Annotated in this window: 724 protein-coding genes, 5 tRNA genes and 14 pseudogenes (2 of these 743 cut by a window edge); 362 read left to right on the top strand and 381 right to left on the bottom strand. The window is 70.9% G+C overall.

From position 1 onward, the window contains the following. The 4 genes from WMF22_RS46355 to WMF22_RS46340 all read left to right on the top strand — a co-directional run. Positions 1–417, top strand: partial view of an N-6 DNA methylase gene (locus tag WMF22_RS46355; RefSeq protein WP_438033909.1) — the 3' portion only. It extends 1,008 nt beyond the left edge of the window; the window shows 417 of its 1,425 coding nt (coding positions 1,009–1,425); the start codon falls outside the window, past its left edge; its stop codon occupies positions 415–417. Further along, positions 414–2,045: a hypothetical protein gene (locus WMF22_RS46350; RefSeq protein ID WP_438033908.1), complete on the top strand. Its 1,632-nt coding sequence runs from the start codon at positions 414–416 to the stop codon at positions 2,043–2,045. Before WMF22_RS46355 ends, WMF22_RS46350 begins: the two co-directional genes overlap by 4 nt. 687 nt (positions 2,046–2,732) lie before the next feature. Further along, positions 2,733–3,791 carry a DUF1835 domain-containing protein gene (locus WMF22_RS46345; protein ID WP_438033907.1) on the top strand — a complete coding sequence of 353 codons (1,059 nt, stop codon included), beginning with the start codon at positions 2,733–2,735 and terminating at the stop codon, positions 3,789–3,791. Positions 3,792–3,843: 52 nt separating this feature from the next. Continuing rightward, entirely contained in the window at positions 3,844–4,248 is a 405-nt protein-coding gene (locus WMF22_RS46340; protein ID WP_437296228.1) for a hypothetical protein, read from the top strand. A gap of 227 nt (positions 4,249–4,475) precedes the next feature. Here WMF22_RS46340 and WMF22_RS46335 read toward each other — a convergent pair whose 3' ends face one another. Next, positions 4,476–5,957 carry a hypothetical protein gene (locus WMF22_RS46335; protein ID WP_438033906.1) on the bottom strand — a complete coding sequence of 494 codons (1,482 nt, stop codon included), beginning with the start codon at positions 5,955–5,957 and terminating at the stop codon, positions 4,476–4,478. Between the two features lie 98 nt (positions 5,958–6,055). Here WMF22_RS46335 and WMF22_RS46330 point away from each other — a divergent pair, with 98 nt between their 5' ends. The 5 genes from WMF22_RS46330 to WMF22_RS46310 all read left to right on the top strand — a co-directional run bounded on the left by WMF22_RS46330 (position 6,056) and on the right by WMF22_RS46310 (position 12,039). Beyond that, a complete protein-coding gene (locus WMF22_RS46330) occupies positions 6,056–6,937 on the top strand; it encodes a hypothetical protein (RefSeq protein WP_438033905.1) in 882 nt (293 codons plus the stop codon). A 544-nt stretch (positions 6,938–7,481) separates the two neighbouring features. Next, a complete protein-coding gene (locus WMF22_RS46325) occupies positions 7,482–8,369 on the top strand; it encodes a hypothetical protein (protein WP_438033904.1) in 888 nt (295 codons plus the stop codon). A gap of 486 nt (positions 8,370–8,855) precedes the next feature. Next, complete coding sequence (locus WMF22_RS46320) at positions 8,856–9,752, top strand: hypothetical protein (RefSeq protein WP_438033903.1); 897 nt, start codon at positions 8,856–8,858, stop codon at positions 9,750–9,752. Between the two features lie 550 nt (positions 9,753–10,302). Beyond that, the gene (locus tag WMF22_RS46315; protein ID WP_438033902.1) at positions 10,303–11,199 is read left to right on the top strand and encodes a hypothetical protein; all 897 of its coding nucleotides are present in this window, start codon (positions 10,303–10,305) and stop codon (positions 11,197–11,199) included. Between the two features lie 411 nt (positions 11,200–11,610). After that, positions 11,611–12,039: a hypothetical protein gene (locus WMF22_RS46310; protein ID WP_438033901.1), complete on the top strand. Its 429-nt coding sequence runs from the start codon at positions 11,611–11,613 to the stop codon at positions 12,037–12,039. Between the two features lie 186 nt (positions 12,040–12,225). Here the strand turns inward: WMF22_RS46310 and WMF22_RS46305 are convergent, their stop codons facing one another. The 8 genes from WMF22_RS46305 to WMF22_RS46270 form a co-directional block, all read right to left on the bottom strand. Further along, the gene (locus tag WMF22_RS46305) at positions 12,226–13,185 is read right to left on the bottom strand and encodes an ATPase (RefSeq protein ID WP_438033900.1); all 960 of its coding nucleotides are present in this window, start codon (positions 13,183–13,185) and stop codon (positions 12,226–12,228) included. Positions 13,186–14,026: 841 nt separating this feature from the next. Continuing rightward, positions 14,027–16,240 (bottom strand): hypothetical protein, encoded by a 2,214-nt coding sequence (locus WMF22_RS46300; protein ID WP_438033899.1) that lies wholly within the window; start codon positions 16,238–16,240, stop codon positions 14,027–14,029. 9 nt (positions 16,241–16,249) lie between these two features. Next, positions 16,250–18,298 carry a DCC1-like thiol-disulfide oxidoreductase family protein gene (locus WMF22_RS46295; RefSeq protein ID WP_438033898.1) on the bottom strand — a complete coding sequence of 683 codons (2,049 nt, stop codon included), beginning with the start codon at positions 18,296–18,298 and terminating at the stop codon, positions 16,250–16,252. Continuing rightward, on the bottom strand, positions 18,295–19,395 hold the full coding sequence (locus WMF22_RS46290) for a tryptophan 2,3-dioxygenase family protein (protein ID WP_438033897.1): 1,101 nt from the start codon (positions 19,393–19,395) through the stop codon (positions 18,295–18,297). The genes WMF22_RS46295 and WMF22_RS46290 overlap by 4 nt, the downstream gene beginning before the upstream one ends. Before the next feature lie 265 nt (positions 19,396–19,660). Beyond that, positions 19,661–20,347: a hypothetical protein gene (locus tag WMF22_RS46285; RefSeq protein ID WP_438033896.1), complete on the bottom strand. Its 687-nt coding sequence runs from the start codon at positions 20,345–20,347 to the stop codon at positions 19,661–19,663. 43 nt (positions 20,348–20,390) lie between these two features. After that, on the bottom strand, positions 20,391–20,798 hold the full coding sequence (locus tag WMF22_RS46280) for a hypothetical protein (protein WP_437296217.1): 408 nt from the start codon (positions 20,796–20,798) through the stop codon (positions 20,391–20,393). Positions 20,799–21,000: 202 nt separating this feature from the next. Continuing rightward, positions 21,001–21,351 carry a hypothetical protein gene (locus WMF22_RS46275; RefSeq protein WP_438033895.1) on the bottom strand — a complete coding sequence of 117 codons (351 nt, stop codon included), beginning with the start codon at positions 21,349–21,351 and terminating at the stop codon, positions 21,001–21,003. Positions 21,352–21,516: 165 nt separating this feature from the next. After that, entirely contained in the window at positions 21,517–22,992 is a 1,476-nt protein-coding gene (locus WMF22_RS46270; protein WP_438033894.1) for an MBOAT family O-acyltransferase, read from the bottom strand. Positions 22,993–23,370: 378 nt separating this feature from the next. On the opposite strand from WMF22_RS46270, the gene WMF22_RS46265 reads away from it, so the two are divergent. Together WMF22_RS46265 and WMF22_RS46260 are read left to right on the top strand one after the other, a co-directional pair. Then, entirely contained in the window at positions 23,371–23,931 is a 561-nt protein-coding gene (locus tag WMF22_RS46265; protein WP_438033893.1) for a hypothetical protein, read from the top strand. 3 nt (positions 23,932–23,934) lie between these two features. Further along, positions 23,935–24,744: a polysaccharide deacetylase family protein gene (locus WMF22_RS46260; protein ID WP_438033892.1), complete on the top strand. Its 810-nt coding sequence runs from the start codon at positions 23,935–23,937 to the stop codon at positions 24,742–24,744. A 248-nt stretch (positions 24,745–24,992) separates the two neighbouring features. Here the strand turns inward: WMF22_RS46260 and WMF22_RS46255 are convergent, their stop codons facing one another. Further along, positions 24,993–25,211: a hypothetical protein gene (locus WMF22_RS46255; RefSeq protein WP_437296209.1), complete on the bottom strand. Its 219-nt coding sequence runs from the start codon at positions 25,209–25,211 to the stop codon at positions 24,993–24,995. Then, a complete protein-coding gene (locus WMF22_RS46250) occupies positions 25,205–25,600 on the bottom strand; it encodes a hypothetical protein (protein ID WP_438033891.1) in 396 nt (131 codons plus the stop codon). Before WMF22_RS46250 ends, WMF22_RS46255 begins: the two co-directional genes overlap by 7 nt. Before the next feature lie 350 nt (positions 25,601–25,950). Between WMF22_RS46250 and WMF22_RS46245 the strand changes: the two genes are divergently transcribed. Together WMF22_RS46245 and WMF22_RS46240 are read left to right on the top strand one after the other, a co-directional pair. Next, positions 25,951–26,706 carry a SirB1 family protein gene (locus tag WMF22_RS46245; RefSeq protein WP_437296207.1) on the top strand — a complete coding sequence of 252 codons (756 nt, stop codon included), beginning with the start codon at positions 25,951–25,953 and terminating at the stop codon, positions 26,704–26,706. A 41-nt stretch (positions 26,707–26,747) separates the two neighbouring features. Then, entirely contained in the window at positions 26,748–27,146 is a 399-nt protein-coding gene (locus WMF22_RS46240) for a Uma2 family endonuclease (RefSeq protein WP_437296206.1), read from the top strand. 10 nt (positions 27,147–27,156) lie between these two features. On the opposite strand, the gene WMF22_RS46235 is transcribed toward WMF22_RS46240, so the two are convergent. Next, positions 27,157–28,689 carry an ATP-binding protein gene (locus tag WMF22_RS46235; RefSeq protein ID WP_438033890.1) on the bottom strand — a complete coding sequence of 511 codons (1,533 nt, stop codon included), beginning with the start codon at positions 28,687–28,689 and terminating at the stop codon, positions 27,157–27,159. Between the two features lie 238 nt (positions 28,690–28,927). On the opposite strand from WMF22_RS46235, the gene WMF22_RS46230 reads away from it, so the two are divergent. The 6 genes and pseudogenes from WMF22_RS46230 to WMF22_RS46205 all read left to right on the top strand — a co-directional run bounded on the left by WMF22_RS46230 (position 28,928) and on the right by WMF22_RS46205 (position 33,373). Further along, the gene (locus tag WMF22_RS46230) at positions 28,928–29,782 is read left to right on the top strand and encodes a CPBP family intramembrane glutamic endopeptidase (RefSeq protein WP_438033889.1); all 855 of its coding nucleotides are present in this window, start codon (positions 28,928–28,930) and stop codon (positions 29,780–29,782) included. Positions 29,783–30,104: 322 nt separating this feature from the next. Next, positions 30,105–31,151, top strand: a complete 1,047-nt coding sequence (locus tag WMF22_RS46225; RefSeq protein WP_437296203.1) for an FG-GAP repeat domain-containing protein — start codon at positions 30,105–30,107, stop codon at positions 31,149–31,151. Positions 31,152–31,550: 399 nt separating this feature from the next. Next, positions 31,551–32,009: a hypothetical protein gene (locus WMF22_RS46220; RefSeq protein WP_438033888.1), complete on the top strand. Its 459-nt coding sequence runs from the start codon at positions 31,551–31,553 to the stop codon at positions 32,007–32,009. 41 nt (positions 32,010–32,050) lie between these two features. Then, the gene (locus WMF22_RS46215) at positions 32,051–32,323 is read left to right on the top strand and encodes a hypothetical protein (protein ID WP_438033887.1); all 273 of its coding nucleotides are present in this window, start codon (positions 32,051–32,053) and stop codon (positions 32,321–32,323) included. Positions 32,324–32,355: 32 nt separating this feature from the next. Then, positions 32,356–32,562: pseudogene (locus tag WMF22_RS46210) on the top strand (DUF6922 domain-containing protein); the annotation flags it as partial. A gap of 178 nt (positions 32,563–32,740) precedes the next feature. Next, positions 32,741–33,373, top strand: coding sequence for a nucleotidyl transferase AbiEii/AbiGii toxin family protein (locus tag WMF22_RS46205; RefSeq protein ID WP_437296200.1), 633 nt, complete (start codon positions 32,741–32,743; stop codon positions 33,371–33,373). A gap of 104 nt (positions 33,374–33,477) precedes the next feature. Here WMF22_RS46205 and WMF22_RS46200 read toward each other — a convergent pair whose 3' ends face one another. From WMF22_RS46200 to WMF22_RS46180, 5 genes are all read right to left on the bottom strand, one after another. Further along, positions 33,478–35,982 (bottom strand): DUF5916 domain-containing protein, encoded by a 2,505-nt coding sequence (locus WMF22_RS46200; protein ID WP_437296199.1) that lies wholly within the window; start codon positions 35,980–35,982, stop codon positions 33,478–33,480. A gap of 171 nt (positions 35,983–36,153) precedes the next feature. After that, entirely contained in the window at positions 36,154–37,494 is a 1,341-nt protein-coding gene (locus WMF22_RS46195) for a hypothetical protein (RefSeq protein ID WP_438033886.1), read from the bottom strand. A 170-nt stretch (positions 37,495–37,664) separates the two neighbouring features. Beyond that, positions 37,665–38,579 (bottom strand): aKG-HExxH-type peptide beta-hydroxylase, encoded by a 915-nt coding sequence (locus WMF22_RS46190; RefSeq protein ID WP_437296197.1) that lies wholly within the window; start codon positions 38,577–38,579, stop codon positions 37,665–37,667. Positions 38,580–38,649: 70 nt separating this feature from the next. Then, the gene (locus WMF22_RS46185; protein ID WP_437296196.1) at positions 38,650–38,799 is read right to left on the bottom strand and encodes a hypothetical protein; all 150 of its coding nucleotides are present in this window, start codon (positions 38,797–38,799) and stop codon (positions 38,650–38,652) included. A gap of 736 nt (positions 38,800–39,535) precedes the next feature. After that, on the bottom strand, positions 39,536–41,140 hold the full coding sequence (locus WMF22_RS46180) for a sigma 54-interacting transcriptional regulator (RefSeq protein ID WP_437296195.1): 1,605 nt from the start codon (positions 41,138–41,140) through the stop codon (positions 39,536–39,538). A 555-nt stretch (positions 41,141–41,695) separates the two neighbouring features. On the opposite strand from WMF22_RS46180, the gene WMF22_RS46175 reads away from it, so the two are divergent. Both WMF22_RS46175 and WMF22_RS46170 read left to right on the top strand, forming a co-directional pair. After that, positions 41,696–44,290 carry a diguanylate cyclase gene (locus WMF22_RS46175; RefSeq protein WP_438033885.1) on the top strand — a complete coding sequence of 865 codons (2,595 nt, stop codon included), beginning with the start codon at positions 41,696–41,698 and terminating at the stop codon, positions 44,288–44,290. Between the two features lie 76 nt (positions 44,291–44,366). Continuing rightward, a complete protein-coding gene (locus tag WMF22_RS46170) occupies positions 44,367–44,741 on the top strand; it encodes a hypothetical protein (protein ID WP_438033884.1) in 375 nt (124 codons plus the stop codon). A 67-nt stretch (positions 44,742–44,808) separates the two neighbouring features. Here the strand turns inward: WMF22_RS46170 and WMF22_RS46165 are convergent, their stop codons facing one another. From WMF22_RS46165 to WMF22_RS46155, 3 genes are all read right to left on the bottom strand, one after another. Continuing rightward, positions 44,809–46,242: a hypothetical protein gene (locus WMF22_RS46165; protein WP_438033883.1), complete on the bottom strand. Its 1,434-nt coding sequence runs from the start codon at positions 46,240–46,242 to the stop codon at positions 44,809–44,811. Positions 46,243–46,762: 520 nt separating this feature from the next. Then, positions 46,763–47,890, bottom strand: coding sequence for a protein-glutamine glutaminase family protein (locus tag WMF22_RS46160; RefSeq protein ID WP_438033882.1), 1,128 nt, complete (start codon positions 47,888–47,890; stop codon positions 46,763–46,765). Between the two features lie 195 nt (positions 47,891–48,085). Next, positions 48,086–49,180: a LacI family DNA-binding transcriptional regulator gene (locus WMF22_RS46155; RefSeq protein WP_437296190.1), complete on the bottom strand. Its 1,095-nt coding sequence runs from the start codon at positions 49,178–49,180 to the stop codon at positions 48,086–48,088. Positions 49,181–49,518: 338 nt separating this feature from the next. Between WMF22_RS46155 and WMF22_RS46150 the strand changes: the two genes are divergently transcribed. Further along, positions 49,519–51,072, top strand: coding sequence for an L-fucose/L-arabinose isomerase family protein (locus tag WMF22_RS46150; RefSeq protein WP_437296189.1), 1,554 nt, complete (start codon positions 49,519–49,521; stop codon positions 51,070–51,072). Between the two features lie 27 nt (positions 51,073–51,099). Here the strand turns inward: WMF22_RS46150 and WMF22_RS46145 are convergent, their stop codons facing one another. From WMF22_RS46145 to WMF22_RS46115, 7 genes are all read right to left on the bottom strand, one after another. Next, a complete protein-coding gene (locus WMF22_RS46145; RefSeq protein WP_438033881.1) occupies positions 51,100–56,505 on the bottom strand; it encodes a pentapeptide repeat-containing protein in 5,406 nt (1,801 codons plus the stop codon). A gap of 14 nt (positions 56,506–56,519) precedes the next feature. After that, the gene (locus WMF22_RS46140; RefSeq protein WP_437296187.1) at positions 56,520–57,005 is read right to left on the bottom strand and encodes an SLATT domain-containing protein; all 486 of its coding nucleotides are present in this window, start codon (positions 57,003–57,005) and stop codon (positions 56,520–56,522) included. Between the two features lie 159 nt (positions 57,006–57,164). After that, complete coding sequence (locus WMF22_RS46135; RefSeq protein ID WP_438033880.1) at positions 57,165–58,499, bottom strand: outer membrane protein assembly factor BamB family protein; 1,335 nt, start codon at positions 58,497–58,499, stop codon at positions 57,165–57,167. Between the two features lie 82 nt (positions 58,500–58,581). Next, positions 58,582–59,334, bottom strand: a complete 753-nt coding sequence (locus WMF22_RS46130; protein ID WP_437296185.1) for an SDR family oxidoreductase — start codon at positions 59,332–59,334, stop codon at positions 58,582–58,584. Between the two features lie 103 nt (positions 59,335–59,437). Beyond that, a complete protein-coding gene (locus tag WMF22_RS46125; protein ID WP_438033879.1) occupies positions 59,438–60,022 on the bottom strand; it encodes a TetR/AcrR family transcriptional regulator in 585 nt (194 codons plus the stop codon). An 87-nt stretch (positions 60,023–60,109) separates the two neighbouring features. Further along, positions 60,110–60,991, bottom strand: a complete 882-nt coding sequence (gene sigJ / locus WMF22_RS46120) for an RNA polymerase sigma factor SigJ (RefSeq protein ID WP_437296183.1) — start codon at positions 60,989–60,991, stop codon at positions 60,110–60,112. A gap of 5 nt (positions 60,992–60,996) precedes the next feature. Next, the gene (locus tag WMF22_RS46115; RefSeq protein WP_437296182.1) at positions 60,997–62,019 is read right to left on the bottom strand and encodes an NAD(P)H-dependent oxidoreductase; all 1,023 of its coding nucleotides are present in this window, start codon (positions 62,017–62,019) and stop codon (positions 60,997–60,999) included. Between the two features lie 143 nt (positions 62,020–62,162). Between WMF22_RS46115 and WMF22_RS46110 the strand changes: the two are divergent. The 3 genes and pseudogenes from WMF22_RS46110 to WMF22_RS46100 all read left to right on the top strand — a co-directional run. Then, positions 62,163–62,330 (top strand): annotated as a pseudogene (locus tag WMF22_RS46110) (lipase family protein); the annotation flags it as partial. 60 nt (positions 62,331–62,390) lie between these two features. Beyond that, positions 62,391–62,672: a hypothetical protein gene (locus tag WMF22_RS46105; protein WP_438033878.1), complete on the top strand. Its 282-nt coding sequence runs from the start codon at positions 62,391–62,393 to the stop codon at positions 62,670–62,672. Between the two features lie 236 nt (positions 62,673–62,908). After that, positions 62,909–63,187: pseudogene (locus WMF22_RS46100) on the top strand (PAS domain-containing protein); the annotation flags it as partial. On the opposite strand, the gene WMF22_RS46095 reads toward WMF22_RS46100, so the two are convergent. Beyond that, entirely contained in the window at positions 63,159–63,590 is a 432-nt protein-coding gene (locus tag WMF22_RS46095; protein WP_437296180.1) for an OsmC family protein, read from the bottom strand. The pseudogene WMF22_RS46100 and the gene WMF22_RS46095 overlap by 29 nt on opposite strands. Positions 63,591–64,025: 435 nt before the next feature. Beyond that, entirely contained in the window at positions 64,026–64,478 is a 453-nt protein-coding gene (locus WMF22_RS46090; RefSeq protein WP_437296179.1) for an FG-GAP-like repeat-containing protein, read from the bottom strand. 610 nt (positions 64,479–65,088) lie between these two features. Between WMF22_RS46090 and WMF22_RS46085 the strand changes: the two genes are divergently transcribed. Next, on the top strand, positions 65,089–66,390 hold the full coding sequence (locus WMF22_RS46085) for an L-fuconate dehydratase (protein ID WP_438033877.1): 1,302 nt from the start codon (positions 65,089–65,091) through the stop codon (positions 66,388–66,390). A gap of 82 nt (positions 66,391–66,472) precedes the next feature. Here WMF22_RS46085 and WMF22_RS46080 read toward each other — a convergent pair whose 3' ends face one another. Next, positions 66,473–67,039 carry a YaeQ family protein gene (locus WMF22_RS46080; RefSeq protein ID WP_437296177.1) on the bottom strand — a complete coding sequence of 189 codons (567 nt, stop codon included), beginning with the start codon at positions 67,037–67,039 and terminating at the stop codon, positions 66,473–66,475. 2 nt (positions 67,040–67,041) lie between these two features. Here WMF22_RS46080 and WMF22_RS46075 point away from each other — a divergent pair, with 2 nt between their 5' ends. The 4 genes from WMF22_RS46075 (at position 67,042) to WMF22_RS46060 (ending at position 70,577) form a co-directional block, all read left to right on the top strand. After that, entirely contained in the window at positions 67,042–67,173 is a 132-nt protein-coding gene (locus WMF22_RS46075) for a hypothetical protein (protein ID WP_437296176.1), read from the top strand. Positions 67,174–67,340: 167 nt separating this feature from the next. Continuing rightward, positions 67,341–67,970, top strand: a complete 630-nt coding sequence (locus tag WMF22_RS46070) for a hypothetical protein (protein ID WP_438033876.1) — start codon at positions 67,341–67,343, stop codon at positions 67,968–67,970. Positions 67,971–68,191: 221 nt separating this feature from the next. After that, entirely contained in the window at positions 68,192–69,919 is a 1,728-nt protein-coding gene (locus WMF22_RS46065; protein WP_438033875.1) for a CotH kinase family protein, read from the top strand. Positions 69,920–70,013: 94 nt separating this feature from the next. Beyond that, a complete protein-coding gene (locus tag WMF22_RS46060) occupies positions 70,014–70,577 on the top strand; it encodes a deaminase (protein WP_438033874.1) in 564 nt (187 codons plus the stop codon). Positions 70,578–70,655: 78 nt separating this feature from the next. Here WMF22_RS46060 and WMF22_RS46055 read toward each other — a convergent pair whose 3' ends face one another. The 3 genes from WMF22_RS46055 to WMF22_RS46045 all read right to left on the bottom strand — a co-directional run bounded on the left by WMF22_RS46055 (position 70,656) and on the right by WMF22_RS46045 (position 76,671). Further along, positions 70,656–71,183 (bottom strand): RDD family protein, encoded by a 528-nt coding sequence (locus WMF22_RS46055; RefSeq protein ID WP_437296172.1) that lies wholly within the window; start codon positions 71,181–71,183, stop codon positions 70,656–70,658. A 143-nt stretch (positions 71,184–71,326) separates the two neighbouring features. After that, entirely contained in the window at positions 71,327–74,497 is a 3,171-nt protein-coding gene (locus tag WMF22_RS46050; RefSeq protein WP_438033873.1) for a hypothetical protein, read from the bottom strand. Positions 74,498–75,057: 560 nt separating this feature from the next. Next, a complete protein-coding gene (locus WMF22_RS46045; protein WP_438033872.1) occupies positions 75,058–76,671 on the bottom strand; it encodes an AIPR family protein in 1,614 nt (537 codons plus the stop codon). A 516-nt stretch (positions 76,672–77,187) separates the two neighbouring features. Between WMF22_RS46045 and WMF22_RS46040 the strand changes: the two genes are divergently transcribed. Next, the gene (locus WMF22_RS46040) at positions 77,188–77,514 is read left to right on the top strand and encodes a transposase (RefSeq protein WP_438037335.1); all 327 of its coding nucleotides are present in this window, start codon (positions 77,188–77,190) and stop codon (positions 77,512–77,514) included. Between the two features lie 127 nt (positions 77,515–77,641). Here WMF22_RS46040 and WMF22_RS46035 read toward each other — a convergent pair whose 3' ends face one another. Further along, the gene (locus tag WMF22_RS46035; RefSeq protein ID WP_438033871.1) at positions 77,642–78,649 is read right to left on the bottom strand and encodes a DUF2806 domain-containing protein; all 1,008 of its coding nucleotides are present in this window, start codon (positions 78,647–78,649) and stop codon (positions 77,642–77,644) included. Positions 78,650–79,627: 978 nt separating this feature from the next. Here WMF22_RS46035 and WMF22_RS46030 point away from each other — a divergent pair. Beyond that, a complete protein-coding gene (locus tag WMF22_RS46030; RefSeq protein WP_438033870.1) occupies positions 79,628–80,713 on the top strand; it encodes a hypothetical protein in 1,086 nt (361 codons plus the stop codon). A 157-nt stretch (positions 80,714–80,870) separates the two neighbouring features. Here the strand turns inward: WMF22_RS46030 and WMF22_RS46025 are convergent, their stop codons facing one another. Continuing rightward, entirely contained in the window at positions 80,871–81,908 is a 1,038-nt protein-coding gene (locus WMF22_RS46025; protein WP_438033869.1) for a hypothetical protein, read from the bottom strand. Positions 81,909–82,402: 494 nt separating this feature from the next. Further along, a complete protein-coding gene (locus WMF22_RS46020; protein WP_438033868.1) occupies positions 82,403–84,013 on the bottom strand; it encodes a hypothetical protein in 1,611 nt (536 codons plus the stop codon). Positions 84,014–84,525: 512 nt separating this feature from the next. Between WMF22_RS46020 and WMF22_RS46015 the strand changes: the two genes are divergently transcribed. Continuing rightward, on the top strand, positions 84,526–84,987 hold the full coding sequence (locus WMF22_RS46015) for a VOC family protein (protein ID WP_438033867.1): 462 nt from the start codon (positions 84,526–84,528) through the stop codon (positions 84,985–84,987). On the opposite strand, the gene WMF22_RS46010 is transcribed toward WMF22_RS46015, so the two are convergent. Next, on the bottom strand, positions 84,981–86,630 hold the full coding sequence (locus WMF22_RS46010) for a vWA domain-containing protein (RefSeq protein WP_438033866.1): 1,650 nt from the start codon (positions 86,628–86,630) through the stop codon (positions 84,981–84,983). The genes WMF22_RS46015 and WMF22_RS46010 overlap by 7 nt on opposite strands. Positions 86,631–87,162: 532 nt before the next feature. Between WMF22_RS46010 and WMF22_RS46005 the strand changes: the two genes are divergently transcribed. The 3 genes from WMF22_RS46005 (at position 87,163) to WMF22_RS45995 (ending at position 88,716) form a co-directional block, all read left to right on the top strand. Further along, complete coding sequence (locus tag WMF22_RS46005) at positions 87,163–87,657, top strand: hypothetical protein (RefSeq protein WP_438033865.1); 495 nt, start codon at positions 87,163–87,165, stop codon at positions 87,655–87,657. Positions 87,658–88,057: 400 nt separating this feature from the next. Beyond that, positions 88,058–88,453: a GFA family protein gene (locus tag WMF22_RS46000; protein ID WP_438037334.1), complete on the top strand. Its 396-nt coding sequence runs from the start codon at positions 88,058–88,060 to the stop codon at positions 88,451–88,453. Then, positions 88,450–88,716 (top strand): hypothetical protein, encoded by a 267-nt coding sequence (locus WMF22_RS45995; RefSeq protein WP_437296163.1) that lies wholly within the window; start codon positions 88,450–88,452, stop codon positions 88,714–88,716. The genes WMF22_RS46000 and WMF22_RS45995 overlap by 4 nt, the downstream gene beginning before the upstream one ends. A 21-nt stretch (positions 88,717–88,737) precedes the next feature. Here the strand turns inward: WMF22_RS45995 and WMF22_RS45990 are convergent, their stop codons facing one another. Continuing rightward, positions 88,738–90,051 carry a hypothetical protein gene (locus tag WMF22_RS45990; protein WP_438033864.1) on the bottom strand — a complete coding sequence of 438 codons (1,314 nt, stop codon included), beginning with the start codon at positions 90,049–90,051 and terminating at the stop codon, positions 88,738–88,740. 481 nt (positions 90,052–90,532) lie between these two features. Between WMF22_RS45990 and WMF22_RS45985 the strand changes: the two genes are divergently transcribed. The 4 genes from WMF22_RS45985 (at position 90,533) to WMF22_RS45970 (ending at position 94,827) form a co-directional block, all read left to right on the top strand. After that, positions 90,533–90,958: a hypothetical protein gene (locus tag WMF22_RS45985; RefSeq protein WP_438033863.1), complete on the top strand. Its 426-nt coding sequence runs from the start codon at positions 90,533–90,535 to the stop codon at positions 90,956–90,958. Between the two features lie 65 nt (positions 90,959–91,023). Next, positions 91,024–92,562 carry an MYXO-CTERM sorting domain-containing protein gene (locus WMF22_RS45980; protein WP_438033862.1) on the top strand — a complete coding sequence of 513 codons (1,539 nt, stop codon included), beginning with the start codon at positions 91,024–91,026 and terminating at the stop codon, positions 92,560–92,562. A gap of 294 nt (positions 92,563–92,856) precedes the next feature. Further along, positions 92,857–93,573 carry a helix-turn-helix domain-containing protein gene (locus WMF22_RS45975; RefSeq protein ID WP_438033861.1) on the top strand — a complete coding sequence of 239 codons (717 nt, stop codon included), beginning with the start codon at positions 92,857–92,859 and terminating at the stop codon, positions 93,571–93,573. A 93-nt stretch (positions 93,574–93,666) separates the two neighbouring features. Next, positions 93,667–94,827, top strand: coding sequence for an epoxide hydrolase family protein (locus WMF22_RS45970; RefSeq protein ID WP_438033860.1), 1,161 nt, complete (start codon positions 93,667–93,669; stop codon positions 94,825–94,827). A gap of 233 nt (positions 94,828–95,060) precedes the next feature. On the opposite strand, the gene WMF22_RS45965 is transcribed toward WMF22_RS45970, so the two are convergent. From WMF22_RS45965 to WMF22_RS45915, 11 genes are all read right to left on the bottom strand, one after another. Continuing rightward, entirely contained in the window at positions 95,061–95,567 is a 507-nt protein-coding gene (locus tag WMF22_RS45965; protein WP_437296158.1) for a hypothetical protein, read from the bottom strand. Beyond that, positions 95,557–97,920: a glycosyltransferase gene (locus WMF22_RS45960; protein WP_438033859.1), complete on the bottom strand. Its 2,364-nt coding sequence runs from the start codon at positions 97,918–97,920 to the stop codon at positions 95,557–95,559. The genes WMF22_RS45965 and WMF22_RS45960 overlap by 11 nt, the downstream gene beginning before the upstream one ends. After that, the gene (locus WMF22_RS45955; protein ID WP_437296156.1) at positions 97,917–98,333 is read right to left on the bottom strand and encodes a hypothetical protein; all 417 of its coding nucleotides are present in this window, start codon (positions 98,331–98,333) and stop codon (positions 97,917–97,919) included. The genes WMF22_RS45960 and WMF22_RS45955 overlap by 4 nt, the downstream gene beginning before the upstream one ends. 14 nt (positions 98,334–98,347) lie before the next feature. Beyond that, positions 98,348–98,857: a hypothetical protein gene (locus WMF22_RS45950; protein WP_012240970.1), complete on the bottom strand. Its 510-nt coding sequence runs from the start codon at positions 98,855–98,857 to the stop codon at positions 98,348–98,350. Between the two features lie 66 nt (positions 98,858–98,923). Beyond that, a complete protein-coding gene (locus WMF22_RS45945; RefSeq protein ID WP_437296155.1) occupies positions 98,924–100,333 on the bottom strand; it encodes a hypothetical protein in 1,410 nt (469 codons plus the stop codon). A gap of 80 nt (positions 100,334–100,413) precedes the next feature. Next, complete coding sequence (locus WMF22_RS45940; protein ID WP_437296154.1) at positions 100,414–100,899, bottom strand: DUF4150 domain-containing protein; 486 nt, start codon at positions 100,897–100,899, stop codon at positions 100,414–100,416. Positions 100,900–100,911: 12 nt separating this feature from the next. Next, on the bottom strand, positions 100,912–101,973 hold the full coding sequence (locus WMF22_RS45935; RefSeq protein ID WP_437296153.1) for a hypothetical protein: 1,062 nt from the start codon (positions 101,971–101,973) through the stop codon (positions 100,912–100,914). Then, complete coding sequence (locus WMF22_RS45930) at positions 101,970–102,989, bottom strand: DUF2169 family type VI secretion system accessory protein (protein WP_438033858.1); 1,020 nt, start codon at positions 102,987–102,989, stop codon at positions 101,970–101,972. Before WMF22_RS45930 ends, WMF22_RS45935 begins: the two co-directional genes overlap by 4 nt. 2 nt (positions 102,990–102,991) lie before the next feature. After that, on the bottom strand, positions 102,992–105,025 hold the full coding sequence (locus WMF22_RS45925) for a DUF2169 family type VI secretion system accessory protein (protein WP_438033857.1): 2,034 nt from the start codon (positions 105,023–105,025) through the stop codon (positions 102,992–102,994). Then, on the bottom strand, positions 105,022–106,251 hold the full coding sequence (locus WMF22_RS45920; RefSeq protein ID WP_438033856.1) for a TIGR02270 family protein: 1,230 nt from the start codon (positions 106,249–106,251) through the stop codon (positions 105,022–105,024). Before WMF22_RS45920 ends, WMF22_RS45925 begins: the two co-directional genes overlap by 4 nt. 43 nt (positions 106,252–106,294) lie before the next feature. Further along, positions 106,295–108,472: a type VI secretion system Vgr family protein gene (locus WMF22_RS45915; protein ID WP_438033855.1), complete on the bottom strand. Its 2,178-nt coding sequence runs from the start codon at positions 108,470–108,472 to the stop codon at positions 106,295–106,297. Between the two features lie 255 nt (positions 108,473–108,727). Between WMF22_RS45915 and WMF22_RS45910 the strand changes: the two genes are divergently transcribed. From WMF22_RS45910 to WMF22_RS45875, 8 genes are all read left to right on the top strand, one after another. Beyond that, positions 108,728–110,200 (top strand): hypothetical protein, encoded by a 1,473-nt coding sequence (locus WMF22_RS45910; protein WP_438033854.1) that lies wholly within the window; start codon positions 108,728–108,730, stop codon positions 110,198–110,200. Between the two features lie 302 nt (positions 110,201–110,502). Continuing rightward, complete coding sequence (locus WMF22_RS45905) at positions 110,503–111,465, top strand: hypothetical protein (protein WP_438033853.1); 963 nt, start codon at positions 110,503–110,505, stop codon at positions 111,463–111,465. A 29-nt stretch (positions 111,466–111,494) separates the two neighbouring features. After that, positions 111,495–112,442, top strand: coding sequence for a glycosyltransferase family protein (locus tag WMF22_RS45900; protein WP_438033852.1), 948 nt, complete (start codon positions 111,495–111,497; stop codon positions 112,440–112,442). Between the two features lie 15 nt (positions 112,443–112,457). Continuing rightward, positions 112,458–114,890: a glycosyltransferase gene (locus WMF22_RS45895; RefSeq protein ID WP_438033851.1), complete on the top strand. Its 2,433-nt coding sequence runs from the start codon at positions 112,458–112,460 to the stop codon at positions 114,888–114,890. Positions 114,891–114,945: 55 nt separating this feature from the next. Beyond that, positions 114,946–115,866 (top strand): LysR family transcriptional regulator, encoded by a 921-nt coding sequence (locus WMF22_RS45890; protein WP_438033850.1) that lies wholly within the window; start codon positions 114,946–114,948, stop codon positions 115,864–115,866. 98 nt (positions 115,867–115,964) lie between these two features. Then, the gene (locus tag WMF22_RS45885; RefSeq protein ID WP_438033849.1) at positions 115,965–116,891 is read left to right on the top strand and encodes a pirin family protein; all 927 of its coding nucleotides are present in this window, start codon (positions 115,965–115,967) and stop codon (positions 116,889–116,891) included. A 69-nt stretch (positions 116,892–116,960) separates the two neighbouring features. Beyond that, positions 116,961–117,584, top strand: a complete 624-nt coding sequence (ycaC, locus tag WMF22_RS45880) for an isochorismate family cysteine hydrolase YcaC (protein ID WP_438033848.1) — start codon at positions 116,961–116,963, stop codon at positions 117,582–117,584. Between the two features lie 329 nt (positions 117,585–117,913). After that, entirely contained in the window at positions 117,914–118,390 is a 477-nt protein-coding gene (locus tag WMF22_RS45875; protein ID WP_437301679.1) for a glutathione peroxidase, read from the top strand. A 40-nt stretch (positions 118,391–118,430) separates the two neighbouring features. Here WMF22_RS45875 and WMF22_RS45870 read toward each other — a convergent pair whose 3' ends face one another. Together WMF22_RS45870 and WMF22_RS45865 are read right to left on the bottom strand one after the other, a co-directional pair. After that, positions 118,431–119,510, bottom strand: coding sequence for a hypothetical protein (locus WMF22_RS45870; RefSeq protein ID WP_438033847.1), 1,080 nt, complete (start codon positions 119,508–119,510; stop codon positions 118,431–118,433). Between the two features lie 163 nt (positions 119,511–119,673). Beyond that, positions 119,674–119,958 (bottom strand): hypothetical protein, encoded by a 285-nt coding sequence (locus WMF22_RS45865; RefSeq protein WP_438033846.1) that lies wholly within the window; start codon positions 119,956–119,958, stop codon positions 119,674–119,676. An 80-nt stretch (positions 119,959–120,038) separates the two neighbouring features. Here WMF22_RS45865 and WMF22_RS45860 point away from each other — a divergent pair, with 80 nt between their 5' ends. Continuing rightward, complete coding sequence (locus WMF22_RS45860; protein ID WP_438033845.1) at positions 120,039–120,860, top strand: aldo/keto reductase; 822 nt, start codon at positions 120,039–120,041, stop codon at positions 120,858–120,860. Positions 120,861–120,944: 84 nt separating this feature from the next. Here the strand turns inward: WMF22_RS45860 and WMF22_RS45855 are convergent, their stop codons facing one another. Further along, positions 120,945–121,667 (bottom strand): MBL fold metallo-hydrolase, encoded by a 723-nt coding sequence (locus WMF22_RS45855; protein WP_437296138.1) that lies wholly within the window; start codon positions 121,665–121,667, stop codon positions 120,945–120,947. A gap of 98 nt (positions 121,668–121,765) precedes the next feature. Further along, entirely contained in the window at positions 121,766–122,584 is an 819-nt protein-coding gene (locus WMF22_RS45850) for a hypothetical protein (RefSeq protein ID WP_438033844.1), read from the bottom strand. Between the two features lie 233 nt (positions 122,585–122,817). Here WMF22_RS45850 and WMF22_RS45845 point away from each other — a divergent pair, with 233 nt between their 5' ends. Then, on the top strand, positions 122,818–124,434 hold the full coding sequence (locus WMF22_RS45845; RefSeq protein WP_438033843.1) for a formylglycine-generating enzyme family protein: 1,617 nt from the start codon (positions 122,818–122,820) through the stop codon (positions 124,432–124,434). Between the two features lie 38 nt (positions 124,435–124,472). On the opposite strand, the gene WMF22_RS45840 is transcribed toward WMF22_RS45845, so the two are convergent. Beyond that, complete coding sequence (locus WMF22_RS45840; RefSeq protein WP_438033842.1) at positions 124,473–127,226, bottom strand: Kelch repeat-containing protein; 2,754 nt, start codon at positions 127,224–127,226, stop codon at positions 124,473–124,475. Positions 127,227–127,486: 260 nt separating this feature from the next. Next, entirely contained in the window at positions 127,487–127,630 is a 144-nt protein-coding gene (locus tag WMF22_RS45835) for a hypothetical protein (RefSeq protein ID WP_438033841.1), read from the bottom strand. 230 nt (positions 127,631–127,860) lie between these two features. On the opposite strand from WMF22_RS45835, the gene WMF22_RS45830 reads away from it, so the two are divergent. The 14 genes from WMF22_RS45830 (at position 127,861) to WMF22_RS45765 (ending at position 143,701) form a co-directional block, all read left to right on the top strand. After that, positions 127,861–128,262, top strand: coding sequence for a hypothetical protein (locus tag WMF22_RS45830; protein ID WP_438033840.1), 402 nt, complete (start codon positions 127,861–127,863; stop codon positions 128,260–128,262). Between the two features lie 586 nt (positions 128,263–128,848). Next, positions 128,849–129,727, top strand: coding sequence for a GGDEF domain-containing protein (locus WMF22_RS45825; protein WP_438033839.1), 879 nt, complete (start codon positions 128,849–128,851; stop codon positions 129,725–129,727). A 340-nt stretch (positions 129,728–130,067) separates the two neighbouring features. Next, positions 130,068–130,565: a DUF2505 domain-containing protein gene (locus WMF22_RS45820; RefSeq protein WP_012240946.1), complete on the top strand. Its 498-nt coding sequence runs from the start codon at positions 130,068–130,070 to the stop codon at positions 130,563–130,565. Next, the gene (sppA, locus tag WMF22_RS45815) at positions 130,562–133,306 is read left to right on the top strand and encodes a signal peptide peptidase SppA (RefSeq protein WP_438033838.1); all 2,745 of its coding nucleotides are present in this window, start codon (positions 130,562–130,564) and stop codon (positions 133,304–133,306) included. Before WMF22_RS45820 ends, sppA begins: the two co-directional genes overlap by 4 nt. A 4-nt stretch (positions 133,307–133,310) precedes the next feature. Then, positions 133,311–134,309, top strand: coding sequence for an ABC transporter ATP-binding protein (locus WMF22_RS45810; RefSeq protein WP_438033837.1), 999 nt, complete (start codon positions 133,311–133,313; stop codon positions 134,307–134,309). Positions 134,310–134,339: 30 nt separating this feature from the next. Then, complete coding sequence (locus WMF22_RS45805) at positions 134,340–134,993, top strand: hypothetical protein (protein ID WP_437296130.1); 654 nt, start codon at positions 134,340–134,342, stop codon at positions 134,991–134,993. Continuing rightward, positions 134,986–136,125, top strand: coding sequence for a glutamate 5-kinase (gene proB / locus WMF22_RS45800; protein WP_437296129.1), 1,140 nt, complete (start codon positions 134,986–134,988; stop codon positions 136,123–136,125). The genes WMF22_RS45805 and proB overlap by 8 nt, the downstream gene beginning before the upstream one ends. 326 nt (positions 136,126–136,451) lie before the next feature. Then, on the top strand, positions 136,452–136,988 hold the full coding sequence (locus WMF22_RS45795; protein ID WP_438033836.1) for a hypothetical protein: 537 nt from the start codon (positions 136,452–136,454) through the stop codon (positions 136,986–136,988). A 339-nt stretch (positions 136,989–137,327) separates the two neighbouring features. Then, on the top strand, positions 137,328–138,155 hold the full coding sequence (locus tag WMF22_RS45790) for a trypsin-like serine peptidase (protein WP_437296127.1): 828 nt from the start codon (positions 137,328–137,330) through the stop codon (positions 138,153–138,155). A 72-nt stretch (positions 138,156–138,227) separates the two neighbouring features. Next, positions 138,228–138,866 (top strand): signal peptidase I, encoded by a 639-nt coding sequence (gene lepB, locus WMF22_RS45785; RefSeq protein WP_437296126.1) that lies wholly within the window; start codon positions 138,228–138,230, stop codon positions 138,864–138,866. A gap of 229 nt (positions 138,867–139,095) precedes the next feature. Then, a complete protein-coding gene (locus WMF22_RS45780) occupies positions 139,096–140,154 on the top strand; it encodes an FHA domain-containing protein (RefSeq protein WP_438033835.1) in 1,059 nt (352 codons plus the stop codon). Between the two features lie 30 nt (positions 140,155–140,184). Then, positions 140,185–141,990 carry a DUF2169 family type VI secretion system accessory protein gene (locus WMF22_RS45775; protein ID WP_438033834.1) on the top strand — a complete coding sequence of 602 codons (1,806 nt, stop codon included), beginning with the start codon at positions 140,185–140,187 and terminating at the stop codon, positions 141,988–141,990. 27 nt (positions 141,991–142,017) lie between these two features. Next, the gene (locus tag WMF22_RS45770) at positions 142,018–142,569 is read left to right on the top strand and encodes a DUF3540 domain-containing protein (protein ID WP_438033833.1); all 552 of its coding nucleotides are present in this window, start codon (positions 142,018–142,020) and stop codon (positions 142,567–142,569) included. 19 nt (positions 142,570–142,588) lie between these two features. Beyond that, entirely contained in the window at positions 142,589–143,701 is a 1,113-nt protein-coding gene (locus tag WMF22_RS45765) for a hypothetical protein (RefSeq protein WP_438033832.1), read from the top strand. Between the two features lie 18 nt (positions 143,702–143,719). Here WMF22_RS45765 and WMF22_RS45760 read toward each other — a convergent pair whose 3' ends face one another. The 5 genes from WMF22_RS45760 to WMF22_RS45740 are packed head-to-tail and all read right to left on the bottom strand — an operon-like array spanning position 143,720 to position 150,734. After that, positions 143,720–144,589 carry a hypothetical protein gene (locus tag WMF22_RS45760; protein WP_438033831.1) on the bottom strand — a complete coding sequence of 290 codons (870 nt, stop codon included), beginning with the start codon at positions 144,587–144,589 and terminating at the stop codon, positions 143,720–143,722. Further along, entirely contained in the window at positions 144,579–145,541 is a 963-nt protein-coding gene (locus tag WMF22_RS45755) for a S41 family peptidase (protein WP_438033830.1), read from the bottom strand. The genes WMF22_RS45760 and WMF22_RS45755 overlap by 11 nt, the downstream gene beginning before the upstream one ends. A 20-nt stretch (positions 145,542–145,561) precedes the next feature. Beyond that, positions 145,562–147,301 (bottom strand): pentapeptide repeat-containing protein, encoded by a 1,740-nt coding sequence (locus tag WMF22_RS45750; RefSeq protein WP_438033829.1) that lies wholly within the window; start codon positions 147,299–147,301, stop codon positions 145,562–145,564. Beyond that, complete coding sequence (locus WMF22_RS45745) at positions 147,298–149,535, bottom strand: pentapeptide repeat-containing protein (protein ID WP_438033828.1); 2,238 nt, start codon at positions 149,533–149,535, stop codon at positions 147,298–147,300. Before WMF22_RS45745 ends, WMF22_RS45750 begins: the two co-directional genes overlap by 4 nt. Beyond that, complete coding sequence (locus tag WMF22_RS45740; RefSeq protein WP_438033827.1) at positions 149,535–150,734, bottom strand: hypothetical protein; 1,200 nt, start codon at positions 150,732–150,734, stop codon at positions 149,535–149,537. The genes WMF22_RS45745 and WMF22_RS45740 overlap by 1 nt, the downstream gene beginning before the upstream one ends. Before the next feature lie 53 nt (positions 150,735–150,787). Between WMF22_RS45740 and tssI (WMF22_RS45735) the strand changes: the two genes are divergently transcribed. Beyond that, complete coding sequence (tssI, locus tag WMF22_RS45735; protein ID WP_438033826.1) at positions 150,788–152,800, top strand: type VI secretion system tip protein TssI/VgrG; 2,013 nt, start codon at positions 150,788–150,790, stop codon at positions 152,798–152,800. A gap of 12 nt (positions 152,801–152,812) precedes the next feature. Here the strand turns inward: tssI (WMF22_RS45735) and WMF22_RS45730 are convergent, their stop codons facing one another. Then, entirely contained in the window at positions 152,813–153,511 is a 699-nt protein-coding gene (locus WMF22_RS45730; RefSeq protein WP_012240929.1) for a GbsR/MarR family transcriptional regulator, read from the bottom strand. Positions 153,512–154,003: 492 nt separating this feature from the next. Here WMF22_RS45730 and WMF22_RS45725 point away from each other — a divergent pair, with 492 nt between their 5' ends. Continuing rightward, a complete protein-coding gene (locus tag WMF22_RS45725; RefSeq protein ID WP_438033825.1) occupies positions 154,004–154,408 on the top strand; it encodes a hypothetical protein in 405 nt (134 codons plus the stop codon). 148 nt (positions 154,409–154,556) lie between these two features. Here WMF22_RS45725 and WMF22_RS45720 read toward each other — a convergent pair whose 3' ends face one another. The 6 genes from WMF22_RS45720 to WMF22_RS45695 form a co-directional block, all read right to left on the bottom strand. Continuing rightward, positions 154,557–155,075: a hypothetical protein gene (locus tag WMF22_RS45720; protein WP_438033824.1), complete on the bottom strand. Its 519-nt coding sequence runs from the start codon at positions 155,073–155,075 to the stop codon at positions 154,557–154,559. 5 nt (positions 155,076–155,080) lie between these two features. Next, entirely contained in the window at positions 155,081–156,898 is a 1,818-nt protein-coding gene (locus WMF22_RS45715) for an AAA family ATPase (RefSeq protein WP_437296113.1), read from the bottom strand. Positions 156,899–156,944: 46 nt separating this feature from the next. Beyond that, positions 156,945–157,595, bottom strand: a complete 651-nt coding sequence (locus WMF22_RS45710; protein ID WP_438033823.1) for a TlpA family protein disulfide reductase — start codon at positions 157,593–157,595, stop codon at positions 156,945–156,947. 77 nt (positions 157,596–157,672) lie between these two features. Further along, a complete protein-coding gene (locus tag WMF22_RS45705) occupies positions 157,673–157,921 on the bottom strand; it encodes a glutaredoxin family protein (RefSeq protein WP_437301678.1) in 249 nt (82 codons plus the stop codon). 38 nt (positions 157,922–157,959) lie between these two features. Continuing rightward, entirely contained in the window at positions 157,960–159,450 is a 1,491-nt protein-coding gene (locus tag WMF22_RS45700) for a B12-binding domain-containing radical SAM protein (protein ID WP_438033822.1), read from the bottom strand. An 84-nt stretch (positions 159,451–159,534) separates the two neighbouring features. Continuing rightward, a complete protein-coding gene (locus tag WMF22_RS45695) occupies positions 159,535–162,078 on the bottom strand; it encodes a DNA internalization-related competence protein ComEC/Rec2 (RefSeq protein WP_438033821.1) in 2,544 nt (847 codons plus the stop codon). Between the two features lie 289 nt (positions 162,079–162,367). On the opposite strand from WMF22_RS45695, the gene WMF22_RS45690 reads away from it, so the two are divergent. The 6 genes from WMF22_RS45690 to WMF22_RS45665 all read left to right on the top strand — a co-directional run bounded on the left by WMF22_RS45690 (position 162,368) and on the right by WMF22_RS45665 (position 168,444). Then, positions 162,368–163,549 (top strand): trypsin-like serine peptidase, encoded by a 1,182-nt coding sequence (locus WMF22_RS45690; RefSeq protein ID WP_437296109.1) that lies wholly within the window; start codon positions 162,368–162,370, stop codon positions 163,547–163,549. Beyond that, positions 163,542–164,615: an ABC transporter substrate-binding protein gene (locus WMF22_RS45685; protein ID WP_438033820.1), complete on the top strand. Its 1,074-nt coding sequence runs from the start codon at positions 163,542–163,544 to the stop codon at positions 164,613–164,615. The genes WMF22_RS45690 and WMF22_RS45685 overlap by 8 nt, the downstream gene beginning before the upstream one ends. Beyond that, complete coding sequence (locus WMF22_RS45680; RefSeq protein ID WP_437296107.1) at positions 164,612–165,358, top strand: TlyA family RNA methyltransferase; 747 nt, start codon at positions 164,612–164,614, stop codon at positions 165,356–165,358. Before WMF22_RS45685 ends, WMF22_RS45680 begins: the two co-directional genes overlap by 4 nt. A gap of 257 nt (positions 165,359–165,615) precedes the next feature. Further along, positions 165,616–166,815 carry an ABC transporter substrate-binding protein gene (locus WMF22_RS45675; protein WP_438033819.1) on the top strand — a complete coding sequence of 400 codons (1,200 nt, stop codon included), beginning with the start codon at positions 165,616–165,618 and terminating at the stop codon, positions 166,813–166,815. A gap of 64 nt (positions 166,816–166,879) precedes the next feature. Beyond that, entirely contained in the window at positions 166,880–167,764 is an 885-nt protein-coding gene (locus tag WMF22_RS45670) for a branched-chain amino acid ABC transporter permease (RefSeq protein ID WP_437296105.1), read from the top strand. A 113-nt stretch (positions 167,765–167,877) separates the two neighbouring features. Further along, a complete protein-coding gene (locus WMF22_RS45665; protein ID WP_438033818.1) occupies positions 167,878–168,444 on the top strand; it encodes a hypothetical protein in 567 nt (188 codons plus the stop codon). 11 nt (positions 168,445–168,455) lie between these two features. Here the strand turns inward: WMF22_RS45665 and sdhB are convergent, their stop codons facing one another. The 3 genes from sdhB to WMF22_RS45650 are packed head-to-tail and all read right to left on the bottom strand — an operon-like array spanning position 168,456 to position 172,177. Further along, the gene (gene sdhB, locus WMF22_RS45660; protein ID WP_437296102.1) at positions 168,456–169,277 is read right to left on the bottom strand and encodes a succinate dehydrogenase iron-sulfur subunit; all 822 of its coding nucleotides are present in this window, start codon (positions 169,275–169,277) and stop codon (positions 168,456–168,458) included. Between the two features lies 1 nt (position 169,278). Then, a complete protein-coding gene (gene sdhA, locus WMF22_RS45655) occupies positions 169,279–171,294 on the bottom strand; it encodes a succinate dehydrogenase flavoprotein subunit (RefSeq protein ID WP_438033817.1) in 2,016 nt (671 codons plus the stop codon). A gap of 55 nt (positions 171,295–171,349) precedes the next feature. Beyond that, positions 171,350–172,177: a succinate dehydrogenase gene (locus WMF22_RS45650; RefSeq protein ID WP_438033816.1), complete on the bottom strand. Its 828-nt coding sequence runs from the start codon at positions 172,175–172,177 to the stop codon at positions 171,350–171,352. Between the two features lie 176 nt (positions 172,178–172,353). Here WMF22_RS45650 and WMF22_RS45645 point away from each other — a divergent pair, with 176 nt between their 5' ends. Genes WMF22_RS45645 through tsaE form a run of 3 tightly spaced genes read left to right on the top strand, consistent with a single transcriptional unit; the run spans position 172,354 to position 176,185 of the window. Further along, a complete protein-coding gene (locus WMF22_RS45645) occupies positions 172,354–174,279 on the top strand; it encodes a hypothetical protein (RefSeq protein ID WP_437296099.1) in 1,926 nt (641 codons plus the stop codon). Between the two features lie 28 nt (positions 174,280–174,307). Continuing rightward, complete coding sequence (locus tag WMF22_RS45640; RefSeq protein ID WP_438033815.1) at positions 174,308–175,669, top strand: hypothetical protein; 1,362 nt, start codon at positions 174,308–174,310, stop codon at positions 175,667–175,669. A gap of 3 nt (positions 175,670–175,672) precedes the next feature. Further along, positions 175,673–176,185, top strand: coding sequence for a tRNA (adenosine(37)-N6)-threonylcarbamoyltransferase complex ATPase subunit type 1 TsaE (gene tsaE, locus WMF22_RS45635; protein ID WP_438033814.1), 513 nt, complete (start codon positions 175,673–175,675; stop codon positions 176,183–176,185). A gap of 110 nt (positions 176,186–176,295) precedes the next feature. Here tsaE and WMF22_RS45630 read toward each other — a convergent pair whose 3' ends face one another. Together WMF22_RS45630 and WMF22_RS45625 are read right to left on the bottom strand one after the other, a co-directional pair. Further along, positions 176,296–176,994 (bottom strand): retron system putative HNH endonuclease, encoded by a 699-nt coding sequence (locus tag WMF22_RS45630; protein WP_438033813.1) that lies wholly within the window; start codon positions 176,992–176,994, stop codon positions 176,296–176,298. Next, entirely contained in the window at positions 176,981–178,312 is a 1,332-nt protein-coding gene (locus WMF22_RS45625; protein WP_438033812.1) for an AAA family ATPase, read from the bottom strand. The genes WMF22_RS45630 and WMF22_RS45625 overlap by 14 nt, the downstream gene beginning before the upstream one ends. 441 nt (positions 178,313–178,753) lie before the next feature. On the opposite strand from WMF22_RS45625, the gene WMF22_RS45620 reads away from it, so the two are divergent. After that, positions 178,754–179,554 (top strand): MlaE family ABC transporter permease, encoded by an 801-nt coding sequence (locus tag WMF22_RS45620; protein ID WP_437296096.1) that lies wholly within the window; start codon positions 178,754–178,756, stop codon positions 179,552–179,554. A 57-nt stretch (positions 179,555–179,611) separates the two neighbouring features. Further along, on the top strand, positions 179,612–180,637 hold the full coding sequence (locus WMF22_RS45615; protein ID WP_438033811.1) for an NADP-dependent oxidoreductase: 1,026 nt from the start codon (positions 179,612–179,614) through the stop codon (positions 180,635–180,637). Here WMF22_RS45615 and WMF22_RS45610 read toward each other — a convergent pair whose 3' ends face one another. The 3 genes from WMF22_RS45610 to WMF22_RS45600 all read right to left on the bottom strand — a co-directional run bounded on the left by WMF22_RS45610 (position 180,638) and on the right by WMF22_RS45600 (position 184,204). After that, entirely contained in the window at positions 180,638–181,738 is a 1,101-nt protein-coding gene (locus tag WMF22_RS45610) for an LLM class flavin-dependent oxidoreductase (RefSeq protein ID WP_437296094.1), read from the bottom strand. Positions 181,739–181,997: 259 nt separating this feature from the next. Next, on the bottom strand, positions 181,998–183,206 hold the full coding sequence (locus WMF22_RS45605) for a hypothetical protein (RefSeq protein WP_437296093.1): 1,209 nt from the start codon (positions 183,204–183,206) through the stop codon (positions 181,998–182,000). Between the two features lie 11 nt (positions 183,207–183,217). Beyond that, entirely contained in the window at positions 183,218–184,204 is a 987-nt protein-coding gene (locus WMF22_RS45600) for an ArsA family ATPase (RefSeq protein ID WP_437296092.1), read from the bottom strand. A gap of 78 nt (positions 184,205–184,282) precedes the next feature. On the opposite strand from WMF22_RS45600, the gene WMF22_RS45595 reads away from it, so the two are divergent. The 3 genes from WMF22_RS45595 (at position 184,283) to WMF22_RS45585 (ending at position 187,496) form a co-directional block, all read left to right on the top strand. After that, positions 184,283–185,050 carry a phosphoadenylyl-sulfate reductase gene (locus WMF22_RS45595; RefSeq protein WP_437296091.1) on the top strand — a complete coding sequence of 256 codons (768 nt, stop codon included), beginning with the start codon at positions 184,283–184,285 and terminating at the stop codon, positions 185,048–185,050. Positions 185,051–185,179: 129 nt separating this feature from the next. Further along, on the top strand, positions 185,180–185,842 hold the full coding sequence (locus WMF22_RS45590) for an HAD family hydrolase (RefSeq protein ID WP_012240903.1): 663 nt from the start codon (positions 185,180–185,182) through the stop codon (positions 185,840–185,842). A gap of 73 nt (positions 185,843–185,915) precedes the next feature. After that, entirely contained in the window at positions 185,916–187,496 is a 1,581-nt protein-coding gene (locus tag WMF22_RS45585; RefSeq protein WP_012240902.1) for a lactate racemase domain-containing protein, read from the top strand. Between the two features lie 292 nt (positions 187,497–187,788). Here WMF22_RS45585 and WMF22_RS45580 read toward each other — a convergent pair whose 3' ends face one another. After that, positions 187,789–189,585 (bottom strand): DUF885 domain-containing protein, encoded by a 1,797-nt coding sequence (locus WMF22_RS45580; RefSeq protein WP_438033810.1) that lies wholly within the window; start codon positions 189,583–189,585, stop codon positions 187,789–187,791. A gap of 47 nt (positions 189,586–189,632) precedes the next feature. Beyond that, entirely contained in the window at positions 189,633–190,931 is a 1,299-nt protein-coding gene (purB, locus tag WMF22_RS45575) for an adenylosuccinate lyase (protein WP_437296089.1), read from the bottom strand. Positions 190,932–191,113: 182 nt separating this feature from the next. On the opposite strand from purB, the gene WMF22_RS45570 reads away from it, so the two are divergent. Beyond that, on the top strand, positions 191,114–191,866 hold the full coding sequence (locus WMF22_RS45570) for a universal stress protein (RefSeq protein ID WP_438033809.1): 753 nt from the start codon (positions 191,114–191,116) through the stop codon (positions 191,864–191,866). Positions 191,867–191,960: 94 nt separating this feature from the next. Here WMF22_RS45570 and ggt read toward each other — a convergent pair whose 3' ends face one another. From ggt to WMF22_RS45550, 4 genes are all read right to left on the bottom strand, one after another. Continuing rightward, the gene (gene ggt / locus WMF22_RS45565; RefSeq protein ID WP_438033808.1) at positions 191,961–193,859 is read right to left on the bottom strand and encodes a gamma-glutamyltransferase; all 1,899 of its coding nucleotides are present in this window, start codon (positions 193,857–193,859) and stop codon (positions 191,961–191,963) included. Positions 193,860–194,013: 154 nt separating this feature from the next. Then, positions 194,014–194,772 (bottom strand): hypothetical protein, encoded by a 759-nt coding sequence (locus tag WMF22_RS45560; RefSeq protein WP_438033807.1) that lies wholly within the window; start codon positions 194,770–194,772, stop codon positions 194,014–194,016. 271 nt (positions 194,773–195,043) lie between these two features. Then, positions 195,044–196,093, bottom strand: coding sequence for a WD40/YVTN/BNR-like repeat-containing protein (locus WMF22_RS45555; protein ID WP_438033806.1), 1,050 nt, complete (start codon positions 196,091–196,093; stop codon positions 195,044–195,046). Between the two features lie 52 nt (positions 196,094–196,145). After that, the gene (locus WMF22_RS45550) at positions 196,146–197,252 is read right to left on the bottom strand and encodes a hypothetical protein (RefSeq protein ID WP_437296084.1); all 1,107 of its coding nucleotides are present in this window, start codon (positions 197,250–197,252) and stop codon (positions 196,146–196,148) included. Positions 197,253–197,409: 157 nt separating this feature from the next. On the opposite strand from WMF22_RS45550, the gene WMF22_RS45545 reads away from it, so the two are divergent. Then, entirely contained in the window at positions 197,410–197,631 is a 222-nt protein-coding gene (locus WMF22_RS45545) for a hypothetical protein (RefSeq protein ID WP_437296083.1), read from the top strand. Between the two features lie 92 nt (positions 197,632–197,723). Next, a complete protein-coding gene (locus WMF22_RS45540) occupies positions 197,724–198,929 on the top strand; it encodes a protein kinase domain-containing protein (RefSeq protein WP_438033805.1) in 1,206 nt (401 codons plus the stop codon). Positions 198,930–199,027: 98 nt separating this feature from the next. Here WMF22_RS45540 and WMF22_RS45535 read toward each other — a convergent pair whose 3' ends face one another. Continuing rightward, positions 199,028–200,329: a citrate synthase gene (locus WMF22_RS45535; protein WP_437296081.1), complete on the bottom strand. Its 1,302-nt coding sequence runs from the start codon at positions 200,327–200,329 to the stop codon at positions 199,028–199,030. A 76-nt stretch (positions 200,330–200,405) separates the two neighbouring features. On the opposite strand from WMF22_RS45535, the gene WMF22_RS45530 reads away from it, so the two are divergent. Beyond that, positions 200,406–201,077 (top strand): hypothetical protein, encoded by a 672-nt coding sequence (locus WMF22_RS45530; RefSeq protein ID WP_231864534.1) that lies wholly within the window; start codon positions 200,406–200,408, stop codon positions 201,075–201,077. A gap of 89 nt (positions 201,078–201,166) precedes the next feature. On the opposite strand, the gene WMF22_RS45525 is transcribed toward WMF22_RS45530, so the two are convergent. From WMF22_RS45525 to WMF22_RS45500, 6 genes are all read right to left on the bottom strand, one after another. Next, the gene (locus WMF22_RS45525; RefSeq protein ID WP_438033804.1) at positions 201,167–202,603 is read right to left on the bottom strand and encodes an ABC1 kinase family protein; all 1,437 of its coding nucleotides are present in this window, start codon (positions 202,601–202,603) and stop codon (positions 201,167–201,169) included. A gap of 155 nt (positions 202,604–202,758) precedes the next feature. Beyond that, on the bottom strand, positions 202,759–203,094 hold the full coding sequence (locus WMF22_RS45520; RefSeq protein WP_012240887.1) for an HU family DNA-binding protein: 336 nt from the start codon (positions 203,092–203,094) through the stop codon (positions 202,759–202,761). A gap of 310 nt (positions 203,095–203,404) precedes the next feature. Beyond that, on the bottom strand, positions 203,405–204,352 hold the full coding sequence (locus tag WMF22_RS45515; protein WP_437296079.1) for an NAD(+)/NADH kinase: 948 nt from the start codon (positions 204,350–204,352) through the stop codon (positions 203,405–203,407). After that, positions 204,352–205,014 (bottom strand): NUDIX hydrolase, encoded by a 663-nt coding sequence (locus tag WMF22_RS45510; protein ID WP_438033803.1) that lies wholly within the window; start codon positions 205,012–205,014, stop codon positions 204,352–204,354. Before WMF22_RS45510 ends, WMF22_RS45515 begins: the two co-directional genes overlap by 1 nt. 102 nt (positions 205,015–205,116) lie before the next feature. After that, a complete protein-coding gene (locus WMF22_RS45505) occupies positions 205,117–205,857 on the bottom strand; it encodes a CPBP family glutamic-type intramembrane protease (protein ID WP_437296077.1) in 741 nt (246 codons plus the stop codon). After that, complete coding sequence (locus WMF22_RS45500) at positions 205,857–206,831, bottom strand: decaprenyl-phosphate phosphoribosyltransferase (protein WP_437296076.1); 975 nt, start codon at positions 206,829–206,831, stop codon at positions 205,857–205,859. Before WMF22_RS45500 ends, WMF22_RS45505 begins: the two co-directional genes overlap by 1 nt. 488 nt (positions 206,832–207,319) lie before the next feature. On the opposite strand from WMF22_RS45500, the gene WMF22_RS45495 reads away from it, so the two are divergent. From WMF22_RS45495 to WMF22_RS45485, 3 genes are read left to right on the top strand one after another with little or no spacing between them, the layout of a single operon-like run. Further along, positions 207,320–208,285 carry an AAA family ATPase gene (locus tag WMF22_RS45495; protein WP_044967114.1) on the top strand — a complete coding sequence of 322 codons (966 nt, stop codon included), beginning with the start codon at positions 207,320–207,322 and terminating at the stop codon, positions 208,283–208,285. Positions 208,286–208,295: 10 nt separating this feature from the next. Continuing rightward, a complete protein-coding gene (locus WMF22_RS45490) occupies positions 208,296–209,516 on the top strand; it encodes a DUF58 domain-containing protein (protein ID WP_437296075.1) in 1,221 nt (406 codons plus the stop codon). Beyond that, the gene (locus WMF22_RS45485; protein WP_438033802.1) at positions 209,513–211,687 is read left to right on the top strand and encodes a transglutaminaseTgpA domain-containing protein; all 2,175 of its coding nucleotides are present in this window, start codon (positions 209,513–209,515) and stop codon (positions 211,685–211,687) included. The genes WMF22_RS45490 and WMF22_RS45485 overlap by 4 nt, the downstream gene beginning before the upstream one ends. A gap of 35 nt (positions 211,688–211,722) precedes the next feature. Here WMF22_RS45485 and WMF22_RS45480 read toward each other — a convergent pair whose 3' ends face one another. Further along, complete coding sequence (locus WMF22_RS45480; protein ID WP_437296073.1) at positions 211,723–213,711, bottom strand: hypothetical protein; 1,989 nt, start codon at positions 213,709–213,711, stop codon at positions 211,723–211,725. A 197-nt stretch (positions 213,712–213,908) separates the two neighbouring features. Here WMF22_RS45480 and aspS point away from each other — a divergent pair, with 197 nt between their 5' ends. Both aspS and WMF22_RS45470 read left to right on the top strand, forming a co-directional pair. Then, complete coding sequence (gene aspS, locus WMF22_RS45475) at positions 213,909–215,870, top strand: aspartate--tRNA ligase (RefSeq protein ID WP_438033801.1); 1,962 nt, start codon at positions 213,909–213,911, stop codon at positions 215,868–215,870. 198 nt (positions 215,871–216,068) lie between these two features. Then, a complete protein-coding gene (locus tag WMF22_RS45470) occupies positions 216,069–217,454 on the top strand; it encodes a DUF4388 domain-containing protein (protein ID WP_437296071.1) in 1,386 nt (461 codons plus the stop codon). A 238-nt stretch (positions 217,455–217,692) separates the two neighbouring features. Here the strand turns inward: WMF22_RS45470 and WMF22_RS45465 are convergent. The 4 genes and pseudogenes from WMF22_RS45465 to mxcH form a co-directional block, all read right to left on the bottom strand. Further along, positions 217,693–217,779, bottom strand: a tRNA-Ser gene (locus WMF22_RS45465). Positions 217,780–218,692: 913 nt separating this feature from the next. Continuing rightward, positions 218,693–219,643: pseudogene (locus WMF22_RS45460) on the bottom strand (PepSY-associated TM helix domain-containing protein); the annotation flags it as partial. 145 nt (positions 219,644–219,788) lie between these two features. After that, positions 219,789–221,069: a hypothetical protein gene (locus tag WMF22_RS45455; protein ID WP_438033800.1), complete on the bottom strand. Its 1,281-nt coding sequence runs from the start codon at positions 221,067–221,069 to the stop codon at positions 219,789–219,791. 54 nt (positions 221,070–221,123) lie between these two features. Then, positions 221,124–223,655, bottom strand: coding sequence for a TonB-dependent siderophore myxochelin receptor MxcH (gene mxcH, locus WMF22_RS45450; RefSeq protein WP_438033799.1), 2,532 nt, complete (start codon positions 223,653–223,655; stop codon positions 221,124–221,126). 151 nt (positions 223,656–223,806) lie between these two features. Between mxcH and WMF22_RS45445 the strand changes: the two genes are divergently transcribed. The 4 genes from WMF22_RS45445 to WMF22_RS45430 all read left to right on the top strand — a co-directional run bounded on the left by WMF22_RS45445 (position 223,807) and on the right by WMF22_RS45430 (position 228,148). Next, complete coding sequence (locus WMF22_RS45445) at positions 223,807–224,043, top strand: hypothetical protein (RefSeq protein ID WP_438033798.1); 237 nt, start codon at positions 223,807–223,809, stop codon at positions 224,041–224,043. 21 nt (positions 224,044–224,064) lie between these two features. Then, the gene (locus WMF22_RS45440) at positions 224,065–226,449 is read left to right on the top strand and encodes a penicillin acylase family protein (protein WP_438033797.1); all 2,385 of its coding nucleotides are present in this window, start codon (positions 224,065–224,067) and stop codon (positions 226,447–226,449) included. A 44-nt stretch (positions 226,450–226,493) separates the two neighbouring features. Continuing rightward, positions 226,494–226,631, top strand: a complete 138-nt coding sequence (locus WMF22_RS45435; RefSeq protein ID WP_438033796.1) for a hypothetical protein — start codon at positions 226,494–226,496, stop codon at positions 226,629–226,631. Positions 226,632–226,693: 62 nt separating this feature from the next. Further along, positions 226,694–228,148 (top strand): diaminobutyrate--2-oxoglutarate transaminase, encoded by a 1,455-nt coding sequence (locus WMF22_RS45430; RefSeq protein ID WP_438033795.1) that lies wholly within the window; start codon positions 226,694–226,696, stop codon positions 228,146–228,148. Between the two features lie 9 nt (positions 228,149–228,157). Here the strand turns inward: WMF22_RS45430 and WMF22_RS45425 are convergent, their stop codons facing one another. The 3 genes from WMF22_RS45425 to WMF22_RS45415 form a co-directional block, all read right to left on the bottom strand. Next, positions 228,158–229,570, bottom strand: a complete 1,413-nt coding sequence (locus WMF22_RS45425; RefSeq protein WP_438033794.1) for a hypothetical protein — start codon at positions 229,568–229,570, stop codon at positions 228,158–228,160. 197 nt (positions 229,571–229,767) lie between these two features. Next, entirely contained in the window at positions 229,768–230,241 is a 474-nt protein-coding gene (locus WMF22_RS45420) for a nucleoside 2-deoxyribosyltransferase domain-containing protein (RefSeq protein ID WP_438033793.1), read from the bottom strand. Between the two features lie 5 nt (positions 230,242–230,246). Continuing rightward, entirely contained in the window at positions 230,247–230,921 is a 675-nt protein-coding gene (locus WMF22_RS45415; protein ID WP_438033792.1) for an RNA polymerase sigma factor, read from the bottom strand. Between the two features lie 112 nt (positions 230,922–231,033). Here WMF22_RS45415 and WMF22_RS45410 point away from each other — a divergent pair, with 112 nt between their 5' ends. After that, positions 231,034–232,203, top strand: a complete 1,170-nt coding sequence (locus tag WMF22_RS45410) for a hypothetical protein (RefSeq protein WP_438033791.1) — start codon at positions 231,034–231,036, stop codon at positions 232,201–232,203. A gap of 171 nt (positions 232,204–232,374) precedes the next feature. On the opposite strand, the gene WMF22_RS45405 is transcribed toward WMF22_RS45410, so the two are convergent. Together WMF22_RS45405 and WMF22_RS45400 are read right to left on the bottom strand one after the other, a co-directional pair. Continuing rightward, positions 232,375–235,587: an efflux RND transporter permease subunit gene (locus tag WMF22_RS45405; protein WP_438033790.1), complete on the bottom strand. Its 3,213-nt coding sequence runs from the start codon at positions 235,585–235,587 to the stop codon at positions 232,375–232,377. Positions 235,588–235,594: 7 nt separating this feature from the next. Beyond that, positions 235,595–236,683, bottom strand: a complete 1,089-nt coding sequence (locus WMF22_RS45400) for an efflux RND transporter periplasmic adaptor subunit (protein ID WP_437296039.1) — start codon at positions 236,681–236,683, stop codon at positions 235,595–235,597. Between the two features lie 320 nt (positions 236,684–237,003). On the opposite strand from WMF22_RS45400, the gene WMF22_RS45395 reads away from it, so the two are divergent. The 8 genes from WMF22_RS45395 to WMF22_RS45360 all read left to right on the top strand — a co-directional run bounded on the left by WMF22_RS45395 (position 237,004) and on the right by WMF22_RS45360 (position 248,205). Further along, the gene (locus WMF22_RS45395) at positions 237,004–237,636 is read left to right on the top strand and encodes a TetR/AcrR family transcriptional regulator (RefSeq protein ID WP_437296038.1); all 633 of its coding nucleotides are present in this window, start codon (positions 237,004–237,006) and stop codon (positions 237,634–237,636) included. A gap of 1,277 nt (positions 237,637–238,913) precedes the next feature. Then, entirely contained in the window at positions 238,914–239,915 is a 1,002-nt protein-coding gene (locus WMF22_RS45390) for a serine/threonine-protein kinase (RefSeq protein ID WP_438033789.1), read from the top strand. Beyond that, a complete protein-coding gene (locus WMF22_RS45385; protein WP_438033788.1) occupies positions 239,912–241,327 on the top strand; it encodes a hypothetical protein in 1,416 nt (471 codons plus the stop codon). Before WMF22_RS45390 ends, WMF22_RS45385 begins: the two co-directional genes overlap by 4 nt. A 12-nt stretch (positions 241,328–241,339) precedes the next feature. After that, entirely contained in the window at positions 241,340–242,107 is a 768-nt protein-coding gene (locus WMF22_RS45380; RefSeq protein ID WP_438033787.1) for a hypothetical protein, read from the top strand. Positions 242,108–242,112: 5 nt separating this feature from the next. Further along, complete coding sequence (locus WMF22_RS45375) at positions 242,113–243,210, top strand: hypothetical protein (protein WP_438033786.1); 1,098 nt, start codon at positions 242,113–242,115, stop codon at positions 243,208–243,210. Between the two features lie 62 nt (positions 243,211–243,272). After that, complete coding sequence (locus WMF22_RS45370) at positions 243,273–244,817, top strand: PGRS family protein (protein ID WP_438033785.1); 1,545 nt, start codon at positions 243,273–243,275, stop codon at positions 244,815–244,817. 704 nt (positions 244,818–245,521) lie between these two features. Further along, positions 245,522–246,601, top strand: a complete 1,080-nt coding sequence (locus WMF22_RS45365; RefSeq protein ID WP_438033784.1) for a hypothetical protein — start codon at positions 245,522–245,524, stop codon at positions 246,599–246,601. A gap of 53 nt (positions 246,602–246,654) precedes the next feature. Further along, entirely contained in the window at positions 246,655–248,205 is a 1,551-nt protein-coding gene (locus tag WMF22_RS45360) for a PGRS family protein (protein ID WP_438033783.1), read from the top strand. A gap of 669 nt (positions 248,206–248,874) precedes the next feature. Here WMF22_RS45360 and WMF22_RS45355 read toward each other — a convergent pair. Continuing rightward, positions 248,875–249,180 carry a hypothetical protein gene (locus tag WMF22_RS45355; RefSeq protein WP_438033782.1) on the bottom strand — a complete coding sequence of 102 codons (306 nt, stop codon included), beginning with the start codon at positions 249,178–249,180 and terminating at the stop codon, positions 248,875–248,877. Positions 249,181–249,507: 327 nt separating this feature from the next. Here WMF22_RS45355 and WMF22_RS45350 point away from each other — a divergent pair, with 327 nt between their 5' ends. Next, the gene (locus WMF22_RS45350; RefSeq protein WP_438033781.1) at positions 249,508–250,758 is read left to right on the top strand and encodes a GTP-binding protein; all 1,251 of its coding nucleotides are present in this window, start codon (positions 249,508–249,510) and stop codon (positions 250,756–250,758) included. Positions 250,759–250,924: 166 nt separating this feature from the next. Here WMF22_RS45350 and WMF22_RS45345 read toward each other — a convergent pair whose 3' ends face one another. Further along, on the bottom strand, positions 250,925–251,599 hold the full coding sequence (locus WMF22_RS45345; RefSeq protein ID WP_438033780.1) for a dual specificity protein phosphatase family protein: 675 nt from the start codon (positions 251,597–251,599) through the stop codon (positions 250,925–250,927). 176 nt (positions 251,600–251,775) lie between these two features. Between WMF22_RS45345 and WMF22_RS45340 the strand changes: the two genes are divergently transcribed. The 7 genes from WMF22_RS45340 (at position 251,776) to WMF22_RS45310 (ending at position 261,383) form a co-directional block, all read left to right on the top strand. Next, positions 251,776–252,648, top strand: a complete 873-nt coding sequence (locus tag WMF22_RS45340; protein ID WP_438033779.1) for a fumarylacetoacetate hydrolase family protein — start codon at positions 251,776–251,778, stop codon at positions 252,646–252,648. A 10-nt stretch (positions 252,649–252,658) separates the two neighbouring features. Then, the gene (locus tag WMF22_RS45335; protein WP_438033778.1) at positions 252,659–254,164 is read left to right on the top strand and encodes an aldehyde dehydrogenase (NADP(+)); all 1,506 of its coding nucleotides are present in this window, start codon (positions 252,659–252,661) and stop codon (positions 254,162–254,164) included. After that, complete coding sequence (locus tag WMF22_RS45330) at positions 254,161–256,110, top strand: YjhG/YagF family D-xylonate dehydratase (RefSeq protein WP_438033777.1); 1,950 nt, start codon at positions 254,161–254,163, stop codon at positions 256,108–256,110. Before WMF22_RS45335 ends, WMF22_RS45330 begins: the two co-directional genes overlap by 4 nt. 442 nt (positions 256,111–256,552) lie before the next feature. Next, entirely contained in the window at positions 256,553–257,782 is a 1,230-nt protein-coding gene (locus WMF22_RS45325) for a sugar ABC transporter substrate-binding protein (protein WP_437296022.1), read from the top strand. 3 nt (positions 257,783–257,785) lie between these two features. Beyond that, positions 257,786–259,357, top strand: coding sequence for a sugar ABC transporter ATP-binding protein (locus WMF22_RS45320; protein WP_438033776.1), 1,572 nt, complete (start codon positions 257,786–257,788; stop codon positions 259,355–259,357). Beyond that, complete coding sequence (locus WMF22_RS45315) at positions 259,354–260,409, top strand: ABC transporter permease (RefSeq protein WP_438033775.1); 1,056 nt, start codon at positions 259,354–259,356, stop codon at positions 260,407–260,409. Before WMF22_RS45320 ends, WMF22_RS45315 begins: the two co-directional genes overlap by 4 nt. Positions 260,410–260,414: 5 nt before the next feature. Then, a complete protein-coding gene (locus WMF22_RS45310) occupies positions 260,415–261,383 on the top strand; it encodes an ABC transporter permease (protein ID WP_438033774.1) in 969 nt (322 codons plus the stop codon). Here WMF22_RS45310 and WMF22_RS45305 read toward each other — a convergent pair whose 3' ends face one another. From WMF22_RS45305 to WMF22_RS45290, 4 genes are all read right to left on the bottom strand, one after another. Next, positions 261,384–262,304, bottom strand: a complete 921-nt coding sequence (locus WMF22_RS45305) for an SMP-30/gluconolactonase/LRE family protein (protein ID WP_438033773.1) — start codon at positions 262,302–262,304, stop codon at positions 261,384–261,386. A 27-nt stretch (positions 262,305–262,331) separates the two neighbouring features. Further along, positions 262,332–264,836 carry a GH25 family lysozyme gene (locus WMF22_RS45300; RefSeq protein WP_438033772.1) on the bottom strand — a complete coding sequence of 835 codons (2,505 nt, stop codon included), beginning with the start codon at positions 264,834–264,836 and terminating at the stop codon, positions 262,332–262,334. A 297-nt stretch (positions 264,837–265,133) separates the two neighbouring features. After that, entirely contained in the window at positions 265,134–267,062 is a 1,929-nt protein-coding gene (locus WMF22_RS45295) for a methionine--tRNA ligase (protein WP_438033771.1), read from the bottom strand. Positions 267,063–267,495: 433 nt separating this feature from the next. Then, positions 267,496–267,987 carry an N-acetyltransferase family protein gene (locus WMF22_RS45290; protein ID WP_438033770.1) on the bottom strand — a complete coding sequence of 164 codons (492 nt, stop codon included), beginning with the start codon at positions 267,985–267,987 and terminating at the stop codon, positions 267,496–267,498. Positions 267,988–268,107: 120 nt separating this feature from the next. On the opposite strand from WMF22_RS45290, the gene WMF22_RS45285 reads away from it, so the two are divergent. Genes WMF22_RS45285 through WMF22_RS45250 form a run of 8 tightly spaced genes read left to right on the top strand, consistent with a single transcriptional unit; the run spans position 268,108 to position 272,698 of the window. Then, on the top strand, positions 268,108–268,260 hold the full coding sequence (locus tag WMF22_RS45285; RefSeq protein ID WP_437296014.1) for a hypothetical protein: 153 nt from the start codon (positions 268,108–268,110) through the stop codon (positions 268,258–268,260). A 15-nt stretch (positions 268,261–268,275) separates the two neighbouring features. Continuing rightward, positions 268,276–268,812, top strand: a complete 537-nt coding sequence (locus WMF22_RS45280; RefSeq protein WP_438033769.1) for a hypothetical protein — start codon at positions 268,276–268,278, stop codon at positions 268,810–268,812. A 20-nt stretch (positions 268,813–268,832) separates the two neighbouring features. After that, a complete protein-coding gene (locus WMF22_RS45275) occupies positions 268,833–269,174 on the top strand; it encodes a hypothetical protein (protein WP_438033768.1) in 342 nt (113 codons plus the stop codon). 15 nt (positions 269,175–269,189) lie between these two features. Continuing rightward, positions 269,190–269,798, top strand: a complete 609-nt coding sequence (locus WMF22_RS45270) for a hypothetical protein (RefSeq protein WP_437296011.1) — start codon at positions 269,190–269,192, stop codon at positions 269,796–269,798. Between the two features lie 14 nt (positions 269,799–269,812). Beyond that, positions 269,813–270,775: a hypothetical protein gene (locus WMF22_RS45265; RefSeq protein WP_438033767.1), complete on the top strand. Its 963-nt coding sequence runs from the start codon at positions 269,813–269,815 to the stop codon at positions 270,773–270,775. 41 nt (positions 270,776–270,816) lie between these two features. Next, positions 270,817–271,503 carry a contractile injection system protein, VgrG/Pvc8 family gene (locus tag WMF22_RS45260; protein WP_437296009.1) on the top strand — a complete coding sequence of 229 codons (687 nt, stop codon included), beginning with the start codon at positions 270,817–270,819 and terminating at the stop codon, positions 271,501–271,503. After that, the gene (locus WMF22_RS45255) at positions 271,494–271,613 is read left to right on the top strand and encodes a hypothetical protein (protein ID WP_438033766.1); all 120 of its coding nucleotides are present in this window, start codon (positions 271,494–271,496) and stop codon (positions 271,611–271,613) included. Before WMF22_RS45260 ends, WMF22_RS45255 begins: the two co-directional genes overlap by 10 nt. Before the next feature lie 17 nt (positions 271,614–271,630). Further along, the gene (locus WMF22_RS45250) at positions 271,631–272,698 is read left to right on the top strand and encodes a hypothetical protein (RefSeq protein ID WP_438033765.1); all 1,068 of its coding nucleotides are present in this window, start codon (positions 271,631–271,633) and stop codon (positions 272,696–272,698) included. A gap of 69 nt (positions 272,699–272,767) precedes the next feature. Here the strand turns inward: WMF22_RS45250 and WMF22_RS45245 are convergent, their stop codons facing one another. Further along, positions 272,768–277,024 carry a DEAD/DEAH box helicase family protein gene (locus WMF22_RS45245; protein WP_438033764.1) on the bottom strand — a complete coding sequence of 1,419 codons (4,257 nt, stop codon included), beginning with the start codon at positions 277,022–277,024 and terminating at the stop codon, positions 272,768–272,770. A 77-nt stretch (positions 277,025–277,101) separates the two neighbouring features. Between WMF22_RS45245 and WMF22_RS45240 the strand changes: the two genes are divergently transcribed. After that, the gene (locus WMF22_RS45240) at positions 277,102–277,362 is read left to right on the top strand and encodes a hypothetical protein (RefSeq protein ID WP_438033763.1); all 261 of its coding nucleotides are present in this window, start codon (positions 277,102–277,104) and stop codon (positions 277,360–277,362) included. 33 nt (positions 277,363–277,395) lie between these two features. Here the strand turns inward: WMF22_RS45240 and WMF22_RS45235 are convergent, their stop codons facing one another. Together WMF22_RS45235 and WMF22_RS45230 are read right to left on the bottom strand one after the other, a co-directional pair. After that, positions 277,396–277,692 carry an Ada metal-binding domain-containing protein gene (locus tag WMF22_RS45235; RefSeq protein ID WP_438033762.1) on the bottom strand — a complete coding sequence of 99 codons (297 nt, stop codon included), beginning with the start codon at positions 277,690–277,692 and terminating at the stop codon, positions 277,396–277,398. Between the two features lie 216 nt (positions 277,693–277,908). Then, a complete protein-coding gene (locus WMF22_RS45230) occupies positions 277,909–278,781 on the bottom strand; it encodes a hypothetical protein (protein WP_438033761.1) in 873 nt (290 codons plus the stop codon). On the opposite strand from WMF22_RS45230, the gene WMF22_RS45225 reads away from it, so the two are divergent. The 6 genes from WMF22_RS45225 (at position 278,771) to WMF22_RS45200 (ending at position 287,077) form a co-directional block, all read left to right on the top strand. Beyond that, positions 278,771–279,016: a hypothetical protein gene (locus tag WMF22_RS45225; protein ID WP_438033760.1), complete on the top strand. Its 246-nt coding sequence runs from the start codon at positions 278,771–278,773 to the stop codon at positions 279,014–279,016. The genes WMF22_RS45230 and WMF22_RS45225 overlap by 11 nt on opposite strands. 401 nt (positions 279,017–279,417) lie before the next feature. Further along, positions 279,418–282,075 (top strand): type VI secretion system tip protein TssI/VgrG, encoded by a 2,658-nt coding sequence (gene tssI, locus WMF22_RS45220; RefSeq protein WP_438033759.1) that lies wholly within the window; start codon positions 279,418–279,420, stop codon positions 282,073–282,075. A gap of 51 nt (positions 282,076–282,126) precedes the next feature. Beyond that, entirely contained in the window at positions 282,127–283,800 is a 1,674-nt protein-coding gene (locus WMF22_RS45215) for a hypothetical protein (protein WP_438033758.1), read from the top strand. A gap of 222 nt (positions 283,801–284,022) precedes the next feature. Continuing rightward, positions 284,023–284,820, top strand: a complete 798-nt coding sequence (locus tag WMF22_RS45210; protein WP_438033757.1) for a hypothetical protein — start codon at positions 284,023–284,025, stop codon at positions 284,818–284,820. A 34-nt stretch (positions 284,821–284,854) separates the two neighbouring features. Continuing rightward, positions 284,855–285,271, top strand: a complete 417-nt coding sequence (locus WMF22_RS45205) for a PAAR domain-containing protein (protein WP_438033756.1) — start codon at positions 284,855–284,857, stop codon at positions 285,269–285,271. Positions 285,272–285,280: 9 nt separating this feature from the next. Continuing rightward, positions 285,281–287,077: a hypothetical protein gene (locus WMF22_RS45200; RefSeq protein ID WP_438033755.1), complete on the top strand. Its 1,797-nt coding sequence runs from the start codon at positions 285,281–285,283 to the stop codon at positions 287,075–287,077. Between the two features lie 104 nt (positions 287,078–287,181). Here the strand turns inward: WMF22_RS45200 and WMF22_RS45195 are convergent. Beyond that, positions 287,182–287,595: pseudogene (locus WMF22_RS45195) on the bottom strand (HIT family protein); the annotation flags it as partial. Between the two features lie 192 nt (positions 287,596–287,787). After that, on the bottom strand, positions 287,788–288,558 hold the full coding sequence (locus tag WMF22_RS45190; RefSeq protein WP_438033754.1) for a hypothetical protein: 771 nt from the start codon (positions 288,556–288,558) through the stop codon (positions 287,788–287,790). Between the two features lie 272 nt (positions 288,559–288,830). Here WMF22_RS45190 and WMF22_RS45185 point away from each other — a divergent pair, with 272 nt between their 5' ends. Further along, positions 288,831–289,811 (top strand): AAA family ATPase, encoded by a 981-nt coding sequence (locus WMF22_RS45185; protein WP_438033753.1) that lies wholly within the window; start codon positions 288,831–288,833, stop codon positions 289,809–289,811. Between the two features lie 23 nt (positions 289,812–289,834). After that, a complete protein-coding gene (locus tag WMF22_RS45180) occupies positions 289,835–292,288 on the top strand; it encodes a S8 family peptidase (RefSeq protein WP_438033752.1) in 2,454 nt (817 codons plus the stop codon). Positions 292,289–292,732: 444 nt separating this feature from the next. On the opposite strand, the gene WMF22_RS45175 is transcribed toward WMF22_RS45180, so the two are convergent. Then, positions 292,733–293,602: a hypothetical protein gene (locus tag WMF22_RS45175; RefSeq protein ID WP_438033751.1), complete on the bottom strand. Its 870-nt coding sequence runs from the start codon at positions 293,600–293,602 to the stop codon at positions 292,733–292,735. A gap of 122 nt (positions 293,603–293,724) precedes the next feature. Here WMF22_RS45175 and WMF22_RS45170 point away from each other — a divergent pair, with 122 nt between their 5' ends. Together WMF22_RS45170 and WMF22_RS45165 are read left to right on the top strand one after the other, a co-directional pair. Continuing rightward, a complete protein-coding gene (locus WMF22_RS45170) occupies positions 293,725–293,949 on the top strand; it encodes a helix-turn-helix transcriptional regulator (protein ID WP_438033750.1) in 225 nt (74 codons plus the stop codon). Continuing rightward, positions 293,946–295,739: a ParB/RepB/Spo0J family partition protein gene (locus tag WMF22_RS45165; protein ID WP_438033749.1), complete on the top strand. Its 1,794-nt coding sequence runs from the start codon at positions 293,946–293,948 to the stop codon at positions 295,737–295,739. Before WMF22_RS45170 ends, WMF22_RS45165 begins: the two co-directional genes overlap by 4 nt. Before the next feature lie 28 nt (positions 295,740–295,767). On the opposite strand, the gene WMF22_RS45160 is transcribed toward WMF22_RS45165, so the two are convergent. The 3 genes from WMF22_RS45160 to WMF22_RS45150 are packed head-to-tail and all read right to left on the bottom strand — an operon-like array spanning position 295,768 to position 299,133. Beyond that, a complete protein-coding gene (locus WMF22_RS45160) occupies positions 295,768–297,063 on the bottom strand; it encodes a 5-methylcytosine restriction system specificity protein McrC (RefSeq protein WP_438033748.1) in 1,296 nt (431 codons plus the stop codon). After that, positions 297,056–298,849, bottom strand: coding sequence for an AAA family ATPase (locus WMF22_RS45155; protein WP_438033747.1), 1,794 nt, complete (start codon positions 298,847–298,849; stop codon positions 297,056–297,058). Before WMF22_RS45155 ends, WMF22_RS45160 begins: the two co-directional genes overlap by 8 nt. A gap of 2 nt (positions 298,850–298,851) precedes the next feature. Continuing rightward, positions 298,852–299,133: a hypothetical protein gene (locus WMF22_RS45150; protein ID WP_438033746.1), complete on the bottom strand. Its 282-nt coding sequence runs from the start codon at positions 299,131–299,133 to the stop codon at positions 298,852–298,854. 330 nt (positions 299,134–299,463) lie between these two features. On the opposite strand from WMF22_RS45150, the gene WMF22_RS45145 reads away from it, so the two are divergent. Continuing rightward, the gene (locus tag WMF22_RS45145) at positions 299,464–300,231 is read left to right on the top strand and encodes a hypothetical protein (RefSeq protein ID WP_438033745.1); all 768 of its coding nucleotides are present in this window, start codon (positions 299,464–299,466) and stop codon (positions 300,229–300,231) included. A 708-nt stretch (positions 300,232–300,939) separates the two neighbouring features. Here WMF22_RS45145 and WMF22_RS45140 read toward each other — a convergent pair. After that, the gene (locus tag WMF22_RS45140) at positions 300,940–301,194 is read right to left on the bottom strand and encodes a hypothetical protein (RefSeq protein WP_438033744.1); all 255 of its coding nucleotides are present in this window, start codon (positions 301,192–301,194) and stop codon (positions 300,940–300,942) included. 1,415 nt (positions 301,195–302,609) lie between these two features. Between WMF22_RS45140 and WMF22_RS45135 the strand changes: the two genes are divergently transcribed. From WMF22_RS45135 to WMF22_RS45100, 8 genes are all read left to right on the top strand, one after another. Then, positions 302,610–303,299 (top strand): hypothetical protein, encoded by a 690-nt coding sequence (locus WMF22_RS45135; protein ID WP_438037354.1) that lies wholly within the window; start codon positions 302,610–302,612, stop codon positions 303,297–303,299. A 91-nt stretch (positions 303,300–303,390) separates the two neighbouring features. Then, complete coding sequence (locus WMF22_RS45130) at positions 303,391–303,714, top strand: hypothetical protein (protein WP_438033743.1); 324 nt, start codon at positions 303,391–303,393, stop codon at positions 303,712–303,714. Continuing rightward, entirely contained in the window at positions 303,711–304,025 is a 315-nt protein-coding gene (locus WMF22_RS45125; protein ID WP_438033742.1) for a hypothetical protein, read from the top strand. The genes WMF22_RS45130 and WMF22_RS45125 overlap by 4 nt, the downstream gene beginning before the upstream one ends. A gap of 5 nt (positions 304,026–304,030) precedes the next feature. Then, on the top strand, positions 304,031–305,128 hold the full coding sequence (locus WMF22_RS45120; RefSeq protein ID WP_438033741.1) for a tyrosine-type recombinase/integrase: 1,098 nt from the start codon (positions 304,031–304,033) through the stop codon (positions 305,126–305,128). Positions 305,129–305,639: 511 nt separating this feature from the next. After that, positions 305,640–306,008, top strand: coding sequence for a hypothetical protein (locus WMF22_RS45115; RefSeq protein ID WP_438033740.1), 369 nt, complete (start codon positions 305,640–305,642; stop codon positions 306,006–306,008). A 749-nt stretch (positions 306,009–306,757) separates the two neighbouring features. Continuing rightward, positions 306,758–308,632, top strand: a complete 1,875-nt coding sequence (locus WMF22_RS45110; protein ID WP_438033739.1) for a hypothetical protein — start codon at positions 306,758–306,760, stop codon at positions 308,630–308,632. 13 nt (positions 308,633–308,645) lie between these two features. Further along, positions 308,646–310,151: a hypothetical protein gene (locus WMF22_RS45105; protein WP_438033738.1), complete on the top strand. Its 1,506-nt coding sequence runs from the start codon at positions 308,646–308,648 to the stop codon at positions 310,149–310,151. A 39-nt stretch (positions 310,152–310,190) separates the two neighbouring features. Then, on the top strand, positions 310,191–314,216 hold the full coding sequence (locus WMF22_RS45100) for a hypothetical protein (RefSeq protein ID WP_438033737.1): 4,026 nt from the start codon (positions 310,191–310,193) through the stop codon (positions 314,214–314,216). 254 nt (positions 314,217–314,470) lie between these two features. Here WMF22_RS45100 and WMF22_RS45095 read toward each other — a convergent pair whose 3' ends face one another. Then, positions 314,471–315,415 carry a phospholipase D family protein gene (locus WMF22_RS45095; protein WP_438033736.1) on the bottom strand — a complete coding sequence of 315 codons (945 nt, stop codon included), beginning with the start codon at positions 315,413–315,415 and terminating at the stop codon, positions 314,471–314,473. Between the two features lie 230 nt (positions 315,416–315,645). Between WMF22_RS45095 and WMF22_RS45090 the strand changes: the two genes are divergently transcribed. After that, the gene (locus WMF22_RS45090) at positions 315,646–316,839 is read left to right on the top strand and encodes a DUF4238 domain-containing protein (protein WP_438033735.1); all 1,194 of its coding nucleotides are present in this window, start codon (positions 315,646–315,648) and stop codon (positions 316,837–316,839) included. A gap of 314 nt (positions 316,840–317,153) precedes the next feature. On the opposite strand, the gene WMF22_RS45085 is transcribed toward WMF22_RS45090, so the two are convergent. The 5 genes and pseudogenes from WMF22_RS45085 to WMF22_RS45065 form a co-directional block, all read right to left on the bottom strand. Next, a complete protein-coding gene (locus tag WMF22_RS45085; protein WP_438033734.1) occupies positions 317,154–318,230 on the bottom strand; it encodes a tyrosine-type recombinase/integrase in 1,077 nt (358 codons plus the stop codon). Positions 318,231–318,277: 47 nt separating this feature from the next. Further along, a pseudogene (locus WMF22_RS45080) lies at positions 318,278–318,541 on the bottom strand (helix-turn-helix domain-containing protein); the annotation flags it as partial. A gap of 5 nt (positions 318,542–318,546) precedes the next feature. Beyond that, entirely contained in the window at positions 318,547–319,467 is a 921-nt protein-coding gene (locus tag WMF22_RS45075; protein WP_438033733.1) for a DUF7227 family protein, read from the bottom strand. After that, the gene (locus WMF22_RS45070) at positions 319,464–319,736 is read right to left on the bottom strand and encodes a hypothetical protein (protein ID WP_438033732.1); all 273 of its coding nucleotides are present in this window, start codon (positions 319,734–319,736) and stop codon (positions 319,464–319,466) included. Before WMF22_RS45070 ends, WMF22_RS45075 begins: the two co-directional genes overlap by 4 nt. Before the next feature lie 91 nt (positions 319,737–319,827). Then, positions 319,828–320,517, bottom strand: coding sequence for a hypothetical protein (locus WMF22_RS45065; RefSeq protein ID WP_438033731.1), 690 nt, complete (start codon positions 320,515–320,517; stop codon positions 319,828–319,830). A gap of 430 nt (positions 320,518–320,947) precedes the next feature. Between WMF22_RS45065 and WMF22_RS45060 the strand changes: the two genes are divergently transcribed. From WMF22_RS45060 to WMF22_RS45020, 9 genes are all read left to right on the top strand, one after another. After that, complete coding sequence (locus tag WMF22_RS45060; RefSeq protein WP_438033730.1) at positions 320,948–321,370, top strand: hypothetical protein; 423 nt, start codon at positions 320,948–320,950, stop codon at positions 321,368–321,370. A gap of 116 nt (positions 321,371–321,486) precedes the next feature. After that, positions 321,487–322,068, top strand: a complete 582-nt coding sequence (locus WMF22_RS45055) for a hypothetical protein (RefSeq protein ID WP_438033729.1) — start codon at positions 321,487–321,489, stop codon at positions 322,066–322,068. Then, complete coding sequence (locus tag WMF22_RS45050; protein ID WP_438033728.1) at positions 322,058–322,558, top strand: hypothetical protein; 501 nt, start codon at positions 322,058–322,060, stop codon at positions 322,556–322,558. Before WMF22_RS45055 ends, WMF22_RS45050 begins: the two co-directional genes overlap by 11 nt. A 2-nt stretch (positions 322,559–322,560) precedes the next feature. After that, a complete protein-coding gene (locus tag WMF22_RS45045) occupies positions 322,561–323,088 on the top strand; it encodes a hypothetical protein (protein WP_438033727.1) in 528 nt (175 codons plus the stop codon). Between the two features lie 712 nt (positions 323,089–323,800). Further along, positions 323,801–323,938: a hypothetical protein gene (locus WMF22_RS45040; protein WP_438033726.1), complete on the top strand. Its 138-nt coding sequence runs from the start codon at positions 323,801–323,803 to the stop codon at positions 323,936–323,938. 86 nt (positions 323,939–324,024) lie between these two features. Beyond that, positions 324,025–324,474: a hypothetical protein gene (locus WMF22_RS45035; protein ID WP_438033725.1), complete on the top strand. Its 450-nt coding sequence runs from the start codon at positions 324,025–324,027 to the stop codon at positions 324,472–324,474. Between the two features lie 193 nt (positions 324,475–324,667). After that, positions 324,668–324,958, top strand: a complete 291-nt coding sequence (locus WMF22_RS45030; protein WP_438033724.1) for a hypothetical protein — start codon at positions 324,668–324,670, stop codon at positions 324,956–324,958. Beyond that, positions 324,913–325,428, top strand: coding sequence for a phage antirepressor N-terminal domain-containing protein (locus WMF22_RS45025; RefSeq protein ID WP_438037333.1), 516 nt, complete (start codon positions 324,913–324,915; stop codon positions 325,426–325,428). The genes WMF22_RS45030 and WMF22_RS45025 overlap by 46 nt, the downstream gene beginning before the upstream one ends. 114 nt (positions 325,429–325,542) lie before the next feature. Further along, positions 325,543–326,241 carry a hypothetical protein gene (locus WMF22_RS45020; protein WP_438033723.1) on the top strand — a complete coding sequence of 233 codons (699 nt, stop codon included), beginning with the start codon at positions 325,543–325,545 and terminating at the stop codon, positions 326,239–326,241. Between the two features lie 738 nt (positions 326,242–326,979). Here the strand turns inward: WMF22_RS45020 and WMF22_RS45015 are convergent. From WMF22_RS45015 to WMF22_RS45005, 3 genes are all read right to left on the bottom strand, one after another. Then, positions 326,980–327,138: a hypothetical protein gene (locus tag WMF22_RS45015; protein ID WP_438033722.1), complete on the bottom strand. Its 159-nt coding sequence runs from the start codon at positions 327,136–327,138 to the stop codon at positions 326,980–326,982. A gap of 207 nt (positions 327,139–327,345) precedes the next feature. Continuing rightward, on the bottom strand, positions 327,346–327,543 hold the full coding sequence (locus WMF22_RS45010; RefSeq protein WP_438033721.1) for a hypothetical protein: 198 nt from the start codon (positions 327,541–327,543) through the stop codon (positions 327,346–327,348). 139 nt (positions 327,544–327,682) lie between these two features. Further along, positions 327,683–328,459 carry a DUF5131 family protein gene (locus WMF22_RS45005; RefSeq protein ID WP_438033720.1) on the bottom strand — a complete coding sequence of 259 codons (777 nt, stop codon included), beginning with the start codon at positions 328,457–328,459 and terminating at the stop codon, positions 327,683–327,685. Between the two features lie 81 nt (positions 328,460–328,540). On the opposite strand from WMF22_RS45005, the gene tcmP reads away from it, so the two are divergent. After that, positions 328,541–329,695: a three-Cys-motif partner protein TcmP gene (gene tcmP, locus WMF22_RS45000; RefSeq protein ID WP_438033719.1), complete on the top strand. Its 1,155-nt coding sequence runs from the start codon at positions 328,541–328,543 to the stop codon at positions 329,693–329,695. 839 nt (positions 329,696–330,534) lie between these two features. Here the strand turns inward: tcmP and WMF22_RS44995 are convergent. The 3 genes from WMF22_RS44995 to WMF22_RS44985 form a co-directional block, all read right to left on the bottom strand. Further along, entirely contained in the window at positions 330,535–331,125 is a 591-nt protein-coding gene (locus WMF22_RS44995; RefSeq protein ID WP_438033718.1) for a hypothetical protein, read from the bottom strand. A 64-nt stretch (positions 331,126–331,189) separates the two neighbouring features. Next, positions 331,190–332,986, bottom strand: coding sequence for a DNA polymerase (locus tag WMF22_RS44990; protein WP_438033717.1), 1,797 nt, complete (start codon positions 332,984–332,986; stop codon positions 331,190–331,192). A 206-nt stretch (positions 332,987–333,192) separates the two neighbouring features. Further along, positions 333,193–334,656 carry a hypothetical protein gene (locus WMF22_RS44985; protein ID WP_438033716.1) on the bottom strand — a complete coding sequence of 488 codons (1,464 nt, stop codon included), beginning with the start codon at positions 334,654–334,656 and terminating at the stop codon, positions 333,193–333,195. Between WMF22_RS44985 and WMF22_RS44980 the strand changes: the two genes are divergently transcribed. Then, positions 334,643–334,807 (top strand): hypothetical protein, encoded by a 165-nt coding sequence (locus WMF22_RS44980; protein ID WP_438033715.1) that lies wholly within the window; start codon positions 334,643–334,645, stop codon positions 334,805–334,807. The genes WMF22_RS44985 and WMF22_RS44980 overlap by 14 nt on opposite strands. Before the next feature lie 307 nt (positions 334,808–335,114). Here the strand turns inward: WMF22_RS44980 and tnpC (WMF22_RS44975) are convergent, their stop codons facing one another. The 14 genes and pseudogenes from tnpC (WMF22_RS44975) to WMF22_RS44910 all read right to left on the bottom strand — a co-directional run. Next, positions 335,115–337,022 carry an IS66 family transposase gene (gene tnpC, locus WMF22_RS44975; protein WP_438032769.1) on the bottom strand — a complete coding sequence of 636 codons (1,908 nt, stop codon included), beginning with the start codon at positions 337,020–337,022 and terminating at the stop codon, positions 335,115–335,117. 50 nt (positions 337,023–337,072) lie between these two features. Next, positions 337,073–337,429, bottom strand: a complete 357-nt coding sequence (gene tnpB, locus WMF22_RS44970) for an IS66 family insertion sequence element accessory protein TnpB (protein ID WP_437591334.1) — start codon at positions 337,427–337,429, stop codon at positions 337,073–337,075. Continuing rightward, positions 337,426–337,737 carry an IS66 family insertion sequence element accessory protein TnpA gene (gene tnpA / locus WMF22_RS44965; RefSeq protein WP_438032768.1) on the bottom strand — a complete coding sequence of 104 codons (312 nt, stop codon included), beginning with the start codon at positions 337,735–337,737 and terminating at the stop codon, positions 337,426–337,428. Before tnpA (WMF22_RS44965) ends, tnpB (WMF22_RS44970) begins: the two co-directional genes overlap by 4 nt. Before the next feature lie 8 nt (positions 337,738–337,745). Then, complete coding sequence (locus WMF22_RS44960; RefSeq protein WP_438033714.1) at positions 337,746–338,819, bottom strand: hypothetical protein; 1,074 nt, start codon at positions 338,817–338,819, stop codon at positions 337,746–337,748. Next, on the bottom strand, positions 338,816–339,061 hold the full coding sequence (locus tag WMF22_RS44955; protein WP_438033713.1) for a helix-turn-helix domain-containing protein: 246 nt from the start codon (positions 339,059–339,061) through the stop codon (positions 338,816–338,818). Before WMF22_RS44955 ends, WMF22_RS44960 begins: the two co-directional genes overlap by 4 nt. A 109-nt stretch (positions 339,062–339,170) precedes the next feature. Next, positions 339,171–339,977 carry a hypothetical protein gene (locus tag WMF22_RS44950; RefSeq protein ID WP_438033712.1) on the bottom strand — a complete coding sequence of 269 codons (807 nt, stop codon included), beginning with the start codon at positions 339,975–339,977 and terminating at the stop codon, positions 339,171–339,173. A 988-nt stretch (positions 339,978–340,965) separates the two neighbouring features. Continuing rightward, the gene (locus WMF22_RS44945) at positions 340,966–342,924 is read right to left on the bottom strand and encodes a J domain-containing protein (protein ID WP_438033711.1); all 1,959 of its coding nucleotides are present in this window, start codon (positions 342,922–342,924) and stop codon (positions 340,966–340,968) included. Between the two features lie 88 nt (positions 342,925–343,012). Beyond that, complete coding sequence (locus tag WMF22_RS44940) at positions 343,013–343,144, bottom strand: hypothetical protein (protein ID WP_438033710.1); 132 nt, start codon at positions 343,142–343,144, stop codon at positions 343,013–343,015. Between the two features lie 77 nt (positions 343,145–343,221). After that, a complete protein-coding gene (locus WMF22_RS44935; RefSeq protein ID WP_438033709.1) occupies positions 343,222–343,701 on the bottom strand; it encodes a DUF2934 domain-containing protein in 480 nt (159 codons plus the stop codon). A 27-nt stretch (positions 343,702–343,728) separates the two neighbouring features. Further along, positions 343,729–344,133, bottom strand: coding sequence for a hypothetical protein (locus WMF22_RS44930; protein ID WP_438033708.1), 405 nt, complete (start codon positions 344,131–344,133; stop codon positions 343,729–343,731). Between the two features lie 9 nt (positions 344,134–344,142). After that, a complete protein-coding gene (locus tag WMF22_RS44925; protein ID WP_438033707.1) occupies positions 344,143–344,448 on the bottom strand; it encodes a hypothetical protein in 306 nt (101 codons plus the stop codon). 26 nt (positions 344,449–344,474) lie between these two features. Beyond that, entirely contained in the window at positions 344,475–344,726 is a 252-nt protein-coding gene (locus WMF22_RS44920) for a hypothetical protein (RefSeq protein ID WP_438033706.1), read from the bottom strand. Positions 344,727–344,760: 34 nt separating this feature from the next. Then, positions 344,761–344,991 (bottom strand): hypothetical protein, encoded by a 231-nt coding sequence (locus tag WMF22_RS44915; protein ID WP_438037353.1) that lies wholly within the window; start codon positions 344,989–344,991, stop codon positions 344,761–344,763. A 68-nt stretch (positions 344,992–345,059) separates the two neighbouring features. Beyond that, a pseudogene (locus tag WMF22_RS44910) lies at positions 345,060–345,248 on the bottom strand (DUF6884 domain-containing protein); the annotation flags it as partial. Here WMF22_RS44910 and WMF22_RS44905 point away from each other — a divergent pair. Continuing rightward, positions 345,247–346,548, top strand: coding sequence for a hypothetical protein (locus WMF22_RS44905; protein WP_438033705.1), 1,302 nt, complete (start codon positions 345,247–345,249; stop codon positions 346,546–346,548). The pseudogene WMF22_RS44910 and the gene WMF22_RS44905 sit on opposite strands and share 2 nt — an antisense overlap. A gap of 716 nt (positions 346,549–347,264) precedes the next feature. On the opposite strand, the gene WMF22_RS44900 is transcribed toward WMF22_RS44905, so the two are convergent. From WMF22_RS44900 to WMF22_RS44760, 29 genes and pseudogenes are all read right to left on the bottom strand, one after another. After that, positions 347,265–347,480 carry a hypothetical protein gene (locus tag WMF22_RS44900; RefSeq protein ID WP_438033704.1) on the bottom strand — a complete coding sequence of 72 codons (216 nt, stop codon included), beginning with the start codon at positions 347,478–347,480 and terminating at the stop codon, positions 347,265–347,267. After that, positions 347,477–347,764: a hypothetical protein gene (locus tag WMF22_RS44895; protein ID WP_438033703.1), complete on the bottom strand. Its 288-nt coding sequence runs from the start codon at positions 347,762–347,764 to the stop codon at positions 347,477–347,479. Before WMF22_RS44895 ends, WMF22_RS44900 begins: the two co-directional genes overlap by 4 nt. After that, positions 347,761–348,159, bottom strand: coding sequence for a hypothetical protein (locus tag WMF22_RS44890; protein WP_438033702.1), 399 nt, complete (start codon positions 348,157–348,159; stop codon positions 347,761–347,763). Before WMF22_RS44890 ends, WMF22_RS44895 begins: the two co-directional genes overlap by 4 nt. 134 nt (positions 348,160–348,293) lie before the next feature. After that, a complete protein-coding gene (locus WMF22_RS44885) occupies positions 348,294–349,859 on the bottom strand; it encodes a YifB family Mg chelatase-like AAA ATPase (RefSeq protein ID WP_438033701.1) in 1,566 nt (521 codons plus the stop codon). A 153-nt stretch (positions 349,860–350,012) separates the two neighbouring features. Further along, entirely contained in the window at positions 350,013–350,171 is a 159-nt protein-coding gene (locus WMF22_RS44880) for a hypothetical protein (RefSeq protein WP_438033700.1), read from the bottom strand. Positions 350,172–351,119: 948 nt separating this feature from the next. Further along, complete coding sequence (locus WMF22_RS44875) at positions 351,120–351,380, bottom strand: hypothetical protein (protein WP_438033699.1); 261 nt, start codon at positions 351,378–351,380, stop codon at positions 351,120–351,122. 789 nt (positions 351,381–352,169) lie between these two features. Further along, positions 352,170–361,064 carry a neuraminidase-like domain-containing protein gene (locus tag WMF22_RS44870; protein ID WP_438033698.1) on the bottom strand — a complete coding sequence of 2,965 codons (8,895 nt, stop codon included), beginning with the start codon at positions 361,062–361,064 and terminating at the stop codon, positions 352,170–352,172. Between the two features lie 49 nt (positions 361,065–361,113). Then, positions 361,114–361,425, bottom strand: a complete 312-nt coding sequence (locus tag WMF22_RS44865; RefSeq protein ID WP_438033697.1) for a hypothetical protein — start codon at positions 361,423–361,425, stop codon at positions 361,114–361,116. A 153-nt stretch (positions 361,426–361,578) separates the two neighbouring features. Next, complete coding sequence (locus WMF22_RS44860; RefSeq protein ID WP_438033696.1) at positions 361,579–361,902, bottom strand: hypothetical protein; 324 nt, start codon at positions 361,900–361,902, stop codon at positions 361,579–361,581. A 393-nt stretch (positions 361,903–362,295) separates the two neighbouring features. Beyond that, positions 362,296–362,661 (bottom strand): hypothetical protein, encoded by a 366-nt coding sequence (locus WMF22_RS44855; RefSeq protein WP_438033695.1) that lies wholly within the window; start codon positions 362,659–362,661, stop codon positions 362,296–362,298. A gap of 229 nt (positions 362,662–362,890) precedes the next feature. After that, complete coding sequence (locus WMF22_RS44850) at positions 362,891–363,214, bottom strand: hypothetical protein (RefSeq protein WP_438033694.1); 324 nt, start codon at positions 363,212–363,214, stop codon at positions 362,891–362,893. Between the two features lie 77 nt (positions 363,215–363,291). Then, positions 363,292–363,876 (bottom strand): hypothetical protein, encoded by a 585-nt coding sequence (locus WMF22_RS44845; RefSeq protein ID WP_438033693.1) that lies wholly within the window; start codon positions 363,874–363,876, stop codon positions 363,292–363,294. A gap of 47 nt (positions 363,877–363,923) precedes the next feature. Further along, a complete protein-coding gene (locus WMF22_RS44840; protein ID WP_438033692.1) occupies positions 363,924–372,242 on the bottom strand; it encodes a SpvB/TcaC N-terminal domain-containing protein in 8,319 nt (2,772 codons plus the stop codon). 563 nt (positions 372,243–372,805) lie between these two features. Beyond that, positions 372,806–373,467 (bottom strand): annotated as a pseudogene (locus WMF22_RS44835) (serine/threonine-protein kinase PknK); the annotation flags it as partial. Between the two features lie 606 nt (positions 373,468–374,073). Continuing rightward, the gene (locus tag WMF22_RS44830) at positions 374,074–374,400 is read right to left on the bottom strand and encodes a hypothetical protein (protein ID WP_438033691.1); all 327 of its coding nucleotides are present in this window, start codon (positions 374,398–374,400) and stop codon (positions 374,074–374,076) included. A gap of 74 nt (positions 374,401–374,474) precedes the next feature. Next, the gene (locus tag WMF22_RS44825) at positions 374,475–375,596 is read right to left on the bottom strand and encodes an AAA family ATPase (RefSeq protein ID WP_438033690.1); all 1,122 of its coding nucleotides are present in this window, start codon (positions 375,594–375,596) and stop codon (positions 374,475–374,477) included. Between the two features lie 211 nt (positions 375,597–375,807). Then, positions 375,808–376,839: a recombinase RecA gene (gene recA / locus WMF22_RS44820; RefSeq protein ID WP_438033689.1), complete on the bottom strand. Its 1,032-nt coding sequence runs from the start codon at positions 376,837–376,839 to the stop codon at positions 375,808–375,810. 97 nt (positions 376,840–376,936) lie between these two features. Further along, a complete protein-coding gene (locus WMF22_RS44815; RefSeq protein WP_438033688.1) occupies positions 376,937–377,116 on the bottom strand; it encodes a hypothetical protein in 180 nt (59 codons plus the stop codon). Between the two features lie 98 nt (positions 377,117–377,214). Beyond that, positions 377,215–377,631: a hypothetical protein gene (locus WMF22_RS44810; RefSeq protein ID WP_438033687.1), complete on the bottom strand. Its 417-nt coding sequence runs from the start codon at positions 377,629–377,631 to the stop codon at positions 377,215–377,217. After that, positions 377,628–378,107 (bottom strand): RNA polymerase sigma factor, encoded by a 480-nt coding sequence (locus WMF22_RS44805; RefSeq protein ID WP_438033686.1) that lies wholly within the window; start codon positions 378,105–378,107, stop codon positions 377,628–377,630. The genes WMF22_RS44810 and WMF22_RS44805 overlap by 4 nt, the downstream gene beginning before the upstream one ends. 611 nt (positions 378,108–378,718) lie before the next feature. Continuing rightward, positions 378,719–379,014 (bottom strand): annotated as a pseudogene (locus WMF22_RS44800) (DUF6573 family protein). A 93-nt stretch (positions 379,015–379,107) separates the two neighbouring features. Continuing rightward, positions 379,108–380,277, bottom strand: a complete 1,170-nt coding sequence (locus tag WMF22_RS44795) for a vWA domain-containing protein (RefSeq protein WP_438033685.1) — start codon at positions 380,275–380,277, stop codon at positions 379,108–379,110. A 9-nt stretch (positions 380,278–380,286) separates the two neighbouring features. Next, entirely contained in the window at positions 380,287–381,375 is a 1,089-nt protein-coding gene (locus WMF22_RS44790) for an AAA family ATPase (protein ID WP_438033684.1), read from the bottom strand. 159 nt (positions 381,376–381,534) lie between these two features. Further along, the gene (locus WMF22_RS44785) at positions 381,535–382,473 is read right to left on the bottom strand and encodes a hypothetical protein (RefSeq protein WP_438033683.1); all 939 of its coding nucleotides are present in this window, start codon (positions 382,471–382,473) and stop codon (positions 381,535–381,537) included. A 118-nt stretch (positions 382,474–382,591) separates the two neighbouring features. Next, entirely contained in the window at positions 382,592–383,335 is a 744-nt protein-coding gene (locus WMF22_RS44780; protein WP_438033682.1) for a hypothetical protein, read from the bottom strand. Then, positions 383,319–383,606, bottom strand: coding sequence for a hypothetical protein (locus tag WMF22_RS44775; protein ID WP_438033681.1), 288 nt, complete (start codon positions 383,604–383,606; stop codon positions 383,319–383,321). Before WMF22_RS44775 ends, WMF22_RS44780 begins: the two co-directional genes overlap by 17 nt. A gap of 161 nt (positions 383,607–383,767) precedes the next feature. Then, entirely contained in the window at positions 383,768–384,316 is a 549-nt protein-coding gene (locus WMF22_RS44770) for a JAB domain-containing protein (RefSeq protein ID WP_438033680.1), read from the bottom strand. Between the two features lie 79 nt (positions 384,317–384,395). Further along, positions 384,396–384,746, bottom strand: a complete 351-nt coding sequence (locus tag WMF22_RS44765) for a hypothetical protein (protein WP_438033679.1) — start codon at positions 384,744–384,746, stop codon at positions 384,396–384,398. Further along, the gene (locus WMF22_RS44760; RefSeq protein ID WP_438033678.1) at positions 384,743–384,892 is read right to left on the bottom strand and encodes a hypothetical protein; all 150 of its coding nucleotides are present in this window, start codon (positions 384,890–384,892) and stop codon (positions 384,743–384,745) included. Before WMF22_RS44760 ends, WMF22_RS44765 begins: the two co-directional genes overlap by 4 nt. A 354-nt stretch (positions 384,893–385,246) precedes the next feature. On the opposite strand from WMF22_RS44760, the gene WMF22_RS44755 reads away from it, so the two are divergent. Next, positions 385,247–386,023 (top strand): hypothetical protein, encoded by a 777-nt coding sequence (locus tag WMF22_RS44755; protein ID WP_438033677.1) that lies wholly within the window; start codon positions 385,247–385,249, stop codon positions 386,021–386,023. 112 nt (positions 386,024–386,135) lie between these two features. Then, complete coding sequence (locus tag WMF22_RS44750; protein WP_438033676.1) at positions 386,136–386,402, top strand: hypothetical protein; 267 nt, start codon at positions 386,136–386,138, stop codon at positions 386,400–386,402. Positions 386,403–386,446: 44 nt separating this feature from the next. On the opposite strand, the gene WMF22_RS44745 is transcribed toward WMF22_RS44750, so the two are convergent. Together WMF22_RS44745 and istA are read right to left on the bottom strand one after the other, a co-directional pair. Further along, a complete protein-coding gene (locus WMF22_RS44745; protein ID WP_438032200.1) occupies positions 386,447–387,208 on the bottom strand; it encodes an ATP-binding protein in 762 nt (253 codons plus the stop codon). Further along, positions 387,205–388,692, bottom strand: coding sequence for an IS21 family transposase (gene istA, locus WMF22_RS44740; protein ID WP_438032199.1), 1,488 nt, complete (start codon positions 388,690–388,692; stop codon positions 387,205–387,207). Before istA ends, WMF22_RS44745 begins: the two co-directional genes overlap by 4 nt. 515 nt (positions 388,693–389,207) lie before the next feature. Between istA and WMF22_RS44735 the strand changes: the two genes are divergently transcribed. Together WMF22_RS44735 and WMF22_RS44730 are read left to right on the top strand one after the other, a co-directional pair. Further along, on the top strand, positions 389,208–389,354 hold the full coding sequence (locus WMF22_RS44735) for a hypothetical protein (RefSeq protein ID WP_438032198.1): 147 nt from the start codon (positions 389,208–389,210) through the stop codon (positions 389,352–389,354). Between the two features lie 73 nt (positions 389,355–389,427). Beyond that, positions 389,428–390,132, top strand: coding sequence for a DUF5131 family protein (locus WMF22_RS44730; RefSeq protein ID WP_438033675.1), 705 nt, complete (start codon positions 389,428–389,430; stop codon positions 390,130–390,132). Here WMF22_RS44730 and WMF22_RS44725 read toward each other — a convergent pair. From WMF22_RS44725 to rpe, 12 genes and pseudogenes are all read right to left on the bottom strand, one after another. Then, positions 390,129–393,374 carry a GTP-binding protein gene (locus WMF22_RS44725; RefSeq protein WP_438033674.1) on the bottom strand — a complete coding sequence of 1,082 codons (3,246 nt, stop codon included), beginning with the start codon at positions 393,372–393,374 and terminating at the stop codon, positions 390,129–390,131. The genes WMF22_RS44730 and WMF22_RS44725 overlap by 4 nt on opposite strands. A gap of 187 nt (positions 393,375–393,561) precedes the next feature. Beyond that, the gene (locus WMF22_RS44720) at positions 393,562–396,510 is read right to left on the bottom strand and encodes an FtsK/SpoIIIE domain-containing protein (RefSeq protein WP_438033673.1); all 2,949 of its coding nucleotides are present in this window, start codon (positions 396,508–396,510) and stop codon (positions 393,562–393,564) included. A gap of 8 nt (positions 396,511–396,518) precedes the next feature. Then, on the bottom strand, positions 396,519–397,394 hold the full coding sequence (locus WMF22_RS44715; protein WP_438033672.1) for a hypothetical protein: 876 nt from the start codon (positions 397,392–397,394) through the stop codon (positions 396,519–396,521). A gap of 456 nt (positions 397,395–397,850) precedes the next feature. After that, positions 397,851–403,748, bottom strand: a complete 5,898-nt coding sequence (locus WMF22_RS44710) for a DUF3320 domain-containing protein (RefSeq protein ID WP_438033671.1) — start codon at positions 403,746–403,748, stop codon at positions 397,851–397,853. 7 nt (positions 403,749–403,755) lie between these two features. Then, complete coding sequence (locus WMF22_RS44705) at positions 403,756–407,259, bottom strand: AAA family ATPase (protein WP_438033670.1); 3,504 nt, start codon at positions 407,257–407,259, stop codon at positions 403,756–403,758. Next, complete coding sequence (locus WMF22_RS44700) at positions 407,256–408,545, bottom strand: metallophosphoesterase family protein (protein ID WP_438037332.1); 1,290 nt, start codon at positions 408,543–408,545, stop codon at positions 407,256–407,258. Before WMF22_RS44700 ends, WMF22_RS44705 begins: the two co-directional genes overlap by 4 nt. A 110-nt stretch (positions 408,546–408,655) precedes the next feature. Beyond that, a pseudogene (locus WMF22_RS44695) lies at positions 408,656–408,982 on the bottom strand (hypothetical protein); the annotation flags it as partial. A 282-nt stretch (positions 408,983–409,264) separates the two neighbouring features. Further along, positions 409,265–410,257 (bottom strand): DUF2934 domain-containing protein, encoded by a 993-nt coding sequence (locus WMF22_RS44690; RefSeq protein WP_438033669.1) that lies wholly within the window; start codon positions 410,255–410,257, stop codon positions 409,265–409,267. A gap of 31 nt (positions 410,258–410,288) precedes the next feature. Further along, on the bottom strand, positions 410,289–412,697 hold the full coding sequence (locus WMF22_RS44685; RefSeq protein WP_438033668.1) for an AAA family ATPase: 2,409 nt from the start codon (positions 412,695–412,697) through the stop codon (positions 410,289–410,291). A gap of 994 nt (positions 412,698–413,691) precedes the next feature. Then, positions 413,692–413,778, bottom strand: a tRNA-Ser gene (locus WMF22_RS44680). Between the two features lie 173 nt (positions 413,779–413,951). Further along, a complete protein-coding gene (locus tag WMF22_RS44675) occupies positions 413,952–415,421 on the bottom strand; it encodes a hypothetical protein (protein WP_438033667.1) in 1,470 nt (489 codons plus the stop codon). After that, positions 415,418–416,131 carry a ribulose-phosphate 3-epimerase gene (gene rpe, locus WMF22_RS44670; protein ID WP_438033666.1) on the bottom strand — a complete coding sequence of 238 codons (714 nt, stop codon included), beginning with the start codon at positions 416,129–416,131 and terminating at the stop codon, positions 415,418–415,420. Before rpe ends, WMF22_RS44675 begins: the two co-directional genes overlap by 4 nt. Positions 416,132–416,306: 175 nt before the next feature. Between rpe and WMF22_RS44665 the strand changes: the two genes are divergently transcribed. Together WMF22_RS44665 and WMF22_RS44660 are read left to right on the top strand one after the other, a co-directional pair. After that, positions 416,307–416,741: a GNAT family N-acetyltransferase gene (locus tag WMF22_RS44665; RefSeq protein WP_012240797.1), complete on the top strand. Its 435-nt coding sequence runs from the start codon at positions 416,307–416,309 to the stop codon at positions 416,739–416,741. Positions 416,742–416,913: 172 nt separating this feature from the next. Continuing rightward, entirely contained in the window at positions 416,914–417,417 is a 504-nt protein-coding gene (locus WMF22_RS44660; RefSeq protein ID WP_437295998.1) for a cyclic nucleotide-binding domain-containing protein, read from the top strand. A gap of 65 nt (positions 417,418–417,482) precedes the next feature. On the opposite strand, the gene WMF22_RS44655 is transcribed toward WMF22_RS44660, so the two are convergent. Both WMF22_RS44655 and WMF22_RS44650 read right to left on the bottom strand, forming a co-directional pair. Further along, positions 417,483–417,965, bottom strand: a complete 483-nt coding sequence (locus WMF22_RS44655) for a hypothetical protein (RefSeq protein WP_438033665.1) — start codon at positions 417,963–417,965, stop codon at positions 417,483–417,485. Between the two features lie 155 nt (positions 417,966–418,120). Continuing rightward, a complete protein-coding gene (locus tag WMF22_RS44650; protein ID WP_437295996.1) occupies positions 418,121–418,564 on the bottom strand; it encodes a hypothetical protein in 444 nt (147 codons plus the stop codon). A gap of 213 nt (positions 418,565–418,777) precedes the next feature. Here WMF22_RS44650 and WMF22_RS44645 point away from each other — a divergent pair, with 213 nt between their 5' ends. Genes WMF22_RS44645 through WMF22_RS44635 form a run of 3 tightly spaced genes read left to right on the top strand, consistent with a single transcriptional unit; the run spans position 418,778 to position 421,445 of the window. Continuing rightward, complete coding sequence (locus WMF22_RS44645; RefSeq protein WP_437295995.1) at positions 418,778–419,476, top strand: YggS family pyridoxal phosphate-dependent enzyme; 699 nt, start codon at positions 418,778–418,780, stop codon at positions 419,474–419,476. Then, entirely contained in the window at positions 419,473–420,057 is a 585-nt protein-coding gene (locus WMF22_RS44640; protein ID WP_437295994.1) for a TlpA family protein disulfide reductase, read from the top strand. The genes WMF22_RS44645 and WMF22_RS44640 overlap by 4 nt, the downstream gene beginning before the upstream one ends. Beyond that, the gene (locus tag WMF22_RS44635; RefSeq protein WP_437295993.1) at positions 420,054–421,445 is read left to right on the top strand and encodes a replication-associated recombination protein A; all 1,392 of its coding nucleotides are present in this window, start codon (positions 420,054–420,056) and stop codon (positions 421,443–421,445) included. The genes WMF22_RS44640 and WMF22_RS44635 overlap by 4 nt, the downstream gene beginning before the upstream one ends. Positions 421,446–421,478: 33 nt before the next feature. Here WMF22_RS44635 and WMF22_RS44630 read toward each other — a convergent pair whose 3' ends face one another. Together WMF22_RS44630 and hpt are read right to left on the bottom strand one after the other, a co-directional pair. Beyond that, on the bottom strand, positions 421,479–421,811 hold the full coding sequence (locus WMF22_RS44630; RefSeq protein WP_438033664.1) for a tetratricopeptide repeat protein: 333 nt from the start codon (positions 421,809–421,811) through the stop codon (positions 421,479–421,481). After that, a complete protein-coding gene (hpt, locus tag WMF22_RS44625; protein ID WP_157907284.1) occupies positions 421,808–422,329 on the bottom strand; it encodes a hypoxanthine phosphoribosyltransferase in 522 nt (173 codons plus the stop codon). Before hpt ends, WMF22_RS44630 begins: the two co-directional genes overlap by 4 nt. A 151-nt stretch (positions 422,330–422,480) precedes the next feature. Here hpt and WMF22_RS44620 point away from each other — a divergent pair, with 151 nt between their 5' ends. Next, positions 422,481–422,927: an acyl-CoA thioesterase gene (locus WMF22_RS44620; RefSeq protein ID WP_437295991.1), complete on the top strand. Its 447-nt coding sequence runs from the start codon at positions 422,481–422,483 to the stop codon at positions 422,925–422,927. A 22-nt stretch (positions 422,928–422,949) separates the two neighbouring features. Here WMF22_RS44620 and WMF22_RS44615 read toward each other — a convergent pair whose 3' ends face one another. Both WMF22_RS44615 and WMF22_RS44610 read right to left on the bottom strand, forming a co-directional pair. Then, positions 422,950–424,248 carry a hypothetical protein gene (locus WMF22_RS44615; protein ID WP_437295990.1) on the bottom strand — a complete coding sequence of 433 codons (1,299 nt, stop codon included), beginning with the start codon at positions 424,246–424,248 and terminating at the stop codon, positions 422,950–422,952. Further along, positions 424,245–425,000, bottom strand: coding sequence for an HAD family hydrolase (locus WMF22_RS44610; protein WP_437295989.1), 756 nt, complete (start codon positions 424,998–425,000; stop codon positions 424,245–424,247). Before WMF22_RS44610 ends, WMF22_RS44615 begins: the two co-directional genes overlap by 4 nt. 216 nt (positions 425,001–425,216) lie before the next feature. Here WMF22_RS44610 and WMF22_RS44605 point away from each other — a divergent pair, with 216 nt between their 5' ends. After that, complete coding sequence (locus tag WMF22_RS44605) at positions 425,217–425,609, top strand: hypothetical protein (protein ID WP_437295988.1); 393 nt, start codon at positions 425,217–425,219, stop codon at positions 425,607–425,609. A gap of 39 nt (positions 425,610–425,648) precedes the next feature. Here WMF22_RS44605 and WMF22_RS44600 read toward each other — a convergent pair whose 3' ends face one another. Together WMF22_RS44600 and WMF22_RS44595 are read right to left on the bottom strand one after the other, a co-directional pair. After that, positions 425,649–428,648, bottom strand: coding sequence for a carboxypeptidase regulatory-like domain-containing protein (locus WMF22_RS44600; RefSeq protein WP_438033663.1), 3,000 nt, complete (start codon positions 428,646–428,648; stop codon positions 425,649–425,651). A gap of 100 nt (positions 428,649–428,748) precedes the next feature. Continuing rightward, a complete protein-coding gene (locus tag WMF22_RS44595; RefSeq protein WP_437295986.1) occupies positions 428,749–430,011 on the bottom strand; it encodes a LeuA family protein in 1,263 nt (420 codons plus the stop codon). A 158-nt stretch (positions 430,012–430,169) separates the two neighbouring features. On the opposite strand from WMF22_RS44595, the gene WMF22_RS44590 reads away from it, so the two are divergent. The 6 genes from WMF22_RS44590 (at position 430,170) to WMF22_RS44565 (ending at position 437,650) form a co-directional block, all read left to right on the top strand. Then, on the top strand, positions 430,170–432,464 hold the full coding sequence (locus WMF22_RS44590; RefSeq protein WP_438033662.1) for a heme lyase CcmF/NrfE family subunit: 2,295 nt from the start codon (positions 430,170–430,172) through the stop codon (positions 432,462–432,464). Then, positions 432,461–433,033, top strand: a complete 573-nt coding sequence (locus tag WMF22_RS44585) for a cytochrome c-type biogenesis protein (RefSeq protein ID WP_438033661.1) — start codon at positions 432,461–432,463, stop codon at positions 433,031–433,033. The genes WMF22_RS44590 and WMF22_RS44585 overlap by 4 nt, the downstream gene beginning before the upstream one ends. Further along, positions 433,030–433,779 (top strand): hypothetical protein, encoded by a 750-nt coding sequence (locus tag WMF22_RS44580; RefSeq protein ID WP_438033660.1) that lies wholly within the window; start codon positions 433,030–433,032, stop codon positions 433,777–433,779. Before WMF22_RS44585 ends, WMF22_RS44580 begins: the two co-directional genes overlap by 4 nt. Continuing rightward, positions 433,776–435,362 carry a carboxypeptidase-like regulatory domain-containing protein gene (locus WMF22_RS44575; RefSeq protein ID WP_438033659.1) on the top strand — a complete coding sequence of 529 codons (1,587 nt, stop codon included), beginning with the start codon at positions 433,776–433,778 and terminating at the stop codon, positions 435,360–435,362. The genes WMF22_RS44580 and WMF22_RS44575 overlap by 4 nt, the downstream gene beginning before the upstream one ends. A gap of 30 nt (positions 435,363–435,392) precedes the next feature. Then, the gene (locus WMF22_RS44570; protein WP_437295982.1) at positions 435,393–436,265 is read left to right on the top strand and encodes a formylglycine-generating enzyme family protein; all 873 of its coding nucleotides are present in this window, start codon (positions 435,393–435,395) and stop codon (positions 436,263–436,265) included. A 137-nt stretch (positions 436,266–436,402) separates the two neighbouring features. Further along, on the top strand, positions 436,403–437,650 hold the full coding sequence (locus tag WMF22_RS44565; protein WP_438033658.1) for a CinA family nicotinamide mononucleotide deamidase-related protein: 1,248 nt from the start codon (positions 436,403–436,405) through the stop codon (positions 437,648–437,650). Between the two features lie 63 nt (positions 437,651–437,713). On the opposite strand, the gene clpB is transcribed toward WMF22_RS44565, so the two are convergent. The 4 genes from clpB to dnaN form a co-directional block, all read right to left on the bottom strand. Further along, a complete protein-coding gene (gene clpB / locus WMF22_RS44560; RefSeq protein WP_437295980.1) occupies positions 437,714–440,323 on the bottom strand; it encodes an ATP-dependent chaperone ClpB in 2,610 nt (869 codons plus the stop codon). A gap of 175 nt (positions 440,324–440,498) precedes the next feature. Further along, positions 440,499–442,994, bottom strand: coding sequence for a DNA topoisomerase (ATP-hydrolyzing) subunit B (gene gyrB, locus WMF22_RS44555; protein ID WP_437295979.1), 2,496 nt, complete (start codon positions 442,992–442,994; stop codon positions 440,499–440,501). 444 nt (positions 442,995–443,438) lie between these two features. Then, the gene (gene recF / locus WMF22_RS44550) at positions 443,439–444,590 is read right to left on the bottom strand and encodes a DNA replication/repair protein RecF (protein ID WP_438033657.1); all 1,152 of its coding nucleotides are present in this window, start codon (positions 444,588–444,590) and stop codon (positions 443,439–443,441) included. Beyond that, a complete protein-coding gene (dnaN, locus tag WMF22_RS44545) occupies positions 444,587–445,717 on the bottom strand; it encodes a DNA polymerase III subunit beta (protein WP_012240773.1) in 1,131 nt (376 codons plus the stop codon). The genes recF and dnaN overlap by 4 nt, the downstream gene beginning before the upstream one ends. A 773-nt stretch (positions 445,718–446,490) precedes the next feature. Between dnaN and WMF22_RS44540 the strand changes: the two genes are divergently transcribed. Both WMF22_RS44540 and WMF22_RS44535 read left to right on the top strand, forming a co-directional pair. Next, on the top strand, positions 446,491–447,663 hold the full coding sequence (locus tag WMF22_RS44540; protein WP_438033656.1) for a serine/threonine-protein kinase: 1,173 nt from the start codon (positions 446,491–446,493) through the stop codon (positions 447,661–447,663). Positions 447,664–447,687: 24 nt separating this feature from the next. Then, on the top strand, positions 447,688–448,344 hold the full coding sequence (locus WMF22_RS44535) for an ATP-binding cassette domain-containing protein (RefSeq protein ID WP_437295976.1): 657 nt from the start codon (positions 447,688–447,690) through the stop codon (positions 448,342–448,344). 264 nt (positions 448,345–448,608) lie between these two features. Here WMF22_RS44535 and bioD read toward each other — a convergent pair whose 3' ends face one another. The 3 genes from bioD to zapA form a co-directional block, all read right to left on the bottom strand. Beyond that, positions 448,609–449,307, bottom strand: coding sequence for a dethiobiotin synthase (bioD, locus tag WMF22_RS44530; protein ID WP_438033655.1), 699 nt, complete (start codon positions 449,305–449,307; stop codon positions 448,609–448,611). Beyond that, complete coding sequence (locus tag WMF22_RS44525) at positions 449,304–450,458, bottom strand: aminotransferase class I/II-fold pyridoxal phosphate-dependent enzyme (RefSeq protein ID WP_438033654.1); 1,155 nt, start codon at positions 450,456–450,458, stop codon at positions 449,304–449,306. The genes bioD and WMF22_RS44525 overlap by 4 nt, the downstream gene beginning before the upstream one ends. A 73-nt stretch (positions 450,459–450,531) precedes the next feature. Further along, entirely contained in the window at positions 450,532–450,861 is a 330-nt protein-coding gene (zapA, locus tag WMF22_RS44520) for a cell division protein ZapA (protein WP_012240768.1), read from the bottom strand. 206 nt (positions 450,862–451,067) lie between these two features. Between zapA and WMF22_RS44515 the strand changes: the two genes are divergently transcribed. Next, the gene (locus WMF22_RS44515; RefSeq protein WP_437295973.1) at positions 451,068–451,682 is read left to right on the top strand and encodes a hypothetical protein; all 615 of its coding nucleotides are present in this window, start codon (positions 451,068–451,070) and stop codon (positions 451,680–451,682) included. 33 nt (positions 451,683–451,715) lie between these two features. On the opposite strand, the gene WMF22_RS44510 is transcribed toward WMF22_RS44515, so the two are convergent. Continuing rightward, positions 451,716–452,471, bottom strand: coding sequence for a hypothetical protein (locus WMF22_RS44510; protein WP_438033653.1), 756 nt, complete (start codon positions 452,469–452,471; stop codon positions 451,716–451,718). A gap of 259 nt (positions 452,472–452,730) precedes the next feature. On the opposite strand from WMF22_RS44510, the gene WMF22_RS44505 reads away from it, so the two are divergent. The 7 genes from WMF22_RS44505 (at position 452,731) to WMF22_RS44475 (ending at position 463,700) form a co-directional block, all read left to right on the top strand. Next, positions 452,731–453,069, top strand: coding sequence for a DUF167 domain-containing protein (locus WMF22_RS44505; protein ID WP_437295971.1), 339 nt, complete (start codon positions 452,731–452,733; stop codon positions 453,067–453,069). Beyond that, a complete protein-coding gene (gene dapF, locus WMF22_RS44500) occupies positions 453,066–453,863 on the top strand; it encodes a diaminopimelate epimerase (RefSeq protein ID WP_437295970.1) in 798 nt (265 codons plus the stop codon). The genes WMF22_RS44505 and dapF overlap by 4 nt, the downstream gene beginning before the upstream one ends. After that, on the top strand, positions 453,860–455,746 hold the full coding sequence (locus WMF22_RS44495; protein WP_438033652.1) for a diguanylate cyclase domain-containing protein: 1,887 nt from the start codon (positions 453,860–453,862) through the stop codon (positions 455,744–455,746). The genes dapF and WMF22_RS44495 overlap by 4 nt, the downstream gene beginning before the upstream one ends. Before the next feature lie 31 nt (positions 455,747–455,777). Further along, complete coding sequence (locus WMF22_RS44490) at positions 455,778–457,418, top strand: DUF4388 domain-containing protein (protein ID WP_437295968.1); 1,641 nt, start codon at positions 455,778–455,780, stop codon at positions 457,416–457,418. A 156-nt stretch (positions 457,419–457,574) separates the two neighbouring features. Next, positions 457,575–458,687 (top strand): alanine dehydrogenase, encoded by a 1,113-nt coding sequence (gene ald, locus WMF22_RS44485; RefSeq protein WP_437295967.1) that lies wholly within the window; start codon positions 457,575–457,577, stop codon positions 458,685–458,687. A 16-nt stretch (positions 458,688–458,703) separates the two neighbouring features. Beyond that, on the top strand, positions 458,704–459,795 hold the full coding sequence (locus WMF22_RS44480; protein ID WP_438033651.1) for an isocitrate/isopropylmalate dehydrogenase family protein: 1,092 nt from the start codon (positions 458,704–458,706) through the stop codon (positions 459,793–459,795). 122 nt (positions 459,796–459,917) lie between these two features. Then, on the top strand, positions 459,918–463,700 hold the full coding sequence (locus WMF22_RS44475) for a response regulator (protein ID WP_438033650.1): 3,783 nt from the start codon (positions 459,918–459,920) through the stop codon (positions 463,698–463,700). 58 nt (positions 463,701–463,758) lie between these two features. Here WMF22_RS44475 and WMF22_RS44470 read toward each other — a convergent pair whose 3' ends face one another. Continuing rightward, positions 463,759–464,445, bottom strand: a complete 687-nt coding sequence (locus tag WMF22_RS44470; RefSeq protein ID WP_437295964.1) for a hypothetical protein — start codon at positions 464,443–464,445, stop codon at positions 463,759–463,761. 513 nt (positions 464,446–464,958) lie between these two features. After that, on the bottom strand, positions 464,959–466,134 hold the full coding sequence (locus tag WMF22_RS44465) for a hypothetical protein (protein WP_438033649.1): 1,176 nt from the start codon (positions 466,132–466,134) through the stop codon (positions 464,959–464,961). A 17-nt stretch (positions 466,135–466,151) separates the two neighbouring features. Here WMF22_RS44465 and WMF22_RS44460 point away from each other — a divergent pair, with 17 nt between their 5' ends. Both WMF22_RS44460 and WMF22_RS44455 read left to right on the top strand, forming a co-directional pair. Continuing rightward, positions 466,152–468,449 (top strand): sulfatase-like hydrolase/transferase, encoded by a 2,298-nt coding sequence (locus WMF22_RS44460; protein WP_438033648.1) that lies wholly within the window; start codon positions 466,152–466,154, stop codon positions 468,447–468,449. Between the two features lie 354 nt (positions 468,450–468,803). Continuing rightward, positions 468,804–469,571 carry a hemerythrin domain-containing protein gene (locus WMF22_RS44455; protein WP_438033647.1) on the top strand — a complete coding sequence of 256 codons (768 nt, stop codon included), beginning with the start codon at positions 468,804–468,806 and terminating at the stop codon, positions 469,569–469,571. Positions 469,572–469,615: 44 nt separating this feature from the next. Here WMF22_RS44455 and WMF22_RS44450 read toward each other — a convergent pair whose 3' ends face one another. Beyond that, positions 469,616–470,461, bottom strand: a complete 846-nt coding sequence (locus tag WMF22_RS44450) for an SOS response-associated peptidase (RefSeq protein WP_437295955.1) — start codon at positions 470,459–470,461, stop codon at positions 469,616–469,618. 61 nt (positions 470,462–470,522) lie between these two features. On the opposite strand from WMF22_RS44450, the gene acnA reads away from it, so the two are divergent. The 5 genes from acnA (at position 470,523) to WMF22_RS44425 (ending at position 478,567) form a co-directional block, all read left to right on the top strand. Next, positions 470,523–473,276, top strand: coding sequence for an aconitate hydratase AcnA (gene acnA / locus WMF22_RS44445; protein ID WP_438033646.1), 2,754 nt, complete (start codon positions 470,523–470,525; stop codon positions 473,274–473,276). Positions 473,277–473,397: 121 nt separating this feature from the next. Next, entirely contained in the window at positions 473,398–474,699 is a 1,302-nt protein-coding gene (gene serS / locus WMF22_RS44440; protein ID WP_438033645.1) for a serine--tRNA ligase, read from the top strand. A 5-nt stretch (positions 474,700–474,704) separates the two neighbouring features. Continuing rightward, on the top strand, positions 474,705–476,906 hold the full coding sequence (locus tag WMF22_RS44435) for an ATP-binding protein (RefSeq protein WP_438033644.1): 2,202 nt from the start codon (positions 474,705–474,707) through the stop codon (positions 476,904–476,906). 21 nt (positions 476,907–476,927) lie between these two features. Beyond that, complete coding sequence (locus WMF22_RS44430; RefSeq protein WP_437295951.1) at positions 476,928–477,956, top strand: hypothetical protein; 1,029 nt, start codon at positions 476,928–476,930, stop codon at positions 477,954–477,956. 161 nt (positions 477,957–478,117) lie between these two features. Continuing rightward, a complete protein-coding gene (locus tag WMF22_RS44425; RefSeq protein WP_437295950.1) occupies positions 478,118–478,567 on the top strand; it encodes a universal stress protein in 450 nt (149 codons plus the stop codon). A 16-nt stretch (positions 478,568–478,583) separates the two neighbouring features. Here the strand turns inward: WMF22_RS44425 and WMF22_RS44420 are convergent, their stop codons facing one another. Then, positions 478,584–479,129 (bottom strand): chalcone isomerase family protein, encoded by a 546-nt coding sequence (locus WMF22_RS44420; protein ID WP_438033643.1) that lies wholly within the window; start codon positions 479,127–479,129, stop codon positions 478,584–478,586. A gap of 395 nt (positions 479,130–479,524) precedes the next feature. Here WMF22_RS44420 and WMF22_RS44415 point away from each other — a divergent pair, with 395 nt between their 5' ends. The 3 genes from WMF22_RS44415 (at position 479,525) to WMF22_RS44405 (ending at position 484,287) form a co-directional block, all read left to right on the top strand. Beyond that, complete coding sequence (locus tag WMF22_RS44415) at positions 479,525–481,048, top strand: vWA domain-containing protein (RefSeq protein ID WP_438033642.1); 1,524 nt, start codon at positions 479,525–479,527, stop codon at positions 481,046–481,048. 470 nt (positions 481,049–481,518) lie between these two features. Next, entirely contained in the window at positions 481,519–482,715 is a 1,197-nt protein-coding gene (locus tag WMF22_RS44410) for an aminotransferase class V-fold PLP-dependent enzyme (protein ID WP_438033641.1), read from the top strand. Between the two features lie 216 nt (positions 482,716–482,931). Further along, the gene (locus tag WMF22_RS44405; RefSeq protein ID WP_438033640.1) at positions 482,932–484,287 is read left to right on the top strand and encodes a hypothetical protein; all 1,356 of its coding nucleotides are present in this window, start codon (positions 482,932–482,934) and stop codon (positions 484,285–484,287) included. A gap of 140 nt (positions 484,288–484,427) precedes the next feature. Here WMF22_RS44405 and WMF22_RS44400 read toward each other — a convergent pair whose 3' ends face one another. Then, positions 484,428–484,748 carry a hypothetical protein gene (locus WMF22_RS44400; RefSeq protein ID WP_437295945.1) on the bottom strand — a complete coding sequence of 107 codons (321 nt, stop codon included), beginning with the start codon at positions 484,746–484,748 and terminating at the stop codon, positions 484,428–484,430. Positions 484,749–486,190: 1,442 nt separating this feature from the next. Between WMF22_RS44400 and WMF22_RS44395 the strand changes: the two genes are divergently transcribed. Both WMF22_RS44395 and WMF22_RS44390 read left to right on the top strand, forming a co-directional pair. Next, the gene (locus tag WMF22_RS44395; protein WP_438033639.1) at positions 486,191–487,831 is read left to right on the top strand and encodes a thiamine pyrophosphate-binding protein; all 1,641 of its coding nucleotides are present in this window, start codon (positions 486,191–486,193) and stop codon (positions 487,829–487,831) included. Positions 487,832–487,836: 5 nt separating this feature from the next. Further along, positions 487,837–488,358, top strand: coding sequence for a M17 family peptidase N-terminal domain-containing protein (locus WMF22_RS44390; protein ID WP_437295943.1), 522 nt, complete (start codon positions 487,837–487,839; stop codon positions 488,356–488,358). Positions 488,359–488,384: 26 nt separating this feature from the next. Here WMF22_RS44390 and WMF22_RS44385 read toward each other — a convergent pair whose 3' ends face one another. The 6 genes from WMF22_RS44385 to WMF22_RS44360 all read right to left on the bottom strand — a co-directional run bounded on the left by WMF22_RS44385 (position 488,385) and on the right by WMF22_RS44360 (position 498,888). Continuing rightward, positions 488,385–490,451 carry an ATP-binding protein gene (locus tag WMF22_RS44385; RefSeq protein WP_437295942.1) on the bottom strand — a complete coding sequence of 689 codons (2,067 nt, stop codon included), beginning with the start codon at positions 490,449–490,451 and terminating at the stop codon, positions 488,385–488,387. Positions 490,452–491,002: 551 nt separating this feature from the next. Continuing rightward, positions 491,003–491,818, bottom strand: a complete 816-nt coding sequence (locus WMF22_RS44380) for a hypothetical protein (protein WP_438033638.1) — start codon at positions 491,816–491,818, stop codon at positions 491,003–491,005. 55 nt (positions 491,819–491,873) lie between these two features. Continuing rightward, positions 491,874–494,237, bottom strand: coding sequence for an AAA family ATPase (locus WMF22_RS44375; protein ID WP_438033637.1), 2,364 nt, complete (start codon positions 494,235–494,237; stop codon positions 491,874–491,876). A 131-nt stretch (positions 494,238–494,368) separates the two neighbouring features. Then, positions 494,369–495,358 carry a universal stress protein gene (locus WMF22_RS44370; protein WP_438033636.1) on the bottom strand — a complete coding sequence of 330 codons (990 nt, stop codon included), beginning with the start codon at positions 495,356–495,358 and terminating at the stop codon, positions 494,369–494,371. Then, the gene (locus tag WMF22_RS44365; protein ID WP_438033635.1) at positions 495,352–498,387 is read right to left on the bottom strand and encodes a glycoside hydrolase family 65 protein; all 3,036 of its coding nucleotides are present in this window, start codon (positions 498,385–498,387) and stop codon (positions 495,352–495,354) included. Before WMF22_RS44365 ends, WMF22_RS44370 begins: the two co-directional genes overlap by 7 nt. An 87-nt stretch (positions 498,388–498,474) precedes the next feature. Then, positions 498,475–498,888 carry a response regulator gene (locus tag WMF22_RS44360; RefSeq protein ID WP_437295937.1) on the bottom strand — a complete coding sequence of 138 codons (414 nt, stop codon included), beginning with the start codon at positions 498,886–498,888 and terminating at the stop codon, positions 498,475–498,477. 345 nt (positions 498,889–499,233) lie between these two features. On the opposite strand from WMF22_RS44360, the gene WMF22_RS44355 reads away from it, so the two are divergent. Beyond that, complete coding sequence (locus WMF22_RS44355) at positions 499,234–499,896, top strand: response regulator (protein WP_044970202.1); 663 nt, start codon at positions 499,234–499,236, stop codon at positions 499,894–499,896. A 49-nt stretch (positions 499,897–499,945) separates the two neighbouring features. Here WMF22_RS44355 and WMF22_RS44350 read toward each other — a convergent pair whose 3' ends face one another. Then, positions 499,946–500,572 carry a pentapeptide repeat-containing protein gene (locus WMF22_RS44350; RefSeq protein WP_438033634.1) on the bottom strand — a complete coding sequence of 209 codons (627 nt, stop codon included), beginning with the start codon at positions 500,570–500,572 and terminating at the stop codon, positions 499,946–499,948. A gap of 53 nt (positions 500,573–500,625) precedes the next feature. Here WMF22_RS44350 and WMF22_RS44345 point away from each other — a divergent pair, with 53 nt between their 5' ends. Then, entirely contained in the window at positions 500,626–501,519 is an 894-nt protein-coding gene (locus WMF22_RS44345; RefSeq protein WP_438033633.1) for an alpha/beta fold hydrolase, read from the top strand. A gap of 79 nt (positions 501,520–501,598) precedes the next feature. Further along, complete coding sequence (gene xth / locus WMF22_RS44340) at positions 501,599–502,408, top strand: exodeoxyribonuclease III (RefSeq protein ID WP_438033632.1); 810 nt, start codon at positions 501,599–501,601, stop codon at positions 502,406–502,408. A 13-nt stretch (positions 502,409–502,421) separates the two neighbouring features. Here the strand turns inward: xth and WMF22_RS44335 are convergent, their stop codons facing one another. After that, the gene (locus WMF22_RS44335; RefSeq protein ID WP_438033631.1) at positions 502,422–503,549 is read right to left on the bottom strand and encodes a penicillin-insensitive murein endopeptidase; all 1,128 of its coding nucleotides are present in this window, start codon (positions 503,547–503,549) and stop codon (positions 502,422–502,424) included. Between the two features lie 369 nt (positions 503,550–503,918). On the opposite strand from WMF22_RS44335, the gene WMF22_RS44330 reads away from it, so the two are divergent. Both WMF22_RS44330 and WMF22_RS44325 read left to right on the top strand, forming a co-directional pair. After that, a tRNA-Arg gene (locus WMF22_RS44330) sits at positions 503,919–503,992 on the top strand. Between the two features lie 79 nt (positions 503,993–504,071). After that, positions 504,072–504,144, top strand: a tRNA-Lys gene (locus WMF22_RS44325). A gap of 129 nt (positions 504,145–504,273) precedes the next feature. On the opposite strand, the gene WMF22_RS44320 is transcribed toward WMF22_RS44325, so the two are convergent. After that, positions 504,274–504,582, bottom strand: a complete 309-nt coding sequence (locus WMF22_RS44320; protein WP_438033630.1) for a hypothetical protein — start codon at positions 504,580–504,582, stop codon at positions 504,274–504,276. Between the two features lie 203 nt (positions 504,583–504,785). Here WMF22_RS44320 and WMF22_RS44315 point away from each other — a divergent pair, with 203 nt between their 5' ends. The 4 genes and pseudogenes from WMF22_RS44315 to WMF22_RS44300 all read left to right on the top strand — a co-directional run bounded on the left by WMF22_RS44315 (position 504,786) and on the right by WMF22_RS44300 (position 514,230). Continuing rightward, positions 504,786–505,760 carry a diiron oxygenase gene (locus WMF22_RS44315; RefSeq protein WP_437295931.1) on the top strand — a complete coding sequence of 325 codons (975 nt, stop codon included), beginning with the start codon at positions 504,786–504,788 and terminating at the stop codon, positions 505,758–505,760. A 40-nt stretch (positions 505,761–505,800) separates the two neighbouring features. After that, a pseudogene (locus WMF22_RS44310) lies at positions 505,801–507,513 on the top strand (non-ribosomal peptide synthetase); the annotation flags it as partial. A 226-nt stretch (positions 507,514–507,739) separates the two neighbouring features. Further along, complete coding sequence (locus WMF22_RS44305; RefSeq protein WP_438037331.1) at positions 507,740–512,083, top strand: non-ribosomal peptide synthetase; 4,344 nt, start codon at positions 507,740–507,742, stop codon at positions 512,081–512,083. Further along, on the top strand, positions 512,080–514,230 hold the full coding sequence (locus tag WMF22_RS44300; protein ID WP_437295929.1) for a phosphotransferase: 2,151 nt from the start codon (positions 512,080–512,082) through the stop codon (positions 514,228–514,230). Before WMF22_RS44305 ends, WMF22_RS44300 begins: the two co-directional genes overlap by 4 nt. 41 nt (positions 514,231–514,271) lie before the next feature. Here WMF22_RS44300 and WMF22_RS44295 read toward each other — a convergent pair whose 3' ends face one another. The 7 genes from WMF22_RS44295 to WMF22_RS44265 form a co-directional block, all read right to left on the bottom strand. Continuing rightward, complete coding sequence (locus WMF22_RS44295; protein ID WP_438033629.1) at positions 514,272–515,804, bottom strand: carbamoyltransferase C-terminal domain-containing protein; 1,533 nt, start codon at positions 515,802–515,804, stop codon at positions 514,272–514,274. Further along, a complete protein-coding gene (locus WMF22_RS44290; RefSeq protein ID WP_438033628.1) occupies positions 515,801–517,213 on the bottom strand; it encodes an MBL fold metallo-hydrolase in 1,413 nt (470 codons plus the stop codon). The genes WMF22_RS44295 and WMF22_RS44290 overlap by 4 nt, the downstream gene beginning before the upstream one ends. Beyond that, complete coding sequence (locus WMF22_RS44285) at positions 517,210–519,477, bottom strand: ABC transporter ATP-binding protein (protein WP_438033627.1); 2,268 nt, start codon at positions 519,475–519,477, stop codon at positions 517,210–517,212. The genes WMF22_RS44290 and WMF22_RS44285 overlap by 4 nt, the downstream gene beginning before the upstream one ends. 280 nt (positions 519,478–519,757) lie before the next feature. Continuing rightward, positions 519,758–519,886 (bottom strand): hypothetical protein, encoded by a 129-nt coding sequence (locus tag WMF22_RS44280; RefSeq protein WP_437295925.1) that lies wholly within the window; start codon positions 519,884–519,886, stop codon positions 519,758–519,760. Positions 519,887–520,051: 165 nt separating this feature from the next. Beyond that, entirely contained in the window at positions 520,052–521,842 is a 1,791-nt protein-coding gene (locus WMF22_RS44275; protein ID WP_438033626.1) for an NAD(P)/FAD-dependent oxidoreductase, read from the bottom strand. Between the two features lie 48 nt (positions 521,843–521,890). Beyond that, positions 521,891–523,018: a pyridoxal phosphate-dependent aminotransferase gene (locus tag WMF22_RS44270; protein WP_437295923.1), complete on the bottom strand. Its 1,128-nt coding sequence runs from the start codon at positions 523,016–523,018 to the stop codon at positions 521,891–521,893. Between the two features lie 249 nt (positions 523,019–523,267). After that, a complete protein-coding gene (locus WMF22_RS44265; protein WP_438033625.1) occupies positions 523,268–524,074 on the bottom strand; it encodes an SDR family oxidoreductase in 807 nt (268 codons plus the stop codon). A 287-nt stretch (positions 524,075–524,361) separates the two neighbouring features. Between WMF22_RS44265 and WMF22_RS44260 the strand changes: the two genes are divergently transcribed. Next, entirely contained in the window at positions 524,362–524,811 is a 450-nt protein-coding gene (locus WMF22_RS44260) for a hypothetical protein (RefSeq protein ID WP_437295921.1), read from the top strand. Positions 524,812–524,997: 186 nt separating this feature from the next. Here the strand turns inward: WMF22_RS44260 and WMF22_RS44255 are convergent, their stop codons facing one another. Beyond that, positions 524,998–525,723 (bottom strand): hypothetical protein, encoded by a 726-nt coding sequence (locus WMF22_RS44255; protein WP_438033624.1) that lies wholly within the window; start codon positions 525,721–525,723, stop codon positions 524,998–525,000. Between the two features lie 358 nt (positions 525,724–526,081). Here WMF22_RS44255 and WMF22_RS44250 point away from each other — a divergent pair, with 358 nt between their 5' ends. Then, a complete protein-coding gene (locus tag WMF22_RS44250; RefSeq protein WP_437295919.1) occupies positions 526,082–526,288 on the top strand; it encodes a hypothetical protein in 207 nt (68 codons plus the stop codon). A gap of 67 nt (positions 526,289–526,355) precedes the next feature. Then, the gene (locus WMF22_RS44245) at positions 526,356–527,771 is read left to right on the top strand and encodes a sugar porter family MFS transporter (RefSeq protein ID WP_437295918.1); all 1,416 of its coding nucleotides are present in this window, start codon (positions 526,356–526,358) and stop codon (positions 527,769–527,771) included. 59 nt (positions 527,772–527,830) lie between these two features. Here the strand turns inward: WMF22_RS44245 and WMF22_RS44240 are convergent, their stop codons facing one another. The 4 genes from WMF22_RS44240 to WMF22_RS44225 all read right to left on the bottom strand — a co-directional run bounded on the left by WMF22_RS44240 (position 527,831) and on the right by WMF22_RS44225 (position 533,828). Then, positions 527,831–528,670, bottom strand: coding sequence for an SDR family NAD(P)-dependent oxidoreductase (locus tag WMF22_RS44240; RefSeq protein WP_437295917.1), 840 nt, complete (start codon positions 528,668–528,670; stop codon positions 527,831–527,833). Positions 528,671–528,884: 214 nt separating this feature from the next. Beyond that, entirely contained in the window at positions 528,885–531,425 is a 2,541-nt protein-coding gene (locus WMF22_RS44235; protein WP_438033623.1) for a PAS domain S-box protein, read from the bottom strand. 88 nt (positions 531,426–531,513) lie between these two features. After that, entirely contained in the window at positions 531,514–533,481 is a 1,968-nt protein-coding gene (gene feoB, locus WMF22_RS44230; RefSeq protein WP_438033622.1) for a ferrous iron transporter B, read from the bottom strand. Beyond that, positions 533,478–533,828 (bottom strand): FeoA family protein, encoded by a 351-nt coding sequence (locus WMF22_RS44225; protein ID WP_438033621.1) that lies wholly within the window; start codon positions 533,826–533,828, stop codon positions 533,478–533,480. Before WMF22_RS44225 ends, feoB begins: the two co-directional genes overlap by 4 nt. A 368-nt stretch (positions 533,829–534,196) precedes the next feature. Here WMF22_RS44225 and WMF22_RS44220 point away from each other — a divergent pair, with 368 nt between their 5' ends. Next, positions 534,197–534,418 carry a heavy-metal-associated domain-containing protein gene (locus WMF22_RS44220; protein ID WP_437295913.1) on the top strand — a complete coding sequence of 74 codons (222 nt, stop codon included), beginning with the start codon at positions 534,197–534,199 and terminating at the stop codon, positions 534,416–534,418. Positions 534,419–534,939: 521 nt separating this feature from the next. Further along, complete coding sequence (locus WMF22_RS44215; protein ID WP_438033620.1) at positions 534,940–536,220, top strand: cellulase family glycosylhydrolase; 1,281 nt, start codon at positions 534,940–534,942, stop codon at positions 536,218–536,220. A gap of 143 nt (positions 536,221–536,363) precedes the next feature. On the opposite strand, the pseudogene WMF22_RS44210 reads toward WMF22_RS44215, so the two are convergent. Both WMF22_RS44210 and WMF22_RS44205 read right to left on the bottom strand, forming a co-directional pair. Beyond that, positions 536,364–536,555 (bottom strand): annotated as a pseudogene (locus WMF22_RS44210) (non-canonical purine NTP pyrophosphatase); the annotation flags it as partial. A gap of 19 nt (positions 536,556–536,574) precedes the next feature. Beyond that, positions 536,575–537,735, bottom strand: a complete 1,161-nt coding sequence (locus WMF22_RS44205; RefSeq protein WP_438033619.1) for a Kelch repeat-containing protein — start codon at positions 537,733–537,735, stop codon at positions 536,575–536,577. A gap of 268 nt (positions 537,736–538,003) precedes the next feature. Between WMF22_RS44205 and WMF22_RS44200 the strand changes: the two genes are divergently transcribed. Then, positions 538,004–538,186: a hypothetical protein gene (locus WMF22_RS44200; protein WP_438033618.1), complete on the top strand. Its 183-nt coding sequence runs from the start codon at positions 538,004–538,006 to the stop codon at positions 538,184–538,186. 26 nt (positions 538,187–538,212) lie between these two features. Then, a pseudogene (locus WMF22_RS44195) lies at positions 538,213–538,311 on the top strand (hypothetical protein); the annotation flags it as partial. A gap of 18 nt (positions 538,312–538,329) precedes the next feature. Here the strand turns inward: WMF22_RS44195 and WMF22_RS44190 are convergent. Beyond that, positions 538,330–538,464: a hypothetical protein gene (locus WMF22_RS44190; RefSeq protein WP_437295910.1), complete on the bottom strand. Its 135-nt coding sequence runs from the start codon at positions 538,462–538,464 to the stop codon at positions 538,330–538,332. A gap of 98 nt (positions 538,465–538,562) precedes the next feature. Between WMF22_RS44190 and WMF22_RS44185 the strand changes: the two genes are divergently transcribed. The 4 genes from WMF22_RS44185 (at position 538,563) to WMF22_RS44170 (ending at position 542,676) form a co-directional block, all read left to right on the top strand. Beyond that, positions 538,563–539,006: a transposase gene (locus WMF22_RS44185; RefSeq protein ID WP_438033617.1), complete on the top strand. Its 444-nt coding sequence runs from the start codon at positions 538,563–538,565 to the stop codon at positions 539,004–539,006. Beyond that, complete coding sequence (locus WMF22_RS44180) at positions 539,003–539,158, top strand: hypothetical protein (RefSeq protein ID WP_438033616.1); 156 nt, start codon at positions 539,003–539,005, stop codon at positions 539,156–539,158. Before WMF22_RS44185 ends, WMF22_RS44180 begins: the two co-directional genes overlap by 4 nt. A 1,152-nt stretch (positions 539,159–540,310) precedes the next feature. Next, on the top strand, positions 540,311–541,081 hold the full coding sequence (locus tag WMF22_RS44175) for a transposase (RefSeq protein WP_438033615.1): 771 nt from the start codon (positions 540,311–540,313) through the stop codon (positions 541,079–541,081). 365 nt (positions 541,082–541,446) lie between these two features. Next, complete coding sequence (locus WMF22_RS44170; RefSeq protein WP_438033614.1) at positions 541,447–542,676, top strand: poly(ethylene terephthalate) hydrolase family protein; 1,230 nt, start codon at positions 541,447–541,449, stop codon at positions 542,674–542,676. 25 nt (positions 542,677–542,701) lie between these two features. On the opposite strand, the gene WMF22_RS44165 is transcribed toward WMF22_RS44170, so the two are convergent. Then, a complete protein-coding gene (locus WMF22_RS44165) occupies positions 542,702–542,878 on the bottom strand; it encodes a hypothetical protein (protein WP_438033613.1) in 177 nt (58 codons plus the stop codon). A gap of 406 nt (positions 542,879–543,284) precedes the next feature. Between WMF22_RS44165 and WMF22_RS44160 the strand changes: the two genes are divergently transcribed. The 3 genes from WMF22_RS44160 to WMF22_RS44150 all read left to right on the top strand — a co-directional run bounded on the left by WMF22_RS44160 (position 543,285) and on the right by WMF22_RS44150 (position 544,900). Then, positions 543,285–543,719, top strand: coding sequence for a hypothetical protein (locus WMF22_RS44160; protein WP_438033612.1), 435 nt, complete (start codon positions 543,285–543,287; stop codon positions 543,717–543,719). A 285-nt stretch (positions 543,720–544,004) separates the two neighbouring features. Beyond that, on the top strand, positions 544,005–544,448 hold the full coding sequence (locus tag WMF22_RS44155) for a hypothetical protein (RefSeq protein WP_437295905.1): 444 nt from the start codon (positions 544,005–544,007) through the stop codon (positions 544,446–544,448). 293 nt (positions 544,449–544,741) lie between these two features. Then, the gene (locus WMF22_RS44150; protein WP_438033611.1) at positions 544,742–544,900 is read left to right on the top strand and encodes a hypothetical protein; all 159 of its coding nucleotides are present in this window, start codon (positions 544,742–544,744) and stop codon (positions 544,898–544,900) included. Between the two features lie 416 nt (positions 544,901–545,316). Here WMF22_RS44150 and WMF22_RS44145 read toward each other — a convergent pair whose 3' ends face one another. Continuing rightward, positions 545,317–547,239 carry a methionine--tRNA ligase gene (locus tag WMF22_RS44145; protein WP_438033610.1) on the bottom strand — a complete coding sequence of 641 codons (1,923 nt, stop codon included), beginning with the start codon at positions 547,237–547,239 and terminating at the stop codon, positions 545,317–545,319. Positions 547,240–548,075: 836 nt separating this feature from the next. Here WMF22_RS44145 and WMF22_RS44140 point away from each other — a divergent pair. Both WMF22_RS44140 and WMF22_RS44135 read left to right on the top strand, forming a co-directional pair. Next, complete coding sequence (locus WMF22_RS44140; RefSeq protein ID WP_438033609.1) at positions 548,076–549,599, top strand: serine/threonine-protein kinase; 1,524 nt, start codon at positions 548,076–548,078, stop codon at positions 549,597–549,599. Between the two features lie 296 nt (positions 549,600–549,895). Continuing rightward, the gene (locus WMF22_RS44135) at positions 549,896–551,182 is read left to right on the top strand and encodes an Hsp70 family protein (protein WP_438033608.1); all 1,287 of its coding nucleotides are present in this window, start codon (positions 549,896–549,898) and stop codon (positions 551,180–551,182) included. 1,179 nt (positions 551,183–552,361) lie between these two features. Here WMF22_RS44135 and WMF22_RS44130 read toward each other — a convergent pair. Further along, positions 552,362–553,657, bottom strand: a complete 1,296-nt coding sequence (locus tag WMF22_RS44130; protein ID WP_438033607.1) for a metallophosphoesterase — start codon at positions 553,655–553,657, stop codon at positions 552,362–552,364. A gap of 799 nt (positions 553,658–554,456) precedes the next feature. Between WMF22_RS44130 and WMF22_RS44125 the strand changes: the two genes are divergently transcribed. Next, the gene (locus WMF22_RS44125; RefSeq protein ID WP_438033606.1) at positions 554,457–555,869 is read left to right on the top strand and encodes a glycoside hydrolase family 6 protein; all 1,413 of its coding nucleotides are present in this window, start codon (positions 554,457–554,459) and stop codon (positions 555,867–555,869) included. 298 nt (positions 555,870–556,167) lie between these two features. Next, complete coding sequence (locus WMF22_RS44120; RefSeq protein WP_437295899.1) at positions 556,168–557,097, top strand: LysR family transcriptional regulator; 930 nt, start codon at positions 556,168–556,170, stop codon at positions 557,095–557,097. A gap of 94 nt (positions 557,098–557,191) precedes the next feature. Here WMF22_RS44120 and WMF22_RS44115 read toward each other — a convergent pair whose 3' ends face one another. Continuing rightward, entirely contained in the window at positions 557,192–558,271 is a 1,080-nt protein-coding gene (locus WMF22_RS44115; RefSeq protein WP_437295898.1) for a hypothetical protein, read from the bottom strand. Between the two features lie 104 nt (positions 558,272–558,375). Continuing rightward, on the bottom strand, positions 558,376–559,059 hold the full coding sequence (locus tag WMF22_RS44110; protein ID WP_437295897.1) for a DsbA family protein: 684 nt from the start codon (positions 559,057–559,059) through the stop codon (positions 558,376–558,378). A 373-nt stretch (positions 559,060–559,432) separates the two neighbouring features. Here WMF22_RS44110 and WMF22_RS44105 point away from each other — a divergent pair, with 373 nt between their 5' ends. Beyond that, positions 559,433–562,306, top strand: coding sequence for an Eco57I restriction-modification methylase domain-containing protein (locus WMF22_RS44105; RefSeq protein ID WP_438033605.1), 2,874 nt, complete (start codon positions 559,433–559,435; stop codon positions 562,304–562,306). 54 nt (positions 562,307–562,360) lie between these two features. Here the strand turns inward: WMF22_RS44105 and WMF22_RS44100 are convergent, their stop codons facing one another. Both WMF22_RS44100 and WMF22_RS44095 read right to left on the bottom strand, forming a co-directional pair. Beyond that, entirely contained in the window at positions 562,361–562,831 is a 471-nt protein-coding gene (locus WMF22_RS44100) for a response regulator (RefSeq protein WP_437295895.1), read from the bottom strand. A 468-nt stretch (positions 562,832–563,299) separates the two neighbouring features. Further along, the gene (locus WMF22_RS44095; protein WP_438033604.1) at positions 563,300–565,621 is read right to left on the bottom strand and encodes an SdrD B-like domain-containing protein; all 2,322 of its coding nucleotides are present in this window, start codon (positions 565,619–565,621) and stop codon (positions 563,300–563,302) included. Between the two features lie 742 nt (positions 565,622–566,363). Here WMF22_RS44095 and WMF22_RS44090 point away from each other — a divergent pair. The 4 genes from WMF22_RS44090 (at position 566,364) to WMF22_RS44075 (ending at position 571,297) form a co-directional block, all read left to right on the top strand. Continuing rightward, positions 566,364–567,779 (top strand): hypothetical protein, encoded by a 1,416-nt coding sequence (locus WMF22_RS44090; protein WP_438033603.1) that lies wholly within the window; start codon positions 566,364–566,366, stop codon positions 567,777–567,779. Between the two features lie 212 nt (positions 567,780–567,991). Beyond that, positions 567,992–569,938, top strand: a complete 1,947-nt coding sequence (locus WMF22_RS44085) for a zinc-ribbon domain-containing protein (RefSeq protein WP_437295892.1) — start codon at positions 567,992–567,994, stop codon at positions 569,936–569,938. A gap of 742 nt (positions 569,939–570,680) precedes the next feature. Further along, entirely contained in the window at positions 570,681–570,977 is a 297-nt protein-coding gene (locus tag WMF22_RS44080; RefSeq protein WP_437295891.1) for an Rpn family recombination-promoting nuclease/putative transposase, read from the top strand. After that, complete coding sequence (locus WMF22_RS44075; protein ID WP_438033602.1) at positions 570,974–571,297, top strand: DUF4351 domain-containing protein; 324 nt, start codon at positions 570,974–570,976, stop codon at positions 571,295–571,297. Before WMF22_RS44080 ends, WMF22_RS44075 begins: the two co-directional genes overlap by 4 nt. A gap of 15 nt (positions 571,298–571,312) precedes the next feature. Here the strand turns inward: WMF22_RS44075 and WMF22_RS44070 are convergent, their stop codons facing one another. Together WMF22_RS44070 and WMF22_RS44065 are read right to left on the bottom strand one after the other, a co-directional pair. Continuing rightward, positions 571,313–573,043 (bottom strand): DUF3344 domain-containing protein, encoded by a 1,731-nt coding sequence (locus WMF22_RS44070; protein WP_438033601.1) that lies wholly within the window; start codon positions 573,041–573,043, stop codon positions 571,313–571,315. Next, positions 573,040–574,872: an OmpA family protein gene (locus WMF22_RS44065; RefSeq protein ID WP_438033600.1), complete on the bottom strand. Its 1,833-nt coding sequence runs from the start codon at positions 574,870–574,872 to the stop codon at positions 573,040–573,042. Before WMF22_RS44065 ends, WMF22_RS44070 begins: the two co-directional genes overlap by 4 nt. Before the next feature lie 772 nt (positions 574,873–575,644). Here WMF22_RS44065 and WMF22_RS44060 point away from each other — a divergent pair. Together WMF22_RS44060 and WMF22_RS44055 are read left to right on the top strand one after the other, a co-directional pair. Beyond that, positions 575,645–576,193 (top strand): HD domain-containing protein, encoded by a 549-nt coding sequence (locus tag WMF22_RS44060; RefSeq protein ID WP_438033599.1) that lies wholly within the window; start codon positions 575,645–575,647, stop codon positions 576,191–576,193. Positions 576,194–576,635: 442 nt separating this feature from the next. Next, a complete protein-coding gene (locus WMF22_RS44055; protein WP_438033598.1) occupies positions 576,636–577,022 on the top strand; it encodes an SPW repeat domain-containing protein in 387 nt (128 codons plus the stop codon). 16 nt (positions 577,023–577,038) lie between these two features. On the opposite strand, the gene WMF22_RS44050 is transcribed toward WMF22_RS44055, so the two are convergent. The 6 genes from WMF22_RS44050 to WMF22_RS44025 all read right to left on the bottom strand — a co-directional run bounded on the left by WMF22_RS44050 (position 577,039) and on the right by WMF22_RS44025 (position 582,275). Then, positions 577,039–578,241: an exo-beta-N-acetylmuramidase NamZ family protein gene (locus WMF22_RS44050; protein WP_438033597.1), complete on the bottom strand. Its 1,203-nt coding sequence runs from the start codon at positions 578,239–578,241 to the stop codon at positions 577,039–577,041. An 87-nt stretch (positions 578,242–578,328) separates the two neighbouring features. After that, positions 578,329–579,216 (bottom strand): tRNA pseudouridine(38-40) synthase TruA, encoded by an 888-nt coding sequence (truA, locus tag WMF22_RS44045; protein ID WP_438033596.1) that lies wholly within the window; start codon positions 579,214–579,216, stop codon positions 578,329–578,331. Between the two features lie 21 nt (positions 579,217–579,237). Then, the gene (locus WMF22_RS44040) at positions 579,238–579,684 is read right to left on the bottom strand and encodes a hypothetical protein (protein WP_438033595.1); all 447 of its coding nucleotides are present in this window, start codon (positions 579,682–579,684) and stop codon (positions 579,238–579,240) included. Between the two features lie 10 nt (positions 579,685–579,694). Next, positions 579,695–580,300 (bottom strand): AgmX/PglI C-terminal domain-containing protein, encoded by a 606-nt coding sequence (locus WMF22_RS44035; protein ID WP_438033594.1) that lies wholly within the window; start codon positions 580,298–580,300, stop codon positions 579,695–579,697. A 249-nt stretch (positions 580,301–580,549) separates the two neighbouring features. Next, positions 580,550–581,095: a 16S rRNA (guanine(966)-N(2))-methyltransferase RsmD gene (gene rsmD, locus WMF22_RS44030; RefSeq protein ID WP_437295881.1), complete on the bottom strand. Its 546-nt coding sequence runs from the start codon at positions 581,093–581,095 to the stop codon at positions 580,550–580,552. A gap of 37 nt (positions 581,096–581,132) precedes the next feature. Then, the gene (locus WMF22_RS44025; protein ID WP_438033593.1) at positions 581,133–582,275 is read right to left on the bottom strand and encodes a PEGA domain-containing protein; all 1,143 of its coding nucleotides are present in this window, start codon (positions 582,273–582,275) and stop codon (positions 581,133–581,135) included. Between the two features lie 312 nt (positions 582,276–582,587). Between WMF22_RS44025 and WMF22_RS44020 the strand changes: the two genes are divergently transcribed. From WMF22_RS44020 to WMF22_RS44005, 4 genes are all read left to right on the top strand, one after another. Beyond that, a complete protein-coding gene (locus tag WMF22_RS44020; protein WP_438033592.1) occupies positions 582,588–584,012 on the top strand; it encodes a phosphomannomutase/phosphoglucomutase in 1,425 nt (474 codons plus the stop codon). 2 nt (positions 584,013–584,014) lie between these two features. Beyond that, positions 584,015–584,893 carry a peptide chain release factor N(5)-glutamine methyltransferase gene (gene prmC, locus WMF22_RS44015; protein WP_438037330.1) on the top strand — a complete coding sequence of 293 codons (879 nt, stop codon included), beginning with the start codon at positions 584,015–584,017 and terminating at the stop codon, positions 584,891–584,893. A 234-nt stretch (positions 584,894–585,127) separates the two neighbouring features. Further along, the gene (locus tag WMF22_RS44010; protein WP_437295877.1) at positions 585,128–585,508 is read left to right on the top strand and encodes a phage holin family protein; all 381 of its coding nucleotides are present in this window, start codon (positions 585,128–585,130) and stop codon (positions 585,506–585,508) included. After that, positions 585,505–586,005: a hypothetical protein gene (locus WMF22_RS44005; protein WP_438033591.1), complete on the top strand. Its 501-nt coding sequence runs from the start codon at positions 585,505–585,507 to the stop codon at positions 586,003–586,005. Before WMF22_RS44010 ends, WMF22_RS44005 begins: the two co-directional genes overlap by 4 nt. Here the strand turns inward: WMF22_RS44005 and WMF22_RS44000 are convergent. Continuing rightward, complete coding sequence (locus WMF22_RS44000; protein WP_438033590.1) at positions 585,990–586,691, bottom strand: hypothetical protein; 702 nt, start codon at positions 586,689–586,691, stop codon at positions 585,990–585,992. The genes WMF22_RS44005 and WMF22_RS44000 overlap by 16 nt on opposite strands. A 203-nt stretch (positions 586,692–586,894) precedes the next feature. Between WMF22_RS44000 and WMF22_RS43995 the strand changes: the two genes are divergently transcribed. The 6 genes from WMF22_RS43995 to WMF22_RS43970 all read left to right on the top strand — a co-directional run bounded on the left by WMF22_RS43995 (position 586,895) and on the right by WMF22_RS43970 (position 593,633). After that, entirely contained in the window at positions 586,895–587,470 is a 576-nt protein-coding gene (locus WMF22_RS43995; protein ID WP_438033589.1) for a hypothetical protein, read from the top strand. A 110-nt stretch (positions 587,471–587,580) separates the two neighbouring features. After that, positions 587,581–588,285, top strand: coding sequence for a DUF6968 family protein (locus tag WMF22_RS43990; protein ID WP_438033588.1), 705 nt, complete (start codon positions 587,581–587,583; stop codon positions 588,283–588,285). 535 nt (positions 588,286–588,820) lie between these two features. Further along, the gene (locus WMF22_RS43985; protein WP_438033587.1) at positions 588,821–589,282 is read left to right on the top strand and encodes a hypothetical protein; all 462 of its coding nucleotides are present in this window, start codon (positions 588,821–588,823) and stop codon (positions 589,280–589,282) included. A 292-nt stretch (positions 589,283–589,574) separates the two neighbouring features. After that, positions 589,575–590,576 carry a hypothetical protein gene (locus WMF22_RS43980; RefSeq protein WP_438033586.1) on the top strand — a complete coding sequence of 334 codons (1,002 nt, stop codon included), beginning with the start codon at positions 589,575–589,577 and terminating at the stop codon, positions 590,574–590,576. A 131-nt stretch (positions 590,577–590,707) separates the two neighbouring features. Next, positions 590,708–592,096 carry a protein kinase domain-containing protein gene (locus WMF22_RS43975; protein ID WP_438033585.1) on the top strand — a complete coding sequence of 463 codons (1,389 nt, stop codon included), beginning with the start codon at positions 590,708–590,710 and terminating at the stop codon, positions 592,094–592,096. 1,003 nt (positions 592,097–593,099) lie between these two features. Beyond that, on the top strand, positions 593,100–593,633 hold the full coding sequence (locus WMF22_RS43970; RefSeq protein ID WP_438033584.1) for a hypothetical protein: 534 nt from the start codon (positions 593,100–593,102) through the stop codon (positions 593,631–593,633). A gap of 237 nt (positions 593,634–593,870) precedes the next feature. Here the strand turns inward: WMF22_RS43970 and WMF22_RS43965 are convergent, their stop codons facing one another. Beyond that, positions 593,871–594,620: a hypothetical protein gene (locus WMF22_RS43965; RefSeq protein ID WP_438033583.1), complete on the bottom strand. Its 750-nt coding sequence runs from the start codon at positions 594,618–594,620 to the stop codon at positions 593,871–593,873. Positions 594,621–595,692: 1,072 nt separating this feature from the next. Then, entirely contained in the window at positions 595,693–596,514 is an 822-nt protein-coding gene (locus WMF22_RS43960; RefSeq protein WP_438033582.1) for a thioredoxin family protein, read from the bottom strand. 270 nt (positions 596,515–596,784) lie between these two features. On the opposite strand from WMF22_RS43960, the gene WMF22_RS43955 reads away from it, so the two are divergent. The 5 genes from WMF22_RS43955 to WMF22_RS43935 are packed head-to-tail and all read left to right on the top strand — an operon-like array spanning position 596,785 to position 602,202. After that, positions 596,785–598,086: an ATP-binding protein gene (locus WMF22_RS43955; RefSeq protein ID WP_438033581.1), complete on the top strand. Its 1,302-nt coding sequence runs from the start codon at positions 596,785–596,787 to the stop codon at positions 598,084–598,086. Then, positions 598,083–598,631, top strand: a complete 549-nt coding sequence (locus tag WMF22_RS43950) for a response regulator transcription factor (protein WP_438033580.1) — start codon at positions 598,083–598,085, stop codon at positions 598,629–598,631. The genes WMF22_RS43955 and WMF22_RS43950 overlap by 4 nt, the downstream gene beginning before the upstream one ends. 46 nt (positions 598,632–598,677) lie before the next feature. Next, positions 598,678–599,793 (top strand): AAA family ATPase, encoded by a 1,116-nt coding sequence (locus WMF22_RS43945; protein ID WP_438033579.1) that lies wholly within the window; start codon positions 598,678–598,680, stop codon positions 599,791–599,793. Further along, on the top strand, positions 599,790–600,329 hold the full coding sequence (locus tag WMF22_RS43940; protein ID WP_438033578.1) for a hypothetical protein: 540 nt from the start codon (positions 599,790–599,792) through the stop codon (positions 600,327–600,329). Before WMF22_RS43945 ends, WMF22_RS43940 begins: the two co-directional genes overlap by 4 nt. 43 nt (positions 600,330–600,372) lie before the next feature. Continuing rightward, positions 600,373–602,202, top strand: a complete 1,830-nt coding sequence (locus WMF22_RS43935) for a glycoside hydrolase family 15 protein (protein WP_438033577.1) — start codon at positions 600,373–600,375, stop codon at positions 602,200–602,202. A 216-nt stretch (positions 602,203–602,418) separates the two neighbouring features. Here the strand turns inward: WMF22_RS43935 and WMF22_RS43930 are convergent, their stop codons facing one another. Next, the gene (locus tag WMF22_RS43930) at positions 602,419–603,114 is read right to left on the bottom strand and encodes a hypothetical protein (RefSeq protein WP_438033576.1); all 696 of its coding nucleotides are present in this window, start codon (positions 603,112–603,114) and stop codon (positions 602,419–602,421) included. 1,035 nt (positions 603,115–604,149) lie between these two features. Here WMF22_RS43930 and WMF22_RS43925 point away from each other — a divergent pair. Beyond that, a complete protein-coding gene (locus tag WMF22_RS43925) occupies positions 604,150–604,773 on the top strand; it encodes a hypothetical protein (RefSeq protein ID WP_438033575.1) in 624 nt (207 codons plus the stop codon). Here WMF22_RS43925 and WMF22_RS43920 read toward each other — a convergent pair. Next, positions 604,755–606,860: a carotenoid oxygenase family protein gene (locus WMF22_RS43920; protein WP_438033574.1), complete on the bottom strand. Its 2,106-nt coding sequence runs from the start codon at positions 606,858–606,860 to the stop codon at positions 604,755–604,757. The two genes, WMF22_RS43925 and WMF22_RS43920, sit on opposite strands and share 19 nt — an antisense overlap. A 243-nt stretch (positions 606,861–607,103) precedes the next feature. Between WMF22_RS43920 and WMF22_RS43915 the strand changes: the two genes are divergently transcribed. The 3 genes from WMF22_RS43915 (at position 607,104) to WMF22_RS43905 (ending at position 609,201) form a co-directional block, all read left to right on the top strand. Next, on the top strand, positions 607,104–608,225 hold the full coding sequence (locus WMF22_RS43915) for a site-2 protease family protein (RefSeq protein ID WP_438033573.1): 1,122 nt from the start codon (positions 607,104–607,106) through the stop codon (positions 608,223–608,225). A gap of 85 nt (positions 608,226–608,310) precedes the next feature. Next, the gene (locus WMF22_RS43910) at positions 608,311–608,727 is read left to right on the top strand and encodes a hypothetical protein (protein WP_437295862.1); all 417 of its coding nucleotides are present in this window, start codon (positions 608,311–608,313) and stop codon (positions 608,725–608,727) included. Positions 608,728–608,760: 33 nt separating this feature from the next. Further along, positions 608,761–609,201: a hypothetical protein gene (locus WMF22_RS43905; protein ID WP_437295861.1), complete on the top strand. Its 441-nt coding sequence runs from the start codon at positions 608,761–608,763 to the stop codon at positions 609,199–609,201. Positions 609,202–609,234: 33 nt separating this feature from the next. Here the strand turns inward: WMF22_RS43905 and WMF22_RS43900 are convergent, their stop codons facing one another. Then, the gene (locus tag WMF22_RS43900; protein ID WP_438033572.1) at positions 609,235–610,662 is read right to left on the bottom strand and encodes a sensor histidine kinase; all 1,428 of its coding nucleotides are present in this window, start codon (positions 610,660–610,662) and stop codon (positions 609,235–609,237) included. Between the two features lie 137 nt (positions 610,663–610,799). On the opposite strand from WMF22_RS43900, the gene WMF22_RS43895 reads away from it, so the two are divergent. The 4 genes from WMF22_RS43895 (at position 610,800) to WMF22_RS43880 (ending at position 615,774) form a co-directional block, all read left to right on the top strand. Then, complete coding sequence (locus tag WMF22_RS43895; protein ID WP_438033571.1) at positions 610,800–612,998, top strand: MopE-related protein; 2,199 nt, start codon at positions 610,800–610,802, stop codon at positions 612,996–612,998. A 47-nt stretch (positions 612,999–613,045) separates the two neighbouring features. Then, positions 613,046–613,978: an ABC transporter permease gene (locus tag WMF22_RS43890; RefSeq protein WP_438033570.1), complete on the top strand. Its 933-nt coding sequence runs from the start codon at positions 613,046–613,048 to the stop codon at positions 613,976–613,978. After that, a complete protein-coding gene (locus tag WMF22_RS43885; RefSeq protein ID WP_438033569.1) occupies positions 613,975–614,628 on the top strand; it encodes a hypothetical protein in 654 nt (217 codons plus the stop codon). The genes WMF22_RS43890 and WMF22_RS43885 overlap by 4 nt, the downstream gene beginning before the upstream one ends. 261 nt (positions 614,629–614,889) lie before the next feature. Continuing rightward, positions 614,890–615,774 carry a zinc metalloprotease HtpX gene (locus WMF22_RS43880; RefSeq protein ID WP_438033568.1) on the top strand — a complete coding sequence of 295 codons (885 nt, stop codon included), beginning with the start codon at positions 614,890–614,892 and terminating at the stop codon, positions 615,772–615,774. Positions 615,775–615,793: 19 nt separating this feature from the next. On the opposite strand, the gene WMF22_RS43875 is transcribed toward WMF22_RS43880, so the two are convergent. The 13 genes from WMF22_RS43875 to dapA all read right to left on the bottom strand — a co-directional run bounded on the left by WMF22_RS43875 (position 615,794) and on the right by dapA (position 635,327). Next, on the bottom strand, positions 615,794–618,886 hold the full coding sequence (locus tag WMF22_RS43875; RefSeq protein ID WP_438033567.1) for a hypothetical protein: 3,093 nt from the start codon (positions 618,884–618,886) through the stop codon (positions 615,794–615,796). Positions 618,887–618,960: 74 nt separating this feature from the next. Next, positions 618,961–619,818: a hypothetical protein gene (locus WMF22_RS43870; RefSeq protein WP_438033566.1), complete on the bottom strand. Its 858-nt coding sequence runs from the start codon at positions 619,816–619,818 to the stop codon at positions 618,961–618,963. A gap of 42 nt (positions 619,819–619,860) precedes the next feature. Then, complete coding sequence (locus WMF22_RS43865) at positions 619,861–622,020, bottom strand: type VI secretion system Vgr family protein (RefSeq protein ID WP_438033565.1); 2,160 nt, start codon at positions 622,018–622,020, stop codon at positions 619,861–619,863. 28 nt (positions 622,021–622,048) lie between these two features. Beyond that, entirely contained in the window at positions 622,049–622,666 is a 618-nt protein-coding gene (locus WMF22_RS43860) for a hypothetical protein (protein WP_437295852.1), read from the bottom strand. Between the two features lie 3 nt (positions 622,667–622,669). Continuing rightward, positions 622,670–623,833, bottom strand: coding sequence for a hypothetical protein (locus WMF22_RS43855; RefSeq protein ID WP_437295851.1), 1,164 nt, complete (start codon positions 623,831–623,833; stop codon positions 622,670–622,672). After that, positions 623,830–625,008: a hypothetical protein gene (locus WMF22_RS43850; protein ID WP_438033564.1), complete on the bottom strand. Its 1,179-nt coding sequence runs from the start codon at positions 625,006–625,008 to the stop codon at positions 623,830–623,832. Before WMF22_RS43850 ends, WMF22_RS43855 begins: the two co-directional genes overlap by 4 nt. Then, positions 625,005–626,225 (bottom strand): DUF2169 family type VI secretion system accessory protein, encoded by a 1,221-nt coding sequence (locus WMF22_RS43845; RefSeq protein WP_437295849.1) that lies wholly within the window; start codon positions 626,223–626,225, stop codon positions 625,005–625,007. Before WMF22_RS43845 ends, WMF22_RS43850 begins: the two co-directional genes overlap by 4 nt. Beyond that, the gene (locus WMF22_RS43840; RefSeq protein ID WP_437295848.1) at positions 626,222–627,505 is read right to left on the bottom strand and encodes a hypothetical protein; all 1,284 of its coding nucleotides are present in this window, start codon (positions 627,503–627,505) and stop codon (positions 626,222–626,224) included. The genes WMF22_RS43845 and WMF22_RS43840 overlap by 4 nt, the downstream gene beginning before the upstream one ends. A gap of 3 nt (positions 627,506–627,508) precedes the next feature. Next, on the bottom strand, positions 627,509–628,576 hold the full coding sequence (locus WMF22_RS43835; protein ID WP_438033563.1) for a DUF2169 family type VI secretion system accessory protein: 1,068 nt from the start codon (positions 628,574–628,576) through the stop codon (positions 627,509–627,511). Between the two features lie 161 nt (positions 628,577–628,737). Beyond that, on the bottom strand, positions 628,738–630,837 hold the full coding sequence (gene glyS, locus WMF22_RS43830) for a glycine--tRNA ligase subunit beta (protein ID WP_437295846.1): 2,100 nt from the start codon (positions 630,835–630,837) through the stop codon (positions 628,738–628,740). A gap of 174 nt (positions 630,838–631,011) precedes the next feature. Beyond that, a complete protein-coding gene (locus WMF22_RS43825) occupies positions 631,012–633,447 on the bottom strand; it encodes a hypothetical protein (RefSeq protein WP_438033562.1) in 2,436 nt (811 codons plus the stop codon). A gap of 105 nt (positions 633,448–633,552) precedes the next feature. Beyond that, positions 633,553–634,350, bottom strand: a complete 798-nt coding sequence (dapB, locus tag WMF22_RS43820; protein ID WP_437301677.1) for a 4-hydroxy-tetrahydrodipicolinate reductase — start codon at positions 634,348–634,350, stop codon at positions 633,553–633,555. A gap of 71 nt (positions 634,351–634,421) precedes the next feature. Continuing rightward, positions 634,422–635,327, bottom strand: a complete 906-nt coding sequence (dapA, locus tag WMF22_RS43815) for a 4-hydroxy-tetrahydrodipicolinate synthase (protein WP_012240636.1) — start codon at positions 635,325–635,327, stop codon at positions 634,422–634,424. 262 nt (positions 635,328–635,589) lie between these two features. Here dapA and WMF22_RS43810 point away from each other — a divergent pair, with 262 nt between their 5' ends. The 5 genes from WMF22_RS43810 to WMF22_RS43790 all read left to right on the top strand — a co-directional run bounded on the left by WMF22_RS43810 (position 635,590) and on the right by WMF22_RS43790 (position 639,066). Next, complete coding sequence (locus WMF22_RS43810; RefSeq protein WP_438033561.1) at positions 635,590–636,261, top strand: NuoI/complex I 23 kDa subunit family protein; 672 nt, start codon at positions 635,590–635,592, stop codon at positions 636,259–636,261. A 133-nt stretch (positions 636,262–636,394) separates the two neighbouring features. Beyond that, complete coding sequence (locus WMF22_RS43805; RefSeq protein ID WP_437295842.1) at positions 636,395–636,910, top strand: NADH-quinone oxidoreductase subunit J family protein; 516 nt, start codon at positions 636,395–636,397, stop codon at positions 636,908–636,910. A 3-nt stretch (positions 636,911–636,913) separates the two neighbouring features. Further along, complete coding sequence (gene nuoK / locus WMF22_RS43800) at positions 636,914–637,222, top strand: NADH-quinone oxidoreductase subunit NuoK (protein ID WP_012240633.1); 309 nt, start codon at positions 636,914–636,916, stop codon at positions 637,220–637,222. Positions 637,223–637,508: 286 nt separating this feature from the next. Next, the gene (locus tag WMF22_RS43795; protein ID WP_044967022.1) at positions 637,509–637,754 is read left to right on the top strand and encodes a hypothetical protein; all 246 of its coding nucleotides are present in this window, start codon (positions 637,509–637,511) and stop codon (positions 637,752–637,754) included. 268 nt (positions 637,755–638,022) lie between these two features. After that, positions 638,023–639,066, top strand: coding sequence for a glycosyltransferase family 2 protein (locus WMF22_RS43790; RefSeq protein WP_437295841.1), 1,044 nt, complete (start codon positions 638,023–638,025; stop codon positions 639,064–639,066). 62 nt (positions 639,067–639,128) lie between these two features. Here WMF22_RS43790 and WMF22_RS43785 read toward each other — a convergent pair whose 3' ends face one another. The 6 genes from WMF22_RS43785 to WMF22_RS43760 form a co-directional block, all read right to left on the bottom strand. Beyond that, positions 639,129–641,723 carry a hypothetical protein gene (locus WMF22_RS43785; RefSeq protein WP_437295840.1) on the bottom strand — a complete coding sequence of 865 codons (2,595 nt, stop codon included), beginning with the start codon at positions 641,721–641,723 and terminating at the stop codon, positions 639,129–639,131. Positions 641,724–641,738: 15 nt separating this feature from the next. Continuing rightward, entirely contained in the window at positions 641,739–642,788 is a 1,050-nt protein-coding gene (locus WMF22_RS43780) for a lysylphosphatidylglycerol synthase domain-containing protein (protein WP_438033560.1), read from the bottom strand. Next, positions 642,785–643,480, bottom strand: coding sequence for a class I SAM-dependent methyltransferase (locus WMF22_RS43775; RefSeq protein ID WP_437295838.1), 696 nt, complete (start codon positions 643,478–643,480; stop codon positions 642,785–642,787). Before WMF22_RS43775 ends, WMF22_RS43780 begins: the two co-directional genes overlap by 4 nt. A 51-nt stretch (positions 643,481–643,531) precedes the next feature. After that, positions 643,532–646,249 carry a serine/threonine-protein kinase gene (locus tag WMF22_RS43770; protein ID WP_437295837.1) on the bottom strand — a complete coding sequence of 906 codons (2,718 nt, stop codon included), beginning with the start codon at positions 646,247–646,249 and terminating at the stop codon, positions 643,532–643,534. Positions 646,250–646,304: 55 nt separating this feature from the next. Beyond that, positions 646,305–646,736: a hemerythrin domain-containing protein gene (locus tag WMF22_RS43765; RefSeq protein ID WP_437295836.1), complete on the bottom strand. Its 432-nt coding sequence runs from the start codon at positions 646,734–646,736 to the stop codon at positions 646,305–646,307. 86 nt (positions 646,737–646,822) lie between these two features. Beyond that, on the bottom strand, positions 646,823–647,266 hold the full coding sequence (locus WMF22_RS43760) for a hypothetical protein (protein WP_437295835.1): 444 nt from the start codon (positions 647,264–647,266) through the stop codon (positions 646,823–646,825). A gap of 150 nt (positions 647,267–647,416) precedes the next feature. On the opposite strand from WMF22_RS43760, the gene WMF22_RS43755 reads away from it, so the two are divergent. After that, positions 647,417–651,517, top strand: a complete 4,101-nt coding sequence (locus tag WMF22_RS43755) for a transglutaminase domain-containing protein (RefSeq protein ID WP_438033559.1) — start codon at positions 647,417–647,419, stop codon at positions 651,515–651,517. 188 nt (positions 651,518–651,705) lie between these two features. Then, the gene (locus WMF22_RS43750) at positions 651,706–652,626 is read left to right on the top strand and encodes a DUF2267 domain-containing protein (protein WP_437295833.1); all 921 of its coding nucleotides are present in this window, start codon (positions 651,706–651,708) and stop codon (positions 652,624–652,626) included. Positions 652,627–652,670: 44 nt separating this feature from the next. On the opposite strand, the gene WMF22_RS43745 is transcribed toward WMF22_RS43750, so the two are convergent. Further along, a complete protein-coding gene (locus WMF22_RS43745; RefSeq protein WP_437295832.1) occupies positions 652,671–653,672 on the bottom strand; it encodes an NAD-dependent epimerase/dehydratase family protein in 1,002 nt (333 codons plus the stop codon). Next, on the bottom strand, positions 653,669–658,252 hold the full coding sequence (locus tag WMF22_RS43740; RefSeq protein ID WP_438033558.1) for an AMP-binding protein: 4,584 nt from the start codon (positions 658,250–658,252) through the stop codon (positions 653,669–653,671). Before WMF22_RS43740 ends, WMF22_RS43745 begins: the two co-directional genes overlap by 4 nt. Before the next feature lie 283 nt (positions 658,253–658,535). Between WMF22_RS43740 and WMF22_RS43735 the strand changes: the two genes are divergently transcribed. After that, positions 658,536–659,504, top strand: a complete 969-nt coding sequence (locus tag WMF22_RS43735) for a deoxyribonuclease IV (protein ID WP_438033557.1) — start codon at positions 658,536–658,538, stop codon at positions 659,502–659,504. Here WMF22_RS43735 and hutU read toward each other — a convergent pair. Beyond that, complete coding sequence (hutU, locus tag WMF22_RS43730; RefSeq protein ID WP_437295829.1) at positions 659,419–661,092, bottom strand: urocanate hydratase; 1,674 nt, start codon at positions 661,090–661,092, stop codon at positions 659,419–659,421. The two genes, WMF22_RS43735 and hutU, sit on opposite strands and share 86 nt — an antisense overlap. 188 nt (positions 661,093–661,280) lie before the next feature. Between hutU and WMF22_RS43725 the strand changes: the two genes are divergently transcribed. After that, a complete protein-coding gene (locus WMF22_RS43725) occupies positions 661,281–661,628 on the top strand; it encodes a hypothetical protein (RefSeq protein WP_438033556.1) in 348 nt (115 codons plus the stop codon). Positions 661,629–661,739: 111 nt separating this feature from the next. On the opposite strand, the gene WMF22_RS43720 is transcribed toward WMF22_RS43725, so the two are convergent. The 4 genes from WMF22_RS43720 to WMF22_RS43705 all read right to left on the bottom strand — a co-directional run bounded on the left by WMF22_RS43720 (position 661,740) and on the right by WMF22_RS43705 (position 666,208). Further along, positions 661,740–663,806 carry a protein kinase domain-containing protein gene (locus WMF22_RS43720; RefSeq protein ID WP_437295827.1) on the bottom strand — a complete coding sequence of 689 codons (2,067 nt, stop codon included), beginning with the start codon at positions 663,804–663,806 and terminating at the stop codon, positions 661,740–661,742. Between the two features lie 16 nt (positions 663,807–663,822). Beyond that, complete coding sequence (locus tag WMF22_RS43715) at positions 663,823–664,803, bottom strand: hypothetical protein (protein ID WP_438033555.1); 981 nt, start codon at positions 664,801–664,803, stop codon at positions 663,823–663,825. 237 nt (positions 664,804–665,040) lie between these two features. Then, positions 665,041–665,829: a hypothetical protein gene (locus tag WMF22_RS43710; RefSeq protein WP_438033554.1), complete on the bottom strand. Its 789-nt coding sequence runs from the start codon at positions 665,827–665,829 to the stop codon at positions 665,041–665,043. A gap of 73 nt (positions 665,830–665,902) precedes the next feature. Continuing rightward, positions 665,903–666,208: a YfhL family 4Fe-4S dicluster ferredoxin gene (locus WMF22_RS43705; protein ID WP_012240614.1), complete on the bottom strand. Its 306-nt coding sequence runs from the start codon at positions 666,206–666,208 to the stop codon at positions 665,903–665,905. Between the two features lie 168 nt (positions 666,209–666,376). Between WMF22_RS43705 and WMF22_RS43700 the strand changes: the two genes are divergently transcribed. The 6 genes from WMF22_RS43700 to lpdA all read left to right on the top strand — a co-directional run bounded on the left by WMF22_RS43700 (position 666,377) and on the right by lpdA (position 671,999). Further along, entirely contained in the window at positions 666,377–667,117 is a 741-nt protein-coding gene (locus WMF22_RS43700; protein ID WP_438033553.1) for a hypothetical protein, read from the top strand. 125 nt (positions 667,118–667,242) lie between these two features. Further along, on the top strand, positions 667,243–668,199 hold the full coding sequence (locus tag WMF22_RS43695; RefSeq protein WP_438033552.1) for a HEAT repeat domain-containing protein: 957 nt from the start codon (positions 667,243–667,245) through the stop codon (positions 668,197–668,199). Then, positions 668,196–668,807: a DUF4149 domain-containing protein gene (locus tag WMF22_RS43690; RefSeq protein ID WP_437295822.1), complete on the top strand. Its 612-nt coding sequence runs from the start codon at positions 668,196–668,198 to the stop codon at positions 668,805–668,807. The genes WMF22_RS43695 and WMF22_RS43690 overlap by 4 nt, the downstream gene beginning before the upstream one ends. Before the next feature lie 39 nt (positions 668,808–668,846). After that, positions 668,847–669,122, top strand: a complete 276-nt coding sequence (locus tag WMF22_RS43685; RefSeq protein ID WP_437295821.1) for a hypothetical protein — start codon at positions 668,847–668,849, stop codon at positions 669,120–669,122. 115 nt (positions 669,123–669,237) lie between these two features. Beyond that, the gene (locus WMF22_RS43680; protein WP_437295820.1) at positions 669,238–670,431 is read left to right on the top strand and encodes a thiamine pyrophosphate-dependent dehydrogenase E1 component subunit alpha; all 1,194 of its coding nucleotides are present in this window, start codon (positions 669,238–669,240) and stop codon (positions 670,429–670,431) included. 161 nt (positions 670,432–670,592) lie between these two features. Next, on the top strand, positions 670,593–671,999 hold the full coding sequence (lpdA, locus tag WMF22_RS43675) for a dihydrolipoyl dehydrogenase (protein ID WP_437295819.1): 1,407 nt from the start codon (positions 670,593–670,595) through the stop codon (positions 671,997–671,999). 76 nt (positions 672,000–672,075) lie between these two features. On the opposite strand, the gene WMF22_RS43670 is transcribed toward lpdA, so the two are convergent. Both WMF22_RS43670 and WMF22_RS43665 read right to left on the bottom strand, forming a co-directional pair. Next, positions 672,076–673,230 carry a bifunctional methionine sulfoxide reductase B/A protein gene (locus WMF22_RS43670; protein ID WP_438037329.1) on the bottom strand — a complete coding sequence of 385 codons (1,155 nt, stop codon included), beginning with the start codon at positions 673,228–673,230 and terminating at the stop codon, positions 672,076–672,078. A 103-nt stretch (positions 673,231–673,333) separates the two neighbouring features. After that, positions 673,334–674,356: a hypothetical protein gene (locus WMF22_RS43665; protein WP_438033551.1), complete on the bottom strand. Its 1,023-nt coding sequence runs from the start codon at positions 674,354–674,356 to the stop codon at positions 673,334–673,336. A gap of 194 nt (positions 674,357–674,550) precedes the next feature. Here WMF22_RS43665 and gloB point away from each other — a divergent pair, with 194 nt between their 5' ends. From gloB to WMF22_RS43650, 3 genes are all read left to right on the top strand, one after another. After that, positions 674,551–675,306: a hydroxyacylglutathione hydrolase gene (gene gloB, locus WMF22_RS43660; protein ID WP_437295817.1), complete on the top strand. Its 756-nt coding sequence runs from the start codon at positions 674,551–674,553 to the stop codon at positions 675,304–675,306. Positions 675,307–675,372: 66 nt separating this feature from the next. Next, a complete protein-coding gene (locus WMF22_RS43655) occupies positions 675,373–677,190 on the top strand; it encodes a 1-acyl-sn-glycerol-3-phosphate acyltransferase (protein ID WP_438033550.1) in 1,818 nt (605 codons plus the stop codon). A gap of 32 nt (positions 677,191–677,222) precedes the next feature. Next, positions 677,223–678,131, top strand: a complete 909-nt coding sequence (locus WMF22_RS43650) for an NAD(P)-binding domain-containing protein (protein WP_438033549.1) — start codon at positions 677,223–677,225, stop codon at positions 678,129–678,131. A gap of 42 nt (positions 678,132–678,173) precedes the next feature. On the opposite strand, the gene WMF22_RS43645 is transcribed toward WMF22_RS43650, so the two are convergent. The 9 genes from WMF22_RS43645 to WMF22_RS43605 all read right to left on the bottom strand — a co-directional run bounded on the left by WMF22_RS43645 (position 678,174) and on the right by WMF22_RS43605 (position 687,003). Then, positions 678,174–679,193 carry a ParA family protein gene (locus WMF22_RS43645; RefSeq protein ID WP_437295814.1) on the bottom strand — a complete coding sequence of 340 codons (1,020 nt, stop codon included), beginning with the start codon at positions 679,191–679,193 and terminating at the stop codon, positions 678,174–678,176. Next, positions 679,190–680,374 carry an ATP-binding protein gene (locus WMF22_RS43640; protein WP_438033548.1) on the bottom strand — a complete coding sequence of 395 codons (1,185 nt, stop codon included), beginning with the start codon at positions 680,372–680,374 and terminating at the stop codon, positions 679,190–679,192. Before WMF22_RS43640 ends, WMF22_RS43645 begins: the two co-directional genes overlap by 4 nt. Positions 680,375–680,382: 8 nt before the next feature. Next, a complete protein-coding gene (locus WMF22_RS43635) occupies positions 680,383–680,559 on the bottom strand; it encodes a hypothetical protein (protein ID WP_437295812.1) in 177 nt (58 codons plus the stop codon). Next, entirely contained in the window at positions 680,556–680,954 is a 399-nt protein-coding gene (locus tag WMF22_RS43630) for a hypothetical protein (RefSeq protein WP_437295811.1), read from the bottom strand. The genes WMF22_RS43635 and WMF22_RS43630 overlap by 4 nt, the downstream gene beginning before the upstream one ends. 286 nt (positions 680,955–681,240) lie before the next feature. Then, on the bottom strand, positions 681,241–682,086 hold the full coding sequence (locus tag WMF22_RS43625; protein ID WP_437295810.1) for a hypothetical protein: 846 nt from the start codon (positions 682,084–682,086) through the stop codon (positions 681,241–681,243). 248 nt (positions 682,087–682,334) lie between these two features. After that, positions 682,335–682,640, bottom strand: coding sequence for a M28 family peptidase (locus WMF22_RS43620; RefSeq protein ID WP_437295809.1), 306 nt, complete (start codon positions 682,638–682,640; stop codon positions 682,335–682,337). Between the two features lie 186 nt (positions 682,641–682,826). Further along, the gene (locus WMF22_RS43615; protein ID WP_437295808.1) at positions 682,827–683,708 is read right to left on the bottom strand and encodes an SUMF1/EgtB/PvdO family nonheme iron enzyme; all 882 of its coding nucleotides are present in this window, start codon (positions 683,706–683,708) and stop codon (positions 682,827–682,829) included. Between the two features lie 836 nt (positions 683,709–684,544). Beyond that, on the bottom strand, positions 684,545–684,931 hold the full coding sequence (locus WMF22_RS43610) for a hypothetical protein (RefSeq protein WP_437295807.1): 387 nt from the start codon (positions 684,929–684,931) through the stop codon (positions 684,545–684,547). Between the two features lie 254 nt (positions 684,932–685,185). Next, entirely contained in the window at positions 685,186–687,003 is a 1,818-nt protein-coding gene (locus WMF22_RS43605; RefSeq protein ID WP_438033547.1) for a right-handed parallel beta-helix repeat-containing protein, read from the bottom strand. A 242-nt stretch (positions 687,004–687,245) separates the two neighbouring features. On the opposite strand from WMF22_RS43605, the gene WMF22_RS43600 reads away from it, so the two are divergent. The 4 genes from WMF22_RS43600 to WMF22_RS43585 all read left to right on the top strand — a co-directional run bounded on the left by WMF22_RS43600 (position 687,246) and on the right by WMF22_RS43585 (position 690,975). Next, a complete protein-coding gene (locus WMF22_RS43600; protein WP_157907259.1) occupies positions 687,246–687,812 on the top strand; it encodes a hypothetical protein in 567 nt (188 codons plus the stop codon). Between the two features lie 196 nt (positions 687,813–688,008). After that, positions 688,009–689,112, top strand: coding sequence for a M50 family metallopeptidase (locus WMF22_RS43595; RefSeq protein WP_437295805.1), 1,104 nt, complete (start codon positions 688,009–688,011; stop codon positions 689,110–689,112). Between the two features lie 10 nt (positions 689,113–689,122). Next, complete coding sequence (locus WMF22_RS43590; RefSeq protein ID WP_437295804.1) at positions 689,123–690,127, top strand: hypothetical protein; 1,005 nt, start codon at positions 689,123–689,125, stop codon at positions 690,125–690,127. Between the two features lie 119 nt (positions 690,128–690,246). Continuing rightward, positions 690,247–690,975 carry a hypothetical protein gene (locus WMF22_RS43585; RefSeq protein ID WP_437295803.1) on the top strand — a complete coding sequence of 243 codons (729 nt, stop codon included), beginning with the start codon at positions 690,247–690,249 and terminating at the stop codon, positions 690,973–690,975. Between the two features lie 83 nt (positions 690,976–691,058). Here the strand turns inward: WMF22_RS43585 and WMF22_RS43580 are convergent, their stop codons facing one another. Then, a complete protein-coding gene (locus tag WMF22_RS43580) occupies positions 691,059–693,317 on the bottom strand; it encodes a hypothetical protein (protein WP_438033546.1) in 2,259 nt (752 codons plus the stop codon). 892 nt (positions 693,318–694,209) lie between these two features. On the opposite strand from WMF22_RS43580, the gene WMF22_RS43575 reads away from it, so the two are divergent. Together WMF22_RS43575 and WMF22_RS43570 are read left to right on the top strand one after the other, a co-directional pair. Then, positions 694,210–694,578, top strand: a complete 369-nt coding sequence (locus WMF22_RS43575; protein WP_438033545.1) for a hypothetical protein — start codon at positions 694,210–694,212, stop codon at positions 694,576–694,578. A 249-nt stretch (positions 694,579–694,827) separates the two neighbouring features. Beyond that, entirely contained in the window at positions 694,828–695,187 is a 360-nt protein-coding gene (locus tag WMF22_RS43570) for a hypothetical protein (protein WP_437295800.1), read from the top strand. Positions 695,188–695,508: 321 nt separating this feature from the next. Here WMF22_RS43570 and WMF22_RS43565 read toward each other — a convergent pair whose 3' ends face one another. Continuing rightward, positions 695,509–695,736: a hypothetical protein gene (locus WMF22_RS43565; RefSeq protein WP_162144043.1), complete on the bottom strand. Its 228-nt coding sequence runs from the start codon at positions 695,734–695,736 to the stop codon at positions 695,509–695,511. 180 nt (positions 695,737–695,916) lie between these two features. Beyond that, the gene (locus tag WMF22_RS43560) at positions 695,917–699,363 is read right to left on the bottom strand and encodes a DNA translocase FtsK 4TM domain-containing protein (RefSeq protein WP_438033544.1); all 3,447 of its coding nucleotides are present in this window, start codon (positions 699,361–699,363) and stop codon (positions 695,917–695,919) included. 361 nt (positions 699,364–699,724) lie between these two features. Between WMF22_RS43560 and WMF22_RS43555 the strand changes: the two genes are divergently transcribed. From WMF22_RS43555 to WMF22_RS43545, 3 genes are all read left to right on the top strand, one after another. Beyond that, entirely contained in the window at positions 699,725–701,338 is a 1,614-nt protein-coding gene (locus WMF22_RS43555) for a hypothetical protein (protein WP_437295798.1), read from the top strand. A gap of 118 nt (positions 701,339–701,456) precedes the next feature. Then, a complete protein-coding gene (locus tag WMF22_RS43550; protein ID WP_438033543.1) occupies positions 701,457–702,605 on the top strand; it encodes an FHA domain-containing protein in 1,149 nt (382 codons plus the stop codon). A gap of 72 nt (positions 702,606–702,677) precedes the next feature. Then, entirely contained in the window at positions 702,678–704,036 is a 1,359-nt protein-coding gene (locus WMF22_RS43545; protein WP_438033542.1) for a L,D-transpeptidase, read from the top strand. A gap of 96 nt (positions 704,037–704,132) precedes the next feature. Here the strand turns inward: WMF22_RS43545 and WMF22_RS43540 are convergent, their stop codons facing one another. The 9 genes from WMF22_RS43540 to WMF22_RS43500 all read right to left on the bottom strand — a co-directional run bounded on the left by WMF22_RS43540 (position 704,133) and on the right by WMF22_RS43500 (position 710,912). Next, positions 704,133–704,471 carry an ATP synthase F0 subunit C gene (locus WMF22_RS43540; RefSeq protein ID WP_012240589.1) on the bottom strand — a complete coding sequence of 113 codons (339 nt, stop codon included), beginning with the start codon at positions 704,469–704,471 and terminating at the stop codon, positions 704,133–704,135. A 289-nt stretch (positions 704,472–704,760) separates the two neighbouring features. Beyond that, a complete protein-coding gene (gene atpB, locus WMF22_RS43535; RefSeq protein WP_437295795.1) occupies positions 704,761–705,528 on the bottom strand; it encodes a F0F1 ATP synthase subunit A in 768 nt (255 codons plus the stop codon). A gap of 200 nt (positions 705,529–705,728) precedes the next feature. Next, on the bottom strand, positions 705,729–706,193 hold the full coding sequence (locus WMF22_RS43530) for an ATP synthase subunit I (RefSeq protein WP_438033541.1): 465 nt from the start codon (positions 706,191–706,193) through the stop codon (positions 705,729–705,731). Continuing rightward, the gene (locus tag WMF22_RS43525; RefSeq protein ID WP_438033540.1) at positions 706,183–706,551 is read right to left on the bottom strand and encodes an AtpZ/AtpI family protein; all 369 of its coding nucleotides are present in this window, start codon (positions 706,549–706,551) and stop codon (positions 706,183–706,185) included. The genes WMF22_RS43530 and WMF22_RS43525 overlap by 11 nt, the downstream gene beginning before the upstream one ends. A 125-nt stretch (positions 706,552–706,676) precedes the next feature. After that, on the bottom strand, positions 706,677–707,300 hold the full coding sequence (gene rdgB, locus WMF22_RS43520) for an RdgB/HAM1 family non-canonical purine NTP pyrophosphatase (RefSeq protein ID WP_438033539.1): 624 nt from the start codon (positions 707,298–707,300) through the stop codon (positions 706,677–706,679). Continuing rightward, the gene (rph, locus tag WMF22_RS43515) at positions 707,297–708,070 is read right to left on the bottom strand and encodes a ribonuclease PH (RefSeq protein ID WP_437295791.1); all 774 of its coding nucleotides are present in this window, start codon (positions 708,068–708,070) and stop codon (positions 707,297–707,299) included. Before rph ends, rdgB begins: the two co-directional genes overlap by 4 nt. Positions 708,071–708,140: 70 nt before the next feature. Then, positions 708,141–709,157 (bottom strand): murein hydrolase activator EnvC family protein, encoded by a 1,017-nt coding sequence (locus WMF22_RS43510; RefSeq protein ID WP_438033538.1) that lies wholly within the window; start codon positions 709,155–709,157, stop codon positions 708,141–708,143. Continuing rightward, complete coding sequence (locus WMF22_RS43505) at positions 709,154–710,047, bottom strand: cell division protein FtsX (protein ID WP_012240582.1); 894 nt, start codon at positions 710,045–710,047, stop codon at positions 709,154–709,156. Before WMF22_RS43505 ends, WMF22_RS43510 begins: the two co-directional genes overlap by 4 nt. Positions 710,048–710,057: 10 nt before the next feature. Next, entirely contained in the window at positions 710,058–710,912 is an 855-nt protein-coding gene (locus WMF22_RS43500) for a cell division ATP-binding protein FtsE (protein WP_438033537.1), read from the bottom strand. A 104-nt stretch (positions 710,913–711,016) separates the two neighbouring features. On the opposite strand from WMF22_RS43500, the gene WMF22_RS43495 reads away from it, so the two are divergent. From WMF22_RS43495 to WMF22_RS43480, 4 genes are all read left to right on the top strand, one after another. Beyond that, positions 711,017–711,865, top strand: a complete 849-nt coding sequence (locus tag WMF22_RS43495) for a methionyl-tRNA formyltransferase (RefSeq protein WP_437295788.1) — start codon at positions 711,017–711,019, stop codon at positions 711,863–711,865. A gap of 204 nt (positions 711,866–712,069) precedes the next feature. After that, a complete protein-coding gene (locus tag WMF22_RS43490) occupies positions 712,070–713,134 on the top strand; it encodes a hypothetical protein (RefSeq protein WP_438033536.1) in 1,065 nt (354 codons plus the stop codon). Positions 713,135–713,158: 24 nt separating this feature from the next. Next, positions 713,159–716,209 (top strand): BamA/TamA family outer membrane protein, encoded by a 3,051-nt coding sequence (locus tag WMF22_RS43485; protein WP_438033535.1) that lies wholly within the window; start codon positions 713,159–713,161, stop codon positions 716,207–716,209. 59 nt (positions 716,210–716,268) lie between these two features. After that, the gene (locus tag WMF22_RS43480) at positions 716,269–716,790 is read left to right on the top strand and encodes a hypothetical protein (RefSeq protein ID WP_437295785.1); all 522 of its coding nucleotides are present in this window, start codon (positions 716,269–716,271) and stop codon (positions 716,788–716,790) included. A 160-nt stretch (positions 716,791–716,950) separates the two neighbouring features. On the opposite strand, the gene WMF22_RS43475 is transcribed toward WMF22_RS43480, so the two are convergent. The 4 genes from WMF22_RS43475 to WMF22_RS43460 all read right to left on the bottom strand — a co-directional run bounded on the left by WMF22_RS43475 (position 716,951) and on the right by WMF22_RS43460 (position 721,106). Next, positions 716,951–717,130, bottom strand: coding sequence for a hypothetical protein (locus tag WMF22_RS43475; protein WP_044967002.1), 180 nt, complete (start codon positions 717,128–717,130; stop codon positions 716,951–716,953). 334 nt (positions 717,131–717,464) lie between these two features. Next, positions 717,465–717,716, bottom strand: coding sequence for a hypothetical protein (locus WMF22_RS43470; RefSeq protein ID WP_129354294.1), 252 nt, complete (start codon positions 717,714–717,716; stop codon positions 717,465–717,467). A gap of 479 nt (positions 717,717–718,195) precedes the next feature. Beyond that, a complete protein-coding gene (locus tag WMF22_RS43465) occupies positions 718,196–719,479 on the bottom strand; it encodes a penicillin-binding transpeptidase domain-containing protein (RefSeq protein ID WP_437295784.1) in 1,284 nt (427 codons plus the stop codon). 181 nt (positions 719,480–719,660) lie between these two features. Next, complete coding sequence (locus WMF22_RS43460; protein WP_438033534.1) at positions 719,661–721,106, bottom strand: porin; 1,446 nt, start codon at positions 721,104–721,106, stop codon at positions 719,661–719,663. A 521-nt stretch (positions 721,107–721,627) separates the two neighbouring features. Between WMF22_RS43460 and WMF22_RS43455 the strand changes: the two genes are divergently transcribed. Next, entirely contained in the window at positions 721,628–722,743 is a 1,116-nt protein-coding gene (locus WMF22_RS43455) for a PhoH family protein (RefSeq protein ID WP_437295782.1), read from the top strand. 55 nt (positions 722,744–722,798) lie between these two features. Here the strand turns inward: WMF22_RS43455 and WMF22_RS43450 are convergent, their stop codons facing one another. Together WMF22_RS43450 and WMF22_RS43445 are read right to left on the bottom strand one after the other, a co-directional pair. Further along, the gene (locus tag WMF22_RS43450) at positions 722,799–723,422 is read right to left on the bottom strand and encodes a hypothetical protein (protein ID WP_437295781.1); all 624 of its coding nucleotides are present in this window, start codon (positions 723,420–723,422) and stop codon (positions 722,799–722,801) included. Between the two features lie 78 nt (positions 723,423–723,500). After that, positions 723,501–724,166 (bottom strand): class I SAM-dependent methyltransferase, encoded by a 666-nt coding sequence (locus tag WMF22_RS43445; protein ID WP_438033533.1) that lies wholly within the window; start codon positions 724,164–724,166, stop codon positions 723,501–723,503. Between the two features lie 1,251 nt (positions 724,167–725,417). Here WMF22_RS43445 and WMF22_RS43440 point away from each other — a divergent pair. Then, positions 725,418–725,993 (top strand): hypothetical protein, encoded by a 576-nt coding sequence (locus WMF22_RS43440; protein ID WP_012240571.1) that lies wholly within the window; start codon positions 725,418–725,420, stop codon positions 725,991–725,993. 92 nt (positions 725,994–726,085) lie between these two features. Here the strand turns inward: WMF22_RS43440 and WMF22_RS43435 are convergent, their stop codons facing one another. The 3 genes from WMF22_RS43435 to WMF22_RS43425 form a co-directional block, all read right to left on the bottom strand. Next, positions 726,086–727,519: a hypothetical protein gene (locus WMF22_RS43435; protein WP_438033532.1), complete on the bottom strand. Its 1,434-nt coding sequence runs from the start codon at positions 727,517–727,519 to the stop codon at positions 726,086–726,088. Positions 727,520–727,739: 220 nt separating this feature from the next. After that, entirely contained in the window at positions 727,740–728,636 is an 897-nt protein-coding gene (locus WMF22_RS43430; RefSeq protein WP_437295778.1) for an SUMF1/EgtB/PvdO family nonheme iron enzyme, read from the bottom strand. Between the two features lie 322 nt (positions 728,637–728,958). Further along, positions 728,959–729,705 carry a hypothetical protein gene (locus tag WMF22_RS43425; protein ID WP_438037328.1) on the bottom strand — a complete coding sequence of 249 codons (747 nt, stop codon included), beginning with the start codon at positions 729,703–729,705 and terminating at the stop codon, positions 728,959–728,961. A 630-nt stretch (positions 729,706–730,335) separates the two neighbouring features. On the opposite strand from WMF22_RS43425, the gene rplV reads away from it, so the two are divergent. The 24 genes and pseudogenes from rplV (at position 730,336) to rplQ (ending at position 742,563) form a co-directional block, all read left to right on the top strand. After that, entirely contained in the window at positions 730,336–730,674 is a 339-nt protein-coding gene (gene rplV / locus WMF22_RS43420; protein WP_012240567.1) for a 50S ribosomal protein L22, read from the top strand. A gap of 17 nt (positions 730,675–730,691) precedes the next feature. Continuing rightward, positions 730,692–731,384, top strand: coding sequence for a 30S ribosomal protein S3 (rpsC, locus tag WMF22_RS43415; protein WP_020740980.1), 693 nt, complete (start codon positions 730,692–730,694; stop codon positions 731,382–731,384). A gap of 12 nt (positions 731,385–731,396) precedes the next feature. Then, a complete protein-coding gene (rplP, locus tag WMF22_RS43410; RefSeq protein WP_012240565.1) occupies positions 731,397–731,810 on the top strand; it encodes a 50S ribosomal protein L16 in 414 nt (137 codons plus the stop codon). 8 nt (positions 731,811–731,818) lie between these two features. After that, on the top strand, positions 731,819–732,022 hold the full coding sequence (gene rpmC / locus WMF22_RS43405) for a 50S ribosomal protein L29 (protein WP_012240564.1): 204 nt from the start codon (positions 731,819–731,821) through the stop codon (positions 732,020–732,022). A gap of 53 nt (positions 732,023–732,075) precedes the next feature. Continuing rightward, entirely contained in the window at positions 732,076–732,375 is a 300-nt protein-coding gene (rpsQ, locus tag WMF22_RS43400; RefSeq protein ID WP_044970145.1) for a 30S ribosomal protein S17, read from the top strand. Positions 732,376–732,379: 4 nt separating this feature from the next. Then, entirely contained in the window at positions 732,380–732,748 is a 369-nt protein-coding gene (gene rplN / locus WMF22_RS43395) for a 50S ribosomal protein L14 (protein ID WP_012240562.1), read from the top strand. Further along, positions 732,748–733,065: a 50S ribosomal protein L24 gene (gene rplX, locus WMF22_RS43390; protein WP_272102121.1), complete on the top strand. Its 318-nt coding sequence runs from the start codon at positions 732,748–732,750 to the stop codon at positions 733,063–733,065. The genes rplN and rplX overlap by 1 nt, the downstream gene beginning before the upstream one ends. A gap of 2 nt (positions 733,066–733,067) precedes the next feature. Continuing rightward, positions 733,068–733,793 (top strand): 50S ribosomal protein L5, encoded by a 726-nt coding sequence (gene rplE, locus WMF22_RS43385; RefSeq protein WP_437295777.1) that lies wholly within the window; start codon positions 733,068–733,070, stop codon positions 733,791–733,793. A gap of 10 nt (positions 733,794–733,803) precedes the next feature. Next, a complete protein-coding gene (locus WMF22_RS43380) occupies positions 733,804–733,989 on the top strand; it encodes a type Z 30S ribosomal protein S14 (protein WP_012240559.1) in 186 nt (61 codons plus the stop codon). Between the two features lie 4 nt (positions 733,990–733,993). Then, entirely contained in the window at positions 733,994–734,389 is a 396-nt protein-coding gene (gene rpsH / locus WMF22_RS43375) for a 30S ribosomal protein S8 (protein ID WP_012240558.1), read from the top strand. Beyond that, positions 734,389–735,006: a 50S ribosomal protein L6 gene (rplF, locus tag WMF22_RS43370; protein WP_437295776.1), complete on the top strand. Its 618-nt coding sequence runs from the start codon at positions 734,389–734,391 to the stop codon at positions 735,004–735,006. The genes rpsH and rplF overlap by 1 nt, the downstream gene beginning before the upstream one ends. Before the next feature lie 47 nt (positions 735,007–735,053). Next, the gene (gene rplR / locus WMF22_RS43365) at positions 735,054–735,413 is read left to right on the top strand and encodes a 50S ribosomal protein L18 (protein ID WP_012240556.1); all 360 of its coding nucleotides are present in this window, start codon (positions 735,054–735,056) and stop codon (positions 735,411–735,413) included. A gap of 79 nt (positions 735,414–735,492) precedes the next feature. Continuing rightward, positions 735,493–735,972: pseudogene (gene rpsE, locus WMF22_RS43360) on the top strand (30S ribosomal protein S5); the annotation flags it as partial. 134 nt (positions 735,973–736,106) lie between these two features. After that, positions 736,107–736,310, top strand: coding sequence for a 50S ribosomal protein L30 (rpmD, locus tag WMF22_RS43355; protein WP_437295775.1), 204 nt, complete (start codon positions 736,107–736,109; stop codon positions 736,308–736,310). A 50-nt stretch (positions 736,311–736,360) separates the two neighbouring features. Beyond that, entirely contained in the window at positions 736,361–736,852 is a 492-nt protein-coding gene (rplO, locus tag WMF22_RS43350) for a 50S ribosomal protein L15 (RefSeq protein WP_012240553.1), read from the top strand. 44 nt (positions 736,853–736,896) lie between these two features. Continuing rightward, the gene (gene secY, locus WMF22_RS43345) at positions 736,897–738,225 is read left to right on the top strand and encodes a preprotein translocase subunit SecY (protein WP_437295774.1); all 1,329 of its coding nucleotides are present in this window, start codon (positions 736,897–736,899) and stop codon (positions 738,223–738,225) included. A gap of 10 nt (positions 738,226–738,235) precedes the next feature. Beyond that, positions 738,236–738,883, top strand: a complete 648-nt coding sequence (locus tag WMF22_RS43340) for an adenylate kinase (RefSeq protein WP_437295773.1) — start codon at positions 738,236–738,238, stop codon at positions 738,881–738,883. Continuing rightward, complete coding sequence (gene infA, locus WMF22_RS43335) at positions 738,880–739,131, top strand: translation initiation factor IF-1 (protein ID WP_012240550.1); 252 nt, start codon at positions 738,880–738,882, stop codon at positions 739,129–739,131. Before WMF22_RS43340 ends, infA begins: the two co-directional genes overlap by 4 nt. A 31-nt stretch (positions 739,132–739,162) precedes the next feature. Further along, positions 739,163–739,279 (top strand): 50S ribosomal protein L36, encoded by a 117-nt coding sequence (rpmJ, locus tag WMF22_RS43330; RefSeq protein WP_012240549.1) that lies wholly within the window; start codon positions 739,163–739,165, stop codon positions 739,277–739,279. Positions 739,280–739,322: 43 nt separating this feature from the next. After that, positions 739,323–739,703: a 30S ribosomal protein S13 gene (rpsM, locus tag WMF22_RS43325; RefSeq protein WP_012240548.1), complete on the top strand. Its 381-nt coding sequence runs from the start codon at positions 739,323–739,325 to the stop codon at positions 739,701–739,703. 20 nt (positions 739,704–739,723) lie between these two features. After that, positions 739,724–740,134 carry a 30S ribosomal protein S11 gene (rpsK, locus tag WMF22_RS43320; RefSeq protein ID WP_272102128.1) on the top strand — a complete coding sequence of 137 codons (411 nt, stop codon included), beginning with the start codon at positions 739,724–739,726 and terminating at the stop codon, positions 740,132–740,134. An 11-nt stretch (positions 740,135–740,145) separates the two neighbouring features. Further along, positions 740,146–740,775 (top strand): 30S ribosomal protein S4, encoded by a 630-nt coding sequence (gene rpsD, locus WMF22_RS43315; protein WP_012240546.1) that lies wholly within the window; start codon positions 740,146–740,148, stop codon positions 740,773–740,775. Positions 740,776–740,983: 208 nt separating this feature from the next. Further along, complete coding sequence (locus tag WMF22_RS43310; RefSeq protein ID WP_012240545.1) at positions 740,984–742,024, top strand: DNA-directed RNA polymerase subunit alpha; 1,041 nt, start codon at positions 740,984–740,986, stop codon at positions 742,022–742,024. Between the two features lie 20 nt (positions 742,025–742,044). Beyond that, positions 742,045–742,563 carry a 50S ribosomal protein L17 gene (gene rplQ, locus WMF22_RS43305; protein WP_438033531.1) on the top strand — a complete coding sequence of 173 codons (519 nt, stop codon included), beginning with the start codon at positions 742,045–742,047 and terminating at the stop codon, positions 742,561–742,563. Between the two features lie 155 nt (positions 742,564–742,718). Here rplQ and WMF22_RS43300 read toward each other — a convergent pair whose 3' ends face one another. Both WMF22_RS43300 and yccX read right to left on the bottom strand, forming a co-directional pair. Next, a complete protein-coding gene (locus tag WMF22_RS43300; protein ID WP_438033530.1) occupies positions 742,719–744,710 on the bottom strand; it encodes a hypothetical protein in 1,992 nt (663 codons plus the stop codon). A gap of 5 nt (positions 744,711–744,715) precedes the next feature. Next, entirely contained in the window at positions 744,716–744,994 is a 279-nt protein-coding gene (yccX, locus tag WMF22_RS43295) for an acylphosphatase (protein ID WP_012240542.1), read from the bottom strand. A 418-nt stretch (positions 744,995–745,412) separates the two neighbouring features. On the opposite strand from yccX, the gene rho reads away from it, so the two are divergent. The 4 genes from rho to WMF22_RS43275 all read left to right on the top strand — a co-directional run bounded on the left by rho (position 745,413) and on the right by WMF22_RS43275 (position 751,681). Beyond that, positions 745,413–746,660, top strand: a complete 1,248-nt coding sequence (rho, locus tag WMF22_RS43290) for a transcription termination factor Rho (RefSeq protein ID WP_012240541.1) — start codon at positions 745,413–745,415, stop codon at positions 746,658–746,660. Positions 746,661–746,776: 116 nt separating this feature from the next. After that, positions 746,777–748,864: a GAF domain-containing protein gene (locus tag WMF22_RS43285; RefSeq protein ID WP_437295770.1), complete on the top strand. Its 2,088-nt coding sequence runs from the start codon at positions 746,777–746,779 to the stop codon at positions 748,862–748,864. Positions 748,865–748,913: 49 nt separating this feature from the next. Further along, entirely contained in the window at positions 748,914–750,008 is a 1,095-nt protein-coding gene (locus WMF22_RS43280; RefSeq protein WP_438033529.1) for a (Fe-S)-binding protein, read from the top strand. Beyond that, positions 750,005–751,681, top strand: a complete 1,677-nt coding sequence (locus WMF22_RS43275) for an ATP-binding protein (protein WP_437295768.1) — start codon at positions 750,005–750,007, stop codon at positions 751,679–751,681. The genes WMF22_RS43280 and WMF22_RS43275 overlap by 4 nt, the downstream gene beginning before the upstream one ends. A 69-nt stretch (positions 751,682–751,750) precedes the next feature. Here the strand turns inward: WMF22_RS43275 and WMF22_RS43270 are convergent, their stop codons facing one another. The 5 genes from WMF22_RS43270 to grxC all read right to left on the bottom strand — a co-directional run bounded on the left by WMF22_RS43270 (position 751,751) and on the right by grxC (position 759,229). Continuing rightward, positions 751,751–753,316: a serine/threonine protein kinase gene (locus tag WMF22_RS43270; protein WP_438033528.1), complete on the bottom strand. Its 1,566-nt coding sequence runs from the start codon at positions 753,314–753,316 to the stop codon at positions 751,751–751,753. Positions 753,317–753,574: 258 nt separating this feature from the next. Further along, a complete protein-coding gene (gene acs / locus WMF22_RS43265) occupies positions 753,575–755,542 on the bottom strand; it encodes an acetate--CoA ligase (RefSeq protein WP_437295766.1) in 1,968 nt (655 codons plus the stop codon). 307 nt (positions 755,543–755,849) lie between these two features. Next, positions 755,850–757,082 (bottom strand): hypothetical protein, encoded by a 1,233-nt coding sequence (locus WMF22_RS43260; RefSeq protein ID WP_437295765.1) that lies wholly within the window; start codon positions 757,080–757,082, stop codon positions 755,850–755,852. A gap of 7 nt (positions 757,083–757,089) precedes the next feature. Then, positions 757,090–758,745: a serine/threonine-protein kinase gene (locus WMF22_RS43255; protein WP_438033527.1), complete on the bottom strand. Its 1,656-nt coding sequence runs from the start codon at positions 758,743–758,745 to the stop codon at positions 757,090–757,092. A gap of 190 nt (positions 758,746–758,935) precedes the next feature. Beyond that, entirely contained in the window at positions 758,936–759,229 is a 294-nt protein-coding gene (gene grxC / locus WMF22_RS43250) for a glutaredoxin 3 (RefSeq protein ID WP_044966993.1), read from the bottom strand. A gap of 80 nt (positions 759,230–759,309) precedes the next feature. On the opposite strand from grxC, the gene WMF22_RS43245 reads away from it, so the two are divergent. The 4 genes from WMF22_RS43245 to WMF22_RS43230 all read left to right on the top strand — a co-directional run bounded on the left by WMF22_RS43245 (position 759,310) and on the right by WMF22_RS43230 (position 763,720). Then, on the top strand, positions 759,310–761,925 hold the full coding sequence (locus WMF22_RS43245) for an ATP-dependent Clp protease ATP-binding subunit (RefSeq protein ID WP_012240532.1): 2,616 nt from the start codon (positions 759,310–759,312) through the stop codon (positions 761,923–761,925). Positions 761,926–762,211: 286 nt separating this feature from the next. Next, positions 762,212–762,520: a 50S ribosomal protein L21 gene (rplU, locus tag WMF22_RS43240; protein ID WP_012240531.1), complete on the top strand. Its 309-nt coding sequence runs from the start codon at positions 762,212–762,214 to the stop codon at positions 762,518–762,520. Between the two features lie 14 nt (positions 762,521–762,534). Beyond that, positions 762,535–762,792 carry a 50S ribosomal protein L27 gene (rpmA, locus tag WMF22_RS43235; RefSeq protein ID WP_012240530.1) on the top strand — a complete coding sequence of 86 codons (258 nt, stop codon included), beginning with the start codon at positions 762,535–762,537 and terminating at the stop codon, positions 762,790–762,792. Between the two features lie 85 nt (positions 762,793–762,877). Then, positions 762,878–763,720, top strand: a complete 843-nt coding sequence (locus WMF22_RS43230; RefSeq protein WP_438033526.1) for an HAD family hydrolase — start codon at positions 762,878–762,880, stop codon at positions 763,718–763,720. 71 nt (positions 763,721–763,791) lie between these two features. On the opposite strand, the gene WMF22_RS43225 is transcribed toward WMF22_RS43230, so the two are convergent. Together WMF22_RS43225 and recD2 are read right to left on the bottom strand one after the other, a co-directional pair. Next, on the bottom strand, positions 763,792–764,925 hold the full coding sequence (locus tag WMF22_RS43225; protein WP_044966990.1) for a tetratricopeptide repeat protein: 1,134 nt from the start codon (positions 764,923–764,925) through the stop codon (positions 763,792–763,794). A 434-nt stretch (positions 764,926–765,359) separates the two neighbouring features. Then, positions 765,360–767,798: an SF1B family DNA helicase RecD2 gene (gene recD2, locus WMF22_RS43220; RefSeq protein ID WP_438033525.1), complete on the bottom strand. Its 2,439-nt coding sequence runs from the start codon at positions 767,796–767,798 to the stop codon at positions 765,360–765,362. Positions 767,799–768,012: 214 nt separating this feature from the next. Between recD2 and WMF22_RS43215 the strand changes: the two genes are divergently transcribed. Continuing rightward, on the top strand, positions 768,013–769,236 hold the full coding sequence (locus WMF22_RS43215; RefSeq protein WP_438033524.1) for a LysM peptidoglycan-binding domain-containing protein: 1,224 nt from the start codon (positions 768,013–768,015) through the stop codon (positions 769,234–769,236). Positions 769,237–769,307: 71 nt separating this feature from the next. Here WMF22_RS43215 and WMF22_RS43210 read toward each other — a convergent pair whose 3' ends face one another. The 4 genes from WMF22_RS43210 to WMF22_RS43195 all read right to left on the bottom strand — a co-directional run bounded on the left by WMF22_RS43210 (position 769,308) and on the right by WMF22_RS43195 (position 773,896). Then, on the bottom strand, positions 769,308–769,943 hold the full coding sequence (locus tag WMF22_RS43210; protein ID WP_437295759.1) for an AMIN-like domain-containing (lipo)protein: 636 nt from the start codon (positions 769,941–769,943) through the stop codon (positions 769,308–769,310). Positions 769,944–770,050: 107 nt separating this feature from the next. Next, a complete protein-coding gene (locus tag WMF22_RS43205) occupies positions 770,051–771,754 on the bottom strand; it encodes a protein kinase domain-containing protein (RefSeq protein WP_438033523.1) in 1,704 nt (567 codons plus the stop codon). 269 nt (positions 771,755–772,023) lie between these two features. Beyond that, complete coding sequence (locus WMF22_RS43200) at positions 772,024–772,920, bottom strand: hypothetical protein (RefSeq protein WP_437295757.1); 897 nt, start codon at positions 772,918–772,920, stop codon at positions 772,024–772,026. 52 nt (positions 772,921–772,972) lie between these two features. Then, complete coding sequence (locus WMF22_RS43195) at positions 772,973–773,896, bottom strand: hypothetical protein (protein ID WP_438033522.1); 924 nt, start codon at positions 773,894–773,896, stop codon at positions 772,973–772,975. Between the two features lie 697 nt (positions 773,897–774,593). Between WMF22_RS43195 and WMF22_RS43190 the strand changes: the two genes are divergently transcribed. After that, positions 774,594–776,213 (top strand): AgmX/PglI C-terminal domain-containing protein, encoded by a 1,620-nt coding sequence (locus WMF22_RS43190; protein WP_438033521.1) that lies wholly within the window; start codon positions 774,594–774,596, stop codon positions 776,211–776,213. An 84-nt stretch (positions 776,214–776,297) separates the two neighbouring features. On the opposite strand, the gene WMF22_RS43185 is transcribed toward WMF22_RS43190, so the two are convergent. Beyond that, complete coding sequence (locus tag WMF22_RS43185; protein WP_437301674.1) at positions 776,298–777,800, bottom strand: amino acid permease; 1,503 nt, start codon at positions 777,798–777,800, stop codon at positions 776,298–776,300. Positions 777,801–778,089: 289 nt separating this feature from the next. On the opposite strand from WMF22_RS43185, the gene WMF22_RS43180 reads away from it, so the two are divergent. From WMF22_RS43180 to WMF22_RS43160, 5 genes are read left to right on the top strand one after another with little or no spacing between them, the layout of a single operon-like run. Further along, a complete protein-coding gene (locus WMF22_RS43180) occupies positions 778,090–779,085 on the top strand; it encodes an alpha/beta hydrolase (RefSeq protein ID WP_437295754.1) in 996 nt (331 codons plus the stop codon). Between the two features lie 21 nt (positions 779,086–779,106). Continuing rightward, positions 779,107–782,169 carry a PEP/pyruvate-binding domain-containing protein gene (locus WMF22_RS43175; protein ID WP_438033520.1) on the top strand — a complete coding sequence of 1,021 codons (3,063 nt, stop codon included), beginning with the start codon at positions 779,107–779,109 and terminating at the stop codon, positions 782,167–782,169. Beyond that, complete coding sequence (locus tag WMF22_RS43170) at positions 782,166–783,146, top strand: pseudouridine synthase (RefSeq protein ID WP_437295752.1); 981 nt, start codon at positions 782,166–782,168, stop codon at positions 783,144–783,146. The genes WMF22_RS43175 and WMF22_RS43170 overlap by 4 nt, the downstream gene beginning before the upstream one ends. Next, the gene (locus WMF22_RS43165; RefSeq protein WP_438033519.1) at positions 783,143–783,922 is read left to right on the top strand and encodes a hypothetical protein; all 780 of its coding nucleotides are present in this window, start codon (positions 783,143–783,145) and stop codon (positions 783,920–783,922) included. Before WMF22_RS43170 ends, WMF22_RS43165 begins: the two co-directional genes overlap by 4 nt. A gap of 34 nt (positions 783,923–783,956) precedes the next feature. After that, the gene (locus WMF22_RS43160; protein WP_438033518.1) at positions 783,957–784,634 is read left to right on the top strand and encodes a tetratricopeptide repeat protein; all 678 of its coding nucleotides are present in this window, start codon (positions 783,957–783,959) and stop codon (positions 784,632–784,634) included. Between the two features lie 97 nt (positions 784,635–784,731). Here WMF22_RS43160 and WMF22_RS43155 read toward each other — a convergent pair whose 3' ends face one another. The 6 genes from WMF22_RS43155 to WMF22_RS43130 all read right to left on the bottom strand — a co-directional run bounded on the left by WMF22_RS43155 (position 784,732) and on the right by WMF22_RS43130 (position 795,150). Further along, positions 784,732–785,289 carry a nuclear transport factor 2 family protein gene (locus WMF22_RS43155; protein WP_438033517.1) on the bottom strand — a complete coding sequence of 186 codons (558 nt, stop codon included), beginning with the start codon at positions 785,287–785,289 and terminating at the stop codon, positions 784,732–784,734. A 399-nt stretch (positions 785,290–785,688) separates the two neighbouring features. Further along, positions 785,689–786,573 carry a 3-hydroxyacyl-CoA dehydrogenase family protein gene (locus WMF22_RS43150; RefSeq protein ID WP_438037327.1) on the bottom strand — a complete coding sequence of 295 codons (885 nt, stop codon included), beginning with the start codon at positions 786,571–786,573 and terminating at the stop codon, positions 785,689–785,691. A 32-nt stretch (positions 786,574–786,605) separates the two neighbouring features. Next, entirely contained in the window at positions 786,606–787,121 is a 516-nt protein-coding gene (locus WMF22_RS43145; RefSeq protein ID WP_438033516.1) for a hypothetical protein, read from the bottom strand. 127 nt (positions 787,122–787,248) lie between these two features. After that, complete coding sequence (locus WMF22_RS43140; RefSeq protein ID WP_437295747.1) at positions 787,249–789,720, bottom strand: AAA family ATPase; 2,472 nt, start codon at positions 789,718–789,720, stop codon at positions 787,249–787,251. A 229-nt stretch (positions 789,721–789,949) separates the two neighbouring features. Next, on the bottom strand, positions 789,950–794,566 hold the full coding sequence (locus WMF22_RS43135) for a VIT domain-containing protein (protein WP_438033515.1): 4,617 nt from the start codon (positions 794,564–794,566) through the stop codon (positions 789,950–789,952). 5 nt (positions 794,567–794,571) lie between these two features. Then, positions 794,572–795,150 carry an RNA polymerase sigma factor gene (locus WMF22_RS43130; protein ID WP_437295745.1) on the bottom strand — a complete coding sequence of 193 codons (579 nt, stop codon included), beginning with the start codon at positions 795,148–795,150 and terminating at the stop codon, positions 794,572–794,574. 263 nt (positions 795,151–795,413) lie between these two features. Here WMF22_RS43130 and WMF22_RS43125 point away from each other — a divergent pair, with 263 nt between their 5' ends. Further along, on the top strand, positions 795,414–796,604 hold the full coding sequence (locus WMF22_RS43125; RefSeq protein ID WP_437295744.1) for a S1C family serine protease: 1,191 nt from the start codon (positions 795,414–795,416) through the stop codon (positions 796,602–796,604). 173 nt (positions 796,605–796,777) lie between these two features. Then, a complete protein-coding gene (locus WMF22_RS43120) occupies positions 796,778–797,551 on the top strand; it encodes a Stp1/IreP family PP2C-type Ser/Thr phosphatase (RefSeq protein WP_437295743.1) in 774 nt (257 codons plus the stop codon). A 20-nt stretch (positions 797,552–797,571) separates the two neighbouring features. Here WMF22_RS43120 and WMF22_RS43115 read toward each other — a convergent pair whose 3' ends face one another. The 8 genes from WMF22_RS43115 to WMF22_RS43080 form a co-directional block, all read right to left on the bottom strand. Beyond that, positions 797,572–798,015: a hypothetical protein gene (locus WMF22_RS43115; protein WP_437295742.1), complete on the bottom strand. Its 444-nt coding sequence runs from the start codon at positions 798,013–798,015 to the stop codon at positions 797,572–797,574. Continuing rightward, positions 798,012–798,734, bottom strand: coding sequence for a sigma-70 family RNA polymerase sigma factor (locus WMF22_RS43110; protein ID WP_437295741.1), 723 nt, complete (start codon positions 798,732–798,734; stop codon positions 798,012–798,014). The genes WMF22_RS43115 and WMF22_RS43110 overlap by 4 nt, the downstream gene beginning before the upstream one ends. 225 nt (positions 798,735–798,959) lie before the next feature. Continuing rightward, a tRNA-Gln gene (locus WMF22_RS43105) sits at positions 798,960–799,033 on the bottom strand. A 39-nt stretch (positions 799,034–799,072) separates the two neighbouring features. Continuing rightward, positions 799,073–800,365 (bottom strand): hypothetical protein, encoded by a 1,293-nt coding sequence (locus WMF22_RS43100; RefSeq protein ID WP_438033514.1) that lies wholly within the window; start codon positions 800,363–800,365, stop codon positions 799,073–799,075. Positions 800,366–800,497: 132 nt separating this feature from the next. Further along, complete coding sequence (locus WMF22_RS43095) at positions 800,498–801,847, bottom strand: hypothetical protein (RefSeq protein WP_438033513.1); 1,350 nt, start codon at positions 801,845–801,847, stop codon at positions 800,498–800,500. Then, complete coding sequence (locus WMF22_RS43090; RefSeq protein ID WP_437295738.1) at positions 801,844–802,149, bottom strand: hypothetical protein; 306 nt, start codon at positions 802,147–802,149, stop codon at positions 801,844–801,846. The genes WMF22_RS43095 and WMF22_RS43090 overlap by 4 nt, the downstream gene beginning before the upstream one ends. 48 nt (positions 802,150–802,197) lie before the next feature. Beyond that, positions 802,198–802,779: a PAS domain-containing protein gene (locus WMF22_RS43085; RefSeq protein WP_437295737.1), complete on the bottom strand. Its 582-nt coding sequence runs from the start codon at positions 802,777–802,779 to the stop codon at positions 802,198–802,200. A 239-nt stretch (positions 802,780–803,018) separates the two neighbouring features. Then, positions 803,019–805,862, bottom strand: coding sequence for a hypothetical protein (locus WMF22_RS43080; protein ID WP_438033512.1), 2,844 nt, complete (start codon positions 805,860–805,862; stop codon positions 803,019–803,021). A 202-nt stretch (positions 805,863–806,064) separates the two neighbouring features. Here WMF22_RS43080 and WMF22_RS43075 point away from each other — a divergent pair, with 202 nt between their 5' ends. Then, a complete protein-coding gene (locus tag WMF22_RS43075) occupies positions 806,065–807,024 on the top strand; it encodes a PEGA domain-containing protein (protein ID WP_437295735.1) in 960 nt (319 codons plus the stop codon). 28 nt (positions 807,025–807,052) lie between these two features. On the opposite strand, the gene WMF22_RS43070 is transcribed toward WMF22_RS43075, so the two are convergent. The 3 genes from WMF22_RS43070 to rseP all read right to left on the bottom strand — a co-directional run bounded on the left by WMF22_RS43070 (position 807,053) and on the right by rseP (position 812,059). Beyond that, positions 807,053–808,612, bottom strand: coding sequence for a serine/threonine-protein kinase (locus WMF22_RS43070; RefSeq protein ID WP_438033511.1), 1,560 nt, complete (start codon positions 808,610–808,612; stop codon positions 807,053–807,055). A gap of 296 nt (positions 808,613–808,908) precedes the next feature. Further along, entirely contained in the window at positions 808,909–810,396 is a 1,488-nt protein-coding gene (locus WMF22_RS43065) for an RsmB/NOP family class I SAM-dependent RNA methyltransferase (RefSeq protein WP_437295733.1), read from the bottom strand. Further along, entirely contained in the window at positions 810,389–812,059 is a 1,671-nt protein-coding gene (gene rseP, locus WMF22_RS43060; protein WP_437295732.1) for an RIP metalloprotease RseP, read from the bottom strand. The genes WMF22_RS43065 and rseP overlap by 8 nt, the downstream gene beginning before the upstream one ends. A gap of 399 nt (positions 812,060–812,458) precedes the next feature. On the opposite strand from rseP, the gene WMF22_RS43055 reads away from it, so the two are divergent. Beyond that, positions 812,459–812,791, top strand: a complete 333-nt coding sequence (locus tag WMF22_RS43055) for a polyhydroxyalkanoic acid system family protein (RefSeq protein ID WP_437295731.1) — start codon at positions 812,459–812,461, stop codon at positions 812,789–812,791. Positions 812,792–812,956: 165 nt separating this feature from the next. Here WMF22_RS43055 and WMF22_RS43050 read toward each other — a convergent pair whose 3' ends face one another. From WMF22_RS43050 to WMF22_RS43040, 3 genes are all read right to left on the bottom strand, one after another. Further along, entirely contained in the window at positions 812,957–813,937 is a 981-nt protein-coding gene (locus tag WMF22_RS43050) for a sigma-70 family RNA polymerase sigma factor (protein ID WP_437295730.1), read from the bottom strand. Positions 813,938–813,956: 19 nt separating this feature from the next. Beyond that, positions 813,957–815,246 (bottom strand): phytoene desaturase family protein, encoded by a 1,290-nt coding sequence (locus tag WMF22_RS43045; protein WP_438033510.1) that lies wholly within the window; start codon positions 815,244–815,246, stop codon positions 813,957–813,959. A gap of 128 nt (positions 815,247–815,374) precedes the next feature. After that, the gene (locus WMF22_RS43040) at positions 815,375–815,998 is read right to left on the bottom strand and encodes a Dps family protein (protein ID WP_438033509.1); all 624 of its coding nucleotides are present in this window, start codon (positions 815,996–815,998) and stop codon (positions 815,375–815,377) included. A 185-nt stretch (positions 815,999–816,183) separates the two neighbouring features. Between WMF22_RS43040 and metG the strand changes: the two genes are divergently transcribed. Continuing rightward, the gene (gene metG / locus WMF22_RS43035; protein WP_438033508.1) at positions 816,184–818,256 is read left to right on the top strand and encodes a methionine--tRNA ligase; all 2,073 of its coding nucleotides are present in this window, start codon (positions 816,184–816,186) and stop codon (positions 818,254–818,256) included. 245 nt (positions 818,257–818,501) lie between these two features. Here metG and WMF22_RS43030 read toward each other — a convergent pair whose 3' ends face one another. Together WMF22_RS43030 and WMF22_RS43025 are read right to left on the bottom strand one after the other, a co-directional pair. After that, a complete protein-coding gene (locus tag WMF22_RS43030) occupies positions 818,502–818,918 on the bottom strand; it encodes a thiol-disulfide oxidoreductase DCC family protein (protein WP_438033507.1) in 417 nt (138 codons plus the stop codon). Positions 818,919–819,009: 91 nt separating this feature from the next. Further along, complete coding sequence (locus WMF22_RS43025) at positions 819,010–819,486, bottom strand: hypothetical protein (RefSeq protein WP_438033506.1); 477 nt, start codon at positions 819,484–819,486, stop codon at positions 819,010–819,012. 192 nt (positions 819,487–819,678) lie between these two features. On the opposite strand from WMF22_RS43025, the gene WMF22_RS43020 reads away from it, so the two are divergent. Beyond that, positions 819,679–821,274, top strand: coding sequence for an ATP-binding protein (locus tag WMF22_RS43020; RefSeq protein WP_438033505.1), 1,596 nt, complete (start codon positions 819,679–819,681; stop codon positions 821,272–821,274). A 492-nt stretch (positions 821,275–821,766) separates the two neighbouring features. Next, positions 821,767–821,925, top strand: coding sequence for a hypothetical protein (locus WMF22_RS43015; protein ID WP_438037326.1), 159 nt, complete (start codon positions 821,767–821,769; stop codon positions 821,923–821,925). A 170-nt stretch (positions 821,926–822,095) separates the two neighbouring features. Here WMF22_RS43015 and WMF22_RS43010 read toward each other — a convergent pair whose 3' ends face one another. The 3 genes from WMF22_RS43010 to WMF22_RS43000 are packed head-to-tail and all read right to left on the bottom strand — an operon-like array spanning position 822,096 to position 822,957. After that, positions 822,096–822,581 (bottom strand): hypothetical protein, encoded by a 486-nt coding sequence (locus WMF22_RS43010; RefSeq protein ID WP_438033504.1) that lies wholly within the window; start codon positions 822,579–822,581, stop codon positions 822,096–822,098. A 9-nt stretch (positions 822,582–822,590) separates the two neighbouring features. Next, on the bottom strand, positions 822,591–822,773 hold the full coding sequence (locus tag WMF22_RS43005; RefSeq protein ID WP_438033503.1) for a hypothetical protein: 183 nt from the start codon (positions 822,771–822,773) through the stop codon (positions 822,591–822,593). Next, positions 822,763–822,957, bottom strand: coding sequence for a hypothetical protein (locus tag WMF22_RS43000; protein WP_438033502.1), 195 nt, complete (start codon positions 822,955–822,957; stop codon positions 822,763–822,765). Before WMF22_RS43000 ends, WMF22_RS43005 begins: the two co-directional genes overlap by 11 nt. 1,031 nt (positions 822,958–823,988) lie before the next feature. Between WMF22_RS43000 and WMF22_RS42995 the strand changes: the two genes are divergently transcribed. Continuing rightward, positions 823,989–825,473 carry an AAA family ATPase gene (locus WMF22_RS42995; protein WP_438033501.1) on the top strand — a complete coding sequence of 495 codons (1,485 nt, stop codon included), beginning with the start codon at positions 823,989–823,991 and terminating at the stop codon, positions 825,471–825,473. Position 825,474: 1 nt separating this feature from the next. Continuing rightward, a complete protein-coding gene (locus WMF22_RS42990; protein ID WP_438033500.1) occupies positions 825,475–826,512 on the top strand; it encodes a hypothetical protein in 1,038 nt (345 codons plus the stop codon). Positions 826,513–826,696: 184 nt separating this feature from the next. Here WMF22_RS42990 and WMF22_RS42985 read toward each other — a convergent pair whose 3' ends face one another. Next, positions 826,697–826,867: a hypothetical protein gene (locus tag WMF22_RS42985; protein ID WP_438033499.1), complete on the bottom strand. Its 171-nt coding sequence runs from the start codon at positions 826,865–826,867 to the stop codon at positions 826,697–826,699. 336 nt (positions 826,868–827,203) lie between these two features. On the opposite strand from WMF22_RS42985, the gene tnpA (WMF22_RS42980) reads away from it, so the two are divergent. The 10 genes from tnpA (WMF22_RS42980) (at position 827,204) to WMF22_RS42935 (ending at position 839,468) form a co-directional block, all read left to right on the top strand. Further along, entirely contained in the window at positions 827,204–827,545 is a 342-nt protein-coding gene (tnpA, locus tag WMF22_RS42980; RefSeq protein ID WP_437296051.1) for an IS66 family insertion sequence element accessory protein TnpA, read from the top strand. Next, positions 827,542–827,913, top strand: a complete 372-nt coding sequence (gene tnpB, locus WMF22_RS42975; protein ID WP_437296052.1) for an IS66 family insertion sequence element accessory protein TnpB — start codon at positions 827,542–827,544, stop codon at positions 827,911–827,913. Before tnpA (WMF22_RS42980) ends, tnpB (WMF22_RS42975) begins: the two co-directional genes overlap by 4 nt. Positions 827,914–827,955: 42 nt before the next feature. Next, positions 827,956–829,638 carry an IS66 family transposase gene (tnpC, locus tag WMF22_RS42970; RefSeq protein ID WP_438032201.1) on the top strand — a complete coding sequence of 561 codons (1,683 nt, stop codon included), beginning with the start codon at positions 827,956–827,958 and terminating at the stop codon, positions 829,636–829,638. A 638-nt stretch (positions 829,639–830,276) separates the two neighbouring features. Then, complete coding sequence (locus tag WMF22_RS42965) at positions 830,277–832,751, top strand: proprotein convertase P-domain-containing protein (protein ID WP_438033498.1); 2,475 nt, start codon at positions 830,277–830,279, stop codon at positions 832,749–832,751. A 15-nt stretch (positions 832,752–832,766) separates the two neighbouring features. Beyond that, on the top strand, positions 832,767–833,975 hold the full coding sequence (locus WMF22_RS42960) for a cytochrome P450 (RefSeq protein WP_438033497.1): 1,209 nt from the start codon (positions 832,767–832,769) through the stop codon (positions 833,973–833,975). A gap of 230 nt (positions 833,976–834,205) precedes the next feature. After that, positions 834,206–834,544 carry a carboxymuconolactone decarboxylase family protein gene (locus tag WMF22_RS42955; protein WP_438033496.1) on the top strand — a complete coding sequence of 113 codons (339 nt, stop codon included), beginning with the start codon at positions 834,206–834,208 and terminating at the stop codon, positions 834,542–834,544. Between the two features lie 36 nt (positions 834,545–834,580). After that, positions 834,581–835,336 carry a DUF488 domain-containing protein gene (locus tag WMF22_RS42950; RefSeq protein WP_438033495.1) on the top strand — a complete coding sequence of 252 codons (756 nt, stop codon included), beginning with the start codon at positions 834,581–834,583 and terminating at the stop codon, positions 835,334–835,336. Between the two features lie 184 nt (positions 835,337–835,520). Continuing rightward, entirely contained in the window at positions 835,521–836,906 is a 1,386-nt protein-coding gene (locus WMF22_RS42945; RefSeq protein WP_437295718.1) for a sigma-54-dependent transcriptional regulator, read from the top strand. A 370-nt stretch (positions 836,907–837,276) separates the two neighbouring features. Continuing rightward, entirely contained in the window at positions 837,277–838,071 is a 795-nt protein-coding gene (locus WMF22_RS42940) for a hypothetical protein (protein ID WP_438033494.1), read from the top strand. Positions 838,072–838,685: 614 nt separating this feature from the next. After that, positions 838,686–839,468, top strand: a complete 783-nt coding sequence (locus WMF22_RS42935; RefSeq protein ID WP_438033493.1) for an alpha/beta hydrolase family esterase — start codon at positions 838,686–838,688, stop codon at positions 839,466–839,468. Positions 839,469–839,520: 52 nt separating this feature from the next. On the opposite strand, the gene WMF22_RS42930 is transcribed toward WMF22_RS42935, so the two are convergent. Then, complete coding sequence (locus WMF22_RS42930; RefSeq protein ID WP_438033492.1) at positions 839,521–840,342, bottom strand: SIMPL domain-containing protein; 822 nt, start codon at positions 840,340–840,342, stop codon at positions 839,521–839,523. Positions 840,343–840,555: 213 nt separating this feature from the next. Then, on the bottom strand, positions 840,556–841,533 hold the full coding sequence (locus tag WMF22_RS42925) for a DUF4423 domain-containing protein (protein WP_437295714.1): 978 nt from the start codon (positions 841,531–841,533) through the stop codon (positions 840,556–840,558). A 108-nt stretch (positions 841,534–841,641) separates the two neighbouring features. On the opposite strand from WMF22_RS42925, the gene WMF22_RS42920 reads away from it, so the two are divergent. Continuing rightward, entirely contained in the window at positions 841,642–842,265 is a 624-nt protein-coding gene (locus tag WMF22_RS42920; protein ID WP_437295713.1) for a hypothetical protein, read from the top strand. Positions 842,266–842,276: 11 nt separating this feature from the next. Here the strand turns inward: WMF22_RS42920 and WMF22_RS42915 are convergent, their stop codons facing one another. The 5 genes from WMF22_RS42915 to WMF22_RS42895 all read right to left on the bottom strand — a co-directional run bounded on the left by WMF22_RS42915 (position 842,277) and on the right by WMF22_RS42895 (position 852,891). Then, positions 842,277–843,098: a hypothetical protein gene (locus WMF22_RS42915; protein WP_438033491.1), complete on the bottom strand. Its 822-nt coding sequence runs from the start codon at positions 843,096–843,098 to the stop codon at positions 842,277–842,279. 162 nt (positions 843,099–843,260) lie between these two features. Next, on the bottom strand, positions 843,261–847,049 hold the full coding sequence (locus tag WMF22_RS42910; RefSeq protein WP_438033490.1) for a serine/threonine-protein kinase: 3,789 nt from the start codon (positions 847,047–847,049) through the stop codon (positions 843,261–843,263). Positions 847,050–847,321: 272 nt separating this feature from the next. After that, the gene (locus WMF22_RS42905) at positions 847,322–848,647 is read right to left on the bottom strand and encodes a non-reducing end alpha-L-arabinofuranosidase family hydrolase (protein WP_438033489.1); all 1,326 of its coding nucleotides are present in this window, start codon (positions 848,645–848,647) and stop codon (positions 847,322–847,324) included. Between the two features lie 340 nt (positions 848,648–848,987). Next, entirely contained in the window at positions 848,988–850,370 is a 1,383-nt protein-coding gene (locus tag WMF22_RS42900) for an MFS transporter (protein ID WP_438033488.1), read from the bottom strand. Next, positions 850,363–852,891 carry a PEP/pyruvate-binding domain-containing protein gene (locus tag WMF22_RS42895; RefSeq protein WP_437295708.1) on the bottom strand — a complete coding sequence of 843 codons (2,529 nt, stop codon included), beginning with the start codon at positions 852,889–852,891 and terminating at the stop codon, positions 850,363–850,365. The genes WMF22_RS42900 and WMF22_RS42895 overlap by 8 nt, the downstream gene beginning before the upstream one ends. 169 nt (positions 852,892–853,060) lie before the next feature. On the opposite strand from WMF22_RS42895, the gene WMF22_RS42890 reads away from it, so the two are divergent. Beyond that, a complete protein-coding gene (locus tag WMF22_RS42890) occupies positions 853,061–853,663 on the top strand; it encodes a TetR/AcrR family transcriptional regulator (protein WP_437295707.1) in 603 nt (200 codons plus the stop codon). 12 nt (positions 853,664–853,675) lie between these two features. On the opposite strand, the gene WMF22_RS42885 is transcribed toward WMF22_RS42890, so the two are convergent. The 3 genes from WMF22_RS42885 to WMF22_RS42875 form a co-directional block, all read right to left on the bottom strand. Further along, positions 853,676–855,070, bottom strand: a complete 1,395-nt coding sequence (locus tag WMF22_RS42885; RefSeq protein ID WP_438033487.1) for a DUF362 domain-containing protein — start codon at positions 855,068–855,070, stop codon at positions 853,676–853,678. Between the two features lie 34 nt (positions 855,071–855,104). Beyond that, positions 855,105–857,351 carry a glycosyltransferase gene (locus tag WMF22_RS42880; RefSeq protein WP_438033486.1) on the bottom strand — a complete coding sequence of 749 codons (2,247 nt, stop codon included), beginning with the start codon at positions 857,349–857,351 and terminating at the stop codon, positions 855,105–855,107. 100 nt (positions 857,352–857,451) lie between these two features. Further along, positions 857,452–858,132 (bottom strand): methyltransferase domain-containing protein, encoded by a 681-nt coding sequence (locus tag WMF22_RS42875; protein ID WP_438033485.1) that lies wholly within the window; start codon positions 858,130–858,132, stop codon positions 857,452–857,454. A gap of 537 nt (positions 858,133–858,669) precedes the next feature. On the opposite strand from WMF22_RS42875, the gene WMF22_RS42870 reads away from it, so the two are divergent. The 3 genes from WMF22_RS42870 to WMF22_RS42860 all read left to right on the top strand — a co-directional run bounded on the left by WMF22_RS42870 (position 858,670) and on the right by WMF22_RS42860 (position 860,104). Beyond that, positions 858,670–858,951 (top strand): RNA recognition motif domain-containing protein, encoded by a 282-nt coding sequence (locus WMF22_RS42870; protein ID WP_438033484.1) that lies wholly within the window; start codon positions 858,670–858,672, stop codon positions 858,949–858,951. 453 nt (positions 858,952–859,404) lie between these two features. After that, positions 859,405–859,641, top strand: a complete 237-nt coding sequence (locus WMF22_RS42865) for a hypothetical protein (RefSeq protein WP_437295702.1) — start codon at positions 859,405–859,407, stop codon at positions 859,639–859,641. A 106-nt stretch (positions 859,642–859,747) separates the two neighbouring features. Continuing rightward, positions 859,748–860,104 (top strand): hypothetical protein, encoded by a 357-nt coding sequence (locus WMF22_RS42860; RefSeq protein ID WP_437295701.1) that lies wholly within the window; start codon positions 859,748–859,750, stop codon positions 860,102–860,104. Between the two features lie 77 nt (positions 860,105–860,181). Here WMF22_RS42860 and WMF22_RS42855 read toward each other — a convergent pair whose 3' ends face one another. From WMF22_RS42855 to WMF22_RS42825, 7 genes are all read right to left on the bottom strand, one after another. Beyond that, positions 860,182–861,411: a CotH kinase family protein gene (locus WMF22_RS42855; protein WP_438033483.1), complete on the bottom strand. Its 1,230-nt coding sequence runs from the start codon at positions 861,409–861,411 to the stop codon at positions 860,182–860,184. Positions 861,412–861,421: 10 nt separating this feature from the next. Continuing rightward, positions 861,422–862,846, bottom strand: a complete 1,425-nt coding sequence (locus WMF22_RS42850) for a TolC family protein (RefSeq protein ID WP_438033482.1) — start codon at positions 862,844–862,846, stop codon at positions 861,422–861,424. Further along, positions 862,843–864,960: a DUF3616 domain-containing protein gene (locus WMF22_RS42845; RefSeq protein WP_437295698.1), complete on the bottom strand. Its 2,118-nt coding sequence runs from the start codon at positions 864,958–864,960 to the stop codon at positions 862,843–862,845. The genes WMF22_RS42850 and WMF22_RS42845 overlap by 4 nt, the downstream gene beginning before the upstream one ends. A gap of 102 nt (positions 864,961–865,062) precedes the next feature. After that, positions 865,063–865,746 carry a DUF4956 domain-containing protein gene (locus WMF22_RS42840; protein WP_437295697.1) on the bottom strand — a complete coding sequence of 228 codons (684 nt, stop codon included), beginning with the start codon at positions 865,744–865,746 and terminating at the stop codon, positions 865,063–865,065. Next, complete coding sequence (locus WMF22_RS42835) at positions 865,743–865,904, bottom strand: hypothetical protein (protein ID WP_438033481.1); 162 nt, start codon at positions 865,902–865,904, stop codon at positions 865,743–865,745. The genes WMF22_RS42840 and WMF22_RS42835 overlap by 4 nt, the downstream gene beginning before the upstream one ends. Positions 865,905–865,924: 20 nt before the next feature. After that, positions 865,925–867,991: a PEP/pyruvate-binding domain-containing protein gene (locus WMF22_RS42830; RefSeq protein ID WP_437295696.1), complete on the bottom strand. Its 2,067-nt coding sequence runs from the start codon at positions 867,989–867,991 to the stop codon at positions 865,925–865,927. Between the two features lie 81 nt (positions 867,992–868,072). After that, complete coding sequence (locus tag WMF22_RS42825) at positions 868,073–868,849, bottom strand: hypothetical protein (protein WP_438033480.1); 777 nt, start codon at positions 868,847–868,849, stop codon at positions 868,073–868,075. A gap of 46 nt (positions 868,850–868,895) precedes the next feature. On the opposite strand from WMF22_RS42825, the gene WMF22_RS42820 reads away from it, so the two are divergent. Next, entirely contained in the window at positions 868,896–869,168 is a 273-nt protein-coding gene (locus WMF22_RS42820; RefSeq protein ID WP_438033479.1) for a hypothetical protein, read from the top strand. Between the two features lie 72 nt (positions 869,169–869,240). Here WMF22_RS42820 and WMF22_RS42815 read toward each other — a convergent pair whose 3' ends face one another. The 6 genes from WMF22_RS42815 to WMF22_RS42790 form a co-directional block, all read right to left on the bottom strand. Then, a complete protein-coding gene (locus WMF22_RS42815) occupies positions 869,241–870,233 on the bottom strand; it encodes a hypothetical protein (RefSeq protein WP_438033478.1) in 993 nt (330 codons plus the stop codon). 174 nt (positions 870,234–870,407) lie between these two features. Next, positions 870,408–871,646: a tetratricopeptide repeat protein gene (locus WMF22_RS42810; RefSeq protein ID WP_438033477.1), complete on the bottom strand. Its 1,239-nt coding sequence runs from the start codon at positions 871,644–871,646 to the stop codon at positions 870,408–870,410. Further along, positions 871,643–872,326 carry an RNA polymerase sigma factor gene (locus tag WMF22_RS42805; protein WP_438033476.1) on the bottom strand — a complete coding sequence of 228 codons (684 nt, stop codon included), beginning with the start codon at positions 872,324–872,326 and terminating at the stop codon, positions 871,643–871,645. Before WMF22_RS42805 ends, WMF22_RS42810 begins: the two co-directional genes overlap by 4 nt. Before the next feature lie 75 nt (positions 872,327–872,401). Next, the gene (locus WMF22_RS42800) at positions 872,402–873,754 is read right to left on the bottom strand and encodes a hypothetical protein (RefSeq protein WP_438033475.1); all 1,353 of its coding nucleotides are present in this window, start codon (positions 873,752–873,754) and stop codon (positions 872,402–872,404) included. A gap of 77 nt (positions 873,755–873,831) precedes the next feature. Further along, entirely contained in the window at positions 873,832–874,911 is a 1,080-nt protein-coding gene (gene pheA, locus WMF22_RS42795; RefSeq protein WP_437295690.1) for a prephenate dehydratase, read from the bottom strand. A gap of 408 nt (positions 874,912–875,319) precedes the next feature. After that, positions 875,320–876,201, bottom strand: coding sequence for a hypothetical protein (locus WMF22_RS42790; RefSeq protein ID WP_438033474.1), 882 nt, complete (start codon positions 876,199–876,201; stop codon positions 875,320–875,322). A 300-nt stretch (positions 876,202–876,501) separates the two neighbouring features. Between WMF22_RS42790 and WMF22_RS42785 the strand changes: the two genes are divergently transcribed. From WMF22_RS42785 to WMF22_RS42765, 5 genes are all read left to right on the top strand, one after another. Next, on the top strand, positions 876,502–885,534 hold the full coding sequence (locus tag WMF22_RS42785; protein ID WP_438033473.1) for a SpvB/TcaC N-terminal domain-containing protein: 9,033 nt from the start codon (positions 876,502–876,504) through the stop codon (positions 885,532–885,534). Between the two features lie 7 nt (positions 885,535–885,541). Continuing rightward, positions 885,542–885,982, top strand: a complete 441-nt coding sequence (locus tag WMF22_RS42780; RefSeq protein WP_438033472.1) for an SMI1/KNR4 family protein — start codon at positions 885,542–885,544, stop codon at positions 885,980–885,982. 22 nt (positions 885,983–886,004) lie between these two features. Continuing rightward, positions 886,005–888,020: an RHS repeat domain-containing protein gene (locus WMF22_RS42775; protein WP_438033471.1), complete on the top strand. Its 2,016-nt coding sequence runs from the start codon at positions 886,005–886,007 to the stop codon at positions 888,018–888,020. Between the two features lie 287 nt (positions 888,021–888,307). Further along, the gene (locus tag WMF22_RS42770) at positions 888,308–888,835 is read left to right on the top strand and encodes a hypothetical protein (RefSeq protein WP_157907235.1); all 528 of its coding nucleotides are present in this window, start codon (positions 888,308–888,310) and stop codon (positions 888,833–888,835) included. Positions 888,836–889,742: 907 nt separating this feature from the next. Next, on the top strand, positions 889,743–891,491 hold the full coding sequence (locus tag WMF22_RS42765; RefSeq protein WP_438033470.1) for an FG-GAP-like repeat-containing protein: 1,749 nt from the start codon (positions 889,743–889,745) through the stop codon (positions 891,489–891,491). Between the two features lie 39 nt (positions 891,492–891,530). Here WMF22_RS42765 and WMF22_RS42760 read toward each other — a convergent pair whose 3' ends face one another. The 3 genes from WMF22_RS42760 to WMF22_RS42750 all read right to left on the bottom strand — a co-directional run bounded on the left by WMF22_RS42760 (position 891,531) and on the right by WMF22_RS42750 (position 898,238). Continuing rightward, positions 891,531–892,718, bottom strand: coding sequence for a UDP-N-acetylmuramate dehydrogenase (locus WMF22_RS42760; protein ID WP_438033469.1), 1,188 nt, complete (start codon positions 892,716–892,718; stop codon positions 891,531–891,533). After that, positions 892,715–896,860, bottom strand: coding sequence for a hypothetical protein (locus WMF22_RS42755; protein ID WP_438033468.1), 4,146 nt, complete (start codon positions 896,858–896,860; stop codon positions 892,715–892,717). The genes WMF22_RS42760 and WMF22_RS42755 overlap by 4 nt, the downstream gene beginning before the upstream one ends. Positions 896,861–896,999: 139 nt before the next feature. After that, positions 897,000–898,238 carry a PAS domain S-box protein gene (locus tag WMF22_RS42750; protein WP_438037325.1) on the bottom strand — a complete coding sequence of 413 codons (1,239 nt, stop codon included), beginning with the start codon at positions 898,236–898,238 and terminating at the stop codon, positions 897,000–897,002. 277 nt (positions 898,239–898,515) lie between these two features. On the opposite strand from WMF22_RS42750, the gene WMF22_RS42745 reads away from it, so the two are divergent. From WMF22_RS42745 to WMF22_RS42725, 5 genes are read left to right on the top strand one after another with little or no spacing between them, the layout of a single operon-like run. Continuing rightward, entirely contained in the window at positions 898,516–898,695 is a 180-nt protein-coding gene (locus WMF22_RS42745; protein ID WP_438033467.1) for a hypothetical protein, read from the top strand. A gap of 55 nt (positions 898,696–898,750) precedes the next feature. Further along, the gene (locus WMF22_RS42740) at positions 898,751–899,215 is read left to right on the top strand and encodes a GNAT family N-acetyltransferase (protein ID WP_438033466.1); all 465 of its coding nucleotides are present in this window, start codon (positions 898,751–898,753) and stop codon (positions 899,213–899,215) included. A gap of 41 nt (positions 899,216–899,256) precedes the next feature. Continuing rightward, entirely contained in the window at positions 899,257–899,562 is a 306-nt protein-coding gene (locus WMF22_RS42735; RefSeq protein ID WP_438033465.1) for a MafI family immunity protein, read from the top strand. Further along, the gene (locus tag WMF22_RS42730) at positions 899,559–900,104 is read left to right on the top strand and encodes an N-acetyltransferase family protein (protein ID WP_438033464.1); all 546 of its coding nucleotides are present in this window, start codon (positions 899,559–899,561) and stop codon (positions 900,102–900,104) included. The genes WMF22_RS42735 and WMF22_RS42730 overlap by 4 nt, the downstream gene beginning before the upstream one ends. 22 nt (positions 900,105–900,126) lie before the next feature. Continuing rightward, entirely contained in the window at positions 900,127–900,684 is a 558-nt protein-coding gene (locus WMF22_RS42725) for a flavin reductase family protein (protein WP_438033463.1), read from the top strand. Between the two features lie 13 nt (positions 900,685–900,697). Here WMF22_RS42725 and WMF22_RS42720 read toward each other — a convergent pair whose 3' ends face one another. Further along, positions 900,698–901,834 carry a DUF4419 domain-containing protein gene (locus WMF22_RS42720; RefSeq protein ID WP_438033462.1) on the bottom strand — a complete coding sequence of 379 codons (1,137 nt, stop codon included), beginning with the start codon at positions 901,832–901,834 and terminating at the stop codon, positions 900,698–900,700. A 221-nt stretch (positions 901,835–902,055) separates the two neighbouring features. On the opposite strand from WMF22_RS42720, the gene parA reads away from it, so the two are divergent. The 3 genes from parA to WMF22_RS42705 all read left to right on the top strand — a co-directional run bounded on the left by parA (position 902,056) and on the right by WMF22_RS42705 (position 903,904). Next, positions 902,056–902,739: a ParA family partition ATPase gene (gene parA / locus WMF22_RS42715; protein WP_437295674.1), complete on the top strand. Its 684-nt coding sequence runs from the start codon at positions 902,056–902,058 to the stop codon at positions 902,737–902,739. Continuing rightward, positions 902,690–903,376, top strand: a complete 687-nt coding sequence (locus WMF22_RS42710; RefSeq protein WP_438033461.1) for a hypothetical protein — start codon at positions 902,690–902,692, stop codon at positions 903,374–903,376. Before parA ends, WMF22_RS42710 begins: the two co-directional genes overlap by 50 nt. A 105-nt stretch (positions 903,377–903,481) precedes the next feature. Beyond that, positions 903,482–903,904, top strand: coding sequence for a response regulator (locus WMF22_RS42705; RefSeq protein ID WP_012240421.1), 423 nt, complete (start codon positions 903,482–903,484; stop codon positions 903,902–903,904). A 114-nt stretch (positions 903,905–904,018) separates the two neighbouring features. Here WMF22_RS42705 and WMF22_RS42700 read toward each other — a convergent pair whose 3' ends face one another. Together WMF22_RS42700 and WMF22_RS42695 are read right to left on the bottom strand one after the other, a co-directional pair. Beyond that, positions 904,019–906,967, bottom strand: coding sequence for a HEAT repeat domain-containing protein (locus tag WMF22_RS42700; RefSeq protein ID WP_438033460.1), 2,949 nt, complete (start codon positions 906,965–906,967; stop codon positions 904,019–904,021). Positions 906,968–907,175: 208 nt separating this feature from the next. Next, positions 907,176–908,306: an alkene reductase gene (locus WMF22_RS42695; RefSeq protein ID WP_438033459.1), complete on the bottom strand. Its 1,131-nt coding sequence runs from the start codon at positions 908,304–908,306 to the stop codon at positions 907,176–907,178. A 142-nt stretch (positions 908,307–908,448) separates the two neighbouring features. Here WMF22_RS42695 and WMF22_RS42690 point away from each other — a divergent pair, with 142 nt between their 5' ends. From WMF22_RS42690 to WMF22_RS42670, 5 genes are all read left to right on the top strand, one after another. Next, on the top strand, positions 908,449–908,862 hold the full coding sequence (locus WMF22_RS42690; RefSeq protein ID WP_437295670.1) for a winged helix-turn-helix transcriptional regulator: 414 nt from the start codon (positions 908,449–908,451) through the stop codon (positions 908,860–908,862). A gap of 398 nt (positions 908,863–909,260) precedes the next feature. After that, positions 909,261–910,835, top strand: coding sequence for an ATP-binding protein (locus WMF22_RS42685; protein ID WP_438033458.1), 1,575 nt, complete (start codon positions 909,261–909,263; stop codon positions 910,833–910,835). Beyond that, entirely contained in the window at positions 910,832–911,272 is a 441-nt protein-coding gene (locus WMF22_RS42680) for a response regulator (RefSeq protein ID WP_437295668.1), read from the top strand. The genes WMF22_RS42685 and WMF22_RS42680 overlap by 4 nt, the downstream gene beginning before the upstream one ends. A 113-nt stretch (positions 911,273–911,385) precedes the next feature. Beyond that, positions 911,386–915,720, top strand: a complete 4,335-nt coding sequence (locus WMF22_RS42675; RefSeq protein WP_438033457.1) for a HAMP domain-containing protein — start codon at positions 911,386–911,388, stop codon at positions 915,718–915,720. Positions 915,721–915,736: 16 nt separating this feature from the next. After that, positions 915,737–917,926: an ATP-binding protein gene (locus tag WMF22_RS42670; protein ID WP_438033456.1), complete on the top strand. Its 2,190-nt coding sequence runs from the start codon at positions 915,737–915,739 to the stop codon at positions 917,924–917,926. Positions 917,927–918,783: 857 nt separating this feature from the next. Here WMF22_RS42670 and WMF22_RS42665 read toward each other — a convergent pair. From WMF22_RS42665 to WMF22_RS42645, 5 genes are all read right to left on the bottom strand, one after another. Next, positions 918,784–920,025, bottom strand: coding sequence for a VWA domain-containing protein (locus WMF22_RS42665; protein ID WP_438033455.1), 1,242 nt, complete (start codon positions 920,023–920,025; stop codon positions 918,784–918,786). A gap of 210 nt (positions 920,026–920,235) precedes the next feature. After that, positions 920,236–920,622 (bottom strand): AgmX/PglI C-terminal domain-containing protein, encoded by a 387-nt coding sequence (locus tag WMF22_RS42660; RefSeq protein WP_437295665.1) that lies wholly within the window; start codon positions 920,620–920,622, stop codon positions 920,236–920,238. Positions 920,623–920,672: 50 nt separating this feature from the next. After that, positions 920,673–921,305, bottom strand: coding sequence for an OmpA family protein (locus tag WMF22_RS42655; protein WP_437295664.1), 633 nt, complete (start codon positions 921,303–921,305; stop codon positions 920,673–920,675). A 23-nt stretch (positions 921,306–921,328) separates the two neighbouring features. Next, positions 921,329–921,997 (bottom strand): UPF0158 family protein, encoded by a 669-nt coding sequence (locus WMF22_RS42650; protein ID WP_437295663.1) that lies wholly within the window; start codon positions 921,995–921,997, stop codon positions 921,329–921,331. Positions 921,998–922,245: 248 nt separating this feature from the next. Continuing rightward, positions 922,246–922,746: the end of a sigma-54-dependent transcriptional regulator gene (locus WMF22_RS42645; RefSeq protein ID WP_437295662.1), read on the bottom strand. Its footprint extends 885 nt past the window's final position; the window shows 501 of its 1,386 coding nt (coding positions 886–1,386); its start codon lies off the right edge, out of view — the gene reads right to left on this strand; it ends in the stop codon at positions 922,246–922,248.

Raw genomic sequence — 922,746 nt, 5'->3', positions numbered from 1 at the left:
GCGCAAGGGGTGAAGACCAACGTGCTGTTCTTCACGCGCGGGGAGGAGAAGAAAGACAAGGGGAACACGAAGGCGGTGTGGGTCTATGACCTGCGGGCGAACATGCCCTCGTTCGGGAAGAGGACGCCGCTCGGGCAGGAGCACTTCACGGAGTTCGAGAAGGCGTTCGGGAGCGATCCGTACGGGAAGAGCCGGCGGAAGGATCAGGGGGAGGAGGGGCGCTTCCGGAGGTTTACCCGGGAGGAGATCAAGGGTCGGGGGGATAACCTCGACATAAGCTGGCTCAAGGACGAAAGCGTGCATGGGGCAGCCGACCTGCCGGAGCCGGAGGAGATCGCGGCGGAGATGCTTGAAAAGCTGCGGATCGCGACGGCTGAGATCCAGGCGCTCCAGGCGGCGCTAGGGGTGGATGCGTGAGTTACAGCGATGATCTCCCTCCGGGCTGGATCTCCGTGATCGCGAGCCATGTTTCCGAAGTCCGACTCGGCAGGCAGCGCTCACCGGACAAAGTGGCGGGCGATTACCTTAGACCCTATCTCCGCGCAGCCAATGTCACCTGGAATGGTCTCGAACTCTCCGATATTAAGAAGATGAACTTCGAACCGCGAGAATTCGAGACATATCGCCTACATCCAGGCGATGTGCTGCTGAGTGAGGCGTCGGGCAGTGCGAGCGAAGTAGGCAAGCCCGCTATCTGGCGCGGAGAAATCGATGGCACCTGCTTCCAGAATACTCTCATTCGCATTCGCTCGCAAATGCCCCTGCCGGAATATCTATATTATCACTTCTTGAACGATGCTCGGTCAGGCCGATTCGCCGATGCGGGCAAGGGCATCGGAATCAACCATCTGGGCGCCGACCGCATATCTAATTGGGTGCTGCGATTGGCTCCCCTCGCCGAGCAGCATCGCATTGTCAACAAGCTCGACGAGCTTACTTCCCGCAACCGCCGCGCCAAGGAAGCACTCGACGCCATCCCCGCGCTCCTCGAGCGCTTCCGCCAGTCCGTGCTCGCAGCCGCCTTCCGCGGCGATCTCACGGCAGACTGGCGGGAGAAGAACCCCGACGTGGAGCCGGCCGAGGAGCTGCTCAAGCGGATCCGCGCCGAGCGGCGGCGGCGGTGGGAGGAGGCGGAGCTCGTCAAGATGCGGGCGAAGGGGAAGGTGCCGGGGGACGACCGGTGGAAGGAGAAGTACGAGGAACCCGCGGCGGTGGATGCGAGCGAGCTACTGGAGCTGCCGGAGGGGTGGTGCTGGACGAGCATCGATGAGGTGAGCAGTTGCGAGCGGCCCATCTGCTACGGCGTTGTCCAACCAGGTGATGAGGATGAACGTGGCGTACCGCTGGTCAGAGTCTGTGATCTGGAAAGTGGGACAGTTCTGACGAGTCAGCTTCGGACTATCAACGCGACCGTCGATGCAGAATATAGCCGGTCACGTCTCCAGGGAGGAGAGGTCTTAGTTTCAGTAGTGGGCACGATTGGCCGCGTGGCCGTGGCGCCTCCTGATACTGCAGGTGCCAATATCGCACGTGCCGTTGCCCGTATCGTGGCCGATGCTGTTCCGGCCGCATGGCTTGCGTCGTGGCTCTCCTCCACAACAATGCAGCACCGGCTGAACCTCGACGCTAGAGAAGTCGCTCGAAAAACGCTGAATATCGATACGCTGAGGAAGTGCGCGGTTCCAGTCGGGCCGCGCGGCGAGATGGACGTGGTTGTAGAGCGTGTTCGCTCTCTGCAACGGTGGACGCAAAAGGTTGAAACGGCTGTACATCCGGCTCGCGCAGCACAAGATCTGCTCGACCGCGCCATCCTCGCCAAAGCCTTCCGCGGCGAGCTCGTCCCCCAGGATTCGAACGACGAGCCCGCCTCCGTCGTCCTCGAGCGCCTCCGCGCCGAGCGTGAGCAGAACGGCAAGACCACCAACGGCGCCGGCCGCCGCCGCACCGCTGCATCTCCGCCCCCAGCCCCATCCGACCCCACGGTTCCAGGAAGGAAACCCCATGCAAGCCGCCGAAGCCAAGCGCCGGCGCGTTCCCGCGGGTAGCAAGCAGTTCCCGGTGCCGCACTACCGGCGGCCGTACTCCTCCCCCTGGCAGCGGGCGCAGTGAGAGGCATCTGGTAGCCTCGCCTGGCGAATGGCCCCACCGTCACCGCCGCGACCGGGAGCGCTCAGCCTTCGCAATGGCCAGCAAGTTGCCCGCGCGCGACATGCGGCCGACCGCACCAGATTCGTACGCACTACCGCATCAACATAGTCGTGATGTAGACAATCTGTTGACGTCGCCTTCCAGTGGGAGAACGGTGCGCGCATCCGGAAAGGGGAGGAAAACATGGGAGACGGCTTGAAGAAGGCGAGCGCGCTCGTGTCGTGCGGCGGGCTCGCAGCGGTGCTCGTGTCGGCATGCGACTTGTCCTACACTTGCGACACAGTGGAGCCGGGAAGCGCGGGTGCTGGATACCCGACAGAATCCGCAGGGGCGGGAGATTTCCCAAGTAACGGCGAAGACGACGAAGGCGGAAGCGAAGACGTGGGCAGCGACTCGTCCGCGTTAATGGCAGGGTGCACGCCAGTTCACGAATGTACCGAGATGTACGAAAAATGCAGGGACATGGGGCGGCGGTGCACGCGTCCGATTGGTCACAGGAGTCTTTGTGATTACTGCCGCGAAGATTGCCAGGACAAACGGCCCTACAAATACAGTGAATGCTACGAGTGTGGGTTTAATTGAGCATGACGGACGCCCCTATGCTTCTTGATGCGACGCACGTCGCCTTTGATCCGCCAACAGCAGACCGCCTGGTTCAGCTCGGTGCTACCAACGTCGTGCGCGCGTCAGACTGTCTTGTCATCGGACCGAGCCGTCGGGATGCCGCAGAACATAACCGGCTCCGCGAGACGTGGTTGTCCCTCTCTGAAGCCCACTCCGATAGGGATGATTCTGGCGAAAAGTGGGATCGGCTCTACGCTCCGGATGTTCGCTGGGAGCCGCCCGTCGTCTTGTGGGTATCAGTGAGCCTCCACGAGCGAGTGAACCTATGGAGGGCCTGTAGCTGGTTGAGGCACATCGGGATCGCATGCAGTGACGTCATTGTCGCCGAGTTCGAGTTTGTGTACGGCACAAGAACAAGTCCTCCAGAGCCGCCGATCGTTCCGCGGTTCAACTGCTCCGCATCGGTAGCGGACCATTTGGACAAGGCTCTTCTGGATCGTCTCGACGAATCATGCCCTTGGCCAGCGGAGCGCTACGACCGTGCCGTTCGCCTCTGGGAAAGCTACACCGAGGAGGATCCCTTGGCCTTCGTCGAGAGCTGCATGGCTGGCGTCGAAGGGTTCCCAGAGCTTGCCCCCTTGTGGGAGCTTCTGTCATGCTTCTTTCCGAGAAGGACCACGGAAGGCGCCCTGCGCCTCAGCCGATTCGACGAGCTCATCCTGACCATCCTTTCGGGACAGGATTACAAGACTGACGTGTCCGTGTTCTGCGACAGGTCGCAACCTGGACTGGACTTGCGAGAAATTCTCTCCTGTACAGGCGACCTGTTCCTGGAAGGTCGTCTGTCCCGATGGGCGAGGCACGATTCGAGCGCATTCGTGGAGCGCGCGCCTGGCCCGAATCCTGACGAGGGGATGAAGTCGTTCGTCTACCGCCTCACCGAACGTGGCATCCGACTCCGCGACGAGGGGCTCGAACAGCTCACGGATGCGCCAAGCCTGCCCATCGCCGGGACCGAGGCGTATGCACCTTCCTCCCCCTGGATATTGCTCGAAGACGGACGGCTCGCTCGGCTGTGAGGGGTAGCAGCGGCTCCGGCCAGCGCGGCCCAGATCGGCGCAGGCGCCAGCGGTGAACGGTGAACACCAGCGAACACGTGGCCGCGATCTTCGCCGGCCCGACGCGGGACGCGATGATCACCGACACACGACGTGGGAGCAGGTCACCCAGCTGGACGATGAAGGGCTCGAGCGGGCGCTCTACGGCACGACCGTCGTCGAGCCGGGGGTCGCCCCAGCCGAGCCCGACTGCGCCTGGATTCACCGCGAGCGGCACCGGCCGCACGTGACGCTGGAGCTGCTGCACCTGGAGTACTTGCGGCAGCATCCCAGCGGTCTCCGGTACACCGCCTTCTGCAACCGGTACCGGGCGTGGCTCGCGCGGCGCGGCCTGGTGATGCGCCAGGTGCACGTCGCGGGCGAGAAGGACACGCTGGAGGCGTGTCTGCAGTCCGGCTCCGGCTCGAAGCGCCGTTGATCCGTGTGCGGGCGCGCGCGTCTCGGGAGCCGGGCGGCGCCCGCGCTCGGGCCGGCGCTTTCACACTGCACATCGACTGGCGCGGATTCTTCGTTCGCCGTCGACGGCGGGGGCGAGCGCTCGGCTGGCGTGATCGGCGACGTTGGCATGCGCACCCCCGCGTAGTGGCACGGTACGGGCTCTCCTTCTACGTCGAGTCCGATGGGTAGGCGCCCGACGACCGCTCGTCACTCATCATCCCACCCGGAGGCTTGCGCGGGTGACTGCCCGTCCAGGAGCCGCTCGATCAACCATGGCAACGAGAAGTAGTCCTCCATCACAGTGGCGAAGAACTCCATGTCGAACGGCAAGCGCGGCGGCGCCTGAGCTTCGGCCTTGCCGGCGACCCCGCTCTCGACGATTTGCCTTCGCGCTTCGTTGAGGGCGGCGGTGACCAGGTTGCGGCAAACAGGATCGGATATGGATTGCCGCACGCGCTCTGCGGCCTCTTCGTTCAGCGCCAGTGGCGCGCGCACGATGGGGGCCGGTGCAACGGCTTCTCCTTCCAGAATGCTACGAATGAATTGCGGTGTTGAGAAGAGCGCCCGCGTCACGCGGATGAAGAACGCCATGTCGAACGACTCCGCGGGCAGGCGGAGCGGAATCTCCTGGCCGTCCAGCGTAAAGCTCCTCGCGAACCGCCCCCACGCCTTTCCGAATGCAACGCTGACAAGGTTTCGAACCACTGGCTCGTGGATCGATTCCACGATCGCGCTTGCCGCGTCCGCGTCGATGGGTTGCACCTGTATCGATCGGCTGGTCATTTGGTTCCCCATTTCGTCAGCTTGTCGAAGTTCGCCGTGAAGGACCCGTTCGCCTTCAGGGGTGAATTGGTCTGGGGTCCTCAGATTTCCCCGAAACGCCGTGCCATCCTTGGTGAACACCAACGCTTCGCCTGCCGAGCCCACGAACATGGCTTCCGCGTTCGTCACCTTGCGCTCGAAAACATCATCTCTCCGGGCGCATCTGCCATGATCTGCGCCGCAGTTTGCCGGAACATGGCGATTCGCTCGTGGGGCGCCGCCGCCAGAATCCGTTTCTTGGCGTCGCTGAACATGAAGATCCCCGCACGTTTCTGCAACGGAGGAAAGCCTCCTTGCGCCGGCGCTGCCGCGGGCTCGACCTTCGGGGCAGCCGGCCTGGGCTGTTCCGCCGCCGGAGCCTGCGCCCTGGTGCCGGGTTTGGCAGGGGACTCCGGCTTCGGAGGTGACTTCGACGAACCACCATCGCCTTTGTTCGCAGCGCTCATGGCAGCTGCTGGAGCCTTGATTATCGAAGAATCGAATACGATGGTCCCTGCTGACGTGGCCATACTGCCGGCGTTGGCGGTCGCCAGGCGCGGTCCAGGGATGTCTATTCAAATTTCTCCAGCTCCAGGAAACAAAGATATTCCAACGCATGGGCTCACGCAACCCGTTCCAGATGACCTGAAAGTAGACCATCGCGTGCTCCTGGTCGAGCCGACCGAGGGCGACGAGCGCCGCCTGAACCACGGTGAGCCCGTTCGGCCCGTTGCCGTGCGCCACCGCCGACAGCACGGCGAGCTCCGCCTCCTTCTCGGCCTCGGCAGGGTCGGTGATCTCGGGGACGACGGCCGGACCGAGCACTGAGCGTCGGGGCACCCGTGGTTCACATGGCGTGACGACCTCACGGCTCTCCCCGGAATTCATGAGTGGGAGAACGCTGCTCGGCCCCTGCGGGTCCCACCGCATGAGCCTGGCGCGCCACGCAAATCCAGCATGATTGCAACCACTCGTGAGACCACTCCATGCCCTCTGTGACCCATGAAGCCCTGGTGGAGCTCTTCAAGAACCGGCCGACGCTCGCCGCCGAGATGCTGCATGACGCGCTCGGCCATCCGGTCCCGACCTTCACGGAGGCGCGCGTCGAGTCCTCCGATTTCACCGAGATCGTGCCCTCCGACCGCCGCGCGGACGTCGTCGTGCTGCTGGTCGGCGAACAGCAGCGGCCCGCGATGGCCATCGTGGTCGAGGTCCAGCTCCGCGTGGACCCGGACAAACCCTACGTCTGGCCGGTATACGTCACACAGACGCGGGCCCGGCACCGCTGCCCCACCGGGCTGCTGGTCGTGACCATCAACGCGGGGATGGCGAGCTGGTGCTCGCGGCCGATCGACACCGGCCACCCTGGCTGGACGCTGACGCCGCTGGTGCTCGGGCCCCAGGGCGTCCCGGTCGTCACCGACGCCGAGCAGGCGAAGGCGGCGCCCGAGGTCGCCGTGCTCTCCGCGATGGCGCACGGACAGAGCGAGGCGGCTGTAGCGATCGGTGAGGCGTTCTTCGCGGCGGCACCCGGGCTCGATGAGGAGCGCCGGGCCGTCTACGGGGATCTGGTGCTATCCTCGCTGAACGCAGCGGCGAGGCGGAGGTTGGAGGCGATGATGAAGAGCGGTTACCAGTTTCAGAGCGAATTCGCGCGCGGCTACGTAGCGAAGGGCCGTCAGGAGGGAATCCTCGAAGCCAAGGCACACGACGTGCTCGCCGTTCTCGAGGCCCGCGGGCTGGAGGTCCCCGCCGAGGTGCGAGAGCGTGTCCTTGCGAGCACCGACCTCGACGAGCTGGACCGCTGGATCCGCCGCGCTGCCGTGATCAGCGACGCCCAGGAGCTCCTCGCCACGACCGGCTCCTGAACCGACACCCGGGGCCCCAGGAGCAGCCGAGCGCGCCGCCCCTGTCGCCCGACGGCGATGCAGGGTGTCCTCCGCACCAGCCGACTTCTCCGCGCTCGCCTCCCTGCGCATCGGCGGCAACGCCGGCTCCCCGATCGCGGTCGATTCTCCGGCCTGGGTTGCGACAGGCTCGGGATCCCCTCGCCCCTTCGAAACGACAAGTCACGGAGCTCGCCGCGTCTCCTGAGGGAGACGCCAGGAATCGGCCCCTGAGCCGAATCAGAAGGCCAGCTTCGCAAGAGCCACAGCGGACGCCATGTCCGAGGCCTCGGTACGGAGTCGACGACCACGAGGGCCTGAGTCTGCTCGTATCCTTGAGAGCCCCACGCGCAGCCCCGCGCCCTGACTGTCGGGGGCCCCCTCGGGTCACATGGCGTGATGACCCCGGGAAGCTGCCCGGAATTCATGAGTGGGAGAACGCTGCTCGGCCCGTGCGGGTCCCACCGCACCAGCCTGGCGCGCCACGCAAATCCAGCATGATTGCAACCATTCGTGAGACCACTCCATGCCCTCTGTGACCCATGAAGCCCTGGTGGAGCTCTTCAAGAACCGGCCGACGCTCGCCGCCGAGATGCTGCATGACGCGCTCGGCCATCCGGTCCCGACCTTCACGGAGGCGCGCGTCGAGTCCTCCGATTTCACCGAGATCGTGCCCTCCGACCGCCGCGCGGACGTCGTCGTCGTGCTGCTGGTCGGCGAGCAGCAGCGGCCCGCGATGGCCATCGTGGTCGAGGTCCAGCTCGGCGTGGACCCGGACAAACCCTACGTCTGGCCGGTGTACGTCACCCAGACGCGGGCCCGGCACCGCTGCCCAACCGGGCTGCTGGTCGTGACCATCAACGCGGGGATGGCGCGCTGGAGCGCGCGGCCGATCGACACCGGCCACCCTGGCTGGACGCTGACGCCGCTGGTGCTCGGGCCCCAGGGCGTCCCGGTCGTCACCGACGCCGGGCAGGCGAAGGCGGCGCCCGAGGTCGCCGTGCTCTCCGCGATGGCGCACGGACAGAGCGAGGCGGCCGAAGCCATCGGTGTGGCCTTTTTTTCGGGAGCGGCGGAGGGGCTCGATGAGGAGCGCCGGGCCGTCTACGGGGATCTGGTGCTATCCTCGCTGAACGCAGCGGCGAGGCGGAAGTTGGAGGCGATGATGAAGAGCGGTTACCAGTTTCAGAGCGAATTCGCGCGCGGCTACGTAGCGAAAGGTCGGCAGGAGGGAAGCCTCGAAGCCAAGGCGCAGGCCGTGCTCGCCTTCCTCGAGGCCCGCGGGCTCGAGGTCCCCGCCGAGGTGCGGGAACGCGTCCTCGCAAGCACTGACCTCGACGAGCTGGACCGCTGGATCCGCCGTGCCGCGACCATCGGTGACGCCCGGGAGCTCCTCGCCACGACCGGCTCCTGAGAGCGCCCCAGGAGCGGACAAGCGCGCTGCTTCTGTCCTGGCAGGCGATGGCAGGCCGGCCGGGCACCATCCTACTTCTCCGCCCTCACCGCCTTCAGCGCCGGCGGCAGTGGCGGTAGCTTTTCAGAACGAAAACACACCGCTCTCTCCATGTCATCCGAGTGAAGGCGCCGGGTGTCCAAGCCGGAGCTGAATCGGAGGGCCAGCTACGCAAGAGCCACACCGGACACCATGTCCGAGGCCTCGGTACGGCGTTGGCGACCGTCGAGGGCTTGATTCCGCTCGTGCGCCCGAGCGCCCTCCCCTCTCGTTCAGCTGCGTGCCATGACCGCCGGCGCACATGCGGGTCACATGGCGTGACGACCTCACGGAGCTGCCCGGAATTCATGAGTGGGAGGGCGCCGCTCGGCCCCTGCGGGTCCCACCGCATGAGCCTGGCGCGCCACGCAAATCCAGCATGATCGCAACCACTCGTGAGACCACTCCATGCCCTCTGTGACCCATGAAGCCCTGGTGGAGCTGTTCAAGAACCGGCCGACGCTCGCCGCCGAGATGCTGCATGACGCGCTCGGCCATCCGGTCCCGACCTTCACGGAGGCGCGCGTCGAGTCCTCCGATTTCACCGAGATCGTGCCCTCCGACCGCCGCGCGGACGTCGTCGTCGTGCTGCTGGTCGGCGAGCAGCAGCGGCCCGCGATGGCCATCGTGGTCGAGGTCCAGCTCCGCGTGGACCCGGACAAGCCCTACGTCTGGCCGGTGTACGTCACCCAGACGCGGGCCCGGCACCGCTGCCCGACCCGGCTGCTGGTCGTGACGATCGGCGCGGCGATGGCGCGGTGGAGCGCGCGGCCGATCGACACCGGCCACCCTGGCTGGACGCTGACGCCGCTGGTGCTCGGGCCGCAGGGCGTCCCGGTCGTCACCGACGCCGAGCAGGCGAAGGCGGCGCCCGAGGTGGCCGTGCTCTCGGCGATGGCACACGGACAGAGCGAGGCGGCGGAGGCGATCGGCGAGGCATTCTTCGCGGCGGCACCCGGGCTCGATGAGGAGCGCCGGGCCGTCTATGGGGATCTGGTGCTATCCTCGCTGAACGCAGCGGCGAGGCGGAGGTTGGAGGCGATGATGAAGAGCGGTTACCAGTTTCAGAGCGAATTCGCGCGCGGCTACGTGGCGAAGGGGCGAGAAGAAGGGATGCGCGAGGGCACCCTGAAGACCAAGGCACACGACGTGCTCGCCTTCCTCGAGGCCCGCGGGCTGGAGGTCCCCGCCGAAGTGCGAGAGCGTGTCCTCGCGAGCGCCGACCTCGACGAGCTGGACCGCTGGATCCGCCGCGCCGCCGTGATCAGCGACGCCAGGGAGCTCCTCGCCACGACCGGCTCCTGAACCGACACCCGGGGCCCCAGGAGCAGACGAGCGCGCTGCTCCTATCGCCAGACGGCGATGCAGCGTGCCCCCTGCCCTCCCCACTTCTCCGCGCTCGCTTCCCTGAGCACCGGCGGCAACGCCATCAGCCCTGGGCGCGGCCGATACCGCGGCTTCCGGCACGTCACGATCGGGATCGTCTCGCTTTTCAGAACGAAAACACACCGCTCTCGCCATGTCGTCTGAGTGAAGGCGCCGGGTGTCCAAGCCGGAGCTGAATCGGAGGGCCAGCTACGCAACAGCCACACCGGACACCATGTCCGAGGCCTCGGTACGGCGTTGGCGACCGTCGAGGGCTTGATTCCGCTCGTGCGCCCGAGCGCCCTCCTCTCTCGTTCAGCTGCGTGCCATGACCGCCGGCGCACATGCGGGTCACATGGCGTGACGACCTCACGGAGCTGCCCGGAATTCATGAGTGGGAGGGCGCCGCTCGGCCCCTGCGGGTCCCACCGCATGAGCCTGGCGCGCCACGCAAATCCAGCATGATCGCAACCACTCGTGAGACCACTCCATGCCCTCTGTGACCCATGAAGCCCTGGTGGAGCTCTTCAAGAACCGGCCGACACTGGCCGTTGAGATGCTGCACGACGCGCTCGGCCATCCGGTCCCGACCTTCACGGAGGCGCGCGTCGAGTCCTCCGATTTCACCGAGATCGTGCCCTCCGACCGCCGCGCGGACGTCGTCGTCGTGCTGCTGGTCGGCGAGCAGCAGCGGCCCGCGATGGCCATCGTGGTCGAGGTCCAGCTCCGCGTGGACCCGGACAAGCCCTACGTCTGGCCGGTGTACGTCACCCAGACGCGCGCCCGGCACCGCTGCCCGACCCGGCTGCTGGTCGTGACGATCGGCGCGGCGATGGCGCGGTGGAGCGCGCGGCCGATCGACACCGGCCACCCTGGCTGGACGCTGACGCCCCTGGTGCTCGGGCCGCAGGGCGTCCCGGTCGTCACCGACGCCGAGCAGGCGAAGGCGGCGCCCGAGGTGGCCGTGCTCTCGGCCATGGCGCACGGACAGAGCGAGGCGGCGGAGGCGATCGGCGAGGCATTCTTCGCGGCGGCGGCCGGGCTCGATGAGGAGCGCCGGGCCGTCTACGGGGATCTGGTGCTATCCTCGCTGAACGCAGCGGCGAGGCGGAGGTTGGAGGCGATGATGAAGAGCGGTTACCAGTTTCAGAGCGAGTTCGCGCGCGGCTACGTGGCGAAGGGCCGGCAGGAAGGCCGGAAGGAGGGAATCCTCGAAGCCAAGGCGCAGGCCGTGCTCGCCTTCCTCGAGGCCCGCGGGCTCGAGGTCCCCGCCGAGGTCCGGGAACGCGTCCTCGCGAGCACCGACATCGACGAGCTGGATCGCTGGATCCGCCGCGCCGCCGTGATCAGCGACGCCCAGGCGCTCCTCGCCACGACCGGCTCCTGAACCAACCCTTCGGGCCCCAGGAGCAGCCGAGCGCGCCGCCCCTGTCGCCCGACGGCGATGCAGGGTGTCCTCCGCACCAGCCGACTTCTCCGCGCTCGCCTCTGCGCATCGACGGTAAAGCCGGCCCCCCGATCGCGGTCGATTGGCCGGCTCGGGTTGCGACAGGCTCGGGGTGCCCTCGCCCCTCGAAGCGACAAATCACGGAGCTCGCCGCGTCTTCTGAGCGACACGCCAGGAATCGGCCCATGAGCTGAATCTGAGGGCCAGCTGCGCAAGAGCCACAGCGGACGCCATGTCCGAGGCATCGGTACGGTGTCGACGACCACGAGGGCCTGAGTCCGCTCGTGTTCCCGAGAGCCCCACGCGCAGCCTCGCCCCCTGACTGTCGAACAGGCGAAGGCGGCGCCCCAGGTGGCCGTGCTCTCCGCGATGGCGCACGGACAGAGCGAGGCGGCGGAGGCGATCGGCGAGGCATTCTTCGCAGCGGCGGCCGGGCTCGATGAGGAGCGCCGGGCCGTCTATGGGGATCTGATGCTATCCTCGCTGAACGCAGCGGCGAGGCGGAGGTTGGAGGCGATGATGAAGAGCGGTTACGAATTTCAGAGCGAATTCGCGCGCGGCTACGTGGCGAAGGGCCGGCAGGAAGGCCGGAAGGAGGGAATCCTCGAAGCCAAGGCACACGACGTGCTCGCCTTCCTCGAGGCGCGCGGGCTGGAGGTCCCCGCCGAGGTGCGGGAGCGCGTCCTCGCGAGCGCCGACCTCGACGAGCTGGACCGCTGGCTCCGCCGCGCCGCCGTGATCAGCGACGCCCGGGAGCTCCTCGCCACGACCGGCTCCTGAGAGCGCCTCGCGCACCAGGAGTTTTCTTGGCGCCCTTGGCGGCTTGGCGGTTCGCCTCACCGGCCGACTTCCGGCAGTAGAGCCACGGCGCCCGAGGTGAGTCAGCTGGCGGGAGCTCTCCGGGACCGGCGCTCGCCGGTCGGGCGGGCTCGGGGTCGTCCCGTCAGGGATCCGCGAACCCCGCGCTCAGGGCGATTCCCTGTCATCGCTCGCCTCGCCGTCTCCCGGCTCGCTCTCCTCCGACTCGCCGTCTCCCGGCTCGGACTCCTCGGACTCGCCGCCCTCCTCCCCCTCCTCTTCTCCTCCGCCGTAGGCGCCGCGGGAGGCGGGGAACGGCGCATAGTCCTTCATCTTGTCGGTGCCCGCGTACCAGTACTCCGCGGCGGCGCGCAGCCTCCGCTCGGCGTTCACGACGAGGGTGTACGCGGCGTCGCGGAGCTTGCGCGAGCGCACCGCCTCGAGTGAGAGCTTCTTGTCGGCGAGTATGCGCGCGAGCAGCGGCGAGAGCTCGCGGAGGCGCTCCGCCGCGGCGCCCTCGCCGCGAGGCGCCTTCTGAACGGCCTCCGCGTGCTCGGCGCAGAGCAAGAGGAGATCGGAGGCGTCCTGGACCAGATCCGCGTCGCCGCTGCCCGCCCGGATCGCCATGAGCCGCTTTTGCCCTTCGGGGCTCTTCTTGAAGCGGAGATTGAAGAAGCGGAGCAGCGATTGCTTGATCTGGACGGCCTCGGCGGCCGGCCCCACGAAGGCCGCGGCGGCCCGCTCCTGGCGCTGCTGCGCCGCTTGCCAGCGCGATTGCACGACGCGCAGGAGCTCGATCTTCTCACGAAGCCCTCCGATCTCCTCGCGCGTGAGCGGGGGCTCCCCCTCGGCGAACGGCGTGCGCACGAGATCCGCCGCGTCGCGCTCGGCGGCGAGCTGAATGCGGCTCGACCAGATGACGCGCCGAGCGAGCTTGCCTGGAAAGAAGGAGGCGTCATCGCCGAGCGACTCGGCCTCTCGGAGCAGCTCGGCCTCTCGCTCGGCGCTCAGCGTGAACTCGGGCGCACCGCCCGATGATCGGCGCGCGCCTCCGGCGTCGCTCGAAGCGCGCAAGCTCTGGGCGTTCTTGGTCCTGGATGAAGCGGCGGTGGGTGCCTTCGGTGCCATGGCGTTGACATCTCTCCTTGTCGAGGTCAGCGCCCCTCCGAGCAGAGGCGCGGTCGCTCAATGAGGAAATCGGCGGCGCCGAGGATTCGGGTCACAGGAGAGCACGATACCGACGATCTCGTCACACGATCGCAAGGAGACAGCGGCGCCGCGCAAGCGGACACCGAGGCTGCGCAGCAGCGGTGCAGCAGCGGCAACGGCCATGCGCAGGCGTCGAGCCATGGCAACCCAGGGCAGCAACCGGGCGTGCAGAGGGGCGCTGAGGCTGCACAGGAACCGCGCGATCGTACGATAGGACACATCAGTGGGTGCGCAGGAGGGTCGCGAAGGCCGCGCAGGAGCCACGCGATCGTACGATAGGACACAGCAATGGGTGCGCGGGAGGGTCGCCCGGGCTGCGCAGCAGGGCGCCGAGGCCGCGCAGCAAGGTCGCCGGGCCTGCGCAGCAGGGCCGCCGGGGCTGCGCAGCAGGGCGCCGAGGCCGCGCAGCAAGGTCGCCGAGCCTGCGCAGCAGGGCCGCCGGGGCTGCGCAGCAGGGCGCCGAGGCCGCGCAGCAAGGTCGCCGAGCCTGCGCAGCAGGGCCGCCGGGGCTGCGCAGCAGGATTGCCGGTGCCGCGCAGGAGGGCGTCGAAGCCGCGCAGCAGGGCCGCCGGGACCGCGCAGCTCGTTCCGTCGCGCTCAGCGCACCAAGCCCGCCCCCCTCCACCCCCCAACGGTCACCAACGTGGCCGTGAACGTGAAAGTGGACGTGGACGTCCACGACGACGTTGGTGACTGCTGGGGGCTTGGTGCGCTGAGCGCGAGGGAACGAGCTTGGTTGACGCCGAGGGGGGCTTCCCCCCTATTTTTCCGCGCTCGCTTCCTTGAGCGGCGGCGGCAGCGCCGGCAGCCCCGGCCGCGGGCGATACCCCGGCTTCCGGTACGACAGGATCGGGATCGCCTCGTTCTTGTACGGCGCGCGCTCCCCCGGCTTCGGGCACTGATCTCGCACCCAGTACACGTCGTACGCCACGATCTCGTCCTCCGGCCGCCCGGTCCGCTCATGATACCTGAGCAGGTAGTCCTGGAGACCCGGCTTGCGAAACGCCTTGTTCCGATCGAGCCGGATCCGGTTGAAATAGTCCTGCCGGATCTGCCCGAGCCCCAGCCCCCGCGCGTCGGAGAGGTTCAGATCCGGCGGGAGCCCCGTGAACGGATCCACATGCCGGCCGTCGACCGTGATCGCGTCGACGCTGATCGACCCGTCCTCCGTGATCGGGTTCGGCGCGAACATCCCCCAGCCCTGGAGGATGCGCGGATACACGATCGTCGCCTGCACGAACTTCGGCTGAGTGTGCTTGAGGAACGCCGGAACGCTCTTGTTCTCGTTGATGGCCTGGCTCACCGCGCAGAGCCCGAGGTACGCGACGAGCGCCTCCCGCGCGATCGTCCTCCCGCGGGCGAAGCGCTCCGCGAGCGGCGACGGGCTCTCCCCCCCGCCAGCACCCCGCCCGCGCGGCGCCCGATCCAGCCCGAAATACCGCGCGATCCCGTCGCGCCGCCGCGAGACGACCCCGAGCAGCGCGCCCGGCGCGCCGAGGGCCAGCGCCCAGACGAACGGCCACGCAAAGCGACCTCCAGGGAGCGCCCGCACGATCTCGCGCAGCGCCGCCGCACCGCGGAACACCCGCCCATCCGCCGGGTCGCTCGCGTCGCGCACCTCGAAGAGCTCCGGCCGGAGCTCCCCTCCCCCGTCCACCTCCGCGCCGCCCGCCGGGACAGCGCGCGCCTCCTCGAACCGGAGCAGCTCCAGCGCGTCGAGCCGGACAAGCAACCGCATGAGCGCGAACGCGAGCGGCGAATCGCCGTCATAAACGACGACCCGGGGCTCCGCGCGGCGGCGATACCACCGCGCGAGCGCGTCCCAGTGCTGCGCCGTGGGCAGCAGGAACGACCAGGCGATCATGAACCACGAGAACGGGCCGAGGCGCATCATCACCCCGAACGTCCCGTGCAGGGCCCACATCCCCCCCATCGCGAGCGCCCGCGTGAAGCGGCGGCCATAGGGCGAGAGGATCCACGTGATGAGCAGCGCCTCGAGCACCAGCACGCCCCAGGTGAGCCCCTTCGTCGCCCAGAAAGGGATGAGCTCCCGCGCGAGGACGGCGATCCCGGTCACCATGCGATCGAGGTGCAAGACGTAATGCACCGTCTCGCCGCGACGCCAGATCTGGCCCGACTTGTTGACGACGTTGAAATAATAGATGGTCGCCAGGTTCAGGATCGCGAGGAGCACGACCCCCGAGACGTACGGCCGCTCGGCCCACTCGGGTCGCCTCCGATCCGCGAGATCGGCGGCCGTCCGCTCCCGCCGCTCGCGGAACGAGCGGATCAGCGCGTCGACGGAGAAGCGCCTGCCGGTCGGCATGAACATGGCCCAGCAGGTGATGATGTTCACGACGACATAGCCGCCGTTCTCGATCATCACGATCCGGTTGTCCCTGCTCGCCACGAGCACGAACGACAGGATCGAGAACAGCCGCGTGTTCCATCCGACGAAGAAGCAGAGGAAGCAGAAGAGCGAGAGCGCGAACGCGACGTGGACCTCTGCCGTCGACGAGAACGCGTGATACAGGCTGAAGTTGTATCCGCTGCTCGGGTGGAAGAGGTGATAGTGGTTGGTGAGCACCCCGTCGTTGCTGTAGATCCAGCTCGCCTCGGCCCAGTGGCGCACGCAGTCGGCCGACAGGAGGAAGCCGAGCACCAGCCTGAACAGGCCGAGCGTGCGGACGTCGATGGTGCAGTAACGCTCCTTGATCCATCGCCCCACCCGCCGGAGGCGCCCCTCGGCCGGACGCCTCGGCGCCCCGCCCCCGGGCGCCGGCGGCGCGCCCTCGCCGCGCGGCGCGCTCTCCGGCGCTTCGCCGTCGCCGGACGGGACATCCCCTGTCGGCGCGCCTTCACCGGGCGGCGCGCCTTCACCGGGCGGCGCGCCTTCACCGGGCGGCGCGCCAGCGCCACTTCCGAGCGCCGCGTCGGATTCCGCGGCGCCCGGGTCCTCGTCAGGCCGACCCATCCGAGCGCCTCACTTCGGCTTGCCGTGGTGCCGGAGGACGCTCGGCGCGATGGGTAGGCCCCGCTCGCCCAGCTTTCCCAGGCCGCCCCGCGAGTGCGAGAACAGCTTGTCCCGCTCGAAGCTGCTCGGCGCGGGCTCGCCCGGCGCGGGGATCGGCGCCGAGACCCAGTACGCATCGAAGCCCGACAGCGACGCCTCGCGCCCTTTCCCGGACGCCTGGGGCCCGCCCTTCGCGAGGTAGTCGCGGAAGGCCCGCTGGTAATCGGACCACTCCGGCCGCCGGATGCGATCGAGGTAATCGGACCAGAGCTGGCCGAGCCGCGCCCCGGAATGCCCCGCAGGCTGGAGCCGCGGCTCCTCCCCGGTCAGCGGATCGATCGGCTCCGACGCGCGCGTCTGGCCGTCGATCACCATCAGCGCGTTGTCCCGCGGCGGCTCGGGCGCCATCACGTTCCACCTCGCCAGCATGCGCGGCCACGACGCCACGCCCGCGAGCACCGCCCCCTGCGGGACGGCCGCCGCGCCGGGCAGCGGGTTCTCCTTCGCCGTCTGCGCCAGCACCGCGGCGAGCACCACGAGCACCGCCGCCTCCCGCACCGACCCCAGCGCGAGCCGCGCCGTCCGCACCGCCGGCGCAGGGACTTCCGGAGCCGGGCCCGCGTCGCCGCCGTCCGCCTCGCCCTCGTCGGGCAGCGGGACCCCGCACGCCTGCCGCCCCAGGAGCTCGCTGATGCGGTGCCTGCGGGCCGCGACGACGTCGTAGAGCGCGTTCAGGAGGTGCGAGACGCCCGGCAGCTTGAGCGGCCAGGCGAGCCAGCCGAGCGGCAACGCCAGGAGGCCCTCGGTCACCGCGGCGCCCCGCGTGTACACGCGCCCCTTCCGGTCGATCGCGAGCGCCGTCCGCTCCACGAGCTCCGGCGTGACCTCCTTCGGCATCGGCACGCGCTCCTCGGCCCCCGTCTGGTTGCGGACGTAGAGCTCGTCGAGCGTCACATTGCCCTGGAACGTCAGGTGCTCGCGCAGATCGAGCCGCTTGACCAGGCGCGCCAGGAGGAGGCAAACCCCGCAGTCGGCGTCGTACACGAGCGTGCGCGCGCGCCCCTCGCTCCAGGAGCGCTCGTACACGTCCCAGAGCTCACCGGGCAGCACGAGCGGCGCGGCGGCGGCGAGCGCCCAGCCGAACAGCCCGAGATCGAAGAAGACCCCGAGGATCAGCCCGTGCAGGACCATCAGCGCGGCCGCGACCCCGCGCGTCCAGCGGAACAGCGCCGGGACGAAGAGCAGCGCCGGGATCGCGAGCTGCATGGCCCACGTGCCGAACGTGAGCCCCCGCAGCGTGCCGAGCGGCAGGACGTCGCGGAGCCAGGTGCCCGCGTCGCTCGCCAGGCGCTCGGCGTGCAGCGCATAGTAGAACGCCGTCCCGTCGCGCCACGCCTCGCCGCGCTGCTGGAGCGCCGTACAGAGGTAGATGAGGGCGAGCTGGAGCAGCACGGCCAGCGCGGCGAGCGACGCCGGCGACCACCCCGGCAGGCGCGCGGCCGCGATCTCGGCCTCCGAGGCCCTCGACCTGTCGTTCAGCTCCGTGTCGCGCTTCTCGTCCCGCAGGGAGAGCGAGGCGCGGAGGCTGTCGAGCGACAGGCGGCTCCCGCACGGCAGGAACGCCGTGAGCGCGAGGATCGCGATCGCCGCGTAGTTGCCGGCGTTCTCCAGCAGGACGTTCCTCGACGTCAGGCTCACCAGCACGAGCACCGAGAGCACGTGGAAGACGCGCGTCCGGTGGCCGATGAGGAACAGGGCGTAGACGACGAGCGCCAGCGAGAAGGCGAAGTGGGCCTCTCCCTCCGTCGAGATGGCGTGGAACAGGCTGAAGACCTGCTGCTTGCCCCGGAGGTTGAAGAGGTGGTTGTGGTTCGGGAGGACGCCCTCGTTCGAGTAGAAGTCCCGCACCCATCGCCACCGCCCGAAGAGGTCGGCGAGAAGGACCAGCCCGAAGGTGATGCGAAACAACCCGAGCGAACGGGCATCAAGACGCAAGAAGTGATCGCGAAGTGATTTCACGGAGAGTCCTCGACACGGAATCCGTAATCCGATGCGTGCTCGAGCTCAGGGACGCTCGGCTTACGCAAGAGCAGGGAGCGCACCGTCCAGAGATCGCCGAAGACGCGGTAGCGCAGCGCGGTCTGGTCGAGGTAATCGACGCCCGCGGAGCCGCCCGTGCCGGTGCGCCGGCCGATCACCCGCTCGACCATCCGCGCGTGGCGCTGCCGCCAGATGAGCATGGCCTGCTCCATCTCCAGGATGCGGTCGAGCACCTCGCGCGGCCACGCGAGCCGGGGCAGCTCGCGGTAGCTCTCGATGAAGACGATCGCCGCGCGGACCGCCCGGCGCTTCTCGCGCGTGGCCGCGTCGGCCGCCGGATCGTCCTCGGCGAGCAGGAACGCCTCGGCGGCCGCGCTCTCCGCCTCGTAGCGCGCGCGGAGCCGCTCGACGTCCGGCGGGGTGAGCGCCTTGTCGATCGCCATCTGGACGCGGCGCTCGTTCTCCTTGCGCATCGAGCGCGTGTAGCTGCGCAGGAAGCTCATGACGCCTTCCGGCTCGCTCGATCCGTCGATCGGCGTCCGCGAGAGCCACTCGTCCAGGAAGTGCTTGAGGCTCGGCCCGCTCGCGAGCCTCGCCTCCACGCGGCGCGTCGCCGCCGAGGGCGCGCCGTCCGCGGTCTTGAGCGCCTCCTTGTAGCTGCCCTCCCGGCCGAGCGGGATCCGGAGCGCGTCGTCGAGGCCCAGCAGGAGCTCGATCTCGCGCAGCTGCGCCGACTGGAAGCCGCTCGCGGGGATGAGGCGATCGCGGAAATCGAGGTAGTCGCGGGTCGTGAGCGTCTCCATGACCCGGAAGTGCTCGATCGCCTGCTCGAAGATGGTGACGATCCGCCGGAACGAGCGCGCCGCGAAGGCGAGCTTCTGATCGGGCACCGGGTTCTGGCGGAAGAGCTCGCGCGCCGAGGTGAGCTCCCGGAGGATGAGCTTGAACCAGAGCTCGTAGATCTGGTGGACGACGATGAACAGGGCCTCGTCGTTGCCGACCTTCTGCTCGTCGTCGTCGAATCCACCCTGGAGGGCGAGCAGCTCCTCGACGTGGATGTAATCCCAGTAATTCATGTCCTTGGTGATTCGAGAGGCGCCGCCAGCGGCGTTCGCGCGGGCGTGTTCGCAGCAAGGGGTGCGCCCGCGCCACGAGCGGCGCCGGGAGTCTACTTCCCGCCCCCCAGGAAACGGAAGGGCCTGGCACGGGTCGCACGGATTGCGCGCCTGCGCAAAAAGCAACGGGATGCGCCGCCGGGCGAGCGCGCGCGGCGTGGCGGAGCGCGCTCGGCGTGGCGGGGCGCACGCGGGCGGCCTCCACCGCGGAGCGCGCGCTGCGCGCTCAGGGCGCGCTCGCGGCGCCGGGAGGCGGATCGGCCGGGGCGCGCCGCACGCCGTCGGGGCCCACATCGACGGGCGGCGCGTAGCTCTTGAGCTCGGCCCGCTCGTGGCTCGCGCCGCCCGCGGCCTCGATCACCACGACGCCGACGTCCGGGCAGAACGTCGACACGTAGCGCGCGGGCCTGTCGCCGAGGCGCTCCTCCACGGTCTGCACGCACCCGGTGAACCGCCCCGCGGGCACCTCGATCGTCACGTCGACCGCGGCGATCCGCGCGCGGCCGCCGTGCTCGCCGGTCCACGTGGTCCCGGGCGCGATCGGCTCCTTGAGCACGAAGACGCCCGTGTCGCCGCGGATCACGCCCTCGCTGGTGAACTCGAAGCGCTTCACGCCCGAGGGGAACCGGAGCTCGCCGCGGCGCGCGTCCGCGCGGTGCACGCGCGCGACGAGGAGGCCCTGCTCGCCGCCCTCGCTCAGGGTCGCGTAGTGGTAGATGTGCCCGTCGACGAGCGGGAAATAGCGCTCGGCCCGCGTGCCCGAGGCGGCGCCCCGCTGCCCGTCGGGCGCCGCGTTCCACGCCGCGGGCCGATCCGGGCCGGGGGCGCCGCCGCAGGCGATCAGCGCGAGCGCGAGCGCGGCGAGCCAGCGCGCGGGGGGGCGGCCTGAGGGACGTCCGGGCTCGGCGTTCACCGCGCTGCCTCCTCGGTCGTCACGGGCGTCACGGGCGGGGTCGTCACGGGGCCGCGTGGCCGTGGGACCAGTACCAGAGCGCGAGGAACGCGAGCAGCGCCATGGCCGCGACGAGCAGGACGACGGCCAGCGGGTCGGGGTCGATCCGGCGCAGCAGCGCCCGCGCCGCGCGGCGGATCTCGTCGCGCTCGGCCTCCTTCGCGAGCCGCCCCGCCTCGGCGCGGACCAGCGCGTAGTCACCGCGCTCGAACGCCTGCTCGAGGCGCTCGATCTCGGGATCGCGAGGGCGCGCCGGCGCGTCGTCGCCGGGGGGCGGCGCCGCCTTCTCGCCGCGCCGCTTCCCGCGCTTCTTCGGCGGGCGCCGCGGCTCGGCGTCGGCCTGCGCGTCCGGCGGCGAGCCGGGATCCGGCTCGGGCCGGGCGTCGGTGTCGGCCTGCTCCGTGTCGGTCACGTACAGCTCTCGGTGGTGATGTGGGCCATGGCCGAACCCGCGGCAGATCCCCGGGACGGCGCAGGCTACCTCAGGCCCGGCCGCGCGTGCCCGAAAAAGGCCAGAAAAGCCGCTGTCCGCCGGCGTTTGCCACCGGCGGGCTCTCCGGGCGCTCCGGTGGCGAGCGCCGGGCGCGCGGCGCGCTCATCCGATGCGCCCCGGCCTACTCGAACGGCAGCCGGTTCCGCTGCCGATCGACCTCGGCCGGATCCGGGCGGTCTCTCCACGGGACCATCGCCTCGCCCTCGCCGCTCACCACGCAGCGGAGCGCCTCGCAGGCGGCCCGGTAGTACGCCTTGCGACCGCAGCCGACGGCCTTGAAATGACCGCCGAGCTGCTCCTCGATGCGGACGTCCTTGTCGGCGCAGTCGAGGTCGGAGGTGGCGCGCGCACGGACCATCGGCATCGCGTTCGACGGCACGTTGGACACGCTGCACGCCAGCGAGAGCGCGCCGGCGAGGAGCACGGCGAGGGGGGCGAGGGCGGTGAGGGCGGCGAGACGGGGCGGGCGCACGGCGGGAGCGTAATGCACCGTTCGGCTCGAAATCCCGAGAAATGAACCGCGGCGAGCCGGCGGCGAGCCGGCGAGCCCACCGCGCTCGCCCTCGCTCCCGGCGCCCTCCGCCTCTCGCGCAGCCTGGCCCGCCCGCTCGGCCTCGGCGCCCGATCCGGGCTGCGATCAGAATTGAAAGTAGACGAACGGCACCGCGGCCGCGCTCGCCGCCTCGTGGAGCCCGATCGCCACCAGGAACAGCAGCGCGCCCTGCACCGGCGCAGGCGCCGCGATGAAGGCGCCGCGGGCGCGCTCGTAGAGGCGCTCCGGCACGTAATGGGACAGGAGCGCGACCCCGAGGAGCGCGACGAGCACGGGCGGGAGGTTCGGGTGGAAGGTCGTCAGCGTGCCGATCTGCCGCAGGATGAGCACGGCCTGCGAGAACGTCGGCACGCGGAAGAAGATCCACGCGAAGCAGACGTAGTGGAACGTCAGCAGCACACACAGCGCGCGGAGGGGGACGCGGGAGAGGGGCGAGCCCGCTGTCGCGCCCCCGCGCTCGCCCTCGCCGGCCGGTCGACGGCGCTGGACCGCGCGCTGGAAGGCGCGCGTCACGGCGAGGCCGAGGCCGTGGAGGAAGCCCCAGAAGACGAAGTTCCACGATGCGCCGTGCCAGAGGCCGCCGAGCAGCATCGTGATCATCAGGTTGCGGTACGTCGCCAGCTCGGAGCCGCGGTTGCCGCCGAGCGGGATGTACAGGTAGTCGCGGAGCCAGGTGGAGAGCGAGATGTGCCAGCGGCGCCAGAAATCGGCGAGGTTGTGCGCCTTGTACGGCGCGTCGAAGTTCTTCGGGAACCGCACGCCGAGCAGCAGCGCCGAGCCGATCGCGATGTCGGTGTAGCCCGAGAAATCGCAGTAGATCTGCGCGGCGTAGCCGTAGACGCCCGCGAGGACCTCCAGGGCCGAGTAGTTCTCCGGGCGCTCGAACACGCGGTCGACGAGGTTGAGCGCGAGCTGGTCGGAGAGGACGACCTTCTTCACGAGGCCGATCGCGACGAGGAACAGGCCCTCCCCGCCCTCCTCGAGGGTGAGGCTCGGGGCGCGCTCGAACTGCGGGAGCAGGTCCCGCGGGCGGACGATCGGCCCGGCGACGAGGTGCGGGAAGAAGGAGACGAAGAGCAGGTAGCGGAGGTAGCTCTTGTGCGGCGGGAGCTCGCCCCGGTACACGTCGACGACGTAGCTCATCGACTCGAACGTGAAGAACGAGATGCCGACCGGCGGCAGGAGCACCCGGAACGCGTGGCCCACGCTCGCCGGCTCGCCCGTGAGCAGGGCACGGAGCGCCGCGGCGTTCTCGAGCGCGAAGTTCCAGTACTTGAAGAACCCCAGGAACCCGAGGTTCAGCGCCACGGTGGCGATGAGCATCGCGCGCCGCGCCCGGGGCCGCTCCTCGCGGGCGATCGCGCGGGCGAGGAAGAAGTCGACCGTGGACGAGGCGAAGATGAGCGGCAGGTAGCGCCAGTCCCATGCCGCGTAGAACCCGTAGCTCACGAGCAGCAGGAACACGAGGCGCGGCCAGGCGCCGGCGTACCGCACGAGCGCCCACGATCCGACGAAGACGGCGGCGAAGAACTCGGCGTAACGGAGGGTATTGAAGAGCACGGCCGGTCGGAGCCCGGGTCAGGGTGCGGCGAGGGGCGCGGCGCGCGGCGGGGCCGAGCGCGTTGTCGAGGAGGAGCGGGCTACCCGGACGGTAGGGGGCCGTCTACCACAGGGAGCGCGGCGCGGTCGCGCTCCTGGCGCGGCCCGATGGCGCCGCGCGGTCGCGCTCACAGCGCGGCGCCCTGCGGAACGGCTCGAAACGGTACGGAACAGCGCAGAACAGCGCGGAACAGCGCGGAACAGCGCGGAACAGCGCGGAACAGCGCGGAACGGCTCGGAACGGCGCCGGGAACGCGACCGCGCGGGGCCGCGTTCCAACGGCGCCATGGCGCCGCGCCCTGTTGAACGGCGCCCCGCGTCGTGCCAAGGATGGAGTCGATGCTGGGTCGCCTGATCCTCGGGGTTGTGAAGGGGCTCATCGTGGGGGGCCTGCTGGGCTTCGCGCTGGCGAAGCTCGGCTTCGCCGCGCCCATGGCGATCGTCGCCTACCTGGCCGCGGCGCTCGCCGGGGTCCTCGTGGGGCTGATCGCGGGCAAGCCCATCTGGGCGAAGGACGCGAAGATCGAGGCGGGGATGAAGGCCTTCGTCGGGGCGCTGCTCGGCGCTGGCCTGATGTACGCCGCGCGCAGGTGGCTCACGGTGCCGGTGCCGGTGCCGCTCGGCGAGCTCGGGGGCGCGAACCTGTCGCTCGGCGAGGCCGCGGGGGGCACCGGGACGTTCGGCGGCCTGGCGATCACGTCGCTCGCCGCGATCGCCGCGCTGCTCGGCGGCTTCTACGAGGCCGACAACGACCCCTCGGACGAGGAGAAGCCGGGCGCGAAGCCGGCGGTGAAGGCGGCGGCCGGGGGCAACAACAAGCGCATCGCCGCCTCCGCCGCGGCGGACGAGCTCGACGACGACCTCGAGGTCGAGCCCGAGAAGAAGCGCGCGAAGAAGTAGCCGGTGCCGTTCGCGCGGGCCCTCCTCTACGCGGCGTCGCTCGGCGCGCTCGCGCTGGTCGCGCGCTCGCTGCTCGTCGCGCCGGTGCCCATGGCGGTCGCGGGCGCGGCCGTCGCCGGCTACCTCGCGCTCGTCCTGTGCGGGGTCTTCTTCCTCGGGCTCGGCATGTTCGTCGACGTGGTGAAGCGCGGCCCGCCCGGCGCGCGGGGCGTGGCGCTGACCTTCGACGACGGGCCGAGCCCGGAGCACACGCCGGCGGTCCTCGCGCTGCTCGACGAGGCGGGCGTGAAGGCGACGTTCTTCGTCATCGGCCGCAAGGCCGAGGCCCACCCGGAGCTCGTCCGCGAGATCGCGGCGCGGGGCCACGCCATCGCCCTGCACAGCCACGCGCACGACCGGCTCTTCTCGCTGCGCTCGGCGCGCCGGGTCGAGCGCGACCTCCGGCAGAACCTCGACGTCATCGAGCGGATCACCGGCGCCCGCCCCACCCTCTTCAGGCCGCCGGTCGGCCACACGAGCCCGCGCATCGCCCGCGTGGTGGACGCGCTCGACCTCGACGTCATCGGCTGGTCGGCGCGGGGGTTCGACGGGCTCGCCGGGGCGGACCCCGCGCGGGTGGCGGCGCGGATCATCCCGGGGCTCCGCGACGGGGCGATCGTGCTGCTCCACGACGCGGCCGAGCGCGACGACCACGCGCCCGCGGGGCCCCTGGCGCTCCCGCGCATCCTCTCGGCGATGGAGAGGCGCAACCTGGTCGGGGTCCGCGTCGACGCGTGGCTCGACGACGGCGCGCGGGACGACGGCGCGGCGTAGCCCACGCGGCGTTGCTCGACGCCTCGCTCTTCAGTACACCCGAGGCGCCGAAGGAGGAGGCCAGTCCGCTGCCGTCGGCCTTGAATTTCACGATGGCCAACGCCGGCGACTCGGGGGCGGTCGAGACGAGCCCGACATAGGCATTCCGCCGTGGATCGGTGACGATCGCGAAGGCCTCCTGTGTTGTTCCCAGCCCGAGCGCGTCCAGGTCGACGGAGGCGTAGCCGCTGTCCGCGCCGAAGCCGGTATCATGGGACCACGCCATCGCCCCCCTCGATGAAGCGGATGACGTTGGCGCTGCGGGAGCTGCCGATGCTCCCGACGACATAAACGAACCCGTCGCGCGCCGTGGCGGCGAACGTCTCGTAGACATAGAAGGGAATGCTGATGTTCTCGAACGTGGGCTCCGACCCGGGCTTGACGTCGCCGAAATAGAGCCCGTCGGCGTCTCGCGTGGAGGTCAGCACGCGATGCAGCTGGCGCTGCTCGGAAAGATGAACGAGCTCCAGACGTCGCTGCTCCCTCCGTTCCCGAAGGGGATCAGCGTCGAGCCGGAGGGCGCCACCTGCGCGACCCGGAGCCGCGTGATCGGGGTTGCTGTCTCTCTGTCGCCGTGCCTGGTGCGCACGATGATGTTCTTGTGGTCCTCGTCGATGTAGGCTCCGAGGATCCGAACGTAGCTGGTGCCGCGGTCGATCGGGAGGACACCCCGCCCGTTGTGGAACCCTTCCAGTCCATCGAATGCCGGGGCGAACGCGGGGTCGAGCGCTCCCTCGGGGGTGAGGATCGCGACGAAGGCATCCGAGTCGTCCGGCGGCCGAGCCTGTCGTGTTGAGCGTCGGCTCGTCGATGCCAAAGAGGGCGTTGCAGCCCAGGAAGCATGACGTGAGCGCGACGCCGATCCCTACGCAGGTTCCTGCTGAACGCGCGGAAATCATGGTGCTCTCCGATCTCAGAATACACGATGGGCGGGAATCCGAGGAATCGCGATGGGTCGGCGCCGCGGAACAGTCCCTGGCGGAATTTCTGAATTACGGAACCACGCGAAGCCGACGCCGGGGGTGCGGGGCGGAGCCCGAGGAAACCAAGTCAGGGCCGCCCGCGTGAGGCCGCCGAGGAGCGGCGCGGAAGTCCGGCCCGCCATGGCCGGGACTTCCGGCGGGCGGCCCTAGACCATCTCCGCCGGGTGGCGCTACGCTCGGTCCGATGGCCGCGCCGGTGAGTCTGACGCTGTTTGCGCATATCGCCGGGAGACCGGAGGATGAGCTCGACCTCGCCGAGGCGGCGCTCCTCATCGACGACGCCGCGTACCCGGGCCTCGACATCCCGCACTACCTCGGCGTGCTCGACCGGCTCGGCGGCGAGGCGCGGCGCGCGGTCGATCGCCCCCTGCGCGCCGCGGAGGCGACGCCGGGCAGCGGCCCCATCGAGCAGCTGCTCCGCTGGTTCTACGGCGACCTCGGGTTCCACGGCAACTCGGGGGACTACTACGACCCGAAGAACAGCTACCTGCACGAGGTCCTGGATCGCCGGACGGGCATCCCCATCACGCTGGCCGTCGTCCTCCTCGAGGTGTGCTGGCGCGCGGGCCTCGAGGCCCAGGGCGTCTCGTTCCCCGGCCATTTCCTCGTGAGGACGCCGGTCCGCGGCGGCGTGCTGCTCATCGACCCGTTCGAGGGCCGCCTGCTCGGCCGGGACGACCTGCGCGCGCTGCACACCCGCGCCACGGGCGCCACGCGCGATCCGGAGCCGCGGCTGCTCGTGCCCGCGCAGAAGCGGCAGATCCTGGTGCGCATGCTGAACAACCTGCGGTCGATCTACTCGAGCCGCTCGGACGCGTCGCGGCTGCGCAGCGTGCTCGAGCGGATGCAGGTGCTCGCGCCGACCGACGAGCTCCGGAAGGAGCTCGATCAGCTCGGCGGCGAGCGCCCCTGGCCGTCCGCGGGGCGCGAGGTGAACTGACGCGGCCCGATCGCCGCTCGCGCGTCGCCGGCAATCGGAACGTGGGCGGCGTCGGCTGGTGGATCGAGCCCGAGACGGAGATCCGTTTCCCCGGCGGCCGGCTCGCCGTGCCTGACCTGTGCGGCTTCCGGGTCGAGCGGGTCCCCGAGCTGCCGGACGAGAACCCGCTGGCGATCCTCCCCGACTGGTGCTGCGAGGTCCTGTCCCCGCGAACGGCGCGCGACGACGTGGCGGTGAAGCTGCCGCTCTACGCGCGCTCCGGCGTGGGCTGGAGCTGGATCGTGGACCCGATGCGCCGGCTGGTCGAGGTCTTCGAGACCGTCGGCGGGAGGCCGGCGCTCACGGCGACCGCGCAGGACGACGAGCGCGTCGTGCTACCGCCCTTCAACGGCGAGCTCGCCGTCGCCTCGTGGTGGCTCCCGGGTCCTGTCGAGGAGTAGCGCCCTCCCGTCAGCCTCGTCCCCCCACCCCCGGCAGCAGCACCACGAACCGCGCCCCGCCGTCCGCGCCTCGCTCGACCCCGATCGTCCCGCCGGCCGCCTCGACGAGCCCCCGGCACACGGCGAGCCCGAGCCCCGTCCCCTCGCCGACCTCCTTGGTCGTGATGAACGGCTCGAACAGCGTCTCGCGGACCGCCTCGGCGATGCCTGGCCCGTTGTCCTCGACCTCGATCCGCGCGCCCCCGCCCGCGCCCCGCGACGCGCGCACCGCCACGCGCCCCCCGACGCGCGGCACCGCGTCGGCCGCGTTCAGGAGCAGGTTCAGGAGCACCTGCACGAGCTGCCCGTGCGCGAGCGGCACGGCCGGCACGTCGGGCGCGACGTCCCGCTCGAGCGCGATCGCGCGGAACGCCTTCTGCGGCGTGACGAGCGAGACGACGTCGCCGATCGCCTCCGCGACCGACCCCGAGGGGAGGTGCCCTGCCTCTCCATCGCCGCCGGCCTCGGCCGCGCCCCGCGCCGCGGGCCGGGCGAAGTCGAGCAGGTCGCGCAGGATCTTGTGGATCCGCTCCGTCTCCCGCTTCATCCGCTCGACGAAGTCGCGCTCCTCGGCCGGCGTGAGGCCCCCGGCGAGCAGCAGATCCTGCAGGCCGAGGATCGCCGCGAGCGGGTTGCCGATCTCGTGCGCGAGCCCCGCCGCCAGGCGCCCCACGGACGCGAGCCGCTCCGAGCGGACCAGCCGCTCCTGCGCGCTCTTCAGGTCCGCCGCGTAGCGCTCGACCTCGGCGATCTTCGCCCGCAGCGACTCCTCGTCGGCGCGGAGGCGGCCCGTCATCAGCGCGAGGCTCGCGCCGAGCTCCGCGAGCTCCCGCGCGCCGGCCCGCGGCACGTCCAGGTCGCGCGCCCCGCCGGCCACGCGGCGCGCGGCCTCCGACACCGCGTCGATCGGCCGCACCACGAGGTGCGTCATGGAGATGTACGCGAACACGAGCAGCGCCAGCGCCACGATGCCCGTGTAGAGCGCCACGATCCGCACGAGCGGCGCGGCGGCCACCGTCGACGGGTCGGTCGGCACCAGCACGGCCACGGAGCCCGTCGACGCCGCGGGCGCCGGCTCGGCGAGAGACGCCGCCTCGCGCGCGGGCTCCGGGACGACCACGAGGAGCGCATCGCCGCGCGCCGTCCGCACCGTCTTCAGCACCTCCGTGCCGGCGTCCACCGACGCGGGCAGCGCCGCCACGACCTCCGGCTCCCCGGCGCGGCCCGAGAGCGCCCCGGCCGCGTCGTAGACGCCGATCGCCGACGCCCCGTCCGGGCCGAGCTGCGCCTCGAGCAGCAGCGAGAGCTCCGGGGCGGAGCGGGTCGTCCGCGCCGCGGCCACGTGCCCGGCGATGGCGCGGCCGATCGCGCGGGCGCTCGACGCGCGCGCGCCGCTCATCGTGGCCCGCGTGAGGCTCGCCACGGCGAAGAAGAGCGGCACGAACGCCAGGAGGAGCAGCGTGCCGAGCGCGAACAAGAGCTGAAGCCGGATCCCGAGCCGCACGGTGTGGTCTGCCCCTTGTCGTACCGTCCTCGCCCAGCTCGGCGCCCGCTCGTCCGTGGCAGCGCGCCGGGCTCGGAGGAACGACCTCTCTGATAGCGGCATGTGCGCCCATGGCAAAGCTCGCGAAGCGCGCAAAGCTCGCAAAGCGCGCAGAGCCCAACCGATGGCTGGGCCTTTCGCCCGCCGCGCCGGCCTGGTACCCGCCGCGCCGAGCTGGTACCCGCCGCGGGAGCCAGACGTGAACGACGCAAACGACGTGGACGACGCAAACGACGTGGACGACGTGGACGACGCAAGCGACGTGAACAGCGTGAACGACGCAAACGACGCAAACGACGCAAACGACGTGAAGCGCGCTGGGCTGGCTGCGGCGAGCGACGCCGATCACGACCTGCTCCGCCTCGAGATCGAGCTCCTCCGCCGCGGCGGCCGGGACGCCCTGGAGCTGCGCCGGGAGCTCGCGGCGTTCTTCTTCGTCGTCATCGCCCTCTTCGGCGTCGCGCAGCTCGTCCGGGATCTCATCCGCGCCGATCTGCCGCCGCTGCTCCAGATGGGCTATTCGTGGGGCCTCTTGCTGCTGCTCCTCGTGCCGATCGGGTGGTTCGTCCGGCGGCAGCCGCTGCCGCTCGCGCGGCTCGGCGTGACGCTCTCGGGCGCGCGGCATAGCCTCCGCGAAGCGCTCCTCATCGGCGCCGTGGCCTTCGCCGCGTGCCTCGCGCTCCGCGCGGGGCCGGCCCTGCGGGGCGAGCCGTGGCTCGACTGGGGCTCGGTCGCGGGGTATTCGCGCCTCGAGTTCGCGATCTTCCTCGCGAGTTATGGGCCGCACTGCCTGCTCCAGGAGTTCATCGCGCGCGGCGTGATCCAGACCTCGCTCGAGCGGCTCCTGCCCGACGCCGGGCGCCTCGCGCCCATCGTCGTCACCTCGGTGCTCTTCGGCGTGTTCCACCTGTATGTCTCGCTGGCCTTCGCGGTCATCACCTTCGCCGCGAGCGTCCTCTTCGGCCTCTTTTACGCGCGCCACCGCACCCTCGTCGGCGTCACCGCCGTCCACCTCACGGTCGGCCTCGCCAGCGTCGCCGCCGGCCTCAACTGACGCTCTCCGCGACAGGCAAACACGTGGGCAGGCTCCTCCCGGGTGTACGTCCCCGGTAGAGCCCTCCTCGCTGCGAGAAGCGGGGAGTGGCCTGGTGAGGCACCATGTGGTGACCACGCCGAGATCGGGCACACGACACGGCCTCGATGGCCTTGCGCTTGCTATATCGGCCCGCGCACGTGCTCGGCGTGCTCAGGGTCGCGGACCGGATCGGATCTCCCGTGCCGGCGTCGGCGCCCGCGCCCGAGCCGCAAGCGAGGCGAGTGTGAGGAGGTCTGCGGCTACAGGGGCTGCGCTGTGCGCGATCGCTGCCGTTCACCCCATGCCGGCCTGCACGCCCGGCGTCGAGCCGGACCACGCCGGCGTCGAGCCGGACAACGACCGCTGGTCCGCCGAGCCGGCGGCGTCGCCCCTGGGACGCGCGACGCAGCGGGCGAGCAGGTACGGGTGGAAGGCCGTTCGTATGAATGACTTCAGCCGCGACGAGATGGTGGATGTGCTCTGGGAGCATCCCGAGAAGAGCCTGGCGGCGATCTGGCTGATGGAGGGGACCCAGCTGATCGCGCCGGGGCCGGTGATCCCGGGGCCGATCGGCCAGGGCTGGGAGGCGGCCAACGCGGGTGACTTCAACTCCGACGGCATGGCGGATCTGCTCTGGCGCAACATCGACCAGAACCTGGTGGCCATATGGCTGATGGAAGGGAGCCAGCTGCTCTCGCCGGGGCCGATCCTCCCGGGGCCGATCGGCAAGGGCTGGAAGGTGGTCGGGGTGTCCGATCTGAACCGCGACGGCATGGGGGATGTGGTCTGGAACAACAAAGATCAGAACCTGTTGACGACATGGATGATGGATGGACCGCGGGTGCTCGCGCCGGGGCCGGTCATCCCGGGGCCGCTCGGCCAGGGCTGGGTGGCGCGCAGCGCGAGGGACTTCAACCGCGACGGCATGGCAGACGTGCTCTGGGAGAACACGGAGCAGAGCCTGATAGCCGTCTGGCTGATGGACGGCGTTCAGCTGCTCGCGCCGGGGCCGGTCATCCCCGGGCTCGGCCGCGGCTTTCACGTCGTCACCGCGCGGGACTACAACGCCGACGGCATGGCGGACGTGCTCTGGAACGACACGGAGCAGAACCTCATGGCCGTCTGGCTGATGGAGGGCAGCACGGTGGTGATCTCGGCAGGACCGGTGATCCCGGGGCCGCTCGGCCGCGGCTGGAAGGCATGCCCCGCCGCTGACAGCAATTTCGACGGCATGGCGGACGTGCTCTGGTACGCCACAGGAACGAACCAGGCGGCGGTCTGGTTGATGAACGGCACTCAGCTGCTCGCGCCAGGGCCGGTGTTTCTGGGGCCGTACGACGGCGGGTGACAGGGCGCCGTCCCACGTCCGCTGCGCTGCCTCCGCGTCGGTGGCGCCGGCGGGGCCGGCGTCGCGGACGACGCGGAGGCAGCGAGGAGACGGAGGAGCGCTGAACACAGCCGATGTTGTGCAACAACTTCGGGCACTTACGTCCGCGGCCGACCGTCCCCCTCGACGATCCCTCCGGAGCGCGCAGCAATGATGAATACAGCGTGGCTGTCCAGGAGGGCGCAGGGCGCGCAGGCGATTCTTGTCGCCTCGGCTCAGCGCCGTGATTTGTCATTGACAGCCGCGAATCGCTTTGCTCTTCCTTTTCATGCTGCCCTGCTGAACCGACCGGGACGTACATGACCGCCGCATGCTCCGCGACCGCCCTCTCGTACGAACCCATCCGCGTTTCGGGCCAGCGTGGCGTTCGTCGGGACGGAGGCGGCCTTGGCGCGCGGGATTGAGCTGGATCGTTCGCGCTATCCGCTGGTCGTGATGCGGGCCGGTGAGCACTACACCCAGGACGATTGGGACGTGCTGATGAGGGGCATGATCCAGCTCATCGTGTCGGGGCCGTTCGGCCTGATCAACGACACGCGCGGCAGCGGCATGCCGAACGCCGTGCAGCGGCGAGCCGTCGCGCAGATGTACGCCGACTACGAGCGACAGGCGCGCGCGCACCTGCTCGCGTCCGGCATCGTGGGCGACTCCAGCCTGGTGAACGGCATCCTGACCGCGCTCAACTGGTTGAGGCCGCCGCCGCATCCCGTCAGGGTCTTCTCGTCGATGACCGACGCGGAGCGCTGGGTGCTCCAGCATTTCAACGTCGAGCTCCGCCAGCAGGCCCTGGCGCCGAGCGTCGAGCACCGGGTCGGCTGACCCGCGCACGAGCGCACGCGAGTTGCCGGCGCGGTGCGAGCGTGGCGCCCTGGGCGGTGGCGATCGCCCGCAGCCTGCTCATCGAGCACCTGCGCTCCGCCCGGCGCGAGCGGCTCGGCGCGGCCGACACGCTGCACGGCGCCGGGCTCACGCGCGCTGCGGTCCCGCCCGACGAGGAGCTCGCCGCGCGCCGGATGGCGGACGAGCATCCGCCGCCACCTCGGCGAGGCGTGGGGGGTCGCGGGGTGAGCGAGGGGAGACGGGAGAACGATGAGGATCTAGCAGAGCGGGAGATCTGGCGACCGTTCGCGTGAACACGTCGCAACCATGGTAAGGTGCCAGTACCGTGCGCCCGACGTCCGAGCCCAGGCCCGCTCCCCGCGGAGAAGCACTGCCGACCAGAGGCCGCGCGCGCCGCTCGCCGAACGACAAGCTGCCCGAGCTGCTCCGGCCGTTCTTCTGGGAGTACGATTTCGACGAGCTGACGTGGCAAGCCGACCGCGCGATGATCATCGAACGGCTCCTCAGTCGCGGCTCCTGGTCGACGTGGCGGTGGCTCAGGGACGAGCTGGGAGACGGGTCGCTACGCGACTTTCTGACCCAAACCAGGGGGCGCGCGCTCGCTCCGCGTCAACTCCGGTTCTGGCAGCTCATCCTGGAGCTTCCGGAGAAGAGCGTTCGTTTGTGGATGGACGACAAGAAGAATTCCATTTGGTTTTCGAGGACCGGTCATGAAGCTACACCGAGGAATCCTCACCGCAGCACAACGGAAGGCCCTCGATCTGCTCGGTCCTCCGGCGACGTCTCGCGGCCTTTACCTCGGCGGCGGCACCGCCCTGGCGCTGCGCCTCGGCCATAGGTCTTCGATTGACTTCGACTGGTTCTCAGATGCGCAGCTCGGCGATCCGCTGTTGCTCGCGGAAAAATTGAGAATGTCTGGGGTACCGTTCGCGACGTCCATGATCGCCGAAGGGACGCTCTACGGAACCGTTGCAGGCGTGCAGACTAGCTTCCTCCAGTATCCGTACAAACGCCTCCGAGGTCTGGGAAAGGCCCGCGAGTTCAGCATCGCATCGCTCGACGATCTCGCCAGCATGAAGCTCAGCGCCATCGTCGATCGCGGTTCGAAGAAAGACTTCGTGGACATCTTCGCTCTGTGCACGAAGCACCGTCCGCTCCATGAGCTGATCGGACTCTATCAACAACGCTTCCAGACGGTCGATGTTGGCCATGTGCTCGTCGCTCTCAGCTACTTCGACGACGCCGAGCGGACACGGATGCCACGAATGAACTGGGATATCGACTGGAAGACGATCAGGCGAAGTGTCGAGGACTCGATCCGCGATGCTGCCAGAAGACTATGACGCCACCCCGCGCCCAGCATCGTCGACCCCGGCGAGAGCCGCAAGGGGCCGTGCCCATGGCGATGGCCGGGCGCTTACGCCGGTGCCGGGGGCGGCCCCGGCAATCAGCGCCACGAGTGCGATATCTTGAGCAGGAGCGCGTCCGAGGCCGCTCTCGGCGCGAGCAGCGGCAGGCGCAGCATAGCGGGCTCACCGGATGGCGGTGTTCTACCCCCGTTCTGGTCGTGCGTGTAAACGAGGAAGAACGTCGACCCCAGGCTGTATTCCCAGCGAAGCACCAGGTTGGCAATGAGCGTAGCGGACTCGTGATCCGGGTTCGCTTCGACCGACGCTGGAGCAGGGCCTAGATCGCGCAGGCGGATGCGGGGCGGCGGACCTGAGCGAACCGCGGGAAACGTGGTATAATTACTGTACGCCTCTGATACGATGAACGCTTGTGCATAGGCCTCGAAGCTTAGCCGCGGCGTGAGGGTGTAGGCTCCTCGCAGGGTGAGCCCCAGGCTCTGCGCCCGAAGTTCGCCGAACAGATGGGCGCCGCGCTCGGTCGCAAAGTAGCGCTGCTCCCCGGAGGTGTAGAACGCGGTAGGCGAGAACGAGAACTCGAGCTGCGGAAGAGGCAGGAATGTCACGGCCGCCTCTGCGTTCCAGCTCATGCCATCCTCGAGGACATCGACCCACGAGGACAGCTCGCCCCGAACGGGCTTCCGGGGGTCGGTCGAGACGGCCGCGGACACACTGCAGAAGCCGCCGCGCTGGAGGGCGGTCCCGTCACCGACCTCGCGGTCGTCGAACCGGGGCGCGCTGTATGTGACATTGAGGAAGAGCTCCCAAAAGTTCTTCAGCGTCCACGTTGACTCCACGAAAGCTCCCCGTTGGAGATTCAAGAAGTCGAGCGTCTCGTGATCGAAGAAGCTTACCTCCGTGTTCGTGTTCAGGGTCGTCCACCAAGGTGTCAGCGAGCGATATCGAAGCGTCGCGACGCCAATCTGATGGTTCTGGCGTTGCATGTAGCCGAGATCATTATAGTCGACCCTGCGGCCCCGGCTCTCGTACTTGACTTCCCAGAGCCAATTTCCCCCCTTTTTGGCGACAAGCACGCGACCCGCGGGAGAGACGTCTCCCGACGCAATGATCGTGCCGTCCGGCATGGTGCGCGGCGGGCCCTCGTGAATCACCGATGCACCGACCTGCCCGGATGCCACGTAGTCACCCGAGGGTGACCGCCAGGTCGCGTCGGCGCCGCCGACATACGCATCGTGGAAGCAGCGCTGTCCGGCCCGTACCTCCTCCCCGCCGGGGCAGCGCTGGAGCCCAGGCGAGCCCCCGTCTGAGGGCGCGCGCGGATAGCTGCCCGTCGACTCCGCCCGGTGGGTGGACATCGCGATCCCGCCGACCTGCCACCCAGCGCCAAGATCGCTCGCGAGCCGAAGCACCGTGAACCCGGTGAGCGGCTCCGCCACGCGGTGCGCGAGGCTGCCGTCAGCGCGTCGAACCGCGATTGTCTCCTGGTCCGTGATCGCGACGAGCTGTCCGAGCGAGAGGTGCCTGCCGATCTTGCCGACGAGCTTCGCAGCACCCAGGATGGTCGCGGGTGCCGGGGTCTGCGCGAGCTCTTCATGGTGGGGCGCCTCATCGATCAACGCTGGTTCGGCGGGAATGCCACCTATGCGCCGCGTATAAAACAGGTTGAGCGGTGTATTGAAGATATCGGCGCCCTCGACGAAGAAGAGGCGCTTCTCGGTGCGCAACGTCTCGAATGAGTCCAGGTTGAGCACGGCGGGGTCTGCCTCGATATGGCCGAAATCGGGATTCAGCGTAACATTCCACGTGAGCTGAGGGGTCACGCGCCACCGCAGGTCGAAGCCCGCGGAGACGTCCGGGACCACGCTGCCCGAGGTGGCATCCCGGCGCAGTCGCGCGATCGCGAACGGGAAGAAGTCGAGGCTTTCCCGATGATGCAACCTCGACATCCCCTCGAGCCGACCGTAATGCGATACCTCCCCGGCGCGGGTTGCCGGGGCAAATGCCCATTCGTCGAGCTCCCGGCGCGCCGACAGGTAGCGGCGGACCTGAAGACCCCAGCGCTGCACCCGGTCCGACTCGTACCGCAACGCCTGCAGCGGGATACGGAGCTCCGCCGACCACCCGCCAGGCGTGATTGCGGTGCGCGCGTCCCAGAGCCCATCCCAGTCTGATGAGAAATCAGTGTCGTTGGCGTACACTCCGTCCGAGAGGACACCCGCGGCGTTGACGGTGAACTCGAACGCAGTCTTGCCGTCCATCCGCGTATCGAGCCCGACCGTGACTGAATCGGACTCCACCTGCCGGTCACGCCGCGCGAGGCGCGCGACCACCGGCGCGCTCTCCTGCGCGCAGGCGATGCCGACGTACACCGCATCATCGTCGTACAGGACGCGCACCGTGGTGCGTTCGGTCGGTTTCTGGCCCTCGAAAGGGCGCTTCTGAGTGAAGCTATCGGTCGACGGCGCGTTCTGCCATTCGGTCTCAACGAGTCGACCATCGATGACCGGCGGAGTTGCGGCTCGCGCAGCGGTCAGGGTGGGTAGCCAGCCAGATTGGAGCGTAAGCAATGCGGGGAGCACAATCATGAGCGTTCACGCAGCAGTTAGGACGAGCGCCTGGATTGTGCTCGAGGATTCGTCCGGGCGTTCTGGATAGAGGAGCATCGGGCCCTTCGCGTTCTCGGGCAGCGGACCGGCCGCGAATGCGGACCGGCGGGCGAGCGTCGAAGCGCGAAGATACAGAGATACCCACTGCCCTCAGGCTCTCCCCCCGTGTCGGACCTCCACGACGAGCTTTGTCTTGGCGATGTGATCGACGAGATCGGACACGCGAGCGCGGTTGTCATCGTCCAGGTTCGCGTCCCATTCGTCCAGGAGCAGCATGCTCACGTCGGTTTCGGCAGCTTCCTCCACCTCCGCGAGCGTCTTCTGACCGGTGGAGAGGCCGCCCGACGCCGTCTGGTGGAACACCAGGGAATGACTCGCCGGAATCAAGAGACTCGACCGCGTCCCGCGCAGAAGGTAGAGAATCGAAGATTTCCCCGCACCGTTCTGGCCGCGTAGCGTCACCCGTGCGGCTGGGAGCTCGGCCACGTAAGACACCAGGCTGTCGGCGCTCGAGAAGCGCCTGACCGTCCCCTCATGATGAACGTCGATGGCTTCGGCCCGGACTCGCTTGGCGAAATCCTGTGCGGGCACCTCGAGTGACGCGAACAGCGTGAGAAGACGCTGCGTGACGTCCTGGTAGGCGGCAGCATGGGATACGATGACATGAAGATGTTGAATCGTCTGTACCTGGCGTGGCAGCGTCGCGACCAGGACGGCCATCGCGCCGACGTCGGAGCTGAGCCGCCAGGCATCGAACGCCAGGAATCCGAGGATCGGGGCCAGGCCGGCCACCATCGCCCCAGACGACACCGTCTGCTGGACCAGCGAGGCTTTTTCCGCTGCGCGCCGCGCGCCTCGGACGCGCTCGTGGTAGCGCCGCTCCCACAAAGACAAGTTATAAGCGTTGCCGATGATGATACTGTCCCAGCCGGCGAAGAGCTCTGACTGCAGCGCCATGCTCTGCTGTTGCGAGGCCTCTGACGACCGGAGGATGGCGCCGGACCGGAGCCGGACAACGAGGAGCACGAAAAGCGCGCTCACGACATAGGCGAACAAGAGATCCGTCGACGTCACGAGCGCAAGCGCTATCACGGAGAGGAATGTATTCAGCAGAACCGCGACAAGATCATACCCATAGTCGAGGGTGAGTCGGAGCACCGTAGAGCTCTCAGCCGCGAACACCTGTATTTGCGCATGCTCCTCGCCTGGCGCCCCGCGGCCTCTGGCGAAATGGGACTGGCGGAACCTCGTCGTGAAGCTGTCGAGCGCGTCGATCTTGGCGCCCTCGAGGAGCACCTGGCTGGCGGAGGCAGGGATGTAGACGAGGACGAGCGCCATCACGAACGCGAGAGCCGCAGCAACATCAATCCGTCCGTTCGCCACCGTCGCCGCGAGGTGCGCGATGAAGAACGTTGATGACGCGACAATGAGCTGCTGCACCACGAGCAACAGCAGCGAGAGCCGAAACCGCCCGCCGGAAAGAGCCTGCATGAATCTACGGAAGGGCCGCATCACTGCCACCTGTAGGTGTGAGCGCCGATGCCGATGCCTGCTTGGACACAGCGGGCCGGACACTGGCTGGGGCAGGGTAGCATACCAGCCCGCCGAAGGGAACCTTCGTGCCAGCCAGAGCCTGAGCTCGCGTCCACGACGGCTCGCCGCTAGGCTGCCGCCATGGGCTGCGGCGAGGTTTGCGGCGCAAGCACCTGGGTGGCCGCACCTCGATCGCGCGCGAGCTGAGCGAGGTTGTCGCGGCAGGCCTCCATGAGATAATGACCTCGCTTGGTCAGCAGTGCGGTCACGTTTGGCGAGGCGTAGATGGAGTCGAGAGCGGCCAGCGTACATTCCACCATCCTCTCCGTGGGAGGATGGACCTTTGGAGAGGACGGCTCTCCCAGGAAGTTGCGGCGCGCGTGGATCAGCTCGACTGCAACGATGATACTGTGAAAGACCTTGTCGAGTGGGCGCTGAGTCGCGAGGATGGCCGAGCGCGCGTAGTTCTGCGGTTGAGCGATGAGCTTGTAGTCTGCGAAGTGAAGATGGCGGAGCTCGTCGAGGAAGACGAGATTATGCGTCAGCTCGTGGATCAAGAGCTCTTCAAAGTCCTGACGCGACCAGTCGTCGCGGCAATTGACCCAGATGACACCGACAGCATTCGACGTCGATCCCCCGCCGGCGCCGGAGGATTTTCTGAGAAAGATGCTGTGAATCACAAGCTCGAAGAGCGCGGAGAGCTCCGGGTGATGACTCTTCATGGCGCCGATGGCGGCCTCGAGCGCGGTCTCGGCTCGCTGCCGTTCCTTTACCGAGTAGGGGCTCCCGAGCATGGAAGACTGATCCCGATCATCAAGGATCGCAGTCGTCTGGTAGCTCTTGACCAGCGCTTCCTCACGCGAGTTTTCGGACACGAGGATCTTGCTGAACGGGATGTGCGGGACGTCTGGCTGACAGTTGTCCAGGAAGCGGCCCAAGGCGACCTTCAGCTGCCACAGGTCCTTGAGATCGCCGCCGTGGTACGGGCGGGCAAGCGTCGCGATGGTCTTGATGATGTCGCGGAATCCGACAAGGTGAAGCATGTGTGGTACCTTTTGTGTTGTATTAATGGGCGGAAACAGCCCTCCGGAGAGGGCTGTTTCCGCCACGAGATCAGATGTCGTCAGACGAGGCCAGGTCGTCGTACGCGATCATGCGGAGCCTCGCGCTCCCGATCTCGTTGGCCATGGCGGAGACGCTGGCGCGCGCATCCTGGACGTCCTCGTCGGAAACCGCTGCGATGATCTCTTCGATGTTCGGCATGACATTCACCCTTCGTAATTGCTTCCGTAATTGGAAGGTGTTGTTACCATGTGCAGTATCGATCGTGTTGTCAACCGCATATTGTGCCGGAATCTCGCTGATTGATTCGGTCGAAGTCGTCGTAGATCTGCGCTCTGAGAGCAGGATTTGAGCTCGATTTGATTGCTGTTGGTGTCAAGGGCGCCGCAGGCTGTGGAGTGAAGGTGGCCCCTTCGATGCATGGATGAATTGCTGCACTAGCGTCGCTTTTTCCGGGAGCGGCAGGTGGCATAGAAGTATGTTCTCTCGTAACCGTTCACGGGTCGGATCGATAATCGCAACAATTTCGCGCACTTGCAAGACCGAGCGGGCTTATGAGAACAACGCTTGACGTGCTCGCAAGTGTCCGAGATTGCTCAGGAATGCGATCCGACCCGTAATCGGTTACCTGTCATCATTCATCACAAGAATTCTCCTCATCCAGGCTGATGCGCAGGAACATCATCGACGTGCCGCGGACCGCCGCTCTCGCTCGAGGCGGAGCTCGCGGCAGTGGCTCGCGCACACCGTACACGAGGGCCAGCGGACGCGAGCGTGCCCCACGCTCATCTCAAAGCAGCCGACGTGCCATGTCGATGTGGCCCGGGATTCCAGCGATCCAGCGCGGCTGAGCGCCGCCCGTGCTTCGCCTTCGGTGGCTCCAGACAGTCCGCGAACCGTCCGCGAACCGTCCGGCCCCGCGCTCAGGCTGGCGGAGTCACCTCTCGCGCCGCTGTCGTGTGACGACGAATTCCCGCAGGCGCAGCGTCAGCCCCCGCTTCGACACCTCGAGACGCGCCGACATGGCGTCGAGATCTCCGCCGCACGCGTCGTGGCAGCGCATCAGCTCGTCCTCCGGGATGTCCGCCGCCTTGCGGACGTGAGGGCTTCGCTCGATGAGACGGTAGAGGGCGGTGCGGGAGACGCCGAGCATCGCCGCCGCGGGTCCGATCGACCAGTGGGTCTGCCGAAGCGCCCTGAGCAAGGCGTCCTCGCCGACCTCCCGGTCCACGGGGTGGTCCGCTGGATTGGCCGTGGAGGCGTCCGCATCTCGCCTCTCGGCAAGGCGCGGTGCATCCGACGGGGGCCGCGGTGTCTGACGCGCCTGCTCCAGCATCCGCTCCAGGCTCTCATCGATGACGATGGCGTCGGCGCCGCGGCTGGAGATCACCAGCTGCCGCGCGACGTTCCGGAGCTGGCGCACATTGCCGGGCCAGCTGTGCTGGAGCAGCCGCACCATCAGGGATCGAGGAAACCACGGCAGTGCGGCGTCCGCGGTCGACTCCAGCCGGCCCAGATCTCCGACGCGCGCGAGCTCCTCGCGCAGAGAATGGAGCAGCAGGCGGGGAATGTCCTCGCGGCTGTGGCGGAGCGGAGGAATGGTGATGGTATAGCCCTGTAGCCGATGGAGCAGCGGCGCGCGAAACCTGCCTTGCGCGACGGCTTGCTCCAGGTCGACGTCGGTCGCCGCGATGACCCTGACATCCGCCGCGCGCTGCTCGGTGTCGCCGAGCGGCAGGATCGTGCCGGTCTCGAGCGCCCGGAGCAGCATCGCCTGGACATCCATCGACATGTCGCCGATCTCATCGAGGAAGAGCGTCCCGCCGTGCGCACGCTCGAACAGGCCGACGTGGCGCTGGTGAGCGCCCGTGAAGGCCCCTTTCGCGTAGCCGAACAGCTCCGCGGCCGCGGTGGTCGGGGCAAGCACGGCCATGTTCACCGCGAGCCAGGGGCGACCTGCTCGCGGGCTCGCCTGGTGGACGGCCTGCGCGACGCGCTCCTTGCCAGCGCCGGTCTCCCCCCGAAGAAGGACGGGGACTTGCAGATCGGCCACGCGCGCGATCGATCGGAGGACCACCTCGAGGGCGTCGCTCTCGCCGACGAGCCCGTATCTCGGCGCTGGGGGCGCGGCGGTCACCGTATGGACGAGAATCACGATCCTCCTGGCGAGCTGCAACAGCAGCCCCGCGCGCAGGGCCTCAGGAGAAAACCGGTGGGTCTCGTCGATGGGCTGCCCATCGACAGACAGCTGTCCCCGCCCCGCGGGCGTGATGGTCAGCGACTCGTCCGCGCCCCACGTCACAAGGTGAGGTTTCCGGCTCACATGAGGGTCGCAGAGCGGCGCGCACTCCTGGCTGCGCGGCTGCGCGAACTCGGGCTCGAGGCGGGAAAGGGGCACCGCGTACCCAGGGACAGCCACCGTGGTTGCCCGCGCGCCGATCCGGCGCAGGTCCGGGTGGTAGAGCAACGTGAAGCGCAGGCCATGGGCCACCCCGGAGCCACGGCGCGCCTTCGCCGTGTCGACGCCATTCAGCGTCTCCATCTGGTGCCATGAGTCTCGCAAGGAGCATTCGGCCGAGCTCGGCTGCTCGCCTCGTGCTCCCTCGGTCGTCCCTGTCGTATGAGCGGACGCCTGAGCGACAGCCCCGAACCTGTCACCGCCCCTGATCTCGGTGCTGAACTGACGCTGAGACACGATCCGTTACTCTATCGCTGACCTCCCGGTGTCCGTCCAGAAATCAGTTGGCCGCCACACAATTGTCACGCTCCTGCGCCGTGCCTCGCAAAGGCCGACCAACCCCGGTCGATCTCGCGCTCCGCTCGTATCAACCGTCCACGGTCCGTGGGGTAGCTCAGCTGCGCCCTCAAGGTCGTTCACGGTGCCCGCTGCCGCTCGTCGAGCCGCACACGTGGCGACAAGGATCATTGCCCCGCCTCCGCGCATCCGGGCCAGGCCCCTCAACTCTCCTCCCTCCATGATTCCAGGTCACACCCTCGCCCCCGCTCTCCCCCCTTTCCCCCCACTGTTCGGCCTCCTCTCTGCGCCGGCAGAGAACTGGGCCCGGGGGATCGACCTCTGGTACCGGCATCCGAGCCGATGGCCAACCTCGTGCTCGCCGTGCTCACCGCCCGCCGTATCGCGCGCAACGCGGCGCCGCTCGCCTGCGCGCTGGCCCTCGGGGCGCTCGTTGTCCTCGACGCGGCCGCGCCGCTCCCGCCGCTCGCGGCCGCGACCGCGCTGCTCGTGCTGCTCGTGGCGCTCGTCCAGCGGGCGCGGCGGCGCGCCGCCGCCATCGAGGCGAGCGCCCTGCTCGACCTCGAGGTCGGCGCCCTGCTCCTCGTCGCCACGTTCGCCGCCGTCCTCCGCCTCGACGGCTCGCTCGACGGCGACGCCCACGCCGCCCTCTACGTCGTCATCGCCCTCGTGAGCGCGTTCGCCCGCCCAGGGGCGTCGCTCCTCGTCGCGATCGCCGCCGCCGCCCTCGAGATCGCCGTCCGCTCGGCCGCGGCTCGGCGCGGCGCGCTGCCCTTGCTCGACGCCGCGCGCGCGGCCGCGCCGCACATCGGCTTCATGGCCGTCTTCTCGCTGCTGAACGCCACCATCCTCCGCGCGGAGCTCGGCCGCGTCAGGAAGGCCTCCCACACCCGCCTCCAGGCCGAGATCGAGCGGCTCCGCGACGACGCGCGCAGCTACCGCCTGCTCTCGGCCCCGGCCCAGGCGCGCGGCGCGGGCGCGCCCCAGAAGGGCGACGACGAGCGGCTCGCCCGCTCCGGCGTCGAGGAGATCCACCAGTCGGTGCTCTTCGCCCTGCGCCTCCTGCGCGAGTCGCTCGACCTCTACACCGCCGTGCTCCTCTGGCAGAACGACGCCGGCACGCACCTGCGCATCAGCGAGCTCGCGAGCGACGCCCCGAACCTCTCCGAGGGCCCGTTCCTCTCCGGCGACGGCGTCTTCGGCGCGGCGATCACCCAGCGCGCGCCGGTCGTCCTCGGGGGCCTCAAGCCCGGCTACAAGCTCCCCTACTACGTCGGCCCCTCCCCGGTGCGCGCCGTGTGCGCGCTGCCGGTGTTCGAGCACGGCCAGCTCCGCGGCGTGCTCGTCGTCGACCGCGTCGAGGACCGGCCGTTCTCGCCGCGCGAGCTCGAGCTCATCGACGAGGCGTGCCGCTACGCCGTGCGGGCCATCCAGAACGAGCGCGTCTTCGTCCAGCTCGAGCGCGCGAAGATCGAGCAGGGCAAGCTCTACCGCGCCGCCGAGGGGCTCGGCGCCGCCACGACCGAGGCCGGCGTCATCGAGGCCGGCGTCACGAGCGCCCGCGAGATCACGTCCGTCGATTTCGCGGCCGTCACGCTGTACGACGAGGCGCAGAAGGTCCACGAGATCCGCGCCGTCAGCGGCGACGGCGTCGCCGAGCTCACCGGGCAGCGCTTCCGCCACAACGCGGGGCTCGTCTCGATGGTGCTGCAGAACCGGCACCCGCTGCCGTACCGCGGCGAGTACGACGAGAAGCGGCAGGTCGTCTTCACCCGCCGCGTCACGCCGCCGTCGATGCCGTCGATCATCGTGCTCCCGCTCGTCGTGCACGACCGGCCGCTCGGCACGCTGGTGCTCGGCTCGCGGCGGCGCGCGGCCTTCACCGACTCGGTGCGCAGCACGCTCGAGGTGCTCGCCAGCCACATGGCCGTGTCGCTCTCGAACGCGCGCATGGTGCGGCGCCTCGAGGAGCTCGCGACGATGGACGGGCTCACCGGGCTGCTCAACAAGCGCGCGATGCTCGAGGTGGCGGACCAGAAGATCACCGCGGCGCGGCGGTTCTCGCGGCGGCTCTCGGTGCTCGTCACGGACATCGACCACTTCAAGAAGGTGAACGACACGTACGGCCACGACGTGGGCGACGTGATCATCAAGGGGCTCGGCGACGTCCTCCGGCGCGCGAAGCGGACGACCGACGCGGTCGCGCGCTTCGGCGGCGAGGAGTTCGTCGTGATCTGCGAGGAGACGGACGCGCGCGGCGCGATGCTGCTCGCGGAGCGCGTGCGCGAGGAGCTCGGCCGGACGACGTTCCACGCGGCCGGGAGCAGCGGGCCGGTGCAGTGCCAGGTGACCTGCTCGATCGGGATCGCCACCTACCCCGAGGCGGGCAGCACGTGGGAGGAGCTCTTCAAGGCCGCGGACGAGTCGCTCTACGTGTCGAAGCGGTCGGGCCGGAACCGCTCCACGGCGTGGTCGCCGGCGGTGCGCTCGAACAGCGCGCATCCGCCCGCGGCGGAGGCGGGCGCTCCGGCGAAGCAGGCGGCGGAGGTGGCCGCCACGGCGAAGCAGACGGCGGAGGCGGCGGCCACCGCGAGGCACGCGGCAGAGGCGCCCGCCGCGGCGAGGCACGCGGCGCCCGCGACGGCGCGGTCCGCGGCGCCCGCGACGGCGCGGCCCGCGGCGACGGCCGCGGCGGCCAGGGCTGCGGCGGCGAGGCCCGCGGCAGGGGCGCCCGCGCCGCAGCGCAGGCCGGCCGTGACGGGCGGCGCAGGCGGCGCGCCGGCGGCCCCGGGGCAGGACGGCGCGCCGTCCGCCGGGAAGCGCGCCGCGGCCGCCGCGCAGGCGCCGGGGAAGGCGCCCGGCGAGGCGGAGCCTCGGAGCAAGCCGAGGCGCCCGCCGGACGTCGATCCCACGAGCAAGCCGAAGACGGCCGCCTGAGGTCTGCGCGCCGCTTGCGGCGCAGGCGCGGCGGGAACATAAGCCTCCTCGGCGAGACCGAAGCCAAGGAGGCGCGATGAGCTCGGACCCCGATCGAGACGACCCCAGGGAGGATCTCAAGCAGGGGCTGAGCCTGCTCTGGCGCGCGGCGCGCAAGACGGCCGTGGACCTGCGCAAGGACCTCGACAGCACGAACGTCGGCAAGGCGATCGACGACGCCGGGCGCGAGCTCGTCCGGGCCGCGACGAACGTGGTCGGCCGGATCGGCGCCGAGCTGAGCAAGGGCCCGGCGCAGGCGCCCCCGCGGGACGAGCGCTCCGAGCACCGCGGGGAGGCCGAGGGCCGCGGGGAGGCCGAGGGGCCCGAGGCGCGGCCCGCCGGGCCCACGCCGGAAGACCCGGGGTTCCGCATCGCGGTCGACCCGGAGGACAAGGACACGAAGCCCCGCTAGCTGCGTGGCTGCGGCCAGTGAGGAGCCGATGGACGAGCGCCGCAGGCGAGCCTGCTACGATGTCTCGTCAGGGGGACATGTGGGCGAGGAACACGTCCAGCTCGCCGGTACCGTCGCTCTGGTATGACAACGGGCCTCCGCCAAAATCCACGGAGCTGACGTTCCCCCCGTGCTGCCCGAGGAGGATCGTGTTGTCCGAGCTGTCCACTGCGACGGCGACAGCGACCTGAGCTGAGCCACCGGTATAAAGCACGCTGTCGACATACGTTCCGGTCGTATCCCACTGCGCGACAAAGACGTCAGCCCACGATCCAGGGGTCAACGCCCCCCCGCCAAAATTGACGCTGCTCCAGACGTTTCCGGTGAGTATCACGTCGTCGGAGCTGTTCGTCGCAAGGCCGTGATTCCACGTGTGCGCGTCGATGAAGCCCTTGGTCCAGACGTCCGTTCCGCTGCTGTCGAACTGCGTGACGAAGGTAGAGACGGTCCCCCCGCTCGTCAGCGTGGGCGTGTTGCTGCCAAAGTCGATGGTTCCATCATACTGGCCGGCCACGATGGGGTTCCCCGACGAGTCGACGACGACGTGCAGACCGGATGAGTCGCCGTTGCCGAAGGATTGGCTCCAGAGCTCCGTGCCGCTGCTATCGAATTTCGCGACAAATGCGTCCCAGCCCGTGCCCCCGGTGTTGCTGGTCAGCGTGCCGCCGCCAAAGTCCGCCGTCGTGATGAACGAGCCCGTGACCGCGAAGCTGTCGTCGTTGAGATCGACGGCGACGCCCGAGCTGGAGATGTATGAGCTGGCGCCTGAGTGCTCGAAGAACCTGGCAAAGACAGGGGTCCCCGAGCTGTCGAACTTCGCCAGGACCGAGCCGCCCCATGACAGGGAATTGGAGTTGCTGCCGATCGTGAGGTTGCCGTCGTATTGACCGACGACGATGACATTGTCCGAGGAGTCGATCGCGATCTCATTGCCGACCGCGACAGGCCCGCTGCCGTAGCTGTAGCTCCAGATGTGGGTGCCAGACGAGCTGTATTTCGCGACGTACAGGCTGCTGCCCGGGGCAGCGCTGTTGGTCACCGTTCCGCCGCCGAAGTCGCCGTCGTCCCCCATCACTCCCGTGATGACCACGTTGCCCGAGCTGTCCGTGGCGACGCCGCGGACATCCGCAAAATCGAAGCTCTTGCTCCAGAGGTGGCTGCCCGCGCTGCTGAACGCTGCCACATAGCCAGCAGAGAAGCCCGCGCTGAAGAACGTGGTACCGCCGAAGTCCGCCGAGCCGCCGTACCACCCGACCATGATGGAGTTGCCCGATCCGTCGACCGCGACCCGCTGAGGAATGATCCAGCTGTAAGGCTCGCGGAACGAGAGGCTCCAGTCGTGGGTCAGGGCCTGATTGGACGACGCGACAGCCTCCGAGCCGTCGTCGCCCGCGCCGGAAGGCGCATGACAAGCGGTGATCACGACAAGCAAAGACAGACCGATAGCCCCGATGGGCAGCATGATCCCACGCATAAGGATGACCTCCTCCTGTTCCGGCGTGCTCGAACGCTGCCGCGGTCGTCCGTTCAAACCCGCGGGAGCTGGCCGCACGCCAATTTGTTAACTAGAACAGTACCGTAGATCACCTTTGTCCATGAAGTCAAGGCGGACGCATCGTTCCGGATGGAATTTTCGGTCACACCCCTGGCCAGCAGCGGCGTCCAGGTGGGCAGGCGGCACCGAAGCGGAGGGGCCAGCGCCCAGCGCCGGCGGTTTCACGCGCTGCCGTGGACGTTCCCGGCCCTGGAGCGGTGCGCGGATGAAGGGCGATGGCCTCCGCTTCGAGCGCTCGCTCTCCGCCGCGCCATGGTGGTGCTCGCCTTCTTCCCTGGGGTGATCGCCCTCGCCGCGGCGATGTACGCGATGTACGCGCCGATCTTCGAGCTCGCCGGGAACATCAAGCCAGAACAGGCTCGAGGGCCGCGCCGGTGCTCGGTCATGTGCGGAAGAGCTCTTCACTCTCGAGTGGAGCGACGCCGAGTCACTGAATATGAAGGACCATCGGCTGACTCGCGAGCTCTCCGTTCGACACCGTCACCTGATAGTCGCCGGGCGGATACTCCTGGGTGATCAGGATCCTGCGGATGTTGCAGGCGTCGATGGGCGCGAGCTCGTCGATGCCGTTTCCGGTGATGCGCACGGTCGTCCAGCCTTCGACGAAATTGTCCCCGATGATGTAGATGGGATACCAGACGGGGCTGTCGAACTGGTCCGACGCAAAGCGCCGGACGGTCGGCGGGAGGCCCGGATCGGGCGTGGGCTCCGGCTCGGCGCAGGGGCCCCACGGCGGACAGGCGCCGAGGACCCGGTACGGATCGCGCCCGAGGATCTCCTGAACTCGCCATTCGGTCAGGAGCCGCGTGTGCATGCTGCCATAGGGGTTCAGGTTGGGCGGCGGCGGCTCCACGGGCGCAGCGTCGAAGCACCCCTCCCCCAGGGCGTGGTCGCGGCACAACGCGACGTCGATGTCGTCGGCGACGCTGAATTGAGAGAGCCACTCCGCGATCGGGAGGGGCCGCGACGGATCGATGGCGGCGTCCAGGATCATGAGCTGCCCACCGACCCGGACCACGGGCGCGACGTGGCCGGACCACGTCACGCTTCCGGACGGCTCGTTGGCTGTCTGGAAGACCAGCCGCTTGCGCGGCTTTGCCTTGACCCTGGCGAAGTAGGGCGTCGGATAGTCCCATTGGTGGAAGAAGTGGACCGCCGCCTCGGCCCGCTCCTCGCAGCCGTTGTCGGCCGCGAGCCAGGGGATCCGCCGCAGAAACCCGGGTTGCTCCGGCACGGTGAGCAGCCGGCTGTCGCGGATCGCGGCGAACCCGGAGCTCAGCTGCTCCTCGGTCCACGTGGGAACGCAATCGGCCGCCAGGCTCCCCGGCGGGCCCTTGAGCTCATCGAACGAGCGCGGACCGTCGGGCAGCTGGCAGGCCGCGCTCGCGCCGCCTCCGGGGGCTCCTTCGTCACCGGGCGAGCCCGCGCCGGACGGCAGGGCGTCGGCGGCGTCCTCCAGCAGCGCTCCCGTGTCGGAGCGATCGATGTCAGGAGCCCGATCGGAAGAAGCGCCCTCGTCGCCTCCACAGGCCGAGACCGCCAGGGCCGCCGACACGACACACAACACTCTTGCAAGAGCAACATAGGACTGTCGCATGAATCTGATCTCCCTGCGCAGTTCGCCCCAGGTCGGGCACATGCCGTCCGAGGGACTGCAATCCGTGTCACGCCCTCCGCGAATCTCCGCGGATGCCTACGGTTCGCCCCCACGGAACCTTCCCGCCAGAAAACCGATCGATGTGGTGGGTGGTCACGAGCGGTCGGCTCTCCGTGTCCGCGCGCGAGCTCGCCGCTCGCCGCGCGGCACCTCCGATGTTCGCGCGGTGAGGCGAGGGGGGAGCAGGACCTCTCGCGTGACCTTGGCGCCGGCCAGCATTTCGAGGAGCAGCCGGACCGCTTCGCGCCCTATCGCGCCGACGTCCTGATCGACGGTCGCGACGGGATAGCGCAGGAGATCGGCCATCAGGATGTCGTCGAATCCGACGACCTCGATCTCGTCGGGCACGGAGAGGCCGGCGGCGCGGATGGCCCGCAGGGTCCCGACAGTGCTCCAGAAATTCGCCGCGTAGACGGCCAGAGGTCCACGCAGCCGCTGGAGAAGCTCGACCATGCGCGTCTCGGCCGCTTCCGGGGTGGCCTCCTTCAACTCCTCGATGGCCGCCGCCGTGACGCCGCTCCGCGTCAACTCCGCCTGGAACCCGTCGAGACGAACTCGGTAGGTCGGGATGTCGAGCGGGCCGCCGATGTAGACGAGCGACCGATCCTTGTGCCTCAGCAGGTGGCGGAGCGCCAGCACGGAGCCGGCGGCGTGATCGGTGCGCACGCACGCCACGTCGAGGTCCGGGACCGCCCGGTCGATCTGCACGAAGGGAAGTCCCTGCTTGTGCGCCTCGATGAGATCACAATCCCCTCCTGAAACCGGGGACACGATGAGCCCATCCACCCGGGACTCGTGCACGAGCTGCAGCGCGCGACGCTGGCGCCCCGCGTTGCCGGCCAGGTGGCTCACCACGAGCGTGTAGCCATGGAGCTCGGCCTCGCGCTCGGCGCCGACGGCTATCCCGGCCCAGAACGGGTTCGCCAGGTCCTCGACGGCGAGCGAGATCGCGTACGATTTTTGCTCCCGGAACGCCTGGGCCATGGCGTTGGTCCGGTACCCCAGCTTCTGGGCCAGCGCCCAGACCCGCTCCACCGTGGCGGCGCTGATGCGGAACTTCGCGTGCTTGCCCGTCAGGACGTGAGACACCGTCGTCTGGGACAACCCCAGCTGTTCGGCGATGTCCTTCATACGGACCGGACGCAGGCCGGGCACGTGCGGCGGGTCGGGGTCGGGGGGATCGTTCAAACGCGCGCTCTGTTTAGCTAATTCGGATTAGCTGTTGACGCTAGCACGGACATGCATAGTATTGAAGCCGAATAAGCGGTCGGTGGTCGCGGTCCCTCGCGCGCGAGGGGGCCATGGCAGCGATCTACGGATCCACCCGATCGAACAATCGTTCAGCGAGCGGCGTCAACGCGCTGGCGGGGGTCTCGTTCGAGCTCCGCCCGGGTGAGGTGTACGCCCTGGCAAGGAGGCGCTCACAGCGTACGTGGGCGCCGATGCGACGACGACCTTGACGTTCACCGACGGGCTGGAGCGGCAAGGCCATTCTGGCTCAAGCCCGCCTGCTCCAGGAGACAGCAATGGCACAGAGTGAACCGGTGATCTTGGGCTTCATGGGCAACCGGGGCTTCTTTCCGACGGAGTTCGCGGAGGAGGGAGCGAAAGCCACCCGATCGGCCGTGGGCCATGTGCTCGGACAGCGCGTGCGCTACGTCGATCTCGGCAACGTCGAGACCTACGCCGACGCGCGCGCGGCCGCGGGCGTCGCCCAGCAGTACCGCCGCGCTCCCGACGGCGGCGGGGCCATCGGCGTCATCTGCTCGATGTACAACTTCTCCGACGAGAACGGGATCCGGGACTTCCTGCGGCTGGCCGACCTCGACGTGCCGGTGCTGCTGCACACCGAGCCTGACGTGCGCGGCCTGGGACGCATGGGACAGAAGGGCCGGCGGGACGGGGCGTGCGGGCGCTTTTCGGCCGCCAACGCGCTCCGCCACATCGGGTACCCGTACACCCTCACGTCCAGGCATTGCGAAGCCGTGAGCTCGGCCGCCTTCGCGGACGATCTCCACGCCTTCTACGCGAGCTGCGTCCTGGCATCGAAGTTCCGTCGCCGGGGCCGCGGCGTGCGCCTCGGGCTGGTGGGCTCGGGGCCCGACGCGTTCCAGACGGTCACCAACGTCTCCACCGAGCTCCTGGGGCACATGGGCCTGAGCACGGTCGGCCTGGAGCTCATCGCGCTCGATCGACAGATGCGCAAGGTCTCGCCGCGCGAGCTGTCCGCTCAGCTGGAGGCCGTCTCCGGCTACATCGCGGCGGCTGACGTTCCGCGCGCCTCGCTGGAGGCGATCGCCCGGATGGGCGTCGTCTTCGATCGCTTCGTGAAAGAGAACGACCTCGATGGCATCGCGGTGCGCTGCTGGACGGAGATGCAGAAGTACCAGATCGGCGGAGAGGTGGGCGTGATGCCCTGCACCTGCATGAGCATGCTCTCGGACAAGCTCATCCCCGCCGCCTGCGAGACCGACATCGCGGGCTGGATGGGGATGTACATGCTGCAGTGTGCTTCCGGGCTCGTGCCGCTGCTGGGCGACTGGAACAACATGTACGATGACGAGCGCGAGGAGGTGGATCTCTTCCACTGCGGCGTCTGGGCCAAGAGCGTGATGCGCCCCGGCGCCCGCATCACCCGCCAGGAGATCCTGGCCACCCAGGCCGACATCGGCGCGGAGAACACCTGGGGCGCCGTCGACGGCGAGCTCAAGGCGGGCACCTGCGCCTTTCTGAGGCCCTGCACCAACGCGCGCGAAGGCAGCGTGTTCCTTTACGGCGGGGTGGGCCGGGTGAGCGAAGAAGGCGTCGACACGTTCGGCACGCGCGGCCGCATCCAGATCCCGCGCATCCAGGAGCTCTTCCGCTATTTGACGCAGCCCGAGCGAGCGGTGGAGCACCACACCGCCCTCGTGGTCGGGACGCAGAAGAACATCGAGCTGACGATGAAGGCGATCCGAGATGCGGTGCCCTACATCAACGCCCAGGCGGGCCTCGGCCGCGGCGGACAAGCGCTCGTCGATTTCTACGAGCACAGCCAGGTCGGCGAGCTCCGAGGCGACGGTCGGCTCGCTACGACGTAGCTTGACGTGGGCTCGGGCGCGGTCCGCCTATACGGTGCCGCTCCCGGGCGGCGTTCCGGCGGGCCGGAGCGCGATGAGGGGCGCGTCGTCGGGGAGGCGGAGGGGGTTCGGCAGGTAGGGATCGAGCTCGCCGGGCTCGAAGCGGCAGAGGCCGATCACGTGCCAGAAGGAACCTGCGATGTCGCCGCCGAACCTGTAACGACCGTCGGGGGTGAAGGCGGCCCATCCCTCGGCGCAGGGCAGGAGGATCGCGAGACATCGGCCGGTGGCGACCCGCCAGAGGCGGAGGGTGCCGTCGGTCGAGGCAGAAGCGAGGAGCGCGCCGTCAGGGCTGAAGGTGACGCTCGCCACGGCGGCAGTGTGGCCCCTGAGAGCGCCGAGGAATCGACCGCTTCCGGCCTCCCACAACCTCACGATCGTATCGTACGAACCCGAGGCCAGCGTTCGGCCGTCAGGGCTGAACGCCACGCTCGTCGCCCCCTTGCCGTGGTCCTCGAAGACACGGAGGGCTCGCCCGCTCTCGACCTCCCACAACCTCACGGTCGTGTCATTCGACCCCGAGGCCAGCGTCCGGCCATCGGGGCTGAACGCCACGCTCGTCACCACCTTGCCATGACCCCCGAAGGAGCGGAGGACTCGGCCGCTCTCGACCTCCCACAATTTCGTTGTCGTGTCATTCGACCCCGAGGCCAGCGTCCGGCCGTCAGGGCTGAACACCACGCTCGTCGCCGCCTTGCCATGGCCCTCGAAGACGCGGAGGGCTCGCCCGCTCTCGACCTCCCACAACCTCACGGTCGTGTCATGCGACCCCGAGGCCAGCATCCGGCCATCAGGGCTGAATACAACGCTCGTCACCGCCTTGCCATGACCGCCCAGGGTGCTCAGGGCTCGCCCGCCCTCGACCTCCCACAACCTCACGTTCGTGTCATGCGACCCCGAGGCCAGCGTCCGGCCGTCAGGGCTGAACGCCACGCTCACCACGTGATGGCTGTGGCTCTCGAAGACGCGGAGGACTCGACCGCTCTCGACCTCCCACAACCTCACGTTCGTGTCATGCGACCCCGAGGCCAGCGTCCGGCCGCCGGGGCTGAACGCGACGCTCGTCACCACCTTGTGATGTCCCCCCAGGGTGCGAAGGACTCGACCGCTGTCGACCTCCCACAACCTCACGGTCGTATCATTCGGCTCCAGGGCCAGCGTCCGGCCATCAGGGCTGAACGCCACGCTCATCACGTCATGGCTGTGGCTCTCGAAGACGCGGAGGACCTGCCCGCTGTCGACCTCCCACAACCTCACGGATGTATCATTCGACCCCGAGGCCAGCGTCCGGCCGTCAGGACTGAAGACAACGCTGTTCACCCGGGCGCCATGGCCCTCGAGGACGCGGAGGGCTCGCCCGCTCTCGACCTCCCACAACCTCACGGTCATGTCACGCGACCCCGAAGCAAGCGTCCGGCCATCAGGCCTGAACGCCACGCTCGTCACCATCAGGCCGTGGCCCTCGAAGACACGGAGGGATCGGCCGCTCTCGACCTCCCACAACCTCACGGTCATGTCATCCGACGCCGAAGCGAGCGTCCGGCCATCAGGGCTGAACACGACGCTGTTCACCCAGTTGCCATGACCCTCGAAGACGCGCAGGACGTGCCCGCTCTCGACCTTCCACAGGCGCATTGCACGCCCCGCCCCCGAGGCCAGCGTCCGGCCGTCAGCGCTGAACACGACGCTCCTCACCCCGACGCCATGGCCCTCGAAGACGCGGAGGGCTCGCCCGCTCTCGACCTTCCACAACATCACGCTCGAGTCATCCGACCCCGAGGCCAGCGTCCGGCCATCGGGGCTGAACGCCACGCTGTTCACCGGACCGAGGTGTCCGGCTATCCCCCGGATGGCTCGCCCGGAGACCACATCCCAGAGCCGGACCGAGCCGTCGCCATGGCCCGTCGCGAGGAGATCTCCCGAGGGATTCCAGGCCACCGCATTGCACGATGACACCGGTATCCACATCAGGTCAGCCCCGGAAGGCCGAGGTGGCGCCGCCCCTTCCGCCACGAGCGACGCGACGGCCACCCCCCGGGCGCCGACCAGCTTGGCGCCGCGCAGCGTCGCCCCGGCGAGATCGGCGCCGGTCAAATCCGCGTCCACGAGGCGAGCGAACGACAGGTCCGCGCCCCGGAGATCGGCGCCCATCAGCGAAGCGTTGCGCAGATCCGCCCGTCCAAGCCGCGCCGAGAGGAGCGAGGCGCCGGCCAGCCTGGCCTCGACCAGCGCCGCGTTCGCGAGGTTGGCCCTCGCCAGATTGGCGCTCCGGAGATCCGCGCGGTTGAGGTTCTGCCCGCTCAGGTCCTGGCCGGCCAGGTTCACGCCCTCGACCACCTCGATCTCGTCCTCCCCGACGACCGCCGCCCCCTGCTCGCTCTTCTCCAGCAAGCGCACGATCCGCAGCCCGTTGTCCTTCGCATGCCTCTTGGCCGCCCCGTGCAGCACCCGCGCCGCCCACGCCGCCGCCTGCTCGCGCCCCGCGAGCGACACGAAGAAGTCCACCATCAGCTCGCTCATCTCGTCGGCCGCGAGCGCCGCGCTGTCCCCTGTGTCCTGCACCTCCCGCGCCGCCGCCTCGGCCACGAGCCACTCCAGGACCGAGCGGTGGACGAACGAGAAGGCGCCCTCCGCGTCCCGCACGAGCAGCGATCCCGAGCCGATCAGGAACTCGACCATCGCCCGCTCCAGCGGCGGCCCGTCCTTCGGCTGTACGCCCTTCACGAGGCTCTCCGGCAGCTCGGCGATCCCGACCGCGCGCGCCCGCCGGTCCCACAGCAGCCGCGCGAGCTCGGTCATCGCGCCCCGGAGCGCCTCGCGCGAGATGCCGCGCGGCGCTCCCCGCGGGTTGGCGCGCCGGTGCTCGTGGTCGAGCCACTGCTCCACGAGCAGCTCGTACAGCTTGGCCGCGGTGATCTCGCCCGTCCCCTCCTTGGCTTCGAGGAGCTTTCTCTCCTCGATCTTCGCGATGAACCCGAGCATGCGCGGGTTCTCCGAGAGCCCGAGCAGATCGCTGACCTCGTGGAGCAGCCTGTACCGGGCCTCGGCCTCCGCGGGCTCGGGGATCAGGTTGCCGAGGAACCGCCGGATCTGCGGCTGCCCGAACCCCTCCAGCTGCACGAGCCGGTAGCCCTGCACCTGCTCCGCCCGCCGGGCGAGCTCCTGCTCGATCTGCCGGTCATCGAGGAAGTGCTGCGTCCGGCTGGTCACCACGACCTTCGCGATCCCCTCGGCCGCCTGCATCACGGTCTCGAAGTGCTCGAGCACCCGGTCGTACGTCAGCCGCAGGGCGAGCTCGTCGAAGCCGTCGAAGAGCAGCGCGATCCGCCCCTCGGCCAGCATGTAGCCGAAGGCGCGCGGGTCGATCGGCTCGTCCGCGAGCGCGAAGTGCTGCGCGACGAGCACGCTCAGCGAGCGCTGCTTCTCGAGCCGGCTCATCTCGATGAGCACCGGCACGAGCGGGTGCTTCTCTCTCGCCATCCGCCGCGCGAGCTCATGCAAGAGGAACGTCTTGCCCGCGCCGAAGTCGCCGAGCACCAGCACGAAGCGCCGGCGGGGCGCGTCGAGCAGCTCCCACAGCGATGCGAGCGCGCTCTCGGTCGCGCTCTTTTCTCGGTCGCCGAGGCTCACCACCGCCGGCTGCTCCACGTAGAGCCACGGCGGGTAGATCGGGTCCGCCTCGAGCCGGTCCGTCTGTCGTTCGAGGTACCGGCCGAAATCGATGAGCCCCTGGTATTCGGAGAAGCTCTTCAGCACGACGCCGCGACGCCACGCGCGCTGGACGAGCTCCGGCGGCGCCTTCGGGCCCGTGTGGATCAGCGTCGATCGCAGCAGCGGATCCTGCTCCCGGAACGGGCGCTCCACCTCGGTCACGTAGCGCGCGACGAGCTCCTCCGTGATCGACTGGTCGAGCGCGCCGATCACCCGCAGGTCGACGAGCGCTCCGTCCCGCGCCGCCACCTCGAGCACGCCCGCGAACGGCGGCGGCGTCCGGTGCCTCGTGACGGTCGCGCCGGGCGCGCGCAGGAGCGCCACGCGCTCGATCCGCTGGAGGAAGCCGTCGTGCCGCTCCTCGAACGCGCGCTCGCCGCGCTCGCCGTCTCCCCAGGTGCAATCCACCTCTCCAGCCGGCCCGTGCCGCCCCGGCAGCTCGCGCTCCGGCCGCGGCGCCGGCTCGAGGTGCTTCTGCAGGAACGCGACAAGCACCGCCGCCGAGGCGCGGCACGCGAACGCGCGGAAGCCGTCGTCCTTGGCGAGGTCGGCGTGATCGCTCACCGCCTTCACGAAGATCGACCGCTTCTGGCAGCGGCCCGCGAGGTCGCCGATCGCCGCGCCCTCCATCTCCAGGCCCAGCGTGCCCCGCACAACGCGCTGGAGGTCGCCCCAGACGCCCGGGTCCTGCGCCACCGCCGTGAGCGTGGCGACGGCGCCGACGTGCACGCAGAGCGGCGGATCGGCCGGCGGACCGTCCGGGTGGAGCAGCCGCTCCTCCAGCGCCTTCTCCCGCCCCGCCTCGGTGAGGCGCAGCGCGCCGCCCTTCATCGCGGCGAGCCCGTCCTTCACGGCCTCCTTGAGCCGCGCCGTCCACCCCGGACAGGCGCGCCTCCGGTCGGGGTGCGAGACCGGCGAGGGCCCGCCCTCCGCCTCGTGCGCGTGGAGCGCGTCGAGCAGCCACCGCTGCTGGGCTTCCCGGGAGGGCGGGCGCTCGCGGGAGAGCGCCGCGAGGTCGAGCTCGCGCGCGAGGAAGGCGGCGTCCATCTTCCACGTGGCCGCGAGATCGAACGTGCGCAGGTCGTGGAGGAGCTCCGCCTCCTTGCCCGGCGGCGCGACGCGCTTGCCCTCGTCGAAGCTGTAGAGCCGGTCGGCCACGATCACGTCGCCGAGCGCCACCTTGCGGGGGTCGCCCGCGCAGATGCCGCACATCGCGAGGCACGCAGGATCGAGCTCGGAGACGAGCTGATGCCCCCGGATCGCCGCCGTGCGCTGGCCCGCCTCGCCGATCCACGCCGCGGCCACCGCGAGCGACCCGCCGTGGGCGCTCGGAAAGGCGCGCCGGTAGTAGCGGAAGCCGCCGAGGTCCCGCAGCTCGCGCCACCCCGCGGCGCCGCCATCGCCCTGCGCGAGCACCCCCTCGAGCTCGTCCTGGAGCGCCACGACCACGAGCACGTCGATCGGCCCGACGTCGACCTCCGCGCTTGCGTCCGCGCCTCCCCGGCCCTCGTCCCGCGCCTCCGTGTCGTGCTGCGCCTTCGCCACGCAATGCATCGTGCAGCCGGAGCGAGAGGCACCGCAATAGACACGGCGCGCGGAGGAGAACCAGCGCAGGAGCTCCTCGGCGCAGGCCCCGGCTCCGGCTCGAAGCCGGAGCTCGTCGGGCTCGACGAGGTCGCGCAACCGCGACGATCTATCTACACGTTACCATCCTCGGAGTCCGGAGCTCTTCGAAGCCTCGACTCCGTGAGCGCACCGATGTTCTCCGGGCTTGGCACCAAGGGGACCCATTGCTCATGGGAGAACATCACGATCTCGGCGACCCGCTTGGCGAGCAGGCGATCGCGGTCGGCCGCCCTTTCGAAGCCTGCGAATCCGAACGAATGCGCCGCCTGCAGATCCTCGATACGCCGCTGACACGTGCGGTACAGCGCCCAGAGCTGCTGAGGCTTCCTCAGCTGGAGCCATGTCGTCATTCCCGCTGCCAGCAGCGAGAGCAGCGACGGCGTCAGTTTGCTCAGCCAGAACCCCTCTCCGAGCATGACAAATATCGGCGCCACCAGCGTGCATGCAACGACGGCGGTGAAGCAGATCAACGCCTCGGCCTTGTTGTGATCCGCCTTTTTCTCGAAGTGTAGACGCCATTTCCCTGCATAGCGTACCGCGTCAAGCTCGTCGGACATGGTGATTCGAATCTTTGCTGTCGCTGGTGGAGAGCGCTTCCAGCTCGCCGCGAAGTATTGCACCCGAGGGGTGCGGTCGAGGCTACGTGCTCCTCCGACGGTGGATCAAGTCGGCCGGGGTGTCCTCGGACCGAGAGCGTGCGATGACGGCTCTTGGCTTCATTCACCTGCTCCTGAACGCCTCGCGCCGGCCATCGCGGCGTCCACCGGCCTCGTGCCGGCCGCTGCGGCCTCCGCGGGCCTCGAGGGGGCCGCCGCGACGGTGAGCCCGTCGGCCTGCACCACACACGCCTGGATCGGCCGGCCGAGCGACGCGCGCCCCGCCACGGCCCCGCGCTGCGCTTCGAGGAACGTGATCCCGCCGCGCGCGTCGCACAGCGCGAAGCCGCCCGCGTAGGCGGCGCCGCCGAGGAAGTCGGCCTCGCCGGCGTGGGCCCAGGCGAGCGCGCCGGAGCGCGCGTCGAGGCCGACCGCGGCCCGGTAGTACGTCGCCACGTAGCGCTCCGCCTCGATGCCCGGCGGGCCGGCCGCGCGAGGGCGGGCGTAGAGCCGCGCCCTGTCCTCGGCCGAGGCGGCCAGCGCGAGCACCTCGGTCCCTGCGGTCATCCAGACCGGCGCCCCGGGCAGCTCGCGCGCCGGCAGCCGCGCGGTCGACGCGCGCCCGGCCGCGCCGAGCCCGATCGAGGCGTCGAACCGCGTCGCCGCCTCGCCGCCGAAGAAGACCACCCCGCCGAGCAGGAAGGCGTGGCTCACCTCGGTGCGGAGCAGCGCCCGCGCCACCTCGCCGCCGGTCTGCAGGTCGAACACCGTGACGTAACGCCCCTGCCAGGGCAGGAACGCGTAGCGCCCCACGACCGCGGGCACGCCGATGGCGGCGGAGTCCTCGATCTGGCGCAGCACGAGCCCCTCGCGGCTCACCGCGAGCACGACGCTCCTGGTGCCGGTGGTCGACACGAGGGACACCACGGTGGTCTCTCCGTCGTCGCCCGCGCCGCGGAGCCTGCCGCCGGCGCGCCGCTTCCAGAGCAGCTCCCCGGTGCGCGCGTCGAGGGCGAACAGCTCGCCCCGGCCGAGCCCGACGACGACGCTCCCCGCGACGGCAGGGCGCGCGTCGAGCGGGTGCACGAAGGTCCACGCCGGGCCGCCGTCGAGCGGCACCCCGACGAGCTCGGGCGCGGCCGCGCCGGCGACGACGCCGACCGCCACGTCGGCGCCGAGAGGGATGCGCCTGCCCGCGAACCGCCGCTGGAAGGCCGCGATGCCCGCGCCGCCGTCGTCCTTCCAGCGCGGGTCGAACGCCTCGCCCTGCGTCTGGCCGCCGCCGCAGGCCACGGACAGGGCCGCGAGCGCAGCGCACACAGCGACGAGCGGCGCGCGGGCGCGGGCGGCGGCGCAGCGCGGGCGCGGGGCTCGTCCGCGGGCCGTGGCCGGAATGGCCCAGTTCGAATCGATGATCTCGGGCACCTGCGCCCACGTTCCGGCGATCCCCCGCATGCGATGTGTTCCTGCGCCGGTCGTAGCGTGGCTTCGGCTCACCGAGCAAGCGAGGCAGGTCCCTGCGAGCAGCGCTGGCAGCTCACGCCGAGAAGGCGCCGTCGATCGTCAGGCTCACGCCGTTGATGTAGGTCGACTCGGGCCGGGCCAGGTAAGTCACGAACCGCGCGATCTCGTCGGGATCGGCGATGCGCTTCTCGGGGCTCAGGTTGCGCACCCAGTCGACGTGCGGGCCGTCGGCCGGCATCATGTCGGTCGTCGTCGGGCCAGGCTGGACGTTGATGACCGAGATGCCGCGCGGGGCGAAATCCAGCGCCAGCCCGCGCACCAGACGGGCGACCGCGGCCTTCGTCATCCCGTAGACGGCCGAGCCGGCGAGCATCGCGCGCTCGGCGATGTTGCTGCCGATGACGAGGATCTTCCCGCCGCGCGAGAGGTGATTCGCCGCGGCCTTGGCGGCGACGAACACGCCGCGCACGTTGACGGCGAGCATCCTGTCGAAGTCCTCGAGGCGGTATTCGTCCGCATTGCCGAAGATCAGGATGCCGGCGTTGTTCACGAGGACGTCGAGCCCGCCGAGCGCCCTCGCGCCCTCGGCGATCGCGCGCTCGAGCGCGCTCGCATCGGCGCTGTCGGCCTGAAGGGCGATGGCGCGCCCGCCCCCGGACTCGACAGCCGCGACGAGCTCCCGCGCCCGGTCCGGCCGGCTCACGTAGGTGAAGGCGACCGCCGCGCCCTCCCGCGCGAGGCGCTTCACGATGGCCGCGCCGATGCCGCGCGATCCGCCGATGACGATCGCCTTCTTCCCTGCGAGCGGCCCGATGTCGTTGTTCATGCTGAGCTCCTTTGCGTCGTTGGCTGCTGTGCTTCGTTTTACTTGAACGATCAGTCAAAAATAGCGCGCGGCGAGGGCGCGGTCCGGCGCGGCCGCCGCGCGATCAGCGCGGGCGCAGGCTCTGGACCGCGAAGGCCGCGACGTCGCGGAGGGCTTCGGTCGATGCGCCGGCCTTGGCTTGCACCCTCATCCCGCCGAGCGTGGTCGCGAGGAAGCGAGCGGCCGCGCGGCTGTCGACCGCGCAGCCGATGTCACCCTTCGCCTTGCCGTCGTCGATGACGTCCTTGAGCACGGTCTCCAGCAGCGCGACGCTCGTCGCGGTGAGCGCGCGCACCTCGTCGTCCTCGCGGGCGAGCTCGCAGACGGCGTTCACGCCCATGCAGCCGCGGGAGCGCGCCGCGCCGTGCTCCTCGGCGAGGTCGATGAGGACACGCTCGAGCGCCGCGAGCGCGGTCGGTCCGGCCCGGAGCGCCTTGATCACCGAGGCGATGCTGTCGGCGTTGTAGGCGCGGAGCGCCTCGAGGAACAGCCGTCGCTTGTCGCCGAACGTGTCGTAGAGGCTCTGTCGGCCGATCCCCATGGCACGGACGAGATCCTCGGTCGAGGTGCCGGCGAAGCCCTTCTCCCAGAAGACCGGGATGGCGCGCCGGAGCACCTCGTCGCGATCGAACTCCTTGGGCCGGGCCACGGGGAGAGCATGACCGTTCTGGACTGCCGGGTCCAGAAAAAAAGAGCAGGGCGCCGCGCCTGCTTTCCCTCGCCGGGCCCGCGCCGCTCAGCCCGCCTCAGCGAGGAAGGCTGCGAGCTTCTCCGGGTTGCGGTGGGCATAGACCCCTCGAATCACGCCCTCGTCGACGATCACGCTCACGGCGGCGATCAGCCGACCGTCGTCGTGGACAAGGAGCCCCGGGGAGCCGTTGAACCACCGCACCACGAAGCGGTAGCGGCCATCGGGATGCGCCGTGGCGCTCCAGACGCGGGCGAAGAAGGTGCTCACCGCGTCCGCGCCGCGGAGCACATGGGTCACCGTCTCGGCCTTGCCGCCCCCGTCGGCGTGGAGCTCCACGCCCTCCGCGAGCAGGCTGCGGAGCTCGTCGATCCGGCCGGCGCGCGCGGCGTTCAGGAACGCGGTCAGGAGGCGCTGGTGCTCGGTGGACGACGCCGCGAACTTCGGCCGCGCGTCGCGGACCCGCGCGCGGGCACGGGAGGCGAGCTTCCGGCACGCCGCGCTCTCTTTGCCGAGCAGGGTGGAGATCTCGTCGAAGCTGTAGCCGAACACGTCGTGCAGCAGGAACGCGGCGCGCTCGTTCGGCGTCAACCTCTCGAGGGCGTGCATCAGCGCCACCGAGACGGTCTCGTCGATCTGCGGCTCCTCGTCAGGGCTCCGCGACTCCTCCATCAACGGCTCCGGCAGCCAGGTGCCCACGTACGTCTCTCTCCGGGAACGCGCCGATTGCAGCGTGTTCAGCGCGATGCGGCTGCACACCGTGACGAGCCACGCACGCGGGTCGCGGATCGGGTCGATGTCTGTCTGGCTCCACTTCAAGAACGTCTCCTGCACGATGTCGAGCGCGTCGGCGCGCGTGCCGAGCATCCGGTAAGCGAGCCCCTCGAGGAGGGGGCGGTGGCTCTCGAAGAGACGCGTTCGGTGATCCATGACGGTTACTCGATGGCGTTGGACATCAGCACGGCGAAGCGCCAGCCCTGCGCCGTCCGCCGGAAGACATGCGTGTACTTCTGCCGCGCGGCGAAGACGCCCGCGGCCCCGCCGCGCCGCATGGCCACCTCTTGCCGGCCCACCTCGACGGCCAGGTCGCCGCTCCGCTCGATCCGCTCCGGCGTCTTCCTGAACGACGCGAAGCTCGCGCTCCGGAAGAGCTCCGCTTCGCACGCGAGGAACCGCTCGCGGCCGGAGACGACCTCGTGCCCCGGGATCAGGAGCTGGATGTCGTCGGCGCAAAGCGCCGCGTAGGCCTCCGCGTCGCCCCGCTGGATGGCAGCAGCCTGCGCGGCACGCAGCCCGCCGATCTCCCGGCGATCTTGCTCGGTGAACGGCCCGAGCCACACCGGCTCTCCAGGAGAGGCGAAGAGATCGTCGATCTCGGCCCGCGCGCGCGCGACGCGACGCGACCGAGAGGCCTCGTCTCCGCTCATCCCATCCAGCGAGATCACGTCGACCTTCGTGACGCCGATGAAGGCCAGCATCGCCCGCAGCGTGCGGGTCTGAAGCTCGTCCTCGGCGGCGGGCGAGGCGACGCCGCCGCGCGCCGTCACGACGGACGCCGACTTGCTGTTGAGGAGCCCCACGTAGCGCCCTTCTACCTGTGCAAACGTCCGGTCATTGCGGATGACGTGATCGAAGTAGGCCTTGAGGGTCGATGGCAGCGTGAGGTTGTACAGCGGGCTGCTGATCAGCAAGTGATCGGCCGAGCTCAGCTCATCGATCAAGGCGTCGGACAGCACGAGGCCCTCGGGCGGCGGCCCCCCGGAAGGCGGCGGGGGCGCGAGAAACGCAGCGATGGTCGCGGCGTCGAGGTGTGGCACCGGATACCGGGCGAGGTCGCGAACGATGACGCGGCCGCCCGGATTCGATTCTGTCCAGCGTACCTGGAAATAGTCCGCCACGCTCCGCGAGATCGACCCTTGCGTACGGGCGCTTGCATCGATTCTGAGCAGTCTCTTCATGTCCTCTCCCGGTGGGGTCCGCTACGAGGACAAGGCAGCCCCCCGGAATGTGACCGCCGGCGCAGCACGAACGCAGGCGCTCACGCCCGGCACGTCAGGTCCGCCCGCGCCGCCAGGCGCCCCTTGCGCCAGCGCAGCGGCGCATCGGCGGGCACAGCCTGGGCGGCGCACTCGCGGTCCTGGCCGCCGCGGAGATCCACCGGGATCCCCTCCTCGCTCCCCTCCAGAGGAAGGTCCGCGGTATCTACACCTTCGGCCAGCCCATGGTTGGCGATGCGGTGTTCGCGCAGACGTGCGACGATCGGTTCGGAGAGAAGCTTTTCCGGCACGTCTACCGGCGCGACGCTGTACCCCAGTTCCCGCCGATCACGATGGGGAAGTTCGCGCACTCCGGGCAGCTCTACACCGCGCCGCCGCTCGACACCGGCTGGGCTTTGCAGCGCACGCAGACGAGCGCGAACGGGCTGCTTATCGGCAGCGAGCAAGCCCTCGCAGGGACAGCGGCGCTAGCGCTGGGGGCCATCGCCTGGCTCAAGGACCAGCTCCCCCTCTTCTCGTGGCTGCCCCTGCCGTGCTCGCTGGGGGATCACTCCCCGCTCAACTACCTCCGCACATCCCTCCAGGTCGTCCCTGGCTCCGAGTTCCGCCCCTGAGCGGCGCGGTGCCAGCATGGCGTAGACAATGTTGCATAGTCGAGTGAGCTCGTTGGATCTGCTGGTTTTTATAGGCGGAACTTTGGACCGCGGAGCGTGGCCTATCCTCACGCCGTGAGGATATCCAAGCGATGACCAGAGCCGAGGTTGACACCGAGGTCGCCGAGCTGCAAGTCCGGGTGGCGGAGCTCGAGCACCAGCTCGCGCAAGTCCGGTAGGAGCGGGACGAGTACGAGCAGATCGTGCACCGCGCGCCTGCGCTCATCTCGCGGCTCACACCCGACGGGCGGGTGGTGTACACGAACACGACCTGCGAGCAGATCATCGGCTACAAGCTCGAAGAGGTCATCGGCCAGGAGCTGCTCCCGATACTGACCTTGCTGTCGGGCATCTCGCGGTCCCAGGCGAGCACGGCGATCCCGCCTGGGAGCGGCCTCCGGCCTCGCAAGGCCCGCTCCCTGGCAATCACACCCCCTCACCGACCTCTCACTCGATCAACGTCGCATCGAGGGTGATCTCGGCATTGAACAGCTTGGACACCGGACACCCGGCCTTGGCCATGCCGGTGAGCTTCTCGAACGTCGCCTGATCCGCGCCCGGGATCTTGGCCTTCAACGTCAGATGAACAGCGGTGATGGCGAAGCCCCCTTCCACCTGCTCCAGCGTGACCTGCGCCGAGGTGTTCATCTGTTCGGCGGTGAGCTTGGCTTCGCCCAGGATCAGGGACAGAGCCATCGTGAAGCAGCTGGCATGGGCGGCGCCGATCAGCTCTTCGGGGTTGCTGCCACGCTGCCCTTCGAAGCGGCTGGCGAACCCGTAGGGATAGTCCTTGAGCGCGCCGCTCTCGGTGGAGATGGATCCCTTGCCATCCTTGATTCCACCTTGCCAGGCCGCCGAACCGTTCCTCTTGATCTTCATCTCTAGCTCTCCTCGGTCGAAGCGCGAGCTCTGCGGTGCGCGCGCGGGTGAAACAGCGGACACCGAATAGCGCGGCCGAGCCACCGGCGCAAGTGACATGGGTGCAGCCCCCACGTTGCTACGGCGTTTCGCATGGCTTCATGACCGGCAACGCATGATTCAGGACGCCGTCTTCATTTGCCTCTTCGCATCGTGCGTGACCGCTGGCACCGGCTTCGGCACGAACCGGAGTGAAGCACGGCGCGCGAGGTATGACTCGAAATCTGCCCATAAGCGCCTGGAGGTGCGCGAGCACGGTGCCCCCCTCGCCAGACGACGGCGGAGCGACTCCGACGGGTCCGGTTGCGCGACCTCGATCGGCAGGTGCGGGAACCAGCAGGATCGACCTTGCGGACGCCGCGTTCCGATGATGCCTTCTCCCCGACAGCCTCTCGCTCAGGGCACCGTCGTGTTGAGCAGGAGCTGATTCGCCTGGCTATAATTCCCCAGCATGAGATCCAGGTCCCCGTCGCCATCCATGTCGCCGACGTCTCCGTCGGCCGTCAAGAGGAGGGTCTGGGTGAGCCAGGGGGCGTCGATCTGGTCGAAGTAGCCGCCGGCGTTCCTGTACAGCGAGTGCTTGCGCGACAACATCGAGGGGATGTTGCCCCGCAGCATGACGATGTCCACGTCGCCGTCCGTGTCGAAGTCGCCGAGCTCGACCTCGCGAGCGTCGGCGTCGTAGGCGTGCGCGCTGATCCGGCTCGCCGTCACGTCGGCGAAGTACCCGGTCCCGTTGTTCGAGAGCAGGACAGTCTGATCTCCGCCTGCGGGGGCGAACACCAGATCCAGGTCCTCATCGGCGTCGAGGTCCGCAGCCTCGACGTCGACCGATCCGAATCGTGCCATCGCAGCTGCATATCAATGCTGCGGCGGCGACCCATCGTCCACGTTTCATAAGATTCTCTCGCTGATGCCCGAAGATTGAACCAAGATGGAAGTCGGCAGATCCACGATGGAGGGCATTCAGGGGGCGTGCTGCATGACGTGCCTGTCGCCGTCCCGTTTGACGCCGGCCCGCGTGTCGGGCGTGCACCGGGTGCCAGGCAGGCATGGCAATGCTCATGCCCGCCGGCTCTGCAAGCGCGACCATGTCTCTCGGCCGGCTTCTGTCGCGAGGGCGGGCGTGAGGTGGCGCGATGTCACGGTGCGACGGCCCGCTGTCGCGTGACAGTGTCACGTGACAGTCACGGGACACGAGCCGGCCCGCCGCTCCGGCCCCCGGCTGGCCTCGACGAAGCACGTCTCCGGCTTCGGCCGCGGATTGTGGATGACGCGGCGCATCTCCGTCCCAGCCGCAGCCTCCGCCGATCGCCCGGATCCGCCGTACGCGGCGCGTGCGCCTGCCGCACGAGCCGGTCGATCAGGGGTGTGGGGTCGTGCTCGGCTGGGCTCCATCGGCATCTGACACACGAGGCTATGCCCGCTGTCCGGCGTAGCTCACACGAAGGGGGACCCCATGTCCGTGTGCATCACCGATGTCATCGCCCGCGACATCCGCTTTCCGACCTCGCGCTCTCTCGCCGGCTCGGACGCCATGAACCCGAGGCCGGACTACTCGGCGGCCTACGTCGTGCTCGAGACCGATGGCCCGGAGCGGATCGCGGGGCATGGCCTGACCTTCACGATCGGCCGTGGCAACGAGCTCTGCGTGGCGGCGATCGACGCGCTCCGCCCCCTGCTCGTGGGCAGGCGCGTCGACGCCATGACGGCCGACATGGGCGCTTTCTGGGACGAGATCACCGGCGACAGCCAGCTCCGCTGGGTCGGCCCGGAGAAGGGGATCATCCACCTGGCGACGGCCGCCGTCGTCAACGCCGCCTGGGATCTGTGGGCGAAGACCGCGGGCAAACCGCTCTGGAAGCTGCTCGTGGACATGACCCCGGAGGAGCTCGTCCGCTGCGTCAGCTTCCGCTACATCACGGACGTGCTGAGCCCCGAGGAGGCGCTCGAGATCCTCCGCCGGAACGCGCCTACCCGCGCGGCGCGGGAAGACGAGATGCGGCAGCACGGCTTTCCGGCCTACACGACCTCGGCAGGGTGGATCGGCTATTCCGACGACAGGCTGCGCCAGTTATGCCGCGAGGCGCTCGCGCGCGGCTTCTCCCATTTCAAGATCAAGGTCGGCGCGAGCATCGATGACGACGTCCGCCGGGCGCAGATCATCCGGGAGGAGATCGGGGCGCAGCGCCGGCTCATGATGGATGCCAACCAGGTGTGGGACGTCGGCCAGGCCATCGCCAGCATGCGGCGCCTCGCCGCGTTCGATCCGTGGTGGATCGAGGAGCCCACGAGCCCCGACGACATCCTCGGCCACGCCGCGATCGCCAGGGCGATCGCGCCGATCGGCGTGGCGACGGGGGAGCACACCCACAATCGCGTCATGTTCAAGCAGATGTTCCAGGCGGACGCGATCCGGTTCTGCCAGGCGGACGGCGCCCGGCTGGGCGGCGTCAACGAGGTGCTCGCCGTGCTGCTCATGGCGGCCAAGTTCGGCGTCCCGGTCTGCCCTCACACCGGCGGGGTCGGCCTCTCGGAGATCATGCAGCACATCTCGCTCTTCGACTACATCTGCGTGAGCGCGTCGCTCGAGGATCGCATCCTGGAGCATGTGGATCACCTCCACGAGCACTTCGTCGATCCGGTCGTCGTCCAGGCCGGCCGGTACATGCCGCCCACCGCGCCGGGGTACAGCACCACCATGCGACCCGCGTCGCTCGATCAGTTCGAGTTTCCGACCGGCGCGGCGTGGGTGAAATGAGGCTGGCTGATGAAGTGCCGTGCGCCTGCCAGAGCAGGCGAGCGCGCCTGAGGGCAAAACCTGGCCGCTTGCCTCGACGCCATCACGGCTCTTCGAGCCGCGAGCGGACGACCTCGCCGTCGAGCGTGCTGCCGTCGGCCTCGATATAGAGGTGATCGCCCACGATCGTGACCGCCCATTTGCGCCGCAACCCCGTGTTCTCCGCGAGCGCGGCGACGAGGCGGTGGTCGACGGTGGAGAGCGAGATCGCGCCGGTGACCTTGCTCGCGCGCGAGGCGGCCTCACGCGCGCCGGACACGAGCTCGTCGCGCCGGCGCGCGTCCGAAAAGAGCGCGTGAACGGCCACGCCCGGGTTGTGCTGCACGACTCTCTTGAGCTTCTCGAACGGCGCCGCGCCGCACTCGATCCACGTGAGGACGCGGCCCGCGGGATCGCGGGTCCAGAGGTCTGCCGCCTCGGCGTCGCAGAGCCCTGGGCCGAAGGCGAGGCCCTCCTCGTGAAAGAGGCAATACGCGAGCACCCGCAGCATGACGTGCTCGGCGCTCTCCGACGGGTGGCGGGCGACGATCACCCGCTCGCTCGCCTCGCGGCCGCGATCGACGTGCGAGAGGTCGATGCGGAAGTCCATTCGCGTCGAGGGGAGTGCCATCGATGCTCCCGCTAGCCTCGATGCGCCGCGCCGCCGTCGCCGGACGCGGCTTCGGGCAGCGCCGCTGCCTCTTCTCGTCGCTCTCGCCGCAGGCGGGCGCCGAGCACGACAACCCCTGTGTTCAACATCGATGACCTCCGGAGCGCGCCGCTGTTCGCATCGCGCAGGACCGTGCTCCAGCCGAGTACCACGCGAGCGAAGGAGAGCCTATCTGGAACGTGCCTCACGGTCACGCGCTTCGCGCGGATCTCCCTCGCACGGCGTCGCGATCGTCGGCCGGTGATGGTATAGGGCCTTGTCCATGATGTCCCGCCGCGCCGTGATCGCCGCAGCCGGCCTGTTCTCCGCCGGCGCGCTCGCCCCGGGCCTGGCCCGCGCGGCGGGGCGCGTGCCCGCGCCGCTCCCGGCGTTTCCCCTCTCGATCGCGGTGACGGAGGAGGAGGCGGGGAAGCCGGTGCGCGACGACGCCTGGATCGACGCGCAGGTCGCCGAGGCGGTCCGGCTGTTCGAGCCCGCCGGTGTGGCGCTGCGCAGGGTCGCCTCGCGCGCGCTCGCCCCGCGGTTTTCGCGGATCGAGACGCGCGAGGACCGGGACGCGCTCGCCTCGGCGATCGAGGCGCGCCGGATCAACGTGATGGTGGTCGCGTCGCTGCGGGACGTCGACGATCCGCGGCGCTTCCGGATGGGCGTGCACTGGCGGCACCGGGCGACGCCGGAGCGGCGCTTCGTCATCCTCGCGGCGAACGCGCGGCCCACCGTGCTCGCGCACGAGCTCGGGCACTTCTTCGGCCTCGGGCACAGCGGCGTCGACGACAACGTGATGAGCTACACGCGCACCGGAGCGCCCGTCTCCTTCGACGCGGCGCAGATCGCGAAGATCCGGTCCGCCGCCCGCGGGTACGCGTCGAGCAAGGCGTTCGAGCCCGCCTGAAACGGGACCTCCGCTCGAGCGCGCCGGGGCGCGGCCCCGCTGCTGCCGCGCTCGTTCGCCCCCCCGCCGCGCAGCCCCCGCCCCGCGCGGCATCGTACCTACTCATCACGAACCATCCGACATACGCAGGACTGCATGGATTTCGGCCCGATTCGAGGAGGACGCGAGGCCCATCACGCGCTCGTTCGAATTCACGAGCGACCCGAGTAAGCTGTGCGGGAATGTTCTACGTATCGAAGCTCGCGGCGCTGCGCGTCGCGGGGGTGTTCGTGCTGGCCTCGCTCGGGGGCTGCTCCAGCGAGGCGCGCGATGACGCGAAAGCGCCTGTGCCTGCGCCTGTGCCTGCCCCGAAGTCGCTGGCCGTCGTGTTCACGCCGAAGGGAGGCACCTTCCAGACGTCCGAGCCCGTGGAGCTCACGGTCGAGAACGAGCGCGCCGTTGTGCACTTCACGACCGACGGCTCGCTGCCCACCGCGAGCTCGCCGGTCTACGTCGAGCCGCTCGTGCTCACCGCGTCCACGCGGGTGCGCGCCCTCGCCGTCGTCCCTCACGCCGCGCCCTCCGGAGAGGGGGGCAACGGGGGGGCGGGCAGCGACGGGGGAGCGGGCGGCGACGGGGGAGAGGGCAGCGACGGGGCCGACCTCCTCGGGCCGATCGCGAGCGAGGCGTATTTCAAGGTCGCCGCCGACAGCGCGGAGTTCAGCTCGGAGCTGCCGATCATCGTGATCCACACCTTCGAGTCGAAGCAGCTCGACCCGCTCGAAACCGAGTTCGTCCCGGCCACGTTCATGCTGCTCGAGCCCCAGGATGGGCAAACCAGGCTCCTGGGCCGCGCGAGCTTCGATGGCCGCATCGGCATCCACGTCCGCGGCGCGACGTCTCGCGAGTTTCCGAAGAAGCAATACGCCGTCGAATTTCGTGACGACGCGCTGGACACGGATCTCGACCGGGAGTTCCTGGGGATGCCGGCGGACTCCGACTGGGTGCTCAGCGATCCGGTGAGCTTCGACCGCTCGCTGATCCGCAACGCGCTCGCCTTCGAGATGAGCAACCGCATCGGCCGGTACGCGCCGCGCACGAGCTTCGTCGAGGTGTTCCTCGTCGACTCGGGGGCCGACGTGGCGAAGAAGAGCTTCCTCGGGTTCTACACGGCGATCGAGAAGATCAAGCGCGGGAAGGCGCGTGTCCCGGTGGCCAAGCTCTCGGCCGACGATCTCACGGAGCCGGACGTGACCGGCGGCTTCCTCTTGCGCATCGACAAGGGCGAAGATCATTTCAAGGCCGCCGGCCAGGACCTCCAGTTCGTGTACCCCGACCCGGAGGACATGCTGGCCCCCGCGCGAAGGCCGCAGCTCGACTACATCCGCAGTTACATCGACGACTTCGGTCAGGCCGTCGACGCGGACGACTTCAAGCAGCCCAGCAGCGGCAAACACTATTCGAGCTTCATCGATCAAGACGCCTTCATCGACCACAACATCATCAGCGCCCTGACGAAGAACGTCGACGCCCTGCGGATCAGCACGTACTTCTTCAAAGATCGACAGGGCCTCCTCTCGGCCGGCCCCGTGTGGGACTTCGACCGGAGCCTCGGAACGCCCTACGATGGACGCGCGTTCGAGCCGGAGGAGTGGAAGCTCGAGGGCTCCGACGGGACCGACTACTTCACCGAGGGCTGGTGGGGGTCGCTGTTCCGCGATCCGGCGTTCAAGGCGCGGTACAAGGAACGATTCTTGGCGCTGCTCCAGGGCGAGCTCGCGCCCGACGAGCTCGACGCCATGGTGGACGGCCTGGTGCGCAAGGCGGGAGCTCCGGCCGTGGAGAGGAACTTCGCGCGCTGGCCGGATTCCCCGCCTCTCGATGGGTCCCACGACGCCGAGATCAGCCTGCTCAAGGACTTTCTCCGCAGGCGGGCCAGCTGGATTCACGACCAGCTCATGACGTGGTGAACGTGCGTTTCATGAGCACGGCCCACGCGACGTGGCGCGACGTCGCGAACGACTCCCCGTCGCGCAGCCGCCCGAGGGCAAGACCGAGATCAGGATGAGCAACGACCTTGAGAAATGGATGCGCCTGGCGATCGAGGAGGCCGAACGGGCGCGCGGAGGAACGGGCGACAACCCCTGGGTCGGCTGCGCGATCGTGAGCGCCGCCGGGGAGCTCCTCGGCAGCGGGCATACCCTGGGGCCGGGTGAAGATCACGCGGAGATCGCCGCGGCACGCGCGGCGCACGCGCGCGGGCTCAGCGTGGTCGGAGCGACGCTCTATTCGACCCTCGAGCCCTGCTCGTTCCACGGCCGCACGCCGGCGTGCTCGCGATCGATCGTCGAGCGCGGCGTGGCCCGCGTCGTGATCGGGATGAACGACCCGAACCCGCGCGTCGACGGCGAAGGCGTTCGCATCCTGCGCGAAGGGGGCGTCGAGGTCGTGGAGGGCGTATGCGAAGCGGAAATCCGCCGGCAGCTCGGGGGTTGGGTGATCGAGCACCATCCTCACGAGCCGCTGCGGCGCGCGCTGGCCTTTCCGGCGTCGGACCGCGTCCCGCGGCTCGCGGAGATCTACGGCGTCGATCCGTCCCGAATCGAGGCGCTGCTCGCGAAGCGGTAGAGATCGCACAGAGATCGCGTAGAGCAGGGCCGATCCGGCGCGCTGCACGCCCGCCGCTCGCTCGTGTGCCGCTCGGGCCTACTCGCTTCGGTCCAGCTTCACGACGCGTGTGCCCGCGATGTGATCATGCACGCAGCGCCGATCCTTGCGAAAGATGAACACCACGTTGACGAGGCTGAGGACGCCGCCCACGTACGGGATCAGAGCCACGACCGACATCGGCAGGAGCCGCCGCAAGACGATCGTGCCGAAGGCCGCGCGCTTGCCGTCGCTGGCGTTGACGATCTGTATGCCCAGCGCCTTCTTGCCGATGGTCTGCGCGCTGCGGGCGAGGAACGCGCCGTGCAGCGCCAGGGTGATCGCGAACCCCGCCAGCGCCCACAACAACGACTGCGGAAACGGCTGCTCGGCGACCTTCGGAAAGTCGCGATAGACGCCAGCAAAATACTGCAGCGGGACGATGATGATAAGGGCCAGAACCCCGTCGATCATCGCCGCCCAGAAGCGCGACATGCGCGACGCGCTGCGTTCGTCGGCTCGCTCCGAGTCAGCCATCGGCTCGAGCGCGGTCGGCGGTTGATACGGGTTGGGAGCGGATTGGGCCATGGCTCATGGAACGCCGACCGCAGCCGCGCGTCAATTGGCAACCGGGGTTGCGTCCGTCGCTGGTAACGAGACGCTAACGAGACGCTAACGAGACGCAACCCCCGTCCCGCAGACCACGCCGGCGCCGGCCGCGCGAATCGAAGCTAGGTGTCCGCCAGCAGCAAGCGCTCGGCGGCGTCAGCGTGCATCGCGCGGATGGCGTCGAGCCGAGCGCGCCATGCGGGGCTGTCTCGGAGCTGCTTCTCGACCTGCAGCGACAGCTCGGCGGCCGACAGCGCGGCCGCCAGCCCGCCATGCTGGATGAGCCAATCGATCAGGGAGGCCGCGAGCCCGGAGTCCTTCAGCTTGCCGGTGGAGGGGATCCGACGCGCGGGCTGTTCGTCCACAAGGGCCAGATACTCCGACCATAGCTCCGCGGCGAACCTGACCTCGACGAGATCGACGTCGAGGATCTCCTTCAGCGAAGCGGCGGCGATGAGGCGCAGGCCAGCAGCCTTCTGGGCCAGGCCGAGCGCGATCCGGAACGCCCGTGGCCTGGGCGCGAGCCGCGCCAGCCGGGCCGCGGCCCAGGTCTGGCCGCCGCTCGCCGCGGCGACGAGCCGGGCCAGCGCCGCCTGCCAGTGGGGTAATCCGGCGTCGTCGGGAAGGCGGCTCAAGGAGTCGACCGTCTGGACCAGGACGCGGCCGGAGGTGCGCGCCTCGGCGAGGAGCCTGGTGGCCAGACCGAGCCCTTCCGAGCACAGGTCATGCTGGGCAATGCAGACGCCCGCTGCCGTGGAAGCGATGCGCTCGTCGCCGCATTCGACCAGCGCCTCGGCCAGGGCCACGAAGCCGCGAGCGACCGCGGGTCGCGCCTGCGACTCGTTTGGAAACAGGAGCCTCGACCCGGGGTTGAGCAGCGGCCACGGTTCCGGCACCGTCGTGATGCCGTCGATCAGCACCTGTCGGACGTCGGCCTGGTCGACGAAGCGCAGTAGCCCCGCCAGGATGTCCGGCCGGATGCTGGGGTGCAGGTCCTCGGACCGCCACGCCTCCATCAGGAGGTCGCGCGCCTCCACGGTCGCAGCGGCTGAGACCCTGCCGGCGGCGTTCTTGCGGTTGACCACCGCGCAGCCCTTCGACAGCAGCAGCTCACGGTACGGCGCCAGATCGAACGGGCCGGGCATGCGCTCGGAAAGCACGTTGAGGGCGCTCATCGCCGCGCGCCCCACCACGCCGGATCTTCGCGCGCGCTCCAGGAACAGCCGACGGAGCTCGGCGGTCGGCGGGGCGATGCGGGCGCACCGCGCCAGGATCGCGGCGGCGACCGGCCCGGCCGATCCCGACAGCAGCTCGAGCAGCAGCGGCGCGTCCTCGACCCGGCCGATGGCCTTGACGCGCCTCGAGAGATCGAGGCTGGCGTCCCGCGCCACCCGCAGGAGATGCTGCGTGAAGCGCCTGCGCTGGGAGGGCGTCCACCGCCCGGGGGCCGATCGTGAGATCGCCGCCACCAGATCGGTCTTGTGGGGATCGGTCGTGTCGTCCCGATCCAGCAGATCGTCGACAAGGGCAGTCTCCTTCAAGCTGATCTCCGGGACGTACCCCATCACCTCGTCCAGCGGCCCGCCGCACGTGGCGGGCTTGCGCGGAGGCCGCGGCGCCTTCGGTGCTCTTCCGAGGAGCAGGTCCACGATGAGCCGCTCCGCCTCGGGCTCGTAGCGACCGACCGCCACCGGTCCCAGCATGGGTGTGGTGCCGTCGAGGCGCACGCCCTCGTAGGCCGCATGGAGCTGGGCGGCGACACCTTCGGTGATGCGCAGCGGGCTCGGCAGAACCTCCATGGACGGCGGCTGGTGACCAGGCGCCGGCGCCTTGTCGGCGCGCCAGCGCACCCGGGGGTCCAGGCGAATCTGAACCAGGAGCCCGAGCAGCTGCGCCGCGCGTGTGATGCTGTCCCGGAGGATCGCTTCGCCGATGGCCTTGTGCACGGCCCGCTCGGCGTGGGCCAGGGTGGTTGCGTTCGAATCGCGCGACTGCACGGTGGTGAGCAGAGCGTCCCTGTACGTCTGCACGGGGATCTCCGAGACCTGGCGATCGGACAGCTGGGCCAGCTCGGCCATGACCAGATGGCGCCTGGCGCCATGCCATGCCGGCTCCACCTCGGCGAGGACGGACGCGCAGGTCGCCGGGTCGGCGCCGCGGCGGAGCGAGCGCACCAGCGCAACCATCCGCGCCGCGCGCTCGCCCCGGTCGCTGGCCACGCCCAGCGCCTCGTGCTCGGATCGCAGCTGGGCGAGGTCGAGGTGCTTCTCGAGGGCCCGAAGCCGCTTGCGCCGGGTGTCCGAATCGACGGGAGGACTCAGGGCCGCCGCCGTGAGCCGCGTGACGCTCGCCGGTGGCATCGTGGCCAGCCGCGCCTCCATGCCAGGACGGGGCGACCATGCGGCCGTGGCGGCCTGTTCCAGCTCGGCGCCAAGGAGACGTTCGCGCTCGGTGAGGGGCAGGAAGCGGAAGAGCGGATCGGCGGAGGCGTCGAGGGGCTTGCACCGGCTCCGGAGCTCCAGCACCTCCTCGGCCGGCAGCGTCGAGATCGGCGGCGATCTGGAGGGAAGCGGACCGCTCGCGAGCGAGACAGTCCAGTCGTTCCGGCGCAGGACCTCGAGCAGCCCGGCCGGGCAAGCCATCAGAAGGGCGTGGATCGCCCTCGCATCCAAGGCATCCCGCCGCACCAGCAGCGCCAGGGCCTCCCTGGGATATCGTGTGCAGAACAGCGTGGCCTCGTCCGCCGTGATCTTGCGCCTCGTCGCCAGCGCCACGCGAAGGCCCCGCTCCGGCGCGCGCGTCAAGAGCTCGCGCCACGCGGCCTCGTGCTCGGTCGCGTGATGTTCCAGCGTGTCGAGATCGCATGTCGCGAAGAGGCGTGTCGCGAGCTCCACACCATGCCTGGAGATGACCAGGGGAATGACCGCCGTCGCCTGGGCGACGAGGCGGTGCCTTTGCATGATCAGGACCACCCCGCGGACCTCGCGGCGATTCCCCTCGCGCAGCACCTCGAGCAGCGCTTCGCCCGACACCGGCACCCGGCGCGCCGAGGAAAGCGCGGCCCGGCGCATCATGGGGTCGCGTAGCGCCTCCTCGATGCGCGCCACGTCCCGGCGATAGGTCGCCAGGTCCAGCGCCAGCCGCCGCTCGTCGGCGTCGCCCCCATCCAGCGCAGCCATGACTGAATCGGCCGTGGCCTGATCCCAGCCGCGGGCGAGCAGGGCCAGCGCCCGCCCCCGCTTCGCGAAGCTCAGGCTTCCGAGCCGACGGACCTCCGAGAGCGGTTCCACCATGCGCCGAGTCTAGACGAAGGCGACGACCACGTGGGGGGCGTCGCGGCTCCGGCTGGTGCTGGTAGGGGCGGACGGGGTAGCCCACGGCAGTGGCGTCGTGGCGATAGGCCTCAAGGACCGCGTCGTCAACCTCAGCGTTGTGCGGATAGGAAACCGTAGAACTTTCGCCCGTGTCAAGCCGCGCGGGGACGGCGCGCGGTGAGCCATTTTTGGCCCATCAGACACCCGCTTGCCCCGTCGCAGGGCTGGGGCGGCGTGCTTCGGACGCTGCCGTTCCTCGACGACGGCGGCGCGCTCGCCCTGACGGGGGTGGGTCGTGTTCTCAGCTACGCGGCGTCGAACCCGAACGCCATCGGTTCCCACGTTGGGTCGCGTGAGGGTGCTGCCGTTCGCGGGGCTGAGGGGAGATTGAGATGAACGAGGATGCGGCGCACCGCCCTTGGATCCGTGATCGTGGAAAGCGCGCGCATTTTGCGTTCGCATCTCGGGATCGCAAAGCATCGAGGCACCTATCATAGGACGCTAGTCGGAAAGGTTACTCCCCAAGCTAGTGCTCTTCTTCAGCCTGCACGCCCTGCGGCCGAACGCGCCGCAAGGCCGAGATTCGGCAACCCGTGCCTCTGTCGACGCATCGCGGCGACCTTGTTCGCGAGTTTCTGATCGAAGCGCTGGAGGAAGCGGAGCGATCGAAGGGCCGATCTTACGCTTTTGTACTCGTCAATATCAAACGTATTTATCGCAATATCAATATAAATATCAATCGCCTGAGCGCAGTACTTCTTGACTGCACCTCGGAACTGATCGGCATTCATCTGCTTTAACGACACGTTCAAAGGAGCTCGATTAAGATCAGCGACAAGCTTATTCGCACAGTGCACAATCCAGTACGCTCCACCAACCCCAAGAAACGAAGTCATCGTACTGTCCGCGTCTCCCTGCTGCTTCAGATCTGTAAGTCGCTCCTGCCGAAGAGCGTCCGACTGAATCCCTAGTAACCAGGAAAGGTAGACATCCTCCGGCGTAACGTTGTGAGGAAACAGCTCCTGGTAGTGTCTATCGAAGAGCTCCGACTTCTCTTTCACCGCGGAGATTAACGTCTCTGCGGATCGCGCTCCGAGGAACTGCGCGAGCCGATCAAGGCTGATAACCTCGCTCGACTTCAGCTGCCTGCTTCCTTCAGGCTTCGGTGCGTAGGTGATGCCCTCACGCTCAAATGCGTCTCGAAGCCGGAGTTGAACAGCGTCAACCGCTCGAACAGCCCAGATCTTCACCGCGTTCTGGGTGTTATTATATCGAACAATGTCGCCGACCACTCCGCGATTCGCAGCAATGAGACGCACAAGAACCTTCGCGTCGACTGAGGCGTCTGCCCGCGAAACACAGACGGTCGTTTGGCAGCCGTTCACTATACTAAAACGCGTCAGCTTGAACCGGTTCTCCTTAAAACGTCCCTCAGCAAGCGGAACAACTGTATCAGCAACGATCGATATACCATTATTGAGCGCCCAGAACAGCCGGGGTTGCTCTCTTGCCGTCTTAACGATCTGCTCGTTAATCCCCCCGACACGAGTTCCCAAAAAATACCTAACATTGCCTGCAAAGAGACGCTTCTGATGCTCTCTGTAGAGTCGCTTCAACTCTGCTGCCGACGTGGTACCAACGTACGCCGTGCCGTACGCACCTTGCTCCTCAAAATACCCACCCGAAAGGGCAATCGTATCTTCCGGCACGGCGCGGTCTCCAGACTTAACCGCCGAGTACCCATCCAAGACCCCAGCCTTCGAATCGTAAAAGAAAGAATAATTCTTCAAGCTTGTAGACTTACGAGCCGTAGCAAGCGCTCGTGCGATTTGGTCGGAGTGTTCGCCCAAGCTCACAAGACCTAGCACAGCGTCGAAGGTCCCGATGTGAGGTCGGGCCTCCTCAACGGCAGACGCGAGTTCTGTCCTTCCAGCGTCTCGCAGCGTTGACGGACTTTCGAGCACTGGAATCGCTGACAGCAAGGCGTCCCATTTCGATTTTTTCGTAGCCTTGTCACTATTGAGAGGATAGTGGGCCTGAAGAACAACTATCCGCTCGTTGACGTCGTCGCACAGAAAAAAATCGATTGACTGATCTTCCGCGCCATCAAAACTAGCTGCTTCCAACGCACCTTGCTCGTCGACGTCAAGCAAGTTGATCGCGTACCAAGCCGCGAACGCTCGTTCCTCGGAGATACCTGCGCGATCCGCGAGGTGCTTAACAGAGGCACGAACCTCTCTAAGGAGGTCTTCGGCCCCTTGAACGGGCGTAACCGCAGGGCGGCTTTCGTCAGGATTGGGACCAGGTCGCTGCCGTCGAGCCATCGGGGACGAACTTACAGAAGTGCGAGAACCCCGTCAATTGCGCGGTGCAGGGACGAGTTGCGTTAGCTCGTGATGCGGGGCTTCTGTACGTACGTCGTGTCGGGGGCGCCACGTTCCGTGACCTCGACCCGGGGACGCCACGCTCCGTGACCTCAACCCGCGGGGGCGCCGCGCTCCGTGACCTCGACCTGGGGACGCTGCGCTCCGTGACCTCGACCCGGGGGCGCCGCGCTCCGTGACCTCGACCCGGGGGCGCCGCGCTCCGTGACCTCGACCCGGGGGCGCCGCGCTCCGTGACCTCGACCCCGGGGGCGCCGCGCTCCGTGACCTCGACCGGCCGAGCGCATCGCGCGCGCCTACCCGCGAGCGGGTCGGATTCGCCTGGTGCTGGACAACCTCAACACTCATACCCCTGCATCGCTCACCACGGCCTTCGGGCCCAAGCGGGACCACGCGCTTGCCTCACGTTTCGAGTTCCTCCACACGCCGAAGTCTGCGAGTTGGCTGAACGCCGCGGAGATCGAAGCCAGCCTCGTGTCCAGGGAATGCCTCGGCCACAACCGCATCCGAACACTCACAGGGCTCCGGGGTCGCGTCCGGCAATGGAACCCAGCTGCAGACGGAGTTCGTCGCGAGATCAACTGGAAGTTCACCGCCCGCGACGCCGAATGAATCTTTGGGTCCGACTGGTTCAACAGAATCACATCTGAGCACCAGTATCGCACCGCTGACCAATCACTCCATCCTATAGCTCGAAACTGCTTCGAAGCGGCTGAACTTCGAGCATGTCGATGGCTCATCAAAATCCTGTCGCCACGCTAGGACTCGTCGCCACCTTATCGACGACCGTCATGGTAAGACCGCTGTCCCTGGCCAACAGTTCTAACGCTTTGAGGAACTCAGCATCGGGCTGTAGCGAAAGCAAGCGTCGAAGCTCTTGGGCTGCGCGCGAGAGACGACACGCACCGACCCCACGAGAACCCGCGACGCGTCTCCGGAAGAGAATTTGCTTGTCACAGTACCCGACCGCCTCTTCATCCTCAAAGCACCAGGCAAGCCCCGACTGAAGAAGGCCACAGTCTACCAGCACCATTGTCTCTTCTACACTTAGCCCAGAAACCGATTCATCAGAAAGAATCACACCCTCATCAAAAGCTCGAGAACAGGCTTTTTCAAAGAGCCTTGCCTCCACCGGCGAGAGGTTACGGAGAACATCAAGCGTTCTTACAGAGTAGCAGCCCGGCGCCGCAACCTCCCCAGCAAGCAGCTTTCCCCACAGCTTCCGCATCTCCTCATTGGAGACATCCTTAGCCCCCTCAAAGAAACGCGCAACCCAGTCATCATCAACCGGCTGAGAAGACACTTCAGACGGAATCTCGTTGTAGGCAACAGCAACGATCCGTTCGACATTGAACTGCCGTTTTGCCTCTTGGTATCTAAACCTCGCCTCCGCTCTCGCGGTCAGCGGCGGCAAACTGGACACGTCGGACTCAATCAGCTCACCCTCATACACTGGAACTTCTTGAACGTTCGAATCTTCACCCAAAGACGGGAGCGACTTAGATACCATCGCAGCACGCAATTCTGCCAGCTGCCGCTCACCTTCGACCTCCATCAACTTCAACCGAATCTGACCGCTGGCTCTAATCGCTTGCGCCTCCACCTCGGCAGCAGCCATCTGCTTCAACCGCCACGGCGCCGTAATGGCTCCGATCCCAGAAGCTACGACGTCGATAAGCTTGTCTACTGCTTTCACTCCCACATAGACCCCCGCGACCCCGAGTGCGAGCCCTTCGACTTCGACCATTGAAACTCACCTCCAGAGCAGAGTTAAGTAGTGGGAGCCGCGGCGAGGAACCAAACGCACCGCTGCGAATTTGTCGGCAAGAAGCGGAACTGCTCCGCACGCGATGAGAGCTGATAGGGGCGGCCTGAGGGGAGTTCACAGCCGGGAAGCAAATCCCTGAGTACGTATTTGAAGTCTTTGTCCGCCATGGCCACTCGATCCTAAACCGCCTGCTTCGCCGGGTCCAACATCCACGACAAACAATCGAAATTACTCATCATTTCGCAGACACGTCCATGGGTCCGAGCACGGTCGCGGCAGTGGATCGGTGCACTGGTTCCTGGGCTCAATGAGCTCGGCCTTGGGCGCTAAGCGCCGTGACGCCGGCCTCAGGCAACGGGCTTCACGAACTCGACCTGGGTCACCGCGGATAGGAAACCTTGGAACTTTCGCCCGTGTCAAGCCCCGCGGGGACGGTGCCTGGCGAGCTGTTTTGTCTTGGCCCGTCAGACACCCGCTTGCCCCGTCGCAGGGCCGGGGCGGCATGCTCCGGGCGCAACCGTGCCTCGACGACGGCGGCATGCGCTCCCCATGACGGGGGCGGGTCGTGTGCTCAGCAACGCGGCGTCGAACCCGAGCGCCATCGGTCCCCACGTTGGGTCGCACGAACCTCTCGCGGCCCTGATCGTCGTCCGCTGCGATGCGCTCTTCGTAACGCGATCGAACGGGGGTGGTCTTCCCCCGGGTTTGTCTGGTAGCGCCCTGGGGTCCCCTGGTAACGTGACCGCAATTGCGGCGGCGTGACGTCAACAGCGCCGCAGATCATGAGGAGCGGCGATGGCGGCGCGGGCGCGACGTTGGCAGCGTGGGATGATGGCGGTTTGCTGCGCGAGCACGCTCGGGCTAGGGCTCGGGGTCACGTCCGGCGGATGCGGATCGTCGACCGGATACATATGCCCGTGGGATGAGGACCAAGGACCCAAGGGAACGCCTTGTGAGGTGCTCGAGCCCCCCGACGCCGGCGGAGCTGGCGGGTGCGGGGATGGCGGTGATGGCGGCGAGGACTGCGCGGCCGAGGACGACACGGACGTCGCCATCGCGCCCGATTTCGGCGACCTGATCCCGCCGGCAGAGGTCTGCGCAGGGCAGTGCGTACCGAAGGAGCCGCTCGGGTGGTCCGAGCCCGCGCTGCTCTGGATCGGCTCCCCCGACGCCGTGCCGAGCTGCCCTGCGACCGCGCCGATCGTCGGCTATGAGGGCTACGCGGATTTCGCGGCTCCGGCCCCGCACCAGTGCCCCGCCTGCGCGTGCGACCCGCCGGAGGCGACGTGCGAGGTGCCGACGGAATGGCGGGCCTACGCCAGCTTCCCGTGCGGCGGCCCAGAGGCTCTCGCGACCTCGTTCGCTGCCCCGGATGGGTGGGACGGGGCCTGCACCTCGGCGAATGCCGTCGAGGCCGAACGGACCTGCGATGGCGCCCCGTGCGTGCAGTCGCTCGCAATCCAGGCGCCTCGCGTCGTCTCCGCAGGTTGCGCACCGAGGGTCGCGGAGGCGCCGGAGAGCCCCGACGAGCCCGCGACGGCGGGGAGCTTCGCGATCGTCGCCCGGGCGTGTACAGGAAACGCGTCCCCCCCGTGCGCGGATCCGGGCATGACCTGCACGCCGGCGCCGCCGATCGGCGATGCAGCGCCGCCGGAGGGATTTCTCACGTGCATCCACCACGAGGGAGAGCAGGACTGCCCCGCCACGTACCCGGACCGGTACATCTTCTACTCCGGCGTTGAGGACACCCGCGGCTGCGCGCCCTGCGACTGCACCGAGCCGACCGGAGCGACGTGCAGCGTCCTGGCCTCCGCGTTCAGCGATGAAGGGTGCTCGCAGTTCGTGGCGGGCCAGGTGATCACCTCCGAGGCCTCTGGCTGCGGGACCGTCGCTTCCGGGACGGCGCTCGGAAGCAAATCGGTGAGCGTCGTCGGCCTCGATCCCGGACGATGCGAACCGTTCGGCGGCGAGCCGGTTGGCAGCATCGCGCCGACCGCGGCGGCAACGTTCTGCTGTCACCGCCCCAGCGCCGTACCGGCCTGAGTCGGCAGCTCGTTCCGGGCGCAACAGCCGCCTCTCCAGAGGGCGGCAGGCCGTGAGGGGCGCGCCCGAAACCCCCGCGCACCTCACGCACTCGCGACCGCCTCGTGAGAATCGCTCCCGCAGGCGCGTCCGACGCTTCGCGAAACCACACGGAGGTTCAGAAGAAAGCGACCAGGCGGAGCGCCACCGCCTCCGAGATGGGCGCCACGGACCACCCTTCACCATGGAGCGGTCGAATGTGCGTCCGATGTATGTTGATCGAGAGGTCGCCGCTGAGCTGCCCGGCGAGGCGGGCCGAAAGCGGCACCTCCAGCCCCGCACGAAACCCAAGCCCTGCGTAGGGCAGTGCGAGCTCCCTGCCGGTGCTGTCCCTGATGTTCCACAGCCCGCCTGCCGTGGCGAGGGCGCAGCCGAAGAACCAGTCCGCGTGACCGCAGGGAACGAGCGAGCCGCTCAGCCCCGACACGCCGATGGTCCAGCTGCGGTAGGGCTCGGCGTCGATCGGAAGATCACCGCGGGCCTCCAGCGACAGCGAGAACCTCTCCCAGCGGGCGCCGGCGACCCCCGAGAACCCGACCGCCACCGACGGCGCCACGCCGGCGCCGAGCAGCACCCCGGCGCCCAGCTGGAGGCGCGGGCGATCCGACGGCGGCCTCGGGCGCGGAGCGGGTCGGGCCGGCGCCACGACCGGGTGGGGCGGCTTCGAGGCCGGCGCCTCCGGTGGCGCGGCCGGGGGGATGGGTGAAGCGGCGCCCCCCGGCGCCGACGAGGGCGGCGGCCCTGGCGGCGGCAAGTTGGGAGCGCTCCCCGGTGCAGGCCCTGGTGGCAGAAACGGGCGCATGAAGGCGCTGAGGGAGACGCCGATGTTCTGCACGAGCACGCCACAGATCGGGCTTGAGAGGCCCTGGCGGCCGAGCGCTCGGCCATCGCGGTCGTGAAGCGCGATCTCTCCCTGGAACGCCGGCCCCTTGCGCCGGATGACCACCTCGATGTGCCACGCGCCGTCGCTCACGAACGGGTCGATCCCGCCGAGCTGGCTCGCGACGATATGCCGGAGGCTCGGCTCCTCGAGGCACCCCTCGGTGCCAGGGCCCCGCGTGTAGGACAGGCGCGCGCCGTGCGGCGCGACCTGCGCGAGCGCCACCGGCGCCGCCAGGAAGAGCGATGCAGCGAGCGGCAGCGCGGCGCGGTTCACCCTCCGGCTCCGGCTGCGGACCGAGGAGCGGGCCGGACATGAGCGGAGCGCCGTCATCTGTCACCCGTCGTCATCCCTACTATTTCCGGGAAGGTCCCCCGGGTTGTTGCGAAATCGTGCGCCGGAGCCGAAAAAGGGTGCGCGAGGTGTACCGGCGACATCTCCCTCCAACCTGAGAGAGATGTCACCTGGGATCGGGACTGGAGCCACGTTGCGAGGTGACCGGCGAACGGCGTCGTCGCGCGAGGGCTGGGGTGGCCGGCCGCCTGCCGGCCGGCGTCCCCCCACGCCCCGCCGCACGCCGGCCGGCGTCCCCCCACGCCCCGCCGCACGCCGGCCGGCGTCCCCCCACGCCCCGCCGCACGCCGGCCGGCGTCCCCCTACGCCCCGCCGCACGCCGGCCGGCGTCCCCCCACGCCCCGCCGCACACCGGCGGAGTGAGGCGCCGCCGCGGCGCTCCTCGCCGAGTGCGCGCCGAGATCCCGAGGCCGGCTTCAGTGCGTGGCTCCACCGTCCGCGATCGGGCCGCCCCCGGGCGCCGGCCGCACGTAGAGGGTGCCTTTCAGGCGCCCCGCAGCTGCCTCGCGGTAGTGGTGCTCGCGGGCGTAGCGGAGGAGCGGGGCCTCGAGACCGTGCTCGGTCTCGAAGCCGACGAGGATGGCCCCAGGGGGCTCGCGCTCCAGGAGCTCCCCGATCGTCAGGGGTGAGGTCGCCACCACGGCGGCACGGACGGATGCGGGGACGAGGTCGCCGACGCGGTAGAGGAACGCGCCCGTCGCGAGCTCCGGATAGACGGGCAGGCCCCCTTCCACGGCGTAAAGAGGGAAGAGCGTCGCCACCCTCCCCGACGCGGCACGCGCGCCGCCCGCCGCGACGATCGCGTCGCGGAGCCTCAGGCCCTCGGCGTGGACCTCCGCCGGCCTCCAGCCGGTGGGCCGCGCGAGGTGCGGGAGGTAACGAGCGAGCCGGACCCCGTGGAAGAGGGCCACGGCGATCGCGAGCGCCGACCAGACGCGCAGCCAGGGGCTCGCCGGGCGCTGCGCGAGCGAGCGATAACAGGCGGCGCCGGCGAGCAGCGACAAGGGGACGACCATCATGAAGTAATGTCCCCAGACCGGAGAGGTCACGAGGGCGGTCACGAAGGCGGCGCCGGCGAGCGATGCCAGGACGGCAGCGTCGGCCGGGAACACGGTACGAAGGGGACGTCGATCCCTCCAGGCGGTCCAGGCAACGACGAGGACGAGCGCCGCCAGCAGGGCGACGAGCATGCCCGCCGTCGGCATCGCCAGCACGTCCCAGAGCGCCCTCGCCTTGCCGGACAGCGAGGTATAATGGTGACTGTCCATGACGCGCCACCGCGAGTTCACCGTGTGATACGTGATCACGTTGAACACGAAGACCCGCCCCTCGCGCGCGAGCTCGATGAAGACGGGTGCCAGGCCGAGCATCGCGCCGCCGAGGTAGGAGAGGAACGGCGCCCCGAGGCGATCCCGCGGCGGAGCGGCCTGCGAGCACGCGAGCAGCAGGACGGGTGACAGCGCGAGCAGCGGCGCGTGATAGATCTTGGTCGAGACCCCCAGGGCCACGAGGAACCCGGCCAGCAGCGCGCGGCCCAGGCGCGGAGGCGCGGGCGCCCCGACGGGCGGGAGCAGGCAGCACACCCCCGCGACGCAGAGGGTGAGCGCTGCCATGTCGTTGCACGACGACCCCGCGCGCTGCCCGATGATGTGGTTGCCGGCGAAGAGCGTGGCCGCGAGGGCGGGCGCCGCCCGGTGCGAGGGGCCGAGCAGCCGCCGCGTTGCCGCGTAGATCGCGACGACGCCCGCGAGCAGGAAGCAGAATGTCACCACGCGCGCGACGTGGAGGTAATCGTGGCCCGGCGCAGCGCTCCGGAACAGGGCGGCGTAGAGGAGCGGCAGCACCGGCGCTTGAAGATAGGCAAAATCGCCGTACAGCTCGCCGTCCTGGGCCAGAGCCCCGGCGGTGACGTACATGCTCTCGTCGCTGAGCAACGTGCCCGACATGCAGTAGGCGAAGAGCGCCGGGGCGATCGCGAGGAAGTAGATGCTCTGGACAGCGCGCGGGCTACCCACGTCAAGCTGCATGGCTCCCTCCCGATGGGACTCGTCCTAGCTAGCCATTGACCGGCGCACCGCGCAAGCGATGAGCGCTGCGCGACGGGCGAGACTCCGGCGGCGGCGGACTGCGCCCACGACGCACAATCCAGCTCGTCGAGGCCCACGCGCCTCTGGATCCCAGGGGTAGAGCAGGTCAGTGCGCGTCGCAACAGGAGCAGGCGTCCTTGGGAGTGACGTCCGAAACGCTCTCCCCGCCACGTCCGTGGCCATCGCTGCTCGCGACGACGGAGGCCGAATCCCCAGCAGCGTGGGCGCGCACCGGGGGCGCGCGGCACCTCGCGATCATCGCACGCGGAGCCCCTCGGAAGTCGCGGCGCCGATCGCGAAGATCCGGTCCGCCGCGCGCGGGTACGCGTCGAGCGAGGCGCTCGAGCCCGCCTAAAACGGGACCTCCGCTCGAGCGCGCCGGGACGCCGCCCCGCTGCTCCCGCGCCTGTTCTTCTGCTACGCTGCCGGGGAGAAAAGAAGGGGAGTTTACGATGAAACCGATGATGACCCACGTCGCGCTCCACGTCGGCAACCTCGACGCGACGATCGCCTTTTATCGCGAGTTCTGCGGGCTCAAGGTGGTTCACGAGCGCAGCGACGCCGGCTCGCGGGTCGCCTGGCTCGCCGAGGAGGGGAAGGAGCGGACGTTCGTCCTTGTGATGATCGAGGGCGGCCGGCGCCCGCCGCAGGCGCCGGAGGACATGAGTCATCTCGGGTTTGCGCTCGAGAGCCGCGCCGCGGTCGACGAGATCGCGCGCCGCGGCGGAGCGCACCTCGTCTGGCCGCCCGAGGATCTGCCCTATCCGGTGGCTTATTTCTGCGCGCTCAAGGACCCGGACGGCAACTACGTCGAGTTCTCCTACGGCCAGCCGCTCGGGCCCGGCGCCGAGGCGCACGACGCGGCGTTGCTGGAGCTCTCTGCCTCTTCAGAGCCCGCGCAGACGTCTCAGTAGAGCGGGTGGAGCGGGATCAGCTCCGCGATCTCGTCGAGCTCCGGATCGCCGCCCGGGTTCGCCGCGATCACCTGCTCGCGCGCGGCGTGCAGCGCCTCGCTCGTGCTCGCCTTGAGCGCCTCGGCGTAGGCCACGATGGCCTTGCCCTTGACGAGCTGCTCCTTGCTCCCGGCGGCGAGCTCCGCGAGGGTCGCCTCGCGGCTCGCCTCTTTCGGCTCATGGGTGAGCGGCGTCTGCCAGCGCGCGCGCACGGTGAGGGTATCCTCGTCGTTGATCACGCCCGGATCGCACCCCCGCACGAGCTGGCTGAAGATCATCGCGTCGCCCGGCGCGAGGTGCTGCGGCTCGACCTCCTCGGGGTTCGTCGAGTACTCCTCGCCGTAGAACTTCTCCATCTTGAAGTACCACGGCATGGTGAGCTCCACCTGGACGCCGCGGGCGGCCACCTCCATCACCTCCGCGAAGCGATCCCGGAACATGTGAAACGCCTCGTCCTCGTCATCGAGATAGACATAGGCGCCGCGCCCCTTGTCGGTCACGGTGTCCATGAGCACATCGTTGTAGCCGAGCGCCGGCCCCGTCCCGACGCCCACGAGGTAGATCGCCTCCTGGTCGGCGTCCTCGGCGTGCAGCGCGATGAGCTCCTCGGAGGTGACTCCCACGTTGGCGCCGCCGTCGCTGACGAGGATCACCCGGTTGATCCGGCCTTCCTCGAAGTGCTCCTGGGCGAGCTGATACCCGACCCGGAGCCCGCTCTCGAGATCGGTGCCGCCGCTGGCGGAGAGCGCGTCGGCCGCCGCGAGCAGCGCCGGGTCGTCCGGACCGTCCACCACGTGGCCGCTCAAGACCACCGAATTCTGGGTGTTCCAGGTGACCATGTTGACGACGTCGCCCTCGGACAGGCTCGCGGCGACGGCGCGCACCGTGGCCTTCTCGCGCGCCATCGGCTCACCCTCCATCGATCCAGAGGTGTCGAGGACGAACGTGACCGCGATGGGGCGGCGCGGGCTCGGCGGATCGTAGGAGCGAACGCCGATCTGAAGGGCGTAGCTCCCCGCCTCCTCACCGGGCTCGATCTGGGGCTCGACGCGGAGCTCGCCCTCGTCCGGCGGCGCGTAGTTGATGCGGTAGTAATTGAGGAACTCGTACGTGCGCACCTGCCACGGCTCCGGCGCGCTGCCCGAGCGGAGCAGCTCGCGCACGTGCACCGGCGAGCTCATCGAATTGGAGTCGTCGGCCGACAGGTACAGGACCACGGGCTGACTCGAGTCGAGCCCCTCGCAGGTGAACGCCGGGGCCGCGCCGGCGTCCTCGTCCGAGGGCGCCGGGGGCGGCTCGGGCTGGGCTCCATCGACGTTACCCGCACCGCCGCCGGCGCCGCCGCTGCTGCCGGCGCCGCTGCCGACGCCGGCGCTGCCGGTGCTGCCGGCGCCGATGCTGCCGGTGCCGGTGCTGCCGGTGCCGGTGCCGGTGCTGCCGGTGCCGGTGCTGCCGGTGCCGGTGCTGCCGGTGCTACCGGTGCCGTTGGCGAAGGGCGGCTCCGGGGAGGAACCCTGGCTGCAGGCGACGAGCCCGGCGCCGCCGAGGAGGACCGCCGATACAGCGTAAAGACAGAGAGATAGAGACGCGGGAACGGTTCGCACTGGCACCCTCCTCCGCGGTGCGACCGCACCGCGCTCGGGACGGCCCGCCCAGCAACATGGATGCCGCGCGCGCAATGCCATCCGGACGTCGCGCCGCACCCGAGCGCCGCTGGTCCGATCGCGCCGGATCGCGCGGGCCACACAGCTCAAACCGCGGCCATCTGCGCTCCGGCGGCAATACCATGACAGCGTTGTCAGGTTCGCGTCTCAGCATGGCGCACGCTGGCATTGCTCGGCCCACACGGAGGCGAAGCAGCGTGACGCGATACACCATGGTGAAGCGGCCCGAGCGCGCCGGAGCTTCGAGCATGACCCGTGACGCCTCCGCTCTCGTGGTATTCTCGAGCGCGTGGGGCAGCCTACCCGCGTCGCGCCCGCGCTGATCCTTGTCGGGGTCTCCGCGTTTCTCGTCCTCACCGCGCTCGCCGCGGCCGCGTATCCGGGCGGCACCTTCTGCGACGCGAACGCGCCCGGCTACGATTTCTGGGGCAACTTCTTCTGCGACCTCACGCAACCCGTGACCCAGCGCGGGGTGGAGAACACGCGCGCTCGCTCGCTCGCGCAGGCCTCGTTCGTCTGCTTTTCCCTCGCGCTCGTCCCGTTCTGGTGGGTTCACGGCGCCCTGCTCGGCGGCCGGCTCGGCGGCGCGGTTCGCGTGTTCGGGCTGCTCTCCGCCGCCGGCACGATCCTGATCGCGTGGCTGCCGTCCGTGGTCTCGCCGCTGCTCCACGCAGCGTCGGTGTTCGTCGCGACGATCCCCGGGCTGCTGGCGACGCTGCTGGGCGTGACAGGCGCGTTTGCACGGGGCAATGCGGGCGAAAGCCGCTCGTCACCGTTGCGCTTTTCGGCGTGGCTCGGTGCGCTATCGCTCGCGCTCGTCAGCGCGGACGCCGCGTACTACGCGGTTGCGATCGCGGTGCCGGGCTGCCACGTCCTTTTGCCAGCGCTTCAGAAGCTCGCAGCGCTTTCGGTGATCGGGTGGATGGGCACGATTGCGCGCGTGGGTGCCGCGCGTGGGGCGCGCTAGCGCGTCGAATGGCGCCTGCGACTCGTGCTCTCGATCCTTCTGTCACCCCTGGACGTGAACCCGACCCCGTTCCTGGGTCTGCCAAAGGCGCCGCAAGTCAGGACGCAACCTGGGTGGCGACCGATGCCCGTTCGGAGCGCAGCGCTTCCAGAGCAGGAGCGCATCCGCCGCCCCCCTCCACGCGCCCCGGGTGCCTGGAAAGGCAGCGACTGCCGTCGATGTTGGACGGGTCTACCCTATGGCGCGGGACAGCATTTGCCTTGCGGCGCAGAGCCGATCCGTGAGACTTTCCGTGGGGGGAGTTTACAGAAGGCGACGCGCTCGACGGACCTGGTCCGGCGGCTTTGGTTGACCAATCGACTGATAGTCAGGCGGCGCAATGGAAACCACTTCACTGCCCATGACACCTCGAATAGCATCCTGCAGCTGCGGCCAGCTACAAGCGAGAACCGCTCGCGAGCCTTTTCGCGTTTCGGTGTGCCACTGTCTAGCGTGCCAGCGCCGCACCGGCAGCGTCTTCGGTGCTCAGGCTCGCTTCTCGAGCGAAGCAGTCACCATCGCCGGCGAGAGCGTCGAGTTCGTCCGCGTCGGAGACGAAGGCACAAGAAGCACGTTCAGGTTCTGTCCTCGCTGCGGTGCCACCGTCTACTACACCCTCGAAGGTCATCCAGAGCTCGTGGCAATACCCGTTGGCGCGTTCGCCGATCCTGAGTTTCCGGCCCCAACGTTCTCGGTCTACGAGGAGCGCATGCACTCCTGGGTCGACATGCCCGCGGGCATCGAGCACATGGCATGATCCAGGGAGCAGCTGGCGGCACGTTTCTCGTCGTTCAGGCGAGCGACGCCGAGAAGGGGCCGTTCACGACGCTCGGCGAAGGCCGGCTCGCCCGCGGCGAACCCCTGAGCGTCGTCCTGCTTCCGCTCGTCCCGCTCATGAAGCTCGTGCTCCCGGCCCTGAAGCTCGAAGACGTGGAGCGCGCGATGGTGCGTTGTGTGACGAGCGGGGCGCCGGAGCAGGTGCTCGAGGTCGCCGACATCGAGGCGCTCGCCTCGGCGTAGCTCGCGCGCCCCACGCCGGGATCAGCCGACGAGCATCCGTTCCCCGTCGCGCCGCGCCGCCGCCCACGTCTCGTCCCAGGCGGCATCGGCCTCGGCGCGCGGGAGCTGGCCGAAGGCCCGCAGCTCCTTCCGCTCGCCCTCGACCTCGGCGTCGTCCCGCGGCGGCGCCGGCCCCGGCCCGGTCATCACGTCGCCGACCGCCTCGCGCACCTCGCGCCCGCCCTCGGCCAGGCAGTAGGCGAGCACGCGCCACCCGAGCTCGGCGTGCAGCGCCTCGTCGCGCGCGATCTCGCCGAGCGCCGCGCATACGCCCGCGTCCTTCGCGCCCGCGAGCGACCGGCGCGCCCGGGTCGCCGCCGCGCCCTCACCGAGACAGCCGTCGTGCCACGCCTCGAGCGCCATCCGCACGAGCGCCGCCTGCCGGTCGGCGTCGCGCGCCGCCGGAGGCGGGAGCAGCGCCGGCCCGAGGCGCCACCCCGCGAGCGCGCTCGCGATCTCGCTGCATCGCGCCGTGTGGCGGACCTCATCGTCGAGCGCGGCGAGCGCCCGCGCCACGAGCGACGCGGGCGCGCCCACCGCCGCGAGGTCCCGCGCGAGGGCGAGGAACGCGGGGATCGAGCCGCACTCGGCCCGCGCGCTGTCCAGCCACGCCCCCGCGAGCGCTGCCCGGGTCGCGCGATCGAGCCGCGCCAGGGCCGACACCGCCGGGCCCAGCCCGAGCGCCGGCGGGAGCACGACCCCATCGGCCGTGCGCAGCGGCCGGCCGACAATGGGCCTGAACCGCACGCCAAAGGGCGGAGGGAAGCGGAGGCCGGCGCCGAACGTCCCCTCGGGGACGAACGGCTCGCCCGACAGCGGGATGGCCGCGCGCGCCGAGAGCTCGAGGCCCAACGGGCTGAACAGGGTGGTCATCGCGCCGACGTGGAGGCCGTGTTGCCCGGGGAGCTCGTCGCTATAGCGGGTGCGGTACGTCCATCCGAACTCGCCGTCGATGCTGTAAGCGTTGTTGTCGAAGTCGTCCGAGATATCGCTGCCGCCGTGCAGGCCGGCCGCGAAGCGGCCCGCGGAGAAGTTGAGCCATGTCGCCTGCGCGAACGGGCCGAATCCCATGTTCCCCGTGCTGTACCCTCCGGGCTGACTGCCATCCATGAGGACCGCCGCGCGGAGGTCGGCGCCCAGGCCGAAGGCGAGCTTCTGGCCGAACGAGAGCGACACGGAGACCCCGCCCGAGATGGCGAAACGCTCGTCGGCACGCGCCTGGCCGGGCAGCGAGACGAGGGCGGCCACCCCGAGGGCGGCGAGCGCGGGCGGGAGCGAGCAGGAACGAGAGGACATGGAACCTCCGAGAGCCACAAGGCGGGCAAAGGATCGATCTCGGCTCCCAATTTACCAGAGGGCGCGGACCAGCACGACCGGGGTGGATGACGGAAAGCGGCTCTGGACGACGAGCTGAAGCATCCTGGAGCACGCCCGCGCGCTGGTGCTCGCTGGCCATGGCAGGCTGGAGCTGATGGGGTGACCCGCGGCGACACGCCGTCAGAGCGCTCGCACGAAAAGCCCGGATTTGTGGAGCTTCCGGCGCGGAGCTGACGGCAAACCGTCGAGCTCACGCTTTGGGCCGCGCGCGCCGGCGCCCGGTGATAGAACGAGCGCCGTGAATCCGCACACGGACGCTGGCCCAGCGAGCAGCGACTACCTGGATCGCCTGATGCGTCGAGGGTCTTTCGAAGCCCTGTGGCCGCTCTTCGCCAAGGCCACGCGGCCCGCCAAAGAAATGACCGAGAGCTATTCGGCGCTCGAGCACCTGCGGCCCTTCATGTCCGGCGCGCCGTGCCGGGTCATCCACGTCGGCGACGGCGCCCACGCCCGCACCGGGGCGTTGTTCGCGCTGAAGACGGAGGCGGAGAACGTCAGCGTCGATCCGGTGCTCAACGAGCCGCTTGTCGAGGCCTGGCGCACCCGATTCGGCATCCGCCGCTTCGCCTGGCAACGCGCCGACGTCTTCGCAGCCATCGAACGGCTCAACGCGTTGCCCGACATGCGCGTGCTCGTCACGTTCGTGCACGCCCACGTCCCCATCGACGATGTCCTCGCCCGGCTGCGCTGGAACGTCGCGTACACGCTCGCCTGCTGCCAGCCAGGTCATCAGCTGAGCCAGCGGCACGACGTGCTCGCGACCGGCGAGGACCCGTACGTGTTGTCCAGCGGACGGCGCTTTCAGGTGCTCGCCCCGCGCGCGTGAGCGCGGCCGTCACACGTCGCACGCGCCGTCTTGACGGACGAGCGCCCCCGCGCATCCTGGCAGCCATGTCGCCACGCCGCGCGTCCGTCGCTCCCCTCGCCCTGCTCACCTCCCTCCTCCTCGCCGCCCCCGCCGCGGCGGCCGTCGTGCCAGTCGGCACCACCGACGATCTCGTCGCCGCGATCGGCGCGGCCAAGGCCGGCGACGAGATCGTCCTCGCCTCGGGCACCTACGCCTTCGACGGCGTCTCGTGCGCGGCCGCAGGCACCGAGGCCGCGCCGATCGTCGTGCGCGCCGCCGAGCCGCTCGGCGCGATCGTCGAGCTGTCGGGCCTCGAAGGCTTCAAGGTCAGCGGCCCGAACTGGCACTTCGAAGACCTCGATATCCGCGGCGTCTGCGCCGACGACTCGGACTGCGAGCATGCCTTCCACGTGTTCGGCGCCGCCAGCCGCTTCACCCTCCGCCGCTCGAGGGTGCGGGACTTCAACGCCCAGCTCAAGATCAACGCCGCGCAGGTGGACGGCGTCTGGACGGCCCCCGACGACGGGCTGATCGAGCGATCGGAGCTGTTCGACACCCACCCGCGCAGGACCGGCAGGCCCGTCACCAAGATCAACATCGACGGCGGCAAGCGCTGGACCGTGCGCGACAGCTACCTGCACGACTTTCAGAAAGACGGCGGCGACGGTGTCAGCTACGCGGCGTTCATGAAGAGCGGCGGCTCGGACGGGCTCTTCGAGCGCAACCTCGTCGTCTGCACCACCGCCGGCTCGCCGGACGGGGCGCGCATCGGGCTGTCGTTCGGCGGCGGCGGCACGGGGGCGCAGTACTGCGCCCCGGCCTACGACCCCGACGTGCCCTGCGAGGTCGAGCACACCGGCGGGACGATGCGGAACAACATCATCGCGAGCTGCTCGGACGTCGGGATCTATCTGAACCGCGCGGCGGACACGCGGCTTCATTTCAATACGCTGATCGCGACGAGCGGGATCGACTTCCGCTTCGCGACGACAAGCGGCGTCGCGCGCGGCAACGTGCTCACGGGCAAGATCCGCGACCGCGACGGGGCCACGCACGAGGAGAGTGACAACCTGGCCGAGGTGGGGCTCGCGACGTTCCAGACGTGGTACGAAGATCCGGGTCTCGGCGACCTGCACCTCAAAGGGGATGTGGCGTCGCTCGTCGGCGAAGCGCCCGCCGAGGGCGCGGTGACCGATGATTACTGCGCGCGCGGGCGGCCGGGCAGCGGGAGCTTCACGCTCGGCGCGCTCGAACATTCGCTCGGCGACTGCGCGACGGTGCCGCCGCCGGGGCCCTCCGGCGACGGGGGCGCGGGCGGCGGCACCGCCGGCTCGGGCGGGATGGGCGGCGGCACCGCCGGCTCCGGCGGGATGGGCGGCGGCACGGGCGGCACGGGTGCAGGAGCAGGCAGCGGCACCGGCGCGGCCGGCGGGGGTGGCGACGCCTCCAGTGACGGCGAGGGCTGCAGCTGCCGCGCCGCGGGCGTCGGCGGGAATCACACCCTTGGCCTGCTGACGGCGGTCCTCGCCGCGTTCGCCCTCCGGCGACGACAGGCCTCCTCGCCGCGGAGCGACGCCCGCTAGAACACCGAACAGCTTGGCAACCATAAGAATGAGACGCCAGAAGACGCCAAAAGACGTCTAAAGACGCCAAGAGAACAATAAAATTCTGGCGTCTTTTGGCATCTTGGCGTCTTCTGGCGTCCCAACTTCTCGCTGTTTGCGTGGGGCTTCAACCCGTTTGTCGCTCCAGGTGGAGAGGGGCGACGACGATCCACCCGGGCTCGCGGTGGGCCGCAGCCGCCCGCGCCCGGCGTGGGAATTCGCCTTGCGGCGCGGGTCGGCCATACTGCGCAGCATGACGAAGGGAAGCTGCCCATGAGGACCACGCGCTCCATCCGCGGCAGCGACCACGCGCTGGTGCAGCGGATCACGCACGTCGCCTATGGCGACGACGCGCAGGACCAGTCCCTTCCCGACGGCTGCTGGGACCTCGTGTTCATGAAGCGGCGCGGCCGGCTGCAGGTGCTGCATACCGGTCTGATCACGCACCCGGTGACGCTGGGCTACGAGACCGGCGACGAGTACCTGAGCATCGCCTTCCGGCCAGGCGTGTTCATGCCGGGGGTGCCGGCGACAGGCATGCTGGACCAGGGCGTGCTGCGCCCGCTGGCGAATTCGCGCTCGTTCCTGCTGGGGCCGCACGCCTTCGAGGTGCCCGATCTCGAGAACGCCGACGATCTGGTGGCACGCCTCATCAGGGCCGGCCTGCTGGCGGCGGATCCGGTGGTGTTCCGCGTGCTGCAAGGCGATGCCGCCGGCACCAGCCTGCGCTCGGTGCAGCGCCGGTTCCTGAGCGCCACCGGCCTCACGGCCAAGCAGCTGTCGCAGATCCACCGCGCGCAGGCGGCGCTGCAGCAGCTGATGCACGGCGCTGCGCCGGCCGACGTGGCTGCCGCCTGCGGCTACGCCGACCAGGCGCACCTGGGCAATTCGCTTAAGCGGATCATGGGCAGGACGCCCGGCGAAGTGGCGCGGGCTGCGGCCCGGCCCCGGCCTGGGCGCGGAGGACCCAGACGGTCCCGCGAGGCCTGAGCCTGTCGTTTTCTTCCAAGACCGGGCCCACCCCGGTGAATACGGTCCCATCGCTGGCTCGCACCGGCGAACTCGACCAACCCGAGGGCCCCCATGCACTGCGACTCCGAGATCCACCCCTTCCGCATCGACATTCCGCAAGCCGACATCGACGACCTGCGCGAACGCCTGGCGCGCACGCGCTGGCCGGCGCAGCTGCCGGGCGGCGACTGGGTGAGGGGCGTGCCGGTCGCCTACCTGCAGCGGCTGGCGGCGCACTGGCAGCACCACTACGACTGGCGGCGCTGCGAGGCCCACCTGAACAGCCGCCCGCAGTTCACCACCCGGATCGATGGGCAGACGATCCACTTCGTGCACCTGCGCTCGCCCGAGCCGGGCGCGCAGCCCCTGCTCCTGCTGCACGGCTGGCCCGGCAGCTTTGCCGAGTTCGACCGCGTGGTGGACGCGCTGTCCGACCCGCGCCGCCACGGCGGCGACCCCTCGCAGGCGTTCCACCTGGTGATCCCGTCGATCCCGGGTCACGGGTTCTCGATGCCGCTGGCCGACGCCGGCTGGAACCACGGCCGCTGCGCCCGTGCGCTGGCGGCGCTGATGCAGCGCCTGGGCTACTCACGCTACGGCGTGCAAGGCGGCGACGTGGGCGCGTTCATCGCGGCGGAGCTGGGCCGCATCGACAGCGAGCATGTCAGAGGCGTGCACTGCAATGCGCTGGTGACGTTTCCCTCCGGCGACCCCGCCGAGCTGGAAGGGCTGACGGCCTCGGAGCAGCAGCGCCTGGAACGGCTGCAGAACTTCCGCGACCGGATGATGGGCTTCGCGCACATCCAGGGCACGCGGCCGCAGACGCTCAGCTACGGGCTGCATGATTCACCGGTGGGCCAGCTGGCCTGGATCGTCGAGAAGTTCAAGGAATGGACCGATCCCGCGGCCGCGCTGCCGGAGGACGCGGTGGGCCTGGACGCGCTGCTGGACAACGTGAGCCTGTACTGGTTCACCGGCACCAGCGGCCCCTCGGCCAACCTGTACTATGAAGCCTTCAACGACCCGTCCGGCTGGGCGCCCAGGCCGCGCGGCACCGTGCCCACGGCCGTGGCCGTGTCGCTGACGCAGGACGTGGCGGTGCGCCGGCTGGCCGAGCGCGACCACCACATCGTGCGCTGGACCGAGCTGGAGCGCGGCGGGCATTTCCTGGCGACGGAGACGCCCACGGCGCTGGCCGCCGATCTGCGGGAGTTCTTCGGTTCGCTGTCCTAGAACATTGATTACGTTGAAACCCGGAGAATTTTCACAGGGAGGCGGGGAGGCGGGGAGGAAGAAAAAAAGAACTTTTATCTCTTGCCGTCTCTCGCTCCCCGCCTCCCCGCCTCCCTGTGAAATTCCTGTTTTTTCTCGTGGTTTGAACCCGTTATCGCTCTAGGGCCTGCCTGCCCACACGACTTGCGCGCCCACGCCGGCGGGGGAAGCCGAGCCGCCTGCTCGCGCTCGGCTCACATGGCAGCCACGCGCAGCACGTCGGACCGTAGGTGAAGAAACGACGCGTGCACATAGCGCACGAACGGCGCCTTCAGGCCGAAGAACTCCGCCAGATCGACCTCGGCCGCCGCGCGGAACATCCCTTGATCCAGCACGGGAGCCTCGGTGCGGAGCGCCCCGCCCGCGAGGCTCCGGCAGGCGGGGGACGCCGACGCCGGGTGGACGGCGACCACGAGCGTGGCGGCCCACGGGGCGGCGGCGAGCCGCTCGCCGATGGAGCTCGGGTACCGGTAGCGGAGCGCGAGCACGCCGCCCCGCAGCGCGGCCTCGAGGACAGGCGCCGCGCCCGCCGCGGCCGGCGCCGGAGGGGCGGCCTTCCCCGCGGCAGCCGCGCCTTTCGCCCCCGCAGCCGCGCCCTTCGCCCCCGCCGCCCCGGGCGCGCCGCCGCACCCGCCGAGCGCCACGAGGCCGGCCCCCGCGGTGACCTGCGCGATGAACGCGCGCCGCCCCTCACTCGCCATGCGACGGCCCCTGGAGCCTGCGCCTGCGCGCCTGCCCCACCAGCATCCGCGCCGGCGTGATGCGGCCCAGCGCCGCGGCGCTCTCCTCCGCCGTCGGCCGCACGGGGTGACCCGGCGGGAGCTCGGCGACCATGCTCTGCCACAGCGCGAGCGCCCGGTGCTGGTAGATCTGCGCCAGGCTCGATCGCGGCGAGAGGAAGCGCTGGCCGAGCACCATCGCCCTCTCCAAAAAGGCGATCGCCTCGTCGTCGCGGCCGTCGTTCAGGAGGTGGAGCCCCTCGTTGTACCAGGGCATCGGATCCGCCGGATCCTCCTCGCGCATGCGCTGGTTCGCCTCAAGGTAGCGCGACAGCTTCTCTTCCATGACGCCGTCGTCCTTCAGGAAGCCGTAGTGCTGGATCTCCACGCCGGCCGCGCGGACGACGAGCTCCGGGTGCCGGTCGAGGCTCGGCTGCACCGTCTCGTGCACGGCGCGCCCGTACCGGATCCGCGCGTCGTTGCGGAACAGCCGCACGGCGATCGTCATGACGGGCGGGCCGTCCTTCTGATGATTGGCGATCTCGAAGGAATAGGCGTGGACGTCGAGGTCGTCCATGAGCCGCACGACGCGCGGCAGATCCCAGTGCGCGAGCTCCTCGTCCGGGTCGAGGCTCAATATCCAGGGCCGCGTGGCCATCTCCAGGCCCACGTTGCGCACCTCGGCCAGGTCGAGCCGGTCCGTCCGGTGGACGCGCACGCGGTCGGTGAACCGCCGCGCGATCTCGACCGTCGCGTCGTCGCTGCCGTTGTCGACGACGCAGATCTCGTCGACGAACGGCTCCAGGAACGCGAGGAACCGCTCCAGCCGCTCGGCCTCGTTCCTCGCGATGATGCAGAGCGATACGCCGGACGCGGGCGCGTACCTGCGCAGCGTCACCGTGTTGCTCGCGAGATCGGCCAGCTCGGGGGGCGCGCCCGCGCGCGGCGGCGTGTACGGGTCCGGCCGCCCGTGGAGCGCGAGCCGCGCCTGCCGCGACGCCTCGGTGTCGTAGCCGAGCCGCCGCACGCGGACGTCGGTGAAGCGCCCGCACCCGTCCGGCATCTCGGGGATGCCGCCGCCGGGCAGGCCGCCCTCGGCCCCGCGAGCGGCGCGCAGGCCCGGCTCGCTCCGGTACATGCGGTACCCCGACATGGCCCCGAGCGCGCCGTCCGCCCGGAAGTACGTGCGCGTCGGCTCCCAGAACGTGTACCAGTGGAAGCCGAGCGCCTTGATGTGCGGATCGGCGAGCTGCATGAGCCGCTCGGCGCGCGCGCGGTCCATCTCGAACACCTCGTCGGCGTCGACCGCGAGGATCCAGTCCGGGGAGAGCTCCGCCGCCATCTGCAAGGCGCGGTCGCGATCGCGCCGTCCATCGACGCCCGACGGCAGCTCCGTCCGCTCGTACCTCGCCACGGCGGGGTGCGACCGGGCGATCGCCCCCGTCCCGTCCGTCGATCCGTCGTCGAGCACGACGATCGCGTCGGCGAACCGCGCCGTCGCGTCGAGGCTCTCGCGCAGCGTCGCCTCCGCGTCCCGGACGCGGTACGCGGCCACGAGCCGCGTCTTGCCGGCGCGGCGGGCGCGCCACTTCTCGAAGAAGAGGTCCGCGCCCCCGAGGCCGCCCTGCGCGCCGGGGAACGCCTTGCTCAGCGTGGCGCTCCCCTCGTGGTGCACGTACACGTCGCTCGCGATCATGCACTCGAAGCCGCGCTCCTGCGCCCGCAAGGCGAGGTCGGCGCCCTCGTGGCCCACCGGGAAGAAGCGCTCGTCGAGCCCGCCGATCGCGGCGTAGACCTCGCGGCGCATCATCAGGCAGAAGGTCGAGAGGGCGAACGACGGCGCCCACCGTCGGCGGAACGCCTCGCGGTGCTCGGCCGCGAGCTCGTTCAGCGCCTCCGGCTGGAACGGCGGCGGGTTCTGCACCTTCTGCGGGCCGCGCGCGCTGTTCGTCACGGGCCCGACGAGCCCGACGCGCCGCGCGCCGGGCACGGCCCGCGGCGCCTCCTCCATGCACTCCCGCAGCCCCTCCAGCCACCTCGGGGTCACCACGACATCGTTGTCGAGCAGCACCAGGTAGTCCCCGGCCGCGACCTCGAGCCCCCGGTTCGCGCCGCCGGCCAGGCCGAGGTTCTCGTCCAGGAAGACCGTCTTGGCGGCGTCCCCGAGCCGGCGCGCGACGTCGGTGAGGTAAGCGGGGGTGCCGTCCTCCGAGCCGTTGTCGACGAACACCACCTCCGCGTCCGAGGGGAGCGTGCGGAGGAGGGCATCCACACATCGCGCCGTGTACTGGAGGTTGTTCCACGTGACGACGATAACGGAATAAACAGGCGTCATCGGGCACCGGGCGGGGCCATGAGGCGAACCACGTTGGAGACGTACTGGCGATACGCCGCGTGCAGATAGAACGCCCCGACCCGGGGTGCCAGGACGATCTCGCACCGGAAGCTGCCCACGAGGTCCGCGCCCACGTCGTCGATGTCGTCGGGGAAGACCAGCCTCGGCCCGAGCAGAGGCACGGTGACGCCGCCCTGCGCGGGGGCGTAGATCAGCGTGAGAAAGACGCCGCGGAGCACCTCGGCGCGCTCGACCTCGATATCGACGGCGGGCACACGCGAGCTGCCGTGGACGACGTGGACGAGGGCGCCGCCCTCGACGATGGGAGGGCCCGGCTGGGCGAGGACGACGCCAGCGCCGGAGGTCGCGGGCGTCTCCGCGGTCAGGCCGAAAGAGACGGATCGGACGAGCATGGGTTCACCGCCGGTCAGAATTCGATGGCCTTCTTGTCGACGAGATCGATGCCTATCACGTTCGACACGTAGTTCTCGAGGACGAGGTACACGTAGACGCTCGGCCGGTAACGGGGCACCGCCACGGCGCAGGGGAACGCGACGGTGACGTTGAGCCAGGCGCCCTGGTACCCCTCGGACGCGAGGCTGCCGCGGCCCGGCATCGGCAGCGCGGGCTCGGCGAGCTGGTTCGGGCCGTCGCGCTCGCCGGCCGGGAACTCGATGAACGTGTTGCGCGCGAGCAGGGCGCCGCCGTCCGCCTGCTCGATGTCGTGGACGACGAGGACCATCGACTCCTCGACGTCGCGGTAGCGGCTCGCGACGGCGTCCGGGAACAGGAACGAGGCCGAGACGTCGAGCTCCACCGTGCCCGCCGCGAAGGACACGCGCGAGATCGCGAGTCGGATGGCCTCCTTGCCGGCCGCGATCTCGGGCGAGCCCCCGTGCGGGGCGAAGCCAAAGGGTGTCCGGGGTTCGATCTCCATGGGGTCCTCTCGACGTGGGCGCGGCGCGGGGTCGAGAGCAGCGCGCCCCCGCCCCGCCCGCGACGTTCAGCCAAAGTGGTTCCAGCTGCGGGAGGTCTGCGCCGGCGTATCGAGGCGCACGCGGCGGATGCGCGGGGCGCACACGGGGCAGAAGACGCCGTCGTCGCGGTTGTAGTGGCCGGCGTGGTAGATGGTGCAGAGCCGCCCACCGAGCGCGGGCCACCAGTCGTACCGCTGGCCCGACGTGGTGGACGGGTCCGGCGTGAGGCCCGCGTTCGTGTTGCAGTGCGGGCCCTGCCCGCCGAACTGGTCGGTGTACCAGCGGGGGTTGGCGAGCTGCGTGGCGAGCGCCACGCCGGCCGCGCTGTACTGCGGCTCCTGCCGGACGGTCTGCCCGATGCCGTGCCCCATCTCGTGGACGAAGGTGCCGAGGACCGCCGTCTCGCTCCGGCCCGGGCCCGTGCACCCGACGACGCAGAAATTGCCCCAGCTGTAGCCGTTGATCGAGCTCTTCCAGATGAACGAGAAGGTGAGGTTGTACGTGTTGCCCGGCGTGGCGAGGTGGGCCGTGAGGCCCGGCAGCGTGGTGAGGTTCCAGTTCACGCGGTTCGGCGACCCGGGCGTGAAGGTGAAGTACGCCCGCACGTCGGTGGCGCCGGCCGCCGGCCACGACGCCTGCGCCGTCCACATGAAGTTGTTGCCGTTCGTGGGGTCGCGCCACACGGTGCGGAACGTGGTGATGCTCCCGACCGCGTTGTTCGCCGTGGGGAACGCGCGCCGCTCCAGCTGGGTGTAATAGCAGTTCGGCACCAGCAGGAAGGCCATGTGAAGCGGCTTGTCGGTCAGCGTGCCTCCCCCGGGGGGCGCGCCGCCGACGCGCAGGTTGAGCAGCGCGTTCGGGCCGCCGTTCATGAACGGCCAGTCGAAGGTCGGCGAGCTGACCGCCTGCTGCGACAGGCTCTGGAAGTCGACGCGGGCCGAGTCCACGGTCGCGAGCGCCGGGAGGACCGCCCTGCGCTCCAGCTCGATGAAGTGCCGCGCGAACTCGCCCACGAACCGCGGATCGATGTTGTTGTACGTGGCGAGCGTCTGCGCGCCGGAGTACCAGACCGTATAATAGAGCTTTCGCCACGTCTGGAACTCGTCGGTGGCGAGGAACTGGGCCCGCTGCCCGTCGCGCGACGCCTTGACCTTGTACTTGTCGCCGCCGATGTGCGTGAACGTGAGCGTGTTGTCGAAGTGGTGCCCGGCGCCGACCGTCACCCCGGGGGCCGCGCCGTGCGCGAGCCGTGTGCGCTCGGTGAGCGACTGGAAGGCGAGGCTCTCGTTGCCCGGGTCGGGCTCGATCCACCAGTCCACGCGGTCGCCGGGCGCGACGTTGGGCACCTGGTTGGGCGTGACGCGCAGCTGCCGCACAGGGCCGTTCACGCCGGTCGCGGCGGCAGGGAGGTTCACATATTGCTTGATCGTCGGCATGCGAGAGCTCCAGGACGAATCAGCGGGGGGTCCGGTCCATCAGCGCGGCGCGGGTCGAGGCCCGCTCCGCGGCCGCCCCCTCAGAACACCTCGATCTTGTCGACGCCCCAGTCCTTGGGGTTCTCGGGCGCGGGCGGGGGCTCCTCCATGACGATGACGATGAGCGGCGGCTGGATGACCGGCGTGGGCGGGGTGTTCTTGCTGTTGTGGAGCATGAGATCGAGCGCGCGGGCGCAGCCCTTCCCCTCGACCTTGACGTCGAACGAGTAGCTGATGAACTCGGCCTTGTTCATGTTCACGCCGGAGGCGACGCCCCCATTCGTTCCCGCCTCGTCGCCGCTGCTGCGCGAGAAGTTGCTGTCCTGATGGCAGATGGGGTTGCCGTCGGCCTTGACGTTCTTCGCGGTGCTCGCGGCGTCGGACGACATGGCGATGTTGGGATAGGGGACGGGGACCGGCGGGGCGGGCGGCGCCGGGGTGAGGCACACGTCCGGAAAGGCGATGGTCATTCCATTGCTCGCGGCGTGGACGACCGTGCGTGAGTTGACTCCTACGGTGACAGGCATATCGCTCCTCCTTCACGCCCTCTTCGCTGCAGCCGAGACGAGGCACACGGCGGCGCGCGTCCCGTCGCCGGAGCCCGCGAAGAGCGCGGCGCGCGCCTCGGGGGACGCGCCGCGCTCGAACGATCGCACGCACGCGGCCGCGAGGCACCCGCCGGTCGCGGCGCCGACGTCGCCGTAGCCGTCGGCGGGGTGCCACAGCGCCCGGACGCCCCCGAGGAGCGCGGGCGCGCGGACGCGCGCGAGCCCCCACTCCTTGGCCCGGTAGCTCTCGCCGTTGAGATCGCAGAGGACCCACGCGGGCGGGCCGCCCGCGGCGCACGCGGCGGCGAGCGCCGCGGCGAGGGCCTCGCCCGAGGGGGGATCGCCGCTCTCGATGAGATGGGGCTCCTCCCCGGCGCCCGAGCCCTCGATCTCGGCCAGGATGGGGGCGCCGCGGGCCTCGGCGCGGCGGCGGTGCTCGACGAGCAGCGCGGCCGCGGCCTCGCCCGGGATGAAGCCGTCGAGGTTGCGGCGGCTCTTGAGGCGGCGCGCGTGGTCGAGCGCCTCGAGCAGCCCCACGTCGACCAGGGCGTCGGCGCCGGCCACGATCCAGGGCGTGCCAGGGTCGGCCTCGACGGCGCGCGCCGCGTGGGCCAGGCCGAGGAGCATCGCCGCGTGCCCGTCGGGGGCGAGGAGGCCGCGGGTCACGGCGTCGACCCCGGCGGCGTCCGCGACCCGCTCCCGGAAGGCGTCGCGCAGCTCGTGGTGGTGCGCGGCGGGGCCGGGCGAGGGGCGCGCGAGGAAGAACGAGGCGTCCTCCAGGTCGGCGCGCGCGAGGTCGCCGGAGGTGGCGAGGTCCTGGAGCGCCAGCGCGAGCAAGCGGACCGGGAGGTCGAGCGCGCGGGGGAGATCGGTGTACGCCGCGACGACGGAGAAGGGCTCCTCCGGGCGGGGCGGGTCGGCGGGGAGGCAGGGGTAGCTCGGCCACTCGCGGAAGCGCGTGAGGCGGGCGCGGACCGCGGCGGTGGTGGACGCGGCGGTGTCGCCGAGGGCGGTGACCATGCCGGCGGCGGTGATGACGGCTCCGGTGCTCATGCGGGCGCGGGCTCCACCTCGATGCGGCGCACGCGGAAGAGATCGCGACCGACGGGCATGGCGCCCCGGTACACGAGCACGGCGCGGAGGTCGTCGGGCTCGAGGACCACGGTGTCGAGGACCAGCGGGAGCGGGCGGCGCTCGGAGTCGATGAGGACCACGGCGCGAGGCGCCGCGGGGGGCAGCGAGAAGCGCTGCGGGCCGAGGGGGCTCAGGTGCACGAGCTCGACCGGCTCGCCGCCGCGCAGGTGCGGCGTGGCCACGAGGCGCGGGTGCGCGCCCTGGTGGTAGCGCGGGTCGAAGGCGGCAGGCAGGAACGGCGACGGGACGGGAGGCGGCGACCCGGCAGGAGGCGGCGACGCGGGGTCGGGCGCCGTGGCGGCGTAGCGCAGGCGCGGCTGCCAGCTGCGCCCGATGAAGCCGAGGCCGACGGGCTCGGGGCGATCGTCCGGCGAGCGGAGCGGCTTCCTGGGATCTTCGAGGTTCGGCATGGCGAGGTGCGCGAGGTCGACGAGCGAGCGGCGCGCCCGGAACCCGCGCCCGACGGGGTTGCGCGGCTCGACCTCGTGGTCGGCGGGGGACTCGGCGGACTCGTCGCGCCCGCCGAACGCGCGCTCGTACACGAGCGGCATCCGCTCGAAGGGCGCGGGGGACGCGGGGCGCGCCCAGGTGCGGTCGCCGAAGACGGCGAGGGTCGCGCGGATCGGGCCGACGCGCACGGAGACCTGGACCTCGGCGTCGCGGCGGCCGGGAGGGTACGCGTGGCCGAGGACCACGACGTCCGTGCCGACCTTGTGCGGCGCGAGGTCGCTCTCGTAGCGCACGCTCGAGAGGCCCGGCTCGCCGTGGAAGGCGTCGGCGTGCTGGAGCGGCACCTGCTCGGCCGCCGGCGCGAGGCGGCCGCCGGCGTGGATGGCGAGCGTCGCCTTGACGAGGACGACGAGCACCTCGGCGCCGGCGGCGTCGACGTGGACGATGCGCTCGGCGACGAAGGGGGTTCGGTTGCGGAGGTCCATGTTCAGGTGGGCGTGGGCGCGGCGTCGGGCACCGAGCGGAGGAACGAGGCGCCGAGGCCGTCGGCCGCGACCTTCGCGGGGCGGCGCTTGCGCGGCGGGATGAGCGGCTCCGACGAGGGGCGCGCGTCCGGGGCGAGGCGCGGACGGCGCGGCCGCGCGGGGCGCCGGGCAGGGGCGGCTGCGGAGGCCGCCGCAGCGGGCCAGGGTGAGGCGGCGGGCGATGATCCCAGGGCGTACGACGGCGCGATGCGCGGCTGGGCGAGGGCGTACGACGGCGCGACGGGCGGCGGCGAGGCGACAGGCGCCGGGGCCGCGGCCGCGCCGGACACCCACGGCGAGCTCGGCTCCGAGGCGGCGTGGGGCGCCGCGCCCGACACCCAGGGCGAGGAGCGCTCCGGCGCGGACGGCGCGGGAGGGTGCGCAGGCGGCGCCTGGGGAGCCGCGGGGACGGGCGCGGACGGCGCTGGCGCGAACGGCAGCGCGCCGGACGCCGCCGCCGGCGATACGAACGGCAGCACGCCGGACGCCGCCGGCGCTCGGAGCGGCCCCGCAGGCGACGCCGCGGCGGGGGCGGCGAACGGCAGCGCCCACGCCGCCGCGCCATCGCGGGCGCCCGGGGAAGACGGGGCGGCGGGCGCGAACGGCAGCACCCCGGAAGCTGCGCCCGCCGCCGCCGGCGCCACGAAGGGCAGGCCGCCGCGCCGCGGCTCCGCGGGCGGTGTCCCCGCCGCGGCGGGCATCTCCGCCGTGCCAGACCTCGCGAGGCGCAGTGCTTCCGCGGAGGCCGCGGGCGACCGGAACGGCAAGGCGGGGTTCCGAGGCCCTTCGTCCGGATCGACCGCCACCGTCCCGGACAGCGGATGCTCCGCCGCGCGCCCCGCCCGCTGCGGGCTCGCCGCCGCCGGCGCCTCCTCCGGATCGAGCGCCACCGTCCCCGCCAGCGGGTGCTCCGCCGCGCGCCCCGCCCGCTGCGGGCTCGCCGCCGCCGGCGCCTGCGCCGCTCGCGCCCGCTGCGGCGCCGCCTGCGCCCGCTCCGCGCCTACCGGCGGCGCTGCCGCGACGTCCCACGGCACCGCCTCGCCCGGGAGCGCGACCCTGGCCGTGACCCGGACGCTGGCGAGGATCTCCTCGCCCGGCAGCAGCGCGCTGGCGCGCCACACGAGCGAGCAGAGCCAGCGATCGGCGTCGATCACGAGCATGTCGGCGACCAGCGGCAACGCCTGCGGCTGCGCCGCCCCCCCGAACGCGACCCGCGCCTCGGCGACGGGGCCCGGCAACCAGGCCTCGATGCGGTCGAGATCCGGGTGCATCCCCTCGATCAGGATCCACTCGTTCCCCCGGAGGTACGGCGTCTGCTGGTCGGCCGGCGCCGCCTGGAAGTACGCCCAGTCGAAGCCGTCCGGGACCACGGGCCACGGGGCCTGCACGCCGCGCGGATCGGCGTTGCCCAGCCGGCGCTGCCGCGCAGGCCAGTGCGCCGCGATCGGCCCGAGGCCGGCGGCGCGCGCCGGCTGCCGGGGATCGATGATGTTGGGCGCGCGGCCGGCGCGCGGATCGACGCCGGCCGGGTTGTCGGGGTCGGCCGCCCCGCCGAGGGCGCGCTCGTAGCCGAGCGGCATGGCGAGGAACGGCTGCGGGGCGCCGCGGCCGTTGCCGCCGCGGTCGCCGTAGACGTGCAGGGCCTTGTCGAGGAGGACGGCCGCGTCGAGGCCGACGCGCAGGCGGACGGGGACGAGCGGCGCCGGGCTCCGCCCGCGGGCCCAGGCGTGGCCGCCGAGGAGGATGTCCGCGCGCGGAAGGAACGGGGCCATCTCCGCGGCCGCCGAGATGGCGGCGCGCGGGTCGGCCGCGGCGCGCGCCGCGCGCACGTCCGCCGCGACGATCGGCGCGGGCGGGAGCGGCGACATGGCGCGCTTGTGATCGAGCCGGAAGGTCGCCTTGACGACCACCGCGAGCATCACCCGCCCCCGGGAGCGGAAGGGGCGCACCGCGGCCGCGGCGTGCCCGAGGGCGCGCGGCGCGGGCGGCGCCCTCACGGCGAGGCCCCGAGCGCGGCCCTCTGCCGCTCGACCCGCGCGGCCACGTCGAACAGCGGGCGGCCGGGCGCGCGCGCCGCCCGCTCGAACGCGGCGCCCGCGCGGCGCCGCTGGCCGCCGAGACGGAGCACGCGATCGAGCGCGCCCTCGTCCAGCGGGCGGCCGTCGACGTGGCGCACCCCCGGCGCGAAGCGCCCGCGGTGCGCCGCCCAGAGCGCCCGCGCGTTCGCCCCGTGCGGCCACGAGAGCTGCGTGTCCGGGTCCATCTTCACGCTCGTGTCGCGCGGATCGTCGCTCGGCCCGGCGTCGAAGCCGGGCGCCAGGGCCCCGCGCAGCGCCCCCTCGATCGGCGCGCCGGTGATGCGCGAGAGCGCCTCGCCGGCGAGCCGCGCGAGCGGCGCGACGGTGAGCCGGTCGAGCACCCACGGCAGCAGCGCCGGATCGCCCAGCGCCCCCGCCGCGACGAGGCAGACCCGCCCGAGCCCGGGCGACCGCATCAGCGCCTCGATCCGGCGGCGGGCCTCGCCCGGCGGGCTCACGCGGGCGGCGCAGTCGGCCGCCTCCTCGGCGAACGCGCCGCTCCGCCCGGCGACGCTCCACAGCGCCTCGTCCGCGCCGCGCGCCCCGAGCAGCGCGCCGGCCCACGCCGACCAGAACCGCTCGGCCTCGTCGTCCGAGCCCCACGCGCCGCGGAGCTCGCCCGCCAGATCGACGCGGCCCAGCGCGCCGGCCGCGCGGAAGGCCAGCGCGCGGACCGCCGCGTCGCCGTCGCAGATCGCGTAGCCGAGGAATTGCCCGGGATCGCGTCGGTGCGCCACGCACGCGGCAAGCGAAAGGCGGCGCAGCGCCGGCGGCTGCGCCCCCGACAGCATCGGCGCCACGATCGCGAACGCGTCGGCCGGCGACGCCCACGCGAGGGCGCCCGCGACGCCGGCGGCGGGCTCGTCCGCCTCCTCCGTCGCGTCGAGCACGGCCGCGAAGCCCGGGAAGTCGCGCGCCTCGACCGCGGCGATGGCCGCCGCGAAGAACGCGCCCGGATCCTTCGTCGAGAGGGCGGCCAGCGTGAGCTCCCAGCCGGGCTCCCCCGCGATCCGGAGCCCATCGAGGTGGGCCTCGACGCGCTCCTCGAGCTCCGCGAGATCGGCCAGCGTGTAGTGGTGCGACCTCACGGCCATCTCGCGGAGCTCCCAGAGGAACGACGCCATCTCCGCGTGATCAGCCACCACCTCGTGAACCATCCGCCTCGGCTCCGATCCTGCGCCACGCCGCTCAGTTGATGTCGACCCCGCTCCCCGAGAGCTTGATGTTCGAGCCCGCCTTGACGCTCACGTCGCCGTCGCTCTTCACCTCGACCTTGGCGCCCTCGACCTTGACGGTGCCCGAGCCCTTCACGGTGATGTCCGACCCCTCGACCGTGATCTTGCCGGAGCTGTCGACGATGATCTTGCCGCTCCCGCACTCCAGCGTGAACTTCTCGCCGACCTTGACGGTCTTCTTCGCGCCGACGGACTCGGTCGCGTCCACGTCGATGTTCCGGGTCTCGGTGCCGCCGACCGACAGCGAGTCGTCGCTGCCGACGGTGGTGTTGCGCTTCGAGCCGACCTCCAGCGTCGCGCGATCACCCACCTTGACGGTCTCCTCGCCGCCCACCGTGAGCTCGCGCTTGCCGCCCACCGACTCGATGTCGTCCTTCCCGACGTCGGTCTTCCGGCTCTGCCCGATCTTCAGGCTCGCGTCCTCGCCGATATCCACGCTCTCGCTCTTCACGACGCCGAGCGTGCGGTTCGCGCCGATCTTCTCGTTGTGATCCTCGCCGACCTCGGTGGTCTTGAACGCGCCGATCGACTCCCACTGGCTGTTGTCGATGCGCTTCTTCCGGTCGTGGCCGACGGTCAGGCGCTCGTCGTGGCCGACGGACTGGGTCTTGTCGTTCTCGACCTCGATGTTCCAGTCCTTCTGCGCGTGCAGGTAGATCTCCTCCGCGCCTCTCCTGTCCTCGAACCTGAGCTCGTTCGAGCCGCCGCCGCCCGGCGAGGTGTCCGACTTGATGGTGCTCTTCGTCTTCTCGGCCGGCAGCGCGTAGGGCGGCACGTTCGCGCCGTGGTAGACGCGCCCGACGATCAGCGGGCGATCCGGATCGCCCTCGAGGAAGTCGATGACCACCTCGTGGCCGATGCGCGGGATGTACATCGAGCCCCACGCGGCGCCCGCCCAGATCTGGCTCACCCGCATCCAGCACGAGCTCTGCTCGTTGCGGCGCCCCTTCCGGTCCCAGTGGAACTGCACCTTCACCCGGCCATAGATGTCCGTGTGGATCTCCTCGCCCGCCGGGCCCACGACGATCGCCGTCTGGATGCCGCGGGGCGTCGGCTTGGGCGTCTGCACGGGCGTGCGGTAGGGCACGTCGTCCGGGATGCACTGGAATCGATTGGAGTACCCGACGACGGTCTCCTGCGACTCCCCCCCGACGGCCCGCGAGCCGAAATGGTCGACGCGCGTGATCAGGTATCCGCGGTTGAAGCTCTCGCGGCCGTGGTCCTCGAGCGTGAAGGTGGCCCCGGGCATGAACCGGAGCACGCTCCCCTGCCCCTCCGCCGTGCGGCGCACGAGCTGGAGCTGCTCGAGCCGGAGCTTCGCGAGCTGGGTGCCCTCCTCGGGCAGATCGTGCTCGGTGGCGTACACGTACACCTCGAGATCGGTGTCGCGGTCGGCCTCCGCCTCCCCCTCGAGGCTCAGGCTGGGCTTCTGGAAGTTGTAGTCGCGGACGGTGACCTTGCCGGGCCGGACCTCCTCGGCCATCGAAAAGCGGGAGACGGCCTCGCGCGCGGCGAGCGCCCCGCCGGCGGCCCGGTACGGCACGACGCCCGGCGCGTCGATGGGCTCGTGGACGAACGGCGCGTCACCGAAGACGAGCACGTGGTTGTCGGCCTTGTGCTCGAAGAAGCAGAACATGCCTGTCTCTTCCATCAGGCGGCTGATGAACGCCCAGTCGGTCTCGGCGTACTGCACGCTGTACTCCCGCCGATCGTGGGTCATCGCCGTCGAGATGCGGAACTCGTCCGACGACAGCCCCGCCGCGCGGAGCACCTTGTCGATGATCTCCGGCGCCGTCGCCTCCTGGAAGATGCGGTAGTCGTGCCGGTGCTGCAGGCGCCACGCCCGCGGGACGACCGTCGCCAGGTACGTGGTGACCGCGCGCCCCTCCTCGTGCTGCTCGAAGCGCGCGACGATGCCGTGGATGTACCGAGTCGACGCGTCGGTCCGGATCGTGAGCAGGCACGTTTGCCCGACCAGCCCGTCGAACGCCAGCGCGGCGTCCGTCGACGCGAGGGTCACGCGGAAGTGGAACAGCCGCGATATGCCCTCATGGCCCTCGATCCGCGCGACGCGCCACGGATCGGTCGCGCCTTCCACAGCGAAATCAAACTCGATCGCACCGTCCGCCATCGGTCGCCTCGCCCTCGCACGTCCCGGAGCCCGAGCCGTCGAGCCTACCATCGCTCGCCGGCCGGGTGGGCACATTCACGCGCGCCGGCGCTGTCGACAGGCCGGCGCACGTGCCGTCGACATGGCGTCGACATGCCGGCGCACCCCCCGTCGACATGCCCGCGCGCGTCTTGACGAACGGTTGACGCACGGCGAGGGCGGGCCTAGTCAGATAGGGCGCCGGGGGGGACAGCGGACAGCGGATCGCGCGGATTCATGGGCAACGTCTGGCAGGTCGTCGATGCGTACGGAGACGTCGGCTTCGTCCGCGCAGCCGGCGCGGTCCTGCCCGAGGGCGCGGAGCCGATCGAGCCGCACCTGGCCGCCCTCGAGGTGCCCGCCTGGTTCCCTTCGGAGGCGCCGGACCGCGAGCGCGTCGATCTCCTGAGCGAGCTGTGCGCCGCGGGCGCCGGCATCGTGTCGCTCGACGCGGCGCGCGAGCTCGACCTGCTCCGCGAGCGCGTCGCCGAGCTGCTCCGGACGGGGTGCCTCCTCGCCTTCCGCGGCCCGCCGCCGCGCGCCCCCGAGGCGCGCAGGCCGCTCGAGGTGCCGCCGCCGGCGCAGCCGGCGCCGAAGGCGCCCGACGTCGTACACGCGCTTGTCGGCGTGATCCAGGTCGACTTCGCGGCGAACCACGCGGTGGAGCGGGACTCCCTCGGCAACTTCCCCTCCCCCGAGTGGCTGAGCACCCGGCAGGCGGCGGATCAATCGCCTGTCTGCTACGTCCGCGGCGCGCGCGTCCCGCTGGCCGTGGTGCTGCGCGTGCTCCGGCCGCCCACCGGGACCGAGTCCGTGCAGCTGCGCGGCCGCGCCATGGCCGGCGGCGTGACGCTCGAATGGACGTGCACGGTCAGCGTGTCGCCCGGGTCGGTCGACGTCTCCACGCCCTCGATGACGAGCAGCGCGCCGCTGCCGGACGTCGTCGCCTGCTACGATCCGCTGACGATCGCGTGGGAGGCGAACGCCGCCGGCACCGGCTGGGTCGGCGCGGGCACGACGGCGCACCTCGTGTACGCGGTGCTCGGCGCGCCGGCCGGCACGGTCCACTGGACGCTCGTGGACATCTCGTGCCGCGCGGCCCAGGGCGAGACGACCGAGGGGCGCGTCGTGTCCCAGAGCTTCGTCCCCTTCGCGACGCGGGCGCTCACGCGCAAGCGCGACGGCGTGGGCCTCACGTACTGGAACCCGAACACGACCACCTGCACGAACACCCGCCTGCTCCTCGCGAGCGCCGACGGCAGCGGGCAGTGCGGCTCGTGGGCCGAGCTCTTCATCGACATGCTCAAGGTCCACGGCATCACCAGCGCCGACAAGGTGGTGGTCGTCGTCACGGTGCCGGCGTGGACCTCGGGGTCCCAGGGCTTCCTCGTGAAGAACTGGCAGTGGAACGCGGCCACGCAGCCCGCCCCGTGGACCCACCGCATGGGGACCGACGTGGTCAACCTGCCGGGGATCCCCGGCCAGCGGAACCCCGAGCCCCCGCCCGCGTTCTTCAACCATTTCATCGTCGTGCACGGCGGCCAGCTCTACGACCCCTCGTACGGCGGCGGGCCGTTCGCCGACGCGGCCACGTGGGAGACCGGCGCGATCGACGGACTGTTCGCTGCCGCGCTCGCCGGCTATCCGAAATCGTCGAACCCGCAGGCCCTCGTGCAGCTGTGGAACATGCGCACGAACGCCCGCATCTAGAGCACCGACCAGCTTGGAAACCAGGGGAATGAACCGCCAAGGCGCCAAGGACGCCAAGAAGACAATAAAATCTTGGCGTCCTTGGCGCCTTGGCGGTTCAATTTCTTGCTGTATGCATGCGATTTCAACCCGTTTGTCGCGCTAGCGCAGCGCGGAGGTCGACCGGCATGCCCTCGCCCCTCTCGACCGCCGCGCCCCTCTCGACCAGCGCCCCCAGGAGGCCGCGCCGCGGGCCTCCCGCGCCCGCGCTCCTCGTCTGTCTCGCCGCCGCCGCGTGCCGCCCCGCCCCCGGATCTGCGCCCATGAACGAAACGCCCCCTCCGCCTCTCGCGCTCTCTGCCGCCGCGCTGCCCGACGCCCCGCTCGCGGACGCCCTGCGCCTCGTCGCGCTCGACGGGGCGCCCGTGCTGCTCGCGTCGTCGACGCACAGCGCGGCCCCGCCGCACCGCACGGACATCTGGGCCTTGCCGCTCGCGGGCCGCGGTCCGTCGGGCGCCGTCGCCACGATCCCGCAGCTCTTGCCCGCGCTGCCCCGCTGGGACGCCGCGGCGGCGGACGGCGGCGCGCTGTCGTTCGTGGTGGAGGTCGCGGGCGGCGCGGTGAACGCGCTGGTCCGGCTCGACGGCGCCTCCGATGCCCGCACCTCGCTCACGGCGCACCGGCCGTTCGCGAGCTTCAGCGGGCCTCGGTTCGTGCGCGGCGCGGGCGCCGGCTCGCTCCCAGCGCCCTCCCCCGGCGCCGTGTCCGCCGTCGTCGACAGCGCGACGGCGGTCGTGCTGGAGGCCGCGGCGGCCGGCGGCGGCCCGGTGGACCACCCGATCGGCGAGTGCATCGATGTCGTGGTCCTCGCCGGGTCGCCTGGCCCCACCGCGGTGTGCAAGCGCGTCGCCCCCGGCGCCTCGCGCGGCGGCGCGCTGCCCGGCACCGTGCGCGTCTCGGCCCGCGATGCGGCGTACGGCCCTGCCGGCGCCGAGGAAGCGCCGTTCGGCGACCGCCGCGTCTTCGAGCTCGACGCCGACCGCGCGGGCGGCGGGCTCGTGATCGTCGCGACGTCCGCCGCCCACCTGCTCGTCGCGCACCGGCCGGCCCCGGGCGCCGCGTTCCGCGTGCTCCCCGTGGACGCTGGCGGCGCCGATCCAGCGACGTTCTCGGCGCCGTGTGTGCTGGTCACCGATCGCACCGTGACGCTCGCGGTGCTCTCGAAGGCGCGCACGCCCGACGCGCGCGCGCTCGTGGCCAGCTGGCCGCTGGACCCGCCGCCCTGACGGGCGCCGCCGTCGTGGCCCCCTCCCCCATGCGCCGTCGCGTCCTGTACATCGGCAATTTCGGCCCGTCGTTCTCGACCGAGAACCACGTCGGCGAGAGCCTGCGAGCGCTCGGCGTCGAGGTCGTCCAGGCCCAGGAGAACGCGTTCACCCTGGGCGAGCTCGACGGCATGGCGCGCGACGTCGATCTGCTGCTCTACACCCGCACCTGGGGCCTGCGCGGCGACGCGCTGCGCTGGATCACGCAGCTGCCCATCCCGACGGCCTCGTACCACCTCGACCTGTACGCCGGCCTCTCGCGCGGCCGCGATCTGCGGCTCGACCCGTTCTGGCGCACGCAGCACGTGTTCACGCCCGACGGCGGGAGCGAGGCGTTCTTCCGGGCGCAGGGCGTGCGCCACCATTACCTCAAGCCCGGCGTGTACGGCGCCGAGTGTTATCTCGCGGAGGTCGACCCTGGCGTCGCGGCCGACGTCTGCTTCGTGGGCTCGTACGATTATCATCCGGAGTGGCCTTATCGCAGGCGCCTCGTGGATTTCCTGTCGGAGACGTACGGCCGCCGCTTCGTGAAGCACGGCTCACCGGAGAGCTGCGTGCGCGGCGACGCCCTCAACCGCCTGTACGCCTCCGCGAAGATCGTCGTGGGCGACAGCCTGTGTGTCGGCTTCGATCACCCGCATTACTGGTCCGATCGCATCTACGAGACGCTCGGCCGGGGGGGCTTCATGATCCACCCCTACATCTTCGGCCTGGAGGAGGAGTTCCGCGATCGCGAGCACGTGGTCTTCTATCCGTTCGGCGACTTCGCGGCCCTGCGGCGCCTCATCGACTATTATGTGAAGCACGACGACGAGCGCGAGGCGATCCGGCGGGCCGGGCACGCGCGCGTCAAGGCGAGCTTCACGTATGTGCACCGCATGCGCCAGATGCTCGGCATCCTCGGCGAGCACCACGCGGGGCTGAGGGGCTGGGTGTGACCCTGGGTGCTTCCGATGCGGATCCACATCGTCACCAACATCGACAACGGCAAGGGGCTCGAGCGCGACTACCGTCTTCTCAGCAGCCTCCTGGAGAGCTGGGGTCACCGGGTCACCGGCGTTCACTTCCAGCGCTCCGAAGGCGTGGGGGGCGCCGATCTCGTCATCTTCCTCGAGGTCTACGAGCCGCGCCTCGCCGAGGGCGCGCCGCGCCGCTGGCTGATCCCGAACGCCGAGTGGTGGCGGCCGGAGGCCCGGCCCGCGCTCGACGATTTCGAGCTCGTCCTGTGCAAGACCCGTGACGCGCTGTCGCACTTCGCCCCGCTCACGCCGCGGGCTCGCCACCTCGGCTTCTTCTCGGAGGACCGCTGGGACCCGGCCGTGCCCCGGGCGCGGCGCTTCCTGCACGTCCCTGGCGGCTCCGACGCGAAGGGCACGGACTCCGTGCTTCTGGCCTGGGAGCGCCACCGCATCCCGTATCCGCTGACGGTCGTGTCCTCGCTCGGCTGGCCGCTCAGGCCGCGGAACGTCGAGCTCGCGGGGCGCGTCGACGAGCGGCGGCTTCGCTTTTATCAGAACGCGTCTCGATTCCACCTCTGTCCGTCCCGTTACGAGGGCTGGGGCCACGCGCTCCATGAGGGCCTGTCGGTCGGCGCCGCGGTCCTCGTGCCCGACACCGAGGCGATGAGCGAGATCGACGGCTGCGCGCTGCGCATGCCGGCCGCGCCGCACGGCGCGCAGGGCCTCGTGCGCACACACGCGGTGGCTCCGGAGGACGTGCGCGATGCGGTCGAGCGCTGCATGGCGTTCACGGAGGCGGATCTCCGGCGCATCCAGGAAGCGGCGCGGGACGCGTACCTGACCGAGCGCGAGCGGTGCCTCGCCAGCTTGTGGGAGGTGCTCGGCGAGCGGCCGGCGCTGAGGGGCGGCTCCGCGGCGGGTGCGGGCGGCAACGGCGCGTCCGCGGGCGGCAACGGCGCGTCCGCGGACGGCAGCGGCGCGTCCCCGGGCGACGCGGCCGCAGGAGGCGGCGCCGCGGCCGGCGCGCCCGGCTCGGCTGCGGAGGCTCGCGCGACGGGCGCCGCTCCGCCGCGCATCGCCCTCGTGATCCCCTGCCATCCCGCGACCGCGCCCCTCCTGCGGCGCGCCGTGCTCGCGCTGCGCGCGCAGACCGCCGCCCCGTCGTCCTTCGAGGTCGTGGTGGTGTGCGACGGCGGCGACCCGGGCGGCGCGATCCGCGCCGCGGCGGAGCCGGGCTCTCACCCCTTCCGGGTCGAGATCGTCGACAGCCCGCGCCCGCGCGGGCAGTTCCCGCACTGCAGCCATGCCAGGAACGCGGGCTTCCGAGCCGCCCGGGCGCCGTTGATCTGGTTTCTGGACGCCGATGTCCTGCTCCCGCCCGAGGCGGTCGAGCACGCGCTCTCGGAGCACGACGCGGCGCTCGCGCGCGGCGTGCCGGCCGTGCTCACGCCGGCGCTGGCCCGCGTCGCCTTGCCGCCGGCCGCGTGGATCGAGCGCTCGGCCGCGTGGGCGGCCTCGGGCGCCGTCGAGGGGCTCGCTCCGCTCCTCGCGGCCACGCCGCTCGACGGCGTCGTGCCCGGCGCCCACGGCGATCGGCTCCGCCCCGGCGCCCCGGGCTCCGAGCCGCTCTGCGATGTGCGCGAGGGGCTGCCCATCGTCTGGCGAGGCCTCGTCGATGCGCTCGGCGGCTTCGACGAGTGGTTCATCGGCGGCGGCGCCGAGAAGGGGGCCTTCGTCGATCTGCTGGAGGGCGCGCGGCGTGCGGACCTCATCGACATGCGCCTGCTCACGAGCGTTCGCGCCCTGCGCCAGCCGCAGAAGGCCGCCACGGAGGCGTTTCATGTCCACGTCCATCGAGGGCGGGAAGAGCGCGAGCGCCGCGCCCGGGAGATCGGGCATGGCGCGCGGTGGTGGCGGGCGCGGCTCGCCGCGATCCGGGCGGCGCTGTCGCCGGCCGTCATGGCGGCTGCCCCGGATACGCCGGCGGCGGAGCGCCTGCCGGACTGCTCGCCCGGCGCGATCGAGGCGCGCGCGCGGCTCGTGCGCGGCCTGAGGGCGGTCGCCGCCCCCGCCTTGCGCGGCCTGTACGGCGGCGTCGTCGTGGTCGGCGAGGCGGCCGAGCTGCTCGCGCGCGACGTGGCGCACGTGTGCGGCCTCGCGGCCCGCGTGGCGACCGTCGCCGGGCTCGCCGCGCTGCCGGCGAACCGCGCCTGCGGGGTCATCCTCAGCGGCGTCCTCGCCGGCGCGACGGAGGAAGAGCGGGCGCGCGTGCTGGCCCAGGCCCGCCGCATCGTGAAGGCGACGGGGCCGCTGCTCATCGCGGAGATCGCGGGCAGCTCGGCGGAGCGCGGCGCAGGGACGGCGGGCGGCGACGCGGCGCTGGTGGCCGTCGAGGTCCGGGTGCGCGTCGAGCGCGTCGGCGTGTGAGCCTCCCAGCGCTGCCTTGGAACAATTCGCGCGATTTGCGTAAATTGTCCCACCCATGGACCCTCGCCTCCCCGACGTCGCTCTCGACGAGATCGTCCTCTTCACGCGGGTCGTTCAGGGAGGCAGCTTCACGGCGGCCGCGACCGCCGCCGGGATGCCGAAGTCGACCGTGAGCCGGAAGATCTCCGATCTCGAGTCGCGCGTCGGCGCGCGGCTGCTCCAGCGGACCACGCGGACCTTGAGCCTCACGGACGTCGGTCGCGTCTACTACGAGCACTGCGTTCGCATCGTCGCCGCGCTCGAGGAGGCAGAGCTCGCGGTCTCGCAGCTCCAGTCGACGCCCCGGGGGCTCCTGCGGGTGACGGCCCCGCTCGCGTTCTCCGTCCTCGGGCCGATCTTCGCCGAATACCTGCGTCTTTTCCCCGATGTCCAGGTCGACCTGGTCTGCACCGACCGCAGGGTCGACGTCGTCGAGGAGCGCTTCGACCTCGCGCTGCGGGCCGGCGCCACGCCGGACACGAGCCTCGTCGCCCGGCGTCTCGGGGCCGTGCGGCGCCGTCTGGTCGCTGCGCCCGAGGTCAAGAGGGCGCTCGGCGAGCCGAACGACATTGCCGAGCTCGCGGACCACCCGTGCATCGTGTTCGCACCGGAGGGAAGCTCCTGGGAGCTCAGGTCGGGGCCCAAGATCGCCGAGATCACGGTTCACCCGCGGCTCGTCGTCAACGACTACGAGATGCTTCGCTCGGTCGTTCGCGCGGGCTTCGGCGTCGCCCTCTTGCCGGAGTACCTGTGCGCGGAAGACCTCGCCGCCGGACGGCTCATACCGGTGCTCGCGTCCTGGTCGGCGCCCGAAGTGCCCGTGTTCGCGCTCTATCCGAGCACACGGCACCTCTCGCCGAAGGTGGTGGCCTTGCTCGACCTGCTCCGCCAGCGCCTCGTGTTGTCCACCACGCCGAGCGTGGCCGCCAGCGTGTGACAGGATTGTTCCAAATTCAGGAACAGTTCTTCCAGTTGTTGCGCATTGTTCTAAGGGCTCGGCATGCCTATTCCTCCTCGTGTCAGGAGAACGCAGCCATGACCACCACGAATACGATGCAGACGCGGACGAGCGCCACGCGAGCAGCGCGGTCCGAGCTCCGAACGATCGAGGGAATCTACCGGGCCCCTGGCCTGCACTGGGTGGGTGACGGCTTCCGGGTCGCGGGGTTCTTCTCGGCGATCCCGGAGGCTGCGCGAAAGCTGAACCCGTTCCTGCTGCTGGATTATCACCCGCCGTACGAGTACGCGCCGACGGCGAGGCCGCGGGGCGTCGGCGTGCATCCCCACCGAGGCTTCGAGACGGTCACGCTCGCCTGGCAAGGGAGCGTCGCGCACCACGACAGCGCGGGCGGCGGCGGCGTGATCGGTCCGGGCGATGTGCAATGGATGACGGCGGCGTCCGGAGTCCTTCACAAGGAGTACCACGAAGAGAGCTATGCGCGCCGCGGCGGCCCGTTCCAGATGGCGCAGCTCTGGGTGAACCTTCCGAAGGCGCACAAGATGTCGCCGCCTCGGTATCAAAGCATCACCAGCGATCGGATGGGCATCGTGACGCTCCCCGAGAATGCGGGCTCCGTCCGGGTCGTCGCAGGCGAAACCAAGGGCGTGAAGGGCCCCGCGCAGACGTTCACGGAGATCGATGTCCTCGACGTCCGCCTGAACGCGCGCGGCAGGGTCGATTTCACCTTCCCGGCGCGCCATAACCTCGGCCTGCTCGTCATGAAAGGCGACATCGCGATCAACGGAACGCACGCTGCGGCGCACGACCTCGCGGTGTTCGAGAACGCCGGCGAGCGCTTGCTCATCGAGGCCGGATCGGAGGCCCACCTGCTCGTCCTGAGCGGCGAGCCGATCGACGAGCCCATCGTCCAGTACGGCCCGTTCGTCATGAACAGCGCGCAAGAGATCCAGCAGGCGTTCGCCGATTTCGCGAGCGGGAAGTTCGGCCACCTGGACGATTGAACGCCCTCCATGCTCGGGCGTCGAGCCACACAGACGAATCACCCACGACGAGAGAAGAGGACACAGCCCATGACCAAGCCGTACGTTCGACTCGACAAGAACAACGCCGCCGTGTTGCTGGTCGATCATCAGGCGGGACTTCTGTCGCTCGTGCGCGACATCCAGCCGGACACGTTCAAGAACAACGTGCTCGCGCTCTCCGATCTCGCGAAGTACTTCAAGCTGCCGACGATCCTCACGACCAGCTTCGAGTCCGGCCCCAACGGCCCGCTCATGCCGGAGCTGAAGGAGCAGTTCCCGGACGCGCCGTACATCGCGCGCCCCGGCAACATCAACGCGTGGGACAACGAGGACTTCGTCAAGGCCGTCAAGGCCACGGGCAAGCAGCAGCTCATCATCGCGGGCGTCGTGACCGAGGTGTGCGTGGCCTTCCCCGCGCTGTCGGCGATCGAGGAGGGTTTTCAGGTCTTCGTCGTCACGGACGCGTCCGGGACCTTCAACGAGATCACCCGGCACTCCGCCTGGGATCGCATGTCGCAAGCCGGCGCGCAGCTCATGACGTGGTTCGGCGTCGCCTGCGAGCTGCACCGCGACTGGCGCAACGACATCGAGGGACTGGCGACGCTGTTCTCGAACCACATCCCCGACTACCGCAACCTCATCACCAGCTACGACGCGCTGACGAAGAAGTGACGGCGAGCGTCCTGCCCGTCCACCCTGCTGCCGTCGCGATGGCCTCCTTCCAGCAAGCCAGGTCACCGAGCCCGACCGCCGCGTGCCGCGTCCATGCCGAGGTTCTCCAGCAGCATTCGGCGGCGTCGCCTCGACGCGGAGCGCGTTCCTGCTCGACGCGGCCCGGACGCGGGTCTATCCCTGCCGCCATGGAACGCTCGCCGCGCGTGCTCCGGTGTCGACTCACCCTGATCAGCTCGCTCGCCCTCGCCTGTGTGTCGGGTTGTGGGAGGAATGTCGAGCGCACCTCGCCGGAGCCCACGCCCGGCGCTGCTCAGGAAGGAAAGGCCATGTCGCTCTACGACTTCACCATGAAGACCATCGACGGACAGGACCGCTCCCTCGGTGATTACCGAGGCAAGGTGCTGCTCGTGGTGAACACCGCATCGGAATGCGGGTATACGCCGCAGTACGCGGGGCTCGAGGAGCTCCATGATCGGCTCAAGGAACGCGGCTTCGCCGTCCTCGGCTTCCCGTCGAACGATTTCGGCGCGCAGGAGCCGGGGACCGACGCCGAGATCGCCGCCTTCTGCTCCACGAAGTTCGGCGTCAGCTTTCCCATGTTCTCGAAGATCCCGGTCAAGGGGGGCGGCAAGCACCCCCTCTATGCGTTCCTCACGCAAGCCGCGCCTGCCGGTGAGGTGAAGTGGAACTTCACCAAGTTCCTGATCGGCAAGGACGGGTCGGTGATCGGGCGGTTCGAGTCGTCCGTGGCGCCGGACGACCCGAAGCTCACGCAGGCGATCGACAGGGCGCTCGGCGGGTGAGCAAGGCGGCGCCCGAGCCACCGGCCCGACGAGGCGGCCGTCAATTGCAGTCGAGGCACCTCCACTCGACCTGTCCAGACGCCGGGACCCCGAACCGCTGAGCGGTGTATTTCTCGATGTCGATCAGGTACCCCGACGGCTGCGCGTTCCGCGTGCAGCACCCGCTGCAATCGGAGTCGGCGCACATGTCGTACACCTTGACGTCGATCTCCTTGCCATTCTTCCGAAGGCGCAGGGTCTTGAGCTTGTACCTCTCGAAATCCTTCGAGTGCACCGCGGCGATGTTGTTCTCTCTGACCCAGCTCTCCGGCTGCTTTCCGTCGAGCGCCGCGAACTGACCGGCCCACGTGCACCCGTTGTACTCGATGCACTCCTCGCTGCCGGGGTCGGGGTAAGACTCGAACTCCGTCAGGCTGGCCGTCTGCCACACGACGCCCGAGCCGCCGCTGCCGCCGCCCGAACCCGTGGTGCTACCGCCGCCCGCGCCCGTGGTGCTGGCGCCACCCGTCGTGCTGCCGCCGCCCGCGCCCGTGGTGCTGGCGCCACCCGTCGTGCTGCCGCCGCCCGTGGTGCCGCCGCTCGTGCCTGTCGTGCTGCCGGCGCCGCTCGTCGTGCTGCCGCCCGTGCCTGTCGTGCTGCCGCCGCCCGTCGTGCTGCCGCTGCTGGAGCAGCTGGTGTCGCGGAGCTCGACGCGGGACGGGGTGAACGAGGACACCGAGTCGGTGGAAAAATTGAGTGTGAATGACGCGCCGCGAGCGATGGACACGTTCGATGTCCTCGAATAGGTGCATCGGGAGCCGGCTTGTGTGTGGGTCCAGCCCGGCTCGTGATGATCGCACGTGACACCGTCCGGCACGTCGAAGGCGACAGTCGGCTTCTTCAGCGCGCTCGTGCCCGTGTTCTTGATCTTGATCGTCCCCCAGTACTCCGGGGCTCCTTCGTACGCGTTCGTCGTGACCGCATACGAACAGGCTGCAAGATTCTGGTCCTGCTCGCCCATGTCTTCGGCCGTGGGGCCCGTGTCGGTCGAGCACGCTGCGAAGCAGAAGGCTGCTCCCGCAGACGCGGACGCGAACGCAAGCTGAGCTGCCCGCAGACCTCGGATTCGATCGATGCGCATACGGCGATCCTTTCCTGCGTGCATCGGCGACAGGCCATGATGTAATGACATGTCCTCCCCCTCAGCGCCGGACACGTGGGATGGGTAGCACTGCCGTGCTGGGCTGTCGAGACGAGTTCGCCCATCGCCGGTTCGCCCCCACCCCTGGGGACGCGCTCTGGCTTCAGGGCTGAAGGCGCAGCCTGGCGGTGACGGGAAAGTGATCCGAGGGATAGAAGCCGTCGCGGTGTTCGCGGATGATCTGGGCCATCAGCACCTCCGCGACCGGCGCCGGCTGAGCGAAGATGAAGTCGATCTTCTCTCCGTCCTCGTCTCCGCTGAACGAGTGGAATGTGCCGACCGGCGCCTCGTCCGGGTATCCGGGTAGAGGACGCGAAACGTGTCCACGAATCCCGGAGGGGCGGGCACCGGCGCGGCCCCTTCGCTCGCGCTTGCCGCCGACCTCCACCGCGACTAGCGTGTCGACTTCGTCAGCACACTCGTTGCGCTCGGCCGAGCCGAGCGATGGACGAAACCGGGGGCCCGCCCATGATCGAATCACCACGCCTGCAGATGATCGACGGTCGCTACATCCCGCAGCTCGGGCTCGGGGTGTATCAATCGGCGCCCGGCGCCGAGACCGAGGGCGCCGTCCTCGAAGCGCTGCGCCTCGGCTATCGCCACGTCGACACCGCCCAGTACTATGGCAACGAGGCGGACGTCGGCAGCGCGTTGCGCAAGAGCGGCCTCGGGCGCGACGCGGTGTTCGTCACGACGAAGATCGCGAATTTCAACCAGGGGCGCGACACGACGCTGCGCTCGCTCGAGCGCTCGCTGAAGGAAGCCGCGCTCGACGCCTACGATCTCGTGCTGATTCACTTTCCCGTCACCGGCAAGCGCAGCGACACCTGGCGCGCGCTCGTCGACGCGCAGAGGCAAGGCCTCGCGAAATCGATCGGCGTCAGCAACTACACCGTGCGTCACCTCGAGGAGCTCCTCGGCGAGAGCGCGGTGGTGCCGGCGATCAACCAGGTCGAGCTCAGCCCGTTCCTCGGGCAGGCCGAGCTGCGCGCGTTCTGCGCAAAGCACCGGATCCTCGTGCAGGCGTACAGCCCGCTCACGCAGGGCGTGAAGCTCAGGCACAAAGACATCGTCTCCGCGGCGACAAAGGCCGGGCGCACACCAGCGCAAGTGATGCTGCGCTGGGCCGTGCAGCACGACTTGATCGTTCTGCCGAAGTCGGTCACGCCCGCGCGTATCGCCGAGAACGGCGCGATCTTCGACTTCGCGCTCGACGCCGACACGATGCGCACGCTCGACGGGCTTGATGTGGGCTTCCGCGCGAGCTGGGACCCGACGGACGTCCCCTGATCCACGCCGTCAGCGAAACGCGCTCAGCGGAAGCGCCATCTGCCGAGGGCGCAGCGAGCATCGGCGCGCGCCCGCGAGCGCCGCTCACGCCGTGAGGGCGAGCGCGCGAGCGAGCTCGCGCAGCAGCGCGGCCCCGTCCCCCTCGTACGCCCCGCCATGCATGCAGGCGAGCATGCGGGGGGACGTGGCGGCGAGCTTCTCGAGGAGCTGGGGCGCATCGCGGCCGTGCGCATAGTAATCCATCGACCGGCGCATGGCCTCGCTCGGCGCGAGGATGTCGTCGCGCGTGAGCGCGGGATGGTCGGCGCCGGGCTGCGTGAAGAGATCGCCGCAGAGCAGCGTGGCGGTGGACTCTTCGAACAGGTAGCCGCACTCCCAGCCGTGCGGCAGGTGGGGCGCGTCGAGCCAGCGCACCCGGCGCTCACCCAGCTCGAGGACCTCGCCCTCCTGGAGCGCCCGTGGCGCGCGGTCGAACATGTCCGCGTCGACCATCGCGGCGATCCGCCCGCACACCGGCACCGCCTGGGGCGCGGCATCGAGCAGTTCGTTCATGGCGCCGCACTCGTCCGACTCGCAGTGGGAGAACGCCACGTAGCGCAGCCGCTCGACCGGCATCACCCGCGCTATCGCCGCGCGCACCGCCGGGAAGAGGCGGCGCGAGCCCGTGTGGAAGAGCAGCGGCGCGTCGTCGACCAGAAGGTACTGGTTGAACGAGAACCCAGCCTTGCCAGTCCCCACCGGGGTGTGGAGCTGGTAAATGCCATCAGCCACCTCGGTGACCCGAGCCTCCATCGACGAATCCGCCATCTGCTCCTCCTCTCACGCCGCGCCGGGCGCCGTTCCGCACCTGCCACCGATCGCACCGCCGCGAGCCGGCTGCAAGCGCAGGAAAGCCTGACTGTCGCTCACGGACACGTCTCCGGGCGGACCACCGCATAGACGAAGTCGTGGAATCCAGCTGCCACGAACCCACCGCCGGGGAGCGATGTGATTCCATTGATCCGGCTCGGCGTGCCGACATCCCCTTCGTACTCCCAGCGCAGCTCCCCGCCGGTGTCGACGGAGAGCAGCCAGATCCGCTGCGTTCCTCCGTCCGTTCCCCGCGTCGCCCCGCCGAGGTGCAAGAGCCCCGTGCTCGGATCGTGTGAGATGGCGTGAAGCTCGGTGTCGAGCTCAGGGTGATACGTCCTGGCCCAGATCACCGCTCCCTCGGCATCCAGCAGGATGACATGACTCTGACCGACGCTGATCGCGGCGATCGCGATACGGCCATCGGGCAGGGCCGCGATGTCCTGTGGCCACGCTCCGCCGACCTCCTCCAGCACACGGTCGAACACCGGCGCCGTCTGCTCGGTGCTGCGGACGACGCGCAGGTACCCGGCGTGCGCGGTCAGCTGAACCACGTCACCGCCGGGCAGCAGCGCGGCCCCACCCCGACTCCATGACTGCGTGATCGCGGACCCGGGAGCGATCGGCATGAACCGTTCGTGGGCGATCTCGCCCGCGTCGTCCAGCCGCACCAGGCGCAGCCGAGGCGCCGCGCCCTCGGCCTCGGTGTCGTGGGTGGAGAGCACGTATCCCCCGGTCGGGTGCCGGAGCAGCTCGATGTCGACGTGCGCGCTGAAGGCCGAGGGTCCGAGCTTCCGGCTCGCCAGCAGCTGACCGGCTCCGTCGAGCCGACCGAGCCACAACCCCGTGCGGGACGGAGACGTCGAATCACCCACCTGGCCCGCGACCAGGAGGCCCCGTCCTCGGTCCTGGCGCCGGTCTTCAGAAATCCACCGGGCAGGGGGATCGAGCTCCACACCACGTGGCCCGCCTCGTCGAGCTCCGCTGCTCATCGGGCCACTCCGCGAGCGGGTGAGGAAGCGGGCGAAGGGGCCGCGAGCGGGGGCAGACAGCGGCGGATCTCGGCGGGGATCGCCTGGAAGGGAGTCGACGTGCTAGCGTCGACGGCATGATGGGTGAGCACCGGTACCGTGCCGCGATGTTCGCTTTCTTGCTGGGCTGCGCGGGAAAGGGCGCAACCAGCGCCCAGCAGGCTCGGCCCCCCTCACCCGTCGCGACGGCACCCGCAGCGTCGCCGGCGCCGCCGGGAGCGAGGACGACGTCAGCTCCACCCACGCGCGGACCCAGGCTGATTCCGATCCCTGGCGGGAGCCTCGAGATAGGTTCGAATGACCCGAAGAGCGATTCCAACGAGCGCCCGGCGCACCGCGTCGAGGTGAAGCCTTTCGAGATGGACGCGACGGAAGTCACGGTCGCTGACTTTCGCGCGTGCGCCGAGGCGGGCGCGTGCGAAGCCACCGCGACCATCGAGACGTTGGGAGGCTTCTCCGCCGATGCGCGCAGGGCATACGAGCCTTCGTGCAACGCTGGTCAGGCTGGGCGGGACGTCCACCCGATGAACTGCGTCGACTGGACTCAAGCGAGCGCCTACTGCAGGTGGGCAGGCAAGCGTTTGCCCACGGAAGAGGAGTGGGAGCTCGCGGCGCGTGGTGCCGAGGGACGCCTGTATCCCTGGGGCGATGCCGCGCCCGACGAGGCGCTGGTCAATGCGTGCGACCCTTCGTGTCAGAAGCTCATGGTGTCTCGTGGTTTTGCGTCGGTCGGTCAGGCCGGGCGCCGCGAGTTCACGAGGGACGACGGCTTCCCGGAGACTGCGCCCGTCGGCTCTTTCCCTGCCGGCCGGAGCCCGACGTTCGCATTCTTCACGCGCGCCGCTCTCTCTGTCGTCGCGTCCTCGATTCTGACAGCGTGCGCCGCCGCGTCGCCACCGGAGCCGGAGCCACCGGGCTATCCGTACTGCACGGCTCAGGAGCACGAGGCCGCCGTTTGTGACCAGCTTCGTCGCGCCGTCCTGATCGAACCGGACGGGACGCGCATCCCGCTCGACGTCTCGGAATGCTCCGGGGGAGAGCCGATCGTCCGCGTGATCTTGGAGCGGCGTGATACCGGCGCGTTTCTGTATCGTGGAGCGATGGCGTTTTCGCTCGCCGAGCCGCGCGCGCCGATGACCCCGCGGGGGATCGAGCCGGAGATCCGCGAGTGGCCCTGCGCGGACGATTCCTGTCGGAGCATGCGGGAGATCGCCCCGGGGACGCGCCTTGCAATGCCGATCATGCAGCAATGCCCCGACGCTCCCCGGACGGAGACCGCCGAGGTGGTGTTGCCCCTTCCGCCGGCGACGGCGGCGAGCTGCACCGATGGGCGATGGCCGCGGTGGTGTGTGGATCCGGGCGATGGCACGGATCGATATGGGATCATCGAGTATGGATGGAGGGTGGGCATCCCCCGAGAGGCCGTCGTCGAGGTGCGCGAGGGGATCGTCTCCGTTCGGAGCATGGGCAAAGCGCGACGTGTTCTGCCGAAAGAAGAGGTCGACGAGCTGATGCCGAGCCTGGAGAAGCTCTGGCAAGGGTCCCTCGAGAGCCACCAGGGTTGTCGTGACGGGACCGTCACGCTCGTCCATGCGCGCAGGTCGGGGGCGTGGAAGAGCATCGTTCGCAGCGGTTGTAGCGGCGTTCCTGGGCTCGCAGGACCGTTGTGGCACCGGCGAAGGCCCGAGCGTTGAGCCCAGGAGGAGGGGAGCAAGCCCCTGGTGGAGAGCTTCTATGCGGCGTCGCAAGGGGGCGGCGCTCGGCGGGCCCGCCTGCGGCGCGCGCCGAGGAGCAGCGCGAGCCCGGCGGCGGCAAGCTGCCAGTCGGAGCCCGAGCCCGCCGCGCTGCAGCCGCTGCTGGAAGGCGGGGTCGGGCCGGGGCTCACGTCGCTCGCGCCGGCGCTCCCCGCGCTGGTGACAGCTCCGCCGTTGCCGGTTCCGGCGCCCGCCTCGCCAGCATCAGCGCCTCCTGCACCAGCGTCAGCGCCACCATTGCCGGCGGCAGCGCCTCCTGCGCCGGAGCCGCCATTGCCGGTGTCTCCAGCGCCAGCGCCTCCTGCTCCAGCACCAGCGCCGCCGTCGCCAGCGCCTCCCTCGCCAGCGCCGGCGCCGCCATTGCCAGCACCGACGCCGCCATTGCCAGCGCCGGCGCCGCCGTCACCAGCGCCTCCTTCGCCAGCGCCGCCATTGCCAGCGCCAGCGCCAGCGCCGGCGCCGCCATTGCCAGCGCCAGCGCCGCCGTCGCCAGCGCCTCCTGCTCCAGCGCCACCACCTCCTGCGCCGGAAACTCCTGCACCAGCGCCAGCGCCAGCGCCGCTGTCGCCGGCGCCAGCGCCTCCTCCAGCGACGGCGCTCCCCTCTCCGTCGCCAGCGCCTCCCGCGCCAGCACCGCCGTTGCCTGCGCCAGCGCCTCCTGTTCCGCCGCCGGCACCCCCCTCTCCAGCGCCACACTCCGCGCTGCTCGACGGAGATCCGGCGCACGCCCCGGCGTCGCAGGAATCGCCGAGCGTGCACGCGTCGCCGTCGTCACACGGGACGCCGTGGGCAGGCGTGCACACCCCGTCCACCGTGCCCCCCGCCGCGATGGAGCAGGCGATGCACTCACCATCGCTGCACGGCGACGCGCAGCACACGCCGTCCACGCAGATCCCGCTCGCGCACTGCGTGACGGTCGAGCAGGGCGCGCCGTTCATCAAGGGGTCACTGGCATACACGACGGCGCTGTCTGTGGTAAGGCCCGCGCGCGGCGACCAGAGCAACGTGTACCCACCCGCAACGAAGACTCCGCCGTCATCGAGCGCCGTGGCGGAGTGATAGCCTCGCGCAGCCAGGATATTGCCGCCCGGCGACCACGCGTCCGTGACCGGATCGTAGAGCTGGACTCGATTGTAGACATCGTGGTCGTGCTCCAGATAGATCGAACTGCATCTGGTCCCTCCCCAGGGGTGCGCGTAGTAGATCTGCTCGATGCCTCCGCTGATCATGACCTGGCCGTCGGGGAGCCGCGCGGCCGCCTCGCCGAGCACGCCGAGCCCGGCCACGTAGGTCCCGTCATCCCACGAGCCCGTCGCGGGCGTGTCGCCCCACTTGCCCGGCGCCGCGGTCCACGCATCCGCAGCAGGATCGTAGACCTCGGCGGCGCCGGCGAGGCCCGTGACGAGCACGCGTCCGTCGAGGAGCAGCGTCGCCGTCAGCCAGCGAATGGGGTCGAGCGGCGCCGCAGCCGACCAGGTCGCCGTCACCGGGTCGAAGATCTCGACGGCGCCCGCGGCCGGCCCGGACGTGCCGCCCGTGACGAGCACGCGTCCATCGAGCAGCCGGGTGGCCTGGTGACCGGCGCGGACACCCAGCATGGGGGGTCCTGGGGCCCACGTGTCGGTCACCGGGTCGTAGATCTCGGTGCTCTCCGGCGCCGCGGACCCGCCCCCTCCGCCGGCGAGGAGGACCCGCCCGTCGTCGAGCAGCGTGGCCGTGTGCCTCACCCTCGAAATCGACGGCGACGAGGCTGGAAGCCATGCATCGAGCGCGGGAGCGTAGATCTCGACGCCCGGGCCCCCGGCCTCTCCGCCGATGACCAGCACCCTCCCGTCCGCGAGGCGTGTCGCGGTGTGAGCGCCGCGCACAGCAGCCATCGGCGCGGCCGCCAGGAACGCGCCCGTCGCGGGATCGTAGATCTCCGCGCTACCGAGCGGCATCGTCGAGTAGTTCGGATCGCAAACCATCCCCTCGTCCAGGCCCAGGAACCCCCCCGCGATGAGGACCCTGCCGTCGTCCAGCAGGGTCGCTGTGTGCTCGGCGCGCGGCGTGGTCATCCTCCCGGTCGCCACCCACAGCGGGTCCACGAGCACGGCCTCCTCCGGCGGGGCGTCGACCCAGAGCGAGAGCGTCGAGCCCGCGGCGTCGAGGCGCGTCGAGACCCTCCGGCCCCCGCGCGCGAAGGCCGACGGCGCCGTCACGGCGAGGCGCGCGACGCCGGCCTCGTCGGCGAGCTCGATCGCCGCGCCGCGCCGCCGCAGCGTCGCGCCCTGAACGGACCACACGGCGACCGGCGCGTCCGGCCGGAAGGTGCCCGGCCGGAGGAGGAGCCACTCCTCGTATCCCCCGTGCGCCGCCGTCCAGAAGGAATACCCCCCTTCGTGCGCATAGGCGACGGCATCCCCGCCGGCGATCTCCTGAGTCCCCACGAGCCGCCCGGCGCCGAGCCCCCTGCGCTCGCGGACGCGCACGTGAAAGCCGTCCGGCAGCTCGATCCGAACCTCGTCGCTCCCGTGCTCGGGCAGGTGGACGACGAGCTCCCGCGCCGACGAGCCGCTTCCCGGCGCAGTCTCGCCGCTCGCCGCCGTGACGGAATAGCCGCGCTCGCCGCGCGCCAGGGCGCCGTCGGCGGCGAGCACCAGCCCGGCCTGCTCCGGGAAGAGAGCGCGCAGCTCGGCCTCGGCGGGGTCGAGCTCGTCCTGCATGTCGCCCGCGCAACCGGCGGAAAACACGGCGGCGAGCGCCACGAGGCAGAGCCGGAGCGCGGTCGAGAGCCCCGCACCGCGGCGGCGAGCCGGCGCGGCGCAGGGCCGCCACTGCGCGCGCGCCGAGGGCTCGCGGGAGCGGGGCGGGCGCCGCGCACCGCCAGGTGACGGGCCGCCGGTGGGAGATGGAGACGGTCGCACGGCGGGCGTGGGGTCGTCGAAGCGATGCATACGGCTGCTTCGATGCGCCCGCTCGGCCGGCGTTCACGCCGGGCACGGGCTCGACGTCACGGCACGCTCCACGCGCGCGCCGGCCGCGCGCTCGATCGCAGCGCGGCCCCACGCGCGCTCGGCCGCTGCATGCCGTGCGTGAGGCCGGCCCGCAGGTCGGTGTTGGTCACGATGGCGCTGAGGTCGAGTCCTGGCGCCAAGGTGCACCTGGTTGCCGACGCAAGGTATGTGGAATTCGCGGCCACCTGTGGCCAGCGTGCCCCCCGTGTCAACATCCGCTCGATTACAATCGATCACAGCGCGCCCCCTCTCCTCTCCTCGCCGGCCGTCTCTCCGTCGACTTCGTGCAAGCGCACCTCCCTGGCGCGCCTCGCGCGCGGCGAGTGCGTCTGTCGAGGCCAACGCCGCGAGCCGCTGCGCCAAGCTCAAGATGCTGGTGAAGATCGCGGAGGCGCTCCGTTGGATTCTCCACCGACCGTCGCCCCTACAACGTCCTCATTCGCTGGGACGTGCCCAGTGCGGCGCAGAGGGCAGCGTGACCGCACCATGGGAGGGCGCGATCAGCGCGGCCAGGGCAGGGCTGTGGAACCAGGCGGCCCCGTGCTATTGGTCGTGGATGAACGAGGAAAATGCGAAGAAGATCGAGGAAGTGCGGAAGCAGCTGCTCGCGGTGGCGGACATGAGCCTCCAGAAGATCACTCCGTCCCTCACGCATAATGCCGCCATGGGCCATCTCCAGGTGGCCGTGCTGGCATTCCACACGGCTACCGGGGCTGCTCCCAGCCGCGCCAGCACGAAGACGCCCGGCGATCCCGAGCCCGGCCCGGGTTGACGACGACGACGCTGGGTGGCCAGCCCGTGGTGGACCCGCGGACATGTCGCCGGTCCTCTAGCACCGAACGCTCCCACAGTTCTTCGCGCTGCCAGCTTGCTGCCCTCGGCCCCCCGTCATCGCACCTGATCCGCCATCGATGATGGTGTTCTCCGGTGGGTCGAGCACCCCGCCATCAAAGAGCTGGATCGACAGGCGCGCCATCGGCATCAACGACGGTGCTCAGTAACAGTCCCTTCGACCAATGCGGACGCGATGCGCACGCGCGTCTCGAAAGGAAGCACGTGCGGCACGGCCCCTTGCCTCTCTCCAAACGGGGGCGCCTGCTGCACAGGCGACGTGCGCAGGGCGGCCCTACCGCTCGGCGTTCCGCAGCCTCCTTCCGGGTGCCAGCCGGAGGGAGGCGCCTTGCTCAGGACCTAAAATAGCACCGGATCCAGCAGCAAACGTAGGCGTTTCGCGTCGGTCAAGGGGAGCGGACGCGCGACGTGGCGCGGCTCGGCTTGGGGCGCCTGGACGCCTTGGCGGGGCACCGGTTAGATGCAAGCCGGACAAGCCTCGCCCCAGGTCGTGGTACAGTGACACCATGAGCCGGGTCGACGCACGTCTTCGAGAGATGCAATTTCTTGCATGGCTGGATCGCGAGGGGCAGATCGAGGTCCGCGGACCGTACGACGGAAGCGCGGAGCGGCAAATGCTTATTTCGTTGATCGACCAAGGGTACATCAATGGTGTCGACTCTGAGTCTCACAATCGGTCCGGCCCTTCGTTGCTAGAACAAGCCATCAAAGACAAGCGTGTGGCGGACATGTGGAGGCTTCTCTCCCCTGACGAGAAGTACGCCCGTGTGACGGTTCGCATTGGCCACAAGGGCCGTGTGCGCCTGTCAGAACTCGAGCAGCAACTCAAGACCGGGCGCGATCGCGATGATACGGGCCTGCTCTGGGCCAAGCGTCACCTCGTGACCGACCTCGCCATCGCGCTCCTGTCCGCGAGGGACAATGCACCGCTGTCGGTCGTCTTTCTCGACATGAACGGGCTGAAGGCAATTAACGACGAGTGCGGTCACGCCGTCGGCGACGACGCGATCCGCGCCTTCTTCCAGTCGATCGTCTCGACGCTCGGGCAGCACGGCGAGGCGTACCGCAACGGAGGTGACGAGGCCGTGGTCGTCTTGCCGAACGCCACCGATGAGCGAGCCGGCACGCTTCTAGGCGCGTTCGTGCAGCAACTCGGGAAGGAGGTCCTGCGGCTTCCCGATGGCGCGACGGCGCTGACACTAACGGCCTCGTGCGGGAGCGTGAGCACGACGAACCCGGCCGAGAATGCCGAGGCGCTCCTCAAACGCGCGGACGAAGTTCAGTACCGCGCGAAGCGCAAGTCGAAGGAGCGGCCGGCGAGGGTGAGTGCCATCGCCGTCGGCGAGGGTGAAGGTGAGGTAACCACCCACCCGCCCGGGGCTTGATGCGCGAAGTGCCGTTTGAGGGGGCTGGGCGAAGCACTTACGGCGAGGTGGTCGCAGTTGGATCGGGGTGGTCGCGTTTCAGGCAAACGCGACCACTACCATCGCTCCCGCGCCCGTCCCGATCGCTTCCGCACCCGTCCCGATCGCTCCCGCGCCCGATCCTCTCGCTCCCGTGCCCATCCCGATCGCTCCCGCGCCCGATCCTCTCGCTCCCGCGCCCGATCCTCTCGCCAGGCGGCTCGCAGCCGCCATCGCGCCGGGCGCCCCACACCGTCGTGGCCTCATCCGCCCCGTTCCGACCTGCCCGCGACCGGCCTCCGCCGCGTGATAGAAGGGCCGCGTGCACTTCACCATCTCGCACGAGCTCGACGCGCCGCTCGACGCCGTGGAGCTCGCCGTGCTCTCGCCGGACCTCGGGCCTCGGCTCGCCACGCGGGTCGCCTCCCTCGAGAGCGTCGTGACCGTCGAGCACGCGCTCCGCGACGGGGAGCTGCTCCGCGTCCTGCGCTTCCAGGCGAGCGCGCCGCTGCCGATCTTCCGGAGCTACCCCGTGGCGAAGGACGCCATGTCCTGGGAGGAGCGCTCGACGTACCGCCTCTCGGACCACGCCTCCACGTGGCAGGTCAGCCCGAAGGAGCAATGGCGCAGCTACTTCCGCTCGGCGGGGACGTACCGGCTCGAGCGCCTGCCCCAGGGCCGCACCCGCCGCCGCGTCGATGGCGACATCCAGATCCGGCTGCACCTGCTCGGCCCGCTCGTCGAGCGCCTCGCCCTCGCCGAGGTCCAGCGGACGTACGACGCGGAAGCAGATACGCTCAGGGAGCTCATCCGCGCATGAACAACCTACCCCGCCCCCAAAGCCCCGCCCGCTCCCCGCGCCCCGCCCGGCTGGGGCGGCTCGCCAGCATCACGCACCCCGCCAGCGCCGCTCGCCCGGCCAGCGCCGCTCGCCCCGCCAGCGCCGCTCGCCCGGCCAGCGCCGCTCGCCCCGCCAGCGCCGCCGCCGCGCTGCTCGGCCTGTGCGCTGGCCTCTGCGCGCTCGCCGGCGCGACCGCCGCGCGCGCCGCGCCGGTCGACGGCCCCTCGCAGCCGCTCCCCGATCCCGGCAAGCCCGTCGCCAGCAGCGACGACACCTCGGCCATCGCGGTGAACCCCGCGAACCTCTCCTTCCTCCCGGGCACCGAGCTCCGGTGGACCTGGGTCCACACGGGCTCCGCCTCGCCGCTGCCCGCGCGTGGCCACTCGATCGCGCTCGGCGCGCCGCTCTGGTTCGTGTCGACCGGCCTGCGCTTCGACTTCATCGACCCGCCCGACGCCGCGCCGGCGCCGTTCGACAGCCCGTCGCGCTGGATCCGCTGGGGGCTCGCCCTCGACACAGGCCCCACCTTCGCCTTCGGCACGACGCTCGGCTGGGGCAGCTCCGACGCGCCGGCGCTCGACGGGTACTTCTCGCTGACGAGCGGCGTCACGCTCCGGCCCTCCACCTGGCTCTCGCTCTCGGCCGTCGCGCGCGACTGGAACCGCCCCGAGAACCGCCTCCGCGAGGCCATCGAGCGCAGCTACGACTTCGGCGTCGCCGTGCGGCCCGCGGGCGGCAGGCGCGCGCTCGAGATCGGGCTCGAGACCTCCTACGTCGAGAACAGCGACCCCGACGTGAGCGGCACCTGGACGCCCCGGGCGACGCTCGGCCTGCGCGTGCCCTACGTGGGCACGCTCCGCGGCGACGTGGCGCTGCGCGACCTCACGGCCGACGGCGGCCCGAAGATCGCCGCCATGGCCGGCCTCGACGTCAACGTCGACGAGCTGCAGGTCTCCGCCGGCGGCGTCTTCGGCAACGCCATCACGAAGAGCGGCACCGGCTTCTACACAGGCGTCGCGCTCCGCAGCTTCTCCGAGCCGGGCGTCCGGCTGCCGGCCCGCGTCGTCCGCGTGCGCCTCGACTCGACCCCGGGCGTCCGCAGGCACACGCGGCTCCTCCAGCAGCTCTGGCGCCTCGCCGAGGACCCGGAGGTCTCCGGCGTCGCGCTCGTGCTCCGCGCGGAGCCCGCCAGCTCGCTCGCCCACGCCGAGGAGGTCTCCGACGCGATCCGCAACCTGAGGAGCCACGGCAAGAAGGTCCTCTGCCACCTCGAGGACGCCGGCGGGCGCTCGCTCCACGTGTGCTCGAGCGCCGACGCCATCGCCATGAACCCCGCGGGCGGGCTGCGCTTCGCCGGCATGTCGTCGAGCTACTTCTACTTCGGCGGCCTCCTGAAGAAGCTCGGCGTGCAGGCCGACATCGTCCGCATCGGCGCGCACAAGCTCGCCGCCGAGCAGTTCGCGCGCGAGACAAGCACCCGCGTCGGCAAGGAAGACCACCAGGCGCTGCTCGATCAGCTGAGCGGCGCCTTCCTCGCCGAGGTGAGCGCCGGGCGCCGCATCCCCGTCCCGGAGCTCGAGCGGCGCATCGCGCGCGGGCCGTTCCTCGCCCAGGAGGCGCGGCAGAGCGGGCTCGTCGACCAACTCGCCTACGACGACGAGCTCGGCCGCGTCGTCGACGAGGTCATGGGGCGCACCTCCCGCGTCGTCGACGACGACCCGGGCGACGAGGCGCCCGAGCGCTGGGGCCGCTCGCCCAAGGTCGCGCTCGTCTACCTCGACGGCGACATGATCGACGGCGAGAGCCGGTCGATCCCGTTCGTCGGCGTCAAGCTCGCCGGCTCGTACACCGTCGCGGGCGCGCTGCGCCGCGCCCGCGAAGACCAGAGCGTCCGCGCCGTCGTGCTCCGGGTCGAGACCGGCGGCGGCTCGACGCTCGCGGCGGACGTCATCCTGCGCGAGGCGATCCTCACCGCGCGCGTGAAGCCGCTCGTCGTCTCGATGGGCTCGTCGGCCGCGAGCGGCGGCTATTACGCGTCCGTCGCCGGCGCCCCGATCTTCGCGAGCCGCTCGTCGATCACCGGCTCCATCGGCGTCTTCTACGGGAAGGTCGACGTCACGGGGCTCCTGCAGAAGCTCGGCGTCAGCATCGAGACGTTCCGCTCGTCGCCCCGCGCCGACGCCGAGTCGCTCTACAGGCCGTACACCGACGACGAGCGCGAGCAGCTCGGCGTCAAGGTGAAGCAGTTCTACGATCGGTTCGTCGCCCGCATCGTCGAGAACCGGCACATGAAGGCCGAGGAGGTCGACGCGCTCGGGCGCGGGCAGGTGTGGACCGGCGCCCAGGCCCTCGAGCGCCGGCTCATCGATCGCCTCGGCGGGCTCCGGCAGGCGATCGCCGAGGCGCGCCGGCTGGGCCAGCTGCCCGACGACGCGCCCATCCAGTCGCTCCCCGAGGAGGACACGTCGCTCCTCGGCTACGCGCTCAGCCTGGTCGGCTTCTCGGCGCAGGCCCAGGGCGAGCTGGCGAGGGCGACCATCCCGCCCGTGATGCTCGACGCCGCGCGCGCCCTCTCGCCGTTCTTCGTGTTCGGCGCGGACAGGCCGCTCGCGCGCAGCGAGTTCGCCGGCGAGATCTCGTTCGGCGTCCCGGCGACGGCCCGCGAGGACGAGCCCGGAGGATCCGCGCCGCCGGCGTCGCCTGCGTCGAAGGAACGCTGAGCCCATGGAGCAGAGCGAGCCCGCGCCGCCCAGGACCGCCGAGCCCGCGGAGCAGGCCGGGCCCGCCGCGCCGCCGCTGCTCCACGCCCGCGCGGCGCGCATCGCCGTGGACGACGTCGTCGCCATCGACGCGCTCACCGCGGCGACGCGCGGCGATCGCGTGCTCTGCGCCGGCGACGCGGGCGCGCTCTTCGCGGCGCTGACGGGCGTCCCGTTCTCGTCCCTCCGGCGGCCGGCACAGGCCGGCGCGGCGGACGACGCGCGCGGCGGGGCGCCCGGGGAGGCGCGCGTCGTCGCCGGGCGCCTCGAGGTCGCGGGCCGCGACGTGGCGCGCTCCGCGCACCGCGCGGCGAGCGGGGCGGCGCCGCTCGATCCGCCGCTGCCGCTCGCGTGGACCGCGGACGCCTACGTCGGCTGGGGCGCGCGCCTCGCGGGGGCCTCGCCGCGCGCGGCGGCCGAGATGGTGGCCCCCGCCCTGGCCCGGGTCGGCCTCGCGGCCTCGCGGAAGCGCGCGCTGGGCGCGCTCGCGCTGCCCGAGCGCCGCGCGCTCGTCCTCGCCCAGGCGATCGTGGCCGCGCCCGCCGTGCTGATCGCCGAGGATCCGCTCGTCGGCCTCGACGGCGCCGCGGCCGCCTTCGTCCTGGCCGCGCTCGCGGGCGCCACCGAGGGCCGCGGCGCGCTGCTCACCGCCGCGCGGCTCGACGTCGAGGGCCCGCGCGGCGCCCTGGTCCGCGGCGCCACCGACGTCCTCGTGCTCGCGGGCGGCGAGCTCGCCTTCTCGGGCACGTTCGCGGAGATCGCCGCCGGGAGCCGCCTCTACGCCGTCACCGTCCGCACCAACGCGGAGCTCCTCCGCGAGGAGCTCGCCGCCCGGGGGATCGCGCTGCGGGGCGGGCCGGTGCGCTTCACCGCCGCGCTGCCCGAGGGCGCGACCACCCGCGACGTCGTCCTCGCCGCGACGCGCTGCCGCGCCGCGATCGTCGAGCTCACCCCCCTCTTCTGACCTGCCGCCCGCCGTAGTACCGTGCGCGCGATGTCATCCGAACCCGCCGCGAACAAGCCGACCGCCGCTCAGGTCACCCCGGGCGGCCCGCCTCCCGGAGGTCGACTCGCCGTGCTCACCGCCTTCGCGGTGGGCGCCTCGTGGATCCCGGTCCCGGTGCTCCCCGCGCGGATGCTGCTGCGCATCCGCGGGGCCATCGTGCAGGACACGGTCGCCCGCCACGGCCTCAGCCTCACCACCGACGCGCGCGCGCTCCTCGTCGAGCCCGGGTCGGAGCAGACGACGCTCCGCAAGGCCGCGCAGCTCGTCACGAAGGAGGTCCTCCGGCGGCTCAACCCGGCCCTGGCCCTCGCGGCGGCCGCGCGCGGCCTGGAGGTCTACGCCCTCGGCCACCTCCTCGACCGCTACATCACGCGCTTCCGCCGGAGCACCGCCGTGCGCGTCCACGCCGAGGAGGCGCGCTGGGTCCGCGACGCCGTCGATCGCGCCGTCCGCCGCGCGCTGTCCCCCTCCCTCCAGGCGAGCTTCACCGTCCTGCCGAGCGGCACCGAGGACCTGCGCGACGAGTTCACGCGCTGGATCGACGCCTTCCTGCTCGCTGGCGCCTCGGTCCCGGAGTACATCGAGCGCCGCCTCGACGCGGCGTTCGACGAGATCGCCGCCGCCGGCATCCCCCATGACTGACACCGAGGACCGCACCGCCCCGAAGGGCGGCGCCGCGCCGGAGCTCGATCCGCAGGCCGCGCGCGCCGCGCTCCGGCGCTGCCGCCGCATCATCGTCAAGATCGGCTCGAAGAGCCTTTCCGGCGACGCCTGGGACCGGCTCGCCGCCGAGGTGGCCGCGCTCCGCGGCCGCTCCGGCCGGAGCCTCGTCATCGTGTCGAGCGGCGCCATCGCCCTCGGCGTGGCGAAGCTCGGGCTGAAGTCGCGCCCGAAGGACATGGCCTGGCTCCAGGCCGCCGCCGCCGCCGGCCAGAGCGTGCTGATGCAGCGCTACGAGGAGGCCTTCGGCAAGGTCGGCCTGCTCGTCGCGCAGGTGCTGCTCACGCACGCCGACCTCGCGGACCGCACCCGCACCAACAACGCGAGGAACGCCCTCGCCGCGCTGCTCGAGGCGGGCGCCATCCCGATCATCAACGAGAACGACGCCGTCGCGGTCGAGGAGATCAAGTTCGGCGACAACGACCAGCTCGCGGCGATGGTGACCCCGCTCTGCGAGGCCGATCTGCTCATCCTGCTCTCGGACGTCGAGGGCCTGCTCGACGGCGACGGGCGCCGGGTGCCGTTCGTGCGCAGCGTCGCCCGCGAGGCGCGGCACCTCGCGGGCGCGTCGACCTCGGGCGTCGGCACCGGCGGCATGGCCAGCAAGGTGGAGGCCGCCCGGCGCGCGACGCTCGCGGGCTCGCACGTGGTCATCGGCGCCGCCCGCGAGGCGGGCATCATCACGCGCATCGTCTCGGGCGAGGACGTCGGCACCCTCTTCGCCGCCGTCCCGCAGCGGCTCAGCGCGCGCAAGCACTGGATCGCGTACACGCTGCGCCCGCGCGGCGCGATCCTCGTCGACCGGGGCGCCGCCGAGGCGATCGGCTCGAAGAACCGGAGCATCCTCGCCGTCGGCGTCCTCGGCGTGCGCGGCACCTTCCTCCCCGGCGACGCCGTGGCCGTCGTCGACCCGGACGGCGCCGAGATCGCGCGCGGGCTCGCGCGGATGTCCGCGAGCGACGCCGCGCGCACCGCGCGGAAGAAGCGCGAGGAGGCCGGCGATGACGACGTCGTCGTCCACCGCGACGACCTGGTGGTGCTCCCGAGCGAGTAGCCCCGCGGCCCTGGCCGAAGGTGGGGTCTTTTAAACCGCCAAGTCGCCAGAAGACGCCAAGAACAGCACAAAATCTTGGCGTCTTCTGGCGACTTGGCGGTTCCATCATTCCGGCAGGATGGGATGAGTGCTCCACAGGCGTCGGCCGCCCTGTAGGTGCGCCAGCCACCCGGCCAGCCACGATGGCGCGCCGCTCGCGCTTCGCGGGAACCTTCGCGCCGCCCCGCTGTCGCTCGGGTTTACCGCATGTCACCGCGCGCGACTGCCCGTCACCGCCGGCCGCCGCCGACGGCCGGGGGTCGCTGCCGGTTCCTGGAGGTCGGGTGATGCGCTTCGGGTTGTTCGTCGCGAACGGCTTGGTTCTCGCGGGGGTCGTCTGGACGATCGGGCTCGGGCCGAGCGTCCGGGCGTCGCAGCTCCTGCCGTCGCGCGCCGCGGCGGGGGCCGACGAGCTCGCGGCGCTCGAGGCCCGCTACGCCGAGGGCAGGACGCCGGCCAGCGTCACCGCGCTCGCCACGGCCTACCTGGAGCGCGATCAGCCAGGGCTCGCCTCCTCGGCCCTCGACGCGGCGCCCGGCGAGGTGCGCGCGCTCCCGGAGGCGGCGCTCCTCTCGGCGCGGGCGCTCCTCCGCCGAGGCCGCGTCCGGGACGCCCTCGCCGCGTCCGAGCAGGCGTCGGCGGCCTGCGCGGCCGGCGCCTGCCCCGCGTGGCTCGCGGCGAAGTCCGAGCACCACCGCGCCTTCCTCGAGCAGCTCGTCGCCGCGGGCGTCGAGGATCCGCAGGTCGACGCGGCCGCCGCCCGCGCCGCGCTCGACGCCTACGCGCGCAACGCGAGCCAGGTGCGCCTCGTCGCGCTGCGCTAGCGCGGCGCGGAGAACATCGACGCGCGCGCCAGCGGAAGCGCAGGCATAAATGTACAGAGCAACTACAAACGATGCGGCGAGACGCGCGAGACGGCGAGACAGCGAGACAGCGAGACAGCGAGCCGCGAGCCGCGATCGTCGAGGCCGTATCCAAGCTTGGAAACCCTGTCGTTGTCGAATGACGGTCACCGTCTTATGGCGTAGTCTTTGGCATTGCTCGGCGCGTTCGTACCGGGGGCGCTGTCCGAGAGAACAACCGGTTGCGCTTGGGAGGGTCTCCCTCAGGTGGAACAGCCGCAAGCTCGCACGCTGGGCGCCCTGGCGACCGCATGGACAGGGTTGTACCGACGCGGCGCCGCCGTGGCGGCCGCGCTCGCCCTCACCGCCGCCGCGGGCTGTGCGCGGCCGATCACCAACGCGGGGCTGCCGATCCCCGCGGCGAAGCCGGGCATGGAGCAGCGCCCGTTCGAGCTCCGGCCGCCGTTCGAGCTGGCGACGAACGAGGACGCGATCGTCCGGATCGTCACCGACGTGACGTGCACGGGGACGCTCATCACCGAGGACCTGGTGCTCACCGCGCACCACTGCGTCGCGGCGCGGGACGACAACGGCAGGACGCTGCGCCGCGATCAGGATGCCGAGGCGATCTCGATCGAGCTCGGGGGCGACCACCTGCCGTGGGGCGACGTGAAGGTCCGCGCGGTGGTGTCGCCGGACTGCGGGTACACGTCGGGCGAGGGCGACATCGCCATCCTCGTGCTGTCGCGGCGCCTCATCGGGATCCCGACCCTCCCGCCGCGGATCGAGGCCGAGCCGTCCTCGAAGGAGCAGGTGACGCCCTACGGCTTCGGCCGCTGCGCGCTCTCGCGCGATCCGATCCACCTCGCGCCGCGGCTGGGCGGCACGATCGACGCCGTGAGCCCGGGGCACTTCGTCGCGACCGCCTCGATCTGCCCCGGCGACTCGGGGGGGCCGGCGCGCAGCGATCGGGGGGGCGACGTCGTCGGCGTCATCTCGTCGAGCGTGATGGACGGCGACGAGCGCACGACCGGGACCTCGTATTTCAGCCGCCTCGACGTGTGGCCCGAGCTCTTCTCCGCCGCCCGCGAGATCGCGGCGGGCGCGAGCCCGAGCGAGCTGCCGCCGTACCGGGGGTGCCTGCGTTGACGGCGCGGCGGCGTCGGCGAGCTTCGCTTGCCCGCCGCCCGCGGCCGGAGCTGCGCTAGGCTGCGCTGCCGCATGCGGAAGCTGTTCAACGGGCTGCTCTGGATCGTGGGGACCCTGCTGTTGCTCGGCCTGGTGCTCCGCGCGCTCGTCCTCGACGTCTGGAAGGTGCCGAACGACCCGATGCTCGGCGCCGCGCTCGCGCCGAGCATCGCCCCGGGCGACGTGGTCGTCGTGCTGACGCGGGGCACGCCCGGCTTCGGCGAGCTGGTGCGGTGCCCGGATCCCGAGGCGCCCGGCAGCCACATCGTCGGCCGGATCGCGGGCTTGCCGGGCGATACGGTCGACGTCGACCACACCGTCCTCGTCGTGAACGGGCGGCGCTACGACGCCGAGACGGCGTGCGCCGAGCCCAAGGTGAGCATCCCCGACCCGGCCACGGGCAACCCGGTGCAGCTCTCGTGCGACATGGTGATGATGGGCCCCGGCCTCCACGCCCGGGCGACGGGGCGCAAGCCCCCGCTCGAGCGCCGCCACCACGTCGAGGTCCGGCCCGACACGGTCTTCCTGCTGAGCGACAACCGGAGCTACCACGACGACTCGCGCGACTTCGGCCTGCAGCCGCGCGCCGCGTGCAACCAGCGGATCGTCTTCCGGCTCTGGGGCGGCGCCGGCTGGAGCGACGACCGGCGCCGCTTCACCTTCGTGCGCTGAGCAGGGCCGGCCGTGTCGCCCCCGCCAGCGTCACCTCGAGCTTGACCCCTCCGCTCATCGACGTCTAGAACCGTGTTTCTCTCCACCCGGGTCGGGGACCCCGCGCGAGCAGCGGCCCGGGTTCGCCGTCCTGGCTCGCTTCATCGGTCGGAGGTCCGCCACGGCGGCCTTCCACTGGCGCGGGTCGGAGAACCGCGATCCGCGGTCCTCCAATGCACCGAGGAGACGTTTGCACACCGAGCAGAACGAGATTGGCATCGTCTGTGGCCAGTGCGACCTGTGGAGCCCGATGGGCACCGCGCGTTGCCCTGAGTGCGCGAACGACTTGGCCCTGTTCACGACGCGCCGGGCGAGCTCGACGACCACGCCGGCCCGGCGCTCCCCGACGCCCGCGGCCGGCAGCGCGGGCGCCCGGCTCGACCCGGCGAGCGCGCGCGGTCAGGGCCGGGGCCCCAAGACCACCTCGTCCAAGAGCGAATTCGCCGAACTCTCCCAGGAGGAGCTGATGGAGCAAGCCCGTAACTACGTCTGCCGTTCCTGCTCGAGCGGTGTCCCCTCGGGCCACAAGTTCTGTGGGAGGTGCGGAACGGCGGTCCCGCCCGAGATCCTCAACGCGCAGACGCTGTTCTTCGGGGACATGCAGAACCCGGCGAAGGCGAAGCTGATCCTCATCCGCGGCGAGGGCATGGACGGCCTCTCGTTCCACCTCAAGGCGGAGCAGCACATCGTCGGCCGCAACGGGCAGCTCGTCTTCCCGGACGACCCGTTCGTCTCGCCGAAGCACGCGAACTTCTTCTACCGCGACGGCAAGCTGGTGGTGCGCGACGAGGGCTCGCTGAACGGCGTGTACATCCGCGTGCGCGGCACGATCGACATCACGCCGGGCGACACGTTCCTCGCGGGCGAGCAGCTCTTCCGGCTCGATCCGACGCCGCGCGCCTCCGACGGCCAGGATCCGGACGGGACGTTTTTCTACTCCTCGCCGAAGCACCCGAGCCCGTTCCGCCTGACGCAGGTGCTCCAGGGCGGCGCGGTCGGCATGACCGTCTGCGCGCGCGGCACCTCGCTGCAGATCGGGCGCGAGGGCGGCGACCTGAACTTCCCCGTCGACCTGTACATGTCGGGCTCGCACTGCCGCCTCGAGGAGCACAACGGCAAGTTCACGCTGACCGATCTCAACAGCCGCAACGGCACCTACGTGCGCATCAAGAGCGAGCGCGAGCTCGCCCACGGCGACTACCTCTTCATCGGCCGCAAGCTCCTGCGCGTCGAGCTCAACACGAACTGACGCTGGCCCGCGGGCGCGGCGCCCTCGCCCATGACCACCGCTCGCTGGCCCCTCGACGTCTTCCGCGCCGGACCGGTCGCCGCGGGCGCGACGCTGTGGCGCAGCCGCGGCCAGCTCCACGTGACCCTCGTCGCCAAGGCGACCTTCGCGCTGGTGCCCGGCGGCGAGGTGCGGCGGATCGAGCCGCTGGAGATCGTCCGGAGCGAGGTCTACGCCCGGGGCAACCCGATGAAGCCGCTGCTCGCGGCGAGCGATCTCGCGCCCTGGCTGGCGCGCGCCGAGGTGGTGCTCACCGGGCACGCGTGGGCGCCGGGCGGGGCGCCGGTCCGGCGGGTGGCGGTGCGGCTCGCGATCCTGCGCGAGGACGCGGCGCTGGTGGACAAGCGCCTCGAGGTCGTGGGCGATCGGGCGGGCGGCGCGGCGGCGGGCGCGCTGCCCGAGCCGTTCGTGAAGATGCCGATCGAGTACCAGCGCGCGTATGGCGGCCCCGGGGAGCCGGAGAACCCGCTCGGCGTCGGCGCCGACGAGCGCGCGGGCGGCGGCGGCGCGCTGCCCAACCTGCTGCCGCCGGGCGGGGGGCGCGCGCCGGTCGGCCTCGGGCCGATCCCGCCGATCGTGCCGAGCCGGGCGCGGCTGCTGCGCGGGCTCGCGCGCGCCGAGCTGGAGGGGATCGCGTCGATCCCGGACGATTTCGACTGGTCGTACTTCCAGTCCGCGCCGGCGGATCAGCGGTTCGATCGGGTGCTCGGCGGCGAGGAGATCGTGCTGGAGGGCCTGAGCCAGCACCACCCGGCGCTGGCGACGCGGCTGCCGGCGCTGCGGGCGCTCGCGACGATCCTCCTGCCCAACGGCGCGGCGCGGTGGCTGCCGCTCGTGGGCGACACGCTGATCGTGCAGCCCGACGCCGAGCGCTGCGCGGTGGTCTTCCGCGGGAGCTTCCAGGTGGCCTCGGAGGAGGTGCTCTCGGCGCTGCGCGCCGCGGTGGGTGTGGAGGTCGGGGACGAGCCGGTGCCGTGGCCGGACCTCAGCGAGGCGCCCGCGGGCGCGGCGGGCGCGGCGGGGGAGAGCGCGGCGGCGGGGGAGAGCGCGAAGCGGACGGACTGGAGCTCCACGGTGCGGCTCGGCGAGGGCGATGTCGTGGATGCGCCGGTGAGCGTCGCGGGCGTCGCGACGGGGCGAGAGCCGGCGCGCGAGGGGGCGCACCCGCTCGAGGGCACGTTCCCGCTCGATGACACGCTGCCGCCGGCGGGGAGCGAGCGGAGGCCGCGCGAGGCGCAGGCAGCGCCGCTGCCCAGCGTGAGGGTCCGGGGCCCGGGCCAGGACGACGCGGGGAGCGCGCCGTTTCCGATCGCGCCCGCGGGGGTGCGCGGCGAGCGGGAGGGCGGCGAGCGCCCGAGCGCGCCGTGGGCGGCGGGCGGCGCGGCGGCGATCCCGGCGATCGCGTCGCCGCTGGAAGGGACGGTCGATCTCGGCGAGCCGGAGGCGGCGCCTGCGCCCGCGCTGACGGTACCGTCATCCGCGCAGACGGCACCATCGCCCGCGCTGACGGCACCATCACCCGCGCAGATAGCACCATCGCCCGCGCAAAACATCGCGCCTGCGCCTACGCCCGTGGAGATCGCCACGCCTGCACCTGCGCCAATGCAGGCCGCCGCGCCTGCGCCGGGTGCCACGCCCATGCCCGCGCGCACGTCCGAGCCGCTGCCCGCGCCGGAGCGCGATCCGCAGATCGAGCGTTCGCCCGAGCCGCGCGCGCCGGCCCCCGCCCCGTCCGCGCCGAAGCAAGAGCGGCCCAATCTCCTTGGCAGCCTGTACAAGCGCTTCCGCAAGGACTGAGGCGGAGCAAGGATGGAGGGACCCACCATGTCGGAGCGAGCCGCGGTTCGGGAGCGCGCCACACCCGCGCGCGTCGAGGAGTACCTGGGGCCGGCGCACGTGCTGGAAGCCCGCGGGCAGGCCGTGGTGGTCGAGCTGCCGGACGGCGAGAGCAGCGAGGCGACGATGGCGCTGGCGCTGCCCTATACGCCCGCGGTGGGCGACGTGCTCCTCGTGATCGGCCGGGGCGCGCGCCTCTATGTCATCGGCGTCCTGCACGGGACCGGCAAGGTGACGCTGGAGCTCCAGGGCGACGTCGACGTCCGGGCCGCGGGCGGGGCGCTGCGGCTATCCGGGGACCGGGGCGTGGAGCTCCGAGGGCCGGAGGTGGACCTCCACGGCGACAAGGTGCGGGTGTTCGCGGGGTCGCTGGTGCAGAAGGCGGCGTCGCTCGTCCAGCGCGTGACGGACCTGTTCAGCCTGCACGCGCGCGAGAGCCACACGGTGGTGGACGGGTCCGCGACGACGAAGGCGAAGAGCGCGACGGTGCTGACCGAGGAGACGATGACGATCAACGGGAAGGAGATCCACCTCGGGTAGCAGGGAAGGGAGGACGCGCATGAAAAGGGTCAGGCGCCTGAGCCAGGACGGGAACAAGCTGGGGACGGGCGCCGCGATCCAGAAGGAGGGCGGCGCGGCGACCCTCCGCAACTCGCAATCGACCCAGACGCAGGCCGACGCCCTCGCTGCGAAGGAGATCGGCGGGACGAAGGACGAAGACAGCGAGCCCGAGCCGCAGAACCCCGACAAGCCGAGCTCCGTGCTGGATCTGGCAAGGAGTAAGACGGTCGAGGCGTACCATGCCTCGTCGAACAGCAGCGAAGCCGGGCTCGGGATCGAGATGCTCGACCTCGGCCCCAGGCAGCGTGACGCTCTGCTCGATCTGGCGGAGCGTATCGCCGAAGAGGCGCGCAGGACGATCGCCGAGATGACCGCTCCGCCCATCCAGGGGCTGACGTGGTGGCCCTACAAGTCCATCAACAAGCGAAAAGACGAGAGGGACAAGGTACGTCAGCAAGATCTCTCTTATGCGGCCTGGGTCAGCGGACGGCAGATGGCGTACTCAACTGCCAAGCAGGGCACGTCGCCGCTGCACATGAGCATGGACCAGATACGCGCCTTTGGAGCTCGGGTCGGGCAGGCGAAGGTCGGCAATTGCCTGGAGCTCTCCGCGTTGGCGATATGGCTCCTCTCCCGTCCGGAGGAAGCCCACGGCGCGAAGGTGGACATGGTGCGCCTCGGCAAGCGGCTGCCCACCGCGGATAACGGCGACTTCACGAGCGGAGATCACGCCTTCGTCGTCCTGAACCCGCCGGAGGCCGACGAGAACGGGGGATACCCGGGCGACTTCGACGACTGGGGCGAGGCCGTCATCATCGACCCCTGGGCGAACATCGCCTGCAAGGCGCGTGACTTCCCGGAGCGATGGAAAGAGAAGATGCGGAAATGGAAGCGCAAGGGGAAGGAGATCGACACCGTGACGAAGGAGGGCGCCGGTACGAGGCCGCCTGACCAAGAGCCCTGGATCGACGGCATCGTCGTGTTCGAGAAGATCTCGGTCACGAAGTCGCCGAAGCCCGCGCCGGCCCTCGAGATCGGGGGGACGGCCACGCACGACGCGGATGCGGGCGATCATCCCGATCGGCAGTGCGCCATGTGCAGTGTCATGTGAGCGTGCGACCGGCCTTTCTCACTCCGCAGGCCGGAAGATCTTGATGCTCACCTGCTGGTCCTCATTATTATCTTTGTCCAGGTAGATGCCCCCCTGCAGGACCCTCATGACCTCGTCCCAGGACGAGCAGGACACGACCCCTGTATTCTCCGTCTCGACGACCGTCAGGACCAGGCTTCGCGCGGTCCGCTCGATCCGCACGCTCATGTGGTGAGCGTCGGTCTCGATGTGCACGATGCAGCGGGTGTTCTTCTCGCCGATCATCTTCTGGATCTGCTCGACCACCTCGCGGCCCGCGTAGTCCTTGCTCACGGTGATGTTGCTGGAGCTGCCGCCCCGAGGGGCCTCGCCCAGCTGGCCCGTCGTCTGCACCGAATCCGGCACCGGGCCATAGTTGGCGTTGGGCTCGAGCTCGTCCATCATCTGGTAGGCTGTCTTCAACAGGAGCACGAGCTCCTGCGCGCCGCGGCCGGATTTGCACCACGCGATCTCAGAGGACATGTGGTCGTTGAGGTGCTCCAGGAGGTCCCCCGGGTCGCCGTCCGGAGGGGTCCACGACGCGATGGCCCGCCACAGGTCCTCGATCCACACCGGATCGCGTTTGTGGATCTCGACCCATCCCCCGCACAGGCCGTTGAGTTTAACGCTCTTGTACCACGCGTCCGTCGCCTTATCGGGGTCGCCCTCCCCCTCCCGTTGCTGTCGGACCCATTCGCAGACCTTGATCAGCTTCGCCTGAATGAAGTCCTGGGATGCGTGCGTCCTGCTCGGGTTCGCTTTCTCCACCGGAGGGCCCTTGCGCTTGGGGGTCGAGAGCGTCGTGGTGGAAGCCTTTCCCCAATCGGACGTCGTCCTGCCGAGCGGCCTCGAGGTCTTCTTACGCCCCACGACCCCCTCCCGCGGTCCCCACATCGCGCTCCGGTCCCACGCCCACCCCCTGCACCTCCGCCCCGCCCGGCAGCGCCACCTGCACCGCCGCCGCCATCCGCGCGCCCCGCTCGCCCACACACAGCGCCAGCCCGACCGCCTTGCCGTACGTCCTCTCCCCCGCGATGGCCACCCGCCCATGCGCCTTGAGGCACCCCGCGAACAGCTCCGCCGCCGAGGCCGTCCCGCGGTTCACCAGGATCGTCACAGGCACCGAATACGGCTCCTCCTGTCGCGAGCGATAGACCACCTCGTCCCCGTCGCCGTCCGTCACCGTCGCCACGACGCTCCCCGCCGGCAGGAAATCCCCCGCGAGCTCCACGAACGCCCGCAGCTCTCCTCCGGGGTTGTCCCGTAAATCGATGACCAGCTCCCGCATCCCCTCCGCCTCGAGCGCCCGCATCGCCCGGTACACCAGGGCAGGCACGTCCAGCGAGAACACCCGGATCCGGATCACCCCGATTCCATCGCTCAACAGCGCGTGCTCCACGTTCCCCGCGCCGGGGAGCACCTCCTCCGGCGCCGCCGCGCACGTGTAGAACACGTTCACCGCGCTCGGCACCAGCACCGCGCCCACCGCGTTGTTCCCGGCGTTCCCGGTCGTGGGACAGGTGAGGTTGATCGCCGGCAGCCCCTCGATGATCACCTTGGGATTGCCCGCCACGTAGGCGCCGACATCCATGTAGAGCGGGTGCGCCACCCCGGGCTCCATCCCGAAGGTCATCGGGATGGTCGTGCCGAGGTGCAGCGCGTTCATCATCGACACCTTCACCTTCACCGAGAAATTCACCGCCATCGCGTTGCGCGCGAAGTTCGGGTACGGAATCGGCACAACCACCGGCCCCACCGGCGTCAGGCACACGTCCGGAAACCCGATGCTCATCCCGGCGCCGTTGTTGCTCGCAGGCAGCATTCCGTTCGCTCCTTCCGCTCTTATCGCGGCGGCCGCGGGGGCGCGAATGCCTCCGCTTCCAGCCGGTCGACGTCCGTCCGGCGCGCGCCGAGCAGCCTCGCGCCGGAGAAGCGCGCGCCCTTGTCGTGGAGGGCGTGCAGGTTGGCGCCGCCGAGATCGGCCTCGCTGAAGTCGGCCTCCTCGACCCGCGCGTGCGACAGGTTGGCGCGCTCGAGGCGCGCCGAGAGGAAGAGCGCGCCGCGGGCCTCGGCATGATCGAGCATGGCGTCCCGGAGATCCGCGGCGGCGAGGTTCGCGTCGGCGAGGTCCGCCCGGGTGAACGTGGCGTACCGGAGCATCGCCCGCGAGAGCTTCGCCCCGCGCAGCGAGGCGCCGCCGAAATAGGCGGCCTTCGCCACGACATGCGGCAGGCTCGCGCCGTCCAGCGCGGCCTCGCGGAGCCTGGCCTGCGTCAGGATGGATCCCTCGAGATCGGCGCCGCGCAGGTTCGCCTTCGAGAAATCGCTGCCCATGAAATCGCAGTCGCGGAGGCTCATCCGCTCGAGGTTCGCCTCCATGAAGGCGCAGCGGTGCACCGTGAGGCCGGCGAAGGAGACGGCGCGCAGATCCACGCCGGTGAAATCGACGCGATCGAAGATCGTCTTGCCGAGCACGGCGCCCTCCAGCGCGGCCCCGCGGAGGAGCGCCTGCTGGAGCACCGCGCGCGTCAGGTCCGCGCGGCAGAGCCGCGCCCTGTCGAGGATGCAGCGGACGAGGCGCGCGGCCGTGAGATCGGCGCCCTCGAGATCGGCCTCGATGAGGATCACCGACTCGAGATCGCGGCCCGAGAGGTCCACGCCGCGGAGGATCGAGCGCGAGAGGTCGCAGCCGAGGAGGCTCGCGCCCCGGAGGTCCGCGCCGGTGAGATCGCAGTCCGAGAGGATCGAGCGCTCGAGGCGGGCGCCGCGGAGGCTCGCGCCGCGCAGGTCGGCGCCGCGCAGCGAGCAGAGGGAGAGATCCGCGCCCGCGAGGTCGAGGCCGGAGAGATCCGCGCCCGTGAGGTCGGCCCCGGCGAGGTCCTTGCCCGCGAGCTCGGGCCGGCCGAGCTTTGCCTCGTCGAGGACCACGCCGTGCATGCGCTTCGGGAAGCGGGCGCCGCGCAGGTCCGCCTTGAGGAAGACCGCGCGATCGAGCTCCGCGCCGTCGAGGTCCGCGCCGCCGAGATCGGCCCCCACGAAGGCGCAGGCCTCGACGCGGGCGCGGGCGAGGCGCGCGCCGCGGAGGTTCGCGCGGGTGAACGAGGCGCGCGCGACGCGGGCCTCGGTGAGATCCGCGCCCTCGAGGTTCGCGAGGTCGAGGCGCGAGCCCGAGAGCGTCGCGCCGGCGAGCCGGGCGCCGGACCAGTCCGAGCCCACCGCCTCGACCTCGACGATCGTCGCGCCGGAGAGATCGGCGCGGGCGAGGCGCTGGTACGAGAGCTTCGCGCGGGTGAGCGTCGCGCCGGCGAGGCGCGCGCCCTCGAGGTTCGAGCCGAGCACGAGCGCGCCGTCCAGCGCGCAGCCCGCGAGATCCGCGTCGCGCAGATCGCACTCGACGAGGTGCGCGCCCGGGAGCGCGCTGCCCGCGAGCCGCGCGCCGCGCAGGCTGGTGCGGAGGAGCTTGACGCGGGCGAGATCGAGGTTCGTGAGATCCCGGCCCGAGAGGTCGAGGCCGTCGAGGCGGGCGCCGCGGAGCGGCGCGCCGGCGCGGAGGCGGTCGAGCAGCTCCTCGACGCTCTTCACGCGCCCTCCAGGCTGGAGCGCCGCAGGTTCGCCCCCTTGAAATCGCAGCCGGCGGCGCTCGCGCCCTCGAGGCGGGCGCCGTACAGGCTGGCCCCGGCGAAGGAGGCGCCGTCGAGGCGCGCCTTGCAGAGATCGGCGCCGAAGAGATCGGCCTGCGCGAGGTCGGCGCGCTCGAGCGAGGCGCGGTAGAAGCGGCTCCCGCGAAGGACCGCGCACGCGAAGCGCGCGCCCCGGGCCGAGGCCCACGAGAGGTGCGCCCGCGGGAGGGACGCATACCGGAGATCGGCGCCGTCGAGCTTCGCCCGGAGCAGCGCCGCGCCCTCGCCGCGCGCTTCCACGAGCGTCGCGCGCTCGAGATCGGCGTCGGCGAAGCTCGTGCGCGGCAGGGACGCGCCCGTGAGATCCGCCTCTGTCGCGGAGGATCCGGCGCACATGCACCCGACGAGCGACGCGCCCCGCAAGCAGGCGCGATCGAGCTTCGCCCCCTGGAGGACGGCGCCGTCGAGGTGGAGCTCCTCCCCGTCGATCTCGCGGAGGTCGGCCTCGTCGAGCAGCGCGCCGCGCCCCCGCGCCCTCGCCAGGCGGGCGCGGGCGAGATCGGCGCGGGTGAAGATGGCCTGGTCGAGCGTCGCGCCGCGCAGATCGGCGCCCGCGGCGCGCGCGCCGGTGAGGTTCGCCTGGGAGAGGTCGGCGCCCGGGAGCGCGGCGCCCTCGAGGTTCGCCTCGAACAGCACGGCCCGCGAGAGATCCGCGTTCGAGAGGTTCGCCCCCGAGAGGTCCGCGCCCGAGAGGAGCGCGCCCGAGAGCTTCGCCCCGGAGAGGTCGCGGCCCGAGAGGTCCTGCCCGGAGAGGTCGCGCCCCGAGAGGTCGGCGCCGGGGCCGGGCTCGGGCGGCGGCGCCGCGGCCTCGCCGGGGAGCCGGTAGCCGGGGACGATCTCGCGGAGGCGGGCGTCGCGGAGCAGCGCGTCGAGGCGCTCGACGCCCTCGAGCGCCGTCCCGCGCGCGGCCGCGTCCCGCCGGAGCTCCTCGACGCGCGCGACGAGCGCGTCGAGCGCGCCGCCCATGGGGACGCGCGGCGTGCCCGCGGGCACGGCCGGGAGGTACGCGGCCTGCCGCTGCGCCGGGAGCCGCGCGAGCGCCTGCGCGACGGTTCGCTCGAGGTCGACGCCCTCGGGGGTGCGCAGGGCCCGGAGCTTCGCGACGAGCTGCCGCACGCGGTCCTGCTCCGGCGCGTGCAGGCCGCCGAGCCGCTCGGCGAGGAGCTTCGACACAGGATCCGCCTCGTCCGCGGCGGCGCTCGGCGGCCGCGGCGCGCCGTCGCGGACGAGATCGTAGGCGTCGCGCACCTCCGGCGGGAGATCCTCGAGGCCGCGCGGATCGCGGGCGAGCTGGGCGAGCTTCTCCCGGTACGCGTCGAGCGGCAGCGGCGCAGCCGAGAGCGGCTCGGCGGCGATGACGACGGCGCGCACGTCGGCGAGATCGTCCTCGGCCACCTCGGCGTGGCCGCGCCAGGTCAGCGTCACGAGGCCCGCGTCCGGCTCGACGAAGAGGGTGTCGAGGCTCATGCGGGCGTCCTGCACGCGGCCCTGGGCGTCCTCGACGACCGCGCGGATCCGGAGGCCCGGCAGGCGGAAGGAGGCGGTCTGCGCGGCGGGGTGGAGGTTCAGCAGCGTGACCTCCTCGTCGCCGCGCAGGTGGCCGGCGAGGCGCTGATCCGGCGGGGCGGCCTGGAAATAGGCCCAGTCGAAGTCCTCGGCGTACCAGGGGGCGCGGGCCTTCCGGTACGAGGGGCCGTACTCCTTGCCGAGCATCCGGCGGTGCTCGGGCGAGTCCGGGTGGATCGGCCCGAAGGGCGCGGGCACCTGGCGGCCGTCGCGCGGCGCCGGAACGAGCAGCGATTTCGACCAGCTCCCGACCGCGAACCCCACGGGGTGCTCGCGCTGCGGCTCGCCGGGGGGCGGGTGGCAGGCGCCGCGGAGCAGGAGATCCGCGGCCGGCTTCCAGTCGGCGAAATCGCCGGGGTACGTGCATTCGCCGTCGCGCTCGCCCTCGCCCCCCTCGAAGGTCTCGGCGGTCAGCGCCCCCTGCGCGAGCTGCCCTTCCAGCGGCGCGAGCGGCTCGCCCAGGCGGAGCGAGAACCGGCCGCGGACGACGAGGACGACCTCGGGCTGCGGCGGCCTGCGCGAGCAGACCTTGGCGCCGAAGGGGAAGGGCGTGAGGTTCTTGGTCTGCATCAGAACAGGTTGATGACGCCGGACATCAGGTTGTACGCCCCGGTGCTCACCGACTCGGCCGACGAGACGCTCGCGCAGATGTTCTTCACGTTGGTGCGGAACTGGGAGAGCTCCTGCCGGTTGGTCAGGTTGAGCTCGGCCTTGGGGCCCATGTTGATCGAGACCCCCGCCGTGAGCGAGACCTCGAGCATGGCCGCGATCGTCAGCTCGACCAGGCCGCCGATCGTGATCTCCTCGGTGGCGCCTACGGTGATCGACGCCGCATTGCCGATGGTGACGTCGCTCGTATTGCCGATGGTCACCGACTGGACCTCGCCGATGGTCGTGTCCGACACGAGCGAGGCGGTCGTCGTGCTGGACACGGCGCTGGCGGTGGTCTCGTCGCTGATCGACGTGGCGCTCGTGGTGCTGGAGATGGTCTGCGCGGCTGTCTCGTCGCTGATCGCGGTCGCCGTCGTCTTGCTGGCGATCTGGTCGGCCCATGTCTCGTCGAGGATCTGCGGCACAGGGCAGGCCGCCGAGCCTGTGTACGACTCGATCCGCTGCGCCCAGGTGGAGCTCAGGCAGGTGGGGTTCGGTCGCTCGGCCGTGGGGGCCTCGGAGCCGGTGATGCTGGTTTGCTTGTTGCCGTAAAAGCGATCGAACGTGTCGCCGTGATAGGTGGTGTCGACGTCGCCCTTCTCGGTCTTCTCGGTGACCTTCCAGGTGCCGTTGTAGTTCTGGACCCATTCGATGGTGGTGGCGGCGGTCCAGAGATCGGTGGCGTCCTGGATATGGCCCCCGGAGACGTCCCAGCCGGCGGTGTCCTCCTGCCGGCCGAGGACGAGCATGCGGTAATTGCCCTTGATGACCTCGACCTTGTCGCCGCGCGTGGTGGTGATGCGGTTGCCGTCGGAGTGATCGCGCCAGCCGCCCTTGGTGTGGAGCTTCGCTGTCTCGGCCTGCCGCTCGGCCTCGGGGAGGAAATCGGGGCAGCCGTCGCGCTTGCGGGTGTCGTCGATGAACGAGGTGACCCGGGCGGCGAGGTCCTCGCCGGTCCCCCTCGGCGCGCCCGGGCTTCCGGCGAGGCTCGGGTCCTTGACCGCGCCGAGGCGCAGGTACGAGCCCATCGCCTCGGCCTCGGACGCCGCGTCGTTGAAATTCGGGACCTCGATGAGGAGGTATTTCCCGTTGAACCCCTCACCCTCGCGCGTACCCATGCGTGCCTCCGCGTCGGGTACAGTACCAGGCGAGCCGCGGAGGAGGCGCGACGATGAACCGAGAGCCGACGGAACCCCTGAGGTGCAGCGAGCCGTCCCTACCCGCCGCCCCGCCGTGCGGTGAGCCCGCGGGCGCGACGGCGCACCGCGCGCCCAGCGCCGTGACGATGGCCACGGCGTCCGGCCCCGCGCGCATCCGCGAGGCCCCGGACGCAGGGCCCCCGTGCAGCGAGCCGATCGCGCGCGCGGCCTGCGCCGAGCGCCCGGAGGAGGCGGACGAGCCGGTGGACGATCCCCCGCCTGCGCCGTCTCCGGACGACCGAGAGATCGTCGAGGCGCCGGTGCGAGCGAGCGCCGGAGGGCCGCGCGATGTGCCGCCATCGCCGCTGCGGGCGACCGCCGGAGGGCCTCGCGATGTGCCGCCATCGCCGCTGCGGGCGACCGCCGGAGGGCCGCGGGAGCTCCCGCCGTCCCAGGGCGGCCCAGAGGCGCCTGCTCACGTGCCGTTCCGCGCGGCGGGCGCATCGGAATCGGCGCCGCGCCCGGCGCGCGCGGCGCCGATGGAAGCGCTTCAAGAGGCGAAGGCCGCGCTCCGGGACCGGGCACGGCGGGCGCCGATCCTGCGGCTCGACTCCAGCGATTTCTCCTGCGACCTCCTCCGGGTGCGCGGGGTGCACGGCAGAGAGGCCATCGGCCAGCTCTTCTCGTACGACATCGACGTCGTGTGCAGCGACGGCGCCGAGCTCTCGATCGAACAGGTGCTGGGGGCGGCGGCGTCGCTCGTGTTCGAGGTCGAGGGCGCGGACGAGCGGACCGTACACGGCATGATCGCCGAGGTGGAGGACCGGCACGAGACGGAGACCGCCTTCCGCTCCTACCGGCTCCGGCTCGCGCCGCGGGCGTTCCGCGCGACGCTTGTGGAGCTCCAGCAGGTCTTCCTCGACATCAGCGTGCCAGAGCTCATCCAGCACAAGCTCGCGATGGTGGGGCTCGGGCCCGAGGACGTGGTGATGCGCCTCTACCGCGATCACCCCCAGCGGGAGATGATCGTCCAGTACAAGGAGACGGATCTGGCCTTCATCTCGCGGCTCGCCGAGCACCTCGGGATCTCGTTCTTCTTCGAGCACGAGTCGGGCCGCGACGTGATGGTGTTCACCGACGAGCCGACGGGCTTCCAGCCGCTGCCGGGGGGCGACGCGGTGGTGTTCCGGCCGCGGGGCGAGCGGCGCGACATGTTCGAGCTCAGGGAGCAGGCCAGGGCCTTCCCCGCGACGTACGTCATGCAGGAGTACAACTACCGGACGCCAAGGCTCGACATGACGGCGGCGCACGAGTCGCCGGCGGGCCTCGGGGGCGGCGTCGTCGAGTACGGCGCCCACCACAAGACGCCGGAGGAGGGCCAGCAGCTGGCGCGGATCCGCGCCGAGGAGCGGGCCTCGTCGAGCCGCTATTTCGAGTGCCAGAGCGACGAGCTCCGGCTGATCCCGGGGGCCGTCTTCGCGCTCGAGGGCCACCCGCGGCTCGACGGCGAGCGGCTCCTGGCCGTCGAGGTCGAGCACCGCGCGGTGCAGCCGGTGGCCGTCGAGGGCGGGGCCGGCGGCGAGCAGGAGTACGTCAACCGCGCGCGCCTTGTGCGCGCCGCGCAGGCCTACCGCCCGCCGCGGACGGCGCCGCGGCCGAAGATCCACGGGGTGGTGTCGGCGCTGGTCGAGCCGCTCCCGGACAGCGAGATCGGCGAGGTCTCGCCGATCGACGAGCAGGGGCGCTACCGGGTGCGGTTCCACTTCGACGCGGGGGATCCCGCGTCGCGCGCCTTCCCCTCGCGGCTCGTGCGGATGATCCAGCCGCACGCCGGGCCGAACTACGGGATCCACTTCCCGCTCAAGCCCGGCATCGAGGTGCTGATGGTCTTCGTCGACGGCGACCCCGACCGGCCGATGATCGTGGGCGCCGCGCCCAACCCGATCACGCCCTCCCCGGTGACGCGGGAGGTGAACCTGATGCACCGGATCGAGACGTCGACCGGCATCCTCATCGAGATGCGGGACTGCCCGCCGCGCGGGTGACGCCGGCCGCCGCTACTTCTTGCGCCCCGCTCGGCCGCTCAGGCGGCTGATCGCGTCGCCCGCCGCCCAGGCGACGCGGGCCGCCGCGTTCAGGGAGCGGACCATCGCCTCGGGCACCTGCGCGATGAGCCGCTCCAGATCGACCGGGCCGTCGATCGACGGCAGGAGCTGCTCCATCAGGTCGGCGAACAGGTCGTACTTGCGCGACAGGTCGTCGAGCCGCGAGCGCATCGCGTCGGCCTCCGCGCCCTGCGCGTCGCCGAGCAGCGAGAGCGCGCGCCGCGCGAGGGCGCGCTTGTCCTGCACCACGCGGCGCAGGCGGCCGAGGTACGCGCCGACGATCACGTCGGGGTACTTGCCGCGCAGCGCGAACGAGTCGTGCCGCGCGCCCGACTCCCGCCGGCGCTCGATGATCCCGGCCGCCTCGAGGCCGCGCAGGTTGGCGAAGATGTTGCTCTTGGAGCGGCCGAGCTCCTGGCTGAGCTCGTCCATCGAGCGCGGCTCGTCCGCCAGGTAGAGCGCCGCCACGACCTGCCCACCCAGCCGGGTGATGCCGGGGAACGACGCGGCGATCTCGGCGCCGACCCCCTCGAGCAGCGCCTGCCGCGCCGCCGCGACCCGCTCGTCCGAGGCGCTCCCGTCTCCCCCCTCGCCGGTTGCGGGCGGCTGCGGCGGGTGCGCTGTCGGCGACGTCGGCCTCCGGGCGGTCATGGTGGGTGACTCACATAACGATCTTTCGCGGGTGCGCCAAGCGGCCAGCGCGCGATCATCTCGCCCACCTCGAGCGCCAGGCTGCTCGACCCGTCCCGCGCGCCGTCGAAGCGGGCCCGGAGGATGCCGTCCGGATCGAGGATCCACGTCTCCTGGGAGAGCTACGTGCCGTACGTGTCCAGCACGACCTGGCGTCGGGGTCGAACAGGACCAGGAACGGCGGATCGCCGTTCGGGGACGGCGGCGATCGGGTGCTGGCGCCGGGGGTGGGGGCGGCTCTCGGGGCGGAGATACCCGGGCGCGGCCGCTGCCTTGCGGAGCACCGCGCCGGCGAGCCGGGGAGAGGAGCCCGCCTTGGACCGCCCCAAGAAGCGACGAAAGAAAACCAACGAACCTTGTCAGACGACCGAGGACAGCGGCGAACGAACCATCGAGGACAGCGCGCGAGGTCATCGTCGCGCGAGGCGCCTCGACCCATTTCAGGAGGACATCATGCGACGTTTCATTGCTGGACTCTGCGTCATGTTGTCGGCTTATTTCATGGGGTGCATGGCGTATCCGCCCGACGTGGTGACGGACGAGAGCCTATCGAGCGAGGCCGTCACCGAAGAGGTGGAGGAGGCGTCCGAGGCGCTGACGGCCTGCGGCCCCGGGCTCTGCTGCTCCCTGTCGGACTGGTCCGGCTCCAGCGAGTGTCAAAGCGGGAACCAGGTCGCGCACTGCTGTCCCTCGGGCTACGGCTCCGTGGGCAGTTCCTGCCTGCCCTATTGCCCAGGCGGCCGTTCCTGCGGATGGAACCGCGTCGCGGGCGCAGGCGCCTGCACACAGGACTGCAAGGGATCCATGCTCTTCTGCTGTCCGGCCGGGAAGACGTATACTTCCGCGGGCTGCCGGTAACCTCGCATCTGCCGGTCCGCGCCTCCCGCGCGGTCTTCTGCGCTCCGATGCGCGGGGCGGCGCGTTTACCTGGGCCGCTGCGCCTCGTCGCCCCTCAACCACTCTCCCATCCAGCACCGGCGCCCGCGTGAATCGGCGCGTCGCGCCACTACCGCGGAGGGGGCGAGACGCGGAGGGGCAAGCCGAGCGCGGAGGCTTTGTCCTGGTTCATGACCACGGTGTCGCACGTCAGGCCGAGGAGCTCCGCGTACGCCCGGATCGAGCAGGCGATATGGTCCTTCATCGTGCTGATCGGCTTCATCCGCGTGGCGGCATCGACCTTGAGCACGAAGATGAGCCGCACGCGCGAGCGGACGCGCAACCGCTCGGGGAGCTCCCTGGCGAGGGTGGCGCCGATCCCTGTGTCGCCCCCGCGCCACGCGCTCTGGAGCATGACCAGAGAGTCCCGCCCCTTGGCGATCAGGCGATCGGCGAGGTGGCCGGGTGCGTCGCGCCCGGTGTAGTCCTTGATCTCGAGGAGGACGACACGGCCGCGGTCGGGATCCCAGTACGTGAAGTCCATCTCCGCGACGCCCGCGCCCGAGAGTCGCCGGTAGGTGGGGAGGTCCTCGAAGCGGAACCACGCCACGTCGGGCGGGGTGAACGCGAAGCCCGACTCTTCCGCCATGAGCGTCAACCCGCCATCGCGAGGTCGACGTCCTCATCACCCATCGAGAGCTCTTCCTGGACGATCTCGTTGGGTGGCATGCCCTCGGAGAGATCATGAAAGCTCCCGCTCACGTGGCCCTCGCGGTTCGTGAGGGCGCAGAGGCGCACGTCCGCCTTGTGCTGCCTGGCCACGAGCTCGAGCTGCTTCAGGATGAAGTAGCTGTGCGTCGCCATGAAGATCTGGACGCCCGCGAGCGACACGTCGTGGAGCATGCGCACCAGCGCGCGGGCCGCCGCGGGGTGCAGGTTGGTCTCGGGCTCGTCGATGAACAGCACGGTGTTCCGCCGGAGCTCGCCGTTCTGGATGAGCCTCGCGAAGAGGCCGATCTTCTTGATGCCCTCGGCGACCTGGGACATCCAGAACTGATCGTCGCCCCGGCGGAACACGAACCTCCCGCTCTCGCGGACGATCTCGCCCGAGAACAGTTCGCGGAGGGAGATGAGCACGCGGCGCAGGCTGTCCGGGAGATCTTCCTGCATCACCTCGCCGCGGAGCGCGACCGCGAGGTCGTAGTACGTGTCGTCGAAGCCGAAGCGCTTGTCCTGCTCGTGGAGCGACGTGATGGCGTCGACCGACGTGAGGATCTCCTTCGGGGGGATGAACAGAGCGCGCAGGTTCAGCTGCGGGCCGCCCTCGTCGTCCATGCGGAGCGACCGTGCGTCCGACGCCGAGAGGAGCGCGGAGTACACCGCGTTGCACAGCGTGGCGCCGAAGACGGCGTCCCCGGGGCTGCGCTTCTTCACGAGGTCGCCGAGGTGCGCGCTCGCGGGCTGGAACGTCCACATGAGCTTCTCGGCAAGGACCTCCCCCAGGGAGGGCCGGTCGGCGTCCATCCGCCGCGTGTAGTCCTGCACGCTCCTGGCGAGCACATATGCCAGCTTGAGGAGCGTGCTCTTGCCGGTGTCATTGCGGCCGATGACCACGTTGATCCGGCCGAGATCGGTCCAGCGGAACTCCTCGAAAGGGCCGAACCGGAAGACGCCGAGCTCGTCGAAGAGCGTGCTGTCCTGCCCGGCGAGATCGGGCGGGGGCTCGCCCGCCGCGGCCTCGACGACGCCCTCGCTCTTCTCCGGCACGGGTCGCCTCGAGGGCGCGAGCGCGCGCCGGATATCCACGTACGGCTCGCCCTCGACGTCGCTGTCCTCCCCGCGCGTGACGAAGGGCAGCTTCACGAGCGCCGCGCGCACGACGCGGGCGAAGGCGTCGGGGTCGAGCGCGCCCGAGAAACCCTGCGGCACCCGGAAGAGCGTCGCCGTGGCCGCACCCATGAACGGGAGCCCGAGCTTGCGGGCGAGCTCGATCTGGTAGCGCAGGTACGCACGCTTCTCGTCGCCCTTCTCGCGATCGAAGAGGGCGAGGCTCACCGGGATCACCGCGTCCTCGAGCATCGCGTCCTCGCCCTCGGGCGAGACGTCGAGGATGCGCTGGGTGACCGTGCTCCAGACGATCTGGCGGTTGCGTGGCGCGGTCGCGACCTCGAGCGCGAGCTGCCCGTAATAGCGCGGCTTGGCGCGCCACGTGCTCCAGCGGGCCACGAGCGCGACGTGTCCGCCCTTCCACGAGCAGTCGAGCCGCACCGCCGAGGGCCACGGGCCGTGGCGCTGCTCATCGAGGCCAGGGATCGGCTTCCCGTAGGGAAGCGCGGGCCACGCGATCGGCGGCTCGCGCTGCGGGGTGACGTGGATCGTCACCCCCTCGATCTCCACGTCGAGCGGCCGCGCCGCGCCGAGGAGGGCTCTGCCCGCCTCGAACGCGAGCACGTTGGCGGCTTCGAGCTTCATGGGTAGATCCTAAGCGCTCCCACCGCCCTCACGGCAAGGAGCCCGCTCAGGAGTCGTCGGCGCAGACGTCGACGGACCCGGCGCGCGGCTTGCTCTTGTAGATATCGGCCGGGCAGCTGCCCCAGCGCGAGACCATCTCGCCCACCTCGATGGCCAGGCTGCTCGACCAGTCCCGCGCGCCGTCGAAGCGGGCCCGGATGATCCCGTTCGGGTCGATGATCCACGTCTCCGGGTAGAGCTGCGTGCCGTACTGGTCCATCACGACCTTGGACTCCGGGTCGAAGAGGACAGGGAACGGCGGGTCTCCGTTCAGGGCCACCTTGAGCGCGTCGCGCACGTCGTCCGGACCCTCGTCGGTCGAGATCGTGAGGACGACGATGTCCTTCCGCGACTGGGCGATCCGGCCGAGCTCCGCGAGCGCCGGCATCTCCTGCAGACACGGAGCGCAGGTCTTCGTCCAGAAGTTCAGGAAGACCGTCTTGCCCCGGAACGACGACAGCCGGACGGGCTTGCCGTTCATGTCCGGCAGCTCGAAGTCCGGCGCGAGCCGGTTGCGGCCGGCGTACGCGGGGCGCAGGGCGCAGATGGCCTCGCAGCCGGTGGTGCGCTGGTCATTCTGCGCGGCGTGCACGAAGCCGTAGACGGCGACGGCAGCGACGAGGATGAAGGCGAGCTGCGCGAGGGTCGTCCACTTCACGGGGGTTCGCATAGCGTAGCGCGGCGCAGGGCGAAAGCGGGCCGAAACGCCCCGCCCCCGCTCTTCGACGCGGTGCTTCACTCCGGGCCGGAGAGCAGCCGCTCGAGCCGCCGCTCGTCGACGCGGTACTTCATGATCTTCCGCCCATCGAGCTCGACCACGGGGACCTCCCAGTCGTACAGCGCTCGCTTCTCCGGGCCGGCCTCCCGATCGAGGTCGACGACGGCGAGCTCGAACGGCAGCCGGGCGCGCACACGCTCGAGCGCGGCGTGAGCCACCTCGCAGAGGTGGCAGCGCTCGCGCGTGAAGAGGGTCAGCGTCTTCATCGTCACGTGGCACCCTCCGGGCCGGGCTGCCGCCCCGCTCACCCCGCCGCGAGCAGCGGCAGGCTCTGGCGGCGCGGCGGCTCCGGCCGCTTGATCTTCTCGAACGCGCGCTCGTAGTCCCGGAACGAGCCGCCCGCGTGCACGGCCTGCAGCACGGCGTGCCCCTCGGCCTCGCCGCCCGCGGCGAGCACCGCCTCGACCCACGCCCAGCGCGCGCTCGTGGCCCGCACGTCCGCGCGGCCCCGCAGCCCGCGGCGGAGCCGGTCGAGCCGCTTGTTCACGACGTCGATCCCGGCGAAGCGCGCGCCGTGGAGCGGCGTGTTGCGCTTCGGGCAGAACGGCGCGATCCCGAGCGCGACGGGCACGATCCGCGACAGCTCCGCGACGAAGGCGACGCACTCGTCGACGTCGGCGTCGGTCTCGCCGGGGACGCCGACCATCAGGTACAGCTTGAGCCGATTCATCCCGTGCTGCCGCGCGAGCTCCGCGGCCCGCTGGAGGTGCCTGGGCCGGGCGCGCCGCTCGAGCGTCTCGCGGACCCGCTCGCTCGTGCCGTCCATCGCCGTCGTGAGCGTCTTGTAGCCCGCGAGCCGCAGCGCGCCGACGAACTCGTCGGTCAGCCGGTCCGGCCGGAGGCTGCTCAGCCCGACCTCGCAGCCCCGCTCGGCGAGCGTCCGGACGACCTCGACGATCTTCGGATGATCGCTGACCGCGGCGCCGACGAGGCCGACGCGCCTCGCGTCCTCGGGGATGAGCTCGAGGAGGCGCTCCTTCGGGACGATGCGCATGCCGCCGTTGGTCGAGCGGCGCATCACGCAGTAGGTGCACCCGCGCGAGCAGCCCCGCTCCGCCTCGATGAGGAACATGTTCGAGAGCTCGGTCTCCTCGGCGCGGATCGGCGACCAGGCGGGGAGGAGCGCGTTGTCGCACTGCGCGACCGGGGGCATCTCCGCGCCGTGGCGCGCGGGGACGAAGACGTGGGGGAGGGCCGCCAGCGCGTCGAGCGCCGCCTCCCGCGACGGGGCGTCCCGCAGCACGCGGAGCGCCTCCACGGCCAGGGTGTCGGCCTCGCCCATGATGATCGCGTCGGCGAACACCGCGAGCGGCAGCGGGTTCGAGAACGTGAGCGGACCGCCCGCGAGGACGAACGGATCGCGAAAGGAGCGCTCCTCCCGGAGCGCCGGTATCCCCGCCAGCTCGAGCAGGCGGACGACCCCGGCGAGCTCGAGCTCGTAGGCCACCGAGAGCGCGATGACAGGGAAATCGGAGATGGGGCGGAGCCCCTCGTACGTGATCGGGGGGCCGCCCGCGCCCTGGCCCTCGTCGTCCGGCAGGAAGGCCCGCTCGCACGCCATCCCGGGCTCGGCCTGGATGGTCTTGTAGATCTGGAGGAAGCCGAGCGAGCTCATTCCGGCCCGGTACGGCGAGGGGTAAGACAGCGCGACGCGGAAGGGCGCCTGCTTGTCGATACGACCGATCTCGCCCGCCAGGCGGCGGCGGATCGTGGTCGTCATCGCGCTTCGAGACATCGACCCAGCGTCCCTCAGGGGACGTCCAGGCGCAAGGATGGGGAGGCCAGCTGACAGCCGCCCGGAGCGGCGATTTTTTCCAGCTCACGGCCCACCGTTCTCCGGGACGTGTCCGGGGGCGGTCCTCCCGTCGCGGGGAGCAGGGGCCGGGCGCGGCGGCTCGCCCGGGCGGGACCAGAGGACGCGCTCGCCGTCGGTCTCCCAGGTCAGGGCGCCACCGCGGTCCGTGCGCGCGATCGCGACGCCGCGCGCCGAGAGGCGGGAGAGCACCTCCGGGCTCGGGTGCCCGAAGCGATTGCGGACGCCGCAGGAGACGGCGGCGATCGAGGGGTCGACGGCCGCGAGGAGCGCCGCGCCGGTCGACGTCCGGCTGCCGTGGTGCCCCACCTTGAGCAGATCGGCGCGGAGCGCGGCGCCGTAGCGCGCCACGAGCGCGTCCTCGGCCTCGTGCTCCGCGTCGCCCACGAGCAGCGCGGATCGAGCCCCGTAGGTGATGCGCACGACGAACGAGTTGTCGTTGGCGCCCCGGTCGGGGTGGAGCTCCGGGCACGGCGCGAGCACCTCGATCGTCGCCCCCGAGAGGATCCGCGGCCTGCCGCAGAGCGCGTCGGGCCGCACGATGGGCACGCCGCGCCGGCGCAGGTCCGACAGGAGCTTCCGGTAGACCGGGCCCGCGCCCTCGGCCTCGCCCTGGCCGGTGTCCCAGAGCTCGCCGACCTCGACGCCCTCCACCGTGGCCGGCAGGCCGCCGAAATGATCGGGGTGCGGGTGCGAGAGGACGACCGCGTCGAGGCGCGCGCGGCGGCGCGACCGCAGGAGCGGCCGGAGCACGCGCGCGCCCGTGTCGACGGGGCTGCCCACGAAGCCGCCCGCGTCGACGAGCATCGCGCCGCCCTCGGGCAGGTCGATCAGGATGGCGTCGCCCTGCCCCACGTCGAGGACGTTGACGCGCAGCACGCCGCGGGGCGCGCCCGCGCGCGTGGCGACGCCCTCGAGCAGCAGCCACGCGGCGGCGCCGGCGGCGAGCGCGGCGAGCCGGCGGCCGCGGCGCTCCGCGGCCCACGCGAGCGCGATCGCGGCGGCGAGCGCGGCCAGCTGGGCGGGCGACGGCTCGGGCAGGCGCAGCACCACGCCGGTCTCCGCCGAGGCGCGGGCCACGGCGCGGACCGCGAGCAGCGCGCCCGACCCGACGAGCGCGCACCCGCGCTCGACCGGCGGCGCCCACGAGAGCACGGCGTGCGCGAGGCAGAACGGGAGCGCCGCCAGCTCGCCGATCGGCGCGGCGACAACGTTCGCGGCCACGCCGAGCAGGGGGAACGTCTCGCCGTTCATGAGCAGCAGCGGCGCGCACCCGAACATGGCCGCGAGCGTCGTCGCGAGCGGCGCGAGGACCTTGCGCGCGAGCTCCCGCGCCGACGACCCGCCCGGCCCGCCCTCGGCGCCGCGCCCCTGCTCGACGCCGCGCTTCCCCTCCCCGGGCACGAGCAGCGCGGCGAGCGGACGCTGCAGCCAGAGCAGCCCGGCGGTGGCGGCCGCGGACAGGCCGAACGAGAGATCCCACGCGACGAGCGGATCCACGGCGGCGGCGCCCGCGAGCGACAGGGCGAAGCAGCGGACGCCCACCGGACGGAGGCCGAAGAGGCGGGCGCCCATCGCGCAGCTGAGCATCGCCGCGGCGCGCATCGCCGAGCCGCCGCCGCCGGCGAAGTCGGCGTACAGCCACGCGGCCGGCACGCACAGCGCCGCGGTGATCCGGCCCGCGTCCCACCGGGCGGCGATCGGCCCGACGCGGACGAGGATCGCGCGGAGCGCCGCCGCGAAGCCCGCCACCGCGAGCACGAGGTGCGTCCCCGAGACCGCGAGCAGGTGCGCGAGGCCGCTCTCGCGGAACGCCTCCTGGTCCTCGGGCGCGAGGTCGGTCTCGCCGAGCACGAGCGCGCGCCCGAGCGCCACCGCGTCGGGGTGGAACGTCGCCTCGATGCGCCCGCGCACGAAGGCCCGCGCGCGATCGACGGCCGCGCGCACGTCGATCGCGCGGCCCTCCGACATCCGCCGCGCCTCGACGATCGTCCCGCTCGCGACGATCCCGCTCCGCGCGATCGCGGCGGTCGCGTTCCGGAGCCCCTCGTTCCGGAACAGGTGGATCGGCGCGAGGTCCACGGTGACCTCGAGGCGGTCGCCCCGGGCGAGGTCCATCGGCGCGCCGTAGAGGCGCGCCCGGAGCGGCCCCTGCAGCGCTCGCCCGCCGCACGTCCCGCCGGAGAGCTCCACGTCGATGCGCGAGGCCGGCGGCTCGTCGTCCGCGCCGCGCGCCCCGGCGGAGCGCCGCTGCGCCGCCCCGACGACGACCGGCGAGCCGACGACGGCGCACGCCACCTCGCAGCGCGCCGGCGGCTGCAGCTGCGCGAGGGCGCCATCGTAGGCGGCGCCCGCGCCGTCGAGCAGCGCGCGGGCGCGGAGGCCGCTCACGACGAGCGCCACCCCGGCGGCGGCGAGCGCGGCGCGGCCGGCCCGGCGGCGGAGCGCCGCCGCGGCGAGCGCGGCGCCGAGCGCCGTGGCCAGCGGAGAGAGGGCGAGCGGCGCGCCCGCGGCGAGCGCCAGGCCGAAGAGCAGGACGGGATCGATCACGGCCCCACCGCCCCGCAACACCTGGGCCGCGCGCGTTCCCGCGGAATTTCAGGGGGGAGCGGCCGCCGCGCCCCTGGCGCCGCCATGGCGGCGCGCGGCGTCGAACGCGTCGGCGCGCCGGCCGATCCTGCAAGAGCTCTCTGTTATGTGGGGGGAGCAACGCGCCGAGTCGGTCATCGCACGGTCATCGCACCCGCCGCGCGTGCACGTCAGCGGCTTCGCCTCTAGAATCTTTTGCTCCTTGCGGCACCCCGCGGCGCGCAGACATTGCAGTATCTGGAGGCTTTCGATGTCGTTTTGCTTGCCCAGAGTCACCTGGATTCTCGCCCTGGGACTCGCTGCGACGGCGTGCAGCTCGGCCCTGGAGGCGCCTCCTGACGAGATCGGTGAGGCGCGGGACGCCATTCAGGACGGATATCTCGACGACGGCGACAGGGCTGTCGTGGGCATCTACAACGACGAGATCGGCGCGATCTGCACCGGCAGCTTGATCGCCCCGAACGTGGTGCTGACGGCCCGTCATTGCGTGTCGGACATGGCCAATGAGCTCGACGGCCAGATCACCTGTCGATCCACGAAGTTCACGGACACGCACCTCGCGCGCCGGATCTTCGTGACGACCGACGCGGAGATCGGCAGGTACGCGCGTTATTACGGCGGCAGCGAGGTCGTGTTGCTCCCCGGCGAGGGGACGGACGCGTTCTGCGGCAACGATCAGGCGATCCTGATCCTGGACGAGCCGATCCCGGAGAGCGAGGCGGTGCCGCTCGTGCCGCGCGTCGACGTGCCCCTCGTGGAGGGCGAGGAGTACTACGCGGTCGGCTTCGGGGCGACGAACGACGAGAGCGCGGGCGCGGGCCTGCGGCGGCGCCGCGACAGGCTGTTCATCGACTGCGTGGCCGACGGCTGCCCGTCGTCCCTGGTGAAGGCGACGGAGTGGGTCGGGGACACCGGCATCTGCGAGGGAGACTCGGGCGGACCCAGCCTCGATCTGATGCACCGCGTGATCGGCGTGACCTCGCGCGGCGCCGAGGGCTGCGAGTATCCGATCTACGGCTATGTGTACCGCTGGGCGGAATGGATTAAAGAGACGACCGTGCGCGCCGCCCGTGCCGGAGGATACAAGGAGCCCCCCTGGGCGACCGGCTACCCCACCGATCCCGCGTATTCGGCGGAGGTAGGCGCGACGTGCGAACAGCCGGAGCAGTGCCCCGCGAACGCGTGCCTCGACGGCACCTGCACGCGGCCCTGCAACGAGGCCGCGGCGTGCCCTGACGGCTACAGCTGCAACGGCGAGCCCGGCTTCTGCGCGAAGGTCCCCGAGCCGCCCGCGGACGACGAGCCGAGCGGGTCCTGCAGCGTGAGCCCGCGGCCTGATCCGACGCAGCCGGTCCCCTGGGTGCTCGGGGCGGCGAGCCTGGGCGCTCTCGCGAGCCTGCGGCGGCGGCGCAGCCGGGAGCGGCTTGGCTGACGAGCGGCGCTCCTCCACGCGGAGCGCCGCCGGCGCGGCGCTCCTGCCGGGCGCCGCGCGCGCCTCGCTCCTGCCGGGCGCCGCGCGCGCCTCGCTCCTGCCGGGCGCGCCGGGCCGCGCGCTCTCGCGGCGGGCCGCGCTCGCCGGGCTCGCGGCGCTCGGGCTCGCGGCGTGCGGGCGCACCGCCCCGGCGCGCGCGGCGGGTGCGCGCGTCGTCTCCCTGTCGCCAAGCACCACCGAGGCGGTCTGCGCGATCGGCGCCGGCGCGGCGCTCGTCGGCCGGTCCCGCTACTGCGACCACCCGCCCGAGGTGCTCGGCCTGCCGAGCGTCGGCGGCTACGCCGACCCGAGCATCGAGGCGATCATCGCGCTCTCGCCGACCCTCGTCGTCGGCGCCCGCGGCCCCGCGGGGCCCGCGCTCGACGAGTCGCTGCGCGCGCACGGGATCGTGACCTGCTTCCCCGACACCGAGTCGCTCGCGCAGATCGAGGACATGCTCGCGGAGCTCGGGCGGCGGCTCGACGCGGCGCCCGGCGCGGAGCAGGCGATCGGCCGGATCCGCGCCCGGCGCCGCGCGGTCGAGCAGGCCGTCGCCGCGAGAGGCGCCCCGCGCGTCCGGGCTGCCCTGCTTTACGATACCTCGCCCCTCTTCGTCGCGGGCCCCGGCAGCTTCCCCGATGAGCTCATCCGTCTGGCCGGCGGCGAGAACGTGATCACCCGCGGCGGCCCCTACCCGTCGATCAGCGTCGAGCAGCTGCTCGTGCTGGATCCCGATGTCCTGCTCGACGGCACGTCCAGCGACGGCGACATGCGGGGCGCCTCCAGGCTGGCGGGGCTCAGGGACGCGCCCGGCTGGCGATCCCTGCGCGCCGTGCGCGAGGGGCGCCTGCGCCCGCTGAACACCGAGGTCGTGCTGCGCCCGGGCCCCCGCATCGGCGACGGCCTCGCCGCCGTCGCGCGGGCGCTCCACGGCGAGGCGCTGGCGCTCTCCGGCGACGCGGCCGTCCCTCCCTCCCCCGGCGGCGCAGGCCTCGCCGCGCCCCTGCCCGGGACGGGGGCGCCATGACCCGCGTGCGCGCCGACGCCCTGCTCGTCGCCCGGAAGCTCGCCGGCTCGCGGACCGAGGCGCAGGCGCTGATCATGGCCGGCAAGGTCACCTCGGGGCCGCGCCGCATCGACAAGCCGGGCACGCTGCTCCCGGAGGACGCCGAGGTCCACGTCGCCTCCGGCCCCCGGTTCGTCTCGCGCGGCGGCGAGAAGCTCGAGCACGCGCTCGCGGCCTTCGCCGCGCACGGCCTCGACGTCGCCGGGAAGACGTGCGTCGACGTGGGCGCCTCGACCGGCGGCTTCACCGACTGCCTGCTCCAGCGCGGCGCGGCGCGGGTCTTCGCCGTCGACGTCGGCTACGGCCAGCTCGCCGCCAAGCTCCGCGCCGACGCGCGCGTCGAGGTGCGCGATCGGGTCAACGCCCGCGAGCTCCAGCGAGAGGACTTCGACGTCCCCATCGATCTCGTCGTCGTCGACGCGTCGTTCATCAGCATCTCCCGCCTCATCGACGCGATCGCCCGCCTGCTCCGCCCCTCGGGGGATCTCGTGGCGCTGATCAAGCCGCAGTTCGAGGCGGGCCGCGAGGCCGCCGCCCGCGGCCGCGGCGTCATCCGCGACGAGGCGACGCGCCTCGCGGCGATCGCCGACGGGCGCCACGCCATCGAGGCCGCGGGCTTCTCGGTCGTCGGCCAGGTCGACAGCGCGGTGCGCGGGCCGAAGGGGAACGTCGAGCACTTCGTCCACGCGCGCCGCACCGGCTAGCCGCCATGCGCGCCGCGTTGGCTGGCCGCGGCGCGCGACGCCGCGCGCCACGACGCCGGGCTCGGTCGCCGGAATCCGTGGAAAGTCGAACACTTAAGATGCTCCGCGCCGACCGCGTCGCGGCCCGACGATGCTGACGTGCCGCGTAGACAATGGTAGACGCGGTGAGTACACGCGCTCTGAGCCGCTCCGTGGGCGGCCATGGCCACCGCGGGCGACCCCACGCGAGGCAGCCCGGCGACAGGGAGGACGACGACATGCTCGGACGACGGGGTTTGGTGAAGATGATCGCCGGGGCGCTCGCGCTCAGCGCGATGACGCTCGGTTGCGACAAGAAGAGCGAGGGTTCGGCCGGCAACGCGGCCGAGCACGCCAAGGACGACGCCGAGTGGAAGGTCGGCGCTTACTTCAGCCTCTCGGGCGAGGAGACGGCGTTCGGCGTCGACTCGAAGGAGGGTATCGATCTCGCGATCGACGAGATCAACAAGGCCGGTGGGGTCAAGGGCAAGCCGATCCACGTCCTTTACGAGGACAACAAATCGAAGCCCGAGGAGGCGACCAACAAGGTCCTGCAGCTCATCGATCGGGATCACGTGCTGGCCCTGCTCGGCGAGGTCGCCTCGTCGCGGTCGCGCGCCGGCGGCATCGTCGCCAACAAGAAGAAGGTGCCGATGATCTCGCCGTCGTCCACGAACCCGGACGTGACGAAGGTCGGTCCGTTCGTGTTCCGCGCCTGCTTCACCGACGACGTGCAGGGCCAGATGGGCGCGCAGTTCATCGTGAACACGCTCGGCAAGAAGAAGGTGGGGCTCTTCTTCGCCTCCGACGACCTCTACTCATCGGGCCTCGCCAAGGAGTTCCGCGACGAGGTGAAGCGCCTAGGCGGCGAGATCGTCATGGAGAAGAGCTTCCTCAAGAAGGAGACCAACTTCACGACGTACATCAACGAGCTCAAATCGGCGAACCCCGAGATGATCTACGCGCCGATCTATTACACGAGCATGGCCCCGGTCGCGCGGCAGGCCAAGGCCGCGGGCGTACCAGGGAGCATGTTCGTCGGCAGCGACGGGTGGGACGCGAACGAGCTCCTGCGCGACGCCGCCGAGGAGCTCGACGGCGCGTACTTCACGAACCACTACGCGCCGGACGTCCCCTGGCCCAACTCGCAGGCCTTCGTGCAGAAGTACAAGGACCGGTACAAGCGCACGCCGTCGAGCATCGCGGCGCAGGGCTATGACGCGGCCAGGCTGCTGGCCGACGCGATGGGCCGCGCGAAGGCGATGACGCCGGACGACATCCGGGCGGCCATCCAGGACACCAAGGGGTTCCAGGGCGCGACGGGCGTCATCACCATCGATGCCGAGCGCAACGCGGACAAGCCGGTCGTGATCGTCCGGATCAAGGACAAGCAGTTTACTTACTACGCGACGGTCAACGAGAAGGCTGCAAAGCAGTAGCGTTCATTCCCGCGCGCCGGCTCGGACGTGAGGAGCGCGCGGAACGTGCAGTAAAGAGGTCTCCATGGAGAAGATCGTGAATGCCCTGATCACGGGGCTCGCCCAGGGGTCGATGATCGCGCTGGTCGCCCTCGGCTACACGATGGTTTACGGCATCCTCAAGCTCATCAACTTCGCTCATAGCGAGATCTTCATGATGGGCGCCTTCGCCGGGCTCTTCGGGATCGCGGCGTTCGGCGCCGACAGCTCGCCGCTGTTCGCGGGCGTGGCCGGCACCCTCTGCGCCATGGCCTTCGCGGGCGTCCTCGGGGTCGTCGTCGAGAAGGTGGCTTACGCGCCGCTCCGCTCACGGGGGCGGGGCCTCGCGAACACCCGGATCACGCCGCTGGTCACGGCGCTCGGGATGAGCGTGCTCCTCCAGAACCTGGCGCAGCTCCTCTTCACGGCCCGTTACCGCGGCTATCCGCAGCTCCTGCCGATCGAGCACACGCGGCAGGTGATCTTCGTCACCTCGATCCTCGTGATGATCGGCCTGGAGCTGCTCGTGCGGCGCACCTGGACGGGCAAGGCGATGCGCGCGCTCAGCGTGAACGTCGAGGCCGCCCGGCTGATGGGCGTCCGCACGAGCCGCATCATCGCGCTCACCTTCCTCACGGGCTCGATGCTCGCGGCGGTGGGCGCGGTGCTGTACTGCCTCGATCAGTCGCAGGTGTACCCCACCATGGGCGTCGTCATCGGCAACCGCGCGTTCGTGGCGGCGGTCATCGGCGGCATCGGCAACATCACGGGCGCCATGCTCGGGGGCATGTTGATCGGGATCATCGGAGAGATGACGAAGCTCACGCCCTACTCCGGCTTGCAGGACGTCCTTGTGTTCGCGGTGCTGATCGGGGTGCTCCTCGTGAAGCCGACGGGGCTGCTCGGCACGACCGGGACCGAGAAGGTGTAAGGCCGCCCTGGCCTGCCGGCCCACGCGCCGCGCTTCCATCCATCCTCCACAACAAGCAGGCCGCCCTGGCCCGCCGGCCCACGCGCCGCGCGTCCTTGGGGTATGCTCGGCGCATGCGACGCCTCGCTCTCGTCGTACCGCTCTCGCTGCTCGCGGCGTGCGCCGCGACGCCCCCCGCCAACTGGGTGCGCGGCGGCGCGCTGCTCGACATCCCCCGCGCGCGCTGGGCGCTCGCCGACCTCACGGTCGACGTCATGCCGGACGGCAAGATCCTCGTGAACGGCGAGCACCAGCTCAGCGTCGATCGCGGCGGGCGCGTGTTCGGCCTGGAGGCCGAGCCGGTGGCGCTGCTCGAGCCGGACGGCCGGGTCACGGGCCCGAACGACGATCCGCTGGGCCAGGTCGGCGTGCTGCACGCCTCGCTGCCGCGCCAGGCGAACGCCTGGATCACGGTCGCCGAGGGCGGCGCGGTGATCCGCTACGCCGAGGACGGCGAGCGGGAGCCGCTCGGCGCCTGGATGGGGTGCGAGGCGACGGCGCGGGCGCACCAGGCCTGCACGCTCGTCACGCACCTGCTCGGGATGCGCCTGGACAAGCTGGCGCGGCCGCGCGCGCCGGACGCGCTGCAGATGGGGCTCGGGAACGGGCTCGGGCTCGGGACGGGGTCGCTGTTTCCTTAGAGGGGGCGCGCCTACTTCAGCAGCCAGCCGAACAGCATCCGCTTCGTCGTGTCGCGGGAGACGGCCGCGAGCGAGTCGACGAGCGGGATCTCCTTCGGGCACACCTCGACGCAGTTCTGCGACTTGCCGCAATCGGTGATCCCACCCTCGCTCATCACCGACTCGAGGCGCTCGCCCTCGTGCATCGCCCCCGAAGGGTGCATGTTGTAGAGCCGCACCAGGTTGATGGCGAAGGCGCCGACGAACTTCGTCCCGTCGCTGTACTGCGGGCACGCCTCGACGCAGCAGCCGCACGTCATGCAGCGGGAGAGCGGATACCGCTCCTGCTGCCGCTCCGGCGACTCGCGCGGGCCCGGGCCGAGCTCGTGCGTGCCGTCGATGTCAATCCACGCCCGCACGCGCTTCATGTCCTCGAACATCCGGCTCCGGTCGACGAGCAGGTCGCGCACGAGCGGGAACTTGGACATCGGCTCCAGCGTGATCACCTCGCCCTTCGGCGCGAGCTGGTCGATGAGCGCCGAGCAGGCCTGTCGGACCCGACCGTTGATCACCATCGTGCACGAGCCGCACACCTCCTCCAGACACACCGCCTCCCAGACGACAGGAGCCACCTCCTTGCCGTCCACGGTCCGCGGATCCTTCTGGATCTGCTGCAGCGCGCTGATCACGTTCATCTGCGGCAGGTAGGGGACCTTGAACTCCTCCCAGCGCCGCGACTCCGTCCGATCCGCGGTGTCCTGCCGCCGCACGCGCAGGTGCACAAGCCGGCCCTCGCCCTTCGGCTGCGCCGGCGCCGCCGCCCCGTTCGCCTCGTCTCCGCTCGCCTTGGCCATCCTACACGCTCTTCTGCGACAGCTTCCCTGTCGCTTGTGCGCTCGCCGCGCCCGCCTGCTCGTACTTGCGCTCCCGCGGCGTCACGAGCGACGTGTCCACCGCGTCCGTCACGTGGATCGACTGGCCGGCGCACGCGTAGTCGAACTCGCGGACGAACCTCACCGCGCCCTTCTCCTCGTGGCGCGCCAGCGTCGTGCGCATCCACGCGGCGTCGTTCCGCGCCGGGAACTCCGGCTTGTAGTGCGCCCCGCGCGACTCGTCGCGGTTCCTCGCGCCCTGCGCGATGACCCGCGCGAGCACCAGCATGTTCTCGAGGTGGCGCACGAACTGCGCCCCCTGGTTCACCCGCGGGGCCGTGTCCGTGCACTTGATCCGCCCCGCCCGCTCCTCGAGCTCGCCGAGCTTCTCGAGCACCCGGTCGAGCGTGGCGTTGTCGCGCTCGATCGTGCAGTCGCGCAGCATCGTCTCGCCGAGCTCCTGGTGCAGCCGGTACGCGTTCTCCGGCTGCTTCGCGTCCTGGTTCTGCGTCAGGATGCGCTGGTAGCTCGACTCCGCGCGCTTCTCGGCCTTGTCGAAGATCGAGCGCGGCAGGTCGAGCGCGCTCCGCTTGATGCTCCGCTGATAGGTCGCCACCGCCGGCCCGCACACCATGCCGGCGTAGATGCACGAGAGCAGCGAGTTGGCGCCGAGCCGGTTGGCCCCGTGGTACTGGTAGTCCACCTCGCCCACCGCGTAGAGGCCCGGGATGCTCGTCGCGTGGTTGCGCGGCGACCCGGCCTTGAGCGAGCCCCGCGCGTCCGCCTCGTAGTCGACCCACAGGCCGCCCATCGAGTAATGGACCGCCGGGAAGACCTTCATCGGGTTCTTGTACGGGTCGGTGCCCGCGAACTTCTCGTAGATCTCGAGGATGCCCGCGAGCTTCGACCGGAGGAACTTCTCGTCCTTGTGGGTCAGGTCGAGGTAGACCTCGTTCTCGTTCCGGCCCGTCGCGGCGTTCCAGATGCCGCGCCCTTCGTGGAAGCACGTCTTGAAGATCGCGCGCGCGGCGATGTCGCGGGGGACGAGGTTGCCGTAGCCGGGGTACATCCGCTCGAGGAGGTAGTCGCGCTCCTTCTCGGGGATGTCCCGCGGGTTCCGCGCGTCGGTCTTGTCCTTCGGCACCCAGACGCGGCCGCCCTCGCCGCGCGCGCTCTCCGAGATGAGCCGCAGCTTGTCGGCGCCCGGGATCGCCGTCGGGTGCACCTGGATGAACTCGCCGTTCGCGTACACCGCGCCCTGCTGGTAGACCGCCGACGCCGCCGTCCCCGTGCAGATGACGCTCAGCGTGGAGCGGCCGAAGACGATGCCGCAGCCGCCCGTCGCGAGCACGACCGCGTCGCCCGTGAAGGCGCGGATCTGCATCGATTTCAGGTCCTGCGCGACGCAGCCCACGCACGTGCCGGAGTCGTCGAGGATCGCCTCGAGGAAGTCCCAGAACTCGAACTTCCGGACCATCTTCTCGCCCGGGATCGCCACGCCGTGCTCGTCGGTCACGCCGGCGAGCTCGTACCGCCGCACCTGCTCGTCGAGCGCGTAGAGCAGCTGCTGCCCCGTCGTCGCGCCGGCGAACGCCGTGCGGTGGTAGAGCGTGCCGCCGAAGCGGCGGAAGTCGAGCAGGCCCTCGGGCGTCCGGTTGAAGGGCACGCCCATGCGATCGAGCATGTTGACGATGCCCGGCGCCGCTTCGGCCATGCCCTTGACGGGCGGCTGGTTCGCGAGGAAATCGCCGCCGTACGCCGTCTCCTCGAGGTGCACCTGGGGGCTGTCGCCCTCGCCCTTCGTGTTCACCGAGGCGTTGATGCCGCCCTGCGCGCACACCGAGTGCGAGCGCTTCACCGGCACGAGGGAGATCAGGTCGACAGGGACCTTCGCCTCGCACAGCTTGATCACCGTCATCAGGCCGGCGAGCCCGCCCCCGACGACGATCACGCGCCGAACCTTCCCCCCCTCGCTCCTCGTCGTGCTCTTCGCGGCCATGTTCGATCCCGATGCTCCCGCGCCGCTCCCCGGAAGGGCGCGGCCGATACGATGGTCAGTGCGAGGCCGGCGCGCCCACGCCGGCGCCGACGCCGACGCCGGCGCCGACAGACGCGCGCGCGGGGGAGCCGGTGGAGCCGGTCGAGGTCGACGCGATGTCCGCGCAGGTGCGGCCCCCCTCCGCCGACGGGCCCGGCGTCCCGGGGAACGGCGCGCCGGTGGCGAAATAGATCACCGTGTTGGCGCCGAACAGGAAGACCACGAGGCCCACCGCGCCGAAGACCACCGCGGCCATCCGCTGCGCCCGGCGCGACACGGTGATCCCCCACGAGAAGCAGAAGCCCCAGAGGCCGTTGGCGAAGTGGAACACGCTCGCCGCGATGCCGAAGAGGTAGACGAGCGCGATCACCGGGACGCCGCCGACGGTCGACGCCATGTCGGCGCACAGCCGCGGGTAGAACTCCTCGGGCGCCATCCGGCCCAGCCACTTCTGCGCCCAGTACGACCAGAGGTGGAAGCCGATGAACGCGAAGGCGAGCACCCCCGTGACCCGCTGCAGCGTGTACATCCAGTTGCGCGAGAACGTGTAGCTGCCGACGTTCGGCTTGCCCTCGAGCACCAGCTTGACCCCGTAGAGGGCGTGGAACGCGAGCGGCAGCACGACGAGCCCGATCTCGAGCACGGGCAGGTACGGCATGTGCGAGATCTCGGCGACGGCCGCGTCGAACCGCTCCTGCCCCTGGAGCGCCTTCGCGTTCGTCCAGAAATGGAAGAGCAGGAAACCGCCCACGGGGAGGGCGCCGGTGAGAGAATGCAGCTTGCGCAGGAGAAAGGACCGGCGGCTCTCGTGAAAGAGCGATCTCGCGGGGGTTGCCTCGGACACGCTGACCTCGATGGAAGGCGGGCGCGGCGGGTGTATGGGATGCCCCGGGTGACGTCAAGGTGAACGCAGTCAACAGTTCCGGCCGGTTTTCCGCTGCCTTTGGCGCGTCGAGCGGCGGCGGGGCGGCCAACCCGCGCCGCCGCGCCGCCCGGCGACGTCGGCCACGTCACGCCCGCGTGGCCGCGATCGCGGCCGCGGCCCTGCTCGCGCTCGCCGCCGCGACCGCCGGCTGCGGCGCGCAGGACGGCGGAGCGCCGGTGAGCCCGGCGCTGGCCGGGTCGCCCGCGGCCCAGGCCGAGCTGCGCCCCCTCCTCTCGCGCTTCGCGAACGGCGCGCACGCCGAGCGCATCGCGCTCGAGCCGGAGCTCCTCGCCTTCCGGGGGCGCCACGCCTCCGACGACCTCGCGCGCGTCGCGACCGTCCACCTCGCGTGGATCGCCCTGGAGCGCGGGGACCTCCGCCGCGCCGAGGCGCTCGCGGCCGGGGTCGAGGCGGCGGGGCGGAGCGCGGTCGGGGACCTCGCGCGCGTGATCCGCGGCGCGGCGCTCCGGCGAGCCGGCAAGCCGAGGCCCGCCTTCGGGGTGCTGCGCCCGCTGGTGAGCAAGATGATCGACCCGTACGTGCGCGCGCTCCTCAACGAGGAGGTCACCGCCGCCGCGATGGAGGCGGGCGCGTGGACGCAGGCGATCGAGCTGATGAGCGTCTGGCTGCGCGAGGCCGACGACGACCGGCGCGCCGCCGTCCGGGCGCAGATCGGGGCGCAGCTGCGCGAGGTGCCGATCGATCACCTCGTCTGGGCGCTCCGCGCCGGGCGGGCGACCGGCGAGGTCGTGAGCCCGGAGGTCGACCTGCGCTCGCTGGTCGCCGAGCGCCTCGCGATCGTCGCCCGCGAGCGCCGCGACGTGGCGCTCGCGAAGGAGCTGCTCGATCGGGCCGACGCGGCGCTCGGCACCCAGCGCGACGCGATCTTCGAGCTCGCGGCCGGCGCGGGGGCCGCGCGCGTCGAGCCGCCCACGGTCGGCCTGCTGCTGTCGACGCGCACGGCCGCGTCGCGCCGCCGGGGCGTCGAGATCGCCGCCGGCGTGGCGCACGGGCTCGGGCTGCTCCGGCCGGGCGCGGACGCGCGGCTCGTGAGCCGCGACGACGGCGGCGAGGGCAGCGTGGACGAGGCGCTGAACAGCCTCACCGCCGAGGGCGCCGCGGTGCTCATCGCCGGCTCCGATCGGGAGCAGGCGACCGAGGCGGCGAAGTTCGCGCGGACGCACGCGATCCCGGTGCTGCTCGTCCACCCGCCGGAGCCGGCGGCGCTCGACGGCGCGTTCGTCTTCGTCGTGGGCGAGGAGCCCGCGAGGAGCATCGAGGTGCTCGCCGCCGCGCTCGCGGAGCGGGGCGCGAAGCCGGTGGCGCTCGTGGGCGGCGACGCCGATGTCCAGAAGGACGCGGCTCCCGCGCCGGCGGGCGCTGCCGGGGCCGCGACGGCGGGCGCCACCGGGGCCGCGCCGGCGGGCGCCGCCGTGGCCGCGCCGCTGGCCGAGCATGGCATCGCGCTGGCGCTGCCCTGCGATGGGACCTTCGACGCGCGCGCTCTCCGGCCCCCGGCCATCCGCGGGATGGTCCTCGCCGGCGACGCGCGCTGCGCGGACCAGGCGCTCCGCGCGGCTCCACGCTCGGTGACGATCGCGCTCGCCTTCGAGGCGGCCGTCGCGCCGCCGCCGGGATCGCTCGTCGCGACGGCGGGGCTCTTCCCGCTCCTCGCGGCGCCCTCCGGCGCGCAGCCTCCGCCGGGCGCGGGTGATCCCAGGGCGACGCCTGCCTCGGGCGCGGCGGCCGCGCTCGCGGCGTGGCTCGCCACCCATCCTTCGCCGCCGAGCTTCTGGGCGGCGCTCGGGCGCGACGCCGGCGTGCTCGCCTGGGCCGGCGTGCAGCGGCTGCCGAAGACGGGCACCGAGGACCCGGCGGAGGTGAAGGCGCGGCGCCTCGCCGCGGCGAGCGCCATGAGCACCGCGACGGCGGAGCTCTGGACGACGGCGGCGGGCGGCTTCGGCGGGCGGCGCGTGCTGCCGCGGGTGATCGGCTACCGCGAGAGCGGGAAAGCGCGATGAGCGGGGCGAACGCGCGGTGAATGACGCGGTGAATGACGCGGTGAATGACGCGGTGAATGACGCGGTGAACGACGCGGTGAACGACGCGGTGAATGACGCGGTGAATGACGCGGTGAACGACGCGGTGAATGACGCGGCGAACGCGGCCGGCGCCCGGCCGGCGCGGGGGACGACGCGCGAGGCCGCGCGTGGAGACCGTGCCGGCGCGTCGCCCCGGGGCTGCTCCGGCCTGCCGGCGGGCGTAGCATGGCGCCGCATGATCCGCCGAGCCCTCTCCTGTGCCGCCGCCGCCGCGCTCCTGGCGATCGCCCCTGCCGCGCTCGCCGATCGGGTGGCGTTGCTCCCCACGCGCGGGGGCACCGACGAGGCCGCCCGGAGCGCCGCTCAGGCCGAGGTCGCGCGCGGGCTCGCCGCCCTCGGCCACACAACGGCGCCGGACGGCGAGGTCGCTGCCGCGCTCAAGGACGTCGCCGATGGCGTCGCCGACAGCGCGGACGAGTACCGCGCGGTGGGCGCGCGGACGGGCGCGGACTGGGTCCTGACCGGCACCGTCGATCCTGCGGTGACGACCACCCGGATCGAGCTCACCGCGTACCTCGCCTCGACGGGCCGGGTCGAGTCGGTCGCCAGGGAGGTCGACCGGGGTAAGGAGACCCGGCAGACGCAGGAGATGCTGGCGGTCCTGCTCCGCCCGGAGGGCGTCGGCGCCGGCGAGCTCCCCTGGGAGCGCGCCGCGCGCTCCGCTCCGGCGAGCGCGCCCCCGTCCGCGGGAGGGGCGATCGTGCTGCCCCCGGTGCCGGCGCCGCCGCCCGCGCCGCCCGCGAAGGAGGTGCTGATGGCGTATCCCCTCGGGCCGGAGCGCGTGTGGCCCGCGTACTCGGGCGGGCGCCGGGTCGCCGTGTCCGCGTCGCTCGGGCTGGCCGTCGCGGCGGCGCGCCTCCCGGGCGCGAGCGGCAGCGCGACCTCGCTGGTCGGGGAGGCGCGCGTGGCCTATGCGCCCGGCGACCGCGGGCTCGAGCTGTTCGCCGGCGGCGGCGGCAACCTGGCCGGCCCCTTCGCCGGCTGGATCGAGGGCGGCGCGCGCCTGCTGCTGACGCCCAGCCTGACGCCGCACGACGGGGCGTGGCGCGCGTTCCCGCTCCACCTCGGCCCGTCGCTCCGCGCGGGCGCGTTCTTCAGGTCCAGCGCCGACGTCGTCGGCCCCGATCTCACGACGTACCGCGGCGATCTCGACGTCGACCCCGTGCTCGGGGCGTCGCTCGACGTCGCGCTCGCGCTGAGCCCCTCGGTGCAGCTCGAGGCCCAGCTCGGCAACCTCCGGTGGGTTCCCACCGGGGGCGGCTCCCTGTTGCTCGTCGGCGCGACGCTCGGCGCCGGGGCCCGGTTCTGACGCATGCGCATCGAGCTGCCGAGCCGCCGCAGCACCATCCGCCTGGCGCGGGCGCTCGCCGCGCGCCTCGCGGGCGGCGATCTGGTCGTCCTCGCCGGCGATCTCGGCGCCGGGAAGACGTTCTTCGCCCGCGCCCTCTGCCGGGCGCTCGGCGTCCCGCCGGCGCTCCCGATCACCAGCCCGACGTTCACGCTGGTCCACGAGCATGAGGGCCGGATCCCCATCGCGCACGCCGACGCCTACCGCCTCGGGGGCGCGTCCTCCGCGGAGGGCGCGCGCGACGACGCGGCCGCGGAGCTCGCCCAGCTCGGGCTGCGCGAGCGCCGCGCGGAGGGCGCGCTCGTCGTTGTGGAGTGGGGCGAGCCGTTCGTGGAGGCGCTCGGGGGCGACGCGCTCCTGATCCACCTCGCCGCCCCCGAGGACCCGGCCGCGCCCGGCCGCGCCGCCGAGATCAGGGCGACCGGCGCGCGGAGCGGCGAGGTGCTCGCCGCGCTCGAGGGGGAGCGGCCCGTGTAGGCTCGGCTCGCCGCGGCGACGTGCCGCAGGCGAACGGTTCGGTGGAAGAGACGGCTGCGTGAGTCGAAGGCGCGACGCGCGTTCGACGAGGGTGATCCGCGTTCGCCGCTTCAGCCGAGCTGCCGAAGCTTTTTTTCCAGGTAGTAGGCTGCAGCCTGGCAGTAGGGCGGCAAGCGCCCGGTGCCATCCGGCGTCGACGAAAGCTCGAGCAGGGCCTTCACGCGCGCGGACCTCGGCGCTTTCTTCTGAAATTCGGACCGGAGGGCATCGATCACGGCCCTCCGGTTCCGCTGGAGGCGAGCGATGTTGAGGTTCAGGCGCGCGATCTGCGCTTCTGCGCCTGCGCGCGTCGCAGGCTCCAGTCCGTGGACGGGTCGCATCTCCCCCTGGTTCGTATAGGAGAACATCGAGCTGACGTCGGGCGGGAACGCCGCAGGGTTCAGCTCAAGCCGCTGCTCCTCTCTCGGGAGATGCCCGCGGTAGGTGTCGCAGTGATAGCGATCGCGGTGATGTCCTCCGCCATCGTGGACGCCCACGTCGCCCAGGCAGACCCCGAGGAGGTTGTCCCAGTCAAAGACCAGCTCAGGCGACAGCGCGCGCGTCTCGAAATGCTCGATCTTCATGCCTTCGGCGCTGGGCGGCCCTGGTAGCCGGGACATGCAGTACGCACAAAGCCCGTGCTGCTCCTTGAACGCGTGCTCCCGCATCTGCTGCCGCTGCGTCCCATGCACCGAGCTCCAGGCCGCGCCCGGCGTGCCCCGGAGGTCGGCCAGGCAAGCGGGCTCGCGCTCCTTCTCAATCCGACGCATCGCCGGTTTCCGCCATGGAGAGCTCCCATCTCGCGGCGACGATCTGAGCGTCGTCCTCGCCGAGCAAGCCCGACAGCTCCGCCAGTAGCGCCTTCGCCTCCACGAGCTGGCCGTCGTCGATCAGCCGCGCCAGCTCGTCCAGTTTCTCCCGTGTTTCCTTCAAGCGTGACGGAGCGCCGAGGATGTCCTCCAGAATGGTGTTGGTGTCCTTTCCCGCTATCCTCTCGACCCGGTGCGCCTGGTGATCCGGGTCGAGGAGACGCACCGAGCCGCGCGGGGCCGCGGACATCACCTGAGGCGAGTGCGTCGTCACGACGAACTGGATGCCCGGGAACGCATGAAGGAGATCGTCGAGCACGCGCCATTGCCACGCGGGGTGGAGGTGGAGATCCACCTCGTCGATGAGCACGACGCCCGTCGCCCGTACCGGAGCCTCGGCCCCGAGGGATGGGTTGAGCTGCGTCGCGCGCCACGCGATGTCTGCGGCCACCGCGATGAGGTTCCGCTGGCCATCAGAGAGGGCACCGAAGGGGAGGGAGGAGCCATCCATGAAATCGACGCGCAGCTCCTGGTGGTTGGCGCTGTAATAGATCCGGCGAGCGCCCTCGAGGCAGGCGCAGGCCGCCGCGCTCACCCCCTCCAGCTCGGGGCTCCGCACCTCGGAGAGCGGGCGCCCTTCCTCCGCGGCGCGCGCGAGGCGCTGGACGCGATCTTCCTCGCGCCAGGCCATCCAGGCCTCGAACCCCTTCTGGTCGGACGCGGCCTCGAGGGCCGCCCGGTAGCCTTGAAGCCTGGACTTCAGGCCCGCCTTCTCGGGGTTCCTGTCCCGTTTGTGGTGCCACAGCCGACCTGTTCCGTAGTAGGCGAGCACCGGGAGCGCGATGGGCCCGGCATCCGACATTCCATCCGCGACGCCGAGAGGCAGGAATCGGGTCGCCTCCAGCGGGCCTGTCCGACCGTGCGTGGTGACGCTCGTCGTCGTGCGGCTATCTGCGCCACGAAGCTCCCGCGCCCACGCCACGTGGCCCAGCGGGGTTTCACCGCTCGCTTCGACGCGCACCGGGTAGCACGTCGCCATGCTCGGAACGCCGCCGTGCATCGTCGTCACCAGGCGCGCCGCCGACTTCGGGATCGCACGATCGTCGCGGCTCGCCTTGAAGAAGCTCAGCCACGCGCCCAGCGCCGCTGCCAGCCCTTCGAGCACGGTCGTCTTGCCCGTCCCGTTGCGGCCGACGAGCACCGTGAGCCGCGGCTCCAGATGCAGCGCGAACCGCTCGAAGGCGCGGAAGTTGATCAGCCGGATCTCGTCGATTCGCATCGAGGCTCGACGGGTGATACGCGCTGAAAACCTGGGGAGCTAGCGGTTTTCATCAGGATCGCCGGGTCCGCCGGTCGCCGCCACGGGCGGGTTGATCACCGAGAGGACCGCATCCTCCTCGCCTCTCGCCGCCGTGCCACGCCTCCACACGATGCAGCGGGCATCACCGCAAGGTGCGAACGCACCACCGCGGCGGCGCCACCCTACCCCGTGCGGCCTCCCGGAGTCGCCGCTGCGGGCACCTCTCCGGCGCCGCCCCCATCCGGCGCCGCGAAGGCCCCCCTCACGCCGTGCGCCCGCCCGCCGGGCGGCCTTGCCCGGCCGCGCGCCGGCGCGAAGCGCGCGCCGCGGCGCGGGCGAGCGGGCGCGCGGGGTCGTCGCGAGCCCGGCCCCGTGCGCGGCGGCGTTGCGTGGTACAAGAGCGCACGGTGCACGGTGACGGTGAAGGAAGGCGCTGAGACCAGCCGCGGCCAGCTGCTCGACAGGGCGCTGGAGCCGGTCCTCGCGTTCCTCGACAACATCGGCAACATCGTCACGCTCACCTTCCAGACGATCGTCTGGCTCGTGCGCCCGCCGTTCCGCCCCGCCCAGTTCCTCGCGGCGATGGACTTCATGGGCGCGCAGTCGGTCTTCATCGTCGGCCTGACCGGCGTCTTCAGCGGCATGGTCGTCACGCTGCAGACGTCCTACGCGCTGCGCGCGTTCAGCGCCGAGGGCCGCGTCGGCGGCCTCGTCGCGGTCTCGCTGGCCCGCGAGCTCGCGCCGGTCTTCTCCGCGATCATGGTCACCGCCCGCGCCGGCAGCGCGATGGCCGCGGAGCTCGGCAACATGCGCGTCACCGAGCAGATCGACGCGATCGCGACGATGGGCGTGAGCCCCGTGCAGTACCTGCTCTCGCCCCGGCTCTTCGCCGCGACGGTGATGCTGCCGCTGCTCTGCATCCTGTACACGAGCGTCGGCATGTGCGGCTCGTACCTCGTCGCCGTGCTCTGGCTCGGCGGCGACGAGGGCGCGTTCTTCCAGAGCATCCGCGACTTCGCCCTCCCCAAGGACATCTCCATGGGGCTCATCAAGGCGTGCGTCTTCGGCTTCATCGTCTCGTCGGTCTCGTGCCGCCACGGCTTCTACGCCTCGGGCGGCGCGCGCGGCGTCGGCGTCGCCACCACGCGCGCGGTCGTCGAGAGCTGCGTCACCGTGCTCGTCACGAACTACATCCTGACGCAGCTCCTGCTCGACATGTGAGCCGCGGCGGTCGGGTTGCATCTTCCGGTGAAGCCTCCGGGCGTCTAGCTTCGCTTCATGAGCACCTCGTCCCTCTCCAACCGCCACTACATCCTGAAGGCGCGCCCCGAGGGCCCGCCGGACCGCAGCCATTTCGAGCTCCGCGAGGCGCCGGTGCGGGAGCCTGGCGACGGCGAAGTCCTCGTCCGCACGCGCTACCTGTCCGTCGATCCGACGAACCGGATCTGGATGAGCGACATGAAGCAGTACATGCCGCCCGTGAACCAGGGCGAGGTGATGCGCGCGCTCGGCGTCGGCGTCGTCGAGCGCTCCCGTCACCCCGACTATGGCGCAGGAGACCTCGTCTCCGGCCTCCTCGGCTGGCAGGACTACAACGTCGCGGCTCCAGGCGACCTCGTCCTCACGCGCTTGCCCGCGCTGGACGTCCCGCTCGGCGCCTTCCTCTGCCCGCTCCACGTGACCGGCGGCTTCACCGCCTACGTCGGCCTCTTCGATATCGCGCAGCCGAGGCCCGGCGAGACCATCGTCGTGTCCGCCGCCGCCGGCTCGGTGGGCTCCCTCGTCGGCCAGATGGGCAAGATCGCGGGCTGTCGCGTGGTGGGCATCGCCGGCAGCGACGCCGGGTGCCGCCATGTGACCGAGGAGCTCGCCTTCGACGCCTGCATCAATTACCGCACCGAGGACGTCGCGGCGGCGCTCGACCGCGCCTGTCCGAACGGCGTCGACATCGATTTCGAGAACGCGGGCGGCGACATCCTCGACGCCGTGCTCGACAAGATGAATCTCTTCGGAAGGGTCGCGATCTGCGGGCTCATCTCGACGTACAACGACAAGCAGCCGCGCCCGGGCCCCGTGCGCTTCCCGCTCATCCTGATGCAGCGGCTCCGGGTGCAAGGCTTCGTCGTCAGCGATCATCAAGCGCGCTTCCCCGAGGCCTTCGAGAAGATCCACGGCTGGATCAAGGAGGGCCGGATCACCTGGCGCGAGCGCGTGGTGGAAGGCCTCGAGAACGCCCCGGACGCGCTCGGGATGCTCTTCCAGCCGAACAAGATCGGAAAGCTGCTGATCAAGGTCTCCGAGTAGTCAGCCAGGCCGGCGGACGCCCATGTCGACGAGGCGGGGCAGGACCTCATCCCTGAAGTACGGGAGCTCGGCGGCGTAGTCGATGAAGCAGAGGGCCAGGCCGCGGACCCCGATATCGCGGATGCGCCGGAGCTCCTCGGCGACGTCGCTCGGCGTGCCGACGATCGGGTAATGCCCGTGGCTCGCGGCGAACCGGCTCCGGAACATCGCGAGGAACTCCGGAGAGAACGAGCGGCAGTCGAGCCCCAGCAGCCGTAGCGCATTGTCGATCGCGGGCTCGTCGGCCATCTCGCGCGAGATGCGCTCGTAGTATTCCTCGGCTTCCTTCCGGCTCGGACGGCAGACGATGCACGCCGCGGTGTACACGTCCACGCGGCGCTCCGCGCGCTGGGCGGCCTCCGTGACCTTCGCGATCTCGTCGCGGCACGCCTCGAGGGAGACCAGGATCGTGAACAGCCGATCGCAGTGGTTGACCGCGAACGCCCGGCCGGCGACCGACGCGCCCGCGCTCATCAGGGTGACCTTGCCGCCTTGCGGCTTCGGGGCCCCGGTCGCCCCGCGCAGGTTGAAGAACCTGCCCTCGTGATGAAACGGCTTGTCCCTGGTCCACAGCTTGAGCATCACGTCGAGCCATTCGCTCGTGTACTCGTAGCGCTGATCGTGCTCGCGTTGCTCGATCCCGAACATCTCGGCCTCGTCGCTGTTCCATCCGCTGACGATGTTGATGCCGACGCGCCCCGGGCCGATGTGATCCAGCGTGGCCAGGTGCTTGGCCGCGACGATGGGGTGCGTGAAGGGCGTATGGATGGTGGTGAAGAGCGCGATCCTCTTCGTCAGCGCGAGGAGCCCGGCCGCCCAGGCGACGGGATCGAGGGTGACGCCCAGGGGGTCCGACTCGCCGCCGAACCCTTTCCAGCGCGCGAACGGGATGTGGAAATCGAGGCCTGCCGCCTCGGCCGCGAGCACGAGGTCGCGGTTGTTCTCCCACGTCGGGCGCCAGCGCTCTGGCACCCTGGACAGCGCCGTGCTCGTCCCGTTGGCGCCGAACATCCCGAGCTCGAGGTGATGGGCCCTGCCCGCAACACCGGTCATCTGCGTCATGTCTGCCCCCGTCGTCTTTTCATGGGTTCACAGGCACCCGCGCGAGAATCGCGCCCGCGCGGCGGCTCCTGGCGCAGGAGCCGTGGGCGAGCATTTCACCCCGAGCGGGCGGTGAAGCACCAGCGCCAAGTTCCTGATGGGGATAGGCGCCGCGGCCGCGACTCGCACGTTGATGTCCGGGCACGAATCCACACGTCCGGCAAAGAGCTCCGTCCGCGCGAGCCGGCGAGCTCGGCGAGATCTCATGCTCACCCGGAAGCTACCGCAGCACCCCCGGCGGATCCGGCTCCCGCAGCGCGATCAGCGCCGGCGAGAACTGCACCGGGTACCTCGCCGGCGCGCGCAGGTGCGCCACCGCGTCCGGCAGCTGCTGGCGCCCCGCGATGGACCGCTCGCGCCCGGCGCTCGGCGGCTCGGGCGACTCGAGCGCGCGCCCGCCGCGCATCGCCGCGCGCGCGAGCGGGGCGAGCCTCGCGACGCCGAGCGCGCGCGGCGCCAGCATCCGCTCGTGCGCGAGGTGGATCACGTCGAAGGCCGCGCGCCCCGCCTCGTCGTAGTAGCGCGCCACCATCTTCCGCCCCGCGATCACGTCCCCGCGATCGCTCGTGCCCTGCCGGAGCGCCCACGCGCCCGACTCCTCGAGCGCCACGAGCTCGCAGCGCGCCGCCGGCAGCCCCTCGACCGCCTCCCCGAGCCCCGACGCGACCCAGCCGCCCGCGCCCGCGCCCACGCGCCTCGCCTCGAGGAGCAGCGCCTCCTCGTCGTCGCCCCCGAGGTCGACCATCCGATCGGCGTACCAGGGCCAGCGGCCCTCGAGCGGCGACGGCGGCGGCGCGAGCTCGCCGAGGTCGATCCCCGCCTCGCCGCGGAACGGGATGCCGAGCGCCGTGGCCGCGAGCGCGCACGTCGTCGCCGCGGCGCCGCCCACGTGCGCCGCGCGGGCGAGCGCGAGCGCCTCGTCGGCGAACGGCGCGCTCGCCGACGACCCGTCGACGATGTCGCCGCCGCCCGCCGCGATGTGGAGCCGCGCGGCCCGCGTCGCCGCGGCCGTGCCGCGGCGGAGCGCCGGAGCGAGCAGCGCGCCCACGAGCAGCGCCTCGACGAACGGCCCCTCCACCGAGGCGACGGGCGTCCCCGGGAAGGCGATCGTCCCGTCGGGCATCGCGTCGATGTCGACCGACAGCGTCGCGCCGGCGAGCCGCTCCTCGAGCGCGTCGCTCAGGCCGCACGCCGCGCGCGCCGCGGAGACCGCCGCCGCGTCGAAGCGCGCGCCGTCGGCCGCGAGCGCCTCGAGCGCCGCCTCGACCCCCGCGACCACGAGGAAACCCGTGTGGGGCGGCATCGCGGCGAAGGCGAGCTCGAAGCTCGCGCGCCGGTCGGCGACCCCCGCGTGGACGAGGCGATCGGCGTCGAGCAGCGCGCGTCCGTCGCGGAGCAGCGGGCTCGCTCGCAGCAGGGCCGCCGGCATCCGCCCCCCGCTCAGAGCCGCTCGGCCAGCATCCGCGTGCCGGCGACCGTCGAGGCCTCGTCGAAGAGGAACGGCAGCATCACGGTGGGCAGGTCGAGATCGCGCCGCAGGCGGGCCAGGCTCTCGCGCTGCACCGACTCGCGCATCGCCCGCCGCGCGCCGGCCACGAAGGCGCTCTCGACGGTGTCCGCGGCGCGCGCCGGCGCCTGGATGTCGAGGCGCGCCGGGTCGACGAGGAGCGCCCGCTGCTCCTCGGGCGAGAACAGCGCCGGCAGCACGCCGTTGATGATCACCCGGTGGACGGGCAGGCCGAGGTCGCCCTGGACCTCCGCCACGAGCTCGACGGTCTCGGTCGCCGGCATCTCCTCCGGGAGCGTCACGACGACGACCCCGCTCCGCGCGGGATCCCTGAACATCGCCCACGCCGCCTCGGCGTCCCGGCGCAGGATGCCCGGCGGCGCCACGTCGAGGATCACCTTCGGCACCCGCAGCATGTCCACCCCGTGCCCCGTCGCGGGCGCGTCGAGCAGGACCACGTCGAAGCGGTTCGAGCCGTCCGGGAGCAGCTCCGTCGTGTGGAACCACGCCTTGCCGAGCATCGCCCACTCGAACAGCCCGGGCACCGCGCGGAAGAAGGTGCGCGTGTACTTGTTGTCGAAGACGAGATCGGCCGCGGCGCGCATCTTCAGGACCATCTCGCCGTACTCCCGGAGGGCCCTGTCCGGCGCGATGTTCACCGCCGACACGCGCTCGGCGACCTGGATGACCTCCGGGCCGATCGGCCTCGAGCCGAGGATGGCGGAGAGCCGCTCCTTCGTGTGGCACATCGCGACGAGGACGCGCTTGCCGCGGGCGGCGAAGGCGAGGGCGAGGGCGCCGGAGATCGTCGTCTTCCCGACCCCTCCCTTGCCGGTCACGAACAGGAAGCGCCGGCGCTCGAGCTCCGGCAGGTCCTGGCCGAGCCCGCCCGCTTTTGAGGCTTGATAGACGCTGGTCATTCCTCGCCAGCGGAGTTACGCGCAAGCTCAGGCGAAGGCAACCCGGATCAAGGAAACGGGCTCTGCTATCCATCGCTCATGCGCATCACCGAGCGACACCTCGAACCGCTGAACCGACGCTTCCAGGGCGCGTCACCCGTCGAGCTCCTCCGCTTCGTCCGCGAGTCCTTCGGCCCGCGCGCGGCCATCATGAGCAGCATGCAGCGCGCCGGGACCGCGCTCTGCCACATGGCCGACCGCGCCGGGCTCTCCTTCGACGTCGTCTTCGTCGACACCGGCGTGCTCCACGCCGAGACGCTCGCCACGCGCGACGCGCTCGCGCGGACCCACCCGAACCTGCGCGTCGTCACGCTCTCGCCCGAGCGCAGCTTCGCGCAGCAGACGCGCGAGGAAGGGCTGCTCTACCTCTCGAAGGAGGGCCAGGAGCGCTGCTGCGACCTCCGCAAATCGGCCCCGCTGAGCGCCATCCGGGGCCGCTACGACGCGCTCGTCGCGGCGCTGAGGCGGGGCGAGGGCGGCGCCCGCGCCAAGGTCGCGCCGTTCGGCCTCGACCCCGCGAACAACACGCTCCGCGTCCACCCCTTCGCGTCGCTGACCGGCGAGGAGCTCGACGCGTACTTCGCCGCGCACGAGGACGCGCTCGAGAACCCGCTGCACGCGATGGGCTTCCGCACCATCGGCTGCTTCCCCTGCACGACGCCGGTGCTGCCCGACGAGCCCGAGCGCGCCGGGCGCTGGCGCCACCTGGCGAGCGTCGAGTACTGCGGGATCAACCCGGTGGACCGGGGAGACACCGACGGCGGCGTCGACCTCGACGACCGGTACGAGCGCCTGTTCGCCGCGTGACGGCCCGACGCCCTGCGCGAGCGCATCGACGCGGCGTGGCACCTCGACGCGGCGTGACGATCGCCTGCGAACACCGATTCGCGGCAGCTCGATCTTGACTCAAACGGCATGCAGGGAGATTTGCCCCGCATGCCGGCGAGCTACTTCGACGTAGACGGCACCCTGGTCACGACGAACCTCGTGCACCCGACGGTGTTCTACATGCTGAACCAGCCGACGCCGATGCACAGCCTCGCGAAGCTCGGCCGCGCCATCGTCAAGGCGCCGTGGATGGCGATGGCGGAGCTCCAGGATCGGCGCCTCTTCAACGAGCTGCTCTTCAGCTCGTTCGAGGGCGTCTCCGAGGATCGCCTCGTGGCGCTCGCGGAGGAGGCGTTCGCGAAGGTGCTCAAGCCGGCGATCTACGCCAAGGCGCGGGACCTCGTGAAGTGCAGCCTCGACAAGGGGCACGACGTCGTCCTCGTCTCCGGCGCGCTGGATTTCCTGATGCAGCTGCTCGCCGATCACCTCGGCGCGACGGGCATCATCGCGAACCGCCTCGAGGTGAAGGATCGGTTCGCGACGGGCAAGCTCCTGCGCCCGGTGGTGGCCGGGCCCGAGAAGGCGCGGCTCATCCGCGAGCACGCCCACGCGCACGGGCACGACCTCGACGAGTGCTTCGCCTACTCGGACAGCTACTCGGACGTCCCGATGCTCTCGGTCGTCGGCTACCCGGCGGCGGTGAACCCGGACCGCAAGCTCAAGATGCTCGCGCAGGCGTACCACTGGCCGATCCTCCACCTCGCCGCATGACCCTGCCTCCCCCGCCGGCGGCGGGAGGCCACCCCCCAGCCCAACACGTCGCACCCCCTGCTCTGAAGGTCCCATGAGCCATCCTTGCGTCGTCACGCTAGACAGCCGCAGCGCCCCCCGGGTGCTCTTCTCAGGCGACCAGCTGGTCGAGGTCGACCTGCCCACCGGCACCCGGGTGCTCTACGCGAAGCCGCCCATCGAGCCGCTGAAGGACGTCGACGCCGCGATCCGCTACGCGATCAACCACCCGTACAACTCGGAGCCGCTCTACGCGAAGCTCCGCCCGGGGATGAAGGTCACGATCGCGGTGGACGACATCTCGCTGCCGCTGCCGCAGATGAAGCGCCCCGACATCCGCGAGCGGGTGCTCACGATCGTGCTCGATCTGCTCGCCGACTACGGCGTCGACGACGTGGAGATCATCATCGCCACGAGCGTCCACCGGCGGATGAAGGACTGGGAGGTCCGCCACATCGTCGGCGACCGGATCTTCAACGCCTACTGGCCGAAGCGGCTCTACAACCACGACGCCGAGAACGTCGCCAACATGAAGTACGTCGGCACGACCGACGTCGGCGAGGAGGTCGAGCTCAACAAGCGCGCGGTCGACAGCGACCTCGTGATCTACGTGAACCTCAACCTCGTGCCGATGGACGGCGGGCACAAGTCGGTCGCCGTCGGCCTGTGCGGCTACCGGAGCCTGCGCGCGCACCACAACCCGCGGGTGATGCGCGACTGCTACTCGTACATGGATCCGAAGAGCTCCGCGCTGCACACGAGCGTCGAGCGCATGGGCCGGCTGGCCAACAAGAAGCTCAACGTCTTCACGATCGAGACGACGATCAACAACCGCATGTTCGATCGCCCGCTCGAGTTCCTCGCGAAGAACGAGGACGACCTGAGCGCGGGCGAGAAGAGCGCGCTGCGGGCCCTCCGCTTCACGCTCTCCAAGGTGCCGCAGCCCGCGCGCCAGGCGATCTTCCAGCGCGTCCCCTCGCCGTTCGGGGTGACCGGGGTGTTCGCCGGCGAGACGGAGGCCGTCCACGAGCACACGCTGAAGCGCAGCTTCGACCAGTACCTCGTCCCGGTCTCGGGCCAGGCCGACATCCTGATCACGGGCATCCCGTACATCAGCCCGTACAACGTGAACTCGTTCCTGAACCCGCTGCTCGTGCAGGTGATGGCGAACGGCTACCTGTTCAACCTCTACCGCGGCGCGCCGATGCTCAAGAAGGGGGGGACGATGATCATCCTCCACCCCTGCACCGACCTGTTCGACAACGAGCACCACGCCCCGTACATCGAGTTCGTGCACCGGCTCCTGCCGGAGACGCGGGACGCGATGGAGCTGCACAAGCGGTACGAGAAGAAGTTCTCCGAGAACCCCGCGTACATCGAGATGTACCGCTTCGGGCACGCGTACCACCCGACCCACCCGTTCTTCATGTGGTACTGGGGCGAGGCGGGTCGGCAGCACATCGGCCGGATGATCGTCGTCGGCGCCGACAACGAGTACATCCCGCAGCTGCTCGGCTGGGAGACGGCGCGCACGATGGACGAGGCGCTGCGGATGGCGAAGCAGTCGGCCCCGCCCGCGCCGGAGATCCTGGCCCTGCACACCCCGCCGATCTTCATGGCCGACGTGACGGCCTAGAGGAAGGATCACGTTGAAACCCGGAGAATTTTCACAGGGAGGCGGGGAGGCGGGGAGGAAGAAAGAATGAATTTCTTTCTCTTGCCGTCTCTCGCTCCCCGCCTCCCCGTCTCCCTGTGAAATTCTTGCTTTTTCTCGTGGTTTCAACCCGTTTGTCGCTCTAGCGCGCCCGCGGAGGCGCCACCGTGCGGCGGCACGTCATCGACGGCACCTACGAGCTCTTCCGCGCCCACTACGCCAAGCGGCCCGATCACCGCGCGCCCGGCGCGCTGGGCACCTTAGAGCAGGGACTTTATAAAGGCTGCTTCCTCAGCGGCGCCTTGAGCTCGGCGAGCACGCGCTCGCGGACGAGCGGCAGCGGCGGCGAGCCGTGCGAGAGGAGCGCGTCGTGGAAGCGGCGCAGCGAGAACGCCGGGCCCAGGGCCGCCTTCGCCTCCTCGCGGAGCTTCAGGATCTGGAGCTTGCCGAGCGTGTAGGCGAAGTAGCCGGGGTCGAACGTCGCGCGCACCGCCTGCTCCCGCGCCGTCGCGCGGTCCTGGAAGCAGTCGTCGACGAAGCGGCGCTCGGCCTCGTCGAGGCTCATGCCCTCCGCGTGCACCCCGAGCGACACGACCACCCGGCAGTTGCGCAGCAGCGCGTCCGCGAGCTGGCCGAGGCGACTCTGCGGGTCCTCCTTGCCGAACCCCTGCTCGATCATCATCTGCTCGACGTAGTGGGCCCAGCCCTCCACGAACGAGTAGCTCCCGAACATCTTCTGCGTCTCCGTCGGCGCCCGGTTCCCCCAGAGGCCCTGGACGAAGTGCCCCGGGTAGACCTCGTGCACGGTCGTCGAGAGCAGCGTGCCCCGCAGCATCACGTACTCCTCCTGCTCCTTCCGGGGCCACGAGGGGTCCGGCTTCGTGATGTAGTAGAACGCCTCGAGCCCCTTCCGCTCGAACGGCCCCGGCGCGTCGAGGAAGGCGGCGTTCCAGCGCATGTAGGGCGGCGTCTCCTTCACGATCGCCCGCTCGTCGGACGGCAGGCTCACGATCTTCTTGTCGACGAGGAACTTGCGCGCCGACTCCATCATCCGCGTCGCCTCGCCGAGGAGCTGCTCCGCCTTCGGCCGGGAGGTCTTCACCTTCCTGGCGAGCTCCTGGTACGCCGCCTTGTTCGCCGCGAGGTCGTCCTCGCCCATCTTCTTGAACTCGGCGAGCGGCATCGAGAGCCCCTCCTGCGCGAGGAGGAGCTTCCGGTACCGCGCCTCCCCGAGCACATGGCTCGCGTCGCCCTTCGGCAGCTCGACCTTCGCGAGGTGCTCGGCGAGCTGCTCGGCCGCGTCGGCGAGCGCGGCGTTCGTCTCCTCGAAATCGGCCTGGAACGCGGGGTCGCCCACGCCCTTGAGCAGCTTGACGACGTCGCCGCGCAGGTACTCGGCGTAGCCGCGGAAGATCTTCACGGCGACCTCGATCACCGGCTTCGGCATCGGGCTCACGAGGTTCTCGAGGACGCGCGGCGCCTGGGCCAGCGCCGCCTTCTCGTGCTCGAGGAGGCGGCGCGCGCGCTCGGGCAGCGGCGCGTACGCGCGATCGAGGTAGTGGTTCACGCCGAACAGATCGCCGTAGAACTGCGGCCGCCGGCGCCACTCCTCGAGGTCCCTCCCGCTGAAGATCGTGAGGTCGATCTGCTGGAGGAGCAGCGCGCGGTCGAGCGCCTCGTCCGGGGAGAGCGCCGCGGCGTCGACGGCGGCGAGCGCCGCGCGGTCGCGCTCGAGGCGCGCGAGCCGCCGCTCCATCGCCGCGGCGGCGTAGTCGGCGACCTTGCCGTCCTGCGCGTGCAGCCCGCGCGAGCGCGCGAAGGCCGGCTCGTCCGCGACCCACTCGCGCAGGATCCGATCGCGCAGCGCGGTGAACGGCTCGCGCGGCGCCTCCGCCGGCCGCGCTGGCTCGGCGCTCGCCACAGCCCGAGGGGGCGCCGCGGCCTGAGGGGGCGCCGCGCCGAGAGGCGGGGGCGGCGCCGAGGCGCCCCCGCTGCAGGCGGCGAGCGCCGCGAGCGGCGCGAGCGCCGCGAGCCGGCGCCAGCGCGAGCGGACAGGTGTGGGGGCGGCCATGGCGGGGCGAGCCTGTCAAACCGGCCCGCGCAGGTCAACGCCGCAGGTCAGTCGCGGAGCGCGCGATCGATGATCGTGTCCACGTGCGAGAGCGCGTGGTCGAGGTCGAAGCAGCGCGCGATTTCGTCCGGGGCGAGCAGCGCCGCGACGTCGGCGTCGGCGGCGAGGTTGTCGCGGAAGCGCCCCTCGCCCGCGATCGCGCGCATCGCGCAGCGCTGCACCAGCTCGTAGGCCGCCTGCCGCGGCCTGCCCTTCTGGACGAGCGCCAGCAGCACCGCCTCGCTGAAGAAGAGCTCGCCCGTGCTGTCGAGGTTCGCGCGCAGCTTCTCGGGGTAGACGACCAGCCCCTCCACGAGCCCGGCGGCGCGGTCGAGCATGAACCCGAGCGTCGAGGTCGCGTCGGGCGCGATCATCCGCTCGACCGACGAGTGCGAGATGTCGCGCTCGTGCCACAGCGGCACGTTCTCCAGCGCCGGGATCACGGCCGCGCGCACGATGCGCGCGAGGCCGCACAGGTTCTCGCTGAGGATGGGGTTGCGCTTGTGGGGCATCGCGCTCGATCCCTTCTGGCCCACGGTGAAGCGCTCCTCCGCCTCGCGGACCTCGGTGCGCTGCCAGTGCCGCACGTTGGTCGCGAGCCGCTCGATGCCCGCCGCGATGAGCGAGAGCGCGGTGAAGAGCTCGGCGTGGCGGTCGCGCGCGACGACCTGCGTCGAGACCGTCTCGGGGCGCAGGCCCAGGGCGGCGAGCGCGCGCTCCTCGATGCGCGGCGACAGGTGCGCGTACGTCCCGACCGCGCCGGCGATCTTCCCGACCGCGATCGCCTGGCGGGCCGCGAGCAGGCGCGCCCTGCCGCGCTTCATCTCCGCGAGGTGGCCGGCCAGCGCCAGGCCGAACGTGATCGGCTCGGCGGCGATGCCGTGGCTCCTGCCGATCATCGGGGTGCGCCGGTGCTCGTCCGCGCGCCGCGCGAGCGCGCTGCAGAGCTTGTCGAGCCGCGCCGAGAGCAGGTCCGTCGCGCGGGCGAGCAGCAGCGCGAGGCTCGTGTCGAGCACGTCGCTCGAGGTCATCCCCCTGTGCAGCCACCGCGCGCCCTCGCCCGCGAGCTCCTCGACGTGCGTCAGGAAGGCGATGACGTCGTGCTTGACCGTGCGCTCGATCGCATCGATCCGCGCGGGATCGAGCGTCAGCTGCTTCGCGCGGATCCCCTTCGCGATGCCGGCGGGCACGAGCCCTTCGGCCTCCATCGCCTCGCAGGCGGCGAGCTCCACCTCGAGCCAGGTCGAGAATCGGGTGGCGGGCGACCAGAGCTCTTCGAATTCAGCGGGAGTGTAGCGGGGGATCATGGGCGGGACGCTGCGAAGGTCTGGAGGGTGCGTCAAGGATGGAGTGGCCCAGGGAGGTCCGGGCGCGCGGGGGCCGGCTCGCGCTGCTCGCCTGCGCGCGCCACGCCGCGCCGCGCTGCGCGCGACCCGCGCCGTCGGGCGGGGCGCTTGCGGACGCGCGGCGCGCGGCAAACGTTGGCGCGATGCCAACCGAAGCACCGGCGCCTGCGCGCGCCGATCAGGGCAGGTCGTTCGCCCCCACGCCCCACGCGGCGGGCGACGCGCCGCCGGAGACGCTGCCCGCGGGGGCGAGCGAGGCGGGCGCCGTCGGCCAGGCGCCGCTCCCCCCGCGGGCCGAGCCTGGGCGCCGCGAGCCGGCAGGGCGCGCTGGCGGCGCGGCCGCCGCTGCCAGCGCTGCCAGCGCTCCGGCTGTCGTGAACGAGCCGGCGCCCGCGAGCGAGGCCCGCGCGACCGTGCGCGGGGGGCGCCGGGTGAAGCCGTACATCGTGGTGGTCGCGATGGACCTGTCCGAGCCGGGCGGGCGGGCGTGGCGCTTCGCCTTCGATCTGGCGGCGCTCCGCGGCGAGACGGAGATCCACGCGGTGGTCATCGGCCCGCGGCAGGTCGCCCCTGCAGTGCGCGACGTGACGACGCCGGGCGCGTCGTCGCCGCCGTCGCTCCGCGTGCTCCAGCACCGGTTCGCGGACGGCCAGGCCCGGCTGATGGCAATGCACTTCCGCACGGGCCGGCCGGACCGGGCCATCGTCTCGCTCGCCCGGGAGCTCAGCGCCGATCTCATCGTCGTGGCCACGCACCCGCAGTCGCCCCTGCAGCGGCTCTTCGGCGGCTCGACGGCCGATCGGATCGCGCGCAACGCGCCGTGCCCTGTCGTCGTCGTGCGCCCCAAGGAGGACGACGACGCCGACGCGGCCAACTACGATCCCAGGCTGCGCTGACGCGGAGGCGCGCGGCGGACCACCGAGCGCTCGATCTGCGCGCTCGGTGTCGCTCGGGCGCGGGCTGCCGCGCGCTCGATGCCCGCGCGGCGGGCTACCGCGCGCTCGATGGCTGCGCCTCGGCCTGCGCCGCCGGGTCGAGCCTGTCCGGCGCGCTGACGCCCTCGGCCTTGCCCCCTTCCCGCGTGTCCGCGTAGCCCCACGCGACGCCGGCCGCGTCGACGAGGAGGTTGTTCGCGTCGCCGATCGGCATCGGGTCCATCACGACGACGTGCCCTCGCCGCGCGAGGTCGTCGAGGGCGGCCTGCGGCGGAGGCGTCAGCCGCTCGACGCGCACGCGATCCGGCATCCACTGGTGGTGGATGCGCGCGTGGCGGACCGCCTCGTCGATGGTCATCCCGTGATCGACCAGGTTGCGGAGGACCTGCGCGACGGTGTTCGGGATCGTGTCGCCGCCGGGAGATCCGAGGACGAGCGCGACCTTGCCGTCGCGGCTCACGAGGGTGGGCGTCATCGAGCTCGCCATGCGTTTGCCCGGCGCCACCGCGTTGATCCCCGTCTCGGAGAAGGCGCCCATCGCGTTGGCGAGCAGGATGCCCGTGCCGGGGATCACGATCCTCGCGCCGAAGCTCGCCGACAGGGTGGTCGTGCACGAGACCGCGTTGCCCTGCGCGTCGATCACCGAGAAGTGCGTCGTCTGCGGGGACTCCTGCGCGACGGCGCCCAGCGGCGCCGCGATGTCGCCCGCCGGCGTGGCCCGCTCCGGGTCGACGGGCGGCCTGCGGCGCATCAGGTAGGCCCCGTCGAGGAGCTGCGCGAGCAGCTGCGCCGTCTCGGGCGCCACGAAATCGGGGTCGGCGCTCACCTTGCGCCGATCGGCGTACGCCCGCTTCGCCGCCTCGACGAACAGGTGCAGCGACAGCCCCGAGTCGGCGGGCGCCTCGTGCGCCTTGAGCCGCTCGAGCGTGAGCATCATCTCCGCGAGCGCGACGCCCCCCATCGAGGGGGGCGGCATCGTGTCGACGGTGAAGCCGCGGTACGAGAACCGGAGGGGCGCGCGCCACTTCGCCTGGTAGGCGCGCAGGTCGCTCTCGCTGATGTGGCCGCCGCGCTCGCGCATCGCGCCGGCGATCTGCCGGGCGATGGCGCCCTCGTAGAACGCGCGCGGCCCCTCCGCGGCGAGCGTCTCGAGGGTGCGGGCGAGATCGAGCTGCCGCACCAGCTCGCCCTGGGCGACCGGCGCCTTGCCCCGCCCCCAGATGGCGCTCGCGGCCCGATCGGCCTTCAGCCGCGGCCACGCCCAGCGCAGCGTCAGCGCCTGCCGCGCGCCGAGGCGGTGCCCCTTGCGCGCGAGGGAGATCGCCGGGGCCAGGAGCTCGGCGAACGGGCGGGTGCCGAACCGCTCGTGGGCCAGGGCGAGGCCGGCGACCGAGCCCGGGACGCCGGCGGACGCGTAGCCGTGCGCGCCGGCGCGCACCATGGCCATGTTCGACTCGGTGGTCACCGACGCGGGCGCGGCCTCGCGGAAGTCGATCGCCTGCGTCTCGCCGTTCGCGAGGCGGACCAGCATGAAGCCGCCGCCGCCGATGTTGCCCGCGCTCGGGTGGGTCACCGCCAGCGCGAACGCCACGGCGACCGCGGCGTCGACCGCGTTGCCGCCGCGCCGGAGCACGTCCACGCCCGCGCGCGTCGCGTGCTCCTCGACCGAGGTCACGAGCCCGGCGTCGCCGCGCACCGCCCGCGGGCCGCCCGAGGCGAGCGCGATCGGCGGCACCGGCGGCAGCGGCTCCGGCGCCGCGGCGTCGGCCGTGGGCGCCGCCGCGGCGCTCGCGGCCCGCGGCGCGGCGCTCGCGCTGGCGACGGCCGGCGCGGCGTCGGCCGCGAGCGCCGCGGGCGCCGCCGAGTGCGGCGCGGGCGGCGTGCGGGCCTCGCAGCCTGCGAGCAGCGCCAGGGCGAGCGCCCAGCGCGGCTTCGAACGACGGAGCAGGGTCATCAGGGTGCGCGCGAATCTACACCGGTGCCGGAGAGAGCCGGGCCGGGCCGCGCGGGGCGACCCGGCCTGGGGATTCGTTCAGGACGCGAGGGTGCGCAGCCGGCGCGCGCCGGATCCGCCTCCGGCGCGCGCCGTCAGGAACGTCGGGCCCCGCTCAGGACCGCTTGCGGCGGCGCGCGGCGGCCACGCCCACGCCGGCGACGAGCGCCGCGAGCCCGGTGCCCGCGAACGGCGCCGAGGACGACCCCGGCGCGGCGGCGCAGGAGACGCTGGCCTCGGCCTCCGCCTCGGCGTGGAACTCCACCTCGACGCCCTGCGTGAGCAGCCAGTTCTTGCACTCCTCCATGCTGCCGGCGATGTCGACATACTGCCCGTTGCAGAACAGCGCGCCATCCGGCGTGGTGCACTGCACCTCGCACCCACCCCGGAGCTCGGACGTGCAGTTGAAGTTGCAGTCGAAGTTCGCGTCGACCTTGCACTCCCCCTCGCAGCTCGCCTCGCACTTCGCCTCGCACGAGGCGCTCGGCGGCGTCGCCTCGCAGCTCACGCTGCACTCGCCCTCGCAGCTCGACGAGCACGACGCCTCGCAGTCCGCCCGCGCGCCGGCATCGCTGCCCGCTTTCGCCTCGCACCTCGCCTCGCAATTCCCCGTGCAGCTCGCCTTGCAGCTTCCCTCGCAGTCCAGGCTCCCCGCGTTGCCGGTGCACTCGCCTTCGCAGGCCGCCTGGCACTGGCCCGTGCACGACGCCTGCACGCCGCCAGTGCACCGCCCGGAGCACTCCGCCTCGAAACGGACCGGCTCGCAGTAGCCTTCACAGCCGCCCTCGGTTCGAATCTCACACTCGCCGGCCGCCGCGAGCTGGAGGTTTCCACATGGATTGGGCTGGGCTGATGCGGAGGAAGCGATCAGCACAGGAACCGCAAAAGTAAACGCACTCACAAAAAGCTGAGCAATGGTCCGTCGCATGCCAATTCTCCTGGGTTCAGAGCGCGGGATCCGCGTGTGGTCTCCGCAGGTGTTGCAATCGGACGACCAGCGCCACCCTTTGAAGCATTTCCCAAGAAAAAAGTCTCGCTGGTCGTGACCGCTCGGCCACAGCGTATCTCCGAGTTCACGGTCCCATGATGCGCCATGCCACACGAAGGGCATGTCCGAGCAGGTGAGGACACCTGCGACGGGGTGATCAGCGGCTCACAGTGTCGGCGATTTGCCCTGTTCCGTAGCGCGCCACCACGCCCTTGCGGGCTCTGCCGGGTGTCGGCTGGCTAAGGAAGTCCCCGCCGACCGCCCAGAAGGCCCCTTCCTTGTCGGCCCAGACGGCGTGGAGATCGGCGTAGGGCTCCTCGGTGAACTCATCGATCCAGGCCCCGTCGACGAGGCGCTGCTTGAGCCCTCCATACCCGACGATCGCGACCTCCCCCGGGCGGCCGCAGGCGACGCCGTTCACGTCGTTCGTGAGCTCTATCTCGAGCCTGCGCCACGCCGCGCCGTCCGAGCGGAGCACGTCTCTCCCGCCGACCGCGTACACCTCTTCACGGCTGCAGCCGGCGGCGGTGAACAGGGTGCCCTGCGCGATCGGCGGATCGGATTGCACTTCCCAGGTCGAGCCCGAGCGGTGCCAGATCACGCCGAACTCGCCCACGGCGTAGAGATCCTCGGACGATTCGCCCCACACCTTGTAGAGCGCCCGGCCGGTCGCCGCCGGCAGCGGCTCTCGCGACCATGCGCTGCCGTCCCAGCGGAGGACGATGTCCTTCTCCGCGTCCGCGCCGCTGCCGGGCATGCCGCCGACCGCCCAGGCATCGTCGGGTGAAAACGCGATCACGCCCCACAGCGTCGCCTCCGTCCCCGTCGCGTGCTCGGTGAACGTCGCGCCGTCCCACCGCGCGGCGCGGCCGCGCTCGCCGACCATCCACACGTCCCGCGGACCGGAGCCGGCCACCCACCAGAAGGTCGTCTCCCCGCCCGCCGGGAGCTCGCGCCACCTCGCCCCGTCGTAGTGCAGGGCGAGCGCCTTTAGGCCCGTGTTGCCGAGCGGCCCCCCGACGGCGAACACGTCGTCGGGCGCCGTCCCCCAGATCGAGAGGACCGCGCGGTCGAGATCGTCTTCGTCGAGCAGCACGCGCCACGCCGCCGGCTCCTGCTCGGGCGGCCTCGCAGGATCGCCGGGGCAGCCGGCGAGGGCGACCGCGCCGAGCGCCGCCAGAGCCATGGAGTGAAAGCAGGTGCGCATGGGAGTGAAGGCCCGCCTGGAGAGGTCCTGCCGGCGCGCCGCCATGGAGGGCTCAGTTGCAGAACACGTCGTCCTGCTTCGGATAGTAATAGACGAAGATGTTGCAGTGCTCGTTCTTCTCGACGATCGGCCCGAACGTGTAGCAGCAATCGAGCGACTCTTCGGCGGTCCCGTTCTTGGACACGTCGTACTCGTCGAGGCCCTTGCACCCGACGGACGGATCCGGCTGCTGCCACTCGTAGGTGCATCCGTACCAGACGCCGCCGTTCGTCGGGAGCTCCCTGTCGAGCTCCGGCGAGATGAGCATCGGCGGGTCGTCCCACGCGTTCGATGTATAGAAGCGATCCGAGGCCGGAGGCGTGCCGATGGTCTTGCCGTCCCATGCATACATATCGAACCGCGTGCCTCGGCTGTGGAAATGGCCGTTGGCGCCGATGATCCTCACGGGAGAGGGGCTGTTGATCTGGCACGAGCCCTCGAACGTGGGTGTCGGGTTCGACTGACAGACACGGATCGACTGCTTGGTCGCGAAGACGGTGCCCATCTCGGCCTTGACCTCGGCGGCGGGCAGCGCCCAGAAGTTCACCCGGACGCGGCCGACCGCCTCGGGGGTCTTCTGCGACGTCGCGTTCACGTAATGCGTCTGCAGCATCAGCCACTCGTCGGGCGCGAGGACGTTCGCGACGCCCTCGGGGAACTCCCAGTCGACCTGGCCGTCCTGCTGCGAGTTCGCGATGAGCGGCCAGTCGGCCCAGTTGGGGCTCTTGAAGCACTCCCCCACCCCGTTCTGGTTCTTCTGGATGAGCCCGCCCTCCGGCCCCAGCCCCTTCACGGTCTTCACGCGGAAGATGTTCATGTGGTGCGAGCCGTCGCGCTGCGCGATCTGCACGCGGTGGAGGTTCACGGGCGCGGCCGGGTCCAGCCCGTTCGACGCGGCGAGCTCGCTGACCTTGAAGAAGTAGCAGTCCTGCTGCTCGACCCCCGCCGGCACCTCGGTCTCCTCGGTCTGCATCTGGAAGCCCTGGCCGACCGGCGGCACATCGAGCAGCGACTCGTCGACCGGCGCGGGCGTCTCGCCCCCGCCCCCGCCCCCGTCAACGCAGGCCACGATCCCCAGCACGACAGGAAGCAAACCAAGCGTCAGGCATCGAACGGCCATGAGTCCCTCCAGGCAATCGCGTCGCGATGAGGAGAGATATACACGGCTGCACAATTTCAGGGCGTTCGTGTCGCGCGGCGGGCAGGGTTCCGTCGGGCTCCGGGGCGTCGTGGCCGAGCGCTGGCCGGTGCTGCTAGGATGTGGGAGAGGTTCAACCATGGCGGCGCCCAAGAAATGCGGTCCACACACCGAGCTCGCCTCGAACGAGGCGACACGCATCACCCGGTGCGGGTGTGGCACCGTGCACGTGACACTCATCGGCCCTGGCGTGACGTTTCGCATGCCAGCGGACGCGTTCCGGGGCGTCGCCTCCGGGCTCAAGGCAGCGGCCGAGCGGCTTGACGACGACCCCCGTTTCGGCACGACCTCCATCAATTAGCTTGCGCGCCCGCAGCGGAGCGGCCTACCAGTGGCTTCGCCGCCGAGATCTCTCTCCTCGGATGGCCGCTGGTCTCAAAGAGGGCGCCTCTCGTGTACGACGACGACGCGGAGCACTGGGTCGGCAAGACGTTCGCCGGGACGTGGTGGATCGAGCGCGTGCTCGGCACCGGCGGCATGGGGAGCGTGCTGCTCGGGCGCGCGGCGGACGGCTCTCAGGTCGCGCTCAAGGTGCTGCACCCGGAGCTCAACGCGATCACGGAGGTGCGGAAGCGCTTCCTGCGCGAGGGGTTCATCGGCAACACGCTCGGCGGGGCGGACGCGGTGCCCGGCGTGGTGCGCGTGCTCGGCTCAGGCGAGACGCAGGAGGGCCTCGCCTACCTGACGATGGAGGCGCTCCAGGGCGAGACGCTCTTCGATCGGATGGCGCGCACCGGGACGATGCCGGCCGGCGAGGTGCTCGCGCTCGCGGACCAGGTGCTCGAGACGCTGGCGATCGCGCACGCGCGCGGCGTCGTGCACCGCGATCTCAAGCCCGAGAACATCCACCTCGGCAACGACGGGCGCGTGCGCATGCTCGACTTCGGCATCGCGCGCGTCGTCGACGGGCTCACCGGCCTGCCCGAGAAGACAGCGACCAAGACGGGCATGATCATGGGCACGGCGACGTACATGGCGCCGGAGCAAGCGACGGGGCTCATCCACGACATCGACGGGCGCACCGATCTCTTCGGGCTCGGGGCGACGATGTTCCGGCTGCTCGCGGGCCGACAGGTGCACGGCGAGGTGACGGAGGCCATGGAGGTCATCGCCGCCGCGACCGAGGCCGCGCCGCCGCTCGCCTCCGTCGCGCCCGGGATCTCGCCCGCCGTCGCGGCCGTCGTCGATCGCTCGCTGGCGTTCATCAAGTTCCATCGCTACCCGAACGCCGAGACCATGCGCGCGGACGTCCGCGCTGTACGCGCAGGCGCGCTGCCTCCCTATGCGCAGGCCGTCATCGAGGGGCGGATCCGCGCCGGCCAGCCGATCTCTCAGCCGGCGCCTCCGCTGCATGCCGGCGGTTCGCCGAGCGCGCGCCCGCAGCCGACCGTCGTGGAGCCGGCCGCGGCCCCTCGCCATTCACACTCGATGAGCCGACCGGAGCGAACGCTCGACGACAACCCGCCAGCGCCCTCCCGCGCCGGCGCGTCGCTCTCGCAGCTCTCGACGGGCAAGCTGCTCCTGCTCGTCGGCGGCGCCTCGCTCATCACGGGCGTCATCGTGGCGGTGATCGTCGTGCTGCTGGTGTTCAGCCGCTGAGGGGCCGCGAGCGCGCGCGCCGAGGGCGAGGGCGCGCTCGTCGAAGTGAGGGGATCGTCGGTGGAAGGCGCCGGCGGGGCCGCTGGGCCCCGCCGCGGTCACTCGCGCTCGTCGAGCGGCGTGTAGTCGACGGCGTTCTCGCCGGTGTAGATCTGCCGCGGACGGCCGATCTTGCCGGTCGGGTCGTCGTTCATCTCCTTCCAGTGGGCGATCCAGCCGGGGAGGCGCCCGAGCGCGAACATGACGGTGAACATGTTCGTGGGGAAGCCGAGCGCGCGGTAGATGATGCCGCTGTAGAAGTCGACGTTCGGGTAGAGCTTCCGCTCGACGAAGTACGGATCCTTCAGCGCGGTCTCCTCGAGGCGCTGCGCGATGTCGAGCAGCGGATCCTTGATGCCGAGCTTCGCCAGGATCTTGTCGGCGGCCGCCTTGATGAGGACGGCGCGCGGATCGTAGTTCTTGTACACGCGGTGGCCGAAGCCCATCAGGCGGAAGTTCGAGGTCTTGTCCTTCGCGAGCTTGACGAACTTCGAGACGTCGCCGCCGTCCGCGCGGATCGCCTCGAGCATCGTCACGACCTCCTGGTTCGCGCCGCCGTGGAGCGGGCCCCAGAGCGCGCAGATGCCCGCGGCGACCGAGGCGAAGAGGTTCGCCTTCGAGCTCCCGACGAGGCGCACCGTCGACGTCGAGCAGTTCTGCTCGTGATCGGCGTGCAGGATCAGGAGCAGGTTCAGCACCTTCACGATGTCCTCGTCGATCTCGTACGGCTCCGCCGGGACCGAGAACATCATGTTCAGGAAGTTCGCACAGTACGAGAGCGAGTTGTGCGGGTAGACGAACGGCTGGCCGATCGACTTCTTGTACGAGAACGCCGCGATCGTGCGCACCTTGGAGAGCAGCCTCGCGATGGTGATGTCGAGGTGCTCGGTGTTCTTCACGTCGATCGCTTCCGGGTAGTAGCTCGACAGGGAGAGCACCATCGCGGACAGGATCGCCATGGGGTGCGCCGTCGACGGGTAGCCGTCGAAGAAGCGCTTCATGTCCTCGTGGATCAGCGAGTGCCGGGTGAGCAGCGTCGAGAACCGGGACAGCTCGCTCTTGCTCGGCAGCTTGCCGTAGATGAGGAGGTACGAGGTCTCCACGAAGGTCGACTTCTCGCCGAGCTGCTCGATCGGGATGCCGCGGTAGCGGAGGATGCCCTTCTCCCCATCGAGGAACGTGATGGAGCTCGTGGTCGAGGCCGTATTGACGAAGGCCGGGTCGATGCAAACGTACCCGGTCTTCGAACGAAGGGACGCGACGTCGATCGCCTTCTCCCCTTCGGTGCCCGTGATCACAGGCAACTCGATCGTCTGCTCCCCACCGTTCTTCTTCAGCGTTAACTTCGCGGTCTCCTGCACGCCTCCTCCTTCCGCCGCAGCGCGGCGTAAGCTATCACGGGCCGAGGGAAGAATGCTTCCCCGAGAAAATGAGGTGATGCATTTGAGCGAGCCGGTCGTGCGGGGGGAGCTGGCCCACCACCCGGAGGCGCCTCGGTTTGCGGCCGAGGTGCGGCGAGTCCACGGGCGTTACGCCGACGAGGTTGTCGCTCGCTACCGGCTCTGCCCGTTCATGCGCGACGCTGCAACCGGATTCGGACGCTTTTACGTCCTGCTCGATCGCGAGCCCGTCCTGGAGACGGCGCTGGCGGTCATGGAGGAGGCCGACTCCGCGGTGGTGCACCTGGTTTTCCCGTGCATCCATGCTCCGTCGCCCCAGTTCGAGCGCTTCGCGTCGCGCCTGGGTGAACAGCTGCGGCGGCGCTTCAGCCCCGCGCCGGTGCTGGCCGCGTTCCACCCCGAGATGGCGGGGGACGAGACGAACTCGCACCGGCTCGTCGGTCTCCTCCGACACGCGCCAGATCCGTTTGTACAAACGATTCCAGAGGGGCTGAACCATACTGGGACCGTCCTCGCAGGGGCAGGCGTCGAGCCTGCGGTCGACCCGGCCGAGGACAATTACCGACGCCTTGAAGGGGCAGGGATCGCCGCAGTCAAGATGAGGCTCGCGGAGATCATGGCTGATCGGGACTCGAGTTATGCGCCCTTCCTCGCGCAGCTCGGGCTCACCCGCCCCGGCCCGCGCTTCAGCCCGCTCCCGACACGGTAGCGAACGGGCGAAGAGCGCAAATGAAACACCCGTGAAACGCGCGCGAAACACGCGTTGAGCGTGGTGTGAGCGTGGTGAGGGCCCTCGGCTCACTCCGCGGGCGAGCGGCGCGGCGCCGGGTCTGACCCGTCGGAGCCGGAGCCGGTCTTGGCCTCGCGCTGCGCCATCAGCGGCATCAGGTACGGGAAGCCGGCCGCCATCGTATCGAGGTGAGGATCGATCTGGGCGGCCAGCCAGAAGAGGAGCACGCAAGCGCGCTCGACATAGAACCAGTCCTCCGGGTACTCGAACGACCGCATCAGCTCCTGGAGCTCACCGCGCTCCAGCTCGGGGTCCGCGAGCCGCTCCAGCTGCTCGGGGCGGGCGCGCATCAGCGCCGCCGGCGTGCGATCCCGGATCTTGAGCAGCTTCGCGAAGTAGGTCTTCACGGTCCTCTCGAGGAGCGCGTCGTTGCCCCCCGGCGCGACGAAGCCCATCCTCCGGAAGCCGCGCACGACGGCCGCGTCGTCCTGCGCGAAGATGCCCTTCAGGATGTCGAGCAGCCCGTCGATGAGCTCGTCCCGGGCCTCGCAGCTCGCGCCGAAGTCGAGGACGACGAGGCGAAAGCCGCCGCCCTCCTCCGCGGGCCGCGCGGCGACAAGGAAGTTCCCCGGGTGCGGATCGGCGTGGAAGAAGCGATCCGCGAAGAGCATCTTGTAGAAGGCCTGCACGAGCCTGAGCGCGACGTCCGAGGGATCGACGCCCGCGCTCCGGAGCGCGTCGAGGCGGGTGATCTTGATGCCTTCCATGAAGGTCATCGTGAGCACGTCGCGCGTCGTGAGCTCGTGGATGACCTCCGGGAACGCGATGCCCGCGTCCCCCTCGAAGTTCTGCGCCATCCGCTCCATGCACGCGGCCTCGTGCAGGTAGTCGGTCTCCCGGCGGAGCAGATCGACCAGCGACTCGTGCACCCGCTCGATGTGCCCCACCGGGACGAACCGCTTGTAGACGAGGATCGCGAGGCGCAGGACGCGCAGGTCGACGGCGATGATCCCGCGGATGCCGGGGTAGAGGAACTTGACCGCGACCTTGCGGCCGTCGCGGAGGCGCGCGACGTGGACCTGCCCCAGCGACGCGGCCGCGAGCGGCGCGCGCTCGATCGACGCGAACAGCTCGCCCGCGGAGCGGCCGAAGCTCGCGCGCAGCGCGGCCTCGAGATCGCTGAACGGGTGCGGCGGCACCTGGTCCTGGAGCTGCTCGAGCTCCTTGCCGTAAGCGCGAGGCAAGAAGCCGCCCATGATGGACAGCACCTGGCCGAGCTTGATGAAGACGCCCCGCAGCTGGAGCATGACGCGCAGCAGGCGCCGGGCGTTGTTCTGATCGACGCGGGCGCGGCGCGCGACGAGCCAGCGAGGCGGCTCACCCGCGGGCGAGCCGCGCCCGAGGCGCCTCGCGAACACCCGCACGAGCCCCAATTGAATGAGGTAGCTCGTCAGGATGACCGAGAACGCGAGCAGCGCGCGGAAGAGTCGGACGGCGAGCGTCATGTGCGGCAAAGCAGCCGCACCATGCTACCGCAGGGGCCGCGCGGGGCCAGCGGTGCTCGCCCTCGCCCTCGCCCTTCAGCGACGGGTGAATCCGGGCGAGGGGGCCGCCGCGGACCTCCGCCGCGCAGCGGAGCCCTCCGGCGAGCCGGGCAGGCTCAGGAGAGCGAGTCCTTGATCGCCTTGATGGGGCGGGCGCGGACCGACTTGCTGGCCGGCTTGGCCGCGAACGTCATCGGCTGCTTCGTGAAGGGGTTGATCCCCTCGCGCGCCTTCGTCGCGGGCTTCTTGACGACGCGGAACTTCGCGAAGCCGGGCATCGTGAAGATGCCGTTCTTCTTGAGCTCCTTGTACGCGATGTCGGTCAGCGACTCGAGGATCGCCTTGACCTGCTTGCGCGAGATCTCGTTCTCGTTGGCCTCGACCACCGCGTTGATCAGCGCGCTCTTGCTGAGCGACGTGCTCTTCTTCCCATCCGCCTTCTTGGCCGCCATGTTCATTCCTCCTGAGGTTTGTGCCCTCTTGCGGGCCAAAGGAACCACAACGGCCGCCGCAGATCCAGTGTCGAATCGTCGATCGGAGCTACAAAAGAAGGGGTTTCATGCCCCGGGGGGCGCGCCGCTCCGCCGGGAGGAGGGCCGGGGGGCCCTGGGGCGGGCCGTCAAATCCGCGGGAAAACAGCTCAAATAGACCCTTCTTCAGGCCTCGCGCGCCCGCCGCGAGGGAGGTTGCACGCCGGGCGCTCGACGTAGGAGATCACCCGAACCCCTTCCGTTGAAGGCGATCCTGGTCGCCCGGGCGGCCCTAGCGGCGGCTCGCCGCCGAGCCCGCGCCCCACTTCCTCTTGGCGGAGAGGCCCAGGATCGTCAGCGACTGGGGCGCCTGCGTGAACTCGATGACGTCGCCGAAGCCGACGCTGACCGAGTGGATCGGCCCGTCGAAGAAGAGCTTCGCGTCGTGCGTCTTGCTGCGCACGACGAGCGAGGCGCCCGGCTGGATCAGGGCGTGGCGGAGGCGGTACTCCTCGCCGTGGGGGGTGTAGGGCTCGCGGACGACGAGCTGGAGCCGCTTCGACGTGAGCGGCAGGACGCGCCCGCCCGCGGAGCGCTGCGCGGCCGTGGACCCGGCCGCAGGGCCGATCCAGAAGCCGCTCGACTTCTGCTCCTCCTCGGCCCGGCCGAGCCGGAGCACGTAACGCGACGTGGCCGCGGGGGAGACGTGGCAGAAGAGCGCGTCGTTCAGGACGCGCCCCGTGGCGAGCTTGTCGTTCACCGTGACCTGCATGCGGGTGAGCACGGTGCTGCGGAGCGAGCCGCTCAGCGCCCCCGCGATCGCGTCGGCCGCGTCGCGGCTCGTCGCGCCGCAGAAGAAGCCGACGGAGTGGCCCGGCGCGCTGTTGATGCCGAGGATCGGCACGTCGCCGACGTTGTGGGACGCGCTGAGGAGCGTGCCGTCGCCGCCGACCGTGATCACGAGGTCGAGCTCGCCCGCGTCGAAGGACTGCGCCGCGCTGGCGACGACGTCGATCTGCACCCCGAGGTCGTCGAGCGCCGCCTTGACCTCGCGCACGGTCTGCTCGTGCGCGTCGTGCGACGCCTTGAGGCGCGCGACAGCGGAGTCGCCGGCCTCGATGAGCCGCGTGATGCGCGGGTCCTTCCGCTCCTCGCGGTAAATCTTCCAGGCGGAGCGCTTCACGACGAGCGCGACGCGGGGCGGACGCCGCGGCGCGGGCGCGGGGGATCGTTCCGCCATCAGAGCTCCGCGAGGCGCCGGAGCGCCACCTCCGTCTTCGCGTCCTCGATCACGCCGCGCCGGGTGAGCTCGATCGCCTCGTCGAGCGGGACCGCCGCGATGGCCGCGAACCGCTCGAGGGGAGAGCCGTCCTCGAGCGGCGTCCCCTGGCGAGCCGGGTCGACCTCGACATGAAAGAAGAAGTGCCGCTCGCCCACCATGCCCGGCGTCGGGAACGTCGACGGGCCGAGCGGGTGGAGGTCCGACGGAGGCACGTCGAAGCCGACCTCCTCGAGCAGCTCGCGCGCGGCGGAGCGCTTCAGGCCCTCCGGGCTCCGCTCGTCGAGCTCGACGAGCCCGGCGGGCAGCTCCCAGATCGCGCCGAGCGTCGGCGCCTCCGGGATGGGCCACGCCTCGGGCGGGCGGGTCGCGGCCGGAGGCCGGAACGCCGAGCGGAGGAAGACGTGGCGGCGCCCGTCCGCGCCGCGGTAGTGCGGGGCGATCACCACCGCGTCGAGGCGCGCGCGATCGACGCTGTCGTAGGTGAACGGGTCGCTCAGCGAGCCGTCCGGGAACTCGACGCGGAACACCTGGCGTCGCACGTTGAGGAAACCAGGGCCGTCGAGCGAGGGGATCGCCCGGACCAGCTTGAGAGCGAGCTTCGGGAAGGGAGGTAGCCGCATGCGTCGAGGCGCAAAGCATAGCGCCAAACGGCCGCCGATCGCGATGTGCCTCGTTCCCGCGCCCGGCGCGCGCTCGCCCCCGCGCTCGGGGCGGCCTCGGGCTCAGCGGAGCACGAGGACCCAGACGTCGTAGAGCGCGTGGGTCCAGACGGCCGGCGCGAAGCCGCGGAAGACGTAGATCGCCGTGAGGACGAGCCCGCACACCATGCGGAACACGAAGGAGGGGAGGTTCCAGGGATCGCCCAGGGACCCGACATAGTGCCAGCCGGAGAAGACGGCGGCGGCCACGACCGCCCAGCCGACCATCAGGACCACCCCCTGGACCCCCCTGCCGAAGAAGAACTTGATCCCGAGCGCGCCCAGCCCGTAGAGGCCGACGCGGAAGGCGATCTCCTCGTAGAAGCCCGCGCCGAGCGACATCACGACCCCGGTGAAGATGTCGTTCGACGCGGCGGGCGGGCCGAGCCGGAGGGAGCCGACGACGTAGGCGCCGGCGAAGCGCATCAGGATGGCGTAGAGCGCGCCCTCGGCGGCGAGCAGCGCGAAGCGCCTCGTCTGGAGGGCGTGGCCGCGGCCGAGGATGGAAAGGACGAGGACGAACGCGGCCCCGACGGCGACGGTGAGGCCCGCGTAGAGCGGCAGGCTGTGCTTGGCCAGCGCGCGGAGCTCGGCGGTGACCGGATCCGCCGCGTTGCGGATGGGGAGGAAGGCGACGCCGAGGTGATAGAGGACGAAGATCGGCATCGTCAGCGCGAGATCGGTCAGCGCATCGCTCTTCGCGGTGGGCTTGGCGCCGGCAGGGGCCGCCCCCGGCCGGGCGAGCTCCGGTCCGGCGCCGAGCATCAGGACGGCCTCAGGCGGTACACGATCACCAGCACCTCGGCCGACCACATGACGACGTTCAGGACGAAGGGCGTATCCCGGAGGATCTCCTGGGTGGGGCTCTCCGACCTCGCGCTTCCGGCCACGAGCTGGAGGAACCGGATCCCGCCGAAGAGCGGGTGAATCGCCGTGAGCCAGAGGTACGGGTTCTGGAAGAACCGCTGCGTGTCGTGGTCGAGCGTGTACGCCAGGTAGGTGGCGAAGGTGGCGAGGCCCGTCACGGCGAGCGCCGCCGTCAGGGCGGAAGGCGAGTAGCCGTCGAGCGCCGCGCGCTGCTTCGAGGCGTTGACCGAGGCGAGCTCGTGGCGGCGCTTGCCGAAGCCGAGGAAGAGCGCGAGCAGCGCGGTGCAGGCGATCATGAAGCCGGAGAGCGGCGTCCTCGTCGCGAAGCCGCCCGCGAGCACGCGCAGCACGAAGAAGATCGCGATGCAGCCGACGTCGAGGTAGGCGATCTTCTTGAGCCGGAACGAGTAGGCGACGTTGAGGACGTAGTAGCTGGCGGCGACGACCGCGAAGAGCGGCGGGCCGAGCAGGCTCGCGCCGAGCGCGATGACCGCGAGGCCGACCGCCATCGCCTTGGCGACCGGGATGGGCACGCGGCCCGAGGCGATCGGCCGGAAGCGCTTGACCGGGTGGACCCGATCGGCCTCGACGTCGACGATGTCGTTCAGGATGTAGACGGCGCCGGCGAGCAGGCAGAAGATCGCGAAGGCCCCGATCGCGCTCATGATGATCGAGGGGTGGGTCAGGTGCTTGGCGAACACCACGGGGGCGAGGACGAAGAGGTTCTTCACCCACTGGTGGGGCCGCATCGCGCGGACCATCCCGCGCACACGCCAGAGCAGCGTCCCCCTCGGCGAGTCGGGCAACAGGGGCGGCTGCGCTATCAAGCCGCCCGAGGGGGGCCCGCTCTCCGGCGGACGGGAGCTCGGCACGCCGGCGCTCCGCGGCCGCGACGACGGAGGCTTGCCGGCGGGGACGGAGCTCACCGGAGCGGGCGAGCCGCCCTGCTCGGCAGACGCCGGCGCGTCCGGCGCACCCGCATCCGGGCGAGCCTCGGCGCCGGGCGCCTCCTGTTCAGGGAAGCCTGCGGCACTGTTGCGAAAAAAAGGCCCCGAGGCGGTCACGGCGCGCGGAGCATACCCGGGCGCCCAGGTCCCGGCCATTCCGCGGCAAGTTAAAAGCACGGGGCGCCGGCGCCCGAGACCGACGAAACCGGCGAAACCGAGCGCCAGCAGCGGCGCCGAAGCCCCGCCAGGCCACGAACCGGGAAGAACGTGGCGCAGCGCACCCGGGCCGGCGGCCACGCCGCGAGGTCGCGAATCTGCCTTCGCACCCGCCAGCCCGGCTCGTGGAACGCAAGTGGAACGCGAAATGCGCATCCCCGCAGGCGCGCCGTGACCTCGTGCTACCATCGCCCCCGATGACATCAGCGCTCTCGGTCGCGCGTGAAGCTTCGCCTCTTCTCCTGAAGCTTCGCTCTGCCGTGGAGCAGGCCCTCGAAGGGAAGCCAGAGGCGGTCGAGCTGGCGCTCATCGCGCTGCTCGCCCGGGGCCATGTCCTCATCGAGGACGTGCCCGGCGTCGGCAAGACGACGCTGGCCCGAGCGCTGGCCAAGGCCGTGGGGGGCGAGCTCCGTCGCGTTCAGTTCACCAGCGATCTCCTGCCGAGCGACGTGCTCGGGGTCAGCGTCTTCGACCAGCGGCTCGGGCAGTTCGTCTTCCGGCAGGGGCCGATCTTCGCGAACGTGCTGCTCGCCGACGAGATCAACCGGGCGAGCCCCCGGACGCAGTCGGCGCTGCTCGAGGCGATGAACGAGGGGCAGGTGTCCATCGAGGGGACGGCGACGCCGCTGCCGTACCCCTTCTTCGTGCTCGCGACCCAGAACCCGCAGGATTTCGCGGGCACGTTCCCGCTGCCGGAGTCGCAGCTCGACCGGTTCATGGTGCGGATCCGGATCGGGTACCCGCCGCCGCAGGTGGAGATGCGGCTGCTCCTCCAGGGCGGCGAGCCCGACCGGGCGCGGAACGTGCCGCAGATCATCGATCCGGCCCAGCTCGTCGCCCTGCAGCGCGAGGTCGATCGCGTCGAGCTCGACTCGTCGCTCGCGACCTACCTCCAGGCGGTGCTCACGGCCACGCGGTCGAGCCCGACCCTCTCGCTGGGCGCATCGCCGCGCGCCGGCATGAACCTGGCGCGCGCGGCCCGGGGGCGCGCGGTCCTCTACGGACGCTCGTACTGTATCGCGGACGACATCCACAACCTTGCGGTGGCCGTGCTGGCGCACCGGGTCCGGCTCTCGGCCCACGCGGAGGGCTACATGCCGACCCGCGACGAGTGTGAGGCGGCGGTGCGCGACCTCGTGGCGCGGGTGCCGGTCCCCCTCTGAGGGGTGGGCGATGGGCGCAGAGGACAGGGAGCGGGGATCTCTCAGCGGCAGCTCCCGCGGCGCCGAGCGCGCCGGCGCAGCGGCGCGGAGCGCCGTCCGGCCGAGCAAGCCGAGGCGCGAAAGACCGCTTGTCGAGCAGCGCCCGCTGCTGCCCCCGCGCGGGGACAACGCGTCGTTCTGGACGAGGGTCCTGCTCTTCCTGAGGCCGCCCCGGAAGCTCAAGTTCACCCGGGAAGGAAAGTACTACCTCGGGATCACGCTGGGCGTCGGCTTCGCGGCGATCAACACGGGCAACAACCTCCTCTACCTGCTGCTCGGGATGCTGCTGTCGCTGATCGTCGTCTCCGGCGTGATGAGCGACCTGTCGCTGCAGCACCTCACGGTGACCCGGCGGCTCCCGGCCCGCGCCCAGGTGGGCCGGGCTCACCTCGTCGAGATCGAGGTCTACAACCACAAGAAGCGCGTGCCGTCGTACGCGATCGAGGTCGAGGATCTGCGCGCCGGCCAGCCGGCCGACAAGCGCTGCTTCTTCCTGAAGATCAGCCCCTCCAGCGCGCAGGTGGCCGCCTACCGGCGGACGCCGGCGAGGCGCGGCCGCGACCGGCACACCGGGTTCCGCATCGCGACCCGCTTTCCCTTCGGGCTGTTCGAGAAATCGAGGGAGGTCGAGGCCGAGGGCGACCTCATCATCTACCCCGCTGTCGATCCGGTCCGGCTCCCCGTCGAGGACGCGGGCCGGCGCGAGGGCGGCGCGAGCCTCAGCGGGCGCGGGGGCGGCGACGAGACCTTCGGCCTCCGGCCGATGCGCGAGGGGGACGATCCGCGCGACATCTACTGGAAGAAGAGCACGATGCGCGATCAGCTGGTGCTGCGCGAGCGCACCCGCGAGACGCGGCCGGACGTGCAGATCGTCATCGACACGGTGCGCCCCGCCGGGGAGGGCGACGCGTTCGCGCCGGCCTTCGAGCGCAGGATCCGCGAGGCGGCGTCGCGCGCCGTCGCCCACATCAAGCGCGGCGACGCCGTGGTCGTCGCGACGACGCTGGGCGAGCGGGTGCGCGGCGATCGCAACATCGGCTCCGACGCGATCCTCCGCTTCCTGGCGCTGCTCGATGCGGTCGACGACGGCCGGGCGCCCGAGCGCGGCGCCCGCGCGCCGCTGCGCCAGGGATCGAGCCCGAGCCCGGGCAGCGGTGAGCGCCGCGCCGGCGCGCCGAGGAGCGCGTCGTGAGGTTCGGGATGGTGCACCGGGTGATGACCGACGCGCTCGCGGCGCTCGGCGTCATCGCCCTCGTCGCGAGCGGGCAGTTCAACCGCTACGTGAGCTGGGCGATCCTCATCTGCCTCGGGCTCGCGCTCGTCGTGCGCGAATCGTGGCAGCGGCACCCGGCGCTGCGCCACCTCGACACGGGCATCCTGCTGGCCGTCATCGCCGTCCAGGTGGTCCGCATCGTCGCCACCGACGCGAGCGTGCTCGACGTGCTCGTGGAGTTCGCCGCCGCGCTGCAGATCATCCGGCTCGCGACGCGCAAAGGGGCGGCGCACGACCAGCAGGTCATCGTGCTCGCGCTGCTGCACCTCATCGCCGGGACCGTCCTCGGCGGCGGCATCGGCTACGGGCTGTGCTTCCTGGGGGTGCTCGTCGTCGCCCCAGGCGCGCTCGTGCTCAGCCACCTGCGGCGCGAGGTCGAGGGCAACTACCGGCAGGGGGCGCGCGACAGGACGGGCCTGCCCGTGGACGTGCCGCGCATCCTGCGCTCGAGGCGGGTCGTCGGGCGCTCGTTCCTGGCCGTCACCTGCCTGCTCTCGGTCCCGATCTTCGCCTTCACCGCGGTCCTGTTCGTGATCTTCCCGCGCGTCGGCCTCTCGCTGCTCCTGCTCAACCGCGGCCACACCGGGCGGATGATCGGCTTCTCGGGCAAGGTCGACCTCGGCGCGGTCGGCGTGCTGCGCAGCGACCCCAAGCTGGCGATGCGGGTCGAGATCCCCGAGCTCCCGGAGCCGCCGCCCCCGCGCCTCACCATGCACCTGCGCGGCACCGCGCTCGACGCGTACGACGGCCGCACCTGGACCCAGAGCGAGACGTTCAAGCGCCCCACGGAGAGCGACGGGGGGCTCGTGCCGATCGAGCGGTACCCGGACCCGGCGGTCGACCCGGTGATGCGCATCGATCTCGAGCCGATCGATCCGCCCGTGATCTTCCTCCCGCCGAACGCGACGGGGCTCCGGCTCAAGCACCGCGGGCAGCTCGGGGTCGACCCAGGCACGATGGCCCACCGCGGGCCGGAGGGGGAGCTCAGGTACCAGCCCACGGACGAGCGCGGGCTGGTCTACGACGTCTTCCTGTCGCGGAAGCGGGCGCCGACCTTCCAGCGCCTCCCGGGCGCCGAGCGGAGGCGCTACCTGGCGCTCCCGAGGGATCTGCCGTCGCGCGTCGTCGATCTCGCGCAACAGTGGACGCAAGGCGTGGATCGTCCGGCCGATCGGGCGCGGGCGATCCAGGAGCACCTGCGCGCGGAGTACCGGTACGACCTTGCGTCGCCGTCAGGCGCGGACCCGCAGCCGCTCGATCATTTCCTGTTCGAGTCGAAGCGCGGGCACTGCGAGTTCTACTCGACCGCGATGGCCATCCTGCTGCGCGCGGTGGACGTCCCGACGCGCAACGTGACCGGCTTCGTCGGCGGCACCTACAACCGCTTCGGCCGGTTCTATGCGGTGCGCCAGGGCGACGCCCACTCGTGGGTCGAGGTGTACCTCGACGGCGAGGGGTGGATGACGTTCGACCCGACGCCGCCGGCCGACGCGGCGCCAAAGAGCGAGCTGGTCGGGGCCTGGGCGTACCTCCGCGATTTCATCGAGGCGACGAGCCAGCGCTGGGACAGGCACGTCGTCGGCTACGACCTGAACCAGCAGGTGGGCCTGCTCCAGACGCTGACGTCACGCTACCGGAGGTCCGGATCGCGCAGCGACCTCTCGCTGTCGCGCCCGCGGATCCTCGCCGTCGCCGCCGTCGCGCTCGCGCTGGGCGGCGGCGTGCTCTACTGGCGCCTCCGCCGCACGCGCCGCGGGCGCGAGGAGCGCCGCGCGGACGCCGGGCGCACCCCGAGCGCGATCCTGGCGACGGCGCTCTACGAGAGCCTGGAGGCCGCCATGCTCGTCCAGGGCGTGCCGCGCCCGCCCAGCCTGCCGCCGCTGCGCCACGCCGAGGCGCTGGAGCTCGCGGAGCACCCGCTGGCGCGCGAGATCCTGACGCTCACGCAGGTCTACCTGCGCGCCCGCTTCGGTGGGGCGACGCTCTCGGAGGACGACAGCCGCGACTTCGAGCGGCGGGTCAAGGCCCTGCGCGGGGCGGAGCGGCGAGCGCGCGCCGCGGGCGAGAGCGGGCTGGCCGCGTCGCCCTGATCGCGGCCGGGGAGCGGGAAGACGCGCGGAGCGCATCAACGGCGGCGCAAAGGTCGCTTCGCGATGAACGCCTGCCGGATGCCGGCGACGGCGCGGCGGCTCGGGCCGCCGGAGATGAACGGATCCTGGGGCGCGAGCTCGCCCAGCCGGTCGAGGAACGACTGCGCCACGACGCGCTCGCCGAGCAGGCTCACGACGTCCGACTGGCTTCGCATCGTGGACGCGAGGACGGCCGCCGTCGACGTGTCCGGCACCGCGGCGATCGAGAGCGACTCCAGCACGCGCCTGAGCGGCACGATCGACTGCGCCGTCGCCAGCTTGCGATCCGAGGCGCCGAGCGGCTGCGGGGCGTACTCGAGCCAGATGCCGGCGACGTTCAGGTGGGCGAGCAGCTTCTTCGACCAGCGCGGATCGAGCTCCACGTGGAGCGGCCGGACGTCGGCCAGCGTGGAGAGGGCGAACTCGCCGGGCTCGCCCGCGAGCGCGAAGTCGCGCAGGAGCGGCGCGAGCTTGCGCTCGTCGGCGAGCAGGCTCCCGGCGACGTGGCCGCGATCGAGCAGCGGGATCGGGACCACGAGGACATCCGGCCGCTCGCCGCGCGTGATCCGCGCCGCCCACACCCGCCACGTGATCGCCGGGGATCGCACGAGGATCGCGGACCCGGGATCGAGGCTCCCGTACGCCTCGTCCGTCCAGACCTCGGCGGCCGTCTGCTCGCTCCGATCGGCGGCGAAGCCTGCCTCCTCGCTCGTCAGCGCGACGAGCGTCAGCTGGAAGACGACGAGCAGCGCCGCGCCGCTCCGCGAGAACGGCACGCGCGTGTGGAGCAGCGCCCGCACCGCGGCGTGCGCGCCGAGCGCCGAGCCGACGGCGATCGCCGCGACAGCGAGCGAGCGCAGGGGGGTGAGCGGATCCGCGGAGAGCACGCCGGCGGCCCGCGCGGGCAGGAGCGTGTCGAGCGCGAGCAGGACGAGGAAGGGCGCGACGAGCCACCGCGCGCGCGGGCGCAGGAGCGAGAGCGAGAGCCCTGCCGCGGCGATGAGCAGGGAGACGACGCCGATCTCGCGGCTCCACGCGGCGAGCGCCGTGGTGCGGGCGCTCGCGACGTCGAGGGCGGCGAGGCTGCCGGCCGTGAGCGCGCGGCCGATGTCGGCCCAGGCGCGCGGCGCGAGCGGCCTGAGCACGAGCGGCGCGAGCAGGAGCGCGGCCGTGAGCGCCCCCGCGCCGGCGGCGGCGCCCAGCATGCGCCGGGGCGGGCCGCCGACCGGGGCCTCGTCGGGGCGCCCGCCCGCGCGCTGGGCGCCGCCGCGCGCGAGGAACATCGCGTACGACGCCGCGAGAGCGGCGAGGCCAGCGGGGGGGCTCTCGGCGAACGTCGCCCCGAGGAGCGCGCCGAGCGCGATCCACGCGCGCCCGGCGTGCCGCGCCTGCTCGGCGCACGTCGACGCGAGCGCGAGCGTCACGAGCGCGCAGCAGGTGGCGATCATGGCGCCGCCGCCGACCGTCGCCTCGCGCTGCCAGGTCGGCGACAGGGCCGCCGTGAGGACGGCGATCGCGGAGAGCACCGAGGCGAGCCGCGGGCTCACGGCGCCGCCGGGCGCGTCCGGCGCGGCGGGCGCGGCGGGCGTAGATCGCGCGCCGGCGGGGGTCGGCTCGGCTGCGCCGCCGCGGAGCTTGCGCCAGAGCGAGAGCCCCGGGAGGGGCGCCGGCCGCGCGGACTCCAGGAGGAGGTGGCGCACCATCCCGTAGAGCAGGTGCGACGCGAGCGCGAGCGCGAGCGCCGATCCGAGGGCGGTGCGGAACGTGCGGGAGCCCAGCGGGAGCAGGCTGAGCGCCTGGGAGAGCGCCGTCGACAGGCCGCCGCCCACGCCGACCGCGACGAGGCCGAGATCCCGGACGGCCGTGAGATCTTCCCGCCATTGCCCGGAAGAGGCGGCGCGGGCCAGCGACAGCCCGAAGGGCAGCGCGGCCGACAGCAAGGCGAGCGACCGATCGAGCCAGCAGCGTTTCTCTCCGGAGCCCACCGAGCGGCCATGCCAGATCGGCCGCGGCCGGGCCAAGTTCCGGCGCACCCCGGCGCCGCGCGCGGTTCGGCGGCGGCGCGGCGCGCGCGGCGCCGATCCGCCGCCGAACCGCGCGCGGGGCGCGGAGGATACGGAGAGGCGGTGAGCGGCGACCTGGGCTAGAGTCGCCCCTCCCACGGAAAATCGGAGGTCGTCTCGTGTCCCGTTTCATCGATGAGCTCAAGAGGACGCACCGCTGCGGCGATCTGCGCGAGGCGGACATTGGCAAGGAGGTCGTGCTGTTCGGCTGGGTCGCGCGGCGCCGCGATCACGGCGGCTGCATCTTCATCGACCTCCGCGACCGCACCGGCGTGACGCAGATCGTCTTCGATCGCAGCTACCTCGAGGCGATCAGGAAGCACGGCCTGAAGGCGGAGGAGAAGGACCTCGTCGACGCGCACGCCTCCGCGGAGCGCGCCCGGTCCGAGTGGGTCATCGGCGTCCGGGGCGTCGTGGTGAGCCGCGAAGGCAACGTGAACGACAAGATCGACACGGGGGCCATCGAGGTCTGGGTCGCCGAGGCGACGATCTTCAACAGGGCGGAGACGCCGCCGTTCGAGATCGCGGACGAGATCGAGACGCGCGAGGAGATCCGCCTGCAGCACCGGTACCTCGACCTGCGCCGCGCCCCGCTCCAGCGGGCGCTGCGGATGCGCCACGAGATCAACCGGGCGACGCGCAATTACCTGTCGGACAAGGGCTGCCTCGAGCTCGAGACGCCCTTCCTCGTGAAGTACACGCCGGGCGGGGCGCGCAACTTCCTCGTCCCCTCGAGGATCTCGGCCGGCAAGTTCTACGCGCTCGCCGAGAGCCCGCAGCTCTACAAGCAGCTCTTCATGGTCGCGGGCTTCGACCGGTACTTCCAGATCGTGAAGTGCTTCCGGGACGAGGACCTGCGCATCGACCGGCAGCCGGAGTTCACCCAGATCGACGTCGAGCTGTCGTTCGTGAACCAGGACGACGTCTTCGGGCTGATGGAGGGGCTCGTCTTCGCGGTGTTCAAGGCCGCCCTCGGCAAGGACCTCACCGAGCTCTACCCGACCGGCCGCTTCCCGCGCATGCCGTACGCCGAGTCGATGCGCCGCTTCGGCAACGACAAGCCCGACCTCCGCTTCGGGATCGAGCACACCGACCTCACGGACCTCATCATCGAGCACAACGGCGGCGGGGTGCCGTTCTGGGTCGAGCTCGCCGAGAAGTTCAAGTCCGGCAAGCTGCGGCGCGACCTGCCGGCCGAGATCGTGAAGGGGCTCGTGATCCCGGCGAGCGCCAACCTGTCCCGCCAGCAGACCGAGGACCTGGAGAAAGGGCTCCGCGACGTGAAGGGCTTCCGCGGCCTCGCGCGCGCCAAGCTCGCCGAGGACGGCTCGTGGACGCAGTCGCCGCTCACGAAGTCGATCACGCCGGAGCTCCGGCAGAAGCTGAACGAGGCGCTCGGCGCCAAGCCGGGCGACGTCCTCTGCTTCCAGTTCGGCAAGGAAGCCGTCGTGCACACCGTGATGGCGAAGCTCCGCATCGACGTCGCGAAGAAGATGGGGCTCATCCCGGAGTACGGGCATGGGGACCAGTGGAGGTTCCTCTGGGTGACGAACCCACCTCTGTTCGAGTTCGACGAGGACACGGGGCGCTGGGCCGCCGCGCACCACGCGTTCACGCGGCCGATCGACGAGCACGTCGCGCTCCTCGAGAGCGATCCGGCGCGCGTCGAGTGTTACCGTTACGATCTCGTGCTGAACGGGTTCGAGATCGGCGGCGGCTCGATCCGGCTGCACGATCCCGAGGTGCAGGCGCGCGTCTTCAAGACGCTGGGCATCGACGAGAGCGACGCGCGCGACAAGTTCGGGTTCCTCCTGGACGCGCTCCGCAGCGGGGCGCCTCCGCACGGCGGCATCGCGCTCGGCATGGACCGGCTCGCGATGCTGCTCAGCGGCGCGCCGACGCTCAGGGACGTCATCCCGTTCCCGAAGACCAACCAGGGCACCGATCAGATGACGGGCGCGCCCGTGATCGTCGACGCCGCGCAGCTCGCCGAGCTCCACGTGAAGACGGCGGTCGCGGCCGCGGACACCCGGGCGGACACCAGGCAAGGCGCGGCGGGCACCGGCAGCGCCGGCGCCTGATGCCAGCCCGGCGCGCGCGGGATGGGCTGATGCACCTCCGGCGGCGGCGGTGAGGCGGCGCGGCGGGCCCCTCGCCGCTCGCGCGCGCCGCCGCGACCGCGCTCGGTGTGCTCTGCCTCGCCGCGCGTGGCCGTCCGCGTTGGCCTTTATGTTTGCAGGCCGCGCACTTCTGGTAGGGTAGGGCCTGTATCCTTCGCCATGGCCTCCCCGGCGCGAGTCCTCGTTGTCGATGACAGCCCGACCATCCTGAAGGTCGTCAGCGCCATCCTCGCTCGCAATGGGTTCGACCCGACCGTGGCGCGCGACGGGCTCGCGGGGATCGAGCTGGTCAAGAAGGGGCCGAAATACGACCTCGTCCTCCTCGATTTCGTGATGCCGAGGATGAACGGCTACGCCTTCTGCCGGGAGCTCCGCTCGAACCCGTCGCACCGCAACGTGCCCGTGGTCCTGATGAGCGCCAAGGGCGACAAGCTCCGGGGGCAGTTCGTCCAGCAGACCGGCGCCGTCGACGCGATCACCAAGCCGTTCGACGCGCGCGCGCTGGTCGCGGTGATCGAGGGCGCGCTCTCGAAGGCGGCGGAGGGGCGCGCGCGGCCCGTGCCCGAGGGCGCGAAGATGCCCGACGAGGACACGATCGCCGAGAGCGTGCGGCCGAGCCTCCTCGCCAGGAACATGCGCCAGCGCGCCGGCGCGGAGTTCGCGCAGCAGCTGTCGACGGTGATGACGCCGGTGATCATGAGCCTCTCGCCCGAGGCGCGGGTCAACGAGGCCGCGGTGATGCAGGCGGTCGCCCGCGTGATGACGAGCGAGGTCGTCTCCAGGCTGACCCTGACGCTCCGCGACCTCGACGACACGCCCGCGGACGCGAAGGAGGTGATGAGCGGCGACGTCTCCGCGATCCCGCTCGCCGAGATCCTCCAGCTGCTCCAGATGCAGCGGCAGACGGGCGTGATGCGGGTGACCACGAACCGCGCGTCGGTCACGATCTCGCTCCGCCAGGGGCTCATCGATCTGGTCCAGGCGCGCAACTCGTCGGACGAGTTCAAGCTGGGCCGCTACTTCATCGAGCGCGGGCTCCTGACGCGGGAGCGGCTCGAGGCGCTGCTCCGCGCGAAGCGGCCGCACGCCCTGCTCGGCCAGGTGCTCGTGGAGGCCGGCGTCGCGACGAACGACGACCTCATCGCCGTGCTGGAGCGGCAGTCGAGCGAGCTCATCTACGAGGTGCTGCGCTGGCCCTACGGGCGCTTCTCGTTCACGCGCGAGCCGTTCCGCCCCGAGGTCGAGCAGGCGCACCTCGGCCTCCCGGTGTCCGCGCTGGTCCTCGAGGGGTTCCGGCGCGTCGACGAGTGGCGGCTCATGGAGGGGACGATCAACTTCGACCAGGTGGTGGTCGTCGACCAGGTCGCGCTCGACGGCGTGGGCTCCGGCAAGCTGACGCGCATCGAGCAGCTCGTGCTCGGCGCGGTCAACGGCTCGCGCACGGTGAACGAGGTGATCAAGGAGAGCGCGGTCGGCTCGTTCGACGCGATCAAGACGATCTACCAGTTCCTCCAGTCGCGGGTGCTGAGGACCAGGGCGGCCTGAGCGCGGCGGCCGCGAGGGCCACGCGGTCCCGCGTGAGGCCCGCGTGAGGCCCGCGTGAGGCCCGCGTGAGGCCCGCGTGAGGCCGCGACGACCGCCCACGCGCTGCTCGCCGCGGCGGCGCGCTCGAGCGCGCCCTGCACAGCCAGCGGGTCGTCTGGTTGTGCACGCGTTCTGCTCGCGTTGTGTTCGCGGTGCTCAGGCCGCCGCACGACGGGCGTAGCGCTGAGCGTTCTCGCGGCGGAGAGGGCGGGATTCGAACCCGCGGATCAGTTTCCCGATCGCACGCTTAGCAAGCGTGTGCCTTCAGCCACTCGGCCACCTCTCCTGGTATCCAGGATGGTCCACCCGCCCCGTGCTCGGCGCAGGAGCAGCGCGGACCTCGATGCATGACGATAGAAAGAACGCTGGCTCGTCCGACGCTCGTCGCGGCGGCGAGGGAGCGGCAACATACCAAAGAGGTTGTCGCCGTGCACAAAAGATCGTGCAGGGGGATGCCGGTAGCGACGGATCGCGAGGGGGCGGGACGGACGGCCCGGGAAGCGGGCTGACAGGCCCGTCCGTGAGCGGCGCGAACCGCGCGAGGCACACGCGCGCCAGGACGGCGAGCGGCAGGGTCCCGACGAGCGCCGCGAGCACGCGCAGCGCGGCGTCGAGCCGGGCGAGGCGGCGGCTGGCCATCGCCGCGCTCTCGCTCCTCGGAGCGCGCCATGGCCAGCCGCCGCCTCGCCCGGCGGCGCACGCCGCGCCATCAGGAGCCGCGCCTCGGGTCGCGAGGTCGCCCGGCGAAGCGCCCAGGCAGAGGCGCAGAGCGCCGCGGCCGCCAGCAGGAGCGCGACGTCGACGGCGACGACGGCTCCGAGCTTCGGCCCCGCGCCGAAGAGCCCCGCCTCCGACCAGCGCGCCGCGAGCGCGGGGACCGGCAGCAGCAAGAGCCCGGCGAGCCCGAGCTGGCGCGACCAGAGGCGCCCGCCGTCACGCGCGGCGAGCGCCCAGGCGATGCAGAGCACGAGCACCCCCAGGAACGTCAGCTCCTCGGCCGTCGCGCGCGCGCCCCAGTCGAGCGGGAACGCCCGGCTCACCAGGAACAGCGCCGCTGTCGCGACGACGGTCCCCGCGCCGAAGCCCACGGTGAGCCGCGCGAGGAGGCGGTTGCCGAGGCGCTCTTGCCGCGCCTCCCGTCGAGCGAGCCAGATCCAGTTGCCGGTGAGGATCGTGGCGCACGTCGCCAGGGCGAGCACGAAGAACAGGATACGAAGCGTGGTGCCGCCGAAATCAGCGTAATGGAGGCCGTAGATCCAGCGAAAGACGTCGCTGCGCGCGCCCTCGGCGCCCGGCGCGTCGAGCGAGAGGACCGCTCCGTCGATCGCCCGCAGCCGTATGCGCACGGCGCTACGCGTGAACGGCGCGCCCTCGATCGATCCGCGGACATCGACCGTTCCGCTGTCGAGGCCGTGGTGCCGGATATAGAGCCTCTCGGCCATGAGCCGGGGCTCCGCGGCGCGCGCGCGGGCCATGAGCTCATCCAGCGTCAGGCCACGAGCGGGCGCCCCGCGCTCCGGCTCGTCCGCGAAGGACGCCCCCCAGGCCGAGAGGTCCGCCCGCGCGGCGTCGCCGCCGAACACGGGGCCCGTGAACACCCCGACGAGCACCCCCAGGAACACGAAGAACGCGCCGGAGTACGCGTACAGGAGCTGAAACGGAAGGCCTATCACGCCAAGCACCTTGTGCATGTCCGACCACAGGACACGGCGCGTCTTGTCCGGCCGGAACTGATGAAGCTGCCGGACGATGTCCTTCAGGTGGATGAGCACGCCGGTCGCCAGCGCGAGCAGGAGCGCGACGCACAGGAGACCGGCCACATAGAACAGCCACACTCCTGTCGCTCGGTGCCAGAGGTAGTGCAGGTCGTAGAGGAAGTCGGACAGCCGCTCTCGCTCGGGCACGAGCCCCTCGTGGACCCACGCCGTGACCGCCTCGCCCTGCGCGTAGTAGAGCAGCCGCGCGGCGCCCAGCCCGCCTTCCGGCACGTCGAACCAGAGCTGCTCCGGCGTCGTCCCCGCGGCGGCGAGCCCCTCATCGAGCGTGGCCTCTAGCCCCACCTGCTCGACGGAGGAGCGCTGCTGGGTCAGCGGCTCCTCCCACACCTCGAGCTGCCTCCGGAAGAGCGTGATCCCCCCCGACAGGAACATCACATAGAGCAAGAGCCCACCGATCACACCGGCCCACGCGTGCACGTCCCAGAAGGTCGTGAAGGCATGGTGGGAGAGCTTCTTGGCCATCGCGAGTCACCCTGTCCCCTCGCGCGGAGCGCCGCGCGCCGCGCGCCGCGCGCGCTTATCTCACCTTCGCCAAACCGTGCAGGTACCCCAGCGTCTTCAGGCCGAGCTTCGGGCCGCCCTCGGCCGTGAGCTCGATCAGCGTGCTCTCCGTGGAGCCGCTCCCCTCATCGATCGTGAAGACCCGGCCGTCGACCTCGAAGAAGGAGACGTTCGCGGGCGAGGGGACCAGCTCCTCGACCGGCGCGGCCTCGTTCGTCGCGGTATCCCACCGCCACCAGTGCCACGCCGGCTGGCCCGTGACGCCAGACATCTTGGTCTCCTCCTCGATCGTGGCGAGCTCCGCGTCGAACACCCGGAGGAAGATGCCGTCCCCGCCCGCAGGGATGGGATCGCCCGCGAGCGCGCCGTCCGTCAGCGTGCTCAGGAGCAGCGCGAAGTCCGGATCGAAGGCGTCCGCGTCCTTCAGGATGCGCAGCGCGCAGGGCTCGGACTCCAGGCGCTCGAGGTGATGGTCCGCCGCGGCGAGCGCCGAGCTCACGAAGTAGGCGTCGCCAGAGGCCGTCTCGACGGGCTGCGTGATCCCGCCGCACCGATCGTCGACGTCGAACCGCACGACGGTGTCCGTCTCGGTGTCGATCGCGATGAGCCCTGTCTCCGGGAGGATGGTGTCCGTCGTCTTCCAGTCGAACCACCCCACCGAGACGAGCAGCGTCTTGCCGCGCAGGACAGACCCGTATCCGTACAGCGCCAGGTAGCCCTCGCGGTGCGTGTCCGGCAGCGGGATCGTCCCTTCCACCTCCATCGTCGTGGGGTTCCACACGACGATCTGCTCGCCCGCGCGATCCGGATGATAGGCCTTCGTCGGAGAGATGAGGTAATTCGTGGCCCAGAGGGACTGCACGCCGAAGGGCTGGAAGCTGAGCGAGTCTCCCTTGACGAGCGCGCCGCCCTCCAGCGTGTAACGCGAGATCGTCGGCGCCTGGGCCTCACCGATGCCGAACCAGCCCAGCCCCTCGAACGCGAAGAGCCGTGCCGATCCGGGGACCTCGAGCGCCTGGGACGGGTCGACCTCCGTGCCTGGCTCGATCGACGGCAGCACGTGAAAGTAAGAGTTGGTCGCGGTGTCGTCCCAGACACGCGTGGCGACGATGAACGCGTCGCCGTTGCTCTGTCCGCCGCCACCCCCGCCCTGACCGCCGCTGCCGCTCTGACCGGCGGGGTTCGACGTCTCGTCGTCGCCGCAGCCGCCGCCGAACACGCCGGTCAGGAGCACGAGCGCGAAGGCCGTCGCGCTCGTTCGGGTCGATGACCGCTGCTTCCGCTGAATCACACTCATCTGTGTCTCCATTCCGTCGTGCGAGCGAGACGGCTCACCTCGACATCGTCGTCATCACATCTCCAGCGTCGCCTTGGAGAACAACGTCCGCCTGGGTCGCTGGACACCGTAGAAATCGGAGGCCCGCTCGTTGGTGAGGTTGTGGGCCTCGATGGTGAAGCTCACCGTGCGCGGCTCATCGCGCGCGACGTAGGTGAGCGCGAGCGAGTGCAGGAGCTGCGAGTCCACCTTGGCCTTGGACTCGGGCTGCCCCCAGTTCTCGAAGCCGAGGTAGAACCCGTGCACGTAGCGCGTATCCCAGGTGAGCGAGATCGCGTCGCGCGGCGCGACGACCTCCTGGATCTGCACGCGCGCCGAGCCGTTGGCGAAGAGCCACGGCCGGTTCGGCATCCGTTCACCCTCGGAGCCAGCGAAGTTCCCTTCGTCGGACACCTTGCGAAAATCGTCATAGGTGATGTTGCCGTCGAGGGCGAGGTGCTCCCCCGGCGACGTCCAGCCGGCGGCGGCCTCGACGCCCAGCGACCGCGCCCCCGAGACGTGGATGTACTGGATCGACTCCGTGCGGTTGTTCAGCGCGATGAGCCGCGCGACCGCGCGGACGAAGCCGTTCGCGTCGAGCCGCCACGCGCCCCACGCGGTGTCGCGCGCGTCGATCGTGAAGCCGACGTTCCCGTTGTGGCTCGTCTCGGGCTTGAGCGCGAGGTTGGAGACGATCATCATCCCGTCGCCGAACACCTCGACGGGCCGCGGGAGCCGCGTCGTCCACTCGTACGACGCCTTGGCGTAGAGCCATTCGGAGAAGCGATAACGGAGGCCATCGCCGACGCCGAGGCGGTGGGTGTCGCGCTCCCGCTGGTCGAAGTACCCGTGCAGCCCCGGGAGGCGCCCCGTCATGCGGAGGAGCTGCACGTAGTCCTTCACGAAGGAGCTGTTCTCCAGGCGATCGTCGAACAGGTTGAGCTGATGCTCGACGCCGAGCACCAAGGTGAACAGGCTGTGCGCGCCCCTGAGCTGCTCGCGGGCGTCATTGTCCAGTCTGCGCTCTTCTACCGTGCGCGTGATGAACGTCGGAGACACGGAGAGCTGCAGCGCGTGCTCCGGGTGGGGCCGATAGCGGAGGTTCAGGCGGCCGAGGCCGCTGTGCTCCAGGAACACCCGATCCCGGGGGGACGTCTCGTCCTCGCCCGGATTGGGGCGCTTGCTGCGGCAGCGACCGAACCAGTCGTAGGTGCACTCGCTGACATCGAGGAAGGTGGCGCGCCCGTACGTGTACCCGACGAGCGCTTCGAGGGCGACGCCGCGGCCGAGCCCTTGCTCGTACTGGAGCGTCGCGCCCGGCGCGGTCTCGCCGTTCGTGACCTCGCCATAGGGCGTCTCCATGACGCCGAACCTGTGCTGATGCTCCTTGTCGTAATCGGTGACGTAGGCGCGCAGGAGCAGGCGCCGCGCCCAGGGCCGATTGACGAAGCCGACCTCGGCGCTGGCGCCCGCCGCCCGGTAGGCGTCGTGGAATCGGCGGACGCGGGTGAGCTCGGGGTCCCTGCGCCCGGTCTTGAAGTCCACCACATGGACATCCACCGGGTAGTCGTTCTTCGCGTAATCGAAGAAGCCGTTCACGCGGGTGAAGACGCCGCTCGGCTCGTGCAGGTGCCGCGCCGAGAGCGTGAGCCGGTGGGTGTCGTAGGAGCCGACCTCGTAGGACGCCGCGCCATGGGTGCCGCGGACGTCCCGATCCGTGACCAGGTTGACGGCCCCTCCCAGCGCGTCGGCGCCGAAGCGCACCGGGACCACGCCGCGGTAGAGCTCGACGCGCTCGACCAGGTTCACGGGCACGTTCGAGACGCCGAACGGGTACCCCGCGAGATCGAGCGGCACGCCGTCGATGAAGAAGCGGATCTGCTCATCCGTGAGGCCGTTCAGCGAGAAGCGCGCCCAGGAGCCGAGCCCCGCGCTCTTCCGCACGCCGACGCCCTGGGTGCGGGCGAGCACCTCGCCCAGGTCCGCGGTCCTCCGCTGCGCCTCCTCGGTCTCGATGACCGTGACCGCCTGCGCGGATTGCCGGAGGCGCTCGGCCATCGCGGCGCCGCGCACGGTCACCTCGGCGGGAGCAGCGCTGTTGGCCGGGTCGGACCCCGTGGCCGGCGCGGGCGTGGTCGCCGCCGTGCCCGTGGCCGCGCCTCCACCCGTCGCCGGGGAGGTGGGCTCGGCCGGGGGCACCTCGGGGAGCCGGAACGCGTAGCTGTAGAGGATCCGTGCAGCGACCGGCGTGCCGTCCCGGCGGGCCGGCGTGAAGCGGGACCGGAGCACCGCCGCGCGGGCGGCCTCGTCGAAGCCGTCGCCCAGCGGGCGCGTGACCTCGGCCTCGGTCACGCGCCCCGCCGCGTCGATCAGGAGCTTCAGCACGACCGTGCCCTCCCGTCGTGCCGCTCGGGCCGCCTGCGGGTACTCGGCCTCGGCGAGCTCGATCAGCTGCGGCGGCTCGATCCGGGGGCCTCCCGCGCCGGACGGTGAGCGATCGAGACCCGGCGAGCCAGCGACAGGCGCGCTCACGGTCGGCTCCCGGTCCCCCGCGGCGCGCTCGGGCATGCCTTCGTCCTGCGCGTGCGCTGGTGCCTGCAGGCCAAGCAGCAGGAAGGTCAACGCGCCAGCAAGCGGGCCTCGAAGCGCAAAAGGGCTCCGCGTCACCCCATCGACCTTTGACCTGGGCCGCGGGGGCCGAGAAACCGAGCGGGCGTCCATGGACAAGCTCGCCAGTAGCCATGTTGAAAACAAAAATCAATTTCGGCTTTCTGCCGAATTTCGCCTGTCTCGGGCGCGCCGCAATCGCCGCGCCATGGGCTCGCGGCAGGAGTTCCGTCGAGCGATTCCGTTCATTTCACTTGACTTGACCCGAGCAAAGGGACCACATGACGACCTTCCCGATATTGAAAGTTATGTTCATTTTCATTCATGGCGTACGATCTGCGACATGTAGGTCAGTAACGGAGCAGGAGGTATGAGGCGCGGCGTCCGATCGCTCCTCCTCTCGGCGCTCGCCTCGCTGACGATCGCCGGCTGCGCGGACGGGACCCAGGGCGCCGCCCGCGCCGCCCGCGCCGCGGCGCCGCGCGCCGGCGGCGGGGTGGCCGTGCCGGGCCTGGAGAGCGCGGCGACGGTCACGTCCGATCGCCTGGGGATCCCGACGATCCGCGCCGCCTCGCGGGAGGACGCCCTCCGCGCCCTCGGCGTCGTCACGGCGCGCGACCGGCTGTTCCAGCTCGACCTGCTCCGCCGGAGCAGCGGGGGGCGGCTCGCGGAGATCCTCGGGCGCGATCTGCTGGCGGCCGATACCCGGCAGCGGCTGTACGGCGTCCCGCGGGCCGCGTCGGCGATCCTCGCGCGCCTCCCGGAGCGCCAGCGCGCCGCGCTCGACGCGTACGCCGAGGGCGTCAACGCCTATCTCCGGAGCGCCGAGGCGCTGCCTGTCGAGTTCAAGGAGCTGGGCTATCGGCCCGAGCCGTGGCGGCCGGAGGACAGCGTCCTCGTGGTGCTGGGCATGTTCAACGCCCTCAGCGTCAGCGAGGAGCTGGAGCGGTCGCGCACGGTCCTGACACGCAGCCTCCCGAAGGGCGTGACGTCCTTCCTGCTCGAGGGCACCGACCCGTACACGCGATCGCTGCTCGGCGCCGAGGCGCCCGCGGCGCCGCCGCTGCCCGCCGAGGAGCTGCGCGCGCTGGTGGCCCAGAGCCGGAGCGCGGATGCGCGGCGCGGCGCCGTGCTCAGCGCGGCCTCCGGCGGGGCGCCGGTCGGCTCAAACGGCTGGGCGGTGGCCGGCCAGCGCACGAGCGACGGCCGCGCCCTGCTCGCGAACGACATGCACCTGGAGCTCGGCGTTCCCAACATCTGGTACCGCGCGGAGCTCCGCTACGGCGACAGCGAGGTCGCGGGCATCGTGCTGCCCGGCGTGCCCATGGTCATCGTGGGGACGAACCGCCACGTCGCCTGGGGGCTGACCAACCTCGACGGCGACGTGATGGATCTCGTCCAGATCGAGGCCCACCCCGGGCGTCCCGACGAATACCGGACGCCCTCGGGGTGGAGGCGGTTCGACGTCGCGGAGGAGACGATCAGGGTCCGCGGCGAGGCCGACGTCACCGTCGCGGCCCGAAGGACGCTCTGGGGGCCCGTCGCGCCGCGGCCGCTCCTCGGAGCGAAGGTCGCGATCCGCTGGACGGCGCTCGATCCCGGGGGGGTCGACCTCGGCCTCATCGACATGGATCGCGCCCGGACCGTCGAGGAGGCGATCGCCGTGATGAACGCCGCCGGTGGGCCCGGGTGCAACGTTTTGCTCGCCGACCGGCGCGGCCGCGTCGCGTGGACGGTGACGGGGCGCATGCCCCGGCGCCGCGGCCTCGACGGCTCGGTCAGCGTCTCCTGGGCAGACGGGCGCGCGGGCTGGGAGGGCTACCTGCCCCCCGCCGCGCTGCCGCGCATCGTGGATCCGCCGGCAGGGTTCGTGGTCAACGCCAACCACCGGATGCCGATCGGCGAGGGCGCGCTGGAGCTCGGCCGCGACTACGCGAACGGCTACCGCGCCTTCCGCATCACCGAGCGCCTGCGCGAGGCGCGAGCGGTCACCGAGGCCGACCTGCTCTCGCTGCAGCTCGACACGCGGGCCGAGTTCTACGGGTTCTACCGCGACCTCGCGCTGCGCGCGCTCACCGGAGAGGCCGTGGCGAGGCGGCCTCCGCTCGCCGAGGCGCGGCGCGCGGTGGCGGCGTGGGACGGCCGGGCGGACGCGTCGAGCGTGGGCCTGCCGCTCCTCGATCGGTTCCGGCGCGTCCTGGCGGGCGAGGTGTTCGCCGCGTGGCTCGGCGCGAGCCGCGCCGCGGAGCCGACCCTCGAGCTCGAGCTGTCCGACATCGACACGCCCTTGCAGCGCGCGCTCGACGCGCGATCGGCCGATCTCGTCCCGGCGCCGGAGGGCTGGGACGCCTTCGTCCTCGCGGCGCTGGAGAAGGCGATGACCGCGGTCAAGCAGGAGCACGGCGGGCGACCCGTCGACCAGATCGCGTGGGGCGCGGTGAGCCGGGTGCGGATCGCGCACCCGCTCGGCGTGACGCCGGAGCTCGCGGCGCGCCTCAACATGCCCGACGAGCCGCTCCCGGGGTGCAACGAGTGCGTGCGCCTGGTGAGCGACTCGTTCGCCGCCAGCGAGCGGCTCGTGGTCTCGCCAGGACACGAGGCGGAAGGGATCCTGCACATGCCGACCGGGCAATCGGGCGACCCGCGGTCGCCCCACTACCGCGATCAGCAGCGCGCCTGGGTCGACGGGCGCCCGCTGCCGCTCCTGGCAGGGCCGGCCGCGCACACGCTCACGCTCGTCCCCGAGCGCCCATGACGCGTTCACCCCACCTCGCAGCGCATCGCGAACGCAGGAGCCCCATGGCGAACGAGGAGCACGACGACAACACCGTTTACAAAGTCGCCGTGGACCGCGAGGCGCAGCGCTCGATCGGGCCCGAGCACCGGGAGAACCCCGAGCGCCGAGGCCATCGCGCGCCACGGGCCCTGAGGTCCTGAACCTCGATGAGCGCGCCCTGGAGCGCCGGAGCGGAGCAACCCTTCTCACCAGGGAGTACCCCATGAGTCTGTCTGCAGCTTCCAGTTTGCCCGTGTCGGACCCCGCGCCGGCGGCCTCCAGATCGTCCCTTCACGCGGGCCTCGCCGCGGAGCTCGGCGAGCGCCACCGGCGGCGCGCGCTGTACGAGCTCGGGGACAACCCCCTGCTCGAGCGGCAGCGGCAGCGCGAGTCGAACGCCCGCTCGTACCCGCGTCGCCTGCCGCTGGCGCTCTCGCGCGCGCAGGGCGTGTACGTGGAGGACGTCGAGGGGCGCGTGTTCCTCGATTGTCTGGCCGGGGCCGGCACCCTGGCGCTCGGGCACAACCACCCTCTGGTCACCGACGTCCTGGTGCGGACGCTGCACTCCGGTCTACCGCTCCACACGCTCGACCTCACCACGCCTGTCAAAGATCGCTTCACGCAGGACGTGCTCGGCGTGCTGCCGGTGCCCTTCGCCAACCAGGCGCGCATCCAGTTCTGCGGCCCCACGGGGGCGGACGCCGTGGAAGCCGCGCTGAAGCTTGTCAAGACCGCGACCGGGCGCGGCACGGTGCTGGCTTTTCAGGGCGCGTACCACGGCATGACGCAGGGCGCGCTCACCCTGATGGGCAATCTCGGGCCCAAGGCGGCGCTCGGCGCCAGCCTGAACGGTGTGCAGTTCCTGCCGTATCCGTACGAGTACCGCTGCCCGTTCGGGCTCGGCGGCGCCGCCGGCATCGCGGCCTCGCTCGCGTACATCGACAACCTGCTTTCCGATCCGGAGGGCGGCGTGCCCAAGCCCGCTGCGATCATCGTCGAGGCGGTGCAGGGCGAGGGGGGCATGATCCCGGCGCCGGTCGCCTGGCTGAAGGGGCTGCGGGAGCTGGCGACGCGCCATGACATCCCGCTGATCCTCGACGAGGTGCAGACGGGCTTCGGCCGCACGGGGCGCATGTTCGCGTTCGAGCACGCCGGCATCGAGCCGGACGTGCTTGTGCTGTCGAAGGCGCTTGGCGGCGGACTGCCGCTCTCGGTGGTCGTGTACCACGAGCGCTTCGACACCTGGCGTCCGGGCGCCCACGCCGGCACGTTCCGCGGCAACCAGCTCGCGATGGCGGCGGGCTCGGTCACGCTGTCGGTGCTGCGCGCGGAGCGCCTCGACGCGGCGGCCGCGGAGCTCGGCGCGCGGCTCACGGCGCAGCTCGCCGCGCTCGCCAGGGATCACGCGAGCATCGGCGACGTGCGCGGGCGCGGCCTGATGGTCGGCGTGGAGCTCGTGGACGCGGCGGCCGCGCCCGACGCGCTCGGGGCGCGCCCTGCCCACCGTGACCTCGCCGGGCGCGTGCAGCGCGAGTGCCTCCGGCGGGGGATGATCGTGGAGCTCGGCGGCCGCCACGGCAGCGTTGTGCGCTTCCTGCCGCCGCTCGTCATCACGGCGGCGCAGATCGACGAGGCGGCGAGGATCTTCGGTCAGGCGCTGGCGGCGGCTTCTCTGTAGCCGCCGCCGTCAGCGTCGCGCGCGGCCGAGGACGAACCGGCTGCTCGCTGGCTCCGCGTACGTCGTCCACACGAGCGCGGCGCCGTCGTCCGCCGGCGCGGCCGCGAGCCAGGACAGCCCTGCCGGCTCTCTCGAGAACGCATACCGAGGGACGGCGAGCGAGCCGTCGGCGTCCACGTGGAAGAGGCTGACCTGCGTCGCCTCCTCCTCGACGAGCGCCACGATGGCGCGGCCGTTCGACACGGTGATCGCGTGCTCCTGCGTGTCCTTCGCGGGGTCGCGCGTCGCGATCGTCACGGGGTCGCCGGCGAGGGCCGCCTGTCCGTCGAGCCAGCCGACCTCGAAGCGCTCGCCATGGAGCCACACGCCGCCGACCCGGCCTGCTCCGGCGGGCGCGAGCGCCACGTCACGGAGGCCGGCGAGCTCGCGCGCCGGGCCGACCTCCCCTGACGCGTCGATCGGCACGAGCACGGTCGCCCCCGCGTCCTCGCCGTCGTCCGTGAGCACCCCGGTGGACACGACGAACCCCGGATCCGCGAAGGCCGCCGCGGCCGTCTCGCCATGGGCCGTGTCGGCGACCGTCGCTTGCCATGTCGCCTCTCCGTCTTCGTCGAGCAGCTCGGCGACGATCTTCGCCGGCGCCCACGCGACGTTGGTGCTCGCATAAACGAGCAGCGGCGGCGCGCCGGGCCTCGCCGCGAGCACGGGATAGGCGGCGTTCTTGATCAGGCGCACAGCGATCTCGTCTCCGTCGGGATCGAGGCGGTAGAGCCACAGCTCAGGGTCGTCGCCCGCGCCGCCGACCGCCATGAGGAAGCCTCCGGGGCTGGGCGCGAGCGCCACCCGCAGCGCCGAGCGCGCGTCCACGCAGTCCCACTGGCGCTCCAGCTCGAGGCTCGTCGAGAAGCGGGCGAAGCGGACTTTGTCGTCGAAGCTCAGCCATGCAGCGGCGAGCCCCTGTTCGTCGCTCGCCATCGCGATGTCGCTGACGTTGTATCCATCGACGCGCGGGCGCGCGCACGCGAGCTGGTTCGGGGCCCCGAGGCACGAGTCGCAGTCACGGACGTCGATCGAGCAGGTATCGCTGCACGCGGTGCGGCCTCCCGCGTATCCGAGGGAGCTGCACGTCTCGCTGACGGCGCTGTCGCACGCCTCGGTCGCCTCGACGCACTGGGGGGCGTTGCCGTCGAGGCTCCAGCAGACATCACACGTATCCACCACACCATTGCCGCAGAACTTCGCATCGGTGTCGCACACCGGGTAGAGGTCGGGCGCGCTGCATGTCTCGGGGAACGGCTCGGCTTCGCCCGGGCCGCCGGGAGCGCCCGTGCCGCCGGAAGCGCCTGTGCCGCCTGGGTCTCTGTCGATTTCGACCGAGCCGCAGGCGCCGACCCCGAGCGCGGCCGCGAGCAAGGATGCCATTGCGCACAGATGGGTTCCGGTTCGCATGCTCGCGCCCATTGCAACGACCGAGCCGCGCCAGCGAAAGGAGCAGCGGAGCGCGCGAGCCCGGCGTTGCTCGGCTTCAATTCGGCTTCGGGCCGAGCGCGAGGCCCGCTTCATGGCCCATGATGGCCCATGATGAGCCACTTCGCGGCCCATCGTTCAGCTATGCAAACCTAACCGCCGCTGCTGCGCACGAGCGCCCCGCGCACCGCCCGCAGCCCATCAGGCAAGCTCGCATGGCGCGGGATCGCGTACCGCTCACACACGACATCCACGTTGCCCTTGCGCCAGAACCCCTCCGGACAGACGACATGCATCTTCCCGGAGCGCCCGAACAGGCCGAGCTCCAGCAAGCTGATCGGCGCCTTCGAGCCCGGCGCGAGGTACATCAAGATGACGTCCGCCTCCTCGAGCCCGCGGAGCTCCCATTGCACCTGCTCCACGAAGCTCGGGTTCTCGAGGCTCTGCGCCCAGCCCGGCTCCCACCGCTCCCGCCGCGGGTTGAGGATCACCACCTCGAGATCCGCGAGCTCCTCTGCGACGCGCGCCTGCCACAGCTCGGCCTGGCCGTTGTCGATGGATCCGGCGAGGAACAGCTTCGGACCCGCCAATCCGTCGAACGGCCGCGGCGCCAGCACCTCGATCATGGGGATCAGCCCGCTCCACCATGCCCGTGCCCGCAGCCTCGCTTCGGCTCGGGCTCACCCTTCGACGGCGGCGGGGGCACCGGGGCGCACGTGCAGTCGAGGCACCCGTGCTCCGCGCAGCTCCCGCACGACGCGACAACCTGCTTGCGGAGGGCCTCGCGGGCGCGGAAGAGGCGCACCGCCGCGTTGTTCGCGGTGATCGACGCCTCCTCGGCGAAGGCCTGCACCGAGAGGCCGTCGACCTCCACGCGCTGGATCGCGGCGGCGTACTCGGGCTTCAGCGTGCCGGCCAGCGCCCGGACGCACTGGCAGACGGCGCGGCGCTCGACCTCGGGCTCGGCCACCTCGTCGAGCTCGGCGGCCAGCGCGGCCATCGCCCGCTCCGACGCGCCCTTCCGGCGGAAATGGTCGACCACGGCGTTCCGGAGGGTCCGATAGAACCACGCCGTGGCCGACTCCTCGTCGCGCAGGCTGTCGATGCGCCCTATGCCCCGCACGAAGGCGTCCTGCAGGATGTCCTCGGCGATGGCGCGATTGCCCACCTTCCGTTCCAGGAAGCGCAGAAACTCGCGGTGACTCTCGACGAGCGCCGCGACCGCCCCCGCCGCCCGCGCGTCCTCGGCGCCTCCCCTCGCCTGCTCCGCGCCCTCCGGGCTTCGCTCTGGCTCGCGATCGCTCATGACGCACCAGGCTACCCACGAGGGCCGCCCTCCGCCACCGCGCCACGGCACAAAGCGATGGCCGGCGTGACCGGTCGGGTCAGAATGTCCTCCTCTTCACCGGGAGGCTTGAATGACGCTTCAGAGGGTGCTCGTCCTGGCCAGCGTGGGGCTCCTGCCGGCCTGCTCGGGGGCAGACGCCGATGCCCCGCTGTCGTCCGCGCCGCGCTGTAGCGCGTCGCCGGAGTGCGCCGCCACGCCCGACACGCCGCTGTGCGACCAGGCGCTCGGCGCGTGCGTCGAGCTGCCGCCGGGATCTGCGATCGGCGTGAAGGATGGCAGTCCGTCCTCGGTCGCGCTCGTGTCCGTCTTCGAGCCGAACCGGCAGCGCGAGCCGACCGACCTCGCCTTCAACCCGGAGCGGCCCGAGGAGCTCTGGGTCGTCAACCGCAAGGACGACAGCGTGATCATCATCACGAAGCCCGGCGCACCGGACGGCTCGTGGGTCCGCCTCCGCGACCCCGCCGCGGCGCACTTCATGGACCAGCCGCCCGCGATCGCCTTCGGCCACCCAGGCACGTTCGGCGTCTGCGGCGACAACGACAACGGCGGCAACTACTTCATGGGCCCGTCGCTCTTCTCCTCGGATCTCTCGATCTTCGCCACGGAGACGCCCGACGGCCTCGGGTCGCACCTCGACATGCTCCACTCGAGCTCCTTCTGCAAGGGCATCGCGCACGAGCAGGCCAACGTCTACTGGGTCTTCAACGGCAACGACAAGGCGCTCGACCGGTACGACTTCGCCCACGATCACGGCCCCGGCCACGACGATCACTCCGACGGCGAGATCTACCGCTATGCCGCCGGCGAGGTGCTCGGGGTCGAGGCCACGTCGAGCCATATCTTCTACAGCGCCAAGGAAGAGCGCCTCTACGTCGCCGACACAGGCCACAAGCGGCTGCTCAAGCTGGATCCGACGAGCGGCGTGCCCGGCGCGAGCTTCGACGGGCAAGAGCCGGTGAAGGTGCGCAGGCACATGGACGGCGCCACCCTCATCGAGTTCGTCCCCCCGGGGACGCTCGAGGCCCCGAGCGGCCTCGAGGTCCACGAGGGCCTCGTCTACGTCACGGATCACGCGACCAGCAGGATCTACGCCTTCGACACGGCGGGGCAGGTGGTCCGCACCCTGGACACGGGCCTGCCCGCGGGCTCGCTCGCGGGGATCACCTTCGGGCCGGACGGCAAGCTCTACCTCGTCGACACGCTGACGAGCCGGGTCTACCGCATCGATCCGATCCTCTGAGGCGGCCGCGCGGCGCCCCCAGGACACCGATCACGTTGAGCGAGCGAGAGATGAACCGCCAAGGCGCCAAGTACGCCAAGAACAAACACAATCTTGGCGCCCTTGGCGACTTGGCGGTTCGAAATTCTGCGCTTTTCAGGCAGTTTCCAACCCGTTTGTCGCTCTAGCCCATCATTCGCCGCCCGCCGGCGCGCTCGCTCCCGGCCCGCCGAGCAGCGCGTCGAGCTCGGCCTCGCCCTTGTCCTCCGCCGCCCTGCGCCGGCGGCGGCGGATCCACTCGGCCGCGTCGTCGAAGAGCGAGTAGGCCACCGGCACCGCGAGCAGCGTGAGGACCAGGGAGAGCGACTGGCCGCCGAGCACGATGGCCCCTGTCGTCCGGTTCTGGCCCGAGCCGACCCCGTGCGAGAGCACGAGCGGGATCATGCCGGCCACGAAGGCGATCGTCGTCATGAGGATCGGGCGGAGCCGGTCCTTGTTCGCCTGCAGGATCGCCTGGAGCCGCGGCATCCCCTCCGCGCGCAGATGGTTCGTGTGATCGATCTGGAGGATCGCGTTCTTCTTCACCACGCCGAAGAGGACGAGCAGCCCGAGCCCCGAGAAGAGGTTCAGCGACTGGCCGAAGAGCTTGAGCGAGAGCAGCGCGAACGGCACCGTGAGCGGCAGCGAGAGCAGGATCGTGATCGGGTGGAGCCACGACTCGAACTGCGCCGCGAGGATGAGGTACATGAACACGAACGCGAGCCCGATGACGACGACGAAGCTCGCCGCCGTGCTCGCCGTGTTCTTCGAGCTGCCCACGGGCTGCGCGGAGTAGCCCGCCGGCATCCGCTGCTCGGCGATGATCCTGTCGAGCGCCGCCTGCACCGCCGAGTCGCCGACGCCGGGGGCGGCGTTCGCGCTGATCGTGATCTGCCGGCGCCGGCCGAGGCGGCCGATCGACGAGGGGCCGCTGTCGGGCTCCATCGTGACCACGCTGTGGAGCGGGACGGCGCCGTGCTTGGACGACGGCACCGTGAGGAACGCGAGGCTCCCGGCGTCGGCGCGGTGCTGCGCGTCGGCGCGCACGCGGACGTCGTACTGCTCGCCGGCCTCCGAGTACGTCGACACCTTGAGCCCGCCGACGAAGAGCTGGAGCGCGCCGGCCACGTCGGCCACCTGGACGCCGAGATCCGCGGCGCGGTCGCGATCGATGACCGCGCGCAGCTCGGGCTTGCCCACGACGAGGCTGTTGTCGACGTCCACCGCGCCGGGGACCTTCCGCAGCTCCTCGGTGATGCGCGCCGCGTACTCGCCCAGCCGGTCGAGATCCGGCCCCTGGATCGCCACCTGGATCCTCGCCGACGACTGGCCGCCGGACGAGACCGCCTGCACCTCGCCGGCCGTGACGCGCAGCTCCTCCGGCAGCTTCGCGAGGATCTCCTCGCGCACCCGCTGCATGATCGCGAGCTGCCCGAGCGCGCGCTGCTCCGGGTCGACGAGCATCACGTAGACCTTGGCGACGTTCGCGGCCTGCTGCTCGCCCTCCCCCACCGTCAGGAGCGTCCGGGTGACGCCCGGGAGCCGGCGCACGTCGCCGGCGATCCGCTCGGCGATGAGGCGGGTCGAGGTGAGGCTCGTCCCCTCGGGCGCGCGCATGTTGATCTCGAACTGCGCCTGATCGTCCTCCGGGAGGAAGCCGGCGGGCAGCGTCTTCGCGATGGGCGCGCACGAGCCGAGCGCGACCGCCGAGGCGACGACGATCACCCAGCGGCGCTTCATCACCCACGAGAGCGCGGCCATGTAGGCGCGCTCGATCGGCCGGTAGAAGACGTCGACGGCGCGCTCGAGGACCGACCGCTTCGCGGGCGCGCCGTCACCTCCGTTGGGCGCGTCACGCGCGTCACGCGCGTCACGCCCACTGCGCGCGTGCCCCGAGAGCCACCGCGCGGCGAGCGAGGGCGTGAGGGAGAAGCTGACGATCAGCGAGACGCCGATCGCGAACGCCATCGTGAGGCCGAAGCTCTTGAGGAAGCGCCCCACGATCCCGGGCATGAACGCGACAGGGATGAAGACCGCCATGAGCGACAGCGTTGTCGCGAGCACCGCGAGGCCGATCTCCTTCGTCGCGAGCACCGCGGCCGGGAACGGCTTCATGCCCTTCTCATCGATGTAGCGGACGATGTTCTCGAGCACGACGATGGCGTCGTCGATGACGATGCCCACGGCGAGCGCGAGCGCGAGCAGCGTGAGGAAATTCAGCGTGAAGCCGGCGATCCACATCACCGCGAACGTGCCGACGACCGAGATCGGGATCGCGAGCGCCGCGATGAGCGTGCTGCGGGCGTTGCCGAGGAAGAGGAGCACCACCGCCGCGGCGAGGAGGGCGCCGAGGACGAGGTGCTCCTTCACGGCGGCGATGCCCGTGCGGATCACGCGCGAGCCGTCGCGCACGACCTCGATCTTCGTCCCCTCGGGCAGCGAGCGCTGCACCTCGTCGAGGCGCGCCTTCACGGCGTCGACGACGGCCACGGTGTTCTGGCCCGACTGCTTGACCACCGACAGGAGGACGGTGCGCCGCTCGTCGAGCTGCGCCCAGGTCTTCTCCTCCGCGCGGCCGTCCTCGACGCGGGCGACGTCCGAGAGGCGCACGGCGTGGCCGTCCTGCTCCCGGAGGACGATGCGGCCGAGGGCCTCGGGCGACTCGACGCGCCCCATCACGCGGAGCGTGAGGTCCTCGGGGCCGGTCTCGACGCTGCCGCCCGGCGTCATCAGGTTCTGCGCCGCGATCGCCCGCTGCACATCGGCCGCGGTGAGCCCCTGCGCCCGCAGGGCGATCGGGTCGAGCCAGACGTTGATCTGCCGGCTCTGCGCGCCGATCAGGCTGACCTGGCCGACGCCGGAGATGCTCTCGATCTGCCGGCGCACCCGCTTGTCGACGATCTCGCTGAGCTCGCGGATCGGCTGATCCGACGCCACGGAGACGAGCAGCACCGGGGCCGCGCCAAGGTCGATCCTGCTCACGATCGGCGGATCGATGCCCTTCGGCAGGCTGGGCAGGACGACGCTGATCTTGTCGCGCACCTCCTGGGCCGCGACGTCGGCGTCCTTCTCCAGCACGAAGCCGACGACGACCTGGCTCACGCCCTGGCTCGACGTCGAGCGCAGGTCCTCGATGCCGCTGATGGTGTTCACCGCGCCCTCGATCCGGTCGGAGATCTCGGCCTCGACCTCCTCGGGCGCCGCGCCGTCGAGGCGCGTCGTGATGACGACGTACGGGACGTCGATGTCCGGGAACTGGTCGAGGCCGAGCCGGGTGTAGCCGGCGACGCCGAGGACCACGATGACGAGCATGAGGACCGACGCGAAGACGGGCCTCTTGACGCAGACGCGAGCGAGCCACTGCATGACGACCTCACTCCACGGCTTGGCCGTTCTGGAGCGCCTCGGACGGGTTGATGACGATCGCTTCCCCTGCGCGGACGCCGCGGAGGACGGCCACGGCGTCGCCCTTCTCCACGCCGGTCTGCACGACGCGCTCCTCGAGCCTGTGGTCGACGACGGCGAACAGGTGCGCGCGCCCGTCCCGCGGGACGAGGGCGGATCTCGGCACCACGGGGCTCGGCGCCTCGTCCGTGGCGAGCGCGACGGACGCGAACATGCCCGGCCGCAGCGCGCCGTCGGGGTCCTGCACCTCGGCCTCGGCGACGAGATCGCGCGTGGCCTCGCGGACCGCGGCGCCCACCCAGCGCACCGTGCCCGCGAACGACCGCCCCGGGTACGCCGGCACGGTGAACGTCAGCGCGCCGCCTGTCTTGACGGCCGCGAGGCTCGCCTCGGGCACGGTGAACCGGAGGCGCGGCGCGCCCTTCGAGACGAGCGCGACGACCCGGGAGTCCTGGCGGACGTACTCACCGACGTCGACGAAGCGCTCGGCGACCACCCCGTCGAACGGCGCGCGGATCTGGCCGTCGCCGACGCTCTGCGCGGCGGCGCGGGCGCGGGCGGAGGCGGCCGCGACCGAGAGCGGGGCGCTCCGGCACTGGTCGGCGATCCGATCGTGCTCGACGCCGGAGATCGCGCCGCTCTCGAGCAGCGCCCTGTAGCGCTCGCACTCGCGCTTCGCCGTCTCCTCCTGGGCGCGGGTCAGCGCGGCGTTCGCCTGCGCCTCCGCGGCGGAGAGCGCGGCGGCGCGGACGTCGAGGCGCGCGAGCAGGTCGCCCTTCTTCACCTCGGCGCCGCGCTCGACGAACGTCTCCACCACGCGGCCGACCGCGTTGGCGGCGAGATCGGTCTCCCGATCCCCGCGCAGCGTGCCGGTGAGCGCGATGCTGCGCGGCATGGGCTGCTCGCGCACCTCCGCGGTCTCGACGCGGGCCTTGGGCCCGTTCGTCTCGGCGGCGGTGGAGGCGCTGGCCCTTGTCCCGCAGCCCGCCGCTGCGGCGGCGAGCGCGAGGAGCAGGAGGAGGCTTCGGGCGCGGCCTTTCGTCGTTGTGTGGATCAAGGGTCCCTCGGGGCAGCGTCGGTCGCGGAGCGGCCTGATGCGGGCGGAGCGCGGCCTCGGCGGAGCACGGCGCCGCGCGCGCCGGCGCACGCGCCGGTGCGCTGCGCCGTCCGCTCGTTCCCCCGTCGCCCAGCCTCCGGCCCCAGCGCCCAGGCGCGCCGGCGCCCAGGCGACCGCAACCGACAGTTGCGATGGGTATAACACGGCCGGAGGCGACCGCAACCGCTGGTTGCGATGATCGCAACGAAAGGGTGCGATAGCCGGCCACGCCGTGAAATTGGGCTGGCGTGTGCCGCGCAGCGGAACTTCAATGGTGGTTGATGCAGGCGACGACGGCGAAGCGCACGGCGAAGCGAGGCTCCGCGAAGACGCGCGCGCTCGTGCGCGGCGAGCCTGTCGTGCGGGGCATCCTCGCCGCCACGCTGGAGGAGCTCGCGAGCGCGGGGTACCGCGCGCTCCGGATCGAGGACGTGGCGACGCGCGCGGGGGTCAACAAGACCACCGTCTACCGGCGCTGGCCGACGAAGGAGGACCTCGTGCGGGCCGCGCTCCTGTCGGTCACGGACGAGAAGATCATCCCGCCGAACACGGGCTCGCTGCGCGGGGACCTCGTCGCGCTCGGGCGCGCGATCATCGAGATCCAGACGTCGCCGGTGGGGCAGAGCCTCTTTCACGTGTTCCTGTCCGAGGGGCTCGACTCGGAGCTCATGACCATCGCCCGCTCGCTGCGCGCGGTCCAGGAGGCGGGGCTTTTGGCCATCATCGAGGCCGCTGTCGCGCGCGGCGAGCTCGCGCCGGGCGCGGATCCGCTGCTGCCGTGCGAGCTGCTCGCGGCCTACCTCCGGCACAAGATGCTCGCGGACCGCACGATCGTGGACGAGGCCCAGCTCGCCCACGTCGTCGACGTGATCCTCCTCGGCGTGCTGCGCCCGGATAGACGGAAGCGGGCCTGAGCCGCGCGTCTGCCCCGCCGAGCGCGATCCCTCCTGCCGACGCGCGGCCGTTCGACGCGCGCGCCGCCGCCTCCCCACAAGAAAAAGGGGCAGTCCATCACACGGCACGAACGCGTGTTCGTGTTCGTGTTCGTGTTCGTGTTCGTGTTCGTGTTCGTGCGCGTGGTCGTGCGCGTGCGCGTGCGCGTGCACGACACACGTGTCTATCGGCACATCCTTGTCAGGATACCCGCGAGGCGTGACAGAAGCCGTTTGCCCTGCTCGACGTCCTTGCCCTGGACGACGCCCATGAGATGGCAACGCGGTAGGCGTCGAGGTTTTCGTGGTCCAGGAGTGGACGGTCGGTGTTGGACGTGCGCGTTACATCGACGGGAAGGGCTCGCGCGTTGTGCGTCTTCGTGCACGCGCACGCGCACGCGCACGAACACGCGCACGAACACGACCACGATCACGATCACGACCACGCGGGGCCGGGAGTCTGTGCGGCTCAGACCCCAGATCGTTTATTGTGGATTTCGCGCCCAGGTGGGACGAGCGAGCCGAAGGTGCTGATGCACGAAGAAGGGCATCGCCGCGCTCGGGAAGAAGCGCAGGAAGATCCGCCGCGAGTAGCTGAGCACCATGACGAAGGCCCAGAGCGGGCGCAGCGCAGGGGCCACCTGATTGCCGCGCAGAGCTCATGCACGAGCCGCGCAGGAGGGCGCCAGGGCCGCGCAGGCACCGAACGACTGTAACAAAGGACACCGACATGGGTGCGCAGGAGAGGCGTCGAGCCTGCGCAGGAGGGGCGTCGGGGGCGCGCAGGAGGGCAACGGAGCTGCGCAGGAGGGGTGCCGCGGCCGCGCAGGAGGGGTGCCGCGGCCGCGCAGGAGGGGCGCCGCGGCCGCGCAGGCACCGATCGACTGTAACAAAGGACACCGACATGGGTGCGCAGGAGCGGCGTCGAGCCTGCGCAGGAGGGGCGTCGGGGGCGCGCAGGAGGGGCGTCGGAGGCGCGCAGGGGGGCAATGGGGCTGCGCAGGAGCGGCTACGGGGCTGCCCCTCGTCCCAGCGTCCCCCTCGGAGGCCGCCCCCGATTCGATCGCCGCCCGCCGATTTCCTGAGCACATCCGGCCCCAGCGCCCGATCTCTCTGCAGGGGCTCCTCCCGCCGCGGCGCCCCTGCCAGAGCCCCGTGCCCACAGCGCTGAACGCCCTCCCAGAGCCGTACCGCGCGCGCCCCCGCGCCGTGGGCGCCATTGACCCGCCGCGAGCGCGCTGCGTAGAAGGCAGCTCGCCATGAGCCTACCGGAGGGCACCCGCTCGGACGCGCCGCCGCCGGCCGAGGACCGGACCTACGCCACCGGTGATCGCTGCGAGAAATACCGCATCGTGCGGCTCCTCGGCGAGGGCGGCATGGGGCAGGTCTACGTCGCGGAGGACGAGTACCTGGGGCGGCGCGTCGCGCTCAAGGTCGTGCAGCGCAAGTACATGCAGGGCGGCGGCTTCGCCCAGGGCCAGCGCAAGGAGGCGCGCGTCCTGGCGGAGCTCGACCACCCCGCCATCGTCAAGGTCTACGACGCGGGCATCACGCGCGGCGGGGTGATGTACATCGTCATGGAGCTCATCGAGGGCATCTCGCTCCGGGAGCTGATCTTCCGCGCCGGCGCCCTGGACCTCCCGAGCGCGCTCTCGATCGCCGCGCAGATCGCGGACGCCGTCCGCGTGGCCCACCGGGCGGGCATCGTGCACCGCGACCTCAAGCCCGAGAACGCCCTCGTCACGCGCGCCGGGCTGGTCAAGGTCGTGGACTTCGGGATCGCCAAACGGATCCGGCGGCAGCCGCCGGGACACACGTCGAGCGACCCGTTCGCGAACATCGGGACGGTGCACTACATGGCGCCGGAGCAGATGCTCGGGGACGGCGCGACCAAGGCGTCGGACGTGTATGCGATCGGGATGATCCTCTACGAGATGATCGCCGGCCGGCACACGTTCGCGGCGACGTCGCACGAGGTGCCGACCGCGGGCGAGGTGATGCTCCACCAGCTCCACGCCGTGCCGAGGCCGCTCGTGGAGGCGGTGCCGGGCTTCGACGCCCGGGAGATCAGCGATCTCGTCGACCGGATGCTCTCGAAGCTCCCGCGCGAGCGGCCCCGGGCGGCCGAGGTCCAGCGCGCGCTGGCGCGGGCGGTCCGCCGTTACCGGGAGGAGCACCCCCCGACGAAGGTCGCATCCCGCTCGCGGCGGAGCACCGGCGCGACCCGCCGGTCGCGCCCCAGCCCCGGAACCGCCAGGTGAGCTGGGCGGAGCTCGACGCCGGCGCGGCGCGGGGCGCAGGCGGCGGTCCGGAGAGCACCGACGAGCGCGCCGCGTGGCCGGGGCCGGACGGAGCGCGCGACGTGCCGCAGTTCGGGACGGCGCCGCTCGCCGCCGCGTTCCGGGCGCCGGAGGCGGCGCTGCCGTTCCGGCCGGCGAGCACCGCGCCGCCCGAGCTGCGGGGCCGCGGCTGGACGGCCCGGATGCCCGGCGCGGCGGGGCCGGCGGCGGGCGCGGCGGCGCCCCCGCCCGATCAACCGGCGGCGGGCGCATGGGTGCCCGCCGCCGGCGTCGCTCCGGCGCCTCATGGCACCCTGCCGTGGGAGCAGCCGGCGACCGTGGCGCCCACGACCGCGCCGCTCCTCGACGCTCGCGGGATGCCCACGGGCGCTCCGGGACCGGGCACGTACGCGCCGGAGGCGACGGGGCGGCCGGGGTTTTCGACCGCCCCGCTGGGAGGGAGCGCCGGCGCGCGAGCGAGCGCGCCGCACCTGGCCACCGCCGGGGCCGATCCGAACGCGCGGGCGCGCTCGTTCGAGGGCCCCGCGCCCTCGACCGAGCCGCTGCGGCCCGCCGAGCTGAGCGCTGCACCGAGCGGAGCACCGCCGTGGGCCGAGGCCGGCCTGCCGGGGAGCATGCCGGCCCAGCCGAGCATGCCGGCCCAGCCGAGCATGCCGGCCCAGGCGGTCGAGCTCGGCCCGGCGTCGAGCGGAGGATCGCCGTGGGCGGGGACCGCCCTGACGCAGGGCATCCCACCCGACTCGATCGGGCTGGGTCCACCGCCCATCGACCGGCGCCGGAGGGCGCGGCTGGGGTGGACCGCCGCCGTCGCATGCTCGCTGGCGCTGGGGCTCTCGGCCGGGCTCGTGCTCGTCTGGCGCTCACCTCGCGACGTCGCGGCCCCGGCGCCCGTCGCGACCGAGCCCGCAGAGAGGCGGATCGTGACGGTGAGCCCGCCGGAGGGGGCGTCGAGCGCCGGCGCACCGGCGCCGCCCTCGAGCGTCGAGCCGCTGGAGGAGCCCGCGCCGCCGCCGGCCGTGGCGCCCGCGGCTGGCGAGGCGGCGGCGCCCGCGGCCGCCGGCAGCGCGCTGCCGGCGGCCTCGGCGCAGGAGGAGGCGATGCCCCCTCCCCCTGCCACGCCGGACGCCCGCCACGTCGCGGCCGCGCCCCCGACGTCGCCTGCGCCCGCGCAGCCGCGACCCGCCCTCGCGGCGCCGCAACCGCGCCCGGCCGCCGCGGCGCCGCAGCCGCGGGCAACGCCTGGCGCGCGGGGCGCCCGGCCGCCCGTCACGGTGCTGGAGGAGGACGACGACATCTATGGCATGCCGGCACCCGACCGCCGGCGCGCCGCCCCGCCGCCACCCGCGCGCAAGGCGCCCGCGCGGCCGTTCTGATCGAGGTGCCGCATGAGCCACGACGTCAAGAATTACCTGCCGAACGATGAGACCCTGCGCCGGGTCGCGGATCAGGACGCCTCGGACGAGAACCTGCGCCGCGCCATCGAGAACCCGCGCCTCCAGGACGTGCTGACGCAGCAGGAGGCGCGGCAGCAGCAGGGGAAGCGCGGCGCGCGAGGGGCGGCGAAGGGCACGCCCGCGGCGGGGGCGGCGACGGCGCCGGGGACGGCCGTGCCCGGCGCCGCGGGGGGCGCGGCGACGGCGCGGCCTCGGGCGCGACGGTGGCTCCGGTACGCGCTGATCGCGGTGGTCGCGGCGCTCTGCGTCCTCGTTCCGACGGCGCTCGCCTTCCTGGCCGGGAAGAAGAGCGCCCTGGAGGACGATCGCGGCGGCGCGCTCGCCCCGCCGGCGCCGCCGAGCGCGCTCCCGGGCGCGGCGAGCCCGGCGCCGGCCGCGAGCGCGCCCGCCTCGGCACCGGTCGCCCCAGCCGCCTCGGCCTCGGCCCTCGCCGCCCCGAGCGCCTCGGCCTCGGCCACCGCCGCCCCGAGTGCCTCGGCCACCGCCGCTCCGAGCGCCTCGGCCATCGCCCCCGCCCAGAGCGCGGTGGCGCGCCCGAGCGCGGCGGCCGTGCCCGCCCCCCGAGCCGGCGCGGTCCGGGCGCCGCCGAGCGCGCAGCGCGCTCCGGCGCCGCGCTCCACCGCGTCGTCCGCGCCCGCCCCGCCGGCGACCGCGCCCGTGCACGCCCCTCTTCCCTTCGGAAATAAGCCGGAGTTCTGACGCCCATGAAGACCCATCGATCGCTCGCCGCCTCGCTCCTCGCCGCCCTCGCGCTGTCGCCCGCGACAGGGAGCGCCGCACCGCCCGCGCCACCGCAAGCCCCTCCGGCCGCGCCGCCGCAGGCCACCTCGCCAGCGCCAGCGCAAGCCGACGCCATGTCGCGGGCGGCGCGCGACATGTTCGCGAAGGGCGAAGAGGCGTGGATGCAGGGGAAGTACGACCTGTGCCACGCATGGTTCCTCGCGGCGTGGAGCATCCGGCCGCACCGGCAGATCGCCGGCAACCTGGCGGCCTGCGAGCTCAAGGTCGGGCGCTACAGGGACGCCGCTGAACACCTGGCGTTCCTCATGCGACCAACCCCGGACGGCAAGCCGACCCCGCTCAGCCAGGAACACCGCGCCCTGCTCGACGAGGCCATGGCCAAGATCGCCGTGCTCCAGATCGACGCCGAGCCCGGCACGACCGTCGTGCTCGACGGCAACATCGTAGGGCAGGCGCCGCTCCCGACGCCCCTGTACCTGGAGCCGGGCGAGCACACGATCGAAGGGCGGTCGGCCTCGGGCCTCGTGGAGAAGCACTCGACGCGGTTCGACGCGGGCACGCAGCGGACGATCGCGCTGCAGCCACGGGCACCGCAGGCCGCGGCACCGCCCCAGGCGGCGCTGCCTGTGGCGCCGCCACCTGTCGCACCGGCGCCGCCGCCGGACACGCGGGTGCGCGACGGCGTCGTGATCGGCGGCCTCGCCCTCGGCGGCGCGGCGCTCGCGGCGGGCGTGGTGCTGGTGGTCGTGTCGAACGGCAAGAGCGAGGATGCCAGCGAAGCGCGCCATTCGATCGCCAAGGACGGCGGCATCAACGCGTGCAAAGACCCCGCGTTCAGGGCGCGCTGCGATGCGCTCGCCGACGCGAAACTCGCCGAGCAGACGACGAGGGACCTGGCCATCGCCGGCTTCGTGACCGCGAGCGCCGCGCTGGGTGGCGCGGCGCTCGCGTCCATGCTGTGGCCGGTCGGGGCGCCGCGGGCAGAGGCTGCACGCGGCTTGCGCATCGCCCCGGCAGTCACGGCGCAGAGCGCCGGGCTCATGATCGGAGGTGCGTTTTGAGTGAGCACGCGGCGGAGCGAAGAACGACCTGCGGTGGCCAACGGGAGAGGGTGATGCGACGCATGTACTGGAGCGGTGTCGTTGTCGTGCTGGCCGGCCTCGCCGCCGCCGGCGCAGGGTGCTTGAGGCCGTCGGAGGGCTGCTTGGACGAGCTGCTGTGCGATTTGGGGGAAGCAAGCGGGGGCGGTGGAGGGGGCGGAAGCACGCCGGAGCGGTGCGTGCCGAGCAAGAGCGGCGAGGCGGTGAACGACGGCTGCGGGATCTTCGTCGCAGCCTCTGGGAACGACGCCGCAGCGGGGACGAAGGGGGCGCCCCTCAAGACGATCCAGCAGGCGGTGGCGCGCGCGCAGCAAGAGGGCGCCGCGCGAAGGGTGTACGCCTGCGCCGAAGCGTTCGAGGGAGCGCTGGAACTGCCCGGCGGCGTCTCGCTCTTCGGAGGGCTCGACTGCTCGAACGGCTGGGGCTGGATCGGCGAGACGAAGAAGACGGAGTTCACCGCGAACGAGGGCGAGATCCCGCTCATCATGCGCGGCGGCGACGGCGCGGTGCGCGTCGAGGACGTCTACGTCGCCGCGCGCGCCATCGACCCCAGCCATGAGGCGGCGCGGGGCCTGTCGTCCATCGCCGCGCTCGCGGAGAGCGTCACTGTGGAGATGGCGCGCTGCACGCTCGAGGCGGGCGACGCCGCAGACGGCCGCGACGGCGAGCCGTACGCAGAGCCGGCGCTCGCCGGCGAGCAGGGCAACCCGGGCCTGGAGGCGTGTTCGGCCGCGGCAACGCTCGGCGGCCTTGTCAAGCCGAACGATTGCGGCACGCCCGACGACCCCAGCGACGATTCCACAGGCGGCACCGGAGGCATCGGACAGCCGACCGAGGGTGGAGCGGGGTCGCCTGGTGGACCGGAAAGCGCTGGCGGTCTTGGCGGCAGGGGCGAGGCCACACTGGAGTGCACCGTCGGCAGCGTCGGCGAGCCCGGCGCTGTCGGCGACCCCGGCGCCAGCGCCACCGGCCTCGGCGCGCTCTCCTCCTCCGGCTACGTCGGTATCTCCGGCAAACCCGGCACCCCCGGCACCACCGCGCGTGGTGGTGGTGGTGGCGGCGGAGCCAAAGGAGGCACCGCCGCGAATCAGTGCACACCGGACTCCGCCGGCGGCGCCAGCGGCGGCTCCGGCGGCCCCGGCGGCTGCGGCGGCAAGGGCGGGAGCCCCGGCGGCCCCGGCGGCGCCAGCATCGCCCTCATCAGCCTCGACGCCGAGCTCACGTTTACCGACGTCTCCCTCAAGGCCGGCCGCGGCGGCCGCGGCGGCAACGGCGGGCCCGGTCAAGAGGGCGGCATCGGCGGCATCGGCGGGCCGGGCGGCACCGTGCCGGATGGCATCCAAAACATTAAGGCCGGCTGCGCCGGCGGCCCCGGCGGCAAAGGCGGCAACGGCGGCATCGGCGGCGGCGGCATCGGCGGCCACTCCCTCGGCATCGCCTTCCGCGGCACTCCGCCCCCCACCGGCGGCCTCACCTTCACCACCGGCGAGCCCGGCCCCGGCGGCAACGGCGACGGCGACAGCGCCGCCGCGGGCATCAAGGCCGATACGCAGGAGTTTGCGCAGTAACGGTGCGCCGACGGACGGTCCTGAGAGAAAAAACGCACTGCCCTCAACAAAATCTGGCAACGACCGGCGCTCATCGGCAATGGCTCGTGGCGACGGGGTTCGCCCTTGGGCACGCGCATTGGGCCTTCACATCGCTCGACCGGAACAGTACAGCTCCGAGCGCACCTTGCGTGCCGCAGGTCGCACCCTGCGGGGTGCGACTCGGCGGGTCAGCCGGCAACTGCCGGTTGGTGGCCGATGGGCAGCCGGAGCAACTCTCCACCCACGAAAGTGGCCCGAGACCGGCTCAGCCCCGCTTTGTCGACGGGCGCCGCGCGCGTGCGTGGGCGCCGCGCACGCGACGCGCGCCATACGTTCCGATGACGCCGGGCGCTGCCGGAAATCGACTGGGCTCGCTGCACTTTCTGTGAGCAGGTCGGCTCGCTCGATCCGATCTCTTCTGTTGAGCCGATGTGCACCGCTGCGGTGCCCGCGAGCGCTGCCTCGCGTCCCAGCCGGCCCGGGAGATATCTCGTGAGCAAACCTGCCTTGGGGGTCCCGACACGACGGCGCACCCCTCCCGTCCGGCGCGCAGCGCCGGACCTGGGAGGGGCCGGCGGCGCGCAGGCGCGCAGCGCCGAGCACCGACGGGGGGTGGGCAGCCATCTCCCTCTCTGCATCTTCTTCCTTGCATCCTTCTTGAACAAGCCGGAGCTCTCACGCCCATGAAGAGCCGTCGTTCGATCGCCGCCTCGCTCCTGGCCGCCCTCGTGCTGTCGCCCGCGACGGGCAGCGCCGCCCCACCCGCGCCGCCGCAGGCCACCTCGCCAGCGCCAGCGCAAGCCGACGCCATGTCGCGGGCGGCGCGGGACATGTCCGCGAAGGGCGAGGAGGCGTGGATGCAAGGGAAGTACGACCTGTGCCACGCATGGTTCCTCGCGGCGTGGAGCATCCGGCCGCACCGGCAGATCGCCGGCAACCTGGCGGCCTGCGAGCTCAAGGTCGGGCGCTACAGGGACGCCGCTGAACACCTGGCGTTCCTCATGCGACCAACCCCGGACGGGAAGCCGACCCCGCTCAGCCAGGAACACCGCGCCCTGCTCGACGAGGCGATGGCCAAGATCGCCGTGCTCCAGATCGACGCCGAGCCCGGCACGACCGTCGTGCTCGACGGCAACATCGTAGGGCAGGCGCCGCTCCCGACGCCCCTGTACCTGGAGCCGGGCGAGCACACGATCGAAGGGCAGTCCCGCGCCGGCGCCCAGGCGCAGTTCCCGCTCCGGCTCGCCCCCGGGACGCAACGGAACATCGAGCTCCACCCGCCAGCGCCGAAGCCGACACCCACCACACCGGTGCCGGCGCCTGCGCCGCCGCCGGTCACGCCAACGCCGGCGCAGGCGCCGCCGGATACGCGGGTGCGCGACGGCGTCGTGATCGGAGGGCTCGCCCTCGGCGGCGCGGCGATCGCGGCAGGCGTAGTGCTGGCGGTCGTTTCGAACAGCAAGAGCGGGGAGGCGGACGACGCGCTTCATTCGATCGTGAAGGACGGCGGCATCAACGCGTGCAACGACCCCGCGTTCAGGGCGCGCTGCGACACGCTCGCCGATGCGTACATCGCCGAGGGGACGACAAGGAACCTGGCGATCACCGGCTTCGTGACCGCAGGCGCCGCGCTGGGCGGCGCCGCGCTCGCGTCCGTGATGTGGCCGGTCGGGACGCCGCGGACAGCAACTTCACGCGGCGTGCGCATCGTGCCGGCAATCACGACACAGAGCGCCGGGCTCTCGATCGGAGGCGTGTTTTGAGTGAGCACGCGGCGGAGCGAGGGACGACTTCCGGTAGCCAAAGGAAGAGGGTGATGCGACGCATGGACTGGAGCAGTGTAGTTGTCATGCTGGACGGCCTCGCGGTCGCCGCCGGCGCAGGGTGCGGCACGCTGCCACCGGACTGTCCGCACCGGTTGCGGTGCGGGCCGGTCGACGGCAGCGGCGGAGGTGGGGCCACGCCGGAAGGGTGCGTGCCGAGCACGAGCGGCCGGCCGGTAGATGACGCGTGCGGGGTGTTCGTCGCGACCAGCGGAGACGATGCCGCGGAGGGGACGAAAGCGGCGCCCGTCAAGACGATCCAGCACGCCATCGCACTGGCGCAGCAGGACGGTACCGCGCGACGCGTGTACACCTGCGCCGAGGCGTTCGAGGGTATGATTGAGGTGCCAGGCGGCGTCGGGCTTTTCGGAGGGCTCGACTGCTCGAACGGCTGGGACTGGATCGGCGAGACGACGAAGACGGCTATCTCCGCCGCTGAAGGCGAGATCCCGCTCGTGATGCGCGGCGGCGACGGCGCGGTGCGCGTCGAGGACGTCCACGTCACCGCGCGCGCCATCGACCCGAGTCACGAGGCAGCGCAGGGCCTGTCGTCAATCGCCGCACTCGCGGAGAGTGTCGCCGTCGAGTTGGCGCGCTGTACGCTCGAGGCGGGCGACGCAGCCGACGGCAGCGACGGCGAGGCATATGCCGAGGCGGCGCTTGCCGGCGAGATGGGCAATCCGGGCAAGGAAGCGTGCTCGGGGGAGATCGTCGTGCCCGGTGGTGTCAAGCTGAATACGTGCGGCACGCCCGACGACCCGAGCGACGATTCCACGGGCGGCCTCGGGGGTATCGGCACGCTGACGGAAGGTGGTGCTGGCTCGCCAGGTGGGCCGAGCGGCGCCAGCGGTCTGGGTGGCATGGGCGAGAGGACGATGGAATGCACCACCGGCACCGCCGGTGACGAGGGCGCCGCCGGCGACCCCGGTGCCAGCGCCACCGGCCTCGGCTCGCTCTCCTCCGCCGGCTACGGCGGTGTCTCCGGCAGGCCCGGCACACCGGGCACCACCGCGCAGGGCGGCGGCGGTGGCGGCGCCAAGGGCGGCGCCGCCGCCAACCAGTGCACCGCCGACTCCGCCGGAGGCGCCAGCGGCGGCTCCGGCGGACCCGGCGGCTGCGGCGGCAAGGGCGGTTTCCCCGGCGGCCCCGGCGGCGCCAGCATCGCCCTCGTCAGCCTCGACGCCAGCCTCACCTTCGACGACGTCTCGCTCAAGACCGGTCGCGGCGGTCGCGGAGGCAACGGCGGACCAGGTCAAGAGGGTGGCAGCGGTGGCCCCGGCGGCCTCGGCGGCACCCTGCCGGTCGGCGTCGAGGACCTCAAGGCCGGCTGCTCCGGCGGACCCGGAGGCAAGGGCGGCAACGGCGGCATCGGCGGCGGCGGCATCGGCGGCCACTCCCTCGGCATCGCCTTCCGCGGCACTCCGCCCCCCGCCACCGGCCTCACCATCACCACCGGCGAGCCCGGCCCCGGCGGCAACGGCGACGGCGACAGCGCCGCCTCCGGCATCAAGGCCGATACGCAGGAATTCGCCCAGCAACGGTGAGCCGACGGGCGTGCCCGAGAGAGAAAAACGCACTGCCCTCAACAAAACTGGCAACGAACGGTGCTCATCGGCAATGGCTCGTGGCGACGACGTTTTGCCCTCGGGCACGCGCATTGGGCCTTCACGTCCCTCGCTCGGCACGGTAACAGCCCAACCGCACCTTGCGTGCCGCAGGTCGCCCCTACGGGGTGCGACTCGGCGGGTCAGCCGGCAACTGCCGGTTGGTGGCCAATGGGCAGCCGGAGCAACTCTCCACCCACGATAGTGGCCCGAGACCGGCTCAGCCCCGCTTTGTCGATGTGCATCGCGCGCGTGCGTGAGCGCCGCCCGCGCGACGCGCGCCATGCATTCCGATGACGCCGTCGGCTGCCGGAAATCGTCAGAGGCCGCTGCACTTTCCTGAGCCGATCGCCTGGCTCGATCGGATCTCTCTGTAGAGCCGACGCGCACCGCTGCGGTGCCCGCGAGCGCTGCCTCGCGTCCCAAACCGGCCCGGGAGATGTCTCGTGAGCAAACCTGCCTTGGGGGTCCCCACACGACAACGCACCCCTCCCGTCCGGCGCGCAGCGCCGGACCGGGGAGGGGCCGGCGGCGCGCAGGCGCGCAGCGCCGAGCACCGACGGGGGGTGGGCAGCCCTCTCCCTCTCTGCACCTTCTTCCCTGCATCTTTCATGAACAAGCCGGAGCTCTCAGGCCCATGAAGCTCCATCGACCGATCGCCGCCCTGCTCGTCGCCGCGCTGCTGCTCCCGCCCGCGACAGGGAGCGCCGCACCACCCACGGCGGGGAGCGCGGCGAGGGTGGCCACGGCGAGCGGCGTCCTCGTGTCGCCGACGCCCTGCAGCGCCGCCGCCGCGGCGGCCTCGACGAACGCGAGCGGGAGCGCCGGAAGCACGATCCCGAGGTACGCGGCCGCCTGCCATTCCCGCGCAGCGGGGGCGGCGCGCTGGGCCGCCGAGGAGCGTGTCGCGGCCACGCGGCTACCGTAGCGCCGAGCCGGCGCCCGTCGAGGCGAGCGACCAGGCGGCACGGCGACCCGCGCCGGGCGCGGCGATCGGGTCGGTCTCGGCGCACGGGTCCGCGGCGCGCCGGCCCGCGCGCGAGGTGTCCGGCGTGCGCCCCGGCGACAGAGGCTATTTCATTGCAAGTGCATCTTGATTGCATTACATCGAGCCCACGCCAGACCTGACCCGGCCGTTCGCGCCGCGGCCGCGGATGCGCCTCGTTCACCCCGCGCCGCACGCGCGGCAGGCGCACCCGTCCGCGCGGGAGCGCGCCGGCGCTGGCGAGAGAGGATCTCGACGTGACGCAAAAGCTTCCTGTGACCGTGCTGTCCGGCTTCCTGGGCGCCGGCAAGACAACGCTGCTCAACCACGTCCTCGCGAGCCGCGACGCGCTGCGCGTCGCGGTGATCGTCAACGACATGAGCGAGGTCAACGTCGACGCCGCGCTCGTGCGCGGCGGGGGCGGGGCGCTGCGCCGCGTGGAGGAGCGGCTCGTCGAGATGTCGAACGGCTGCATCTGCTGCACGCTCCGGGAGGATCTCCTTGTCGAGGTGGCCCGCCTGGCGGCCGAGGGGCGCTTCGACTACCTGCTGATCGAGTCGACGGGCATCTCGGAGCCGCTCCCGGTCGCCGAGACGTTCACCTTCGACGATCCGGCGACGGGCAAGCGCCTCTCGGAGGTCGCCCGGCTCGACACGCTGGTCACCGTCGTCGACGCGCAGCGGTTCCTCGCCGACTGGACGAGCGCCGACGACCTGCGCGCGCGCGAGGCCGCGCTGGACGGCGACGACGAGCGCACGGTCGCGGACCTGCTCGTCGAGCAGATCGAGTTCGCGAACGTGCTCGTGCTCAACAAGACGGATCTGGTGAGCGATGACGAGGTGGAGCGGCTCACCGCGATGCTGCTTCATCTGAACCCCGGCGCCCGGATCGTCAGGGCCTGCCGCGGCCAGGTCGATCCTCGGGAGATCCTCGGCACCGGACGCTTCGATTTCGAGGAGGCGGCGCGCTCGCCCGGCTGGATGCGGGAGCTGCGCGGGGAGCACGTCCCCGAGACCGAGGCGTACGGGATCGAGAGCTTCGTCTACCGCGCCGAGCGCCCGATGCACCCGGAGCGGCTCTGGGCCTTCCTCCACGGGGCGGCCGCCTGGGATGGAGTGCTCCGCTCGAAGGGGTTCTTCTGGCTGGCGACGCGCATGGACATCACAGGCGCCTGGTCGCAGGCGGGCGGCGCCGCCTCGTTCGAGGCGGCCGGGCTCTGGTACGCCGCCTTGCCGGAACCGGAAGAGGAGCGGCCGGAGGACGACCGGCCGTGCGCCACGTGGCATCCGGTCTGGGGCGACCGGCGGCAGGAGATCGTGTTCATCGGTGTCGACATGGGCCGAGAGGAGCTCAGGCGCGGGCTCGACGCCTGCTTGCTCACGCCGGACGAGATGGCCGCGGGGCCTTCCGCCTGGAGCCGGTTCGAGGATCCCTTCCCGGCGTGGGAGGACGCGGGTGAGCCGGATGAACAAGAGAGCGAGGCCGGGCCGGAGCAGCTGCGGGCCTGAGGCGCTCCCTGCAGGCCGGCTGACTCGGCCTTGGCGGGGCGCGCTGCGGCGCGGCGCGCTCACGCTGGCCGCATGGCCGCGAGCTGTGGAGTCGCGACTACTTGCCTCCTCCCTTCGAGATCTTCCCTTCCGTGAAGATCACGTGTTTGCGGACCTGCGAACAGGGTCACCCGCCCTCACGTCGAGTCGGCATTCCCTCCAGAGATCGCCGCTGCGCGGCGTTCAGCCGGATCCCCGGCCGCCGGAGCCGGAGCTGGGCCTCCGCCTCGCGCACGCTCGCCGCGAGCCCCCGGGTCAACAGCAGCGCTGCCGCGATCGTCGCCGAGCGACCATGGCCGGACGCGCAATGCAGGTAGATCGCCTCCCTGCCGTGCAGTCGATGGATGAGCTCACGCAGCGCGCCCGCTTCGGGAGCCGCGCCGTCGAGCACCGGCACGCACAGGTAACCTGGATGGCGGCGCAGAGCGGCGGCGGCGGGAAACTCGGCCGTCAGGTCCACGATCACCCGCACGCCCTCCGGTAGCTCCTGGCCGCAGGGGCGCCGGCCGACCCAGAGCCCCGGCACGACCTCGTTCGCGCAGTCCTCGCGCCCGAGCAGGCGCTCGCCGTGCCATATCGACCACGTGAGCAAGAAGTACGGCGCGAACGGCAGCCAGGCCCACCACGCCAGCGCGCCGTCGACCCGCTTTCCTAGCAGGGCGGGCTTGCGCGCCAGGTAGGCAGCGCCGACGAGGGCGAAGCTCAGCGCCGGCCAGAGCAGGGCGAGCGCGGCGCCGCCGGCCACGACGGCGAGCCACAGGAGCGACGCGCTCAGCGCGATGAACAAGGAGCCGTAACGCATCGAGCGGCACGATCGTACGGCCCGGGCTCAGCCGGCGCGAGCGTTCCCGCGGAGGCAGCGACGAGAGAAGTGTTGACGCGATTCCAGGATTGCATCGAGAGTGCGTGGGTGGGCGCGCAGGGCGGCGCGGCCCTGGCATCGCGCTCGACAGGGCGGGCCTGCAGGAAGGAGCGGACATGAAGCTGTTTCGGTTTGCGAGCGGTGGCGGTCCTCGGCTCGGGCTCGAGGACGAGCGGGGAGCGCGCCACGACCTCACGGCGGCATCCCCGGAGGCGTTCGCTTCCGTCGCCTCGTGGCTCGCCTTGCCGGATCCCCTCGGCGCCGTGCGCGACGCGCGCGCGCGCGCGCACGTCGAAGCCCACCCCCTCCCGCCCGACGTCCCGCTGCTCGCCCCGATCGACGGGCAGGAGGTCTGGGCGGCGGGCGTCACCTACGAGCGCTCGCGCGCCGCGCGCAAAGAGGAGAGCGCCGGCGGCGGCGACTTCTACGACCGCGTGTACGAGGCCGAGCGCCCCGAGCTGTTCTTCAAGGCGACGCCCCGCCTGGTCGTCGGCCCGGGCGCGCCGGTGCGCATCCGCCGCGACTCGAGCTGGAACGTGCCCGAGCCGGAGCTCTCGCTCGTCGTCTCCGCGGCGGGCCGCATCGTCGGCTACACGGCCGGCAACGACGTCTCGTCGCGGTCCATCGAGGGCGACAACCCCCTCTACCTGCCGCAGGCGAAGGTCTACGACGGCTGCTGCGCGCTCGGCCCCGCCATCGCGCTCGCGGACGACCCCGGGCTGAACCTGCGCGCGCTCTCCATCGAGCTCGCGATCCGGCGCCGGGGCGAGGCGGTGTTCGCGGGGAAGACCTCGACCGCGAGCATGCGGCGCTCGCCCGAGGAGCTCGTCGCCTACCTCACGCGCGAGCTGAGCTTCCCGACGGGCGTCGTCCTCATGACCGGGACCGGCATCGTCCCGCCGGACTCGTTCACCCTGGAGCCCGACGACCTCGTGGAGATCACCATCCACGGCGTCGGCACGCTGGCGAACCCCGTATCTCCACGTTGACAAGGCACCCATGGAATTCCTCGCCCACAACGCCGCGACCGGGGAAAAACTCGGCGCCTACCGTGACGCCACCGCCGACGAGATCGACGCCGCCGCCCGCGCCGCCGTCGCTGCGGCGCCGGCCCTCGCCGGCCTCGCGCCGGAGCTGCGCGCCCGGCTCCTGGAGACCGCCGCCGACGAGCTCATGGCGCTCGGCGACCCCCTGATCCAGACCGCGCACAGGGAAACCGGGCTGCCCATCGCCCGCCTCGAAGGCGAACGCGGCCGCACCACCGGCCAGCTGCGCCTCTTCGCCGCCGTCGCGCGCGAGGGCTCCTGGGTCGATGCCCGGATCGATCCCGCGCTGCCGGACCGCAAGCCGCTCCCGCGCCCCGACCTGCGCCGCATGTTGCGGCCGCTCGGCCCGGTCGCCGTCTTCGGCGCGAGCAATTTCCCCCTCGCGTTCTCCGTCGCCGGCGGCGACACCGCCTCCGCCCTCGCCGCGGGCAACCCGGTCGTGGTCAAGGCCCACCCGGCGCACCCGGGTACCTCCGAGCTCGCGGCGTCGGCCCTGCGCTCCGCCGTGCAGAAGGCGGGCCTGCCCGCGGGCGTGTTCGGCATGGTGCACGGCGCCTCGCCCGAGGTCTCGCTCGCGCTGGTGCGCCACGAGGCCATCCAGGCGGTGGGCTTCACCGGGTCCACCCGCGCGGGCCGCGCCCTCTGCGACGCCGCCGCGGCCCGCCCGCGGCCCATCCCCGTCTTTGCCGAGATGAGCAGCATCAACCCGCTCGTCGTGCTGCCCGGCGCGCTGCGCGAGCGCCGCGACGCGATCGCCGAGGGGCTCATCAGCTCGTGCACGCTCGGCGTCGGCCAGTTCTGCACCAAGCCCGGCCTCGTCCTGGGGCTGGCCTCCCCCGAATGGGATGCGTTCGCGCTGTCGGTCGCCGACCGGGCCCGCGCCATCACGCCCGGCGTGATGCTGCACGCCGGTATCCAGGCGTCGTTCGACCGCTCCGTGCGGGAGCTGAGCGGCGTGGAGTGGCTGACCGAGGCCGGCGCGCGCGTCGCTCGCGTCTCCGCCGCCGACTTCGCGCGGGAGCCGCACCTCGCGCACGAGATCTTCGGACCGTACACGCTGCTCGTCACCGCGTCGGACCGCGGAGAGCTGCTCCAGCTCCTCGGCGCGCTCGACGGCCAGCTCACCGCCACGCTCCACGGGACCGCCGACGACCTCGCCGCCGCCCAGGACCTCGTCGATGTCCTCGGCCGTGTCGCGGGCCGCCTCGTCTTCGGCGGCTACCCGACCGGCGTGGAGGTGTCGCACGCCATGCACCACGGCGGGCCGTATCCAGCGAGCAGCGACGTGCGCTTCACGTCGGTCGGGACCGCGGCCATCCTCCGCTTCGCGCGCCCCGTTTGCTACCAGTCGTGCCCGCCCGCGCTGCTCCCGCCGGAGCTGCGCGACGAGAATCCGCTCGGAATATCGCGTCTCCTCGACGGCCGGGCCACCCGCGACCCCATCCCGCCCCGCGCATGAGCCACGACCCGGTATTCGAGTCCGGCAGCGAGGCGATCTACACCCTGCGCACGACGGCGCCCGGGCCGTCGGGGCGCCTCCCGCTCGGGGCCGAGCAGCTGCGCGCCATGTCGAGCGGCGAGCTGTTCGGCTGGACCCAGAACGCCGGCATGGGGTGGGATCCTGCGCGCCTGAACGGCAAGCAGTTCCTCGTGCTCAGCACGCAGGGCGGGATCCGCGCGCCCGACGGCACGCCGATCGCGCTCGGGTACCACACGGGGCACTGGGAGGTGGGGCTGCTCATGGAGGAGGCAGCCCGCACGTTCACGGCCGGCGGGGCCATCCCGTTCGCCGGCTATGTCAGCGATCCGTGCGACGGGCGGACCAATGGCACCGTCGGCATGCTCGACAGCCTCGCTTACCGCAACGACGCCGCCATCGTCTTTCGGCGACTGATACGCTCGCTGCCCACCCGCCGGGGCGTGCTCGGCGTCGCCACCTGCGACAAGGGCCTGCCGGCCATGTTGATGGCGCTCGCCGGCACCCTCGACCTCCCCGCGGTGCTCGTGCCGGGCGGCGTCACGCTCCTCGCGGAGGAGGCCGAGGACACCGCCAAGGTCCAGACGCTCGCGGCGCGTTATGCGCGCGGCGAGGTGAGCCTCGATCACGCCGCCGAGATGGGCTGCCGCGCCTGCGGCTCCCCCGGCGGCGGCTGCCAGTTCATGGGCACGGCCGCGACGAGCCAGGTGGTGGCGGAGGCGCTCGGCCTCGCCCTCCCGCACGGCGCGCTCAGCCCGTCGGGCGCCGAGATCTGGCGCGACCTCGCCCGCCGCTCCGCGCACGCGCTCATGGCCCTCGAGCGACGCGGCGTGACGACGCGGGACATCGTCACCGACGACTCGGTCCACAACGCCATGGTGCTGCATGCCGCCGTCGGCGGGTCGACCAACCTGGTGCTCCATGTGCCGGCGATCGCGCACGCGGCCGGGCTCCGGCGCCCCACGGTGGACGACTGGGCGCGCGTCAACGCCCTCGTTCCGCGGCTCGTGGACGTGCTGCCCAACGGGCCGAAACATTACGCCACGGTCCAGGTCTTCCTCGCGGGGGGCGTCCCGGAGGTCATGCTCCACCTGCGCGAGCTCGGCCTGCTGCGGCTCGGCGCGCGCACCGTCAGCGGCCGGACCCTGGGCGAGAACCTCGAGTGGTGGGAGCGCAGCGAGCGGCGCCGGCGCCTGCGCGACAAGCTACGGCAGCTCGACGGCATCGACCCGGACGACGTGATCATGTCCGCCGGAAAGGCACGCGAGCGCGGCCTCACCAGCACGGTGACCTTCCTGCGCGGCGACCTCGCGCCGGAGGGAGCGCTCGTGAAGAGCACCGCGATCGCTCCCCAGGTGATCGGACCGGACGGCGTTTATCTGCACGAAGGGCCTGCGCGCGTGTTCGGCAGCGAGGACGCGGCGATCGAGGCGATCAAGGCGGGCGCCGTGCAGCCGGGCGACGTGATGGTGCTGATCGGCATCGGTCCCGGTATCGGGATGCCGGAGACGTACCAGATCACCTCTGCCCTCAAGCACGTGAAGGAGGGGCACCGTATCGCCCTGGTCACGGACGGTCGTTTCTCCGGCGTCTCGACCGGGGCGTGCATCGGCCATGTCAGCCCGGAGGCGTGGGCGGGTGGCCCCATCGGCCGCGTGCGCGACGGAGACCGCATCCGGCTGCGGATCGACACGCGCAGGCTGGAGGGGACGGTGGACGTCGTGGGTGTGGAGGACGGCGGTCTTGACGCCCGCTCGCCCAATCCAGCCCTTCAACCGGACGGCCGGGTGAACCCGGATACGCGGTTGTGGGCCGCGCTTCAGGATGCCAGCGGCGGCAGCTGGGGTGGTTGCGTCTATGATGCGGACCGCATCATCGGGCTGCTCGGTCGCGCCATCGCCGCGGAGCGGAGCTCCTCTGGCACATGAGCTTTTGATGTAGCGTTATTTTTCCAGAAGAAAGGCGGATCGCGTGATGTTCCATCATTCAGCCAGCGCGTGCAGCGTGGCTGTACGATGTGAACGATCACAACGAGAAGCTTGACTTCCGGATCGCGTTTGGATTTCCTAAGCGCCGAAACCAGAAGATCTGTCGTGGTTAGGCCCCACGAGCGTCGACGATCACGTCATTGAATTGTGAGGGCGCCCGCGAAACCCGCGTGGTGTCCCGGGAATGACGCGCGACACCGTCGCTCGCCAGATGCGAATCGTTGTACCTTGGTGTTTTTGCCGTGAGCACTATGGCGGCACGCAGACATTGCCCTCGTCGTTCGTGAGGGCGAGAACGTGACGACGTGGGATGGGCCGCAGAGGTCTCCATCCGACCACGTCTCTTTGCTCGAAAGGTAGCGGCACGATGTCGATTGGCCAGTTGAAGTCACGTGGATCGGCGCGGCGCGCAGCGGCGGTGTTGAGCTGTGCGCTCGGGCTCTGGGGTCTCTCTGGCCTGTCTGCTTGCAAAGACAAGCCCGACAGCGCTCCGGCCGCAGGGGGCTCCGCCAGCGCCGCGGCCAGCGCCGCGGTCGCGCAGGCGCCGGGCGGGCAAGGGCCCAAGGTCGTGCCGGGGCCCGGCCATAACCCCGAGTGCTTCGCGCCGTGGAAGCAGGACACCAAGTACCTGCAGTGGACGGCGCGAAAGCCGCCGTTCCGCCTCGCGCTCGTCAACGGCTACGTCGGCAACGCCTGGCGCATCCAGATGGTCAAGACGGCCAAGGCCTTCGCCAAGGATCCGGCCATCGCGCCGCTGATCAAGGAGTTCAAGGTGGTGTCGACAGGCACCGACGTCGCGGCCCAGCTCGGCGCGATCGAGGACTTCATCAACCAGGGCTTCGACGGCATCGTCACGCTCGCCGTCAGCCCCGACGGCTTCGATCGCGTGATCCGTCTCGCCGACAAGAAGGATGTCGTCCTGGTTCCGTTCGACAACGTGCTCGACACGGACAAGGTGATGCAGGTCAACGAGGACCAGCTGGCGATGGGGCGCCAGTGGGGCGAGTTCCTCGACAAGCAGCTCGGCGGCAAGGGCAAGGTGCTCGAGGTCCGCGGCCTGCAGGGCAACTCCGTCGATCGCGACCGCCACGTCGGCTTCCGCCAGGTCATGGAAGCGCCGGGTAAGAGCTACACCATCGTGGAGGTGGTGGGCGGATGGGACGACGGCAAGGCGCAGAAGGCGGTGGCCGACGCGCTGGCCGTGCACCGGAAGTTCGACGCGCTCTTCGCGCAGGGCGGCTCGACGGGCGCCGTCCGCGCGCTGCTCGACGCCGGACACAAGCCGATCCCGGTCGCCACGGAGGCCGAGAACGGCGTGCGCAAGCTGATCGCCAAGCACCACGAACAGGGCATGAAGGGCCTGTCGCTCGGCCAGTCTCCGGGGCTCGCGGCCATCGCGATGAAGGCGGCGCTCGAGGGCCTGCAAGGCAAGGTGATGCCGCAGATGATCTCCGTGCCGATCCCCGCCGCCGATCACACGACGCTGAAGGACGGCGAGAGCTTCTTCTCCCAGCTCTCCGACAACTTCTTCACGCCCAACGAGTTCCCGCCCTGCGGGGTCAACATCTCGGGCGTGAAGATCATGAACGAGTCGGAATCCGACGTGAAGTAGACGTTGGTGAGCCCTCCGCTTCTCGAGCTCCGGGCCGTCTCCAAGCACTATGGCGGAGTCACCGCGCTCAGCGGCGTCGACTTCGCCTGCGAGCCGGGGAAGGTGCACGCCATCCTCGGCGAGAACGGCGCCGGCAAGAGCACCCTCATCAAGATCATCGGCGGCGTGGTCCAGCCGAGCGCCGGGGAGCTCTTGCTCCAGGGCAAGCCGGTCCGGTTCGATCACCCGATCGAGGCGAACGCCGCCGGCATCGTCTGCGTCTTTCAGGAGCTGTCCCTGATGCCGACGCTGACCGTGGCCGAGAACATCGGCATCACCATGCCGACGAACCGCCTGGGGCTCTTCGATCGCAAGGCGCAGGTCCGCAGGGCCGAGGAGCTCCTTTCGCGCGTCGGCTGCGAGGGCGTGAACCCGAACGCCTGGGTGAGCGATCTGCCGCTCTCGCGCCGCCAGATGGTCGAGATCGCGAAGGCGCTCGGCAAGGACCCGCGGCTCTTGATCCTGGACGAGGCCACCTCGGCGCTGACCAGCAGCGACGTCAAGAAGGTCTACGAGCTCCTGGCCGAGCTCAAGGCCCAGGGCGTCGGCATGCTCTACATCTCGCACCGCATGCACGAGATCAAGGAGCTCGCGGACGTGATGTCGGTCTTCCGCAACGGCCGGCACATCGAGACCTTCGCCAAGGGCCAGCGCAGCGACGACCAGATCGTGGAGCTCATGATCGGCCGTGACATGGGCCACGTCTTCCCGCCGAAGCCGGCGGCCCGCGACTTCCCGGCGACGCTGCTCGAGGTGAGCGGCCTGAGCTGGGAGCGGCAGCTCGAGGACGTGTCGTTCAAGCTCGGCAAGGGCGAGATCCTCGGCATCGGCGGGCTCGACGGCCAGGGCCAGCGCGAGCTGCTCCTCAGCTTGTTCGGTGTGCTCAGGGATGTGCGCGGCGAGATCAAGATCGACGGCAAGCCGGTCAAGCTGGCGAGCCCGCGGAAGGCCAAGGACCGCGCGCACGGCATCGCCCTCGTGCCCGAGGACAGGAAGACCGAAGGCCTGATGTTGCCGATGTCCATCGCCGCGAACCTGTCGCTGGCGTCGCTCGACAAGCTCACGAGCGGCCTGGTGCTCGACCGCCGGCGCGAGGCCGCGCGCATCGACGAGATGGTGCGCCGCATCCAGATCAAGATCGGCTCGCCCGAGCACCCGGTCTCGTCGCTGTCCGGGGGCAACCAGCAGAAGGTCGTGCTGGCCAAGTGGCTGATGACGGAGCCGCGGCTGCTGATGCTCAACGATCCCACGCGCGGCATCGACGTCGGCACGAAGCAGGAGATCTACCAGCTGCTCCGCGAACTCGCGGACGCCGGCACGTCCATCCTCTTCTACACGACGGACTACGACGAGCTGATCGGCTGCTGTGACCGCGTGCTCGTCCTTTACCGGAACCGCGTGCAGGGCGAGCTCGTGGGGCCCGACATCACCGAAAAGAACATCCTGGACCTGGCCCTCGGCCTGCGCGGCGGGCCTGAGCGCGCGAGGCGCGAAGACGAACACGCGCAATCAGAGGCACGATCAGAGGCACGATGAAGGACTGGAAGCTCCGCCTGCGCCAGAACCAGGGCCTGCTCGTGGCCGTCGGTCTGTGCATCGTGTTCTACGGGCTCTACTCGCTGTCCCATCCCAAGGGCTTCAGCGCGTCGCTGGTGGGGCAGAACGCCAACGAGTCGTTCGTGCTCGTGGCGGCGGCCATGGCCCAGACGATCCCCGTGCTGACCGGCGGCCTGGATCTGTCCGTGGGCGCGGTGATCACGCTCGTCAACTGCGTGGCCTCGCACGTCCTCGCCGGCAGCGCGCTCACGATGTTCCTGGGCATCCTGCTGTGCCTGGCCGTGGGCATGGCGGCGGGCCTGCTCAACGGCTGCCTCGTTGTCTATGGGCGCCTGCAACCGATCATCGCCACGCTGGCCTCGGGCACGATCTTCCTCGGCGTCGCGCTGTTCCTGAGACCGACGCCCGGCGGCCAGGTCGACGGCGATCTGGCGTTCGCGGCCACCTTCGATCTCAACGAGCTGCTGCAGGTCGCGGGCGCCGCGCCGCTCGACGGCGCGCTGGACTTCGTCGGCCAGATCCCGTCGCCCGCGATCTGGATGGCGCTGCTCGCGCTGCTCTGGGCCTACTACCGCCGCACCCGCTACGGCCTCGGCGCTTACGCCGTCGGCGCGTCCCAGGAGGCGGCGTACATGTCGGGCGTCCGCATCAAGCGCGTCAAGCTGGCCGCATACACGCTGTCGGGGTTCTTCGCCAGCGTCGGCGGCCTCTACCTCGCGCTGCAGACGACATCGGGCAACGCCGACATCCCACAGGCCGGCTCCTACACGCTGAACTCCATCGCCAGCGTCGTGATCGGGGGCACCTCGCTGTACGGGGGGATCGGCGGCGCCATCGGATCGCTCTTCGGCGCGCTGGTGCTCCGCTCCGTCGCCTTCAATTTCCGCGTCTTCGACGAGGGCTCGGCGCTCGGCCTGCTCGCCAACCCGCTCTACCAGCCGCTGTTCGAGGGCCTCATCCTGCTCGCGGCCGTCTGCCTCGGCGCGCTCTGGGTCATCCGCGTCAAGAACCGGCTGCAGATCTTCAGGTGAGCTCGATGCAACAGCCCCTCTCCCTCAAGAGCCGCCTTGGCGAGATCGACAGGCCGACCTGGTACGCGCTGCTGTCGATCGGCGTCGTCCTCGTGTGCGGCTCGATCGGCACGCTGGTCACCCAGGGCACGCTGAGCTTCCTGAGCCCGTACTACATCCTGCAACAGCTGCAGATCGCGGCCTTCCTGGGCGTGGCCGCCACGGGCATGATGATCGTGATCCTGCTCGGCCACATCGATCTCTCGCTGCCGTGGGTGCTCACCTCGAGCGCCATGCTGGCCGCGGGGATCGGCGGCTGGGCCGCGCTGCCCTGCGGCCTGGCCGTCGGCGCCGCCGCGGGTCTGGTGAACGGCCTCGGCGTGGCCTACCTGCGCGTGCCCTCGATGATCTTCACGCTGGGCACGAACACCGTGCTTCAGGGGCTGATGGTGCTCTACACCGGCGGCTTCGCTCCGCGCAGCGAGGCGCCGGAGTGGATGGAGGTCCTGGCCGTGGGCAGGACGCTCTCCATCCCGAACTCGCTGTTCGTGTGGATCCTGGTCGGCGGCGTCGCCACCTTCGTGCTGAAGAGGACGGCGCTCGGTCGCTACATCTATGCCGTGGGCAACCAGGAGCAGGCCGTCTACCTGTCGGGCGTCAGAACGCACCTGGTGCTGATCGGCGCCTTCGTGATGTGCGGCGTGTGCTCCGCCATGACCGGGATGCTGCTGGCGGGCTTCTCGCACAAGGCCTACCAGGCCATGGGCAACGACTACCTCATGCCGGCCATCGCCGCGGTGGTGATCGGCGGGACCAACATCATGGGCGGGCGCGGGACGTACCTCGGCACCGTCCTCGGCACCCTCCTGATCGTGCTGCTCCAGAGCATGCTCAGCGTGCTGCAGATGCCCGAAGCCGGCCGCCAGATCATCTACGGCGCCGTGATCATCGCCATGCTGCTGGTCTACGGCCGACAGCATCAGGAGGGGCGATGACTAGCGCCCCGCGCCGCGGGTGTTCAGGTAAACCGCGTACAGCGAGGTCGTGCCGCAGATGAACAGGCGGTTGCGCTTGGCGCCGCCGAAGCAGACGTTGGACACCGCCTCCGGGATCAGCACCTTTCCTAGGAGCGCGCCGTCGCTCGCGTGGCAATGCACGCCGTCGCCGGCCGACAGCCACAGGTTGCCGTGCACGTCGACGCGGAAGCCGTCGTACAGGCCCACCGGGCAGGTCGCGAACACCTCGCCGCCGGTCAGCGTGCCCTTCGCGTCGACGCGGAACTTGCGCACGTGGCGCGGGCCGTCCTTCACGTGCGTCGCCCCGGTGTCGGCGATGTACAGCAGCGACTCGTCCGGCGAGAAGGCGAGGCCGTTGGGCTGCACGAAATCGTCCGCGACGACCGTGAGCCCACCGGAGGCCGGGTCGAGGCGGTAGACGCGCTGCGCGCCCTGCTCGCTCGGCGACGCGTCGCCTTCGTAGTCGCTGTCGATGCCGTAGCTCGGGTCGCTGAACCAGACGCTGCCGTCGGACTTCACGACCACGTCGTTCGGCGAGTTCAGCCGCTTTCCCTCGAAGTGCGACGCGAGCACCGTGCGCGATCCGTCGTGCTCGGTGCGCGAGACGCAGCGGCCGCGGTGCTCGCAGGACACGAGGCGGCCCTGCAGGTCGACCGTGTGGCCGTTCTCGTTCATCGAGGGCTGGCGGAACACCGAGACCGAGCCGTCGGTCTCGTCCCAGCGCATCACGCGGTCGTTCGGGATGTCCGACCAGACCAGGTAGCGCCCCGCCGGGAACCACGCCGGCCCCTCCGCCCAGCGGCAGCCCGTGTACAGCTTCTCGACGTGCACGTGCGGGAACGCGAGCTTGCGGAAGCGCGCGTCGACCACCTGGAAGCTCGGTGTCAGCTCGATGACCATCGGGTTCTCCTTCTAGCCGATCCGGACTTACCCGAGCGGGTGCACTTCGTACCTCGGAACGCTGATGATCCCCTCGTCGCTCACGAGGCCGCACAGCGCCGGGTCGAGCAGGACGTCGGCCACGCAGCGCTGCTCCGACCCGAGGGCCATCAGGCCGCCGATCAGCCGGACCCCGTGGCTGTAGTCGGCGTAGGTGTCCTCGTGCGGCAGCCGCCGCCGGAGCGACGTGTCCAGCGGCTGCCACGGCTTGCCGTCCGCCTTGTAGAAGCCGAAGATCGCCAGCCGGCGCGCGTGGTGGTGCAGCCGGTTGGTCACCACGACGTCCTTCTTGTGCCCCGCGAGCAGCTCGCCGAGCTCGCCGACCCGGTGCTGCTCGATGGCCAGGTGGTGGTCACGAAAGCGCTCCACCTTGGTGCCGTCCCGGGGATCGAACGGGATGGCCGTCTGCTTCCGCGAGGCGGCATAGATGTCCTTCACGAGCTTCTTCGTCGGCAGCACGCAGCCGCACGCATCCGCGACGCGCTGGGCGGTGACGCCGGTGAGCGGCATGCGCAGGAAATCGGTGTCCGGGCCGATCGCCAGGTAGTCGGCGCACACGTACGCGACGCCCCGCTTTCCGTCGGGCGCCTCGACCGTGACGCGATGGAAGCGGCGCAGGAAGCTGGGCACGTTCCCCCGCAGCACCTCCTGGAGGAAGAGCTCCTCCCGCGCCGCGAGCGACAGGCCCCGGACCTGCTCGTAGAACCTCGTGCCGGTGAGCGCGCCCGGATCGCGCGGCGGCAGCCAGTCGAGGCCCGTCCCGTCGAACACGGGCGCCAGACGCGCGAACCCGGGCTGCGCCTGGCTCGACGCGAAGAACGCCACGGCGCCCCCGGCGTCGTTCGCCCGGGCCGCCGCGGCCGGCTCGGGGGTGGCGGTCACCGTGAACCGGAAGCCGCTCTCCGCGAACGTGTAGCTGCGGACGCCGGCCGCGTCGTGGCCCGGCGTCGCCGTCGCCGCCGACCCGCCCACCGCGCCCTGGAGCTCTGCCTGCGGCCCCGCCGCGCGCGCCGCGCCTCCCGCGGCCGCCCCCTGGCCGACGACGCCCAGGAGCGCCCGGCCCAGCGTGCGCGGCAGATCGAGCGCGCAGGGCGGGCGCGGCAGCGCGCGCTGCATGGCGTCGCGCGTCTCGGGCCCGACCGCGCCGGTCACGGGCAACCCCATCTCCTGCTGGAAGATCCGCGTGGCCGCCTCGGTCTCCGCGCCGAACTCGCCGTCCGCGCCGAACCGCGGCAGGAGCCCGGCGCGCCACATCAGCAGGTGCTGTTGCCAGGCCTTGACCTCTGGCCCCTTGGCGCCGCGCGCGAGCCCGCCGCCGGGCGGCGCGGCGCCGTAGTCGACGCCCGGGATCCGGCCCGCGTGTGTCCAGCCGCGGTCCAGCGCCGGGAACACGCCGACGCCATGCGCTGTGTCGCGCGCCTCGATGGTGCGGCCGTCGCCCAGGCTCATGGCCACGTGGGCGTGCTCGGGGCGCCCGCCCGTGAACGGATCCGCCGAGAAGCGGAACAGGAGCGCGCCGCGGGTCGCGATCGCCGTGTCCACCGGCATGAGCAGCCGCGCCGCCTTCACGTGGCGCGCCTGCATCCAGGAGCCGTCAGGCATCGTGGGCTCGACGGCGAGCTGGGCGCAGCCCCACTCGATGAGCTCGGAGCAATCGAACGCGGAGGGGTTGGGGTCGGTCAGGCGCACCTCGTGCCCGAAGATGTACCTGTCATCCGCTTGCGAGAGCAGCTTCTGGCAGAGCGCGTCGGCCGTGGGCAGCGGGTCGGACGTCACGGACCCGGCCTCGAGCCGGGCGAGGCGCCGCAGATCGCTCACCGTTCCGTTGAACAGGTTGGCGTCCACCGTGTTGGTCCGGACGCCCGGCATCACGGCCTTGGCGGTGATCTGCCAGAACGACCACGCGGACCAGGGGTCCCAGGCCCTGAGCGGCTTCCTGCGCGCCCAGTCCGCCCATGCCTTCGGGTCGGCCGGGGGCCTCGCCCGCACCGAGTCGAGGCCATAGGTGTAGTTCGCGATCCAGAGCGGGCAGTCGACGAACTCGGAGCTGCCGCCGAGGTGATCGTGCCAGAAGTTGTGGCGGGTATAGAGGATGACGGAGCGGCCCGGGTAGCGCGCCTTCACCTCCTGGACGAAGCGGCGGGTCCACACCTGAAGAGCCAGGGTGTCCTCCGACGTCCAGACATGGCCGCTATTGCCCGCGTGCTGCGTCTCCTCGAGGTCGAGCACCATGTCGAGCTCCCCCGGCTCGAGGTCACCGACCGCGCTGCAGAGCCTCTGCGCCTGCTCGGCGGCGTCGAGGCGCGGTAACGCGTAATGGTAATACCCCCGGAGGACCCCGCAGCGCGCGGCCTCGGCGCGGTTGGTCGCAAACTTCCTGTCGACCCCCTCGATCCCGTACGTCGACCGGATGAAGACGAAATCGAGCCGTGAGGCGAACGCGTCCCACTGGATATTTCCCTGGTGGACGGAAACATCAGCACCGCTCAACATAGGCTCCCTCCTCCGCCGCACGCGCGAAGCGCGGCCTCGTGCCCGAGAGCCGTGCCCTGCGTGCGCGCCTTTGCGCTCCTATCGCGCCGCCCGGGCGACGTGATCCCCGGGGTACTCAATTGCTATCGCAGGGCGGCGCGTCCGTCGAGTCAGGCCGATGCCGCGGGGCATCCGTCCCTGCGGTCATCGCGGCTGTGGACGCGGCGATCAGCGCGTGTGTTGGAAGCCGATGGCACCGTACAGCGGAAGATGCGAGACGCCTTCACGCTCGTGAACGGCGGAGGCAGCGCCTCCCGATCAGCGGGTCTCGCCCTCTCTCGACGGTGCCGGGAAATACGGCTGCTTGGCGCCGATCTCGTGGCCCGCGGGGATGGGCGTGCCGAGCTCTTCCAGGCGGAACACCTCGGGCGGCAGCCGGAGCGACGCGCGGAGGCGATCCATCGTCTCGGGGACGAACGGGTAAAGCATGATCATCAGGGTCTTCAGCACGTAGAACGACGTGTAGAGGGCGTCGCGGCGCCCCTGCTCCGGGTGCCGATCGTCGTGCGGTTTGTACTGCGTGAAGAGGCTGTTGATCGTGCGGGCGTAGTTCTCGATCTCGAAGAGGAGGTTCGGGTAGTCGGCCCGATCCATGGCGCGCACGTAGCGCTGGACGATGCGCACCGTGTCGGCGACCACCTTGTCGAGCAGGGCGCCCTCGGGGACCTTGCCGCCGAACTTGGAGTGCACCGCCGAGATGGGGCGCTCGAACGCGGCGTTCATCGGCCCGGCGAGGAACTTGTTGCGCTCATCGAGCTTCTCGAAGTCGAAATCCGAGGGTTTTTCCGCGAGCGAGAGGAGCGCGAGGTAATACCGGATCTGATCGACGGAGTAGCCCTTCTCGTCGAGGAGCTGATCGCCGGTGAAGAAGTTGCCGCGGCTCTTGCTCATCTTCTCGCCGCCGACGAGGAGATGGAAGCAGCCGAAGACGTCGGTGAGCTGGAGCTCGCCCGCCGCCGGCAGCCGGTGCGGGTCCGCCTGCGTCCCGAGCCACATGGCCCCCTGCATGAGCACGTAGAAGTAGACGTTGTCCTGCCCCAGGAACTGGACCACGCGGGCCTCGGGATCGCGCCAGAACTCCGCATAACGCGCCGGGTCGACCCCCTTGTCGCGGAGGGCCACCTTCGAGAACGAGATGGGCGCGATGAGCGAGTCGGGCCAGACATAGAGCGTCTTGCCCGCGAGGTCCGGATCCTCGGTGATCGGGATCCCCCAGGTGATGTCGCGCGTGATCGACCGGTGCGCCCACTCGTCGACGAGCTCGACGCGGACGCCGTGCTGCTCGAGGATCGCGCGGCCGCTCTCCAGATCGGCCTTGTTGCCGAACTGGACGACGAGCTCCTTCCCGCGGGCGAGCTTGCTCTTGTGCTTGGGGAGGCTCGCCTTGATCTCCTTGTAGGTGGCCTCGTGCGCCCGGTCGAGGCGCACCGAGGGCATCACCGTCTCCAGGACCTCGGACAGCATGGCGCGCCGCCACGTCTTCTCTTTGCCGCTGATCCACGCGCGCAGCGTCTCGGACACGGACCACATGTCGAGCCACCAGTGAACCGTCTCGCGGAGCTCGGGCACGGCGTCGCTCAGCGTGCTGCGCGGGTCGAGGAGCGCGGCGGGGGCGTGCTGCTGGCCGCAGCGGTCGCACTCGTCGCTGTAGGCGTCCTCGTTGTCGCACTGCGGGTTGGGGCAGCGGCCGCGCACGTAGCGGTCGGGGAGGAATCGCCCCATCTTCGGATCGAACCACTGACGCGTGGCGCGCTTCTCGAGGAGGCCGTTCTCCGAGAACCGCGTCAGGAACTCGTGCGCGAGCTCTCGCTGGAGCGGAAAGGTCTCCGGCTGCGAGGTGCCCGTGAAGGCGTCCAGGCTGATGCAATACCGCTCGAGCGTCTTCTTCTGCGCCTGCTGGATGCGATCGATGTACTCGCGGATGGGGAGCCCGGCCTGGACCGCGGCGATCTCGCTGGTCGACCCGTGCTCGTCGGTGCCGCACACGTACAGCACGTTCTCTGCCCCGATGAGCATTCGACACCACCGAGCGTAGATGTCGGCGGGCAGCTGGGCTCCGGCGAGGTGCCCGAGGTGCAACGGGCCATTCGCGTACGGCATGCCCGCGGTCACCACCATCCGCTTGGGCCTGCGGAGCTGCCCGATGATCGAAGCGACGTCGGAGGGGGGGCCTTTACGCGTTTCCATTGGTAAATCCAGGGTTTCCTTTAGCCCGAAGCCCCTCCCCTGACAACCGCAAAGGGCGTACCCGCCGGAGCGGCGAGCGCGCGCGTCACCCGTTTTGACCGGATTTCCACGACCGGATCGGCGCGGACGCGCAGGTCGATCGCTCCAGAGGGAGCCGCGGACGATGCTGCCCGCTCGCCACGTGGTGAGCGCTGGCCAGCGGCGGCGCGGTGTCGTGGGGCGGAGGGAGTCGGGGGCGAGGCGCCGGCGATCCGCGCTGAAGCGCGAGCTCGCCCTGGCGGCGCTCGGCGGCGGCGTTCCACACGAATCGATCGACTCCGATGCTTCCCCCGCGGGCTTCCCTCGGTCGACTACACCCGTGAGGACGCCTTCGAGCGGCGGGCACAGGGAGCGTACCAACCCACCGAGTCACCGGAGCCGGGTGAGGAGCCGTTCAGGCGAGCGCGCGGGACATCCGGAGCTCGTCGAGGCCGTCGCTGGTCTTCGCGCCGCCGTCGAGCGCGAAGCCCGCGCGCTCGTAGAACCGGATCGCGCGCGCGTTGCCGCGCAGGACCCAGAGCTCCGCGCGCGGGAAGCCTCCCGCCGAGAGCCAGGCGAGCGCGTCGATGATGAGCGTGCGCCCGGCGCCTGTCCCCCAGGCGTCGGGGTGTGCATAGAGCGCGTAGAGCTCGCCGTGGCGCGGGTCGTCGCGGCTTGGCCCGGCGCTGGCGAAGGCCACGACTCGAGCGTCGCGCTCGAGCACGGTGGTGCGTGATCCGGGCAAGGGCTCGGCGAAGTTTCGTTGCCAGCGTTGCGTCCGGGCCTCGATGGTGAGCCCGTCGAGCACGGTGTCGGGCATCAGGCCGCGGTAGGCGGCCTTCCACGCGGCGACATGCACGACGGCGATCGCCGCGGCGTCGACGCCGGCGGCGGGACGGATGGACATGCGCCGAGGCTGCCACCGCGAGGCGGCCGTGACAACGGGCGGGCGGAGCGCACGTTGCGCCATCTCCTCTCGAAAGCCTGCGGAATACAGCGGGTTCACGCGATAGCTGTCGCCTCGCCCGTGGACCGATCCATCGGCCAGCGGCTGGTCGTCGTCACGTACCGTGTCGAGTTTCAGTACCCCTATCTCCGCCGGAGGCGGCGCTCCGCCGCGCTCGTCCTTGGCCCGGGGCGCGCCGCGCCGCAGGCCGAGGAGCAGCGCGGCGGCCATTGAAAGGATCGACCACCCATGGGCGTCCCCTGCATGCCGGTGCGGCCTTCGTGCTTCGTTCAGAGCATCGACCTTCACGGCGCGCTCGGCACGCTCATCGCCCCGCCAGCCCCGCCCGTGCCGTTCACGCCCTCCGACATCACGATGTGGTTCGCGTTTTCGAACACGCACTACGGCACCGGCGACCGGCCGGTGGCGAGCGTCCTCATCTGCGGCGAGCCGCTCTCGTTCCTCTTGAACCTCCTCTTCGGCGGGCTGAAGGGAACGGGGAAGTTCTTCGGAACGATGGTTTTCAAAGCGATCATGCGGCGCATCGCGCCGAAGCTGCGGGGTCTGCTCGGCAAGGGGCTGGCGCCCGTATTTGATTGGATCGTCGAGAAGGTCAGCGAGAAGGCGGGGAAGGTCCTTGGAGAGCAGGCGGGCGAGGCGATCGGGAAGTGGCTCGGTAAGGCCGCGGAGGAGAAGGCCAAGAAGGCGACGAGCGACAAGCTCGGCGGCCTGAGCCCCGACGACCTGCTCGGCTTTGGAAACGACCCACCTCTCTGGGCGCGTTGAGCGCCGCCATGGCACGACGCATGAGCACCGAAGCCCCGGTCACGTCGATTTCCCACTTCACCAAGGACACCCAGGGGAGGCGCTACCCGCACGTCCTGGCGAAGCGCACCTATCGCCTGCCGCGGACGCGCGCCCCGGAGGTCGCGCCCGAGCAGCTCGCCATCGTGAGCGAGCTCGTCCAGATGATCCTCGAGCTCTTCGGCGGCGCGCCCCGGGAGCTCGCGCCGGGGCTCCGCACCGTGATCCTGCGCCCGGACAGAGAGCTCCTCGTCTGCGTGTGGGTGGGGACGATGCCGGTCGACGGGGCGCCGACCGAGATGCAGCTCGAGAAGACGCGCCACGCGGTACGGTGGAGCCGATGATCTGGGTGAGGGGGAATGAATACGCGCCGTGAGCCGCTCGCCGGGCAGGCGATGGAGATCGATGACGTACCTTTCGTCGAGGCGGTGGATACCGTCGCGACGGCGCGGCGGGACGAGCGAATCCCGATCCGCTGGGGCAAGACGATCCAGGTGACCTCGGCGCCCGATCACGAGCGCGTGGTCCTCGTGAGCGGGACGGGGCGCGTCGAGCTCACCCTCGAGATCACCGCCTCCGGCGCGAAGGTGGTGCTCGACGCGACCGACGTCGAGCTCCGCGCGAGCCGTGAGGTGGCGGTCGCCTGCGACAGCTTCAAGGTCGCGGCCCGCCGCTTCGAGGTCGACGCGGCCGAGGTCGCGGTGATCACCGCGCAGGACGCGGCGATCACCGCGACCGAGGGCGACGTGGCGATCACCGCGAACGACGACGTGAAGGTGAACGGCGAGCGCGTGCTGCTCAACAGCGACGGGGAGTCGCGGGTGCCGGGCTGGATGAAAGCGCAGCTCTCCGCCACCCTCGGCGCAGCACCCGCGGCGCCCGCCGAGCCGGCGACCGTGGCTGCATCGGACGTGTCGGGGGACGAGGACCTGCTCCGCGCGTTCGACGAGGGCGCGCGAGAGGGGTGAGAGACGGGCGCGCGATGGATGCCGAGGAGCTCACATGGAACCGGAAGGGGCAGCTCGGGCCCGGGCAGCGCCGCGAAATAGCGGCGCAGCTCGGCGCGTGGCTCGCGCGTCCTGAGTACGACGGCTGGCGGCGTGATCTCGCGGACGGGCGGGTCGTCACGTTCGAGGGTGAGGTGGTCTTCGATTTTCAAGCGATCCGCGACGAGCGTTCGGCAGATGCGCCCCGACCAGGCCGGCTCGAGCCGGTGCAGGCGGCCTATTTCGCCGTGGCGCCGCGGCAGGCGCCCGCGCTTCTCGCACCCTGGCTCGGACTCCCGCCGGGCCCTTACCGGCTCTACCTCGCGCCCCACGCGCGGACCGTCGTCGGCGCCGAGCCGATGGCCTCGCCCGAGGTGTACCAAACGAACCTCCACGCGGTCCTCCGCGGCGCGCAGGACCTCACGGAGGCGACGCTGGCAGCGAACCGGAGCGGCCGGATGAGCGCCGAGCAGAGCGCGGCGCTCGCGGCGCGGCGGGGCACGGACGCGGCGTTCGCGTCGAGGCTCGGGTGCGCAGGCGTGTTCTTCCTGCTCCTGGCGATCGGGGGTGCGCTCCTGGATGGGCTCTCCGGCCCGAGCTCCGCCGGCCGCGCCGCGCGGTGGCCGGCGCTGCTCGCCGTCGCGGGGGGAGCGTTCGCGCTCGCCATCGTCGCGGCCGTCCACCGTCGCTTCGCGCGAGCCGCCGAAGCGGATGACGCGCGCGAGGGGCGCGCCGTCGCCGTCGAGGGGCCGTGCACGAAGCAGCTCGTGATCCGCCACCACGGCCGGATCGAGCGATCGCTGCGGATGCACGATCGCTCGTTCGACGTGTCGCACCAGGGCGAGCTCTTCGCGGCCGTCGTCGAGGGGCCGATCTACCGTGCCTACGCTGCGCCGCGCTCGGGGCGGCTCCTCGCGATCGAGCCCGCGCGGGTGCAGCTCTCGTTGGGGTCGGGATAGAGTGAACGTGCGGCACGGGTCACAGAGCGCTGGAGTGTCGAATGGATAAGGACTTCACGTTCGCCTGGGAGGGGGCCAGCTCCTCGGAAGGCCCCTGGCGCCACCTCGAGGTGCTCGAGTTCCGAGGGACCGAGGCCATCAACGCTCTCTACGAGTTCGAGATCGATCTCGTGCGCCGCGGTCACGCGCCCGACGTCGACGTCTCCGACCTGGTGGGCGCGCGCGCCGCGCTGCGGATCCGCACCTGGACCGACCCGCCGTTCCGGATCATCCATGGCCTCATCAGCACGGCGCGGGAGCTCGGCGATGTCTCGTTCGGGACGCGCTATCGTGTCACCCTGGTCCCGCCCTTCTTCCGCGCCACGATGATGAAGAAGAGCGTCATTTACCTGGAGAAGACGCTCAAGCACATCCTCGAGCAGGCACTAACCCGGACCGCCTGGGGCGCCGGGCTCACGCTCTCGAAGAGCGACTCGCCGCCCGGCGACGACGGCGATGAGAGCGCGTTCAAGCCCGCTGCGGCGACCTACCTGTGGTCGATCCGCGACCTCAGGCGCCTCGTCGACGACGCGGCCAGGCCCTACTGCGTGCAGTACCAGGAGGCTGACTTCGCCTTCATCGCGCGGCTTTTCGAGGAAGAAACGCCGCCTGGATCGATATCAACGGCTCCGCGAAGATCCGCGTCGGCACCGCGCTCTACGAGCTCAACGCCGCGACCGTGCTGGTGAACGGCGGCGCGGTGTCGATCCAAGGGGACGTGAAGATCACGGGAGGGACGGTTGACATCAGCGGAAGCACGGTGACGGTCACCGGGGGCACGGTGAAGCTCAACTGCTGACGAAGTCGAGGAGAGTGATGACCGACGCGAGCGGCGCGCCGCCCGAGGGGCTCGGGAGCGGAGAAGACGACGGCGAGGAGACGACGCACGGCAGGCTCACGATCGCGCGGTACGGGGAGATCATGGCGCACGTGCGCTATTTTTCTCGCGCCAAGAAGCATGAAGTGCTCGCGCGTCTCGGGGTCGACGAGGACGACTGGGAGGAGGCCGTCTCCTCGTGGACCGACGCGCTCGCCGACGCGAGCGAGCGGGAGGACGAGGGGCTCTCGCGGCAGTTCGGGCTCGCGGTGGCGCAGACGAAGGACCGGCTCGCCCGCGAGAAGCCGCCCATTGCGTCGCTTGGTCCGCTGCCCGGCGAGCGCGAGAAGAAGCCGGCGACGGCGCAGCAGCTGCCACTGCGACCGGTGGTCGAGCCGAGCGCGCCGCCTCCGGTCCAGCCGCTACGGAACCTCGCGCCGCCTCCGCTCGGGCTCGTGGCGCCGCCCGTGCCTCCCACGCCCGTCGCGCCGGCCTTCGTGATGCCGAAGGGCATGAGGCACTGGACCGACATTCATGGGACGCAGCCCGCGCTCGCAAATGCGCCCGTGAAGCCGGCGCTCCCGTTCTCGTCAGGCGAGCCAGGCGACAGGTCTGGCTCGCCATCCCACGCGGCTGCCCCCGCGGAGGCCTCGCGGGCGCCGGGCCCCGCCGCGCCGCGGGTGGGGGGCGAAACGCTCGATATCTCGTCGGTCGTCAAGGCCGTGCTGGCGCAGGGGAGCTCCGTGAGGCCGGCGTCGGCCGTCCCGCAAGGGACGCCCGACGTGCGGACCTCACCCGCGCCGCACGACGTGCTTCCCGCGGACGCGGCGCCGGGGCCACCCACGCTGACGCTGACGCTGACGCTGGAGCAATATGCATCGCTCTGCGTGGAGTTCGCGGCGGCGCCGGGTCAGGCGCAGGAGATCTCGTCGCGGTACGGGCTCACGCAGGAGCAATGGACGAATGTCAACGCTTACTGGACAGGGCGGATGTCGCGCGAGCCGGCGGTGCGGGCGGCGTGGGAACGGGCCTGTGTAACCTACAGGCAGTGGCTGATGCGGAGGTAAGATAGAGGATGCCTACGCTTCAGCTTCAAGCGATTCCAAAGGCCTTCAGCAAGGCCGCGGGAGATCCATTTACCCCTCGCCCGCCGTCGCAAGCGCGAGCGCCCAACCGGTGTCGATCCACCGCGTCGCCGCCCGAGGCGTCCCCTCAAGATAGCGCAGCAGGTTGACCCGCTGCTCGTCCAGCCGCCCGCCGTTCTTTCTGACGTCGTCGCGCGCTACGATCACCCACGCGAGATCGGTCAGCGACACCGTTCGCTCTGCAAAGCCGTCCGGGCCACCGTCGATGCGCAGCCCGCCGCCGTCGGCCCGGCCGACGATCCTGCACCGCCGGCCGTCCCGCTCCACGAAGGCGCCCGCGCCGGGCCGCCGGAGCAGGTCCTCCACGAGCACTCGCGCACACTCGCTGCTCCCCGCCGGCAGCGATCGGGACACTGCACGGCCTGATCCCAGGGCGCGGTACGCAGCATAGTCGACATCCGGACAGGCCCAGAGCCCCTCCTCATCGAGGTAACGGGCCACGCCAAGGTATCGCCATCCGGGCTCGCCGGGCGGCCGCGCGAGCACGAAGGCCGTCTCCCCAGGGCGGCGCTCCTGGGCTGGCACCGGCGTTCGAATGCGATCGGGCGCGACCAGCGCTCCTGGTGCCTCCAGACAGAAGAAGAGGTGACCGCCGACACGGCCGGTCCGCGGCGGCTCCTCCAGCCCGAACGCGCGGGCTGCGGCCTCGTCGTCCTCGAAGCGCTCGCCGGCGCTCGGGCCGATGTCCTCGGGGCGGACCACCTCGACCAGGAGCGCGATAGGCACTGTCTCGGCCGTGGCCTCGTAGGACGGCCCGTCCGGATTGTCCGAACGGAGCCGCCATCGCGACCGATCGCGCACGATCCGCTTGATCTGGTAGGCAAACCCCAGATCGCGATCGGGTATCTGAAGCAGCGCCACCTTACCGTCCAGCGCATCGTACGAGGCGCCGCGCGCAAACCTCATGATCAGCCAGTCCCCGTCGCGGATCGGACGCTTCCCGCCATACATCGAGTCGCCCGCAGCGCGCACCGCAAAGAACCCATCGCCGCGCGCGGCGGCGATCGGGAGCAGCACCTTCTCGGCCTCAGGAGGGAGCTCCGTCGGTACGCCGGCGGCGCCGGCCGCCGCGCGCAGATCGGGGAAGGCGATGAGCGCGCCGCGCGGCGCTGTGGAGACCCCTTCGGGGCTCTCCGGCTCAACCCACAGCCCATCGGGTGAGCGGACGAAGCGGACGTAGAACGCCGTTCCAGGCCGGCCGACGGCGAGACCGAACCAGCGGCGCATCAGATCCGGGAGCTCGTTGCGCTGCGAGCCCACGCGGTGCGCGACGTTGCAGAACTCCTTCATGAAGCGGAAGCGCCACACCTCGCCGTCCGGAAGGCGGACGTCGACGTCCCCTGAAGGGCGGTCAGGGCGGGCTGCGCGCGAGGGCAGCTTGAGGATGGGGTCGCGCTTGTTCCACAGCACCTTGGCCGAGAACGACGCGCCGGAGCCGTCCTCGCGGCGGCGCGCGCGGTACATGGCGAGCCGGTAATCGACGAGCTCCCGCGTCATCGCGGCGAAGGCCTCCTCGTCGCCTGGAGGACAGGAGAGCTTCGAGACGAAGCGGTCCTTGTCGAGCGCAAACCAGCGGCGGCCTCGCGCGCCCGTCCACGCGGCGATGGGGTTCTCCTTCCAGTAGCTGACGAAGCGCGGCTCGTCGAACCTCTGGCCGCCGCCCAGCTCGGCCACGCCGTCGAGATCGCGGGAGAGCTCCGGAGAGCGGGCGAGAATGGATTGGCTCCGGCGCGCGAGCTCGATGGTCGAGATCCCGTCGAAGAGCGCACCCGTCTCGAGCAGCGCTTCGAGCGTGACCATCTTATAACACCTGCTCATCGCGGTGTTCTCGAGCTCCCTGAGCCACGCGCCGGCGGTATGAAGGACCCGGAGCTCCGGCGGGCTCAGATCACCCTCGGAAGCCACGAAATCGAACCAGCCCTGGTGAGCTGGCCGCAGCGTGGCAGGCCGGTAGCCCATCCGGAACAGCTCGCCGGCCGTCGGGCGCTCTCCGCGCGCGTCGCGCAGCTCGCGGTACACGCGCTCCACCTCGCTCTTCCCGCGGGCAGGAAGCAGGCTGAGCAAGATGTGTTTGGCCTCGAGATCGAGGTCCACCGTGCAGCCCGGCGGCAGGCGCGCGGCGCGGATGCCGCCAAGGAAATCGCGCAGATCGGACGGCTTGGAGCCGAGCGAGATCAGCGTCCGCACGCGGTCGAGGAACACGCGATGATTGCCCACGAAGTCGAGCACGGTGAGGCGCGCCTTCCCGTCCGCGACGCGCAGACCGCGGCCGAGCTGCTGCAAGAAGACGACAGGAGACTCCGTGGGACGGAGCATCACCGCGCGATCGACGTTCGGCAGATCGATGCCCTCGTTGAAGAGATCGACAGCGCACAGCGCGTCGAGCTTGCCGGCGACGAGGTCCGCCAGCGCCTCCTCGCGCGGCGCCGACTCCGGACCGGAATGGACCGCGGAAACCCGAACACCTCGTGCGGCAAGGAAGTCGCAGGCATGGTGCGCGTGCCGGATCGAGCAGCAGAACACGAGCGTGCGCTCCCCCGGATGCTCCTGCCACGCATGCCACATCTGCTCGAGGCGCCGGTCCGTGTCGATGGCCTTCTCCAGCTCTCCTGGGTCGAACCTCCGGTTCTGGAAGGTGACAGCGCGGTAATCGATCTCGTCCCTGAGGCCGAAATACGCAAAGGGGACGAGCAGCTTCCGCTCGATGCCGGCGCCGATGTCCGCCCGGTAGGCGACGTGATCGTCGAAGAGCCCGACGACATCCGCGCCGTCGGCGCGATCGGGCGTGGCGGTCAGGCCGAGCAAGAAGCCCGGCTCGAGGCGATCCAGGATGGCGCGGTAGCTCGGCGCGGTGCCGTGGTGAACCTCGTCCACGATGGCGTAGTCGAAGCTCCCCGGGGCGAGACGCGCGAGGTGCTCGGGACGGGACAGCTTCTGCACCGAGGCGAAGACCACATCGCCGGCCAGCTCATTGGCGCTCCCGGCACACCAGCCGAAGCGCGCGGTGTGGCCCCGCAGGAGGCGGCGGAACGTCCGGGCTGCCTGGACGAGGAGCTCCTCGCGGTGGGCGAGCACGAGGACGCGCGGACGGCGGCCGTGGTGCTCGGCCCAGGCCTCGACGTCGAGCGCGGCGAGGTACGTCTTGCCGAGGCCGGTGGCGAGCACCACGAGCGCGCGGCGGCGCCCCTCCTCCGCGCGGCTCCGCTGCAGCGCGGCGAGCGCCTCGCGCTGGATGGGGTGCGGGGGAGGCGGGGGATCGACGGGCTCGGCGTCTTCCTCACCCGGCGGCAGGCCCACCGCGATCTGCCGCGCGCGACGAGCGTAGCTCTCGACCCAATCGGCGGTGAGCGGCCGGGCGCGCGACCACCAGCGCTCGAAGGCGAAGGCGACGGCCCGGTAGGCGTCCGGATCGCGGTGGCGGTCAACGCGGAGGTTCCACTCGATGCCGGGACCGAGCGCAGCGCGGGAGATATTGCTCGATCCGACGAACGCGGCGCCGAAGCCCGGGCCCTCGAAGCGCCACGACTTGGGGTGGAACGAGCGGATCTTGCCGGTGAGCGCGTCGACCTCGACCACGCGCGCCTCGAAGCTGCCCCGGGTGCCTTCGGCGCCCGCCAGCGCGGCGTTGCCGCCGGCCCAGTCGAGCAGCTCGGCGAGCGCCGTGGCCTGCGTGATGTGGAGGTAATCGCCGGTGACGAGCCGGACGCGAGCGCCGCGGCCGAGGGCTGCGAACACGTGGCGCTCCAGGACGTCGAGGCCGCTCTCCTGGACGAAGGCCGAGAGGATGGCCACGTCGGTCGCGCGTGCGAAGACCGGCGCGAGGTGGCGCGAGAAGGGGTCCTCGGCGCCGCCGGTCGCGAGTGGCGGGGGTCTGCCGGCGAGGTAGTTCCCCCGGCCCGGGATGACATGGCGCACGCCGCCACGCGGATCGTCCACGTCGCCGCGGAAGCGCGGGATCACGTGGACGTGCAGGTGCATCACGGTCTGCCCTGCGGCCTCGCCGGCGTTGATCCCGATGTTGTAGCCGTCCGGGTGGAGCTCGGCGTCGAGGTCCCGCTTGACCGTGTCGACCAGCTCGAAGATCGCGGCGCGCTCCTCGGCGGTGGCGTCGAACCACGTCGCGACGAGCCGGCGCGGAACGACGAGCGTGTGGCCGGGGCTGACCGGGAAGCGGTCGCGCAGCGCGATGGCGAGCGCGTTGCTCGCCACCCAGGCGGACTCGGGGGCCTCGAGGAACGGGGAAGTCACCGGCCGGCGGATGGTACTTCGAAGCGCGCGCGAGGTGTGCCCGGATTGCTGCCCTCTGCGACTTCCGGAGGAGCTCGATGTTGGGTACCCGGGCGACCGTTCACGTCGACGTGGACCTTCCTTCCGAGCCCGCCCGGCTCCACGTCCCGGAGGGGGACGATCGACGACCGCAGGTGCCGGTGGACAAGCATCATCGCGGGGGACAACTGACAAGCGCGGTCGCCTTGAGGCACTTCCTCGATCCAGACGGCAACTGGGTCACCGGCCGCGGTGCAACCGATGCCTCGCCCACGGCTTACCACGGCAAGCCGCCCTCGGTCGTCCTCCGCGAGGTATAAGCTCTTCCGCCGCTTCGAATCGTTCACCGCCGTTCACACGCCCTCCTGGGTCTTCTTCCACGCGATGAACTGATTACGCATGCAATTGCCGCATGGCCGGTAGCCGGCCGCGATGGCCGCTTCTTCGTCGGCAAAGAAGACGCGGTGCCTCGTATAGGAGTCGCGGTACTTGCGGATGGCTGCGAGTGCAGACCTGCAATCGAGGCGACCGTAGATCTTGTCTTTCGCGTTGCCGCCCAGAGTACCGGGCGTCGCGCTCTCGTACTTCTGCCCCCCAGAACCGAGGAGCCAGTACACCTTGCAGGGTTTGTGATCGGCGGGGCGGGTCATCGGCGCGACTATACTGGAGCGGGGGCCGGGAACGCGAAGGGCGCGCCTCTGGAGCACATCTCCGTGCTGCTCGGGCACTCTCGGGGATCTGCGCAACGACAGGCATATCCGGGTGTTTGAAGGCGATGCGACCGGGCACGACGACTTGTCCCGTTGAGGCGAAGAGGGCGTCTTCCAGGCACTCTCGTAGTTCCGGATGGACGAGAACGTGGCGGCTCACCTGGTGAAGTCCCTCCAGGTCTGGCCCCGAAGCTTCTCCGCTAAATCGGCCGCATCACTGGGCGCAAGCCTCTCGATGTCGAAGTACTGCTTGCTGTTCTGCATCCCGCCCTTGGTCGGCTTTCGGAAGTCGGTCGGATGAAGCGGGCCAAGCAGAAACACGCGCAACGGGTCGGTGCCAGGGCGAAGCCGTACACGCTTCGCCTCGGCGCGGGCGATGAGATCGGCGTCCGGTGTGTCGACGTGCTTCCATCGCAACGTGCCGCCACCCTCGCCGTCTAGCTCCACAACCGCCTCGATCAGCGCGACGTGTCGGACGGCCTTGCCTTGATACATCCCGAAGTACTTCGCCCGCAAATGGTTGTACGCACCGCCCTTCGCCGGGCACATGTAGACGTTCTCCTTCGTGACTTCGCCAGGACGCCCGCTGCAGTTTACGACGTCGAGTCGGTGCTTCCAGCGCGGTAGCACTCCAACTTCGTTCAGGTAAGCTTCGAAGTCGTCCAGCGTGTCCGAGAGGTTCTTCGAGACCTTGTCCCTCGGGAGTGCGTCGAGAAACTCCTCGAAGCTCACCGCGGCGAAGTAGATGCCGCCCTGGTACTTCTCAGTGCAGAGAGTCTCGATGTTCGAGAAGCGATTGTCGGTCAGCGCCTCGAAGTTCCCGAGGGCGACGAGAGCTTTGACGCCGCTACCGTCCTCGTGGAGCGCCTCGAGGTGTTGCTCTAGCTGCGCATCGTAGAACCAGTCGAAGTTCTTCGTCTCGATGTATATCGTGAACGGCCTCTGAATGATGAGACCATCGGGCACGCTTCCCTTCTTGCGCGTCTGCTGCCTGAAGCGCACGCCCACGACATCCGCGATGTTCTTCATCAACGAGGTTGCTCAGCACTTCGCCGAGAAACTTTGGGTTCTCTTCGTAGAGCATTCGCAGGGCAAGAAGACAGTAATTCGTCGTGCGGTTCTCCTTCTGGCCGTAGCCGGAGAAGAGCGTGATGTCACTGCCCATGGCGCCGAGCAGCTTACACCGCCGTCCTCCCGATATCCAGCTGATGAGCCCTGGGGTAGGTTCGGCGACGCTGCTGCCAAAGACACCGGGGGCGCGTGACTCCTGACGGTCCTGCATGCTGAGCGCCCACGAGGGTAGCCTGCAGATCTCGGCACAACCGTGGCAGCGCATCGAGCGGCTCACGCCTGCATTCGATCCACCGTTCTTTCAGAAGCTGGCCCGCAGGAGCGATGATGGCGACGCGTGCCCGTCGTGAGAGCCGGCTCGGTCGGCATCCCTGAGCTCGCCCGATGCCTGGCACAGCGCGGAGGTCTTCCGCGGCGACGGGCCCCGATCGCGCCGACGTGCCCCCGGGCAGAGGGAGGCCGAATGGCCGCGGCGATCGCTTGGCGACGCAGCCCGAGCATCGTCCTCGCATGTGCAACGCAGAGCACGCACATCCGTCGCGCGGCCACCGTGGTCCTTGCAGGCGGCCTTGCGGCTCCTGTTACATTGCGCCCGTGATCAGTGATCTCTTCGAGCTCCACGCCGGGGCGTTCACGCCCGCGGACCTGCGCGTTGTCTCGTTCCGCGGGCGTGAGGCGCTCTCCGAGCTGTTCTCGTTCCAGCTCGTCGTGCAGGCCACCCCCGAGCTCGAGGGCCGCGACGCCGAGCTGCTCGGCAGCCTCGCCGCCTTCGTCCTGCGCGATGGGCGCGGGGCCGAACGCCGCATCGAAGCCCTCGTCGACCAGGTGCGCGCGGACGCCGCGTTCATCGCGCGGACCGGCCCGACCTGGCACCTGCGCCTCGTTCCCCCGCTCGCGCTCCTCCGGCGCCGGACCACGAGCCGCATCTTCCAGGACGAGACCGTGCCGCAGATCCTCCAGCACGTCCTTGCCGCAGCCTCCATCCCGGTCGAGCTGCGCCTCTCGCGGACGTACGCGGTCCGCAGCTACTGTGTGCAGTATCGCGAGAGCGATCTCGCGTTCGTTCGGCGGCTCGCGGCCGAGGAGGGGATCGCGTTCTGCTTCGCGGACGCGCCGCCAGGCACCTTGGGAATCTGCGCCCCCGTGATCTTCCTTGACGACCCCGCCCACTACCCCGCAGCTTTCGGCATCGAGTCCGGCGCCCTCGTCCTGCGTCCTGAGGAGGGCCTCATGCCGACAGGGCGCGAGATCATCTCCTTCGGTCTGCAGCGATCCATCAAGCCAAGCTCGGTACACCTCAGGGACTATGACTTCCGCCGGCCAAACCTGGTCCTGAGCGAGCGGATCGGGCCCAAGGTGAGCGGGCCGCCACCGCTGGAGGTGTACCAGCACCACGCCGACTACGACACGCCGGATGTCACACCAGATCGCGCGCGGGTGTTCCTGGAGCAGGCCCAGCGCCGAGCGGTCGTAGGCAGCGGCGAGAGCTGGGTCCGCGAGCTGGCGCCGGGGCGTCGCTTCGATCTCAGCGCCGAGTTCTCCCCAGGGATCGAGGGGGCCTACGCCGTGACGCGTGTCATCCACGAGGGCCATACGCCCGAGCTGTCCGGGCGACCCGCGGAGCGCACCTACAGCAACCGATTCGAGTGCATCCCCGCGACAGCGCTGCTCCGACCGCGGGCGCCCAAACGCAAACCGCGGCAGGTCCTCGAAACAGCCGCGGTCACCGGGCCGGCAGGGCACGAGGTGCACACCGACGAGCACGCGCGCGTGAAGGTGCAGTTCCACTGGGATCTCGCAGGAGAGCGTAACGAGAAGAGCTCGGCCTGGCTGCGTGTCGCGCAGAGCTGGGCGGGCGCGTCGTTCGGCTCGCAGTTCGTCCCGCGCGTGGGCATGGAGGTGCTGGTCGGCTTCCTCGGCGGGGACACCGACTGCCCGGTCGTGCTCGGGTGCCTGTACAACGCCACGCATCCGCCGCCCTTCCAGCTCCCTGGGGAGAAGCTCAGGAGCGGCCTCCGAACCCAGAGCTCACCAGCTGCGGCCGGCTCCAACGAGCTCAGCTTCGACGACACCGCTGGCGACGAGCAGATCTACGTGCATGCGCAGCGCGACCTCGACGAGCGGATCGAGCGGCGCCGGACGACGCTCATCGGTGAGGACGAACAGACCGACGTGCGCGGCAACCAGCACAATCACGTCGCTGGTGAGCGACATGAGCGTATCGGAGGAAGCCGGCGGGGCAGCGTCGGCGGCGATCACGAGGAACGGGTCCAAGGCCACCAGACCGTGCGCGTGGACCGCGACCAGACGAACGAGATCGGAGGGAGTCGGCGGCTCGTCGTGGGCGGCGTATCCAAGGAGGTTTTCATGGATGACGCAGTCACGCTCTGCCAGGACACCTACACGCTCCACGTGGAGCGTCAGGCGGCGGTGACCGTCGGTTCTCGCGGTGATTCGTCCCGGAGCGACTTCTACGTGTTCGGCGATCACACGACCGGAGCCGCGGGTAATCTCGTACTCACGGCGAGCCAATCGCTCACCCTGCAATGTGGCGATAGCATCATCGCCCTCACGCCCGAGGGCGTGAAGATCGGCGGCAACGTGCTCGCGTTGGCCGGAGCGAACGGGGCGAGCATCAAGGGCAAGGGCCCTGCGCTCGACCTGGGCGAGGAGGCCGAGCTCGTTGCCAAGAAGATCCGGATTTTCTCCCCGAACGCCTCGCTCGATCTGGACGACGATGCGCACCTGCGCGGCAAGCTGGTCAAGCTCAACTGCGACTCGGCCGACCTGCTCTCCAGTGATGAGAACGACGAGCCGCCGAGGACCCGGCCGCTGCGGCTCAAGCTGTCGGACGTCGCGATGGCGCCCTACGCGGAAAAGACCTATCGCCTCACGGTCGACGGTCGCGTTCACGAGGGAACCACGGGCCCGAACGGTGAGCTCGAGCTGGAGGTACCGGAAGCCGCAAAGAGCGCGGTGCTCGTCGTCTGGATCGAGAGTTACCCGGAGGGGCCACGCCAGCAGTGGACCCTCAGCCTGCGCGAGAGCGCGCCGGCGGACTCGGTGCCCGGCGCAGCGCTCAGGCTGCGCAACCTGGGCTACTACGAGGGGCCGCTCCGGGACGACATGGCCGAGCTACCCGAGGGAGCCGTGCGAGGGCTCAAGGATTTCCAGCGAGACCACGGCGTGCAGGTGACCGGTAAGCTCGATGCGGCGACGGTCGCGAAGCTGAGGGAGACTTACGGCCACTGAGGTCGTGATGCGGGCGCGAGTGGGGCAAACAAGGTCTGATTGAGGTGTTGCATGAACTGGACGGATGGCGGCGGCGGCGCCGGGGGAGCGAGCGGAGGGAACGACCCGCGATTCGATGGGGCCGAGGGCGGGCCGCAGGCGTACGATTATCACACGCCCGATCCCCACGAGCCCGAGGCGCTGCCGCCCGAGCAGCCACCGGCCCCTCCACCGCCGCCTCCTCCCCCGAGCACGCTGCCAAAAGATCCGCCGCCACCCGTGGCTGCAGACGTAAGCCCAGGACCTGACAACCACATCTCGCAGGCGGCCGGAACTCCCTTCACGGGTGCGTTGCCGAAGTGGGTCCTCGAGATTACCCAGACGCAAAACGCCGCCGATCTGGAGCTTACCTACCCTAAAGGCGGGCCAACCACCAAGCGAACCGTTCGGCTTTACTGGTTCCGATTTCTTGGCGTCGGTTTCCATTCTGGCAATGTGATGGGTGTCAATCGGGAGCTCCTCAAGAAGCTGCTTCGCGCGCAGGAGGATCTCTATCGACAGTACCGCGAATCGATGGGCGCTCCGGTCGACGATGCCGATGATCAGAAGAAGTTCAAGGAGTGGTGTGTGGCGAAGGAGCTTGTCGGAGGACAGGGGAAGCGCGGTGGGGGCAACCACCGAGATGGGAGTGCAATCGATATCGAGTATACGGCCTCGCCGTGGGTACCGATTTACGGCGGCGATGGCCCAACCGGCGAGATCCACAACAACAGGAACGTCGAGTGGAGCAGGATCAACGTGTGGGAGCCTTGCTTGGAGGTGGTTCAGCGGGCCACGCTCTTCTGCTTCGGCCACAGCATTCAGCCGCGCAAGTCGAGCGACGCATCACGCTCCTACGATACCTTCAAGAAGGTCCATGATGGGCTGGTCGGATACCTCGCCTACCGTTATCCCAACGGCGCACAGGAAGACCTGACCGAGGCATCCCTGAGCGACTTCATCAACCGTGTCAAATCTGAGAAGGATACTACGCTCAGCGGTTGCAAGATTTTACTCCGCGATGGGAGCGGAAAGCTCGCTGAACGGAGCCCATACGACGAGCAAGGGGGCCTCGATGAGCGGCTCGTGGGCGAGGCGTACGCCCAGATCGAGGCCGATCGCAAAGTGATGCGGTACGGCATGGTGAAGAACGCCTTGAAGATCAACGCCGACCGAATCGATGAGAGCGCGACCAATTTCCGAGAGCCCTGCCGTGGGTTTCTGATGCTCAAGAAGGAAGTCGTGCTGGCGCTGATCAAGGTAGGCCTGCGCTGGGGAGGACAGGATTTTGGCGACATGATGCACTTCGATATGGGATTCGAGGTGCTCAACGAGTTCTACGATGTCGCCGTCGCACACAAGGCATCGCAGTCCTTGAAGTTGTTGGGGACGAAGGATGATGTCGGCCTCCAGAAGCTGAGGGATGCGGCCGCGGCAGTCAAGAGTGCAGCAGAGACGGCGGGGCCAGCGGCCAACCAGGCAAGCCTCGCCGGCAACACGGCGAAGGAGGACGCATGCCGCGCGGCGGTACGCTCGGCGGACGCAGCGCTCAGCAAGGTTGTCGCTGCCGGTGATGCCGTGAAGAGAGCGGCTTCCAGCGAGAAGATGCCAGAAAACAAGAGGCTAAAGGCGCTGGATGCTGCGGACGCGGCGCTGGCGGCAGCCAAGCAGGCCGAAACCGAGGCACAACAGGCGGCCGCGATGTAGGTCGACGCCGTGTCCCAGCCGTTCCGATCCGGTATCATGAGGCGCGAGATGAGTCGTCTTGTTCTCCTTGGTCTGTTTGCTGCGATCGGTGTGACCTCCTCTGCCTGTCGGCCAGCGGCGCGACAAGCCCAGCCCGAAGCCGGTGTCGCGCACGCCGCCCCTCGTCCGCCCGCAGCGTCGAGGGAGCAGGTCGGCCTATGTCCACCGATTCAACGCGCCCGGGTGGCCACGTTCAATGAAGAACAACGCACCCATGACAAGCGCTGGCTCTTGCCCGAAGTGGTGGAGAGTCCGCCCAGCGAGCCCGTGCAGGAGGACTCCGAGGTACCGCTGGACGAAGCCAGCGCGCGGGCGCGAGGTGCCACCTCTAGCAACGATCCGGCGTGGATACTGGGCGACGGGGTTCCGCCGTGCCGGATGATGCCGGGGCAGTATCTGCTCCAGCGCGAGAGCTGGGGACCCCAGATCGCGAGAGTCGTGCGGGTGCTCGAGGGGGTGTGCCCTGAGCAGGGTCGGTCGGCACGGTCGGTCGTGTTTCAGCAGACCGAATCGCCGGAGAGGTGCCTCTTGCATAAGAAAGAGACATTGACCCAACGTGCTCCACCCGAAGGTCTCATTCCCCAGAAGCGTTGCGAGGAGCCGGAGTGCCGCTATATGGAGGCGGTGGGCGGCGGTGAACTACCCGATGGTGGCGGAAGCGCGGTGCTCGAAGTTACAGCCACCTGGCTCTACCCTACGGAAGAGCATGAATGTTCCTGGGCGCATGACGACTTCTACGGCATCTTCGTCCAGGCGAGGAAGGACCTACCGTTTACCAAGATTCCCAACGTAGACAGCCTTTTCGGCGTCCTGGTCGACGATCGAGGACTCGGTGCCGTGATCGGCGACGCGTTATGGATCATGACTTTCGTGCCTATTGCTCCGTCTGGACAGCCGGAGAAGCCGCTCAGCGTGACGGCCCATGTGGCGCATCATGATGAGAAGACCTGGAACTCGCTCGCGCCCTACTGCGGGCCGTGAGCCGGTGGTTGCCGCGAGAGAAGGAGAAGCGAACATGTCAGCGCATGAGCCGAAGGCGGGCAAGCCTGCGGCAAAGCAAGGGGACAAGGTCGTCGGCATCGACACGCACGTGGTGCTGATCCCCTCGCCGGGCGGGCCGGTGCCCACCCCGACGCCGCTGCCTTTCAGCGGAACGTTGAGCGACGATCTGAGCCGGGATGTGCTGATCGAAGGCAAACCGGCCGCGATCCAGGGCAGCACCGCGGCGAATGCGCCCGCGCATGTACCTCCAGGGGGCACGTTCCAGCGCCCGCCGTCTAATCAGGCTCGGGTCCAGGCGGGCAGCAAGACGGTGCTCATCAACAACAAGCCGGCCGCGCACCTCGGGGATCCGGCGATGACCTGCAACGACCCGGCCGACGCGCCGAACGGGAGCGTGATCGCCTCCGGGACCGTGCTGGTCGGCGACTAGGGCCGGAGGATGGCGGCAGGCACGAAGCCCGCAGCAGGGGCGCAGGAGGCGGGCGAAGGGATCTCGCTGGCGCAGTACGCAGCCGTCAGGGCGGCGGTGACGGAGGGGTTCCCGCTGGCGGACGTGCTCGCGGTCGAGGGGCTCACGCCGCGTACGTTCGCGCGGGCCGATCTTGCCTGGAAGCAGCGGCTGGCCGCCGAGCCGGAGCTGCTCGCGGCCTACGAGCAAGAGCTGGCACAGGCCGAGGACTGGCTGGATCGACGGGTCGAGCCGCTCGCGGAGGACCCGACCGCCTGGGCGAGCTTCCTTGCTGTCTTCGCGGCACACCCGGCCCCGTTCGAGCTGCTGCAGGAGAAGGACCTGGGCATGAACGACGTCGCGCGACTCCGCCGCCGATGGGTGCGGCGCGTTGACGAGGACGCGAAGATCGGCGAACTCCTCAAGGATCTGCACCCGAGACCGGGGAAGCTGGGATCGCTCCGGGTCGGCCCCCGGGTGCTGCAGCCGTCGAGGGTGGCCGAGGCGCGGGGCTCGGGGAAGGCGGTCGCAGATGAGCACTCTGCGGCGGGACCACTGGGCGAGCCCAGGCTGGGCCTGGCCGAGTACGCCGCGCTCTGCGCGGAGCTCGATGCGCTGCCTCAGCAACGCGAACGGGTACTGCGGCGCCACCGCCTGGCCGATGAGGAGATGCGGGCAGCGCTGGATCGGCAATGGCGGGCAGCGCTGGGGCGTGACGCGGCGCTGGCGAAGGACTTCGAGCGGCTCCACGCGCATCACGCGCGTCGGCTGGAGATGCTCCTCGCCCGAGCGCGGGAGCTCGGCAACGTCGAGCGCTCGCCAGCATCCGTCGCCGCCTCGTTCGCGCCTGCCGCGCCGTCTTCCGAGGCGATGCCCCCTGGGGCGCTCCTCATGACCTCGGCGGCGCTGCAGGGCACGGGGCCCCTGCTGGATGTCCCCCGAGGCGCGGTGGTCCCCTTCGTGCCCGTGCACGCCGAGCTCGCGACCGTAAAGGCTGAGCCGAAGCCTCCTCGCGCTGCGGAGTCGCTGACCGGCACCGCCCCCCTGCCCGACGTTCCGCGAGGGCCGGAGCTGCCGTTCCCTCAGTCCGGTGCGGCGAAGGTGGTGAAGCGCCCGCCTCCTGTGATCGCGGAAACCGCACCGCTCTCTGACATTCCCCGCGGCCCCGCCCTCCCGTTCACGGCCGGAGCATCGGAGACTCCCGAGCCGTCCACATCGACAGCCCGGCCGCAGCAGCCGCGAGCCCCCTCCGAGGTCGCAGAGACGTCACCGTTGCAGGCTCCCCCTTGCGGCCCGGTGATCCCCTTCATCGCAGCGGACCCCACGAGGCGCGCCGGAGCGCTGGCAGCATCGAGGCCCGCTCCGCCGGCCGCAGCAGACCTCCGGGAAACGTCGCTGAACCTCGCAATTCCCCGTGAGCTGCTGACACAAACCGCGTCCTCGCCGGCCCCAATGACCGGAGCAGTCTCCCAGACCGCCAAGGTATCGCCGCTTTCGAGGCCCTCGAGCACGGCCGGCGACGGAAGTACAGTGCCCCTCCCCGAGTCGCTGGAGACAATCCTGCCGCTCGCCCAGTATGCCGCGCTCTGCGCGGAGCTGGCCCTATGCCCCACGACGGCCGAGGAGATCTTCCGGCGCTACGGCCTGGGTTCCGGCGAGATGCGGTCGGCGGTCGATTCGGCCTGGAAGGAGCGGCTCCGCGGGAACCCGGCGGAGTACTCGAGGTGGCAAGACATGTACCAGCGCTACTACGCGCACTTCGCCAGACGGGGTGCGCCCCCGCGGTGAACCGTTTCGATCTTGCGATACCCGATCGCCGAGATGGATGTTCACCGCGACGTCATCCGCGGACCTTGCTGCCCCACATGCGGCATAGAACAAGGTGCGCCCCCGGGCGAGCTCAGCCGAACGGTCGCGTGCGGCGGGGGTCTCGCGGCGAGGTAGTTCCCTCTGCCCGGGATGACGTGGCGCACGCCGCCGCGCGGGTCGTCCACGTCGCCGCGGAAGCGTGGGATCACGTGGACGTGCAGGTGCATCACGGTCTGCCCTGCGGCCTCGCCGGCGTTGATCCCGATGTTGTAGCCGTCCGGGTGGAGCTCGGCGTCGAGGTCTCGCTTGACCGTGTCGACCAGCTCGAAGATCGCGGCGCGCTCCTCGGCGGTGGCGTCGAACCAGGTCGTGACGAGGCGGCGCGGGACGACGAGCGTGTGGCCCGGGCTGACCGGGAAGCGGTCGCGCAGCGCGAAGGCGAGCGCGTTGCTCGCCACCCAGGCGGACTCGGGGGCCTCGAGGAACGGGGAAGTCACCGGCGGGCGAATGGTACTTCGGAGCTGGCGCGAGGTATCTGCTGGTCGCCGTCACGTGCTGCTTCTCGAGGAGCTCGAGCGACCTTCCGATCCCTACGCACGCCCAGCCGGCGGCCGAAAAGACGACGACGGTAGGGTCGCGATCCCAGGCTGCGGCGGCGAGGCAGCGCTGGCGGCGCGCCATGGCGCGGCTCAGTCCGGATCGACGAACGCGCCCTGCTCGACGAGCTTGTGGATGACCTCGGTGAGCGTCAGGTGCGTGTTGCCGTTCCAGTGCTCGTAGGCGCGGATGCTCCGCAGCTGCAGGGTCATCGCGAGGTGCATGAAGCCCGGGGTCTCTTCTTCGGGCGCGAGCGGAAAGTCTTCGACGAGCGGCACGTCGTGCCGCTCTCGCCGTCGATCCTTGTGGTACCGGTCGAGCGCACGCCGCGCCGCTGCCGGCGTCTTCGCGCCCGCGAGGTACTGCTCCATGCGCTCCTCAGTCACACGCGGATCGATCACCGTGACGTTCTGGTCGAGGTGTCGATGGAGCTGCTCGAGGTCGCCCTGCATCTCCGCCCCCTCGAAGAAGCGGTTGATCACCCGCGCACGCCGGAGGACTGCCCCGGAACCGAGAAAGGGACCGAAGAACCGCGCGGCTGCGATGGCACGCTCGAACGAGCGGACCTCCACGATCATGCCGCCCTTCTTCGGGAAGCGGAGGGTACCGATCACCACCGGGTGCACCTCGGCCGGGAGCTCGGCGTGCGGCCGGCCGAAGGTCAACGCCTCGGCCTCCGCGGTGTAGAACCACACCCAGCAGCCACGCTCGTGGTCCTCCCTCGTGCAGCGGAGCTGTGACAGGACGCGCGTCACGAGGGGCTTGCTCGGGATCGTGTAGTACAGCCGCGCCGGCTGGAAAGGCTCACCGGTTACCGTGGCGAGAAGCAGACGATCCGTGCGCATCGGCGAGATGTCGATCATTGGCCGTGGCATCCCTCACGCGAATCCCGGCGTCTATCTCTCGTGGCGCTCGGGGCGCCCAGCATGACGCAGGACCTCTTCGGTGACGTGTAACTAAGGTGGAGGCGGGCCCGGAGGCTCGGCCTCCTTCTCTCCAACCCCCAGCTTTCCGTACTTCTCGTCTCCGGCCCTGCCGGACGCAGAGCGTCCCGGTAGAACTTGACGGAGCCAGCGCGGCCGTGGTGGCGTGCGCCGAGTAAGGTAGACTTCTTCATGCGGGAGCACGCGAAACCATGGCGACGGCGGAGCAGCTCAAGGCGCTGCTGAAGAGCTACAGCGAGGGCGACGAGGAGCGCTTCTTCGCCACCGCGATGCAGGTCGCCGCCCACGCCGCGCGGCAGGGGCACGGCAAGTTGGCCAGGGACCTGCGCGAGCTCATCGATACGGCGAAGACGAAGGGACTACCTCGGCGTGGCGAGCGGGCGCCGGTTCCGGTCGTGCAGCCGCGCGGTGAGCTCGCCGGACTGCTCTCCGTCAGCTATCCGAAGACGCGCCTTTCGGACATGGTCCTGGAGCCGAAGCTCCACGCCCGCCTCGAGCGCATCCTCCTCGAGCAGCGCCAGCGCGAGAAGCTCCTCACGCACGGCCTCACCCCGCGGCGCAAGATCCTTCTCGTCGGGCCTCCCGGGACAGGGAAGACGCTCACCGCCCGCGCCCTCGCGGGTGAGCTCTCGCAGCCGCTCTTCGCGATCCTCCTCGACGGCATCATCACGAAGTTCATGGGCGAGACGGCCGCGAAGCTCCGGCTCGTCTTCGATGCGCTCCAGCGCACGCGCGGCGTCTACCTCTTCGACGAGTTCGACGCGCTCGGAAGCCATCGAACGTCGCAGAACGACGTGGGCGAGATCCGGCGGGTGCTGAACTCGTTCCTCCAGTTCCTCGAGCAGGACGAGTCGGAGAGCCTCATCATCGCCGCGACGAACCACCCCGAGCTCCTCGACCGCGCCCTCTTCCGCCGGTTCGACGACGTGCTCGAGTACAGCCTGCCCGACGACGAGCTGGCCGAACAGATGCTGCGCTCGCGGCTGGCGTTGCTGGACACGGAGCGCGTCGACTGGGCGCAGGTGGTGAGCGCTGCACGGGGCTCGAGCTACGCCGAGATCGTTCGAGTGTGCGAAGACGCTGCGAAGGACGCGGTGCTGAACGATCGCACCGAGGTGACGACGCAGGACATTCTTGATGCGCTCGCCGCACGGCCCCTCAGCCGTGCGTGATGCGCGGGTGACGACGCGGGGGTATGGCGACCAAGGAGATCGATCGACGGAGGCACCTGCTCCTCACCGGCACGTCCGCGGCGGAGCCGTATACGTCCCCCCAGCAAGGCGGCGGTGAGACGCGTTTGCCCCCCGTCGATCCAGCACATCACGGCAACGCGCTGAAGAAGCAGCTCGAGCGGGTCAGAAAGGACCTGAGAGCGCGAGATACGCGACACGACGCCATCGCCGTGGAAGCGCGACGGGGCGTCTACCTGGAGGTCGCCAGTGCTTCCGGCTTCGATTTGGCCCTGCAAAGCCTTGAGGACAGGCGCGCAGGCGTCGAGCTCGCCGCCACGCGAACCCAGACCGGCGTGACCTACGCGACGGTGTACGTGCCCAGCGGGCAGCTCGGCTACTTCGAGAAGAAGGTCGAGGAGTACCTCACCAAGACCACAAAGAAGTCGGGGAACCCGAAGAACAAGCCGCTCATCGAGAGCATCGCGGAGATCCGACTCGCGGTGCTCGAGGGGTTCTGGACCGACGACCCCGCGCTGTTCCCTCCTGCTGGAAAGGCGATCTGCTGGGAGGTCTGGCTGCGCGGGGAGGGTGACGACTTGCTGGCGCGCTTCCGCGAGTACGCGCAGAAGGTGAAGCTCCAGGTCGGGGACGAGCAGCTCAGGTTCCCCGATCGCCTTATCGTCCTCGCCTACGGCACGCGCGAGCAGATGACCGGATCCATCGAGCTGCTCGATGTCATCGCAGAGCTTCGACTCGCGAAGGAGGTGCCGACCAGCTTCGTGCGGATGAACGTGATCGAGCAGGAAGGCTGGGCCAAGGATCTCAAGGACCGGATCACCGCGCCCTCGCCGGATGCGCCCGCCGTCTGCATCGTCGACACCGGCGTCAACGCCGGGCACCCGCTGCTCGAGCCCGCCTTGCGGAAGGGTGACCTGCACGCCTACGATCCTTCGTGGGGCGTGCACGATGATGACGGCCACGGTACAGGGATGGCCGGGATCGCGCTCCACGGGGACCTCGCTGAGGCGCTGCTCTCATCCTCGCCGGTGGCGCTCACCCACCGGCTCGAGTCGGTGAAGATCCTTCACAAGGGGGCCGCGAACCCGCCGAAGCTGTACGGTGCGATCACGGCCGAGGGCGTTGCCCGCGCCGAGATCGCGGCTCCGCAGCGCAAGCGCGCGATCTCCATGGCTATCACGGCGACGGACTTCCGCGATCGAGGTCAGCCTTCGTCGTGGTCTGCCGAGATCGACAAGCTCTGCTCGGGGATGGACGACGACAACCCGCGCCTCTTTGTCGTCTCTGCCGGGAACATCCGTGTGGCCCCGGGTATGGACTACCGGTCGCGGAACGAGACCGAGGGCATCCACGATCCCGGGCAGGCATGGAACGCCCTCACGGTGGGCGCCTACACGGAGCGCACGCGCATCACCGAGCCCGTCTTCAACGGCTGGAGCCCCATCGCGCGCCCTGGGGACCTGTCGCCGAGCAGTACGACCTCGTGCATCTGGCAGTCGCAGTGGCCGATCAAGCCGGAGATCGTAATGGAGGGCGGGAACATGGCGCTGAGCCCCGACGGCAAGGACGCCGATTTCCCCGACTCGCTCTCGCTGCTCACCACGCACTACCAACCCTTCGTCAAGATGTTCACCGTAACCGGTGAGACGAGCGCCGCCAGCGCCGGCGCCTCGCGCGTCGGCGCGGTGATCTGGGCGCAGTACCCCGACTTCTGGCCGGAGACGATCCGCGCGCTCCTGGTGCACACCGCCGAATGGACGCCTCGGATGCGCGAGGAGATCAACGCTACCCGATCGAGGCGGCGCGACATGGAGCACCTCCTCCGCTGCTTCGGGTTCGGCGTCCCGAACCTGGAACGCGCCCTCTGGAGCGCGGGGAACGCGCTGACGCTCGTCGTGCAAGACGAGCTCCGGCCGTTCGAGCGTGACAAGAGCAACGAAATGCGCCTCCACACACTGCCGTGGCCGAAGCAGGCCCTCTTGGACCTCAGCAGTGTGGAGGTCGAGCTGCGCGTGACGCTCTCCTACTTCATCGAGCCGAACCCCGCACGTCGAGGCTGGGAGCGCCGGCATCGCTACGCATCGCACGGCCTGCGGTTCGCCGTGCAGAAGGCGAATGAGGAGCCTGATGATCTGCGGAAGCGTGTCAACAAGGCGGCCCGCGACGGTGACGAGACGATCGACTCCGGCGACGCAGGGTGGCTGCTCGGCCCGACCTTGCGCGAGAAGGGATCCGTCCATCACGACCGCTGGAAGGGTACGGCAGCGGATCTCGCAAGCCGGAAGAGCATCGCGGTCTGCCCGGTCATCGGCTGGTGGCGGGAGCGGCATCAGCTCGGGCGCTGGAAGAAGGCGGCGCGGTACGCGCTCATCGTGAGCATCCGGACGCCAGAGACAGGGGTGGATATCTACGAGCCGGTGGCGAACCAGGTGAAGATCGCGACCGCCGTGCCGGTCTGAGTCATCGCGTTCGGATGGCTGTAGGACAGCACTTTGACTACAGGCGCCGCCTCCCTCGACGGGATCAGACAGATCTCGCTATTTTGCTGCAGGGGCGGCCAGATGAAGACATCTGAATTTCGTGCGCGATGTAAACATCAATCCGCTTTGGATTTGCGACGACGATAAAATCAAAGGGCTATAGCTTGCGGTTACGCAGCCCAAGGAGCGCAAGAGCAAAGCGCAGGCAAAGTCGCCCGCGTCTCGCCGCTTCCAGTCGAGCAGAATGCTACTGGCGGGGAGAACCTCCGGCGCGGTGTTGCCCGTGGCCGAGGTAGCAACCTCCGCGGCGGTGCCCGGACGGAAGCCGCGGTGGAACGGTGGGTGGCCGTTGCCCATGCGGTCGGCGTAGCGCTGAACGCCGACGCGCTTCCCGCAATGATCGATGGTGCCCTTGCGGGGCGATCACAGGTCGGTCGGCTCGGCCTGGGGCTCCACGAGCCTGTCCGCCAGTTCGCGCAACCACTTCGCAACCATCGCGCGACGATCCTTCTCATCCCAGTGCATGAACATCTCGGTGACGCCGGAGAAGCCCTGGTCCATGTGACGGACCGCGTAGTCGAGCAGGTGGAAGGGAGAGCGCGGATCATAGCCGTACACAAGACCCGCTTCCTTGGGCAACCGCACCGTCCCTTGGGCCTGCTCCCGGCCTTTGAGGGCGCTCACGTGACCCTGCATGGTCCGAACGCGGGCGGAGGTCACCTTCACTTTCACCATGGCAGCAAGGATGTGCTCCAACCGCCCTTCGGTTCCTCGCAGCTTCGTAATCGCGGCCTCTACGAGCGCGTGCCGCTGTGCATCATCGATCGGGAGACCCGCAAGTTCGAACTGCTGCTTGATGTACTTGGCAAGCTCGTCCTTGAACGTTGCCGAGCCCTGCTCCTTGTCCTTAATGAACTCGCGAATGTTCAGCGCCACCTGGGCCGCTCGGATCTGTCTGACCAGATCCCACCGCTTGTCTCGGTACTGGAGGATCTCGTTCACCAGCCGGCGCAGGACCTCTCGCGTCCCCACGGTGTACCAAACCGTTCGCTGCGCATCGCGCTCTTCTTGCACGGCCATCCCGTTCGGCCCGGAGATCAGCTCGTACTCGAGCGCCATCCGGAGCAGCTCCATCGCGGCTTCCGCGACCGTCTCCTGGGAGAGCGCGCCGTTCCCGTCCTGGTGCCCGCGCTGCTCCCGGTGATCCGCGCGCCGGGATGCGGCGCCTGATCCGCCCCTCGCGCCTGGCCCGCCCCTGCTGGGCTTGGTCGATGAGCCGTCTTCGTTGCGCATCTCGGATCGTCCTGCCTCCTCGCAGCCCCCGCAACGTACATGCATCCCATTGCGGGAAGCCAGCGCCCGCAACGTGAGAAACGTCGGTCATCCGGGCCGGTCATCGGCTCGAGGAGGAAGGCATGGCTGACGACGAAGTAATGGACTACGGGGCGGCGGCCGCGTTCACCGGCCTCGCGCAAGGCACCGTACGCGCGATGGTCTGCCGCCGGCAGATCCCTCACCTTCGGCTCGGGCCGCGTCTCGTCCGCTTCCGCCGGAGCGACCTGGAGGGGTGGCTGCGCGAGCGGCTGGTCTTGCCGCGCCCGACGGCCGCGGAGGCGCCGCGGAAGGGGGGCTCCCGGTGACCCACGCGTCCTACGAGACCTGCGCGGCGCTCCGCGCGATGCTGGAGGGGAAGCTGGCCGCCGTCCCCGACGCGGACCAGCCGCGGAGCGCAGCGTTCCTGCAAGCCATGGCGGGGTACGAGATGGATCGAGACCAGGGTTGTCCCCGAGACGATCTGGCGCGCGAGCTGGACGTCGTCGAGGAGCTGCGGCTGGTCGCGCTCGACGAGCTCGGCGGGCTCGTCGAGCGCGGGCTGCTTCCCCAAGCGGTACTCTTCTCGGCGTTGCCGAGCCCCCAAAGCGCGCAGTCCCTCGGCGCTGCTTCCGCGTTTGACGCCGTGGCGACCGCACTCGCCGTCGCCTGCTCGAAGGCCGTGCAGGTTATACGCGATGAGGGCGACGATCGGGAGAAAGTGCTGCTCTCGGCCTTCGACGACGCGTTCCAGGACTGGAACACGAGCCAACACGATCCCTTCACGGGCGCCCGTGAGGTCGCCTACCAGAAGCTGGATGCTGCGACGCGCGATCTGCTCCAAGTTATCGAGCAACGCAGTCGAGGGCCGTCCACGGTCGCTGCGTCCAGCGGACAGGGGCCCGCACTCACTACACCGGCGAGCCACAAGTTAGGGAGCGCCGCCATGGCGACCGGTCCGGCGATGGCCATGCCCGTGCGCGCACGCATCCGCCATCGAGGTACGTCGATGCACATGGAGGTCGTGGCACCGCACTCGCTCCGCCCGCACTACAGGAACCGCGATCTCTTCCCGCCCGAGTCCGAGAACCAGGACAGGTACCAAGCGCTCCTGCAACACATCCGCGAGCACGGAGTGCAACGCGCGCTGCTGGTGACAGGAGAGCGATGCGCCTCCCCGTCGGGCACCATCCTCGGAGGACATCGACGCCATCGCGCGGCCCTCGAGGGAGGGCTCCCGGAAGTTCCTGTCATCATCCACGATGACCTCAGCGCCACCGACGAGCACCTGGCCATGCTCCTCGACAACCACGCAGACCAGCACGGGCGCAAATTGACGCCCAGGCAGAAGGCCGAGCTCGAGAGGCGGCTCACCGAAGCGCTCAGGGTGGGCCGGGGGAGGCGGACCGATCTGGTCGCCTCGGTCAAAAATAACCAAGGTTCCGCCACTCCACCGGCAAACGCGACCGGCAAGCCGATGACGACGCGGAACAGGGTCGCGTCCGAGACCGGGACCTCCGAGAGCGCTGTGGCCGCTCGGCAGGTGATATTCTCCTCCCCGATCTCGACACCGGCTTTGCAGGACGCCGTCGACACCGGAAAGATCAAACTAAACCCGGCGGCCTCGATCGTACGCGCTGTCCAGCGCGACCCCGAGGTCCACGCGGCGCTGAGGGCGGTCACGTCGGGCGAGGGCATGGCGGCGGCGCTGGCCGTTCTGGAAGACGCGAGGCGCCAGGTCGACGCCGCGCTGCAGACGCAGGTCTCCACGCCGCGGAGAAAGAGATCGCCTCCCGCATCAGCGAAGGGGACCCCCACGCCGGCCACGAAGCCGGGGGCTGCACCGGCAAGCCGACCTGCAACGCCGTCGCCGCCACGCAGGATCCACGTCGGCCCAGCACCCGAGCCGGTCCTGCAGGCCTTCGAGCGCCTGGCTACGGAGTTCGAGGCGCTGGCCGATCAGTACCCGTCTGTCGCGGCGAAGTACCTGCACCGGCTCACGATGGCGGTCGTGAAGAGAGCCAACTCCGACGCCTCGGCGGTGCTGGACGCCTGGCACCGGGGCATCCCGTCCAGGCACAGGGTTGAGGCACTGACGTGTGCTGAGGCGCCGAGGTAAATGCGATCACCTCGACGACCACGGTCCCTTACCCGCCGCCGCACGCTCGCCTTCTCAATAGGTCTACAGCGGTCTCGGCGTCCGTCGGCAGCGCGACGAACCCGAGACGCTGGCCGCTCCCAAACCGCCATGGCCCCTCCGCGACGACCTCGGGAGGCGAAGCGTCTCCGTCCGCTGGATACACCAGCAGTGCCTCGCCACCATCGTTCGCGAACCGCGAGAGGTATGCTCCCACCTGGTACAGATCCTCTCGCTCCACTCCGTGGGGTCGATCTCCCCTCGGCCTCAAAGACTTGTACTTCGCATCGACGATGAGTACCCCGTCCGGCAGGCGGAGGAGCGCGTCCGGCTTGAGCCACCCCAGCGTCTTGTTGCCGCTCTCGCTCGTCAGCAGCCAGTCGTTCGCCTCGACGTCATGGGTCCCGTGCAACACATCGAACTCCGGGTGCGCGGCTCGGAGACACGCGATGACGAAGAGCTCCCATATCTCGGCGACGTCGAGCAGCACCCCCGTGGCACCGCCATCCGGGGTGGTCTCGTGAAACAACCCGCGGTGGCGCGCGATCCGCATCGAGAGGCGGACGGCCGTGTGGTACCCGGCGGTGATCGGCGTGTACCGGACGCGGTCGATTTCCCCCTGGAGAGGCGGCCCGGCCGTCAGCGGCATGGCCGAAAGCATGTGGTCGACGAGATCCTGTGCCCGCTCGGAGATGACCTTGCCGAGCTGCGCGTTCCCGACCCAGCGCCTCAGGGCGGCGTATCCCGCCACGATCGCCTGCACCACCGCGTTCTCGAGCGAGCGGGAGCGCTGTACGGACGACAGGCCGGGGCGTCCGGCCACCCGCTCCCGCACGGTGCGCTGCACATCCAGCCGACCGCGCAGCATGGGACCGTGGTGCATGGTGTCCTGCCGGAGCGCAGGCAAGCCGTGGCGTCCGGCGGTGACGAGGGCCCGTGACCAGAGCCTCGCGAGGAGCTGGGGGAGGAATGCGTCATGATCGTCCAGCTCGCCCGACACCTCGGTGAAGGTGAGGTTCAACGCGTGCTCGATCCATTGCTCGAGGGCTGCCATCCCGAAGCGCGGCCGGATGCGAAGCATGCGCCCCTCGAAGCGGATCGCGCCGACGTACCGGCCGCACCACCAGGAACCGTCGCACTCGCAGTACACGACCGGGTCGTCGGGCTCACGGGCGCCGTCGCCGAAGCCGATCACGTGTGCCTCGGGGATCACCACCTGAGCCAGCCTCGCGAGCCATGCCGCCGTCTCCGGATCCGGGCTCGACCAAAGGATCGGCGAGCAGTCCTTGGCGTCGACGTCACTCATCGACGTCGGCCAGTATGGCGAGGAACGCCTCCTCTAGGCGGCCGAGCTCTTGGGCTCGAGGGACCGGCTCGAGGCCGCGCAAATACTCATGCAGGAGAGGCTTCAGCGATAGGCTCCACAGCCTAGATACGGGGCTCTCGGGCTTGCCGCTCTTCCACAGGAAAGTCCGCTTCCTTTTGGTCCCCGCGAGCTCCTCTTGCAAGAAGCTCACAACGTCGAAGAAGTAAGTGTGACCGATCTCGTACTCTTCGCCGAGCACCTTGCTCTTGTGAATGGCGGCATTGAGCGCGGCAGCGGCGGCGCCGAGGCGCTCGAAGTCCTTCCCGACCGTGTCCCAGTCGTAGCCCTTCATCGGGTGATCGTTCCACCTCTGCTTGCAAACCTCGACGAGGGCCTGCCGGTTGAACCCGCAGCGCTGCCAGAGGAAGCGGCGCCGGAGCGCGAAGTCGACCTGCTCGATGGACTGGTCGATGAGATTCATGGTCCCAATGACATAGAGATCGTCCGGCAGCTTCAGGGTGAGCGCCTTCCCTTGCCCGTCGAGCCCTGGCAGCGGAATGGCCGTGCCGCGATCCTCAAGCAGCGAGAAGCATTCGCCGAGGAGGCGGCTGAGATCGGCGCGGTTCATCTCGTCGAGGAGGAGCACGTGGGGAAGCATGGCTACCGGATCGCCGACCCTGCGCTCGTCCTCGATCTCCTGCACCAGCTTCGGGAGCAGGCCGAGGCGGTACTCGGTCTTCCCGCCCTCGCCGACGTGCAGGCCGCGGATGAAGTCCTCGTAGCTGTACCCAGGGTGAAGCTGGACGCGGTGGAAGTGCGTCCCGATGACCTGCTGGACGGCTCTCTCGTTCTGGAAGTACCAGGCCGCACCGAGCTTCTGGAGCGCCGCCGAGCGGATGAGGGTTGCGGCGAGCGCCTTCGCCTGGTGCGTCTTGCCCGTCCCCGGGGGGCCGTAGAGGACAATCTGCTTTTTGTAGAGAAGGGCGTCGCTCGCGCCCGGCTCGTCGTCGTCGTCCGGGTTCCACGCGGCGGCGAGCGGCGGCTGGTAGAAGTCGAGCGTGTGTCCGGGAAGCTCTTTCTCAAGGCTCCTTCGAATCGAGAGGATTTTATCGTCGAGGTCGTCGAGGCCCGGACCGGCGAGATCCCGGAAGGCCCACGCGATGCGCCGCTTGTGGGTGCTGCTGGCAATCCGCTCGAAGTCGTCCGGGTAGATCAGGTGCAAGAGCATGTGGCGGAACTGACGGGACCCGGCGTCCTCTACGTCGTCGACCAGGTCGCGAAACGCCCCCGCATTCGAGAACAGCGTGGTGTGCACCGGGTTGTCCATGCTCTTGAGCTTCAGGGCGAAGTTGATGAGGAACCAGAGCTCGTTGGGGCGGCGCGAGTTGTAGCCCTGCCCCCCGCTGCCGACACCTCGATCGAGCGCCGCCATTGCGGGATGCTTGTCGTCCGCGAGGTCACCGGCCCAGGAGAGCACGGTGCTCACCAGGCGCCTCTTGGTGGCGCCCGTGACGCTCGACGGGAAGAGGAAGTGGACGAGCAGGACCTCGGCGGCCAAGCGCTTGACGTCCTTCTTGGAATCCGCGAGCTGGTCATGGAATTTCGCCATGAAGGCTCGCTTGCTAGTGTCCTTGGTGTCGACGAAGACGCGATGAAGCTCTTTGAGGTTTTCGAGCGTCCAGAGGCGGCCTCCCTCGAAGAGGAGGGAACCGTCGGCCTGAAGACAGGTGGTCTTGAAGCGTGCGGCGATGTCGTAGATTCCCTTGGCGGGCGCGAAGCGGGCCATGGTCAGGCTCCCTGGAGCTCGTGGAAGGGCTGCCGGATCGTGGCGCCTGGCGCGCCCCGCTCGCGGAGCCGGTTGCTCAGCGTAGCCTGGTTGTCCTCGGGCGACGTGTCCAGCCCGAGGCGCGCGGCGGCATGCTGGGCGAGGTGTTCGCCGAGCTGCCGCCGCTTCACCAGGCGGGTGTTCGGACCCTCGGCGAAGTAGCGCTCCGCGTGCATGCCGAGCACGACGCAGCGAGGATCCTGATGGGCGAGGAAGGCGAAGTTGGGCGGGATGGCGGGAGGCATGCGGTCGGCTCGCAGTTCGGCAGAGGGACCGTCCATGGAACACGAGTCCGGGGGCGAGCGGTCGTAGAACGATGCCGTGCCTGACCGTATCGCGCGCGGAGCCGGCGTTCACGTGCACGCGGTCGACGGGGGAGCACCTCGGTCAAAAATGACCGAGGTCGTCCGCCGTTCGTGTCGGGCTCAAGGAGCCCCGACCCGCGGGGATAAGAGAAGGGAGGGCTCCCCTCGTTCTCGCTGAACCCGTCGACCGCGCCTCGCGCCGCGCACTTCTCGCGCGTCACGTGGGCCAGGGGCCTCCGTTTGCGCGCCGCATAGAGGACCACCGTGACGATGAACATCCCGACTGATCTGCACCGCGCCTTCGAGGACAAGATCAAGCGCGGCATCTTCAACCCCGTCGCCCGACTTCTTCCGGAGCAGGTCCGTGAAGTCCGACTGCAAGACGCGATCGCGCAGACCTGGGCCATGTACGAGCGCTACGCCGAGCGCGGCGAGCTGCTCGACGATGTGATCTTGATCCACTCCTGCGGCCTGCGGGCGACGGACGCGAGCCGGTACTACGTTCCCTGCGACGGGTACCAGCGGAAGCGCGACGTCTTCGACCCGCGCAACTTCATGCACGGGCGTGTCGAGGTGCTGCGCTTCGGCGACTTCGCCGCCGAGGATGAGCATCGCGGCCCCGACGAGGACGAGGCGCCGGTCGGCTTCGGCCTCGCCGAAGCGACCAGCAACAACCCCACGCAGCGGATCCTGTCCGCGATCGACCTCATCGCCTGGCTCGCGGAACTCCCCGCGGACGACCGGCGGATGCTCGAGCTGCGCGCCGCGGGGTTCGATCTTGGTGAAATCGCCAACGAGCTCGGCTCGTCGACGTTCGCCATCTGCCGGCGAATCAAGGAGCTCGGCGAGGACCTGGCCAGGCACACCGGCCTGACGGGTGCCGTTCGTCGCCGGCAGTTGAAGCCCACGACGATGCACGAGGAGGTGCAACCGGACAGCGGCGTCCGACCGAGGGTGCGTGGCCGGTTCAACAAGTCGCAGGCCCCCATCTCCAGCACCAAGCGCATGTCGATCCGGCGGGGCCGGCGGGCGGCGTGATGCCGCGGGACGGGCCCATGCCCGTTCCTCTAGCCCCGAATCGCCTGCGCGACAGCGGGCACGCGGATCTCGGCCGCTCTCCACCGATCGGGTCGGGGCCGCGAAACGGCATCCTGCGTGGAGACGCTCAGGACACGTTGAAACATGCTGGTGGCTAAAACGAGGGAGACCCCTCGTCGAGCGCCGCAGCGCTCATCTCCGGATGTCCGACGTCGTACAGGAGGATCTCCACGACGCTCGGGCGAGGGGCCGAGGCGAGCAGCAGTGCCCTGGCCTCTTCCGGCCGCTGGGCAAAGGGGTCGGCAGCCGGCGAGGTTGTAGCCGGCGTCAATCCCGCGGAGGTGATCGCGGTCGGCTCCCCGTGTGCGACGGTGCCGGGCATGTTGGTCCATTTTGACTCGAGAGCAAGGCTTCGACATCATGGCCAAGACGATGCCACTGCACCCGCTTGGGATGGTTCAGGTCAGGGCGTGAGCCATCACGCTGTGTGGGCTTGACTTCCACGGCACCCCCGGGCGGTGGCGTCCGGCTCATGCGAGAAGCGCGTGAGGTGCCTGCCGGTGCACAGTCATGGCGTCCGGGCGTACTTGCCCGTGCCGTGGACCTTCTCGGCGGCGTCCGCGCACCTGTTCAAGATCTCAAGCGCCTCGTCGGACGCGGAGGAAGCGGGAGCGACCAGCAGCAGCGCGCCCGGACGAGCGGCGGTTCTCACGCCATCGGCCATGCCATGCAGCGAGGCGGGATGGCATCGCTCGGGCCGGCCCTGAGCGAGCCGCCCCCGAGTTCGTTCATCCGCCGCGCCCCCTCGCTGAGGGCGTCGTCCCCGAGAGTCAGCTGGGCGGCTCTCGTCAGCGCGTCGTTGTCCGTGAGCGTCAGCTGGGCGGCTCTCGTCAGCGCGTCGTTGTCCCTCGTGGGCTGGCTCGGCGGCATCTTGGTCGTCCTATCCATCTTGATGTCCGTCATGATGTCCTCCTTCGCGAACTGGCAGGTGGCTAGATAGCCAACCACAAATCAAACGATATGGAAAGCACTACCACCGAGGTCGTGTCTACCTGGAGTTGTTGAGCTCGACATCCTCGGCCGAGTTGGTGGTCGTCTGCGGCATAAGGTCCGTCGCGTCATTGCCGTACCTTCCCGATGTCGACTTGACGTCGGGCTCGGCCCCGATCGTCGCCGAGGGTACCTCTTCGTGCCTGTGATCATGTGCTCCGACAAAATGACCATGATCGGGTCGGCATGTTCTTCGGGTGCCCCGCTGGAACTGGTAGGATGGCCTTCGCATCGAGCTCCTTGAGGTGGCGTAGACGGGTGATGGCCGGCGTCGTCCCTCCGGCCGCTGCCAGCAGGGCCAGGATCGGGCGTCCCACGAGCCTCAAGCCCTCGGCCTACCCCGCAGATCCTCGATCTGCTGAAACGCCACTTGCAGGGTGGGGGGCGTCAACGCCGCGAGCACCTCCAGCAGCAAGCGGACGCAGCAGTGCACGTGCGAACATCGGAGCCATCCCGCTTCTTCGCCCTGTCGGGCCAGGAAGACGAAGGGATGCTCGACGGGTCGAGCCGGGTGCCCACTCCAAAGTCCTTCAGCGGCCCGCCCGTCGGCGAAGGCGAGCACCTCCGTCATGGGCCAAGGTTCGTCGGCCAAAGTGCGAGGCCGCCGTGAGGATTTTTCGCAGTGGTTACCTGCCGTTACAGCGATTCATCTCCCGCCAGCGCAGCGAGGTACGGGACGTAGAGCCGGGCCGTGGAGCCGAGGGGAAACCGCTCGCGGTCGCGTTTTGGTGGTCGGCGAACGGCAAGAAAAACTGCCGATGCCCGATGCCACCATAGGGACGGTGAATGGAGGTGCTCACCAGACGCTCGACGGCCGCCTGCGCTTCTTCAGCGAAAAATCCATTCATTACCAACACTTACATGGTTGGCTCGGTAAAACGCACGATCGTCCGGGGGTTGAATCCCGAGAGCAGGATCCGGGGCCCCGGGTCGCCACGTCGCCGTCATCATCGGAACCGAGTGCTGTAGCGTGGGGCGTGTGTGCCCGGTGAGTTCGCCGAAAGAGCGCTCTGCTGATCGATGACCCCCCGGTCACCGGACTGACCCACAGCATCCCGGCAGGACACGGACGGTTCGCCGCTTGGTTGCCGTTGCTTGCGGCATCCCCCGCCCGCGCTGCACGCACGGAAGTTGCGCATGAACTGCCCGCGCCGGTGATCGGTGTCGAGCATGCCCGTCGTTTGCCTGAGCGCGACGAGATCGCGGTCGCTGAAGCCCCGGATCGTGCCACGCCCGTACGCGGCAGCACAGCTCGCAAGGTCCACGAGACCGACGCCCGAACGGGAGCCATCAAGGGGCGGCCGCGCGTAAGCTACGGCTCAAGCACGATGAGCCCGAAGCGAGCCACACGGAAGAACAGGCGGGAGCGGTTCTCCAACAAGGAGAAGCTCCTCGCGCAGCTCCTTCCGCAGTGCGAGAGCGAGTACGAGAGGGCGTTCGGTCATCCCTGGAACGCCGGTCGCGTGGCTCGCGTCGAGGCCCTCACCCAGCGATGGAAGGTCGAGGCGGAAGCCTGGAGCGTGATGTACGAGTTCCGGAAGGCCGCGGCCAAGGCCCTGAAGTTCTTCGAGAGCGCTGGGATCGAGTCGAGGCGGCCGGACTACGGGCTCTTCTACGCTTACAGGGTCAACAAGCTCGTGAAGCAGCGTCGCCACTTCCTCCAGTCGCTCATGAACGATGTCCGGGAGGACTATGAGAGGCCGCCCGACAGGCGGCACTGGCTCGCCTGGACCATGAACTTCGCCAAGCCGAACGCGTTCGGGAAGCTGCCCGAGGATCTCCCCTACGGCCGGGAGCTCTCGAACCGCGAGCTCGCGATCCTGAGCATCCTGATGACCGACGGCGAGGAGGTCGACTTCACGACTGGCATGACCGTCGGCGGTGCGATCGAGCAGGAGTTGCGGCGGATGGCGAGGGCAGCGGAGCGGGCGCCGCTACGTCTGAAGAGGGTGAACTCGGGTTACGTGAGCGCGCCGCCCTCCGACGGAGAGGACGACGCGGGCGACGAGCCTGAGTAAGCCCTGCCGAGATCTGTGTGGCATCTCACGGAACAATTCGCACGCGGACTGTTCCGTAGCTCGCGAACCCCCGGTCGCTAGCTTCGAGAGCATGAGCCAAGGGGCAAAGGATACCGGCCTTTCGGCCGAGGAACGGCGTACGCTGCACGCCCTCATCGAGGAGCTCGGCGAGCGCGCCGTCCTGGCCGAGCTGAACGTGTCGCGCCAGGCGCTGGGCCGGGCTCTCGCCGGCCTCGGCGTCCGCCGCGGCACCATCGCGCTCGTGCGCGCTGGCCTCGCCTCGCCGAACCTCCGCCCGAAGAGCGAGGAGCTCAAGGACGCGATCCACCTGGTCGGCAGCGCGGCGTCGCCGGGAGACGACTCGGTCACGACGAGCCAGGCGAAACGCTCGACGGGCTCGCGGAGGTCCCCATGAGCGACAACTCGTCCACCAGCGCCCTCCCGGGTCTGCGGGGCTGGGTGTGCATCAGGACCGCGGCGGAGTTCCTCGGCAAGTCGCCCGACGCGCTCCGCCGGAGCATCGAACGCCATGTCGTCCGCGGCCCCGACGGGGCGCTTGAGGCGAACATCGACGGCGTCCGCGCCCGTAAGTTCGCGGGCCGCTGGCGCGTGAAGCTCAGCGCCGCGTGGCTCGCCGACACCGGGAGCGACGACAAGAACCACGGTGCCCCTTGTGCTACTTCTTCGCCTCGTCCCAGGCACGCGGTCCGGCCGGAAAGGAACTGACCGGCATGACCGTGCGGCGAGACCACCGGCGCCCCGAGGGCCCCTGGATCATTGACTTTTCGTACAAGGACGCGCGCACCGGCGAGAAGAAGCGGTACTTCAGGAACGCTACCCTGCAGACCGCCGACGGTGCGCGGAAGGAAGAGCGGCGGCTGCTCGCGACCATCGCGGAGAAGGGCTTCCTTCCCGACCAGGTGGACGAGGCGGAGCCGACGCCGCCGAAGCCCGAGATGACCTTCGGCGAGGCCGTCGAGCTGTACAAGGCGACGCTCGCGCCGAAGCTCAAGCCCTCGACGCACATCGGGTACATGAAGAACGTCGACGCGTACCTGCTGCCGCGCTTCGGATCGTGGCCGCTCAGCAAGATCGACAAGGCGGTAGTGACGGCGTTCGACCTCGAGCTCGCGCGGGAGAACCTCTCGGCGTCGACGCGGAACAACATCGTCATCCCGCTGCGCACGATTATCGGCAACGCGGTCGAGCTCGGCCACCACGACAAGAGGCCGGACTTCCCCAGGCTGAACCGGGTGAAGTCGAAGGTGTACGAGCCGCCCTCGCCCGAGATGGTCGACGCCGTGGTGGCCGCGGCGGCCCCGCACGTCCGTCCTGCGATCGCGCTCGCAGCCTACGCCGGTCTACGTGCCGGCGAGGTGCGCGGCCTCCGCTGGTGCGACGTGAACCTGGACACCGACCTGCTCCTCATCCGGCAGGCCATCACCTGCGGCCAGGTGGTCGCGCCGAAGTCCGGGCACGAGCGGGGCATCCCCATCGCGCCCGCGCTGAAGGAGATCCTCGTCGAGGCCAGCAAGAGGCCGCACAGGCCCACGGCCCCGGTGGCCCCTTCGAGCAAAGGGACGCCGTGGACCGAGGGCGGCCTGCGGCACGCCTTCAAGCGTGCGCTCGCCAAGGCGCAGGTGCCGGCCACCCGGCTCCACGCCCTGCGGCACTTCTTCATCACGGAGTGCTTCAAGGGCGGCGCCTCGGCTCCGACCGTGCAGCAGCTCGCCGGCCACCTGCACCTCTCGGTCACCCAGCGCTACGCGCACACCAACGACAACCTGAAGAAGGACGCGGTCCAGGTCTTCACGCGGCGGTCGGCGTAGCCTCGGCGTCGCCGTGTGAATGGCGTGTGAATGGACCCGCGAGGCTCACCAGGGAGCGCCCACGCTCCCCAACGAAATCCTCAATGGTTTCAGCGGAGGAGAAGGGATTCGAACCCCTGGTTGAGTTGCCCCAACGGCGGTTTTCAAAAACGATGGTTTTGGGGCCCTCCGGGGGACCATTCACGAGAGATATCAATCATTTACGTGTGACACAAAACCGCTGGTGGCTCGCCGTGCCAGAAGTTTGCCAGATCTCGAACGAGTACCTGCGAATTGGCGCACGCCGAGGTGACGCGTCGCTGGAGGTCAAGCCGAGGCAGGCCAAGGATCGACCCTTCCTCCTCGACGCAGTCCTGCGCCACCGGGTCGGGCATCCCCTTGGCCTGTCGAAGAACGCGCCGAGTTGACCCGCCACGTCGGTGCGTTCGCCCATGCGCAGAGAGCCCGCACCTGCGCTTGGTCGAGGATCTCCAGCTTGGGATCCGCCGCACCCTGTGCCATCACTTCGGCGTTGAACAGGATCGACCAGATCTCGGCGTGCAGCACAGACGGGCCGGTTGCGGGGCTCGGTGTCGGAGCGAAGGACGTCTCGAAGGGCCACACCTTGCTAAACGGCGCGCTACCTGCCCCCTCACCCTACACCTGCGTCACCGCCAAGCCGATGGTCAGCCGGGGCAAGTTCGGCATGGCGAGCCTCGTCTGCGGCAGCGATGGCGGCGCCGCCCCTCCCTCAGCGAGCGCCTCGATCGCACCGAGCGCGTCGTCTCCGGCGCCTGTCCCTCCTCCCGCCGCGAGCGGCGGCTACGCCGGCTGCACCACGGCTGCGATGTCCGATACCAAGCTCGGGCTCCTCGGGATCGGTCCCGTCTCGATGAGCTGAGCGCCCCGACATCGTGAAGATAATCCTCGAGCACTTGGGCGTGCGCTCGTCGCCGCTGCCCCGCGCACCGCCTCGCGACCCCACCTGGGAGCGCGCGAACTTCGGGTTCGATGCCGACGCGGTATAGCGCGGCCCGCCTTCTTCCGCGGGCACTGCATCCACGCACATACGCTGCCGAGGTGGACGTGCGCCCTTGGAGGGCGCCGACCGGCGGGCGGGGGGGCAAGAGCGCATCAGAGCGCTCGGTCCGCGCGCCAAACGAGGGGCTTGACACGGACAAAAGTCCTACGGCTTCGTGTGCCCTTGCGCGCTTTGAACAAGGACGATCCCGGTCAAGTCAGCATTGACGGAGTGGTGCGCGGCAATCGACCGGCTGCGGGAGAGCTTCGAGCGGCCCGATCTCGAGCTCCGGTAAAGCGGCGTGTGGCTGGACGAGGGCGGGGCGCGCGTGCCCGGGGTCGCTCCCGTGAACGGGCTCCTGCCCGGCGCCCGGGAGAGGATCCGGCAATTGCGAGGTGGAGACGGGCAAGCAGTCCGCCATTGCACGAGGAGAGCGGCGGCGGGCTTGAGTCCTTCGCGCGCCCTCGATACCTTCATGGCTCCCTCGCTGCCACCATCCGAATTCGAGCGGCTCCGGTCATCGCCGTAGCCCTGCGGCACCTGATGGGGCGCCTCCCAGCCCTCCCGGTGCCGTGCCTGCCGCTGTCAGAGGACGCCCTCCCGGCGCGTCCACAGAACAAGGTCGGTTCATGGACAATCCCTCGCCTGCCCTCGTCGAGAATCCCCTCGTCCGTTACCTCAATTCGCTGCGCACGCAGAGCGATCAGAGCAACCCGAGCTACATTGAGGAGAACCGCCGGCCCTTCCTGGAGCGCTTGCGCGTGGATGCGCCCTGGTTCCCCACGCCCGACGAGCTGCACGTGGCGACGCGGCTCGACGCGCTCGTCGAGGCCATGGCGGCCAACGATCCGGGCGTCGATCTGGTGATCCTCACGGGCGACGCTGGCGACGGCAAGACCGCCGTGTGCGCGCGTCTCGCGGCGCGCCTCGGGTGCCCCACCGATCTGCAACCACCCGCGCAGGTAGGCCGGTGGACCGTGCTCAAGGACGCCTCCGAGCTGCGCGAAGGCGAGCTGCTGGAGCACGTGAACCGCGCGCTCGCAGAGCGCGGGCGCGGCCACGGGCTACTCGTGGCCATCAACGAGGGCAGGCTGCGGCGCCTCGCGCGGAGCACGGCGCGGGGCGCAGACGAGCACGCCTCGGCGCGCGCGGAGGTGCAGCGGCTCTGGGCGAGCGTCATCGAGCCGTCGCTGCGATCGGACCTGGACGAGGCCGCCGCCGCAGCGCTCGGGGAGAACATGAAGCGCGAACGCGTCGTCGTTGTGAACTTCCGCCACCGGATGCACGTGCGCGGCGTGACGCCGGGCCTGCTGCGCACCTGGACGCCCCCGCGGTTCTGGGAGGACTCTCCGGCGTGCGGCGTTTGTCCGCGCCGGGACGACTGCACCATCCTGGCCAACGTCACGGATCTGCGGGAGGCAGACGTGCAACAGCGGGTCGCCGACGTGTTGACCGCGGCGCACTATGCCGGGCAGCGCTTGCCCTTCCGCAGGCTCCAGGCGGTGCTCGCGCTGACCGTCACCGGGGGTCTCGATTGCGGCGACGTTCACGCACACGCGGACAGCTGGGGGCCGCTCGAATGGCAAACCTACCGCGCGCACAACATGCTCTTTCCCGACGGCTCCCTGCGGCGGCCTCTGCGGGTACGCGGCGAGCCGGTCGCGCGCGTCCTCGCTGCCGCGGACCCCGGCGCGATCTCGGACGACACACTCGACGGGCACATTGCGGCTCTCGTCGACTCCGTCGAGCGTGACGCGGAGATCGCGCTCGACGGCGTGCACCTCCCCGCCCCGGAGCTTCGCGCTGCCGTCCACGTGCGCGAGCTGACACGGGTGAGCGCCGAGGAACGCGCGAGCGACCCACGGGACGCACTCGCCAACCTGACCCGGAGCCTGCGCCGCTTCCGCGCGTTGCACGGGGTGCCGCGCCCCGCGGGTTGGAGGCGATCGCTCGAGCTCCTGGAAGACCAGGCGATCCGGGGCAAAGGCGAGGATCTGCGGCGGCAGGTCGTCGGCGCGCTCAACGCCCTGCAGCGTCTGGGTGCCACCAACGAGCACGCCCTCAGCGCACGGCAGGTCGATCCAATGGGCTTCAAGCACCTGGACCGGCTCGCGCTGGAGCTGGATCTGGGCGTAGAATTCGACGTCTTCCTGCGCCGCGGCCCGGTGACACCGGCCGTCGTCGCGGAGTGGCTCGAGGTGGCCGCGAGCGACATCGAGCTGGTCGCTTGGCCGCACGGCGCAGATCCCGCGCGCGCGGACACATTGCGGATCGATCTCCACATGCTCACGGCGCTCCTCGCGGTGCGGGAGGGCTACACGCTCGTCCACGGGCTCGGGCCCTACCGCGCCGATCTCGCGCGCTTCTTCGCGCGCCTGGGCGCGCGGGCCCAGGAGGCGGGGCACGTGCCGCTCGTCTCGCTCCACGTGAACGAGCGGACATACCGCGTGCGGCCCGACTACGAGCGCGCCGAGGTCCGCATTCGCTTCGAGGGTCAGCGCTAATCAGGAGGAAGCCGTGGAGATCGAGAACCTCACCGAGTCCTTCCAGCGGCACCTGGGCCTGCAGCAGGCCCAGACGGTCACCGGCGAGAACATCACCGCCGACGCCATTGCGCGGCTCTACAACCAGCGCTCCGATCTCGGTCGGCTCACCCAGCTCTGGCGAGACGATCGGGGCGACGTGATCGTCGGCTGGTCCGAGCACCGCGACGAGTACGAGGCGGCGCTCGCCGCGCTCACTCGCGTCATCGAGCAGGGCTTCGTCACGCGCCACAAGTCGAGTGGTCAGCCGCACGCGTTCCTGCCCCTGTCGCCCGCGCTGATCACGCGCGACCAGCCGGACGTGGTCTTCCGCCAGCAGGGGCTCAGCGTGCTGCGCGTCCTCTGGTCCGACGAGGGCCTGCGCGAGCGCATCCAGCGCCGGGTCGACGGCTGGCAGGCGCAGCACCCGATCGCGCAGCTCCTAGTGCCGCTCGGCCGAGTCGAGCCTCTTCGCGAACGCGGCAACCCGGTCTCGAACCTGGAGATGGCGGTGGCCAACGATCCGGCTCTCCGCGAGTGGGTGCGCGGCGTGGTACTTGAGGACTGGGAGGCATGGCTCGCGGCCGCCGCGCGGCTCTCCGCCGACGAGCAGTTCAGCACGATGAACGCGCTCATCTGCTTGCACCTGCACGTGGCGCTCCTATTCCGGCTCCGGCCCAAGGGCGAGGGCCGCACCGCGAACCCGCCTCTCCTCTTCGGCAGTGCGGCCCGGGGTGCGGGCAGCAACGACGCCGATCGAGCTGCACGCAACGTCTTCGACTGGTGGGCCGACCGCGCCCACGTCGAGCTGCGCGAGGTGGCGCGCGGCGCCGTCGACCGCGTCGCCCAGCAGAGCGTCGCGCACCGCGATACGCTGCAGGCGACGAGCTGGGATCTGGTGCGGACCTGGGGGATCGACATCGCGGGGAAAGCGACCACAGTGAGCCGGGCGTGGCAGAACATCCTGCGCGAGGCTATCGACCCGCGGGCCGCCTCCGGGGCGCGGCCCGCCGATGGCGAAGTCCACGAGGTGCTCAGCGACGCCCTCGTGCGCGCCTTCACGCGCGGGAGCAGCAGCGTCGTGTCCAAGGTCCGGGACTTCCTCCGCGTCACCGGCACCGCCGCGGGCATCGTCGGCTCGCACCGCACGCTCGGCCGCAAGCAGTACCTCCTGGGTGACCGCTTCCTGGAGCTGATCGCGCGCCTGCACGCGGCCCGGTCCGAGGTAACCGTGCGCACGACCCACGAGGAGCCGGCGTCTCTGGAGGCCCTCATCGACGACGTATTTGCGCGCTATGGCATCGTCATCTCTGCCGATCGCGAGGGCGTGCGCACCGCGATCGCCGATCTCGAAGGGGGCCAGGCCCTCCGCGCCTTGCGCAAGCGCCTCCCCAGCGACGGGACCATGCACGAAAACGGCCAGGAGTTTGAGCGCCGGCTCGACGAGCTGCGCCTGCTCCGACGTTACTCCGACGCCTCCACCCTGGTGCGGGTTCCCTGATCCGACTGCCGCCCCCTTGGAGAACCGACGATGCCTTTCATGGATAGCGCCGCCGCTTCCGCCATCGCCCGCTGGATCGACCTCCACGCGAGCCGACCCGACCTCCCGTTGCGCCTCAACATGCGCCTGCTCTTCGGCTCGTCCGCGGTGGCCACCGCGGTGCGCGCCGAGCTGGAGGCCCGCAACAACGACCGGCGCCAATTCTTCGTGAGGAGGAGCGAGGACGACGATGCCGTCTTCCTGCGAAATGGCCGGCCACGCGGCGTCGGGCCCGCGACGACGGTCGTGTACGTCCTTTTTTGGCTCCCCGGGTCGGACGGGCACGCACGCAATGCGCAGTCGCTCCAGGACCTGCGCGGGTTCCACGTCCATGACCTCCTCGGCGACGAGGCGCTGGAGTTCGATGGCGAGCGCCGCATCGCCGAGCAGATCGCGGTCGCGGCCGCGACGTGGACGGCTGAAGCGCACCGGCCACGCGCGAAGGAGCACTTGGGCGCTGCTTGGGAGGCGCTTCGGCGCTGCCTCCGCTTCGGCAGCGGCGGTCGCGAGGGATCCGTGCCCTACGTCCGCTCGCTCTCGAGCTGGCTGCGCTTCCTCGATCGCGCCGCCGTGCCCCAGGATGCCTGGGCGGCCCTGCCCGATTGCGATCGTGCGGCCGCACTGGTCTCGCAGTGGGGCGCGGCGCTCCCCGAGCTGCAGCTCTTCCGATTGAGCGAGCTCGCCGCCGTCCTCGGCGTGACGACCGACCCGACGCAGCCCATCCCGAGGCGCTCCGCCACCGGCGAGGGCCGCTGGCTCGGGGCGCTCCAGGAGATGCTCGGGCAGAACTTGGAGGTCGCGCTCGATCCGACTGGCCTCGGGGAGCTGATCGCCGGCAACTCTTCGCTCGAGGACCAACTCGACAAGGTGCTCCCCGCTGTCCACCTCTGCCGGACCGGAGATCAGGCAGCGGCTCGCAAAACACTGGAGCGCTTCTGCCTGGAGGGGGACGAGCAAGCGCTCGGCGTGGTAGAATGGCTCTTTCACCAGACCGCCGGCAACCGCCGCTCCCCCTCGATGGGCCTGCGCGGCGTGCTGGTCGCGCGCCGCAGCCGGCGCGATCGCCGCACACCGTTGGAGCGCGCGCGCGACGAGACGTTCGCGGTCCTGGAGCCATGGCTCGGCGAGAAAACACCGGAGATGGACGTGGTGCGCGACCACGTGCACCACACCGCCGACAAGGGTGCGCTCGGCTACCAGGCAATCGCCGACCTGCTCGAGGCGCTCGCGGGCGGCGCCGCGCCCGAGGAGCCGGCAGAGCTGCGCAAAGCGCTGGAGAAGGCGCTTGCCGCACCGACCTGGAACGGCGACAGCGTGCGCCGCCTCGTTCCGCGCTGGCGGCGCCTGCGTCAGGGCACTACCCGTGAGCGTGACGTGAAGGCAACGAGCGTGCTCTCCGGGCTCGTCGAGCTGGTGCGCCAGTGGAAAACCGAGGAGGCGTCCGTGGCCGCGGAGGGCGCGCCCGCCGCAGGTGATCCGGAGACCTTGATCGTGCGTTTCGAGGAGCGCGATCCCGTCGAGATCGAGATCGCGCCGGCCACGCAGGACGCGGCGGCCATCCGCGAGGCGCTCGCGAGGTTCCTCCGCGAGAAGGTGCGCGCCGCCGCATTCCCCGACGAGCCCGAGCCGGAGCCCGAGGGCGACGACCCCGAGCACCGTTGCCGCAAGCTCGCGTTCACCGTGGAGCGCGCCCAGCGACGCGATCGTGAGCTGATCGGCAGGATCCACGTCGAGGTGACAGAGGCGGCGCGCGATCTGTGGCAGGTCACGTGCCGTTCGCCGCTGGCACAGTGGCGGATCGAGCTCGAGGGCGAGCCGGTCGGGAGCAACCTGCTCCGGCAGATAGGCAAGGAGATCAGCGGCAACAAGGGCACACGCGGCGTCTCGGTGGACGAGCGCGTCGACGCCGCCTGGAGCGCGTACGTGCGCGAGGGGACGCCGCGCGGAGCGGCCCTGCTTAGCATCGTGGCACCCATCCCCGCGAGCGCCCGGATCTTCGTCGAGGCCTGGTCCGCCGCGCTCGATCCGATCATGGACGCGGCATCAGCAAGCTCGTCGAGCGCCCGGATCGCGGACCTGGAGGCAGAGCAGGAGCGCGCCTTGGATGCCGGGGACATGACGAGGCTCCGCGAGCTGCACAGGCTCATCCAGGCCGAGCGAGCCAAGAAGCCCGCGACCGCTGACGTGGGGCCCATGCAGGCGCGCCACCTCCTGAGTCTGGCCACGGTGGAGCTCCTCGCGAGCGGGGAGAGGTCGCGCGCGTTGCTCACTCCCCACCACCCCCTCGTCCTTCGCTTGCGGGGCGTCGAGGACGATTTCTTGATCGGGCTTCTGCAGGGGCTCTGGACTGGGGGCTGGCGTGGAGAGGAGGCGGACGACCTGAAGGAGTCGCTCGACGACTGGGGCCTCCCGGAGCCCGCGCACGCGTGGTGCGCGTGGGACGGCGATCCTCTGGCGTTCGAGGCCTGGCTCGATGGCGGCTCGGCGCTTTTCTCGCGCCTCGGCGCGAGCCGCGAGGACGACGCGGCGAGCCTGGGCGCGCGCGCGGCGGCCGACATCGTGCGGCGCTACCGCGACCTGTACCCGCTCGCCGCCGACCGGCTCCGAATCCGGATCCAGGCCGATCGCGCCGGGCGCTGGGCGCAGCGGGTCATCGAGGAGGGGCTCGACAGCAGCCGAGCCTACGCGGCAGATATCGATCTGATCACCGACCTCCCCGAGCGAAGCATGACGGCGCTGGAGCGGGAACTGCTCCGCGATGGCAGCAACGCGGAGCCGTTCGAGCTCGGCACTGACGGGACGTTGCCCCGCGTCCGCGTGCGCCGTGTAGCCCACGAGCCCCTGGGCAGCCCGGCGAAGCACCTCGCGCTCGTGGTGGGCGAGAAGATCGACGCGCTCGCCGCCGAGTGGCAATGGCAGCCGCCGCCGGCTGTCCCTGCGGGCGCTGATCCCGTGTCGATCTGGAGCGCCGCGGTGCTCTTCGACGAATCCCTGCCGCAAGTGTCGGGCCTGCTCGATACGGTAGCGGGCCCGCAGGACGCACTCTCCGTGCGCGCGGCGCTGGCTATGGGCATGGCCAAGGGGAGCCAGCCCGGCACTATCCCGGTGGAGCGACAGTCCTTCGATCCGAGCCGCTGCGAGGTCCCGATCGTCGCGGCGCAAGGGTCGGCGCACTGGCTGGTGCTGGCCTCGCGGCGGCCTCTGTACCGCGCGGTACAGCAGGTCGGTCCGCGGGTGGCGACGTTGCTCGACTTCCAGACCCGCACGGAACGCGGTCGCCCCCTCCACGTCTGCATCAGCCTGGGCGTACGCCACGCACCGAACGATGTGCAGGGTCTTGCCGCCCGCCTCCGCGATCTCGTCGGCGAGGCCGACGCTGACGTCGCCCGAGCCCTCCTGCGCCGGGCGCAGAAGGTGGCGCCGGAGCTGGCACTGCGCTGCCTCGGCACGGCGGGCGGGGCCGAGCTGATCGGCCTCGTCGGCCTGCTCCTCGCGGCGGGCTGGCTCGAGGAACAGGGCGGCGAGGGGATGATCCTCGCGCTCGATCAACATCGCTCCCTCGTGGCGAGCCGCACGCGGGGAGACCTGCTCCTCGTGAGCGACGTGCAAGGCGCCGTGCGCCTCCGGATCTGCGAGGCCAAGTGCTCGACGCTCCCGCTCGCGCCCAACGCGCCTGCAATGGTGCACGCGATCCAGCAGATCCAGGCGACCATCCGGGGCCTCGCCCACTTTAGCGCTCGACATGCCCTCGCGGCGCGGACGCGCCTTAAGCTCGCCCGCGCGCTCATCGAGCAGGCCCACATGCTCGGGGTGAACGGAGAGCGCTCGACTGCGGTGATGCGACTCGTCGACCGCGTCCGCGATCCGTCCGTGCCCATCGAGATCGACCAGGGGCCCCACATCGCGCTCGGCTTCAGTCTGCAGGGCATGAGCGACGCGCACGAAGCGACCCCTTGCGGCGAGCTCCGCGTGTTCGGTCGCCCCGCCACGCTCGCCCGGCTGCAGGCCATGGTACGTGCGTCATGAGAACGACATGACAACCCTTTCCCCGAAGCCCAGCGTCGACCCTCCAAACCGGCACGTGCACGAGAGCGGGGACACCAGCAGGAACAACAGCGCCACGTCGTACACGGCGTAACCAGGTCGTGGACCTGCCCTGCTCGAGCACGCGGTGGATGAAGTCTCGCCGCGTTCGATCTGTTCGGATCACGAGGTAGCGGCGTGGCATGCTCGAAAGCTACGGCGAGAGCGCCGGCAGCAGAAATGCGCTCGGCGCCGACCTACTTCGGCCACGCCGTGCGCAGCTGCTCGAGAAGCTCGACCGGCATCTCATGGGTCGACCTGACGCCGGGCGGCCGGCTCGACGTCGTCCTCCGCCACAGGCGCGAGAACTCGGTCCACGAGATCCTGGTGTCCTCGCGGTCCGCATACTCCTCGACGAAGAGGTGCGTCACCCCGTTCTTGTCCTTCCGTCCCAGCAGAGGCTCCGGTGCGAATACGTGCGCCCGTGACGACTTCGCGTTGGGGCGCCAGACTGCGATGACCAAGTCGCCCTGCTTGGCGGACCGACGGAAGATCGAGGTCCCCGTGAACCGGATGTACCCGGGCTCGCTATCGGAGAACCGCGTCTCCTCCCCTGCCTTCGCGCGCTCGCTCTCGACGACCGGCTCTTCGTCCGCGTGCTTGTCCCCATCGAGCGGCACGACGCTGATCAACCAGGCCCTCGGTTCCGCGAGTCGGACCGACCGCCGCCGTCGACTTCCGCGCTGGGCCTGCACAACGGGCAACTTCTCGATCCGGCGGAGGAACCTCTCGTCGATCTCGTCGGCCGCCTGCACGAGGTTCTCGATCAGGAGGCGCACGCCCGACACGGCGCGGGCATCGTCGGAGATCAGCGCCGCCTCCTCGAGCTCGTTCACCGACATCGCCGAGAGGTTCGCCGACCCGACGACGGCGACGCGCCCGAGGAGGAAGACCTTCGCGTGCAACCCGGGGGATGAGAAGAGCCTAGCCCCGCGGTCATGCGCACGGCGAAGAACGGCCGCCGAGGTCTGGCCCGACCTGATCGCGGCGTCGGTCGCGTCGCAGATGAGCGTGTCGCCCTTCCCGAACTTCACCCTCTCGTCGGACGTGACGTAGGCGACCGCGCCGAGGTGCGGACGGTTCTTCTTCGCAAGCCGGTGCAGCTCTGTCCACAGTCCTCCGCTCACGACACGCAGCACCACCCACCTCCTCGTCGCGCTCCACCTCGGCGCTCCAGGGTCGCCAGCGTACCCGCAGGCCCCTCCAGTGTGCGCGCTTCGAGCGCCGAAGGGCCCACCGAACCCCTTGCCCCCCTGCTCGCTCGCACCCGAGTGCCGTCCCGGCCCTCGAGCCCTGGCCTGGCCGCCGCCGGCCTTGATCTAAGCGCGCGAAACCGCTTTGCTTGTCCTCGCCTCTCACAGGAGGCTGCACGATGAGCGAGCGGAAGGGCGAGACGAAGCGCCAGCACTACGTGCCCCGCATGATCCTTCGGAACTTCTCGAAGAACGGAAAACGCCTCTCTCTCTTCATCGACGGCAAGCGCATCGACCGAGCCAGCCTCCGGGATCAGTGCCAGGAGGACTACTTCTACGGCGCCGATCAGGTGATGGAGAAGTCGTTCGCCGAGGAGGAGGGTAAGATGGCGACCTTTTTCGGTGACCTCGCGCCCGAGCGGTTCGCGATCCTGCGCGACGAGGACGTGCACCGCTTGAAGCTCTTCGTCGCCTACCAGCACGCCCGGACCCGTGGAGCGGCCGAGCACCTCAGCAAGTTCACGGGAGCGTTCGCGAAGCAGACGCTCAGGGACAGTCTCGTCCTCAACAAGAGCACCGAGATCAGCCCAGAGGATCTGGAGAGCGTCGAGATCGGCATCAAGGGCGCGCAGCACGAGGCGATTTGGCTCGCCGCGAAGACGCATCCGATCCTCCTTGACATGAATGTCAAGTTCATCACGACGGCACGGACACCTGGTTTCGTCATCGCCGACCATCCAGTCGTCGCCTACAACCAGTTCGCTGAGCACCACCCGATTCTCTCGCGTTATCCCACCAGTACAGGAATGGCGTTGAAGGGGCTCCAGCTCTTCCTGCCGCTGTCGCCAAGCATGGTGCTCGCCGTCTTCGATCCCTCCACTTACGAGTACGGGGGCAAGAGCTCCGTCTGCAAGGCAGGCCCGGCGGACGTCGCCCACCTCAATCGGATGCAAGCGGTGAACGCGTATTCCTGTTTCTACTTCGACGACAGGAGGATGACCGACGCCGCCCTGAGTGACCTGGAGCAGGCGAGAGCGAAGCACCCATCGGTGTACGAGAAGCACGTCGCGACCAGCCCGATGATCCGGCGCGAGGATGGCAAGATGAGCAGGTTCATCGTGGTCCACCACGCAGAGGTCAGGGTCGGCGCCAAGCTGAGTTTCATCCGCGCGATCGACGGTCACTCTTATGAGGACTATAAGGGCCCGAGCGTTCCGATTCGGTCGCGGGAAGTCATGGATTTCGCCGAACTCTACGGAAAGAAGCTGGAGGAGGAGGTCGCCAAGAGGCGAGCCGCCCGACCGGAGGAAGGCACTTCGGACACCGTGATTACTGCCGAGGGCGCATCGGCTCCAGACGCTCTACGAACCTGAGGAGCCGAACTTGCTCGTCGCGCACGGCGGAGCTCCGAGCCGATTGCGCTTCGCCGGAGATCGCCGCCACATGGGCGACGAACGCTGCCGCGTCAGGCCCACTCGCCTCCTACCCGTTGACGTCACGATACGAGGGACAAATTCTCCCGGTCTTGGCTTGGTGGCCGTGACCGTAACAGCTCCGATCATGATGCCCAGAACGCCGCTCACGATCGCACGGATTGGGTGCTCATGATGCGCGAAGTGCGTATCCGGTGGGCAGCGCGAGATTGGGGCTAGAAAGAGCGGCCTATCTCGGCGCGCTCTCCCCCATGTCAGCGCGGGAGAAACTCGTGCCCGGTGGAGTCGGTCTCGAAGATCCGGATGTACCGCTCCGTTACCTGGACGGCGCAGTGCCCCAGCCAGACGCTGACCTGCTTGATGCTCGCGCCGTTCTTGTGCATGGCGCTGGCCCATGCCCGCCGCAGGTCGTGGATGGAGAACTTCGGCAGCCTCGCCGCCTGGCGGACGCGCTGGATCTCGTTCCACACGGCCTTGTCGTCGAGCGCGATCTTGTCGCGAACGCCGACGAAGGCGAGCAAGGCGTCGATCGTGTTCTTCGAGACCGGGATGTCGCGGTACCGGTACCCCTTCGTAGTCCAGTTCTTCTTCGGCGTGATCGTCAAGATGCCGCGCTGCACGTCGATGTTGCCGGGCTCGTAGTGACGCGCCTCGTCGATGCGGATCGCGCTCCCCGCTGTGAGCCGGAAGAGCGCCGCGTACCCCGGCTTCGCCATCTCGTCGGCCTTCGCGAGGAAGATGTCGACCTGCTTCGGCGACAGCGCCAGGGCGTTCGGCTTCGGTCGCGGCTCGCGAAGCTTGAGCTCCTCGAAGTCCTCGTGCTTGAACGGGTTCTTCTCGATGTGCCCCTCACGCTTGGCGAAAGCGAACATCCGCCGGATCGGCGTCAGGTCGCGGTTGACCGTCGCGGCCGACACGTCGGCCGAGCGCTCGCGAACGTAGGCTGACATCACCTTGAACGTCACCTGGTCCGCGCGCGTGATATTCTTCTTCTCCATCGCCTCGACGAAGAACGCGACACGATGGGCGTACGAGTTGGCCGTCTTCTTCGTGTGCCTCGGCGGCCGGCAGTGCTCGGCGTAGAGCATCGCGAGCTCGCTCAGGAGCGGCGGGTTAGGCGCCGGAGCGCGCGTTTCAGCTCCTCCGCGTTCTGCGGCAGGGTCTTCTGACGCGCGCCGGGCGGCGAGTTCGTCGAGCTTGCGCTGGGCCTCGACGCGATCGGCCGTGCCGAGGGAGACCTCGCGACCGTTGAGCCAGCCGGTCCAGAACTTGTTCTTGCCGCGCCTTCTGGCGAGATGATGCTGGCCAAAGATGTGTTTCCGTTTCGGCATGGTGCAGTCCACTTCAAGGCCCCGACGCGGGAGACCTCGAGGATGTGCGTCACGCTCTCGGCATCGACGCGGAGCTGTCGCTTGATCCGGTAGGCGACGAGCTCGCCGCACTTGATGAGGCGGCGAACCGTCCGGGTGGACACGCCGAGAACGGCGGCTACCTCAGCAACCGGAAGAAGATGCGGGAGACTGACGCTGCGAGCGCGGTCCCCTCTACTTTTGTTATCCCGCGTTGCGACCGGAGCTTGCTCACCCGGCGCCGCCGCGGCGAGCTGCGGTTCGCTCACCTCGATGAGGTCGTGCCCGTTCATCTCGCTCACCGTCCTCGGGATTGATCGGCACCCGGCCGCTCGACGACGAGCACGCGCTGCTGGACGAGAGCCTCGTGCACTGAGCGAGGTGTCGGCCCGTGCGCTTCGAACGCGACGGCGAGGTTCCGCCTGGCCAGCTTGTCAGCGTCGAGGCACAGCCTGCACTCCACGCACGTCTTGCCCCTCGCCTCGGCGGAGCACGAGACGATCTTCGCGTTCGACGCCGGCAGCGAGAACGCCTCGTCGGAGGGGAACTCATCGACGACGATCGTGGCCGCGTAGCCCACTGCACGCGCAACCTCGACGTCTTCGGGCTGCTCCACCGATGCGAGCACCGAGATCGAACCCCACGCCTCGCGCGGCACCTCGCGCCAGGCGTGGGTGAACGACCAGACAGCGCTGCCGCCGCGGTCTCGCCAGCGCCTAGCAGCACCGGCAAGGAGCTGAGCCACCAGAGCGGAGCCGACGTCGCCCCCCACATGCAGCCGGAGGTCGCGACCGCCCGGCGCACCGTCTTCGGGGGCGCGTCGGTTGTTGAAGGCGGCGTCAATAAGGCGGACCTCTTCGGCGATGACCTGGTCCGCCGTCAGGCTACGCGCAGCCGCGTCGAGCTCCCGGGCCTTGAAGCGGGCGAAGCCGGCCCTGGCGAAGCAGCCGCCGCTCTTGAAGGCACAGGCGTCGCTGCACGTGACCGCGATGGCTACGTCGGTCGTCGGCACGAACGGGCGTTGCGCACGCGGATGCGGACGGCTCCCGGTCGGCAAGCGCTCGACGGGAGCGAGCTTCCGGTTGTGGCTCATGGGCACGAACCGAGCGGCACTGGCGGCGAGCAGCGGCGCAGCACTCTCCGAGCTGGTGGTGAGGATCTGCAGGTGCGTGCCGACACGTCGCGCGGTCGTTGCGAGCGGCTGGACGTGCTCGCTCATGTCGCGCCTTCCCCTTGTGACAGATCGCGGTGTGAGCTGGTGACGGTGCTGTTCTCGAGGCTCGCGCGGAGCTTCGGCGAAGCCAGGCCGCCGCGCACGAGCGCGATGGTGCCGCGACGGACGCCGAGACCGGCGAGAGCCCGGCCCAGCGCCTGGCGCGACACGTTGAGCTCGACCAGGAGAGCGCGCTCGCCGAGCTTCTCGATGAGGGCGTACAGCGCACGCCGTTCCTCGGCCGAAAGGCCGATATCTTTTGCCCCTTGGCGCATGCTCTCGAAGCTAGCGATCGGGGGTTCGCGAGCTACGGAACACTACACGTGGCGCACTGTTCCGAGCTTACCCCCGCAGGTCCCGGCCGGCTTACTCCGGCACATCGCCCGCGCCGTCATCTCCGTCAGACGTGGTCGCGCTCGCGTAACCTGAGCCCACGTTCTTCAAACGTAGCGGCGCCCGTTCCGCTGCCCTCGCCATCCGTCGCAGCTCCTGCTCGATCGCGTCGCTGACGGTCATGTCGCGCTTGAAGTCGACCTCCTCACCGTCGGTCGTCAGGATGCTCAGGATCGCGAGCTCGCGGTTCGAGAGCTTCCGGCCGTAGGGGAGATCTTGGGGCAGCTTCGCGAACGCGTTCGGCGTGGCGAAGTTCATGGTCCAGGCGAGCCAGTGCCGCCTGTCGGCCGGCCGCTCGTAGTCCTCCCGGACATCGTTCACGAGCGACTCGAGGAAGCGGCGGCGCTGCGTCACGAGCTTGTGCAGCCTGTAGGCGTAGAAGAGCCCGTTGTCCGGCCGTCTCAACTCGAGCCCACGGCTCTCGAAGAACTCCAGGGCCTTGGCCGCGGCCTTCCGGAACTCGTACATCACGCGCCAGGCTTCTGCCTCGACCTTCCATCGCTGCGTGAGGGCCTCGACGCGAGCCACGCGACCGGCGTTCCAGACATGGCCGAACGCCTTCTCGTACTCCTTCTTGCACTGCGGGAGGAGCTGCGCGAGGAGCTTCTCCTTGGTGGAGAACCGCTCCCGCTTGTCCTTCCGTGTGGATGGCTTCCGCTTCATCGTGACCGAGCCGTAGCTTACGCGCGGCCGCCCCTTGATGGCTCCCGTTCGGGCGTCGGTCTCGTGGACCTTGCGAGCTGTGCTGCCGCGTACGGGCGTGGCACGATCCGGGGCTCCAGTGAGCGCAAGCTTATCGCGCTCAGGCTAGCGAAAGAGACGCTCGACACCGGCCACCGTCTGGGCCCGTTCATGCACATCGTTCGGTCCGAGCAGCGCGGGCCGGGGGGTGCCGCAAGTAGTTCAAGAACGTGAAGGACGACCTGACGATTCAGCCGTGAAAACAAGGCGGCTTCAGAACACCGCTGGCCCACCTCGTTGTAGGTGCCGCGGCGGTGCTCCGGGGGGTTCTTCCCTTTCCACAGATCATTGTGGCCGAATGACATCGGCTGAAGCTGTCAACTGGGGCGGCTTCCACGAAAGAGGCGTGACGATGGAACAGATCGAGATCAGGACTTCCACCGCGGGCACGACGATCCCGCTCGCGGCGTATGACCAATCGCTCACCAAGGCCGCCGAGCTGGCGACCGGCCAGCACGCACTCACCGATGCGGCGGAGAGGATGAACGTGAGCGGAGGCGCCGCTCTCACCGAGGCCGTGGCAAGGATGAACGCGAGCGGAGGCGGCTCTCTCACCGAGGTGTTCGAGAGGTGCCGTGCGGCGCCTCCGAGCCGCATGGAGCACGGTGTGAAGGCCGCGGTCGCGCCCGCTGCTCCTCCGAGCCCGCCGGCGCCGATCACACCGGCTTCTCCTGCACTCGATCCGAGGGCGCTCGAGATCCTCCACAAATGCGCTGACGCGGCCGAGCGGGTCCACCGTACGGGGCGCTACGCCGCGGCTGTCCAGGCGTCCTGAGCAGGATCACCTCTCGAGTACCGAGCTGCGGGGCGCGTCATGCCGATGCCCCCGCAGCGAGGGCGCTTCGACCCGATGGCCGACAATCTCAGGCAAGGCCCGCGAGGATCATCACGATGAGCCAGACGCTACCGCCGAACAGACGCCGCGGAACCCAGGACGTATCACGCTCGAAGTTGGAACCTTCCGAGCGCGGGCAGCGGGGTCGGCTTGATCCGGCTCTCGAAGCCTTGCTCTCGAGCCGGGCGGTGCCCAACCATGTGGCCAGCGGTCCGGGGAACATGACCGGCACCGTCGCCCATGGCGAGCCCGCTGCGAGCACCGCCTCGGGGCTGATGCCGGCCACAATCTCGCCCGCTGCCGATCCCTTCGCCCAGCGCCGGGACGAGGTCAGGGCGGTCTTGCTCGCCTCGGCCCCACGCCCGAGCGCCGCCGAGACGCTCCTGTACGACGTCGCCAGCCGTGAGCTCGCGATCTACGTCGCGCTGTCCGAGGCGCAGGAGCAGCTGGCACGCGAGCTCCGCGAAGCCGTGAGCAGCGACGTGCGCGGCGTGCTTGCCATCAGCAAGGTGCTCCGCGAGGTCACCCAGGTCACGGGTGCCATCGAACGCCGTGTCGAGCACGTACTCACAACCGCCACCTCCCTCCGAGCCCAGCGCAGATTCCTCGAGCTACAAGGGGGGCGCGATGAGACTTGATGCGCCCCTTGCCCGACTTGGCGAACTGCGGATCGAGGACGTGCGGCGCGTGCTGGGCGACCAGATCTGGAAGGTCAACCACGTCGACGTCTGCGTCCTGGCGCCTCCGGGAGGCATACCGACGGCGCAGCGGGTGTCGCTCGGGCGCAAGAAGAGCGGCCGTGGTGATCACCTCGCGGTGCTGTGCCCTTCCTGTAGCCGGCCGAAGGAGATCCTCTACGCCAACGGCCACGGCGGGCTCAGCTGCTCCATCTGCTCGCGGAGGCGGACCCGGGAGCAGCGGGAGGTACGCACGACCGCGTGGAAGCTGGGCGGACGGGAAGAGGATCGTCTCCTGCGGCTGCTTCAACGTGACGGCCTCCCCTCGGCCGGACTGGATCTTGCTCGCGCGCTCGCCGAGGAGATCGTGCGCGGTGACCGCGATCGGTTCGATGCGCTCCGCCCGCGGATCGAGGCGGCCTTGAAGTTCCGGGAGGTACGAGCCCGATGACGATGACGTCCGAGACCACCACCGAGAGCAGCCCGTCCGAGGCCACCCCGAGCTCGACAGAAAACTCCCGGGCAAGGGCGGCGTCACCGCGCCGACGCCATGATCAATCGAAGGTGAGCGGGCGTGCGCAAAGGACCACGTCGGTGAAGGCGTTGCTCGTGGAGATCGAGCGGCTTCAGCACCGGGTCGTCGTGCTCGACGAGCTGGCCGAGCAGGCGCAGACGCTGTTCATCGGCGACGGCGAGATCCCGCCGAAGTACCTCGTCGGAGCCGAAGGCGGCATCGCCGTCGCGGTACGCATCGAGGTGGTCGAGATGATCCAGGCGGAGCTCCGGCGCGCTGGAGATCGCGCGCGTGAGCAGCTGGTTCGCCGTCTGGCGGCCACGCTCTCCGCGCCGGAAAGTGAACCGGTGCCGTCTATCCACGAGGGCATCCCCGCGGGCGAATACAGTCCGGAGGACGAGGGGATCCTGGCGCAGCTCATGTCGCGTCTCGTATCGAACCGAGTGGCGATCGCGCGACCGCGGTGATCGGTTCGACGAACACCAAGGGGGCCCTCCGACAGCCAGCTCTTCGGCTCCCGCTGCACACCGGTGCGCTTCGGGGCTAAGGCTCGCCCGCAGATCATCACGACGTCGAGAATTACCCTGCCGACCGCGCCCGAGTTGCACCGGCCGCGTCCCCCCGACGAGCTCAGGGCATAGTCGTTCTCCCCGTACCTCTTCACACGGGTAGAACTCTGCCCATGTTGGTCGAGAGCATCACCGGGGCCCCGGTCGTCATCGATCGGGCATTCCAATGACTCGTCCCCTTCATCGAACCGGGAGCCGTTCTTTTGCCGATCTGTTCCCGTCCGCAATACGACACACCGCCGTCAACCATCACCGACGTGTCATTCCAGGCCCGCCGCCCGGCGAAGCCTGTGGAGGTCCCAGGACATATGAATCCTGATCGTTCTCGAGGGCTTGTGATCGCAGCTACTGGCGAGTTGAAGGTGGTTCTTCCCTCCCCCGGCGTACACCATCGGACTTCACCAGGGGCGGTTTGGGGTGCTTACTGTCATCCACCGCCCGCAGCTATGGGTTGAGTTCATTGGTCGGGAAGGCGCCGGGCCGTCGAGCCGATCTGGCGCCGCCGTTACCAAGTCGTGCGTTGCGGTCGGCGAGTGGCGCTTCGCTCCGAAGCGCGCTCCACCGATCGTGAGCCACCCACGAGCCGTGCCGCTCGGCGAGCTTTGCGCTGATGCCGCCCCCGGCCGAGCTCGAGGCCAGCCGGGGTGGCCCCAACATCGACAGAGCCATCACCGCCTTCAACGAGCAGATCAAGGACCGGAAGAACGACGAGCTCTCCCGCGGCGTCCTCGTCGCCGACGGCGACTAGCTCAACCGCACCACGGAGGTTCCGACCAGGACTTCACCAAGGACACGGCTGCGCGGACCGGCATCAGCCGGACCGCCGTGCAGCGCGTGCGCCGTAACGGCCACCTCCCGCCCGAGGCGTGGCAGGTGGTTCAGGACACGCCACTGGCCAAGAACCAGAAGCTCCTGGTGAAGCTCTTGGACAGCGTGCAGGCGCTGCCGGACAACCAGACGATCAAGAGAGCGCGCGAGTTCGTCGAGTTCTCGCAGAAGGCGGCCGCCAAGCCGCTGACGAGAGAGGAGGCTGTGGAGCCGCCGTCGGACATGGCGATCATGTACTGCGCCAGAATTCCGCCCTCGGTGCAATTCGACGATGGTCAGCTGCGCATCCGTGACCTCGACCTCACCGCGCTCCTCCTGCTGCAGAAGCCCAGGACCATCCAGGCGGTCATCAAGGGCAACCTCGAGTTCCTCGACGGTCGAGGGTCGAGGGTCGAGGGTCATCGCGTGCGCCCGCTCTCCGTGCAGACGCAGATGCCCACGGGCGGCGTGAGATAGGACACTAAAGAGGAGCTCTGGCTGAGCGCTCAGGACGTCCTGCTCGTGGCCAGCCAGAGCCGCACACGGATGGGCAAAGAGATTCACGAACTCCGCCGATTCGCCGGAGCGGGCGACAGCATCGGCCGCCTCCTGCCCGAGGCACAAGCAGGAGGTCTTCGAGACCAAGATCGCCAACCGCCGGGGCCTTCTCGTGGACCTCTCCGACAAGCGCAAAGGCAAGCCGGTGGAGGAACAGGTGGCGATTGCGTGCGACCTGGTCGCGAACCCGGCCGAGCACACCCCGCGCTCGAGGCCCAAAGGCGGAGCCGGCCGCGCCTGTCCAGGAGGCATGCCGGCCACCGCGCGCATCGGGATCATGCCTTTCACCTTCCGCGGCGACTTGCTCGACGTGATGCGGCAGCCCAATAGGGACGTCGGCATCGTGCTCCGAAGGCTCTGCGAGGTCGCCGGCATCAACCAGACAGCCAGGCGAAGCGCCTAACCCGCACAACAGCCACCGGCGCTCGCTGGGCCTGTACGGTCATAGTGACCGTGCAGGTCGGCAACCAAGGGCGGCCCGTGGTCATCCTGCCGCGCCGGTCCATCCCGGTGTGGGCTGCCACGCTCGAAGCCTTACGGTGCACTCCCTCCGTGCGGCCGAAGCTCGTGACGTTCCAAGACGACGCGGCCGATGCCCTGGCTGCGGTCTACCTGCCGGACAGCGCTCCGCTCGCGGAGCGCCTGGAGAAGGTCATCGCGCCTCTGGGCGCCAGCGATGTGAAGCTCGAGCGCCGGCTCGCTGCCCTGGGAGCACACCGGTGCGATCGACGCCCGAGCGCTCATGGTGGTCCGCTAGATCGACCCCGACGACGCCGGCTGCTCTGTGAGTCTCCTCGTCGAACAGCCCCGCCTCGCACACAATCCGGAACACCGGCTCCTGCAGTTCGGTTCAGTTACTTCGCCGTGTCCTAGACTCGGTGATCTACGAACACGATTGCATCGTTTTTCCGTGTCTTCACATACGTTGTGCCGATACGCTACCCTATCGTCCTAACTACCATGTTTCACCGAAAGACGATCCCTCGCGTGAAGAATGGGCGCGTCCAAAGGAAGAACCGCGACGCCGCCACGGCGCCGGACGATTACACCTTTGGCACCTCGCTCCAGATCATCCGCCGCGCTCCTGGTCCCTACAACGTCCACGTAGTCGACGAGGACGACGTTCGTCGCTTTCTAAGTTTGCTTCCCGACTGGACGACGCTTGGTGTCGGCATCCCCGCTATCGTGATCGATGCTAACCGCCAAGAGTTCGAGGGATGCTATCGAAAAGACGGCGTCATTGTGCTCACGTCCTGGCCCGCGGAGATGGTGCGGGAGGTCCCCCTGTGGCACTATGACGCACACTGGGAAGTGCTCGAACGCATCGGCGTGCCCTGCGAGATTGTCGAAGCCCCGACCAACGAGGACGTCGCGTACGACCTCGAGCCGGAGCCCTTCGCACGCTGCTGGTTCGAGCCACACACGGCGCGCGATTATACGCTCATGCACATCCTCCTCCACGAACTCGGCCACCACCAGGACGCTCGGACGCTGCGCCGCGGCGCGCGGGTCGATCGCGGCGAGGACTACGCCGAGGTATTCGCGTTCCAGCGGGAGCAGGAACTCTGGCCTCGCTACCGCGCCGCCTTCGGGCGCCCGCACGGATGCATTGAGGGCGCGCCGAGGATCGTCGGGCTCAGTGAGGAGACCACACTACTTCGTGTCGCTCGTTTGCTTCACCGATAGGCCGGCCGCAGAGGTGGAGAGCCCAGAATCCGGTCGGACCCGATGGAGCTTCGGCTCGGGCGGTGCGCCTCCCTTCCACAAGAGGTAAAGGTGGGAAGTTCTGGCGGAGCGACAGAGATTCACCTGGTTGGCGTGCGGCGCCGGCTGTGGGACCTCGGCCAGTCGCCCCCTCACCCGCTCGCCCGCTACTCATCGCCAGGCGCATGTGGTGGGTGCGCTTCTACAGCGAGTGCGCTCTAATGCTTGTGGGCCGTAACGCAGCGGCCGGACTGGAGGATCTATGGCAGGCGGCGGCAAGGGTAGTGGCAGCGGCAAGGGTGGTGGCGGCAGTGGCGGCGGCGCCAAGGGAGGCGGTGGAGGTGGCGGTGCCAAGGGCGGGGGCGGCGGGAAAGGGGGCGGCGGGCAGGGTCCCGGCTGGCCGAGCGGGACGGGCAAACCCTCAGGCGGAGGTCGGCAGAACAATCCGCCGTCGAAGTAGGTAGGCGACGATCCGGCCGGCCACCGGAACCGGCGGTCGACGGTGAGGCGCGCCCGCTCCCCGCCTGGCAGAGCTACGCCGGCATTGGCTCCCGCTGACAATCCACGCCGACCGCCGAGGAGCAGACGGCGTGCCTCGTACATTCGAGTACGCCACGACGTGGCACGTCCGGAGCGCCGAACAGGGTCTGCGCCGTCGTATCGTCGCGGGGGTAGAAGAAGAACGAGCGGTCGCCTCTCTTCTCCCCCACGCCGGCCGGATCACGCCACCGGGCACAGCGCCTCGATCGTAATCCTGCTGCACCGATCCAGGGGCTCGTGTAACCAGTCCTTGTACCGAACGAGGAAGTCGGGCAGATCGCTTTCGCCATTGATCCACCGCGGGGCGAGCACCTGCTGTTCCTCGACGCCACGGTGCATAGGCGTTGATCATCTTCTGCTCGAGGCGGGCGACCACCTCGTCGGGCACGCCGCCGGCAGCGTAGAGCTTCCTGTAAAAGTTGAGCCGGCGCAGCTAGAGCATACGCTGGTCCTCCGCTGTGAGCTCATCGAGCCAGGCCGTCAAGTTGATGGCGGAAACGATCCGGCGCGTGGGGTTATTGCTGATGGCCTCGGCGAGGCCGAAACCTACGGGGGGACATCTTCCTCGCCCAAGCCGCGGTGCTCGTCCTCGTCGGCGAAGTCGCTGAAGCGGAGCACCTCGAGGTTGCCCTCCATGAAGTTGTGCGGGTCGAGCGCGTTGCGCTTCCTCTGGTATCCCTCGCACGCCACGTAGTGCCTGCTCGCGTCCGTCGCCAAGAGCCGGCACGAGTTTACGAAGTTCATCGTCGACCAGCTCGCCGCACTCGGCGTAGCGCTCGCACATCACCCAGGTCTGCACACTGGCACTCTGGAGCCGGTCTTCACGCACAGCTTCCGGAAGGAAGCGGGCGACGGATGGAAGATGCCGCGCCGATGCGCCGCCCTACACGCCGACGGGAAGATGAACGCGCCGCTCGCCGCGCGCTTCTGCTGGTTGCCCGGCGCCCCGGATGATCTTCGGCATCTCGTCCCACGTCCGACCGTCGAGCACCCGTCCCGCCCGCGACTTCATCACCCCGCCCCACTGCTTGAAGAAGAACGGCACTCCGTCGCGCCGGCACTGGTCCCGGATCGAGCGCACCCACTCCGGCGCCATCGGCCGTGCACGGTGCCCGCTCTCTCCCCCGACGATGACCCAGTGGATCCCCGCGAGCGGCAGGGCGTCGATCGGCCCAAGCAACGGCTCCACGCTGAGGAACCGGATGCCGGCGCGCACGCGCCGCAAGTGCTCGATGCGCCACGTGTAGGCGGCAGTCTCCACGCTCACCCCGAGCCAGATGTTCGGCGCGAGGTCGAGCTGCGGGGCGAGCTCTTCGAGGCGCTCGGCCCTCTTCGTCAGCACCTGGAACTGGTGCTGCTTCGCGGCACGCATCACCGCGAACACCTTCTTGATGTAGTCGAGCGGGATGTCCTCGTGGAACAGATCGGACATACTGTTCACGAAGACGAGCCGGCCCCGCTTCCAGCGGAGCGGCAGCTCGAGCGCCTCGGGCACGAGGCGCAGGTCGAAGCCCCGCTCGAAGGGGTGACCAGGCACCCCCCGGAACCGCTCCGCGAAGGTCTCGGCGTAGCAGTGCTTGCAGCCGGGTGAGATCTTCGTGCACCCTCGTACCGGGTTCCACGTCGCGTCCGTCCACTCGATCGCGCTCTGGTCACTCATAGTCCGCTCATCTGGGCACGCGTGCAGTATCCTAGGGCGAGGACGGGCTGACCGAAAGGGGGCCCGAGCACAGGGGGAGCAGTGCGAGTTCCCGCGCAGTACCAGGGCCGAGAGCAGAGCTACCTCAAGCACCGCGTCCTCGAGGAGTACCTCCTCGCCTGGGGCCACAAGCTCGGCTCGCTCGCGCAGCGCCGCCGCGTCCGCCTCTGCTACGTCGACGGCTTTGCGGGGCCGTGGCAGGCGAAGGACGCTGCCCTCGCCGACACGTCGATCTCCATCGGCCTGGAGGCCCTCGAAGCGGCGGTCAAGACGTGGCGCGACAAGGGCCACTCGATCAACGTCGACGCCTACTTCGTAGAGAAGGACCCGCACGCGTTCGCCAGCCTCGAGCGCTTCATCAAGGGGCGCACGGGGCGGGTCCACGCGCAAGCGTTCCCCGGCGAGTTCGGCGCGCACGTCGGCAACATCCGACGACTCCTCGGCGGAGACCCGGGCTTCGTCTTCGTCGACCCGACGGGGTGGAAGGGCGCGGCGATGCGCTTCATCGCGCCGCTGCTCGCAGACTCGCGGCAGCGCGACGTGCTCGTGAACGTGATGTTCGATCACATCAACCGGTTCAAGGACGACCCGCGGCACTTCCTGCGCGAGCAGATGCGCGAGTTCTTCGGGCTCGCGGACCGCGACATGCCGGCGGCCCTCAGCGAGGAGGAGCTCTTCGCGCTCTACCGTCGCCAGCTCAAGGAGCAGTGCGGAGTAGAGTACGCCGCGGATCTTGCGATCCCCCATCCGACCGTGGAGCGGACGAAGTTTCGCCTCGTCGTCGGCGGCAACAGCCCCGCGGTCCTGGAGGTCTTCCGCGACGCCGAGCGGAAGGTAATCGGCGCCGAGGCGGCGAGCGTTCGCGATCAGGCAGCGCTGCGAGCCAAGGAAGAGAAGACCGGACAGCTCACGCTGCTCGCCGCGCCGCCGGCTACGGACTCGCGCTACGAATCGCTGCATGCCCGCGCTCTCGCGCAGGCGCCGCGTGATGTTCTCGCCCGGCTTGCGACGAAGAATTCGCTCGAGTTCCGGAAGTTGTGGCCCGAGCTGCTCGAAGCGCACCACGTCACGAGGCCCGAGCTCGGGAAGCTCGTCTGGAAGATGTACAAGGAAGGGACAATTCGGATCTTGAACTTGAAACCGGACGAGCGAAGCGTGAAGGACGATCATGTGCTCGCCACACGTACGTCCGTATAAATCCTAAGTGACAGGCAACCCGCGACCACAAGTTCAACACTGGCATCGGCCGGTCGCGCTGGAGCCCGGTGCTTGCGGAGTGGGGTAGATGTACACGCCTGCCGTGGACAGCTGACCGGCTGGAGTGCGTCTGGTCGGCCTGCAAGGCAGTCGATGGGCGCTAAGGGGTGTCCATCATGTACACCCCTTTGGTGTGCAGGCAGCCCAGCTGCAGGGGGGCGCGCTCGACCGCCAGGGTACACAGGGTTGCCAAGGGGCGTGCATGATGCACTCCCCTTTAGCGTGCGGGCAGCCCAGCTTCACCGAAGTGCGCTCGACCCCGCGATAAGCGCGAGCCAGGACAACGGGATATGGATGACTTTGATCGGCTGGTCGAGATCGAGGATCGCGCGATCGCCTGCGTGCAGACCAGGGCAACCTGAGCGCGCCGAAGCCTGTGTCCTTCCGAAAGAGTAGTGAGACGACGCGTTCTCTTTCCAGCAGTTCAGGGCGTTCTCCTACCGAACTCTTCCCGTTTCCTATACGACACACCGCCGGCGCCCACCACCACGGGGGTACCCTAGGGACACTGCCGAATCGATCTGCCTGGGCGGCAGCATGTTGGAGAAGACTGCTTTCCCTGCTAGCTCGGCGTACGATCGAGATGGGCGCCCGGTGGTTCTTCGCTCGCCGGGTCGGGGCGGGTCTCATCGAACTTTCGTTGCTGCAGCAGACTCGCGGCCGTGGAGGATTGTGGAGACGTCTCCACTTTCTCGTACCGGACCACCTCCGTCCGAACGCGCGCTCGCGGGGCCACCAAGCCGGCCCGGTGACCCCGCGGCGCACACGTCGTCCTCCACTCAGTTGATTCGGCCACTCACCCCGCCCTGCGTCGCCGCCACGCTCGTGCCCTTCTGAGGATGCCGCGCTGGCGTGCAGGGTGCACCCTCCGCCGGCTTGCCATCGTACGACGCCGCCAGCGTGGCCGCGAGGAAGTCGAGGAACTCGACCACGTTCGTCTCGATGTTCGCGGCGCAGCAGAGCACCATACCCGCCGGCGCGTCGATGAGGCGCATGGACTTGTTGTCCTGGATCGTGACGCCGCGCTCGTTTTCAAGCGTCGGAGCAATCCGGAAGTGCCAGCCGGTATCGTCATGGGGCCAGCCGGCATGGTCATGGGCGAAAGAGAGGATGTACGTCTGCTCTGCAACGCGGCCGAGCCCGCCGTTGTAGACCGCGGTCCGAGGCGGGTAGGTGAACGGCTCGGCACCATAGAGAGCCCCCCACTGCTCCGACTCGTACCCGAGCCCTTCGACGTTCTTGGTGAGGAACTTCTCAGCGCGCTTGATGCGGGCGAGCGCCGCACGGTAGTCGCGCTTCACCTTCTTCACGGTGGCGGTCGCGTCCTTGAGCACCTCGACATAGATATCTTCAAGAGATGAGATCTGCATTGGCTTGTTCTCCTTGAGCGAATTCGAAACTGGAGCGCTACGAGCGCTTGTCTGCTCGAGATTGTCACCCGGCGTAGGTTGTTCTCACCTCCTCCTTGAGCTCACACGCGACGGGCAGCCCCGACAGGCCAGGCAACGTCGGAGGGACCGCTGACATGATCGTCTTCATGACATTCCCGGCTGCGATCCACGGGCAGGAGTCTTCGTGCCGTCGTGCGGCGGCACCAACACAGAGGCAGGCGCTGCACTCCACCACCACTTCGTCGTGGGCATGGAAGGCCACCCGGAGACCCGCCTGCTCGAGCTGCATCGCCTGGTGCACCATCAGATCGCGGGCGATGGCCTGCACGATGTTCTCGATGAGCACCTGGGGCGTGACCCGGGCGCGGATCTGGCCGTCGAGGAATCGCCGCTGCCCCTGACCGCGCCCTCGCGACCGGACCGACGGATGACACGTCGCCGCCGGCGCATACCAGAAGGCACGTTGGGGTCCACGCAGCCCGACCTCGTCCTCGGCGAGGACGGAGCGGTAGAAGAGGGAGCGCCCCGTGGGCAGGCCGACCACGACTGTCGGCCCCGCCGCCGGCGGCTCGCGGCTCAGATGAATCGGACAGGGCCCCGCGGGCGAGGCGATGTGCTGGTCGACCGCATTGGCGAAGTGCCGGTGTAGGGTGTATCGGATGCGACGGATACGCGGAAACATCTCCTGGTACGCGCCGAACATCCGCTTCACGAGCTCCGCATCGACGCCGGGCACGGCGGCGCGTACACGCTCGAGGAACTTGTCGAAGCCCATGCCGAAGCCGAGGCCAAGCACGGCCTCCTTGCCGAGCTGGCGCAGGTGGTCGTTCTCGCCGCCCTTGACGATCCTCACGCCGGGGAAGATCGGCTGCGCGAACCAGATGTAGACGTCGCTGCCCGGCATCGCGAACTGGTCGAGGAGCGCCTGCTCCCCCGCCACCCAGGCGACGACACGGGCCTCGATGTTGGAAAGGTCGGCCGCCCGGAAGGAGGAGCCCTCGGTCGGCACGATCAAGGTCCGCTCGCGGCCGAGCTCCGGGATCTTGGCGCTGTTCTTCGTCTTGAAGAGCGTGTGGATGTTGAGCTTGCCGGCGTCGCGCCCCCCCGCGGTGAACCTGCCGGTGTGCGCGCCGTAGTAGTGCGCGAAGTTGTAGATGAGGCCGCCCGGGATTTTGGCGTAGGCGCTCACGCTCTGCGCGGCCTTGCGCAAGGTCTGAAGCCGCTGCCGAAGCGCGAGGAACCGCTGGGCCTCAGGGGCGTGCGCGATGGCATCGGCGCGGGTTGGATCGCGCTTGTCGAGGGACGTCAACTTGATGCCCCAGCGGCCCTCGAGAACGGCTAGGACCTTCTTGGTCTTCGACAAGTCGCTGGTATCGAAGTCGAAGCTCGATGCGAATTGGGTCAACGTCTCCGCACGCAGGTTGGCGAGCTCCGTCGCAAACCCCGCCGCCTTTGTCATGTCGACGCGGAGACCGCGGAGATTGGCCGCGGTGGTCATGCTGTTGATCTCGAACTCGGCGGCGGGGTACTGCTCATCCGCGACAGCCCGGCTGAAGATGAGGCGCGCCAGGGCCGCGTCGGTCGCGCAGTACCGCATCATCTTCTGCCGCAGGGCGGGGTCCAGCAGGCTCGCCTCGGTGAAGGGCGGCGCCTCGAGCTTGTTCTTGCCGAAGAACGCGGCCGCGTTGGCGAGGCCCGCCTGGATGCCCAGGAAGCGGGCGTAGCCGGTGGTGTCGAAATATCCCGAGAAGTCCAAACCACACCGCAGCCTGCAGACGAGACCGTCGAAGCCGACGTTGTGCGCGACGAGCCGCTGGCCCTCCTCGGCCGCTTTCCGCAAGACGGCCTGTGCCTGATCGAGGCCCGCGGACGAGGGGGCGCCCTTCCAATAAACGTGGGCGTCCCCTCGTCCGAGGGCGATCGCGACGCAGAGGACGTCGAAGCGCGGCTCGGTCAGGTACTCGAACGTGCTCATCTTCTTCAACGACAGATCGCCCGTCGTGACCGTCTCGAAGTCGACGAACACGCAGTCTTCGACGCGCGGCCTCACGGCGTGCCACCCTTCGCGCTACCCGGGCCCTCGGTGTTGAGGAGCTCGTCGTCGCTGAAGACCGTCGGCGTGTCGCTCGGCTGCGCATCGCTCGGCGGCCGCGTGGTCGCCTGCGGCGCCGCGCTTGTATCCACGGTGTTTGCCTGCGTCGTCGGAGTGGCCGGCTGCGGCGACGTGGCTTTTCCGGAAGAGAGGACCTGCTTTTCATAGTCCTCGACGGGGACGAGGATGAAGTTGCGGCTAGAGCGCGTGAACTTCACGGCGTACTCGGCGTTGCCGATCTTGACTGCGAGATATGGCACCTTGCCCGTCCGTACGGCGGCATAGCCGGATTCGCGGATGATACGCGTCGTGAGCGTCCTGGCCTTATCGCCGAAGGTCGCGAACAGCTCACGATAGCCGGCGATGCCCTTCATCTGGTCGATGAAGAGCGACATCCTGTAGGAGGGGAGCGTCTTCATCTCCAGTGACTCCTTGACGCCGCGGGTTATGGCCTTCTTCCTCTCGCGCTCGCCCTCCTCCTTTGCGCCTGGCGTCGCGATGAACTCCATCATCGCCTCAAAGATGTCGCTCAGATCCTGCCCCTGGACCTCCGGCAACGCGGCATCGAGGAGGCGGGACAGGGCGACCGGAATCTGAAGGCGAGACCGGGTATCGGTCTGGCGCAAGTACCACTCCGGCTTCTTCGACTCGATGAGGCGCTGCAGGTTGAGCAGAAGCCCCGGCGCGGCCTGCTTGACCTCGTCGAGCACGGCGCCCTTTGAGATGGAGTCGTCCATGTCAGCGACCGAGATCATCACCGTCCGGCGGCTGATCTCGCGGCGGTCGGGCAGGTCCTCGGCGGAGTCGGCGACAATGACGAACGAGTTCGGGATACTGCGCTCGTTCTCGCGCATGCCGCGCGCGGTCAGCGTGCTGGTGCCGGCGACCTGAATGAGGGTCTCGACCATCCCGAGGCGCTTGCCGGCCTCCTTCGCACGGGCGTAGACGGCGCCCTGCGCGGCGGCGAACGAACGCTTCGTCTCCTGGTCGTTCGTGATGTTGATGTCAAAGCTGCCCCGCAGCGGGTGGGGGCTCGTCGCCCCCCAGACCGCGGCGGCCATCTCGGCCAAGAAGTCCTTGCCGGCGCCCGGCGGGCCGATGAACCAGAAGATGCCGAGCTGACCGCGGCCGATGTCGCGCAGGAGCGGAGCGGCAATGCAGGCGACGAACAGACGGACATCGTTCTCGGTGGCGAGCGGCAGACGGCCAGCACGGAAGAGGTCGAGGAAGAACTCGAGCGCCGGGATCTCCTTCGTGTTCGGGGGAAAGGTGAACGCTAGCGTTGCCGTGACAGCCTTCGTGCCAGGCTCCACCTCCCATCCGTCTTTCACGTAGGCGACAGGGAGGTCGTAGCGCGTAACGGCGGGGACACCGAGGACCCGGAGCGCCGAGCGCTGGCCCATCATGCTCTTGTTCATCAGGGAGCTCGTGGTCGGTACCCACCCGGGCACGTACTCGCTGGTACCGTCCTCCGTCTCCTCCTCGACAAGGGCCCACGCCGCGGTCGACTGGCACTCGTGCAGGTTCGACCTTGTGCTCGGCCCGCTCTCCTTGCAGTTCACGAAGTAACGCCGCCCGGCCGCGTCGTGGTACGCGAGGCGCTGCTCGACCCCGGAGAAGTACATGTGCACGGGGCCGAACGCGCGATCTCCCGCCAGGCGCTGCCGATAGATCGAGAGCACCCGGTCGACGGCCTCGGGGCTCTCCGCCTCGCGAAGCGCCTTGTCGTACATCCACGCCGTGAAGGCGGCGTGCCGCAGCGGCGCCGGCCAGTTAGAGAGCTTGTGCTCGAAGAGCTGCGTAAGCGCTGCACGAAGCGCCGTCGGCCCCAACCTCGGTCAGCTGGTGCAAGATGGGGGCAATGGAACCGACTCGGTCAGCCCGTCACGTGCTGCTCTTCCGCGGGAAGCGGGGGCGGGACGGTGATCGGCCCGAGGGCGAGCTTCAGCTCGTCGGCGACGAGCCGGGTGCGGATGCGCGCCCAGTACCTGGGGGCGAGCTCGAGGTAGCGGTCCCGCGGCCAGTAGGGCATCACGCGGATGACGTCGGCCAGGTAGGCCTCGGGGTCGAGGCCGTGCAGCTTGCAGCTGGCCACGAGCGAGAAGAGGTTGGCCGCGGCCGAGGCGTGGTCGTCGCTGCCGAAGAAGAGCCAGGACTTTCGCGCAACGGCGATGGATCGCAGCGCTCGCTCGCTGGCGTTGTTCTCCAGGCGCAGCCGACCGTCGTCGAGGAAGCGCCGCAAGGGCTGCTCTTGGTTGAGGGCGTAGCCGAGCGCAGTAGAGACGAGGCCGCGCTCGCGGGGACGCGCGTGCTCGGCCCTCGCCCACGCAAAGAACGCGTCGACCAAGGCGCGCACGACGGCGTCACGGCGCACCTTGCGCTGTGCGGGCGCAAGATCCGCGAGCTTGCGATCGACCGCAAAGATGGCGTTGATGCGACGCAGCCCCTCGACGCCGAGCTCGTGCTTGCAGACCGCCGCCTCCCAGAAGTTGGTACGGCAATGCGACCAGCATCCGACTTCGGTCGGGGGCGGACCGCGCTCCTCGTCGGCAGCAGCGCCTCTTGGTGGTGTGCCGCGGAAGAGGGCGTCATAGATGGCGTGAGCGTCGGCTTGAATGTACCGAGAGAAGCCGCGGAACATCTCGCAGACCGCAGCGCTGGTATGCTTGGGCTGGTACTCGAAGAAGACGTGATCCTTGTCCGCGAGGACGACGAAGAAGTGTCCCTTGCGGCACGGCCCGGGCTTCTTGTCCTTGCGCTCCTGGATGGGCCCAGGCTGGATGGAGACCCCGGTGGCGTCCGTGGACAGGCAGAAGGCGGTCTCGAAGGCTTCTTTGCGTGCGGCCTCGACGATGGCGCCCAGGGTCGCGCCCGCGTCTTCGGCGTAGCGGCACATCGTGCCGCGATCGAGCGACGCGCCCTGAAGCTCCAGCTGCTGCTCCAGTCGATAGAACGGGACACCGAGCAGGTACTTGCTGGTGAGGATGTGCGCAATGATGGACGGCGCGAGAAGCGACCTCCGGAACAGCTCCTTCGGAAGCGGCGTCGTGATGAAGACCGTGCAGGTCTCGCCCTTCGGCGCCGGCGGCGGCGCGTCGAGCGAGGGCGCGTCGAGCGCTGTGGAGGAAGCGCTCGGCTCGCCGGCCGCTGCCGTGCCCTCCGGGCTGACGCTCGCTGCGGGCGTCGGCGCCGGGACCTCTCTCGCGACGACCTGGAGCGGGGCAGCTTCCCCCTCGCCAGCGCTGCTCGCATCCGTGACGGACCGCTCGGCCTTGTACACGACGCGTGCGAGCACGATGCGGCGCATTCCGCCGCGCTCGTAGCCGAGTCGCGAGGTCTCCTCGACCCCGATGCGCGTCGCCGTCGCATCGAGCTCAGGACAGGAGAGCTCAATGCGGACGACGGGCAGGTCCGACTCGGACAGGTCGCGACGGCCCTTGCTGCCGGTCCTTCGTTTCGGCCCCTTGGGGTCGTCGTGCTGCCGCTCGTCGCCCGTCTTGCCCTCGGCGTCGTCGAGTGCCTTCTGGAGACGCTGGACCTCGAGGAACATCGACTCGAACGCGAGCTGCTCCGCGCTCACCTCGGCGCGCTCCGCTTTCGCCACGAACAGTCGACGTTGCAAAAGCTGGAGTTGCTCGAGCGCACGGGTGTAGGCGCGCCGAAGCTGCACGAGCGCATCGCGCGCTCCGACGAGCTCGCTCTTGGCCGCTGCGAGCTCCGCTTCGAGCTGCGCGATGCGCTGCTGCTCGGGCGTCGGCGTCGGCTTCGCGGCAGCGTCGTGCACGACGCCGCTCTACGTAAGCCGATCGTACTTGTCGAGTGAATTCGTGCGGCTCAGTGGACGCGGCGCGGTGCACGCCTTCGCGGTTTGGACGTCGGCGCGATCTCGATGCCGTCGAGCAGCGTCTCGAGCGTCGCGTCGTCCACCTCGACGTGCGTGGCGCCCTCGGTCGGGGGGTCGGGCAGCACGAACGCCCCGCGATCAAGGCGTTTTGAAAACAGGCAGAGTCCGCTGCCGTCGAAGAAGAGGATCTTAATGCTGGTCCGCCGCTTGCCGATGAACGCGAACAGCGCTCCGCAGCGCGCCTCATACCCCACACGCTCGCGAATCAGCCCCGAGAGCCGCTCGAAGCCGTAGCGCATGTCCACCGGCTCCAGCGCGACGAACACCTGCACGCCGGCCGGGATCATCGCGCGCCTCCGCCGAGGGCGCGGACCACGTCGGCCAGCAGCGCGGCGTCGAAGCCCGCTGCCACGCGCACGCGCGCGCCACCGACCTCGACGACGAGCTCCGAAGCGCTGCTCGTCACGGCGGGCGCCTTCGGCACCAGGCGCAGAAAGCGCGGGGGCTCGGCCCGTGACAGCCGGCTCGACCAGCCGTGCAGCGTCGAGGCCGCAAATCCGCGGCTCCGAGCGAACTCCTCCGCCGTTTCACCACTCTCGCGCCACGCCCGAACGCGCTCGGACCACATCACTTCGGTCGCCTTCGTCCTTGTCATGCACGCCATCATGAACTGGACAGCGCAGCCGGGGGGAGACGGCGCTTCGCGCAGCGCTTACAGAGCTGCTGCGCAGCCCAGGTGACCGGCAGGTCGCGCATCAGGTCGAACGAGGCATTGCCGGCCGCTGCCTCCCCGCCCGCAAGGAGCAGGAGGTCGCGCTCGGACCAGTGCTTCTTTCCTTCACCACCGTGCCCCCCGAGACAGGTGACGTTGATCGCACCGCCCTCGTGCACGTTGACGTAGCAGCACTTGGAGTCGTGCTCCTCGCTCGCGGGGCACGCCGCGTAGAGCGCCTTGCCCGGCTCGTCGGGGGCCGGGATGCCCACTTGGGCGAGGAACTCGCGGATCTGCTCGCGGTCAGCGGGCGAAGGGCTCCAGGCCCCCAGCTGGCGCTGGAGGCGTCGCGGGAACGGGACGGCCTGGACGACCGGCGCGAGCGCGACAGGGTTGGCGAGCTGCGCGGCGAAGTTCACCGCTACTACCCCCGACGTCGTGGTCTTGAGGCACTTCGGCAGCCGCTGCCCCTGCGAGGGGTTCCAGCTAGCTGGATCGCCGCCCTCGAGCGCGAGAGTGAGCCGGAGGGCGATCTGCTCGAAGACGGACACATCCGCCGCTGCCGCGAAGGCGTAGACGAGCTTGTAGCCGTTCAGGGTCGGGAAGTACGCCGTCGGCGTCGGGATGCCCGCGCGCTCGATCTCCGCGAGGACATCGGTGACTTGGACGTCGACGTCCACGACGGCGCCGTGGATCGCCTCCGGCCGCGCGCTCTTGCTCACCCGCCGCTGCACCCAGAACTGCGCGTCGTGCAGACCCGCAAGCACAGCCGCGTCGCCGACGTGGTTGAGCACCTCGGCGACGTGCCGGACCTGGACCTCCATGGGGAAGGCGATGTTGCTGTGCATGCAGGCGAACGAGACGACGATGGTCTGGACGGCCTCCTCGCTGCCGATGGCGAACGCGGACGAGACGCGGGCGATGATCTCCGCCAGCTCCTCGTCCTTACGATCGCGAGGCGGCGCGCTGCCGTCGTCGCCCGCGCCCAGCGCGGTGACCTCGGGCGTCGGACCCGGCGCAATCACGACGCACCTCCCGTCGGGGGCTCACCCTGCTTGCGGACCGGGTCTGTGATCGTCGCGATGATCTGTTCCTCCTCGAGCCCGAGGTGGAACGTCAGCCGCTTCAGCTCATCGCCATTGAGACGAATGTACCCGCGCTCCGCCCGGGAGAGACGGGAGCGCTCGATGTTTGCGCGCTGTCCGAGCTCATCGATCGAGAGACCGAGCTCGCGGCGGCGCGCACGAAGGATGTTTGTGGTGCCCATCAGCGCGTATCATGCGCAGCACCAGCAACACCGGCACTGGGGATAAAAATGGAGTCGTCCGCGCCGACGATTCTCCGCGTCGAGGATTTTTATCCCCCTGGACACCAGCTCATCGCTGGCGTTGGGGCCAGCGACCAGCCTTCCACTCCGCGACGATAGGCGGGTCAGCACCCGGATCGTCGGCGGGCGCGCTGAACATGCCGGAGCGGAGCGGCGAGACGCGCTCGCACAGCAGGGTGTCCTGCCATTCCTTCGGGATCGGCATCTCCTGCCGGACCCCCTTCATTCGCCGGACAATAGACTCCTGGTTGGTCTTGCCCTCGTACACGGAGGCGATGGCAGGAGCGACGTCAACATACGGACGGGCTCCATCCCGGAAGATACCCTCTTTCACGCCGAGCACGAGAAGGCTCTTCTGAACACGGTCTGACGGGCGGCCTCGGCCACGTGGAGGAGGCTCGTACCCCTCCGCAACAGGCCAGCCCGCTCCCGTGTCTATCAGGAGCCGACGGAGCCCTTCCCCCGAGGGCATGAGCGCCAGCGGAACGAGGGCCTCCTGGATGTGCCGCATCATCTCGGCTACCGCCTCGGCTTGGGCACGCCCGCTGACGGGCCAGAGCCGTCCTGCCAGGTCGGGATCGATGGGAACGGGTCCGAAATATGCAACTGTCGCCACAAAGCGGCCGAACTCCTCCTCATAGACATAGGTCCTGGCACATGCCTGGATACCGGGGACGTCGAGTTCACGCAGGAGCTGCTCGACGTCGGCATCGGGGTCCGTGGAGCCCATCAGGAGCAGGTCGCCCAAGACGCGCTCGAAGCGGTCGTGGGCGGGCAGCAAGAGGGGCAGGCGATCAGCCGGCCTCATCTTGGCAACGACGGTGGCGATGGTCTTCGAGTTCGGCTGCGCTTCCACGCCGAGGAGCCTAGCGCGGCTTTGGTGGTGGTGGTGCCCGGCCGTGGACCTGGCGGGCGAGCTCGGCAAGCTGCCATCCCCCGCAGCTCCCCCACGTCCCCCCGTGCTTCCACCCTTCGTAAGTATGCGAAATTATTCGATCCACCCCTCCACCCCGGGTTGTGCCTGACTCGGCACCGACCGGCGTTACGGGCTGCGAGGTCGGGGCAACCTGATGCAGCCGTACCAGCTGAGCGTGCAGGAGGAAAAGCTGGAGCTGACCCTGCTCGTCCACAGCAGGTGCCGGTACCAGGCAACGCCGGCCACCTCGTTCGGTCAGGAGGTCGAGGTGCGCATCGCCCTTCGGGCACCGGCCCTCCTCACCGGTCTCATTCCGGATGCCGGGCTCTGCCGGTGCCGGTGGTTGCTACGTTCAAGAACGAGGACGCCCAAGTCTTGCGCTGCTCCAGGTGAGTGTAGGCATCTGCGTGCCTGCGCGGGGATTGCTCGCGCTCCGGCTGCTGCACGAGCAAGGAGCACAGGCTCGCGTCCCTTCTGGTCGCCCCGAGCTGGTGCGCTTTCGAGCCGATGGGTCTCGAGATCGCGGTGGAGGGGTGGAAGCAGCGATTTCAGCTACTTAGGAGGGACGACTGGAGCGGGGGAGCCTGGTGGATAGGCGGGGGAAGCGCGAGGTTCGGCTCGCTCATCTGCCTCTCGGGCCCACCACCCAGGGGCTTTCCCCCCGCGCTGCCACCCCACGTCCCCCGCGTTCCCGCCACTCGCAAGCACTTGAAATCATTCGATCCACCGCTCCACCCCCGCCGTCGAGCTCACTCGTCGCGCAACCCCTGTCCGCGAACAACCCGACTGTACGCAGAAGCGTCCGTGCACCGCTGGATCGCGCTAACTGGAGTCTGCGGAATATGCAACAACCGGCTCTCATGCTTCCCCGAAGGTTTCCTGGTGTTCACAACAACGACGACGCACGCCTCCCGCTGGGCCTGGAAAGCTACCCGAGCATCTTGCGGCACCGCTCCAATCGGCGCTGCATACTTTCCTGCTCTGACGGGCTGGAGCGCGCGCGATAGCGCTCTGGTAATTCAAAGTAAGTCTCGATCCACTGCCGAGCCTCGTCCCATCGTTTGAGGCGTACCAGCGCGATGGAGAGTTTGTCGATCCAATAACCCACCTGGAGTTCCTGCACGTGGACCATCACCTTGCCGAGAGCGAGGAGTCGCTCAACATGGGCTTCAAAGACTTGGGCGGCAGCATTGGGATTGTCTTTGGACACACGGAGTGCTGCAAAGGCGGCCGCGCTCGAACTCTCCATCTCGGGGGTACCGAGAGCGTCAAGATCCGGCTTCCATGCAGCCGACTCTCGTGCAGCGTCAGAACTTTCTGGAAAATTACCGGACCGAAGCGCGTGGCGCAGATCCGCTAGCGGGCGTCGCACGAGGTCCAAGTAGTTCGTCGTCACACCGAGGCTGAACGGAGGCACTGCCATGCCACCGATCGAGATCGTCACTTCACCCTTCGCCAGTCGGCCGGCGTTCCTGTGCAGCTTGCCGACAAGCAGAAGACGCTCGCGGCGCTCCTCCTCGGGCTGCTCTGCAAGCAGCTGGACCGCATCGGCGACGTCGGACCCATAGCCCTCTCTGGAGCCGGGAAGCAACTTGCTGATGCTGCGCGCCTCACGTTCTATGCGGCCGAGGGGGACGGCGCCGGGGTGGAGCATCGCGGTGTCCAGGAGACTCTGCAGTCGAATGGACGCGTACTTCCGCACAAGATGCAGGGTGGGACGAGGCCCGTACGCCGAGAGGTACTCCGCCTGCTGGTCGTCAGAAAGGTCGGCGATGCGATGGATGAAGTACCCTGGCTCCGGCACGAGCCGTGCGCGCATCTGTTTGCTATGTGCCGTGACATCGGTCGGCAACGCCTGCAAGAAGCCGCCCGCAGCGACGAACTGTGCCAGAACCTCCTCGTACTGCAGGTCCTTGGAGCCAGCGCCGCTTAACTTCTCCGTTATTTTGGCGTAGCGCTTCGCGTCGATAATCCCGAGCCGGTACGCGTTCGCGGCCTGTACTGGGTGGTTGAGGACCACCTTCGGGCGCCGCTTGCCGACAACTGCTTCCTCCGCTTCCCGCACGACGCGGTCATAGAAGAGTCCTAGAGCGGTCGCAATACGCAGTCCGTCGTGAGCTACGGCGAGTGAAAATTCCGCCTCGGCGCGGCGCCCGGCGAGCGCGAAGCGAGTGGCGAGCTTCGTGGCTGGCTCGATGAGATCGATGCGCTGGTGCTCGTCCCGCGCGTAGCGGGACCGTTGCCACGGCTTGGACGTGATCCGCTCTAGCCAGCTGAACGCCTCGTCGAGCGCCCACTCGTCGAGCGCGACGGAGAAGAGCAACACGCCGATAGCGTATACGTAGTCTCGACAGGTGCGTATCGGTGCCCCCCTGCTGGATCCGTAAGCCTCGGGATCGTCGGATCCGCCGTCCAAGTGAGTTGCGAACTCGAGCAATGAATGGAAGATCTGGTACGCCGTGTTGATCGCGGTCATCGCGTCGTGCGACCCTCCGCAATCGGGGTGGTAACGCTTGGCTGCATCCCGATAGGCAGACTTCAACGACTCGTAGGAGAGCGGGTCTTGAAGCTGGAGCAGTGCAAACCCCTGAGGGTGGAGATTGCGCGCCTCTTCGAGCAGATCACCCCCGGCCAGACCGGAAACGGCCGTCGCCCTCGCAGTCGCGATCAGCTCGTCGATGAGCTGTTCGTTCTCTCCGTCGAGAGCCTGCTCTATAAACGTGGTGCAAACGTCGACGAGGGCGCTGTGGAAGTCCCGTCGTGACCCCACGTGCTTGAGGGCGTGGTAGTAGACCTCGTGCTCCTTCGTGGCGAAGTAGCTGGCGGTGGCCGGATTCGCAAGGAGGTTGATGCTGGACCTAGGATGTGTGACGATTGTTCGGACCACCGAGGGCTCTCCTCTGGCACAAGTGCGTCGTCGTCCCAGCTACGTCAGTACCGACCCTCGGCACGGTCGGGTTATCCTCGCAGACAGCCTACTCGATCGCCGCGTGCTGGCTCCGGCAGTCGAGGAGGGCGAACACCATCGTGCGAGGGACATAGAACGCGCCCATCCACAACCTCTCCGCTGCCGGCTCGAAGCAGGGTAGGTCGTCGATGGCACCCACGAGGGCGGAAAACGTCTTATACGGGCTATGCCGTGCTGCCGAGCAGGCTCGCACCATCACCAGTACCCTCGGTGATCTCACCGAAGGAAGAGCCCGCAATGTTGCCGGATGTAGTTGCCACCACTGCGTTGCGTAAATTTAACAACAAGCTGCACCCCCGAGGGCTCCGCCATGTCCACGGTCAACACGGAATCGTCCAATCTGACGCTAATGTTAAAATTTTTGAGATTGTTAGCGGCGCACTGCGCTTCCGCTGGGAGGTTAAATCGGAATCGTGCAGACAAAGGCGGACCGTTGATGTTGTCATCAATAATCCAGTACTCCACGAGTTCGGGATACTCTAACGCTACCTCTTTCTGGGATTCAAGCCAATCATCAAGGGCGCTTCCGTTCGCGGAACCTCTGGCCTGAAACCGACCAAGCGCAATTGCGGCGATGCGATCTTCACCGAAGTACCGAAGCACTTCGCCTCCCGGCACGATTCGGCTCTCGGGAACTAAGCCAAATCCATTTCCGGTGACTGCCTGCGCAGCAGGATTAGGGTAGAACGCGAACAACTCCCACGCTACGTTAGCGATGGCACGTCAATACGTGCGGACAAGCTGCGCAGTCTCACGGCGAACTCGCGCATCAGCATGAGGGTTAGTCTGCAGAACCAGCGCTAGTACTTCTGCGGCATGGCTCTCGTCGATGTCCCAATTTGCGTCGTGCGCGGGAACCCACACCGACCGATCGATCGCAGCAAGGTGCCGTTCGGCATACTCGCCTGCGTAGAAGACATGGGCCTTAGCTTCAGCGAGATCGATTTCATCTCGGTTTAGTGGGTCCACGTCCCACCAATCAGTGAAGCCCCCGACACTTCTGTCGGTCGTTGTGCCACGCGTCAGCAACGTTTTCACCAACAAGAAGCGTTGGGCTACGGCAAGGACCGCGTGCGCGGCCTCGTGGTACGCCACGCGTTTACGCTGGATCTCGTCCAGGAGGGCCATAATCTGAAGTTACTTGGACCACGGCGTGTGGGCAACCATTTCAACCGGAGATGTGCGTCCCCCGTCGGACCCGAGGATGATCGGGCCCGACGGGAGCGCGGAGCAGTAGAGCGCCAGCCGCTGATGGCGGCACTCGACGGACTCACGCCACGACCCGATGAAGCCGCCGCCCTTGCAGAGGGCGTGGGTCAGGATCAAGGACATGCTCACGCGCGGGTTGAACCAGACGACGCGCCCGTCGCCATCCCCCCAGAGTCTTCCGCTGTACTCGCAGGCGTACATTATGGTGTTGTCGAACGTGTCGAACTCGATCACCCTAGCTCCCTCGATTATCGCGCTGCCTACGGGCGGGTAGGACGCGCTCGCTCTGCCGCAGCGCCCTCGAGCGAGTCGAGCTCGACCAACGCCATGGTGATGTACCAGTGCGCCCGGCAGCCCTTGCAGAGACGAGCGGTGTCGTATGCCCAGGGCGGGCGCAGGTTCTTCCAAAATTTCCGCGCCTGCTCTTTCCTGATGCACGAGACCGGCCCGGTGCACCGGAGCGCCTCGGACTTGTTCGTGCGGTCGGCGAGCTGCCGCACCCGCTCCGCCAAGGTGGCGAGTTCCTTCGCGCGTGCTCTCGGCGTGTCATCGCGCACCTCCCGAGGCCCGCTCGTCGGTCCGGTTGGCCGGGGTGTTCGCCCTGAGCCACTTTATCCGCAGGCCGCAGCCGGCGATGCCGCGCATGGGCTCCTCCGGCCGTGGCAGGTTGTGCCAGTGCGCTCCGTGCGCGAGCGCGCCGGTATACAGCATACCGGCAAGGACCACGAGCCGAGGCGGCAGCTTGAACGACGGCAGGAACTGCCCGACCGGGCGCACGCCCCAGTCCTCGCGCTCGCGCTTGTTGTACAGGCGCAGGCTCCGTTCATACGGCCGGTCACCGCCTTCGTTGCGACCGCGCCGTAGAACGCGGGCACGATGAGCACCGCATCGCAGGTCCTCTCGGCGTAGTCGTACGCGGCCCGGAAGAGCGCCGACGTGTAGAGCTCGCGCGCAGGCGCCGAGTGCTGCAGGTGCCGCTTTGAAGGGGCTCTTGCGGCGCGCCCGCCGGCGCGACACGATCGCCCTGGCGTCATGACCGCGCGCTCGTTCGCCGACCTCCGTGCGACTTCGCCCGACGGCGGGCTCTGCCTCGAGGCGCTCTCGGCCGACAACGGCAACGAGCTGGTTCGCGACGGCGCCCTCGTGAAGGGGTCGTCGTATCGGATATTTCAAAAGAACTTTCGCTACCGGTTGATGGACGCGCGAAACCAGGCCCCCCTGTGGCAACACTGGCAGGACCGAAGCGAAGGGTCGCCCGTGGCGGCGTGGGTTTCGAACGATGGCTACGTCGTGGTGCACGCCCACCCCCTCTCGGTGACCGACCAGCTCTTGTTCTTTACCCGGGCCGGCGAGAAGGCCCTCGTCGTCGTCATCGCGCCCGAGGGCGCCGACCCCGGCATCGTGCCCGAACGCGCTCCGAAGCGAAGACGAGACCGGCGACACGGGCCGCGCCCGCGCGTGGTGCTCTGGGCCGACCGCCACGTGTGCGTCTCGACCGCCGGCCCCATCTGGAGCCAAGGCTCGCTCATGACCTTCGTCCGCGACGGCGACGCGACGTATTTTTCGCTGCGGGCGGGCTGGGGCCGACGCCTTATCGTCGACCTCGGGGCGATGGCCCCGCTCGACGAGGGGGCCGCGAAGGGGGTCGAGGCCGCGATCGAGGCCGTCGAGACCGAGCGCGCCCTCGGCGTGCTCTCCGAGTTCGTCGCCCAGGCCGAGCCCGAGGCATCTGACTGGCGGCGCTGGCGAGATGTCGAAGGCGCTCTCGCCGTCGTCATCGCGCGGCGCCCGCCCGACGCGGTGCCGCTGCTTCGCCGGGTCGAGGCCCGCCGCGGGCGCTCGTCCTCGTCGGCGTCGGCCGTGCTCGGCAAGGGCTCGCACTGCACGCATCGCTCGTCGACACGCTCGCTGGCGCGGCTCGCGCTACGGGCGTTGGGACAAGAGCCGGCCGCGGGGGGCAACTACGCGTTCGTAAGATCAGACGCGAGCTTCCCCCGCGAGGGCGACGCCGAAGTGCCGACGGCCGCGCCCGCCGCGGCGTGGCGCGTCGCGAGGGCCACGCCGTCGGGCGCGAGCGCCCTCGACGTGCTCGCGACGGCCGGGCCGCCCGACTTCATTCACAAGGTGTCGCGCCAGGTCGATCGGTATTATGCCTCGTCTGAACTTTGGGACTATGACGGCCCCGAGAGCACCACGCGCATTGTCTGGTCCATTCCCGAGACGTCGAAGCGTAGCGTGACCGAGCAGCCGCGGCAGGTGGTTCGGGTTGTCGACGGGCCGCCCGTCTGGCAAGGCGACGAACGCTTGTTGGTGATTCTCGGCTTCCAAACGTAGCGGCCGGGCGCCCTCGGTCAGGGCAAGGCGGCGCGGTGGGCGCCATGATTGCCGTCCTGCGGCAAGGGGCCAGGGCGGCGGGTCGGCTCGAGCTCGGCGTCGATGACACGGCACCGGGTTCACCGGTGCCCGCACGCTCGCGCGAACGGTCGTGCCTTGAAGCACGCGGCTCGCGGCGTAGCCGGCGAAGAAGAGGTCCAGAGAGCAGGCATTCGGTAGTTCGCGGCGTTTTTCAGTGGCCGCAGAACGCGCGCCCGGCACCGCCACCGCCCCGCCGGGCGAGCCAGGCGCCGCGCGCAAAGGGCACGGGACCAGGTCGCGGTTGGATTACCGGCTCATGAGTCGTTTCGGGTGAAGTCGCCTGACGCACGTGAGTAAAACAAGCCCGATCGCTCCGTGACGAGGTGTGGCGCGACAAACGGATTGGGCAGCATCGCGGGCATCGGATGGCGAGGGTCTTGGGGTTCCAAGGCGCCTTCGGGCGCAGCGCCGAGCGCATCAAGCGGCGGATGGCCAGGCAATGGGCACACGTCGCCCTGGGCAGGCCGTCGTGATGCCTGCGGTGCCCGTGCATGTGGCTATGCGGTGTCCCCGAGCGCCTTGCGGCGCAGCTTCTTCTCTGTCATGGACGTCTCCCTCTGTGCGCCGTCGCAGCTCGCGAGCGCGTGCGCTCGAGAGCAAGCTCCCGGGCGCACGGGTTTACGGATGGCGGGCGGTCAGAAGACGGCGGGCCCGGCGCCGCGCTTCGGCAGGGCTTCGGCGCTGAGGATGTGCCGATCGGCGACTTCTTCTTCGGTCACTTTGACGATCCGGACGGTGCTGTAGCCCTCGATCTTCCCGCGGCGGACGATGACGCGCTCGCCCGCTTCCGTGATGAGGTGCACCGTGCCGCCCGGCGCCGTCTCGATGCGGACGACGCGCAGCACCTTCATCGCGGCCCCCGAGACGAAGAGCGCCGGCCTCGTCGCTTCTGCTCGCGCAGGCGCCGGCCGACCATCTTCGCGATCGCCTCGGCGCCCGCGTTGTCGATGGCCTGGACGAGCACGTCCTTCTCCAGCCGGGCGACGGAGATGCCGAGGAACAGCACCCCGTCCATCCGTCGAGCCTCTCGGACGAGCTTCACCACGGCGACGTCACCCCGCACATGCGCCAGGTTGACGAAGACAGTTCCATCCGATCCCACGGCGAACGGCGCCTGCGCGACCTTCCGGTTCACGAGGACGGTCCCGCGCCCGTGTTCGGGGACTTCTGCGACACGGCCTGCGCGAGCGACAGGAAGAAGTCCACGACCTCATGGAGCTGAGGGAAGGGCGGCGGGCCGATCTCCTCGAACGGGTCCGGGATGTCGAGGACGCGCCCGTCCGGGCCCCCGAGCATCTGCGCGTCGATCCAGTGATCCGTCTCGGCGAGCGGTACCACCCAGTAGCCGACGAGGTCGAGGTCAGCCAGCGGGTTCTGGTAGGACTTCATCATCCTGATCGCGAACTGGTGGTAGTAGCCCCACTGCGGGTCCGCGGCTGTGCAACCCCGAAGGAGCCTCCGGGTGAGGCGACGGCGGACGCGATCCAGGACGGGTGGGGTTACGATCTTGTTCTTCGCGAGTCTCAGCATTCGATCCTTCAATGAAGAAGACGGCGCGCGGGAGTGCCCGCACGCCGCCTCGCGTTCTTGTTGCTCACCAAGCCGAGGTGAGCTGCGGTGCTGTTGCGGTCCAGTTCCCTCTGGACGCCGACAGGCTCGGCGCATCAGGCCGGGGGCGTGGCCGCGGTTCCCCGAGGCGGGAGCAGCACTGCGTGTACGGCCTCGGCGATGTGCGGGGCGCGAACGCTGTCGCTCCCGTCGAGGTCCGCGATGGTGCGTGCGACCCGGAGCACGCGGCTGTAAGCCGCCGCGGAGAGGCTCAGCTGCTCGGTGGCCTCGGCGAGGACACGAGCCCCGGCCGCGTCCGGTGTCGCGACCTGATCGAGCTCCCGGGGGGAGAGCTGGGCGTTGCTCCGGTCTGTCGCGCCCGCTCGTGTTCGCTCCTCCTGCGCAGCGCGAGCCGCGATGACGCGCTTCTGCACCTCGCACGAGGGCTCGTCCTTCGATCTGCTCTGGAGCGCGGCGACGTCAACCGGCGGGAGCGCCACCTGGACATCGAAGCGGTCGAAGAGCGGATCGCTCAGCCTCGCCCGGTAGGCGCGCAGGCGCTCCGGGGAGCAGACGCAGCGTCGTGCGTAGTCCCCCGCGAACCCGCAGGGGCACGGGTTGATGGCGGCAACGATGAGCGACTGCGCCGGGAAGGTCGTGCGCGTGCGCCCCCGGGCGAGGGTGACGCGACCCTCGGCCAGCGGCTGCCGCAGGGCCTCCAAGACGCTGCTCCGGAACTCGAGCAGCTCATCGAGGAAGAGCACCCCGTGGTGGGCCAGGGAGACCTCGCCGGGCCGCACCGGCTCACCCCCACCCACGAGGCCAGCTCCGCTCACCGTGTGATGGGGCGCGCGGAAGGGACGCGCCCCTATCAAGTCCACCTCCGGCATGAGCAGCCCGGCCACCGAGTAGACGGAGGTGACCTGGGTCGCCTCCTCGAATGAGAGGGGTGGCAAGATCCCCGGCATTCGCCGTGCGAGCATCGTCTTCCCGGACCCGGGCGGGCCCATGAGCAGGAGGTGATGTCCGCCCGCCGCGGCGATCTCCAGCGCCCGCCGCGCGGCATCCATCCCACGAAGGTCGCCCAGGTCCGGCGCTGCCGCCGGGGGCACGACCGGGAAGGGCGGTGGCTCCCCCGCGCTCTCCAGGGGGGCGCCCCCGCGTACGTAACGCGCGAACTCGTCCAGGTTGTTGGCCACGAGCACTTGGATCCCGGGCACGCTCGCCGCCTCCCGGGCGTTCGCCCTGGGGACGATCGCCCGGGTGATGCCGTGGGCGATGGCCCCGCGCAGGCTCGGGAGAACGCCGCGCACGGGCCGGATCGTGCCGCTGAACGAGAGCTCGCCGAGGATCACCGTGTCCCTCAACGACGCCGTGGATATCTGTTCCAGCGCGGCGAGAACGGTGAGGGCCATCGGCACGTCGAACGTCCCGCTCCGCGCGACCTCCTCCGGCGCGATACGGACGGAGATCCCGTGCTGGTGGAGATCCACGTTGAGCTGCTGCAGGGCGGCGCGCACCCGGATGCGGGCCTCCCTCTGGCGCGCTTCGCTGAGGCCGATGATCTCGAAAGCCGCTGGCGGATGTGTGATCGTGGCCTCAACGCGAACGAGATGCGCGTCGAGACCGGTCAGTGACACCGAGACCGCGCCGGCGCGCGGCGCGTTCTTGTACTGCTTCATGTCATGACTCCGAAAAAGCCAAAGCGGCGCACGGAAGGTCCCGCACACCGCCCTCGGCTGCTGCTCTGGTTGTGGTTTATGGGTCAGGAATCGACGTGCGTCTGCTCGGCACCGTGGAGCCGTCTTCGAAGGCTACGGCGCCGACGAGATCCGCTACGACGACGGCCAGATTGCCTCCGAGATAGCCGCCCCACGCAGGCCGGCGACGGCCGTGGCGGCGCCCTTCTTCATCGCGTCCGCAGTGAGCACGCGGATGACGTAGGGGACAGCAGCGTCAGGGTTCTGAAGGCCGGAAGTGGGCACGTTGGACATGAGGACTCTCATGCGCCCGAGCGGGCGCGGCGAAACAAGGGTCGGGATGAATGCAAGACAGAGCGCGGGCTTATGGATCAGCCCGCGAAGCGACCGGGGTCAGCCCATGCAGGCGAGGATCACCTGCGCAATCATCGTCAGAACGGCTGCCACAATGCGTAGCGCCTTGATGAAGAACTTGGTATTGTTCATGCGTGCAGTACCTCCGTGAAGGAGCTCTCCTTCACAACTCTTATTCCTGCGCTTCGCGGCTCATTGCCTCACCGTGACGAGAAGCGCGACGGTCGCGCCCTTCGCATGATGACAACGCGAACTGGTCCAGTGCGAGTTACCAGGGCAGGGATCGGCCACTCTTCCTGCTGGGTGCGAGGCGAGCCGCGCGGTTGGCTGGGCCCGGAGGGCGGAGAGCGCGCACGGTGTGCAGCTGATGCAGGACGGGCGGCGAGCAAAGTGCCGGCGCGGCGAGCGCCGCGGATTTATCCTGTCACCATCATGATCCGTCTGAGCCGTGAAAGTCTCTTCCGTGCGGACGTCGCCGCGTTGGAGCGGCTCGCCAGGTGGCTCGGTTTGCCGGAGCCACGGCGCTGGCGTACGGAGCGCGAGCGCAAGGCGAAGATCGTCGAGTCGATCGAGCGGCACGAGAAGCGGCTCGCGAAGGTGGACGGGGCCGGGCCACGGGGCACGGGACGCAGCCGGTAGCTCCTCCAGCCTGACGACGTGCGCCCAGCCGGTCCGGTCGTGGTATCGCGCTCTCGTGCTGCGAGCCGCCTCTCGTCGTACACGAAGCCGAGGTGCCGAGGAGAACGCGTCATCTCGAGCGCCGCCCTGTCGCTCATGCCGTCTTGTGCGCATCACGCATGGGCGATCCCGACGAAGATGAGCCTGCCTCGATCCTCGAAGCTCGGTTTGTGCCCTTCCCTTCCTCAGGCATGGTGAGATCAAGACGGTTCACCGCGCGGGCGCACCTCGCCTGGCGAAGTGCGCGTAGTAGCGATGGTACATGTCCTGCCACCTCGCGTACTCCGCCGGGGACCCGCGAAGCCGCTCTTTCCAGGCCGCATCGACCGCTGACCGGACCTCGCCGGAAGCCAGGCCGTAGCGCTGGAAGATCGACTCGGCCATGGCGGGGGACAGGGCCAGCTCCGCGCAGAGCGCGGCATACTGCGCGAGCGGCAGAATCGTCTCCAGCGGCTCTGGGAGGGGCACCATACCGCCCTCCTCGGCCGTGCTCGACGGCCTGGAAAGCGGCGATGCCGCGAAGCTCTGGGAGGCAGCTCCGGTCGGAAGGGCATCCGTGGACGCGGCTTGCGTCAGCAGCTCACGGGGAATCGCGAGGTTCAGCGACGTCTCCCGGAGGTCTGCTGCGGCCGGCGGAGCGGGCTTCGATGCCGCCAGAGCTCCGGCACGCCTCGTGGGGTTCGCTGCCGCGAAGGGGATCACCGGGCCGCGAGGGGGAGCCTGCAACGGTGACGTCTCTGCGAGCTTCCAGGGGGCTCGCAGCTGCTGCGGCCGGCTGTCGGTGTCGACGGCACGGGAGTCCCCGATGCTCCGGCCGTGAACGGGAGAGCGGGGCCACGGGGAATGTCTGAAAGCGGCGCCGCTTCTGCGATCACAGGAGGCGGGCGCTTCACTAGTTTCGCCGCACCGGATCGAGAGAACGGCAGCTCTGGCCCCCGCGGAACGTTGGGCAAGGGAGCGGTGCCGGTGAGCGACTCCGCTGCGCGAGGAGGCTTTCGCTCGGCCGCCACGGTCGCGAACTCGCCTTCCACGGGCACGAAGGGGACCACTGCGTCTCGGGGGACATCCGGCATAACCTGCCCGAGCATCCGCCGCGTACGCCAGGGGCTGCGCGCGTCCAACAGGCGCAGCGCACGAGAGCGCCTATCGGCTGGCGATCGAGGCAACGAGGCATTCGCTGCTGGCCACATGGCGGAAGATCGCCCTCTTTCGGCGAAACAACTGCCAAAACGGAACTCATCGATTGGTGGGCAACGCTCGCTAAGCCGGCTTGAACTCGATGTACAGCAAGATATCGTGTACCTTCGTGGAGTCGAGCGCAGAGACATCGCCCGGCGCAGGTGCATCGGGCGCAAGATCGCCCGATGCCCTGACCGATAGACGGTGCGTTGCGACCGGACTGCCAGCGAGCGCTGCGCCCAGCGCCCTCGCGAACATGCCCCCAAACCTCTCCTCACGCGTGAAGTCCGTCTGCTCCGCGCCGTTGACGGCGATGCGCAGCCCCGTCGCGGTTTGATCCCGCGGCGTGCGCAGGATCAGCGAAGCGCCCGTAATCTGCAGGCTGCGCCCCTGCAGGAAGAGCGGGAAATGCCGTGGGGTGATCTCGATCCGCACCTCGGTGTCCACCGGGCTATGAAGCAGCCGCGCGAACACGCTCGAGAAGTCCTGCCTCAGGCTGAAGGTTCGGGCGAGCGGCGTGTTTGAGAGAACGCTCGCGATCGTCCCCTCGGCGGCGCCGTTGACCGCCTCCACCTCGTCCCGGAACGCGCCGTCGAACTCCGCCGTGTAGGCGATGTGCACGATCGCGTCCGTGATCGTCTGGTAGTCGAACGGGCGGAAGTTGGCCGGCAAGGTGAGCCTCCAGGAGCTGATCGCCCCTGAGCCCTCGAACGGCATGTATCGCTCGTCGCGGAAGCCGAACTCGAGCACCCCGGCGTCGTTCTGCGCCGTCGACGTGGCGACCGTGGTGCTGCGCCGGAGCGGCACATCGAACAGCTCCGCCTCGCCCAGCGCGGGCTGCCGGCGGACCTTCGAGCCGGTCAGCGTCAGCGTCGCGCCCACGTTGGTGAACGGTCCGGTGACGCACGGGATGGTGAGCCGCACCGACCTGATGCGGCGGCGGTACTGGCCCGGATAGAAGAGATCGAAGGCGAGCTCGGGGATCGAGAAGTCGGTGGTCCCGGTCTCCTTGAGCCGCATCAGCGCCGCCGGATCGAGCTGGGCGAGCGAGAACGGCTGATCGATCTCGAGCGCCCTCAGGTTGGTCTCGATGAAGCGCCGCTCCATCGCCAGGAGATCGATCATCAGCCGCTCGCCCGCGAGCAGCCCGGCGCGCGAGACCTCCCAGTAGCTCGGAGAGAGGAGCGGAGTCGCCTCGTCGTTGCGCTCGAACCGATAGGCCTGCTCCGCGAGCCGCGCCATCGCGAGCGCGCCGCCGTAGGCGTCGCGGTAGAGCCGCTGCAGCGTGGTGGCGAGGTGGTTGAACAGGCCGAGGTTCGTGAAGCGCTCGTTGTGGAATTCGAAGATCTCCTCGACCTGCTTGATGCTCTCCGCGTGCAGGTCGATCGAGCGGGCCGCGATCTCCTTGCGCAGCTTGGCGCCGGTGATCTGCTTCTCGACCTGCTGGAGCTCGTGCTCGGCCAGCTCCACCTGGTGCTCCCACCCCTCGCGGCGGCGTTCGAAGCCCGCCTCGAGCCCGGCCGAGGCCGACACCTGCTCGCTGAGCGTCGCCGCAGCGCGCGTCAGCGACGCGAACGCATTCGCCGAGTTGCCGAGCTCGACGCCGCCATACTTCATGGCGAAGGGCGACCCGAGCTGCGGAACGAGGTACAGGACGCCGGCCAGCATCTGCTGCAAGGCGCCGATGCCCGACGCGATGGTGGCGGCGTGGCGCGCCCCCTGCTGCGTTCGTTCCCACGCGCTGAGATCGCCGTCGAGCAGCCCCTGGTAGTAGTCGTGCCGGTACTCGATCGCCGCCTTCTGCCGGCGCAGCTGCTCGATGGCCTCGTCCGCGACCTGCAGGTCGAGCTCGCGCAGCTTGGTCGTCATCTCCAGGAGGTTCTGCTGGTGCACGACGCGCAGCCGGCTCAGCTCCTCGTTGTCGCGCCGCTCCAGCGCCGCGTAGAGCGCCGCGCCGAACGCCTGCACCGTGGCCGTGGCCTGCTTCGCCTTCTCGATGAGGTAGGCGAAGCGGTAGGGCGGCAGGCTGCCCGTCGTGGCGTTGAGCACGTCCTCCAGGGACAGCCCGGCCGCCCGGGCGCGGACCAGGAGCCGCGGATCGATCTCCGGCGCGAACAGGGCCGGCAGGCGCTTCACGCCGGCGATGTCCATGCAATTACGGATCTTGAAGAGACGATCTTCCACGCGCGCCCAGTACGCGCTCAGGTCCTTGTTCTCCGGGATGCAGAACACGGGGCTGACCTGCCGGATCACGGCGATGCCGAACCGCCAGAAACGATCGAACCAGCTCCTGTCCACGCTGCCGAAATCGGCGGCGGGGACGTCCTTCCCCCCGGAGGCGGTCCACAGGCCGATGCCCGTCCTGGCCCGATCGAGCGGGCGGGCGATGAGCCCTCTCGTGATCCTGTCGTCCTGAGGCGCCATGCCGGGGGTCCTGACGGTCGCCGAGACCTCCGCGGCGTCGAGCTCGATGAGCCCCGCCTGGGCCAGGTCCCTCTCGGTGGCCAGGAGCGCGCTGCCGGGCCGCGAGTCGACCTGCTCGTCCACGTCGATGAGGCTCCACTCCACCGCGCGCCGCTCGGGCACCATCACCTTGGCCGGCGGCGCGTTCGCCCCGAGCCGGCCTCCCCGCGCGGCGAGCCGCGCCGTCTCGAGCACGAACGTCGCCCGCTGCATCTTCGGCAGGCCCTGAGGGCTCAGCGCGACCTCCGGCCGCCCGACGTGCCACTGCTCGAGCTCGATCAGCACGTCCTCGCCCGCGCCGAGGTGAGGCGCGATGGCCTCGTAGGTCTTCGGCGCGATGTTGCCCTCGCCGCAGGACCCGAGCTTGTCCGGGCGCGGCCCGAGGATATCCGACGCCATGACGTAAAGCATCACGGCCTCGTGGATCGACTCCGTGGTGAACTGGGTGAACAGGCTGTCGCCCCAGTCGAGCAGGTTGTCGATGTACTTCATCACGATCGCCTTCTGGTAGGCGCTGAGGCGCAGCCGCGCGATGGCGTGCGGGTTGAAAGGGTCCCTCTTGTACGCCTCGAGCGCGGCCCCATCGGTCAGCGTCTTCCGCAGCTTCGGGGCGTCGAGGCCGCGGAACTCGATGTAGCGCCACACCCGGTCGCGCTGCCGGAACGCCCTCTCCGCGGCGCTCAGCTCGGGCGGGACGGCGATCGTCTCCGTGGCGGTCGGGTCGAAGATGAAATGGTACCAGCGCTGCGCCGCCGCGTAGCGGCCCTGGACGTTCAGGTGACTCGCGATCAGGGCCGGGATATGGAAGAACATCTCGCGGAAATAGACGCCGAGCGACCCAGTGAAGTCGATCTCGCCCTTCGTGGTGCGGTCGATGAGGTAGTCGACGACGGTGAAAGGCAGGCCCGGCTCGCCCAGCGCTTTCTGCGTCTCGACGTCGAGCAGGCCGTCGACGCCGCGCGTGAAGAGCGCCCGCGAGAGGTGGTCCGCGAGGCGGGTGCCCAGCCGCTTGGCGAGGTAAAAGATCGGCGAGCGGGCCTGCGACGAGGGCGATTTCGGGCGACACTGCAGGTAGATGAGGTCCTGTCCGCTCGTGAGGATCGCGTCCGAGACCGAGCCGTTCACGATGGTCAGATCGTCGCCGAACTTCAGCTCGCCGAGGTCGACGTCGTGCACGCTGTCGAAGAAATGATCGAGCATCCACTCCGCGATGATCCGGCCTTGCAAATAGCTCCCGTTCGCCGCGTTGCGGGACACCGTGGTCTGGGCGTAGGGATCGATCAAGAACGACGCGGGCAAGCCGAAGAAGAGGTGCGGCCGAGTGCGATCGGGGTTGTCCAACGACCGAGTGTTCTTGATCGACAGGACGCTGCCCACGTGCGGCGGCCGCATGTTCCAGGGGTTCATCGGCACGATGACGTTCTCGGCGAAATCGATCTTCGCTCGGGTGCCGAAGCCGATGCACGTGACCACGAGCTCGCCGTTCTCTTTGATTTCCGGGTAGCAGCGGTCCCAGGCGTAGCCGCGCAGCGTGTAGCCGGCCAGCGGCTCGTCGTCGTGCGCGTAGAGATCGTAACGCGGCACCTTCCGGAAATGGGCGGACTCGCCGTAATCGGCCAGCGGATCGGCGGCGACGCCGTTCGGCGCGCTGACCCAGCTGCTCCGGTACGGCGCGCTCGCGCCGGCCAGGCGGACGGCCTGCGGCGGAGACCAGGTACCGTCGAGCTTCAGCGACGTGTAGCGCAGGCTGAACGTGTGCTGGTAGCCGGTGAACCGCGAGCCGCCCCCGGACACGTTGTGCTTGGCCTGGGTCGAGATCTCGATCCAGAACACGATCAGGCGGCCCTGGTACACGACCGGGGAGACGGTGCGCACCGGGATCTGCACGTCGATCTTGCGCCAGGGGGACCACGAGGCGGCGCGATCGCTCTCGGTCTCACCGTAGTGGACGTTCTCCGCGGTGCAATAGTAGTAGACCGGCGGATCGCTCTGGGTCACGCCGAACATGTGCAGGATATCGGTGCGGTCTTCCGGGTTCTTGTCGTGGTAGACACCGGCGATCTTGAGCCTGGCGATCTCCTCGAACCCGGCGAGGTAACGGGTGTACGCGTCGAGCACCGTCTGCTCGTTGATGTCCTGCTGCAGCAGGGTCTGCTCGAGCTCCTGGAACAGCGGGCTCTTGTCGTCGCGCAGGTCCGGCTCGATGTAGTTCTCCGGGTACAGGAACACCTTCCGGTTCGCCTCCCACACCCGGTAGTTCTTCCGCCACGCCCACTCGTCCGCCGGGATGGCGGCGGGCGGGACGTGAACATGGGCCGGGTCCTCCGGCGCGCGGCGATCCTGCTCGAGGTTGATCAAGATCCGGTGGACGTAGAGCTGGAGGCTCGAGATCCCGGCGACGACGCGCGAGGTGCGAGCGCAGCCCTCGAGCTGCACGTCGACCAGGAAGTGCTGATAGAGCTCGTCCTTCGCCTCGAACTCAGGGTGGATCGAGCGAATGAGGTAATCGACGAGCGCGTCGCGCTGCAGGGAGCGGATCTTGTCCTCGGAGGGCGCGATCTTCTCCTCGAACTCGGCCTCGTCCGGGTAGTTGGTGCGGAACGTGGCGACGAGGCCGTCCGCCGCGCGGGAGAGGTCGTCATACCCGTCGGCCAGGATCAGCCCCAGCGTCTCGCCGTCGAGGCCGAGCGTCTGGGCGAGCGCGGCGGCCTTCGCCAGCGCGGTGAGCGCCTCCAGCGCGGTGCTGGGCAGCGTCACGTGCTGCAGCAGCGTGATGAGCAACGGGCGCTGGATCCGGAGCGCGTCGGCGGCGATCCACGGATCGGCGGCGAATTTGGTCACCGGATCGAAGATGGTGATGGCCCCGCGCATGGCGTCGGCGTTGGACGCCACGGGCTCGGCGCTGAAGGGCGAAAGGGCCGAGACATCGACGAGCGTGCGGTAGGCAAGGAGCGCCTTGACGGAGGCCGGCGTCAGCGCCTTGAAGTCGGCGATGGCGAACTTGTCGGGAAACGCGTGCATGTAAGAGAGCACGCCGGCGTCGAACGCGGCGTGCTTGAACAGCATGGCGAGCGGGGCGAGGTCCGCGACGATCGCCTCCAGCGCGTCGGTCGGCCCGCCGTGGAGGGCCTGCACGACCCCGGGCGCCGACAAATCGGCCCCGATCATGGCGCACATGACAGGCAGCCTGTCCACCGGCAGACCGAGGTGGGCGGCGAGCTTGACGAACAGGATCCCGCGGGCATGCAACGGATCGAGCGCGCTCCTCGCGGCCGCCGCGGTGAGGCCGATGCCCGGCGGGATGGTGAGGGGCCCATGCGAGCTGAAGTCGTCCGAGAGGCGCAGCAACCCGGTCTCGGGCACGAGCGTGAACGCCGCCGCGTTCGCCGCGACGATGGCGCGGGACTGATCCTCGGTCACGGAGGGCAGGAACGCGAACACCGTATCGGCGAACTGGGTGAGCCGCTCGCGCATCGCCTCGCCGGCGATTGTGGCGGCGACCCCCTCCGCGTTCGGATAGCGGCTCTCGTCCTCGACCCGGCCGCGCGTGACGAAGCCGAGATCGTCCAGGGAGAGGCCGCTCGACTTCCAGAGATCGTGCGCCTCGATCAGCGCCCTCACGTGCGCGAGCGTCTGAACCGGCCCGCCGATCCCGGCGAACGCGATGAGCTGAAAGAGCTGCGCGACGCTCACCTTCAGCGCTTGCAGGAGCCGGGCGTGCCGGTAGAGCAACGCGAGGTTCTCCTGGGTGAGGAAGAAGCCGCGCGCCGCCTCCGGCGCGTCGGGGCCGAGGTCCGCGCCGAGCGGCGCGGCGAGCTCGCGGATCAGCGCGGCGAGCTGCTCGGCGTCGACCTGCAGCCCCGCCATCAGGCGCGGCAGCGTGGCGTCGTTGCCGGGGGGCGGCGCGGCGTCGCGGAAAGCGGAGTGGATGAACGCCACGGCCGGCTTCGGCAGCGGCCCGTCGGCGAGCGTGAACGGCTTGGCGTTGAACAGCCGATCGAACAGCCCGGGCTTGCCCTCGCCGGGCGCGACGTTCGGAATGAGGCTGAAGAGCGTGACGGCCTGTTCCATCTTCAGGTGCAACCGCGCGGCGATCTGCTTGATCGCCGCGAGCGCCTCGAGCGCCGCCTCGTCGAGCGCCGCGGCCAGCCCGGCGGCCATGATGCCGTCGAGCGCGAGGTCCACCTCGGCGAGCGTCCACGGGAGATGGCGGGCGAGGCGCACGAACCGGTGCATCCGGTCCAGGGCCCCGGGGGTGAGATCGTGCACGCGCTCGACGTCGTTCTGCACGCTGTCCTCGCTGCGCTTCGCCTGGACGAAGCGCGGCCGCTCCGCCCCGCGCGCCGTGACGAAGCGGCACGCGCTCAGGATCTCGAGCTCGTCGCGGCGGATGCCGGTGTGCCTCAAGAGCACCTTCGTCTCGATCGGATCGATCTTGCCGTCCGGCAACAGCGTGAAATCTGCGCCGTAGACGTGCTCGAGGAAAGAGATCTGCGGCCTCGCGATGAGGATGGTGTCCCGCTGCGGCATCGACAGGCCGAGCGCGGCGGCGGCGCGGACCCCCGCGGGCGAGCCCATCGCGGCGGCGACGTCGGCCCGTGACACGGAGAAATGGCCGAGGTACTGCTCGATGCGGGCGAAGGGCAGGAGGAATGGCTGCCGGAACGAGTCGACCGCGCTGGGCAGGGTGTCGCGGTACACGGCGCTCCTCACCGCGACGCGATCGCTCAGCGCGCCGGCGAAGCCCTGCCGCTGGGCGATGTAGTTCTCGAGGATCTCGTTGATGATGTCGAGCGTGGGGACCTGCGTGTGCGTGTTCTCGCAGGTCAGCGGCAGCGTCCAGAGATCCGGCCGGCGGCTCTTCAGAGCGAGGACATGGGAGGCGCGCGCGCCCGTGAAAAAATGCTTCGTGACGTGCTCCTCGATGAACTCCATCAAATCGACGAAGTACGCCGCCGGGCTCAGGATCGACTGGCAGTGCGCGCAGTCGCAGTAGTCCTGCGAGCCGAACAGCTCGGTGAAGCCGTCGAGCTTGCGCAGGTAGTCGAGGGACGACGGGCCGAGGTTGCCGACCGCGAGGGAGTCGAACCCACCCTTCAGGATGTCGATGACGGCGCCCATCTGGGCGACGGCCGTCCCCGCCACCTCCCGCGCCCTCCTGTGGATGCTGGAGGCGCTGTCCCTGTCGAGGCCGGTCTTCTGGGCGAAGGTGTCGAGATCGACGCGGGCGACGGCGGTCGCCGAGCTGTAACCGGTGCGGAGCAGCGCATCGATCTTCCCGATGTCGCCGGCGAGCGTGTAGACGCGCTGATAGGCCTTGAGCTCCGCGACGACGAACGGCCGGTCCTGCTCGTTGATGCCCGTGAAATTCAGCGCCTTGAGATCATCGCTGTCCGGCGTCAGATCCAGCGCGAGGAGCTCGACATCCCAGTTATGCTGCTGGAGCCGGTCGAGCGTCTCGAGGCGGAGGCAGATCGCCTCGAACTTCTGTGGGACGGACATCCCCTCGCGGTCGACGATCTCGGCGAGCCCGAGGCCCGGATGCAGCCGCACGAGAGCGCGCATGTTGGCGTGGGCGGCGCGGAGCGTCTCCCGCTGCTGCTGGGTGAACCCCGTGGTGTCGAGCGCGTCGAAGTCGACCGTCGTGATCTTCGTGTTGCGCTGGAACAGCGGCTGCACCCCGCTGAGCGCCTGGCTGTACAGCATGACGTCGCGCGGCATGATGCGGCTCATCACCGTCTCGGTGGGATAGAGCTCCGCCACGCGGCGGTGCAGCTCCTCGGCGTAGGCGCGGGCGTCGAGCCCGTCCGGCGGCTCGGCCCCGCTGCTCGTGATCGCGCCCTCCCACGCCGCGACGTCGAGTCGCAAGAGGTGCTCCGGCCGCGTCACGTTGCCGACGCTGATGGCGGCCTGCGCGAGCCCGAGATGGCCGCCTGCCAGGTTCGCGACGCTGGCGATGGCCCCGAGGCGCCGGGCCTCGGTCTCGGTGAGCGCCTGCTCCTGGACGAGGCGCTGGAGCCGCCCGTCGTCGAGCTGGGTGACGTTGTGGACCTGATTCAGCAGCGCGTCCGTCTTGCCCGCGGAGAGCTGCGCCGCGTTGGCGAGCACCATCACGCCGGCCTTCTCCACGGAGCGGCGGAAGAGCGGGTGCTCCTTCAGCGCCACGTCGCTGGACACGCCGCCCGCGAACGCGTCCACTTGGGCGAGGGACGAGAGCTTCCCGGCGAGCTCGGCCCGCAGCGCCGTGTCGACCTGCCCGTCGTCCAGCAGATCCGCGAGCACCGCCTTGACGGGGCGATCCCGGTTCGCGCCGGCGGCGAGGTCGACGGCGCGCACGAGGGCGCGCAGCCCGCTGGAGGCGTCCGCGAACGCCACGTCCGTCGCCACGCGCCGCTCCTCGGCGACCTCCCCCAGGAGCTCTCCATGGAGCGACGGATTGAGCGCCGCGACGTCGCTGAGCGTCTTGCCCGACAGGCTGCCGAGCGCGATGAGATTCTCACGGCTGATGGACATAAGATATTCCTCCTCGTTGCGAAGCAGCGGGGTTGGTTCAGTACCCGACCTACGTTGATGCCACCTGCTGAGCGGGGAGCGACCGTGCGTGCCGCTGCCCGCTCGCGAATCCTGGGAGATTGAGCTCGTCGAACTGTACCTCACCGGTAGCCGGATCAACGATGACGGTCAGAGACGAATCCACGACGGATCCCGGCGAATCAACCACAGTGAACTGATCAAGGACACGCCATCGGCGGTTGATGTCCACGTGAGCCGACACTGGTATCAGCTCGCAACGTTCGCCCGCTATCTTCGGCTCGGGCCGCATCTCCCTGACGAGATAGTTATTCGCCATCTCGATCGCGTCGACCTTCGTCATGATCGCTCAGCGCTCCTGCCGGGCTTCAACGTGCGCGACCATAACCACCATCTTGAATTCATGTACGTCCAGAGCCCCCGTGACAAGTCCTTTCCTGACGACCATTCGGGCGATCCAGGCGTCTCTGGCGGGGCAACCCCGCAAGCGACGCGACTAGAACGTTATCCTCCATCCACCAAGCTTGAGCCCCTTGTCTCGCAAGCGACGTACGCTGGTAAGCTTGCGATCCATTTCAAAGATCAATCGACCGTTTTCAACGAACGTCTGCTCACGGTCGAGCACCGGGGGCGGCTCCGGCACCAGCCAGAGCTCCGTCCCATAGCCGAGATCGAGCTCGACGATCTCCGCTCCTTCGTGCGGCGCGATGGCATCGAGCTCGACCGTGCGTCCCGCCTCCTGCAAAGCCTTCAGCCGGTCCGTCGTCCCGTATGCGAGGCTCCGGAGCCGCCGCACGAGCATCTTGAAGCCGCTGCTCATGGCCTTTCTCCATCCGATCGCGGCTGCGCAGGCCGCCCGTCGTTACACAGACCACTGTCGCGAGAACTCGAAAGAGGCAATTGGCGCAAAACTACATAATTACATCATTCATGAAACGCGCCTCTCCCGACGCTGAGTCGACGAGAACTATAACAGACGTATCCACAACAGCACGCGGCGAGTCCGGCAGGCTGGTTCGATAGAGAACATGCCATTGATTCTGCCCATCCAAGCGAGCCGATATCGGCGTAAACTCGCAGCGTCTTCCTGCGAGCTCCGGCTCAGCCCCCATCTCGACGACGAGGTATTCGTTCGCCGCTCTGATCGCTTCTTCCTTCGTCAAGGCAACCCCCGCGCTTCAATACACCAACCCGCACAAGCCCGCGCATGACGTCAGTCCCTCTCAGCGCCCCCCTGGCCTGCTTCGGTGAGGATCGGATTGAACCAGTCGGTCCTGGCCCTCCAGCCGCCCGTGGGCTCGCGAACCGCCACGTCGAACGAGCTGACGTCCACGCCAAACTGCTGAACGATGCTCCCTGGGAGAAATCCAATCGCGCCATCAAACTTCCCATCGACGACACGTGCGGCTATCCCTTCGAATAACGCGCCGCAGCTTGCACAGCGCATCTCGGGCTCATGAGGGTCGATATCGAATGCGAGGACATCGCGACACTGCGGCTCTCCATAGTTCCAGTGATATTGATCGTGATCCCTCACGAGCACGAACGGCGGAACCACGTGCCCAGCGCTGTCGACCAACCACGCCACATCGTCCCCGTTGCGATAGTCGCGCGGGACCTCACCCCACTGGAACCGAACAACGCCTGCCGGCGCTGGGACGTTCGAGCCGCACCTGGAGCAGTGAATCGCTGTTCTTAGCTGGCACAGATCGGGCATATGCTTCCAGGGCTCCCGCGACATGTCCTTTAGTGACGACCAGTCAGGCGATGCAGGCGTTTCTGGCAGCGCAACCGCGCAAGCGATGCAACTAGGATCTCATCTTCCATCCACTAAGCTTGAGACCCTTGTCTCGCAGGCGACGTACGCTGGTAAGTTTGCGATCTATTTCAAGGATCAATCGACCATTCTCAATGAGTGTCAGCTCACGGTCGGGCACTGGGGGCGGCTCCGGCACCAGCCAGAGCTCCGTCCCATAGCCGAGATCGAGCTCGATAATCTCTCCTCCACCTTGCGGCGGGATTGCGTCGAGGTCGACGGTGCGGCCCGCGTTCCGCAACGCCTGGATCCGGCCCTCCGTTCCGTATGCGAGGGCGCGAAGGCGCCGAGCAAGAATTTTGAAGCCGCCGCTCATGGCCTTTCTCCATCCGGTCGCCGCGCTCGCGCCTCGGGTTGCGAGCTCTCCAGAGCACGAAGCCGGGACTGATCAACTCACGACCCATTTGTCCTGGGCTCGACTTGCATGTGCTCTATATTGTACTGCCCGAAATGCAAACGGATCCTTTCGCGATATTGCGCCCTCTGGACCGAAAACTTCCGTAAAAAATCTGGGTCTACGTAGAGGAACTCCACGGTCTTGCGTTGCCTCACGTTGAAGCAGAGCCCTGTTTCATAGTCGATCCGACCATAGGAGCAGTCCACCGAGCCGAAGCGGCAGATGGCGTGTTCATTCGGAGGCGTGCAGAAGCCGCGACGCTCCTCGTTCCGGGAGCCTTCCTTCGCGAGGAGATCGTGGAGGAGCCCCTCGATGTCGGCCGGCTCGCCGCGCCCGAGCACGCCAGGCCCGCTTCGCGACGCCGCCGGTACGAGGACCTCCGCGTCCGAGCAAATCAAGATGCGTTCGAGCCGCGCAGCGATGTCGAGCCGCCGCACCGGCGCGAGGCAAAGTGACACGCGGCTGGAGGTTACGTTTCGAACTTCGAATGTCTCCGACCTCGCACCACAGCGGAGCTCGGCGTTCCCTCTTGCTTCGGGCAGGCGAACGGCGAAGCCGTCCGCCGCCAGGAGCTCGGGCAAGGCGAGCCAGCTCTCGATCGGCAGGCTGTGAATCTCCGGCATCATGTTCAGCGTCCCGGTTGAGGTTCAGGTTGCGGATTATCGCGCTCGTCGCCGAACGCCCAGGCGGCAGCGCCTCCAAGCCCCAGCGCCGCCATGATGTTGGGTATGTGGTAATTGGCGCGGCTCCATGCGTTCCACGTGGACGTGACGCAAGAGAGGACCGGTCTGCCCGCTACACCCTCCACCGCGCGCGCGGGATTGAGCGCGGGCGCCCGGAAGATAAAAGGCGCGTCCGTGTCGATATATTTCTGGAGCGTGCCCGTAATCCTTTGCGGGCTGAGCACCCGCGTGAGCGCCTGACGGAAGCTGCCCGATTTCCAGCCTTGCTCGAGGACTCGGATCATCCGGCGCGGCTTGCTGAGCCAGTAAAGAGGCTTCGTTCCGTCTGCGTGCATTCCAACCTCGCCCACACGCCAGCCCATGTGGACGGGGAACCATTTGATAGCTCCCTTGCCGACGACGACCTCCATGGAGTGCGTGGCCCACCAGGTCGAGAGTCGCGTTCCGACGTTGCGCCAGAACTCGCGCGTGAAGACGGCGGCGACCGCCGAGAGCGCGCGGCGGCCGGCCGCCATGGCCCGATTCAGACTGGCCTTCAGCGCCGCTTTCATGGCCGCCAGCTCGCCCAGCGTGAGCGCAGTCAAGATGACGTCGGCCGCTGTGAGGAGCAGAAATGCCGCCTGGCCCAGCAACCCGCCGTTGATGCTGCCGAACGCCCCCGGGATCCCGCCGGACCCCACGCCCTCGCGCCCCTCATCGCCGGGCTCGAGGTGCCAGTATCCCGCGTAGCGCGTCACCCGATCCATCGCGCTCTCCGGCTGGCCACGCCCCTGCCCGCCGTGGCCGCTCCCGCCCTGCGCGCCGGCCGCTTGTCCCCCCTGCTGGCCGCCGGCCTGCTGCGTCTGCCCGCCCTCGCCTCCGCTCTGCGCCCCGCCCGTGCCGTCCGCCGAGGCGCTGCCGCTGCTCTGGCCCGGCGCACCCCGGGTCGCTCCATTGGGGTCGACGCCCCCCGGCGCTCCAAGGGGCGCGCCGGCGCCGGTCTCGCCGCCGGGCACTCCGCCGACCGTCCCGCCCTGCACCCCTCCGTCGACCCCGCCGGGCAAGCCGCCCAGCGCACCTCCAGGCTGCTGGCCCGTGCCGCCCGGCGCCCCTCCGGCAGAGCCACGTTGGCCGGCTCCTCCCGCGCCGCCAGCACGCGAGCTGCCTGCCCCGGCGCCCTGGCCTTGTCCCGCGCCGCCCGCCCCGGCGCCTTGACCTCGTCCCGCCCCGCTCGATCCATCGCCCAGGCCCACCCCCGCGCCCGCGCCTGCACCCGCCCCGCGGCCCTGCGTGCCCGCCCCCGCTTGTCCGGTATCGCCGCCGCCCGCGCCGCGGCCCGAGACGCCCGCGCCGTGGCCGATTCCACCGCGCCCGGTCGATCCCTGCGCCGCCGTGCTCCCCTGGCCGCTGCCGTCACCCGCGTGCACGCCGGCGCCGCCGGTGTCGGCGGCGTCGCCCCGACCACTGGAATCGCCAGGCGCGTTGCCCGCGCCCGCGCCCGCTCCGCCGGCGCCGTCCTCGCCGTGCTCGCCGCCCCCGGGCTGGCCTGAGCCGCCCGCCCCCGTCGCCGTGCCGGTCTGCCCGCCGCTTCCGCCCTGGCCAGGCTGCCCCTGCCCCCCCGCGCCGCCCGCCCCGTCCGGCGTCGGCGGTGCCTGGAGCGGGCGGAAGGCCTCGTCCATGCTGTTGAAGATCTCCGCCCTCTCCCGGGCGGATCGCTCGTCGAGTCCTCGATCCAGCCCTTCCTGATAGCGCGGATCGTAGATCCAGATCTCCACCTGCCCCGTCGTCCTGCGCGCGGCCGCGCGGAACGTGGACTCGGACTGGTGCACGGTGACGCCGCCGCCCTGCTGATCAGAGGAGAACAGCCCCGTCCAGCGCCTGCCAGGATCGACCTGCGCGCGGTAGCCCTCCGGCATCGCCGCGACGAACTGCTCGTAGGTGACGTAACGCGTGCGCAGCCGCTGCCCGGGCCGCTGCGGATCGAGCCCCTCCGGATCGATGAGGTTGACCGGGTTGTTGAGCACGTATTGATAGAGGTTGAGCCCACCCCCGGCCCCGATCGGATCCGGCGTCAGCCACCGGCAGAGCCATGGAGCGTAATAGCGGAACCCGAAGTAATAGAAGCCGGTCAGGTCGTCGCGCTCCTTGCCGCTGAACCGGTAGTCCCGCCACGAGGCCGCGCGCAGGTCGTCGCCCGCCACGAACGCGGTGCCGCCGAAGGGGAAATACTCCTCGTAGGCGATGACGCCGCCCTGCGCGTCGAGATCGAGCCGCGCGGAGCCGAGGTGGTTCGCGACCTGATACACCCAGCGCGGCACGTCGATGTCGTCCGTCTCCCGCCCGGCGCTGTCCATCGTCCAGCGGTGCAGCGAGGCGACCGCCCCCGATCCGTCGCTCAGCAGCGAGGTGACGCGCTCGAGCGACCGCGCCCCGCCGCGGGAGATGCGCTTGATCTCGCAGCCGTCGAGGTAGAGCTTCTCGGTGATCTCGACGCCGCCGGCCACGAGGCGCTCCGTCACCTTGCGCACGCGCCGCCCCTCGGCGTCGTAGACGTAATGGTCCGCGTCGTCCGGCCCGCCCTCCGCCGAGCGATCGATGAGCACCGCGCGGGTGAGCATGCCTCGGAAGTCCCAAGTCATCGAGGCGAGGTGCGGCAACGACGTGCAATGGCCTGCGGCGTCGAACCGGGCTTCGGGGTCGGACACGGTGCCGCCGCCCGGGGTGTGCAGCGGCACCGAGCGGTTCGAGCCCGCCGCGATCCACATCTCCGTCGTCCAGGTCTGCAGGGAGACGTGACGCATCCGCAGCAGGTTGCCGGAGAGATCGTACTCGTAGTGCCGGGTATAACGGTCGACCGCGCCGCCGTCGTTAAGCGAGACGGCGCGGCTGCCGCGGAACGTGTCCGCCGCGCCGGCGCGGTAATCGTGCTCGAGCAGCGCGCGGTGAACACGGCCGGTGGCGTGCTGGAGCTGGTAGAACGCGTCGTAGGTGAACTCCTGCTCGCTCGTCACCGTGAGGTTGCGCACCGGCGCGCCGAGCGCGCCCGACTCCTGCGCCGCGTCGCGCGTCAGGACGATGTTGCCTGTGGGGTCGTAGGTGTAGGCGAGATCCTGCAGCGTCGCCGCGTCGGCGAGGCGCGTCGCGCGCACCCGCGCCGTGCGGAAGGTGAGCGGATCGTGGGAGTGGACGATCTCGACCCCGTTGCCGAGACGCACGCGCTCTCGCTGGCCGCGGGCGTTGTAGCGGGCCTCGTCGAACACGATCCGATCCGTCACCCGCCCGTCGGCGGTGGAGACGCGCAGCTCCGCCGCGCCGCCGCCTTTCAGGTGGCGGTAGCGCCGCGTGACGCCGTCCGGCGTTTGCTGGGAGATCACCCGTCCGAGCGCATCGTACCGTGTCCGCGTCACCCAGCGCTCCGGCATCAGCGTCACGGCGGCGGGCGTGGACCAATCGACCTCGGCCTTGTACTCCTCCCGCAACTGCTGCTCGACAGCGAGCGGCTGGCCGAGCGGGCTCGCTGCCAGCAGGGTGCGCACGCCGGCGGTATCCCGCTGGACCGCGAGGCGGCCGCGCAGGTTGCGCGCCGCCGCGTCCGGGACGCTCGCGTCCTCGCCGTAGACGCACTGCTGGACGATGTGGTCCAGGCCGGGCAGACCGCCGGCGCGCACGGCGAGCACCCGATCGAGGCGATCGTACGTGCGATGCTCGTGCGCGCCGCGCGCGTCCCACGTGTGGATCGGCCGGTCGTAGATATCGAGGAGCACTCGACGTTCGCCCGCGTCCGCGCTGCGAGTGAGCAGCGCGCGGCCCTGCATGTCGAGGCGGTACTCGAACGCCGCGATGCCGCGCGGATCGACGATGCCGACCGCATTCCCGGCGGCGTCGAGCAGCGTCTCGGTCTCGCGCGTCTGCGCGCCGCCCGCCGACCGCACGCTCTGGCGGACGGTGAGGCCGCGCGGGTCGAGGTGGTCGACGGACGGCGTGTCGTGGTGCTCGAGCGCCTTCAGCAGCGCGCGCTTCTCCGGCGCGCTGGGCGCCAGCGGATTGCGCATGAGATGGTACGCGGAGCCGCTCACGCAATCGTTGGCGTCGAAGGTGCGCACCTCCCACGCGGCGTATTCGGTGCGCGTCAGCGTGCCGTTCGGCAAGTCCGTGCGCACCGCGCGGCCGAGCGCGTCAGTCTGTGTGACGGAGGAGACGCCGAACGCCATGAGCTCCGCGTCCCCCTCGTAACGCCAGGACGCGGTGAAGAACGGCTCGAACTGGCGTACCGGCAGCTGCCGCTCGTCGTAGACCACATGGCCCGAGGCGAGCCACGGCTCTGTCGCGTTGGCGACGACCGGCCGGCCGTCCGGCCCCACGACCACCTCCCCTTCGGCTCCCCGCTGGATCGTGGGACCGGACTCCACCCTCACCTTGGACTGAAGCGGCCGGCCGAAGCCGTCCATGTGCGTCACCGTGACGTGCACGTCGCTCGTCCCGCTCGGCGCACCCGTGCCGTCGTGGGCGAGGGACTCGCGCGCCAGCGTCACGACCTGGACCGGCGCGCCGTCGCGCCGGAACGCATCGAGGTCATAGTAGACGGCCTGCGCGACGCCCCCCACGTGCGCCGCCGGATCCGCGATGACGGGGGCGAGCGTCGGCGGCGCGGGCTGGACGAAGCCGGAGAGCGGCTCCTGCCCATAGGCCTGCTCGACGCCGGCCTCGTCGAGGACCGTGCCTCTCATGCTGGAGGCGGAGACGACGCCGAGCGGATCATAGGCGACCTCTGCGATGTTGCCGTTGGGATCGACGATGCGATAGGGCGCGAGCGCGCAAGGGTCGATCTCCGCCCGGGTGACGTTGGCGAGCGGATCGTGCGCCTCGACCAGGAACATCCGGGTCGCGTCGCGGACCAGCGTGCTCGCCGCGCCGTCGGGCCGCACGAGGCCGGTGAGATGATGGAAGTCTGCGGCGCTCGCGTAGCGGCTGACCGCGCTGGGCCGGAAGAAATGGCCGTCGCGCAGCACATAGCCGCCCTCACCCGCCAGCAGGTCGCCGTCCACCCGCGCGCCGTAAACGGCCGCGGCGAGCTCTGGCGTGAAGCACGCCTCGGCGCTCGAGTGCGGGAGGGTGACCGCGCCGACCTGACCCAGCGGCAGCGCGCCCGTCAGGTCGTCGTTCCAATAGAACGACTGCTCCCACGAGATGAGCCGCGAGGCCGGCGCGGCGAGCCCCGCGAGCGACTCGTGAAACGCGCGCGGCGCGGCGAGCGCTTGCGCGATCTGGGCCTTGGCCTCCGCGAAGGGGAGGACCGCGGCACCGAGGCCGGGCAGGCTCACCTCGAGCACCTGCTCCTCGACCGGCAGGCCGAGCTCATAACGGCTGTCCGTCTCTAGGTTGGCGAGGCGCGTGCGGCGGGCGGTGACGATCGGCTTCGCCTGCTGCGGCGACGCGGGCGCGCCGGCCGGCGATGGCCGGCGGGCGTAGTGAACCGCGGCGGTCAGCGTGTCATTGCCGAAGCCGTCCGTCTCGAGCACCAGGGTATGGCTGACGCGCGGGTCGCTCGCGTCCTGCTCGTAGACCGCCCGCAGCGTCTCGGACTCCTCGATCGCGACGGCGGCCGGCTGGCCCTCGCCGCGCGCCGGCTGCAGGCGGAGCGCCCGGTAAGCGACCAGGGTCTCCTCGAGCGGGGTCTCTGCGAGCGCGCCGTCGGCGTCGACCGAGAACACCTCGCGCCGGATGAGCCGCCCCGCGGCGGCGCGCAGCGCGTCGGCGTGCTCCTCGGGCGCGAGCAGGCTCGCCCGCTCGACCGTCACGGCGGGCGGTGCGCGCAGCGCGGGATCGCCCCCCCAGGCGTCGGTCAGGCTGTGCTCGACGAGGCCGCCCGTGAAATAGAAGCTCCGCACGCAGGACGCCTGCCCGCGCGGCGCGGTGGCCCCGTCGCCGTCCTCGTGCAGCGGCGCGTCGAACCGATCGACCCGGCCGAAGCCGCGGAACTCCCGCTCCGCGCCGTCGTAGACACCATCGTAGTACCGAAATCGCTGCACGAGGCGCGAGCCGGTGATCCGGTCGATCTCCTCGCGCGCGGCGGCGACGGTGACGTGGCTCGGCAGGCGGGTGCGCCATGGCGCCCCTTCGCGCCGCGCCTGCAGGTAGTGCTGCGCCGAGCTCTCGTAGGAGAACCGGATTTCCCGGCCCAGGCCGTCCTCCACGGCGACCAGCAGGTGGGGCCGCGGCGGCCCCGCGAGCGGCAGGAACTGGAGCGGCGCCGCGCCGCCTGCTGGCAGCGCGGTCGACCAGACGAGGCACGGCGTCCCGTCGCCCAGGAAGTCGAGCACGCGCAAGGAGGCGTTCTTGTCGATGACGGGAAGATCGGCGAAGCGCGCGCCCTGCACCCAGGCGTTGCCTTCGGCGTTGATGAAGGCACGGATCTCCTGCGCGCCCACATAGAGGAGGTCTGCCGAGCCGTCACCGTCGAGATCGGCGATCAGGATGCGGCCCGGATCGAACGCGGCGTCCGCCCCGAAATCCGGCGGACTGTCCATGACCACGGGCGCGCCGAAGCGGCCGTGGCCGAGGTTGGGCCAGTACTCGACGCGCCCGCCCTGGATGCGTACCTGGTCGGCGAGGCCATCGCCGGTCATATCGGCGAAGAAGAAGCCGAGCTGCGTGTCGTCGGCCACCGGCAGGCCGCCCTCTCCGGCTGGACCGCCGGTGACCTCGACAGGCGCATCGAACCCTTGCTTGCCCCTCGCAGGGTACCAGACGACTCGACCGTGGCCGGCGACCACGAGGTCGGCCCTCCCGTCGCCATCGAGGTCGAGCCACTGCGCCCTGCCGCCGGCCGCCTCCTGGTGCGGCAGGCTGGCGAGCGCCCGATAACCGTTCCAGCTCCCGCTCTCGCGGTCGTATTCGAAGTACCCCGCGCCGCGCCCGTGCAGCACGGCGACATCCATGTTGCCGTCGCCGTCGAAGTCGTTCAGCGCGACGTCGGCGAGGCGGTATCTGGGCTGCGCCATGACCAGGCGCTGCGGCCCGAACCGGCCGCCGCCCTCGTTCGGCTTGTAGTACCAGCCATCACGCAGCTCGGCCAGGATGCCGGGCAACCCCTCTCCGCAGAGATCGAGCCATCGGTAGGCAGCCCCGGCGAGACCGGTGGGCACGTTTTCGACTGTCTCTTGCGGCGCCGATCGGAAGCTTTTCTCCGGCTCGGGGCGCACATAAGCAAAGCGCAGCGCAGGCGTCGCGCGGCGCGACAGCGCCCCGGTCGAGAGGTGCCGGCGCAGCCCCTCGTAGCGCGCGGCCGAAAGCGTCGCGCCCTCGGGCCGGAGATCGTGCTCCAGCGTGTGAATGCCGACGAGCACCGGCTCGGCGCCGAGCCCCGGGAGCCGGTGAAACATGAGGATGCGGCGGCACAGCCGGAAGGTGCGCACCTCGAAGCCGGCACGGTAAGTGGAATAAGGGTCCGGTCGCGCCGGCCAGGCCCGGTCGGGGGCCGGCGCGGGCAGGTCGGCGCTCGAGTGATCGCCGTAGTCGAGCACGACCTCGAAGTGCCACTCCGTATCCGGCGCGACCGCCCCGTCCGCGCTCACGGGCTTCGCGTTGCCGTAGCGGATCGACTTCAGGTAGCGCTGGGCGGGGGCCTCGCCGGGCTTGAAACGCGAGCGTTCGGCCGCCGAGGCGAGGTCGACGCCCTCCCGGGTCTCCTTGAGGTAAGTAAAGAGTATCGCGTTGCCGCGCGCGTCCACCTGGATCTCCGGCAACCAGGAGAAAACACGGCCCTCGTCGGCCGGATCGGCCACCCGGCTCGTGCCGTCGGGGTTGGCTCCGTAAATGGTCAACGTGTTCGCGGCGTCTCGCGTGCGCCAGTGGACGCGCCCCGTCGCCTTCTCGACCCACTGCTCCACGCGGATGCGCGAGGCATCGACGCGAGCGCGGAACCGGCGCACCAGAAAGCCGCCTTGATCGATCGCCACCGGTCGCCACCCCCCTGCGTCCTCGATCTCCTGCGGCAAGAGCTCCATGCCGGCGAAGCTGTAGCGGTCGGAGCCGTCATAGCGGGGCAGGCCCCTGCGGGTGTCGACGGCGATGGAGAGCACGCCCTCGAGCGCCCAGCCGGCGCCGAAGGGCGAATTGGCGCCGCTCGAGGTATAGGCGAGCGCGAGCGCGGGGCCGAACCCGTCGCGGCCAGGGGAGAGCTTGAGCGGGACGCCGACCGAGACCGTGCCGGTGAGCGGGTTGACCTCTGCCGCGCAGTCAAGCCCGGCCTTAAGCGGATCGCGGCTGGAAAAACTGATCGACATGAGATCTCCGCCCTCCCTTCTCGATTACTTCACATCCTGCGTGACCAGGTTTCCCTCAAACCGCGGGATGCCGCCGAGCTGCTTATCGCAGCCGGTCGAGATCTCCTCTGGGTGATGAGCCGCGGCTTAGCGAGCGTGGTGATCCATCGAGACCGCCGTCCAACCGATCGCGTCGGAGCGTCCCGATCAGAGAATCAGACACGTTCAGGCGCGTCAACTTGGATCCGTCCTGGCAATCCCGTGCTCCATCCGTCGAAACGTGGGTCGACTGATTTCGCGACCTTACGATGCCGCCGTCGAGGCGATGGAGACGGTGGACCCTCCCCGGGGTTGCCCAGGAGCCTGTAAAGCGGAAGGGCTCAATGCTCTTCCTGTCCGCGCCGGAGCCCCGGTTGGGCCAATGAGACCACGCCCGACGATCGAGCGACGGTATCGAAAGGGCCCCGTGGCCAGCGCCCCCCGCGTCCGCCGCACACGCCCCCCGCCAGCGCGCGCAGCTGACCCAGATTTTCCTCGGCGAGACCGGCGGGGAGCCGCCCGCGCTCCCGCGGCTCTGCCGCCGCCGCCACCGGCGCGCCGCCTACAAGGGCGGCAACCCCATTTCCCCAGAACGTCTCGCCGAAAACGCTCGCCGCGCGGAGGACGCGGCGCTCCTCGATGCCGAGCGCCTCGAGCCGCGCCTGCACCATCGCGAGCGCTGTCTCGGGCAGGCCCTCGCTCCTGCCCTCGGCCACCGCGCGGATCTGCTCCTCCAGCACGAACGCGTTGCCCTCGGCGCGCGCGAGGAGCTTTTCGACCGGCTCGGCGCCGAGGCTGTCGCCGAGCACCTCCCGCACGAGCCGCTCGCTCGCGCGCCGGGGCAGCGGCGCGAGGCGGATCCGGAGGCCTTGCGCTCGTTCCAGAGCGCCGGGAAGAGCTCGTGGACCTCCGGGCGGGCGAGCGCCAGCACGAAGAAAGGCATGCCCCTCGCGTGTTGGAGCGCGGTGTCGATGAGGGTCACCGTGGGCAGGTCACCCCAGTGCAGATCCTCCAGAACCAGGAGCACCGGCTGCCGTTGGCACTCGGCTCGGATGAAGTCCTCGAACGCCTCGCGGAGTCGGTCGCCCATCAGCACCGGACTCTGCCGCGCCGCCTGGAGCTGCTCATCGCCCCTGTCGGGGAACGTCGCCCCTACGAGCTCGCCGAGGAACGCCGCGACGTGCGGACCCTTGTTCCCTAACGATCCGCTGAGCCGTAACCGCCCGACCGTCGCCGTGGCTCGGAGCACTCACGCCTCGCGCTGGCGTCGATGAAGCTGGGCGCGGGGCGGCGTCGGCCTTGGCCGCGGATCGGGCGAGCAGGCAAGAGGCGATGCCAAGCGGGAGCGGGGACCCTCCTTTCGGCGCAGCGGCCGCTGCGTGCAGGGCGTCCGCGTCGTTCAGGTCGGACCGGCGCCGGCGGTGATGGAGGCCCCGCGCGGCCGTCTCGCCCATGCATCGGGCAGCGGCTTGTCGCGCCGTTCGCGGCGCCAGCCCGTCTGCAGCTTGCCAATCACATCCGTCGCCCGGCGAACGCGCCAACATCTCTCTATACTTGCAGAGGAACCGGCTAATATGCCGTTCCGGAGGCAAACGAAATGGCAAACGGGAGAATCTGTTGGTTCTCTCCTGATGTGATACCTGAATAAAACATCGAGAGCGGTGGAGCAGTACCGCGAGGTGGGCTTCACCTCGCGCAGTATCGTGAGCGTAATTGAGCGCTGGAGTGAGTGGGCATTCCTTAAGGAGCAATGTGGAGCTAAAAGGAGAACGGCGGAAGTCTCCGTCCATCCTCCTACGCATTGCGCCCCGATTCAGGCAGCAGCCTGCAACTCGGTCATTGCGGCGGCTTGGCAACTTTCCATGTAGCCCGAGAACCACTGAGCCAGCTCCTCGAAGAGCCGCACACCGTCGATGTCACCCCGCACGAACCGGCACAGGATCTCGTGCTGCTCCGCCACGCCCTCGTGGCCGAGCGTGAGTAGCCGCTCCTCGATCCGCTTTGCGGTGCCCTCGGGGAAGCCACAGGCGATGTACAGCCGCCGGTAGAGACCGAATCGACCGTACACCTTGAAGACGGCTTCGGCCTGGATCTCGTTGATGTCGAGCATGAGCTGGGCGACGCGACGCAGAATGTTCATGGTCGTCCTCCTTCATGTTTCTTATCCCCGCGCGTGCCCTGAACTTGCGTTGACGCTTGATGCAACACCTGAGCTCACATGTCGTGCATTCCGCCGAGCGCGCCTGATAGCCATAGCCGCGAGAGCGTCATCCCCCTCTCCGTGCACCTGGCGAGCGCGTCGCTGTACCCGACCCGACCCACCTCCGTCGCCCCGCTCTTGTTCCGAGCCACGATGAAGAGACGCACCCGATCGTCCCCGAGGTCGAGCGCATCGAGCACCTCCGGCCGCTGCGTGACCATGAGCACCTGCGGCCGTCTGGGCTCGTTCAGCACGATGTGCTGCACCCGCTCGGCAACCCGGAGCGCCAGGCGTGGGCTCAGCGCGTGGTCAGCGTTCTCGAAGGCCAAGACAGGCGGTCCTTCCGGGAGCAGCAGCAACATGAGCGTGTAGAGGATGAGCCGCGTGCCGTCGTCGGCCGCGCCGGTAGAGATCCATCGCGCCTCGCGGCGCAGATGACGGTCAGCGAAGTTGACGCCCTCGTTCGACAGATCCTCGGTCCACTCGACGAGCCTGCGTACCTCATCAACGATCCGTCGCCAGAGGGCATGCTCCCGTTGCAGCTCGGGGGCGCACTCGAACACCACGCCTTTCATCGACTCAGGGGAGGATCCGTGCGGGCTGTAGATGGCGAACAGATCCAAGGCACGAAGCAGTGCGCTGAGCGGCCCCTCGCCATGCGTCGCGCACGCCAATGGAGCGATTCCGCGGTCATGCTCCGGCTTGATCGGAACTGCATTTCCGATCTTTCGATCCAGCACCAAGCGACCCACATTGCGCTCTCGGGCGGCGAGTTCCACGCCGTTCTCCATCAGTCGCTCACTGACGAAGTTCCATGACCACGACCAAGTCTTAGGTTCCTGGAGCCTCGCTTCGTAGCGCGCACCCTCGGCCCACGCCTCGATGATCATTTTCGCCCGCCGACGCCCTGACGTCCTGAGGAGGGTGCGTTGCTGGGTCCGCGTCACCCGCACCCCGCGTGCGTTCAAGGCGTCCGGGTCCACCTGGCCCTGCGCAGCCGCGCCGAGCAGCGCGATACCCTCGAGCAGGTTGGTCTTCCCGGCGCCGTTCGGCCCGACGAACACGTTGAACTGCCCGAGCTCCAACGTGACATCCACGATCGTCTTGAAGCCCCGGATTCGGACTTTCTGGAGCATGATCTCTCCTCAGTTGCTGATGGGAAAGCGCGGCCCGCGCCGCGCGGCGGGAGCGGCGGCCGTCGCGGGGAACTCCAGCGGGGTGCGGCCCACCCGGCTGGAGCCCGCTCGCGCGAGGCGATGACCGCGGGCGGATCTCGGGGGCGGGGAGACAGCCCGCCGCCGAGCGCTGCGGGCTGTCCACCTGCTCTTGGTCGTCGCTGCTGAGGGCTCAGGTCCCTGCGGCTTCGACCCGATGGCGTCCCTGAGGCTCGTGCCCAGCCGCCTCGACGCCGGCGCGCACGGCAGCGGCCAGCGTTCCGTTCGCGAGTAGCGCCTCACGAGCTCGATCGCGCCCGTGGCCAATGTGCTCGCCGCGGAAGGCCAGGTGCGCGCCGTTCTTCTGGATCACCCCTGTCGTGAGGCCGTGGTCGACGAGGTCGCCAGCGGCGTCGATCCCCTTGCCCCAGCGGATGTCGAACTCCGCCTCCTTGAACGGCGGCGCCAGCTTGTTCTTGACAATCTTGACCCGCGTCCGGGCCCCGACCGTGTCCTCGCCCGCCTTCACGGTCCCGATCCGGCGCACGTCGAGGCGTACGCTCGCGTAGAACTTGAGCGCGTTGCCGCCCGTGGTCGTCTCGGGGCTGCCGAAGACAACGCCGATCTTGTGCCGGAGCTGGTTGATGAAGATCAGGGTGGTCTCGGTCCGGTGCGCGATGCCCGTGAGCTTGCGGAGTGCCTGGCTCATCAGCCGCGCCTGCAGCCCGAGGTGCTGGTCGCCCATGTCCCCCTCGATCTCGGCCTTCGGCGTGAGCGCGGCGACGGAGTCGATGACGATGATGTCGACGGCCGAGGAGCGGGTCAGCATCTCCGCGATCTCGAGCGCCTGCTCGCCGCTGTCCGGCTGGGAGACGAGGAGGCGGTCGGTGTCGACGCCGATCGCACGCGCGTAGGTGACGTCGAACGCGTGCTCGGCGTCGATGAACGCCGCGACACCACCCGTCCGCTGGGCCTCGCGCATGGCGTGCAGCGTGAGGGTGGTCTTGCCGGACGACTCCGGGCCGTAGATCTCGACGACGCGGCCGCGCGGGTAGCCGCCGATGCTGAGGGCGGCGTCGAGCGCGAGCGAGCCGGTGCGGATGACCCGGATCTCGGGGATGCTGTCACCACTTCCGAGGGACATGAGAGCTCCCTTTCCGAATTGCTTCTCGATGGCGCCGACCACGGACTGGACGGCGCGGGCCTTGCTGACATGAGCGTTCATGGGGAAGGTCCTTTGCTGGTGAGGGTATTGACGAGACAGAAGAGCGCGCCGCAGCAGACAGGGGCTGCGCAGGCGGGCGCCCTTGCGTCTGCGGTCGTCAGGGGAGGCCGCGCTCCGCAGCGTCGAGCAGGTTGTAGATGCTCTCCGTCGCCTTCTCGATGCGGCGGCGCGCCTCGTGTCGGGAGAGAACGCGCTCTTGGACGGGGCGCGTGGCATCTTCGGCCGCGCTGAGCCCCTGGTCCACTTGCTCCCGAAGCGCCGTGATCCACTTGCGCATGTAGCTGGCGTCGTCGAGTCGGATGGATCCGTTCGGTGGCGGGCGTTAGGTATGGCCGTCCCATGTGTCGTCGTCCGCCGGGTACTGGCGAGTCTCTGTCATGGTGGATTGCCTTCAGAACAGAGTGCACGGTGTGCGTCGTGATGGCGGGGCGGAGGAAGCTTCTCGCCGTTCTCCAGCTGAAAGTGCACGGCGCTCTCGCGCAGCACCTCGCGGGGCGTGCGTCCCTCGTTGTGCGCGATGGCCTCGATGATCTTCTCCAGCGGCTGCGAGCACAGCCGTGTTCCCCGCACTATGTGTGGCTGGATGTGGATCGGCGGGGCACGCGGATCCGACCACCTGGGCGGCAACCAGGGGTAGGGGATGTCCCTGGGCCAGTCGCACTCTACCGAGAGCACCGACTGGTATCCCTTTGACTCCAAGTAGGCCTCGATGTCGTGGGGAGATACGCACCGTGTAACTGGCTTACCGGGGAACGTGACACTCATGCGGTGCTTGGGATCGTTGAGGTTCATCGGCCCCCGTTTCGCTTACGCATCCGCGCGAGCAGCTTGCGAGCCCGGCGGAGCCGGCTGACAGCGGTTCCGCGGTGCAGGTGCAGCACGCTCGCGATCTCGGTGCCCTCATGACCCAGTGCCGCCAGGGCGAGCACCTCGCGCGCCCAGAGCGGCATCTGCCAGAGCGCGAGGAGCGCCTCCATCTCGGCACGCGCCTGGAGTTGCGCCTCGAGATTCAGACCCACGACGTGGCGCAGAGGACCGAGCGGCTCGTGGTGCAGAACCTCATGACGCACGTACGCGCTCTCGAGGTAGTGCGTCGCCTGCCGCCAAGCGACACCGCGGAGCCACCGGCGAAGTACCTGCCGAGCGTTCGCGGCAGGGTCGGGACGATACCGGCCCGCCTCGATGGCCTTCCAGGCGCCCAGGACGACCGCCTGCGCGACGTCGGCGCTGTCGCGCGCCGGGACGCCGCAGGAGATGAGCGTGGCCACGATGAAGGGCCGCTCCGCCATGACTACCGCGATGCTCGGTCGGGCCGGGGGATGTAGCGAGGCAGGTGCGCGGTGGGCCCCGTTCCGCCCGCGGCTCACCTACCCCTCTCGGAGTTCCGGTCGCAGTCGGCAATCCCGGGCGCGCTCAACCGGCCGGGTACCGGGGCGCCGGCCTCCTGGGCCGCCCGCCTGGCCATGGCTGGCGACGAGCGGCGCGGGTCGGCGGCGGGGTGCCGGATGCCTCGGACGCGAACGCCGATGACTCCGGACGGACAGGAGCGGGAGCCGTACAGCCCCGGCAGGTTGCGGGGCGGCGCATGGAGCCGCCTCGGTTCGGCGTCGGTCAGGAATGGCGGATGGAAACGAGGGCGCCGCCGCGAAGGCGCGCGGCCCCCTTGGCCCGCGGATAGCAGGCGGATTACGATCAGCATGTCGGGACCTCGGACGATGAGGTTTCGGCCACGCAGCCCGGGCGATTGCAGTCGCCGCGGGCTGCACTACTTCAGACTGCGATTAGCGCGCTGCTGTGTCAGGGGAAGAGTGGGCAGCACGCGAGAGCTTGCAGGGGCGGTAGGAATGCAGCTTCGGGACCAGCCCGAAGCTGCGTAGTTTTAATCCTCTTCTGGCAGCATGATGGTGATCACAGACTCGGCGTTGTCGCCGGGACCGCATACCGCCTTGAGCTGCACCAGCGAGGGCTTCGTGGAGTCGGTGACCACGTACAGCGAGAAGATGATCTCGTTCGCTTCCGGTGCGCGCAGGGCCGCACATCCCACAATCGGCCACGCTCGTCGTTGCGGGCGCGCAGTGCAGCCGGAGTCAGCACGACGTAGCAGTTCCAGACGGAGTGCGTCACGGCGACGGGAAGCGTGATCCCCATCTCCTGCGCCGTTGACGTCACGTCCATCAGGGTGCCATCCGCGATGGCCTGGGCGCGCGTGTACGCCTCGATGAACTCGAGCTCGTCGTTGTCCGGCATCTTGTTTTCCTCCGGTCGGGGTTACGTGGCGCCGGCCAGGAGAGAGACGCTTTCGCCCTTCACGAGCTCTGCGCCGTCGAGGCGCACGTAGTGCGTGGCCTTGGCCCGGAGCGGTGAGGTCTCGGCCACCTCGCACTCGATGGCCACAGTCCAGAGCCGCACCCCGAGCGCCAGGCCCTCGCCGAGCGCCGCTTCCTGAGCCGCCTGGTCCCCGTCCACGCCGTCGGTGACGAGGATGATGTCGGCGCCCTGATGGCCCCGCTGGGCGAGCTGCCGGACCTGCTGCACGGCCATGCCGAGCGCGAGGCCGATGGCTGTTCCCCCGCCGAGGAAGTGGCGCACCATCCGCAGCACGGCCTCCGTGTCGCCGGGCTTGATGGCCTGGACCACGGTGGAGGTCGAGTAGTGGACCACGACGACCGGCCGCTTCTCATCGAAGGCGACGCGGCAGAGCGCGACGGTCGCGGCTTTCGCCCACTCGTTCCGCGCCGCGTGCATGCTCCCGGACTCGTCGAGCGCGATCACGAGCGGTCCCTTCGACTTCATCGCTTCGCCACGCACGGCGTACTGGGCTGCCCGCCGAGAGGCGATCCGCTCCAGGACGACCGTCTCCAGGACGGGCTCCATGAGCAGCACCTGCTCGGCCGGCAGCAGACGGGACACGTCGTTGCCCTGCTCAACCGAATAGACCTCTGCGGGCACGCCGTGGACCCGGCTGGCCCGGGCCCCTCGCAGCGCTGCGTACATGCGCCCAGCGAGGCGAGCGATGCGCTCGACCTGGTGGAGGTCCCCGTGGGCAAGCTCGACGTCGCGGGCGTGGCTCCACGCCGCGCTGACGTCCCAGCCGAACCCCCCGGCAAGTTGCTCGGTGCGCCGGGCCTGCGCATCGAAGGCTGCCCACTTCTCCCGGGCGACGCCGCGCAGCTCGAAGGGCGACGCCTTTGGGGGCAGGGTCGGAAGGCAGCCCCACAGCCGCTCGAAGGCGTACGCCGCCGCCACGTCATCGGACGCGAGCAGCGCGGCGTGCTCCACCGGCGCGGTGTCCTGCACCGCCTCGGCAAAGGAGCCGGCGAGCGGCTCGCTGCCCGCCCCGACGATGGCGTTCCAGAGGTCCCCGGCGATCGCGGCGTCCTGGTCCGCTGCGACCGCCACGGCGCGGTGGGCGCGCCGAGCCTGGAGGAAGGTCCCCATCGCGACCTCCTACAGGGCGTAGCGCCTCGACAGATCGGCCTTGAGCGCGTCGTGGACCTTCTTCAGCTCGGCGAGCTTCGGCTGAATGCGCGCCTGCGCCCGGCGGGACACGCCCTCCTTGAGCTGCTCCTGCACCCGCTTCGCCGCGTCAGTAATCTCGGCAGCGAGCTTCGGGAGCGCCTCCAGGTAGGCCGCCGCCTCCGTGGGCCGGTGGGCGTAGGCGCGCAGGGCTTCGTCCACGACGGTGATCGCCTTCGCCACCGCGCTCCTGTCCACCGTATCGAGCACGGCCACGACCCGCGCGCGATCGTCCGGCTTCTGCCAGAGCCCGTACCGGAGCACGGCGAGGTGGTCCAGCTCGGCCTCGGCGCAGTCGTCGAGCCAGGCGGCTGCCCGGAGCACGCGGGTGAGTGCGATCCAGCGCCGGTCGGAGACGACGATCCCGTTGGCCTTGAGCTCGTTCCGGATCCGGAGGAGCTCCTGCACGATGCGCTCGGGCAGCATCACGCAGCCGACGTCCGCCCGCGCCGCATCCCATTCGATGAGCTTGATCTGGACCGAGGCCGTGTAGGCCGGCGGCGTCGCGACGAGCTGCACCCAGGTCGCGTCCGCCCGCACGTACTCGACCAGGTCCCGCAGCAGGAAGCGGTCGTAGACCGCCGCCAGGTTCTCCTCCTCGGGCAGCTCGTTCGAGGCACCAACCAGCATCCGCAGCGGGATGGGCCGCCCCTTGTAGAGCCGCTCGTTCATCGCTGACAGGAAGGCGTTGAGCACCGAGTCGGACCCCTTGAACACCTCGTCGAGGAAGGCGCACTCGACCCCGGCCAGCCGGCCGTCGAGGTTGCGCTCCCACAGGTCGTTCTTCAGGGCGCTGAGCTTCACCGGCCCGAAATACTCGTCCTCTGTCCCGAACTTGGTCACCAGCGTTTGGAACTTCCGCGCGTCGGGAAAACACGACAGGAACCCGAAGAACATGGCGCTCTTCGCCGTACCCGGAGGGCCGAGCAGCAGCGCGTGATTGCCCGAGAGGGCAGCGAGCAGGATGCATTCGACGGCGTTCTCGCGCTCCCGGAAAGTGGCAAGCAAGCTGTCGCGCACGGTCCGGAACCTGTGCCGCACAGAGGTCATATCAACCGAGTTGTTGGTCGTGGACTTCATCATCACCTCATGTGTCTGCGCAGCGGGCATGCTGCGCCGGTGCCTCGCCGCGGTGTCACCCACGGCGAGGCGTTTCCCCTTCGGGCAATCCCGGCTCCCTCAGTCGTTGACCACGGGGATGGTGAACGACACGCCATCACCGCCATCGAGCTGGAGCTGGAAGCTGTGCTGGAGCTCTTTGACCCGCGCCGTGATCCGGTCAGCGACACCAGCGAGGACGCCGCGGTAGAGCTCCGCCTTGGCCGTGAGCTCCTTGCAGAGCTCGACCCGCCGCGCGAGCGCGTTCTGGCGCATGCCCTCGGACGCCGCCTTGTCGAGGTCGGCGATGAGCTCCGCGACGTCCGCCTCCAGCGCGCCCTGCGCCGCCGCCCTGGCGACCGCGACGTTGTCAGGCGCGTCGTGCATCTCGATCCGGATCGGTTTCACGCCGAGCTGCTCGAGCCCCGGCCGGAGCCGGAGCCAGGCACCGCAGGTGGACGGCGGCAGCAGGTAGAACCCGCCTCGGTCCCGCAGCGGCACGCCGGAGAGCGCCTTGGCCGTAGCCACCATAGCGAAGGAGATGTCCCGCGTCTCGGCGTGCGCGACGAGGTGGTTTCCGTGTGCGGCCATGGCCTCGGCGTGTGCGAGGGCCTCGGCGATCGAGGGCGCGCCATCGGGCGGCAGACCCACGATGGTGCCCGTGTGCCGGTCGACCCGGCTGCGAGCGCCGCAGACGTACTCGTCGCCGGCCTCGCCCTCGCGGGTCTTCTGCACGTAGACGCCGACCGCGGCGCTCGTGTCGCCCTTGGGCCGCGCGAAGGGTCGAACGAAGATGCCGGCCGGGCGCTTCACCTCAGCTGCGGCCCGCGAGAGCGCAGTGGCCGGTTCCATATCCGGGATGAGGTGGCCGAGCCCCTCGGTCGCGAAGACGCGACGAGCTGCCTCGCGCGTCACATCGATCCGGTCGGTGTTCCAGGAGATGAGATCGCCGATGTGGCGACCCCCCGCGGCGGCGAGCCGCCGCTGGGCGCGCTCGAGCGTCGCCGGTGCGCTGTTCATGGCGTAGACTCCTTGTCGTAGAGAGCGTGTGTTGAGGAGGGGAGCGGGCGCTGTGCGGATCGAACCGCACGCTGCCCAGAGCAGCGGTCCACCAGAGAGCGAGGGACCGCGGGGATTGCTAAGCCGAGAACGCAGCTTCAGTGAGCGCCTCGGCGAGCCATCCCGCGCTGCGAGGAGCGGCTGGCGCTGCGTTCGTGCGATTCGGGCGTGGGGCGTCTTGGATGCGACGTCCCGGGGAAGCTGACGCCGGCGCCGGCGGGTGCTTCTTAATGGCAGGCGCCGGGATGCTGACGTTGAGGACCTGGTCGGACTCGCTGGCTGGCACCACCTGCGAGTAGAGGTTCAGCCCGCCACGCCCCTGGCGCCATCGAAAGTGGAGTCCGGTTCGGTCCACCCAGCTCACCAGATCAGCGAACTGCCTCGGAAGAACCTCTGCGACCTCGACCAGCTTCTTGCGGGGCAGATGTATCGCGAAGATACGGCTCACCAGGCTGATGTGCTGGATCGTCACATCCGCGAGCAGGTCGCCGAGGAGGACGTTCGACTCGAGCAGCGCCGTGCTTTCCCGCCAGACTGCCGTCATGGCAAGCCGCTGCGCTGCCGCCAAGACGGCATCGCGACGGGCAACCTGATGACGCAGCGTGCGGGCTTCAGCTCGGTGCTGGAGGAGCGAGCGAACCCGTGGAGCCGCCTCTTCATCGAGTTGACCGGCGAGCGCCCGGAGCTCGCTGGCGTCGACGCCGAGCAGCACCGCGAGCTCCTCGTCGTGCTCGGCGACGTAATCCTCGATGTTGTGCGACCCGGGCTCGAGCGCGCGAAGAACGCGCTCCAGCCCTGCCAGGCCGCTACGCCGCCCGGCCATGGACGATCTCGCCCTCGTCGGGGTTCGTCGGCTCCGGAAGATCCAGGTCCGGCGAGGGCACCGGAAGCTGGTCGGGCCGCTTCTTCGCCTTCACCAGGTCGCGGGCGAAGTCGTGATCTGGGCTGTTGCCCAGTGCGGCGCGGCGCAGCCGCCGAGCGACGGCGAATGGATTCATGCTGCGCGGCACGCGCAGGGAGGCGGTGCCGAGCGACAAGAGCAGACGGCGCTCGGCCAGGGTCGAGGGGCGGAGCGTACGACCGTTGACGCGCATGAGATGTTCCTTTCTTCGAAAACGGAAAGGCGCCCGGAGCACGAGAGCTCGTGCCAGCGGGCGCCCTGAGGGGTGTGACCTTGTAATGTGATGAATCGTCAGCGCGGCTGTCGACCAGCGCGGCTCGACGATGCAGTCGCTACGTTCTGTCGGCAGTCTTCTTACTGAATGATGCAGAGGTCGAGCATGGAGCTGAATCCTCCGCCGCGACCTCCAATGATGATGTGGTCGACCAGAGGAATGCTCACGAGGTCAGCAGCCCTCTTCATCGCCGTCGTGAGCGCGATGTCCTCGGGGCTGGGCATCGGATCCCCGCCCGGGTGGTTGTGCACGAGGACGAACGCGCTGGCGCCGGTACGGATGACCGGCCGCAGCGCGTCGGCGACGGTGAGCGCGGCGCCGTGCCTCCCGCCCCGTGCCACTTCGAGCTCGGCCATGAACTCGTTGCGACCGTTGAGCGCGATGCCGAGCATCACCTCGTGAACGAGCCCGCCCAGCCGGTCGGCGTAGATGCGGGCAATGTCCGCCGAGCAGGAGAACTTGTGCTTCGGCAGCGAGGGGTAGCCGCTACGGACGAGCTGCTGCAACGCCAGGACGGCGCCGCGCTGGGCCCCCCTGAGCCCGAGCTGCTCCAGTTCGTGCTCGCTCAGGTCTCTCCAGCCGCCTGCGGCCCGGGCGAGCCGGTCCGCGATGCGCCGGCTGCGCAGCACGGTGCGGAGCAGCTCGTCCTCAGGCGCGGCCAGGGCGCCCCCGAGCGGCACGCCTGGGCGCTGAGCCCCGAGGCCAGCCTCATCGCGGCCAGCCGGCATGGCCGTCGCGCCAGTAGGACTCGTCGTCCTCGTCGAACAGGGAGCGCTGGCCGTACGGCGAACCGTAGCGCGGCGTGCTGGGCGGCACGGACGGGCCCATGTGGATGCGCGGCGCCGGGCTCTGTCGTGCGGCGAGCATCAAGATCGGCCGGTTCCGGTCGACGATCAGGATGCCGGTGAACGCTGCGCCGTCGGCGCTGAAGAGCTCGACACCTGGAGGCGGGGTTGCCGCCTCCCGGAGCCAGTCGAGCATCTCCGCAGCCTGTGGCACGCGCCGGGGCAGACTGTGCCGGAGCAGCTCCAGCAGGGCCTCGCCGATCAGCTCGCTCACCGCGACGGCCAGATCGCCTCCGACACGGCCGCGACCAGGAGGCCGGCGACCGCGGCGGCGGCGCCCTTCTTCACGGACTCGTTCGCGAACACGCGGATGACGTAGGAGGAGACAGCGGACGCGGCGTTCTCGTTGTTCTGGGACATGGGGATCTCTCCTGAGCGCCGATTAGGGCGCGGTTCGATATGGACGGAATCTGAAAGGCGGCCCGGGCGAAGGGTCGCGGTGGACAGGGGCAACATGGGCGACTAGCCCACGCAGGCGAGGAGCACCTGCGCGGCCATCGCGAGGACCGCCGCGGTGATGCGCAGCACTTTCACGAGGAGCTTGTGGTTCTTCATGGACGTGAATCTCTCGAGCGGAGACCTCCTTCATCACTATTATCCCTTGTAATTCCAAGTATTTGCGCCCGACGGTCCCGCGGCGGACCGTGCGCCATGGCCACGAGACACGACCCGGATGGCCGCGCCTGAGGTATTCCCCCGGCAAGGAGCCAAGCGATGCGAAAGGATGACCCCGAACCGATGCCGAGCCGTGCGGAGCGCGCGCTCCAGAAGATGACCTCGGCGCTCCGCAAGGAGTGCGACAACATTCGCAGAGAGCTCGCGTCTACAGGAGCCGAAGACGCGAAGGTCAGGCATCGGCTGGGCGCCCTGGTGAACGCCATCCAGAAAGAGCCCAACAAGTACGGGCAACGCGGCGTCGAGCAGCTGGCCCGCGCGCTGGGCTTCGACAAGACGCTGCTCTACCGGCACGCGAAGGTCGCCGAGTGCTGGTCGTCGAGAGAGCTTTCCGAGCTCCTTCGGCGGAAGAGCGTGACCGGGCTCCCGATCAGCTTCTCGCACTTGCAGCTCCTCGCGACGGTCACCAGCGCGAAGAAGCGCAACGACTACATCGAGGCCGTCCTTACCGAGGGACTCTCGGTGCGCGACCTGAAGCGGCGTCTCGCTCCCGCAGCGTCGAAGGCGTCGAGGAAACAGCCGTCGCCGCCCGACGCGGAGCACGCCCTTCGCGGCCTTCAGACGACGTTAGAGACCTGGACCGATCGGGTGGAACTGCTCGAGGCCGAGGTGTTGCCCGCGCTGGACAGCGCGCCGCCCTCGCCCGAGCTCCGGTCGAAGTACGAGCAGGCGCTCGCGCAGCATCAAGCGTTCATCGAGCGCGTAAGCAAGCTGCGCACACAGATAGGCGCCTGGCTGGCGTCCGGAGCTGATGATGCGCAAGCCGAGGCGCAGAACGACGCGGGAGCCGATGCGCACGCCACGGCGGCAGAGTAGCCACGCTCGCGGAGGGTGCTCGAAGTCGGCCCGCCGGATCGTGGAGACGTCTCGACTTTGTGGACCAGGTGGCACCACGGCCACCGCCCGCACGTAGAACCGGAAGCAGCACATGCAGGGCACTGGCATCCAGTGGTGCGACGACACCGTGAACCCGACGATGGGCTGCGACGGTTGCGAGCTCTGGGGTGCGCAGCGCAAGTCCTGCTACGCCGGCGTGCTGCACGAGCGCAAGGGCGGGAAGCACCCGGGGTTCGCACCGTCCTTCGAGCGGGTGACGCGGTTCGCGGGGCGCATGGCGAAAGCGGTGTTGATGATCGCGGCAATCCGCGGAGATTCGGTGAAGTTCACCGGTGAAATCCGCGCCCGGTGCCGGTGAAACCCGCACCCGACGCCGGTGAAGTTCACCGGTGAAGAGGCCGCTCAGTGCTTTTTGGTGCGGCGCTGCTTGGTGCGGATGGCACTCAGCTCCTTGGCTTCCTTGAGCCGGTAGCTCTCGGCCTCGATCTCGATCACCTCGGCCCGGTGCACGAGCCGGTCGACGAGCGTAACGACGCAGGCGGCGTGCGGAAAGACCTGGCCCCAGTCGGAGAAGGCCTTGTTCGTACTGAGCAGGATCGGCTTCTGCGCGTCGTAGCGACGGGTGACGACCTCGAATAGCAGGTCGGCGTAGCGGCCATCGTAGGAGAGATAGCCGACTTCATCGATGCAAAGAAGGGCTGGAACCGTGTAGCGGTGCAGCCGGCGCGCGAGCGCGGCCGAGGACTCCTGCGCGGCGAGGTCGGCAAGCATGTCGCTCGCGGTCGAGAAGCGGACCGTGTGACCGCGGACGACGGCCTGGTGGGCGACGTTCTTGAGGATCATGGTCTTGCCGACGCCGTTGGGGCCGACGAGCACGGCGTTGTGGCCGGTGGCGAGGAAGCCGGGAGCGAAGAGGTCGTCGACGGCCTCGCGGTCGATTTTCTTGGGCCAGGACCAGTCGAAGTCCGCCATGGGCTTGAAGGCGGCTACGCGGGAGTTTTTGAGGCGGCGATCGAGGCTGCGTTTTTGGCGCTCGCGCTCCTCAATGGCGAGCACCTCGCGAAGCCAGGGCTTTTCGGCGAGCTCCTCCCAGCAGGCCAGCAGACCAAACAGGCCGAGGCTTTTCAGGCGGGCCTTGGTCTCGGTGGGCGTTAGATCGGTCATGGCGTCGGGTCCTTCTTCAGGGCGTCGTAGGTGGCGAGCGAATGCGGCGTGACGACGAGGGCGGCGTGCTGGCCGCGCGTGACGGGGATCGAGACTGGAGGCGGCAGGTGGCGCTCGGAGCGCCGGCGGTCGATCACCTGGCGCACGGCGCCGACGTGAATGGTGTCGCGCTCGAGCACCTCGACGAGCGCCTCTTCGAGCTCGGCGGCGCCGACGGCGTCGAGCAGGTGCAGAAGCCGGGCGATGGCGCTGCCGACGTTGTCTCCGCGCTCGGCGAGGATGCGCAGGAATGCCTGGCTGCTGCGGGCGGCGCGGGCGAGGCGATCGAGGCCGCGATGCTCGCGGGCGCGGCGCTTCTCGTCGACCAGGCGCTGGATGTGCTCGGGTTGCTCGATCTGCTGGCCGCGGTCCCACGAGCGGACATGGGTCGCGACGATCTCGTTGCCGTCAGCGATGCGCACCTGTTCGAGGTCGGCGAGGACGACGAGCGTGCGGCTCGTCCGGTCGTGGGGAACAGAATAGTCGTTGAGATCGAAACGCGCGTAGGGGGTCTTTCCGATCTCGACCTCGACGCGCTCATGGGCTGGAAACGGCGTGTCGGGGTGCCCGAGCAGCACACGGCTCTCGTCGTCGAAGGCCTGCCGCACGGTGCGGGCGCGGTCCTCGACCCAGGAGCGATCGAGCGCTGCGGAGCTGGTCCACTCGGTCGCTTGTCGGTTGAGGTCGTCGAGATCGGTATAGGTCCGGGCCTCGAAGAATGCCTCGCGGACGTAGCGGATGGCGCGCTCGACGCGGCCCTTCTCGTTGCCGCGAGCGACGGCGACGGGGCGCGGCTCGAAGCGGTAGTGCGCCGACAGAGCCAGGAGCATGGGGTGGAACCGGATCGCGTCGCCGTGACGCTCCACGACAGCGCTCTTGAGGTTGTCGTAGAGCAGCACGCGCGGGACGCCGTCGATGTCGGCGAACGCCTCGACGTGCCCGCGAACGAAGAAGGGCATCGCTGCGCTGGGGAAGAAGCGCAGGAAGATCCGCCGCGAGTAGCTGAGCACCATGACGAACGCCCAGAGCGGGCGCAGCGCCCGGCCGACAGCCAGCTTGCCGAAGTGCGCCCAGTCGACCTGCGCTTGCTCGCCGGGCAGCGTGCGCAGCCGCTGGAATGCCTCTGCCGGCTTCTTGGGGCGGAGACGACCGATCACTCGGCGCAGATGATCGGGACCGCCCGGATAGCCGCGCTCCTTGAGCATGCCGAAGAGGCGACTCGAGCGCAGCGAGGGATACTTGCCGAGCTGCTCGACGATGAAGGGCACGAACGGGTCGACCATCGACGGGCGCGGCGCGACGACCTTCGGGTCGACGCCCGCTTGCCCGAGCACGCGCTGAACGGTGGTGTGGTGCAGCCCGAGCTGAGCGGCAATGGTGCCCACGGGCCACTTCTCACCGTGGTAGAGGCGCAGCACCTCGGCCTCCTTCTCTTTCGCGATCACCGCCGCCTCCCGTCACCGCGGAGGGCTTCGTGGGACGCGGGGAGCGCGTCGGTGAACAGCTGACCGAGCGCGCCGCTCGCGCAGGGCCCAGGGCGGAAGCCGCGCTCCGCAGAGCGAGCAGCGGCCGACATCTCGGATCCAATCGTCATTGTTGTCCTTTCGGCCGGGGGTGATCTCCGGCGCGAGCTGGGACATCGACGCGGCCGCGGCTTGTGTCACCCTGTGATGCGTCACTTTCTGCGCGGAGAACTTGTCCCGCTGCCGGTCCCGATACCGGGCCTGGCGAGCGGCATGGAGGCGGCGAGCGCGAAGCTGCGTCTGGTAGGCCGCGCCGGCGCGGCGGAGCGACTCACGACGCTGGAGCGGGCGGCAGTCGGGGCAGAGGCGCTGGCCGCGATCGCAGCGACGGCAGAGGCGAAGCTGGACGCGGCAGCGGGCGCAGTGGGCGAGGCGGTAGGCGGACGAAGGCAACGGGCTCCATGACGCCGCTTTCTGGACCTGGAGCCCGGCTTGTGATGAAGGTGGGGGACTCCGGCAACGCGGAGCTCCAGAAGGCCCGAGGGTGGCAGCCCTCGGGCCTTCGACTTTTCGGCGGGCGTAACGTCTACGCCGCGGAGGCGAGCGTGGCCCAGATCGGCGTGGGGACCGGCGGTGAACGGTGAACGCCGCCGATCATGGGGCCGCGGTCTTCACCGATCGGACGCGGGACGCGATGCTCACCGACAAGCGGCGAGGTTGTCGGATCTTCGCGACCGGAGCCGGCTCCACAAACCCTGGCTGGACGGCTCGCCGCGCCTGATCTTCGTCTCCGACATGTCCGACGCCCTCTCGAACGCGATCTCGTTCGAGTACCTCGAGCACGAGATCATCCGCACTGTGACCGGCCCCGAGGGGCAGCGGCACCGGTGGCTCTGGCTGACGAAGCGGCCCCAGCGCATGGCCGATTTCTCGGCGCAGCTGCTCGCGTGGGGCAGCCGGTGGCCCTCCAATCTCTGGGCTGGCACGAGCATCACCTCAGCCGCGATGACGAACCGCATCGACGCGCTGCTCGGCGTCGGCGACGAGTCGACCGTGCGGTTCCTCTCCGTCGAGCCGCAGGTCGAAGAGATCGACCTGGCCGCGTGGCTTCCCTCGATCGACTGGGCCATCCAGGGCGGTGAGTCCGGGGAGGACGCGCGCCCGTTCGACGTCGCGTGGGCGCGGACGCTGCGCGATGCCTGCCGGCGAGCGAAGGTGCCGTACTTCTTGAAGCAGCTCGGGACGGCGCCGATGCTTGGCGGGCAGCCGCTCAGGCTCCGCGATCGGCACGGAGGAGACTGGGGCGAGTGGCCGCAGGACTTGCGAATGCGCCACGTGCCGACGGTGCAGGCGCGCCGAGTGCGGCCGGAGATCGCGCTCAAGGCGTTGGGCCAGGCTGCATCATCGCGGAGTTCCGGTTAGCAGCCTAGCTTCGTCCGGAGCTCCGTCGCGACCAACTGCCATGCCTCATCCGGATGGGACAACGTCTGAATCGCCGCCCCATTGCGTGGCAAGCACTGCTTCTTCGCGAACACAGTTGCGTCGAGACTTACTGCGCGCACCAACACCGGCAGAAACGGCAACTCGCGCCCATGCCGCCGCTGGCACCTCATCACAAGGTCCCAGAAACCTCCGTCAAAGAGATAAGCCGAGAGCAGCACGACGATGACGCGCGCGCCGGCGATCGCTTCCGTGATCGCCTCGTCGCGGTCTTCCCCTGCCACAATGCGGTCTGGTGTCCAAAACGTAATCTTGTCCTGCTTTTCCAGCTGTGAGACATGGCGTCGAAGCGCTTTGGCGTACTTCGCGTCCCTTGGATGGTAGATGCATACGACCGAGTGCGGGGTATGCAGCGATTCCGGCGCTGAATGGTCTGGCGATAGCGGTGATTTTTGACGCCTGCTGCGCCTCCGGACGAGCGGCCGCTCGTCCCAAGGTAGGTTGTGTAGATCGCACAGGATGTCGAGTAGGACAAAAAAGTAACTGCCAGGGTCGCGAAAGTCCCAGACGCGAGCCCCGTGCGGAAGCGGCTTGACCGGGAGATCACTGCCGGGAGGCACAACAAGGTGGATCTTCTCGCCGGACGGCGTCGACTTATCGGGAGCCGCTTTGGTGCATAGCCATAATGCGCCAGGCGTACCGCATCGGCGGAGATGCTCGGGAATCGGATCACCCGCGACAACCTGAATTTGAACGCCCGCATGTGACACGTCGAGCGTCAATCGCTTCGCCCACCGCCGCTCGACAGCCCCCGACATTATGCAGCGGGGCGGTTCTGCTGCCCGGCGCGCGACGCTGACCTTCAAGGATGTAAGGTCGGGCTGAAATTGGAATCTCCGATCCGCGCTCTCCTTGTCCTCGCTCAGGGTCGTCTCTTCTCGCTCACGGCCGTCGACGCTGGTGCGGAGATCGAGCGGGATGGCACTGCCGCATGCAGAGCAGCTCATCTCGCCGCGCCCGTCGCGAATGTTCCGCTCCACCTCGACAAGCGATGGCCGGTCCTCGCAGTGCGGACATGCCGTGATCTGAAAACGTGCAAGTGCCACGTCGCTCGCGAGCAGGAGGCGCTCGACCAAGCCGACCAGCTTGTTGAAGACGCCAGCCTCATCCGCTCCGAGCCTACCAAGCACGAGGCGAAGTACTCGCCCCTCTGCCTTCTCAGCATTGAGGACGAGCTGCGTTCCACCGTCAACCTCGTAATGCACTTCGCTTCGCCAGTGCTTCGTACCTATGACAAAGTCCGCGTAGCCGACTCGTACCGCGAGGACGGCGAACAGGTTTTCGATCGCCCCCTCCACCGTGTATGAGACGAGTGGATCCATCGTCGTAGTGTCCGAGATGAGATGTGGACGAGGACGGTAGACGAGGTCCGGAAAAACGAGCAGCGTCTTCCCGCAGAATGACTCTCGCACGCACACCGCATGGTCCAGAAGCGTGCTCACCGCACTTTCCAATATAGACGCGCGTTCCTCGGCGCTCATCGTCGGAAGATCGGAGGACATCTCGCCGTTCGCGAAGATCGCCGCCTCTTCGACGGCACCAAGACCACGATGCGCAGTCCGCGCGCGTAAGACAACGGAAGCGGCGGCGTTGTAGAGGAGCTCCGGTTCGAGGAGAACACCTCGCGCTCGCCCATTCAGGAGGATCTCCTGGAGGTGTCCGTGTTTTACGAGGTCACCGAGTGCTGCGGCGAGGTCTTGATCGGAAAGATCAAGACCTGGATCTACCTTCCCCAGCTCCTGGCGAAGCTCGGAAAGCGAGAGTAGCGGCCGCTGCGCAGCCTGCCGCGCTTTGAGCGTGCGAACCGCCTCTCTCGCCCGCTTGAACGCCGCCGTTGTGGTCGTCGTCGTGATCTCGGCCCGGAGGAGCATCGTCTGTAAACGCCCCAGGAGGTCCTTGAGCCCGTGCCCCTTCAGCGCGCTCGTAGGCACATACCCGCCGTGGATGCCATGCTGCTTGCAAAACGCCTCGACCTCTTTGGTCGAGAGCGGCGACGCGGCCTCGTCGCACTGCGCGCCGACCAGGATCATGGGTCGTGGGCGACCGCCGGAACGCTCGAGCGCGTGCAGCCAGTATCGAACCCCGGCGAGCGGATCGTCGAGCTCCGACGCATCGAAGACCAACAGAATCGCATCTGCGTCGCTCAAGAACAGCGTGTGAAGAATTCGATAGTCGCGCTGGCCGGCGAGGTCCCAGAGAAGCACCTCGCATTCCGTGCCGTCTTCGCGCGGCGACTGGAGTCCGTCGAGCGGCCAGATCTGCTGACCGTGCGTGGACCGGTGCTCTCTGTACTCACCGCTCGCGAGCCGATGCGCGAGCGATGTCTTGCCGGCACGAGTGTCACCTAGCAGCACCACCTTCGCGGTCGCGTAGCGCGCCGCGACCTCAGAAGAAGTGTGCTGCCCGAGGATTCCTCCAACCTCGAACACTTCCACCACTCGATCTTCGCGTGCAGGGATGGCGAGCAAGGGCTCCTGCGGGTGGAATGCCACGCCTGGCAGCCAGTACTCCCTGCGTTCGCCCGGCAAGACAGACACCGGCTCCCATGTCTCGCAATTCCACAAGCGCGTCGTCCCGTCCGTTGACGTGACAGCAAGCAGGCGACCGTCTGCCGAGAACGAAAGGCCGCTCACTGGACCGGATGCGCCCTCCAGAAGGCGGGCTAGGCGGGACGCCTCGACATCCCAGACAGCCACGGCTCCTCGAGCGCCGTACCCGCCTGCAAGATGCCGGCCTTGTGGGGACCATGCCAGACCGTAGCCCGAGGTGGGGGGCCGCTCCCAGACAGCTTGTCGGAGGCGCTGGTCCGGCTTCCAGAGAACCACCGGACCGTTCTCGTGTGCACAAGCCAGCAGTCGCCCGGTTGGCATCCAAGCCAGATCGGTCACCGCCGAGTCACCTTCCAGGTTGTGACGGCTCGACCAGAACGGCATGGCCCAGAGGCGGACAACCCCGTCAGCGCATCCTACCGCGAGTAGCGCGTTGTCCGGCGAAAATGCGAGCCCGTAGACGGCGGCGTGTGCCGGGAGCTCGCGCCGGAGCTTCCCGCTGGCTGAACTCCACAGCCGCACCACGCGATCCATGCCGCCCGTCGCGACCAATCGGTCGGTCGGCGAGAACACGGCCGCGAGCGCGCGGTCATGCCCGACGAGCGTGTGCTCCACACCTCGTTGTTCACGGGCCCAGATGCGGACCGCACCATCACTGGAAGGAACAACGATCCGTTCGCCTCCGTGACTCCACGAGAATCGCCCCACCCAGCCCTTGGCTCCGCGGAACACCCGCTTCCGCTCGAGCCCCGGAGGTGACGCGCTATGGTCCGCAGTTCCCATCGTTGATCCGCGCTGTCCGTCAGGATCCCGGTGCTTGCGCCCTGACGATGCCATGCCCTATGTCGACGAGGAGATCGCCCCTGCCAAGCAGCTTCTCGGCGCCCCCCTCGTCGAGGATAATGCGAGAATTGAGAGCTGACTGGACTTTGAGCGCGACCTTTCCTACGAGGTTGGCCTTGACCTCCCCAGGAACGGTATTCCGGTCGGGCCGCTGAGTGGCGAGCAGCATATGAATTCCCGCCGCGCGACCCATGTTGCCGATCCGCTTCACGGCTTCCAGGAACGGCTGCTTGTATGCCTTGTCGAGGACAAGGTCGGCGAACTCATCGATCACGATGATCTCAAGTGGCAGCTTTTCCACCGCCAGGGCGTTATGCTCATGGATGTCCTGAACACGGCCCTTCTGAAACGAGGTAAACCGCAAGTCCATCTGCTCGGCGAGCTTCTCGAGGCGCGCGACGATAGCCTCGGCGTCGTAGGCGATCGGTAGGGCGACATGGTCACCGAGGCTCTCAACGAGGGCGCCGAACGTGACTCGTTTGGGGTCGCCGAGCGTGAATCGGATGCGACTTGCCGGGTGCAACCGCGCGAGGCTGAGCACGAGCGCGCGGAGGAGGACCGACTTGCCGCTACCGGTCTGGCCAGCGATCAGCAAATGACAACTGCCTCCGTCCGAGAGATCGCCCCTCACCACCTCGCCATCGACGCGCTCGCCGAGAACGAAACGACCCGGGCGCTCGCGCAACCAGGTCTCCTCCTTCTTTATCAGGTCGTCGAGTAGCACTGGGCGCGGATTACTTCGCGGTGCGCTGAAGAAGCGGCGCGGACCCTCGCGCTCGAACCGGACCTGGTGATCGGCAAGTTTGTGCTCGACGTCGGCGGCCGCACGGTCCAGGTCGGCGACGCGCTGTCGCGGGCTCGAGACTTCCAGCCGGATCAAGCGCGCGCCGGCGACTCGGCGCGTGACTGTAGCAGTGACTCCGAGCTTTAAAAGCTGGTTCAGGACGATCTTCTCCAAGGCCTCGGCTTCTGATGCTTCCGGCCTCACGCTGCCTCGAGGCTGCGTATCAGACTTCGACTCAGTGGCGGGTGGCTTTGGCGTCGAGGAGGAATCGTTCGTGGCAGGACGCTCGGCGTTCTGCTTGGGCTGCTGTGAGGATCGCGCCGATGGGGCCGCCCCATGCGCAGGATGCTTCGGAGGAACCGCGACGTCAGGGCCGCCCTCGTCGCTTGATGGCTCCGGTGGAGGACCTACGAACACGTCCGGGAACCCCGAGCGACGACGTCGGTAGCGCCGCTCCAGCCAGTCAAGCACAACACCGTGCTCGATCGTGTGCCCCTGCTCGTCGCTCAAGTCCTTGGATCGTGCAGCGCTGAGCACGCTCTCCGCGGCGAGCCACTCGATTAGCTCATCGCGTCCAACGGTGGTGTAAACGATGTTCGACTTGTCTCGCAGAGCCTTGAGCTGCGCGTGCACCTGCTTCCAGGTCGGTGGGATCGCGAACGCATGTTCGCGAACAATGATCATGCGATCGGCTTCGATCTGCGTCGCCTCGGCCAGGAGCGCACCGAGAGAGCGATGGTGATTTTGCTGGGCGAGCAGCACCAGCGAGACCTGGGATGTTGTCACGCGAATGTCAGGGCGGTTCTTCTTCCCTGGAACACGGCGGGCGGGCGCACCGACGAGCGGCAAGATCGTGAGTAGTCCGCTGGCCATGCGCTCCGCGTCGAGATAATGGCCGTCTCGCGCGGCACGGTCGATTTCGGTGCGTGCCTTCTCGACGAAGTCAGCCCAGAGCACCTCCAGCCGCTGGTCGAGTCCCGTCCCATCCGCAGGCTGAGGCGCTCCTCCGGCGGCCGCCACTTTGCCGGCGAGGAAATCATCAAACGCGCTCTTGCACCGCTGGATCAGAGCGCGGGGCGTCATCGTCTCCTCCGTCCAGCGCTTCACGGCCGCGGGATCGAGGGGCCACGGAAACGCGCCCTTGCGCTCCTCGGCCGGTATCCTGTTTAAGTGAAGCTCAACGAGCTGCCTGGCCTGCTCGGGAGCGGGGAACCCGAGCGGGACGACCGTGTCTTCGACACGGTGGCGCAGCTGCGGGGGGAGCGCAGGTCGGATGAAGCGCGTCCACTCCGAGTCGAGCGCCATCTGAACGATCAGCGTGCCGGGCACGGTGTCGTGCAGCTCGGAGATCAGCTGAGCATGCGCCATCATGCGCGTCCGCGCTGGATCATCATCGGCGAGGTTCTCAAGCTGATCGAACACCAGCACGAGCGGCGCGCCGAACGTCGCAGCGAACCCAAGCGTCCGCAGTGCAGGGAGCACATCCTCGTCGCCTAAGCCTTGGGCCTCGCCGAGGCGCGCCAGCTCTGCTTCGCTCGGCGGCCGGCCTGAGAGCCAGGCATACATCGCTCTTCGGGTTTGCACTTCCGGCTCGAACGGCGCTTGGAGCAATCGCTCCAGATATTTCGGAAGCAGTTGGGGGTACCGACGCTCTGCAGCCGCGAGGCCGCGTTCCACAAGACGTCGTGGATCATCGTGCGGCTGCGCGACCATCGTGAGCGGATACTTGGTAGGGTGGCCCTCCACGACGGACAGCATTGCACCGGCGATGAGGTCAAGTTGCGTATGCTCCGAACTCGAGGCAGGAAACCGGAGGGCGTCGACGAGCTGCGCGAGGAGATAGCGCGGTGTCGCCGGCGCGCCGAGCTCGGGGCGCGTGTGAAAGAACACCGCGCGGTAGCCGAGCTTCTTGCGTAACCGCGCGAAGAGGTGCGTCTTGCCGCTGCCCGCGGGGCCAAGCAAGAGAACGCATTGTGAACGAGGCGGCGGTCCAGCTCCGCGGCTTTCCCGAGCGAGCCCATCGATCCGGCGGACGAGCTCATCGCTAGCGCTCGCATTCAGCGACTGCAGATCGAGGGGCTCCCCCCATGCTTCAGCGACCGTGTCTCGAAACGGGTTCTGCATGACGAGCCTTACTGTGCGGAGAGACGCCTGGCGTGCGAGAGCGGAACGCCGTCGGGGTCCGGCGGGCAGAGAGCAGCGTCTTCGAGAGAGAGCCTATTCACGCCCGACTCCGGTCGGAGCTCGACAATCCCTCTCCTCTGGGCGGCAAGCAACGATCCGTGTACTTGTTGCTTGCTCATGCGGGGAGCCAAGTTCCTCACCAGATCCGGAACCCACACGAGAGGGATGGGAGGCTCTTCCATCTTCCGAATTTCGTCCACCACCATCTCGCAAGAGGCTTCCTCCGATAGGTGCTTCGGGTCCGGACCGTCACCGAGCCATGCCGAAAGGGGTGCGAGTACCCCGGCAGCGTCCTCCCGTAGCAGCGTCTTTTGCACCCGCGCCAGGGGACCTTTGGAGGAGAGCTTCTTCTGTACGAGCTTCAGAACCGCTCCTAGCGCCTGGTGCGCCTTCGCGAGGCGCTCCACCTCGTCCTGGGTGAGCACATCTTCCCGCCCGTTCACGACCGTATCGACCTTCGTCCGCACGACCAGGTACAGGCTCCCCCTGGTGAGGGCGTCGCTCAGCGCGCTGGCGCGCTCCGTCGCCGACACGCCGACGACGCGCTGCTGCGCAGCCTTCCACGACAGGCGAGCGCCTCCGTGTGCCAGCGAGGCTGCCTGCTCTCGCGCCGGCACGCGCAGGGCTCCCTTCTCGCCCACCTCGAGCCCGCGGCGTACGAGCGCGTCGACGAGCTGGGTCTGCGCTGCTGGGGCGAGCTGCTTCCATTCGGGGAGTTTCGCTCGCGGCACGGTTCGCCGGTCACGGACCAAGGCTTCCGCTTTGTCTAGCAGCGCGCTGTCCACGGAAGTTAACAACTCCCTCCTCTCCTTCCTCTTCGGCATGGCGAGCAAGATAACCCGACGTTAGCGCGGCCGGCTATCCCAGGCGTTTCGCCGCGTCTGCGCCCGCTCGACCTTCTCGGAGGGCCGGCGCCAGCCGCACGCGACAAGGGCCAGCGCGCACGACGTCATCGGCGGGCGTAGCGGCCCCGCATCGCTCGGGCATAGGGCCGACCCTGCTGAGCGGGGGCGCGGACGGTATGGTCTTGACAACCAGTGACAAACATGATCCAAGGGCGACGGCGCGAGCGGACCGCACGCCGGTCTCATCCCGCGGCGAGGCAGACGGGGCGGAGCCGCCTGTCGACTCGGGCTCAAGGGCGTGCCCCGGGTTATATACGCGCCACACGGAGCTGTGGTCGTCCGGCGAGGGTCCGTGAGAGGCATGAGAGTTGGAAGCCTCATCGAACACTCTCGCGTCGCGCATCTGCTACAGATTTACGTGAACCATTTGTCCTCTTAGCGACCTCGCCACTCGATCCGCTCCCCCTCCATCGCGCAGCGCCCGGACTTCTTCAAGAGCTCTATCCCGACAGCGATCCGCTCGCTGACCTTCGCCCCCGCTCGCTGGATTCCGAACAGCCGCGCGGTCTCCCGGATCAAGTCATCACGGGTGGTGGAGAGGCTACGCGAGAGCAGCCAGGCGGCAGCAGCTGCGATCTCCTCGGGCGGCACAATCTCCGCAGGACGCGGCTCTCCAGTGCTCGCAGGTCCTCGAAACGTGGACCAAGTGTCATATGCCTGATCGGCACGCCATACGAAGTCGCCCCGCATCACTGCCATGCCCGGGATGCCACGGATGTGCTCGATAAGGTGGTTCCGCAGGCGATCGGTAATCCTCGTGCCTCCGAAGCACGCAGCAACGCGTCGCGAGAGCTCATCGAGGTGGATAGGTGCCTCTACCGCGAGGATGCCAAGTAGACGCGCGCGCAGCTCCTGAGCTCCAGCTCCGTTGTAGATCGCGTCCACGCCGAATGGAGCAGGCGTGAGCTCCGCCTTCACGTAGGGTGTGACCGGCGGAGGCTTCGGTGTCAGATTGGGACTCGTGTTGACGCTCGCAACAGGCAGCGTTGGTGTCCGCGCCTCCTGAAGGGGCGCTGCCGTAATGGCTACCGGTGGACGTGGCGTCGGCGCCCTGTTGCCCTCTTCCAGAGCGCGCCGCACGGCCTCCTCAAGCCGCTCAACCTCGCGGGAGCGCTGGAACCACCAATCGGAAGACCAGACCCGATGTAGCTTCCATCCGAGCCCTTGCAGTACCTGCTGCCGGAGCCGGTCGCGATCGCGAGCCGTCGCCGCCGAATGGTAGCTCGCGCCGTCGCACTCGATGCCAAGCAGGTACACGCCCGGCCGCTCGGGATGCACCACCGCGAGATCGATGCGGTACGAGCCGCACCCGACCTGGCAGTCCACCCGGTACCCCTTGGCGATCAGGGCTTCGTATACCTCGCGCTCGAAGTCGCTGTCGAAGTCGCCGCTGCGCAGCACCGGGCGCTGCTGCGTCGAGCTGCCGCGCTCCGCGACATAGCGAAGAAATGCCTTGAGATGCCGCGCACCGGTCGCGTTCGTCCGCGTAAGGTCGATCTGCTCGTGCGTCAGCGTGGAGAACACGCGCAGCTTCATCCGCGCGCGCGTGATGGCGACATTCAGCCGGCGCTCGCCGCCACTGCGGTTGAGGGGGCCGAAGTTCATCCAGACGCGCCCGGACTCATCCGGACCATACCCTATGCTAAACAGGATCTCGTCTCGCTCGTCGCCCTGCACGTTCTCCAGGTTTTTGATGAAGACCGGCTCCGTCAGGCTGTTCGAGAAGTGCGCCTCGACCTCGGCGCTCTTCCCGCGCGCCTCGTCGAGCAGATCCTGGATGAGGAGCTGTTGCGCCAGGCTGAAGGTCACGATCCCGAAGCTGCGCTCGCCCGGCGACGTGCCGCGGAGCGCACTCAAGAGATAGGCGACCAGCGCCTCGGCCTCCGCGCGGTTCGTCCGTGACTTGCTCTTGTCGTAGACACCACCGGCGACGTGGTGCCACTCGACGCCGAGCTCGGGGACGCGGCCGTGCGCCGCCGGGAACACGTTCAGGTTCCGCTCGTAGTAGTGCTGGTTGCTGAAATCGATGAGCGCCTCGTGCCGGCTGCGGTAATGCCAGCCGAGCATCTGCTGCGGCAATCCGGCAGCGACGGCCTCGTCGAGGATGCTCTCGAGCTCCTCGACATCGTTGTCGTCCACCGGCGCGTCGTCCGCGACGCCGCGCTGGAAGAAGCTCGTCGGCGGGAGTTGACGCGAGTCGCCCACGATCACCACCTGCCGACCCCGGGCGATGGCGCCGATCGCATCGTGGGTGCAGATCTGTGAGGCCTCGTCGAATACCACGAGATCGAAGCGTCGCCCGTCCGCGGGCAGGTACTGCGCCACGGAGAGCGGGCTCATGAGAAAGCAGGGCTTGAGGCGCATCGACAGGTTCGGCATCTCGCCGAGCAGCCGCCGGATCGGCAAATGTCGGGCCTTCTTGCGCAGCTCGCGCTGGAGTTTCCCTGTCTCCGACGCCTCCGAGAGCGCGCCGTCCACCTGCGGCAATCGCGCGTGGAGGATCTCGGCGACGCGCTGACGGCCGAGCTGGATGTGCTCCTCGTCGGCGCTCCGGAAGCGCTCCACGACGCGGTGGCGGTTCGGCCCGTCGAACGTGCGGAGCGCGGGCTCGGCGTCGCGGATCGCGTCCACCCAAGCCTGCAAGAACGAACGCTCGGTGCACGCAACCACATCGCCCGAGCCGAGAGCGTCGGCCTGGTGTGCCGCGATGATGGGCCCGGCACCCCACTGAGCGAACTGCGCGGCCTGCTTCCGGTACAGACACGAGGAACGGAACGCGCCAAAACCCTGATGCCAGCGCGACAGGAGCTCGTGCGCAGCATGCAGGTAGCCGGGGCGGGTGTCATCGGGCCACACCCCGCCGAAGGGCGCGATGCCTGCTAGCGCGGTCTGCACGTGCGTGCGCAGTGTGGCAAGTGCGCCGGAGAGGACCTGTGCCTGCGAGTCGACAACGTTGCGGCGCTCCGGGGAAAGCGCCGGGTCGGTGAGCGCGACGACCCGGTCGAGCGGAGCCGAGGAGGAGGCGCGGTACCGGCGGAGCGCCGTGCGGAACGCATCGGCCCGCGCGAGCACAGGCGCGGGATCATCGTGGTCATTCCCCGTCCAGCAGCCGCCGAAGGCATGGACCAGCCCGGCCCGTTCGCGCTCGATCTGCTCCGCCGTGCCCAGCGCAGCGCGCGCGAGGGTGAGATCGCTGGAGATCTCCTGGTTGGGCGGCAATGCGCCGCGAGCCACGAGCTTGAGCCGGGATCGGGCGCCCCAGAGGAACAGGAGAGCGAACAGAAAGAAGCTCTGCGCCCAGCGCTTGAACAGGGCCTCGAGCGCCGCGAGGTCCAGCTGGTAGACGGACTCCTGCCAGCGCCTCCCGAGCCGCTCCCGCCACTCCGCCAGCGTGCGCGTTCGCCCGAGCCACTCCTGCATCTGTCGGCGCAGATCCGCGCTGCCCGCCTCGTCGACGAGCAAAGGAGGTACAGGGCCGCTCGCTGCCGCGGCCCCGAGCTGCGCGAGCTCGTCGATCCCGGTGAGCGACTCCGCCATGGGGACGCCGAGAAGGGACGCAAGCTGTCGCGCGGCCGCGTCCACGGCCGCGATGGCCTGGAGGGCACCTTCCACCGCTGCGCGAAGGGCCTGCTCGCCTTGCGCCGACCATTCCATGAGCCGTGCGTCCCGGTACGGGTGCGCGGTGATCGGATCGACGTCGCGGGACGCGACCGCGTAGGCGTTCGCCGCCTCGAGCAGCCCACGGAATTGCACGTCGGTCGACGACATGACGTTGGCGAAGGCGACGGGGATCCTCTGCGCGCTGGCGAGGGCGAGGAGGCGCGCGCTCGCCTGGTAGAAGCTACGACCGAGCGGGCGCGGCGCGTGGAGAGCGCGCGCGTAGGCGTTGAGCTCTGCTCGCAGCTTCCCGAGCTCTGCCGAACGCTGGTCCCATGCCGAAGGCGCTGTGCTCACGACGCGTGAGAGGCTCTTCCCGAACGACTCGATGACCTGCTTTTTCTGCGCCTTGTGGCTGTGCAGCTCGAGGCAGAAGTCGCCGAGGCCCGCCTGGTCTAGGCGCCGCTTCACGACGTCGAGCGCGGCCATCTTCTCCGAGACGAAGAGCACGGTGCGGCCCTCGGCCATGGCCGCGGCGATGAGGTTGGTGATCGTCTGCGACTTGCCAGTCCCCGGCGGCCCCTGGAGCACGAAGCAGCGCCCGGCGAGCGCCGAGCTGATCGCCGCCATCTGCGTCGAGTCGGCGTCCACGACGACCGGCAGGCGCGCCGGCGGCACGGTGTCGTCGAGCGCGCTCGGATCCATCGCCGGCGCGGCGTTGGGGAACGCCGTCTGCGCGCCGGAAGCGATGTGGCGAACCACCGGGTTCTCCAGGACCGCCGTGGCGTTGTCCTCGAGATCGCGCCACATCAGGAACTTGGTGAACGTGAAGAGCCCGAGGTGGACCTCCTCGCGCACCTCCCAGCGCGGCATCCGCTGGATCGCCTGGCGCACCGCGCGAAACATCGCCGGGACGTCACGTCCGTGCTCGTCCGCGTCCAGGTTCGCAAGGGCGCCGAGATCGACGGCGAAGTCGCGATGCAGCTTCTCGGCGAGCGTGACGTTCGGAACCGCCTCCTCCGGGAGGCCGCGCAGGCGCAGGCGCCGGGTCGTCCGCTGGTATTCGAGCGCCACCGGTACCAAGAGGAGCGGCGCGAAGCGGGGCTTGTCGCTGGACTCGGACTCGTACCAGCGCAGGAGCCCGATCGCGGCGTAGAGCGTGCTCGCCCCGCCCTCCTCCAGGTTCGTTCGCGCGCTGCGATCCAAGTCGATGGCCCGGGTCCGGAGCTCTTGCTCCAATAACGGGCTATGCACGATGCCTTTTTTCAGGTCATCGCGCAGACGCGCATGGAGCTCCGCGTCGTCGGCGCGCGCCTTGGCGAGCCTCTCGTCGCGCGCGTCCCGGCCATCGGACGGCCGCGGGAGCAGGTCGAACACCTTCTCGTCGGCCAGCGCGTCCTCGAAGGCCGCCGCGTCCGGGACCTCGAGCGGGACCGAGCCCTTGACGTCCGCCCGGAAATTCAGGAGCCGGTTGCGCAGCGAGAGATCGAGCAGGCGGTCGCGCCACTGCTTGAGCCGCGCGCTGACCGGATCCGTCGGACGCGGGGCGGCGACCTGCGGGGGCTCCTCAATCGGCATCCGCGCGGCCTCGAGCAGCAGGGTCCGGGCCTCCCCGGTGACTCGACCCGGGTCCACCGCGACCGAGGGCTGCGCGGCGGCGATGCGCATGAGATCGCGGAGAGGGAGCGGCCGATAGCGATCCAGGCGGGCGACACGAACGTCGACGGCGAAGACGAACTCGGCGTCCCGTGAGAGGTAGTCAGTTGCGACGACCTTCGCCCGATCAAAACGGGGCGCCGGTGAGTGGATGATGGTGCTCGAGTCAAAGAAGAGGAGCTGCTCGAGCGCGACGGACGTGCGGAGCCGGGCGGCGTCGTTCACCACGCATTCGGGGAAGCGATCGTCCACGAGCCACACGCCCGGGAAGGCGTGCCCGTGGACGGTGACGATCAACGGCCGGAGGCCCATCTGCTCGAGGCAAGCGGCCGCGAGCAGCGTCATATCGAGGCAGTTCGCGAGCTGGTCCTCCAGGATGCGATCGGGGAAGCGGACCTTCTGCCCCACCTCCTCGAAGCTCGCTGGCATCTCGGCGTACGAGATCCCGAAGCTCTGGAGGGTTTCGTAGAGCGCGGTGACCATCGCGGTGACGCGGGCTGTGGAGCGGCTCTGGTAGCCATCGAGCGCGTTGTTGCCCGTCGCCCGGCCGAGTCGGTCGCGCACCTGGCGGAGCAGGAGCATGACGACCGGATGGTTCGGCGTGACGAACATCGCGAGCAGCGCCGGAGGCGCCCGCAGCCCGGGCCACTCGTTGTATGCGAGTACGTCGATGGCACCGGAGCTCCCAGCGAGGGCTTGTCCCCCGGCAACCAGCTTCCACGCGATCCGCGCACGCTCGGCTTCGATGACGGCGCGCAGCCGCTCGGACGGCAAGGGAAGATCCACGACGCCGAGGTCGGCGGACTCGCCGCCGTGCACCGTGGGTACCTGGACATGCACGGGCGCGCCGAGCTCCGGTGCGAGCTCGATCGTGAGCACCGCGCCCTCGATCGGCGCCGAGCCACGGTTGCGTATCTGCACGGAAGAGACGGTGGGCACTCCCGCCTGCTCGAGAGCGAACGTCAGGGTGCGCGCGTGCTCGAGCTCAACGGTTACCGTCGGCTGCTCTTGGGTCGTCATGCCTGCCTCAAAGCGTGTGTACGACGAGCCGCTCAGATCCGAGCGCCCGCCGCGCCGTTTCGACCATGTGCTCGTGATGGGTGAAGTAGAGCACTTGCGTGCGTTCTGCGAGATCGCCGAGGATGCGGAGGGCTGCCTCGGAGCGCGGGTCATCGAAGTGAATTAAGATGTCATCGGCGACAAAGGGGAGACGCTCATTCCGGCTGACATACTGTTCGATGACGGCGAGCCGAAGCGCGAAGAAGAGCTGATCCCGCGTGCCATCGCTCATCCCCTCGACGCCCACGCTCTTGCCATCCGGTCGAACACCGAGAAGGACCGGCTCGTCATCTTTCCCGAGGTCGACGACGAGGCGTGAAAAGGAGCTCAGCGTCAGGCGCTCGAAGAGTGTGCTGGCACGGCCGAGAATGGGCCCCTGGTTCCTCTCGCGATAGCGCTCGATCCCGCGCTGGAGCAGGGCACTGGCGAGCGTCAGCCGAATCCATTGCTCCGCTCCCTCGTGGATCTTGGTGATCTCGGCCTGGGCGCTCTGGGCGGCCAGCGCGGCCTGGTCGCCGCCGCTCATCGCGTCGAACCGGGTGCGCAGCTCGCCTTCCTTGCGCGCGAGCTCTGTCTTCTCGGTGTCGAGCTGCCTTGCCTCCTCATCCCGCTCCTGGATCAGCCCCGGCAACGTATCGCCGTTCGCGCCTGCCGCCTCGGCGGCGAGGTCTTGAAGCGAGCGCCCCCCACCCCCGGCGAGAAGGTGCCGCTCGGCGGTGCCGAGCCGGTGCTCCAGGTCGCGCCGCTGCTGCCAGGTACGCTCGATCGCGCGGAGGTCATCGAGCGTGGAGCAGGACGCGCTCCGGCACAGCTCCTCGAGCTTCGCGGCGTGGCGAGCGATGGCCGCGCGGCACTCGTCCACGATGCGCGCGTGATGTGCGATCTCGGCCTCCAAGCCCTCACGCTGCTTCGCGTCGGTTCGCGCCAGGGCGAGCATCTTCGTGAGGCGGTCGGCCGCGTCGACGGCGCCCAGCGCCGCGAGCTCGGGGGCGGCGGCTGTGACGCATGCGCTGACAGCTTGCTCGAAGGTTCCCCTGTCCTCCCCGATGCGGCGGATGCGATGCTCGAGCTTGTCCGCGTCGTCAAGCTTGCGGCTCGTCTCATCGCAGAGATCCAGGATCGCCTCCATCTCCGCGGGCATGACGGTGAGGTCGCGTCCGAACCTGCTCGCAAACACGCCCCACCGGGCGCGCCACTCTTCAAGCTGCGCCTCCTTGTAGGCATAGCTTTGCCGTGCGGCGTCGAGCTTGGAGCGCAGGCTGTCGATGGTCTGGAGCAGCGACTTGCGCGCGTTCCGTTCTGCAGCGCTCTGCTCAACGAGGCGCTGCGCGCGTGCGAGAAGCATGGCGAGATCCTCGTCGCCGCTCGCGCCCTGCTCGCCGACGAGCGTGAGCGCACGGCCGATCGACCGCCGCGCATTCGCATGGGTCTCCTCCAGCTCACGTAGCGCGTCCTGTCGCACGCGCGCGGTGGCACGGCGCTCGAGGACGCGCGTGCGTTGAGCGAGCCATTTGAGCATCTCGTCCGGCGGTTGCGGCGCGAACCCGAGCGATGGCCAGAGAGCGCGCCATTCCTCCTCGGTCCGTATCGCGCTCACCTCGACTCCCCGGAGCTCGCCCTCCTGCGCTGCAACGAGATCGCGCCGGCGCGCGACCTCCACGAGGAGCGAGCGATGACGCTCTACGCGCGCTGCCTCGGCGCGCAGCGTATCGGCGAGCTCGTCGGCCGCCGCGACGCTGTCCTCGTAGGCGTCAGCGAGCGGCAGACCCGGCGCGAAGGCTGCAGCTTCCGCGGCGACGTCCTCCCGGCCGTCGATGAACCCGCGGCGCAGAAGCCGAAAGCCGCGTTCGCGGCGCCGGCGGGCGCTGCGCACAGCCTCGGCCGTCGGAATTTCGCCGGCGGCACCAAGGTGGGTCAGCTCGGCCTCGGCCCGATCGAGCTCTTGGCGCGCATCCTCGAGCGCACCTCGCGCCCGTATCTTCTGCTCATGTTCGTCACGGAACGCGCGCGCGAAGCGGTCGATGATCGCGTCCGGAGGGACCGGAAGCGCCTCCAGCTCGACGTCACCGAACGTCCAGAAGGCCAGCTTGCGCAGCGCCTGTGTGAGCGCCTCGCCAGCGGCCGCCGCCTCGGTTTGCGCGGTACGCAGGCTCTTGCCGGGATCACCGAGCTTCAGCGCCTCACCCACAGCGGCGGCGAGAGGCGCCGTGTCTCTCGGCTCGACCGAGCGCGCCAGGGTGCCCTCTGCCGTGCGCAGGTCGACCTCGTAGCCCTCGACCGTCTTGCGAGCCTGCTCGTGCTCTGCACCGAGCCGTTGCTGCTCTCGGACCATGTCGCGAATGGCGGCGATCTCGGGGCGCCGGGGGAGGATCTCGCGCACCTCGGCGTCCTTCGCCCTGAAGCCCGCCTGCCCCAGCAGGCGGGTGATCTCCGTCCGCAGCTGGCGCAGCTCGGCCTCGCGCTTCGGGAGATCAGCAAGCTTGCTCTCGATGTCGCCCCGCTGGCGCGCGAGTCGCTCGATCGCGTCAGCCTGCGTCAGCACACCCTCCCGTGGGGTGATTGCATCCCGCCGCCCCGAAAGGCGCACGATTTCCTGCTCGGCTCCGGTGAGCCGTCGCCTGGCCTCCCCGAGCGATGACTCGGCATTTTCCCGCTGCGTAGGTGCGTCGTCCGGAAGATCGGGCACAAGAGCGAGAGACATACGCTCCGCGAGCAGCGCGCTCCGCTCTGCGAGCGGCAGCAAGTTGCGCTGTATCCGGTGCAGTTTCTCCCGTTCTGCCCAGAGCTCCTGCACGCGCTTGCTGACGTTCTCGAGCTGCACCCGAACGCCTGTGAGCTCGTCGCGGACCGCGCGCCACTCGTCGCCCGAGAGCGCGCGCTGCTTGAGTTCCTTGCGCACCTCGGCAAGCCGCTTCAGGGCCTCGTTGATGAGCTGGTTCTGGCCTCTGGGGCGGAACAGCTTGCCCGCGTCGCCGTCGATTTCCTCCAGCACCTTGCGCATGCCGGCGAGCCCCGCGCCGGCCTCGAAGAGGCCGAGCCCTGCGTCCCCGCCGTCCTTGAGCAGCGCTTCGCCGCCTTCGCGGAGCTGCTCGTGGTCAAGGCCAAAGATTCGCTCGAAGAAGGGGCGCTCCAGGGCTCCGAGGAACGGCTTCAGGGCGCCGTCGTCGAGGACGCCCTCCTCGGCGTCGAGGAGCGTCTTCACGCGTCCTTTACGGCGGAAGAACCGGAGCGTAGCGCCGGAATCGCTCTCGAGGGCGGCCCCAACGCGGAGCGTCCGCTCGTCGTGCAGGAACGCGGCCGGCGACTGGTGAGGGAACCCGAAGAGCAGATCGCCGAGCGCGCGAAGGGTCGAGGTCTTTCCGGCCTCGTTCCGGCCGTACACCACGTGCACGACGCCGCCCTTGTCACCGAAGGTCAACGTCCTCTCGGTGAACGGGCCGAACGCCTTGAGGTGGAGCTCGATGAGCCTCACTGCGCTGCGCCCCAGGCATCGATGCGCGCTAGGAGCAGCTGCTCGGCGTCGTCGATCAACATGCGGGCTTGCTCGGGATTGCGCAGGTCGGGCAGCTCCATCGCCTCGCGCACGTCATGGGGCAGCTTGCTCAGGAGCTTGTCCATTTCCTCGACCAGCGCGCTGATGGCGCCCGGGTCTTCAACGACCTCGCGGACCGACCGCAGGAGCTCGCCGATGGCGTCGTCACGCTTTCGGACCTCGTCGAGGTCGCGGAGCGGCTGGGTAGCAGTCTCCACCTTCTCGACCCACACGTCGTCCTGGCCCGCCTCGACCCCGGCGGCACGGACCTGGTGCTTCCATAGGTCCGGGTGCCGAACGATGGCATCATGGGCATCGCAACGTCCCTCGATTCGTACCCGAGCGGCGAGAAAACGCCCCTCGGCCTCGGCGCGCTCACGGCGAATCGCGTCACGGACGCGGTCCAGCACGTCGTCCAGCGTCACCGCACCTGAGACGTCCACGTTCACACAGGCCCAGCGGAGCACGTCGACTGCCCGGTGATCGGTGACGACCTGGCCCTCATCGACGCTGACGACCGTGCATCCCTTGGCCCCCGTCTCGCGCACATTGCGACCCTGCACGTTTCCGGGAAAGACTACCCACGGATCCTTGCAGAGCACCTCGCGCTTGTGAACGTGGCCGAGTGCCCAGTAATCGTAACCACGGGCGCGCAGGTGGTCGAGTACGCACGGCGCATAGGCCGAGTGTCCCTCGCGCCCATCGAGCGCAGTGTGGAGCACGCCTATATTAAACCAGCCTTTTTTCGGCGTCGGGTAGCTCGCGGCGAGGTTCTCGAGCGTATCGCGCTTCGCGAAGCTCTGCCCATGCAGTGCAACCTTGAGCCGCTCGATGGTGACCGTCTCCGCCTTCTTCCAGCCGAAGATATGAACGTTGTCTGGTGGAGCTAACCGCTGGGTAATCTTGCTCTCTGCGTCGTGGTTGCCGCGTACCACGTATGCGGAGATGCCGCGCTGTCCGAGGCGCGCCATCTGCTTGGCGAAGTAGAGACCGGTGTTAAAATCTGGCCACTCGCCGTCGTAGAGATCGCCGGCGATGACGAGGAAGTCTGCTTCTTCCTCGATGCAAAGATTGACCAGGTTTTCAAAGCCTCTGCGTGTAGCTCCGCGGAGCGATTCGACCGGTGCGCCGTCATAGGCGCTCAACCCTCTCAGGGGGCTATCGAGGTGAACGTCTGCGCAATGAACGAACTTCAAAGCTGCCCCCCTCTCACGAAAAGTGACCACCAAGTAGCGGACTCACACCTTGACCTAGCCCCAGCTCGTTGAAGTGCCGACCGCGGCATGCCCTTTGTGCTCCGGCAGCGCTTTTATAAATCACATGCCATGCATGGGTGTCATGCTGACCGAAAGTTCAGTGCCGCAGACACCGGGAGTGGATTGCTCACTCGGTGGCAGTATCGCCCACGTAAGCGCTCGCTACCGCGGTACCCCGTCGTTCTCGCTGCCCCAACGGCGTGCACCGGGAGCAGCCAGAACGTGGCCGCGAGCTTTCTTAGCCCGCGAGCTCGTCTGCTTGTCCTGTTCGCGAACGGTAGGGGGCGCTGTCCCTCGCAGCGGGCCACCATCACGAGCCCGTTCAGCACGGCGACGCCCGACAGGGCGATGAGGCCCACGGCCGCCGAGATCGACATCGGCAGCCCGCGACCCCAGAGCGCGAGGGTGCCCCCGGGCGTGCTGAGCTACCTCTGCGTCGTCGACACCAGCCGCGGCGGGGCAGGCTCCGGAACGTCCGACCATGCCGCCGCGCCGAGGGTGAGCCCCTCTTCTCGAGCCGACGACGTAAGCGCGTCGTGACCGTCCTGCATCTCGCCGATGGTCCTGCTTTCGGGCGCCGTTAGGGATGGCCGAGCGCCACTCCCAACAGACCAACAGCCTTGCAGGCGAGATAGGAGGCATGCTCCCGGCAGAGCCGCACGGTATACACCTCGGTCTCCTTCGGCATCCTACTGCGAGCTTTCGTTGCTGAGGCGGAACCCGAGCCGCAGGAGATGAAGATCCATCTCGGCCTCGAGCCAGTCGTCGAGAGCCCTGCCCTCCCGGCGTCCACCGCGGAGCCACGCATAGTAGGCGGCTACCGCTATCTCCTCTTGCGTCGGAGCGTTTGCTTCATCGTGCTCCTTTGACACGAACTCGATGGATTCGACATGCCGGCGCACGATCTCATCGCCCTCCGCCTCCCACATCGTCCAATCTACGTGCGGTGGTAGATTCATCGATATTTTACCGCTGAACGGGCTGCATTGGAGGAAGCACGCGAGCTCGCGTCGTCCATAGCCGAACCCTACCATGTAGAAGAGCAGGTCCGCGGAGCGACCTCGTGCGAGGCGGAAGGACAGCTTTCCCACGTTGAACCGCCGCTCGCCCGAGAAGAAGCGCGGTTTCAACCATCGCGTCTTGCCCCGGATCCACTCAACATACTGATGAAGGTTCGGAAGGTCCTCCGGACGCGCGACGAAGACCGCCATTCGCGCGAGCGCTCGCGCAACGTAGGCCGGACGGAACGAAGGCAACATTGCGTTGATGAGCATGCCGCGTTCGGTCCTCTTGATGGAGACACGCGAGTCTCCCGGCTGAGTGGCGATGTGGATGGTGCGACCCTCTGTCCGAATGTGGCCAGCTCGTCCATCGAGCTTCAGCGTTCTCTCGCTCGCCAACATCATGGCCGTCTGCATCTCGATACCGAGAAAGGCTGCAAGATCAGTTTCGTATCGGCTACCGTGACTGTTGCAGACGTCGCACTCCTCCAGTGACAGGATGACCTGGTTCCCGAGCGCCTGCGGCAAGACATGCGCCTTGCTCTTGAAAGTCGCCTCTGGCCGACGACGTTCACAGAAGCGACATACGTACGGCGTGAGTGAGGGAAGGGTCTCCTCAGTGCCGACATTCGGCTCGAGCACGCACTCATAGATGACTTCGTACTCATCAGCGTTTGTCATGCGACCCCTGGTGATGTCCAATGAGCCGTTGTTAGCTCAAGATGTCCTGCACTTCCCGTTCGAGCCACTCGAGGGTGGCATCGGCGCGACCGAGCTCTAGGCGGGCCTCCTCGAGCCACCGGGTGGCGTCGTCGCGCTGGATCGTGCGTGGATGCTCGCCCACGCGCGCCAGCAGCTCTCCGGTGTCGAGCGTGGGAACGTCATGGTCGCCGGCGCGCCACACCGCTCGGCGCACCGCGCCCTCGACGACGCACCGGATGTCCGACGGCGTGAACAACCGCGTGCTGGCTGCGAGCGCGTGCATGTCGATGCCGTCAATGCCACGGATGCCGCGCCGCCGATCGCCGCCGAGGTAGTGCTCGAAGATTTCGCGCCGGTCGTCTTCCTGCGGAGGAAAGACGGGGATCTTCATATCGAAGCGACCGCTCCGGCGCACGGCCGAGTCGATGCCGCGGGCATAGTTCGTGGTCGCGACGACGACGACGGAGCGCCCCGAGAGCCGATCGAGCTGCGCGAGGAGCTCGTTCACCTGCCGCTTCTCGTCCGTGTGCATGTTCATCTCGGACCGCTGCGGGGCAACGCCGTCGAACTCGTCCAGGATCAACATCGAGGGCGCCTGCTTCAGGGCCCAGGTGAAAACCTCGCGGATCTTCTCGACCCCCTCGCCGAGCCACATCGAGGTCAGATCGCTCGGCACGAGCCGCCGGCACGTAAGGCTCGCCTGACCCGCCAGCACGCGTCCGATCAAGCTCTTGCCGCACCCCGGGAGCCCATACAGCAGCAATCCGTTCGGGGCGCTCACGCCGAAGCTCTGATAGCGAGAGGGGTCGACGAGCGGCGCGAGCAGATCGCTCTGCAAGCGGGCCTTCAGGTCGGCGTAACCCGCGACGTCCGTCCAGTCGAGCGGCCGCTCCACGATCGGCTTGCGCGCCTCGCGCCACGCAACCCCTCGGATGCGGACCTGCGGGCGAGGAGGCTCGATCAGGCTCACGAAGACCGGGCGACGATCCTGCAGGTCGACGAAGCCGAGGCGAACGCGCTCGAGCGCGTCGCCAGCAACGTTCCGTACGATGGCGGATACCTGGTGCCGGGCGAGCAGCGCGACGTCGCGCGGGAAGAGGAGCCACACGTGCTCGCACTCGAGCATCGCGGCCCGTTTCGGGCGGAGCTTGTTCTCGAGGAAGAAGAACGGGTTCGACCCGCGGAGCGCGATACCGCGCAGTGTCTCGACCTCGACCCAGAGCTTCTTCCCCACGCGAAGGTCGGGGCGTGCGACCTTCATGTCCGGCACATCCGCCTCGGGCTCGTCGACATCCGCGGGGATCTCGAGCACGCGCTCCACGAGCACGTTCTCGTTCGGGAACCGGGTCGCGAGGTGCTCCAGCATCACGGCCTTGAGCACCATGTGCTCGGTCCCCTCGTAGCCCGCGTCAAACTTGGGATGCGTCACCTCGTACGTGGCCCGATCGAGGAGCGCATCGGCTGCGCGTGCCGCATCGGCGAAGAGGCTCGAGAGCTGCACCTCCACGTCGCCATCCTGCCAGTCCGCCTCCACCGACGGCGCACCGGTGTATGCGGCAAGCCAGCGGAGAATCTGAGGGTAGTGCGGATCGTCGGCGGCGCGACGCGCGTCAGAGCCGGGGTCGGCCGTCGTCGTCGTGAATATCGCGCGCACCCGGTGCGTGTGCGGGATGAACGCCTCGCGCACGAACGCCGTGAGCTCGTCGTCGACCACGTCGTGCGGGTCGTCTCGGATCAGGTAGACCGCACCGACGCCGGGGAAGTCGTCGCTCTCGCGGCGATCGCCCTGTCCGGTCACGGAGCGCAGGCGCGACAGCGTGAGGACCTCGGGGGCCTGCGCGACCCACCGCCCCATGTCGTCGAACCGGAACGTCAGCGCCCGCCGCCGTGTGAGCGCCGCCAGGACGCCGGCGAGCAGCGTGAACATCTCGTCGGACGCATCGACCATCAGGCACACCGTGCGGCACGACCAGATCGCCGCCGTGATGTCGTGCCAGAGGGCACCCGAGCGCTCGCCCGTCGGCGCATCGTCGACGTGGAAGCCGAAAGTGAGCGGATCGACCGGCAGATCAAGCTCGCCGTCCTTCCACGCGACCACGCCCCGTGCGCTCCCGTCGCCGTCGCGCGCCGCGCGCTGGGGCTGCTCGCTGCTGACGGGCGCGTCGCTCTTCCAGATGGTGATGTAGTCGTTGACGGTGCTGCCGCTGAGCTTGTGGGCGTAGCCCCATCTCTGGATGTTCTCGAGCGCCGACGAGAGCGATGTCTGGCGCACGCGGGCGCTCGCGGTGTAGCCGAAGCCCTCGAGGAAGGTCCGGAGCTTCATCCGTGTGCGGCCGCGATCCGAGCGGGCGATGGATGTCGCGAGCTCCTCGCGAAAGTGCTCGCTGATGGTGTCGAGGAAGTCAGTGCGGTCGGGCATGGGTCGGTCTCCGCAGTACCTTCGCGGGAGCCTACCAGCCCCAGCCGCGAGCGAGCCCTGCGCGGTCTCTCCACGGCGCACGGGAACCGCCACCTACAAGTCCGCGGTGGGCGACGGATTCGACGTCATCATCGCCGGCACCTGGCATGCTCGTAAGCGAAAGCCCCGGCTCATCGAGTCTCGGTTCTTACGGACCGGGTGGGGAGGCGTACGCCCGGGCGAAGCCGCAGGGACATGGCTGAGGCTCTTACTCGGCGTACTGAGCGTGACGCCGCGGATCGGGGCGCGCGACATGGTGGAGGTCGCGCGACCTGGCGTGTCGCGCCGGACGATGATCGGCTCATTGCGGCCGATGTCCCGGATGGACTCGATGATCGACGTGATGCCACCGCGCTGGCGCATTCACCCCTCGGGAACAACCACGTCATCGATGGGCACCAGCCGGCCCTCGCCGGACAGGGTTCGGTTACCCTTTCGACAAGGGGGCAGATCCGATCTGCCTCGCGCTCCATCTCGATCACGTTTTCGTCCGACACCCGCTCACCCCTGAGCCACTCGTCCAAGTTGGACGGATCGTTCTCCTCAAAGCGCTCTCACTTCGTGAAGCGGTGGTTTCGCACGCTCGCCACAACGTCGTCGTGGTGCCCCTGCCCGTTAACGATGGCCGGCACCAAGCCTCTCGCTAGGCGCTGGGCTGGATGCGCGTGCTCCGGCAGTAGCAGCGAGGTCGCCAAAGCTCGGGGAGATCCTTGCCCCGCGCACGACGCATCCGGGTAATGCGTCACCAGACCACGGGCTATCGAGAGAGCTCGTTGCAGGGCGACCGCGAATCCTGGCTGCTCAAGCCGTAAGTTGCCTCACACAGCTAGGCCCCGAACCAGGGACCTGCCGTGCCAGAAATTTGCCAGAACCTGCGTCCAGACCTGTCCGCGCCTGTCCACTCCCGTCCACGTCCCGGACCGCGCGAACTACCCGACATCCTTGCAGAAACCAGCGGAGGAGAAGGGATTCGAACCCCTGGTTGAGTTGCCCCAACGGCGGTTTTCAAAACCGCTGCCTTCGACCGCTCGGCCACTCCTCCAAACATCCAGAACGACTCGCTTTTCTGCCTCTTCTACCGCCCCCTGTCAACGCCGCCCTGAGAACCCGCCCCCTACCCTACCCTGCTCCGGGCCGCCCCTGAGCTCTCCGGCCCCGGCACTTCCGCCCCCACCAGCATCTCCCACCGCCCCCACCGCCCTTCGCTCCCTGCCCTTACTTCTCCCTCCCCACCGCCGCCCCCGCCACCGCCCCGGCGCCCTGCCCCCCCACCCCGCCCTTCATCACCTCCGCCAGCCACTTCCCCGCCACCGCGCACGTCCCCACCGCGCTGACCTCCCCTCCCCCGCCTCCCCCGCGCCTCGCGTACGGCCCTGCCACGATCGCCACGTCGCTCCCTCGCGCCGTCCACGCGATCGGCCCGAGCGCCGCCCGCTGCCTGCACACCTTCCCGAAGCGCCGCTCGATCAGCTTCCCCGCCTCTGCCGCGTCGCTCGCGCTGTCGAACCGCAGCCGCCACGCGAGCGCGAACTCTCTCCGCGACGGGTCCTCCGGGTCATCCCGCCGCACCACCGCGAACCGATCCCCGCCCCACCCCGCCGCCGCGCCGATCGCCGCATCGCGGTGGGCATACGCCGCGAACGCGATGCGCAGCGCCTGCTCGCCCATCACGTCGTCGAAGACCACGCGGAACCCCGGACCGAGCGCCGCGGCCGTCGGGACCGCCACCGCGACGGCGGGCTCGCGCGCGGCGAGCTTCTCGGGGTGGAGCAGCTGCTCGGTGGTCTCCGGCAGCGCGCGCCAGACCGCATCCACCGAAGCCCACCCGCCGTCCCGGCGCAGCGCCTGCACGAACGCGAAGCCGTCCGTGTACGGGGCGCCCAGCGACTCCTGCAGCACGAGCGGCGTGTCGCCCACGGACGACAGCGCCGTCGACATCGCAACGAGCCTGCGGAGCATCGACTCGTCGACCTGAAACGCCGAGCCGACCAGCACGTCGAACATCGCGCTCATCGCCTCGCCCTCGACGAGCGCGTGTGTGGCCGCCAGGCGATCGCTGTCGCCGAGCTTGAAGTCGAGCAGCCTCCCCAGCGAGAAGCTCTGGTCCTGGAGCGCGTGGACGAGCTCGTGCGCCAGCGTCTCCTCGGCCTCGGCCTCGCTGAGATCGTCGACGAGGTACATCGTCGCGTCCTCCGGCTCGTAGAAGCCCGCGATGCGGCCCTCGAGCAGGCGGTACATCCCGGCGGTGAAGTCGTAGTCGGCAGGGATGAGCTCGAGCGCCGCGAGCACCTCGCGCTGGTGATCGAGCACGCCCTCGGGGATCTCTCGCTCCACGTGCGCGCGGACCCGCTCCAGGATCTGCCCGCGGGCGAGCACGCGGCTCCGCACCTCGCGGTGGACCGGCAGGCCCCGCGCCTTCGCCACGCGTGCGAGCACACGCGCGATCTCGCCGTCGGTCAGGCGAGCCGCATCCTCGTCGAGCTCGCCCGCATCCACCGGGCCTGCGCCCCCGGCCGGCCGAGGCGCAGCTGACGCCGCAGGCAGCGTCGCGGCCGAGGCCTGCGCTCGCGGCGGCGCCGCAGGCGCGGCCGCCGGCGCGCACCCGGCGAGCACAGCCGCCCCGATCAACCCGATCGCACAACGCGCCTGACCCACCGCGGCAGCGTCCTCGACGCGCCGGGTCACGACGGCTCCCCGGCGGGCGCGCGGAGCGCGCGGATCGCCTCGGCATACCGCGCGACGCGCACGTCGAACGGCGGATCCTCGTCCCGCGCCACCGCGCCGAACACCGCCGAGCCCGCGACGAGCGCCCGCGCCCCGGCGGCGATCACCTGCCCGGCGGTCGACGGGGCGACGCCGCCGTCGACCTCGAGCGCGATGTCCAGGCCTGCCTGGTCGATCGTCTGGCGCAGGGTCCGCAGCTTGGTGAGCGCCCCCGGGATGAACCGCTGGCCGCCGAACCCGGGGTTGACGCTCATCACAAGCACCAGATCGATGTCCGCCATCACGTGCCGGATCGACTCCTCCGGCGTGTGGGGGTTCAGCACGACGCCAGGGCTCGCGCCTGCGTCCCTGATCTGCTGGAGCGTCCGGTGCAGGTGAGGCGACGCTTCGACGTGGACCGAGATGCGATCGGCGCCGGCGGCCGCGAACTCCGCGACGTAGCGCTCGGGCTCGACGATCATCAGGTGGACATCAAGGGGAAGACGCGTCGCGGCGCGAACCGCGCGGACGACGAGCGGCCCGATCGTGATGTTTGGCACAAACCGGCCATCCATCACGTCGACGTGGATCCAGTCGGCGCCAGCGGCCTCAGCGGCCCGTACTTCCTCCGCGAGACGACCGAAGTCAGCCGACAGGATCGACGGAGCGACGATGATTTTGTCGTGACGCACAGGGTAGCGCTAGCAGGCGTGACGCGCGGCGGCTAGCCGAGCATCCCACGAGCGCGCTTACGGGGAGGCCGGCGCGGCTGCTAGGCTGCGCAGGTCTTCGCGAAGCGTTCGTGTCGTGCGCGCGGACGCTGCAGATCGAAGGCTGGGGATCCGAACCGTTCGAGTGAGGTGATGCATGGAGACACGGCCGCTGACGAAGCCCGACTACGACCGGATCGTGGGTGAGATCGATCGGTGGTGGGCAGGCCCAACCAGCGCGCTCGCGCACCCGATCTTCTTCTACGAGCTCGGCAGGCTCGCGCGCGTCGTCGAGGATCGCGGGTTGCTCGTCGGTTTCCTGCTCGGGTTCAGGTGCCCGGACGCGGCGGTCGGGTACGTGCACCTCGTCGGCATTCACCCGGACTATCGCCGCCGCGGCGTCGGCAGGATGCTCTACGCGGCGTTCGAGGAGGACTGCCGCCGCGAGGGCTGCCGGCAGCTCAAGGCGATCACGACGCTCGGCAACGAGGGCTCGGTGCGCTTCCACGCCGCGGTCGGCTGGTCGGCGGCCGAGGTCGAGGACTACGCCGGGCCTGGGCGTCCGCGGATCGTGTTCACCAAGGACCTCTAGCGCGGATCGCGCGGAGCACGCGCGTGTTGCGGCGTACGCTCTCGACGGGGTACATCTGCTCGGGACCGCGAGGTGGAGCGATGCGAGAAGGCGAGCATGTTCGCGACGTGGTGGTAGGCGTTGTCGGGTCAGCCGACAGGACGGTCGCCGCGGGCGCCCTCGGTGCATCCAGGTGAGCGCTAACCCTTCGCTGATCACGCAGCTGCGCGAGATCGGGCTGTTCGGAGGCCTGGGCGATCACGTCCTCCAGGGCCTCGCCGACACCCTGGAGCTGCTCGATCTGGAGCCGGGCGCCGTCGCCTTTCGCGAGGGCGACAGCGGCCGCGAGATGTTCGTGCTGCTCTCGGGGGAGATGGAAGTGCTCAAGCGGTCGAAGCGCGACGTCGAGGCGCGCGTCGCGGTCCTCGGGCCGAACGACTGGTTCGGCGAGATGTCGATCCTCGACGTGATGCCTCGCTCGGCGACGGTCCGGGCGATCGCCCCGTCGCGCTTGCTGCGCGTCACCGCGCACGATCTCGACACCCTCTACCGGCGCGATCTCAAGTCGTACACGCTGCTGGTGCTGAACATCGCGCGCGAGATGTCGCGCCGCCTTCGCGTGGCGGACAGCCTGCTCGCCGAGCTCGTAGCGAACATGCTCGACGAGTACGCGCGGCCGCGGCGACCCGGGATCTGATCCGGCGCCGCCGCGTCAGTCGGCGCCGAGCGCTCTGCCCGCGGGCGCCGGGCCCGCCGGTCGCCTCATCCGCCGTCTGGACCGATCGCTCCACCGGCGCCGGCTTCGCCACCCGCGCCGCCTGCACCACCGCCGCCGGCGTCGCCACCGTCGCCACCCGCGCCACCCGCGCCGCCCACACCACCAGCGCCGGCTTCGCCGCCTGCGCCGCCCGCATCACCGTCGTCGGCTTTGCCACCCGCGCCGCCCGCACCACCGCCGGCAGGGTTGGCCTGTTCGCCCCCCGTGCTGGTTGAACCGGTGCTGCTAACGGCCCCGGTCGAACCGGCGCCGCTCGAACCAGCCGCGTCTGGCGGCAGGAGGCCACCGCCGCCCGCGCCGTCGTCTTCGCCGGGATCGCCGGCGGCGACGCCCCCTCCTGCGCCAGTCGCGCCGACGTCTCCGCAATCACCGCACCCGATGCCCCCCTCGGCGGGAGGCTCCGGTTGTGGATTGAACACACAGCCCGCAAGGACGACCCCGAACACAAGGACGACAAGCTGGCGCATAAGCTCCCTCCTCATAGCACCCTGCGCATCTCCCTGCCCGCTTGTGCGGCGCTCTCGTCCGCGGGAACGCTGCGTCGAGCGCGATCCGTCGGCTGCTTCTCGCTCGCTCTTACCGCCGGGTCGACATCGCCGTCAGGCCCGGGCCGCGTGCTCCTTCAGCCGCATTCCACGGCACCGGCGCCTCCAGCGCCGCCCACACCGCAAGGCTCGCCGCCCGCGCCACCCGCGCCGCCCGCGCCACCCTGGCCGCCCGCGCCGCCCTCGCCGCCTCCAGCACCGCCCTGGCCGCCCGCGCCGCCCTGGCCGCCCGCGCCGCCCGTGCCGCCCTCGCCGCCTCCAGCACCGCCCTGGCCGCTTGCGCCGCCCGCCGCGCCCCCATCGCCACTGCCGCCCGCGCCCGTGGTCTCCCCGCTGCCAGCGCTGGTCCCTGCCGCCGTGTTGCCGGCGCCCGTGCCACCCGAACCTGAGCTGCCCATCGCCGCACCTGTCGACGTCGACCCCGAGGGATAGGGATCCCTGTCATCGAACGGCGGTTCAGGCTGCGGGTTGAACGAGCATCCAACCGCGAGGAGCAGGGTGAGGAACAGCAGGCTTCGCATGGCGGGTACGCCGAGTATGGCAATCAACATGCCACGTGAAAATAGCCGAAAAGCGCTTCGATCGGTCCGCCGTCGACGCCGCGCTCAGGCACACTCTGGCACGCCGCTCGGGCGGTTGGATCCGGCACTCCCTCCGCGCCACGACCTGCGCGGACCGTCCGCGGCAGGTGGTCCCCCTGGTGTCCACGGCGGCAGCTCGCGGTATCGTGCGGCGTGATTTCGGAAGACCTGGGGAACGTCGCGCCGCGGCTCGACGAGGTGCGGCGCCGGATAGCGAGCGCCGCCGCGCGGGCAGGGCGCGGGCCAGAGGAGGTCCGGCTCATCGCCGTGTCGAAGGGGAAGCCCGCGGAGGCCATCCGCGCCGCCTACGCCGCCGGGCAGCGGGATTTCGGCGAGAACTACGCGCAGGAGCTCGTCGAGAAGGCCGAGGCGCTCGCCGATCTCGACGGGCTCGTGTGGCACGCCATCGGCCAGCTTCAGAGGAACAAGGCGAAGCTCGTCGCGCGCGTCGCGCACGTCGTGCAGTCGGTCGACCGGGAGGAGCTCGCCGTGGAGCTCGATCGGCGCGCGGCCGCGCTGAGCCGCACCCTCGACGTCCTGATCGAGGTGAACGTCGGCGGCGAAGCCTCGAAGGGCGGCTGCGCCCCCGGCGATTTCGCGCCGCTCCTCGCCGCGATCGCCCGGTGCGCGCACCTCCGGCCGATCGGCCTCATGACCATCGCGCCGTTCCTCGAGGACCCGAGCGACGTCGCGCCGTTCTTCGCGCAGCTGCGCGCCCTGCGCGACGCGCACGGCGGCCGGGCCGTGCTGCCCGAGCTCTCGATGGGCATGTCGCACGATTTCGAGGCGGCCATCGCGGAAGGCGCGACGTGGGTCCGCGTCGGCACCGCCATCTTCGGAGCCCGCGGATGACGGCGACGTCCGCCGCGTCGCGCCTCGGCGCGGCCCTCCGTGGCGGTGGCGTCGCGCGCGGCGCCACGCTGGCTGCGTGCGCGCTGCTCGCGCTCGGGTGCGGGCCGGGCGCGATGCCCGCGTCGGTGCGCCACCCGCTCGTCGGCAGCGCCGCGCCGGAGTTCCACGCGGAGTCCACGGCGGCGGTCACCGTCGGCGTGCCCGGCACGCGCAGGACGCGGGTCACCGTGATCGACTTCTGGGCGTCCTGGTGCGCGTCGTGCAGCCGGACCATGCCGGCGCTCGACCGGCTCTGGCGCGACCGCAAGGCGGACGGGGTGGCCGTGATCGGCGTGAACGTCGACGACTCGGAGGCCGCCGCGGAGGCCGCCGCCCACGAGCTCGGCGCGACGTTCCCCATCGTCGCGGATCTCGATCAGCGGCTCTCCGGGACCTACGGCGTCGCGCAGGTCCCCCTCACGTTCGTGGTCGACGGCGCGGGCACCGTGCGCTGGGTCGGGCACGATCCGGCGAGCGCGCGCCGCGCCGTCGAGGTCCTCCTCTCGGAGCGCCCCGCGGGCGCGCGGTCGGTTTTCGAATGAGCGCGACCCGGGGCGGCGGCGGCGGCGCGCGACGGCGGCCCGCGGGCGACGAGCCGACGCTCTTCGACGCCGCCCGGCAGCGGGAGCCGGAGCTCAAGGCCACGGTGCCCCTCGCCGAGCGCATGCGCCCGCGCTCGCTCGAGGACATGATCGGCCAGGGCCACCTCCTCGGCGAGGGCAAGCTGCTCGCGCGCGCGATCGCGGCCGACCGGATCCCCTCCATGATCCTGTGGGGCCCGCCGGGCGCCGGAAAGACCACGCTGGCGCGCGTCGTCGCGCACACGACGAACGCCCGCTTCGTTCCCTTCAACGCCGTGCTGGGCGGCGTGCCGGAGCTCCGCGAGATCCTCGCCCAGGCGCGCACCGCGCGCTCCTACGAGGGCAAGCGGACGATCCTGTTCGTCGACGAGATCCACCGCTTCAACAAGGCCCAGCAGGACGCCTTCCTCCCGCACGTCGAGGACGGGACGATCACGCTCATCGGGGCGACCACCGAGAACCCCTCGTTCGCGGTCAACGCGCCGCTGCTCTCCCGGTGCAAGGTCTTCCGGCTGCAGGGCCTCGGCGCCTCGGAGCTCGTCGAGCTCCTGCGCCGCGCCCTCGAGTCGCCCGCCGGGCTCGCCGGCGCGATCGCCGCGGACGACGACGCGCTCTCGGCCATCGCGGCGCTCGCGCAGGGCGACGCGCGCAGGGCGCTCACCACGCTGGAGATCGCCGCGGACGAGGCGGGGCGCGCGGGCGCCCCCACGATCACGCGCGAGCTCATCGCCGGCGCGAGCGAGCACAAGACGCTGCTCTACGACAAGGCGGGCGAGGAGCACTACAACGTCATCAGCGCCTTCATCAAGTCGATGCGCGGCTCCGATCCCGACGCCGCCATCTACTGGCTGATGCGCATGATCGAGGCCGGCGACGACCCGCTCTTCCTGCTGCGCCGGATGATGATCTTCGCGTCCGAGGACATCGGCAACGCCGACCCGCGCGCGCTGGAGATCGCCGTCGCCGCGGACGCCGCGTTCCGGCGCATGGGGATGCCGGAGGGGCTCTACCCGATCACGCAGGCGGCGCTCTACCTCGCCACGGCCCCGAAATCGAACGCCTGCAAGACCGCCTGGCACGCGGCGCAGGCCGCCGTGCGCGAGCACGGCGCGCTCCCGGTCCCGCTCACGCTGCGCAACGCGGTCACGCGGCTCATGCGCGACGAGGGCTACGGCGAAGGCTACCGCTACGCGCACGACGAGCCGGGCGGCGTCGCGCTGGGCGAGGCCTACCTCCCCGAGCCGCTCGCCGGCAGCCGGTTCTACGAGCCGACCGATCGCGGCTACGAGCGGACCATCGGCGAGCGCCTCCGCCGGATCCGCGGCGAGGGGGAGGGTGAGGGCGGCTGAGGCGCGGCGCCGGCCGGCCCATCCGTCACGGCGTCACGCGTCGTCGTCGTCGTCGCCGCCCGCGCCGGCGAGCGCCTGCTGGAGCTCGCTCAGCGCGTGCTGATCTCCCTTGCTGCGCGCGGCCCCGATGCCGTCGACAAGCCAGGAGCGCCCCTCGTCGATGCGGCCTGCCTTCACCAGCATCGTCCCGCACATGAGGTACATCGGCACGTACGCCGGATCCATCGCCCGGAGCGCGCCGAACGTGGCGAGCGCGTCGTCGTGGCGGCCCTGGCCCGCGTACTCCAGCGCGAGCGCGTACCAGTGGAACGGATCCTTCGACCCATCCCGGGTCATCTTCTCGAGCATCAGCAGCCGCTTGCTCACGTCGCCTCCACAACCCCGATGAACGGCAGGTTCCGATAGCGCTCGGCCCAGTCGAGCCCGTAGCCGACCACGAATTTGTCCTCGATCGTGAAGCCCAGGTAGTCGATGGGCACCTCGACCCGCGCGCGCGCCGGCTTGTGCAGCAGCGCGCAGACCTTCACGCTGTTCGGCATCCTCGTGCGGAAGAGCTGGAGCAGGTGCGAGATCGTGAGGCCCGTATCCACGATGTCCTCGATGAGGAGGATGTCCTCGCCCTCGATCGGTCGGGTGAGGTCCTGCGTGATCTGGACGACGCCGGTCGAGGCGGTGCCCTCGCCGTAGCTGCGCACGCCGAGGAACTCGATGCGCACCGGCAGGTCGATGTGGCGCGCGATGTCGGCGGTGAACACGAAGCTCCCCTTGAGCACGGAGACGAGCACGAGCCGGCGCTCCGCGTAGTCCCGGGTGATCTGCGCGCCGAGGTCGCGCACGCGAGCGCCGATCTGTTCGGCGGACAGGAGCGTCCGGACATTCGCCATGGTGCCCGCTAACATCGCGGCGCCCGCGCCACCAGCGCCCAGGCGGGCCCTGCGTCGCCGCGCGCGGCGATCCCATGTCACGCCGCTGATGTCGCGCGGTCGCTCTGCTGCTGCCCGGGTCGAAACTGGGTTAGTCTCTGCGCCTTCCGCGATGCCGCTCCCTTCTCTGCCTGACGCGCCCCCGCACCTCACCTCGCGCACGCCCCTGGCCGTCCGCTTCTGCGAGACGGATCTCATGGGCATCGTCCACCACGCGAACTACGTCATCTACCTGGAGGCTGGCCGCATCGACTGGCTGAAGCGCCGCGGCCTCTCCTACGAGGAGATGGTGCGGCGCGACCTTCACCTCGCCGTCGCGGAGCTGCGGATCAAGTACCGCCAGGCCGCGCGGTTCGGCGACGACCTCGTGGTCGAGACGACCTGCCGCGAGGTCCAGCGCGTCACAGCGCGCTTCAGCTACCGGATCCTCCGGGGCGAGGACGTCATCTGCGACGGCGACATCCTCCTCGCGTGCCTGGGATCGAACCTGACGCTGACGCGGATCCCGGACGACATCGTCCAGCTCCTGGCGAGCCCCGAGACGACGGCCGATCGCTAGGGCAGGGGACGCCGTCCTCGCTTCAGCCGCCGTCCGCCGCCTCGGCGCCGCTGCGCACGATGCGCGCCGGCATCTCGACCGTCTGCGGCGGCTCGATGCGCTCGCCGAGGAACGTGCGCCACTGGACGACGTAGCGCCCGCGCAGGGGCCCGATCACGTAGCGCTCGCTCGCCGGAGGCACGGCGACCGCGGGGATCCCGTCGACGAGAAGGTACAGCAGCTCGTCCGTCTGGTTGACCGCGACGAACCCCTCGCCGGGCGCGCCCGGGTCGACGCTCGCGGGCAGCTGGAGCGGCTCGGCTCGGATGGCCGCGAGCTCGTCGCGCGTCAGGAAGACGCCGCCCTGCGCCGACGGGAGCCCGGCGGCGGCGTACGCGGCGCTCGGGGGCGGCATGAGCATATCGGTCGAGATCAGGTCCGTTCGCCGGGCGATCGACGTGACCTCGAACGCGACGCCGCCGCCGCCTTGCCAGGCGTAACTCGCGTAGAGCGGCACCTCGCCGGCCACGCACTCGGGCGACTTCGGATCCACGCCGAGGATCTCCAGCAGCGCCCGGCAGAGCAGCGGCCCCCCGTCGCCGGCCTCGGTGACCCTGCCGAGCTCGACGTACAGCGCGCCGAGGCTGCCGTGCACCTCGACCTTGCGGACGTCGATCTCGAGCCGCTTGCCGTCGCCGACAGGGCGCGCCGAGCCCGTCGACAGCGGCGTCACGTCGACGCGCCGCTCGCCGAGGAGCGTGCGGAGCGCCCCCGGCGGCACGACCCGGTACTGGGTCAGGGACGGCCAGAGCAGCACCTCGCCGTACACGTCATGGCGCGCGCGGAGCTCGGAGCCCGCGGGCAACGGGAGCGCGCGCGACGTGAACTGGACCCGCATCCGGCCCGTCTCCGCGAGCTCGACCTTCCACGTCAGCTCGGTGAGCTTCTGCGCCGCGTGGATGCCGGAGGCCGCCACCTCGGGCGCCTTGGGGGGCTGCGGCACGTCACGGAAGCGGAACGCCGCCTCGAGCATCACGCCGGGGAGCTCGCGGGGCGAGAGCGCGTCGTCCGGCAGGGGGGTGGCGGGCGAGAGCGGCAGCGGCGACTGCGGGCTCGCCTCGGACATGATGAGCCGGCCGTAGTCGTCGGCGATGATCTTCGCGGTCGCCTCGGCGGCGGACGCGTCGAGCAGGTCCGGCGTCTCGTTCGCGAGCGGCGCGGGGAGGATTTTCGCGTTCGGGCTCGCGCCGGCGTCCAGGGGATCGACGGGCGCGTGGCGCGACGGCTCGCACCCGGCGGCGGCGAGCAGCAGGAAGGCCGCGGCGGCGCGCGCGGCGATCACGGCTCCAGCTCGAACGTGTGGATGACGCGCACGCGCGCGTCGAGCGGCGGCGGGTCGGGCGCGCACTGCGTGTCCAGGAAGACCGCGGTGCAGCGGGGGTGGCAGCCGAGGAGCAGGTTGCAGTTGGCCGCCTCGTTGTCGAACACCGCGATGACCCGCCCGAGCCGCGAGAGCTGCGGCGCGACGCTCCGCTTGAACTCGGTGTCGGGCATCTCGAACCTCGGCTTCACGACGAGCTCCGTGCCGATGACCCCGATGGGGAAGCCGAGGTCGCGCAGGCTCGCGAACGAGCCGAGCGCCATCTTCGGCAGGTCGCGGCCGGTGAGGTACACGAGGGTCGCCCCGGCCGCGTGGCAGTCGCGCGCGTACTGGCTCGCGCCCGGCACCTCGACGTCGTGCCGGATGTGCGGATCGTTGAAGAAGCGGGCCCTCCAGAAATCGAACGCGTGCAGGTGGAGCGCCTCGTCGTCGACGCCGAGCCGCCGCAGGTTGTCCTGGAACCCGTACACGATGCCGTCGGGCGACGCGCGCTCGAGGAGGGCGGCGGCGTGCGGGTGCTTGCGGCGCCACTCCTCCGCCAGCTCATGGAGGATCGCGACCACCCGCGGCCGGTTGTCCATGAGGGTGCCGTCCAGATCGAAGACGATCACGGGGGGCCCCTCCGACCGATCGGCCGCGCGCTCGACGATGGATCTCAGGAGCCGCGTCCGCTCGAGAGGGACGAGGCGCTTCTCGTGAAACAGCGTGCTCAAGGTCGTCGCGCCGCGGAAACGCGCACCGTCCGCGCGGCTCCTCGGGCCGGAACCCTAGCGCGAACTCGCCCTCCCCAGAAGCGACGGCGCCCACCCCCTCGCCAGAGCCCGCGATCCTGCGTAAGTGTGCCCAAATATCCTACATTGTTGGCCTATTCATTCCGCTCTTCGTAGGATTTTCCAAGTCGGGACCCTCGAGGCTCCGAAGGAAGGCCCATGCAGAACCGCATCAAGACCGCTCTGACCCTGGCGATGGCGATGACCGCCGTGGTGGGCTGCTCGAAGACCCCTCGCGATCGTTTGCAGGGGCGCTGGCATGGCGATGCCATCGAGAACGCCCCTGTGGACCAGCTCACCAAGGCGACCGGGTGGGTGAAGGGAACGGCGCTCGAGTTCAACGGCAGCAAGGTGACGGTGACCGTGCCCGCGGAGACGCCGCGCAGCGGCACCTTCAAGGTGACGAAGGCAGACGGCGATCAGGTGACCGTCGCGTTCCTCCGCCCCGAGGGCGGGCTCGATGAGGCGGCGTTCCGCTTCACCGCGGATCAGACGCTGCGCTGGGAGATCGGCGACGGCCGCGCCATCGTGTTGACGAAGGCGAAGAACTGAGCTCCGCCGGCGCCCCGGCGGGAGCGAGCGCCGGGCCGTCTATCGCCGCACCCGCTCCCTCCGCACCCGCGTGAGCCACCGCGCCTCGCCGCGATCGCCGTCCCGCGCGAGCAGCACCACGACATCCTCCGAGAGCGGCCCGGTGAGGCGCCGCCGCGCTTCCTCGATGGAGCGCACCTCGACGCCGTTCACGGACAGGAGCCGATCGCCGGGCTCGATGCCGGCCTCCTCGGCCTCGCTCGCCGGGGGCACCGACACGACGGTCACGGTCCTTCGCTCCTCGCCGAGCGTCACCGCCAGGCTCCCCGCGCCCTTCGGATCTTGCCGCGCGCCGCCTCCCGGCAGCGCGATCCTCACGCGCTCGGTCGTCCTGCCGGCCCGGACCTGCACCGGCTGCGACTCGGCGCGCCCGAGATCCGCGCTGTACGCCTCGATGATCGCCGTGCCCTCGGGCAGCCCGCCGAGCTGGAACCGCCCGTCGCGGTCGGTGGTCACCACGCCCGGCGGCAGCGGGCCGAGCGGCAGGTACGTCGGCACGCGGTCGCGCGCGACGCGGGCCCCCGCCACCGCGTCCCCGCGCGGATCGACGACCTGGCCGGCGACCTCTCCCGCCTCGGACAGGTCGATGCGCCCGAGGTCCATCGGGCGATCGGGATCGCCGGCGATCGTCACCCGCAGCGTCGCCGGCGCGTACCCGTCGCGGCTCACCGTCACGCGGAACTGGCCCGGCGCGAGGTCGGTGAGCGTGAAGGCGCCCTCCGCGTCGCTCGTGGCGCGGCGCGGCCCGGTCGTCGAGAACAGCGTGATCCGCGCGCCCTCGAGCCGCTCCCGCCCGCCGCGCCCGGTCACGGTGCCGGTCGCCTTGAGGGCCGCGCCCATCTCGAGCCGCAGCGCCTTCGGCGCCGCGTCGACCTGCTCGACGCGCGGGGACCTGCCGGAGCGCACGAGGCTCACCCGGAGCGGCAGGCCGGCGGCGTCGGGCAGCAGCGCGTCGCCGTCGTCGTCCGTGAACAGCGTCTTGCGGAGCGGGACGGCCACGTCGAGCGAGAGCACGCGCACCTCCACGCGATCGAGCGGGTAGCCGCGATCGTCGGCGACGTGGATGGCCACCGCCTCGCGCACCTTCGGGAGGACGACCTCGATCTCCTTGCGATCGCGCTCCGGCACCTCGACGACGAGCCGCGCCACGACGTCGCCTGGCGACTCGGCCCGGGAGACCGAGACGAGCACCTCGTCGGGGACCGCGGCGAAGGCGAACGTGCCGTCGTCCGCGGAGTACGTCACCCGCTCGAGCGAGCCGGCGGTCGCGGCCAGCTCCACGCGCGCGCCGGCGACGGGCTTGCGGTCCTCCTCGAGGACGCGGCCCTCGAGCAGGCCGCCCTGGCGCATCACCACGCGCACGTGGGCCTCGCCGCCCGGCTGCAGGGTCACGATCTCGCTGGGCGTCTCGACGTACTCCGGGTGCCGCACGATGGCGTGGACGCGCCCGGGGGTGACGGGCTCGGCCCGGAACGTGCCGTCGGCGCGCGTGACCCACGGCTCGCCCGAGCGCACCGAGGCGGCCGGCAGCACCGCGTCGCCATGCGGCAGGTCCGGGATGGGGCCCGGCATGACCCCGAGCTCGCCCGCGGGGATCAGCGGCGCCGGGCCGGGCAGGGCGCGCTCGAAGTGCTCGTCCCTGAACTCGGACATCGCGGTGGTCTCGTCGATCGGCATCCCCTCGGCGTCGGCGCCCACGACCTCGATCGTCGCGCCCGGGACCGGGTAGCCGCGGTCGTCGACGACCTCACCCACGAGCGCGCCGCCGCGGAGCAGGGGGATGCGCACCTCGGTGGCGCCCGCGTCGACCTGCACGGCGTTCCTCGGCACGAAGCCGGCCGAGAGGGCCGAGGCGCTCGCGTATCCCGGCGCGATGGGCCCGAGCGTCACCGACCCGTCGTCGCCCGTGCGGCCGTGCAGCGGGAACGCCGACAGGCCCTGCTCGACGAGCACGACGTTCGCGCCCTTCACGGCCGGCGCGTCCTCGCCGTCGCCGTCGGTCACGAGGAGCCGCACGTGGCGGCCGGGCCCGAGGACGAGCTTCACCTCCTTGCCCTCGCCGCGCCTCACGGGCACGGCCAGCGCTGTCGCGCTCACGGCGGCGCCGCGCCGGGCCTTGAGGTCGTATACCCCGTCGCGGAGCCCGGCGATCCTCGCGGCGCCCGTCGCGTCGGTGGTCGTGCTGCGCGCTGGCCAGAGCCCGGTGCCGGCGGCGAGCACGGTCGCGCCGTCGGCCGGCTGCCCCTCCGCGTCCACCACGCGGACCGTGAGGGCGCCGAGCCGATCCATGCGGAGCCGGAGCGGCGCCGGCCCGGGCACGATGCCCGTCCGCACGGTGTCCTCGAAGCCGAGCGCCGACGCGCGGACGACGTAGGGCGCCGCCCCGAGCCGATCGAACCGCGCGCGCCCGCCTTCGGCGGTGGTCGCCACGAAGGGGAGGGGATCGGCGGTCGCGACCGTCACCTCGGCGCCGTCGATCGGGCGCTCGGCCTCGTCGACGACCAGCACGTCCAGCACCTTCGCGGGCCGCAGCACGAGCTCGACGGCGCGGGGGCCTGGCTCGAGCGCGACGCGGGTCGAGGCGCGGGCCCGCTCCGCGCCGTACGCCATGATCCAGGCCTCCCCGGACGGCAGCCCGGTGAAGCGAGCCTCGCCCGAGGGATCGGTCTTCAGCTCGCCCGCGAAGTAGGCGCGGTCCTCGCGCATGGCGAAGACGCGCACGGCGGCGTCCTTCAGCGGGCGCCCCTGCTCGTCGCGCACGGTGGCGGTGAGCTCCGCCGCGCGCCCCTCCACCCACGCGGGCACCGGCGGCGCCGGGATCGGCGCCCGCGGCAGGAACCGCGGCCCCAGATCGCGCAGCGTTGTCGCGGCGAGGAAGCAGACCAGCGCGGCGATCGCGGCCAGGACGGCATCGAGCCGCGACCGGCGATCGGCCCGGTCGGCTTCCGCTGCGGGTCGCCTGTCCTGTTCCGCTGCGGGTTGCTTGTCCTGCTCGGCCACGGCCTGGATTTCTACTCCGGATCCGTGAAAACGCCGAACGTCCCGCCGCCGTTCCCCCGGCCGCGCCCGGATCCCGCGGCGCCGCGCCGGCGTCCCGAGATCAGGCCTGGCGGCCGCGGTGCAGCTCGATCACGGCCTGGATCTCCTGCTCGGACAGGATGTGATCCGTGGCCTTGGCCTTCGCCAGGATGGCGTCGACGAGCTCCTTCGAGGGCTCGATCCTCCGCTGCCGGAGCCAGTAGTTCACGTTGGAGGCCCCGGACATGTAGCCCACGCAGATCTCCTGCTTTCGCCCGAACATGCCGGCGGGGACGCCGGAGTAGATCCGGTCGGCCATCCAGGAGTCGCCCTTCGACTCGGCCTTGATGATGGCCGCCGCGTGCACGCCGGTCGCCGTGCGGAAGGCGTCCCGTCCGACCAGGGGATAATTGATGGGCACCTCCCAGCCGACCGCCTTCGCCGCCGTCGTGCAGTACTCGAGGAGGTGGGTGAGGTCCTGGTGCTCGAGGAGGCCGAGGAGCTTCATGTTGAGCAGGATGAGCTCCATCGCGGCGTTGCCGACCCGCTCGCCGATCCCGAGGGCGGTGCCGTGCACCCGGTCCGCGCCGAACTGGAGCGCCCAGATCGCGTTCTCGAGCGCGAGGCCACGATCGTTGTGGCCGTGCCAGTCGATGCCGACCGACGCCCCGGCCCCCGCGACGATGGCCCGCGTGAAGTTGATGAGGTTGCGAACCCCGTCCGGCGTCGCGTGCCCGACGGTATCGCAAAGGCACAGCCGGGTCGCGCCGTGATCGATGGCGACCTTGAAGAGCGTCGCCAGCACCTCGGGGCGCGAGCGCGTCGTGTCCTCCGTGACGTAGGCGACGGGGAGCCCGGCCTTCACGCCCGCGTCGATCGCCGCGGCGCTCCGCTGCGCGATGAGCTCGACGTCCCACGCCTCCGCGAGCTGGCGGATCGGGCTCGATCCGATGAAGGCGTAGATCTCCACAGGGATCCCTGCGCGCTGGGAGATCTCGATCATGGGCGTGATGTCCGAGACGACCGTGCGGCCTGCGCAGGCGATGCGGAGCGGCAGGTTGTTGTCGGCCACCTCCCTGCACATCCGGAGCACGTCCTCGAACGCGCGCTGCGAGCTGCCGGGCAGGCCGACGTCGGCGATCTGGATACCGATCTTGGCCATCAGGTGGAGCAGCTTGAGCTTGCTCTCGATGTTCGGATCGGCGACCGAGGGGTTCTGCAGGCCGTCGCGCAGGGTCTCGTCGAAGAAGCCGATGTTCTCCGGGATGACCCGCCCGGCGCGACCCACCTCGTTCCAGTCGTAGATCAGCTCGGTCGGGCGGTTACCGGAGGCAGCGATCGCCATGCACTATTATAGTGCGCCTCGCTCGACGCCGGGCCTTGAGCGAAGCTTTTCCGGGGCGCTCGACATGACGCACGGCGCAGGTGAAGGCGGGCGATCGGTGGCGCGCTGCGGTGCGCTGGCCCTGCGCGCCCGGCAAGCCTAAGCTTGCGCCCACGACGATGTGGCAATCCCTACCTGAGTTCGGGACCGGCGTCCTTTACGCCATTCTGGTCACCGCGGCGTATACCTTCGCCGTCGGTCTCGCGTCGGCGCGCGGGCGGCCGCGGCTGCTGCAGGCCGCGCGGCTCGGCGCGTACGGCACGATCGCGCTGGTCGGCCTCGCGGTGCTCGTGCTGGCGTACGCCTTCGTCAGCCACGATTTCCGCATCGCCTACGTCGCGCAGTACAGCGACCGGTCCATGAGCACGCCGTACCTCATCGCCGCGCTCTGGGGCGGGCAGGACGGCTCGCTGCTCTGGTGGATGTTCCTGACCGCGTTCTTCTCGGGCACCTGCGTCGTCTGGCTGCAGCGCCGGTACCTGGAGCTCCAGCCCTACGTCATCGCGACGCTGATGAGCGTCCTGATCTTCTTCGCGGCGCTGATGATCTTCGCGGTGAACCCGTTCCGGACGAGCGTGGCGGGCGCCCCGCTCGACGGCAACGGGCTGAACTACCAGCTGCGCAACTTCTACATGATCATCCACCCGCCGAGCCTCTACATCGGCTTCACGAGCGCGGCGGTCCCGTTCGCGTTCGCGATCGCCGCGCTCGCCACGGGCCGGCTCGACAGCGAGTGGATCGTGGCGACGCGCAAGTGGATGCTCTTCTCCTGGCTGTTCCTCTCCATCGGCAACGTGCTCGGCATGCTGTGGGCTTACGAGGAGCTCGGCTGGGGCGGCCCGTGGGCCTGGGATCCGGTCGAGAACGCCGCGTTCCTCCCGTGGCTCACCGCGAGCGCCTACGTCCACTCGACGATGATCCAGGAGCGCCGCGGCATGCTGAAGGTGTGGAACGTCTCGCTCATCTGCGGGACGTTCTTCCTCACCATCTTCGGCACCTGGCTCACGCGGTCCGGCCTCATCGCGAGCGTCCACTCGTTCGCCCAGTCCGGCATCGGCATCTGGTTCGTCGGCTTCATGGCCGTGATCGTGGCCACGTGCACCGCGCTCATCGTCTACCGCCTGCCGCGGCTGCGCAGCGACGGGCAGTTCGAGTCGATGCTGTCGCGCGAGGCCGCGTTCCTCTTCAACAACTGGGGCCTCTTCAGCATCATGATCTTCATCGCGGTCGCGACGGTGTGGCCGCGCATCAGCGAGTGGCTGCTCGACCAGAAGTCGACGCTCGGGCCGACGTTCTACAACATGTGGCTGCCCCCGGTCGCGCTCGTGGTCTTCCTGCTCATGGGCGTCGCGCCGCTGCTCGGGTGGCGGAAGACGTCGCCGGAGCTCTTCCGGAAGAGCTTCCGCTGGCCCGTGCTGGTCACGGTCGTCACGGCGGCGCTCCACCTGACGCTCGGGAAGCGGGTGGGCTTCGCCCCGTTCGTCGCCGTGGACCCGATCTACCCCGGCCAGCTCGGCGACGCGCTGGCGAAGCTCGCGTCGACCTACCCGTTCTTCACGGTGGCCATCGCCGCGTTCAACATCTCCGTGGTCGTCCAGGAGTTCGCCCGCGGCATCGCGGCGCGGCAGAAGCGCGGGAAAGAGCCGCTCTTCACCTCCTTCTACAACCTCATCGCCAGGTCGCGGCGCCGCTACGGCGGCTACATCGTGCACGTCGGCATCGCGGTGATGTTCCTCGGGTTCGCCGGCCGCGCGTGGGGCGTCGACAAGGAGATCAGCCTCCACCCGGGCGAGTCCGTGCAGATCGAGGAGTACCGCCTCACCTACGCGGGCCCGCGCATGGAGGTCGACAGCGAGAAGCGGATGGTCTTCGCCGACCTCGACGTCGAGCGCCACGGCGCGCCGATCGGCCGGATCAGCCCGGCGAAGTTCATCTACAAGGCGTCGCCGGAGGCGCCTTCGACCGAGGTCGCGCGGCACATCACCGTCAAGAACGACCTCTACGTGATCATCGGGATGGCGAACCCCCAGACGAAGGTCGCTTCGTTCCAGATGCACGTGAACAACCTGATCTCGTTCATGTGGTTCGGCGCGGGCATCCTCATCCTGGGGGCCCTCGTCGCGATGTGGCCCGACATCACGCTCGAGGAGGCCGGCGCGTTCGGTTATGTGCGGGCGGCGGGGTCCGTCACCGCGTCGGTCGTGTTCGCCTTCCTGCTCGCCGGCGGCCCGTCGCAGGCCTACGGGCACCCCGTCCAGCAGGGGCTCGGGCGGCCTGTCCTGGTCGCGCCCGGCGCGGCGGACGGCGACGCCCGCGCCCCGGGCTCCGGCGCGTCGCTTGATCCCGGGCGGTCGCCCGCGAAAGGTGCCATCCTCCCGACCGCTGCCGAACCTAGGCAGCCGGCGTTCGAATGAGCCGCACGCGAAGACTCATCCAAGGCATCACCCTCCTCGTCGCGGGCGCCCTCGCCCTCGTCGTCCTGCTGCGCTCGCCCGAGTTCGCCCACGGGCAGCAGCTCGGCGAGGGGATGCAGCGCTCGGGCGTCGTCGGCATCGCGAACGACATCGAGCGCAAGCTCTTCTGGAGCCTGATCTGCACGTGCGGCTGCCCGCGCGAGACCCTCGGGACGTGCACGTGCGGCACCGCGCACGAGCGCCGTGACCAGCTCCGCGCGGCGCTCGCGTCGGGGCTGTCGATCGAGGCCATCCAGGCCGCCTACGCCGAGCGCTACGGGGCGGAGGCGCTGGCCGTGCCGCCCAACAAGGGGAGCCAGCGGCTGCTCTACCTCCTCCCGCTCGGCGCCATCGTGGTCGGCGCGGGCATCGTCGTCGTGACGCTGCGCCGATGGAAGCGGCGCAGCGACGAGGCGGGCGCCGCCGGCCAGCAGCCGTCCCCGAAGGGCGTTGTCCCCGGCGCCCGTGACGATTACGACGACAAGCTCGACGAGGAGCTCAAGAGCCTGGACCGCGAAGACCGCGAATGAGCGCCGAACAGCCCGCCAAAAGCGCCACCTCGGCCACGGCCGACGAGACCGTGACCCGGGGTACTGACTCGCCGCTGGAGCGGCAGATCGTGCACTACGCCCGCTTCGGGGCGCCGCTCGCGGCGCTCGTCGGCGCCGGCGTCGCGGGGCTCGTCGCCGGGCCGCCCGCGGCGATCCTCGTGCTCGCTGGCGGCGCGCTCGTCGCCGTCATCGCCATCTTCTGGGCGAGCCTCCGCGTGCTGATCGGGGAGACGCCGCTGAGCGGCGCCGACGCGTACGCGCTCGGCGCGCCGCGCGCGGAGGAGGAGCAGAAGCAGGCCGTCCTGCGCGCGCTCAAGGACCTCGAGTTCGAGCGGAGCGTCGGGAAGATCAGCGACGAGGACTACGCCGAGCTCGTCGCGAAGTACCGCGCCGAGGCGAAGCGGCTCCTCCGCCTGCTGGACGCCGACGCGCAGCCGCGGCGCGAGCAGGTCGCGGCGCTCGTGGCGAGGCACCTCCGGCGCGCCGGGCTCCAGGACGACGGCGCGCCCAGGGAGCCGGACGAGGCCGCGGCGGCGGCGGAGCCCGCGGCGACGCAGGGCGTGGCGTGCGGGGAGTGCGGCACGCTGAACGACGAGGACGCGGTGTTTTGCAAGAAGTGCGGGACGAAGCGCGCGCTCGGCGCGCCTCAGGACGACCCGGCTGCGACGGACGACGCCGCGGCCAGCGTCGATGAGGATGAGAACGACCGCAGGAGGGCCTCGTGATGCGCTGGACCGGGTGTACCGCGCTCGCCGCGATCGCCTCGCTGAGCATCACCGCCGCGCAGGCGGTGCAGGCGCAGCCGGCGGCGTCGGCGCAGCCCACGGCGGACAAGGCCGCGCCGGCGCAGCCCGCAGCGGGGGCGCCGGGTGCGAAGCCGGCGGCGGCGGCGGGTGCGAAGCCGGCGGCGCCGGGCGGCGCCGGTGGTCCTGCTGCGACCTCGACGGCCGCGGCGGCGGACGCGGGCGCGCCCGACGCTGCGAGCGAGCTCCCGCCGGGGCATCCCGAGGTCGGGCAGGCGCTGCCTTCGGGCCATCCGCCGGTGGGGAAGCCTCCCGCGACCAATGCGGCTTCCCGGCGCGCCTCGGAGCAGCTGACGGGCATGTTCGATGCGCCCAATGACACCGTCCAGGAAGACACAGGGCTCCCGCCCGGCGTCCTCGTGCTCACCGTGCAGGACGCGGATGGGAACCCCGTCCCTCGCATCTCCGTCGACATCGACATCATGCAGAGCTCGGTGACGAAGGGCGACTCGCGCGAGCGCATCAGCCGAGAGACGGACGACGCGGGCACCGTCCGGCTCGAGAACCTCGCGATCGCCGGCGGCACGAGCTACGGCATCTCGGTCACGCGCGACGGCGCAACGTTCTCGATCCCGCATTTCGGGCTCAGCGCCGAGGCCGGAAAGCGGGCCGTGCTCCACATCTACGACGCCACGCCGAACGTGAGCGGCCTGATGGTCGGGACGCAGGGCATCGTCTACCTCCAGCTCCGGCAAGACGCGATCTCGGTGGAGCAGCTGTTCCAGGTCTTCAACCTCGGCCGCGTCGCCTGGCTGCCCAACGAGACGTTCGCGCTCCCGCGCGACTACAAGGCCTTCAACAAGACCGAAGGCATGGGCGAGGAGATGCGCTTCGACGAGGTGAAGGGCACCGGCGCGGCGCTGCGCGGCACCGTGAGCCCTGGCCGGCACGAGGGGCAGTTCCGCTGGCAGGTCCCGCTCCATAACGAAGAGCGCCAGACGATCCGCATCGAGCTGCCGCCGCGCATCGCCCAGATGCGGGTGATGGCCGAGGCGTCGAGGTCGATGACGCTGAACGTCGCCGGCTTCCCCGCGGCCCAGCGCACCCAGAACCGGGACGGGAAGAAGATCCTGATCACCGAGATGCAGGGCACCCGCATGGAGGGCGGGATGAAGGTCATCGAGATCACGCTCGGCGGTCTGCCGACGCCGGGCGTGGGCCGGTGGATCGCGCTGGTGCTGGCCGGCGCGACCGTGATCGGCGGGGCCGCGCTCAACCTGGTCCGGCGGCGCGACCAGGACCGCGGGCCCGACGACGAGGAGCGGCGGGAGCTGCTCGAGGCGCGCAACGCGCTCCTCGACGAGTTCGTCGAGCTCGAGCGCGCGCGGAAGCGGGGCGACGTCGGCCCGAAGACGTACGATCGCGTCCGTGCGGCGCTCCTCGACGCGCTCGCGCGCATCGTGGCCATGATCGAGGCCAGGCCGGCGCGCGGGAAGGCCGCTGGCGCGCGCGGGAAGGTTGCTGGCGCGCTCAAGGCCGACGCCGCCGGATCGCCGCGCTCCTGAGGGGTGGGGGCAGCACCGGACGTCGGGCGGATGCCGCGGTGGAAGGCCGGCCTCGCCGCGGGCGCGGCCCTCCTGATCGGCGCCATCGTCGCGCTCGCGCTCCATCGCGCGGAGCCGCCGGCGCGCTGCGCGCCGGGGATGGTCGCGCTCGGCCCGCGGTGTTGCGGCGAAGGCCAGCGCCTCGACGACGCCGGCCGCTGCGCAGGCGCGCCGGCGCGATGCAGCGCCGGCCTCACGGTGACGGCCGCTGGCTGCGTCGCGCCGGGCGCGGCCGTCCGCATCGCCGCCGGGACGCTGCGCCTCGGGCCAAGCGACTGGGAGGCGCAGGGCATCGTCGACCCGCGCGCTGTGTTCGTCCCGGCGTTCTCGCTCGACGCGTTCGAGATCACCGAGCAGCGCTACGCCGCTTGCGTCGAGGCCGGCGCGTGCGCCCCGCTCCCGCTGCGCGGCGAGCCCGGGGTCCCCGTCACGGGCGCCACCCTGGCCGAGTCGGCTCGGTATTGCGCCTTCGCGGGCGGGGCGCTCCCCTCGCGCGATCAGCTCGCCTTCGCCGCGGCGGGCGACGCGGGCCGGCGGTACCCGTGGGGAGACACCGGCGCGGTCTGCCGGCGCGCCGCCTTTGGCCTGCGCGCGGGCCCGTGCGGCTGGGGCGCGACGGGCCCCGAGCTCGCCGGCTCGCGCCCCGACGGCGCCGCCGTGCACGCGGGCGGTCGGGTGTTCGATCTGGCCGGCAATGTTGCCGAGTGGGCGGCCCCTGATCCGCTCGAGGGCGAGTTCTCTGGAACTCACGGCGGATCCTGGATGGATGGGGCCGCGGCGGCGCTCCGCACCTGGAATCGTCGCCTTGTCCCGGTATCCACCCGAGCGCCGGATCTCGGCTTCCGGTGTGTCTATCCACCGTAGCGCTCGCAGGCGCGCCCCGCTCGGCGGCGGGCGGGTGGGGGAGGGGATGGCGGACAAGATCACCCCGCTTTCCGACCGCAAAACAATCCGGAAACGCGCTCCGGCGGCGCCGGATGGAGTTAGAGTCCCAAGTCCCAATGGCTGTCGCGCTTCTCTCGATCGGGACCGAGCTCACCCGCGGCGAGATCATCAACACCAACGAGGCCTGGCTCGCTGCCGAGCTCACCGCAGCGGGCTTCACGGTCAGCGAGTCCAGCACCGTCGACGATGACGTCGATCGCATCGTCGCCGCGGTCCGCCGGCTCGCGAGCGCGCACCGGCTGGTGATCGCCACCGGCGGCCTCGGCCCCACGACCGACGACCTCACCGCGCGGGCCGCGGCGCGCGCGATGGGCACCGACCTCGTGCGCGACGAGAGCACGCTGCTCGCCATTCGCCGGCGCGTCGAGAGCCGGGGCAAGACGATGAACGCGGGCCACGAGAAGCAGGCCGAGGTCCCCGCCGGGTCGGAGATCCTCCCGAACTCCGCCGGCAGCGCGCCCGGCTTCGGCATCCACCTGGGCGAGTCCACCGTGTTCTTCCTCCCGGGTGTGCCGCGGGAGATGAAGAGCATGTTCGCCGAGCAGGTGCTGCCGCGCGTGCGGCCGGCCGCGCCGAACAACACCTTTCAGGTCCGCCTCCGCACCTACGGCCTTCCCGAGTCCACGCTGGGCGAGCTCCTGAAGGGCGTGGAGGAGGCCTATCCCGGCATCACGCTCGGCTACCGCGTTCACTACCCGGAGGTCGACGTGAAGGTCCACGCCCGCGCCGCCACGCAGTCGATGGCGCACGACCTGGCCCTGAAGGCGACGGCCGATGTCCGTGAGCGGCTCGGCACCGCCGTGTACGGGGAGGGGGGCGACGCCTTCCCGGAGATGGTGGGGCGCTCCGTGCGCGCCCGTGGCTGGAGGCTCGCCGTGTCGGAGTCGTGCACGGGCGGCCTGATCTCCCACCTGCTCACCAGTTATCCGGCGAGCGACTACCTGGTTGGCGCCGCGGTCACCTACGCGAACAGCGCCAAGACGCGGCTGCTCGGCGTCGCGGAGGACACCCTGCGCGGCCACGGCGCCGTGTCGGCCGAGGTCGCCGCCGAGATGGCGCAGGGCGTCCGCCGCCTCTGCGAGGTCGACGTCGCCATCTCCGTGACGGGCATCGCGGGCCCGACGGGCGGCACGGCGACCAAGCCGGTGGGCCTCTGCTACTGGGCTGTGTCGCACCCTGGCGGCCTCGTCGTGCGCGACCGCGTGTTCTCGGGGGATCGCGAGGAGGTCCAGCTCGGCGCCGCCTACGCCGTCCTGGACCTCCTCCGCCGCATCGCCGGCAATCTCCCTGAGCGCTCTCCCTGAGCGCTGACGCGGGCTGGCGAGCGCTGACGCGGGCTGCCGAGCGCTGACGCGGGCTGGCGAGCGTCAGTTCGGCGCTGCGCGCGTGAAGGTGAGCCCTCCGGCCCCGCGCTCGATCCGCACCGTGTCTCCTTGCTTGAACTCGCCGGCGAGGATCCGCTTCGCGAGCTCGTCCTCGATGCTCCGCTGGATGGCGCGCTTCAGCGGCCTCGCGCCGTACTGCGGATCCCACCCCTGCTCGATGAGGTAGCCCTTCGCCTCCGACGAGATGGTGAAGAGCAGCCCGCGTCGATCCAGGCGCTTTCGCAGCAGATCGAGCTGGATATCGACGATCTGCTCCATCTGCTCGCGCGCCAGCCGCCGGAACACGATGAGATCGTCGAGGCGATTCAAGAACTCCGGGCGGAAGTGCTTCCGCACCTCCTCGATGACGGCCCTCCTCACGAGCTCGGCCTTCTCGTCCGCCGGCAGGTTCGCTCGCTCCTCGATCGCCGCGGCCGCCGGCGTCCCGAGGTTCGATGTCAGGATGATGATCGTGTTCTTGAAATCGACCGTGTGCCCCTGGCCGTCGGTCAGGCGCCCGTCGTCGAGCACCTGGAGGAGCGTGTTCCAGATGTCCGGGTGGGCCTTCTCGATCTCGTCGAACAGCACCACGCTGTAGGGCCTCCGGCGCACCGGCTCCGTGAGCTGGCCTCCCTCCTCGTAGCCGACGTACCCGGGCGGCGCGCCGATCAGCCGGGCCACCGCGTGGCGCTCCCCGTACTCGCTCATATCGAGCCGCACCATGGCCCGCTCGTCGTCGAAGAGGATCTCGGCGAGCGCGCGCGCGAGCTCGGTCTTGCCGACGCCGGTCGGCCCGAGGAACAAAAACGATCCGATCGGCCGGCGCTCGTCGCCGAGCCCGGCCCTCGAGCGCCGGATGGCGTTCGACACAGCGCGGAGCGCGTCCTCCTGCCCGACGACGCGCCGGCGCAGCTCCTCCTCGAGGCGCAGCAGCTTCTGCATCTCGCTCTCGAGCATCTTGGAGACGGGGATCCCGGTCCATTTCGAGACGACCGCGGCGATGTCCTCGTCGGTGACCTCCTCCTTCAGGTAGCTCTGCTTCGACTGCACCTGGGAGAGGGTGGCGCGGATCGACTCGAGCTTCTTCTCGATCTCCGGGATCTTGCCGTAATGGATCTCCGCGGCGCGCCCGAGGTCGCCCGCGCGCTTCAGCCGCTCCTCCTCGAGCCGGAGCTCCTCGATCTGCGGCTTGAGCCGGCGCAGCTCGGAGATGAGCTCCTTCTCGCGCATCCACTGCGCCCGCATCGCGTCGCGCTGCCCCTGGAGATCGGCGATCTCGCGCCGCACCTCGTCGAGGCGGACCTTGCTCGCCTTGTCGCTCTCGCGCTTGAGCGCCTGTTCTTCCATCTGCAGCTTGAGCAGATCGCGCTCGACCTGATCGATCGGCGTGGGCAGGCTGTCGATCTCCATACGGATCTTCGACGCCGCCTCGTCGACCAGATCGATCGCCTTGTCGGGCAAGAAGCGCTCGGTGATGTACCGGTTCGACAGGACGGCGGCCCCGACGAGCGCCGCGTCCTGGATGCGGATCCCGTGGTGGACCTCGTACTTCTCCTTGAGGCCTCGCAGGATGGCGATCGTGTCCTCGACGCTCGGCTGCGTGACGAGCACCTGCTGGAACCGCCGCTCCAGCGCCGCGTCCTTCTCGATCCGCTTGCGGTACTCGTCGAGCGTGGTCGCGCCGATGCACCGGAGCTCGCCGCGCGCGAGCGCCGGCTTCAGCATGTTGGCCGCGTCCATGGCGCCCTCGGCCGCGCCGGCGCCCACCAGCGTGTGGAGCTCGTCGATGAACAGGATGATGCGGCCGTTCGAGCCCTCGATCTCCTTGAGCACGGCCTTCAGCCGGTCCTCGAACTCCCCGCGGAACTTCGAGCCTGCGACCATGGCGGCGAGATCGAGCGCCGCGATGGTCTTGTCCTTGAGCGACTCCGGCACGTCGCCCGCGACGATGCGCTGCGCGATGCCCTCGACGATCGCCGTCTTGCCGACGCCGGGCTCGCCGATGAGCACCGGATTGTTCTTGGTGCGCCGCGAGAGCACCTGGATGACGCGCCGGATCTCCTCGTCTCGGCCGATCACCGGATCGATCTTGCCCTGTCGAGCGAGCTTCGTGAGATCCCGTGTGTACTTCTCGAGCGCCTGGAACTTCCCCTCCGGGTCCCGGTCCGTCACGCGCTGATTGCCGCGCACGGCCGCGAGCGACGAGAGGAGCTTGTCGTACGAGAGCCCCGCTCGCTCGAAGATCGATTGGATCTCCTTGTCGGCCTTGATGCCGGCGAGCAGGACGTGCTCCGTCGAGATGTACTCGTCCTTGAGCGCCTTCGCCTCGTCTTCGGCCTTCTGCAGGACCGTGAGCGCGCGCCTCGACAGGTTCGGCTCGGCGCCGCCGCTGACGCGAGGGTAGGTGTCGATCTTCGCGTCGAGGAGGCGCAGCACGCCTGCCGGATCGGCGCCTGCCTTCTGCACCAGAGGCGCGCCGACGCCGCCGTCCTGGCTGACGATCGCCCGCACAAGGTGCTCGGGATAGAGCTCGGGGTTTCCCCGACGGCTGCCGAAATCGACAGCGTCTCGTATGGCCTCTTGGGCCTTCGTCGTCATTCGGTCGATTTTCATGGCCCCTCGAAGCTAAGGCGGGTGCCCCGCCTAGCAAGGGGACAGCCAGGCAAGCGGCTTGCCGCGCCGCACGCCCGGGCGCGGAGCCGGGGCCGCCGCGCGGGGCGCCGCGGGGCGCGCAGACGCCGCGCCGGGCGCGCAGGAGCCGCGCGCCGGCGACGCGGGAGACGCGGGCTCAGATATCGAGGTTCTTCACGTTGAGCGCGTTCTGCTCGATGAAGTTGCGCCGCGGCTCGACCTGATCCCCCATCAGGATCGTGAAGAGCTCGTCCGTCTTCACCGCATCGTCGATGCGGACCTGGAGGAGAGTCCGGGCGTCCGGGTTCATCGTCGTCTCCCAGAGCTCGTCGGCGTTCATCTCGCCGAGGCCCTTGTAACGGCTGATCGAGATGCCCTTCTTGCCGCGCTCCTCGATGTACTCGACGAGCGCCTCCCCGTTCTCGATGGTCTCCTCGCCGCTCGAGGTGCGCGCCCGGTACGGGGGCGCGCCGATGGACCGGAGATCCTGCTCGATCGACCAGGCTTCCTGGTACTCCGGCGAGTTCACGAGATCCCAGTCGATGACGCTCTTTCGCGCGCTCGCGCCCGGGCGCGGCACGACCTCGATCCGGCTCGTCCCGTGCTCCGTGTCCCGGGGCGTCGACAGCGTGAGCGGGAACAGGTCCGGATAGCGCTGCTTCAGGTAGGCGCGGAGCTCGTCGGCGGCCTCGGCGACCTTCTTGGTCTCGCGCAGATCGTCGCGCCCGAGCCCGCTGGACCGCAGCAGCGCCGCCACGATCCGCGCGTCACAGCGCTTGTCGATGTTGGAGAGCACGGCGCGGAACCGCTTCAGCCGCTGCGCCAGCCGGTAGAGCGGCTGGCCCGCGATGCCCGTCTGGGCGCCGCTGGCGACGATCTCGAGCCCGTCCACGGCGTTGCCCACGAGGAACTCGTCCAGGGCGCCCTGGTCCTTCAGGTACAGGTCCCGCTTGCCCTTGCGCACGCGGTAGAGCGGCGGCTGCGCGATGAACAGGTATCCCTTCTCCATGATCTCCGGCATCTGCCGGAAGAAGAAGGTCAGCAGCAGCGTGCGGATGTGGGAGCCGTCGACGTCGGCGTCCGTCATCAGGATGATCTTCTGGTAGCGGAGCTTGTCGATCTCGAAGCCGCCGGCGTCGTTGATCCCGCAGCCGAGGGCGGTGATCAGCGTGCCGACCTCGGCGGAGCTCAGCATGCGGTCGAGCCGCGCGCGCTCGACGTTCAGGATCTTCCCCTTCAGCGGGAGGATCGCCTGGAAGTGCCGGTCGCGCCCCATCTTGGCGCTGCCGCCGGCGCTCTCGCCCTCGACGATGTAGATCTCGCTCTTCTCCGGGTCCTTGGACTGGCAGTCGGCCAGCTTGCCCGAGAGCGAGGTCACGTCGAGCGAGCCCTTGCGGATCACCTCGCGCGCCTTGCGGGCCGCCTCGCGCGCCTTCGCGGCGACGACCGCCTTCTCGATGATCTTCTTCGCGCTCTGGGGGTTCTCCTCGAAGTACTGCCCGAGCTTGTCGCTGACGGCGGCCTCGACGATGCCCTTGACCTCGCTCGACACGAGCTTGGATTTCGTCTGCGAGTCGAACGACGGGTCCGGGTGCTTGATGCTGAGCACGCACGTCAGGCCCTCGCGCGCGTCCTCGCCCTGCAGGCCCTGCTTCAGCTCCTTGAAGAGGTTGTGCGCGCTCCCGTAGTTGTTGATCGTCTTCGTGAGCGCGGCGCGGAGCCCGGTGAGGTGGGTGCCGCCGTCCTTGTTGTGGACGTTGTTCGTGTAACAGAAGATGGCTTCCGTATAGGAGCCATTCCACTGCAGCGCGACCTCCACGCCGACCGGCGGAGCCGCGCTGCCGCGGCCGTTCGCGCCGTCGCCCGTGGCGCCGACCTCGTGCTGCGACACGAAGCTGATCACGTCGTCGTGAATCGGCTCCTTGGTCTTGTTGAGCAGCGACACGAACTCGGAGATGCCCCCCTTGTACTCGTAGATCTCCGCTCTCCCGTCGGGGCGCTGGTCGTGGAGGTGGATGATGAGCCCGGCGTTCAGGAACGCGAGCTCGCGCAGGCGGCTCGCGAGGATGTCAAAGCTGAACTCGACCGTGCTGAAGACGACCGGATCGGGCTTGAAGGTGAGCTTCGTCCCCGTCTTGTCCGTCACGCCGATCCCCTTGAGCGGCGCCTTCGGCACGCCCCGGGCGTACTCCTGAAACCAGAGCTTTCCTTCGCGCTTGATCTCGAGCTTCAGCCACTCGGAGACGGCGTTCACGGCGCTCACGCCGACGCCGTGCAGGCCCGCAGAGACCTTGTAGCTGGAGTTGTCGAACTTGCCGCCGGCGTGGAGGACGGTCATGACGACCTCTGCCGCGCTCACGCCCTTGGCGTGCATTCCGACAGGGATCCCGCGGCCGTTGTCCTCGATCGACACCGAGCCGTCGAAGTGGACGGTGACCCTGATCTCCGTGCAGGCGCCGGCGAGGTGCTCGTCGACCGCGTTGTCGACGGCCTCCCAGACCAGGTGGTGGAGCCCCGATCCGTCGTGCACATCGCCGATGTACATGCCGGGTCGCTTTCGCACCGCTTCAAGGCCTTCGAGCGCCGTGATGCTGTGGGCGTCATACGACGCCTTGGTGAGGTCGGTCGGCTGGCTCAGGGTGGGTTCCGTCATCTCGGTCCTGGTGGCGCGCCCGCCGCCTCTCACCGGGGGCGCAGAGCGGCGGAGGCCGCTCGGATTGCCGGAGTTCTTGCAGTGGAGGGGCCGGCTCGATGGCAGCTCGTCTGGTGAGATCCGGGCGCCGCGGCCGCGGCGTCGGATCGACTCCGGGGCCATGAGCGTTCACGCGCGGACCGCTCGTCGATGCCCCGTAAAGACTGCGGAAATGTAGCCGAAATCAGGGGCTCGGGCAAGCGTTTCGCCGGGTCCGGAAGGCTCGTAACACCGTATTTTCGGTGCCCGTCGCGGGCGCGTCCGAAGCATCCCAACTCGCGCGCTCCGGGGCCGGGATCAACGCGTTTGACGGCAGCCGCGGCGCGGTCGGCGGACGTTCGTCCATCGCGCGCGCCATGCGCCGCGCGCCGCGGCGTCCGGCAGCCGGCGCGCCCCCGACGAACGTCAGCCGACCGCGCCGCCTTCGACGTGGAAATCGCGCCGCTCCGAGGAAGGTACGCCCGGCGTGACGATGAGATCGCGCCGCGTGGTCGTCAGGAATACCTGTCCGCGCGCCATTCCGAGGAACATGAACAGCGCCGCGGTCCGGTCGGGATCGAGCTCGCTCGACACATCGTCGAGCAAAAGAATGGGTTCTACGCCCCGGACGGAAGCGATGGCAGCGGTCTCTGCTGCTTTGAGCGCGAGCGTGAGGGCCCTGTGCTGGCCCTGGGAGGCGACGACGCGGGCGGGGTGGCCGTCGAGCTCGAGCAGCAGGTCGTCTCGGTGGGGGCCGTAGCCCGCGCTCGGCCGGTGCGCGTCGCGGCGGCGCTGCTCCCGCAGCGCCTCGCGCGCCTGCTCGGCGTCGCCGCCGCCGCCCGGCGCGTACCGAGCGGCCAGGGTCAGGTCGGGCGCGGCGATGCGGGCGAAGGCGTGCGTGAGCTCCGGCGCCAGCGCCTGGACGGCGGCCTCGCGGGCGCGGGTCAGCGCCGCGCCATGGAGGGCGCAGAGCGCCTCGAACGCGTCGAGCTCGGCGCTCGCCTGGGCCGGCGCGCCCCCGCCGCGGTGGAGCAGCTCGTGGCGCGCGCGGAGCGCCTGCGCGTAGCGGGCCCGGTGGTCGGCGCTCTGCGGGTCCATGAAGAGCGCCAGGCGATCGAGCAGCGTGCGCCGCGCGCTCGCGGGCCCGGTGGACAGCGCGAGCTCCTCCGCGTGGAACGCGACGACCGGCGATCGCGTCGCGAAGCTCGCCAGGCTCGGGGGCCGGTTGCCGTCGATGCGCACGACGCACCGCTTGTTCTCCACGGCGGCCGTCTGCTCGCGCGCGAGCGGCTGCAGCGCGCCCCGGCGCTCGACGAAGCGCGCCCGCGCGCTCGCGATGGGGGCGCCGTGGCGGACCAGCTCGGCCAGCCGGTGGGTGCGGAAGCTCCTCGAGGTCGCGGCGAAGTAGATCGCCTCGAGCAGGCTCGTCTTGCCCTGCCCGTTGTTGCCCGCGATCACGTTGATGCGCGGCGCGGGCTCGACGTCGACGCGGCCGAGGTTCCGGAACTCGCGGATGTGGAGCCGCTCGAGGAGGAGGCTCGGGGAGGGCCCCTCCCGCTCGTCGGGGGGCGCGCTCAAATCCGCATCGGCATGATGACGGCGACGTAGCTCTGCTGGTTCGACTCGCTGCCGGGCCGGATCACGGCGGGGTCGAGCTCGCCGGAGATGCCGAGGATGACCTCCTCGTCGTCGATCGAGGCGAGCACGTCGAGGAAGTACTTCGCGTTGAAGCCGATGGTGACCTCGGGGCCGCTGTAGTCGACGGCCACCTCGTCGAAGCCGGCGCCGGTGTCGGGGCTCTCGCTGGTGATCCGGAGCGTCCCCGGCGCGATCGACAGCTTGACGCCGCCGGTGCGGTCGTTGGCGGCGAGCGCGATGGCGCGCAGGGCCTCGGCGAACGCGACGCGGGGGGCGCGGACCGAGCGCTCGGTGACGGACGGGATGACCTGCTGGTAGGGCGGGAACTGCGCGTCGACGAGCTTCACCGAGAACTGCATCCCGGCGATGTTGAAGAAGGCGTTCGGCCCGCTCTGGGTGATGGCGACCATCGGGGTCTCCTTCTCGGCGCGCGCCTCCTCGGCGAGGCGGCGGAGCTCCGTGATCGCCTTGAGCGGGATGAGCATGGTGGCCGTCGCGGAGCTGCCCGACACGGTCGCCTCCATCTTGGAGAGGCGATGGCCGTCGGTCGTCACCATCCTGACCCGATCGCCGGCCCACTCGAACAGGGCGCTGTTCACGTGGGCGCGGGTCTCGTCGGTCGAGATCGAGAAGTGGGTCCGGGTGATCAGCAGCGCGAGCTGCTCGACGGGGAGCTCCAGCGAGGGCGCGTCCACCGCCGGGGCGGGCAGCTGCGGGAACTCCGAGCCGGGGAGGCCGGGGAGCGTGTAGCGCCGGGGCGATCCCACGGCCTTGAGCGACGTGTGCGCGCCCTCGGTGGTGGTGATCTGGATCGGGCCATCGGGCATGGCCTTCACGCGCTCCAGCAGGTCCCTGGCCGGGACGGCGACGGTGCCGCCGGTCTTGATGTCCGCGTGGGTCTGGCCGGTGACGCCGAGGTACAGGTCGGTCGCGGCGACGCGGACCGCGTTGCCCTCGGCGGCGAGCAGGACGTTGGCGAGCGCGGGCATCGCGCTCTTCTTGTCCGCCACGCCTTGGCAGCGCGCGACGAGGCGAAGCAGATCTTTCTTGGGGATCACAAGGTCCATAGCCGACTCCGGAGCCGCTCCCTTTAGCAGGGTTATCGCCCGGGGGTGCGCTGGAAATGAGGGCTCGCGTGACCTTGCGCAACGCCTCTTCTTTCCATGAAATAGATAGATAAAGACATCGTCTTCGTCGTAGGCGCTGTGGAGGGCGGGGATAACTCAGAATGCGCAACGAATCCAATGAGTTAGAAGCGGACGCCCTGGGGTAAATGGACCGTCCTCAGGGGTAGGTGGACAGGGGAGAGCTGGCCGATGGCCGATCTCCCCCGTTTTGCCCCCAGGGTTGCCGGCGGGGTTATCCCCAAGGATCCCCCAGGGGGCGTGCGGGGTGATGTGGAACCGAGCGTTGCCTGCGTGCTCTGCCCCGATGCGCTGTGCAGTTCCGAGCGGCACCTGGATGGAGTATTTCAAAATGTACGGACTTGAGTTCGGTGCGGTGCATCCACTGCGGTAGCCACCACGATCTCGCGGTGGTCGTATGTCCGGTGACCGGGCTGGTCGTGGCTCCGAGCGATCCGCCGTCCTCCCGCGCGGGCGCTCGCGCTGGCGTGGCTCCGTTGCAGCCGATCCATCGGCCACCGGCGCATCCTTCCTCGAGGGTGGCGTCGAGGGTGGCGCCGCCCTTGCTGAGGTGGCCGGGGCCGGCGGGTGTGGCGCCGAGCTCATCGGTACGCGGCGCGCTGGCGCCAGGCGCGGAGCCGCGGGCCTTCGCGTCGCGCGCTCCGTCGTCTGCCGCGGCGGGCTCGCGGACGCCGGCGTGGCCCGGGGGCCGCGGCGTGAGCCCGACCTCTTCCGAGCGCTCGCTGCTCGGCCACGTGATCGGCGACAAGTACGCGGTCACCGCCATCATCGGGGAGGGCGGCATGGGCGCGGTGTACGAGGCGGAGCACCTCCAGATCGGGCGGCTGGTCGCTGTCAAGGTGATGCATCCGCGGGAGACCCAGAAGCGCGAGGCCATCTCGAGGCTGGAGCACGAGGCGCGGGTCGCTGGGCGGATCGGTCATCCCAACATCTGTGAAGTGTACGATATGGGGTGGCTCCCTGACGGCAGTCCCTACCTCGTGATGGAACGTCTCCACGGGGAGACGCTGGCGCAGCGGATCGAGCGCTGTGGTGTCGTTCCGCCGAACGAGCTCGTCGACATCATGCTTCAGGTGCTCTCGGCGCTGGTGACGGCACATGATCGCGGTGTCGTCCACCGTGATCTGAAGCCGGAGAACATCTTCCTCTCGGAGCGCGCCGGCATGTTGCCGGTGGCCAAGCTGCTCGATTTCGGCATCTCCCAGGCCTCGGGCATGGATGGGTCAATGACGGATCCGACCCGCACCGGCATGGTGATGGGCACGCCGTTTTACATGGCGCCCGAGCAGGCACGGGGGGACGTGGAGCTTGACCGCCGGCTCGATCTATGGGCTGCGGGCGTGATCCTGTACGAGGCGCTGACGGGCCAGCGCCCGTTCGTGGCCCGCAATCACAACGCGTTGCTCGTCCAGATCCTCACGCTGTGGCACCGGCCGATGACGGAGCTCGATCCGACGATTCCGCCCGGCCTCTCGCGCCTCGTGGATCGCGCTCTGGCGAAGGCGCGGGATGAACGATTCCAGAGCGCGCGGGAGTTCCTGGAAGGGCTGCGGCGGTTCAAGAACCAGGTGCCTGTGTCACAGAAGCGCCGGCTGGAGCGCGCTGCCGTTCAGAAGGTCGTCGACGAACAGGCCGGCGGCGGCGCTGTGTGTGGACCGAGCGAGCCGGTCGCGGAGACGGATGACGGGCAGCCTCGAGACGATGAGTCGGAAGATCGACCGACGATTCCCTCGCTGAGCCCGCTCGAAGCGGAGGCGGAGCTCTCCGACGATTCCGAGGCGACTGTCGTTGATCCGCCGGCGTTCCCGGAGGACATCACCGCGGTCGTTCAGGGCGAGGGTCGCGCTCGAGGCGGCGACAAGGGCTGACGGGAACGCGAGCGCAGGAGCGAGGTGAGCGCTGTGAGGACGATCGAGCGCGTGGTGGCCCGTGGCGTCGTGAAGACCTACGGGGCGACGGCGGCATTGCGTGGGGTGAACGCGACGATCGAGGCAGGGCGATTGACGCTCATCGAGGGGGCGAACGGGTCGGGCAAGTCGACGCTGCTCGGGATCCTCGGGACCGTGATCCGTCCCACGTCGGGCGCGGTGGACTACGAGCCGCTGGGCGACGATGTCGGGACGGCGCGCGGCACCATCGGCTGGCTGTCCCACGAATCGCTGGCGTACCCGGACCTCTCCGGTCGGCAGAACGTTGAGCTGGCGGCCGGCTTCCACGGGCTCGACGCGCACGAGGCGTGGCGTCATGCGGAGGAGCGCTTCGAGCTCGGGAGCTTTGCGCTAAGGCCGCTCCGCACGTGTTCGCGCGGCCAGCGGCAACGAATCGCGCTCGCGAGGGCCCTGGTGCACCAGCCTTCGCTGGTGCTGCTGGATGAGCCGACCACGGGCCTGGACCGCGCGGGGGTGGCGCGGCTGCTCGCGGTCGTGGACGCGGAGGTGGCGCGAGGCGCCGCGGTGGTCGTGGTGTCCCACGAGCCAGAGGTCTTCCGGGAGCGAGCGGCCGCCCGTCTGGTGCTGGAGCGGGGTCGCGTCGTCACCGGCGCTTCCTGACGGGTCGGGCCGGTACTTCGGAAGGCCTGCGAGCCCGCCGAGCGGATCTCCTCGACCGGAGCTCAGGCCTCGAGCACCGATCACGTCGAAACCCGGAGAATTTTCACAGGGAGGCGAGGAGGCAGGGAGGAAGAAGAAAATGAACTTCTCCCTCTCGCCGTCTCTCGCTCCCCGCCTCCTCGCCTCCCTGTGAAATTCCTGTTCTTTTCTGGGGTTCAACCCCGGTCTCGGGGCTGGCCATCCCTCGAACGCGATGACGTCCCGCTACGAAAGTGCGAGGCGCACCAGGGCGAGCTGGGCTGCGGCGAGCGATGCCGGCGCGGTCGGGGCGGCGCGCGGCATCACGACGGCGCCGGAAGCAATGCCGAGCGCAGCGAGCTCCCCCGCGTTCGTGCCGGTCGATGCGTCGGGAACCGCCGGCGGGTTCAGCACGATCACGGCCGGCGGCAGACCAGGGGCGAGCGCGCGGAGGGCGAGCGTGCAGCAAGCGATCTCGTGAAGGATGCCCAGCCGGTCGAGGCCGACCAGCACGACGGCATCGGGAGCGAGTTCGCGCACGAGGTCTGCGTTCGTCAGTCCTGGTCCGAGCGGGGAGAGGAGCGCGCCGGCGCTCTCCACGATCGCGAGGGGAGCGGACTGCCTGTCGACCCACGCGGTGGCGACGTCCAGCGAGATGGCGCGTCCGCAACGGCGCGCTGCCAGGTGAGGGGAGAGCGGTTCAGCGAAGCGGTAGGGTGCTGGCTCGGGCTGGACCGAGCTGACGAGCGCCAGCTGCTCGGCGTCGGTCGTCGAGGTGCCGTCGATGCCCGATTCGATGGGTTTCAGGCCGCAGACCTTGTCACCGCGAGCTGCCAGCGCTGCGACCAGCGCGACCGACACGTGCGTCTTGCCCACCCCGGTCCCGGTTCCGACCACGGCGACCCGGATCCGTCCTGTTTCACGTGAAACAGGATCTCCTCTCATCGCATCGCCTCCCGGAATCCTGCGAGGGCACGCTCGACGTCCGACTCGGAGAGCGACGCGTTCGCCACGATGCGGAGCCGCGACGTACCTGCAGGCACCGTCGGCGGCCGGATCGCCTGGACGAGGACGCCCTCGCTCGCGAGGCGCCGAGACATCTCCACCGCGGCCCCCGGCGACTTCAGAAGCCAGGGGAGGATCGGGCTCGAGGAGCCAGGAAGCAGCTCGGCTCCCAGCGCCAGCAGACCGGAGCGAAGCCGGCGGGTGATCCTCGCCAGGCGCGCCCGAGCCCGGTCGTCCGCGGCGGCGCGGCGGACCCGCTCCACCGCAGCGAGCGCCACCACGGGGCTGATGCCGGTCGAGTAAACGAAGCTCCTGGCGCGGTTCCACAGGTAGGTCCGCAAGGTCGACGAGCCAGCGACGAAGGCGCCGTGGAGCCCGAGCGACTTGCCGAGCGTGCCGATGAGCGCGTCGGGGCGAACCCCGGCCTCGGCGCAGAGGCCGGCCCCGCGCGGTCCGAAGACACCGAGGGCGTGCGCCTCGTCCACGATCAACGCGGCATCGTGACGATCGCAGAGCTCACGGAGGCGGTGGAGGTCGGGGGTGTCGCCATCCATGCTGAAGAGCGATTCGGTCACCACCCACCGGCGGCGCGCGCCTCTGGCCCGCACGAGGGCGCTCTCGACCGCCTCCACGTCGACATGGCCCACCACCTCGACCGTCGCCCCCGAGAGACGACATCCGTCGATGAGCGACGCGTGGTTCAGCGCGTCCGACACCACGACGTCTCCCGGCCTGGCCAGCGCAGCGACGGTGCCGACGTTCGCCGCATACCCCGAGGAGAACAGCAGCGCCGCTTCCACGCTCAGCCAGGCGGCGATCTCCCTCTCGGCCATCAGGTGGGCCTCGTGGGTCCCGCTCACCAGGCGGGACGCCCCCGCACCACTCGCGGTCCCGACCTCGGAAGGCAACGCGAGCCCGGCGTAGCCGAGGTAGTCGTTGGAGCAAAGGACCAGCAGCCGGTCGGAAGCCGGGGCAGCAGGGGGTGTGCGCAGCAAGCCCGCGCGCTCCATCTCGGAGAGCTCGTCCTGGAGATGGCGAAGGGCGCTCACGCCTCCAGGCGTGGGGTCGAGGGCCTGGAAAGCTTCATCCATGGGTGCAGGCATGCCATCTCCAGTCAGCGGCAGGGCCGCTCAGCGGGATCCCGCCAGGTACGGGCGCTCCAGCTCAGCGCGTGCTGTCGTTCGCTCCGCTGGACGAGGGCGACTCGGGACCGGCGCCGAGGACCGCGTCGACCCGCTGCAGGATACGGCCAAATGCGTCCCGCGCGCGCCCCGCGATGACCGACGCCCGGGTCCGCTCCTGCTCGAGATCATGCGCGAGCGCGATGGCGGCGAGCAACATGGCCTGGGGGGTCACGGCGCGGCCGGCGGGCACAACGGTAGCGAGCTTCTGATCGACGACCGCGGCGAGCCGCTGGAGCTCTTCGTCGCTCGCAGACGTCACCACGCGGTAGGTCTGACCTCCTACCCGCAGCTGCACTGTGCGTCGCGCCATTGCCTCCGGACGCTACCATGAACGCTAGCGGGCGCGCAGGGCGGGCTGCGCGGTGCGAACGGAGGGACTCACCGGCGACGGACGCAACGCACGCGACACACGCGATGCAGCGAAGACGAGCTCCGGAGAGCCCCACGCAGGGCGGAAGCGCCGTGCAGCCGAATTCAGGCGCGCTCCCCGCCGGCGCCCTGTAGCATCGTTCCATCATGGCCACCGCGGGCCGCCCAGCTGCCTTGGTTGCCGCGCTCCTCGGAGCCGTTCTCCTCCACGGCACAGCCCGCGCCGAGCCCCAGGCGAGCGCAGGCGTCACCGTTGGCCTGGCCGGCGTCGGCCTCGATCGCCAGCTGTGGGACTCCACGGTCTTCCACCTCGGGCTGCGCGGGGATGTCCTGTTCGGCCGCGCTGCCAACGACGACTTCGGCGTCGGTCCCTACGCCGAGGTGCTCACCCACGCGTTCGACGAGATCCAGACCGGCGCGGGCGTCTCCGTGCTCGCGCCCATCCACGACTCGTTCCCTCTGGTCCTCTCCACCGGCGCCTACGGCCGGTGGAGCGACGACGCCCGCGGCGTGGAGCCAGGGATCGCCGCCACCATCTTCTGGGGCGGACGCAGCTACAACTTCCACTCGCGCTACGGGATGAGCACAGGGCTGCTCGCCCAGGGGCGGTTCGGGCTCGGCGGCTCGAAGGAGACGGCGGTCGTCCTCGCGGCGCAGCTCGATCTCGCGCTGCTCGCCCTTCCGTTCGTCTACCTCTTCGAGGCTGCGAAAGGGCCGTCGCCCGAAGCAGCCCCCGTGCACCGCGCCAGACCGGCGCGGTGACGGCGGCTCGGGCCGGGGCCTGCGGGGAGCGCTCTACAGGCCGAAGCTGGCGATGTGATCGGCGCAGGGCTGACCGAGGTCACGACAGTCCTGAGGGCCCCGGGCGCCAGGGCAGGTGCCCTCGAGCTCCTTGGCGTCCTCGCACTCCTCGTTCGCGGAGCTGGAGCAGCAGTCCAGCGGAGACGTGTCGACGCACCGGCTGCAGCCGAAGCAGACCCGGACGGGGTAGGTCCACTCCGTGGTCTCGACCTCCTGGCCGCCCAGCGTCCTGCCGCGCAGCACCACCGTCGCCCACACCTGGATATCGCGCCGGAGCTGCGCGGCCTGCCCGCGCAAGGTGTCCATCATGGCGCCGTCGATCAGGAGGACCTCGGCGCAGTTGTAGCCCGGGTCGCCGGACGAACCCGGGTCGACCGTGCCGGTGATCGGAACGACGTAGCCCGGCGTCACGTCGTTGCCCTCGATGTCGACGACACGGACCTCGGCCTCGTAGAGCTGGACGCGGGACGTCTCCGTCCGGAGGACGTCGGGGTCGCCGCGCTGCACGATCTGGTTGCCCACCAGGAGCATCGCGCTGTGGCTGCCCGCATAGGCCGAGTCCACCGCGTCCTCGGTCCAGAACGGTTCACCGGGGCCGCAGCTCACGGTGCAGTCCCCCGTCTCCGCCATCCGCATGCGGATGAACAGGCTGCTCTCGTTGTCGGCGCATGCAGACCCGAGCAGGCCACCCGACGTCGCGAGCAGCGCGAGCGCGCACAACCTCCTCGCGAGGCCGGGCGTTGCGTTCACGGACCCTTCTCCTTCATCAGTCATGTCCAACGCCTCCACCGCGGAAATGAACATCAGCAGCGAACAACGAGCGCCGCGGATGCAAGTCGACCTGCCGGATCGTACTGCGCGAGCCGACCCACGGCCGGGGCGAAAAGAGTAGCGGGTCAGGCCGCCAACCGGCAAATTCGCGATGGCCGTCGCCGTCCGAAGAGCGACATCACCGCGCCTCGCGGGAACCACGCGTGAGCTCCAGATACGCTACGATGCCGCCGGCCAGATGAGCAAACCCGAGGAGAGCGGCGCCGTCGGCGAGTGGAGTCGCCTCGCGATCACCGAGCGCGCCGAAGGCGTCCGCATCTCGGTCCAGGTGCGCCCGAGGTCGTCGCGCTCGGCCATCGTCGGGGTGCGCGAGGGCGCGCTCGACGTGGCGTTGACCGCGCCGCCCGTGGAGGGCGCCGCCAACGCGGAGCTCGTCAAGCTGCTCTCGCGCGCGCTCGACGTGCGTCAGAGCGATGTCCAGATCGCCCTCGGCGCGAGCGGCAGGAGCAAGGTCGTCGCCGTCCGTGGGCTCAAGGAAGCCGAGGCGCGAGAGCGGCTCGCCGGGGCGAAGCGATGAAGGAAAACGTCGTCCGGTTCGAGAAGTGGGAAGGTCTTGGCAACGACTTCATCCTGGTCGAGGCGGTCCCGATGACCGCCGAGGCGGCGCGGCGCCTCTGTGACAGGCGGTTCGGCATCGGCGCCGACGGCGTGCTCGTGATCGAGCGCGAGCAGCCGCGCATGCAGGTCTGGAACGCCGACGGGAGCCGCCCCGAGATGTGCGGCAACGGGATCCGCTGCGTCGCGGCCTACCTCGTCTCCCGCGGGACCCCCCAGAAGGCGCTCACCATCGCGACCGACGCCGGCGACAAGCGGTGCGAGGTCACGCGGGCGGGCGATCGCTTCGACGTGCTCGTCGGCATGGGCCAGGCCCGCATGGGCGAGACGCTCGTCGTCACAGCGCTCGGCGCGGAGCACCGGTTCGCCTGCGTCGACGTCGGCAACCCGCACGCGGTGACGTTCGATCCCTACACGGAGGACGCGATCGACGAGCTCGGGCCGATCGTCGCGACAACGCCGGCCGAGGGCGTCAACGTCGAGTTCTGCCGCGTTCGACCGGCCGACCACGGCGAGGCTGCGCGCATCGACGTGACCGTCTGGGAGCGCGGGGTGGGCCGCACGCTGGCGTGCGGCACGGGCGCCTGCGCCGTGGCGGCCGCCGCGTGCGCGCAGGGCCGCGCGCCGTACGGGGCGCCTCTCCGCGTGGCGCTGCCGGGCGGCTCGCTGCGCATCACCGTCGCCCCCGGATCCCTGGAGCTGCTCATGCAAGGCCCGGCGCGCCGGGCGTTCTCGGGCGAGGTGGTGATCGCGTGACCGCCTCGCTCGAGGGGGTCTGGGGTCCTGGCCGGGCGCCGGCCCACGAGTTCTCGCTCAAGGTGCTCGCCGTCATCGCGGACGAGGCGACCCGCACGCTGTTCTCGCGGGTCATCACGTCCGATGAGCTGATGCTCGCCGGCGATCTCGCCGAGGGGATCGTCCTCGCCGAGACCGCCGCGCCCGACGTCGCCTTCATCGATGTCGGGCTCGGGGACGGGGCCGGCCTCGCCATGGTCCACCACCTGAAAGCCCTCGCCTCCGAGGCCACCGTCTTCGCGCTGGCGACAAGGGCGGAGCTCGAGGCGGGCGCCCATGCGGTCGCGCTCGGCGGCGCCGGGCTCTTCCTGCTGCCGCTCGGCGGGGACGAGGTGCTGAACGCCGTCGGCTCGGTGCGCCTGCGCTTCGCCGAGCGGGCTCTCCGGATGCAGCTCGAGCAGGAAGCCGCGCGCAGCGCGCGCGCTGCCGGGTGGATCGCCCGCGTGGCCGAGCTCGCCGATGCGCGCGACCGCAACGCGGCGGCCCAGCAGCTCGCCGAGGTGTTCGTCGAGGCGACGGGCGCGGCGGCGGCCGCCGTCTACCTGGCCGCCGGAGAGCGCTCCAGCGAGCTGGTCCGCGCCGCGGCGATGGGGCCGCTCGACCGCGCGCCCGCCTACGGGACCGAGACCGACATCCTCGATTTCGCCCGGCGCGAGCAGCTCATCGTCGTCCCGCTGGCGCTCCGCAAGCTCGCCGCGGGGCATCTCGTTCTCCAGAAGGAGCCCGGCCGCAGCTCCGCGTTCCCTTCGGTCAGGCGCCCGGACAGCGCGGCCTCGACCCCGCGGCGCGCCCCGCTCCTCGACGGCCTCGTCAAGCTGCTCGCCACGCAGGCGACGACGGCGCTCGCCCTCCTCGGCGAGCGCGAACGCTCGGCGGGCGGCGCCGCGATGAAGGATCCGGCGTCGAGCGCCTACTCGTTCGCCTACTACGTCGACGTCGCCGGCCGGGAGATCGACAAGGCCAGGCGGTACGGCCGCCGGTTCACGATCGCGACCATCGTGATCGAGCCGGATGCGACGGCCGCGCCGGAGCGCCCAGGCGACCTCGCCTTCTGGAGGACCACGCCGGCGCCCCCGGCGAACACGCACAACCCGGGTCAGGTCGTCGAGCACCTGCTCCGCGCCGTGCGCGACACCGACATCCTGGCCCGCGTCGACGAGAACGAGTTCCACCTGCTCATGCCCGAGACGGCCGCCCTGGAGGCCCACGCCTGCCATCGGCGGATGCTCTCGCACGTCGCCGAGAGCGAGAAGCGGGCCGGGTACCTGCCGAAGGGGCTGCTCGTCGGGGTCGCCACCTTCCCCCATGACGGCCAGAGCCTCGCGCAGCTGCTCCGCATCGCCCGGCGGCGCGCCGACGCCACCAAGTCCTCGATCGTCCACCGCGTCCCTCAGGACCGGCGGAGCATCGGCGAGATCGTCAGCCTCCTCGTCCGGGAGCCCCCCGCGCCCGGCGGAGCTTCCGCCATCTCGGCGCCGCGCGCGCTCGATCTGCCGGTGTCCGATACGATCCTGCTCGCGACGTCGGTCGTCAGGAACGCGCTCCGCGGGGGCGCCGTGTTCCTGCTCGTCGCGCACCACGACGGGCTGAGCCTGGGAGCGCAGGTCAAGGCGCAGCTGGCCTCGCCGCGCGACGACGTGGTGGTGCACACCGTCGACCTCCGCTCCTCGCCAGGGTGCGACGACATCGAGGCGCTCTGTGTCCTCGCGGAGCACGGCGCGTATGTCCTGGTAGGGCGCAATCAGGGGGGGTTCGTGAAGGGTATCCACGCCGCCGATCCGCTGCTCGCGGACTTCCTCGCCGAGCGGCTCGGCCGCGCGGCCGGGCTGCGGGTCTTCGGCTGACTCGGAGGGCGCCGTTCCAGTGTCTCGCAGGGTGCTGCTGGTTGATTCGGACGTGGACGCGCTCGGCGCGCTCGCGTCGGCGCTCAGGGCGCGTGGTCTCACCGTGACCAACGCGAACGGCGCGTTCGAAGCCGTGGAGCAGGCGTTCAAGCGCCGGCCCGACGTCGTGCTCGCCGCCAGGGTGCTCGACGAGGACAACGCGCTCGCGGACGCGTTCGCCGCCGTCCCCGACCTCGCCGATACCCCGATCCTCTTCCTCGTCGACGGCGCCGAGGGCGAGCTGGGCTTCGACGAGGTCCTGCGGGGCGACGTCGATCACATCGTCTCGCGGATCACCGAGGCGTCGCCGCGCGGCTCCAAGCCGACGGTGCCGCAGGAGATCCGCGGCGACCTCCAGCAGGTCCCGCTCGTCGACCTGCTCCAGCTGCTCGCGATGAACCGCCGGAGCGGCACCCTCGGCATCACCACGCCGACCGGGGCAGGGGAGCTGCGGCTCCTGGCAGGGGAGGTGATCGACGCCGTCTACCGCCGCCTCGAGGGGGAGAAGGCGCTTTACCGGCTGCTCGGCGAGCGGGACGGGCACTTCGCGTTCTCACCCGGCGAACCGGCGAGCGTGCGCCGCATCATGGCGCCGACCTCGCGCCTCCTGATGGAAGCGCTCCGCCAGGTCGACGAGGTCCAGCGCCGGCGATCCGAGCTCGCGCCGGCCGGTGAGGCCTTCCTGGTGACCGAGCCCGCGAGCGACGACCTCGACCTGTCCCCGCTCCCGGACCACGAGACGTTCAGCGTCGACGCGACCTTCGGCGACAGCGCCGCGGCGGACCGAGGGAGCGCCGCGCCCCCGGCGAGCGCCATGACCTCGCTGCCCGACTTCACCGCCGCGCCGATGCCGGCCAGCGACGTGAAGGGCAACCGCGGCGGGTCGATGCCGCCGCCGCCCACGCTCCGCGCCGCGGAGCCGGCCGCGTTCAGGCTCGAGGCGCTGCGCACCCCGACGACCTCGCCGCCGGCGCCCCTCGGGGAGCCGGCGGAGCGCGCGGCCGTGGCCGAGAAGCTGACGGCGCTGCTCCAGATGCCGCACAACCTCGACGAGCTGCTCGACGAGATCAGCGGGCCGGATCTCCTGATCCTCGAGGTCCTGATGGAGCTCACGGCCTCCGGGAAGATCCGCCGCATCTCGCTCGCCGACCTCACGACGCCGTTCGCGCCGTCGGAGCACCTTCCCGTCCTCCGGTCCCTGGTGACCCGCCTGGCCCGGCCCGGCTTCGCGCCGCCGCCCCACCTCGTCATCGCCGCCAGCACGCGCCGCATGGCGACGCTCTCTCATGCGGTCCGCCGCATCGGGGACGCCATCGTCCCCGCCGAGCCTCCGCCGCAGGCGGCGATCCCGAGGCCGCTCGGCGTCATCCGGCTCGGCGACGGCGTCGAGCTCGCGCTGGTCGGCCTCCCCATCGAGGAGAGCTTCGCGCCAGCCTGGCCGCTCGCCCTGCACGGCGCGGCCGCGGTCGTCCGGCTCGGCGACGGCGGTGAGGACGCGCTGGCGGCGCACTGCGAGGCCCTGGAGCTCCTGCTGCTCGACGCAGAGGCCATGATGGGGCCGCTCGATCTCGCCTCGCCGGGACAGATCACATTGCTCGTCCGCGCCGCGCTCGAGGCCGCCGCGGGCGTCTGACCGGCCGACAAAAACGTCGCTTCAGAACGGATCTTCCGGGTTTCTCGCCTCGGAAACAGGCGTTCGACGCGGTGGCTCACGGCGTTGCGAGGGCAGGTTTCTGCTATCGTCGCACACGCCTCGCTTCAGCAGTTCGGCGAGGAGAGGAGCGCGATCGTGCTTATCGGAGTCCCCAAGGAGATCAAGACACGTGAGTACCGCGTCGGCATGACGCCCGCGGGAGTCCGGGCCCTGGTCGGGCACGGGCACAAGGTCCTCGTGGAGTCCGGCGCCGGCGAAGGCAGCGGGATCTCCGACGAAGCCTACGGACGCGCGGGCGCCCTCATCGCGCGATCGGCAGCGGAAGCGTGGAGCGCCGACATGGTCGTGAAGGTGAAGGAGCCGCTCCCCGCAGAGTACGGCCACTTTCGCCCGGGTCTCCTCCTCTATACCTACCTGCACCTGGCCGCCGAGCCGGATCTCACGCGGGAGCTCGCCAGGCGAGGCGTGACCGGCATCGCGTACGAGACCATCCAGCACGAGGACGGCTCGCTGCCGCTGCTGCGGCCCATGAGCGAGGTGGCCGGCAGGATGGCCGTTCAGGTCGGCGCCTCGTGCCTGGAGAAAGAGCGGGGCGGCAAGGGCGTGCTCCTCGGCGGCGTGCCGGGGACGCGGCGCGGCCGCGTGGCGATCCTCGGCGGCGGCGTTGTCGGCCGGAACGCGGCGACCATCGCGGTCGGGATGGGGGCGCAGGTCACCGTGCTCGATGTCCGCGCCGAGACGATGAGCTACCTCGAAGACGTGTTCGGGGGCGCGATCGAGACGCTCTACTCCAACGCGGAGAACATCGAGATGGTGTGCGAGCGCGCCGATCTCGTGGTCGGCGCGGTGCTCGTGCCCGGCGCCAAGGCGCCCCAGCTCGTGACCGAGGAGCACATCCGCCGCATGGAGAGAGGGACGGTCGTCGTCGACGTCGCCGTGGATCAGGGCGGGTGCATCGCGACCTGCCGCCCGACGACCCACGACAACCCGACCTACGAGGTGCACGGGGTCGTCCACTACTGCGTCACCAACATGCCGGGCGCTGTCTCGCACACGAGCACCTGGGCGCTCACGAACACGACGATCGGCTACGCGGTGGCGATCGCCAACCAGGGCATCGTCGCCGCGGCCAAGGCCGACAGGTCCGTCGCCCTCGGCATCAACACCCACGGCGGCCACGTGACCTACGGCCCCGTCGCGGCGGCCCACCGGCTGGAGTACGTGCCGGTCGAACGCGCGCTCGGCTGACCGGGAGCGCGACCTCGTGGCAGCCAAAAAGAAGAAGAAAATCGCGATCATCGGCGGTGACGGCATCGGCCCGTCCGTCATCGTCGAGGCGAAGCTCCTGCTCGAGGTCTACCAGGAGCGGGCAGGGCTGCCGATCGACCTCTGGGAGCTCGATCTCGGCGCCGACCGGTACCTGCGCGACGGGACGACCTTCCCGAACCAGATCCAGATCGCCATCCAGCGCGAGTGCTCGGCGGTGCTGCTCGGCGCCCTGGGTGATCCCCGCGTGCCCAACCTGGAGCACGCGCGCGACATCCTCTTTGGCATGCGCTTCGGCTACGACCTCTACGCCAATGTGAGGCCCGTCCGCGCGCTGTCGGACCGGCTGGTGCCGCTCAAAGGCCGCACGGCGAAGGACATCGACTTCGTTGTGTTCCGCGAGAACACCGAGGGGATCTACGTCGGGATGGGCGGGCAGTTCAAGCGCGGCACCCCCGACGAGGTCGCGATCAACGAGGACGTGAATACGAGGAAGGGCGTCGAGCGGATCATCCGCGCGGCGTTCGACTACGCGCGCGCGAACGGCCGGACGCGGGTCACGATGGCGGACAAGTCGAACGCGATGCGGCACGCGCACGAGCTCTGGCTGCGTGTCTTCCACGAGGTGCGCGCCCAGTATCCGGAGATCCAGTCGAACCACGTCTACGTGGACGCCCTCTGCCTGTACGTCATCCAGGATCCGTCGCAATTCCAGGTGATCGTGACGAACAACCTGTTCGGCGACATCGTGACCGATCTCGGCGCGGCGCTGCAGGGGGGGCTCGGCATGGCGGCGAGCGCGAACGTGCACGCGTCCGATCCGGCGCGGGTCGCGCTGTTCGAGCCGGTGCACGGGTCGGCGCCGCCGCTCGCCGGCAAGGACATCGCGAACCCGTTCGCGGCGATGCTCACCGCGGGGCTGCTGCTCGCTCACCTCGGGTGGCCCGAGGAAGAGCGCCGCATCGAGCGCTGGGTCTCCCAGGCGCTCGACCAGGGGATGTGCACGGTCGATGTGGGCGGCACGCTCGGCACGCGCGCCGCCGGCGCGTGGGTCCGGGAGCAGATCGCCGCCGAGCTGGGGCCGCCGTGAGGTGACCCGGGGGCGACGGCGCGCGGCCGGGAGCCACGGGCGCGGGGGCGCGATCGCCGAGAAGTTCGGGTGTCCGATCCTCCTGTGATACGGGACCGCCAATGGGCGTAGGATCGAGGGCAGTGGAGCACGCGGGGCCGCGCAGCAATCCAGCGAGCGAGGCTCGGCACGAGCGGCTGGGCGGCGCGCGCGCCGAGTTCGTGGCGAACCTGGGTCGCCGCGTGGCGGAGCTCCGCGAGATGGTCCGGCGGATCGAGGCGGAGGGCGATGCGCCGCGGCTCGTCGAGGAGCTGAAGCGGCGCCTGCACTCGCTCGGCGCGGGGGCGCGCCTCCTGCGCTTCGTGCGCGTCGCCGAGCGGCTCGCCGAAGGGGAGTCGCAGCTCGCCGCCGCGAACGGCGCGCGGCTCGGCGGCGAGGCCGCGGCGGCCCTGCGGAAGCTGCTCGAGGAGCTGCCCGCCCTGGCCTGGGGGCAGTCGGCCATGGGTGAGCAGGCGCCGGCGCCCGCGCGCGCCGCCGCGCCGCCCGAGCAGGCGCCTTCGCCGCCCCGCGCGCGCGCCGCCGCGGAGCAGCCGAACGCGCGCAGCACCAGCGCGCGGCCGGAGGGCGCGGGCGCGGGTGCGGCCAAGGGCCAGGCCACGACGTGGATCGCGGGCGTGAGCCACGGCCGCGCGCTCGCCGCCGAGCCGCTCTCGCTCGAGGAGGAAGAGGAAGCGCGCGATTCCTCGACGCGCGGCGTGGAGCAGGCGGCGCCCGCCGAGGCGCCGGAGGCCGCGCCGGCCGCGTCGCCGGCCACGTCGATCGACGCGCCGATCACCGTCCTCGTCGTGGGCACAGCGCCGCTCGCCGAGGCGCTCGACGCCGCGAGCGCCGACGTCGGGCCGTCGTTCGAGATCGAGCGGACCGACGACGTGGCGACGGCGATCGATCTCGCGCGGGCCTTCGCTCCGGATCTGGTCCTGCTCGACGCGGACATGCCGGGCGCGCGCGGGCTGGCGGAGGCGCTTGCCGCCGATCCGTTGACCGACCTGGTCCCCGTCGTCGCCGTCGGCCGCTTCGCGCGGCCCGAGGACGCGGCCCCCTACCTGGCGCTCGGCGCCGCGCGCGCGCTGCCGAAGCCCGTGTCGCCGGACGCGCTCCGGCGCGCCGCCGCGGAGGCAGCGGTGGCCTGCGTGCGCGCTGAAGCCGCGCGCGCCGTGCGCGGGCCGTTCGGGGCCGTCAGCCTCGACGAGCTCGGGGCGCGCCTGGCGGAGGAGCTCCGCCGCGGCCTCTGCGACGCCGCCGAGCCGAGGAGCCGCGGGGAGAACGTGGATCTCGGCGACGGCGCCGAGGTCCTCGCGGCGCTCTGGGGCGCGGTGGCGCGCATCCGCGATCTCGTGACGATCCGCTCGCAGGGCGGCGTGCGGTTCTCGCCGAGCGGGCCGGAGGGCGCGCTGCCGCTCGCCCCGTGGATGAACGCGCCGAGCGCGCCCGAGGGCGAGCGCTCGCGGCTGCACAGCGAGATCCGCGCGAGGTCGCCGGCGCGCACGATCAGCGCGTCGACCGCGGCGCCGGGCGACGCGGCGCTCGACGCGATCGACATCGTGGTGGCGGACGACGATCCGGCGGTGACGTGGTTCCTCGCCGGCGTGCTCCGGGCCGCGGGCGCGAACGTGCACGAGGCGCACGACGGCGCGCGAGCGCTCGACCTCGCGTACCAGACGACGCCGGACCTCGTCGTGAGCGACGTGCTGATGCCGCGGCTCGACGGCTTCGCCCTCTGCCGCGCGCTCAAGCGCGACGTCGCGCTGCGCGACGTGCCGGTCATCCTGCTCTCCTGGAAGGAGGACCTGCTCCAGCGGCTCCGCGAGCTCGGCGCCCAGGCCGACGGCTACCTCCGCAAGGAGGAGAGCGCCGCGGCCTTCGTGCAGCGGGTGCACGAGGTCCTGCGGGGCAGGCGGCGCGTCGCCGAGCGCATCGCGACGGGCGGCGAGGTCCGCGGGCGGCTCGACGGCATGACGGCGCGGACGCTGCTGTCGCTCTCGTGCGCGCGCCGGCCCGACGCGCTCGTGTCGGTCCGCGACGCCGCGTTCCTGTACGAGGTGCTGATCAAGGACGGCCGCCCCGCCGGCGCGACCCGGACGGCGCAGGACGGGACGTTCCACCGCGGCCCCTCCGTGCTCGCGGCGCTCCTCGGCGTCGGCGCCGGCCGCTTCGTCGTGGCGCCTCTGCCGGAGAGCGAGCTCGCGGCGCCGCCGCGCCCCGGGTTCGAGGGGACGCTCGCGGAGCAGCTCCTGCCCGCGATCGCGGCGGCCCGGGCCGCCCAGCGGCTGTTCCACGGGGCGCCGTTGATGCAGGTCGAGCGCGTCGTCCTCGACCTGGAGGGGATGGGGGCGACCGCCGACGCGACGCCCGAGCCGGCGCGCTCGCTCCTCCGGGCGCTCGCCCGGGGGACGTCGCCGCGATCGGTCATCACCTCGGGGGAGTTCGCCGCGGGCCTCGTCGAGGACGTGCTGAACGACGTCGCGGCGCGCGGCGGCGTGCGCCGGGTGATCGGCCGCGAGGGAGAGGACCTGCTCGCCCCCGCCGTGGCCTACGAGGAGGAGACGCTCCGCGGCGTGCGGCGCCTCCCGGAGCGGGCCGCCCCGGTCGCGTCGCTGCCGCCGGAGCTCGCCGGCGACGCCGCCGCCGCGTCGTCGCGCGCCTCGGTCGAGCTCACCGACGATCAGCTCACGGTGGTGCCCGGCTCGGTGGCGCCGCGATCGGCCATGCCGGCGCGCGGCTCGGCGGCGCCGAGCGCTGCGGTGTCGGTGCCCGGCCCGGCGGTGTCGGTGCCCGGCCCGGCGGTGCCGGTGCCCGGCCCGGCGGCGTCGGCGCCGGAGTCGTTGGCGTCCGTCTCCGTGCTGTCCGTGGACGCCGAGGACGAGGAAACGGCGTTCGCGAGCGCGCGCGGCAAGGAAGACGCGAGGGCGCTCGCGAGCGCGCTGGCCAACCCCCGGGTCCCGAGCGATCTCGCCGAGCTGCGAGGCGACGCGAGCAGCCCGCGCCCGGCGTGGACCTCCCAGCTCGAGGCCGCCGTGCTGGCGGGCGTGACGCCGGCCGTGCCCGGCGTGGCCCCGGCGCCCCGCGCGCCGGAGGCCACGCTGCCCGCGCTCGAGTACCCGAAGCCCGAGCGGCTGCTGACGCTGGGCTCGCTCCCGCCGCCGCCCGTCGTCGAGGCGCCGGCGCCGGCGCCCGCGGCGCTCCAGGTCCCCGCGGCGCTCCAGGTCCCCGCGGCGCCGCCCGCCGCGCGGCTCGCGGCCCCCGCGCCCGCGCCCGCGATCGACGAGTCGCCCACGCCGCGCCGCGTGCGCCGCCCGTCGGCCTACGTGCCGACGCCGCAGCCGCCCGCCCGCGACAACCGCATGACGATGTGGGTCCTCTTCGCGGTGGCGGCGTTCGTCTTCGCGGTGGCCGCGCGGCTTTCGCGCGATCACGAGCTGCAGAGCGCCCCGCCGGCCCCCGAGCAGCCGGGCCCGGCGGCCGCGGAGCCCGCGGCCGCAGCCCCGCCCGGCGCTGCCGCGGCGGCCGCCGCCGGCTCGTCAAGCGTGGGCGCGACGGCGGCGGTCGCCGCCACGCCGGCCCCGGCTGCCGCCGGGCCGATCGGCGAGACGACGTCGAACCCCGTGCTCCCCGAGGATCTGCCGCTGACCGCCGGGCACAAGGTGCCCGAGGGGCAGGGCATGCTGGAGGTGATCGCCGGCGCGGGCGACACGCTCTTCGTGGACGGGCGGAAGGTCGGCACCGGCAGCGTCAAGCTGCCGCTGGCGCCCAAGGATGGCGTCTACGAGATCCGGGCGAAGCTCCGGGACGAGGAGCGCGTGCGCTTCGCGGTCGTCAAGGCCGGCCGCCTCACCCGGCTCCGCATCGCGCCGCCGTGGCGGCGCTGATCGGCGAGCGGCGCCGGGCTGCGTGTCGCGCCGCCGTGGCGGCGCTGAGCGTCGCGCGTCACGCCGGCGGACTCTCGACCGCGGGAGCGGCCTTGACCTTCTTCGGCCCCTGCGTGCTCTTCTTGAAGAACCGCCCGGGCCAGTCCTTCGGCAGCCTCCGCTCTTCCGCCCGCTGGATCAGCAGGCCGTAGCGCGCGCGCCGCGCGGCGTTGATGTCGTCCACGAACCGGACGATCTCTCGCACGCGTTGATCGGCGGTCGCGGCGGCGGCGCGCCGCCGCTCCTCGACCGCGGCGTCGCCCCGGGTGATGTCCCCTTCGAGCCGGGCGCCGAGCGCCTGGAGGGCGGGCTCGCCCTCGGTCTTGAGCGATGCCGGCCACGCGCGCACGACCTCGATCTCGCTCTCCAGCCCGAGGCGCACGATCTCGTGGCGCGCCTTCTTGAAGTAGCGCTTGCGCTGCGGCGCGTCCCGATCGCGGAAGGTCCGGAGCAGCTCGTTGTCGAGCTCGTCGACGGTGTCGTCGAGCAGGTCGTCCTCGGCGTCGATGCCCGCCTGCGCGACGATCTCGGCGCGCCATGCGCTCCGCTGTCCGGTGTTCACCTGAGCCCAGCGCTCCACGAGCGCGCCGGCCTCCGAGGCGAGGTCGCTCGCGTTCCTGTCCTTGAGCAGCCGCGCTTCCTCGTAGACCAGGACGCTCCAGATGAGATCGAGGGAGTCGTCGTAATGGATGGTGTTGATGGCCATGGTTCCCCTCTCGTTGTTCCTTCGAGCCTTCGAGCGCCGCCGGTGAAGGGCCGACGAGCGTCGAGGATCGTGGAGGCTAAGAAGGGCGAGCGAGCTCGTCAATGTGACGCGGCGGCCTCGGGAGCGATGTCGGCGGCCGAGCAAGCTTCCGACGCGACGTCGAGGGCGATGCCGGCGGCTGCGCGGGCGCCCGGTGGGGTGTCGGGGGCGATGTCGGCGGCTGCGAGGGCGTCCGGCGGGGCGGCGGGAGCGATGTTGGTAGCTGCGAGGACACCCGACGGAGCGTCGGAAGCGATGTTGGTAGCTGCGAGGATTTCTGACGCGGCGTCGGGAGCGGCGTGCCTGAAGCTTGGCCGCGTGCTCCGCCGCGTGGAGCGGCGTCGTCGCCGGCCGATCCGTTGCCTCAGGCCGCTGCGGTTGCCAGCGCCGGGAGCCGCTCCGTCGATGCATCCCTGGCGAGCGGATTCGAGGTGTCGACTCAGCGCGAGGGGCACGTTCCGGAAACGCCCCTCGTCACGACATGGACAGCCCGAGGGCCTTCGCGAGGGCGATCCGCGCGCGTTCGTGCTCCATCTCCCCCCGGCGCAGCTCGGGGATGACCGGTAGCGCGGCGCCCGTCGCGGTCCGCAGGACGAGACGTCTGCCCCTCGGCGGCGCCTGACGACTCGGGATGTACCAATTCGGTGCGGGTCTCTGTTCGATCTCGACCTCGGTGACGTCGGGCGGTACCGCGATGTCGTGCACGCGCAGCGGAATGCCGAGGACCGTTCGCGTCACGCGCAACCGCAAGCGCTCGCGCGGGCTGTCTTGAGCCTGGACCCGATAAGCGCCCGCCGCGAGCGCGGCGGCGCTCGTCCCGGGCCGCTCGCGCGGGTCGTCGCGAACCTCGATGCGATACCCCCCGAGATCGCGACAGCCGTGGACGACGATGGTTATCGTGAGACCCAGCGCTAGAACCACCCACAACGCCAACCATGCTACTTTCCAGTACGAAGGGAGCACCTCGATCCGCAGGGTGGAGCCATCCTGGCCTTGCAGGAACCGCTGGATTCGCTCGGTGTTGAGCCGCGCTTGCTCGACCGTCGTGCTGCCGAAGCCCGTCTCGTGCCCGTGCACATCCACGAGCACGGTCCTCCCACCGACGACGTCCGGGCCCTTCGTGGCGTGCACGTCACGGTATCTCGCCTCGCGCACGGCGCCGGCATCGAAGCGCTCGCTGAGCGCCGGAAGCAGGGGGGCGACCGACCGCGTCTCGCACGTCGCCACCTCGCCGGGCGGACGCACGCACTCGAGCGTCTCGATCCGACTCGCGTGAACGGCGACCCCGAGCAGAAAGGACGTCAACAGCGCGAGGCTCAGCGCGGGGGTCACGTTCCGGAAACGCCCCTCGAACGGCCCGTAATGGATCTTGGCCACAAGCTCGCCAGCTCGGGTATTCATGGTCATCGCGAGTCCTGTGTTGACCTTCACGACGTCGCCGTTGATGGTGACCGAGCCGCCCGAGACCTCGATGAGCGGGCCGCTCACCTCGACCCCCCCCAACACTAACCTGAACGGCGTGGTACCAGACGCCCAGCCTCGGCGTACGCCTGCCCAGACCCGGCAGGGTCCCATGCTCGGCCGCGTGAACGACACCACCGGCGGCCCGATGACACCGGCCGCCCAGGACTCCCGCTCGTGGTAGAGCACGCCCCGTGCGCGCCCGCGTGATCCGAACCCGCCGTCCCTCCTTCGCGCTCGCGCTCGCCTCCCTCGCCGCCGCGCTCCTCTCCGGTTGCGACGGGTGCGAGACGTCGACCCGCGACCTGCCTCCGGACGCCCCGGCCGCGGCGTCCGCGAGCCCGCAGGAGACGCCTCCGCCGCCGGCGCGCGACGCCGTGCACCTCATCGACGAGCTGCCGAGCTGCGATCTCGAGCACCGAGGGCTCCTGTTCGATACCGGCGCGGGCTCGCTCATCGGCCGCTTCGCGTGGCAAGGGACCGTGCCCACCGGCATCCAGGCCGTCGAGCACAATGGATCCACCTGGGCGCGGATCTCGCAGCGGCAGATCAAGCTCACGTTCGTCCTGCCGTCCGCGAGCCCCATCTTCGTGTCCGCCCGGGCCGTCGGGCTCACCTCCAGGTACGCCACCGTCTCCCTGGACGACCAGCCGCTCGGAACGCTCCGCCTCCAGCGCGACCAGATCCGCATCGCCTCGACCCCGACCACCACGCTCCCCGCCGACCCCGGCCTGCACACCCTCACGCTCCAGTTCTCCGGCCGGCTCCGCGAGGGGGAGGCGTTCGCCGACGTCGACTGGGTGCGCGTGGGCATCCCGGACGAGGACCCGGCCACGTACGGCCCCCCGACCCTGCGCGACGTCGTCACGCCCGCCGCCGCGCTGTCGGGCGTCCCCCACCGGTCCATCGCGCTGCGCGCGCCGGGCGCGGTCCGCTGCGCCTTTCGCCCCTCCAGGGTGACCCGCCTCCACACCTCCATCGGCGCGCTGGGCTCGGGAGACGGCGACGCCGAGATCCGCGTCCTCCGCGACGGCCAGGAGCCCCTCGTGATCCATCGCGCCCACGTCGAGGGCGGCGACAAGGCGACCTGGACCGACGTCGAGCTGCCGCTCGCGCCCTTCGCCGGGTCCCTCATCTCCCTCGAGCTCCGCGCCGCCGCCGCGGCCCGCGGCGGACGCATCCTCTTCGGCGACCCCGTCCTCGCCGGATCGCCGGAGCCGCCGCCGTCCGTGCCCCGAGCGCGCGCCGTCGTGATCGTCGCCCTGAACGGGGTCGAGCGGCCCGATCTGCCCCCCTGGAGCGGTCGTCCGGAGCCGCACCTCGCCACGCTCTCGGAGCTCGCGACCTCGGCGACGACGTTCGATCACCACCGCGGGCCGAGCACGGTCGTGTCCGCCGTGGCCGCGTCGCTGCTCACCGGTCTTCCGCCGCCAGCCCACACTGTCGCCGACGCCGGGGCCCGCCTCCCCGCCCGCATCACGACCATCGGCGCCATCGCGAGCGACAGCAGCATCCGCACCGGGTTCTTCACCGGCGTCCCCACCACGTTCCGGGCGTTCGGCTTCGGACCCGGCTGGTCCCGGGTCCTCGAGCACCCCCCGACGAGCGGCGAGCCGGCCACCACCCCGATCGACGCCGCCGCCACCTGGATCAACGAGACCCTCCGCCAGGACGCGTCCAACCGCCTCCTCGCGTTCGTCCACGCGCGCGGTGGACATCCGCCCTGGGAGGTCAGCCCGAAGGAGCTGAACGCCCTCAAGCCCGCCGAGTACGCCGGCCCCGTCGAGCCGCGCCGCGCCGCCCAGGTGCTGGCCAGGCTGAGGGGCCGGCGCCGCGATGTGCTCAGCCCCGAGGATCGCGACCGGATCCGCGACCTCTTCTCCATCGCCCTCGCCGGCCAGGACCGCGCCCTCGGCAACCTCATCGGGACCCTCAAGGCCGCCGGCCTGTGGGACGAGACCCTCTTCATCGTGACCGGCGATCTGGCCAGCGGGCGCTCCGACGCCGTGCTCTACGGCGAGGGCATGGAGCTCCAGGAGCCCGTCCTGACGCTCCCGCTTTATGTCCACTTTCCCGGTGATCTGTACGCCGGCCAGCGCATCGCCGCCCCGACCGAGATCATCGACGTCGCGCGCACGGCGATCGCCGCCCTCGGCCTCTCGTTCGCCCGCAAGCCGCTCGGGAAGGATCTGGCGGCGGTCGCCTCCGGCCTCGAGGGCGTCGAGCGCGGCCCCCAGATCGCCGCCCTCGGCGATCGTTACTCCACCCGCTGGGGCAACCTCGTGCTTTCGGGTCGACTCGGCGTCCCCCCCTTTCTCTGCGACCTCGACGTGGACCCGACCTGCGCCTTCAACCGTCGCGAGGTGATGCCCCTCGCCACCGTGTCGCTCTTCCGGCGCACCGTGACGTTCGACCTGTCCGTGCGCGCGCCCGCGGCGCAACGGGAGCCGGCCACGATCGACGCGGAAACGGCGGCCGTGCTCAACGTATGGGGCGCGAACTGAGGCCCGCGCGATCGATCTGCGCCCGCGCCCGCGAGCCGAGGAGAGCCCGCTGACGGCGCCCGGCGGCGCGCCGGCGCCCGGCGCGGGCGAAGGCGTCCGCGACATCGCGCAGGCCGCGCGCGATCACGCGCCAGCGGCGCCATGACGCCTCGCTGCGGGGCAGCACGCCCCGCAGCGCGCGCGCCGCGACGCCCCCGCGCGGGTTGGCCGATCGACGTACGCCCGCGCCCGCGCGTGCGCGTCGTGCGCTCGCTTCGCGCGCCCCTCCCGCCTGGCATGCTTCGCGCAAACCCGCAGACCGCACAGGCCAAGCGCCTCGACGGCGCTTCATCTTTCCGTGAGAGGAGTCCCCGCATGAAGGCGACCGACCTATTGAAGGAGCATCACCAGGAAGTCGAAGAGCTCTTCGAGCGCATGTCGCAGGCCGACAGCGACGAGATCAGCGCGCTCCGCGACGAGCTCGTGGCGACCCTCGTGAGCCACTCGGCCATCGAGGAGGAGCTCTTCTACCCCGAGAGCCGGGGGGCGCTCGGCGCCTCCCCCCTGATCCCGACCTCGTACGAGGAGCACGCGCTCGTCGACGTCATGTTGCAGAAATTGCTCAGCACCGAGCCGGGTGACGAAACCTTTCACGCCAGGCTCGGCGTGCTGAAGGAGCTCGTGCAGCACCACGTCGAGGAGGAGGAGAAGGAGCTCTTCCCCCAGGTCGAGAGCGCCATGGGCGCCGCGCGCCTCGAGGAGCTCGGCGGCCGCCTGGAGGCGCGCTTCGGCCAGGTGCGCGCGAGCGACGTGGAGGCGCTCCTCGCCCGGAACGTCGCGAAGAGCATGCCCGCCGCCACCGGCGGCCGCCGCGCGCGCGCGGCGAAGCCGTCGGCGCGCAAGGCGGCGGCCAAGCGTCCACCCGCCAAGCGCGCGCCGAAGCGCGCGTCGACGCAGCGCGCCGAGCCGGCGCGGGGCGCGCAGAAGGGGCGCCGCGCCACCGCGACCGGACGGAAGAAGACAGCGGCCACGGCGCCCGCGAAGACCGGGCGAGCCGCGCCCGCGCGCAAGGCGAGCCGACCGGCGAAGACCAGCCGCACGGGCCGCAAGGGCGGTCGCGCGAGCAACGCCTCCGCGCGCTGAGGCGTCGCACGTCAGTCAGCGCACATCGCGCACGTTGCCGCAGATCAGCGGCGCGAGGTCCGGCCGGAGGGGACGGCGGGCCTCGCGCCGCCGTCGAGATCGAACAGCGGAAGCGTGCCGCCGGCCTTCGGGGCAGCGGCCTTCGGGGCGGCGGCCTCCGCCGCGAGCTCCTGCAGCAGGGTGGGGTCGTCGTGCGCGACCGAGTTGACCCGCGGTGAGACGGCGCGCGCCGCGAGGGCGCCGCGAGGCGCCGGCCGGAGCAGCGCCTCGGCACGATCCGCGTCCGCGCCGTCGCCGAGGCCGAGCCAGAGGTCGACGTCCCCGGGGCCCAGCAGGACCGGCATGCGGTCGTGGATCGGCGCGACGTCGGCGTTCGCCTCGGTGGTCAGGATCGTGAACCGGACGTCGGGCTCCCCCGTGTCGGGGTCCTTCGCCGGCTGGTACAGCCCCGCCAGGCGGAGCAGCCCGCCCTCCGCGGGGTGGAACCAGGTGGGCCGCCGCGCGCCCTTGGGCCCGGTCCACTCGTAGAAGCCGTCCGCCGGCACCACACAGCGGCGCGCCGCGAACGCCTCGCGGAACGTCGGCTTCGCCCGCGCGCTCTCGGCGCGCGCGTTGGCCAGGAGCGAAGGCCCGGCGCCGCCCCTGGCGAAACGCGCCATGAAGCCCCAGGTCGCCGCCACCAGCGCGCGCCGGCCGTCCCGCGCGCGCAGCACCGGGTGGACGGTCGCAGGTGCGATGTTGAAACGAGGCCGAAACCTCGCCGCCATCTCCGGATCAGCGGCAATCGACCGAGCCGAGCCGCTGCCTGCTCGGCCGGCGCCAGAGGAGGACTCGAGCAGCGCGATGAGGGTCGCAAAGTCCGGCACGGCGAGGGTGAAGCGCGCGCACATAGGACTAGATTAGCGGCTTCGGGGCGCCTACAAGGGCGCTCCGGACGTTGGAGGAGGCCGCATGGTCGACAGCTTTGGCACCAAGAGCACGCTGACGGTTCAAGCCGAAACATACACCTACTACAAGCTCACCTCGCTGGCGCAAGGCGGCGCGTCGATCGAGAAGCTCCCCTTCTCGCTCCGCATCCTCCTGGAGAACCTCCTCCGTCACGAGGACGGGCGCGTCGTGCGCAAGGACCACGTGGAGGCCGTCCTCAACTGGGACCCGAAGGCCCGCCCCTCGCAGGAGATCGCGTTCCACCCCGCGCGCGTGCTGCTCCAGGACTTCACCGGCGTGCCCGCCGTCGTCGATCTCGCCGCCATGCGCGAGGCGCTCGCGAAGCTCGGCGGCGATTCGCTCAAGATCAACCCGCTCCAGCCCGTCGACCTCGTGATCGACCACTCGGTCCAGGTCGACAAGTTTGCGTCCTCGACGGCCGTGAAGGTGAACGCGGCGCTCGAGTTCGAGCGCAACGAGGAGCGCTACGCGTTCCTCCGGTGGGGAGCGCAGGCGTTCACGAACTTCCGCGTGGTGCCGCCCGACCAGGGCATCTGCCACCAGATCAACCTGGAGTACCTCGCGGGCGCCGTCATGCGGCAGGGCTCGCTGGTCTACCCGGACACGCTCGTCGGCACCGACTCGCACACGACGATGATCAACGGGCTCGGGGTCGTCGGCTGGGGCGTCGGCGGCATCGAGGCCGAGGCGGCGATGCTCGGCCAGCCGCTCTCGATGCTCATCCCCGAGGTCGTGGGCTTCAAGCTCCACGGCAGCCTGCCCGAGGGGGCGACCGCGACCGATCTCGTCCTCACGGTGACGCAGATGCTGCGGCAGAAGAAGGTGGTCGGGAAATTCGTGGAGTTCTACGGCCCGGGCCTGAGCGCGCTCTCGCTCCCGGACCGCGCCACGATCGCCAACATGGCGCCCGAGTACGGCGCCACGATCGGCTTCTTCCCCGTCGACGACGAGACGATCGCGTACCTGCGCTTCACCGGCCGGCCCGCGCAGCTCGTCGCGCTCGTCGAGGCCTACTACAAGGAGCAGGGGCTGTTCCGCACGGACAGCACCCCGGACCCCGTCTTCAGCGACACCCTCTCGCTCGACCTCGGCGACGTGGTGCCGTCGATCGCCGGCCCGAAGCGGCCGCAGGACCGCGTCCCGCTGCGCGACGCGAAGCGCACCTTCCGCGCCTCGCTCCAGGGCATGCTCGAGAAGGAGTTCGCCGCGGCCGACGCGCCCGCGGTCAAGGCGTTCCTCGAGGAGGGGGCCGGCCACGCGGCCGCGCGCGCCCCCGCGCTCGAGAAGATCATGCGCCCGGCGGAGATCACCGAGGGCGACGCGCGCTACACGCTGCGCCACGGCTCGGTCGTGATCGCCGCGATCACGTCCTGCACCAACACGTCGAACCCGGCGGTCATGCTGGGCGCGGGCCTGCTCGCGAAGAAGGCCGTCGAGCGCGGGCTCACGGTGAAGCCGTGGGTGAAGACGTCGCTCGCCCCCGGGTCGAAGGTCGTCACCGACTACCTGCGCCAGGCGGGGCTCCTGCCGTACCTCGAGGCGCTCGGCTTCCACATGGTCGGCTACGGCTGCACGACCTGCATCGGCAACTCCGGGCCGCTGCCGGACGTGATCGGCGACACGATCCGCAACAATGATCTCGTCGTGGCGAGCGTGCTCTCGGGCAACCGCAACTTCGAGGGCCGCATCAACCAGCACGTGCGGATGAACTTCCTCGCCTCTCCGCCGCTCGTCGTCGCGTACGCGCTGCGCGGCGACGTCGACGCCGACCTCTTCAAGGAGCCGGTCGGCGCGGATCGCAACGGCGACCCGGTGTACCTCAAGGACATCTGGCCGAGCTCGGCCGAGGTCAGCGAGGCCATCCGGACGGCCGTGCGGCCCGAGCAGTTCCAGGTGCAGTACGAGAACGTCTTCGCCGGCGACGAGGAGTGGCAGAAGCTCGCGGTCCCGGGCGGCCAGACGTTCGTGTGGGACGAGGGCTCGACCTACGTGCGCAGGCCGCCGTTCTTCGAGGGGCTGTCGAAGGAGCCGGCGCCGCTCACCGACATCCGGGCCGCGCGCGTGCTCGCGCTGCTCGGCGACTCGGTGACGACCGACCACATCTCCCCGGCCGGCAACATCGCCAAGAACAGCCCCGCCGCGAAGTACCTGGTCGAGCACGGCGTCGCGCCCGCGGACTTCAACTCGTACGGCGCCCGCCGCGGCAACCACGAGGTGATGATGCGCGGCACGTTCGCGAACATCCGCCTCAAGAACGCCCTCCGCCCCGGCGAGGAAGGCGGGATCACGGTGCACCTGCCCGACGGGGAGAAGACGACGATCTACGACGCGGCCATGCAGTACAAGGCCGAGGGCGTGCCGCTGCTCGTGATCGCCGGCGCCGAGTACGGCACCGGGTCGTCGCGCGACTGGGCGGCCAAGGGGACGAAGCTGCTCGGCGTGCGCGCGGTCATCGCGAAGAGCTTCGAGCGCATCCACCGGTCGAACCTGGTCGGCATGGGCGTGCTCCCGCTCGAGTTCGCGCCGGGCGAGGACGCGTCCACCCTCGGGCTCACCGGGCGCGAGGTGTTCGAGATCGACGGCATCTCGAACAACCTCACGCCGGGCAAGAAGCTCAACGTCGTCGCGACAGGGGAAGGCGGGGCGAAGAAGACCTTCACCGTCACCGCGCGCATCGATACGCCGAACGAGGTCGACTACTACCAGCACGGCGGCATCCTCCAGTTCGTGCTGCGCAGCCTGGGCGCCAGCGCCTAGCGCCTCCCTGCGCGCCGCTCCCCGCCGGGCCTCTGGCGGGGAGCGCGGGGAGCGGGCCCCTCCTCGGAGCGGCGCGTCGCGGCTGCTGACGCGCGTGCGGGCTTCGGCTAAACCCTGGGGTATGCTCGATCCTCGCCACGTCGCGGAGCACCTCGATGAGGTGCGCGCGGCGCTCGCCCTTCGCTCGCCCGCCGCCGCCGCCAGCCTCGGAGACGACTTCGCCTCCACGGTGAGCGCGAGGCGGTCCAACATCCAGGAGCTCGAGCGGTGGCAGGCGGAGCGCAACGCGGCGAACGACGCGATGGCGCGCCTCGACAAGAAATCGCCCGAGTTCGCGCAGAAGCGCGACGAGCTGAAGGCGCTGTCGACGCGGATCAAGGAGGCCGAGCAGGTCGTCTCCGAGCTCGAGAAGCGGATGACCGAGCTGCTCTCCGTCGTGCCCAACCTGCCGGACCCGTCGGTGCCCGTGGGCGCGGGGGAGGAGGGCAACGTGGTCGTCCGGGCGTGGGGCGAGAAGCCGAGCTTCTCGTTCGCGCCGAAGAACCACTGGGACATCGGCACGGCCCTCGGCCTGCTCGACTTCGAGCGCGCGGCGAAGCTCTCGGGGGCGCGCTTCACCGTGCTGATGGGCGCGGCCGCCCGCCTCGAGCGGGCGCTCATCTCGTTCATGCTCGACCTGCACACGCGCGAGCACGGCTACCTCGAGGTGCTGCCGCCCTTCCTCGTCAAGGACACGGCGCTGTTCGGCACGGGCAACCTGCCCAAGTTCGCCGACGACCTGTTCAAGACGCACAAGAGCGACCCGGAGAGGGCGTACGACCTGTACCTCATCCCGACGGCCGAGGTCCCTGTCACGAACCTCCACGCCGACGAGATCCTGGACGGCGCGTCGCTCCCGATCGCCTACGCGGCCTACACGCCGTGCTTCCGCAGCGAGGCGGGCAGCCACGGGCGCGACGTCCGCGGGCTCATCCGGCAGCACCAGTTCGACAAGGTCGAGCTCGTGCGGTTCTCGGCGCCGGAGGACTCCGCCCGCCAGCACGAGCTGCTCACGTCGCACGCGGAGGAGGTCCTGAAGCGGCTCGGCCTGCACTACCGGGTGTCGGCGCTCTGCACCGGCGATCTCGGCTTCGGCTCGCAGAAGACGTACGATCTCGAGGTGTGGCTGCCCGGCCAGGGAGTGTACCGCGAGATCTCGAGCTGCTCGAACTTCGGCGACTTCCAGGCGCGCCGCGCCCAGATCCGCTACCGGCCGGAGCCGAAGGCGAAGCCGCGGCTGGTCCACACGATGAACGGGTCGGCGCTCGCGGTGGGGCGGACGGTCATCGCGATCCTCGAGCAGTACCAGCAGGCGGACGGCGCGGTGGTCGTGCCGGAGCCGCTCCGTGCGTTCATGGGCTGCGAGGTCCTCCGCGGCAGGTAACAGCGATGGCAGCGGACGAGGAAGCCAAGCGTGAGCTTCCGGAAGCGAAGAGCGCGCACAACGGGGGGGACGGCGAGCGGCGCTCGCAGGTCCCGGAGTCGCGGGGCGCGCGCGGCGGGGGGGACGGCGAGCGGCGCTCGCAGGTCCCGGAGTCGCGGGGCGCGCGCGGCGGGGGGGACGGCGAGCGGCGCTCGCAGGTCCACGGGCCGCCGACCAACGCGGAGACGTCGATGGCGCTCGCGCGCCGGCGGCTGCTCGACCTCTGCAAGCGGCACAAGGACGAGCTCATCGACGACTGGATCGAGAACGTGCTGGCGCTGCCGCCGGAGCGGGGCCGGTACACCGACCGGCCCGTGGGCGAGGTCACCGAGAACGTGCGCTCCTGGCTCGCCGCGTTCACCAGGATCCTCGAGGACGGCAGCGAGACGCTGCTCGACGAGTTCATCACGCACCTGGTCGAGCAGCGCTACGCGACCGGCTACTCCATCAGCGCTCCGCTGATCGCCGCGTCCGAGTTCCGCACCGCGGTCGCGGGCGTCCTCGACACGACGCACGACGACGCCGAGGCCGACGGCACGTCCTCGATCGACGTGCTCCGCGCCGTCGACGCGCTGCTGCTCCAGTTCGAGCACCGCTTCGCCGAGGCGTACGCCCAGCGCTCGCTGTTCGCCTCCGAGGAGCGCTACCGCGAGATCGTCGAGCTCTCGTCCGACGTGCTCGCGACGATCGACCAGGAGGGCATGCTGACGCGGCTGAACGTGCGGTTCGAGGCGCTCTTCGGGCACTCGCGGCAGGCGTGGATCGGCCGGCCGATCACCGCGCTCGCTGTCGCGGCGGACGTGCCGGCCCTGCGCACGCTCGTGCTGTCCGCGTCGCGGGCGGAGGCGCCGAGGGAGGCCACCATCCGCTGCGGGACGCGCGCCGGCCTGACCAAGGTGATGACGGTCCGTATCACGCGGCTCTACGGCGAGGACGCCTCGCTCGCCCTCATGCGCGACGTCACCGAGGAGGTCGCGCGCCGCGCGCAGATCCTCCACAGCGAGAAGCTCTCCTCGATCGGCCAGGTCGCGGCGAGCGTCGCGCACGAGCTCAACAACCCCATGGCGTGGGTGATGGCGAACCTGGAGCAGATCCGGAGCGGGGCGCACAAGCTCGTCTCGGCGGCGCGCCCGGTCGCCTCGGGCTCGTACGAGGACCTGCTGCGCGCCATCGACCTCATCGATCGCTCGTGCCACGAGGCGCTCGCCGGCGTCGAGCGGATGCGGGACATCGTGACGGACCTCAACCTCTTCTCGAGCAGCAGCGAGCGCAAGCCCGAGCGGGTCGAGCTCGTCGACGTGATCGAGCTCGCGCTGCGCATGACGGGCCCGCAGCTCAGCCAGCTCTGCCGCATCGAGCGCAGCTACGGCGAGATGCCGCCGTTCGTCGGCTATCCGGGCAAGCTCTCGCAGGTGTTCGTGAACCTGTTCATCAACGCGGCGCAGGCGATGCCGAACCGCCCCCGCGACGAGAACATGGTGCGCGTGACGACGCGCTTCGACGCCGGGGTCCACCACGTCGAGGTGGAGGACAACGCGCGCGGGATGACCCCGGAGGTCGTCGAGCGGATCTTCGACCCGTTCTTCACGACGAAGGAAGAGAGCGCGCGCCCGGGCATCGGGCTCTGGGTGTCGCGCAACATCGTCGAGGAGCAGCACGGCACGATGACGGTCTCGAGCAAGCCCGGCGTCGGGACCGTCTTCACGATCCGCCTGACCGGCCTCAACCCGACGGATCTGCCCGCGCCGCGGCCGCCGCCGGAGCCGCCGCGCGCGTCGTCGCGCGGGACGATCCTGTTCGTCGACGACGAGCCGATGCTGCTCAACGCCTTCGCGCGCGCGTTCGAGGAGCGGCACGAGGTGCTCGTGGCGAAGAGCGGCCACGAGGCGCTCGACCTCCTGCGGGACCGCGGCGGCCGGATCGACGCGATCGTCTGCGATCTGCTGATGCCGCAGATGAGCGGGATGGCCCTGTACGACGAGATCGGCGAGCGGTTCCCGCAGCTCTTGCCGAAGATGGCGTTCATGTCGGGCGGCGCCTTCACGCCGAGCGCGCGGGAGTTCGTGGAGCGGGTGGACAACCCGAAGATCGCGAAGCCGATCTCGCTCGACGATCTGGAGCGGGTCATCGGCGATCTTCTCAGCGGCGGGTCGAAGCGGGGGCACTAGGCTGGAGGAGCGGGAGGCGCGATGGTGGTCGCGAAGGTGAAGACGATCGGGGAGCGGGCGAACCACGCGCGTTACCGGCCGGGGCAGCGGGGCGGCTTCTACGAGAGCTTCTTCCAGCGCGCGAACCACCCGACGCGGCCGCTGGCCTTCTGGATCCGGTACACGCTGTTCAGCCCGGCCGGGCGGCCCGAGGCCGCGGAGGGTGAGCTCTGGGCGGTCTACTTCGACGGCGAGTCGGGGCGCCACGCGGTCGCCAAGCGCGAGGTCCCGTTCGCGGGGCGCTGCTCGTTCGCCCGCGACAGCCTGTCGGTCGCCATCGACGGCGCCCGGCTGAGCCTCGGCAGGCTCACCGGCGCGGCGGGCGAGGGGGAGGACGCCATCACCTGGGACCTCGCCTACGAGGGCGGCGGCGAGCCCCTTCTGCTGCTCCCGGCGGCCCTCTACGACGCCCCGCTGCCGAAAGCGAAGGCGCTGGTCGGCGCGCCGATGGCCGTCTACAGCGGCCTCCTCCGCGTGGCCGGGCGCGCGGTGGACGTCTCGGGCTGGGTGGGCAGCCAGAACCACAACTGGGGGGCGAAACACACGGACCTGTACGCCTGGGGGCAGGTCGCCGGGTTCGACAGCCACCCGGACAGCTTCCTCGAGGTCGCCACGGCCCGGCTGAAGGTCGGACCATTCTGGACGCCGAACATGACGCCGCTGGTCCTCCGGCACGGCGGTGAGGAGATCGCGCTCGGCTCGCTCGTCCAGTCGGTCCGCGCCGATGCCTCGTTCGACTACTTCACCTGGCGCTTCCGGACGGAGACCGATCGGCTGAGCGTCGAGGGGGAGATCTCCGCGTCCGCCGGCGATTTCGTGGGCCTGGCCTACAGGAACCCTCCTGGCGGCGTGAAGCATTGCCTGAACACGAAGATCGGGGCCTGCACCGTCACCCTGCGGCGGAAGAGCCTGGGCCGCGAGGTCGGGATCGAGACCCTGACCACGGCGCGGCGCGCGGCGTTCGAGATCCTCACGGACGACCGAGGCCATGGCGTGACGATCCGCGCCTGATCCACGCTGGACGCACCGTCCGCGGCGCTCGGCGCGGGCGGCCGGGCCGGCGCGGAGGCGGCGCGGAGGCGTGGAGCGCCGCCGCCGAGCGATGCGCTGCGCGTCCGGCGCCAGGTCGGCTAAAGAAGGTGCGGTACGTCACCGCACGAAAGGCGGACGCCATGAGTCTCAAGCACCCCCGGACCATCCTCGTTGCACTGGACAGCTCCCCCAAGGCGTCGCTCGTCCTCGCGGAGGGCGTCGATCTCGCGCAGAAGCTCGGCGGCAAGCTCGTGCTCGTGCGCGCGATCGGGCTGCACCACAGCCTGCCCGCGGAGGCGTTGAACGAGTCGCCGACCCGCGTCCCCGAGATCCTGGAGCGGAGCGACCGCGAGGAGCTCTCGCAGCTCGCGCGCGACGTGCCGCCCGAGCTCCTCGCGAACGTCGTGATCCACGTCGGCGTCGCCTGGGAGGTCATCTGCCGGACGGCGGACGAGGAGAACGCGGATCTCATCGTCATCGGGTCGCACGGCTACTCGGGCATCGACAAGGTGCTCGGCACGACGGCGGCGAAGGTCGTGAACCACACGAACCGGTCGGTGCTCGTGGTGCGCGACAAGCCGTCGGACTGACAGCGGCTCGCCTGCGTCAGCGCAGCCTGGCGATGAGCTCTTCGCTCAACGTGGGCTGATCGATCTTGCCCAGCCAGATCCGCCAGGTGGCCTTCATGAAGTCGACGCCTGCCACGGTCGCCGTCCCGCCGCCGGCGACCGTGACGGTGGTCGCCTTCGCGCGCGGGTCGTACGCGATGGTGACCTCCGCGCCCGCCTTGAGGTCTCCCTCGAACGCCGCCACGAACCTCTCGATCTTCGGCGTGTCCGTGTACCGGTTCAGCGCATAGGCCTCCCGCAGCGCCTTGACGATGCTCGCGCGGTCGACGTCGCGAAGCATCGTCCAGACGAACCTCTTCCCCGTGTCCATCTCGATGACGGCGTCCTTGGACCGGGCGGCAGGGAGCTGCTCCATGTAATGGCTGATCCGATAGACATCGATGTTGAGCACGCCGATGGTCCTCACGCGGACGCCCGTGCCGGTGAGCGTGTAGCCCGGAAAAGCAAGGAGGCTCCCGACAGCGAGTAAGACCGCCGCGAGCGCGGCGAGGAGAGCTGGAGATTTGCTTCGCGCGAGTTGCATCGGATCGACCTCCTCCGGCATCGCCGCTCCGTGCGGCGCGTCGTGTCCGGGCGCCGCGCTCCGGCGATCGCCCGTCGACGGTCGTGAGTGAGCAAGACCTGAACCACCGACAGAGGGACGTCGGGAGTCGCGGATCTCGCGAGATCTCGAGATGTGCCCTGGAGTCAGGCAGGGACGACCCACGGATGTGTGCTCGGAGGGGGCTCGGGGCGCGGAGCGGCGGTCTTTCGCCGGTGCGAGGGCCGGCGGCGCTGATGCCGACGCCGGCTCTCCCGGAGATCTTTTCTCGGCCCGGTCCGTAGAAGCCGCGCGCTGCGGGGACCGGGAGATCGCGGCGGAGGGACGTGGGTCCCCCCGTGGGCCGCGCCATGGCTTGCGGCGGAAGGAGCTCCTCGATGCGGACGATGCTCGCTGGATTGCTGATGGGATGGGCGGCTCTGGGCTGCACGGCCAGCGCGGCGGCGCCTCCGGGCGCGACCGCCGCGGCGGTGGCGGCCGCGCCGGGCGCTGCGGCGCGGGAGGAGGCGGCGAAGCCGGTCGCCGTGGCCGCGGCCGCGGCGGAGCCGGACGAGCCCTCTGCGGCGGCGGCCGAGGCGCCGTCGTCCCGGCCGGAGCCGGCGCCCGCGGGGAGCCAGGGCGTCTGGATCGGCGCCGCGGGCGCGAGCGCGTTCGCGCTGCCGGGGACGCGCGAGACGCAGCTCGGCGTGTGGATCGATGTCCCGGCGGCGCGCGCGGCCCGCGGACAGCCGCGCGCGCCGGCGGCGGTCGTGCTGCTCGTGGACGCCTCCGGCTCGATGCAAGGGCCCAAGATGGAGAACGCCCGCGCGGCGGCGCAGGCGTTCGTCGACAGGCTCCCCGACGGGGACCTCGTCTCGGTCGCGTCGTTCGCCGACACCGCGCAGGCGCGCGTCTCGCCGACGGTGCTGGGCCGGTCGACGCGGCCCGCGGTGGCGCGCGCCATCGCCGCGCTCGGCCCCGACGGCAGCACCAACCTCTTCGCCGGGCTCCAGCTCGCGGAGCAGCACGCGCTCGCCGCGCCGTCGACGCACGCCGTCCGGCGCGTGGTGCTCATCTCGGACGGCCAGGCGAACATCGGGCCTTCCTCTCCCGACATCCTCGGGGCGCTCGCCCAGCGCGGCGCCGCGCACGGGGTGCAGATCACGTCGATCGGGGTGGGGGCCGACTACGACGAGCGCACGCTCAACGCGCTCGCCATCGGCTCCAGCGGCCGGCTGTACCACCTCACCGAGGCGCGGGAGATGTCCTCCGTCCTCGAGCGCGAGCTCGCCCTGCTCCAGACGACGGCGGCGACGGGCGCGTTCGTCGAGATCGTCCCGGCGCCCGGCGTGGAGCTGCTCGACGTCCCGAGCGAGCGCACCGAGCGCTCCGGGGACGCGCTCCGGGTGCTGCTCGGCACGATGTTCGGCGGGCAGCACCGCGAGATGCTCGTGCGGGCGCGGGTCACCGCGCCGGCGGCCGGCTCCCACCCGCTGGCGAGCGTGCGGCTCCACTTCCGCGACGCCGAGAGCGGCAATCTCCCGCGCGTGCAGGAGGTGGTCGCCCGCTACGACGTGACGAGCGATCCGGCCCTGGTCGCCGCGCACCAGAACGAGAAGACCCAGACGATCGCCGCGGTGATGGAGGCGGGCATGATGCAGCTCGACGCGGCCCAGGAGGTGAGCGCGGGCAACTTCGGCGCGGCCGAGGCGAAGCTCGCGGCGGCGGAGGACCGGCTCCGGCAGCAGGCGGCGCGCGCCCGGTCGGACAAGGAGAAGGAGCGCGCCGTCCAGGCGGCCTCGGCGGTGGCGAGCGCGCGGAAGACCGCGCGCGCGGCCGCGGCGGCCCCGCCCTCACCCGCGGCGCGGCGCATGGAGGCGCTCGAGATGAACAGCGCCTCCCCGGTCTGGTCGGGCCGCTGATCCGGCGCCGCCGCTGATCCGGCGCCGCCGCCGGGGCGCGCCGCCGGCGCCTGCCGGTTCTAGCGCCTGCCCGTTGCTGAGGCCTGCTCGTCGCCGCTGACGCCTGCCCGTCGATGACGGGCCGTCATGGCGGGCAGGTGCGGCGTCCACCATGAGAGGGCAGGTGCGGTGTCCATCATGGGATGGAAGATGTGATGTCCATCGTGGGATGGCAGGTCCGGTGTCCACCATGAGAGGGCAGATGCGATGTCCGTCATGGGACGACCGACGCGATGTCCATCATGGACGGGTTGACCGGCTCTGCACGACCGGCGGCATCCCGTCATGGTTGATCCATGATTCAACATTGACGATACAATCCATCATGGACTGGGAGCTGCTCCTCGCGTGGCCCTCGACAGGGGTCGGGGCCCGCGCGACATTGTTCCGGGCCCTCCGGCACGTCGCCTCCACGGGGCCCGCTCCTCGCCATGAACCCGAACGCCTTCCCGGAGTCGCGCGCCGCCGCCGTGCGCGAGCTCTGGTCGCTCGACCCGGCCGTCACCTTCCTGAACCACGGCTCGTACGGCGCCTGCCCGCGCGCGGTGCTCGAGGCGCAGCAGCGCTACCGCGAGCAGCTCGAGCGCGAGCCCGTCCGGTTCTTCCTTCGCGAGCTGGAGCCGCTGCTCGACGCGGCCCGAGGCGCGCTCGCCTCCTTCGTCGGCGCTGACCTCGACGACCTCGTGTTCGTCCCCAACGCGACCGTCGGGATCAACACGGTGCTGCGGTCGCTCTCGCTGCGACCCGACGACGAGCTGTGCATCACCGATCACGGGTACAACGCCTGCAACAACGCGGCCGAGGCGGTCGCGGCCCGCGCCGGCGCGCGCGTCGTTGTCGCGCCGGTGCCGTTCCCCATCGAGGCGCCCGAGCAGGTGGTCGAGGCGGTGCTCGCGCGCGTGGGGCCGCGGACGCGGCTCGTCCTCGTCGATCACGTGACGAGCCCGACGGGGCTCGTGTTCCCGGTCGCCTCGCTGATCGCCGCGCTCGCGGAGCGCGGCGTCGACGTGCTTGTCGACGGCGCGCACGCGCCCGGCATGGTGCCGCTCGATCTCCGCGCCCTCGGGGCGGCCTATTACACCGGCAACTGCCACAAATGGCTCTGTTCGCCGAAGGGCGCGGCGTTCCTCCACGTGCGGCGGGACAAGCAGGGCGCGGTCCGCCCTCTCTCCATCAGCCACGGCGCCAACTCGCCGCGCGCCGACAGGTCGCGCTTCCTGCTCGAGTTCGACTGGACCGGCACGGCCGACCCCAGCGCAGCGCTCTGCGTCGCGGACACGCTCCGCGCCATGGGCGCGCTCGTGCCCGGCGGCTGGCCCGCGCTCCAGGCGCACAACCGGGCGACGGCGCTCGCCGCGCGCGACCTCCTGTGCGAGGCGCTCGGCTGCATGCCGCCGAGCCCCGACGCGATGATCGGCGCGCTCGCGACGGTGCCGCTCCCCGACGCGCCGTCGTCCCGGCTGCGCCTCGATCCGCTCCAGGACGCGCTGCTCGAGCGGTGGGGGATCGAGGTGCCGGTGTTCGCCTGGCCCGCGTCGCCCCGGCGGCACCTCCGGATCTCGGCCCAGATCTACAACGACAGGCCGCATTATGAGCGGCTCGCGGCCGCCCTCGCCGCGCTGCTGTAGCGGCGCGCGGCAGGCCCCGGCCCCGCGCCGCCGCTCTGCGGCCGGCCGCCGCGCGGCGCTCGCCTCTGCCTCCGGGTCGCCCCGTGCCCGTGTCGCTGCGGGATGGCGCTGGCGCCGCGGGACGGCGGTCGCGCCACCGGAGGCGCGTCCAGCGCTCGCCGGAGCAGACCGCGCGCGCCCGACGAGACGATAGGATGCGCGCTCCAAGGAGACACGATGCCACGTCGAATCCTGGTCTTGTCCTCGCTTTCCTGGCTGGCGGCGACCCTCGCGGTCGCGTCCTCCGCTGCGCAGCCCGCGACGCCTCGCCCGGCGGCTAGCCCTGCGCCCTCCGCGTCGGCGGGACCGCCGCCGGCACCTGGTGCACGGCAGCCGCCCGCAACGCCGGCGCCGGGCACACCGCAGCCGCCGGCGCCGGGCACGCTGCAGCCGCCCGCGACGCCGCAGCCACCCGCGACGCCGGCGCCGGGTGCACCGCCGTCGCCCGCGACATCGGCGCCCGGCACGCCGCAGCCCCCGGCGCCGGGCGCAGCGCCGTCGCCCGCGACATCGGCGCCCGGCACGCCGCAGCCCCCGGCGCTCGGCGCGCCCGGAGCGGGCGCACCTGAGCCGGACGCCCCGCCGCTCGCGCCGGAAGAGGCGCAAACCGCGCCGGGAGCTGCCGGGCCGCCTTCAGACGCGGCGCCGCCTGAGCGGAAGCCGGGCGCAGCGGAGGCGGGCCGCAAGGGCAGCACGCCGGCGCCCTGGGCGCTGTCCCTCTCGGACGCCGAGCTGGGGCCGCCGCCCGCGCGCGCGTCGGGCGGCAGAACCATCGACGAGGGGGCCGTCCCGCTGAGCCGGCGCGGCGCGATCGGCCTGGAGACCTCCTCGTTCACCGGCGGCGACGGCGAGGTCTCCGGGCTCGCGGTCGCCCTCTTCGCCCGCATGCCGTTCGCCCAGCACACGTTCCTCGATGTCCGACTCCCGTTCGGGCTCGCGATGTCCGAGCGCACCGACGCCGTGCTCGGCAACGTGACGCTCGGCGCCCATCACGTCGCCCGCGTCGGCCGGACGTTCTGGCTCACGGTGGGCGGCGACGTCGGGCTCGCGACGCTCTCGGGCAAGACCCACCACCACGCCAGCTACGAGCCCGTCAGCGCCAGCCGGGCGTACTGGGATCTCCACGAGTACTTCCCGAGCATCCTCCCCATCCACGGGCGCCTCGGCGCCGAGGTCCACGTCGGCTCACGGATGATCGGGCGTTTTCAGCTCGAGCCGGTGTTCTACATCCCGCTCGCCCGCAACAAGGAGTACGAGCTCGCGATCCAGCACGCCGTCGAGCTCCAGATCGGCCACGGGATCGGCGGCGGCGTGCGCGTGCAAGGGATGGCGCTGCCCACGTTCGACAACGTGAGCATCCGGCACGCCGTCGCCCGCAATCTCTATGTCCTGGCCGTCGAGCCTTTCCTCGCGATCGAGCGCGACCTCGCGTTCCTTCGGACGGGCCTGCTGCTGCCCTTCGACGAGGAGCTCGGCCCGCCGCTCGACCACACATGGGGCTTCCACTTCACCGCGGGCGTCCGCGTCGACTGAGGCCGCGGCCTGGGCAGAGCGGCGGTCTCCCGCACAGGAGACGGGCCCAGATCGGCGTTTTCGGCGCGCAAGCGCACTCCTGTGCGCTGAGCACCGAAAACGTCGAGGTGGGCCCGTATCCGAAGCGGATGACCGTCGCTCTAGGCGCCGCGCGCGCGGCTCGCTTCGCCGATCGCGTGCGTGATGTGGCCCTCCAGCTCGCCCGCGGGCAGCTGCTCGGACTCCACGACGACGAGGCGTGCCCCCGCGTCCTCCGCGAGCAGCTCGAAGGTCTTCGGCGCACGATCGTGCAAGTGGCTCGGCAAGACGATGGCCAGCGGGCGGAGGCGGACGGCCACCCCCCACGCCGAGCCCGCATCGCAGGAGCGGACGAGGAAGCGAGCCCGCGCTGCAACCCTCCGGCAACGAGCCAGAAAATGGGGGCTGCAGTCGAGCGCCAGCACCATGGGTATCCGGATCAACTGACTGCTACTAGGGGGCTCCGACATAGGACGATGCTACTCCAGCGAAGCGCGATTGCGCGTCCTCTTATCCCGCATAACCGATACAGAGCCTTCCCGAAATAAAAAACAACAAGCTCGCCAGCTCATGTAAGCAGTCACGCGTGATTTTGGTGTATTGGGTAACGTTCTGTGAGCGCAGGATAATTGAAATGAACGCTGGGAGAGGGGGAGGCGCCAGCGCACGAGAACCCCGCGGGGCCGCGCGCAAGATCGCCGAGAATCTGGCCTTTCCTGCGCTGCAACAGAAGCGCGTGATGCCCTGAGCGATCGCGCATTGATGAAATGATGCACCATGGACGGAGAACGTCTCGGCGCACACCCGTGAAAGCAACACGGCGATCGGGTGTCAGGAACGCCCGGACGGGTGAAGTCGGCGCACACGTGGTAGACGCCGCTCGGGACGTAGGTTGTGAAGGCAGCGTCCACGAGGGCGTCGCACAAGATGGCTCGTGTCCACCCCTGACGCTGCCCAGATCGCCGCGGCGGCTCCACGCCTCCAGCCCGTCGAGGCCGGTACGCCGCAAAGGAGTTGGCGAGCACACGACATGGAGAGCGTGTGTCAGCGCCACGCGGCAGGCGAGCCGCGCCAGCGCCCGCCGATCGCCGCAGCGGCCCTGAACCGGTTACGTTCCTCACAGAAGCTCGAGGGCGCCACCCACCTAGCCCCCTCCGAATTGTTTCCGCCAGGTTACGGGGAGCGCCGACGATGGAGGCGACCGCCGGCGGCGCGATGGCCCCGCCGGCAGAGAACCGGACCCTCTCCGAGGCCGGCGGCTGCAGGGAAGGAGCACCGGGGAGAGGCCGAGAGAGGTGGCGGTGTCGAGCTGGCACCTGCAATAAGGTTCCAACTATATCATCTCGTGGCCCGGATAGAAGAGAACAGCGTCGGGGTCGTGATCGCAAAGGCGTCGGCCGTCGCGGTTGGGCGACGACCTCGCGTCCAAGGTCGGAGTCGGCGCTGTAGCAGAGCTGTATTTTTACAGCGACGCCCTGCGAAGGGGGTTGTCCTTACTCGGCGGTCGGATAGCCGACCTGATGGGGCGATAGCGTGGATCACCCATCCTGGAGGCGGCGCGCGCCAGCAAGCGGGTGGTGCTCTGATCCCGAGAGCGCTCAGACGAGGTCGGGAGGTTAGGAAGAACACTTGCCTACCACCCGGACAATGGGGGTTTCAGGCGGACACGACCCCCCAGCTCCGGTGATGTTTCGAGGCGTGGAGACCTCGACGCGGCGCCCCAGCGCGACGGTCGTGCGGCCGCCGACGCGGGGCCACGGGGCTCGTCCCCGGAGCGCCGGCTCGGGCGCCGAGCGGCCCGGGCCGGTGATGTGGCCGGGGCGGCGCGCTCGCGCACGGGCGGCGGCGCGAGCCGACCGCTCGCCGGCAGGACGCTGGGTCGCACATGGTATATGCCGGCCCCATGGCGCAGGTGCACGGCGGCAGGCTTGTCTCGAAGGCCCTCGCGAGACACGGGGTGACGCACCTCTTCACCCTGTGCGGCGGGCACATCCAGGCGATCTACGACGGGTGCCTGGATGACGGCATCCGGGTGGTCGACGTGCGACACGAGCAGACCGCCGGACACGCCGCCGACGGGTACGCGCGGGTGACCGGGAGGCCGGGGGTGTGCGCCGTCACCGCGGGGCCGGGCGTGACGGACGTGGTGACGGCCGTCGCCAACGCCCAGCGCGCGGGCGTCCCGATGGTCGTCCTCGGGGGCGCCGGCCCGCGCGCCCTCGCCGACATGGGCTCGCTCCAGGACATGAACCACGTCGAGCTGATGCGCCCCATCTCGAAGTGGAGCGTCTCCGTCCCCTCGACCGATCGCATCCAGGAGTACGTGGACTCGGCCTTCCGCATCGCCCAGGCGAACGTGCCAGGCCCGGTCTTCCTCGAGATGCCGCTCGACCTGCTGATGAACTACGCCGGCGACGACGCGCCCGCCACCGCGCCCGCGGCCCCGCCTCGCCCCGGCGGCGACCCGGCCGCCGTCGCGCGGGCCGCGGCCCTGCTGCGGGACGCCGAGCGGCCCATGTTCATCGTCGGGAGCCAGCTCCGGTGGTCGCCGCGGCGCGACGCGCTGCGCCGCTTCGCCGACGCGGTGAAGGCGCCCTTCTACCTGAACGGCATGGCCCGCGGCGCCCTGCCCCACGCGCACCCGGGGCTCATGAGCCGCTCGCGCCGCTTCGCGCTCTCGCAGACCGACCTCTGCGTGGTGCTCGGGACCCCCTTCGACTTCCGCCTCGAGTACGGCCGCGCCATCAGCCCGGCGGCCAAGGTCGTCCAGATCGATCTCGACGGGAGCGAGCTCGGCAAAAACCGCCGCGTCGACGTCGGGATCGACGGGGACAGCGGCGTCGTCCTGGAGCAGCTGCTCGCGGAGGTGCCCGACAAGACGGCCGCGGCGTGGCTCTCGGCCGTGCGCGAGGCCGAGGATCGATCGCGCGCGAAGATGCTGGCGGAGATCGCGAGCGACGGCGACCCGCCGAACCCGCTGCGCGTCTGCGCGGAGATCGGCAAGCGCCTCGGCAAGGACGACATCGTCATCGGCGACGGAGGGGACTTCGTGGCCACGGCCGCGAACGTGCTGAAGCTCGAGTGGCCGCAGCTCTGGATGGACCCCGGCCCGCTCGGGACCCTCGGGGTGGGACCGGGCTACGCGATGGCGGCCAAGCTGGCGCGGCCAGAGGCCAACGTGGTCCTCGTGTACGGCGACGGATCGTTCGGCTTCCACGCGCTCGAGTTCGAGGCGATGGTGCGCCAGGGCATCCCCGTCGTGAGCGTGATCGGGAACGACGCGGCCTGGACGCAGATCCGACGGGGGCAGGTGGAGCTCTACGGCGAGGGCCGCGCGCCGGCGACGTCGCTCGACTTCACCCGGTACGACCGCGTGGTCGAGGCGCTCGGCGGCTTCGGGGCCTGCGTGGAGCGCGTCGAGGAGCTCGGGCCCGCGCTGGACGAGGCGTTCCGGTGCGGCAGGCCCGCTTGCGTCAACGTGAAGATCGCGAAGAGCGACTTCCGCAAGGGCGCCATCAGCGTCTGATCCACGTGGAATTACGGTTCATCTCCCCCGACCTGCAGAGCCTCGACGAGCTCGACTCGGAGGTGCTCGCGTGCGCCCCGTTCAGCGACGCGCGGCCGGCCCACGGCGTGGCCGGCCTCTGCGACTGGCGGCTCGGCGGCCGGATCTCCGAGCTGAGGCGGCAGGGCCTGATCACCGGCGAGCTCGGCGAGGTCGTCATGATCCCGTGCAAGCCGCGCATGGCGTTCGACAAGCTCGTCCTGTTCGGCGCCGGCGAGCGCGACGCGTTCGACGAGGCGGTCTTCCGCGAGATCGTGCGCCGGATGCTCGCCACGATGGGCGGGCTCTGCACGCGCGCGGCCGTGGTGGAGCTCCCGGGGCGACACGACGGGCTCATCCCCGCCGAGCAGGCGGCCGACGCGCTCCTCGACTGCGCGGGCAGGGAGCGCGGCGACAACGTGTGGACGCTGGTGGAGCGCGCCGAGGGCAGGCAGCAGATCACCCAGCACATGATCGAACAGCGCCGCCGGGTGCGGCGGGCGCTCTAGTCACGCGGCGCGCGGCGTGGAGGGCGTCAGGCAGGCTCCTTCGGCAGGTCGACGGTGAAGGTCGCCCCCTCGCCCGGCCGGCTGTCGACCTGGATCGTCGCCCCGAGCGCGTCGGCGATCTGCCGCACGATCCACAGCCCCATGCCGAAGCCGCTGTAGTTCTCGCTGGAGACGGCGCGCTCGAAGCGCTCGAAGATGCGGGCCTGCTGCTCCGGGGCGATGCCGATGCCGCGATCCCGCACCGTCAGGCGGGCGCGGTCCGCGAGGTCCTCCAGCGCGACGTCGATGGGCTTGCCTGCGCCGTATTTGACGGCGTTCGAGAGGAGGTTCGTGACGATCTGATCGAGCCGGAGGCGATCCCACCGGCCGACGATCGAGGCGGGGGCCGACAGGTTGACGGGGCAGCCGGCAGAGCAGAGCTCCTCGCGGAACCGCTCCAGCGCCTCGTTCACCGTGGCCGCGAGATCGACGTCCTCGAGCTCGATCTGCAGGCGGCCCGCGGAGATGCGCGAGATGTCGAGCAGGTTCGTGATGAGCCGGGCGAGCCGCTCGACCTGCCGCTTGATCATCTCGAGCCGCGGCGTGGCGCGCTCGGCGGTGAGGCCGCCGCGCTTGCCGGCGCGCAGGAGGCCGTCGACCTGCAGCTGCATGGGCGTGAGCGGCGTGCGGAGCTCGTGCGAGGCGATCGTGAGGAAATCGTCGCGCGCGCGCACCGCGAGCTGCGCCTCCCGGTAGAGCCGGGCGTTGTCGACGGCCAGCGCCGCGCGCCGCGCGAGATCCTGCGCGAGGTCGAGATCGACGGCGTCGTAGCGCCGGTGCGTCGAGGCGAACGAGAGCGTGCCCAGCGTGCGGCCGCGCGCCGTCAGCGGGACCGTGAGGTGCGAGGCGAGCGAGAGCGAGCGCAGCGCCTCGTAGTGCGCCTGATCGAACGAGATCGCGCGGACGAAGGAGTCGGTCACCTTGGGGATGAGCTCCGGCTGCGCCGTGCGCAGGACCCTGCCGATGCCCCGCCCGGCAGAGTCGGCCGTGATCCTGCCGAGCAGCTCGGTCGCCATCGCCATCGACGGATCCGCGTGCGCGGTCACCTGCCGATCGATCGCGCCGGACTCGTCCTGCAGCAGGAGCACGCAGATCGAAGCGAAGTCGGGGAGCGCGACGCGGACCACGCGCCGCAGCGTCTCCTCGAAATCGAGCGACTCGCCGAGGATCTGCCCGGCGGAGACGAGGATGCGCTGCGCCTCGTGGACGCGGCGGCGCTCCGTCACGTCGCGGGTGACCTTCGCGAAGCCGCGCAGCTGCCCGGCCTCGTCGAAGAGCACGCTGATCACCTCGTTCGCCCAGTAGCGGGTGCCGTCCTTGCGGACGCGGTACCCCTCCTGGATCGAACGGCCGGTCTCCACGGTGGAATCGAGCTCCGCGGCGGGCCTGCCGAGCTCGACGTCCTCCGGCGGGAAGAGGACCGAGCAGTGACAGCCGATGATCTCGTCGGCGCGGTAGCCGTTGATGCGCTCGGCGCCCGGGTTCCAGCTGGCGATGCGGCCGGCGGGGTCGAGCATGAAGATGGCGTAGTCCTGGACGCCCTCCACGATGAGCCGGAACCGCTCCTCGCTCTGCTTGAGGCGCCGGTCGGCGCGCGCCTCCGCCGCCTCCATCTCCCGGCGCAGGAGGAGCTCGCGCATCCTGCGGTTCTCGTCCTCGTAATGCTTCCTGCGCAGCTGGGCGCGCAGGCGCGCCTTCAGCACCGTGAGCTCGCCCGTCTTCGTCACGAAATCGTCGGCGCCGGCCGAGAGGGCGTCGAGGATCGCCTTGTGGTCATCGCGGCCGGTGAGCATCAACAGCGGGATCGGCCGCCACGAGGCGTTCGCCTTGATGCGGAGGCACGTGGCCGGGCCCGACAGACCCGGCATCACCATGTCGAGCAGAATGCCGTCGACGCGCGCCACCGTGAGCCGCGCGAGCGCCTCCTCCCCCGAGTGGGCGAGCACCGGAAAGTAGCCTTCGTCGCGCATCGCCGCCGCGACCTGGTTCAGGTACGTGGGGCTGTCGTCGACGATGAGGATGCGATGGGACGGCGTGTCCGCTGGGCGGTTCACGGGAGCCTCCGGGGCGGGCTCCTGTGAGCGAGGGGAGTCGCCAGGATGGGGCGCGCTGGGCTGGTTGAACCGGTGCAACACCCGCCGATCACCCCCCGTGGCGCCTCCACCCTCATTGGCCACCCATACAGGTTGGCATGCGTTCTCCCCCGGTCGACGCGAAAAGGCTACCTGGCCCGATGCACTTTGCGTACAGCATCCTTTTTCTACCAGCCGCCAGCCGCTCGCAACGTGGCTCCCCCCACCGTGAACCGGAATCCCCGGGGAAGCGCACACGATGCGCTCTGTGCGCTTCGAGCGCCCGGAGCCGGCAGAGAGGGGCTTCCCGCGCGACAAACCAGGGAAATGACGCTTGACACGCGGCGTGACGATCCGAGTTGCGCGTGACTCGAGCGACCCGAGATCCGCGCTTGGCGAGTCGCGGCCTCACGGCGGCGCGCTGGCGTTGAGGAGGGCGTGCGCGCGCGGCGAGGAGCGGAGCGCATCACCACGCCGGCTCGTCGGCGGAGCCAGGCCTGGGCGGCGCGGAAGATCGGAGACGCGCGGATCCGTCAGCCCTCGTCGATGAGCTCGATCATCGCGGCCCGGGCGGGCCCGCCCGCGGGGATCCAGCGGCAGAGCTCGTCGACGCCGACGTCATCGACCACCCGGCGGAGCTCCGCGCGCGCCGCGGCGGGCTCGCCGAGCGCGGTGAGCGCGTGCGCGCGGGTGATGCGGTAGCGCTGGCGCACCTCGGTCGGCTCTTCCCGCTCGCCATCGCGGAGGCCGATCAGGGAGAGCGCGCCCTCGACGTCGCCGGTGCGCACGAGCACCGCGGCGCGCGCTCCCCGCACGAGCGGCCGCACCGACGCCGGCGCGCGCTCCTCGTCCAGGTCCGGGAGGAGCCGCCGGGCGGACTCGATGTCGCCGGCGCAGAGCTGCCACTGGGCGAGGTTGCTCATGACGAGCATCCGAACCTGCGGAGGTATCCACTCGCGAGGCACGTCGCGCAGCGAGGCGGCCGCCTCCTTGTAGCTCCCCTCCCAGGCGAGCGACTGGCCGACGGCCTGGGCCGCAAAGGCGTAGACGCGCCGCGGATCGTCGAGCTCGGTCGGCGGCGTCAGGGCGCGCTCCGCGCGGCGCGCGGCCGGCTGCCCCGTCCGCGGGAGCCGAGGCGCCGCGGGCGCCTGGCGCGAGGATCGACCGGGCCTCCCGGCGAAGCGCCGCCGGACGGCGGCGCCGAGGAGGACCAGCAGCGCGATCGCGGCGGCGGCCGCGCAGGCGGCGCCGAGCGAGGGCGACGCATCACGCCACCGCGCGAGCGCGCCCCACGCCAGCAGCGGCGCCGCGGCGCCGGCCGCCGCGAGCAGGATGAGCCGCCGCGTCATCGGCGGGCTCCGGCGCCTATCGGCGCGGGTCTGGCTGTGCGCTTCGCTTTCATCTTCAGCGCTCCCTGAGCATTCTTCGAGGATCCGCGCTCGTCCCGCCCTTCAGCGTGTCGGCGATCGCCTGGTGGAAGCGCTCGAGCCGCTGGTCCGCCGCGTGGAACACGGTCCCCTCCGGGTACCTTCCGTCCGCGTCGGCGACGCCCGCGGCGACGCCGGTGATGATCTCGATGCCCTCCTCGACGGAGCTCACCTCGAACACGTGGAAGCGGCCGGCCTCGATCGACGTCACGACGTCGCCCCGCAGCATGAGCGCGTCGCGGTTCGCGCTCGGGATCAGCACGCCCTGCTCGCCCGTCAGGCCCTTGGCGGCGCACAGATCGAAGAAGGCCTCGATCTTCTCGTTGATGCCGCCCACGGGCTGGATGCTCCCCTGCTGATCGATGCTGCCCGTCACGGCGAGCTCCTGCCGGATCGGGACGCCGGACAGCGCGGACAGGAGCGCGTACAGCTCGCTCGACGAGGCGCTGTCGCCCTCGATGGGCTCGTAGGTCTGCTCGAAGACGAGCGAGGCGCCGAACGAGAGCGGGCGGTGCTGGGCGAACCGGGCCGCGAGGAAGCCCGTGAGGACCAGCACGCCCTTGCTGTGGAGCGGGCCGGACATCTCGACCTCGCGCGCGATGTTCACCGGGCCCTCGCGGCCCGGGTAGACGACCGCCGTCACGCGGCAGGGGCGGCCGAACGTCTGCGGGCCGTCGGACAGGACCGAGATGGCGTTGACCTGCCCGACGCGCCGGCCGGTCACGTCGATGCGGATCGTCCCGTCCGAGAGCAGCTCGTGCACGTGGTCGCGGAAATGGCTCCCGCGGCGCCGCGCCGCCTCGAGCGCCTCGTTGACCTCGGGGCCGTCGACCACCTTGCGGCCGCGGCGCTGGGCCCGGTAGCCGGCCTCTGTCGCGACCTCGGCGATGAGCCCGACCTGCGCGCTCACCTTGGTCTGGCTCTCCGCGAGGCGGCCGCCGTGGAAGAGGAGCGCGGTCACGCCGTCGGCCGTGATCGGCGGGAGGCCGCGATCGTGCGCGAAGCCGGCGAGGAACGCGGGGTACGTGAGCAGCGCCTGATCGAGCGAGATCGTCGTCTCGAAGCGCGCCTGCACCTTGAAGAGCTGCGAGAACTCCGGATCGGCGTCGTGCAGGTCCTGGTAGAGCTGCGGGTTCGTGACGAGGACGACCTTCACGTCGATGGGGATCGGCGGGAAGAGCAGCTCCTCCGCGGTGCCGCGGAAGTACGACGGGTTGTGCTCGGGCACGATGAACTTGCCCGCGAGGAGGCAGGCCTTGAGCTGCTCGTAGAGCGCCTCGTTCTTGAGGAGCGCGCCCGCGGGCAGGATGAGGAAGCCGCCGGCCGCCTCGTGGAGGGCGCCCGCGACGGCGAAGCCGGGCTCCGGCGGGAAGCCGGAGTCGGGCGGCGCGTGGGTGCGGCCGAACAGGGCGGTCAGCGTGGGGTAGGGGACGTCGACGACCGGGGCGCCCGAGTCGGGCGTGTGCTCCGTGAGGAGCGTCGGGACGACAACGCCGCGCGGGAGGGTGGCGCCGCCCTCCTCGCCGCGCGCCTCGTCGACGAGCAGGCGGAACTCCTTCGACACGACCGTCTCGACGTCCGCGAGGAAGGCGCTGATGTCATTGCGCCCCTCGAAGCGCGCGCGCACGGGCTGGAAGCAGGCCTTCACCCCGTCGCTGAGCAGCTGCTTCACGACGCCGCGCAGCTCGACGTCGGCCTCGTCCTGCACGGTGGCGAGCCGCATCTCGAACTCCTCGATGGAGCCGGCGATGGCGAGCAGGGCCTCGCCGTCCGGCGCGTTGGCGGCGTCCTCGATCGAGGTGATCTGCACCTCGTCCTCGCCGCGCACGAGGTCGAGGCCGAGCTCGCGCGCCGCGGCCTTGAGCTGCTCCTCGAGCCGCCGCTCCTCCGCGTTCACCCGGCGCTGGATCTTGCCGCGCGCCTGCTTGAAGCGCTCGCCCTCGGTCGCGCCGCGCAGGGCGTCGACGAGCTTCTCGTGCAGCTCCTCCATCGCCTCGACGAAGGGGCGCCCCTCGCCCGGCGGCAGCGACAGGACCGTCGGCTCGCTCGGGCGGTGCGGGTTCGGCAGGAGGAGGATGTCGTCGGGCGTGGGGCGGCTCGCCGCGATGCGCTTCGCGACGGCGCGCGCGCAGAACGTGCGGCCCGTGCCGGGCGCGCCGACGACGACGACGTGGAAGCGGGGCTGGCGGATGTCGAGGCCGAAGGCGAGCGCGGCGAGGGCGCGCTCCTGCGAGCCGATGCCCGCCGAGAGCGGCGCGACCTCCTCCGTCGTGGAGAAGCGGAAGCTCTGCGGCTCTACGATCTTGCGGCACTCGCTGGGGGGCAGCTTCCGGGAGACCATGGCGGCGCACCATAGCGCCTTTCGCCGGTCGTTGGCGTGGAGCCCGCCCGGCGGGGCGCCCGCGCGCCGATCGAGGGCCGCGGGAGCGCCCGGCCGCCGCCGGGGCGCGCCGCGCGTCACGTGGGGCCGCGCTAGCGCCGCAGGACGAGCACGGGGCACGGCGCCCGGGCGAGCACGTCGCGGATGACGCCGCCATGGTGATCGGCGAGCTGCCCGTGCCAGACCAGCACTACGAGGTCGCTCGCCAGCTGCCAGGCGAGGCGCGCGATCTCCGCCGCCGGCTCGCCCTTGCCGAGGAAGAACCGCGTGGAGACGCCGTGGGGGCAGTGCCCGATCGCGCTCAGGAACCGGTCCAGGAACTCCTCGGTGAACGCGGGCCACTCGTGCTGGGGCTGGTCGACGTAGAGGGGCGCCACCATCGCGCCCGGCTCGGAGGGCACGGGCGTCGACACGGGCGGCCCGTCGTCCGCGGCCTCCCGCGGCGAGGCGCAGCCGACCATCACGATGTCGAGCTCGGCGCCGAGCTTGCGGGCGACCTCCCCGACGGGCGTGATCGCGCTGGCCGTGCTGGGGTTGCCGTCGAGCGGCAGCAGGATGCGCTGGAGCCGCGGCGGGGAGGGCTCCTCGCGGAGGACGACGACGCCGAGCGCGGTGGACTCCAGCGCGCGCGCCGCGAGCTGGCCGACGCCGAAGCGCTCGTCGGTGGGATCGTCGGCGTGCGAGGCGACGATCACGAGCGCGGCCCCGTAGCTCGCCATCGCGGACGCGAGCGCGCCGGGCGGATCGTCGCTCGCCTCGACGTCCAGCACCATGCCCTGCAGCGCCTCCGGGGCGATCCCGAAGTGGGCCGGCACCTCGCTCGCGTCGATCGGCTCCGTGGAGAGGCACAGCCCGCGCAGCGGGGCCTCGAGCCCGTGGGCGATGAGCCGCCCGAGCGCGACGGCGCCGAGGTGGGCGCGGCGGCCGTGGAGCGCGACGACCACGCTCCTGCGCTGCAGGCCGCTCTGCGGCGGGCGCTCGTCGGCCCCCTCGAGCGCCTCGTGGGGCAGCTCGGCCGCGGGCGCCGCTCCGGGCGGCGCCCCGAGCCCGACCGGGGACCCGTCGCGTAAGGCGCTCAGCATGGCGTGACCTCCTCCCATGGGGTGGCGCGGCCGCCCAGCAGCCGCGTCGCATAGCGGCGGCCCGGCTCCGCCAGCACGGCGCAGGTGGGCGCGCCCGCGTCGAGCAGGCAGATCGGCAGCGGCGCGCTCCCCTCCAGCGCGACCTCGACCGCGCCGTCCTCCACGTGGATCTCGAGGGCGCGGCCTCGCCAGGCGATCGGGATCTTGAGGTGCCGCCAGCCCGGCAGGAGATGCGGCTCGATCCCGATAGCCTCGTCCTCGTCGGGGCACGGCGGCGCGTGGGGGAGCGCCTCCGAGAGCGCGCTCCGCGGCACGCGCGTGACGCCGGCCACGCCGAACGCGACGGCTTGCCAGAGGCCGCCCATGGCGGCGATGTGCACGCCCCCAGCGGCGTTGCCCATCGTGTTGCCGAGGTCGATGGCGGCGGTCTGCTCGAAGTAGCGCTCGGCGTGGGCGTGGAGATCGAGCCGAGCGGCGACGAGCGCGTGGGCGCTGGGGCTCAGCGAGCTGCCGTGGGCGGTGCGCGGCTCGTAGTAGAGGAAGTTGTCGCGCCGGGCGCCCGCGGGCACCGCGCTCCAGAGCATCGCGATGAGCTGCACGACGTCCGCTTGCTTCACCACCTGGCAGGCCTGCGTCCGCTCGCGCCCGAGCAGGACGTCGACCGGCGCGCTGCGCACGGCGTAGTCGGCGATGGAGAACGGCGCGAGGCCGAAGTAGCCCGCGAACTGCTCGATCAGGCCGGTCTGCGGGTCGATCCCGAGGAGCAGGCGGTCGGCGACGTCGCGCCAGCGATCGGGCTCGTCGGGCCGGAGGTCGAGCCGCGCGAGCACGTCCGCGCGCGCGGCGTTGCGCCGGACGAGCGCGGCGGCGACGCGGAGGTTGTGCCGCGCCATCCAGTTCGTGAAAGCGTTGTCGTCCACGGTCTCGTGGTACTCGTCCGGCCCGATCACCCGCCGGATGTGGGCGTGGCCATCCGGGCCGAGCTCGGCGCGGCTCGCCCAGAAGCGCGCCGTCTCGATCAGGATCTCGGCCCCCTCGCCGCGCAGGAAGTCGAGATCGCCGGTCGCGCGGACGTACGCGTGCACCGCGTACGCGACGTCGGCGCTGATGTGGTGCTCCTGCTCGCCGGAGAGCACCCGGACCACCTCGCCGAACGGCGTGACGACGAGCGGCGGCGTGGTCTCGTCGCCCGTGTCCGCCGACTCCCACGCGTAGAGCGCGCCCTCGTAGCCGAGCACCTTCGCCTTGCGGCGCGCGCCGGCGAGGGTGCGGTGCCTGTAGAGGAGCAGCGCGCGGGCGGCCTCGGGGTAGCAGTGCGTGTAGAACGGGACGAGGAACGTCTCGGTATCCCAGAAGACGTGGCCGCGGTACGCCTCCCCGCTGAGCCCGCGCGCGCCGATCGAGCAGCGCGGGTCGTCCGGGTTCGCGGCGCCGATGAGGTGGTACAGGGCGAACCGGAGCGCCCGCTCGATCCTGGGGGCGCCGTCGATCTCGACGTCGGCGTGGCGCCATCGCTCCGCCCACGCCCGCGTGTGCTCGCCGAGCACGTCGGCCATGGCGCGGCGCGACAGCTCGTCCTGGAGCGCCTGGCCCGCCTCGCGCGGCCCGGGCGTGTCGCGCGACGTGTGCAGCGTCGTCGTCCGGAAGAGGCGGCGCGGCTCGGCGACGCGGACGCCGACGTCGCACCGCTCGGCGATGGATCGCGCGCCCGTCGTGCGCTCGCAGCGCGCGCCCTCGAGGGCCTCGAGCGGGGGCGAGCTCTCCGCGGCCTGCTCCGGGAGCTCGCGCAGGTGCGAGGTCATCGCGGTCACGAGCCCGCCGTGCGTGTGCCCGACGAGCAGCAGGCTCTTCGTGCCTGCGTCCGCCGCGAAGCCGGCCCAGTGCGCCGCGCCGCTCGCGCTCTTCACGTCGCCGCTCAGGATCGCGTCGACGCGGATCGTCCCCGTGAAGTTGATGGGGGCGATGCTGAGCGCTTCCATGAGGACGTGGCGGTTCGCGAGCGACGCCGCGTGGAGCGTGTGCAGGTGGGTGAGGTGGCCTCCCTCGCCGCGCCGCAGGACCTCGCGCAGCAGCACGCCCCGCCGCATGTCGAGGGCGCGGCGGTGGTGCAGCACGCCGCTCGTCTCCGCGGAGAACGACTCGCCCTCGATGGCGACGCTCAGCCGGCCCCAGTCGGGGGCGATGACGAGCTCCGGCACGCGGCTCACGTCGGCCGAGGGCTCGAAGGCGCCGGCGATGAACGTCGCCGGCCGCGACACGCTCGATCCCTCCGGCAGCGACGCGCGCGAGCCGAGGTAGCCGTTGGCGATCGCGAGCAGCGACTCGATCTCGTGCTCGCGCGCGACGTCGAACCCTGGCTCCTCGATGAGCCACGCGGCGTCCCGGGGCGCCGCGAGTGAGCCGAGCTCGCCCTCGAGATCCCGCTGGAGCGCGAGGATCTCGTGGAGCCGCTGCGCGCCGGCCGTCGCGTGGACGGCGCCCGCGAGCTCCGGCGCGCCGCGGAGGCCGGGCGCCGCGGAGGCCGCCGCGCCGTCGCGTGATTCGCGTGGTTCCGGCGAGATCGCGAGCCGATCGTGCGGCTCGATGCGGAGCGGCGCGATCACCTGAGCGAGCAGCGCGGCGACGGCGGAGCGCCCGTCCGGCTCCGCGCGGGCGGCGAGCGCGACCGCGGCGCCGCGGCGATCGAAGCCGTGGAGCTCCGCGCCGTCCAGCGCGCCGAGGAAGAGCCGCCTGCGGTTCTCGGCGCGCACGCCGCGAGCGAGCCGCCGCGCGAGGTGGGGCACGGCCTCGTCGGTGAAGAGCGCCACGCGCACCCCCATCGCGAGCAGCGCGTCGAGCAGCGCCGCGGCGCCGTCGACCGCCTCCCCGAGGAGGCCCGCGTCGATCGCGATGAAGCGGAAGCGGTGGTGCAGCTCGGCCGGCAGCTTGATCGCGGACGCCGGCGCGTTCGCGATGGCGGGGCTGCCCGATCCGCCTCGCGCGAGGACGGCTGGCCCGGTGGCGCTCTCTTCTGCGAGCAGCGACGACATCCTCGGCTTCTCCTGGACCCACGGGACGCGAGGAGCGTGCCGCCGCGCCTGTGCGAGCCGGGATCGGCGGGTCGCGGCGCCGGTGCGCTAGCGTTGCACGGCGCCGGTCAGGCGCTCGAGCACGACGAGGAGCCGGTCGACGTCGAAGGGCTTCGCCAGCACGCCGGCCACGGCGCCGCGGATGTTGGGCTCGTTCACGCCGGAGAGCAGGAGGACGGGCACCTCGACGCCCGCGGCGGCGAGCGCGGCGAGGAACTCCTCGCCGGTCATCTCGGGCATCACGTAGTCGAGCAGGACCGCCCGCGGTCGCGCGCCGCGGGCGAGGCGCTCGAGCGCCTCCAGCGGTCGCGTGAAGCCCTGAACCCGGTAGCCCTCGTCGGAGAGCAGGTCGAGCAGCGACTCGACGAGCGCGGGGTCGTCATCGACGACGAAGATCTCCGCGGGCGCGCGCGGCGAGGGCGAGGTGGCGGCCGGGCCGGGAGCGGGGACCGGCGAGCTCATCGTATTCCCCTGGATCGCTGGCCATTCCGGCGCATGAGGCGCGCGAAGGATACCAGACGCTCGCCGCGACCGCATGCGCAGGCCGCTCCGGGCGCATCGTTGCACCTTCCGTCACGTCCACCGTTGCGCATTCCACGTCGCGCGGATCTCCGTCGAGCTCCGAAACTCGCTCAGGACGGAGTTTTCCTCACCAATTGGGCTTGCCGCCGCGCCGCTCCTTGCAGATCGTTGAGCACCTGATACCCCTGTAAGGTTCCTCCCAGGACGACCCGAGCAGCTTGACTTGAACTGCTCACGGGTATCGAATTGTGGTCTGAAGGACACTCCAATCCCCCTGTGGTCATCATGGCGGAAACCCCTGCTAGCAAGCTGCACATCTATCTGATCGACGATCACCCCGTCGTTCGCGAAGGCTTCGCTCGAGCGCTCTCGGACGAGCCCGACATGGTCGTCGTGGGCCAGGCCGGGACGGCGGCCGATGCGCTGCGCGAGACGGCGAGCTGCAAGCCGGACGTCGTGCTCGTCGATCTCAACATCCCCGACCGGGACGGCATCGAGCTCCTCGGGGCGCTGAGAGCGCAGCTGCCGCAGGCGAAGCTCCTCGTGTTGAGCGGCTATGACGACGAGTTCCGCGTCGCCGAGGCGCTCCGCGCGGGCGCGCAGGGGTATCTCGTGAAGACCTCGAAGCTCGAGGAGGTCATCGAGGGCATCCGCCGGATCGCGACCGGGGGAGCGCCGCTCTCCTCGAGCATCGCGGGGGCCGTGGTGCGCGCGATGCGCAAGCCGGCGAGCGAGGGCTCCGGTGGTCTCGACGCGCTGACGCCGCGCGAGCGCCAGGTCCTGCGGCTGCTCGCGGCCGGCGTGTCGACGCGCGAGACGGCCGCGCGGCTGACGATCAGCCCGAAGACGGTGGAGACCCACCGCGTGCGCATCTACGCGAAGCTCGGGTGCAAGAGCGCGGTCGAGCTGACCCGCATCGCGGTCCGCACCGGGCTCATCGAGGCGTAACCGCCCGCTGTCGCGCGGGGCGCTGCCCGCTCGCTCCGCGGGTGGGGCGCTACGGTTTCCGCTCCTTTTTCGGCTTCTTCGTCGGCGCTTCCTTCTCGGTGGCCTTCGGGGCCTGGCTCGCGTGTGATCGAGCCTTCGCCTCCTCGAGCAGGCGATCGATCCGCACGCCGTCGATGGTGAGCCCGTCGATCGCGCAGCCGACGATCTCGACCTCGCGGAGGTCCGACCCCTCGAAGCGAGCGCGGCGCAGGCTCGCGTCGGACCAGCGGGTCGCGGCGGCGTCGGCGTCATTGATGCGCGCGCCGGCGAGAGAGATGTCGTCGAGCGAAGCGCCGGCGAGGGTCGCGTTGTGCAGGCGCGCGTCCCGCAGATCGACATCGTCGAGCTCGGCCTTCGCGAGCGAGACGTTGTGCAGGCGCGCGTCGCGCAGGTCGACGTCGTCGAGCTTGGCCCCCGCGAGCGAGGCGTTGTGCAGGCGCGCGTCGCGCAGGTCGACGTCGTCGAGCTTGGCCCCCGCGAGCGAGACGTTGTGCAGGCGCGCGTCGCGCAGGTCGACGTCGTCGAAGCTGGCCCCGGCGAGCGCCGATCCGTGAAACCGCGCGGGCTTCGCCGGCTGGATGCCCTCGTCTTCCGTGGCGTCCGCGCTCGGCGGCGCGATGGGGGGCTTCTTGGCCATGGGTCCATGCTAGCGCTAGGCGCAGGCCGCGCGCTCGCGCGGTCCGGAGAGCCATGAACGCACACGACGGCTTCGTGCCCCACCACGCCCTCGTCTCCGCCCCCTCCGCGGCGCCTGCCCGCTGGATGCTCGTGCTGCACGGCATCTTCGGCTCGGGCGCCAACTGGCGCACCTTCGTCCGGCGCCTCGCCGAGGCGCAATCCGCCGGGGGCGCGCCTGGCGCCGCCGCCCGGCCGTGGGGGTTCATCCTTGTCGACCTGCGGGCCCACGGCATGTCGCAGAGCCCGCCTGCGCCCCACACCATCGCGGCGGCCGCGGACGATCTGCTCCGGCTGGGCGACCGCCTCGGCCTCGATATCCGCGGCGTGATGGGCCATTCGTTCGGCGGCAAGGTGGCGCTCGCCTACCTCGAGCGCCGGACGACGGGGATCGAGCGCGGCTTCATCCTCGACGCCGATCCGAGCGCGAGGCCCGCCGGCGAGAGCGGATCGGAGAGCCCCGGCGTGCTCGCGATGCTCCGCGCGATCCCGCAGCCGATCCCGTCGCGCGAGGCGTTCCTCGAGGCGGTGCGCGCCGCCGGGTTCAGCCGCGGCATCGCGGACTGGCTGGCGATGAACGTCCGCCGCGAGGGCGACGGCTTTCGCATCCGGCTCGACCTCGACATCCTGGACGCGCTGCTCACCGACTATTTCGCCCGCGATCTGTGGCACGTCCTGGAGGACCCGCCGGCGCCGGCCGGCCCGGGTGTGCCGGGCGTGGAGGAGCGGCACATCCATGTCGTGCTCGGCGGCCGCTCCGCGTCGATCTCGCCGGCCTCGCGCGACCGCTTCGAGGCGCTCGCGGCGCGCGCGCCCTGGCTCTCGGTCCACGTCCTGCCGCGCGCCGGCCACTGGCTCCATGTCGACGATCCGGAGGGCCTCTTCGACGTGATCCGGGCGGCCCTGTGATCGCGCGCCGTGGACCCGGCGCGTGCCCCTGGACCAGGCTTCCCGCCCGGCTCTTCATCCGCTATCGCCCGGAGGACCTATGCGCATCGCGTCCTGGAACGTGAACTCCATCCGCACGCGGCTCGAGCAGCTCACGAGCTGGCTGGTCCGCGCCGCGCCCGACGTCGTTTGCATGCAGGAGACGAAGGTCGAGGACGGCAGCTTCCCCGAGGCCGCGCTCTCCGAGGTGGGCTATCGCTCGGTCATCTTCGGCCAGAAGTCCTACAACGGGGTCGCGATCGCCACGCGCTTCGGCCTCTCGGTCGACGACGTGAAGAAGGGCCTCGACGGCGATGAGCAGGACGTCGCACGGCGGATGCTGGCGGCGACGATCGAGGGGATCCGGGTCATCAACGTCTACGTGCCCAACGGCCAGGCGGTGGGCACGCCGGCCTTCGCCTACAAGCTCGCGTGGCTGGAGCGCCTGCGGAGCGAGCTCGAGGCCCGCTACCGCCCGGATCAGCAGATCATGATCTGCGGTGATTTCAACGTAGCGCCCGAGGCGATCGACGTCGCCGAGCCGAAGAAGTGGGAGGGGCAGGTGCTCTTCCATCCGGACGAGCGGGCCGCGCTGGGCCGCCTGATGGAGTGGGGGCTCGTGGACGCGTTCCGCGCCTGCCACCCCGCCAAGGAGGCGTACAGCTGGTGGGATTACCGGATGGGCGCGTTCAGGCGCAACAAGGGCCTCCGCATCGATCTGGCGCTCTTGACGCGCCCGCTCGCCGCGCGGTGCACCGATGTGTCGATCGACACGCGCCCGCGCGAGCTCCAGCGCCCGTCCGATCACGCGCCGGTCGTCGTGGAGATCGCGGACGGCGACGCGCCGGCCGGGGTCGCGCCGGGGGTCTGAGCGCGGGCGGACGTCAGCGGGGCGCGGGCGCGGGCGCGGCGATTGAGCGACCGCCCGCGGCTGCAGCGCGCGCTCCGTCGGCCGCCGCCGGCGCCGCCGTGGAGGGCACGCCGTAGATGTCCGCCTCCGTCGCCGCGGGCGTCGCGGAGGCGCGCGGCTGCTTCGCTTCATCGGCGGCGCACGCGGGGCGGGCCAGCGACTCCTCGATGCAGGCGCCGCGCATCGACGGGGGGCACATCACGCGGATGTGGAAGTGGTCGTTGTGCAGGTAGGCGTCCCTCGGGCTCATCATCGCGGCAGCGGCCCGGGCCCGGAGGTCTGCCGGGACGCGCTTCTTCGCGGCGTGGGCGAGCAGCCGCGCCCGCAGCGCGTTGGTCACGAAGAGGTATTTGACGCCCGCTTGCCGATCCTCGAGCAGCGCCTGGACGAGCGCCCAGTTGCGCGCGTCGTCGAACCGCGCGCCGGGGAGGCCGATGGCGTTGCCCTCGTCGTCGAACGCCACGAACCGGTCCGTGCGGAGGTTCTTGCCCTTCGAGTTGATGACGTAGAAACCGACGTCGGCGTCGCGCCCCGTCTGGTGGGAGTTGTGCCCGTCGAGCGCGCCGCCCGTCCTGGCCGAGAGGTCGCCGACGAGCAGCGCGGAGTCGCCGTGCTTCTTGGCCACCTGGAAGGCGGCGCGCCGCAGGGTCTTCACGAGCACGGGCAGCCCCCATGTCCTGGCGCCCTCGCGCGTCTTGAGGTGCCTCGACGATCGGAGCCGCACGGCGCCGGTCAGCCGCCCGCGGTTGGGAGCGCCCTTCGACAGCGGCTTCCGCTCGTCGGCGTCGGCGCCTCGGCGCTCCGCGCGGGACGCGTCGTCGCGTCGCGCCGCGCGCTTCTTGCCGGCGCGTTCCTGGGCCTTCTCCTTGGATCGGGCGCCGCGCGCCGCCCGAGCTTCACCTTCGCCGTCGGCCGAGCTCCGCCGCGCGGCGCGGCGCTTGTTCTGCTGGCGCTTGCCCGGCTGCTGCTCGGCCGCGGCCGGCTGCGCGCCCGTCACGGGGGCGCCCTGGGCCGGCGCGGCGAGCGAGAGGGCGAGGAGGAGCGCGGCGATGGGGCCTCGCGACGCGAGGCAGCGCCGAGAGAGCGGGCGGAGCAGCGGCATGGCGGAGCGGACCCTACCTTGCGGCGCCGCGGACAGAGAACTTCTTTCACGGCCGGCCGGGCAAGGCGCAGCCGCGCCGCGAGCAGGAGACCAGGAGGCAGCCGCCCCGGGCCCGGCGCCGCCGCGTCGACCCAGGTGCGCCCCGGGAGGGCGTGCCGCTGGCAGGCCGTGGCCGCGCGGCAGGTGCTGGTGGACGACGGCGCGCCTCACGGGGGAGGAGCCTGGATGTGTCCCCGGCGCGCACGTCCGCCCGGGCTCTGCGGGGTGGGGCGGCCTAAAAATTGCGCATCATGTCGCTACAACGCCTTGACATATCGCCGCCGGTGCGGTTAGAAGCGTTCCGCGAGCCCCGCCGAGGGGCGCGCAGGAGCGCCCGTAGCTCAGCTGGATAGAGCGTCGGACTTCGAATCCGAAAGTCGCCTGTTCGAATCAGGCCGGGCGTGCCGGGCTCAACGGGCGACGCAAGCGTTCCGGCGAGATCCCGGGAGCCGCTCCAGGTTCAGTCGGTTTGACAATTCACTCGGGCCATTAGCTCAATTGGTAGAGCAGTGGACTCTTAATCCATTGGCTGAAGGTTCAAGTCCTTCATGGCCCACCCGAGATGATTGAGGAAGCCAGCCCGAGAGGCTGGCTGGTACGGCTGGTACAATCGAAGGAGCCGCACCGGATAGATGCTCGAAAGCCCGACGACCCAGGGGGTGTCGGGCTTTCGGTCTTCTGAGCTTCACGGTGACGAAGGTCGCGTCGCCCGCAGGTCGCGTGCGCGGAGCGGGATGCGTGCGCCGCTCGCCTCGAACGACTGCGGCCGGTGAACGCCCGCCTCCTCTTCCGTTTCCGCTTCCGCGAGGGTGACGCCCGCCGGCCCCTCGAAGTCCGACATCGCGTGGTTCCCGATGATCGGGCAGACGCACATCCTGAGCCGCGCTTCGCCGGCGCCGGCGTCGGCGTTCGCGGTGCGCTTCAGCCTGACGTGGTCGGGTGGCCGTTCGCCATGCTTGCCGCTCGCCCAGAGCCCCCCGAGCTGCTCGAACATGACGCGTGCTGCGTCGCGCCCTGACTGCGGCTCGTCGGAGCTCGGCGCCGACGAGCCTTGCACACGCAAGAGCCGTAAGACCGCAGATCCACGCTTGAGCGCCTGGAACACACGTGGTACAAACCCTTGTTTGCAACTTGTCGCGTTGCGAGGGGGGATGCGGGGGCGCGGAAGCGCGACGGAGCCAGGACCGGGGAGGGTGTATGGACCGCGAAATATTGGCTGCGAGCGCTCATTCGGTCATCGCGAGGTTCCTGACCCAGCATGGCGAGCGGTGGGCGAAGGACGCAGCGGTCAAAGGCGCAGAGCCGCCGCTGCAATCGCTCCTGGAGCCTGAAAAGCCCGACTTCGTCGAGCACCTGCTCCCTTTCCGCGAGCATCCCGCCTATCAAGACCTCGACGACGAGACCAAGCGTCGCATCCTCACGTGCGGCTGGCTCATTTACAACGAGCGCATCGTCCGCGTCGAGACCGACATCGTGAGCGTCGCCTGCAACGACGCCATCGCGGGTCGCCTGCCCGGCGCTCGCACGGGCGCAGCTCGCGAGTCCATGGCCCAGGCCCTCGTCGACGAGGCGTACCACACGCTGCTCGTCGTGCGGGCCTGCCGCGTGACGAGAGAGCAACGTGGCCTCGGCGACCTCGAGATCCCGCTGGTGAGCGTCGTCCGCCGAATGCACGAGTATCAGGCGGCGTGCGACGAGCCCTGGAAACGCGATCTCGTCCAGCTCATGAGCGGAGTCGCGGTGGAGATGTCGATCAGCAGGTATCTCTCGTTGCTCTCCAACGCCACGGACATCCAGGCATTCAACCGCGTCGTGACGGCCCTGCATCGCCAGGACGAGTCAGGGCACGTGGCCCTCTTCGCGGAGCTCGCCCGCGAGGTGTTCACGGCGCTGGACTCGAGGAAGAGGGACTACGTGCGCGAGGTCCTGCCGATGCCGTGGCTCTGGTTCGCGGAGGGTGAGCTGGATATCTGGCGATCGGTCCTGCGCCAGATCGGCTTTGCTCGCGGAGAGGCGATGATGAACGATTGCGTCGCCGAGAAGTCGATGAAGGCAGGGCCGCGCGCGCTCGCCGACGCGCAGCGCTTCGCGGACTCGCTCGGCATCGACGGCGTGGCGTGGGATCGCGCCGCCGTGATGGCGGAGCGCGCCTCGCGGGGCGACGGTCAATGAGCGCGGCGCCGCGGCCCTCGTCGACGGCGGAAGGACGAGGATGAAGGATCCGCGCGAGGTCGGACCGAGCCCGCGGATCGAGCTCGATGCGCGGCCGCAAGAGGACGTCGTCGATCTCTTCTCCATCCAGGCGCGTCGCAGCGGCGATCGTATCGCCATCTCGACCGGCGATCGGCACATCACGTATCGCGAGCTCGAGGAGCGCGCCGAAGCCACGCGGCGACGGCTGGAGTCGTTCGGGTTGCCGGACGAAGCGCCCGTGGCCGTGCTCGCCGAACGATCGCCGGAGGGGCTGATCGGGACGCTGGCGGTCCTCGCGTCCGGATACGCCTATGTTCCCATCGACCCTGCTTATCCAGCGGATCGCGTCCAGTACATGCTCTCCGACAGCGGAGCCTCGATCGTCTGCGCCGCGGCGAGCAGCCGATCGCGCGCCCCCCGGGGCGTCGAGATCGTCGAGATCGCCGGTGGTGACACGCCATCGGGCCCGCTGCTGCGTCGCCCGCTGCATCGATCGAACGCGCCCGCTGCGCCGCGCTCGCTCGCGTACATCATCTACACCTCCGGCTCGACGGGGCGCCCCAAGGGGGTGATGGTGGAGCACGGAGGGCTGCTGAATCTGGTCCTCGATCACGTGAAGGCCTTCGACGTCACACAGGACGACAGGCTCCTCCTGGTCACCTCGCTCTCTTTCGACGCGTCCATGTTTCAGCTCTTCACGGCGTGGGCCACCGGCGCCTGCGTGCTCGTACCTCCGGACGAGCTCATCGCCGATCCAGAGGCGATGACGCGCTGGATCAACGCCCAAAGGGCGACGCTGCTATCGATGCCACCTGCATACCTGAACACGCTCGGCAGGAGGCCCATGCCTACGTTGCGTCTCGTCAACACCGGAGGAGACGCGGCGATCGTCGAGGACGCGCTCCACTACGCGCGCGTCTGTCGATACTTCAGCACGTATGGGCCGACCGAGGCGACGATCTGCACGTCATACTACGAGGTCCGCGACGGTGAGCAGCTCCCCGAAGGCGTCCCGCTGGGACGACCCGTCCAGAACGCCTCGATGCTCATCGTCGATCCGGATGGCAGCGTCTGTCCGCCCGGGCGCGTCGGCGAGATCTGGATCGCCGGCGCCGGCGTCGGGAGGGGTTACCTGAACCGCCCCGATCTGACGGAGGCGCGGTTCGTGCCTCATCCGACGCTCGCTGGCCAGCGCGCCTATCGCACGGGCGACCTGGGATATCGCCGCCCTGATGGCGTGTTCGTCTTCAAGGGGCGCGTCGATCGACAGGTGAAGGTGCGGGGCTTCCGTGTGGAGCCCGAAGAGATCGAGCACGTGCTCCAATCGTTCGACGGTGTGTCGCGCGCGGTGGTGGTGCCGGTTGGCGACGACGCGCGCTCGCGCCGGCTCATCGCGTGCGTGCTCGGCGGCGCCAGCCTCGATCCTTCGGCGCTCCGGCGCGCGCTCGCGCGCGAGCTGCCCGCGCACATGATCCCGAGCCGCATCATCGTCGTCGACGAGCTGCCGCGGACGCCCAACGGCAAGATCGATCTGGAGCGCATCCAGGCGCTGGACGCGCAGCGCGCGGCGCGCGTGGAGCGGCCTGCGACGCCCGTCGAGGCGGCGCTGCTCGCGCTGGTCGAAGAGGTCCTGGGCGCCCCCGCCGACCTCAAGGGCGATTTCATCAGCGCCGGCGGCGACAGCCTCACGGCCGGTCGTCTCATCGTGGAGCTGCGCGCGCGCCTCGGCCGAGAAATCCCGGTGAGGGCGCTCCTCGGCGGCGCCACGCTGCGCGACGTCGCGGGGGCGCTCTCGCAGAGCGCCTCGACGGACGTCGAGGTCCCGCAGGTCCCGCCGGTGCCGTGGTACCCCGCGTCGAACGCGGAGCGACGCTTGTGGCTGCTCGACCGGGCCGCGGGCGGGCTCTCGGCGTACAACATCTGTCACGTGGCTCGACGGCGAGCTCGACGAGCTCGCGCTGCGGCGCGCCCTGGAGAGCGTCGTCGCGCGCCACGATGCGCTGCGCACGCGGTTCGCGCTGCGCGGCACGGAGCTCTCGCAGATCGTCGATCCCGAGCCGCGCGTCGACTGGTGCTGCGAAGACGGGGCGGGAGAGATCGAAGGAGAGGCGTTCGCCGCGCGCGCCTCGAGGCATGTGTTCGATCTGTCCGCCGGCCCTCTGGTGCGCGCGTCGCTGCTGCGCGCAGGGCCGAGGCGCCGCCTGTTCGTGCTCAACATCCACCATATCGTGTGTGATGGGTGGTCGATGGGCGTCATCGCGCGCGAGCTGCAGGACGATTATCACGCGCTCCGGAATGGAACGACGCCCTCGCTCACGCCGGCGTCGCTCCAGCTCAAAGACTTCACCGCATGGTGCCGGCGTCGCGTCGACGGCCCGGAGGGGCGCGCCGCGGCCGAGTACTGGCGATCCCAGCTCGGCGCTGGCGGCGGCCCGCGCGCGCTGGAGCTCGCCACCGATCGCCCGCGCCCGCCCCAGCTCTCGTACGCCGGGCGCGTCACCACGAGGCGCACCTCGCCCGAACAGGCGCGGCGCCTCATGCAGCTCGCCCAGCGCTGCGGCACGACGCTCTTCACCGTGCTCACCGCGCTCGTGAAGGTGCTCTTGTTCCGTGAGACGCGGCAGAGCGACATCGCCGTGGGAGCGCCGCTGGCGGTGCGCGACCACGCGGCGCTCCGCGAGCAGATCGGCTTCTATGTAAACACTGTCGTCCTGCGATCGTACGTCGACGGCGCGAAGGGCTTCGTCGAGCTCGTCGAGCAGCTCCGCGCGGCGTGCATCGACGCGCAAGCGCACGCCATCTTCCCCTTCGACCGCGTCGTCGACGAGCTGCGACCGCCGCGCGATCCGTCGCGTGCCCCCTTCTTCGACGTGATGGTCGCCCTGCAGCGCGAGGACGACCGGACGCTCGCGCTCGACGGCATCTCCTGCGCACGCATCGACGTCCCGACTGGCACGAGCAAGTTCGATCTCAGCTTCGACTTCGTGCAGTCCGACGACGGCTTGCTCATCGAGGTCGAATTCGCGACGGATCTGTTCGATGTCGATCGCGTCGAGCGCCTCACCGCCCGTCTTCTCCGGCTGATGGACGAGGTTCACCGCGATCCGACGGCCCCGCTGAGCAGCTTGCCGCTCCTCCCGCCGGCGGAGCTCGCCACGATTCGCGCGCTCTCCCGGGGACCCGTGCTGCCGAGCGACGGGCCGGGCGATCTCCTCGCGCGTTTTCGAGCGGTCCTATCGACGGATCCGCTTCGAACGGCCATCGTCTGCGGGGACCAGCGCCTCGGGTATGCGGAGCTGGCTGGCTGGTCGTGTCGTATCGCGCGGTGCATCGAGGCGCGGCGGGGCGCGCCGATCGACGCGGGCGGCCCCGTCGCGGTGATGCTTGAACGCTCTGCGGCCTTCTTCGCCGTCGTGCTCGGCGTCCTGAGCATCGGCCGCGCCTACGTCCCCATCGATCCCGGGCTGCCGCCCGAGCGCGTGCGCCTCTCGCTCGACGAGTGTGCGGCCGCGGTGATCGTCACGCGCGCCGCGCTCGCCGCGGAGATCGGGATCGACACGATCACGATCCTGGACCCCTTCGCGCTGCCGGCGGCGGAGGGCGAGGTCGCCCTCGCCGCCCTCCGCGAGCCGGGGGCCGATGCGCTCGCCTATGCGATAACCACCTCAGGCTCGACGGGGCAGCCGAAGGCGGTCGGCGTCACGCGTGGAAACCTCTGGAACGCGATCGAGATGTGGCGCCACGATTATCGCCTCGATCGGCCGGTGGTCCTGCAGCTAGCGAGCTTCTGCTTCGACGTCTCCGTGGGGGACCTGGGGCGCTCGCTCCTCGCGGGCGGTACGTTGATCGTCGCCACCGACGACGAGCGGGTGAGCCCGGCCGCGCTCGTCCGGCTGATCGAGAGATACTCCGTCGATTTCGTCGAGATGACGCCCCTGATCGCCAACGCGCTCCGGCGTCACCTGGAGAGCGTCGACCAGCGATTGCCGTTCCTCCGCCTGCTCGTCGTGGGATCCGATACGTGGCGATTCAGCGATCATCACGCGCTTCGAGCCCGGATCCACGCGGACACCCGGCTCATCAACAGCTACGGCACGACGGAGACGACCATCGACAGCGCGTATTACGAGCCCGACGCGGAGTCGCGTCTCGATGAGACGGTGACAAACGGCCCTGTTCCCATCGGGCGACCGATGGCGAACGTGGAGATCCTGATACTGGACGCAGACCGGCAGCTCGTCGGCGTGGGCACGCCGGGCGAGATCCATATCGCCGGTCCGTCGGTGGCAGCGGGGTACCTCGGCCGTCCGGAGCTCACCGCCGAGCGTTTCGCGTCGAACCCTCTCCGCGCCGGCGACCGGATGTACCGAACGGGCGATCGTGGGGCATGGCGCGCCGATGGCAACATCGTCCTCCTCGGCCGCGCCGATCGGCAGACGAAGATTCGAGGTTACCGGGTCGAGCTCGAAGAGATCGAGCGGGTGATCGCGCTGCACCGGGGCGTGAGCGCGGCGGTGGTGCTCGTGATCGGGAGCGGCGCCGATGCCGAGCTCTCGGCCTTCGTGGTCGGACCGACCGCCGCCGAACTCCCGGACATCGAGGCATCGGCGCGGGCTCGCCTGCCCCATTTCATGGTCCCGGGTCGCTGGGTGGTGCTCGATGCGCTCCCGGCGAACGCGAGCGGCAAGGTGGATCGCAATGTGCTCGCGGCGATGGTCCGGGTCGAGCGTCGCCGCGAGGCGGCGGCCGCCCCGCGCACGCTCCTCGAGCAGGTCTTGCTGGACGCGTGGACGGTCGTGCTCGACGCGACGACGGAGATAGGCATCTTCGACTCCTTCTTCAGCGTGGGAGGCAACTCGATCCAGGTGATCCAGCTCGTGCTCCAGCTTCGCGAGCGCGGCGTGCGGGTGAGCGCCGCGCAGATCTTCCGCCATCCGACGATCGCCAGCTGCGCGGCCCACCTCGAGGGAGGCCGGAGCGACGAGCAGCGCCTCGACCCGCTGGCCGTGGAGGTGGACGAGGGGGCGCGCCGGCTCCTCGCGCGCGATGGGGATCTCGACTTCTACCCCGCCGTGGCGATGCAATCGCTGATGCTCGACGCAGGTCGCGCCCACGCCTCGGAAGACGCTGTTTATCACGGCTTCACCGTCTGGGAGCTCGAAGACCCCGAGCTCGACGTGGGCGCGCTGCGCGCCGCGATCCGGCGGCAGCTCGCGCGGCAGACCGCGCTCCGTGTGGCGTTCGCGCGAGGTCCCGACGGGCGCTGGCATCAGCGCGTGCGACCGGTCGACGCGGTCGTCATCGAGCAGCACGATCTGTCGCACCTCGCGGGCGATGCGCAAGATCACGCGGTCGAGGAGATCACGCGGCGTACGATGGCGCGGGCCTTCGATTTCGATGCCGGCGAGCCCGCGTGCCGCGTGATGCTCCTCCGCAGGCGCGGCGACGCGTGCGCGCTCGTCATGGTCACCCACCACGCCGTCGATGACGGCTGGGGGGCCGTGGCGTTCGAGAACGCGGTGTGGTCGGACTACGCGGATCTACGCGCGGGCAAGCAGCTCCCTGATCCCGCGCCGCTCTCGGCGGCGCGGCAGCTCGTCGCGCTGGAGGCCGAGCGCCTGCGCGACGGCGCCGCGCGTGCTTACTGGTCGGAGGTCGCCAGGCGGCTGCCGCCGCGGCCGTACCCTGCGCCCGCGCCTGCCGCCGAGCCTGGACCGCGCTTCTCGGAGCTCTCGCGCGTGCTGCCTGCGGGCTCGTTCGTCGTCGATGCGAGCGCCTCGGTCAAGGCGATCTGCTTGAGCGCTGTTTTGCGGGCGCTCGCCGAGGACGCGAAGACCGACGTCGGCAGCGCGTGGGTCGTCACCAACGGCCGCTCGGAGCGCCTCGACGCCGCGCTCGAGGCCGCTGGGCTCTTCTGGACGCTCGTGCCCGTCGTGGCGCCGATCGGCGATCGCGCCGCCACCGCGGCCGCCGTCGACCAAGAGCTCCGCGAGGGCGAGCGCCGCGGGGCCTGGCTCTATCCGGATCTGTTCGCCGACGGCGGGGCCCGTGGTTTCCCTGTCTGCTTCAACTTCACGCACTTTCACCACGAGCGACAGCCGCCCGGCACGCTCCGCGTCCGGTCGCGCCGCGCGCGCAACGTGTGGCATTTCGCGCTGACGCTGACGGCGTCGGTCGATGCCCGATCCCGCGACGTGACGCTCCATGCGGCCTACGACGCGTGGGTGCTGTCGCGCCCGAAGGTCGCTGCGCTGCTGGAGCGGGTGGGGTGTAATCTGTCGATTTCGGGAGGTATCGTATGACGACCGTCGTGAGGTCGCTGCTTTCAGCCGACGAGGTGGCGCGCCGCGTTCAGGAGGAATACCCGCTCGAAGGCGCTCTTCGCGCGCGGCTCATGGCCGTCGGCGATAACGATACCTATCTCGTGGAGACGCCGAGCTCGCGCTATGTGTGTCGCCTGTACGTCACTCGCCCCGAGCGGGCGCGCAGCGCGCACCTGTTCGAGCTGAGCTGGGTCCGGCACCTCGCGGAGCGGGGCGTGCTCGTGTCCGCGCCGCTGACGTGCCGGGACGGCAGCTTGCTGGGGACCGTCGACGCGCCCGAGGGACCGCGCGATCTCGCGCTCTTCACGTGGGCGGACGGCGCCGAGGCCGACTGGTCGCGGGGCGATCGCCTCGCGCGATATGGGCAGTGCATCGGCGAGATGCACCTGGCCACGCGGGGGTTCGAGACCGACCACGCACGCCCCGCGCTGGGGGTCGAGCTCCTCGTCACGAGGCCGATGGAGCGGATCGACGCGCACCTGCGCTCGCTCGGGCTCTCGCATGAGCTCGCGTGGATCGAGCAGCTGGCGAAGCGCGTCCAGCGTCGGCTGGAATCGTTGCCGCAAGATCATGCCTACGGCGTCATCCACGGCGACTGCAATGGTGAGAATCACCACGTCCTCGACGACGGCCGGGCCGTGTTCTTCGACATGGACCTCTGCGGTCCCGGGTGGTTCGCCTACGACCTCGCCGTGTATCTCTGGATCCTGCGGCGGAAGGGCGTCCCGCCGGCGGAGGCGATGGCGCGAGGCAGCGACCTGATCGCCGGCTACCGTCGCGCGCGAGAGCTCGAAGCCTGGGAGCTCGAAGCGCTGGACGATCTCGTCCTCGCGCGGCACCTGTGGGTGATGGGCGAGCACGTCGCCGATATTCCGTGCCTGGGGGCGCTCCGCGTCGGTCCCGACTACTGGCGGGCCGGGGTCGAGATGCTCGGCGGCTGGCTCCGAGAGCCCCTCGCACCGGCGATCATCGCGTCGTCGAGGGAGAAGCGCGCATGGACGAGCGCCGGCGAGCGCGTGGTGGACGCGCGCGCGTCGCGCGCCGACGACGCCGCGCGCGCGTTCCGGTCCGAGGGCTACGTGATCCTCGACGACGTCTTCTCGACCGCCTTCGTCGACGAGCTGCGGCATGATTTCGCCGCGCTGCTGGAGGCCAAGGTCGCGCGCTACGGGCTCGTCCCTGCGGGGCGCGGGGAGCACGTCGAGCGGAACGACGGCGTGCTGAACCATTTCCGACCGGAAGGCGGGAATCACGACATCAACCGCTGGAATATGCACCTTCCGTCCCGGCGCCCCTTCCTGAACCCGGAGCTGATCGACAATGCACAGATCACCGGCGTCATCGACGCGCTGATGGGGCCCGACTGGGTGTATTACTTGATGGCGTCGGACACACCTTATCCCGACTCGGGATATCAGACGGCTCACCAGGATTTCACGCGATTCAGCGTCGCGATCAACATTCCGCTCGTCGACGTCACGGCGGACAACGGCCCGATGGAGGTCTGGCCCGGCACGCACCGCCTCGCGCGCGACGGCGGCCTGGCTCCGTTCTCCACCGACCCGCTCGCCCTCGGGGCGCAGGCGTTGCAGAGCGTGGTGCGCGAGAACGTCCCTCGCAGGCTGCTGATGCAGCGTGGCTCGGTGCTGATCCGTGATCACCGGCTGGTGCACCGCGGCACGCCGAACCTGACCCGCACCCCGCGTCACACGCTCTCGCTGTATTGTGTCGCGCCCACGGCCGTGCCGTTCCGGTTGCTCGCAGATCTGGGCGCCGTGGCAGCGTTGAAGGTGAGGCGCCTCGGCCGAGGGCACGGCGCGGCGGTCGAGCACCGCCGCCTGTTCGAGCTGGGATCGGTGCTGGGGCGCACGGTCGAAGAGTGCAGCATGAGCGATCGTGACTACCGGCGCCCCATCCCTGAGCAGCTATGGAGCCAGCTCAGCCCAGCCGCCCAGCGTCGCCTCCGTTTCGCGCGCGTCAGCGGGAGGAGCGGGCTGCTCGGCGCGGGCAGCCTCGCGGGATCTCGCCATCTGCTCGTCCACTGGGCGGAGGTCGTCACCGACGCGGCGATGCGCAAAGCCGATCTCCCCCGCGTGCCCGATTACTACCATGAGCACCGCACGTGAGCATGGCTTGTGTCCTCCTGAGCGCCTGAGCCCCCGCTCCGTCAATCGACCTTGGACAGCGCGTCGTTTCCCATGAATATCGCGTCGATGTCGACCGCGGCGAAGAGATCGCGGCACTGCGCCTCCGATGAGAAGATCGGGCTGCCGCCGCCGTTGAGCGATGTGTTGAGGAGCATCGGCAGGCCGGTTCGGCGGTGGAACGCCTCCAGCAGCGCGCGGTAGTGCGCCGGCGCATCAGCGCCGACCGTCTGGATCCGGCTCGTCCCGTCCTTGTGGACGACGGACGGGATCTCGGCTCTACGATCGGCGCGCACCGCCACCGAGCGCAGCATGTAGCGGCTCTCGCCCTCCAGCTCGAACCAGTCGGACGTGTGCTCGAGCAGAACGCTGGCGCCGTACGGCCGCCACGGCTCCCGGTGCTTCACGCGCGCGTTGAGGTGATCCTTCCCGTCGTGAAGCCGGGGGTCCATCAAGATCGAGCGCGCGCCGAGCGCGCGCGGCCCGACCTCGCCGCGCCCCTGAAACCATCCGATGATGTGACCGCGGGCCAGCAGCTCGGCGGCACGCTCGATGGTCGCGGCGGTCGGCGCCGACGCGGCCTCGTCGTCTTGCCAGTAAGGGAACCCGTCGGTCGAAAAGCGCGGCAACCCGAGCTGGATGCGGAGGAGCTCCAGACATCCCAGCGACAGCCCTCCGTCGTACGAGTGCGGCGGTACGCGGATGTGCGGGAAGCGACGGAACAGCTCCTCATTGATCACCACGTTCTGCGCGCAGCCGCCCGCATAGGCGATCTCCATGTCTCGCCGCGCGAACCGCGAGAAGTGGTCGACCGTGTGCAGCGCCATGAGGTGATGAACGGTCGTGAGCCAGTCTCGGAAGCTCGGGTTGTCGAACGAGAAGAAACCAGGCGTCTCCGCGGGGGGCCGGCCGCGCCAGGGGATGACGTCGACGGCGTCATACCAGCGCTCGCCTAGCCCGTCGAGGCCGACGGAGGCGACGAAGTCGTGGTCGATCTCGCCGTACGCCTGTGCGCCCATCACCTTTCCGGCGAGGTCGTTCTCATTGCCCGGAGTCGCGCGGAGCTCCATCAGCTCTCCGATCCTCTCGAGCAATCGACCGAAGGATCGCGTCGGGTTCTGGTGCACGAGCTCGGGCCTGAGCGACCCCGGACGGGCGATCACGGTCTTGCGCGCCTCGTGGTCGCCGCGCCCGTCGATGGCGAACCCGAGCTCGACCTGCGCGGTGTCGACCACGGGCCAGCTGCTCAGCACGTGGGCGTAGTGATGATCGACGCAGAAGGTCCGCGCGTCGCCGAACGCAGGCACCGGGAGGACCTCCTTCCAGAACTGCCCGAGCTCGCACGAGCCGAGCTGGTTGCGGTTCCCGTCGGAGAAGGCGATGGCGTCCACCGCCGGGATGCCCCAGCGCGCGCACGTCTCGCGCACGAACGAGAGCGCCGCCTGGTGATGCTTGATGCCGGTGATTCGCTCCGATTTCGCGTAGCGCAGCTCCCCGTCCGCCCAGAGGGACAGGTTGCTGTCGTGGAGCCCGACGTAGATGCCGAGGAGTCTCATGAGTCACCTTTCGAAGCGGCGCGAGGCGGCGGGGAGGGATGGAATCGGAGAGGGCACGCGCCCCGTCCGGAGGAGAGCGGGCGAGCGCTCGACCAGCGGGCCAACTCCAGCGCCAGGACGGCCTCCCGGAGCTCGCTGGACGGGAATCGAACGCGCAGCGGATCGGCCGTCGGTTCGTCGCTGGGCATCAAGGAGAAGCGCCGATAGAAGCCACCCATGATGGCGTAATCCCATGTGCGGGTCCGGGAGATGAGCCCTCGCAGGGCCGATGCGGTGATGAGCGAGCACATCGTCGCGTGGGGGCTCGTTCCTCGCGCGACGCGCGGCCGCCCCGGGGTGAAATCGACGAGCCAGCTCAGGCGCTCCTCGGGGAACACCACGTCGATTTGCTGCAGCTCCCGCCGCTCGCGATGCGGGCGCCACAAGGTCGGATCGGCCGACTCCAGAAAGCGCGGGAGATCGACCCCGAGCTCCTGCTCCACCGCGCGCCGGAGCTCGGCGGCGGGGAGCGCGTCGGGGTTCGGATCGACGAGGCGGCCGTCGAAGTCGACGGGTACGAAGCGGAGCTCGCCCCCGGCGGGCGCGAGCGACGCCACGAAGGGCGAGTGGCCGCGGAGCACGCGCGTCGACCCGGAAGAGATCTCGATGACGTCGCCGGGATCCATCGGGTGCGCCGCCACCGTGCCCGATTGAAAGCTGCGCTCGACATCGGCGCAAAACCGCTCGCGCGAGACGGGGAAGACGACGCGATTCAACCACGCGGACGCGCCGCGATAGCGAAAGCCGTTCGACCCCGGGACGACCGCGCGCGGCGCGATCCGCGCGATGTGGGCGAGCAGCTCGGCGTAGGGCCGGCTCGGGAAGTCGATGGGCGTGTTCCACTGGAAGCTGACCTCGTGCATGGGCTGCCATGCCGCGAAGAGCACGTCGATCCACGGCACGGCGGACCTCACGGCATCGATCGTGGGCGCGTCCAGGTTCGTATCGACCACGTTCCAGCAGGTGCCGGTGGGATCGTTCACGACGAGCCCGAACTCCTCGAGGGGTGCTCGGGAGGCCGTCGTGAGGAGCCGCGTCGACCCTGCCGAGAACGAGGTGAGCGGCGCGAGCGTGACCACATCGGAGAAGCCGAGCGCGCTCACCGCCTGCTGGACGAGCGGATCGCGCGGGATGACGACGGTCACGTCGCGCGGCAGATGCGACAGGCTACGCACGTCGAGGTGATCGAGGTGGCGATGCGAGATGACGAGGAGGTCGAACGGCGGTACCCGCTCGTGCGCGACCTCCCGGGGCGGGTGGACGTCGAACAAGCCTTCTTGATGAGGGTCCCAGAGCACTGGGTCCATCAGGATGCGACAATCTTCGGTCTCGATGAAGATCGAGGCGTGGCCGATGAGCGTGATCTTCATGTGTCCAGGCCCTCGGGCGGCGCGCCGCCGGCATCGGCTTTCCGCATCTGGAGCGCCCAGTAGGTCGCGTAGCGGCCGCGGGAGGCGAGCAGCTCCTCGTGGGATCCCGACTCGACGATGCGACCGCTCTCCATCACATGGATGGCGTCGGCGTGGCGAACGGCGGACAGACGGTGCGCGATCATCACGACGCTGCTCCCTTCGAGCGTCGCGGTCAGCGAGCGGAGCAGCTCGGCCTCGGTCACCGCGTCGAGCGCCGCGGTGACCTCATCGAGGATGACGATGGGCTTGCGATCGAGGAGCGCTCGCGCGATACCGATGCGCTGGCGCTGTCCGCCGGAGAGCTTCTGACCCTGCTCACCGACGTGCGTGTCGTATCCCTCGGGGAGCGCGGAGATGAACTCGTGTGCCCCCGCGGCGCGCGCCGCGCGGACGACGGCGTCCATCCCCGCGCCGCGCCTCCCGAAGACGATGTTCTCCCCGATGGTCCCGTTGAAGAGGAAGATCTCCTGTCCGACGTACGCGATGCAGCGACGCACATCACCGCGCCTCAGCGCGCTGACGTCTTGCTCGTCGAGGAGAATGCGGCCCGCGCCGGGCTCGTAGAAGCGGAGCAAGAGCTTGGCGATCGTGCTCTTTCCGGCGCCGGTCGTGCCGACGAAGGCGGCCGTCCGACCGGCCGGAATGGTCACCGAGACGTCCTGGAGGATGGGCACGTCGGCCCGGTACGCGAAGCGCACCGACTCGAAGCGGATCGCCCCGCGCACCTCGTCGGCGGCCAGCGGGCGCCCAGCGTCGCGATCCTCGCGTGGCGCATCGAACGCCTCGAAGACCCGGTTGACCGACGCGAGCGTCGACAGAATATGCGGGAAGTCGCGCGCGACGCTGAGCATCGGGAGGGCGAGCGAGGTGCTGAGAATGACCAGCGTGACGTAGGTGCCTGGGCTGATCTGCCCTCTCGAGGCGTGGAAACCCGCTGCGACCGCGGTGACCATCCGGAGCCCGTTGGCGGCCGCGAGCACGGCCGGGTTGTACGAGGTCAGGAGGCGGACCGCTTCGTCTTGCTCGTCGCGGAGCCGCGCGCTCGCCTCCTCGACCCACTTGCGCGCCGAGCGCTCCGCCGCGAAGGCGCGGATCGTCGAGATGCCGTCGACGTTCCCTGCGAGCACGCCGCTGAGGACGCCGACCTGCCGCCGCAGCTCGGCGAACTTCGGCCGGATGCGCCGCTCCAGCGTCTGGGCGAACCAGAGCAGCCCCGGCATCGGGACGCTGGCGAGGCCGACGAAGCCAGGATTGATGAGGAAGAAGCCGACCGTGCTGCAGCTCGCGTAGGCGATCTCGTTCCACACGGCCCACGTCGAAGAGAAGAGCAGCTCGATGCGGTTGATGTCCTCGCTCAGGAGCGTCAGGTGGTTGCCGCGGCTCGCGTCGGCGAGCTGGTCCATCTCGAGGCTCTGGACGTGCTCGTAAAGGGTCAACCGCAGATCGTGGATGACGCGGTGGGCCGCGCGCATCCAGAGGAGCTTCGAGTAGTACTCTGCGACCGAGCAGCCGGCGATCAGCGCCACGGAGGCAGCCCCCAGCTTCAGCAGATTGGGCGGCCGGGACCGAACCGGACGACCGAAGAGCATCACGCGGTCGCGGGCGATCATCGAGTCGGTGAGCGTGCCGACGAGCGCGACATAACTGACCTGCATCGCCCGCGCGGCGACGGTCAGCGCCATCGACGCCTGGAGCGTCCGGTGGTGCGGCCGCGAGAGCGCGAGGAGCTCGCGGAGCGCATGATCGCGCTCCTTGCGCGTGGTCTCGGCGGTGTCGTCGCCCTTGTTGCGCGCCGCCGCGGCGACGGTCCCGACGAACGTCCCGAGGCCCGCGAGGACGGCGGTACGCGGGAAGATCCGGGCCGCGGCCTTGGTCGCATAGGCGGTCGCCGCGATGCCTGCGCCGATCAGGACAGTGCTGAGCGAGCCGGCCGGCGAGGATCGCGCGTTGGACCCGGCATCCTGCGACGGCGCCCCATCGGCGCTCGCGCGCAGCGCCGCCTCGATCTGCTCGCGCGCCTCCTCGGCGGAGAACCTGCCCGGGTATTTCACGCGGACGCGCCCTGTCCAGGCGCTCGCGTGCGCGTGGGTCAGCGGCGGACATCGGCGCAGCGAGGACTCGATGCGCCGCGCGAGGTCGGAGTTTCGCCACAGCCCAGGAACATCCCAGGTGCTCTCTCCAGGCCTCACGAAGTACGCCTTGACCGCATGGACCTTCGACAATCAAACGCTCCGTTCGAGTCTGGAGGATCTGCGCGAGAACGAATGCCTGCGAGGGCGACGCGCGCGCGCGGCGTCGGCGACGCGGGAGAGACCCCAGGTGCGCCGAGGCCCGCGAGCCTCGCCCACACCTCGGACCTCCATGACGATTCGCTGGCCGACGCGGAGGGTCGACGTTGCCGGAGCGTCGCGTTCGCCGTAGCCGATCGAGCGACGACCGAGCGCGCGCCTCGCCGACACGGCTACGGCGCCGCTGCGGTCGTGGTGACCGGCCTCGTCGCCGTCAATCGTCGCTCGTCGACTTCACCGCCGGCTTGGCAGCGTCGGTCCTCCGTTCCTCGTCGAGATCCCGCTTCGCGTCCTCGACCTTCTCGACGATCGAGCGGAACGCCTTCTTCGCCGCTTTCTTCACGTGACGCCTCGATGCCAGCGCCGTCAGACCACCTGCGATGAAAACAACCAAAGGTCCCATGTCATCTGCTCCTCTGCGTTGGGCTCGACGTCGGGGTGCCGTACATGACGTTCCCCGGCGTCGAGTGTTGATCTCCTAGCGGCGCGTCCGCGGCGTCGCAGCGCCTCACGCGTTCGCGCCCGCCTCGACGCCGTGTTGCGCCGGCGTCGCCACGATCTCCATCATCCCGGCGACGAGCAGCTGATCGACCAGCAGGAGCTCGCTCGGCGAGAGCTCTGCCTTGAGATCACCGTAGCGGCGCGGCTGGCGAAGGCGATCCACGAGCTGCGTCGCGGATCGAGCGCCCAGGATCCGGACGTCGTCGTCGTTCCCTTCGAGGGAAAACCGCACGCAAGGGCTGGGCGCGCCGAACCGGGGGGCGACCTCGTGCGCGTGCTCGTCGGGCGCATCCCAGTAGGGGCCGTGCGCGAACGCCCTCGGTCGCGGATCCTGGCGATCACCGGCGACCTCTACGAATGGATGCTCGAGCGTGATGCTCCGGCGCGCGACGACGCGGTGGTCGAGGCGGACGACGGTCTCGTCGGTCGGCCTCATGCGCTCCACCACCGCCATGGTCTGCCGCCACGCGCCGCTCTCGCGCAGCGCCTCGACGTCGTTGGTGCCTTTGCTGATGACCTGCAGCAGGTCGTCGTCGAGCGTGCCATTGACGAGGTGGTGGAAGGTGGCGCTGCGGAACTCGAACGTCGGCCGCGCCCCGCGCTCGCGCCAGTAAACGCTGTTCGGGTGTGCGTGCGCGATCTCGTTATACCACTGGTCGATCGCCAGCGCGAAGCCCTGCCCCTGCTTCCGGAGCATCTGATCGTAATCGCGCCAGAGATCCGCCCGCGTCGCGTCGTCGAAGGAGGCGTCGAAGGCGGCCTTCACGAGCACCGCCGCGGCGGCCGCGTGGTGCATGGCGAAGTGGACACCCGACGAGAAGAGCGGATCGACGAAGAACGCCGCGTCGCCGATCCGGATCTCCCGGTGAGACCAGCTGCACATCCAGGAGCTGATGCGTGAATAGTTCGTCGCTGTGCGGAAGTCGTCCGAGATGAGCTCGGCCTCCTGCACGAGCTCGCCCAGGAACGGCACGCGCCGCGCGGTCTCCATGAAGACGGAAGAGGACTTGTAATCGCGTTTGTCCTTCAGCGCGCGCGGGTCGGTCACCAGGCCGAGCGAATGGACGACCTCCCGCTTGCCGTTCACCGTCATCGGGATCGGGATGTACCAGAACCAGCCGTCCTCGAAGGCGAAGCTGCCGATCGGCGAGACATTGGGCTCCCGGAAGATGTTCCACTCGCCCGGCAGAGTCTGTGCGAGCCGCCCACCCCGGATGTAGTTCCAGATCGCGATGTTACGGTACGTGGACAAGAACTCGCGTGGTCCGGTGATGGAGCTTATGCTGTACCGACCCGAGGCGTTGACGAGCAGCCGGCACCGCGTCGTGCCCTTCGCGCCGAGGTCGATCTCGGTATAACCGTCGTGACGCTTCAGCGCCTCGACCGGGGCTTCTTCGAATACAGCGACGCCGCACGCCTTCGCGTGCTGCAGGACGACGTCGTCGAACTCCGCGCGATTGACGTGGAACGCCCAGCGGCGGTGGCCGTCTTGCTCGAAGGCCTTGTGCTCGAAGAAGGTCGCCCAGGGCCGAACCGCATCCCACGAGTAATATCCGCCCGCCTTCCTGACCCAGCAATCGCTCGCGAGGACGCGCTGCAAGGCGCCGCTCTCCTGGAGGGCCGAGATGACCGAAGGCACGAGAGACTCACCGATGTGTTCACGCGGGAAACGGTCGGCTTCGAAGATCGCTATCGAGAGCGAGGTCTCGCGCTTCAGGCGCGCGGCGAGCGTGGCGCCAGCAGGGCCCCCGCCGATGATCGCGACATCATAGATCTCATCGATGTACGAGTTGTTCAACGGTCTGGCTCCTCGTGCTGCCATCGAGTCGTGCTCAATGAGGTACGGTCACACTTCTCGGGGATTGAAGCGCCGGTCGGCGACGGGCGCCAGCGCGCGAGGAAAGGCGTCGAGCAGCCGATCGTTCTCGCTCGGCTCGCCGATCGTGATCCGGACGTGCCCGCGGAGCCGTCCGCTGTGGTCGTCGAGGTTGCAGACGGCGATGCTCTGCTTCGCGAGCTCCGCCACGAACGCGGTGGCGTCGCAGGGCAAACGGACCAAGAGGAAGCTCGCATCGGTCGGGTAAGGCGTCACGCCGGGCAGCGCCCGCAGCGCTTCAGCCACGCGATGCCGCTCGCGGATCAGCTGATGCACGCCCGCCGCCAGCGTCGGTGCGAGATCGGAGAGCGCCAGCCGGGCCGCCTCCTGCGAGAGCGCGCTCACGTTGAACGGAAGCCGCGCCTTGTCGACCTCGCGCCGCAGCTCGGGGTGCAGTCGAATCCAGCCCACGCGGACACCAGCGAGCCCGATCTTCGACAGGCTGCCGAGGACGGCGACGTTGGGATAACGCTCGCACCAACCCGTCAAGCTATGGCCGGCGAACGGGCCATAGACCTCGTCGATCACGTGGAGCGCGCCCGGATCGCTCTCGATGACGGCGCGCAGCCGCTCCTCCGTGAAGCAGTTGCCCGTCGGATTGTTCGGCCTCGAGTAGAAGACCAGGCTCGGTCGGTACCGTTCGAGCGCCTCGAGCATCGGCTGCGTGTCCAGGTCCCACGCTTCGTCGAGGGGAACGTCGATCGTCTCCACGCCGAAGGCGGACGTGATCGTGCGGTACATGAAGAAGGTCGGCGCGGGGCAAACCACGCAGGGCGGGCTGGGCGGCCTGCGTGGTCGCGTCAGCGCCTTTGCGAGGAGCTCGACAGCCTGATCCGATCCTGCCGTCAGGATCAGCTCGTCTGCGGTGCAGCCGAGTCGCGCCGCGAGGGCCTCGCGGACGGCGCTGGATTGCGGATCGGGGTAGCGCCGGAGCGCGAGCCCTGCGAGCTGCTCTGCGAGGTGGCGGCGCGCATCGCTGGTGAGCGGCACAGGACCTTCATTGAGATCCAGCCGCACCGTGGCACCGCTCGCGGGCAACGAGATGGCCCGGAGGCGAGCGATCCTCTCGTGCAGCAGATGCAGCGGCGGCTTGAGCATTCACCCCCCGTCCACGAGCGCGTCCCGCAGGGCGGAGCGCTCATCGCTACGTGCGGACGGCACTCTAGCCGCTGTGCTCATGTCATGGAAGCGGAATCGGCGCCGACCGGTGAGCCGCGGCCGCGCACCCCGATGGGGTGCTCACCTCGCCGCCCACGCCGCGCCTCTCGTGAACGATTGTCATGCTCCGTTGAGCTGGCGGATGTAGCGTGAAAATCGAGCCGGCGTGCGGCGTGCGCGCCGCGCGCCTCAGCTCCTCTTGACGGCGAAGCCGGCGAACGCCTGCATCACGGGCATCAGCTCCAGCCGGTTCACGTTGACGTGCTCGGGGAGCATCGCGCACCACACGACGGACTCGGCAATGTCCTCGGCCGAGAGCGGCTTCACGCCGCGGTACACGGCGGCGGCCTTCTCCTGGTCTCCCTTGAAGCGCACCACCGAGAACTCCGTCTCCGCCATGCCGGGCTCGATGTCCGTGACGCGCACCCGGCTGCCGAGGATGTCGGAGCGCAGGTTCAGCGAGAACTGCGCGACGAACGCCTTGCACGCGCCGTAGACGTTGCTCCCGGGGTACGGCGTCTCCGCGGCGACCGAGCCGATGTTGATGATGTGCCCGCGGTCGCGCGCCACCATGCCGGGCAGCAGCGCCCGGGTGCAGTAAAGCAAGCCTTTGACGTTGGTGTCGATCATCTCCTCCCAGTCGTCCAGGTTCGCCTGGTGCGCCGGCGACAGCCCGAGCGCGCCGCCTGCGTTGTTGACAAGCACGGTCACCTCGGAGAACTCGGGCGGGAGCTCGGCGATGGCCTTGTCGACCGCGCCGCGGTCGCGGACGTCCAGCCGGATCAGGTGGATCGCCGGCGCGCGCGCGCCAGCCGGGCCGGCGATGCGGCTGTCCGAGAGCTCCGCCGCGAGCGCCTCCAGGCGCTCGTAGCGGCGGGCAGCGAGGACGAGGCGCGCGCCCAGGCCGGCGAAGCGTCGGGCGATGGCGGCGCCGAAGCCGGAGGAGGCACCGGTGATGAAGACGATGGGAGGCTGAGCAGTCGTTGTGGCACTCATTGCGATGTCCTGGGCGGAGCTATATCAGCTGTGCGCGCGCCGAGCGACCTCCGGCGCCCTCGGGCCGCGCGTCCGGGCCGCCGGACATCCCCCTGGAACACCGCGGCGGCGCGGTCGTGGATGCGCTCGTCTCTCCGCCATCCGCCGATGCACATCCCACCTCGGCACGACGCTTGCTCAAATTACCACGTTGCGGCCGAGAGGCTGTGGCACCGGCCAGCCCGGACGCGACGCCCGACGGGGACAGCGGGGCCGCCGTGAAGCAGAGAGGCGATCGAGGTGGCGATATGAAGCACGTTGACATGGGACGACGGATCGGCGGCCGGCTGGGGCTCACGCTCGGTCTTCTCGCGAGCATGGCGCTCGCGGGCTGCGGCGGCCCGAGCGAGCAAACCATCAAGGGCACGCGGCTCGCGCCCGGCGCCGATGCGCACATCACCGCCGACATCGACTCCGACGCCGCGACCACACGGCTGCTGGTGAACGTCGTTCACCTCTCGCCGCCCGAGCGGATCGAGGCCGGCAGCACGCACTTCGTCGTCTGGCAGCGCCCGAGCTCCGCGTCCCCGTGGCGACGGGTCGGAGTGCTCGACTACAACGCTGAAAACCGGAGAGGCAAGCTGGCCGGGATGACCGTGCCGCACGCCGACTTCGAGCTGCTCATCACCGTCGAGAAGGAGAGCAGCCCTCGATCCCCATCGTCTGCCGCCGTCATCGGGCCGACATCGGTCGGGTAGCCAGCAGCCCCAGCCCCCAGCCTCGACGGCCTTCTACATCAAGCCTGCGCGCGCCTCCAGCGACAGCCAGCGACCCGATGCGAAGCACATCCATGTCGAGGCCAGGTCGATCCAGAAGCGCGCGGGGCCATGACACGCGCATGGAGAGGGAGAGGCCGCTCGCGGCCTCCTCTGCGAGGCCCGGGCTCAGCGCCGGAGCGCCGCCGCCGCGCGGCCCGAGACGGCCGATCCGCTCGTGACGATCGCCAACCCCAGCGCGAGCAGGGAGACGAGCGTGAGCACCAGGGGATGGATGCCGACCAGCGCCAGGATGCCGAGCACGACCGTTCCGGCGCCGACGAGCGACTGCAAGCCGGCGGCGGCCATCGCCGCCTGACGAGCGACGTGGGCGAGGTGCTGGTGCGCGCCGCGCACGTCGAGCGCGCCGAGGTCCGCGGTCGTACCGCCGCTGAGCAGCAGCGCGCCGCCAAAGACGATCACCGCGACCGACGTCAGCGCCCCGGGGGCGAGCCCGAGGAGCGCGAGGATGCCGAGCACGATGCCCGCCGCGCCGCCGACGAGCTCCGCGCCCATGCCGCCGCCGAGCTCGGCGCGCGTGTCCCACTCGACGGGCGCCGTGGTGCGCGTCAAGGCGCCGAAGCGCGAGGCGATCGCGCCCCCGTGCGCGATCAGCGCGGCGCCGAAGACGATCGTGGCGATCGAGGTGAGCTCTCCCGGCATGAACCCCGTCAGCCCGAGGATCGCGAGGACGATCGTCCCCGCGCCGCACACCACCTCGGCGAGCGAGCCGCCGAGCACGATCCGCGGCGCCTCCCGCTCCTCCTCCGCCCTGCGCCGCGCGCCCGATATCGGCGCGATCGGGCTCTCCTGCTGTGTAAACCGTTCACGTTCCTCGGGTCCTGGCATCTGCATGATTCCCCCATCCTGAGGCGTGGCCTCGCCGCGGCTACACGCCTCTGGCTTGCATGTTCTGCGCCCCGCAGCAGGTCGTCGAGGCGATCCGGGTCCACGGGCTCATCGGTCTCTCGCCGCATGTCGAACGGGCCGGAGCGCTGCTCGATCGCCGCGGCCGATGACAGCGAGGCGTCGCGTCACCATGTTCCCTCGCGGTCCTCGGGCAGCGCAGACCTCATGCGCTGTCGAAAGGAGCAGCGGCGAACGCCAGGCGAGCGAGCAGGCGAGTGGCGCCGGCCGCCGGCCCGAACAGCCGCGCGGGAGCACCCGTGAACGAACGCTCGTCCGAGGTACATGGCCAGCGTCAGGAGGAGATATGAGCATGCTGCATCTCGAGCTCAGCGAGCGCGAAGCGGATGACACAAGGACGGCCCTCTCGACCCGGCTCGTGGGGATGCGAGACGAGCTGGTCCACACCGACGATCGAGCGTACCGGGCGGACCTGAAGGCGACGATCGAGCGGCTCGAGGTGGTGCTCGGCCGCCTCGAAGCGATCGTGGCGGCGCCGGCGGCGGCGCCGTAGCTGGTCATGCCCGTGCTCATCGACGCGCCGGGGCGGCCGGCGGCACGGTTCGTGGTTCACCGGGGGCATGGCAGAGCCCGCGGCGCGGCAGGGGGATGAACGCGGCGAGGAGCCCCTCTCGACGGTACGGATCGCCCTGATCGCGTCCGTCGCCGCGCTGGGCGGCTTCCTGTTCGGGTTCGACACCGCCGTGATCAACGGCGCCGTCGGGGCGCTGGAGAGGGCATTCACAGCGCACCCGGGGACCGTGGGCCTGTCCGTGTCCTCGGCGCTGCTCGGCGCGGCTGCCGGCGCGGTGCTCGCGGGCAGGCTGGCCGACCGTTACGGCCGGACGCGGACGATGATCGCGACCTCCTTGCTGTTCGTCGTCAGCGCGGCGGGCTCGGGGGCGGCGATCTCGCCCTGGGACTTCAGCGCGTGGCGGGTGCTCGGCGGCGTGGCCATCGGCGCGGCCAGCGTCGTCGCTCCCGCCTACATCGCGGAGATCGCGCCGGCCCACCTGCGCGGCCGCCTCGGATCGCTCCAGCAGCTCGCGATCGTGCTCGGCATCTTCGCCGCCCTGCTCGGCGATTACGCCATCGCGACGTCCGCGGGCTCGGCGACGAGCCCGTTCTGGCTCGGGGCACAGGCCTGGCGATGGATGTTCTGGAGCGCCATCCCACCCGCGCTCCTCTACGGGCTCGGCGCGCTGCTGATCCCGGAGTCTCCGCGCCACCTCGTGGCGAGGGGGCGTGTGGACGAGGCGCTCGCCGTGCTCCGTGGCCTCCTCGGCGCGTCAGCAAAGGCGAAGCTCGTCGAGATCCAGAGGACGCTCTCGTCCGAGCGCCGGCCCAGGCTCGCGGATCTGCGCGGGCGCGCTGGGCTGCTCCGCATCGTCTGGATCGGCATCGGCCTCTCGGCGTTCCAGCAGCTCGTGGGCATCAACGTCATCTTCTATTACTCGAGCGTCCTCTGGCAGGCGGTCGGGTTCTCGGAGCGAAGCTCGCTCGCCATCACGGTCATCACCGGCGTCACGAACATCGTGACAACGCTCGTCGCCATCGCGACCGTCGACCGCGTCGGGCGCCGGCCGCTGCTCATCGCGGGATCCATCGGCATGACGCTGACGCTCGGCGCCATGGCGGCCGTGTTCGGCGCCGCGGGCGAGGACGCCGCGGGCAACCCCGTCCTGACTGGCGCCGCCGGCCCCGCCGCGCTGCTCGCCGCCAACCTGTATGTCTTCTGCTTCGGGGCGTCCTGGGGGCCGGTGACCTGGGTGCTGCTCGGCGAGATGTTCGAGAACCGCATCCGCGCCCTCGCCCTCTCGATCGCAGCCGCCGCGCAATGGCTGGCGAACTTCCTCGTGAGCGCGACCTTCCCCGCGCTCAAGGCGGCCGGCCTGGGCATCGCCTACGGGCTCTACACCGCCGCCGCGGCGGCCTCGCTGGTGTTCGTCGTCGCCTTCATCCCCGAGACGAAGGGCAAGGAGCTCGAGGAGATGTGATGTGCGCCCGCCCGGCGAGAGGAGATGTGCGTCAGCGAGGCGCGGCTGTCTCGAGGACCTCAGAGGGCGGCGAACTCCCGCTCGTGGATGGATCGCACCTTCTCCAGCACCCTCGGGCCATGCTCCCGGAACGGGAGATCCATCGCGCGGTCCTTCTTCAAATAGACGCCTGAGAGGTCCCGGTTCGCGCCGAACGCCGCCTCGTAAAGCCGAGAAGCCCCCTGGCTCGGGGGCGGGAACAGGAACCTCATCAGCGGCTCCACGTAAAACGGCAGCCCCGACCGCTTTCCCTTCCTCAGCGTGTTGTTGGGCCCAGGATCCACGCTCCGGATCTTGATCCCATCCCCCGCGAGCAGCGGCGCCACCTCACGCGTCCAGAGGGAGAGCGCGAGCTTGGACGTCGCGTACGGTCCGAAGAGCTGCTTGAACGACGCCGGGCGCTCCAGGGCGTCCGGGTCGAAGCGCCTCGTCATCTCGAACGCATTGGAGGACGTGTTCACGACCGTCTTCAAATCCCCCTTCCGCAGCAGCCCTCTCAGCTCCATCGCGATGACGTACGGCACCACGGTCTGGAGCTCGAAGTGCAGCTCACGGCCTTGCCTGGAGAAGGTCAGCTCCGGGGCGCTGCCGCCAGCGTTGTTGAACAGCACGTCGATCTTCTCTTCGCTCGTGGTGATCGCGCCGAGCACCCGCCTGAGGCCCTCGAAATCGGACAGATCCGCCATGTGGACACGGAGCCTCCGGCGCTCGATGCCCTCCCGGATCAGCGCATCGTCCTCGGGGAACCCCGAGCGGTTCAGCGCGATGACCTGAAAGCCCTCCGACAGCAGACGACGCGTGAGCTCGAGCCCAATACCGTGGTTTGCGCCCGTGATGAGCGCGACCCTGTCGTGTTCCATGGTGTTCCTCCGCTCGAGGCGACGGCGATGGATGGACTCCGTACCTGGGAAGGCGCGCTCCTCCGCCCGAGGTCGCTCCCATCGACGGGGAGCCGCGACAGGGAAAGAATGTGCGCCTCGGTGGCATTTGTCAAGGAGGGGCACCAGGCTGCCGCGGTCTCTCCTGACGCCTGTCTCGAGCGGCGCGGCAGCGCGTCAGGTCCGCGCTTCGCCGCTACGGCAGCGGCAGCGTGAACTGGAAGGTCGTCTTCCCGGGCGCGCTCTCCGCCCAGATCCGCCCCCCGTGGGCCTCGACGAGCCCCCGCACGATGTAGAGCCCGAGGCCCAGCCCGGTGGCGCCTCCTGCCTTCGCCTCGCGCGTCCGGTAATAGCGGGTGAAGAGCCTCGGCACATCGTCCGGCCCGATGCCCTTCCCCTCGTTCTCGACCGCCACGGACACCTCGCCGCTCCGCCGTTCCACCGCGATCCTGATCGGCGTCTCGGGCGCGCCGTACTTGGCCGCGTTGGACAGCAGGTTGGTGAGCACCTGCTCCAGGCGCCCCGGATCGGCCAGCAGCGGCGGGACCCCGTCCTGCACCTCGACGTCGACCCGGTGTCCCCTCGTCGCGTCGGCCGTCCGCTCCACCGTCGCGCGGATGAGCGCTGGCAGATCGATCTCGACCTGCCTGAGATCCAGCCGATGCGACTCGAGGCGGGAGACGTCGAGCAGATCGTCGATCATCCGGTTGAGCTGCATCGCGCTGGCCCGGATGTGCTGCGCTCTGTCGCTGGACTGCGGCTCCGTCGCGAGCCGGGAGGCCTTGAGGAGGATCGTGGTGATCGGCTGACGCAGATCATGAGCGATGATGCTGGTCCACTCCTCGCGCATGCGCGCGAGCTCCTTCAACGCGCTGATGTCCTCGCCGGCGACGATGGCGCCCGTGATCTTCCCCGCGCCGTCGTGGATCGGCGCGGCGGCGATGAGGAAGGTTCCGAACGAGCCGTCCTCCTTGGCCACGAGGAGCTCTTCGCCGAGGATCGTCTCGCCGCGCATCGCCCGGCTCGACGGCAGCTCGTCCAGCAGGAGGGCGGTGCCGTCCGGGCGCCGCACGCGACCGACGCACTGCTCCCGCTCCTCCGCGCCCCCGGTGAGATCTCGCCCGTGCGGGTTGGCGATCAGCCGCTCCGCGCCGCTCCGATCGACGAGCAGGAGCGGGATGGGCGCGCTGTCGAAGACGGTTCGCAGCGTCCTCCGCTCGGCGTCCAGCTGCGCGAGCAGGCGCTCCCGCTCCTCCTCGGCCTGCTTGCGCGCCGTCACGTCCTCCACCTGGGCGATGTAGTGGAGGGGCTCGCCCTTCTCGTCGCGCACGACGGACGTATGGAGCACGACGTGGATGGTCGTGCCGTTCTTGTGGATGTATCGCTTGGCGAGCTGATAGCGCGGGATCTCACCGCTGCGCAGCCGCTCGACCAGGCCCACGTCGGTGTCCACGTCGTCGGGGTGGGTGATGTCCTGGAAGCGGAGCTGCGAGAGCTCGTCGGCCGAGTAGCCCACGATCTCGCAGTAGACGTGGTTGACGCGGATGAACCCCCCGCCGAGCCCGACGATGGCCATGCCGATGGGCGCGTTCTCGAAGGTGAGCCGGAAGTCCTCCTCGCTCTCGCGGAGCGACTGCTCCACCTGCCTGCGCTCGGTGATGTCGCGCCCCTCGGGGATGAGCATCACGACCCTGCCACGGTCGTCGGTGATGGGCTTGATGGAGAAATCGATGAAGCGCCGCCCTGTCGCGCCGTTCACGTAGATCTCGTCTCGCACGAGCCGGCCCGCCGCGGCCTCGGCGACGGCGGCGCGGACGTGCTCCCTGTGCTCGGGGCTCCACCCCGACAGCTCCCAGAACGGACGGCCGATCGTCTCTGCCTCCGTGGCCCTGCAGAACTCGAGAGCGGCGCGGTTGTTCTCCAGGACGATGCCCTCCGGCGAGAGCAGGCCGATGAACTGGAGCGCCCCGTCGAAGATCGCCCGAAAGCGCTCCTCTCTCTCCCGGAGCGCCCTCTCCAGGTGACTCGCGCGTCGGAGCTCCTGGGCCATGCGGTCCGAGGTCCGTGCGCCCCCCCGGCGCGCGAGGGCGCTGTCCAGGCCGATCGCGAAGAGCGCGGCGAGCGCGCCGAGATCGACGTCGGCGCAAGGGTAAGGGCGGGGCAGGCAAAACGAGAGGACGCCAAGGCAGCGATCGCGGACGCAGAGGGGCATCGAGACCGCGCTCTGTGCGCCGGTCCGCGCGCAGAGATCTCGCGTCATGGACGGATCCGGATCGAGCGAGCGCGCATCGCTCATCACCTGAACCCGACCCGAGCTCGCCGCCCATTCATCGAGCAGCGGCGCGCCCCGCGCCACCCGCGCGAGGCAGAGGCAAATGTCGGCGGGCACGTGGCGGTGGGAATGGAGCCCGAGCTCGCCGGTGTCCTCGGAGGTCAGGAGCAGGTAGGCAGCGCGAGCGCCGAGCTCCATCGCCTGGTCCAGCAGGAGCGCAGCGAGCTCGTCGAGATCGGCCACGCGCGCGATGCGGGGCGCCGCGCGCGCCATGAGCTCGCCCGGCGCCGGGTAAACCTCGCGGCGAGCGCATGGGGTGAGAGAGGCCGTGCAGGCGACCTCCTCGTCGCGGCCGATCGACGCCTCGATCTCTTCTGCCGATACCGTGGCCCCCACCGGAATCGACCGATTGTTGCACGAGAGCGGCGCCGCCTGAAGGGGCGACGCGGTCAGGTCCCTCGGCATGGCTTCCTCGGATGCCGATCTGTTCCTGCTCGCCAGGGAGAGGAGCGCCGGCGCCGCGTCCGGCGCGCGCTCCCTGAGCGGCGCCGCCTCACGGCATCCCGAGCAGCCCGCTCCCCTGGTAGACGACGAGCGCCGCGACGTACGCCGCCGCGTAGGTGTAGGCGAGGACGAACGCGGGCCAGCGCCACGACTTCGTCTCGCGCCGGATCGCCGCCACGGTGCTCATGCACTGGCACGCCAGGACGAAGAACGCGAGCAGCGCGAGCCCGGTGCGCGACGAGTACGCGAGCGCCCCGTCCGGGCGCCTCGCCTCGCGGATCTGCTCGGCGAGCGGCGCGGGCTCGTCGTCGGCGTCCTCGACGCCGAAGATGACCCCCATCGTCCCGACCATGACCTCGCGCGCGCCGAACGAGCCGATGAGGCCGACGTTGATGCGCCAGTCGAACCCGAGCGGCGCGGTCACCGGCTCGAGCGCGCGCCCCACGCTGCCGGCGATGCTCGCCTCGAGCGACGTCGCCTCGAGCGACGCCGCCGCGCTCTCGGCCGCGGCGGCCGGGGGCTGCTCGGGCGCGGCGCCCGGCATGGGGACCTTCAGGAGCACCCACAGCACGGCCGAGACGGCCAGGATCACGGTCCCGACGTCGCGCGTGAACCGCCACGCCGCCTGGCCCGCCTTGCGGACCACGAGCCGCGGCTCGGGGCTGCGGTACGCCGGCATCTCGAGCACCATCGGGAGCGAGCGCCCGCGGGTCGCCGTGCGCCGCAGCACGAGCGAGGCGACGAGCCCGGAGAAGATGCCGGCGACGTAGAGCGCGACGAAGAGCAGCGCCTGCACCCAGGCGCCGTGGGCCGCGAAGAAGGTCGTCAGGAGGAGCGCGTAGGTCGGGATCCGCGCCGAGCAGGCCATGAGCGGCAGGACGAGGATCGCCGTGAGCCGCTCGCGCGGGTCGCGCAGGATGCGCGTGGCGTGCACGGCGGGCACCGCGCACGCGTGCCCCATCAGCAGCGGGAGGAACGCCCGGCCGCTGAGCCCCATCAGCTGGAGCAGGCGGTCGACGAGGAAGGCGCCGCGCGCGAGGTACCCGCTCGCCTCGAGCAGCTCCATGGCGATCGTGAGGATCACGATCTGCGGCATGAAGGCGAGCACCGTCCCCGCCCCGCCGAGCAGGCCGTCGACGACGAACGAGGCGGCGAGCCCCCCGCCGAGGGCGCGGGACACGAGGCTGCCGAGCTCGCCGATCGCCGCGTCGAGCGCCTCGGTGACCGGGGTGGCCACGAGGAACACGGCGGCGAAGAGGAGCGCCATGAGCCCGAGGAACAGCACCGGGCCGGCCGCCGGGTGGAGCAGCACGGCGTCGGCGCGCGCGGTGAACGTCCTCCGCCGCTCCGCGGCGGCGTCGTGGCGCGGCGGCTCGACGTACGCGGCGCGCGCCACCTCATCCGGATCCCACGCCGCGGCGCCGGGGGGCTTCACGGCGCCCGACGCGATCGCGTCGAGCCGCGCGGCCGCCGCGTTGAGCACCACGCCCCGCGCGGCCGGGTCCCTCGCGCTCACGAGCAGCACGGGCAGGCCGATGGCGCGCTCGAGGGCGCCGAGGTCGAGCCCGCGCCCCTCGCCCTCGAGCACGTCGCGCTGCGTGGCGACGACGAGCGGGGCGAGCCCGCGCCGCACGAGCTCACGCGTGAGCCGCAGGCCGAGCGCGAGCTGCGTGGCGTCCACCACCTGGACGACGAGGCGCGGCCGCTCGCCCTCGCCGGTGCGGTCGAGGAAGCGGCGCGCGACGCCCTCGTCCGTCGCCGGATCGACGACGGCCTCGATCGAGTAAAGCCCAGGGAGATCCGCGACCGTCGCCACGGCCCCGCCCGCGAGGCGGACGTCGGCCGTGAGGATGTCGACCGTGATCCCCGGGAAGTTGCCGACGTGCGCGCTGCCGCCGGTCAGCCGGTTGAACAGCGACGATTTGCCCGAGTTCGGCCGCCCGAGCAGCGCGATGAGCGGCCGCCCTGTCGACGCCGGGAGGCGCTCCGTGCCTGCATGGCAGTGCGAGGCGGTCATCCGACCCGCCGCTGCGAGGGCAGGGGCGCCACCAGGATCGAGCGCGCGAGCGTCGCGTTGATCGCGAGCTCCCCGCCCGACCCGGTGCGCACGTGGAGCGGCCCGCCGAACGCCGCGCGCCGGATCGACGTGAGCGTCTGGCCGGGGCCGAGCCCCATCGCCCCGAGCCACCCGGCGAGCTCGGCGTCGAGGCCGACCTCGACAACGATCACGCGCTCACCGGCGCGCACCTCCGAGAGCGGACCCGCGGGAGCTGCGGCGCCGGCGTCGTGCGCCGGGGCATCGCGGCCGGTCGAGTCCACGTCGGAGAAGGTCACGTCAAGTTGGGGAGGAACGCTGGAAACCATGGGCCCCGTCAGATTTTGAAAATCAATTTCAAATCTGATACCATTGTGAACGGTCTCGACCGGGATGTCGAGCGTCTCTCGACCAGCTGCCGTGGAGGCTGGCCGCTCTGGCGTGGCTGCGACGCCTGTTCTCCTGTTCCTGCCCGGGTGGCCAACCCTTCCAGGTCCTGGAGATGGCCGCGGCGGAGCCTCGGCCAGAGCGATGGCGGTCCGCGGATTGTCCTCCACGGGCCCCTTCTACCATGGGTGCGCGGCGCGAGCGCCTCACGGTCCTCCGTGGCAGGCCCGCCGCTGCTCGGGGTGTAATGAACCCCGATGGCTGCGTCTCCGAAGGTGAGCGGCCCGCGGGTCGCCGAAAGGGAGACGCCATGAAAGAGACCATGCTCCAGGTGGACGGGATGAGCTGCCCGTCCTGCGTCCGCCACATCGACAGCGCGCTTCGCGAGCTCGGCGGCGGCGTGGCCAAGGTCGACGTGCGCCTGCGCGAGGGCACCGTCGTGGTGCAGCACGATCCAGCGAGCGCGCCCGTGGACGCCCTCGTCGAGGCCGTGCGCGGGGCTGGCTACGGCGTGCGCCCGCGCGCCGCCTGAATGCACGCAGCGCCCGCGGCGCGTGACCTCACTCCTGTCGGCGCATCGCGCCACGAGATCTCCCACGCCGCGATCGGCGCTGCGGTGTAACTTTACCGATTAACTCAAGCGGGCCAGCTCACCCATGTGGCCGCCTCCGCGAGCCCCGAAGCGCGATCGTCCGCTCAAACATCGCGGATCAGCAACGCCCTTCAAGGCGCTGGACAATGAACCGATTAAGTGGTTTCCTGTCCGCTCTTCCCGCGTGCCTCGGGCCATGTCGTAGGAGTCGTTGGTGAGCCCCTGTCCGCGGTTTCTTGGTTTCTTCATTCTCGTGGGCCCGCGGACGGAATAGGTCCTCTCCTCGCCGTGGGCTCCTCCCAGGCCTGGCCATGCGGCGCGACTGGCGCGCTGCCCGCGGTGATGCGCGGCGCGCAGGGCCTGGTCGACCTGCAGAACGAGAAGGGTTCACCGTGCGGTCGCGCAGGGTCGAAGCCGGACGTCGCCAGGTCCAATCGGGGGAGAGGCAGAAGGAGATCACGATGCGCGTTCTTCACGGGTCGGTGGCTGGTTGGACCGGAGCAGCCCTCATGGCGCTGGGCCTCTCCGCGGGATGCGGAGACGGCGCGGACGACCCGCAGGGCTCGGGGCAGGAGACGACCGGAGCGGGGGGCGGCGCATCGGGCGCGGGCGGGGGCGCCACCGGAGCCACGTCCGGCGCCGACGGCACCACGTCGAGCAGCGGCGTCACGTCCGGCGCCGGCGGCGCCAGCTCGAGCAGCGGCGCGAGCGCGGGCAGCGGGGCCACGTCCGGCGCTGGCGGCGCCACCTCGAGCAGCGGCGCCACGTCCGGCGCTGGCGGCGCCACCTCGGGCGCGGGCGCCGGCGGGGGTGACCAGGAGTCGACGGGGTTCTCGGTGCGCGGCCGTTTCCTCTACGACCGCTGCGGAGAGAAGGTGCTGCTCCGGGGCGTCAACGAGATGGTCGTGTGGCTGTCGTCGGGGCCCGACGGCCTGCCGGAGTTCGCGGAGATCGCGAAGACCGGCGCCAACGCGGTGCGGATCGTCTGGCTCGCCACGGAGTCCTCGGCGGGGCTCGATCAGGCCATCACGAACGCGCTCGCGCAGAAGCTCATTCCGATCGTCGAGCTCCACGACGCCACGGGGAAATGGGATCTCCTGCCGAGCCTCGTCGACTACTGGACGAGAGCGGATGTCGTCGCCGTGATCAAGAAGCACGAGCAGAGCTTGCTCGTCAACATCGGCAACGAGGTCGGGGACGAGGTCGACAACGCGGCGTGGGAGGCGGGCTACAAGCAGGCCATCACCCGGATGCGCGGCGCCGGCATCACGGTCCCGCTCGTGATCGACGCCTCCAAGTGGGGGCAGAACATCGACCAGCTGCAGGCCGTCGGCCCTGCGCTCGTCAAGCACGACCCGAACATCCTGCTCAGCGTCCACATGTGGTGGACGGACGGCAGCGCGGCCACGATCACGAAAGAGCTGCAGGAGTCCGTGGCGCTGAACCTGCCTTTGATGGTCGGCGAGTTCGCGCAGCACGCCGTGTACGAGTGCGGCAAGCACCCGTTCGATTACAAGGCGCTCCTGGCCAGGAGCGTCGAGCTCGAGGTGGGGTGGCTCGCGTGGTCGTGGGGCGCCGTCAAGAACAGCGACTGTCAGAGCGACGGGCCGTTCGACATGACGACCAACGGGACCTTCGCGGGGCTCACCGGCTGGGGCCGCGAGGTCGCGGTGACCGACCCGAACAGCATCCAGAACACCTCGGTGCGCCCGCGCTCGATCGAGACCGGATCGTGCAGGTAATGGCGTGACGACGCGGCTTCGTCGCAGGCGGCGACGGTCACGTGAGACTCGAACACGCCTTCGAAGCCCGTGCCACGCAGCTCGGCGGCGAGCTCGAGAAAAGGCAAGAGTCGCATATTGACGACATACTTCGAGCTCCGGAGCTCGGCCAATGTGCGCTCGAAGCCGTCCGGGATCCACACAGGGTCCCAGCCGTAGCCCTGCTCGCCGCGCGGTTCCTTGGCGACGCTCCCGGAGTTTTCACCTGCGAAGAGCTCAGCCCGGCAGTCCGGCCTGTGGAGTTCAGGAAATCGTGACCAGGGCGAGGTCGGAGAATTCGCCTGAGACCGGCGTATTCGGAGCTTTTGGGGAGACTCAGCCGCCGCAGGCGAGGGGGATCGTCAATCTCCACATGTCGTTGAGCAGCACTGGCGCGAACTCCGCGGTCGCTCCCCCGAAGAGGTAGAGCTCGTAAGCCGTGGCGGTCCTCCGAGTGAAGTAGAACTGGCCGAACCTCGGGGCCGGCGCGGGTCCCGTCATCGCGGTGTCCACGCGGGTCCAGGTCCCTGTGGGGAGATCGAAGTACCAGACATCGGACAGGGTGGTACCGTCGAACTGGCTGCCCCCGAACAGCCAGATGCGGTCGTTGTGCTCATCGGCGATCAGCTTCGCGTTGTCGCGGTGGCCCGGTCCGGCGGCCTCGTCGAAGACGAGCTGATCCCAGGTCTCCGTGTCGATGTCGAACCACCAGAGGTCGCCGAGGTAGTTCTCCGGCGTGAACAGGCCGGTCCCGTTCACGGCGTCGTTCGTGTATCCCCCATAGACGAGCAGGGCGTTCCAGCCCTGGGAGTAGACGAGCGGATGGTGGGCTCGAGCGCGCGGCGCGGGTGAGCCGGTCGCGACCTGCTTCCAGCCGTTCTTGTAGCGGACCAGGTTGTGCTGGAGGCCGTCAGGGCGGTTGATGAAGGCTGGCAGCGTCGACGACGAGCCCGAGAAGGCGTACGCGACGGTCTTGTGTTTCCCCTTCTTTCGCACGGCGACCGCCTCCGTGGAGCGGTTGGCGCGCCCGATCTCGGCCGCGCTCTGCGCGATCTGCGTCCACCCGTGCACCGGATCGAACCGGAACGTGTCCTGGTGCGTGAGGTCGAGCCCGCGCCGGAAAGGACCTCTCCCGCCGGAGACGATCAGCGCGTCCTCCTCGGCGACGCACCACATCATCGACTCGGCCCTGGCGGACGGCCCGCCTGGGTACTGGCCGAGGTCGTACCAGGTCAGCGTGTCGACGTCGAAGGCGCTGAAATCGGCCACGGGCTCGTCATCCGGGTAGGTCCCGTTCAACCCACCGAAGATGTAGAAGATGCCCTGGTGATAGGCGCTCGCGCCGTCCCAGATGGCGTCGGGGATGGCGCCGCCCTGCGGAATCTCGGTCCAGTAGGGCAAATTCGACTGAGCGGCGCTCGGGCGGATACCGGCGAGCAAGAGCACGAGTGAGAAAGAAGCGATGAGCACGATCCGAAGCAGAACCCTGCATCTCATCCGAGCGACCTCCTTGATCCAGGAAACGGCGGGCGCGCGCCCGGCGCATCGCGAGCGTACAGGAGAAGTATCTCGTCGATGCATGGATAAGTGGCTGATACAGCGTCACTTTTCCGGGAGGTAGGCGGATCGCGCAAGGTTCTCCATGGTAACCAGCGCGTGCAGCGTGGCTGTACGGTGGGACGGTGATCCCGCGACTCCCTTGGCCGCGCGCGATGCGGCGGCGCAGGGGGCCCCGTGGGGCCGCACCGGGCCTGGGGAGCTCGCCGTGACCGATCCGTCGCCTCGGGCGGCCGTGGTCGCCTCGCTCGCCAGCACCCTGAGCCGCGCCGTCGCCCTCGGGGATGACGTGGCGGCCCGGGTCGTCCACGAGGCGATCGGACGGCTGCTCGGGCTGCCGGTGGCGCCGCGCGCCGAGGCGCGTGCGGCGCGGTCAAGAGCGGCGCGGTGACCGTCGTGCAACGCACGTCCGGCGACATGCGGCTCAATCCGCATCTGCACGTGGTCTTCCTCGACGGGGCTTATCACGAAGACGGCACCGAGCTCGTGTGGAACGAACTCGGTCACCTGCGAACGCGCGAGGTCGGTCAGGTCCTAGAGCACGCCGGGCGGATGCTCCATTCCCTCCGGCGGCACGGGCATCTCGACATCGAGCACGACGTCGAGGAGGACGACGAGCCCGAGGCAGCGCTCTGTGCCTCCGCCGTCTCGGGACGAGAGCCGCGCCACACGTCGTCGCCCCGCGATGGCTCCGCGGGCTCTCGCCGTCTTCTCCGAGCGCGCTCGCGTACGACAAGCCGCTGTGCGTTGCGCTCGACGGCTTCACCTTGCACGCAGCGACGCGCCCCGGTGCGCACCATGCCGCGGCGAGGGAGGCGCTGCTGCGTTACGTGCTGCGACCCCCGATCGCAAAGGAGCGCGTCGAGCCGCAGCAGGACGGCCTGGTGCGGCTCTCGCTCAAGCGCGCCTTCGCTGACGGGACTGTCGCGGTGGACATGGAGCCGCTCTCGCTCCTGTGCCGCCTCGCGGCCAGCGTCCCGCCGCCGCGCTTTCACACCGTCAAGTACGCTGGCGTGCTCGCCTCGGCAAGTCGCCCACGTTGGCGCGCAAGCGCATCGGATCGCGCCCTGCGAAGCCACAAGAGCCTACGAAGGCGGACGATGACGCCGCTCCGAAACGCAAGCGTGGCGGCTATCGACCGTGGGCCGAGATCTTGCGCCGCACATTTGCGATCGATGTCCTCGAGTGCCCAGCTTGCAAGGGGCGGATGAAGCTCGTCGCCATGGTGACCGAGCCAAGGAACATCGCCCGCTTCCTCTCCGCGGGGGACGCCGTGGGCCGCCCGAGGGCGGCGGCGCCGGCGGCGACGCGGGCCGCGCAGCCGGCGGCGCGGGCCGCGCAGCCGCCGCGCGCGCGGGGGTGAGCGGGACCGAACCAGAAATTCCCAGTCGGCTCGCAGGGTTCCTGGCCGGCTCGGGGATGCTCGCCACTGCGCTTGAAGTCGTCAACCGTGCCAGTCGGCGGCACGGGCGAGAACGATCGCCGAGCGTCTGCCGATCGGTCGGCGATGCCGAAGGCATCGGCCACGCGGTCCGAGTCAGCACAAAAATCGACGTGGAGAAGTATTCGCCCACCGATCGGTTGACGAACAGCCCGGACCACTGTGTGCTGCCTCTCCCGGAACCTGACGGCCAGCCCGCCGTGCTACGCACGGGGGAAGGAGCCCGTCGATGATGACCAGCATCGGGACGGCCTGCGCCGATTTCGGTCGACAAACGCACGATTCCGGCGGGGGCAGCGCGCGGCGCGGGTGCTGTTCGCCGACCGAACGGCGGGCTGCTCTCGTGGCCGTGGGGTGGCCGTAGCGTTGACGTGGCATTGACGTAGCAGGCGTCTCGATACCCCTCCACGGCAGCGCGCTCCGCGTGGTTTCGCGGGTCTATGCGCCCTTTCCGGCCGTTCTGGGGCGGTGTATTTGGTACGACGCCAGCGCGCTCACGCGCTCGCCGGCGTCCACCTCGACGCCCGCTGGCCGCTCCGCGGTCGGCCCCGAGCCTCGCGCTGGAGGAGCTCGGCGGCGCCGGCCACGAGCTCGCCGGCGCTGAGGTGCGGGGCTGCACGCGGGGTCGATCTCCGATGGGAGAGGTTCGGCCACCTGCTTCCTAAGAAGCTAGCCGACGAGGCTCGGCTTGTCGCGGACGACCGACGTCGGCAGACGCCGTGATCAGGGCGTCGGAACTCTCGCCTCGTCCGGTGCTCGACCTCGCGCGGCGTTGACATCGGCTGACCGGACCCTCCGCCCGATATGCATCGCATTTTACATAACATTTCGAACAGCTCCTCTCCGGTGGCTCGGACCCTGACTTTTCGCCGCCGGCTGAACTCGACCTCATCGTAAGCGCATCGAACCGCGGCCTTCGAAGCCAGAGAAGCCTGGGAAGGCGGACGACGAGCCAAGCGCTCAACGGACTGGCGCCGCCATGGCGGCGATCGGTGATCGCGCGAGCGGCTGCCTCGCCCACGCGTGAAATGACGCGACTGCAAAGCGGCACGGAATCCGCCATGGCGAGCTCCCGTGTCGAACCGGTGTGAGACAGGCGCTCGAAGCCGGAACGAGCGGGCAGAGCTGCCTATCCCGCGGCACCTCACGTCACCTGCGTATGCGCCGCGAAAGCCAGAGGACACCGTTCTCCACGTCCTTGTTCGGGATCACCTGGAAAGCTTTCTCGCTCACGCTCGCGAGACGTACGACCGAGGGTTGCCGCTGCCGGCGTCGCGACAGCGATCGGGCGCATTTCATCCAAGAGATCGCGAAGGCCCAAAAGCGTCGCGCCGGCGTGCTTTCAACGTCGAGGCGGCGGTGCGCATCGAGGGCTACGACGACGAGGGGCGCGAGCGGCTCGTCCGGTATTGCGCGCGTCCCTGCTTCGCTTTGGAGCGGCTCAGCATCCTCCGCGACGGTCGGGTGGCCTATCAGGTGAAATACCCGCGGCGAAAAGGAACGCATCGGGTGATGACGCCGATTGTGTTTTTCGCGAGGCTCGCCGCGCTGGTGCGGCCGCCGCGCCATCCGCTGGTGCGCTACCACGGTGTGCTCGCGCCGCATGCGAAGCAACGCAGCCTCGTGGATGGGCTCCTTCTGGCGACGTCGCCTCGCGTCGAATGGGCGAAGCTTTTGCGGCGGACTTACGCAGTAGATGTTCTCGCGTGCCCGCGATGCAGCGGGCGGATGCGACTCATGGCCGCGATCACGGACAAGGCGACGGCGAGGAAGATCTTGAGCCACCTCGGTCTGGTCGCCGAGCCGCTGGAGTGCCGCGCGCGGTACTCGGCGGACCCCGCGTGACGAAACTGAAAGGGGAGGGACGCTGCTCGACGACGTGGCCGGGGGGGGAGGTCTGCCCTGAGGTGCGTGCGCCGGCCATCACGACGCGCCGCGAACCGCGACGGCGGCCGTCTGGACGAGCTCAGTAGTGTACAGCTATACGGTAGGATGCCTTCCGCTTGGTGCGACGTCGCGGTAATCGCAGGCGTTTCACGAGTGGAAGGCCTGTCTGATCGCATAAGGCCCGTTCTGTCGATAAGCTCGTACAGTCGGACTGCACGAGTCAGGAACGGCTCCGAGAATCTTGACTTTGCGGAACGCGTTTGCTTGTCCTATCCGCCAAAGCGCTTGACGACGCTGAGCGGCTGGGCGAGGACAGAGTCACCATGAGGCGTTGGCTACTGGCTTTGGGCGTGTGCGTTTCCACCGCGGCGTGTGGTAACGGATCGAATGGGGACGCTGCCGCGAGCGGGGGCGCGGTTGGCACGGACAGCGGTGGGACGGGCAGCGGGGGCACGGCCTCCGGTGGTGCGACGGGCTCTGGGGGAACGGCCGAAAGCGGCGGCGCATCCAGCGGCGGCGCATCCAGCGGCGGCGCATCCAGCGGCGGCGCATCCAGTGGTGGGGCTGGCGGCTCGGCGTCGGGCGGCTCGAGTGGGGCCACGGGTGGCGCGGCTTCGGGCGGGCAATCGGGCAGCGGCGGCCAAGGAAATGCCGGAAGCGGCGGCACGACCGGTAGCGGCGGCACGACCGGTAGCTGCGTCGGCGACCCGTTCCCCACGGCCGATCCTACCAAGACGGGCCCCTTCTCGGTCACCGCAGACAAGAACGTCGGCCCCCTCGCCGGCGTCGTTCCCGATCCGATCTATGGGGACGAGCAACAGCGCTTTCACGTGTACCGCCCGAGCAATATCGCAACCAGCGGCCACTGCCATCCGATCCTGATCTGGGCCAATGGCTACCGGGACAATCCGGAGCAGAACCCGCCGAAATGCGTCGTCAACGCCGGCAGCAATCAGTGGTGCGGACAATACGGACCGATCGTCAACCATCTCGCGTCCCACGGTTTCGTCGTGGTGGCTTCTCTCAGCACCGCGACCGCCGAAGGCGATCCTCTTCCCACGACCGCGGGCCTCGATTGGATCTTGGAACAAGCCGAGGATGCGAGCAGCCCGTACTATCACGCCCTCGACACCACGAAGATCGGCCAGCTTGGCCATTCCTATGGGGGCATGTCGACTTGCAAGACGGCCTCCGATCCCCGTTTCTCGGCCCTCGGCACGATTTGCGGCACCAGTGCCCTCAAGGGAGTGCACACCCCCATGTTGTTCTTCTGCGGGGGGAACGACTCCACGGTGAAATGCAGCGGGGTCCACGATGTCTTCAAGACGGTCACCGATCAGCCCGCGTTTTTCCTCAACGAGCTCAACGCGGATCACGGTAGCTGGGTCTATCAGGGCGCAAATGGCGTGTCCCTGTCGTCGGCCGCGGCCTGGTTCCGCGTTCATTTGATGGATGACACAGCGAACAGGAACTTCTTCTACGGCGACAACTGCAAGTTCTGCACCGATGGCCGCGTGCAAGCAGAGCAGAACGCCCTGATGAAGGTCCCCTGAGCGACGGGGCCGATCTGGCTAGGCTTCACTGACTCACGAACGTCGTCACGCTCATGGCTTCGAGGGCCATCGGGAGCGTGGCGTCCGTTACGGTGACGGGAGTTCCTTCGGCCCAGTTCTTCGAAGCGGCGGTCACGAAGGGGACCATCGCGCTTGGCGCGGTGCCGCCTGCGAAGGCGAGGGGAACGGTGTTGAGAGTCAAACTGGTTGATGCTCTCTCGCTCGGCCTGGCTGATGGCCATCGCGACAGTGAGCGGGCCTCGGTCACAGGCGTGATGGTCGGCCCATCGCGTCCTGAGTGTGCCGGGGTGCTCGGGCGCGTCAAGGGTTCCCTCGCAGGGCTCGGCGGCTGCGCCGCCCTTGACGCGCCTCGCTCCTGTGCCGCCTCGCGGCCAGCGTCCCGCCGCCGCGCTTTCACACCGTCAAGTACGCTGGCGTGCTCGCCTCGGCAAGTCGCCCACGTTGGCGCGCAAGCGCATCGGACCGCGCCCTGCGAAGCCACAAGAGCCTACGAAGGCGGACGATGACGCCGCTCCGAAACGCAAGCGTGGCGGCTATCGACCGTGGGCCGAGATCTTGCGCCGCACATTTGCGATAGATGTCCTCGAGTGCCCAGCTTGCAAGGGGCGGATGAAGCTCGTCGCCATGGTCAGGCGGGCGCCGACTTCTTCCGCGACGTGTTCGCCCGGCCGCACACTGTCAGCCCCGACCGCTTGGAGCAGGCGAACGTCCCGGTCGCCATCGACGAGGTGGAGTCCCTCAAGCGGTTCACCGATCTGGCGGGACGGGAGGTGGAACTCCACGTGATCGAGACCGAGCACGCGCAGGGGATGGTGGTCGTGTACCTGCCCGCGGAGAAGCTCCTCTTCAACGCCGACCTCTTCAGCCCTGGGGGCCCGATCAACGAGAAGTCGGCCGGCGAGCTCTACGACGCGATCACCCGCCTGAAGCTGGACGTCGAGCGGATCGTCGGGGCGCACGGCGCCGGCGCCGCGGGCCGGGTCGCGACCCTGGCAGCGCTGAAGGAAGCGGCGAAGCGCTGAGACGACGAGGCCGAGCACGAACGAGCCGGCCTCGGGCGGCCGCCGATGCGAGCGCCAGCGCGGCAGACGCGTGGGCCGGGCAGCGCCGCGGCTCACGCGTTCGGCTCCTCCTGTCCGCCCCGTGGGCCCGCGGCTCACGGCCGGAAGACCCGACAGCGATCACCGCACGATTTCAGCGAGTTGTGCCAGAGCGTGACAGCCATGCCACACGCAAGAGCTGGAGTGCCCGGGCTTTTTTTCGGCGGCCCTCATCTTGCAATGCCGTTGCGCAGAGAAGGGTGAATTATGAAACTCTCAGCAAGGCTCTTGGCCGGTGTGGTCCTGTCAGCGCAGATGTTCTCCTGTACCGTGGATGGGGACGGTGGCGAATGCGTCAGCCCCACGCAGAACCTCGACACGGCGTATGCGCCAGGCGCGGTCGGCTGCGCCTGCACCGACGCGGACGAGGACGTGTGCGTCGATGACAGCACCGGGCGCGGGGTCGCCCTCGTCTGCAACGACGGGCGCTGGGACGCCGTCGAGGATGGCCCGTGCGCGCCTCTCCCTCCCGTGTGCTTCAGCCCCACGCAGAACCTCGAGAGGGCGTACGATCTCGGCGCGGTCGGCTGTGCCTGCGCCGACACGGACGAGGACGTCTGCGTCAAGGATAGTCACGGAAGAGCTGTCGCCCTCGTCTGCGAGGGCGGAGCCTGGCTCGCCGTCCTGGATGGCCCGTGCGGCGGCCGCTGAGGGACTGCTCGATACCAGCGCAGGGCGCGCTCTCGCCGATCGCCGCGTCGCCCCCTGGACGCGCCCCGCGCGCGTCCGCTGGAGGCCGCCGCGGGGGATTGCCCCTTATATACGCCCTGTACGTACTCGGTGAGCATCTTGATCTCGGCCTCTTGCTCGCGGCTCGCCCAGTGCACGAGATCGCCGATCGAGATCATGCCGACCACCCGCCCGCCCTGATGTGCGCGAGGCACGTGGGCGCGTTGCTCGTGAGCATCGACTCGTCCCCGAGCGGCATCCTCAGCGAACGGGACGTGATGAAGCTCGTCGCCATGGTGACCGAGCCAAGGAACATCGCCCGCTTCCTCTCCGCGCTCGGCGAACCGACCGATGTTCCAGCACGCTCTCCCAGCGCCGACGCGGCGGCCGCCGTACTGGAAGAGCACCGTTCTGCGCCGCAAGGCGCCCGGTGACGCCGCATAGCGTCTCGCGACGCGCCTCCCGGGCCAGACCAACGCCCGGACGGACACGTGTGCCCACGGCACGCCGATGCGCCCCGTAGCGCGCTCGGCGCCGCCCGGACCACGCTCACGACGCTCGCGGTCCCACCCTTTCGGTTTGCTGCGCTACACTGCTTCGCGCTGCGATCCGGCTTCTTTTACCTACGCGCTGATCGAGCGCCGGCACCGGCGGCCCACCCTGTTCCTGCCGCCGCAGACTGTGGAGTGAACGCGGCCCCGTTGACGACGCGGCGACGGAGGGCGCCCCGTTGGGCCACATCGGAGCCGCCCTGGGCGGGGAGACAGGCGGAAACCATGAAAATCGCTACTGTTTCCGGCGACCGCTCGTCATCGACCGATGTTTCTGGCGGGATTTCTGACACGCGGAGCTATTCCTCCGGCACCGGCGGGAAGTAGACCTGCTTGGGACCGATGGCGTGCCCGGCGGGGATGGGGGTGCCGAGCTCCTCGAGGCGGAAGACCTCCGGCGGGAGCCGGAGCGATTCCCGCAGCCGATCCATCGTGGTCGGGACGAAGGGGTAGAGCATGATCATCAGGTTCTTGAGCACGTAGAACGAGGAGAAGAGGGCGTCGCGGCGGCCCTCCTCCGGGTGCCGGTCGTCGTGCGGCTTGAACTGCGCGAAGAGGCTGTTGATGACGCGCGCGTAGTTCTCGATCTCGAAGAGCAGCGTCGGGTAGTCGGCGCGATCCATCGCGCGCACGTAGCGCTGGACGATGCGGAGGGTGTCCGAGGCGACCTTGTCGAGCAGCGCGCCGTGGGGCACGCGCCCGTCGAACTTCGAGTGCGCCGCGGAGATCGGCCGCTCGAACGCCGCGTTGAGCGGCCCGGCGAGGAACCGGTTGCGCTCGTCGAGCTTCTCGAAATCGAAGTTCGACGGCTTCTCCGCGAGGCCGAGCAGCGCCAGGTAATAACGGATCTGGTCCGCTGAATACCCCTTCTCGTCGAGGAGCTGATCGGCGGTGAAGAAGTTTCCGCGCGACTTGCTCATCTTGTCGCCCCCGACGAGCAGGTGGAAGCACCCGAGGACGTCGGTGAGCTGCAGCTCGCCGGGCGCCGGCATCCGGCGCGGATCGGGCTGCGTACCGAGCCACATCGCGCCCTGCATGAGCACGTAGAAGAAGACGTTATCCTGGCCGAGGAACTGGTAGATCCTGGCCTCCGGATCACACCAGAAGTCCACGTACCGGGCCGGATCGACGCCTCTTCGGGCGAGCGCGACCTGCGAGAAGGCGATGGGCGCGATCAGCGAGTCGGGCCAGACATAGAGCGTCTTGCCGCAGAGCTCCGGATCGAGATCCACCGGCAAGGAGAGCCCCCAGGCGACGTCGCGGGTGATGGCGCGATGAGCCCAGTCCTCGACGGGCTCGCTGGGGACGCCATGGCGCGAGAGGGCGGCGCGCGCCTCCTCCATCTCCGGCTTGCTGCCGAGCTGCAGCAGGACCTTGCGATCCTGCGTGAACTTCGCCTTGTGCTTCGGCAGCGACGCCTTGATCTCCTTGTAGGTCGGGGCGAGGTCGGCCTCGAAGCGGAGCGACGGCATCACGGTGTTCAGCACGTCCGCGAGCACCGCCGGGCGCCACGCGCCCTGCTTGCCCTGGATCCAGCCCCGGAGCGTCTCGGACACGGCCCACATGTCGAGCCACCAGTGCGCTGTGTCGCGCATCACCGGCGTGGTGTCGCTGAGCGCGCTGCGCGGACTGCCGAGCTGTGAGGGCGCGTGCTGGTGACCGCAGCGGTCGCACTCGTCGCTGTACGCGTCTGCGTTGTCGCACTTCGGGTTGGGGCAGCGCCCGCGCACGAAGCGGTCGGGGAGGAAGCACTGGAGCTCCGGATCGAACCACTGGCTGCTCGTGCGCTTCTCCAGGAGGCCGTTCTCGTGAAGGCGCCGGAGGAAGCCGTGCGCGAGCTCCTGCTGAATCGGGAGGCACTCCGGCCGCGAGGTCCCCGAGTAGACGTCGAGATCGATGTCATACCGCCGGAGGCTCGCGCGCTGCTTCTCGTGGACGCCGTCGATGAACTCGCGTATCGACACCCCGGCCTGCCGCGCCGCGATCTGGCTGGCGGAGCCGTGATCATCGGTGCCGCAGACGAAGAGGACGTTCTCGCGGCCGATCAAAAGGCCTAGCCACCGCGCGTGGATGTCCGCAGGGACGTGCGCCCCCGCGAGGTGCCCAAGGTGCAACATCCCGTTGGCGTAGGGCATGCCTGCGGTGACGACCGCCCGCCTGGGCCTGCGGACCTGGCGAAGGACCGAGGCGACGTCGGTCGGGGCGCCGTGATAAGATGCCATCGAAGCTCGCTATACCCCAGCGGGCCCATCAGCACAACGCTCGCGCCAGGCTTCCTTCGTCGCGTCCGTCGCGTCCGTCACGTCATGCGCGCGGTGAAGCCGCACCTGCAGAGGGCTCGGGCCTTGCCTGAGCTCCGAGGTGGCCTGGTCCTGAAGCATCCCCTCGAATAGTCCGGGAGAATTCACAGGGAGACGGGGAGGCGGGGAGAAGAAGAATAAAATCCCATCAATCTCCCCGTCTCCCCGTCTCCCCGCCTCCCTGTTCAATATTTCTCTAAAAAATGCCGACGAGATGAAGGATCTGTCAGGTCCTGCTCGATACCCGTACTCCGTGCCGCGATTCCCCTCCTTGCCCGCTCGAACGGACGTCGTGAGGTTACGTGTCCACCGGTGTCCGCCATCCAGAGTGCCCCCAGGAGGACAGGAGGGAGGCCACTGAAGACTTCCACCTTCACGGCGATCAGGTTCCCTCGGATGACGCGCAGATCGCGGCGCGTGTCGTGTGCTCCTCCGGCGTTCGCTCGCTGGTCCGGGACCACCCGCCCATCGGCGCAGCCAGCGAAGGCGACAGCTCCCCACGGGTGGGCATCGACGCGACGAGGCCCGGCCAGGTGGGCCTCCAGGCCATGCCCATGTGACACCGGGACGCGCCGCCGCCAGGCCGCCGGCGGGCCTCTCCGGCGTCGCCCTGCGTCAGCCTCGGGGGGGCCGATCCGTCGCGCCCGGAACCCGCTTCTCGTCTAGACTCGCCGTCGATGGCCGACCTAGCCAGGCAAGCCGCCCCGGACCAGGCACGGCAGCAGGTACCCCCGGAGAGGCCCACCCGACGCTGTCCCGTGTGCGGCGTCCGGTACCCGCTCGACTTCCTCGTCTGCCCCATCGACGCGACGGCACTGGAGCTCCAGGGCGTGACCGCGACCGACCCGATGGTCGGCGAGCTGCTCGCGGGCAGCTTCTGCATCACCGGCGTGATCGGCGCGGGCGGCATGGGCCGCGTCTACGTCGCCGAGCACATCCGCCTGCCGAAGCGCTTCGCTGTCAAGGTGCCGCACGAGCACTTCGCCAGCCACCGGGAGGCGATGGCGCGCTTCGAGCGCGAGGCGCAGACGATCGCGCGCGTCGGCAACGAGCACGTGATCGACGTCGTCGACGTCGTCCGCCTCAAGGACGGGCGCCCGTGCATGGTGACCGAGCTGCTCAAGGGCGAGGACCTCGGCGGCCTCCTCGACCAGGTCGGCAAGCTGCCGCTCCCCACCGCCATCACGATCTCGCGCCAGGTCTGCCGCGGCCTGGCCGCGGCCCACGCGACCGGCGTCGTCCACCGCGATCTCAAGCCGTCGAACCTGTTCCTCATGCGGCGCGAAGGGGGCAGCGTCCACGTGAAGATCCTCGATTTCGGGGTCGCCAAGGTGCTCGACGGCGCCGACCTCACGCGCACCGGCTCGGTGGTCGGCACGCCCCAGTACATGGCGCCGGAGCAGGCGCGCGGCTCGGCCGACGTCGACTCGCGCGCGGACATCTACGCGGTCGGCGCCGTGCTGTACCGCATGCTGACCGGCGAGCGGCCCTTCCCCGAGGAGGAGCCGACGCGGACCATGCTCCGCCTGCTCACCGAGGACCCCCGGCGCCCGCGCGACATCGACAAGACCATCCCCGAGGGGCTCGAGGCGCTGATCCAGCGCGCCATGGCCCGGGCGCGCGAGGACCGGCCGCCGTCCGCCCAGGAGCTCGATCGCCTGCTCGCGGACTTCGATCTGCAGGATCCGCTCGCGCCTTCCCGCGCGCTCGGCGTGGGCGTCGCGGCGACCGAGGGCGCCCCGAACGACGAGCGGGCCACGGTCGTCATCCCGAACGCCCAGGGCCAGAGCGCGGACGACGTGACGCGCAAGGCGCGGCGCGCTCGCCCCGTCGCGTCGCTGCTGTCCATCGCCGTGAGCCTCGCCGCGGGCGCGGCCGTCTTCACCAGCGCCGCGATGGTCCTCCGCAGGGTCTACGGCGTCACCGAGCGGCGGGCGCTCAGCCAGAGCGAGGTCCTCCTCGCCGCGGGCGCCGCGGGAGCGCTGGCCTTCATCGCCCTCGTCGCCACCCTCCGGGTCCTCGTCGGCCGCTGGCGGAGCGCGCCGGCCATGGAGCGCCTCGGCCACGGCCTCCTGGGCGCGCTCGTGTGGCTGTTCGTCTCGTGCGGCGTCCTCGCGCTCGGCGCCGCCGCCTACAACGCGTTCGCGCTGCCGATCCCCACCCTGGGCCTCGACCCGGCCGAGTGGCTCGGCTGGATCGACGTCGGCGTGATCGCCGTGCCGACCCTGATCGCGCTCGTCGCGCTCACCGTGGCGCTGCGGCGCGTGACCCGCGTGTCGTAGAGCGGCGGTCACCCGCTTCGGATACGGGCCCATCTCGTCGTTTTCGGTGCTCAGCGCACAGGAGTGCGCTTCCGCGCCGAAAACGCCGATCTGGGCCCGTCTCCTGTGCGGGAGACCGCCGCTCTGCGTCGCGGGTACCAAAGGGGTGGCAACCGCTCCAGAAGCGGGCAGGTCGGCAAATTCTGCTCATCCCGCGAGCCCGTCACCATTCTCTCATGCATTCGATAGCTTGTAAATAGGTGGCTCTCTCGGCCAGATCCGCGTGCCCGCGAAGCACCCCACGAGGAGGCGAGCTCATGTCCGCACGATTCAGGCCCGAGGTGTATGCCGTCGATTTCGGTACCTCCAACTCGCTGCTCTCGGCGGCCAGCGCGGAGGCGACCTGCCCGCCCATCCCGCTCGACGCCGCGGCGGCCGATCCGACCGTCCTCCGGAGCCTCCTGTTCTTCGGGCAGGAGCGGTTCTCCTGCGGCGCGGCGGCGATCAGCGACTTCGTCGCGAACGGCATGCAGGGCCGCTTCATCCGCTCGATCAAGAAATACCTGCCCGATCGCAGCTTCTCCGGCACGCAGATCGGGCACCGGGTCGTGACCATCGAGGACCTGATCGGCCGCTTCCTCCGGGAGATGCGCGAGCAGGCGAACCGCCACTTCGACGCCGACGTCGCGCGCGTCGTGCTGGGCAGGCCGGCGAAGTTCTCGGCCGAGCCGGCCGACGATCGGCTCGCCGAGGAGCGCCTCGAGCGGGCGGCGCGCATCGCGGGCTTCCGCGAGGTCTCGTTCTGCCCCGAGCCGGTCGCCGCCGCGCACGACTTCCACCTGGAGCTCGACCGCGGGGCCGTCGTCCTCGTCGCCGATTTCGGCGGCGGCACGTCCGATTACACGATCGTCCGGATGCGGCCGGAGGGGTTCTCCCCGTCCGACGTGCTGTCGCTCGGCGGCGTCTCGGTCGCGGGGGACGCGCTCGACGGCAGCCTCATGCGCCACAAGATCGCCCGCCACTTCGGCGCGGAGGTCACCTACCGCGTCCCGCTCGGCTCGAACCAGCTGACCATGCCGCGATCCATCGCCGAGAAGCTCTGCTCACCGGCCGACATGACGGTGCTCCAGCACCGCGACGTCCTCGCCTTCCTCCGCGACGTGAAGGCGTGGTCCCTCGGGCCGGAGGATCGGCAGCGCATGGACCACCTGCTCTGCCTCGTGGAGGACTCGCTGGCGTTCCGGCTCTTCGAGGAGATCGAGCGCAGCAAGTGCGCGCTGTCCGGCGAGGCGGCCACGGAGTTCCGCTTCGATTACCCGTCGATGCACATCCGCGAGCGCATCACCCGGGAGGAGTTCGAGGCCGGGAGCGAGCGGCAGATCGACGCCGTCCTCGGCGCGCTCGACCGGACGGTGGCGGACGCGGGCCTGTCGTTCGACGGCATCGACGTCGTGTGCTGCACGGGCGGGACCGCGAGGGTGCCGGCGCTCCGGCGCGGCATCGAGCGGCGCTTCGGCGAGGGCAAGGTGAGGCAGCTGCGGAGCTTCCACTCCGTCGTCCAGGGGCTGGCCGAGCGCGCGCGCAGCATCGCCGCCGCGGCCTGATGAGCGGGCGCCGGCCCCGCCGGGCGGCGCGGCGGCGTCCGCGGGCGGCGCGTCCCCGTCCGTGGGAGGCGCGGCAGCGTCCGCGGGCGGCGCGGCGCCGCCGTCGAGCCAGCGGGGATCACCCTCGACGACCCACGGGTACGCCTCGTGGAGCGCGCGTTCCATCAGGCCGCCGTAGGTGTGGCCGGCGCCCACGGCGTGGACGACGCGCGCCGTGACGCCGCCGCGCTCGAGCACCTCCCGCGTCTTGCGCGCCTGCGCCGCGCAGTCGGCCCGCCCGCACGCGAGCAGCACCCGCGCCCCGCCGCCCCCGCGAAAGCGCCGGGCGGCGCCGGGCGTCCACTCGTCGAAGCTGCCGTATCCACCCTCGATCAGCGCCGCCCGCGCGAAGCGGGCGGGATGCCCGGGCAGGAGCAGCGCGCCCATGATCGCCCCCTGCGAGTACCCCGCATAGATCGGGTCGCGGAGATCCACCCGATCCCCGAAGCGCGCCGACAGCGCCGAGACCGCCGCGGCGACCTCGCGGCTCAGCGCGTGATGGTCCGGGTAGTAGAAGATCCGCCCGGCGTCCGGCGCCCGGACGTCGATCGGCTTGCCGCGCGGGCAGAGCACGAAGCCGGCCCCCCTCACGATCCCGCGCCAGATGTCGCAGTGCCATTCGGGCCGATCACCCGCGCCGTGCGCGACGACGAGCAGGGGCCGCGGCCCCTTGCCTCGCGGCGTCACGACCACCGCGGGGCCGAAGTCCGGGACCTCGAGCGCGATGAGCTCGGGCTCGTCCGCGGCCGGCGGAGGCTCCGGCGCAGGCGGAGGCGCGCTCTCCAACCCGCGCCCGCGCTCCTGCTCGGCGGCGGGCGGATCGCTGCGGCCGACACGGCCGAGAGGCGCGGCGAGCGGCGCTCGCGCGCACCCCTCGGCGCCGATCGCGAGCGCGATCCCGAGGAGGAGCGCCCGCCGGGGGCGCGGGGCGGTCAGCGCGTGTCGACGTGCCGCACGTGTTGCGCTCATCGCACATCGGAGGGTGGACACCCTCAGCACGGGAATCAAGAACCGGAGAACACGCCACTCCCGGAGACCCGCGAGCGCCCGGGCGATCGCGGCGGCTCTCCGCGGCTCGACGCCGGGCTCGACCGTCCGCTCGCCATGCGAGCTCGACGGGGACGGCGTCGGGTGGTGACGTCAGGCGGCGACGAGGACGATGCGGCTCACCTCGGGCGGCGCTCCGACGCGAGCGGGCGGCCCGGCGGTGCCGAAGCCGCGGTTGATGTAGAGATGCGAACCGCCACGCTGGTAGAGCCCGGCGACGTAGCCGTGGGGGAGCAGCAGATCGGCGGGCCGCACGAGGAGGTTGATCTGGCCTCCGTGGGTGTGGCCGCTGAGCTGCAAGGCCACCTCTCCGGCCGCGTCCGGGAAGAACACGGGGTTGTGGCAGAGCAGCACGCGCGGCAGATCGCGGGGCACGTCCGCGATCGCCCGGCCGAGGTCCGGACCGCCGCCGGGGACCCGCCCTCGCGCCCACACGTCGTCGACGCCGAGCAGCGCGAAGGCGCCGCCGGGCCCACCCACGACGCACCCGCGGTTGCTCAGCACCCGGGCGCCGCCGCGCTCCAGCGCGCCCAGCGCCGCGTCGATGCCGGCGAAGTGGTCGTGGTTGCCCGGGATCGCCGCGACGCCATGCCGGGCGAGCGGGCCGAGCCTCCGCGTGAGGCGCCCGAGGTGATCGGCGTACCTCGGATCGAAATCGACGAGATCACCCGTCATCACGACGAGATCGCCGCGGGCCTCGCGCACGAGATCCTCGGCGGCGCGCATCTCCGGCTCGCCGACGAACAGCCCGAGGTGGATGTCGGACAGCTGCACGATGGTGAACCCGTCCAGGCTCCGCGGCAGGCCCGGTATCGGGATGGCGACCTCTTCGATGGTGTAGTCGTGTCGCCCGAGCAGCGCGCCATACACAGCGCTGCCGCCGCCGATGAGGAAGGCGGAGCCAGCGGCCCCGGTCGCGAGGAAGTCGCGGCGGGCGATCGCCGGCCGCTCGACCGGCGGCGGGAGCGGCAGGGCCGCGGGGCCGCCGTCCTCCTGCGCTCCTTGCTCCGCGGGGTGGGGCGCCGTGTCGGCGGCGCGGGCGTCCCCGCCGTCCGCGGGCGCGGCCGCCGTCGCGCGCCCGAGCGCGGCGCGCCCGAGCCGCGCGATCAGCCGACCGAGGTCCACGACGGCGAGCAGGACCGCGGAGATCAAGACGCCCAGCGAGAGCGTGCTCCCGCCGAGCCCCATCCCGCGGAGCACGCCGTCGGGCAGCGCGCCGCGCCCGAACCGCGCGGAGACCATGGCGATGATGCCGGCGGCCAGCAGGCACGCCAGCGCGCGCCGGGCGCGCACACCGAGGCCGAGCAGCGTGGAGGCGCGCCGGTGCACGTACAGGCCCAGGACGCCGAGGACGAGGGCGAGGATCAGCGAGAAGACCGCGAAGCGCATGGGCAGCTCTGCACGAAGGGGGACGGAAGCCTAACCGATCGGCGACGGTCGGCCAGAAAGCCCTCCGTGACGGCCTGATGGCGGCAACGCGCCGCGACGGCGCCCCGCGACACGCGCCCGACGCGGCTCGGGATCTCGCCCGCTGTCACGCCATGCATCTCGGCCGGGGGAAGGTCCGGGCGCGCGACGCCGGCGAGCGGCGCACTCCGCACCTCGACATCGGACGCGCCATGGCGCTGTGCGTCGCCACCTCGCATGACGCCAGGCGCGGAGCTCCGAGCAGAAGCCCCGGTGTGTGTCATCGCTCGGAGAGGCGAAGTTTGTCGCCACTGACAAGCTTGGAAATAGAACTGAAACCCTTCTATTCGTCTGCCGTGTCACATCCGGACCCAGCCGTGCTTCAACCCAAGCTGTGGAGTCGTGGTGATTGCGCGTTGCGTTGAATGGACGGCGTACGCCCCCGTAACCCGTGGCCGGTGCGTTCTCCCCTTGCAGAACCGCCGCCCCCCCGCGCGCGGGGGCGGCAAGGGAAGGGCAGGGGATGGGCACGGCAAGGGCAGCAAAACGCACGCGTGACGCGCGTCGAGAGGTGTCGGACGTTCTAGCTGATGTGAAAAAATACCTGTACGACGTACTACGATGTAGCCGCTCTGGCGTGGGATAGCCGTCGTTTGTCCTTGCTCCAGAGGGGCCTTCGGTCTAAATTCGGCCCGCTATTTGACGCGTTGAATTGGCCTGGTTTCTTCATTGAAGTAATGAAAGGCTTAATATGCTGAGAAGGAATGCGCATCAGCTGGGGTTGGCAACGTCGGTTGCGGTCATCCTCGCGCTCGCGGCGTGCGGGGACGGCGGGGGTGGTGACAACACGACGGCGGGGGGCACGGGCGGCAACACCAGCGGCAGCGGCGTCGGCGCGGGCAACCCGACGAGCAGCGGCAACGTCGACCCGACGACGAGCAGCGGCAACGTCGACCCGACGACGACGAGCACCGGCAACGTCGACCCGACGACGACGAGCACCGGCACCGTCGACCCGACGACGACGAGCACCGGCACCGTCGATCCGACGACCAGCGCGGCTTCGGGCGGCGGCAACTGCTCCCCCGCGGTCGACATCGCGGCGCCCAGCGGCAACCCGTTCGCGGGCGGGCACCTGTTCGTGGACCCCGGTTACGTCAAGAAGGTCGACTCGTCGATCGCGCAGGTGACCGATACGGCCCTGAAGGCGAAGATGGAGAAGGTCAAGCAGATCCAGACGGCGTTCTGGCTCGACCGGATCGAGGCGATCAAGGAGCTCCCGGCCTACCTCGACGCGGCGCTCAAGCTCCAGAACGAGCTCTGCGAGCCGGTCACTGCGCTCATCGTCATCTACGACCTTCCGAACCGCGATTGCTTCGCCGAGGCGTCGAACGGCGAGCTCCACCTCGATCAAAACGGCACCCAGCGGTACCGGGAAGAGTACATCGCCCCGATCAAGCAGATCCTCGCCGCTCACTCGGGTCAGCGCATCGCCGCGGTCATCGAGCCCGACTCGCTCCCCAACATCGCGACGAACCTGGGCGGGAAGCGATGCGACGAGACGACGGCGCAGTCCTACCGGGACAACGTCGCGCACACGCTCAAGGAGCTCAACATGCCGCACGTGTACCAGTACATCGACGCGGCGCACTCGGGCTGGCTCGGGTGGCCTGACAACCAGAAGAAGGGCGCCCAGATCTTCGCCGAGGTCATCAAGGCCGCCGGCAGCCCGGCCAACGTCCGCGGCTTCGCGACCAACGTGGCGAACTACACGCAGCTCAGCTACAGCTCGGAGAGCTACGATCAGCAGGACAATCCCTGCTTCGGCGAGTTCGACTACGTCGATGCCATGGCCTCGGCGCTCGCGGCCGAGGGCCTCGGCGACAAGCACTTCATCATCGACACGAGCCGCAACGGCGTCGGCAACATCCGGGAGGACTGGGGCTACTGGTGCAACAACATCGGCGCCGGTATGGGCGAGCGGCCCAGGGCCAACCCGGGCGGCGCGACGAACCTCGACGCCTTCGTGTGGGTCAAGCCGCCGGGTGACTCCGACGGCGTGGGCCAGGAGGGCCAGCCGCGCTACGACCTGTTCTGCGGCAAGGAGAACGCGGACACGCGCGCACCGCAGGCGGGGCAGTGGTTCCACGACTACTTCGTGGAGTGCGTGAAGAACGCCAAGCCGGCGCTTTGACGGGCGGGTCGGCCTGCTTCAAGCTGTGACGAGCGCGCTCGGCTGAGCGCGCGGCCGGCGGCCGGGGCAGGCGAGGAGCGTGAGAAAAAGGGGTCTACCTTCCCGCGGACGACGCGGGCCCGCTGGAGGGTAGACCCCTTGGGAAAACGCTCCTCGCCTGCCCCGGCCGCCGCGCCGCTTTCAGGGACATCACCAGCGCAGAGGGCCCGCGATCTCTGGCGCGCACGCGCGCATGCACGCGCGCACGCACCCCTACGACCGAACCGCGCTGCGCCGCGCCGTGGCATGGTGAAGCGCGGTGCACGACTCCATCACGCTCGAACAGCTGCGCACGTTCATCGCGGTCGCCGACGAGGGCAGCTTCTCGGCCGCGGCAAGGAAGCTCCGGCGCGTCCAGTCGGCCGTGAGCCACGCGATGGCCAACCTGGAGAGCCAGCTCGGGATCGCCCTCTGGGACCGGTCGACGAGGATCCCGGCGCTCACCGAGCACGGCCGCGTCCTGCTCGGCGCCGCGCGGCGGGTGTGCGCCGACGCGGACGCCCTCAGCAGCGCGGCGCAGCGGCTCGCCGGCGGCCTCGACCCGCTCGTCTCGCTGTGCGTCGACGCCATCTTTCCGCTGTCCGCGCTCGTCGATCTCTGCGTCGAGTTCGCGCGCGCCTACCCCACGGTGGAGCTCGTCGTCCACACCGAGACCATGGCCGCCGTCGCCGATCGCGTCCTCGACGGGACATGCCAGCTCGGGGTCGTGGGGCCGGCGGCGACGGCCCAGGGGCTCGAGCGCCAGCACCTCACGTCGGTGCGCATGGTCGCGGTCGTCGGCGAGGCACACCCGCTCGCCGCCGCGGCGCCGCGCGGCGCGCGTGTCGCGACCGAGCAGCTGCGAGAGCACGTGCAGATCGTGCTGAGCGAGCGCGGCGGAGCGCGCTCGCCGGAGCAGGCCGTCCTGTCCCCCCGCACCTGGCGCGTCGTGGATCTCCAGACCAAGCGAGAGCTCCTGTGCGCGGGGCTCGGCTGGGGGAACCTGCCAGAGCACATGATCCGCGACGACCTCAACGCCGGGCGCCTGGTGCGGATCCGGCCGGCGGCGTGGGGGGACGACGAGCACGTCCTGCCGCTCGCCGTGGTCCACAGGCCGGGCCTCGTGCAGGGGCCCGCGGGGCAGTGGGTGCTGAAGCGCCTCGTCGAGCTCTGCCGCCAGCACGTGGGGGGCCCGGAAGCGCCGCGGTGACCTGACGTCGAGCGGGGTCGAGCAGGGAGGAGCGGCGAGCGCGCGCCCATCGCCCATGCACGCTCGCGCCGGGCTCCCGGAGCCGGCGCGGGTGTCAGAGCGAGAGCCGCGACAGCAGATCGTTCACGCGGAGCGCGGCCGCGACGCTCCCGGCGTCGTGCGCGAAGTCCATGGCCGCGAACAGGTGGGTCTGCTCGAGGTCGAGCCGCTCCGGAGAGCGCTCGAGGAGCGCCATGTAGTGCTCGAAGAAGCGGCGCTGATCCATCTGCGTGCGCTTCAGCACGGCGTGGCGCACCGTCGCGTGCAGCGCGAAGCGGCCCGCGAACGGCTCCTGCACCAGCCGGAAGCGGCGCAGCGAGGCCAGCGCGTCGCCGGCGCGCCGCCCGGCCCGCGCGAGCTCGGCGAGGGAGCCCTCGTCGATGTGGTCGCCGTTCGAGTGCGCCAGCACCGCGAGCATCCGCCGCGCCGGCGGCGAGAGCCCGCGGAAAGCCCACGCGACGAGCAGGCCGACCTCGGGGAGGTCGTCCTCGTGATCGATGACCCGCACGCGGTCGACGCCGCCCGCCACGAGCCACCGGTGGAGCTCGGCGACGTCGGCCGCGCCGCTGCCGACGATCGCGTCGGCGAGCTCCAGGGAGACCGGGTTCCAGCGGAGCAGGCGGGTCAGCGAGGCGACCGCGGGGAAGGGGCTCCGCCCCGAGGTCACGAGCGGCGCGATGACCGGAAAGATGGAGACGCCGGCGACGAGGCAGCGCCGCGCCGTGATGACCCAGGTCACCGCCTCGTCGCGGAGATCGTCGAGCAGCTCGGCGACGGCGCGGTCGTGCTCGTGGTTGTCGAGCACGATCAGCATCTCCCCGAGCGCCCGCAGGCGGCTCCGCAGCGCGGGCAGCGACGGCGACGGCCCTGCCCCGAAGCGGAGCGAGAGCATGCCGCGCAGCGTGCGCGCGTCCCACGCGCCGACCCGGAACCAGTGGATCCCGCCGGGGAGCTCGCGCGCGAGCTTGTGCCCGAGCGCGCACGCGAGCGTCGACTTGCCGCTGCCGCCGGTGCCGACGAGCGCGACGCGGGTCGGGCGCGACGCGCGGACCGTCGCCAGGAGCGTCGCGAGCTCGCGGCGGCGGCCGCGCAGCGAGGGGGGGCGGGGAGGGAACACGAGCGGCGATGCGGTCATCCCCGCGCGAGCGTACCAAAAAGCGCGCGAGGCGCTCGGCGCGGCGGTCGCGGCGGTGCGCCTGCGGCATCGCGGCATCGCGGCATCGCGGCGGTCGCGGCGGTTCACCCGGGCGGCTGCGGATCGAGCATGATCTGCTCTATCGCGCGGGAGATCGGCTCCGGCGACATCGAGGTGAGGCGGAGCCGGAGGGGCTCCTGCCCCTCCCGGATCAGGAACAGCGCCGGCACGCCCCGGACCTGGAGAGCCGCCGCCTCGGCCCGCGCGGCCTCGAGCTGCTGCAGGACCTCCGGGCTGTCGCGCTGCGCCATCGCCTGCTCCGCGTCCACGCCCGGCACCTCGGAGGCGACGCGCAACAGCAGCTCGTCCGTGATCACCGGGCGCTCGCGCGCCTGGAGCCGGAAGAAGCGGTCGACGAAATCAAAGAGCCGATCCTGCATCCCGACCGCGGCGGCCATGCGCGCGGCCTGCACGGAGCTCGGACCGAGGAACGCGAGATTCCGGAATACGAGCTTCACCTGCTTCGTCCTCACATGGCGTTCGAGGATCACCGGCAAGATCTCGAGCCCGTAATCCCGGCAATGCGAGCAACGCAGATCCGAGAACTCGACAAGCGTGATCGGCGCGCTCGGCTCCCCGAGGACGATGCCGTCCTGGGGAATGCCGGAATAGAGGTCAATCCCGCCGGTGATCGCGCCGGTGGGCTCCTGCACCGGCGTCTCGCCGGCGTCGTGGCACGCCGAGATCCCGAGCAGGAGCGCGGCGAGCAGGGCGCCGCGCCGCGCCACCGAGCCAGAGCGTGAATTGCGTGAATGAGCGAGTGCGTATCGTTCGAACAGCTCAGGATTCATTCTCGAGCGTGCGGCACGAACCGTACCTCGATGGGGCGTGGGAGAGATGCTTTCACGAGGATCTCGGTAAACCGTGCTGGGGGAGGACCTCCAGGCGAGGAAGGACTCCTCTCCACGGCGCCGCGCGGCGCGAGGAGCGACACCGGCGAGCGCCGAGACCGCCGGAGGGTCAGGACATGGAGGTCTTCTCTCGGCGTTCCTCCCGCCGCGGAGGTTCGCGCGGCGGCGCGCCCGGCGCGGGCCGGCGCGACGCCGCGCCGGGGCGCTTGCATGCACCCGGTCCCATCCGCAATGCTGTTGCGGAACCTGCGTGTCCTCGGAATGCCCTCAGCTCAGCGCCGCCCTGGGCCGTGACCGTGAACGGGGCGGCGCCTTCGCCCCGCGCGGCGCCGCGAAGCGAGCGGGCGCGCCCCTCGATGGATCCGCGCCGCCCGCCGACGGCGTGGCGCGGCAGCTCCGCGAGCAGGCGCAGGGCGCGCTCGGCGAGGTCCTCCGCGGCTTCCAGGCGGCGGATCCGCAGGGCGGCGACGTCGCGTGCGCCGGCTCCGCCGAAGGGCGGCGGCGCCTCCGCGCCGGCCTCGTGTCCGCGTTGATGCGGCTCATCTTCCTCCTCTACGCCGAGGCGCGCGGCCTGCTCGCGGGCGTGGAAGGCGGCGGCGCGCCGCTCGCACGGCTCTTCGAGGATCTCCAGGAAGAACGGCGACGGCAGGGAGACGACCTCGAGCGCCGTCACGGCGCGTGGGCGAGGATCGCGGCGCTCTTCCGCGCGCTCCGCGATCGCGGCCCCGGGGGCGCGCGCGGCGGCCTCTGCGATCCGGACGCCCATCCCTTCCTGGAGGGGAGACCGTGGCTCAGCGACGGCGCGCTCCACCGGGTGCTCTCGGCGCTCCTCGTGCACGACGGCGTGCCGTTGCGCTACGGCGAGCTCGAGGTCGAGCACCTCGGCACGCTTTACGAGGGCCTCCTCGCGTTCGACCTCGAGGTCGCCGAGGGCGAGTCGATGGCGCTCTTGCCGTCGCACGTCGTCGTGGATCTCGAGGCGCTCCTCGCCCTCCCCGGCCGTGACCGGCTCGCGCGGCTCGAGGCGGCGGCGGACCTGAAGCTCGGCGCGCGGCCTGCCGCGCGCGTCGCCGCGGCCGGCAGCCTGGACGAGCTGTCGCAGGCGCTCGCGCGCCGCGCGTCCCCGCGGCAGCCAGACCGGATCGCGCGGGGCGCGCTCTACCTCCAGCCCGGGCAGCTCCGGCGGCGCGCGGGCTCGTACTACACGCCGCGGGAGATCACGTCGCATGTCGTCGAGCGCACGCTGTCGCCGCTGCTCGGTAGGGACGGCCGGCCGGCGGCGCCCGCGGATGTCCTCGCGCTCGCCGTGTGTGATCCCGCGATGGGGTCCGGCGCGTTCCTGGTGGAGGCGTGCCGCCAGCTCGCCGCGCGCCTCGTCGACGCATGGCAGAGCGCCGGCGCGGCGCCGCCCCTCGCCCCCGGCGAGCCGCCGCTCCCTCGCGCCATGGCGCTCGTGGCGGAGCGCTGTCTGCACGGCGTCGACCTCGACCCGCTCGCGGTCGACCTCGCCAGGCTATCGCTGTGGCTCGTCGTGCAGGACGCGCGCCTCCCGCTGAGCTTCCTCGACGGCAAGCTCCGCTGCGGCGATAGCCTCATCGGCGCCGAGCGCGCGGAGATCGGCGGCTTCCCGTCCGCCGCGAGGCTGCCCGGAGGCCCCGGGGAGCGGCAAACGCGGCGGGCCCTGCTGCGGCAGGCTCCTGCGCTCCCGCGGCCCGAGGGCGCGCCGCCGGAGGGCGCGCCGCCGGAGGGTGCGCCGCCGGAAGGCGCCGCCGGAGCGCCCCGCGCCGGGCCCGAGGGCGCCGAGGGAGCGGATCAGGCGGCGCTCGACGCCTGGATGGCCCTGTGGTTCTGGCCGCCGGCGGGTGAGCTCGCGGCCCTGGCGCCGGCGCCAGCCACGTTCGCGCGCTACATGGCCGCCGCGCGCGAGCCGGCCGATCCGCGGGCGGCGCTGTCGCGGCGTATCGCCGAGGAGCGCCGGTTCCTGCACTGGGAGCTCGCGTTCCCCGGCGTCTTCGATCGCCCCGAGCCGGGCTTCGACGCCGTGATCGGCAATCCGCCCTGGGTCGCGTACGTCGGCCGCGCGGCGCAGCCGATCGCGCCCGAGGTCTTCCGCCTCCACCTCCGGAGGAACCCGGCGTTCCACGGCTACCGATCGCTGCACGGCCTGTTCGTGCACAGGGCCGCGTCGCTGCTGCGGCCGGGCGGGCGGCTCGGCCTCGTCATCCCGACGTCGGTGTCGGATCTCGATGGATACGGCCCGACGCGGCGGGCGCACGACGCGCTCTGCGCCGTGGACTCCGATCTTCCGAGCTTCGGCAGCGACGCCTTCGACGGCGTGTTCCAGCCGTGCATGGGCCTCCTCTCGACCCGCCTCGCCCTGGCCGCCCCGCGGGCGGCGGAGGCCGCCTCGTGGCCGCTCGCGCGTTCGGATCTCGACGTCGTGTCCCGCCGGCTCCTCGAGCGGCTCGGCGCGCTGCCCCCGCTGCCGGCGGCCCTGTTCGGCGAGCGCGGGTTTCAGACGACGGCCGAGGACGCCGAGCGCATCCGGCGCGCGGACGCCCCGGAGCCGCCGTACACCTGCCCCATCCGGGAGGGCACCGACGTGGGCGAGCTGATCGCGCGCGCGCCGCGCCACCACGTCGATCGCGCCGGCGTGAAGGGCCGCTTCCGGAAGGACGAGGACTGGAAGGCGGTGCGGCTGCTCATCCGCCAGACCGCCCGCTATCCGATCGCCGCGCTGAGCGACGGCCTCCCGTTCCGCAACTCGATCCTGGCCGGCTTCTCCGACGCCACCTGGAGCGAGTTCGCGCTGCTCTGTTACCTCAACTCCTCTCCCGTCCGCTGGTGGCATTACACGCGTCACCGGGACGCGCGCGAGGGCATGCCGCAGGTGAAGATTGCGCACCTGCGTGCGATCCCTGCGCCTCCGCCGGCGGGAGCCGGCCTGATCGCGGCGCTCGACGCGCTCGGACGGGAGCTCGGCCCGGCGAACGCGGGCCTGCCGGCCGACGCCCGGCGCCACCTGGACGGGATGGTGGCCGACATGCTGGAGATGACCGAGGAGGAGCGGGGCTGTGTCGCGCGCTGGGCGGCGGCGACCCCCCTCCCGCGGCCGGACGGCTGAGCGGCGGCCGAGGCACCCGGAGGAGCGCTCCTCGTCAGTCCTCGTTGGTCTTCTTCAGTAACCGCCGTCGAAGCCGGGCGCGTCCTTCAGGTTGAACAGCACGCTGCGGAGATCGTCCAGATCGAACGGCTTCTCGAAGACGGCCGAGGCGCCCAGGCTGCGTGCGGTCGCGTGGAGGTGCGGGTGGCCGAACGCCGTGATCAGGATGACCGGCGGCCGCCGCCTCACCTCGGCGAGGCCCTCCAGGATCTCCATCCCTGAGAAGCAGGGCATCTGGATATCGCTGACGATCGCGTCGATCGGCTTCGGCGGCTCGTTCCCACCGAGGCAGGGCGCCACCTTGTCGAGCAGCTCGAGGCCGTTTCGCGCCTCGGACACCTCGAACCCGTCGCTGCGGAGCGCCATGGCGATCGTGGACCGGAAATCCTCGTCGTCTTCAGCCAGGACGATATGCTGACCTTTGCCGAACAAGCCGCAAGGCGGGACCAAGGGCTTATCGCCAATCCAGCTTTCCGTCAGGTTCATGGCAACTTCTCCTTCTTCTGGCCCGCCAACGCTGCGTCGTTGGACCGCCTACCGCGGTCCTCGGAGCTCAGCCCCGCAGGATTTGCAGCGCCCGTGCCATGCTGTCCTGTCTTGCGGTGGAGCGGTCTCGACGGGCTCGACCCCGCTCCTTGGCGGGGCGCTGTTCGAGGCGTAGGCGGCGCCTGCAGGGGCCCCCTTCGGGGCGGCAGGGGCAATTTGTCGCGCGAGGGGCAGAACACGCCCATGCGGGGGTGTGGAGGTGTTCGCGGGCGTCGAGGGACGTTCCGTCCCGAGTACGAGGCGGCCCGCCTGCCAGGGGTGAGGAGAGCGATGGCGGAGGGAAGGGAGGGGGAGGCGGGGAGGGGGAGGCGGGGAGGGGGAGGCGGGGAGAGGCTGGGCCAGCCACGGCGGCTCTCCAGGCTGGTCGCCTGGAGCGGGCGCTGGCCCGGGGGCGCTCGCGTCTACGTCTCAGCGGCCGCAGCCGCGGTGATGGTCGCGATCGTTGCGGTTGTCCTCGCAGTCAAGGTCGTCGCGGTGGGGGGCGCAGAGATAGCCGTTGTTGTACTTGTCGAGCATCTCGGACAGGGGCTTGCCGGTCACCCACGGCGCGTTCCTGCTGCAGTTGTCCTTCACGTTGCTGCCGAGCTTGTGCTTCTTGAGCCAGGCGTCGGCCTTGGCGATGGTGTCCTCGATGCAGCTCGACCGGTTGCCGATACCGACGTTGAGCTTGGCGACGATGAGGTGCTTCGCGATGATGTAAGTGACGTCACCCTTGGTGGGACGGCTGATGATGTCGAGGAGCTGGGACTTCGTATAGGTCTTGCCGCCGATGGTCAGCTTCGTGATCTTCCAGGCGCTCGCGTGGTTCTTCCAGTAGCCGGGGGAGCCGGTGCCGGGGGAGGAGCACTTGCAGACGCCGCAGTCGGCCGCGCAGCTCGAGCAGTTCTCGACGCCCGCCTTGCAGACCCCGTCGCCGCAGACCGGCGGGCAGGCGCCGCAGTCGGCCGCGCAGCTCGAGCACGTCTCACCAGCCTCGCAGACGCCGCTGCCGCAGACCGGCGGGCAGACGCCGACGTCGCTCGGGCACTCGAGGCAGTTCTCGCCGGCCTCGATGACGCCGTTGCCGCAGACCGCGGGGCAAGCGCCGCAGTCGCCGGTGCAGTTCGAGCAGTCCTCGCCGTTCTCGCAGACGTTGTTGCCGCAGACCGCGGGGCAGGCGCCGCAGTCGTCCGAGCAGGTGCCGCAGTCCTCGCCGGCCTCGCAGGTGCCGTTGCCGCAGACCGGCGGGCAGGCGCCGCAGTCGTCCGCGCAGGTGCCGCAGCTCTCGCTGGCGTCGCAGGTGCCGTCGCCGCAGACCGGCGGGCAGACGTCGCAATCCGCGCTGCAGCTCCCGCAGTCCTCGCCGGCCTCGCAGGTGCCATTGCCGCAGACCGGCGGGCAGGTGCCGCAATCGACGGCGCAGCTGGAACAGCTCTCGTCACCGCCGCAGACGCCGTTGCCGCAGGAGAGCTGGTAACCGAAGTCCGCGTCGAGCAGGTCCTGCGCCCAGCCGAGCGAGACGACGCCCACGTTGTCGAGCCCGCCGTCGGGGTCGGCCGTCGGCTCCTGTCCAGCGAGCGGACCGCTCGCCATGAAGTTGTCGGGCGTGACGACCACCGAGTAAGTGCCCGCCGGGAGCGTGTCGAAGAGGTAGAAGCCGGGCTGGCCGGTGTAGGGGCTCGTGCCGGTGATCGTGAAGTCGATGAGCTGGGACCCCTGGAACAGCTCGACACGGACGCCGTTGACGCCGAGCTCGCCGGTCTCCGGCTCGTAGAGCCCGTCGGCGTCGCTGTCGAGCCACACCGTGTCGCCGATCGACGAGTATGTCACGTAGCCGAAGTCGGCGTCGGCCACGTTCTCACCCGCGTCGAGGGACACGCCGAGCGGCTCGTCGTCGCTGGTCAGGACATGGCCGAGCGGGAGCGTCGCGTCGTCGACGTCGACGACGTAACAGCCCGCCTCGAGCTCGGTGAAGCGGTAGACGCCGTTCGCGCCGGTCACGGCCGTCTGGAGCAGGGCGCCGTCGGCGACGCCGTCGCAGTTCGCGTCGCCGAAGAGGTCGACGACGACCCCGGAGATGCCGAGCTCGGAGGCGTCCTCGATGCCGTCAGCGTTCGCGTCGAACCACACCTTGTCGCCGATCGAGCCCTTCGGCGCCGTGTAACAGACCTCGAGGAGAGGCCGATAAGACTCCTCGGTGTGGGCGCTGCCCTTGTACGACGTCTTCCCGCTGGCGTCCTCCTCGAGGAGGATCCCGTGGCTCGGCGCCGTCCCGTTCACCCAGTCCTGCACGATCCCGGTGAGGTCGACCGAGCTCCACCCGGTGACGTTGGGCACGAACGAGGTGAACGCGGCGGGGTCCATGCCGCCGAAGTTGTTCCACGTGACGAGATCCTCGCTCCAGGGGGCGAGCACCTGGTGGACGTACACGGTCTGCGCGGTGCTCGTGTACGTCTGGGCGTAGAACGTGGCCGACGTGACGAGAGAGCCGGCGGGGATGGGGCTGAGATCGAAGCGGAACAGGGCGCGCTTCTCTCCGACCGAGCTGGAGTACCCGGTGTTGACCTCGAAGGGGGTCGGGACATGGTAGCTCGGGGCGAGGCTCCAGATCTCCGCGTTGTAGACGTCGCCCAGGACACCCCGCTTGATCACGGTGCAGGTGGGAGACGGAGCGGTCGTGTTGGCGAGGCTGGTGGCGGTGATGAACAGCGTGGCGAGCGCGACAGAAGATGCGAGTGCGAACTGCTTCATTGGTAGCTCCTCGAGGTCCTCACGGGTGAACCATTGCTGGAGCGTCATCCGAATAGCAGGCGCCATGACACACGGGCCAGGCGAGGTCGGTTTCGCGGGCTCCGGTCGGAATGAGCCCCGCGGGCTGATCAGGATCGGATCAAGTACGCGGGTGCTTGTGCTTCGATCGGAGAGCGGATGCGCAAGGTAACAGTGTGTAAGTTAGCAACTCAGAGGTGGAGGTGTCCAGATCTTTTTGGTGGTAGGCGCGAGAAAAGTGTCGAGTTGCGCGGTGACAATTTTGGGTCGTGCGGTGACGCTTTTGGGCTGGTCGCGGTCTGGTCGCGGTCTGGTCGCGGTCTGCTTACAGTCTGCTTACAGTCTGCTTACGGTTCGTCGAGACGAGCGCAGTCTGGCGCATCGAGTTCCGATGCTCAGCAGCCCTCTCCGACCCTCCGCAGGGGTCGAGGGACGAACAGGATCGGATCAGGTACGCGGGAGTTCCTGACGAGATTTGATGCAGAACGCGCACGGGACCATTTTTCAAGATAAAGAGTCTTTGCTTTGCCTGTCTAGATCCTTTTTCGAGGGCGCGAGCTTTTTTGTGCGGCTCTGGGTCTCGGTCTCGGGCTCGGTCTCGGGCTCGGTCCCGCGCGCGGGTCGGCCCGGGCGTTGCGTGTCAGGCCGCACGGCACCGCGCGCGCGGGCGGCGCTTCGAGCCTGCCGGCTGCCGCCCGCGCGCGGGCGCTGCTACGGTTCGCCTGTGCGACGCCCGCTGCTCGCCTCGTCGGCCCTGACCCACGCGCTTCGCCTCGCGTCGCTCGCGTACGCTGCCCTCGCCGTCGCCATCCCTCGCGCGGGCGCCGCGCAGGACCTGCCAACGCTGAGCGGGTCCTGGACCGCGAGCGCCCTCACGGAACAGTGGTCGGTCTCCGCCTGGGGGCAGGCATGCGGGCCCAGGCCTCGCCCGCAGGGCGCCCCGGGCGGCGCGGTGCAGATCCAGCAGCACGGCTCGGAGCTCTCGATCTCGGGCGCCGGACGGTCGTGGAGCACCGCCGAGTGCTGGGAGCAGATGCCCGGGCTCGCGCGGAGCAAGCACTCGGCGTCTGGCAACGCGCGCTCCTGGCAGACCCGCTGCACGACGCCGGCCAGCGATCCCCGCCGCGCCGTGGTCACCACCACGACCCAGGCGACCGACGCCAGCATCAACATGGTGGAGACGGGGCAGTACCAGTTCATTATCCAGGACACGACCTGCAGCGCGTCCGTCACGAGGACGCGGACCTACACGCTCGTCCGGCGCGAGGGCGAAGCGCCCCCCGCGGCGAGCGCCCCGCCGCCGGTGGCGAGCGCGCCGCCGCCGGTCGGGAGCGCCCCGCCCGCGGCGCCCGCCGCAGCCGAGAAGAAGCCCGCGGCCTCGCGCACCTGCGACGCCCCCGGCGAGCCGGCGCGCCTCGAGGTCACGCCGTCGCGCAAGCTCATGCGGCCGGGCGAACGCTTTCAGTTCCGCGCGCTGGTCATGGATGCGGAGGGGTGCGCGCTCCCGACGAGGCCCACGTGGTCGATCGCGCCGGGGCCGCTCGCGTCCGCCGCGACGGTCGACGCAACAGGCGCCCTCTCGCTCGGCGCCGGCGCGGGCGAGGGGGCGCTCGGCCTCGTCGCGTCCGTCGCCGGCAAGGGGGTGACCGTCGCGATCGAGGTGACGAGCCCCGATCGTTACGACGCGCTCCTCGCGGCGAGCGGGCTCAACGAGGCCGGCGAGAGCGAGCAGGCGGCCGTCGTGGTGATCGCGGCCGGCACCATCGGCGGGCGCACGACCTCGGGCGAGGACCTGGGACGCCAGCGCAAGAACCTGTTCGTGGCCATCGTGGGCGGGGTCGCGGCCTGCCTCGGATTTGCCGGGTTGATCCTGCTCCGCCGAGGCCGCCGGCGGACAGGAGGCGACGTGGAAGGCCCGGCCTCCACGGCCGGCGCCGCCGGCGAGCGCGACAGCGCAGGCGCCGAGGGCGCGCCGGCGCCCTCGGGGGCCTCGCCCGCGGGCGCCGCAGGGCCAGCCGCTGGGCCGGTCCGGCCGGCGCTGCGGGCTCGTGGAAAGATCTGCCCTACCTGCGGCGACCGCTATCCGAGCGAGGCGATGTTCTGCGGGAAGGACGGCACGCAGCTGCTGCTGCTCAATTGATCGCGCCACACTGCGCGCGCCGCGCGAGGACGTGGACGCGCGCTGCGTCATCGCGCGGCGCTGCGCCGGCGGCGATCATAAAAGAAGTCGCCGCCTTGATCGGCCTCGCGCCGTCCCGCTATTCTGCGTCGACCGACCGGGCCGCGTGATCGTGCGCGTGTGTGGTCGTTGAACCCATGCCCGCATGCCGGAACGGGAAGGGCGACAGTCGCATGAAGATTACGTGTGAGTCGTGCCAGGCCAAGTACACGATTGCCGACGAGAAAGTCGCCGGCAAGACGGTCAAGATCAAATGCAAGAAGTGCAACCACTCCATGGTGGTCCACGGCGCGAATGAGGCTGCCCCGGCCGCACCGCAGGACGCGACCGCGGAGCAGCAGGGCGACCTGTCGGATGACGCCGAGGCGAAGCTCGTGGCCGACGTGGGCGGCGCGCCCGCGGCGGCGCCCGACACGTGGACCGTCAACGTCGCCGAGGGCGACGAGCGGACCATGACGACCGCCGAGCTCGTGGCCGAGTACGCGCGCGGAGGCCTGAGCAACGACACGTACGTGTGGAAGGACGGCATGGGCGACTGGCTGCCGATCGCCAGCGTCCCGGAGCTCAAGGAGCGATTCTCCTCGCAGGAAGACGCGGCGCCCGCGCCCGCGGCAGCCGTCGCCGCGGCGGCGCCCGCTGCCGCGGCGCCCGCGATCGCGACGCCCATGCCCGCTGCCGTCGCGCCCGCTGCCGCGGCCGTCCCTGCTGTAGCGGTACCGGCGGCCGCAGCGGCGGCTCCGCCCGCAGCGGCCTCTGCGCCGGCCGCCGCTCCGGCGCCTGCCGTTGCCGCTGCGCCGGTCCCCACGGCTCCGGCGCCTGCTGGGCTCAGGTTCGGGCCCGAGGGGACCGTGGTCATGAAGGACTCGCGGCGCGCCCTGAACCAAGCGGGGGCCGCGACCCCGGCGCCTGCAGCCGTCGCCTCGGCGAAGGCCCCGGAAGCCGCGGCGCCGGCGAGCCCAGCGGCCGCGGCGCCGGCGAGCCCAGCGGCCACGGCGCCGTCCCCGGGCGGCGCACCGGCGCCAGCGGCTGCGCGTCGCGCGGCCCGGGGGGCCGCGGTCGACGTCTTCAGCGCCGCGGAGCGCGCCGAGAACCCCGCGTCCGCCCCGCCGCCGGGCCTCGATCGCCAGGTGGGCGAGCGCAACGAGAACTCGGTCCTCTTCTCGCTCTCGGCGCTCACCGCGACCGAGAACGCGGCGGTGGCCAAGCAGAACGAAGAAGACGAGCTCCCGTCGGGCCGGCGTCCCTCGAACCGCCCCTCGAAGAACAACGGTCGAGCCGGCTATGACGACCTGCTGAACCTCGGCGGCGGCCCCATCGCCTCCGCGCCGATGCTCGCTCCGCCGCCGTTGCTGGCGCCGGTGACGGACTCGCGGCCGCCTCCCTCGATGTCGCTTCCGTCCAAGGCGTCGGTGCCGCCCGCGTCGCTTTCGTCGCTCTCTCCGCTCACGGCGCCGGAGGCCTCGGCCAAGAAGGGCCGCACGGGTCTGATCGCGGCCGCGATCGCCGCGGTCGTGCTGATTGGCGGCGTCGCCTTCTTCTTCATGCAGTCGCCGACGCCGGAGGCGTCGACGGCCACGCCGGAGCAGGTGAACACCGCCCCCGCCGAGGTGCCAAGCCCTGCGCAGACGGCGGCACCGGCGCCGACGCCTGCCGAGACCGCAGCGGCCGCAACGCCGTCCACGGCGGAGACGGCGGCGCCGTCCGCGGAGCCCACCGCCAGCGCCGAGGCCCCGAGCGCCGCGACGCCCGCCGCGGCGACGCCCGCCGCGGCGGAGAAGCCGGCGTCCGCGCCCGCTGCCGCGGCGGAGAAGCCGGCGGCATCGAAGCCGGAGCCGGCGGCGTCCAGCGGCGCCGAGTTCAACCGTGGCGCCGCGAGCTCGGCGCTCGGCGCGGCCGCCGGCTCTGCCAAGAGCTGCAAGAAGGCCGGCGGACCGACCGGAACCGGCAGGGTCAAGGTCACCTTCGCGCCGAGCGGCAGCGTCACGTCGGCCGAAGTCCAGGGGGCGCCGTTCGCCGGGACCAGCGTCGGCGGCTGCGTCGCCAGGCTGTTCCGCAGCGCGCGGGTGCCTGCCTTCGGCGGGGGCTCGGTCACCGTCAGCAAGTCCTTCACCATCAACTGATCGCGGCCCGAGCACGGGCGCTCCCGCGGAGAGGCCCTCGCGGCGTGCTGGAGGGTTTCCTTCGGGCGCGAGGGCCCGCGGCAGCGGGGGGCCGAGGGCTCCTGTCGCGCGCAGAGCCTGGGTTGCGCGCCGGGAGGCTTCTGGCGCGCCCACCAAGGTCTCTGCCAGCGGCGCGGGAAGGCCTCCGATGCGCGGCGCCCGGAGCTCCCGTCTCACCGGGGAGGAGGAGACGACATGGCGGTGCTCGTGACCAGGGCGGAGCGGCTCGGGCGGGCAGCCACGGCGCCGTCCAGGGGGACGGTCCCCGGGCATGGCGAGCAAAGCGCCTGTTCAGCGCAATCCCAAATCACTCGGCAGATATCCCCGTAATTCATGGATGACGCCACGTCGCCTGTGCGCGGCGCCTTCGGGGGCACTCGATGACACCCACTTCTTCTTGTTGGCCTGCGGGACGGCAACGTTGTCCTGAGGCAACCGAGCCAGGTTGCGCCAGCAGCACGGGCGCGTGTGAGGGTGTGAGGGACGATTGTGAGACGAGGTGGCTTGTATTGTCGTAATTGAGCGACACCGCTCGATGTCATCTCATGAATCGTATCCAGAAATAGATTTCTTTTTCATGGGCAATCTGTCTGCGACTTGCTAGCGAATCGGTCTCAGAGACGGCGCGCCGACGTGACCAGCGGGAGATGTGTGAGCTCGGCGAGCTCGCAGCCAAGGTGCGCGCCGGCAGCGGTGGTGAACGATGACGCCTACCCCTCATGACGCTCTGTCCAAGTCCACGTCTGGACAGCCGGAGCACGCGGCCGGGGCGCTGCGCCAGGCGCTGCCTGCCGCCCTGGCGGCCCGCATCGACTTCGCGTCGCTGGCGTTGCAACCTGGCAGCTTCATCGATGAGGCGCTCGCCGCGAGCCATAGCGATCTGCTCTTCACCGCCAGGCTGGAGCGAGCGTCGCTGTTCGTCTACGTGCTCTTCGAGCACCAGAGCACGACGCACCCGCTGATGGGGCTGCGCTCGTGCGCGTGTGGCGGTATATCTTGAGCATCGCCGACCCGCGCGAGCCCGACAAGCTGCTGCCGAGGCTGCTCGTGGCGGCGGGACCGGATGCCGAGGAGGAGATCGTGACCATCGCAGATTACCTTCGCGAGGAGGGGCGCCGGGAGGGCCGGCTGGCAGGCGAGCGGGAGGGCCGGATCGAGGGGCAGCGGAGCACGTTGCTGAAGCAGCTCCGGCTGCGCTTCGGCGAGCTGCCGGAGCCGATCGAGGCGCGCATCCGCGCCGCCGACGCCGCGCAGATCGAAGGCTGGACCGAGCGTGTGCTCACCGCGCCCACGCTCGACGACGCCTTGGCCGAGCGGTGACGCGGCGGTGATCGTCTACCCCCTGCGCCGCCGGCGGAGCAGACCCGCCAGCGCGAGCCCCGCGAGCCAGCCGGCGCTCCCATCCCGGCCTCGCGGGCTGGCCGCGCAGGGGCCGAGCATGCCGCTGCCGGCCGCGTAGAAGGACTCCGGCTCCACGGCGAGCTCGGTCGGCGGCGCGCCCGGGGCGTCGCCGTTGCCGTCCGTCGGATCGGCGCTGACCGGCGCGCCGAACGCGCCCGCCGCGGCGATCTTCGCCTGGTTCTTGATGAGGTCCGGCGCGTCCGCGTCGACCGTCACCTCGAAGCGCACCGTGACGCTGCCGTCGACAGGGATGCTCCCGCCCCGCGCGCCGTCCGCCCCGTCCCCGAGCCAGAACGTGACGGTCCGCGTCGCGGGATCGTACTGCCCGAGGTCGTCGCCAGGCGCGTCCGTCTGGGGACCGGCGTTCGGCCCATCGACGATCGACAGCGAGCCGGGGACGAACGTCACCCCGGCAGGCAGCGCGTCCGTCAGCACCGCGCCCACGGCCTCGTCATTGCCCGTGTTTGTCGCCGTGATGCGGTATTCGACGGCGTCCCCGCGGTAGGTCGGCAGCCCGCCGAGATCCGTGGCCACCTTGCTCGATTTGCTGAAATCAGGCCCATAGTTGGAGATCGACGTCACCCACCCCGCGAGGAAATAGAGCTCGTCCCTGCTCGTGGCGACGAGCGTGGCCCGATCGTCCCCCGGCTTGAGCTTCGCGCTGACATCCACGATGTCGATGTCGACCCCCGACATGCTCTGAGGCGTGCCCGGGATCCTCGGGAGATCGCCCTCCACCGACACCGGCTTTCCGAGCGCCGAACGGGTGCTGTTGAAGAAGTTGTCCGCGGGGTTCAGCTCGTCGCTCAGCGCCTCGGCCAGATCGGGCTTCCCCGGGTTCTTGGGGTTGAAGAACACGCTGTCACCGGTGTTCGAGTTGTCGCCCTCGAACGCGACGATGCCCAGCTTCGCCACGAAGCCGGCGTCGGGCACCTTGAAGCCCGAGAGCTCGACCTGCTGCCACCCCACGTCGGAGACCCGGTCGAGCCCGTCGAACAGCGCGAGGTTGCGCATCGGCGATCGCGGCGCCTCGTAGAACACCACCATCCACCACGCCACGAAGACAACGTCGTCGTCGCTGTCCCTCACGTCGACGACGTCCACGCCGCCCACCCGGTAAGCCCCGGCGCCGCTCTCCTTCACGATCGAGGTGATGTCGGCGACCGACTGGTAGTTGTGCGACTCGTTGGGTTTCCCCTGGTTGATCACCGTCTCGACCGAGTCGATGGCGGTCACCGTGCCGTCGTAGCCGCCCGCGTGGTGGAGCTCCACCTCCGGATCGGCGCCGGCGGTGTTGCGCGCGGCCCAGTACAGGAACGCGTGCGTCACCGTCGCCCCGTCGGGCAGCGTCAGCACCGCGGTCGTGCGCGCCATCTCCGGGGTGATATCGAGGTTCGCCTCCGCCCTGCCGTCAGCAGGCGAGTCGGACCTCCAGAAGAGATCGGGCCCCGACTCGACGGTCGACTGGCCGCATGCGCCCATCGTGCCCTCCGTGGGCCGCGGCGTCGCGGAGCGGCACTCCTGCCCGATCGAGCTCCCGATGAGGGCGAAGTCGCCCTGCTGATCGACCTGTACACGCAGCTTGGGCTCGGCCGTCGCGCTGGCGGTCGTGAGCCCGATCAGCGTGAGGGCCGCGAGCCCCGTGATGCTCAACTGCTTTCTCATCGATCCTCTCCGGTCTCATCAGCCTGCGGCTTGTACGCGGCCTTCTTGATGATGTTGAACTGGACTCGTCGGTTCCGCTGCCTCCCGGCCTCCGTCGCGTTGTCGTCGATGGGCTGCTCCCGGCCGTAGCCCTGGGCCGTCAGCCGCGTCGAGTCGATGCCGCGGCGGACCAGCGCCGCCATGACGGAGTTGGCGCGGTTCTGCGACAGGATCCTGTTGTGCTCCACCGTGCCCCGGTTGTCGGTGTGACCCTGGATCTCGATGAGCACGATCTCCGGGTGCTCCTTCAGCACCTCGGCGACCTCGTCGAGCAGCGGATCGCTCACCGGCTTGATGGTGGCCTTGTTCGTGTCGAACTGCACCTGCTGGAGGATCACCACGTGCTTCTCGGTCACGCGCACCGCCTTCGGGCAGCCGTGCTTCTCCGGGTCCGGATCCGCGAAGCCCTTCTCCCTCGGGCAGGCGTCCGTGTCGTCGCGGAACGAGTCGCCGTCGGTGTCGCGCGGGCAGCCGTTCTTCGCCGGATCCTTCGAGCGGACCCCCTTGACGTCGGGGCACGCGTCCTCCGCGTCGGCCACGCCGTCGTCGTCCCGGTCCGGCGGGCAGCCGTTCTTCTTCGGGTCGTCGCTGCGCACGCCGGCGACGTCGGGGCAGGCGTCCTCGGCGTCGACGATGCCGTCGGCGTCGCGGTCCGGCGGCGGCGGGCAGCCGTTCTTCTTCGGGTCGTCGCTGCGCACGCCGGCGACGACGGGGCAGGCGTCCTCGGCGTCGACGATGCCGTCGGCGTCGCGGTCCGGCGGCGGCGGGCAGCCGTTCTTCTTCGGGTCGCCGCTGCGCACGCCCGGCACGCTCGGGCACGCGTCCTCGGGGTCGCCGATGCCGTCCCTGTCCTGATCGGTCGGCTGCTCCGGCGTGAAGGCGGCCATCGCGACGGCGCGCACGTCCGGCGTCCCGATGCCCGAGGTGATCCCCGGCCCGACGCCGATGCCCGCCTCCATGAAGGGCAGGAATCGATACCTCGCGTCGAGGAGGAGCTCCGCGTTGGTCGAGCGACTGCTGATGTCCTCGAGCACCATCGCGGCGCTGAGCTCCGGCCCCACCTGGAGCCGGCCGTCCATCGCGAGGAACCCGACGCCGCCGCCCAGCGTGAGCATCGTCCCCTGCGCCACGCCGCCGAACGACTGGGAGCGCCGGACCTCGGTGCCCAGCGCGGTCGACCAGACGAGCCGATCCATGCGGCCGCCGGCCGCGACGTACGGCATCGCCCGGACGCTCCCGTCGCTCACGAACGAGTCGTCCGCGCCGGTCGGCAACCAGACGTAGGCGCCGACGGCGAGCTGGAACGGGTCGTGGTACGCGCCATGGATCTGAAAGCGCGCGCCGAGCCGCACGTCGCCGAGCGCCGCGCCGCTCGGCGACGGGAACTGCTGGCCGCCGCCGCTCGGGCTCTCCCCGGACTGCAGCGCGGTGAGCGGCGCATCGAGGTCGACGCTCAGCCTGTTCCAGAGCGGGAGCGACGCGCCGAGGTGGAACGTGAGCTGATCGCTGACGACCGCGCCGATCTCCGCGCCGTCGCGCTCGCGCCGCAGGACCAGCGGGTTGCTCGCGTAATCGGCGAGCAGCATCACATGCGGTGTGAGGTGCCCTGCCACGAACGGCGACGGCACGCTGAACATGCGGTCCCCGGCCGGCGCCGGCACGAAGCGGCTCAGGGCCATGCCTCCGGGGTTGACCGGCGCGTCCTGCCCGTGCGCGGGCACGGGAAGCAGAGGGACGACGACGAGGGCGGCCAGCGCGGCGGCAAGCGAACGGAGAGGCCAAAGTCTCATGAGGTGGCACCCTGCATCGGCGGGTTTCGCATGACGATATAAGACGCTGTCGCGGACGAGTATACAGGTCGGCAAGTGCGGAGTCTTGAGCAACGAGCGACGTCGTCGGCATGTTCGTAGGACTTGCGCGTACCTCCCCGGACCATTCCCCGGACGATTCCGCGCCACCCGACCATTCCGCGCCACCCCCGGCGCATTCCCCGATCCGCTGAACGAACGAGAGGCGATCGCGCGCAGGCGGCGCGCGCTTCATCGCAGCGACGCCGCCGCGAGCGGGCCGTGCCGCGCGGGCGAAGCCGACCTCATCAGAAGAGCGGATATCCCGCGCTGCGCGCCGGACGACTGAACGAGAGGGAGCGTCGAGCCGCAGAGAGGGCCGGGAGAGCCCCTGTCGTGAGGCGGGCGCCCGGGCCGGCAGCGCGGGATCGCCGGCGGTGCGGCGGCGCGCCGCACACCTCGCCCGGCGCGCCCCTCGTGGCGCCTGCCCGCCGCGCCGCGGGCGCGCTCGGCGCACGCAGCGGGCGCGCTCGGCGCACGCAGCGGGCGCGCTCGGCGCACGCAGCGGGCGCGCTCGGCGCACGCAGCGGGCGCGCTCGGCGCACGCCGCTCACCGAGCGCATGGCACGCCGGGCGCTCGAACCGACGCGGCCTTCGAGGGCGAGCCTCGGAGGCCGCGGGCTCCCATCCGGACGGAGGACCTGCTGGACGGCACAGGGGGCGCTCGGCGCCTGCGCTCTGGACGCCGAGCGGCTATGGTTGGCGAGACATCGCGATGGGCACCCTCCTCAAGCGCGCGCTCGACCAGGCGGCGGTCTGGCATCGATCCCAGAAGCGCAAGTATCCGAACGCCGACGTCCCCTACATCAGCCACCTCGCCGGCGTGGCGGTCCTGCTCGCGCGCCACGGCTTCGACGACGAGGTCGTCGCGGCCGGCGCGCTGCACGACGCCATGGAGGACCAGGGCGTCACGTTCGACGAGCTGAGCCAGCGCTTCGGCGAGCGCGTCGCCACGCTCGTCCGCCACGTGACCGAGCAGGACAGGGCGCTGCCCTGGGAAGACCGCAAGCGGCTCTATCTCGAGGCGTTCCCGAAGAAGCCCTGGGAAGCGCAGGCGATCACGCTGGCCGACAAGATAGACAACTTCCAGTCGATCATCGTCTGCGCGCGCGAGCACGGCGATCCGTGGTCGATGTTCAAGCGCGGCAGGGACATGCAGATCGCGAGGTTCGAGGAGCTGCGCGCGATGTGCCGCGGCCTGCCGCCGCACCCGCTGCTCGACGAGTACGGGGCCGTGCTCGACGAGCTCCTGTCGACGGGCTGAGCGCCGGATCCGCGGGGGGCTCGGCGACGCGCTCCGGAGCGTCGGGCCCGGCGGCGAGCGGAGCTCCGCCCGCGGGCAGGAGATCCTGGAGACCTGGGCCTCGGAGACACGGTGTGTCTCGAACGTGCGCGAGGTGGCGGCGACGCGCGTTGGACCCCGGAGAGGCCTTCTCGAGGCTGCGCGATCGGCGAGAGCAGGCGTGAAGGGTCCAGAGCTCCGGTGAGCCACCCTGCCCCGCTCCGTGCCGGATCGGGCTCACTCGCGCCCTCCGCTCCCTTCGTGTGAGCACGACGAGCACCCCTCCTGCCCGTCCCGGGCGCGCGACAACCCCGCTGATCCTGGCCGGCGCTGCGTTCCGGAGCGGCCGGGGCGCGCGCGCCGACAGCCGCTCACCGGCACATGCGATGCACCGGGTGAGGGGAGCTCCTCCAAGGAGGCACCGATGAAGCTTCTATCTCCCCGCCACCATGGATACGTCGATTACGCGGTCGTCGTCCTGCTCGCGCTCGCGCCGCTCGCGCTCCGCCTCGACCCGGTGCCCACGGCGGTCTGCTACGTCGCCGCCGTGGCGCAGCTCGTCGTGACGCTGCTGTCCGATCAGCCGCTCGGCGCCGCCAGGATGATCCCGTTTTCGGTGCACGGCGCGCTGGAGACCTCCCTCGCCGCCGCGCTCCTCGCGTCGCCCTGGCTGTTCGGGTTCTCCGCCGACCTCCCGGCGCGGACCTTCTTCGTGGTCACCGGGCTCGCGCTCGTGCTCGTCGCCCTCCTCACGAGGTACTCGGCAGGCGCCGCCTCCCGGCAGGAGCCGTACGACCGCTACGATCGCTGAGCCGCGCGGGCGGCGCTCAGCAGGCGGAGACGGCCGCCTGCGCCTCCCGCATCACCTCGGGCCAGGCCGGATCCGCGCGCGACACCTCCATGGCGATCGCCAGCGGATCCTCGCCGGCCGCGATGGCGAGGCGCGCGGCGGCGGAGCCGGTGAGCAGATCGAAGGCCGGGATCGTGTCGACGTACTCGTACCGCTCGGTGCGGAAGCGGAACTGCTCGGGCTGCTGCCTGCAGGCGAACGCGATGAGCGCGACGTACGTCGCGACAGGGCGGAAGGCGCGCGGATCGGTGACGTGGATCTGGACGCCGCCGCAGATCTTGCCCGCGTGCTTCTGGAAGGTGGGCCGGAAGGTGAGCGGCCGCGCGACGAAGCCCGGCAGCGCCGTGGACGCGAGGCGCGCGGCGAGATCGTGGCCGTCGAGCCAGGGGGCGCCCACGATCTCGAACGGGCGCGTCGTGCCGCGGCCCTCCGACAGGTTCGTCCCCTCCAGCAGGCAGCCGCCCGGGTAGACGAGCGCGGTGTCCGCCGTCGGCATGTTGGGCGACGGCAAGACGAACGGGCGATCCCACCCGGACGCGAGCGCCTCCCGGCGATGACCCTCGACCGCCACGACCTGCAGCCCGCAGGCGACGTCGCCGAGCGGGATGCCCTCGCGCCGCGCGAAGAGCGCGACCAGCTCGCCCACCGTGAGCGAGTGGCGGACGGGCACCGGCTCCAGGCCCACGAACGACAGGAACCCCGGCGCCTGCGTCGCGCCCTCGACGCTCTCCGCCGTGCCCCCGAGGGGGTTCGGCCGGTCGAGCAGCACGACGTGCACGCCCGCCGCGTGGGCCGCCCGCAGCGCGAGGAGCGCCGTCCAGACGAACGTGTAGTACCGCGCGCCGACGTCGGCGAGATCGATGAGGAGCACGTCGATCTGCGCGAGATCCGCCGCGGAAGGCGAGAGGTCCTCGAAGCTCTCGCCGTACAGGCTGACGATGCCCGCGCCGGAGCGCGCGTCGACGCTGCTCATCACCGTCGCCATGTCCTGCGCCTCGCCGCCATAGCCGTGCTCCGGGCCGAAGAAGAGGCGTGGGCGCACGCCGAGGCGCTCGAGGACGAAGGCGATGTGGGTCAGCTCGCGATCGACGCTCGCCGGGTGCGCAAGGACCCCCAGGCGAGTCGAACGGAGGCGCTGGAGCTGCGGAAGATCCGAGAGGCGGTCCAGTCCGACGTGCACGTTGCTGTGCTACCAAGTCGAGCGCGGGCCGTCCATGTGTCCGCGGTGGATTCTGTGTGACGCGCGGCGAGGTCCACCGGCGCGGCGTCACTCCTCGGGGGCGCGCTCCGCCGGCGCGCTCTCCGCCGGCGCGTCCACCGGCGCGGCGTCGTCCGCCGAGCCTCCGTCGGAGGGCCCCGCCGGCCAGGCCTCCTGCCCGTCGTCGCGCAGGTGGATGCGCTCGAGGTAGAGCCCGTCCGGCGGCGCCGTGATCCCTGCGTCGCGCCGGTCCAGCGACGAGAGCGCGCGCGCGATCGCGCCGGGCGCGAGGTGGCCGCGCGCCACGTCCATCAAGGTGCCGACCAGGATGCGCACCATGTTGTGCAGGAACGCGTTCCCCTCGACGTCGATCCGCACGACGCGCGGGTCCGCGGGATCGAGCGACAGCTCGACGCCGTACAGCGTCCGCACCGTGGTCGTCCGCTCGTCCGCGCTCGTCCGGAACGCGGCGAAGTCGTGGGTGCCCTTCGCGGCGAGCGCCTCGGCGCGCGCCCGCTCGATCGCCTCGTCCGTGATGCCCTCGACCCGCCAGGCGCGACGGCTGAGGAACGGGTCGCGGACCAGATCCCGGAGGACCAGGTAGCGGTAGCGCTTGCGGAGGCTCTCGAAGCGCGGCGAGTACCCGAGGCGCACCACGGCCGCGCGCCGGATCACGATCTCGTCCGGGAGGTGGCGCGCGGTCGCGAGGACCCAGCCGCGCGGCGGCAGCGGCGCCGTCGTGTCGAAGGCGACCCGCTGGTCGCGCGCGTGGACGCCCGCGTCGGTGCGGCTCGCGCCGCGGATCTCGCGGATGCCGGGGTCGATGACGCGCAGCGCGCCGAGCAGCTCTCCCGAGACCGTGCGCTGGTCGCGCTGGCGGGCGAAGCCCGCGAACGGGCGCCCATCGTAGGCGACCGAGAGCAGGATCCCCCGGCTCGAAGCGGCGCTCCTCGCCACGGCGCGATCGACGCGCGCGGCCTAGCCGCCGCTCCCCCCGGCGCCGCCCGCGCCACCCGAGCCGCCCGCACCACCCGAGCCGCCGCTTCCCCCGTCGCCGTCCGAGCCGCCGTCGCCGCCCGTGCTGGCCGAGCCGCCGTCGCCGCCCGTGCTGGCCGAGCCGCCGTCGCCGCCCGTGCTGGCCGAGGAGGTCCGCGACGCATACCCCTTGACGCACTCCAGGTTGACGAGGCCCTCCGCGTTCTTGCAGCACTCCTCCGGGGCCGCCAGCTGGCCATTCACCACGCAGGACGGGAGCTGATAACAACCGCCCGGATCGTTCTCGATTCCCTGGTCGGCGTTGAGGTTGTTGTCACAGAGCGCCGTGGTTCCTTCATCGACGTGGCACGCGGCGCTCTGCAGGACGAGCGGCGCGGGCGCGAGCGCGAGGAGGAGCAAGCTGGCCATCCGGGAGGGGAGCGTTCGCATCGGCTGCTTCCTATTGCTTGATGGTGAAGTTGATCGGAACGTTCACCACGACGCATCCGCTCTGCGGCGGAGGCAATGATTTGCCGCGGAAACGTCCCAGGACGCAAGACGCAATCTCGCCCGAGCCCACCGTGTCGTTGAGGATCGAGGCGCTGCACACCGCGCCGTTGGAGGCGACCTGCACGCTCACCGTCAGCTTGCCGGAGACCTCCGAGGTGCGCAGCGCGCGGTTATAACAACCCTGCGCCGAGCGAGCGAGCCCCAGGACGGCGGAGTCGAGCGCGGGCGAGGTCGCGCCGTCGCCGCACTTGCCGGAGCAAGGCGACTTGCCGGTGGTGGCCGGGCCCTGCCCCGACGCGACCTTGCCGGCGTCCACGCCGGCGTCCTCGACCTCCTCGACGGGCGGCGGCGGCGGGGGCGCGAACAGCGGCGGAGGCTCCGCGGGCTTCGTCTCGGCGGGGACAGCGGCGGTCGGCGCGGCAGGCGGCGCGGCAGGCTCCGGGCGAAGCTTCCAGTAGAGCAGGCCCGCCATGAGCGCAGCAAGGACGACCATTCCTGCGATGTAGGGCCCAGGGCCGCCGGATTTTCCCGGGATCTGCTGGGACGACGGAGGCATCGATGCGGACACGTTGAGAAGTCCTCCCGGAGAGACGCGCGAGGTCCGGCCGCTTCGCCGGGACCGTCGTGCGCCGGAGCCGAGACGCGGGCGCGTCCGGCGGGGGCGAGTCTACAAGGGCGGGCAGGGAAGCGCGCCAGGAAACTGGATGCGCTCCGGATGAACACGACAGCGCCGCGCGGTGGGCTGCTCGCGCGTGGCTGGCGCGCGCAGGCGGCTCAGCGCGCGTGGCTGGCGCGCGCAGGCGGCTCAGCGCGTGTAGAACGACACCGCGGTGTCACCGTAGGCGCGGCTCGCGGCGCAGGTGAGCCCGGCGATCTCCGGTGAGGGATCGCGGCGCGCGTGCTCGAGGACGAGGCGCCCTTCCGGGGCGAGCAAGCCGAGCGGGCCGGCGAGGCGCGCGGCCGCGGCGGCGGCCCTGGCCAGGACGGCGTACGGTGGATCGAGCAGGGCGAGGTCGAAGGGGCCCTCGTCGCGGAGCAGCTCGAGCGCGCGCTCGACGGGGAGCGGGACGACCCGCGCCGCCTCGTCGAGGCCGAGCGCGGCGAGGTTCTCGCGGAGCACGGCGAGCGCGGGGCGGCCGCTCTCGACGAAGACCGCGCGCCGCGCGCCGCGCGAGAGCGCCTCGATGCCGAGCGCGCCGGTGCCGGCGTACAGGTCGCAGACGAGCGCGCCGGTGACGTCGCCGAGCGAGGAGAAGAGCGCCTCGCGCACGCGGTCGGCCGTCGGCCGCGTGCCCTCGCCGCGCGGCGCGGCGAGCCTCCGCCCGCCGAGCCGGCCGGCGATCACCCGCACGGTCGTCCCCCCGTCATCGCGGGCAGCGAGGCAGAGCTCACCAGCGGTACGTCACGTCGACGCCGCCGCCGCCGAGGCCGACGCTGGGCTGCACGCTCCAGCCCGCGCGCTCCGAGGTCTGGCCGTCGCTCGTCACGAGCAGGTACGCGCCGACACCCGCGGACGCCACCGCCAGCGGGTAGAAGACGTACTGGAGCGCCATGAACGTGTCGGCCCTCTCGCAGAGATCGATGCCCTTGCGGGCCGTCTTCGCGTCGGCGTTGAAGTCGTCCTGGATGGCCCTGCGGTTCTCGAGTGCGCAGACGTCCTCGACGTTCTCCGTGAACAGCCCTCGATAGGCCACGTACCGCGCGTCGCTCTGGATGCTCGCGACCTGGACGGAGCTGATGACGGCGACGGAGCCGAACACCGCCCCCGCGCCGAGGCCGATGAACCCGCCCATGCGCTTCCAGTTGGTCCGCGTCGATTCGGCTGGCATCTGGCTGAGCGCGACGTCCGTCGTGGCGACGGGCAGGACGACGACCGACGCCTGGGAGTCGAGGAAGCCGGCCGACTTCACGCGCACGTCGTGCGGCCCGGCGGCGACCGTGAAGGTCGCCTCGCCGTTGTGCACGTTGCCGGCGGGCTTTCCGTCGATGAAGACGCTCGCCTGCGCGGCGCCCGTCCTCACGCGGAGGGCCCCGCTCGGCGGCCCGCCGGTCAGCTTCGCGATCGCCTCCGCGGCGATCTTGCGGAGCGGCTCGTCGTTGGCCTCGGTGAGGTTCGCGCTGTACTTCACCGGCACGCTCGATCCGGGCTTGCCGCGGGTCCAGAGGTGCAGCTCGCCCTCGACCTCGGTGTCGCTCTTGCGGAGCATGCCCCAGATGTAGCGGTCGCTCTTGATCTGGTCGGCGATGCGCGCCTGGCAGCCCGCGTCGGGACGATCGTCGCACTGGAGGGAGAGCGTCAGGACCTCGAGCGAGAAATCCTCCTCGCGGACCGACCACCCCGGGGCCTCCTTGATGGCGGAGCGGAGCGCCTGGGTCAGCGCGCCGGCCTGGTCGTAGGCGTCGTCCGTCCGGAGGACGACGACGGTGATCGGTAGGGCGGTGGGCGACGGCTCCGCCGCACGGGCGGCGTCGCTGCAGGCGAGGAGGGCCACCACGGCAGCGAGACCGGTCCTCTGGGCGCGCGTCATCATGTGGTCCTGGGCTCCACGCGCCCAAGTTACCCGCCCGGCGGCCAGGAAGGCAATCCGTGAGCCGGCGAGGCGGCGCGGCGGCGCGATCGCGATGTCGGCGCGGCGAGGGGCGCGAGCGCGGTGACGGGCGGTGACGGGCGGTGACGGGCGGTGACGGGCGGTGACGGGCGGTGACGGCGCGGCGAGGCGGCGGCGAGCGCGACGACGGGCCGGCGAGCCCACGCTGCGCGGGCGGCGTTTTTCGTTTCGCCCACGATTGCGCCGTGTCAGAGCGTCCTGGGCGCGGGCGCCGCGCGCTCCTCTGCCTGGTCCATGAAGGTCCCCAGACACATCTTCCGCGAGTACGACATCCGCGGCGCCGCCGAGCGCGACCTCACGAGCGAGCTCGCGCGCGAGCTCGGCGCCGCGTTCGCCCTGCTCCTCGGCCGCGAGCTCGCCGCGGGGGCGCCCCCCCGCCGGGCTCGGCCGGAGGTGGCGGTCTGCCGGGACGGCCGCCTCTCGAGCGACCGGCTGTTCTCCGCCCTCACGGACGGCCTGCTCGCGGGCGGCGCCGACGTGATCTCGGCGGGGGTCGGGCCGACGCCGCTGCTCTACTTCGCGGCGCACCACCTCCACGCCGACGGCGCGATCATGATCACGGCGAGCCACAACCCGGCGCCGGACAACGGGTTCAAGCTCATGCGCGGCAAGGCCTCGTTCTTCGGCGAGGACATCCAGGCGCTCGCCGACCTCATCGAGCAGGGGGCCGGTGGCCCGAGCGCCGCGGCGGGGCGGGGCGCGCTCACCGAGGTCGAGCTCACGGAGGACTACATCGCGGCGGTGCGCGCCGCGTCCCGCCTGTCCGGCACCGACGTCCGCTTCGTGATCGACGCCGGCAACGGCGCGGCCGGTCCGCTCGGCGTCCGGACGCTCGAGGCGCTCGGCTTCGCGCCGGACGCGCTCTTCTGCGACATCGACGGCCTCTTCCCGAACCACCACCCGGACCCGACCGTGCCCGAGAACCTCGACGCGCTCCGCGCCCGCGTGCTCGCGACCGGCGCCGCGCTCGGCGTCGCGTGGGACGGCGACGGCGATCGGATCGGCGTCGTCGACGAGCGCGGCGAGGTGCTCTGGGGGGACAAGCTGCTGCTCCTGTTCGCGCGCGCGCTCCTCGCGGAGCGCCCCGGCTCGGCCGTGCTCGGGGAGGTGAAGTGCTCCGAGACGCTCTACGCCGACATCGCCGCGCGCGGCGGGCGCCCCATCCTCTGGAAGACGGGCCACTCGCTCATCAAGACCAAGATGAGAGAGGAGGGCGCGCTGCTCGCCGGCGAGATGAGCGGGCACATGTTCTTCGCCGATCGGTGGTTCGGGTTCGACGACGCGATCTACGCGACGGTCCGCCTGCTCGAGATCGTCGCCCGGGCGCGGCGGCCCCTCGGCGAGCTGCTCGCCGACGTGCCGGAGACCTTCGCCACCCCCGAGATCCGCGTCGACTGCCCCGACGCCGTGAAGTTCGAGGTCGTCCGCCGCGTGACCGAGCACTTCCGCCGCGCCCGTCCGGTCGTGGACATCGACGGCGCGCGCATCGACTTCGGCGGCGGGGCCTGGGGCCTCTGCCGCGCCTCCAACACCGGCCCGATCCTGGTGCTGCGGTTCGAGGGGCGGTCCGTCGCGGACCGCGACGCGGCCCGCGCCGAGGTCGAGGCCGCCGTCACCGCCGCCGTCCGCGACGCCGTCGGCGCCGCCCCGCTCCCGTGACCATGTCCGAAGGCGAGCAGCAGAGCGAGGCCTGGACGATCCGGCGCGTGATCACCTGGGCCACGGGCGACCTGAAGAAGCGCGGCGCGTCCTCGGCGCGCCTCGACGCCGAGCTCCTGCTCGGCAAGGTGCTGGGCATCGATCGCGTCGGGCTGCTCATCGACGCCGAGCGGCCGCTCGACCGGGCCGAGCTCGCCGCCTACCGCGAGCTGCACCAGCGCCGCCGCGCCGGCGAGCCGGTCGCCTATCTCCTCGGTGTGCGGGAGTTCTACGGCCGCCCGTTCCGCGTCGATCCGCGCGTGCTCATCCCCCGCCCCGACACCGAGATCCTCGTCGAGGTCGGCCTCGCCCGGACGAGGCACCTCGCCCTCTCCGCGCGCGTGCTCGACCTGTGCACCGGGTCCGGCTGCGTCGCCATCAGCGTCGCGTGCGAGCGGCCGACGAGCCGCGTCCTCGGCGTCGACATCTCGGACGGCGCGCTCGCCGTCGCCCGCGAGAACGCGCTCCGCCTCGGCGCGGTCAACGCGGGGTTTTTGCGCTCGGACCTCTTCGCCGGCGTGCCGTCCGGCCATCGCTTCGACCTGATCACCGCGAACCCACCGTACATTCCGGACGAGGACGTCGCCGCGCTGCAGATCGACATCCGCGGCTACGAGCCCCACCTCGCGCTCGCGGGGGGCCCGGACGGCCTCGTCTTCACGCGCCGGATCGTCGCGGGCGCGCCGGCCTTGCTCGCCGCCGGCGGGGTGCTGGCCATGGAGGTCGAGGCCGGCAAGGCGGGCGCGGTGGCAGAGCTCTTCGCCGCGGCGGGGTTCGGCGGCGTCTCGAGGCACCTCGACTACGGCGGGCACGAGCGCGTGGTCTCCGGCGTCCTGCCCTGATCGCCCGCCGCCCGGAGCGAGCGAGAGCGGCCGCCGCGGCCGCGCGGCGCGCGCCTCCGCGAGGGCCGCGCAGCGCCCGTGCCTCCGCGAGGATGGGGCTGGCGCGCCGTATGCACAGCGACGCACGGCGAGGGTGCCGTGGCGCAGTCGGTGGCGGGGGCTCGGTGGTGACCCGCGCGCCGCTGCCTGCGCCGCCCCCGAGCGCGTTCACGCCGCGAGGCGAAGAGGTGTCCCATGAGGCAGGTGGATCCCAGGCCGGAGAGCTCGACGGCAGATCTCGTGAAGGAGGCGATCGCCGAGGCCAGGGAGCTGATGCAGGTCGAGGTCGCGCTGGCGCGCGACGAGATGAACGAGGAGATCGCGCGGGCGAAGGCGTCGTGCGTCGCTCTCGGCGCGGCGGCGGCCGCGGCGCTGCTCGGGGTCGCGCTGGTGCTCGTCGCGATCGCGCTGGCGATCGCGCCGGAGCCGCTGCCGGCGCTGCTGATCGGGCTCGCGTTCATCACGCTGGCGATCGTGGTGGGCATGGTCGGCTACAAGCGCGCGCCGAGGAGGCCGCTCGAGAGGACCCGGGGCCGCCTCGGGGCGGACGTCCGGCTGGTCCGGGAGCTCGTATGAAGGGGCTAAACGGTCAACGCGCGGACTTCGAGCGCAGGGCGGACGAGCTGCGCGACCGGCTGATGCACACGATCGAGGCGCTCGATCGGCGGCGCCACGCGCTCGTCGACGTGCGGTCGAAGGTGCGCCGGCACGGCCCCGAGGTGCTCGCCGGCGGGCTCGTGCTCGCGATCGCGGGCGGCGTGGCGGCGATCGCGCTGATCAAGCAGGCCCGCGCGCGCAGCGAGCGGCCGGGCGGCGAGCGCCTCCGCGCGCTCGTGCGCTTCTGGCGGCACCCGGAGCGGGTGGCGCCGCGCGGCAAGCCGAGCGTGTCCCGCGAGATCGGCCGGAGGATCCTGGTGGGCATGGCGTCGTACGCGGCGATGCAGCTCATCCGGCGCGGCGTCCGGCTCACGCTGGCGCTCCCGGAGGGGGACGCGCAGGCGCGGCGGAGCCCGCTCGAGCTCGGCGCCGCGGCGCCCCGGACCAGGCCGCCGTCCGGTCAGGGCCCTGTGTAGAGGGCGGTGCGCCACCCCAGGTAGAACCCTGGCTGGCGGACGGACGTGCTCCACGTGTAGTCGGCGTAGAGCCACGGGCCCATCGCCACCTTCCAGAGCCGGATCCCCTCGTAGAACACGCCGCCGCCGATGCGGGCCGGCAGGGCGCCGTCGATGACCTCGGCGCCGCCTGTGTCGGCGGTCGTGTACGCGACGCCCGTGCCGGCGTCGAAGGTGACGCCGACGTCCCTCCACCGATCCGCGAGCGAGAAGAGCGGGAAGACCTCGGTGTGGAGCATGAACCCGCCGGCGAGGGAGGTGTGGTCCGCCGCGCTCAGGCCGTGTCCGCCGAAGGCCGCGCCGAACGTGAGCCAGTCCGCGAGCGCGCCGCCGATCCAGACGTAGCCTCCCCCGCCGATCCCGACGCCGGTCTCGGTGTAATGGCGCTCGAATCCGATCTTCTGGACGTCGTTCTGGAAGCCGGCGGCGCTCCCGAGCGCCAGGCCTCCGGCGATGCCCGCGGCGAGCCCGCCGCGCCGCACGGCGGGTCGGGGCGCGAACAGCGGGCCTTCGGGCGTCTCTCCGGACGCCGCCGGCTGCGCCGCGGCGGCCGCGGGGAGCAGGCTGAGGCCAAGGAGCACCGGCAGCGCGAACGCGCGCGCGCGTCGGAGGTGGCGGAGGTGGCGGAGGTGGGGACACGTCGCCATGGGCTCCCTTTCCTATACGATGACGCGGGGCTCGGCATCGCAATCCGGCGGCTCATCGAGGGCGGGCCGCCTCGACGAACGCGGCGCGCCTGGCCCTTGGGCGCTCGTCGACCGATCAGTTGACGAACACCTCCACCGAGGATCGTTCCGCTGCAGACGGACGTGCCGCCGGTGCCTGAACGCTAAGATCTCATGTGTCCCCCATGAACGAATGGTGGAGCAATTCTGAGCGTAACACGAAGCTGCTTACGGCGTCTCGATACTGCCCTATAGACGTCGCTGAGGAACGGCCGATCCTCGCGGGAGGGCGCATGAATGCTGTTAAATTCATCGCAGCTGCGTTTGTCATGCAGTGCGCTGGTTGCGTGGTGAGTCCAACCGAACAAACCGCCCATGAGCCGTCAGAATGGTACGTCGAGGAGACGAGCGACATTGGTTCGCTTCCCGATCCGTCTGCACCGCCGGATCTAGCTGCTGAAGCACTCGACGAGCCCTTGTCGCGAGGTGCCTGTGAGGATGCGTGTGAGCTGTATCATCGGCATTGGAGCCAGCTCTGCGCCCGTCTTTCGGGAAATGGTGCGCGGCAGTGTCACTCTGAATCGATGGAAGGATACGGTCTCTGTCAAAAAAATTGTCGCAACGGGTGCGAAGCCGCCGGTTCGGCTATGTTCGATCGATGGGACCTGTACTGTGGTGAGCGCTGTCCGTGGTACTACAAGGGCGAATGTAACCTGCGCAATAGGCTGGGGCGCGCGGTGTTCAATCGCGAATGCGGCTGAGTACGGTGTGTGGGATGTGTCACGCTCCGAAGAGTTAGAGAATTCCGTCTGAGCTTGGACGGGCGCTTCTCCCGCTTGACTAGGCGTCGGAAGCGTGTATCGGACGATGCATGGACAAGATCCTCGGAGAGCGGAAGCTGGTTTTTTTGCCTTCCGACGGCTCACCGGCTCAGACCGTAGTCGCTCGATTTGGCCATCCAGAACCAGAAAGCGATGGCACATGGTGTGTAGACGTCCAAGTGGAGCAAGCGGGGAAAGCCGGTACAGTAGACCGAGCGCGCGGCCTGGACCAGGCTCAGGCTCTGTTCCACGCGTTCCTGATCCTCGATGCTCAGCTTGAGGCCATGACGGTCCGTGGATCCGTTGAGCTGTCCAACGGCAACGGCCCCGTGGAGCGAGAGTCTACTCAGGAAACGGAAGCTTGGCGCTTCGTGTCGAGAATCGCATCAGAGGTTGGTTCCAAGGTCAGCAACGAGCTGATGCTTGCAAAAGTGGACGTGCTGGGTGAGCGAGAGCTGATGCTGAAGAGGAAGGATGGTAGCGAGGAAAAGGTCATCGTGCGTCTCGGACACCCATACCTATCTAGAGGCCATTGGCGTGCTCCCTGCGAGATTGTCGGACCGAAGGGCACGGTGCAGCGTCGCTTCGGAACGGGAGAGGACTCGATTCAGGCGCTGACGCATCTGCTGTATCTCGTCCCGATCCTTCTGGACAGCGTCGCAGACGAAGGGAATTTTTATACGCAGGAAGGCGCGACAGGACACTGGTTCCCTCGAATTTTGATCGAGGAGCAACCGGACAAAGCGGCGAAGTAAAGTCGGATCCGGCCACGGCACCGGAGCAGACAGCGCGGCGCCGGCCTCGGGGTCGACCTCGGCGCCCTCTCGAGGCGCGCGACCTCGTTCCGCTCGTCTCGAGCGCGGCGCGGGATTGAGCCTGCCGTGAGCGGACCACCAGCAGGAGCTCCTCGGAGCGCGCAGCGCGAGCATGCGTCCTCGCGGACCATCGCGGGGAGGTTAACCTCCCCTGAAGGAAGGTTTTCGCCCCCCGCCGGGAGGTTCTCTGCCATGCCGTGGGACGCGATGCTCCCCTCGAGGAGGTCTCCGCCCTCGCCAGGGCCGCGGATTCCCCCGCGGGGCGGCGAGACGCCGTCCTGCCCTCCTGGACGGCGTCCGTCCGGGAAGCATACCATCGACCTTCCCGACCAGCGTCGGGTGGAGGAGGGCGCAGATGGCGGCCAGCAAGAAGGCGACGACGGCGACAGCGACGAAGAAGAGCGGCTCGGCGAAGGCGAAGAAGAGCGGCTCGGCGAAGAAGAGCGGCTCGGTGTAGGCGACGAAGAAGGCGAAGGTGATCGGTGCGGGAGAGCTCGCCGCGCTCGTCGGCATCGCCTACAAGCCAACGCTCAAGACCTCCGAGGTGCAGCGGCTCCGCCGCGCGCTCCCCGGCTACATCAACCTGCTCGATGACGTCGCCGAGCTCGTGGAAGAGGACGCCGACGTGCTCCGGGTGAAGGACGTGAGCCCGGAAGACCTCCTGCGCGTCCAGGCGGCGCACAAGGAGCTTTCCGCGCGCGAGGTCGTGCTGGAGGCCGTCTACCTGTCCGCTTACCACCAGCGGCTCGTCCTCGACCACGAGGGGATCGGGATGCTGCAGAAGATCGCGCGGCGCATCACCGCGCTCGCCGAGGATCACCCGGACATGCCGCTCCGCTACAAGTCGCTGCTCGACTTCCTGTCGACCTTCCGCGGCGGCGGCCGGCCCGCGAAGGGCGCCGCGCCGGGCCAGGCGGCGCCGGCCGAGGACGGCTGAGGGCGCGGGGCGCCGGCGTGCCCGCCGGCGCGGACGGAAACTCACCCGCGCCGGGCGCGTCGCGGCGCCCCTGCCTCTGTCGGTGATCATCGCGTCCCGCATCGGGCCGGTGAAAGATCGCCCAAGTTTCATTTTTTGTGAGAAATTTCGGCGCGAAGACGCAATGCCAGGTCACCGAAGCCCTTGCTTTCTGACCAGCTATTCCTGACGGCCCGGATCGGGTACAAAGTAGCGCCGTGCTGAATTGGGTCAGCACGGCGTAGGGTCCCCCTCGTTTGGGCCGAGGTGAACCGTGAGCGGTTCTGCACGAGTCGTCTTCGCATCGACAGCAGCAGCCTTCCTGAGCCTCGTTCTCGCCTCCCAAGTCCACGCGGCGGACCCTCCGCCGCGGTCGCCAGAGCTGCAGGAGCTCTTCCGGCTGGCCGACGCGGCCATGAAGCGGGCGGACGCGGCCGGGGCTCGCGCGTATTGGGCTCAGATCAACTATCTCGAGCCGACGACAGCGGCTCTCTGCCAGCTTGGCCAATTGGATCTCCGTATCGGTCGCTGGGATGCCGCCGCGAACGAGCTCTCTCTTTGTGTCGAGCAGATGCCCGCTCCGAAGAACGACGCGGAGCGCCGCTTCTACGAGGTGAGGCACGCCGACTTTGCGGCCGCGCGGGGTCATGTGGGCGAAATTCGTGTCCTGCCGCCGCCGCGGTCGACACGAAGCCTGGTGGACGGCAAGGAGGTAGAAGCAACCAGGAGCGTTTATGTCCTTCCTGGCCAGCATGAGATCACCGCCACGGGTCCACAGGGAGAGATCGCGCGCGCGCTCGTGAAGGTCGCAGCGGGGGATTCTCTCAGTGTGCCTCTCACGTTCGACGCTCGACCAGCGGCGGCGGTGGCCAAGGCGCATGCCGTTCCTGCGCGGATCTCCCCGAAGCTCAGGGAGTCTAGCGACGGCCCGAAGCCGTGGCTCGTATGGACCGGCGCCTCCGCCGCGGTGATGGGGCTCGCCGTCGGAGTCGGGTTCCACGTGGCCGCGGATTCTGCGGACGATGAGTCGGATTCGATAAAGGAGAGCGCGCTGGACGGAAACATACCCCGATGGGATCCCGTGTATGGATCGCTTTACGAAGAGGCGAAGAGCGCACACGAGCGGGCCAACACGCTCCACGCCATCGGCACAGCGGCCGTCATCGCCGGGGCCGCGCTCGGCGCCGCGACGATCGTGGTTGTCGCGCTGCCTCGCAGGACCGAGGTTGAGCTTCGGGCACGAGGCAGCTACGCGGAAGTGAGGCTCGCATGGTAGCGGTCGGGGAGATCTGGGAGGGGCACGAGCTGATAAGCGAGCTTGAACGGGGCATGGTGCGAACGTTCCTCGCGCGGCCGATCGGAGATCCCAAGGGCCTGGTTTGGCTTCACGTCCGAGAGAGCGCGCGCATGGACCGAAAGCTGTTTGCGTCCGAGATCGAGCGCTTGCGGCGGCTGTCGGACAAGGTCCCGGAGATCGCGCGGGTGCATTACGGCGGCGTCAGGCAGGATGCAGCGTGGGCTGTGTCCACCTTTCACAAGGACGCGATTCGACTCAAGGACGCGACGCGCGGCGCGGACCTCGGCATGACCGCGATCGACGAGGTAGGCGAGATCGGCATCCTCGTTCAGAGGGCGAATGACCTCGGCTTCGTACACGGCGCCCTGAGCCCCGAGCGCGTGCTGATCACCGCCGACAAGCACTATGTCATCACCCACTTCGGATTCCCTCGGCTCTTTCAGATCAGCGGAGAGGAGGCCGTCCGGGAGCCGCGCTATGCGGCGCCTGAGATGGTCTTCGAGGGTGATATCGGCCTTCGCACCGACGTGTACGGGATCGGCACGATCTTGTATGAGCTCCTGTGCAATCGCGCGCTGTACTCTGATTCAGGACCAGGCGAGGCCGAGGGGCCCTCAGGCAAGCTCTGGGAGCCACGCATTCCCGTCTGGGTGCCCCAGGCGCTCGTCCATGTGATAAGGAAGGCTCTCGCGAAGGATCCACGGGAACGGTACTCCAGCGTCAGAGCGATGCTCCTGGAGCTCGCGGTTCGAGAGCGCGAGTTCAGCGACTTCTTCTCGCGCTCGCATCCAAACCGCGAAAGGGAGACAGACGTCGCCGTGCCGTTCGTCGCGCGCCGTCGCAGGCCGCGCGCGGAAGTGGCGGAGAGTGAGGATGACGCCTGGGAGCCGTTCGTACGCCCGGCGAACGAGGGCAGCGATGGGCTCGACGCGTCGGAGGAGGAGGAAGACGGAGGCGTGGGGCGGCCCTCATCGCCCATCGTTCCGGCGTCTCCGGCAGTACAACCTCGTGAGCCTGCGCCGGCGACGGGCGCCACGACGCCCCAGGATGGCGTCGCCGGGCCGCTGTCGGATCCAGGGTTCGACGTGCCAGAGCTCGAGCCGCTGCCATTGACGCCGCGAGCCCAGCCGAGCCCTGCGCGTGGAGCCGAGCGGACGAGCCCCCGTGGCCTCGCCCGCTTCCTGGCTCTGGCGCTCTCGCTGGTCAGCGTGCTCGGTACCCTCATGGCGCTCCGCTGGTCCGAGCATCCCGTCAAGCTCCAGGCGCGCCTTCCGCGCATCGCAGGGTTGCCGGTCCCGCCGCCTGGCGATCTGCGTCCACGCGGCCCCTCCGAGGCCGACCGGCAGCCACCCTGCGTGGCGCAGGTCGGTGCACCGCGGCAACCCGCGAGGGTGCGCGACGCAGCGTCGAGGCGCCAACCTGCGGAGACCCCGACATCGCAGGGCGCGAAGCTGGGCGCTGACGGCATCTATCTCTATGGCGGGGACACATCGTTCTGACACGACGCGAGGGGTCATGGCGCGAACGTCCGTCTTCTCGTTGGTAGCAGCGCTCGCGCTCATCGCGTGTGGAGATGATTTCGACATGGCCCCTCCCCTGCGGAATGCACGTCCGATGTGGATTTGGACGGGCAGTGAGCCGGCGGATGCTCCACCGTGTCCCGGGTTTCGGCTGCCCCTCTGGGAGGGTTGGGCGAACGAGGTCGCTTCGGCCGATTGCGGCTCCTGTGAATGTCAACCGGCGTCTTGCCTTCTCGCGCCCACGGTAGCGGCGCAAGCGCTGATCTGCGCCGATGGCGCAGGGCTTCCGATCCTGTTCGACGCCGGAAATGGCTGGAACGGTACGTGTGCCGCCTCCGCTCCAGCGATCCCCGCGAGCGCGTTTGGTTCGGTCATCTACGGGCCGCCGGCGCTGGCCCCTTGCATCCCGTCTCCTACGCCCGATCCGCCGCCGATCACTGGGACCTTCGCGAGAGCCTGCCAAGCCCAGCCCCAATTGGTGCAGCCCGTCGACACTGCCTTGTGCATAACGCCTGAGGAGGACGGATCCTGTGCGGAAGGGTTTCGGACGCGGAGAGAGTTTGCAACGCAGCTTGTGGACAACCGGACCTGTACACCTTGCGAATGTGGCGAGCCGAGCGGAGGGAAGTGTACTGCCCGTGTCACGCTCTACGCGGATGCCTCGTGCGGAGCCGAGTTCGCCAGCTCAACGCTGTCAAACATCGATGCTCCACTCTGCCAGGACATCACGGTGGGTGCGCCGCTCGCGGCGATACGGGCCGAATTCACGGAATGGATACCGGCGGCGTGCGCTCCAAAGCACGCCAGGTCGATCGTACTCGGCACAGTGGAGCGCCCGTCCGTAGAGGTGGCCTGTTGTGCAGATTGAGCAATGCGTCCGATTGCACCGTATAGGAGTTGAGTTCCAATGCTCGGTACACAGACTCATGGGCCTAGATTCCGCCGGCTCGTCAGCTTGACACGCGGAAGGAACCTCGTTCCGATGTGCGTCTTCGCGATGACGCAGATCGGGTGCGGCGAAGACGAAGTGACGACCCAGATCAGCGGCAAAGCGGTTGCTACCTTCGTATCGAGGGTGGCAGGTGTGCCTGAAGTCGATAAGGTCTTCGTCATGGACACTGGGAACACTGGTTCTACTACGGTAAAATCAGGCGACAATTGGGGTATTAGGTGCCGCGCCGGTGGCGACATGGCGCCGTGGTTTGAGCTGGTGAACGAGCAAACTGTAAGTGGAACCCCGCCGGATCAGCTTCTTAGCAGTGAATTCAATGCCATATTTCTGAAGGAATCCGACGGCGTGGTCCAGGATCCACCTCAGGAGGCCAACGTCGTCGTTATGCTAGAAGGATATACCTATTCCGGAATTTGCGAGGTCATGTTCACCAAGACGAATGACCGTCCTTACGAAGCCGACGTTTATTCGGCGATATGCCGAGATCTGAGGGCCTCTGACGGCCTTCCGGCCCGTCTCGAATCGGCCGACTTTCATATCACGTGCTGCCAGGATGATTGCTAGAAGACCGATCACGTTGATCGAGCGAGAAGTGAACCGCCAAGGCGCCATAAGACGCCAAGATTTTTGTGATTCTCTTGGCGTCGTTGGCGCCTTGGCGGTTCGAATTCTGCTCTCTTCTGGCGGTTTCAACCCGTTTGTCGCTCTAGCGGGGCGACGTCCCCGAGCTCCGCCGCCCCGGAGCGGCGGCGGGGCCCCGTCAGGCCGCCCCGAGCGCGCCGGGCGAGACGGCGCCGGCGCTCACCATCGCACGCTAACTCCCACGCCTTGCGTTCCCGCCCCGAACTGCGTGTCGTTCGGCAACCACACGTACAAGAGGGTGCCCACGCCCGCTATCGCGCCCGCGAGCATCGCGCCGGTCCCGAGGATCCTCATCAGCTTCGCGCTGCCAGGGTCGTCGATGCTCGTGCGGGAGTCAGTCGGGGGCGTCGCGCCCGCGATCCTCGGCTTGCCTTCGTGAACCTCGGCGGCCTTCGCCTCCTGCTCAAGCCGCTGCGCGCTCCGCGTGCACACGGCGCTCGCGGCGAAGAGCCCCGCGGAGCTCAGCGCGCCCGTCACGATGAACCCGAGATCCGGCCCGGGACGGGCCACCCCCTGCGGCGCCCCTTTCGGCGCCGCCGGCCGCGGAGCCCGAGGCTCCGGCGCACCCTCCGGCGCCTTCGCGCGGTCCTCCAAGGCCGGCGCCGGCTTCGCCGGCTCGTCGAACGTTAGCGGCACCGGCTTCGACTCGCCTGCTCCCACCTTCACGGTCGCGCGCGCGTCCTGCCCATCTCCACCGACGGCCGTCACCCCGCGCTGGCCGGGCGGCACGTGGAAGCGGCTGCTGCCGTGCTTCACCCCGCCGCCGTTCACGAGCATGCCCACGACACCAGGCGCCGGCACCAGGACCACCTCGCCCACCCGCGCCTGGGCATGGGCGAGATCGGCGTGACGCCGCTCATACAGGCTGCGCTCCTCCTCCGTGCGCGGGCCGGCATCTCGTCGACACATTGCGACAGCTCCACCACGGCCTCCGCCAAGCGGTCCATCCGGGCGTCGAGCTGGCCCATGGCGCATACCGCGACGTTCGACCGGTCGATCGCGTGGACCACGGCCCACAGCGCCCGGGCCCGCGCGATATCGAGGCGAGCCTCGGCCGCCTCGGCCTCGCGGATGAGCTCCTTGACGGGCCGGGAGCGCTCGGGGGGCTCCGCCGCGCGCGCGGTGGCGGGCGCGAGCAGCGCGAGGAACAGCGCAGTTCCCGATGAAAAACAAGTTACTGGTCGAGGACCGCGCATGCACCACCCCGGTCTACCGACGGCGCTCGCCGCACGCGACGCCACAGCGTCCCTCTTCACTAACATCGCACCAGTGTGTACGGCTAGAAGACCGATCACGTTGATCGAGCGAGAAGTGAACCGCCAAGGCGCCATAAGACGCCAAGATTTTTGTGATTCTCTTGGCGTCGTTGGCGCCTTGGCGGTTCGAATTCTGCTCTCTTCTGGCGGTTTCAACCCGTTTGTCGCTCTAGACGTTTCCGGCTCGTCGGAGGTCTCGAGGGACATCGAGATTGGCATTACGTGTCGGGGACGGAAATCCTCATCCGACGCGCATCTATGGCGGTCCTTTCCGGGCATCATCGCTTGTTCCGGACCGGCGAGCTCGTATACGCTGGGGCGCGACGGAAGGGAGCGCCCAGGAGGGGGCCGATAAGGATGGGGGCCACGAGCTCGCGCGCGGCGATGTTCGTCGAGCGACCGGCTGAAAGCCGCTCCAGACGTCGAAAGGCATGGAAAAGGCCGTGAGAAAACAGCTTGGTATCACATGGTTGATCTGCGCTCCTTCGCTTCATGGGTCAGGCTGCGTTGCGCCGTGCCCGGTGGTAAAGGAGCCAGGCTGTGACACGACGGTTCCAGACCACGAATGTCGCGATATCTGCGTGGGCGAGGTGCGGGTGGACGACCCTGAGGAGGGCGAAGGTGCGCGGGAACCTGATAGCCCGGAAAGTGACGCTCAGGAGGGAGGTCAACCTTCCGACGAGGCCGCGGACGCAAACAAGGGATGAAAAGCAGGCGAGCGCGGCTCAGCGGACGTCGCCGGCCGAAGCCTGGTCACCCCGCGGCAAGTCGGCGCTCGACGGCGAGCTTTGCCCCGACATCGCGCCCCGGACCCATGCCAGGAGCTCTGGATACGTATGATATTTCCTGATTCGCGCCACCTCCTCGCCATCCTTGAGGAGGACCAGCATCGGGAAGGTCGTGATATCGAACCTCTCGATCAGCTCCCGGTGCCGATCGGCGGTCACCCTCCCGACCCGGATCTCGCCTCGATGATGGCGCGCGAGCTTCTCCAGCTCGGGCGCCATCATTTTGCAAGGTCCGCACCAGTGGGTCATGAAGTCCACCAGAACAAGCCCGCGGCTGGTTTCAGCGTCGAAGTTCGACTGTGTGAGGATGGAGACGTGATGTTCCTCCCTCGCATTGCGGGGGCCTGCGCCTGTCAGGCCACGAACACACTCCAGCAGACCCTCGAAGTAGTACCTCCTTAAATAGATCGCCGGCAAGAGCTCCTCCGGCCTCCCGCTCTGCAGGAGACCGTAATATTTCCCGTCCGCGGACTGCTTCCGCGGGTTCCCCATCAGGAGCTTGAATGCCTGCATCCTGGACAGAACCTCGCGATCGCCGTCAGCGCAACGATCGCGCGGATTGCCGGGAGCATTGGACGGGGATTGCGCGTAAATATCGCCCTCGAGCAGGTCCAGCCGGTGCAGCTCCTCTTCGAGCCGCATCTCGTCCACCACCACGGGGCTCGCCGCGGGAGCGGGCTGCCCGTGCCGAGATCGCGCGCCACCAGCGCCGCAGCCTGCCGCCGCCAGGAACAAGAGCGCGAATGCCGCTTCTCTCATGGCGCTCAACCTACGCCTGGCCTTGCTCGGAGACCACAGGGATCCGGTCGCTGTCGCAATTGCTCGGCGGGAGTTCACATGATTGCGGGGAGGGCATTGACCCTTTCGTCCCGCCTACCTGATCGAATACGACCACGACCACGACCAGGAGTACGGCTACGCCGACGGCCGCGCCGGGCCGAGGTGGGGACGGGGCGAGGAGCGAGGCGACGGGGCGCGGCGCTCGCCGCATCGAGCGCCGCGCCCGGGCGTTCGCGCTATAGTCCGGCCGTGACGCACGAAGCTTCCCTGGAGCGGGCGCCGGCGGGAGGGATCGTCCTCCGGTGGCTCGTCGGACTGCGCTGGGCGGTGTTCGCGCTGCTCGCGGCGACCCTGGCCGTCGACGAGGCGCTGTTCGGCTATCACGTACGGTACGCCATCGCCGTGCCCATCCTGGCGCTGGCCGCCGGGCTCAACCTCGCCCTCGACCGGCGGGTCCGCTCGGAGCGGGGCGCGCAGACGGCCCTCGTCGCCGGCGTCGTGGCGCTCGATCTCGTCGCGATCGCCGGGGTCCTCGCCGCGTCGGGCGGCGCGGGCAACCCGTTCAGCGCCCTCTTCTTCGTGCACGTCGCCCTCGCCGCGGCGCTCCTGCCGCCGCGGACGACCTTCGCGCTCGCGGCGCTCGCGGCCTGCCTCTTCGCCGCGCTCTTCGCGCTCCCCGCCGGCGCGTGTTGCCCGAGCCACCCGGAGCACGGCGCGTTCTCCACCCACCTCTACGGGATGCTCCTCGCCTTCGTGCTGAGCGCGGCGCTCGTCGCCCACGTCCTCCTGAAGATCCGCCGCGCGCTCGACGAGAGCGCGGCCGAGAACGCGGCGCTGCGCCGGCGCGCGGAGGAGGCGTCCCGCTTCCAGGCGCTCGGCGCGCTCGCGGCCGGCACCGCCCACGAGCTCGGCACCCCGCTCGGCACGATCGCGGTGCTCGCCGGGGAGAGCCTCCGCGACCCCGGATCGAGCGACGCCGCGCAGCGCCGCGCCCGGACGATCGCGGAGCAGGTCGAGCGCTGCCGCGTGGTGATCGCGCGCATGCGGGCGGACGTCCGGGCGAACGACCTGCGCGCCGGGGTCGAGGTCGGCGAGGCGGCCCGGCGCGGCGTCGAGGCCTGGCAGGCGGCGCACCCCGGCGTCGCGGTCGAGGTGCGCGGCGATCTCGCGCCGCGCCGCACGGTGCCGCTCGACGCGGCCGACGTCGAGGCGGCCCTGTTCGCGCTGCTCGACAACGCGCTCGCGGCGCTCGGGCCGAGCCCCGCGGCCGCGGAGCCGATCGTGGTCACCGTCGGGGAGGAGGGCGGCGCGCCGGTGATCAGCGTCGAGGACGGCGGCGCGGGCGTCGCGCCCGGCCTGGAAGGGCGGCTCGGCGAGCCGTTCGTGACGACCAAGGCGCCCGGCGAGGGCATGGGCCTCGGGCTCTACCTCGTGCGGACGCTCATCGAGCAGGTCGGCGGCTGCCTCACCGTGTCGCCGAGGCAGGGGCCCGACGAGCGCGGCGCGCGCGGCACGCGCGTCGCCCTGCGCCTCGCGCCGGTGGACTCATGAGCTCCGAGGCCGCCGGCGAGCCGACGCTGCTCATCGTCGACGACGACGCGACCTTCCGGACCGCGCTCGGGCAGGCCCTCGGCAAGAGCGGGTTCGCGGTGTCCCTCGCCGAAAGCGCCGAGGAGGCCGCGGCGATGGCGCGAAGGCACGTGTTCGAGTACGCGCTCGTGGACGTCCGGATGCCGGGGCAGAGCGGGATCGACCTCGTGGGGACGCTGCGGAGCATGGATGACGGCATCCGTATCGTGGTGTTCACCGGATACGGCACCATCGCGAACGCGGTGGCGGCGATCCGGGCCGGGGCGGTCGATTACCTGACCAAGCCGGTGGACGCCGCCCAGTGCGCGCGGTCGCTGCTCGGCGTCGCCCCGGCCGCGCGCGGCGACGACGACGAGGACCTGCCGTCGCTCGACCGGGTGGAGTGGGAGTACCTCCAGCGCGTGCTCGCGGACTGCGAGGGGAACATCTCGGAGGCGGCGCGCAAGCTCAGGATGCACCGCCGCTCGCTCCAGCGGAAGCTCTCGCGCCTGCCGCCGAGATCGTGAGGGCGGCGGAGGTGGGCTATAGTCCGCATCGGAAGAGGACCTGACGATGATCAAGCGGCTCTACATCGACCATTTCAAGACTTTCCAGAATTTCGAGTGGAGGCCGGCGCCGCTCGCGCTCCTCTTGGGGCGTAACGGGACGGGAAAGACGCTGCTGTTCGAGGTCCTTCACCTCCTCCGTGACTTGATCTGCGAAGAGCTCCCGCTGTTGAGCGTCTTCCCTGGGACGACCTGCACGCGCTGGGATCTCCGGAAGGAGCAGAAATTCGAGATCGACGTGGCCGGACCGGATGGGTTGTTTCAGTACAAACTCACCATCGAGCACGAGCATGGCCGCGGCGAGGCCCGGATCGCGACAGAGACGCTGCACGTGGATAGTGTGCCACTGTTCTCCTTTAAACGCGGCCAGATTCAGCTCCACAAGGACAGTGGGGAGCTCGGCCCGTCTTTCCCTGGCAACTGGCGCAAGTCCGGTCTAGCAGCGGTGGTGCCGGGGCCGGCCAACAAGAGACTGACGTGGTTCAAGGAGTGGCTGAGCGGGCTGGTCGTGCTGCGCCCGAACCCCGCGAGGGTGAGCGGCCGTGCCGACCGAGAAGATCCGTTTCTCGCGCCGGACTGCGCCAATTTTGCCAGCTGGTACCGGACCTTGTGGCAGGAGCGCCCCGATGCAGTGACCCAGGCGATCGGTGCCCTGAGCAAGGTCATCGACGGCTTCAAGGGAATGTCGATCCGAGTTGACGAGCAGCGCACGGGCTGGCTGCGAGCCAACTTCGCCGGTCCCGCCGGCGCGGATTTTCAGATGCATTTCGATGAGCTCTCCGACGGTCAGCGCGTGCTCATCGTGCTTTATGTGGTCCTCTACACCCAGATCGAGAAGAACCGTACCGTCGCCATGGACGAGCCGGATAACTATGTCTCGCTCGACGAGATCCAGCCGTTCTTGATGGAGGCGCTCGATCGAGCCCAGCGGAGCAACGGCACGCAGATCTTCATCATCTCGCATCATCCGGAGTACCTCAACCAGCTCGCGCCGGCGGACGGTTACACCATGTTCCGGGAGAGGGGTGGGCCGACCCGAATTGAACGCTTCAGCTCTGGCGAGGCGATCCCGCCCGCAGAGATCGTCGCGCGCGGAGGCCTCTTGCGAGAGAGTGAAGCATGAGCCGCAAGGTGACAGCTGTCGTGCTCTGCGAGGACAAGCAGGCGCGGACGGTCCTCTATCGCTACCTGAAGCACGAGCGCGGTTTCGAGCGCGTGCGCGTGTCACCCCTGCCTGCAGGAGAAGGGTGCGGCTCGGACTATGTTCGTAAGAACTATGCAAAAGAGGTCCGCAGGCAACGCGACAAGTCCGTCGCGACGGTATTGGTCGTCCACATCGATGCCGACAATCACACCGTCGCGCATCGCCACCGCGAGCTCGAGGACGCGCTGAGGAGCGAAGGAGCAGAGCCGCGCGGGCGGGACGAGCCGATCGCTCTCGTGGTCCCGCGCTGGGAGATGGAGACATGGCTCCACCACTACCGGGGTCAGCCCGGCGTGATGGAGACCGAGAAATATTCAAAGTTCAAAGGCCAGGAGGCCGAGGCTGCCGAGCCGACCGTGGCCGCGCTGGTCGAGCTGGTGGACGGGCAGGCCGCGGCGCCGGCCAACCTGCCCTCGCTCGCGATCGCGGCGGAAGAGCTGCGACGGCTGCCGTAGCTCGGGAGGGGCACCAAGGAGCGCTTCGCGCTAGGGAAACGCCATGCCCTACAAGCCCATCGAGTCTTACGGCGTCATCGGCGACATGCACTCCGTCGCGCTGGTCGGGATGGATGGATCCATCGACTGGTGCTGCCTCCCCCATTTCGACTCTCCGAGCGTGTTCGCGGCCATCCTGGACGACGAGCGCGGCGGCCGCTTCGCGCTCTCCGCGGCGAACGGCACGTCGCGCAACAAGCAGATGTACATGCCCGACACCAACGTCCTGCTCACGCGCTTCCTCGACGTGGACGGCGTGGGCGAGGTCTGCGATTTCATGCCCATCCACCGGGACACGTACGGCGCCTACCGCCGCGGGATGCACCAGATCGTCCGCGTCGCGCGGGCCGTCCGCGGCGCGGTGCGCTTCCGGCTCGCCTGCCGCCCCGCGATCGACTTCGCCCGCCGCCCCCACCGCCTGATCCTCGACGACCCGCGCGGCGCCGTCTTCGACTCCGATGGCCTCGACCTGGCGCTCATCAGCCCCGTCCCCCTGTCGAGCGACGGCGCCGGCGGCGTCACCGCCGACTTCGTGCTCCAGCCCGGCGAGTCGGCCACGTTCTCGCTGCGCCAGGTCGAGGACTGGACGGAGAGCGCCGATCTGCTCGCCAGGCCGATCGACGGCGAGGACGCCCTCCGGCGCACGGTCGCCTTCTGGCGGTCGTGGCTCGCCCGCTCGCGCTACAAGGGGCGCTGGCGCGAGATGGTCGATCGTTCGGCGCTCGTCCTCAAGCTGCTCACGTTCGAGCCGACCGGCGCGATCGTCGCCGCGGCGACGACCAGCCTGCCCGAGGAGATCGGCGGGGTCCGCAACTGGGACTATCGCTACGTCTGGGTGCGCGACGCCGCGTTCACGCTCTACGGCTTCCTCCGGCTCGGTTACACCGAGGAGGCCGCGCGCTTCATGGAATGGCTGAGCGCCCGCGTCTCCGAGGAGGACGGCCCCACCGGGCCGCTGCAGCTCATGTACGGCATCGACGGACGCCACGAGCTGCCCGAGGTCGCGCTCACCCACCTCGACGGCTACCGCGGGTCGCGGCCGGTCCGCGTCGGCAACGGGGCGACGACGCAGCTCCAGCTCGACATCTACGGCGAGCTCATCGACTCGGTATATCTCTTCGACAAATACGGATCTCCCATCTCTTATGATTTCTGGCGCGAGCTCCGGCGCATGGCAACCTGGGTGTGTCAGAGCTGGGAGCAGGCGGACGAGAGCATCTGGGAGGTGCGCGGCGGCAAGCAGCAGTTCGTCTACTCGAAGCTCCAGTGCTGGGTCGCGCTCGACCGGACGCTGCGGCTCAGCCGCAAGCGCTCTCTGCCGCTCGACCGGCAGCGCGTCGCGCGCGCGCGCGACGACATCTACGAGGCGATCATGGCGCGCGGCTGGGACGCGCAGCGGAGGACGTTCGTGCAGGCCTTCGGCGGGGCCGCGATCGACGCGAGCAACCTGCTCATGTCGCTCATGCGCTTCATCTCCCCCACCGATCCGCGGATCCTCGGCACGCTCGACCGCACGCTCGAGGAGCTCGCGAGCGACACGCTCGTCCACCGCTACGAGCTCGGCAAGGGCGCAGGCGACGGCCTGACCGGCAAGGAGGGCACGTTCAGCATCTGCACCTTCTGGCTCGTCGAGGCCCTCGCGCGCGCTGGCCGCCTCGACGACGCGCGCTTCATCTTCGAGAAGATGCTGACGTACGCCAACCACCTCGGGCTCTACTCCGAGCAGATCGGGCCGAGCGGAGAGCTGCTCGGCAACTTCCCCCAGGCGTTCACCCACCTCGGCCTGGTCAGCGCGGCGTTCTACCTGGATCGCGCGCTCGGTCAGGGCGGCTGAAGGTCGGATCTGGGTCCTCGCGCGCTCCCCGCCGGCGAGCGGCGGGGCGTGGCTCGTGCGCGAGCGGCAGGAGGGAGAGAGCGGCTACCGGCAGCCCGGGATATCCAACCCCGGGCGGCCGGCGCCCGCGAGCCTCGTCAAAGGAGGGGACTGGCGCGGCGCCGAGGGATCCTGCGACGTGGAGTCCCTGGCGCCGGCCAGCAGGGTGGGGTCAGATCACCACCCGATGCCGAAGCCGCCGCAGGGGTTGAAGCAGGGGTTGAAGGCCGGCACGAAGCTGGTGATCGACGTCGTGATCGCCGTCAGACCGCAGCCGCCGCCGAAGCCGCCGAGGCCGAAGCCGCCCCAGCCGAAGCCGCCCCAGCCGCCGCCGAAGCCGCCGATGCAGCGCTCGCCCTCACGCTGCCCGGTCTCCTGCCCGACCACGCCCGTCTGCCCCAGGCCGGCCTGGCCGAGCTGCGCCGGGCCCGCCTGGCCGAGCTGCGCCGGGCCCGCCTGGCCGATCTGCGCCGGGCCCGCCTGGCCGATCTGAGCCTGCGAGAGGTCGGACGCCTGGCCGAGCTGCGCCGGGCCTTGCTGCGCGTATCCGCCCTTGCTCGGGTAGCCGCCCTTGCTCGGGAGGCCCTTGGTCGGAAACTCGCCCTTGCTGGGCAGCTCGCCCTTGCTGGGGAGCATCGGAACGCCCTTCGAGGGCAGACCCTTGCTGGGGGGCAGACCGAGCTTGCTGGGCCCCATCTGGCCGACCTGAGCCTGAGCCTGCGACTGGGTCGCGTACCCGCCGCGCTCGTCCGCCTCCAGCGCGCTGTTCGCGGAGTCGACGCTCTCGTCAGCCATATCGAAGTCGTCGTCCGCGCCGACCGCGCACCCGGCACCGAGCGCCAGCATCATCGCGAAACCCATCGTCTTGTGCATCGAGATCATTGGTCCTCCCCGGTGTCCCTGATGAGCCTTGCGGCCCCCGAACACCTTGGTGCACCCCAGAGCAGGCTGTGTGCCTCGCTCTTCTGTGCAGAGGCTGCCGCTTCGCACAGCATGGATTCGCAGGATGGCGCCCGCGAATCAGGCGCTCCTCGCATCTGCGCTCCCCCGGGATTTCTCCGCGATTCAATCGCGGTGGATCCGGGCGAGCGCGGCGCGCGCTGGAGCACCGTCGCGATGACGATGGATAGGATAGAAGGCGCCCCGCCGCGCGCCGCGGGGCCGCGCGGGAAGAAGGAAGACGCGAGCGCGGCGCCCCGCGGCGCGGATCGCGCGCTCCCGCGCGGTGGCCGTGGCGAGCGGAGGTGTCCTCAAATAGGTAGAACCTCCCTCCGGATCCAGAAAAGAGCGGGCTCACGACGCGTCGACATCACGGGACGCAAACGGACGTGATCGAACCCAAACGGACGTGATCGGACGTGATCGGACGCAGGCGGATGTCATCGGACACAAACGGACGTGATCGGGCGAATTCGATGGCGCCGTCCAGGCGAGACATGCGCCCTGCGCCCTGCCTGCTCAGCGCCCCGCGTTCCGACACGTTTGTGCATCCCTCTGCCCGTGAGAGTGGAATTGTCGCTTCCGGTCGGAATCGGCCGCTGGAGCGCGACGCGACGCGGCGAGCGGGCGACGAGACCGCCCGCGTCGCAACAAGCCACTCCCGCTGCGCCGCTTTCCTGCTCCGGCGGCGGACGGAGTCGAATCGGCTGTTATTCCCACTTGCGCAGGACGTTCTGTAAATGGTCCAGTGGAGGATGTCGGTGACGGGGAGGGAGCATCTGATTGTGTAGTTTGCCCCACGGCTCTCGACGACTCGGTGGCGGGTTGTCTCATGTCGTCCGGGACGCTGGCTCTCCAGCGTGCTCGGCGTTGGCCGAACGGCGGTGGTGGAGCGCCGGATCGAGCTGCCCTGGCCAAGGTTTGCAGCATCGGCGCGCATCGGTCGCGGCGCCGTAACAGAGCAGAAACATGGTCCAGCGTCGCATCGCGGCCGTCGCCGCCTATCTGCCGGAGCGCGTCGTCACGAACCAAGAGCTCATCACCAGCTACGGTCTCCCTCACGCTGCGGACTGGCTGCACGAGGCGACGGGGGTCGCGGAGCGGCGCTTCGCCGGCGCGACGGAGACCACGCTTTCCATGGCCGCGGCGGTGCTGCGGGAGCTCATCGAGGTGGGGCGGCTCCGCGATCCCTTCGTCGATGTCCTCATCATGACGGGCGACGACGGCGGGGGAGGGGACGCCGGTGGGGCGGCCTTCGCCGCGTGCATGGCCGGCCTCGTGCCCGCGCTGACGATCGATCTCACGCCCGCTCAGGGCGGTTTTGCCGCGGCCGTCGAGCTGGCGAATCGGCACCTCGACAGGGGGTGTCGGCGCGTGCTCATCGTGGCGAGCGACGTGCGGTCGCGGCGCCTGCGCGAGGGGCAGCCGTGGGGCAACCACCAGATCACGGAGATCCTGGGAGACGGCGCCACGGGCGTGCTGCTCGAGCGGGTCGACGGCCTCGGGGCCGAGGTCCCCCCGCGCTGCGCCGAGCCGCCCTCGTCCCGCGGCTCCCAGCCTTTCCTCTCCGTGGCTCACGCGAACCGCGGATAGACCTCCTCCTCGAAGAGCGCCTTCACCTGGTCCCCGGGGGCCTCTGCCACGAACTCCTCGTAATCCTCCCGCACCGGCACCCTGTATCCACCCCTCCACGGCGCGACCGAGTTGAGCCACGCCGTGTGGAGGGTCAGCCCCGGCCGGAACGTCGGGTGTCCCAGCTTGCAGAGCGGCCCTCGCGCCAGGTTCGTCGCGTCGAAGATCCAGACCTCCGCGCGGCACGGCGTCGCGACGATCGCCACGACGTAGCCGTCCGTGTCGGCCCCGCTGCCGCCGCGCCGGGGGACGAATTGCAGCGAGCTGAGCCAGGACCCCACGGCACGCCGCGGGAACTCGTAACGATCCTCGATCCGCATCGCGCGGTGGTTGAACCGGAACAGGCTGTCGGGGTGGCCGCCCTCCGCGCGCATCCGGCGGAGCGCCGGGAGGGGGAGCGACCTGTGCGGGTGCGCCGCATAGAGCCGGTCGATGAACTCGGTCGACAGCTCATCCCATATCCCGCCGCCGCGCCAGTAGACGTTCTCGAGGCGATCGGGCGGCATCCACGACGCGCCCGTCTCCCGGTACGCATAGAGGCCGACGCCGAGCGCCCGCGCGGCATCGGCGAACACCGCCTGGTCCACGACGCGCTCGGCCGCCGCGTCGAGGGTATACCGGCCGATCCGGTTCACGTCCGCCTGCCCGAGCGGGAACAGGCCGCGCAGGCGCGGCGGCGCCGGCGTCTTGTCGGCGGCGTGCCGATCGCAGGGCCGGAGCCACTCCCCATGATCGGTCGCGCAGTTGTGCGCCGCGTGCACGGTGATGCGGTCCCCCGCGTCCTCGTAGTCGACGAGGAAATGGAGAGTCTCCAGCGGGACGACGACCCGCTTCACCACGACAGGCCCGCCGCCCGGCCGCAGCGCGTCCCTGCGGACAAGGTAGAACGTCGTGCTCGGCTCGTGGGGCATCGTAAGGAGCGACCGGACGAGGCGCTCGACCCCGGGGCTCTCCTTGGAGCCCCGGAACGCCACGCTCTCCAGGCCGATCCTGAGCGCCGTGTCCGCGAGCACGACCCAGCGCCGCGTCAGGCCGATCTGGTGCACGCTCTGCTCGATGCGCACCGGCGCGCCGCCCGGCAGGACCAGCGCGTGCCGCTCGGGCTCGTTGTGGCCGTCCCATCGCAAGAGATGCACGAAGTCGCCCGCCGGCTCGTCGAGCGCCACGCCGCCGAAGCGCGCCGCCTGCCGCGCGAGGAGATCGCCCGGCCCAGGCGGCGCGCTCGGGCGGAGGCGCGCGGGAAGGAGCTCGAGCGCCCGCTTGGCGAACGCCTCGATCCGGTCCGCCCTCGGGCGGACGAGCTGCTGCTCGATCATCGACGCGGCCGCCGCGGCGAGCCGATCCCACGAGCGCGGGAGCGCGCCGAGCTCGTCGAGCCGCGGCAGCGACGCGACGAACAGGTGGAGGAGCGAGCGGCCGTAGTTGACGGTGACGAGCTCGCCCCGCTCCGCGTCGAAGCACGGGTGCGCGCTCGAGAGCGTCATCGGAAAGGGGTGATCGACGGGCGCGGCCGGGTACCACGTGCTGTTGCGCCCGACCGGCGTGACGAGCTCCAGCGTGGCCGGGTCGATCTCGTAGGGCCTGCCCGTGTCGCTCGTGACGAGCAGGCGCGCCGGCGCGCGCGGCGCGTGCATGGGCACGAACGCGGTGTTGAGGTGGTTCCGCAGGCCGAGGTGCGGCGAGAAGCGGAGCAGCCCTGCGTCGCGGAAGCCCAGCGCCTCGAAGCGCGTGCCGGGGCGCGAGGCGGCGTCCGCGTGATAGCAGGGCGTGCGCGCGATCTTCGAGGTCAGCCGGACGGCACCGCCGCGGCCGAAGTCGAGCCGGTAGATCATCCCATTGCCATTGAGGATCGGCGCGCCGTCCGCTCTGGGCAGGTCGCCGTCCACCGAGCCGACGGGCCCGATCGCGAACACGTGGCCCGTGAGGTCCCTCGGCACGCCGCCCGCGTGGGATGACTCCAGGACCGCGAGCTCGACCTTCGTCAGCTCTTCCGTGCTCGCTGCCATCAATGCATCGGGGACGCGCTGGCGCATGACGACCTCGGTCACACCAAGCTACGCCAATCCGCGCGCGGCGTGGGCGCCGCGCAGCGCCGCGCGCCTACGAACACGCTCCCTCGCCGTGACTCCCGCCTGGGACGGACGCGCGCTGGCGCCCTCGCAGCGCCGCGCGCCCCTCTGCATTGCGCGGCGGCGCCGCGCGGCTGCCCTGGTCTTCGGCGCATTGGCGCTGTCTCGGCGGCTTGCGAAGGTGCTTGTCGGCCCCATCTGTACCTGTGGATCAGGAGGCACATGTTCGACCAGGGGCTGACAGTCCTGCGGATCCGCGGAATCCCGGTACGGCTGCACATCACATTGCTGATTTTCCTGCCGTACGTGGCCTATGTGGCGTCGTCGCAGTTCTCGTTGATCGCGTCGTCGCTCGGGATCCCGCGCGAGGAGATGCGCCTGCCGCCGCTCGCCTGGGGGGCGATCCTGGCTGTCGGGCTGTTCGTGGCGGTGCTCGTGCACGAGCTGGCCCACTCGTTCGTCGCGCTCAAGAACGGGATCCGGGTGCGCGCGATCACGCTGATGATGCTGGGCGGCGTCTCGCAGATGGAGCGCGACGATCCAGAGCACGAGGCGTGGATGGCGTTCGCCGGCCCGCTCATGAGCTTCGGTATCGCGCTCGCCAGCTACGTCGCGTATCGGCTGCTCCCCGCGCCGGCGGAGATCGGCGCCGCGCTCGTGGCCTTCGCGATCACGAACGCTCTCCTCGGCGCGTTCAACCTGCTGCCGGCCTTCCCGATGGACGGCGGCCGGGTGCTGCGCGGGCTGCTCCTGCGCCGTCTCGGGCGGACCCGCGCGACGCGCATCGCGACGGCGACGGGCAAGGTGATGGCGGTGGCCTTCGGGCTCTTCGGCTTGCTCTCGTGGAACCTGATCCTGGTGCTCATCGCGATGTTCGTTTACATGGGGGCGTCGGCCGAGCAGACGCGCTCCAGCACGAACGAGCTGCTCCGCGGCATCCCGGTCGCGCGGTTCATGACCGATCGGCTCGGCGAGGCGTATGCGGACGAGAGCCCTCGCGCGGTGGCCGAGCGGCTCCTGCGCCACAACCTGGTCGGCGCGCGGGTCATCGACGATCCCCGGGACGGCGCGGGGCGCCGCGAGATCGGCGTCGTCACGGTCTGGGATCTCGCGCGCCAGCTGCAGGGCGGCGCCGCGCCGGCGACGGTCGGCGCGGTGATGCCCGTGGATGTGCCGAGGGCGCACGCGGACGACGACGCGTCCCGCTCGTTCGACGCGCTGGCGAGCGGCGAGGCGAGCGTGATCGCGGTGCTCGACGAGGGCGAGCGCGTGATCGGCCTGGTGACGTCGGCGGAGATCCAGCGCGCGCTCGCGCTCGCCGGCGCGCTCCGCGCGGCCCGGTGAGCGCCGCGCCGGCGGAGATCCGGAGATCTCGAGTCGCGCCGCGCTGGCACTCGCGTTGCTGAGTCGCGCTCCGAGGAGCAATGACGTGAAGCAGAGCAACAACGTGACTCCGCCCGTGCGAGGGCGGTCCAGATCTCTCGGTGTGACGAGGGCCTCGCTCGCCGCGGCCGCGCTCGCGGTCGGCGCCTCGCTGCTCATGGGGTGTATGGGCACGGTCGGGACCGAGGGTGGGTTCGTCGTGTCCGGCGTTCCGGCGGTGCGCGCCGAGGTCGTCCCGGTGGAGATCGCCGCGTATCCGCGCGTCTTCTTCCGCGGGACGTATGCGTACCTGGTCGACGGCCGCTGGTATTACCCGACGAACCGGGGCTGGGTCATCTTCGAGGAGGAGCCCACGGAGCTCGAGCGCTACAGGCAGACGTACCGGACGTCGCCGCGGTACGTGCCGGAGCGCGAGCTGAGCTATCCGCGCGAGCGGGGGCGCCGTTACTACACACCGCGTTGACGGCGGGGCAGCAGCGAAAGGACGGGTACGAGGATGAATCAGGACAAGAGCGTCTTTCCCCTCTGCGGCCTCGCGTTATCGAGCTTCCTGGCCCTGGGGTGCATCGTCGACGTGGAGCCCAGCTCCCAGCGCCGGCCGCGGCCCGTGCAGGCCGTCGGGAGCCTGACGGTGGAGTGGACCGTGGCGAGCCGGATCGATTCGCGGGCATGCTTCCAGCACAGCCGCGGAGGAGCGGATTTCGAGCTGATCGTTTACCGGGGCAGCCGCGAGGTGGCGAGAGACTACGCGCGCTGCGACGACTTCAGCATCACCGTGGATCTCCCGCCCGATGAGTACACGGCCACGGCGACGCTCGTGGAGCGCGGCAACGACCGCCCCGTCACCACGACGAAGCAGGTGGAGGACATCAAGATCCTGCGCGGCGCGACGCTCAACCTCGACATCGATTTCCCGTCGAGCTCGTTCCTGCGCTAGCAGGTCGCTCGACTGGATGTCGACGGCGAGGCGTCAGCCCGATCGCGGGATCGTGAGCCGCACCCGCGTCTCCCCCCGCGGCCCGTCCTCGATGGCGATACCGTAGTTCGTGTGGGCGGCGATCGCGTGCGCCGCGATGAGCGGCAGCGCCGGCGGGCGGCCCTGGGCGACCGCCTCGAAGTCGCGGCTCAGCACGACGCTCCGCGCCGCGGCCGGGAGCGGCGGACCGGCGTCGTCGAAGGTGATCTCGACCCCGCTCGGGCCCTCGGAGAGGGAGACGAGCACCTCGCTGCCCGGCGGCGACGCGCTGATGGCGTGATCGAGCAGCGCGTGCAGCAGCACCGTCAGCGCGCCCTGCGGCACCACCTCCTGCGTGGTCTCCGGCGCCTCGACCACCACGCGCACGTCGTGGCGGGCCGCGCGCGCGAGATCGTCCTTCACGACGTCGCGCAGCACGTCGGCGACGTCGCAGTGGCGCGGGAACTCGTGGAGCGGACACGCCCCCAACCTGGCGAGATCACTGACGATTTCTGATGCCGCCGTCACGTGGCGCCCCACCGACGAGGCCGTCTCGCCCGCGTCGCCGCCGTGGGTCCGGAGCGGCGCGATGTCGCGGCCGATCGCCGACAGGATGCCGCGCAGCTGCGTGCCGAGCACGCGCACCGCGGCGACGAGCACCGCGAGGCTGTCGCCGCTCGGCGGCAGGTGCGACACCGGCTCGCTGCCGCCGAGCCGCGAGATGACGCCGGACAGCGACCCGCGCTCGCGCTCGCCCTCGACCCGCGAGAAGACCGCGGCGAGCTCGCGCGCGTACGCCTCGCCCTGGGCCTGCGCGGCGGCGAGCTCCTTCTTGAGGCTCTCGACCTCGAGGCGCTGGAGATCGACCTCGGCGGGCAGCGTCAGCGTCTGCATCAGGCCGTCGAGCTCGAGCCGGCCGCCGTAGCGCAGCGCCATGCGCGACAGCCACACCCGCTCGGTCTCGAAGTTCACGGGCGTCTCCGGGCCGAGGTTGACCCGGACGCTGACCTCGTCGCCGACGCGGTGGATGCTCACGTCGGGCGCCCCGGTCAGGCTCGAGGGGTCGCCGCCCTGCGCGATGAGCACCTGGAGCATCCGCCGGAGCTCGGTCTCGTCGCCGAACACGGTGGTCCCTTCGCCCATCTCGATCTGCACCCGCGCCTCGGGCGCGACCTCCCAGAGGAGGGCGGTCAGGTCGACGCGGCCGCGCCGCCCGCGCGGCAGGGGGCGGCCGTGGAGCGACGCGAGCATGCTCACCGCCTCGTCGAGCCGGTTGAGCGTGCTCTCGACGCCGCCCGAGCCGTCGTCCGGCGAAGGCGTCGGCGGCGGCGCGCTCTCGGTCGCGATCATCCCCACGCCCTGGCGGAGCTTCTGGGCGGCGCTCCGCGCCTCCTGCGCCAGCAGCCACGTCAGCTCGGGTCGGGTCAATCTGTCGCTGGTCACCCTGTTTTTCCCTCTATCCGCGACGCTCGGCGGAATCGCGCGCCATGATGCCAGACCAGGCGGTGCCCTGCTACGCTCATTGCCGCTCACCTCGTTCGATGCGGACTCACACTTCCTCCTTCTTGGCGCCTTCCTCCTTGACGCGTGTCGCTCTCCTCTGCGGAGCGGTCGCCGCGGCGGCGCTCTCCGGCGCCGCCTGCGCCTCGAGCGCCCCGAGCCCCTTCCCGTCGGCCGGGGTGGGCGGCGAGGGCGGTGAGGGCGGCGCTGGCGGCGCCGGCGGCGAGCAGGCTCCAGCGGACCCGACGCTGGGCGGCCCGTGCGTCGACGACGATCAATGCGAGGACGGATTTCCCTGCACCTTCGATGCGTGCGACACCGCCCTCGGGCGGTGCCGTTTCACGCCGGACGACAGCGCCTGCCAGAACGACGTCCACTGCGACGGCGTCGAGCGCTGCAACCCGCGGCTCGGCTGCGTGCCCGGCGCGCCGGTCGCGTGCGACGATCAGAGCACATGCACGATCGACGCCTGCGACGAGGCGACCAAGACGTGCTCGAGCGCGCCGCGCGACGCCGATCTCGACGGCGATCCCGACGAGCACTGCGGCGGGGGCGACTGCGACGACGCCGATCCCACGGTGTCGTCGGCGCAGCCCGAGGTGTGCGGCAACGATCGGGACGACGACTGCGACGGGCGCGCCGACGAGGGCGGCTGCGTGTCTCCGGAGCACGACACGTGCCTCGACGCGCTGGAGATCTCGGCGCCGGGCTCGTACGCGATGACGACGGCGGGCGCGGGCTTCCACTACGCGAGCTCGTGCGGCCTGCCCCGCCCTGCGAGCACGCATGACGTCGTGGCCGCGGTGATCTTGCCGCCGGGGCCGCCGGTCGACGTGGAGGTGACCGCGCGGACGGAGGCCCCCGACGCGGAGACGGAGGCCACGGACGTCGCCGTGACGCTCGCCGGCCAGTGCGGCGACGCCGCGACAGAGCTCGCGTGCGGGGGGCCGCACGAGACGGCGGACGGCGGCAAGCTCGCGAAGCTCCGCGCCCGCGGCCTCGGTGATCCGGAGCGGGCGACGGCGCTGCCGCTCTACGTGACGACGAAGGTGGGCGCGCCGGTCATCGTCGACGTGGCGTTCCTGCCGCCCGCGCCGGCGCCGGAGAACGAGACGTGCGGCACGGCGGCGCCCCTCTCGCCGGGCGCGCCGGCGCTGGCGACGATCCTCGACGCCGCCCAGGATCTCGGGACCGCGTGCGAGACAGGGCTCGGGGAGCTCGTGTACACGTTCGAGCTCGCCGAGCCCCAGGACGTCGATCTCTACGCGATCTCGACCGACGGCGACGGCGATCCCTCGCTCTCGCTGCGGAGCGCCGCGTGCGCGCTGCCGGAGGACGAGCTCGCCTGCCAGACGGCGGCGGCGCCGCACCTCTTCCGGCGGGCGCTGCCCGCGGGGGTGTACGCCGTGGCGGTCTCCGCGACGGCGCCGACCTCGGTGCTCGTCACGCTGGAGCTCTCGCCGCCGACCGAGCCGCCGCCGGACGAGGCGTGCGAAGGGGCGGCCGAGCTCGCGCCGAACCGGACGGTCTCCGTGTCGCTGCTCGGTCACCAGGACGACGTGGATCTCGGCTGCGGCCCGGCGGCCGTCGACGCCGTGTACGCGCTCGAGCTGCCGGTCGCGTCCGACGTGCTGCTCGTCGAGAAGCTGTCGGCCGGCGACACCGGCGCGATCGCCCTGTCCGCGCCGGCGTGCGGCGGCGAGGGCGATCGGCTCGCGTGCGGCGAGGGTGCGGTCACGCCGCTCCGGAGCGCGCGGCGCAACGTCGCGCCGGGGTCGTACCGGGTCGTGGCCGAGGCGCAGCTCGGCCAGCCCGTGAGCGTGACGGCGTTCGTCCGGCCGGCGGTGCCGCCCACGCTGGTGCCCTTCTCCGACGCGTGCGAGGGGGCGCTGGAGATCCCGGAGAGCGGCGGCTTCTTCCAGGGCAACACGGCCAACGCCGCCGCGGACTTCGACGCCGGCTGCGACCGCGCCGGCACGGCGGAGGGCGGCGCCCGGGACCAGCTCCTCCGGCTCACGCTCACCGCGCGCCGGCGGGTCGTGCTCGACATGGCCGGATCGAGCTACGACACGCTGCTCTCGGTCCGCCGCGGCCCGGGCTGTCCCGGCGTCGAAATGCCGCTTTCCTGCACGATCGGTACGGATCCCCAGCGGAGCTTCCTCGATCTCGTGCTCGATCCTGGCGTCTATCACCTCCAGATCGACGGCCACGCGCTCGCGCACGGCCTGTGGTTCCTGGACGTGCGGGTCGTCGACCCCGGGGACGGCGCCGGCCCCTGACCCGCGGCCCTTTCAAGCGCCCCCCGTCCCTTGCTAACGTCGCCCCGATGTTCGGCCGCATCTCTGCGATCGCCCTCAACACCTACCGGGAATCGCTTCGGGCGCGCATCCTCATCGGCCTCGCGGGCGTCGCCTTCGCGGTCGCGTTCTACTCGATCATCGTCGGCGCTTACACGCTCCGCAACGGGGCGCGGGTCGTGAGCGACCTCGGCGTCGCGTCGATCTCGCTCTTCAGCATCGCGGTCGCGGTCATCATCGGCGCGACGTCGCTGTACCGCGAGCTCGAGCAGAAGACGATCTTCCCGATCCTGGCCCGCCCGGTGCGCCGCGGCGAGTACCTCGTGGGCAAGTACCTCGGCACGCTGCTCACGCTCGGGGTGTTCATCCTGGCCGACGCCGGGCTCGTGCTGCAGATCAGCGCCGTGCTGGCCGGCCGCTCGCTGGCGCTCGTGGCGGGCGCCGGGGCCGCCTCGCTCGCGGCGCTCGGGCTCGTGGCGTGGCGCTCGCCGCTGGCGCGCACGTACGGGTTCATCCCCTGGGCGGCGGTCTTCCTCGTGCTCGGCGCGCTCTTCTCGGACGGCGCGCCGACCGAGCGGCGCGTCGTGCTCGCGGGCAGCGCGCTCGCGTTCCTCGAGGTCGGCATCGTCGCCGCGGTGGCGACGCTGTTCTCGTCGTTCTCGACGCCGTTCCTGTCCTCGCTGCTCACGCTGGGCGTCTTCCTCATCGGGCGCAACGCCGACTCGCTCGCCCGGCTGCCGGTGAAGTACTTCGGCCCCCAGATCAGCGCCGCAGGGCGCGCCTTCTCCAAGGTGGTCCCGAACCTTCAGATCTACGTGCCGCCGCGCCCGTTGCTCGCGGGCGAGGTCGCTGACGCGAACCTCCTCGTGTACCTGGGCTGGGCGGCGATCACGTGCGCCGGGTGGGCGCTCGTTCTGCTGTCGGTGGCGGCGTTCGTCTTCAAGAGACGCGACTTTCTGTGAGGCTCTCGGTCGTGCTCGGCGTGCTGCGCGGCCTCGCGGTCGCCGGCTTCCTCGTCGGCGCGGCGTCGCTGCGGGTGGTGGCCGCGGGCGAGCGGGAGATCGCGGAGAGCACGGACGCCCTGCGCGCCGGCGACGCGCACGCGGCGGCGCTCCACGCGCGGCGGGCGGCGGGCTGGTACGCCCCCGGGGCGCCGCACGTCCGCGTGGCGTACGAGCGGCTGATCGCGCTCGCGACGGCCGCGGAGGGCCTCGGTCGGGCCGACACGGCGCTCTTCGCGTGGCGCGCGGTGCGCACGGCCGCCCTGGAGACGCGGTGGCTCACGACGCCGCACGCCAAGGACCTGGAGCTGGCCAACGCGGCCATCGCCCGCCTCTCGGCGGCCGCGCCGCGCCCGCCGGGCACCCGGACCGAGCCCGCCGCGGCGGTCGAGCGGCAGCACCTCGCGGCGCTCGCGCGCGACGAGGCGCCGCGGGTCGGCTGGGTGGTCGCCCTCGTCGGGGCGTTCGCGGCGTGGGTCGCGGGCGCCGTCTGGGTGGTGCGGCGGGGGGTCACGGTGACGGGGCAGTGGGTGTGGCCGCGGGCGGCGCCGGGGCTCGCGGTGTGCGCGGCGGGCGTCGCGGTGTGGCTCCTGGCGATCTGGCAGGCGTGAGGCGCGCTGGCGGGCGCGTTCCGCGCTGAGCTCGCGTATCGCGGTGCCAGAGGTGGAATGGACCGCGAGGCGAAATGGGGCGGCGGGGCGAAATGGGGCGGGCCAGCAGGGCTGGCGGTCAGGACAGCCACAGGCGGGAATCCGCCGGACACGACATCTGCTGATCGGGGCGCGCACGGTATTGCAATGCGACGCGCGCGACACATCGATCTCGGGGGAGCGGCTCTTGCAGCGCTCCGTTCCGAGGAGGGAACGAAGTTCATGAAGAATCAGATCAAGACGATCCTGTTGCTCGGCGTCATGTCGGCAATCCTGGTGTCCATCGGCGGGGCGCTGGGGCCCGGGTACCTCGTCTTGTTCGGCGTGCTCGCGCTCGCGATGAACCTGGGTGCGTATTTCATGTCCGACCGCATCGTGCTCGCGGTGCACCGAGCCGCCGAGGTCTCGCCCTTCGAGGCCCCGGGGCTGCACCGGATGGTGGAGGAGCTCTCGAGTCGGGCGGGGATCCCGAAGCCCCGCGTCTATGTCATCCCGGACGCGCAGCCGAACGCCTTCGCCACGGGGCGCAACCCCGAGCACGGCGTCGTGGCGGTGACCGAGGGCATCATGCAGCTCCTGAGCGAGCGTGAGCTGCGCGGCGTGCTGGCCCACGAGATCGCGCACATCAAGAACCGCGATATCCTGGTATCGACGATCGCGGCCGCGTTCGCCTCGGGCATCACGTGGGTGGCCCATGCCGTGAGCTTCGCCGGGATATTCGGCGGGGCGTCGGACGACGAGGACGGCGCGAGCCCGCTCGGCGGGCTGGCCCTCGCGATCGTGGCGCCGATCGCGGCGACCCTCGTGCAGCTCGGCATCTCGCGGTCACGCGAGTACATGGCGGACGAGCTCGGCGCGAAGCTGTCCGGGGACCCGGAGGCGCTCGCCAGCGCGCTGTCCAAGCTGGAGCACGGCGTGGCGCTCGTGCCCCCCGAGGCGGCGCGCCCGGCGACGGCCAGCCTCTTCATCGTCAACCCGCTGGCCGGGGCTGGCTCGGTGCTGAAGTGGTTCTCGACGCACCCGACGACCGAGGAGCGCGTGAGCCGGCTGCTCTCGATGGCGTCGAGCGGCCGGACGGCGCGGGGCTGGACGAGCGTGATGGCCTGACGGCGGGCAGCGGCCGCCTTCACTCCACGGATTGAGGATCCTCGTCGTCGCTGTCGCTGTCCTCGCTGTCCTCGCCGTCGTCCTCGTCCTGCTCGGGGGGCTTCGGCGCGAGCGCCACGCGCGGGTAATGCTCGCCAGAGGCGTCACGGCGCCCGGCCTCCCAGGCATCCTCGAGGTTGACGAGCTCATACCAGCCAAGGCGATTCACGGCCTCGAAGAAGAACTTGCCGTCGGCGCTCGGCTCGAAGCCGAGGGGCTCCGGATCGAGCTCGGCGAGCGTGCGGACGCCGTCGTCGTAGACGCCCCAGACCCGGATGGGCTTGCCTCCGGAGACCTCCAGCACGGCCACGCGGCCCCCCGCGGCGCTCTCCACGACGCGCAGATCCAGGTCGCCGCGCGCCTCCAGCCTGGAGGCGCCGCCGCTGACCGAGAAGATCCAGGTCTCCGACGAGGTGCCGACGATCACCCGCCCGGAGGCGAGCGCCTCGAGCGTGTAGATCTCGTCCTCGCTCTCCTCCTTGCTGAAGTCGTGCACGAGGACCGGCTTGCCGTGCGGGAGGTCCACCCACCAGAGCTTGGCGTCGCCGTCGGTCGCCACGAGCGCGGCGCTCCGATCCGCGTTCACAAGGCCCGTCGACGAGGGGGAGCTCGCCTTCACCGCGGTCTCGATGAGCTCCCCGTCCTTCAGCACGGCGAAGACGAAGGAGCGCCGGGCTTCCTTCTTCCACCCGATGTACACGTCGGCGGGGCGGTAGCGCTCGAGCTCCCGCGCGCCCGCTCCGAAGCGCGCGCGCACGTCCTTCGGCACGTCCTCCTCGTCCTCCGGCAGCGGGCGCTGCTTGCCCAGGTAGCGCACGCCGACGCGGCCCGGCGCGGGCTCGATGGCGTACTCCTCGGGCGCCTTCCTCGGGCCTGACTCCGGCGCCTCGTCGTCGTCGTTCCCCCCGGACGGCGTGTACACGGCGACCTCGGGGAACGCGTCGGGGCTGGTGGCGAGCCGCTCGACCAGCGCGTCGAGGCCGAGCAGCTCGTAGGTGTCGCCGATGTGATCCATGAAGGCCCGGCCCTCGGCGATCCGGACGTCGCCCACGGAGGCCTTCACGCGGCCCACGCGGCGCAGCTTGCTCCCGTCGAAGCCGACGAGGGTCAGCCCGTCCTCGGAGTCCTCGCCCTCGTAGATCTTGACGAGGAGCAGCCGGCCGCCGAAGGCGGGGGTCAGGCCGTAACCGTTCACGTCCCAGCGCTGCTCGAGGACGGCGCCGTCTCCCTCGCGGCGGTAGACGTCGAGGGACTCGTCGGTGGCGAGGATGACGCGGCCCTCCGGGCCGTAGGCGATGTCGGAGATCGACGCCTCGTGCTCGAAGAGGCGGCGCAGCTTGCCGTCCGCGAAGGAGAGCTCGGCGACGAGCTTGTAGTCGAACCCGTACAGCACCGCGCCGCCGTCCTCCCGCGCCGCGATGTAGCCGTGGGGGCTGGGCAGCGCCTCGCCCTCGGCGCGCTTGAGCTCCCCGCCCTCGATCCAGGCGGCCGTCGCCGGCTTGCGCCGGAGCTTCGCGATGCCGTAGACGCGGCCGCCGGGCGCCACCGCGACGCACGAGGCCGACCCGAACAGCTCGCGCTCCGCGCGCTCGATCTCGGGCTCCGGCGGCACCTCGCGCGACCTCCGCCGCTCCAGGCGGAGCGCGCCCTCCAGCACCTCTGGCCGGGATTCCTCGTCCTCGTCGCCCTCGCCGGAGGCGCTCTCGTCCTCGTCCTCGTCGCCGGGGTTGCGCTTCTTCAGCTCGGGGAAGGCGTCCGGCTGCGCGGCGAAGCGCGCGGCGAGCTCCTCCAGGCCGAGCAGCGCGTAGTACTCGCTGCCGTCCTCCACCGTGACGCGGGCGCCTTCGATCACGATGTCGCCGATCGAGATGCGCACGCGGGCCAGCCGGCGCATCGTGGATCCGTCGTAGCCGAGGATCGTTACGCCGTCCGCGCTCTCGTCCTCGTCGTCGAAGCACTTCACGAGGAGCAGGCGTCCGCCGAACACCGACTGCATCCCGTAGCCGTCGAGGTCCCAGCGCCCCTCGAGCGCGACGTCCGAACCCTCCCGCCGGTAGGCGTCGATCGAGCCCGCGAGCACGAGCACCCGGCCCTCCGGGCCGTAGGCGACGTCGGAGAAGGGCTCGTCGTGCTCGAAGAGGCGCCGCACGGAGCCCTCCGCGAACACGACCTCCCATACGGCCTCCGAATCCTCCGCGATCAGCGCCGCGCCGCCGTCGTCGCGCGCGGCGACGTGAGCGCCGGTCGTGGTGGCGAGCGGATCGCCCTGAGCGGTGCGGAGCTCGCCGCGCTCGATCCACGCGGCGACAGGCGGCTTTCGCTTCGGCTTGGCGACGCCGAAGACGAGGCCGTTCGGCGCGATCTGCACCTCGCCGCTCCGCCCGAAGAGCTTCCGTTGCTCGTCGGGAAGCTCGGGCGCCTTGTAGCCCGGCACGCGCTCCAGCCGGAGCCCGCCGGAGATGACCCTGGGCTTGTCGTCGTCGTCGCTGGCCTCCTCGTCCGCCTCGCCCGCGTCGTGGTCGTCGCCCGCCGTGCTCGCCGACGAGCGCTCCTCCTCGGGGGGCGCGGCGCGCGCCGCCTCGCGCGCGGCTTCGACCGCCGGATCCACCGCGCACGCGGCCTCGAAGCGCTTGCCACCGCCGAAGCGGGGCAGCTCGACGGGCCACCTCGGGCCCGTCGGGGGCTCGGGTCGTTGCTCGGCGGACCAGGCGTCCCAGTCGCTGTCGCTCTCGATCGCCTCGGCCAGGGAGGCCGCCTCGATCGGGTGCGCGCCGTGCACCGCGGCGAGGGCCTGCTGGACCGCGCGCGCCATGTCGGCGACGCACGCCTCGCTCCACCCCGCCGGCCGCACCCGCACGAGCGCCCAGCGATCGGCCCACTGGAACGGCTCGCAGCGCTCCACCGCGCGCGCGTCGAGCGCCCGCTCCCACGCCTCGCCGACGGCGCGCCGCGCGGCCGCGTCCGGGGGCGCCACGAAGCAGAGCTCGTAGGAGAACAGGTCCCCTTCGAGATCGAACCAGTCGCTCGGCGCTGCCCCGAAGAACGCGAACGGATAGGGCGGAGATCCCGGCATGGGGGCGAACGGTACCGCAGCTCCTGGCGAGCGTGCAGGCGTCAGGCGCGCTCCCGGCGTCGATCCGGGCCCTCTCAGGAGGAGCGGCCCAGCAGCCAGTCCCGGTGGAGCATATAGGCCCGCCGCCATGCCTCCCCCGTCGCTGCCTCCGCCGCGATCCGCGCTCGCCAGTGCTCATCCGCCTGCGCTCGTGTCGCCTCCGTCAGCCCGTAACGCGCGATGATCTCCGGCGCTCTGTCGGGGGCTATCGCGATCTCCGCGCACATCGCCGCATGTCGCTCGAGCGACAGCAGCGCGGCGGGGGGCGCAGCGCCGGCGGGCGCTCTGGGGAAGGGCAGCGGATCCTGCTGGCCGAGCGCCGAGGCCACGGCGGTCGACAGGTCGGCGGTCTCGCCCCCGGGCGGGGCCGCGACTCGGGCAGGCGACGTCGACGACCGAGCGCGATCCGCGAGGGATGTCGCGCGCGCGTCGCCCTCGCCAGGGCCTCCGGGCGCGCGGGGCGCGAACGGGAGCGCCGGTCTGCGCAACGCGTCGGACGAGGCCTCCACGGTCTCCCGCAGGCTCGTGAAGTGCCGCATGCCCGGCGGGACCGCCGCAAGCGCCGGCGCGAGCGCTGCCGGCAGCGCGCCGAGCGACGCGAGCGCCGGCTGCTCGCGCCGAAGGCGCGCCTCGGCGGCGGCGAAGGCCCGGCAGAAGCGGTTCGAGAGGGCCTCGCCGCCGTCGGCGCACTCGTCGGTCCACCCGCACACAGCGGCGTCCCAGTCCGCGTCCGCGACGTTCAGGCGGGCGAGGACCTCCGCCTTGGCGGATCGCGGGAAGCGGCGCAGGTGCGCGGAGATCTCGCCATACCGCTCGATGGTCAGCCCGCCGTGCGTCGTCTCGGGGGGATCGGCCGGTGTCGTTCCGGACGCCTTCGTTGCGTCTCTCGCCATCTTCCTGGTTCCTCCGGCGCGCGTCCTCTCCGGTCGAGCCGATCAGCTGTTGAGGTTCACGACCGCGCCCTTGATCGTCACGGTCCCATCTCCGGTGACGTTGACCGTCCCTCCGGAGACGTTGATCGTGCCGCCCTTGATCGAGATCGAGCTTCCGCCGTTGATCAGGACGGTCGCGCCGCCATTGACCTCGACGAGCGCGGCGCCGGCCCGGAGCTTCGGACCTCCCTTGATGTCGATCCAGGGGGCGTCCACGTTGATGTTCCCTTCGCCCGTGATCTCGATGATCGGCGCGCCCAGCGACAGGTGGGATCCGGCCGTGAGGGTGTTGTTGCCGCTCGCGCCGAGCGACATGTTCTCGCCGGCCGAGCCGACGAACGTCGTCCCGGCCGAGAGCGTCATCCCGGTGCCGGAGTGGACGCCGACCGTGGTCCCGGCGCTCTGCGCGATGGATCCCGCGCTCGTCGACTGGGATCCGGCCACGCGGGTGCTCTGGTCCCCGCCCACCTCGGTCGCGTCGTCGACCCCGACGGTCCGGCTCGCGTTGCGGGTGATCTCCGTCGTGAGATCGCGCGCCGCGTGTAGGCGGATCTCCTCCTCGCCCCGGGCGTCCTCGAACGACAGCAGGTTGTAGTTGCCGTCGAACGGGCTCGTGTAGCTCTTGATGGCGCTGTACGTCGGGCGCTTCGTGGCGTTCTCCGGCGGGAGGTTGATCCCGTTGTACACGCGCCCCGTGATCAGCGGCCGGTCGGGATCGCCTTCGAGGAAGTCGACGACCACCTCGTCGCCGACGCGCGGGTGCCAGACCGCGCCGTGCCCGCGCCCGCCGGCGAACATCTGGCTGACGCGCACCCAGCACGACGTCGCCTCCCTCTCGTGGCGGCCCACGTCGATGTCCCAGTGGAAGCGCACGCGCACGCAGCCGATGGCCGAGGGCCCTCCGACGTTGATCTCGGCCTCCGGATCGGACGGCTCCGCGGTGACGATCGCCGTCTGGCTGCCGTGGATCCGCGGCCGCGGCGTGATCCGGGCAGGGACGAAGCGCGACGCGGCCTCTTCCCCGTCCTGGCCGCACCGGACGGCCTCGAAGCGGCACCGATACGGCTCCTGCTCGCCGCCTCCCGCCGCGAAGTGGCCGCGCTCGAGCGCGAGGTGCTCCATCGCGGTGACGAGATAGGACCCGTTCCATTTCGAGGTCGGGTGCTCGAGCGTGAACATCGCCCCGGCCCCCAGCAGCCGGCACGCCCCGCTCGCCGTCGCCCACGCCCGCTCGGCGGCGAGGCGCTGGGCCCGCTGCTCGGCGAGGCGCTCGCCCGTCTCCTTCGACTCCTCGTAGCGGCCCGGGTGCTCGTACACGGCGGCATCGGTGGCGCCGGCCGGCGCGGACGCGAGGAGATCGAGCTTCGGCTTGCGCCAGTTGTAGTCGCTCAGGACGACCGACGTGGGACGCACCCGGCTCCCCATCCGGACGTCGCTGACCTCCCGCCCGAGCAGGCCTGGGCCGAGCGGCCGCGCAGGGTCGAGCCGCGGGCGGCCCCCGTCGTTGTCGATGAGCACCAGGATGCACTCGGCCTTCGTGTGCTCGAAGTGGTACGAGATACCCTCTTCCTCGAGGAGGCGAGAGACGAAGTCGAGGTCGCTCTCCTGGTATTGCACGCAGTACGGCCGCGCCGCCACGTCGGCGATCCGGCCCATGTCGATGACGCGCCAGGCGAAGGTCGCCCTGGCCGGGCGGAACGTGCTCTCGTCGCCGTCGTCCTCGGCCGGCTGGCAAGACGAGGGGACGAGCCCGGCGCCCCACGAGGTGCGGGTGAGCGCTTGCTCGACGATCTGTTGAATCGTCTTGTCCAGGTAGATGATGCTCTTCTTCAGCATCGTCGCGCGCCAGAGCGGCGGCGCGAGGGTGACGCGGTACCGCGTGCCCAGCTGGACCTCGCCGAGCTCCTCGGCGGCCGCGATCTGCCCGTGGACGAGCCGGAAAGGCGGGTTGTCTTTCGTCGCGATCCGCAGCGAGGCGGGTCTTCCCACGAGATCGGTCACGTCGACGTCCGGCGTGTGGTGCGGGCGCACGAGATCGATCTCGAACGAATAGAGCGCGCTGATCGCCTCGCGCCCGCGGATCTCCAGCACGCGGAGGTGGTGCCACGGGCCGTCGTCGGAGAGGTTCGCCCCTTCCCAGGCGAAGGTGAAGTCGCTGGCCATGCTGGTTGTTCTCCCGCCGTCTCCGGTGTCAGTTCAGGTGGATGTTCTCGCCTTGCACGATCACGTCGTCGGCCGCGTTCACCCGCACCTCGCCTTGCCGCGCGACGAGATCGATGCTCCTCGCGCTGATGCGGAGCGCGCCCTTCAGCTCGATGTCGGCGTCCTCGGTCATGAGCCGGATCACGGGGCCTGTCTCGGAGGCGAACACCTCGACGAGCGGCTTGCCGTCGGCGGCGGCGACCCGCAGCGCCTCGTCGCCGTGGAGGGTGAGGCGCGCGGCCTCGGCGAGCGGGGGCTCTGGCCGCAAGGCGAAGCCGTCGACGACGCCGGTCACAAGGGGCTCTGGCCAGTTGGATGGCTGGGAGACGAGCACGCGATCCTGCGCGCGTACGGCGAGGCCGTGGAGCGACGGCAACCAGCGCTCGTGCGCGCCGCGGGACGTCGTCCAGCGGACGAGGAGCCGGCCGGTCAGCGTGGGGTGCCGCGCGTCGAGGCACTCGCCGACGAGCACCTCGCCGGGGCGCAGGCCCGTGATCGGCTCGGGCGGCGCTTCGTCGGGGCGCGGCGGGGAGGCGGCGACGAGCTCGTCGACGGGGGAGGGCGCTTCGTAGAGGACGGAGGTTTCGCGGTCAGAGCTGCGCTGCATGGGTCACACCGCCTTCCAGGCTGCTTGCGGGCGCGGGGCGCCGAGGGGAGGGGCCGATGACGTGTCCAGGGGATCGACGCTCAGGAGGGTACCCGTCTGCCTGGCCATGTAGAGCCGGTAAGGAAGATCGGGCACCAGGGCGCGATAGGCCTGCTCTTTTACCCGAAACCTTCCCTGCTCGACGACGAAGTAATGAAAGTGCTCCCACTGCCTCGACTCGTAGGGGCTCGCCCTGACCTGGACGTGACGCCTCACAAGACCGTCCACGGTTGCCACGCGCCGCGTGAACAGGTCGCGGATCGCCCAGAGATAATAGAGGACGGCGCCCACGGCAGCGGGACCGATGATCGTGAAGGGGACACGGCGCTCCATGACGTGCTCGATCACCGCCGAGATGGCCGTTGCGAACGCGACGACGGCCAGGATGCCGAACGGCGACATGAGACGCCGGCGCACCTGCCGCGGGGACATCATTCCTCGGCGGTTGTGATCGAGATCCTCGGCGTCGAACCCGAGCGCGCCAGCGAGCGCGCGGAGCAGCTCGGCGCGGTCGCCGATGTGCGGCGCGAGGGGGAAAGGCTGCGCGAGCGCGATCGTCCCAGCGCGTCTATGGAAGAGCCCCAGGTGTTCGTCAGGGACGCCGAGCGAGATGGACCAAGCGCCCCCCGGGACGACGGTCGATTCGGCGGCGATCAGCAGCCGGGAGCGCGGGAGGAGATAGCCGCGGTAAGGCCCAGGCGGGAGCGGCGCCGAGCCGGCATGGACAGGCGCCGACCCGTCCGCCGCCTCCATCACGTAGTCGCTGCCGAAGCGACGCGCGCGCCAGACGACGCGGCCGGGCAACACGACGACGTCGCCAGCGGCGATGTCCGCACGGAGGAGGGCGCGGAGGCGGCCGAGGCGCACTGGCGTCCACATCGTCGCCAGGCCGCCTGCTGCCATGAACGCACAGATGAGCTGTACGGCGAGATCATGCCTCAGATCCCTTTGCGCGAGGGCGAGCAGGACGGCGGCAAACACCACCGCGGCGATCACCGCCCCCCCTGTTTCGAGTCGCCGGACCGCTACGAGCCTCTCGAGCAAGGCTCGCTGCGCCGCGGAGAGCCGCCCCGCGCGGTTCCGCGCGATGTCATCGGCGAGCCAGGGAGGCATGTCCCCGGGGCTCACGGCCGTCCTCCGTGGCTGGCCGCTCTGTCAGCGCGCGGGGCGCCGCCGGGGTGGGTCGACGGAGCGTCCGCGAGCTCCGCGCTGAGCGCTCTTCCCGTGCTCTCCCAAAGATAGAGCCGGTATCGCAGCCTGGGCACGATGGCTCGAAACAATTTCCTGGGGACAGGGATCCTGTCGCCATGGATCAAGAGCCAATAGAGATTATTCAAATCCCCAGCCGTCACCGCATTGATCACGTGGCGCTCCACGACGCCCTCCACGCAACGAACGCGCCTCGTGAACACATCACGACGGATCCAGATGCAAATGATCGCGGCGAGAAGGATAGGTATGGCGAGGATCGATGGGAAAAGTCCGAGGGCGACCGTCGCGAACGTCGCCGGGACCAGCCCGAGGCTGGTGATGAGCACGAAGGGAACGGCCGCGGAGGCGAGGCGCCGGCGCACCTGCCGTGGCGACGTGGTGCCCTGCCGGTTGTGCCCGAGATCCTCGGCGTCGAAATCGAGCGCAGCCGCCACGGCGCGGAGCAGCTCGACGCGGTCGCCGATGTACGGCGCTGCGGAGAACGGCTCGGCGAGCGTCCTGCCCGCGCTCCGGGTGAAGCGGAAGCTGAGCCCCATCTGTCTGGGATCGGTGAGCGAGATGGACCAGACGCCTCCGGGGACGACGGTCGACTCGGCGGCGGTGACGACCCGGGAGCGAGGAAGGCAATAGGCGCGGTACGGCCCGGCGGGGAGCGGTGCCCATCCGGCGAGGACGGGCGGCGTCCCGTCCGTTGGCTCGAGAGCATAGTCGTTACGAGAGATGCCCGCTCGCCAGATGACGCGACCGGTCAGCGCCACCACCTGGCCAGCGGCGATGTCGGAGCGGAGCGCTGCGCGGCGTATCGCTGCGCGCAGCAGCATCGCTGCCCACCCGAGGGCGAACGCAAGGAGGATCGCCATCGACATCAGAGCTACCTTCGCGTTCTCGTTGCCGGGCCTGAGCTCCGGCAGCATGGCCGCGGCGGCCGTGGGCGGGCCGATGAGGCCGGCGACGAGGGCCCGCCACGCTCCGCCTTTCATCCGGACCGAAGCCGCCCGATCGAGCGCGGCTCGCTGCGCTGGCGAGATGTAGCCCCCCCGGTTCCACGCGAGATCGTCGGCCAGCGAGGACGTGGCGGCTCGGTAACTCATGTTCGCTCCCGCGGCTCATGCCTCGATGACATCCGCTCGCGCATCGTGCGGGGAGCCTCGTAGTGGATGGGCCGATCGCCATCGACCGTCACCGCGACCGGGATGTGCTTGTGGATGCCCGGGATGAAGGTGCGCGGCAGATCCACCGTGGCCCCGTAGACGAGGGAGACGCGCTCGACGGCGGGCTCGACGACGATCGTATGGATGCGGGGGGCGGCGGGCACGCGGCGGCCTTCCAGCGTGAACTCGATCGACGGTGAGCCGGGCAATGTGAACTCGACAGAGGGCCGCTCCGCGTGCATGCCGTCGACGCGGACGACCTCGTCGCCGCGCACCGCGTCGCGCACGAAGCCCTGCGGCGCCTCCTGGCACAACCGGCGCGAGACCCCGGGCTCGCGCGCAGCACGGTAGCCTGCCGGGAGCACACCGAGGCGCACCTCGGGCGAGCGCTCATCGTCCGGCGCGGGGAACCACGGCTCGACCGAGGGCCCGAAGCCGAGGTGGCGCGGGAACGCGAGAGGAGGCACGAAGTCGAAGCACGCGGGGAGCGGCTGCCGGTACCAGAGCGCCGGGTCGCCGGTCACGAGCCGCTCGGGCGTGAGCCGATCGAGCGGATCTTCGAGGTTCGGCATCTCGGCTCCATGGAGCGGCGCGGGATCGACGAGGTAGCCCTTGCCGAGCGGATTCCGCGGGTACATGCCCGGGTGATCCGCGCCCATCGACGCCAGCGCGAGCTGCGACAGGGACACCTCGCCCCGGAGCTCCACGCGTGTATCGGTGCCGCCGTAGGCGAGCTCCCAGATCACCGGCATGACGGTGAACGGCTCTGGGTCGTCGATGACCGGCCTACCTCCAGCGGTCCAGCGGATCTCTCGCCGGCCGAAGACCGCGATGCGCTTCGACGTGGCGCCGATGGAGGCCTCCACGAGCATCTGCCCCGTCGGCCGGCCAGAGGGCGCGTACGCGGCGCCGCGGACGATGAAGTCGGTCGCCGCCTTGCTCGGCCAGAAATCGACGCCGGCGGGGAGGCGCGGGGCGAGCCGCTCGTCCCGGGGATCGTTGAGCAGAGGTCGCGGCGGCGCGGGCGCGCATTGCCGCCCGGCGATCGTGAACGTCTTCTTCACCAGCACGTACGCCGTCGGTCGAACCCCCTCCCAGGGGCCGAGCTCGAGGACGGCGTCATACGCCTCGCGCGCGGGGGTGCGTTCGATGCTCACAGCGGAGGACCCCAGACGTCGGATGCCGGTGTGCCCACGGCACGGGGCGGGCTGCCGCCGCGGCCAGCCTGCTCCGGGAGCGCCATGGATTCACCCGGCTCTTTACGGGTCGTCAGGGTGATCTTGCCGTCGCTGTTCTCGACGACGGTGGTCGTCCTGCTTCCGTCGGGGTTGTTCACCGTGGTCGTCCGCCGATCGCCGCTCCAGGTCTTCGCCACCGTCTCCGTTTGGCTCGATGTCCGTTGTCCGTCAGGGGCTCCGGGGTTGTAGTCCCTCTGCTCGGACTCCGACCCGAAGGGCGTCGCCGCTTCTTTCTTGAACGTCGCCTTGCCACGCTGTCCCTCGGGAGCGTCGGGGTGGTACTCGCCGCCGGCGGTCGCCTTACCGCCGAGGCCAGGAGCCGCCGTCGCGACGCCGACCTGGCCCTTGTACCCCTCCTTGGTCGTGTCGCCGCCGGCGTCCCACGTGTACTCGCCGGAGGCGCCGATGCTCGCCGCGCTGCGCTTGAGTGGATCTTCCCACTTCTTCTCGATGCTGATCGAGAACTTCTGTGGATCATTGCGCGTGTCCGCAGATCCCGCAGAGACGCTCATCTTGATCTCGGTGCCGAAGGGACCCTTCGTCGTGGCATCGACGCGCATCGGATACCGCGGATCGAGCGCGTGTTGAACGACGCTCGCGAGGAGGCTCGCGGCGGCTCCAGCGAGGCTCTTCTCGGACTCCTCCTGCGCCGTCAGGCTCACCCCAGGCGTCCTGACGTAGTAGCGCTCGATAGCCATCGTGGCGGCTGTCCGGACGATCCCGCCGATCAGGTCGGTTCCTGACATACCGACGTGGACGTTCGTGCATACGTTGGTGAACGTGAACGTCGCGGGCATCGACATCGGCTGACCGCAGGTGAGCAGCGGGAGCGGCGGCCAATGGCTCGTGCACGCCGTCGTCTTCCCGTTCATCCGGACGGAGAAGCAGGTCACGATCACGGCGCGCTTCGACTGCAAGAGCTGCATCGGGATGAACGAGTTCGCCGGCGGGATTGTGATCTGCGCTACGAGGGGCCCGCAATCGTGCTGATCGAGCATCACGTTCCTGCCGTTGGCGAAGACGGTCGTCGTCTTCTGGACCCTTCCCGCGCTCTCGCCCGGCGGCCACCCGTGCGGGATCGGGATCTCGAGCGCAGGCACGAACGTCGGCGGCGGCGCGGGCGGGATCGCCAGGAAAAGGTGGCTCGAGGAGCCCGCGCTCAGATCGTTCGACCGGGTGACGGGAACGGGAATCACCATGTCTCATGCTCCTCGGCCGGCCGGCTTGTACCAGCCGCCCCGCTCGACGCGCAGCCGCATCGAGCGCTCCGCGCTGGGGTATTCGTAGGTGAAGGCGTGGCGGAACACGAGGTAGAAGCGTCGCTCCTCCGGGAGCAGGACGAGCGCGTGGGGCCGAAGCTCGCGTGTACCGGTGCGGATCCCGGACACGTAGTCGACGAAGATCCGCACCGCCGGAAGCGCGAACGAGAGCGGCTCCGGCCCCGGCGTCAGCCCCGTCATGGTCACCGTGCTCCTCGCCGGCGGGAGCGCGATGACCCATTGCGGGTGCGCCCGGTGATACGCGCCTTCACCGAGCTCGGGCAGCCCCGGCGCGGATCCCGCGGGCGGCGGAGCCACGGTGCGCGCCGCCTGGAGGGCGGAGTCGACCGGCACCGCGCCCCAGTACGCCGGAACCGGCGAGTCCTCCGGGCGGCCGATCGGCGCCCTGGGATCTTCGATGTTGGCTAGCCGGCGGATCTCGTCGTAACGCGGGTAGCCCTCGGGCGGATTCAGCATCTCCACGAGCGACCTCACGGCGGGCGCGGGATCGAAGCCGCGCCCGGCGCGGTTGCGGGCGTCCATCGCCTCGACGAACGCCTCCCGGTCGACCTCGACCTCCACCGTTCCCCCGAAGGCGCGCTCGTGGGTCAGGGGCATCCGGGTGAACGGCACCGGCGCGCTGATCCGCGGGCTGCCGCCGCGCTCCCAGGTGCGATCTCCGGAGACCAGGAGCTCGCGCCGCTCGTCGCCGACGGCGAGGGACACGGTCCTCCGGTCGACCGGCCTGCCGTCGACCGTGTGCGCCGCGCCGAGCAGGACGACCTCGAAGGCGTCGTCGCGCCGCGGCAGGTCGTCGCGCGGCACGAGGCCGAGCTCGGTCGCGCGATCTTCGTCGAGCAGCGGCCAGGGATCTTGCGTGTCGAGCTCGGTCCCGCGCGGCCCGATGCGGAACGTCGCTTTGGCCACCACCATGCCGATGCGGTGGGTCGCGCCGAAGAGGCGCGACGTCATCAGCTTGGCGGGGACGGCGGTTGCGTTGACCAGATGCATGACGCGACCGGCTAGGTCACCAGAGCGCGCCGCAACGTGTCAAGTCGATCGTGTGGGGTGCTCCCACCGTCACCTTCAGGCACTTCTATAAGCGGTGTCCCTGGCCGGACTCCTGGTGGGTGGAGCTAGGGACGCAACAGGAGCCGCGAAAACAGGCTTCGCTACGACGCCGCGCGCGGCGCCTCGCCGAGGAGCTCCAGCCTGGCCAGGCTCCCGCAGGTCTCCGACAGGGCGCGCATCAGCCGCAGGCGGTTGTCCCGCACGGCCGCGTCGTCGGTCATCACGAACACGTCGATGAAGTACTGGTGCAGGAGCGGGGCGAAGTCCGCCACCGCCCTGAACGCCGTGTCGTACGAGCCGCTCCGGACGTCCGACGCGATCTGCTCGCGCAGCGTGAGGTACCCCGCGAAGAGCGCCGTCTCGCTCGGGTGCACGTCCTGCCCGAACGGCGCCACCGGCTCGCCGGCAGGCGCCTTGTCGGCGATGTTCGTGGCCCGCTTGAAGACCTCGCCTACCCGCGCGCGGACCTCCGGGCTCAGCGCGTCGATCGCGCGCACGCGGGCCCTGAGATCGAGCGGGCGATCCGCGGCGACGCGCAAGCACGCGAGGACCGCGTCCTGCGGGAGCCGGTCGGAGAGCAGGCCCCGCAGCCGCTCGGAGAAGAACTCGCCGAGGCGGGTCGCGAGCTCGTCGCGCGCGACGTTGAGCTCCACCCCGGCGTAGCCGTCGTAGGCGGCGCCGAACGCGGCGCCGAGGCGCAGATCGAGATCGCGATCCAGGAGCGTGCGCAGCACGCCGAGGCACGCGCGGCGCAGCCCGTACGGGTCGGCGGTGCTCGTGGGGACGAGCCCGATCGCGAAGCAGCCGACCAGCGTGTCGAGCCGATCGGCCATCGCGACAAGCGCGCCGGCGTTCGTCGGCGCCGTCGCGTCCGCGGCGCCCTTGGGCAGGTAGTGATCGCGGACGACGTCGGCCACCTCCGGGCTGACCCCCTGGGCGAGCGCGTACGCCCGCCCCATCTCGCCCTGGAGCTCGGGGAACTCGCCCACCATCAGCGCGACGAGATCGCACTTCGCGAGGTGCGCCCCCGAGGCCGCCGCCACCAGCGTCTGCTCGGGCAGCATCAGGAGCAGGCCGAGCTCGCGGGCGAGCCGCTCGACGCGCTCGGCCTTCGCCAGCACGCTGCCGAGCCGCTTCTGGAACACGATCCCGCCGAGCTTCTCGCGGCGGTTCGCGAGCGGGATCTTGACGTCCTCCCGGTAGAAGAACTGCGCGTCCGACAGGCGCGAGCGCATCGTGTTGTCATTGCCGCGCTTGATCTTCTCGGGCGCCTCCGCGGTGTTCACGACCGCCAGGTACCGCGGGAGCAGCGCCCCCGTCCTCGCGTCGCGGACGCCGAAGTAGCGCTGGTGGCCGCGCGCGACCTCGAGGATCACCCGCTCCGGCAGCTCGAGGAACCGCTCCTCGAAGCTGCCGACGATGACGTGCGGCTCCTCCACGAGCGAGAGGTTCTCGCCGATCAGGAAGTCGTCCTCGATCAGCACGCCGCCCGCGTCCCGCGCCGCGGCGAGCAGGCGCTCGCGCATGAGCTGCGCGCGCGCCTCGGGGTCGACGAGCACGTGCGCCGCGCGCATCGCCTCGACGTAGTCCTTCGCGGCGCCGATCGCGATCTCGCCCGGCGCGAGGAAGCGGTGGCCGCGGCTCGCGCGCCCGCTGCGGATGCCGGCGATCTCGACGGGGATGACCTCGCCGCCGGAGAGCGCGACCAGCCACTGGATGGGGCGGCCGAACGCGAAATCTCCCTGCCCCCAGCGCATCGACTTGCGGAAGGGGATGGCCGCGACGAGCGACGCCAGGACCTCCGGGAGCAGCTCGGCCGCGGGCCTGCCGGCCTCGCGGCGGGTGCCCGCGAGGTACTCGCCCTTCGGCCCCGCGACGCGGCGCAGATCCGCGACGGTACAGCCGAGCTTCTGCGCGAACGCCTCGGCCGCCTTCGTGGGCGCGCCGTCCTTGAAAGCCGCCTTGACCGGCGGGCCGGTGACCTCCTCCTCGAGGTCCGGCTGGCGCGCCGCGACCCCGGAGACGAGCAGCGCGAGCCGACGCGGGGTGCCGAGCGCGCGCACCGCGCCGTGGCGGAGCCTGAGCTCCGCGAGGCGCTTCGTTGCGAGATCCGGGAGCGCGCGGAGCGCGGCCTCGACAAACGACGAGGGGAGCTCCTCGACGCCGATTTCGAGCAGGAGATCGCTCGCTTCGTTGGACATGGGACCGCGGACGCTACCCCAGAACCGCTCGTTCGGCGAGGTGGTCGAGCGATCGAGCCGCGCTGTTCACCACCGATTGCGCCGGCCGTGCCGTCCGCGTCGCCCGCCACGTCACGTCGTGGCATGGCGCGCACCACGGGTACGCGCCATGCCACGACGTGACGTTCGCGCGGCTCAGCGGGCCTGTGCGGCGCTCCGGAGCGCGCGCGAGAGCACCTTCTTGAACGCGGTCGCCTCGCCTCCATTCGGCTTGTTCTTGCGCCCGTAACGGGTCGCCGCGCCGACCCGGGCGACGCACTGGGCTGCGCGCATGTACCGCCGCGCCGCCTTCGCGACCGCCCGATCGCCCGGAGCAGACGCCGACGCGACGGCCGCGCCGAGCTCGTTCAGGGTTTCGTCGAGCGGCGCGCAGCCCTCGGGCGTGGGGGGCAGCTGGAGGGGGGGCGGCGCGTGGCAGCAGCGGGCGCGCAGGGTCGCGAAGGTCGCCATGTCGTGCCAGCCGAGCACGGCCCATTCCTTCGTGGCGTCCGAGACGCCCTTGGGCCCAGCTGCCTGGCCGAGGTGGCTCTTGAGCGTCGCGACGCCCTTCATCGGGTCGGTCTCGGCGCAGGCGAACGACAGCTGGCCCGCGATGGCTGCGTCGACGCTCTTGCCGGGAAAGAGAGGCATCGCGCATGCGGCGAAGTCCGCCGTGGCCGCAGGATCCGGCGCTGCGCTCGCGGTGCCTGCGTCCGCCGGCGCCGCCGTGCCTGCCTGTTCCGTGCCCGCGTCACCGAGCGCCGGGGCGCTCGGCTCCACGGGCGCGGCGCATGCGGCGGGCGCAGGCTCCGCAGACGGCGGCGCCGGGAGGGACGGCGGCGCGGCGTCGGGGTGGCGAAGCCAGAACCAGGCTCCCCCCGCGGCGCCCGCGATGGCGACGACCCCCAGGGCGAGCGTGACCCACCGGCGCGCCCGGGACGGCGTCCCGCGGCTCGCTGCGGGCGCTGGCGCCGGCGCGCGAAGCGGCGGTGCGCCGAGCCTGGACGCGCCGCCGCGCACGGCGACGCCGCCGGGCGCCATCGGGAACGGGTGCGACGGCCGATGCGCGTCGTCTTCGCCCAGCCAGGGGAGATCGACGGCCGGGACGTGGGGCGTCGGCGCGCCGGGCCCGGGCGCGCCGAAGCGCACGGCGACGCTGCCGGGCGCCACAGGGAAGGGGTGCGACGGCTCGTGCGCGTCGTCTTCGCCAAGAAAGGGGAGATCGACGACCGGGACGTGGGGCGTCGGCGCGCCGAGCCCGGGCGCGCCGAGGCGCGCGGCGACGCTGCCGGGCGCCATCGGGAAGGGGTGCGACGGCGCGTGCGTGTCGTCTTCGCCCAGAAAGGGGAGATCGTCGATCGTTCGCGGGCTCGCCGGGGCATCCGCGTCGAAGAGGGGCACCGCGGTGGGCGAGAAGGGCGGTTGCGCCGTCGCTGCGGGCGCGACGGGCGGCAGCGCTATCGCTGCGGGCGCGACGGGCGGCTGCGCCGTCGCTGCGGGCGCGCCGGGCGGCTGCGCTATCGCTGCGGGCGCGACGGGCGGCTGCGCCGTCGCTGCGGGCGCGACGGGCGGCTGCGCCGTCGCTGCGGGCACGACGGGCGGCCGCGCGTGCGCGGTCGGGGCAGCCACTGCGCCCGCGCGCGAGCGGTCCTCCGTCGCTGCGCCGGCGAGCCGCGGCGATGCGGCAGGCAGCGCGGTCTGCGCCTTGGAGGCGCGGTCTGGCGCCTCCGGAGGCGGGGTGGTCGGCACGCCGAGCGTCGACCGGAGCCCCAGGCTCGCGAGCCCGTGGAGGGGCAACGGCGTCCGGCGGGCCGAGGCGCCCGCGATGGGCGGCGGCTGCGAGCTCGAGTGGCCATGCGGCGGCGCGCTCTTGCGGGGCGGCTGCGAGCCGGTGCCCTCGCGCGGCGGCGCGCTCTTGCGGGGCGGCTGCGAGCCGGTGCCCTCGCGCGGCGGCGCGCTCTTGCGGGGCGGCTGCGAGCTCGACGCCCCCCGCACCCCGCTGCTCGACGGGCGCGGCGCTGGAATGGTCCTCGCCGGCGCCGCGAGCGCGTGCTCATCGAGCGGCGGCAGCTCCTCCAGGCCTTCGCCCGGCCGCGCGGCCTCCAGCGCGCGACGGAGCGCCGCGACCTCGGTGATCCGCTGCTCGGCGGGGCGCGCGAGCGCCTGGTCCAGCACGCGCCACAGCGCGTCGCCCGCCGCGCCGGGCGGCGTTACCCGCGGCGCGGCGCCGGCGCCTTGCTTGCGGCGGAGCTCCTGGTCGCTCTCGGCAGGGAACGGGAGCGCTCCCGAGAGCGCCGTGTACAGGGTGACCGCGAGCGCCCACGTGTCGTCCCGGCGCGACGGCCCCTCGCCCGCGGCCCGCTCCGGCGAGCGGTAACCCACGAAGGCGGGCGTGGCGAGCGGATCCGAGAGCCACCCCGTCGACGTGCACGGCTCGCCCTCCATGACCACGCACGCGGCCGACAGGCGGCCGTGCACCGTCCCGCGCGCGTGCAGGCTCTCGACGCGCTTCGCCAGGCGGACGACCCAGCCGACCGCGTCCCTGTCCGGCAACGGACCGGCGCGTGCGATCCTCGCAGCGAGCGTCTCCATACGAGCGCCGCAGCGTAGTGCGGCGAACCGCCGCTGACCACATTGTGGCTCTCTCGCGGCACGCCGGATCGCGGATCGCCCGCGTCCGGCCCTGGCGCGCCGCGGTCAGCCGCCGATCACGTCGGCCATCGTGTATCGGCCGGGCGGCTTCCCGTGCAGGTGCCACGCCGCGCGCAGCGCCCCGCGCGCGAAGAGATCGCGGCTGGTCGCGCGGTGCGTGAGCTCGAGGCGCTCGCCGGGGCCGAGCAGGTGGACCGTGTGGTCGCCGATGACGTCGCCGCCGCGCACGGCGAAGATCCCGAGCTCGTTCGCCTTGCGCGGGCCGACGTTGCCTTCGCGGCCGTGCACGTCGTCGAGCGTCCCGGCCGGCTCGCGGGCCCCGCGTACGGCGTCGGCGAGCCGCACGGCCGTGCCGCTCGGCGCGTCCACCTTGGCGCGGTGGTGCACCTCCACGATCTCGACGTCGTAGCCGGGCCCGAGCCGCCGCGCCGCGCTCGCCGCGATCTCCGCGAGCACGTGGATGCCGATGCTCGTGTTCGGCGACCAGAGGACGGGGACGTGCTGCGCCGTCTCGTCGAGCAGCCGCTCGCACGTGCCGTCGAGGCGCGTCGTGCCGCTGACCACGGCGACCTTGGCGCGCATCGCGAGGTGCAGGAGGCGGGGGAGCGCCTCGGGCCGCGAGAAGTCGATGACCACGTCCGCGCCGAGCAGCCCGGCGCTGGTGTCGTCGCTCATCGCGACGCCGATGGTGCCTGTCCCCGCGAGCTCGCCGACGTCACGGCCGATGCGGGAGGAGCCGCGCGACACGATCGCGCCCACCACCTGGGCTCGCTCGTTCGCCGCGAGCCGGACGATGGCCTGCCCCATCTTGCCGCTCGCGCCGTGGATCGCGACCTTCAGCAGCCGGGCGTCGTCCCCCTGGGCGGCCCCCAGGAGCGCGCTCATCGGCACGCCTCGATGATCTCCGTTCGATTTCACGACGCCTCGCGCCTCGCCTCGAGCCGCCTCATCGCCTCGGCGATCTGCTGTCGGGTCGCCTCTCCGGCCGGCACGAGCGGCAGCCGGACGGCGGCGCTCATGCGGCCCAGGGCGGCGAGCGCGGCCTTCGCGGGGGCGGGGTTCGGCTCGACGAACAGCAGCCCGTGCAGCTCGAGGAGCGCGAGGTGGGCTGCGCGCGCGCCCGCGAGGTCGCCGGCCAGGAACCGCCGGGTCACCGCGCTGGTCTCGCGCGGCAGCACGTTCGACGTGACGCTGATGACGCCCTGCGCGCCGAGCGCCATCATCGCGAGCGTCAGCGCGTCGTCGCCGCTCAGGATCGTGAGCCGGTCGCCGAGGCGCCGCACGAGCTCCTGGCAGCGGAACACGTTGCCCGAGGCGTCCTTGATGGCGACGACGTTCGGCGCGGCGGCGCAGATGCGCTCGGTCGTCTCGGCGGAGAGGTCGACCACCGTCCGCCCCGGGATGTTGTAGAGCACGATCGGCGCCGGGACGGCCCTGGCCACGGCCAGCGTGTGCTCGCGGAGCCCGTCCTGCGAGGGCTTGCTGTAGTACGGCATCACGATCATCACGCCCGCCGCGCCAGCGGCGAGCGCGGCGCGCGAGGCCTCGATCGTCTTCTTCGTGGAGAACGAGCCCGTCCCCGCGATCACCGGCACGCGGCCGCGCGCCGCCTCGACGACGCGCCGGATGACCGCGGTCGTCTCGGCTTCGCTGAGGGTCGGCGACTCGCCCGTAGTCCCGCACGGCACGAGCCCGCTGACGCCGCCCGCGATCTGCGCCTCGACGAGCGCGTCGAGCGCGTCGAAGTCGACGGCTTCGCCATCGGGCGTGAATGGCGTGACGAGGGCGGTGAACGTTCCCGACAAGGGGAGCTGCGACATCAGACGACCATGATCGCCACCCCGGGTGCGCGTCAACAGGAGAGGACGGGTTCACCGCGGACTCCCCGCTCTCCGCTGGTTCCCGCGCGGGGCGGTGCCGAACGGACGCGGCGTTGTGGGCGGGCTGGCGGGAGCCCGTGGGCCTGCGGGGAGCGGCCCGGACGCTCCAGGGCAGGTCCGCGTCTGCTATCGTCCGCGGTGTGGCGCCTCGCTCCTTCGGGGGATTCGCCCGAGCGCGTCAGGTCCCTGAGAGGCACCGGCCATGGATCTCGCCCAGTACATCAAGAGCATCTCCAGCGCGGCCAATACCATCCTGGAGGGGATGGCGGTCACGTTCTCCCATCTGTTCCGGGAGCCTATCACCGTCCAGTACCCCGACAAGACGGACCGCCCCGTCAGCGAGATGCTCCCCCCGCGGTACCGCGGCTTCCTCGAGGTGCAGATGGACATCTGCACCGGCTGCAAGCGCTGCGAGCGCGCGTGCCCCATCGAGTGCATCGCCATCGATCTGGAGAAGGACCCGGCGACGAAGAAGCAGGCGATGAGCCGCTTCGACATCGACATGGGCAAGTGCATGTACTGCGGCCTGTGCGTCGAGGCGTGCAAGACGGAGTCGACCGGCGCGATCCGCCACACCCGCGAGTTTGAGGGGGCGGCGCCGACGCTCGACCATCTCACGTTCCGCTTCATCCCGGAGGGCCTCGTGCCGCTGTACAAGGCGCCGAAAGACCTCGGCGAGGTGCCCGTCGGCGAGTACGGGCCGCACGCCCGGGAGGCCCGCGAGCGCGCCATGCGCGACAACCCGGCCGCGCTGGAGGAGCTGCGCGCCATCTGGCGCAAGGAGCGCGAGAAGCAGCAAGGCGCCGAAGGCGCGGAGCCCGCGGGCGGGGGGGCCGGAGGAGGGGGGGCCGGAGGAGGGGCTGGAGCGGGGTAGGAGCGGGCGCCTGAGCGAGGGCGCGCGGCGAGCAAGAGGGGCGCAGAACGGCGCAGGAGCGCGCCGCGAGCGACGCGCGGGGGTCGCCCTTGATGGGCGGTGGGCAGCGGTCTAACGTCGCGGCCCTCACCCCATGCCCTCCCTGAGCGCACTCGTCTTCCTCGGGCTTGCCGCGCTGACGCTCGGCTCGGCCGGGCTCGTGGCGTTCTCCAGGAACATCATCCACTCCGCGCTGGCCTTGCTCGGCACGTTCCTCGGCATCGCCGGGCTGTACGTCTCGCTCTCGGCCGATTTCATCGCGGCGACGCAGGTGCTCGTCTATGTCGGCGGCACGCTCGTGCTCATCCTCTTCGCCGTGATGCTCACGAGCCGCATCTCGGAGATGAAGATCTCGAACCCGCGCGGCGGGCCGGCCGTGGCGTTCGGTCTGGTCACGGCGGTGCTGCTCCTGCTCGGCAGGGTGGCGACCCAGACCCCTTGGCCCGCCGAGGCCAAGCCGGCGATGCCGTCCACCGCCAAGCTCGGGCACGCGTTCCTCGGAGAGTACCTGCTCCCGTTCGAGCTCGGCTCGGTCGTGCTGCTCGCCGCGATGATCGGCGCGGTCGTGCTCGCGCGTCGAGCCGTCAGGCGCGCCTGGGAGAGGGAGTAGGCGATGGAGGTCGGTCTCATCCATTACCTCACCGTCGCCGCGGTGCTCTTCGGGCTCGGGCTGTTCACCGTCATGACGCGGAAGAACGCGGTGGGCATCCTCCTCGGCGTCGAGCTCATCCTCAACGCCGCCGCGCTCAACTTCATCGCGTTCGACCACTTCGTCGCCGGCGGCGTGGCTGGCCAGGTGTTCACGGTCTTCATCATCGTCCTCGCGGCGAGCGAGGCGGCGATCGCGCTGGCCATCGTGCTTCAGGTCTACCGCAATCACCGGAGCATCATGGCCGACCAGCTGACCTCCCTGAAGAACTGACGCGAGAGCGGTCATCCGTGCGGAAGCGCGCGGTCGGCGTGACGCGCGTGACGCGCGTGCCGCGCGTGCCGCGCGTGCCGCGCGGGATGGGCGTGACGCGCGCGACGTTCGGACCGGCGGCCGCCGCGTCGCGCCCGCGCCCCACGCCGATGCCGATCGTCGACCACCGACCGCCGATGTGCTCGATGCTCCCGTGCTCTGCCTCTTCACGTGGAGCTCGATCCCAGCGACAAGCAGGAAAAACCTGACCTTGCTAAGCCCCAGCGGGCGACCCACGTTCGAAGGCATGCAGAACCTATCCAAGACGGAGCTGGTGGGGTTCGTGGAGCTCGAGGTCGGTTCGCTTGCTGTGCAGGTGCCGATCCGCGCCGCAGCGGCGGCGACAGAGCTACCGCTCGCATCCTTCGAGGCTGAAGGGGACAATTGCGCCATCCTCGTGCGAGGCGACACGTCCTCGAAGGCGGTCGAGGTCGCGCTGCGAAACGCGGCGCAGGAGGCGGTCAAGCACCTCTCGAAGAAGTTGCTCAACTAGAGCGGAGCGATGGTCCCGCTGGCCCGGCGCAGGGCTGCGGGCCATCGTCCCCGCGATGTTCCGCGATGTTCCGTGATGTTCCGCGATGCACGGTGCCCCGGGGCACCGGCGGAGCGGTGTGGACAGGTTTCTGCTGGCCGTCCGGCGCTCAGCGCGAGCGCGGCGGCGTTCCGGCCCGCGCTGGGGCCTCGCGTCGCGGGGGAGCCCGCCGCGCTCCGAGGTGAATTTCTCGACGCACGTCGTGCTACGCTGCGCCGCGAAATCGCCCGTGAAGCTCATCATCCAAATCCCTTGCTTGAACGAGCGCGACACGCTCGCGCAGACATTCGCGGACCTGCCGCGGTCGATCGACGGCGTGGACGAGATCGAGGTCCTCATCATTGACGACGGCAGCACGGACGGGACGAGCTCGCTCGCCGAGCAGCTCGGGATCCACCACATCGTCCGCTTCGCCAAGAATCGAGGCCTCGCCGCCGGGTTCATGGCCGGCATCGACGCGTCCCTGCGGCTCGGCGCCGATATCATCGTGAACACCGACGCGGACAACCAGTATCGCGGCGCGGAGATCCCGAAGCTCGTCGCTCCCATCCTCGACGGCCGCGCCGACCTGGTGATCGGCGATCGGCAGACAGACAGGATCGAGCACTTCTCGCCGCTCAAGAAGGTCTTGCAGCGGTGGGGCTCGCGGCTCATCCGGCGCCTGTCCGCCACGGAGGTGGCCGACTCGCCGAGCGGCTTCCGCGCCGTGAGCCGGAAGGCGGCGCTGCAGCTGTTCGTGCACAACCGCTTTACCTACACGCTGGAGACCGTGATCCAGGCAGGCCGCCGCGGCCTCGCCCTGGAGAACGTGAAGATCACGACCAACCCGAAGACGCGCGAGTCGCGGCTCTTCCGTTCGATCCCCGACTACCTGCGCCGCGCCGGTCCCGTCATGTTCCGGGCTTATGCGATGTACCGCCCCGTGCAGCTCGTGGGCTGGGTCGCGACGGTCCTGCTCGTGTTCGGCGTCGCGGTCGGCGTCCGGTTCCTCTACTTCTACCTGCGGAATCCGGACTACAGCGGTTATATCCAGTCGCTCATCGTCGGCACGGGCGCCGTCGTGATGGCGTGCATCCTGGTGGCCGTGGCGCTGCTCGCGGAGCTCATCGCGACGAACCGCCGCCTCGTCGAGGAGGTGCTGATGCGCGTGCGCCGGATCGAGACCGAGCTCGCCGGGCGGGAGCCGGCCCTCCGGCTGGAGGGGATCCAGTCCACGGGCGCGAAGCCCTGGCACAACCAGCAGGTGCAACCGGCGCGGGTGAGCGCGAGGTGAAGAGCCCGGTCCCCTGGACCGGGCCGCTGGTCGAACAGCGCTCGTAACCCCGGGCCGGGAGCTCAGCCGTCCGGGTCCTCCGGATCCTCGTCCTCCGGGGGAGCCACAGGGTCGGTCGGCTCCGGACCGGGCGGCGCGTCCGCGGCCGGGGGCTCCGGCGGCGCGCCCGTGGCCGGGGGCTCGGGCGGCGGCTCCGCCCGGGGGGTGTCGCGCTGCTGCCGCAGGTAGACCGTGTAGTTCTTGAAGCGCTCCGCCGCGAAGAACACGCCGTCCAGCTTCACGTTCCGGCTGCCCCGCGCGGCCTTCTTGCCGAGCACCACCGCCTCCGCGGCGTCGAGGAGCGCGGCCTGCGCGTTCGTATCCCTGGGCCACGCCCGCGCGGGCTTGGGCTCCTGGCCCCTGGGCGGCTGGAGCTTGGGGAGGATGTGGAGCGCCTCGACCGGGTAGAGCCCGTCCGTGTAGCCCGGCGCGCCGAGCGCGAGCACCTGATAAGGCAGCTCGTCGGCCGGCGGCGGCTCCTTCGGCATGGTCACGAGCTGAAGGCCGCCGAAGCGGCGCTTCTCGGTCGCGTGGCGGTGCACGAGCTCGTTGAACAGCACGGCGGCCTGGAGCGTGTCCGGCGGGCGCTGGTTCGGCGGGTACAGGATGTGGGTGATGCCGACGCTCCGGTAATGCGCGTAGAGCTCGGCCGGCCCTCGCACGGGCTCGTAGAAGATGAGCGATTGCCAGGCCTGGATATCGAAGATGATCTCGCGCTCGATACCGAGCGTCGTGCGGTAGTTGCGCGCGAGGATGCGCGCGTCGGGCGGGGTAGCCTGGTTGATCGCGCGGTGATCCGCGCGAAACTTGAACCGCTGCGCGTCGGTCCATCGCTTCTCGTAGGTGGAGCGGATCAGCGAGAGCGCGCTCTCCAGCCGGCGGGGGCCGGAGTAGAAGGGCACATCGCCGCTCCACACGATCTGGAACACAACGAGCGGCACGAGGCCGAGCCGCGCGACGGTCCCGAGCTGCCATGTGCGGACGAGCAGCGCCGCGGCGGCGGCGATCGGCACCGCGAGCATGCCCTGCAGGTACCGGTCCGCGGTGTACGTGTTGCTCCACATCCAGACGCCGGCGAACGTGGCGAAGGCCGCGAGCGCCGGCCTGCGACGGCCGCGGATGACCAGCAGCATCGGCAGGAGCAGCGTGAAGAGCGAGCCCATCGAGGGGACGTAGCGAGTGAACGAGTAGTGCGGGGAGAACGAGAACGTGAAGAAGTTGCCGGCCGCGATGAGCTGCCGCTCGAGCCCCTTCCCCTTGGGCAGGTAAGGCGCGTTGGGATACGCCTTCTCCATGAACTCCGCGGAGCGCGCGTGCTGCGGGTACGACCGCGTGAACACGCGCTGGGCCAGCGGAAAAACGGGGTTGTTATGGTAGATGGTGTTCTTGATGAAGTGCGGCGCGGCCGTGCCGAGCGCCACGCCCGACGCGATGAGCCCCGCCACGAGGACGCGGCGCGCCGAGAGCAGCGGCCGCCTGCGCTTCTTCAGGGCGCGGGAGGCCGCGCGCGCGAGCAGGTACGCGGCGCGCGGCACGACGACCGCCGCCGCCATGGCCAGGTGATAGACCGCCTGGTACTTCGCCAGCATCGCGCCCCCGAGCGACGCGCCGAGCAGGACGGCATACCGCCTGTCGAAGCGCTCCGCGAAGCGCATGGACGCGAGCAGGACCGGCGCCGCGAAGAAGCCCAGGAAATGGTCCGACGAAGCGCCGGGGTTCTGGTCCTGGACGAACAGCGACGGGAACAGGAAGAAAGCCGCCCAGAGGCCAGGGACGCGTTCGCCCTGGAGCAGGTACCGCGCCAGCGCCGCGACGCCGACCACCTTCCCCAGGACGAACACGAACTCCAGGTGGAGCGCCATCATCCACCGTTGCTCCACGAGCATCCCGGGGACGCTGAAACCCCACGCGTAGAGCATGCTCGCGAAGTGGGGGAACGAGCGGTTCACGTCGCCGTAGAACGGCACGATGCGGCCGGCGCGCGCATAGTCCTGCCCGATCGGCACGTGATACCAGGTCGCGTCGAAGCTGATGGAATCCGGGGTCAGCGACAACAGGTAGAGGAGCACGAGGCACACGGCGCCGACGCCCGTGGCCGTGAGCCACAGCCAGCGCATCGTCCCTCTCGGCGTCGTCGAGGCGTCGAGATCGTGCTTCAGCCGCGATAGCCAGCGTGGCAGCTCCAGGAGGCCGCCCGCGAAGAGGGCCGCCGGCATCACGAGCCCGTACCAGGGGCGGATCCACCCGACCACGCCCGCGAGGTACATGCCGAACACGAAGGCGATGGAGCCGAGCGTCATGCCGAACAGGCCCTCTTCGACCGGCGGCAAGTGCGCGAGGCGGAGCACCCGGCGCAGCAGCACGAGGCCGATGCCGAGGCTGGAGAGCAGGAACAGCAGCGAATAACCCCAGAGCGGCGCGAGCCGCCACAGGAGCCAGTGCTGGACTGGAATGTGCGCGTGGACCACGAGCGCGTAGCCGACGAGGCCCGTGAGGCACGCGACGGCCGCGAAGACGTTGCGCAGCAGCCTTTCCCGGGGTGAGCCGGAGGTCAGGGCGGCACAGAAGCGGGCCAGGGGGGAGTCGGAGTTCAGGGCAGCACGCAGGCGGGCCAGCATGAGAGGGGGCGCATCCTAGCGATGCGCGGCGCGTCGGCAAAGCAGCCGCGCGATGAGCAAGCCCCCGACGTCCACGGCGAGCGAGGTGGCGCGCGAGATGAGCGCGGCGCCCAGCGCTGCGGCCGGTCCGACGGCGGGGGCGAGGCCCACGGAGATCAGCGCCTCGCGCACGCCGATGCCGCCCGGCGTGGCCATCGCGAGGAAACCGGCGATGGGCGCCAGCACGAACAGGCCCGAGCCGCCGAGCGCCGCGCCCGGCGTCGCGCCGACGGCGAGCGCGGCGCACGCGCCGTGGGCGGCCCAGGTCAGCGAGTACACAGCGTGCACGAGCGGCAACCGCGCCGGCATGAGCGGCCCGCGCCCCTCGGGCGCGAGGAGCTTGCGCACGCGCTCGGGCGCGCGGGCACGATCCACGGTCATGAGCGCGACGAGGACCGCGCCCAGGGCGAGGAGCACGGGCAGCCTCCATCGACCGATGAGCGCGTTCGCGCCCGCGAACTGCTCGCCGCCCGCCGCGAGCAGGCCGAACCCCACCATGGCGCCGACCGCGATGAAGCTGGTGAACTCGATCGCGAAGGACGACCCCACCTCCGTGCTGGTCGTCCCGATGCGCGGGGCGCCCAGCATGCGGAACAGCGGCACGCCGACCTTGCCGGGGATGTACCGCGCCGCCTGCGACTCGATGTGCAGCGCGATCGCCGGCCAGCGAGGGATGGGCCGGCCGGTCAGCTCTTCCAGGATGAAGGCCCAGGCGAGCCCCAGCACGACGAGGCCGAGCGCGAGGGGCAGCACCGAGAGCGCCACGAACGCGGGACGGATGTCGATCGGCGCGCCGCTCTCCCACCTGCGAGCGAGGTCCCGCGCGGCGAGCCCGATGAACAGGGCAGCGACGACGACCATGATCGGGCGCAGCGCCGTGCGCACCCTGGCGAGCGGGCCTCCGATCCGCTGCGGCGGGCCGGGCGCGGGCTCGGGCGGATTTGCCGAGATCGTCGGGGGGGCGGGCGGGGCGCCGGTGGGTGGGGTGCTGGGGAGATCGGCGAGCGACGCGGATCTGTCCTTCATGCGGCCCAGCGCTTCGCCACGCAGAAGACCGACAGGCCGAAGCTCGGCCGGTAGCCGCGCGCGATGAGGTCGACCTCGGCGCCGAGGACGGCTTCGAGCGCGGAGGAAGCGAGGCCCGACTTCGGCGAGGGCTGCTTCATGCTGGTCTTGCGAGGGCGCAGCTTGCGCGCGGCGCTCCAGACGGCGCGCGAGCCGACCGTGGCAGGGAAGAGGAGCTGGTTGAAGTAGGCACAAGCTTCCACGTGGAGCTCGGCCGGCAGCGCGGCGCGGAAGCTGCCAGCCGTGTACCGGCGGAAATGCTGCAATGCGCGGTCGTGGTCGCTGAACAGCCACGGATACGCAGGCACCGTGGCGACGAAGATCCCGCCAGGGCTCAGGTGGTCATGGATCCACCGGAGCGCGGCGCGGTCGTCCTCGATGTGCTCGATGACATCGAGCGCGCAGATCACGTCGTAGCGTCGGTCGAGCTGGAACGGGATGGATGTGCCGTAGAGCGTCCTCGCCGCGCCGGCCTTCGCGATGGCCTCCTGCTCGAGAGGGCTCACCTCGTTGGCATCGACGGCCCCGAACTCCGCGAGGACACCCAGGTTCTGGCCGACCCCGGCGCCGACCTCCAGCAGCTCGAGCGGCCGCCGTTCCGGGCCAAACTCGCGCACCAGATGGGCCAGCAGCCGGGCCCTCCCCTTTCTCAACCAGTCGCCGGATTCCTCAGAATATTGCTGATACGCAGTCGTTTCCACGCTTCACTCTGCATGCGGGACCGGATCGCCCTGGGGCGATCCGGTCGGGGGCGGCGACTCTGCTGGTGAGGTCGGCTCCGCCTCGGCCGGCTCCGGGGGGATCGGGATCTCGATCGTCAGGTCGTCCACCTTGCCCGGCTCTTTCCGCGGCTTCTTCGGCGGCGGCGGCGGCGGGCGCCGCTTCCGCGGCGGCGTCGTCGTGGCGGCCCTGGCCGACGGCTGCGCGGACGTGGCCGTGGCCGTGGCCGTCTCCACGGCTTTCGCCGTGACGCTCGGCTGGGGCGCGGGCTCTTGCGGCGGTGCGGGCTCTGCCGTGACGGCAGGCGGCGGGGCCTCGCTCTCGGCCGCCGGCGTGCTCTGCGGCAGGCGCTGCGAGCGGACGACCATCTGCCACGCGACGACGCCGGCCACGGCCACCAGCGCGAGCGCTGCCAGGCGGGCGCGTCGGCGCCGACGTGAGCCGGGGTCGAACTCCGGGAGCACGCTCTCGCGCGCCTCGTGCGCGACCCCGCTCACGCTGGACCCCTTCATCCATTGATCCGGCGACTGGCCGGAGGGCAACGCGCGAGCCCGAGGGGCGAGCGGCGGATCGACCGGGGGCGGCTCGCGCAGCGAGGCGGGGGGCGCGGCAGCCGCGACCGGTTCGGTGATCGCCCGCCTCACGTTGTCGCGGAGCTTCTCCGACGACGGATCCTGGCTCGGCGGCGCCTCGCGCTCGGGGGCGATCGCGTGCGGATCGGCCGCGCGTGGCGAGAGCACGTGTGGCGTCTGCGAGGAGAGCGGCGGCTCGGCCGTGGCGCCTGGCGCGACGGGTATGCCGCTCTGGGGCGCAGCCGTCGCGGGCTCGGCCGGCGCCTGGGCTGCGGGCTCGGCCGGCGCGTCGGCCGCGGGCTCGGCCGGCGCGTGGGCCGCGGCCGCGGGCTCCGCCGGCGTTGCGTCTGCGCGCGGAGCGAGCGCCGCGGATGCGGCCGGCGCGGTCCAGGGCTCGTCCACGTCGGTGTCGATCGCGTCCTCTTCGAACTCGTCGATGTCGACGTCGACGAGCGAGGACGCGCTGTCGGCGGCCTTCCGGAACGTGTCGCTGGGCGCCAGCGCCGGTGCAGGCGCGTCGGGTGGGGCGTTCGCGCCGTCTGTCGTCGCGGACGGTGCGCCGCTCGGCTGCGCGGAGACCGGCGTCCCGGTGACGACCGACGTCCCGGCAGCGACCGGCGTCCCGGCAGCGGCCGGTGTCCCGGCAGCGACCGGCGTCCCGGCAGCGACCGGCGTCCCGGTGGCGGCCGGCGCTTCGGCAGCGACCGGCGGCTTCTGCGATGCGCTGTCGCCGTGCTGCGGCAGCGCCGGAGGTCGATCGCCGGGCCGAGCCGAGAGCGGCGGCCGCTGGCTCAGCGGCGGCCGTTCGCCGAGCTCGGACGAGCCCGTCGTCTGCTCGCCGATCTGCGCCAGCGACGGCGTCGGAGGCCGCGCCGTGGGCCGAGGCGGCGCCGGAGGTCGCTCGGTGGCCCGCGGCGGCGCGAGAGGCCGCTCGCCGAGCCGAGACGACAGCGGCGGGCGCTCGCTGAGCGGAGGCCGCTCGGTGAGCCGCGACGGCGTCTGCGGCCGCTCGCCTGGCACGGCGGGGATCCTCGCGCTCGGCCTGGCCGACGGCGGAGCGGCCGCCATGTCCGCCGGCGGCTCGCCCGATCCTCGCTCGGGCGATCGCGTCGAGGCGGCGCCCGTGGGGTCGGCCACCCGGGGGAGCGGCGGCGCCTTCGGGATCACCGAGCCTGTCGCCGGCCGCGGCGGGGCCGCCGGCGGGCGCGTGGGCGAGGCCCGGGGCGGCAGCGGCGGCGGCTGCGGCGACGGCGATCGGATGCTGCTCGGGGCCTCGGTCGACAGGTCGGCGACGCGGGCGAGCGACTCCGCGAGATCGCGCGCGCTGCTGAAGCGCCGCGACGGGTCGCGGTCGCAGGCGCGCGCGAACCACCCGTCGAAGCTCGCCGGCAGCTCCGGGTTCACCCTCGACGGGACCGGGATCTCGCCGAGCGAGATCTTGATCAGCAGGTCGCCGACCCCCTCGCTGTCGAACGGGAGCTCGCCCGTCACGCACTGGTACGCGATCACGCCGAGCGCCCAGAGATCCGCGCGGTAGTCGACCTCCCGGAGCCCCTTCACCTGCTCTGGGCTCATGTAGTGCGGCGTGCCCATGAGCGTGCCGACGCTGGTGCGCTGGGCGACCCGCTTCCCCTGCCCCTTCACCTTGGCGATGCCGAAGTCGAGGATCTTGACGATCTCGTCGTCCTCGTTCGCGCAGAGGAAAAAATTCTCCGGCTTGAGGTCGCGGTGCACGATGCCGGCCCCGTGCGCGCGGGTGAGCGCGCGCGCGACCTGCGTCACGATCTTCGACGTCTCCTGGAGCGAGAGGCGGCGCCGGCGCGCGAGCCGATCGAAGAGGTCCTCGCCCTCGAGCAGCTCCATCACGATGAACGGCTGCTCCCCGTCGATGCCGTGATCGATGATCTGCACGACGTGCGCGCTGCGCAGCTGCGCGGCGGCCGTCGCCTCGCGGCGAAACCGCTCGCGCGCGTCCTCCTGCTTGGCGAGCTCCAGATCGATGAGCTTGACCGCGACGTGGGTGCCGAGCGCCAGGTGCTCGGCGACCCACACCGCGGCTTGCGCGCCCTGCCCCACGGGTCGGATGAGGCGGTAGCGCTCGCTCAGCACCTGACCAGCTGCAATAGACACGGCGGCAAAAGCCTACGTCGAGGACAACATCCGTGTCGAGTTCATGCGTACCACCTCAGATGCCCTGCGGAACGGTTTGCTTCATCAGCTCGCGCCATTCGTCGTGTGTGAGCTCTGGATAAATGTAGTCCCCCTCGAAATTTGTATGATGCAGGAGCAACCGGGCGACATCGACGATGGCCCGCGCGACGTCGCCGCCCTGCGCAACACCCGCCAGGGCGTCGGTCGCTTCACGCACGGCGGCGTGCTGCTTCAGCGCCACCTGGACCTCCTCGGCGAGCCCGCGCGCCTGGAAATGCGGGAAGATGGCGGTCTCTTCGTAGCGCATGTGCCGCTCCATCGGCCCGCGCAGGAACGCCAGCAGGCTCGCGCGCTCGGCGCGCGCCTCGTCCGCGGAGCGCTGCGCCAGCTCGATCAGCTTCTTCGCCGTGTCGCGAGCGAGCTCTTCCTCCTGGAAGAGCTCGCTCACCATCCGGTCCAGTTCCATGAGGTGCGGGCCGTCGTAGTCCAGATCCCGTGGAGGGTCGAGCGGGCGCGGCGTGCTCCCGCGGCGCAGCAGGTCCGTCGCGCCCGTCAGTCGTGCGCGCGGGCGCGGACGATCGCGGCGAGCCGGCCGACGACGCCGTTCGCGACCATGGCGAGCACCTGCTTCTCCAGGGCCTGTCGCTCGCTCGGCCTGCCGCCGAACGAGATGCGCGACCGGGCGGTGGGGCCGCCGACGACGCGGCCGACGACGGTGCAGCTCACGCGGTGGACGTCGCCCCGCGTGGCCGAGGTGAACTCGACGACACGCGCGCTCAGCACGACCGATTTCGCCTTGCCGAAGTCCGCCTTCTTCGCGGCGCTGGAGAGCATGCCGCGCAGCGCTCGAGCCCGCTGGGCCTGGCCCTCGCCCGCTGGGACGTCGACGCTCTTCCATTCGACCTTGGTGTCGCGGGCGAAGGTCGATGCTGGCGAGGCCGTGAGCGTGGTCAGGGCCATCACCGCCGAGAGCAGCCATCGTGATGCGCGGCGCATGAGCGCAGGGTAGGGGGCCGCGGGCTCGCCGGCCAAGTTCGCGCACGGCGCGCGGGTGCGGCGAGCGCGGCGCGGCCGCACCCGCGCGCTCGCGCCGCGCTCGCGCCGCGATCGGGCCCGCGCTATGCCGTGGCGGGGAAGCGAGGTTCGATGGAGCGCAGCTCGCCGGGGGGAGATCGACGGGATCGACGAGGACGAGATCGACGCGCGCGCGCCCGCGCGCTCCGCGGGGGCGGGTGGCTCGCCGCGCTGCTCGCGATCGCCGCCGCGCCCGCGGCGGGCAACGCACAGTCGCCGCGTCCGGGAGGCGCGAGCGCGCCCGCGGCGGGCGGCGCGCCGACGCTGCGTCCGGGAGGCGCGAGCGCGCCCGCGGCGGGCGGCGCGCCGACGCTGCGTCCGGGAGGCGCGAAGGCGGGTGCGAGCGCGCCCGCGGCGGGCAGCGCGCCGGCGTCCGAGAAGCGCGCGCCCATCGTGCTGCCGCGGCGGTGGACCGCCGCGACGCCCGACGAGATGCTCGGCGCGGCGCTGACGCGGGCGCGGCGGGGCGGCGACGACGCGCTCGCCGGGCTCGTGATGGCGGCGGCGCTCGCGGACCGCGCCGCGCAGGGCCGCGCCCGGGAAGGCCTCGCGCAGATCGGGGCGTCCTCGTCGCCGCTCGCCGACGAGGCGCGCTGGCTCGCCGCCTCGCTCGCCCCGGAGCCGCCGGCGGTGACGTGGCCCGGCGCGCGCGCCGTCTCGTACGACGCGCCCCCGGACCCGTCCGGGCTCGTCAAGGCGTTCGCCGTCCTCGGCCCGTTCCAGGACAACTCGGGCGGCGGGCTCGCGCTCCGCGAGGGGCCCGAGGCCGAAGGCCAGCGCTTCTCGGACATGAGCGCCCGCTACGCGTGGGGTGTGTACGACGTCGCGTGGCGCAGGGTGCTGCCCGCCGCGTCGACGGCGCGCGGCGTGCCGCTCGATCTTTACATCCATCCGCGCACCGAGACGTGCACGTACCTCGCCTCGCGCGTGACCGTCCCGGCCGCGCTCGATCGCAAGCCGATGCTCGCCCATGTCGCCGCGACCGGCGCCGTGCGGCTCCTGTGGGACGGCGCCGACGTCGCCGCGAGCGACGCGGCGCACGAGCGCCTCGTGCTCGACCGCATCGCCGCGCGCATCGAGGCGCCCGCCGGCGATCACCTGCTCGCCCTCAAGGTGTGCACCGGGGCCATCGCCGACGAGGGGCGCGTCCGCGTGCGCTTCACCGACGAGGACCGCCGGCCCGTGGCGCTCGCGACCTCGTCGGACCTCACGCCGCTCAAGCCGCCGCCGGCCCCGCCCCCGGGCGCGCGCGCCGCGACCGCCGTCGCGACGGCGCTCGACAGGGCGCTCGACGCGGGCGCGTCGCAGTCGCTCGATCAGACCCTCACCGCCGTCGTGGCGCGGACGCTCGGGGGCGCCGACGACCAGCGGTCGCCCCGCGCGCCCGGGCTGCTCGACCGCGTGACGCGGTCGCCCGGGATCTCCGCCGACGCGCTCGCGCTGGCGGGGTGGGTGTCGCCCTTCGGCGCGAACCGCAGCGGCTGGCTCGAGGCCGCGCGCGCCCGGGGCCTCGCCGAGAAGGACCGGGCCACCGCGGCGTTCGCGCAGCGCCGGCTGGTCGCCGCCCACCTCGCCTCGGAGCGGGTCGACTGGGCCGCGGCCGCGCTGCGCGAGGAGCCGCTGCGCGCGGCGCGCGATCCCGAGGCGCGCGTCCTCAGGGCGCTCGTCAAGAAGAAGCTCGCGACGGCGGGGCTCACGCGGGCCGGGCTCGAGGAGCTGCTCGCGGTCGAGCGCGAGCAGAAGGACCGGACGCCGGTCGTCGTCTGGCAGGAGATCGCGGCCGCGGCCCGGCTGGACCCGGCGCTCGAGCTGCGGGCCGCGCGCAGGCTCGCCGAGATCGCGCCCGAGTCGCGGGGCGCGCCCTACGTGCTCGCGTTCGAGCCCGACGGCGGCGCCGCGCTGGAGGTGGCGGCCGCCGGGGCGCTCGCGCAGCAGACGTCGGCCGAGGACGTCATCCGGATCGGCCGCGCGCTCCACGACGCGGGCCGCGTCGCGTGGGCGCGCGAGGTGCTGTCGTACGCGACGCAGGTCGCGCCGAACCAGCCCGCCGTGTTCCAGGCGCTCGCCGCGGTGCGAGAGGATGGCGCGGGGGCCGCCGCGTCGCGCGTGGCCACGGCCGCGCTCGCGCGGGCGCGCGACCTCACGCCCGGCGATCCGTACCTCAAGGCCGAGCTCGCGCTCCGCCTCGGCGAGGGCTCGGCCGGCGCGCCGGGCCGGCAGCGCATGCGCGACGAGCAGCACCTCGTCGCGCCCGGCGTCTTCCTCTCGCGCGCCCGGCAGACCCCGGCGAAGAAGGGGGAGGTGGCCGACCGGCAGCTCCACTGGGTGCGCGTCGTGACGTACCACCCGGACAAGCGCGTCTCGCAGCTCATGCACTACGTGCGCGAGATCGTCATCGAGCCGCGCACCGATCAGGATCTCTACGAGCGCGACATCCCCGCCGAGGGGGAGGACACCGAGCTCCTGCTCGCGCGGGTCCACCGCAAGGACGGCACGGTGGCGCAGCCGGACGAGCAGGGCGCGGGCGGGCAGAAGCCGTTCGTGCGCTGGCCCGAGCTCAAGGCGGGGGACGTGGTGGAGGTCGCGGTGCGCTCGTGGACCCGGGGCCCCGTCGGCCGCCGGGGCGACGCGCCGTTCTACTTCATCGACTACGTCGGCTCGACCGACACGCGGCCGATCCTCTACAACGAGGTCGTCGTCGACTCGCCGGCGAGCGATCCCCTGGCGATCGACGTGCTGAACGGCAAGGCCGAGCGGGTGCTCAGGTCCGAGAAGGACGGCCGCCAGGTGACGCGGTACATCTGGGACGACCCGCCCGAGGTGCCCGAGGAGCCGCTCGCCCCGCACCTCGCGGAGGTGCTGCCGGTCGTCGTGGGCTCGACGTTCCACGGCTGGAACGACTTCCGGGAGTGGTACCGGGGCGCGATCGCCGGCTTCATGGAGCCCGACGATCAGGTCCGCCGGCTCGCCGCGGAGCTCACCAAGGGCAAGGCCACGCGCGAGGCAAAGCTGCGGGCGCTCTTCGACTTCGTGGCGGACGACATCCGGTATGTGAACTTCGTGTCGGGCGAGTGGTGGCTGCCGAACCGCCCCCAGGAGCTCCTGGCGCGGCGCCAGGGCGACTGCGACGACAAGGCGATGCTGCTCATCACGCTGCTCAAGTCGATCGGCATCGAGGCGACGGAGGTGCTGGTGCAGACGCGCTACACGGGCCAGCCCTCGCTGCTCCGGAGCGAGGTGGCGGCGATCCCGGTGTTCGATCACGGCATCGCCTACCTCCCGGGCGCGGGCGGCGCGCCGGGCCTGTGGCTCGACGCGACGAGCCCGCAGAGCCGCCTGGGGCCGCTGCCGGCGATGGACGCGCGCACGCTGGCGCTGTTCGTCGACGAGGGGCCGCCGAAGATCGTGGAGACGCCGGCGAGCTCGCCCGCCGATCACGGCGTCGACGCCGAGTGGACGATCGCGCTGCTCCCCTCCGGCGCGGGCGAGCTCGCGGCGAAGGAGCGGCACATCGGCGACGCGGCGTTCGAGCTCCGGTCGAACCTGGCGGAGGCCGACGCGCGCGCGCAGTGGGTCGAGCAGTACCTCGCGTACGGCTGGTTCCCGACGGTCGACGTGAAGCCCAAGGTGGCGTTCCAGGCCGATCTCCCGCACGGGGCGGCGACGCTCGAGTACGAGGCGCGCTCCGAGGGGCTCGCCCGCCGCGAGGGCGCGGAGCTCTCCGTGCCGCTCTCGGGCGCGTCCACGATGACGTCGCAGCTCGCGCCGCTCGTGAAGCGCACGCTCCCGGTGGTCCTGCCGCCGAGCTTCGCGCCGCGGCACCACAGCCGGACGATCACGATCACCGCCCCGCCCGGGTACGCGTTCGCCGAGCTCCCGCCGGGCGGCGACGAGAACGGCGGCGCGTTCGGGCGGGCGACGATCTCCTTCGCGAAGGTGCCCGGCAAGAACGCCGTGGTGGTGAAGGAGCGCGTGATCCTCGATCAGTCGACCATCCCGGTGGCGCAGTACGCCGCCTGGCGCGGCTGGCTGCAGCGGGTCGACGGGCTCCTGCACCGGATGGTGCGGCTCGCGCCGGTCACGCCCGCGACCAAGCAGGCGCGCAGCGCGCTGGACGCCGGGGCGGGCGGCGGCGCCGGCGCGGCGCCGCAGGCGCGCGGCGCGATCCGCTGACGGGCGGCTTCGCCCCTCTCGCGCTGGCGGCGCGCGAGGCTCTTGCTCGTCCGCTCGCGGCGGCGATCCCGAGCGCCGCGTCCACCCGCCGGCCACGCGCGCCGCCTCGGTTGGTACCGTTCTGGCTAGCCGCGCCCTGGCGTACGCACGCACAACCCCGAACGCGCTGCCCAGGGGAGGGACTCGCCATGTCGCTCGAAGAGTACCGACGCCCGCGAATGATCGTTCTTAGCCCGCGCTCGACCGCTTATGACGCCGTGAGGGCGATGATGGACAACCACGTCGGCGCGGTCCTGGTCCACGACGGCCAGCGCCTCGCCGGCATCGTCACCGACCGCGATATCGCGCTGGAGATCGTGGCAGGCGACCTCGACGCGCGCAGCACGATGCTGCGCGACATCATGTCGGACGAGATCGCGACGCTCGAGCTCGACGCGTCGATCGACGACGCCGTGCGCACCATGCGCGATCATGCGTGTCGGCGCGTGCCGGTGACCGAGCAAGGGCGGCCCGTCGGCCTGGTGACCCTCGACGATCTGCTCGCCGATGGGGTCATCGACGCGGAGGCCGCCGGCTCCGTCGTGAAGGCGCAGCTCGAGGTGGCCGCCCGCTTCAAGCCGGAAGGCGCGCTGCACCCCGAGGGGACCGCGCGCCCGGAGCGCTCGCACGGCCGCGTGCGCGCCCTCACCCGGCGCAAGGCGCGCGCCGACAGCGCCTATGGCCGGCTGATCCACGCCGTCGAGCGCCACAGCGGCCTCCAGCAGCGCGACCGCGCCGAGCTCGCGCTGCAGATCGTCCTCGGCTGCCTCTGCCGCAGGGTGACGCCCCAGGAGGCGCGGCACCTCGTCGCGCAGCTGCCCTCGAAGCTCCACCCGTCGCTCGAGCCGTTCCTCGACGGGCCGGACAAGCGCATCACGACGGCGACCATCGAGGCCGACGTCGCGCGCGAGCTGCGCATGGACCGCGAGGCCGCCGGCTTCGTGCTGCAGGCGATCTGCGAGGCCGTCGCGGACAGCGTGTCCGCGGGGGAGATCGAGGGGTTCCGCGGTCAGCTCCCGCTCGACATGAAGGACCTGTTCCCGCCGACCCCGCTGCGCCGGGCCGTCTGAGCGGGGATCGGCGCGGCGCGACGAGGCCGCGCGCCGCGCTCCACCTACGCTTGCGGCCAGACAACGCCGCGGGCGCGCAGATCGGCGACCGTGTCCGCGAGGGTCTCGAGCGGGTCGCGCGGCGTCCAGCCGAGCTCGCGCCGGGCCTTCGTCGCGTCGAGGTACCAGAAGTGCTGGCCCATCTCGGCCGACACAGGATCGACCGGCAGATCGAACGGCAGGCGCTTCCGCGCCTGCTCGATGAGGTGCGCGCCCGCCTTCGCGAGCGCGATGCTCCGCGGCAGCCGCAGGGCGGGGGCCGGGACGCCCGAGATGCGCGCGAGGCGGCGGAAGAAGACCTCCAGGCTCATGTTGGCGGCGCCGAGCAGGTAGCGCTCGCCCGGGCGGCCCTTGTCCATCGCCAGCGCCATGCCCTGGGCCGCGTCGCGGGCGTCGACGAAGGAGAGGCCGCCCGCGGGGGTGAAGGGGAGCCGGCGCTCGAGGAAGCTCACGATGTCGCCGGTCGAGGCGCCGTGGACGTCGCCCGGGCCGAGCAGGATGCTCGGGTTGACGGCGAGGACCTCGAAGCCGGGCCCGCTGCGATCGAGCGCCGCGCGCTCGGCGTACAGCTTCGAGCGGTAGTAGGGCCAGCCGGCGATGAGGTCGATCGGCGTCGCCGCCGCCTCGTCGCGGACCTCGTTCGGGTCCTTGCTGACCGCGACGACGCCGCTCGTGCTCGCGATCACCGCGCGCTTCACCCCCGCGTCGCGGCAGGCGTCGAGGGTGATCTTGGTCCCCTCGACGTGCGTCCGGTAGAGCGCCTCGGCGTCCTCGCGGCGCCGCGAGACGCGCCCCGCGCAGTGGAAGACCCCGTCGCAGCCCTCGGCGGCGCCGCGCACCGACGCCGCGTCGAGGATGTCTCCGCGGCGGAGCTCCACGCCCTGCGCGGCGAGCGCGGGCGCCTCTGCCCGGCAGAGCGCCACCACGTCATGGCCACCCCCACGGAGCGCCGTGACGAGGTGCGATCCCAGGAAGCCGGTCGCGCCGGTGACGAGATAGCGGCTCATGCGAGGTCGAAAACCTTCTGGAAGGTCTGCAGGAGGGAGATGTCGTTCGATTTCACGAGGCCCGTCATGAACTCCATCGGGCTCGGTGTGTAGGCCTCGCGGACGATCTTGGTGAATATCTCGGGCGTGGTCTTGAGGACACAGTCCGCTTGCTGGCTTGGCTTACCGATCCTCGCCTCGCAGCTGGCCGCGTCGATCCGCAGCGTCCACTTCGCCTCGTCCTCCGTGCCGAGCGTCACGTAGTAGGTGATCGGCTGGGTGACCCGCCCCGCCACGTACTTCGACTCGAGCTCGCGGAACAGGAGCGTGAGCGGGTGCTCCTTGGTGGTGGTGGCGGCCTGATCGATGCTCTCGACCCGGCTCAGATCGAGGGCGCCGCCCTCCTTGAGCTTGATGACGGCGAGCTGCGTGAGCTCCGCGACCTTGCGGCACGCCACCGCGTACTTCATCCCGGCGGTGAGCCGCCGGAGGTCGCCGATCGCGAGCGGCGGCCCGATGCGCGCGACGAGGTCGCGGCGGATCGGGACGGTGCGCCCCTTGGGGAGCGCCTCGAAGGTGCCGCCCAGGTAGAGCGGCAGGATGTCGACGTTGTGGGTGAGCGCGAGGTGCCCGATCGCCGGCTTGAACTCGAGGATGCCGCCGTCGGGGCTGCGCGTGCCCTCCGGGAAGAGGAGCACCGTCCGCCCGCGGTCCAGGATCTCGCCGGTCTGGCGCAGCGCCGTGCGGAGGCCGCCCTTGCGGTCGAAGGGCGCGAGGTTCGTGAGGTTCTCGAAGTAGGCGCGCCGCCAGCGGTTGCCCTCGAAGAAGTAGTCCTGCGCGGCCAGCGAGACGAGGCCGTCCCCGTAGCTGCCCAGCGCGAACTTCACGAGGCCCATGTCGAGGTGGCTCGCGTGGTTCGAGACGACGATCGTGTTGCGGTTGTGCGGGATGAACGCGCGCCCGTAGACCTTCGGGCGCATGACGTTCCCGTAGAAGCCGGACTGGACCTTGTTCATCCAGTGCTTGGCGAAGTCGGCCACCGGGCGGGGGATGTGGATCGGCTCGTCGCCCGCGCCGTGCGCCTTCGGCTCTGCGATCGCCGCGCCGGCGTCCTGCGCGACGGCCGCCGCGCCCGCGCCGGCCGCGGCGGCCTCGGCGGCGAGGCGCGTGACGATCGCCTTCACCTCGGAGCGCTTCACCTGACCGGCCGCGGTGCGGGGCAGGTCGGCGTCGTCGAGGTGGACGGCCATGGGGTGGCACGGCTTGGGCAGCGCCTGGATCGCCGTCCGGAGCGCGTCGAGCGCGCGCTCGTGCTGCGTGACCCGCGCGAGCGCCGGGTCGCCCTCGCCGTCCTTCGCGCCCGGCGCCGTGGGGACGGCGAGGCACGCGACCTGCTCGCCGCCGCGGCCGTTGTCGATCCCGACGATGGCGAGCTCCTTGACGTGCTCGATCTTGCCGAGCATTCGCTCGATGTCGGCCGGGTACAGGCTCTCGCCCTTCGCCGCGCTGATGACCTCGCTCTGCCGGCCGACGAGGACGAGCCGCCCTTGCTTGTCGAGCTTGCCGAGATCGCCGGTGCGGAGCCACCCGTCCGCGTCGAGGGCCGCCTGGGTCGCGTCCGGGTCGTCGGCGTAGCCCTTCATGACGTTGGGGCCGCGCGCGAGCACCTCGCCGACGCCGTTCGCGTCGGGGTTCGCGATCTTGATCTTCACCCCGGGGATCGGCTTGCCGACGTTCCCCGGGCTCGCCGCCGGAGAGGGCTTGGTGACGGTCAGGAGCGGCGCCGCCTCGGTCAGGCCGTAGCCCTCGGCGAGCGGCAGGCCGAGCCCCTTGAACAAGGCGGCCGTGTCCCTCGGGAGCGCCGCGCCGCCCGAGATGAGGAAGCGGACGTTGCCGCCGAGCGCGTCGTGGACGCTGCCGAAGAAGAGGCGCCCCGCGTTCAGGCCCAGGCGCTTGCCGAGCATGCGGTTCAGCTCCATGGCCCAGCTGAACGCGGTGGCCGCGGCGGGCCCCTGCTCCTTCACCCTGGCGACGATCTGGCGCTCCAGCATCTGCCAGAGCGCGGGCACGCCGACCATCGCCGTGACGCGCGCCTTCTTCAGCCCGTCGCTCACCCGATCGGCCGAGACCTCGTCGAGGTAGATGATCCGCGCGCCCTGCGACAGCGGCAGGAGCAGGCCGCAGGTGACCTCGAAGGTCTGGTGGAGCGGCAGCACGCTGAGCACGCGGTCGCTCGCCTTGAGCGGGAACAGCGGCGCCAGCGAGGCCAGCAGCGCCGTGAAGTTGCCGTGCGTGAGCAGCACGCCCTTCGGCTCCCCGGTCGTGCCGCTCGTGTAGACGACGCTCGCGACGTCCTGGCTGCCCACGCGCACGTCCGGGGGCGCGAGCCCGTCGCCGGACGCCGGGCCCAGGTCGGGCACCTGGCCCTCGGCGAACCCGACCATGTCGAAGGCGACGAGGTTCGGCAGCGCCGCGCGCACGTCGGCGCCGAGCTTCTCCGCCACGCCGCCGTCCCAGAGGACGACCTTCGCCGTCGACGAGCGGAGGACGTCCGCGAACGCCTCCGCGTCGAGCCCCGGATCGATCGGGACGGCGACGGCGCCTGCGCGGAGGATGCCGAAGTAGGCGACGGGCCACGCCGGCTGGTTCGCGCCGGAGAGCGCCACGCGATCGCCGCGGCGGACCCCGAGCGCGGCCAGGCGCGCGGCGGTCATGCAGGCCGCGTCGCGCAGCTCGCGGTAGCTCGTGCGCGAGAGCCCGTCCTGCTCGAACCGCTGCACCGAGAGCGCGTGATCGAAGCGCTCGGCGACCTCGTCGAGCAGGTCGACCAGGCTGTCGTAGGGCCGGAGCGGCTTGATCTCCCGGCGGAGCATCTCCTCCATGAGCGGGAAGGCCCACTTCTCCAGGCCGGGGAGGTGCACGTTCCAGATGTAGTCGCGCCAGTCGATCTTCTCGGGCGCCCAGACGAAGCGCGCCCGCTCCTCGGGGGGCATGCGGGCCATCGCCGCGCGCGTGTTGGCGCAGGAGTAGATCCAGTCGCCCTCCGCGACGAACGGCATGAAGACCTCGAGGAGCGTGGCCGTCTTCTGCTCGGTCCTGGCGGCGTTCTCGAGCGCGGCCGCCGCCGGCTTGAGGAGGGCCGCGGCGGGGCCGACGCTCGCCGTCTTGAGCAGGCCGCCCAGGCCGCGGAGCGCGCCCTCGATGGCGCGCGCGCCGTGCGCGCCGTACTGCTGCCGGGTCAGCCCGCGCGGCTCGAAGCGGGACGACACGACGTCGAAGAGCGAGGTCTTCTTCCCCTCGAACACCTGCCGCCGCTTGTAGAGCCCGGCGAGCTCCAGGTAGCGCGTCACGCGGCAGCCGTTCGTGTCGGTCGATCCGTACTGGTACACCGCGGGCGCGCGGCCCTCGATGAGCTCGCAGAGCGAGGCGATCATGCCGCTCGCGGTCATGTCGACCGGGATGAGGTCGAGCCGCACGTCGTGGTCGCCCGGGAACTGCACCTGCCCCTTCGAGGCGAGGTAGAGGTACGGCGCCGAGGTGTTGATCCCCTCGTTCCAGCCGGTGAACGGGAACTCGACCGCGGTCTCGACGACGGCGGGGCGGACGATGGTGAAGGGCAGCCCGGAGCTCGCGAGGACCTGCTCGCCGATGCTCTTCGTGTAGGTGTAGATGTTGGTCCACCCCCAGAAGAGCGCGCGCTCCTTGCCGGCCTCGATGAGCCGGTCCTTGATGAACTTGCGCTTCACCCTGGCGAGCTCGTTCTCGAGCGCGCTGCCCCGGCACGGCTCGCTGCGCGCGGCCAGGTTGGCCTTGGCCTCGTCGAGGAAGGCGCTCTGCCGGAAGGCGTCCTCGCACCGCTGGCGCGCCTGCTGCACGAGGTCGAGGCACTCGCTGATCTCGCGCTGCGGATCCCAGTGCGACCGATCGAGCGTCCGCTTCGGGCAGGCGGCGCCGAACCACGTCTCGCCCGCGGCGCGGGGGAAGGGGATCTCGGCCGGGTGGTTCTCCTCGATGAGCCCGGAGCGGTAGCCTGCGACGAAGCAGGTGCTCGTGTGCATCACCTTGGCCCCGAGGGTCCGCGCGAGCTCGACGAGGTTGCTGATGCCGAACGCGTTGACCTCGAGCGCCTCGTCGAGCGGCGGGTTGAAGTCGACGACGCCGGCCACGTTCACGACCGCGGCGATGTTGCCCGTGAGCTCCCCCACGCGGTCGCCCAGCCCGAGCAGCGGCAGGCCGACGTTGCCGTTCATGGGCGTGATCTTCTGCCGCAGGTACTCCTCGAAGGCGGGCCCGGGGTACTGCTCGCGGATCGGGTCGAAGACCGGCGAGGTCACGATCTGCGACCAGAAGCGCTCCTCCGGCGACTGGTTCTCCTTGGCCCGGACGAGCAGGTAGATGTGGGCGATCTCCGGGAACCTCGCGAGCAGCATGGCCAGCCAGACCTTGCCGAGGAAGCCGGTCCCTCCGACCACCACGAGCCGCTTGCCCGAGAGCACGTGCGACGGCACCAGCGGCGGGGCCGCCGCGGTTTGCTCGCCCTTGGCCCCACCCGGCGACCCCGGCGCTGCCTCTCCGGCGCCGGCCCCGTTCGTAACACCCATATGGCTCATCGAGACTCCAGGAAGGCCGCTCAATTCGCGCCTGGGCAGGAACGCGTCAAGGGTGAGGTGCCGCGAACCGGGGTTCGCGCCCTCCCGGCATGCGGTTTGCTCGATTTGCTCGCGGAATCGGGCTCATCGCAGGGGGACGGACGAGGCGGCCCGGGCGTTGCCCTCCTGCGTGAGGGCGCGCGGGTGCGCGCGGATGGCGGATGCCGTGGCAGATCCGGTGGGCTCGGGGCAATGCCTTGCCGGCGGCGGGGAAGCGCCCCAAGCAGTGCGGCCCATGATCTTCGGCGCGCACGAGTCCGTTGCTGGCGGCCTTCACCGCGCGATCGCGCTGGCGGGGGAGGACCGCTGCGAGGCGGTGCAGATCTTCACCAAGGTCTCGGGCCAGTGGCGGGAGCCGGCGCTGAGCGCGGAGCAGATCGCCGCGTTTCGCGCCGCGCGCGCGGCCTGGGCCGGCGCGGGCGCGGGCGCGGGCGCCGGCCGAACACTCGCCCACGCGAGCTACCTCATCAACCTCTGCGCGGACGACGCCGCGATCCTCGAGCGCTCGCGGGAAGCGCTGTTCCAGGAGCTCGCGCGGTGCGACGCGCTCGGGATCGACTTCGTGGTGTTCCATCCGGGCGCGCACCGCGGCCTCGGCGAGGAGGCCGGCCTCGACCGCATCGGCGAGAGCCTGTCGATCGTGCTCTCTCGCGGGAAGGGGCTCCGCGCGCGGCTGTGCATCGAGAACACGGCCGGGCAGGGGTCGACCCTCGGCGACCGCGTCGATCAGATCGCCGCGATGATCGAGCGCGCCGGGCCGGAGGGGTCGCGGCTCGGGGTCTGCGTCGACACGCAGCACGCCTTCGCGGCGGGGCACGACCTCCGGAGCGAGGCCGGCTACGAGCGGTTCTGGGGCGACTTCGGCCGGCTGATCGGGCTTCATCGGCTGCAGTGCATGCACGTGAACGACTCGAAGGCGGCGCTCGGCCAGCGGGTCGATCGGCACGAGCGCGTCGGCGACGGGGAGATGGGGCTCGCGCCGTTCTGGCGCCTCGCGAACGACGCGCGGCTCGCGCGCGTGCCGGCGGTGATCGAGCTGCCGCCGCTCTCGAAGGAGCGGCGCGGCTACCTGGAGGAGATCGCGCGGCTGCGCGCCCTCGAGGGCGCGGCGGAGCCGGTCACCCTGCCCGGTGCGGCACCCGGACGCCCTTCTCCTCCGCCACGCGGCGCGCCGTCTCGTAGCCCGCGTCGGCGTGCCGGATGATCCCCATCCCCGGATCGATGGTGAGCACCCGCTCGAGCCTCTGCCGAGCGGCCTCGGTGCCGTCGGCGACGATCACCATCCCGGCGTGCAGCGAGTTGCCGATCCCGACGCCGCCGCCGTGGTGGAAGCTCACCCACGACGCGCCGCCCGCCGTGTTCGCGAGCGCGTTGAGGATCGCCCAGTCGGCGATCGCGTCGGAGCCGTCCTTCATCGCCTCCGTCTCCCGGAACGGCGACGCGACCGACCCGCAGTCGAGGTGGTCGCGCCCGATCACGATCGGCGCCTTCACCCGGCCGGCCCGGACGAGCTCGTTGAAGGCGAGCCCGACCTTCGCGCGATCGCCGTAGCCGAGCCAGCAGATCCGCGACGGGAGCCCCTGGAACGCGATCTTCTGCTCCGCGAGCTCGATCCAGCGGCGGAGATCGGCGTCGCCCGGGACCGCCTCGAGCACCGCGCGGTCGGTGGCGAGGATGTCCTCGGGATCACCCGAGAGCGCGACCCACCGGAACGGGCCCTTGCCCTGGCAGAACAGCTCGCGCACGTACGCCGGCACGAAGCCGGGGATCGCGAACGCGTCCTCGGCGCCCGCCTCCATCGCGCAGGTGCGGATGTTGTTGCCGTAGTCGAAGACCTCGGCCCCGCGCCGCTGCATCGCGAGCATCGCCTCGACCTCCCTCCGCATCCCCGCCTTCGCGCGCGCGACGTACTCCACGGGATCGCGGGCGCGGAGCTCCGCCGCCTGCTCGAGCGTGAGCCCCGGCGGGACGTAGCCGACGAGCGGATCGTGCGCCGCGGTCTGCTCGGTGACGAGGTCGGGCGTGACGCCGCGGCGAACGAGCTCCGGGTAGACGTCGGCGGCGTTGCCGCAGAGGGCGATCGAGCGCGGCGCCCCGCGCTGGACGCTCTCGAGGACGGCGTCGAGGGCGCGGTCGAGATCGTCGATGCGCTCGTCGACGTAGCGGGTGCGGAGCCGCTTCTCGATGCGCGCCGGGTCGATCTCGACGCCGAGGCAGGCCATGCCCGCCATGGTCGCGGCGAGCGGCTGTGCGCCGCCCATGCCGCCGAGCCCCGCGGTGAGCACCCAGCGCCCGCCGCCCGGGGCGCGCGCCGCGTGCGCCTTCCGCGCGGCGACGAACGTCTCGTAGGTGCCCTGCACGATGCCCTGCGAGCCGATGTAGATCCAGGAGCCCGCGGTCATCTGCCCGTACATGGTCAGGCCGAGCGCCTCGAGCCGGCGGAACTCGTCCCACGTCGCCCACCGGCCCACGAGGTTCGAGTTCGCGAGCAGCACGCGCGGGGCGTCAGGGTGCGTGCGGAAGCGGCCCACCGCCTTGCCCGACTGCACGAGGAGCGTCTCGTCGTCCGCGAGCTCCCGGAGCTCGCGGACGATCACGTCGAACGCCTCCCACGATCGCGCCGCCTTCCCGGTGCCGCCGTAGACCACGAGATCGTCGGGGCGCTCCGCGACCTCCGGATCGAGGTTGTTGTGGAGCATCCGGAGCGCGGCCTCCTGGATCCACCCCTTGCAGCTCCGCTCGCTTCCCCGCGGCGCGCGCACCACCCGGGCCCCCTGCTCTCCGGTCGTCATGCTGTCGTGTACTCCACCCGGTCCGGATCGACCAGAAGGCGCGGCGTCCGCCGCGCCGCGCGGCGAGGCGAGGCGCACGCCGCCGCGCGACGCGAGCCTGCTCGATCCTCTCCGGGGCAGCCGGCTTCGTCCGAACCGGAGTATGCTTGCTCGGGGCGCGCGCAGCGCCCGTGTGTCCGGGAGAATCCATGATCTCGACGATCCGTTCGGCCCTCGCGCGTTGTCCGGTCCGGGCCCTCCAGCTCGCAGCCCTGGCGCTCACCCTCGCGACAGCGGGGTGCGACAAGGTCGGGTGCTTCGAGTGGACCGAGATCGAAGGGGCATGCCCCTCCCAGGAGGAGGCGCTCGCCTATTTCGGAAGCGACTCGTGCGGCGGCGAGGTCGAGTCGGTCGACAGCGAGCCAGAGTACGACGACGGTTACTGCTGCTACGACATCACCAAGCGCGACGAGTACGGGGGCACCTGCACCTCGCCCGGCGGGCGCATCTCGCCGACGCAGCCGGCGCCGCCGCCCGCCCCGTCTCCGTCGAACTGAGCCGGCGCGCCGGACACCCCGCGCCCGCGCATCGCGGGCCTCGCGTGCGGCGCCGCCTCCGCCCTGGTTCATCGAGCCAGAGCTCGTCCAGCGCGTTCCTGTCGAGCTCCTCTAGAGCTCGTCCAGCGCGTTCCTGTCGAGCTCCTGGAGCGCCGCGAGATCCCGCGCCGCGAGCTCCTCCACGTCACCGGGAGCCTCGCGCGGATAGGCCAGCGTGAGCTCGCCGTCGTGGACGTAAAGATGCTGGCTGTCGATGCACCCGTGTGCGCCTCCGGCCGCGTGGAGCGCCGCGATGGCCTCGCCGAGGCGCGCGCGCTGGGCCCTGGTCAGCGCGCGCGCCTCGTCGGCGAGCGCGCGGCCCTGGGGCAGCGCTATCCAGACCTCGCCGCTCGCGAGATCGACCCGGAGGACGGACGTCAGGGCCGCGTGGCCGGCGCGCGCGAAGGCCCGGGCCCGGGCGAGGGTCGCGTCGTCGAGCTGGAGCACGAGGACGTCGCGATCGAGCCAGGCGTCGTGCCAGCGCCCCTCCGTGTCCCGGCCGTCGCCGACCTCCAGGGTCGCCGCGAGCCGGGCCGCCGTCGCCGGCGGCGCGTCGCTCGATCGCGGCCGGCCGCTCCCGCGCGACCGCCGCGGCCGCGGGCGCTCTGGCCAGGCCATCGCGGTGATCGCGCGGCGCGCCTCGAACGCGTCGCCCGGCCGCGCGGCGGGGTCCTCCGCGAGCAGCGCCGCCACGGCCGCGTCGTGGGCCGCCGTGAGGTCCGGATGGACCTCGCTCGGCGCGGGATCGAGCCGCCCGCGCACGGCGGGGGCGGGCGGCTCTCCGGTGAGCAGCTCGGCGAGCACCGCGCCGACGCCGTACAGATCGCTCGCCAGCGTCGCCGGTCGGCCCATGCGCTGCTCCGGCGACATGTACGCGAACGTCCCGATCGCGCCCGCCGTGGCGGTGGACGACAGATCCCCGAGGTGCGCCGCGCCGAAATCCGCGAGGTGAGCCGTCCCGATCTCGTCGAAGAGCACGTTGCTCGGCTTCACGTCGCGGTGGAGGATGCCGAGGCGGTGCGCCTCGCCGAGCGCGGACAGGAGCGCGCCCGCGATCTCGACGGCGCGCGCGGGCGTGACCGGATCCCCCCGCAGCCGCTCGATCAGGGACCCGCCCGTCATCCAGGCGAGCACCATCGCCGGCCCTTCGGGGTGGTACGCGCGGAGCGCGACGACGTTCGGGTGCCGGAGCTGGGCGAGGGCGCGCGCCTCGCGCTCGAACCGGAGGAGCGCGTCGCGGCCCGCTCCGAACGCCGCGCCCGCGAAGATCTTCACGGCCACGCGCTCCGCCGTGATCCGGTCGCGCGCCTCCACCACGCGCGCGTGGGGCGTGGCCGTTACCTCGCGCAGGGTCTCGTAGCGCCCGAAGAGGAGCGGCCCGACGGGCGCGGGGCCCGCGGGAGGAGCGCCCGCGGCGGCGCTGCCGGGAGCGGCGCCTCGCGACGAGAGCGCTTCCTGGCCGGGCGGATCGAGCCGGGCGAGCTCCTCGCGGACGGTCCGCGCGGCGTCCTCGAGCCCGAGCTCGCTCAGGCAGCGGCCGAGCAGCGGCAGCGCGCGGGCCCGCTCGGCGGCGGCGGGCGGCAGCTGCTGGAGCGCCCGCACGGCGGCCTCGGTGCGGCCGTGGCGCGCGAGCAGATCGCCCAGCGCGAGCCACGCCGCCGCGTCGCCCGGGCGGCGGCGGAGCGCGGCCTCGAGCACCCGCGCGCCGTCGGCGGGGCGGCCGGCGAGCTCGAAGCTCTCGGCGGCGCGGCACGCGTCGTGGGCCGCGGTGAACGCCTCCGCGGCCGCCGCGTGAGCGCCGAGCGCCGCGAACAGCGCGCCCGCGTGCCGCGAGAACCCGCGCGCCGCGAGGTCGGCGGCGGCGCGCAGCGCGGCGTCCCGGGGCGACGTGGCGGCGATCCGATCGAGCGCCTCGCGCGCGAGCGCCTCGTCGCCGCCGAGCGCGGCCATCAGCGCGGCGCGGGCCGGGTCCCCGGCCGCCAGCGCCTCCCGCGCCGCGCCGGCGAAGTCGCAGACGCGCTCGAGCAGCTCGGAGGCGCCCGCGTGATCTCCGGCCGCCGCGAGGAGCGCGGCCCCGCTGTCGCGCTGCCCGATCGCGGCGAGCTCGGCCGCGCGACGTCGCAGATCCTCGTACGCCACGCCGATGTCGGCGCCGTCAGCGCGCGGCGATGCGCGCTCGGCCGTTCACGGAGAGGTCGAAGCGCACCTCGCCGAGGTCGATCCCCGAGGTGTTGATCGGCACCTGCCGCGTCCGGTGAACGGCGAGCGTCGCGTTCGCCGGCAGAGGCCCGAGCGTCGAGGGATCCAGCAAGGAGCCCGGGATCACGCCCCGCCCGGTGTCCTTGAACGCGCACCGCACGGTCGCGCCGTGGGCCGAGGTCACGTCGACGTAGATGATGTCCCGCGTCCGTCCGGCCCCGCCGCCCTCGTCCGCGCGCCACTGCACGACCGCGCCGACCCCTGCGTCGAGATCGACGCCGTCGGCCAGCTCGGCGTCGCCGATGCGCACCTCCTCGGGACCCGCGGGGGCATCGGCCTCGAACGCGAACCGGTCGAGCTGCCCCGAGCCGGAGCTCTCGAACACGTACCGCGCCGGCGCAGGCAGATCGCTGGTGGCGTCGCGCGACGTGTAGAACACGCCGAAGACCAGGGCGCCCACGTCCGGGAACGCGCGGGCGGCGAGCGGCATCTCGGTGCTCTCGGTCTTCATCGTCACGTCGCCCGCGTCGAGGAGCTCGATGGGGCTGAGCGAGCTGAAGCTGCTCGCCTCGTCGTCGGCGGCGGGCGAGAGGACCATGCAGCTGCCGGCGGAGGGGAGGACGAACGGCTTCCCGACGGCCCCCTCGGCGAGCTCGGGATCCATCGCGGACGAGAGCCGCATGAACTTCGCCAGCACGTTCGTGACCGCCCCCGCCCCCTCGGCGTTTGCGCTCGGAAGCGCGGCCTCGTCGAGCTCACCGGGGGTGGCGGCCGCGGCGGCGTCCCGGCTCAGGTTGATCGCGCGTTCGACGCGCACGACCCCCTGGGTGACCACCCCGTTGACCTCCGTCGCGTCGCCCGCGACAGGCGCCGAGCAGCCGACGAGAGCCGCACCGGCGAGCAGGCATGAGGTGGCGAGGGCGCCGTGGGGACGCATAGATCCGAGTCTAAGACGGGTCCTCCGGCCGGGCAAGCGCCTGTGCTTGCCACCGAAAATGGCAGGGAATCCGTATCGTTGCGTTTTGTGGCGTTTTCTTGCGCTTTGCCGCGCTTTGCCGCAGCTAGTCACGCTTTGTTGCGTTTGGTTACGTGCGTTTACGTGCGTTTACGTGAGGTTACGCTCCGACGCCGTGCTCGACGACGTTGCAACGTCGTTGCGTTTATTTCGACCGTGTCAGAAGGTGACCGTGAGGCCGCCGCCCGGGGCGACGGTGCCCTGATCGATCGCGACCGGATCGCCGGCGATCTCGCCCTCGGCGTGGTGGTAGGTCGCGCTGGCCTCGACCGCGACGTGCACATGGCGGAAGCCCGCGCGGATGCCCAGCACGAACCCGAGCTGGAGATGCTGGCCCGACGCGTCGACGAGCGGTCCTCGGAGCGCCGCTCCGGCGGCGGGCAGCCGCACCTCGCCGCCGAGGAGCTCGAAGCCCAGCCGGGGACCGAACCAGAGCGCGTAGAGATCCGCGTCCGACCGGAAGCCGAGCAGGAGAGGGACGTCGAGCCCTGCGCCGTGGACGTCGATCCCCTCTGCGCTGGGGCCCGGCCCGCCCGCGAGCAGCGCCGAGGCGCCGAGGCCGATCGACAGGGCCGCGCCGCCGAGCGGGAACGCGTGGCGCCCGTCGAGCCGGATGGCTCGCCCCGTGTACGTCAGCCCCGCCTCGTTCTCGCCCTCGATCCCGACGCGGGCGCTGGCCCAGGGCGCGACGCCCGGCGACACGGTGATCTCGGAGAGCTTTCGCCGCGCGGCGCCCTCCGCCGTCGCCGGGCCTGGGGCGCTCGCCCCTGCGTCCGCCGCTCCGGCGACGACCATGTCACCCGACAGGCCGCCGCCGAGGCGCACGGCGCCGGGACGGAGGACGTGGGCCGGGTGGAGCAGCGGACCGCTGCCATGGCAGCCCGCGCAGGCACCCGCGAGGACCACTGCGGCCCAGCGCCGGATCACGGTGTGACCCGGGCGCCGCATCGAACCGACGGTGCCGGCGGAGGCATGGGAAGCGCGGCCGGAGAGGCGACGCGATCGTGCGCGAAGACGCGCGCTACTTGCGGAAGCGCGAGGGGTAATCGTTGGCGGCGGCCCGCTTCTTCAGCTCCCCATCGTCGGGGTGCAGCCTCACGGCGCGCGCGATGAGGACCTCCTCGGTCTCCACGATCTGCGGGTTGGGCAGGCAGCATTCGACCGGGCACACGGCCTGGCACGCTTCGTGATCATAGAAGCCGACGCACTCGGTGCAGAGCTCCGGATCGATCACATAGATCTCGTCGCCCTCGCTGATGGCTTCGTTCGGGCATTCGGGCTCGCAGGCGCCGCAGTTGATGCAGTCTTCGGTGATGTAAGTCGCCATGGCCTTCGCTTCGTTCTCCGGGGTCACCCCGGTCCGCTCGTTTGTAGAGGCCTGACCGCAAGGTGTCAATTCGGGCGGAAGCCAGCGCCGGTTCCGGCACGGCATCGTGGGCGTCGTGGGCCTGCGCTTGCGCGCGGGCGCCCCTGCCGGTACTAAGCGGCCTCCTCGATGCTCCGCCTCACCGAGCCCGCCCACCTGCTCGTCGTCCTCGGCGCCTCCTGGCTGCTCGCCGGATGTGGCCCCCAGATCGGCGATCCGTGCACCTCGTCGCTCGATTGCGTGCAGGCAGAGCAGCAGCTCCTCTGCGATGGGACGCAGCCTGGCGGTTACTGCACGGTCTTCAACTGCGAGCCGGACAGCTGCTCCGGGAGCAGCGTCTGTGTCGCGTTCAACCCGGTGATCGATCCGGCGTGCAGCGAGCTCGAGAACGTCCGCTGGCCGCGCTTCGAGCGGACCTTCTGCATGGCCACCTGCGATGAGGACGACGACTGCCGCAGCGGCTACTCGTGCGTCGCGCTGGGCAACATCCAGGGGGCCGCGGGGATAACGCCGGGCGAGCGCAGCGCCGCGATCGTCGACGCCAGGCCGGACGGCTCGAGGGCTTGCCTGCCGAACCCGCCGTCTGCGTCGAGCGTCGCCAGTGAGCCGCCGGGCGGCGCCGAGAGCGAGCCTGGGGTGTGCAGGGCCGCTCCTGAACAGACGGAGGAATGGACCCCCTACACTCCGGATGCCTCGGGCGCAGGAGGCGCCGGCGGCGCTGGAGGGTCGGGTGGCGCGGGAGGCGCCGGCGGCTCGGGTGGCGAAGGCGGCTCGGGCGGCGAAGGTGGCGGCTCGGGCGGCGCTGGCGGCGGCTCGGGTGGCGCTGGCGGCGGCGGCTCGGGCGGCGCTGGCGGCTCGGGCGGCGGCTGAGCGCCGCTCGGTGCGGCCCGGCTTTGCGCATCGACCGTGCTAGCGTTGGCCGCGTGTTCGGACCGGCCCCCGCGAAAAGGACGCTCGAGGCTGCGCTGCGCGACGTCGCTTCGCAGAAGCCCGCCGTGCGCGCCGAGGCCGTGAGCGACCTCGTCCTGTATGCCGCGACGGCACGGGAGCAGGTCGTGCGCGCGATCGAGGGCGTGCTCCGCGTCGATGAGCACGCGGCGGTCCGCGCGGCGGCGGCCATCGCCCTCGCCGACACGAAGGCCGTCGAGGCGCTCCCGGCCCTGCTGCTCGCCGTCGAGGACGCGGATCCCTACGTCCGGCAGATGGCGATCACGGCGCTCGGCGAGATCGGCGACATGCGGGCCACGGGCCGGCTCCGGCGCGCCCTCTCGGACGAGCGGCCCGAGGTGCGCTTCCAGGCGGTGATCGCGTTCCCGCGCGTCTGCGCCCAGCAGGCCGACGCGATCGAGGCCGTCATGCAGGCCACCCACGACGACGACCCGCTCGTCTGCCACATCGCGCTGCGGATGTTCGAGGAGCTGGGGGAGTCCAGCGGCGAGCTGCCTCCGCTGGGCATGGAGCGGGCCCGCGCGCTGCTCGGCCACGCGTCCCCGCTCGTCCGGGCGGGGGCGGCGGTCGTCACCGCGCGCTTCGGCGATCCGGTGGGCCACCCCGTGCTCGCCGAGATCGTGGGAGGAAAGCTCGACGGGGTCGATCGCGAGGACGAGGCCGCGGCCATCGAGCTCTGCGGCGAGCTCGGCCTCGCCGCTTCGCGGAGCGCCCTGGAGCGGCGCGCGTTCGGGCTCAGGCTCGGCTTCGGCCGCGATCCGCTGCGCTGGCACGCGCGCGTCGCGCTCGCGCGGATGGGCCACGAGCGCGCCATCCGCGACATCCTCAGCGAGCTCGGCGCGTGGGACCGCCACAAGCGCACGCTCGCCGTCGCGGCCGCCGGTCGCGCCCGCCTCTCGGCCGCCCGCGCCGCGATCGCGGCGATGCGGGGAGACGAGCGGAAGGCCGATCAGGGGGCCGTCGAGGAGGCGCTCGCCGTCCTCGCTGCGGAGGTGGATGCATGAACGATGGAGCCCAGTTCAGCGAGGCGGACCTCGCCCCGAGCCCCGAGGAGCGCGCCGCGTCGCGCCGCTCCCTCATCGATCGCGTGGCCGCGAGCGTGGCCGCGCTCGCGGCGGGGGCCTGGGTCGGCGGCATCGTGGCGCTGGGCGCCTGCGCTGCCCCGTTCGTCTTCCGGCTCGCCCCGGCCCCCTTCTCCGGCGACGCGATGAGCGCGGCGTTCGCGCGCTTCGATCAATTCGCGCTCGGCGCCGCGGTGATCCTCCTCGGCGCGGAGGTGGCGCGCACCTGGGCCGCGTACCGCCTGGGCGCCGGCCGCGCGGCGCGCGTGCGCCGGGTCGTCGCCATGGTGCTGGCCGGGTGCGCCGCGTACGTCGGCCTGGCGCTCACCCCCCGCATCGCGGCGCTCCACCGCGAGGGCGTCCGGCGCGGCGAGGGGGAGCTCGGCATGGAGCTCGAGCGCGTCCATCGCCGCGCCGAGCTCGTGAGCAAGTCGGAGGTGTTCCTCGGCGCGAGCCTGGTCCTCTTGCACGTCTTCACGCTCGGCGCGCGCCGCCCCGAGCAGGACGACGACGAGGAAGCGGCCGCCCCGCTGCCGCCCGGCCCGCGGTGAGGACGCCGCGCGTCGCGCCCCACGACACGGAGGGATCCGATGCCGCGTGACAACAAGCTCTACAGCGGCTTCGTCAACCACGACTACATCCTCACCTTCTCGATCGCCGACGAGGCGAGCCGGTCGCGCCTCGTCGCGCTCTGCGCCGGACCGTGGCAGGGCGACGAGGTCACGCCCGACACGTGGGAAGTGTCCAACACGCTGAGCCCCGATCAGATGGAGCGCGCCATCCTCGATCTGATGGGCGACGCGGACCGCGCCGCTTACTACTACCTCTCGGACAGCAAGCGGATGTTCCGCGTCCTGCTCGGCTGAGCTCGTGCGCGGGCGATGTGATCCGCTTCCCCCCCGGCGCGCCGCGGGGGCGGGAGGGGCGTCCCCGCGGGCCGAAGGGGCCGCGAGCGCGGTCATTTCGCGGTATGGTCCGGCCATGAGCGAGCTGGAAGCCACGCCGCCCGGCGCCTCCGCGAGGTCCGCCGCCGACGCCCCTCCACCTCACGCGCCCACGTCCCGACCCGGGGAGGGGGCCGACGAGGGCTTGCTCAGCGTCCTCCGGGACGATGGATCCCTGGATCCCGCGACCGACCCCTGCCTGAGCGACGCGCTGCTGCTGCGCGCGTACCGCGAGATCAAGCGCCTCAGGCTGCTCGACGCGCGCATGCTCCTGCTCCAGCGGCAGGGGCGGGTCGGCTTCTACGGCGCGTGCACCGGCCAGGAGGCGACGCCGATCGCCACGGCGCTCGCGGTCGAGCCCACGGACTGGATCTTCCCCGCGCTGCGCGAGAGCGTGACGATGCTGGTGCGCGGCTTCCCGCTCCGCACCTATGTGGCCCAGGTGTTCGGCAACGCGGGCGACCTCCTCCAGGGGCGCCAGATGCCGTCGCACATGAGCGGGCGGCAGGTGAACCAGGTGTCCTGGTCGAGCTGCATCGGCCCGCAGCTCCCGCAGGCGGTCGGCGCCGCGTGGGCCGCGAAGCTGCGGCGCGACAGCACCGTCGTGGTGGGGTTCATGGGCGACGGCGCGACGAGCGAGCCCGATTTCCACAGCGCGATGAACTTCGCGGCGGTCTTCAGGGCGCCGTGCGTCATGATCTGCCAGAACAACCACTGGGCCATCAGCGTGCCGACGGACCGGCAGACGGCCTCGAGGACGATCGCCGTCAAGGGGCGCGCCTACGGCGTGCCGTCGGTGCGGGTCGACGGCAACGACGTCATCGCCGTCTACCGCGCCGTCTCCGAGGCGGTCGCGCGGGCTCGTGGCGGCGGAGGCCCCAGCTTCATCGAGGCGCTCACCTACCGCGTCGGCGCGCACTCCTCGAGCGACGACCCGAGCCGCTACCGGTCGCAGGAGGAGGTCGATCGCTGGACGCAGCGCGACCCGCTGCTGCGCCTCGGGCGCCACCTCGCCGGCCGCGGGCTCCTCGACGACGCCGCGGAGTCCTCCCTCGAGGCGGAGCTCAACGCCGAGATCGCCGCCGCCGTCGCCGAGGTCGAGGCCATGGGCCCGCCTGCCCGAGAGACCCTGTTCGACGACGTCTACGCGGAGCTGCCCTGGCACCTGCGCGACCAGCGCGCAGAGCTCCTGCGCTCCCCGAAAGCGCCGCCGCACGGCGGCGGGCGCTGACCTCGGGGAGGGATTTCCCCTCGCTGCGAGGTCGTGTAAGCCCCGGGCACCCAGGGACGGCTCGCGGTTGCGGGCGCGGCCTCAGGGCTGTCGGCGAGGGGCTTGCCTGATGAACCCCGGCGCCCCTAGTTCCAGTCTTCGAAGCGCACAAAAGGACAAGGATGAAGACCTACGACGCAATCGTGATCGGAGCCGGCCCCGGCGGTTACCCCTGCGCCATCCGGCTCGCTCAGCTCAAGCAGAAGGTGCTCTGCATCGAGAAGGAGAACGTCGGCGGCGTCTGCCTCAACTGGGGGTGTATCCCCTCCAAGGCGCTGATCTCCGCCGCCCACCTCTACGAGAAGTCGCAGGCCGGCGCCGCGATGGGCATCAAGGTCAGCGGCGTCGAGCTCGACGCCAACAAGATGCAGGACTGGAAGGAAGGCATCGTCAAGAAGCTCACCGGCGGCGTCGGGTCGCTGCTCAAGGGCAACGGCGCCGACGTCGTGAACGGCACCGCCACGGTCGTGGGGCCGAAGCGCGTGGACGTGACGCGGGCGGACGGCTCGGTGGAGCAGTTCGAGGCGACCAAGGCGATCGTGATCGCGACCGGCTCGACGACCATCGAGATCCCGACGTTCAAGTTCGACGGCGACGCGATCATCGGCGCGAAGGAGGCGGTCAGCCTGCGCCGCATCCCGAAGCGGCTGATGGTGATCGGCGGCGGCGTCATCGGCCTCGAGCTCGGCATGGTCTACCAGGCGTTCGGCGCCGAGCTCATCGTCGTCGAGGCGCTGCCGGAGCTGCTCACGGGCGTCGACCCCGACTGCACCAAGATCGTCGAGCGCAAGATCCTGAAGCGCGGCGGCACGATCCACAAGAACGCCAAGGCGCTCGGGTACGAGAAGCAGAAGGACGGCTCGGTCGGGGTGAAGATCCAGTCCGACGGCAAGGAGCAGACGATCGTCGTCGACACCGTGCTCGTCGCCGTCGGCATGCGGCCGAGCAGCAAGGGGCTCGGCCTCGAGAAGGTCGGCGTGACGGTCGATCAGCGCGGGTTCGTCCCCACGGACAAGTTCTGCCGCACCAACGTGCCGTCGATCTACGCCATCGGCGACGTCAGCGGGCCGCCCCTGCTCGCGCACAAGGCGACGAAGGAGGGCGAGATCGCCGCCGAGGTCATCGCGGGGCACAAGGCCGAGAAGGACTGGGTCGCGATCCCGGGCGCGATCTTCACCGATCCGGAGATCGCCACGGTCGGGCTCACCGAGGCGGAGGCGAAGGCGAAGGGCCTCGAGGTCAGCATCGGCAAGTTCCCGTTCTCGGTGCTCGGCAAGGCCATGGCCATGAACGAGACCGAGGGCTTCGTGAAGATCGTCGCCGACAAGAAGACGAAGCAGGTGCTCGGCGTCCACATCGTCGGGCCGGAGGCCAGCACCATGATCAGCGAGGCGTCGCTCTCGCTCGAGATGGCGGCCTTCCTCGAGGATCTCTCGCTCACGATCCACCCCCACCCGACCCTCGGCGAGTCGCTGATGGAAGCCGCCGCCCACGCCATGGGCGCCGCGATCCACATCGCCAATCGCTGACCCGCCCGCTCTCGATCATCACCAGCCTGCGCCGTCGACGAAACCATCGAGTCGACGGCGCGGGCCACCGCCCTCATCAATCACGCATGAAATGGCACGTGTACCCGGCCGGGTACTTCTCCAGGTACTTCTGGTGGTACTCCTCGGCGCGCGTGAACGGGCCGGCCTCCACGATCTCGGTCACGAGCGGGGCGCGCCACTTGCCGCTCTTGTCGACGCGCGCCTTCACCTCCTCGGCGATGCGGCGCTGCTCGGGCGTCGTGAAGAAGATCGCTGAGCGGTACTGCGTCCCGACGTCGTTGCCCTGGCGGTTCCGCGTCGTGGGATCGTGCATGCGGAAGAACCACCTCTCGAGCAGCTCGGCATAGGACAGCTTCGCGGGATCGAAGACGATGCGCACCGACTCGGCGTGGCCCGTCGATCCGGTCTTCACGTCTTGATAGGTCGGCGCCTTCGTCCGGCCGCCGGCATAACCGACCTCCGTCTCGAGGACCCCGGGGATCTGCCGGAGGAGCTCTTCCATCCCCCAGAAGCAGCCGCCCGCCAGGACGGCCGTCTCCAGCGTCGTCTGGCACCCAGGCGCCTCCCCCGGCGCCGGCACGGCGCAGGCGTTCGCGCTCGCTTGCACCCGAGGCGCGCCGCGGCGGCCCTCGAACAGCGCCCGATAGGCCCCGTAACCCTCCGCCTCGAGGCGAGCCAGCGGGATGAACCGGAGGGACGCCGAGTTGATGCAGTAGCGCAGCCCGCGGGGCGCGGGCCCGTCCTCGAAGACGTGCCCGAGGTGCGAGTTGCCGGCCTTGGAGCGCACCTCCGTTCGGACCATCCCGTGGGTCCTGTCCGAGCGCTCCACGACCCGCTCCGGCTCGACAGGGCGCGTGAAGCTCGGCCAGCCGGTGCCCGAGTCGAACTTGTCGAACGACGTGAAGAGCGGCTCGCCGCTCGCGACATCCACGTAGAGGCCCGCCTCGTGGTTGTCCCAGAAGGCGTTGCGGAACGGCGGCTCGGTCGCGTCGCGCTGGGTGACCTCGTAGGCGAGCGGCGTGAGCTGCTTGCGCAGCTCCTCATCCGACGGTTTGCGATAGGTTCTGTCCGACATCGTCACAGCCTCCTTGGACCCCGGAATCACCTTGCTCGCCCTCCCTGTATCGCCAGCGCGAAAGCACGCGAACACGGCGGCGCACGCGATGAGGACGAGCGCGAAGAGAAGACCAGCAGCGCGGAGCCGTTTCATCATCCACCTGGCCTGTCGAGGGTAGCGCACCTGACCCTCCTACGCCCCGTGGCGCCGCCGGTTTCGCCCGGCGAGCGCGGCCCGCGCGGCGCCGGCCCCGGCGTTACGGGCCGCCGCTCTCGAGTGAGGCGTCGCGCTCGCCGTCGCTCTCGCCGGCGCCCCGCTCGAAGCACTCGGCGGGGATCTCGCGCGCGCGGCGGACGAGGCGGGTCGCCCCGATGAACGCCGACGTGACAGGATCGTAGTAGCCGCTCGCCCCGTGCAGGCCCGGGACCGCGCGCTGGTAATGGCGAGCGACCCGCTCCATGAGCGCCTCGCGGACGTACTTGCCCACCATCGACGCCATCGCGACGCACAGATCCGAGGCGTCGCTATCGCGGACGAACGCGATCTCGCCGAGGCCGGGGAAGCGGTAGGCGCTGCGGGCGCGGCCCTCCTCGAGCACGGCGTGCATCCTCCCCGCGAGCGGGCCGAACACGGCGCCATACTTGCCGAAGCCGCCGACCTTGCCGCACACAGCGAAGACCTCCGCGCCGGCGAGGCCGCGGAGCTCCAGGACGAGGCGCTCCATCGCGTGGAGATCGAGCACGAACCTGTTCTTCCCGGCGCGCGCCCCGTCGTTCATCCGCTTCGCGCAGAGCAGCACCGAGCGCACGGCGACGACCTCGACCCCCTTCTCCGAGAGCTTGTCGAGGTCCTTGCCGATCGTGCAGACCAGCTCGTCGGGCGCGGTGAACGCCTCGCCCTCCGCCGACCAGCACTGCTCCTCGACGTGGCCCGGGCAGAGCGCGCGGAGCGCGGGGCGATCCTCGAGCGCGACGGCGTGGAGCAGCTCGTCCACCGACGACGCGCCGCTGGCCGTCCCGTCGCGGCCGCGGCCGCAGCCGCGCGCGACCAGCGCGCGAGCCCAGGCCTCGCCGAGCGAGACATCCCCGTGCGCCACGAGCTGCTTCGAGTCGCCGAGCCGCTGGGCGAGGGCGCCGCGAGGGGCGCGGCCGGCGACCTGCCAGCCCGCCTCCGTGACGCGCGCGAGGACCGCCGTCACCACCATCGGGCCGAGCCGCGGGCCCAGCCCGTTCTCATCGACGCCGATGCGGTAGCGGACGGAAGGCTCGGCGGACGTCATGCCGGCCCCTCTGCCACACCCTCGCGCCCGCGTCACCGCGCGGATCTCCGCCAGGCCGCCCGCCGTCCCGCTCGAGACCACTTGCCGGTTCGGTCGCAAAATTCTCAAACTTTCTCGAGCTCATGCGCGATCCGCCGCGCCGCGCGCACCTTTTCCCCGGCTCTCGCCGGGGGCGCCGCTATAGTCGACGCCTCATGCGCATCCTCCCCGTGCCCTGCCTCAGCGACAACTACGCGTACCTCGTGGCCGCGGACGGGCGGCGCGAGGCGATCGTCATCGATCCCTCGGAGGCCCAGCCGATCATCGCGGCGCTCGAGCGCGAGAAGCTCAGTCTGGTCGCCATCGTCAACACGCACCATCACCACGATCACGTCGGCGGCAACGAGGCGCTCCGCGAGCGTTACGGCGACCTCCCGGTCTATGCGCACTCGAGCGACGTCGGGCGCGTTCCCGCGCAGACGGAGCGGGTCGAGGAGGGCACGCCGGTCCAGGTCGCCGGCCTCACGCTCCAGCCGTTGCATGTCCCCGGCCACACGCTCGGCGCCGTCTCGTATTGCGTCGAGGACGTTGTGTTCACCGGAGACACGCTCTTCATCGCCGGATGTGGCCGCATGTTCGAGGGGACGCCGGAGGTGATGCACGCCTCGCTCTCCAAGCTCGCCGCGCTCCCGGCGCACACGCGCGTCTTCTGCGGTCATGAGTACACCGTGAACAACCTCCGTTTCGCCGAGGCGGTCGAGCCCGAGAACGAGGCTGTCCGCAGGAAGCTCGCGGCCGCCCGCGCGGCCCGGGAGCGCGGCGAGCCCACGGTCGGGAGCACGATGGCCGATGAGCTCGCGACGAACCCGTTCCTGCGCTGTGGCGAGCCGAGTTTGAGGGCGCGCTTCCCGGGCGCCGCGCCGTCCGACGTGTTCGCCGCCGTGCGTCGCGCGAAGGACGATTACCGCTGACTTCCGGCGTCGCGCGCGGCCGTATTCCGCTCGCGCCCGCCGTCCGATTTCTATACGACTAGGCCCATGGACTCCCGCGCTCCCATCTTCGGGTTCAACGACGCGCGCGACGAGATCGTGCGCACCGTGGTCGACCGGGTCGTCGGCTCCACGAGGGATCCGCTGCTCGCCATGAACGAGGCGGCGTATCAGGAGGCGAAGCGGCTCGAGGGGTCCCGGAAGCCGCAGGACGTCCGCGAGCTCGCCGAGTGGCAGCGGCTCGCCCGCTCGCTCGGCCGCATGCACGACGCCGAGCGCCGCCGCCGCCTGCGCGAGCTCTCGGAGGAGTACGCGTGGGACATCGCGGGGAACTTCGACCGGCGCGTCTACCAGCTGTCGTCGCGGCTCCTGCCGCCGGTCGTGAGCGCGCTGCTCGCGCCGCGCAAGCTCATGACGGTGGTCCGCGACCCGCTCAAGCTCGTCAGCCTCGAGCTCCTGGCCGACCGGGTGCTCGTGGAGGGCCCGCTCGCGAAGCTCCGCTCGCTCGTGCAGCGCGGCACGGCCGTCTACGTCCCGACCCACCTGTCGAACATGGACTCGATCGTGTTCGGCTATGCCCTCGAGCGCGCCGGCCTGCCGCCCGCCACGTACGGCGCCGGCAAGAACCTGTTCACGAACCCGGTCCTCTCGTTCTTCATGCACAACCTCGGCGCCTACCGCGTCGACCGGCGCATCCGGCACAACCTCTACAAGGACGTGCTGAAGACGTACTCGGGCGTGCTCCTGGAGCGCGGCTACCACTCGCTGTTCTTCCCGGGGGGCACGCGGTCCCGCTCGGGAGGCGTGGAGCGCAAGCTCAAGCTGGGCCTTGTCGGCAGCGCGTTCGAGGCCTACACGCGGACGCTGCAGAGCGGCCGCGAGCGCCGCGTCTTCTTCGTCCCGGCCACGATCAACTACCTCATCACGCTCGAGGCCGAGACGCTGATCGCCGATTTCCTCTCCGAGGCCGGCAAGGGCCGCTTCATCATCGAGGACGACGAGTCGAGCCGCATCGGCCGGATCGCCTCGTTCCTGCGCAAGCTCCTCGCGATGAACGCCGCGGTGGTCATCCGCTTCTCCGACCCGCTCGATCCGTTCGGCAACCGGGTCGACGAGCTCGGCCGCTCGTTCGACGCCCGCGGTCGCGAGGTCGATCCGGCGAGCTACGTGAGGGATCAGGGCGGCAAGGCGGTCATCGACGCGGCGCGCGACGCCCAGTACGCGCGCGAGCTCGGCGAGGAGATCTGCCGGGCGTACGCGCGCGACACGGTCGTGATGGCGACGCACGTCGTCGCGGCGGCGAGCTTCGCCCGGCTCCGCAGCCAGGCGCCCGCCGCGGATCTCTTCACGGTGCTCCGGCAGCGCGACGTGCTCACGGTGCCGCGCGACGACCTCGCGGCCGACGTGGTGGCGCTCTGCGATCGGCTGCGCGCGCTGGAGCAGCGGGGGTGCATCGTGCTGGGGGAGGACGTCCGGCTCGGCTCGGGCGGGGACATCGTCGAGCGCGCGCTGCGCGCCTTCGCGGGCTACCACTCGTCGCCGGTGCTCGACTCGAGGCCCGACGGCATCGCGATCTGCGACACCAACCTGCTCTTTTACTACCAGAACCGCCTCGCCGCCCACGGGGTGGCGTGGGACGTCATCGCCCCGCCCGGCGTCCCTTCCGGCCTGCAGGTCCAGCCGCCGCTCCCGCCGCTCGAGCCCGCCTCGTCGCCGCCGCCGTTGGAGGAGCCGCGGGGCTCGGCCTCGTCCGCTTCGTCGTCCTCACCGGCCTCGTCCGCTTCGTCGTCTTCACCGGCCTCGTCCCGCGCGGGCGAGGCGGACGCGCACGTGGGCTCGATGAACGGCGCCGGGGGTGGCCAGTGAGCGCCCCGGGGAGCGCGCTTCCGGCGCCTTCGGTGGGGGTCATCGGCGGCGGTTTCTGGGGCGTGGCGCTGGCGCTCGCGGCCAGCCGCACCGGCGCGGAGGTCCTGCTGTACTCGCGCCGCGAGCAGCCGCGGATCAAGGGCGGCCCGCGGATCGTGCGGGACCACGCGGAGGTCGCCCGGGCGCGGCTGCTCGTGATCGCGGTGCCGTCGAACGCGGCCCGGACGGCGCTGCGCTCGCTCGGCGATCACATGGACGGCTCGCACCTCGTGATCCACGGCGTGCGCGGCCTCGAGGGGGAGGCGCTGAAGACCGTCTCGGACCTGGTGCGCGAGGAGACCCCGGCGCGCCGGGTGGGCGCGCTGGGCGGCCCGGTGCAGGAGGACGAGCTCCGGGAGGGCCGTCCCTCGGCGATGGTGTGCGGCTCGCGCTTCCCGGAGGTCCACGCCGCGGTGACCGCGGCGTTCCAGTCGGACGCGCTCCGCGTCTACACGACGCCGGATCTCCAGGGCCTGGAGTGGGCGTCGGCGCTTGTCGGCTGCCTCGCTGTCGGCGTCGGCTTCGCCGAGCAGGCGGGCGCGGGGCCGGGGTTGCTCGCCGCGCTCATCTCGAGGGCGGTCGACAGCGCGGCCCGCATCGCCGCCGCGGCGGGCGCGGAGGAGCGGACGATGCTGGGGCTCGGCGGCTACGGCGACCTGCTCGCCTCGATCCGGCTCGAGGGCCGCCCCGAGGTGGTGCTCGGCAAGGCGCTCGCGCGCGGCAGGACGCTCGACGAGGCGGTCGCGGAGGCCAGGCTGCGGGTGGAGGCGATCCCGCTGATCCCGCGCGTCGTGGCGTTCGCCAAGGCGCGGAAGGTGGATGCGGGGGTGTTCGAGGCGCTCGAGACGATCCTGAAGGGCGGCGCGCCGAGGGCGGTGCTCGATCGGATGTTCGCGGCGTGAGCGACTCGCCTCCGGGGCGACGGCGCCGCCTGGCGGGCTAGCTCAAGCTGCGCGCGAGGTTAGCGGGATGCCGGCGCCGGCGGCGATGCGACGAGCTAGCGCCTCGAAATCGCGCCTGCAGTCCTGGACAGCCGCGGCATGGCTGCCGATGGCGCCGTCGGCGGGCTTGAGCAGGAACATCGGCTTCCGCGCCTCCTGCGCCATGGGCATGAGGCTGCGGTAGTGCCGGATCGTCGCGAGCAGGTGCGGATCCGGGCTGGGCGCGCCTCCTTCCTCATTGAGGAGCGCCTGGCGATAGACCTCCGGAATCTTGTCGATCCATCGCTGGTACGCCTTCACGGGATGCCCCTCACGCGCTGCATGCTGGAGGATGACGTACCCGATGGGGCACATTTCGCCCCTGGGAACGGAGAGCTCCGTCGGGCGCGCTTCGTTGTCGAGGCGCTTCTTCCAGCCGCGCCGCCACTGCGCGAGCGTCGGCCCCAGGTTGCGCAGCCCTTGGAGGGAGAAGACGTCGGCGCCGAGCGGCACGACGACGAGATCCGAGGCGACGAGCGCTGCGCGGTTGAGAGCGCCGAGGTTCGGGCCCACGTCGACCAAAACGAGCTCTGCCTCCGCCTGCGCAGCTGCGCGCTCCATGATCCGGTGGAATGCGCTCATCACCCGGAACGCGTCCGGCGCTTCGCCCCGGCTGTCGCTCAGGCACTTGTTCCACGCCTCGGCGAGCCGGTCCTCGAAGAGGCTGAGGCCGAGGTCGCCCGGGACGAGCGAGAGCGCGCTCCACAGATTGCTGTCCACGAGCTCCACGTGTGGTTGCGCGAGATCGCCAATGTGATCCATGAGCGGCTGGATCGCGCCGAGGATCGTGTGCGGGTGCTCATGGTTCGGCCAGAGCTGCTCGAGCCGATCGACGGGCAGAAATGCCGTCGTCAAATTGGATTGAGGGTCGAGGTCGACGGCGACGACGCGCTCGCCGAGCTCGTGGTACATCCACGCGAGGTGATAGACGAGGGACGTCTTCCCGACTCCCCCCTTGTTGTTGAAGAACGCGATGGTCTTCACGGACGCCTCTGCACCAGGGCGAGGAAGCGGTTGTATGCGGGCTCGAAGGTCGCCGGTGGAGAGCCGTTCGCGGCCAGCTGAGCCTGCGCGAGCGCGATGCCGCGCCCGAACCGGTTGACGAAGCCCAGCACCTTCGCGGCCTCGGCGAGGACGGGGTTGCGGTAGGCGGTGCCGTGCGGGAACTGCTCGGGCGTGAGATCGGGGTAGAGCCCGCCCGGGCTCAGGATCTCGAGGCGGTCCGCGAAGTGATTGACCATCACCTGCGTGGTCGATCCATCGTAATTGCGGTGGATGATCGCGTTCATGAGCAGCTCATGGAGCGCCCGTCGCGGGTAATCGTACACGGTCCGGTCTCCCCCCTCGTCGAGCGCGACCGGACGGGCACCCTCGATCTCGGCCGCCAGCTCGTCGAGGCCTCGCATCACGCTCAGCAGGTCGCCCGAGAAGCGCCGCTCTTTGAGGACATCCGCGGCCTGCGTCGTGCCGTCGTACCGGACGTACTGCACGTAGTCGCCAGGCAGGAAGTATAGCGGATCCTTGGCGAAGAGCAGGACACCGGCGTTCGTGGGGCAGCCTGCCCTCGGATCGAAGAAGCGCAGGGCAGCGAGCTGCTGCTCCGGGGTGCGGTGGTTCTCCTCGAACACCTCGGGCGCGACGGCGTACAGGCGATAGCTCAGCGTGAAGAGGTCGAGCGACAGATCGGACAGCGAGGCCTCGCGGCACGGGCGCGCGTCCCAGGTCCGGGCCAGCGTCGTCCTGCGCTCGGCGAGGACACGCTCGTCCTGCTCGCTGGCGATGGCCTTGCGCGGGCCGACGCGGATCCAGATGCGGCCCCGATAGCGGACAGGAGGCAGATCGGAGGGGAGCACCTCCACGACCGCCATGTCACCTCCGTCGAGGGACCACTTCTGCACGGTCATGACCGGAAGTGGCTGGATATTACCGTCCGATCGGAAGGCTGCCAGGGTCTGGAGCAGGCGGTCGTCGATGAGGAGGTTGGATGGCGTCCCGTCGTCGTTCGCGCCGATGAACAGGTAACCCGGCTTGCGGTGACCAGGTAGATCGTTGGCGAACGCGCAGATCGCCTGACCGATCTTGTCGGCATCCTTCGCCGACTGGGTACGCTCGACCCGATCGGACTCGATGTCCTGGAGCGTCTCTTCCAGATCTTCCCGTCTCATGAGGTGCATCAGCTCCGAGGACCGCAGCGCCTCCAGGGAGGTGAGGGCTGCTTCGCGGGCAGTATGTCCTTGGATCGGCAGCGGAACAACGCTCCCGGCGGCGCGATCGCTCCGGCGCCTCCGGTGGGGATGAGCTCGAGGCCGCCCTTGACGAGCACATCGATGAGCCGGCGCAGGTCGGTCACGCGCGCTTCCTTGCTGCGCGGCCGGCGCGCTGGAGCTCGGCCGCGAAGCGCTGGAGGTCCATCAGCTTCAGCAGGCGCTGTTCCGGCGTCAGCTTCAGGTTCTCCCGGAGCAGGCTGCGGTCGACGTGCTTCTTATAGAGCTCGATGATCGGATCAGGCCGGTCCACCGGATTCACGCTCGGCTCCTCGGCATGCTGCGGCGGTGACGAGGCTGCCGCCTGCGGTCCGCCGTCCTGCCTGTGCTGCTCGCCATCCATGGGCCGATCATGCCACGCCGGGCCCGGGCCGAGCCATGACGGGGTGTCACCGAATCGCTCGTCGATGTCGTAGCGATTGCCGGGGAAGGCAGCGAACGTCTTCCGCTCCTCGCGTTGGTAGCGGCCGGCTGCGTCCATGTCGACGGGGCGGTCGAACCGCCCGTTGCACTATCGTCTCGACAGCGGCGGAGCGGTCGGACCGCCACTCCGGCATCGATTCAAGACCCGGGGAGGCGGTGGGATCGCCGTTTCGGCGTCGATCTCGACCCACGGGAGGCGGTGGGACCGCCTTCTGAACAGCTATCCCGACAGCAGCGGGGCGGTCGGACCGCCCCGCCGGCGTCGCGATGCCGCCTGCAGGGGCGAGCCGACCGCTCGAAGGGCGTACTTCCGGTGGGATTGGACCGGTCGGACCGGTCGGTGCCTAGGCCGTCTGTGCGTCCGACGGATCCGCGGGCTCTCCCCCCGCCCCCTCGTCCGCTGCCTCCTCCTTCGCCGGCCCCGCGCGCCGCGCGCCGCCCCGGCTCGCGAAGAGCGACGGCGCGATCGCATCGTGGTCCCCCTCGGCCCAGCGCAGGTACGTGACCCCGCGGCGGCACTGGTCGTACGCCCGCACGAGCAGCGTGAACGCCCGCGCCCGCCGATCCGCCGGATCGGCGGCCCTGGGCGCCGGGAGCCCCGGCTGGTTGCGGGCGCCGAGGGCGACGAGCAGCTCCGGGCCGAGCTTCGAGGCGCGCTCGACGTCCGCCCACTCCACCGTCGTCCTGTTCTTCACGGCGTCCCACGCCTCGCCGAACAGCGCGCCCAGCGCGACCAGATCGTTGGCCGTGTCGAGGTGGCCCTTGCCGCTCCGGATCTCCGCGACCCGAGCCGCGTCGACGAAGCCCTTGTGCGCGAGCGCCTCCGCCGCCACGAGCAGGTCGGCGCGCAGCGCGGACGCCTCGTCGAGGAGCGGCTTCAGCCCGTCCTCGCCCGGACCGGCGGGCAGCGCGAGCAGGTGCGCGTACCAGGCGCCGAGCGCGTAGCTCATCAGCTTGTCCAGCGCCTCGATGGGGAACCTGGGCAGCTCGTCCACGAAGCGCGCGCGCAGCGCCTTGAGGTGCGGGACGGCGCCCACGGCGACGGCGACCGCGCGCGGGATATCGACGTTGATGGGGACGACCTTCTCGACGCGCTCGAGCTCGGGCTCGATCTGCGCAAACGCCTCGGCAGCTTCGTTCGGCGCGCTCGGCTTGGCCGGCGCTGACTTCTTTTGTCTCGGTCTCGCCACGATTCCTCCCTTGCGGCCGCGATGGCTGCCCGCTGAATGCGGACATGGGCTATCCGTGCGAACAGCCCAGCGCCATCTCGGCCATCGGGCATCCTATCCGGAGGCGCTGACAACCTGTCAACGACCCGCCGCCAGCGCCGCGCGACGGATTCTTGCCTCGGCCGATCGAGACCGAGGTTCCGGTCGCACCGGCGCGGCGCGCGTGCGCCGTCCGGGGAGGAGCGAACGGCACGGCGACGGGAGAGCGCTCACTCGTTCGCGAGCGCGAGGACGGCCTGGGCCACGCCGGTGACGACCTTTGCAGCGCGCGGGTAGTCGAGCGTATCCGGCGTGTCCTTGTCGGTGTGGTAACGCCGGTTGCGCAGGAACGCCGTGTCCGTGATCATGACCGCTGGATAACCCGCTTCCCAGTAGCTCCGGTGGTCGGACCAGTCCACGCCCTGAACGAGCGCCGGAGCGCTCAGGGAATAGGCGGGCAGATCGGTCGCGCCGCGCATCGCCCCCTTGACGGTGCGAACGAGAGAGAGCCCCTCCAGGTTGCCGATCACGGCCACGAAATTCCCCTTCGTGGGATAGAGCAGGGCGAGCGGCGCCAGCGGGAACGCCTGGCTGTCCTCTTCGTCGGAGAAATACCCGATCAGGCGCCGCCGCGGGCGAGCTCGCCGGGGCCAGCGGGCGCCGAGGCCGGCGGGCGCCGGGCGATCTCGGCGCCGGCCCGCGCGTCGCGGCCGGCCGCGACGTCAGCCGCCGTCTCGCTGGCTCGCGTCGGTCGCCGCCGGCGCGGCGGGCGGCTCGACGCTGTCGCAGCAGCGGAATCCCGTGGAGTAGTCGTGATAGGTCGGCTCGTGGGCGATGGTGGTGAAATAGCAGCCGGGGCCGAGCTCGCTTGTCGTGCTGAAGAAGCCGCCCATGAACACGCCGTTTCCCTCGTGCCACGGCTGATCGCGGCGCTCGACGCCTTCGGTGCTCATCCGCATCACGAGCTCGCCATCGACCATGTCGCCGACCCACTCGTGCAGGTTCCCGACCATGTCGTGGACGCCGAGCTCGCTGGCGCAGCCGGCGTGTTCGCCGCTCCTCGCGAGGAAGCCTGGTTTCTGGTCGAGGTCGGGGCTGTTGAAGTGCCGTTCGTAGCTCCACCCGCCTGGCGGGTGCTCGCCGAAGAGCTCTCGCAGGAGGTGGGGTTTGCCGGTGTTGCACCGCCCGCGCTCGCCGCGCGGGCCGTAGGGGTAGCGGTGGGCGCCGTTGCCGCGGCAGGCGCGCTGCCATTCCCGCCGCGTGCAGAGGCGCTTGCCGGCGGCGACGCAGGCGGCCTTGGCCTCGACGCGGCTGATGTACGCCTGCGGAAAGACGCCGGCCGCGCTGCGGGCGAGGTAGCGGACGCCCGGCTCGGGGCGCTTGAAGTGCGGGTGGACGGCGAGCTCCCCGCCGGCGTCGATGACAAGGTGCGCCTCGTAGCGATCGATGCAGAAGCCGCCGACGAGGGCCATGTCGGCGGGGCAGGGGCCGGGGGCCGGCGGGAGCCCGGGCGGCTGTGGGGGGAGGGGGGGAGGACCGGCGCTGGCCGAGCCGAGCGGATGGGGCTCGGCGAGGGCGGCGCCCGCGTCGTCTGCAACGGGCACGGGAGCGGCGGCGGACAGGGGCGCGGCGCTGGCGATATCCGGGAGGGCAGCGCCGGCGTCCGCGCTTCCGCCGGGCGCACGCGCGGCGTGCGCGGAAGCCGCGCCGAGAGCCCCAGCCTGGGCCGTGTCCGTTGCGGGGACTGCGCCGGCCTCGCCCGTAGCGTCCGACTTGCTCGCTGAGCCACCGCCGCTTGGCGCAGCGCACGCCGTGAGCCATATCACAGCACCGAGCCAGCCTGGCGCCGTGTGGCCCGGCACAAGGCGCCGGGAGGGTGTGGGGGCGTTCGATAGGGGAGCCCGGAGGGGATCGCGGGTCGGCGCGGTCGACACGAGGGAGAGTGTACACGCGGCCGGCGTGCTGGCTGGAGGCTATCCGCCGTCTGCCCTTCGACCTGACGTGCGATCCAGGAGGTGAAGGAAAGCGCTCATACGGGAGGAGCCGTCGTCGCGCCGCGACGCGGACCGCTCAGTTGCACGGAGCCGCGACCGTGTCGCAGCTCTCATCGCAGTTCGTGCACGCACAGCTATATACGGCGTCAAACTGACGCTCGGCGCCAGGGAACTGCGTGTCGCACGCGTCGAAGCAGGTGGGTTGCGGGTCGGCCTGGAAGCACCCCTGAGCGCACTCAAGCCAGCTCTGGCATGTGCCGCTGAGCGCGCAGAGGGTCAGACAGCTGTTCGCGATGGCGCAGGACCGGCACGCTGTAGCGTCAGCGTTTCCGCCCCCAGCGCCGGCATCGCAGTCGCTGAGGCAGACCAGCAGGTCGGTGTTCGTGACGTTCAGGTCTTCGCACGCTGTGTCGAGGATGCACTGTGAAGCGCACTCGTAGCCCGGCTCAGAGCAGTTGATGGAAAGGGATTCGCAGCTGAGATCGCTGCATTCCTCGACCTTCGCGCACGCCTCCTCGCACTCGGTCAGTCCCGCCCCTCCGCCCGAACCGCTCGATGCCGCCGTCGTCGACGCGGCTGTGGTCGAGCTCGTGGCCGAGCCAGTGGTCGTCGTCGTGGTGCTCGACGTCGTCGTGCTGGTCGTCCCCCCGCCGCTCCCGCCGCCCCCGCCGGGGTTCTCCGTCGTTTCCCCGGAGCACGCCGCGAACGCCGCGATACTGAACACGATAACCAAAGAAGAAGTCTTGCTGCGCATCGCCATTCTCCTTGGGCACGCCGCGGCCATTTTCCACGTCATTGCCCCAACGCGGCGCGATCGTTCGCCTGTTTCTCACCCCCGGCAACATTTTTCGCTCGCAAGCGCCCACGCTCGCGGGGGGCGTCGCCATCATTCCAGCGTCCGTTGGCATCTCAGCGCGCCCGGGCATAGCCGTCGTGGTCGTGCCCGAGGGCGCCTGCGCCTGGCAGAGCCGCGGCTTCGCGGCGCTCGCTGCCGCCTGCCTTCCCTGCCTCGCCGATGCGCCTCGCCAGCTCGCCATCGCCCGGCCGCCGCGGCCGGCGGCGCTGACCCCTGCGTCGCCGCCTTCCCTCACGGCCCCGGCGACAGGGCCCCGAGCTCCGCGCCGCTGCGCTCCACGCCCAGCAGATCCCGCGCGGGCACCTCGCGCGGGTCGCCCTGCCCGATCAGCATCTTCGACGATCGCTTCGGCCGGAAATCCGGCCGGCTCGGGTTCAGCTTCCACCAGCCCCCCTCGAGGATCACCCACGGCTCCTCGCTCGCGCGCACCACCTCCGTCGCGAACCGCGCGCGCGTGATGCCCGTGATCGCCCTCGTCTCCGGAAGCGCCGCCGCCAGGCGTTTCAGCCCCTCCGGCATGCCGCCGTAGCTCACCTGGGTCACCACGTTGTGGCCGGCGTCGAACCGGTAGATGCTCGTGCTCAGCACCTCGATCGACGGCGAGGCGTCGCTCACGAGGACGTTGTTCCGCAGGCGGCAACCCCAGCTCCCATTGCCGCACTGGAGCGCGGGCCGGCCCCTCGCGCTCAGCACGACGGTGTTGTTGCGGATCAGGTTGTTGCGGCAGCCCCAGAGCGGCAGCGCGTCAGGTCCTGTCACCTGCTCCGGAGCGCGCGGGCCGGGCTCCACATAGGCCCGGTCGAACGGGTTCGCGTTGTCCCATTGCGCGATCCCGCTGGCGAGGTTGCCATAGATGAGGTTGTTCTGGACGACCGAGTCCGACACGCCTGCGAGGTTGATCGCCCCCCCGCCGCTGCGCCCGTTGCCGTTGATGACGTTCTGCTCGATGATGAAGTTCACGCCGCGGCCGTCCGGGAACCCGTGCTCGCCGAACCGCTCCGTCGCGCGCTTCATCAGCTCCGCGGCCCAGGCGCGGGTCGGCTCCCTCCGCGGATGATCCCGGAACGACGGGTGCTCCAGCACCGCGTCGAGCGAGGCCTCCGGATCGAGGTTCGCCTGGAACCCGCTCGCGTTGTTGCCGAAGAACACGTTGCGACGGACCACGTAGTTGTCCGATCCGTCGGATATGTAGGCGCCGTGCTCGCCCGCCGAGAAGGCGAACAGGTTGTCCTGCAGGAGGACCGTGTGGCTGTCGGTGGAGTGAACCCCCCACGTCCGATGGTGATGAGCGAAGTTGCCGACGATGGCGATGTGGTGCGCGAGCCTGCTGGTCTCGCCGAAGGCGCCGTCGATCATGATCCCCGCCTTCGGCTCAGCCGCGCTCTGCCTGCCAGGCGCGCTGCTGCCAGCGAGACGGAAGCCCTCGATCACGACGTGGTGCGCTGCCTTCAGGTAAATCATCCAGTTCGGATCGGCGGCGCACGCCCGGTTGATCACGACCTCGCCCGGGCTCCCCATCGCCTTGAAATGGATGTACCGCTCCTGGCCGGCGCTCGGCTTGTCACCCACCGAGAACCCCGCGTACGTCCCGGGCAACACGGCGATGAGATCGCCGCCGCGCGCCGCGTCCGCCGCCTCCTGGAGCGTGGCGAACGCGCGTGTGACAGGGAGGTCCCGCGGCTCGGCCGCGGCGCCGCGCGCGCTCAGATCGAGCGCGGCCACGCGGATCGCGGCGGGGGCCGGCGCGCCGACGACGAGGACGCGCTCGTAGCGCGCCTGCAGCTTCAGCGTCTGGCGCACCCACTCGTCGGAGTCCCGCGTGGTCACGAAAGGCTCGACGGCGGCGGGCGCTTGCGGCGCCGGCGCCTCGGGGGCCTTCGCCGGCGGGGGCCGCTTCTGCGCCTGCGCCGGCGGGGGCGCCGTTTCCTCGGGCGGCGGCCCCGCGACCTGGATCGTGCCGCTGCACGCGATCGCGGCGACCGCGACGAGCGCGCCGCCGATGCGCGCGCAGCCACGGGCCAGCTGGATGACGCTTGTCGATCCTCTCATCTCGACGCTCCGGGGAAGGCCGCCCCTCCGAGGTGCGCCGCGCGTGCGGCGCTCGGCTCTGGCTACCCCGGCTTACCCCAAAGCGCGCGCTTCAGCCAGACGAGCGCGCGCCTCGGCCAGGGCCCGCGCGCGCTCGGCTCGCGCCGGGCGATGTGCGACATCACCTTCCAGCGGCGGCCGTCATGCAGCCGACACGTGCCCGTTTGCTTCCGTCGCTGCCCTTCCTTTGGTACGAAGAGCTGATGAAAGCGCTGCCCTCGCTCGTGAGCGTCGCTCTAGCCGGCGCCACCCTCCTCACGCTCGCGCCCGAAGCGCAGGCGAACATCAAGAATCCGAACGATCACCCCCGCTACTTCGCCGAGCTCGAGCCGCACGGAAATTTCGTCTTCCTGCACCGCGACTACGGCCTGGGGCGGTACGGGCCCAGGCGCTACAACGACTTCGGCGACCCGGAGTTCGGCGTCGGCTTCAGGGCGAGCATCGAGCTCGCTGACCCGGCGTTCATCCCGAAGCTCAACAACACTGTCGCCATCTCGTTCGGGCTGGATCTCACCAACTGCAGGTACTGCCGCCGCGACTTCACCATCTGGAGTCCGGTCACCATGCAGTGGAACTTCTTCTTCACCGATCAGTGGAGCGCGTTCGCGGATCTCGGCGCCGTCGTCCGCACCGACGGGTTCTACAACGACGTGTGGCTCGACTTCGTCACCATGGTCGGCGGCCGCTACCACTTCAACGACAACATGTCGCTCACGATGCGGATCGGGTATCCCTTCTTCAGCGTCGGCGTCTCGTTCTTCGTCGGCTGAGCCGCTCCCCGCCGGCTCTGGCCCTCTGGCGGGCTGAGCCGCCCCGGGCGCCGCCCTGCTGTCGCGCTCTCCTGGCGCATCCGGGGCCGGCGGGAGCGCACGGCCTCCGCCGCGGGCGGCATCTCGCCGGGGCGGGCGTACGGCGCGGACATCGGGCGCGTGCGGACAGGGCCCGCCCTGGTTAGACTAGCCGGAGATGGTCGGCTGGTATTTCGTAGGCATCCTCGGTCTCGCCCTGCTGATGGTGGTCCACGAGGGGGGGCACTTCCTCGCCGCGCGCGCTTACGGCATGCGCGTCTTGAAGTTCTCGATCGGCTTCGGCCCCACCTTCTTCAAGGTTGTCCCGAAGGACGGGTACTACTGGTTCACGACCGCCGCGGACAAGGTCCGCGTGCGGCTCTTTCGCCACGACCCGGTGAAGCACGGCCCCACCGTGTTCCAGGTCGCCATGATCCCCTTCCTGGCGTACGTGCAGATCGCGGGGATGAACCCCCTCGAGGAGGTCGATCCCGAGGACAAGGGCAGCTACGCGAACGCGAGCCTGATGGGCCGGATCGCCGCGATCTTCGCCGGTCCGCTCGCCAATTACCTGTTCGCCTCGGTCCTCTTCTTCGCGAGCCTGATGGTGGGCGGCAAGCCCCACCGCCTGACCGACATCGGCGTGGTCGCCGGGATGCCGGCGGCGGCCAGCCTGAAGGACGGCGACCGCATCGTCGAGATCGACGGGACCCCGGTCCAGGACTGGGAGAAGATGGCGGAGATCATCTCCAAGAGCCCCGGCCGCCCGCTCGACATCGTGGTGGAGCGCGCGGGCGAGCGCGTCGAGGCCAAGGTCACGCCTGCGAACGAGGGCGGCTCGGGCAAGATCGGCGTGATCCCCGTCGGGCCGGTCCAGCGGGTGCCGGTGACCGCGGGTGAGGCCGCGCTGCTCGCGCTGAAGATGCCGCCGAAGGTCGTGCAGGACCTTGTCGTCGGGCTCGGCCAGGTCCTCACGGGCAAGATCGAGGGCGAGCTCGGGGGCCCGGCGCGGATGATCGGGGAGACCGCGCACGCGGCCAAGCGCGGCTTGCCGCACGGGCTCGAGTTCCTCGGGGTGCTCTCGGCCTACCTCGGCGCGTTCAACCTGATCCCGTTCCCCGCCCTCGACGGCGGCCGCCTGATGTTCCTGTTCTACGAGGCCGCCACGCGGCGCCGGCCGAACGCGCGCGTCGAGGCGCACATCCACCTGGTCGGCGTGTTCATGCTGCTCGGGCTGATGCTCTACGTCACCGCGAACGACTTCGGCCTCGGGTCGAAGTAGCCCTTGCTGCGTGGCGACGAGGCCGCCCGCGCGGGTTCCAGCGCCCGACGGGCGCCTCGCCCGCGCGGCGATGCGGCTCCTGCTGCGCTGCCTGCCGCTGCTCTCGCTCTGGCCGTGCGCGCGGCCGGCGTCCGCGCTGGCCGCGGCGCCGGGCGCGTGGTCCGACGAGGAAGACGAGGCCGTCTTCGACGTCCCCGCGCCCCCGACGCTCCCCGGGCTCACGCTGCGCGATCCGACCTTCACCTTCGAGTACACGGCCGCCGTGATCGAGCCCGACGCGGCGAGCCGGGCGGGCGGCAAGCTCGCCTTCGCCTGGTACTCGCACGGCGAGATGGAGGTGCCGCTCGTCCCGCGCAAGTGGTTCGTCGGCGCGGTGCATGACAGCGCCGCGGCGAGCGTCCCGGGGGTCGAGCGGTCGATCCTGCTCGGGAGCCCCGAGCTGTACGGGCGCGGCGTCTGGTCGAGCGTGCGCGGGCTCGCCTCCGGCGGAGGCTTCGGCCTCGTGCTCCCCGTCCCGCGTGACGTCTCGCGCGACCAGGCCGAGGTGCTCCGGACGGCGCGCGTTGTGCGGCCGTGGGACGAGACGCGCTTCCGGGAGCTCACGCTCACGTTCCGCCCCTGGTTCGACATGCGGCACATCACCGGGCCGTTCATCTTCCAGCTCAGGCAGGGCCTCGACTGGTCGCTGGTCGTGCGCCGCGCGCGGTCCGGGGAGCGCCGCACCGACATCACGGCGCACACGGCGTTCTACTTCGGCTACCGGCTCGCGAGGCCGGTCGGGGTGGGCCTGGAGCTGTGGGAGGTCTACCAGCTGACCCAGGACCTGCCGGACGACCGGCGCGCGACGTTCGCAATCTCGCCGAGCGTCCGGTTCATCCTGTGGAACGTGCAGCCGGCGCTGAGCGTGCTCTTGCCGGTCACGACCCCGCTGCGCGGCGACGTCGCCTCGTATTACGCCGCGCGGTTCAGCGTCGGGTTCACCTTCCCGACAGGCGCTCGACGGGCTCCCCCGTGAGCGCGGCGGGCGCGCTCGCCGGGCGCGCTCCTGGCTGAAGGCGCGCCGAAGGCGCCGAAGGCGCGGGATCGGCTTCGAGTGTGCGTGCATCCAGCGCGGGCGCTCGGTACCCTGGCCGCGTGGTCAACGCAGGATGGCTCCGGCGCGGTCTGGTTCTCGCGGCGCTACTCGGCCCGGCCGGCTGCTCGACCCAGCTCGTGAGCCTGAACGAGGGCCCCCGCGAGTACGTCGCGACGGACTACGAGAACGTGCTGCGCAACTGGACGCGCACGGAGCACCTGTTCGCGCTCTCCGAGCTCGACAACTTCCTCACCGCCACCGCGACCTTCGAGTCGTGGGACTTCCGCTGGGCCTACGTGGTCCGCTACGCGCAGGACTACCGGCTCACGATCGAGCAGCGGCAGAAGCTGCTCGAGAAGACGCTCGAGGAGACGCGCCAGCGCCACCAGTTCTTCGTCGCGATCTTCGGGGGCGAGCGCAAGTACAACGACCTCTCGACGCCGAACAGCGCGTGGATCGTGCGGCTGATCGACGACACAGGGAACGAGACGGCGCCCGAGGAGATCGTCGCGATCGCCAAGCCGAACGCGCTCGAGCGGACGTACTTTCCGTACAACACGGTGTGGCGCCAGGCGTTCCGCATCCGCTTCCCGCGCGCGACCGCGGACGGGAAGCCGACGATCTCGCCGAGCGCGAGGTGGTTCGGGCTCCGCTTCGCCGGGGCGCAGGGCAACAGCGAGCTCGTCTGGCAGGTCAACGAGGAAGCGGAGCCCGTCGATCCCGCCGAGCTGGAGCAGGGGGCCGCGCGGCCGCTGCGGCCGCTGCGGCCGAACAGCGGCCAGCTCTAGCTCCGCCCGCCGGGCATCCCGCCAGGGCTCGCTGACGCGCGGAGTCAGCCGAGCCCCGCGCGGCTTTGGCTCCGCGCGCCGCCTCAGCCGCGCTGAGCGTCCATCGAGACCGACTGCGCCAGGATGGAGAGCAGCTCGGGCGTGCTCTCGAACAGCTCGCGCAGCGTGGGGTGGTCGGCGAGGAGCACGAGCGCGCCGCCCCCGGCGGCGCGGGCGATCGACGGCGCCGGCTGGCCTCCGAGCAGCTCCGAGGCGAACAGGAGCTCGCCGGGCCTCGCTGTGCCTGTGAGCGCCTGCGATCGCTCCGCGATCAGCTCCAGCGCGCCGGCGCCGATGATCACGAGCCCGGGGATGGGGTTGCCGGCGTGGATGAAGTGCTCGCCGGGCGCCAGGCCGCGCAGCCGGAGCCGGCCGAGGACGCGGCGCAGCAGCGGATCTTCGAGCTCGCCCAGCGGCCCCATCGTGGCGCCTGCGAGCGACTGGATCCGGTCCGCGACCGTGCGCAGCTCGTCGAGCACCCAGGGGCAGCTGCGGAGCGCGTGGTCGATGGTCGCCTGGCCCCAGATCGCCACCCGCGCGCCGTCCGCGCCGGCGACGACGCGCAGGGGGATGCCTTCCTCGAGCGTCCCTCGGGACGGCACGAGCGTCCGCGTCGCGGCGCGCTCGGCGGGGATATCGACGATGTTCGCGCACACGGCGGCGTCCCCGCGCAGGACCAGCGCCGCCCCGTCGACGGCGAGCTCCTCGTCGGACGAGAGGTCTTCCACGCGCGCTGCGAGCGCGAGCTCGTCGTGCATCTCCTCGGGCAGGTCCGCGAACGCCTCGATCTGCTCCAGGTCGCGGCCGGTGAGGGCCGCGGCGTCGGCGGCTGGCGCGGCGCTGGCCGCGCCGGGCCGCGGCAGATCCGGCGCGATTTCCCGTGCGAGGTCGACGGCCGCGAGCGCCTCGGTCTCCGGCGGCGCGTTGGGCGGCGCGTCGAGCGCCATCGCGGCGAGGTCGGCGCTCTCGCCTGCGGCCGACCGCCGCCCCTCGACCGCGGGCACCTCCACGCGCGGCGCCGCGGCGAGATCGGGGAGGGCCTCGACCGAGGCCGGCGCGCGGGCGTCGGTGGCGGACGCGGGCCGCTGCGCGGCGGCGGGCGCCTGGGCCGGGGGCTCCTCGACGAGCGCGAGGTCCGCGTCGTCGAGCACCTCTTCCACGGGTTCCGGCGCGGGCTCGCCGGAGGCTTCGTCGAGCGCGCGCGGGCGCGGCGCCTGGACCTCGGCGCCGTCGGGCGCGGGCTCGCCGCGGGACGGGGTGGCCTTCGTCTGCAGGTCGTCGTCCTGCTCCGCTGCCTGCGGCGAAGGCGGAGGGGTGGCGAGCCGGCTTGACATCGGCGCTTCGAGGTCGCTGTCGGAGAGCTCGATGACGATCGTCCCCTCGATCGTCGACTCCGCGGGCGACGCGTCTGCGCTCGCAGGGGGGTCGATCTTTGCGCTGTCGCTCGCGGAATTCGCGGTGCCCTTCGCGGGAACGCTGTCGGCCGAGGCCCCGAGGTGTCCTGGGGGTTCGTTTCCGGTGGGCGTCGCCGGGCGGGTGCGCGCCGCCGCAGGCGCCGGGGGCGCGGGAGGTCGCGCGGAGATCGGCTTCCGCTTGAGCGTCAGATCGAGCGGCGCTGCCGAGGTGACGACCTCGTCTTCCTCTTCGTCGCCCGGCTGCGGCGTCGAGGGATGCCTGCGGGCGACGAGGTACGTGTCGCCGTTCGACGTGATGATCTCCTGGGGAGGTCGCGGCGGCGCGGCTGGCTCCGCGTCCTCGGACCAGGGATCGAGGATCGGCTCGCGCGGCCTGCGTTTGGAGCTGATCGCTCCCTGTGCGGGCGCGGCCGTGCCTGTGCGGGCCGGGGTGGGCGTCGGGGCCTCGGCCTCGACGACGATCTCGCCGATGTCGTCGCCGGGCGTGTGCTCGTCGGCGGGGGCTGGAGGGCTCGGGGCCTGGTGCGACGCCGATGTCTGGAGCGAAGCCGCTGCGGCCAGAGGTGCGGCGGATACCGGCAACGATGGCGCGGCGGGCTGCGCGGGCTGCGCAGGCGGCGGCACGGACGCCAGCGATGGCGCGGCGAGCGGCGGCGCGGCAGGTGACGGCAGTGGCGCGGCGGCCGCCGAGGGCGCATCGGGAGGCGCAGCAGGCGGCGCGACCGGCATCGACGAGGCCAGCGGCGGTGTCGCGGGCGGCGGAAGCGCGCCGGGCGGCGGTGTCGCGGAGGTCAGCGTGGGCGGCGGCGACGTCGGGGCAGGCAGAGGCTGCGGGTGTGGCGGCGTGCTGATCGGCGGCTGCGGCGGCGCGAAAGACGGCGGCGCCACCGGCGGCGGGAGCACCTGCGGGGGCGCAAGCACGCCAGCTGGCGGCGCAGCGGGCGTCGGCACGGCGGGCGGAGGCGGAGGTTGCGGGCGCGGAGGTTGAAAGGACGGCGGATGCGGTACTGGCGCAGGCTGCGGGCGCGGGGGCGCAAAAGGCGGCGGGTGCGACGCGGATGGAGGCCCGAGCGTGGGCGGAGGCGGCGCTGGCGGAGGTCCGAACGACGGCGGGTGCGACGCAGATGGAGACCCGAGCGTGGGCGGAGGCGGCGCTGGCGGAGGTCCGAATGACGGCGGGTGCGACGCGGGTGGAGGCCCGAACGACGGCGGGAGCGGCGCTGGCGGAAGTCCGAGGGACGCCGGATGCGGCGCTGGCGGAGGTCTGAACGACGGCGGGCGCGACGCGGGCGCGGCGCCTCCTGTCGCCGGCGGCTGCGGCTCCGCGATGAGGCTCGGCAGCGGTGGAGCGGGTACAGGTACCGCCGGAAGCGCCGAAGGAGGTCGCGGTGCTGCGGGCGGCGGCTCGCTCGTGGAGCGTGTCCCGGCGGGGCGCGGGGGCTGCAGGGGGCTCATCGCGGGGTCGGACCGGCCGCGCTCCGGCGATGGCGGTAGGGCAGACTGCAGCTCCTGCGGCGTGGGCACGGAGGCAGGGCGAGGGGGGATCGATGACGGCCGCCGCGATGCTCCCCGCGGTACGGCCGGCGGCGGTATCGGGGCGGGCGGCCGCGCGCTCGGTGTATTCGCCTGCGCTGTCACCAGAAGCGGGTCCGTGGTGAGCTGCTGCCGGAACGACGGAACCCCCGGCGCGGGAGGTAGCGGCGGAATGGCGTTCGCCATGGGGGCGGGCAGCGGAGCCGCCGGCGGTGGCTGACTCCGGTACATCGCGCCGGCCTGGACGTTGGGCCCAGCCGTCGGCGGTGCGGAGGGCGCGGCCGACGGCGCCAGCGGTTGCGCGTGCGGTGGGTCGAGCCGCTGCGGGTACGCGGCGGGCGGCGGCTGCGAGCGCGACACGCCGGGCGGAGCCGCCGGCGCGAAGGGCGGCGGCTGCGAGCGCGACACGCCAGGCGGGGCCGCCGGCGCGAAGGGCGGCGGCTGCGAGCGCGACACGGGCGGTGGCTGCGAGCGCGACACGCCGGGCGGGGCCGCCGGCGCGAAGGGCGGCGGCTGCGAGCGCGACACGCCGGGCGGGGCCGCCGGCGCGAAGGGCGGCGGCTGCGAGCGCGACACGCCGGGCGGGGCCGCCGGCGCGAAGGGCGGCGGCGGCTGAACGGGCGGCGCAGCCTGCGGGGAGGCACCGCCGGGAGGCTGCTGCGTCGGCCGCTGCGCCATCGGCGGCGTGGGGGGCGACATGTTGCCTTGCGCATGGCCGGGCGGCGCGGGGGAGAACGGCGCGATCGGTCGCGCACCGGCGCCCTGCCCGCCCTCTGCGCCCGGGCTGAGCGGCGGCGATGGCCGGGACGATCCCGTCAGTCGCTCTGCTTCGGCCGCCAGCTCCGGCTGCGAGAGCGGTTCGAACATGTCGATCTCGATCGAGGGCATCGAGGCGCGCAGCTCCTGGGTGAGCGACATGCGGCGGCGCCAGGTCTGCTCGTCCGACGGCGGCGCCTCGTCGGAGGACGGGGGCGGCGCGTCGCCTTCGCTGTCGATGGTCTCCAGGAGATCGGGATCACTCGGCTGCCCGACCTCCGAGGCCATGACCTCCTCGAGCGCCGTCACGCACAGCCCGAGCTCCGAGGCGCGGAACGGCTGCCCGGCCGCCCCGGCGGCGTCGGCCGCGCGTCGCAGCCACACGATAGCGTCGCGCCGCTCGCCGCGCGCCCACAGCGCGCTTGCCGTGGAGATCCCCCACACGACATCTTCATCGTCATTCGGGTGAGGTTCGGGGAGGGCGACCACGCGGTTCGCCATGAGCAACACCACCTATCACAGGCCCCACTGCGGCCGTTTACCCCATGGTACCGAGCGAGCCGACGTCCCGGATCGGGCGTCGCGAGCCCCGCGGCGCGGAAAGCCGCGCCACCCAGGAGCTTAGCCGCGCTCGCTACGGCACGTACAAATTACGGTATGGATGTCGCTTTTAGAGCTCGCCTCGCCGTCGTTACCCATCAGGTACCCATCAGGCGCCCATCAGGTGCCCGTCAGAACCCAGTGCTGGCACACATGCGGGCGCGTCCGCGGCCTGCGCAATGACGCCGGGTCAGGTGGAGCGCCGTCCACCGATGCGCCGCGGCCGGCAGCCCAGGACCGCCGCGCGGCGGCACATCTCCTCGACACCATCCCGCGATGCGGCCTCTCCGGGCATGCGTCTCGCGAGCCAGCCGATGAGCGTCAGCCCCGCTGCGCGGGCGTCTGCGGGCATCGTCCCGTCGTTCAGGAGGCTCGCGATCTGGGCGATCAGACGCGTGCGCGTTTCCTCGGGCGCCATCCTGGGTGCTCCATGAAGCATTCGAACGGGAAAGTCAAAAGAACCGCCATGCCGGCGCGCAGCCCCGTCGGCGGGCACCTCGATGCTGTGTGCTCCTCGACATCCCGTCTGTCCTGCTTGCCTGGGTCGGCGGCGTGCCAACACCCTCTGTGCAGTGGCGTCAAGATAAATCACATAGGGTCAAATCGGCGCGATCAGCACCTCGCGATCCTTGGCGCCGTTCGCGGGCCCGACGAGCCCGCGCTTCTCCATCGCCTCGACCAGCTTGGCCGCGCGGTTGTAGCCGACGCCGAGCTTGCGCTGCAGCCACGAGGTCGAGCAGCGCCGGGTGTCGGCCACGATGCGAACCGCGGCGTCGTACATCGGATCGGCCTCCGCGTCCGACGTGTCGGGCTCCTCGCCGTCCTCGTCTCGGGGCCGGAGGATCGCCTCGTCGTAGACGGGCTCGCCCTGGAGCCGGAGGAAGTCGGTGATCTTCTGGACCTCCTCCTCCGAGCAGAACGGGCACTGGACGCGGCGCGTATCGTTCGAGCCGTTCATCTTGATCAGCATGTCGCCGCGGCCGAGCAGGTGCTCGGCGCCCTGCTCGTCGAGGATCGTCCGGCTGTCCACCTTCTGCGCGACACGGAAGGCGATGCGCGTCGGGAAGTTCGCCTTGATCATGCCGGTGATCACGTCGACGCTCGGCCGCTGCGTCGCGAGGATCACGTGCATGCCGGCGGCGCGCGCCTTCTGCGCGAGGCGGGCCACGCTCGCCTCCACGTCCTTGCCCTGCTGCATCATGAGGTCGGCGAACTCGTCGACCACGATCACGATGAACGGGATCTTCTCCGGCAGCGCCGCGTCCGATCCGTCCTTCGCCGCGTCGATCTCCACCTCGAGCCCGTCGGCGCCGACGGCGCTCACCTTGGCCGGGGGCTTCGGCGGGCGCGCCTCGCCGCGCTGCACGCGCTCGACCCAGGCGTTGTAGGTCGTGATGTTCTTCGTCCCCGCGTTCGCGAAGAGCTGGTACCGGCGCTCCATCTCGTCGACGGCCCACTTGAGCGCGTTCGCCGCCTGCTTCATGTCCGTCACGACCGGCAGGAGCAGGTGCGGGATGCGGTCGAAGGGCGCGAGCTCGACGACCTTGGGATCGATCATCAGCAGCCTGAGCTCCTCCGGCGTCTTGCGGAAGAGCAGGCTCACCAGCATCACGTTGAGGCCCACGCTCTTGCCCGCGCCGGTCGCGCCCGCGACGATGACGTGCGGCATCGACGCGAGGTCGGCGAAGTACGGCGTCCCGATGATGTCGCGGCCGAGCACGCACGGCAGCGGCGCCTTCATCTCGACGAAGCGGCGATCCTCGACGAGCTCGCGCAGGTTGACGGGCAGGCGGTGCTCGTTCGGGATCTCGAAGCCGATCCGGTTCTTGCCGGGGATGGGGGCGACGATGCGGACCTTGCGCGAGAGGCCGAGCGCGAGGTCGTCCGCGAGGCCTGCGACCTTCGACACCTTGGTGCCGGCGGCGGGGGAGACCTCGAACGTCGTGACGGTCGGCCCCGGGTGGATCTCCTCGACCTTCCCGCTGACGCCGTAGTCGGCGAGCGTCTTCTCGAGGAGCTGCGCGGTCGCCTTCAGCTGATCGGCGTCGAGCTGCAGGCGCCCGCCCGCGGGCGCCTCGAGCATGTCCGTCAGCGGCAGGCGGAAGCCCGCTCCGGCCGCCGGGACGACCTTCACCACGGCCGGCTTCTCGCTGACGAGCTCGCGGCTCGTATCGACGATGGTCGGGTCGCGTGGCGCGACCCCGCGAGCCCGCTCCGGGCCGATGGCGGGCGAGGGCTCGCGGTGGGCCGCCGCGGCGTCCGGCGTGCGCGCGGGCAGCTCGCGATGAGCCGCCGCGGCGTGCGGCTCGCGCACCGGCAGCTCGTGATGAGCCGTCGCGGCGTGCGGCTCGCGCAGCGGTAGCTCGCGATGAGCCACCGCGGCATGCGGCTCGCGCACCGGCAGCTCGCGATGAGCCACCGCGGCGTCTGGCGCGCGCGCGGGCAGCTCGCGTGCAGGCAGCTCGCGCCGCTGGCGCACGGGCAGGATGGGCGACGGTGTCGGCACGTCGACCTCGTCCGGTTCCCCGAGTGCGGTCACCATCTCATCGTCGCCCGGGTCGGGCGCCGCGAGCGCCACCGGCTCGTCCTCGTCGAGGTCGCCCCGCTCCTCGTCAAGGTCGCCCCGCTCCTCGTCGAGGTCGCCCTGCTCCTCGTCGATGTACGCCTCGCCTCCGAGCGGCGGCTCTTCGCTGTCCTCCTGGGCGGCGGCGCCGCTCGGCGCCGCGGGAGGCGCGGCGCGACGCCGCGCTGCTCGGCGCTGCGTTCCCTCGCGCGGCTCGGCAGCGCGCTGCGCCCGGCCGCGCGGCTCGGCGCCGTGCGACACCGCCTCGCGCGGCTCGGCGCCGTGCGACACCGCCTCGCGCGGCTCGTCGTCCCGCTGCGCTGCCTCGCTGGGCTCGGCGCCGCGGGTCACCACCTCGTGCGTCTCACCGCCGTGGATCACCAGCTCGTGCGGCTCGGCGCCGTGGGTCACCACCTCGTGCGCCTCACCGCCGTGGATCTCCACCTCGCGAGGCTCGGCGTCGCGCGGCTCTGCCCCGCGCGGCTCCGCGCCCTGCTGCGCCGCTTCGCGCGGCTCCTTGGCCTGCGCCTTCCGCCCGCGCCGCGGCTTCGCCGGGGCGGCCGGCTCCTCGGGGGACGCGTCGAACGGCGCGCTCTTCCAGAGATCGAGCGCCGGCGCCTCGACGGAGGCCGGCTCGACGGGCGTCGCCCTGGCGGCGGGATCGGAGGGCCGCTCGTCGGTGTCGTCGGCCAGCGCGGCGATGATCGCGTCCGGACTCGAGTTGCGCGCGATGATCGGCGGCGCGTTCTGCGTCCTGGCCTCGGTCTGCCGCTCCAGGTCGCGCGCCGCGGCCCACGCCCCGAAGAGCGCGCGCGCCCAGCCGGCGACGCGCACGGCGATGGCGATCGCGAGCTGCTCGGCCCGGTGCGCGAGCTCGATGAACGAGAACGTCGCGCGGCCCATCAGGATGAGCGCGACGATGGTGAGCCCGATGATGTAGGACCCGATGTTCGAGAAGAGCGCGCGCAGCACCTCCCCGAACAGCTCGCCCACGGCACCGCCGAGCGGCATCGCGCCGAACGCGACCGCGCTCGGGAACGCGACGTGCGCGAGCGCCGCGAGCACGACGACCACCACGATGTCGCCGCTCAGCCGGAACAGGCTGGCGATCGAGCGCTTCGCCCCCAGGAGCGGCATCGCGAGCAGCGCAAGCTCGAGCGGGACGAACCACGCGATGACGCCGATCGCCTCGATCGACGTCCCCGCGAGCGCAGCCCCCACGGGGCCCACCCAGTCGTCGCCGGAGACCTCCGGCCGCAGCGGATCCCCGCGATAGGACGCGAGCGCCAGCGCGCTGTACAGGGCGGAGACCAGCAGAACCAGCGCCGCCGCATCCCGGGTGTAGCCATGGCCCGGCGGCGCAGCAGGACCCGCGATCCCTGCTGGGCTGGTCCGCGCGGCGCCGCGCGCCCCGGACCGCAAGGGCTCGCCAAGGCCGGCGGCGGGCTGGGCACGGCGAGGAGCGAACAAGGGGACGTGCATACCTACCTGTACCTACTTTGCTCACATATGCGCACTTCGCTCCGGGGGCAAGAAGTATGGGAGGGCTGCAAGAAGTGGAAGACACCGGAAGAGGCGGGACAGTCAAGGAAGGGGCGAGGCGGCGCGAGCGCCGCCATGCGTGCGCGCCCGAGCTCGCCGGGGACGGCGAAACGCAGCCGCTGCCGGGCAGCGCAGGCGAGGGGGGAGGGAGCCGGCAGGGCGGGGAGCGCCGGCCGCCAGCGCGCTGGAGTTCTGGCCAGATTTCGCGCAGACTTTGGAAAGGCTCCTCTCTATTCCGGCCTTGAAATTCTTTCAAACAGAGCGCTGCGGGCGGTACCATCCCGACCCTCCTGGGACGTGCATGGAAACTGTCGAACGAGCAGGGCGGCGCGCCGGCGCTGCGGGCCTTCTTTTGCTGTGCCTCGCGACCGCGGGCGCAGGGCTCGCGACGAGCGGGTGCCGCGTCAACGAGAACGACATCCACCGGTGGGAGACCACGGCGCACGGCCCGGACAAGCTCAGGGCGGTGCTGTTTCACGATAAGTACGACGGCTCGCTCCGCGTCGAGGCGGCCACCTCCCTCATCCGCATGAAGCCGCGGCAGGGCCGGCGCGTGGGCATCGGCATCATGGTCGAGACCCTCGCGACCATGGCGCCGGAGGCCCGGCAATCCATCGTGGCCGCGCTCGTGCCGTCGATCATCGCCGAGCTGAGGAAGCCGCCGCCCGTCGCGCAGCCAGGGCAGCCGCTCCCGCAGGACACGTCGTTCCCTTACAAGGACGCGGCGTACGCCATGCTCACGTCGGATCGGACCGTGATCATCGCGGACGAGGGGCTGAAGGAGGGGCTCAAGGCCGCCCTCATCGACTGGGCGATGGCGGACTTCGAGCACCGGCTCGAGGACCGCTCGCAGGCCTACGGGATGGAGCAGCTCCTGCGCTTCATCGGCCCCGCCGCGGTGGCCGGCCTGCCGAAGCTGATGACCCGCGAGGCGAAGCGGCTCGACCAGCTGGCGTCGCTCGTGGCCGAGTACGGCGACCCGCCGACGAAGGAGGCCGCCTCGGCGAACCTGGTCGCCATCGCCAGGTTCGTCACCTCCAGCGAGTGGACCGCGGTCAAGAAGCCCGAGCTCCAGGCGGCGAACGCCGCGTCGAAGCTCTCGCCGACCGAGAAGCAGTTCGAGGCGCAGCTCGCGCAGTACCAGGAGGAGGAGCTGTTCCGGGTCTTCGGGTCGATGAAGAAGCTCGGCGGCCGGCCGTCGGTGGACTTCCTCCTCGGCTTCGCGGCGAACAAGGAGCAGCCGGAGAAGCGCCGCCAGGCCGCCCTCGCCGCGCTCGAAGGCCGGCTCGATCGCAACAACCCGAGCGACATCCAGCGCATCCTCGAGATCGCGACCGCGGACGCGCCCGACGCGGTGCTCGACCAGGCCTTCCGCCGCGTCGGCGAGATGCCGCGCGAGCTCGTCGTCGAGAAGCTCTACGGCCTCTTCAAGACCGACAAGTGGAAGATCCGCCGCGCCGCCGCCGCGACCATCCTGAAGATGTCGACGGCGAAGCACATCGACGAGTTCATGGGCAGGCTCCCCGACGGCAAGGACAGCAAGGGGTTCGCCATGCCGGAGGCGCTCACGTACGGCGCCGCGCTCGGCGACCTGAAGGAGGGCTCGCCCGTCGAGGCGCTGAAGAAGCACTTCGCCGCGGGTCCGGCGGCGGTGCGGACGAGCGCGATCGCCTACTACTTCACGTTCGGCACGGCGGCCGATCTCCCGGCGGTCAAGCCGCTCGAGGGCGACACCACGCGCGTGCCGGTCTGCGAGGCCGACCCGGACTGCAAGTGGGCGTGCGAGGTGCAGAAAGAGGGGTCGACCGAGCGCGAGCTCAGGGACGTGAAGACCGTCGGCGAGTTCGTTCAGTACTGCATCGAGCCGGCCATGCAGGACAGGAAGCCGGAGCTCGAGAAGGGCGAGAAGAAGTGACGCGCTTCTTCGCCCGCCGCGCGCGTCACGCGCGGCAGAGAGCCGTCAGTTGCTTGCAGGGAAGAGGCCGGGAGGAGGCTTCCCAGCGCAATTCATCCTCCATTATCGTTGGGTAGAGATGAGCGCGGATCCGAACAAGAAAAGCGCACGGACGTTCCAGTGTCGCGATGTCCTTTGGGAGACGTTCGAGCAGATGGCGCGCGAGCTCGAGTGCTCCATCGACTACCTCATCAACGAGTCGATGAAGCAGTACGCGCGGCAGCGAAGCTACAGCCCCCGCACGCCGTTCCCGCCGCCCGCCAGGGGCGACGCGGTGCCCCCCTCCGGGCACATGGCGGTCCCGCACGCTCATCAGGCCAGCGCGCCACCTCCCCTCGCGACGCCCCAGCCGCCCGGGCTGGCGACGTCAGGCTCGGCGCCGCCCCTGGGGGGCTTGCAGCAGCAGCCGGCAGCCGGGATGCCCTACGGCGCCTCGGCGCCCGCGTATGGCGCGCCGTCGCCGCAGTACGGCGTGGCGCCCGTCGGGCCAGGGCCGACGCCGGTCCCGGCGATCACGCCGCCTCCTCCGCCTCCGGGGCAGGTCCGTCCGGGCGCGCCGCCGCCGCCGCCGCCGCCCCCCGGCAGCAGCAACGCGGGCGGCAAGCGGCCCAGCCTGCCCGTGCCGCCGCCCATTCCGGGTCGCGTCGGCGGCCCGCCGCCTCCGCCGACCAGCGTGACGCGCCTCGGCGCGCCGCCGCCGCTCCCGTCGCAGGTCACGAACCCCGGCGGGCGCCAGAGCCTGCCGGGCGCCTCGGTGAGCCGCTCGGGGCCGCCGCCGCCGCCGCTGAGCAACGCCGCCGGTTACGCCTCGCCCATGGGGCCGCCGGTGGCGCCGCCCCTCGCGCCCCCGCTGTCGCCGCCGCCGTACATCGCTCCGCCGCAGGCCTCCAGCAGCGTGCCGGGTCCGCCGCCGATGGCCATGGGGATGCCGAGTCAGGTCCCCGTCGGCCCGACGCTCGCCGCGTTCTACGCGGGGCAGCGGTTCGTGGTGAACAAGGATCGGTTCATCATCGGGCGCGGCAAGCAGTCGAGCGACCTGACGATCAAGGACCCGAACGTGTCGCGCCAGCACGCCATGGTCGAGTTCCTGAACGGCCAGTACTACATGGTCGACATGGGCTCGACGAACGGCGTCGAGTACAACGGCCAGCGCATCGCCCGGAAGGCCATCGTCGAGGGTGATCTCTTCCGGATCTGCGATCACGAAGTGCGCTTCTCCTACCGCTGAACCCGCCGACCGCGGGCGCGCAGGCGGGAGTTTGGCTCTAGCCCAGGCGAAGGCTTAGGATCTCGCCGCAGGATGACGAAGCGTGGAGGCGCCGAGGCCGGCTCGCAGGAACGGCCGCGCGGCGCGCCGCGGCGAGCGCGCCGCGGCGCGCTGCGCGGCGGCGCCGCGGCGGTCGGCCTCGGCGTGGCGATCTGGGGCGGAGCGGTCCTCGCTTCGCAGCTGCCGCCGTGGGTCTCCGCGGGCGACACGCCGCTGCCGGCGTGGGTCAGGAGCGCGCGCGTGCTCAAGCGCGACCAGCCGCTGTTCGACGCCCCCGGCGAGGGCGCGCGCCGGCGCGGCTCCGTCGATCGCAACGTGCAGCTGCCCGTCTTTGCGGCCAGGCGCGCCGGCGGATGCCTCGGGCGCTGGCTCGAGGTGGGCGCCGCGGCCTGGGTCTGCGACGACGCCGTCGAGCTCTCCGCCGCGGGTCCGATCGGCCCGCTGGTGCGGACGTGGCGCGAGATGCCCGATGGGCTCCCTTACCGCTACTACTTCGTCGGCCCCGACGGGACCTTCGGTTACCGGCGGGCCGAGGCGGCCGACATCGACGCGCCGGACGCGCAGCTCGAGCCCGGCTTCGCGGTGGCGATCGTCGAGGAGCGGATCGAGGGAGGCGCCCGGTACGGCCGCACGAACAGCGGCTTCTGGTTGCCGATGCGAGATCTCGGTCCAGTGCGCGCGTTCGCGTTCCACGGGGTGGACGTCGCGCCGGGCGCCGCGCAGATCGCGACCGCGTGGGTCGTGTCGGAGCGGGCTCCGCTCTACACGCGGACGGGGGCGGGCTTCACGCGGACCGAGGAGAGCAAGGTGCGGTTCGAGGTGGTCCCCTACCTGGAGGAGGCGCAGGGCGCCTCGGGGAAGCTCGCGCGCATCGCGGAGGGCGACGTCGCGGCGTGGATCTCGACCCGCGATCTCCGGCGCCCCTCGGTGGCGCCGCCGCCTGAGGTCGACGTCGAGGCGGGTGAGCGCTGGATCGACGTCGAGCGCTCGACGCAGACGCTGGTGGCCTACGAAGGGCCTCGCCCCGTGTTCGCGACGCTCGTCTCGACCGGCAAGGGAGCGCCCGGGTCGCAGCGCGCCACGCCCGCCGGCACCTTCCGGATCTGGGCCAAGCTGCTCACCTCGGACATGGACAACCTCGAGGACGAGGCCGCCGAGCGGTACTACCGGATGGAGGACGTCCCCTACGTCCAGTACTTCTCGAAGGGCGTCGGGCTGCACGGCGCGTTCTGGCATCGCTCGTTCGGTCAGGTGCGCAGCCACGGCTGCGTGAACCTGGCTCCGCTCGATGCGCAGCGGCTGTTCTGGTGGACGTCGCCCCGGCTCCCCGCCGGCTGGACGGCCGTCCTTCCCACGGCGCACGAGCCGGGCACCGTCGTGCGCGTGAGGTAGCGGCAGGCGCGAGGCCCGTCGCGGGGTAGTGGGCGTAGGGAAGGGGGGCGGGAAGGAGCAGCGGAGCCGGGCCCGGTAGGCGCGGCGAGCGCTCGCTCAGGGGGCGATCTTGCCCTGGAGGAAGAACGCGATGACCCAGGAGAGGAGCACGAGCGACTCGATGAGCGCCAGGCCGAGGATCATCGGGGTCTGGATCCGGGCAGCGGCGCCCGGGTTCCGGGAGATGCCCTCCAGGGCGGCGGCCGCCGCGCGCCCCTGGCCCATGGTGCCGCCGAGGGCAGCGATGCCGATCGCGAATCCGGCAGCGACGGCGAGCCACGAGTTCGCGTCGTACTTGTTCGACGCCGCGCCATCCTGCGCCAGCGCCATAGCGGGAACCAGTACCAGCGCAGTGCCGACAACGGCGGACAGCGACAGCTTGCTCTTCAGCGACATCCGAATCTGCTCCTTTCAAGCCACACAGCCCGCGGGGCTGCATGCGAAACATCTGCTTGGGTCGGGGGCCGCGGGGCGGTCCCCCATCGAGATCCGGGGATCGCTCCAGGGACCTCTGCTACTGCTCGGCAGGGGCCGCGCTTCCGCGATCCACCACCGCTGTGGGGCAACCCATCGACAGCGGGGCCCCTCTAATCCGATTTTCGAGGGCTGGCTAGCCTTCTCTTCACCTCCAGCGCCATTCTCCGCGGCGCCGGTGGGCGGCTGACCAGGCGGTCAGGCGAAGCGGTCAGTGGTGGTCTGCCTTCTCGGTCGCGAGCCCGATGTAGATGCAGCTCAGCAGGCAGAACACCAGCGTCTGCACGACGATGACGATGATCGCCAGGAACATCAGGGGCACCGGGACGAACAGCGCGACGAGCCCCAGGAAGATGCTCGCCACGAGGTGATCGACGCCGATGTTGAGCATGAGCCGGATCGAGAGCGTGACCGGGCGGACGCAGGTGGAGATGACCTCGATGGGGAAGATGAGCGGCGCCAGGTACCACTTCGGCCCGGCGAGGTGAGCGAGGTAGCTCCAGCCGTTCTCCTTCAGCCCGTAGTAATTGAACAGGACGAACACGACGACCGCGCAGCCGATCGTGACGTTCAGGTTCGAGGTCGGCGGGTTCACTCCCGGGATGAGCGCCGACGCGTTCGAGAAGAAGATGAACGCGGCCGAGCCCCCGATGAGCGGGAAGTACCGCTTCGCGTTCACGGGCCCCATCACGTCCCGGGCCATCCCGTAGAAGTAGCCGAAGAACGCCTCGAAGAACGTGCGCAGCGTGAGCTTGTCCTCCGGGATCACGGACTCGTTCAGGCGCCGGTACTGGCCGCGGACCTCGCTGGCGAGGAGCACGAACAGCACCATGATCAGAAGGCTCATGAAGATCGGCTCGGTCCCGCGGTAGTCCACGGTGTGGTGACCGATGAACGTCTTGCCGATGTTGCGAGCGTTCTCCCGGAGTCCGGGGAGCTGCGCCAGGAGGTACGTGAGGAACCCTGTGTGCTCAGGCATGGCTTTCGTCGTCGATGCGCCGCGCCGGGAGCCGCGCGGCTGTGCCGGCACGGCCGCGAGCGCTGGCGCGCCTTGTGGGAGTTCGCCCTCGATCGAGGGGCCTCGCCTCTACCACAACTCGTTTACGGTGGGCACCCTGGAGCGCGCCAAGTCTCCCCACGCCGCGCGGGTCGCTCCCGGAGGCCGGTTCCGGCGGGAGCTCAGCCGTGAGCGCCCGGCGGGCTTCCGTCCGCCGGGGGCTTCGGTCCGAACAGCGTCCCCAGGGTGATGCCGACGACGAGCGAGGCGTAGCCGACCATCAAGGCGACGCCCGAGACCACCTCGCTCTTCAGGAGGAGCCACACGCCGCCCATCAGGCCGAGCAGCTTGATCATCGCGATCAGCGTCCACGACACCGTGTGGCCCCGGCGCGAGAGGAACGCGTCGACGATGCGCGCGAAGACGTACAGGTTCACCGTCGCGATGGCGCCCCCGATGCACACGCCGAGCGCCGCGCGCGCGCCGTACGCGAGCAGCGCGGCCACGGACAGGACCGCGGCCGTGCCGGCGACCCAGCGGAGCACGGACCGCATGGTGGCGTCCCCGACGCCGGGCCGCTCCTCCGCGTCGGGCTCCTCGTGCGGCGGATCGCTGCCGGGCGCCCCCGGCCTTCGCTCAGCGCTCATCGTTCCCCTTCGCGTCCTGCAGCCCGCCGGGATCGCGGACCTCGCCGCTCGAGCCTGTCCGGCGGTCGCCGTCCGGCGCGCGCTCGTCCTGCAGTGCCTTCCGGTCGTCGAACCTCGGCGCAGGGTTCCCCTGCTCGCGCTCCTCGCGCTCGGCCACGGCCTGCATTTCCTTCCACGCCCGGAAGACCGCCTTGCCGGCGGCGCCGAGCCCGAAGAAGAACCAGAGCACCGAGAGGTACGGATCGGTCCCGAGCTTCCCGTCGAGCCAGCGGCCGATGAACAGGCCGACCAGGATGCACAGCACCACCTCGAGACCGACGGTCCCGTAGCTTCCGACGGCCTTCCAGTCCTGCTTCATCAGGGGATCCGATCACCGGGCAGTACGTGGGTGCCTCCGGTCGCGATTACAAGCGGTCCCGGACGGGGTCAACCGCCGTCCGGCGTCGCCGCTCGATCGGCGCCCACCGCGCACCGCCTGCCGTCCTACCGTCGCGCGACAAGCGCCTCGAGCGAGGAGCGCATCTCCCGCGCGGCCTTGCCGCGGTGGCTCACGAGGTTCTTCTCGGCCTCGCCGAGCTCGGCCATCGTCCGTCCGTACGCCTCCACGACGAACAGCGGATCATACCCGAAGCCGCCCGCGCCCCTGGGCTGCCTGCCGATCCACCCCTCGCAGCGCCCTTCGGTCACGATGGGCTGCGCCTCGGACCGCGGATCGAGCAGCACCATCACGCAGCGGAAGCGCGCTCGGCGCCGGTCGTCCGCGACGTCCGCGAGCGCCGCGAGCAGGGCCTCGTTGTTCTCCGCGTCGGTCGCGTCCTCCCTCGCGAAGCGGGCGGACCGGACGCCCGGTCGTCCGTCGAGCGCGTCCACCTCGAGCCCCGAGTCCTCGGCGAGCGTCACCATCGCCGATCGGAGCGCCCCGGCGCGCACCTTGAGGAGCGCGTTGTCCAGGAACGTCGCGCCGTCCTCGACCACGGGCGGCGCGCCCGGCAGCACATCCGAAAGCGAGAGCACCTCGATCGGGAGGTCGGAGAGCAGCGAGCGCAGCTCCGCGAGCTTTCCTCGGTTGGAGGTCGCGGCGAGCAGGCGCAGCGGCTCCCGGCTCACGCGACCCTCCAGCGGTCCGTCTGGAAGAGCGCGGAGAGATCGACGCCGGCGCTCGACAGCGCCCGGTGCTGCGCGCTCGCGAGCGACGCCACGCCCGCGAGCGCGAGGTCGGTCATGCGATCGAGCTCTGCCCGGGGGATGGCCTCGTCCTCGGCCGTCGCCTGGACCTCGACGATCGAGCCGACCGCCGTCGCCACGACGTTCATGTCGACGCGCGCCGAGCTGTCCTCGGTGTAGACGAGGTCGAGCGCGAGCCCGCCCGGGAGGTGGCCCACGCTGATCGCCGCCACCTGATCGCGGAGCACCGGCGCCTCGAGCGATCCGGCCGCGCGCATCCGGTCGAGCGCCAGCGCGAGCGCCACGAAGCCGGCGGTGATCGACGCGGTCCTCGTGCCCCCGTCCGCCTCGAGGACGTCGCAGTCGATCGCGATCGTCCGCTCGCCGAGCTGCTTGAGATCGATCGCCGCCCGGAGCGCGCGGCCGATGAGCCGCTGGATCTCCTGCGTGCGCCCGCTCGGGGCCTTGCCCCGCCCGTCGCGCGGCTCCCTGCGGGCCGGGCTCGATCGCGGGTGCATCTGGTACTCGGCCGTGAGCCAGCCCGCGCCCTTGCCCATCATCCAGGCGGGCACGGTGGGCTCGACCGAGGCCGTGCAGAGCACGACCGTCCTCCCGGCGCGGTAGAGGACGGAGCCCTCTGCGTTGCGGTGGAACCCGAGGATCATCTCCACGGGGCGGTGGACATCGAGGGCGCGGCCGTCAGGGCGATTCACGGGGCCGCCTTAGCACACTTCGCGCGTCGCGCGGGCTCGCCTCGCGGCGGCGCGCGGCGGGCTCGCGCCGCTACATCCCGAACCAGGGACCCGGATCGATCACCTCGGCGCCGCGCCTCAGCTCGAAGTAGAGCTTCGCGCCGTCCGGTCCGCTCGCGACCGTGCCCACCCGCGCCCCGCCCTGGAGCTGATCGCCGGCGCGCACGTCCGCGGCGCCGAGGTTCGCGTACACCGAGTAGAGCCGCTCGCCGTGATCGACGATCACGGTGAGCCCGTAGTCCGCGTACGTGTCGGCGAAGGCCACCCGCCCAGCGGCCACGCTGCGGACCGGCGCGCCGTCCAGCGCGGTGAGCTCGACGCCGGGGCCTCCGGCGCTGCGGCGCGACACCTTGCGCACCTCCGCGCGGCCGGCGATCGGGAAGGGGAGCCGCCCCATGAGCGCGCGGAAGCCGGCGCGGCGATCGAGCTCGGCGGGCCCGGTGTCCGCGCCGTAGATCGCGAGGTAGTCGGGGCGCACGCTCGTCTCGAACGCGCGCGAGAACGCGGCGCGGCGCTCCTCCTCCTGGGCCAGCGCGACCCGGGCGCGGTTCATCGCCTCGCGGTGCACCTCGAGGGGCGCGCGCTCCGCTCCGAGGTGCGTGAGCCGGTCCGCGAGCTCGGCGCTGCGCCGGGTCAGCTCCGCCTCGCGGGCGAGGTCGCGCTCGAGGGCGAGCCGGGTGCGCTCCACGCGGGCGGCGTGGTCCACCAGCGCGTCGAACCCGCCGCCCACCGGGAGGAACCCGGCGCGGACGTGGCGGTAGTACGCGCGCCCGCGCGCGATCATCCGGCGGCGGGTGAGCTCCAGCGCGGGGCCGATCGCGTCGAGCTCCGCGCGCAGCGCCTTCTCCTCGGCGTCGAGCTTCGCGAGCAGGCGATCGAGATCGTTCTCGGCCAGCGCGGAGCCCGGGCGCGCCGCCGGGGCCGGGGCCCTGGCGGCCCAGGCGGACGTGGGCGCCGGGGCGCCCGGCGCCGGCACCTCGGCGCCGCTCGTCGCGGCGCCGGTGAGGAGCGCCAGCGCGAGCGGCGCGAGCCGGACGCGGCGCCTCACACGGCCACCATCTTGCGCAGCGTGAGCAGCGCGGTCGTGGCGCCGAGCGCCGCCCCGAGGGTGACCATCCCGAACGCGACCTCCCACGGCAGGAACGACGGCGAGACGCCGAGCAGGTTGGCGAGCTCGTGATCGAAGCGTCCGCGCACCATCATGAACAGGGCGCCCAGCACGAGCAGCGCGCCGGCCGCGCCCGCGGCGCCCTGCGTGGCGCCCTCGACGATGAACGGCCGGCGCACGAAGCCGTCGGTCGCGCCGACCAGCTTCAGCACCTCGACCTCGATCTTCCGGCGATGCAAGAGCAGGCGCATCGTCGAGCCGATGACGCTCACGACGGCGCAGAGGACGATCGCGGCGAGGCACGCGCTCGCGGCGACGCCGCCGCTGAGGAGGGACGACAGCCGCTCCGTCCAGCGCTGGTACGTCTCCACCGTGTCCACGGCCGGCAGGGCGCGCAGCTTCACCGTCATCGAGGCGAGCGCCTCGTCGGAGACCTCCTCGGTGAAGCCGACCTCGAGCGACGCGGGGAACGCGCTCGGCGGGAGCGCGGCGAGGGCCTTGTCGCCGTCGTCGTGCACCACCTCGCGGCGCGCCTCGGCGCTCGTCACGAGCCGCACCTTCTTGACGCCCTCGGTGCCCTCGAGCGCGCGGGTGAGCTCCGCGGTCTGCGCCTCGGTCGCGCTGTCGCGCAGGTAGACCGTGGCGCGGCCGGCGCGCGACCAGCGATCGCGCACCGCCATGAGGTTCGTGACCACGAGGAGGGCCGACGCGAGGCAGACGAACGCGACCGCGAGCGAGAAGATCGACAGCGCCTGCAGCCGCCAGTCGCTCCTCCCTGCCCGCCAGGTGCGAAGCCATCTCCGCCGATCGTCACGCTCGCTGGTCTGCATCCGGTTCCCTCTATCCGTCTCGTGAGGCGGAGCCCTCGGCGCTACGCCGCGCCGCGCCACGCACGCCGCTGTCCATCTCGTCCTCGTCGCCGTCCGCGAGCTCGCCGCCGGATCCGAGGCCGTGCGGCACGTCGGTCGCCTTCCCGTCGTCGAGCACGACCACGCGCCGGGGGCGCACGTCGAGCAGCGTCCGATCGTGCGTCGCGAACAGCACGGTCGTGCCGGTCTCGTGGATGTCCTCGAACAGCCCGAGCAGATCGATCGCGAGCTGCGGGTCGAGGTTGCCCGTCGGCTCGTCCGCGAGGATCAGCGTCGGCTCCCCGACGATCGCCCGCGCGATCGAGACGCGCTGCTGCTCGCCGCCGCTCAGCACCTGCGCTCGGTCGCCGCCGCGCCCCGCCAGGCCGACGCGCTCGAGCGCCTCGCCGACCCGGGTCCGGAGCAGGCGCGACGGGAGGCCGAGCACCTCCAGCGTGATGGCCACGTTGTCGAACACGGTCCAGCCCGGGACCAGCTTGAAATCCTGGAAGACGAAGCCGATGTTGCGCCGGAGCGCGGGGATCGACGCGTCGGTCAGGCGCGCGATGTCCCGGCCGAGGAAGAGGATCCGGCCATCGTCGACGCGCTCGGTGCGGTGCACGAGGCGGAGGAGCGTGCTCTTGCCCGAGCCGCTCGGGCCCGTGATGAACACGAACTCGCCGCGCTCGATCGAGAGCGACATCCCGCGGAGCACCGGCTGATCGGCGCGGTACGATTTGTAGACGTCCTCGAAGACGAGGATCGGCCGGCGCGCGGCGGACGCGTCGTAGCGGTGGCCGGGCCGGAGCGCCGGACGAAATGAGCCTTGCAGAGGGGGCGCCGCCATCGGAGCCTTCACCTATCAGCCTGCTCCCACACGGAAAACTTTTCGGCCGACGCTCGGGCGAGCGCCCTCTGCGGGTCGCCTTTTTTGGCCTCCCGCTGGCGGCGTTGCTGCTCCACGGCGACGGTCACGACATCGCCCTCGCCGCGATCAGCCGCGCCGACGCGGTGGCGCTCCGCCGGGCCCGCCGGCTCTTCGGCTCGCGCCTCCTGCTGCGTCCCGACGTCGAGCGCCCGGAGCTCGCGTCGCGCGTCGAGGCGCTCGCGCCCGATCTCCTGGTGAGCTGGTTCTGGACCACGCGCCTGCCGATGTCGCTCGTGAGGGCGGCGCGGCTCGGCGGGATCGGCGTGCACCCCTCGCTGCTCCCCCGTCATCGCGGGCCGGACCCCACGTACTGGGCCATCGCCTCGGGGGACGCCGAGAGCGGCGTCACGGCGCACCGGATCGAGGCGGAGTACGACACCGGCGAGATCCTGGAACAGGAGAGGCTCCCCATCGATCCGGGGTGGACCGCGTGGCAGCTCGCCCGGGCGCTCGACCGGCCGAGCCTCCGGGTCCTGCGGCGCACGGTCGATCGGTTCGCGCGCGGCGAGGAGGTGGCGGGCGTCGCCCAGGATCCGGCGCTCGCGACGCAGGCGCCTGCGCCGGACGACGAGGCGTGCGCCATCTGCTGGTCCTGGCCGACGGAGCGCGTCCTCCGGCACGTCCGCGCCCTCGCGCCGGCTCCAGGCGCGTGGACCGAGATCGAGGGCGCCTGCGTCATCGTCTTGCGGGCCGCGCCGGCGGCGAGCTTCCCCGAAGCGCTCGCGCCCGGCGAGGCGGTGGTCGAGGGCGGGATGGTCCTGGTGAGGACCGGCGACACGGCCGTCGCGCTGCTGGAGGGGGAGATCGACGGAGAGCCGGCGTCGGTCGGTGAGCTCGCGGCCCTCGTGGCGTCGGGGGCGTCGCGCGGGTGACCGCCGGCTGGGGGGCGCTTGACGGCCGGCCGCGTCGCCGGCGGGGTCGCCTGGCCGGCTCGCGGCATCGAATCCTGAACCTATGCGCGCGCGACCGCGTAGGATGCGCCCTTCGGAGGATTCATGTCGGAACCCGCGCAGCTTGCGAAAAGCGCCCGCGAACTGCTCGCCGCGGCGCTCAATGCGCTCCAGTCGAACGGGGGGGTGTCGCCTGAGATCGAGGCGCTCGCCGAGCCGATAGCGCAGGCGATGGGCATCATGCACCGCATCGAGCGCTCCGGGGGTCAGGCCCTCGACGGCAGCGAGATCGCGCTCGGCCATGTGCGCGACGTCCTGAACCGCCTGCAGAGGATCACCGCGGCCGATCCGGTGGTGGACGTGCTGATGGAGCACGTCGCCTCCTCGCTGAGCAAGGTCAACGCGCTGAGCAGGGCGCAGGCCGCCGGTGCCTCCGCGCAGGCGCGTGCGCCCGTGGCGGCGGCCGCGCCTGCGCAGGTAGCGCCAGCGCCTGTAGCGGTGGCCGCGCCAGCGCCGGTTGCGCCTGTAGCGGTGGCCGCGCCAGCGCCTGCGCCGATAGCGGTGGCTGCGCCAGCGCCTGTAGCGGTGGTCGCGCCAGCGCCGGTTGCGGTGGCCGCGCCCGCGCCGGTTGCGCCAGCGCCGAGCGCGCCAGCGCCCGTCGTGGCGGTGGCCGCGCCCGCGCAGGTAGCGCATGCACCTGCAGCGGTGGCCGCGCCCGCGCCGTTCGCGCCTGTTCCCGCGGTGGCCGTGTCTGCGCCCCTCCAGCACACGCTCCCCTCGCCGCAGCAGCCGCGGCGTGCGCCGGCGCCCGCCTCGCCGTCCTCGCCCGCTTACCCCGCCGCGTCGCACCCGGCCGCGGACCCACGCGGCGCTCCGCCGTCCCAGGCCGTGCCGCAGCCCGTCGACCACCGCACGCACGCGGCGGTCGTCGATGTCGAGCTCGGCGCTCTGACGCCGTCGAATTTTTACAAGGGACTGGCGGGCAACGACGTCATCGAGCACGGGGGCATCTTCGTCGCGACCTACAAGATCCCGCCGACGGGCTCCGTCGTGACCCTGCGCGTCCGCCTGCCGGGCAACTACGAGTTCACCGCGCAGGCCGCGGTCCGGTGGACGCGCGAGGCAGGCGGCTCGAGGGACTCGGCCGAGCCAGGCTTCGGCGCCCGGATCACGCAGATCTCGGCGGAGGGCCGGCAGCTCGTGTCCCGGTTCACGCGCAACAGGGAGCCGCTCTTCTACGACGACCTCTGAGGTCGCCACGCCGCCTCGATCGTGGTGAACTCTTCTCCCGCGCGCGCCGGCTCGCGAGCGAGCCGGCCGCTCCACCGCGCAGCGTCCGTCCTCTCTGCCGTCGCCCTCGCGGCGCTGCTGCTCCTCGTTCCGCGGCCGGCCCGGGCGACGGGCGATCCCGATCTCGCCTTCTGGACGTTCGAGACCGCCCACTTCCGCGTGCACCATCCGCAGGGCCTCGAGCCCCTCGCGGCGCGCATCGCCTCGCTCGCCGAGACGATCTACGGGCGCGTCGAGGATGCGCTCGGCTACGCCCCGAAGGGCCGCACGGAGATCCTGATCACCGACGACTCCGAGATAGCGAACGGGTCGGCCGGCACGATCCCCTACAACTCGATCCACCTCCTCGCATCCGGTCCGGACGACCTGTCGACGCTCGGCGACTACGACGACTGGTACCTCGATCTCCTCACGCACGAGTTCACGCACATCGCGCACATCGACAACACCTCGGGGATCCCGGCGATCCTGAACGCGATCGTGGGCAAGACGTTCTCGCCGAACCAGGTGCAGCCGCGGTGGATCATCGAGGGGCTCGCCGTGGTGAGCGAGAGCCACCACTCGAGTGGTGGCCGGATGCGCTCGAGCATGTTCGACATGTACCTGCGCGCCGACGTGCTCGAGGACAACATCGCGCGGCTCGATCAGATCTCGAGCTCCGCGTACCGCTGGCCGCAGGGCAACCTCTGGTATCTCTACGGATCGAGGTTCCTGGGCTGGATCATCGACGTCTACGGGCCCAACACGATGCGCGCCGTCTCCGCCGACTACGGGGCGTCGCTCCTCCCGTGGGGGATCAACCGCGCCATCCGCCGCGTGACCGGCAGGACCTACGTCGAGCTGTACGAGGGCTGGAAGGACCACCTCCGCCGGCTCTACCGAGAGCAGATGGCGGCCGTCGAGGCGCGCGGGCTCCGCGAGGGCGCGCGGCTCACCTACCACGGGCGCAACGTGCTCTACCCGCGGTTCGTCCCGCCCGCCGCGCGCCGGACCGCTGCAGACGAGATCGTCTACTTCCGCGACGACGGCGGGGAGCGCCCCGGTATCTACCGCGTCCCCCTCGCCGCGCCCGCGCCCGGGGGCGAGCGCCGCGAAGCGCTGGTCGCGCGCACCAACGCGCCCTCGCGACCGGCGTTCACGCCGGCGGGTGACCTCGTCTTCACGGCGCTCCTGCCGTGGCGCAACCACTACTACCGAAACGATCTGATCTTGCTCCCGCGCGGCAAGGCGGCGCCCGACGGCGACGAGCCCTGGCGGCGCCGGTTGACGCACGGGCTCCGATCCGCGGCCCCGGACGTGAGCCCGACCGGAGATCTCGTCGCCTTCTCCCTCAACAGCAAGGGCACCCGCTACCTGGAGATCGCGCGGCTCTCCAGGGATGGCGCCCTGTCCGAGCGGCGCGATCTCGTCCCGAGCGCCCGCTTCGAGCAGGCCTACTCCCCGTCGTTCTCGCCCGACGGCAACCGCCTCGCGTACAGCGTCTGGACCGCGGGCGGCTATCGCGACATCCGCGTGGTGGACGTCGCCACCGGCGGCTTCCGGCAGGTGACGCGCGATCGCGCGACCGACATGAACCCCGTCTGGTCGCCCGACGGCGAGACGCTCTATTTCACCTCCGATCGCACCGGCATCCACAACGTCTACGCCTACGACGTCTCGTCCGGCGCGCTGCGCCAGGTCACGAACGTGAGACTCGGCGCCTTGCACCCGGCGATCAGCCCCGATGGCAAGACGCTTGTCTATGTTGGATATACCTCTCGGGGCCACGACCTCTTCGCCATGCCGCTCGATCCGGCGCGCTTCCTCCCGGCGCCGCCGCCCCCGGGCGATCGCCCCGATCCCGCCGCCGAGCCCTCGGCGGCGCGGCTCGAGCGCGTCCCTTACAACCCGCTTCCCACGCTCGCGCCGCGCGCGATCACGCTCGACTACGCGCCCGGGAGCTATGGCTCGAACGCGCTCACGGTGAGCGTGACCGGCACCGACATCGTCGGTCGCCACACGATCTTCGGCGAGCTCACCGTGCAGCCGGACGCGCCGGCCCCGAACGTCCTGCTCGGGTACAACTACGGCCGGCTGCCTGTCGATCTCGGCGTCCGCGTGTACCACAACATCTCGCCGCGCGGCGGCTACCGCCTCAACGGCCGAAACGTCGTCTACGACGAGCGAACGATCGGGATCTCCTCCGGCATCAGCTATCCGATCCGCGGCGAGTTCTCGCGGCATACCCTGAGCGCGTCGTTCGGCAGCGCCGCGTTCAAGGGGCAGCTCCCCGTCGGCGACAAGCTCGACCCGTACGCGCCCCGGACCATCCTCCCGCCGCGGGGCACCCTGAACCTCGCGCACCTCGGCTACGCATTCTCGAACGCCGAGGGCTCGCTCGACGCCGCCGGCGCGCCCCGCGGGGTGTCGCTGAGCGCTGGCCTCGATTACGCCGGCCCGGAGACGGGCAGCAGCTATACGACCTACGCGTTCTCGACGGGCCTCACCGCCTACGTCGCCATGCCCTGGTCAGGCGATCACACCCTCGCGTTCCGCGTCGCCGGGGCGGTGTCTGGCGGCAACTTCCCCCGGGGCGCCAGCTATGGCGTGGGCGGGTACGATCTCGAGAACCTCACCCTCGTCGACACATTGCTCACCGGGGTCACGAATAGCTCGTTCACGCTCCGCGGCTACGCGCCGGGCGCGATGTTCGGCCGCTCCTATTTCTCGCAGACGTTCGAGTACCGCGTGCCCCTCCTGAAACCCGACCGCGGCCTCGTGACGCTGCCGATCTACCTGCGCCGCGTCGACGCGAGCCTCTTCCTCGACCACGGCGGCGCATTCAACCGCTTCGAGATGGACGACCTCGCCCTCTTCACGCGGAAGAGCCTGCTCTACTCGCCCCAGCTGCACGCCTCGGTCGGCGGCGAGCTGTGGCTGAGCTTGAACATCGGGTACGTCCTCTCCTCGCAGCTGCGCTTCGGGTACGCCTATGGCCTGAGCGATCTCGCGATCCCCGGCGGTCAGCTCTACTTCGTCGCGACGAACTCGTTCTGAGCGCCGCGCGCCTGCTGGAAATTTTGCCCGCGCCGACCCCTTCGCCCAGGGTGCTCGGCATGCGCCGCGTCCTCCTCGCCCTGAGCCTCTTGCCCCTCGCCGGCTGCGGCATCGCCCCGAGCACGTCCCAGCGCCTCACCGAAGCGGCGCTCGAGATGAACACGGCTGCCCGGTTCGGCCGCATGGATGTCGCGCTCGAGCGCGTCGGCGCGAACGCGCGCCAGGATTTCATGAATCGTCACGCCGGGTGGGGCACCCGCCTCCGGGTCGTCGACGTGGAGTTCGGCGGCTTCGAGATGACCCAGCGCGAGGAAGCCGAGGTCTACCTCGACGTCCTCTGGCTGCGGAACGACGAGGCCACGGTCCGCAGCACCCGGGTCGCGCAGCGCTGGCGCGACGAACGGGGCCATTGGGAGCTCATCGACGAGGAGCGAAGGGAGGGCGACGCCGGGCTCCTCGGCGAGCCCCCGCCCAAGGAGCCCCAGCCCACGCAGAATGGGGCTGGCGATTCGGCGGGCGCGACCGACATGGGCCGGCAGCCCGGCCTGAGCCTGCACACGCGTGTGATTCGCGACGAGTGAGCGCCCCCGCTGGCGAGGTGTGCGGCCGCGCGCCGGGGGGCGCGACGGGCCGAGCACGACGCCGCCGTGCGAGGCCTGGGTGAGCGACGGGATCGCAACAGCGCGGCGATGCGACGGGTGGCGCGTGGTGCGCGGCCGATCGACCGCGCCTCGCACCCCATCAAGCAGCCGGCGAAGGGCTCGCGGGAGCGGCGCTCTTGGGAGCGCGGGGCTTCTTGGCCTTGCCAGCGACCTCCGCCGGGGCCTTCGCCAGCTTGCTGCGCTTGGCGCGCTCCTTCTTGGCAGCCTGCGCCTTGCGGCGCCTCATCTTCATCGACTGGCGGCGATCGCGCTTGCCCATCTGCTTCAATCTCCTCACGGTCGGGGGCGCGGCATCATGACGACAGCTCGCCAGGCGAGCCCCATCCTGCACCGGTGGATGGCCTACCGCGGGGCCCCTCAAAGGGAGCGGGACTGTGCCCAAGAGCGAATGGAAGCGCAAGGGGCAATGCGCGCGGAGATGCAGTTCTCGTGCTAGACGAGTGTGCAGTGCATCGCGCCGCCGTGAGGCGTTGACCTCCGCCTCCCCGCGCGGTCACGTCACAGTCACGTCAGTCACGTCAGAGGCGCGCGCTCGTTCTGAAGAACTGAAGGAACCGAAGGATCCGCGCCGCCTGGGTCGCACCTGGCAGGGCTCAGCCGCCGACCGCGCCGTCCAGCGCGACCTCGCGGCCGCGCACCTCGAGGCGGTACCGGGAGTTCACGGTCTCTATGTAGAAGACTTCGCGCCCAGCGAGGCGCAACACGCGCTTGACCGGCGTCGTGACATATTCATGCATTCCGTCGGAGAACTCGATGACGATGACCGAGCCTTTCCGTGGTGCACGGACGAGCCGGCCAACGACTGCGCGTGATCCCCGGCCGAGCTTGCGGAGCACAACCTGCACAACAGAGATGCTAGCACGCGGATCTCGGCCGAGCACAAGCTGCACAAGCAGCACCTCTCGCAACTAGGTCCCACCCTGGCCCAGGGTGTCCGGCTGCATCGGAGCGGTCCGGACCTTCGCGCCGCGGACGGCGAGCCGGCGGGAGGGCTCGCCCCCCGGGCGGAAAGTTTCCATGAATCGATCGCCGCCGCGGCGTTTACGATGAGCCTGCACACCTGCCAGCCACCAGGCAGGCACACGGGTCCGTGACGCACCGTCATCGCCGGATCCTGGTGAGGGCGGAAATCGAATGATTTCGGCCCTACGGAGGGCCTCGTGAAGGTTGCGCGGTGGTCTTCCTGACGGGCCGACGGTCCGCTGGCGTCGTCGGTCTCGAGGGAACCTCGCTGGGGGCACGGTGCCGCGTTCAGGTGCATCCGCGCAGCGCGGCGCCGCGATCGGCCTGGCGCGCTGCGGCTCGGCGGCTCGCCAGCCCCGCGTCAGCGGCGGTGGGCTGTCGCGCCGGTCCGGTTGTTCGGGTCGCTCACGCCGGGCGCGCCCTTGTCGGCGAAGTAGGTGCGGAGCATGTCGCAGGCGACGTTCGTCGCCTTGACCCGCCATTTCGCGCCGTTGGCGACCATCACGGAGATGGCGACCTCGGGCTTGCGGCTCGGCGCGAACCCGACGAACCAGGTGTAGAAGGGCCCCTCGGGCGTCGGCTTCGTGAGCGTTCCCGTCTTGCCCGCGACGCGGATATCCGGGAGGTAGGCGCGGCCGTTGCGATCATGGAACGAACGGTAGCTCGTGCCGTTATTCACCGTCGCCTCCATCATCGCGGTCACCGCGTTGGCCGTGCTCTCGTCCATCACCCGCTTGAGCACCTGGCGCTCGCTCGGGCCCTGGTAGATGTCGCCGATCTCGTCCTTGACGCTCGACACGACGTGGAGCCGGATCATCTCGCCGCCATTGGCGATCGTGGTCGCCAGGTTCGCCCCCTGGAACGGCGACAGCGTCGTGTTCCAGAAGCCCGCCGCGGTCCGCGCGAAGCCGAGATCGTCTTCCGGGAGCGAGATCGTGCTCGGCGCGACCTTCACGTCGAACGGCGTGTCCTGACCCCAGCCGAGCTTCTCGGCCACGGCGCCGAGCTTCTCTCGGTCGAGGTTCCTCGCGGCGAGCCGCGCGAACACCGTGTTGATGCTCCGGCCCATCGCCTGCGCGAGCGTCGCGCAGTACTTGTCGCGGCGCTTGTTGTCGACCATGTCCGCCGGCCGGATCGAGTGCTCGCCGCCCGAATAACACTGCTTGGTGTTCGGGCTCAGGCCCGCCTCGACGAGGGCGGTGCCGGTCACGACCTTGAAGACGCTCGCCGACGGCGCGGTGGCCTCTGCAGCGACGTCGTGCAGCGCCCCCTCGTTCACGTAGCTCGCCCAGACGAGCACCTTCCCGGTGCGGATATCGGTCATGACGACCGCGCCCTCCGGGACCCGGCCTGCCCGCAGGAAGCCGATCGCCGCCCGCTGGTACATCGGGTCGATGGTCAGCTCCGCGACGCGGTCGCCGTGCGCCGGCGCCGTGGGCGGGGTCTTCCGGTCGTCGATGCGCGTCAGATCGAGGTCCGTGAGCGGCGGCGGCGTCACGGTCCGCGTGATCGTCGGGCCCCCGGCGTTCGTCTTCTTGGCGAGCAGCCCCCCGAGCTGGACGTCGTGCTCGCGCAGCATGGGGAGGGTCACGGCCACGAGCCCCACGGCTGCACCGACGGCGATCCACTGACGCATGTCGCGCATGGCCCGACGGGTACCCCGCCGCGCTGTCCTGGGCCAAAATTGAGGCGCGCGACCTCGCCGGCGGGGCTTTGGCGCCGCGGGATGTGCGCGGCAGGGAATCCCGCCGGCGCGCTTCGTTGGAGGGCAAATGAACGAGGGCGCGGCTGGGGCTCCGCGCCGCGCGGGGACGGGACGCGGGGAGCTAGAAGGACAGGCCGACCCGGGCGCCGAGCTCGTGCAGCGCGTGCGCGTCGGTCCGCTTCAAGGTGTTGCCCGGCACCCGGAGGAGGTTCTCGTCGGAGCCGCTGCCCGGCGTCAGGTATGCGTTGTAATTCACGCTGAGCCGCACGTTCTTCGTGTGCCAGTAGTTGGCGGCGAGGCCGACCTGCATGACGTTGAGGTCGGTGCCCGGACCGCCCTCGGCGCCCGGCGTGTTCTCGTCGTACGCGCCGCCCCGGGACGCGCCGTCGTAGGTCGCGTTGATCCCCGCGAGCAGCGCCGCGACCTCGAGCCCCGACTTCGGCTTCTCGGGCTCCTTCGTCAGATCGACCTTCACGGGGCGCGGGCTGTACCCCGGATCCCCGGTGACGAAGGCGTCGCCCACGGGCCACGCAGAGAGCTGCACGTACCAGCCGAGGCCCTTCACCTGGCCGAGCCGCTCGGTGTGCGCGAGCTGATAGCCCTCCACGGCCTCGCGGGTGTTGTTCGCGAGGTAGTAGGCCTCGGCCCGGAGCTCGACCCTCTTGATCGGCAGCCGGAGCTCGCCGCCGATCGCGTTCTGCGTGCTCGACGGGATGACGTGGATCTGCCGCCCGAGCGAATCCTTGTAGCCGCCGCTCCAGAGCGTGTAGCCGTGCCCGGTCCTGATGGGCGCGTAGTCGTAGCCCACGTAGTCCTGGTCGCGCTCCCCGTGCTGCGCGCTGAGGCCGATCTGCGCCTTGGCGAGCAGCCCCTTCTTGTCGCCGGCGAACGGGCGCGCGAACACGCGGCCGATGAAATCGACATCGCCGTCGACGCCCGGCCGGTTCTGGCCGTCACCGGCGACCACGCTGAGCCCGTAGAAGAACATCTTGTCGGCGACGTCGCCCCACGCCATCAGCCCGATGCTCTTGCCCTCGGGGTGGGCGAAGCTCCGCATCGCGATGTTGCGCTCCATGAACGTGATGGCGTTGCTGCTCGACTGGATCTCCATCCCGAAGGGGGAGTTGAACTGGCCGAGCATGAAGTTCAGCGCCGGCATGACGGAGTAGTTGATCCAGAAGTCGGCGAGCGCGGCGTTCGCGCTCGTGCTCTGGACAGCGGCGAAGCGCGCGGTCTCGGCCGTCGGCTCAGCGCCCGCCGACGCCGCGGATACCTCGGTCTTGCCGTTGGCATTCCCGAGCGCCTGGCCGCCGAAGTCGACGTCGAGCTTGAACGACCAGCGCTTCAGGAACTCGCCGTCGAACTCCAGCCGGGCGCGACGGGCGAAGAAGCGCGGCTGCAACGCGTTCCCTCCGTCCGCCGCCTTCACATCCGAGACCCCGCTGCCGAAGCTGCTGACGAAGTCGAGCTGCAGCCGCCCCTTCGGGTACAGCCGGAAGGTGTCGTTGGCGTCCCGGAGGAAGAAGCCGCCGTGCCAGCCGGCGAGCGGCTGCCGCTCTTCTTTCACGATGGCGGCACCGGCGGTCGGCGCGAACACCTGCGCAGGCGGAGGAGGCGGCGGCGCCGCGGTCGGTGCCGCTCCAGGGGGCGGGGGCGGCGGCAGCTGCTCTGCGGGCGGCGGTGCGTCGGGCGGCGGTGCGGGCGTCGGAGCGGCAGCGGCAGCGGGCGGAACCGCGTCGGCAGGAGCCGCCGGGGCAGCGGCCGGAGGCGGCGGCGGGGCAGGTTGCGCTGGGCCCTGGGGTCCAGGCTGTGCTAGCGCCGAAAGGCTCGACAGCGTAACAGTCATGCCCAGCAGCGCCGATGTAGCTAACCTCATGCAGTTCTCCCTGTGTGCGGCTCGCCCGCTCGCCGGATCTCGCATGCACTGCGACGCGAAATTATGACCAGGACGTTACGATTCTGTGTAAGCCATACGGCGAGCGAGCGCGACATTCGAGCCAGAGGTGAGCCGCGTCAAGGTCCTGCTCATGGAGCGGCGGCACGTGCCGGCGACGGAGCGCCGGGGCAGAGGCGGGGAAGGATCACGGGATGACGACCAGCGTGCGGATCACGGCGGATGTCGAGGTGCTCGACAACAGCACCCTGGTGGCCCTCGCCGGGCCGGGGAACGAGCATCTCAAGCTCATCGCGCGCACTCTTGGCATCGAGTCGGGCATTCGAGGCAACACGATCCGGCTCGCCGGGGACGCCGACAAGGTCGCGCTCGCCGAGCGGTGCCTGGCGGAGGCCGCGCAGATGTTGAGGAGCGGCGTGGTCCTCGATCCCCAGGACTACGTGCGCGGCGTGCAGGCGCTCCGGGACGACCCGGGGATGACCTTGCGGGAGCTGTTCGAGGACGTCGTCCTCATCTCGGCGCGCCGCCGTCCTATCTCGGCGAAGGGGCTGGCGCAGAAGCGCTACATCCAGGCGATCCGATCGCACGACATGACGTTCGGCATCGGGCCGGCGGGGACGGGCAAGACCTACCTCGCGATGGCCATGGCGGTGCATGCGCTGCTCGAGCGCCGCGTGAAGCGGATCATCCTGACCCGTCCTGCCGTCGAGGCGGGAGAGCGGCTCGGCTTCCTCCCCGGCGATCTCGCCGAGAAGGTGAATCCTTACCTGCGCCCGCTCTACGACGCGCTCCATGACATGATGGATGCGGACAAGGCGCAAGGCCTCGTGACGCGCGGTCAGATCGAGGTCGCGCCGCTGGCCTTCATGCGCGGCCGCACGCTCAACGATTGCTTCGTCATCCTCGACGAGGCGCAGAACGCGACGAGCGACCAGATGCGCATGTTCCTCACCCGCCTCGGCTACGCCTCCCGCGCCGTGGTGACGGGCGACGTCACGCAGGTCGATCTCCCGCACGGCGCGCGCAGCGGCCTCGCGGAGGCGCGCGAGCTGCTCGCGGGGATCGAGGGGATCGCGATCTGCTCGTTCACCGAGGTCGACGTCGTGCGCCACCCGCTCGTGCAGCGGATCATCGTGGCGTACGAGCAACGGGACGCCGAGGTGGCGCGCCAGCGCGAGGAGCGGCGGGCGGAGGCGGGTCGCGGCGGCGCGCGCGGCGGCGCAGCGGGAGAGGCCGGGCCTGCGCCGCAGCAGGAGCCGCAGGGCCGCGCGCCAGCAGGCGAGCCGGGAGGAGCCGGCGCGGCGGGCTGACGCGCGACCCAGCCGGGCGAGACGCCGGCGTCGACGTCTCGCCCGGCTGCGCTGATCATTTCTTCTTCAGCTCGATGGGGGACTCGCGCACGAGGAGGGCATCGGGCCCGGTCACCCGGATCCTGCCGTGGATGACGTTCTCCTTCAGCTCGCCGACCAAGACGCCGGTCATCGCGTTCGGCGCCCGCGGATCGTCGGGGAAGACCGACGCGCGGACCATGCCGTCCTCGGCCTTTCCCACGAGCGTCGCGTCGCCGAGCGCCCCCTTCGCGGTGCCCTTCAGCTCACCGCTCGGCTCGATGGTCAGCGTCACCGTCCCGGGGCCTGTGACCTGCTTCCCGTCGTCCTTCTGGCGCGCGGCGTCCTTGACCTTCGGGGGCATCACGACGCTGCCCTTCTTGGCGTCGTAGCGCCCCTCCCATGTCCCTTGCCATGCGGGCGTGCCCTTCGGCTCGCCCGCGTCTCCCGGCGCGCCTGCGCCCGGGGGCTCTGCTGCGGCCGAGCTGGCCGCGGGCGGCGCGAGCCCCGCGCTCGGCTGAGGCGGCGGGGGCGCGGGCCGCTCCGGCTCGCTCGGGCGAGGCGGGCCCTCCTCGCATGCCGCGAGGACGACGGCGAAGGACAGGAAGAGCGCGCGGGCAACGCCGCGCGCCCGGCGAGCTCGTGTTCCGGTGGCGTTCACGTGGACGCTTTTATTACGAGCCGGGCTGGCCGTCGCGTCGATTTGACATGCCCCGGACCAGCGCGCGGCGCCTTCGGATCAGCAGGCCCTGCGGAACGCGAGGGTCCAGTGCCGGTCGCTCGTCACCTGCGCGCATTCGGGGGGAATCCGGAGCGAGCGCAGCACCTCGCGCACCTCGTCGAGCGAGAGCGCCGCGCGCAGCGACGCGTCGAAGAGGGCTCGCTGGTACGCGGTGTCGTTCGCTGCGTACGTGTCGACGAGGGCGGCGACCGACGCCTCGTCTTCCGGACGGACCAGGTCCCGCACGAACAGGAGCCCGCCGGGCTGGAGGACGCGGAGCATCTCGCGCAGCACCTGCGCTGGCTCCGGGACGTGGTGGACGATGCTGTTCGAGAGCACGGCTGAAAATGTCTCATCCGGTTCGGGCAGCGCCTTGGCATCCACGAGCGCGAGCGCGATGGCCTCGGTGAGCCCGGCCTGCTCGACATGGCGGCGCCCGAGATCGAGCATCGCCGCGGAGAGATCGATCGCCTTGATCCGCGCGGCGGGGGCGCGCCTGCAAAGCTCGATGGGCAACAGGCACGTCCCTGTGCCGACGTCGAGGGCGTATGCGAGACCGGGGTTGTGGGAGAGGAGCGCGTCGCAGAACGCCGTGTTCACGGCGGCGTGGTCCATGCTGTCGTAGGCCCGCGCGTCCTCGTCGGTATCCATGACCTCTGGCTCGAGCACGCGCACCAGTGACATGCGCGCATCCTTCTCCGCGGCCGAAGCGCGTGTCAACCGATTGTCGGCGGCTGGTCAATCTCGGCCGCCGGTCGGGCGGAGCTCTAGCGGGGGCGGGGTGGACCCTGGGCGTCGTAGATATGGACAGGAAGGCGTTTGAAGAAGTCGAGGCGGCGCCGGCCGGCTCCCCGCCTCGTCCTCCTCCCATTGGAGCAGGCGCCAATGTCGTAGAGGACGTGCCCCCACGGTGGACGCGCGGACGCGCGGACTCGCGAGCGCGGGGGCCGAAGGCTGAGCTCTCTCGGAAAGGCTCGATCGGAGAGGCCGGAGACGACGATGAGCGCGCCTCCGCGCTCCGCCATGTAACGAGGTGTCTTGCGGGATGAGCCTGAGCCGCGCGTGCACACCGGTCCGCCGGACACGACGGCCTTCAGGCGCCTACCCCGCGGGAGCCGCGGGCGGCGGCCGCGCGTGATGTTGAGAGCGGCGCTGCGCGGCCCGAGCGCCTCCGGCGGCGGGACCGGCGCAGAGTCGTCATTTCCAAGAGCTCGGCGGGTTGGCGCGCGATCGGGCGGTCAGCGTGGGTCCGCGCAATCCCCGGCGTGATGAGCGGATGTCGTGTCGAGAGCTCGACCCGGACTCCCGCCCCGCCGGCGCTCATAGCGAAGCGTCCGTGCTGCGCCCCACCCGCCGAGCGGGGCATCCTATCACGCCTCCGCATAGGTCAGTCGTGCGCCCGGGGCGTGCAATGTAGCCACGCGCCGGTCGCCTGTGTGGGGTCGCCAGGCGGTCGCACCCTGCGTGAGGCGCTTCAATGATTGGGGGTGGGGAGGCTCGCGCCGGGCCGCTGCGCCTCGCGGATGTGCGCGTGCCCGCATTGCCGCCCGTGACGGGCGCGCCCCCGGGGCGCGGGGTTGCTCGGTTCTCGGACGGTGCTTACCTGACCGGACCCGAGCACCCGAGACAGGCAATGCCGCGGTGCATCGTCAAGGGGATCGAGAGAGGATTGGCGCCGCCTCGAGGCCGTCCTGCGCGGGGGAGGGGTCTCGGCCATCAATCGACGCTGGCGGGGTTTCATCGCTCGGCGCCTGTCGAGCAAAGCAGCCCAGCCGTTCGGGGCCGTCCCGTCCAATGAGCTCTCCGATTGAGCCCGCCCGCAGCGCCTATTGAAAGAAAAGACGGCCCTCTATCCTCAATTCGCTTGACCAGGCAAGTGGCAACGGCATAGTCGTATCCAACCGCCGAGCTGGATTCGGCGACGAGGGAGAGCACATGGCAACGGACGCCTTTTCACAGCAGATTGTAAACCTCGTGCGGAAAATGCCGGACGAGGCGATCCTCGCGCTCGTCAAGAATCAGCTGGGCGCCGTGACAGGGGAAGCGCCGTTGGTTCCTCCTGCGGCGCCGCGCCGCAGCCGCGCGCGCGCCCGCGCTGCTGGAGCGGTCCAGTCCAAAACGTCTTCCGTCGCGGCCAAGCGCGGCGCCGCGCCGAAGCGTCGGCCTGGTCGCCCGCGCAAGTCGCCGGCCGCCTCGGCGGAGCGTCAGGAGACGCTGGATGCCGTCGAGCGCGTCGTCAAAGCGAGCTCAGGCGTCAGCGCGAGCGAGGTGGCGAAGCAGGCGGGTATCCCGCAGACCCGCGCCGCCGCCGCGCTGAAGGAGCTGAAGCTGGAGAAGCGGATTTTCCAGGGTGGCGACCGTCGCTTCGCCCGTTATGCAGGCGACGCGAAGACCGCCGAGCAGGCGAGCGCGAACGCGCGCAAGACCGCGGCTGGGCCTGCGCCTGTCGTGAAGAAGCCGAGCGCCAAGGGCCGCAAGCGCGTCGCTCCGGCTGCCGCTCCTCCGAAGTAGGTCTGGGGACCACCGTGCACGTCAGCATCAGATGGAATGCAAGCTGTGCTGACGCGCCGCGTTTGGAATGACTGTCCCGTTCGAGACGGAGCTCAGGGCGGGCTCCAAGTGAGCCCGCCATCATCGGAGGCCGCGACGTACCAGCCGCGGCGCGATGTCCCGGTGACGTCCGCTTGGAGGAGCATCAAGAGTCGGTTTCCGAACGAGAGGAGGGTTCCGAGCTCGATACGGCCGCGCTCGCCCGTGGCTTCTCCGATTACCCTGGGGACGTCGTAGATCTTACCCACTTCCGGCGATAGCGCGATATAGAGCCCCCATCGCGCTGCCGCGCGGGAGGTCAGCACTGCGGTGACGCCTTCGCGTGTGGGCGCCAGGGCGACAGACCGTTCATGCGGCTCCAGCCAGGGTCGGAAGGGCGGCTTCTCGGCGATGACGCAGGTGCCTTGGAGGGTGCAGGTCGCGAGCGTTCGCTCTCCGGTTGTGGGCGTCATGACTTCGACCATGATCCGGTCGGCTGCGCAGCCGACCGACGCTCTAGGCGGGGCTTTCGCCGGGAGCTTCAGCACGGCTGTCTGGGCAGCGGAGACGGCGACCACGGCGGTCTTGTCGGGCGGCTGAGGAACGAGCTGGATCGACCAGCCGGTGAAATCGCATGCTGGTGTCGCGGAGAGCGCGGCGATGGCCGCTGGGGTCATCGCGAGTCCCTCGATGCTCTTCGGTGCGTCGAGCGGCTTCCCCGGCGCGGGGACGGGCCGCACGAGGAGGTTGCGCCCGCGCACCGACAGGAGCATCGGTGGGCGGCCATAAGGCACGGGCAGCGCCTGTTCCTGCGTGGGGAGCGGGACGGCAGGCACCGGCTCGGCGCCCGCCGGCCCCGCATAGACGAGGGTCGCGTGCCGAGGCTTGGGCTCCACGAGCAGCGCGGCGCTCTCGGCGGAGAGCACCGCGGGCACGGCGTTCACCAGCGGCCGCGCTCCGCGGCTCAGCGCGGGTAGCGTGACCGGTGAAGGCGCCGACAGGTCGGTCGCCTCGAACGGAGCGAAGAAGAGGCTCGGCGGGTCCAGCGCGGACGGCGTCCCTCGATTCCCGCGTGTCTCCGTCGGGAGAGCCGGGCCGCGCGGACCGGTGGTGAGCACCGTGGCGCCGTCTCCGCCGACCGACCAGGTCGACCACCCCTCGCGGACGCGCCGCAGAGATCGCCAGGTCCGGCCTGCGTTCTCGGTCACGAGCGCGATCGCCTCGTTCTCGACCTCTCCTGTCACCACGGCTCGCCTCTCATCGAGCACGAACGCCCGTCGCCATCGGGTCGACGACGGCGCGAGCGCCGAATCGATGCCACGCGCCTGGCCAATGGCGGTGGTGAGCTCATCCGAGGACGCCGCGCCCGGGGGCGGCGGGACGGTGATGGGCGCTGCCTTTTCCTTCTTCCCGCAACCGAGCGCCAGGAGGGCCGTCAGGGCGGCAAGGGCGGTCGCAGCGGCGCGGCGCCGCGTGGGCGCGCTCACTATGGAGTCGAGCATCGGCAATCTCTTCGTTGGTGTCGCCGTGGCTTGCTGCGCGGCGGCCCTGGCTTCTCCACGACTCGCACGCTCGCCCGCGCCGCGCCCGAGCCGTCGTGCCGGAGCGTCCGTCGCGTCACGGAGAGATGCGCGCGCGGCGATCGCCCTGTCTCCCCGCTGAATCGCCCCGAGCTCCGCGTTCGATTAGCGTCTGCGCCACCGCCGGCCGCACGCCGCGCGGCCAGCACTAGTCGGCCTGCTCCGGATCCATGCAGCACCGGAAGCCCGTCGAGTAGTCGTGGTAGCCGAACGAGTGGGCGGTCGTGGCATATTTGCAGCCCTCGCCGTTGCGCGCCGTGTCCATGAAATAGCCGCCACGGAAGGTGCCGCTCGGATCATCGACCCACTCGTGGAGGTTGCCTACCATGTCGAACACGCCGTAGGCGTTGGTGCATCCCGCGCGCTCGCCCGTCGGGAGCAGCGCCTGGGACAGCTGGTTGATGAGCGGGTTGTTCATCGCCGTCGTCCAGCGCTCCTCGGGCTTGATGTCGAGCAGCGCCGCGATCTCGGCGACGGGGTGAACCCGTCGCTCGTCATCGTTGCACACGCCCTGCTGGCGGAGCGCGCCGTAGGGAAACGCCGTGTCGTCCGGCCCTCGGCAGGCGGTCACCCACTCCTCCGAGGTGCACAGGCGCTTGCCCGATGCCGCGCACGCCAGCTTGGCCTGCCGCCCGCTGATGTAGCCTTGGGGGATGACCCCCTGCCAGGACACGGCGCGGACGCGGCGCTCGTTCCCGTCGATCGGATCGTAGGGCGACCAGGGGCGCTCACCGCTGGGCGTCACCTCGACCAGAGCGCCCTCCCAGCGGTCGACGCACACGCGATCGTCGACGAGGGACATCTCCGCGGGGCAGCGCGCGCTGGCCGTCGAGGAGGACGTCGGGATGGCGCCGATCTCGGTCTCCATCCCCGACGCGAGCGTTGCGCTGTCCTTGACGGCAGCGAGCGCGCTCTCCTTGGCCTTGATGCGCCTTTCCGTCGGGACTGCGGCGGTCCCCTCGAGCGAGGCGCGCACCATCAGGCGCGGCGTGATCTGCTCCGCTGTCGTCGACCCCGGAGCACAGCCGGCCGACGCGACGAGCACGCCGAGCAGCGCTCCACCGCCGAATGGACGCGCCCCCGGCGATCGCGGAACGGGGGCTGCCAGGCGCGGGCGGGAGGAGTCCTTGGCCACGGAGGAGCCGAGGATCCCTTCCCGCGATCTTTTTTGCAACCGAATACCGCGCTCGGGGGCTCCCCGAACGGGCCTACATGAGAGGGTGCGCGCCCCGGGGCGCTAAGGTGGGTGTGAGCTGGTGAGGGGCCCAGAGGTCATCTGGTGTGCGTCGAATGCCAGGGGAAAAGAACGGCGAGAGCAGAGCGAGCACGGTGGGCGCGCAGGCCGTGCACCCGTGGCGGCGGCCGGGTCAGTCGAAGGCCATGATCTCCTCGTAGCATGCGTCGTAAGCCTCCTGGCAGGAGACATTCGGGTTGTCGTTCATGCACGCGACGAGATCGTCCGTTGCATCTCCGTTGAGGGGGTTCATCTGAGCCGCGCACTTGGCGGGGTCGAACGTGCCGGCGTCGCAGAAGCCGGAGATGGTGTCGCAGATCTCGTCGGCCTGGTGCGGGCACGCGTTGGCGTACGTGCGGTTCATGCACGCTTGAACGGGATCCACATCGCACGCCCGCTCCACGCCGATGTCGCTCAGGCAGTCCCAGAGGTCCGCGGCGTGACCCGGGGAGAAGACGGCGAAGCCGTGCTTGCAGAGCCCGTAGCCGATCGGGTCCTCGTCGCGGTTCGCGCCGCACTGGCTCGTCGCCCCCTGCGCAGGCGAGATGTTGAGCTCGTCACAGGCCGCGACCGTGAGGTCGCCGTCCGACGCCTCGATGCACGCGTCGCTGCCGCCGGAGCCGCCCTGGCCGCCGTCGCCGCCGTCGCCACCCTGGCCGCCGTCGCCGCCGTCGCCGCCGTCGCCGCCGTCGCCGCCCTGGCCGCCGTCGCCGCCGTCGCCGCCCTGGCCGCCGCTGGTCGTGGACCCGTGGGTGACGCCGGGTCCGACCGTCTGGTCCACCTCGTTGTCGGTGCCCTCCGTGGTCACGACGCAGCCGGTGTAGATGGCGGGCAAGAGGAAGGTAAGCGCGAGGAAAGAATGGCGATGGCGAGCAAGCATGGTCACGTTGCCTCCTACAATGTCAGGGAAGAGTTCCACGGCCTGGTGCGTTCGACTGAACCTGGGGCTCCCCTATTCCCCACGCAATCCTGCTCTTCGGCCTGGTCCAGCCGTCCGACGCCGACGCTCCGGGGGTGCACCTCCGCCGCCGACGGCTCAGGCCGACGTCGACAGCTTGTTTCAGGTGCATTTCGTCAGTGTCAAGAACAGATTTCGGCCTCGCGCTCGTCCGTCCGCCTGCCCGGGCACCAGGCCCGGCGTGCCCGGACCCTCCCCACGTCCGTTCAGGAGGATCTGAAAAGCTGCTCAGCCCGCGGGGACGCGCGAAACAAACTGAAAGGGAGCGGAAGGATCGCGCTTGCGTACCGCCCCTCCCGCTGGTAATCACCGCGCTCCGTTTTCCCGGGCGATCGGGTGTCCTCCCGGTCTCCCAGTAGAAGAGCCGTAACGGCGCTTCGATCCCAGCTCCGCCCCTTCGGCCGCCGCGGGAACCCCCCCGGTGACGCGAAGGGGGCCCACGTCGATGGACGTCGGGCTGGGACCGGAAGCGTACGACGGTGCAACCGGTTCGCAGCGAACCGAAACCCGGTACGGAGTAACTCCGCCCGCCGGTGTCGCGAGGTGTCTCGAATGGTAAGCAAAGCCAGTGCGATGTTTTCGCGGATCGCCCCGCGCAAGGCTCGCATGATCGCCGATCTCGTTCGAGGTCGCGACGCGGACGAGGCGATCCAGCTGCTCTCGTTCACGCAGAAGAGCGGAGCCCCCGTCCTGCGGAAGATCATCGAGAGCGCGGTCGCGAACGCCCAGCAGGCGGGCGCCGACATCGACGCGCTCTTCATCAGCAAGGCCACCGTCGACAAGGGGCCGAACAAGTTCAACCGCCGCTGGCGGCCGCGCGCGATGGGCCGTGCGACCCGGATCACCAAGGGCGTGTCGCACATCGTCATCGAAGTCGACGAGAGAAAGTAAGTAGAGGACCTGCCGATATGGGACAGAAGACCCATCCGTATGGCTTCCGCGTCGGTGTCATCAAGACGTGGAGCAGCAAGTGGTACGAGGACGGCGCTGCGTATCAGAAGTGGCTCCACCAGGACATCCGCATCAAGCGCGCGATCAAGCAGTACCTCTACAACGCCAACATCGCCGGCGTGGAGATCGAGCGCGCCGCCAACCGCGCGAAGGTGATCGTCTTCACCGCCCGCCCCGGCATGGTGATCGGCAAGGGCGGCAAGGGCATCGAGACGCTGAAGAGCGGGAACGTCGGCACCGCCTCCAAGGGTGAGACGCTCTTCCCCGGCGTGTCGTCGTTCACCGACAACGAGGTGTTCATCGACGTGCAGGAGGTCCGGAAGGCCGAGACCAACGCGCAGCTCGTCGCCGAGAACATCGCGACGCAGCTCGAGCGCCGGATCGCGTTCCGCCGGGCGATGAAGAAGGCGGTGTCCACCGCGATGAAGTTCGGCGCGAAGGGCATCCGCGTGCGCTGCGCCGGCAGGCTCGGTGGCAGCGAGATGAGCCGCGTCGAGACCTACCGCGAGGGCCGGGTGCCGCTGCACACGCTCCGCGCCGACATCGAGTTCGGCCTGGCCGAGGCGAAGACGAAGGTCGGCATCATCGGCGTGAAGGTCTGGATGTTCAAGGGCGAGGTCCTGCAGCGTAAGGCGCGCCGGATCCAGTAGAGGGATTGCAGAATGCTGTCTCCGAAGCGAACCAAGTTCCGCAAGATGCAGAAGGGGAACAACCGCGGCCTCGCCATGACGGGCAGCGACGTCTCCTTCGGCGACTTTGCGCTCCAGTGCGTCGAGCCTGCCCGCGTGACCTCGCGGCAGATCGAGGCGGCTCGTATGGCGATCCAGCGGCACGTGAAGCGCGCGGGCAAGCTCTGGATCCGCATCTTCCCGGACCGCCCGGTGACGAAGAAGCCGCTCGAGGTCCGCATGGGTGGGGGCAAGGGCGCGCCCGAGGAGTGGTGCGCGCTCGTGCAGCCGGGCCGCGTGATGTACGAGATCAGCGGCGTGAGCGAGGAGACTGCGAAGGAGGCGTTCCGCCTCGCGTCGCACAAGCTCCCGATGCAGTGCAAGTTCCTCGCCCGCGGGCTGACGTGAGGTAGGCGATGAAGGCGAAGGATTTGCGTGAACGCACCACCGAGCACCTGCGCGAGCTCGAGAAGTCTCTGGCGGCGGGCCTGTTCGAGGCGCGGTTCAAGAATTTCACGAACCGGCTGAACGACACGGCGACGATCCGCAAGGCGAAGCGGGACCTCGCGCGGGTGAAGACGATCCTCACGCAGCGCGCGCGTGCCGAGGAGAAGGCGTAGCCATGGCGAAGAAGAAGGCAGAGACCCAGCAGCCGGCCGCTGCGGCGCCCGAGCTGGCAGCCGCGGCGCCTGCGCAGGCCGAGACCGAGGCGAAGGCGCACGGCTTCCGGCGCAAGCTGGTCGGCAAGGTGACCAGCAACAAGATGAACAAGACGGTCACCGTCGAGGTCATCCGGAACGCGCTCGACCCTGTGTACAAGAAGTACGTCCGTCAGCGGGAGCGCTACAAGGCGCACGACGAGACGAACCAGTACAAGGTGGGCGATCGCGTCGAGATCACGGAGCACAGGCCGATCTCCCGCGACAAGCGGTGGCTCGTGACCAAGCTCGTTGCCCGCCCGGTGGAGGAGTAGCGCCATGATCCAGGTGTCGACGCATCTCGAGGTCGCGGACAACTCCGGCGCCCGAATCGTGAAGTGCATCAAGGTGCTCGGCGGCTCGCGCCGCAAGTACGCCGCCCTCGGCGACGTCATCGTCGTCTCGATCAAGGAGGCGTTGCCGGGCACCAAGGTGAAGAAGGGCGAGACGGCGCGCGCCGTCGTCGTCCGCACCGCCCGGGAGTACCAGCGCTCGGACGGCAGCTACATCAAGTTCGACGGGAACAGCGCGGTCCTCATCAACAAGGAGAAGGAGCCGATCGGTACCCGTATCTTCGGGCCGGTCGCTCGTGAGCTCCGCGCGAAGAAGTTCATGAAGATCATCTCTCTCGCTCCGGAGGTCCTCTGATGAAGCGCCTCAGGGTCGGTGACCTCGTGCAGGTCATCAGCGGCAAGGAGGAGGGGAAGCAGGGCCGGATCACCAAGATCCTCGCTGACGAGGATCGCGTGGTCGTGGAAGGCCTGAACACGGTGACCCGCCACCAGCGGCCCACGCCGCGCAACCAGGAGGGCGGGAAGATCACCAAGGAGGCGCCGATTCACGCCTCGAATGTCATGCCGGTCGATCCGGCGACGGGCAAGCCGACGCGCGTGAAGGTGCGCGTCGGTGAGGACGGCAAGAAGACGCGCGTCGGCAAGAGCGGCAGCGCGATCGGTGTGGGCTAGCCATGGCGGACAAGAAGGACAAGGACAAGGCGGCCAAGGACGCCGGCAAGGGCAAGGACAAGCCCAAGCCGCAGCAGGCCAAGCCGCAGGCGCCCGCCAAGAGCAAGGAAGCCAAGGGCGCGAAGGCCAAGGGCGCCGAGGCCGAGGCCTCCGGGCCGGTCGAGGAGCGCCCGCGCGACCCGAACTACGCGCCGCGGCTCCGCACGCACTACAGGAAGAGCGTGACGGCCGCGCTCGCGAAGAAGTTCGGCTACAAGAACCCGATGATGGTGCCCCGCCTGCAGAAGGTGGTCATCAACATGGGGCTCGGCGCCGCGGTGCAGAACCCGAAGATCATCGACTCCGCCGTCGAGGACATGCGGGCGATCTCCGGCCAGAAGCCGGTGGTGACCCGGGCCCGGAAGTCGATCGCGACCTTCAAGCTGCGCGAGAACCTGCCCATCGGCGTGATGGTGACCCTGCGTGCCGAGCGGATGTGGGAGTTCGTCGATCGCCTGATCGCGTTCTCTCTCCCGCGCGTTCGCGACTTCAAGGGCGTGAGCCCGAAGGGGTTCGACGGCAAGGGCAACTTCACGATGGGCCTGCGCGAGCAGATCATCTTCCCTGAGATCGACTACGACAAGATCGACGTCGTGAAGGGGCTCAACATCTCGTTCGTGACGACGGCGAAGACGGACGAAGAAGGACGCGCGCTCCTGACCGAGCTTGGCATCCCGTTCCGGCATTGAGGGATTTTCGATGGCCCGTGCAAAAGAGTTTGCGAAGCTGAACCGTCCGCCGAAGTTTTCTACGCGGCACAAGAACCGTTGCAAGGTGTGCGGGCGCGCGCGCGCTTACTACCGCGACTTCGAGCTCTGCCGCGTCTGCCTTCGGTTGTTCGCGCTCCGTGGTGAGCTCCCTGGTGTGATCAAGGCCAGCTGGTGATTCTATGATGACCGATCCCATCGCCGACATGCTGACCCGCATTCGCAACGCGGCGCTCGCGCGGCACGACAGGACCGAGGTCCCCGCGAGCCGCATCAAGGCCGCGGTCGCGGAGATCCTCAAGTCCGAGGGCTTCATCGCCGACGTGCGCGAGACCGAGGGCGAGGGTCCCAAGAAGCTCACGATCGTGCTCAAGTACGGGCGCGATCGACAGAGCGCGATCGACGGCGTGCGCCGCGTCTCCCGCCCCGGGCGCCGCGTGTACGTGCGTCACGACAGGATCCCGCGCGTGTTCAGCGGGCTCGGGATCTCGATCCTGAGCACGTCCCGCGGGCTCATGAGCGACAGGGATGCGCGCCGTCTCAAGATGGGTGGCGAGCTGATCTGCGAGGTGTGGTGATGGAAGCTCAGGCGAACGCAGCCCAGCCCGCGAACGGTGAAAGCCGGCTCGCTCCGAAGACGTCGCGCGTTGGCAAGCGCCCGATCGACCTGCCGAAGGGGGTCACCGCGACCGTCAACGGCCGGAAGATCGACGTCAAGGGCCCGAAGGGCCAGCTCTCGCGCGCGATCACCGACAAGGTGGACATCAAGCTCGAGGGCAGCAAGCTGCACGTGAGCTCGGTGGCGCCGGGGCGCGACGCGTCGCGCCTCCAGGGCCTCACGCGGGCGCTCGTGGCCGCGATGGTGAAGGGCGTCGCGGAGGGCTACGAGCGGACGCTCGAGCTCAAGGGGACCGGCTATCGCGTCGAGCTCAAGGGCACGACGCTGAACTTCGCCCTCGGCTTCTCCCACCCGGTGACCTTCCCGGTGCCCACGGGGCTCACGGCGACGATCCCGGCGGACTCGAAGGGCACCGTCCTGATCCTGACGGGCGCGGACAAGGAGCTCATCGGGCAGACGGCCGCGACGATCCGTGGCTTCAGGCCGCCGGAGCCGTACGGCGGCAAGGGCGTCCGTTACCGCGGCGAGCGCGTGCGGGAGAAGGCTGGCAAGGCCGGCAAGGGCGGCAAGAAGTAAAGGCGAGCGGCGGCGTGTTCGCCGCTGCACCGAGGGACGAGACGGTCATGGGCATGAAAATCGTCGGTCGGGAGCGCCGGAAGCTCCGCATCCGCAAGAAGGTCGAGGGGACGCCGGAGCGCCCGCGCCTCAGCGTCTTCCGCAGCTCGAAGCACATTTACGCGCAGGTCATCGACGACGTGAGCGGCAAGACCCTCGCCCACGCTTCGACGCTGTCGAAGGACCTCAAGGGCTCCCTCGACGAGGACAACAAGGTCGAGGCGGCGAAGAAGGTCGGGGCTCTGATCGCGAGGATCTGCAAGGAGAGGCAGATCGACAAGGTCGTCTTCGACCGCAACGGCTATCTGTATCATGGGCGCGTCAGCGCCCTCGCCCAGGCGGCGCGCGAGGCAGGTCTCGATTTCTGACTCCCACAGCCGCTGCCCTGATGGTGAGGGCGGCGGGCGCGGTCAACTGCCGCGGCGGAGAACGTGATAGAGGACGGTTATGGCGTTCGATCATGTCGACGAAGAGAAGCTGAAAGAGCGAGTCATCCACATCAACCGCGTCGCCAAGGTCGTCAAGGGCGGCCGGCGCTTCAGCTTCTCGGCGCTGGTCGTGGTGGGCGACGAAGCGGGGCACGTGGGCATCGGCCTGGGCAAGGCCAACGAGGTGCCGGAGGCCATCCGCAAGGGGAACGATCAGGCTCGCAAGAACCTGTTCCGCATTCCCCTGGACGGCGTGACCATCCCGCACGACTCGTTCGGCCACGTCGGGGCGGGCAAGGTCCTGCTGAAGCCGGCCAGCCCTGGGACGGGCGTCATCGCCGGCGGCGCGGTGCGCGCCGTCGTCGAGTCGGCGGGGATCCACGACGTGCTGTCGAAGTCGCTCGGCACGAGCAACCCGCACAACGTCGTGCACGCGACCGTCGCCGCGCTCCGTGGGCTGAAGAGCCCGGAGAGCGTCGCCGGGAAGCGGTCGATGCAGCTCGACTCGCTCGACTACCAGCGCCGCGGCAGCACGAACACCGCGGGTCGACGGCGCGCGAGCGTGGCGCCGCCCCCCGGGAAGCCGGGCAGCGGCGGTGGTGCACCGAGCGGCGGCGGTGAAGGAGGCTCGCAGTGAAGCTCCGGGTACGTCAGAAGGCCAGCAACATCGGCCAGGTCGAGCACACCCGCAAGATCATCAAGGGGCTCGGCCTGCGTGGGCCGGGGTCCGTGGTGGTCGTCGCGAACACGCCCTCGTTCCGTGGCATGGTGAAGAAGGTCCTCCACCTCGTCGAGGTCGAGGAGGTCGCCGACGGAGCGACCTCCTCGAAGGCCTGAGAAGCGAGATCGTCATTCCAGCGGAGTCGCCGCGTACGGAAGTGTGAAACATGGACATTCTTTCTAAGCTCCAAGCCCCTGAGGGCGCCGTAACCAAGAGGCTCCGCGTTGGCCGTGGCGTGGGGTCGGGCGTCGGCAAGACGTCTGGCCGCGGACAAAAAGGGCAGAAGGCGCGAGCCGGCGGCAACATCAACAAGAAGCACTTTCAGGGCGGGCAGACGCCGATCCAGCGTCGCCTCCCGAAGCGTGGCTTCCGCAACCCGCTCGCGGACATCGTCGTCAACGTCAACGTCGGCGACCTCGAGGCGTTCGACGATGGCGCCCAGGTCGATCTGATCGCGCTCCACGAGCGCCGCCTCGTGCAGGGGCGGTTCGACGTGCTGAAGATCCTCGGCGACGGTGAGCTCACGAAGAAGCTCACGGTGACGGCGCACCGCTTCTCCAAGGGAGCGGTCGAGAAGATCGAGAAGGCGGGGGGCAAGGCGGTCGTGCTCGCGGCGCCTGCACCCCAGGGCAACTCGACGGACTCCTCGTCCTCGTAGTCAGCGCGCACGCGCACCCACCAAGCCGGAGTCCAGGATCGCCTATGGCCAGCCTCGCGGGAATCACCAACTTCCACAAGATCCCCGAGCTCCGGCGACGCGTGATCTTCACCCTGGTGATGCTCGCGGTCTACCGGGTCGGCGTCTTCGTGACGACGCCCGGTGTCGACCGGAACGCGATGCGCCAGTACGTCGCGAAGCAGTCCGGCGGGCTCCTGAGCTTCTTCAACATGTTCTCGGGCGGCGCGCTGGAGAACCTGTCGATCTTCGCGCTCGGGATCATGCCGTACATCTCGGCCTCGATCATCATGCAGCTCATGGGCATGGTCTACAAGCCCATCGACGAGCTGCGGAAAGAGGGCGAGCAGGGTCGCCGGCGGATCGATCAGTACACGCGGTACGGCACGGTCGCGCTCTCGCTGTTCCAGGCCTTCTCGATCGCGAAGATGCTCGAGGGCCTGTCGAGCAGCGAGACCGGGGCCGGGATCGTGAACCACCCCGGCATCGGCTTTCAGCTGATGACGGTCATCACGCTGACGACCGGGACCGCGTTCCTGATGTGGATTGGCGAGCAGATCACGGAGCGCGGCGTCTCGAACGGCGTCTCGCTCCTGATCTTCGCGAGCATCGTCACGCGCGTCCCGCAGGAGATCGGCAACTACTTCGCCCAGAACGCCGGCGATCTCCAGCCCCTGACGATGGCCGCGATCGTCGCGTTCATCGTGTTCGTCATCGCCGTCATCGCGTTCTTCGAGAACGGCAGGCGTCAGATCCCGATCGTGTACTCGCGGCGCCAGGTCGGTCGCCGCGTCTACGGCGGGCAGACGGCGCACCTGCCGCTGAAGGTGAACACGGCCGGGACCATCCCCCCCATCTTCGCGTCGTCGCTGCTGATGTTCCCGCAGACGCTCGCGAACATGAACGTCCCCGGGGCCGAGCAGATTCAGGCGATCATCAACCGGGGGGACTGGGTCTTCAACACCGGCTACGCGCTGCTCATCATCTTCTTCTGCTTCTTCTACACGAACGTCACGTTCCAGCCGGTGGACGTCGCGGAGAACCTGAAGAAGCAACAGGCAAATATCCCCGGGATCAGGCCAGGCAAGCAGACGGCGGACTACATTCACCGCGTGATCCAGCGGATCACCGTGGGCGGCGCGCTCTATGTCGCCGCGGTGTGCGTGGTGCCCTCGATCGTCGGCAACCTGCTGCGTGTCCCCTTCGGCTTCGGAGGCACGTCGCTCATGATCGTCGTCGGCGTCGCGCTCGACACCGTGAACCAGCTGGAGGCGCACCTGATCACGCGGAGCTACGAGGGGCTGACGGGCCCCGGTGCCACCCGCATCCGGGGCCGCAGGCTCCCGGAAGCGTGATGGAGGGCAAATGATCTTGGTTCTGGTGGGGCCTCCTGGAGCTGGGAAGGGTACGCAGGCGAAGCTGCTGTGCGCACGCTTCGGCATCCCGCAAATCTCGACCGGCGACATGCTGCGCGAGGCAAAGCGGTCGGGGACCTTGGAGAAGCGCTATCTGGACATCATGGACTCTGGCGGACTCCTGCCGGATGAGGCCGTCATCGGCCTCATCGCGCGCAGGACGGCCGAGCCCGACTGCAGCGCCGGCTTCCTGCTGGACGGATTTCCGAGGACTGTGCCCCAGGCAGACGCGCTCGACGAGCTGCTGGCCAGCGCCAACCAGGGCGGCAAGCGGATTGATGCGGTGATCCAGCTGGACGTGGCGCGTCCCCTGCTCGAGGAACGGCTGATCCATCGCCGAACTGACAAACGCAGTGGACAGATATATCATCTCGTCTATAATCCGCCGCCCCCCGGTGCGGAGCTAGAGCATCGGGCCGATGATCGGCCCGAGGCTGTTGCAAAGCGTCTCGACGCCTACGAGGCGATGACGGCGGCCCTTCTTCCGTTCTACGAGCAGAAGAAGCTGCTGCATCGCGTCGATGGAGTCGGGAAGCCTGAAGACGTGACGCACAGGGTGCTGTCGGCCATTGGCCGGCCGGGCTCGGGTGGAGAATGAGGCGTAAGAATCAGACCAGACCGCCGAAGGAACCGAAGGGCGACAAGCTCGAGTTCGACGGCGTGGTTCAAGAGGCCCTGCCGAACGCCATGTTTCGCGTGAAGGCGGACAACGGCCTCGGCGTCCTCGCGACCATCAGCGGCCGGATGCGGCAGTACTACATCAAGATCCTGCCGGGCGACCGCGTGACCGTCGAGGTCTCGCCGTATGACCCGAGCCGAGGCCGGATCACGTACCGGCACAAGTAACGTAGTTTTTTGAGGAATCTGGAGGCTCCCCGTGAAGGTGCGCCCGAGCGTCAAGAAGATCTGCGACAAGTGCAAGGTGGTCCGGCGGCGTGGTGTCGTTCGGATCATCTGCGAGAACCCCCGCCACAAGCAGCGCCAGGGGAACTAGCTCTTTCGGCGGAAGCCCGCCCCCGTTTCGGTTTGGAGTAACCATGGCTCGTATCGCTGGTGTCGATCTCCCGCGTCGGAAGCATGTCGCCTACGCCCTGCCGTACCTGTTCGGCATCGGGCGGACTCTCGCCTTGCAAATCTGCGAGAAGACCAACATTCCGCAGAACAAGCGGGTCGAGGAGCTCAGCGATGCTGAGGTGAAGGCGATCCGCGACCTCCTGGACGCCGAGTACAAGGTCGAGGGCGACCTGCGGCGCGAGGTGCAGCTCAACATCAAGCGGCTCATGGACCTCGGCTGCTACCGAGGGCTCCGCCACCGGCGCGGGCTCCCGGCGAACGGGCAGAGGACGCATACGAACGCGCGCACCCGGAAGGGACCGCGCAAGGGCATGTTGCAGCGGCGTCCTGCCGCGACCAAGTGACGAGCGGGGATTAGGACGCCATGGCGCAAGCGAAGACGGCTGCCGCTACAACGAAGGCCAAGCAGAAGAAGAAGGTCAAGAAGAATGTCTCCGCGGGCATCGCGCACATTCAGTCGACCTTCAACAACACGGTCGTGACGATCACGGACATCAACGGCAACGCGATTGCGTGGTCGTCCGCTGGCGCTCGCGGCTTCAAGGGATCGCGCAAGTCGACGCCGTTCGCCGCGCAGCTCGCGGCGGAAGAGGCGGCGCGCCGGGCGCAGGAGCACGGGATGCGCTCGGTCGCCGTGTTCGTGAAGGGGCCGGGGGCCGGGCGCGAGAGCGCGCTCCGTGCGCTCCAGACCGCTGGCTTCAAGGTGACGCTGATCCGCGACGTCACGCCGATCCCCCACAACGGTTGCCGGCCGCCCAAGCGGCGCAGGGTTTGAGGTAATTCACGATGGCTCGCTACATTGGTCCGGTCTGCAAGCTCTGCCGCCGCGAGGGGATGAAGCTCTACCTCAAGGGCGAGCGGTGCTACTCCGAGAAGTGCGCGTACACGCGGCGCCCGTATCCCCCCGGCCAGCACGGCCAGGGGCGCATCAAGCTGAGCGAGTACGCCGTGCGCCTGCGCGAGAAGCAAAAGGTGCGTCGCATCTACGGCGTGCTCGAGCGGCAGTTCAGCGGGTATTTCCAGGAGGCCAACCGGCGCAAGGGCCGGACGGGCGAGGAGATGCTCGGGCTGCTGGAGCGGCGGCTCGACAACGTGGTGCACCGGATGGGCTTCGGCTCGTCCCGCGCCGAGGCGCGCCAGCTCGTCCGGCACGGGCACGTGCACGTGAACGGCAAGCGGCTGGACATCCCGAGCTACGTCGTTCGGGCGGGTGACCGGGTCGAGCTCACCGAGGGGGCGCGCAAGTTCAAGAGCGTCCTCGCCTCCATCGGCGGCGCGGACAAGCGCCCGGTCGCGAGCTGGATCGACGTGGACCGCGCGGCGTTCACCGGCGCGATCAAGGGCGCGCCGATCCGCGAGGATCTCAACGAGCCGGAGATCCGCGAGCAGCTCGTCGTCGAGTACTACTCGCGCTGATCGCGCGAGGGCGGCGCGGAGGAGGGCGGCGTCGCGAGCGTACCTTGCAGGGTGCGCTCGCTCGCTGCGGGCTCCTCTCGGCGCCGCCGTCCCGCGCTCGCGCGCGGGGGCATGGAGCCTAGGATGCGGGCAGGAGGCGGCGCCGACCGGTCGAGTGCGGCCGCGGCGTGAGACCTCCGCGCAAACCTCATGAAGGAAGGAGATCGCCATGACGATGAACAACCCGAACCTCACGATGATCGCCCGTAACTGGCGCGATCTGATCCGGCCCAAGGGCATCTCGATCGACGCGGAGAGCGGGACCCAGTTCTACGCCAAGTTCACGTGTGAGCCCCTGGAGCGCGGCTTCGGGATCACGATCGGCAACTCGCTGCGCCGCGTGCTGCTCTCCTCCCTCCAGGGGGCGGCCGCGACGGCCATCCGCATCGAGGGCGCGCTGCACGAGTTCACCACCGTGCCGGACGTGGTCGAGGACGTCAGCGACATCATCCTCAACGTGAAGGAGGTCGTCTTCAAGGCGGCCACCCCGAAGACGTACTCGGTGCGGATCGATCGCGAGGGGCCCGGGCCCGTGTACGCGCGCGACATCCAGCTGGTCGAGGGCCTGTCGGTGCTCAACCCCGACCACCTCATCGCCGTGCTCGACAAGAAGGGCCCGCTCTCGATGGAGCTCACGGTCAACGTGGGCCGCGGCTACGTGCCCGCCGAGCGCAACAAGACGCCGACCATGCCGATCGGGACGATCCCGATCGACGCGCTGTTCTCGCCGATCCGCAAGGTGAACTACACCGTGCAGAACGCCCGCGTCGGGCAGGTGACCGATTACGACAAGCTCACGCTCGAGGTCTGGACCAACGGGTCCGTCTCGCCCGCGGACGCGGTCGCCTTCGCCGCGAAGATCCTCAAGGAGCAGCTCTCCATCTGGGTGAACTTCGAGGAGAGCGAGGAGACGAGCTACCAGGCGGTGATGAGCGACGACGAGCCGCTCAACGAGAACCTGTTCCGCTCCGTCGAGGAGCTCGAGCTGAGCGTCCGCTCCGCGAACTGCTTGCAGAACGCGAACATCACGCTCATCGGCGAGCTCGTGCAGCGGACCGAGCAGGACATGCTCAAGACCAAGAACTTCGGTCGCAAGTCGCTGAAGGAAATCAAAGAGATCCTCGCGAACATGGGGCTCTCGCTCGGGATGAAGATCGACAACTGGCCGCAGCTCCTCGAGCGCTGGAAGGCGCAGCAGGCGCAGGCGTGAGTCGGTACTGAGGGAACGTCATGCGTCACAAGAAAGCGGGCAGGCAGTTTGGTCGGGATACCTCCAGCCGCAGGGCGATGCTTCGCAACCTGACGGCGAACCTGATCACCCACGAGCGGATCGAGACGACCGACGCCAAGGCGAAGGAGCTGCGGCGCGTGGCCGAGCGGCTCATCACCAAGGCGACGCGCCTCGGCAAGGTCGCGTACACCGCGCACGGGGAGCTCAGCCCCGGCGACAGAGCGCGCCGGCTCCACGCCGAGCGGCTCGTGGGCAGCTACATCCCTCGCTGGGGGGTCGCGACCGACGGCAAGAAGGTCGACATCATCGCGAAGGTGATGATCGATCTCTCGAAGCGCTTCGAGGGGCGGCCGGGCGGGTACACGCGGATCATCAAGCTCGGTCCGCGCCGCGGTGACTGCGCGCAGATGAGCCTCATCGAGTTCATCGACGCGCCGCCGGTCGAGGACGCGCCTGTGCAGGCCGCCGAGCCGGTCGCCGCGCCGGAGCCGGCCACCCCGGCGACGACCGCCGGCTGAGCCGGAACCAAGCCGGCGCCGCGTGGCGCCGGCGCAGTCGCAGCCAGCACGCCGGGAGAGCGCTCAGCTCGCCCGGCGTTTCTGCGTTGTGAGCTTGGCCGGCGCCAGGGGCCGAGCGCTGCGTGGGCCTGCGCGGGCCTGCTGCGCGCGACGGCTCAGCGGTCGCGCGCGCCGGCTTCCGGGGCATCGTCGCTCCGCGGTTCCGCCTCCTCGGTAGGCTGTGCCGGCGGGTCGGGGTCTACCCTCGAGGCGGAGGCCGGGGCCGGCTCGGGAGACGTCTGGGACTGCGGAGGAGCGGCGCTGTCCTGCCTTCGGGGCGGCGCCGAGGCAGGTGATGCGGTCGGCTCCGGAGGCGGCGGCGCCGGGGCAGGAGACGCCGGCGGGGGCGGAGGAACGGTGCCGGCTCGCGCTCGAGCGGGCGACGGAGCGCTCCGTCGCCGGGCGATGAAGAACATCGAGAGCACCGCGGCGAGACCTACCGCTCCCGCGGCGATGTGGCGGTTCGTCTGGCTCTTCCGCTCCGCGACCTTGTCCCCGAGGGAGGTGAGCGCCGCCCTCGCGCCGGCGTGGGAAGGGTCGAGCTCGATCGCGCGCTCCAGCACGAACTTGTCCGGCGTGCCGCGCTCGATGAGGAGCGCGCCCTCGAGGTAGGCGATCTCCGCCTCGATCTTCTTCGCGCGCTCGCCTGGCGCGTCGAGGCGCAGCGCCTTGCGCAGCATGGCGAGCGCGTCGTCGCGCCGGTCGGCAGACAGCGATCGCGCCCGCTCCACGTAGGCGTCCACCATCTCCTTGCGGCGCTCGAAGAGCGGCGCGCGGGCGAGCACCTTGTCGAACGCGTCGGTCGCCTCGGCGGGCTTGCCCGCGCTCGCCGCGGCGACGCCCTCGTCCATCAGCTTGTACACCTCCGCGAGGCGCGCGCGATCGTACGTCCCGAAGAGCTCGCGCGCGACACGGTCCCACGACCACTCGCGCGGCGGCTTCACGCCGGTGAGGTCCAGGTAGGCGTCGCGGAGCTGCCAGATGCCGGGCTCGCCGATCGCGGAGATCGCCTCCCGCGCGGCGTCGCGCAGCCGCGCGCGGTCGCTGTTGCAGAAGCTCAGGATCACGCGCATGGCGTCCACGTCCCGGACGCGGCCGTAGGCGCGGAGGACGTCGGCCAGGATCTGCGTGTCATTCGACGCGATCGCCTCGCCGGGGATCGCCCGGCCGAGCAGATCGAGCTGCTTGTTGGCCCACCGCTGGACGATCTTGGCGTCGTGCTGGCGCGCCTCGATCAGCGCGGGGACCGCCTTGTCGCGCAGCTTGGCCACCTGGCGCTGGAGATCGATGCGGAGCAGCTCGCCGAAATAGGCGTGCAGCGCGATGAGCTCGCGGACCGCGGGCGTCGTGCCTGCAGCGACGAGCATCCGCTCCATCGCGAGCAGCTTGACGACATCGCGCCACGCGCTGTCCCGCGGCCGCGCCACGGCCAGCATGAAATCCAGCCAGTCCCCCTCGTCCTTCTCGTCGTCAGCGCCCTTCTTGGCGCTCTGGTCGGCCTTGGTGTCCTTCTTTGCGCTCTTCGCGTCGCCGGCGTCCTTCTTTGCGCCCTTGTCGGCCTTCGCGTCCTTCTTTGCGTCGCCGGCGCCCTTTTTTGCGTCGACAGCGCCCTTCTTCGCGCCCTTGTCGGCCTTCGCGTCTGCAGTCTTCTTCTTGTTGCCGTCGCGCTCGTCCTCGCCCTTCATCGCCTTGCGGCCTTCTCTGCGCGCGTCCGCGAGCACGCGAGGCGCCGCGGCCCGATCGAGCGAGCCGCGGATGTCCTGAACGCGCAGCCGCACCGCATCGACGATGCCGGGGATCGGCTCATCGAGGGCCGCGCGGGCGTTCTCCCGCGAGCGCGCGTCCTCCGACGTGATCTGGTCGAGTATCCGGTCGAGCTCGCGGACCGCGGTGATGTCAGGCTCCGGGCGGGCGATCGGGGCGAGGCGCGGGAGCTCAGGGAGCGCGGAGGAGGCCGGCGCGGAAGCGCCGGCGTCGCGCTCGCCGGCGGCGCGCGCCGGAGGCGTCGCGAGCGGCGCTGCTGCGAGCAGGCCGATCAGGACGAGCCGCGCGCGTCGCCGCGCCGATCGCGCGCCTGCGCCCCTCGGATCCGACGTGTGGCGTGCCAAGCGCCTCAATCCGTGATGCGAAAGTCGAAGAAATCGCCGGAGAAGCCCCGCCACCGGACGTCGACGCGCTCGACCCGCGCGGCGCTCGGGCCGCGGTTCGCCCAGGCGATGAGCTCCTTCAGCTCGTCCTCCTCCCCCTCGGCGAGGACCTCGACGCTGCCGTCGGAGCGGTTTTTCACCCAGCCGGTGAGGCCGAGCCGCTTGGCCTCGCGCTGCGTGGAGGCACGAAAGAAGACGCCCTGGACGCGACCGCGGACGAACAGCTGAACCTGTTTGAGCCCCATGGAACCAGCTTGACTTAGCCGCGCGTTCCGGGGGAGGCAACTTCAGGCAGCACCTCAGAGCCACGGGCAGTTCGCCCGCGCCGTTCTTCGTACGGACGGCGCGGGCGACCTGTGTCCGTGCCGCGCCCGACGACGCGCGCGCGTCATCCGTGCCTCCCGCCGCGCATTGACAGAGCAGACGCGCTTGATAGAGTCGCCGCCCGATCGGCAAGCATAGCCCGCCGATCGAGCGACATGAACGTGAGGGGCGCCGGTTGCGAGGCGAGCCCTCTTCCCTCTGGCGACCCGCCGACATCGACGACATGCTCGGCCCCGCCTCGGGTCCGACCCGCTAGACCCCCCAAACAAAAACCAACGACCGACGGCCTCCACGCCCTTGACAGGGCACCCGCCGTCGCATCCTGGAGCTTTCCGACTCATGCACCTCAGGGAACTGAAGCAGAAACCGATGGCCGAGCTCGTCCAGATGGCGAAGGGGCTCAACATCGAGGGCGCTGCCGGGCTGCGCAAGCAGGAGGTCATCTTCGCTCTCCTGCAGGCCCACGCGGCGCAGGACCAGCCGGTCTACGGCGAGGGCGTGCTCGAATGCCTGCCCGACGGCTTCGGCTTCCTCCGGGCGCCGGACTACAACTACCTGCCGGGTCCGGACGACATCTACGTCTCGCCGTCCCAGATCCGGCGCTTCAACCTCCGCACCGGCGACAGCGTGAGCGGCTCCATCCGGCCGCCCAAGGAGCGCGAGGCGTACTTCGCGCTGCTCAAGGTCGACAAGATCAACGGCGAGCCCCCCGAGGTCGCCCGCGACAAGATCCTGTTCGACAACCTCACGCCCCTCTACCCGCAGCAGAAGTTCAACATCGAGAACGGGACGAAGAGCTTCTCGACCCGCATCATCGACATGCTCTGCCCCATCGGGAAGGGGCAGCGCTGCCTCATCGTCTCGCCGCCCCGCGCGGGCAAGACGGTGCTGCTCCAGCAGATCGCCAACGCGATCTCCGCGAACCACCCGGACACGACGCTGATCGTGCTGCTCATCGACGAGCGCCCGGAGGAGGTGACCGACATGCAGCGCACCGTGAAGGGCGAGGTGATCAGCTCGACCTTCGACGAGCCCCCGACGCGGCACGTGCAGGTCGCCGAGATGGTGATCGAGAAGGCGAAGCGCCTCGTCGAGCACAAGCACGACGTCGTGATCTTGCTGGACTCGATCACCCGCCTGGCGCGCGCGTACAACACCGTCGTCCCGCCGAGCGGCAAGATCCTCTCCGGCGGCGTCGACTCGAACGCGCTGCACAAGCCGAAGCGGTTCTTCGGCGCCGCGCGCAACGTCGAGGAGGGCGGCTCGCTGACGATCGTCGCCACCGCGCTCGTCGACACGGGCTCGCGCATGGACGAGGTCATCTTCGAGGAGTTCAAGGGCACGGGTAACAGCGAGATCCACCTGGATCGCAAGCTGATGGAGAAGCGGATCTTCCCCTGCCTCGACATCAACAAGAGCGCGACCCGCAAGGAAGAGCTGCTGCTGCCGGAGTGGATCCTCCAGCGCGTGTGGCTGCTCCGCCAGCTGCTGCACCCCCTCAACGTCATCGACTCGATGGAATTCCTCCTGGACAAGGTGAGCCGCACCGAGACCAATCAGGAATTCCTCGAGAGCATGAACCAGTAACGGCGTGTCCTAGGGGCGCTCCCGGCGGTCGTCGGGAGCGCTCTCTGTCACGCGAACGGTCCGCCCAGGGGCCCGCGCGCGCGCTCCTCCGGGCGAAGTCGTGTTAGCGTCTTCTGGTGACCGCGAAGGCGGAACAACGCACGAAGGCGCTGCAGGCTCGCGTACAGGAGCTCGAGGCGCGCCTCGCCCACGCCGACAAGACAGTGCGGGCGCTCCGGGATGTCGGGCTGGCCCTTGGCAGCACCCTGGATCTCGACCAGCTCCTCGCGCTGATCCTGAACAAGATCACCGAGCTGCTCGACGCGGACCGAGCCACCCTCTACCTGCTCGACGAGCAGCGGCAGCGGCTCCTGTCGCGCATCGTCATCGGCGAGGAGGCGCGCGCGATCGAGCTGCCCGTCGGCGCCGGGATCGCGGGCCATGTCGCCAAGATGGGGCGCACCGTCCGCGTCAAGGACGCCTACCGGGATCGCCGGTTCCAGCGCGACTGGGACGAGGTCACGGGGTACCGCACCCGCTCGATCCTCGCCGCGCCGATGAAGAACCACGTCGGCCGGACCATCGGGGTCATCCAGGTCCTGAACAAGCACGGGGAAGGGGAGTTCTCGGTCCACGACGAGGAGCTCCTGAGCGCGCTGGCGACGCAGGCGGCCGTCTCGATCGACAACTCGCGGCTGTTCCTCTCGGTGATCCAGAAGAACACGCAGCTCGTGGAGACCAAGGAGCAGCTCGAGCACCGCGTGAGCGACCTCAAGCTGCTCTTCGACCTCGAGAGCGCGATGGGCCGCGCGACCACGATGGAGGACCTCGCGCGCGCGGTCATCACGGAGGCCGGCAGGGCGTGCGAGGCGCGGGCGGGGGGGATGCTCGTCGACGAGATCGAGGGCGGGCTGTTCCTCTACTTCTTCGATCTCACGGCGTTCGACGGGGGCAGCGCGCCACCCCGCGCGCCCGCCCTCGGAGAGGAGCCGGAGGGCGTCGTGGTCGGGGCCGCCCCGAGGCCGGCGGTGAAGCGCATCGCGATGCGCCGCGGCGAAGGGGTGGTCGGGCGCGCCATGGTGAACAACGAGGCGGTGTGCTTCTCGCGCGAGGGCGCGGGCAAGGATCCGGACGACTCGCTCGTGTCGCCGCGGCTCGCCCAGCTCGTCGGCGCGGAGCTCAGGACGGCGATCGCCGTGCCGCTCGAGGGCGAGGACGCGGTGCCGATCGGCTCCATGGCCCTCTACAACTCCAGGAACCCCCACGGCTTCTCGAAGGACGATCGCGCGCTGCTGCGGCTCGTGTCGGCGAACGCGTCGACCGCGCTGCGCCTGTTCCGGTCGCGCCTCGAGCGGGAGCAGAGCGAGCGGCTCACCACGATCGGGCGCCTGCTCTCGGGCGTGATGCACGACATGCGCACGCCGCTCACGGTGATCAGCGGTTACGTCCAGCTCATGGCCGGCGCTCCCGACGCGGCGACGCGGGAGGACCACGCGCGGCTGATCCTCAAGCAGTTCGACGTCATCAGCGCGATGCAGCGCGAGGTGCTGGAGTTCGCGCGCGGCGAGCGGAGCATCCTCGTGCGCAAGGTCTACTTGACCAAGTTCTTCGGCGACATCGAGAAGCAGCTGGAGCACGAGCTCGCCGGGACCGGCGTCTCGCTCTCCCTGGAGCTCGAGGACCGAGGGACCGCGCGGTTCGACGAGGCGAAGATGACGCGGATGCTGCACAACCTGGTCCGCAACGCGGTCGAGGCGATGCGGCCAGGCGGGGGCACGGTGACGATCCGCGCCTACCGCGACGGGGGCGACCTCGCGATCTGCGTCGCGGACACCGGGAAGGGGATCCCCAAGGAGATCCAGGGCCGCCTCTTCCAGTCGTTCGTCACCTCCGGCAAGCGCGGCGGCACCGGCCTCGGGCTCGCGATCGTGAAGAAGATCGTCGACGAGCACGCCGGGACGATCGCGGTCGCGTCGTCCGACAAGGGCGCGAAGTTCACCATCCGCCTGCCCCAGGAGAGCGCGCCGTCGCGGTCTCCCGGGACCGCAGGGGGGCAGCCCCAGCTGGCGTCGACGGACGGCAGCTCGGCGACCAAAACGGGCGCGAGCGTCGCGCCGGTCGTCCACGAGGGCATCCCTCGCCGCAGGCCGGCGGGCTCAGCTCCCTCCGTCACCCCCGTGAACGAGCGGGGCCGACGCTCGTCCAGCAACGGCTCGGGCGCCTGACGCGCTCCCGCCGCTTGCGCGAGGCGCACCCGATGGAGAGACTCGAACGGTGTCCCAGCTCCGCCTGAAGCTCCTCGAGCCGCACCGGACGTCGCTCGAGAAGTGCGTCTACTGCCCCAAGCTCTCCCGCGCCGCCTGCCCCGTGTCGAACGTCGAGGCGAACGAGACGGTGACGCCGTGGGGGAAGATGTCGATGGCGTACTTCGCCGCGCGCGGCGACGTGCCGCTCGACGCAGGCCACGCGGATCCGGCCTGGGCGTGCTCCGCGTGCTTCGGGTGCCGCGAGCGCTGCGATCACAAGAACGAGGTGGCCACGGTGCTGACGGACGCGCGCGCGGAGCTCTTCGCGCGCGATCTCGCGCCGGAGGGGGCCAGGCGCGTGGCGGAGCGCTTCTCGGCCCGCGAGGAGGGCCGCGCCGGTGAGCTCGACGCGCGCTCTCGATCGGCCGCGGCCGCGCCCGACGCGGTCCACGTGCTGCTCGGCTGCGGCTACGAGCGTCACGCGCCGGACGTCGCCCGCGACGCGCTCGAGGCGACCGAGGCGCTGGCGGGCGCCTCGGCCCGCCCGGTGCGCGCCTGCTGCGGGTTGCCGCTCCTGTACGCCGGCGATCGCCCGGGCTTCGAGGCCGCCGCGCGGCGGCTCGCCGCGGAGGTCGCGCCCGGGGGGCGCTTCGTCGCCGTCGATCCCGGGTGCGCGCGCGCCGTGCGCGTCGAGTACCCGCGCGCGGGGGTGAGCGTGAAGGCCCCGGAGCTGTTCGTCGATCTCGCGCGCTCGTCGCTCGACAGGCTGCAGCGATCGGCGTCGGAGCGGCGGGTGCGCTACCACGATCCCTGCCAGCTCGGGCGCGGCCTCGATCGCTACGACGCGCCCCGGGAGATCATCGCCCGCATCACGGGGCGCCCGCCCGAGGAGTTCATCCACCGCCGCGAGCACGCCGACTGCAGCGGCGGCGGCGGCCTCCTGCCCGCCACGCGCCCCGCGTCGTCCGCCGCCATCGCCGACGCCAGGATCGCGGAGCACCGCGCGCTCGGCGGCGGGCTGCTCGTGACGCACTGCGCGCAGAGCCTCCAGCGGTTCAGGACGCGGGGCGAGCCGGCGGAGGACCTCGCGAGCCTCGTCGCGCGGGCCGTCGCGCCGCGATGACCGCGCCGCCGCCAGCCGCGGACGAGGCGCGCGGCGGCGCCGCGGGGCCGGAGGAGCGCGCGCCCCAGAAGCGGCGCACGGTCGCGGGGAGGCTCCTCGCGAGCTACCTCGTGGTGCTCGCCGCCTTCGCGCTGACCGTCGGCTGGAGCGTCCAGGCGCTGCGGGCGGCCTCGCGCGACGCCCAGCTGCTGCGCGCCGGGTACGTCCCGCTGCTGCTCCGCATCGGCGAGGTCCTGGCCGAGCAGAACGTCTTCAACGCCCAGCTCAACCACATCACCGCCGCGAAGAACCCGGGGGACGTGCGCGAGTGGATCGAGACCGCGAGGCGGACCCGCCCGCTCGCGTTCTCGATCGTCAAGGACGCCGCCCGGGCGCTCGCCGGCGCCGATGAGAAGGCGACCGGCGGGGACGCCCGCGTCGGGCAGGCGGCCGCGTCGTCCGGCGTCCGCCGGTTCAGCGACGAGGTCGCGGCCGAGGTGGCGGCGATCGAGCGGCTCGTCGGCGCCAGCCCGGAGCGGTTCGCCCAGCTCTTCCAGGCGCTCGCCGTCGGCGACCGCGACCTCGCCGAGCGCACGCGCGACGAGCTGGTCAAGCGAGAGGTCGAGGGCGCGCAGCGGCTGCGGGCGATCAGGAGCCGCGTCGAGGGGCAGATGCAGAGCCTCACCGACGAGGCGGAGCTGCGCGAGGAGCGCTCGATGCACCTGCTCCTCGGGCTGGGCGTGCTGACGCTCCTCGTCGGCGTGATGATGTCGCTGTACGCGCGGCGCGTGCTCGCCCCGCTGACCGCGGTCACCGAGCGGGCCAACGCCGTCGCGCGCGGCGACCTCACCCCGAAGCAGGCGCTCGCGACGAACGACGAGATCGGCGAGCTCGCGACGACGTTCGAGGACATGGTCGCCGCGATCCGCCGCGCGCGCGCCGAGCTCGTGAACGCCGAGCGGCTGGCGGCGATCGGGAAGATGGCCGCGCACGTCACGCACGAGATCAGGAACCCGCTGTCGTCGATCGGGCTGAACCTCGAGCTGCTCGAGGAGGAGGTGGCGCGCGCCTCCGCCGCGGACACCCCTGACGCGGAGCTCAGGCCGGTGATGAAGGAGTCGGCGCAGCTCGTCACCGCCATCCGGGCCGAGGTGGACCGGCTGTCTCGCATCGCGGAGCAGTACCTCAGCGTCGCCCGCCGCCCCCGCCCGCGCCTGGAGCCGGAGCGGGTGGACGACCTGGTGCAGGAGCTGGTGGCGTTCGTGAGGCCCGAGCTCGACCGCGCCGGCGTCGCGGTCCGCGTCGAGGTGGAGGAGGCGGGGCCCGAGCTGCTCCTCGACGAGTCGCAGATCCGTCAGGCGCTCCTGAATTTGCTCCGCAACGCGCGCGAGGCGATGCCGAAGGGCGGCGAGATCGTCGTGAGCGTCAGCTTCTCGAGCGGCGCCGCGACCATCGCGGTCGACGACACGGGCCCCGGCGTGCCGGAGGAGCTGCGCGCGTCGATCTTCGACCCCTTCTTCACGACGAAGCAGCGCGGTACGGGGCTCGGGCTCGCGGTCACGCGGGACATCATCGAGGCGCACGGCGGCACGATCTCGTGCGAGCCGCGCGAGGCGGGGGGAACGCGGTTCCGGATCGCGCTGCCCGCCGGGCGCTCGCCGGCCCAGGGCCGCGCCGCGGACGAGGTGCTGTGAGCCGCGCCGGCCGCGGCGCGCTCGCGCGGCGGAGAGCGGCACGTCCGACGCGGCGCCGCTGCGCGCGGCCTATTTCGGCATGTCCAGGTACTCGAGGGCATACCCCATGAGGAGGAAGCCCACGACGGCGAACAGGATCGCCGCGAGCACATAGACGATGGTTCGAAGCGTCCGCGCCGGCGGCGGCGCCGGAGGCCGCTGCTCGATCGGCTCTGGCTCACCGGCGGTGCCTGGCCCCGGGCTCACCGAGCCCATGCTCGGCCGCACGGGTTTGTAGACGAGCGTCGGACCCTGGCCGGTCGTCGACCCGCCCGAGCTGTCCTCGGAGAAATCCGGGAGCGTCCGCGGCGTCACGGGGTGGGACACGAGCGGGGCCACGAGCTCTCGGGCCGCGTTGTTGAGCGCCATGGTGCCGTTCGGGCCGGTCCACTGGACGGGCGCCGCCGCCGTCGGTCCGGCCGGCGCGCGCCCGCCAGGCATGTACGGCGGGAGCTGGCCGTCGTTCTGCGTGAGCGGCGGCTCGGCGAGGGGGTGGGCCGGCCGCTCCGGCTCGCCGTGCGGGCGCCCCGCGCTCTCGACCCACGGTTGCGCTCCCGGATCGGTCGCCGTGCGGATCAGGATGGGGTCGATCGGCGGCACCGGGAGCTTGACCGCGCCGGAGGACGGGGGCTTGTAGCTCGGGTGCGCTTGCGGGATGGGCGAGCTGCGCGCATGGCCGGAGGCGCTGCTCGCCGGCAGCGTGGAGATGGGTGAGCCGCTGACCGGATGGCTGGAGCTCCTCGCCGGCCGCAGCTCCCGCCAGGCGGTGAGCCCCTCGAGCGCGCTCTGGAAGCGGTCCGCGGGCTCCCGCGCCAGCCCCTTCGCGAGGAACGCCTCGAGCCGCGGGTCGACGGGCCCGTCCATCGCCTCGGCCAGCGTCCGCGCGTCGGTCTTCTGCTTCATCTCGACCATGATGAGCAGGTTGCGCGCCTGGAAAGGCAGCTGGCCGCTCATCGACTGGTAGATCATCGTGGCGCAGGCGTAGATGTCCGCGCGGTGGTCGACCGTCTTCGCCTTGCCGATCTGCTCGGGCGGCATGAACGAGAACGTGCCCAGGCTCTGGCCCATCTCGGTCAGGGTCTCCGCTCCCATCTCCTTCGGCAGCTTGGAGATGCCGAAGTCGAGGATCTTGACCCGCTTCGACCCGTCGGGGCGCGCCTCGATGTACACGTTCGACGGCTTCAGATCGCGGTGGATGATCCCGGCGCGGTGCGCGTCGGCGAGCCCCATCCAGACCTGCTCGATGATCGGGTGAAGCTCCTCGAAATCGATCGGTCCCGTCCGCTTCAGCCGATCGATCAGCGACTCGCCCTCGAGCAGCTCGAACACGAGGACGATGCCGTGCTCGGGGTCCTCCTCGACGTCGAGGATCTCGGTGACGTGATCGCTGTTGATGGACCCGGCGGCGCGCGCCTCGCGCCGGAACCGCTCGGCCGCGGACGACTTGGCCTTCGACTCGGCGCGCAGGAGCTTGATCGCCACCTGGCGGCCGGTGCGGATGTTCTCCGCGGCGAACACCTCGCCCATGCCGCCGCGGCCGAGCTGGCGGATGATGCGATACCGGTTCGCAACGACGGTTCCAGCTTCGAGCTCCAAGCGCGCCCTCGCCACAGAGTATCCTCCGCGACGATGCGGGGGATCAAATTCTCCGGGGCGAACGAGGTGATCCGACCGTAAGCCGCGGGATGCCGGTCGTGGGCCGCCGTCGCTCTTCCCAGGGCCGAGCGCGGCGGAAGAGCCGCAGGATCGAGCTCTTCCGTGGGGTCTCCTCCCTTCGCCGAGGCGCAGGCGCTGCGCCGTCGCGCGCGTCGCGTCGGTCGCAGGGGCAGGCCGCGCCCCTGCGCCGCCGCGGGCTCACTCCTCTTCTTGCTGGCGGAGCTTCGCCATGACGCTCAGGTCCTCGAGCGTCGAGGTATCGCCGGTCAGCTCTCGACCAGCGGCGACGTCCTTCAGGAGCCGGCGCATGATCTTGCCGCTGCGGGTCTTCGGCAGGGCGTCCGCGAAGCGGATGGCGTCGGGGCGCGCGAACTTGCCGATCTCCTTGGCGACGTGCTCGGCGAGCTTCGCCTGGAGCTCCGGCCCGGCCTTCACCCCCGGCCGGAGCGAGACGAACACGACGAGCGCCTGTCCCTTGAGGTCGTCCGGGCGACCGACCGCGGCCGCCTCCGCGACGGAGGGGTGAGACACGAGCGCGCTCTCGATCTCGGCCGTCCCGATGCGGTGGCCGGCCACGTTCAGCACGTCGTCGATGCGGCCGACGACCCAGAAGTAGCCGTCCTCGTCGCGGCGCGCGCCGTCGCCGGTGAAGTAGCAGCCCTCGACGTCGCTGAAGTACTGCTTACGGAAGCGATCGTCGTCGCCCCACACCGTGCGCAGCATCGACGGCCACGCCTGCTTCAGGACGAGCAACCCGCCCTCGCCCGCCGCGACGGGCTTGCCGTCCTTCGTCACGACCTCGGGCACGACGCCGAACATCGGCAGCCCGGTCGACCCCGGCTTCGAGGACGACGCGCCGGGCAGCGTGGTCATCATGATCGAGCCCGTCTCCGTCTGCCACCAGGTGTCCACGATCGGGCAGCGGCCGCCGCCGATGGTCCGGTGGTACCAGACCCACGCCTCGGGGTTGATCGGCTCGCCGACCGAGCCGAGCAGCCTGAGGCTCGACAGATCGCTCTTCGCGGGCCACTCGTCGCCCTGCCGCATGAAGGCGCGGATGGCCGTGGGGGCGGTGTAGAGGATGGTGACCCCGTGCTTCTCGATCAGCCTCCAGAAGCGGCCCCAGTCGGGGAAGTTCGGGGCGCCTTCGTACATGAGGCACGTCGCGCCGTTCGAGAGCGGGCCGTACACGATGTAGCTGTGGCCCGTCACCCAGCCGACGTCGGCGGTGCACCAGTAGACGTCGTCGTCGCGCAGATCGAAGACGTACTTCGTCGTGACGTGCGCGCCGACCAGGTAGCCGGCGGTCGTGTGGAGCACCCCCTTGGGCTTCCCGGTCGAGCCGCTCGTGTAGAGGATGAAGAGCGGGTGCTCGGCGTCGACGACCGTCGGCTCGCAGGCCGGGGCGGCCCCGGCGAGCAGGTCGTGCCAGAAGACGTCGCGGCCCTCCGTCATCTGCACCTCGCAGCGCTCCTTGCCGAGGTGCTGGTACACGACGACGCGCGTCGCGCTCTTCGCCTCCGGTTGCGCGAGCGCCTTGTCGACGGTCGCCTTCAGCGGCACGACCTGCCCGCGCCGGTACGCGCCGTCCTGCGTGATGACGAGCTTGGCCTGGCTGTCGTGGATGCGGTCGCGGAGCGCGTCCGCGGCGAAGCCGCCGAACACGACGGTGTGCACCGCGCCGAGGCGCGCGCAGGCGAGCATCGCCACGGCGACCTCGGGGACCATGCCCATGTAGATCGCGACCCGGTCCCCCTTCTCGATGCCCAGCCGCTTGAGCGCGTCGGCGAGCAGCAGCGTCTCGCGGTGGAGCTGGGCGTAGGTCAGCGTGCGCGTGGCGCCGTGCTCGCCCTCCCAGATGATGGCGGCCTTGTTCTTGGTGGCCGTCGTCAGGTGGCGATCGAGGCAGCTCTCCGTGACGTTGAGGGTGGCGCCGAGGAACCACTTGGCGTGCGGCAGGGCCCAGTCGCTGATCGTGGTCCACGGCGTGCGGAACACGAGGTCGCTCGCCTCCCGGCGCCAGAACGCGTCCGGCTGCTCGATGCTCTCGCGGTAGAGCGCCTCGTAGGTCGCCTGCGCGCCGACGCGCGCACGACGCGAGAACTCGGCCGGCGGCTCGAACCGGCGCGTCTCCTTGAGCAACGACGTGATGGCATCCTGCGACATGGTCACCCCTTGAGGGGACGGCGGCAGCCGATCCCCGTCCGACGTTGAAGGGGACGGCGGCCGCCGATCCCCGGCTGACGTTGAAGGGGACGGCGGCAGCCGATCCCCGGCTGACGTTGAAGGGGACGGCGACAGCCGATCCCCGGCTGACATGATTGAAGAGGACGGCGGCAGCCGATCCCCGGCCCACGCTCCCCGCTGGAGAGCGCGGCGAACCCTCGACGGCTCACCGCGAGGGCGTGCGAGGATACATCCGTCAAGCGGCAGAACAAGGATGGAACGAGCGCCCGGGATCGGCAGAGGCCGATCACCAGAACGCATAGCCGGCGTGCAAGCTGCCTCCCAGCTGCAGCAGCACGGCCGAGTAGAGCGTGACGTCGTCCTGGTCGCTGTTCTTGTAGCTGATGCCGCGCGACGACTGGAAGTAGCTGTCGAGCGAGAACCCGAGGAGCACGCCCCCGAGGTCCAGCTCGACGCCCACCTCGGAGAACACGAACGCGTTCACCCCGGCGGCCTTCTGGCACAGGCCATCGCAGATGTCTCCGTCCTGCGTCTTGATGCCGTCGAACTTCACGGAATCGTAGGTGAGGCCGCCCCCGATCGAGCCCACGAACCGCCATGTCTGCCCAGGGGTCATCAGGCGGACGTTCAGCCCGAGGCGCGTCGAGCCGAGCGTGTAACTGGCGTTCGGGTACGCGGGGTCGTCCGAGCCGGTCGCGATGTTCGCGTACTGGAGCATCACGTCGAACGCCGCGGGGGTGTTCACGCGGTATCCCACCCGGATCGAGCCAGCTCCGCCGCTGTTCGCCTCCGGCGCCGGGAAGGCGCGCGGGTGGCCGAGCGGCCAGAGCAACGACGCGGCGCCGATCACGTAGTAGCCCTGCGGCGGGAGCGAGAGGGGCACCGGCTTCGGCGGAGGGGGCAGGGGCGGCGTGAACGGCTGCGCCGCCGGAGCCGCGGGGGCTCTGTCCGGGACCAGCGCGAGCCTCACCTTCTTGTCGCGCTCGCCGCTCACCACGGTGACGCTCTCGTCGGCGCTCGCGTACCCCTCGGCGCGCGCGCCGATGCGGTGCACCCCCGGCCCGAGCTCCACGACCCGCGTCCCCGAGGACGAGGGGGGCTGTTCCTCGCCGTCGATGATCAGCGTGGCGGCCTCTGGGCTGAGCTCGATCGTGAGATGGGCGAGGAGCGCGCGCATCTCCTCGATGGCGCTGCGCGCCGTCTTCTCGTCGCCCTCATCCATCGTGTCGCGGTGCTGCGCGAGCGCGCGCTCGAGCGCCGCGATGGCCCTCGGGTAGTTGAAGAGGGCCTTCTCGGCGAGCGCGATGTTGAACAGCGGGCTGGCCTTCGGCTTCTCCTTGTAGGCCGCCTCGAACTCGACGACCGCGGCCCGGTAGTTCCTGTCCTGGAACAGCTTGATGCCGTTCGCCATGTGCTGCCGGTACGGCTCGACCTGCGCGAGCGCCGGCGAGAGCTGCACGGCCAGGCCGAGCGTCGCCGCGCAGAGCGCCAGCGTGAGTCGTCCGTGTGATCTGCGCAAACCCGCCTCAGTCGACCTTGAGCTGCAAACCAGCCGCGACCCCCGCCGGCTTCGGCGTCGTGACCACCGGGGTGGCCTGCGCCGGACCGGCGGGCTTCGCCCCGGCGCCCGTGCCCCTGGGGCGCGCCGCGAAGGGGAGCGCCGTCGTCTTCTTCGGGATCGGCTCGGCCTTCGGCGCCGGGGCGGGCGCGACGGGCGCCGCGGTCGCGGCCTCGGCCGGTGGCGGCGCCGGTGTCACGGCGGCCGGCAGCGGCTGGAGCAGGACATCGATCGGGGAGTTGCCGTCCTGGAGCGTCACCTCTTTGTCCACGGGCGTGTAGCCGGAGGCCTCGATCCGCACACGCTTCGTCTCGCCCGTGCGGCCGCGCAGCGTGCGGTCGGCCAGCGCCGCGCCGTCGACGGTGAAGAGGGCGCCCTCGGCGTTCGTCCGGAGCTCGACGGAGACCTGGGCGGGCAGCGCGGGCGCGGTGGCCACCGTGCTCGCCTCCGGCGAGCGGCGCGCGTGGAGGACCGCGCCGGCAAGGCCGCCAACCAGCGCGACCAGCGCCACCGCGGCGAACGCGAGCCGCCGCGGGCCGCGCGCGCCCGTGGGCCCGCTGCTCGACCAGCCCACCTTCGAGCCGCTCCCGTGCACCTCGAGCGTCGGATCCAGCCCGATGCTCGGATCACCCGGCGTCTGCTTCGCAGGCGTCTGCCCGAGGGCGCCAGGAGCGCTCGTCGTGTGCGCACCGAGCTCGTCGCTCGAGCTGCGCCGTGACGCGAGGAGCCCGCCGGCGCCGACGACCAGGGCGTCCAGGAAATCTCGCGCGGAGGAGAACCTCGCGTCCCTGTCCCGCGTGAGCGCCTTCGCGATCACGCGCGCGATCGGCTCGGGGACGGCCGGGTTGCTCATCCGCACGTCGAGGGCGTCCTTCATGCAGATGTTGACGATCACCTGCTCGTACGAGCTGCCGCTGTGCGGCGGGTGTCCCGTGAGGCACTCGTAGAGGATCGCGCCGACGGCCCAGAGATCGGTCCTGCCGTCCACGTCGGGCATCGCCTGCGCCTGCTCCGGCGACATGTAGAACGGCGTCCCGAGCACCGTGCCCTGCCGGGTCAACGTGTGGGCCGGAGCGCCGTCGGCGCGGCGCATCTTCGAGATGCCGAAGTCCAGGATCTTGGCGAAGTTCGGGTCGTCGTCGCGGTCGACGAGGAAGACGTTGTCCGGCTTGAGGTCGCGGTGGACGATGCCCGCCTCGTGGGCGCGGTGGAGGCCGCGGAGGAGCTGCGCGGTCAGGTGGAGCGCCTCGCCGAGGTCGAGCCTGCCGCAGCGCCGGATGCGGTGGCCCAGGTCCTCGCCCCGGAGCAGCTCCATGACGAGGAAGGGGGTGTCGTCGGCGAAGCCGGCGTCGAAGATCTCGACGATGTGCGCGCTCTCGACGGCGCTGGCCGCCTGCGCCTCGCGGTGGAACCGCGCCACCGCGTCCTTGTTCTGCGCGAGATCGCCGTCGACGAACTTCATCGCGACGCGCTTTCCGATGGCGGTATTCACCGCCTCGTAGACCGTGCCCATCCCGCCACGCCCGATCGTCCGTACGATTTCGTACTTCTGAACCCGCTTTCCGACGAGCGCCCCCTCGACCGGCTGGGTCGCTGCGGCGGTGGTGTCGGTGCTGCTAGGCATGGCGGTTCGACGTGGGGGAAGCGGACGAAGCCCGTGAAGCCCTTTGGACGAACCGCATCAAAGAAAGCTGCGCCCCGTCCCCGCGCGGCAGCTTATCACCTCCTCACGCCGGGGTGCACCTTCGCCGGCGGGGCCCGAGGGGTGCGTCCGACGAGGATTCTCCGTCGTACCTCAGCCACCCTCATCCGCCTCAGCGCGGCATGGGAGGTGCGTCCGCGCTCGGCGCCTCGCCGAGGCGCGGATCGAGCCCCCCCTCCTTGTCCAGGGCCGAGAGGTCGCTGAATCCGCCGATGCTGGCTCCATTGATGAAGATCTGAGGGACCGTCCGCTGTCCGGACGCCTTGACCAGCCAGGCGCGGAGGTCATCGCGGTTCTCCACGTTGATCTCCGTGAAGCGCGCCTGCTTCTGCGTCAGCAGGCGCTTCGCCATGGCGCAGTATGGGCAGTAGTCGGTGACGTAGATGGTGACTTCGGCTGCTTGCATGGGCATCTCGTCCTCTTTCCTTTCCCGGGCAGGCCAAAGATGCAAGCGCACAGGGCTCCACCTTGCGGTAGGCTGCGCGCATGGCCGAGAAAGAGGGCACGATTCACCTCGATCGCTATACCGGCGACGCGAAGCAGGTCGTCGCCGGCGCGCAGCAGATCGCGGACGAGCGCCAGCACGCCGAGGTCACGCCGCTGCACCTGCTCATGAGGTTGCTGGAGCGCGACCGGGGCGTGTCCGAGGTCTTTCGACGGGCGGGCGCCGACCCGAACGAGGTGCTCCAGCTCGCCGAGAACGCCCTGAAGAAGCTGTCCAGGGCGGGCAGCAGCGGTGTCGCGTACGTGAGCCCTCGCCTGCTCGATCTGCTCGGGCGCGCCGAGCGGGAGGCGACCCGGGACAAGTCGCAGAACGTGGGCATCGAGCACCTGTTGCACGCGCTCGCCCAGGAGATCCGCGGGCCTGCCGGGGAGATCCTCTCTTCGTTCGGCATCGGTCCGGGCGCGTTCCGGCCGCACCTCGGGGCGCTGGAGGCGGCCTCGCGGGAACCCTCGCCCGCGCCGGCCAACGCGGCCGAGCCGGGTCAACCCGCGCCCTACACGCGGGACCTCGTCGCGGACGCGCGCGAAGGGCGGTTCGATCCGGTCATCGGCCGTGACGTCGAGGCGCGCCGCTTGCTGCAGATCCTCGAGCGGCGGTTCAAGAACCACCCCCTCATCGTCGGCGAGCCCGGCGTGGGCAAGACCGCGCTCATCCGGGGCCTGGCCGACCGGATCGCGCACGGCGACGTGCCCACGAACCTCGCGGGCGCCCACCTCTACGAGCTCGACACCGGCGCGCTCGTCGCCGGGGCGAAGCTCCGCGGGGAGATCGAGCAGCGCCTCAAGGTCCTGGTCGATCGGCTGCGCGGCGAGCAGGACGCGGAGAGCATCCTCGTCGTCGAGGATCTCGACGCGCTCTTCGGCCAGGGGGTGCAGGGCGCCGGCGTGGGCGAGCTCCTGAAGCCGCTCCTGTCGCGCGGGGAGATCCGGATCATCGCCACGACGACGCCCGAGGGCGTGCGCAAGATCAACGAGCGCGATCCCGGGATCATCCGGCGGTTCTCGACGATCACGCTGGAGGCGCCGAGCATCGATCAGGCGACGGAGATCCTGCGCGGGATCGCCACGAAGTACGAGGCCCACCACCGCGTCCGGGTGGGGGAGAGCGCCATCACCTCGGCGGTCGCGCTGGCCAAGCGGTACATCTCGGACCGCGCGCTCCCCGACACGGCGGTGGACCTGCTCGACGAGACGTCCGCCCGCAAGCGGGTGGAGGTCGACGGCGTGCCGGCCGAGCTCGACACGCTGACCCGGCGCGTCGACGCGCTCCGCGCCCAGATCGCCGCGCTCGCGGACGACGACGACAAGCTCAGCGTCCAGACCCGCACGCGCCTGGAGGCGGAGCTCGCGGAGATCGAGCCGAAGGCGTCGTCGATGCGCAGCCGCAACGCGTCGCGCCGCGGCGTCATCGCGGCGTGCCAGGCCATCCGCCGGGAGCTCGTCGCCGCGACGGAGGCCTTGAAGGCTGCCCAGCGCGACAAGGCGTTCGCCAAGATCGGCGAGCTCGAGCACGTCACGCTCCCGGAGATCAGGCGGCGGCTCCAGGCCGCGGAGGAGGCCGCGCAGCGGGAGGGGGTCGCGCCGACCTCGAACGTCGTCGCCGAGTCGGACGTGGCGGCGACGCTCAACGACTGGACCGGCATCCCGGTGGCCAAGATGCTCGAGGGCGAGGCCGAGAAGCTCCTCAAGATGGAGGCGCGGCTCGCGCAGCGGGTGGTGGGCCAGGACGAGGCGGTGCGCGCGATCGCGAAGGCGGTGCGCCGCGGGCGGGTCGGCCTGCGCGATCCGGGCAAGCCGATCGGCTCGTTCCTGTTCCTCGGGCCGAGCGGCGTCGGCAAGACGGAGCTCGCGAAGGCGCTCGCCGAGTTCCTGTTCGACGACGAGCAGGCGCTGACGCGCATGGACATGAGCGAGTTCATGGAGCGCCACATGGCCCAGCGCCTGATCGGGGCGCCCCCGGGCTACGCGGACAGCGAGCAGGGCGGCTTCCTCACCGAGGCCGCCAGGCGCCGGCCGTACAGCGTGCTCCTGTTCGACGAGGTCGAGAAGGCGCACGCGGACGTGTTCAACCTGCTGCTCCAGATCCTCGACGACGGCCGGCTCACCGACGGGCGCGGGCGGCTCGCCGACTTCTCGAACACGGTCGTCATCATGACCTCGAACATCGGGTCGAAGCGCGTGCTCGAGACCGACGCCAAGCTCTGGACCACGGAGGACGGGCGCGAGGCGATCCGCGACGTCCTGCTCGAGGAGCTGCGCGGGTTCTTCCGCCCCGAGTTCCTGAACCGGGTCGACGACATCGTCGTCTTCAAGGCGCTCAGCAAGGAGGACCTCCGGGGCATCGTCGACATCCAGCTCCGCCGGCTGGAGCAGCTGCTCACGGACAAGGACATCCGCCTCGCCCTCACGGACGCCGCGAAGGCCCGGCTCGTCGAGCTCGGCTACGAGCCGAGCCTCGGCGCTCGCCCGCTGAAGCGGGCGATCCTGCGCGAGCTCCAGAACCCGCTCGCCGAGACCATCCTCGCCGGCGGGTACCAGCCCGGCCAGACGATGCAGGTCGACGTTGTCGACGAGAAGTTCGTCTTCACCAAGGCGTGAGGGCGAAACAGGCGCGCGGTACGGACGAGCGGCGAGCGCGACCCGCGCCGCGACCGGGCGCGCGGTCCGGGCCGCGCTTTGCAGGGGCTTTCCAGGGCCTTGCGCACACCGGGAGGCCGCGGGCGTCGCTCCGGCGAAGAACCTGGGCGACGCCGCTGCGAAGCACTTGCCAAGCCGGAGAAGGTCCGTATACTGCCGCTCCCTCGCTCACCGGGTCCTCCGATCGAGGGCCATTTGCGTGGCGTATGGCGAGGGATCGCGGTCCCCAGGTTGAGGAAGACGCACCATGTACGCGGTCATCAAGACGGGCGGCAAGCAGTATCGGGTCGCCGAAGGTCAGAAGCTCCGGGTTGAGAAGCTTGTCGGCAATGCCGGTGACAAGGTCACCTTCAGCGAGGTGCTCCTCGTCGGCGGTGACTCTCCCAAGATTGGCAAGCCCCTCGTGAGCGGCGCCTCCGTCGCCGCCGAGATCACCGGGCAGGACCGCGGCAAGAAGATCGTGGTCTTCAAGTTCAGGCGGCGGAAGAACTACCGCCGCAAGAACGGCCATCGCCAGCCGTACACCGAGCTCAAGATCACCGGCATCACCGCCTAGCAGGAGAAGTAGAGATGGCTCACAAAAAAGGCGGCGGCTCCTCCAGGAACGGCCGTGACTCGAACGCGCAGCGCCGTGGGGTGAAGGTGTACGCCGGGGCGCCCGTGCGCGCTGGCAACATCCTGGTCCGGCAGGTCGGCTCCTCGATCCACGCTGGCCACAACGTCGGCACCGGCCGCGACTTCACGCTCTTCGCCCTCGTCGACGGCGTCGTCACGTACGAGTGGAAGTCCAACACCAAGAAGCAGGTGTCGGTCTACCCGGCTTCCTGAGCCTTCCTCACCGGGAGGGCGTCCTGAACCGTTCCATCCCGTCCCGCCTGCTGCGCTCCGCGCGCTTCCGAGCTACTCAAGCGCGGTGACGACCTACAAACTCCTCGCCCTAGACGTCGACGGGACCCTCGTCCGTCGTGATGGGTCCATCCACGACGAGGACTTCCGCGCCATCCAGCGGCTCCAGGATGCCGGCGTCCCGGTCTCGATCGCGACCGGGCGCCTGTACTCGGGGACGCGCGAGGTCGCGCGGCGGATCGGCGTGCTCGGCCCCATCGCGTGCGTCGACGGCAGCCACATCGTGCACACCGAGGGCGACGCGCACCTGTACTCGCGCACGATCTCAGGCGCCGAGGCGTCCCTCCTGCGCTCGATCACCGAGCGGCACGCGACGGCGTCGTTCCTCTTCGCGCAGGACAGCATCGTCCACGACGCGACCGGCGCGCCGCACGTCCACTATGTCCGGGGCTGGTCGCACGCCATCGCCGAGGTCGAGCGCGTCTCGTCGCACCCGTACTGGGAGCACGAGCACGGCCTGCTCGCGCTCGTCGCGCTCGGGACCGAGCTCCAGATCGCGGCGGCCGTCGAGGAGGTCCGGTCCGAGCTCGGTGAAGCGGCCTTCGTCGTCTCGTTCCCCCTCCTGCGGGACGACCAGGCGAGCCTCTTCGCGATGATGGTCCGTGCCGCTGGGCCGACGAAGGGCACGGCGATCGCGTGGCTCGCGGAGCACCACGGCTGCGAGCTGTCGGACGTGGTCGTCGTCGGCGACTGGCTCAACGACGTGCCGATGTTCGAGGTGGCGGGGCGATCGTTCGCGATGGCGCAGGCGCCCGAGCAGGTGAAGCAGGCGGCGACGGACCGCCTGAAGGCCGACGGCCTGGTGGGCGGCGGCATCGCCGAAGCCATCCGCCGCGCCTTCGGTCACTGAGCGCCGGCAGACGGCGAGCGGCGACGGCAGCGGGGAGCGCCGCTCAGCGCTCCCCCACGCCTTCGTGCGCGTCAGGCCTTGCGCTGCGCCGGCTGGGCCGCCGCGGCGAGCTGCTGCTGCTGCTGCTGCAGGTACTGAGCGACGGCGCGCGACCGCTCGATGGCGAACTGCTTGACCTCCTTGTTCGGAGAGCCCGCGAGGGCGTTCAGCAGCTTGGTCACCTTCTCGAGCTGGCGCGACTGGAACAGCGCCTCGAAGTAGTTGTTCGCCAGGCGCACGTCGCGGCTCATCTTCGCCTCGTGCGGCTGGAGCAGGCGGACCACCGCCTCGAGGTCGTTCTTCTGCCCGTAGAGCGCCGACAGGCAGAGCAGCGCCAGCGGGTTGTCCGGGTTCTGAGCGACCGCCTTCTTGGCGTACTCGACCGCCTTGTCCCGCGTCTCCTCGTTGGCCGCGTAGAAGCCCTGGATCGCGATGTACGGCGCGGCCGTCTTCTTGTCGGCCGAGAACTTCTCGATCGCGGCGACCGCGCTCGCCTCGTCGCCGCGCTGCTTCTCGTACTGGAAGAGGTAGGCCCACGCGTCGATACAGTCCACGTCGATCGAGAGCGCCTTCTCGATGAACTCGCGCTCCTTCGCGTCGTCCTTCTTCGCCTGGTAGAGCTTCGCGAGGTGCAGCGAGGGGTAGGGGTTGTCCTTGAGCAGGTTCTGCGCGCCCTTCAGCGTCCCCTCGGCCTTGTCGTGCTTGTCCTGCGAGAGCTGCGCGATGCCGAGCGCGAGCCAGTCGTCGCCCGTGCCGCCCTTCGCGACCACCTTCGAGAGCACCTGCTCGGCGCGCGCCAGCCGGTTGTGCTTGAGGAGCTCCTGCGCGTAGATGCGCCCGCGGTTCAGGTCGTCAGGCTGCTCGGTCCAGTGCTTCTCGAGCCCCGCGAGCAGGTCCTCCAGGCCGATCGCGATCGGGCGCCCCTGATCGTCCTGCACCTGCACCGCCGGCCCGTTGAAGCCGAGGAGCTGCCACATCTGCTCGAGGGTCACCGCCGCGGGACCCTGCTCGAGCAGGCCCTTCAGCTCGTCGGTCGGCTTGTTCATCGGGATGACGATGAGCGCGTTCCCCGGCACGCCGTTCGGAAACGCGCTCACGGGCGCGACGATCGCCGCCCCTCCGGTGATGTTGAGCCCACCCGCCTGCTGCTGTCCGTTGGTCGTCATCGTCGATGCTCCGAGATCTCTCCCCCACGCGCGCCGAGGCGCAGGCATCACCCAGCCTCGCCCCGGTACCCTGCGCGCCGTATTGATGGGGGCAGTAGTTCGTGTAGAAGGGGCGCGAACGCTAGCAGGGAGGGCCCAGCCGGGCAACGGGGGAGCTCGGAGCGCGCGCGGCCTCATCGCGGCCATCGCGTTCGGGTCAGACGCGCTTCCTCCCGTGCTTCCACCGCTTCCGCCGCCTCCACGGCTTCCACCCGTGAATCCGCGCGTCGCGACCGTGAACCTCGCCGCGGTCCCCGCGCTCGAAGCCGGCTGCGCCGCTGCGGTTCGCGTCGCCGTCGCCGCCTCGCGGTCGCTCGTGTGATCCCCGTCGTGCTCGCTGTCGCTATCGCCGTCTCGGACGCCCATCTCGCTCGCCCTCTCGCTCGGGCGCCGTCCTAGTCGAGTCGTGGGCCGGCGGCGAGGGGTGCCTCGAGCGTGCGCGCCGATCCAGCGCGCGCCGGCGCGCCGCCGCGCAGCCGCTCCGCGAGGTGCGTGCGGCGCTCCTCACGGCGGGTCTCCGCCAGCGCCAGCGACACGGCCCGCGGATCCGCCACGAGCACCACGAGCCGCTTGCCGCGCGTCACCGCCGTGTAGATGAGGTTGCGCGACAGCATCACGAAATGCTGGGTGAGGATCGGCACGATCACCGCCGGATACTCGCTCCCCTGGCTCTTGTGGATGCTCGTCGCGTACGCGAGCGTCAGCTCGTCGATCTCCGCTTCCTCGTAGCTGACCTCGCGATCGTCGAAGCGCACCTGGAGCTTCCGCTCCTCGGTGTTCACGTCGGTGATGAAGCCGACGTCGCCGTTGTACACCTCACGGTCGTAGTCGTTGCGGAGCTGCATCACCTTGTCGCCGAGCCGTAACGTCCTCGCGCCGCGCGTGACGCTCGGGCCCTCGGGGTTCAGCGCCGCCTGCAGCCGCGCGTTCAGCGTGATCGCCCCCGCCTCGCCCTTGTGCATCGGCGTCAGGACCTGGACGTCGCGCCGCGGATCCAGCCCGAACCCCTTGCCGATGCGCTCCGTCACGAGGTGGAGGATCAGATCCGCCGCCGCCTCGGCCTCGATCCGCTCGATCACGTAGAACTCGCCGCCGGGACCGCGCGCGCCCTCCGGCGGCTCGCCGTCGTGGATCCGGTGCGCGTTCCGGACGATGAGGCTGCCCTCGGCCTGGCGGAAGATCTGCGTGAGCCGCGCCGTGGGCACCTCGCCGGAGGCGATCACGTCCCGCAGCACCGCGCCCGGCCCCACCGACGGGAGCTGATCGACGTCGCCCACCAGCACGAGGCGCGCGGCGTCGGACGTCGCCTGCAGGAGCGCGTCGGCGAGCGCCAGGTCGAGCATCGACGCCTCGTCGACCACGATGGCCCCCGCCTCGATCGGCCGGCCCCGCTGGCGGCCGAACTTGCGCTGCTTGGGATCGAACTCCAGCAGGCGGTGGAGCGTGACGGCCTCGCGCCCCGTCGCCTCGCTCATCCGCTTCGCGGCGCGGCCCGTGGGCGCGGCGAGCCGCACCGGGAGCCGGGCGCGGTCGAAGAGCGCCAGGATGGCCCGGACGATGGTCGTCTTGCCCACGCCCGGGCCGCCCGTGATGACCAGCACCTTGTTCCGCGCCGCCTGCGCCACGGCGTCCCGCTGGGCAGGCGCCAGCGAGACCTGCGTCTTCGCCTCGAACGCGGCGATCGCCGCGTCGACGCCCTCCACGAGGCGCGCCTCGGGCGCCGCGTCGTCCTCGTCGTCGCCCAGCAAGGAGCGCATCCGGCGCGCGAGCCGCACCTCGGCCTCGTGGAGGTCCTTCGGGTAGACGGCCACCTCGCCGGTCTCGAGCGTCTCGACCCGCACGTGGCCGCTCGCCACGAGCGCGTCGATCGCGCTGTCGACCTCGGCCGCGTCGCGCTCGAGCATCGCCGCGGCGAGCTCCGCGAGCTCCGGCCGCGCCGCCAGCGTGTGGCCGCGCGTCGACAGATCGACCAGCGTCTGCAGCACGCCCGCCTGCGCCCGCTCCGGCGAGTCGGCCCGGACGCCGATCGAGCGCGCGATCCGGTCGGCGGTCTTGAAGCCGATGCCCCACACGTCGAGCGCGAGCCGGTACGGGGAGCGGGAGACGATGTCGATCGCGTGGGGGCCGAACCGCTTGTAGATGCGGCTCGCCAGCGCCGGGGAGGCGCCGTGCGCCTGGAGGAAGATCATGATGGCGCCGATCGCCCGCTGCGCCGCCCACGCCTTCGCGACGGCCTGCGCGCGCCGCTGGCCGAGCCCGGGGACCTCGGCGAGCCGCTCCGGCGATCGGTCGAGGATCTCCAGCGTCTCCGTGCCGAACGCCTCCACGATCCGCTTCGCGTACGCCGGGCCGATGCCCTGCACCATGCCGGACCCGAGGTAGCGCTCGAGCCCATCGAGCGTGGCGGGGGCGATCGGCAGCAGGGTCTCGACCTTGAGCTGCTCGCCGTGCTTGGGATCGCGCTCGTAACGCCCCGTCGCGCGCACGCGCGTGCCCGGCCCGACCTGCGGGACCACGCCGACCCAGACCTCCGGCGGGGCGCCGGGGGTGACCTCCACCCGCAGCACCCGGAAGCCGCTCGACTCGCTCTCGTACGTGACGCGGACGACCTCTCCCTCGACCGTCGCCGCCCCGTTGCCCGCCACCTCCCGGGCCGAGAAGAGCTTCTGCTGGCCCCCGCCGCCCGGCTGCCGCTCACCGGTCCCACCCGTCCCGCCCGTGCGCTCGCCGCGATCGTCGTGGCGCGGCGCGTTGTCCGGCCCCGGCGCCGGCGCCGGCGCGGCTGCCCCCCGGGCCGCCCGGTCGGCGCGGCCGCTCCGCTGGGACGGTTGCACGAGGGCAGCATGTAGCCGCCGGCGCGGCGGCGGCAACGTCCTCGTGCGCGGACGCGAGCGCCGCTGCAAAACATCGCGCAACGCCGCATGGCGCCCCGTTACCTGGGCTCACGCTGAACGCGCGTCGCGTGGAGCGCGCCGCACGCGAGCGCGGGGCCGCGGTTGGCGTCGCTCCCTCGCGTCAGTATAGTGGCCCGCGATGGGGCGCAGCACCTTGGTTTCCGTCCTCTGCGCCCTCCTCCTCGCGGGCTGCGCCGGGAGGGCGCCGGAGGCGGCGCGGTCCAAGGACAGCCTGCTGCGCGCGGCCTCCGGGGTGTCCCCGGAGCAGCGAGGCGCTTCGCCTTCGCCCGCACCCGGGACGGCGGCGGAGGAGGAGGCCGCGCTCGCGGACGCCCACGATGACGAGGTCGACGACGACGGTGAGGTCGACGACGGCCTGGAGCTGCCGGCGGATCCGGGCACCGGGGCGCGGGCGCACTCGCCGCTCTCGGCGATGACCGAGGCCCAGATCGAGGAGCTCTTCTCGAAGGACCCCGCGGCGCTCGGGCCGATGTCGCTGGGCGCGACCAACGCGGGCGCGCTGTTCAACGGCGTCCGGATGCCCGAGGGCGATCGGTGGGAGCTCGTCGATCCGGCCCACGCCTGGGGGACGCGCGAGACGATCGACGCGCTCGACCGGGCGATCGCCGAGGTGCACCGGCAGTTCCCGGGGAGCCCGAAGCTCTACATCGGGCACATCAGCGCCCGGGAGGGCGGCCGCCTCTCGCCGCACAAGAGCCACCAGGCCGGGCGCGACGTCGACATCAGCTATTTCCTCGACGCCCGGCACCGCTGGTACCAGCGGGCCACGGCGGCGAACCTCGATCGGGAGCGCACCTGGGCGTTCGTCCGGGCGCTCGTCACCGAGACCGACGTGGAGCTCATCCTCATCGACACCAGCGTGCAGCGGCTGCTCAAGGAGCACGCGCTGAAGATCGGGGAGGACAAGGACTGGCTCGACGAAGTCTTCCAGCTCGGGTCGAGGAAGCCGCGCCCGCTCGTCCGCCACGCCCGGGGGCACGCGAACCACATCCACGTCCGGTTCTACAACCCGATCGCGCAGGAGTCGGCCGCGCGCGCGTATCCGCTGCTCGTGAAGCGCGGGGCCATCAAGCCCACGTCCCAGTACGTGCGCCACACCGCGAAGAAGGGGCAGACCCTGGGCTCGCTGGCCCGGCAGTACGGCACCACCGTGGAGGCGATCAAGCGGGCCAACGGCCTTCGATCCACGGCGATCCAGGCGAAGCGCGTCTACAACATCCCGCGGCCGTCCAGCGGCCCCGCGGCGCCGCCGAAGCAGGTCGTCGTGCCGCCGCGGCGGCTGCCCCCGCCGAAGGCGGCCGACGCGCCTCCGCCGCCGGCGCGCCGCGGCGAGCCCGGGCCCGCGCTGGACGGCTGAGGGCGGGAGGCGCGCGCGTTCTGCGGCCCGCCCGCGGCGCGGGGAGCCGCAGGGGTGCTGCGGGCGCGGCCTCAGTGCTTCACGTCGACGACGAGCCGCGCCGGCTTGGTCAGCTCGAGGACGCGGTACCGGTTCGGCGACGAGACCCCGAGCACCCAGGTCACCTCGGCCTCGAAGTCGCACGTCCGCTCGATCTCGCGCGCCACGCCGAGCGCGAGCTTCCGCTCGCGGAACGGGACCGTGGCGTTCCCCGCGTCGTTGTGCGCCGCCGCGGGGGTCATCCGCACCGCGAGCCATCCGTCGCCCGCGATCTCCGTCGCCTCGCCCGAGCCGCACTGGCGCACCGGCTTGTCGATGTAATCGATGTGGTAGCCCGGCACCGCGTCCCCCTCGAACTCGAACACGACGCGGTCGTAGTGCTCGTGCCGGGCCGCTCGCACGTCGCGCAGGACCGCGACCTTCGCGCCGGCGCGCGGCTTGTCGGTGGCGCCCGCGGTGCCCTCGAACGCGTCGGTGCTCGTGGGATCGGCCTCCTTCGGTGGCCGCGGCGTGGGAGGCTCGTCGTCGACCGCCGGCTCGGCGGAGGCGCGCGTGTCGATCGGCGTGACGTTCGGCATGGGCTGGGCAGGCTCGCTGCCGGCGCCGTTGCGGCAGCCCGCGGCGAGCGACACGGCGGCGGCTGCGAGCAGCAGGGCGGCGGTCCTCATGAGGTCCCTTCCATGGTGCCGCGGCCTCCGCGCGTCCACCGAGACGCCGACGCGCACCCCGGCGCGGCGGCGCCCGCGCGGGCGGGGCGGCCGGCGCGCCTCGAGGATCACCGCGCCGAGGCCCGCGCTCGGCTCAGGATGACCGCGAGCCGGGGCACGATCTCGTCCACCGCGCGCTCGCCCTTCACCGAGCCCTCGACGCGGAGGGGCGTTCCCCGGCCGTCCTCGCCGGGCACGACGAAGAGCGGGATCATCTCCGACGCGTAGCCGGCCTCGGCGAGCCGCTCCCGATCGCGGTCGACGTCGAACTCCAGCAGGCGCAGCGCAGGCAGGACCGCGTCGAGCTGGCCGGCCTTCACCGCGTCGTGAAACCTCGTGCACGGCTCGCACCAGGGCGCGCCCACGTAGACGACGAGCTCGCGGCCCTCCCGCCGCGCGCGCTCCCGCGCCTGCTGCACCAGCGCGGCGAGCTCGCCGCCCTCCGGCGCCGGCTCGAGCTCGGCCCGCAGCGCCGCCGGCCGCGTGGTGACAACGGCGGGCGCCGCGACCGGCATGGGGGCGGCCTGGACGGCGTCAGGGGTGCTCGTGGCGTCCGGCACGCGCCAGCCGAGCGCCAGCACCAGGCCCCCGCCGACGAGCGCCGCCACGAGCGCGACCAGGTAGAGGGACACGGTCGCGTGACGGGGCGGGGCGACGGAGCCGCTGAAGGTCGCGGGAGCCTGCGGCGGAGAGAGCGAGTCGAGCTGCGCCGGGCGGAGCGACACGAGCGGCTCGCTGGGAGAAGGCGACAAGGCCGAGATGCGGAGCTCCGAGATCGACGACGCGGAGGGCAGCGCGCCCCGCGGCTGCGCCAGGGACAGGCGATCCGGGGTCGAGGCCCGCGAGGCGTGCGAGACGTGCGAGACGTGCGAGACGTCGAACGGCTCGCCCGCCGCGCTCTTCAGCGCGGTGAGGCACTCCCTCATCGACTGGAAGCGCCTGTCAGGGCTCTTCTCGAGACACCGCATCACGATGGCCGTCATCGCCGGCGACACGAGCGCGCCCTGGGCGTGATCGGCGAGCGGCGGCGGCGGCTCGCTGACGTGCGCCATGAGCGTCGCCGAGGCCACTTTCCTGTCGAACGGCGCCCTGCCGCAGAGCATCTCGTAGAGCAGGACGCCGAGCGCATAGATGTCCGCGCGCGGCGAGAGCTCGTGGCCCATCGCCTGCTCCGGAGCGGTGTACTTGGGAGAGCCGATGAACACGCCCCTCTGCGTCAGCTCGTCCAGCTGCCGCCCCGAGACGTCCTTGACCAGGCCGAAGTCGAGCACCTTGACGAAGTCCTTCTCGTCCTCCTGGTCGACGAGGAGCACATTGCCCGGCTTGAGATCCCGGTGCACGAGGCCGAGGCCGTGCGCCTCGGCGAGCGCGCGGCAGATCTGCCGCGCGATCCGGCCCGCGCGCGCCTCCGGGAGCGCGCCCTCGTCGTGGAGCACGCGGTGGAGCGTGCGCCCGGCGATATACTCCATGGCGATAAAGTAGATCCCGCGCGGACCGTCCCGGCCGTAATCGAAGACCGTGACGGAGTTCGGGTGGGTGAGCCTCGCCGCGGTCGCGGCCTCGCGCGAAAAGCGTCGAAAGAACTCCGGATCTTGCTCGAGGCGCTCATCGGGGAGGAGCAGCTTGAGGGCGCAGATCCGGCCCAGCGCGAGCTGCTCTGCCCTGTAAACCCTGCCCATCCCCCCTCGCGCGATGAGCGAGATGATCCGGTATCGATCGGCGATCGTCGCGCCGATGAGGGGGTCTTGACCGCTGCTCCTGGCCGCACCCATGGTCTTCACTATATGCGCGATGACGGGCGCACCGCCACCCCAACTCGTGTGTTCTGGCCGACTGCGCGGCTCTAAATCAACGATGCGGCTTGGATCGTACGGCGGCGGAGCGCGCGCGATGCGGCGAGTTGCCGACACGTTTTCCTGACGGCCTCGCCCCACGGGTCCGCCGCGGTTAACCAGCGAGCGCCGAACGATTGCGATCCGGTTTCGCGCGGCCCGCGCCCGCGCGCCGTCCAGCGCCGGGCGCCTCTCCTCCGGCGCGCCCGTCACTGCGCGGCGACATCGATGTCGACCTCGCGCGGCTCCTCGGTGACGCCGCTGGGCGTGGCCCCGGCGCCCAGGATCGCGCCCACGGTCAGGGTCAGGGTCACCTCTCCGCTCGTGAGGGGCGTGGCGACGTACTTCCATCGCAGCCGCACGCTGCCGCCCCTCTCCCCCTCTGCCGAGAGCGCCGCCACGGCGCGCCGCTCGATCTCCGGCGCCGTGAGCGCGGTGCGGAGCCGGTGGCCCGTCGAGGCGATGGCGGGCCAGCGGATGAGGGCGCGGTTGAAGGTCCCATCGAGCGTGTGGGTCACGACCGCGCGATGCCCCTGGACCCGGACGCCGTTCACGGCCCGGAACACGAACGTCTTGTAACGATGGACCTCCGGGGCGGAAGCCGCCGTTCCGTCCTGATCCTCGCGCAGCGTCCTCCGCTGCACCACGGCCCCGATCTCGTCGTTCGGTATGCCCCAGCTGTTCAGGCGCGCCAGCGCGTTCCGCCGGAGGAGCGCCTCGTCCGGCGAGATCCGCGGCCCGCTCGGCGTCTTTCGCAGGACGAGCACCTGGCCGTTCGACGGGTCCTTCTCGTAGGTCCAGTCCGCCGACTCGTGCTCCGTCCGGCGCCCCAGCTCGGTGAGCGGCGTGAACTGCTGATCGGCCCCGATGAGCGAGCGCTGGATGAGCGCGTCATCGAATGAACGCAGCGTCAGCCGGGCCGCCGGGAGCCTCGCGGCGGGCGCCGTTGCGAGCTCCCGCGCGTCGAACGTGAACCCCTCGATCTCCTGCGCGGCCGCGGCGATCTCGCCGTCGTCGCCGCCCCCTTCGGTCGCCACCTCCGGCGCCCCGCAGGCGATGAGGGTCATCGAGAGCGCGGCCCAGAAACCAATCGTTCGCGTCGTCATCGTCATGTCTCCTGTCGTTCGAATCCCTCGGGCAACACGCGGCGTTCGTCGTTCATCCGCCGGGCAGCACGCGCCCGTTCGAGGGGTCGCAGCCGGCGATGTAGTAGATGGTCGAGCCGGTCTTCGGGCCGGTGTTCTTCCGGTCGCGCCACCCGCCGTACTCGTACATGAGCTCCCGCGACGCGAACGACGCGCCGAACACGATCGAGACGGGGCAGTCGTCGTCGTTGCTGAACTGGCTGTCGTCGTAGGCCTCGTCGATCCAGTTCTCTCCCACCCCGTTGGAGATGGAGCTGATCGCGTAGTCGCCCACGTAGTCCTTCACGTGATTGCCGCACGACGAGTCGCCGTGGAACGCGTTCCACATCGTCATGGTGCTGTCCGAGGTCGTGATCTGCTGCCGGTATCCGCCCTTCTTCCACACGTCGTAGTCGCCTGACTGGCACGCTTTGACGACGGCGATCTCCAGATCCCCGCCCGTGCCCGGGTTGCCGAAGAGCATGTTCTCGTTCGTCAGGACGCGGCAGTCGTAGCTGCCGTTGCCCATGACCAGGCCGCTGTAAGCGGGCGTCGACGAGCTCCCGGCGTCGTGCCAGCCGTGCGTGTGGATGAAGACGACATCGGCCTCGTCCGCGCCCGAGCCGGAGGCCATGTCGTTCGCCGAGCAGGCGCAGGACGCCGCCTGGATCGAGTCGGTCCAGTAGCTCCCCCGGGCGCTCGTGTTGTTGCGCGTCGAGACCTCGTCCCAGAGCGAGACCATGCGGAGGAGGTTGAACGTGCCCGCGAAGGCGGCGGCGGTGCTCGTGTGCACCGAGTGCGACAGGCTGGTGTCGTCCTCGCACTCCCCCGTGTGTCCGAAGTTCGCGACCCCGTAGACGTGCGCCTCGTGCTGGGCGCGCGCCGACGACGGCATCGCAAGGAGGCACCCGAGCACCGGAACCCCTGCGAGGACATGGAACGATCGCCTGTTGCTCATACGCTCGACTCCTTCGTTGTCTAGATCGGTGGATGTTCGCCGCCGCCCGCCGCCCGGCGCGCGCTCCACGGGCGCGCCGCCCGTGGATCTCGGGCGTGGACCGGCGCCGGGCAGCGTCGACGGGCGCGGGCGTCAGCGCGCCGCGCTCCGTTCAGCGCGGTCGCGCGTGGTTGACGTCGACAACGGCGTCGACCTCGACGACGTCGCCAACACACCCAGCGTTATTCGCAGCTTCCGTGCCATCGCCAGGCGTCCTTCGACGGGGGCGTCGCGTCACCCGGGACTTCAGCGATCTCCCTGGGATGCGCGGGGATCGCGCCCGCGCGGGCGCCGTCGACCGCCGCCGGCCGCCGCCGGCTGCTCTACGGTTCCGCTCGAGGTGGCGGCGCGATCCCGCGGGGTGATGGCGCGGGCCACCACCACCTCGAGGGGTCGGGCGGCGGTCCAGGAACTGGAACCCCCCGGCGCGGGGATGTGCCGCTGAAAATCGCGGCGCGGCTCCGGAACCTGGGGCGGGCGGCGCTGTCGATCCCTGGCGTGGACGCGGTGCTCCGCGGCGCACGCAGAGAGCGGTGAAGCTCGCCGCGCGTGCGCCGGGGCGCGCCGAGAGAGGCGGGCCCTCGAGGGCTCGCTCCATTCAGACCGCTCGCCGCGCGGACATGCGCGCGAGCGCGAGCAGGGAAAGGGCTGTTCTCCGATGGACACGTTCAAGATGGCTCCGGGCATCGCACCCTCGAATCCGTTCCTCAGCAACCTGCCCTTCAGCCCGTATCCGGCCATCGAGGCCGACGTGCCCGCGGACGCGCCGGAGGGCTCCTATACGTACGCGCTCGTCAAGAGCGCGCCGGACGTCCCCGCTGACGAGTGCGAGACGGACGCTCTTTCGCTCGAGGTGATCATCCGGTGGGGGAACACCCCGCTTCACGTGGCGCACCTGACGCCGCCGCGCGCATTTCATGTCGGCGAGGCGGAGGGCCCCGGGGGCGGGTGCGATTTCTTCCTCCCTGCGGAGCGCCTCGGCGCGGCGCGGGCGCCGCTCGTGCTCGTCGCCGAGGGCGGGGAGGTGAGCGCCGTCATCCCGCCGGGCGCGTCGGGGACCATCGAGTTCGGCAGCTGCAGGATGACGATCGCGCAGGCGATCGCTACCGGCCGCGCGGCGCCGTGCGCGGAGCTCGACGGGGCGCGGCGGATCGCGCTGCCGCCCGGCGCTCGCGCGAGGCTCGAGCTCGGCGATTTCGGGTTCGAGGTGGCGGTGGGCAGGGCGGGCCGCCGCGTCGCGGGCAAGGCCAGCATGGACCGCCGCAACCTGCCGTTCACCGCGCTGTCGACGCTGCTCCACGTCGGCCTGCTCGGGGCCATGGCCGCGTTCATGCCCCCGCTCGCCATGGCCGACGACGGCGGCGTGAGCGCGGAGCAGGCCTACCTCATGGCGCAGGCGATCGGCGCGATCGCCGAGAAGGAGCTGCCCGAGGCGAAGGACGTCACCGACGCGAGCGGCCGGACCGAGCGCGAGGGCGGCTCCGGCGCGGCCGCGATGGGCGAGTCGGGCAAGGCCGGGAGCGAGACGAGCCGGAAGACGGGCGGGCGCTTCGAGATCCAGGGGCCGAAGGACAACCGCGACGTGCGGATCTCGCGGGCCCAGGCGCTCGACGACGCGGCGCGATTCGGCATGATCGGCGTGCTCCAGGCGGGGTCCGGCGGCGATCCCAACGCGCTCTCGGCGCCCTGGGGCGGCGCCGACACGCTCGGCAACGGCGAGAGGAGCGTGATCGCCAACCTGTGGGGCGAGACGATCGACGAGTCGGGCGGCGTGGGCGGGCTCGGGCTGACGGGCGTCGGCGAGGGCGGCGGCGGGCGCTTCACGGGCATCGGGATCGGATCCATCGGCACCATCAACCACGGGAGCGGCGTCGGCGACGGGCCGGGCTTCGGCCCGGGCGGCGGCGCGTCGCGCTTCGCCAACGGCCCTGGCCACAAGGTGAGGGCGCCGCGCATGCAGGTCGGCTCGACCTCGGTGTCGGGCCGGATCCCGCCGGAGGTCATCCAGCGCATCGTGCGCCAGAACTTCGGCCGCTTCCGGCTCTGCTACGAGAACGGGCTGCGCAACAACCCGAACCTCACCGGGCGCGTGTCGGTCGGCTTCGCGATCGGCCGCGACGGGGCGGTATCGAACGTCCAGAACGGCGGCTCCGATCTGCCGGACGCCGGCGTGGTCTCCTGCGTGGTGCGCTCGTTCTATGGGCTGTCGTTCCCGCCGCCGGACGCAGGCATCGTGACCGTGACCTATCCCCTCCTCTTCAGCCCCTCTGGCGGCTGATTCCTCGCCTCGGCCCCTCCAGAGGCGCGATTCGCCTTCTCGGTTTCTCTGTGGGCTGCTGCGTCCCTCTCTTCCGCCGGATCCCTACGGCCCGCCGCGCGCGGTGATCTGCCCGACGGCCCGCTCCGCCTCCGCAATCTCCCGCTCTCGCTGCTGGATCATCACCCCCTGGGGCGGGCCCTGGAAGCGGCGGCGCTCCAGCGCGAACCAGACGATGGCCGTCACGGCGAACACGATGAGCATGATGCCCAGGGCCTTGTCGTTCGGCGGCTGGACGCTCACCACGATCAGCATCAGGCACGCGAGGACGCTGATGATCGCGAGCGGCCGGTACAGCGGGCCGAGGTCCCACGGGCCCATCTTCACCCAGGTGCGGCCGTAGGCGCGCACGCCCATCATCGTGGGCATCACGTACGAGATGTAGAGGAAGATCACGCAGACGGCCGTGATCGTCGAGTAGACGGGCGTGTACACGGTGAAGCCGATCGTCAGCGCGCTGACGACCCAGATCGCCGTCGCCGGCGTCCGGAACCTCGGGCTCACCTTGCGCAGCTGCTCCGAGAGCGGCAGCCCGCCGTCGCGGGCGAACGCGAAGGTCATGCGGGAGGCGGACGTCACCGTCGCCAGCCCGCAGAGGTACTGGGCCACCGAGATGCCGGCGTAGAGCGCGATCCGGAGGTTCTCCGGGATGACGCGCTCCATGACCCAGAAGAAGACGCCGCCGCCCTTCGACGCCGCCTCATCCATGTCCGGGATCGCGAGCACGATCGCGCTCAGCATCAGCGCCCCGAAGACGCCGGAGACGAGCACCGCCCGGACGATGCCCCGCGGGACCGTCTGCGCCGCGCCGATCGTCTCCTCGGACGTGTGCGCCGACGCGTCGTACCCCGTGATCGTGTACGCGGGCAGGAGGAAGCTCAGGAGGAACAGCGTGGTCATGCTGCCCGTCTCCGGCCACACGTCGCCTCCCTTCGGGCCGCTGTAGTTCGTGAACGTGACGAGCCGGCTGGCGTCGATCGCGGGCGCGTAAAAGAGCATCGCGGCGGTGAGGACCACCGAGACGACGAGGATGAGGTACCCGCTGAAGTCGGTGAGCAGCGTGGTGACGCGGATGCCGAGGTGATTGAAGAGCGCCTGCGTCCCCGTGATGAGCGTGACCCCGACGGCCTGCGTCACCAGCGCGCGATCCGGGGACATCGCGGCGAGATCCACGCCGAACAGCGGGCCGAGCGAGCTCATGATGAACAGGTAGGCGCCGACGTTGATGGCCGCGAGGACGGTGATCAGCCCGATCAGGTTGAACCACGCGGTGGCCCAGCCGAAGCCCCGGCCGCCGAGGATCGAGGCCCAGTGGTACAGGCCGCCCGCGGTCGGGAACGCCGACGCGACCTGGCCCATCGTGAGCGCGATACAGAGCGTGAGCGCGCTGCACACCGGCCAGCCGACGCCGATGCCGGCGCCGCCGACGCTGCAAAAGCCCATCTGGAACGACGTGATGCCGCCCGCGATGATGCAGATGATCGAGAACGAGATAGCGAAATTGGAGAAGCCCCCCATCCTGCGCAGCAGCTCCTGCGCATAGCCCATGCTGTGGAGCGTCTTCACGTCGTCCGCGATCACGCCCTCCACGCTGCCCGGCGCGCCGCCTGGGCGCGGCCCGACGTCCCCCTTCGTCTCACGGCTCATGAGCGGTCCCCTTTCGTCACGGGTCTCTCGCCCGGGGCCGACGGAGCCGTTCGGGCCTCGTCAGGATCGGCGCGCCTCGCCGATGAGCGCTCCCCCGTTGAGGGCCTCCGCCCGGACCCATGCAGCCTACATGGGGGCATGTGGGCCTGCCCAGGGCTGCGCCCGCGCCGGGCTGCTACCCTCGCCGCCGATGGCCGCCACGACGATCCCCCCGCTCTCGCGCAGGCGCGCGCTGCTCGGCCTCGCCGCGCTCGCCGCGCCCTCGTGCCGGCGAGGCTCCTCACCGCCGGCGCCGGAGGAGGCGGCGCCCTCGGCCTGGAGGGATCTCCGGTTCGAGCCCGCCTCCGAGGGTGAAGGCCCGCCCGCCTCCGAGGGTGAAGGCCCGCCCGCCTCCGAGGGTGAAGGCCCGCCCGCCTCCAAGGGTGAAGGCCCGCAGCGCGCGCTGCTCCTCGCGCCCGAGGCCGCGCCGGCGCCGCCGCTCCTCGTCGCGCTGCACGGGCGCGGCGAGGCGGTGCGCGGCCTCGAGGTCGGCGCGCGCGGCTGGCGCGACGACTACGGCCTCGACGCGGCCCTCCGGCGGCTCCGCTCGCCGCCGCTCACGCCGGACGATCTCGGGCAGATGGTCACGCCCGAGCGGCTCGCGCAGCTCAACGCCTCGCTGAAGGAGCACCCCTACCGCGGGCTTTGCATCGCCACGCCGTTCACGCCCGACCTCCGCGACCGCTCCGTCGAGGCGGCCGCGGGCTTCGGCCGTTTCCTCGTCGAGCGCCTCGTGCCGCGGGCGCGCGCCGAGGGCGGCTGCCAGGCCACGCGCGAGGCCACCGGCATCGACGGCGTGAGCCTCGGCGGCCGCCTCGCGCTGCTCGTCGGCCTGTCGTTCCCCGACGTCTTCGGCGCGGTCGGCGCCCTGCAGCCCGCGCTGCGGGCGGGCGAGGCGGAGATGTTCTCCGCGCTCGCGCGCCGGGCCATGGAGCGCCGCGCTGTCGCGCTCCGGCTCGTGTCGAGCGAGGCCGACCCCTTCTTGCCCGCCATCCAGGCGCTCAGCGATCGGCTGCGGCAGGACGGCGTGACCCACACCCTGCTCGTCGTGCCCGGCCCGCACGACTACGCCTGGAATCGGGGGCCGGGCGGCGTTGAAATGGTGCTCTGGCACGAGCGGATCCAGCGCGGTTTGCCGCCGCCGTGATCGCGGCGGCCCGGCCGTCACATGCCCCTGACCCAGGCCGCCGAACCGTGTTACTCCCTCGGCATCGACGTGGCCGACCCCACACGCACCGCCCGCGCCGACGGCGCGACCGATCCGCCCACCGTGCGCGAGTGGCTCAAGCCGCTCGAGAGCGCCGGCCTGCGCCGCCACACGAGCGCGAAGCGCGTCGGCGGCAAGGCGGCCTCGCTCGGCCGCTTGCTCCGCGACGGCTTCCCGGTGCCGCGCGGGTGGGTGCTCGATGCGCGGTGCTTCACGGAGCTCGTCGACCGGCAGCTGCCGCCGGGGCACGACCTCGCCACGCTGATCCGGCTCTCGGGCACGAGGGCGGGCGTCGACCGGGCGGCGCGCGCGCGCGACCGCATCCTGAGCGAGCCGCTGCCCGAGGCGCTCTCGACCGCGCTGCGGGCGCTCTGGCAGGCCGTCGAGCAGGAGGCGCCGTGGGGCCTCGCGGTGCGGTCCAGCGCCACGTGCGAGGACAGCGAGGAGACGTCGATGGCGGGGCTCGCGACGACCGTGCTCGGCGTGCGCGGCGAGGCCGCGCTCGACGCCGCGATCCGGCAGGTCTGGGCGAGCGCCTTCCTGCCGCGCGCGCTCGCGTACCTCGCGCACGCCGGCGTCCGCGACGTCGCGATGGGCGTCGTGCTGCAGGTGATGGTGCGCGCCGAGGCCGCGGGCGTGCTGTTCACCGCGCCCCCGCCGGGGCTCGAGGGCGAGCACTGGCACGCCGGCGAGCGGCTCGTGAACGCCACGCTCGGGCTCGGCGCGCCGGTCGTCGACGGCGCCGCGGCGGCCGACACGATCCGGCTCGCGCGCGACGGCGGCAGGGTCGTCGCGTCGGCGGTGGCGCAGAAGCGGCGCGCGCTCGTCGTGGGCGCGGCCGGGCTCGAGGAGGTCCCGGTGCCCGAGGCGAGCACCGAGCAACCGGCGCTCGGCGAGGCCGCGCTGCGACAGCTCGCCGAGCTCGCCGAGCGGCTCGAGCAGGGCGGCAAGGGCCCGTTCGACGTGGAGTTCGCCGTCGAGGCGGTCGAGGAGGGCCCGCCCGGCGCGGCGCTCGTGGTCGACGGGGAAGCGCCGTCCCACCCGCCGGAGGCCGCCGCCGCGGCGGGCGCATCCTCCTCGGCAGCGTCGGAGGGCGGCGAAGGCGCGCCCTCCCCGGCGGCGCGGGAGGCCGGCGAAGGCGCGCCCTCCCCGGCGGCGCGGCGCGTGTGGCTGCTCCAGGTGCGCCCGGTGAGCGGCGGCGGCTTCCCCGAGGGCGGCGACGCCGACACGATCTGGTCGCGCGCCAACGTGGGCGAGGCGCTCCCCGGCGCGGCGACGCCGCTCACCTGGTCGGTCGCGCGGGCGTTCTCCGACCGGGGCTTCCGCGAGGCGTTCGCCGCGCTCGGCTGCCGCGTGCCGCGGGGCGCGCGCCTCGTGGCCAACGTGCACGGGCGCTTCTACCTCAACCTCACCGCCTTCATGCGGATCGCGGCGCAGGTCCCGGGGCTCTCGCCGCGCGCGCTGCTCGGCATGAGCGGCGGGGCGAGCGAGGCGCTCATCGCGCGGCTCGCCGAGCAGAGCGAGGGCGTCTCGCGGCGCGGCTTCTATGCGCGGCTGCCGCTCACGGGGCCGCGGCTCCTCCTCCGGCAGGCGCGGCTCGAGCGCGAGGTGGCGGCCTACGAGGGCGAGGCGCTCTGGGCGCAGCGCGCCCTCTCCGAGCTCGACATGACGCTCCTGCCGGACGACGCCATCGGCACCACGCTCCGGAGCGTCTTCCTGCTGCTCGAGCGGACCGGCACGCGGATGCTGCACTGCGCGTCGGCGTCGCTCGCGAGCCACCTCGCGCTGTGCAAGGCGCTCGAGCGCATCGCGGGCCGCCGCGCCTCCGCGCGCTCGGCCTCCGGCGAGGCGCACCTCGACGCGCCTGCCGGGCGCGCGGAGCCGAACGTCGAGCACCTGGCGCAGGTGCTCGCGGGCGGCGTGCGCGAGCTCGACAGCGCGGGGCCGGGCATCGAGCTCGCGCGGGTCGCCGAGCTCGTCATGCAGGATCGGACGGCGCGCGAGCGGCTCCTCGCCGGCGGGGTCCTGTGGCCGCGCGACCTGCCCGAGGGGCCGGCGCGCGACGCGTACGCGCGGTTCCTCGACGCCTACGGCGATCGCGCCGTGCGCGAGGCGGAGCTCGCGACGCCGCGCTGGCGGGAGGACCCGTCGCCGGTCGTCGCGATGCTCACGGCGTCGCTGCGCGGCGCGCCGGGCGATCCGGAGCGCGCGCTGGCGCGCGCCCGGGCGCTCGCCGATCGGGAGATGGCGATGCTCGAGACGCGCGTGCCGCGGCTGGAGCTCGCGCTCCTGCGCACGCTCGTCGGCCGCGCGAAGCGCTACGTGCGCCTGCGGGAGCGCATGCGCACGTGGGTGACGCGCGTCCTCGGCATGCTGCGCAGGGTCGCGCTCGACATCGACCGGCGCCTCCGGCGCCTCGATCCCTCGCTGGAGCCCGGGAGCGTCTTCTTCTGCACCTACGAGGAGCTCGCGACGGCGCTCTCCAGCGGCCGCGCCGACGTGGGCCACCTGGTCCGGCTGCGGCGCGCCGAGCACCTCCGCGACGCCGCGCGCCCCGATCCGCCGGCCACCTTCATCGGCCGGCCGCCGCCGGTCGTGCTGCCGCCCGCGTCCGGGGAGCGCCTGCTCGGGCTGCCGGCGAGCCCTGGGGTCGTCGAGGGGCGGGCCCGCGTGCTCGAGCCGGGCGCCTCGGCGCTCGACGCGGTGGCGCCGGGGGAGGTGCTGGTCGCGCGCACGACCGACGTCGGCCTCTCGCCCCTGTTCCTCGTGGCCGCCGCGGTCGTGACCGAGCTCGGCGGCCCCATGTCGCACGCCTCGATCGTCGCGCGGGAGTACGGCATCCCCGCGGTGGTGAACGTCCCCGGCGTGACGCTGGCGATCAAGACGGGCGATCGGCTCCGCATCGACGGCGATCGCGGCGTGGTCGAGCGCCTGGACGAGCGCGCCTCGCCGACGTCGCCGGGCGTCGTCGCCGGGGGAGCCCCTGGCGGCGGCGCTGCCCCGCGCGCGGCGCCGCCCGGATGACGGCCGCGCGCTTCCGCGTCGGGCCCTCGGACGGCCCCACGGTGGCCGACGTCCTCGAGCGCGCGGGCGGCGCGTCGCGGGGCCTTGCGGGCGCGGCGGCGGAGGGGCGCGCGTTCCTGAACGGCCGGCGCGCGCGGCCCGGCGACGGCGTGGCCCTCGGCGACGAGCTCGCCGTGTGGCCGGCGCGGCGCGACGCGCCGGGGGCGCCGCCGGTGGAGGTACTGGCGCGCTGGGGGGAGCTCCTCGTCGCGTCGAAGCCTGCGGCGCTGCCGACGGAGCCGGAGCGGCGGGGCACGCGGTCGCTGGTCACGGAGGTCGCGGAGCTGCTCGGGCTGCGCGACCTGCCGCACGCCGCCTCGCGGCTCGACGTCGGCGTGAGCGGCGCGGTGCTGTGCGCGACGGGCGCGCGGGGCCGGCGGCACCTGGCCGCGATGCGCGAGGCGGGGCGCATCGCGCGGGTGTACGCCGGCGTCGCCGGCGGGCGCGTCGAGGGGTCGGGCACGTGGGATGCGCCCATCGGCGCGGCGCGGTCGCGGGGCGGGCGCAGCCTGCCCGCGGTGGGCGGCGCCGGGGCGAGGGACGCGTCGACGCGTTACCGCGCTGTCGCCTCGGCGGGCGGCGGCGCGGCGCCGGCCACGCTGCTGCGCCTGGACCCGGTGACGGGCCGCACGCACCAGCTCCGGGTGCACGCGGCGCACGCGGGGGCGCCGCTCCTCGGCGATCGCGACCATGGAGGAGCCCGATCGGTGACCACGGCGAAGGGGCGGGTGATCCCGCTCTCGCGCGTCGCGCTGCACGCCTTGCGCGTCACGGTGCCGGACGAGCGCGGCGAGCTCTGCGCGGCGATCGCCCCGGTGCCGGACGAGCTCCGCGAGCTCTGGGTGGCGCTCGACGGCGACGGCTCGACGTGGGAAGAGGTGCTCTCCGCGACGCTCGAGGTGGCCCTGCCGCTCGGGCCTCCTCCCGGTGCCCGATGACCTCGCCTCGCCCTCTCACCCGCGCCGCCCTGGGGCTCCTCGCTGGCCTTGCGCTTGCCGCCGCCGGCGTGGTCGCCGTCGCCGAGCCGCAGGCTCCGCCATCCCGCGCGGGGTATGCGCCGGACCCTGCCCCGCGGCCCAGCGCGAAGCAGTGGGTCTTCGACGTGCACTACGCGAAGGGGAGGGGCTCGATCGTGCGGGTGCGGCCGGTGGCGCTCGACCGGCCTCTGGCGACAGCGCGGGTGATGGGCCGGTTCGCGATCGAGCTGTACGTGGGCCAGGAGCTGCTCGATCGGGTCCGCTTCGACGTGCCGCTGACGGGGGACGCGCCGGAGCGGCCGCCGGGCGCCCTGCTCCGCCGTCCGACGTTCGACAGCGGCGTGACGACGCGGCTGCGCGTGCAGATGGCGGACAACCCGCGCGCGAGCTGGGCCAAGCTGGTGGACCGGAAGACGGGCGCGGAGGAGCGCTTCTTCTGGCCGCCGGAGCCGGACGGCCGGCTCGTGTCGCTGAGCGCGCAGGGCGGGGTGGCGCTCGACGGCGGCGCGCCGGGGGATGCGGGCAAGCTGCCTGCGGACGCCGGGGGGCAGGCGGATGCGGGCTTGCCGGACGCTGGCCCCGATGGGGGCTTTCCGCCGGTGGACGCGGGGTGGCCGGACGCGGGCTTTCCGCCGGTGGACGCGGGGTGGCCGGACGCGGGCTGGCCGCCGGTGGACGCGGGGCGGCCGCCGGATGCCGGGTTGCCGCCGGATCCGTTCAGGCCGCGGCGGAAGTAGCGCGCCCCGCCCGAGCTGCGGTACCTTGGCGGGCATGCAGGACCGCTCGCTCGCTGTCGTCGCATCGCTCGCCCTCGCTGTCGTCTTCTCCGCGGCGCCGGTCGCCGCCCAGCCGCCCGCGGGCAAGGAGACGCCGCAGGCGGCCGCATCTGAGCCGGCGGCGGCCGCGCCCGACGCTGCTTCGTCGCAGCGCAAAGATCCCAGCGGGCACACAGGCATCAGCCCCTACACGGAGCAGGTCCTGAAGGGCCAGGCGTCGTTCGTTGCGCGCGACATCCCCGGCGCGATCGCGGCGTTCCAGGAGGCGATCAAGCTGGATTCCTCGAAGATGCTCGGCTTCTACCTGCTCGGCGAGGCGATGCTCGAGTCCGGCAACATGGCCGAGGCCGAGACGGCCTGGACCACGGCGCTCGGCAAGAAGGGCACGGAGGAGCTCCACGCCAAGGTGCTCTTCTGCATCGCCGATCTGCGCGAGCGTCAGAAGAACTGGCAGGCCGTGAAGGAGGCGTGGGGGGCCTACAGCGCGTACCTGACGAGCAACCCGAAGGCGACCGGCTATCCGGCGACCGCGGCGGAGCGGCAGAAGCAGGTCGACCGGCGGATGAAGGACGAGAAGGACTACGCCGCCGTCAAGGAGCGCATCGTCCAGCGCGAGGCCGAGCGCCAGAAGGAAGCCGAAGAGAACGCCAAGAAGGACAAGCTGAACCGGTAGCGCGCCCTCGGCCGCGCGCGGCGCCCGCCGCGGCCCCGATCGCGCCGTCGATGCGGAGCGCCCTGCGCGCGGCGAGGCGACGCCGTCCCGCACCGCCTCAGGGGGCGGGCGAGTCGACGCGCATGAACGAGAGGGTGCGGAACGTCCGCTTGCTGAGCTTCCACCCGGAGGGCGTCCGGACCGCCTCGTTCTCGTAGGTGCCGTGCGCCACCTGGACGCTGCTCAGGGGGTCATAGACGTGCGTCGCGATCAGGTACGAGGTGATCTTCGCCCGGTTGCCGCCGGGGAGGATGTCGACACGGACGTTGCTGATCAGGTGCTGTGTGCCGACATAACCGGAGTCCGCGAACAGGACATCGATGAAGTCGGCCCAGGCCTCGGCGCTGGGCACCGAGACGACCGGCGGATCATCCGGAGCGGCGCCGGCTTCCCAGATGAGGACCGGGGCGTCCGGCGTGAAGCACCTCGAATAGATCTGCTTGCCCGTTGCCAGATCCCCGCGGCCGATCGCGTCGGTCCCGGCCGCGTAACAGTATTCTAGCTGCTCGATCTCTTGCACCGCCTGGAGCGCAGGCACGCCGTTCGGGGGCGTGCCCTCCGCGGGCCTCGCGAGCGACACGGTGACGGCGCCTGCCAGCGCGAGCGCGGAGACCAACGGGATGACACGACGCACAATGCCGCTGAGACCATCGCTGTTCGTACTCAAGGAGCTCACCCCTTTCGTTGGGTTCCCGAGTCGTCAAGAATCAACCTGACAATATAAATGTGTGAACAGGCCCGGTCAAGCACGGCCAGCGAAGGGCGTTACGTCGTTACGTCGTTACTCCTTCTTCAATGTCGGCTTCAATGTCGGCTTCAATGTCGGCTTCAATGTCGGCTGGAGGCACGATGATGCCCCCAGAGGGCGTATCGATTTCGGACCTGCGAACACGCGGAGAACACCCTCTACCGCGCGCCCGGGAACCTGCCGGAGCCACCTTGGCTCACCTGCGTATTCTTCCGAGGAACCGTATTCTGAGGAGGCGTATCAAGTAGCGAGCTGGCGCCGCGCTCCCTACCCGCGACGCCAGCCGTCGCTGGGCTGGGCCCCCGCCTCCGTCCACCGATAGAACCCTTCGCCCGTCTTCTTTCCGAGCTTCCCCGCCCGCACCATCTGCCGCAGGATCACCGGCGGCCGGAACTGCTCCCCCACCTCGCGGTGCAGGTGCTCCAGGATGGCGAGCCGCACGTCGAGCCCCACGAGGTCCGTCAGCTTGAGCGGCCCCATCGGGTGCCGGTACCCGAGCTCCATCGCCCGATCGATGTCGACCGCCGACGCCACCCCGGCCTCCAGCATCCGCATCGCCTCGGCGCCGAGCGCCACGCCGAGCCGGCTCGTCGCGAAGCCGGGCGTGTCGTTCACCACGATCGGCGTCTTGCCCAGGCGCCTCGCCACCGAGAGCGCCGCCGTCACCGTCGCCTCGTCGGTCTCGAGCCCCCGCACCACCTCGATCAGCTCCATCACCGGCGGCGGGTTGAAGAAGTGCAGGCCGATCGTGCGCCCGCCCGCGTCGAGCCGGCGCCCGAGCTCGGTGACGCTCAGGCTCGACGTGTTCGTGCCGAGCAGCGCCCGCTCCGGCGCCGCCGCCTTCACCCGGCCGAGCACCTCGACCTTGAGGTCCATCCGCTCGGGCACCGCCTCGATCACGAGATCGGCGTCCGCCGCCGCGCGCTCGAGATCCGGCGACGCCACGAGCATCCCGATCATCTCGCTGCGCGCCTCGTTGAGCATCTTGCCCTTCTGGACGAGGCGATCGGTCGCGCGCTTGATGTCCTCGATCGCCGCGCCGATCCGCGCGGCGTCGACGTCGTAGAGGCGCGTCACGTAGCCGGCGATCGCCGTGACCTGCGCGATCCCCTGGCCCATCGTGCCCGCGCCGAGCACCAGCACCGCGCGCATGCGCGCTGCGGGGGGGTCCACCGCGATCTCGCTCACTTCGACGGAGCCGGGGCGCCGTCCTTCTGCCGCGCCTCCATGCGCTTGCGCACCAGATCCACCTCCTGCGGCGTCAGCTTGCGCAGGTTCGCCGGGCCCGGCGCGGCGGTGCCGGCCGCGCCGGCGCGCAGGGTCTCCGCGGCCGCCCCCGCCGCGGGCCCGGTCGGCGCCGCCGGGCGCGCGCCGGGCTGCGCCGCAGGGCGAGCCTCGGCGGTCGCCGGGCGGGCGCCAGCGGGGGCGGGGCGAGCGCCGGCCGCGGCCGGACGAACCTCGGCCGCGGCCGGGCGGGCGCCCGCCGGCGCGGCCTGCCCCGCGGCGCCGTCGTCGTCGCTGCTCAGCGCGAGAAACGTGACGCCAGCCACCACGAAGACCGCGAGCCCCAGCACAGGGACCCAGTTCGGGGTGGGCGGCTCGTCCGCCGGCAGCGCGCGGGCGGGCTCCCCGTCGAAGCCATGGTGATCGCTCACGTCGTGCGCCGGGGCCGCGTGAGCCTCGTGATGGGCCGTGCTCATGCGCGGACAGTTGCCGCACTTCGAAAGCGGCGTCGAGGGGGTTCCACGCGCTTCCACGTGCTTCCACGCGCTTCCACGCGCTTCCACGTCCCGCCCGCGCCCCGCCGGTCAGAACGGCCGGGCGCGCTCAGCCCGCGAGGCGCCGGTGGCTGTCGAGCGCCGCGCGCTGATCCTCGAGATCGTCGCCGTAGACGGCCTCGATCGCCTCCGCCGCGAGGCGGTGCTGCCGCTCCGCCGTCTCCTCCGGCTGCATCCCGTACGCGGCGTCGCGGATCAGCACGGTGCAGAACTCGAAGCGGTGCTCGCCCATCCGCGACCAGATCCGCTGCGCCTCGCCGAAGCGCAGGTGATCCACGAGCGCCGAGGCGTCCGGGATCATCCGGGCGAGCACGCGCGTGTCGAACTCGCGCCCCAGCACCGCGGCGGAGATCACCGTCTGCCGCGTCCGCGGCTCGAGCCGCTCGAGCCGCGCGACGAGCAGGCTGTTCACGGTCCGCGGCGGCATGAACCGGCTCGAGCGCGCGGCGTCGTGGGCCGACCCGTACCGCCCGTCCTCCAGCCAGTACGCGAGGATCTCCTGCGCGAAGAACGGGTTCCCTCCCGCGGTCTGCCCGAGCAGCGACCCGAGCATCGTGGGGAGCGGGCCGCCGAAGAACGGCTCCGCGAGCGCGAGCAGCCGCTCCGCCGGGAGCGGCGCGAGCTCGATCGCCTGCGACGGGATGCCGGCGTCGAGCGGGATGCGGGCGTCCAAGCCCTCCCCCGAGGACGCCGCCGGCCGCGCCGAGCAGATCACCGCCAGCGGCAGGTCCCTGCAGGCGGCCGTGATCGCGCGCACCGCGTCGAGCGAGGTCCGATCGGCCCACTGCGCGTCGTCGAGGTGCACCACCACCGGCTGCAGCGAGCTCTCCGCGACGAGCAGCGCGGCGAGCGCCCCGAGGACCTCGTCGCGCCCCTCGGCCTCGGCCCCCGCCTCCTGGCCGCGCAGCCTGAGCAGCCGCGCGAGCGCCTCGCGCGACCTGTCGATCCCGGCCCGCGCCTCGGTCCAGCTCTCGGGCAGCCGCTCCAGGAGCAGCTCCAGCGCGAGATCGAGCCCCGCCTGCTTGGCCCGCTGGCCGAGCTCCGACGAGATCCCGAGGTACTCCTTGAGCGCGAACTCGAACGCGTAGAGCGGGGTCCTCAGCGTCTGATCGCAGCGGGCCTCGATCCACAGGAGCGGGCGCATGTCCATGAGCTGCGCGCGCTGGTGGCGGTAGCTGTGCACGAGGTAGCTCTTGCCCATGCCCGCCTCGCCGAGGATGTACACGACGCCCGCGGAGCGCCCGGTGAACAGGGGCTCGAGCGCCTGCGTGAGCCGCCCGAGCTCGACCTCGCGGCCGATGGGGCCGAGGTCGTAGAACTCCTCCTGCACCGCGATGCGCCGCCGCTCGAGCGAGTAGACGAGGATCGGCAGATCGAACCCGTCGAACCGGAAGATGTTCTCCGTCGACCACTGGTGGCTCGCCTCGCCCGCGCGGAACGCCCGCTCGTCCGCCCAGATCGACGACGGCGCGGCCTTCCGCGCGATCTGCGCGGCGAGGTGGATGGCGCGGCCGACGCACGCGAACTCGCGGCGGCCCACGGCGCCGAAGAAGCCGACGAGGCAGCGCGCGCGGGTGACGCCCACCGCGAGCCGGGGCACGCCGAGGCCGTTGCTCTTCAGCTCGAGCGCGAAGTCGAGGGCGCGATCGTGGTCGCTCTCGTGCGCGACGGGCGCGCCGAAGTAGAACTGCGCGCCGAAGCCGCGCTCGGTCACGGTCATGCCGGCGAACGTCGCGCCGTACATCGCCGAGATCTCGTGCAGCTGCTGGAGGAGCTCCGTCGGGCTCTCCACCCGATCGAGCGAGACCGACACCGTCGTCACCTCGCGGATCTCGCCCTCCGGCGCGAGATCGCCCGCGCCCGGCGGCAGGAACGCCTCGACGTCCGCGTCCGTCGGGGCCGACGTGATCGTCAGCGAGGGGGGGCCGCTCAGGAGATCGGCCTCGTCGAGCTCCGCCACGCTCTCCCGCGCGCTCGCCGCGGGGAGCCGCTCGCGGAAGCTGCGATCGAGGTGGAGCTCGCTGTCGTCCGCCCCGCGGTCGGTCGCCTGGCAGGCCTCCATCGCGGGGCCGTAGATCAGGAAGTACGCGCGATCCGGGGCGATGCGCACGATCGTCCAGTGGACCGTGCCCCAGGCGAGCCCGATCCTGAACGGCGTCTGCGCGCCCCCGGCGCCCAGCGTGCGCCGCGCCGCGAGCTCCAGGAGGCTGCGCCGCATCGCGAGCGCCGCGCTGCGGGCGTGCCGGGTGACGTTGCGCCCTGGCCGATCGGGGAACAGCGCGGTGAACCCGCCCGCGGGCGACAGCGTCGCGACGAACCCGCCCGACTGGTGCACGGCCTCGAACAGCGGATCGAAGAACGAGCGCAGCGCGTCCGGATCGAGCGCCTGGCGCGCGATCATCTGCTCGGCGAGCTCCACGATCGCCGGCAGCGAGACGTGCAGGACAGCCGCGTCGACCGCTCCCGCGTATTGCCCTTCGGCGTCCTGTTCGAGGATGAAGTCCGGGACGAGCGGATTCATGTCGAAACTGTATCGGGTATCTCCGCCCGACACGAGCGCGGCGGGAGGGCCGCTCGATCCCCGGGCGAGCGCGCCCGGGGGGCGATGAAGCTGTTGTTACGGAAGCGCGCTGCGAGGGTCGTTCAGGACATGTGAAGGGAGGGGTGCGCAAGAGAGAGCGGGCGCGCGTGGGCGGAGGTCGGTCCCGTCGGGTTCGTCTTCGTCCGTTCCGTCAGGTTCGTCCGTTTCTTCAGAACCGCGGGGCCGCCAGGCCGTCGACCGGCACCAGGCGGGAGGTGAAGAAGACGCGCACCGTGCCGAGCTCGAGGCGCGCGCCGTCGAGCGTGAAGGGCACCTTGCGGGTCTCTCCCGCGAGGCGCAGGGTGAGCTCGCCGCGGATCGGGCCCGGCGCGCTGGCCCCGGGGCTCGAGGCGCCGGCGCCCTCCTCGGCCGACGCGCGGGCGATCTCGACGACGTAGCTCCCCTTCGGGAGGCTCCGCAGCGCGAGGGACTCCGAACGCGTGCTCGTCGCGTCGCGCGAGCGCACACCCACCGACGGGAGCGTCGTGCCCATCCATGAGACGCGCCGCCCCTGCGCGTCGATGAGGGAGAGGTCGAGGTCGGCCCCGCCGGTCCACTCGGCGCTGAGCCGCACGTCGCCGGGCAGGTCGGCGGCCGGCGCCGCGTCCGGCTGCGCGAGCCGCCGGTCGATCTCCGCGCGGAGGGCGGAGGTCGCGTCGAGGCGGAGCTGGCTCGCGAGCTCGCTCATGCCGCCCTCGCCGGCGCACCGGATCGCGGCGGCGACGAGCTTCGCGTCGGCGGGCGCGAGATCGGCGAGCGCCACGCGGTGCTGGCACGCGAACGCGGGCCGCCCCGCGGCGTCCCAGAGCTCGGCGAGCCGCGCCTGGGTGGCCCGGTCGCCCGGGCGCACGTCGGCGAGGCCGCCGAGGATGCGCGCGGCGCGGTCGCGCTGGCCCTGCCGCGCCGCGAGGTCGGCGCGGGCGATGAGCGCGTCGGGATCGAGCGCGTCGCGCCCGCTCCAGCGCGCGGTCAGCTCCTGGGCCTCGCCGAGGCGGCCGGTCGTGGCGTAGAGCGCGTAGAGGCCCACCGTCCTGTCGCGGCTGTCCGGGGCCGCCGCGAGCGCCGCCTCGGCGGCCGCGGTCTTCGCGGCGCTCTCGGGCGCGAGCGTGTTCGTCGCCTCGAAGCTCACCTTGCGATCGAACACACGGCGCATCGGGATCATCCGCCGCGGGCGCGGGCGCGACCACTCCTCGTCGGCGAAGACGTCATCGCGCGACCTCCGGGCGCGACCGTCCTGCGGGAGCGCCGGCTTCGGCTCCGCGGGCGCGGCGGACGTCGGCGCCGGCGCCGGCGGCGGCATGTCATCGAGCGGGCCCGAGGGGCGATCGAACGACTTCTCGAGCTGCGGCTTGGCGGGCGACGCCGGGCGGGCGCCGGCCGACATGCGCCCCTTCGCGGCCGGCGCGGCGTCCGGCCAGCCGGAGCCGCCGCCGCCCCTGCCGCTGCCCGACAGGCCAAGGCCCGACCCGAGCGCCTCGCCCTTCTCCTCGGCGCCCTCGTCCGCCGCGTTGCCGGGCTCCTCCCCCTCGGCGCTCGCGCTCACGCGCTCGGCCTGCTCCTCGCCCGTGAAGGCGGAGGTGATGCCGTCTCGATCGAGGCCGAACGCCTTGAACATCGCCTCGCTCTCCAGGACGAGCAGCGAGGTGAACCGGCTCGCCACCGAGAAGCGCCGCGACAGCTCGATGATGGCGGGCTTCTGCGCGTCGCCGCCTGTCTCCTCGAGCTCCGCGATCTTCGCCGCGGCGTAGAGGCGCGGGACGAAGGCGTTGCCCGCGCCGGTCGTGGCGACGATGTTGACGGGGTAGGTCTGCTCGAAGCGCTCGCCCGAGACGCGGCCGCGGAGGCGGATCGCGCCGGTGACGTCGGCGCCGGAGCTCATCCTCGCCACGACGAGCGCCTCGCCGCCGGCGCGGATCGGGTCGAGCCGCGCCGGCGTGACCTGGGTCAGGCCGGGCGGGAGCTCGATCTCGGGATCGCGCAGCGCGAGGCCGTACGCCGCGCCGAGGACCGACTGCGCCGCGCTCGCGATCTTCTGGCCGGGCACGTAGGGGACCATCACCCCGCCGCCGCCCCGCGCGAGCGCCCTGAGCGACGTGGTGTCCGCGTCGCTCCCGAGCGCGACCGCGACCACGGCGGCGGCGCCGTCCGCGGGGACCGCGCCGCGCGCCGCGGCCTCGATGTGGGCGGGGCGCGTCGGGCCGACCGACGGCGTGCCGTCGCCGAGGTAGATGATCCGGAGCTCCTTGCCGTCGAGCGGGCCGGCGGCCGCGCGCGCCGCGATCACCGCCGCGGCGAGATCGCTGCCGCCGTCGGGCTCGATGCCGCCGAGGAAGCGCTCGACCTCGCCCGCCGAGGCGGCGCCGGGGGCCATGGGGCGCGCGGCGCCGCCCTGGCCGGCGTCGCCGAGCGAGCGGCAGAGGGTGTCGCACGCGAGCACGACGACCTCGTCGCGCCGGTCCATCTCGCGGACGAGCGACGAGGCGAGCCGCGTCGCGCGGGCGAACCGCTCGCCGACCATGGATCGGCTCGAGTCGACGACGATCGCGTGGCGCCGCGAGGTCGACTCCTGCCACCGGGGGAGCCGGGGCCGGATCGCGATCGCGACGTAGGGCGACGTGTCGCTCGCGATGGCCCGCGCCGCGGCGAGGGAGGCCTCGTGCTCCGCGCCGTCGCGCTTCGACGTTCCGGCCGCGCCGCGCCGCGCGCTGTCCACCCGCGGCGTCGCGGGCGGCGTGGCCGGGGCCGGGGCGGGGGGCATCCGGTAGGCCCAGGCGGTGACGGGCCGGTCGCGATCGGGGAGCGCGTACTCGACCGTGAGGTCGCCGGCCGGCGTGAACCCGCGGGCCTCCAGCGTGCGGCGGTCGGCCGCGCCGTCCGCGGGCGCGGCGGCGAGATCGTAGCCGCGCGTCGCGACGCCGAACTCCCGGTCGTGGCCGAGCACCTGCACGTCGAGCGAGAAGTCGCCGATGTTCGTCGTGCCGCTCTGGTCGTGCGCGAGCGGGTAGGTGAAGCGCCGGACGCCGCCGGCCTGCTCGACGAGCTGCGTGTAGGTGAGCACGACGCGCCGCGAGCCGCGCTTCGGGATGGGGAAGATGCGCAGCTCGAACCGGCCGCCCCGCTGCCACTCGAGCAGCGCGGGGTCGCGCCACGGGCCCGGGACCCAGATGATCTCCTCGCGCGGCTTGGGCGCCTTGGGGGCGGCGTTCTGGAGGACGCCGCGCCAGATCGCGGCCCCGCGATCGCGATCGACGAACGCGCCCTCGATGAGCTTGCCGTCCACCTCGAGCGCGAGCCGCTCGATCTGCGCGCCCGGCGGGAGCGGGAACCGGAAGATGCCCTCGAGCTCCTCGTCGGTGTCGTTGGCGAAGGTCTCGTCGATCTCGGTCCTGGCGACGACGTCGACGATCCGCACCTTGACGGCGTGCCTGGCGAGCCGGACGGCCCGCTCTTTCTCCTGCGTCGCGCCCGGCTTGCGCGCCCTGAGCTCGCCGAGGCCGCGGAGCGCCGGGGCGTCGGCCTCCTCGGCGGAGCGGTCGCTCCACTCGAGCGTGTCGGCGAGCGACGTCGCGCTCGCGACCTCGGGCGCGGCGCCCTTCGCGAGCGTCGCCTCCTCGCCGGCGCGCACCTCGACGGGCTCGCCGCGCTCGCCGGTGACGCGCACGGCGCCGCGGGCCACCTCGACCGAGGCGCGCGCGGCGCTCGCGGTGATCGCGAGCTTGGTCCCGAGCACCTCGATCTGGCCGTGCGGCACCTCGATGCGCGCGGGCGGCGCGCCGGGGGCCGGGGTGACGTCGAGGACGACGGCGCCCTCGTCGACGCGCGCGCGGCGGCCGTCGCCGGCGATCCACACGCGGGAGCCGCGGTCGATGGCGAGCGCGGAGCCGTCCGCGAGCGACAGGTGGGCGCGCGTCCGCGCGTCGGTGCGCAGGGTCGCGCCCTCCGGGAGCGCGGCGCCCGCGGCGAGCGGCGCGCAGGCGCCCGCGGCGTCGCACGCCTCGAGGCCGCCCGACCTGTCGGCCGACGCGCGCGACACCGAGGCGACCTTGCCGGACCACGGCGCCCCGGCCGCCGCGGCGACGGAAGGCTCCGTCGCTTCGCCGCCGCGCCGCAGGGCGACGCCGGCCGCTACCGCCGCCGCCGCGGCCAGGGCGGCGGCGGCGAAGGCCGAGCGCCGCCCGAAGGCCGTGCGGCGCGCTGCCGGCGCGGTTCGCTCCGGCATCGTGGAGCGCGGTCCGCCCGTGCGCGCTTCGGCCGCGCCGGATCGCGCTCCGGAAGTGTCGGAGCGCGGCGTGAGCGTAGGGGAGCGCTCTTCGGTGGTGCCGGATCGGACGTCGGCCGTGTCGGATCGTCCTTCGGCGATGTCGGATCGCTGCTCGGCGATGTCGGATCGGACTTCAGCGATGTCGGATCGCCCTTCGGCGGTGTCCGATCGCCCTTCGGCGATCTCCGATCGCCCCTCGGTCACGCCGGATCCCGCGCCAGCGGCGCCGTGTTGCTCCTCGGCCGCCACCTTCAGCACCGCGCCGCTCGTCGCGCCCTCCGAGGGGCGCGCCGCCTCGAGCCGCCGGAGCAGCGCGTCCGCGAATCCGTCTGCCGGCCGGAAGTCCGCGCCGGCCGCCGCGGCCACCTCCGCGGCGCGCGCCGCGTCGTGGCGGAGATCGCGGCACGCGTCGCAGCCGGCGATGTGCTCGTACAGCGCCGGCCGCGCCGTCCCGTCGAGCACCTCCGCGAGTTGCTCCTCGACCTCGCCGCAAAGCCCAACCGAACCCGTCTCTGTCGCGCCCATCGCCCTCACTCCTCGCCCAGCTCGGCCCTGAGCCGCGAAAGCGCGCGGCTCACCCGCTTCCGCGCCGCCGCCTCGTCGATCCCGCACGCGATGGCCACCTCCTTGAAGGAGAGGCCCGCCTCGAAGCGCAGCACCACCGCCTCGCGCTCGCTCGGCTTCAGCCGCGAGAGCGCGGCGCGGGCGCGCTCGGCCCGCTCGCGCTCCGCCGCGAGCTCGCTCGCGTCGGGCCGCGGCCGGGTGTCATGCACGAGGCGCAGCCGCGCCTCGCGCCGCGCCCTGAGCTCGGTGTGCCGCCCGCAGAGGCGCCGCGCGATCCCGAAGAGCCAGGCCCGCACGCTCCCCTCGGCGCGGTACTGCGGGAACGCATCGAACGCCGCGAGCAGCGTCTCCTGCACCAGCTCCTCGCTCTCGGCCTGCGACCCCGTGAACGCCATGCACAGCCGGCCCAGCGGCATGGCGTAGGCCTTCGCACATCGCGACAGCGCTTCCCGGAAGTCGCCTGTCCCGATCAGCCCCTCGATCGCGCGCGCCTCGTCGGCCCGCGCGTCGCCCTCCGACCCAACGAGCGCTAACCCAGCTGCCATCGCTGCCTCATCGCCGGCCATGTGCCCCCGTCCCCCGAGTTCGTGACCGGATTTTTTTCGCCCCCCGCCCCCGGCGGACTCCGGTGCCCGATCCCACGGTACAGCGCGGTCCGGCCTTTGCCTTTTGCAATGCGATCCCCGCCGCAGCAGAATCGGCCGTCGCCTCAGGAGCCGCGCTTATGAACGAGACAAGCCCGCCTGGTGTCACAAACGCCGCCGCGCCCCGGGGCGCGGCGCCGAGCGATCCCGTTGACAGGTCGCGTGTGAAGCGATGGAGACGGTCGCTGGCGCTCGCCGCCGCCGTGTCCGCCGCCGCAGCGCTCGCCGCCCCCGCGGCGCTCGCGCAGGGCGAGGCGCAGGTTCAGGGGGAGGGGGACGCCCCGCCGGCCGGCAAGCGGGGGGTGCTCCCGACCCGGGCCAGCGCGGGCGGGAAGGAGAAGAAGGCGGCCGCCGCCGAGCCGAAGGGGGGCCCGGCCGAGAAGGACAAGGCGGAGCCGCCGGTGGAGGAGCGCGCCGCGCGCGGCGTGGTGGTCATCGAGCGCGGCGGGCAGGTCCTCGGCCTCGGCGCGGCGCTCGCCGGCGACGGGCGCATCCTGACGGCGCTCTCGCCGCTCGGCGCGGGCAACGACCTCACGGCGCGCTTCGCCGACGGGACCACCGTGCGGGTGAAGCCCGGCCACCACGACCGCGTGTGGGATCTCGCGCTGCTCGTGCCGCAGACCGGCAAGTGGACCGAGGGGCTCACCGCCTCGTCGCGCGATCCGGTGCGGCCGGACGCGCAGATCCGCTCGTTCTCGGCGGCGCGCGGCAAGGTCGCGGCCACCGCGCTCGTGCTGCGATCGCACAGGACGCTGATCGGCGGCGACGACCGGCCGCTCGATCGCGCGATCGAGCTCGGGTCGCGCGTCTCGCCGCTCGATCTGGGCGCGCCCATCATCGACGAGGACGGCCGCGTGGTGGCGGTCCTGGGCCGCGGCTGCGCCCCGAACGAGGGCAAGCCCTGCACGCCCGTCGCCTTCGGCGTGCCGATCAGCGCGGTCAGGGCGTTCCTTCGCGCGGTGCCGAAGGACGCCGTGCCGCCCGCGGCGTGGCTCGGGATCCAGGGTGTCAGCGAGGCGGCGCCGGTCGCGAAGGGGGTCCGGGTCACGGTGGTGCACCCCGAGAGCCCTGCGGACGAGGCTCGCTTGACGGGCGGCGATCGCGCGGAGAGCGACATGATCCTCGCCGTCGACGGCGTGCCCGTCACCAGCCCCGAGGCGCTCTCCGACGCCATCCGGACGCACGCGGTCGGCGAGAAGGTCCCGCTCACCTTGCTGAGCCGCGGCAAGTACCGGCAGGTCACGGTCGTGCTCCGCGCCGCGCCGGATCCGTCGGCCGCCGCGGCGAGGCGGCCGGAGGCCGAGCTCCCGCCGCCGAGCTCGAGCGGCAAGGCGACCGAGGAGTACCGCAAGTAAGCAAAAAATGATGCGGGGCCGCGCGCGGATTCTATAAGCTCGGCGCTCGGGCCCGATCCGGTTGACACTCCGTCAACCGGACCTCCAGGATCGGGCTCGAGCGGCTCGGACGGGCGCGCTCGCGGTTCTCATTCAACCCCGCGCCTCGCGCGGGGCCATCGATCGGGTGATCCGTGTCCCAAACGTTTCGAATCGAAGTGGCCGGCGAGACGAACGTCGGGCGCAAGCGCAACCACAACGAGGACAACTTCGGCATCATGGTGGAGTACGGCCTCTTCATGGTCGCCGACGGAATGGGGGGGCATGCGTCGGGCGAGGTCGCGTCGAAGATGGCCGTCGAAGCGATGCAGGACTTCTTCGCCCAGACGCAGGACGACCCGGAGCGGACCTGGCCCTACAAGATGGACCGGTCCAAGGGCTACGAAGAGAACCGGCTGATCACGGGGATCAAGCTCGCCAACCTGCGGATCTACGAGACCGCGCAGCGCGAGGCGAAGAAGCGGGGAATGGGGACGACGTTCGTCGGCATCTTCACGGCGAACGACGGCGTCTACGTCGCCCACGTCGGCGACAGCCGGGTCTACCGCTTCCGCGAGGGCCGGCTCGAGATGCTCACCGAGGACCACTCGCTCCTCAACGACTACATCAAGATGAAGCGGCTCACGCCCGAGGAGATCGCGAACTTCCCGCACAAGAACGTGATCGTGCGCGCGCTCGGGATGAAGGACACGGTCAAGGTCGACACCCGCTTCGAGGTGCCGCAGCTGAACGACACGTACATCCTCTGCTCGGACGGGCTCTCCGGGCCGGTGAGCGACCTGGAGATGACGCAGATCCTGACGGAGCATCAGGACATCCAGGTCGCGACCGCCAAGATGATCGAGCGCGCCAACGAGAACGGCGGCCCCGACAACGTCACGTGTGTCCTCGTTCGTTGGACTCAGTGACCGCCGCTCGGCGACGGTGATCAGGGCAGGGCGCCGCCGCTCCAGGGGATCAGGACGAGGAAGACGAAGGCGATGAGGGCGAGCATGAAGAGGCTCGTCATCAGGTAGGTCGAGCGCGGCGAACGCGCGGTGCTCCAGCCGTCGCCGTAGAACTTCCCCCGCGAGCGCACCCGGATCCGGCGCTGCACGCCGCGCAGAAGGCTCGGCGGCGCCGCGGGCGGCGGGCGCATCGCCCCTCGGACCAGCTCGCGCAGATCCAGCTCGTCGACGAGCGGCAAGTCGCCGTCCTCGGGCAGATCGCCGTCCTCGGGCAGATCGCCGTCCTCGGGCAGATCGCTCAGGGGCGCGGCGGCGGCGGGCGGGCGCTCCACGGGGGGCGCCGAGGGACGGCTGCCGCTCTCCGCGCCCGAAGCGGCCGGCTCATCGGCTCGCCCCGTGCGCTTCGGGTCGTCCGCTCCGCTCATTTCCCGCCTCTCACCTTCTCGCCCATCATCTTCTCGACCAGCGCGCGGAGCTGGCCGCGCGCGCGATGGATCCGGCTCTTCACCGTCCCGTCCGGCAACCCCGTGACCGAGGCGATCTCTTCGTACGACATGTCCTCCACGTCGCGAAGGATGAGCGCCTCCCGGAACTCGGGATCGAGCTGCCCGATGGCGCGCTTCACGACCGCCTCGAGCTGCATCCCCTCCACCAGCTCGTCAGGGCGGCTCACGTCGCCGACGCTCACGCCCTTGGCCGCGGACAGCGGCACCCGCTCGGCCATCGCGTCGACGTCGTCCTGGGCGCCGGCGTGCCGCCGCGAGAGGTACTTCGTCCGGTTTTTGCAGAGATTCACGGCGATCCGGTAGATCCACGTCGAGAGCTTCGATTCGCCGCGGAACTGATCGATCGCCTTGAAGACCTGCACGAAGACTTCCTGGGACACGTCCTCGGCCTCGTCACGCCGGCCGAGCATGCGGTAGACGAGCGCGAACACGCGGCGCTCGTACATGAGCACGAGCTCGTTGAACGCGCTTTCGTCACGCGCGACGAGCCGCGCGATGAACTGCGCCTCGCCCGCCTCGAGCGGCGCCGCCGACGCGCGCCCGTGCTCCGCGCCCGCAGCGGGCGGAGAGCCGCCTCCGCGGTCCGTATCTACATGGGTAGGGGCTCCGCGTCCGCGGGCCCCTTCATCGCTCGCCACGCCGTCCGGTCCTCCAGGAGCCAGGGGCTCGCGCACGCCGCGCGGCAGGCGCAGAGCCCTCGGTGAGACCACGGTAAACAACCCCGGCTCGACCGCGCCAGACAATAGCGAGCAGGTGACGGCGCAGGACGCACCCGCGAGGCGGTGCGACCTCACCCGAGGCGCTCCCGCCCACGCGATGAAGATTGGCCGCCATGACCCCCCTCAGAGGGCGCGGGGGCTCGATGGTTCCGGCGCGTGGATTCGAACCACGATTAGGGGATTCAAAGTCCCCCGTCCTGCCCTTGAACGACGCCGGAGTGCTGCGGGACGGAGCCGACCGCCGCGCGGCGCGCACCTTAGCGCGAGTCGCGCAGGATGGCACCCGTCCCGATCCATGAGTCGGCTCTGCGGGCCGGATAGCTGATGCCGCGCGTGGTGTCCGCCTCGGATCGGCCTCGCCTCAGGCGGAACTGCCCGCGCTCGCGGCGACCCGCCGGCGCCGGCTTCGCGCCGGACGCCGAGGCCTTCTCCGCCCGGTGGAGCGGCAGCGCGGGCGCGCCGGTGTCCTCGCCCGGGGTCGCGGCCGCTTCCTCGCGCGCCGACGTCGCGTCGGCCGCCGCGCCGTTCGCCGGGGGCGCCACGGCGGCCGCGCCGTCGCGCGCCGGGGCCGCCACGGCGAGCGCCGCGGCGCCGGCGCTCGCGGCGAGCTCCGGGGCAGGCACGGCGACGTGCGCGGCGGCGGCCGCGACGCCCTGGGCCACGCCGAGGTGCGCCGCCTGCGCGGCCGCAGGCCTCGCAGGCGAGGCCCCAGGGGCGACCACGCTCAGCACCGAGAGGCCCAGCACGAGCACGAGCGCCGCGCTGCCCGCGGCCGCTCCGGCGGCGCCGCGAGAGACGCGGGCGCGCCGCGCGAGCCGCGACCAGGCGCCCGACACACGCCCGCGCGGCGTCGGATCCGCGTCGCGCGCGCCACGCGCCGGCCCGGGCCCGGGCTTCGCGGCGCCGGGCCTCGGCGCCCCGGCGCTCGGGAGCGTGTCGGGCGGGGACGAGGGGGCCGCGGGGAAACAGGACGGAATATCAAGAGAAATCGGCTGCGAGGGGCTGTCCCGCCGCAGCACGGCCTCGGCCAGGGGGAACCGGCCGAGGGTGAAGGCCTCGGCGCGCTCGCCGCGCGCCTTCGCGGGGGCGTCCTGGTGGAAGCGGGGCGCGACGGCGCTGAGGTCGTCCGGCGTCAGCGCGAAGCTGAGCGGGCCGGTGGACTCAGGCGCCTCGCCCGCGGCGGAGACGGCAGGCGCCTCGTCGCGCGGGGGCGGCTGGGAAATGGTCCAGCCGAGCGCCTTCACGTCGCCGGCGGGCGTCCAGCACTCGAGGCCCTCGCGCCAGACGCGCGTGCTGTGGGGGAGCTCCCCCAGCTCCAGCGCGCGCCAGAGCGCGACCGTGCTCATCGCCTCGAGAAAGTCGCCGCGGTCGATGCACCAGGGCCTCGACTCTGCCGGTGCCTCCTCCGCGCCGCCGGCGTGCGACGTGAACGGCATCGTGGGGGCGCTGCAGAGGCTGCTCAGCTGCCCCTGCCCGCACCCCTCCGCGCCGCCCGACGCCGGCACACCGTCGCCAAGCCCCTCCACCTTGTACGCTGCGCTCGGGCCCATCGCTGTCTCCCTAGCGAGCCGCGGCGGCCCACCCGATGCTGCTCCCGGGTGCACCTCCGCTGCTCTCGTGCGTCGGTAGCGGATGGTGGCGCGGTGGGCCAAGAAAGGTGAGGGGCGTGTCGCGGACCGACGTCAGAGGTCGGTGTAGTTGTCGGCGAACATCGCGCGCTGGCCGAGGAAGGCGATCTCGAGTGTGCCGCTGACGTCCGTCCCTCCGGTCGAGCTACGGATCACGTTGAGCGCTGGCATCAGCCGGATGAGCCCGCGGTACTCCGTCCCCACCGGCGCGCGCGCCAGCGTCACGTGGACCGGGGCGCGCAGGCTGAGGCGGACATCGGCGGGCGCCTCTTCGTTGAGCGCGACCGCCACCTTCGCGCCGAGCGCCGCGCGGAACGTGGCGTTCGCCACCTTGTCGACGAGCCCGGCGTGCGCCGCGATCGTGAGCTCCTGGCTCCGCACGGGCGCGCCGAGCACCTCCTGCCTGCAGCGCGTGGCAGGGACGAAGGCGGCGGACTGGGTGACCGGATCCACGCCGTGGACGACGTCGCCCGCGGGCTCGCACCACTCGAGCGTGTCCGTCGACGCGGTCCAGCGCGAGTCGAACTCGATCTGCCCTTCGAGCGTGGGCGCGAGCTTCTTCCCGCCCTCGCCGACGTAGACCGCCGCCGCGCCGACGCTCCAGGGGACGGCGGTGAGCTCGCGCTGCGCGTAGGTCGGCGGCAGGCTCTGGTCGCGCCGCTCGGGGCCCGGACCCAGGTAGCTGAACCGGGTGCGGCCGACCGCGCCGCCGACGTAGAGGATCAGCGGGGGATGGGCCGAGCTGCCCTCCCCCTCGAAGTCGAGCCGCGCGAACGAGGCGGACAGGCGCAGGGTGCCGGTGGGCGTCCGGGCCGCGTCGTCGGCGCCGGAGAACCCGATCAGCGTGGCCAGCCCGTCCTCGGCCGCCACCTCGGCCTCGAGCACGGCGCTCACATCCCATGCCGTCGGATCCGTCACCTCGCCGAACCCGGCCAGCACGCCGAAGCCGACCCGCGCGAGCGCCGCGCCCCCGGAGCTGCTCGTGACCCCGACCGGAACGAGGTAGACGAGCTCGCGGCCCGTGGCGGCCGGCGCGATGGCCGCGCCCCCGGCAGGCGCGAGCGGCGCAACGGGGGCGATGGGAGCGCCCGACGCGGCCGGGGCGACCGGCGCAATGGCGCTGCCCGGCTGCGCGGGCGCCACGGCCGCGCCAGCGCCCGGCGCCGCCGTCGGCGCGGCAGGCGCAGCGGGTGTACTCGGCGCGGCAGACGGGACCGGCGCCGTGGGGTCGCTGGCCGCCGTGGGGGCGCCGGGCGCGCTGGCGGCCGGGCGGACGGGCGCCGGCGGCGCTGCGCCCGGCGGCACGGGAGCCGACGGCTGCCCCGCGCCCTGGGCGAGCGCGGGCGCGGCCAGCGTGAGCGAGAGCAGCGCCGCGGCGCGCTGGAGCAGCACGGCGGCCCTCACGGCGCCACCGTGAACCGGAACGTGAGGCAGTCGGCGCCGCTCGACGTGTCGTATTCGGCGCGGGTGCTCTGGTTCGTCTTGGGATCGAAGGCGAAGATCTGGAACTTGCCGCTTCCGTTCCGGACCCTGAAGCGGAACACGTAGTTGCCGGGATCCAGATCGAACTCGGGGAACACCGTGTTGCGGATCGAGAACGGCTTTACACCCGCCGGATCCGCGGTGGGCGCCGGGTCCTCGAACAGATAGCCGACGGCGCTGAGGTGGTACTCGTCGCTGTGGAGCTTGAGCTTGATCCTCTTCATGGTCGCGCGCGATCCTCTCACACGCGCGCGGCACGGTACAGCGGCAGATCACCGCCGCACGGCGTGCCTCGCCGACACCGCTTCATCGCGCTGGAGCTGGGCGCCGGCGCCGCCCATGTTGCTCAGGCGGATGCACGTCTCCAGGCCATGCCGGAGGTTGCGGAGCGTGAGCAGCGGGCCGAGGTCCACTCGCAGCGACGCCAGGGTCTGAGCCACCGCAGGGCGGACCCCGGTCAGCAGGCAGCGCGCGCCGCGCAGCTCCACCGTGTCGGGATAGTAAATGCCGTAACTCTCGCTCCACTGGTCCGGAGGGAGATCCGGCGAACGGGCGCCGATGAGATCCTCCGCGACAGGGTTGAAGTACGTGAGCCTCCCCTGATTGTCGGCGAACACGACCGCATCGGCGATGCTGTCCAGGATGGCTTGCTGCGAGCGCGCCCGCGCCTCCCAGTCGACGTTCGTGTCGTCGAGCGCAGCGGTCGAGGAGCGCTGGTGGCCCCCGTTCTTGCGCAGGTCCGCGCTGCGCTGGACCGCCGGGGCGGCCCGCTGTCGCGGGGCGCGCGCCGGCTTGTGCCTGGCGGACTTCGACGAAGCGAGCGCGACCCCGTTGTTCGACCTGGACGACGGCATAGTTAGGCCCCCTAACGAACCATGTCGTGCGTGATCCTTGCCTGATCCCTCGCTTGTACGAGATCGCTTTGGTTGTAAATCGATGATCTCTCGCATGGTCGGTGATCGCCGCACGGTGCCAGGCAGCCGAGCCTGCGTTCTGGACGCACGATCGTGATTCGGCGCTTCCGTCCGTCGCTGCAATTCATCAGGTAGCTGGCGCCTGCGACGTGGGGGAGGAGCGTGGCGCCTCGAGGCGCTCAGCCGCCGCTGGCGCGCCGCACGGCGACGCCGACGCCGGCGGTGCTGTAGCAGCCGCTCACCGTCCAGGAGATGGTGGTGTTGGAGCTGGCCACGAGATAGCCGGCCAGCGCGACCATGGTCGTCGGATCGGTCAGGCGCCGGTTCATGGTGGAGGTCGCCGCGGTGGGGCTGATGGTGGCGCCGGTGTTGCCGTTGCGCGCCGCCATCACCGTGTACACGAACGAGTTGGTCGCGCTGAAGTTGGTGCTGACCCCTCGGGACACCGTGCCGCTGCAGTCCGTCGTGTTGGTGTGGATGCCGGTCGTGGTGGCGCTCGCGAACGGGTTCGACTGGTGCACGGCCTTCAGCTCCACCACGTTGGCGAAGTACACGCCCCAGGTGTTCGAGCTCGCCATCTGCACCACCACGGGCTTGTTGCCGGTGGCGGCCGGAAGCTGGCTGTCCAGGAGGTAGTAGATGTGCGCGGCGGAGTTGTTGTCGGCCTGCCGCGTGTTGAAGAGCGTCATCGGCGTGCCGTCGTAGGTGACGCTCACCGGCGCGAGCGAGTTCTCGGAGGCGACGATCCCGACAAGGACCATGCGATCGTTGTCCCGCGGCGTCTGCAGGGCGTGGCTCACGTTGATGTTGGGCGCCGAGTTCCCGATGGTGCTCAAGGTGCCGGTCGTGCCCGAGTTGACGACGACGATGTCCGGCGAGACGACGCAGTTGCCGTTCGAGCAGATGGACCTCGTCCCCGAGCACACGTGGCCGCAGTCGCCGCAGTTGCTGGCGGTGCCGAGCTGGGTCGTGCAGCCGCCGCTGGGGTCGCCGCAAGCCTTCCAGCCCGGGTCGCAGGTGGGCACGCAGGTGCCGGCCGTGCAGGCGGTGGCGCTCGCGTGCGCCTGGAGGCACTGGGTGTTGCAGGCGCCGCAGGCGTTGACGTCGCCGGAGACGTCCTTCTCGCAGCCGTTCATGCCGTTGCCGTCGCAGTTGCGCCACAGGCCGCTGCACACCGGGTTGCAGCCCGACGAGCTGCATTGATTGCTGGCGACGTGGGCGCTGGCCCCGCTCTGGCACACGAGGTTGCAGCCGAGGCAGTTGTTCTCGTCGTCCCACAGGTCGATGTTGCAGCCGTTCCTCGGTACCCCGCAGTCGTCGTACTGCGCGCTCGTGCACACCGGGTTGCAGGTGCCGTCGAGGCACAGGTTGCTGGTGGTGTGGATGATGTTGCACTGGGTGCCGCAGGCGCCGCAGTTCCCCTCGTCGGTCCTGACGTTGGCCTCGCAGCCGTCGGTCAGCGAGCTGTTGCAGTTGCCGTAGTCCGCCTTGCAGCCGACGAAGGAGCACGCGCCGGTCTGGCAGGTCGCGGTGGCGTTGGCGTAGATCGTGTTGCAGTTGACGCCGCCGGCGGCCGCGCAGGCGCCGCAGTGGGTCTGGTTCGAGTTGACGTTCGTCTCGCAGCCGTTGTCCGGATTGCCGTCGCAGTCGCCCATCCCGCTGTTGCACGTCCGCACCTTGCAGTCGCCGCCCTCGCACTTGGGGGTGCCGCCGGCGATGGTGCAGGTCTCGCCGCAGGCGCCGCAGTGGCTGAGGCTCGTGTCCGTGCTCGTCTCGCAGCCGTTGTCGTAGCTGCCGTCGCAGTCGGCGAAGCCCGGCTCGCAGCTGCCGATGGCGCAGCCGGTGGCCGTGCACTTGCCGGTGCCGTTGGCGACCGTGCACAGGCCGCCGCACGTGCCGCAGTTCTCCGGATCGGCGGCCAGATTCACCTCGCAGCTGTCCTCGGGGTCGCCGTTGCAGTCGCCCCTGCCGGCCGGGCAAATCGTCTCGCCGCAAACGCCGTCGCGGCACCAGGGCCTGCCGCCCGCCTCGGGCACGCACGCGATGCCGCACCCGCCGCAGTGCAACACGTCACGGGTGGTCGCCCTCTCACAACCGTCGTCGACCTGGCCGTTGCAGTCGGTGAAGCCCGTGTCGCACTCGACCTTGCACTCCGACGCCTCGCAATAGGCGTCGCCGTTCACGGCCGGGCAGAGCTCCTCGCACCCGCCGCAGTGGCTCGAGTCGGTCGCGGTGTTCACCTCGCAGCCGTTCTCGGGATCGCCGTCGCAGTCGGCGTAGGGCGCTTCGCACGCCTTGACCTTGCAGGCGCCGCCCTGGCACTCCGCCGTCGCGTGCGGCAGCGCGCACTTCTGGCCGCAGCTGCCGCAGTTGTCCGCGTCGGTGCGGACGTTGATCTCGCACCCACCCTCGGTCAGGCGATCGCAGTTGGCGTAGCCATCCGGGCAGGTGGGGCCGCACACCCCGTCGATGCAATCGTCGCTGAGGCAGTCCCCGCTCGAGCGGCAGCTCCTGCCGTCCTGGCAGCCCCCGCAGTCGGCGCCGCAGTCCACGTCGCTCTCGGTGCCGTTGGGCACCCCGTCGGTGCAGGTCGGCGCGACGCATTCGCCGTCCTGGCACACGCCGCTCTCGCAGTCGCTGGCCCGGTTGCACGTCTGGTCGGTCGCGCACTTCCTGTCGCAGCTGCCGCCGCAATCGACGTCCGACTCCGAGCCGTCGCGGGCGTCGTTCATGCAGCCCGCTTCCTGGCAGACGCCGTCGATGCACTCGCCCTCGGCGCAGTCGCGGCTCGCGGCGCAGCCGGAGCCGAGCGGGCATGGATCGCACTCGCCGCCGCAGTTCAGGCCCGTCTCGCCGTCGGACTGCGCGTCGTCCGTACAGTGCGCCGGCGGGCCGGATACCGACGCGAACTCGAAATCCGGCACGCTGCACGAAGCGGCGGCGGCGAAGATCCCCGCCGTCAGCGCGGCGGCCGAGAACGCGCGGAGCAGCGCGAAGCGACGCAGAAAGCTAGGGGTCGACATCGAACGACAAAAGTACCATTCGCTGGCGGATTTCGCGGCCATAAAGTGAGAAGGCGGCGTCGGGATCCGCGCATGAAAGCGCCGCCGGCGCGCGCGCACCTCCGACCACGACGCGGTGCGGCGCCACGTTGACGCGCGCGGCGAAGGCCGCGGCGCCACGTTGACAGGAGCGGAGGCGTCAAGTCACCATGGCAAGCGCCGCATGAGGAATTTCCCGCGAATTTTCCGCGTCGCAGCGGTGCTGCTGCTGCTCGAGGCGCCCGCGCTCGCCGAGGACACCGACGCGCTCAAGCAAGCCCGCGCGCAGTTTCAGCAGGCGACCGAGCTCGAGCAAGCGGGCAACTGGGCCGCGGCCCTGCAGCGGTTCCGCGAGGTCGGCCAGGTGCGGATGACGCCTCAGGTGCGCTTCCACATCGCCGTGTGCGAGGAGAACCTGGGGCGGCTCGTGACCGCGCTCGGCGGCTACGAGCTGGCGCTCGCGGAGGCCGACACCGTCGGGCCCGATTTTCGGGCCGAGGTCGAGCAGTCGATCGGCCGGCTGCGCGCCCGGATCCCGAAGCTCGTCATCGTGCGCGGCAAAGGGGCGGCCTCCGCGGCCATTGCGCTCGACGGCGTCGCCCTCGGCGGGACGTCCATCGGCGTCGAGGTGCCGCTCGATCCCGGGCCTCACGCGCTCACCGCCAAGGCCCCCAATTACAAGCCGTTCCAGCAGACGGTGGAGCTGAAGGAGGAGGGGGTGGCGCGCGTCGAGGTGACGCTCGAAGCATTGCCGCAAGAGCTGCTGATCCAGGCGGGCGCCTTGCGGGAGAGGCCGCCGTCCAAGGTGGTGCCGTACGTGATCGGGGGCGTCGGCGCCGCGAGCCTGATCGGCTCCGGCGTTTTGTTCGGGCTCCGCCAGGGAGCGCTCAAGGATCTGGAAGACGCCTGCGGTACGGACGGCAAGTCGTGCCCGCCCTCCATGCAGTCGCGCTACGACGACCTCAAGTTCTATCACTATGGCGCGCAGGTGGCGCTCGGCGTCGGCGTCGCCGCGGTCGGCACCGCGACCGCGATCTTGCTTCTTCAGAACAGGAAGCCAAAGCAGCCCGAGAAAACCTCGCTCGAGCTCGTGCCCGTCGCGGGCGGCTCCGAGATCGGCGCGAGTCTCTCAGGAACCTTCTGAGGGAGCCGAGCTCGTCCAGAGCGGGGTGCTAGAACCCCGGATCGTGCTTCCACGACTTCGGCGGCGTGGGGCTTGGCGTCGGGCTCGGCGAGCTGCTCTGCTCGGCGGGCTTGCTCGGACGGCGGGGCGTCGCGCGCGCGGGTGACGCCGGGAGCGGAGTCGGCGCCGTCGGCGTCGTCAGCGCCGGCGCAGCGCTGGCCGAGGCCGTGGCAGAGGGCTCGCCCGGGGGCGCGCCGGGCTCGGTCGCAGAGGGCGCCTCCGCCCTGGGAGGCGCGGGCGCCGGGGCGGTGGACGCCGGGGCGGCGGGCGCGGCGCCGGAAGGAAGAGGGGCCGGCGCGTCGCCGCTCTGGAGCAGTACGGCGAGCCCGCCGGCGGCGAGGAGACCGAGGATCACGACGGCGGGCAGCGCGCGGCTCCTGGGGCGCGCGAACGGCGGGATCTCGTCGTCGAGCGCGCTCTGTCCGGCCACGCCCCGGGCCGCGCCGCGGAGGTTGACGGTCCTGAAGGCGCTCACCGACGAGGGGCTCCGGCCGGTCACGTCGGAGGCGCCCGGGTGGTTGCTCAGCTGATTGCGGTCGGCGCGCTCCAGCGCCTCGGTGAGGGCCGCGCGCGTTTGCTCCTGCTGGTCCTCGAACAGCTCGCGGACGAAATTGGCGACGTCCTCGTCGGTGGCTCGCTGGTGCGGCGGGAGCGCCTTGTCGAGCGCTCGCATCAGCTCGTTGGCCGTGGCGTAGCGCTCGTCGCGCTCCTTTTCGAGCGCGCGCATCAGCACGGCCTCGAGCGACGCCGGGTAGTCGGCCTGGAACTCGTGCGGCGCCTCCACCGGGTCCGTGGACGAGATGGCGAACAGCGTCGCGCCCTCGGATTCCCTGCGGAACGGGTGTTTGCCGGTGGTGAGCGTATAGAGCACGATGCCCATCGCGAACACGTCGACGCGCCGGTCGATCGCGTCGCCGCGCACCTGCTCCGGCGCCATGTAGCTCACCTTGCCCTTGAGCTGCCCGGCCTGCGTCGTGCTGTCGTTGAGCGCGGTGGCCTTGGCCACGCCGAAGTCCACCACCTTGGCCAGGCCGTTGTACGTGACCAGGATGTTCTGCGGCGAGATATCGCGGTGCACCAGACCGACGAGCTTGCCGCTCTTGTCCTTGAGCTCGTGCGCGGCGTGCAGGCCGGCGCAGGCCTGCGCCACGATGCGCACCGCGATCGGGATCGGCATGCCGGTCTGCCGCTTCGCGACCTTCATCACCTGGTTGAGCGGAATGCCGTCGATCCACTCCATCGCCAGGAACAGCACGCCGTCCTGCTCGCCGAGGTCGAGGATCTCGACGGCGTTCGGGTGCCGGATCTGGGACGCGAGCGACGCCTCCGAGAGGAACATGCGCTCGAACTGGTCGTCCTCGGACAGCGTCGGCAGCATCGTCTTCACTGCGACGATCTTCTGGAAGCCGCGCGTTCCCTTCAGCCGCGCCGCCCACACCATGGCCATGCCGCCCGCCGCGATCGGCAGCAGCAGCTCGTAACGCCCCAACACGGACCCGGGCCCGAGCTCGGCGGGGGTGTTGGGCAGGAGGTTCGGCGCAGGATTCACGCTACTCAGAAGGTTTGTTAAGTTCCCTGACCGTACGAGTGTGCGGCGTCACGAAGCGAGTGCCCAGCGATAAGAAACACCGCGGAGACAAATTGCGGCTATCGCACCAATGACCCCACCTCCTTACATCTGCCGACGGCTCGCGGCGGCGCTTCGTGGATGGGCAGCTGCCGCCAAAACGCCGTTAGCAAGTCCAAACGTCGTCCGGAAGTCAAGCTGCTCTTATCCACCCACCATCGTACAAGGACGGCGGACGGGCGCGCCGTCACGTCTCGTCGCGCGTCCGTCGCGCGCCGTCACCGCCGCACGATGAACATCGCGGCGAAATACCCGTCCGTGCCGTGCACGTGCGGCAGCAGCCGGAACGCGTCGCCGCCGCCCGCGAGCTCGCGCGCGAGCTCCGCGTCGAACGGCGCCGGCTCCAGCCGGACGCCGAGGTCGTCGTCCGCCGGGGCCGCGAGCCGCGCCGCCACGGCCTCGCACTCCTCGCGCAGCACGCTGCACACAGCGAACACGAGCCGGCCGCCGTCCCGGGCGCGGGTCGCGGCGCGGCGCGCGATCGCGACCTGGAGATCGGCCAGGCGCGGCAGATCGTCCGCCTCGCGCCGGAGCGCGATCTCCGGGCGCCGCCGCAGCGTGCCCACGCCGGAGCAAGGGGCGTCGACGAGCACCCGGTCGTAGCCCTCGGGGACGTCGCCCGCGCCCACCGTCCAGTCGACGGCGTAGGTCTCGCGCACGGAGGCAGCAGCCCGCCCGAGCCCGCCGCGCGCGCCGGCCTGCGCATCGCCGGCCTCCGCGCCTGCGCCCTCGTCCGCCGCGCTCGCCGGAGGCGCGCCCAGCGCCGCGCGGAGCTGCGAGAGCTTCGCGGGGTACAGGTCCGCCGCGTCCACCGCGCCGGAAGGCAGCACCGCGCGCGACAGGAGCCACGACTTGTTGCCCCGGCCGGAGCAGGCGTCGAGCACGGCCTCGCCGGGCCGCGCGCCGAGCGCGAAGGCGAGCGCCTGCGCCCCCTCTTCCTGGCCGATCCACGCGGCGCCGAAGCCCGGGAGCCGCCGGAGATCGCCCGCCCCCCGCGCGACGATCGCTGTCGGTGAGACGTGCCCCGCCTCGAAGGTCGCGGTGGGCGCGGCGGCCCGCAGCGCCTCGAGCCACGCGCCGCGGTCCTCGCCGGGGGCGAGGCAGAGGCCGGTCGGCGGCGGCACCGGGCCGGCCGACAGGAACGCCTCGGCCGCGGCCCGTCCGAGCGAGCGGCGCAGGGCGCCCCGCAGCCACCCCGGCGCGGAGGCGACCACCGCGCTCGCGAGCGGCGGGCGACCGCCGGACTCCACGGCCGCCGCGAGCCGGCGCAGCACGGCGTTCGCGAACGCGCCGACCCGCGGCCCGCCGGCCGCCTGGGCGCCGTCCACCGCCTCCGAGACAGCGGCGAACGAGGGGACGCGATCGAGGAAGCAGAGCGAGTACGCCCCCATCAGCACGTGGGCGCGCACCAGCGGGTCGGCCGTCCAGCGGCTCTTCGCGGCGAACTCGGCGATGCGCGCCTCGAGCGCCGCCTGCGCGCGCAGGACGCCGTAGACGAGCTCCGTCGCGAGGCCTGCGTCCCGCGGGTCCAGCGCCGGCGCGCGGCGCAGCTCGGCGTCGAGGGCCGCCGAGGCGAAGGCGTCCGAGCCCCACACCCGCGCGAGCACGCGCGCCGCGACAGCGCGCGGCGCGCTCTCGGGCGGGTGCGGCGGGCGCGCCGCGCCGCGGCCGCCGCCACGCCCGTCACCTTGGTCCCGGTCAGCCAACGAGCTCCTTGAATTGCCCCTGGATCACGTCCCAGCGGCGCTCGACGTCGTTCTTGAAGGCGATGCCCATCAGGCCGATGAGCACAACGAGCCCGACCAGGCTCGCGATCTCGCGGACGCGCAGCGGCAGCGGGCGCCGCAGCACGGCCTCGAACGTGAAGAACAGGAGGTGGCCGCCGTCGAGCACCGGGATGGGCAGCAGGTTGATGAGCCCGAGGTTGATCGAGATGACCGCCATCGCCCAGACGAAGTAGCTGACGCCCTTCGCGCCCTCCTCGCCGATCACGTCGTACACCGTGATGGGGCCGCCCAGCGTGGAGATGCTGACCTTGCCCTCCATGATGCGGACGATCCCGACCACGATGAACCGGATGACGTCGTACGTCTCGTCGATCGCGCTCTCCAGGGCGAACTGGAAGGCCGACGGGCTGTCGACGAACGGCTCGGCCACCATCGGCGACCAGTTCGACGCGCGCAGGTAGAAGCGCGGGCGGTGCTGGCCGTACTCGTCGATCCAGTCCTCGCGGCGGAGCTCGATGGTGCCGCTCTTGCGCTGGCCCGAGCGCTGCCACGTGATGACGTGCGGCCTGTCCGGAGCCGCGAAGAGCCGCTCCACGAAGGTCGACCAGGCGGTGACCTCGACGCCGTCGACCTCCGTGACGCGATCGCCCGGCCGGAGCTCGGCGTCCCACTCGGCCGAGCCCTCGGGGACCTCGGCGACGTAGAGGTCGGCCGGCTCGATGCCGGTCCGCGCGAGCAGGTCGCCGTGGCCGCTCTCCGGCGTCAGCGCGGCGACGCCCGACTCGTAGACGGCGAGCTCGGCCAGGCCGCCGAGCGCGCGCGGCACCGTGACCGGCCGCAGGTACGTGACCGGCACCGTGGCGCCGCGGCTCTCCTCGAGCGCGAGCTCCAGGTCGGCGAAGGTCTTCACGGGCGCGCCGCGCACCTCCGTCACGACGTCGAACGTGCGCAGCCCGGCCCGGAACGCGGGCGAGTCGGGCCGCGAGACGCCCACCACGGCGGCGGGGCGGCTCGGCCGGATGCCTATCTCGCCCACCCGGTCCACGATCTCGAGCGGCTTCTGGACGACCTTCTCCTCCGGGACGACCGTGACCTCGACGTGCGTCTTGTTGCGGAAGACCTTGAGCCGGAGCTCCTGGTTGGGGCTCTTCGCCACGATCCGGTGCAGCTCGGCGAAGGTGCTGACGCGCTCGCCGTCCACCTCGAGGATGCGATCGCCCGGGACGAGCCGGCCCTCGGCCGGGTGCCCCGGCAGGACCACGCCGACCGTCGGCGGCACGAAGCGGGTCTCCCCGATGAAGACGGCGAAGTAGAGCAGCACCGGGAAGAGCACGTTCATCGCCGGGCCGGCCATGACGATGATCACGCGCTTCCAGAGCGCCTGGGACTCGAAGGTGCGCTTGCGATCCTCGGGGAGCACGGCCTCCTGCCGGTTCTCCTCGAGCATCTTCACGAAGCCGCCGAGGGGCAGGAGCGCGACGCAGTACTCCGTCTCACGGCCCCGCAGGCGCAGCACCCGGGGGCCGAAGCCGATCGAGAAGGTGAGGACCTTCACGCCGAAGATCTTCGCGCACACGAAGTGGCCGAGCTCGTGCACGAAGATGAGCACGGAGCAGAGCAGCGCGAAATACAGGAGGTCCACGGCGGCGGCTCTCTTTACGCGAGGCCGGGCTCGGTGACCACTGGCCACTGAGGGGCGCACGGCCGCGGCGCCCCCGCGCGAAGGGCGGCCTCCGGCGCAGGGCCGGCGCCCGGTCCGTGGAAAGGCGCCCTCCGGCGTGACGACGCCTTCACGGCGATGGCCCCGGTCGGCCGTCCACAGACACCCGCGGTTCCGCTGCGTGGCGAAATGTCACAGAGCGCGGCGCGCCATGCGCGATGGGATGCTGACGAGCGCCAGAGGGCCGCAGGCCCCGCGCATCCGTGTTATCTCACCGCTTGGAACTCGGCCGGGCGCCGCGCCCGCGAGCGACGCCTCGCGGCGCGCGGTCCCATGGCCGATTCTCGCGATGTGCCCTGATACGAACTGCGAGGTCCCATCATGAAGCACACGATTGAGCACGACCTGAGCGACAGCGAAGCCAAGCTGGCGACCGAACGAGCGATCGCGCAGTACCGGGAGCGGTACGCCGAGTACGAGCCTTTCCTCGTGTGGCGCGACGCGAAGCGCGCCGAGCTCGGCTTCTCGGTGAAGGGCGTCAAGCTGAAAGGCAGCATGGAGCTCCGCCCCGGCGCCGTTGACGTGGATCTCGACGTGCCTCTCCTGATGCGCCCCTTCAAGGGGGTAGCGATCTCCGCCATCGACAAGGAGGTTCGTCACTTCATCGCAGAGGCGCACCGCGAACGGGCCCAGGGAGGCGGCAAAGCCACCTGAGCGAGCGGGCTGTTCCGCTATGGACATGAGCGCCAGCCGGCGCTATGTTGCTCCAACAGTATCTACTTCGCCGGCCGAAGTACGCCCCGCGACACGACTCACTCCAGTGCTCGGCCGGCAGGGGGCTGTCTCCTCGCTGCTCACCTGCCGGTCTCGCCGTCGCGCTCACGGAGCGAGCGCCTTCACGGCCGTCAGCTTGTGCGAGGCCAGCACGGAGTGGATCGCCGTGATGAGGCCGCGCGCGTCGATCTCGCAGCGCATGACGAACCGCGGCGCCAGCTTCTCCACGGTGGTCGTGCGCTCGATGACGACCGCCGGGAGGCCGTTGATGAGGCGCAGCTCGTGGCGGAGCGCTCGGGGGTCGTCGATCCTCAGCAGGCCGACGTAGAACCGCGCGACCCGGTTCGGGCCGACGACGATCCGGCGCGCCGCCTTGAACTCGCCGTTCGCGTCGTTGATGACCCGGACGCCCTCGCTCAGGAGCGCCTCGATGGCGGCGACGTCCTGCGTCGCCAGCGTCTGCAGGAAGCGCACGAGCGCCGCGCCCGAGCGCTCGACGAGCTCGGGTGAGGGGCGGCAGCGGTCGCGCTCGTACGGCTCGAGGGCGCGGCGGGCGCGGTGGTGGGTGGTCTTCACGCTGGCCTCCGACAGGTCGAGCGCGGCGGCGGTCTCCTGCACCGAGTAGTCGAAGACGTCGCGGAGCAGGAGCACCGCGCGCTGCTGAGGGGTCAGCGCCTCGAGCGCGATGAGGAAGGCGAAGGACGCGCTCTCGAGGAGGTCGTAGCGGCCCTCGGTGCCCTCCTTGCCCGGGATCTCGAACGACGGGGGCTCGGGCTCCGCCTCGATCGGGGAGGGGAGCCACGGTCCGTCGTAGGCGAGGCGCTTGCGGCGCCGGAGGGCGTCGCGGCCGAGGTTCAGCGCGACGCGCGCGAGCCAGGGGCGGACGGGCTCCTCGGTGCGCGCGGGCGGGCGCTCCAGCGCGCGGACGAACGTCTCCTGCACGATGTCGTCCGCGTCCGCGGCGCTGCCGGTGAGCCGGTAGGAGAGGGCCCAGAGGAAGCGCTCGTGCTCGCGGTAGCTCGCGGCGACGAAGCCGGGGGCGGCGAGCCCGGCGCTCGGGGCAGGAGAGGCCGTGGAGCTGCTCATGGAGCGTCGGGTACCCCCGTCACGCCGCGCGGTCGAGCGCGCGGCGCGTGAGGATGGCCCGCGCGGCGTCCCGCGCGCTGGCGAGGCTCGCGTCGGCGAGCATGCCCGTCGGCCCGACCCAGTCGCCCGCGAGGAAGAGGCCGTCGAGCTCCGGGACGCGGGCGCCGGGGCGCCCTGCGCGGCCGCCGCCCTCCGCCGTGACAACGGCGTTGGAGACGATGAGCGACGGCAGGAAGCGGCGCTCGACGATCGCGCCGCGGTAGCCGGGCTGCGCGCGGTCGAGCAGATCCTCGAGCTCGCGCTCGGGGTCGCCGCCGGCGAGCTCGGGGCTGTACTGGGCGGTGTGGATCACGGCGCCGCCCGCGGGGGCGAGGCGCGCGGCGTCGGTGTGGACCGACAGGTAGAGCGGGCGGTCGATGCCGAGCACGAAGCCCGGGCGCTGGCGGGGGAGCCTCGACAGGGCGACGTCGAGGCACGCGGCGCGGACCGGGACGGCGCGCTCGGCGTGCGCGGCGAGCGCCGTGCACGCGGGCGCGAGGGCGGCCGCGGCGCGCGGGCTCGCGGCGACGAGCACGGCGCCGGCGCCGAGGCGGTCGCCGTTCGCGAGCTCCACGGCGGAGACGGCGCCGCCCTCGGCCGCGATCTGCGCCGCGCGCGCGCCGGTGAGGATCTCCACGCCGGCCGCCACGGCGGCGTCGCGCAGGCCGGCGACGAGGGTCTTCCAGCCGCCGTCGAGGTAGAGCACGCCGTGGCTCAGGGCGAGCTGCACCTGCGCGAGCGCCGCGCCGGCGCTCTGGCGATCGTCGTCGGCGCAGTAGGTCGACAGCCGGACGAGCGCGCCGACGAAGCGGCGCGCCTCGGGCGTCCGGAAGGCGTCGCGGAGCCAGGCCGAGACAGGGACCGCCGCGAGCGGCGCGGGGTTCGCCGCGGCGAGGCTGCCGAGGACGCGCCCCATCTCGATCTTCGCGGCGAGCGGGAAGAGGCCCGTCGTGAGCAGCGACAGGGCGCCGGACGGCAAGGTGTGGAGGGCGCCGCGGTCGAGCGCGAGCGCGCCCGACGGGGACGGCGCCGCGCCGGTGAACCGGACGCCGAGCTCGCGGAGCACCTCGTGCGCCGCGCCCCCGCGGTAGAGCGCGTGGGCGCCGAGGTTCAGCGAGAAGCCGTGGCTCTCCTGCGTCGAGGCGCGGCCGCCCGGCGCGTGCGCCTTCTCGACGAGGGCGACCGACCGGCCCGCCCGGCCCAGGTACGCCGCCGCCGCCAGGCCCGCGAGCCCGCCGCCGATCACCACCACGTCTTTTGTAGTACGCATCACATGACCCCTTTCCTGGCGGTACCACGATCGGGGGGCCGGAAAGGTTACGCGCGCACGTCGAATTCTCGGAGCGCGGCGGGACGGGGAGGGGGCTGGACGGCGAGCGGGAAGCGGCGTGCCGGCGCTCAGGTGGCGCGGACGAGCGGCGTGTCGACGAGGTGCTCGGACAGGAACCACACCTGCATCTCGTTCGTGCGGAGGACGTCGCCCATGAGCAGGTCGGCGGTGCCGTCGTCGCGGTTGTCGGTGGTGAGCTTCACCGCCTCGCGCGTCTCCGCGAGGATGAGCTCGTGCGCGTCGAGCAGGCGCGAGAGCTGGGCGGGCACCTGCTCGCGGCCGCGGGGCGCCCGCTCGATCCTCGTCATCTCCGCGACGTCGTGCGCCATGGCGATCGCGACGCCGCCCAGCATCTGCACGCGCTCGGCGAGCATGTCGATCAGCGCGGCTTGCTCCTTGAAGTGCTTGTCGAAGAGCAGGTGGAGCTGGAAGAAGGTCGCCCCGGACACCTGCCAGTGGTGCTTCTTGTACATGTCGCGCAGGACGAGCGTGTCCGACAGGATCTGATTCAGCGCCCGGATGCTCTCCGCGCGCGACTTCGCGGCGAGCGCCAGCGGATAGTCCACGACCGTCCCGAAAGGCTGGATCTCCTTGCCTCGCTGGCGGAGGAGGGGCTGGGCCTCGAGCGCCCGCGCTCCGCCTGCCTTGCCACGACGTTCCTGTTTCCTCTGTTGCTTCCTCTGTGCTGCCATGGACCCCTCCCCGTCGATCGGTTCACTACGTATCTAGAGCCCGAGCCCGCTCCGTCCATGGCTGCACGTCCGCTGTCGTGTCCACGCGGGCCCGCGCGGCGTTCCGCTGGAAGGCGCGCCCGCGCGGCATCGCGCCACCGCGCGGCTCGCATCCGGCTGGGATTTCGTGCAAAGTCCAGCGCAGCATGAAACGGCTCCTGCTCACCAGCGCGCTGCCCTACGCCAACGGGCACATCCACATCGGCCACCTCGTCGAGTACACCCAGACCGACATCTTTGCCCGTTATTGGCGGATGACCGGGCGGAGGTGCATTTATCTGTGCGCCGACGACACCCACGGCACGGCCATCATGATCCGCGCTCGGCAAGAGGGGCGGAGCGAGGCCGACGTCATCGCGGACATGAGCGCGGCGCACCAGCGCGATTTCGCGGCGTTCCAGATCCGGTTCGACCACTACGGCAGCACGAACTCCCCCGCGAACCGCGCGCTGTGCGAGCAGATCTGGGCGTCGCTGCGCGAGCGCGGCATGGTGACCACGAAGGAGGTCACGCAGCTCTTCGATCCGCAGGAGGGCATGTTCCTGGCGGATCGCTTCGTCAAGGGCACCTGCCCGAAGTGCGCGGCGCCGGACCAGTACGGTGATAGCTGCGACCGGTGCGGCTCGACCTACGCCGCGACCGATCTGGTCGAGCCGAGGAGCGCGCTCACGGGCGCGCGGCCCGAGGTGCGGAGCGCGCAGCACCTCATGGTGGCGATCGAGCCGGAGCGGCCGTTCCTGTCGACCTGGACGCAGGGCGAGGGGCGGATGCCGAAGGAGATCGCGAACTACCTCGCGGGGCATTTCCTGTCGGAGCCGCTCCGCGACTGGGACGTGTCGCGCCCCGCGCCGTACTTCGGGTTCGAGATCCCCGATGCGCCGGGGAACTACTGGTATGTCTGGTTCGACGCGCCGATAGGGTACATGGCGGCGAGCAAGGAGTGGTGCGACCGGGAAGGCGAGGCGTTCGACGACTGGTGGCGATCCGAGGAGACGGAGATCGTCCACGTCATCGGGAAGGACATCGTGTATTTCCACACGCTCTTCTGGCCGGCGATGCTGAAGAGCGCGCGCTTCTCGCTGCCGTCGCGCGTGCAGGTGCACGGGTTCCTCACCGTGAACGGAGAGAAGATGTCGAAGAGCAAGGGCACGTTCGTGCTGGCCTCGACGTACCTGAAGCACCTCGACCCGGCGTACCTCCGTTATTACTACGCGAGCAAGCTGAGCTCGAAGGTCGACGACATCGATCTGAACCTGGAAGAGCTCGTGAACAAGGTGAACGCCGAGCTCGTGAACAAGGTCGTGAACCTGGCGAGCCGGTCGTCGCGCTTCGTGGCGCAGACGGGGCTGTCGGCGGTTTACCCCGAGGATGGGGGGCTGTTCGCGGCGGCGGCGGAGGAGGGCGACGCGATCGGGGCGGCGTACGCGGCGTTCGACTATGCGCGGGCGACGAGGAGCATCGTGGCGCTGGCGGACCGGGCGAACGAGTATGTCGACCGGATGCAGCCGTGGGCGCTGGCGAAGCAGCCGGACAAGAAGGCGGACCTGCAGGCCGTCTGCACCGTGGCGCTCAACCTGTTCCGGCAGATCGTGCTCTACCTGGCGCCGGTGCTCCCGAAGCTGGCCGACGACGTCGCGCGGCTGCTCGGGTGCCCCATGGACCGCTGGGCGCTCGCGAAGACGCCGCTTGTGGGCACGCCTGTGGCCGCGTATGAGCACCTCATGAAGCGGGTCGAGCCGGGTGCAGTGGAGAAGATGATCGCGGAGGGCCGCCCTGCCGAGGAGGTGGCGGCGCCGGGCGGCGCGGCGGGCGCGAGCGCGGAGGCGGGCCAGGCGGCGGGCGGGGGCGCGGCCGCGGAGGACGACGGCGCGGCGCTCGCCAAGGAGCCGCTCGCGCCGGAGTGTACGATCGACGATTTCAGCAAGGTCGACCTTCGCGTCGCGCGCATCGTCGCGGCGGAGCACGTGCCCGAGGCGAAGAAGCTGCTCAAGCTGACCGTCTCGCTCGGCGGGGAGGCGCGGAGGACGGTGTTCGCCGGGATCAAGGCGTATTACAAGCCGGAAGACCTGATTGGCAGGCTCGTCATCGTGTGCGCCAACCTGGCGCCGCGGAAGATGAAGTTCGGCCTCAGCGAGGGGATGGTGCTCGCGGCGGGGGACGAGACGGTGCACCTGCTGTCGCCGGACTCGGGGGCGAAGCCGGGGATGCGGGTGCACTGAGGGAGCTCACGGAGTCGCCCGCGCTATCGCCGAGGTGGGCCAATGGCTCCCCTAGCTCCGCGTGTCACAAATCCCGCCAGGGATCCGTCTCGTAAACGAAGAGAGATTTGACGCAAAGACGCCAAGAGCGCAAAGACGCAAAAATACATAAGAATCTGTTCTTTTTTTTTGCGTCTTTGCGACTTTGCGTTGAAATCTCTCTCCGGATCCCTGGCCGGACCTCTGGCGGGCGGAACCAGTTCTCTTCACCGATAAGGCCCAGCCGTCGGCGCTCCCGGCAGCCGGCAGGAGCCGCTCGCGCAGGACGGGTGGCCGAACCAGCCCGCGAGCCACTTCCTGTTGCCAGAAAGCGCGTGGAAGAAGCGCTCTGCCATCTTCGAGAGCGTGTCGCCGCTCAGCCGGTACGACCACTCGCGGTACCCCTCGAGCGCCCAGAGCGCCACGATGAAGGCCGCGGGGCCGGCCCAGACCTCGCCGCGATCGCTGATCACGACGAGCTCCTCGCCGAGCCAGGGAACGGCCCCGTACCGCTCCGCCGCCTCGGGCGAGCCGGCGGGCAGGAACTCCATCTCGACAAGCGCCGTCTGGTGCTCCATCCAGTGGCGGCACCGCGTGCACAGCGCGCACTCGGCGTCGTAGAGCACGGTGATTCGCTCGATCATGGCCTGTTCTCCTCGCAGCGCGGAGGCCAGGGCGCCTGGCCGCGCCGCCGGCGCGAGGCGCCACGGCGCCTCACGCCCGCGCCTGCGCTCGTCACGCCGAGACCTCCGCGACGGCCCGCCGGCGCTCTCGCTGCGCGGCCATCTCCTCTTCCGCGCGCGCCGAGCGCGGATCGATGCGCATCTGCGGCGCGACCGGCGGCGGCAGCACCGCGAGCTTCGCGCGGCGGCGGATGCGGTGGAACACGAGGAGGTTCGTGAAGTGCATAAGGGCGAGCGAGAGCAGGAGCAGGCCCAGCTTCGACGACAGCACCTCGACCGCCTCCGTCATCGTCGCCGAGCCTTCCGCCTTCAGGATCAGCGACGCATACCCCAGGTTCACCAGGTAGAACCCCACCACGAGCAGGCGGTTCACCGCCTCGGCCATCCTCGGGTTGTCGGCGAACACCTCCTCCAGGAACACCGATCCATTCTTGAACAGCGTGCGGGCGATCCAGATCGTCAGTCCGACGCTGATGACCGCATAGGCCCCGTACACCGCGATGAGATAACTTTCGACCGCGTCTGCCATGGTTCGTCTCCTCGACAGGCCTCTCAGCAGCGCCCGTGCCATCCGCGGGATCCGCGCTGATCGACCGGATCGAGGCGCGGCGGCGGGCCGCGGTGCCCAGGCCATGGGCAGGCCGGTGTCCACGCCGTGGACACCTCGCGCCCCCGGGGCCTCTGGCGCTATCGTCGGGGCTTCCTACCCTGCCGAGGCCTTGTGAGACCCCTGGTCGCTCTCGCGTACTACCCGCTCTGGGCCGCTGCCGTGACCGTCGCGGTCACCGCGCTGCGGCTCGGGCGCAACGTGGGCCGCGGCCTCGTCGCGCTCTGCTTCTTCCTCGCCTTCTGGGTCACGGGGCTCATCCTGCTCGAGACGGACGGCACGCTCGTCCTCGCCGAGCACGTCATTCCGAGCGGGATCATCGTCTCCGCGGGCCTCGCCCACGCCTACGCCGACGTCGCCGGCGCCTCGCGCCGCCCCGTCGTCCTCGCCTACGCCGTGTGCGCCGCTGTCGCGCTGCTCGGGGCCGTCGACCCGCGCCTCCTCTACGGTCCTGGCGCCCGCTCGCCGGGACCGCTGTTCTTCCCGCTCTCGGCCATCATGGCCGTCGCCTGGGTCGTTGTCGGCGTTCGCCTCGGGCGCGCGGCGCTCGCGGCCCGGGGGCTCCAGCGGCGGCGCATCGCCGCGCTCTTCTTCGGCAGCGTTCTCGCGACGCTCGGCGGCGGCTTCGTCGTGGTGCTGCGTGTGCTCCGGCTCGGCGACGTGCTCCTCGGCGCGCCGCTCCTGCTCCTCGCCATCCTGTTCGTGGCCTACGCCGTGCTCATCGGCGAGCTGGGCCGCTCCCGCCGCGTCTTCGCGCAGGGGCTCGCCTACGCCGGCCTGACAGCGCTCCTCTCGACGCTCGGGCTCGTCGTCTTCTTCAAGGTGCTGCCCGCGCTCGCGCCGGGCGGCGGCGCGTCGCTCGGCTGGCTCGCCTTCGTCGTCTTCCTCGCCGCGCTCCCGTCCGATCCGCTGCGCATGCTCGTCGTGGAGCACCTCGGTCGCCGGCTTTTCTCGAGGCCCATCGGCGTCCGCGATCTCGCCGACGAGATCGAGCGCGTCGAGGTGCGCGCCGACCAGGCCGAGCGGCTCGCGGAGCTCGGCCGCCTCGCGAGCGCTGTCGCGCACGAGATCCGCAATCCGCTCGGGGTCATCGCCGCGCAGGCGAAGCTTCTCGAGCGGCAGGGCGCGAAGCCCGAGACCGTGGCGTCGCTGCGCGCCCAGGTCGACCGGGCGAGGCGCTTCCTCGACGATCTGCTCCGCTACAGCCGCCCGAGGCCGCTCGAGGTGAGCGAGGTCGACGTGCTCTCCACGCTGCGGCTCGCGGCGAGCCAGGTCCGGCAGATCGTCGGCGAGGGCGCGCCGCCCATCGAGGTGGCGCCCGAGGCAGGCGGGTCGATCTTCGTCGAGGCCGACCGCGGGGCGTTCCTCGACGTCGCCACGGCGCTGCTGCAGAACGCGGCCATCGCGCTCGACGGGAGCCCCGAGGGGCGGATCCGGGCGGTTGTCGCGCGCGGCGAGGGCGGCTTCGTTGTCGTGCGCGTGGAGGACAACGGCCCGGGGGTGCCGGCCGAGATCGAGGCGATGCTGTTCCAGCCGTTCGTGACGGGTCGGGGGCGAGACGCGAAGCACCCGGGCACGGGCCTCGGCCTGGCCGTCGCGGCGCGCTGGCTGGAGCGGCACGGGGGAGCGCTGCGCTACGAGCGCGCCCCGGGGGGCGGCGCGCGCTTCGAGGCGCGGTGGCCCGAGAGGGCGGCGGAGGCGGCGGGGTGAGGTGATTGGGATGACCGCGGCCGGGTGGGTCTCGGGATCGAGACCGCGGAGCTTGCAGCACGCCAGGGGCGAGAAGAGGTTGGCCGCGGCAGAGGCGTGGTCGAACACGCGCCTTGCGGAGATTCCGGTGGAAAGCCTGGATGTGCTCTCGAAGGCGGAGGAGCAGCGCCTGTGGGCCGAGATGGCCGTGCGACGAGGCGCGGAGCTCGACGTCGATCCGCCCCGGGGGCGACCTGCCGAGACGTCTCTCATGATGCGCGCGCACGGCTCGATGACGCCTGCTGCTCGCCCACATCCCACTTGAACCAAGTCTTGCCGTAGAGGCTTCCAGGCGACCGCTTCGATCCTTATGAATCTTGGGGACACAAGGAGGTCGCCATGAAGTGTTCCGTGTTTGTTGGGGGAGTGTTTGCCGCAGCCGTGGGATTATCGGCCCTCTCTCCTGTCCGGGAAGCCATGGCCGCCCAGGAACGCGTATTCTGAGGCGACGGCATCGTTTATGGTGTCACGTCTGACGGTAAGCTCCAGTGGTATCGGCACAACGGTTGGGAAACCGGTAGCTCCGACTGGACTGCGGGGAACGGCGGGCGCAATGTCGGCACCGGCTGGAACATGTATGATCGTGTCTTTTCAGGAGGCGACGATGGGTGAAGATTGCGGCCACGTGAGCGCCAGCGTTCACCGTTCACCGCCGGCACCTACGCGGATCTGGGCCGCCCTCGCCTCCGCGGAGTAGACGGTGCGCGCAGCGAGAAGTCGAAGGCCCGAGGGCTGCCACCCTCGGGCCTTCTGGAACCCCGCCTTGTCGGAGGTCCCTACCCTCATCCCAAGCCGGGCTCGAGGTCCAGAAAGCGGCGGCATGAGCCTGTCGCCTTCGTCCGCCTACCGCCTCGCCCTTTGCTCTCGCTCCCGCATCCAACTTCGCCTCTGCCGTCGCTCCGACCGCGACCAGCTTCCTTGTGCTGCGCCTTCGCCTTCGCCACCTCGTCGTCGTCGTGCGCGCGTTTCACCCGCTTCGCGGCCTCGCTCATCGCGAACTCGGCATTCGTCAGCAAGCGGCGCGTCGTCTCCTTCGCGCACTCTGCCGCCGTGCCTCGATCGCAGCACGATCGCAAGCCGGTCCAGGCGTGCCAGCCCCCGAGCGCACCGACATGGCGCAGATCGCAACCGTACAGGGCAACAAGGCGCTCGGCGTTCGCGAGGTCGCTGTCCGGCGCGGTGCCCTGCCTCGGCGGCACCAGGAGGAACTGCGGCGACCCGTTGCCGTTCGCGGCACCGCCTCCGGCGGACGCCCCCGCGGGCAGCATCGACGTGCCTCATGCATCGAGCCAGAGCCCATCGCCGCGCGAGATCGGCTCGTCGTCGCCGGTCTCGTCGGCGTCTGCCTTCGCGTCGCCGTGATCGCTCGGCTCAACGTCGTTCGCCGCGTGGGCCTCGTCGTCCTGGTGCCCCTCCGGTCCGGCCGTCGACGGCTGCGCCGAGGTCGGTTCAGCGTGCATTCCTCACCTCCACGCGCTTCCGGCAAAATCGCGAGAGAATAAGCGCGGCAATCTTCTCGGCGGAGTCGCGCGAGCCTGCCCACGTCGTGCCGATTCCGTAGTCCTGCTCGAGCGCGAACGCGCTCGCGATCACCGCTTGTGGCGCCGTCTTGCTGCGATAGCGATGCGTCCACACATCGAGCACGTGTTAAGAATCAAGCTGGTTGATGCTCTCTCGCTCGGGCTGACTGATGGCCATCGCGACGGTGAGCGGGCCTCGGTCACGGGCGTGATGGTCGGCTCATCGCGTCTTGAGCGTGCCGGGGTGCTCGGAGGCGTCAAGCGGTCCCTCCCAGGGCTCGGAGGCTGCGCCGCCCTTGACACTCCTTGCGCGCCCCGGCGACTGCGTCGCGCAGACGATGGGCGGACGGAGCCTCCCGGCGGGGGCTCCGGGGACGCGATGGGCGGGCGATGGCCATCGCGCGCGTGAGCGAACCATCATCCAGCGTGAGCGGAAAGCGGTCCCCGCCCATTATCTACCGGGAGCGTCAACACGCCCTCCCTACGCCGCAGCGGCGGGCTTGGCATGCGCGGTGGGCGTCCGGTACCATCGCCGCCATGCCGGCGCCGAACGACGAGCTAGAAAGTCTCGCGTGTAACCTGTTGCCTGTCCGGGAATTCTGCGCTGAGCCTCCGGAAGTGCGGCGGCTGGCCACGACAAGTCCGCTCCGCGACTCAGCGCCGCCTGACCACTACTGGCCACCCGCACGCACCAAAGTCTCCGGGCGCAAAACTAAACGATAGACCAAAGGACAAGAAGAAGTGCTTACCCGTTGGCAGATATCAAACTTCAAGTCCGCGTACGACACGACCGAGCTAGCGCTGCGGCCAATTACGATATTCGCTGGCGCTAATAGCTCGGGAAAGAGCACATTCATTCAGTCGATATTGCTGGTCGCTCAAAGCCTAAGCAGCCGCGTTTACAGTCGTCCAATTGTTCTCAATGGCCACATTGCGAGGCTTGGCAGCTTCGATGACGTCGCATCCACAAACAGCGAGCAGGATGAGATATCAATCGGATTTACGATTCGTGTGCCGGGCGATGGCCGAGAGTCAGGAGTAAGGCGACTACGCTACTTCTACGAAACGGAGGACCTTGCCGAAGTAGGGTGCGAATTTGCCTTCTCTCCAGGTTGCGACTCTCCATCGCGTGAATTGGCCAGGCTTCAACCGAGGTTGATCCGTGGCAAGCTCTGGAGCATTCGCAAGGGAGCCGAACAAGACGAATTGATACATTATCGATACTCTAGCACATTGGCTCAAAGTCGACGGAGCGCCCTAGACCCGAACCGCGCATCGGTCGACGATGTTGATTCACTAGAGTATGAGGTCGTGTCGCCAACTACACTTCCTGCGCGAAGTGGACGCTATCTTGCAAATGAGCTGCCAACTGGCGCAACACTGGTAGGCGCGCGATTGTTTCATTTTCTCCCCAGCGATTTTGCATTTGCTTTCGATCTTACGGAGCATCTGGCGACTGTGGCGGTTCGCCGCTTGATTCAGCCATCATACGGATCTGGCCAGTCTGCGCGCGCACAGAACTTGGATACATCGTACATTACTTCATCCCTAATGAAGCGCGTGTTCGAAATCGCAAGAGGTTTCGTCGAGCCAACAAAGAGATCTATTGAGGCCGCTAGACGCACGATAGTGAGTAGGCGCAGGCAGCTCGAAATCGATGAGGCATACAAGGAGGCCAGTCACCATCTGACCATGGAAAGCCTCCAGCGTCTCCAGCGTTCGTTGGGTTCGCCGGCGCTGGCTGTTGCCTATGGGGAGAAGTTTCAGGAATTGGTAAATTTGGCGCGAGATGGACGTCCAAGCGTACGACAATTCATTCATCTGCCGCCAGCTCCGGAAGTCACTAGGGTGGTGCAAGTCGTATTCACGCAACTGTTCAAGTATCTCGGTCCGCTGCGAGACGAGCCGAAGCCAGTGTATCCTATGGAAGGAGCCGTTGATCCATCAGATGTTGGTCTTCGCGGCGAATTCACTGCGGCCGTTCTTGATCTGCACAAGCACCGAAGGATTGTCTCGATTCCATCAAGTTGTTTCGCGCTGTCGCAGTCTCAAATTGTTCGCAAGGAGATGAGCCTTCAGGATGCTGTCCTGGATTGGTTGAACTACCTTGGAGTTGTTCGCAAAGTGGAGACCAGAGACAGAGGCATCTTTGGTCACGAGCTGCGTGTTGCTACCGGAAACACCGATACTCTCCACAACTTGGTTCACGTGGGAGTCGGCGTAAGTCAGGTTCTCCCGATATTAGTGATGTCGCTAATGGCAGAAACTGGGTCGATCTTGGTATTTGAGCAGCCTGAGTTGCACCTTCATCCCAAGGTGCAAACGCTGTTGGCCGACTTCGTTCTTTCGATGGCGCTTCTTGGGAAGCAATGCATCATCGAAACGCACAGCGAATACATTATTAATCGTCTCCGGCTGCGTGCTGCTGAGGATCCTGCTGACAGCATACAGGCGCTTCTTGCGCTGTATTTTGTAGAGAAGGAAGGGGCAAAGTCACGCTATCGCATGGTCAATATAAATGAGTTCGGCGCGATAGGCGATTGGCCGGAAGGTTTTTTTGACCAAGCGCCGCAGGAGGCCGAGCGCATACTTCGAGCAGCAATCGAAAAGAGAAGAACTCGGAGGGTCAAGAATGTATAACATGATCCTCAGTGCAGATGCGCTCGCTGTTCCCACCCGCACGACCCAGAGCGATGTGTTCGAAGCCTACGTGGACCGTCTTCTTGGATGGCAGAATGTCGCAAGCAGTAGACTTGTAACCACAGTAATTTCGGAGCGCACCGCTGAGGTGTTACTGGCAGCAGGGCTCTACCCGTTTGGTCCTCATCTTCGCCAAATGATCGAATCGTGCGGCTTGGAAGAGATCTCAGTAAACGACATTCTCCGAGTTGCCAATGATCTCTTGGGCCGAGGCGTGTACATTGAGGATGATTGGGGCATAAGCGACGTGTCATGGATTAGCGTGACCTCTGTCCCCGATCTGACTGCTGATTGCTGTGTTCCAGACTTGCGACGTGACATCGAACGGCTCTTGGCGCTGATGACATTGCTGGGTCGCATCGCCCCAGATGTCTGCGCTGCTTCTGTGCTCATTGTAGCACAACAGTGTTCATCGGTTGCTCATGTGACTTCCATGATTGACATTGTTGAGCCTAAGGCGGTCAATGACGGACGTGTTGCATGCTTTGCTTACCCTGTCCCGATGTCGGCGTGTGTTTGCGTTGGCTTTGATGTTGTGTCCGCGGCACAACACCTTGATAATGTAAGGCTTTGGTGCGCCGTGGAAACAGTTGAAGAAGCGGATATGATTATTCGCCTTGCATACCTTAAGGAGGCTTTTGGGGTTGACAAGTCTGTGCAGTGGACAGGTGTGCCTCATTTTCGAATTCGCCAGCAGTTTTTGGATAGTTGTGGACGCTATGGGTTTATGCATGAACCGTCGAGAGTGAAACGGCTTCTGTCAGCACTGGTGGACCTACTACTGTCAAGAAATGAAAGCCGTGGACATGCGCTTCGCACAGGGGCTGGCGGAAACGATCCTCCGCGCCTGCGAGGGAAAGATCGGGCGTGGCGCCATGATGTGGATTATGAATTTCATCTTCATATCTGGAGAATGGAATCTGGTGTTATTGAGTTTGCCTGCCTGGTGACTCATAATGACTTTTATATTCCGGAGTAGACTCGGTAGAGTGGGTAGTCACAGCATTCAGAACTCCTAATGAGTACGCGCCTTGCTCTCGGATGGGCGATCACGAGAACGCGGCATGCGGCAGCCTGCGGGGTGCGGGGTCCGGAGCCGCGGTCTCGATAATGGTCGGGGCCGGCGGCGGAGAGGACGGCCACGGGATAGCATTCAGAAATGGCTACGAGCGGGCGTGGCACACGCTGGCGAGGTCGACCACTGGCGCGAGGTGTAGCGCCTGCTCCGGGACGTTGAGGCGCTTCGTGAGGGGGCGAGCGACGATCTGCGCGGTCGCGAGGGCGCCCGCTGCATGGGCAGCGGTGATGGTCTGCGTGAGGGTCGCGACGAGCACCTGGCGTGGGCTGCTCCTCGGAGGCGTGGCCAGGGCTGCGTCGGGTCGGGGAGGGATCGCCGACGCTGTCTCATGCGCGGCCGCCGAGGGCACCACCGGCAGCGTTACGGAAGCGTCCGGCCAACCAGAGATCGCGGGGTTAGCGCCCGCGGTCGGCGTGTTCACGTCGGCCTCGACCTTTTCGAAACCCGCGCAAACCTGCCCGATCTCGTCATCCCGCTATCCCTGGAAAAGCGACGCTATATCAAACGCTTACCCATGTATCGTACGCGTTCTGCGGACCACATCCTGTCTTCGAGCCTCTGCGCCGCTTAGAAACCCGCGCCGGAGGTACCGATGGACGAGAGCACACGCACCTGGCGCGACCGCGTGGCGCGCTGGCACAAGAGCGGGCACTCCGCCCGCGTGTTCGCGGAGCAGGAGGGGGTCAACGCCGGCACACTGTACTCCTGGAGCCGCCGACTGGGCATGAAGCGGAGCGAGCACCGGCAGCGCTCGGAGAAGGCGACGCTTCCGGCGCTGCTGCCCGTGGTGGTCGCCCCGCCTGCAGCCACGACGCCCTCTTCGGGCGCGGCGCTGGAGATCGTCTTGCCGGACGGGGCGGTCGTCCGCGTCCCGCCGTCGTTCGACGAGGTTACGCTGGCGCGCGTTGTTCGTGCGCTCGGGGGGGCACGATGATCCCTGGCCGCGTCTCGATCTACGTTGCCACCGAGCCGCTCGATCTACGGCGCTCGTTCGATGGTCTCGCTGCCGTCGTGCGCGAGGTGCTGCGACAAGACCCGCTCTCCGGAGCGCTGTTTCTCTTTTTCAACCGGGCGGCCGATCGCTGCAAGGCCCTTTGGTGGGACCGCAGCGGATACTGTCTACTTTACAAAAGGCTCGAGCGTGGGGCATTTCGAGCCCCACGTGCCGTCACTCCGGGAGCCACGAGCGTCCTTATTGACGCCGCCGAGCTCGCGAAGATCCTGGAAGGCATCGCCCTGTCGCCCTCGAAGTTGCGGCGAGCGGTCCCGTTCGCCGAGACCGCACCGCCGCAGGTCCCCTGATCTCGCCTGACAGCCTCGCACGCTCCTGGGTAGCCCCCACGGTTGCATTGCCTCGAGCGACATGAATTTTCCTCCACAAGCCCCTTCAAAAAGCAAGAGCTCACGAGTACTTACCGCGTCGTGAGCAAGCCGGTCGAAGAGCAGATTCGCGAGCTCAAGGACAAGCTCGCGCGCGCTGCCCACGAGCGGGACGAGTACCGCAAGCTCTACGAGCTCGCCAGCATCGAGCTGGAGCGGCTTCGCCGGCACATCTTCGGCCAGAAGGCCGAGCACGTCGACCCCGGGCAGATGCAGCTCGCCTTCGATGCGATCGTGCAGATGCTCGCGGGCACCGGGGCGCAGCCGGATGCGGGCGCGACCGGCTCACCCGACGGTGGCGATGGCGCGGCGCCGAACGGCTCCTCCGGAGGCGGGGACAAGGGGCGCCAGGCTCGCCCGCACGGGCGGCAACGGCTGCCCGAGCATCTGCCGGTCGAGCGGATCGAGCTGTTGCCGCCGGAGGCGCAGGACGAGCGCGCGACCGCGCTTGTCCGCATCGGCGAGGAGGTGTCGGAGACGCTGGAGTGGCGGCCCGCGAGCTTCGTGCGACTGCAGATCGTGAGGCCGAAGTTCGCGGTCAAAGGTGAGCCCGAGCAAGGCATCACGATCGCCGACGTCCCCGACAGCCCTGTCCCGCGCAGCCTCGCCGGTCCGGGGTTGCTCGCGCACGTGCTGGTCAGCAAGTACGCCGACCACTTGCCGCTCCACCGGCAGGAGAAGATGTTCGAGCGCTGGGGCCTTCACCTCTCGCGCTCGACGCTGTGCGGCTGGGTCGAGGCGTGCGCCGACAAGCTCGCGATCCTCGTCGGGGCGATGGCCAAGGACGCCCTGAACGCGCACTGCATCGCCATCGACGCCACCGGCGTGCTCGTGCAAGCAAAGGACAAGTGTCGGCGGGGCCACTTCTGGGTCCTGGTGGCGGACCGAGATCACGTCCTGTTCCGTTTCACGCCGCATCACAACCAGGATGGCCCGAAGGAGTTCCTTCGCGGCTACAAGGGCTATGTCCAGGCCGACGCCTCGAACGTCTACGAGCAGCTCTTCCGCACCGAGGGGGTGACCGAGGTCGGTTGCTGGGCCCATTGCCGGCGGAAGTTCTTCGAGGCGATGACCTCCGACCGGGACCGCGCGACGGTAGCCATCGGCTTCATTCGCAAGCTCTACGCGATCGACAAGGCGACCAAGGAGCTGGTTCCGAACCGTCGAACCGAGCAGCGCCGGACGGATGCCGAGCCCGTGCTCGTGGCCTTCCGCGCGTGGCTTGAGACAGAGGACCTGCTCGTCCTGCCGAGGAGCCCCATCGCAGGCGCCATCGGCTACGCGCTCAACCAATGGACCGCACTCACTCGCTTCCTCGAGGATGGCCGGCTCCGCCTCGACAACAACCGGAGCGAGCTTGAGCTCCGCCGTGAAGCCGTGGGCCGTAAGAACTGGCTCTTCGTGGGCAGCAAGGACGGCGCCGAGTGGAACGCCACCATCGTGTCGCTCATCGCCTCCTGCGCGCTGCACGGCATCGAGCCCTGGGCCTACTTGCGCGACGTGCTGATCATGCTGCCCACCTGGCCTCCCGAGCGGGTCATCGAGCTCGCTCCGAAGTCCTGGAAGCAGACCCTCGAGAACGCCGACGCTCGGCAGCGGCTCGCGGCCAGTCCGTGGCCCCGGGCGCCGGACGCGACGCCCAGCTGATCGATCGTCGGCGTCGCCGTCCGCTGCCGTGGGCACGGACGCATGCTTTCCGGCTGCCGGGCGCGCAGCTCGCCGGCTTTGGCGCGCTGGTGCCGGCTCTTCGGCGCTTGCGCGGTCGACGCGTGGCTTCCGGCGCCTTGTCGACGATTCGGGCCCGGCAGAGGCATCGGCGGCACGCGGCTTCGCCGCCGCGCGCCTGCGGGCGACGTGCACGCGGGCGGTGACCTCAGCGTCGACCGCCGTTTCCTCCGCTCGCTGCTGGGCCCAGCCACCCTTCGCCGCAGACCGCTCTTCCTCTCGCATCGGGTCGCGAATCTACGGCGACGCCACGCACCACGCGAGGATGGGGTCTACAGGACGGATACCATGTATCGAAGAAGCCGCATTCACTCCACAGCCTGCGGGGCGCACAGCGACGTACCTCGGACGTCCCGCTCCTGAAGTGGGCACCCGCGGCGTCGAGACGTCAGCTGTGATATTGCCCCACCACGGGGCCAGGGCGCTGTGGGGCAGCTGAACGGAAGGGGAACGACGTGAAAAGCAGGGATTTCGTCAACTCGTCCGTCGTGCTGGGAGCGGCGGCGTTGGTCCTCGCTGGCTGCGGCGCAAGCGAAGGCGATGGCCTTGGTAGGGCACACTTGGCCGCCGGACAGGAGCTCGCTTCGGAGGCGGAGCCCAACGGGACGGCGTTGCAGGCGAACGCCATCTCCAGCGATACGGTCGTGCGCGCCAACCTCGTTCCGGACGGCGACACGGATCTCTTCTCGTTCCAGGCCCCCGCCGGGAGCCGTGTGTACGCCGCCATGATGACCGCGTCTTCCACCGCATCGCAGGACGCCGACCTCGACATCCTCGATCAGGATGGCACGACCATACTGGAGACCGACGTCTTCAACGGGTCGTTCGGGGGCTCCTCTCCGAGCATCGCGGGCACGCCCCTCGCGACCGCGGGAATGTACCACGCGCGCGTCCGCGTGCCTACCGCGACGGCCCAGCTGCGCCCGTACGACCTCCACCTCAAGGTGCAGAGCGGCGCGCCCACGGCGGAGGTCGAGCCGAACGACACGACACCGCAGCCGCTCCCCGCGACCGGCTGGATCGCTGGCACGCACACCAACGCGAGCGACGTCGACAGCTACTCGCTCTCCCTCAACGCCGGCGACACCCTCTTCGCGAGCCTCGATCAGGATCCGACGCGCGACCTCACGCAGTTCGCCGCCGCGCTCGCGATCGGCCCCTTCGGGTCAGGGTTCGACATCCAGGTGGACAACCAATCCGGGCCTGTCGAGACACCCTACTCGGACGCCATCTTCGCGACCGTCAAAGCAGCGGGCACCTACAGGGTGACCGTGACCGGCTCGGTGACGGCGGGTAATTACGGGCTCAGTGTGAGCGTGCATCCGGCGGCGCCGAGCGTGGGGTGCACGACGTACGACAGCGCAAGCGTGCCCAGGGAGATCCTCTTCGGCGCGCCCACGACGTCGTTCATCGACGTCCCGGGCGCGCCCCGTATCGGTGACCTGAACGTGAGCGTCCGGCTCAGCCATCCCATGCCCCCCGACCTGGACGTGTACCTCGTCTCGCCGGCCGGCAACACCAACGGTCTCTTCACCGATATCGGCGATAGGATCTACCCGAACCTCGAACTCACGATCGACGACGAGGCTGCGTTCCCGGCCGGACACTTCACCCTGCTGAACGGCATGATGGTGCAGCCGGAGCGCGACTACCGCTTGCGCTGGTTCGACGGGGAGAACGGCGGGGGACGGTGGACGCTCACGCTCCGGGACGATACGGACAACTCGAACAACCTCGGCGTGTTGTCCGCGTGGAGCCTCACGATCTGCGACGCGCCGATCCCCGCGCTCTCGTGCTCGAGCGGCGACGCCCCGGCCGCCCTGCTGTCGGCGGACTTCGAGGGCGGCGCGCAGGGCTTCACGCACGCAGGCACAGCCGACGCGTGGGCGCTCGGCACACCGAGCGCCGCGCCGATCGCGACGTGCAACGGCGGGACGCAATGCTGGAAGACGAACCTCTCGGGCGTGTATAACGCGAGCTCGAATCAGGACCTCGTCTCCCCGCCGATCGACCTGTCCGGGGTGCAGGCGCCCATCCAGCTCCGCTGGGCGATGAAGTACCAGCTCGACAACGCGTCCTCGGATCACGGGTGGGTGGAGATCCGGGAGGTCGGGGGTGCGAACGCCAGGCGCCTCTGGGAGTTCCTCGACGCAGCGATGACCACGACCGTCGGTAGCTCCAACCTGGTGCTCCAGGAGAGCGCGGGATGGGGCACGCACTACGCCGACATCAGCGGATACGCCGGCAAGCGCGTGGAGGTGGTGTTCCACCTCGACAGCGACTCGAGCGTCCAGCTTGCCGGTCTCGCGATCGACGACGTGTCGGTCCTGGGCTGCCCGCGCAGCAGCACGGGCGAAGGCGGCGGTACCGGCGGCGGAAGCTCCACGGGTGAGGGCGGCGCGACGGGCAGCGGCGCCGGCGGCGCGGGGACCGGCGGCGCCACGGCGGCCAGCGGCGCCGTCACGAGCGGCGCTAGCAGCACGGGCGAAGGCGGCGCGACGGGCAGCGGCGCTGGCGGCGCAGGGGCCGGCGGCGCCGCGGCCGCCAGCGGCGGTAGCGGCGCAGGGGTCGGCGGCGCCGCGGCAGGCAGCGGTGGCAGCACCACGGGCGAAGGCGGCGCGACGGGCAGCGGCGCCGGCGGCGCGGGGACCGGCGGCGCCACGGCGGTCACCGGCGCCAGCACGAGCGGCGGCAGCACCACGGGCGAAGGCGGCGCGACGGGCAGCGGCGCCGGCGGCGCGGGGACCGGCGGCGCCACGGCGGTCACCGGCGCCAGCACGAGCGGCGGCAGCACCACGGGCGCAGGCGGCGCGACGGCCAGCGGCTCTTCTGGCGCGGGAACCGGCACCGCCACGGCGGGCAGCACCACGGGCGCCAGCCCCAACGGCGACCCGCCCGCCAGCAGCGACACGACGGGTGGCTGCGGGTGCCGCTTCGTGGGTCGCGAAGAGCCCCCGTGGCCATGGCCCGCGGCGCTCCCGCTCATCGCGCTGCTCAGAATGCGTCGCAAGCGGTTGCGCTCGCGAAGCTGCTAAGGCGATCCTCCCCAGATGACCCCTCAAACCATCGATATCCTCGATCCGGACCTCTACCTCGCGGGCGCGCCGCACGATCGCTTCGAGATCCTCCGCCGGGAGGCGCCCGTCCACTGGCACCCCGAGCCGGCGGGCAGGGGGTTCTGGGCGATCACGCGGCACGCCGACGTCGCCCGCATCTCGCGCGATCCGGCCGCGTTCTGCTCGGGGCGCGGCCTCTTCATCGAGGATCTCCCGCCTGGGGACATGCGCGACAACCCCGATGTCATGATCATGATGGATCCGCCCCGGCACGCCCGGTTCCGGGCGCTGGTCAGCAAGGGGTTCACGCCCCGTGTCATCCAGCGCCTCGAAGGCCACGTTCGGGAGCTCGTGACGAGGCTCATCGACGACGCCTGCGAGCGCGGCGGGTGCGACTTCGCCAGCGACATCGCGGGCAAGCTGCCTCTCTCCGTGATCCTCGAGGTGCTCGGCGTCCCTCGCGAAGATCAGGAGCAGATGCTCGACTGGACGACGCGGTTCTTCGGGGCCAGCGATCCCGCCTATGGCGTCACGCCCGAGGAGCTGAACGCCGTGCTCCACAACATGAACGCCTATGCGCACCAGCTCGCCGAGCAGCGGCGGAAGGAGCCCAAGGACGACATGCTGAGCCTGCTCATGGCCGCCGAGGTGGACGGCGAGAAGCTCTCCTATACGGAGTTCGGCGGCTTCTTCAACCTGCTGCTCACGGCCGGCCACGACACAACGAAGAACCTCATCTCCAACGGGATGCTCGCGCTCCTCGAGCACCCCGACCAGCGCCGGCGCCTGCTCGACGATCCCTCGCTCCTCCCGACCGCCATCGAGGAGATGCTGCGCTTCACGCCGCCGGTCTATTACTTCCGGCGCTCCGCGGTGCGGGACATCGAGCTCCACGGGCAGCGGATCGCCGCCGGCGACAAGGTGGTGCTGTGGTACGTCTCCGCCAACCGCGATGAGGCGGTCTTCACGGATCCGCACAGATTCGATGTCGGCCGGACGCCCAACGAGCACCTCTCCTTCGGCATCGGCCCGCACGTGTGCCTGGGCCTCGTGCTCGCGCGCCTGGAAGCGCGGGTCGCCTTCGAGGAGCTCCTGCGCAGGCTCCCCGATCTCGAGCTCGCCGGGCCGGCCGTGCGGCTCCGCTCGAACTGGGTGAGCGGCGTGAAAGCGATGCCGGTCCGGTGCGTGCGCCCTGCCAGGTAGCGCGGCGCGCGGCGGCGAGAAAAGAAGCATTCCGCGCTGCGGAAGGGCACGAGCGACGGCGAACGAGCACGTCTCCTCGATCGGTGCGTCGGGGAATGCCAGGGCGGGCGGTCGGCCGGAGGCCGTAGCCGGCACCCGTCGCGCCGGACGCAGAAGGGAGAGGCTTCCTTGCTTGTGCCGCGCGGCCGCCGCATCGAAAGAGCCCCTGGGCCAGCCATGAGGAGAAGCCTATGGGAGACCAGGTGTACCCGCTGCAATCGAAGGAGACCTCGCAGAAACGGCACGATCTGGCGCCCGAGCCGGACGAGGCCTTCCGCGAGTTCAGCAAGCGCGTGTTTGCCGAGGGCGCCCTGCCGGCGAAGGTGAAGCAGCTCATCGCCGTCGCCGTGGCGCACGTCACGCAGTGCCCGTATTGCATCCGCGGCCACACCCAGGGCGCGCTTCGACACGGAGCGAGTGAGCAGGAGATCATGGAGGCCATCTGGGTCGCCGCCGAGATGCGCGCGGGCGGCACGTTCGCGCACTCGGCCATCGCGATCGCCGCGATGGGGGAGCCACAGGCCCGATAGGCCGGCGTCCAGGCCCATGTTCGAACGAGGAGGGCCATGCGCACCGGGAAGGCGGAGTCCACGAATCACCGGCAGATTGGCCGGGAGACCGTCGTGCAGCGCGAGGGCCTGGAGGATCTTACGCTCGTCGTGGTCAAAGCGCGCCTCGCCTCGCAGGGTTTGCAGCGAGAAGGGAAGAAGGAAGAAGGGTGCATGGCCAGCGTGAGGCGACGAACGGCGACGAGGAGGTCGCGAACTGCGCGCGTTGGTGCCGAGACGGCGGGCGCGGTGCTCCTCAAGCGGGCTTACGAGCAGCCCGAAGCGGCCGACGGGTACCGTGTGCTCGTGGACCGGCTGTGGCCGCGAGGCGTGCGCAAGGACGCGCTCGCGATCGACGCCTGGATGAAGGAGATCGGGCCGAGCGACGAGCTCCGCCGCTCGTTCGGTCACGACGCTGCCCGGTGGGAGGAGTTCGCGGCGCGCTATCGCGAGGAGCTCCGCCGCCAGCCGGCCTCGGGGCTCGTGGACGAGCTCGTCGCGCAGGCGAAGCGCGGGACGCTCACGCTCGTGTACGGAGCAAAGGACGAGCTCCACAACCAAGCCGTCGTCCTCCGCGAAAGGATCGAGCAGCGGTTGCACAGGGCTCGCCCCCGTGCACCGGCCGCCCACGTCGCGGCAGAGGCCGCCCCCCGGGCGCGAGATCGAGCCCTCGCGGCGCCACACCCTACCTCGTCGAGGGGGCGGGCCCTGGGCGCGACGAAGGCGCGTGCGTCGCCCGCGCGGCGCACCGGCCCACGCGTGCGCTCGCATTGAGCTCGGCACGATGTCGCACCGAACCGGAGAACCGCCGGATACTCGCTCTCGCCCGCGAATGGATCGGTGAGCGAGACGGTGGATGAAGCTCGCAGCTCGCCTCGATCCGCCTGACGCCGGCTCCGCCCGCCCCCCACCCCGCGCAACCCTGGATCCGCGCCCTGGCAACGCGGTACGGTCACCCGTGACCGAGACCGTCCTGCTCATCGACGACGATCCGGGGTTCCGCGACGCCTACCGCGAGCTGCTCGCGCTGGAGGGCTACGCCGTCGCCGAGGCCGGGGCCGCCCCGAAGGCGCTCTCGGAGCTCCGCCGCACGAGCGCGCGCCTCGTCGTGCTCGACCTGATGCTCCCGCCGACGGGCCGCGCCGAGGAGGGCGCGGCGCTCGCGGACAAGCTGCTCGCCGAGCGGCCCGCGGCCAAGGTGATCGTCGTCTCGGGCGCGGGCGAGACCCCGCTCGCCCTGCGCCTCGTCGAGCGCGGCGCGTACGACTTCCTGGCCAAGCCCGTCGACCCCGACGTGCTGCTCTCCGTGGTCGCCCGCGCGGCCGCGCGCCTCGCGCTGGAAGATCGGGTGGCGGAGCTCGAGCGCTCGCTCGCCGCCCGCGAGGGCGACGCCTCGGCCATGCTCGGTCAGTCGCCGGCCTTCCTCGAGGCGAGGACGCTGTGCGAGCGCGCGGCGCCGACCGACGTCCCGGTGCTCATCACCGGCGACTCGGGCACGGGCAAGGAGGTGTTCGCCCGCTACCTGCACGCAAGGAGCCGCCGGAAGGACAAAGCCTTCATCGCGGTCAACTGCGGCGCGCTCGCGCCGACGCTCCTGGAATCGACGCTGTTCGGCCACCGGAAAGGCGCCTTCACGAGCGCGATCAAGGACGCTCCCGGCCTGTTCGTCGAGGCGGACGGAGGGACCTTGTTCCTCGACGAGATCGGCGACATGGAGCTGGCGCTGCAAGTGAAGCTCTTGCGCGTGCTCGAGACGGGCGAGATCCTGCCCGTGGGCGCCGCGCGCCCGCTGACCGTGGACGTCCGTGTCGTGTCGGCCACCCACAGAGCGCTCGAGTCGATGGTGGCGGACAGGACCTTTCGCGACGACCTCTACTGGCGCGTTCGCGGGATCGAGATCGCCTTGCCGCGGCTCGCGGATCGCGTGGGTGATCTGCCGCTCCTCGCGCAGCACTTCCTGAACCTGTCGCGGGCCCTCGTGCCGCGCTCGCCGGCGACCGCGATCTCGCCCGGCGCGATGCGCCGGCTCGAGGCCTGCGACTGGCCCGGCAACCTGCGAGAGCTCCGGCACGAGATGCAGCGCGCTCTCGTGATGGCCGGGGGCAGGGGAGAGATCCTCGAGGAGGACCTCTCGCCGGCGCGGCGAGGCGGCGCGCCCGCGGCCCCGGCAGGCGACGAGCCGGCCGAGGGGGCGACGCTGGAAGAGAAGATCGCGGCGCTGGAGCGGCGCGAGATCGCCGCCGCGCTCCGGGCGACCCAGGGCAACAGGAGCCAGGCAGCAGCGCGGCTCGGGCTGTCGCGGCAGGGGCTGCTCAACAAGATGGATCGTCACGGGCTGAAGTGATCTCGGTCGCTCGTGTGCTCATGAAGGAATATTTCGATCGAGCGAGAATGATACGGGATCTCACGGCCTGACGTGATCTCGGCCACTCATGTGTTGGTGAAGGAAAAATCCAACCGATCGAGAACGACACGGGATCGGAAAGCGCCCACAAAAACATGAGCCGCGCCGAGCGCGGGCCGGCACTGAAGGGATCGAGAGCGCGGCTCCTCATGGGCTGCAGCTGGGGCGGGTGGATCGAGAACATGGTCCCGCCGGCTCGGGGTCGCCTGTGCGCCCCGATCTGGCGCGATGCCCGCCGCCTGACACGCGCGATGTCGCTTGCTCCTCGCGAGCAGCGCCCATCGCGCGATGCGCAACTTCAGGAGGAATCATGACGCTTGGCAGGTTGGTGCTCGTGGGGTGTCTGTCGCTGGTTGGCTCCGCTCTCGTCGCCTGTGGGAACGGCGACCTGGATCGCCTGGGCGAGGGCAGGGGCAACGTGGTCGGGACTCCGCCCCCGTCCGAGGGCGACGGCTGTACGCTCACCCAGGGCTACTGGAAGAACCACGAGGAGAGCTGGCCGACATCGAAGCTCACCATCGGAGGCGTCGAGTACGCCCAGGCCGAGCTGCTGGAGCTCTTCGAGACGGCGCCGCGGGGCGACGCCAGCATGATCCTGTGCCACCAGCTGATCGCCGCGCTGCTGAACGTGGGTAGCGGCGCGAGCGACGCGGCCCTGGACGGGGCGCTCGCGGAAGCCGAGGCGTGGATGGCCGACAACAAGGACGCCGATGGCCGGCTCCCGTACGACATCAAGCAAGGCGACGCGGCCGAGGATGCCGTCGCGCTGTCCGGTGCGCTTGCGGACTTCAACGAGGGCGGCATCGGCCCTGGCCATTGCGATGACGGCCCCGGCAGCGGCTCCGGCGACCCCGGGGAGAGCAGCAGCTCCGGCGATCCGGGCGGCAGCGACGACGGCGGGCACGATTGCCCCGACGACGGAAGCACGGGTGAGAGCGATGGCGGCGGCGGCTCCGACCCCGGCGGCAGCTCCGACCCCGGCGGCAGCCCCGACCCCGGCGGTGGCGAAGGCGGGTCGGCTCCGACATGCGCGGATCCTTGCAGCGACGGCTGCGCCGACGGCTACATCTGCGTCGTCGGGTGCTGCGCGTTCATCGCCAACTGAGCCGGGAACGGCGAGCTCGCGCGAGCCGAGCTCTCATGACAGCTCACGGGTGTGCCGCGGCTGCCGCCGCGGCGCACCCGCCGGTATCTAAAGAGGGCGTCGCGCAGATCCAATTTCATTGACGCCGCCCATGTGAGCGCTCACAGTCGATCCGTCGCTCCTTCTTCCGCTTTGCCACGGACAGGCGTGCCATGCGCACCGGGCCTTTCGTCACTTCCGCGCGTCCGCCGTGACGGTCGGGCTGGTGCCTCCACGTGAGGCGCATCCTCGCCCGAGATCATCGCGGGATCGGCACGCGGCGAGCGCGGATAGGCGAATCGGGCGATCACGAGAGGGTCTAAACGATGCCGAGATCAGGTGTTCATTCCTCTTTTCCTGTCGTTCCTGTCGTCGCTTTGATGTTCCTCGCTTGCTCGTCCGAGACAGGCTCGCCCGGCGCGGGAGGCGGCGGAGCCGGTCAGGCCACCGGCGGCACAGGCGGGGCCCACTCGTCTGCGAGCGGCGGAGAGACCGCCTCGACAGGGGAAGGGGGAACGAGCGATGACGCCAGCTCCTCCAGCAGCGGCACGACAGGTGGGTCGACCGGGGGCGGACCGCAGGCCGGGAGCGGTGGCATGGGGACCGGCGGCACGGGATCGCCGGCGGGCAACCCGAGCCCGGGCTGCGGCAAGTCGGGGCGGCCCGAGAGCGGAACGGTGAAGGTCGACGGCGATCACATCTACACGTTTCCGGACAGCTACGATGGCAATACCCCGCTCCCCCTCTTGATGGGCTTCCACGCCTGCGGCAACCCGATCGACCAGTTCATCAACCTCACGCGAGGGTCGGCCTTCGAGACGGAGTACGTGCGCGCCGTGGGGAGGTCGTCGGACCAGGGGGGATGCTGGAACTACAACAACGACATCGCCAGGGTCCTGCGGATCTACGACGACCTCATGGACAGCTACTGCATCGACATGGACCGCGTGTTCGCCACCGGCCACAGCTCCGGCGCGCAGATGATCGTGCAGATCTTGACGCACAAGTCCGATGCCGAGCACATGAACTTCAAGGCGGTCGCGCCCGTCGCCGCCTCCGATTACGGCGCGCTCCAGGTGCCCACGCCCGTGATGTACATCCAGGGCAAGAACGACACCGTCCGCGGGGGAGACGGGGCGAGCACGGTCGCGAGGTTCTCCTCCGCCAACATGTGCGAGAGGGGCTCGACGCCGTATTCCCAGGTGATGGGCTGCCAGAGCAGCGGCAAGACGGTGAACCCCGGCTGCGTCTCCTACATCGGCTGTTCGGAGCCGACGATCTGGTGCTCCCACGACGATCCCGCGTACAGCAACACGAGCCACGGCGTGCCGTGTTTTGCCATCGAGGCGATGGTCGACTTCTTCACGAGCATGCCGTGAGGCCGCGCCGAGCCGCGATCGCGAGCGCCGCCTGCGCGCCGCCGCCCTGAGCTCACGGGTTCGGGGCAAACGCCACGCGGACCTTCACCGCGGAGGTGACACGGATATTGCCGGGCTCGAAGGGGAAGCCGTCCGCGCCTCCGAACGCCTTCATTTGCTGCGCAAATTCATAGCGCTCCTGCGGAACGACCGCGATCGACTTCAGCTCGACGATCCTGACGTTCGCCGCTTTGGCCACCGCCTTGGCGTTCGCCTGCGCGTCCTGCACGGCGGCCGCGATGGCGCTGCGGCGCGCCTCGGTGCGGTCGCTCAAGAAGAACTCGAGCCCGCCGACGTCATTGGCGCCCGAGGCGAGCGCGGCATGGAGGATCCTCGAGCCTGCGGCCTGGAGCTCGGCCGGCGACGCGCGCCGCAGCGCGACGGAGAGCTGGCTGGAAGCCGAATAGCCGATGATCCTGGGCTCGGTCACTTCCCCGGACGCCGGCTGCGACTCCCGGATCGGCGAGAGCGAGATGTCGACCGTGCGGATCTCCAGCCCCGGGATGGCGAGGCCACGCAGGGCGGCGAGCACGGCCTGTGACCTGCCCGCGGCCTTGTCGCGCGCGGCCCCGAGCGTCTTTTCGCGCACCTCCACGCCGATGCTCGTGCGCATCGAGTCCGCAGGCCTCGCGACCTCGCCGATGCCGCTGATCGTGATGGTCCGGTTCTCGTCATTCTCCGCCGTGGCGCCGGGTTCCTTGGCTGCGAGGCGATCCCCCGCGAGGGCCTGGGCGACGGGGCGCCCGGCAAGCGCGGTCGACGAAACGCAGGTCATGACGCCGAGCGCGAGCCCTGCAATCAGGCTTCCCGTGAGGGTCGGCATAGTAGGACGCATCGCGATTCTCCTCCTTCGAGCGGATCGTCTGCCCTGGCAGTCGAACTGGCTGTCAGCGCACCGAATCTAGGGCACGGGCGGCTCGACCGCGAGGGGCGGGCGCAAGGGGCCTTCGCGTCGGTAAAGTACGGCGTCTGCCCGCGAGGCGCCCGCATGCCGAGCTGCGGGCCTGCCCCGGGTTGACAGAACGTCCTCCTCTGCCCGGTTCGCGCCTCACGCGCCCAGCTCGAAGAGCTGCATCGCGACCAGCGCGACGCAATCGGGCTCGCGCGAGTCCGACACGATCTGCCGGAGCTCGTGAAAATACCGCACGTGCAAGGCCCGCAGCCGCGCGAGGTCGCCGCGCGCGACGCTGACGAGGTTGTAGGAGTACAGCCCCGGATCGCCGCGGCGCTGCCGGCCCGCGGCGACGTCGAGCCAGTGCGCTTTCAATCGCTGTCGCGGCTCGGCCGCGCCGCGGGTCATGTCGACCGTCTCGGCCGTGGCCGCGTACCGCCCTCCGCGCCATCGGATCAGGCCTGCCCGCGACAGGGCCTCGAGGCACGCGCGCACCTCGTCGCGCGGGAGCGCGAGGCGAGCGGCGACCCACGCGTCGTCATGGCAGGGGAGGGCCGCGTAGCCCGCGAGCTCGAGGACGCGCAGGACCGCGTGAGACCAGGGGAGCTCCGTCGCTATCCGCCGGCGCTCCTCGAGCACACCGAAGTCGCGCGCCACCGAGGGCAGCTGCCCCGGAGGGACGAAGAGCGCGAGGAAGTCGAGCAGCCGGTCGGTCGTCGCGTCGACGAGGGCCAGCACGTCGGGCAGCCGCGGCTGGGAGGTGCCCGCGATGAAGCGCGACACCTGGGACGCGCTGCGCCCGACGCGAGCGCCGATCTCGGCGTTGCTCAGCCCGCCCTTGACGGCCTGAAGGAGGGTGGCCGTGAGGGCCGGATCGGAGACGGCGACGCCCGCGCCGAAGGCCGACTCCTGGCGCACGAAGTCCGAGAGCACACGATGGACGTCAACGCCGTTGTACGCCGCGACGCGCAGCACCGTGGGGAACGTGGGAAAGCGCCGCCCGGACTCCCAGCCGAAGGCGACGTTCGTCCCGTAGCCGAGCCGGACGCTCAGCTGCCGCTGCGAGCGCCGGCCGCGGAGCGCCCGGCAGAAATCCCTCGCGATTTCATCGTATTGCGATGGTTTGTATCGCATTTATGCATCGATACTAGCACATCGGAGCGATAGATAATGCGTAACTGCGCTACAAGGCGCTTGCGGGGGCTCCTGCGCCGCGGCAGGTGGATGCCGATGGAGGCTTCGATGAACGTACGGATTGCTTGCTGGCTCGTGGCGGGGCTGCTCATGGGGTGCACGCGCGGGGGACAGACGGGGGAGGTCGCCGCCGACCCCTGCGACTTCCTCCCGCAGTCGACGGGTCAGGGCGTGGAGCATGCCCTCTCCGACCCGACGCCCCTCGGCGTGAGCGGCCAGGAGGCCATCGACGCGACAGGGGGGGCCGGGAGCTTCGACGTGACATGGGCCAACGGGACGACGAGCGCCGTGAGCTGGTCGCTCGTCGCCGACACCGAGAGCTCGCCGGTCGTGGCGTACATCGACCGCAGCAGCCAGTGCTCCGACGGGTATCTGCAGATCCTCGTGCTCGGGCATCTATCGAGCAGCGACGGCATCCTCCACCACGAGCAGCGCGGGGCGCTCTATCGGGGCGACGACGGGGCCGCGCAGCTTCGCCTGTCCTTCCTCTTCGACGAGAACCCGTTCCCGGACGTGTACGCCGGCCGCGCATCGGGGGACGGCTGCGCCGGGTGCGGCGGCGCATTCGAGCTCTCCGTCGAATCGCGCTGGGCGGCGGGCGAGTCGACCCCTCGGGGCCATGTGGACCTGATCGAGGGCGGGACGCTGCTCGGTGAGGTCGGCGCCTTCTGAGGGCGCGCCGGTCAGGGCAAGGCGGTGGTGATCACCTCTTTGATGGTCGCCGTGCTCTGGCCGGGGCGGTCGACACAGGACGGGTAGTACTGGCCGGCCCCGTTGAGGGCCTGGCAGACCTGGCTGCAGGGTCCAACCCTGCGGATCACCCCGCACCCCACGATCTGGCCGTCAGACATCAGGTGGCCCGCGGCGCACTCGCGCTGGTAGGCGCGCGAGTTGTCGACCGTCGCGCTGTTGTAGCAAGCGTTGAGGTAGGGCTGCGCCGCGAACAGGTTGCCCCAGAAGGCCCCCTCGACGTCCGGATAATCGATGAGCTCCTGGCTGGAGGAGAGCGTCTTCAGCGGAGCCCGCAGCGAGCGGGCGGAGAGGAGGACCGGTGTTCGATAGTAATTCACGCGCGCCGCCACGCAGCTGGAGACCATGCGCTGCCCGAGCTCGTCGAGCGGCCCGGTCGCCCAGGCCGGCGCGGCGCCGAGCAGCCCGGGGTAGCGCTCGTTGTGGACGGTGCCGCTGGAGTCCGTCCACGAGAAGTCGAACGACGCCGTGCTGCTCAGGGCGCAGCTCGTCGCATACCGCATGAACTCGCGCGCCAGCGCCCCGCTCGGGCCGGGATCCCGGATCGCGGCGAGGTTTTGCGCGCTGAGACCGTTGAGGTTCAGGGCGTTGAGGTTCAATGCGTTGAGGTTCAAGGCATTGAGGTTCAGGGCGTTCGCGCTGAGCGCATTGCCACCCAGAAGGGCTCCCCGGGATTCCCCCACGAGCTCATCCAGCGCCTCGGTGTCCCCCACCTCCGCGGCGCAGCCCGACAGCACCCCAGCCCAGACAAGCACGATGAATGTCTCCTTGAGCGACATGGGTTCCCCCCCATTTCTGGCGCATACCCGGCGGCTCCCTGCGCGCGGCGCGCGAGCGCGGGCTCACCAACTTCGCCCATAGGTTGACTATGGGTTCATTATTCTATATTTCGCATTATCACGCCCGTGCAAGGTGATTCAGCGGCGACGAGGGTGGGTGTCCGGGGCGTTCGATGCTGACAGCGCCGTCAGCTCCGCGTGCCAGCGACGGAGGCGACTGCCCATGACGGTCGGCGTGGTGGAGGCGGCCGCGAGGGCGCGCTCGATCTGCAGCCGGGCATCGACGTAGCGGCCGCGACGGAAGGCGGCGAGGGCCCGCGCCTCGAGCACCTCGATCCGCTCCTGTCCTACCGAGCAGCGCGCGGAGCGCTCCTCGAGCGCGGCCCACGCGGCGCGATCGTCGTCGCGCGTCGCGAGCTCGATCATCGAGCAGAGCACGTCCTCCGAGGGCTTCAGCGCGTCGCCGCCGGCTTCCTCCTGCGCCGCGCGCAGCCGCAGGGCGATCCCGCGAGCGCCCGCCTCGTCGCCCTGGTAGAGGCGCAGGCGCGCCGTCAGGAGCGCCACGGCGATCGGCGCGTGGTGATCGTCGCAGCGCGGCCCCATCGCCTGGACGGCGCGCGCATGGGGCGCCGCGGCCTCGAGATCGTCCATCAGGTACAGGTACTCGGCGAGGTTGAAGCGGCCGACGAGCTCGAACGCGGGCTGGCCGAGGTCGCGCCCGAGCGCGATGGTGCGCTCGCAATCGGCGATCATCCCGGCGCGGTCGCCCTGGAGGGCCCGCACGAGCCCGCGGTTGTTCAGCGCTGCGCCGAGGTGCATGAGATCGCTGCGCTCCTCGCAGCTCCGGATCACCGCGTCGAGGTCCCGCGCCGCCTCGTCGACACGGCCGAGGCTGGCCAGGATGAAGCCGAGCATCAGCCGGGCGATGATGTGTGTCTCATAACCCTCGTCCCCGAGCCGCGCGGCTTGCTCCGCGGCGCGCGACAGCACCATGGCCGCCTCGTCCTCGCGGTCGTCCCGGTGGAGCGAGCGGCCCACGCCGAGGAGCAGGCGGGCGCCGAGCAGGGGCGAGTCCACCCAGTCGGCGAGGCGCTCGGCGGCCTCGACCCGCTCGCTCGCGGCCCGGTACTCGCCCGTCCAGTCGAGGATCATGGCCTCATCGAGGAGGAGCTCGATCTCCGCCCCTGGCTCCGACGCCTCGGCCGCCTCCTCGCGCGCCGCGGCGAGGTCGGCGAGGGCCTCGGTGTGCCGCCCGAGCCGGAAGCGAGCGAGGCCCCGCGCGTGGCGCGCCGCGGGGAGCAGCGCGCCGACAAGCGCCTCGGCGCGCCCGTAGCAGCCCTCGGCGTCGAGGTAGGCCCGGCGCGCGGCCGCGAGCTCGGCGCCTCGGACGAGCAGCGACGCCGCCCGGGCGGTCAGGCCGCCGCGCTCGCAGTGCGCCGCGAGCACCAGCGGATCGGCCTCGCCCGCGCCCTCGAGCCACTCGGCGGCGAGGCGGTGGCCGAGCGCTCGATCGTCCTCGGTGAGCTGCGCATAAGCGCCCTCGCGCAGGAGCGCCTGGCGGAAGCAGTACTCCTCCTCGCCGGGGAAGCGGCCCTCGCGGCGGCGGACGCAGAGCTCCCCGGTGACGAGCGCGGAGAGGTGATCCGCGAGCGGCGCGGCGTCGCCGCCGAGCAGGTGCGCGACGGCGCCTCGCCAGAACACCTCGCCGAGCACGCTGGCGGCGCGCAGGATCCGGCGCGCAGGCGGCGAGAGCGCCTCCAGCCGGACCTGCACCATCGCCACCACGGTCTCGGGCATCGCTTCGCCCCGGCCCTCCGCCGCCGCGCGGATCAGCTCCTCGAGGAAGAAGGGCTGGCCCTCGGACCGGGTGACGAGACGATCGACGAGCGCCCCGTCGGCCGCGCCGCCCAGCGCCTCCCGCGTGAGCTGCGCGCACGCCTTCGGCGAGAGCTGCCTGAGCCAGATCTCCTGCCGCCCGCGCTCGCCCCAGAGATCGGGGTAGGCCTGCTTGATCTCGGGGCGCGCCGTGGCGAGCACGAGGAGCGGCTGGTCCGCGAGCTCGCGCAGCGCCGCGTCGATGGCCGCGACCGAGGCGCGATCGGCCCAGTGCACGTCCTCCAGCGCGAGCACCACCGGCTGGGCCGCGCACTCGGCGCGCAGAAAATCGCGCAGCGCGCGCTGCATCTGCTCGCCGAGCAGCTCGGGATCCTGCCGGGCGGCGCGCAGCGGGAGGCTGTCCTCGTCGGGGAAGGGGACGCCGGCCAGCTCTCCGAGGAACTCCTCGATCCGGCGGCGCTCCGCCTCGGGCGCGCGGCGGGCGACGCGGGCCCGGAGGAGCGCGCGCCGCTCCTCGATGGGCTCGCCGCCCTGGATCCCCGCCGCGCCCCGGATCACCTCCGCGAGCAGGCCGCCGATGGAGCCGGCGCGCAGCGGATCCCCGAGCGCCGCCCAGATCTCCGCGGGCGCGCCGGCGCGCCGGAGGGCCGCGAGGTGCTCCTGGAGCAGGCGGGACTTGCCCATGCCCGCGGCGCCGATGACGAGCACCGCCCGGGCGGCGGGCTCGCCGGCGCAGGCGGCGAAGGTCTGCTCCAGCAGGCGGAGCTCGTGATCGCGGCCGACGCAGGGCGTGGGCCTGCCGAGGAGCGGGCGCCACGGCTCGGCGGCGCTGCGCTCGCCGCGCAGCGCGACGGCGCCGGACGCGGTGATCGCGGCCTCGAAGCGGGCCTCGAGCAGCCCGGCGGTGGTCCTGTCGAGGAGGATCTGCGGCCCGCCCGCGCGGCCCGCGCCCCGGAGCAGCCCCGCCGCGCGCTGGATGGCGTCGCCGACCGGCAGGCCGCGCCCGAGCTCGCCCCAGCCGACCGTGATCGCGATCGGGCGATCGGGGACGCGCTCCCGCAGCGCCAGCGCGCAGCGCGCGAGCTGCGCGGCGACGTCGGTGGGCACGTGCGGGCGGCCGACGATGAGCACCGCCGTCCCGTCGGCGAGCAGCTCCAGGCGCCCCTCGAAGCGGGCGGCGACCTCCCGGAGCGCGCCGGCGTTCGCGTCCACCTCGCCGACCGAGAGGGTGGCGTCCAGCGCGGACGCCGGCGCGCGGCCGATCACCGCGACGCCGTGGAAGCGGCGCTCGCTGCTGGTGAGGGCGGAGCTCGTCGGCCCCGAGATCGCCCCGCCGTGGACCTCCTGCGCCGCGAGCGCGGCGTGGGCCGCGGCCCCGTCGCGCGGGCGCCGCGCCGGATCCTTCTCGAGCATCTGCGAGACGAGCGCGTCGAGCCATGGGGGCGCGCCGGGGCAGCGCTCGGACAGGCGCGGCGGATCGTCGAAGATGATCCTGGCGAGGAGGGCGACCAGGTGATCGGCCTGGAACGGCGGCGCGCCGGTGACGCACTGGAAGAGCACGCAGCCGAGCGAGAAGATGTCGGCGGGCGCGCCGACCTCATCGCCGCTGCGCGCCTGCTCCGGGGCCATGTAGTCGGGCGTGCCGACCAGCACCCCGGCGCCGGTGATCGGCGCCATGTCCGGGAGGCGGGCGACCCCGAAATCGAGGAGCCTGGGCTCCTCGATCCGGCCGCCGACGAGGAAGATGTTGGCCGGCTTGAGATCGCGGTGGACGATCCCCAGCGCGTGGGCGGCGCCCAGGGCCGCGGCGACGCGCGCCCCGAGCTCCACGGTCTCGGCGACCGAGAGCCGCCGGCGCGAGAGGAGCCGGGAGAGGTCCTCTCCCTCCAGCCACTCCATGACCAGGAAAGGCGTGCTCTCGCGCGCGGCGCTGTAGGCGACGTACCGGACGATCCCGGGGTGTGCGAGACGGGCAAGGAGCTCGGCCTCCCGCGCGAAGCGCGCGAGGTGGTGCGGCGACGGATCGTGCAGCACCTTGGCGGCGACCCGCCTTCCGGTGGTGACGTCCCAGGCGCGGTAGACCGCGCCCATGCCTCCGCTCTCCGCGAGCGCTTCGACGCGGAAGCGCCCCCCCAAGAGCTCCCCCGAGCGCACCGCTCAAGGATAGACGGAGAATGCCGTTCGTCCAGCGATCCCCTGGATTCAGGCCGCGGATCCTGCGCGCGCGGCGCCCCGGACGCATCGATGGTTTGCCCCGATTCCGACCCTGGCCGATGTCGGCCCGGGCTCGCCGGGGGCGCCGATCGGGAGATCGGCGCTCCTGCTTGAACGTCCCTCCCGAGAGATCGAGGAGGGGCGCGGCGTCACTTCTCGAGCGTGATCAGACCCAGCTTGTACGGCAATCTTTCGTAAGCCCCTCCGGCGTTCGGATCTCTCCCCTGGTAGAGGAATTGCATGTTGCACGCGTTGATGGTCATTCGCTCGTCGCTCCCGGAGCGGACCATCTCACCATGGCTGATGTCGTCGCTCCACTTTCCGCCTTCGAACGTCACGTTGGCAGGGCCGGCGAAGGGCTTCTGCTTGGTGTCCGCCAGGGGAGCCCAGGGGCCGTCGATGCTCTCGGAGGTCCACGACCTGAAGAAGCGAGGGCTGTTGTCGAACGCCTCGACCAGGAGCAGGTACTTGTTCGTGCCATCCACCTTGTAGACGTTGCTGGCCTCGAACAGGAGCCCCGAGCTGGGGGCCGTCATGACGGTTTCGTAACCGTCGAAAGCCGGGAACTTATCGATGCTGACCTTGGAGCGGTAGAGCTTCCCGTCGTCCCGCGAGAAGAACAGATGGCAGTTCTTGTCGTCGCAGATGTTCCAGAAATCCAGCGCGCCAAGGGTGTTCCCCATCTGGCCTGGCTCGCCCTTGAGCAGCGCCTGGGGCCGGCTCCAGCCGTTGACGTTGCTGATGTCGTCGTTGGTCGAGTACCTGCCGTTCCACTGGTAGATGAGGTACCACTTGTTGTGCGGCCGGAAAAAGAAGACCTGGGGCGCGACCGTGCCGCCGGTGGGCCAGCTCGCCATGTGATGCTGCTGAGCGGAGGCCGCCTGAGAGAAGTCGGTGAAGTTCAAATACACGGAGCTCCACCCCCCGTTGCCCGCCGTGTCGTACACGGTGGCAAATACGTGGTACTTGCCGTCGTGGAACACGATCGTCGGGTCCTTGATGGAGACGAAGTTGCGACCGGAAGCCGACTTGGGGTTGATCACCGGAGGCCCCGACTTCCACTTGAACGTGGTGGGCAGGTCGCAGGTCACGGGCGAGCCGCCCGCGCCCGTGCCCGCGCCCGCGCCGCCGCCGCCGTCCCCCGGATCGCCGCCGCTCCCCCCGGCCCCGGACGTCGGGTCGCCGCCCGTGCCCGGGTCGCTTCCGCTGCTCGTGCTCGTGCTCGTGCTCGTGCCGGGGCCTGATCCACCCGTGCCGCTTGCGCTCGTGCTCGTGCCCGCGCCCGCGCCTGTCGTGCTGCTGGCGCTCGTCGTCGGGTTCTCCGAGCCACCCGTGCCACCACTGGACGGCTGGTCGTCCCCCGTGTCGCTGGCGCAACCGGCGAGCGCGGCGAGCACACAGCCGAGGGCAGAGAGACGAAGGAGGGAACGGGAAGGAGTCAGGGTCTGACGGTGCAAATCGAAGGGAGTGATCATGCTGGTCTCCAGAGGGATGCCCAGTCGGGCAGCGAGCTCCTCAGAGCCCGACCTTCAAGGTGGATGTGCACGAGGACGAAGCGCGCCCGGCGCCGCACGGCGGCCTACCCAGGGCAAAGCGGAAGGATACCTGGGACATTGTGAGCGTTCACATGACCGGCGTCAAACAAAAACCGGCGCGCGCTCCTCCTCCTGGCGGCTCGCGCGCACAGGCGCGGAGCGCGGCGAAGTACGGCGCATTTTGCGCAAATTCGTGACGGGTTGTGCCGCTGCGCCTGTGCGCTAGGCGCGAGATCGAGAGATCTCGTTCATCTCCGCACTGGCCTCCTCGTGAAACGCTCTACCGTGATCCCGCGGCTGCCGCCGGCGCGGCGGCGCGGCCGGGGAGGAGGAAGGCGCAGCCGATCGTCAGGAGCAGCGCCGCGCCGAAGATGGACGTGGCCATCGTGTGCTCGCGGTTCACCACATCGACCGCCGGGCCGTCGGTGAGGACGAGGCCGAGCACGGTGAGGCCGACGATGCCCCCCATGTAGCGCATCGTCGACGTGAGGCCCGCGGCCATTCCGCTCTTCTCGCGCGGGACGTCGCTCATCGCCGCGGACTGCGCCGGCGGGGACGTCAGGCCGAGGCCGGCCCCGAGCATCACGAGCGCGGGGATCGCGTCCGTGAGCGCGCCCAGAGGCCGCACCGCGAGCAGGAGCATGCCGGCCAGGGCGAGCGAGCAGCCGGCGAGCGCCAGCGCGCGCGGCCCGAAGCGATCGGAGCCGCGCCCCGCGAGCGGCGAGACGACGACCATCGTCCCCATCATGGCCAGCAGCGCCGTGCCGACGTCGCGCGGCCCGACGTGGAACAGCCGCCCCGCCACCTGGGGCAGCTCGAAGATCGTCGCGTACATGGCGAAGTTCTGGAGCGCGATGAGCAGGCTGCCGCCGAGGAACGCGCGCCGCCTGAACAGGGAGAAGTCGATGACGGGGTCCGCCGCGCGCCGCTCCCAGAGCACGAAGGGCACGAGGCCCAGCGCGCCGAGCACCGCGGCCCAGCGGAGGTGCGCGGACTCCAGGCCAAGGACGAGCCCGATGAGCGACCCACCCAGCAGCACCGAGCCCACGACGTCGAACCGCGGTCGCGGCGCGGCGGGCGTCACGGCCGCGGGGCGCGGCGGCGCGCCGAGGTGCGCGAGCGCGGCCGAGAGGAGCAGCACCGGGACGTTCGCGAGGAAGATCGAGGTCCACCCGAAGGTCCCCACGAGCAGCGCCCCGATCGTCGGTCCGGTGCCCGCCGACAGCCCCATCACCGCCCCGAAGGCGCCGAAGGCGCGCCCGCGCAGCTCGGGCGGCAGCTCCGTGCGGAGCATGGCCGTCGCGCTCGGGACCACGATCGCGCCGCCCGCGGCCATCACGACGCGCGACACAGCGAGCACCGGGAGCACCGGCCAGAGGTAGGCGAGCGCGGCCCCGAGCGCCAGGAGGAGCTGGCCCAGCCCGAGCGCGCGCCGGTGGCCGAGGCGATCTCCGAGCTTCCCGCCGGGGCTCTGCAGGACGATGTTCGTGAGCAGGTAGCTCGTCACGAGCGCCTGCCGGAGCGCGCCGGAGTCGACGCGAAGCGCGCGCGACATCTCCGGCAGCGCCACGGCGACCATCGTGGAGTTGAGCGGCGCGAGCGCCGTGGAGAGGGCGATGGCGGCGAGGAGCCGCACCGGCAGGCGCGGCGGAGGCTCAGGCACGGGCGAGCTCGCCCGCGCCGTCCCGACGGTCGCCCCGGCGCAGGAGCGCCACCCGGCCCTCCGTCCCGTCCACGAGGATCTCCTGGCCATCCGTGATGCGCTCGGTCGCCCCGGCAGCCCCGAGCACCGCCGGGATCCCGTACTCGCGCGCGACGATGGCCGCGTGGGAGACCGCGCCGCCGACGTTCGTCACGACGCCCGCGGCCAGCGTGAAGAGCGGCGTCCACGCGGGGTTCGTGTAGCGGCAGACCAGGATCTCCCCCGCCTTCAGCCGCTCGAACTCCCGCTCGTCCCGCACGATGCGCGCCTTGCCACGGACCACCCCGGACGACGCCCCGATGCCGCGGAGCTCGTCGCCCGAGGCGCCTGCCGCGCCCGCCCCGAACGACATCTTCTGCCACCGCGCGTTGACCACCCCGTACGTCGCGCGCCGCCGTCGAACGAGCCGCTCCACCTCGTCGAGCGGCGGCGCCGGCCCCTCCAGCCACCCCCGGAGCTCGGCTTCCGTCAGGTAGAAGACGTCGTCGGGGCGCGGCAGGCGCCCGCGCTCGCAGAGGCGACGCGCGATCTCGGCCACGATCGCCTGCAGCGCGGAGAACGAGCGCACCAGATCGAAGTGCGTGCGCTCCCGGAACACGATCGCGCTCCGCAGCCGCTCGAGGGTGCGGCGGAACGCGTCGGGCAGACCCGGCACGAGGCGGAGCGCGCCGGTGACCTCCTCGAGCGCCGCCCGGTAACGCGCTTGCCCGGCCTCCTCGGACGGCGGCTCGGCGACGTCGAGCAGGCCGCGAAGGAGCCCCCACAGCGGCGCGGGATCCTGCCGCCACGTCGGCGCCGAGAGGTACAGACCGGTGCTCTCCCGGTGCCCATGCTCGTCGAGGAACGCGTCGACCTCGGCCAGGTAGGCCCGGCCGGCCTCCGATCCGCGGAGGGCCTCCGGGCGCCCCTCCCGGATCGCGCCGGCGACCTCCGGCCCGGCGCTCGCCGCGCTGCGCGCGAGGTGGAAGAGCGCGAGGTTCACGTCGGACGTCCGGGTGCGCAGGCCCGAGACGAGGTCGCGCATGACGGTCGCTGTCCGCTTCGGTCCCACGGCGAGGGCGATCGGGACGCGGAGGGCGATCGCGGCCAGCTGGCTGGCGCTCCTCTCGAACCGCTCGCCCAGGACCGCGGTCGTCGTCTCCGTGATCCGGTCGGCGCGGCGGAGGAGCGCGGCGTCGTCGAGCGCGCGGAGATCGACCGGCGCGCAGGCCTCCTGGATCCGCTTGAACCCGTCGCCCTCCCACCACGCCATCGCGTCGTCGCGCAGGCTGGCCGCGACCTTCTGCGGCAGCTGGAGCAACCGGAGGGTGGGTCGCGCCTGCGGTGGGACGAAGACCGGGCGCCACACCTGGTCGACCCACGCGCGCTCCTCGGCCTCGTCCACGTCGAGCCCCAGGAAGCGCACCATGCGCACGATCGCGGGGAGCGTCGTCCGGAAGCCCCATTGATCGAGCGGCCTGGGGGCGACGGGGAACCTGTCGTTGTCGTTGGCCTCGAGCATCCTCCGCTGCATGCGGTTGAGCCGCGGGGGCGGAGGGAGGGGCTCGATCTCGGCCGCGCCGAGCGTGGTGATCGGGCGCGACTGGAGGAGGTGAATGGAGCCCCCGGCGAAGGCGAACTCCACGTCCTGCGGGCAGCCGAAGTGGGCCTCGAGGCGGAGCCCGATGCGGCCCAGATCGAGCACCAGCGCGTCGCTCGGCGCGGGACGGCCGGCCTCCCGGCGGTCGCGGTCGTCGATCGCGAGGTCGTTCGCCCCGGGGTCCGCGGCGCCGTTCGGCTGGTCCGGGCCGGGCGCCGCGGCCCCGGCGAACGGCGCGCGCCGCAGGCGGTACACGTCGCCGGTCGTGTGCCCTGACACCACGGCCTCGCCGAGGCCCGGGGCGACCTCCAGGAGCATGCGGTCGGCGCGCTGGGCCACCGGATCGACGGTGAACAGGACGCCGGCGAACTCGGCCGGGACCATGCGCTGCACCACCACGGCGATGTTGACCCCCAGGTGATCGATGCCCCGCGCCGCCCGGTAGCCGAGGGCCCTCGGGCTCCAGAGGGACGCCCAGCACCGCCGCAGCGCGAGGAGCAGCCCTTCCTCTCCCGCCACGTCGAGGTACGTCTCGTGCTGGCCCGCGAACGAGGCGTCGGCGAGGTCCTCCGCCGTCGCCGAGGAGCGAACCGCGACCGGCGGCGCGCCGAGCTCGCGGTACGCGTCCCGGACCGCGCTCTCCAGCCCGGGCAGCATCGCGCCCCGCTCGAAGAGCTCCGCCGCCTCCGAGGCCGCCGCCTCCCAGCGGCTCGCGGCGAGGTGCGCCGAGACGCGCTCGGCGAGCCCCCATGCGCGCGCCTGCTCCGCGTACGCGTCAGCGCTCACAACGAACCCGGGCGGCACGGCCAGCCCGAGCTGGATCAGCTCACCGAGGTTGGCGCCCTTGCCGCCCGCCGTGGCGAGGTCGGCTCGGGACAGCTGGCTCAAGCGATGAACAAGCATCAGGCATCTCCTTCGGCCAAGAAAGGCTGCTTCCGCCGCGCCCCGCGCTCCCCGGCGCTCGCCCGCGCTTCGGGCAGCGCGCAGCGCCTCGCTCGAGCCGCCAGCGTCCGCTCGACCGTCACCTGAAAGTCATTGTGACGTCACGAAGTAAGTATCATGATACTTATAAATGGCAAGGCCGCGTAACATCACCGACGCGCAGATCCTCGACGAGGCGCGCGCGTGCTTTCTGGAGCACGGCGCGGGCGTCTCGACGACGCTCATCGCGGAGCGGCTCGGCGTCTCGCACGGGGTGCTGTTCCAACGCTTCGGCACCAAGGAGCAGCTCCTGCGCGCCGCGCTGCTGCCGCCGTTCGAGCCGCCGTGGATGGCGCGCGCGCGGGCGGGCCCGGACGACCGTGACGCGCGGATCCAGCTCCTCGAGCTCGCAGAGGAGCTCTCCGCCTACCTCGAGCGCATCGTGCCGTGCCTCGCGGTGCTCCGCTCGGCCGGCATGCACGTCGAGTGCATGGCCGAGCGGCGCGAGGACCTGCCGCCGGTCCGCGCGCGGCGCGAGGTGGTCGCGTGGTTCTCGCGAGCGATCGACCGCGGCCTCCTGCGCCCGGTCCGCCCGGAGCACGCGGCCGATCTCTTCCTCGGCGCGCTGCACTTCCGGCCGTTCCACCAGCACCTCTCGAACCAGGGGTTCGATCGGTCCGAGGGCCAGGCCTACGTCACGTTCGCGATCGACGCGATTCACCGGACGCTCGCGCCCGCGGCGGAGCGACCGTGACGCGCGGCCCCGTCACGCCGCCGCGCCGGCCACGCCCGGCAGCAGCGACGGCCAGCTCCGCGGCGGCTTGAACCGGTGGGTCGGCGCGGGCCCGTCGACGATGTGCTCGACCTCGTCGAGGTGACTGCCAGGGAGCAATACCCCGCCCAGCGACTCCCGCACGAGCGGTATCCGCGCCGGATCGAAGCCCATCACCCGCGAGGCGATCGCGTCGACGAGGCCCGGATCGAACCCGCCGACCAGGAGCCCCGCGCGCACGGGCGTCGCCCCGAGCGGCCCTTCGCCCTCGCCCGCGACGATGCCGTCCACGATCGTCAGGTACCGCCGCTGCGGCTCCCCGCGCAGCGCGCCGCCGCGGTCCGCGAAGAACAGGATGCGGTTGAGATCCAAAATGGTCCGCCAGAGCGTGTTGTTCCCCTCCCAGCTGCCATCGATGACCTTCGGCGGCGCCCCGAGCCGCGGCGCGCGCGCGACGAGCGAGTGATCGCCGGGGAGCGGGAGCCGGCTGAGCTTGTTCTCCACCGCGTCTCCGAGACCTTGAGGCCGATCGAACTCGTCGCCGCCGACCGATGGATCACCCTCGGTGAAGTGCGGGAGCCAGTACTTCTCGTTCGTCAGGCCGATCACGCTCTTCAGCGAGAGCGTGATACCCGTCTTCTTGTGCGTCTTCAGCTTGGGGAGGTTGATGACGACATCCGCGTCGAGGAGCGTCTGGGGGATGCTGTACTCGTGCCGTTGCCCCGCGTGGTGCGGCACCGGCGTCGCGTAATGGCTGCGGTGGAAGCGGAGCGCGGCGCCGCGCGGGGCGCCCGCGCCGGCGAAGAAGCTGCTCGATCCAAGATCGACGACCCGGTAGCCCCGCGGATCGCCGGGCAGGCGGCGGCGGAGGAGCAGGCCGAGGTTCCAGGAGCGGCCGAAGCGGCGCACGTCGTCGAGCGCGAACACCGGCGCGATCCGGAAATACCGCAGGTCGATGAAATCGACGTCATGCCCCTGGGCCCTGAGGTGCTCGATGACGTCGAAGATGCCGAGCGGGCCGGCGACCTTCTCGATCTCGCAGCCCTCGACCGGGGAGTCGACGACGCGCACGCTGCCGCGCGGGCCGGCGGCGCGGAGCGCGTAGTCGAGCACGGGCCGGAGCAGCGAGCCGTGCGTGCTGGAGGCGGCGAGCCGCTCGCCCGTGATCTTCTGGTGGAGGTTCTTCGAGGAGACGAGGTTCGGCTTGACGACGACGCGGTCCCCCGGCGCGATCAGGTCGCCGAGCGGGTTCCACGCGGGCGTGCCGGCGCGGGCCGCGTCGAGGCCGAGCCGGCGGAAGAGCGCCTCGACGGCCTCGTAGACAGGGCTCGGCGGGCCATAGGGCGCGCTGCCCCCGTAGCTCACGCCGGGCCGGGAGACCGTCACCACGCGGCGGCTCGTCGCTGTCATCGAGAGCCCCCGGTCAGGCGCCCGGGCCGCTCAGGCCGGACGAGAGGATCTCCGCCGGCGCGGCGCGCTGGAAATCGACGTTGAGGCGCGAGACGCTCGCGAGGTGCTTGCCCGTGCGGACGAGCGCGATGTCGTCGGCGAACTCGACGTCGATGCGCATCCGCTCGCCGAGGTGACGGCGGAACGTCGCGAGCACCTCGTCCAGGACCTGCTGCGAGAACCGCCCGCCCTTGACCACGCGGAAGGTGATGGCGTCGCGCTCCTCCTGCACCACCTGGAAGCGCTTGATCGCGTAATCGAACTCCTTGAGGTAATGCGCGAAGAACGTGCCGGGCAGATACCGCCCGTCCGTCCCGCGAATGATGGACTGGACGCGCCCCTCGATGCGGCCGACGCGCGGCGCCCCGCGGCCGCAGGGGCACGGCGCGGACGGGGACATCGCCTCGGCGAGATCGCCGATGCGGTAGCGGACGAACGGCATGCAGAAGTTGTTGAGATCGGTGATCACGACCTCTCCGATCTCCCCCGGCTCGGCGGGGCGCCCGTCGCGCAGGACCTCGACGATGTACCCCTCGGCCACCACGTGGTGGCCGTCGTGCGCGTCGCACTCGTACGCGATGCCCGAGAACTCGCGGCTGCCGTACTTGTCGAAGACCTTGCAGCCGAACGCCTCCTCGATGAGCCGGCGGCTCGGCAGCGGCAGCGTCTGCGCGCTCGACATGATCGCGCGCGGCCGGGCCGCGACCTTTCCGGTGCTCTTGACGTAATGGGCCAGGAAATCGAGCGCCTCGGCGTAGCCGTCCATGAGCACCGGCCGCGCGCCGGCGATCCTCGCGATCATCTCGCCCAGGTTGTCGTCGGACAGCTCGAAGATCGGGATGAACGTCCGGTTCGAGAGGACGGCGTCCGCGCGCTCGCGGGCGGCCTGCCACTTCGTCATGCCGATCGTCTGGTGCCAGAGGCGCACCGTGGGGTCGCCGAAGCGGTAGCCCGTCCACTCCTGCGCCCGGAGCGTCGCCGCCCAGCGGAACTCGAGCTGAGCCCGGTCCGCGTAGCAGACGAAGGGCTCGCCGGTGGAGCCGCTCGTCGTGATCTTGAGGACCTGCGACTTGTCGTGGTTCTCCGACATGATGTCGAAGTACAGGTGGCGCCGGATATCCGCCTTGGTGAGGAACGGCAGCTTGTGGAGGTCCTGCTGGCCGCGGATGTCCTCGGGCCGGAGCTTGAGCTCCTGCATGCGAGCGCGGTAGTAGGGCACGTTGCGGTAGCAGTGGCGGAGCAGCCGCCTGAGCTTCTCGTCCTGGAGCTCGCGGGTCTGCGACGGCGTGAGCCACTGCGTCCTGCGCAGCGTCTCGTAGTAGTGCTCGACGTCGCGCGTGATCATCCAGTGGGTGTGGTTGAACGCGGCCAGGTACGCGCGCCACTTCGCCGTGGAGAGCGGGTCGCGGTCCGGCGAGCGGTCGACCACCGGGTTGCGGCGGAGGTACTGAGTCGCCACGTCCGGCGGGATCCGGTCCACGCGGTACTCCCACGCGGCCTTGCCGAGGTCGTAGAACGATTTGACCACGGCGCGCGCCGCGGCCTGATCGAGGAAGGAGACGCCCTGCCGCCGCTGCTCGAAGAGCGTCTCGACCTCCTTGTACGAGTAGCCCTTGGCGTGGGCGGCCACCAGGATGAAGGACTGCCAGTAAAAATAGCTGCCCTTGTACGTCAAGAGATCCTGGAACACCTCCCGTGCGCACATCACGAAGCCGCTCTTGTTGTCGTGGAGCGACATGCCGAAGGTGGTGTTCAAGAGGTGGTTGAGCCCGCGGCTCAGGTGGTACCGGCGGTCCCTGCGGCGCCCGACGGCGCTCCGCCAGCCCTGGACGACATCGACGCTGTGCTCGTAGAGCTCGCGCCGGAGGCGCAGCAGGTCCTCGGGCTGGTACTGGAGATCGGCGTCGATGGTGGCGACGAGCTTGCCGCGCGCGGCGGCGGCGCCGGTGCGCCACGCCGCCGTGATGCCGCGGTTCTGCGGGTGGAAGCACCCCACGACGAGCCCCGGGTGCGCGGCCATGAGCGCGCGGATCGTCGTGGCGGTGCCGTCGGTCGAGCCGTCGTCGACGAGGATGAGCTCGCCCGCGAGCGCCCCTTCGCGGAAGACGCCGAGGATGCGGTCGGTGAGCTCGGGGATGTTCAGCTCCTCGTTGAGGCAGGGCACGAGGACGGAGAGCTCGATCGGCGTCTCCGGCGCAAGCTCGGTTCGGGGTTCGGACATGGAGTGTTCGCCTATCTTGCCTTGAAGGAGACACCGCAGCAGGGCGAGGGGCGCGCTGGGCGGCCCGCGCGCACCGCGCGCTCCGCGCGCGCGGGAGCGCTCACCGGGGGACGCAGCGGAAGCACGCGCGGATCGGCAGCGCGCCGTGCGGCGCCGCGCGGCGCTCGGTCACGCGGAAATGGCGGTCGAGGAGGCGGCCGAACTCGTCGGGAGTCCACCGGTGCAGATGGTAGGCGTCGCCGCCCCACTGGACGCGATCCCGCAGGAGGTAGCCGACGGGCGTGCGGCGGACGATGTCCTTCAGCCGCCCGATGAGCGGGTCGTTCGGCACGGTGATCGCGGCCACGCCGCCGGGGCGCAAGAGGCGCGCGATGGCCGCGAGGACGGCGGCGGGGTCCACGGTGTGCTCGAGGACCTCGGTGCAGACGATGCGATCGAAGCTCGCGGCGGGGAGGTCGAGCTTGTCGACCTCGCCCTTGAGGAAGCGGGCGTCGTAGCCCGCGAGGTTCTTGCGGGCGGTGTCGAGGAAGACGTCGGAGACATCGATCGCCGTGATGCGGGCCCGCGGGAACATCCGGAGCACGTGCCCGCCGCCCGAGCCGACCTCCGCGAGGTCGAGGCCGGCGCAGTCGCCCAGCATGCCGCGGATGATGGCGAGCCGCTCGCGCTCGATGAGCCGGATCGGCAGCGGGGCGCGGTCGTAGTAGTCGTCGATCGGGTGCTCCCGCGCGAGGCGGTCGTTCAGCGCCTCCACGTCGATGTCGCCGGCTGGGTTCGGCATGGCGGGCCCCATAGCACGGGGGCGGCGGAGCCTCACCCCGGCGGCGGCTCCGCGCCCGGCGATGGGACCGCGCGGTCATCCGCCGACGTGAGCGCCCGGTCGGCGGCGGCTCCCTGATCGCGTGAGAGGCCGCTGACGGTGCCGTGGGGCGCGCATCCAGCACGCCCGCCGGCAGACGCTGTTGAGCGCCCCCGGACGCATCCCGCGCGCATCACGTGATACGTGATACGTGATACGTGACCGCGCGCTGGTTGCCGCTGCGGGCGGAAAGAAAGAGAAAAGATCGCCGAGACACTCCTTGCTGTTGGTGCCCCGAGGGAGTAGCTTGGGCCCTTCACGACGTCACTGGCTCTCGACACGATGCGTTCTCTCCTCCACGCGAGGGAGATCGTTGCTCGCGCGGATGACTGGACGACGCACCGTGTGCCTGCGCGGGTTCGCCGCGCGGCACGTCCCCGTTCGATCCGCGACGGCTTCATCGAATGGCAGGCGAAGAGCGCTCACGAGCGCAGCTGCAAGCCGTGAAAGCAACGTGTCATGGGTAATCGTCTCTACGTCGGCAATCTCTCGTACAGCACCACCCGCGAGTCCCTCGAGGCCGCGTTCGCTGGCAGCGGCGAGGTCCGTGAGGTCTCGATGCCGACCGATCGCGAGACCGGCCAGCCGCGCGGGTTTGCGTTCGTCACGATGGGCTCGGCCCAGGCGGCGAACAACGCCATCTCGCAGCTCAACGGCGCGATGCTCGATGGGCGCTCGCTCAAGGTGAACGAGGCGCAGGAGCGTCAGGCAGGCGGCGGCGGCGGTCGCGGTCGTTACTGATCGCTCCTTCGTCGCGTCGGAACATCGCGGCGGGTCATGAAGGCCCGCCGCGTTTATTTTGTCTTCGAGACGCCCGAGCCGCGCGCCGGTGCGCGCGAGCGCCGCGCCAGGCGAGAGGGCCACTGGAGCATGGGGCCCTCTCGCCTGGCGCGGCGCCATCGTGAGCTCGTGCGGCCACCAGCGCAGGATCGTGAAAAAGCCCCGCATCGATGAGATCGGCCTCTGTATTATCGTGGTGCCGCGGCGCATTCTCTGGTACATGATGACGGTTGCGCAGCGAAGTTGGACGCTCGCGCAGCGAAGTCGACAGCGATGCCGCCTGGACCCGCTGGGCTCGAGCGACAGGCAAGGCCGTAAAGAGCCGCTCGAGGCAGCTCCTGCATGCACATGCGGAAGCGCGCGCCCGGCGTGCCTTCCGCGTCCGTGCGGCTGAGCGCAAGGAGAGTGGTCGCCATGAAAGCGTGTTTATCGCGGGTCGTGGATGGCGTGGAACAGAGGCTCTGCTGGCGCTTCCAGGTGCACGGGAGGAGCGAGGCCATGTACGAGCCGGCGGACGGCCCGCACGGTCCGTTCGATCGCGACCGCCAGCGGAACCTCAAGCTGGGAGAGACGTTCCAGCGGCTGGACCGCTCGGGATCTCCCCGGAAGTACCATGGGCTCTTCTGGCAGCCAAAGAGCTCGATCGCGTGAGAGGCTGGACCGTGGCGGCCGGGAGCGAGGGCAGCAGCCGTCTCCGGCATGACACGGGACCGTGAACTTGTCGCCGAGCCAGCAACCGAGTCGTGCAAACACAGCCATGTCTACCTCCCAGAAGCCCGTCACCTCCGCCGCCTTGCTCGCCACCGCCGCCCACCTCAACTTCCGCGCGACGTCCCGCGACCGGAGCGGCTCGACGCTCGGCGTGCTCGTCAACGCGTCCGGCGCTCAGCAGTACCTCGTGATCGCCTCTGGCGGCGCGGAGGGCACCTGGACGCTCGCGAGCGAGCTGCCCGTCGGCCTCGCGCCCTTTCTCCTCTACGAGAGCGCCGCCAACGTGCTGCGCGGCGGGAGCCTGAGCGAGGATGGGAGCATCTCCTTCCATGGAGCGCTGTATACGATCGAGTCATCGGTCGACGGCAGCACCCGCACCGCGAAGGTGAGCGGCAGTGTTTGAGCGCTGTCGCGCTCGGAGGCCGCTCCGAGGCGCTGGTTCAGCGCGGTTGCAGCGCTGAGGGCCGAGCCCGGCTCCCATCAAGGCTCGACGCGGCACCTCGCGCTGCACCCGTCGCCAGCCGCCGTGTTGCCGTCATCGCACGTCTCGAGCCCCGCGACGTCGCCGTCGCCGCAGACGATCGCGGGATCGACCAGCGTGCGGCGCAGCTTCAGATCGCTGCGCAGGGCGCCCACGTTCGCCTTGAACTCGCTCAGGTCGCCCCGAGTCGCGTCGCCGGCGGCGGCCTTGCCGAGCACCTGCTCCGCCCGATCGATGGCCGCGAGCACGGCGCCCTCGTCCCACGCCGCGCTCACGATACGGGCGAGCTCGGCGCGATACCGCTCGTCGAGCGCCGGGATCTCCCGGATCCGGCGCGGGAGCACGGCGACGGGCTCCGTCTCGGTGTCGAAATGCGGGTCGTCCAGGATGCGGTCCATCCCGTGGGCGATGAACACGAAGCGCCCGTCGGCCGGGTTCTCGTACAGATAGTAGTTGTTCGCCCGGTAGGCGTAGCCGTCCCAGTGGCCGAGCAGCGTCTCGAGGGCGTAGCTCGTGAGGAAGCGATTCAGGTCGAAGCGCTTGCTCACCTCCGCGGCGAGCTGCTCGTCCGGCGCGTCCTGGATGGCGGCGGCGAGCGACCGGAGCTCTGCCCCGCCGCCGTCATCGCCGCGGTCGAGCTCCACGGCGTCGATGTCCTCGGCGAAGTCGCCGCAGCACGGACCCTCGTAGAGCACGCCCTCGTCGTTCACCTCGCCGAAGTGCAGCCGCAGGAACCGCTTGTCGATGGCCTCGGTGACGACGTAGATCCCCGCGTCCACGCCGTTGACGCTCACCACCGCGTGCGCGGTGCGCGCCGCGGGCACGCCGGCGCGGTCGTGCAGGACCTCGCCGATCTGCTCGCGAAGGAAGCTCGGGTCCTGCCTGGAGTTGTTGAGCAGGAGCTTCTTGAGCCCGTGCAGGTTCACCTCTTCATCGAACTCGTCGAACTTGATGCTGAAGCTCGGCTTATCGGACAGATCCACGGCCGAGTTGCCCTTCTGCCGGATGCCAGCGCCGCTGACGACGTCGCCGTCGTAGACGATGGTGCACGGGACGCGGTTGTCGAGGTCCGTGCGGAGCTTCCCCAGGTGGGCCTCGTCGATGGTGATCGCGATCTCGTGCAGCGCCGTCCGATCGAAGACAACGTCGCTGCCCGGGTCGAGGGGCACACAGCCGCCCTGGCTCGCCGCGACGAGCGCGAGGGCCGCGGAGGCATGAAGGGATCTCATCGTTCGCGGCTTACTGCTGAGCATCTCTCCTCCTCTCCGTCCCCTCCGCCTTCCGGCGATGAGCGCCCGCCTCGGCGGGGAGCCGGCCGCCGACCGCGTGCCGGAGCTCGCCGACCGCGGTCCAGTAGCGGCGCACGAAGCGCAGCAGCCGGAGCTCCAGGCGCACGCGGCGCTCGTCGATCTCGAGCGCCCGCCCCACGTCGACGTTGCGGCCCTCGATCGCCCGCTGCGCCTCGACGCCCGCGCGCTCGGCGGCAGGGGTCATCCGGCGCCGTAGCTCGGTCACGAGGGTCCGGGTGGCCTGGGCCTCGGCCAGGCTCGTCCGCACCTCGCGCGTCACGAGCTCGACCGCGGCGCCGAGCGAGCGCTGCTCCGCCTTGCGCGCCGCGTCCGCCGCGGCGACGGCCGGGCGGTGCGTGTCGAACACCGGCAGCTCGATGGCGAGCCCGAACGTCCACCCGAGGCCGAGCTCGTTCTCTCGCCGGAAGTCGTAGCCGACCTCGACGAAGGAGAGCCACGGCCACCGCGCGGCGCGCTCGGCCTGGAGCGCCGCGTCCGCCGCGTCGCCCTGCGCGGCCGCGAGCTCGATCTCGGGGCGGCGCTTGAGCGCGAGCTCGACGGCCTCCTCCTCCGTGGGGAGCTCCGGGGGAGGCCACGCGCTCTTCGGCGCGCCGATGAGGCGCACGGGCACGGCAGGATCGAGCCCCATGCGCGAGAGGAGCGCCGCGAGCGCCGCGCTCCGCTGCGCGCGCAGATCCACGCCGTCCTGCTCCGCGTCGACGGCGGTGAGCTCCGTCATCGCCTCGTCGACCGCCGTCGTCCGCGCGGCCGCGAGCTGCCCCTTCATCCAGGTGGCGAGCGACCGGCGCGCCTCGGCCACCGCGTCGGCGGCCGCGATCTCGGCGTCGAAGAGCAGCACCTCGTCGAACAGCAACCGGATGTCGGCCTCGAGGGCGACCTCGATCTCGCGCGCGTCGGCGAGCGCCTTGGCCTCGTCCACGCGCGCCTCCGCGACGTTCGCGTCGACCTCGCCCGGGCGGGCCACCGGGAAGCGGAGCGCGGTGCTCACGCGCGGCTCGCGCTCGCGGATGCGCTGGAGCTCGATGTTCGTGATGCGGAGCTCCGGGTTCTCGAGGTGGTCCTCCGCGTCGACCTGCGCCGCGGCCGCCTCGGCGCGCGCGTTCTGCGCCGCGAGCTCGGCGCTGTGGTCCCTCGCCCAGGCGACGGCGTCCTCCACGGTCATCGCGAGCGGCCCCGCGCTGGACGCGCCCGGGCCCGCGCGGCGGAGCGCCGGCGCGCCGGCGGGCGCGCGGCCCTCGCGGTAGAGGGCGATCGCGCGGTCGGACGCCGCCGGCCTCGGCGAGGAAGAGCAGCCCGAGAGGGCCGCGCAGAGCACCATGACGGGGATCGCCGCGCGGCGGCAGCGCTGGCTCACGGGCCCCACGAGAGCTCCTCGAACGAGGGCGCGGCGCTGCCGGCGTCGAACACGATCGTCAGCGAGCCCGGCGTGAGCGACGGCGAGATCCCCTCGGGCTTGAGCCCAGGGAACCGCTGGACGAGGCGCGGCGAGAGGACGCCACCCTCGGGGCGATCCACCCGCCACAGCGCGCCGGCGTCGCCGTCCGCCGTCGAGGGCGTGGACGTCATGGCGAGCGCGCCGTCCGGCATGAACACGAGCTCCGAGATGCCGCCCGGCGTGGGCTTCCCGGCGACCTCCACGTCGACGCGCGCGCGGGCCCACAGCGAGACGCGGGCCGCGTCGAAGCGCGCCGCCTCGGCCGCGAGCCGGTGCTTCTTCTTCGCGCTCGCGGCCTCGACCGCCGCGGCCCCCTCGCCGAACAGCGCGCTCGGGGAGCCGACCCGCCAGATCATCGCGTTGCCCTGCGCGTCGAGCGGCGCCTTCAGCCCGAGGTACAGGGCGCCCTGCCGGAAGGCGAGGCCCTCGATGTCGAGCGCCCGCGTCCCGTCGGGGAGGCCGAGCGCCGCCGCGCGCGCGGGGTCCGCGTCGAGGACCTCGGCCAGGTGGATCCCGCCGTCGACGCGGAAGCCCTGGCCGTCCTGGCGGAGGCGCAGCAGCGCGGTCCGCTCCGACTTGCGCTTCCCCTTCTTGCTGTAGCTCTGCGACGACAGGAGGTAGATCTCGCCCGCGTCGCCGGCCGCGATCCCCTCGATGTCGCTCAGCTCGTCGACGCCGCTCACCAGCACCGGATCCGCGGCGACGGCGCCGCCCGGGGACATCGCGAAGAGCCACGGCGCGCCCTCGTTGTTCTGCTCGTGGCCCGTGTCGTCGCTGACGACGAGGTACCGGGACTCGCCGGGGCGCGCGAGGACGCCGGACGGCTCGAAGCGCGTCCGGCTCGCCAGGGTCGGGGGCACCTTCATGGGGGACTGCGACGCGACCGCCCCGGCCTTCGGCGCGGCGCCGGCCTTCGGCGCGGTCGTGGTGGGCTTCGGCGGTGGCGGCTGGGCGGGGGCCGCGCCGCGGCGCGCGTCGAACGTGATGTCGAAGGCCTGGCCGGGGACGAGCGCCATCGGCGCGTCCAGCGAGATGGTGACGACGCGGCCCCACGCCGGCAGCTCCGGCGTGAGCCAGCAGCGCGGGGGGAGCTGGGAGACGAGCGGGCCCACCGAGATGACCGTGCCCGGGATCGGGTCGCCGAGCTGGCCCCGAACGTAGAGCTCGGCGGCGTCCCCGTCGCTGACGCCGAGGGCGAAGCGCTCGGGGACGCAGGCGACCGCGCGCGCGCCCGTGCGCGCGCTCAGGAGCTGCACCAGGGGCATCCCGGCCGGGACCACGTCGCCGGGCTGCCTGTCGATGGAGATGACCCGCCCCGCGTTCGCGGCGCGCAGCACGTAGCTCGCGCGCCGCTGCTCGAGCATCGCGATGTTCTCGGTCGCGACGCGCACGTCGGCGTCGAGCTTCGCCGCCAGCCCCGACGTCCGGTCCCGGAGGCCGTTCCGCCGCCGCTCCGTCGCCTTGAGCTGCTCCGTGAGGACGCTCAGCGTCCGCGGCTTCTCGCTGGCGATCGCCGTGACCGTCGCGTGCTGCAGGTCGAGCTTCGTCAGGTCGTCGAGCACCGCCTGCCGGTCCTCGATGAGCTGCTTCATCCGCGAGATCTCGCTGTCCAGCACCTTCGCCTCGGCGACCGCCCGGCGCTGCTCCTCGCGGTGCACCGCGAGGTGGCGCTCGACCGTCTCGCGGTTCGTGTCGAGCTCCTGCTCGAGGAGGGCGAGCTCCATGTTCAGATCGGCCTCGACCTGGGTCTTCTCCGCTTTGGCGACGGCGATCTCGGCGTCGATCACCGACGTGTCCAGCGTCGCGATGATCTGCCCGGCCTCGACCTCCTCGCCGACGGTCACGTCGATGGAGGCCACCCGGGCGGTCTCGACCGGCGAGAGCACCTCGGGCAGCGCCTCCGCGTAGCCGAAGACCCGCCCGTGCGGGCCGCTGCCCACGTGGAGCCACAGGGCGGCGCCGAGCGTGAGCACGAAGGTGATCGCGGGGGCGGCGTCCTGGAGCGCCGCGCGGAGTCGCTGGTAGCTGTACATCGATGATCCTTGCGCGGTGATGACGGCGGCGGCTGCGTCAACGAAGCGAGAGCGCCCACGAGGGCGTGAACGACAGGCATCCTCCGCGATGGACCTCGGCCGCTAGAGATCCAGCGTCGGCTCCTGAAGCATGAGAGAGACATCCTGCACGCCCGGGATCGCCTGGAGCTTCGCGACGAGCGCCGAGCGGAGCTCGGGCGCGAGGATGGTGAGCTGGTAAGCATGCTCCATGACGGTCCCCTGCGCAGCCTCCCTGAGCGTCACCAGCGAGAAGGTCCGGCAGTGCGCGCGGAGCACCCTCGCGAGCGCGTCCTCCACCTCGGGCACGGCGGGCGCGGTGAAGCGGAGCAGGCCATCCGGCTGTCGCCGCGAGCCCCAGCCGGTGAAATGGAGGACCAAGGTCCCGGCGGCGAAGATCGCCGTCCCGCCGAGGGCCGCGCCGATCGCCTGGAGCCCGCAGGCGATGCCGACGCCGAGGGCGGCGAAGATGAACATGACGTCGCGCGGATCGCGCATGGTCGTGCGGAACCGGATCGCGCTCAGGCCCACGGCGACGCCGATGCCGGCGGCGATGCTGCTGCCCACGGAGAGCATCAGCATGCAGGTGATGACGCTGCCCATCGCCATGCTGTGCACGGACGAGCGGGAGTAGGAGAGCCCGCGAAACGTGGCCATGTAGACGAGCGCGACCGCCTGGCCGAGCCCGAACGCCAGCAGGAGCGCCACGACCGCCCTGCGGAAGTCCGTGGCGCTCCCCTGGGTGACCCATCCGAGCCAGTCTATCACGGCGAGCCGCTCTTTCCCGGGGCGATCGCCGGGCGCGGCGCGCGCCCGGCGCCATCCACGCCATCTACGTCATCTACGCGAGCCACGCCATCCACGCCATCCACGCCATCCACGCCATCCACGCCATCCACGCCATCCACGCCATCCACGCCATCCACGCCATCCTCGCGCGTCCGCGTCACGGCGCCCCGGAGGCGGCGCCGCGGCCAGGGTAGGGGCGCGCTTGCTTGATGTAGAGCGTCGGCGGCTCGTCGGGGTTCGCGTCGTCGTCGAACTTGAACTCCACGTCCATCGCGTACCAGCCGTCGTTGCCGCTCGCCGGCCCGTACGCGGGGGAGAACCGCTCGTGGATGGCGTCGAGCGCCACGCCGAGCTGGTGGACCTGCGCCGTCGAGAGGACGGTCTGGCCCTCCGGCATGAGGCTCGAGTGCGTCAGGTAGGTGACCGGCTGGTTCGGCTGGTTGAAGAAGTAGAGGAACGCGTCGTTCGTCACGCCCGCGGGCGGGGCGACCACCTCCACGTCACCGCCGAACTGCACGTTGACGTAGAACGCGGGCTGGACCCCGGCCGTGTCGAACGGGTTGTTGGTGATGGCCACGCCGTTCGCCTCCTCGTCCGGGAAGTTGTGGTGCACGAGCAAGGCCATCCCGATGGTCCGGTGGTCGATGCCGTAATAGGTGCGCTCGTCGAAGGTGCGGAGCTTCCAGGCGCTCGCGTACGTCTTGCGGATGGCGTCGAGGACGTCCTCCCAGTCCGTCGGATCGCCGGTGTTCGAGTCGTAGCAGCCGGCGCACGGGAACCCGTCGAGATCCTCGCTGTTCGTGCTGGTGCGGAAGCGCATCGGGTGCCCGGCGTACTCCGCCTCGATCTTCGCCCTGAGGAGCTCCTGGAGCTCCGCGTCGACGGGCGCGGTCTTCATGGCGTCGCGGAGCGCCTTCAGCTGCTTGTCGCGGGCCGCGGCGTCGGTGGTGAACTTCGGGTCGGCGAGCATCGCGTCGATCTGCTCGTAGAACCCGTTCTGCTTCATGAACTGGTCATAGTAGTACATCGGGATCGAGAAGGCCTTCTGGATGGGGACCTCGGGGATCCTGGCCAGGATGGAGTAGTGGGCCGACTTGCCGCCGAAGGCGAGCACGGCCTTCTTGATCGCGTCCCGGAGCGTCTCGCCCTCCGGCGGATCGGGGGTCACCTCCTCGAGGTCGCGCAGATCGGTGACCGTCAGATCCATCTCGGGGAGCGTGACGGGCGTGGGTTTGTGCGCCTCCCAGAACGCCTCGGCCTCCGCCTCGGTGACCTCGCGGACGCTCCAGGACGTCGGCCCCGCGGTGAGCTCGACGAGCTTGTCCTTCAGCGCGAGCAGGTCGGGGTGGTTCATGGCGTTGCGCAGCCCCATGTTGGGGGTGCGCCGGTTCTGGGACAGCACGTTGACGTGCGAGAGCGGCGTCTGGAACTCCTCGGTGATGATCCCCTGGACGACCGAGATGTCGTTGGGCGCCTCGTCGAGGACGACGATGTCCTGGTGGGACAGGTACTCCGTGGCGAGATCCGCCGCCTTCGCGAAGTGGAGCCGGCCCACCGCCGTGCCCAGCGAGAGCGGCTGGTAGTCGATCCCGGCGTAGAGATCGCCGGTGCTGACCACGGGGATGTCGGCGGGGAGCTTCTTCGCCTCGGCCGCGACGGCCTCCGACGTCGGGTGGAAGGCGAGCTTCGACCCGAAGAAGGAGGCCGCCTTGACCGCCCTGAACAGGGTGGCGATCATGTCCGCGGACGCGGTGTCGTAGGGGGAGAGCTCGACGGCCCACACGCCGGGGCCCTCGTAGTGCGTCACCGCGCCGAGGACGAAGCGGCGATCCGGCGTGAAGTACTCGGTCGCGTTGAACTCGGCGAGGGGCGGGACGATGGGCAGCGCGTCGCCCGAGAGGTGCGATGACACGAAGTCGTAGTGGATCAGGTAGAGAACGCTGTTCTGGAAATACAGCGCGTTCTGATCGGCTTGATCCAGCACGACCTTGACCGACCGCGCGCCGGGCAGGCTGGCGTCGATGGGCACCGAGGCGAGCGCCTCGAAGTCCGCGGCGCACCCGACGCGCTTCAAGAACTCCGTGGTTTCACCGGCGTCCGTGCGTTCGCAGACCTCTTCGGTCACGCCGGGGTCGTCCGTGCCGCCGCCGCCGCACGCGCCCGGGAGCGCCGAGGCGAGCAAGGCGAGCGCGACGATCGACGTGATGCGAGTGCCTTTGTACATGATTCCTCCTGAGATAAGGATGCTGACCGAGCAGCGGCGCGCGCCGGTGATCCCGCGTCAAGGCGTCAAGGTATCAGGGCTTCAGGGCGTCAGCGCGAAGCAGTAGAACCCGCCGTAACCGCCGCCGGACCCGACGGTGACCGTGCCGGGCAGCGGCCCCCCCTGCTCCAGGAGGTTGATGCCCGGCGCGCACCCGGCCTCGTCGAGCGACGACATCCAGTTGGCCATGTTGATGTTGCCGCCGGGGCCGGCGCCGGTGCTGCCGCCGGGGCCGCCGGGGCCGCCGGCCCCGCTGCTGCCGCCGGGCCAGGTGGAGCCCCCGCCACCGAAGTTCCTGGGCCACGAGTGACCGACGCGCGGCCGCCCCTCGCTCGTGTCGCCCGACTTGGCCGTCCAGTCCTTGCAGGTCGCGGTCGCGCTGTAGAGCTGTCCCTTGTCGTTCGTCCCCGTCAGCATGTCGTGGTTGTCCACCTCGGGCTGGCTCGGATCGGGCTGGTGGTTGGGGACGCCGTCCTCGTTCGGAAAATCGTCGATGATCGCAGGGTCGGCCGCGGAGGGGCGGTCGTTGAGCAGCTCCTCTTTGTTGTTGGCGAGCAGCCGGCCGAGCCGGTCGTACCAGGGACCCTCGCCGATCCGATCGATCGCGTCGACCTGCTTGCCGTCCTCCCCTGCGACGGCGCTCAGGAAGGCGCGCCACTGCTTGCTCCCCGCGCCGGGCATGCTCTTCTCGGCGATGGTCGCGCAGATCTTGTCCGCGCCGCGGAGCCCGGCGCCGGGGCCCGTCTCTCCGAAGCGGAGATCGCCGCCGAAGCCGTCCTGGGAGCCCGATAGTTCCTGCAGGGCGACGAGGCTGGTCACGAAGAAGCTGAATTTCTCGGTCGTCCCGCCGGAGCTGGACGAGGTGGTGGGGTCGCCGGAGCTGGACGAGGAGGTGTTGCCGCTGGACGACGAGGAGGTGCTGTTGCCGCCGGAGCTGGACGAGGAGGTGTTGCCGCTGGACGACGAGGAGGTGCTGTTGCCGCCGGAGCTGGACGAGGAGGTGTTGCCGCCGGAGCTGGACGAGGTGCTTGTCGAGCTGTCGCCCGAGGCGCCCACATCCGAGTCCGAACCGGAGCAGCCGACGCCGACCACAGGGGAGAGCAGCGCGAGGGCGAGGGGCAGCAGCAAGGGGCGATAAGTGCGTGTCATGGTCTCTGTGTCCTTTTCCTTGTTAAGCTAGACGGTCGGCCGCGCCGCGGATCGGCGAGGCTCACTTGCAGGTGAGATCGCTCTGGCAGGTCTGGCCCTCGGGGCACTGCGAGTCGTCGTTGCACGACGTGAGCCCCGCGATCACCACCGCCCGCTCGATCTGGGACGAGACGACCAGATCGACCCGGCCGGCCGGGATCGTCGTGGAGCCCACGGACCTGCGCGTGACGATGATCGTCGGGAAGCCCGCGACGCCGAGGTCGAGGAGCTGCTTGACGAGTGATGCCGGGACATCGAGCGAGCCGGTGTCGTCGACGTTGCACTCGATCATCCCCTTCGTTCCCCCGTGATGGCTGATGTCGAGCTTTACGTGGAGCCTGGCGATGTCGGCCTGCCCCGGCGGGGTCCACTCGATGTGCAGGGGCTCTTCGGGCTTGAGCTCTATCGTCTCGCTCAGGAGCTCGAGGGGGCTCACGCCCTTGGTCTCCACCGTGAAGGCGCTGAAGAAATCGCCGCTCGCCTCGAAGCGGAGCACATCGCCCTCGTCGACGGGCGGGTAGAGGAGCTTCACGCCGGCGGGAGGCTGGTAGTTGTTCGCCGTGGGGCTCATGACGAGGGACGCCTCGCCCGACTCGAGGTTCAAGCCGGTCACCGTCACGTTGCCGGCGCTGTGCGCGGCCGGGTAGGGCTGGCACGTGTCGTCCTCCACGCAGACGGCGCTGCCCCCGCAGGGCTCGTTGCAGAACGGGACGCGCGGCGTGAGGAGCTGACAGCCATCCTCCTCGGCCTGCACCTCCCAGACGAGCTGCGAGGGCGTGGGGCCGTCGTAGATCTTCCCGATCACCGACGTGCTGCCCGTCCCCGGCTCGGCGGCCGGCAACGAGCGCACCTGGAAGGCGCCGACGAGCTTCATGGGGTCGCCGGTCGGTTCGCCCGACCCGGTGGAGCCGCCGGAGCCGCCGGGGCCGCCGGGGCCGCCGGCCGAGCCCCCCGAGCCCGACGGGTCGTTGGTACCACCCCCGGAGCTCGAGCAGGCGAGCGCCGCGAGGGCCACGACCCCGCCAAGGACGCCGGCGCGCCATCCGCCTCGTGAAGAGAATTTTTCAATTCGGCAAAGGTTTTGCGACATCTCGATGGCCAGGTGGCGACGCGGCGGGATCAGGGGTCAATCTTTTTTGAAGAAGCCCCACCGCGCGGACGCCGGCGATCCGGCGTCAGGCCCCTGCGCTCAGCCGCCGCCGAGCTCGGACAGGCGCGCGCGCAGCCGCGGCGCGTGGACGCTCTCGCCGTGACGCGCGAGGAAGTCGGCGATGGCCGCGCGCTCGTCGGCCGCCCGCCCGAGCCGGCGCAGGCTCTGCACCCGGCCGACCCGGGCCTCCGCGGCGAGGGGGCCGCCGGCGCCGGCGAGGTAGCGATCGAAGTAGCCGAGCGCCTCCGCCGCCTTGCCCTGGTGGAGCGCGATCTGCCCGAGCGACACCAGGGCCGCCCGCGCCTCGGGGCTCGCCGGGTACTGCGCGAGCAGGGCGCGGTAGGAGGCGTTCGCCTCGGCGCTCTTCCCCTGGCCGAGCTGGGTCTGCGCGCGCAGGAGCAGCGCTTGCGGGCCCGTCGCGGGCTCCTCCGCGCGCGGCCTGGGCGGCTGCTGCGCGCGATCCCGGGCGCTGGCGGCGCTGGCGGTCGCGGGCTCGCCGGTGGGCGCGCCGGCGCCGGGCGACGGCTCGGCGGCGGGCGCGCTCGCGCCGGGTGGCGGTTCGCCGCTGGGCGCGTCGGCGCCTGACGAGGGCGCGCCGGCGCCTGGCGAGGGCTCACCGGCGCCTGGCGAGGGCTTGCCGGTGGGCGCGCCGGCGCCTGGCGGAGGCGCTTCCGGCACCGAGAGCGTGGGGAGGCTCAGGACCGTGCGCCGCGCGCCGCTCGGATCGAGCGTCTCGCTCGGCGTTGGCGGGGGCGCCTGCGCGGGCCCGTCGAACAGCTCCGCCGCGAGCGCGGCCAGGAGCGTCGCCGCGACGGCGACGCCCGCGAGCGACCCGGCGATCCCGCGCCGCAGCATCGGCCGAGGCGCCGCGCGCAGCCGCGCCGTGCTCTCGGGCGCGGCCTCGACGCGGGCGCCCCTCGGGTCGAGGCGAGCGGCGTGGGGCTCGACGCGGGCGCCCCCGGGCCCGAGGCGGGCGCCCCTCGGGTCGAGGCGAGCGGCGTGGGGCTCGACGCGGGCGCCCCCGGGCCCGAGGCGGGCGCGCGCGAGCACCTGCTGCAGCATGGCGGCGTCGCTGAGCTCGCGGCCGTCGCCGCGCGCGTCGCCGAGCCTGCCGATGGCGGCCCAGAGCGGCGCCTCGCCGCGGAGCTCGGGGTCGTCCTGCTCGGCGCGGCGGAGGAGCTCCGCGTCCTCGGGGCGGATCGGCTCGCCGCGCGCCTCCGCGGCGAGGATCGCGGGCAGGAGATCCAGATCGATCTCGGACTTCTGCGTCCCTGTCATGATGCTCTCTTCCGGCCGACGGCGAGGTCCTGTCGCACCTGCTTGCGGAGCGCGCCGATCCCGAGGCGCAGCCGGCTCTTCACCGTATCGGCGCTGACCTCGGTCATTCCGGCGATCTCCTCGATGGAGTAATCGAGCGCGTGGTGCAGGAGGATCACATGGCGCTGCGCCTCCGGCAGCTCGTCGAGGTACGCGCGCGCCTCGCGCGGGAGGGCCTCGAACGGGGGTTGGTGCGGCGCCTGGGCGATCTCCTCGTCGATCGCGCTCTCCGGGGCCACGGGCGCGCCTTCCCTGCGCTGCTGCCTTGCGTACCGGAGGATCGTCCGGACGGCGACGCGCCTGGCCCAGGCCTCGACGGCGGCGTCGCCGCGGTAGCTCGACGCGCTCTCGAGGATCGCGAGCAGGGCGAGCTGCGCGGCGTCGTCGGCGTCGGCCGCGCTGCGGAGGAACGTCCGCGCGATCCGGCGGACCCGCGAGATCACGTGCGTCATGAGCCAGGCCTGGGCCTCCGGGTCACCCGCGCCGGCGTGGCGCATCCGTTCGAGCTCAGACGGCGAGGACACGGCGGTCGACGGGGCAGGCGGCGGTGCGGGGACGGGGCGCGTCATGGCGCTGGCCAGGAGCGGCTCGGGCAGGGGGCCGAGGCTCCTGGAGAGAGCTCGCGCGTGCTCAGCGTCCATCGCATCGTCCTGGTGCGACGCACGGCCCGAAGCGGGTCAATTTTCCTTTCGTGTTGGGTCATGCGGCGCGGGTGGTCATTTCCTGACCATGCCCGCGGGGGCCGGCGGGGCCGACATGTCGAGGCCGAGCTCGAGCCCGACGCCGGCGAGGATCCGCACCGGATTGGCTGAAAGCGCGAGGGCCGGGTGTACGGTGGCGTCAGGCTCCGTCAGGAGCACGTCCACACCCAGCGTCGTCTTGAGGCGGAGCCACCCGGTGAGCGGGACCCCGAGCTCCGCGACAGGCGCGACGCTCACGAGCACGTCGGTGCGGGCCTCGGGCGGCGGCAGCTGCTGCGGAAACATCCTCGGCCACCGCCACGGGGGCGGCGCTGGCGGGAAATGACCGGGAGGTGGCGGGAACGGGGGTGGCTGCTCGAGCGCCTGCTGGGTCGTGCCTTCCTCGGGGACGCGCTCGACGATATCGACGGTGGCGCGCGCGCCGAGCTGCAGGTCGAGGCCCAGGGGGAGCCTGACGCGGACCTGGCCGGTCGTGATCACCGGGTGGCGCAAGAGCTCGAACGTGGACTGCTCGTTGCCGAGGGAGGTCGAGGGGATCAGCTCGTACCCCAGGCCGAGGACGGCGTAGTCCACCGGCGCCCAGGAGGCGCGGAGCGCGGCGGCGCTCTGCCAGGGCGCGGCGCTGCTGAAGCTCGCGCCGGCGTAGCCGGCGAGGACGGCGAACGTGGGCAGCGGGCTCGCTTCGCGGCGGGCGCCCGTGGATGGCGACGGCGGGCCCGCGGGCGGCTGCAGGTCCAGCGCGGCGTCCGCGGGCGCGGTGGCCGCGGGCGCCGCGGGGGATGCGGGGGACGCGGCGAGCCCGGGGGCACCGTCGGGCTCGGGCGGAGCCGCTGGAGCCGGCGCGGCCGGGGCGACCTTCACCTCGGCCAGGCCGGCGACGTGGCCCTCGCGGAGCTCCTCGGCGACCGCGCCGGCGATGTTGGCGAGCGACTCGAGGGCGGTGGCGGTCTGCCCGGGCAAGACCGGGATGCGGCGGCCGTAGATCTGCTCGCCGTCGCGCTCGACCACGTACAGGGCGAGCTCGTCGCTCGCGCCGGCGTCGATCCAGAGCACTCCCCGCGCGTCCCACGCGTCGGCGAGCGCGTTGGCCTCGGGGAGGAGCGTCTGCAGCACGGGTCTCGGCGTGCCGGGGCGGACGATCTGAACGCGGACGCCGACGGGGCGGATATGGGCGACGACGAGGTCGAGGGCGCGTTTGTCGATGCCGCCGGCGCCCGGGAAGGCGGCGAGGACGAGCACCGGCTCGCCGGCGGCGGGCGGCTCGGCCGCTGCGGCGGGCAGGGAGACGGCGGCCAGCAGGGTGCCGGCGACCGCGCTCGCGGCCGTTCGGGCAGCGCGGAGGGCGAGCGCGAGCGACGCGGCCGGCACGGGCGCGGAAAATTATCACCCTTCGCCGCGGGGCACCATCCCCCGTCGCGGCTCGGCGGGATGGCCGCGCCCGCGCCTCAGCGCGCGCCGGTCGACCGCGGGTAGCTCCCGAGCACCTTGACCATCTCGCAGCGCGCGCGGAGCCGCTCGATCGCGTCGGCGACGCGCGGATCGCTCCGGTGGCCTTCCAGATCGACGAGAAAGACGTAGTCCCAGTGCTTCTGCCGGCTGGGCCTCGACTCGATCCGGGTCAGGTTGATGCCCGCGTCGTCGAAGATGGCGAGGACCCGGCGGAGCGCGCCGGGCTCCTCCTGCACGGAGAAGACGATCGAGGTCTTGTCCGCGCCCGTGGCGGGCGCGTCGGCCGGGGCGATGACGATGAAGCGGGTCGCGTTCTCGGCGCGGTCGTGGATGCGCTCCCGCAGGAGCGGAAGCCCGTAGAGCTCGCCCGCCCCGCGGCTGCCGATCGCCGCCGCGGCGGGGTCGCCGAGGGCCTCGTGCGCCGCCGCGGCCGCGGAGACGGTCTGGACGATCTGCGCGCCGGGGAGGTGCTTCGCGAGCCAGAGGCGGCACTGCGAGAGCGCGTGCGGGTGCGCGTGGACGCGCGCGACGCCGCTCAGCCCCTCCGCCTTGCTGAACAGGCAATAGGCGACGTCGAGCACGAGCTCCTGCCGGATCTGGAGGTCGCTCTCGATCAGGGCGTCCGCCGTCAGGGTCACCGAGCCGTCGGTCGAGCTCTCGACGGGGACGACGCCGCAGGCCGCCTCGCCCGCGCGCACGGCGTCGAAGACGCCCTCGATGGTGCCCGTCTCGCGGTAGCGCGCGGCCAGCCCGAACAGGTGCCGCGCCGCGACCTCCGCGAAGGCGCCCTCCGTCCCCGGAAAGGCCACCTTCATGGGCTCCTCCAGCGACAGGCAGGCGCTCATCACCTCCCGGAAGACGACCCGGATGGCGTCGCCCGGGAAGCGGCCCGCGCCCTTCGCCTGCAGGCGGGTGAGCACGCGCCGCTCCCGCTCCGGGTCGTGAAACTGCGTGGCGTTCGCCGCGCGCTTCGCGTGCGCGACCTCGACGGCCACCTCGGCCCGCTCGGCGAGGAGATCGAGGATCCGGTCGTCGATGCTGTCGATGCGCTCGCGAAGGTCGCCAAGGGTCGCCATGGTTCGTTCCACCTCGGATGGGGAAGGGCGGGCATCAAAGCGCAGGGGGCGCTGCAGCGCAAGGCTCGCCTCGGCGCAGGGAATGCGGCGCGGAACGCGCGCGAGGGACGCGAGGGAGACGAACGTCAGGGGCGAAGCGGCACCCGTGCGGGCTCGACGCGTGGAGCGGATGGGCGAGAGAGAGCCGGTGAGGGGGGAGAGGAAGCAGAGGAAGAAGACGGACTCCGCACGCCACCGTGGGGCATCAACATCGCTTCGTTTGGATCGGGCGCGGGAGCGATCGGGGCCGGTGCGGGAGCGATCGGGATGGGCGCGGGAGCGATCGGGATGGGCGCGGGAGCGATCGGGATGGGCGCGGGAGCGATCGGGACGGGTGCGGGAGCGATCGGGGCGGGCGCGGGAGTGCCCTCAGATCGGCGCTGCCTGCTCTGCGATCGGCGCCGTCCGCTCCGCGGCGGTTTCTACTTTCGCCTTCTTGGCCTTCAGACGGGAGCGCCGGCTCAGGGTCGTCCGATGGCGCGACACGAACCTGGCTGCGATCTTGGGTTGATCGCGAAACGCGTACCGGCCGCCCTCACGGATCTCCTTGGCGAGCTCGTCGGCGGCCCAGAAGCACCGGTTGCGCAGATCCAGCGCGTGTGCGGCGCTCGCGTCCGATGCCTCGTTGGCGGCGGCGTCTTCGAGCGCGTCGGCGAGCGCCGTGGCCCGCGCGAGATCCTTCGTCGTGATATCGGTCACGCCGAGCGCGCCCTCGTGATCGGACCAGAAGTCGACGAGATCGCGCAGGTCCTGGATGGTGTCCGAAAGGCCGGAGCCGTCGGCGATGCGCGAGAGCTCCGCCTGGGCGGCGTCGTCGTTGCGGCAGCCCCAGCGGCCGCCGGCCACGAGCTTCGCGTCGAGCGCCTCGGCCTCGTCGCGGAGCTTGCGCTGCGCGGACGTGAGCGTCACGGCGCCGCGCGCCCTCTGCCACCCCTTCTCGAGGGCGCCGAGGCGCCGCGCGAAGCGCGCGAGGAGATCCACCTTGTCGGAGGTGATACCGATCCTCGACATGCGTGATTGCTGCGCGTGCGCGAGGCGTGCCAGGGAGGTGAGCTCGCGCTCCGCGACGCTCGCAGGCATGTCGGGGGCAGAGGCGTAGGCCGAGTCCAGCGCGAGGAGCGCCTCCTCGCTGGTCGGATCGTGGGGCTTTGCGGCCAGGCGCTTCGACTTCGTGGTCGGTGCCCTGCTGGACGACCTGGCCTTGGGAGACGTGGATCCGGGCGTGTTCTTCACGGTGCGTGTCGGGGGCATGAGCTCCCTCCTGGTTGAGAGGTACCGGAGGATGGTCGCTTATCGAGAGTGGCTGTCAAGGACGTCTGGCGTGCTGAGGCGTCTGAATGCTGCTGCGTCGAGACGTGCGCGCGACAGCGAGGGAGAGGCGGCCGGCGAGGCGAGGAGAGGGCGGCGCGCTGTAATCGGTTGTAATCGAGTCGGTGTTGACACGGCGGGTCATGCGGGACATAGGTGGCCGCGAATTCAACAGACCTTGCGTCGGGAGTGTCTCGAATGCGACACGCGGGCTGGTTGTGCCGTCTTGCTTTGTTCTGTGTGGTGGTGCTGCTGCTCGGGCGGGGGCATGAAGGCCTGGCGCTGGCAGGGCCGCCGGAGCCGCGGCTCATGCCGCTGTCGCCGCCAGGCGGCGGGGTAGCGCTCTCGTCGATTCCCTTCCAGTTGCCGAGCGACGGTGTCGGGGGGCTGTCCCTGGGGCCTCGTGTGGACGCGCCGCCGGTCGAGGACGTGGGGGCGCCGTTTGGCGAGATGGTGGTGCCCGACGAGGCGCGGGTGGTGGCGTTCGAGGGGGCCGTGCTGGAGATCCCTCGAGGCGCGGTGGACGAGCCGGTGCGGATCACGATTCGCCCGCTCGACCAGGGCGAGGTGCGTCCGATGGGGCGCGCGATGGTCAACGTCACGCCCGGGGCGAGGGCGTACCGGTTCGGGCCGCACGGGCTCAGATTCAAGAAGCCGGTGCGGCTGACGTTGCCTTACGACGAGCACGCGATCCCCCCGGGGATGACAGCGCAGCACGTGACGGGCTTCTACTTCGACGAGGCGCTGGGCCAGTGGGAGCACGTCGCGCGGGACGGCGAGGCTGCGAAGGGCAAGCTGGCGAGCCTGACCGACCACTTCACCGACTTCGTGAATGCCACGCTCGCGATGCCGGATGCGCCGGGCACGCGCAGCTTCGATCCGAACAGCATCAAGGGGCTCGCGCTGGGGAGCCCGTTCGCCGCGGTGACGCTGGTGGCGCCGCCGGAGGCGAGCTCCAGCGGCGCGGCGCGGCTGAGCCATGCGATCGAGGTCCCGCCGGGGCGCAACGGGATCGAGCCGGCGCTCGCGATCGCCTACGACAGCGAGCACCGCAACGGTTGGCTCGGCGTTGGGTGGGATCTGAGGCTGTCGAGCATCGAGATCGACACGCGCTTCGGGGTGCCGGCGTACGCGGCGGGTGAGACGCCGCGCTACCTGCTCGACGGGAGCGAGCTCGTGCAAGTCGAAGGCGGCGCCTGCGGCGACCCGTGCCTTTTCCGGCGGCGGGTGGAAGGGCGGTTCGACCGCATCGTGCGGCACGGCACCGGGGCGGCCAGCTACTTCTGGGAGGTGACGGACAAGGACGGGACAACGGCTGTCTATGGCCGCGACGCGAACGCGCGGCTCGATGATCCCGAGCCCGGGCCAGGCCAGCCGCGCAACGTGTTCCGCTGGTACCTCGACGAGGTGCGCGACACGTTCGGCAACCAGATGCGGGTCCGCTATGATCGGGAGGTCGAGGCCGGTCCACCGCCGCGCATCGAGGTGCACCCCGCGCGCATCGAGTACACGGCGAACGCGTCACGAGGGGTCGAAGCGGCCTATGCCGTGGACTTCGTGTCCGAGAGCGGGCGGCCCGACGTCATGCTCAGCGGCAGGCCCGGCTTTCTCGAGCAGACCGAAAAGCAGCTCTCGCGTGTGGACGTGCGGTTCGGCGACGTCGTGGTTCGCAGCTACGCGCTCCATTACATCGACGGTGATTTCGGCAAGCGCCTGCTGCAGGCCATCGCGTTCCACGGGCGAGGCGCGCGGCAGGCGGGCGGGCAGGTGACGCTCGGCGAGGAGCTGTACCGGCATACGTTCGAGTACTTCACGGCGCCGCGCACCGCGTCCGGCGAGGTGGCGGCGTTCGCGCAGGCGGCCGAGGCGTGGGGACAGGCCAAGGCCAAAAGCGGCCTGTCGCGCACGGAGGACTCGACCGCGGGCGGCAGCGCGTCGGTGGGGCTCGGCATCGGAATGTTCTCGATCTCGGTCGGCGGGGGCGGCTTCTTCGGCGACGAGACGGTGCGCAAGAGCGTGTTCGATCTCAACGGCGACGGGATGCCCGACTTCCTGGAGGACAGCGGCGATGTCGGGCTCAACCTGCTTCGCGCGGCGTCCGGGAACCATGTGACGGCGGCGAGCGCGCTGGGTTTGTCCGACAGGGATCTCGGCCTGACGGACCGCTCGGGATGGAGCGTGTATGCGGGGCTGAACGTCGCAGCCCTGAGCGGCTCGGTGGGGTACACGCGGAGCAGCACCGAGGACGAGCAGATCGTCACGGACATCAACGGCGACGGCTACCCTGATCTGGTGTCGGGCGGCCCGCTCGGGGGCGTCTACGCCGCGCTCAACGACCGGCGAGGCCGCTTCGGGAGCAAGCAGCCGTGGGGCGCGCTCGACACGAGCGGCGCGCCGTCCGGCCGTCCCGACCTGGCCCAGGCGGCGCGCAAGGACTTGCATCCGGCCGATCCGCTGCTGCGCTGGATCGCGCCGTTCGAGGGAGACATCCGCATCGGCGGAGCGCTGCAGAAGCAGGAGGCGGGCGGCGATGGGGTGCGGGTGCAGATCGTGCGGAGCGGCGAGGCCGAGCCGCTCTTCGACGATGTGCTCGACGGGGACGAGCTGACTCCGTGCCTCCTTGGCGCGCATCGGTGCGGCGGTGATGTCCTCACGACGCACGTGGCCGCGGGCGACCGGATCTACTTCCGGGTGAGCGCGGCGCCGGCGATCGACCCCGAGCGGCGCGTGGACACGACGGCTGACCTGGTCTCCTGGAGCCCGTCGATCACTTACGAGGTGAGCGAGACGGAGCTCGCGCAGGCTGGGCCGGACGGGGCGCCGATCCACCGCTTCGAGTACAGCCACGATCACCGGCTCGCGGGGCGGCCCGACGTGCCGTGGGTGGCGCCGGCCGACGGCAGCGTCCGGATCACGGGCGACCTCACGAAGTGGGCGACGAGCGATGAGCTGTGGGTGGAGATCGTGCGGGAGCGCGGCAGCGCCGCGGCGGAGTCGATCCTGGCGCCGCAGCACGTGGGCGCGGGCGCCGGCGGGCTCGGGATGGGCGCGCTGCTGCCCGAGGCGATCCCGGTGCTCGCGGGCGATCGCCTCCGGTTCCGGGTGAAGGCGGAGCTGCCCGATGATCCGGCGCGCATCGCGTGGAGCCCGGTGGTCCGTTACGAGGAGTACACGCGCGTGGACCGGGCGACGGGCGCGCCGCGGCGCGGGCAAGTGCAGTGCGGTGTGCAGCCGAACGGCCGCACCGGCTGCACGCTGCACAACGACGGGCCCGGGGACGCGCCGCTGCCGCTCGCGCTCATCGAGCAGCGGGCGCATGTGTCGATGCCTGTCGCGAGGTGGTCGCATGCGACGCGCCCGCGGCCGTGGATCGCGCCCAGCACGGGGACGGCGCGGCTCGAGGGAATGCTGATCGTGCCGGGGACCTATACCTTCACTCAGCCGCTGACCCTGGTCGTTCAGGGCGTGCATCGGCTGCTCTTCAAGCAGGCGTATTCCGCGCCGAGCGCTGCTGGGACGGCATTCCCCGTGGACATCGACCTGGAGGTCCAGGCAGGCGAGCCGATCTTCGTCACGGCCTTCGCGCAGGTGCCACCCACGGGCGCCGCCCTGCAAGCGACGATCGACGGGGAGCCGGTGTCGCTCGGTTTGTTCGCGCCCGAGGCGGCGGCGAGCGGCGGGTCAGAGGACCCGATGGCCGGCGGCTTCCATGGCTGGTCGGTCGGCTTCCTCGATGGCGATCGCGTGTTCTCGGAGGCGGACATCGCCTTTCCGACGCTCCACCCGGAGCGCGGCTTCACGCTCGCCGTGCCGCTGCCGCAGGGGAGCGCGCCGGTGTGGGGCGCGGCCGCGTCGGAGGCGTTCGTCGGCGGCAGCTTGGTCAAACCATCGATCGTGGGCAGGGTGAGGCGGGGAGACGGTCAGCTCGGCCGGCTGCGCAGCGCGGAGACGTGGAACGCGGAGATCAGCGCCAACCTCGGGCCGCTGGGGGCGGGCTACAGCTTCGGCAGCACCACGTCGGACCTGGACCTCATCGACATCAACGGCGATCGATTGCCCGACAGCGTGACGCGCGAGGGCGCGGTGCTCAATACGGGGCGAGGGTTCGGCCCGCGGGACAGCTGGTCGCTGCCGGAGGCGCTGCGGCGGATCGAGCACCGTGCGATCCGGCTGGAAGGGAGCGCATCGGTCACTGTCGACAGCGAGATCCAGACGATCTCCAAGACGACGAGCGAGGGGCGCTTCGAGGGGTACCTGCACACGCAATTCCGCCTTGGGACGAGCTATGGCCTGTCTGCCACGCACGTGGATCTGGTGGACGTCAACGGCGACGGTCTGGTGGACCAGGTGACGCAGGATCCCGAGAGCGGGGTGATGAAGGTGGCGTTCAACCTGGGGCATCGGTTCGCGGGGCCGGCGCCGCTGGAGCGGGCGCGCTTCGAGAAGAGCGACTTCGATGCGGGGACGCTGCGCGAGACGCTCGGCGACATCTTGAATGAGTTCACGGACGCGGCCGGGGTGGACGCGGTGCGGCTGGAGGACACGGGCGCGAACAGCGTCGGCGTCGGCATGGACGCGACGGTGGCCGCCGCCGGCGCGGGGTACACGTACACGACGGCGCGGACGGTGGTGGACTTCGCGGACGTGAACGGCGACGGGCTGCCGGACAAGGTGATGAAGGACCCGGAAGAGCCGTGGTTCCGGGTGCAGCTGAACCTCGGGAGCCGGTTCGCGCCGGAGGAGTCCTGGCCCGCGGGGGCGTGGGGCGTGTCGATCGATCCGCCGGAGTACGCGTTCATGGGCGGGGGCGACGCGGTGAGCTTCCGCAGGTCGGAGAGCTACGAGGGCAGCTTCAAGGTCGATGTCTGCTACTTCGTGTGTGTCGGCGGCTCGGTGTTCTACTCGGAAGGCGGCGGCTCATCGCACCTCGCGTTCGAGGACATCGACGGCGATGGGCTGCAGGATCACGTGCTCAAGCGGGACGGCGACGCGACGGTGTACGCGCGGGTCAACGCGCTCGGCCAGACGAACCTCTTGCGGCGGGTGAGCCGGCCGCTCGGCGGGAGCATCGAGCTGGACTACCAGCGCGAGGGCAACCTGGTCGTGCCGAGCGAGGGGGCGCTCGGGGAGATGGATAGGGCACCTCAGGTCGACATGCCGTCGAGCCAGTGGGTGCTGAGCCAGGTGACGGTGCACGACGGCGTGGAGGGCGCGCCGGGGGTGTACGGGGTGCATGCGTACCGGACGAGCATCGCGACGCACGCGGATGGGGTCTACGACCGGGAGGAGCGGGTCGAGCTCGGGTACGGGCTCGTGACGACGACGGCGCTCGGCGAGGATGGCGTCACGGCGATGTCGAGCGAGCACGTCGAGCATCTGAACCACGACGTCTACCGCCGCGGGTTGGTCGCGCGCTCGACGCTGCGCGACGGCGACGGGCTGCTCTATACGGTGAACGAGGTCGACTACGCGCCGCCGCCCCAGGGGCTGGAGCCCAGGGTGGGCTGGTTCTTCCCCAGGGAGACGGAGCGGAGGAGCGCGTTCTACGAGGGGACGACCGACGACCCGAGCGCGCCGCACAAGAGCACGCGCGAGACAAGGGTCTTCGACGAGCTCGGCAACCTGATCGCGCTGCACGCCGACGGCGAGGCCGATACGCCGGACGACAACGTGCATCAGCGGGTGGAGTACACGGAGCCTGGCTCGGCGTACGTCGTGAAGCCGGAGCTCGTCGAGACGACGGACGAGCAGGGTCGCGTGCTGCGCCGGCGCACGGCGACGTACTGGCCGGGAACGGGCGCACTCAAGACCGTCACGAACGTCGTCTCCGGCGGCAAGCGGGCGGATGGGACGACCTACGCGAACGCGGAGGCCACGTGGAGCTATGTGTTCGACGATTTCGGCAACCTCGAGACATCGACCGACCCGAACAATTACAAGCTGACGTACAGCTACGATGAGGTGACGCACAGCTACCGCACGTGCGCGAGCGATAGCTTCGGGTACCGTTCGAACAGCGTGCCGAATCTGCTGTATGGCACGGTGGCGCAGGAGACCGATGTCAACGGGCACACGATGGTGCACCGGGTGGACGACTTCGGGCGGCTCACCGAGGTCTGGGGGCCGAGCGACCTCGCGGAGGACGGCGAGGACGCCGTGCCGGTCGGGTGCACGCCGACGATGGTGTACGATCCGGAAGCGCTCGTGGGCGAGGGCGAGCCGACGATCGGGTTCGAGTATGCGCTCCAGCCCGATCAGACCGCCGCGCTGCCGGCGTGGGCGAAGACGAGCCACAAGGACGTGGAGCACCCGGGCGACCCGATCGTGACGATGACGTTCGCGGATGGGCTGGGGCGCGTGCTGCAGACCAAGAAGGACCACGAGCGGGATACGGGCACGGGTACCGAGATCGGGATGACGGTCAGCGGGGCGGTGGCGTTCGACGCGCTCGGCCGCGTGGTGGAGCAAGGGCAGCCGGGCTTCAGCGCGGAGGCGGACACGGCGTTCGTGAGCCTGGTGCTGCTGCGGCCGACGCTCACGCGTTACGACGCGGTCTCGCGTGTGCGGGAGGTCGCCATGCCGGACACGAGCGCGCCGGGCGGCTACGCGCGGACGGCGATCGAGCACGACCTGGTGGCGCTGGAAGGGCAGCTGCTCTTTCAGGAGATGGTGATCGACGCCAACGGGAAGATGCGGAACACGTACCGGGACGTGGGTGGGCGGATCGCGACCGTGGAGGAGTTCAACCGGATCCAGGGGGTGGAGACGCAGATCGTGACGCGTTACCAGCACAGCCCCCTCGGCGAGCTCGTGCGGGTGACGGACGCGCGGAACAACGCGACGACGGCGACGTACGACTCGGTCGGCCGGATGGTGACGCTGGTCAGCCCCGACGCTGGGCGTACGGAGTGGCGGTACGATCTGGTCGGGAACCTGAGGGCGAAGCAGACGGCGGAGCTCGCGGCGCGGGGGCAGCTGATCCGGTACGAGTACGACTTCAACCGGCTGCGGAAGATCGACACTCCGGTGACGCAGGACGTTGTCTACACGTACGGCGAGCCGGACGACGCCGGGGATGAGCAAGGCAACCGAGCGGCGCGGCTGGTGGAGGAGACGAGCGCGGCGGGCAAGCGGAGTTTCCGTTACGATCGGTTCGGCAACACGGCGGAGCTGACCTCGGAGTTCCCGAGGCTGCGGGAGCCGCATAGGGGGCCGTACCAGGCGACGATGAAGTACGTGTTCGACGCGCTGGGGCGGATGCAGGAGATCCACTTCCCGGGTTCGGGCGAGGAGATCGTGCGCTACGGGTACGACCGAGGCGGCTCGGTGGTGTCGGTGGTCGGGGAGAACCAGCGCGTCAATCCGCAACAGCCGGGCGAGCCGAGGACGACGGAGTACCTGAGGCACATCGGGTACGATGAATTCGGGCAGCGGGTGCGCGTGGTGGCGGGCAACGGGATCGAGACGAAGTACCGCTATGACGAGTCGACGCGGCGGATGACCGAGGTCAACGCGGACCACCAGAGCGCGCAGATGCGGTCGATGGGGCGATCGCCGAGGCCGTTCCAGCGGCTGCGCTACCGGTACGACCTCGTGGGCAACATCCGGGAGCTGAACAACGAGGTGCCGTTCGACGAGTCGCTGGGCGGGGCGGTGATGGTGGCGCGGACGCAGCAGCGGTTCGCGTACGACGACCTGAACCAGCTGACCGAGGCTTCGGGGATCTACCAGGAGCGGGGAAACGAGCAGCAGCGGTACACGCTGGGCATCGACTACGACGTGCTCGGCAACGTGACGACGAAGCGGCAGGAGGTCGCCCAGTACGGGCGGGTCGGGCCGAACAACTGGCAGATGCAGTATCCGATCCGGGAGAGGACGTACCGGAACGAGTACCGCTACACCGGGCCGAGGCCGCACGCAGCGAACCAGGTGGACGAGTATGTGCCGGCGGAGTCGCAGCCGCGGCTGAGAGAGCTGTCGTACGACGCGAACGGCAACCACAAGCAGTGGAAGTACCGGGGCAACCTGCAGCGCACGCTGAGCTGGGACGAGGACAACCGGCTGGTGTCGGTGAGCGAGAACGGGCAGGAGATGTCGCGGGCGCTGTACGACGGTGCGGGCGAGCGGCGGGTGCATCGGCACGGGGCCGCCGGGGAGGAGGAGACGGCGTACGTCGATCAGCACCTCGTGGTGCGCAACGGGGTGATCGCGACGAAGCACCTGTTCGCGGGGGAGACGCGGATCGCGAGCAAGATCGACGCGGACTGGTTCCAGAGGCCGCCGGTGCTGTACTACCACCCGGACCACCTCGGGAGCACGCAGTACGTCACCGATCAGGACCAGGCGCTGAGCCAGCACGTGGAGTATCTGCCGAGCGGGGAGCTGTGGGCGGACCAGACGGACTCGCGGTTCCAGAACCGGCAGCCGTACCTGTTCAATAGGAAAGAGCTCGACCTGTCGACGGGGCTCTACCACTACGGGGCGCGGAGCTATGAGCCGCGGCTCGGGGTGTGGCTGAGCCCGGATCCGGTGCTGGCGGAGTATATGGCCGGCAGGATCAACGGCGGGGTGTACAGGCCTATCAACCTGGGCCTGTACACGTATACATGGAATAACCCCGTAGCTTTCGTTGATCCGGATGGCAGGTATTCAAAGGAAGCTGCGCAGGTTGTGGAAACGGCCGTGAAGGCAGCCGGTTCGGCCACTGTGGTGGCGCTGGCCGAGCCCTCGCCCTTTGGGGAGGTGATCGTTGCTGGTGCGGTCATTGTCGGAGGCGTAGGCCTCGTGGGTTATTTGATCTATGATGCCATTACGGATGGAGACTCCCCCAAGCCATCCGAAGCTGCGCCTGCGCCCGCGCCTCCCGCGGGAGTACCGTCGCCAGCACCACCGCCTGCAGCGGGCGGGGGCGGGGCGAAGGAGCCTCCCAAGCCGCCTGTCGCAGCTGCGGCGGAGCCGCCGAAGAAGCCGGCAGGAGATGGATCAAGGGTTACCGGGGATGCGCTGAAATCGGCGCGGGCTGAGTTTAATGCAATTAAGCCGAGATTTTGGCAGAACGAGGCCTCAAGTAACGCGGGCTCGTACTCGGCGGAGAATGTGGCACGGATGAGGCTGGGGAAAGCGCCGCTCGGGCCTGATGGGCACCCGATGGAACTGCATCACATCAGGCCGCTATCCGAGGGCGGGACCAACAATTTCAATAACCTGAGAGCTATGAGTCGGACTGAGCACCGGCTGGGGCCGAGTTACAAGAAGAACCACCCAAATTTGCCATGAGGAATAAATGGGCGTTGACGAATTGCGAATGATATTTGATGAAATTCCGAGCCAGTCCGTTGGTTGCGGAGCAACGGATTCGGAGATTGCGGCAGCAGAGCGACGGCTGGGGATAAACCTGAATGGAGAATTTCGCGAATTTTTGAGGGTTTACGGATGGGGGGGTATTCTGTCTGTTGAGCTGTATGGGCTAGGTGGTGATGTGCCTTCGCATCTTGACCTTGTGCGCATCACGGAGAGCGAGCGAGGCGAGATGAGTCCGCGGCTTCCGGGGTATTTGGTGCCGATTATGAATGATGGTGGGGGTAATCTTTACTGTTTGGATACTCGAGTTGATGAGCCGCCGGTGGTTCTGTGGGACCATGAGGCTGGAGAGGACCAGGAGCCCTCTGTCGAGGGGTCCAGGTTCGTCGAATGGTTGTTGGCGTTCCTGAAATATATTCAATGAAACGGGCACTCCGCGGAGCGTGATGCGTTACGAGAACAACCCGCTCGGGGAGCTCGTCCGGGTGACCGAGGCGCACAACGACGACAGGGACGAGCAGGGCAACCGAGCGGCGCGGCTGGTGGAGGAGACGAGCGCGGCGGGCAAGCGGAGTTTCCGTTACGATCGGTTCGGCAACACGGCGGAGCTGACCTCGGAGTTCCCGAGGCTGCGGGAGCCGCATAGGGGGCCGTACCAGGCGACGATGAAGTACGTGTTCGACGCGCTGGGGCGGATGCAGGAGCTCCACTTCCCCGGCTCAGGCGAGGAGGTTGCGCGCTACGGGTACGACCGAGGCGGCGCGGTGGTGTCGGTGGTCGGAGAGAACCAGCGGGTCAATCCGCAGCACCCGAGCGAGCCGAGGACGACGGAGTACCTGAGGCACATCGGGTACGATGAATTCGGGCAGCGGGTGCGCGTGGTGGCGGGCAACGGGATCGAGACGAAGTACCGCTATGACGAGTCGACGCGGCGGATGACCGAGGTCAACGCGGACCACCAGAGCGCGCAGATGCGGTCGATGGGGCGATCGCCGAGGCCGTTCCAGCGGCTGCGGTACCGGTACGACCTCGTCGGCAACATCCGGGAGCTGAACAACGAGGTGCCGTTCGACGAGTCGCTGGGCGGGGCGGTGATGGTGGCGCGGACGCAGCAGCGGTTCGCGTACGACGACCTGAACCAGCTGACCGAGGCGTCGGGGATCTACCAGGAGCGGGGAAACGAGCAGGAGCGGTACACGCTGGGCGTCGACTACGACGTCCTCGGGAACGCGACGGCGAAGCGGCAAGAGGTCGCCCGGTACGCGCGGAGCGGGGGCAACAACTGGCAGATGCAGTACCCGATCCGGGAGCGGACGTACCGGAACGACTACCGCTACACCGGGCCGAGGCCGCACGCGGCGACTCAGGTGGACGAGTACGTGCCCGCGGAGTCGCAGCCGCGGCTGAGGGAGCTGTCGTACGACGCGAACGGCAACCACAAGCAGTGGAAGTACCGGGGCAACCTGCAGCGCACGCTGAGCTGGGACGAGGACAACCGGCTGGTGTCGGTAAGCGAGAACGGGCAGGAGATGTCGCGGGCGCTGTACGACGGTGCGGGCGAGCGGCGGATCCACCTGCACCGGGTCGCCGGGGAGGAGGAGACGGCGTACGTCGATCAGCACCTGGTGGTGCGCAACGGGGTGATCGCGACGAAGCACCTGTTCGCGGGCGAGACGCGGATCACGAGCAAGATCGACGCGGACTACTACCAGAGGCCGCCGGTGCTGTACTACCACCCGGACCACCTCGGGAGCACGCAGTACGTCACCGATCAGGACCAGGCGCTGAGCCAGCACGTGGAGTACCTGCCGAGCGGGGAGCTGTGGGCGGACCAGACGGACTCGCGGTTCCAGAACCGGCAGCCGTACCTGTTCACCGGGAAGGAGCTCGACCTGTCGACGGGGCTCTACCACTACGGGGCGCGGAGCTATGAGCCGCGGCTCGGGGTGTGGCTGAGCCCGGATCCGGTGCTGGCGGAGTACATGGCCGGCCGGATCAACGGCGGCGTGTACAGGCCGATCAACCTGGGCCTGTACACGTATACATGGAATAACCCCGTAGCTTTCGTTGATCCGGATGGCAGGTATTCAAAGGAAGCTGCGCAGGTTTTGGAAACGGCCGTGAAGACAGCCGGTTCGGCCACTGCGGTGGCGCTGGCCGAGCCCTCGCCCTTTGGGGAGGTGATCGTTGCTGGTGCGGTCATTGTCGGAGGCGTAGGCCGCGTGGGCTATTTGATCTATGATGCCATCACGGAGGAGACTCCGCCAAGCCATCTGAAGCTGCGCCTGCGCCCGCGCCTCCCGCGGAAGTACCGTCGCCACCCCCGCCGCCTGCAGCGGGCGGGGGCGGGGCGAAGGAGCCTCCCAAGCCGCCAGCCCCGGCTGCGGTGGAGCCGCCGAAGAAGCCGGCCGCAAGGGGGGGACCATCCGTTGACGCTCTCTCGAAAGCAGGGCAGGCGTTAGACCCGGCCGATAAGGCAGGACTACTGACGAGGGCTGGGCGAGCACTGCAAAAGCATCGGACCGGCGGGAGACCTGGAACCACGAAGTTTCCTGGCGCCAAGGGGCCACCCGAAAACTGGAACAAGGCTGGACAGGATCAGTTGGATGACATACTGACCAGCCCAGGGTCAACAACAAAGCCCCTCGGTCGAGGAGGCTGGCAGGTCAGCGCGCCTGATGGAAGAGGTGCTCGGTTCAATTCGGACGGCTCCTTCGGTGGTTTCGTGGAATAGTACTAGGTGAGGCAGATGTCACCCGAGATGCTCTGGAACCGTGTGCGGCAGTGCTTTGAGACCAATGATGGCTCTCTTCCAACCGTCGAGCTTCAGAACCTAACAAACGGTGAAGTCGCGGACCTGTATTTGTCGATTCGACGCGGGTCCCGTGTTGTCAGTCGAGATGCGACATTCTGGGACGCGCAGGCAACAACAGAACGTGGACTGGACGAGGTGCCCAATGCCGCTCTGCTGGTTAGCACCGGCCAAGCATCACCCTTCCACTTCGCAATCGAGGGAGCTAGCGCTTGCGAAGTCATCATTCCGTGTCTCGGCGTTCACGTCTTTCAGGACACCATCGCGTTCGACTACCGCATGGGAGCAGAGTGGGGTGGGCAGCAGGTATTCGCGCTCTTTTCATGGCTGGAGCATCTGCTGTCAAGGACACGTGCAGGGGTTCTCGCTCCCAGTGCGAACGAGGGACCTCCGGACCCGGAAGCGTTCATGCTCGCGTGGAAGCTCTTCCGAGAGTGGAGCGCCGGTGGAGTAGACAGGGAGTGACCCATGCGTGCGACACCCTCGCGTTCGTCAAGCGCCGGGCCTGGACCGTCGCGGACACCTTCGTGACCGGCGGTAACAGCCCAGTGAAACTTTTTAGCCTCACTCGCTGTCCTCTTCGTGAAAGCCACCCGCTACCTCCGTGGCTCGACGATCGACCAAAGCACGGACAACCAACTCCCTGATCTCGAAGCCTTGGCGTCTCGCAGCCGAACGCCCAGTCCATGCGCCGTCGACCTACCCGCTGGCTGGTCGAGCGTTATGCCCAGTCGGGCGCTTCCTGGTATGCGATGATTCGTACGAGAGATCCAGGTTGCTCGCAGCTGGCGCCTCCGGCTCCTCCGAGAGCGGCTCCCCGCAGCGGGCGCAGCGCGGGTTGAACGGCGAGTCGTCCGCGCTGCAGCGCCGGCAAACGACCGCGCTCTCCCCCGAGATGACGGGGCGCTCGCACCACGCCCTGGCGCCGGCCGCCCTCGGCGTGGCGGCCCGAGGTCCCGATCCGAACCTCGCCTCTGCGTGGGCGCGGCGCGTTCGTGCTGGAAGAGCAGGGATCCGTCGCGCTGGAGCTCCGCATCCTGGCGCGATGCCCCACTCGCCCTGTCTCTGTGGAGGAGACACCTGGTCCTCCCGGGGCGACACCTCGCTCGGGACGACGGGCTCGCGAGGGGGCCGGAAGAAGCGCACTTCCCGCTCCTGCGCATCGACGATCCGCGAGGGCGAGCGCCGCCCCGACCCGGCACGTGCGTTGCTGAAGGCTGAAGAGCGAAGCGTTGCTGAAGAGGCCCGCTGAACGCCCTCCGAAGACCGGGGGCGCGAGCGCGCACCAGAGCAGCAAACGATGCGTGTCCCCTTCGCGCGCCACCGCGGCGGGCGAAGCGAAAAGGAGGGTAGCGATATGATGATTGAATCGATGACTCAAGAGCATGTTCGTCTACGGCGCTGGCTGTATCCCTTGCTGGCGGCGTCGCTGGCCGCCTGCGCGGCCGACCCCGGCGAAGCGGGCGACTTCGAGGAGACGGCTGATGTCGCATCTTCGATCGTCGACCCGACGCCCGCGGGGCCGAGCGATCTGCTCGCGATGGTGAAGGTGACGACCTCGCAGGGGAGCTGCTCGGGTATGGTCATCGCCGCGGACACGGTCCTCACCGCCGCGCATTGCTTCTGCGAGGACGGCTACGTCGGCGGCAACGGCTGCTCCACGAATGCAACGGTGACCTTTCGCCCCGACCCGGCGACGCCGGGCGCGGGCCCGCGCGTGCTGAGCGGCGTGGCCAGGATCCAGCCGGACTACAACCCATCCTGGACCGAGCGGCAGATCGAACATGACGTCGCGGTCATCAAGCTGAACGGCGTCGCGCCGGCGCACGTGAAGCCCTTCGTCGTGGCGAGCGATTACCCCGCAGAGGGCTCGAGGGTCACGATCGCCGGCTTCGGGCGCACGGGCGCCGATTGCAGCACCCCCTTCGGCACGCTGAACTTCGACGCCGCCAAGGTCGGCGGGTACGAGGACGGCCACGATATCCTGCGCTTCGACGACCAGGTCTTTTGCGGCGGAGACTCGGGCGGGGCCGTCTTGAACGCCGAGGCGAGCCGGCTCTACGCCGTCCACTCGATGCACACGTGGACGGTGAGCCACGGCTGGGTCAGCAAGGGCGTCACGACGGGCTCCGAGTTCGACTGGATCAAGTCGCACATGTGCCCGTCGTCACCCTCGAACCAGTGCAGCGGCGACGGTGACACGTGCTCCTGCTCGGCCAGCAGCAGCTTGCTGTGGCGGCACACCAATGGCCAGGTCGCCATCTGGTTCATGGACGGCGGCGACATCGTCGGCGAGGCCTACCCCGGCGGCCAGGACCCGAGCCTCTCCTGGAAGATCCAGGGCACCGGAGACTTCGACGGCGACGGCCAGAGCGACCTGCTCTGGCGACACACGACGGGTCAGGTCGCCATCTGGTTCATGAATGACGGAGCCGTCGTCGGTCAGGCCTACCCCGGCGGCCAGGACCCGAGCCTCTTCTGGAAGGTGGCTGGCGTCGGCGACTTCGACGGCGACGGGCGCTCGGACGTGCTGTGGCGCGACGAAAGCGGCCAGCTCGCCATCTGGTTCAAGGGCGACGCCGCCCAGGCCGCCTATCCCGGCTACAACAACCAGCCGGCGCCGGTCGACAACGCGTGGAAGGTGCAGGGCGTCGGCGACTTCGACGGCGATGGGCGCTCGGACATCCTGTGGCGAAACACGAACGGCCAGGTCGCCATCTGGTTCATGTCGGGCGGGACGCGGGTGGGCGAGGCCAACCCCGGCGGCCAGGACCCGAGCCACTTCTGGAAGGTGCAGGCCATCGGCGACTTCGACGGCAACCTGCGCTCGGACATCCTGTGGCGGGACGCCACTGGCCAGCTCGCCATCTGGTTCGGCGGCGAGCTGGGCTTCGACTCGCCCTCGTACAACAACGCGCACGGGCCCGGCGACCTCGCATGGCAGGTGCAGGGCGTCGGCGACTTCGATCACGATCGCCGCGACGACATCGTCTGGCGGCACACGAACGGCCAGGTCGGCATCTGGCTGATGCACGGCGCGCACTTCGTCGGTGACCTGTACCCGCGCCAGGTCGACAGCAGCTGGGCGATCAAGGGCATGCTCCACGACGCCGGGCGGTGAGCTGTCGACGAGGGGTCCCCGGTCGCCCGGGGGCCCCTCTCACAGGTGGGCGCCGCCGGCGAGATCGTCGATCTCGCCGGGCGCAAACCCCACCAGATCCGGCTCGGCCGAGAGCGCCACGCCGAACCGGTCGAGCACGCCGCGCCGGACGCGCCGCGCGAGATCGAGCAGCTCCTCCGCCGTGGCGCCGCCGCGGTTCACCAGCGCGAGCGTGTGGCGCGTCGAGATGCCCGCGGCGCCGTGGCGCGTCCCCTTCGCGAAGCCGGCGCGCTCGATCAGCCAGGCCGCGGACAGCTTCACCCGGCCGCCTTCCGCCGGATACTTCGGGATCGCCTCGCCGGGCGCGAGCACGCCCGCCGCCTCGATGCGCGCGACGACGCCCGCGGCGGCGCCGGGGGCGAGCGTCGGGTTCATGAAGAACGACCCCGCGCTCCGGCCGTTCTCGTCCGCCGGATCGAGCACCATCGACTTGCCGCGGCGGAGCGCGATCACCGCGCTGCGCACCTCGCCGAGCGGCGGCGCGGCGCCCCCCGCCGGCGCGGCGAGCGCCCGCTGGAGCTCGGGGTAGCGCACCGCCGCGGCGCCCCCCGGGCGCAGCGCGAACGTGACGGCCGTGATGACGTACCGCCCGCGCCACGCGCGCTTGAACCGGCTGTCGCGGTAGCCGAAGCCGCAGTCCGCGCCGGAGAGGACCGCGGCCGCCCCCGTCGCGCGATCGATCGCCCGGACCTCGACGATCGTCTCGGCGACCTCCTGGCCGTACGCGCCCACGTTCTGGATCGGCGTCGCGCCGACGTCACCCGGGATGCCCGACAGGCACTCGACGCCCGCCAAGCCCTCGGCGACCGCGCGCGCCACGAGGTCGTCCCACGCCTCGCCCGCCCCCGCGCGCACGAGGGCGCGGCCGGCTTCTCCGCCGCCGCCGATCTCCCGGCCGCTGGCCTCCCCGCCGCTGGCGTCCCCGCCGCTGGCCTCCCCGCGCCCGCCCATCAGCTCGATCCCGCGGACGCGCACGCGCAGCACCAGCGCGTCGACGCCCCGGTCCGCGACAAGCAGGTTCGAGCCGCCGCCCAGCACGAAGAGCGGCACGCCGCGGGCCTCGGCGAAGCGGAACGCCTCGACCACCGCGGCCTCACCTTCGGCCTCGGCGAAGTAGCGCGCCGGCCCGCCCACGCCGAGCGTCGTGAGCGGGGCCAGCGGGACCGACTCGCGGACGTCGAGGCTCACGGCTTCTTCTCCGGCGCCTGCGGCCGCGCCCCGCCGCGGACAGCGCCCGGCGCCTGCGCGCCGTCGGACGTCCGCGCCTGCCGCGCCGGCGCCGCCGGCCGCGCCACCCGGATGCCCGCCATGAAGCCGCTGTCGACCGCCTGCACCCGCTCGACGAACGCCTTGTACTCGTCGATCGACACCGTCCCCGTCGGCAAGCTCAGCGCGAAGTCCTCCTCGATCGCCGCGCCGTAGCTGCCCTTGCGCGACGCCGCGAGGCCCGCGTGCTCGACGCGCACGCCCTCGGGCGCGCGCGCGACCGCGTAGCCCTCGGGCAGCTCGATCCTGCGGCGCACGTGGTACTGGAGCGCGGTCTCGATCGCGAGCGCGCTCTTGCGGGCCCCCCGCGAGGCGTACGAGGCGCCGAGCGTGCTCGTGTACGCGCGCGGGAACACGAGGTGCACCGGCTCGAGCCCCGGCAGCGTCCACGCCGCGCCGTCCTTGCCCACCGGCTGCGCGAAGCCGTGGATCGTCACGGCGGCGCGGAGCGCGACCTCCCACGAGCCCTCCGTCGACGAGACGACAACATCCTCGACGTCGGCCCACGGGAGCCAGCCGAGCACGACGCCCCGGAGCATCTCGCGCCGCGCCGTGCCCACCACGGTCTCGAACGCCTCCGAGAGCGCCTGCGCGGCCCGCCCGTGCAGCAGGATCGTGAACGTTCCCGCGGCGTTACCCTGCGCGTCGACCGTCAGCCGCAGGTCGACCTCGTCGCCTGTCTCGCCGCTCGTCCCGGCCACGGTGACGAGCGCGCCGCCCGGCAGCATGGCGGCGCGGCCGCGCAGCTCGGGGCTGATGCGGCCGGGGGGCAGCGGCGGGCCCTCGACGTCGGCGTCGATCCACACGTCGCCGCCCGGAAGGCGGGCGATGACGAGCGGGTGGCGGAAGCGCCCCGCGTGCGGCGGGAAGTCCGCCGACGAGCTGAACGGCTCGGTCTCGGCGATGGCGAGATCGGCGCGCACGCCGAGCTCGCGCAGCGCGCGGTAGACGACCCACGACCGGCTGCCCTGGCCGAGCTCGATCATCGCGCGCGCCGTCGTGCGCTGCGGGCCGCCGCCGAGGAACGCCGCCATGTCCGAGAGCTCGGCGCCGCCGGCGACCTTCACCGCCTTGCCCGCGGCCGCGACGACGCGCTCGAGCAGCGCGGGCGACGGCGTGCGGTCGGCGCCCGCGGCCTCCCGCGCCCAGCGGGTCATGTAGGGATCGCGGTCCTCGAGCGCGCGGACGTTCTCGTCGAGCGCCGCGGCCACGTGGGCCCAGGTCTGCGTCCCCAGGCTGACGCCGACGCCCATCTCCACGCGAGGCACGCCGTCCTCCATGCGCCGCGGCGGCTGGTCCTTGATGCGCCAGACGCTGACCGTGGAGGCGCCCTCGGCGCGCTGCTCCGCCGCGCCGAGCAGCGGGTGCGACCAGAGCGCGAGCGGGAGCGACGCCGGGCGGCGGACCTCGATCGTCGCCTCGCGGACGCTCGTGCGCTCGGGGAGCAGATCCCACGTGTCGATGACGAGCTGGCCGCCGTCGCCCGGCAGCGCGTGGCCCTCGGTGACCTGCTCGATGTAGTCGCCCTGCTCGAGCTGGGAGAGGTCGCTCTGGTCCTGCGCGGCGTTCGACGCCGCGTCGGGCGCGAGGATGCGGCCGTCGCGCTTGTGGATGCGGCGGCGCAGGAGGCGCGGCATGGCGCGGCCCTCGATGAGCGGGCCGTAATTGGCCGCGCCCTGGGCCACGTCCGTGGTGCCGGAGACGCGGCGGAGGTCGTACGTGACGTAGTGGACGAGCCCGTCGGGCGAGATCGTGAACCGCTCGACGTGGCGGAGCACCGCGGTCGCGGCGCCGGGGAGGAACGCCTTCTGCTGGTCCTCCAGCACGAGCTTGCGGCCCTCGGCCTCGAGCGCCGGCGCCGGGTCCGGCGCGAGGCCGAGGGCGCGGGTGATGGGGCCGATCCCGGCGGGGGTGTCGCGCGCCGTCGTGCGGTCGCGGGCGAGGCGGCCCCGCACGGCGCGGGCGTCGCCGCGGCCGGCGGCGAGGCCGAGCGCCTCGAGCATCGCCCGCTGCCCCGGCGGCATGGCGTCGTACACGGCGAGCGCGCCGCGCAGGTCGCCGCGGGCGACGCGCTCGCGGAGCTCGACCTCGCGCAGGGCGTCCGGCGCGCGGCGGAGCCGGCGCAGCCGCTTGATCTCGGCGAGGACCGCGTCGCGGTCGCTCGCGTCGAGGAGCGCGCCGAGGCACGCGGCGCTCGAGCGATCGAGCCCGCCCTCGCAGGCGGCCTTCACCGCGTCGACGCCGGCGCGGCCGTGGATGCGGTCGTCGACGACGGCGAGCAGCGTCGAGCCGGGCGCCGCCGCGGCGAGCTTCGCGTAGGCGGCCTCGGCGACGTCGGTGACGTTCGCGCGGCGGGCGACCACCGCGAGCTCCGCGAGGACCATGCGATCGGCGTCGGCGACGGCGGGCGCGCTCAAGCCGGCCGGCCCCGGTGGCGCGACCCGGACGCCGAGCTCGCGGAGGGCGTCCATGGTGCCCTCGCCCCGGCCGCCGCGGCGCTCGGCGAGCTCCGCCTTGTAGAGGCGCGCCTCCCAGGAAGCGGGCCACGCGGCGAGCACGCGATCGACGGCGGCGCGGGTGCGCTCGACGACCTCGGCCTCGGGGAGATCGCCCACGCGTCGGATGGCCCTCGCGTAGAGCAGGTCGAGGCGCGGCGAGCGCGGCGCGGCGGTGGCCGGGGGCGGCGGGGAGGCGGGCGAGCGCTGCGCGGCGGTGGCCGGGGGCGGCGCGGCGGCCGGCGAGCGCTGCGCGGGGGCGGCCGGGGGCGGCGCGGCGGCCGGCGAGCGCGCGTCGCTCTGGCGGAGGCCGCCGTCGCCGTCCGGATCGAGGAGGTGCTCGGCCGCGCGCGCGTCGCCGAGCGCGAGCAGGGCCGCGGCCGCGACCTCGACGCTCGCCGCGCCCGGGCGCTGGTCCGCGGCGCCGCGCGACGCCGGGGCCAGGCTGACGGCGGCGGGGCGGGACGCGGCCGCTGTCGCGGCTGCGCCGGGGCGCGGCGCGCGGGCGCGGAGCGGCAGGCCGTTCTCGCCCCACGCGGTGAGCTCGATGGCGTCGCCGTCGCCCTTCTGCGCCACGCGCACGACGACGCGCAGCGTCCCCGGCTGGGCCTCGACCGTCGCGAGGCGGGTGACCTGCGCGCCGCCGGCCGCGTAGTCGCGGTGGAGGGCGGGCACGCCGCCCACCTCGAGCACGGCGGCGGACGACGAGGCGAGCGCGAGGCTCACCCGCTGGGCGATCGGGTTGTGGAGGTCGACGACCACGGCGCGCGTCCCCTGGAGGGCGCTCACCGCGTCGATGTCGATGGCGCACGCGTCGGCGCGGACGACGATGGGCGAGGCGCTCTGCGCGAACGGCGCGAGCCCCGGGTAGGCCCTGGCGAGCGGCGCGCCGGGCGCGGAGCTCACGGGGGACGGCCGGGCGAGGCCGTGGAGGGGCGCCGCGTCGAGCGGGCCGACGAGGGCGGCCTCGCCCGCGCAGCCGCGGCGCGCGCTCCAGGTCGCCGCCGCGGCCTCGTCGCCGACGAACAGGGCGATGCGGTGGAGGGCGCTCGCGAGCGCGCCGCGCACGAACGGCATCTCCGGCGCGCCGCGGCCGTCGACGTCCGCGAACGCCCAGGCGTGCTGGAGCCGGCGGGCGACCTCGGGGAGCGCCTCGCGCGAGCGGAAGGCGATGGCCGCGGCGTCGGGATCGGGGCCGCCCGCGGTGCCGGCGCCGAAGACGAGCGCGTCGAGCGACGCGATCACGGTGGCGAGGGCGCCGCCTTCGCTCGGCGCCCCGACGGCGCGGTCGAGGGCGTCGAGGTACGGCGCGGCGGCGGCGGAGCTCGTGATCTCGGCCTCGAGCGCGGCGGAGAACGCGGCGGGGAGCGGCGCGTCGGCGGGGAGCGGCGATGCGGCGCCCCGAGGGGCGCACGCGGCGGGCGCGGCGGCGGCGAGCGCGAGGGGGAGCGCCAGGGCGGCGCGGCGAGCGACGAGGAGGGGGCGGCGAGCGACGAGGGGGCGCTCGGCGAGGCGAGGGCTCCCGGGGCGCTGGCCGCCGCTCCTGGGGCTGCGGGGGTGGGTGGTCACGATCGGCGTCTCCACGGCGCCGCGCGCGCGGTGCCTGTCCGCCGTTCCTTACGGGCCTGGGATTGCCGACGCAAAGGTGAACTTCCGCAGGCCACCGCGATCTACCCGACCTCCGAGGCCCGCCTCGCGTCCTTCGACCTCAGCGCCCGCCGCTTCCCGGGAGCCTCGGCGCTGCGCCCCCGGGGGCGCGCGGCGGCGCGCCGTTCGGCGCCGCGCCGCCCGCCGCCACGCGCTGCATGCAGAGCTTCAGGCCCGCGCGGAGGTTTCCGACGGTGGCGATGCCCGACAGATCGAGCCCGAGGGAGACCATCGTCTGCGCCACGTTGGGCCGGATGCCCGTGATGACCCCCTCGGCGCCCAGGAGCCGGATGGCGCGGATGAGCTCGATGAGATAACTCGCTGTCTTCGTGTCGACGACCTCGACGCCGGTGAGGTCCAGGATCGCGAAGCGGGCCCGCTTGTCCACGATGGCGGCCAGGAGGTCGTCCATCACGTCGGCGGCCCTCCTGCTGTCGACGACGCCGACCATCGGGAGGGTCAGCACGCTGTCCCAGACCTCGATGATGGGCGTCGACAGATCGCGGATCACCTGTTGCTGGCGCTCGATGAGGTCGAGCCGCGCCTTCAGCTCGTCTTCCCGGAGCTTCGCCTCCGTGGCGTCTTGCGTGAAGCTGACCGCGCCGTTGCGCTCCCCGCGCTCGTCGGTCAGCGGGACGAGCCACGTCTCCCAGGCCATCCCGAACGCCTCGACGCGGGTGCGGACGAGCTCGCCCCGGACCGCCCTTCGCATCGGCTCCATGTCCATCGGCGCGGGAGGCTCGTCGAACACGTTCATTCCGACGAACTGGCCTGGCGTGAGGCCGAGGGACGGGAGCGTCTTGCCCTCGTGGAAGGTGCAGACTCCATCCCGATCCATCCGGGTCACGGCCGTGTCCACGGCGCCGAGGATGGCCCGGAGGATCATGTCGCCCTCCTTGAACTTCTCGACGGCCTTGACCTCTTCCGTGACATCCTGCCCGAAGCAGAGCAGCCGGATCGGCTCGCCGCCGTCGTCGAGCACGGGCGCAACCCGCCACGTGCACACGACGGCGCGCCCGTCCTTGCGGAGGTGGGTGTAGCGGTGCGGGGCGCTCTCCTGCCCGAGCGAACGCCCGAAGGTCCTGGCGTCCGGCTCGCTCACGATCGTGTCCGCGAGGCGGCGGCCCACCGCTTCGTCAGCGGTATATCCAAAGATGCGTTCTGCCTCGGCGTTCCACTCGGCGACCACGAGCTCGTCGAGCTTCCCGGCGCACTCGATCACCGCGAAAGGCGCGCTGCGGACAGCCCTCATGTAGCTCGCGGCGAGGCCCGGGGAACCAGGAGCGGTCACTGTGCTCATCATTTTTCGTCCAAGGTAAACGGCGCCGGCTGTCGGTGTCGAGGACGAGCGACCGAGGAGGGCAAGGAGGACGAGGGGTAAGCCGAGTTTGTGAGATGAACTTCGTCGGGCCGCCCTGCGGGGTCGAGCCCTTCGAGGCAAGGCCCCTTTCCATCGGATGAGGTCGGGGACGAGGAGCCGCCCCACGTCCATCCATCCGTCCTCCTCGCGAACCCAGCCTGGCGTGCTCATCCGTGAACGGATACGTTCAACAGGACGAGGAGGCGCTGCGTCGACAATGAGACCGATCGACTACCGCACGGGGGATGCGACCGATCCCGTCGGAGAGGGGGCGAGGATCATTTGCCACGTCTGCAACGGTTGTGGCCTGGCGGGCGGGCAGTGGCCAGATGTCGAGTCGATCGTCCAGAGAACGCTCTGTGCTGCCGGGCTGTCCGTGCACGTCTACGATCTCTGACGCGGGGAGCGGCGCCAAGCAGATGAAGCTCATACGTGCAGAAGATCGTCATGTTATGGCGATCGAGAAATGGTTCCCCGATCGACGAAGCTGCCAGATCTGGGGTGGTCCGCAGTTCAGATTCCCGTTCACGGACAGTACCTTCCTGGAGGACACGCGGAGCGGTGTGCTGCCCTCCTATGTGCTGCTCGGAGCTGATGACCAGCTCCTCGGTTTTGGCCAGTATTACCTGAGGGCCGGTCGCTGTCATCTCGGACGGCTCGTTATATCGCCCGAGCACCGGGGTGCGGGGCTGGGCCGGTGGCTCGTCGGCGGCCTGGTCGAGCTTGGTGTTCAGGAGCTGGGTGTCGGCGAATGCTCCTTGTTCGTCGTGGCGGACAACACGCCTGCAATGCGGCTGTACCGGAGGCTGGGCTTCGTGGAAAGCCAGTACCCGGAAGATGATCCAAGCGTCACCTCCTTGGTGTACATGGTGGTGGCCGCGACCAGACTGGCAGAGTTGCGCCTGTATGTCCCATAAGGCGCTGCGAGAGATGGCAATTTTATCGAGAGCGTCGACTTGTGACGAAACAAGAGATCCAAGCCTTGTGCGCTGTCGCGCTCGAGTCCTTCGAGGGCGTGCTCCCCCCAGAGCGCTTCCGCGATGCGCACGACTGGGTTCACCGGTACGGGGAGTGGGGGCTCGCCATGGAGCACGTCATCGACTGGATCGGCGACCTCGATCTCCCTGTCGGCCAAGCGCAGTTTGACGCCATCGAGCGCGCCATGGCCGCGATGGGATGGGGTGAGGGCTCGAGGATGAAGTGGCTCCGTGAATATTTCGCGTCGCTCAGAGCGGAGAATTCGCATGTCGATGATTCCGCGTGAAGCTTTACAAGCGCCTGCTCGTGCATGGCGCCGGACAGGAGGACATTCAAGTGCCTGAGATCCATTTCCGCCGTGCCCATCCCGAGGACGCGGCCCGCCTTCAGGACATCCGGCGCGCGGCCTTCGCGCCAGTGTTCGCGTCGTTCCGCTCGATCCTCGGCGACGATCTCTACGAGCTGGCGCAGCGGCGGGACGACGAGGCGCAGGAGGGGCTGCTGACGTCGCTGATGGCGGCCGACTCGGGCTGGGAGCTGTACGTGGCGCAATCCGGCGACGAGGTCGTCGGTTTCGTGGCGCTTCGGCTCGCTCCGGAGACGCTCGTCGGCGAGATCGGCCTCAATGCCGTCGACCCCGCGCAGGCCGGCAAGGGGATCGGCACCGCGATGTACGAGTTCGCGGCGGCGCGCCTGAAGCAGGCCGGCATGAAGGTCGCCACCGTCGGAACCGGCGGCGATCCGAGCCACGCTCCGGCGCGACGCGCGTACCGGAAGGCGGGGTTCGACATCGAGATCCCCAGCGTGTGGATGTACCGCAAGCTCTGATGTAACCAGCACGGGTGATCGCATGAAGACCTTCAAGAAGGCAGATTTCCCGGTCGCGAACGTCCGGCGCTTTCTGGAGCCGGGTCCTGTGGTGCTGGTGAGCTCTGCGCACAAGGGCCGGCGGAACATCATGACGATGGGCTGGCACATGGTGATGATGCAGGAGCCGTCCCTCGTGGGGTGCTTCCTCTGGGACCAGAACGATAGCCATGAGATGGTGCGGCGCAGCAAGGAGTGCGTGATCAACGTGCCCACGGTCGATCTCGTGCGCGTCGTGATCGGGATAGGGAACAGCCACGGGTCCGAGGTCGACAAGTTCGAGCAGTTCGGGCTCACCGCCGTCGAGGCGACGAAGGTCGGCGCGCCCCTCATCGCCGAGTGTTATGCGAGCTTCGAGTGCAAGCTCGTCGACACGAGCGCCGTCAAGCGCCTCAGCCTGTTCGTCTTCGAGGTGGTGAAGGCCCACGTCGCGACATCGCCGCGCTATCCGACGACCGTCCACTACCGTGGCGACGGGGTGTTCATGGTGTCCGGTCGCAACGTGAGCTACCGGAGGCTCTTCAAGCCGGAGAACCTGTAGCTGGGGCTCTCGCTCAGCCGTCGTCGTGGACGATCGCCCAGCCGAACTCGGGGGCGAGCGCGCCGGTCGCGGCTTCCTGCGTGACGCCGAAGAGCCCTGCGACGAAGCGCAACGGGTGCGCCGTGCCGTCGCGCACATCGACGAACCTGACGGGGGCGCTGGAGATCGAGCTCGGGATCTGCAGAAGGTCCGGTCCCTCGGGGTTGAAACTCCAGTCCGTGCGCTTCTCCGCGGCGCGCAGCGCCCGCTCCCACCGGCCGAGATACGGGTTCGGCACGATGCGCTCGCCGTTCCGATCGAACGTCTTGAGGTACGGAAAGAGGACGAGGATCCAGCCGGTCAGCTCGCTCGGCCCGGAGCCGCTCTCGTAGCGGAAGAACGAGCGCCAGAAGCCTGGGTCGACGTGCCCCTCGGCGGCGCAGACGATCTCGTCGAGCACCGGGAGGAGCGCGTCGGTCCAGGCCTCCAGGCCGAACTCGGACAGCATCGCGGCGCGCCGGCGAACGCTCTTCCAGTCGTCGACGCTGCCCAGCAGCGTGACCGAGGGGATGCCGCAACCACAGCGCATCTCGTACTCGAAGTAGGGCTGGAACGCGTCCATGAGCACGACCTCCGAGGCGGCGCGCTCCACGGCGCCGGTCGTCGAGAAGTCGGCCACGATCAGGTCGCGCAGGCGGCCGATATGCGCGGCGATCTGGTCCGAGAATGCCGTGAACACCTCGGGCCATGGATTGGGCTGGCCCAGGAAGAAGTCGGGGCGCTCGACGACGAGCTTCTTCTTCCCCTGGTGACGGACGAACCGCCCGCGCAGCGCTTCGGCGTTCAGCGCGACATGGTGGGCGAACCCCTGCGCGAGGCAGAGCCACACGGCATCCGGCGACAGAACCAGCGGGTGGTGAAGGTAGAATGCATCGTGCGCCGCCTGCGCGAGCGCGTGGGCATCGGTCGCGGAGACCAGCGGCGCGTCGCTCGACGAGAACGCCTCGATGCGCGCCACGGGAGGTCGCGGCCTGCCCCAGGGTATTCGCCGCTGCTCCGGCGCGGCGCGCTCACCCCCGCCGAGCAGGCTCGGGATGGCCCTGGCGCGATCGAGCACCTGCATGAGTTGCTGCGGCCGCTCGACCTCGGACACGGCGAAGGTGATTGACATCGATGCATCCTACCCTGCGCATCGACGACACCTCCACGTCGAGGCGCTCCCGCCGGATAGAGAGCTGAACCACCTCCTGCGATGTGCCGGCCAACCCGCCGACACGACCGAGAAATCAACGTCCCCATCGGGAATTCCCCTCAGGACGGCTCGGTAGAAGCCCTGTCGGCGCTTGCAAGAAAGTGGACCGCCCGGCGAAGGTTCTGCTAGGGGGGTCTATCATGATCATCGCGCTCACCGGACAGAAAGGTGGGATCGGCAAGAGCACCACGGCCGTGAGCCTCGCCGTGGCCGCGCTGGCGAGCGGCCGGCGTGTGCTGCTCGTCGACGCCGATCCCCAGGGGACCGTCCGCACGTGGGGCGACGTGGCCGCCGAGGCGGGGCACGATACGCCGACCGTCATGGCCATGGGCGCCTCGATGCACAAGCCGGGACAGCTGCCGGAAGTCGCCGCCGCGTACGACCTCACCGTCATCGACTGTCCGCCGCGCCACGGCGAGATCGCGCGATCGGCGCTGATGGTCGCCGACATCGCCGTCTACCCCTGCGGCCCCACGGCCGCGGACGCCTGGGCCCTCACCGCCGCGCTCGAGGTGTTCCGCGAGGCCGCCGCGCTGCGGAGCGCGCTCAAGGGCTGCATCCTCATCACGCGCAAGCAAGGCCGCACGGCGCTCGGCAAATCGGCGCGCGCGGTGCTCGAGACGTCGGGCCTGCCGGTGCTCTCCACGGAGCTCGGCTATCGCATCGCCTACCAGGAGTCCCTCGCCTGCGGGCAAGGGGTGACGGGCTACGCGCCGCGGGACGCCGCGGCCAGAGAGATCACCCACCTTCTCGAAGAACTGGAGAAGCTTCATCATGGCCAAAAAGCAAGTCGCGGTCTCGCTACGAAAGCCGCCGTCGCCTGAAAAGGCCGACGCGTTCGTCGCGGGGGGCGAAGGCGGCAAAGCGGCGGTCGACGCCGTGAGGTCGAAGCCCGCCGCCGAGCAGCGCGCGCACGACGGCGAGAAGCCCGTCGAGGCGCGGCAGGGGCGAGAGCGAGCGCAGGAGGCGCCGCAGGAGCGAGCACCGGAGGCGCGGCCAGGCGCAGAGCCGCTCGCGGCGACGGCGCCGCAGGCAGCCAGCGCCGCCGCCGTGCCCCAGGCCGCCGCGGGGCCCCAGGCGCTCGCCACCACCTCGGAGCCGCACGCCGGCCCGCCGGTGCTCCTCGGCAACGACGGCCGCTCCCGGCGCGCGGTCACCGTCTACCTGCCCGATCCGCTCGCGGATCGGCTGCTGCTCCATTGCATCGAGAACGACCGCGACATGAGCAACCTGGTCGGCGAGGCGGTCGAGGTCCACCTCGACAAGCGCCTCGGGCCGGCGTCCGTCTCCGCGGCCCCGGCTGAGGCCGCCGCCCCCCGCGAGGCGCCGCCCCCGAGCGCGAGCTACCGCACCGAACCGTTCCGTCCGGTGGACACCGGCCCGAAAGGGCGGGTCGGCCGCGTGGTCCAGGTCGGGCGGGTGCTGATGACGCTCTGGCGTCAGCGGCCGCGGGCGAGCTGACCGACCGGCGCGCATCGACTCCGCCCGTATCGCACCTGACTGGCGCGGCCGCCTCGACGGGAGTTGACGTTCACGTCCATCTCGCCAATGAGAACCTAGGAGACAATGGACGTCGAAGAAAAACTCTTGAACATCCTCCTCGTCGAAGACGACGACGTCGACGTGATGAATGTCCGCCGGGCGTTCAAGCGGAACAACATCTCGAATCCCCTCTGGGTCGCCGGCAACGGCGTCGAGGCCCTCGAGATGCTGCGCAGCGGCGTCGTCCCGGCCGAGCGGCGGCTCATCCTGCTCGACCTGAACATGCCCAAGATGAACGGGATCGAGTTCCTGCGCGAGCTGCGGGCCGATCCCGAGCTCGGGGCCACGTCGGTCGTCGTGTTGACCACGTCGAACGACGATCGCGACAAGGTGGGAGCCTACAACCTCAACGTGGCTGGCTATCTCCTCAAGCCGGTCACGTTCCTCAGCTTCGTCGAGCTCATGGCGGCGCTCAACAAATACTGGAGACTTGTGGAGCTACCGTAGCGGAACACATCGGCTTTCTGGTTCTTGTCGAGACGAGGAGCGGCGCGCGCACTCCCGCTCTCCGAGAGACAGCGCGCGTCGCCCCTTCAGGCGCGGTGTCGCGGCGGCGGCCGGCTACTTGCTGCGCTTGACGACGCCGAGCGCCTTCTGCGCCGCCTTGACGGCCGCCTGCGCCTCCTTGCCGGGGGCGCTCGAGAGCGCCGAGATGAGCGCCGTCGCGACCTCGCGCCGGCTGTGCGCGTGCACGTCCGCGAGCTTGAGGTAGAGCGGCGCCTTGTCGGCCAGATCGGCGTCGCCGCGCCGCGCCTCGATCCGCTCGACGAGGCAGGCCGCCACCGCGGTGTCGTCCATCTTCTTCAGCGCGTCGAGCGCCGCCGCGCGCTTCGCGAGCTCCGGCCGCGACTCGATGAGGTCCACGAGCGGCGTGAGCGCCACGGGGCCGAACGCGCGGATCGCGTCCGCCACGATGCCGGGCTTGTATCCGTCGGCGTAGGCCGAGAGCAGCTCGCTCAGCCCGCGGACGTCGCCGAGGAAGCCGAGCGCGTACGCGGCGATCTTCGCCTCCCGCTCGTCCACGCCGCGGCTCGCCAGCATCCGCACGAAGGTCTCGACCATCTCGACGTCGCCGAGCTGCGCGAGCGCGTAGGCGGCCTCCTCGCGCACCTCGCGGGAGGCGTCGGCGTAGAACGCGCGGCGGAACGCCGGCAGCGCGGCGAGGTCGCCGAGCTCGGAGAGCGCCTTCAGCGCCTCGAGCCGCTCCTCCTTGGTCGGCGCGGCGCCCAGCGCCTTCGCGAGCTCGTGCACGCGCCCGAGCCGCGCGGCGCGCCGCGCGCGCACCGCGTCGTTCCCCGGCCCGCCGGACGGCGCCGCGTGCGTGAGTTCGATGACGTCGAGCGCGTCGCGGGCGAGCGCCCGCAGGCCGGCGTCCTTCGCGTGCTCCGCGACCTTGCCGAGCATCGCCGTGGCCTCGGCGCGGGCCGGGCCGCCGTGCAGCACGACCGCCTGAAGCACCCGCACCGCCGTCAGCTTCGCCACGCGGCCCGCCTTCACCGTGAGCGCCTTCTCCGCGGCGGCGATCGCCTCGGCCCCGAGCGGCGCGAACGTCCTCGCGATGGTCGGCGTCGCGGTGCCGTCCGCCCAGATCGGGAAGATGCTCGCCACGAGCTCGCTCGCCGGCAGCGACGCGTAGTAGCGCGCGTGGTGGACAGCGGCGATGTAGCGGTTCATCGCGCCCGCCGCGCGCCGCCGCGCCACCTCGTCCGGGGAGAGCGTCTCGTCGGGCCGCGCCACGGAGACGCTCTCGTAGGTCGGCACGCGCTCGGTCGAGGCGCGGTCGATCTGCGTCGCGCCGGCCAGGCGGACGAGCGCCATCTCGAGCACCTGGTAGAGCTTGATGAAGTCGTCGAGCCGATCGGCCGGCTCGGGCCGCTGCGGCAGCGCCTGGAGCAGCGCGGCCTGCTTCTCGAGGCGGAGGTCGCGCAGCCGCGCGGCCAGCGGGTCCGTCGCGCGCGCGCTGAGCCCGGTCAGGCCCGTGACGAGCGCCTCGGCGAGCTCCTCGCGGACCTCGCCGAGCGCGATGGCCGCGGGCGACGCGCCCGCCTCGCGGGCGGCGGCGTTCCACGCGGAGCCCTCGAGCGGCCCGCCCCGCGCGGCGAGGCCCTGATCCAAGACAGCGCGCAGCTCCAGGCCGAGCGGCCCCTCGACGACGGCGGCGAGCGGCCACAGCGTGGGCAGCGCGGCGTCGATGCCGACGTCCCCGAGCAGCGCGCGGAGCCGCGCGTCGCGGAGCGAGCCGGCGAGCCGCTCCTCGAGCGCCGGGTCGTCGGGCAGGTGGAGCGCCTCCCCCTTGTCGTCCACCGCCGCGAGCCGCGCGCCGCGCGCGAAGAGCGTGTCGGTGAGCACCGCCACGGGCACGAGGTCGGGCGCGAAGACGTCCTTGCGGTGCTCCTGGAGCGCGGCGAGCGCCGCGCCGACGTCGGGCAGCGCCCGCGCGAGCACGGCCTCGAGGGCGCCGGCGTCGAGCGGGCGCTTGTCGCCGAGATCGCTGAAGTCGACGCGGAGCGGCGGGTAGCCCGGGTAGGTCGTCGCCCGCGCCCCGGCGAGCACCTCGCCCGCGAAGCTCCGCTTCGGCTCGGTCCGCTTCGCCAGGAACACAGGGAGGATCTGCTTCTCGCTGACGTGGCGGCCCGACTCGAGGTCGATGAACCGGCTCTCCCGGATGACGAAATCGTCGCTCGTCGTCCGCGTCGAGAAGGCGTACTCGACGAGCGTGAGGTCCCCGGCGGGCTTCCTGTCGGACGCCTTCCACGTCTTGCCGACGAGCTCCTCGACGTGGCGGTCGTCGAGCGGCTCGCCCGCGAGGTGCTTCTCCAGCTTGCGTGCGGTGAGCAGGAGATCGGCCATCACGTTGGCGTAGGCGACCGCCGGCAGCGCGCCGCGGGGGGCGCCCCGGGCCTGCCGGCCCCCAGCGGCCTGCCCGCGGAGCAGCGCGGCGAGGTCGAGCGTGCGCGCCGAGAGGCGCCGGAGGCGGTTCTCCCGGAGCGCCTCGGCGAGCTTCTCCATCTGCTCGATGCGGTCGCCCCCGATCGTCGCGACGCCGGACACGCCGAGCTCGCGCACGAGCGTGCCGACCTGCTCGACCCCGGACTTCATCATGGCCTGCGCGTTCGCGCTGCCCTTCTTCACGCTCTTGCGCGCGGTGTCCCCGCCCGGCGCGCCGGGCGGCGGCGCCTCGCTCACGGCGAACGACTCGGGCGCGCGCGCCCACGCGACGAGCAGCGCCGCCGCGTGCTTGCAGAACGCGGTGTTGAAGGTCCGCGCCGGGCAGGAGCAGCGCCCCTTGAACGCGGGCGCCGGCGCGTCGCTGTAGACGAGCGACACCTTGTAAGGCGAGGCCCCCGAGCCCTTGGCGTCGCAGAACAGCTTGTTTTCGTAGCGCGCGAGGTTCAGGAGCTGCCCGCCGTCGTAGAGCAGCGTGCCCTTCTTGAGCTCTCCCGCGTCCTGGATGAACGTCCGGAGCTCGCCGGCCCCGATGCGCTTCACGTCGCCCGGGGCCGCGCTCACGGCGCCTCCGCGGGCGAGCGCGCCGGGCGCGGCGCCGTGGGGATCTCGTCGTTCGGGAGCTGCGGATGGGCGGCCGGCATCGGGCTGGAAGCCTATCACGGGCGGCGGCGCGGGAGCTCCTCGCCACCTCCGCCCGCCTCCGCCCGATCAGGCCATCGGATCATGAGATCAGGCCCTCGGGCCCTCGATCCGTCAGGCCCTCGATCCGTCAGGCCAGCTGTGCGCCGGCGCTGGCGCGCTCCGCCGCGGCCTCGCCGAGGCGCGGGTAGTCGATGTAGCCGCGCGGGCCCTCGGAGTAGAAGGTCGCGACGTCGGGCGCGTTGAGCGGCGCGCGGCGCGACAGGCGCTCCGGAAGATCGGGGTTGGCCAGGAAGGGCGCGCCGAAGGAGACGAGATCCGCCGCGCCGGTCCGCAGCGCTGCCTCCGCGGTCTCCCGCGTGTAGCCGCCGTTCACGACGAGGGCGCCGCGGAACCGCTCGCGGAGGAGGGGCGTCACCCGCGCCGCGGCGTCGAGCGCCTGCCCCGAGAGCGGCTCCACGACGTGCAGGTAGACGACCTTGCGCGCCGAGAGCTCGGCGGCGACGTGGCCGAAGATCGCCCTCGGATCGGAGTCGCTCATGTCGTTGAACCCGGACAGCGGCGAGACCCGCACGCCGACCCGGTCGGCGCCGAACACCCCCGTCACGGCCTCGGTGATCTCGAGCAGGAACCGCGCCCGGTTCTCGACCGAGCCGCCGTACCGATCCGTCCTCTGGTTCACGCCGTTCCGGAGGAACTGGTCGATGAGGTAGCCGTTCGCCGCGTGGATCTCGGCTCCATCGAAGCCGGCGGCCTTGGCCCGGCGCGCGCCGTCCTCGAACTGCGCGACGACGCCGGCGATCTCGCCCGTCTCCAGGGCGCGCGGGGTCGAGTACGGCTGCGGGCCCTCGGGCGTGTGCGCGTGGCCGTTGCGGATGGCGACGGCCGAGGACGAGACGGGCGCCTGCCGGTTCGGCTGGAACGAGGGGTGCGACGCCCGCCCGACGTGCCAGAGCTGAAGGAAGCCGCGCCCCCCCGCCCGGTGGATCGCGTCCGTCACGAGCCGCCACCCGGCGACCTGCGCGTCCGTGTGGATGCCAGGCGTGCGGAGATATCCCACGCCCTCCGGGCTGACCTGCGTCCCCTCGGTGACGATGAAGCCCGCAGAGGAGCGCTGCTCGTAGTACCGCGCGTTGAGCTCGGTCGGCACGTTGCCCTCGCCCGCGCGGCAGCGCGTCAGCGGCGCCATCACGAGCCGGTTCGGCAGCGAGAGGGGGCCGAGGGCGAAGGGGCTGAAGAGCAGGTCTTTGGCGGTGGTCACGATCGATGCTCCTTGCAAAGAAGATGTAGCTTCCGAAAGGGAAGTCGCATCCGTTCGGCGAGCATCATGAATCTGCACTGCGCGATGTCAAGTCACTTCCCTTTTGGAAGTGGATAGGTCATGCTGGTGTCTGGGACGACACATGAAGCGCGCGTGCCAGCACCTCTGCGAGAAGTTTCAGGTCGCGATGGACGTGCTCGCGAAGCCCTGGAACGGGCTCATCATTGCGACGCTCGAGGAGGGGGCGCTGCGCTTCGGCGAGATCGGCGAGCGGCTCGACGCGATCAGCGATCGGATGCTCTCCAGCCGGCTGAAGGAGCTCGAGGCGCTGGGCCTCGTGGTGCGGCGCGTCCTGCCGGGGCCCCCCGTGCGCGTGGAGTACGAGCTGACCGACGCCGGCCGGGGATTCGGCGAGGTGGCGCAGGCGATCTCGCGGTGGGGAGAGCGGCTCGCGGTGAGCGCCGCGCGCGGCGGGGGGGCGAAGCGCGCCGCGCGGGCGGCACGAGCCGCGCCGGCGGCGAAGCGCGCGCGGGCGTCCTCCACGTCATCCACGTAGGAGCCTCCACGCAGGTCGCGTGACGGATGTCACGAAGGAGTCCGCCCGCTCCTGAGCAGCGCTCAGGCAATACCTGACGCCGCGCGCTCGTGTGGCGAGGTAGCGGCGAGGTAGCGGCGAAGTAACGAGAGGAGCGCCTCTGTCGAGCTCGAGGTTGCGCTTGCCGCTCAGGTGGAATGGTGATGTAATTCGAGGGCTTCGCATCTCGGTGGCTGTCAAAGCGGGGTGCAGATTCGTGGGATACGAGCTCAGCCGTTAGGCAGGCGAGCGCGGCGTACGAAGGTACGCGGCGACGAGCCGGTCGACGCGGATGAGCTCGCCAAATATGGAGACGCACCCCGCGGTGACGCGGAGTGTTAACGCGTGGGCGTCCCCTGGGGGTCGCGGTGGATCGCCGTATGGTACTGCAACACCAGCGCCGACCGGGGGGGATGAGGCTCGCGCACCAGTTCTGGTTGTCTCTCGTCCTCCCGATCGCGATGGCCCTCCTGCTGTATGGCATCTTCGCGTCGGCGCACCGCAAGCAGGTCCTGCGGGAGGAGGCGACGGCGGAGCTCCGCAACTACGCCACACTGCTTCAGGCGTTCGTGGAGAGCGCGCTGGAGCGCAAGGACGTCGCGCTCGTCCGGCGGAGGGCAGAGGACTTCGCGAGCGCCGAGCGCATCCTTGGCATCGCCGCGTTCACCAGGGAAGGCGAGGCGATCTTCATCACGAAGGGAGTCGAGCGCGAAGCGGCGCGCCTCGAGCAGCTCGCGCACCGGGCGTTCCGTGAGGGCGGCGACATCGAGGAGGCCGCCAGCCTGACCGAGCAATCCGTGCTGCTCCGCACGGTCGCCATCCGGCCGAGCCGCGCCAATCAGCCCCTGGTCGCCGTCCTGGTGCGCGATCGTCACTACGTCGAGGTGCTGGAGAGCACGTTGAATAACGGCCTCGCGGTCACCGGCGCCGTGCTGCTGCTGATCAGCGCGGTCGTCGCCGGGCTCGTCGGGCGCTTCACGGTCGCGCTCCCGGCGCGGGCCATCCTCGCCGGGGCCGAGCGCGTCGCGAGCGGCGATCTCGACGCGGCCGTGCCCGAGCGCGGCGCGGAGGAGCTCTCTCGCCTGGCGAGCGCCTTCAACACGATGACCTGCTCTCTCCGCGAGGCGCGGGAGCGCGCCGTGCGGGAGCAGGCGGCGCGGGTGGACGGGGAGCGCAAGCTGCAGCAGGCGCAGGCGCTCGCCGCCGCGGGGCAGGTGGCGACCTCGCTCGGCCACGAGATCGGATCTCCGCTGAACGTGATCCATGGCCGCGCGCGCCGCGCGGCCGACCTGCCCGGCTGCCCGGAGCACCTGCGCGTCGAGCTGGAGACCATCGCGCGTCAATCCGAGCGGATCACGCGCGTCGTCTCTCGCCTCGTCTCCCTCGCTCGGCCGCCGAGACAGCAGCAGGCGGACAGCGATCTCAGGCGCGTCATCGACGATGTGGTCGCCTTCGTGGGCCCCGAGTGCAGGAGGCGCGGCATCGAGCCGATCGTCGTGTGCGAGGGCGCCGCGAGGGCGCGCGTCGCCCTCGACTCCGATCGTCTGTTTCAGGTCGTGTTCAATCTGTGCTTGAACGCCGTCGAGGCCCAGTGCCGCGGCGGCGAGCTCGAGGTGCGCGTCCTGCCCGAGTGTGATGGTCCAGCGGGCTCTGCCGTCGCGTGCTTCGAGGTCGCCGACGCGGGGCCGGGGATCCCCGGCGAGGATCTGCGCCGGATCTTCGACCCGTTCTTCACGACGAAGGCGGCCGGGAGCGGGCTCGGGCTCGCGATCGTCCGTGGGATCGTCGAGGAAGCCGGCGGCTCGGTGGAGGCCGTCGCCTCGTCGACAGGCGGGGCGCGTTTCCGTGTCGCGCTACCCGTGATCGTGTCCGGTTCACCGGCGAGCGTGGAAGCGAGCTCAGAGGCGAGCTCGGAGTCGAATAGAGGGGGTAGAGAGGAAGGGCAGCAAGCATGAGTGTGAGCTCACCGAGCGTATTGGTTGTCGAAGACGACGATGATCTCGGCAGGTTCGTCGTTGACATCGCCACAGACCACGGCTATCAGGCGACGCACGTGGCCGATGCGATGTCGGGCCTCGATCTGCTGCCGTCGGGGGACTTCGACCTGCTGATCACCGACATCCGCATGCCGGGGATGGATGGCATCGAGCTGATCGCGCGGGCCAAGGAGCACGACCCGTCGCTGGCGATCATCGCGATCACCGCGTTCGGCTCCGTCGAGACCGGGATCCGCGCCCTCCGCGTCGGCGCCTCCGACTACCTCTCCAAACCTTTCCGCTCCGATGAGCTAAGCTCTCGCATGCGACGCGCGCTCGAGCGCCGCGCCCGCGATATCGAGCATGCTCGTCTCCAGCGGCAAGTCGCGGAGGTCTTGCGCCGCGGTAAATCGTGAAACGGCGGTACTCCAGGGTCTCGTGACGCCGCGCTCCCCTGCGTCGACGAGGCCCGGACACCTGAAACGGGAACTAGCACTCCAGGCGCGCTATCGTCGCCGGGAAGGTGGTCATGCAATCGAACAACATCGCGGCGACCTCGAAGGACAAGCACGGGAGCGGAGCGAGCAAGAAGAAGCCGCCGCCCCGCAAGCGCGGCGCCAACGGGAGCCACCCGGATGTGCGGGAGATGCAGCTCCAGGCGGTGCTGGAGGTGCTCAAGGCGGTGAAGGCCGGCAACTTCTCCGCGCGCGTCGGCATCGGCGAGGTGCCTGGGACCATCGGTCAGATCGCCGATGAGGTGAACGACGTCGTCCAGCAGCTGCAGACCGTCGGCTCGGAGATCACGCGCGTGGCGCGCGAGGTAGGCACCGAGGGCAAGCTCGGCGCGCAGGCCGAGGTGCAGGGCGTCAGCGGGACGTGGAAGGACCTCACGGACAACGTGAATGTCCTCGCGGGCAACCTGACGAACCAGGTGCGCAACATCGCGGTCGTGACGACGGCGGTGGCGAACGGCGACCTGTCGAAGCAGATCACGGTCGAGGCGAAGGGGGAGATCCTCGAGCTGAAGAACACCATCAACAAGATGGTGGAGCAGCTGCGCGCGTTCGCGTCGGAGGTGACGCGCGTGGCGCGCGAGGTAGGCACGGAGGGCAAGCTGGGCGCGCAGGCGGAGGTGCGCGGCGTCAGCGGGACGTGGAAGGACCTCACGGACAACGTGAATGTCCTCGCGGGCAACCTGACGAACCAGGTGCGCAACATCGCGGTCGTGACGACGGCGGTGGCGAACGGCGACCTGTCGAAGCAGATCACGGTCGAGGCGAAGGGGGAGATCCTCGAGCTGAAGAACACCATCAACAAGATGGTGGAGCAGCTGCGCGCGTTCGCGTCGGAGGTGACGCGCGTGGCGCGCGAGGTAGGCACGGAGGGCAAGCTGGGCGCGCAGGCGGAGGTGCGCGGCGTCAGCGGGACGTGGAAGGACCTCACGGACAACGTGAATGTCCTCGCGGGCAACCTGACGAACCAGGTGCGCAACATCGCGGTCGTGACGACGGCGGTGGCGAACGGCGACCTGTCGAAGCAGATCACGGTCGAGGCGAAGGGGGAGATCCTCGAGCTGAAGAACACCATCAACAAGATGGTGGAGCAGCTCCGGACGTTCGCCGCGGAGGTGACGCGCGTCGCGCGTGAGGTCGGCACGGACGGCAAGCTCGGCGGCCAGGCGCAGGTGCCGGGCGTCGCCGGCACGTGGAAGGACCTCACCGACAACGTGAACCAGCTCGCGGGCAACCTGACGAACCAGGTGCGCAACATCGCCCTCGTCACGACGGCCGTCGCCAAGGGCGATCTCTCTCAGAAGATCACCGCCGAGGCGAAGGGGGAGATCCTCGAGCTGAAGGACACCATCAACAAGATGGTGGAGCAGCTGCGCGCGTTCGCGTCGGAGGTGACGCGCGTGGCGCGCGAGGTAGGCACGGAGGGCAAGCTGGGCGCGCAGGCGGAGGTGCGCGGCGTCAGCGGGACGTGGAAGGACCTCACCGACAACGTGAATGTCCTCGCGGGCAACCTGACGAACCAGGTGCGCAACATCGCCCTCGTCACGAAGGCGGTCGCGAGCGGCGACCTGTCCCAGAAGATCGCGGTCGAGGCGAAGGGGGAGATCCTCGAGCTGAAGGACACCATCAACAAGATGGTCGATCAGCTGCGCGCGTTCGCCGCGGAGGTGACGCGCGTGGCGCGCGAGGTAGGCACGGACGGCAAGCTCGGCGGCCAGGCGCAGGTGCCGGGCGTCGCCGGCACGTGGAAGGACCTCACCGACAACGTGAACCAGCTCGCGGGCAACCTGACGAACCAGGTGCGCAACATCGCCCTCGTCACGAAGGCGGTCGCGAGCGGGGACCTGTCCCAGAAGATCACGGTCGAGGCGAAGGGGGAGATCCTCGAGCTGAAGGACACCATCAACAAGATGGTCGATCAGCTGCGCGCGTTCGCCGCGGAGGTGACGCGCGTGGCGCGCGAGGTAGGCACCGAGGGCAAGCTCGGCGGCCAGGCGCAGGTGCCCGGGGTCTCCGGCACGTGGAAGGACCTGACGGAGAACGTCAACGTCATGGCCTCGAACCTCACCTCGCAGGTGCGCGGCATCGCCAAGGTCGTGACCGCGGTCGCGAACGGCGATCTCCGCCAGAAGCTCGCCCTGGAGGCCAAGGGCGAGATCGCGTCGCTGGCGGACACCATCAACGACATGACCTACACGCTCCGCGTGTTCGCCGAGCAGGTGACCACGGTCGCGCGCGAGGTCGGCATCGAGGGCAAGCTCGGCGGCCAGGCCAAGGTGCCCGGCGCGGCCGGCACGTGGAGGGACCTCACCGACAACGTGAACCAGCTCGCGGGCAACCTCACCACGCAGGTGCGCGCCATCGCCGAGGTCGCCACCGCCGTGACGAAGGGCGACCTCACGCGGGCCATCTCGGTCGAGGCGCAGGGCGAGGTCCTCCAGCTGAAGGACAACATCAACCAGATGATCTCGAACCTGCGGGACACGACGCGCGCCAACCAGGAGCAGGACTGGCTGAAGACGAACCTGGCGCGCTTCTCCGGGATGATGGCCGGGCAGCGGACGATCGAGGCGCTCTCTCGCCTCATCATGTCCGAGGTGACGCCGCTCGTGTCGGCGCAGCACGGGGCCTTCTACGTGCTCGAGTCCGAGGAGAAGTACCCGGCGCTCAAGCTCACGTCGAGCTACGCGTTCCAGAAGCGCAAGGGCATCTCCAACCGGTTCGCGCTGGGCGAGGGGCTCGTCGGGCAGTGCGGCCTGGAGAAGAAGAGCATCGTCGTCACGGATCTCCCGGACGACTACATCCGGGTGAGCTCGGGCCTCGGCGACGCGCCGCCGCGCAACATCTGCGTCCTGCCGGTGCTCTTCGAGGGCGGCCTCAAGGCGGTCATCGAGCTGGCGAGCTTCCAGAACTTCACGCCCATCCACCTCACGTTCCTCGAGCAGCTCACGCAGTCGATCGGCGTCGTGTTCAACATGATCGGCGCCAGCATGAGGACGGAGGAGCTGCTCCAGGAGCTCCAGAGGTCGAACACCGAGCTCGGCTCGCGCTCGCAGGAGCTGGAGGAGAAGGCGTCGGAGCTCGAGATCAAGAACCGCGAGATCGCGCGCGCCAGCGCCTCCCTGGAGGAGAAGGCGAGGGAGCTGTCGCGCACCTCGAAGTACAAGTCCGAGTTCCTCGCGAACATGTCGCACGAGCTGCGCACCCCGCTGAACAGCCTGCTCATCCTCGCCAGGATCCTCGCGGACAACGAGGAGCACACGCTCACGCCGAAGCAGGTCGAGTACGCGAGGACGATCGCCGCGGCGGGGCAGGACCTCCTGCAGCTCATCAACGAGATCCTCGATCTCTCGAAGATCGAGGCCGGCAAGATCGACGTGAAGACCCAGCGGGTGCTGCTCTCCGAGCTGGCCGAGTACGTCGAGCGGAGCTTCCGGCAGATCGCCGAGCAGAAGGAGCTCGAGTTCTGGGTCCGGGTCGCGACCGGCGTCCCCGCGGGGATCATGACGGATCTGCAGCGGCTCCAGCAGATCCTGAAGAACCTGCTGTCCAACGCGTTCAAGTTCACGTCGTCCGGGCGGATCTCGCTCGAGATCGAGGTGGCCGGCAAGGGGCTCACGTTCAAGCGGGAGACGCTCATCAAGGCGAAGACCGTCCTGGCGTTCGCCGTCACGGACACGGGGATCGGCATCCCGACAGAGAAGCAGACGCTCATCTTCGACGCGTTCCAGCAGGCGGACGCGTCGACCAGCCGCACCTACGGCGGCACGGGGCTCGGCCTGACGATCAGCCGGGAGCTGGCCAGCCTGCTCGGCGGGGAGATCTCGCTGAACAGCACGCCCGGGCTCGGCAGCAAGTTCACCCTGTACCTGCCGGCGGAGCGGACGGAGCCGAAGGCGACGAGGCCGGCGCGCGCCGAGCTGCCCGAGCCGGTCGCGCCGCTCCTCACGAACGGCGCCTCCTCGGTCGCGCTCGCCGGGCGCAGCGTGCTCGTCATCGACGACGACGCGCGCAACGTCTTCGCCATCACGAGCCTTCTCGAGCGGCGCGGGGCGCACGTGGTCCTGGCCGAGAACGCGAGGCACGGTATCGAGATCTTGCGCGAGGCCGATTCGTCCATCGATGTCGTCCTCATGGACATCATGATGCCCGAGCTCGACGGCTACGAGGCGACGCGGGAGATCCGGAGCGATCCTCGCTTCAACGAGCTGCCGATCATCGCGGTGACGGCCAAGGCGATGCCGGAAGATCGACAGAAGTGCCTGGACGCCGGCCTGAACGATTTCGTGGCCAAGCCGGTGGACGAGGGGCGGCTGATGTCGACCATCCTGCACTGGGTGCGGCCGGATTGAGCCGCGGAGCCGTACCGTGTCCACCCCGCCCGCGACGACCAGCATTCTCCTTGTCGACGATCAGCCGGAGAACCTGACGGCGCTCCGGGCGATCCTTGCCGACGAGAGCTACCGGCTCGTGACCGCCGCGAGCGGGAAGGACGCGCTCCTCAGGATCCTGTCCGAGGATTTCGCCGTCATCCTGCTCGACGTGCGGCTGCCCGACATCGACGGCTTCGAGGTCGCCTCGCTCGTGAAGCAGCGGGAGCGGTCGCGCCACACGCCGATCATCTTCCTGACGGCGGCGACGGACGATCTCGCGGCCATTTACAGGGCGTACGCGGTGGGCGGCGTCGACTACCTCCTGAAGCCGCTCGAGCCGGAGGTCGTCCAGGCGAAGGTCGCCGTGTTCGTCGAGCTCCACCGGCGCGGCGAGCAGATCAAGGAGCAGGCGGAGCTCCTGCGCCAGGCCGAGCAGCGGCGGCGCGACGCCGAGGTCGAGGACCTCCGGCGCGCCGCGCAGGCGAGGTACCAGAACCTGGCCGACGCCATCCCGCAGTGCGTCTTCACGGCGAAGCTCGACGGCGGCATCGATTACGTGAGCTCGCGCTGGCTGGAGTACACGGGGCTCGCGTTCGAGGCGCTCCGCGGCTGGGGCTGGCAGGCCGCTGTGCACCCGAACGATCTGAACCAGTTCGTCAGCAAGTGGCGGCGCTGCCTGGAGTCGGGTGAGCCCTTTCAGGGCGAGTGTCGCCTCAGGTCGATTCACGGCGTTTACCGCTGGCATCTGTGCCGGGCGGTCCCGGAGCGGGACGTCTGGAAGCGGGTGGTCGCCTGGCTCGGCAGCTTCACGGACATCGACGACAGCAAGCGCCACGAGCAGGAGCGCCTGCACCTCCTGACGCGCGAGCGGGCGGCCCGCGCCGAGGCCGAGGCCGCGGTGCGCCGCTCGGAGATCCTCGCGGAGGCGTCGAGCTCGTTCTCGGCGTCGCTCGACGAGGACAGCGTCACGGCGGCGCTCGTGCGCATCTCCGCGGAGCGCGTCTGCACCTGGTGCGTGCTCGACCTGCGCGAGGAGGGCGGCGCGCGCCGGCTCGCGGCCGCGCACAGGGCCCGCGACGCGGCGCGGTTCATGGCGCGGTTCGGCCCGCGGGAGCTCGCCTTGACCGCGGACGGCGTCGGCGCGGTGCTCACGACCGGCCGCCCCGACCTGCGCGTCGAGTGCGCTCCGCGCGACGTCGCCGTGGCGCTCGACGTCGACGATCCCGCCGTGATCCAGGAGATCGGCGCCAGCAGCTACCTGTGTGTGCCGCTCGTCACGCGCGGCGAGGTGCTCGGCGCGCTCAGCATGGTGTGGGTCGAGCCGGGCGAGCGCTTCGAGCCGCCCGATTTCGCGGTCGCCCTCGACATCGCGCAGCGCGCGGCGCTCTGCCTCGAGAACGCCCGGCTGCTGCGGATGACGCGCGAAGCCGTGCAGATCCGCGAGGATTTCGTGGCGGTCGCCTCGCACGAGCTGAGGACGCCGCTCAGCGCGCTGGTGCTCCAGGTCCAGGGCCTCACCCGCGCCCTCCACCGCGCGGACGGCGGGCTGCCGGCGGAGCAGGTGCTGGCGAAGCTCTCCCAGGCCGGCGGGCAGATCGACCGGCTCACGCGGCTCATCGACACGCTGCTCGACGTGGCGCGCATCAACAGCGGCCACCTCGAGCTCAGCCTCGACGACGTGGATCTGTGCGACGTGGCGCGCGACGTGGCGGGCCGCCTCGAGGCCGAGCTGGAGCGGGCCGGCTGTACGCTCGACCTGGACATGCCGGTGACCGCGGTCGGCCGGTGGGACCGCCTGCGCATCGATCAGGTGATCACCAACCTGCTCGTGAACGCCATCAAATACGGGCGGGGCAAGCCGATCCAGGTGCGCATCTCGGTGGATGGGCGGTCCGCGGTGCTCCAGGTGGCAGATCAGGGCATCGGGATCGCTCAGGAGTACATCGCCCGGATCTTCGGGCGCTTCGAGCGGGCGGCGCCCACCAGCTCGTATGGCGGGCTGGGCGTCGGGCTGTACATCGTGGACCAGATCCTGAGGGCCCACGGCGGCAGCATCCAGGTGGAGAGCGCCCCGGGCATGGGGGCGAGGTTCCAGGTGGCGTTGCCGCTCCCGCCCCGAGCGGCTGGTCCGTCCGGGCCCCTGGGCGAGCGCCCTGGATCGCCGTTGACCGGTCCCGCCGGCTGAGAGGCGCTCTCCGAGCTCACCTGGCGCCCGCGGAGGCAGGGATGCGGTCGCGCTGCGCCACCGTTGCAACCGGTGGTTTCAACCGTGAAAGACGCCTCACGGCCCCCCTGGGAAAAGCGGCGATGCCGGCATCCGGCCATCGTTGGCCTGCATCGTGCAACAAGCTCGTGACAGAGCGCCCGGTGCGACACCCGGGGGCAGTCCCTCGCCGATCACCACGGAGACACGGAGGCACGGAGCGAACCCAGACCCGTGCCTTCGTGCCTCCGTGGTGCCTGCGTGCATCCGCCGTGAGAGGCGGAAGGCGAGCGGATCTCCCGGGTGGACAAGTTCACGTCCGGACGGGCGCTCAGGGCTCGTGATCTTCGCACTGCGACGCTGCGTAAAAGATCAAAACGGTTTATAGGTGATGAGCCCTCGCTGAGCGACGTGATCAGTCCGCCAAACATATCGGTAGTTCAAGTGAAACTTTCTATCAGCCTAGTTGGCCCCTCGATCAGCGCCGTGGACAGCGCGGGTCCCCTCCTGGTCAAGACACCCTCTCTCGAAGAGGTGGTTCGGGCTGCCGGGGCCCGTCGGCGGGTCTCTGCGACCGCTGCCCGGGGCGCCACGTCCCGGAAGCGCGCCGCCGCCCGTCGGACGGACGAGCGCTCGGCGAAGGCGACCCGCCGCGCGCGGTGACAGGGCCGGCGCGGGGCGTCGCGGACGCCCCCGCTGGCGCCGGCGGTGTTCGCGCCCGCGCCGGTTGGCTTCGGATCAGCGGCGCGGGTGGCCACGGAGGCACAGACGACGCAGAGGAAGGAAAAGAACCTCTGTGTCCTCTGTGCCTCCGTCGTCTTTGTGCCCCCGCCGGGCGCTCAGCGCGCCTCGGCGTCGAGCAGCGGGCCGAGGTCCTGACCTCGCATGAGCCGCTCTACCACCTTGACGAGGAGCTTCGGGGTGCAGCCGAAGCACGGGGTCCCGAGGGCGGCGAGCTTCTGCGCCATGTCGTGGTCGTACGAGGGTTTGCCGCTGTCGGACAGCGCGAGCAGGCAGATCGACTTCACCTTGCTGTCGGCGAGCTGGCGCATGCGGGCGAGGAGCTCCTCGGCGTTGCCGCCCTCGAACAGGTCGGTGATCAGGATGAACAGCGTCTTCTCGGGGCGCTCGATGAAGTTCGCCTGGGCGTAGGCCACGGCGCGGTTGATGTCGGTGCCGCCGCCGAGCTGCGCCGTGAACAGCACGTCGACCGGATCGACGAGCATCGGAGTCACGTCGACGACCTCGGTGTCGAAGAAGAGGAGCCGAGTGCGGAGGACGTCGAGGGACGCGAAGATCGCGGCCATGATGGAGCTGTAGACGACGCTCTCGCCCATGGAGCCCGACTGGTCGACGAGGATCGCGACGTCCCACTCGTGTCTCCGCGTCTGGTTCGCCCAGAAGTAGAGCTTGTCCGGGACGAGGCGGCGCCGCTCCGCGTCCCATCCTCTGAGGTTCCTGCGGATGGTGCGCTTCCAGTCGAGGTTCCTGAGGACGCGGAGCGGGCTCGTCGTGTTCCGCCGCAGGGCGCCGAGGACGGCGGTGCGGATCTCGGACTCCAGCGCGCGGCGCACCTCCTCGACGACCTCGCGCACGATCTGCCGGGCGGTCTCCCGGGCGGCGTCGGGGATGAGGCCCTTCGCGCTCATGAGGGTGGCGACGAGCTCGACGTTCTTCTCGAGGAAGGGCAGCGTCTCGGGCTCGAAGAGGAGCTGCGTCAGCCCTCGTTTCTCGATGGCGTCCTTCTGGACGAGCGCGACGATGTCGTGGCTGAAGAACTCGCGCACCGCGGAGAGCCACTCGGGGACGTACGGCCGCGAGCCGCCGAGGTTGCCGGCGCGCTCGTCGTAGATGAACGAGAGGGCCTTGTCGAGGTCGCCGAGCCGCCGCGGGTCGACGTGAAGAGCGGATGCCCCGCCGCCGAGCCCCCCGAGGGAGAGCCGAGGATCGACGCGCTCTGCCTCCGGCCCGAGCGCGAGCCGCCAGCGCAGGAGGGCGTCGCGGTCGCCGTCGGTGAGGTCATCCGTCGCGCCGGCGAGGGGGGGAGGCGGAGGGGCTTTCTTGGGGGTGCGGGCGCTCATCGCTGTAGGGTGTCGGAGGGATCGCGAGCTCTCCAGAGAGCCTGTCTGGCGGGAGCCCGATGAGCCGCCCCGCGGCGCGAGCAGCGAGCGGCCGCGAGCGCCGTGCGCGCGTGCCGCACGGCGGCAGGATAGGGGGCGTGGCCGCCGGGCACAAGGAGGACGGCGCGGCGGAGCGCGGCGGCGCTGCCGGGCTCCGCCGGCGCGGCGGAGCTACGCCTTCGGAGCCCCGACGGTGAACTCCCAGACGAACTTCCCCTTTCCTTGCCTCTCGTCCGGCGGGGTGAGGACGAGCCCGTCGATCGACTTCACGACGCAGCTCGCCACATCGTCCGACGCGGTGGTGCCGGCGGGGTCGACGGCGACCTCCGTGATGCGGCCGCTGTCCTCGAGCACCGTGAAAGCGACGGTGACCTTGCCCTGCGCGCGGGGGTTCCGCGCGAGCTCCGCGTCGTAACACGCGCTGATCTCGTCGCGCCTCGTCTCGAGCAGCGCGGCCGTATCGTCTCGGTACATCTCGGCGTTCCGCACTGCGAAGGAGCAGCCCGCGGACGCGATCGCCAGAACCATCATGGTGAGACCCGACAACCACTGCTTCATGCTCGCCTCCTTGCGGGGAGCGCCGCTCGCGGGCGGCTTCGGACCGGCCTTCATTTCGCGGCGTCCGCGGTCTTCTCCGCGGTGTCCTGCTCGACGATGTTGAACTCGACGCGGCGGTTCTTCTCGCGCCCCTCGGGCGTGTCGTTGTCCGCGATGGGCTTCGATTTGCCGAAGCCCTTGGCGGTGAGCATGCCGGCGGCGATCCCGTGGTCGACGAGGTACTTCATCACGGCTTTGGCGCGGCGGTCCGAGAGCTTCAGGTTGTGATCCTCCGACCCCTCGGCGCTCGCGTGGCCCTCGATGGCGATCTTCTTGATGTGCGTGTGCTTCTTGATCGTGCCGACGACCTCGTCCAGCAAGCTGTGGGACTCCGTCCGGATCGTCGCCTGGTCGTACTCGAACTGGATCTTCTCGTTGATGACGATCTTGTCGTCCGTCACGACCACGCGCTCCGGCGGGGGCGGCGGAGGCGGCGGGGGCGGCGCGGGCGGCCGGCCCACGACGGCGAGCGCCTTCCCTCCTTCGAACGTGGTGACGCCGCCGCAGGCGATCGGGCCCAGGGCCATCGCCGCGAGCACGGCGCCAGCGACCCAGGGCCCGAGGCCCGTGGCTCGCCGCGCGACGAGCCAGCGACGGGGGCTCGGGCGGCTCGTCACATCTCGTTTATCGTCGATATCGTTCATGATCGCGTCTCCATGGCCCGCTGTCACGGGCCCAGGCCACCGGGGCGCTCTGCGTCGCCCCTCGATGAAACCGCGGGAATCGGCAGGCCGGAGCGCGTCGCGCGCAGGAACTCCGCGAGCGACGTGAGCGCGTGGAGATCGCCGGGCGCGAGGGCGCTCGCCGCCGCGTCGAGCCGCTGGCGAGCCGAGTCGGCGGCGCGAGATCCCCTCGGCTCAGCGCTTTCGCTGGGCCACGCATGCTCGAACGAAGCCGGTATCAGGCCGCGGGTGTGAAACCACGCGAGGATGGTGGCACGGATCTGCGCGAGCCGGAAGACGCGCCAGCGTCGGAGCTGCTCGGGCCTGCCAGCGAGCGCGGCCTTGAACCGCCGAAACGATCCCCGCCCCTGGAGGCACTGCAGGAGCAGCAGCTGGAGCTCGAGGTCGTCGACCGTCGGGATGAACGCCTGCAGCCATCGGTACTGCTCCGGCGCGCCGATGGCGTCGACGCGCACGCAGCCCGGATCCGCCTCGATGCGCGCGCGCGTGTCCGGGTCGGCGAGCCCGTCGACCAGCCGGATCACCGCGCCTGTCTCGAGGTGAAGGAAATAGCGGATGTGCCGAGCATTGTTGTCGAAGGCGTTCGCGAGGGCGTTCCAGTCGACAGGGATGCTCCGGTTCGCAGCGGCGGACTCCGTCGTTGTGGTGCTCATCTGCGCGACCGGCCGGCAGGCAGCTCGCATGCCAGTCGCGCAGGAGGCGCGCGGCCGCGCGGCGCGCCTGGGAGCGTGTTTTCCGCCAGCAGCCGCGGGTGTCGCGTTGTGCAACAGGCCGACGAGGAGCGGAGTCGCGCCCCCTGGGAGGCCGCGGCGCGCGCTCGACCAGGCGCGGCGGCGCGGCGGCGCGGCGGCGCGCCTTGTCGAGCACGCGGCCGGGCGCTGCTGCGGGGCCGCCGGGCGGATCACGGCTTCGGGTCGCTCGAGCGGCCTCCGCGCATGCCGTACCGCTCGAGCTTCCGGTAGAGGGTCGCCCTGTCGAAGCCCAGGATCTGCGCCGCCTGGCTCTTGTTCCCGCCGACCACCTCCAGGACGCGCAGGATGTAGCGCCGCTCGACCTCCTCCATGGGGACGAGCTCGGTCGGGTCGTCGCTCGAGACAAGGACGTGGGAGCGCCGGTACGTGCGGATCTTCTCGGGCAGGTCGTCGACGGTGATGTGATCGTACCGCGCGAGCGCGACCGCCCGCTCGATGCAGTTCTGGAGCTCGCGCACGTTGCCGGGCCACGCGTAGGCCATGAGCTTCTCCGCCGCGGGCGCCGAGAGGCCCTGGATGGGCCTCGCCTTGACGGTCGCGAAGTGCTCGAGGAAATGCTGCGCGAGCAGCAGCACGTCGGCGCCGCGGGAGCGGAGCGGCGGCAGGTCGACGTGGACCACGTTGATCCGGTAGTAGAGATCCTCGCGGAA

Origin of the sequence: Sorangium sp. So ce204 (assembly GCF_051526795.1) — a bacterium.
In the GTDB taxonomy this organism is placed as follows: domain Bacteria; phylum Myxococcota_A; class Polyangia; order Polyangiales; family Polyangiaceae; genus Sorangium; species Sorangium cellulosum_B.
Note: the sequence above shows the minus strand (reverse complement) of the source record. Positions and strands in the feature narration are given on the sequence as shown.

Excerpts from the sequence above, each read along its gene's own strand:
- WMF22_RS46345 (WP_438033907.1), top strand. The coding sequence starts at position 2,733 with ATGACGGACGCCCCTATGCTTCTTGATGCGACGCACGTCGCCTTTGAT.
- WMF22_RS46335 (WP_438033906.1), bottom strand. The coding sequence starts at position 5,957 with ATGAATTCCGGGGAGAGCCGTGAGGTCGTCACGCCATGTGAACCACGG.
- WMF22_RS46330 (WP_438033905.1), top strand. The coding sequence starts at position 6,056 with ATGCCCTCTGTGACCCATGAAGCCCTGGTGGAGCTCTTCAAGAACCGG.
- WMF22_RS46325 (WP_438033904.1), top strand. The coding sequence starts at position 7,482 with ATGCCCTCTGTGACCCATGAAGCCCTGGTGGAGCTCTTCAAGAACCGG.
- WMF22_RS46320 (WP_438033903.1), top strand. The coding sequence starts at position 8,856 with ATGCCCTCTGTGACCCATGAAGCCCTGGTGGAGCTGTTCAAGAACCGG.
- WMF22_RS46315 (WP_438033902.1), top strand. The coding sequence starts at position 10,303 with ATGCCCTCTGTGACCCATGAAGCCCTGGTGGAGCTCTTCAAGAACCGG.
- WMF22_RS46305 (WP_438033900.1), bottom strand. The coding sequence starts at position 13,185 with ATGGCACCGAAGGCACCCACCGCCGCTTCATCCAGGACCAAGAACGCC.
- WMF22_RS46300 (WP_438033899.1), bottom strand. The coding sequence starts at position 16,240 with ATGGGTCGGCCTGACGAGGACCCGGGCGCCGCGGAATCCGACGCGGCG.
- WMF22_RS46290 (WP_438033897.1), bottom strand. The coding sequence starts at position 19,395 with ATGAATTACTGGGATTACATCCACGTCGAGGAGCTGCTCGCCCTCCAG.
- WMF22_RS46265 (WP_438033893.1), top strand. The coding sequence starts at position 23,371 with ATGCTGGGTCGCCTGATCCTCGGGGTTGTGAAGGGGCTCATCGTGGGG.
- WMF22_RS46245 (WP_437296207.1), top strand. The coding sequence starts at position 25,951 with ATGGCCGCGCCGGTGAGTCTGACGCTGTTTGCGCATATCGCCGGGAGA.
- WMF22_RS46225 (WP_437296203.1), top strand. The coding sequence starts at position 30,105 with ATGCCGGCCTGCACGCCCGGCGTCGAGCCGGACCACGCCGGCGTCGAG.
- WMF22_RS46205 (WP_437296200.1), top strand. The coding sequence starts at position 32,741 with ATGAAGCTACACCGAGGAATCCTCACCGCAGCACAACGGAAGGCCCTC.
- WMF22_RS46200 (WP_437296199.1), bottom strand. The coding sequence starts at position 35,982 with ATGATTGTGCTCCCCGCATTGCTTACGCTCCAATCTGGCTGGCTACCC.
- WMF22_RS46195 (WP_438033886.1), bottom strand. The coding sequence starts at position 37,494 with ATGCAGGCTCTTTCCGGCGGGCGGTTTCGGCTCTCGCTGCTGTTGCTC.
- WMF22_RS46190 (WP_437296197.1), bottom strand. The coding sequence starts at position 38,579 with ATGCTTCACCTTGTCGGATTCCGCGACATCATCAAGACCATCGCGACG.
- WMF22_RS46185 (WP_437296196.1), bottom strand. The coding sequence starts at position 38,799 with ATGCCGAACATCGAAGAGATCATCGCAGCGGTTTCCGACGAGGACGTC.
- WMF22_RS46180 (WP_437296195.1), bottom strand. The coding sequence starts at position 41,140 with ATGGAGACGCTGAATGGCGTCGACACGGCGAAGGCGCGCCGTGGCTCC.
- WMF22_RS46175 (WP_438033885.1), top strand. The coding sequence starts at position 41,696 with ATGGCCAACCTCGTGCTCGCCGTGCTCACCGCCCGCCGTATCGCGCGC.
- WMF22_RS46170 (WP_438033884.1), top strand. The coding sequence starts at position 44,367 with ATGAGCTCGGACCCCGATCGAGACGACCCCAGGGAGGATCTCAAGCAG.
- WMF22_RS46165 (WP_438033883.1), bottom strand. The coding sequence starts at position 46,242 with ATGCTGCCCATCGGGGCTATCGGTCTGTCTTTGCTTGTCGTGATCACC.
- WMF22_RS46150 (WP_437296189.1), top strand. The coding sequence starts at position 49,519 with ATGGCACAGAGTGAACCGGTGATCTTGGGCTTCATGGGCAACCGGGGC.
- WMF22_RS46140 (WP_437296187.1), bottom strand. The coding sequence starts at position 57,005 with ATGTCCGACGAGCTTGACGCGGTACGCTATGCAGGGAAATGGCGTCTA.
- WMF22_RS46135 (WP_438033880.1), bottom strand. The coding sequence starts at position 58,499 with ATGCGGGGGATCGCCGGAACGTGGGCGCAGGTGCCCGAGATCATCGAT.
- WMF22_RS46130 (WP_437296185.1), bottom strand. The coding sequence starts at position 59,334 with ATGAACAACGACATCGGGCCGCTCGCAGGGAAGAAGGCGATCGTCATC.
- sigJ (WP_437296183.1), bottom strand. The coding sequence starts at position 60,991 with ATGGATCACCGAACGCGTCTCTTCGAGAGCCACCGCCCCCTCCTCGAG.
- WMF22_RS46115 (WP_437296182.1), bottom strand. The coding sequence starts at position 62,019 with ATGAAGAGACTGCTCAGAATCGATGCAAGCGCCCGTACGCAAGGGTCG.
- WMF22_RS46105 (WP_438033878.1), top strand. The coding sequence starts at position 62,391 with ATGGGGAAGTTCGCGCACTCCGGGCAGCTCTACACCGCGCCGCCGCTC.
- WMF22_RS46095 (WP_437296180.1), bottom strand. The coding sequence starts at position 63,590 with ATGAAGATCAAGAGGAACGGTTCGGCGGCCTGGCAAGGTGGAATCAAG.
- WMF22_RS46090 (WP_437296179.1), bottom strand. The coding sequence starts at position 64,478 with ATGGCACGATTCGGATCGGTCGACGTCGAGGCTGCGGACCTCGACGCC.
- WMF22_RS46085 (WP_438033877.1), top strand. The coding sequence starts at position 65,089 with ATGTCCGTGTGCATCACCGATGTCATCGCCCGCGACATCCGCTTTCCG.
- WMF22_RS46080 (WP_437296177.1), bottom strand. The coding sequence starts at position 67,039 with ATGGCACTCCCCTCGACGCGAATGGACTTCCGCATCGACCTCTCGCAC.
- WMF22_RS46075 (WP_437296176.1), top strand. The coding sequence starts at position 67,042 with ATGCTCCCGCTAGCCTCGATGCGCCGCGCCGCCGTCGCCGGACGCGGC.
- WMF22_RS46070 (WP_438033876.1), top strand. The coding sequence starts at position 67,341 with ATGATGTCCCGCCGCGCCGTGATCGCCGCAGCCGGCCTGTTCTCCGCC.
- WMF22_RS46065 (WP_438033875.1), top strand. The coding sequence starts at position 68,192 with ATGTTCTACGTATCGAAGCTCGCGGCGCTGCGCGTCGCGGGGGTGTTC.
- WMF22_RS46060 (WP_438033874.1), top strand. The coding sequence starts at position 70,014 with ATGAGCAACGACCTTGAGAAATGGATGCGCCTGGCGATCGAGGAGGCC.
- WMF22_RS46055 (WP_437296172.1), bottom strand. The coding sequence starts at position 71,183 with ATGGCCCAATCCGCTCCCAACCCGTATCAACCGCCGACCGCGCTCGAG.
- WMF22_RS46050 (WP_438033873.1), bottom strand. The coding sequence starts at position 74,497 with ATGGTGGAACCGCTCTCGGAGGTCCGTCGGCTCGGAAGCCTGAGCTTC.
- WMF22_RS46035 (WP_438033871.1), bottom strand. The coding sequence starts at position 78,649 with ATGGTCGAAGTCGAAGGGCTCGCACTCGGGGTCGCGGGGGTCTATGTG.
- WMF22_RS46020 (WP_438033868.1), bottom strand. The coding sequence starts at position 84,013 with ATGCAGCTTGACGTGGGTAGCCCGCGCGCTGTCCAGAGCATCTACTTC.
- WMF22_RS46015 (WP_438033867.1), top strand. The coding sequence starts at position 84,526 with ATGAAACCGATGATGACCCACGTCGCGCTCCACGTCGGCAACCTCGAC.
- WMF22_RS46000 (WP_438037334.1), top strand. The coding sequence starts at position 88,058 with ATGACACCTCGAATAGCATCCTGCAGCTGCGGCCAGCTACAAGCGAGA.
- WMF22_RS45995 (WP_437296163.1), top strand. The coding sequence starts at position 88,450 with ATGATCCAGGGAGCAGCTGGCGGCACGTTTCTCGTCGTTCAGGCGAGC.
- WMF22_RS45990 (WP_438033864.1), bottom strand. The coding sequence starts at position 90,051 with ATGTCCTCTCGTTCCTGCTCGCTCCCGCCCGCGCTCGCCGCCCTCGGG.
- WMF22_RS45985 (WP_438033863.1), top strand. The coding sequence starts at position 90,533 with ATGTCCGGCGCGCCGTGCCGGGTCATCCACGTCGGCGACGGCGCCCAC.
- WMF22_RS45980 (WP_438033862.1), top strand. The coding sequence starts at position 91,024 with ATGTCGCCACGCCGCGCGTCCGTCGCTCCCCTCGCCCTGCTCACCTCC.
- WMF22_RS45975 (WP_438033861.1), top strand. The coding sequence starts at position 92,857 with ATGAGGACCACGCGCTCCATCCGCGGCAGCGACCACGCGCTGGTGCAG.
- WMF22_RS45970 (WP_438033860.1), top strand. The coding sequence starts at position 93,667 with ATGCACTGCGACTCCGAGATCCACCCCTTCCGCATCGACATTCCGCAA.
- WMF22_RS45965 (WP_437296158.1), bottom strand. The coding sequence starts at position 95,567 with ATGGCGAGTGAGGGGCGGCGCGCGTTCATCGCGCAGGTCACCGCGGGG.
- WMF22_RS45960 (WP_438033859.1), bottom strand. The coding sequence starts at position 97,920 with ATGACGCCTGTTTATTCCGTTATCGTCGTCACGTGGAACAACCTCCAG.
- WMF22_RS45955 (WP_437296156.1), bottom strand. The coding sequence starts at position 98,333 with ATGCTCGTCCGATCCGTCTCTTTCGGCCTGACCGCGGAGACGCCCGCG.
- WMF22_RS45950 (WP_012240970.1), bottom strand. The coding sequence starts at position 98,857 with ATGGAGATCGAACCCCGGACACCCTTTGGCTTCGCCCCGCACGGGGGC.
- WMF22_RS45945 (WP_437296155.1), bottom strand. The coding sequence starts at position 100,333 with ATGCCGACGATCAAGCAATATGTGAACCTCCCTGCCGCCGCGACCGGC.
- WMF22_RS45940 (WP_437296154.1), bottom strand. The coding sequence starts at position 100,899 with ATGCCTGTCACCGTAGGAGTCAACTCACGCACGGTCGTCCACGCCGCG.
- WMF22_RS45935 (WP_437296153.1), bottom strand. The coding sequence starts at position 101,973 with ATGAGCACCGGAGCCGTCATCACCGCCGCCGGCATGGTCACCGCCCTC.
- WMF22_RS45930 (WP_438033858.1), bottom strand. The coding sequence starts at position 102,989 with ATGGACCTCCGCAACCGAACCCCCTTCGTCGCCGAGCGCATCGTCCAC.
- WMF22_RS45915 (WP_438033855.1), bottom strand. The coding sequence starts at position 108,472 with ATGGCGGACGGTGCGATCGAGTTTGATTTCGCTGTGGAAGGCGCGACC.
- WMF22_RS45910 (WP_438033854.1), top strand. The coding sequence starts at position 108,728 with ATGGGCAACGTCTGGCAGGTCGTCGATGCGTACGGAGACGTCGGCTTC.
- WMF22_RS45905 (WP_438033853.1), top strand. The coding sequence starts at position 110,503 with ATGAACGAAACGCCCCCTCCGCCTCTCGCGCTCTCTGCCGCCGCGCTG.
- WMF22_RS45900 (WP_438033852.1), top strand. The coding sequence starts at position 111,495 with ATGCGCCGTCGCGTCCTGTACATCGGCAATTTCGGCCCGTCGTTCTCG.
- WMF22_RS45895 (WP_438033851.1), top strand. The coding sequence starts at position 112,458 with ATGCGGATCCACATCGTCACCAACATCGACAACGGCAAGGGGCTCGAG.
- WMF22_RS45890 (WP_438033850.1), top strand. The coding sequence starts at position 114,946 with ATGGACCCTCGCCTCCCCGACGTCGCTCTCGACGAGATCGTCCTCTTC.
- WMF22_RS45885 (WP_438033849.1), top strand. The coding sequence starts at position 115,965 with ATGACCACCACGAATACGATGCAGACGCGGACGAGCGCCACGCGAGCA.
- ycaC (WP_438033848.1), top strand. The coding sequence starts at position 116,961 with ATGACCAAGCCGTACGTTCGACTCGACAAGAACAACGCCGCCGTGTTG.
- WMF22_RS45875 (WP_437301679.1), top strand. The coding sequence starts at position 117,914 with ATGTCGCTCTACGACTTCACCATGAAGACCATCGACGGACAGGACCGC.
- WMF22_RS45870 (WP_438033847.1), bottom strand. The coding sequence starts at position 119,510 with ATGCGCATCGATCGAATCCGAGGTCTGCGGGCAGCTCAGCTTGCGTTC.
- WMF22_RS45860 (WP_438033845.1), top strand. The coding sequence starts at position 120,039 with ATGATCGAATCACCACGCCTGCAGATGATCGACGGTCGCTACATCCCG.
- WMF22_RS45855 (WP_437296138.1), bottom strand. The coding sequence starts at position 121,667 with ATGGCGGATTCGTCGATGGAGGCTCGGGTCACCGAGGTGGCTGATGGC.
- WMF22_RS45845 (WP_438033843.1), top strand. The coding sequence starts at position 122,818 with ATGATGGGTGAGCACCGGTACCGTGCCGCGATGTTCGCTTTCTTGCTG.
- WMF22_RS45830 (WP_438033840.1), top strand. The coding sequence starts at position 127,861 with ATGCTGGTGAAGATCGCGGAGGCGCTCCGTTGGATTCTCCACCGACCG.
- WMF22_RS45825 (WP_438033839.1), top strand. The coding sequence starts at position 128,849 with ATGAGCCGGGTCGACGCACGTCTTCGAGAGATGCAATTTCTTGCATGG.
- sppA (WP_438033838.1), top strand. The coding sequence starts at position 130,562 with ATGAACAACCTACCCCGCCCCCAAAGCCCCGCCCGCTCCCCGCGCCCC.
- WMF22_RS45810 (WP_438033837.1), top strand. The coding sequence starts at position 133,311 with ATGGAGCAGAGCGAGCCCGCGCCGCCCAGGACCGCCGAGCCCGCGGAG.
- WMF22_RS45805 (WP_437296130.1), top strand. The coding sequence starts at position 134,340 with ATGTCATCCGAACCCGCCGCGAACAAGCCGACCGCCGCTCAGGTCACC.
- proB (WP_437296129.1), top strand. The coding sequence starts at position 134,986 with ATGACTGACACCGAGGACCGCACCGCCCCGAAGGGCGGCGCCGCGCCG.
- WMF22_RS45795 (WP_438033836.1), top strand. The coding sequence starts at position 136,452 with ATGCGCTTCGGGTTGTTCGTCGCGAACGGCTTGGTTCTCGCGGGGGTC.
- lepB (WP_437296126.1), top strand. The coding sequence starts at position 138,228 with ATGCGGAAGCTGTTCAACGGGCTGCTCTGGATCGTGGGGACCCTGCTG.
- WMF22_RS45775 (WP_438033834.1), top strand. The coding sequence starts at position 140,185 with ATGACCACCGCTCGCTGGCCCCTCGACGTCTTCCGCGCCGGACCGGTC.
- WMF22_RS45770 (WP_438033833.1), top strand. The coding sequence starts at position 142,018 with ATGTCGGAGCGAGCCGCGGTTCGGGAGCGCGCCACACCCGCGCGCGTC.
- WMF22_RS45765 (WP_438033832.1), top strand. The coding sequence starts at position 142,589 with ATGAAAAGGGTCAGGCGCCTGAGCCAGGACGGGAACAAGCTGGGGACG.
- WMF22_RS45755 (WP_438033830.1), bottom strand. The coding sequence starts at position 145,541 with ATGCTGCCTGCGAGCAACAACGGCGCCGGGATGAGCATCGGGTTTCCG.
- WMF22_RS45745 (WP_438033828.1), bottom strand. The coding sequence starts at position 149,535 with ATGCAGACCAAGAACCTCACGCCCTTCCCCTTCGGCGCCAAGGTCTGC.
- WMF22_RS45740 (WP_438033827.1), bottom strand. The coding sequence starts at position 150,734 with ATGGGTACGCGCGAGGGTGAGGGGTTCAACGGGAAATACCTCCTCATC.
- tssI (WP_438033826.1), top strand. The coding sequence starts at position 150,788 with ATGAACCGAGAGCCGACGGAACCCCTGAGGTGCAGCGAGCCGTCCCTA.
- WMF22_RS45730 (WP_012240929.1), bottom strand. The coding sequence starts at position 153,511 with ATGACCGCCCGGAGGCCGACGTCGCCGACAGCGCACCCGCCGCAGCCG.
- WMF22_RS45725 (WP_438033825.1), top strand. The coding sequence starts at position 154,004 with ATGCGACGTTTCATTGCTGGACTCTGCGTCATGTTGTCGGCTTATTTC.
- WMF22_RS45720 (WP_438033824.1), bottom strand. The coding sequence starts at position 155,075 with ATGGCGGAAGAGTCGGGCTTCGCGTTCACCCCGCCCGACGTGGCGTGG.
- WMF22_RS45715 (WP_437296113.1), bottom strand. The coding sequence starts at position 156,898 with ATGAAGCTCGAAGCCGCCAACGTGCTCGCGTTCGAGGCGGGCAGAGCC.
- WMF22_RS45705 (WP_437301678.1), bottom strand. The coding sequence starts at position 157,921 with ATGAAGACGCTGACCCTCTTCACGCGCGAGCGCTGCCACCTCTGCGAG.
- WMF22_RS45700 (WP_438033822.1), bottom strand. The coding sequence starts at position 159,450 with ATGTCTCGAAGCGCGATGACGACCACGATCCGCCGCCGCCTGGCGGGC.
- WMF22_RS45690 (WP_437296109.1), top strand. The coding sequence starts at position 162,368 with ATGTCGTTTTGCTTGCCCAGAGTCACCTGGATTCTCGCCCTGGGACTC.
- WMF22_RS45680 (WP_437296107.1), top strand. The coding sequence starts at position 164,612 with ATGACCCGCGTGCGCGCCGACGCCCTGCTCGTCGCCCGGAAGCTCGCC.
- WMF22_RS45675 (WP_438033819.1), top strand. The coding sequence starts at position 165,616 with ATGCTCGGACGACGGGGTTTGGTGAAGATGATCGCCGGGGCGCTCGCG.
- WMF22_RS45670 (WP_437296105.1), top strand. The coding sequence starts at position 166,880 with ATGGAGAAGATCGTGAATGCCCTGATCACGGGGCTCGCCCAGGGGTCG.
- WMF22_RS45665 (WP_438033818.1), top strand. The coding sequence starts at position 167,878 with ATGCGACGCCTCGCTCTCGTCGTACCGCTCTCGCTGCTCGCGGCGTGC.
- sdhB (WP_437296102.1), bottom strand. The coding sequence starts at position 169,277 with ATGGCCAAGGCGAGCGGAGACGAGGCGAACGGGGCGGCGGCGCCGGCG.
- sdhA (WP_438033817.1), bottom strand. The coding sequence starts at position 171,294 with ATGGCCGCGAAGAGCACGACGAGGAGCGAGGGGGGGAAGGTTCGGCGC.
- tsaE (WP_438033814.1), top strand. The coding sequence starts at position 175,673 with ATGCGCATCGAGCTGCCGAGCCGCCGCAGCACCATCCGCCTGGCGCGG.
- WMF22_RS45630 (WP_438033813.1), bottom strand. The coding sequence starts at position 176,994 with ATGCGTCGGATTGAGAAGGAGCGCGAGCCCGCTTGCCTGGCCGACCTC.
- WMF22_RS45625 (WP_438033812.1), bottom strand. The coding sequence starts at position 178,312 with ATGCGAATCGACGAGATCCGGCTGATCAACTTCCGCGCCTTCGAGCGG.
- WMF22_RS45615 (WP_438033811.1), top strand. The coding sequence starts at position 179,612 with ATGAGCACCTCGTCCCTCTCCAACCGCCACTACATCCTGAAGGCGCGC.
- WMF22_RS45610 (WP_437296094.1), bottom strand. The coding sequence starts at position 181,738 with ATGACGCAGATGACCGGTGTTGCGGGCAGGGCCCATCACCTCGAGCTC.
- WMF22_RS45605 (WP_437296093.1), bottom strand. The coding sequence starts at position 183,206 with ATGCCGGCGGCCCTGCTGCGAGCGAGCCCGCTGCTCCGCGACGGACGC.
- WMF22_RS45600 (WP_437296092.1), bottom strand. The coding sequence starts at position 184,204 with ATGACCAGCGTCTATCAAGCCTCAAAAGCGGGCGGGCTCGGCCAGGAC.
- WMF22_RS45595 (WP_437296091.1), top strand. The coding sequence starts at position 184,283 with ATGCGCATCACCGAGCGACACCTCGAACCGCTGAACCGACGCTTCCAG.
- WMF22_RS45590 (WP_012240903.1), top strand. The coding sequence starts at position 185,180 with ATGCCGGCGAGCTACTTCGACGTAGACGGCACCCTGGTCACGACGAAC.
- WMF22_RS45585 (WP_012240902.1), top strand. The coding sequence starts at position 185,916 with ATGAGCCATCCTTGCGTCGTCACGCTAGACAGCCGCAGCGCCCCCCGG.
- WMF22_RS45580 (WP_438033810.1), bottom strand. The coding sequence starts at position 189,585 with ATGGCCGCCCCCACACCTGTCCGCTCGCGCTGGCGCCGGCTCGCGGCG.
- purB (WP_437296089.1), bottom strand. The coding sequence starts at position 190,931 with ATGATCCCCCGCTACACTCCCGCTGAATTCGAAGAGCTCTGGTCGCCC.
- WMF22_RS45570 (WP_438033809.1), top strand. The coding sequence starts at position 191,114 with ATGCCAACCGAAGCACCGGCGCCTGCGCGCGCCGATCAGGGCAGGTCG.
- ggt (WP_438033808.1), bottom strand. The coding sequence starts at position 193,859 with ATGACCCTGCTCCGTCGTTCGAAGCCGCGCTGGGCGCTCGCCCTGGCG.
- WMF22_RS45555 (WP_438033806.1), bottom strand. The coding sequence starts at position 196,093 with ATGCGCACCTGCTTTCACTCCATGGCTCTGGCGGCGCTCGGCGCGGTC.
- WMF22_RS45550 (WP_437296084.1), bottom strand. The coding sequence starts at position 197,252 with ATGGCCGTTCGATGCCTGACGCTTGGTTTGCTTCCTGTCGTGCTGGGG.
- WMF22_RS45545 (WP_437296083.1), top strand. The coding sequence starts at position 197,410 with ATGGCGGCGCCCAAGAAATGCGGTCCACACACCGAGCTCGCCTCGAAC.
- WMF22_RS45530 (WP_231864534.1), top strand. The coding sequence starts at position 200,406 with ATGCATTTGAGCGAGCCGGTCGTGCGGGGGGAGCTGGCCCACCACCCG.
- WMF22_RS45525 (WP_438033804.1), bottom strand. The coding sequence starts at position 202,603 with ATGACGCTCGCCGTCCGACTCTTCCGCGCGCTGCTCGCGTTCTCGGTC.
- WMF22_RS45520 (WP_012240887.1), bottom strand. The coding sequence starts at position 203,094 with ATGGCGGCCAAGAAGGCGGATGGGAAGAAGAGCACGTCGCTCAGCAAG.
- WMF22_RS45515 (WP_437296079.1), bottom strand. The coding sequence starts at position 204,352 with ATGGCGGAACGATCCCCCGCGCCCGCGCCGCGGCGTCCGCCCCGCGTC.
- WMF22_RS45510 (WP_438033803.1), bottom strand. The coding sequence starts at position 205,014 with ATGCGGCTACCTCCCTTCCCGAAGCTCGCTCTCAAGCTGGTCCGGGCG.
- WMF22_RS45505 (WP_437296077.1), bottom strand. The coding sequence starts at position 205,857 with ATGCTCGGCGCCGGACCGGAGCTCGCCCGGCCGGGGGCGGCCCCTGCC.
- WMF22_RS45495 (WP_044967114.1), top strand. The coding sequence starts at position 207,320 with ATGACATCAGCGCTCTCGGTCGCGCGTGAAGCTTCGCCTCTTCTCCTG.
- WMF22_RS45490 (WP_437296075.1), top strand. The coding sequence starts at position 208,296 with ATGGGCGCAGAGGACAGGGAGCGGGGATCTCTCAGCGGCAGCTCCCGC.
- WMF22_RS45470 (WP_437296071.1), top strand. The coding sequence starts at position 216,069 with ATGGCCTCCCCGGCGCGAGTCCTCGTTGTCGATGACAGCCCGACCATC.
- WMF22_RS45455 (WP_438033800.1), bottom strand. The coding sequence starts at position 221,069 with ATGAGTGTGATTCAGCGGAAGCAGCGGTCATCGACCCGAACGAGCGCG.
- mxcH (WP_438033799.1), bottom strand. The coding sequence starts at position 223,655 with ATGCCCGAGCGCGCCGCGGGGGACCGGGAGCCGACCGTGAGCGCGCCT.
- WMF22_RS45445 (WP_438033798.1), top strand. The coding sequence starts at position 223,807 with ATGGACAAGCTCGCCAGTAGCCATGTTGAAAACAAAAATCAATTTCGG.
- WMF22_RS45440 (WP_438033797.1), top strand. The coding sequence starts at position 224,065 with ATGAGGCGCGGCGTCCGATCGCTCCTCCTCTCGGCGCTCGCCTCGCTG.
- WMF22_RS45435 (WP_438033796.1), top strand. The coding sequence starts at position 226,494 with ATGGCGAACGAGGAGCACGACGACAACACCGTTTACAAAGTCGCCGTG.
- WMF22_RS45430 (WP_438033795.1), top strand. The coding sequence starts at position 226,694 with ATGAGTCTGTCTGCAGCTTCCAGTTTGCCCGTGTCGGACCCCGCGCCG.
- WMF22_RS45425 (WP_438033794.1), bottom strand. The coding sequence starts at position 229,570 with ATGGCATCCTTGCTCGCGGCCGCGCTCGGGGTCGGCGCCTGCGGCTCG.
- WMF22_RS45420 (WP_438033793.1), bottom strand. The coding sequence starts at position 230,241 with ATGATCGAGGTGCTGGCGCCGCGGCCGTTCGACGGATTGGCGGGTCCG.
- WMF22_RS45415 (WP_438033792.1), bottom strand. The coding sequence starts at position 230,921 with ATGAGCGATCGCGAGCCAGAGCGAAGCCCGGAGGGCGCGGAGCAGGCG.
- WMF22_RS45410 (WP_438033791.1), top strand. The coding sequence starts at position 231,034 with ATGACGCTTCAGAGGGTGCTCGTCCTGGCCAGCGTGGGGCTCCTGCCG.
- WMF22_RS45405 (WP_438033790.1), bottom strand. The coding sequence starts at position 235,587 with ATGCAGTGGCTCGCTCGCGTCTGCGTCAAGAGGCCCGTCTTCGCGTCG.
- WMF22_RS45395 (WP_437296038.1), top strand. The coding sequence starts at position 237,004 with ATGCAGGCGACGACGGCGAAGCGCACGGCGAAGCGAGGCTCCGCGAAG.
- WMF22_RS45390 (WP_438033789.1), top strand. The coding sequence starts at position 238,914 with ATGAGCCTACCGGAGGGCACCCGCTCGGACGCGCCGCCGCCGGCCGAG.
- WMF22_RS45380 (WP_438033787.1), top strand. The coding sequence starts at position 241,340 with ATGAGCCACGACGTCAAGAATTACCTGCCGAACGATGAGACCCTGCGC.
- WMF22_RS45375 (WP_438033786.1), top strand. The coding sequence starts at position 242,113 with ATGAAGACCCATCGATCGCTCGCCGCCTCGCTCCTCGCCGCCCTCGCG.
- WMF22_RS45370 (WP_438033785.1), top strand. The coding sequence starts at position 243,273 with ATGTACTGGAGCGGTGTCGTTGTCGTGCTGGCCGGCCTCGCCGCCGCC.
- WMF22_RS45365 (WP_438033784.1), top strand. The coding sequence starts at position 245,522 with ATGAAGAGCCGTCGTTCGATCGCCGCCTCGCTCCTGGCCGCCCTCGTG.
- WMF22_RS45360 (WP_438033783.1), top strand. The coding sequence starts at position 246,655 with ATGCGACGCATGGACTGGAGCAGTGTAGTTGTCATGCTGGACGGCCTC.
- WMF22_RS45345 (WP_438033780.1), bottom strand. The coding sequence starts at position 251,599 with ATGCGTTACGGCTCCTTGTTCATCGCGCTGAGCGCGTCGCTCCTGTGG.
- WMF22_RS45340 (WP_438033779.1), top strand. The coding sequence starts at position 251,776 with ATGAAGCTGTTTCGGTTTGCGAGCGGTGGCGGTCCTCGGCTCGGGCTC.
- WMF22_RS45335 (WP_438033778.1), top strand. The coding sequence starts at position 252,659 with ATGGAATTCCTCGCCCACAACGCCGCGACCGGGGAAAAACTCGGCGCC.
- WMF22_RS45330 (WP_438033777.1), top strand. The coding sequence starts at position 254,161 with ATGAGCCACGACCCGGTATTCGAGTCCGGCAGCGAGGCGATCTACACC.
- WMF22_RS45315 (WP_438033775.1), top strand. The coding sequence starts at position 259,354 with ATGAAGGACTGGAAGCTCCGCCTGCGCCAGAACCAGGGCCTGCTCGTG.
- WMF22_RS45310 (WP_438033774.1), top strand. The coding sequence starts at position 260,415 with ATGCAACAGCCCCTCTCCCTCAAGAGCCGCCTTGGCGAGATCGACAGG.
- WMF22_RS45305 (WP_438033773.1), bottom strand. The coding sequence starts at position 262,304 with ATGGTCATCGAGCTGACACCGAGCTTCCAGGTGGTCGACGCGCGCTTC.
- WMF22_RS45300 (WP_438033772.1), bottom strand. The coding sequence starts at position 264,836 with ATGTTGAGCGGTGCTGATGTTTCCGTCCACCAGGGAAATATCCAGTGG.
- WMF22_RS45295 (WP_438033771.1), bottom strand. The coding sequence starts at position 267,062 with ATGGAAACGCGTAAAGGCCCCCCCTCCGACGTCGCTTCGATCATCGGG.
- WMF22_RS45290 (WP_438033770.1), bottom strand. The coding sequence starts at position 267,987 with ATGTCCATCCGTCCCGCCGCCGGCGTCGACGCCGCGGCGATCGCCGTC.
- WMF22_RS45280 (WP_438033769.1), top strand. The coding sequence starts at position 268,276 with ATGGGCGTCCCCTGCATGCCGGTGCGGCCTTCGTGCTTCGTTCAGAGC.
- WMF22_RS45275 (WP_438033768.1), top strand. The coding sequence starts at position 268,833 with ATGAGCACCGAAGCCCCGGTCACGTCGATTTCCCACTTCACCAAGGAC.
- WMF22_RS45270 (WP_437296011.1), top strand. The coding sequence starts at position 269,190 with ATGAATACGCGCCGTGAGCCGCTCGCCGGGCAGGCGATGGAGATCGAT.
- WMF22_RS45265 (WP_438033767.1), top strand. The coding sequence starts at position 269,813 with ATGGATGCCGAGGAGCTCACATGGAACCGGAAGGGGCAGCTCGGGCCC.
- WMF22_RS45260 (WP_437296009.1), top strand. The coding sequence starts at position 270,817 with ATGGATAAGGACTTCACGTTCGCCTGGGAGGGGGCCAGCTCCTCGGAA.
- WMF22_RS45250 (WP_438033765.1), top strand. The coding sequence starts at position 271,631 with ATGACCGACGCGAGCGGCGCGCCGCCCGAGGGGCTCGGGAGCGGAGAA.
- WMF22_RS45240 (WP_438033763.1), top strand. The coding sequence starts at position 277,102 with ATGTTGGGTACCCGGGCGACCGTTCACGTCGACGTGGACCTTCCTTCC.
- WMF22_RS45235 (WP_438033762.1), bottom strand. The coding sequence starts at position 277,692 with ATGACCCGCCCCGCCGATCACAAACCCTGCAAGGTGTACTGGCTCCTC.
- WMF22_RS45225 (WP_438033760.1), top strand. The coding sequence starts at position 278,771 with ATGTTCTTCATCAACGAGGTTGCTCAGCACTTCGCCGAGAAACTTTGG.
- WMF22_RS45230 (WP_438033761.1), bottom strand. The coding sequence starts at position 278,781 with ATGAAGAACATCGCGGATGTCGTGGGCGTGCGCTTCAGGCAGCAGACG.
- WMF22_RS45215 (WP_438033758.1), top strand. The coding sequence starts at position 282,127 with ATGAACTGGACGGATGGCGGCGGCGGCGCCGGGGGAGCGAGCGGAGGG.
- WMF22_RS45205 (WP_438033756.1), top strand. The coding sequence starts at position 284,855 with ATGTCAGCGCATGAGCCGAAGGCGGGCAAGCCTGCGGCAAAGCAAGGG.
- WMF22_RS45200 (WP_438033755.1), top strand. The coding sequence starts at position 285,281 with ATGGCGGCAGGCACGAAGCCCGCAGCAGGGGCGCAGGAGGCGGGCGAA.
- WMF22_RS45190 (WP_438033754.1), bottom strand. The coding sequence starts at position 288,558 with ATGATCGACATCTCGCCGATGCGCACGGATCGTCTGCTTCTCGCCACG.
- WMF22_RS45185 (WP_438033753.1), top strand. The coding sequence starts at position 288,831 with ATGGCGACGGCGGAGCAGCTCAAGGCGCTGCTGAAGAGCTACAGCGAG.
- WMF22_RS45180 (WP_438033752.1), top strand. The coding sequence starts at position 289,835 with ATGGCGACCAAGGAGATCGATCGACGGAGGCACCTGCTCCTCACCGGC.
- WMF22_RS45175 (WP_438033751.1), bottom strand. The coding sequence starts at position 293,602 with ATGCGCAACGAAGACGGCTCATCGACCAAGCCCAGCAGGGGCGGGCCA.
- WMF22_RS45170 (WP_438033750.1), top strand. The coding sequence starts at position 293,725 with ATGGCTGACGACGAAGTAATGGACTACGGGGCGGCGGCCGCGTTCACC.
- WMF22_RS45160 (WP_438033748.1), bottom strand. The coding sequence starts at position 297,063 with ATGAGTGACGTCGACGCCAAGGACTGCTCGCCGATCCTTTGGTCGAGC.
- WMF22_RS45155 (WP_438033747.1), bottom strand. The coding sequence starts at position 298,849 with ATGGCCCGCTTCGCGCCCGCCAAGGGAATCTACGACATCGCCGCACGC.
- WMF22_RS45150 (WP_438033746.1), bottom strand. The coding sequence starts at position 299,133 with ATGCCTCCCGCCATCCCGCCCAACTTCGCCTTCCTCGCCCATCAGGAT.
- WMF22_RS45145 (WP_438033745.1), top strand. The coding sequence starts at position 299,464 with ATGAACATCCCGACTGATCTGCACCGCGCCTTCGAGGACAAGATCAAG.
- WMF22_RS45140 (WP_438033744.1), bottom strand. The coding sequence starts at position 301,194 with ATGACGGACATCAAGATGGATAGGACGACCAAGATGCCGCCGAGCCAG.
- WMF22_RS45135 (WP_438037354.1), top strand. The coding sequence starts at position 302,610 with ATGAGCCCGAAGCGAGCCACACGGAAGAACAGGCGGGAGCGGTTCTCC.
- WMF22_RS45130 (WP_438033743.1), top strand. The coding sequence starts at position 303,391 with ATGAGCCAAGGGGCAAAGGATACCGGCCTTTCGGCCGAGGAACGGCGT.
- WMF22_RS45125 (WP_438033742.1), top strand. The coding sequence starts at position 303,711 with ATGAGCGACAACTCGTCCACCAGCGCCCTCCCGGGTCTGCGGGGCTGG.
- WMF22_RS45120 (WP_438033741.1), top strand. The coding sequence starts at position 304,031 with ATGACCGTGCGGCGAGACCACCGGCGCCCCGAGGGCCCCTGGATCATT.
- WMF22_RS45110 (WP_438033739.1), top strand. The coding sequence starts at position 306,758 with ATGGACAATCCCTCGCCTGCCCTCGTCGAGAATCCCCTCGTCCGTTAC.
- WMF22_RS45100 (WP_438033737.1), top strand. The coding sequence starts at position 310,191 with ATGGATAGCGCCGCCGCTTCCGCCATCGCCCGCTGGATCGACCTCCAC.
- WMF22_RS45090 (WP_438033735.1), top strand. The coding sequence starts at position 315,646 with ATGAGCGAGCGGAAGGGCGAGACGAAGCGCCAGCACTACGTGCCCCGC.
- WMF22_RS45085 (WP_438033734.1), bottom strand. The coding sequence starts at position 318,230 with ATGCCGAAACGGAAACACATCTTTGGCCAGCATCATCTCGCCAGAAGG.
- WMF22_RS45075 (WP_438033733.1), bottom strand. The coding sequence starts at position 319,467 with ATGAGCGAGCACGTCCAGCCGCTCGCAACGACCGCGCGACGTGTCGGC.
- WMF22_RS45070 (WP_438033732.1), bottom strand. The coding sequence starts at position 319,736 with ATGCGCCAAGGGGCAAAAGATATCGGCCTTTCGGCCGAGGAACGGCGT.
- WMF22_RS45065 (WP_438033731.1), bottom strand. The coding sequence starts at position 320,517 with ATGAAGCGGAAGCCATCCACACGGAAGGACAAGCGGGAGCGGTTCTCC.
- WMF22_RS45060 (WP_438033730.1), top strand. The coding sequence starts at position 320,948 with ATGGAACAGATCGAGATCAGGACTTCCACCGCGGGCACGACGATCCCG.
- WMF22_RS45055 (WP_438033729.1), top strand. The coding sequence starts at position 321,487 with ATGAGCCAGACGCTACCGCCGAACAGACGCCGCGGAACCCAGGACGTA.
- WMF22_RS45050 (WP_438033728.1), top strand. The coding sequence starts at position 322,058 with ATGAGACTTGATGCGCCCCTTGCCCGACTTGGCGAACTGCGGATCGAG.
- WMF22_RS45045 (WP_438033727.1), top strand. The coding sequence starts at position 322,561 with ATGACGTCCGAGACCACCACCGAGAGCAGCCCGTCCGAGGCCACCCCG.
- WMF22_RS45040 (WP_438033726.1), top strand. The coding sequence starts at position 323,801 with ATGCCGCCCCCGGCCGAGCTCGAGGCCAGCCGGGGTGGCCCCAACATC.
- WMF22_RS45015 (WP_438033722.1), bottom strand. The coding sequence starts at position 327,138 with ATGCACCGTGGCGTCGAGGAACAGCAGGTGCTCGCCCCGCGGTGGATC.
- WMF22_RS45010 (WP_438033721.1), bottom strand. The coding sequence starts at position 327,543 with ATGAACTTCGTAAACTCGTGCCGGCTCTTGGCGACGGACGCGAGCAGG.
- WMF22_RS45005 (WP_438033720.1), bottom strand. The coding sequence starts at position 328,459 with ATGAGTGACCAGAGCGCGATCGAGTGGACGGACGCGACGTGGAACCCG.
- WMF22_RS44995 (WP_438033718.1), bottom strand. The coding sequence starts at position 331,125 with ATGCAGATCTCATCTCTTGAAGATATCTATGTCGAGGTGCTCAAGGAC.
- WMF22_RS44980 (WP_438033715.1), top strand. The coding sequence starts at position 334,643 with ATGCTCTTGTTCATCAGGGAGCTCGTGGTCGGTACCCACCCGGGCACG.
- WMF22_RS44985 (WP_438033716.1), bottom strand. The coding sequence starts at position 334,656 with ATGAACAAGAGCATGATGGGCCAGCGCTCGGCGCTCCGGGTCCTCGGT.
- tnpB (WP_437591334.1), bottom strand. The coding sequence starts at position 337,429 with ATGATCCCGGCCGGCGTGCAGGTGTTCGTCGCGCTGGAGCCGGTGGAC.
- tnpA (WP_438032768.1), bottom strand. The coding sequence starts at position 337,737 with ATGACAAGGACGAAGGCGACCGAAGTGATGTGGTCCGAGCGCGTTCGG.
- WMF22_RS44955 (WP_438033713.1), bottom strand. The coding sequence starts at position 339,061 with ATGGGCACCACAAACATCCTTCGTGCGCGCCGCCGCGAGCTCGGTCTC.
- WMF22_RS44930 (WP_438033708.1), bottom strand. The coding sequence starts at position 344,133 with ATGGCCCTCCTGGACGAGATCCAGCGTAAACGCGTGGCGTACCACGAG.
- WMF22_RS44905 (WP_438033705.1), top strand. The coding sequence starts at position 345,247 with ATGACCGCGCGCTCGTTCGCCGACCTCCGTGCGACTTCGCCCGACGGC.
- WMF22_RS44900 (WP_438033704.1), bottom strand. The coding sequence starts at position 347,480 with ATGAAGGTGCTGCGCGTCGTCCGCATCGAGACGGCGCCGGGCGGCACG.
- WMF22_RS44890 (WP_438033702.1), bottom strand. The coding sequence starts at position 348,159 with ATGCTGAGACTCGCGAAGAACAAGATCGTAACCCCACCCGTCCTGGAT.
- WMF22_RS44885 (WP_438033701.1), bottom strand. The coding sequence starts at position 349,859 with ATGAAGCAGTACAAGAACGCGCCGCGCGCCGGCGCGGTCTCGGTGTCA.
- WMF22_RS44880 (WP_438033700.1), bottom strand. The coding sequence starts at position 350,171 with ATGTCCAACGTGCCCACTTCCGGCCTTCAGAACCCTGACGCTGCTGTC.
- WMF22_RS44875 (WP_438033699.1), bottom strand. The coding sequence starts at position 351,380 with ATGGTGCCCCTCCCAGAGCCGCTGGAGACGATTCTGCCGCTCGCGCAG.
- WMF22_RS44870 (WP_438033698.1), bottom strand. The coding sequence starts at position 361,064 with ATGTCCATCAGCCGTGAGAATCTCATCGCGCTCGGCAGCCTGTCGGGC.
- WMF22_RS44865 (WP_438033697.1), bottom strand. The coding sequence starts at position 361,425 with ATGACGAAGGTCGACGCGATCGAGATGGCGAATAACTATCTCGTCAGG.
- WMF22_RS44860 (WP_438033696.1), bottom strand. The coding sequence starts at position 361,902 with ATGAGCAGCGGCTTCAAGATGCTCGTGCGGCGGCTCCGGAGCCTCGCA.
- WMF22_RS44850 (WP_438033694.1), bottom strand. The coding sequence starts at position 363,214 with ATGAGCGGCGGCTTCAAAATTCTTGCTCGGCGCCTTCGCGCCCTCGCA.
- WMF22_RS44840 (WP_438033692.1), bottom strand. The coding sequence starts at position 372,242 with ATGTCGATCAGTTTTTCCAGCCGCGATCCGCTTAAGGCCGGGCTTGAC.
- WMF22_RS44830 (WP_438033691.1), bottom strand. The coding sequence starts at position 374,400 with ATGAACATTCTGCGTCGCGTCGCCCAGCTCATGCTCGACATCAACGAG.
- WMF22_RS44825 (WP_438033690.1), bottom strand. The coding sequence starts at position 375,596 with ATGCTCCAGAAAGTCCGAATCCGGGGCTTCAAGACGATCGTGGATGTC.
- recA (WP_438033689.1), bottom strand. The coding sequence starts at position 376,839 with ATGAACGCTCATGTCAGCAAGGCCCGCGCCGTCCAGTCCGTGGTCGGC.
- WMF22_RS44815 (WP_438033688.1), bottom strand. The coding sequence starts at position 377,116 with ATGCGCAAGTGGATCACGGCGCTTCGGGAGCAAGTGGACCAGGGGCTC.
- WMF22_RS44810 (WP_438033687.1), bottom strand. The coding sequence starts at position 377,631 with ATGAACCTCAACGATCCCAAGCACCGCATGAGTGTCACGTTCCCCGGT.
- WMF22_RS44795 (WP_438033685.1), bottom strand. The coding sequence starts at position 380,277 with ATGGGGACCTTCCTCCAGGCTCGGCGCGCCCACCGCGCCGTGGCGGTC.
- WMF22_RS44785 (WP_438033683.1), bottom strand. The coding sequence starts at position 382,473 with ATGAACAGCGCACCGGCGACGCTCGAGCGCGCCCAGCGGCGGCTCGCC.
- WMF22_RS44780 (WP_438033682.1), bottom strand. The coding sequence starts at position 383,335 with ATGGCCGGGCGGCGTAGCGGCCTGGCAGGGCTGGAGCGCGTTCTTCGC.
- WMF22_RS44775 (WP_438033681.1), bottom strand. The coding sequence starts at position 383,606 with ATGCGCGTCAACGGTCGTACGCTCCGCCCCTCGACCCTGGCCGAGCGC.
- WMF22_RS44760 (WP_438033678.1), bottom strand. The coding sequence starts at position 384,892 with ATGTCCCAGAACAACGAGAACGCCGCGTCCGCTGTCTCCTCCTACGTC.
- WMF22_RS44755 (WP_438033677.1), top strand. The coding sequence starts at position 385,247 with ATGCGAAAGGATGACCCCGAACCGATGCCGAGCCGTGCGGAGCGCGCG.
- WMF22_RS44750 (WP_438033676.1), top strand. The coding sequence starts at position 386,136 with ATGCAGGGCACTGGCATCCAGTGGTGCGACGACACCGTGAACCCGACG.
- WMF22_RS44745 (WP_438032200.1), bottom strand. The coding sequence starts at position 387,208 with ATGACCGATCTAACGCCCACCGAGACCAAGGCCCGCCTGAAAAGCCTC.
- WMF22_RS44735 (WP_438032198.1), top strand. The coding sequence starts at position 389,208 with ATGAAGGTGGGGGACTCCGGCAACGCGGAGCTCCAGAAGGCCCGAGGG.
- WMF22_RS44720 (WP_438033673.1), bottom strand. The coding sequence starts at position 396,510 with ATGCAGAACCCGTTTCGAGACACGGTCGCTGAAGCATGGGGGGAGCCC.
- WMF22_RS44715 (WP_438033672.1), bottom strand. The coding sequence starts at position 397,394 with ATGCCGAAGAGGAAGGAGAGGAGGGAGTTGTTAACTTCCGTGGACAGC.
- WMF22_RS44710 (WP_438033671.1), bottom strand. The coding sequence starts at position 403,748 with ATGACGACCCAAGAGCAGCCGACGGTAACCGTTGAGCTCGAGCACGCG.
- WMF22_RS44690 (WP_438033669.1), bottom strand. The coding sequence starts at position 410,257 with ATGACAAACGCTGATGAGTACGAAGTCATCTATGAGTGCGTGCTCGAG.
- WMF22_RS44685 (WP_438033668.1), bottom strand. The coding sequence starts at position 412,697 with ATGCCCGACCGCACTGACTTCCTCGACACCATCAGCGAGCACTTTCGC.
- WMF22_RS44665 (WP_012240797.1), top strand. The coding sequence starts at position 416,307 with ATGGAGACACGGCCGCTGACGAAGCCCGACTACGACCGGATCGTGGGT.
- WMF22_RS44655 (WP_438033665.1), bottom strand. The coding sequence starts at position 417,965 with ATGCGCCAGCTTGTCGTCCTTGTGTTCGGGGTCGTCCTTGCGGGCTGT.
- WMF22_RS44650 (WP_437295996.1), bottom strand. The coding sequence starts at position 418,564 with ATGCGAAGCCTGCTGTTCCTCACCCTGCTCCTCGCGGTTGGATGCTCG.
- WMF22_RS44640 (WP_437295994.1), top strand. The coding sequence starts at position 419,473 with ATGACGGCGACGTCCGCCGCGTCGCGCCTCGGCGCGGCCCTCCGTGGC.
- WMF22_RS44635 (WP_437295993.1), top strand. The coding sequence starts at position 420,054 with ATGAGCGCGACCCGGGGCGGCGGCGGCGGCGCGCGACGGCGGCCCGCG.
- hpt (WP_157907284.1), bottom strand. The coding sequence starts at position 422,329 with ATGGCGAATGTCCGGACGCTCCTGTCCGCCGAACAGATCGGCGCTCGC.
- WMF22_RS44620 (WP_437295991.1), top strand. The coding sequence starts at position 422,481 with ATGCCGCTCCCTTCTCTGCCTGACGCGCCCCCGCACCTCACCTCGCGC.
- WMF22_RS44605 (WP_437295988.1), top strand. The coding sequence starts at position 425,217 with ATGCAGAACCGCATCAAGACCGCTCTGACCCTGGCGATGGCGATGACC.
- WMF22_RS44595 (WP_437295986.1), bottom strand. The coding sequence starts at position 430,011 with ATGGCGATCGCTGCCTCCGGTAACCGCCCGACCGAGCTGATCTACGAC.
- WMF22_RS44590 (WP_438033662.1), top strand. The coding sequence starts at position 430,170 with ATGTGGCAATCCCTACCTGAGTTCGGGACCGGCGTCCTTTACGCCATT.
- WMF22_RS44585 (WP_438033661.1), top strand. The coding sequence starts at position 432,461 with ATGAGCCGCACGCGAAGACTCATCCAAGGCATCACCCTCCTCGTCGCG.
- WMF22_RS44580 (WP_438033660.1), top strand. The coding sequence starts at position 433,030 with ATGAGCGCCGAACAGCCCGCCAAAAGCGCCACCTCGGCCACGGCCGAC.
- WMF22_RS44570 (WP_437295982.1), top strand. The coding sequence starts at position 435,393 with ATGCCGCGGTGGAAGGCCGGCCTCGCCGCGGGCGCGGCCCTCCTGATC.
- WMF22_RS44565 (WP_438033658.1), top strand. The coding sequence starts at position 436,403 with ATGGCTGTCGCGCTTCTCTCGATCGGGACCGAGCTCACCCGCGGCGAG.
- clpB (WP_437295980.1), bottom strand. The coding sequence starts at position 440,323 with ATGAAAATCGACCGAATGACGACGAAGGCCCAAGAGGCCATACGAGAC.
- gyrB (WP_437295979.1), bottom strand. The coding sequence starts at position 442,994 with ATGACGGAACCCACCCTGAGCCAGCCGACCGACCTCACCAAGGCGTCG.
- dnaN (WP_012240773.1), bottom strand. The coding sequence starts at position 445,717 with ATGGACCTTGTGATCCCCAAGAAAGATCTGCTTCGCCTCGTCGCGCGC.
- bioD (WP_438033655.1), bottom strand. The coding sequence starts at position 449,307 with ATGAGAGGAGATCCTGTTTCACGTGAAACAGGACGGATCCGGGTCGCC.
- WMF22_RS44525 (WP_438033654.1), bottom strand. The coding sequence starts at position 450,458 with ATGGATGAAGCTTTCCAGGCCCTCGACCCCACGCCTGGAGGCGTGAGC.
- zapA (WP_012240768.1), bottom strand. The coding sequence starts at position 450,861 with ATGGCGCGACGCACAGTGCAGCTGCGGGTAGGAGGTCAGACCTACCGC.
- WMF22_RS44515 (WP_437295973.1), top strand. The coding sequence starts at position 451,068 with ATGGCCACCGCGGGCCGCCCAGCTGCCTTGGTTGCCGCGCTCCTCGGA.
- WMF22_RS44505 (WP_437295971.1), top strand. The coding sequence starts at position 452,731 with ATGAGCAAACCCGAGGAGAGCGGCGCCGTCGGCGAGTGGAGTCGCCTC.
- dapF (WP_437295970.1), top strand. The coding sequence starts at position 453,066 with ATGAAGGAAAACGTCGTCCGGTTCGAGAAGTGGGAAGGTCTTGGCAAC.
- WMF22_RS44470 (WP_437295964.1), bottom strand. The coding sequence starts at position 464,445 with ATGGCCATCAACACCATCCATTACGACGACTCCCTCGATCTCATCTGG.
- WMF22_RS44455 (WP_438033647.1), top strand. The coding sequence starts at position 468,804 with ATGAAGGCGACCGACCTATTGAAGGAGCATCACCAGGAAGTCGAAGAG.
- WMF22_RS44450 (WP_437295955.1), bottom strand. The coding sequence starts at position 470,461 with ATGTGCGCGCGCTTCACCCTCGCCGTGCCGGACTTTGCGACCCTCATC.
- acnA (WP_438033646.1), top strand. The coding sequence starts at position 470,523 with ATGGTCGACAGCTTTGGCACCAAGAGCACGCTGACGGTTCAAGCCGAA.
- serS (WP_438033645.1), top strand. The coding sequence starts at position 473,398 with ATGCTCGATCCTCGCCACGTCGCGGAGCACCTCGATGAGGTGCGCGCG.
- WMF22_RS44435 (WP_438033644.1), top strand. The coding sequence starts at position 474,705 with ATGGCAGCGGACGAGGAAGCCAAGCGTGAGCTTCCGGAAGCGAAGAGC.
- WMF22_RS44430 (WP_437295951.1), top strand. The coding sequence starts at position 476,928 with ATGGTGGTCGCGAAGGTGAAGACGATCGGGGAGCGGGCGAACCACGCG.
- WMF22_RS44425 (WP_437295950.1), top strand. The coding sequence starts at position 478,118 with ATGAGTCTCAAGCACCCCCGGACCATCCTCGTTGCACTGGACAGCTCC.
- WMF22_RS44420 (WP_438033643.1), bottom strand. The coding sequence starts at position 479,129 with ATGCAACTCGCGCGAAGCAAATCTCCAGCTCTCCTCGCCGCGCTCGCG.
- WMF22_RS44415 (WP_438033642.1), top strand. The coding sequence starts at position 479,525 with ATGCGGACGATGCTCGCTGGATTGCTGATGGGATGGGCGGCTCTGGGC.
- WMF22_RS44410 (WP_438033641.1), top strand. The coding sequence starts at position 481,519 with ATGAACCCGAACGCCTTCCCGGAGTCGCGCGCCGCCGCCGTGCGCGAG.
- WMF22_RS44405 (WP_438033640.1), top strand. The coding sequence starts at position 482,932 with ATGCCACGTCGAATCCTGGTCTTGTCCTCGCTTTCCTGGCTGGCGGCG.
- WMF22_RS44395 (WP_438033639.1), top strand. The coding sequence starts at position 486,191 with ATGGTATATGCCGGCCCCATGGCGCAGGTGCACGGCGGCAGGCTTGTC.
- WMF22_RS44380 (WP_438033638.1), bottom strand. The coding sequence starts at position 491,818 with ATGACGCGGCGGCTCATCCTGCTCGCGGCGGCCGGCGCCGCGGCGCCG.
- WMF22_RS44375 (WP_438033637.1), bottom strand. The coding sequence starts at position 494,237 with ATGGTCTCCCGGAAGCTGCCCCCCAGCGAGTGCCGCAAGATCGTAGAG.
- WMF22_RS44370 (WP_438033636.1), bottom strand. The coding sequence starts at position 495,358 with ATGCTGAGCGCCTTACGCGACGGGTCCCCGGTCGGGCTCGGGGCGCCG.
- WMF22_RS44365 (WP_438033635.1), bottom strand. The coding sequence starts at position 498,387 with ATGTCGTCGCTGCTCGCAGAAGAGAGCGCCACCGGGCCAGCCGTCCTC.
- WMF22_RS44360 (WP_437295937.1), bottom strand. The coding sequence starts at position 498,888 with ATGAGCTCGCCGGTCCCCGCTCCCGGCCCGGCCGCCACCTCGCCCTCG.
- WMF22_RS44355 (WP_044970202.1), top strand. The coding sequence starts at position 499,234 with ATGGCGGAAACCCCTGCTAGCAAGCTGCACATCTATCTGATCGACGAT.
- WMF22_RS44350 (WP_438033634.1), bottom strand. The coding sequence starts at position 500,572 with ATGGCCAAGAAGCCCCCCATCGCGCCGCCGAGCGCGGACGCCACGGAA.
- WMF22_RS44345 (WP_438033633.1), top strand. The coding sequence starts at position 500,626 with ATGAACGCACACGACGGCTTCGTGCCCCACCACGCCCTCGTCTCCGCC.
- xth (WP_438033632.1), top strand. The coding sequence starts at position 501,599 with ATGCGCATCGCGTCCTGGAACGTGAACTCCATCCGCACGCGGCTCGAG.
- WMF22_RS44335 (WP_438033631.1), bottom strand. The coding sequence starts at position 503,549 with ATGCCGCTGCTCCGCCCGCTCTCTCGGCGCTGCCTCGCGTCGCGAGGC.
- WMF22_RS44320 (WP_438033630.1), bottom strand. The coding sequence starts at position 504,582 with ATGTTCGAGCAGCTCGGGGGGCTCTGGGCGAGCGGCAAGCATGGCGAA.
- WMF22_RS44315 (WP_437295931.1), top strand. The coding sequence starts at position 504,786 with ATGGACCGCGAAATATTGGCTGCGAGCGCTCATTCGGTCATCGCGAGG.
- WMF22_RS44300 (WP_437295929.1), top strand. The coding sequence starts at position 512,080 with ATGACGACCGTCGTGAGGTCGCTGCTTTCAGCCGACGAGGTGGCGCGC.
- WMF22_RS44295 (WP_438033629.1), bottom strand. The coding sequence starts at position 515,804 with ATGAGACTCCTCGGCATCTACGTCGGGCTCCACGACAGCAACCTGTCC.
- WMF22_RS44290 (WP_438033628.1), bottom strand. The coding sequence starts at position 517,213 with ATGAAGATCACGCTCATCGGCCACGCCTCGATCTTCATCGAGACCGAA.
- WMF22_RS44270 (WP_437295923.1), bottom strand. The coding sequence starts at position 523,018 with ATGCTCAAGCCGCCGCTGCATCTGCTGCACGAGAGGATCGCTCGCCTC.
- WMF22_RS44265 (WP_438033625.1), bottom strand. The coding sequence starts at position 524,074 with ATGAGTGCCACAACGACTGCTCAGCCTCCCATCGTCTTCATCACCGGT.
- WMF22_RS44260 (WP_437295921.1), top strand. The coding sequence starts at position 524,362 with ATGAAGCACGTTGACATGGGACGACGGATCGGCGGCCGGCTGGGGCTC.
- WMF22_RS44255 (WP_438033624.1), bottom strand. The coding sequence starts at position 525,723 with ATGCAGATGCCAGGACCCGAGGAACGTGAACGGTTTACACAGCAGGAG.
- WMF22_RS44250 (WP_437295919.1), top strand. The coding sequence starts at position 526,082 with ATGAGCATGCTGCATCTCGAGCTCAGCGAGCGCGAAGCGGATGACACA.
- WMF22_RS44245 (WP_437295918.1), top strand. The coding sequence starts at position 526,356 with ATGGCAGAGCCCGCGGCGCGGCAGGGGGATGAACGCGGCGAGGAGCCC.
- WMF22_RS44240 (WP_437295917.1), bottom strand. The coding sequence starts at position 528,670 with ATGGAACACGACAGGGTCGCGCTCATCACGGGCGCAAACCACGGTATT.
- WMF22_RS44235 (WP_438033623.1), bottom strand. The coding sequence starts at position 531,425 with ATGCCGAGGGACCTGACCGCGTCGCCCCTTCAGGCGGCGCCGCTCTCG.
- feoB (WP_438033622.1), bottom strand. The coding sequence starts at position 533,481 with ATGACCGCCTCGCACTGCCATGCAGGCACGGAGCGCCTCCCGGCGTCG.
- WMF22_RS44225 (WP_438033621.1), bottom strand. The coding sequence starts at position 533,828 with ATGGTTTCCAGCGTTCCTCCCCAACTTGACGTGACCTTCTCCGACGTG.
- WMF22_RS44220 (WP_437295913.1), top strand. The coding sequence starts at position 534,197 with ATGAAAGAGACCATGCTCCAGGTGGACGGGATGAGCTGCCCGTCCTGC.
- WMF22_RS44215 (WP_438033620.1), top strand. The coding sequence starts at position 534,940 with ATGCGCGTTCTTCACGGGTCGGTGGCTGGTTGGACCGGAGCAGCCCTC.
- WMF22_RS44205 (WP_438033619.1), bottom strand. The coding sequence starts at position 537,735 with ATGAGATGCAGGGTTCTGCTTCGGATCGTGCTCATCGCTTCTTTCTCA.
- WMF22_RS44180 (WP_438033616.1), top strand. The coding sequence starts at position 539,003 with ATGAAGCTCGTCGCCATGGTGACCGAGCCAAGGAACATCGCCCGCTTC.
- WMF22_RS44170 (WP_438033614.1), top strand. The coding sequence starts at position 541,447 with ATGAGGCGTTGGCTACTGGCTTTGGGCGTGTGCGTTTCCACCGCGGCG.
- WMF22_RS44155 (WP_437295905.1), top strand. The coding sequence starts at position 544,005 with ATGAAACTCTCAGCAAGGCTCTTGGCCGGTGTGGTCCTGTCAGCGCAG.
- WMF22_RS44145 (WP_438033610.1), bottom strand. The coding sequence starts at position 547,239 with ATGGCATCTTATCACGGCGCCCCGACCGACGTCGCCTCGGTCCTTCGC.
- WMF22_RS44135 (WP_438033608.1), top strand. The coding sequence starts at position 549,896 with ATGTCCGCACGATTCAGGCCCGAGGTGTATGCCGTCGATTTCGGTACC.
- WMF22_RS44130 (WP_438033607.1), bottom strand. The coding sequence starts at position 553,657 with ATGCGCTTCGCGGTCTTCTCGCTGATCCTCGCCCTCGTCCTCGGCGTC.
- WMF22_RS44115 (WP_437295898.1), bottom strand. The coding sequence starts at position 558,271 with ATGACCGCATCGCCGCTCGTGTTCCCTCCCCGCCCCCCCTCGCTGCGC.
- WMF22_RS44100 (WP_437295895.1), bottom strand. The coding sequence starts at position 562,831 with ATGAACCTGACGGAAAGCTGGATTGGCGATAAGCCCTTGGTCCCGCCT.
- WMF22_RS44095 (WP_438033604.1), bottom strand. The coding sequence starts at position 565,621 with ATGAAGCAGTTCGCACTCGCATCTTCTGTCGCGCTCGCCACGCTGTTC.
- WMF22_RS44085 (WP_437295892.1), top strand. The coding sequence starts at position 567,992 with ATGAAGATTACGTGTGAGTCGTGCCAGGCCAAGTACACGATTGCCGAC.
- WMF22_RS44080 (WP_437295891.1), top strand. The coding sequence starts at position 570,681 with ATGACGCCTACCCCTCATGACGCTCTGTCCAAGTCCACGTCTGGACAG.
- WMF22_RS44070 (WP_438033601.1), bottom strand. The coding sequence starts at position 573,043 with ATGAGAAAGCAGTTGAGCATCACGGGGCTCGCGGCCCTCACGCTGATC.
- WMF22_RS44065 (WP_438033600.1), bottom strand. The coding sequence starts at position 574,872 with ATGAGACTTTGGCCTCTCCGTTCGCTTGCCGCCGCGCTGGCCGCCCTC.
- WMF22_RS44060 (WP_438033599.1), top strand. The coding sequence starts at position 575,645 with ATGGGCACCCTCCTCAAGCGCGCGCTCGACCAGGCGGCGGTCTGGCAT.
- WMF22_RS44055 (WP_438033598.1), top strand. The coding sequence starts at position 576,636 with ATGAAGCTTCTATCTCCCCGCCACCATGGATACGTCGATTACGCGGTC.
- WMF22_RS44040 (WP_438033595.1), bottom strand. The coding sequence starts at position 579,684 with ATGCGAACGCTCCCCTCCCGGATGGCCAGCTTGCTCCTCCTCGCGCTC.
- WMF22_RS44035 (WP_438033594.1), bottom strand. The coding sequence starts at position 580,300 with ATGCCTCCGTCGTCCCAGCAGATCCCGGGAAAATCCGGCGGCCCTGGG.
- WMF22_RS44025 (WP_438033593.1), bottom strand. The coding sequence starts at position 582,275 with ATGATGACGCGCGCCCAGAGGACCGGTCTCGCTGCCGTGGTGGCCCTC.
- WMF22_RS44020 (WP_438033592.1), top strand. The coding sequence starts at position 582,588 with ATGAAGGTCCCCAGACACATCTTCCGCGAGTACGACATCCGCGGCGCC.
- prmC (WP_438037330.1), top strand. The coding sequence starts at position 584,015 with ATGTCCGAAGGCGAGCAGCAGAGCGAGGCCTGGACGATCCGGCGCGTG.
- WMF22_RS44010 (WP_437295877.1), top strand. The coding sequence starts at position 585,128 with ATGAGGCAGGTGGATCCCAGGCCGGAGAGCTCGACGGCAGATCTCGTG.
- WMF22_RS44005 (WP_438033591.1), top strand. The coding sequence starts at position 585,505 with ATGAAGGGGCTAAACGGTCAACGCGCGGACTTCGAGCGCAGGGCGGAC.
- WMF22_RS44000 (WP_438033590.1), bottom strand. The coding sequence starts at position 586,691 with ATGGCGACGTGTCCCCACCTCCGCCACCTCCGCCACCTCCGACGCGCG.
- WMF22_RS43995 (WP_438033589.1), top strand. The coding sequence starts at position 586,895 with ATGAACGAATGGTGGAGCAATTCTGAGCGTAACACGAAGCTGCTTACG.
- WMF22_RS43990 (WP_438033588.1), top strand. The coding sequence starts at position 587,581 with ATGGACAAGATCCTCGGAGAGCGGAAGCTGGTTTTTTTGCCTTCCGAC.
- WMF22_RS43975 (WP_438033585.1), top strand. The coding sequence starts at position 590,708 with ATGGACCGAAAGCTGTTTGCGTCCGAGATCGAGCGCTTGCGGCGGCTG.
- WMF22_RS43970 (WP_438033584.1), top strand. The coding sequence starts at position 593,100 with ATGTGCGTCTTCGCGATGACGCAGATCGGGTGCGGCGAAGACGAAGTG.
- WMF22_RS43965 (WP_438033583.1), bottom strand. The coding sequence starts at position 594,620 with ATGTGTCGACGAGATGCCGGCCCGCGCACGGAGGAGGAGCGCAGCCTG.
- WMF22_RS43960 (WP_438033582.1), bottom strand. The coding sequence starts at position 596,514 with ATGAGAGAAGCGGCATTCGCGCTCTTGTTCCTGGCGGCGGCAGGCTGC.
- WMF22_RS43950 (WP_438033580.1), top strand. The coding sequence starts at position 598,083 with ATGAGCTCCGAGGCCGCCGGCGAGCCGACGCTGCTCATCGTCGACGAC.
- WMF22_RS43945 (WP_438033579.1), top strand. The coding sequence starts at position 598,678 with ATGATCAAGCGGCTCTACATCGACCATTTCAAGACTTTCCAGAATTTC.
- WMF22_RS43940 (WP_438033578.1), top strand. The coding sequence starts at position 599,790 with ATGAGCCGCAAGGTGACAGCTGTCGTGCTCTGCGAGGACAAGCAGGCG.
- WMF22_RS43935 (WP_438033577.1), top strand. The coding sequence starts at position 600,373 with ATGCCCTACAAGCCCATCGAGTCTTACGGCGTCATCGGCGACATGCAC.
- WMF22_RS43930 (WP_438033576.1), bottom strand. The coding sequence starts at position 603,114 with ATGCACAAGACGATGGGTTTCGCGATGATGCTGGCGCTCGGTGCCGGG.
- WMF22_RS43925 (WP_438033575.1), top strand. The coding sequence starts at position 604,150 with ATGGTCCAGCGTCGCATCGCGGCCGTCGCCGCCTATCTGCCGGAGCGC.
- WMF22_RS43915 (WP_438033573.1), top strand. The coding sequence starts at position 607,104 with ATGTTCGACCAGGGGCTGACAGTCCTGCGGATCCGCGGAATCCCGGTA.
- WMF22_RS43905 (WP_437295861.1), top strand. The coding sequence starts at position 608,761 with ATGAATCAGGACAAGAGCGTCTTTCCCCTCTGCGGCCTCGCGTTATCG.
- WMF22_RS43890 (WP_438033570.1), top strand. The coding sequence starts at position 613,046 with ATGTTCGGCCGCATCTCTGCGATCGCCCTCAACACCTACCGGGAATCG.
- WMF22_RS43880 (WP_438033568.1), top strand. The coding sequence starts at position 614,890 with ATGAAGAATCAGATCAAGACGATCCTGTTGCTCGGCGTCATGTCGGCA.
- WMF22_RS43875 (WP_438033567.1), bottom strand. The coding sequence starts at position 618,886 with ATGCCGGGATCTCCGCCCTATCCGTTCGCGTTCTTCGGGGCAGCGCCG.
- WMF22_RS43870 (WP_438033566.1), bottom strand. The coding sequence starts at position 619,818 with ATGGCGAGAGACGCAACGAAGGCGTCCGGAACGACACCGGCCGATCCC.
- WMF22_RS43865 (WP_438033565.1), bottom strand. The coding sequence starts at position 622,020 with ATGGCCAGCGACTTCACCTTCGCCTGGGAAGGGGCGAACCTCTCCGAC.
- WMF22_RS43860 (WP_437295852.1), bottom strand. The coding sequence starts at position 622,666 with ATGCAGCGCAGCTCTGACCGCGAAACCTCCGTCCTCTACGAAGCGCCC.
- WMF22_RS43850 (WP_438033564.1), bottom strand. The coding sequence starts at position 625,008 with ATGAGTTACCGAGCCGCCACGTCCTCGCTGGCCGACGATCTCGCGTGG.
- WMF22_RS43840 (WP_437295848.1), bottom strand. The coding sequence starts at position 627,505 with ATGGTGATTCCCGTTCCCGTCACCCGGTCGAACGATCTGAGCGCGGGC.
- WMF22_RS43835 (WP_438033563.1), bottom strand. The coding sequence starts at position 628,576 with ATGCATCTGGTCAACGCAACCGCCGTCCCCGCCAAGCTGATGACGTCG.
- glyS (WP_437295846.1), bottom strand. The coding sequence starts at position 630,837 with ATGTCCAACGAAGCGAGCGATCTCCTGCTCGAAATCGGCGTCGAGGAG.
- WMF22_RS43825 (WP_438033562.1), bottom strand. The coding sequence starts at position 633,447 with ATGGAGACGCTCGCTGCGAGGATCGCACGCGCCGGTCCGTTGCCGGAC.
- dapA (WP_012240636.1), bottom strand. The coding sequence starts at position 635,327 with ATGTCGCAGCTCCCCTTGTCGGGAACGTTCACCGCCCTCGTCACGCCA.
- WMF22_RS43810 (WP_438033561.1), top strand. The coding sequence starts at position 635,590 with ATGGATCTCGCCCAGTACATCAAGAGCATCTCCAGCGCGGCCAATACC.
- WMF22_RS43805 (WP_437295842.1), top strand. The coding sequence starts at position 636,395 with ATGCCCTCCCTGAGCGCACTCGTCTTCCTCGGGCTTGCCGCGCTGACG.
- nuoK (WP_012240633.1), top strand. The coding sequence starts at position 636,914 with ATGGAGGTCGGTCTCATCCATTACCTCACCGTCGCCGCGGTGCTCTTC.
- WMF22_RS43795 (WP_044967022.1), top strand. The coding sequence starts at position 637,509 with ATGCAGAACCTATCCAAGACGGAGCTGGTGGGGTTCGTGGAGCTCGAG.
- WMF22_RS43785 (WP_437295840.1), bottom strand. The coding sequence starts at position 641,723 with ATGCTGGCCCGCCTGCGTGCTGCCCTGAACTCCGACTCCCCCCTGGCC.
- WMF22_RS43780 (WP_438033560.1), bottom strand. The coding sequence starts at position 642,788 with ATGAAGGACAGATCCGCGTCGCTCGCCGATCTCCCCAGCACCCCACCC.
- WMF22_RS43765 (WP_437295836.1), bottom strand. The coding sequence starts at position 646,736 with ATGGAACTGGACCGGATGGTGAGCGAGCTCTTCCAGGAGGAAGAGCTC.
- WMF22_RS43760 (WP_437295835.1), bottom strand. The coding sequence starts at position 647,266 with ATGCGCCGCGCATCACGATGGCTGCTCTCGGCGGTGATGGCCCTGACC.
- WMF22_RS43755 (WP_438033559.1), top strand. The coding sequence starts at position 647,417 with ATGGAGCGCAGCTCGCCGGGGGGAGATCGACGGGATCGACGAGGACGA.
- WMF22_RS43750 (WP_437295833.1), top strand. The coding sequence starts at position 651,706 with ATGTCGCTCGAAGAGTACCGACGCCCGCGAATGATCGTTCTTAGCCCG.
- WMF22_RS43745 (WP_437295832.1), bottom strand. The coding sequence starts at position 653,672 with ATGAGCCGCTATCTCGTCACCGGCGCGACCGGCTTCCTGGGATCGCAC.
- WMF22_RS43740 (WP_438033558.1), bottom strand. The coding sequence starts at position 658,252 with ATGGGTGTTACGAACGGGGCCGGCGCCGGAGAGGCAGCGCCGGGGTCG.
- WMF22_RS43735 (WP_438033557.1), top strand. The coding sequence starts at position 658,536 with ATGATCTTCGGCGCGCACGAGTCCGTTGCTGGCGGCCTTCACCGCGCG.
- hutU (WP_437295829.1), bottom strand. The coding sequence starts at position 661,092 with ATGACGACCGGAGAGCAGGGGGCCCGGGTGGTGCGCGCGCCGCGGGGA.
- WMF22_RS43725 (WP_438033556.1), top strand. The coding sequence starts at position 661,281 with ATGATCTCGACGATCCGTTCGGCCCTCGCGCGTTGTCCGGTCCGGGCC.
- WMF22_RS43715 (WP_438033555.1), bottom strand. The coding sequence starts at position 664,803 with ATGCGTCCCCACGGCGCCCTCGCCACCTCATGCCTGCTCGCCGGTGCG.
- WMF22_RS43710 (WP_438033554.1), bottom strand. The coding sequence starts at position 665,829 with ATGCGGCGCCCGGGTCACACCGTGATCCGGCGCTGGGCCGCAGTGGTC.
- WMF22_RS43705 (WP_012240614.1), bottom strand. The coding sequence starts at position 666,208 with ATGGCGACTTACATCACCGAAGACTGCATCAACTGCGGCGCCTGCGAG.
- WMF22_RS43700 (WP_438033553.1), top strand. The coding sequence starts at position 666,377 with ATGCTCCGCCTCACCGAGCCCGCCCACCTGCTCGTCGTCCTCGGCGCC.
- WMF22_RS43690 (WP_437295822.1), top strand. The coding sequence starts at position 668,196 with ATGAACGATGGAGCCCAGTTCAGCGAGGCGGACCTCGCCCCGAGCCCC.
- WMF22_RS43685 (WP_437295821.1), top strand. The coding sequence starts at position 668,847 with ATGCCGCGTGACAACAAGCTCTACAGCGGCTTCGTCAACCACGACTAC.
- WMF22_RS43680 (WP_437295820.1), top strand. The coding sequence starts at position 669,238 with ATGAGCGAGCTGGAAGCCACGCCGCCCGGCGCCTCCGCGAGGTCCGCC.
- lpdA (WP_437295819.1), top strand. The coding sequence starts at position 670,593 with ATGAAGACCTACGACGCAATCGTGATCGGAGCCGGCCCCGGCGGTTAC.
- WMF22_RS43670 (WP_438037329.1), bottom strand. The coding sequence starts at position 673,230 with ATGAAACGGCTCCGCGCTGCTGGTCTTCTCTTCGCGCTCGTCCTCATC.
- WMF22_RS43665 (WP_438033551.1), bottom strand. The coding sequence starts at position 674,356 with ATGACGTCCGCCGAGCCTTCCGTCCGCTACCGCATCGGCGTCGATGAG.
- gloB (WP_437295817.1), top strand. The coding sequence starts at position 674,551 with ATGCGCATCCTCCCCGTGCCCTGCCTCAGCGACAACTACGCGTACCTC.
- WMF22_RS43655 (WP_438033550.1), top strand. The coding sequence starts at position 675,373 with ATGGACTCCCGCGCTCCCATCTTCGGGTTCAACGACGCGCGCGACGAG.
- WMF22_RS43640 (WP_438033548.1), bottom strand. The coding sequence starts at position 680,374 with ATGAGACGGGAAGATCTGGAAGAGACGCTCCAGGACATCGAGTCCGAT.
- WMF22_RS43630 (WP_437295811.1), bottom strand. The coding sequence starts at position 680,954 with ATGGACGCAGCCGGCCGCTACCAACGCGAGGAGCGGAAGACGTTCGCT.
- WMF22_RS43605 (WP_438033547.1), bottom strand. The coding sequence starts at position 687,003 with ATGAGAGGATCGACAAGCGTCATCCAGCTGGCCCGTGGCTGCGCGCGC.
- WMF22_RS43600 (WP_157907259.1), top strand. The coding sequence starts at position 687,246 with ATGAAAGCGCTGCCCTCGCTCGTGAGCGTCGCTCTAGCCGGCGCCACC.
- WMF22_RS43595 (WP_437295805.1), top strand. The coding sequence starts at position 688,009 with ATGGTCGGCTGGTATTTCGTAGGCATCCTCGGTCTCGCCCTGCTGATG.
- WMF22_RS43570 (WP_437295800.1), top strand. The coding sequence starts at position 694,828 with ATGTCGATCTCGATCGAGGGCATCGAGGCGCGCAGCTCCTGGGTGAGC.
- WMF22_RS43565 (WP_162144043.1), bottom strand. The coding sequence starts at position 695,736 with ATGGCGCCCGAGGAAACGCGCACGCGTCTGATCGCCCAGATCGCGAGC.
- WMF22_RS43560 (WP_438033544.1), bottom strand. The coding sequence starts at position 699,363 with ATGCACGTCCCCTTGTTCGCTCCTCGCCGTGCCCAGCCCGCCGCCGGC.
- WMF22_RS43555 (WP_437295798.1), top strand. The coding sequence starts at position 699,725 with ATGGAAACTGTCGAACGAGCAGGGCGGCGCGCCGGCGCTGCGGGCCTT.
- WMF22_RS43550 (WP_438033543.1), top strand. The coding sequence starts at position 701,457 with ATGAGCGCGGATCCGAACAAGAAAAGCGCACGGACGTTCCAGTGTCGC.
- WMF22_RS43545 (WP_438033542.1), top strand. The coding sequence starts at position 702,678 with ATGACGAAGCGTGGAGGCGCCGAGGCCGGCTCGCAGGAACGGCCGCGC.
- WMF22_RS43540 (WP_012240589.1), bottom strand. The coding sequence starts at position 704,471 with ATGTCGCTGAAGAGCAAGCTGTCGCTGTCCGCCGTTGTCGGCACTGCG.
- atpB (WP_437295795.1), bottom strand. The coding sequence starts at position 705,528 with ATGCCTGAGCACACAGGGTTCCTCACGTACCTCCTGGCGCAGCTCCCC.
- WMF22_RS43530 (WP_438033541.1), bottom strand. The coding sequence starts at position 706,193 with ATGAGCGCTGAGCGAAGGCCGGGGGCGCCCGGCAGCGATCCGCCGCAC.
- WMF22_RS43525 (WP_438033540.1), bottom strand. The coding sequence starts at position 706,551 with ATGAAGCAGGACTGGAAGGCCGTCGGAAGCTACGGGACCGTCGGTCTC.
- WMF22_RS43505 (WP_012240582.1), bottom strand. The coding sequence starts at position 710,047 with ATGCAGACCAGCGAGCGTGACGATCGGCGGAGATGGCTTCGCACCTGG.
- WMF22_RS43500 (WP_438033537.1), bottom strand. The coding sequence starts at position 710,912 with ATGGCGGCGCCCCCTCTGCAAGGCTCATTTCGTCCGGCGCTCCGGCCC.
- WMF22_RS43480 (WP_437295785.1), top strand. The coding sequence starts at position 716,269 with ATGCGCCGCGTCCTCCTCGCCCTGAGCCTCTTGCCCCTCGCCGGCTGC.
- WMF22_RS43475 (WP_044967002.1), bottom strand. The coding sequence starts at position 717,130 with ATGGGCAAGCGCGATCGCCGCCAGTCGATGAAGATGAGGCGCCGCAAG.
- WMF22_RS43465 (WP_437295784.1), bottom strand. The coding sequence starts at position 719,479 with ATGCGCGACATGCGTCAGTGGATCGCCGTCGGTGCAGCCGTGGGGCTC.
- WMF22_RS43455 (WP_437295782.1), top strand. The coding sequence starts at position 721,628 with ATGACGACCAGCGTGCGGATCACGGCGGATGTCGAGGTGCTCGACAAC.
- WMF22_RS43445 (WP_438033533.1), bottom strand. The coding sequence starts at position 724,166 with ATGTCACTGGTGCGCGTGCTCGAGCCAGAGGTCATGGATACCGACGAG.
- WMF22_RS43440 (WP_012240571.1), top strand. The coding sequence starts at position 725,418 with ATGGCAACGGACGCCTTTTCACAGCAGATTGTAAACCTCGTGCGGAAA.
- WMF22_RS43425 (WP_438037328.1), bottom strand. The coding sequence starts at position 729,705 with ATGCTTGCTCGCCATCGCCATTCTTTCCTCGCGCTTACCTTCCTCTTG.
- rplV (WP_012240567.1), top strand. The coding sequence starts at position 730,336 with ATGGTAAGCAAAGCCAGTGCGATGTTTTCGCGGATCGCCCCGCGCAAG.
- rpsC (WP_020740980.1), top strand. The coding sequence starts at position 730,692 with ATGGGACAGAAGACCCATCCGTATGGCTTCCGCGTCGGTGTCATCAAG.
- rplP (WP_012240565.1), top strand. The coding sequence starts at position 731,397 with ATGCTGTCTCCGAAGCGAACCAAGTTCCGCAAGATGCAGAAGGGGAAC.
- rpmC (WP_012240564.1), top strand. The coding sequence starts at position 731,819 with ATGAAGGCGAAGGATTTGCGTGAACGCACCACCGAGCACCTGCGCGAG.
- rplN (WP_012240562.1), top strand. The coding sequence starts at position 732,380 with ATGATCCAGGTGTCGACGCATCTCGAGGTCGCGGACAACTCCGGCGCC.
- rplX (WP_272102121.1), top strand. The coding sequence starts at position 732,748 with ATGAAGCGCCTCAGGGTCGGTGACCTCGTGCAGGTCATCAGCGGCAAG.
- rplE (WP_437295777.1), top strand. The coding sequence starts at position 733,068 with ATGGCGGACAAGAAGGACAAGGACAAGGCGGCCAAGGACGCCGGCAAG.
- WMF22_RS43380 (WP_012240559.1), top strand. The coding sequence starts at position 733,804 with ATGGCCCGTGCAAAAGAGTTTGCGAAGCTGAACCGTCCGCCGAAGTTT.
- rpsH (WP_012240558.1), top strand. The coding sequence starts at position 733,994 with ATGATGACCGATCCCATCGCCGACATGCTGACCCGCATTCGCAACGCG.
- rplF (WP_437295776.1), top strand. The coding sequence starts at position 734,389 with ATGGAAGCTCAGGCGAACGCAGCCCAGCCCGCGAACGGTGAAAGCCGG.
- rplR (WP_012240556.1), top strand. The coding sequence starts at position 735,054 with ATGGGCATGAAAATCGTCGGTCGGGAGCGCCGGAAGCTCCGCATCCGC.
- rplO (WP_012240553.1), top strand. The coding sequence starts at position 736,361 with ATGGACATTCTTTCTAAGCTCCAAGCCCCTGAGGGCGCCGTAACCAAG.
- secY (WP_437295774.1), top strand. The coding sequence starts at position 736,897 with ATGGCCAGCCTCGCGGGAATCACCAACTTCCACAAGATCCCCGAGCTC.
- WMF22_RS43340 (WP_437295773.1), top strand. The coding sequence starts at position 738,236 with ATGATCTTGGTTCTGGTGGGGCCTCCTGGAGCTGGGAAGGGTACGCAG.
- infA (WP_012240550.1), top strand. The coding sequence starts at position 738,880 with ATGAGGCGTAAGAATCAGACCAGACCGCCGAAGGAACCGAAGGGCGAC.
- rpsM (WP_012240548.1), top strand. The coding sequence starts at position 739,323 with ATGGCTCGTATCGCTGGTGTCGATCTCCCGCGTCGGAAGCATGTCGCC.
- rpsK (WP_272102128.1), top strand. The coding sequence starts at position 739,724 with ATGGCGCAAGCGAAGACGGCTGCCGCTACAACGAAGGCCAAGCAGAAG.
- rpsD (WP_012240546.1), top strand. The coding sequence starts at position 740,146 with ATGGCTCGCTACATTGGTCCGGTCTGCAAGCTCTGCCGCCGCGAGGGG.
- WMF22_RS43310 (WP_012240545.1), top strand. The coding sequence starts at position 740,984 with ATGACGATGAACAACCCGAACCTCACGATGATCGCCCGTAACTGGCGC.
- rplQ (WP_438033531.1), top strand. The coding sequence starts at position 742,045 with ATGCGTCACAAGAAAGCGGGCAGGCAGTTTGGTCGGGATACCTCCAGC.
- yccX (WP_012240542.1), bottom strand. The coding sequence starts at position 744,994 with ATGGGGCTCAAACAGGTTCAGCTGTTCGTCCGCGGTCGCGTCCAGGGC.
- rho (WP_012240541.1), top strand. The coding sequence starts at position 745,413 with ATGCACCTCAGGGAACTGAAGCAGAAACCGATGGCCGAGCTCGTCCAG.
- WMF22_RS43275 (WP_437295768.1), top strand. The coding sequence starts at position 750,005 with ATGACCGCGCCGCCGCCAGCCGCGGACGAGGCGCGCGGCGGCGCCGCG.
- acs (WP_437295766.1), bottom strand. The coding sequence starts at position 755,542 with ATGTCGCAGGATGCCATCACGTCGTTGCTCAAGGAGACGCGCCGGTTC.
- WMF22_RS43255 (WP_438033527.1), bottom strand. The coding sequence starts at position 758,745 with ATGCCTAGCAGCACCGACACCACCGCCGCAGCGACCCAGCCGGTCGAG.
- grxC (WP_044966993.1), bottom strand. The coding sequence starts at position 759,229 with ATGCAAGCAGCCGAAGTCACCATCTACGTCACCGACTACTGCCCATAC.
- WMF22_RS43245 (WP_012240532.1), top strand. The coding sequence starts at position 759,310 with ATGGCCGAGAAAGAGGGCACGATTCACCTCGATCGCTATACCGGCGAC.
- rplU (WP_012240531.1), top strand. The coding sequence starts at position 762,212 with ATGTACGCGGTCATCAAGACGGGCGGCAAGCAGTATCGGGTCGCCGAA.
- rpmA (WP_012240530.1), top strand. The coding sequence starts at position 762,535 with ATGGCTCACAAAAAAGGCGGCGGCTCCTCCAGGAACGGCCGTGACTCG.
- WMF22_RS43225 (WP_044966990.1), bottom strand. The coding sequence starts at position 764,925 with ATGACGACCAACGGACAGCAGCAGGCGGGTGGGCTCAACATCACCGGA.
- WMF22_RS43210 (WP_437295759.1), bottom strand. The coding sequence starts at position 769,943 with ATGAGGACCGCCGCCCTGCTGCTCGCAGCCGCCGCCGTGTCGCTCGCC.
- WMF22_RS43205 (WP_438033523.1), bottom strand. The coding sequence starts at position 771,754 with ATGGGTGCGGCCAGGAGCAGCGGTCAAGACCCCCTCATCGGCGCGACG.
- WMF22_RS43200 (WP_437295757.1), bottom strand. The coding sequence starts at position 772,920 with ATGACGACGCGAACGATTGGTTTCTGGGCCGCGCTCTCGATGACCCTC.
- WMF22_RS43195 (WP_438033522.1), bottom strand. The coding sequence starts at position 773,896 with ATGAGCAACAGGCGATCGTTCCATGTCCTCGCAGGGGTTCCGGTGCTC.
- WMF22_RS43190 (WP_438033521.1), top strand. The coding sequence starts at position 774,594 with ATGGACACGTTCAAGATGGCTCCGGGCATCGCACCCTCGAATCCGTTC.
- WMF22_RS43185 (WP_437301674.1), bottom strand. The coding sequence starts at position 777,800 with ATGGGCTATGCGCAGGAGCTGCTGCGCAGGATGGGGGGCTTCTCCAAT.
- WMF22_RS43180 (WP_437295754.1), top strand. The coding sequence starts at position 778,090 with ATGGCCGCCACGACGATCCCCCCGCTCTCGCGCAGGCGCGCGCTGCTC.
- WMF22_RS43175 (WP_438033520.1), top strand. The coding sequence starts at position 779,107 with ATGCCCCTGACCCAGGCCGCCGAACCGTGTTACTCCCTCGGCATCGAC.
- WMF22_RS43170 (WP_437295752.1), top strand. The coding sequence starts at position 782,166 with ATGACGGCCGCGCGCTTCCGCGTCGGGCCCTCGGACGGCCCCACGGTG.
- WMF22_RS43165 (WP_438033519.1), top strand. The coding sequence starts at position 783,143 with ATGACCTCGCCTCGCCCTCTCACCCGCGCCGCCCTGGGGCTCCTCGCT.
- WMF22_RS43160 (WP_438033518.1), top strand. The coding sequence starts at position 783,957 with ATGCAGGACCGCTCGCTCGCTGTCGTCGCATCGCTCGCCCTCGCTGTC.
- WMF22_RS43150 (WP_438037327.1), bottom strand. The coding sequence starts at position 786,573 with ATGCGCGCGGTGCTGGTGCTCGGCGCGGGCACGATGGGCCAGGGGATC.
- WMF22_RS43145 (WP_438033516.1), bottom strand. The coding sequence starts at position 787,121 with ATGAGCACGGCCCATCACGAGGCTCACGCGGCCCCGGCGCACGACGTG.
- WMF22_RS43140 (WP_437295747.1), bottom strand. The coding sequence starts at position 789,720 with ATGAATCCGCTCGTCCCGGACTTCATCCTCGAACAGGACGCCGAAGGG.
- WMF22_RS43135 (WP_438033515.1), bottom strand. The coding sequence starts at position 794,566 with ATGGGCGCGACAGAGACGGGTTCGGTTGGGCTTTGCGGCGAGGTCGAG.
- WMF22_RS43130 (WP_437295745.1), bottom strand. The coding sequence starts at position 795,150 with ATGGCAGCTGGGTTAGCGCTCGTTGGGTCGGAGGGCGACGCGCGGGCC.
- WMF22_RS43115 (WP_437295742.1), bottom strand. The coding sequence starts at position 798,015 with ATGAGCGGAGCGGACGACCCGAAGCGCACGGGGCGAGCCGATGAGCCG.
- WMF22_RS43100 (WP_438033514.1), bottom strand. The coding sequence starts at position 800,365 with ATGGGCCCGAGCGCAGCGTACAAGGTGGAGGGGCTTGGCGACGGTGTG.
- WMF22_RS43090 (WP_437295738.1), bottom strand. The coding sequence starts at position 802,149 with ATGAAGAGGATCAAGCTCAAGCTCCACAGCGACGAGTACCACCTCAGC.
- WMF22_RS43085 (WP_437295737.1), bottom strand. The coding sequence starts at position 802,779 with ATGCCGTCGTCCAGGTCGAACAACGGGGTCGCGCTCGCTTCGTCGAAG.
- WMF22_RS43080 (WP_438033512.1), bottom strand. The coding sequence starts at position 805,862 with ATGTCGACCCCTAGCTTTCTGCGTCGCTTCGCGCTGCTCCGCGCGTTC.
- WMF22_RS43075 (WP_437295735.1), top strand. The coding sequence starts at position 806,065 with ATGAGGAATTTCCCGCGAATTTTCCGCGTCGCAGCGGTGCTGCTGCTG.
- WMF22_RS43055 (WP_437295731.1), top strand. The coding sequence starts at position 812,459 with ATGAAGCACACGATTGAGCACGACCTGAGCGACAGCGAAGCCAAGCTG.
- WMF22_RS43050 (WP_437295730.1), bottom strand. The coding sequence starts at position 813,937 with ATGAGCAGCTCCACGGCCTCTCCTGCCCCGAGCGCCGGGCTCGCCGCC.
- WMF22_RS43045 (WP_438033510.1), bottom strand. The coding sequence starts at position 815,246 with ATGCGTACTACAAAAGACGTGGTGGTGATCGGCGGCGGGCTCGCGGGC.
- WMF22_RS43040 (WP_438033509.1), bottom strand. The coding sequence starts at position 815,998 with ATGGCAGCACAGAGGAAGCAACAGAGGAAACAGGAACGTCGTGGCAAG.
- metG (WP_438033508.1), top strand. The coding sequence starts at position 816,184 with ATGAAACGGCTCCTGCTCACCAGCGCGCTGCCCTACGCCAACGGGCAC.
- WMF22_RS43030 (WP_438033507.1), bottom strand. The coding sequence starts at position 818,918 with ATGATCGAGCGAATCACCGTGCTCTACGACGCCGAGTGCGCGCTGTGC.
- WMF22_RS43025 (WP_438033506.1), bottom strand. The coding sequence starts at position 819,486 with ATGGCAGACGCGGTCGAAAGTTATCTCATCGCGGTGTACGGGGCCTAT.
- WMF22_RS43010 (WP_438033504.1), bottom strand. The coding sequence starts at position 822,581 with ATGCTGCCCGCGGGGGCGTCCGCCGGAGGCGGTGCCGCGAACGGCAAC.
- WMF22_RS43005 (WP_438033503.1), bottom strand. The coding sequence starts at position 822,773 with ATGCACGCTGAACCGACCTCGGCGCAGCCGTCGACGGCCGGACCGGAG.
- WMF22_RS42990 (WP_438033500.1), top strand. The coding sequence starts at position 825,475 with ATGATCCTCAGTGCAGATGCGCTCGCTGTTCCCACCCGCACGACCCAG.
- tnpA (WP_437296051.1), top strand. The coding sequence starts at position 827,204 with ATGGACGAGAGCACACGCACCTGGCGCGACCGCGTGGCGCGCTGGCAC.
- tnpB (WP_437296052.1), top strand. The coding sequence starts at position 827,542 with ATGATCCCTGGCCGCGTCTCGATCTACGTTGCCACCGAGCCGCTCGAT.
- WMF22_RS42960 (WP_438033497.1), top strand. The coding sequence starts at position 832,767 with ATGACCCCTCAAACCATCGATATCCTCGATCCGGACCTCTACCTCGCG.
- WMF22_RS42955 (WP_438033496.1), top strand. The coding sequence starts at position 834,206 with ATGGGAGACCAGGTGTACCCGCTGCAATCGAAGGAGACCTCGCAGAAA.
- WMF22_RS42950 (WP_438033495.1), top strand. The coding sequence starts at position 834,581 with ATGCGCACCGGGAAGGCGGAGTCCACGAATCACCGGCAGATTGGCCGG.
- WMF22_RS42940 (WP_438033494.1), top strand. The coding sequence starts at position 837,277 with ATGACGCTTGGCAGGTTGGTGCTCGTGGGGTGTCTGTCGCTGGTTGGC.
- WMF22_RS42935 (WP_438033493.1), top strand. The coding sequence starts at position 838,686 with ATGGGGACCGGCGGCACGGGATCGCCGGCGGGCAACCCGAGCCCGGGC.
- WMF22_RS42930 (WP_438033492.1), bottom strand. The coding sequence starts at position 840,342 with ATGCGTCCTACTATGCCGACCCTCACGGGAAGCCTGATTGCAGGGCTC.
- WMF22_RS42925 (WP_437295714.1), bottom strand. The coding sequence starts at position 841,533 with ATGCGATACAAACCATCGCAATACGATGAAATCGCGAGGGATTTCTGC.
- WMF22_RS42920 (WP_437295713.1), top strand. The coding sequence starts at position 841,642 with ATGAACGTACGGATTGCTTGCTGGCTCGTGGCGGGGCTGCTCATGGGG.
- WMF22_RS42910 (WP_438033490.1), bottom strand. The coding sequence starts at position 847,049 with ATGGGCGCGGTCTACCGCGCCTGGGACGTCACCACCGGAAGGCGGGTC.
- WMF22_RS42905 (WP_438033489.1), bottom strand. The coding sequence starts at position 848,647 with ATGATCACTCCCTTCGATTTGCACCGTCAGACCCTGACTCCTTCCCGT.
- WMF22_RS42895 (WP_437295708.1), bottom strand. The coding sequence starts at position 852,891 with ATGCTTGTTCATCGCTTGAGCCAGCTGTCCCGAGCCGACCTCGCCACG.
- WMF22_RS42890 (WP_437295707.1), top strand. The coding sequence starts at position 853,061 with ATGGCAAGGCCGCGTAACATCACCGACGCGCAGATCCTCGACGAGGCG.
- WMF22_RS42880 (WP_438033486.1), bottom strand. The coding sequence starts at position 857,351 with ATGTCCGAACCCCGAACCGAGCTTGCGCCGGAGACGCCGATCGAGCTC.
- WMF22_RS42875 (WP_438033485.1), bottom strand. The coding sequence starts at position 858,132 with ATGCCGAACCCAGCCGGCGACATCGACGTGGAGGCGCTGAACGACCGC.
- WMF22_RS42870 (WP_438033484.1), top strand. The coding sequence starts at position 858,670 with ATGGGTAATCGTCTCTACGTCGGCAATCTCTCGTACAGCACCACCCGC.
- WMF22_RS42865 (WP_437295702.1), top strand. The coding sequence starts at position 859,405 with ATGAAAGCGTGTTTATCGCGGGTCGTGGATGGCGTGGAACAGAGGCTC.
- WMF22_RS42860 (WP_437295701.1), top strand. The coding sequence starts at position 859,748 with ATGTCTACCTCCCAGAAGCCCGTCACCTCCGCCGCCTTGCTCGCCACC.
- WMF22_RS42855 (WP_438033483.1), bottom strand. The coding sequence starts at position 861,411 with ATGAGATCCCTTCATGCCTCCGCGGCCCTCGCGCTCGTCGCGGCGAGC.
- WMF22_RS42845 (WP_437295698.1), bottom strand. The coding sequence starts at position 864,960 with ATGTACAGCTACCAGCGACTCCGCGCGGCGCTCCAGGACGCCGCCCCC.
- WMF22_RS42830 (WP_437295696.1), bottom strand. The coding sequence starts at position 867,991 with ATGTACAAAGGCACTCGCATCACGTCGATCGTCGCGCTCGCCTTGCTC.
- WMF22_RS42810 (WP_438033477.1), bottom strand. The coding sequence starts at position 871,646 with ATGACAGGGACGCAGAAGTCCGAGATCGATCTGGATCTCCTGCCCGCG.
- WMF22_RS42805 (WP_438033476.1), bottom strand. The coding sequence starts at position 872,326 with ATGGACGCTGAGCACGCGCGAGCTCTCTCCAGGAGCCTCGGCCCCCTG.
- pheA (WP_437295690.1), bottom strand. The coding sequence starts at position 874,911 with ATGGCGACCCTTGGCGACCTTCGCGAGCGCATCGACAGCATCGACGAC.
- WMF22_RS42790 (WP_438033474.1), bottom strand. The coding sequence starts at position 876,201 with ATGCCCCCGACACGCACCGTGAAGAACACGCCCGGATCCACGTCTCCC.
- WMF22_RS42780 (WP_438033472.1), top strand. The coding sequence starts at position 885,542 with ATGGGCGTTGACGAATTGCGAATGATATTTGATGAAATTCCGAGCCAG.
- WMF22_RS42775 (WP_438033471.1), top strand. The coding sequence starts at position 886,005 with ATGCGTTACGAGAACAACCCGCTCGGGGAGCTCGTCCGGGTGACCGAG.
- WMF22_RS42770 (WP_157907235.1), top strand. The coding sequence starts at position 888,308 with ATGTCACCCGAGATGCTCTGGAACCGTGTGCGGCAGTGCTTTGAGACC.
- WMF22_RS42765 (WP_438033470.1), top strand. The coding sequence starts at position 889,743 with ATGACTCAAGAGCATGTTCGTCTACGGCGCTGGCTGTATCCCTTGCTG.
- WMF22_RS42750 (WP_438037325.1), bottom strand. The coding sequence starts at position 898,238 with ATGAGCACAGTGACCGCTCCTGGTTCCCCGGGCCTCGCCGCGAGCTAC.
- WMF22_RS42745 (WP_438033467.1), top strand. The coding sequence starts at position 898,516 with ATGAGACCGATCGACTACCGCACGGGGGATGCGACCGATCCCGTCGGA.
- WMF22_RS42740 (WP_438033466.1), top strand. The coding sequence starts at position 898,751 with ATGGCGATCGAGAAATGGTTCCCCGATCGACGAAGCTGCCAGATCTGG.
- WMF22_RS42725 (WP_438033463.1), top strand. The coding sequence starts at position 900,127 with ATGAAGACCTTCAAGAAGGCAGATTTCCCGGTCGCGAACGTCCGGCGC.
- WMF22_RS42720 (WP_438033462.1), bottom strand. The coding sequence starts at position 901,834 with ATGTCAATCACCTTCGCCGTGTCCGAGGTCGAGCGGCCGCAGCAACTC.
- parA (WP_437295674.1), top strand. The coding sequence starts at position 902,056 with ATGATCATCGCGCTCACCGGACAGAAAGGTGGGATCGGCAAGAGCACC.
- WMF22_RS42710 (WP_438033461.1), top strand. The coding sequence starts at position 902,690 with ATGGCCAAAAAGCAAGTCGCGGTCTCGCTACGAAAGCCGCCGTCGCCT.
- WMF22_RS42705 (WP_012240421.1), top strand. The coding sequence starts at position 903,482 with ATGGACGTCGAAGAAAAACTCTTGAACATCCTCCTCGTCGAAGACGAC.
- WMF22_RS42690 (WP_437295670.1), top strand. The coding sequence starts at position 908,449 with ATGAAGCGCGCGTGCCAGCACCTCTGCGAGAAGTTTCAGGTCGCGATG.
- WMF22_RS42685 (WP_438033458.1), top strand. The coding sequence starts at position 909,261 with ATGGTACTGCAACACCAGCGCCGACCGGGGGGGATGAGGCTCGCGCAC.
- WMF22_RS42680 (WP_437295668.1), top strand. The coding sequence starts at position 910,832 with ATGAGTGTGAGCTCACCGAGCGTATTGGTTGTCGAAGACGACGATGAT.
- WMF22_RS42675 (WP_438033457.1), top strand. The coding sequence starts at position 911,386 with ATGCAATCGAACAACATCGCGGCGACCTCGAAGGACAAGCACGGGAGC.
- WMF22_RS42665 (WP_438033455.1), bottom strand. The coding sequence starts at position 920,025 with ATGAGCGCCCGCACCCCCAAGAAAGCCCCTCCGCCTCCCCCCCTCGCC.
- WMF22_RS42660 (WP_437295665.1), bottom strand. The coding sequence starts at position 920,622 with ATGAAGCAGTGGTTGTCGGGTCTCACCATGATGGTTCTGGCGATCGCG.
- WMF22_RS42655 (WP_437295664.1), bottom strand. The coding sequence starts at position 921,305 with ATGAACGATATCGACGATAAACGAGATGTGACGAGCCGCCCGAGCCCC.
- WMF22_RS42650 (WP_437295663.1), bottom strand. The coding sequence starts at position 921,997 with ATGAGCACCACAACGACGGAGTCCGCCGCTGCGAACCGGAGCATCCCT.